The organism is Nonomuraea sp. IBHARD001 (assembly GCF_056106265.1).
Map to the genome: position 1 here is coordinate 2,948,833 of NZ_JBWBBW010000002.1, position 909,328 is coordinate 3,858,160.

General features: G+C 71.7%; 800 protein-coding genes, 1 tRNA gene, 3 pseudogenes and 4 riboswitches (1 of these 808 cut by a window edge). Of the genes and pseudogenes, 416 read left to right on the forward strand and 388 right to left on the reverse strand.

Annotated elements, in window-relative coordinates; all coding sequences use genetic code 11:
* Nucleotides 1-173: 173 nt before the first annotated feature.
* Nucleotides 174-518, reverse strand: coding sequence for a hotdog fold thioesterase (locus ACTWNK_RS15620; RefSeq protein ID WP_474310922.1), 345 nt, complete (start codon nt 516-518; stop codon nt 174-176).
* A 166-nt stretch (nt 519-684) separates the two neighbouring features.
* On the opposite strand from ACTWNK_RS15620, the gene polA reads away from it, so the two are divergent.
* The 3 genes from polA (at nt 685) to rpsA (ending at nt 6,305) form a co-directional block, all read left to right on the forward strand.
* Nucleotides 685-3,375: a DNA polymerase I gene (gene polA, locus ACTWNK_RS15625; RefSeq protein WP_474304682.1), complete on the forward strand. Its 2,691-nt coding sequence runs from the start codon at nt 685-687 to the stop codon at nt 3,373-3,375.
* Nucleotides 3,376-3,513: 138 nt separating this feature from the next.
* The gene (locus ACTWNK_RS15630) at nt 3,514-4,581 is read left to right on the forward strand and encodes a polysaccharide deacetylase family protein (RefSeq protein WP_474304683.1); all 1,068 of its coding nucleotides are present in this window, start codon (nt 3,514-3,516) and stop codon (nt 4,579-4,581) included.
* Between the two features lie 233 nt (nt 4,582-4,814).
* Entirely contained in the window at nt 4,815-6,305 is a 1,491-nt protein-coding gene (gene rpsA, locus ACTWNK_RS15635) for a 30S ribosomal protein S1 (RefSeq protein ID WP_474304684.1), read from the forward strand.
* Nucleotides 6,306-6,384: 79 nt separating this feature from the next.
* Here the strand turns inward: rpsA and ACTWNK_RS15640 are convergent, their stop codons facing one another.
* Complete coding sequence (locus tag ACTWNK_RS15640) at nt 6,385-7,134, reverse strand: SDR family NAD(P)-dependent oxidoreductase (RefSeq protein WP_474304685.1); 750 nt, start codon at nt 7,132-7,134, stop codon at nt 6,385-6,387.
* A gap of 137 nt (nt 7,135-7,271) precedes the next feature.
* On the opposite strand from ACTWNK_RS15640, the gene ACTWNK_RS15645 reads away from it, so the two are divergent.
* The 3 genes from ACTWNK_RS15645 to coaE all read left to right on the forward strand — a co-directional run bounded on the left by ACTWNK_RS15645 (nt 7,272) and on the right by coaE (nt 9,065).
* Nucleotides 7,272-7,886 carry a TetR/AcrR family transcriptional regulator gene (locus ACTWNK_RS15645; protein WP_474304686.1) on the forward strand — a complete coding sequence of 205 codons (615 nt, stop codon included), beginning with the start codon at nt 7,272-7,274 and terminating at the stop codon, nt 7,884-7,886.
* Nucleotides 7,887-7,976: 90 nt separating this feature from the next.
* Nucleotides 7,977-8,435, forward strand: a complete 459-nt coding sequence (locus ACTWNK_RS15650; protein WP_474310924.1) for a GNAT family N-acetyltransferase — start codon at nt 7,977-7,979, stop codon at nt 8,433-8,435.
* The gene (gene coaE, locus ACTWNK_RS15655) at nt 8,436-9,065 is read left to right on the forward strand and encodes a dephospho-CoA kinase (RefSeq protein ID WP_474304687.1); all 630 of its coding nucleotides are present in this window, start codon (nt 8,436-8,438) and stop codon (nt 9,063-9,065) included.
* Here coaE and ACTWNK_RS15660 read toward each other — a convergent pair.
* On the reverse strand, nt 9,038-14,665 hold the full coding sequence (locus ACTWNK_RS15660; protein WP_474304688.1) for a WD40 domain-containing protein: 5,628 nt from the start codon (nt 14,663-14,665) through the stop codon (nt 9,038-9,040). The two genes, coaE and ACTWNK_RS15660, sit on opposite strands and share 28 nt — an antisense overlap.
* Nucleotides 14,666-14,722: 57 nt before the next feature.
* On the opposite strand from ACTWNK_RS15660, the gene ACTWNK_RS15665 reads away from it, so the two are divergent.
* The gene (locus ACTWNK_RS15665) at nt 14,723-15,895 is read left to right on the forward strand and encodes an ArsB/NhaD family transporter (RefSeq protein ID WP_474304689.1); all 1,173 of its coding nucleotides are present in this window, start codon (nt 14,723-14,725) and stop codon (nt 15,893-15,895) included.
* Between the two features lie 9 nt (nt 15,896-15,904).
* Here ACTWNK_RS15665 and ACTWNK_RS15670 read toward each other — a convergent pair whose 3' ends face one another.
* From ACTWNK_RS15670 to ACTWNK_RS15680, 3 genes are read right to left on the reverse strand one after another with little or no spacing between them, the layout of a single operon-like run.
* Nucleotides 15,905-16,711: an inositol monophosphatase family protein gene (locus ACTWNK_RS15670; protein ID WP_474304690.1), complete on the reverse strand. Its 807-nt coding sequence runs from the start codon at nt 16,709-16,711 to the stop codon at nt 15,905-15,907.
* Nucleotides 16,712-16,724: 13 nt separating this feature from the next.
* Nucleotides 16,725-17,372, reverse strand: a complete 648-nt coding sequence (locus ACTWNK_RS15675; protein ID WP_474304691.1) for a hypothetical protein — start codon at nt 17,370-17,372, stop codon at nt 16,725-16,727.
* Nucleotides 17,372-18,391 carry a hypothetical protein gene (locus tag ACTWNK_RS15680; RefSeq protein ID WP_474304692.1) on the reverse strand — a complete coding sequence of 340 codons (1,020 nt, stop codon included), beginning with the start codon at nt 18,389-18,391 and terminating at the stop codon, nt 17,372-17,374. Before ACTWNK_RS15680 ends, ACTWNK_RS15675 begins: the two co-directional genes overlap by 1 nt.
* 217 nt (nt 18,392-18,608) lie before the next feature.
* Between ACTWNK_RS15680 and ACTWNK_RS15685 the strand changes: the two genes are divergently transcribed.
* The gene (locus tag ACTWNK_RS15685; RefSeq protein WP_474304693.1) at nt 18,609-19,481 is read left to right on the forward strand and encodes a PIG-L family deacetylase; all 873 of its coding nucleotides are present in this window, start codon (nt 18,609-18,611) and stop codon (nt 19,479-19,481) included.
* A gap of 50 nt (nt 19,482-19,531) precedes the next feature.
* On the opposite strand, the gene ACTWNK_RS15690 is transcribed toward ACTWNK_RS15685, so the two are convergent.
* Genes ACTWNK_RS15690 through ACTWNK_RS15700 form a run of 3 tightly spaced genes read right to left on the reverse strand, consistent with a single transcriptional unit; the run spans nt 19,532 to nt 23,145 of the window.
* Nucleotides 19,532-20,305: a sporulation protein gene (locus tag ACTWNK_RS15690; protein WP_474304694.1), complete on the reverse strand. Its 774-nt coding sequence runs from the start codon at nt 20,303-20,305 to the stop codon at nt 19,532-19,534.
* Nucleotides 20,306-20,335: 30 nt separating this feature from the next.
* The gene (locus tag ACTWNK_RS15695) at nt 20,336-21,574 is read right to left on the reverse strand and encodes an SPFH domain-containing protein (RefSeq protein WP_474304695.1); all 1,239 of its coding nucleotides are present in this window, start codon (nt 21,572-21,574) and stop codon (nt 20,336-20,338) included.
* Nucleotides 21,571-23,145, reverse strand: a complete 1,575-nt coding sequence (locus tag ACTWNK_RS15700; RefSeq protein ID WP_474304696.1) for an SPFH domain-containing protein — start codon at nt 23,143-23,145, stop codon at nt 21,571-21,573. Before ACTWNK_RS15700 ends, ACTWNK_RS15695 begins: the two co-directional genes overlap by 4 nt.
* A gap of 200 nt (nt 23,146-23,345) precedes the next feature.
* Between ACTWNK_RS15700 and uvrB the strand changes: the two genes are divergently transcribed.
* Nucleotides 23,346-25,454 carry an excinuclease ABC subunit UvrB gene (uvrB, locus tag ACTWNK_RS15705; protein ID WP_474304697.1) on the forward strand — a complete coding sequence of 703 codons (2,109 nt, stop codon included), beginning with the start codon at nt 23,346-23,348 and terminating at the stop codon, nt 25,452-25,454.
* A 264-nt stretch (nt 25,455-25,718) separates the two neighbouring features.
* Here the strand turns inward: uvrB and ACTWNK_RS15710 are convergent, their stop codons facing one another.
* Nucleotides 25,719-26,303 (reverse strand): TetR/AcrR family transcriptional regulator, encoded by a 585-nt coding sequence (locus ACTWNK_RS15710; protein ID WP_474304698.1) that lies wholly within the window; start codon nt 26,301-26,303, stop codon nt 25,719-25,721.
* Between the two features lie 107 nt (nt 26,304-26,410).
* On the opposite strand from ACTWNK_RS15710, the gene ACTWNK_RS15715 reads away from it, so the two are divergent.
* The 14 genes from ACTWNK_RS15715 (at nt 26,411) to ACTWNK_RS15780 (ending at nt 45,946) form a co-directional block, all read left to right on the forward strand.
* The gene (locus ACTWNK_RS15715) at nt 26,411-27,286 is read left to right on the forward strand and encodes an NAD(P)-dependent oxidoreductase (RefSeq protein ID WP_474304699.1); all 876 of its coding nucleotides are present in this window, start codon (nt 26,411-26,413) and stop codon (nt 27,284-27,286) included.
* Nucleotides 27,287-28,030: 744 nt separating this feature from the next.
* Nucleotides 28,031-31,498 (forward strand): hypothetical protein, encoded by a 3,468-nt coding sequence (locus ACTWNK_RS15720; protein ID WP_474304700.1) that lies wholly within the window; start codon nt 28,031-28,033, stop codon nt 31,496-31,498.
* Between the two features lie 183 nt (nt 31,499-31,681).
* Nucleotides 31,682-32,191: a GNAT family N-acetyltransferase gene (locus ACTWNK_RS15725; protein WP_474304701.1), complete on the forward strand. Its 510-nt coding sequence runs from the start codon at nt 31,682-31,684 to the stop codon at nt 32,189-32,191.
* 466 nt (nt 32,192-32,657) lie between these two features.
* Nucleotides 32,658-33,656 (forward strand): ArsR/SmtB family transcription factor, encoded by a 999-nt coding sequence (locus ACTWNK_RS15730; RefSeq protein WP_474304702.1) that lies wholly within the window; start codon nt 32,658-32,660, stop codon nt 33,654-33,656.
* Nucleotides 33,657-33,758: 102 nt separating this feature from the next.
* Complete coding sequence (locus tag ACTWNK_RS15735; RefSeq protein WP_474304703.1) at nt 33,759-34,088, forward strand: ArsR/SmtB family transcription factor; 330 nt, start codon at nt 33,759-33,761, stop codon at nt 34,086-34,088.
* Nucleotides 34,085-34,333: a hypothetical protein gene (locus ACTWNK_RS15740; protein WP_474304704.1), complete on the forward strand. Its 249-nt coding sequence runs from the start codon at nt 34,085-34,087 to the stop codon at nt 34,331-34,333. Before ACTWNK_RS15735 ends, ACTWNK_RS15740 begins: the two co-directional genes overlap by 4 nt.
* 131 nt (nt 34,334-34,464) lie before the next feature.
* Entirely contained in the window at nt 34,465-36,372 is a 1,908-nt protein-coding gene (locus tag ACTWNK_RS15745; protein WP_474304705.1) for a serine hydrolase domain-containing protein, read from the forward strand.
* 54 nt (nt 36,373-36,426) lie between these two features.
* Nucleotides 36,427-37,059: a hypothetical protein gene (locus tag ACTWNK_RS15750; protein WP_474304706.1), complete on the forward strand. Its 633-nt coding sequence runs from the start codon at nt 36,427-36,429 to the stop codon at nt 37,057-37,059.
* 70 nt (nt 37,060-37,129) lie between these two features.
* Nucleotides 37,130-38,842 carry an aspartate-alanine antiporter gene (gene aspT / locus ACTWNK_RS15755; protein WP_474304707.1) on the forward strand — a complete coding sequence of 571 codons (1,713 nt, stop codon included), beginning with the start codon at nt 37,130-37,132 and terminating at the stop codon, nt 38,840-38,842.
* Nucleotides 38,843-38,852: 10 nt separating this feature from the next.
* Nucleotides 38,853-40,448, forward strand: a complete 1,596-nt coding sequence (locus tag ACTWNK_RS15760; protein WP_474304708.1) for a bifunctional aspartate transaminase/aspartate 4-decarboxylase — start codon at nt 38,853-38,855, stop codon at nt 40,446-40,448.
* Nucleotides 40,445-42,139 (forward strand): aspartate-alanine antiporter, encoded by a 1,695-nt coding sequence (gene aspT, locus ACTWNK_RS15765; RefSeq protein ID WP_474304709.1) that lies wholly within the window; start codon nt 40,445-40,447, stop codon nt 42,137-42,139. The genes ACTWNK_RS15760 and aspT (ACTWNK_RS15765) overlap by 4 nt, the downstream gene beginning before the upstream one ends.
* A 109-nt stretch (nt 42,140-42,248) precedes the next feature.
* Nucleotides 42,249-43,571 (forward strand): serine hydrolase domain-containing protein, encoded by a 1,323-nt coding sequence (locus tag ACTWNK_RS15770; protein ID WP_474304710.1) that lies wholly within the window; start codon nt 42,249-42,251, stop codon nt 43,569-43,571.
* An 83-nt stretch (nt 43,572-43,654) separates the two neighbouring features.
* Nucleotides 43,655-44,596 carry an NAD(P)H-binding protein gene (locus tag ACTWNK_RS15775; protein ID WP_474304711.1) on the forward strand — a complete coding sequence of 314 codons (942 nt, stop codon included), beginning with the start codon at nt 43,655-43,657 and terminating at the stop codon, nt 44,594-44,596.
* Between the two features lie 96 nt (nt 44,597-44,692).
* Nucleotides 44,693-45,946, forward strand: coding sequence for an esterase/lipase family protein (locus tag ACTWNK_RS15780; protein ID WP_474304712.1), 1,254 nt, complete (start codon nt 44,693-44,695; stop codon nt 45,944-45,946).
* Between the two features lie 53 nt (nt 45,947-45,999).
* On the opposite strand, the gene ACTWNK_RS15785 is transcribed toward ACTWNK_RS15780, so the two are convergent.
* The gene (locus ACTWNK_RS15785) at nt 46,000-46,899 is read right to left on the reverse strand and encodes a serine protein kinase RIO (RefSeq protein WP_474304713.1); all 900 of its coding nucleotides are present in this window, start codon (nt 46,897-46,899) and stop codon (nt 46,000-46,002) included.
* A 221-nt stretch (nt 46,900-47,120) separates the two neighbouring features.
* Between ACTWNK_RS15785 and ACTWNK_RS15790 the strand changes: the two genes are divergently transcribed.
* Nucleotides 47,121-47,687, forward strand: a complete 567-nt coding sequence (locus ACTWNK_RS15790) for a hypothetical protein (protein WP_474304714.1) — start codon at nt 47,121-47,123, stop codon at nt 47,685-47,687.
* 10 nt (nt 47,688-47,697) lie between these two features.
* On the opposite strand, the gene ACTWNK_RS15795 is transcribed toward ACTWNK_RS15790, so the two are convergent.
* From ACTWNK_RS15795 to ACTWNK_RS15815, 5 genes are all read right to left on the reverse strand, one after another.
* The gene (locus ACTWNK_RS15795; protein ID WP_474304715.1) at nt 47,698-48,267 is read right to left on the reverse strand and encodes a hypothetical protein; all 570 of its coding nucleotides are present in this window, start codon (nt 48,265-48,267) and stop codon (nt 47,698-47,700) included.
* A gap of 223 nt (nt 48,268-48,490) precedes the next feature.
* Nucleotides 48,491-49,663 carry a ScyD/ScyE family protein gene (locus ACTWNK_RS15800; protein WP_474304716.1) on the reverse strand — a complete coding sequence of 391 codons (1,173 nt, stop codon included), beginning with the start codon at nt 49,661-49,663 and terminating at the stop codon, nt 48,491-48,493.
* Nucleotides 49,664-49,821: 158 nt separating this feature from the next.
* On the reverse strand, nt 49,822-50,415 hold the full coding sequence (locus ACTWNK_RS15805) for a DUF4126 domain-containing protein (RefSeq protein ID WP_474304717.1): 594 nt from the start codon (nt 50,413-50,415) through the stop codon (nt 49,822-49,824).
* Nucleotides 50,416-50,449: 34 nt separating this feature from the next.
* Nucleotides 50,450-51,163 carry an MgtC/SapB family protein gene (locus ACTWNK_RS15810; protein WP_474304718.1) on the reverse strand — a complete coding sequence of 238 codons (714 nt, stop codon included), beginning with the start codon at nt 51,161-51,163 and terminating at the stop codon, nt 50,450-50,452.
* A 26-nt stretch (nt 51,164-51,189) separates the two neighbouring features.
* Nucleotides 51,190-51,849 carry an acyltransferase gene (locus ACTWNK_RS15815; protein ID WP_474304719.1) on the reverse strand — a complete coding sequence of 220 codons (660 nt, stop codon included), beginning with the start codon at nt 51,847-51,849 and terminating at the stop codon, nt 51,190-51,192.
* Nucleotides 51,850-51,972: 123 nt separating this feature from the next.
* Between ACTWNK_RS15815 and ACTWNK_RS15820 the strand changes: the two genes are divergently transcribed.
* The 14 genes from ACTWNK_RS15820 (at nt 51,973) to der (ending at nt 67,301) form a co-directional block, all read left to right on the forward strand.
* Nucleotides 51,973-53,634, forward strand: coding sequence for a CTP synthase (locus ACTWNK_RS15820; protein ID WP_474304720.1), 1,662 nt, complete (start codon nt 51,973-51,975; stop codon nt 53,632-53,634).
* A complete protein-coding gene (locus ACTWNK_RS15825) occupies nt 53,631-54,242 on the forward strand; it encodes an NUDIX domain-containing protein (RefSeq protein WP_474304721.1) in 612 nt (203 codons plus the stop codon). Before ACTWNK_RS15820 ends, ACTWNK_RS15825 begins: the two co-directional genes overlap by 4 nt.
* Before the next feature lie 33 nt (nt 54,243-54,275).
* Nucleotides 54,276-55,181, forward strand: a complete 906-nt coding sequence (locus tag ACTWNK_RS15830) for a site-specific tyrosine recombinase XerD (RefSeq protein ID WP_474304722.1) — start codon at nt 54,276-54,278, stop codon at nt 55,179-55,181.
* Between the two features lie 206 nt (nt 55,182-55,387).
* The gene (locus ACTWNK_RS15835; protein WP_474304723.1) at nt 55,388-56,341 is read left to right on the forward strand and encodes a ParA family protein; all 954 of its coding nucleotides are present in this window, start codon (nt 55,388-55,390) and stop codon (nt 56,339-56,341) included.
* A complete protein-coding gene (locus tag ACTWNK_RS15840; RefSeq protein WP_474304724.1) occupies nt 56,338-57,171 on the forward strand; it encodes a segregation and condensation protein A in 834 nt (277 codons plus the stop codon). The genes ACTWNK_RS15835 and ACTWNK_RS15840 overlap by 4 nt, the downstream gene beginning before the upstream one ends.
* A 511-nt stretch (nt 57,172-57,682) precedes the next feature.
* Complete coding sequence (gene scpB / locus ACTWNK_RS15845) at nt 57,683-58,222, forward strand: SMC-Scp complex subunit ScpB (RefSeq protein WP_474304725.1); 540 nt, start codon at nt 57,683-57,685, stop codon at nt 58,220-58,222.
* Nucleotides 58,219-60,450 (forward strand): pseudouridine synthase, encoded by a 2,232-nt coding sequence (locus ACTWNK_RS15850; protein ID WP_474304726.1) that lies wholly within the window; start codon nt 58,219-58,221, stop codon nt 60,448-60,450. Before scpB ends, ACTWNK_RS15850 begins: the two co-directional genes overlap by 4 nt.
* A gap of 107 nt (nt 60,451-60,557) precedes the next feature.
* Nucleotides 60,558-60,917, forward strand: coding sequence for a chorismate mutase (gene aroH, locus ACTWNK_RS15855; protein WP_474304727.1), 360 nt, complete (start codon nt 60,558-60,560; stop codon nt 60,915-60,917).
* Nucleotides 60,918-60,934: 17 nt separating this feature from the next.
* Entirely contained in the window at nt 60,935-62,044 is a 1,110-nt protein-coding gene (locus ACTWNK_RS15860; protein ID WP_474304728.1) for a prephenate dehydrogenase, read from the forward strand.
* Nucleotides 62,045-62,200: 156 nt separating this feature from the next.
* Entirely contained in the window at nt 62,201-62,965 is a 765-nt protein-coding gene (locus tag ACTWNK_RS15865; protein ID WP_474304729.1) for a maleylpyruvate isomerase family mycothiol-dependent enzyme, read from the forward strand.
* Nucleotides 62,966-63,048: 83 nt separating this feature from the next.
* Complete coding sequence (locus ACTWNK_RS15870; protein ID WP_474304730.1) at nt 63,049-63,696, forward strand: TetR/AcrR family transcriptional regulator; 648 nt, start codon at nt 63,049-63,051, stop codon at nt 63,694-63,696.
* Nucleotides 63,693-65,057: a carotenoid oxygenase family protein gene (locus ACTWNK_RS15875; RefSeq protein WP_474304731.1), complete on the forward strand. Its 1,365-nt coding sequence runs from the start codon at nt 63,693-63,695 to the stop codon at nt 65,055-65,057. The genes ACTWNK_RS15870 and ACTWNK_RS15875 overlap by 4 nt, the downstream gene beginning before the upstream one ends.
* Nucleotides 65,058-65,177: 120 nt before the next feature.
* Complete coding sequence (gene cmk / locus ACTWNK_RS15880) at nt 65,178-65,813, forward strand: (d)CMP kinase (RefSeq protein WP_474310926.1); 636 nt, start codon at nt 65,178-65,180, stop codon at nt 65,811-65,813.
* Nucleotides 65,814-65,909: 96 nt separating this feature from the next.
* A complete protein-coding gene (gene der / locus ACTWNK_RS15885; protein ID WP_474310928.1) occupies nt 65,910-67,301 on the forward strand; it encodes a ribosome biogenesis GTPase Der in 1,392 nt (463 codons plus the stop codon).
* 105 nt (nt 67,302-67,406) lie between these two features.
* Here the strand turns inward: der and ACTWNK_RS15890 are convergent, their stop codons facing one another.
* A complete protein-coding gene (locus tag ACTWNK_RS15890; protein ID WP_474304732.1) occupies nt 67,407-70,817 on the reverse strand; it encodes a protein kinase domain-containing protein in 3,411 nt (1,136 codons plus the stop codon).
* 98 nt (nt 70,818-70,915) lie between these two features.
* Here ACTWNK_RS15890 and ACTWNK_RS15895 point away from each other — a divergent pair, with 98 nt between their 5' ends.
* From ACTWNK_RS15895 to ACTWNK_RS15910, 4 genes are all read left to right on the forward strand, one after another.
* Entirely contained in the window at nt 70,916-73,525 is a 2,610-nt protein-coding gene (locus tag ACTWNK_RS15895; protein ID WP_474304734.1) for an AfsR/SARP family transcriptional regulator, read from the forward strand.
* 73 nt (nt 73,526-73,598) lie between these two features.
* The gene (locus ACTWNK_RS15900; protein ID WP_474304735.1) at nt 73,599-74,060 is read left to right on the forward strand and encodes a hypothetical protein; all 462 of its coding nucleotides are present in this window, start codon (nt 73,599-73,601) and stop codon (nt 74,058-74,060) included.
* A gap of 87 nt (nt 74,061-74,147) precedes the next feature.
* Entirely contained in the window at nt 74,148-75,122 is a 975-nt protein-coding gene (locus ACTWNK_RS15905) for a hypothetical protein (RefSeq protein ID WP_474304736.1), read from the forward strand.
* Nucleotides 75,123-75,152: 30 nt separating this feature from the next.
* On the forward strand, nt 75,153-75,983 hold the full coding sequence (locus ACTWNK_RS15910) for a hypothetical protein (RefSeq protein WP_474304737.1): 831 nt from the start codon (nt 75,153-75,155) through the stop codon (nt 75,981-75,983).
* Between the two features lie 67 nt (nt 75,984-76,050).
* Here ACTWNK_RS15910 and ACTWNK_RS15915 read toward each other — a convergent pair whose 3' ends face one another.
* Nucleotides 76,051-76,584 carry a GNAT family N-acetyltransferase gene (locus ACTWNK_RS15915; RefSeq protein ID WP_474304738.1) on the reverse strand — a complete coding sequence of 178 codons (534 nt, stop codon included), beginning with the start codon at nt 76,582-76,584 and terminating at the stop codon, nt 76,051-76,053.
* Nucleotides 76,585-76,692: 108 nt separating this feature from the next.
* Here ACTWNK_RS15915 and ACTWNK_RS15920 point away from each other — a divergent pair, with 108 nt between their 5' ends.
* On the forward strand, nt 76,693-77,130 hold the full coding sequence (locus ACTWNK_RS15920) for a hypothetical protein (RefSeq protein ID WP_474304739.1): 438 nt from the start codon (nt 76,693-76,695) through the stop codon (nt 77,128-77,130).
* Here the strand turns inward: ACTWNK_RS15920 and ACTWNK_RS15925 are convergent.
* The 4 genes from ACTWNK_RS15925 to ACTWNK_RS15940 form a co-directional block, all read right to left on the reverse strand.
* Entirely contained in the window at nt 77,127-78,656 is a 1,530-nt protein-coding gene (locus ACTWNK_RS15925; protein ID WP_474304740.1) for an MFS transporter, read from the reverse strand. The two genes, ACTWNK_RS15920 and ACTWNK_RS15925, sit on opposite strands and share 4 nt — an antisense overlap.
* Nucleotides 78,656-79,300 carry an LppX_LprAFG lipoprotein gene (locus tag ACTWNK_RS15930; RefSeq protein WP_474304741.1) on the reverse strand — a complete coding sequence of 215 codons (645 nt, stop codon included), beginning with the start codon at nt 79,298-79,300 and terminating at the stop codon, nt 78,656-78,658. The genes ACTWNK_RS15925 and ACTWNK_RS15930 overlap by 1 nt, the downstream gene beginning before the upstream one ends.
* A gap of 74 nt (nt 79,301-79,374) precedes the next feature.
* On the reverse strand, nt 79,375-79,833 hold the full coding sequence (locus ACTWNK_RS15935) for a MarR family winged helix-turn-helix transcriptional regulator (RefSeq protein WP_474304742.1): 459 nt from the start codon (nt 79,831-79,833) through the stop codon (nt 79,375-79,377).
* Between the two features lie 15 nt (nt 79,834-79,848).
* Entirely contained in the window at nt 79,849-80,439 is a 591-nt protein-coding gene (locus ACTWNK_RS15940) for a malonic semialdehyde reductase (protein WP_474304743.1), read from the reverse strand.
* An 86-nt stretch (nt 80,440-80,525) separates the two neighbouring features.
* Between ACTWNK_RS15940 and ACTWNK_RS15945 the strand changes: the two genes are divergently transcribed.
* Entirely contained in the window at nt 80,526-81,452 is a 927-nt protein-coding gene (locus ACTWNK_RS15945; protein WP_474304744.1) for a cation diffusion facilitator family transporter, read from the forward strand.
* An 8-nt stretch (nt 81,453-81,460) separates the two neighbouring features.
* Here the strand turns inward: ACTWNK_RS15945 and ACTWNK_RS15950 are convergent, their stop codons facing one another.
* Entirely contained in the window at nt 81,461-81,643 is a 183-nt protein-coding gene (locus ACTWNK_RS15950) for a hypothetical protein (RefSeq protein WP_474304745.1), read from the reverse strand.
* A 69-nt stretch (nt 81,644-81,712) separates the two neighbouring features.
* Nucleotides 81,713-83,647, reverse strand: a complete 1,935-nt coding sequence (locus ACTWNK_RS15955; protein WP_474304746.1) for an ABC1 kinase family protein — start codon at nt 83,645-83,647, stop codon at nt 81,713-81,715.
* A 199-nt stretch (nt 83,648-83,846) separates the two neighbouring features.
* On the opposite strand from ACTWNK_RS15955, the gene ACTWNK_RS15960 reads away from it, so the two are divergent.
* Together ACTWNK_RS15960 and ACTWNK_RS15965 are read left to right on the forward strand one after the other, a co-directional pair.
* Nucleotides 83,847-84,908, forward strand: coding sequence for a hypothetical protein (locus ACTWNK_RS15960; RefSeq protein ID WP_474304747.1), 1,062 nt, complete (start codon nt 83,847-83,849; stop codon nt 84,906-84,908).
* Between the two features lie 237 nt (nt 84,909-85,145).
* Nucleotides 85,146-85,805 carry a hypothetical protein gene (locus ACTWNK_RS15965; RefSeq protein ID WP_474304748.1) on the forward strand — a complete coding sequence of 220 codons (660 nt, stop codon included), beginning with the start codon at nt 85,146-85,148 and terminating at the stop codon, nt 85,803-85,805.
* Nucleotides 85,806-85,833: 28 nt separating this feature from the next.
* Here the strand turns inward: ACTWNK_RS15965 and ACTWNK_RS15970 are convergent, their stop codons facing one another.
* Together ACTWNK_RS15970 and ACTWNK_RS15975 are read right to left on the reverse strand one after the other, a co-directional pair.
* Nucleotides 85,834-86,742 carry a hypothetical protein gene (locus tag ACTWNK_RS15970; RefSeq protein ID WP_474304749.1) on the reverse strand — a complete coding sequence of 303 codons (909 nt, stop codon included), beginning with the start codon at nt 86,740-86,742 and terminating at the stop codon, nt 85,834-85,836.
* Nucleotides 86,739-87,506 (reverse strand): bestrophin-like domain, encoded by a 768-nt coding sequence (locus ACTWNK_RS15975; RefSeq protein ID WP_474304750.1) that lies wholly within the window; start codon nt 87,504-87,506, stop codon nt 86,739-86,741. The genes ACTWNK_RS15970 and ACTWNK_RS15975 overlap by 4 nt, the downstream gene beginning before the upstream one ends.
* Nucleotides 87,507-87,754: 248 nt before the next feature.
* Here ACTWNK_RS15975 and ACTWNK_RS15980 point away from each other — a divergent pair, with 248 nt between their 5' ends.
* Nucleotides 87,755-88,303, forward strand: a complete 549-nt coding sequence (locus ACTWNK_RS15980; RefSeq protein WP_474304751.1) for an isochorismatase family protein — start codon at nt 87,755-87,757, stop codon at nt 88,301-88,303.
* A gap of 7 nt (nt 88,304-88,310) precedes the next feature.
* Here the strand turns inward: ACTWNK_RS15980 and ACTWNK_RS15985 are convergent, their stop codons facing one another.
* The gene (locus ACTWNK_RS15985) at nt 88,311-89,702 is read right to left on the reverse strand and encodes an aminopeptidase P family protein (protein ID WP_474304752.1); all 1,392 of its coding nucleotides are present in this window, start codon (nt 89,700-89,702) and stop codon (nt 88,311-88,313) included.
* Nucleotides 89,703-89,916: 214 nt separating this feature from the next.
* Between ACTWNK_RS15985 and ACTWNK_RS15990 the strand changes: the two genes are divergently transcribed.
* Nucleotides 89,917-90,345: a CBS domain-containing protein gene (locus ACTWNK_RS15990; RefSeq protein ID WP_474304753.1), complete on the forward strand. Its 429-nt coding sequence runs from the start codon at nt 89,917-89,919 to the stop codon at nt 90,343-90,345.
* A gap of 45 nt (nt 90,346-90,390) precedes the next feature.
* Here the strand turns inward: ACTWNK_RS15990 and ACTWNK_RS15995 are convergent, their stop codons facing one another.
* The 6 genes from ACTWNK_RS15995 to ACTWNK_RS16020 all read right to left on the reverse strand — a co-directional run bounded on the left by ACTWNK_RS15995 (nt 90,391) and on the right by ACTWNK_RS16020 (nt 98,799).
* Entirely contained in the window at nt 90,391-93,717 is a 3,327-nt protein-coding gene (locus tag ACTWNK_RS15995) for a S8 family serine peptidase (protein WP_474304754.1), read from the reverse strand.
* A 153-nt stretch (nt 93,718-93,870) separates the two neighbouring features.
* Complete coding sequence (locus ACTWNK_RS16000; protein ID WP_474304755.1) at nt 93,871-94,539, reverse strand: ABC transporter ATP-binding protein; 669 nt, start codon at nt 94,537-94,539, stop codon at nt 93,871-93,873.
* Nucleotides 94,523-95,392 carry an ABC transporter ATP-binding protein gene (locus tag ACTWNK_RS16005; RefSeq protein ID WP_474304756.1) on the reverse strand — a complete coding sequence of 290 codons (870 nt, stop codon included), beginning with the start codon at nt 95,390-95,392 and terminating at the stop codon, nt 94,523-94,525. The genes ACTWNK_RS16000 and ACTWNK_RS16005 overlap by 17 nt, the downstream gene beginning before the upstream one ends.
* Before the next feature lie 50 nt (nt 95,393-95,442).
* Nucleotides 95,443-96,267, reverse strand: a complete 825-nt coding sequence (locus tag ACTWNK_RS16010) for an ABC transporter permease (protein WP_474304757.1) — start codon at nt 96,265-96,267, stop codon at nt 95,443-95,445.
* Nucleotide 96,268: 1 nt separating this feature from the next.
* Nucleotides 96,269-97,258, reverse strand: a complete 990-nt coding sequence (locus ACTWNK_RS16015) for an ABC transporter permease (RefSeq protein ID WP_474304758.1) — start codon at nt 97,256-97,258, stop codon at nt 96,269-96,271.
* Complete coding sequence (locus tag ACTWNK_RS16020) at nt 97,240-98,799, reverse strand: ABC transporter substrate-binding protein (protein WP_474304759.1); 1,560 nt, start codon at nt 98,797-98,799, stop codon at nt 97,240-97,242. The genes ACTWNK_RS16015 and ACTWNK_RS16020 overlap by 19 nt, the downstream gene beginning before the upstream one ends.
* Before the next feature lie 168 nt (nt 98,800-98,967).
* On the opposite strand from ACTWNK_RS16020, the gene ACTWNK_RS16025 reads away from it, so the two are divergent.
* Both ACTWNK_RS16025 and ACTWNK_RS16030 read left to right on the forward strand, forming a co-directional pair.
* Nucleotides 98,968-99,516, forward strand: a complete 549-nt coding sequence (locus ACTWNK_RS16025) for a hypothetical protein (protein ID WP_474304760.1) — start codon at nt 98,968-98,970, stop codon at nt 99,514-99,516.
* Complete coding sequence (locus ACTWNK_RS16030) at nt 99,513-99,767, forward strand: Smr/MutS family protein (protein ID WP_474304761.1); 255 nt, start codon at nt 99,513-99,515, stop codon at nt 99,765-99,767. Before ACTWNK_RS16025 ends, ACTWNK_RS16030 begins: the two co-directional genes overlap by 4 nt.
* A 698-nt stretch (nt 99,768-100,465) precedes the next feature.
* On the opposite strand, the gene dhaM is transcribed toward ACTWNK_RS16030, so the two are convergent.
* From dhaM to ACTWNK_RS16050, 4 genes are all read right to left on the reverse strand, one after another.
* On the reverse strand, nt 100,466-100,840 hold the full coding sequence (dhaM, locus tag ACTWNK_RS16035; RefSeq protein ID WP_474304762.1) for a dihydroxyacetone kinase phosphoryl donor subunit DhaM: 375 nt from the start codon (nt 100,838-100,840) through the stop codon (nt 100,466-100,468).
* Nucleotides 100,841-101,003: 163 nt separating this feature from the next.
* Complete coding sequence (gene dhaL / locus ACTWNK_RS16040) at nt 101,004-101,630, reverse strand: dihydroxyacetone kinase subunit DhaL (protein WP_474304763.1); 627 nt, start codon at nt 101,628-101,630, stop codon at nt 101,004-101,006.
* A gap of 43 nt (nt 101,631-101,673) precedes the next feature.
* Nucleotides 101,674-102,666: a dihydroxyacetone kinase subunit DhaK gene (gene dhaK, locus ACTWNK_RS16045; RefSeq protein ID WP_474304764.1), complete on the reverse strand. Its 993-nt coding sequence runs from the start codon at nt 102,664-102,666 to the stop codon at nt 101,674-101,676.
* A gap of 57 nt (nt 102,667-102,723) precedes the next feature.
* Nucleotides 102,724-103,443 carry a glycoside hydrolase family 16 protein gene (locus ACTWNK_RS16050; RefSeq protein ID WP_474304765.1) on the reverse strand — a complete coding sequence of 240 codons (720 nt, stop codon included), beginning with the start codon at nt 103,441-103,443 and terminating at the stop codon, nt 102,724-102,726.
* 101 nt (nt 103,444-103,544) lie between these two features.
* On the opposite strand from ACTWNK_RS16050, the gene ACTWNK_RS16055 reads away from it, so the two are divergent.
* On the forward strand, nt 103,545-103,973 hold the full coding sequence (locus ACTWNK_RS16055; protein WP_474304766.1) for a MarR family winged helix-turn-helix transcriptional regulator: 429 nt from the start codon (nt 103,545-103,547) through the stop codon (nt 103,971-103,973).
* A 20-nt stretch (nt 103,974-103,993) separates the two neighbouring features.
* Here the strand turns inward: ACTWNK_RS16055 and ACTWNK_RS16060 are convergent, their stop codons facing one another.
* From ACTWNK_RS16060 to ACTWNK_RS16075, 4 genes are all read right to left on the reverse strand, one after another.
* Nucleotides 103,994-104,449: a hypothetical protein gene (locus tag ACTWNK_RS16060; RefSeq protein ID WP_474304767.1), complete on the reverse strand. Its 456-nt coding sequence runs from the start codon at nt 104,447-104,449 to the stop codon at nt 103,994-103,996.
* Nucleotides 104,450-104,536: 87 nt separating this feature from the next.
* Nucleotides 104,537-105,064, reverse strand: coding sequence for a dihydrofolate reductase family protein (locus ACTWNK_RS16065; protein ID WP_474304768.1), 528 nt, complete (start codon nt 105,062-105,064; stop codon nt 104,537-104,539).
* A 32-nt stretch (nt 105,065-105,096) separates the two neighbouring features.
* Nucleotides 105,097-106,197, reverse strand: a complete 1,101-nt coding sequence (locus tag ACTWNK_RS16070) for a DUF418 domain-containing protein (RefSeq protein ID WP_474304769.1) — start codon at nt 106,195-106,197, stop codon at nt 105,097-105,099.
* 147 nt (nt 106,198-106,344) lie between these two features.
* Nucleotides 106,345-109,449 (reverse strand): AfsR/SARP family transcriptional regulator, encoded by a 3,105-nt coding sequence (locus ACTWNK_RS16075; protein WP_474310930.1) that lies wholly within the window; start codon nt 109,447-109,449, stop codon nt 106,345-106,347.
* A gap of 147 nt (nt 109,450-109,596) precedes the next feature.
* Between ACTWNK_RS16075 and ACTWNK_RS16080 the strand changes: the two genes are divergently transcribed.
* The 5 genes from ACTWNK_RS16080 to ACTWNK_RS16100 are packed head-to-tail and all read left to right on the forward strand — an operon-like array spanning nt 109,597 to nt 113,705.
* Entirely contained in the window at nt 109,597-109,938 is a 342-nt protein-coding gene (locus ACTWNK_RS16080) for an HIT family protein (RefSeq protein ID WP_474304770.1), read from the forward strand.
* A 13-nt stretch (nt 109,939-109,951) separates the two neighbouring features.
* Nucleotides 109,952-110,443, forward strand: a complete 492-nt coding sequence (locus tag ACTWNK_RS16085; protein WP_474304771.1) for a nucleoside 2-deoxyribosyltransferase domain-containing protein — start codon at nt 109,952-109,954, stop codon at nt 110,441-110,443.
* A 59-nt stretch (nt 110,444-110,502) separates the two neighbouring features.
* Nucleotides 110,503-111,273 (forward strand): cyclase family protein, encoded by a 771-nt coding sequence (locus ACTWNK_RS16090; protein ID WP_474304772.1) that lies wholly within the window; start codon nt 110,503-110,505, stop codon nt 111,271-111,273.
* Complete coding sequence (locus ACTWNK_RS16095) at nt 111,270-112,898, forward strand: thiamine pyrophosphate-binding protein (RefSeq protein WP_474304773.1); 1,629 nt, start codon at nt 111,270-111,272, stop codon at nt 112,896-112,898. The genes ACTWNK_RS16090 and ACTWNK_RS16095 overlap by 4 nt, the downstream gene beginning before the upstream one ends.
* A gap of 60 nt (nt 112,899-112,958) precedes the next feature.
* A complete protein-coding gene (locus ACTWNK_RS16100; protein WP_474304774.1) occupies nt 112,959-113,705 on the forward strand; it encodes a lysophospholipid acyltransferase family protein in 747 nt (248 codons plus the stop codon).
* A gap of 4 nt (nt 113,706-113,709) precedes the next feature.
* Here ACTWNK_RS16100 and ACTWNK_RS16105 read toward each other — a convergent pair whose 3' ends face one another.
* Together ACTWNK_RS16105 and ACTWNK_RS16110 are read right to left on the reverse strand one after the other, a co-directional pair.
* Nucleotides 113,710-115,986, reverse strand: a complete 2,277-nt coding sequence (locus ACTWNK_RS16105; protein WP_474304775.1) for a tetratricopeptide repeat protein — start codon at nt 115,984-115,986, stop codon at nt 113,710-113,712.
* 61 nt (nt 115,987-116,047) lie between these two features.
* A complete protein-coding gene (locus ACTWNK_RS16110) occupies nt 116,048-116,686 on the reverse strand; it encodes a TetR/AcrR family transcriptional regulator (protein WP_474304776.1) in 639 nt (212 codons plus the stop codon).
* A 61-nt stretch (nt 116,687-116,747) separates the two neighbouring features.
* On the opposite strand from ACTWNK_RS16110, the gene ACTWNK_RS16115 reads away from it, so the two are divergent.
* The 3 genes from ACTWNK_RS16115 to ACTWNK_RS16125 all read left to right on the forward strand — a co-directional run bounded on the left by ACTWNK_RS16115 (nt 116,748) and on the right by ACTWNK_RS16125 (nt 120,163).
* On the forward strand, nt 116,748-117,404 hold the full coding sequence (locus ACTWNK_RS16115; protein WP_474304777.1) for a class I SAM-dependent methyltransferase: 657 nt from the start codon (nt 116,748-116,750) through the stop codon (nt 117,402-117,404).
* Between the two features lie 174 nt (nt 117,405-117,578).
* On the forward strand, nt 117,579-118,922 hold the full coding sequence (locus ACTWNK_RS16120; protein ID WP_474301915.1) for an IS4 family transposase: 1,344 nt from the start codon (nt 117,579-117,581) through the stop codon (nt 118,920-118,922).
* A gap of 389 nt (nt 118,923-119,311) precedes the next feature.
* On the forward strand, nt 119,312-120,163 hold the full coding sequence (locus tag ACTWNK_RS16125) for a dioxygenase family protein (RefSeq protein ID WP_474304778.1): 852 nt from the start codon (nt 119,312-119,314) through the stop codon (nt 120,161-120,163).
* A 12-nt stretch (nt 120,164-120,175) separates the two neighbouring features.
* Here the strand turns inward: ACTWNK_RS16125 and ACTWNK_RS16130 are convergent, their stop codons facing one another.
* The 4 genes from ACTWNK_RS16130 to ACTWNK_RS16145 form a co-directional block, all read right to left on the reverse strand.
* Nucleotides 120,176-120,994 carry an SAM-dependent methyltransferase gene (locus ACTWNK_RS16130; protein ID WP_474304779.1) on the reverse strand — a complete coding sequence of 273 codons (819 nt, stop codon included), beginning with the start codon at nt 120,992-120,994 and terminating at the stop codon, nt 120,176-120,178.
* A gap of 295 nt (nt 120,995-121,289) precedes the next feature.
* Nucleotides 121,290-122,096 carry a serine/threonine-protein kinase gene (locus tag ACTWNK_RS16135; protein ID WP_474304780.1) on the reverse strand — a complete coding sequence of 269 codons (807 nt, stop codon included), beginning with the start codon at nt 122,094-122,096 and terminating at the stop codon, nt 121,290-121,292.
* A 373-nt stretch (nt 122,097-122,469) separates the two neighbouring features.
* Entirely contained in the window at nt 122,470-123,957 is a 1,488-nt protein-coding gene (locus ACTWNK_RS16140) for a peroxidase family protein (protein ID WP_474304781.1), read from the reverse strand.
* An 82-nt stretch (nt 123,958-124,039) separates the two neighbouring features.
* Nucleotides 124,040-125,251, reverse strand: a complete 1,212-nt coding sequence (locus tag ACTWNK_RS16145; protein ID WP_474304782.1) for an MFS transporter — start codon at nt 125,249-125,251, stop codon at nt 124,040-124,042.
* A 91-nt stretch (nt 125,252-125,342) separates the two neighbouring features.
* Between ACTWNK_RS16145 and ACTWNK_RS16150 the strand changes: the two genes are divergently transcribed.
* Entirely contained in the window at nt 125,343-125,969 is a 627-nt protein-coding gene (locus ACTWNK_RS16150) for a helix-turn-helix domain-containing protein (RefSeq protein ID WP_474304783.1), read from the forward strand.
* Here ACTWNK_RS16150 and ACTWNK_RS16155 read toward each other — a convergent pair.
* The gene (locus tag ACTWNK_RS16155) at nt 125,966-126,637 is read right to left on the reverse strand and encodes a response regulator transcription factor (RefSeq protein WP_474304784.1); all 672 of its coding nucleotides are present in this window, start codon (nt 126,635-126,637) and stop codon (nt 125,966-125,968) included. The genes ACTWNK_RS16150 and ACTWNK_RS16155 overlap by 4 nt on opposite strands.
* Entirely contained in the window at nt 126,630-128,378 is a 1,749-nt protein-coding gene (locus ACTWNK_RS16160; protein WP_474304785.1) for a sensor histidine kinase, read from the reverse strand. Before ACTWNK_RS16160 ends, ACTWNK_RS16155 begins: the two co-directional genes overlap by 8 nt.
* Before the next feature lie 179 nt (nt 128,379-128,557).
* Between ACTWNK_RS16160 and ACTWNK_RS16165 the strand changes: the two genes are divergently transcribed.
* Nucleotides 128,558-129,958 (forward strand): serine hydrolase, encoded by a 1,401-nt coding sequence (locus tag ACTWNK_RS16165; protein ID WP_474304786.1) that lies wholly within the window; start codon nt 128,558-128,560, stop codon nt 129,956-129,958.
* 44 nt (nt 129,959-130,002) lie between these two features.
* Nucleotides 130,003-130,599 (forward strand): FMN-binding negative transcriptional regulator, encoded by a 597-nt coding sequence (locus ACTWNK_RS16170; RefSeq protein WP_474304787.1) that lies wholly within the window; start codon nt 130,003-130,005, stop codon nt 130,597-130,599.
* Here the strand turns inward: ACTWNK_RS16170 and ACTWNK_RS16175 are convergent.
* Nucleotides 130,589-131,050 (reverse strand): cupin domain-containing protein, encoded by a 462-nt coding sequence (locus tag ACTWNK_RS16175; protein WP_474304788.1) that lies wholly within the window; start codon nt 131,048-131,050, stop codon nt 130,589-130,591. The two genes, ACTWNK_RS16170 and ACTWNK_RS16175, sit on opposite strands and share 11 nt — an antisense overlap.
* Here ACTWNK_RS16175 and ACTWNK_RS16180 point away from each other — a divergent pair.
* Entirely contained in the window at nt 131,028-131,237 is a 210-nt protein-coding gene (locus ACTWNK_RS16180) for a hypothetical protein (RefSeq protein ID WP_474304789.1), read from the forward strand. The genes ACTWNK_RS16175 and ACTWNK_RS16180 overlap by 23 nt on opposite strands.
* Before the next feature lie 13 nt (nt 131,238-131,250).
* Here the strand turns inward: ACTWNK_RS16180 and ACTWNK_RS16185 are convergent, their stop codons facing one another.
* A complete protein-coding gene (locus ACTWNK_RS16185; RefSeq protein WP_474304790.1) occupies nt 131,251-132,195 on the reverse strand; it encodes a DUF2157 domain-containing protein in 945 nt (314 codons plus the stop codon).
* Between the two features lie 95 nt (nt 132,196-132,290).
* Between ACTWNK_RS16185 and ACTWNK_RS16190 the strand changes: the two genes are divergently transcribed.
* The gene (locus ACTWNK_RS16190; RefSeq protein ID WP_474304791.1) at nt 132,291-133,019 is read left to right on the forward strand and encodes a glycoside hydrolase family 16 protein; all 729 of its coding nucleotides are present in this window, start codon (nt 132,291-132,293) and stop codon (nt 133,017-133,019) included.
* Nucleotides 133,020-133,044: 25 nt separating this feature from the next.
* On the opposite strand, the gene ACTWNK_RS16195 is transcribed toward ACTWNK_RS16190, so the two are convergent.
* The gene (locus tag ACTWNK_RS16195; protein ID WP_474304793.1) at nt 133,045-134,100 is read right to left on the reverse strand and encodes a PucR family transcriptional regulator; all 1,056 of its coding nucleotides are present in this window, start codon (nt 134,098-134,100) and stop codon (nt 133,045-133,047) included.
* A gap of 76 nt (nt 134,101-134,176) precedes the next feature.
* On the opposite strand from ACTWNK_RS16195, the gene ACTWNK_RS16200 reads away from it, so the two are divergent.
* The 5 genes from ACTWNK_RS16200 to ACTWNK_RS16220 all read left to right on the forward strand — a co-directional run bounded on the left by ACTWNK_RS16200 (nt 134,177) and on the right by ACTWNK_RS16220 (nt 138,919).
* Nucleotides 134,177-135,094: a proline dehydrogenase family protein gene (locus tag ACTWNK_RS16200; protein ID WP_474304794.1), complete on the forward strand. Its 918-nt coding sequence runs from the start codon at nt 134,177-134,179 to the stop codon at nt 135,092-135,094.
* A complete protein-coding gene (pruA, locus tag ACTWNK_RS16205; protein WP_474304795.1) occupies nt 135,095-136,720 on the forward strand; it encodes an L-glutamate gamma-semialdehyde dehydrogenase in 1,626 nt (541 codons plus the stop codon).
* Nucleotides 136,721-137,183: 463 nt separating this feature from the next.
* Complete coding sequence (locus tag ACTWNK_RS16210; RefSeq protein ID WP_474304797.1) at nt 137,184-137,543, forward strand: hypothetical protein; 360 nt, start codon at nt 137,184-137,186, stop codon at nt 137,541-137,543.
* The gene (locus tag ACTWNK_RS16215) at nt 137,540-138,358 is read left to right on the forward strand and encodes an AAA family ATPase (RefSeq protein WP_474304798.1); all 819 of its coding nucleotides are present in this window, start codon (nt 137,540-137,542) and stop codon (nt 138,356-138,358) included. The genes ACTWNK_RS16210 and ACTWNK_RS16215 overlap by 4 nt, the downstream gene beginning before the upstream one ends.
* A 33-nt stretch (nt 138,359-138,391) precedes the next feature.
* The gene (locus tag ACTWNK_RS16220) at nt 138,392-138,919 is read left to right on the forward strand and encodes a hypothetical protein (RefSeq protein WP_474304799.1); all 528 of its coding nucleotides are present in this window, start codon (nt 138,392-138,394) and stop codon (nt 138,917-138,919) included.
* On the opposite strand, the gene ACTWNK_RS16225 is transcribed toward ACTWNK_RS16220, so the two are convergent.
* Both ACTWNK_RS16225 and ACTWNK_RS16230 read right to left on the reverse strand, forming a co-directional pair.
* Nucleotides 138,916-140,025: a C45 family autoproteolytic acyltransferase/hydolase gene (locus tag ACTWNK_RS16225; protein WP_474304800.1), complete on the reverse strand. Its 1,110-nt coding sequence runs from the start codon at nt 140,023-140,025 to the stop codon at nt 138,916-138,918. The genes ACTWNK_RS16220 and ACTWNK_RS16225 overlap by 4 nt on opposite strands.
* Nucleotides 140,026-140,103: 78 nt before the next feature.
* Nucleotides 140,104-141,564, reverse strand: coding sequence for a ricin-type beta-trefoil lectin domain protein (locus ACTWNK_RS16230; RefSeq protein WP_474304801.1), 1,461 nt, complete (start codon nt 141,562-141,564; stop codon nt 140,104-140,106).
* 271 nt (nt 141,565-141,835) lie between these two features.
* Between ACTWNK_RS16230 and ACTWNK_RS16235 the strand changes: the two genes are divergently transcribed.
* A complete protein-coding gene (locus tag ACTWNK_RS16235; protein WP_474304802.1) occupies nt 141,836-144,118 on the forward strand; it encodes an ATP-binding protein in 2,283 nt (760 codons plus the stop codon).
* Here the strand turns inward: ACTWNK_RS16235 and ACTWNK_RS16240 are convergent.
* The 3 genes from ACTWNK_RS16240 to ACTWNK_RS16250 all read right to left on the reverse strand — a co-directional run bounded on the left by ACTWNK_RS16240 (nt 144,090) and on the right by ACTWNK_RS16250 (nt 148,306).
* The gene (locus ACTWNK_RS16240) at nt 144,090-144,989 is read right to left on the reverse strand and encodes a CPBP family glutamic-type intramembrane protease (RefSeq protein ID WP_474304803.1); all 900 of its coding nucleotides are present in this window, start codon (nt 144,987-144,989) and stop codon (nt 144,090-144,092) included. The two genes, ACTWNK_RS16235 and ACTWNK_RS16240, sit on opposite strands and share 29 nt — an antisense overlap.
* Before the next feature lie 159 nt (nt 144,990-145,148).
* Complete coding sequence (locus ACTWNK_RS16245) at nt 145,149-146,282, reverse strand: glycosyltransferase (RefSeq protein WP_474304804.1); 1,134 nt, start codon at nt 146,280-146,282, stop codon at nt 145,149-145,151.
* A gap of 152 nt (nt 146,283-146,434) precedes the next feature.
* Nucleotides 146,435-148,306, reverse strand: coding sequence for a SpoIIE family protein phosphatase (locus tag ACTWNK_RS16250; RefSeq protein ID WP_474304805.1), 1,872 nt, complete (start codon nt 148,304-148,306; stop codon nt 146,435-146,437).
* Between the two features lie 129 nt (nt 148,307-148,435).
* Here ACTWNK_RS16250 and ACTWNK_RS16255 point away from each other — a divergent pair, with 129 nt between their 5' ends.
* Complete coding sequence (locus ACTWNK_RS16255) at nt 148,436-149,149, forward strand: GAF and ANTAR domain-containing protein (RefSeq protein ID WP_474304806.1); 714 nt, start codon at nt 148,436-148,438, stop codon at nt 149,147-149,149.
* Between the two features lie 23 nt (nt 149,150-149,172).
* On the opposite strand, the gene ACTWNK_RS16260 is transcribed toward ACTWNK_RS16255, so the two are convergent.
* The gene (locus ACTWNK_RS16260) at nt 149,173-149,538 is read right to left on the reverse strand and encodes an STAS domain-containing protein (RefSeq protein WP_474304807.1); all 366 of its coding nucleotides are present in this window, start codon (nt 149,536-149,538) and stop codon (nt 149,173-149,175) included.
* Nucleotides 149,539-149,727: 189 nt separating this feature from the next.
* Between ACTWNK_RS16260 and ACTWNK_RS16265 the strand changes: the two genes are divergently transcribed.
* The 3 genes from ACTWNK_RS16265 (at nt 149,728) to ACTWNK_RS16275 (ending at nt 152,403) form a co-directional block, all read left to right on the forward strand.
* Nucleotides 149,728-150,510, forward strand: a complete 783-nt coding sequence (locus tag ACTWNK_RS16265) for a SigB/SigF/SigG family RNA polymerase sigma factor (protein ID WP_474304809.1) — start codon at nt 149,728-149,730, stop codon at nt 150,508-150,510.
* A gap of 82 nt (nt 150,511-150,592) precedes the next feature.
* Nucleotides 150,593-151,051 carry an ATP-binding protein gene (locus tag ACTWNK_RS16270; protein ID WP_474304810.1) on the forward strand — a complete coding sequence of 153 codons (459 nt, stop codon included), beginning with the start codon at nt 150,593-150,595 and terminating at the stop codon, nt 151,049-151,051.
* A gap of 35 nt (nt 151,052-151,086) precedes the next feature.
* On the forward strand, nt 151,087-152,403 hold the full coding sequence (locus ACTWNK_RS16275) for an NAD(P)/FAD-dependent oxidoreductase (RefSeq protein WP_474304811.1): 1,317 nt from the start codon (nt 151,087-151,089) through the stop codon (nt 152,401-152,403).
* 74 nt (nt 152,404-152,477) lie between these two features.
* On the opposite strand, the gene ACTWNK_RS16280 is transcribed toward ACTWNK_RS16275, so the two are convergent.
* The 3 genes from ACTWNK_RS16280 to ACTWNK_RS16290 are packed head-to-tail and all read right to left on the reverse strand — an operon-like array spanning nt 152,478 to nt 153,851.
* Complete coding sequence (locus ACTWNK_RS16280) at nt 152,478-152,675, reverse strand: hypothetical protein (protein WP_474304812.1); 198 nt, start codon at nt 152,673-152,675, stop codon at nt 152,478-152,480.
* Nucleotide 152,676: 1 nt separating this feature from the next.
* Nucleotides 152,677-153,261 (reverse strand): hypothetical protein, encoded by a 585-nt coding sequence (locus ACTWNK_RS16285; protein WP_474304813.1) that lies wholly within the window; start codon nt 153,259-153,261, stop codon nt 152,677-152,679.
* Nucleotides 153,262-153,266: 5 nt separating this feature from the next.
* On the reverse strand, nt 153,267-153,851 hold the full coding sequence (locus tag ACTWNK_RS16290; RefSeq protein ID WP_474304814.1) for a hypothetical protein: 585 nt from the start codon (nt 153,849-153,851) through the stop codon (nt 153,267-153,269).
* A gap of 204 nt (nt 153,852-154,055) precedes the next feature.
* On the opposite strand from ACTWNK_RS16290, the gene ACTWNK_RS16295 reads away from it, so the two are divergent.
* From ACTWNK_RS16295 to fxsT, 5 genes are all read left to right on the forward strand, one after another.
* A complete protein-coding gene (locus ACTWNK_RS16295) occupies nt 154,056-154,214 on the forward strand; it encodes a hypothetical protein (protein WP_474304815.1) in 159 nt (52 codons plus the stop codon).
* Nucleotides 154,215-154,257: 43 nt separating this feature from the next.
* Nucleotides 154,258-156,519: an FxsB family cyclophane-forming radical SAM/SPASM peptide maturase gene (locus ACTWNK_RS16300; RefSeq protein WP_474304816.1), complete on the forward strand. Its 2,262-nt coding sequence runs from the start codon at nt 154,258-154,260 to the stop codon at nt 156,517-156,519.
* 13 nt (nt 156,520-156,532) lie between these two features.
* On the forward strand, nt 156,533-157,297 hold the full coding sequence (locus ACTWNK_RS16305; protein WP_474304817.1) for an AAC(3) family N-acetyltransferase: 765 nt from the start codon (nt 156,533-156,535) through the stop codon (nt 157,295-157,297).
* 74 nt (nt 157,298-157,371) lie between these two features.
* Nucleotides 157,372-158,535 (forward strand): TIR-like protein FxsC, encoded by a 1,164-nt coding sequence (locus ACTWNK_RS16310; RefSeq protein WP_474304818.1) that lies wholly within the window; start codon nt 157,372-157,374, stop codon nt 158,533-158,535.
* Nucleotides 158,528-162,475, forward strand: coding sequence for an FxSxx-COOH system tetratricopeptide repeat protein (gene fxsT / locus ACTWNK_RS16315; RefSeq protein WP_474304819.1), 3,948 nt, complete (start codon nt 158,528-158,530; stop codon nt 162,473-162,475). The genes ACTWNK_RS16310 and fxsT overlap by 8 nt, the downstream gene beginning before the upstream one ends.
* 39 nt (nt 162,476-162,514) lie before the next feature.
* Here the strand turns inward: fxsT and ACTWNK_RS16320 are convergent, their stop codons facing one another.
* From ACTWNK_RS16320 to ACTWNK_RS16330, 3 genes are all read right to left on the reverse strand, one after another.
* On the reverse strand, nt 162,515-163,417 hold the full coding sequence (locus tag ACTWNK_RS16320; protein WP_474304820.1) for an alpha/beta fold hydrolase: 903 nt from the start codon (nt 163,415-163,417) through the stop codon (nt 162,515-162,517).
* Nucleotides 163,418-163,563: 146 nt separating this feature from the next.
* Nucleotides 163,564-164,436 carry an alpha/beta fold hydrolase gene (locus ACTWNK_RS16325; protein ID WP_474304821.1) on the reverse strand — a complete coding sequence of 291 codons (873 nt, stop codon included), beginning with the start codon at nt 164,434-164,436 and terminating at the stop codon, nt 163,564-163,566.
* Nucleotides 164,437-164,735: 299 nt separating this feature from the next.
* Nucleotides 164,736-164,812, reverse strand: a tRNA-Pro gene (locus ACTWNK_RS16330).
* Between the two features lie 102 nt (nt 164,813-164,914).
* Here ACTWNK_RS16330 and ACTWNK_RS16335 point away from each other — a divergent pair.
* A complete protein-coding gene (locus ACTWNK_RS16335; protein WP_474304822.1) occupies nt 164,915-165,352 on the forward strand; it encodes a hypothetical protein in 438 nt (145 codons plus the stop codon).
* 263 nt (nt 165,353-165,615) lie between these two features.
* Nucleotides 165,616-166,299, forward strand: a complete 684-nt coding sequence (locus tag ACTWNK_RS16340; protein WP_474304823.1) for a tetratricopeptide repeat protein — start codon at nt 165,616-165,618, stop codon at nt 166,297-166,299.
* Here ACTWNK_RS16340 and ACTWNK_RS16345 read toward each other — a convergent pair.
* On the reverse strand, nt 166,214-166,609 hold the full coding sequence (locus tag ACTWNK_RS16345) for a hypothetical protein (RefSeq protein ID WP_474304824.1): 396 nt from the start codon (nt 166,607-166,609) through the stop codon (nt 166,214-166,216). The genes ACTWNK_RS16340 and ACTWNK_RS16345 overlap by 86 nt on opposite strands.
* A gap of 121 nt (nt 166,610-166,730) precedes the next feature.
* On the opposite strand from ACTWNK_RS16345, the gene ACTWNK_RS16350 reads away from it, so the two are divergent.
* Together ACTWNK_RS16350 and ACTWNK_RS16355 are read left to right on the forward strand one after the other, a co-directional pair.
* Nucleotides 166,731-168,002, forward strand: coding sequence for a cation:proton antiporter (locus tag ACTWNK_RS16350; protein WP_474304825.1), 1,272 nt, complete (start codon nt 166,731-166,733; stop codon nt 168,000-168,002).
* Between the two features lie 327 nt (nt 168,003-168,329).
* Nucleotides 168,330-168,404 (forward strand): annotated as a pseudogene (locus ACTWNK_RS16355) (FAD-binding protein); the annotation flags it as partial.
* A 51-nt stretch (nt 168,405-168,455) separates the two neighbouring features.
* Here ACTWNK_RS16355 and ACTWNK_RS16360 read toward each other — a convergent pair.
* Nucleotides 168,456-168,680 (reverse strand): annotated as a pseudogene (locus tag ACTWNK_RS16360) (hypothetical protein); the annotation flags it as partial.
* 83 nt (nt 168,681-168,763) lie between these two features.
* Between ACTWNK_RS16360 and ACTWNK_RS16365 the strand changes: the two are divergent.
* The 13 genes from ACTWNK_RS16365 to ACTWNK_RS16425 all read left to right on the forward strand — a co-directional run bounded on the left by ACTWNK_RS16365 (nt 168,764) and on the right by ACTWNK_RS16425 (nt 180,542).
* Nucleotides 168,764-169,102 (forward strand): hypothetical protein, encoded by a 339-nt coding sequence (locus ACTWNK_RS16365; protein ID WP_474304826.1) that lies wholly within the window; start codon nt 168,764-168,766, stop codon nt 169,100-169,102.
* A 663-nt stretch (nt 169,103-169,765) separates the two neighbouring features.
* Entirely contained in the window at nt 169,766-170,578 is an 813-nt protein-coding gene (locus ACTWNK_RS16370; RefSeq protein ID WP_474304827.1) for a class I SAM-dependent methyltransferase, read from the forward strand.
* Between the two features lie 71 nt (nt 170,579-170,649).
* Nucleotides 170,650-170,922, forward strand: coding sequence for an acyl carrier protein (locus tag ACTWNK_RS16375; protein WP_474304828.1), 273 nt, complete (start codon nt 170,650-170,652; stop codon nt 170,920-170,922).
* Nucleotides 170,919-171,956, forward strand: coding sequence for a hypothetical protein (locus tag ACTWNK_RS16380; protein WP_474304829.1), 1,038 nt, complete (start codon nt 170,919-170,921; stop codon nt 171,954-171,956). Before ACTWNK_RS16375 ends, ACTWNK_RS16380 begins: the two co-directional genes overlap by 4 nt.
* Before the next feature lie 150 nt (nt 171,957-172,106).
* Nucleotides 172,107-174,239: an iron-containing redox enzyme family protein gene (locus ACTWNK_RS16385; protein WP_474304830.1), complete on the forward strand. Its 2,133-nt coding sequence runs from the start codon at nt 172,107-172,109 to the stop codon at nt 174,237-174,239.
* A complete protein-coding gene (locus ACTWNK_RS16390) occupies nt 174,236-176,071 on the forward strand; it encodes a carbamoyltransferase family protein (protein WP_474304831.1) in 1,836 nt (611 codons plus the stop codon). Before ACTWNK_RS16385 ends, ACTWNK_RS16390 begins: the two co-directional genes overlap by 4 nt.
* Nucleotides 176,049-176,282 carry a hypothetical protein gene (locus ACTWNK_RS16395; protein WP_474304832.1) on the forward strand — a complete coding sequence of 78 codons (234 nt, stop codon included), beginning with the start codon at nt 176,049-176,051 and terminating at the stop codon, nt 176,280-176,282. The genes ACTWNK_RS16390 and ACTWNK_RS16395 overlap by 23 nt, the downstream gene beginning before the upstream one ends.
* The gene (locus ACTWNK_RS16400) at nt 176,254-177,276 is read left to right on the forward strand and encodes a beta-ketoacyl-ACP synthase III (RefSeq protein ID WP_474304833.1); all 1,023 of its coding nucleotides are present in this window, start codon (nt 176,254-176,256) and stop codon (nt 177,274-177,276) included. Before ACTWNK_RS16395 ends, ACTWNK_RS16400 begins: the two co-directional genes overlap by 29 nt.
* Before the next feature lie 24 nt (nt 177,277-177,300).
* Complete coding sequence (locus ACTWNK_RS16405; protein WP_474304834.1) at nt 177,301-178,359, forward strand: beta-ketoacyl-ACP synthase 3; 1,059 nt, start codon at nt 177,301-177,303, stop codon at nt 178,357-178,359.
* Entirely contained in the window at nt 178,356-178,598 is a 243-nt protein-coding gene (locus ACTWNK_RS16410; protein WP_474304835.1) for an acyl carrier protein, read from the forward strand. The genes ACTWNK_RS16405 and ACTWNK_RS16410 overlap by 4 nt, the downstream gene beginning before the upstream one ends.
* 5 nt (nt 178,599-178,603) lie before the next feature.
* Nucleotides 178,604-179,803 (forward strand): acyl-CoA dehydrogenase family protein, encoded by a 1,200-nt coding sequence (locus ACTWNK_RS16415; protein WP_474304836.1) that lies wholly within the window; start codon nt 178,604-178,606, stop codon nt 179,801-179,803.
* A gap of 258 nt (nt 179,804-180,061) precedes the next feature.
* Complete coding sequence (locus ACTWNK_RS16420; RefSeq protein WP_474304837.1) at nt 180,062-180,244, forward strand: hypothetical protein; 183 nt, start codon at nt 180,062-180,064, stop codon at nt 180,242-180,244.
* 154 nt (nt 180,245-180,398) lie between these two features.
* Complete coding sequence (locus ACTWNK_RS16425) at nt 180,399-180,542, forward strand: hypothetical protein (RefSeq protein ID WP_474304838.1); 144 nt, start codon at nt 180,399-180,401, stop codon at nt 180,540-180,542.
* Nucleotides 180,543-180,719: 177 nt separating this feature from the next.
* Here ACTWNK_RS16425 and ACTWNK_RS16430 read toward each other — a convergent pair whose 3' ends face one another.
* Together ACTWNK_RS16430 and ACTWNK_RS16435 are read right to left on the reverse strand one after the other, a co-directional pair.
* Nucleotides 180,720-180,998 (reverse strand): hypothetical protein, encoded by a 279-nt coding sequence (locus ACTWNK_RS16430; RefSeq protein WP_474304839.1) that lies wholly within the window; start codon nt 180,996-180,998, stop codon nt 180,720-180,722.
* 26 nt (nt 180,999-181,024) lie between these two features.
* On the reverse strand, nt 181,025-183,238 hold the full coding sequence (locus tag ACTWNK_RS16435) for a fibronectin type III domain-containing protein (protein ID WP_474304840.1): 2,214 nt from the start codon (nt 183,236-183,238) through the stop codon (nt 181,025-181,027).
* 376 nt (nt 183,239-183,614) lie between these two features.
* On the opposite strand from ACTWNK_RS16435, the gene ACTWNK_RS16440 reads away from it, so the two are divergent.
* The 5 genes from ACTWNK_RS16440 to ACTWNK_RS16460 are packed head-to-tail and all read left to right on the forward strand — an operon-like array spanning nt 183,615 to nt 188,369.
* Entirely contained in the window at nt 183,615-184,280 is a 666-nt protein-coding gene (locus ACTWNK_RS16440; RefSeq protein WP_474304841.1) for a dTMP kinase, read from the forward strand.
* 4 nt (nt 184,281-184,284) lie between these two features.
* The gene (locus ACTWNK_RS16445) at nt 184,285-185,682 is read left to right on the forward strand and encodes a nucleotidyltransferase family protein (protein WP_474304842.1); all 1,398 of its coding nucleotides are present in this window, start codon (nt 184,285-184,287) and stop codon (nt 185,680-185,682) included.
* A complete protein-coding gene (locus ACTWNK_RS16450; protein WP_474304843.1) occupies nt 185,679-186,800 on the forward strand; it encodes an aminotransferase class V-fold PLP-dependent enzyme in 1,122 nt (373 codons plus the stop codon). The genes ACTWNK_RS16445 and ACTWNK_RS16450 overlap by 4 nt, the downstream gene beginning before the upstream one ends.
* Nucleotides 186,797-187,417, forward strand: coding sequence for a class I SAM-dependent methyltransferase (locus ACTWNK_RS16455; protein ID WP_474304844.1), 621 nt, complete (start codon nt 186,797-186,799; stop codon nt 187,415-187,417). The genes ACTWNK_RS16450 and ACTWNK_RS16455 overlap by 4 nt, the downstream gene beginning before the upstream one ends.
* A 10-nt stretch (nt 187,418-187,427) precedes the next feature.
* Complete coding sequence (locus ACTWNK_RS16460; RefSeq protein ID WP_474304845.1) at nt 187,428-188,369, forward strand: CDP-alcohol phosphatidyltransferase family protein; 942 nt, start codon at nt 187,428-187,430, stop codon at nt 188,367-188,369.
* On the opposite strand, the gene ACTWNK_RS16465 is transcribed toward ACTWNK_RS16460, so the two are convergent.
* The gene (locus ACTWNK_RS16465; protein ID WP_474304846.1) at nt 188,370-189,257 is read right to left on the reverse strand and encodes a PI-PLC domain-containing protein; all 888 of its coding nucleotides are present in this window, start codon (nt 189,255-189,257) and stop codon (nt 188,370-188,372) included.
* A gap of 132 nt (nt 189,258-189,389) precedes the next feature.
* Here ACTWNK_RS16465 and ACTWNK_RS16470 point away from each other — a divergent pair, with 132 nt between their 5' ends.
* Entirely contained in the window at nt 189,390-190,451 is a 1,062-nt protein-coding gene (locus tag ACTWNK_RS16470) for an MFS transporter (RefSeq protein WP_474304847.1), read from the forward strand.
* A 39-nt stretch (nt 190,452-190,490) separates the two neighbouring features.
* On the opposite strand, the gene ACTWNK_RS16475 is transcribed toward ACTWNK_RS16470, so the two are convergent.
* Nucleotides 190,491-191,003, reverse strand: coding sequence for a TolB family protein (locus tag ACTWNK_RS16475; protein WP_474304848.1), 513 nt, complete (start codon nt 191,001-191,003; stop codon nt 190,491-190,493).
* Between the two features lie 138 nt (nt 191,004-191,141).
* Here ACTWNK_RS16475 and ACTWNK_RS16480 point away from each other — a divergent pair, with 138 nt between their 5' ends.
* Nucleotides 191,142-191,750, forward strand: coding sequence for a dihydrofolate reductase family protein (locus ACTWNK_RS16480; RefSeq protein ID WP_474304849.1), 609 nt, complete (start codon nt 191,142-191,144; stop codon nt 191,748-191,750).
* 104 nt (nt 191,751-191,854) lie between these two features.
* Here the strand turns inward: ACTWNK_RS16480 and ACTWNK_RS16485 are convergent, their stop codons facing one another.
* Complete coding sequence (locus ACTWNK_RS16485; RefSeq protein WP_474304850.1) at nt 191,855-192,727, reverse strand: hypothetical protein; 873 nt, start codon at nt 192,725-192,727, stop codon at nt 191,855-191,857.
* Complete coding sequence (locus tag ACTWNK_RS16490; protein ID WP_474304851.1) at nt 192,727-193,038, reverse strand: hypothetical protein; 312 nt, start codon at nt 193,036-193,038, stop codon at nt 192,727-192,729. Before ACTWNK_RS16490 ends, ACTWNK_RS16485 begins: the two co-directional genes overlap by 1 nt.
* A gap of 176 nt (nt 193,039-193,214) precedes the next feature.
* Here ACTWNK_RS16490 and ACTWNK_RS16495 point away from each other — a divergent pair, with 176 nt between their 5' ends.
* Together ACTWNK_RS16495 and ACTWNK_RS16500 are read left to right on the forward strand one after the other, a co-directional pair.
* Nucleotides 193,215-193,547, forward strand: a complete 333-nt coding sequence (locus ACTWNK_RS16495; protein WP_474304852.1) for a hypothetical protein — start codon at nt 193,215-193,217, stop codon at nt 193,545-193,547.
* Nucleotides 193,544-193,939 (forward strand): MerR family transcriptional regulator, encoded by a 396-nt coding sequence (locus ACTWNK_RS16500; RefSeq protein ID WP_474304853.1) that lies wholly within the window; start codon nt 193,544-193,546, stop codon nt 193,937-193,939. Before ACTWNK_RS16495 ends, ACTWNK_RS16500 begins: the two co-directional genes overlap by 4 nt.
* A 52-nt stretch (nt 193,940-193,991) precedes the next feature.
* Here ACTWNK_RS16500 and ACTWNK_RS16505 read toward each other — a convergent pair whose 3' ends face one another.
* Entirely contained in the window at nt 193,992-194,891 is a 900-nt protein-coding gene (locus ACTWNK_RS16505) for a LysR family transcriptional regulator (protein WP_474304854.1), read from the reverse strand.
* A 114-nt stretch (nt 194,892-195,005) separates the two neighbouring features.
* Between ACTWNK_RS16505 and ACTWNK_RS16510 the strand changes: the two genes are divergently transcribed.
* Both ACTWNK_RS16510 and ACTWNK_RS16515 read left to right on the forward strand, forming a co-directional pair.
* Nucleotides 195,006-195,458, forward strand: coding sequence for a cupin domain-containing protein (locus ACTWNK_RS16510; protein WP_474304855.1), 453 nt, complete (start codon nt 195,006-195,008; stop codon nt 195,456-195,458).
* Entirely contained in the window at nt 195,455-196,780 is a 1,326-nt protein-coding gene (locus ACTWNK_RS16515; RefSeq protein WP_474304856.1) for an MFS transporter, read from the forward strand. Before ACTWNK_RS16510 ends, ACTWNK_RS16515 begins: the two co-directional genes overlap by 4 nt.
* Nucleotides 196,781-196,805: 25 nt before the next feature.
* Here the strand turns inward: ACTWNK_RS16515 and ACTWNK_RS16520 are convergent, their stop codons facing one another.
* Genes ACTWNK_RS16520 through ACTWNK_RS16535 form a run of 4 tightly spaced genes read right to left on the reverse strand, consistent with a single transcriptional unit; the run spans nt 196,806 to nt 201,568 of the window.
* On the reverse strand, nt 196,806-197,198 hold the full coding sequence (locus ACTWNK_RS16520) for a hypothetical protein (RefSeq protein ID WP_474304857.1): 393 nt from the start codon (nt 197,196-197,198) through the stop codon (nt 196,806-196,808).
* Entirely contained in the window at nt 197,195-199,876 is a 2,682-nt protein-coding gene (locus ACTWNK_RS16525; RefSeq protein ID WP_474304858.1) for a hypothetical protein, read from the reverse strand. The genes ACTWNK_RS16520 and ACTWNK_RS16525 overlap by 4 nt, the downstream gene beginning before the upstream one ends.
* A 5-nt stretch (nt 199,877-199,881) precedes the next feature.
* Nucleotides 199,882-200,694 (reverse strand): alpha/beta fold hydrolase, encoded by an 813-nt coding sequence (locus ACTWNK_RS16530; protein WP_474304859.1) that lies wholly within the window; start codon nt 200,692-200,694, stop codon nt 199,882-199,884.
* Nucleotides 200,695-200,701: 7 nt separating this feature from the next.
* Nucleotides 200,702-201,568, reverse strand: a complete 867-nt coding sequence (locus ACTWNK_RS16535) for a hypothetical protein (RefSeq protein ID WP_474304860.1) — start codon at nt 201,566-201,568, stop codon at nt 200,702-200,704.
* A gap of 560 nt (nt 201,569-202,128) precedes the next feature.
* Between ACTWNK_RS16535 and ACTWNK_RS16540 the strand changes: the two genes are divergently transcribed.
* From ACTWNK_RS16540 to ACTWNK_RS16560, 5 genes are read left to right on the forward strand one after another with little or no spacing between them, the layout of a single operon-like run.
* A complete protein-coding gene (locus ACTWNK_RS16540) occupies nt 202,129-203,343 on the forward strand; it encodes a cytochrome P450 (RefSeq protein WP_474304861.1) in 1,215 nt (404 codons plus the stop codon).
* Nucleotides 203,344-203,369: 26 nt separating this feature from the next.
* Nucleotides 203,370-205,037, forward strand: coding sequence for an AMP-binding protein (locus tag ACTWNK_RS16545; protein WP_474304862.1), 1,668 nt, complete (start codon nt 203,370-203,372; stop codon nt 205,035-205,037).
* 11 nt (nt 205,038-205,048) lie between these two features.
* A complete protein-coding gene (locus tag ACTWNK_RS16550) occupies nt 205,049-205,321 on the forward strand; it encodes an acyl carrier protein (protein ID WP_474304863.1) in 273 nt (90 codons plus the stop codon).
* Between the two features lie 16 nt (nt 205,322-205,337).
* Complete coding sequence (locus ACTWNK_RS16555) at nt 205,338-205,991, forward strand: 4'-phosphopantetheinyl transferase family protein (RefSeq protein ID WP_474304864.1); 654 nt, start codon at nt 205,338-205,340, stop codon at nt 205,989-205,991.
* Between the two features lies 1 nt (nt 205,992).
* Complete coding sequence (locus tag ACTWNK_RS16560) at nt 205,993-207,033, forward strand: lipase family protein (RefSeq protein ID WP_474304865.1); 1,041 nt, start codon at nt 205,993-205,995, stop codon at nt 207,031-207,033.
* Between the two features lie 27 nt (nt 207,034-207,060).
* On the opposite strand, the gene ACTWNK_RS16565 is transcribed toward ACTWNK_RS16560, so the two are convergent.
* From ACTWNK_RS16565 to ACTWNK_RS16575, 3 genes are all read right to left on the reverse strand, one after another.
* A complete protein-coding gene (locus ACTWNK_RS16565) occupies nt 207,061-207,837 on the reverse strand; it encodes a class I SAM-dependent methyltransferase (RefSeq protein WP_474304866.1) in 777 nt (258 codons plus the stop codon).
* Nucleotides 207,838-208,041: 204 nt separating this feature from the next.
* Nucleotides 208,042-209,934 carry a lyase family protein gene (locus ACTWNK_RS16570; protein WP_474304867.1) on the reverse strand — a complete coding sequence of 631 codons (1,893 nt, stop codon included), beginning with the start codon at nt 209,932-209,934 and terminating at the stop codon, nt 208,042-208,044.
* Between the two features lie 992 nt (nt 209,935-210,926).
* Nucleotides 210,927-211,295, reverse strand: coding sequence for a hypothetical protein (locus ACTWNK_RS16575; RefSeq protein WP_474304868.1), 369 nt, complete (start codon nt 211,293-211,295; stop codon nt 210,927-210,929).
* Between the two features lie 813 nt (nt 211,296-212,108).
* Between ACTWNK_RS16575 and ACTWNK_RS16580 the strand changes: the two genes are divergently transcribed.
* The 4 genes from ACTWNK_RS16580 (at nt 212,109) to ACTWNK_RS16595 (ending at nt 214,031) form a co-directional block, all read left to right on the forward strand.
* Complete coding sequence (locus ACTWNK_RS16580; protein WP_474304869.1) at nt 212,109-213,086, forward strand: phosphopantetheine-binding protein; 978 nt, start codon at nt 212,109-212,111, stop codon at nt 213,084-213,086.
* Entirely contained in the window at nt 213,083-213,271 is a 189-nt protein-coding gene (locus tag ACTWNK_RS16585; protein WP_474304870.1) for a hypothetical protein, read from the forward strand. Before ACTWNK_RS16580 ends, ACTWNK_RS16585 begins: the two co-directional genes overlap by 4 nt.
* A complete protein-coding gene (locus ACTWNK_RS16590) occupies nt 213,268-213,576 on the forward strand; it encodes a hypothetical protein (RefSeq protein WP_474304871.1) in 309 nt (102 codons plus the stop codon). Before ACTWNK_RS16585 ends, ACTWNK_RS16590 begins: the two co-directional genes overlap by 4 nt.
* A 146-nt stretch (nt 213,577-213,722) precedes the next feature.
* On the forward strand, nt 213,723-214,031 hold the full coding sequence (locus ACTWNK_RS16595) for a hypothetical protein (RefSeq protein WP_474304872.1): 309 nt from the start codon (nt 213,723-213,725) through the stop codon (nt 214,029-214,031).
* A 21-nt stretch (nt 214,032-214,052) separates the two neighbouring features.
* On the opposite strand, the gene ACTWNK_RS16600 is transcribed toward ACTWNK_RS16595, so the two are convergent.
* Nucleotides 214,053-215,864, reverse strand: a complete 1,812-nt coding sequence (locus ACTWNK_RS16600; RefSeq protein WP_474304873.1) for an alkyl/aryl-sulfatase — start codon at nt 215,862-215,864, stop codon at nt 214,053-214,055.
* A gap of 31 nt (nt 215,865-215,895) precedes the next feature.
* The gene (locus ACTWNK_RS16605; RefSeq protein ID WP_474304874.1) at nt 215,896-216,291 is read right to left on the reverse strand and encodes an SHOCT domain-containing protein; all 396 of its coding nucleotides are present in this window, start codon (nt 216,289-216,291) and stop codon (nt 215,896-215,898) included.
* Nucleotides 216,292-216,492: 201 nt separating this feature from the next.
* Between ACTWNK_RS16605 and ACTWNK_RS16610 the strand changes: the two genes are divergently transcribed.
* From ACTWNK_RS16610 to ACTWNK_RS16625, 4 genes are all read left to right on the forward strand, one after another.
* A complete protein-coding gene (locus ACTWNK_RS16610; RefSeq protein WP_474304875.1) occupies nt 216,493-218,541 on the forward strand; it encodes an SdrD B-like domain-containing protein in 2,049 nt (682 codons plus the stop codon).
* Nucleotides 218,542-218,558: 17 nt separating this feature from the next.
* Nucleotides 218,559-219,356, forward strand: coding sequence for a Dyp-type peroxidase (locus tag ACTWNK_RS16615; RefSeq protein WP_474304876.1), 798 nt, complete (start codon nt 218,559-218,561; stop codon nt 219,354-219,356).
* A gap of 22 nt (nt 219,357-219,378) precedes the next feature.
* Nucleotides 219,379-220,017: a maleylpyruvate isomerase family mycothiol-dependent enzyme gene (locus ACTWNK_RS16620; protein WP_474304877.1), complete on the forward strand. Its 639-nt coding sequence runs from the start codon at nt 219,379-219,381 to the stop codon at nt 220,015-220,017.
* Between the two features lie 158 nt (nt 220,018-220,175).
* On the forward strand, nt 220,176-220,589 hold the full coding sequence (locus ACTWNK_RS16625; RefSeq protein ID WP_474304878.1) for a hypothetical protein: 414 nt from the start codon (nt 220,176-220,178) through the stop codon (nt 220,587-220,589).
* Between the two features lie 17 nt (nt 220,590-220,606).
* Here the strand turns inward: ACTWNK_RS16625 and ACTWNK_RS16630 are convergent, their stop codons facing one another.
* The 3 genes from ACTWNK_RS16630 to ACTWNK_RS16640 all read right to left on the reverse strand — a co-directional run bounded on the left by ACTWNK_RS16630 (nt 220,607) and on the right by ACTWNK_RS16640 (nt 224,018).
* Nucleotides 220,607-221,533, reverse strand: a complete 927-nt coding sequence (locus ACTWNK_RS16630; protein WP_474304879.1) for an aminoglycoside phosphotransferase family protein — start codon at nt 221,531-221,533, stop codon at nt 220,607-220,609.
* A 147-nt stretch (nt 221,534-221,680) separates the two neighbouring features.
* Nucleotides 221,681-222,886 carry a chymotrypsin family serine protease gene (locus ACTWNK_RS16635; protein ID WP_474304880.1) on the reverse strand — a complete coding sequence of 402 codons (1,206 nt, stop codon included), beginning with the start codon at nt 222,884-222,886 and terminating at the stop codon, nt 221,681-221,683.
* A 193-nt stretch (nt 222,887-223,079) separates the two neighbouring features.
* Entirely contained in the window at nt 223,080-224,018 is a 939-nt protein-coding gene (locus ACTWNK_RS16640; protein ID WP_474304881.1) for a TetR/AcrR family transcriptional regulator C-terminal domain-containing protein, read from the reverse strand.
* Nucleotides 224,019-224,168: 150 nt separating this feature from the next.
* On the opposite strand from ACTWNK_RS16640, the gene ACTWNK_RS16645 reads away from it, so the two are divergent.
* The 3 genes from ACTWNK_RS16645 (at nt 224,169) to ACTWNK_RS16655 (ending at nt 226,042) form a co-directional block, all read left to right on the forward strand.
* Nucleotides 224,169-224,981 carry an alpha/beta fold hydrolase gene (locus ACTWNK_RS16645; protein WP_474304883.1) on the forward strand — a complete coding sequence of 271 codons (813 nt, stop codon included), beginning with the start codon at nt 224,169-224,171 and terminating at the stop codon, nt 224,979-224,981.
* A 93-nt stretch (nt 224,982-225,074) separates the two neighbouring features.
* Nucleotides 225,075-225,596, forward strand: a complete 522-nt coding sequence (locus ACTWNK_RS16650; protein ID WP_474304884.1) for an EF-hand domain-containing protein — start codon at nt 225,075-225,077, stop codon at nt 225,594-225,596.
* Nucleotides 225,593-226,042, forward strand: a complete 450-nt coding sequence (locus ACTWNK_RS16655) for a cupin domain-containing protein (protein ID WP_474304885.1) — start codon at nt 225,593-225,595, stop codon at nt 226,040-226,042. Before ACTWNK_RS16650 ends, ACTWNK_RS16655 begins: the two co-directional genes overlap by 4 nt.
* Before the next feature lie 61 nt (nt 226,043-226,103).
* Here ACTWNK_RS16655 and ACTWNK_RS16660 read toward each other — a convergent pair whose 3' ends face one another.
* From ACTWNK_RS16660 to ACTWNK_RS16690, 7 genes and pseudogenes are all read right to left on the reverse strand, one after another.
* Complete coding sequence (locus ACTWNK_RS16660) at nt 226,104-226,430, reverse strand: DUF1048 domain-containing protein (protein ID WP_474304886.1); 327 nt, start codon at nt 226,428-226,430, stop codon at nt 226,104-226,106.
* 1 nt (nt 226,431) lies between these two features.
* On the reverse strand, nt 226,432-226,788 hold the full coding sequence (locus ACTWNK_RS16665; RefSeq protein WP_474304887.1) for a DUF1048 domain-containing protein: 357 nt from the start codon (nt 226,786-226,788) through the stop codon (nt 226,432-226,434).
* Nucleotides 226,785-227,111, reverse strand: a complete 327-nt coding sequence (locus tag ACTWNK_RS16670) for a PadR family transcriptional regulator (protein WP_474304888.1) — start codon at nt 227,109-227,111, stop codon at nt 226,785-226,787. The genes ACTWNK_RS16665 and ACTWNK_RS16670 overlap by 4 nt, the downstream gene beginning before the upstream one ends.
* Nucleotides 227,112-227,319: 208 nt before the next feature.
* Nucleotides 227,320-227,508 carry a hypothetical protein gene (locus ACTWNK_RS16675; RefSeq protein WP_474311160.1) on the reverse strand — a complete coding sequence of 63 codons (189 nt, stop codon included), beginning with the start codon at nt 227,506-227,508 and terminating at the stop codon, nt 227,320-227,322.
* Between the two features lie 158 nt (nt 227,509-227,666).
* Nucleotides 227,667-228,005: pseudogene (locus ACTWNK_RS16680) on the reverse strand (eCIS core domain-containing protein); the annotation flags it as partial.
* Between the two features lie 34 nt (nt 228,006-228,039).
* Nucleotides 228,040-229,287 carry an exonuclease domain-containing protein gene (locus ACTWNK_RS16685; RefSeq protein ID WP_474304889.1) on the reverse strand — a complete coding sequence of 416 codons (1,248 nt, stop codon included), beginning with the start codon at nt 229,285-229,287 and terminating at the stop codon, nt 228,040-228,042.
* Between the two features lie 265 nt (nt 229,288-229,552).
* Nucleotides 229,553-229,810 (reverse strand): hypothetical protein, encoded by a 258-nt coding sequence (locus ACTWNK_RS16690; RefSeq protein ID WP_474304890.1) that lies wholly within the window; start codon nt 229,808-229,810, stop codon nt 229,553-229,555.
* Nucleotides 229,811-230,285: 475 nt separating this feature from the next.
* Between ACTWNK_RS16690 and ACTWNK_RS16695 the strand changes: the two genes are divergently transcribed.
* The 3 genes from ACTWNK_RS16695 (at nt 230,286) to ACTWNK_RS16705 (ending at nt 232,667) form a co-directional block, all read left to right on the forward strand.
* Nucleotides 230,286-231,191: a hypothetical protein gene (locus tag ACTWNK_RS16695; protein ID WP_474304891.1), complete on the forward strand. Its 906-nt coding sequence runs from the start codon at nt 230,286-230,288 to the stop codon at nt 231,189-231,191.
* A gap of 402 nt (nt 231,192-231,593) precedes the next feature.
* Entirely contained in the window at nt 231,594-232,094 is a 501-nt protein-coding gene (locus ACTWNK_RS16700) for a ricin-type beta-trefoil lectin domain protein (RefSeq protein WP_474304892.1), read from the forward strand.
* A 114-nt stretch (nt 232,095-232,208) separates the two neighbouring features.
* Nucleotides 232,209-232,667 (forward strand): PPOX class F420-dependent oxidoreductase, encoded by a 459-nt coding sequence (locus ACTWNK_RS16705; protein WP_474304893.1) that lies wholly within the window; start codon nt 232,209-232,211, stop codon nt 232,665-232,667.
* Between the two features lie 13 nt (nt 232,668-232,680).
* Here ACTWNK_RS16705 and ACTWNK_RS16710 read toward each other — a convergent pair whose 3' ends face one another.
* Nucleotides 232,681-233,880 carry a hypothetical protein gene (locus ACTWNK_RS16710; protein ID WP_474304894.1) on the reverse strand — a complete coding sequence of 400 codons (1,200 nt, stop codon included), beginning with the start codon at nt 233,878-233,880 and terminating at the stop codon, nt 232,681-232,683.
* Complete coding sequence (locus ACTWNK_RS16715; RefSeq protein WP_474304895.1) at nt 233,877-234,404, reverse strand: ArsR/SmtB family transcription factor; 528 nt, start codon at nt 234,402-234,404, stop codon at nt 233,877-233,879. Before ACTWNK_RS16715 ends, ACTWNK_RS16710 begins: the two co-directional genes overlap by 4 nt.
* A 104-nt stretch (nt 234,405-234,508) precedes the next feature.
* On the opposite strand from ACTWNK_RS16715, the gene ACTWNK_RS16720 reads away from it, so the two are divergent.
* Together ACTWNK_RS16720 and ACTWNK_RS16725 are read left to right on the forward strand one after the other, a co-directional pair.
* Nucleotides 234,509-235,456 (forward strand): DUF2218 domain-containing protein, encoded by a 948-nt coding sequence (locus tag ACTWNK_RS16720; protein WP_474304896.1) that lies wholly within the window; start codon nt 234,509-234,511, stop codon nt 235,454-235,456.
* A gap of 68 nt (nt 235,457-235,524) precedes the next feature.
* Nucleotides 235,525-236,361, forward strand: coding sequence for an NAD(P)H-binding protein (locus tag ACTWNK_RS16725; RefSeq protein WP_474304897.1), 837 nt, complete (start codon nt 235,525-235,527; stop codon nt 236,359-236,361).
* Between the two features lie 23 nt (nt 236,362-236,384).
* On the opposite strand, the gene ACTWNK_RS16730 is transcribed toward ACTWNK_RS16725, so the two are convergent.
* Nucleotides 236,385-237,581, reverse strand: coding sequence for a Bcr/CflA family efflux MFS transporter (locus ACTWNK_RS16730; RefSeq protein WP_474304898.1), 1,197 nt, complete (start codon nt 237,579-237,581; stop codon nt 236,385-236,387).
* A gap of 49 nt (nt 237,582-237,630) precedes the next feature.
* On the opposite strand from ACTWNK_RS16730, the gene ACTWNK_RS16735 reads away from it, so the two are divergent.
* Nucleotides 237,631-238,137, forward strand: coding sequence for a MarR family winged helix-turn-helix transcriptional regulator (locus ACTWNK_RS16735; RefSeq protein WP_474304900.1), 507 nt, complete (start codon nt 237,631-237,633; stop codon nt 238,135-238,137).
* Between the two features lie 16 nt (nt 238,138-238,153).
* Here the strand turns inward: ACTWNK_RS16735 and ACTWNK_RS16740 are convergent, their stop codons facing one another.
* The 3 genes from ACTWNK_RS16740 to ACTWNK_RS16750 are packed head-to-tail and all read right to left on the reverse strand — an operon-like array spanning nt 238,154 to nt 242,588.
* Nucleotides 238,154-238,396, reverse strand: coding sequence for a ferredoxin (locus ACTWNK_RS16740; protein WP_474304901.1), 243 nt, complete (start codon nt 238,394-238,396; stop codon nt 238,154-238,156).
* Nucleotides 238,393-239,547 (reverse strand): cytochrome P450, encoded by a 1,155-nt coding sequence (locus ACTWNK_RS16745; RefSeq protein ID WP_474304902.1) that lies wholly within the window; start codon nt 239,545-239,547, stop codon nt 238,393-238,395. Before ACTWNK_RS16745 ends, ACTWNK_RS16740 begins: the two co-directional genes overlap by 4 nt.
* Before the next feature lie 59 nt (nt 239,548-239,606).
* The gene (locus ACTWNK_RS16750) at nt 239,607-242,588 is read right to left on the reverse strand and encodes an ATP-binding protein (RefSeq protein WP_474304903.1); all 2,982 of its coding nucleotides are present in this window, start codon (nt 242,586-242,588) and stop codon (nt 239,607-239,609) included.
* Nucleotides 242,589-242,717: 129 nt separating this feature from the next.
* Between ACTWNK_RS16750 and ACTWNK_RS16755 the strand changes: the two genes are divergently transcribed.
* The gene (locus ACTWNK_RS16755) at nt 242,718-243,923 is read left to right on the forward strand and encodes a cytochrome P450 (protein WP_474304904.1); all 1,206 of its coding nucleotides are present in this window, start codon (nt 242,718-242,720) and stop codon (nt 243,921-243,923) included.
* Nucleotides 243,924-243,969: 46 nt separating this feature from the next.
* Nucleotides 243,970-244,662, forward strand: coding sequence for a DNA alkylation repair protein (locus ACTWNK_RS16760; RefSeq protein ID WP_474304905.1), 693 nt, complete (start codon nt 243,970-243,972; stop codon nt 244,660-244,662).
* On the opposite strand, the gene ACTWNK_RS16765 is transcribed toward ACTWNK_RS16760, so the two are convergent.
* The 4 genes from ACTWNK_RS16765 to ACTWNK_RS16780 form a co-directional block, all read right to left on the reverse strand.
* Entirely contained in the window at nt 244,588-245,901 is a 1,314-nt protein-coding gene (locus ACTWNK_RS16765) for a methyltransferase domain-containing protein (RefSeq protein WP_474304906.1), read from the reverse strand. The genes ACTWNK_RS16760 and ACTWNK_RS16765 overlap by 75 nt on opposite strands.
* Before the next feature lie 6 nt (nt 245,902-245,907).
* Nucleotides 245,908-246,219 (reverse strand): SPASM domain-containing protein, encoded by a 312-nt coding sequence (locus ACTWNK_RS16770; protein WP_474304907.1) that lies wholly within the window; start codon nt 246,217-246,219, stop codon nt 245,908-245,910.
* 364 nt (nt 246,220-246,583) lie between these two features.
* Nucleotides 246,584-247,156 carry a hypothetical protein gene (locus ACTWNK_RS16775; protein WP_474304908.1) on the reverse strand — a complete coding sequence of 191 codons (573 nt, stop codon included), beginning with the start codon at nt 247,154-247,156 and terminating at the stop codon, nt 246,584-246,586.
* 18 nt (nt 247,157-247,174) lie between these two features.
* On the reverse strand, nt 247,175-247,348 hold the full coding sequence (locus ACTWNK_RS16780; RefSeq protein ID WP_474304909.1) for a hypothetical protein: 174 nt from the start codon (nt 247,346-247,348) through the stop codon (nt 247,175-247,177).
* 28 nt (nt 247,349-247,376) lie between these two features.
* Between ACTWNK_RS16780 and ACTWNK_RS16785 the strand changes: the two genes are divergently transcribed.
* Nucleotides 247,377-247,700: a hypothetical protein gene (locus ACTWNK_RS16785; RefSeq protein ID WP_474304910.1), complete on the forward strand. Its 324-nt coding sequence runs from the start codon at nt 247,377-247,379 to the stop codon at nt 247,698-247,700.
* On the opposite strand, the gene ACTWNK_RS16790 is transcribed toward ACTWNK_RS16785, so the two are convergent.
* The 4 genes from ACTWNK_RS16790 to ACTWNK_RS16805 form a co-directional block, all read right to left on the reverse strand.
* On the reverse strand, nt 247,690-248,304 hold the full coding sequence (locus tag ACTWNK_RS16790; protein WP_474304911.1) for a TlpA family protein disulfide reductase: 615 nt from the start codon (nt 248,302-248,304) through the stop codon (nt 247,690-247,692). The genes ACTWNK_RS16785 and ACTWNK_RS16790 overlap by 11 nt on opposite strands.
* Nucleotides 248,301-248,876 (reverse strand): MauE/DoxX family redox-associated membrane protein, encoded by a 576-nt coding sequence (locus ACTWNK_RS16795; protein ID WP_474304912.1) that lies wholly within the window; start codon nt 248,874-248,876, stop codon nt 248,301-248,303. The genes ACTWNK_RS16790 and ACTWNK_RS16795 overlap by 4 nt, the downstream gene beginning before the upstream one ends.
* Entirely contained in the window at nt 248,873-249,319 is a 447-nt protein-coding gene (locus ACTWNK_RS16800; RefSeq protein ID WP_474304913.1) for a hypothetical protein, read from the reverse strand. Before ACTWNK_RS16800 ends, ACTWNK_RS16795 begins: the two co-directional genes overlap by 4 nt.
* A 210-nt stretch (nt 249,320-249,529) precedes the next feature.
* Nucleotides 249,530-250,777 (reverse strand): hypothetical protein, encoded by a 1,248-nt coding sequence (locus ACTWNK_RS16805; protein WP_474304914.1) that lies wholly within the window; start codon nt 250,775-250,777, stop codon nt 249,530-249,532.
* Between the two features lie 198 nt (nt 250,778-250,975).
* Between ACTWNK_RS16805 and ACTWNK_RS16810 the strand changes: the two genes are divergently transcribed.
* From ACTWNK_RS16810 to ACTWNK_RS16825, 4 genes are read left to right on the forward strand one after another with little or no spacing between them, the layout of a single operon-like run.
* A complete protein-coding gene (locus tag ACTWNK_RS16810) occupies nt 250,976-251,416 on the forward strand; it encodes a carboxymuconolactone decarboxylase family protein (protein WP_474304915.1) in 441 nt (146 codons plus the stop codon).
* Nucleotides 251,417-251,475: 59 nt separating this feature from the next.
* Nucleotides 251,476-251,775 (forward strand): hypothetical protein, encoded by a 300-nt coding sequence (locus tag ACTWNK_RS16815; protein ID WP_474304916.1) that lies wholly within the window; start codon nt 251,476-251,478, stop codon nt 251,773-251,775.
* 20 nt (nt 251,776-251,795) lie between these two features.
* Nucleotides 251,796-253,022 (forward strand): MFS transporter, encoded by a 1,227-nt coding sequence (locus ACTWNK_RS16820; RefSeq protein ID WP_474304917.1) that lies wholly within the window; start codon nt 251,796-251,798, stop codon nt 253,020-253,022.
* A 57-nt stretch (nt 253,023-253,079) separates the two neighbouring features.
* Nucleotides 253,080-254,345: an MFS transporter gene (locus ACTWNK_RS16825; RefSeq protein WP_474304918.1), complete on the forward strand. Its 1,266-nt coding sequence runs from the start codon at nt 253,080-253,082 to the stop codon at nt 254,343-254,345.
* A gap of 74 nt (nt 254,346-254,419) precedes the next feature.
* Here ACTWNK_RS16825 and ACTWNK_RS16830 read toward each other — a convergent pair whose 3' ends face one another.
* From ACTWNK_RS16830 to ACTWNK_RS16840, 3 genes are all read right to left on the reverse strand, one after another.
* On the reverse strand, nt 254,420-254,803 hold the full coding sequence (locus ACTWNK_RS16830) for a hypothetical protein (RefSeq protein WP_474304919.1): 384 nt from the start codon (nt 254,801-254,803) through the stop codon (nt 254,420-254,422).
* Nucleotides 254,804-254,948: 145 nt separating this feature from the next.
* Nucleotides 254,949-255,896, reverse strand: coding sequence for a hypothetical protein (locus ACTWNK_RS16835; RefSeq protein WP_474304920.1), 948 nt, complete (start codon nt 255,894-255,896; stop codon nt 254,949-254,951).
* Nucleotides 255,889-256,386 (reverse strand): RNA polymerase sigma factor, encoded by a 498-nt coding sequence (locus tag ACTWNK_RS16840; protein WP_474310931.1) that lies wholly within the window; start codon nt 256,384-256,386, stop codon nt 255,889-255,891. Before ACTWNK_RS16840 ends, ACTWNK_RS16835 begins: the two co-directional genes overlap by 8 nt.
* Before the next feature lie 114 nt (nt 256,387-256,500).
* Between ACTWNK_RS16840 and ACTWNK_RS16845 the strand changes: the two genes are divergently transcribed.
* Both ACTWNK_RS16845 and ACTWNK_RS16850 read left to right on the forward strand, forming a co-directional pair.
* A complete protein-coding gene (locus ACTWNK_RS16845; RefSeq protein ID WP_474304922.1) occupies nt 256,501-257,037 on the forward strand; it encodes a dihydrofolate reductase family protein in 537 nt (178 codons plus the stop codon).
* 9 nt (nt 257,038-257,046) lie between these two features.
* Nucleotides 257,047-257,406 (forward strand): DUF1801 domain-containing protein, encoded by a 360-nt coding sequence (locus ACTWNK_RS16850; RefSeq protein ID WP_474304923.1) that lies wholly within the window; start codon nt 257,047-257,049, stop codon nt 257,404-257,406.
* 61 nt (nt 257,407-257,467) lie between these two features.
* On the opposite strand, the gene ACTWNK_RS16855 is transcribed toward ACTWNK_RS16850, so the two are convergent.
* Nucleotides 257,468-259,078 (reverse strand): FG-GAP-like repeat-containing protein, encoded by a 1,611-nt coding sequence (locus ACTWNK_RS16855; RefSeq protein ID WP_474304924.1) that lies wholly within the window; start codon nt 259,076-259,078, stop codon nt 257,468-257,470.
* A gap of 176 nt (nt 259,079-259,254) precedes the next feature.
* On the opposite strand from ACTWNK_RS16855, the gene ACTWNK_RS16860 reads away from it, so the two are divergent.
* A complete protein-coding gene (locus ACTWNK_RS16860) occupies nt 259,255-260,202 on the forward strand; it encodes a helix-turn-helix domain-containing protein (protein ID WP_474304925.1) in 948 nt (315 codons plus the stop codon).
* Here ACTWNK_RS16860 and ACTWNK_RS16865 read toward each other — a convergent pair.
* Nucleotides 260,177-261,400, reverse strand: a complete 1,224-nt coding sequence (locus tag ACTWNK_RS16865) for an ROK family protein (RefSeq protein WP_474304926.1) — start codon at nt 261,398-261,400, stop codon at nt 260,177-260,179. The genes ACTWNK_RS16860 and ACTWNK_RS16865 overlap by 26 nt on opposite strands.
* Nucleotides 261,401-261,479: 79 nt before the next feature.
* On the opposite strand from ACTWNK_RS16865, the gene ACTWNK_RS16870 reads away from it, so the two are divergent.
* Both ACTWNK_RS16870 and ACTWNK_RS16875 read left to right on the forward strand, forming a co-directional pair.
* A complete protein-coding gene (locus tag ACTWNK_RS16870) occupies nt 261,480-262,820 on the forward strand; it encodes an SWIM zinc finger family protein (protein WP_474304927.1) in 1,341 nt (446 codons plus the stop codon).
* 67 nt (nt 262,821-262,887) lie between these two features.
* Nucleotides 262,888-265,494, forward strand: a complete 2,607-nt coding sequence (locus tag ACTWNK_RS16875; RefSeq protein ID WP_474304928.1) for a DUF7824 domain-containing protein — start codon at nt 262,888-262,890, stop codon at nt 265,492-265,494.
* A gap of 15 nt (nt 265,495-265,509) precedes the next feature.
* Here the strand turns inward: ACTWNK_RS16875 and ACTWNK_RS16880 are convergent, their stop codons facing one another.
* A complete protein-coding gene (locus ACTWNK_RS16880; RefSeq protein ID WP_474304929.1) occupies nt 265,510-265,641 on the reverse strand; it encodes a hypothetical protein in 132 nt (43 codons plus the stop codon).
* Nucleotides 265,642-265,812: 171 nt separating this feature from the next.
* Here ACTWNK_RS16880 and ACTWNK_RS16885 point away from each other — a divergent pair, with 171 nt between their 5' ends.
* The gene (locus ACTWNK_RS16885) at nt 265,813-265,956 is read left to right on the forward strand and encodes a hypothetical protein (protein WP_474304930.1); all 144 of its coding nucleotides are present in this window, start codon (nt 265,813-265,815) and stop codon (nt 265,954-265,956) included.
* 45 nt (nt 265,957-266,001) lie between these two features.
* Here ACTWNK_RS16885 and ACTWNK_RS16890 read toward each other — a convergent pair whose 3' ends face one another.
* Entirely contained in the window at nt 266,002-266,451 is a 450-nt protein-coding gene (locus tag ACTWNK_RS16890; RefSeq protein ID WP_474304931.1) for a MarR family winged helix-turn-helix transcriptional regulator, read from the reverse strand.
* A gap of 81 nt (nt 266,452-266,532) precedes the next feature.
* Here ACTWNK_RS16890 and ACTWNK_RS16895 point away from each other — a divergent pair, with 81 nt between their 5' ends.
* Entirely contained in the window at nt 266,533-267,405 is an 873-nt protein-coding gene (locus tag ACTWNK_RS16895) for an alpha/beta fold hydrolase (RefSeq protein WP_474304933.1), read from the forward strand.
* A gap of 96 nt (nt 267,406-267,501) precedes the next feature.
* Here ACTWNK_RS16895 and ACTWNK_RS16900 read toward each other — a convergent pair whose 3' ends face one another.
* Entirely contained in the window at nt 267,502-267,954 is a 453-nt protein-coding gene (locus ACTWNK_RS16900) for a septum formation family protein (protein ID WP_474304934.1), read from the reverse strand.
* 35 nt (nt 267,955-267,989) lie between these two features.
* The gene (locus ACTWNK_RS16905) at nt 267,990-268,358 is read right to left on the reverse strand and encodes an STAS domain-containing protein (RefSeq protein WP_474304935.1); all 369 of its coding nucleotides are present in this window, start codon (nt 268,356-268,358) and stop codon (nt 267,990-267,992) included.
* A 197-nt stretch (nt 268,359-268,555) separates the two neighbouring features.
* On the opposite strand from ACTWNK_RS16905, the gene ACTWNK_RS16910 reads away from it, so the two are divergent.
* On the forward strand, nt 268,556-269,062 hold the full coding sequence (locus ACTWNK_RS16910; RefSeq protein ID WP_474304936.1) for an HAD domain-containing protein: 507 nt from the start codon (nt 268,556-268,558) through the stop codon (nt 269,060-269,062).
* A 7-nt stretch (nt 269,063-269,069) separates the two neighbouring features.
* Here ACTWNK_RS16910 and ACTWNK_RS16915 read toward each other — a convergent pair whose 3' ends face one another.
* From ACTWNK_RS16915 to ACTWNK_RS16940, 6 genes are all read right to left on the reverse strand, one after another.
* A complete protein-coding gene (locus ACTWNK_RS16915) occupies nt 269,070-269,921 on the reverse strand; it encodes a DUF72 domain-containing protein (protein ID WP_474304937.1) in 852 nt (283 codons plus the stop codon).
* 25 nt (nt 269,922-269,946) lie between these two features.
* Nucleotides 269,947-271,050 carry an FAD-dependent oxidoreductase gene (locus tag ACTWNK_RS16920; protein WP_474304938.1) on the reverse strand — a complete coding sequence of 368 codons (1,104 nt, stop codon included), beginning with the start codon at nt 271,048-271,050 and terminating at the stop codon, nt 269,947-269,949.
* A gap of 31 nt (nt 271,051-271,081) precedes the next feature.
* Nucleotides 271,082-272,422, reverse strand: a complete 1,341-nt coding sequence (locus ACTWNK_RS16925) for a cation:proton antiporter (protein ID WP_474304939.1) — start codon at nt 272,420-272,422, stop codon at nt 271,082-271,084.
* Between the two features lie 130 nt (nt 272,423-272,552).
* A complete protein-coding gene (locus tag ACTWNK_RS16930) occupies nt 272,553-273,104 on the reverse strand; it encodes a flavin reductase family protein (RefSeq protein ID WP_474304940.1) in 552 nt (183 codons plus the stop codon).
* 10 nt (nt 273,105-273,114) lie between these two features.
* Complete coding sequence (locus ACTWNK_RS16935) at nt 273,115-274,734, reverse strand: tryptophan halogenase family protein (RefSeq protein ID WP_474304941.1); 1,620 nt, start codon at nt 274,732-274,734, stop codon at nt 273,115-273,117.
* Between the two features lie 626 nt (nt 274,735-275,360).
* Entirely contained in the window at nt 275,361-276,185 is an 825-nt protein-coding gene (locus tag ACTWNK_RS16940) for a polysaccharide deacetylase family protein (protein ID WP_474304942.1), read from the reverse strand.
* A 215-nt stretch (nt 276,186-276,400) separates the two neighbouring features.
* Here ACTWNK_RS16940 and ACTWNK_RS16945 point away from each other — a divergent pair, with 215 nt between their 5' ends.
* The gene (locus ACTWNK_RS16945) at nt 276,401-276,826 is read left to right on the forward strand and encodes an NUDIX domain-containing protein (RefSeq protein WP_474304943.1); all 426 of its coding nucleotides are present in this window, start codon (nt 276,401-276,403) and stop codon (nt 276,824-276,826) included.
* A gap of 25 nt (nt 276,827-276,851) precedes the next feature.
* Here ACTWNK_RS16945 and ACTWNK_RS16950 read toward each other — a convergent pair whose 3' ends face one another.
* A complete protein-coding gene (locus ACTWNK_RS16950) occupies nt 276,852-277,151 on the reverse strand; it encodes a hypothetical protein (protein ID WP_474304944.1) in 300 nt (99 codons plus the stop codon).
* 95 nt (nt 277,152-277,246) lie between these two features.
* Nucleotides 277,247-277,888 carry an alpha/beta hydrolase gene (locus ACTWNK_RS16955; protein WP_474304945.1) on the reverse strand — a complete coding sequence of 214 codons (642 nt, stop codon included), beginning with the start codon at nt 277,886-277,888 and terminating at the stop codon, nt 277,247-277,249.
* A gap of 320 nt (nt 277,889-278,208) precedes the next feature.
* Between ACTWNK_RS16955 and ACTWNK_RS16960 the strand changes: the two genes are divergently transcribed.
* From ACTWNK_RS16960 to pcaB, 5 genes are all read left to right on the forward strand, one after another.
* Nucleotides 278,209-282,480 (forward strand): HAMP domain-containing protein, encoded by a 4,272-nt coding sequence (locus tag ACTWNK_RS16960; protein ID WP_474310933.1) that lies wholly within the window; start codon nt 278,209-278,211, stop codon nt 282,478-282,480.
* Nucleotides 282,477-284,810 carry a SpoIIE family protein phosphatase gene (locus ACTWNK_RS16965; RefSeq protein WP_474304946.1) on the forward strand — a complete coding sequence of 778 codons (2,334 nt, stop codon included), beginning with the start codon at nt 282,477-282,479 and terminating at the stop codon, nt 284,808-284,810. Before ACTWNK_RS16960 ends, ACTWNK_RS16965 begins: the two co-directional genes overlap by 4 nt.
* A gap of 140 nt (nt 284,811-284,950) precedes the next feature.
* Nucleotides 284,951-285,700, forward strand: coding sequence for a protocatechuate 3,4-dioxygenase subunit beta (pcaH, locus tag ACTWNK_RS16970; RefSeq protein WP_474304947.1), 750 nt, complete (start codon nt 284,951-284,953; stop codon nt 285,698-285,700).
* Entirely contained in the window at nt 285,697-286,185 is a 489-nt protein-coding gene (locus tag ACTWNK_RS16975; RefSeq protein WP_474304948.1) for a peptidase associated/transthyretin-like domain-containing protein, read from the forward strand. Before pcaH ends, ACTWNK_RS16975 begins: the two co-directional genes overlap by 4 nt.
* 76 nt (nt 286,186-286,261) lie before the next feature.
* A complete protein-coding gene (pcaB, locus tag ACTWNK_RS16980) occupies nt 286,262-287,731 on the forward strand; it encodes a 3-carboxy-cis,cis-muconate cycloisomerase (protein WP_474304949.1) in 1,470 nt (489 codons plus the stop codon).
* A 4-nt stretch (nt 287,732-287,735) separates the two neighbouring features.
* Here the strand turns inward: pcaB and ACTWNK_RS16985 are convergent, their stop codons facing one another.
* The 4 genes from ACTWNK_RS16985 to ACTWNK_RS17000 all read right to left on the reverse strand — a co-directional run bounded on the left by ACTWNK_RS16985 (nt 287,736) and on the right by ACTWNK_RS17000 (nt 290,557).
* Nucleotides 287,736-288,995, reverse strand: coding sequence for an RNA polymerase sigma factor (locus ACTWNK_RS16985; RefSeq protein WP_474304950.1), 1,260 nt, complete (start codon nt 288,993-288,995; stop codon nt 287,736-287,738).
* A gap of 30 nt (nt 288,996-289,025) precedes the next feature.
* A complete protein-coding gene (locus ACTWNK_RS16990) occupies nt 289,026-289,376 on the reverse strand; it encodes a YciI family protein (protein WP_474304951.1) in 351 nt (116 codons plus the stop codon).
* Between the two features lie 87 nt (nt 289,377-289,463).
* Nucleotides 289,464-290,075 carry a mycothiol-dependent nitroreductase Rv2466c family protein gene (locus tag ACTWNK_RS16995; RefSeq protein WP_474304952.1) on the reverse strand — a complete coding sequence of 204 codons (612 nt, stop codon included), beginning with the start codon at nt 290,073-290,075 and terminating at the stop codon, nt 289,464-289,466.
* On the reverse strand, nt 290,072-290,557 hold the full coding sequence (locus ACTWNK_RS17000; RefSeq protein WP_474304953.1) for a nucleoside deaminase: 486 nt from the start codon (nt 290,555-290,557) through the stop codon (nt 290,072-290,074). Before ACTWNK_RS17000 ends, ACTWNK_RS16995 begins: the two co-directional genes overlap by 4 nt.
* Before the next feature lie 158 nt (nt 290,558-290,715).
* Here ACTWNK_RS17000 and ACTWNK_RS17005 point away from each other — a divergent pair, with 158 nt between their 5' ends.
* Together ACTWNK_RS17005 and ACTWNK_RS17010 are read left to right on the forward strand one after the other, a co-directional pair.
* Nucleotides 290,716-292,149, forward strand: coding sequence for a dihydrolipoyl dehydrogenase family protein (locus ACTWNK_RS17005; RefSeq protein WP_474304954.1), 1,434 nt, complete (start codon nt 290,716-290,718; stop codon nt 292,147-292,149).
* Between the two features lie 104 nt (nt 292,150-292,253).
* Complete coding sequence (locus ACTWNK_RS17010) at nt 292,254-292,790, forward strand: DUF6609 family protein (protein WP_474304955.1); 537 nt, start codon at nt 292,254-292,256, stop codon at nt 292,788-292,790.
* Between the two features lie 58 nt (nt 292,791-292,848).
* Here the strand turns inward: ACTWNK_RS17010 and ACTWNK_RS17015 are convergent, their stop codons facing one another.
* Nucleotides 292,849-293,799, reverse strand: a complete 951-nt coding sequence (locus ACTWNK_RS17015; protein ID WP_474304956.1) for a sporulation protein — start codon at nt 293,797-293,799, stop codon at nt 292,849-292,851.
* A gap of 80 nt (nt 293,800-293,879) precedes the next feature.
* Here ACTWNK_RS17015 and ACTWNK_RS17020 point away from each other — a divergent pair, with 80 nt between their 5' ends.
* Nucleotides 293,880-294,845 carry a magnesium transporter CorA family protein gene (locus tag ACTWNK_RS17020; protein WP_474304957.1) on the forward strand — a complete coding sequence of 322 codons (966 nt, stop codon included), beginning with the start codon at nt 293,880-293,882 and terminating at the stop codon, nt 294,843-294,845.
* Between the two features lie 13 nt (nt 294,846-294,858).
* Here the strand turns inward: ACTWNK_RS17020 and ACTWNK_RS17025 are convergent, their stop codons facing one another.
* Complete coding sequence (locus ACTWNK_RS17025; protein WP_474304958.1) at nt 294,859-295,326, reverse strand: adenylyltransferase/cytidyltransferase family protein; 468 nt, start codon at nt 295,324-295,326, stop codon at nt 294,859-294,861.
* Nucleotides 295,327-295,569: 243 nt separating this feature from the next.
* Between ACTWNK_RS17025 and ACTWNK_RS17030 the strand changes: the two genes are divergently transcribed.
* Nucleotides 295,570-295,992: an ATP-binding protein gene (locus ACTWNK_RS17030; protein ID WP_474304959.1), complete on the forward strand. Its 423-nt coding sequence runs from the start codon at nt 295,570-295,572 to the stop codon at nt 295,990-295,992.
* A 10-nt stretch (nt 295,993-296,002) separates the two neighbouring features.
* On the opposite strand, the gene ACTWNK_RS17035 is transcribed toward ACTWNK_RS17030, so the two are convergent.
* Complete coding sequence (locus ACTWNK_RS17035) at nt 296,003-296,983, reverse strand: LuxR C-terminal-related transcriptional regulator (protein WP_474304960.1); 981 nt, start codon at nt 296,981-296,983, stop codon at nt 296,003-296,005.
* Between the two features lie 129 nt (nt 296,984-297,112).
* Here ACTWNK_RS17035 and ACTWNK_RS17040 point away from each other — a divergent pair, with 129 nt between their 5' ends.
* The 3 genes from ACTWNK_RS17040 (at nt 297,113) to ACTWNK_RS17050 (ending at nt 300,729) form a co-directional block, all read left to right on the forward strand.
* The gene (locus ACTWNK_RS17040; RefSeq protein ID WP_474304961.1) at nt 297,113-298,729 is read left to right on the forward strand and encodes a peptide ABC transporter substrate-binding protein; all 1,617 of its coding nucleotides are present in this window, start codon (nt 297,113-297,115) and stop codon (nt 298,727-298,729) included.
* Nucleotides 298,730-298,937: 208 nt separating this feature from the next.
* Nucleotides 298,938-299,861 carry an ABC transporter permease gene (locus tag ACTWNK_RS17045; protein ID WP_474304962.1) on the forward strand — a complete coding sequence of 308 codons (924 nt, stop codon included), beginning with the start codon at nt 298,938-298,940 and terminating at the stop codon, nt 299,859-299,861.
* The gene (locus ACTWNK_RS17050; protein WP_474304963.1) at nt 299,854-300,729 is read left to right on the forward strand and encodes an ABC transporter permease; all 876 of its coding nucleotides are present in this window, start codon (nt 299,854-299,856) and stop codon (nt 300,727-300,729) included. The genes ACTWNK_RS17045 and ACTWNK_RS17050 overlap by 8 nt, the downstream gene beginning before the upstream one ends.
* Here ACTWNK_RS17050 and ACTWNK_RS17055 read toward each other — a convergent pair.
* The gene (locus ACTWNK_RS17055) at nt 300,721-301,695 is read right to left on the reverse strand and encodes an oxidoreductase (RefSeq protein ID WP_474304964.1); all 975 of its coding nucleotides are present in this window, start codon (nt 301,693-301,695) and stop codon (nt 300,721-300,723) included. The genes ACTWNK_RS17050 and ACTWNK_RS17055 overlap by 9 nt on opposite strands.
* 57 nt (nt 301,696-301,752) lie before the next feature.
* On the opposite strand from ACTWNK_RS17055, the gene ACTWNK_RS17060 reads away from it, so the two are divergent.
* Nucleotides 301,753-302,166 (forward strand): MerR family transcriptional regulator, encoded by a 414-nt coding sequence (locus ACTWNK_RS17060; RefSeq protein WP_474304965.1) that lies wholly within the window; start codon nt 301,753-301,755, stop codon nt 302,164-302,166.
* A 10-nt stretch (nt 302,167-302,176) separates the two neighbouring features.
* On the opposite strand, the gene ACTWNK_RS17065 is transcribed toward ACTWNK_RS17060, so the two are convergent.
* Together ACTWNK_RS17065 and ACTWNK_RS17070 are read right to left on the reverse strand one after the other, a co-directional pair.
* Nucleotides 302,177-303,793: a tetratricopeptide repeat protein gene (locus tag ACTWNK_RS17065; RefSeq protein ID WP_474310934.1), complete on the reverse strand. Its 1,617-nt coding sequence runs from the start codon at nt 303,791-303,793 to the stop codon at nt 302,177-302,179.
* A gap of 166 nt (nt 303,794-303,959) precedes the next feature.
* Nucleotides 303,960-305,153 carry a hypothetical protein gene (locus tag ACTWNK_RS17070; protein WP_474304966.1) on the reverse strand — a complete coding sequence of 398 codons (1,194 nt, stop codon included), beginning with the start codon at nt 305,151-305,153 and terminating at the stop codon, nt 303,960-303,962.
* A gap of 138 nt (nt 305,154-305,291) precedes the next feature.
* Here ACTWNK_RS17070 and ACTWNK_RS17075 point away from each other — a divergent pair, with 138 nt between their 5' ends.
* The 3 genes from ACTWNK_RS17075 to ACTWNK_RS17085 all read left to right on the forward strand — a co-directional run bounded on the left by ACTWNK_RS17075 (nt 305,292) and on the right by ACTWNK_RS17085 (nt 308,343).
* Entirely contained in the window at nt 305,292-306,437 is a 1,146-nt protein-coding gene (locus ACTWNK_RS17075; protein ID WP_474304967.1) for a serine hydrolase domain-containing protein, read from the forward strand.
* A 24-nt stretch (nt 306,438-306,461) separates the two neighbouring features.
* Nucleotides 306,462-307,076, forward strand: coding sequence for a hypothetical protein (locus tag ACTWNK_RS17080; protein ID WP_474304968.1), 615 nt, complete (start codon nt 306,462-306,464; stop codon nt 307,074-307,076).
* A gap of 73 nt (nt 307,077-307,149) precedes the next feature.
* Nucleotides 307,150-308,343 (forward strand): hypothetical protein, encoded by a 1,194-nt coding sequence (locus ACTWNK_RS17085; RefSeq protein WP_474304969.1) that lies wholly within the window; start codon nt 307,150-307,152, stop codon nt 308,341-308,343.
* Here the strand turns inward: ACTWNK_RS17085 and ACTWNK_RS17090 are convergent.
* Entirely contained in the window at nt 308,331-309,209 is an 879-nt protein-coding gene (locus tag ACTWNK_RS17090; RefSeq protein WP_474304970.1) for a LysR family transcriptional regulator, read from the reverse strand. The genes ACTWNK_RS17085 and ACTWNK_RS17090 overlap by 13 nt on opposite strands.
* A gap of 87 nt (nt 309,210-309,296) precedes the next feature.
* Between ACTWNK_RS17090 and ACTWNK_RS17095 the strand changes: the two genes are divergently transcribed.
* A complete protein-coding gene (locus ACTWNK_RS17095; RefSeq protein ID WP_474304971.1) occupies nt 309,297-310,493 on the forward strand; it encodes an MFS transporter in 1,197 nt (398 codons plus the stop codon).
* Here the strand turns inward: ACTWNK_RS17095 and ACTWNK_RS17100 are convergent.
* Nucleotides 310,459-311,184 (reverse strand): DUF4386 family protein, encoded by a 726-nt coding sequence (locus tag ACTWNK_RS17100; RefSeq protein WP_474304972.1) that lies wholly within the window; start codon nt 311,182-311,184, stop codon nt 310,459-310,461. The genes ACTWNK_RS17095 and ACTWNK_RS17100 overlap by 35 nt on opposite strands.
* 142 nt (nt 311,185-311,326) lie before the next feature.
* Here ACTWNK_RS17100 and ACTWNK_RS17105 point away from each other — a divergent pair, with 142 nt between their 5' ends.
* Together ACTWNK_RS17105 and metH are read left to right on the forward strand one after the other, a co-directional pair.
* Nucleotides 311,327-312,034 (forward strand): TetR/AcrR family transcriptional regulator, encoded by a 708-nt coding sequence (locus tag ACTWNK_RS17105; RefSeq protein ID WP_474304973.1) that lies wholly within the window; start codon nt 311,327-311,329, stop codon nt 312,032-312,034.
* 140 nt (nt 312,035-312,174) lie between these two features.
* Nucleotides 312,175-312,251, forward strand: a riboswitch (S-adenosyl-L-homocysteine riboswitch).
* A 19-nt stretch (nt 312,252-312,270) separates the two neighbouring features.
* The gene (gene metH / locus ACTWNK_RS17110; protein ID WP_474304974.1) at nt 312,271-315,918 is read left to right on the forward strand and encodes a methionine synthase; all 3,648 of its coding nucleotides are present in this window, start codon (nt 312,271-312,273) and stop codon (nt 315,916-315,918) included.
* Nucleotides 315,919-315,922: 4 nt separating this feature from the next.
* Here the strand turns inward: metH and ACTWNK_RS17115 are convergent, their stop codons facing one another.
* Nucleotides 315,923-316,561, reverse strand: coding sequence for an NAD(P)-dependent oxidoreductase (locus ACTWNK_RS17115; RefSeq protein ID WP_474304975.1), 639 nt, complete (start codon nt 316,559-316,561; stop codon nt 315,923-315,925).
* A gap of 100 nt (nt 316,562-316,661) precedes the next feature.
* On the opposite strand from ACTWNK_RS17115, the gene ACTWNK_RS17120 reads away from it, so the two are divergent.
* Entirely contained in the window at nt 316,662-317,171 is a 510-nt protein-coding gene (locus ACTWNK_RS17120) for a MarR family winged helix-turn-helix transcriptional regulator (protein WP_474304976.1), read from the forward strand.
* Here ACTWNK_RS17120 and ACTWNK_RS17125 read toward each other — a convergent pair.
* On the reverse strand, nt 317,158-318,420 hold the full coding sequence (locus ACTWNK_RS17125) for a serine hydrolase domain-containing protein (protein ID WP_474304977.1): 1,263 nt from the start codon (nt 318,418-318,420) through the stop codon (nt 317,158-317,160). The genes ACTWNK_RS17120 and ACTWNK_RS17125 overlap by 14 nt on opposite strands.
* A gap of 198 nt (nt 318,421-318,618) precedes the next feature.
* On the opposite strand from ACTWNK_RS17125, the gene ACTWNK_RS17130 reads away from it, so the two are divergent.
* From ACTWNK_RS17130 to ACTWNK_RS17140, 3 genes are all read left to right on the forward strand, one after another.
* Nucleotides 318,619-319,254, forward strand: coding sequence for a hypothetical protein (locus tag ACTWNK_RS17130; protein ID WP_474304978.1), 636 nt, complete (start codon nt 318,619-318,621; stop codon nt 319,252-319,254).
* Between the two features lie 329 nt (nt 319,255-319,583).
* A complete protein-coding gene (locus ACTWNK_RS17135) occupies nt 319,584-320,684 on the forward strand; it encodes a serine hydrolase domain-containing protein (protein ID WP_474304979.1) in 1,101 nt (366 codons plus the stop codon).
* A 44-nt stretch (nt 320,685-320,728) separates the two neighbouring features.
* Complete coding sequence (locus ACTWNK_RS17140; protein ID WP_474304980.1) at nt 320,729-321,475, forward strand: DUF427 domain-containing protein; 747 nt, start codon at nt 320,729-320,731, stop codon at nt 321,473-321,475.
* On the opposite strand, the gene ACTWNK_RS17145 is transcribed toward ACTWNK_RS17140, so the two are convergent.
* The 3 genes from ACTWNK_RS17145 to ACTWNK_RS17155 are packed head-to-tail and all read right to left on the reverse strand — an operon-like array spanning nt 321,472 to nt 325,691.
* A complete protein-coding gene (locus ACTWNK_RS17145; RefSeq protein ID WP_474304981.1) occupies nt 321,472-322,737 on the reverse strand; it encodes a M20/M25/M40 family metallo-hydrolase in 1,266 nt (421 codons plus the stop codon). The genes ACTWNK_RS17140 and ACTWNK_RS17145 overlap by 4 nt on opposite strands.
* Complete coding sequence (locus ACTWNK_RS17150; protein ID WP_474304982.1) at nt 322,734-324,539, reverse strand: dipeptidyl-peptidase 5; 1,806 nt, start codon at nt 324,537-324,539, stop codon at nt 322,734-322,736. Before ACTWNK_RS17150 ends, ACTWNK_RS17145 begins: the two co-directional genes overlap by 4 nt.
* 33 nt (nt 324,540-324,572) lie before the next feature.
* Nucleotides 324,573-325,691, reverse strand: a complete 1,119-nt coding sequence (locus tag ACTWNK_RS17155; RefSeq protein WP_474304983.1) for a C39 family peptidase — start codon at nt 325,689-325,691, stop codon at nt 324,573-324,575.
* Nucleotides 325,692-325,803: 112 nt separating this feature from the next.
* On the opposite strand from ACTWNK_RS17155, the gene ACTWNK_RS17160 reads away from it, so the two are divergent.
* Nucleotides 325,804-326,946: a hypothetical protein gene (locus ACTWNK_RS17160; protein ID WP_474304984.1), complete on the forward strand. Its 1,143-nt coding sequence runs from the start codon at nt 325,804-325,806 to the stop codon at nt 326,944-326,946.
* Here the strand turns inward: ACTWNK_RS17160 and ACTWNK_RS17165 are convergent.
* Nucleotides 326,937-328,046 carry a DUF5925 domain-containing protein gene (locus ACTWNK_RS17165; protein WP_474304985.1) on the reverse strand — a complete coding sequence of 370 codons (1,110 nt, stop codon included), beginning with the start codon at nt 328,044-328,046 and terminating at the stop codon, nt 326,937-326,939. The two genes, ACTWNK_RS17160 and ACTWNK_RS17165, sit on opposite strands and share 10 nt — an antisense overlap.
* A gap of 72 nt (nt 328,047-328,118) precedes the next feature.
* On the opposite strand from ACTWNK_RS17165, the gene ACTWNK_RS17170 reads away from it, so the two are divergent.
* A complete protein-coding gene (locus ACTWNK_RS17170) occupies nt 328,119-329,300 on the forward strand; it encodes an amidohydrolase (protein ID WP_474304986.1) in 1,182 nt (393 codons plus the stop codon).
* Here ACTWNK_RS17170 and ACTWNK_RS17175 read toward each other — a convergent pair.
* On the reverse strand, nt 329,297-330,673 hold the full coding sequence (locus tag ACTWNK_RS17175) for a serine/threonine-protein kinase (RefSeq protein WP_474304987.1): 1,377 nt from the start codon (nt 330,671-330,673) through the stop codon (nt 329,297-329,299). The genes ACTWNK_RS17170 and ACTWNK_RS17175 overlap by 4 nt on opposite strands.
* A 22-nt stretch (nt 330,674-330,695) precedes the next feature.
* The gene (locus ACTWNK_RS17180) at nt 330,696-331,364 is read right to left on the reverse strand and encodes a GntR family transcriptional regulator (protein WP_474304988.1); all 669 of its coding nucleotides are present in this window, start codon (nt 331,362-331,364) and stop codon (nt 330,696-330,698) included.
* Nucleotides 331,365-331,627: 263 nt separating this feature from the next.
* Between ACTWNK_RS17180 and ACTWNK_RS17185 the strand changes: the two genes are divergently transcribed.
* Nucleotides 331,628-333,493: a CASTOR/POLLUX-related putative ion channel gene (locus tag ACTWNK_RS17185; RefSeq protein WP_474304989.1), complete on the forward strand. Its 1,866-nt coding sequence runs from the start codon at nt 331,628-331,630 to the stop codon at nt 333,491-333,493.
* 75 nt (nt 333,494-333,568) lie between these two features.
* Here the strand turns inward: ACTWNK_RS17185 and mtnA are convergent, their stop codons facing one another.
* Nucleotides 333,569-334,528, reverse strand: a complete 960-nt coding sequence (gene mtnA / locus ACTWNK_RS17190) for an S-methyl-5-thioribose-1-phosphate isomerase (RefSeq protein ID WP_474304990.1) — start codon at nt 334,526-334,528, stop codon at nt 333,569-333,571.
* Between the two features lie 324 nt (nt 334,529-334,852).
* Here mtnA and ACTWNK_RS17195 point away from each other — a divergent pair, with 324 nt between their 5' ends.
* The 6 genes from ACTWNK_RS17195 to ACTWNK_RS17220 all read left to right on the forward strand — a co-directional run bounded on the left by ACTWNK_RS17195 (nt 334,853) and on the right by ACTWNK_RS17220 (nt 343,421).
* Nucleotides 334,853-335,623, forward strand: coding sequence for a peptidoglycan recognition protein family protein (locus tag ACTWNK_RS17195; protein ID WP_474304991.1), 771 nt, complete (start codon nt 334,853-334,855; stop codon nt 335,621-335,623).
* A gap of 109 nt (nt 335,624-335,732) precedes the next feature.
* A complete protein-coding gene (locus tag ACTWNK_RS17200) occupies nt 335,733-337,457 on the forward strand; it encodes a methylmalonyl-CoA mutase family protein (protein ID WP_474304992.1) in 1,725 nt (574 codons plus the stop codon).
* Entirely contained in the window at nt 337,454-339,595 is a 2,142-nt protein-coding gene (gene scpA, locus ACTWNK_RS17205) for a methylmalonyl-CoA mutase (protein WP_474304993.1), read from the forward strand. Before ACTWNK_RS17200 ends, scpA begins: the two co-directional genes overlap by 4 nt.
* Nucleotides 339,592-340,575 (forward strand): methylmalonyl Co-A mutase-associated GTPase MeaB, encoded by a 984-nt coding sequence (gene meaB / locus ACTWNK_RS17210; protein WP_474304994.1) that lies wholly within the window; start codon nt 339,592-339,594, stop codon nt 340,573-340,575. The genes scpA and meaB overlap by 4 nt, the downstream gene beginning before the upstream one ends.
* A gap of 109 nt (nt 340,576-340,684) precedes the next feature.
* Nucleotides 340,685-342,769 carry a CehA/McbA family metallohydrolase gene (locus tag ACTWNK_RS17215; RefSeq protein WP_474304995.1) on the forward strand — a complete coding sequence of 695 codons (2,085 nt, stop codon included), beginning with the start codon at nt 340,685-340,687 and terminating at the stop codon, nt 342,767-342,769.
* A gap of 25 nt (nt 342,770-342,794) precedes the next feature.
* Nucleotides 342,795-343,421: a TetR/AcrR family transcriptional regulator gene (locus ACTWNK_RS17220; protein ID WP_474304996.1), complete on the forward strand. Its 627-nt coding sequence runs from the start codon at nt 342,795-342,797 to the stop codon at nt 343,419-343,421.
* Nucleotides 343,422-343,427: 6 nt separating this feature from the next.
* Here ACTWNK_RS17220 and ACTWNK_RS17225 read toward each other — a convergent pair whose 3' ends face one another.
* Genes ACTWNK_RS17225 through ACTWNK_RS17240 form a run of 4 tightly spaced genes read right to left on the reverse strand, consistent with a single transcriptional unit; the run spans nt 343,428 to nt 347,829 of the window.
* Nucleotides 343,428-344,042: a hypothetical protein gene (locus tag ACTWNK_RS17225; protein ID WP_474304997.1), complete on the reverse strand. Its 615-nt coding sequence runs from the start codon at nt 344,040-344,042 to the stop codon at nt 343,428-343,430.
* Nucleotides 344,029-345,588, reverse strand: coding sequence for a vWA domain-containing protein (locus tag ACTWNK_RS17230; RefSeq protein WP_474304998.1), 1,560 nt, complete (start codon nt 345,586-345,588; stop codon nt 344,029-344,031). The genes ACTWNK_RS17225 and ACTWNK_RS17230 overlap by 14 nt, the downstream gene beginning before the upstream one ends.
* Nucleotides 345,585-346,721 carry a toxic anion resistance protein gene (locus ACTWNK_RS17235; RefSeq protein WP_474304999.1) on the reverse strand — a complete coding sequence of 379 codons (1,137 nt, stop codon included), beginning with the start codon at nt 346,719-346,721 and terminating at the stop codon, nt 345,585-345,587. Before ACTWNK_RS17235 ends, ACTWNK_RS17230 begins: the two co-directional genes overlap by 4 nt.
* Before the next feature lie 40 nt (nt 346,722-346,761).
* Nucleotides 346,762-347,829, reverse strand: a complete 1,068-nt coding sequence (locus ACTWNK_RS17240) for a hypothetical protein (protein ID WP_474305000.1) — start codon at nt 347,827-347,829, stop codon at nt 346,762-346,764.
* Nucleotides 347,830-348,016: 187 nt separating this feature from the next.
* On the opposite strand from ACTWNK_RS17240, the gene ACTWNK_RS17245 reads away from it, so the two are divergent.
* The gene (locus ACTWNK_RS17245) at nt 348,017-349,414 is read left to right on the forward strand and encodes a phosphatase PAP2 family protein (RefSeq protein ID WP_474305001.1); all 1,398 of its coding nucleotides are present in this window, start codon (nt 348,017-348,019) and stop codon (nt 349,412-349,414) included.
* 2 nt (nt 349,415-349,416) lie between these two features.
* Here ACTWNK_RS17245 and ACTWNK_RS17250 read toward each other — a convergent pair whose 3' ends face one another.
* Nucleotides 349,417-351,210 carry an AMP-dependent synthetase/ligase gene (locus tag ACTWNK_RS17250; RefSeq protein WP_474305002.1) on the reverse strand — a complete coding sequence of 598 codons (1,794 nt, stop codon included), beginning with the start codon at nt 351,208-351,210 and terminating at the stop codon, nt 349,417-349,419.
* A 65-nt stretch (nt 351,211-351,275) separates the two neighbouring features.
* On the opposite strand from ACTWNK_RS17250, the gene ACTWNK_RS17255 reads away from it, so the two are divergent.
* Together ACTWNK_RS17255 and ACTWNK_RS17260 are read left to right on the forward strand one after the other, a co-directional pair.
* Nucleotides 351,276-351,875: a TetR/AcrR family transcriptional regulator gene (locus ACTWNK_RS17255; RefSeq protein ID WP_474305003.1), complete on the forward strand. Its 600-nt coding sequence runs from the start codon at nt 351,276-351,278 to the stop codon at nt 351,873-351,875.
* Between the two features lie 195 nt (nt 351,876-352,070).
* A complete protein-coding gene (locus tag ACTWNK_RS17260) occupies nt 352,071-353,063 on the forward strand; it encodes a hypothetical protein (protein WP_474305004.1) in 993 nt (330 codons plus the stop codon).
* Between the two features lie 88 nt (nt 353,064-353,151).
* On the opposite strand, the gene ACTWNK_RS17265 is transcribed toward ACTWNK_RS17260, so the two are convergent.
* Complete coding sequence (locus tag ACTWNK_RS17265) at nt 353,152-353,433, reverse strand: TFIIB-type zinc ribbon-containing protein (protein WP_474305005.1); 282 nt, start codon at nt 353,431-353,433, stop codon at nt 353,152-353,154.
* A gap of 61 nt (nt 353,434-353,494) precedes the next feature.
* Complete coding sequence (locus ACTWNK_RS17270) at nt 353,495-354,406, reverse strand: aminoglycoside phosphotransferase family protein (RefSeq protein ID WP_474305006.1); 912 nt, start codon at nt 354,404-354,406, stop codon at nt 353,495-353,497.
* Nucleotides 354,407-354,430: 24 nt separating this feature from the next.
* Between ACTWNK_RS17270 and ACTWNK_RS17275 the strand changes: the two genes are divergently transcribed.
* Together ACTWNK_RS17275 and ACTWNK_RS17280 are read left to right on the forward strand one after the other, a co-directional pair.
* On the forward strand, nt 354,431-355,327 hold the full coding sequence (locus ACTWNK_RS17275) for a TIGR03619 family F420-dependent LLM class oxidoreductase (RefSeq protein WP_474305007.1): 897 nt from the start codon (nt 354,431-354,433) through the stop codon (nt 355,325-355,327).
* Between the two features lie 53 nt (nt 355,328-355,380).
* Complete coding sequence (locus tag ACTWNK_RS17280) at nt 355,381-356,025, forward strand: DsbA family oxidoreductase (RefSeq protein WP_474305008.1); 645 nt, start codon at nt 355,381-355,383, stop codon at nt 356,023-356,025.
* Here ACTWNK_RS17280 and ACTWNK_RS17285 read toward each other — a convergent pair.
* Entirely contained in the window at nt 355,995-356,777 is a 783-nt protein-coding gene (locus tag ACTWNK_RS17285; protein ID WP_474305009.1) for an aminotransferase class IV, read from the reverse strand. The two genes, ACTWNK_RS17280 and ACTWNK_RS17285, sit on opposite strands and share 31 nt — an antisense overlap.
* A 217-nt stretch (nt 356,778-356,994) precedes the next feature.
* Between ACTWNK_RS17285 and ACTWNK_RS17290 the strand changes: the two genes are divergently transcribed.
* Both ACTWNK_RS17290 and ACTWNK_RS17295 read left to right on the forward strand, forming a co-directional pair.
* Entirely contained in the window at nt 356,995-357,468 is a 474-nt protein-coding gene (locus ACTWNK_RS17290; RefSeq protein ID WP_474305010.1) for an N-acetyltransferase family protein, read from the forward strand.
* A gap of 411 nt (nt 357,469-357,879) precedes the next feature.
* A complete protein-coding gene (locus ACTWNK_RS17295; RefSeq protein ID WP_474305011.1) occupies nt 357,880-359,133 on the forward strand; it encodes a chymotrypsin family serine protease in 1,254 nt (417 codons plus the stop codon).
* 870 nt (nt 359,134-360,003) lie between these two features.
* Here the strand turns inward: ACTWNK_RS17295 and ACTWNK_RS17300 are convergent.
* Nucleotides 360,004-361,197, reverse strand: coding sequence for a M20 metallopeptidase family protein (locus tag ACTWNK_RS17300; protein ID WP_474305012.1), 1,194 nt, complete (start codon nt 361,195-361,197; stop codon nt 360,004-360,006).
* A 99-nt stretch (nt 361,198-361,296) separates the two neighbouring features.
* On the opposite strand from ACTWNK_RS17300, the gene ACTWNK_RS17305 reads away from it, so the two are divergent.
* Nucleotides 361,297-362,037, forward strand: a complete 741-nt coding sequence (locus ACTWNK_RS17305) for an HAD-IIA family hydrolase (protein WP_474305013.1) — start codon at nt 361,297-361,299, stop codon at nt 362,035-362,037.
* Nucleotides 362,038-362,089: 52 nt separating this feature from the next.
* Nucleotides 362,090-362,707, forward strand: a complete 618-nt coding sequence (locus ACTWNK_RS17310; protein ID WP_474305014.1) for a hypothetical protein — start codon at nt 362,090-362,092, stop codon at nt 362,705-362,707.
* Nucleotides 362,708-362,803: 96 nt separating this feature from the next.
* Here the strand turns inward: ACTWNK_RS17310 and ACTWNK_RS17315 are convergent, their stop codons facing one another.
* Nucleotides 362,804-364,933, reverse strand: coding sequence for a hypothetical protein (locus tag ACTWNK_RS17315; RefSeq protein ID WP_474305015.1), 2,130 nt, complete (start codon nt 364,931-364,933; stop codon nt 362,804-362,806).
* 242 nt (nt 364,934-365,175) lie between these two features.
* Complete coding sequence (locus tag ACTWNK_RS17320; RefSeq protein ID WP_474305016.1) at nt 365,176-365,619, reverse strand: NUDIX domain-containing protein; 444 nt, start codon at nt 365,617-365,619, stop codon at nt 365,176-365,178.
* Between the two features lie 152 nt (nt 365,620-365,771).
* On the opposite strand from ACTWNK_RS17320, the gene ACTWNK_RS17325 reads away from it, so the two are divergent.
* The gene (locus tag ACTWNK_RS17325) at nt 365,772-366,701 is read left to right on the forward strand and encodes an acyl-ACP desaturase (RefSeq protein ID WP_474305017.1); all 930 of its coding nucleotides are present in this window, start codon (nt 365,772-365,774) and stop codon (nt 366,699-366,701) included.
* Nucleotides 366,702-366,880: 179 nt separating this feature from the next.
* Here the strand turns inward: ACTWNK_RS17325 and ACTWNK_RS17330 are convergent, their stop codons facing one another.
* From ACTWNK_RS17330 to arfB, 6 genes are all read right to left on the reverse strand, one after another.
* The gene (locus tag ACTWNK_RS17330) at nt 366,881-370,549 is read right to left on the reverse strand and encodes a CHAT domain-containing protein (RefSeq protein WP_474305018.1); all 3,669 of its coding nucleotides are present in this window, start codon (nt 370,547-370,549) and stop codon (nt 366,881-366,883) included.
* Entirely contained in the window at nt 370,531-371,757 is a 1,227-nt protein-coding gene (locus ACTWNK_RS17335; RefSeq protein ID WP_474305019.1) for a CATRA conflict system CASPASE/TPR repeat-associated protein, read from the reverse strand. Before ACTWNK_RS17335 ends, ACTWNK_RS17330 begins: the two co-directional genes overlap by 19 nt.
* The gene (locus ACTWNK_RS17340) at nt 371,744-372,022 is read right to left on the reverse strand and encodes a CATRA system-associated protein (RefSeq protein ID WP_474305020.1); all 279 of its coding nucleotides are present in this window, start codon (nt 372,020-372,022) and stop codon (nt 371,744-371,746) included. The genes ACTWNK_RS17335 and ACTWNK_RS17340 overlap by 14 nt, the downstream gene beginning before the upstream one ends.
* 150 nt (nt 372,023-372,172) lie before the next feature.
* Nucleotides 372,173-373,024 carry a phosphotransferase family protein gene (locus ACTWNK_RS17345; RefSeq protein ID WP_474305021.1) on the reverse strand — a complete coding sequence of 284 codons (852 nt, stop codon included), beginning with the start codon at nt 373,022-373,024 and terminating at the stop codon, nt 372,173-372,175.
* 39 nt (nt 373,025-373,063) lie between these two features.
* Entirely contained in the window at nt 373,064-373,540 is a 477-nt protein-coding gene (locus ACTWNK_RS17350) for a MarR family winged helix-turn-helix transcriptional regulator (protein WP_474305022.1), read from the reverse strand.
* Between the two features lie 69 nt (nt 373,541-373,609).
* Nucleotides 373,610-374,020: an alternative ribosome rescue aminoacyl-tRNA hydrolase ArfB gene (arfB, locus tag ACTWNK_RS17355; RefSeq protein WP_474305023.1), complete on the reverse strand. Its 411-nt coding sequence runs from the start codon at nt 374,018-374,020 to the stop codon at nt 373,610-373,612.
* Nucleotides 374,021-374,155: 135 nt separating this feature from the next.
* Between arfB and ACTWNK_RS17360 the strand changes: the two genes are divergently transcribed.
* Nucleotides 374,156-374,938: a hypothetical protein gene (locus ACTWNK_RS17360; RefSeq protein WP_474305024.1), complete on the forward strand. Its 783-nt coding sequence runs from the start codon at nt 374,156-374,158 to the stop codon at nt 374,936-374,938.
* Between the two features lie 8 nt (nt 374,939-374,946).
* Here the strand turns inward: ACTWNK_RS17360 and ACTWNK_RS17365 are convergent, their stop codons facing one another.
* Nucleotides 374,947-375,216 (reverse strand): helix-turn-helix transcriptional regulator, encoded by a 270-nt coding sequence (locus tag ACTWNK_RS17365; protein ID WP_474305025.1) that lies wholly within the window; start codon nt 375,214-375,216, stop codon nt 374,947-374,949.
* Between the two features lie 142 nt (nt 375,217-375,358).
* Between ACTWNK_RS17365 and ACTWNK_RS17370 the strand changes: the two genes are divergently transcribed.
* The 5 genes from ACTWNK_RS17370 (at nt 375,359) to ACTWNK_RS17390 (ending at nt 382,791) form a co-directional block, all read left to right on the forward strand.
* On the forward strand, nt 375,359-376,183 hold the full coding sequence (locus ACTWNK_RS17370) for a hypothetical protein (RefSeq protein ID WP_474305026.1): 825 nt from the start codon (nt 375,359-375,361) through the stop codon (nt 376,181-376,183).
* Nucleotides 376,180-376,767, forward strand: coding sequence for an HAD family hydrolase (locus tag ACTWNK_RS17375; RefSeq protein WP_474305027.1), 588 nt, complete (start codon nt 376,180-376,182; stop codon nt 376,765-376,767). The genes ACTWNK_RS17370 and ACTWNK_RS17375 overlap by 4 nt, the downstream gene beginning before the upstream one ends.
* A 42-nt stretch (nt 376,768-376,809) precedes the next feature.
* A complete protein-coding gene (locus ACTWNK_RS17380; RefSeq protein ID WP_474305028.1) occupies nt 376,810-378,582 on the forward strand; it encodes an HSP90 family protein in 1,773 nt (590 codons plus the stop codon).
* A 1-nt stretch (nt 378,583) separates the two neighbouring features.
* Entirely contained in the window at nt 378,584-381,172 is a 2,589-nt protein-coding gene (locus ACTWNK_RS17385) for a hypothetical protein (protein WP_474305029.1), read from the forward strand.
* 104 nt (nt 381,173-381,276) lie between these two features.
* Entirely contained in the window at nt 381,277-382,791 is a 1,515-nt protein-coding gene (locus ACTWNK_RS17390; protein ID WP_474305030.1) for an alkaline phosphatase D family protein, read from the forward strand.
* On the opposite strand, the gene ACTWNK_RS17395 is transcribed toward ACTWNK_RS17390, so the two are convergent.
* Nucleotides 382,784-384,124 carry a S8 family peptidase gene (locus ACTWNK_RS17395; RefSeq protein WP_474305031.1) on the reverse strand — a complete coding sequence of 447 codons (1,341 nt, stop codon included), beginning with the start codon at nt 384,122-384,124 and terminating at the stop codon, nt 382,784-382,786. The two genes, ACTWNK_RS17390 and ACTWNK_RS17395, sit on opposite strands and share 8 nt — an antisense overlap.
* Before the next feature lie 126 nt (nt 384,125-384,250).
* Between ACTWNK_RS17395 and ACTWNK_RS17400 the strand changes: the two genes are divergently transcribed.
* The gene (locus tag ACTWNK_RS17400) at nt 384,251-386,848 is read left to right on the forward strand and encodes a CHAT domain-containing protein (protein ID WP_474305032.1); all 2,598 of its coding nucleotides are present in this window, start codon (nt 384,251-384,253) and stop codon (nt 386,846-386,848) included.
* 86 nt (nt 386,849-386,934) lie between these two features.
* Here ACTWNK_RS17400 and ACTWNK_RS17405 read toward each other — a convergent pair whose 3' ends face one another.
* Nucleotides 386,935-388,371 (reverse strand): FG-GAP and VCBS repeat-containing protein, encoded by a 1,437-nt coding sequence (locus tag ACTWNK_RS17405; protein WP_474305033.1) that lies wholly within the window; start codon nt 388,369-388,371, stop codon nt 386,935-386,937.
* A gap of 102 nt (nt 388,372-388,473) precedes the next feature.
* On the opposite strand from ACTWNK_RS17405, the gene ACTWNK_RS17410 reads away from it, so the two are divergent.
* Nucleotides 388,474-389,706, forward strand: coding sequence for a cytochrome P450 (locus ACTWNK_RS17410; RefSeq protein ID WP_474305034.1), 1,233 nt, complete (start codon nt 388,474-388,476; stop codon nt 389,704-389,706).
* Here ACTWNK_RS17410 and ACTWNK_RS17415 read toward each other — a convergent pair.
* Nucleotides 389,696-391,069 carry an MFS transporter gene (locus ACTWNK_RS17415; RefSeq protein ID WP_474305035.1) on the reverse strand — a complete coding sequence of 458 codons (1,374 nt, stop codon included), beginning with the start codon at nt 391,067-391,069 and terminating at the stop codon, nt 389,696-389,698. The two genes, ACTWNK_RS17410 and ACTWNK_RS17415, sit on opposite strands and share 11 nt — an antisense overlap.
* Before the next feature lie 87 nt (nt 391,070-391,156).
* Here ACTWNK_RS17415 and ACTWNK_RS17420 point away from each other — a divergent pair, with 87 nt between their 5' ends.
* Genes ACTWNK_RS17420 through ACTWNK_RS17445 form a run of 6 tightly spaced genes read left to right on the forward strand, consistent with a single transcriptional unit; the run spans nt 391,157 to nt 396,439 of the window.
* A complete protein-coding gene (locus ACTWNK_RS17420) occupies nt 391,157-392,086 on the forward strand; it encodes an STM4015 family protein (RefSeq protein WP_474305036.1) in 930 nt (309 codons plus the stop codon).
* A gap of 2 nt (nt 392,087-392,088) precedes the next feature.
* Entirely contained in the window at nt 392,089-393,159 is a 1,071-nt protein-coding gene (locus ACTWNK_RS17425) for an STM4014 family protein (protein ID WP_474305037.1), read from the forward strand.
* Nucleotides 393,156-393,980 carry an STM4013/SEN3800 family hydrolase gene (locus ACTWNK_RS17430; protein ID WP_474305038.1) on the forward strand — a complete coding sequence of 275 codons (825 nt, stop codon included), beginning with the start codon at nt 393,156-393,158 and terminating at the stop codon, nt 393,978-393,980. The genes ACTWNK_RS17425 and ACTWNK_RS17430 overlap by 4 nt, the downstream gene beginning before the upstream one ends.
* Nucleotides 393,977-395,266 (forward strand): STM4012 family radical SAM protein, encoded by a 1,290-nt coding sequence (locus ACTWNK_RS17435; protein WP_474305039.1) that lies wholly within the window; start codon nt 393,977-393,979, stop codon nt 395,264-395,266. Before ACTWNK_RS17430 ends, ACTWNK_RS17435 begins: the two co-directional genes overlap by 4 nt.
* Nucleotides 395,253-396,173: an STM4011 family radical SAM protein gene (locus ACTWNK_RS17440; protein WP_474305040.1), complete on the forward strand. Its 921-nt coding sequence runs from the start codon at nt 395,253-395,255 to the stop codon at nt 396,171-396,173. The genes ACTWNK_RS17435 and ACTWNK_RS17440 overlap by 14 nt, the downstream gene beginning before the upstream one ends.
* Before the next feature lie 56 nt (nt 396,174-396,229).
* Nucleotides 396,230-396,439 carry a hypothetical protein gene (locus tag ACTWNK_RS17445; protein ID WP_474305041.1) on the forward strand — a complete coding sequence of 70 codons (210 nt, stop codon included), beginning with the start codon at nt 396,230-396,232 and terminating at the stop codon, nt 396,437-396,439.
* Nucleotides 396,440-396,454: 15 nt separating this feature from the next.
* On the opposite strand, the gene ACTWNK_RS17450 is transcribed toward ACTWNK_RS17445, so the two are convergent.
* The 3 genes from ACTWNK_RS17450 to ACTWNK_RS17460 all read right to left on the reverse strand — a co-directional run bounded on the left by ACTWNK_RS17450 (nt 396,455) and on the right by ACTWNK_RS17460 (nt 399,880).
* On the reverse strand, nt 396,455-397,786 hold the full coding sequence (locus ACTWNK_RS17450; protein WP_474305042.1) for a DUF6745 domain-containing protein: 1,332 nt from the start codon (nt 397,784-397,786) through the stop codon (nt 396,455-396,457).
* Between the two features lie 135 nt (nt 397,787-397,921).
* Entirely contained in the window at nt 397,922-398,248 is a 327-nt protein-coding gene (locus ACTWNK_RS17455) for a hypothetical protein (RefSeq protein ID WP_474305043.1), read from the reverse strand.
* A gap of 105 nt (nt 398,249-398,353) precedes the next feature.
* A complete protein-coding gene (locus ACTWNK_RS17460; protein WP_474305044.1) occupies nt 398,354-399,880 on the reverse strand; it encodes an alpha/beta hydrolase in 1,527 nt (508 codons plus the stop codon).
* A 126-nt stretch (nt 399,881-400,006) separates the two neighbouring features.
* Between ACTWNK_RS17460 and ACTWNK_RS17465 the strand changes: the two genes are divergently transcribed.
* Together ACTWNK_RS17465 and ACTWNK_RS17470 are read left to right on the forward strand one after the other, a co-directional pair.
* Nucleotides 400,007-401,233 (forward strand): sensor histidine kinase, encoded by a 1,227-nt coding sequence (locus ACTWNK_RS17465; protein ID WP_474305045.1) that lies wholly within the window; start codon nt 400,007-400,009, stop codon nt 401,231-401,233.
* Nucleotides 401,221-401,868 (forward strand): response regulator transcription factor, encoded by a 648-nt coding sequence (locus ACTWNK_RS17470; RefSeq protein ID WP_474305046.1) that lies wholly within the window; start codon nt 401,221-401,223, stop codon nt 401,866-401,868. Before ACTWNK_RS17465 ends, ACTWNK_RS17470 begins: the two co-directional genes overlap by 13 nt.
* An 18-nt stretch (nt 401,869-401,886) precedes the next feature.
* Here the strand turns inward: ACTWNK_RS17470 and ACTWNK_RS17475 are convergent, their stop codons facing one another.
* Nucleotides 401,887-402,486 (reverse strand): TetR/AcrR family transcriptional regulator, encoded by a 600-nt coding sequence (locus tag ACTWNK_RS17475; RefSeq protein WP_474305047.1) that lies wholly within the window; start codon nt 402,484-402,486, stop codon nt 401,887-401,889.
* A gap of 91 nt (nt 402,487-402,577) precedes the next feature.
* Nucleotides 402,578-403,219: a biliverdin-producing heme oxygenase gene (locus tag ACTWNK_RS17480; RefSeq protein WP_474305048.1), complete on the reverse strand. Its 642-nt coding sequence runs from the start codon at nt 403,217-403,219 to the stop codon at nt 402,578-402,580.
* 225 nt (nt 403,220-403,444) lie between these two features.
* Between ACTWNK_RS17480 and ACTWNK_RS17485 the strand changes: the two genes are divergently transcribed.
* The gene (locus ACTWNK_RS17485) at nt 403,445-404,266 is read left to right on the forward strand and encodes a hypothetical protein (RefSeq protein ID WP_474305049.1); all 822 of its coding nucleotides are present in this window, start codon (nt 403,445-403,447) and stop codon (nt 404,264-404,266) included.
* 23 nt (nt 404,267-404,289) lie between these two features.
* On the opposite strand, the gene ACTWNK_RS17490 is transcribed toward ACTWNK_RS17485, so the two are convergent.
* From ACTWNK_RS17490 to ACTWNK_RS17515, 6 genes are all read right to left on the reverse strand, one after another.
* Nucleotides 404,290-404,580 (reverse strand): hypothetical protein, encoded by a 291-nt coding sequence (locus ACTWNK_RS17490; RefSeq protein WP_474305050.1) that lies wholly within the window; start codon nt 404,578-404,580, stop codon nt 404,290-404,292.
* Between the two features lie 4 nt (nt 404,581-404,584).
* Nucleotides 404,585-411,883, reverse strand: a complete 7,299-nt coding sequence (locus tag ACTWNK_RS17495; RefSeq protein ID WP_474305051.1) for a nucleotidyl transferase AbiEii/AbiGii toxin family protein — start codon at nt 411,881-411,883, stop codon at nt 404,585-404,587.
* A 7-nt stretch (nt 411,884-411,890) separates the two neighbouring features.
* Nucleotides 411,891-412,238, reverse strand: a complete 348-nt coding sequence (locus ACTWNK_RS17500) for a hypothetical protein (protein ID WP_474305052.1) — start codon at nt 412,236-412,238, stop codon at nt 411,891-411,893.
* The gene (locus ACTWNK_RS17505) at nt 412,225-412,647 is read right to left on the reverse strand and encodes a YbaB/EbfC family nucleoid-associated protein (RefSeq protein ID WP_474305053.1); all 423 of its coding nucleotides are present in this window, start codon (nt 412,645-412,647) and stop codon (nt 412,225-412,227) included. The genes ACTWNK_RS17500 and ACTWNK_RS17505 overlap by 14 nt, the downstream gene beginning before the upstream one ends.
* Nucleotides 412,648-412,742: 95 nt before the next feature.
* Nucleotides 412,743-413,123 (reverse strand): hypothetical protein, encoded by a 381-nt coding sequence (locus tag ACTWNK_RS17510; RefSeq protein WP_474305054.1) that lies wholly within the window; start codon nt 413,121-413,123, stop codon nt 412,743-412,745.
* Nucleotides 413,120-413,986, reverse strand: coding sequence for an SseB family protein (locus tag ACTWNK_RS17515; protein WP_474305055.1), 867 nt, complete (start codon nt 413,984-413,986; stop codon nt 413,120-413,122). The genes ACTWNK_RS17510 and ACTWNK_RS17515 overlap by 4 nt, the downstream gene beginning before the upstream one ends.
* A 189-nt stretch (nt 413,987-414,175) precedes the next feature.
* Here ACTWNK_RS17515 and lon point away from each other — a divergent pair, with 189 nt between their 5' ends.
* From lon to ACTWNK_RS17575, 12 genes are all read left to right on the forward strand, one after another.
* The gene (gene lon / locus ACTWNK_RS17520; protein WP_474305056.1) at nt 414,176-416,536 is read left to right on the forward strand and encodes an endopeptidase La; all 2,361 of its coding nucleotides are present in this window, start codon (nt 414,176-414,178) and stop codon (nt 416,534-416,536) included.
* 67 nt (nt 416,537-416,603) lie between these two features.
* Nucleotides 416,604-417,740, forward strand: coding sequence for a Fic family protein (locus tag ACTWNK_RS17525; RefSeq protein WP_474305057.1), 1,137 nt, complete (start codon nt 416,604-416,606; stop codon nt 417,738-417,740).
* Nucleotides 417,741-417,927: 187 nt separating this feature from the next.
* Nucleotides 417,928-418,059 carry a hypothetical protein gene (locus tag ACTWNK_RS17530; protein ID WP_474305058.1) on the forward strand — a complete coding sequence of 44 codons (132 nt, stop codon included), beginning with the start codon at nt 417,928-417,930 and terminating at the stop codon, nt 418,057-418,059.
* Between the two features lie 82 nt (nt 418,060-418,141).
* Nucleotides 418,142-419,095: a methionine ABC transporter ATP-binding protein gene (locus ACTWNK_RS17535; RefSeq protein ID WP_474305059.1), complete on the forward strand. Its 954-nt coding sequence runs from the start codon at nt 418,142-418,144 to the stop codon at nt 419,093-419,095.
* 53 nt (nt 419,096-419,148) lie between these two features.
* Nucleotides 419,149-419,748 carry a methionine ABC transporter permease gene (locus ACTWNK_RS17540; protein WP_474310935.1) on the forward strand — a complete coding sequence of 200 codons (600 nt, stop codon included), beginning with the start codon at nt 419,149-419,151 and terminating at the stop codon, nt 419,746-419,748.
* A 9-nt stretch (nt 419,749-419,757) separates the two neighbouring features.
* Nucleotides 419,758-420,603, forward strand: a complete 846-nt coding sequence (locus ACTWNK_RS17545) for a MetQ/NlpA family ABC transporter substrate-binding protein (RefSeq protein ID WP_474305060.1) — start codon at nt 419,758-419,760, stop codon at nt 420,601-420,603.
* A 129-nt stretch (nt 420,604-420,732) separates the two neighbouring features.
* Nucleotides 420,733-421,335, forward strand: a complete 603-nt coding sequence (locus ACTWNK_RS17550) for a hypothetical protein (RefSeq protein ID WP_474305061.1) — start codon at nt 420,733-420,735, stop codon at nt 421,333-421,335.
* Between the two features lie 106 nt (nt 421,336-421,441).
* Nucleotides 421,442-422,488 carry a peptidase C39 family protein gene (locus ACTWNK_RS17555; RefSeq protein ID WP_474305062.1) on the forward strand — a complete coding sequence of 349 codons (1,047 nt, stop codon included), beginning with the start codon at nt 421,442-421,444 and terminating at the stop codon, nt 422,486-422,488.
* A gap of 2 nt (nt 422,489-422,490) precedes the next feature.
* The gene (locus ACTWNK_RS17560) at nt 422,491-424,026 is read left to right on the forward strand and encodes an AMP-binding protein (RefSeq protein ID WP_474305063.1); all 1,536 of its coding nucleotides are present in this window, start codon (nt 422,491-422,493) and stop codon (nt 424,024-424,026) included.
* A 222-nt stretch (nt 424,027-424,248) separates the two neighbouring features.
* The gene (locus ACTWNK_RS17565) at nt 424,249-424,587 is read left to right on the forward strand and encodes a hypothetical protein (protein ID WP_474305064.1); all 339 of its coding nucleotides are present in this window, start codon (nt 424,249-424,251) and stop codon (nt 424,585-424,587) included.
* A gap of 49 nt (nt 424,588-424,636) precedes the next feature.
* Complete coding sequence (locus tag ACTWNK_RS17570) at nt 424,637-424,981, forward strand: hypothetical protein (RefSeq protein WP_474305065.1); 345 nt, start codon at nt 424,637-424,639, stop codon at nt 424,979-424,981.
* 367 nt (nt 424,982-425,348) lie between these two features.
* Entirely contained in the window at nt 425,349-426,794 is a 1,446-nt protein-coding gene (locus ACTWNK_RS17575) for a S1C family serine protease (RefSeq protein WP_474305066.1), read from the forward strand.
* 171 nt (nt 426,795-426,965) lie between these two features.
* Here the strand turns inward: ACTWNK_RS17575 and ACTWNK_RS17580 are convergent, their stop codons facing one another.
* The 8 genes from ACTWNK_RS17580 to ACTWNK_RS17615 all read right to left on the reverse strand — a co-directional run bounded on the left by ACTWNK_RS17580 (nt 426,966) and on the right by ACTWNK_RS17615 (nt 434,880).
* Entirely contained in the window at nt 426,966-427,703 is a 738-nt protein-coding gene (locus ACTWNK_RS17580) for an ABC transporter permease (RefSeq protein WP_474305067.1), read from the reverse strand.
* Between the two features lie 10 nt (nt 427,704-427,713).
* Complete coding sequence (locus ACTWNK_RS17585; protein WP_474305068.1) at nt 427,714-428,607, reverse strand: ABC transporter ATP-binding protein; 894 nt, start codon at nt 428,605-428,607, stop codon at nt 427,714-427,716.
* Nucleotides 428,604-428,912 (reverse strand): transcriptional regulator, encoded by a 309-nt coding sequence (locus ACTWNK_RS17590; protein ID WP_474305069.1) that lies wholly within the window; start codon nt 428,910-428,912, stop codon nt 428,604-428,606. Before ACTWNK_RS17590 ends, ACTWNK_RS17585 begins: the two co-directional genes overlap by 4 nt.
* Nucleotides 428,909-429,538: a hypothetical protein gene (locus ACTWNK_RS17595; protein ID WP_474305070.1), complete on the reverse strand. Its 630-nt coding sequence runs from the start codon at nt 429,536-429,538 to the stop codon at nt 428,909-428,911. The genes ACTWNK_RS17590 and ACTWNK_RS17595 overlap by 4 nt, the downstream gene beginning before the upstream one ends.
* A 69-nt stretch (nt 429,539-429,607) precedes the next feature.
* Nucleotides 429,608-431,305, reverse strand: coding sequence for a thiol reductant ABC exporter subunit CydC (gene cydC / locus ACTWNK_RS17600; RefSeq protein ID WP_474305071.1), 1,698 nt, complete (start codon nt 431,303-431,305; stop codon nt 429,608-429,610).
* Entirely contained in the window at nt 431,302-432,948 is a 1,647-nt protein-coding gene (gene cydD / locus ACTWNK_RS17605) for a thiol reductant ABC exporter subunit CydD (RefSeq protein WP_474305072.1), read from the reverse strand. Before cydD ends, cydC begins: the two co-directional genes overlap by 4 nt.
* A 6-nt stretch (nt 432,949-432,954) precedes the next feature.
* Complete coding sequence (locus ACTWNK_RS17610) at nt 432,955-433,707, reverse strand: cytochrome d ubiquinol oxidase subunit II (RefSeq protein WP_474305073.1); 753 nt, start codon at nt 433,705-433,707, stop codon at nt 432,955-432,957.
* A 12-nt stretch (nt 433,708-433,719) separates the two neighbouring features.
* On the reverse strand, nt 433,720-434,880 hold the full coding sequence (locus ACTWNK_RS17615) for a cytochrome ubiquinol oxidase subunit I (RefSeq protein WP_474305074.1): 1,161 nt from the start codon (nt 434,878-434,880) through the stop codon (nt 433,720-433,722).
* A 107-nt stretch (nt 434,881-434,987) separates the two neighbouring features.
* Between ACTWNK_RS17615 and ACTWNK_RS17620 the strand changes: the two genes are divergently transcribed.
* Nucleotides 434,988-435,317: a PadR family transcriptional regulator gene (locus ACTWNK_RS17620; protein ID WP_474305075.1), complete on the forward strand. Its 330-nt coding sequence runs from the start codon at nt 434,988-434,990 to the stop codon at nt 435,315-435,317.
* 30 nt (nt 435,318-435,347) lie between these two features.
* Here ACTWNK_RS17620 and ACTWNK_RS17625 read toward each other — a convergent pair whose 3' ends face one another.
* A complete protein-coding gene (locus ACTWNK_RS17625; protein WP_474305076.1) occupies nt 435,348-436,037 on the reverse strand; it encodes a permease prefix domain 1-containing protein in 690 nt (229 codons plus the stop codon).
* A 110-nt stretch (nt 436,038-436,147) separates the two neighbouring features.
* A complete protein-coding gene (locus ACTWNK_RS17630; RefSeq protein ID WP_474305077.1) occupies nt 436,148-437,536 on the reverse strand; it encodes a pentapeptide repeat-containing protein in 1,389 nt (462 codons plus the stop codon).
* A 130-nt stretch (nt 437,537-437,666) separates the two neighbouring features.
* Between ACTWNK_RS17630 and ACTWNK_RS17635 the strand changes: the two genes are divergently transcribed.
* Nucleotides 437,667-440,036 (forward strand): ExeM/NucH family extracellular endonuclease, encoded by a 2,370-nt coding sequence (locus ACTWNK_RS17635; protein WP_474305078.1) that lies wholly within the window; start codon nt 437,667-437,669, stop codon nt 440,034-440,036.
* A 37-nt stretch (nt 440,037-440,073) separates the two neighbouring features.
* Here ACTWNK_RS17635 and ACTWNK_RS17640 read toward each other — a convergent pair whose 3' ends face one another.
* A complete protein-coding gene (locus tag ACTWNK_RS17640; RefSeq protein WP_474305079.1) occupies nt 440,074-440,505 on the reverse strand; it encodes a VOC family protein in 432 nt (143 codons plus the stop codon).
* 150 nt (nt 440,506-440,655) lie between these two features.
* Between ACTWNK_RS17640 and ACTWNK_RS17645 the strand changes: the two genes are divergently transcribed.
* On the forward strand, nt 440,656-441,621 hold the full coding sequence (locus ACTWNK_RS17645) for an Ig domain-containing protein (protein WP_474305080.1): 966 nt from the start codon (nt 440,656-440,658) through the stop codon (nt 441,619-441,621).
* 57 nt (nt 441,622-441,678) lie between these two features.
* Here ACTWNK_RS17645 and ilvA read toward each other — a convergent pair whose 3' ends face one another.
* Nucleotides 441,679-442,950, reverse strand: a complete 1,272-nt coding sequence (ilvA, locus tag ACTWNK_RS17650) for a threonine ammonia-lyase IlvA (RefSeq protein WP_474305081.1) — start codon at nt 442,948-442,950, stop codon at nt 441,679-441,681.
* Nucleotides 442,951-443,073: 123 nt separating this feature from the next.
* On the opposite strand from ilvA, the gene trxA reads away from it, so the two are divergent.
* Complete coding sequence (gene trxA, locus ACTWNK_RS17655) at nt 443,074-443,448, forward strand: thioredoxin (RefSeq protein WP_474305082.1); 375 nt, start codon at nt 443,074-443,076, stop codon at nt 443,446-443,448.
* A 215-nt stretch (nt 443,449-443,663) separates the two neighbouring features.
* Nucleotides 443,664-444,701: a hypothetical protein gene (locus tag ACTWNK_RS17660; RefSeq protein ID WP_474305083.1), complete on the forward strand. Its 1,038-nt coding sequence runs from the start codon at nt 443,664-443,666 to the stop codon at nt 444,699-444,701.
* Here the strand turns inward: ACTWNK_RS17660 and ACTWNK_RS17665 are convergent.
* Entirely contained in the window at nt 444,691-445,455 is a 765-nt protein-coding gene (locus ACTWNK_RS17665) for an SAM-dependent methyltransferase (protein ID WP_474305084.1), read from the reverse strand. The two genes, ACTWNK_RS17660 and ACTWNK_RS17665, sit on opposite strands and share 11 nt — an antisense overlap.
* Nucleotides 445,456-445,707: 252 nt before the next feature.
* Here ACTWNK_RS17665 and ACTWNK_RS17670 point away from each other — a divergent pair, with 252 nt between their 5' ends.
* On the forward strand, nt 445,708-446,514 hold the full coding sequence (locus ACTWNK_RS17670) for an NmrA family NAD(P)-binding protein (protein WP_474305085.1): 807 nt from the start codon (nt 445,708-445,710) through the stop codon (nt 446,512-446,514).
* Between the two features lie 50 nt (nt 446,515-446,564).
* Here ACTWNK_RS17670 and ACTWNK_RS17675 read toward each other — a convergent pair whose 3' ends face one another.
* Both ACTWNK_RS17675 and ACTWNK_RS17680 read right to left on the reverse strand, forming a co-directional pair.
* Complete coding sequence (locus ACTWNK_RS17675) at nt 446,565-447,902, reverse strand: class II 3-deoxy-7-phosphoheptulonate synthase (RefSeq protein ID WP_474305086.1); 1,338 nt, start codon at nt 447,900-447,902, stop codon at nt 446,565-446,567.
* A 141-nt stretch (nt 447,903-448,043) separates the two neighbouring features.
* Nucleotides 448,044-449,231 carry an FAD-dependent oxidoreductase gene (locus ACTWNK_RS17680; RefSeq protein WP_474305087.1) on the reverse strand — a complete coding sequence of 396 codons (1,188 nt, stop codon included), beginning with the start codon at nt 449,229-449,231 and terminating at the stop codon, nt 448,044-448,046.
* 149 nt (nt 449,232-449,380) lie between these two features.
* Between ACTWNK_RS17680 and sigK the strand changes: the two genes are divergently transcribed.
* Both sigK and ACTWNK_RS17690 read left to right on the forward strand, forming a co-directional pair.
* Nucleotides 449,381-449,944 carry an ECF RNA polymerase sigma factor SigK gene (sigK, locus tag ACTWNK_RS17685; RefSeq protein ID WP_474305088.1) on the forward strand — a complete coding sequence of 188 codons (564 nt, stop codon included), beginning with the start codon at nt 449,381-449,383 and terminating at the stop codon, nt 449,942-449,944.
* Complete coding sequence (locus ACTWNK_RS17690; RefSeq protein ID WP_474305089.1) at nt 449,941-450,774, forward strand: anti-sigma factor; 834 nt, start codon at nt 449,941-449,943, stop codon at nt 450,772-450,774. The genes sigK and ACTWNK_RS17690 overlap by 4 nt, the downstream gene beginning before the upstream one ends.
* Nucleotides 450,775-450,788: 14 nt before the next feature.
* Here the strand turns inward: ACTWNK_RS17690 and ACTWNK_RS17695 are convergent, their stop codons facing one another.
* Nucleotides 450,789-451,736: a LysR family transcriptional regulator gene (locus ACTWNK_RS17695; RefSeq protein ID WP_474305090.1), complete on the reverse strand. Its 948-nt coding sequence runs from the start codon at nt 451,734-451,736 to the stop codon at nt 450,789-450,791.
* 103 nt (nt 451,737-451,839) lie between these two features.
* On the opposite strand from ACTWNK_RS17695, the gene ACTWNK_RS17700 reads away from it, so the two are divergent.
* The gene (locus ACTWNK_RS17700; protein WP_474305091.1) at nt 451,840-454,173 is read left to right on the forward strand and encodes a M64 family metallopeptidase; all 2,334 of its coding nucleotides are present in this window, start codon (nt 451,840-451,842) and stop codon (nt 454,171-454,173) included.
* Here ACTWNK_RS17700 and ACTWNK_RS17705 read toward each other — a convergent pair whose 3' ends face one another.
* The 10 genes from ACTWNK_RS17705 to ACTWNK_RS17750 all read right to left on the reverse strand — a co-directional run bounded on the left by ACTWNK_RS17705 (nt 454,174) and on the right by ACTWNK_RS17750 (nt 466,340).
* Nucleotides 454,174-455,148, reverse strand: a complete 975-nt coding sequence (locus tag ACTWNK_RS17705; RefSeq protein ID WP_474305092.1) for a phosphotransferase — start codon at nt 455,146-455,148, stop codon at nt 454,174-454,176.
* A 35-nt stretch (nt 455,149-455,183) separates the two neighbouring features.
* The gene (locus ACTWNK_RS17710; RefSeq protein WP_474305093.1) at nt 455,184-456,062 is read right to left on the reverse strand and encodes an aldose 1-epimerase family protein; all 879 of its coding nucleotides are present in this window, start codon (nt 456,060-456,062) and stop codon (nt 455,184-455,186) included.
* 83 nt (nt 456,063-456,145) lie between these two features.
* Nucleotides 456,146-457,156 (reverse strand): LacI family DNA-binding transcriptional regulator, encoded by a 1,011-nt coding sequence (locus tag ACTWNK_RS17715; RefSeq protein WP_474305094.1) that lies wholly within the window; start codon nt 457,154-457,156, stop codon nt 456,146-456,148.
* 5 nt (nt 457,157-457,161) lie between these two features.
* Entirely contained in the window at nt 457,162-458,547 is a 1,386-nt protein-coding gene (locus ACTWNK_RS17720; protein WP_474305095.1) for a GH1 family beta-glucosidase, read from the reverse strand.
* Between the two features lie 2 nt (nt 458,548-458,549).
* Complete coding sequence (locus tag ACTWNK_RS17725) at nt 458,550-459,386, reverse strand: carbohydrate ABC transporter permease (protein ID WP_474305096.1); 837 nt, start codon at nt 459,384-459,386, stop codon at nt 458,550-458,552.
* Nucleotides 459,383-460,342: a carbohydrate ABC transporter permease gene (locus ACTWNK_RS17730; RefSeq protein WP_474305097.1), complete on the reverse strand. Its 960-nt coding sequence runs from the start codon at nt 460,340-460,342 to the stop codon at nt 459,383-459,385. Before ACTWNK_RS17730 ends, ACTWNK_RS17725 begins: the two co-directional genes overlap by 4 nt.
* A gap of 87 nt (nt 460,343-460,429) precedes the next feature.
* Entirely contained in the window at nt 460,430-461,767 is a 1,338-nt protein-coding gene (locus ACTWNK_RS17735; RefSeq protein WP_474305098.1) for an ABC transporter substrate-binding protein, read from the reverse strand.
* A gap of 632 nt (nt 461,768-462,399) precedes the next feature.
* Nucleotides 462,400-463,098 carry a CHAP domain-containing protein gene (locus ACTWNK_RS17740; RefSeq protein WP_474305099.1) on the reverse strand — a complete coding sequence of 233 codons (699 nt, stop codon included), beginning with the start codon at nt 463,096-463,098 and terminating at the stop codon, nt 462,400-462,402.
* Nucleotides 463,099-463,113: 15 nt separating this feature from the next.
* Nucleotides 463,114-463,250, reverse strand: a riboswitch (cyclic di-AMP (ydaO/yuaA leader).
* 1,071 nt (nt 463,251-464,321) lie between these two features.
* The gene (locus ACTWNK_RS17745) at nt 464,322-465,308 is read right to left on the reverse strand and encodes a zinc-binding dehydrogenase (protein ID WP_474305100.1); all 987 of its coding nucleotides are present in this window, start codon (nt 465,306-465,308) and stop codon (nt 464,322-464,324) included.
* A gap of 75 nt (nt 465,309-465,383) precedes the next feature.
* Complete coding sequence (locus ACTWNK_RS17750) at nt 465,384-466,340, reverse strand: Gfo/Idh/MocA family protein (protein WP_474305101.1); 957 nt, start codon at nt 466,338-466,340, stop codon at nt 465,384-465,386.
* Nucleotides 466,341-466,437: 97 nt separating this feature from the next.
* Between ACTWNK_RS17750 and ACTWNK_RS17755 the strand changes: the two genes are divergently transcribed.
* Nucleotides 466,438-466,980, forward strand: coding sequence for a hypothetical protein (locus tag ACTWNK_RS17755; protein ID WP_474305102.1), 543 nt, complete (start codon nt 466,438-466,440; stop codon nt 466,978-466,980).
* Between the two features lie 10 nt (nt 466,981-466,990).
* Here ACTWNK_RS17755 and ACTWNK_RS17760 read toward each other — a convergent pair whose 3' ends face one another.
* Both ACTWNK_RS17760 and ACTWNK_RS17765 read right to left on the reverse strand, forming a co-directional pair.
* Nucleotides 466,991-468,634 (reverse strand): AMP-binding protein, encoded by a 1,644-nt coding sequence (locus tag ACTWNK_RS17760; RefSeq protein WP_474305103.1) that lies wholly within the window; start codon nt 468,632-468,634, stop codon nt 466,991-466,993.
* Between the two features lie 39 nt (nt 468,635-468,673).
* Nucleotides 468,674-469,363 carry a TetR/AcrR family transcriptional regulator gene (locus ACTWNK_RS17765; RefSeq protein WP_474305104.1) on the reverse strand — a complete coding sequence of 230 codons (690 nt, stop codon included), beginning with the start codon at nt 469,361-469,363 and terminating at the stop codon, nt 468,674-468,676.
* Nucleotides 469,364-469,474: 111 nt separating this feature from the next.
* Between ACTWNK_RS17765 and ACTWNK_RS17770 the strand changes: the two genes are divergently transcribed.
* The 13 genes from ACTWNK_RS17770 (at nt 469,475) to ACTWNK_RS17830 (ending at nt 481,989) form a co-directional block, all read left to right on the forward strand.
* Complete coding sequence (locus ACTWNK_RS17770; protein WP_474305105.1) at nt 469,475-471,121, forward strand: amidohydrolase; 1,647 nt, start codon at nt 469,475-469,477, stop codon at nt 471,119-471,121.
* Nucleotides 471,118-472,032: a PDR/VanB family oxidoreductase gene (locus tag ACTWNK_RS17775; RefSeq protein WP_474305106.1), complete on the forward strand. Its 915-nt coding sequence runs from the start codon at nt 471,118-471,120 to the stop codon at nt 472,030-472,032. Before ACTWNK_RS17770 ends, ACTWNK_RS17775 begins: the two co-directional genes overlap by 4 nt.
* Before the next feature lie 9 nt (nt 472,033-472,041).
* The gene (locus tag ACTWNK_RS17780; protein ID WP_474305107.1) at nt 472,042-472,668 is read left to right on the forward strand and encodes an MSMEG_1061 family FMN-dependent PPOX-type flavoprotein; all 627 of its coding nucleotides are present in this window, start codon (nt 472,042-472,044) and stop codon (nt 472,666-472,668) included.
* Between the two features lie 12 nt (nt 472,669-472,680).
* Nucleotides 472,681-474,279 (forward strand): CocE/NonD family hydrolase, encoded by a 1,599-nt coding sequence (locus ACTWNK_RS17785; RefSeq protein WP_474305108.1) that lies wholly within the window; start codon nt 472,681-472,683, stop codon nt 474,277-474,279.
* 16 nt (nt 474,280-474,295) lie between these two features.
* Nucleotides 474,296-475,693, forward strand: a complete 1,398-nt coding sequence (locus tag ACTWNK_RS17790) for an ABC transporter substrate-binding protein (RefSeq protein ID WP_474305109.1) — start codon at nt 474,296-474,298, stop codon at nt 475,691-475,693.
* A 12-nt stretch (nt 475,694-475,705) separates the two neighbouring features.
* On the forward strand, nt 475,706-475,921 hold the full coding sequence (locus ACTWNK_RS17795; protein ID WP_474305110.1) for a hypothetical protein: 216 nt from the start codon (nt 475,706-475,708) through the stop codon (nt 475,919-475,921).
* 3 nt (nt 475,922-475,924) lie between these two features.
* Nucleotides 475,925-476,869: an ABC transporter permease gene (locus ACTWNK_RS17800; protein WP_474305111.1), complete on the forward strand. Its 945-nt coding sequence runs from the start codon at nt 475,925-475,927 to the stop codon at nt 476,867-476,869.
* A complete protein-coding gene (locus tag ACTWNK_RS17805; RefSeq protein ID WP_474305112.1) occupies nt 476,866-477,681 on the forward strand; it encodes an ABC transporter permease in 816 nt (271 codons plus the stop codon). Before ACTWNK_RS17800 ends, ACTWNK_RS17805 begins: the two co-directional genes overlap by 4 nt.
* Entirely contained in the window at nt 477,678-478,613 is a 936-nt protein-coding gene (locus ACTWNK_RS17810) for an ABC transporter ATP-binding protein (RefSeq protein ID WP_474305113.1), read from the forward strand. The genes ACTWNK_RS17805 and ACTWNK_RS17810 overlap by 4 nt, the downstream gene beginning before the upstream one ends.
* The gene (locus ACTWNK_RS17815; protein ID WP_474305114.1) at nt 478,610-479,389 is read left to right on the forward strand and encodes an ABC transporter ATP-binding protein; all 780 of its coding nucleotides are present in this window, start codon (nt 478,610-478,612) and stop codon (nt 479,387-479,389) included. The genes ACTWNK_RS17810 and ACTWNK_RS17815 overlap by 4 nt, the downstream gene beginning before the upstream one ends.
* A gap of 55 nt (nt 479,390-479,444) precedes the next feature.
* The gene (locus ACTWNK_RS17820) at nt 479,445-479,990 is read left to right on the forward strand and encodes an EF-hand domain-containing protein (RefSeq protein ID WP_474305115.1); all 546 of its coding nucleotides are present in this window, start codon (nt 479,445-479,447) and stop codon (nt 479,988-479,990) included.
* Nucleotides 479,977-480,984: a terpene synthase family protein gene (locus ACTWNK_RS17825; protein ID WP_474305116.1), complete on the forward strand. Its 1,008-nt coding sequence runs from the start codon at nt 479,977-479,979 to the stop codon at nt 480,982-480,984. Before ACTWNK_RS17820 ends, ACTWNK_RS17825 begins: the two co-directional genes overlap by 14 nt.
* A 117-nt stretch (nt 480,985-481,101) precedes the next feature.
* The gene (locus ACTWNK_RS17830) at nt 481,102-481,989 is read left to right on the forward strand and encodes an AEC family transporter (RefSeq protein WP_474305117.1); all 888 of its coding nucleotides are present in this window, start codon (nt 481,102-481,104) and stop codon (nt 481,987-481,989) included.
* Nucleotides 481,990-482,004: 15 nt separating this feature from the next.
* Here ACTWNK_RS17830 and ACTWNK_RS17835 read toward each other — a convergent pair whose 3' ends face one another.
* From ACTWNK_RS17835 to ACTWNK_RS17845, 3 genes are all read right to left on the reverse strand, one after another.
* Nucleotides 482,005-482,787, reverse strand: a complete 783-nt coding sequence (locus ACTWNK_RS17835) for an ATP-binding protein (protein ID WP_474305118.1) — start codon at nt 482,785-482,787, stop codon at nt 482,005-482,007.
* Nucleotides 482,777-483,649 (reverse strand): MEDS domain-containing protein, encoded by an 873-nt coding sequence (locus ACTWNK_RS17840; protein ID WP_474305119.1) that lies wholly within the window; start codon nt 483,647-483,649, stop codon nt 482,777-482,779. The genes ACTWNK_RS17835 and ACTWNK_RS17840 overlap by 11 nt, the downstream gene beginning before the upstream one ends.
* 224 nt (nt 483,650-483,873) lie before the next feature.
* Entirely contained in the window at nt 483,874-484,692 is an 819-nt protein-coding gene (locus tag ACTWNK_RS17845; RefSeq protein WP_474305120.1) for an aldo/keto reductase, read from the reverse strand.
* 100 nt (nt 484,693-484,792) lie between these two features.
* Between ACTWNK_RS17845 and ACTWNK_RS17850 the strand changes: the two genes are divergently transcribed.
* Nucleotides 484,793-485,824, forward strand: a complete 1,032-nt coding sequence (locus ACTWNK_RS17850; protein ID WP_474305121.1) for a hypothetical protein — start codon at nt 484,793-484,795, stop codon at nt 485,822-485,824.
* On the forward strand, nt 485,821-486,993 hold the full coding sequence (locus ACTWNK_RS17855; RefSeq protein WP_474305122.1) for a DUF6716 putative glycosyltransferase: 1,173 nt from the start codon (nt 485,821-485,823) through the stop codon (nt 486,991-486,993). The genes ACTWNK_RS17850 and ACTWNK_RS17855 overlap by 4 nt, the downstream gene beginning before the upstream one ends.
* A 7-nt stretch (nt 486,994-487,000) precedes the next feature.
* Here the strand turns inward: ACTWNK_RS17855 and ACTWNK_RS17860 are convergent, their stop codons facing one another.
* The 5 genes from ACTWNK_RS17860 to ACTWNK_RS17880 form a co-directional block, all read right to left on the reverse strand.
* Nucleotides 487,001-488,269 (reverse strand): polysialyltransferase family glycosyltransferase, encoded by a 1,269-nt coding sequence (locus tag ACTWNK_RS17860; protein WP_474305123.1) that lies wholly within the window; start codon nt 488,267-488,269, stop codon nt 487,001-487,003.
* A complete protein-coding gene (locus tag ACTWNK_RS17865) occupies nt 488,269-489,243 on the reverse strand; it encodes a glycosyltransferase family 2 protein (protein ID WP_474305124.1) in 975 nt (324 codons plus the stop codon). Before ACTWNK_RS17865 ends, ACTWNK_RS17860 begins: the two co-directional genes overlap by 1 nt.
* 6 nt (nt 489,244-489,249) lie before the next feature.
* Nucleotides 489,250-491,307, reverse strand: a complete 2,058-nt coding sequence (locus ACTWNK_RS17870) for an N-acetylneuraminate synthase family protein (RefSeq protein WP_474305125.1) — start codon at nt 491,305-491,307, stop codon at nt 489,250-489,252.
* A 140-nt stretch (nt 491,308-491,447) separates the two neighbouring features.
* The gene (locus ACTWNK_RS17875; RefSeq protein WP_474305126.1) at nt 491,448-492,794 is read right to left on the reverse strand and encodes a sensor histidine kinase; all 1,347 of its coding nucleotides are present in this window, start codon (nt 492,792-492,794) and stop codon (nt 491,448-491,450) included.
* Between the two features lie 302 nt (nt 492,795-493,096).
* Nucleotides 493,097-493,348 (reverse strand): hypothetical protein, encoded by a 252-nt coding sequence (locus ACTWNK_RS17880; RefSeq protein ID WP_474305127.1) that lies wholly within the window; start codon nt 493,346-493,348, stop codon nt 493,097-493,099.
* Nucleotides 493,349-493,743: 395 nt separating this feature from the next.
* On the opposite strand from ACTWNK_RS17880, the gene ACTWNK_RS17885 reads away from it, so the two are divergent.
* Entirely contained in the window at nt 493,744-494,991 is a 1,248-nt protein-coding gene (locus ACTWNK_RS17885) for a right-handed parallel beta-helix repeat-containing protein (protein ID WP_474305128.1), read from the forward strand.
* 368 nt (nt 494,992-495,359) lie between these two features.
* Here ACTWNK_RS17885 and ACTWNK_RS17890 read toward each other — a convergent pair whose 3' ends face one another.
* The gene (locus ACTWNK_RS17890) at nt 495,360-496,076 is read right to left on the reverse strand and encodes a peptidoglycan-binding domain-containing protein (RefSeq protein ID WP_474305129.1); all 717 of its coding nucleotides are present in this window, start codon (nt 496,074-496,076) and stop codon (nt 495,360-495,362) included.
* 199 nt (nt 496,077-496,275) lie between these two features.
* On the opposite strand from ACTWNK_RS17890, the gene ACTWNK_RS17895 reads away from it, so the two are divergent.
* Entirely contained in the window at nt 496,276-496,878 is a 603-nt protein-coding gene (locus ACTWNK_RS17895) for an ACT domain-containing protein (RefSeq protein WP_474305130.1), read from the forward strand.
* 72 nt (nt 496,879-496,950) lie between these two features.
* Here the strand turns inward: ACTWNK_RS17895 and ACTWNK_RS17900 are convergent, their stop codons facing one another.
* A complete protein-coding gene (locus ACTWNK_RS17900) occupies nt 496,951-498,234 on the reverse strand; it encodes an ABC transporter ATP-binding protein (RefSeq protein ID WP_474305131.1) in 1,284 nt (427 codons plus the stop codon).
* 354 nt (nt 498,235-498,588) lie between these two features.
* Between ACTWNK_RS17900 and ACTWNK_RS17905 the strand changes: the two genes are divergently transcribed.
* From ACTWNK_RS17905 to ACTWNK_RS17915, 3 genes are all read left to right on the forward strand, one after another.
* On the forward strand, nt 498,589-500,130 hold the full coding sequence (locus ACTWNK_RS17905) for a glycoside hydrolase family 13 protein (RefSeq protein ID WP_474305132.1): 1,542 nt from the start codon (nt 498,589-498,591) through the stop codon (nt 500,128-500,130).
* A gap of 10 nt (nt 500,131-500,140) precedes the next feature.
* Nucleotides 500,141-501,154, forward strand: coding sequence for a LacI family DNA-binding transcriptional regulator (locus ACTWNK_RS17910; RefSeq protein WP_474305133.1), 1,014 nt, complete (start codon nt 500,141-500,143; stop codon nt 501,152-501,154).
* Nucleotides 501,155-501,282: 128 nt separating this feature from the next.
* Nucleotides 501,283-502,104, forward strand: a complete 822-nt coding sequence (locus ACTWNK_RS17915) for a universal stress protein (RefSeq protein ID WP_474305134.1) — start codon at nt 501,283-501,285, stop codon at nt 502,102-502,104.
* 4 nt (nt 502,105-502,108) lie between these two features.
* Here ACTWNK_RS17915 and ACTWNK_RS17920 read toward each other — a convergent pair whose 3' ends face one another.
* The 5 genes from ACTWNK_RS17920 to zwf all read right to left on the reverse strand — a co-directional run bounded on the left by ACTWNK_RS17920 (nt 502,109) and on the right by zwf (nt 509,096).
* Nucleotides 502,109-503,923: a serine/threonine-protein kinase gene (locus ACTWNK_RS17920; protein WP_474305135.1), complete on the reverse strand. Its 1,815-nt coding sequence runs from the start codon at nt 503,921-503,923 to the stop codon at nt 502,109-502,111.
* A gap of 208 nt (nt 503,924-504,131) precedes the next feature.
* Entirely contained in the window at nt 504,132-504,743 is a 612-nt protein-coding gene (gene eda, locus ACTWNK_RS17925) for a bifunctional 4-hydroxy-2-oxoglutarate aldolase/2-dehydro-3-deoxy-phosphogluconate aldolase (RefSeq protein ID WP_474305136.1), read from the reverse strand.
* Nucleotides 504,740-505,708 carry a glucokinase gene (gene glk / locus ACTWNK_RS17930; protein WP_474305137.1) on the reverse strand — a complete coding sequence of 323 codons (969 nt, stop codon included), beginning with the start codon at nt 505,706-505,708 and terminating at the stop codon, nt 504,740-504,742. Before glk ends, eda begins: the two co-directional genes overlap by 4 nt.
* A complete protein-coding gene (gene edd / locus ACTWNK_RS17935; protein ID WP_474305138.1) occupies nt 505,705-507,633 on the reverse strand; it encodes a phosphogluconate dehydratase in 1,929 nt (642 codons plus the stop codon). Before edd ends, glk begins: the two co-directional genes overlap by 4 nt.
* On the reverse strand, nt 507,630-509,096 hold the full coding sequence (gene zwf / locus ACTWNK_RS17940) for a glucose-6-phosphate dehydrogenase (protein WP_474310937.1): 1,467 nt from the start codon (nt 509,094-509,096) through the stop codon (nt 507,630-507,632). Before zwf ends, edd begins: the two co-directional genes overlap by 4 nt.
* Nucleotides 509,097-509,297: 201 nt before the next feature.
* Here zwf and ACTWNK_RS17945 point away from each other — a divergent pair, with 201 nt between their 5' ends.
* Entirely contained in the window at nt 509,298-510,476 is a 1,179-nt protein-coding gene (locus tag ACTWNK_RS17945) for an ROK family transcriptional regulator (protein ID WP_474305139.1), read from the forward strand.
* Here ACTWNK_RS17945 and ACTWNK_RS17950 read toward each other — a convergent pair.
* Complete coding sequence (locus ACTWNK_RS17950; protein WP_474305140.1) at nt 510,473-511,033, reverse strand: GNAT family N-acetyltransferase; 561 nt, start codon at nt 511,031-511,033, stop codon at nt 510,473-510,475. The two genes, ACTWNK_RS17945 and ACTWNK_RS17950, sit on opposite strands and share 4 nt — an antisense overlap.
* Nucleotides 511,034-511,402: 369 nt before the next feature.
* On the opposite strand from ACTWNK_RS17950, the gene ACTWNK_RS17955 reads away from it, so the two are divergent.
* Entirely contained in the window at nt 511,403-512,464 is a 1,062-nt protein-coding gene (locus ACTWNK_RS17955; protein WP_474305141.1) for a GlxA family transcriptional regulator, read from the forward strand.
* Between the two features lie 143 nt (nt 512,465-512,607).
* The gene (locus tag ACTWNK_RS17960) at nt 512,608-513,096 is read left to right on the forward strand and encodes a hypothetical protein (protein ID WP_474305142.1); all 489 of its coding nucleotides are present in this window, start codon (nt 512,608-512,610) and stop codon (nt 513,094-513,096) included.
* Nucleotides 513,097-513,099: 3 nt separating this feature from the next.
* Here the strand turns inward: ACTWNK_RS17960 and ACTWNK_RS17965 are convergent, their stop codons facing one another.
* A complete protein-coding gene (locus ACTWNK_RS17965; protein WP_474305143.1) occupies nt 513,100-514,050 on the reverse strand; it encodes an alpha/beta hydrolase in 951 nt (316 codons plus the stop codon).
* Nucleotides 514,051-514,104: 54 nt separating this feature from the next.
* Nucleotides 514,105-514,329, reverse strand: coding sequence for a hypothetical protein (locus ACTWNK_RS17970; protein ID WP_474305144.1), 225 nt, complete (start codon nt 514,327-514,329; stop codon nt 514,105-514,107).
* A 76-nt stretch (nt 514,330-514,405) separates the two neighbouring features.
* Between ACTWNK_RS17970 and ACTWNK_RS17975 the strand changes: the two genes are divergently transcribed.
* Entirely contained in the window at nt 514,406-514,957 is a 552-nt protein-coding gene (locus ACTWNK_RS17975) for a GrpB family protein (RefSeq protein ID WP_474305145.1), read from the forward strand.
* 24 nt (nt 514,958-514,981) lie between these two features.
* Here the strand turns inward: ACTWNK_RS17975 and ACTWNK_RS17980 are convergent, their stop codons facing one another.
* A complete protein-coding gene (locus ACTWNK_RS17980; protein ID WP_474305146.1) occupies nt 514,982-515,776 on the reverse strand; it encodes a DUF4190 domain-containing protein in 795 nt (264 codons plus the stop codon).
* A 195-nt stretch (nt 515,777-515,971) separates the two neighbouring features.
* On the opposite strand from ACTWNK_RS17980, the gene ACTWNK_RS17985 reads away from it, so the two are divergent.
* Nucleotides 515,972-516,949: an NAD(P)-dependent alcohol dehydrogenase gene (locus ACTWNK_RS17985; RefSeq protein WP_474305147.1), complete on the forward strand. Its 978-nt coding sequence runs from the start codon at nt 515,972-515,974 to the stop codon at nt 516,947-516,949.
* Between the two features lie 9 nt (nt 516,950-516,958).
* On the opposite strand, the gene ACTWNK_RS17990 is transcribed toward ACTWNK_RS17985, so the two are convergent.
* From ACTWNK_RS17990 to ACTWNK_RS18000, 3 genes are read right to left on the reverse strand one after another with little or no spacing between them, the layout of a single operon-like run.
* Entirely contained in the window at nt 516,959-517,597 is a 639-nt protein-coding gene (locus tag ACTWNK_RS17990; protein ID WP_474305148.1) for a DUF1045 domain-containing protein, read from the reverse strand.
* A 47-nt stretch (nt 517,598-517,644) separates the two neighbouring features.
* On the reverse strand, nt 517,645-517,944 hold the full coding sequence (locus tag ACTWNK_RS17995) for an AMP-binding protein (protein ID WP_474305149.1): 300 nt from the start codon (nt 517,942-517,944) through the stop codon (nt 517,645-517,647).
* A gap of 55 nt (nt 517,945-517,999) precedes the next feature.
* Complete coding sequence (locus tag ACTWNK_RS18000; RefSeq protein ID WP_474305150.1) at nt 518,000-520,396, reverse strand: ATP-binding protein; 2,397 nt, start codon at nt 520,394-520,396, stop codon at nt 518,000-518,002.
* A 141-nt stretch (nt 520,397-520,537) separates the two neighbouring features.
* Between ACTWNK_RS18000 and ACTWNK_RS18005 the strand changes: the two genes are divergently transcribed.
* The 4 genes from ACTWNK_RS18005 to alaS all read left to right on the forward strand — a co-directional run bounded on the left by ACTWNK_RS18005 (nt 520,538) and on the right by alaS (nt 525,415).
* On the forward strand, nt 520,538-521,089 hold the full coding sequence (locus ACTWNK_RS18005; RefSeq protein ID WP_474305151.1) for a CGNR zinc finger domain-containing protein: 552 nt from the start codon (nt 520,538-520,540) through the stop codon (nt 521,087-521,089).
* The gene (locus ACTWNK_RS18010) at nt 521,086-521,646 is read left to right on the forward strand and encodes a GNAT family N-acetyltransferase (protein ID WP_474305152.1); all 561 of its coding nucleotides are present in this window, start codon (nt 521,086-521,088) and stop codon (nt 521,644-521,646) included. Before ACTWNK_RS18005 ends, ACTWNK_RS18010 begins: the two co-directional genes overlap by 4 nt.
* Nucleotides 521,647-521,708: 62 nt before the next feature.
* The gene (gene tsaD, locus ACTWNK_RS18015; protein WP_474305153.1) at nt 521,709-522,743 is read left to right on the forward strand and encodes a tRNA (adenosine(37)-N6)-threonylcarbamoyltransferase complex transferase subunit TsaD; all 1,035 of its coding nucleotides are present in this window, start codon (nt 521,709-521,711) and stop codon (nt 522,741-522,743) included.
* A gap of 59 nt (nt 522,744-522,802) precedes the next feature.
* A complete protein-coding gene (gene alaS / locus ACTWNK_RS18020) occupies nt 522,803-525,415 on the forward strand; it encodes an alanine--tRNA ligase (RefSeq protein ID WP_474305154.1) in 2,613 nt (870 codons plus the stop codon).
* Nucleotides 525,416-525,557: 142 nt separating this feature from the next.
* Here the strand turns inward: alaS and ACTWNK_RS18025 are convergent, their stop codons facing one another.
* On the reverse strand, nt 525,558-526,364 hold the full coding sequence (locus ACTWNK_RS18025; RefSeq protein ID WP_474305155.1) for a helix-turn-helix transcriptional regulator: 807 nt from the start codon (nt 526,362-526,364) through the stop codon (nt 525,558-525,560).
* Between the two features lie 136 nt (nt 526,365-526,500).
* Between ACTWNK_RS18025 and ACTWNK_RS18030 the strand changes: the two genes are divergently transcribed.
* Genes ACTWNK_RS18030 through ACTWNK_RS18045 form a run of 4 tightly spaced genes read left to right on the forward strand, consistent with a single transcriptional unit; the run spans nt 526,501 to nt 530,403 of the window.
* Nucleotides 526,501-527,538, forward strand: a complete 1,038-nt coding sequence (locus ACTWNK_RS18030; RefSeq protein ID WP_474305156.1) for a FecCD family ABC transporter permease — start codon at nt 526,501-526,503, stop codon at nt 527,536-527,538.
* Nucleotides 527,538-528,599: a FecCD family ABC transporter permease gene (locus tag ACTWNK_RS18035; RefSeq protein ID WP_474305157.1), complete on the forward strand. Its 1,062-nt coding sequence runs from the start codon at nt 527,538-527,540 to the stop codon at nt 528,597-528,599. Before ACTWNK_RS18030 ends, ACTWNK_RS18035 begins: the two co-directional genes overlap by 1 nt.
* Complete coding sequence (locus ACTWNK_RS18040) at nt 528,596-529,387, forward strand: ABC transporter ATP-binding protein (RefSeq protein WP_474305159.1); 792 nt, start codon at nt 528,596-528,598, stop codon at nt 529,385-529,387. Before ACTWNK_RS18035 ends, ACTWNK_RS18040 begins: the two co-directional genes overlap by 4 nt.
* Entirely contained in the window at nt 529,384-530,403 is a 1,020-nt protein-coding gene (locus ACTWNK_RS18045) for an ABC transporter substrate-binding protein (protein WP_474305161.1), read from the forward strand. Before ACTWNK_RS18040 ends, ACTWNK_RS18045 begins: the two co-directional genes overlap by 4 nt.
* A gap of 68 nt (nt 530,404-530,471) precedes the next feature.
* Here the strand turns inward: ACTWNK_RS18045 and ACTWNK_RS18050 are convergent, their stop codons facing one another.
* Together ACTWNK_RS18050 and ACTWNK_RS18055 are read right to left on the reverse strand one after the other, a co-directional pair.
* Nucleotides 530,472-532,148, reverse strand: coding sequence for an ABC transporter ATP-binding protein (locus tag ACTWNK_RS18050; protein ID WP_474305163.1), 1,677 nt, complete (start codon nt 532,146-532,148; stop codon nt 530,472-530,474).
* Complete coding sequence (locus tag ACTWNK_RS18055; RefSeq protein ID WP_474305165.1) at nt 532,141-533,805, reverse strand: ABC transporter ATP-binding protein; 1,665 nt, start codon at nt 533,803-533,805, stop codon at nt 532,141-532,143. Before ACTWNK_RS18055 ends, ACTWNK_RS18050 begins: the two co-directional genes overlap by 8 nt.
* Before the next feature lie 171 nt (nt 533,806-533,976).
* Between ACTWNK_RS18055 and ACTWNK_RS18060 the strand changes: the two genes are divergently transcribed.
* From ACTWNK_RS18060 to ACTWNK_RS18070, 3 genes are read left to right on the forward strand one after another with little or no spacing between them, the layout of a single operon-like run.
* The gene (locus ACTWNK_RS18060; RefSeq protein ID WP_474305167.1) at nt 533,977-535,815 is read left to right on the forward strand and encodes an SIP domain-containing protein; all 1,839 of its coding nucleotides are present in this window, start codon (nt 533,977-533,979) and stop codon (nt 535,813-535,815) included.
* A 53-nt stretch (nt 535,816-535,868) separates the two neighbouring features.
* On the forward strand, nt 535,869-536,414 hold the full coding sequence (locus ACTWNK_RS18065) for a TetR/AcrR family transcriptional regulator (protein WP_474305169.1): 546 nt from the start codon (nt 535,869-535,871) through the stop codon (nt 536,412-536,414).
* Nucleotides 536,415-536,472: 58 nt separating this feature from the next.
* On the forward strand, nt 536,473-537,141 hold the full coding sequence (locus tag ACTWNK_RS18070; protein WP_474305171.1) for a DUF2306 domain-containing protein: 669 nt from the start codon (nt 536,473-536,475) through the stop codon (nt 537,139-537,141).
* Between the two features lie 51 nt (nt 537,142-537,192).
* Here ACTWNK_RS18070 and metE read toward each other — a convergent pair whose 3' ends face one another.
* Nucleotides 537,193-539,508 (reverse strand): 5-methyltetrahydropteroyltriglutamate--homocysteine S-methyltransferase, encoded by a 2,316-nt coding sequence (metE, locus tag ACTWNK_RS18075; protein WP_474305173.1) that lies wholly within the window; start codon nt 539,506-539,508, stop codon nt 537,193-537,195.
* Nucleotides 539,509-539,640: 132 nt separating this feature from the next.
* Nucleotides 539,641-539,852, reverse strand: a riboswitch (cobalamin riboswitch).
* A 117-nt stretch (nt 539,853-539,969) separates the two neighbouring features.
* Between metE and cobF the strand changes: the two genes are divergently transcribed.
* Nucleotides 539,970-540,728 carry a precorrin-6A synthase (deacetylating) gene (gene cobF, locus ACTWNK_RS18080; RefSeq protein WP_474305175.1) on the forward strand — a complete coding sequence of 253 codons (759 nt, stop codon included), beginning with the start codon at nt 539,970-539,972 and terminating at the stop codon, nt 540,726-540,728.
* Between the two features lie 32 nt (nt 540,729-540,760).
* Here cobF and ACTWNK_RS18085 read toward each other — a convergent pair whose 3' ends face one another.
* The 5 genes from ACTWNK_RS18085 to ACTWNK_RS18105 all read right to left on the reverse strand — a co-directional run bounded on the left by ACTWNK_RS18085 (nt 540,761) and on the right by ACTWNK_RS18105 (nt 542,990).
* On the reverse strand, nt 540,761-541,123 hold the full coding sequence (locus ACTWNK_RS18085) for a hypothetical protein (RefSeq protein ID WP_474305177.1): 363 nt from the start codon (nt 541,121-541,123) through the stop codon (nt 540,761-540,763).
* Nucleotides 541,120-541,884: a (2Fe-2S)-binding protein gene (locus ACTWNK_RS18090; RefSeq protein ID WP_474305179.1), complete on the reverse strand. Its 765-nt coding sequence runs from the start codon at nt 541,882-541,884 to the stop codon at nt 541,120-541,122. The genes ACTWNK_RS18085 and ACTWNK_RS18090 overlap by 4 nt, the downstream gene beginning before the upstream one ends.
* Nucleotides 541,885-541,919: 35 nt before the next feature.
* A riboswitch (cobalamin riboswitch) is annotated at nt 541,920-542,103 on the reverse strand.
* Between the two features lie 47 nt (nt 542,104-542,150).
* Nucleotides 542,151-542,429: an EF-hand domain-containing protein gene (locus tag ACTWNK_RS18095; protein ID WP_474305180.1), complete on the reverse strand. Its 279-nt coding sequence runs from the start codon at nt 542,427-542,429 to the stop codon at nt 542,151-542,153.
* Nucleotides 542,426-542,683, reverse strand: coding sequence for a hypothetical protein (locus ACTWNK_RS18100; RefSeq protein ID WP_474305182.1), 258 nt, complete (start codon nt 542,681-542,683; stop codon nt 542,426-542,428). Before ACTWNK_RS18100 ends, ACTWNK_RS18095 begins: the two co-directional genes overlap by 4 nt.
* Nucleotides 542,684-542,759: 76 nt before the next feature.
* Nucleotides 542,760-542,990: a hypothetical protein gene (locus ACTWNK_RS18105; protein WP_474305184.1), complete on the reverse strand. Its 231-nt coding sequence runs from the start codon at nt 542,988-542,990 to the stop codon at nt 542,760-542,762.
* 165 nt (nt 542,991-543,155) lie between these two features.
* Here ACTWNK_RS18105 and ACTWNK_RS18110 point away from each other — a divergent pair, with 165 nt between their 5' ends.
* From ACTWNK_RS18110 to ACTWNK_RS18125, 4 genes are all read left to right on the forward strand, one after another.
* On the forward strand, nt 543,156-543,314 hold the full coding sequence (locus tag ACTWNK_RS18110) for a DUF3073 domain-containing protein (protein WP_474305186.1): 159 nt from the start codon (nt 543,156-543,158) through the stop codon (nt 543,312-543,314).
* Between the two features lie 13 nt (nt 543,315-543,327).
* On the forward strand, nt 543,328-543,663 hold the full coding sequence (locus ACTWNK_RS18115) for an ArsR/SmtB family transcription factor (protein WP_474305188.1): 336 nt from the start codon (nt 543,328-543,330) through the stop codon (nt 543,661-543,663).
* Between the two features lie 76 nt (nt 543,664-543,739).
* Complete coding sequence (locus ACTWNK_RS18120) at nt 543,740-544,354, forward strand: TetR/AcrR family transcriptional regulator (RefSeq protein ID WP_474305190.1); 615 nt, start codon at nt 543,740-543,742, stop codon at nt 544,352-544,354.
* Complete coding sequence (locus tag ACTWNK_RS18125; protein ID WP_474305192.1) at nt 544,351-545,205, forward strand: NAD(P)-dependent oxidoreductase; 855 nt, start codon at nt 544,351-544,353, stop codon at nt 545,203-545,205. The genes ACTWNK_RS18120 and ACTWNK_RS18125 overlap by 4 nt, the downstream gene beginning before the upstream one ends.
* 13 nt (nt 545,206-545,218) lie before the next feature.
* Here the strand turns inward: ACTWNK_RS18125 and ACTWNK_RS18130 are convergent, their stop codons facing one another.
* The 3 genes from ACTWNK_RS18130 to ACTWNK_RS18140 all read right to left on the reverse strand — a co-directional run bounded on the left by ACTWNK_RS18130 (nt 545,219) and on the right by ACTWNK_RS18140 (nt 550,562).
* Nucleotides 545,219-545,977: an SDR family NAD(P)-dependent oxidoreductase gene (locus tag ACTWNK_RS18130; RefSeq protein ID WP_474305194.1), complete on the reverse strand. Its 759-nt coding sequence runs from the start codon at nt 545,975-545,977 to the stop codon at nt 545,219-545,221.
* Nucleotides 545,978-546,047: 70 nt separating this feature from the next.
* The gene (locus ACTWNK_RS18135; RefSeq protein WP_474305196.1) at nt 546,048-546,842 is read right to left on the reverse strand and encodes a helix-turn-helix transcriptional regulator; all 795 of its coding nucleotides are present in this window, start codon (nt 546,840-546,842) and stop codon (nt 546,048-546,050) included.
* Between the two features lie 42 nt (nt 546,843-546,884).
* Nucleotides 546,885-550,562: an nSTAND1 domain-containing NTPase gene (locus ACTWNK_RS18140; RefSeq protein WP_474305198.1), complete on the reverse strand. Its 3,678-nt coding sequence runs from the start codon at nt 550,560-550,562 to the stop codon at nt 546,885-546,887.
* Between the two features lie 232 nt (nt 550,563-550,794).
* Here ACTWNK_RS18140 and ACTWNK_RS18145 point away from each other — a divergent pair, with 232 nt between their 5' ends.
* The gene (locus ACTWNK_RS18145; RefSeq protein ID WP_474305200.1) at nt 550,795-551,154 is read left to right on the forward strand and encodes a hypothetical protein; all 360 of its coding nucleotides are present in this window, start codon (nt 550,795-550,797) and stop codon (nt 551,152-551,154) included.
* Between the two features lie 180 nt (nt 551,155-551,334).
* Complete coding sequence (locus ACTWNK_RS18150) at nt 551,335-551,571, forward strand: hypothetical protein (protein ID WP_474305202.1); 237 nt, start codon at nt 551,335-551,337, stop codon at nt 551,569-551,571.
* A 125-nt stretch (nt 551,572-551,696) separates the two neighbouring features.
* Here ACTWNK_RS18150 and ACTWNK_RS18155 read toward each other — a convergent pair whose 3' ends face one another.
* On the reverse strand, nt 551,697-552,896 hold the full coding sequence (locus tag ACTWNK_RS18155) for an erythromycin esterase family protein (RefSeq protein ID WP_474305204.1): 1,200 nt from the start codon (nt 552,894-552,896) through the stop codon (nt 551,697-551,699).
* 73 nt (nt 552,897-552,969) lie between these two features.
* Nucleotides 552,970-555,735 (reverse strand): AfsR/SARP family transcriptional regulator, encoded by a 2,766-nt coding sequence (locus ACTWNK_RS18160; protein WP_474305206.1) that lies wholly within the window; start codon nt 555,733-555,735, stop codon nt 552,970-552,972.
* A 197-nt stretch (nt 555,736-555,932) separates the two neighbouring features.
* On the opposite strand from ACTWNK_RS18160, the gene ACTWNK_RS18165 reads away from it, so the two are divergent.
* Together ACTWNK_RS18165 and ACTWNK_RS18170 are read left to right on the forward strand one after the other, a co-directional pair.
* A complete protein-coding gene (locus tag ACTWNK_RS18165; protein ID WP_474305208.1) occupies nt 555,933-556,397 on the forward strand; it encodes a nitroreductase family deazaflavin-dependent oxidoreductase in 465 nt (154 codons plus the stop codon).
* Nucleotides 556,398-556,444: 47 nt separating this feature from the next.
* Nucleotides 556,445-556,993: an NADPH-dependent F420 reductase gene (locus ACTWNK_RS18170; protein WP_474305210.1), complete on the forward strand. Its 549-nt coding sequence runs from the start codon at nt 556,445-556,447 to the stop codon at nt 556,991-556,993.
* Nucleotides 556,994-557,014: 21 nt separating this feature from the next.
* Here the strand turns inward: ACTWNK_RS18170 and ACTWNK_RS18175 are convergent, their stop codons facing one another.
* Nucleotides 557,015-557,671 (reverse strand): response regulator, encoded by a 657-nt coding sequence (locus tag ACTWNK_RS18175; protein ID WP_474305212.1) that lies wholly within the window; start codon nt 557,669-557,671, stop codon nt 557,015-557,017.
* A gap of 5 nt (nt 557,672-557,676) precedes the next feature.
* Nucleotides 557,677-558,705: a sensor histidine kinase gene (locus ACTWNK_RS18180; protein ID WP_474305214.1), complete on the reverse strand. Its 1,029-nt coding sequence runs from the start codon at nt 558,703-558,705 to the stop codon at nt 557,677-557,679.
* Between the two features lie 181 nt (nt 558,706-558,886).
* On the opposite strand from ACTWNK_RS18180, the gene ACTWNK_RS18185 reads away from it, so the two are divergent.
* Genes ACTWNK_RS18185 through ACTWNK_RS18195 form a run of 3 tightly spaced genes read left to right on the forward strand, consistent with a single transcriptional unit; the run spans nt 558,887 to nt 560,942 of the window.
* Nucleotides 558,887-559,156 carry a cation:proton antiporter regulatory subunit gene (locus ACTWNK_RS18185; RefSeq protein WP_474305216.1) on the forward strand — a complete coding sequence of 90 codons (270 nt, stop codon included), beginning with the start codon at nt 558,887-558,889 and terminating at the stop codon, nt 559,154-559,156.
* A 44-nt stretch (nt 559,157-559,200) separates the two neighbouring features.
* A complete protein-coding gene (locus tag ACTWNK_RS18190) occupies nt 559,201-559,659 on the forward strand; it encodes a CBS domain-containing protein (RefSeq protein ID WP_474305218.1) in 459 nt (152 codons plus the stop codon).
* Complete coding sequence (locus tag ACTWNK_RS18195; RefSeq protein ID WP_474305220.1) at nt 559,659-560,942, forward strand: ArsB/NhaD family transporter; 1,284 nt, start codon at nt 559,659-559,661, stop codon at nt 560,940-560,942. The genes ACTWNK_RS18190 and ACTWNK_RS18195 overlap by 1 nt, the downstream gene beginning before the upstream one ends.
* Nucleotides 560,943-560,948: 6 nt before the next feature.
* Here ACTWNK_RS18195 and ACTWNK_RS18200 read toward each other — a convergent pair whose 3' ends face one another.
* Complete coding sequence (locus ACTWNK_RS18200; protein WP_474305222.1) at nt 560,949-563,021, reverse strand: WD40 repeat domain-containing serine/threonine protein kinase; 2,073 nt, start codon at nt 563,019-563,021, stop codon at nt 560,949-560,951.
* Between the two features lie 157 nt (nt 563,022-563,178).
* Here ACTWNK_RS18200 and ACTWNK_RS18205 point away from each other — a divergent pair, with 157 nt between their 5' ends.
* Nucleotides 563,179-564,216, forward strand: coding sequence for an LLM class flavin-dependent oxidoreductase (locus ACTWNK_RS18205; RefSeq protein ID WP_474305224.1), 1,038 nt, complete (start codon nt 563,179-563,181; stop codon nt 564,214-564,216).
* A 12-nt stretch (nt 564,217-564,228) separates the two neighbouring features.
* Here ACTWNK_RS18205 and ACTWNK_RS18210 read toward each other — a convergent pair whose 3' ends face one another.
* Genes ACTWNK_RS18210 through ACTWNK_RS18225 form a run of 4 tightly spaced genes read right to left on the reverse strand, consistent with a single transcriptional unit; the run spans nt 564,229 to nt 576,005 of the window.
* A complete protein-coding gene (locus tag ACTWNK_RS18210; protein ID WP_474305226.1) occupies nt 564,229-564,411 on the reverse strand; it encodes an MbtH family protein in 183 nt (60 codons plus the stop codon).
* A gap of 1 nt (nt 564,412) precedes the next feature.
* The gene (locus ACTWNK_RS18215) at nt 564,413-569,944 is read right to left on the reverse strand and encodes a type I polyketide synthase (RefSeq protein WP_474305228.1); all 5,532 of its coding nucleotides are present in this window, start codon (nt 569,942-569,944) and stop codon (nt 564,413-564,415) included.
* Nucleotides 569,941-574,863: an amino acid adenylation domain-containing protein gene (locus ACTWNK_RS18220; protein ID WP_474305230.1), complete on the reverse strand. Its 4,923-nt coding sequence runs from the start codon at nt 574,861-574,863 to the stop codon at nt 569,941-569,943. The genes ACTWNK_RS18215 and ACTWNK_RS18220 overlap by 4 nt, the downstream gene beginning before the upstream one ends.
* A complete protein-coding gene (locus tag ACTWNK_RS18225) occupies nt 574,860-576,005 on the reverse strand; it encodes a thioesterase II family protein (protein ID WP_474305232.1) in 1,146 nt (381 codons plus the stop codon). Before ACTWNK_RS18225 ends, ACTWNK_RS18220 begins: the two co-directional genes overlap by 4 nt.
* 410 nt (nt 576,006-576,415) lie before the next feature.
* Between ACTWNK_RS18225 and ACTWNK_RS18230 the strand changes: the two genes are divergently transcribed.
* Together ACTWNK_RS18230 and ACTWNK_RS18235 are read left to right on the forward strand one after the other, a co-directional pair.
* The gene (locus ACTWNK_RS18230) at nt 576,416-582,838 is read left to right on the forward strand and encodes an amino acid adenylation domain-containing protein (RefSeq protein WP_474305234.1); all 6,423 of its coding nucleotides are present in this window, start codon (nt 576,416-576,418) and stop codon (nt 582,836-582,838) included.
* 19 nt (nt 582,839-582,857) lie between these two features.
* Nucleotides 582,858-585,956, forward strand: a complete 3,099-nt coding sequence (locus ACTWNK_RS18235) for a non-ribosomal peptide synthetase (protein ID WP_474305236.1) — start codon at nt 582,858-582,860, stop codon at nt 585,954-585,956.
* Between the two features lie 57 nt (nt 585,957-586,013).
* Here ACTWNK_RS18235 and ACTWNK_RS18240 read toward each other — a convergent pair whose 3' ends face one another.
* From ACTWNK_RS18240 to ACTWNK_RS18250, 3 genes are all read right to left on the reverse strand, one after another.
* On the reverse strand, nt 586,014-586,391 hold the full coding sequence (locus tag ACTWNK_RS18240) for a hypothetical protein (RefSeq protein ID WP_474305238.1): 378 nt from the start codon (nt 586,389-586,391) through the stop codon (nt 586,014-586,016).
* Nucleotides 586,392-586,517: 126 nt separating this feature from the next.
* Nucleotides 586,518-587,714: an FAD-dependent monooxygenase gene (locus ACTWNK_RS18245; protein ID WP_474305240.1), complete on the reverse strand. Its 1,197-nt coding sequence runs from the start codon at nt 587,712-587,714 to the stop codon at nt 586,518-586,520.
* An 81-nt stretch (nt 587,715-587,795) separates the two neighbouring features.
* Nucleotides 587,796-589,205: an aminotransferase-like domain-containing protein gene (locus ACTWNK_RS18250; protein WP_474305242.1), complete on the reverse strand. Its 1,410-nt coding sequence runs from the start codon at nt 589,203-589,205 to the stop codon at nt 587,796-587,798.
* On the opposite strand from ACTWNK_RS18250, the gene ACTWNK_RS18255 reads away from it, so the two are divergent.
* The 3 genes from ACTWNK_RS18255 to ACTWNK_RS18265 all read left to right on the forward strand — a co-directional run bounded on the left by ACTWNK_RS18255 (nt 589,204) and on the right by ACTWNK_RS18265 (nt 592,861).
* A complete protein-coding gene (locus ACTWNK_RS18255; RefSeq protein WP_474305244.1) occupies nt 589,204-590,445 on the forward strand; it encodes an aminotransferase class V-fold PLP-dependent enzyme in 1,242 nt (413 codons plus the stop codon). The two genes, ACTWNK_RS18250 and ACTWNK_RS18255, sit on opposite strands and share 2 nt — an antisense overlap.
* Before the next feature lie 183 nt (nt 590,446-590,628).
* A complete protein-coding gene (locus ACTWNK_RS18260; RefSeq protein WP_474305245.1) occupies nt 590,629-592,281 on the forward strand; it encodes an alkaline phosphatase D family protein in 1,653 nt (550 codons plus the stop codon).
* Between the two features lie 94 nt (nt 592,282-592,375).
* Nucleotides 592,376-592,861, forward strand: coding sequence for a PLAT/LH2 domain-containing protein (locus tag ACTWNK_RS18265; RefSeq protein WP_474305247.1), 486 nt, complete (start codon nt 592,376-592,378; stop codon nt 592,859-592,861).
* Nucleotides 592,862-592,917: 56 nt separating this feature from the next.
* Here ACTWNK_RS18265 and ACTWNK_RS18270 read toward each other — a convergent pair whose 3' ends face one another.
* The 8 genes from ACTWNK_RS18270 to ACTWNK_RS18305 form a co-directional block, all read right to left on the reverse strand.
* Nucleotides 592,918-593,643, reverse strand: a complete 726-nt coding sequence (locus ACTWNK_RS18270; RefSeq protein ID WP_474305249.1) for a DNA alkylation repair protein — start codon at nt 593,641-593,643, stop codon at nt 592,918-592,920.
* 4 nt (nt 593,644-593,647) lie between these two features.
* A complete protein-coding gene (locus ACTWNK_RS18275) occupies nt 593,648-594,061 on the reverse strand; it encodes a VOC family protein (RefSeq protein ID WP_474305251.1) in 414 nt (137 codons plus the stop codon).
* The gene (locus tag ACTWNK_RS18280) at nt 594,058-594,567 is read right to left on the reverse strand and encodes an SRPBCC family protein (protein ID WP_474305253.1); all 510 of its coding nucleotides are present in this window, start codon (nt 594,565-594,567) and stop codon (nt 594,058-594,060) included. Before ACTWNK_RS18280 ends, ACTWNK_RS18275 begins: the two co-directional genes overlap by 4 nt.
* On the reverse strand, nt 594,564-594,911 hold the full coding sequence (locus tag ACTWNK_RS18285; RefSeq protein ID WP_474305255.1) for an ArsR/SmtB family transcription factor: 348 nt from the start codon (nt 594,909-594,911) through the stop codon (nt 594,564-594,566). The genes ACTWNK_RS18280 and ACTWNK_RS18285 overlap by 4 nt, the downstream gene beginning before the upstream one ends.
* 130 nt (nt 594,912-595,041) lie before the next feature.
* The gene (locus tag ACTWNK_RS18290; RefSeq protein WP_474310939.1) at nt 595,042-596,115 is read right to left on the reverse strand and encodes a glycoside hydrolase family 19 protein; all 1,074 of its coding nucleotides are present in this window, start codon (nt 596,113-596,115) and stop codon (nt 595,042-595,044) included.
* Nucleotides 596,116-596,334: 219 nt separating this feature from the next.
* The gene (locus tag ACTWNK_RS18295; protein WP_474305257.1) at nt 596,335-597,486 is read right to left on the reverse strand and encodes a Dyp-type peroxidase; all 1,152 of its coding nucleotides are present in this window, start codon (nt 597,484-597,486) and stop codon (nt 596,335-596,337) included.
* A gap of 1 nt (nt 597,487) precedes the next feature.
* Complete coding sequence (locus tag ACTWNK_RS18300; protein WP_474305259.1) at nt 597,488-598,018, reverse strand: copper chaperone PCu(A)C; 531 nt, start codon at nt 598,016-598,018, stop codon at nt 597,488-597,490.
* Nucleotides 598,019-598,104: 86 nt separating this feature from the next.
* The gene (locus tag ACTWNK_RS18305) at nt 598,105-598,668 is read right to left on the reverse strand and encodes an MFS transporter (protein WP_474305261.1); all 564 of its coding nucleotides are present in this window, start codon (nt 598,666-598,668) and stop codon (nt 598,105-598,107) included.
* Nucleotides 598,669-598,806: 138 nt separating this feature from the next.
* Between ACTWNK_RS18305 and ACTWNK_RS18310 the strand changes: the two genes are divergently transcribed.
* Nucleotides 598,807-601,890 (forward strand): M14 family metallopeptidase, encoded by a 3,084-nt coding sequence (locus ACTWNK_RS18310; protein ID WP_474305263.1) that lies wholly within the window; start codon nt 598,807-598,809, stop codon nt 601,888-601,890.
* 47 nt (nt 601,891-601,937) lie between these two features.
* On the opposite strand, the gene ACTWNK_RS18315 is transcribed toward ACTWNK_RS18310, so the two are convergent.
* Both ACTWNK_RS18315 and ACTWNK_RS18320 read right to left on the reverse strand, forming a co-directional pair.
* Nucleotides 601,938-602,396, reverse strand: coding sequence for a hypothetical protein (locus ACTWNK_RS18315; RefSeq protein ID WP_474305265.1), 459 nt, complete (start codon nt 602,394-602,396; stop codon nt 601,938-601,940).
* Between the two features lie 117 nt (nt 602,397-602,513).
* On the reverse strand, nt 602,514-603,236 hold the full coding sequence (locus ACTWNK_RS18320; RefSeq protein WP_474305267.1) for a DUF2470 domain-containing protein: 723 nt from the start codon (nt 603,234-603,236) through the stop codon (nt 602,514-602,516).
* Nucleotides 603,237-603,313: 77 nt separating this feature from the next.
* Here ACTWNK_RS18320 and rpsD point away from each other — a divergent pair, with 77 nt between their 5' ends.
* From rpsD to ACTWNK_RS18360, 8 genes are all read left to right on the forward strand, one after another.
* On the forward strand, nt 603,314-603,928 hold the full coding sequence (rpsD, locus tag ACTWNK_RS18325) for a 30S ribosomal protein S4 (RefSeq protein WP_474305269.1): 615 nt from the start codon (nt 603,314-603,316) through the stop codon (nt 603,926-603,928).
* A 17-nt stretch (nt 603,929-603,945) separates the two neighbouring features.
* Complete coding sequence (locus tag ACTWNK_RS18330) at nt 603,946-605,109, forward strand: low temperature requirement protein A (protein ID WP_474305271.1); 1,164 nt, start codon at nt 603,946-603,948, stop codon at nt 605,107-605,109.
* Nucleotides 605,110-605,640: 531 nt separating this feature from the next.
* Nucleotides 605,641-606,366 (forward strand): tryptophan 2,3-dioxygenase family protein, encoded by a 726-nt coding sequence (locus tag ACTWNK_RS18335; RefSeq protein ID WP_474305273.1) that lies wholly within the window; start codon nt 605,641-605,643, stop codon nt 606,364-606,366.
* Nucleotides 606,363-607,493: an aminotransferase class V-fold PLP-dependent enzyme gene (locus ACTWNK_RS18340; RefSeq protein WP_474305275.1), complete on the forward strand. Its 1,131-nt coding sequence runs from the start codon at nt 606,363-606,365 to the stop codon at nt 607,491-607,493. Before ACTWNK_RS18335 ends, ACTWNK_RS18340 begins: the two co-directional genes overlap by 4 nt.
* A complete protein-coding gene (locus tag ACTWNK_RS18345) occupies nt 607,468-608,736 on the forward strand; it encodes a hypothetical protein (RefSeq protein ID WP_474305277.1) in 1,269 nt (422 codons plus the stop codon). Before ACTWNK_RS18340 ends, ACTWNK_RS18345 begins: the two co-directional genes overlap by 26 nt.
* Nucleotides 608,733-610,355, forward strand: coding sequence for an FAD-dependent monooxygenase (locus ACTWNK_RS18350; RefSeq protein WP_474305279.1), 1,623 nt, complete (start codon nt 608,733-608,735; stop codon nt 610,353-610,355). The genes ACTWNK_RS18345 and ACTWNK_RS18350 overlap by 4 nt, the downstream gene beginning before the upstream one ends.
* 79 nt (nt 610,356-610,434) lie before the next feature.
* A complete protein-coding gene (ilvE, locus tag ACTWNK_RS18355; protein WP_474305280.1) occupies nt 610,435-611,370 on the forward strand; it encodes a branched-chain-amino-acid transaminase in 936 nt (311 codons plus the stop codon).
* Nucleotides 611,367-612,137: a cyclase family protein gene (locus tag ACTWNK_RS18360; RefSeq protein ID WP_474305282.1), complete on the forward strand. Its 771-nt coding sequence runs from the start codon at nt 611,367-611,369 to the stop codon at nt 612,135-612,137. Before ilvE ends, ACTWNK_RS18360 begins: the two co-directional genes overlap by 4 nt.
* A gap of 2 nt (nt 612,138-612,139) precedes the next feature.
* Here the strand turns inward: ACTWNK_RS18360 and ACTWNK_RS18365 are convergent, their stop codons facing one another.
* Nucleotides 612,140-612,601 carry a MarR family winged helix-turn-helix transcriptional regulator gene (locus ACTWNK_RS18365; RefSeq protein WP_474305284.1) on the reverse strand — a complete coding sequence of 154 codons (462 nt, stop codon included), beginning with the start codon at nt 612,599-612,601 and terminating at the stop codon, nt 612,140-612,142.
* Between the two features lie 161 nt (nt 612,602-612,762).
* Between ACTWNK_RS18365 and ACTWNK_RS18370 the strand changes: the two genes are divergently transcribed.
* From ACTWNK_RS18370 to ACTWNK_RS18380, 3 genes are all read left to right on the forward strand, one after another.
* A complete protein-coding gene (locus ACTWNK_RS18370; protein ID WP_474305286.1) occupies nt 612,763-613,617 on the forward strand; it encodes an LLM class flavin-dependent oxidoreductase in 855 nt (284 codons plus the stop codon).
* Nucleotides 613,618-613,688: 71 nt separating this feature from the next.
* Nucleotides 613,689-614,936, forward strand: a complete 1,248-nt coding sequence (locus ACTWNK_RS18375) for an MFS transporter (RefSeq protein WP_474305288.1) — start codon at nt 613,689-613,691, stop codon at nt 614,934-614,936.
* Nucleotides 614,937-614,940: 4 nt separating this feature from the next.
* Nucleotides 614,941-616,299, forward strand: a complete 1,359-nt coding sequence (locus ACTWNK_RS18380; RefSeq protein ID WP_474305290.1) for an ATP-grasp domain-containing protein — start codon at nt 614,941-614,943, stop codon at nt 616,297-616,299.
* A 102-nt stretch (nt 616,300-616,401) separates the two neighbouring features.
* Here the strand turns inward: ACTWNK_RS18380 and ACTWNK_RS18385 are convergent, their stop codons facing one another.
* The 6 genes from ACTWNK_RS18385 to ACTWNK_RS18410 all read right to left on the reverse strand — a co-directional run bounded on the left by ACTWNK_RS18385 (nt 616,402) and on the right by ACTWNK_RS18410 (nt 620,543).
* Nucleotides 616,402-616,734 carry a hypothetical protein gene (locus tag ACTWNK_RS18385; protein ID WP_474305292.1) on the reverse strand — a complete coding sequence of 111 codons (333 nt, stop codon included), beginning with the start codon at nt 616,732-616,734 and terminating at the stop codon, nt 616,402-616,404.
* 101 nt (nt 616,735-616,835) lie between these two features.
* The gene (locus ACTWNK_RS18390) at nt 616,836-617,609 is read right to left on the reverse strand and encodes an ion transporter (protein ID WP_474305294.1); all 774 of its coding nucleotides are present in this window, start codon (nt 617,607-617,609) and stop codon (nt 616,836-616,838) included.
* Nucleotides 617,610-618,351: 742 nt separating this feature from the next.
* Nucleotides 618,352-618,696: a hypothetical protein gene (locus ACTWNK_RS18395; RefSeq protein WP_474305296.1), complete on the reverse strand. Its 345-nt coding sequence runs from the start codon at nt 618,694-618,696 to the stop codon at nt 618,352-618,354.
* 27 nt (nt 618,697-618,723) lie between these two features.
* Nucleotides 618,724-619,296 carry a DUF6232 family protein gene (locus tag ACTWNK_RS18400; protein ID WP_474305298.1) on the reverse strand — a complete coding sequence of 191 codons (573 nt, stop codon included), beginning with the start codon at nt 619,294-619,296 and terminating at the stop codon, nt 618,724-618,726.
* Between the two features lie 113 nt (nt 619,297-619,409).
* The gene (locus ACTWNK_RS18405) at nt 619,410-619,877 is read right to left on the reverse strand and encodes a nitroreductase family deazaflavin-dependent oxidoreductase (RefSeq protein ID WP_474305300.1); all 468 of its coding nucleotides are present in this window, start codon (nt 619,875-619,877) and stop codon (nt 619,410-619,412) included.
* Nucleotides 619,878-619,910: 33 nt separating this feature from the next.
* Nucleotides 619,911-620,543, reverse strand: coding sequence for a TetR/AcrR family transcriptional regulator (locus ACTWNK_RS18410; RefSeq protein WP_474305302.1), 633 nt, complete (start codon nt 620,541-620,543; stop codon nt 619,911-619,913).
* 53 nt (nt 620,544-620,596) lie between these two features.
* On the opposite strand from ACTWNK_RS18410, the gene ACTWNK_RS18415 reads away from it, so the two are divergent.
* Both ACTWNK_RS18415 and ACTWNK_RS18420 read left to right on the forward strand, forming a co-directional pair.
* Nucleotides 620,597-621,328: an ABC transporter ATP-binding protein gene (locus ACTWNK_RS18415; protein WP_474305304.1), complete on the forward strand. Its 732-nt coding sequence runs from the start codon at nt 620,597-620,599 to the stop codon at nt 621,326-621,328.
* Entirely contained in the window at nt 621,321-622,043 is a 723-nt protein-coding gene (locus tag ACTWNK_RS18420; protein ID WP_474305306.1) for an ABC transporter permease, read from the forward strand. Before ACTWNK_RS18415 ends, ACTWNK_RS18420 begins: the two co-directional genes overlap by 8 nt.
* A 7-nt stretch (nt 622,044-622,050) precedes the next feature.
* Here ACTWNK_RS18420 and ACTWNK_RS18425 read toward each other — a convergent pair whose 3' ends face one another.
* Complete coding sequence (locus ACTWNK_RS18425; protein WP_474305308.1) at nt 622,051-622,263, reverse strand: hypothetical protein; 213 nt, start codon at nt 622,261-622,263, stop codon at nt 622,051-622,053.
* 4 nt (nt 622,264-622,267) lie between these two features.
* Nucleotides 622,268-623,626, reverse strand: a complete 1,359-nt coding sequence (locus tag ACTWNK_RS18430) for a S8 family serine peptidase (RefSeq protein WP_474305310.1) — start codon at nt 623,624-623,626, stop codon at nt 622,268-622,270.
* 161 nt (nt 623,627-623,787) lie between these two features.
* Between ACTWNK_RS18430 and ACTWNK_RS18435 the strand changes: the two genes are divergently transcribed.
* Together ACTWNK_RS18435 and ACTWNK_RS18440 are read left to right on the forward strand one after the other, a co-directional pair.
* Nucleotides 623,788-625,812, forward strand: a complete 2,025-nt coding sequence (locus ACTWNK_RS18435; protein ID WP_474305312.1) for a spermine/spermidine synthase domain-containing protein — start codon at nt 623,788-623,790, stop codon at nt 625,810-625,812.
* Nucleotides 625,809-626,306: an RNA-binding protein gene (locus tag ACTWNK_RS18440; protein WP_474305314.1), complete on the forward strand. Its 498-nt coding sequence runs from the start codon at nt 625,809-625,811 to the stop codon at nt 626,304-626,306. The genes ACTWNK_RS18435 and ACTWNK_RS18440 overlap by 4 nt, the downstream gene beginning before the upstream one ends.
* A 49-nt stretch (nt 626,307-626,355) precedes the next feature.
* Here ACTWNK_RS18440 and ACTWNK_RS18445 read toward each other — a convergent pair whose 3' ends face one another.
* Together ACTWNK_RS18445 and ACTWNK_RS18450 are read right to left on the reverse strand one after the other, a co-directional pair.
* Nucleotides 626,356-628,266, reverse strand: a complete 1,911-nt coding sequence (locus ACTWNK_RS18445) for an LCP family protein (protein ID WP_474305316.1) — start codon at nt 628,264-628,266, stop codon at nt 626,356-626,358.
* A gap of 138 nt (nt 628,267-628,404) precedes the next feature.
* Nucleotides 628,405-629,385 carry a neutral zinc metallopeptidase gene (locus ACTWNK_RS18450; RefSeq protein WP_474305318.1) on the reverse strand — a complete coding sequence of 327 codons (981 nt, stop codon included), beginning with the start codon at nt 629,383-629,385 and terminating at the stop codon, nt 628,405-628,407.
* Nucleotides 629,386-630,121: 736 nt separating this feature from the next.
* Between ACTWNK_RS18450 and ACTWNK_RS18455 the strand changes: the two genes are divergently transcribed.
* Nucleotides 630,122-630,991 (forward strand): LysR family transcriptional regulator, encoded by an 870-nt coding sequence (locus ACTWNK_RS18455; RefSeq protein ID WP_474305320.1) that lies wholly within the window; start codon nt 630,122-630,124, stop codon nt 630,989-630,991.
* On the opposite strand, the gene ACTWNK_RS18460 is transcribed toward ACTWNK_RS18455, so the two are convergent.
* The 3 genes from ACTWNK_RS18460 to ACTWNK_RS18470 all read right to left on the reverse strand — a co-directional run bounded on the left by ACTWNK_RS18460 (nt 630,980) and on the right by ACTWNK_RS18470 (nt 632,733).
* Complete coding sequence (locus tag ACTWNK_RS18460; RefSeq protein WP_474305322.1) at nt 630,980-632,026, reverse strand: RNA polymerase subunit sigma-70; 1,047 nt, start codon at nt 632,024-632,026, stop codon at nt 630,980-630,982. The two genes, ACTWNK_RS18455 and ACTWNK_RS18460, sit on opposite strands and share 12 nt — an antisense overlap.
* A complete protein-coding gene (locus ACTWNK_RS18465; RefSeq protein WP_474305324.1) occupies nt 631,981-632,388 on the reverse strand; it encodes an SgcJ/EcaC family oxidoreductase in 408 nt (135 codons plus the stop codon). The genes ACTWNK_RS18460 and ACTWNK_RS18465 overlap by 46 nt, the downstream gene beginning before the upstream one ends.
* A 99-nt stretch (nt 632,389-632,487) precedes the next feature.
* Nucleotides 632,488-632,733 carry a hypothetical protein gene (locus ACTWNK_RS18470; RefSeq protein ID WP_474305326.1) on the reverse strand — a complete coding sequence of 82 codons (246 nt, stop codon included), beginning with the start codon at nt 632,731-632,733 and terminating at the stop codon, nt 632,488-632,490.
* A 482-nt stretch (nt 632,734-633,215) separates the two neighbouring features.
* Here ACTWNK_RS18470 and ACTWNK_RS18475 point away from each other — a divergent pair, with 482 nt between their 5' ends.
* The 3 genes from ACTWNK_RS18475 to ACTWNK_RS18485 all read left to right on the forward strand — a co-directional run bounded on the left by ACTWNK_RS18475 (nt 633,216) and on the right by ACTWNK_RS18485 (nt 635,581).
* Nucleotides 633,216-634,313 (forward strand): serine hydrolase domain-containing protein, encoded by a 1,098-nt coding sequence (locus tag ACTWNK_RS18475; RefSeq protein WP_474305328.1) that lies wholly within the window; start codon nt 633,216-633,218, stop codon nt 634,311-634,313.
* 105 nt (nt 634,314-634,418) lie between these two features.
* Nucleotides 634,419-634,988, forward strand: a complete 570-nt coding sequence (locus ACTWNK_RS18480) for a hypothetical protein (RefSeq protein WP_474305330.1) — start codon at nt 634,419-634,421, stop codon at nt 634,986-634,988.
* 26 nt (nt 634,989-635,014) lie between these two features.
* Nucleotides 635,015-635,581 carry a hypothetical protein gene (locus ACTWNK_RS18485; RefSeq protein ID WP_474305332.1) on the forward strand — a complete coding sequence of 189 codons (567 nt, stop codon included), beginning with the start codon at nt 635,015-635,017 and terminating at the stop codon, nt 635,579-635,581.
* A 60-nt stretch (nt 635,582-635,641) separates the two neighbouring features.
* Here ACTWNK_RS18485 and ACTWNK_RS18490 read toward each other — a convergent pair whose 3' ends face one another.
* Nucleotides 635,642-638,902 (reverse strand): S8 family serine peptidase, encoded by a 3,261-nt coding sequence (locus tag ACTWNK_RS18490; RefSeq protein ID WP_474305333.1) that lies wholly within the window; start codon nt 638,900-638,902, stop codon nt 635,642-635,644.
* Between the two features lie 368 nt (nt 638,903-639,270).
* Here ACTWNK_RS18490 and ACTWNK_RS18495 point away from each other — a divergent pair, with 368 nt between their 5' ends.
* Nucleotides 639,271-640,086 carry an inositol monophosphatase family protein gene (locus tag ACTWNK_RS18495; RefSeq protein ID WP_474305335.1) on the forward strand — a complete coding sequence of 272 codons (816 nt, stop codon included), beginning with the start codon at nt 639,271-639,273 and terminating at the stop codon, nt 640,084-640,086.
* Here the strand turns inward: ACTWNK_RS18495 and ACTWNK_RS18500 are convergent.
* The gene (locus ACTWNK_RS18500; protein ID WP_474305337.1) at nt 640,076-641,050 is read right to left on the reverse strand and encodes an AraC family transcriptional regulator; all 975 of its coding nucleotides are present in this window, start codon (nt 641,048-641,050) and stop codon (nt 640,076-640,078) included. The genes ACTWNK_RS18495 and ACTWNK_RS18500 overlap by 11 nt on opposite strands.
* Nucleotides 641,051-641,169: 119 nt before the next feature.
* On the opposite strand from ACTWNK_RS18500, the gene ACTWNK_RS18505 reads away from it, so the two are divergent.
* Together ACTWNK_RS18505 and ACTWNK_RS18510 are read left to right on the forward strand one after the other, a co-directional pair.
* Nucleotides 641,170-641,733: an NADPH-dependent FMN reductase gene (locus ACTWNK_RS18505; protein WP_474305339.1), complete on the forward strand. Its 564-nt coding sequence runs from the start codon at nt 641,170-641,172 to the stop codon at nt 641,731-641,733.
* Nucleotides 641,730-643,031 carry a S28 family serine protease gene (locus ACTWNK_RS18510; protein ID WP_474305341.1) on the forward strand — a complete coding sequence of 434 codons (1,302 nt, stop codon included), beginning with the start codon at nt 641,730-641,732 and terminating at the stop codon, nt 643,029-643,031. The genes ACTWNK_RS18505 and ACTWNK_RS18510 overlap by 4 nt, the downstream gene beginning before the upstream one ends.
* A 94-nt stretch (nt 643,032-643,125) precedes the next feature.
* Here the strand turns inward: ACTWNK_RS18510 and ACTWNK_RS18515 are convergent, their stop codons facing one another.
* Both ACTWNK_RS18515 and ACTWNK_RS18520 read right to left on the reverse strand, forming a co-directional pair.
* Nucleotides 643,126-643,515 carry a hypothetical protein gene (locus ACTWNK_RS18515; protein WP_474305343.1) on the reverse strand — a complete coding sequence of 130 codons (390 nt, stop codon included), beginning with the start codon at nt 643,513-643,515 and terminating at the stop codon, nt 643,126-643,128.
* 41 nt (nt 643,516-643,556) lie between these two features.
* A complete protein-coding gene (locus tag ACTWNK_RS18520; protein ID WP_474305345.1) occupies nt 643,557-644,447 on the reverse strand; it encodes an NAD(P)-dependent oxidoreductase in 891 nt (296 codons plus the stop codon).
* Between the two features lie 121 nt (nt 644,448-644,568).
* On the opposite strand from ACTWNK_RS18520, the gene ACTWNK_RS18525 reads away from it, so the two are divergent.
* From ACTWNK_RS18525 to ACTWNK_RS18540, 4 genes are read left to right on the forward strand one after another with little or no spacing between them, the layout of a single operon-like run.
* On the forward strand, nt 644,569-644,916 hold the full coding sequence (locus ACTWNK_RS18525) for a winged helix-turn-helix transcriptional regulator (protein WP_474305347.1): 348 nt from the start codon (nt 644,569-644,571) through the stop codon (nt 644,914-644,916).
* Nucleotides 644,913-646,124, forward strand: coding sequence for a hypothetical protein (locus ACTWNK_RS18530; protein ID WP_474305349.1), 1,212 nt, complete (start codon nt 644,913-644,915; stop codon nt 646,122-646,124). The genes ACTWNK_RS18525 and ACTWNK_RS18530 overlap by 4 nt, the downstream gene beginning before the upstream one ends.
* Entirely contained in the window at nt 646,105-647,163 is a 1,059-nt protein-coding gene (locus ACTWNK_RS18535; protein WP_474310940.1) for a tetratricopeptide repeat protein, read from the forward strand. Before ACTWNK_RS18530 ends, ACTWNK_RS18535 begins: the two co-directional genes overlap by 20 nt.
* A 59-nt stretch (nt 647,164-647,222) precedes the next feature.
* Nucleotides 647,223-647,903 carry a DUF4097 family beta strand repeat-containing protein gene (locus ACTWNK_RS18540; RefSeq protein WP_474310942.1) on the forward strand — a complete coding sequence of 227 codons (681 nt, stop codon included), beginning with the start codon at nt 647,223-647,225 and terminating at the stop codon, nt 647,901-647,903.
* Nucleotides 647,904-647,917: 14 nt separating this feature from the next.
* Here the strand turns inward: ACTWNK_RS18540 and ACTWNK_RS18545 are convergent, their stop codons facing one another.
* The 3 genes from ACTWNK_RS18545 to ACTWNK_RS18555 all read right to left on the reverse strand — a co-directional run bounded on the left by ACTWNK_RS18545 (nt 647,918) and on the right by ACTWNK_RS18555 (nt 650,751).
* Nucleotides 647,918-648,889, reverse strand: coding sequence for an NAD(P)-dependent alcohol dehydrogenase (locus ACTWNK_RS18545; RefSeq protein ID WP_474305351.1), 972 nt, complete (start codon nt 648,887-648,889; stop codon nt 647,918-647,920).
* 90 nt (nt 648,890-648,979) lie between these two features.
* On the reverse strand, nt 648,980-649,642 hold the full coding sequence (locus ACTWNK_RS18550; RefSeq protein ID WP_474305353.1) for a response regulator: 663 nt from the start codon (nt 649,640-649,642) through the stop codon (nt 648,980-648,982).
* Entirely contained in the window at nt 649,639-650,751 is a 1,113-nt protein-coding gene (locus tag ACTWNK_RS18555) for a sensor histidine kinase (RefSeq protein ID WP_474305355.1), read from the reverse strand. Before ACTWNK_RS18555 ends, ACTWNK_RS18550 begins: the two co-directional genes overlap by 4 nt.
* 445 nt (nt 650,752-651,196) lie before the next feature.
* Between ACTWNK_RS18555 and ACTWNK_RS18560 the strand changes: the two genes are divergently transcribed.
* The gene (locus tag ACTWNK_RS18560) at nt 651,197-654,598 is read left to right on the forward strand and encodes a protein kinase domain-containing protein (protein WP_474305357.1); all 3,402 of its coding nucleotides are present in this window, start codon (nt 651,197-651,199) and stop codon (nt 654,596-654,598) included.
* A 10-nt stretch (nt 654,599-654,608) separates the two neighbouring features.
* On the opposite strand, the gene ACTWNK_RS18565 is transcribed toward ACTWNK_RS18560, so the two are convergent.
* On the reverse strand, nt 654,609-656,273 hold the full coding sequence (locus tag ACTWNK_RS18565; protein ID WP_474305359.1) for a hypothetical protein: 1,665 nt from the start codon (nt 656,271-656,273) through the stop codon (nt 654,609-654,611).
* Between the two features lie 154 nt (nt 656,274-656,427).
* The gene (locus ACTWNK_RS18570) at nt 656,428-657,060 is read right to left on the reverse strand and encodes a TetR/AcrR family transcriptional regulator (protein WP_474305361.1); all 633 of its coding nucleotides are present in this window, start codon (nt 657,058-657,060) and stop codon (nt 656,428-656,430) included.
* Between the two features lie 64 nt (nt 657,061-657,124).
* Between ACTWNK_RS18570 and ACTWNK_RS18575 the strand changes: the two genes are divergently transcribed.
* Entirely contained in the window at nt 657,125-657,532 is a 408-nt protein-coding gene (locus ACTWNK_RS18575) for a RidA family protein (RefSeq protein WP_474305363.1), read from the forward strand.
* Between the two features lies 1 nt (nt 657,533).
* Here the strand turns inward: ACTWNK_RS18575 and ACTWNK_RS18580 are convergent, their stop codons facing one another.
* From ACTWNK_RS18580 to ACTWNK_RS18600, 5 genes are all read right to left on the reverse strand, one after another.
* Nucleotides 657,534-659,546 carry a sensor histidine kinase gene (locus ACTWNK_RS18580; protein ID WP_474305365.1) on the reverse strand — a complete coding sequence of 671 codons (2,013 nt, stop codon included), beginning with the start codon at nt 659,544-659,546 and terminating at the stop codon, nt 657,534-657,536.
* A gap of 87 nt (nt 659,547-659,633) precedes the next feature.
* Nucleotides 659,634-660,269 (reverse strand): mycothiol-dependent nitroreductase Rv2466c family protein, encoded by a 636-nt coding sequence (locus tag ACTWNK_RS18585; RefSeq protein ID WP_474305367.1) that lies wholly within the window; start codon nt 660,267-660,269, stop codon nt 659,634-659,636.
* Nucleotides 660,270-660,406: 137 nt separating this feature from the next.
* Nucleotides 660,407-666,871: a hypothetical protein gene (locus tag ACTWNK_RS18590; RefSeq protein ID WP_474305369.1), complete on the reverse strand. Its 6,465-nt coding sequence runs from the start codon at nt 666,869-666,871 to the stop codon at nt 660,407-660,409.
* Nucleotides 666,872-666,878: 7 nt separating this feature from the next.
* Nucleotides 666,879-668,300 (reverse strand): hypothetical protein, encoded by a 1,422-nt coding sequence (locus ACTWNK_RS18595; RefSeq protein ID WP_474305371.1) that lies wholly within the window; start codon nt 668,298-668,300, stop codon nt 666,879-666,881.
* A gap of 9 nt (nt 668,301-668,309) precedes the next feature.
* Nucleotides 668,310-669,860 (reverse strand): ComEC/Rec2 family competence protein, encoded by a 1,551-nt coding sequence (locus ACTWNK_RS18600; RefSeq protein WP_474305373.1) that lies wholly within the window; start codon nt 669,858-669,860, stop codon nt 668,310-668,312.
* A 415-nt stretch (nt 669,861-670,275) separates the two neighbouring features.
* Here ACTWNK_RS18600 and ACTWNK_RS18605 point away from each other — a divergent pair, with 415 nt between their 5' ends.
* The 4 genes from ACTWNK_RS18605 to ACTWNK_RS18620 all read left to right on the forward strand — a co-directional run bounded on the left by ACTWNK_RS18605 (nt 670,276) and on the right by ACTWNK_RS18620 (nt 674,793).
* Nucleotides 670,276-671,739 (forward strand): FAD-dependent monooxygenase, encoded by a 1,464-nt coding sequence (locus ACTWNK_RS18605; protein ID WP_474305375.1) that lies wholly within the window; start codon nt 670,276-670,278, stop codon nt 671,737-671,739.
* Nucleotides 671,740-671,797: 58 nt separating this feature from the next.
* Nucleotides 671,798-673,018, forward strand: coding sequence for a sensor histidine kinase (locus ACTWNK_RS18610; RefSeq protein ID WP_474305377.1), 1,221 nt, complete (start codon nt 671,798-671,800; stop codon nt 673,016-673,018).
* Nucleotides 673,006-673,665: a response regulator transcription factor gene (locus ACTWNK_RS18615; RefSeq protein ID WP_474305379.1), complete on the forward strand. Its 660-nt coding sequence runs from the start codon at nt 673,006-673,008 to the stop codon at nt 673,663-673,665. Before ACTWNK_RS18610 ends, ACTWNK_RS18615 begins: the two co-directional genes overlap by 13 nt.
* A 90-nt stretch (nt 673,666-673,755) precedes the next feature.
* A complete protein-coding gene (locus tag ACTWNK_RS18620) occupies nt 673,756-674,793 on the forward strand; it encodes a serine hydrolase domain-containing protein (protein WP_474305381.1) in 1,038 nt (345 codons plus the stop codon).
* Between the two features lie 18 nt (nt 674,794-674,811).
* On the opposite strand, the gene ACTWNK_RS18625 is transcribed toward ACTWNK_RS18620, so the two are convergent.
* Genes ACTWNK_RS18625 through trpB form a run of 3 tightly spaced genes read right to left on the reverse strand, consistent with a single transcriptional unit; the run spans nt 674,812 to nt 677,602 of the window.
* Nucleotides 674,812-675,567: a GntR family transcriptional regulator gene (locus ACTWNK_RS18625; RefSeq protein WP_474305383.1), complete on the reverse strand. Its 756-nt coding sequence runs from the start codon at nt 675,565-675,567 to the stop codon at nt 674,812-674,814.
* Entirely contained in the window at nt 675,564-676,379 is an 816-nt protein-coding gene (gene trpA, locus ACTWNK_RS18630; RefSeq protein WP_474305385.1) for a tryptophan synthase subunit alpha, read from the reverse strand. Before trpA ends, ACTWNK_RS18625 begins: the two co-directional genes overlap by 4 nt.
* Nucleotides 676,376-677,602 (reverse strand): tryptophan synthase subunit beta, encoded by a 1,227-nt coding sequence (trpB, locus tag ACTWNK_RS18635; RefSeq protein WP_474305387.1) that lies wholly within the window; start codon nt 677,600-677,602, stop codon nt 676,376-676,378. The genes trpA and trpB overlap by 4 nt, the downstream gene beginning before the upstream one ends.
* Nucleotides 677,603-677,700: 98 nt before the next feature.
* Here trpB and folP point away from each other — a divergent pair, with 98 nt between their 5' ends.
* A complete protein-coding gene (folP, locus tag ACTWNK_RS18640; protein ID WP_474305389.1) occupies nt 677,701-678,546 on the forward strand; it encodes a dihydropteroate synthase in 846 nt (281 codons plus the stop codon).
* On the opposite strand, the gene ACTWNK_RS18645 is transcribed toward folP, so the two are convergent.
* The 5 genes from ACTWNK_RS18645 to ACTWNK_RS18665 form a co-directional block, all read right to left on the reverse strand.
* The gene (locus tag ACTWNK_RS18645) at nt 678,534-679,955 is read right to left on the reverse strand and encodes a pyridoxal phosphate-dependent decarboxylase family protein (protein WP_474305391.1); all 1,422 of its coding nucleotides are present in this window, start codon (nt 679,953-679,955) and stop codon (nt 678,534-678,536) included. The two genes, folP and ACTWNK_RS18645, sit on opposite strands and share 13 nt — an antisense overlap.
* On the reverse strand, nt 679,952-681,322 hold the full coding sequence (locus tag ACTWNK_RS18650) for an MFS transporter (protein ID WP_474305393.1): 1,371 nt from the start codon (nt 681,320-681,322) through the stop codon (nt 679,952-679,954). The genes ACTWNK_RS18645 and ACTWNK_RS18650 overlap by 4 nt, the downstream gene beginning before the upstream one ends.
* Nucleotides 681,319-681,954 (reverse strand): TetR/AcrR family transcriptional regulator, encoded by a 636-nt coding sequence (locus tag ACTWNK_RS18655; RefSeq protein ID WP_474305395.1) that lies wholly within the window; start codon nt 681,952-681,954, stop codon nt 681,319-681,321. Before ACTWNK_RS18655 ends, ACTWNK_RS18650 begins: the two co-directional genes overlap by 4 nt.
* A 61-nt stretch (nt 681,955-682,015) precedes the next feature.
* On the reverse strand, nt 682,016-683,401 hold the full coding sequence (locus ACTWNK_RS18660) for a sensor histidine kinase (protein WP_474305397.1): 1,386 nt from the start codon (nt 683,399-683,401) through the stop codon (nt 682,016-682,018).
* Nucleotides 683,391-684,065 (reverse strand): response regulator transcription factor, encoded by a 675-nt coding sequence (locus ACTWNK_RS18665; RefSeq protein WP_474305399.1) that lies wholly within the window; start codon nt 684,063-684,065, stop codon nt 683,391-683,393. Before ACTWNK_RS18665 ends, ACTWNK_RS18660 begins: the two co-directional genes overlap by 11 nt.
* Before the next feature lie 192 nt (nt 684,066-684,257).
* On the opposite strand from ACTWNK_RS18665, the gene ACTWNK_RS18670 reads away from it, so the two are divergent.
* The 3 genes from ACTWNK_RS18670 to ACTWNK_RS18680 are packed head-to-tail and all read left to right on the forward strand — an operon-like array spanning nt 684,258 to nt 687,392.
* Nucleotides 684,258-685,487, forward strand: coding sequence for a LolA family protein (locus ACTWNK_RS18670; protein WP_474305401.1), 1,230 nt, complete (start codon nt 684,258-684,260; stop codon nt 685,485-685,487).
* A 2-nt stretch (nt 685,488-685,489) separates the two neighbouring features.
* Entirely contained in the window at nt 685,490-686,470 is a 981-nt protein-coding gene (locus ACTWNK_RS18675; RefSeq protein ID WP_474305403.1) for an ABC transporter ATP-binding protein, read from the forward strand.
* Nucleotides 686,457-687,392 carry an ABC transporter permease gene (locus tag ACTWNK_RS18680; RefSeq protein WP_474305405.1) on the forward strand — a complete coding sequence of 312 codons (936 nt, stop codon included), beginning with the start codon at nt 686,457-686,459 and terminating at the stop codon, nt 687,390-687,392. The genes ACTWNK_RS18675 and ACTWNK_RS18680 overlap by 14 nt, the downstream gene beginning before the upstream one ends.
* Nucleotides 687,393-687,468: 76 nt before the next feature.
* Here the strand turns inward: ACTWNK_RS18680 and ACTWNK_RS18685 are convergent, their stop codons facing one another.
* Both ACTWNK_RS18685 and ACTWNK_RS18690 read right to left on the reverse strand, forming a co-directional pair.
* Nucleotides 687,469-688,215: a YcnI family copper-binding membrane protein gene (locus ACTWNK_RS18685; protein WP_474305407.1), complete on the reverse strand. Its 747-nt coding sequence runs from the start codon at nt 688,213-688,215 to the stop codon at nt 687,469-687,471.
* Nucleotides 688,216-688,264: 49 nt separating this feature from the next.
* A complete protein-coding gene (locus ACTWNK_RS18690) occupies nt 688,265-688,801 on the reverse strand; it encodes an MFS transporter (RefSeq protein WP_474305409.1) in 537 nt (178 codons plus the stop codon).
* Nucleotides 688,802-688,895: 94 nt separating this feature from the next.
* Here ACTWNK_RS18690 and ACTWNK_RS18695 point away from each other — a divergent pair, with 94 nt between their 5' ends.
* Entirely contained in the window at nt 688,896-689,375 is a 480-nt protein-coding gene (locus ACTWNK_RS18695) for a hypothetical protein (protein WP_474305411.1), read from the forward strand.
* Here the strand turns inward: ACTWNK_RS18695 and ACTWNK_RS18700 are convergent.
* The 4 genes from ACTWNK_RS18700 to ACTWNK_RS18715 all read right to left on the reverse strand — a co-directional run bounded on the left by ACTWNK_RS18700 (nt 689,369) and on the right by ACTWNK_RS18715 (nt 692,193).
* A complete protein-coding gene (locus ACTWNK_RS18700; RefSeq protein ID WP_474305413.1) occupies nt 689,369-690,133 on the reverse strand; it encodes an ABC transporter ATP-binding protein in 765 nt (254 codons plus the stop codon). The two genes, ACTWNK_RS18695 and ACTWNK_RS18700, sit on opposite strands and share 7 nt — an antisense overlap.
* Nucleotides 690,134-690,135: 2 nt before the next feature.
* The gene (locus tag ACTWNK_RS18705) at nt 690,136-690,924 is read right to left on the reverse strand and encodes an ABC transporter permease (RefSeq protein WP_474305415.1); all 789 of its coding nucleotides are present in this window, start codon (nt 690,922-690,924) and stop codon (nt 690,136-690,138) included.
* Nucleotides 690,917-691,639 (reverse strand): ABC transporter permease, encoded by a 723-nt coding sequence (locus tag ACTWNK_RS18710; protein WP_474305417.1) that lies wholly within the window; start codon nt 691,637-691,639, stop codon nt 690,917-690,919. Before ACTWNK_RS18710 ends, ACTWNK_RS18705 begins: the two co-directional genes overlap by 8 nt.
* A 170-nt stretch (nt 691,640-691,809) precedes the next feature.
* Nucleotides 691,810-692,193, reverse strand: coding sequence for a hypothetical protein (locus ACTWNK_RS18715; RefSeq protein ID WP_474305419.1), 384 nt, complete (start codon nt 692,191-692,193; stop codon nt 691,810-691,812).
* A 107-nt stretch (nt 692,194-692,300) separates the two neighbouring features.
* On the opposite strand from ACTWNK_RS18715, the gene ACTWNK_RS18720 reads away from it, so the two are divergent.
* Entirely contained in the window at nt 692,301-693,116 is an 816-nt protein-coding gene (locus ACTWNK_RS18720; protein WP_474305421.1) for a siderophore-interacting protein, read from the forward strand.
* A gap of 222 nt (nt 693,117-693,338) precedes the next feature.
* Nucleotides 693,339-694,826 carry a serine/threonine-protein kinase gene (locus tag ACTWNK_RS18725; RefSeq protein WP_474305423.1) on the forward strand — a complete coding sequence of 496 codons (1,488 nt, stop codon included), beginning with the start codon at nt 693,339-693,341 and terminating at the stop codon, nt 694,824-694,826.
* 3 nt (nt 694,827-694,829) lie between these two features.
* Here the strand turns inward: ACTWNK_RS18725 and ACTWNK_RS18730 are convergent, their stop codons facing one another.
* The 4 genes from ACTWNK_RS18730 to aceA form a co-directional block, all read right to left on the reverse strand.
* Nucleotides 694,830-696,086 carry a TolB-like translocation protein gene (locus tag ACTWNK_RS18730; protein ID WP_474305425.1) on the reverse strand — a complete coding sequence of 419 codons (1,257 nt, stop codon included), beginning with the start codon at nt 696,084-696,086 and terminating at the stop codon, nt 694,830-694,832.
* Nucleotides 696,083-696,628 carry a SigE family RNA polymerase sigma factor gene (locus ACTWNK_RS18735; RefSeq protein ID WP_474305427.1) on the reverse strand — a complete coding sequence of 182 codons (546 nt, stop codon included), beginning with the start codon at nt 696,626-696,628 and terminating at the stop codon, nt 696,083-696,085. The genes ACTWNK_RS18730 and ACTWNK_RS18735 overlap by 4 nt, the downstream gene beginning before the upstream one ends.
* 282 nt (nt 696,629-696,910) lie before the next feature.
* Nucleotides 696,911-699,319, reverse strand: coding sequence for a M4 family metallopeptidase (locus ACTWNK_RS18740; RefSeq protein ID WP_474305429.1), 2,409 nt, complete (start codon nt 699,317-699,319; stop codon nt 696,911-696,913).
* A gap of 1,089 nt (nt 699,320-700,408) precedes the next feature.
* Nucleotides 700,409-701,695 (reverse strand): isocitrate lyase, encoded by a 1,287-nt coding sequence (aceA, locus tag ACTWNK_RS18745; protein WP_474305431.1) that lies wholly within the window; start codon nt 701,693-701,695, stop codon nt 700,409-700,411.
* Between the two features lie 844 nt (nt 701,696-702,539).
* Here aceA and ACTWNK_RS18750 point away from each other — a divergent pair.
* From ACTWNK_RS18750 to ACTWNK_RS18765, 4 genes are all read left to right on the forward strand, one after another.
* Nucleotides 702,540-704,012 (forward strand): helix-turn-helix domain-containing protein, encoded by a 1,473-nt coding sequence (locus ACTWNK_RS18750; RefSeq protein WP_474305433.1) that lies wholly within the window; start codon nt 702,540-702,542, stop codon nt 704,010-704,012.
* An 81-nt stretch (nt 704,013-704,093) separates the two neighbouring features.
* Complete coding sequence (locus tag ACTWNK_RS18755; RefSeq protein ID WP_474305435.1) at nt 704,094-705,038, forward strand: glucosyl-3-phosphoglycerate synthase; 945 nt, start codon at nt 704,094-704,096, stop codon at nt 705,036-705,038.
* 161 nt (nt 705,039-705,199) lie between these two features.
* Nucleotides 705,200-705,829, forward strand: a complete 630-nt coding sequence (locus ACTWNK_RS18760; RefSeq protein ID WP_474305437.1) for a class I SAM-dependent methyltransferase — start codon at nt 705,200-705,202, stop codon at nt 705,827-705,829.
* Nucleotides 705,830-705,970: 141 nt separating this feature from the next.
* Nucleotides 705,971-707,365, forward strand: a complete 1,395-nt coding sequence (locus ACTWNK_RS18765) for a basic amino acid/polyamine antiporter (protein ID WP_474305439.1) — start codon at nt 705,971-705,973, stop codon at nt 707,363-707,365.
* Between the two features lie 62 nt (nt 707,366-707,427).
* Here ACTWNK_RS18765 and ACTWNK_RS18770 read toward each other — a convergent pair whose 3' ends face one another.
* Nucleotides 707,428-708,606, reverse strand: a complete 1,179-nt coding sequence (locus ACTWNK_RS18770) for an MCE family protein (protein WP_474305441.1) — start codon at nt 708,604-708,606, stop codon at nt 707,428-707,430.
* A gap of 163 nt (nt 708,607-708,769) precedes the next feature.
* On the opposite strand from ACTWNK_RS18770, the gene ACTWNK_RS18775 reads away from it, so the two are divergent.
* From ACTWNK_RS18775 to ACTWNK_RS18790, 4 genes are all read left to right on the forward strand, one after another.
* The gene (locus ACTWNK_RS18775; protein WP_474305443.1) at nt 708,770-709,981 is read left to right on the forward strand and encodes an acyl-CoA dehydrogenase family protein; all 1,212 of its coding nucleotides are present in this window, start codon (nt 708,770-708,772) and stop codon (nt 709,979-709,981) included.
* A 278-nt stretch (nt 709,982-710,259) separates the two neighbouring features.
* Entirely contained in the window at nt 710,260-710,769 is a 510-nt protein-coding gene (locus tag ACTWNK_RS18780; RefSeq protein WP_474305445.1) for a hypothetical protein, read from the forward strand.
* A 41-nt stretch (nt 710,770-710,810) separates the two neighbouring features.
* The gene (locus ACTWNK_RS18785; protein WP_474305447.1) at nt 710,811-711,047 is read left to right on the forward strand and encodes a hypothetical protein; all 237 of its coding nucleotides are present in this window, start codon (nt 710,811-710,813) and stop codon (nt 711,045-711,047) included.
* A 61-nt stretch (nt 711,048-711,108) separates the two neighbouring features.
* Nucleotides 711,109-711,489, forward strand: coding sequence for a hypothetical protein (locus ACTWNK_RS18790; RefSeq protein WP_474305449.1), 381 nt, complete (start codon nt 711,109-711,111; stop codon nt 711,487-711,489).
* 492 nt (nt 711,490-711,981) lie between these two features.
* Here ACTWNK_RS18790 and ACTWNK_RS18795 read toward each other — a convergent pair whose 3' ends face one another.
* Together ACTWNK_RS18795 and ACTWNK_RS18800 are read right to left on the reverse strand one after the other, a co-directional pair.
* A complete protein-coding gene (locus ACTWNK_RS18795; protein WP_474305451.1) occupies nt 711,982-714,072 on the reverse strand; it encodes a TerD family protein in 2,091 nt (696 codons plus the stop codon).
* Between the two features lie 26 nt (nt 714,073-714,098).
* Nucleotides 714,099-714,311: a hypothetical protein gene (locus ACTWNK_RS18800; RefSeq protein WP_474305453.1), complete on the reverse strand. Its 213-nt coding sequence runs from the start codon at nt 714,309-714,311 to the stop codon at nt 714,099-714,101.
* Nucleotides 714,312-714,439: 128 nt separating this feature from the next.
* On the opposite strand from ACTWNK_RS18800, the gene ACTWNK_RS18805 reads away from it, so the two are divergent.
* The 4 genes from ACTWNK_RS18805 (at nt 714,440) to ACTWNK_RS18820 (ending at nt 718,274) form a co-directional block, all read left to right on the forward strand.
* A complete protein-coding gene (locus ACTWNK_RS18805) occupies nt 714,440-715,801 on the forward strand; it encodes a hypothetical protein (protein ID WP_474305455.1) in 1,362 nt (453 codons plus the stop codon).
* Between the two features lie 81 nt (nt 715,802-715,882).
* Nucleotides 715,883-716,800, forward strand: coding sequence for an ATP-binding cassette domain-containing protein (locus ACTWNK_RS18810; protein ID WP_474305457.1), 918 nt, complete (start codon nt 715,883-715,885; stop codon nt 716,798-716,800).
* Entirely contained in the window at nt 716,797-717,537 is a 741-nt protein-coding gene (locus ACTWNK_RS18815) for an ABC transporter permease (protein ID WP_474305459.1), read from the forward strand. The genes ACTWNK_RS18810 and ACTWNK_RS18815 overlap by 4 nt, the downstream gene beginning before the upstream one ends.
* Nucleotides 717,534-718,274 (forward strand): ABC transporter permease, encoded by a 741-nt coding sequence (locus ACTWNK_RS18820; protein ID WP_474305461.1) that lies wholly within the window; start codon nt 717,534-717,536, stop codon nt 718,272-718,274. The genes ACTWNK_RS18815 and ACTWNK_RS18820 overlap by 4 nt, the downstream gene beginning before the upstream one ends.
* Here the strand turns inward: ACTWNK_RS18820 and ACTWNK_RS18825 are convergent.
* On the reverse strand, nt 718,271-718,615 hold the full coding sequence (locus ACTWNK_RS18825) for an MmcQ/YjbR family DNA-binding protein (RefSeq protein ID WP_474305463.1): 345 nt from the start codon (nt 718,613-718,615) through the stop codon (nt 718,271-718,273). The genes ACTWNK_RS18820 and ACTWNK_RS18825 overlap by 4 nt on opposite strands.
* Before the next feature lie 57 nt (nt 718,616-718,672).
* Between ACTWNK_RS18825 and ACTWNK_RS18830 the strand changes: the two genes are divergently transcribed.
* Nucleotides 718,673-719,677, forward strand: coding sequence for a hypothetical protein (locus tag ACTWNK_RS18830; RefSeq protein ID WP_474305465.1), 1,005 nt, complete (start codon nt 718,673-718,675; stop codon nt 719,675-719,677).
* Between the two features lie 9 nt (nt 719,678-719,686).
* Here ACTWNK_RS18830 and ACTWNK_RS18835 read toward each other — a convergent pair whose 3' ends face one another.
* Both ACTWNK_RS18835 and ACTWNK_RS18840 read right to left on the reverse strand, forming a co-directional pair.
* Entirely contained in the window at nt 719,687-720,253 is a 567-nt protein-coding gene (locus ACTWNK_RS18835; protein WP_474305467.1) for an NADPH-dependent FMN reductase, read from the reverse strand.
* Nucleotides 720,250-721,341, reverse strand: coding sequence for an LLM class flavin-dependent oxidoreductase (locus ACTWNK_RS18840; RefSeq protein ID WP_474305469.1), 1,092 nt, complete (start codon nt 721,339-721,341; stop codon nt 720,250-720,252). The genes ACTWNK_RS18835 and ACTWNK_RS18840 overlap by 4 nt, the downstream gene beginning before the upstream one ends.
* A gap of 118 nt (nt 721,342-721,459) precedes the next feature.
* Here ACTWNK_RS18840 and ACTWNK_RS18845 point away from each other — a divergent pair, with 118 nt between their 5' ends.
* Together ACTWNK_RS18845 and ACTWNK_RS18850 are read left to right on the forward strand one after the other, a co-directional pair.
* Nucleotides 721,460-722,650, forward strand: coding sequence for a cytochrome P450 (locus ACTWNK_RS18845; protein ID WP_474305471.1), 1,191 nt, complete (start codon nt 721,460-721,462; stop codon nt 722,648-722,650).
* Nucleotides 722,650-723,825 carry a cytochrome P450 gene (locus ACTWNK_RS18850; protein ID WP_474305473.1) on the forward strand — a complete coding sequence of 392 codons (1,176 nt, stop codon included), beginning with the start codon at nt 722,650-722,652 and terminating at the stop codon, nt 723,823-723,825. The genes ACTWNK_RS18845 and ACTWNK_RS18850 overlap by 1 nt, the downstream gene beginning before the upstream one ends.
* Nucleotides 723,826-723,858: 33 nt before the next feature.
* Here the strand turns inward: ACTWNK_RS18850 and ACTWNK_RS18855 are convergent, their stop codons facing one another.
* Nucleotides 723,859-725,097, reverse strand: coding sequence for a condensation domain-containing protein (locus tag ACTWNK_RS18855; protein ID WP_474305475.1), 1,239 nt, complete (start codon nt 725,095-725,097; stop codon nt 723,859-723,861).
* Nucleotides 725,098-725,186: 89 nt separating this feature from the next.
* Between ACTWNK_RS18855 and ACTWNK_RS18860 the strand changes: the two genes are divergently transcribed.
* The 9 genes from ACTWNK_RS18860 to ACTWNK_RS18900 are packed head-to-tail and all read left to right on the forward strand — an operon-like array spanning nt 725,187 to nt 743,652.
* Nucleotides 725,187-726,152: a ferritin-like domain-containing protein gene (locus ACTWNK_RS18860; protein WP_474305477.1), complete on the forward strand. Its 966-nt coding sequence runs from the start codon at nt 725,187-725,189 to the stop codon at nt 726,150-726,152.
* Nucleotides 726,149-732,523: an amino acid adenylation domain-containing protein gene (locus tag ACTWNK_RS18865; RefSeq protein ID WP_474305479.1), complete on the forward strand. Its 6,375-nt coding sequence runs from the start codon at nt 726,149-726,151 to the stop codon at nt 732,521-732,523. Before ACTWNK_RS18860 ends, ACTWNK_RS18865 begins: the two co-directional genes overlap by 4 nt.
* Nucleotides 732,520-737,592 (forward strand): non-ribosomal peptide synthetase, encoded by a 5,073-nt coding sequence (locus tag ACTWNK_RS18870; protein WP_474305481.1) that lies wholly within the window; start codon nt 732,520-732,522, stop codon nt 737,590-737,592. Before ACTWNK_RS18865 ends, ACTWNK_RS18870 begins: the two co-directional genes overlap by 4 nt.
* Nucleotides 737,589-738,791 (forward strand): saccharopine dehydrogenase NADP-binding domain-containing protein, encoded by a 1,203-nt coding sequence (locus ACTWNK_RS18875; RefSeq protein ID WP_474305483.1) that lies wholly within the window; start codon nt 737,589-737,591, stop codon nt 738,789-738,791. The genes ACTWNK_RS18870 and ACTWNK_RS18875 overlap by 4 nt, the downstream gene beginning before the upstream one ends.
* Nucleotides 738,788-739,945 (forward strand): Gfo/Idh/MocA family oxidoreductase, encoded by a 1,158-nt coding sequence (locus ACTWNK_RS18880; protein WP_474305485.1) that lies wholly within the window; start codon nt 738,788-738,790, stop codon nt 739,943-739,945. The genes ACTWNK_RS18875 and ACTWNK_RS18880 overlap by 4 nt, the downstream gene beginning before the upstream one ends.
* Nucleotides 739,946-739,950: 5 nt before the next feature.
* Nucleotides 739,951-740,715: a thioesterase II family protein gene (locus ACTWNK_RS18885; protein WP_474310943.1), complete on the forward strand. Its 765-nt coding sequence runs from the start codon at nt 739,951-739,953 to the stop codon at nt 740,713-740,715.
* Nucleotides 740,712-741,512, forward strand: coding sequence for an FAD binding domain-containing protein (locus ACTWNK_RS18890; protein WP_474305487.1), 801 nt, complete (start codon nt 740,712-740,714; stop codon nt 741,510-741,512). Before ACTWNK_RS18885 ends, ACTWNK_RS18890 begins: the two co-directional genes overlap by 4 nt.
* Nucleotides 741,503-741,964, forward strand: a complete 462-nt coding sequence (locus ACTWNK_RS18895) for a (2Fe-2S)-binding protein (protein WP_474305489.1) — start codon at nt 741,503-741,505, stop codon at nt 741,962-741,964. Before ACTWNK_RS18890 ends, ACTWNK_RS18895 begins: the two co-directional genes overlap by 10 nt.
* A complete protein-coding gene (locus tag ACTWNK_RS18900; protein WP_474305491.1) occupies nt 741,961-743,652 on the forward strand; it encodes a carbamoyltransferase family protein in 1,692 nt (563 codons plus the stop codon). Before ACTWNK_RS18895 ends, ACTWNK_RS18900 begins: the two co-directional genes overlap by 4 nt.
* A gap of 82 nt (nt 743,653-743,734) precedes the next feature.
* Here ACTWNK_RS18900 and ACTWNK_RS18905 read toward each other — a convergent pair whose 3' ends face one another.
* Nucleotides 743,735-745,369 carry a PucR family transcriptional regulator gene (locus ACTWNK_RS18905; RefSeq protein WP_474305493.1) on the reverse strand — a complete coding sequence of 545 codons (1,635 nt, stop codon included), beginning with the start codon at nt 745,367-745,369 and terminating at the stop codon, nt 743,735-743,737.
* Nucleotides 745,370-745,507: 138 nt separating this feature from the next.
* On the opposite strand from ACTWNK_RS18905, the gene ACTWNK_RS18910 reads away from it, so the two are divergent.
* From ACTWNK_RS18910 to ACTWNK_RS18945, 8 genes are read left to right on the forward strand one after another with little or no spacing between them, the layout of a single operon-like run.
* On the forward strand, nt 745,508-746,581 hold the full coding sequence (locus tag ACTWNK_RS18910) for a DUF917 domain-containing protein (RefSeq protein ID WP_474305495.1): 1,074 nt from the start codon (nt 745,508-745,510) through the stop codon (nt 746,579-746,581).
* Entirely contained in the window at nt 746,578-748,131 is a 1,554-nt protein-coding gene (locus ACTWNK_RS18915) for a hydantoinase/oxoprolinase family protein (protein WP_474305497.1), read from the forward strand. The genes ACTWNK_RS18910 and ACTWNK_RS18915 overlap by 4 nt, the downstream gene beginning before the upstream one ends.
* A 22-nt stretch (nt 748,132-748,153) precedes the next feature.
* Nucleotides 748,154-749,176: a sugar ABC transporter substrate-binding protein gene (locus ACTWNK_RS18920; RefSeq protein WP_474305499.1), complete on the forward strand. Its 1,023-nt coding sequence runs from the start codon at nt 748,154-748,156 to the stop codon at nt 749,174-749,176.
* Nucleotides 749,177-749,183: 7 nt separating this feature from the next.
* The gene (locus tag ACTWNK_RS18925; protein WP_474305501.1) at nt 749,184-750,743 is read left to right on the forward strand and encodes an ATP-binding cassette domain-containing protein; all 1,560 of its coding nucleotides are present in this window, start codon (nt 749,184-749,186) and stop codon (nt 750,741-750,743) included.
* Complete coding sequence (locus ACTWNK_RS18930) at nt 750,740-751,702, forward strand: ABC transporter permease (RefSeq protein ID WP_474305503.1); 963 nt, start codon at nt 750,740-750,742, stop codon at nt 751,700-751,702. The genes ACTWNK_RS18925 and ACTWNK_RS18930 overlap by 4 nt, the downstream gene beginning before the upstream one ends.
* Nucleotides 751,703-751,738: 36 nt before the next feature.
* Nucleotides 751,739-753,280: a hydantoinase/oxoprolinase family protein gene (locus tag ACTWNK_RS18935; protein ID WP_474305505.1), complete on the forward strand. Its 1,542-nt coding sequence runs from the start codon at nt 751,739-751,741 to the stop codon at nt 753,278-753,280.
* The gene (locus ACTWNK_RS18940) at nt 753,280-754,365 is read left to right on the forward strand and encodes a DUF917 domain-containing protein (protein WP_474305507.1); all 1,086 of its coding nucleotides are present in this window, start codon (nt 753,280-753,282) and stop codon (nt 754,363-754,365) included. Before ACTWNK_RS18935 ends, ACTWNK_RS18940 begins: the two co-directional genes overlap by 1 nt.
* The gene (locus tag ACTWNK_RS18945; protein WP_474305509.1) at nt 754,362-755,579 is read left to right on the forward strand and encodes a metal-dependent hydrolase family protein; all 1,218 of its coding nucleotides are present in this window, start codon (nt 754,362-754,364) and stop codon (nt 755,577-755,579) included. The genes ACTWNK_RS18940 and ACTWNK_RS18945 overlap by 4 nt, the downstream gene beginning before the upstream one ends.
* Nucleotides 755,580-755,591: 12 nt before the next feature.
* Here ACTWNK_RS18945 and ACTWNK_RS18950 read toward each other — a convergent pair whose 3' ends face one another.
* On the reverse strand, nt 755,592-755,954 hold the full coding sequence (locus ACTWNK_RS18950) for a winged helix-turn-helix transcriptional regulator (protein WP_474305511.1): 363 nt from the start codon (nt 755,952-755,954) through the stop codon (nt 755,592-755,594).
* Between the two features lie 63 nt (nt 755,955-756,017).
* Here ACTWNK_RS18950 and ACTWNK_RS18955 point away from each other — a divergent pair, with 63 nt between their 5' ends.
* Complete coding sequence (locus tag ACTWNK_RS18955) at nt 756,018-756,401, forward strand: nuclear transport factor 2 family protein (RefSeq protein WP_474305513.1); 384 nt, start codon at nt 756,018-756,020, stop codon at nt 756,399-756,401.
* 3 nt (nt 756,402-756,404) lie between these two features.
* On the opposite strand, the gene ACTWNK_RS18960 is transcribed toward ACTWNK_RS18955, so the two are convergent.
* The 8 genes from ACTWNK_RS18960 to ACTWNK_RS18995 are packed head-to-tail and all read right to left on the reverse strand — an operon-like array spanning nt 756,405 to nt 764,437.
* Nucleotides 756,405-756,914 (reverse strand): VOC family protein, encoded by a 510-nt coding sequence (locus tag ACTWNK_RS18960; RefSeq protein WP_474305515.1) that lies wholly within the window; start codon nt 756,912-756,914, stop codon nt 756,405-756,407.
* Nucleotides 756,915-756,931: 17 nt separating this feature from the next.
* Nucleotides 756,932-758,176: a cytochrome P450 gene (locus ACTWNK_RS18965; protein ID WP_474305517.1), complete on the reverse strand. Its 1,245-nt coding sequence runs from the start codon at nt 758,174-758,176 to the stop codon at nt 756,932-756,934.
* On the reverse strand, nt 758,134-759,747 hold the full coding sequence (locus tag ACTWNK_RS18970) for an FAD-dependent oxidoreductase (protein WP_474305519.1): 1,614 nt from the start codon (nt 759,745-759,747) through the stop codon (nt 758,134-758,136). Before ACTWNK_RS18970 ends, ACTWNK_RS18965 begins: the two co-directional genes overlap by 43 nt.
* Nucleotides 759,744-760,739, reverse strand: a complete 996-nt coding sequence (locus tag ACTWNK_RS18975; protein WP_474305521.1) for a methyltransferase — start codon at nt 760,737-760,739, stop codon at nt 759,744-759,746. The genes ACTWNK_RS18970 and ACTWNK_RS18975 overlap by 4 nt, the downstream gene beginning before the upstream one ends.
* Nucleotides 760,736-761,698, reverse strand: a complete 963-nt coding sequence (locus ACTWNK_RS18980) for a methyltransferase (protein ID WP_474305523.1) — start codon at nt 761,696-761,698, stop codon at nt 760,736-760,738. The genes ACTWNK_RS18975 and ACTWNK_RS18980 overlap by 4 nt, the downstream gene beginning before the upstream one ends.
* A 20-nt stretch (nt 761,699-761,718) precedes the next feature.
* Nucleotides 761,719-762,051: a VOC family protein gene (locus ACTWNK_RS18985; protein WP_474305525.1), complete on the reverse strand. Its 333-nt coding sequence runs from the start codon at nt 762,049-762,051 to the stop codon at nt 761,719-761,721.
* A gap of 38 nt (nt 762,052-762,089) precedes the next feature.
* Nucleotides 762,090-763,232, reverse strand: a complete 1,143-nt coding sequence (locus ACTWNK_RS18990) for a cytochrome P450 (RefSeq protein WP_474305527.1) — start codon at nt 763,230-763,232, stop codon at nt 762,090-762,092.
* Complete coding sequence (locus ACTWNK_RS18995) at nt 763,229-764,437, reverse strand: cytochrome P450 (protein ID WP_474305529.1); 1,209 nt, start codon at nt 764,435-764,437, stop codon at nt 763,229-763,231. Before ACTWNK_RS18995 ends, ACTWNK_RS18990 begins: the two co-directional genes overlap by 4 nt.
* Nucleotides 764,438-764,528: 91 nt before the next feature.
* Here ACTWNK_RS18995 and ACTWNK_RS19000 point away from each other — a divergent pair, with 91 nt between their 5' ends.
* Genes ACTWNK_RS19000 through ACTWNK_RS19025 form a run of 6 tightly spaced genes read left to right on the forward strand, consistent with a single transcriptional unit; the run spans nt 764,529 to nt 771,592 of the window.
* Nucleotides 764,529-765,695: a cytochrome P450 gene (locus ACTWNK_RS19000; protein ID WP_474305531.1), complete on the forward strand. Its 1,167-nt coding sequence runs from the start codon at nt 764,529-764,531 to the stop codon at nt 765,693-765,695.
* Nucleotides 765,692-766,708: a methyltransferase gene (locus tag ACTWNK_RS19005; protein ID WP_474305533.1), complete on the forward strand. Its 1,017-nt coding sequence runs from the start codon at nt 765,692-765,694 to the stop codon at nt 766,706-766,708. The genes ACTWNK_RS19000 and ACTWNK_RS19005 overlap by 4 nt, the downstream gene beginning before the upstream one ends.
* Nucleotides 766,705-767,733 (forward strand): methyltransferase, encoded by a 1,029-nt coding sequence (locus ACTWNK_RS19010; protein ID WP_474305535.1) that lies wholly within the window; start codon nt 766,705-766,707, stop codon nt 767,731-767,733. Before ACTWNK_RS19005 ends, ACTWNK_RS19010 begins: the two co-directional genes overlap by 4 nt.
* Complete coding sequence (locus ACTWNK_RS19015; RefSeq protein WP_474305537.1) at nt 767,720-769,348, forward strand: FAD-dependent oxidoreductase; 1,629 nt, start codon at nt 767,720-767,722, stop codon at nt 769,346-769,348. Before ACTWNK_RS19010 ends, ACTWNK_RS19015 begins: the two co-directional genes overlap by 14 nt.
* Complete coding sequence (locus tag ACTWNK_RS19020) at nt 769,345-770,349, forward strand: methyltransferase (protein WP_474305539.1); 1,005 nt, start codon at nt 769,345-769,347, stop codon at nt 770,347-770,349. Before ACTWNK_RS19015 ends, ACTWNK_RS19020 begins: the two co-directional genes overlap by 4 nt.
* Before the next feature lie 13 nt (nt 770,350-770,362).
* Entirely contained in the window at nt 770,363-771,592 is a 1,230-nt protein-coding gene (locus ACTWNK_RS19025) for a cytochrome P450 (protein ID WP_474305541.1), read from the forward strand.
* Between the two features lie 62 nt (nt 771,593-771,654).
* Here ACTWNK_RS19025 and ACTWNK_RS19030 read toward each other — a convergent pair whose 3' ends face one another.
* Nucleotides 771,655-772,500 carry a thioesterase family protein gene (locus ACTWNK_RS19030; RefSeq protein ID WP_474305543.1) on the reverse strand — a complete coding sequence of 282 codons (846 nt, stop codon included), beginning with the start codon at nt 772,498-772,500 and terminating at the stop codon, nt 771,655-771,657.
* 99 nt (nt 772,501-772,599) lie between these two features.
* Here ACTWNK_RS19030 and ACTWNK_RS19035 point away from each other — a divergent pair, with 99 nt between their 5' ends.
* Nucleotides 772,600-773,613, forward strand: coding sequence for a methyltransferase (locus tag ACTWNK_RS19035; protein WP_474305545.1), 1,014 nt, complete (start codon nt 772,600-772,602; stop codon nt 773,611-773,613).
* On the forward strand, nt 773,614-774,804 hold the full coding sequence (locus ACTWNK_RS19040) for a cytochrome P450 (protein WP_474305547.1): 1,191 nt from the start codon (nt 773,614-773,616) through the stop codon (nt 774,802-774,804).
* A gap of 90 nt (nt 774,805-774,894) precedes the next feature.
* On the opposite strand, the gene ACTWNK_RS19045 is transcribed toward ACTWNK_RS19040, so the two are convergent.
* The 4 genes from ACTWNK_RS19045 to ACTWNK_RS19060 are packed head-to-tail and all read right to left on the reverse strand — an operon-like array spanning nt 774,895 to nt 780,105.
* A complete protein-coding gene (locus ACTWNK_RS19045; protein WP_474305549.1) occupies nt 774,895-777,138 on the reverse strand; it encodes a xanthine dehydrogenase family protein molybdopterin-binding subunit in 2,244 nt (747 codons plus the stop codon).
* Nucleotides 777,139-777,140: 2 nt separating this feature from the next.
* A complete protein-coding gene (locus ACTWNK_RS19050; RefSeq protein WP_474305551.1) occupies nt 777,141-777,842 on the reverse strand; it encodes a 4'-phosphopantetheinyl transferase family protein in 702 nt (233 codons plus the stop codon).
* Nucleotides 777,839-779,089, reverse strand: a complete 1,251-nt coding sequence (locus tag ACTWNK_RS19055; RefSeq protein WP_474305553.1) for a cytochrome P450 — start codon at nt 779,087-779,089, stop codon at nt 777,839-777,841. Before ACTWNK_RS19055 ends, ACTWNK_RS19050 begins: the two co-directional genes overlap by 4 nt.
* The gene (locus tag ACTWNK_RS19060; protein ID WP_474305555.1) at nt 779,086-780,105 is read right to left on the reverse strand and encodes a methyltransferase; all 1,020 of its coding nucleotides are present in this window, start codon (nt 780,103-780,105) and stop codon (nt 779,086-779,088) included. Before ACTWNK_RS19060 ends, ACTWNK_RS19055 begins: the two co-directional genes overlap by 4 nt.
* A 127-nt stretch (nt 780,106-780,232) precedes the next feature.
* On the opposite strand from ACTWNK_RS19060, the gene ACTWNK_RS19065 reads away from it, so the two are divergent.
* Nucleotides 780,233-781,651 carry an LLM class flavin-dependent oxidoreductase gene (locus ACTWNK_RS19065; RefSeq protein ID WP_474305557.1) on the forward strand — a complete coding sequence of 473 codons (1,419 nt, stop codon included), beginning with the start codon at nt 780,233-780,235 and terminating at the stop codon, nt 781,649-781,651.
* Here the strand turns inward: ACTWNK_RS19065 and ACTWNK_RS19070 are convergent.
* On the reverse strand, nt 781,594-782,715 hold the full coding sequence (locus ACTWNK_RS19070; RefSeq protein ID WP_474305559.1) for an acyl-CoA dehydrogenase family protein: 1,122 nt from the start codon (nt 782,713-782,715) through the stop codon (nt 781,594-781,596). The two genes, ACTWNK_RS19065 and ACTWNK_RS19070, sit on opposite strands and share 58 nt — an antisense overlap.
* A gap of 152 nt (nt 782,716-782,867) precedes the next feature.
* On the opposite strand from ACTWNK_RS19070, the gene ACTWNK_RS19075 reads away from it, so the two are divergent.
* The 3 genes from ACTWNK_RS19075 to ACTWNK_RS19085 are packed head-to-tail and all read left to right on the forward strand — an operon-like array spanning nt 782,868 to nt 785,930.
* The gene (locus ACTWNK_RS19075) at nt 782,868-784,559 is read left to right on the forward strand and encodes an AMP-binding protein (RefSeq protein ID WP_474305561.1); all 1,692 of its coding nucleotides are present in this window, start codon (nt 782,868-782,870) and stop codon (nt 784,557-784,559) included.
* Nucleotides 784,556-784,849, forward strand: coding sequence for an acyl carrier protein (locus ACTWNK_RS19080; RefSeq protein ID WP_474305563.1), 294 nt, complete (start codon nt 784,556-784,558; stop codon nt 784,847-784,849). Before ACTWNK_RS19075 ends, ACTWNK_RS19080 begins: the two co-directional genes overlap by 4 nt.
* A 1-nt stretch (nt 784,850) precedes the next feature.
* A complete protein-coding gene (locus ACTWNK_RS19085) occupies nt 784,851-785,930 on the forward strand; it encodes a class I SAM-dependent methyltransferase (RefSeq protein WP_474305565.1) in 1,080 nt (359 codons plus the stop codon).
* Between the two features lie 39 nt (nt 785,931-785,969).
* Here ACTWNK_RS19085 and ACTWNK_RS19090 read toward each other — a convergent pair whose 3' ends face one another.
* Nucleotides 785,970-787,565, reverse strand: a complete 1,596-nt coding sequence (locus ACTWNK_RS19090) for a (2,3-dihydroxybenzoyl)adenylate synthase (RefSeq protein WP_474305567.1) — start codon at nt 787,563-787,565, stop codon at nt 785,970-785,972.
* A 98-nt stretch (nt 787,566-787,663) separates the two neighbouring features.
* Here ACTWNK_RS19090 and ACTWNK_RS19095 point away from each other — a divergent pair, with 98 nt between their 5' ends.
* The 18 genes from ACTWNK_RS19095 to ACTWNK_RS19180 all read left to right on the forward strand — a co-directional run bounded on the left by ACTWNK_RS19095 (nt 787,664) and on the right by ACTWNK_RS19180 (nt 803,210).
* Entirely contained in the window at nt 787,664-787,855 is a 192-nt protein-coding gene (locus ACTWNK_RS19095; RefSeq protein WP_474305569.1) for a ferredoxin, read from the forward strand.
* Nucleotides 787,852-789,033 (forward strand): NAD(P)/FAD-dependent oxidoreductase, encoded by a 1,182-nt coding sequence (locus ACTWNK_RS19100; protein WP_474305571.1) that lies wholly within the window; start codon nt 787,852-787,854, stop codon nt 789,031-789,033. The genes ACTWNK_RS19095 and ACTWNK_RS19100 overlap by 4 nt, the downstream gene beginning before the upstream one ends.
* A complete protein-coding gene (locus ACTWNK_RS19105; RefSeq protein ID WP_474305573.1) occupies nt 789,018-790,142 on the forward strand; it encodes a steroid 3-ketoacyl-CoA thiolase in 1,125 nt (374 codons plus the stop codon). Before ACTWNK_RS19100 ends, ACTWNK_RS19105 begins: the two co-directional genes overlap by 16 nt.
* Nucleotides 790,142-791,323, forward strand: coding sequence for a CaiB/BaiF CoA transferase family protein (locus ACTWNK_RS19110; RefSeq protein WP_474305574.1), 1,182 nt, complete (start codon nt 790,142-790,144; stop codon nt 791,321-791,323). Before ACTWNK_RS19105 ends, ACTWNK_RS19110 begins: the two co-directional genes overlap by 1 nt.
* Nucleotides 791,324-791,403: 80 nt before the next feature.
* Nucleotides 791,404-792,144: a 3-oxoacyl-[acyl-carrier-protein] reductase gene (fabG, locus tag ACTWNK_RS19115; RefSeq protein WP_474305576.1), complete on the forward strand. Its 741-nt coding sequence runs from the start codon at nt 791,404-791,406 to the stop codon at nt 792,142-792,144.
* The gene (locus ACTWNK_RS19120; protein ID WP_474305578.1) at nt 792,141-792,503 is read left to right on the forward strand and encodes a 3-hydroxyacyl-ACP dehydratase FabZ family protein; all 363 of its coding nucleotides are present in this window, start codon (nt 792,141-792,143) and stop codon (nt 792,501-792,503) included. Before fabG (ACTWNK_RS19115) ends, ACTWNK_RS19120 begins: the two co-directional genes overlap by 4 nt.
* Entirely contained in the window at nt 792,496-792,975 is a 480-nt protein-coding gene (locus tag ACTWNK_RS19125; protein ID WP_474305580.1) for a 3-hydroxyacyl-ACP dehydratase FabZ family protein, read from the forward strand. The genes ACTWNK_RS19120 and ACTWNK_RS19125 overlap by 8 nt, the downstream gene beginning before the upstream one ends.
* Nucleotides 792,976-792,986: 11 nt before the next feature.
* The gene (locus ACTWNK_RS19130) at nt 792,987-793,241 is read left to right on the forward strand and encodes an acyl carrier protein (protein WP_474305582.1); all 255 of its coding nucleotides are present in this window, start codon (nt 792,987-792,989) and stop codon (nt 793,239-793,241) included.
* Between the two features lies 1 nt (nt 793,242).
* The gene (locus tag ACTWNK_RS19135) at nt 793,243-794,439 is read left to right on the forward strand and encodes a beta-ketoacyl-[acyl-carrier-protein] synthase family protein (protein ID WP_474305584.1); all 1,197 of its coding nucleotides are present in this window, start codon (nt 793,243-793,245) and stop codon (nt 794,437-794,439) included.
* The gene (locus tag ACTWNK_RS19140) at nt 794,436-795,449 is read left to right on the forward strand and encodes a beta-ketoacyl synthase N-terminal-like domain-containing protein (RefSeq protein ID WP_474305586.1); all 1,014 of its coding nucleotides are present in this window, start codon (nt 794,436-794,438) and stop codon (nt 795,447-795,449) included. The genes ACTWNK_RS19135 and ACTWNK_RS19140 overlap by 4 nt, the downstream gene beginning before the upstream one ends.
* Entirely contained in the window at nt 795,446-796,558 is a 1,113-nt protein-coding gene (locus ACTWNK_RS19145; protein ID WP_474305588.1) for a beta-ketoacyl synthase N-terminal-like domain-containing protein, read from the forward strand. Before ACTWNK_RS19140 ends, ACTWNK_RS19145 begins: the two co-directional genes overlap by 4 nt.
* Nucleotides 796,559-796,598: 40 nt before the next feature.
* Entirely contained in the window at nt 796,599-797,399 is an 801-nt protein-coding gene (locus tag ACTWNK_RS19150; protein WP_474305590.1) for a beta-ketoacyl synthase N-terminal-like domain-containing protein, read from the forward strand.
* Nucleotides 797,396-798,190, forward strand: a complete 795-nt coding sequence (locus tag ACTWNK_RS19155; protein ID WP_474305592.1) for an alpha/beta fold hydrolase — start codon at nt 797,396-797,398, stop codon at nt 798,188-798,190. The genes ACTWNK_RS19150 and ACTWNK_RS19155 overlap by 4 nt, the downstream gene beginning before the upstream one ends.
* The gene (locus ACTWNK_RS19160) at nt 798,187-799,062 is read left to right on the forward strand and encodes an acyl-CoA thioesterase (protein ID WP_474305594.1); all 876 of its coding nucleotides are present in this window, start codon (nt 798,187-798,189) and stop codon (nt 799,060-799,062) included. The genes ACTWNK_RS19155 and ACTWNK_RS19160 overlap by 4 nt, the downstream gene beginning before the upstream one ends.
* A complete protein-coding gene (locus tag ACTWNK_RS19165; RefSeq protein ID WP_474305596.1) occupies nt 799,059-799,745 on the forward strand; it encodes a DsbA family protein in 687 nt (228 codons plus the stop codon). The genes ACTWNK_RS19160 and ACTWNK_RS19165 overlap by 4 nt, the downstream gene beginning before the upstream one ends.
* Nucleotides 799,742-800,473 carry a class II aldolase/adducin family protein gene (locus ACTWNK_RS19170; RefSeq protein WP_474305598.1) on the forward strand — a complete coding sequence of 244 codons (732 nt, stop codon included), beginning with the start codon at nt 799,742-799,744 and terminating at the stop codon, nt 800,471-800,473. Before ACTWNK_RS19165 ends, ACTWNK_RS19170 begins: the two co-directional genes overlap by 4 nt.
* A gap of 23 nt (nt 800,474-800,496) precedes the next feature.
* Nucleotides 800,497-801,987 (forward strand): AMP-binding protein, encoded by a 1,491-nt coding sequence (locus tag ACTWNK_RS19175; protein WP_474305600.1) that lies wholly within the window; start codon nt 800,497-800,499, stop codon nt 801,985-801,987.
* A complete protein-coding gene (locus ACTWNK_RS19180) occupies nt 801,984-803,210 on the forward strand; it encodes a cytochrome P450 (protein WP_474305602.1) in 1,227 nt (408 codons plus the stop codon). Before ACTWNK_RS19175 ends, ACTWNK_RS19180 begins: the two co-directional genes overlap by 4 nt.
* Before the next feature lie 78 nt (nt 803,211-803,288).
* Here ACTWNK_RS19180 and ACTWNK_RS19185 read toward each other — a convergent pair whose 3' ends face one another.
* From ACTWNK_RS19185 to ACTWNK_RS19205, 5 genes are all read right to left on the reverse strand, one after another.
* Nucleotides 803,289-803,780 (reverse strand): hypothetical protein, encoded by a 492-nt coding sequence (locus ACTWNK_RS19185; protein ID WP_474305604.1) that lies wholly within the window; start codon nt 803,778-803,780, stop codon nt 803,289-803,291.
* Between the two features lie 262 nt (nt 803,781-804,042).
* On the reverse strand, nt 804,043-804,603 hold the full coding sequence (locus ACTWNK_RS19190) for a winged helix-turn-helix domain-containing protein (protein ID WP_474305606.1): 561 nt from the start codon (nt 804,601-804,603) through the stop codon (nt 804,043-804,045).
* Between the two features lie 887 nt (nt 804,604-805,490).
* Complete coding sequence (locus tag ACTWNK_RS19195; RefSeq protein WP_474305608.1) at nt 805,491-807,611, reverse strand: hypothetical protein; 2,121 nt, start codon at nt 807,609-807,611, stop codon at nt 805,491-805,493.
* Nucleotides 807,608-807,856 (reverse strand): hypothetical protein, encoded by a 249-nt coding sequence (locus ACTWNK_RS19200; RefSeq protein ID WP_474305610.1) that lies wholly within the window; start codon nt 807,854-807,856, stop codon nt 807,608-807,610. The genes ACTWNK_RS19195 and ACTWNK_RS19200 overlap by 4 nt, the downstream gene beginning before the upstream one ends.
* Entirely contained in the window at nt 807,853-809,592 is a 1,740-nt protein-coding gene (locus ACTWNK_RS19205; protein ID WP_474305612.1) for a peroxidase family protein, read from the reverse strand. Before ACTWNK_RS19205 ends, ACTWNK_RS19200 begins: the two co-directional genes overlap by 4 nt.
* Before the next feature lie 49 nt (nt 809,593-809,641).
* Here ACTWNK_RS19205 and mdlC point away from each other — a divergent pair, with 49 nt between their 5' ends.
* Nucleotides 809,642-811,189 carry a benzoylformate decarboxylase gene (gene mdlC / locus ACTWNK_RS19210; protein ID WP_474305614.1) on the forward strand — a complete coding sequence of 516 codons (1,548 nt, stop codon included), beginning with the start codon at nt 809,642-809,644 and terminating at the stop codon, nt 811,187-811,189.
* Entirely contained in the window at nt 811,186-812,592 is a 1,407-nt protein-coding gene (locus ACTWNK_RS19215; protein ID WP_474305616.1) for an FAD-binding oxidoreductase, read from the forward strand. Before mdlC ends, ACTWNK_RS19215 begins: the two co-directional genes overlap by 4 nt.
* Here ACTWNK_RS19215 and ACTWNK_RS19220 read toward each other — a convergent pair.
* The 12 genes from ACTWNK_RS19220 to ACTWNK_RS19275 all read right to left on the reverse strand — a co-directional run bounded on the left by ACTWNK_RS19220 (nt 812,564) and on the right by ACTWNK_RS19275 (nt 828,493).
* Nucleotides 812,564-813,946: a cytochrome P450 gene (locus ACTWNK_RS19220; RefSeq protein ID WP_474305617.1), complete on the reverse strand. Its 1,383-nt coding sequence runs from the start codon at nt 813,944-813,946 to the stop codon at nt 812,564-812,566. The genes ACTWNK_RS19215 and ACTWNK_RS19220 overlap by 29 nt on opposite strands.
* 35 nt (nt 813,947-813,981) lie before the next feature.
* On the reverse strand, nt 813,982-814,701 hold the full coding sequence (locus tag ACTWNK_RS19225) for a hypothetical protein (protein ID WP_474305619.1): 720 nt from the start codon (nt 814,699-814,701) through the stop codon (nt 813,982-813,984).
* A complete protein-coding gene (locus ACTWNK_RS19230) occupies nt 814,698-815,861 on the reverse strand; it encodes an ABC transporter ATP-binding protein (RefSeq protein WP_474305621.1) in 1,164 nt (387 codons plus the stop codon). Before ACTWNK_RS19230 ends, ACTWNK_RS19225 begins: the two co-directional genes overlap by 4 nt.
* Before the next feature lie 97 nt (nt 815,862-815,958).
* Nucleotides 815,959-818,895, reverse strand: coding sequence for a helix-turn-helix transcriptional regulator (locus ACTWNK_RS19235; RefSeq protein ID WP_474305623.1), 2,937 nt, complete (start codon nt 818,893-818,895; stop codon nt 815,959-815,961).
* A 261-nt stretch (nt 818,896-819,156) separates the two neighbouring features.
* Nucleotides 819,157-819,378, reverse strand: a complete 222-nt coding sequence (locus tag ACTWNK_RS19240; RefSeq protein ID WP_474305625.1) for a hypothetical protein — start codon at nt 819,376-819,378, stop codon at nt 819,157-819,159.
* Nucleotides 819,375-822,296: a type 2 lanthipeptide synthetase LanM family protein gene (locus ACTWNK_RS19245; protein ID WP_474305627.1), complete on the reverse strand. Its 2,922-nt coding sequence runs from the start codon at nt 822,294-822,296 to the stop codon at nt 819,375-819,377. Before ACTWNK_RS19245 ends, ACTWNK_RS19240 begins: the two co-directional genes overlap by 4 nt.
* 55 nt (nt 822,297-822,351) lie before the next feature.
* Complete coding sequence (locus ACTWNK_RS19250) at nt 822,352-823,155, reverse strand: DUF427 domain-containing protein (protein ID WP_474305629.1); 804 nt, start codon at nt 823,153-823,155, stop codon at nt 822,352-822,354.
* 3 nt (nt 823,156-823,158) lie between these two features.
* Nucleotides 823,159-823,659 (reverse strand): ester cyclase, encoded by a 501-nt coding sequence (locus ACTWNK_RS19255; protein ID WP_474305631.1) that lies wholly within the window; start codon nt 823,657-823,659, stop codon nt 823,159-823,161.
* A gap of 12 nt (nt 823,660-823,671) precedes the next feature.
* A complete protein-coding gene (locus ACTWNK_RS19260) occupies nt 823,672-825,396 on the reverse strand; it encodes an ABC transporter permease (protein WP_474305633.1) in 1,725 nt (574 codons plus the stop codon).
* Nucleotides 825,393-826,547, reverse strand: coding sequence for a hypothetical protein (locus ACTWNK_RS19265; RefSeq protein ID WP_474305635.1), 1,155 nt, complete (start codon nt 826,545-826,547; stop codon nt 825,393-825,395). Before ACTWNK_RS19265 ends, ACTWNK_RS19260 begins: the two co-directional genes overlap by 4 nt.
* Nucleotides 826,548-826,654: 107 nt before the next feature.
* Entirely contained in the window at nt 826,655-827,695 is a 1,041-nt protein-coding gene (locus ACTWNK_RS19270; RefSeq protein WP_474310944.1) for an ABC transporter ATP-binding protein, read from the reverse strand.
* Nucleotides 827,696-827,854: 159 nt separating this feature from the next.
* Complete coding sequence (locus ACTWNK_RS19275) at nt 827,855-828,493, reverse strand: MerR family transcriptional regulator (RefSeq protein WP_474305637.1); 639 nt, start codon at nt 828,491-828,493, stop codon at nt 827,855-827,857.
* A gap of 148 nt (nt 828,494-828,641) precedes the next feature.
* Here ACTWNK_RS19275 and ACTWNK_RS19280 point away from each other — a divergent pair, with 148 nt between their 5' ends.
* Entirely contained in the window at nt 828,642-830,798 is a 2,157-nt protein-coding gene (locus ACTWNK_RS19280; RefSeq protein WP_474305639.1) for an MMPL family transporter, read from the forward strand.
* 453 nt (nt 830,799-831,251) lie between these two features.
* On the opposite strand, the gene ACTWNK_RS19285 is transcribed toward ACTWNK_RS19280, so the two are convergent.
* Nucleotides 831,252-832,034, reverse strand: coding sequence for an IclR family transcriptional regulator (locus tag ACTWNK_RS19285; protein ID WP_474305641.1), 783 nt, complete (start codon nt 832,032-832,034; stop codon nt 831,252-831,254).
* A gap of 167 nt (nt 832,035-832,201) precedes the next feature.
* Here ACTWNK_RS19285 and ACTWNK_RS19290 point away from each other — a divergent pair, with 167 nt between their 5' ends.
* Genes ACTWNK_RS19290 through ACTWNK_RS19355 form a run of 14 tightly spaced genes read left to right on the forward strand, consistent with a single transcriptional unit; the run spans nt 832,202 to nt 848,392 of the window.
* On the forward strand, nt 832,202-833,752 hold the full coding sequence (locus ACTWNK_RS19290) for an ABC transporter substrate-binding protein (protein ID WP_474305643.1): 1,551 nt from the start codon (nt 832,202-832,204) through the stop codon (nt 833,750-833,752).
* The gene (locus ACTWNK_RS19295) at nt 833,749-834,753 is read left to right on the forward strand and encodes an ABC transporter permease (protein ID WP_474305645.1); all 1,005 of its coding nucleotides are present in this window, start codon (nt 833,749-833,751) and stop codon (nt 834,751-834,753) included. The genes ACTWNK_RS19290 and ACTWNK_RS19295 overlap by 4 nt, the downstream gene beginning before the upstream one ends.
* Nucleotides 834,750-835,649 (forward strand): ABC transporter permease, encoded by a 900-nt coding sequence (locus ACTWNK_RS19300; RefSeq protein ID WP_474305647.1) that lies wholly within the window; start codon nt 834,750-834,752, stop codon nt 835,647-835,649. The genes ACTWNK_RS19295 and ACTWNK_RS19300 overlap by 4 nt, the downstream gene beginning before the upstream one ends.
* The gene (locus tag ACTWNK_RS19305; RefSeq protein WP_474305649.1) at nt 835,642-836,475 is read left to right on the forward strand and encodes an ABC transporter ATP-binding protein; all 834 of its coding nucleotides are present in this window, start codon (nt 835,642-835,644) and stop codon (nt 836,473-836,475) included. Before ACTWNK_RS19300 ends, ACTWNK_RS19305 begins: the two co-directional genes overlap by 8 nt.
* Nucleotides 836,472-837,506: an ABC transporter ATP-binding protein gene (locus ACTWNK_RS19310; protein WP_474305651.1), complete on the forward strand. Its 1,035-nt coding sequence runs from the start codon at nt 836,472-836,474 to the stop codon at nt 837,504-837,506. The genes ACTWNK_RS19305 and ACTWNK_RS19310 overlap by 4 nt, the downstream gene beginning before the upstream one ends.
* 2 nt (nt 837,507-837,508) lie before the next feature.
* Nucleotides 837,509-838,576 (forward strand): LLM class flavin-dependent oxidoreductase, encoded by a 1,068-nt coding sequence (locus ACTWNK_RS19315; RefSeq protein ID WP_474305653.1) that lies wholly within the window; start codon nt 837,509-837,511, stop codon nt 838,574-838,576.
* A 29-nt stretch (nt 838,577-838,605) separates the two neighbouring features.
* On the forward strand, nt 838,606-839,712 hold the full coding sequence (locus tag ACTWNK_RS19320; RefSeq protein WP_474305655.1) for an LLM class flavin-dependent oxidoreductase: 1,107 nt from the start codon (nt 838,606-838,608) through the stop codon (nt 839,710-839,712).
* Nucleotides 839,709-841,949: a molybdopterin-dependent oxidoreductase gene (locus ACTWNK_RS19325; protein WP_474305657.1), complete on the forward strand. Its 2,241-nt coding sequence runs from the start codon at nt 839,709-839,711 to the stop codon at nt 841,947-841,949. Before ACTWNK_RS19320 ends, ACTWNK_RS19325 begins: the two co-directional genes overlap by 4 nt.
* Nucleotides 841,946-843,742, forward strand: coding sequence for an ABC transporter ATP-binding protein (locus ACTWNK_RS19330; protein ID WP_474305659.1), 1,797 nt, complete (start codon nt 841,946-841,948; stop codon nt 843,740-843,742). Before ACTWNK_RS19325 ends, ACTWNK_RS19330 begins: the two co-directional genes overlap by 4 nt.
* Nucleotides 843,742-845,487 carry an ABC transporter ATP-binding protein gene (locus ACTWNK_RS19335; RefSeq protein WP_474305661.1) on the forward strand — a complete coding sequence of 582 codons (1,746 nt, stop codon included), beginning with the start codon at nt 843,742-843,744 and terminating at the stop codon, nt 845,485-845,487. Before ACTWNK_RS19330 ends, ACTWNK_RS19335 begins: the two co-directional genes overlap by 1 nt.
* Nucleotides 845,484-846,644 (forward strand): acyl-CoA dehydrogenase family protein, encoded by a 1,161-nt coding sequence (locus tag ACTWNK_RS19340; RefSeq protein WP_474305663.1) that lies wholly within the window; start codon nt 845,484-845,486, stop codon nt 846,642-846,644. Before ACTWNK_RS19335 ends, ACTWNK_RS19340 begins: the two co-directional genes overlap by 4 nt.
* 55 nt (nt 846,645-846,699) lie before the next feature.
* On the forward strand, nt 846,700-847,239 hold the full coding sequence (locus tag ACTWNK_RS19345) for a flavin reductase family protein (protein ID WP_474305665.1): 540 nt from the start codon (nt 846,700-846,702) through the stop codon (nt 847,237-847,239).
* Nucleotides 847,236-847,697, forward strand: a complete 462-nt coding sequence (locus ACTWNK_RS19350) for a cupin domain-containing protein (RefSeq protein WP_474305667.1) — start codon at nt 847,236-847,238, stop codon at nt 847,695-847,697. Before ACTWNK_RS19345 ends, ACTWNK_RS19350 begins: the two co-directional genes overlap by 4 nt.
* Nucleotides 847,694-848,392 carry a DsbA family oxidoreductase gene (locus tag ACTWNK_RS19355; RefSeq protein ID WP_474305669.1) on the forward strand — a complete coding sequence of 233 codons (699 nt, stop codon included), beginning with the start codon at nt 847,694-847,696 and terminating at the stop codon, nt 848,390-848,392. Before ACTWNK_RS19350 ends, ACTWNK_RS19355 begins: the two co-directional genes overlap by 4 nt.
* A gap of 55 nt (nt 848,393-848,447) precedes the next feature.
* On the opposite strand, the gene ACTWNK_RS19360 is transcribed toward ACTWNK_RS19355, so the two are convergent.
* From ACTWNK_RS19360 to ACTWNK_RS19420, 13 genes are all read right to left on the reverse strand, one after another.
* A complete protein-coding gene (locus ACTWNK_RS19360) occupies nt 848,448-850,199 on the reverse strand; it encodes a PD-(D/E)XK nuclease family protein (RefSeq protein WP_474305671.1) in 1,752 nt (583 codons plus the stop codon).
* Nucleotides 850,200-850,294: 95 nt separating this feature from the next.
* Entirely contained in the window at nt 850,295-851,212 is a 918-nt protein-coding gene (gene ppk2 / locus ACTWNK_RS19365; RefSeq protein ID WP_474305673.1) for a polyphosphate kinase 2, read from the reverse strand.
* Nucleotides 851,213-851,478: 266 nt separating this feature from the next.
* Nucleotides 851,479-851,727: an OsmC family protein gene (locus tag ACTWNK_RS19370; protein ID WP_474305675.1), complete on the reverse strand. Its 249-nt coding sequence runs from the start codon at nt 851,725-851,727 to the stop codon at nt 851,479-851,481.
* Nucleotides 851,724-852,344, reverse strand: a complete 621-nt coding sequence (locus ACTWNK_RS19375) for a VOC family protein (protein WP_474305677.1) — start codon at nt 852,342-852,344, stop codon at nt 851,724-851,726. Before ACTWNK_RS19375 ends, ACTWNK_RS19370 begins: the two co-directional genes overlap by 4 nt.
* Nucleotides 852,345-852,355: 11 nt before the next feature.
* Complete coding sequence (locus tag ACTWNK_RS19380; RefSeq protein WP_474305679.1) at nt 852,356-852,712, reverse strand: hypothetical protein; 357 nt, start codon at nt 852,710-852,712, stop codon at nt 852,356-852,358.
* Nucleotides 852,663-852,920 carry a hypothetical protein gene (locus tag ACTWNK_RS19385; RefSeq protein WP_474305681.1) on the reverse strand — a complete coding sequence of 86 codons (258 nt, stop codon included), beginning with the start codon at nt 852,918-852,920 and terminating at the stop codon, nt 852,663-852,665. The genes ACTWNK_RS19380 and ACTWNK_RS19385 overlap by 50 nt, the downstream gene beginning before the upstream one ends.
* A 71-nt stretch (nt 852,921-852,991) precedes the next feature.
* Nucleotides 852,992-853,738 carry a DUF427 domain-containing protein gene (locus tag ACTWNK_RS19390; RefSeq protein WP_474305683.1) on the reverse strand — a complete coding sequence of 249 codons (747 nt, stop codon included), beginning with the start codon at nt 853,736-853,738 and terminating at the stop codon, nt 852,992-852,994.
* A 3-nt stretch (nt 853,739-853,741) separates the two neighbouring features.
* Nucleotides 853,742-854,767, reverse strand: coding sequence for a 2OG-Fe(II) oxygenase family protein (locus ACTWNK_RS19395; protein ID WP_474305685.1), 1,026 nt, complete (start codon nt 854,765-854,767; stop codon nt 853,742-853,744).
* The gene (locus ACTWNK_RS19400) at nt 854,764-855,624 is read right to left on the reverse strand and encodes an alpha/beta fold hydrolase (protein ID WP_474305687.1); all 861 of its coding nucleotides are present in this window, start codon (nt 855,622-855,624) and stop codon (nt 854,764-854,766) included. The genes ACTWNK_RS19395 and ACTWNK_RS19400 overlap by 4 nt, the downstream gene beginning before the upstream one ends.
* Before the next feature lie 40 nt (nt 855,625-855,664).
* Nucleotides 855,665-857,377, reverse strand: a complete 1,713-nt coding sequence (locus ACTWNK_RS19405; protein WP_474305689.1) for a dipeptide ABC transporter ATP-binding protein — start codon at nt 857,375-857,377, stop codon at nt 855,665-855,667.
* Entirely contained in the window at nt 857,374-858,204 is an 831-nt protein-coding gene (locus ACTWNK_RS19410) for an ABC transporter permease (RefSeq protein ID WP_474305691.1), read from the reverse strand. The genes ACTWNK_RS19405 and ACTWNK_RS19410 overlap by 4 nt, the downstream gene beginning before the upstream one ends.
* Nucleotides 858,201-859,157 carry an ABC transporter permease gene (locus ACTWNK_RS19415; RefSeq protein WP_474305693.1) on the reverse strand — a complete coding sequence of 319 codons (957 nt, stop codon included), beginning with the start codon at nt 859,155-859,157 and terminating at the stop codon, nt 858,201-858,203. Before ACTWNK_RS19415 ends, ACTWNK_RS19410 begins: the two co-directional genes overlap by 4 nt.
* Nucleotides 859,158-859,263: 106 nt before the next feature.
* Complete coding sequence (locus tag ACTWNK_RS19420) at nt 859,264-860,889, reverse strand: ABC transporter substrate-binding protein (RefSeq protein WP_474305695.1); 1,626 nt, start codon at nt 860,887-860,889, stop codon at nt 859,264-859,266.
* A gap of 224 nt (nt 860,890-861,113) precedes the next feature.
* Here ACTWNK_RS19420 and ACTWNK_RS19425 point away from each other — a divergent pair, with 224 nt between their 5' ends.
* The 3 genes from ACTWNK_RS19425 to fabG (ACTWNK_RS19435) all read left to right on the forward strand — a co-directional run bounded on the left by ACTWNK_RS19425 (nt 861,114) and on the right by fabG (ACTWNK_RS19435) (nt 863,957).
* The gene (locus ACTWNK_RS19425) at nt 861,114-861,878 is read left to right on the forward strand and encodes an SDR family NAD(P)-dependent oxidoreductase (protein WP_474305697.1); all 765 of its coding nucleotides are present in this window, start codon (nt 861,114-861,116) and stop codon (nt 861,876-861,878) included.
* 58 nt (nt 861,879-861,936) lie between these two features.
* Complete coding sequence (locus ACTWNK_RS19430) at nt 861,937-863,127, forward strand: thiolase family protein (protein WP_474305699.1); 1,191 nt, start codon at nt 861,937-861,939, stop codon at nt 863,125-863,127.
* Nucleotides 863,128-863,198: 71 nt separating this feature from the next.
* Nucleotides 863,199-863,957, forward strand: coding sequence for a 3-oxoacyl-ACP reductase FabG (gene fabG, locus ACTWNK_RS19435; RefSeq protein WP_474305701.1), 759 nt, complete (start codon nt 863,199-863,201; stop codon nt 863,955-863,957).
* 247 nt (nt 863,958-864,204) lie between these two features.
* On the opposite strand, the gene ACTWNK_RS19440 is transcribed toward fabG (ACTWNK_RS19435), so the two are convergent.
* A complete protein-coding gene (locus tag ACTWNK_RS19440; protein WP_474310945.1) occupies nt 864,205-864,825 on the reverse strand; it encodes a YoaK family protein in 621 nt (206 codons plus the stop codon).
* A 527-nt stretch (nt 864,826-865,352) separates the two neighbouring features.
* Nucleotides 865,353-865,769: a MarR family winged helix-turn-helix transcriptional regulator gene (locus ACTWNK_RS19445; protein WP_474305703.1), complete on the reverse strand. Its 417-nt coding sequence runs from the start codon at nt 865,767-865,769 to the stop codon at nt 865,353-865,355.
* Between the two features lie 47 nt (nt 865,770-865,816).
* On the opposite strand from ACTWNK_RS19445, the gene ACTWNK_RS19450 reads away from it, so the two are divergent.
* On the forward strand, nt 865,817-866,578 hold the full coding sequence (locus tag ACTWNK_RS19450; RefSeq protein WP_474305705.1) for a dienelactone hydrolase family protein: 762 nt from the start codon (nt 865,817-865,819) through the stop codon (nt 866,576-866,578).
* Nucleotides 866,579-866,662: 84 nt separating this feature from the next.
* On the opposite strand, the gene ACTWNK_RS19455 is transcribed toward ACTWNK_RS19450, so the two are convergent.
* On the reverse strand, nt 866,663-867,895 hold the full coding sequence (locus ACTWNK_RS19455; RefSeq protein ID WP_474305707.1) for a cytochrome P450 family protein: 1,233 nt from the start codon (nt 867,893-867,895) through the stop codon (nt 866,663-866,665).
* A gap of 95 nt (nt 867,896-867,990) precedes the next feature.
* Between ACTWNK_RS19455 and ACTWNK_RS19460 the strand changes: the two genes are divergently transcribed.
* Nucleotides 867,991-868,644, forward strand: coding sequence for a TetR/AcrR family transcriptional regulator (locus tag ACTWNK_RS19460; protein WP_474305709.1), 654 nt, complete (start codon nt 867,991-867,993; stop codon nt 868,642-868,644).
* Between the two features lie 470 nt (nt 868,645-869,114).
* On the opposite strand, the gene ligA is transcribed toward ACTWNK_RS19460, so the two are convergent.
* From ligA to ACTWNK_RS19480, 4 genes are all read right to left on the reverse strand, one after another.
* Nucleotides 869,115-871,196, reverse strand: a complete 2,082-nt coding sequence (gene ligA / locus ACTWNK_RS19465; protein WP_474305711.1) for an NAD-dependent DNA ligase LigA — start codon at nt 871,194-871,196, stop codon at nt 869,115-869,117.
* An 85-nt stretch (nt 871,197-871,281) separates the two neighbouring features.
* A complete protein-coding gene (locus tag ACTWNK_RS19470) occupies nt 871,282-873,888 on the reverse strand; it encodes a DUF7824 domain-containing protein (protein WP_474305713.1) in 2,607 nt (868 codons plus the stop codon).
* A gap of 58 nt (nt 873,889-873,946) precedes the next feature.
* Entirely contained in the window at nt 873,947-875,359 is a 1,413-nt protein-coding gene (locus tag ACTWNK_RS19475) for an MmgE/PrpD family protein (RefSeq protein WP_474305715.1), read from the reverse strand.
* A gap of 12 nt (nt 875,360-875,371) precedes the next feature.
* Nucleotides 875,372-876,169 (reverse strand): cyclase family protein, encoded by a 798-nt coding sequence (locus tag ACTWNK_RS19480; protein ID WP_474305717.1) that lies wholly within the window; start codon nt 876,167-876,169, stop codon nt 875,372-875,374.
* A gap of 113 nt (nt 876,170-876,282) precedes the next feature.
* Between ACTWNK_RS19480 and ACTWNK_RS19485 the strand changes: the two genes are divergently transcribed.
* Entirely contained in the window at nt 876,283-877,707 is a 1,425-nt protein-coding gene (locus ACTWNK_RS19485; RefSeq protein WP_474305719.1) for a dihydroorotase, read from the forward strand.
* Here ACTWNK_RS19485 and ACTWNK_RS19490 read toward each other — a convergent pair.
* The 4 genes from ACTWNK_RS19490 to ACTWNK_RS19505 form a co-directional block, all read right to left on the reverse strand.
* Nucleotides 877,704-878,486, reverse strand: a complete 783-nt coding sequence (locus ACTWNK_RS19490; protein ID WP_474305721.1) for an ABC transporter ATP-binding protein — start codon at nt 878,484-878,486, stop codon at nt 877,704-877,706. The two genes, ACTWNK_RS19485 and ACTWNK_RS19490, sit on opposite strands and share 4 nt — an antisense overlap.
* On the reverse strand, nt 878,483-879,538 hold the full coding sequence (locus tag ACTWNK_RS19495) for a FecCD family ABC transporter permease (protein WP_474305723.1): 1,056 nt from the start codon (nt 879,536-879,538) through the stop codon (nt 878,483-878,485). The genes ACTWNK_RS19490 and ACTWNK_RS19495 overlap by 4 nt, the downstream gene beginning before the upstream one ends.
* A complete protein-coding gene (locus ACTWNK_RS19500) occupies nt 879,535-880,602 on the reverse strand; it encodes an ABC transporter substrate-binding protein (protein WP_474305725.1) in 1,068 nt (355 codons plus the stop codon). Before ACTWNK_RS19500 ends, ACTWNK_RS19495 begins: the two co-directional genes overlap by 4 nt.
* A 79-nt stretch (nt 880,603-880,681) precedes the next feature.
* Nucleotides 880,682-881,272: an MFS transporter gene (locus ACTWNK_RS19505; RefSeq protein WP_474305727.1), complete on the reverse strand. Its 591-nt coding sequence runs from the start codon at nt 881,270-881,272 to the stop codon at nt 880,682-880,684.
* A 63-nt stretch (nt 881,273-881,335) separates the two neighbouring features.
* Between ACTWNK_RS19505 and ACTWNK_RS19510 the strand changes: the two genes are divergently transcribed.
* Nucleotides 881,336-881,674, forward strand: a complete 339-nt coding sequence (locus ACTWNK_RS19510; RefSeq protein WP_474305729.1) for a hypothetical protein — start codon at nt 881,336-881,338, stop codon at nt 881,672-881,674.
* Between the two features lie 9 nt (nt 881,675-881,683).
* On the opposite strand, the gene ACTWNK_RS19515 is transcribed toward ACTWNK_RS19510, so the two are convergent.
* The 6 genes from ACTWNK_RS19515 to ACTWNK_RS19540 form a co-directional block, all read right to left on the reverse strand.
* Complete coding sequence (locus tag ACTWNK_RS19515; RefSeq protein WP_474305731.1) at nt 881,684-882,466, reverse strand: DUF1295 domain-containing protein; 783 nt, start codon at nt 882,464-882,466, stop codon at nt 881,684-881,686.
* Nucleotides 882,466-883,665 carry a class I SAM-dependent methyltransferase gene (locus ACTWNK_RS19520; protein WP_474305733.1) on the reverse strand — a complete coding sequence of 400 codons (1,200 nt, stop codon included), beginning with the start codon at nt 883,663-883,665 and terminating at the stop codon, nt 882,466-882,468. Before ACTWNK_RS19520 ends, ACTWNK_RS19515 begins: the two co-directional genes overlap by 1 nt.
* Nucleotides 883,662-884,885, reverse strand: coding sequence for a class I SAM-dependent methyltransferase (locus ACTWNK_RS19525; RefSeq protein WP_474305735.1), 1,224 nt, complete (start codon nt 884,883-884,885; stop codon nt 883,662-883,664). Before ACTWNK_RS19525 ends, ACTWNK_RS19520 begins: the two co-directional genes overlap by 4 nt.
* Complete coding sequence (locus tag ACTWNK_RS19530; protein ID WP_474305737.1) at nt 884,882-885,565, reverse strand: DUF1365 domain-containing protein; 684 nt, start codon at nt 885,563-885,565, stop codon at nt 884,882-884,884. Before ACTWNK_RS19530 ends, ACTWNK_RS19525 begins: the two co-directional genes overlap by 4 nt.
* Nucleotides 885,559-886,776: an NAD(P)/FAD-dependent oxidoreductase gene (locus ACTWNK_RS19535; protein WP_474305739.1), complete on the reverse strand. Its 1,218-nt coding sequence runs from the start codon at nt 886,774-886,776 to the stop codon at nt 885,559-885,561. The genes ACTWNK_RS19530 and ACTWNK_RS19535 overlap by 7 nt, the downstream gene beginning before the upstream one ends.
* A 62-nt stretch (nt 886,777-886,838) precedes the next feature.
* A complete protein-coding gene (locus ACTWNK_RS19540; protein ID WP_474305741.1) occupies nt 886,839-888,089 on the reverse strand; it encodes a cryptochrome/photolyase family protein in 1,251 nt (416 codons plus the stop codon).
* 93 nt (nt 888,090-888,182) lie between these two features.
* On the opposite strand from ACTWNK_RS19540, the gene ACTWNK_RS19545 reads away from it, so the two are divergent.
* From ACTWNK_RS19545 to ACTWNK_RS19555, 3 genes are all read left to right on the forward strand, one after another.
* On the forward strand, nt 888,183-889,103 hold the full coding sequence (locus tag ACTWNK_RS19545; protein WP_474305743.1) for a MerR family transcriptional regulator: 921 nt from the start codon (nt 888,183-888,185) through the stop codon (nt 889,101-889,103).
* 83 nt (nt 889,104-889,186) lie between these two features.
* Entirely contained in the window at nt 889,187-889,669 is a 483-nt protein-coding gene (locus tag ACTWNK_RS19550; RefSeq protein WP_474305745.1) for an RNA polymerase sigma factor, read from the forward strand.
* Nucleotides 889,666-890,619, forward strand: coding sequence for a YbgA family protein (locus ACTWNK_RS19555; protein WP_474305748.1), 954 nt, complete (start codon nt 889,666-889,668; stop codon nt 890,617-890,619). Before ACTWNK_RS19550 ends, ACTWNK_RS19555 begins: the two co-directional genes overlap by 4 nt.
* Here the strand turns inward: ACTWNK_RS19555 and ACTWNK_RS19560 are convergent.
* Complete coding sequence (locus tag ACTWNK_RS19560; protein WP_474305750.1) at nt 890,596-891,075, reverse strand: MarR family winged helix-turn-helix transcriptional regulator; 480 nt, start codon at nt 891,073-891,075, stop codon at nt 890,596-890,598. The two genes, ACTWNK_RS19555 and ACTWNK_RS19560, sit on opposite strands and share 24 nt — an antisense overlap.
* A gap of 88 nt (nt 891,076-891,163) precedes the next feature.
* On the opposite strand from ACTWNK_RS19560, the gene ACTWNK_RS19565 reads away from it, so the two are divergent.
* Nucleotides 891,164-893,257, forward strand: a complete 2,094-nt coding sequence (locus tag ACTWNK_RS19565) for an MMPL family transporter (protein WP_474305752.1) — start codon at nt 891,164-891,166, stop codon at nt 893,255-893,257.
* Here ACTWNK_RS19565 and ACTWNK_RS19570 read toward each other — a convergent pair.
* The 5 genes from ACTWNK_RS19570 to ACTWNK_RS19590 form a co-directional block, all read right to left on the reverse strand.
* Nucleotides 893,254-893,991 (reverse strand): PspA/IM30 family protein, encoded by a 738-nt coding sequence (locus ACTWNK_RS19570; RefSeq protein ID WP_474305754.1) that lies wholly within the window; start codon nt 893,989-893,991, stop codon nt 893,254-893,256. The genes ACTWNK_RS19565 and ACTWNK_RS19570 overlap by 4 nt on opposite strands.
* Before the next feature lie 9 nt (nt 893,992-894,000).
* Complete coding sequence (locus tag ACTWNK_RS19575) at nt 894,001-894,729, reverse strand: hypothetical protein (protein WP_474305756.1); 729 nt, start codon at nt 894,727-894,729, stop codon at nt 894,001-894,003.
* A complete protein-coding gene (locus ACTWNK_RS19580; protein ID WP_474305758.1) occupies nt 894,729-896,549 on the reverse strand; it encodes an extracellular solute-binding protein in 1,821 nt (606 codons plus the stop codon). Before ACTWNK_RS19580 ends, ACTWNK_RS19575 begins: the two co-directional genes overlap by 1 nt.
* Nucleotides 896,550-896,687: 138 nt before the next feature.
* On the reverse strand, nt 896,688-898,490 hold the full coding sequence (locus ACTWNK_RS19585; protein ID WP_474305760.1) for a substrate-binding domain-containing protein: 1,803 nt from the start codon (nt 898,488-898,490) through the stop codon (nt 896,688-896,690).
* A gap of 103 nt (nt 898,491-898,593) precedes the next feature.
* A complete protein-coding gene (locus ACTWNK_RS19590) occupies nt 898,594-899,538 on the reverse strand; it encodes an acyl-CoA desaturase (protein WP_474305762.1) in 945 nt (314 codons plus the stop codon).
* Between the two features lie 196 nt (nt 899,539-899,734).
* On the opposite strand from ACTWNK_RS19590, the gene ACTWNK_RS19595 reads away from it, so the two are divergent.
* The 4 genes from ACTWNK_RS19595 to ACTWNK_RS19610 are packed head-to-tail and all read left to right on the forward strand — an operon-like array spanning nt 899,735 to nt 905,011.
* Nucleotides 899,735-901,045 (forward strand): cytochrome P450, encoded by a 1,311-nt coding sequence (locus tag ACTWNK_RS19595; protein ID WP_474305764.1) that lies wholly within the window; start codon nt 899,735-899,737, stop codon nt 901,043-901,045.
* Nucleotides 901,042-902,616, forward strand: coding sequence for a peroxidase family protein (locus tag ACTWNK_RS19600; RefSeq protein WP_474305766.1), 1,575 nt, complete (start codon nt 901,042-901,044; stop codon nt 902,614-902,616). Before ACTWNK_RS19595 ends, ACTWNK_RS19600 begins: the two co-directional genes overlap by 4 nt.
* Nucleotides 902,613-904,745 (forward strand): alpha/beta hydrolase family protein, encoded by a 2,133-nt coding sequence (locus tag ACTWNK_RS19605; RefSeq protein WP_474305768.1) that lies wholly within the window; start codon nt 902,613-902,615, stop codon nt 904,743-904,745. The genes ACTWNK_RS19600 and ACTWNK_RS19605 overlap by 4 nt, the downstream gene beginning before the upstream one ends.
* A gap of 17 nt (nt 904,746-904,762) precedes the next feature.
* Nucleotides 904,763-905,011 (forward strand): hypothetical protein, encoded by a 249-nt coding sequence (locus ACTWNK_RS19610; protein WP_474305769.1) that lies wholly within the window; start codon nt 904,763-904,765, stop codon nt 905,009-905,011.
* On the opposite strand, the gene ACTWNK_RS19615 is transcribed toward ACTWNK_RS19610, so the two are convergent.
* From ACTWNK_RS19615 to ACTWNK_RS19625, 3 genes are all read right to left on the reverse strand, one after another.
* On the reverse strand, nt 905,008-906,528 hold the full coding sequence (locus tag ACTWNK_RS19615) for a flavin monoamine oxidase family protein (RefSeq protein ID WP_474305771.1): 1,521 nt from the start codon (nt 906,526-906,528) through the stop codon (nt 905,008-905,010). The two genes, ACTWNK_RS19610 and ACTWNK_RS19615, sit on opposite strands and share 4 nt — an antisense overlap.
* Nucleotides 906,529-906,625: 97 nt before the next feature.
* On the reverse strand, nt 906,626-907,246 hold the full coding sequence (locus ACTWNK_RS19620) for a DUF305 domain-containing protein (RefSeq protein ID WP_474305773.1): 621 nt from the start codon (nt 907,244-907,246) through the stop codon (nt 906,626-906,628).
* Nucleotides 907,247-907,335: 89 nt separating this feature from the next.
* Nucleotides 907,336-908,076 carry a lytic polysaccharide monooxygenase gene (locus ACTWNK_RS19625; protein WP_474305775.1) on the reverse strand — a complete coding sequence of 247 codons (741 nt, stop codon included), beginning with the start codon at nt 908,074-908,076 and terminating at the stop codon, nt 907,336-907,338.
* A 191-nt stretch (nt 908,077-908,267) separates the two neighbouring features.
* Between ACTWNK_RS19625 and ACTWNK_RS19630 the strand changes: the two genes are divergently transcribed.
* The gene (locus ACTWNK_RS19630) at nt 908,268-909,110 is read left to right on the forward strand and encodes an alpha/beta fold hydrolase (protein ID WP_474305777.1); all 843 of its coding nucleotides are present in this window, start codon (nt 908,268-908,270) and stop codon (nt 909,108-909,110) included.
* A 28-nt stretch (nt 909,111-909,138) separates the two neighbouring features.
* Here ACTWNK_RS19630 and ACTWNK_RS19635 read toward each other — a convergent pair whose 3' ends face one another.
* A protein-coding gene (locus ACTWNK_RS19635; protein ID WP_474305779.1) for a helix-turn-helix domain-containing protein crosses the window boundary here: on the reverse strand, nt 909,139-909,328 show its 3' end. Its footprint extends 398 nt past the window's final position; the window shows 190 of its 588 coding nt (coding positions 399-588); the start codon falls outside the window, past its right edge — the gene reads right to left on this strand; the stop codon is at nt 909,139-909,141.

Below are 909,328 nucleotides of genomic sequence, written 5' to 3' on the forward strand. Positions count from 1 at the left end.
TTGGGGCCGTCACAGGGCTTCCCCGGCCCCGGACGTTATCTACTGGGCCTCCCCGCGGGCTCTGATACGGACAACCGTAGCGACCGTCGGGGTAGGTGCGCAAAGGGTGGCGGGAGTGAGCCACCGCCTGCTATACGCACGCCCGACGGGCCGGACACGAGGCCCGGAACCGGTCAGCGGTCGCGAAGCATGCAGGTCAGGCGCGAGGTGCAGATCCTGCGCCCCTGCTCGTCGGTGATCTCGATGTCGTACGTCGCGAGCGTGCGACCGCCGTGCAGCCTGCTCGCCACGCCCGTCACATAGCCGGACGTCGCCGAGCGGTGGTGGGTGGCGTTGATCTCGATGCCCACCGCGATCCGCTCGGTGCCCGCGTGGATCGCCGCCGCCGTCGAGCCGATCGTCTCGGCCAGCACGACCGAAGCGCCGCCGTGCAGCAGGCCGTACGGCTGGGTGTTGCCCTCGACGGGCATCCTCGCCACCACGCGTTCGGCGCTCGCCTCCAGGAACTCGATGCCCATCCGCTCCACGAGCGTGCCCTCGTGGGCGGCGCCGTACGCCTTCAGTTCCTCGGGATCGATGATGGTCAAGAGGAGGCCTCCTGTCGTTCGAGTGTGTGTCGTGCCGAGGCCCCTGGTCTGCCAAGAGCTCAGGTTTTCTGTCGTAGGAGGAGACTAGGCTTCGTGTGTGCCGAAGACTGAAGCGACCCCTGCCCGCCCCCGCCTTCTCCTGCTGGACGGGCACTCCCTTGCCTACCGCGCCTACTACGCGCTCAAGGAAGCCGACCTGCGGACGACCGACGGGCAGCCCACGGCCGCCGTCTACGGCTTCACCTCGATGCTGACCAACATTCTGCGCGACGAGCGGCCCACCCACGTCCTGGTCTGCTGGGACCGCAGCGAGCCCACCTTCAGGCACGAGGCCTACGAGGACTACAAGGCCAACAGGTCGGCCACTCCCGACGACTTCAGGCCGCAGGTGCAGCTCATCTTCGAGCTCCTCGACGCACTCAAGATCCCCTACACCTCGCTCGCGGGCTACGAGGCCGACGACCTGATCGCCACGCTCGCCACCAGGGCCGAGGCCGACGGCATGGACGTGCTGATCGTCACCGGCGACCGCGACTCGCTGCAGCTCGTCAACGAGCACGTCACCGTGCTCATGACCAGGCGCGGCATCAGCGACATGACCCGCTTCACGCCCGCGGCCGTGATGGAGAAGTACGAGCTCACGCCGCAGCAGTATCCCGACTTCGCCGCCCTGCGCGGCGACCCCAGCGACAACCTGCTGAGCATCCCCGGCGTCGGCGAGAAGACCGCGGCCAAGTGGGTGCGCGAGTTCGGCTCGCTCAGCGCCCTGGTCGACCGGGTCGACGAGGTCAAGGGCAAGGTCGGCGAGAAGCTGCGCGACCACCTCGACCAGGTGCTGCTCAACCGCAGGCTGACCGAGCTCATGCGCGACGTGCCGCTGGAGCTGGAGATCGCGGGCCTCACCCAGGGCGCCTGGGACCGGGGCGAGATCGACAAGCTGTTCGAGACCCTGCAGATCCGCGGTGAGCTGCGCGAGCGCGTGTTCAAGACGCTCGGCACCGGCGAGGCCGAGCCAGAGGAGGGCTTCGAGGTCGAGACCGTCATCCTCGGCCCCGACCGGGTGGCGGGCTGGCTGGCCGCGATGCCCGAAGGCCGGGCCGGGCTGGCGTTCAAGGGCGACTACGGCAGCGGCACCGGTCGCATCGACGGCATCGCCGTGGCCTCGCCAGGCGGCACCGCGGCCCACATCGACCCGACCCGGCTGACCGAGGCCGACTTCGAGGCGCTGCGGGCCTGGCTCGCCGACCCGCAGCGGCCCAAGGCCGTCCACGACGCCAAGGGGCCGATCCTCGCCCTGTGGGCACAGGGGCTCGACCTCAGGGGCCTGACCTGCGACACGGCACTGGCCGCCTATCTGGCCATGCCGGGGCCGCGCGCCTTCCCGCTCGAAGACCTCGTCCAGCGCTATCTGCACCGCAGGCTGGAGGCCGAGGCGGAGGGCGGCGGGCAGGCCGCGCTGTTCGGCGAGGACGACGACGCCCCGGCCAAGGACCTGGCGCTGCGCGCCCACGCCGTTCGCCTGCTGGCCGGAGCGGTCGAGGGCTTCCTGTCCAAGCGCGGCGGCACCCATCTCATGACCGACGTCGAGCTTCCGCTCGTCACCGTGCTGGCCGGCATGGAGCGCACCGGCATCGCCGCCGACGGCGACTACTTCGCCAAGCTGGAGGCCGAGTTCGCCGCGGGCGTCAAGCAGGCGGTGGAGGCGGCGCACGCCGTGGTCGGCGAGCCGTTCAACCTGGGCTCGCCCAAGCAGCTGCAGGAGATCTTCTTTACCCGGCTCAACCTGCCCAAGACGAAGAAGACCAAGACCGGCTACACCACCGACGCCGACGCGCTCGCCTGGCTGGCCACCCAGACCGAGCACGAGCTGCCGATCATCATGCTCAGGCACCGCGACCAGACCAAGCTGCGCACCACGATCGAGGGCCTGATCAAGGAGGTGGCCGACGACGGCCGCATCCACACCACCTACAACCAGATCATCGCCGCCACCGGCCGGTTGTCGTCGGAGAAGCCCAACCTGCAGAACATCCCGATCCGCACCGCCGAAGGCCGCCGCATCCGGCAGGGCTTCGTCGTCGGCGAGGGCTACGAGACGCTGCTGACCGCCGACTACAGCCAGATCGAGCTGCGCATCATGGCGCACCTGTCGGGCGACGAGTCGCTGATCGCGGCGTTCGAGTCCGGCCACGACTTCCACCAGGCCACCGCCGCGCGTGTCTTCGACATCCCCGCCGAGCAGGTCGACGGCGAGCTGCGGGCCAGGATCAAGGCGATGAACTACGGCCTGGCCTACGGGCTGTCCGACTTCGGGCTGGCCGGGCAGCTCAACATCCCCGTCTCGGAGGCCAAGGCGCTCAAGGAGGAGTATTTCGAGGAGTTCGGCGGTGTGCGCGACTTCCTGCAGGCCATCGTCGTGCAGGCGCGCACCGACGGCTACACCGAGACCATCATGGGCAGGCGCCGCTACCTGCCCGACCTCACCAGCGACAACCGCCTGCGCCGCGAGTCGGCCGAGCGCATGGCGCTCAACGCGCCCATCCAGGGCTCGGCCGCCGACATCATCAAGGTCGCGATGCTCCACGTCGCCCAGGCCCTTGAGGAGGAGAAGCTCGCCTCGCGGATGTTGCTTCAGGTCCACGACGAGCTCGTCTTCGAGGTCGCGCCCGGCGAGCTCGACGCGCTGCGCCAGCTCGTGTCCGACCAGATGAACGCCGCCTACCAGCTCAGGGTGCCCCTGGAGGTCTCGGTGGGCGTCGGGCGCACGTGGGAGGACGCCGGGCACTAGCCCGGTCACCAGGGGTGGCGCGAAAGGGGCTCTCCCGTGCGGAACGGCGGGATACGCGGGGATCTGGACTAAGGTGGTGGCTTGGTCGTCCCCGATCGGCACGGGAGTTCTGTGCGGACTTCACCCACCCTCACACGTTTGATCGGCATCGCCAACGTCGTGGTGGTGAGCGCTGCGGCCGTCGCCTTGCTCCTGCTGCCCGGTGACGGGGTGCAGGTGGGGCGGGCCATGGTCGCGCCCCAGGCCAAGGTGCAGCCGCAGGCCCCCGCGCTGCCCACGGTCGGGCCGCCGCCCGGCGTGGTCGCCACCCCCGAGTTCGCCAGGCAGGTCAAGGCCAACGAGCTCGGCCTGATCCCGGTGATCATGTATCACCGCATCCTGAAGAAGCGCCTCGCCTCGATCGACCGCACTCCGGCGCAGATCAGGTCGGAGCTGGAGAAGCTGGCCAGGAGCGGCTACGTGCCGATCACGGCCGCGGAGTTCGCGCGCGGCGACATCCCCGTGCCCGCCGGCAAGCACCCGGTCGTGCTGACGTTCGACGACGGGCACGAGACGCACTTCGCGCTCGACGCCCAGGGCAATCCGAAGAAGAACACCGCGGTCGCCCTCATCTACGAGGTCGCGCGTAAGTACCCCGAGTTCCGCCCCGTGGCCACGTTCTGGATCAACCACTACCCGTTCGGGCTGCAGACGAAGGCCGGGCAGGCCAAGGCGGTGGCGTGGCTGACCGCGAGGGGCTTCGAGGTGGGCAACCACACCTGGTCGCACCCGAACCTGCGCTCCCTGCCGAAGAAGAAGGTACGCGAGCAGATCGTCAGGGCCGAACGGCTGCTGAAGCGGCTCGGCGTGCGCGGGTCGACCACGCTGGCGCTGCCGTACGGGTCGATGCCGCGCAGCAAGAAGGTCGCCAGGAGCGGGAAGTGGGACGGCACGCGGTACGACTTCGACGCGGTGTTCCTGGCCGGGGCCGAGCCTTCGTTCTCGCCGTACCACGAGGACTACGACCGGGGCGCGGTCCAGCGCATCCAGAGCAACGGCAAGAAGGGCGAATGCCGTAAGTGGTGCTCGCAGTACTGGCTGGAGTGGCTGAACAGGCATCCGGGGCAGCGTTACGTCTCCGACGGGGACCCGGCGCGGATATCCGTACCACGAAAACTTCGCGGTAACATCTCCGACAAGCGGCGGGCGCAGCTCAACGCCTACTAGGCGGGTGTGGCTCGTGGGTGTTCGCGCGATGGATCGCAGCCCGTTCCCCGCTGGAATTGACCCCGCTGGTCTCGTCTCATAAGCTGATCCCTGCGCTGTGGGCTCGCGCGTGCCTCAGACGGAGCGGGCTCGCGCTCGGTTCACGTCGATGACGCATCCTCGGCTTGATCGGAAGAGGGCCTGCCGCGCGTTCGCCACATCGACATCTGTCCGCGTTCGGAGCAATTCCACACATGACGAGCAGCACCGAGGCCACCTCGAACACCCCGCAGGTAGCGGTCAACGACATCGGCTCCGAGGAAGAATTCCTCGCCGCCATCGATCTGACCATCAAGTACTTCAACGACGGCGACATCGTCGAGGGCACCGTCGTCAAGGTCGACCGGGACGAGGTCCTTCTCGACATCGGCTACAAGACCGAGGGTGTCATTCCCTCGCGTGAGCTCTCGATCAAGCACGATGTCGACCCGGCCGAGGTTGTCGAGGTTGGCGAGCACGTCGAGGCCCTGGTTCTCCAGAAGGAGGACAAGGAGGGTCGCCTGATCCTGTCCAAGAAGCGCGCTCAGTACGAGCGGGCCTGGGGCACGATCGAGAAGATCAAGGACGAGGACGGCATCGTCACCGGCACCGTCATCGAGGTCGTCAAGGGTGGACTCATCCTCGACATCGGCCTCCGTGGCTTCCTTCCGGCCTCCTTGGTCGAGATGCGCCGCGTCCGCGACCTGCAGCCCTATGTCGGCCGCGAGCTCGAAGCCAAGATCATCGAGCTGGACAAGAACCGCAACAACGTGGTCCTATCCCGTCGCGCCTGGCTGGAGCAGACCCAGTCCGAGGTTCGCCAGACGTTCCTCAACACCCTGCAGAAGGGTCAGGTCCGCAAGGGCGTCGTCTCCTCGATCGTCAACTTCGGTGCGTTCGTGGACCTGGGCGGCGTCGACGGCCTCGTGCACGTCTCCGAGCTCTCCTGGAAGCACATCGACCACCCCTCCGAGGTTGTCGAGGTCGGCCAGGAGGTCACCGTCGAGGTTCTCGACGTGGACATGGAGCGCGAGCGCGTCTCCCTGTCGCTCAAGGCGACGCAGGAAGACCCGTGGCAGCAGTTCGCCCGTACCCACCAGATCGGTCAGGTCGTCCCGGGTCGCGTCACCAAGCTGGTGCCGTTCGGTGCGTTCGTCCGTGTCGAGGAGGGCATCGAGGGCCTGGTCCACATCTCCGAGCTGGCCGAGCGCCACGTGGAGATCCCGGAGCAGGTCGTCCAGGTCGGCGACGAGATCTTCGTGAAGATCATCGACATCGACCTCGACCGTCGTCGCATCAGCCTCTCGCTGAAGCAGGCCAACGAGGGCGTGGGCACCGAGGTCGAGTTCGACCCGACGCTCTACGGCATGGCGGCCACCTACGACGACCAGGGCAACTACATCTACCCCGAGGGCTTCGACTCCGAGACGGGCGAGTGGCTCGACGGCTTCGACAAGCAGCGTGAGGAGTGGGAGCGCCAGTACGCCGAGGCGCAGACCCGCTTCGAGGCGCACCGCAAGCAGATCGAGGAGGCCCGCAAGGCCGAGGCCGAGGCGGGCGACGTCCCCTCGACCTACACCGGTGAGACCCCGGCCACCTCGACCAGCAGCAGCAGCTCCTCGTCGTCGGCCCCCGCGGCCGGCGCGCTGGCTTCCGACGAGGCTCTCGCGGCTCTGCGCGAGAAGCTCGCGGGCGGCCAGAGCTGAGCGCACGGTAGGTCGTTGATGTAGGCATCACCCAGAGGGCCCCGCAGGGATGCGGGGCCCTTTGTCGTTTTGGGGTGAGTTACGCGGTGGTGCCGGCGTCGATGGTGAGGGTGGCGCCGGTGATGTTGCGGCCGGCGGGCGAGGCGAGGTGGGAGACGGTGGCGGCGATGTCCTCGGGGGTGCAGTAGCGGCCGAGCGCGGTGTAGGAGCGTTCGGCGTCGGCGTCCGGGCCGTCGGCGGGGTTCATCTCGGTATCGGTCGAGCCGGGCTGGATGAGGTTGGCGGTGATGCCTCGGGGGCCCAGGTCTCGGGCCAGGCCCTTGGTGAGGCCGATCAGGGCGGACTTGCTCATGGCGTACAGGGTCCAGCCCGGGTACGGGACGCGTTCGGCCAGGCTGCTGCCGATGGAGATGATGCGGGCGCCCGCACCCATCCGGGCGCTCGCCGCCTGGGCCAGGACGAACGAGGCGCGGGCGTGGATGGCGAGGGTGTCGTCGAGCTCGGCGAGCGTCACGTCTTCGAGCGGGCCGTAGGGGGCGATCCCGGCATTGTTCACCAGGATGTCGATGCGGCCGTAGCTCGCCACCGCGTGGGTCACGGCCGCGGTCAGTGCTTCGGCGTCGGTGGCCTCGGCCTTGACCGCGCTCGCGCGTACGCCGGTGGCCTCGATCCGCTTGACGACCGCAGCCGCCCGGTCCGCCGCCCGTGCGTAGGTGATGACGACGTCGGCTCCGTCGGCGGCCAGGCGGGTGGCGACGGCCGCGCCGATGCCCCGGCTGCCGCCGGTCACCAGGGCGACCTTGCCGGAGAGGGGAGAGGGGTTGGACATGGGACTCCTTAATCGGAATGCGTTCCGCTTCACAGTAAAGCGGAATGCGTTCCGTTTGCAAGCCTGTGGAGTCGCGGCCCGGGTGGGGCAGGCGGACAGGTCGTGGAAGGTGCGGGGGAGTCGTCTACTGTGAGGGCGTGGACGTCGTTGTGAATCCTCGGCGCGAGCGGGTCGACGCTGCCCGTAATCGGGCCAAGATCCTCGCTGCCGCCGCGGAGATCGTCGCCGAGCGTGGTGTCGAAGGGCTGGCGATGGCGGAGGTCGCCGCCGCCGCCGGTGTCGGCGTGGGGACGCTGTATCGCAGGTTCGGCGATCGTTCCGGTCTGGCCTACGCGCTCATCGACGAGCGGGAGCGGGAGTTCCAGGCCGCCTACGTGCTGGGGGAGGCGCCGCTGGGGCCGGGGACACGCCCGCAGGGCGGCAGGCAGGAGGCGCATCGGCGGATGCGGGCGTTCCTGCACGCGCTGGTCGATCGCACGGTGGAGCAGCTCGACCTGCTGGTGATGGCCGAGACGGCATCGCCGTACGCCAGGTTCGGCGGGGCGTACGAGGCCTATCGTGCGCATCTGTCGATGCTCATCGCGCAGGCCGATCCGAAGGCGGACGCGGAGGTGCTGGCCGACCAGCTCCTCGCCCCGACGGCCGCGCCCTTGCTGGCGCATCGGCTGAACGCCACGAGCGGGGTTACCGCCGAGCGGGTGAAGGCCGGGCTGGACGTGCTGCTGGACGCGTTCACGGGACGGCCGGGCTGATTCAGATGTCCCTATCGCTACGAAACACCTGAATCAGCAGGAAGATCCTTGCTGTCCCCGGGCCCGGGTGCTGAGTAGGGTGAGCCCGTGATGCGGATTGAGCGGGCCGGAGACGACGACGCGGGCGAGATTCTCACCGTGCAGCGGGCGGCCTATGTGAGTGAGGCCCAGCTGTACGGAGATCCGTTCATCGCGCCGCTCGTGGAGACGGGCGAGCAGATCGGCAAGGTGATCGGCTCGGGCCTGGTCCTGGTGGCGCGGGAGGAAGGCGGCCGGGTGATCGGCTCGGTGCGCGGGCAGATCGCCGGGAGCACGTGCCTGGTCGGCCGGCTGGTCGTCGTGCCCGACCGCCAGGGCAGAGGCGTCGGCTCCGCCCTGCTGGAGGCGTTGCACGAGCAGATGCCCGAGGCCACGGCGTTCGACCTGTTCACCGGGCACCTGTCGGAGGGCAACCTGCGTCTGTACCGCCGCCACGGCTACCACGAGACGCGCAGGGAAAGGGTGCACGAGCATCTCACGTTCGTACACATGCGAAAGGACCGGGCCTGAATGCTCAGGGTAGGACTGACCGGCGGCATCGGCTCGGGCAAGAGCGAGGTGGCCAGACGCCTGGCGGCCAGGGGAGCGGTCGTCGTCGACGCCGACCGGATCGCCCGCGAGGTCGTGCAGCCGGGCACCGACGGGCTGGCCCAGGTGGTGGCGGCGTTCGGCGCGGGCGTGCTGCGCGAGGACGGCGCACTGGACCGGGAGAAGCTGGGCGCCATCGTCTTCGCCGACAAGGAGAAGCTGGCCACGCTCAACGCGATCGTGCACCCGCTGGTCGGCGTCAGGGCCGGGCAGCTGCAGGACGCCGCGCCCGACGACGCCGTCATGGTCTACGACGTGCCCCTGCTGGCCGAGAACAACCTGGCACCGCTCTACGACGTCGTCGTGGTGGTCGACGCCGACGACGAGACCCGACTGGCCAGACTGCTGCGTGACCGGGGCATGAGCGAGGCCGACGCCAAGGCCCGCATCGCCGCCCAGGCCACCAGGGCCGACCGGCTGAAGCTGGCCGACCTGGTGATCTCGAACGACGGCCCGCTCGACGCACTCGAAGCCCAGGTGGAGCAGGTCTGGCAGCGCCTGCTCACCTGGCCCGCCGCACCCGGTCACAGGGGCGCGTCGAGCGGCACCTGACGTACGGCGGGCAGGTACTCATCCAGCTCGCCCGGCTCGAACCGGCACAGGCCGACCGTGTGCCAGAACTGACCGCTGACCTCCCCTTCGTACTTGTAGCGCCCGTCGGGCGACAGCGCCGCCCAGCCTTCGGCCAGTCCCAGCAGCGTCATCCGCTGGCTCGGCGACTCCCCCAGGTTCCACACGATGACCACCCCGTCGTCCCCGGCCGAGGCCAGCAGCGGCTCGCTGGGCGAGAACGCCACCGACCACACCCGCCGCGAATGGCCGGGCAGCGTGTGCAGCAGCGCCCCGGTCGAGGCGTCCCACAGGCGTACGACGAGGTCGTCGCCCGCCGTGGCGAGGATCTCGCCCGAGGGGGAGTAGGCGCAGGTCCACAGGCGGCCCACGGGATGCGACAGCTCGTGGATCGGCTCGGGCCACGACGAGGCGAGATCCCAGACGAAGGCGATGCCGTCGTTTCCGGCGCTGGCCAGCTTGGTGCCGTCGGGGCTGAACACCACGGAGTACACCCGGTCGTTGTGCCCGGTGAGCGTCAGCGTGAGCGCGCCCGACTCGACGTCCCACAGCCGGACGACCCGGTCGTCGCACCCGGTGGCGACCGTACGGCCGTCGGGGCTGAAGGCGATGGAGCGCACCCTGCCCTTGTGCTCGGTGAGCGCGGTCACCAGGCGGCCGGTCGGGCGATACCAGATGCAGACGCTGTCGTCGTCGTTGGCGGTGGCCAGATGGTCGCCCTCGGGGCTGAACGCCTCGGCCCACACGTGGTCGGTCTCGGCGCTGAGCTCGCGTTCGTAGTCGCCGGTGACGGCGTTCCAGAAGTGGATGCCGCCGTCGTTGCTCGCGGTGGCCAGCACGGGGTCGACGGGCGAGAAGACGGCGGAGATGAGCCGGTCGGCCGAGCCGGAGAAGGCGTGCAGCCTGCGTCCGGTGCGCGGGTCCCACACGCGGACGGTGCCGTCGTTGCCGCTGGTGGCGAGCATGGCGCCGTCGCCGCTGAACCGCGCCGACGTGATGCGCCTGCCGTGTCCGCGCAGGATGCGCTGGCACTGCCCGGTCAGCGGGTCCCACAGCCGGGTGGAGCCGTCGTTGCTGCTGGTGGCCAGCTGCTGGCCGTCCGGCCTGAACACGAACGGCCACACCGCGCCCCTGTGCCCGGTCAGCTCCTTGCGCTCGGGGCCCGAGCTGAGCCTGATCGCACCGTCGGAGTCGCCGGTGGCGAGCACGTCGCCCGCCGGGTTGAACGCCACCTGGTACACCGCCGCCCCGTGCGTGGTGGCCACGCCGAGCGACTCGCCCGTGCTCGGTACCCACAGCCGCACGACGCCCTTGGTGTCGCCGGTGGCCAGCAGCGAGCCGTCGGGGGAGTAGGTCAGGCAGTAGATGCGGCCCGCGTGCCCGGGCAGCTCGTGCAGCAGCTCACCGGTCGGCCGGTCCCAGATGCGCACCAGCCCCTCACGGTCGCCGGTGGCCAGCAGGTCACCGTGTACGGCGATGCGGTACACCGCGCCCTGGTGGCCGCCGAGCTCGCGCAGGAACCTGCCGGTCGCGATGTCCCAGACGCGGATCATCGCACCGGCGTCGCCTGTCGTCAGCGTGCCGCCGGAGAACACCGCGGTGTAGATCGGCGCCTCGTGCCCGGTCAGCTCCTGGTGCAGGGTGGCGTCGTCGGTGCGCCACAGCCGCATGACGCCGTCGGCGCCGCCCGCCGCGATCAGCGAGCCGTCCGGGCTGAACAGCACCGGCCACACGCCCTCCGCATGCCCGCGCAGCACGTGCAGCGGCGCGCCGGACGAGGCACGCCACAGCCTGACGGTGCCGTCGCTCGCCCCGGTGGCCAGCAGGTCGCCCTTGCGGGAGTAGGCGACGGCGTAGACGCGGCCGGTGTGGCCCTGCAGCGTGCGGATCGGCAGCCCGGTGAAGCTGTCGCACAGCAGCACGCCACCGTCCTCGCCGCCGATCGCCAGCACGTCGCCGTCCGGGCTGTAGGCGACGGGCTCGGGCAGCCTGCTGGTCTGGAAGTGGTACCCGTACGGCACGCCGAGCGCGGCGGGCCCGAGCTGCGTCTCCACGGCCTGCCCCGGCGTGACGGCGGCTCCGGCGAACAGCCCGCCGATCTCGGCCGAGGCGTCGGCGTACCTCTCCGGCGCCCCGGTGACGGCGATGAGCGAGGCGCGGTGCCAGCGGCTGCCTTCGAGTGCGGCGTCGGACATGTCGGTCCTGGCCAGCCGGGCCTGCGACAGGTCGGCGCCGCGCAGGTCGGCCCTGGTCAGCTTGGCGCGATCCAGCCTGGCGCCGACGAGCTTGGCCTCACGCAGATTGGCCCGGGTCAGGTCGGCCTCGGCCAGCGTCGCCGACGACAGGTCGGCCCCCGACAGGTCGACGCCGGTCAGATCGCGCCCCGACAGGTCCTCCCCGCGCAGGTCGGCCCCGCGCAGATCGGCCTGGGCGGGGGTGCGCAGCCTGGAGCTGATCTTGATGGCGTTGGCCCTGGCGACGTCGTCGGCTCCCTGGTCGGCCAGTACGGCGGTGGCCCAGGTACGACACTCGCGCACATCGGCCAGGTCACACAGGAACTCCACCGTAAGCGCCGACAACGTACGGCGCGACAGCAGGACGGGATCGTCGATGTGCGCGGCGATGTGCCTGGCCAGCAGCCACTCCATCACCGAGGCGTGGATGAAGCCGAACAGGCCCTCGTCGGTGCGGACCATGAGGCTGCCCGTGCCCATGGCATGCGCGGTCTGGTCGGTGGTGAGCTGGCCGTCGGCCAGGTCGGTGAGCGTCTCGGCGATCTCGGTGAGCTCGGCCAGGCCGAGGAAGGACTCCCCGGTGTCCCACAGCCGAAGGGCGAGCGCCGTCACCGCCCGCCACAGCTCGGCGGCCGACAACGACCCCGGCGAGCCGGGCACGGTCGTGCGCCGCTCCTCGAAGGCCAGCCACGAGCTGAGGATCTCCTCGTACAGCAGGGCCGGGCTGATCGCACTGCTGGCCGATGAGACCGTGCGCAGCCTGTCCTCGTCGAGGTCGGCGATGAAGCTGAGCATGCGCGGGTTCTGCGCCAGGTCGAGCAGGCTCCTGATGCCCTCCATCAGCGACATCCGGGCCTCGGCCTCGTCGTCGTCGGTGAAGCGGCCCGACAGGTAGGAGCGGATCTGGTCATGGGTGAAGTTCTCGACGCTGAAGACCCGCCGCTGCGGCAGCACCCCGACCATCTCGCCGAGCATGGTCAGCACCTGGCTGTTGGACTTGAAGTGCTGGGTACGGCTGGCCACCACGATCTTGGCCTTGTCCTCGGCGGCGGCCAGCAGGGTGGCCAGGTGGTCGGCGGCGCGGTCGTAGGTGACGCGCGTGACGAGCTCGTCGAAGCCGTCGAACAGCAGCACGATGCGGCCCTGGCGCAGCAGGTAGTGGAAGGCCTTGAGGTCGATGACCTCCTCGCCGTGATTGGCCAGGTGGGCGGCGACCAGCCCGTCGACGGTGTGCGCCTTGTCCAGCGCGCGCAGCTCGATGAGGATCGGCACCAGGTGGGGCAGCTCGGTGGGCACCCTCCTGGCCAGCTCCCGCAGCGCGAACGTCTTGCCGTGCCCGAAGTCGCCCAGCAGCAGGATGAAACGGCCGTGGTCGGCGGCCAGCAGCCGCATGAGCTCGTCGGTCAGCCCCTCCTTGATCTCCGAGCCGGGCCGGTCGAGCTCGCGGTAGCGCTGGGGCACGTACAGTCCGGCCGGGTAGCGCCTGTCCATGCGCAGGGTGCCGCTCTGTTCGGCGACATATCCCGACAGGTCGAGCAGGCCCTGGAACTCCACGAAGCTGCGCAGCCGTACGCCTCTGCGCATGAGGTCGGCGCGGACCGTGCGGTGCGGGGGCGGGCCCTGGTAGACCAGCTCGGCGCTCAGCCCGGCGGCGTGCGCCCTGCCGGCCAGCGTCTCGGCGTCCTCGGGCTTGACCCTGCCGACATGGGCGCCGATCATGACCTGCCTGACGAAGCCGTCCTCCCTGCTGGTGACCACCAGGTGGTCGGCGCCCCTGCGGATCGTGGCCCGCTCGTGCCGTGTCTCGCACACCTCGGTGATGCGGTCGAGCAGGAGTTCGATCGGGCTCGGCTCGCGTTCGGCCGGGTCGTCCGTCCTGACCGGCGGGTGCGCCGACGGGCCCTCGAACGTGCCCTGCGCGCCTCTCCAGCGCTGGGAGGCGCGCACCGGCTCCCGGTCGGGCCACCACGTGCGCGTGCCGCCCGCGCTGATCTCGATGACCTGGTGGCGGCCGGGCCTGGGCGCCGCGACCGTGGGGAAGGCCGTCTCGGCGGCCGAGCCGGAGCCGTGCAGCAGCAGGTTGAGCCGGTTGCCGAGCAGGCGTTCGAGCTGCTCGCGGTCGCGCAGGTCGCCCGGCGCGTGCCCGACGGCGCCGAGCCGCAGCCAGGCGTTGGCCTCGTGCGCGCGCAGCCGCTCGGCGAACCACGCCGCCTGCGCCTCGCCGACCAGGCCGTAGGCGTCCTTCTCCTGGTGGGTCATCGCGATCGTGGAGTTCAGTCCGGCGACGGCCAGGCGCAGCTCGGGCACCTCGAACAGCGTCCACGGCTGCGCGCTGTCGAACACGTGCCCGTCGAGCCCCTGGTACACCTCGCCGAACAGCCGGGTGAAATGCCGCCACTTGGGCCAGTACGGCGGCTGCGGCGGCAGGGCGTCGGCCTCGCAGTTGAGGAAGTAGGCCCGGGAGGCGGCCTTGGTGACGTCACGCGGGCCTGGAACCACGACCAGCCGCTGCGGCTCCAGCCCGAGCAGGACGCGGAGATTGGTGAGGAACCTGATCGCCTGGTCGAACTGCCCCGGCGTGCCGGACTCGGTGAGATCGCCGGTGACCATGATCAGATCGGGCGAGGGCATGCCCTGGTCGCGCAGTCTGGTCAGATCGGCGTAGACCCTCGGCTGCAGCTCCTCGGGGGTGAACGGCTCGCCCGGCTCGGGCAGCGCCCTGCCGAACCTGGGCCCGCCGATGTGCAGCACGCTCACCGACTCGCGCCCGCGCGCCGCCTCCTGCTGCGGCGGGAACGCCGGAGCCGTCACCGGTGTGCGCCGCGCCCGCAAAGGCGCCTCGGGCGCCCGCTGCGAGGGTACGGCGGGCGCCGCGGCGCCACCTGGCCCGTTGGGGAAGGCCGGGCCGCGCTCGGGCTTGGCCCGTCCGGCCAGCGCCTCCCTGATCCGGTCGAGCAGCATCCCCCTGGCCCGGTCGGCCTCGGTGACGCCCAGCAGGTCCACCCAGGTGATGGTGGACAGCAGCCCTTCGAGCGGCAGGTCCTCCAGTCTGATCGTCACCAGCCGGTTGGAGGGATTGTCGGGGTCGGCCCGCAGCGCGGCCTGCCACTCCATCCGGCCGTACCTGGACGTGAGATAGTTACGCGACAGCACGGCCACCACGACGGCGGCCTCGCTGACCCCTCGATCCATGAAGTCGATGAAGTTCGTGCCGGGGACGAAGTCCCACGCCTGGATCATCGTCTTGTACCCGGCTGCTTCGAGCTCCCACGCGATCCACGTGGCCCACGCGGTGTCGGCGGGGGAGTAGCTGACGAAGATGTCGGTCGGCCTGCCGTCACGTGCCATGAATCCATCATCGCCTGCCGCGCCGGGGTTGTGGAGTGGTTGTGCGATCATGTGCACGTGCTGAAGCGGTTGGGAGCGCTGGACTGGATCCGGCTGGGCCTGCTCGCACTGGGGTTGCTCTTCGTCGCCACGGGGCTACTGCCGGTCGACGAGGCCGTCGAAAGTGTGCGGGACGTCGCTCCGCTGCTCGCCTTTCTCGTCGGTGTGATCGTGCTGGCCGAGCTGACCAAGGAGGCTCAGGTCTTCGACCTCATCGCGGCCAGGCTCGCGGTGATCGGCAGGGGCGACTACGTGGCGCTGTTCCTGCTGTGCACGGCGTTCGCCTCGCTGGTGACGATCTTCCTCAATCTGGACACGACCGCGGTCCTGCTGACGCCCGTCATGCTGGCCCTCGCGCCGAAGGCCAGGATCGCGGCCCTGCCGCTGGCGATGACCACCATCTGGCTGGCCAACACCGCCAGCCTGCTGCTGCCGGTGTCGAACCTGACGAACCTGCTGGCCATGGGGCAGCTCGGACTGAGCACCCAGGAGTTCGCGAGCCGGATGTGGGCGCCGCAGCTGATGGCGATCGGCGTGACGATGGTGTTCCTGTGGGTGTTCTTCTGGCGGCTGAAGGCACGCGGCGAGGCGCGTTACCATCCGCCCGCGCCCGAGCCCGTCGCCGACCGGGTGCTGACCTCGGTGGCGGCAGGCGCCTGCCTGCTGTTCATCGTGGCGCTGCTGGCCGAGGTCGAGGTCGGGGTGGCCGCGCCGGTCGCGGCGGTGATCGTGGTCGCGGTGTTCGCGTTCAGGGATCGGGCCAAGCTGACCTGGCGGCTGCTGCCGTGGCAGCTCGTGGTGTTCGTGGTGGCGTTGTTCCTGGTCGTGCCCGCGCTGAGCAGGCTGGGGCTCGGCGATCTGATGCGCTGGATGATCGGCGAGGGCGAGCACTTCTACCGCACGGCGTTCGTGGGCTCGGGGCTGTCCAACGCGATCAACAACCTCCCCGCGTACAAGGCGGTCGAGGGGGTGATCCCGGTCGCCGAGCGGGAGCAGCTGCTGGCGCTGCTGGTCGGTACGAACGTCGGCACGGTGATCACGCCGTGGGCCTCGCTGGCGACGCTGCTGTGGTTCGAGTCGTGTCGCAGGCACGACGTCAAGGTGCCGATGCGCCGCTTCCTGCTCACGGGCGCCGGGCTGGCGCTGGTGGGCGTGCCCGCCACGGTCTGGGCGCTGGTCGTCACCGGCTGAGCGTGCTGCTCACGGGCCGATCAGCCGCAGCAGCGCCTCGATCGACTCGGGCGGGCCCGCCACGAAGCTGCGGTCGTCGGCCGTGCCTTCGATGCGGGGTTCGAAGGGGCCGCCGTCCAGCCCGACGATGCGGACGCCCGCCTCCTGGGCGATGAGCGCTCCGGCGGGCAGGTCGACGGACTCGGCGCGGTAGCCCACCACGCCGTCGAGGTCGCCCCTGGCCAGCATCGCCCACGACAGCAGCGGCGCCCACAGCCGCAGCACACGCCGCGAGCGCAGGTCGAGCGCCGACTTCAGCGCGTTGGCCCTCGGATCGGTCCTGGCCACGCCGTAGCCCTGCGTCCAGGCCAGCACCGGCCCGCGCGCCGACCAGGCACGTGCCCGCGAGGTCAGGCGGGCGCCGCCCGGCCCCCACGCCCCGGCCCCGCCGATCGCCGACCACGTGCGCCCGGTGACCGGGTCGTGCACGACGCCGACGACGGGCAGACCGGCCCGGCACAGCGCCACGCCCACCACGTACACCGGCAGGCCGATGGCCACATTGTTGGTGCCGTCGAGCGGATCGACGAGCCAGGTCCACTCCGCGCCCGCCGAGCCCAGCAGGCCGGACTCCTCGGCGATCACGGCGTGCGAGGGGAAGGCGCCGACGATGCGCTCGACGAGCAGCTTCTCCGAGGCCAGGTCGAGGTCGGTGACGACGTCGCCCTCGGCGCCCTTGGCGCGTACGTCGACCTGATCACGGGTACCCGCGAGCAGGACCTTGCCCGCGTCCTCGGCGGCGGCGGCTGCCACCCGCCTGGCGTGCTCGAGATCCACGGCTCCTCCTGGCTCACGCTTGCGGCGGACGGGTCAGGTGCCCGGCGAGCAGACGGGCCGCCCGGACGGTCTCGGCGGCGTCGAGACGGCGGCGCGGCACGTGGTGGCGGCCCGTGGTGAGCGGGCCGAGCGACAGGTCGACGCTGCCCGGGCTGCCCCTGCCGAGTGCGATCGTCACGGCGGCGCCGCCGTCGGTGATGACGCTGCTGTGGAAGCGCCCGGCCGGAAGCGTGTAGGTCTCGCCCGCGCCGAACACCTCGATCAGGCCGGTGTCGTGGCGCACGGTGCGGGCGGTCGGCTCGATCGTGTCGCCCTCGGGGCCGCTGAGCACCTCGAACACGCGATGGGTGGCCTCGCTCACGGCGTCGGCGACCTCGGCGTGCACATTGCGTACCTGGCCGTGCAGGACGTGGCTGACGAGGTCCCAGCTGTGGCAGTGGATCTGCGAGGTGGTGGACTCGGCCTGGGGCAGCTCGTCCGACCACAGGTGCAGGCACACGCCCTCGCCGCCGTCGCGCTCGACCGGCAGGCACAGGAAGCCCAGCGGGTGGCGCACGCCCGCGACGGGCGAGTGCCCGCCGGTGATCTCGCCGAGCACGCCGAGCGCCCAGGCCAGGGCGCCGCCCTCGGCCACCGCGCGCAGCACGCCCGTGTAGCTCATCAGGAGTAGGGGTCCTTCGCCTGCAGCGCCTTGCGGGTCACGTCGACCACGTCGTGGTCGGTGTAGGAGCGGGGCAGCGGCACGTCGATGTGCTGGAACAGCTCGCGCACCTCCTCGACGGTGGGCTCGTCGCTCAGCGGGACCGCCTTGTAGAGCTCAAGAGGCACCCGCCTGGCCTGCTCCAGGCTCAGCCGCAGCTCGGCGTCGCAGCTCTCGTAGAAGAACGTGCCCGCCAGTGCGGTCATCGCCCTGTTGGGGTCCTCGACGGTCATCACCAGGCTCACCGCCGACAGGTCCCAGCGGAAGGTCGTCATGGTGGCCGACAGGCCGACGCCGATGTCGAGCAGGCCGTAGCGCTGGCGGTGCCAGAAGGCGGCCAGCACGGTGGCGTAGGACTCCTTGCGCGCCCGGTCGGTGCTCCAGCGCTCGCCGGTGCCGTCCGGCTGGTCCGACAGCGAGCGCCGGTAGTGGGCGTAGGCGTCGCACACGCCTTCGTCGGTCGGGTCGATGATCTCGATCCTGACCGTGAGGTGGCGTTTGTCGCGCCTGGCCGACGCCACGCACTCGGGCAGCGTCACCGCCCTGATGTAGGTGCCGGTGCCGCCCTTGAAGCTCCAGCGGGTGGCGCTCCTGCGCGAACGGGCCAGCGCCTCGCCGATCTCCTGGCTGCTGCCGAGCACACGCACGAGCGACATGTCGTCCAGCGCCCTGCGGGTGCCGGTGACGACCGCCTCCAGGTGGTCGAGCCTGCGCAGCCGCTCGGGCAGCTCGGCCAGCGTGCCGGTGGTGATGGCCTCCTCGACGGGCGCCTGGCGCTGGCGGTCGCGCAGCAGCGCGGTGGCGACGAGCGCGAGGATGAGCAGGGTGGCGGCCGAGATCAGCTCGTCCTCACCGGCGAAGCTGCCCGGCCACAGGCCGAGGAAGCCGAGCCCCGCCGAGAGGATCAGCGCGATGGCGCCGTCGGCATTGCTGATCAACTTCGGCATGACGGTCTTGACCACGTCGAAGAATCGCCTCATGAACCCGCCCCGCCCGTTTGACGATCACCCCATCGTAACGAGCGGGTCATGCGACTGCCAGCGTGTGTTTGGGCACTTCCCCGTACCTGAGGATGATCGTCAAATCAACCTATAGGCCGATATTCACACCCGACTCTCAGCCCTAACCTAGACAAATCTGGCGTCGGGGGGCCCTACGCCTGCGGGGGGTGTACGGGTCGGCATGCGCTGTTTCGGCATGGGGAAGGTCAGAAAGGCGGGGACCGTCGTCCTCGCCCTGTGCCTGGTGGTGCTCACCGTGCTGCCCATACCGGCGATGTCGGCCAGGCTGCTGCTGGGCGGCGTGCCGCTCGGCGAGCGTTTCGTCCAGGTGGTCGCCCACCCCGACGACGACCTGCTGTTCATGAGCCCCGACCTGTTCGGGCCGATCTCGGCCGGACGTTCCACCACCACCGTGTACCTCACCGCGGGCGAGTCCGTCGCCGGCCTGGCCGACGACCGCGACCCGCACGTCTACGCCCGCGACAGGGAGGCGGGCGTCAGGGCCGCATACGCCTTCCTGGCCGGGGTCAGGAACGCCTGGCGCACCAAGGTGGTCCTCGCCGGAAAACTCCGCGTGCGCGTCGACTCGCTGCTGGAGCGGCCCCGGGTACGGCTGGTCTTCGCCGGACTGCCCGACGGCGGCGACCCCCGTGCCGATGGCGGGCGCGACGCGCTGAGCAGGCTGTGGGCCGGAGCCGGGTGCGTGCGGCCGTTCAGGGGCGAGGGGGAGTGCCTGGGCAGGCAGGACGTGCTGGACGCGCTGAACGCCCTCTACCTGCGGCTGCGGCCCAGCGTGCTGCGGGTGCTCGACCCCGAGCCGCTCGGCCGTCCGCACGACCATCCCGACCACGTGGCCTCGGCCAGGTTCGCCCTGGCCGCCGCGCACGGCCTGCGCCTGACGACCGCCTCCTACCGCGGCTACACCGTCACCCCGCTCCCGGCCAACCTCGCCGGACCCCTGCGCCGGATCAAGCGCCAGGTGTTCGGCCTCTACAGCCGTCACGACTACCGGGTCGGCGGCGGCCACCGCTACGACGCCTGGACCGAACGCATGTACCGCAGCCGATGACGGCGAGGGGCACGACGCGAACGCCGTGCCCTTCGCCGCGCTTCGATCGTCTAGAACCAGCCGCGGCGCTTGGCCATCGACTGCAGGCCGCTCTGCAGCGCCTGCTCGGCCGCGCCCGGGTGGTCGCCGTAGCGGACGGTGAAGCGGTTGTAGGTGTCCTGGCTGGAGGTGACGAAGCCGCCGCGCTTGTCCGCCTCCAGGATGACGTCCATCTGCGAGGGGCCCGCGATGAAGGTCAGCTCGAGCTCGTTGAAGTAGCGGCCCCACTGGCCGCCCGCGTAGTACTCGATCTCCTGGAAGAACGGCATGCTGGAGCCGTACAGGGTGCCTCGCTCCAGGTCGGCCTTCTTGAAGCGGAAGCCGAGGGAGTCGAGCGCGCCGATGACGTGCTCCTGGGCGGGCAGCGGGTTGACGAACAGCGGGTCGAGGTCGCCCTTGTCCAGCGCGCCCGCAAGGGCGAGCTCCGTCGCCACGCCGAGCTTCATCCCGTGCAGCGGGTGGCCGCCGATCGCGCTGATCGGCGTCTCCCACGGCACCGGGATCTCGAACGGCTGGCCGTGCTGGGCGCCGGAGGCGAGCTGGAACGGCCCGGCGACCTGCTGACGCAGGAAGCTGTAGGTCGTCTTGTACTCGTTGTCGCCGCTCTCCACCTCGACCACCGCGGTCAGGTCGACGAAGATGCCCTCGACCTTGTAGTCGGAGCCGCCGCCCTTGAAGTTGACCACGCCGCGCAGCAGCTCGCCCGGCCGTACGTTGGAGTTGTGCAGGACGGTGTCGACCTCGACGCCCGCGCCGAACGCGGCCATCAGCTTACGGAAAACCATCGGGGGTCTCTCCTCGAAAGATGGGTTGAACTACTTAACGGGCGGCTTGACCTGCTCGTTCCCCATGACGCGGGGCAGGAGCTGGGCCAGCAGCAGGGTGGACAGCGCCGAGTCGCCCGAACCGTTCTGGGTCCGTACGACCAGGGCCTGGGGCGCGCTCTCCGCGAGCTTGGCGCCGACGTCGAGACGCCTGCGGGCCAGCTCGTACTGCAGCACGGCACGGTTGTCGCGGTAGGAGTCGGCCAGCCTGCGCAGGGCCTTGGCCTCGTTCTCCGCGGAGGTGAGCTCGGCGCGGCCGCGCGCCTCGATCTCCCAGCGCACCCGCTGGGCCTCGGTCTCGTGCTCCTCGAGCATGCGTGCGACGTCCTTGCGTGCGGTGTTGTGCGCCGCCTTGACCTCGACGATGCGCGCGTCACGCATCTTCTTGGAGCGTTCGATCTCCATCAGCAGCGTGTCGATGCGGCGCTTGCGGGTCAGCTCCCACTCGCGCTCGTACGCCGACAGCTCCTTGGCCACCTTCTCCCTGGTCGCCAGGTGCTGCTGGTACTGGTCGGGCAGCTGGACCTCGGGGATGTTGGCGCCGGTGATCCGCACGCCGTACCTGCCGAGCTGGCGGTTGAGCGCCTCCTGCATGTCGCCGACGTCGGAGCCGCGCAGGTCGTAGGCGCGCTCGGTGTTGACGTGACGGCTGCGCTGCCTGATCGCGTCCTGTACGGCCGAGCTCAGCACCAGGTCGAAGTTGCCGGCGCCGATCGTCCTGACGAAGGCGATCGGGTCCTCGATGCGGAACTTCAGGAAGAACTCGATCGACTTCAGCGGCACGTTCTCGGCCGTGGGGCAGGCCACGATCGGCGCGGAGTACGGGATCTCGGTCGAGGTGTCGACCACCGCGTCCACCCGGTCCCAGGGCAGCCACAGGTAGTGCCTGCCTGGCTCCAGCACGCCGGTGATGGCGCCCCAGCGGCTGCGGACGCCCGTCGTGCCCTGCTCGATCTCGATGATCGCCCGGCGCCACATCCACACCAGCGCGACGAACAGGAAGAACACCGCGCCGAGCGCGGCCAGCGTGGTCAGGAACGCGTTGCCGGTGAAGACCGCCACGCCCGCCAGGTACAGCGACAGGAACAGCAGCGTCATCCACGCGAAACCGCGCCTGTCCTTCGGGATGACGACCGGCACGAGCTGGCCCTGCTCGCCGCCGCGCAGCAGCTGGCGGATGTCGGACCAGGCGGCCAGCGATTCCTTGATCTTGGAGAACTCGCGGCTCATCGGGTCTCGGCCTCGCCTTCGGTGATCTCGGGTACCTGGATCTCGGCGTCGTTGCGCTTGAGCAGGAGGTCGATCTCGTTCTCCCTGCCCTCCACACGCCTGGCGATCTCGTGCAGCCTGGCCCGGATGGCGGCCATGTCGTCGGCGTCGAACAGCGCCGCGCCCTTGCCGCCGACCAGCTGCTGGGCCAGGGCGAGGAAGTCGATGTCGGTGTTCTCGCCGACCTGCACCAGCTGGGGCAGGCTGGAGGAGACCGACTCGAGCTTGTCCAGCAGGTCCTGCTGGAAGCGGTAGTCGAGGATCTCGGGCGCCTCGGCCGCGCTCAGCGCCCTGATGTCGAGCGCCTGGGCCTCCAGCAGCGCCGCGTTGGCGTTGGCCGTCGACTCGGCCTCGACCAGGCGCTGGCGGGCCTGCGCCTTGGCCTGGTGGCTGGCCCGCTCCAGCGCGGTGTCCATCCTGGCCTGGTGCCCGGCGATCTCGGCCTGGATGGCGCTCAGCGTCTCCTGCAGCCCCGCGAGCTCCTTGACCAGGTCGCCCTCGTTCTGCTCCTTGCGCAGCTGCAGCTCGTACTCGTAGGTGTAGGCCTCCTTGGCCACCCTGACCATCTCGGGTGCGGCCAGGTCCATCCGGTACTCCTGGCTGGAGGGCTCGGCGTGCGTGATGTTGACGTCGGTCAGCCGTACGGCGGGCAGGAACTGCTGGTTCAGGCTCTCCAGCATGCCGTGGGTGCTCTCGCCGACCAGGTCGTAGATGTCCTCGGCGCGCTGGGCGTAGATGAGGGACCTGGTGACCTCGCTGATGGCGTTCTGCAGCTTGGACTGGAAGCCGTTGACCGAGCCGAGCACGAAGATGAACTCGGCCGGGTTCTCGATCCTGAACTGCAGGAACAGATCGACGCTCGCCTTGACGCCCTGCTGGGTCGGAGCCTCGCGGATGGGGGCGTTGAAGGGGTACTCGCGTGTGGTGTTGACGATGTAGCTGACGCGCTTCCACGGGTTGAGCAGCGTCACCCTGCCGGGGTCGGCGATCTGCACCAGCTTGCCGAACTTCGTGATCAGCGCCTTGCAGCCCTCGGGCACCATGACCACACTGCGCCGCCACCACAGGAACACCGCCGCGAGCACCAGCACGGCCCAGTAGTGCGGCCCGAACACCGCCTGCACCTCGACCAGGCCGTTGATCAGCAGTCCGATCACGCCGAGCACCACGAGGACGACGAGCGGGATGAGGACCTTGGCCGTCGTGCCCTTGGGGATCACGACGGGCGAGATCACGTGCAGGGGCTCGCCGCCGCTGCCGCGCTCGGTGAAGCTGCGGTTGACGATCTCGCCGGCCTCGTTCAGGCTGGCGGACCTGGCCTCGATGATCGTGCCGACCGAGACGCCTCCGTCGCGCGCGGCCATGAAGTCGCCGGGATTGAGCTGGAAACCGCGTTCGGCCGACGCCTGCCCGGCCAGCTGGCCCACCTGACCTATGGCCTGACCGACCGCGTCCCTGACGTTGCCTCCTTGGGCGACGGCCTGGGCGATCCCTTGTCCGGCCTGGATCATGGCCTCTCTTGGTCGGGACATCACACCTCACACTCTGTTGCGGTCCAGTAGCGGTAGAAGTCTGGTAGCCCGATATATCACGCTTTCCAGCTTTATGGCGGGCCCTAAGTGAAGCCGGGGGCGCTTGCGAAGCGCTTGACGGCTGATTGCGGTGGCCCGGGGGGCCTCGCTGAGTGGACTTGGTGCGGATTCTGTCGGTGGCGACGCCTACAGTTGCCTCTATGAGACCGGTGACAGACTTGCAGCGGAGAGTGGCGCCCTTCGAGGTGGTCACCGAGATGACCCCTTCGGGCGACCAGCCCACCGCCATCGCCGAGCTCGAGGCGAGGGTCGCGGCGGGGGAGAAGGACAGCGTCCTGCTCGGCGCCACCGGCACCGGCAAGACGGCGACCGTGGCCTGGCTGATCGAGCGCCTGCAGCGACCGGCCCTGGTGATGCAGCCCAACAAGACGCTGGCGGCCCAGTTCGCCAACGAGCTGAGGGAGATGCTGCCCAACAACGCGGTCGAATACTTCGTCTCCTATTACGACTACTACCAGCCCGAAGCTTACGTGCCGCAGAGCGACACCTACATCGAGAAGGACTCCTCGATCAACGACGAGGTCGAGCGGCTGCGCCACTCGGCCACCAACTCGTTGCTGACCAGGCGCGACACCATCGTGGTCGCCTCCGTCTCGTGCATCTACGGCCTGGGCACCCCGCAGGAGTACGTCGACCGCATGGCACGTCTGCGCGTCGGCATGGAGGTCGACCGCGACCAGCTGCTGCGCCGCCTCGTCGACATGCAGTACACCCGCAACGACCTGGCCTTCACCCGGGGCACGTTCCGGGTGCGCGGCGACACCATCGAGATCATCCCCAAGTACGAAGAGCTCGCCGTCCGCATCGAGATGTTCGGCGACGAGATCGAGAAGCTCTCGACCATGCACCCGCTGACCGGCGAGGTCATCACCGAGGACGAGGAGCTCTACATCTTCCCCGCCTCGCACTACGTCGCCGGTGAGGAGCGCATGTCGGCCGCGGTCCGCAGCATCGAGGCCGAGCTCGCCGAGTCGCTGGAGACGATGGAGCGCCAGGGCAAGCTCCTTGAGGCCCAGCGCCTGCGCATGCGCACCACCTACGACCTGGAGATGATGCGCCAGATCGGCACCTGCTCCGGCATCGAGAACTACTCGCGCCACATGGACGGCCGCGCGGCGGGCTCGGCGCCCAACACGCTGCTCGACTACTTCCCCGAGGACTTCCTGCTGGTCCTGGACGAGTCGCACCAGACCGTCCCGCAGATCGGCGCGATGTACGAAGGCGACGCCTCCCGCAAGCGCACCCTCGTCGAGCACGGCTTCCGGCTGCCTTCGGCGATGGACAACCGCCCGCTGAAGTGGGAGGAGTTCCTGGAGCGCATCGGCCAGACCGTCTACCTGTCGGCCACACCCGGGGCCTACGAGCTCGGCCGGGTCAAGGGCGAGGTCGTCGAGCAGGTGATCAGGCCGACCGGTCTGGTCGACCCCGAGATCGTCGTCAAGCCGACCAAGGGGCAGATCGACGACCTGGTCCACGAGATCAGGGTGCGGGTGGAGAAGGACGAGCGCGTCCTGGTCACCACCCTGACCAAGAAGATGTCGGAGGACCTGACCGACTACCTGCTGGAGCTCGGCATCCGGGTGCGCTATCTGCACAGCGAGGTCGACACGCTGCGCCGCATCGAGCTGCTGCGCGAGCTGCGCCTGGGCGAGTTCGACGTGCTGGTCGGCATCAACCTGCTCAGGGAGGGCCTCGACCTGCCCGAGGTGTCGCTGGTGGCCATCCTCGACGCCGATAAGGAGGGCTTCCTGCGCTCGGAGACCTCCCTCATCCAGACCATCGGCCGCGCCGCCCGTAACGTCTCGGGCCAGGTGCACATGTATGCCGACAAGATCACCCCGTCGATGGAGCGCGCGATCGACGAGACGTCCAGACGCCGCGCCAAGCAGGTCGCCTACAACCAGGCCAACGGCATCGACCCCCAGCCCCTGCGCAAGAAGATCGCCGACATCCTCGACTCCCTGCAGCGCGAGGACGCCGACACCGAACAACTCATGGGCAGCGGCCGCCAGCAGTCCCGCGGCAAGGCGCCCGTTCCCGGCTTCGCGGCGAAGGCCGCAGGGCAGCATGCCAAGGCGATTGCCGGGGAGATGCCTCGGGCGCAGATGGAGTCGCTGGTGGAGTCGCTCACCGAGCAGATGCATCAGGCTGCGGCGGATCTGCAGTTCGAGGTGGCGGCGAGGTTGCGGGACGAGGTCAAGGAGCTGAAGAGGGAGCTGCGGGATATGCGGGAGGCGGGGGTGAAGTAGGCGGGTTGTCCTGGGGGCTGGCCTGGGCTGGGCGTACCGGGCTGCCCTTTGGGGCGGTGAGCTCCGGAGGCGTGGGCTCTGGAGGCGTGGGCTTCGGGGGCCGCGGCTTTGAGGGGTGCTGGGCTGTGGGGAGGCTGAGGCTTCCCCACAGGCGCTGTCCCTTTTGGGTCGGGTTCTGTGGCTGGGCTGGGGCTGGTTTCGTCTTGCTTGTTCGGCTGCCCGACGTTGGGCCTGTCGCTGGCTTTTGCTCTGGTTCGGCGGGGGTCAGGGGTGGGGGACGCGGTAGGAGTTGATGAGGCGGGCGAGTTGGCGGGCGGTGGCGTGTAGGGGGGCTTCTGTGCGGTTGACCTGGGCGGTAACTTCGGCGCCTTCCAGAGCGCTGATGATGGTGGTGGCCAGGTCCTGGGCGTCTTGAGGTGGGAAGCCGGAGCGTAGGAGCTTGTCGGCGACGATGTGTTCCCAGCTGCGGAAGGCGTTGGCGCAGGCCTGCTGGATTTCGGAGTCGGTTCCCAGGGTTTCGAGCGCCGCGGCGGTGACGGGGCAGCCGTCGATCCAGTCCGACTCGCGCAGGCCTTCGGCCAGTTGGTGGGCGCAGGCCTGTACGGCTGTGGCGGGGTCGTCGTCGGTGTCCAGCGCCTGGCGCAGGAGGGCGGCGAACTCCTCGCCGCTGTAGGCGATGGCGGCGACCGCCACGGCCTCCTTGCCGCCCGGGAAGAAGTGGTACACGGAGCCCAGGGTGGCCTCCGCCTCCTTGGCGATCTGCTTGATGCCGGCGCCGACATAGCCGTGGCGCTGCAGGAGGCGTGCTGCGGCGACGACGATGCGGTCTCGGGTGGTGGCCTGTCCCATGCGTACAGCCTACTGGATAGAACGTTCGTTTTAGATACGTGCTATGTTGCTGCCAGCGCTCTAGATAGAGCGTTCGTTCTAGTCCCGAGTGTGGTGGAGGATTTCTCTTGAACAGCAAGCAGCCTGTGACGGTCATCGGACTCGGCCCGATGGGGCAGGCGATGGTCCATGCCCTGCTCGACCAGGGCCACCCGGTCACCGTCTGGAACCGGACCGCGTCCCGCGCCGATGCCCTCGTCGCGCGCGGCGCCGTACTGGCGAAGGAGGTGGGGGAGGCTGTGGCGGCCAATGAGCTGGTGGTGTTGAGCCTGACCGACTATGACGCGATGTACGGCGTGCTGGAGCCGGCGTCGGACGTGCTGGCGGGGCGGGTGGTCGTCAACTTGAGTTCGGACACGCCCGACAAGACGCGTGCGGGGGCGCGGTGGGTGGCCGAGCGTGGGGCCGTTCATCTCACCGGGGGTGTCAATGTTCCGCCGTCCGGGATCGGGCAGCCTGGTTCATCCACGTTCTACAGCGGGCCTCGTGAGGTGTTCGAGACGCATCGGGACACGCTGGAGGTGCTGACCGGTACGGATTATCGGGGTGAGGACCCGGGGTTGGCCGCGTTGCTCTACCAGATCGGCGTGGGGATGTTCTGGACGTCCATGCTCGGCTACTGGCAGGCGGTGGCGCTCGCCGACGCGTACGGACTCGCGGCGGCGGACGTCGTCCCGCATGCGACCGAGACGATGACCGGCATGTCGGACTTCCTGGCCTTCTATGCCGAGCGCATCGACGCGGGGGAGCACGGCGGTGATGTGGACCGGCTCGCCATGGGGATGGCCAGTGTCGAACACGTCCTGCACACCAATGCCGACGCCGGGGTGGACACGGCGCTGCCCGCTGCGGTGGTCGCCCTGTTCAGGCGGGGGATGGAGGCCGGGCATGCGCAGGACAGCTTCTCCAGCTTGGTAACGCTGATGAAGGCAGCCAAGGCATAGTTGGGCCGGGGCGGCGTCCGGTCGTTCGTGGCGGGCCTGGGGCGGCGTCCGGTCGTCTGTGTCGGGACTGGCGGCGTCCGGCCGTCTATGCCGGTTCGGGGGCGGCGTTCGGTCGTCCGTGCTGGTCCTGGGGCGGCGTCCGCTCATCGGTACCAGTCCTGGGGCGGCAACCGGTCATCCGCCGGGCACGCCGCCCCCGACGTCGCCTCCGCTCCTGCGCAGGGCCTCGGCTTCGCGCGTGCCTTCGCCTCCGCCCGCTCCAACGCTCGCCTCGCCTCTGCTCTGGCTCTGGCTCTGGCTCTGCGGCCCTCCCTGGCTCTGTCTCCGTCCTCTCTATCGCTGTCTCCGCCTCGCCGTGACCTGCCTCTGCTTCGGCCGTTCCAGGCGGTTGCCCCGCCTCGCCTGCTCGCGCTTCGCCATGCCGCGCCCGCCGCCTTCGCGCCCCCAACAACGCCGCTCGTACTGATATGCCGGGAATGTCGAGTGCTGCCACCCCATTGGCGGCACAGTGGGCGCATGAGGGTGGCTCGTGGACAGGGCGACGGTCGTATGCGTACTGCCGAAGCGTCAGGTGGGGTTGCTGCCGCAGGCAAGGGGGCGGTCGGCATCGGTGGCGACAGTCATGCGCCGGTGATCACCGCGGGGCCGGGGGCCTACGTCACCATCAACATGCGGCAAGCCCATCCGGACCAACCCGCAACGCCCCAACGCGGCATCGGAGTGCCGATACGACACACAAGCCCCTTGGCGCTCGGCGTCCACCCGGCCATCGCCCTGCCGGAAGGGTGTGAAGCGGAGGAACCCGACCTACCGGCCTACGTGCCGAGGGCGCACGACAGGGTGTTGGACGACGTGGTGCGGCGGGGCGGGGTGGGGGTGGCGGTGCTGGTGGGGGAGGCGTCGACGGGTAAGACGCGGGCGTTGTGGGAGGCGGTGCGTGGGCTGCCGGAGCCGTGGCGGGTGTGGCAGCCGCTGTACCCGAGTCATGCGCAGGCCCTGCTGGACGGCGTCGAACACGTGCGCCCGTACACGGTGGTGTGGCTGGACGAGAGCCAGCACTACTTCCGTACGCCGGTCGGCGCGCTGGGGGAGCAGGCGGCGGGTGCGTTGCGTGCGCTGGCCATGGGAGCGGGGGCGGACCGCGGGCCGGTGCTGGTGCTGGGGACGTTGTGGCCCGCGCACTGGAACGTGCTCACCGCCATGCCCGCACCCGGCGGCGACGACCCGCATGTCCAGGCGCGGGAGTTGCTCAAGAATGCGACTATCGGCGTCCCGGGCCGGTTCGAGGAGGTCGACCTTCGGCAGGCGGGGCGGGATCGGCGGCTCGCGGAGGCGGTGCGGTGGGCGGAGGAGGGGGAGATCGCCCAGTATCTGGCCGGAGGTCCGGCCTTGGGCGAACGGTACGACCATGCCCCGTTCGCCGCCCGCGCCCTTCTCGACGCCGCGGTGGACGCACTGCGCCTGGGACACCGGGAGGCGCTGCCGTACGCGTTCCTGGGGCGGGCTGCGGCCGGGTACATGACCGATCGGCAATGGCGGTTGCGTACGCCGGACTGGCTGGAGCAGGCCTTCGCCTACGCGGGCGACCCGAGGGCCTGCCGTGGGGCCAGCGCGCCGCTGACCAGGATCGAGCCCCGGTACGCGCCGGTCGTCCCGCCTGTGGCCTACCGGCTCGCCGACTACCTGCGCCAGTACGGGCAGAGGCGGAGGGCCGAGTGCGTACCGCCCGATGAGTTCTGGGAGGCCGCCGCCGAGCACGGCCATCCGGGTGACCTGACGGCGCTGGGCGATGCCGCGTACGGGTACGGGCTGTTGCGTCAGGCTGTGCGGCTGTATGTGAAGGCCGCCGCCGGGCGTGGGGACACGGCGGCCGTCGTCGGCGTCGTGCGGATCATGGGCTTGGTGCAGCCGCAGGACGTACGTCCGGTTCGGTGGGCGGTCGAGCACATGGACACGGGCGACGCGGCCGGGGCGTTCGGCCTGCTTGAGGTGGTGCGGGCGACTCGGTCGCACGACTACCTCGACCTGCTGGCAGGGCAGGTGGCGGCGCGCATCTCCCTCGACGACCCGGCCGTGCTGCCAGACCTGCTGGACATCCTGGACATCCTGACGAGGATCGGCACGCACCACGGGCAGGCTCTGGCGGGCCGTATCGCCACCCACATGCCGATCGGCGATCCCCGGGCCGCGGCCGTTCTGCTGAACACCATGGGCGAGTGGCGAGACGCACAGCGGCAGCTCGCCATGAGAGCGGCGACGGGGTGTGCGAGCTTCGACGACCCGGACGCGGCCCCGGCCTTGCTGGAGAGTCTGGAGGCGATCGGCGCGCGGGAGGCTCTGGGGGTGTTCGCCGCGAGGGTGGGCGAGGAGGTGCCGCTGGACGATCTTCATACCGTCGCCCGGCTGGTGTCGAGCCGAGGGGAAGCAGGCTGGCGGCCTGTCCCCGGGCTGGCCGCGAGGGCCGCTCGCAGGGCTGCCCTGGACGACGTGTCGGGAGTCGTCGTACTGCTGGAGAGCCTGCTGGACAACCTGCCGGAGCGCTTTCCGCAGAGCTCGCCGGAGTGCGATCCGGGGAGTCCGGAGTGCCCTCTGGAGCGTATGGAGGAGGCGCGGCACGTGTCGACGCTGGCCGCAAGGGCGGTCGCGGGTGTGCCGCTCGGCGATCTGCGGGGTGTGGCGCGCCTCCTCGACTGCCTGCGGCGGCAACCGGCGACGCACGACCAGGCGCGGGCCCTGGCCGAACGCCTGGCGGCGGCCGAGGTCCCCGTGCGCGACCCCGGCGGCGCCGGATGGCTGCTGGTCAGCCTGTACGAGGCCGGCGCCCATGAGCAGGCCCACGCCCTGGCCGGCCGGGCCGCCGCCCACACCCCGGCGAACGACCTGCGCGACACGGCCTGGCTCCTGGAGCGCCTGCACGACATCCAGGCCTACCGGCAGGCCTGGACGTTCGTGGAACGCGTGATCGACACAGCCGTACTGGCCGACCCGCGTGCCACCGCCGACCTGCTCGCCCGTACCTGCGCCCTCGTCGGCGAGCGACAACGACACCGCCTCGCGGCGCGCGCCGCGACCGAGGCCAGGATCGAGGATCCAGGCACGCTCGCCGAACTCCTCGCCCAACTGCACCGATCCGGCACAGCCACACACACCGCGACCCTGGCCGCACGAGCCGCCGCCGCCGACACGCTGTCGACGAGCGATCCGGTAGGCATCGTCCGCTTGCTCGACGCCGTGGACGAGGTCGGCCACTCCGCACACGCACACACCCTGGCCGTACGCATTGCCGCGAGCGCGCCGCCGAAGGGCGATCCGGTCGGCGTCGTCCGTTTGCTCGCCGTCCTGGACGAGGTCGGCCGCCCCGCTCAGGCCGTACGCGCCGCCGCCACCGACACACCGTCGACACGCGCCCCGATCGACCTCCTCCGTCAGCGCGAGGCCCCGAACAAGGTCGACCACCCCGCCCAAGCGCCCTCCCCGCCCGCGAGCTCCCTCGCCGCCGCACCCCCAAGCGACGCCCCTCGCGCGGCCATCCGCTTCCTGAACGCCCTACCGCGCGAAGACTTGGCGATACGCGCCGCGAACGAGGCCCCGGCGACGGACATCGGCGCGGTGAGCGCACTGCTGCCCCGCCTGTGGCGGCTCGCCGGTAAGGACGCCGTGAACACGCTGGCCGGCCGGGCCGCAGCCGAAGCCCCCCTCGACGATGCCCGCGCCGCAGCCGCCCTGCTGGCCGTACTGCATGCCGTACAGGCGTACGAGGCGATGACGACCCTGGCCGATCGCATCGCGGGCGAGATGCCGTTGCGGGAGGCGGGGGCGGTGGCGGAGGTGTTGAGGGGGACGGTCTCGGCAGGTGCGTTCGAGGCGTGCGGTGTCCTGGCCGATCGGGTGGCCGGCGGAATCCCGGTGGACGATGTGCGCGCGCTCGGCGTGCTGCTGGTCGCGTTGGACGACGTGGGCGCGTACGAGCCACTGGCGAGGCTGGCGGTGCGGGCGGCGGGCACGATGCCGCTGCACGACCCTCGGGCGGTCGAGCGGGTCCTGACCTGGCTACGCTCCACCGGCCAGTACGAACAAGCCTGCACACTCCTGGCACGACGCCTCCCCGACGCGGGTCTGTTCGCCCTGATCACCACGGGGCGCGGACACTTCAGATACGGCCGCGAGCCGACGCCGCCGTGGACCTGGGACGACGTGCGCCAACGCGCCTGACGACGCATGCCCGCCGGAGCGAGCGCAGCCCACACGCCCCCGCGCCACGACGACGACCATGCCCTGGACCTGCGACGACGTGCGCTAGCGTGCCTGACGACGCACGCTCCGCCGGGGGAAACGCAGCCCGCACACCCCCGCGCCCCGACCACACCCACCACCACCCACCACGGAACGGAACCCATGACGCACTGGAGCACCAGGCCCGAGACCGCCGACGACGTCGCCGCCATCCGGGCCGTCAATGTCGCCGCCTTCCCCACCCCGGCGGAGGCCGATCTCGTCGAAGCCCTGCGAGCCGATCCCGAGGCGTGGATCGACGGGCTGTCCATGGTCGCGGTGGCCCCCGACGGCACCGTGGCCGGGCACGCCCTGCTGACCCGGTGCCATGTCGACGGCGAACCGGCGCTCGCGCTGGCCCCGTGTGCGGTGCTTCCGGCGTTCCAGCGTACGGGCGCGGGATCGGCCGCCATCCGGGCAGGGTTGGAGGCGGCGAGGGAACGAGGGGAGAACCTCGTCCTGGTGCTGGGCCATGCCGACTACTACCCGCGGTTCGGGTTCGCCCGGGCTTCCCGTTTCGGGGTGCGGGCGCCGTTCGAGGTGCCGGACGAGGCGATGATGGCGATGGCGCTCGACCCCTCCCGCGAGACGCCCGCCGGTACCATCGCCTACCCCGCGCCATTCGGCATCTGACGGTTTGGCGGCCGGGATGTGAAGGGCCTCCGGTGTCAAGGTGTGAATCGCGTGATCCGCACGACACCCGAGGCCCTCGCAGGACGCCTCGATTGCACGACACCCGAGGCCCTGGCCGGTCGCCTCGATTGTTACTGCGGCATGAAAGTCGCCGCCCTCGGCGGCTTGAATGCGGGTGGTGTCGAGCCGGTCCCGCCGATGGTCCGTGGTGCCTTCGTGAGCTGCGCAAACATAATGCCGACCCTCCTGTGCCTACACCCTGCGCCGAGCTGCCGCAGCGGCTCGGATAGTGAAATCAAACGGCCGCCCTGGAAAACCTCCGGGAAATCGGCCGATAATAGTGAGGCATTCTTTCTGAATTCCCCTCGCCTCTTCACTCTCGCAAAAACAAACGTGCACCGCGAACCTTTTAAGGCTACGCTTAACACCGCTGCTCAGCGCCTTGCCGGGTCACCGTGGAGTGTGTGTGCACAGGATTCACCTGACCACCGCCGACCTTGCCAGAGTGCGCGTCGCCGCGACGCTCGGGCCGCTGGCCGAGACCATGTTCAGCCTGGTCGCACTGCGTGGGCGGGGTGAGGAGGCGGTGTTCGGGGCCTGGCGACGGCGCGTGCGGGCGGGACTGAGTTCCAAAGACGCCAGGCATGCCACGCTCGGCGCGCTCGTCCCCGCCAGGCCGCCGAGCTTCGACCTGGCCAACCTCGCCGGGTTCGGCCGCGACTACGCCGAAGGCGCTGAGCGCTTCCTGGCCAGGAGCAGGCAGGCGGTGCGCGCCGAGCTCGACTACTACGCCGATCTGCAGGCCAGGATGCCCGCCGGGCTCGCCGGGCTCGCCGACGACCTCCAGGTCAGGCGTGACGTGCTGGCCACGGTGGAGGCCTACCACGAGGAGGCGATCGCCCCGCACTGGAGGCGGGTCCAGGCCCATCTGGAGGCCGAGCGCGCCGGGCGTGGCGCGGTGCTGCTCGGCGACGGCATCGACGGGCTGCTGTCGACTCTGCACCCGGACATCCGCTGGGAGCCGCCGATCCTCCACGTCCGCAGCTCGGTGCCCGCGGCCGAGGTGTTCCTCGACGGGCGCGGGCTGGTGTTGGCGTCGTCGTTCTTCCTGCGCCTGCCCGTGGTCATGTTCGATCCGCGCAGCCTGACGCACTGCCTGGTGGTCTATCCGGCCTCGCTGACGCTCACGCAGGCGGCGGGCGTGTGGACGGGCGGCGGCTCGACGGGTGCGCTGGCCCAGCTGCTCGGCCGTACCCGGGCGGCGATCCTGACGGCCGTGGCCGACGGAGTGAGCAGCACGGGCTCGCTGGCCGGCCGTCTCGGCATCTCCCCGGCCTCGGTCAGCCAGCACACCGCCGTGCTACGCGAGAACGGCCTGATCACCACCCGCAGGCATCGCAGCAACGTTCTCCACCACGCCACCCGCACTGGCCTGGCCCTTTTGGATCACACCTCCGCCCCCTGACCCGCCCCTGAGACGGGTCAGGGGTGTCCCCGGTTGCGCTCCTGTACGCCCACCTGTAAGACTCAGCTAACAGGTGGAAGCGTGACCTGCTGAGGACGGCATGTGACTACAGAAGAGTTGCTGAACGTGCTCGCCGCCGTCGGACATCCACTCCGGCTGCGGATCATCGCTGAGCTGTCAGGGGGGCGTGTGCACGTGAGTGAGCTCGCACGCCGGCTCGAGGTCTCGCGCCCGCTGCTCTACATGCATCTGGAGCGGCTTGAGCGGGCGCATCTGATCTCGGGCAGGCAGGAGCCGGCCCCTGACGGCAAGATCATGAAGTACATCGAGCTGTCGCCGTTCAAGCTCACCCTGACGGTCGACACCGTCCTCGCGGCTCTTCGCGAGGACGACCAGGAAGGACCGAGCCAGGTGCAGGAGACGTCGCAGTGATCGACATCGGTTCCATCGTGATCCCCATCACGGTCATCTTGATCCTCGCGGCGGCGATCACGGGGAGCATCGCGTTCTACTTCAAGTTCGAGCGCCATCGCACCGAACTGCTCGTCGCCGAGCTGGCCAGGAACAGGGAGATGGTCGAGCTCGCGGTCAAGCGCCAGGACGAGGTGAGGGCCGCGGTGGCCGAGCTGACCGGCAAGGTCGCGGCCGTGGAACAACTGATGCGCAGCGTCGGTTGAGTCGCGACTGACCGGCAAAAAACGATCTCCGGGAGCGAGCGGCAACTCGCCCCCGGAGTGGAAATCGCACGACCACGCCGCAACGGCGTGCCTTTGACGCGTACGTGTTCCAAGAGAAAGGAGAGCAGCTCATGCTGCTTTCACGCAAGCCAGCACGCTGGCGGACCCTGATCGGATCGCTCGCCATGACCGCCGCCTGGCTCGCCACGGCCGTCCCCGCCGAGGCGGCGGGCGACCCGGCACAGCAGGCCCGCGCGTTCGCCGACGCCTACATCCCCGCCCAGCTGGCCAGACACCAGATCCCCGGCGCCGCGGTCTCCGTGGTCGCGGGCGGCAGCCAGGTCTTCGCCAAGGGGTACGGCGTGGCAGACGTGGCCGAGCAGAGCCCGGTCGACGCCGAGAACACGGTGTTCGCCCCGGCCTCGGTCTCCAAGCTGCTCACCGCCACGGCCGTCATGCAACTCGTCGAGCAGGGCCGCATCGACCTCGACGCCGACGTGAACACCTACCTCACCGACTTCAAGATCGACGACACCTATCCCGGCAAGCCCGTCACCCCGGCCCACCTGCTGACCCACTCGGCCGGTTTCGCCGCGGGCGACTACGGCACGGGCGCGGCGAGCGCCGACCAGGTGCACAAGCTGGGCGAGCACCTGGCCGACAACCAGCCGGCCAGGATCCGCCCGCCTGGCCGGCGCGTGGTGTACTCCAACTACGGCATGGGCCTGGCCGGATATCTGGTCGAACTGCGCTCAGGCCAGCCGTTCGCCCAGTACGTCCAGGAGCACATCCTCAAGCCGCTCGGCATGACGCATACGACGATGGCCCAGCCCGAGCCCGAGGCGATCGCCAAGGCGCTGGCGCCCGGCTACCGGCTGGTCGGCGGCCGTCAGGTCAAGGCCGAAGGCACGATGTACGGCCACATGCCACCGCACGGCGCGGGCTTCCGCAGCACGGCGACCGACATGGCCGCCTTCATGCGGGCCCAGCTGACCGGCGGCGGCCCGATCCTGAAGCCCGAGAGCGTCAAGCTGATGCAGAGCCGCAGACTCGCCAACGCCGAGGGCACGGCTGGCATGGGCTACGGCTTCCAGGAGTACACCAGGAACGGTCAGCGGCTGGTCGTGCACCGGGGCAACATCCCGGGCTACTTCGCCATCATGGCGCTGATCCCCGAGCGGGGCATCGGCCTCTACGCCTCCTTCAACGGCAGCGGCAAGGGGGGCGCCGACTCCGCGTGGGACCTGGTCAACGCCTTCACCGACGCGCTCGCCCCCTCCTCGCCGCCCTCGGTCACCGCGTCAGGCAAGCCGGAGAACGTGGCGGGCACCTACCGCTCGCTCCAGGCCTCCGACACCGCCGACCTCGGCAAGCTCGCCGCGCTCATGAACACCGTGACCGTGGCGCAGGGCCAGGACGGCCTCATCACCACGACGGGCTCGGTCGCACTGGGGCCGGTCGAGTCACGCCAGTGGGTGCAGGTCTCGCCGGGCCTCTACCAGGAGAAGAACGGCTACCGCAGGATCCAGTTCACCGACGACGGCGTGCTGGCCACCGAGAACCCGACGGGGCCGCTGGTGCGCCTGTCCTGGTACGAGCAGCCTACGCTGCACCTCATCGTGCTCGGCGTCAGCCTGGTCGTGCTGCTGGTCTCGGCCGTGGCCTGGCCTGTCGCCCTGCTCGTCAGGCGCTCGCGACGGGCCAGGCGGGCGGCTGCGGCCAAGGGGCCGAAGCTGGCGGGTCTCGCGGGATGGGCGAGCGCCGTGCTGGTCACGGCGTCGGCGGGGTCGCTGGTGGCGATGTTCGCCGACTTCGACGGCAATCAGGCGGCGTTCTTCCTCGGCGGCTCGCCGCTGTTCTCGGTGATCCTCACCCTGCCGGTGCTGGTGGCCGTGGCGAGCGCGGGTTCGCTGGTCGTCACCGTCCAGGCCTGGCGGCTGGGCTGGTGGAGCCGGGCGGGACGCATCCACCACTCGGTGGTCGTGCTGGCCGCCCTCGCCTATCTGTGGATCGCGCTCACCTACCACCTGCTCGGCTGACCGCCGCCCGTGTGCCCCGTCCCGCCGCTCGTGGGATGGGGCACACTCGGGCGAATGGACACTGCACTGCGGCAGGCGCTGGACAGGCTCGTGGCGAGCTTCGCCCCCTATCCCCGCCGGGCCGTGCTCGAAGGCTGCCCGCACTGCAGGGGCGAGGTACGCGCGGACGAGCACGACCTGTTCGCACTGACGATCAGCCTGGGCAACACCGTGGGGACGCGCGAGGACGTCAAGAGCCTGGCGCCCCTGCTGCTGGAGCGGCTGACGGCCGGGCGCGAGCTGGATCCCGGCCTGGTCCTGTCCCTGCTGGAGCGCCAGGAGTGGCGCTCCTGGCCCACCGCCGAACGCGAGGCGATCGAGGCCTACCTCGACGCCGTGTGGCGCTCGCTGCTGGCCGCACATCCCGCGCGTACGGGGGCGTTCGGCGACGCCGAGACCTTCCTGGCCGCACTCACCGGCACGGCGACGCCGTACCTCGTGGTGTGGGAGGGGTGCCGGGAGGTGGCGGCGGACCTGCATCTGGCCGAGCTGACGGCCGCCTGGGCCGCGGGGGCGCGGCTGCCGGACGAGGTGGTGGCCTGGCTGCGCGGGGCGGAGGTGCGGGGGCGGCTGCTGGCGGCGTTCGAACGTGATCACGAGCGGCCGTGGGCCGGGGAGCTGGCCAGGGCCTTCGATCTGCTCGCCTGACCCCTCGGTGTCACCACTCGTTTACGTGTGGTGGCATTAGGGGATCTAGGTGATATCTCCCCTGATGCACATGCCGGGGGGGCCTATGTGGTCGTGGTTCGTCAGTGCGATGCGGGAGCACGCCGAGATTGCGATCTTCCTCACGCTCGCGCTCGGGTTCTTCATCGGGCGGCTGCACTACAAGAGCATCGCGCTCGGCTCGGTCACCGGCACACTGCTGGCGGGTGTGCTCGTCGGGCAGCTCGACATCGCCATTCCCGACCTGGTCAAGACGGTGGCGTTCATCGCGTTCCTGTTCGCGCTCGGGTTCAAGGTCGGGCCGCAGTTCTTCGCCGCGCTGACCAAGAGCGGCATCCCCCAGGTCGTCGTTTCGGTGGTCGGATGCGTGGTCGGCCTGCTCGTGGCCTGGGGCATGGCCGTGGTGATGGGCTACGGGCCGGGCTGGGGCGCGGGCCTGCTGGCGGGCGGGCTGACGCAGTCGTCGGTGATCGGCGTGGCGACCGACGCGATCAACGCCTCGACCACGATCCCGGCCAATATGAAGGCCACCTACGTCAACCAGATCCCGGTCGGCTATGCCGTGTGCTACCTGTTCGGCACCGCGGCCGCGGCCTACTTCCTGTCGCAGGTCGCCTGGCGGATGCTCGGCTCCAAGAGCCTGATCGCCGACTCCAGGGCGATGGAGGAGGAGCTCGGCACCTCCTTCGACCCCGACGACGCCCCCGCGTACCGGCGTCTTGAGCGGCGGAGCTACCGGGTGACGGAGAGCTCGGAGCTGGACGGCACCACGGTGCGGGCGTTCGAGGAGCTGGCCGCCTCCAGGGGACGGCGCATCTTCCTCATGAGGTACCGGCGCGACGGCGAGGCGCGGTTCACCGAGCCGGACACCGTGCTGCGCGCGGGCGACGTGGTGACGGTGACGGCCGACCACGCCGACTTCATCAGGGGCCAGATGACCCAGGCGGGCGCCGAGATCGACGACCCCGACCTGCTCGGCTACGACATCGAGACGCTCGCGGTCGTGCTGACGGCCAAGGACGTCGACGGCAGGACCCCGGCGGAGCTGGCCTCGCACCCGCTGGCCCGCAATCTGTTCATCACCAAGGTCGTACGCGCGGGCATCGAGATCCCGCTGGGCCGCAACACCAAGCTGCACCGCGGCGACGAGATCACCGTGCAGGGCCCCAGGGAACTGGTCGAGCGGGCCGTGCCCGAGATCGGCAGGCCGAGCAGGACGAGTGACGAGACCGACTTCTCCTATGTCGGGTTCGGCATCTTCCTCGGCGGCCTGATCGGCATTCCCACCATCGCGATCGCCGGGGCCGAGATCGGACTGACGACCAGCGGCGGCGCGCTCATCATGGGCCTGGTCTTCGGCTGGCTGCGGGCCAGGCACCCCACCTACGGGCGCTTCCCGCCCGCCGCCGAGTGGCTGATGAACACCGGCGGGCTGTGCATGTTCGTCGGGATCGTCGGCATCACGGCGGGACCGAACTTCGTCTCCGGCCTCAAGCAGGAAGGCGTGGGGCTGCTGCTGGCCGGGCTCGTGGTGACGCTGGTGCCGATGCTCGTGGTCATGTTCATCGGCAAGGTCTTCTACAAGTGGCCGGTCCCGATCACGCTCGGCGTCACGGCGGGCACCTTCACCACCACGGCCTCCATCGGCGCGATCACCGACTCGGCCAAGAGCCAGGTGCCCGTCCTGGGATACACGGTGCCCTACGCCGTCGGGAACACGCTGCTCACGATCTGGGGCACGATCATCGTCGCCCTTCTGTCCTAAGGGAGAACCAATGACCGACCGCGACACGCAGAAGAAGTGGGAGTCGCTCAGCCCGTTCGAGCTCAAGAACGAGCTCATCGCGCTCGCGAGCGACGGCAAGGCAGCCGACTCGATGCTGAACGCGGGCCGGGGCAATCCCAACTGGATCGCCACCGAGCCGCGTGAGGCCTTCTTCCTGCTGGGCTCGTTCGCCATCGGCGAGGCCAGGCGCGACTGGGACGAGTGGGACGGCGTGGCCGGTATGCCACAGCAGGCCGGGATCGCCGACCGTTTCGCCGCCTTCCTCAAGGACAACCACGGCAGGCCGGGCGCCGAACTGCTGGGCAAGGTCGCGGCCTACGGCGACTTCGACCGCGACGCCTGGGTGTGGGAGCTCACCGACGCCGTCATCGGCGACCACTACCCCGAGCCCGACCGCATGCTCAAGCACACCGAGCAGGTCGTGCGCGACTACCTGGTCAAGGAGATGTGCGCGGGCCAGGCTCCGGCCCAGCCGTTCGACCTGTTCGCCACCGAGGGCGGCACCGCCGCCATGTGCTACATCTTCGACACCGCGATCATCAACGGCATCCTCAGGCCCGAGGACACGATCGCCATCATGACGCCGATCTTCACGCCGTACCTGGAGATCCCGCACCTGGAGCGCTACCGCTTCAAGACGCTGGAGCTCTCGGCCACCAGGACCAACAGCGACGGCGTGCACACCTGGCAGTACGACCAGGCGGAGATCGACAAGCTCAAGGACCCGTCGGTCAAGGCGCTGTTCCTGGTCAACCCGTCGAACCCGCCCTCGGTCATGCTCGACCACGCCACGCTCGACCACATCGCCGAGATCGTGCAGACGGCCAACCCGGACCTGACGATCATCACCGACGACGTCTACGGCACGTTCGTCAACGGCTTCCGCTCGCTGATGTCGACCGCGCCGCGCAACACGATCGGCGTGTACTCCTTCAGCAAGTACTTCGGCGCGACCGGCTGGCGGCTCGGTGTCATCGCCGTCAACCAGGACAACATCTTCGAGGGCAAGCTCGCCGCCCTGCCCGCGGCCGACAAGGACAGGCTGGCCGAGCGCTACGGCACGATCAGCCTGGAGCCCGAGAAGATCAAGTTCATCGACCGGCTGGTCGCCGACTCCCGGCAGGTGGCGCTCAACCACACCGCCGGGCTGTCGCTGCCGCAGCAGGCGCAGATGGCGTTGTTCGCCTCCTTCGCACTGCTCGACGAGCAGGACGTCTACAAGAGCACCTGCCAGACCATCATCGCCCGCCGTACCCACGCCCTGGTCAAGGGCATGGGGGTGCCGCTGCCCAAGGACCCGCTGGCCGCGCACTACTACATCGAACTCGACATCCTGAGCTTCGTCAGGCGTACCTACAGCCAGGAGTTCGCCGACTGGCTGGAGCAGAACTTCGAGCCGGTCGACCCGGTCTTCCGCCTCGCCGAGAAGGGCTCGGTCGTCCTGCTGAACGGCGGCGGGTTCGACGGACCCGGCTGGAGCGTCAGGGTCAGCCTCGCCAACCTCAAGCAGGAGGCGTACGAGAAGATCGGCACCTGGCTGCGCGAGGTCGTCGAGGAGTACAAGACGGAGTTCGACGCCTCGTGAACTGGCTGCAGGACCTGCTGAAGAGCACACCTGAGATCGCGCTCTTCATCTGCCTCGCGCTCGGTTTCGCGATCGGCAAGGTCAAGATCTGGAAGCTCTCGCTCGGCGGCATCGCGGGCACGCTGATCGTCGCGATCTTCGTCGGCATGCTCGGCGGCGGGGTCACGCTCAACGACCAGGTGAAGAACATCGCCTTCGCCATGTTCATCTTCACCCTCGGCTATATGAGCGGTCCCTCCTTCTTCGCCAGCCTCAACAGGAAGAGCCTGCGCTACGGCACGTTCACGCTGATCGAGGTGGTCACCGTGCTGACGCTGACCGCCATCGCGATCGTGGCGCTCAAGCTCGACGTCGGCACGGCGGCCGGGCTGATGGCGGGCGGCGCGACCGAGTCCGCCGTCGTCGGCACCGCGACCGACGCCATCGCCAAGCTCCCGCTGCCGGCCTCGGAGATCAGTACGCTGCAGGCCAATGTCGGCACCGCCTACTCCATCTCCTACATCTGCGGCCTGATCACCATCGTGCTGCTGACCAGCCAGTTCGCACCCGCCCTGATGAAGATCAACCTCAAGGACGAGGCCGACAAGCTCTGGAAGAAGCTGGGCGGCACGGCCGACGAGGCGGGCAAGGAGCCGGCGCTTCCCTCGCTGGTGGGCCGGGCCCAGAAGGTCACGACCGCGGCCGGCCGTACCGTGGCGCAGGTCGAGGCCGACATGGGCACGCGGGCCACGGTCGAGCGGGTGCTGCGCGGCGGAACCGCTGTCGACTTCACGCCCGACACCGCGCTGCTGAGGGACGACGTGCTGCTGGTCGTCGGCCTGCGCGAGGACGTCGTGCACGCCTACGACGTCATCGGCCCCGAGGTCGCGGCCCGCGAGGGCATGGACCTGGAGCTCGATGTCGCCGATGTGTTCCTGACCAGCAAGGAGTTCTCGGGCGAGACGCTGGAGCGGTTGCGCGAGGAGATCCCGGCCGACGCCCAGCACGGCGTCTACCTGACCGGCATCACCCGCATGGACAACCACCTGCCGGTACGGCCGGGCACGACGATCAACAGCGGCGACGTGGTCACCCTGACCGGCGCGGCCAAGGACGTCGACTCCTTCACCAAGCGCATCGGCTTCCGGCTGAACACCGCGGTGAAGGCGGACTTCGTCTACATCGCACTCGGCCTGGTCGCCGGCATGCTGATCGGCAAGATCACCATCCCGCTCGGCGACGTGCCGCTCTCGCTCGGCACCGGCGGCGGCTGCCTGCTGTCCGGCCTGCTGTTCGGCTGGTACCGGGCCAGGCGTCCCACGTTCGGCCAGTACGACCCCGCCGCGGCGTCCGTGATCAAGGACCTCGGCCTCGCGGTGTTCATCTGCGCCGTCGGCCTGTCGTCCGGGCCGCAGGCGGTCGCGCTGATCGCCAAGTACGGCTTCGCGCTGCCGATCGCGGGCATCCTCATGACGCTGGTCCCGGCGACGGTGTCGTTGCTGGTGGCGTGGAAACGCATGAAGCTGCCCGCGCCGCTCGCCCTGGGCGCCGTGGCCGGGCAGCAGTGCTCGACCCCGGCCATCACCGCCATCCAGCAGCAGGCGGGCAACACCACACCGCTGATGTCGTACACGATCGTGTACGCGCTGTCGAATGTGGTGCTCCCGCTGCTCGGGCCCGTGGTGGTGGCCATGGCCCACGCCATGGGCTGACCGCCGCACGCCGGATCCGCCGTGCGGCGGTGCCTTCGCTACCAATCGCACGGCGGATTTGGTGCGTCAGGACGAAGTCCGGCGCCCCGGGCGTCGGCAGGATGAGGCAATGGCTGACCTCAAGCACCTGCAGAGCCTGCTCGACAGCGAGGCGACATCCCTGCACGTCCCCGGCGCGGCCGTCGGCGTGCTGATCGACGGCGAGGAGCACGTCCTGACCACCGGTGTGGGCAGTGTCGACGCGCCCGTCCCGGTGACCGGCGACACGCTGTTCCAGATCGGCTCGACGACCAAGACCGTCACCGCGACGGCGGCCATGCACCTGGTCGAGAGCGGCAGGCTCGACCTCGACGGGCGGGTGCGCGACCACCTGCCCGGCTTCGCGCTCGCCGACGAGCGGGCCGCCGACGCGGTGACCGTCAGGCATCTGCTCACCCACACCGGCGGCTTCCTCGGCGACATCGACGACGGCGACAGCTGGGGCCCTTCGGCGCTCGCCGACGCGATCGGGCTGTTCGACCGGCTGCCCCAGCTGTTCGAGCCCGGCCTGCTCGCCTCCTACAGCAACGCCGGGTTCCGGCTGCTCGGCCGGATCGTCGAGGTCGTCGCCGGTGAGCCGTACGAGGAGGCCGTCCGCAGGATCGTGCTCGGGCCGCTCGGCATGGACTCCAGCTTCTTCTTCCCGTGGGAGGCCGCCACCCGACCGCATGCCGTCGGGCACGTCGTACGCGACGGGCAGGCTCAGGTCGCGCACCTGTGGGGGCTGTACCGCGACGCGATGCCCGAAGGCGGGCTGCTGTCGTCGGTGCGAGACCAGTTGCGTTATGCCGCCTTCCACCTCGGGCTCGCGGGCGACGGCCCGGTCGGGGCGGCGACACGGGAGCTCATGCAGACCCAGGCCGTCGCGGTCGGCGTGCCGTGGACCGGGGTCGGGCTGCCGTGGCTGCTGGAGGAGCGCGGCGGCGTGCGGCTCGTCACGCACGGCGGCAACATCAGCAACATCCAGCTGTCCACGTTCGTCCTGGCGCCCGAGCGCGGCTTCGCCGTCACCACGCTCACCAACGCGGGCCCCGGCAAGGTGCTCGGCAAGCTGGTGACCGACTGGTGCCTGGAGCACCTGCTCGGCGTCCAGCCGGACACCGGCCGCCTGGCGGTGCGCGAGCCCACGCCCGAGTACGCGGGCAGCTACGACGCCGGGCAATGGACGTTCGAGGTCGACGAGCGGCTCATCACCAGGTTCGTGCTGCGGCCCGAGCTGGTGGCCGAAGGCGTCGAGGGCATGCCGGACCTGGCGCTGGCCCTGGTCGAGGGCGGCGACGACCTGACGATGGCGGCCGATCCCAGCCGTCCGGTCGGGCGCTTCCTGCGCGACGGGTCGGGCGAGATCGCCTTCCTGCACCTGAGCGGCCGGGCGGCGCGGCGCGTGCGCTGAGGCGCTATCGTCGATGCTGTCGGATCCGCACCCTTCCGTGAGGAAGGCGCAAGATCCCCACCACAACGATGGAGGGTCTTGTCATGGGCGAAATGCGGCTGCTGAGCGTCGTGGAAGCACGCAAGGGCGCGGGGAGCAGTCCGACCGCGACCGTCGGGCGGCTGCTGGCGGCGCACCTGCTGGAGGCGGGCGACCGGGTGCGTGTGCTGGCCGAACCCGGCCTGCTGGACGGCTGGCCGGACGGCGTCGAGGTCGTCGAAGGCTCGATCACCAGGCCTTCGGCCAGCCCCGGGGCGTTCGACGGCGTCGACGGGCTCTTCCTGGCCGGAGCCGTGCCCGCGACCGTGGGGGAGGCGCTCGGCCTGGCCTCGGCCGCGGGCGTCGCGAAGGTCGTGGTGCTGTCGTCGCACGGGCCCGAGTACGAGCGGGAGTACCCGCCCGAGACCTGGTTCTGGCTGGCGATCGAGCGGGCCGCCGAGCAGTCCGGGATGGCCTGGACGCATGTGCGCCCTTCGGCGGTGATGGGGGCGATGTTCGAGGGTGGCTATCCCGCGACCGGTGCGGACTGGCCCGAGACCGTGCGGGCCGAAGGGGTGGTCAGGGAGGCGTTCCTGACAGACGGGCACTATCCGTTCATCCACGAGGACGACCTGGCCGCCGTCGCCGCAGCCGCCCTGCGCGGGTCACGCCACGAGGGCACGGTCGTCGAGGCGGTCGGCCCGCCGATCTCCACCCGCTCGCGGGTGCGGGCGATCGGCGCGGCGCTCGGGCGCGACCTCGACGCGGTCGAACTGACCCCCGAGCGGAGCCGGGCGATCTGGCGCGAGCGCGGCTGGCCGGACGACGGCATCGACGTGACGCTCTACGCGCTGAAGGAGTACGGCAGCCGCCTGGCCGAGCTCACCCGGTGGACGCTGGACCAGCGGCCCTCCGTCGAGGAGATCATCGGCAGAGCGCCGCGCACCTACGAGCAGTGGGCGGCCGAGCACGCCGATCGGTTCGGCGGCCGGGACGCGCTTCCATAACCCCGGCGGCCGACATGGCGTCCGGCCACATTGATCCGGCTCCCCGAACGGGAGAACGTGACGCGAAGGTACACGCGACACGAAGCGGGAGATGTGATGAGACGACCCCGTTGGGCATCGGCACTGCTGGCGGCGGTGCCGATGCTGGCAGCCACCCTGCTGACCGCTCCCGCCCCGGCCGCGGCGGCGACCGGCGCGGTGACGCTGGAGGCCACCTACACCACCGCCCTGGAGAACGGCTGGGCCAGGGTCGAGCGCTACCGCGACGGCGACACCGGCTTCCAGGCCGAGACCTACCCGCCGGACGGCAGGGGCGACCACGCGGGGCAGTCCAAGCGCCTGTTCGGCGATGTGGCCAGGCCGCACTCCTCTCGCTTCCTGCTCTACCACGCCCCCGGCTGGCAGAGCGGAGCCAAGGCCACCCCCGTGCTGCTCGTGCACGGCGCCAACCAGAACGCCGACCTGGCCTGGGCCAACCCCAACGCCAAGGGCGCCTACGGCTGCGGCCAGGCCTCCTGTCCCACGACCGGGCTGATGCAGCACCTGGACGCGGCCGGGTACAAGGTGTTCGCGATCGGCTTCCCGCACGTCACGGGCGACGGGTACTACTGGGCCGAGCAGATCCACGACGCGATCACCAGGATCAAGGCGAAGACCGGCGCCGCGCAGGTCGATGTGATCGGCTGGTCGAAGGGCGCCTTCAACGCCAGGATGTACGTCTCCTCGCTGCGCAAGCCGTGGGGCACGGCCTATGCGGGCGACGTGCGCAAACTGGTGCTGGTGGGCGGGCCGAACAAGGGCTTCGACTGGGGCTACCGCCACGGCTGGACCCACGATTTCGCGATATTTCCGGAATGTGGGGGGTCGTTGAACGCGCCCGCGCCGCACTCCCAGATGGTCTGCTACGGCCTGTGGCGCAACCATCCCGAGCTGAGCTACGAGGGCGACGCCTACCCGGGCTCCGACGACATGCTCTACCGCTGGGACTCGGTCTACCCGCTCCCCGTCGCCGAGCAGGACTGGTACACCACCTACCACGGCGGCACCGGCTTCTACACCAAGGGCAAGGGCATCCAGTGGGCCATCGACAAGGGCTCACTCGTCCAGCCGCTCATCGACGCGGGCACCCCGGCGAGCGTGCCCGTCTACCGGCTGTGCGGCAACTCGCCCGACATGGCCCTGCTGCACAACGAGCACACGGGGCCGTCGGACGGAGCCGTGTTCGTGGCCAGTTGCACCGCGCCCGACGGCATCACCACCAGCGGCGCCGTCGCCACCGTCGCCCTGAACCACCTCAAGCTCGGCTGGGCGGGCGCCGGCGTCACCCAGATCACCACCTGGCTCGGCTGAGCACCGCCCGCCGCCCCGGCCCCCGTACGCCACGGGAGCCGGGGCGGCGGCGCTCAGCCCAGCCTGGCCTCCGCGCGCAGCAGGGCGGCCAGCCGATCGCCGTCGGCCGCCCGCACGCCACGCCCGGCGAACCAGGTCGCCACATTGCGCGCGTCCCGGTCCAGGAAGTCGCCCCCGGTCGGATGGGCGATGACGTCCACGATCTGCGGCAGGTCGATGACCACCAGGGCGCCCTCGCGTACCAGGATGTTGTAGGCCGACAGGTCACCGTGCGCCAGCCCCTCACGGGCCAGCGCGAGCATGAACTCCACCAGCTGCTCCCACAGCGCGTCCAGCCCCCGCGACACGGTCGCGAGCCGGGGCGCCGCATAGCCGTCGGGCGTGCCGACGAACTCCTGCAGCACCTCGGTCCCCAGGATCTGCACCGGGTACGGCACCGGCAGCCCGAGCGACCACAGCCTGCGCAGCGCGTTGAACTCGGCCGCGGCCCACTGCCCGGCGATGACCTGCTTGCCGAACGCCGTGCGCCCGGCCATCGCCCGCGAGGCCCGGGTGTCGCGCATCGTCCGGCCTTCGAGGTACCCGGCGTCGCGGTGGAAGAGCCGGTGCTCGGCCGATCGGTACCGTTTGGCGGCCAGCATGCACGCCCGGCCGCCGGGCACGCCGCGCGACAGCAGGTGGACGTCGGCCTCCTTGCCGGTCTTCAGGATGCCGAGCTCGGTGTCGACCGCCGCCAGGTCGGTGACCAGCCAGGCCGGATGCGGCGCCGGACCGCGCTCGGTCGGCGTGCTGAGGTCCCAGGTGGACCACCGGTCGCCTGAGGGCGGCCCGTCCAGGGCCGCGAGATGGTCGTCCTCGGGTTCGGGCGCGACACGCTGCCGGTCGAGCCACTCGATGTCATCGGCGTCAAGGGCGTGCTTGCCACGGCGTCGATGAGGAGACTGCTTTGCCACGATGAGGTACTCCAGAAAGGAAGCCCCACCGGCCAGACGATCAGATCGGCGAATGACCGGAGGGAAGGCTTGAGGTCGCGGAGATGTGCACGCGCGCAGGCGTCGTCAGCGCAGTCGTCATCACGGTCTCGCCCTCCCCTCATGTCGCGGATCAACGGCCCCGATTATGCCGAGCCGTTTCTCCGTGGCGCAACACAATTAACGCGGCGTACGCTCCCCGCATGCGAAGGTGCGAGGCCTGCGGTTGCTGGGAGTACGGCGGCGCCCCCACGTGCGGGCGGTGCCGTGCGCTGCTCGACGCCATGGTGGAGGACGGCTACGCGGCCTTCCTCGCCGCGATCGGCCTGCCGGACGAGCCCGCGCTCGCCGCTATGGTCGTCGAGGAGATCGCGCCCTACGACTGGCGGGTGGTGGACGCCGCCTACGATCGGCTGACCTGCGGCGACTGCGGCGGGGCGCTGGGCAGGGGACCGACCGGCTGCCCGCCGTGCGACCTGGCCGACGGCTTTCGCTACTCGGCCGTCGAGACCGACAGGCCCGGCGTGCGTCCGGGCAACGAGCACGCGATCCGGGTCGGCGTCTCGGTCCTGCGCAACGCGCACAGGTACTCCGCCGAGGCGCTGCTGAGCTGGCGTCTCGGGCTGCCCGCCGTACTGGGGGGCGGGCTGCCGACGACGGCGCAGGCGCAGGGCATGCGGGCGCGTATCAACAGGGGAGCGGGGTACGCGGAGCTGGCGGCGCTGATGGACGAGGGCGCGGGGCTCGGCTCCTGGGCGCTCTCGGCGTGAGGCGCCGGGCTCAGGACGGGTCGCGGCGCTCCTGCATGGTCTTGCGGTAGAGCTCGTCGATCTCGTCGAGCGGGTCGGCCGTGCGGCGGCGGGCCTCGATCTCGATCTCGGTGCGCTGGTGCAGCTCGGTGATGCCGGTCGAGGCGTGGCTCACCTGGCTGTCGAGCAGGTCGGCGCGGATCCGGGCGCAGGTCGCGGTCAGCTTGGCCTGGTGCTCGCGCAGCCGGTCGAGTGTCACGTGGTCGACATAGGGCGAGGTACGGCGCTGCTGGGCGTACATCCCGAGCTGGGTGTCGTGCACGTCGGCCTGGCGGGTCAGCTCGCCCATCAGGCCGGGCAGGTCGCCGAGGCCCCAGCCCTGGCGCTGGGCGCTGTCCACCGCCTGGCGGGTCAGCGACACCTCACGGCGCAGGTCGAGGCGCAACCGCTCGACCTCGGCCGCGTCGCCGACGCCCATGGCGTTGACGTGTGTGCTCAGCCGGGTGCTCGCCGCCCTGGCCGATCTGGCCGCCTTCTTGCCGAGCTTGACCAGGAAGTAGATCCCGACGGCTCCCAGCAGGAGGACGAACGCCAGGATCACCAGGATGATGACGATGATTTCGCTGATCTTCGGGTCCTCCCGTCCGGCGCGGTGTCTTCGAGGATAGCCCGCAATCGGCCCTCCGGCGCGCCGTGCCGGATCGCACCGGGGCGAAAGGCGACCGCCCGGCAGCGGGGCACTCGCTGCCGGGCGGTGACGTACGTGCGGGCGTGCTTAAGGCGGGGGCCACGCGCGCGCCCGCACGGGCTCGTGCGGCGGGCCGCTACAGCGTGATCCGGACGACCTCGCCGCCACCGGGTACGAACGTCTTGTTCGTGACGTACATCGCTCCGTCACCGGCGATCGCCAGGCCGAGCGGACCGGACAGCAGGCCGGGCTTGAGCAGCTCGGTCGGCGTGCCGTCGGCCTCGACGCGGTAGAGCGACGTCTTCGGCTGGTGGTCGGCGGGCATCGGCCCGACCGAGCCCAGCACGATCAGCCTGCCGTCGGCGTCGAACGCCACGTCGACCACGGTCGTGAAGCCCTTGGCCGCGACCTGCGCGGGCTTGCCGCCGCTCAGCCTGAACACGCGCGCCGCGCCCGTCTCCTGTGGGAAGCCGCCGTGCTCGGCCACGTAGTACGCGCCGTCGGGACCGGCCGTGATGCCCATCGGCACCGACTGCATGGGCACCTTGGCGCCCTTGGGCAGCTTGAGCATCGGCGGGGCGGCGACCATACGGGCGTGGAAGACGGCCCGCGTGCTCACCTTGCCCTTGGGGCTGACCCTGAGCACGTCGTTGGCGCCGATGTCGGTGACGAGCGCGCCACCGTCGGGCGTGCCGACGACGCCGAACGGATAGGAATCGACCGCACTTCCCTTGTCCTTCTTGTCGGGGTTGTGGGTCACCTCGTGTGCGACCAGGTCGGCCAGGATCCTGACCGTCTTGGCGCTCTTGCCGCCCTTCCCGCCCCTGATGTTGAGCAGCGTGCCCAAGGCCTTGCCCTGGGGGCCGTGCCCGGCGCGCAGCTTGGCGTCGCCGCCCAGGCCGACGGTCACCAGCAGGCTGCCGTCGGCGGCGAAGGCCACGTCGTGCGGCCCCGTGCCGATGCCGCCCGCTCCCGTCGAGGGCAGCCCCGCCACCACCACCGACTTACGGCCTCCGGCCAGCTTGATGATCTTCCCGGTCAGGCCCAGGCAGGTCTTCTCCGCCTTCGCGCCCGGCTCGGCGGGCAGTGTCGTGCACTTGATCCTGCCGCCGTGCCCGGACTCGGCGACGTACAGCGCGCCGTCCGGCCCGAAGGCCAGTCCGCGCGGATTGTCCAGCTTCTTCGCCACGACCTTCACCGTGGCGTCCGCGGTGTCCGTCGTGCCCGCGGTGGCGGGCACCGCCGCCGAAGACGCGGCGAGCACGGCGCTCGCCCCCACGGCCATCGCCAGGTTGCTCAGTCGACTCACGTCAATTCCCCTCCCGATCGCGGCTCACGCTAGGAGGGGCTGACCACGCCTCACAAGGGCTCGGCGCCCCAATCACCCCAGGTCATGAGGCCCGAAGGCGACGCGTCCGCCGCGCGGATGACCGGCGCTCCGCCGCTGGGCTGACCCGCGGCCGCCCGTCACGGCGACCGGGTACGGCGAGCGGCCCGCATCCGCCGTACCCGCCTGATCGCCCACCAGGCGAACGCCACCCCCAGCACCACGACCACGATCACCAGCAGCGGCAGGAAGATCGCGATCAGGCTCACCCCGAGCGACCCGGCGTCCTCCACCGTGCTCACCACGGGCGCGCCGACCCCGGCCGTCGTGGCGTTGACGACCGGCCTCGCCGTCGACTTCACCACGTGTACGGCCAGCGCGACCACGATGCCGAGCACCCACGTCACCCAGGGGTTCTCGCTCATCCAGGTGGAGCTGTCGAGCTCGGCGGCGGCAGCGGTGGCACTGAACACGACCCCGCCGGACGCCGGGCGCACGGCGGTCTGGATCATGTCGTTGACGCTGTCGATCGCGGGCACCTTGTCCAGCACGACCTCGGCCAGCAGCAGCACCGCGATCACCGCGATGACGCCCCAGTTGGACAGCCACGCGTAACCGTCGGGCAGTTTCACCGCGTCGCTGAAGTTGGCCAGCACCCCCACCACGAGCAGCGGGATGTAGGCGTTGAGCCCGGCGGCCGTGGAGAGGCCCAGACCTGTCAGTGCGGCGAGCATGCCTCCTCTCTACCCCAAAAGGGGCGCACCGCGCTCAGGACTCGTCATCGTCGTCCTCGTCGTCGCCTTCGAGCGTCCACGCCACCGATGTCACCGAGGGCTCCAGGCTGAGCCTGCTGGTGGCCGTCTCGAACAGGCTCTCGTCCCTGCGCAGGCTGTCGACCGTGGCCACGACCTCGACGTGCCCGCGTACGTCGCCGTCGTGGCTGTGCAGGCTGCGCATCCTGAACTCCGGCCTGCTCAGCGCCGTGACGATGAGCTTGCGGACGTGGGCCTCGTCCTCGTCCGAGCACAGCACCTCGAAGCGGTAGCGGATCTTGCGTGCCGCCCTTCGCCGGTCCATGAAACGGGTGAACGGGCGCAGTGCGGTGTTGGCCCCGACGATCACCAGCGTGCCGGCCGCGGCGAGCAGGAACATGCCCGCACCCGCGAGCGAGCCCACGGCCGCCGCGCACCACAGGGTGGCCGCGGTGTTGAGCCCCCTGATGTTGAACCCCTCGCGCAGGATCACACCGGCGCCGATGAAGCCGATGCCCGAGACGATCTGCGCCGCCACCCGCGTCGGGTCGGCCCGGCCCGAGTCGTCGGTGAACCCGTAGGCGCTGAGCAGGACGAACAGCGTCGAACCGGTCGCGACCAGCATGTTCGTCCGCAGGCCCGCCATCCTGGCCCGCCACTGCCGCTCGATCCCGATGGCCGCGCCGAGCAACGCGCCGACCAGGAGTCTCAGCAGCAGGTCGGCTTCCATGCCCCAGGTCGTTCCCGCTCAGCGCGTCATGAGGCGGCGGCTTGCCGATCCGTTGCCGCGGGCATACCTGGAGCGTGCCATCCGAGCTCGGGGGAGTAGCCCCGCACCACCCTGCCGGGCACTCCGGCGATCACACTGTGGTCGGGGAACTCCCCGCGCACCACCGCGCCGCCCGCCACCACGCACTGCCTGCCGATCCTGGTGCCGGGCAGGATGATCGCCCCGGTGCCCAGCCAGGAGCCCGAGCCGATCGAGACCGGGTTGTTGCGCGGCCACTGCCGCCCGATCGGCGTCTCGGGGTCGTCGTAGACGTGGTTCTGGTCGGTGATGTAGACATACGGACCGGTGAAGACGTGGTCGCCGATGTCGATCGACTGGTGTCCCACGATGTGGCTGCCCCGGCCGATCGAGCACGATCCGCCGATGCGCACGATCGAGTGCGGACCGAGGTCGACGCCTGGCCCCATGCCGCACGAGATCGACACCCGCTCGCCGACGAGCGTGTGGTCGCCGATCTCGATCCAGCGCTCACCGAAGATCGCCCCCAGCGGGAAGGCGATGCTCACGCCCTCGCCGAGCCTGCCGAACCGGTACCCGGCCGGGGTGGCCGGAGTGATCGCGGCTGCCCTTCGCATCGCGTCGTAGACACGATGGATGGCGAGGCCGGCGAGCTTTCTGACTGACATAACGCGCTAAGTTACCGGGTAGTTGGGAACCAGGGGAATGCCGTTCGAGCATGTCGCGGGCGTTGTTTGATATCCTGAGAGCCCGTGGGCGCACGACCACACGATCGGACCACGGGAGTCTTCTTGCGCAGCGCATCGCACACCAAACATCTGTTCGTCACCGGCGGTGTCGCCTCCAGCCTCGGCAAGGGGCTCACGGCCTCCAGCCTGGGCCGGCTGCTCAAGGCTCGCGGTCTGCGGGTCACGATGCAGAAGCTCGACCCCTACCTCAATGTCGACCCCGGCACGATGAACCCCTTCCAGCACGGCGAGGTGTTCGTCACCGACGACGGGAGCGAGACCGACCTCGACGTCGGCCACTACGAGCGCTTCCTCGACACCGACCTGCACGGCTCGGCCAACGTCACCACCGGCCAGGTCTACTCCAACGTCATCGCCAAGGAGCGCAGGGGCGAGTACCTCGGCGACACCGTCCAGGTCATCCCGCACATCACCAACGAGATCAAGGACCGCATCCTCGGCATGGCCGGTCCCGACGTGGACGTCGTCATCACCGAGGTCGGCGGCACGGTCGGCGACATCGAGTCGCTGCCCTTCCTGGAGGCGGTGCGCCAGATCAGGCACGAGGTCGGCCGCGACAACGTCTTCTTCCTGCACGTCTCGCTGCTGCCGTACATCGGGCCGTCGGGTGAGCTCAAGACCAAGCCGACCCAGCACAGCGTCGCGGCGCTGCGCAGCATCGGCATCCAGCCCGACGCCATCGTGCTGCGCTCGGACCGGCCGGTGCAGACCTCGATCAAGCGCAAGATCAGCCTCATGTGCGACGTCGACGAGGACGCCGTCGTCAGCGCCGTCGACGCCGCCTCCATCTACGACATCCCCAAGGTGCTGCACTCCGAAGGCCTCGACGCCTATGTCGTACGCCGGCTCGGCCTGCCCTTCCGCGACGTCGACTGGAAGGAGTGGGAGCAGCTGCTGCGCCGGGTGCACCGCCCGGCCAAGGAGGTCACGGTCGCGCTCGTCGGCAAGTACATCGACCTGCCCGACGCCTACCTGTCGGTCACCGAGGCGCTGCGCGCGGGCGGATTCGCCAACGACGCCAGGGTCAACATCCGCTGGGTCAAGTCCGACGACTGCGAGAGCGAGGAGGGCGCGGCCCGCGAGCTCGACGGCGTCGACGGCGTGCTGATCCCCGGCGGGTTCGGCGTGCGCGGCATCGAAGGCAAGATCGGCGCCATCCGGCACGCCCGCGAGCAGCGCATCCCGCTGCTGGGTATCTGCCTCGGCATGCAGGGCATGGTCATCGAGGCCGCGCGCAACCTGGCCGGGATCGACGACGCCAACAGCGCCGAGTTCGACCCCGACAGCAAGCACCCGGTCATCTCCACCATGGCCGACCAGGAGGACGTTGTCTCCGGCGAGCGCGACATGGGCGGCACCATGCGCCTGGGCCTCTACACCGCCAAGCTCGGCGAAGCCACCCTGGCCAGGCAGCTGTACGGCAAGGCCAAGGCCGACGAGCGCCACCGCCACCGCTACGAGGTCAACAACACCTACCGCGAGCAGCTGGAGAAGGTCGGGCTCGTCTTCTCCGGCCTGTCGCCGGACGGCCGCCTGGTGGAGTACACCGAGCTGCCCGCCGACGTCCACCCCTTCTTCATCGGCACCCAGGCCCACCCCGAGTTCCGCTCCCGCCCGACCAGGGCGCACCCGCTGTTCAAGGGCCTGATCGCCGCCGCGCTCGGCTACGCCGACGGCGGCAGCCCGAAGGCGGGGCGCAAGTGAGGATCGAGGACTCGCCGGAGAGCTGGGAGGTGCTCGGCACCCGCTCGCACTTCCAGGGCCGGGTGATCGGCGTGCGCACCGACACCGTGCGCATGCCGCACGACGACGTCGCCGACCGCGACTACGCCGTGCACCCCGGGGCCGTCGCGGTGCTCGCACTCGACGAGCAGGACCGGGTGCTGCTCATCAGGCAGTACCGCCATCCCATGCGATACCTGCTGTGGGAGCTGCCCGCCGGGCTGCGCGACGTCGAGGGCGAGCCGCTCGTCGACGGCGCCGCGCGTGAGCTGGCCGAGGAGGCGGGCTACCGGGCGGCCACCTGGCACACGCTCGTCGACCTGTTCAGCTCGCCCGGTATGACCAACGAGCGCATCCGCGTCTTCCTGGCCCGCGACCTGGAGAAGATCCCCGACGCCGAGAACGGCTTCGTGCACCGGCACGAGGAGGTCGACATGCCGGTCGAGTGGATTCCCCTGGCCGACGCGGTCGAGAAGGTGCTGATGGGGATGATCCACAATTCTCCGGCCGTGGCCGGTATCCTCGCCGCATACGCGGCCTCGGTAGAGGGATTCGCCCTTTTGCGGCCCGCTGACGCACCGGAGGCCTGACAGGCTTCGGCAGCCTGACAGGAGGACGCATACGTGGAGGCGGTGCTCTCCAGCTATCTCGCCCATCTGGCCGTTGAGCGGGGGCTGGCGGCGAACACCCTGGCCTCCTACCGCCGCGACCTGCGCCGCTATCTCGACTACCTGGACGGGATCGGCCGCAACGACATCGGCGAGGTGGGCGAGGCCGACATCCTCGCCTTCCTCTCCGCGCTCCGTCAGGGCGACGAGGGCCATCCCGCCCTCGTCGCCAGCTCGGCCGCCCGCGCCGTCTCCGCCGTACGCGGCCTGCACCGCTTCGCCCTGCGTGAGGGAGTCGCCGGCCACGACCCCGCGCACGAGGTACGCCCGCCACGCCAGCTGCGCAGGCTGCCCAAGGCCATCGGCGTCGCCGAGGTCGAACGCCTCATCGCCGCCTCCGGCCCCGAAGGCGCCCCGCTGACCCTGCGCAACAGGGCACTGCTCGAACTCCTGTACGGCACCGGCGCCCGTATCTCCGAGGCGGTCGGTCTCGCCGTCGACGACCTCGAAGGCGAACAGCTGCGCCTGCGCGGCAAGGGCGGCCGTACCCGTGTCGTGCCCGTCGGCAGGTACGCCAGGCAGGCGCTCGACGCCTACCTCATCAGGGCCAGGCCGCTCCTGCTCGCGCACGGCAGGGGCACGCCCGCCGTCCTGCTCAACGCCAGGGGCGGTCGCCTGACCAGGCAGGGCGCGTGGGAGGTGCTGCAGGCCGCGGCCGAACGCGCCGGGCTCGACGGCGTCTCGCCGCACATCCTGCGCCACTCCTTCGCCACCCACCTGCTCGACGGCGGCGCCGACGTACGCGTCGTGCAGGAGCTGCTCGGGCACGCCTCCGTGACCACCACGCAGGTCTACACGCTGGTCACGGTGGACAAGCTGCGCGAGGTCTACGCGGCGGCCCATCCGCGCGCCCGGCAGTGAGCATGCCGGTCTCCCGCATCCACCGTGCGCGCGGCCTAACTCGACGGTAGAGTGCGATCTCGGTTGTGAAAGTTTGATCTCGGTTGTGAAGTCATGCGAAGCCTGGTAAAACGGCGCCGCTGGGCGTGCCGCCTTGCCCGCTACGTGATGACGCCATAGTGTCCGTCCGGACGGTCCGGTTCGAGACCGTCAGGGAGGTTCGACTGGTGACTGTGACCACCAACGGCTCGACCCGGGGGACGACGCCCGGGACCCCTGAGAATCCTTGGGGGGACACGAAGACCGACAGACCCACGAGCGGGGTCAACCTCGGGCCCACCCGGCGACCCCGCCCGGTGTTCCCCGAGCCGCCCCCGCGCGCGACGCACGGCCCCGCGAGGGTGGTCGCGATGGTGAACCAGAAGGGCGGGGTCGGCAAGACGACCACGACCATCAATCTGGGCGCGGCGCTCGTGGAGTGCGGTCTCAAGGTGCTGCTGGTCGACTTCGACCCGCAGGGCGCGCTGTCGGTCGGCCTCGGGATCAACCCGCTGCAGCTCGACCTCACCGTCTACAACCTCCTCATGGACCGCAACGTCACGGCGGCCGACGTGCTGCTCGGCACCGGTGTCGAGGGGCTCGACCTGCTGCCGAGCAATATCGACCTGTCGGCGGCCGAGGTCCAGCTCGTCACCGAGGTCGCCCGTGAGCAGGTGCTCGGCCGGGTGATCAAGCCGCTGCTGCCGTACTACGACGTGTGCCTGATCGACTGCCAGCCGTCGCTCGGCCTGCTCACGATCAACGCGCTGACCTGCGCGCACGGCGTCATGGTGCCGCTGGAGTGCGAGTTCTTCGCCCTGCGCGGCGTCGCGCTGCTCATGGACACCATCACCAAGGTGCAGGAGCGGCTCAACGAGGACCTCGAGATCGAGGGCCTGCTGGCCACCATGTACGACGCGCGTACCCTGCACGGCCGCGAGGTGCTGGCCCGTGTGGTCGAGGCGTTCGGCGACAAGGTGTTCCACACGGTGATCAACCGCACCGTGCGCTTCCCCGACGCGACCGTCGCCGGTGAGCCCATCACCAGCTTCGATCCGTCGTCGCTCGGCGCCAGCGCGTATCGGGAGCTGGCCCGTGAGGTGCTCTCGCGCTGGCCCGCGCCTGCCACAATGGCCAGGTGATCGAGCAGCAGACGGCCGGGCTCCAGGAGGAGCCCAAAGGGTTCCAGGTTCACCTCGACGTCTTCGAGGGGCCTTTCGACCTGCTGCTCGGGTTGATCTCCAAGCACAAGCTGGACATCACCGAGGTCTCGCTCTCCACGGTCACCGACGAGTTCATCTCCTACATCAGGGCCAGAGGGCCGGAGTGGGACCTCGATCAGACCAGCCACTTCCTGCTGGTCGCCGCGACGTTGCTCGATCTCAAGGCGGCCAGGCTGCTGCCGTCGGGCGAGGTCGAGGACGAGGAGGACCTGGCCCTGCTGGAGGCGCGCGACCTGCTGTTCGCCAGGTTGCTGCAGTACCGGGCCTACAAGGAGGTGGCCAAGGTCTTCTCCGGCCACCTCGCCGACGAGGCCCTGCGTTTCCCCCGCACGGTCGGCCTGGAGCCTCAGTTCGCCAACCTGCTGCCCGAACTCGTGCTCGGCATCGGGCCGGAACAACTCGCCAGGATTGCCGCGAAGGCCTTCACACCGAAGCTGCCGCCGACCGTGAACGTCGGCCACATCTACCAACCGCTCGCCAGCGTCCGCGAGCAAGCCGCTATCCTGGTCGAGCGGTTGCGGCGCATGCGCAAGGCCACGTTCCGGGCACTGGTCGCCGACTGCGAGGGCCCCTTCGAGGTCATCGCCCGCTTCCTGGCCGTCCTGGAGCTCTTCCGGGAGTCGGCCGTCAGCTTCGACCAGCTCGAACCGCTGGGCGACCTGCACGTGACCTGGACCGGCGCCGACGACGGCACCGTGTCGGTGGGCGACGACTACGACGAAAGCGCGGAGAAGACGGCAGATGACTGATTTCCCCGCCCCCCGTGACCCCGCTCCGGCCGAGCACCTCGACAGCACGCCCTCCGCACCCCGCGTACGCGGGGCGGCCTGGGCGTCGTTGCCGGGGTCGGCGGTGCTGGCGGGGGAGGGGACTGGTCGAGGCGGGGATGACGTCGAGGCTGAGGTTCGGGACGACGTCGAGGTTCGGGATGGCGTCGAGGTTGAGGGGATAGTCGAGGTTGAGGGCATTGCGGCTCCTGGCGTCGAGGCTCCTGGCTTCGAGGTAGAGGTGCGCGGGGGGGACGTCGCGACTGCTGTCGAGGTGGCTTCCGCGTCGCAGGCGGAGGGCGCTCCCGGGGCAGTGCAGGAGACTCCGGCGTCACCATCGGCCCTTGCTCCCACGCCTGCACCTGCTCCCACTTCCGCGCCTGCTTCTGGGCCGCTGCATGTTCCTCCTCCTGCGGCTGAGGCTGTGCCCTCGGGTGCGGAGAGTGGGCGGCGGGACGCAGGGGCCAGGGGGGTGGGGGCGCAGGAGTTGGGTGTGGTGGATGTGCGGGGGGCGGTGGAGGCGATCTTGATGGTGGTGGACGAGCCGGTTGCCGAGATCACGCTTGCACAGGTGCTGGAGCGGCCCACGGCAGAGGTGGGGGATGTACTGCGGGCGCTGTCGGCGGAATACTCTGAGGCAGGTCGGGGTTTCGATCTGAGGGAGGTCGCAGGCGGCTGGCGCTTTTACACGCGCGCCGAACATGCGACCCTGGTCGAGCGGTTCATCCGCGACGGCCAGCAGACGCGGCTGACGCAGGCCGCGCTTGAAACCCTCGCTGTGGTGGCCTACCGGCAGCCGGTGAGCCGCGCACGCGTGGCCGCGGTCCGCGGCGTCAACAGCGACGGCGTCATGCGGACGCTCGTCGCCAGGGGGCTGGTCGAAGAGGCCGGCACCGACCCGGAGAGCCAGGCTGTGCTCTACCGGACAACTACGTACTTCCTTGAGCGTCTCGGCCTGAAGGACATCGACGAGCTCCCCGAGCTCGCGCCCTTCCTGCCGGACGACCTGGAAAACCTTGAGGAGAGCAAGTGATCAACAGGCGCAGCACCCCGTCCGGTGATGGACGCGGTCGAGGACGCGCGGGCGGCGGTTCCGGGAGCGGTGGCTTCAGGGGCGGCAGCGGCTCTGGGCGTCCCGCCTTCCGCTCCGACAACGACCGCGGCACCGGCCGCGACGACTCCAGGGGAGACTCCGGCGCAGCCCGCGACTCCTTCCGCGCCGACCGAGGCGGCTCACGCGCCAGGTACGGCAAGCCCACAGGTTCAGGCGAGCGCGGCGCCTCCTCCCGCGACGGCGGCTCCCGCTCCGGCGAGCGCGGCGGCTACTCCCGCGACGACCGCAGCTCGTCCCCCCGCTCCGGCGGCACGTCGAGCTACGGCTCCCGCTCCGGCGGCTCCGCTTCAGGCGGCCGTTCCGGCGGCTCCTCCTCCGGCGGCTTCGGCCAGCGCTCGGGCGGATCTTCCGGCGGCTTCGGCCAGCGCTCGGGCGGATCTTCCGGTGGCTACGGCCAGCGTTCCGGTGGTTCCTCCGGCGGTTACGGCCAGCGTTCCGGTGGGTCCGGCTCGGGTGGCTACGGGCAGCGGTCCGGCAGCTCTGGCTCCGGTGGATATGGCCAGCGTTCCGGCGGGGCCGAAAGGTCCGGCGGCGAGCGTGGCTACTCCCGCTCCGGCAGCGACGAGCGCGGCGGCTACAGCCGTCCGGGCGGCGACCGAGGCGGCTACGGCCGTACCGGTGGCGAGCGCGGCGGATACGCGCGCAGCGGCGGCGACTCCCGCGGATCGGGCGGAACCGGCGGATCGGGACGTTTCGGCGGCCGTGACGACCGTGGCCCCGGCCGCCCGACCAGCCGCGACGACCGCGGCGGCTACACCCCCCGCGACGACCGTGGCGGATTCCCGTCCCGCGACGGCCGCAGCGGATTCGCCTCTCGCGACGACCGCGGCGGCTACCAGGGCCGTGACGACCGCGGTGGGTCCGCCCCCCGGGACGACCGTGGCGGGTTCCCGTCTCGCGACGACCGCAGCGGGTACGCTTCGCGCGGTGACCGCGGTGGCTACCAGGCACGCGACGACCGCGGTGGGTCCGCTTCCCGCGATGACCGTGGTGGCTACAAGCCGCGTGACGACCGTGGCGGGTACAACCGCGACGACCGTGGCGGGTCCGCCTCGCGTGACGATCGCGGTGGCTTCAACCGTGACGCGCGCGGCGGCTCCCGTGACGATCGTGCCCCTCGTACCGGTGGTGAGACGCGGGCCAGGTTCGGCAAGCGTGATGACTCCGGCGGGCGTCCGGGTGGCAGCCGTACCAGGGTGAGCTTCGGCGCCGGGCGGCGGGACGGTGTGCAGACCATCGGGGACTCCAGGGCCGGTGGCACGAAGAACAGGTACGGCCGGACCGTCAAGGACGGCGGGGCGCCGAGGGCGGGACGCGACGGAAAGCGGGGCGGGAACACGTTCAAGACCTCCCGGCAGCCGATCCGCGACCTCGACTTCTACCCGGAGGGCTACGAGGACGAGCGCGACACGACCGAGGTCCCGGACGGCGTCAGGCTGCAGAAGGTGCTCGCCCAGGCGGGTGTCGCCAGCCGCCGGACGTGCGAGGACATGATCGGCGCCGGACGCGTGACGGTCAACGGCCAGGTGGTACGCAGGTTCGGCGCCAAGGTCGACCCGGCGGCGCAGGTCATCCACGTCGACGGCAAGCGCATCCCCACGGCCCCCGACCTCGTCTACTACGCGCTGAACAAGCCGATCGGCGTCGTCTCGACGATGGAGGACCCGCAGGGCAGGCCGTGCCTGGCCGACTTCGTGCAGGAGCTCGCGCCGAGGCTGTTCCACGTGGGCAGGCTCGACACCGAGACCGAGGGCCTGCTGCTGCTCACCAACGACGGCGAGCTGGCCAACAGGCTGACCCACCCGAGCTACGGCGTGCAGAAGAAGTACTGGGCGAAGGTGCCGGGCCCGATCCCGCGCGACCTCGGCCGCAGGCTGCGCAAGGGCGTCGACCTGGAGGACGGCCTGGCCAAGGCCGACCACTTCGAGATCGTGCAGGAGCACGGCCAGCAGGCGCTGATCGAGATCGTGCTGCACGAGGGCCGCAAGCACATCGTCAGGCGCATGCTGGAGGAGTCCGGCCACCGGGTCATCGACCTGGCGCGCATCGAGTTCGGTCCGGTCAAGCTGGGCCGTACCAAGCCGGGCACGATCAGGGCGCTCAGCCTGAAGGAGGTCGGCGAGCTCTACGCCGCCGTCAAGCTGTAATCTGGCCAGAACATCCGGAGCCCGTGCTTTTCGTGAGCACGGGCTCTGAGTTCACATAAGGGTCGTTTCTCATACGACCCGGGCAGAGGCCAACGGAGGGAACGGACATGGTGCGCGCGATCCGCGGAGCCATCCAGGTCGGCGCCAACGACCGTGCGTCGATCATCGAAGGCACGACGGAGCTCGTCTCCGAGCTGATGCGGCGCAACACGCTGACCACCGACGACGTGATCAGCGTCCTGTTCACCGCGACGCCCGATCTGACCGCCGAGTTCCCCGCCCTGGCCGCGCGCAAGCTCGGCTTCCACGACGTGCCGCTGATCTGCTGCACCGAGATCGACGTGCCCGGCGCACTGCCCAGGGTCGTCAGGCTGATGGCCCACATCGAGACCGAGCGCCCCCGTCACGAGATGCAGCACGTCTACCTGCGTGGCGCGGTCGCGCTTCGGCAGGACATCGCTCAATGACCCCCACAGGACACGACATGACTTCCGGCACTGCGCTTTCCCCCGGCGACTCTGTGGTCGGCTCTGTCCTCGTCGTCGGCACCGGCCTGATCGGCGCCTCGGTGGCGCTGGCCCTGCGCGAGCGCGAGGTGCGCGTGCTGCTGGCCGACCGCGACCCCGCAGCCGTACGGCTGGCACGCGAGCTCGGCGCGGGCGCCGACTGGCAGGAGGGCGAGGTCGCCGACCTGGCGGTGATCGCCGTGCCCCCGCAGCACATGGCGTCCGAGCTGGCCAGGCTGCAGCGGATCGGCGCGGCCAGGTTCTACACCGACGTGGCGAGCGTCAAGGCCGAGCCGCTGGCCAGGGCGGCCGAGCTCGGCTGCGACCTGAGCGTGTACGTGGCCTCGCACCCGCTGGCGGGCCGGGAGCGCTCGGGGCCCGGCGCCGCGCGTGCCGATCTGTTCCTCGGCCGGCCGTGGGCCTACTGCCCGACGCCCGAGGCGCATCCGCTGGCCGTACAGGCCGTGCTTGAGCTGGTCGCGTTGTGTGGCGCCAATGCCGTCGAGGTGGACGCGGCCGAGCACGACCAGGCCGTCGCGGTCGTCTCGCACGCGCCGCACGTGGCCGCTTCGGCGGTGGCGGCGAGGCTGGCCGAGGCGTCGGACACGGCGCTGGGCCTGGCCGGGCAGGGGGTGCGTGACGTGACCCGTATCGCGGGCGGCGATCCTGCGCTGTGGCTCGGCATTCTGTCGGGCAACGCGGCGCCGGTCGCCGACGTGCTGGAGGCCGTCTCGCGCGACCTGGCCGAGACCGCACTGGCGTTGCGTTCCCTCGCCGACGGCGACCCCACGGCGGGCGAGGAGGTCACGCGACTGCTCAAGCAGGGCGTCGCCGGACACGGCCGTATCCCCGGCAAGCACGGCGGTCCCGCACCCGCCTACGTGGTGGTCCAGGTCGTCATCGGCGACCGTCCCGGCCAGCTCGCCCGGCTGTTCCAGGTGTGCGACGAGGTCGGGGTCAACGTCGAGGACGTACGGCTGGAGCACGCACCCGGGCTGCCGCTGGGTGTGGCCGAGCTCTCGGTCCAGCCCGACGCCGCCTCCCGCCTGTCGGCGGCGCTGCACGAGCGCGGCTGGCAGGTGCCGTAGGCGTCGGGTGTCCGGTTGGGGTGGGCGGGACCTGCTTGCGAGGTGTCGTAAGCGTCGGATGTCCGGCGTAGTGGGATCTGCGGCCAGGACTGGCAGTGCGAGGTGTCGCACGCGTCGGATGTCCAGTTTGTTGCGATCCGGTGGTAGACATTCGGGATGAACACCACCCTGGGGTTCCACGACCGGCTGCGCCTGATCGACGAGAGGTCGGCGGCCTTCCGTGCCGCGGTCGCCGCCGCGCCGAGCCTCGACGTCCAGGTGCCGAGCTGTCCCGACTGGACGTTGTACGACCTGGTCCAGCATCTGGGCGCAAGGCGGTACTTCTGGGCCGACGTCGTCGCCGCAGGGCCCGCCGACGCTCCCGCGCCCCAGCCGTACGAGCAGGTCGCGCCCAGGGAGCGCGAGGCGCTCGTGGCGTGGCTGGCCGACTCCGCGCGGGCGCTGCTCGACGCGCTGCGTGAGGCGGGGCCCGAGCGCGGCTGCTGGGGGTGGTGGGGCGAGTCGCAGTCGCCGCTGACCTGTGCCACGGTCGCCCGGCACCAGGTGCAGGAGATCGCGGTGCACACCTACGACGCGCAGCTCGCCGCGGGCAGGACGGCGTCGCTGCCGCGGGAGGTGGCGTTCGACGGGGTCGAGGACTTCCTGCTCACCTGCTGTTCGACGACCTGGGCCTGGCCGCACGACCCGGCGGTCGTCGACTACCACGCCGCCGAAGGGCGCTCCTGGCGCGTGCGGCTCTCCGCCGACGGCGCGCACGTCGCCCGTCTGGCCGAGCGGGACACCGCGTTCGACCTGTCCGCCGCAGGAACGGCCGAGGAGCTGGTCCTGGCCATGTACGGCCGTATCCCCGTCGACGCGCTGAAGGTCGAAGGCGACCGCAGTGTGTTCGACCTGCTCATGGCCTGGGAGCCCGGCGCCTAGCGCGAGAGGCCCTTGACCCCTGCCGGGTACGCGTGTACAAAGGCGGTAACAGCGTTACCGACGAGAAACGGTGTTGCCCGCCCATGACGACCACCGCGTACCAGCAGGCTCAGCAGGCCGGTCAGGGCGCCGTGCGCGCCGCGATCCTGGACACCGCCGTGCGCCTGCTCACCACCGAGGGACCCGCTGCGCTGACCGTGCGCAGGATCGCGGGCGAGGCCGGATGCTCGACCAAGGTCATCTACACGCTGTTCGGCGGCAAGGACGGCCTGGCCGAGGCGGTGTGGCTCGAAGGGTTCGCCGGGTTCGACCGGGCGCTCAGGGGCGTTCCTGGCGACGACGACCCCCTGGAGCACCTGACGCAGCTCGGCGTCGCCTACCGCGACTACGCGCTCGCCCAGCCCGACTACTACCGGGTGATGTTCCAGAACGCCATCCCGGGCTTCGTCCCTAGCCCGGACAGCGCCTCCAGGTCGCGCGCCTCCTTCCTGATCCTGGAGGCGGCGGTCACCGCCTGCCTCGCACAGGGACGGCTGCGCGGCGGCGACGCGGCCGAGATCGCCGACCTCGTCTGGATGGCCATACACGGCGCCGTCAGCCTCGAACTGGCCGGATACGTCGCCCGGGACGTCGCGGAGGAGCGCTACCTCGTCCTGTGCACCGCCGTCGTCTCCGCGTACAGGCCAGAGCCCCGCCCGTCAGACCCGGCTCACGCAAGGAGCACGCCATGACCACGACCCCCTTCCGCGGCGCCTTCACCCCGGTGTCGGAGGAGATCACCGCACACGACCTGCCGGTGACCGGTCGCATCCCGGCCGAACTGTCCGGCCGCTACCTGCGCAACGGCCCCAACCCCCTGGGCCTGGACGACCCCAGCACCGGTCACCTGTTCGTCGGCCACGGCATGGTGCACGGGGTACGGCTGCGCGACGGCAAGGCCGAGTGGTACCGCAATCGCTGGGTGCGCAGCTCCGTCGTCGCCGAGGCGCTCGGCGAGCCGTGGCCGAAGGGCCCGCTGCACGCCGACTTCGACTTCTCCGCCAACACCCACGTGATCGGTCATGCCGGACGTACTCTCGCGCTGGTCGAGGCCGGGCCCAGGCCGTACGAGCTGACCGAGGAGCTGGAGACCGTCGGGCCGTGCGACTTCGGCGGCACGCTGCCCGGCGGGCTGAGTGCGCACACCAAGGTCGACCCGGCGACCGGGGAACTGCACACGGTGGCGTACTTCTTCGGCTGGGAGCATCACCAGTACGTCGTGATCGACGCCTCCGGCGTGGTCGCCAGGACCGTGGACATCCCGGTGCCCGACGCGCCGATGGTGCACGACTTCGCGCTGACCGAGCGCTATGTGGTGCTGTTCGACCTGCCGGTCACCTTCGACATGGAGGCGGCGGCCGAGGGCAGGCCGCTGCCGTACTCCTGGAATCCCGGGCATGCCTCGCGCATCGGGCTGCTCCCGCGCGCGGGCGGCGAGGTGCGCTGGGTGGACAGCGATCCGTGCTGGATCTTCCACACGCTCAACGCCTACGACGACGGCGACCAGGTCGTGGTCGACGCCGTGCGCTACGACCACCACTTCCTGGACACCGCGCTGGAGACCGGCGCCAGGCCCACCCTCGACCGGTGGCGGATCGACGTGCCCAGCGGGAAGGTGAGCGAGAGCAGGCTCGACGACCGGGCGCAGGAGTTCCCGCGCATGGACGAGCGGCTGGTCGGCAGGCGTCACCGCTACGGGTACACGGTGGCGACGCGCGCGCTCGACGACATCGCCTACCGGGGGGTCGAGCTCGACCGGCTGCCCGACGAGGCGTTCGACAACACCCTCATCAAGCACGACCTGCTGACCGGCTCCCAGGAGAGCAGGCAGTTCGGCCGAGGCGCGTACGTGGGGGAGCCGGTCTTCGTGCCGTCGGGCGAGAGCGAGGGCGAGGACGACGGCTATGTGATGACGCTGGTCAACGACCCCGAGCGGGGAGCGGCCGATCTGGTGATCCTCTCGGCCCGCGACGTCACCGGTCCGGCCGTCGCCCGTGTGCACCTGCCGGTCAGGGTGCCGCTCGGCTTCCACGGGAGCTGGGTGTCGGACTGAACGGCGCCCGCCTGCCGAAGCCCGGGACGGTCATGGTCCGTGAGGCGGTAACCTCGTGAGGTTGGAGCATCGACGGTAATCGCTGAGAGGGAGAGGGCCTTGACCGCACTGGTCGTCGCCATGGACGGTCCTTCGGGATCGGGCAAGTCGAGCGCCTCGCGTGGCGTCGCCCGCGCACTGGGCCTGCGTTACCTCGACACCGGCGCGCAGTATCGTGCGATCACCTGGTGGATGCTCCAGTGCGGCGTCGACCTGGCCGACCAGGCCGCCGTCGCGGCCAAGGCGGCCGAGCCCGAGCTGGTCTCGGGCACCGACCCGGACGGCCCGACCATCGCGGTCGACGGCGTCGACGTCGCCGGGCCCATCCGCAGTTCGGAGGTGACGGGCGCCGTCTCGCTCGTCGCCGCCGTGCCCGAGGTCAGGGCCAGGCTGGTCGCCCTGCAGCGCGAGATCATCGGCTCGGGCGACATCGTCGTCGAGGGCCGTGACATCGGCACCGCCGTCGCGCCGGGCGCGCCGGTGAAGATCTACCTGACCGCCAGCGCCGAGGCCCGCGCGGCCAGGCGCACGGCGGAGCTCGAAGGCACCACGGTCGAGGCGCAGCAGGCCGCCATGGCCAGGCGTGACACCCTGGACTCGACCCGTAAGACGGATCCACTCTCGATGGCGGATGGCGCCGTCGAGCTCGACACCACGGCGCTCGACCTCGATGAGGTGATCGCCGCGGTGGTGAGATTGATCAAGGAGCGCGCCTGACGATCAGGCGCGGTACTCAAAGGACGAAATATCGTGACAGCGGGGGAAGATTTTAGCTTCGACGACGGCGACGACGCGGGCTGGTTCGAGGCCGAGCTGGCCGAGCTCGGCGTCGACGAGCGCGACGAGGAGGAGGGCACGAGCGGCCCCGTCCCCGTGCTCGCCATCGTCGGCAGGCCGAATGTCGGCAAGTCGACACTGGTCAACCGCATCATCGGCCGCCGCGAGGCCGTCGTGGAGGACGTGCCGGGCGTGACCCGCGACCGCGTCACCTACGACGCGACCTGGCGAGGCCGTCGCTTCACCGTCGTCGACACCGGCGGCTGGGACCCCGACGCCACCGGCATGGCACTGCGCATCGCCGAGCAGGCCCAGGTGGCGGTCGAGCTCGCCGACGTGATCCTGTTCGTCGTCGACGCGGTCGTGGGCGTCACCGATGCCGACGAGACCGTCGGCGCGGTGCTGCGCCAGTCCGGCAAGCCGGTCATCCTGGCCGCCAACAAGGTCGACAACCAGCAGATGGAGCTGGAGGCCAGTTACCTCTGGGCGCTGGGCCTCGGTGAGCCGCACCCGGTCTCGGCCCTGCACGGCCGCTCGTCGGGCGACCTGCTCGACGTCGTGCTCAACGCGCTGCCCGAGACCCCGGCCCAGCGGTTCGGCACCGAGCGCGGCCCACGCCGTGTCGCCCTGCTCGGCAAGCCGAATGTCGGCAAGTCCTCGCTGCTCAACCGCCTGGCGGGCGAGGAGCGCGTGCTGGTCGACCCGATGGCGGGCACGACGCGCGACCCGGTCGACGAGCTGATCGACCTCGGCGGCACGACGTGGCGCTTCATCGACACCGCCGGGATCCGCCGCCGCGACCGCGAGCTGCAGGGCGCCGACTACTACGCCGCCATGCGCACCCGCGCCGCACTGGAGCGGGCCGAGGTGGCGATCGTGCTGATCGACGCCAGCGAGGTGCTCACCGAGCAGGACCTGCGCATCATCAGCCTGGTGATCGAGTCCGGCCGTGCCATGGTGGTGGCGTTCAACAAGTGGGACCTCGTCGACGAGGACAGGCGCTACTACCTGGAGAAGGAGATCGACCGCCAGCTCGTCCGCACCCCGTGGGCCCTGCGCGTCAACATCTCCGCCAAGACCGGCAGGCACATGGACCGGCTGGTGCCCGCGATCGAGAAGGCGCTCGACTCCTGGTGCACCCGGGTGCCCACCTCGCGGCTCAACGCCTTCCTCACCGAGCTCGTCCAGGCCACCCCGCCGCCCGTGCGCGGCGGCAAGCAGCCGAAGATCCTCTTCGCCACGCAGGCGTCGACGGAGCCGCCCAAGTTCGTGCTGTTCACCTCGGGCTGGCTCGAGGACACCTATCGCCGCTTCATCGAACGCCGTATCCGCGAGGAGTTCGGCTTCGCCGGATCGCCGATCGAGGTCACGATGAAGATCCGCGAGAAGAAGAAGCGCGACGGCGGCGCCGCCAAGTCCAGGAAGTAGCCGGAGGCCCGGGCGTGCGGTGAGCGCGCCCGGGCCCCGTGTCCCGGCCGCTCGGCCCGCTCCCGCATCGGCCTGACGCACCCGACATGTCCCGCCTCAAGGCGCTCAGCACACGCGCATCGGCTCGATGCCCTGGACGTGTACGCGCCACTCGGCCTCGGTCAGGGGCGTGCCCGCGCGGGCGCAGACGGCCGAGGCCAGGCGTGGGCCGTCCAGGGGATGGCGGCGCACGACGCCGTCGGGCGTGGCGACGATCAGGGTGCGCCCGTCGGCGCTGAAGGCCATGGAGGCGTCGGAGCCGAAGCCCTCCATGACGCCCCACGCGTCGCGGACCAGGGCGATCGGCCGCCCGGACGGCACGTCCCACAGCCTGATCCGATCGCCCTGCTCATAGGTGGCGAGCCGGAGGCCATCAGGCGACCACGCCATCAGAGCGGGAAGCGCGTCGGGCACGGACATGAACGGCGCACCCACGGGCCCCCCGAAACGCGAGTCCCACACCGCGGGGGCGTCGCTCATCCCGATCGCCACCCTGCGCCCGTCGGGCGCGAACTCGTACGGCCCGTCGGCCAGGCTGCTCGACCCGCCGGGCCGCTCGACGGCCGCCCCCGTGACGGGATCGGCCAGGCTGACCTCGGGGAAGTACCCGGCCACCAGCAGCCGCCCGTCCGGACTGAAGTCCATGTGGTCGGACCCGTCGACAGGCGAGGCGGTCGTCGTGCCGCGTACCAGGTCGTGCAGTTCGAGCCAGGTCCGCTCCGACTCGCCGTGCCCCGCGACGGCCAGCCGGGAGCCGTCGGCGTTCAGCGCGAGCCCGATGACCTGGCGTACCTCCTTCTCGGCCACGTCCACCCTGTGCACCACACGGCCGCTCGCACTGTCCAGCACGACGACCTCGCGCTCGCCACCGGCGGCGACCCTGGCGCCGTTCCTGGAGAAGGCCAGCACGTCGCCGGGCGCGGCCACCGGCATGCCGATGGGGGCCGCCTGCGCGACGTCCCACAGCCACGCCTTGCCGCCCGCGTGCACGGCCAGTGCCCGGCCGCCCGGCCCGAGCCTGACGGTGCCGTCCGGGGGAAAGGCGCTGATCGGCCTGGCCAGGTCGGAGGCGAGGTCGAGGGTGACGACCTGCCCGTCCTCGGTGAGCAGCCGGAGCTGCCCGGCCGCCTCGTCGAAGCGCGCCGCGCTCAGATTGTCGGCGAACACATGGCTGAACAGGACCTGTCCGTCGCCCGTGCGCATGACGAGCAGGTGCCTGTCCTCCCAGGTGGCCATCAGGGAGCCGCCGCGGCCGAACACCAGTTGCGGACCGATGTCACCGACGTCGGTCGCGCCTCCCGCCCCGTCGCCCGGCAGCGGATCGCCCGACGGAACGGAGAACATCCGCAGCCGCTCGTTGGACCGCTCCTGGAGGAACTCGATCAGCGCCAGCGTGGTGCCGTTGAACTCCGCCCACCTGACGTCCTCCTTCAACGGCATCGAGGCGACCTCGATCCTGGTGTTCTTACGCAGGTCCCACAGCTCGGCCTTGCCGTCGCCCCTGCCGACGACCACCCCGGTCGTGCCGTCGGCACTGACCGCGTCGTACGGCGAGCGGGAGCGCGTGCGCACGTCCCACCAGCCGATCTTGTCCTGGTCCGGCACGCCGAGCAGTCGCCCGGTGGGGTCGAAACGCAGCCCGCTGATGTCCCCGTCGCCGCCGGAGGCGAAGGAGGCGCCGAGCGGTGTGCCCGTGCGCACGTCCCACAGCCGCACGCCCGTGGGCGAGTGCAGGGCCAGCAGGCGGCCGTCGGGGCTGAGCGCGGCCTGGCTCACATCGGGATCGGCGCCGGTGAACGAGCCGATCTCACGCTGTTCGGGCACGCTCCACAGCCGCACCCTGCCGCGCAGCACGGCGGCCAGCACCCGCCCGTCGCGGCCGAGTGCGTAGGCGGTGCCCGCGCTCACGTCCGGATCGGTGAACAGCTCCACCCGGCGCTGGGCGAGCGAGCCCTGCAACGCGCCGAGCGTGGTGGCCTGCGTGGGCGCCAGCCGCCACGCGGCGACACTGAGCTGCATCGCCAGCCGGGGATCACTGTCACGCAACCCCTCCGACCGTACGGCGAGCGACTCCGCCATGGCCTCGTCGCGCTGGCGGTCCGACACCCCGCGCCGATACTCGGCCAGGGCCAGCCCGCCGAGCGTCGCCACCAGAAGGACGGCGAGCACGGCGGCCAGCAGCCCCCTGCGCCGCGAGCGACGCCTGCCCTGGGCCGCGGCGGCGTCGAGGAACTCACGCTCGACGTCGAGCAGGACGATGTCCCTGCGCTCGGTCGCCGCCCAGCGCAGCGTGCGGTCCAGGCGTGAGCCCTGCAGCAGATCGCCCGGTTTGCGGCGATGCCCGTCCCAGAACAGCGCCGCCTCGGTCAGGCTCCGGTGCACGGGCAGGCTGTCACGGTTGTCGGCGACCCACCGGCGCAACCGGGGCCACGCCTGGGCCAGCGCCGGGGCGGCCAGCACATAGGTGGAGGCGTCGGCGTCCGATGCGACCAGCCCGGCGGCGCCGTACACGGTGAGCAGGGACGCGGTGGCGGGGGAGCCGGTGAGCTCGGCCGAGGGGACCTTCCTGATCGTCTCGTCGCCGTCGATCATGCGCAGGAACACGTCGGGGGCGGCGGCGCGCTCGCCCTCCGACAGTTCGGCGTAGAGGTCTTCGGCGACCGTGCCGAGGTCGGGCTCGGCGGGGCCGCGCAGGGCGGCGGCGGCGTTGCCGCCCTCGTCGAGCAGCCATTCGCCGTCCTGCCCGCCGAGCAGGCCGAGCAGCAGCGCCCTGGCCGAAGGCCGCTTGGCCGGGTCGCGGACGAGCGCGGCGGCGACCAGGCCGCGCAGGGGCTCGGCCAGGTCGCCGAGGTCGGGCCTGAAGCCGATCACCTGCGTCGCGGCGGCCATGGGCGTCTCACCGGGCACGGCGTCGTGCCCGGTGGCGGCGAACAGCACGACCAGGCCCCACGCCCACACGTCGGAGGCGGCGCTCGCGCCGTGACCGGCGTAGACCTCGGGCGCGGTGTAGTTGGGCGTGCCCATCAGCGGGCCGGTCGTGGTCGGCCCGGCCTGTCTGGCGATGCCGAAGTCGATCACCCGGGGGCCTTCGGGGCTGAGGATGATGTTGTCCGGCTTCAGGTCGCGGTGCACGATCCCGGCCTGGTGGATGGCGGTCAGCGCGGTCGCCGCCCCGATGGCCAGGCGGCGCAGCGCGTCCTCGCCGTAGGGGCCGTCCTCGGTGATGACGCGGCGCAGGTCGGGACCGGCGACGTACTCGCTGACGATGAAGTCCTCGCCCGCCTCGATGACCTTCGCCGTGCAGAAGGAGGCCACCTTGGCCGCGGCTTCGGCCTCCCTGACCAGGCGGGCCCTGGTGTCGGGGTCACCCGCGCGCGGCACCTTGACCGCGACGCGCCTGCCGCTCTCGCCATAGCCCTCGTAGACCACGCCCTGACCGCCGGCGCCGAGGCGACCGGCCAGCCAGTATCGTCCCAACCGCTGAGGGTCAGAAGGAGTAAGAGGAAGCATCAGATATGGAATTCTTGTCGATCAAACGATCATCTGCTGGATTACCGAGAAATCCGTAGGAACTCATGGAATTCCGGATCATGGGCGCGCTAGAGGTGCTGGACGGCGCCGAGGATCGCACCCCTACCGCGCCCAAGCATCGCGACCTGCTGGCGATGTTCCTGCTCAACCCGCGAAGGCCGCTGACCGTCGAGCGATTACGCGCGCTGCTGTGGCCGCACGAGGACGGCGAACGTTCGGACTCGCTCGTACGCGGCTATGTGGGACGCCTGCGACAGCTCGTCGGCACCGACGTGATCACCACCAGGGCCGGGACGTACACACTGGCCGTCGAGGAGGGGCAGCTCGACGCCGACCGGTTCAGGAGGCTGGTGGCCAGGGGCGGCTACGACGACCTGGTGGAGGCGCTCGCCCTGTGGCGCGGCCCGGCGCTCGCCGACGTCGACCCCGAAGCGGGCCGCTGGTCAGGCACCGCGAGGCTGCGCGAGGAGCTGGAGGAACTGCGCCTGCTCGCCCTCGACCACCGCATCGGGCTCGACCTGGAGGCGGGCCGGCACCGGGAGGTGCTGCCCGAGCTGCGCGGCCTGGTCGCCGAGCATCCCCGCTGGCAGCGCTTCCGCGCCTGCCACATGCTGGCGTTGTACCGCAGCGGGCGCAGGGTCGACGCGCTCGACGCCTACGAGAGGCTGCGCGCCGAGCTGGACGAGGGCCACGCCATCGAGCCGGACCCGGACGTGCAGCTGCTCTACCACCGCATGCTGCACGACGACGTCTCGCTGCACGTCTCGGCGGGCCCGCCGGTCCTGCTGCCCAGGGACACGGGCGACTTCACCGACCGGACCGACCTGCTGGAGTGCGTGATCGGCGAGCACGTCGTCGTGCACGGCGCGGCCGGTGTGGGCAAGTCGGCGCTGGCCGTGCACGCCGCCTGGCGCAGCAGGGCCGCCTTCCCTGACGGCATCCTCTACGCCGATCTGCGCGAACGCGGCTCGACGGCCGCCGTGCTGGAGGACTTCCTGCGCTGGCTCGGCTGCCCGGCCCAGGCCGTTCCCGCCGATCCGGAGCGCCGGGTGCAGCTGCTGCGGACCTACGCGGCCAACCGGCGGCTGCTCGTCGTGCTCGACAACGCCACCGACGAACAGCAGGTACGCCCCCTGCTGACGGCCGGCCCCACGGTCGTGACCAGCCGCTCGCCGCTCACCGGGCTGACCGGCGTGAGCAGGATCGCCGTCGGCGTGCTCGACGACGAGGCGGCGGCCGAGCTGCTGACCAGGGTGGCGGGCAAGGACAGGGACACGGCCAGGGGGCAGGTCGCACGGCTGGCCGGTATCTGCGGCGGCCTGCCGATCGCCCTGCGCATCGCCGGATCGCGGCTCGCGGCCAGGCCGGAGTGGACGGTGGACTACCTGGCCGACCTGCTGGCCGACGAGCGGGCCCGCCTGGACGGGCTGCACGCGGGCGACCAGACGTTGCGCGGGGTGCTGTCGATCGGCTACGAGGGGCTGCCCGAGCCGGCCAGGCGCACGCTGCGGCTGCTCGGGGCGCTGCCTTCGGCCGATTTCGCCGCCTGGGCGCCCGACAGGTTCGGCGGGTCTCCGGGCGGGCATGCCGAGGTGCTGGTCGAGGCCGGGCTGCTGGAGACGCACGGCGTGGACGCCGCCGGGCAGATGCGCTACCGGCTGCACGAGCTGACCAGGTTGTTCGCCCGCGATCTGCTCGGCGAGCGCGCGGTGCGCGGCGCGCTCGCCGATCTGGCGGCCGTCGCGACCGCCATGGTGCAGGCCTCCAGGTTCACCCTGGTGTCGGGCGATCGGCACACCGCGCACGCGACGACCGACATCCGTACCTCGGTCGACTGGCTGCACGCCGAGCGCTCGTTCCTGGTCGCCCTGGTCGGGGCGTTGCGGGAGGCCGGGCTGCACGAGGCGTGCTGGCGGCTGGCGCATCTGCTGACGCCGTACTTCGACAGGCACGGCTTCCTCGACGACTGGCGCGCGTGCGCGTCGACGGCGCTGGAGGCGGCGGAGGCGACGGGCGAGGCCAGGGCGCGGGCGCTGATCCTGCGCGACCTCGGCGACCTGCACCGGGCCGAGCGGCGCTGGGACCCGGCGCACGAGCGGCTGCGCACGGCGCTGGGTGTGTTCGTCGGGGCGGGCAGCGTCAGGGACGTCACGCAGGTCAGACGCAGGCTGGCTCAGGTCCAGATGGAGCGGGGCGAGGCGGGCCCGGCCGAGGGCACGCTGACCTCGTGCCTGGCGGCGACGGGCAACGCACGCGACCAGGCGGAGATCCTGCTCGCACTCGGCGACCTGCTGGCCAGGCAGGGCAGGCACGAGGAGGCGGCCGAACGCCTGTCCGCCGCCGCGGCACACCTGGAGCACCTGGGCGAGCGCCACCGCAGGACCGACGCCCTGCTGGCCCTGGCCGCCTCGCACCTGGCCAGGGCGCTCCCCGCCGAGGCCAGGCAGTGCGCCCAGCAGGCCCGCGCGCTCGCCGTACGGCTGGGCGACGGGCTGCTCGACGCCAGGGCGGTGCTGGCGCTGGCCAGGGTCAACCTGGCCGAAGGCGACGAGCCGCTGGCCCGTGAGCTCGCGGCGGAGGCGGCCGGGGCGTTCGGCGAACTCGGCGACGAGCGGGGCCGCGAGGAGGCGCTCGGCCTGCTCGCCCCGGCCTGACGCGGACTCAACACGACCTCAACACCGCCCGGCCTACCTTCCTGTCGTCGGCAAACGAACGAGAGGAAGACCGATGAACACGAAGATCCGGATGGCCACCGTGGTGGCCGCGGCAGCCCTGTCCATGGGCACGCTCGCGACCACCGCCTCGGCGGCCGAACTGAGCGGCGCCACCTCGTCTGCGGCCTACCTGGCGGGCGGCTGCAACGCGGCCAGGGGCAACAACGGCAGTGTCAAGGCCTACTACTACACCAGCGGCAACTACGACATCTTCAACCGCATCAACTACTACCTGGGCGGCGTCGGCCTGCGCAACAAGAGCAACGTCAACCTCCGCATCCGCAAGCACCAGTCCGGCCGCCCCGACAAGACGGTGTGGTCGTGGACCTCGGGCGACAACATCCCGCCCGGCTCCGGCGGTCGCAGCCTGAACGTCCGCGTGAAGCGGTCGGACAAGGTCCATGTCGACTTCACCTTCGTCTTCGACCGCAGCGGCTCGGACCCGAGGTGCGGCGGCAGGACCAACAGCATCTGACGCGGGTCCCGGAGGGGTGGCACGGCCTCGTGCCACCCCTCCGCCCTTTCTGACGGGATTCGTCCTTTCTGACGGGAGGTGGAGCAGATGAGGATCGTCGCCGCACTGGCCGTGGTCCTGGCCCTGACCCTGGCCGGATGCGCCCAGCCGGACCCGCTCCCCGAGTGGTCGCTGGTCGCGGTCTCGCCCGAAGGCGCCGTGCTGTTCGACGGGGGCAGGGCGCGCTACGAGGGGGTGCGCAGGAACGGCGAGCGCGTGTGGCACGAGCGGGCGGCCGTCGTCGGGGGCGGCCAGGTCGTGTGCCTGAGGACCTGCCCGGACGCGGTGCTCCCCGGCGCCCCGCCCGCGGGTTTCCCCGCCACCGGGCGCGTGCTCACGGCCCGCTCGGCCACCGACGCCGTGCTGGCCGAGCCCGCCCCAGGGCCCGGCCCCGGGTACGGCGGGCGGCTGCGGCTGCTGCGACCGGACGGGCGCGAGGCCGTGGTGCCGGTGCCGGACGCGGCGGCGGTGACCTGGAACGAGAGCCCCGACGGCACCACCGCGCTGGCCGTGACCGGGACGGGCGCACTGTGGTCGCACCGCGACGCCGGAGGCTGGCGGGCGGGCGCCCGGCTGCCGCGGGGCGAGTGGTGGGGTGGCTGCACGGCGGCGGGCGGCGCGCTGGCCGTACTGGCCGGGCCGAGGCCCGTGCTCCTCGCGCGGGGCGGGAGCACGGCGCCGGTCACGACCGATCTGGAGGTGGTCACGGAGTGCGCGGCGGGCCCCGGCGGCGCCGTGCTGCTCTCGCGCTGGAAGGACGCCGCCGGCGCGCCGCACACGGCGATGCGCGGCCTCTCGCCCACCGGAGCGCGGACCTGGTCACGCGACCTGGCCACCGAGGCCCAGGTACGGGCGGCGCCGTCGGGCGGTTACGTGCTCGTGCACGACGGCAGGGCCGAGGTGCTCGACGCGGGCGGGCGCACGCTGCGCACCCACGACGACGTGGCGTCGGCGGCGTTCACCGGGCCCGGCGAACTCGTCCTGCTGCGTCACGACGGCACGCTGACCTGGCTGAGCGGCTGATCGAAGCCGCAAAAATCATCAATGCGAATAATGCAGGCAGGAAGGCCGGTATTCCGCGAGAACCTAATCGCGGAATACCGGCCCGGCAATGCGCTGACCATTGCATTGTCGTGGTGCGCGCCTAGTCTTGTGGAGAGCACAGTCGTTCGTTTACTCATGAAGGGCGGGCCGATGACGTCTCTCAATCAAGGAGCCTGGGTATCCGGCACCACGTATTACCAGTACGGCCACAACTCGATTCCCAACATTCCGATTACCGGCGCGCCCGCCGACACGAACTTCAGGCGCTACTCCATGTTGCACGACGGCACCGACTACCGGCTCTACGCGTTCAAGGCGAGCACCGGCAACACGCTCTACCAGTTCGGCTGGAACGGCAGTTCCTATGCCTACGGGCACAACTCCATCCCGCAGCTGACCTTGACCAACATCCCGGCCGACGCCGATGCGAGCAGCTTCTCCATGCTGCACAGCGGCTCGGCCTACCACGCCTATCTGCGCCGTCTCGGCGATCCGACGACGCTGTATCAGTTCATCTGGGTGCCGGGCACCTCGACCTATCAATGGTCTTACGGCTCCTATATCCCCACATTGCGCGTCACCGGATTCCCGGCCGACACCGACTGGTCGCGGTGGTCGATGCTGCACGACGGCGCCAACTACCGGATATACGCCTTCCACTACGGACAAAACGACCGGCTCTCGCAGGGGGCCTGGAATCCGGCCACGACGAACTACGAATACGGCTTCCAGTCGATCCCGCAACTCGAACTCAGGGGATACCCGGCCGACAGTGACGTCGGCAGACCGGCGATGCTGCACGACGACGCCAACTACCGGTTCTATTTCCAGAAGCCGTAGAAAGCGCGTGACAATGCCCGCCGATCCGTCGGCGGGCATTTTCCGTGCCCGCTACAGACGTCACCTGCTACCAGACGTCGCCCTCGCGCCAGTCGGCGCTCAGCGCGCCGGTCAGGTCGAGCGGCGCCGAGCCGGGCAGCACGTAGACGCCGCCGTCGTCGTCCTCGGTCCTGGCGGGGCCGTCGGGCGTGAGCGCGTAGGTCGGGCCGTTCCACACCACCCAGCCGCGGGCGGCGTAGAGCGAGGCCGCCTCCTCCGAGGCGCTCAGCGCACCCACCTCGTAGGCGTCGCGCAGGACCTGCTCAAGCGCGGCCATCATCGCCGAGGCGTGCCCCCGCCTCCTGTGGCCGGCCCGCACGCCGACTCCCTCCACGTAGCCCGCGCGCAGCGCCCGGTGGCCGTGCAGGAGCCGCCGCTGGACGAGCGCCGCGTGTCCCACGAGCTCGCCGCCCTCCCAGACGAGCGCGTGCATCCCGCCCAGGCAGTGCTCCCAGTCCTCGTCGGAGAAGTCGCCTTCGAAGACCGCGTCGAGCAGGGTGCGCACGGCCTGGCGGGTGGCGGCGTCGAGTGCGGACGTGTGGGCCAGGCGGAACTCGGTCATGAGGATCAGCCTGCCATCGGGACGGGGTGGCCGAAAGCCAATACTTGCTCTCTAACGAGACTCGGTGTCATTATCCACTCGTTGCCACATGCGAGCCGAGGAGAGACGATGACCACCACACCGACCCTGAACCCGCAGATCGTCGGACAGGCCGAGAACGCGCACAAGCCGATCCTCGACCGCATCCTGGCCAGGACCGCGACCACGAAGGAGCAATGGGTGACGCTCAAACTGATCGCCGCCTCGGGCGGCACGGCCGACCGCGAGACGCTGGTGGCGAGGATCTCGGGCGCGCTCAAGATCGAGGGCACGCAGGTGCTGGCCGCGCTCGGCGAGTTGCGCGCGGCCGGGCTCATGCACCACTCCGACGGCACGCGGACGGTCGCCCTGACCCCGACGGGCACGGCACGTCACGACGAGATCGCGGCCTCGGTCGGCGAGGTCGTCGCCAGGGTCTACGGCGACCTGCCCGCCGCCGACCTGGAGACGGCGGCCAGGGTGCTCCTGCTCATCACCCGCAGGCTCGACGCCGAGACCGCCGCCTAGCCCCGCCGCCCGCCGCCGGGCATCAGCAGGGCGAGCGCCGCGCCCGCCAGGCACACCACGGCCGTGATGAGGAAGATCTCGGTGTACTCGACATGCAGCGCCGCCGTCACCTTCACCTGGTACTCGGCCAGCCGCACGGCATAGACGGCCGGCTCCACGCCGATCGGCAGCGGCGTGTCCAGATGGGCGGTCAGCGACTGGAACCGGTAGAAGCCCCACGCCGACAGTGCGGCGACGCCGAGCAGCATGCCCATCATCCTGGCCACGACCACGGCCGACGAGGCGACCCCGTGCTCGCCCGGGGCCGTGGCCCGCAGAACGGCCGAGGAGACGGGCGCGATGACCAGGCCGAGGCCGAGCCCGGCCACGACCAGGTCGACGTCCATGGCGGGCAGGCCGAAGTGCTCGGCGGCGGCCAGATCGACCGGCCAGCGGCTGATCAGGGCGTAGCCGAGCGCCGCGACCAGCAGCCCGGCGACCGCGACGAGCCGCTCGCCGTACCTTCTGACCAGCACGCCGCCGAGCAGCGCCGCCACCGTCAGGGCGAGCAGGAACCTGGACAGCACCAGGGCCCCGCCGGTCGCGTCGAGCCCCAGCAGGGTCTGGGCGGCCAGTTGCACGTCGACCAGCGTGACCAGCAGGGCGGCGCCGCTCAGGAAGCTCACGCCGAGCGTGGCCAGCAGCGGCCCCTTGCGCACACCGGACAGGTCCAGCAGCCGGACAGGCGTGCGCACCTCCCACCACACGAACGCGACCCCGGCCAGCACCCCGCACCCCAGTACGGCCGGACCCCACGAGGGCAGGACGGCATGCGCGGGATCGGGGTTGTAGAGCCCGGCGACCAGCAGCCCGAGACACAGGGCGAGCAGCAGACCCCCGACGACGTCGACCGAACGCCCCGCCGACGCCGTACGGGGTCCGGGAGGCGGCACCGAGCGCTGCACGGCGACGGCGGCGGCCAGCGCCAGCGGCACGTTCAGCCAGAAGATGGCACGCCAGCCGCCGAGCTCCACGCCCAGCACCTGCGTGGCGGGCACGAGCGCGGCGACGGCGGCGCCGTACAGGGGACCGAGCACGCTGCCGAGCTCCTGCGCCGCGCCGACCGCGCCCAGCGCCACGGGTCTGCGCCTGTCGTCCCACAGGTCGCCGACCAGGGCCATCGTGATCGGCAGCAGGGCGCCTCCCGCCACGCCCTGCAGCGCGCGACCGGCCACCAGCATGGGCACGGAGGCGGCCAGTGCGGTGAGCACGGAGCCGAGCGCGAACCCGGCCAGGCACGCGTGGATCAGCGGGCGCCTGCCGAAGGAGTCGGACAGGCGGCCGAGCAGCGGCATCGCCGCGATGTAGCCCAGCAGGAAGCCGGTCACGACGGGCGTGGCCCGCTCCAGATGGTTCAGCGGCACGTCCACGTCGGCGGCGATGTCGACCAGGACGGTGACGACCACGTAGGCGTCGAGCGCGGCCAGCAGCACGGCGGTGCCGCCGACGCCGAGCGCGACCCGGCGGCGGGCCTGTGGGGCGGCCATCAGCCGGCGGGCGGGGTGATCTGGACCGCGGCGTCGTAGTCGGACAGGCGCACGTGCACGGTGCCGCCCTGCAGCGGCAGGCTCACCGAGGTCAGCCTGCTGGTGGCCTTGTCCAGGACGAGGCTGCCGGTGACGCCCTGGCCGAGTCCGGGCACGAGTGCGGCCAGCGTCTGGTCGGAGAAGGTGGCGCTCACCTTGTAGCCGCCGTCCTGCTCGCCTTCGACACGCGGGTCCTTGGCGCTGCGCAGGAGGTGGGGCAGGCCCTTGGCCGGGTCGAGGATGGCCGAGGGGTCGTAGATCTGGGCCAGGTCCTTGCGCGTCATCTTCTGGTAGCCGCCGGTCGGGCCCTTGAAGTGCACGGTGTCGCCGACCAGGAAGAAGCTCATCTCCTGCGTGGTGCCGAGGATGTCGATCTGGATCGTGCCGTCGGCGTCGCCCTGGGCCGTCAGCCTGCCGTCGGCCTTGCGCACGGGTACGGCGGGCTTGCCGTCCGTCGTGATCGAGAAGGCGGCGGACTTGACCGAGGTCATCGCCTGTGCGGCCTTGGCCAGCAGGTCGGGGGCGGCCGGCAGGTCGCCGCCTCCGCCAGGCGAGCACGCCGGGATCAGCGCGAGGGCGAGGAGGAGCAGCAGCTTTCTGAGCATGCCTGGGATCGTAGCCAGCGCCGGGCCGCCACCGGCGCGCCCGGCGATATCGGTATGGCCTCAGGGGCCACGCCTCAGCGCAGGCTCTTGAGGTGCTCCATGATCGGCGCGTAGGCGTGCTCAAGGGCCTTGAGCTGGTCGCCGGTCAGCCGGTCGACGAAGTGCTCGCGCACGCTGGCCACGTGGTGCGGCGCCACGCGCTGTATCGTCGCCCAGCCCTCTTCGGTGAGCACGGCCCAGGTGCCTCTGCGGTCGTCGCGGCAGTGCTCCCTGGCCACCAGGCCCGCCGACTCCATGCGGGAGATCTGGTGCGAGAGCCTGCTGCGCGACTGGAACGTGGCATCGGCCAGGTCGCTCATCCGCATGCGATGCCTGGCGCTCTCGGAGAGGTTGACCAGGATCTCGTAGTCGTTGAGCGACAGGCCAAGTCCCTGGAGCTCACGGTCGAGCCGATGCTCCAGGAGTTTGTTGACGGCCAGATGCGCACGCCAGGCGCGCTGCTCGGACGGGGTAAGCCAGCGGGGCGTGCTCATGATCTCAAATCTACCTCAGACAACGGTAACGACTTCGTCGAAGTCCAGGCGAGGCTGCCTGTCGAACCAGGCGCCCTCGGAGGCGGGCACACCGATGTTGACCACGGTCAGCACCGTGTGGTCGCCCTTGGGGAAGAACTCCTTGCTCAGCGCGTCGGCGTCGAACCCGCTCATCGGTCCCGCCGCCAGGCCCGCGGCCCGCACGCCGACGATGAAGTAGCCGATCTGCAGACCGGTGCTGAGCTTGGCCGAGGCGACACGCCCGGCCTCGTCAGCGGCCAGCACGTCCTTGGCGCCGGGGAAGACGGGGAAGATCTTCGGCATCTCGTGGTGGTAGTCGAGGTCGGCGGCGAGGATCGCCACCAGCGGCGCCGCGGCCGTCTTGGCCTGGTTGCCGGGGCTCATGTGCCGCACGAGCCGCTCGCGCGCCTCGGGCGAGCGCACCAGGACCACGCGCAGCGGCTGGCTGTTCATCGCGGTCGGGCCGTACTTGACCAGGTCGTGCACCGCGCGCATCTGCTCGTCGGTGACGGGCTCGTCGGTGAAGGCGTTGGCGGTGCGGGCCTCGCGGAACAGCAGGTCCTGGGCTTCGGCCGACAGCTTCATGGTGGTCCTTCCGGGTGGTCGACGACGGGTACGCAGCATCCAACGTATTCAAAGTTTCAACTATTCCGGTTGCGTACAGTGATCACATGAGTTCGGGGGAGAGCTTCGGCACCGTCCTGGTCGCGGGTGCGGCCAACCTGGCCATCGCGGCGGCCAAACTGGTCGCGGGCCTGCTCAGCGGATCGGCCGCGATGTTGTCCGAGGCCGCGCACTCGGCCGCCGACACCGTGACCGAGGTCCTGCTGCTGATCGCGGTACGCGGCGGCGCCAAGCCCGCCGACACCCGCCACCCCTTCGGGTACGGCAAGGCCGGGTTCTTCTGGGCGCTGATGGCGGCCGGCGCCACCCTCGTCGGCGGTGCGGGCTTCTCCATCACACACGGCCTGCACACGATCGCCGACGGGGAGGAGCTGGGCGACTTCACCCTGTCCTACGTCGTGCTGGCGATCTCGTTCGTCATCGAGTCGATCTCGTTCGCCAAGGGCCTGTCACAGGCGAGGGGGGAGGCCAGGCAGTGGGGGGTCAGTGCCCGCAAGTACGTCTCGCGCACGCCTGACACCGCGCTCAAGGCGGTCATGTTCGAGGACACGGCGGCGCTGATCGGCCTGGTGATCGCCGCGGTCGGCCTGCTCGGCACCGAGCTCACGGGCTCGGCGCTGTGGGACGGCGCCGCCTCGGTGGCGATCGGCCTGCTGCTGCTCGCGGTGGCCGTGGTGCTGATCGTGAGCAATGTCTCGCTGCTCATCGGGCAGGCGGCGCCCCGGCCGATGCAGGCCTCGGTGCGCACGATGCTGATGGAGCAGCCCGAGGTCGAGCAGGTCGTCGAACTGCTGACGATGATGCTCGGCCCCGATCAGGTGCTGGTCGCCGCGAAGATCGACTTCGTCGACGAGGCGACAGGGGCCGGACTGGAGATCGCCTGCGACGAGGTGGACAGGAGGCTGCGCTCCCGCTTCCCCAGCATCACCCACGTCTTCCTCGACCCCACCCCCACCCGCAGGGAACGCACGTGAGGACGCCTTTAGCCGACGTCGAGCGCCATGACGATGCCGAGGCCGACCACGTGCATGAGAACGACGATGGTGATCAGCGAGATGAAGACGAACTTGGCGGGGCCGTGCTCGAAGTGCTTGCCCTCCACCAGGGGCTTGCGCTGGGCCTGACGATCGGCGATGCGCTCTTCGAGGGGCTTTTTGTAGAACACCTCATGCCTCCCTTTCGCTCCCTTCCAGGGTAGGCCACCGCGCGTCCGCCTCCGAATCCGCGGCCGGGCCTACGGGCGTGAGCGCCTGAAGACCGTCGCCAGCACCCGCAGCGCCATCACCGAGGCGATCACCAGCAGGAAGTACCCGATGAGCTGGTGCAGCGACACCGAAGGCGTCACGGCGGGCCCGGTCTCCGAGCCCATCAGCAGCACGGCCATCACCCCGGACGTGGCTGACAGCACGGTCAGCAGCACCTGGTGCAGCAGCGCGGTCAGATGCCCACGGTCGCGCTCGTCGGAGAACAGCCGGACGTTCACCGCGAACCGGCCCGACTCGGCGGCGCTCGCGATGCGTTCCAGCCGGCGGGGGAGCCTGCGCAGCATCGGCAGCAGGTGCAGCGCCTCGTCGGCCACGGCCTGGCGCAGCCGTTCCGGGCCGGTCTGCTCGCTCAGGTGGCGTGCGGCGAACGCCCTTGCCTCGGCGACGATGTCGAACCCGGGCGAGAGCCTGGCCAGCGTGCCCTCGATCGTGGCCAGCGCCCGGAAGACGGCCGCGACCTCGGGCGGCAGCGACAGGCCGTGCGCGGCCACGATACGGAACAGCGCGCCGAACATCTGCACGTCGGGCGTCGTGCCCGGCGCCAGGTAGCGGGCCATGAACCTGCCGAGCGCGCGTTCCAGCTCCTGCTCGTCGATCTCGTCGGGGCGCGGCACCACCTCGAGGAGCGCGTCGGTCAGGGCCATCGGGTCGCCCTGGTCCATCGCGATCAGCATGCGCTGCAGCGACCCGCGCAGGGAGGCGTCGAGCCGCCCGACCGAGCCGAAGTCGAGCAGGGCCAGCCGCCCGTCGGCGAGCACCATGAGGTTGCCGGGATGCGGATCGGCGTGGAAGACGCCGTGCACCATGATCTGGCTGAGCAGCGCGTCGAGCAGGCTGGTGGCCATCGCCCGCCCGTCGGGCACCGGCCCGGCCAGCGACACGCCGTCCAGGCGCTCCATCACCAGCACCCGCTGCCCGCTGAGCGCGGGGTAGGGCTTGGGCACCCGTACGGCCTGCGAGTCCGACGTGGCCGAGACGGCGGCCATGTTGGCCGTCTCGATCCTGAAGTCGAGCTCCTCGCGCAGCGCCTCGGCGAAACCGTCGGCCAGGGCCACGACGCCGAACGAGCGGCCCCAGCTCGTGCGCCGCTCCAGCGTCCTGGCCAGCCTGGCGACGATGTCGAGGTCCTTGGCCACCACGGCGGGCACACCGGGCCGCTGCACCTTGACCACGACCTGCTCGCCGGTCGTCAGCGTGGCCTTGTGCACCTGGGCGATCGAGGCGGCGGCCAGGGGCTCGCGGTCGAAGGTGGCGAAGGCCGCGAAATCGCTCTCCCGCTCCAGCACCTTCTCCACCTCGGGCCAGGGCAGCGGCGAGACGTTGTCCTGCAGCAGGCCGAACTCCTTGACGAACTCGGGCGCGAGCAGGTCCGACCGGGTGGAGAGGATCTGGCCGATCTTGACGAAGGTGACGCCGCCCGCGTCCATGGCCTTGCGCAGCGAGCGGGCGAGCGCCGCCCGGCTGGAGGGGGCGCCGAGGTCGGGGTCGCGCCCGCGCAGATAGGGGCCGAGGCCGTGCCTGACCAGGATGCGGACGATCTGGAAGTAACGCAGCGACCTGCGCAGCCGCTGGCGCAGCCCTCTGACCAGCTCGATCGGCCCCGGCAGGCTGCCGGTCGGCACCAGCACCTCGGCGACGACCAGCACGATCATCGCCGCGACCATCGCGGTCGTGACCGCCAGCAGCAGGAACCAGAACCCGGTCACCGGCGCCTCCAGCGCCTGCTCGGCGCCGCCCATGATGGCCTGGGCGATCTGTCCGGCCATCCAGAAGCCGAACAACCCCGCCAGCAGGACGCGGACGGTGCCGAAGCGCAGGTTCAGCAGCCTGCGCAGCACGGCGGCGAACGCGGCCACCATGACGAACAGGGTCACCCCGAAGAACAGCGTCGCGAAGAGATCCACAGTGGCTCACCCTAGACGCAGCCCGTCCCACACCTGAATACGGGCATTGACAATTCACTTTTCCCGCGCCCGCGCAGCTGTGAAAGATTTAGGACTTCTCACGGCGAATTATTCGGGATACGACCACCACAACGGCCATTCTTCACCAGTAAGGACAGCGATGCGTCGTATCAAACAGTTCGTCCCGAGGATCTTATGCATGCTCCTGCTGATCGCCCTGTCCGGCGGACTCACCGCCACGGCGGCGCAGGCCGCGGTGCCCAACCGATGGGGCTTCGCCTACGTCAACGTGCCCGCGGGCGCGGTCGACCCGACGCATCAGGCGGGCAGCTGGGCCCCTGGCCCGTCCGTCACCGTCGCACCCGGCCCGCTGGCCGGTGAGACCATCGTGCGCTTCCCGCAGATCGCGGGCCCCGGCGGCGTCGTGCACGTCACGGCCGTCGTCGACTCCGGCCACTGGTGCCAGGTCAGGAACTGGGGCCCCTCGGGCCTGGACGAACTCGTCTCGGTCAGGTGCTACAGGTACGGCGGAGCGCCCGGGTTCGTGCCCTTCACCATCGTCTACAACGAGAGCACGGGAGCGCTGCCCGCACCCAAGGCGTTCGGCTACCTCCACTACAACGGCGGCGGCATCCCCACCCAGTACAACTCCACGCTGGCGGCCAACACCGTGACGCCGCTCGGCGTCGGCGTCTGGCGTGTCGTGCTGCCCGGCCTCGGCACGGCCGCCCTTGAGGGCAATGTCCAGGTGACCTCGGTCGACCCGCAGCAGCCGGCCCGCTGCAAGGTGCGGGCCTGGCCCGCAGCCCCGCTCGTCGCGGGCGCGCAGACCGTCCAGGTGATCTGCCACAACGCCACCAACGTCCTGCTCAACACCGGGTGGAACCTCACCTACCAGCGCGAACGCTCGATCTTCGGCGCGGCCATCCCGCCGAAGAACTTCGCCTACACCTTCGACAACACCCCGGCCAACCCCGGCCCGTACGCGCCCGTCCCCGTGGGTGTGAACTACAACTCGCAGGGTGCGATCAACCAGATCCAGAACGGCGGCGCCGGCCTTCGCCTGGTGCGCTTCCCGAAGGTCGGCGTGCTGCCCGACGACGTGCAGGTGACGGCGTTCGGCAGCGGGCCTGAGTACTGCAACCTGCAGACGCTCTGGCTGACCAGCGGGACGGTGGCCCACGTGCGCAACGTGAGCTGCTACCTGGGCGCGGTCAAGTCGCCGAGCGCCTCGCTGGTGACCTACACATCGTCGCAGTAATAGCCGAGTAATATGGACGGCTAATCGGCCTCCTTTGTTATCCTCGGTCGGAGTGGTGAAAGTCGATCTCGTTCTTTCGCCATTCCGGCCGAGGCGCCGGGCGCTTGACTTTCCTCGGCCGGACCCATTCTTTTCCGTCGTGCCGTCGCCGGCGGTGCTGATGATCTTGAAATGCGACAGGTCCCTACAGGTCCCCAAAATGTGGGACAGGAGGGACAGGTTCGTTAGGCTGCCCGGATGGACCCGCTCGACGCCCTCGACCACATCGCGTGGGAGCGGCACACCCATCGCCAGGCGCTGGCCGAACTCGCCCTGCAGGGCTGGATCCCCGCGGGCGTGGGCGACTGGGCCATCGCCCTGCGCTCGCCCTCCGGCCGCCTGGCCGCCAGGATCTGCCCGTTCGACCCCGCGTACGGGGCCTTCCTCGATCTGTGTGCGATGGTTCCCGGCAATCCGTACCTGCCGAGGATCACGCTCGCGGCCGACCTCGACGGCGGTGCGACGCTGACCGTGCTGGAGTACCTCGCGCCGGTCGACGAGGCCGTCGCCGCCGAGGTGGCCGCCTGGTGGCGCAGGGGAGGCGGCGACTCGGCACTGCGCGAGGTCAGGCTCGCCGCCATCGAGGTGGACGCCGCCTTCAGGGGCAAGGTCCCCTGGTGGGACGGCATCGACCTCAACCCGGGCAACGTACGGCGAGCGCTCGACGGGCGCACCACACTGATCGACGTCTTCTGCATGGACGGCGCCGCTCTGTACGCCCAGGTGCTGCGTGACGCCTCGGTCGTGCGCTCCAGGCTCGGGGCCGAGCGGACCCGGCATCTGCTCGACATCCCCTACATCGCACGCGAGAGCGGCCCCGACGAGATCTACGCCCTCAGGGAGGCGTGGCTGACCTGATCGGGGCCGCTTCGCGGACGCCCGCGCGCTAGCGGATGGCGCCGAACGCGACGCCGGTGAGCGAGGCGATCACCGTGGTCACCACGACCATGATGAGCACCGTGGACAGCGGGCTGCGCGGAGCCGGTTTGGCCAGCTTCGGCGCGGCCTTGAGCATGCGCACGCTCGGTTGCGGGGTGGGGGCGGGGGTGGGCTCGGGCGACGGTGTGCGCGCCGGGCGCCGCTCGCGTACCGGCTCCACGGTCGGCTGGGCCGCCTGAAGCGTGGGGGTCGGCGCGGGTGCGGGGGAGGCCGGGGGCGGCGGGGTGGACGGGGGTGTCGGCTTCGGCGTGGGTTTGGGGGTCGGCTTGGGCTTGGGTGTGGGCTTCGGCGTCGGGACCGGCTCGGGCTCGGGAGCCGGTTCGGACGGCGGCTGCGAAGGGGCGGGAGGCGGCGGGGGAGGCGGGGCGGGCGGCTCCGGCTCGGGTTCGGGCGCGGGCGGCGGCTCCGGCGCCGGGGTCGGCGGCGGCGGCTCGGGCGGCGGGCACGGGCAGTTGTCCTGCGGCGCGCACCCGCCGAGCGAGACGCTGAGCAGCCCGCCGACGTTCAGGCAGAGCCCGATCCCGAGCACGCTGCCGGTCTCGACGTCCACCAGCGCGCCGCCCCCACCGGGATCGGAGGCGGCGGCCAGTCTGACGGTGCGCACGGTCGCGGTCCTCGCGCCCGCGCCCGCTCCCGCAGGAGCGAAGCTCGTGGCACGGGTGACGCGGAGGGGGGCGACCGGGCGAGCAGGGGAGGCGTCCGGGCGCTGGGCGGAGAGGGGGGAGAGCGCGGAGAGGTGTTCGGGGGCCGGGCCGCCGGCGGCGGGGGCGCTGGTGGTGAGCGCGGGCAGGGTGAGGGCCAGCCCCAGGCAGAGGGTGGCTCGCCTGCCTCCTGAACGGCGGGGGACCATGGTCACGCGACCCCTGCGATGCGCTGGAACTCCTGCAGCGCGGCCTGGAAGGCGTCGGGCCCCACGGCGAGCGCACCGGCGAAGACGTGGGAGATGTCGTAGGTCAGATACACCCCGAAGCCCAGCAGCGCCGCCATCACCAGCAGGGGCGCCAGGGCGAAGCCGCGCGGCCTGGCCCCGGCCAGGAACGGGAAGACGACGACCAGCAGCCCGGTCACGATCGTCAGCAGCAGCAGCCCGGACGGCGGCGTGGTGGCGGCGGAGGCGGCGCGCTGGGAACGGGCGGCGGTGAGTTCGGCGATGTGCTCGAGGACGTCGGCCTTGGCCTCCTCCTGGTCGTTGCCGTCGACGGTCATGGTGTCGACCTGGGCGCGCAGCGAGTCGAGCCGGGAGGAACCCTCGGGCGACATGCGCCCGTCGCCCATGAGCGGCCACTCGTCGGCGACCACGAACCTGATGTAGTCGTGCAGCCCGGCCCTGACCACCGAGTCGTTGCCCGCGGCCAGCCCTCCCGCCGCCCAGTAGGTCTCGACGGCGGCCTGACCCTCGGCGTAGGTGTTCTGCCTGGCGGAGTCGGCCGTGGTCCACGGGACGATGATCGCGATGGCGAAGACGAGCAGGAACAGCGCCGAGAGCATGGCCCCCGCGTGACCGCTGGAGGAGGCGTCGGGCCCCCGCTCGTCGGTGCCCTTGTCGAACTTCCTGAACAGGTACGCGGTGAACGCGACAGCGCCCATCGCCAGCGTCACTGCCAGCAGGCAGACCAGCATTTTCAACCCCCACCCTGTCGATTACTTAGAGGTGAATGACTATCACACTAGGTAATCTTTGCGTAGTTGTCTTGGGGGTAAATTTCAGAGTCATCGGCAGATCATCCATGCCTGTCGAAAAGTGCACATAGTCCGACGAGTCCGGGCAAGAAGCTGCACACGGAACGGACTTATCACTTCCCCGCTTCATGGCTTCGAGGGCGGCACCCGTCGCAGAGCGTCGCGGGCGGGTCTGGGATCATGCGGACATGACCGCCGAGCCCGCCCATGCGCTGATCGTGATCGACGTCCAGGAGGGGTTCCTGGAGGGGCCCGACGCCGTCGTGGGGGCGCGGGCGCTGCTGGAGCGGGCCGGAGTGCTGCTGGAGCGGGCCCGCTCGGCGGGTGCGCTGGTCGTGCACCTGCAGAACGACGGGCCGCAGGGCGCGGCCGACGAGCCGTACACGCCGGGGTGGCGGTTGCGGCTGCCGGTCGAGGGGGAGAGCGTGCTGCGCAAGAGCGCCGACGACGCCTTCGAGGACACCGGGCTCGAAAAGCTGCTGGCGGGCGCCGGGGTGCGGCGGGTGGTGCTGTGCGGGCTGTTGTCGGAGATGTGCGTGAGCGCCACGGCGCGCGGCGCGCTGGCCCGCGACCTGGAGGTGGTGCTGCCGCGCGACGCGCACACCACCTACGACCTGGACGACATCCCGGCCGCCGTGGTCGCCCGCGTCGCCGAGCACGCGCTGGGCGACGAGATCGAGGCTCCGGCCGGGTCGGACGCCGTCACGTTCGCACGGGCGCCGGACCCGGCCGGTTGAGGGGGCCTCAGCCCAGCAGTGCGGCCATCCAGCCTTCGAGCTCGTCCGGGTGCCTGGGCAGGCCCGCCGACATGAGCCGGGCGCCGTCGGCGGTGATGACGAGGTCGTCCTCGATGCGCACGCCGATGCCGCGGAACTCCTCGGGCAGCGTGAGGTCGTCCGGCTGCAGGTAGAGGCCGGGCTCGACGGTGAGCACCATGCCCTCCTCCAGGCGGCCGTCCAGGTACACCTCGGCCCTGGCCTTGGCGCAGTCGTGCACGTCGAGGCCGAGCATGTGGCCGGAGCTGCACAACGTGTAGCGCCGGTAGAGGCCGCTGTCCATGAGGGAGTCGGGCGAGTCCTTCAGCACGCCCCACGCGTGCAGCCCCTCGCAGATGACGCGCATGGCGGCCCGGTGGAAGTCGCGGAAGCTGGCGCCCGGCCTGAGGGTGGCGATGGCGGCGTTCTGCGCCTCGTAGACCAGTGTGTAGATCTCGCGCTGGACGGGGCTGAACGTGCCCGACAGCGGCAGCGTGCGCGTGACGTCGGCGGTGTAGAGCGTCTCGGTCTCGACCCCGGCGTCGAGCAGCAGCAGGTCCTCGCCCGACAGGCGGCCGTCGTTGCGGATCCAGTGCAGGACGCAGGCGTGCGCGCCCGAGGCGACGATGCTGTCGTAGCCGACCGCGTGCCCCTCAAGGCGTGAGCGCAGGCCGAACACGCCCTCCAGGTAGCGCTCGCCGCGCGCGTGGCCGAGTGCCGTGGGGATGGCGCGGGCGACGTCCTCGAAGCCGCGTGTGGTCGCGTCGACGGAGAACTGCAGCTCGGCGACCTCCCACTCGTCCTTGATCAGCCGCATCTCCGACAGGTACGTCTCGAACTCGGCGTCGCCCTCGCCCCTGGGCGCGGCGTCCACCCGGGCGTCGACGCCGCGCAGCACCCGGGCGGGCCCGGACAGTTCGAGCGAGCCGATGTGCCTGCATGTCACCTGGTACAGCGCCTCGGCCTCGGCCAGGTCGGGACGGCGTCCCACCCAGAACTCGCCGTAACGCCGGTCGCGGTAGAACTCCTGGCCCTCCTGGCGGGGCGAGCGCGGCCTGACGTACAGCACGGCCTCGCCCGAAGGCTCGATGACGAGGACGTCGTCGGGCTCGGTGTCGCCGGTCAGGTAGGTGAAGGCGCTGTGGGTGCGGAAGCGGTAGTCGCTGTCGTTGCTGCGTACCTTCAGCGAGCCCGAGGGGATGACGAGCCGCTCGCCGGGGAACCTCGCGGCCAGCGCCGAGCGGCGCTTGGCGGCCCACGGGGCGACGGGGAGCGCGACCAGATCGGTGCGGCTGGTGTCGGCCCAGCCGGTCGTCATGAAGGCGGCGAGTGCGTCGGTGACGGGGAGGTCGTGGCTGCCGGTGTTGAGCTTGTCGGTCATCGGGGTCCCATGGCAGTGGTGGCGAGTGGTATTTCACATAGTATCTTGGCCGGTCGCCCGGCGACAGTGAGACTATCCGGCCGGGCGAAACGGCAGATCCCGCCTGCCCCGGGCGGCCCACACGCATCACGCGTCCCGCGATTGTCGTCAAGAGCGCTTAGCAGGGCGTCCCAGGGGGCAGGTCACAGGTACCTAGGAGCCGAGGTGGTGGTCCATGCTGATTGGGACGATCTTGCGAGGTAAGGGCACCGGCGTGACGACGGTCCGGCCGGAAGCCACGGTCAACGAACTGCTGGCCAGGCTGGCCGAGCACAACATCGGCGCGGTCGTCGTCTCGCAGGACGGGGCGACGATCGACGGCATCGTCTCCGAGCGCGACGTCGTCAGGCGCCTGAACGAGCGCGGGGCCTCGGTCCTCGACGCGCCCGTGTCCTCGATCATGACGTCGGAGGTGCGCACCTGCACCCCCGACACCGACGTCGACGATCTGCGCCAGACGATGACGACCCACCGCATCCGGCACGTGCCGGTGCTGGAGGCCGGAAGACTGACGGGCATCGTGAGCATCGGCGACGTGGTCAAGAGCGCCATCGAGCAGCTCGAGACCGAGAAGGCGTCGCTGGTCGACTACCTGCATCGCTGACGGGACCAGGGGCCCCGGGACGTCGATCCCGGGGCCCCTGTCCGTCTACTGGACGGTTATCTTGTCGACCTCGACCGTGATGCCGTTCACCTCGGGCGTCGACGTCGCCGTCGTCACCTCGCCCGTGCCCCGGGCCACGCCCTTGACCTTGAGCGTGTAGGTGTAGGACTCACCGGGAGCGGCCGGAGTGCTGGTGATGCGCTGGTCCTCGACCGGAGCGGTGGTGAAATGGCTGCCACCGGTCCCGTTGAGGTTCTCCGCGCCCACCACGAGCGGCTTGCCGCCCGCGGGCAGGCCCGGCAGGTTCTCCGAGTCGTAGACGTAGGTGACGTCCTCGACGCCGTTGAGCCCGATCCACTGCTGGAACACCTTCACCCCGGTGTCACCGGCCGTGGTGACCCGCCACTCCACGACGAACCAGCGGTTGTTCGCGCCGTCACGCAACGTCGCGAACAGGATGCCGGGCGCGTTCGTACCGTCCAGGTCGGCCCAGTACGGCGCGAGCACATTGTTGGGAATGGCCGGGTTGGGCAGCAGCTGAGGCGTGGAGCTGATCTCCGAGCCCGAGGCGATGCCACCCGCGACCGTGTAGCCGTTGGAGACGATGGCGATCCTGTTGTAGGTCACACCCGCGTACTTGAACGGCGCGACGCCCACGTTGTAGGCCTGCTCGTTGCCGATCGGCACCGGCGCCACGCCCAGCGCGTCCAGCGGCAGGTACGGCGAGACGCCGAGGCCGGGCGCGATGACGGGGGTCTCGGGCTTGGCGCCCGCCAGCGTCTTGGTGACGGTGGCGATCCTCGGGCCGACCTGCGTGGCGCCGGTCACCGAGTTCAGCGACAGCTTGGCGTTGAGCGTGCTGAGCGCCTTGACCTCGGTGTCCTTGAACGTGTCGTTCTTGACGGTGACCGTACAGGTCGACTCGCCGTTCCTCGGCACGCTGGCCGGGGTGCAGGTCTGCTCGACCGGCACCGCGCCCTCCTTGCGGAAGAAGGCGACCGGCAGGTGCAGCTTGCGGCTGCCGCCGACCTGCTTGAGGTCGACCTGGCCGAAGTACTGCCCGTCGGGCAGCGCCGGGGCGGTGACGATCACGGTGAACGTGGCGCTCTTGCCCGGCTTGACCACCAGCAGCGGCGGGAGCACGGCGATGTGCGCGCCCGAGACCGTCGAGCCGGACGCCGTGTAGGTGAGCGTCTTGTTCGTGACGTTGGTGACCGTGCGCTTGGTCGAGATGACGCCCGGCATGATCGGCGCGTTGATCGAGGGCACGTTCAGGTCGATGCGGCCCTGCGGGTCGGTCGCCGATGCGGCGTAGTCGGCCGCGCTCTCGTCCAGCGTCAGGCCGGGGTCTCCGGCCTTGGTCAGGTCGACCCGGCCGCCGCCGAAGTCGAACGGGTCGGCGGGCGTCACACCGTCCTGCTTGGTGACGCTCTGCTTGCCGGTCGTCTCCAGTGCCGACTTCACCTGACCGGGGGTCCAGGTCGGGTGCAGTGCGAAGATCAGCGCGGCCGAGCCCGCCACGTGCGGCGAGGACATCGAGGTGCCCGCGATGGCCTGGTAGTAGTTGCCGGGCGGGCCGCCGACCGGCGCCTCGACCACGGGGGTCATACCCGCCAGGATGTGGATGCCGGGCGCGGTGATGTCCGGCTTGAGGAAGTCGCCGCCGGGGCCGCGCGAGGAGAAGGTCGTCATCGAGTCGCCCTTCCACGTGGACTTCTTGCCCGCGGGGAAGCTGCCGGTCGAGGCCGGGTTGGCGGCGAGAGCGGCCTTGACCTGGGCCAGCTCCGGGGTGTCGATGTGGATGGTGGGCAGCCAGTGGTTGTCGGCCATCTCGTCGGCGGGCGTGGGGTTGCCCAGGATGAGGCCGACGCCGCCCGCGTTCTTGACGTTGTAGCTCTTCAGCACGCGGTTCGGCGAGCGCTCGCACAGCACCAGCTTGCCCGCGAAGGCGCCCGCCGGGGCCGGGGTCGAGCAGGTGGCGTCGCCGTACACGGCGCCGGCGTCGACGATCGGGGTCGGCGTGGTGACACCGGCCGTGACCGAGGCGCCGGTGACCTTGACGGTGCCGTTGACGGTGAGCGTGGTCAGGAAGGCCCGCGTCTGGGTGGAGGCGCCGACCGTGATGACCCACGGGCTGCGGTGCGCGACCGTGCCCGCTCCGGGGCCGGAGTTGCCCGCCGAGGCCGACACCAGCACGCCCGCGGCGTAGGCGTCGAGGAAGGCCAGTTCGACCGCGTCGCTGTAGGGGTCCTCGCCGCCGGAGATCGAGTAGTTGATCACCCGGACCCGGTCGGTGATGGCCCTGCCGACCGCCTGGAGCACGTCGGTGTTGTAGCAGCCACCGGCGCCGCAGACCTTGTAGACCGACACGTGGGCCGCGGGCGCGATGCCGTGGATGGGGCCCTTGCTCTGGCCCAGCGGGTTGGCGTTGGCCACGGGGCCGCCCGCCGAGGTGGTCGCGGTGTGCGTGCCGTGACCGTTGGAGTCGCGGGCGCTGTCGGGATAGACCTCGGGCGGGTTGGCGCTGTTGTAGGTGTCGAGGAACTCGTCGCCGCCGATGAGCTTGCGGTTGCAGACGAACACGTCGGTGGCGGGCGTCAGCGGGTTGTCGCCGAAGTCGCACTCACGCGGCGTGCCCCCCGTGGTGGGAGGCGGGGCGGGCAGGTTGCCGGGGTCGGCGAACTGCGGGTGCTCGGGCCACGCGCCGGAGTCGAGGATGCCGACCACGACACCCTTGCCCGACCTGGAGCTGCCGCCGAGCTGGTTGTAGATCGTCGGCGCGCCGATGAAGGCGGGGCTGGAGTCGGTCTGCAGCTGCTCCACCTTGTCGACCTGCACCGCGACGACGCCGGGCAGGTCGAGCAACTCGTCGGCACGCGACGCGGGCAGCCGTACGGCGACGCCGCCGTACACGGTGCGCAGCTTCTGGCCGACGACGGCCTCGGGAACGGCCTTGGACAGCTCCGCGAGGAAGGCGCCCTCGACGCCCTCGATGTGCTTGACGTACTTGAGCGACTCGGGGGAGTCCAGCTCGAGCGCCTTGCCCGTGGTGCCGGGGCTGGTGGCGGCCAGGCCGGACAGGCCGCCCGCATATCTGGCGAGCGCGTCGTAGTCGAGCTTGACGATGACATTGGTGGTCTGCGGCGAGGTGCTCTTGAGCAGACCCTGGTCACTCTTGGCGAGCTTGCCGCTCTCGGAGACGGCGCCGTTGACCAGTTCGGGGTCGGAAGCCGCCTTCTCGACGGTGTAGGTGCGCGCGGGCGGGGGAGTGGGTGCGGCGAGTGCGGAGCCCGCGGGGACGAGGGCGACCGCGAGGCCCATCGCGGCGACGCCGGTCAGCAGCCGCTTCGATAAGCCGGAAGAGATGGTCATGCGGGTGGACAACGAACCTCCCTGGTTGCGAGGAGAGGTCGTGTCACCCCGAAACGGCGCATGAGGAAGGGAGGACCCGGCCCCCTCCCCGTTGGGGTGACGAGAGAACGCGAAACGCCCCCTCGTGAGGGGCGGTCGCGATCTTCTCGGAGTCTAACGGGCGGGGATTTTTTCGCCTAGATCGTTCCGGTGTCCGATTTTGACAGATCGTGTGGCCCACCTGTCGAGCAAGGTGTGGTCGTGGCTGATCGCCAGCACTCCCGCTCCCGTCCTGGTCGCGTAGTCGCGTACGACCGCGACCAGATGCGCCTGGGTGGAGGCGTCGAGCATCGTGGTCATCTCGTCGCACAGCAGGTACCTGGGCTCCAGCGTCAGCGCCCTGGCCAGGCACGCCCGCTGGAGCTGACCGTCGGAGACCTCGTGCGGCCTGCGGGTCAGCAGGTCGCCGGTCAGGCCGGTCTCGGCCGCCAGATGCAGGGCACTGGCGGTGGGCCGACCGGCGGCGGCCAGCGGCTCGGCGACGATCTCGGCCAGGGTCAGCTTCGGGTCGACGGCCGTCCTCGGCTGCTGGTACAGCAGCGCCACCCGGGTCCGCAGCTCGCGCGGCGCGCGCTGCCGCCACCTGGTGACCGGCGTGCCGTCGAGGAGGAGCGTGCCCGCCGACGGCTTGAGCATCAGGGCCAGCACCCTGGCCAGCGTCGACTTGCCGCAGCCGCTCGGCCCGCCGAGTCCGAGCGTCTGGCCCGGCTCGACGGTGAACGACATGCGCTCCAGCACCGTCTGCCTGCCGTACCTGACCGTGATCTCACGTGCTTCGAGCATGGTCGGCCTCCTGGATCGGGTGGTGACAGGCCAGGCCGTCCGCGGGGTCCGGCCGCAGGGCGCAGGCGGCGTCGGCGTGCGGGCAGCGGGGGGCGAACGCGCATCCGGCGGGCAGCGCGGTGAGCTCGGGCGGCATGCCGGGGATCGCGGTGAAGGCGCGGTCGGGCTGGGCGTCGACCAGTCCGGCCGAATAGGGGTGCCTGGGGGAGTTCAGGACACGGGCGGCCGGGCCCTGCTCGACGATGCGCCCGGCATACATGACCGCGATGTCGTCGGCCACCTGCTCGGCCGCGCGCAGGTCGTGGGTGATGATGAGGACGGCCCGGCCCTCGTCACACAGCTCGCGCAGTACGGCCATGGCCTGGTCGACCAGCGGCCGGTCCAGCCCGCTCGTCGGCTCGTCGGCCAGCAGCAGGCCGGGGTCGCCTGCCAGGGCCATGGCATTGGCCACCCGCTGGGCCATGCCGCCGGACAGCTGGTGCGGGTAGCGGTCGAGATCGGCGTCGCGCAGACCGAACCGTTCGGCCAGCTCGCCCGGTGTGCGGCGGGAGCCGAGCTCGGTGAGCGCCTCGCGCAGCTGGGCACGCGCGGTGCGCACCGGCGTCAGGTGGGTGGCCGGGCTCTGCGGGATCAGGCCCACCTTGCGGCCGCGCACCTGCCTGGCCAGCACCGAGGGCGAGGCGGCGAGCAGGTCGAGGTCGTCGAGCCAGGCCTGGCCCGACACCGCGGCGTTGCCCGGCAGCAGTCCGAGCAGCGCGTGCGCGAGCACCGACTTGCCGCATCCCGACTCGCCCACCAGGGCCAGGCAGCGGCCCGGCCGCACCTCGAAGGAGGCGTCCGTGACCGCACTCACCGTGGCACCCGGTATCGCGAACGACACCGTCAGCCCCTTCACCCGCAGCTTCACAGGGCCAGCTCCGATCGGGTCCTGGGATTGAGCCGGTCGCGCCAGTGTTGCGACAACACCGACACCGCCAGCGTCGGAACGAGGATGAACAGCCCCGGCGCCAGGCTCGACCACCAGTCGCCCGCCAGCAGCGAGCGCTGCCCATCGTTGATCATGTTGCCGAGCGAGGCCAGATGCGGCGGCAGCCCGAGTCCGAGGAAGCTCAGCGCGGTCTCGTGCCAGATCGCATGCGGCACCATCAGCACCGTCGCCAGCAGCAGATGGGGCGACAGGTGCGGCAGCAGATGCCTGGTCACCACCCGGGTACGGCCAGCGCCGCCCGACACCGCGGCCTCGACGAACGGCCGCGAGCGCAGCGACAACACCTCCGAACGCACGATGCGCGCCGCGGTCGTCCAGTGCGTCAGCCCCACCGACGCCACCACGGCCGTGGCGCTCGGCGCGAACATCGCCACGATGAAGATGCCGAGCAGCAGGTGCGGAAGCGCGGAGAACCCGTCGACCACCCGCATGAGCAGCCTGTCCGCCAGCCCGCCGACGCTTCCCGCCACCAGGCCCATGGTCCCGCCGATCACCATGCTGACCAGCGCCGCGACCAGCCCGACCAGGAACGAGACGCGCAGGCCGTACACACATCGGAGCAGGACGTCGCGGCCGACCTCGTCGGTGCCGAGCCAGTGCCGCCACGACGGCGGCTGCCCGGCTGAGGGCAGGTCGACGAGCTGCTGGTCGAGCTGGACCAGCGGCGGCACCAGCAGGACGGCCAGCCCGAGCAGGACCAGCACGACGGCAGCGGCCTTCGCCGATCGCGTCGCCGCCATGTCAGCTCACCCCCAGAGTACGCACGCGCGGATCGGCCACGCCGTAGGCCAGGTCGGCCAGCAGGTTGCCGGCCAGCACCGCGACGGTGCCGAGCAGGGTCAGCACCGCGAGCAGCGGGAAGTCGACGGCCAGCGCCGCCTGCACCGAGGTGGCGGCCACACCCGGCCAGGAGAACACGGTCTCGACCAGGATCGCGCCCGTCACCAGTTCGGGCACGCGGGCGCCGAGCAGGGTGAGGAAGGGCAGCAGCGCCGAACGCAGCGCGTGCCTGACCACGACCGTGCGCTCCTTCAGCCCACGCGCCCTGGCGCCGACGACGAAGTCCTCGCGCAGCGTGCCGATCACCGACTCGCGCACATACAGCACCAGCCACGACGACTGCGAGATCGCCAGCACCGTCACCGGCAGGATGAGATGCACCGCGACGTCACCGGGATCGAGCGAGGTGGAGGCGGCGTCGGTCAGCCCCCCGGCGGGCAGCCAGCCGAGCGAGACGGAGAACACGTAGATGGCCAGCAGCGCCAGCCAGAACACCGGCGCCGACTCGTTGGCGAACGCGCCGCCGGTGATCAGGCGATCCAGCCACGAGCCCTTGCGCCAGGCCGCGACCGTCCCCGCGACCAGGCTTCCGGCGAGCATGAGCACGATGGCGCACGAGGTGGCCAGCAGCGTCCACGGCAGCCGCTCGGCCACCACCTCGGCGACCGGCCGGTGGAAGGATCGCGACTCGCCGAGGTCGCCGCTGAGCAGGTTGCCCGCCCAGGTCGTGAACTGTTCGAGCACCGGCCGGTCCAGGCCCCAGTTGGCGCGGATCTGCGCCACGACCTCGGGCGAGGTGACCGTGGCCCGATCGCCCAGGTACTGCCTGACCGGGTCGAACGGCGACAGCTGCGCCAGTGCGAACATGCCCACGGTCACCGCGAGCAGCAGCGGCACCGCGAACGCCAGCCGCCAGAGGACGAGCCTGACCATCAGGCGGCCGGCTTCCACAGGTGCAGGTCGCGGAAGAGCCCGCCGGTGGCGTGCTCGTGCGCGTCGACGCTCTGCTGCACCCCGCTGTAGGCGCCGCGCACGACGTAGACGTGCTTGAGGAAGACCAGATACGTCCAGACCTCGTCGTCGTGGATGCGCTTCTGCACGTCGCGGTAGGCCTGCTTGCGCACGGCGTCGTCACCGCTCCGCCTGCCCTTCTCCAGCAGGGCGTCGGTCTCGGGGTCGGCGTAGTAGCCCGGGTTGAAGTAGCCCTTGCCCTGGTAGTCGGAGTGGAAGAGCTCGTAGTTGAGGTAGTCCGGGTCGTGCGGGCTGCCCCAGCCCATGATCAAGGCGTCCTTGCGCATCCTGGGCGTGATGGCGTCCCAGTCCAGACCGGCGAGTTCGACGTTCACGCCGATCTTCTTGGCGTCCGACGAGACGGCCAGGGCCAGTTCCTTGCGCAGGGAGTCGCCCGCCGGATACATCAGGGTGAAGGCGGCCTTGACGCCGTCCTTGGCCCTGATGCCGTCCTCGCCCTGCTTCCAGCCGGACTCCTCCAGCAGCTTGGCCGCAGCAGCCTGGTCGGCGCGCGGATTGCCGGTGACCTCGGGGTTGTGCCATGCGGTGTCGGGGGAGATCGGCCCGAACGCCGCCTTGCCCGCGCCCGCCAGGATGGCCTCCACCATGGCCTGCCTGTCGATGCCCAGGCTGAACGCCTTGCGGATGGCCGGGTCGCCGGTGACCTTCTCCTTCAGCGGGAACATGATGCCCCGGTAGTCGGCGCTGTCCACCTTGTAGACGGTCGTGCCCTGCTGCCCCTCGAAGCGCTTGGCGGCCTTCGGCGGCAGGATCGCCGCGTCGAACTCCCCGGCCGACATCCGGCTGGCCCGTACGTTGTCGTCAGGGGCGAAGGCCAGCACGACCTTCTTCAGCGCGGGCTCACCGCCCCAGTAGCCCGCGTTGGCGCTCAGCGCGACCTTGTCGCCCGGCGTCCAGGACACGAACGAGTACGGGCCGGTGCCGACTGGCTTGGCCGGGTCGCTGCCGCCGTCGGGCACGATGCCGAGCGTGGTGCGCTGGACGAGCGGGGCGTAGGGGTAGTTCAGGGTGAAGACCACCGTCTTCGGGTCGGGCGCGGCCACGTCCTTGATCGCCGCGTAGTCGCCCCTGATGGGGGAGTTGGTGGCCTCCTTGAGCACACTCTCGTAGGTGTACTCGACGTCCTTGCTGGTCAGCGGCCTGCCGTCGTGGAACTTCACACCGTCGCGCAGCGTGAACGTGACGGTCTTGCCGTCGGCCGACGTCACCGGGGCGGCGGCGGCGAGCGCGGGCTTGACCGACAGGTCGGGGGAGCGGCTCATCAGGCCGTCGAAGATCAGTGATCCGCCGTCGGCCGCGTAGCCGAGCACCGGGCTGAGGTTGTCGAACTCCGAGCCGAGACCGATGACGAAGGTGTCGTCCGGCGCTTTCGCGGGGCCGCCCGGCGCGGCGCAGGCGGTGGCGAGCAGGCCGAGGGCGATGGACAGGGCGGCGACACGCATGGGCGGGCGCGGGGGCATGGGGGACCTCCGAAGGCGGGATGCTCTGCTGACCATAGCCTGCAGTTGCATATCGTTCGCAATAAGGGGGAGGTGTGGTAGAAGGCGGGACATGGCACCCTTGGGCGGGTGATGTACGGTCCCCCGGAGTACCCGAAGCCGGCCACCAGCCCGACGATCATGTTGCTCGTGTCCGGGTTGACGGGCGTGCTCGGCTTTCTCCTCGGCTTCGTCATGGGGGTCGGGACGACACCCGACTCCACGGCCTCCTCCGAGCCTTCGCCGTACTCGGCGCCGCCGGACATGACGATGTCCATGGCGCCGCCGGTTCCCGAGGCCGGTGAGCCTGGGGTTGGTGAGCCGGGGGCAAGCGAGCCTGCTGGTCCCGGGACTGTCGCTCCTCCGCCTGCGTCTTCGCCTGCGCCCTCGGTTCCTGCTGCGACTCCTGGGCCTGCGACTCCTGGGCCTGCGACGACTCCCGGGTCTGGGGCGGGAGGTGTCAGCGGGAACGGCACGCTGACCGTCGGTGTCGACATCCTCGCCGGGACCTACAAGACGAGCGGCCCCGCGCCCGGACAGCCCGCCTGCTACTGGGCCAGACTCAAGGACACCACCGGCGTACCGAGCGACGTCATCGACAGCGGCATCGTCAAGGGGCCGACCGAGGTGGTCGTCGTGGGCACCGACAAGGCCTTCCAGTCGGGAGGCTGTTCGCCATGGGAGAGGATGGGCTCATGAAGCTGAAGCTGGATCTGCATGACATCTTCAACAAGGGCGACCAGATCGATCGCGCACTGCGCGGGATCATCGACGAGGCCATTCGGAAGAAGGCCACTGAGGTGGAAATCATTCCTGGGAAGGGCTCTGGGCAACTCAAGAAGAAGGTGCTTCGCTTTCTTGAGCGGAAGGATATCAAGGCTTTGTATCATCGGATTGACAAGGATTCTAAGAATCATGGGAGGTTGTTTGTTTATTTCAAGCACAAGTAGGGGGTAGGGGTGTGAGGGCGGGGGTTGGTGGGCGGTGTGGTGTGGTGTGGTGTGGTGTGGTGTGGTTTTAGGGGCTGTGGGCTGGGGGAGTTGCTGGGAGGGGGTTCTTGGTTTGGTGGGGAGTGGTTGGGGCGTTGGGGTTTGGGTGGGGAGGATCGCGGGGCGGGGTTGGCTCGGCTTGGTGAGGATTTGGGGGGCTCCGACCTTAATGCGGGGCGTGTTGTTTCTAGGCGTGCTGTCGTTCGGAGGTATGCCGTTGTTCGGAGGTGTGCTTTCTGGAGATGCCCTCTCTGGAGGCGTCTCTTCTTGATGCGCTCTTCCTGAGGCGCTGTTTCCTGAGGGGTGCTGTTTCCTGGGCGTCGCATTCTCGGGGTGTCTGCTCCGAGAGGCGTCTCTTCCTTGGGCATCCCCGAGATCGTGCGCGACTTCGCCCGCATCATCGACCAGTGTCTGCGCCTAGGGCGTTTCTTCCTTGGGGCGTCCCTTAGAGTCGTGCGGCTTTCCGGGGATTTCTTGCGAAAAATGCCGACATGCGTCCTTGCTTGCCCCGCCCGTCCGCCCGTCCGCCCGTCCGCCCGTCCGCCTGATCGTCCGTTGGTTCACCCGCGTCGGCTTGCCTGCGCCGCCCGTCAGTTCGCGCCCTGCTCGCTCGGCAGGCCGCCTCTTCGTCTCGTCCGCTCGCCCACCCCCAGGCGGCGTCACCCCTTGCGGTAGGTCCAGGCTTGTTCGGCGGCGGTGAGGACGGTGGGGAGGGGCTCGCCGGTGCTGGCGGTTACGGCTGCGGCTATCGCGCCTTCGATGAACGGGGCGTCGGCCAGGGCGACTCTGCCCGGCTCCACGAGGAGTCTGGCGGTCAGTACGGAGCCGCCCAGGTCGGGCAGGAGGACGACGCCGTCGGCCTGGTCGACTTCGGCGATGGCGGCTTCGATGCGTTCGATGCTGGTGCCGAGTTTGCCCTCTTCATCGCCTCCGGTGCCTGCGATCGGCACGCCGTCTCCCGCGATGCCGCGTACCAGGTCGGCGGCGGCCTGGGCGAGGGCGTGGCTGTGTGAGACGAGGACGAGTCCTACCATGGCGTGCCTTTCCGTAGCGGTGGGGTGTGGTGCGCATGAGGAGCGTCCCCTGGACGGGCGGGGGCGGTGACCGCGGGGGCGCTGGGGACGGCTTGCCGTAAAGGCGGGAAATTGCGGTAAGGGCGGGAAGGATTGCGGTAAAGGCGGGAAGGAGAGGATTGGGTCATGAGGTGAGGGCTGTCAGGAGGAGGGCGGCGGAGGTGGCGCCGGGGTCTTGGTGGCCTGCGCTGCGCGGGCCCAGGTAGCTGGCGCGGCCCTTGCGTGCCTGGAGAGGCACGGTGGCGAGTGCGCCCGCGGTGGCGGCCTCGGCGGTGAGGCGGAGGGCTTCGGTGAGAGGGAGGCCCTGGTCGGCGGCCTGGGTGAGGGCCTGGGAGGCGGGCGTCAGGGCGTCGAGCATGGTCTTGTCGCCGGACGCGGACCTGCCCAGTGCGGCCACCGCCTCGACCCCGGCCGCGAACGCCTCCGCCAGCAGCGCCGCCGACACCTCGGGCTCGCCCCCCACGGCCTTGCCCATCCGCCGCAGCAACGACCCGTACAGTGGCCCGGACGCCCCGCCGACCTTGCGTATCAGCGTGCCGCCCGCCAGCGTGAGCGCCTCGCCCGGCGTGGCGGGCGGGGTGTCGGCCAGGGCCTGGAGTACGGCGGTGCAGCCTCTGTCCAGGTTCGCCCCGTGATCTGCGTCGCCGATCGCCGCGTCCAGTTCGGTCAGCCGTTCGCGCTGCTCGGCGACCGACACCGCGAACCGCTCCAGCCAGCCGGTGAAGAACGCGACGTCCATCAGCTCTTCCATCGCAATGCCGGTGTGTCGGCCGGCGACAGTCGTTCGTCGTGCATCAGCACCCCCATCGCAGCGCGGCCGTGTCGACCGGCGAGTCCCACAGCCGTAGTAGTTCCGCCTCCATGCGGCACACGCTGACCGAGAAGCCCTGCATGTCGAGGCTTGTCACATAGTTGCCCACCAGCGACCGGGCGATGCGAGCACCCTTCGCCCGGACGTACGCCTCGACCTCGGCGAACACGACGTACAGCTCGACCAGCGGCGTGCCGCCCATGCCGTTGACCATGACGAGCAGGTCGCCCCGGAGTGGGTCGTCGCCGTGCACCGCGTCCATGGCGACGTGGGCGAGTTCGCGGGCGGTGGCGGCGGGCACGCGGGTACGACCGGGTTCGCCGTGTATGCCGATGCCGAGTTCGACCTCACCCTCGGGCAGGTCGAACGTCGCCTTCCCGGCGGCGGGCGTGACGCAGGAGGTCAGGGCGACGCCGAACGATCGGCTACGCGCGTTGACCTCGGCGGCGACCGCGGCCACCCGCTCCAGCGGAGCGCCCTCCTCGGCCAGCGCGCCCGCGATCCGCTCGACGAACACCGTCGCGCCCGTCCCCCTGCGCCCGGCCGTGTACAGCGAGTCCAGCACGGCCACGTCGTCGTCGACCAGTACGGAGGCGACCTCGACGCCCTCGTCGGCGCAGAGTTCGGCCGCGAGCTGGAAGTTCAGCACGTCGCCGGTGTAGTTCTTGACGATGTGCAGCACGCCCGCGCCGCCGTCGACGCCGTGGGTGGCCGCCACGATCGGGTCGGGGCCCGGCGAGGTGAAGATCTCGCCGGGGCAGGCGGCGTCCAGCATGCCCCGCCCGACGTACCCTGCGTGCAGCGGCTCGTGCCCGGACCCGCCGCCCGACAGCAGGCCGACCTTGCCGGTGATCGGCGCCCGAGCCCGGTACACGACGTGCTGCTCCAGGTCGACGCGCAGCGCGGGATGCGCCGCCGCCAGCCCGGTGAGGGCGTCGGCGACGACGGTGGCGGCGTCGTTGATGAGCTTCTTCATGCGGTCACCATCTGCCCGTTTTCCGGCGATGGCAACCAGCACGACCGAGCCGGGCGACTACCGCCAGCCGGAGAAGGCCGAGACCCTGATGGAGTCGATCAGGAACTCCTTCGGCAGCCGCGTGGCCGCGTTCGGCACCCCTGTCAGCGTGTCGCCGCTGGAGACCGCGACGCCCAGCCAGCGCTTGCTCGTGGAGGTGTGGCGGTCCTTGTAGAGCACGACGCCGTCGACCGAGAAGGCGAACCAGGAGGGCGTCCAGTCGAAGCGATAGGTGTGGAAGGCGTCGGAGAACACACCTGCCACCACCTTGCCGCGTTTGCGTACTCCGTCGCCGTTGGTGATGTGCGCCTTCTCCTTGCCGGGTGCGAGCAGTTCGGCGCCGCTCCAGTGCGGCTCGGGGTCGCCGCCGGGCGTCTCGGGCCACAGCAGCATGTAGCTGTCGATGCCCTTGCCCTTCGGGATCTTCGCCCGTATCTCGAAACGCCCGTAGGTCCTGGCCAGCCCCCAGCACCCGATCCCGCCGGTGGCGTACTGCCGATCGGCCCAGCGCTTGGCCGTGATGCCGAGTCGCAGCAGCCCCTTGGACACGCGGACCTGCGCGGGGTCGTACCAGCTGGCCGCCTCCCCGCCGTGCGGCGTCGGCCCGTAGCTGCCGCACCCCTTGGGCAGCGACCTGCCGTTGAAGTCCTCGTGCCGCACGATCTTCCACACCGGCTGAGGCTCGGCCGCCGGAGCCACACCCACTCCGGGTACGGCGAGCAGCGCCGCAAGCGTCACATGGAACACATCAGTGCCCTTCGTCGACGACAGCGACCGATCCTGCCATCTCGCCCATATCGCCGTCCGCCGAACGGCCGTAGCGGGTATGGTTGACAAGTATGCCTGTGCATACACATTCCGCCGACGACATCGACGTCTGGGCCCGTGTGATCCGGCTGCACGCCAGGGTCGAGCACGAGATCGCCACCGCCCTGCAACGCCATGGCCTCGGCCTGTCGGAGTACCGAGCGCTGTGCCACCTGTCGACCGTCGGCGAACTGCGCATGCAGGAACTGGCCGACCTCCTCGGCCTCAACCAGAGCTCGGTGACCCGCCTGGTCGCCCGCCTGGAGTCCTCAGGCCTCACCCGCAGGGACCTGTGCCCCGAGGACCGCCGCGGCGTCTACACCGTCATCACCCCCGAAGGCGTCTCCCGCAGGGACGAGGCCGCCGCCACCTACCGCCACTCCCTCGGCGCCGCCCTGGACACCGCAGCGGGAGACCCGGCCCTGACCCAGGTCGTGGCCGCCCTGCGCGTCGGCTCGTGATCGCGGCGCCGAGGGAGGCGTCAGCGCGGACAGGTGATGGAGGGGCCGCGCAGGGACTCGGTGCGGTTCTGCGCGGCCGAGAACGACACGTTGACGGTGATGTCGCCGTGGTAGCGCTTGCCGGACTGGCATACGCCCGGCGTCTGGAGTGAGCCGTTGATACCGGCTTGTGCCGGATTGGGGAATCGGTCGTATTGATATGACGTCTCGACTTTGTCGGGTAGTCCGCCCCTGTGTCGCCTCAGGGCCAGAGTGACCTTTACATAGCGAATTCTGCGGTTGTTGCAGGAAAAAGTGTAATTAACGCTGATGTGGCGACTGGTCGTGATGTGCGGGTTGGGTGGATAAAAGCGACATCCTGGAATAGAGGCGGCGTTCGTGCTGGCCGTCGCGCTCGTTTCTGGGGCCGCGAGGGGGGAGAGCGCCAGCGCCAGGCCCATGAAGATGGAGGCGCTTCGCCTGCCAAGTGCGATCATCTCGCCATATTCGCATTTCGTGGGGATCTGGCAATATCAAATGGCCGGATAAATCAGGATGTGGTGATTTTTGCCAGTCCCGTGCGACTACTTCCGTACGCGGAAGCGGAGCAGGGTGACGTTGCCCGACTGTCTGTTCTCGAACGGCTCCAGTTCGACCCGCTCCAAGCTCGCAGGCGTGACCCGGACGCCGTCGCCCAGCAGAACCGGCAGCACGTACACAAGGATCTCGTCGACCAGCCCGCGCCCCAGGCACTGGGCGGCCAGGTCGGCGCCGAGGATCTCCAGGTCGAGCCCGCCGGCGGCGGCGCGGGCGGTGGCGACGGCCTCGTCGAGGTCGCAGGTGAGGAAGGTGACGGAAGGGTCGGGTTCGGCGGGAGGCTCGTGGGTCAGGACGAACAGCGCTCCGCCCTCGTAGGGGGTGTCCTGCGCGGCCATGGCCTTGCCGACCTCGTAGGTGCGCCTGCCGATGAGCATCGCACCCGTGGCCGCCATGACCTCGGGAAAGAGGTCCGGAGCCACGTAGTCGCCGATCCAGCCCATCTCGTCACCGCGCGCCGCGATGAAACCGTCCAGCGACATCGCCCTGTTCACGACCACTTTGCCGTTGCTCATGCCTCACTCCGTCCGCTCGAAGGACAACCACACTAGCGATCACTCAGACGTCGCAGAAGGATCTCGGCAGGTCCCCGATGGCCGATGCGGCGCATCAGGTCCGCCAGCAGGATCGACGCCACCCACACCACCACGGCGAGCGCGAACCCGGCGGGCAGGCTCACCGCACGGCTCAGGTCGAAGGCGAACGGATAGAACAGCACCACCCACACGACCGACTGGAAGAGGTAGAAGGTGAGCGACCGCTGCCCCAGCGCCGACAGCGCCGACGCGACGGACCCGGGAGTGCGGCCGATCCGATGGGCGACGAGCCCGACGAGCGCCGCCATGCCGATGCCGCCGAGGTACCCGGTCAGGTCGTGGGCGAAGGCCGCCACCCAGGCCACCGACACGGACGGCAACGGCCAGGCCCCGGCGAGCAGCAGCGCGAAGGGCACCCGGCCGAGTACGGCGAGGCCGAGGCAGAGGGCGGCGACCCGGCGCAACAGCGGCAGGTGCAGGGACGGCTCGTCCAGGACCTTGCGGCGCGCGGCCCACAGACCGGCGAGCATGCCGGGCAGCACCATGAGCGTGGACAGGACGGTCTCGACCGGCCAGGCGGGGATGTTCGCCACCAGATGGAGGCCAGGCGTGGGCTCCATGTACGCGGCCAGGGTGATCGGCGTCCCGGCCGCGGCCGAGGTCAGTGCCGTCACGCTCTGCCAGGCCAGCAGCAGGGTCGCGGGCAGCAGCGTCGCACCGGCCGTCCACAGCAGCACCGAGTCCCTGGCCCGCACGACCGGCGCGAAGGCCAGCAGCGTCACGCCGTACACCGCGACGATGTCGATCGGCACCAGGATCACCGTGTGCGCGAACCCGATGACGGTGAGCCAGAGGCCCCTGCGCCGCAGCAACGCCCGTAAGGAGGTCCATTCGCTCTGCCGGCGTGCCATCTGGCCGAGGCCGTAGCCGAACAGGAAGACGAACATCGCCCTGGCCTGGTTGTCGGCGACCAGCGACTTGACGAAGACGGCGGGGGCGAAGTCCCAGTCGGTGATCATCGCGGGTACGTGGGCGAGCGCGATCAGCAGCAGCATGAAGCCGCGTGCGAGGTCCGGGGCCAGCGACCTGGCGGTGGTCGTCGTGGTGCTCATGGGGGCGTTCCTCCGAGGGGATCGTGCGCGGGGGAGTGCGACGCCACCCACGATCTCCACCGGACCTGACGCCGCCCTGACGCTTCCCGGGCCCCGCCGTCAGGCCCTGACCCCGCCCCGTCAGGCCGCCCCGCCCAGACCGGAAGGTCAGCCCGCCCCCGCCAGCCGTTCCAGCGCCCGCTCCCGGGCACAGCGCGCACCCTCCGCGTAGGCCTGGCCGTACCGGAGCTCGCCGAGCGTGGTGCTGAGGACGTGGACCAGGGCTCGCAGTTCGGGGTCGCCGTGGTCGAACACGCCTCGGACGGCCTCGCTCAGGCCGAGGGCGGTGGCCGCGCCCGCCGGGTCGCCTTCCAGCAGGAGCAGGCGGGCCAGCTGCTCCGCGGCCACGGCGGGAGCACGGATCGCGAAGGCCGCGTCGACGGCGGCGGGCAGCAGGTCGCGTGCCTGCCCGGCGGCGCCGGCGCTCAGCAGGCAGGCCATCCGGGCCGAGGCCAGCCGCGCCTCGACGACCTCGGCCGCGATCCCCGCCTCCCGCGCGAACTCCACCAGCTCCCGCAGCACCTCCTCGGCCAGGTCCACCTCGCCCGCGCGGCGATGCAGATCGGCCAGACGCAGCAGCAGCTCGATCTCCGAGTACGGCTGAGCGCGCCCGGCCACCAGGCGGCGCGCCGCCCGCACGTCCTGCGCCGCGCCGCCGGGATCGCCGCCCCGCACGCGCAGACCGGCGAGTTCGGAACGGTAGACGGCCTCCTCGCCCGAGCCGAACTCGGCCGCGAGTGCGACGGCGCGCTCGGCGGCGGCGACGGCCTGGCCGTACTCGCCCTGGACGGCGTGCACGCGGGCGACGGCCATCAGCGTCAGCCCCAGGCCGTAACGCTCGCCCACGGCCTCGAACGCGCGCAACGTCTCGGCCAGCACGCGCGCGCCGCCCTGCCAGTCGCCCCGGTCGGTGCGGACGAAGGAGTCCACCCAGTGGGCGGCGGCCCTGACCCACGGATGCGGATGCGCCTTGGCCAGGGGCAGTTCGCGTGCGAGCAGGTCGTCGAAGCCGAAGAAGTACGCGGGGGCGATGGCGATCACGGCCAGGACGGGGTAGCGGCCGATCGCGCCGGTGCGGTGGACGTCCTCGACGATCGCGCGTACCTCGGCGGGCTCGGGAAAGGACCCGCTGTTGTCGGCCAGCCGATGCATCGCCGTGAGCGCGGCCCTGGCCCGGCCGGGCAGCGCGTCGCCGAACGCCAGCACCTCGGCGGTCAGGCCGTCGGAGCGCGCGTCGAGTCGGGCGTTCCAGTACAGCCACAGCGGGCCGAGCAGCCGCCAGGAGGAGTCGGCGTCGCCCTCGTCGACGGCGGTGCGCAGGGCGTGCACCATGCTGTCGTACTCCGCGTCGAACACGAGCTTGGCCGCGACCTGCTCGCGCGTCAGCAGCACCGGCTCCTGCTCCTCGGCCAGGTCGCGGAAGTAGGCCACGAACCTGGCCGACACCGCCTCCCGCTCGCCCGCCAGGTCCAGCCGCCGGGCGGCGAACGCGCGTACGGTCTCCAGCATGCGGTGGCGGCCCTCGCCCTGCACGAACGACTTCTCCACCAGCGAGCCCAGCACGTAGACGACGTCGTCGGCCGGGAGCTGTCTCTCGTCCGAGCAGATCGCCTCGATCGCCGCGTCCCCGGCGTCGGCCGGGAAGATCGACATGCGTCTGGCCAGCGTGCGCTCCTGCTCGTTCAGCAGGTCCCAGCTCCATTCGACCACCGCGCCCAGCGTCCGCTGGCGCGGCAGCGCGGCCCTGTCGCCGGAGGTGAGCAGCCGGAAGCGGTCGTCCAGCCGTCTGGCGATCTGCTCGACGCCCATCGAACGCAGCCTGGCCGCGGCCAGTTCCAGGGCGAGCGGCAGGCCGTCCAGCCTCCGGCAGATCTCGGCCACCGGCCCTGCGGCGCCGTCGTCGAGCTCGAACCCGGGCCGCACCGCCCTGGCCCGATCGGCGAACAGCCGCACCGCGTCCGCCTCGCTCAGCGCGGCCAGCGGGCACAGCGCCTCACCGGTGACCCCCAGCGCCTCCCGGCTGGTCGCCAGCACCGTCAGGTACGGCAGGCGGTCGAGCAGGCGTCGCCCGAACCCGGCAGCCGCCTCGACCAGGTGTTCGCAGTTGTCCAGGACGAGCACCGCCTCGCCCGCGCTCAGCAGGTCGGCCACGCGGTCGGCCGGGTCGCCGCCGCGTGCGGGCACCCGCTGCTCGGGCGGTCGCAGATCGCGGGAGCTGACCGCGCCGAGCACGGCGTCGGCCAGCCGGTCCGGCGAGGCGACCCCGGCCAGCGGTGCGAACCACACCCGCCCGCGTTCGTGTGCCGGATGCCGGGCCACCGCCTCCAGCGCCAGTCGCGTCTTGCCCGCACCGCCTGGCCCGACGACGGTGACCAGGCGCGCGGTCGTCAGCAGCCCGGCCAGCATCCGCAGCTCCTGCTCACGCCCGACGAAGCTGGTCAGCCGTGCGGGCAGGCGGCCGGGCTCGGCGCGTGCCGGTGAGCCGAGTTCGCCGCGCAGCACGGCCAGATGGGTCCGGCTCAACTCCGCCGACGGGTCGACGCCCAGCTCGTCGGCCAGCGCCGCCCGCGTCCCCTCGTACACGGCCAGCGCGTCCGCCTGCCGTCCCGCCGCGTGCAGCGCCCGCATCCGCAGTACGGCCAGCCGTTCGCGCAGGGGGTGCCGCTCTCCGGCGTCCTCCAGCTCGGTCAGCACCTCCTCGTGCCGTCCGAGCCGCAGCGCGGCGTCCGCCCTGTCCTCGGCGGCCCGTACCCGCAGGTCGTCGAGCCGGCGTGCGGCGGCCCTGGCGAACGGCAGGTCGGGCAGGTCGGCGAGCGCCTGGCCCGACCACAGCTCCAGGGCTTGGCCGAGCAGGTCGGCGGCGTCCCCGGCCCGGCCTGCCGCGAGCTCGCGGTTGCCGCGCGTGGCGAGATCCTCGAAGCGCAGCGCGTCCACCTCCTGCGGGAGCACCGCGAGCCGGTAGCCGCCGGGCGCCGACTCCACGCCCGCGACGCCGTGCAGCGCCTTGCGCAGCCGCGAGACCAGGGCCTGCAGCGCGTTGGCGGCGCCCGCGGGCGGCTCGGCCCCCCACAGGTCCTCGACCAGCGTGTCGGAGGCCACCGTACGGCCCGCCTCCAGCGCCAGCCGGGCCACGAGCGCACGCGAGCGCGCACCGCCGATCTCGGCCTGCTGCCCGTCGCCGCCGACCATGCGTACCCGCCCGAGCAACACCATGCGCACCGCATCACCCTCTCAGAGGCCGGACACATGCGGAAACAGACCCCGGACGCCCATGACCACACACCCCGGCGCTTGCAAAGACGCTGAACGTGCGATCAGGCTGGGGCGGCCAGGCAGGTCGGCCGACGTCAGGGAGGCGCCATGCGCAGTGAGCCCGGATGTGTGTTCTGTGCCATCGTCAGCGGACGCGCCCCCGCGACCGTGGTCAGGCGCTGGGAGGACGCGCTGGCGTTCCTGCCCGTCGCCCCGGTCACCCCGGGTCACGTTCTGGTCGTCCCGCACGCCCATGTCGCCGATGTCGGGCAGGACCCCGCCGTCTCGGCCGCCACGATGGCCAGGGCGGCCGAGCTCGCCTCGGGCCTGCCGGCGGCCAATGTGATCACCTCGCGAGGCGCAGCCGCGTCCCAGACCGTGTTCCACCTGCATCTGCACGTCGTGCCCCGGGTCGAGGGCGACGGGCTGAAGCTGCCGTGGACCCGCTGAAGGAGCATCGAACATGACCGTCGACGTCGTCTGGGCCCGCGAACCGATCCCCGAAGGCCCTTCGGTTTTCCTGGCGGGCCCGACCCCGCGCGCCGGAGCACACGCCGTGCCCTCGTGGCGGCCGGACGCGATCACCGCGCTGGCGGCGGCCTGGCAGCGGGAGGCGACCCTGCACGTGCTCTCGCCCGAGTCCAGGGACGGGGTGCTCGCCGCGCACTACGACGAGCAGTTCGCCTGGGAGTGCGCGGCCAGGCGGGCGGCGGGCGCGATCCTGTTCTGGATCCCGCGTGACGTCGTGACGCTGCCGGGATTCACGACGAATGTGGAGTTCGGGCATGACGTCGGCACCGGTAGGGCGGTGCTCGGCTGCCCGCCGGACTGCCCCAATCCCGAACGCAACCGCTATCTCATCCACCTGGCCCGCAGCTACGCCGTACCCGTGCACGAGACGCTGCGGGAGAGCGCCACCGCAGCGGTCGCGCTCGTCGGGGCGGGGGGCGCGTGACGGAGCGGGGCGGCGCGTAGGAGGATCTGAGCTGAGGCAGTACGAGCACAGGAGGCGTCATGTCAGTTCTGAGGCAGTTGGTGGACAGTGTCGCGGCGGGCGGCATCGAGGTCGTCGACCTGACCGCGCCGCTGTCGTCGAGCACGCCGATCCTGCAGCTGCCCGAGCCGTTCGCCAACACGGTGCCCTTCAGGCTCACCGAGATCAGCCGCTACGACGACCGCGGCCCGGCCTGGTACTGGAACGACATCACGACAGGCGAGCACACGGGCACCCACTTCGACGCGCCCGTGCACTGGGTGACGGGCCGCGACGGCCAGGACGTCTCGCAGGTGCCATTGACCAGGCTGCTCGCGCCCGCCGCCGTGCTCGACTTCGCGGCGCAGGCATCGGCCGACCCCGACTTCCTGCTGCGCGTCGAGCACGTCAAGGCGTGGGAGGCCGAGCACGGCCCCCTGCCCGAAGGCTGGCTGCTGCTGCGCACCGGCTGGGACGCGCGGGCCGAGGACCAGGCCGCCTTCCTCAACGCCGACGACAGCGGCCCGCACACGCCGGGCGTCTCCGTCGAGTGCGCCCGCTGGCTGGCCGAGGAAACGCCGGTCATCGGTCTCGGCGTCGAGACCGTCGGCACCGACGCGGGCGCCGCCCACTCCTTCGACCCGGCCTTCCCGTGCCACTCCTTCTTCCTGGGCGCGGGCAAGTACGGCCTGACCCAGCTGCGCAACCTCGACCGGCTGCCCCCGACCGGCGCGGTGGTCATCGCGCCTCCGCTGCCGATCGTCGGCGGGTCGGGCAGCCCCGTCCGCGTGCTGGCCCTCGTCGAGCGGTGAGCGGCACCGTCGCCGGAGCCGTCGGCTCGACACTGGCCGCGCTGGGCGTGCGGGCGGTGTTCGGGGTCGTCGGCAGCGGAAACTTCCACGTCACCAACGCCCTGGTCGCGGCCGGAGCAACCTTCACCGCGGCCAGGCACGAGGCGGGCGCGGCGACGATGGCCGACGCCTACGCCAGGATGTCGGGCGAGGTCGCGGTCGTGTCGGTGCACCAGGGACCGGGCCTGACCAACGCGCTGACCGGCCTCACCGAGGCGGCCAAGAGCCGCACGCCCCTGGTCGTCCTGGCGGGCGAGGCCTCCTCGCCGCTGTCGAACTTCCACATCGACCAATCGGCGCTGGCCGAGGCGCTCGGCGTGGTTCCGGCCAGGATCGGCGGGCCCGCGACGGCGGTGGCCGACACCGCGGCCGCGTTCCGCACGGCCGTGCGCGAGCGGCGGGTCGTGCTGCTCAACCTGCCGCTCGAGCTGCTCGACCTGCCGTCGGAGGGCGGCGAGCCGCCTGCCGGGACGCCGTACGAGCCGCCCGAGCCGGACGCCGAGTCGGTGGCCGCTTTCGCCGCGCTGCTGGCGCGGGCCGAGCGGCCGGTGTTCGTCGCGGGCCGGGGCGCCAGGCACGCCAGGGCCGAACTCCTCGCACTCGCCGAGCGCACGGGCGCGCTGCTGGCCACGTCGGCCGTGGCGAAGGGGCTGTTCAGGGGCGAGCCGTGGGACCTGGACGTCAGCGGCGGTTTCGCCTCCCCGCTGACCGCCGAGCTCATCGCCGGGGCCGACCTGGTCGTAGGCTGGGGCTGCGCGCTGAACATGTGGACGACCAGGCACGGCGCCCTCATCGGGGAGCATGCCGTACTCGTCCAGGTCGATCTGGACGGCTCGGCCCTGGGCGCGCACCGGCCCGTCGCGCTCGGTGTCACGGGCGACACGGCCGGGGTCGCGCGTGCGGTGCTGGCCGAGGCCGTCGCCTCGCCCGGCTATCGTTCGGACGGGCTCGCCGCCCGCATCGCCGCCAGGGGCCGCTGGCGTGACACCCCCGTCGCGCCCGCGGACACGGGCGAGCGCATCGACCCGGGCACGCTCACCGTCGCGCTCGACGACCTGCTTCCCGCCGAGCGGATCGTCGCCGTCGACTCGGGCAACTTCATGGGCCATCCGTCGATGTTCCTCGACGTGCCCGACGAGTACGGCTTCTGCTTCACCCAGGCCTTCCAGTCGGTCGGGCTCGGCCTGGCCACGGCGATCGGCGCGGCGCTGGCCAGGCCGGACCGGCTGCCCGTCGCGGCGCTGGGCGACGGCGGCCTGCTCATGGGGATCGCCGAACTGGAGAGCGTCGTACGGCTCGGCCTGCCGATGGTGATCGTGGTCTACGACGACGAGGCCTACGGTGCGGAGGTGCACCACTTCGGCCCGCACGGCCATCCGCTCGACACCGTCACCTTCCCGCCCGCCGACCTGGCCGCGATCGCCGAGGGCTACGGCTGCCAGGCCCTGACCGTGCGCACGGTCGCCGACCTGGAGCCGCTGGCCGCCTGGCTCGAAGGCCCGCGCGAGCGTCCGATCCTCGTCCACGCCAAGGTGACCAGGGGCCGGGCGTCGTGGTGGCTCGAGGAGGCGTTCAAGGGGCACTGACCAGCGGGGAGCGCCGGGCCTGAGTCGCCGGGTTACGTCAGCGTAGGTTACCGTTCGGGCATGGCTGAGATCGTGTACCCACCGGTGATCGGTGCGGCGCTGACCCTGTTTCGCGCGTTGGACCTTCGCATCACGATGGAGGGCGAGGAGAACATCCCGCGTTCCGGCGGTGCGGTGCTGGTCAGCAACCACATCAGCTATCTCGACTTCATCTTCGCCGGGCTGGCCGCCTACCGGGGCGCGGGGCGGCTGACGCGCTTCATGGCCAAGAAGGAGGTCTTCGACAACAAGATCTCCGGCCCGCTCATGCGCGGCATGCACCACATCCCCGTCGACCGGGCGGCGGGTGCGAGCTCCTACGCCGCCTCGCTGCGCGCGCTCAAGGCGGGCGAGGTCGTGGGGGTGTTCGCCGAGGCGACGATCAGCCGTTCGTTCACCGTCAAGGACATCAAGAACGGCGCCATCCGCATGGCCGCGGCGACCGGCGTGCCGATGATCCCCGTCGCGCTGTGGGGCACCCAGCGCCTGTGGACCAAGGGCCGCCCGCGCAAGCTGCTGCAGCGCCACGTCCCCGTGACCATCATCGTCGGCGAGCCGCTGTACCCCAAGCGCGGTGACGACATGGCCGCCACCACCCTCGACCTGCACACCCGCATGTCGGAGCTGCTGGACAAGGCCCAGCGCACCTATCCCGACATGCGCCAGGGCGCCTGGTGGCAGCCCGCCCACCTCGGCGGCGCCGCTCCCACCCCCGAGGAGGCCGCCGCCCTCGACGCGGCCGAGGCCCAGGCCAGGCGCGGCGACTGACCCGTCACGACGGCGGCCGGGCCTGCTGGAGGGCATCGCGCACGACGCCGAGGCGGTGCTGGTCCTGCAGCGCCTCGAACAGCGCCTCGGCCCGCCGGTAGGCGGCCACGGCCGCGTCCCGGTCCTCCAGGTACAGCAGGGCGTTGCCCATGTCGTACAGCCCGCCGGCTTCGCCGTGCGGGTCGTCCGCCTCTTGGTACCTGATGATCGACTCCCGGTGCGCGGCGACGGCGTCGTGGCCACGTCGCGACAGGTGCAGGGCGTTGCCGAGATTGCTCAGCGCCTGCCCTTCGCCATGCCGGTCGCCCATCTCGCGCAGGATGGCGACGGCCCGCTCGCAGACCTCGACGGCCTCGACGTGTCCCTCCACATGCAGCAGGGCGTCGCCCAGGTTGACCAGGCACTGGCCCTCGCCGTGCCGGTCGCCGAGCTCACGGGTGATCTCCAGGCTCGCACGATGGACGGCGACGGCCTCGGCGAACAGCCCGGAGTGCCGCAGGGCCGGGCCGAGGTTGTTGAGCGCCGAGCCCTCCGCGTCGCGGTCACCGCTCTCGCGGAAGAGCGCGGCGGCCTTCCGGCAGGCGGCGATGGCCTCGTCGAAGCGCCTGAGCTGCTGAAGGGCGATGCCGAGGTTGTTGAGCGCGACGCCCTCGCCGTGGCGGTCGCCGAGCTCCTCGCGGATGCGGAGGTCACGCCGGTACGCCTCGACGGCCTCGTCGAAACGGCGGAGCTCGGTGAGCACGTTGGCCAGGTTGTTCAGCGCCGTGCCCTCGATGTCCGGATCGCCGAGCAGGTGGGCGGAGTCGACGGCGAGGACGTCGACGCTGAGCCTGTCGGCCAGATGCCTGCTCCGGCTCAGATAGCGGTTGAGGCAGGTCGACAGCTGGACGGCCTGGCGGTGCAGGCCGAAGGCGCCGGCCGAGGCGACGGCGGCGACCAGGCAGGCGCGTTCGGCGTCGAACCAGGCCAGCGCCTGCTCCCTTCCCTCGAACGCCGGTGGCGCCGCCTGTCCGGGCAGAGCCCGCAGATGGTCGTCGGCGGCGTCGGCCGTACGCAGGTAGTGCTCGACCAGTCGCTCGATCGCCTCCTGCCTGCCGTCGTCCGTGGCCTGCCGCTCACCGTGCTCGGCGGCGTGCAGCCTGACCAGGTCGTGCATGCCCCACCGCTCGCCCGGCAGGGCGGAAAGGAGATGCGCCGCGGCCAGATCACGCAGGTCCCGCCGTACGGCGGCGCGCTCACGCCCGTCCAGCACGGCCAGCGCCCCGGTCGAGGAAGAAGGGCCGGGCGCCGCCGCCAGCAGCCTGAACAGCCGAGCCCGGCCGGGCCCAAGCCGCGCATAGGACAGCTCGAACGCCGCCCGTACGGCAGGCGGCAGCGCGGACCCGGGCGCGGCCAGCACGTCGAGGCGGCCTCCGGCGGCGTCGGCGAGCTCGTCGGCCAGGTCGGCCGGAGGGCGGTCCGGCTCGACGGCCAGCAGCGCGGCGACGATCTGCAGGGCGAGCGGCAGCCCTCCGCACAGCACGGCCAGCCTGACGGCGTCGTGCGGGGCCGAGCGCACCCGGTCGTCGGGGCGGCGGATGTTCAGCGCCGTGTCCAGGAGCTCGACCGACTCCTCCTCGTCGAGCACGGGCAGGTCGAGCAGTCTGGCGGGCAGGTCGGGCAGATGGCGTGAGGTGACGAGCAGCCGGTGACAGGCGTGTGCGGGCAGCAAGGGCCGTACCTGGGTGGTGTCGGAGGCGTTGTCGGCGATCACCAGCATGCCGAGCCCGAGCCGGGCGCGCTCGGCCTGCAGCGACCGGTACGACGCCAGCACGCCGTCGTCGTCGGCCGGAAGGTCGTGCTCGCGTACGCCCATCACGCGCAGCAGCTGTCCGGCCGCTCCCGCCGCGCTCACCCGGTCGCGCTCGTCGGGGGCGTAGCCGTTGAGGTTGACGTGGAACACCCCTCCGGGGAACCAGCCCTCGCCCATCGCCCGGTGCGCGCAGTACAACGCCAGCTCGCTCTTGCCGATCCCGCCCATGCCCGAGACGGCCGACACCACTGCCCCCGCCCCCGCCCCTGCGCCGGGGTCGAGGAAGCCGAGCAGCTCCCTGACCGGCCCCGCCCTGCCGGTGAATCCCGGTCCGACGGCCGGAAGGCCCGCGAGCGCCTGTGGCGCCGGACCCGACACCGGCAGCCACAGATGCACGTCCCCCGTCACGATCGGGGCGTGCTGGTCACCGCCGACGGATACCGCACGGTTCCCGGAGGCTCCGGGGCTGTCCTGGGGGACGAACGCCATGCCTCCCACTGTGCGGCAAGGCCCGGCGGCCGTCACGCGCCTCTTTCCGGTCGAGGGCGAGTCACCCGGGGGCGGCGCAGAGCTGGGAGGTCAGGGCGGTGCGGGCCCAGTCCTCCCAGGTGTCCGGCGACCAGTCGCGGTCGCGGACGAAGATCAGGTAGAGCTGCGGGCTGAGCAGGCCGAACAGCAGGTCCGCCGCCATCTCTGCGGAGAGGCCGGGACGGGCGTCGGGCTTGCCCGTCAGGGCTCGGGCCGCTGCGAGCTGCACGGTGTAGCGCGGGTCGGGGCCGTCAGGCCACTGTGCGGCGATCTCGGGGTCGGTGGCCGCGGCGGCCGCGATCAGCGGCATGATCGGGGCGACGCGGCCCAGGATCTCGCGGGTGCCGCGCACGTGCGCGAGCAGCTGCCCGGCCGCGGTGGGCTCGGCGCACGCGGCGCGGAACCACTCACGTTCCATGGTGGCGACCGGCTCGGCGTCCCCGGCGATGGACGTGTCGACGACGTCCTTGAACAGGGTGCGCTTGTTGCGGAAGACGAAGTAGACCGTCTGGACGGCCACACCCGCCCGGTCCGCGACCTCCTGAAGGTTCGTCGCCCCGTATCCCTGTGCGAGGAACAGGTCGCGGGCCGCCTCGACGATCTTTTCCCGGGTCCGGCGCGAGCGCTCGGCCCGCTTGTCCGGCCGCTTGACTTCATCCACCGTGCGAGTATATCTCTAGAGCTCATCACTAGAGTTCAACTCTAGACTCTTGGAGGAGACGATGAACCAGCCCGACACCACCCGAGACCAGGCCGCAACGTGGCAGGAGGCGGAGGAGGAGTCCGTCCGCCGGGCATTGGCCGGCTACTACCGCACCGGCAGGCCGCCGTGGGACACCGGCGTGACGCCACCCGAGCTGGTCGCCCTGGTCGAGGGGCACGGCGCGCTGCCACCCGGGCGCGTACTCGAACTCGGCTGCGGCACGGGGACCAACGCCGTCTACCTGGCACGGCACGGCTGGCAGGTGGCGGCCGTCGACCTGATGGAGCGCGCCGTCGGCCAGGCCAGGCGCAAGGCCGCCGAGGCGGGGGTGGAGGCACGGCTGCTGCACGGGGACGCCACCCGCCTCGACGAGCTCGACGTGCCGGGCCCCTACGACCTGTTCTTCGACCTGAGCTGCTACTGCGGGATCCCGCTGCACCGCCGCGACGCCTACGCCGCCGGGCTCACCCGCCGTGCCGCTCCTGGGGCGCGGTTGCTGATGTTCGGGTACGGCCCCGAGCCGCTCGGCGGCCCGGTCCCCGAGGTCGCCTCGTGGGCGGCGGGCGTCACGGCCGACGAGCTCCGGGCCAGGTTCTCCGGCTGGGAACTGCTCGACGTCACACCGGGCACGAACACGGTGCCGACGTTCTGGTTCACCCTGCGCCGCGACGGTTAGCCGCAATGCCGGTTAGTTAAGGTCTGGCTGCTGGTGGTGAGGGTTTCGGCTGAAGTCCGGACATGAGAACGGAGATCCAGTAGATCGGGTGATCTTCTACCACCGCCCGCACAGACTGGATCTCCGTTGGCTCGTCAGTCTGCCAGGTCTGCCCTGGCCTCCGCTATCTGTTCGGTGACGCACACGGTTCGGGTGGGTATGGGGGTGTTCGCGCCCGGTCATCTGGGCGAGCTGACACAGATCGTGCCGTTCGAGATGGTCGATGAGGTGCTGGCCGAGACCGGTGCGACCGAGCGGCGGGTGCGGGAGTTGCCCTCGCGTGTGGTGGTGTACCTGCTGGTGGCGGCGGGGTTGTTCGCCGAGCTGGGGTATCGGCAGGTCTGGTCGCGGTTGGTGGCGGGGCTGGAGGAGGGCGGGCCGGTGCCGTCATCGTCGGCGCTGGCCCAGGCCCGCAGGCGGGTGGGGGTGGCGCCGTTGAAGGCGTTGTTCGAATTGCTGGCGGGGCCACCTGCGGGGGCGGCGCGGTGGAGGGGGCTGCTGGTGTGCGCGATCGACGGGACGACGATGAGCGTGCCGGACAGCCCGCAGAACCTGGCCTGTTACGGGCGTCAGAGCGGATCTCATGGCGGATCGGGGTTTCCGCTGGTCCGGTTGCTGGCGGTGGTCGCCTGCGGTACCCGCACTGTGCTGGGGGCGAGGTTCGGGCAGTTCAAAACCGGTGAGAGCACCTATGCGCCGGACCTGTTCGGCTGCCTGCGGCCGGGAATGCTGCTGCTGGCCGACCGGAACTTCGCGGTCAAGGACCTCATCACCCAGATCGCCGCGACCGGCGGCGGCCTGCTGATCCGCTGCAAGAACAGCCGGCCGCTGCCCCGGCTGGCGGCCCTGCCGGACGGGTCGTGGATCTCGGTACTGGGCGGGGTCACGGTCCGGGTGATCGATGCGCAGATCACTCTTGGCCTCTCGGGTGGCGGCTGCCGGAGCGGTCGTTACCGGCTGATCACCACCCTGCTCGACCATCGGCGTTACCCGGCGCCCGACGTCGTGGATCTGTATCACCGGCGGTGGGAGATCGAGACGGCATACCGGGAGCTGAAATCGGCCCTCCTGGGCGGCAGGGTTTTGCGGTCCCGTACTCCTCAGGGCGTCGAACAGGAGATGTACGCCCTGCTGGTCGGCTATCAGGTGCTGCGGACCGCGATGGCCGGCGCCACCGGTCCCGACCCGGCCGTCCTGGACGACCGGGCCAGCTTCACCGTCGCTTTGTACGCCGCCCGCGACCAGATCACCGCAGCCGCCGGGATCATCACCGAGCCCGCCGGCCTGCCAGGCCGGATCGGACGGGCTGTCCTGGCCAGCCTGCTCCCCAAGCGCCGGAGCCGATCCAGTCCCCGCGTCGTGAAACGAGCGATCTCCAAACATCGCGCGAAAGGCCAGATAGACCGCACCAATCACCGCACGACCATCAACATCGACATCCTCACCGAAGCCATGTTGACGACCACCGAAGACCCTTAACTAACTGGCATTGCGGTTAGCCGTTCTGTCCTGAGAGGTGGGGTACGCGGCCGTCGAGTGTGACGTTCCACGTGCTGACTCCTGTCGCAAGGCCTACGACGGTATCGGCATGCCGTGCGCCGGACGCCACCGACATCGCCGATCTCGTCCATACCGGCGAGCGATCCGACCGGCGCTCACCGGGGCTCGGCATGGACGATCTTCGTGGCATCTTCGCAGGTCAGCGTCGTGCGTCGGCAGTATCGGACGGAGCTATGAGGGTCTGTTGGGTACAAACGATGTCGGACCTGTGTCAACTTTGAGTCAGCTCGGCCTGTCCGGCCCGGCCCCCGCATCGCCTGGCCGGACAGGTCCGACATCCCCCACCGAAAGAGCGAGGAAGGTCCACTGTGAACGCAGACAACCGACCCGGCGACGAGGGCGAAGACCGGGGCATCAGTCGTAAGGCCGTGCTCAAGGCCGCCCTGATCGGCGCGCCGATCCCGCTGCTGATGGGCGGGGCGCCCGCCCTGGCGAGGGAGGCCAAGGACTCGGGGCAGTTGCTCGACCCCACGCCGTACTGCGGCAGCGGGGACCCGGCGACCATCGCGCAGACGGAGGGGCCCTACTTCAAGCCCAACTCCCCGCTGCGCGACACGCTGCCGGGCTCGGGGACCAGGCTGGTCGTCAGCGGGTTCGTGTTCAACCGGTCGTGCCAGCCGGTCGCCAACGCGCTGCTGGACTTCTGGCAGGCCGACAATGCCGGGAACTACGACAACACCGGGTTCAACTTCCGCGGCCACCAGTTCACCAACGCCCAGGGCGGCTTCAAGCTGACCGCGATCGTGCCCGGCCTCTACCCGGGGCGTACCCGGCACATCCACGTCAAGGTGCAGGCGCCGGGCCGTGCGATCCTGACCACGCAGCTCTACTTCCCGGGTGAGCCGCGCAACAGCACCGACACCATCTTCGACTCCCGGCTGCTGATGAACGTGCGAACGGTCGGCACCGGCAGGGAGGCGACGTTCGACTTCGTGCTCAACTTCACCGGGACGCCCTCGCCGAGCCCGAGCCCGACGGCGACACCGACAGCCAGCCCCACCTCGACCACGCCGGGCGCGGCCCCGTGGCGGGTCGGCACGGCCTACCGGGTGGGCGACCTGGTCACCTACAACGGCCTGACCTACCGGTGTGTGGCCGCGCACACCGCCTACCCCGGCTGGGAGCCGCCGAGGTACACCTTCCTGTGGGCCCGCGTCTGACGGACGGCGCGTTCAGGACAGGCGGCCGACGGCCCCGACGAGCGCGGGGCCGCTCAGGTCGACGCCTTCGGCCCGGTCGATGTCCGACTCGGGCCGCCAGGCCTTGACCGGCACGATGCCGGGCGAGAGCAGGTGCGCGCCGTCGAAGTACCCGGCGATCTCCGGCAGCGACCTGGCGGTCAGCGATCCGGCCCGCGTCGCCTTGTAGACCTCGTGCCCGGCCTTGACCCGCAGGTCCTCGGCGTCGGGCGTGTAGAAGTGCGAGATCAGCAGGTGGCTGCCCGGCGCCAGCGGTTTGCGCAACGCCGTCACGATCTCGCGCACCTGCCCGTCGTCGGGCACGAAGTGCAGCAGGGCCGACATGAGCAGCGCCGTCGGCCGGGTGAAGTCCAGATGGCCCGCGACGTCCGGGTGGGCCAGGATCGCGGCCGGGTCCTGGACGTCGCCCGCGATGGCGCGGGTGTCGGCATTGTCGGCCAGCAGCGCCTGTGCATGAGCGAGGACGATGGGGTCGTTGTCCACATAAACGACCTTGGCGCCCGGCAGGACGCGCTGGGCCACCTGGTGCACGTTGTTCTTGGTCGGCAGGCCCGCGCCGATGTCGAGGAACTGCGCGACGCCCTGCTCGGCCATCAGGCGCACGGCCTTGCCGATGAAGGCCCTGTTGTCGCGTGCGGCCTCGCGGACCTCGGGGGCGATGGCCAGGATCTTCTCGGCTGCCGTCCGGTCGGAGGCGAAGTTGTCCTTGCCGCCCAGGTAGTAGTCGTACATCCGCGCCACACTGGGAACGGTGGGATCGACTCCCGGGATCGCGTGCTCTGGATCGGTCATGCGCCCAAACCCTTCGGCAGCCTCGCTTCCTTCTTTGATCTTTTCATCTGACGGCAGTGGCCGGGGCGGCGCGGGGGAGTTGGCCGGATGCGGCCAACCCCTTGGTGCCCGCCGCCCCCGATGCGATGGTGAGAGGTCGGCCACGTGGCGTGACCGCTGTGGACTCCCGCATCGCCGACCTCACCCGGGCGCGCACCGCGCTCGGCGACATCCTCGACGCCTCCACCAGGGCCCTGACCCCTGCCTGACACGACGACGCCCCGGGCCGCACGGGCCCGGGGCGTCGTCGTGTCACTCAGATGGCGGCCTGGTAGCTCGCGGCCCTGAAGTTCGCCAGGAACGCCGCCGCCTGCTGCGCCGACATCCGCAGCACGGGATCGTGGTGCAGCAGCCCCTCGATGATCGGCCGCAGCGTCCCGGCCCGCCGCGGCGGCGGATACCTGCCGCGTACGGCGAGCGCGAGCACCGTGGCCGCGTCCTTGCCCGGATAGGGCGGCCTGCCCTCGACCGCGCTGTAGAGCGTCGCGCCGAACGACCACATGTCGCCCTCCTGTGTCGCCACGCCGCCGTGCAGTCGCTCGGGCGCCATGAACGCGGGCGTGCCGCGCAACGCGCCCGACCTGGTGGTCGCCAGGTCGCCTTCGGCGGTCGCGATGCCGAAGTCGCTCAGCACGATGCGGTCGCCGGTCAGCATCACGTTCGCCGGTTTGACGTCCCTGTGCAGCACGCCGCAGCGGTGTGCGTTGCGCAGGGCCGCGAGCAGGTGGCGGCCGATCGCCGCCACCGAGTCGACAGGCAGCGTGCCCACCTGTGACAGCAGTTCGTGCAGCGAAAGCCCGTCAAGGTACTCCATCACGATCCACAGCCGACCTCGCTCCTCGATGAGGTCGTGCACCGTGACAATGCTCGGATGACTGAGCCGTGCGGCCATCCGGGCCTCCCGCAGAACCCGTCGCCGAACCGCCTCGGCCTCCCCGGCCAAGGTCAATTCCTTGAGCGCCACCTCCCGATGGAGAAGATGGTCGAAGGCCCTCCAGACCACTCCCATCCCGCCACGACCGGCCTCCTCCGCCAGCCGATAACGCCCGCCGATCTCCCGCATGTCATCCCCTCGTCGCTAGGGGTAATCATGTCATCTGATCACAAACGATATGGGCTCTCGACCCATCCCGATAGCACTGCCACCCCTGCCGCGCAGGTCAGAGCGGGCAAACTTGATTCCCGTCTCAGCCCTGTTCACACCGCTTCTACTCTCCCACAAACGATCACACCGCCACCCACCACTTCAAACCCCCACAAACAACATCCGTCACCTGGTGTCGTTCTGTCCCGTCCGAGGTCTGGTGGGGGGGTACGCGGTGTGGAGAACAACACACATGACCCATTGCCGTGCTGTCGCGTGCGGGTTCTGGTAAGGGCCGTGACAAAAGCGAGCGCGGGCCGGCCGGGGCCGGTCCGCGCGGGGTGGGGCGGGGTCAGCGCAGTGTGGTGATCCTGTCGCGCGGGCTGATGTCACCCACGTACTGCAGGAGGTCCGGCATGGTGAAGTGACCGGGCACGGACGAGGGCAGGTGAGGGCGCCAGCCGGGGCCGCCCTTGTTGAGATAGGACTCGCCGTCGCCCTGGAGCAGGCCGACGAAGACCTCGGCGATCAGCCGTGAGCCCAGCGGCCCCATCCGCAGGCCCTTGCCCCGGACCTCGGCCTCCTTCAGCACGTAGTACCAGAGCGGTGTGGAGGTGTCGAGGTGATGATCGGCGGCGACCTGACCGTCGTCGCCCGTCGCGATCTCGGCCGCGCTGAGCGGGTCGGGCAGCCGCATCCTGGTGGCCAGCTCCTGGCCCGAAGGCAGGCCGCTGCGGTTGCCCCGCCGCAGATTGAGGAAGGCCAGGCTGTTGAACGGCGCTTCCATGCCGTTCGGCAGGGTGCGGAGTGCGTCGGCCATGGTGGCGTCCAGCGGCAGCGAGGCGTTCACGGCGGGCAGCGGGTCGGCGGTGAACCCGGTGAAGGTGTAGAAGCGCCGCCAGTCGATGATCCAGCTGTCCGGCAGCGCGTGGTGAGCCTTGCCGATCTCGCCCGACATCTGGGTGAACTCGAAGAGCTGCCCCAGGCTCGCCGCATCCTCGCCGGAGAACTCCTCGTTGTAGTCGTAGGTGCCGCGCACCATCGAGTGCCCCATCCGGAACGCCGCCATCGAGAACTCGACCGGCATGTACGGCCGGTCCCGGAAGCGGTAGAACATACGGCCCTGCTGCTCGATCGTGGCCAGGAGGCCGGGCTCGGTCAGCCGTTCGACGAAGTCGTGCAGCACGATCCACTGGTAGTGCCAGGTGACGATCCTGCGGGCCAGCAGGAAACGCTCGGCCTCGCTGTCCAGATGGCCGGTCTCGCGCTCCAGCACGGCGTTGTGGAACTTCATGAACGCCAGATGCGTCTGGGCGACCAGTAGGTTCTCGTCGTTGCGCGGATCGCCGACGAGTGCGATGCCGCGCTTCTCCCTCGGCAGGTCGTTGGGCAGGCCGCCCTGGGTCGTGCCCAGTCGCAGGGCGATCGACGCCCGGCCGCCGGGCAGCGGCTCGTACAGGTGCGGGCCGGCCGAGGGGCCGCTGCCGTAGAGGGAGTCGAGGTCGAGGGCGGGGGTGCGGAAGTTGGCGATCGCCCTCGGGTCGGTGAGCTGGGTGTCGAATCCGCTGGTGTCGAAGGTGATGTCGTGATCGACGAACTGGCCGAAGTAGGTGTATCCGGCGGGCACGTCCTCATTGCCGTGCTCGCTAGGGGCCCTGTCGACGATCGCCTGGGCCAGGGCGGCGAGGGTGTCCTCGTCGGCGGCGTGCGCCGGGGCGTCGGGGAACATCCGGCCGAACTTGCCGGGGTCGTCGTTGCCCGACAGGGCGTCGAGCGAGGCGGCCGTCGGGTGCCTGCCGGCGAGGCCGTGGTGTGGGTTGAGGTTCACATCTTCCGGCATGGTGTGCTCCTGAGCCGGTCGGGGAGTACGGCAACAGCCAACATTTCCCCGGAACCCGGACAGACGCCTGAGTACCCCGTACTCACCCGGCGGAGACGAGGACCTCCTCGCTCTCGCGCGTCCGCAGCAGATGTGGCGCCACCAGCGCCAGGGCCAGCACACACAGGCCGATGGCCGTCCAGAACACGGCCGCCAGCCCGGCGACCCCCGCCAGCAGGCCCGCCGCGGCGGCGCCCAGCGGCATGCCGCCCATGCCGATCAGCCGGTAGGCGGAGTTGACCCGGCCGAGCAGTTCCTCCGGGATCAGGCGCTGGCGCATCGAGATCACCACGACGTTCGACAGCGCCCCGGCGGCCCCCATGCCGACGGCCGAGACGTACAGGGGCACGGGCGAGGGCGCGAGCACCGGGACGAGCAGCAGGAGGGTGCTGAGCGTCCACAGACCGAACAGGGCGCGTCCGTACCCGGCCAGCCTGATCAACGGGCCCGAGGCCAGGGAGGCGGCCAGCGCTCCCACGGCCATGGCCGTCATCAGCAGGCCGTACACGGCGGGTGTGAGGCCGATCCGCGAGCCGGGCCCGACGGTCCACAGGACGAACAGCGACCAGTAACCGGCGTTGGCCAGGTTCAGCAGACCGGCGGAGAGGGCGAGCGTGCGCAGGAAGGCGTGGCCGCGCAGGTAGCGCAGGCCTTCGGCGATGCCCTGGGTGAGGGTGCCGGTGGGGGCGTTCGCGGGTGCGTAGGAGCCGCGCATGCCGAGCAGGAGCAGCCCGGCGGCCAGGTACATCAGCGCCGAGAGCCCGAACACCGCCTGCGCCGCGCCCGCGGCCAGCAGCCCGGCCAGCGGCGCGCCGACGAAGTCGTTGCCCACGGTCTGCGCGCCGACGATGCGCCCGTTGGCCGAGGCGAGCCTGTCCCTGGGCACGGTCATCGGCAGCACCGACTGCGCGGAGGTGTCGGCGAACACCTCGGCGACCCCCGCCAGCAGCAGCGCGGCCAGCAGCACCCACAGCTCCAGCAGCCCGGCGGCGGACAGGAGCGCGCTCACCCCGAGCGCGAGCGCGCGCACGCCGTTGGCCAGCACCATGATGCGCCGCCTGTCGTGCCGATCGGCGATCGCACCCGCGTGCAGGGCCAGCAGCAGCCACGGCAACGTGGAGGCGGCGGCGACCAGCGAGACGAGCACGGGGGAGCGGGTCATCCCGACGGCCAGCAGCGGCGCCCCGACCTTCAGCACGCCGTCGGCGAGGTTGGCCAGGCCGGTCGAGGCCCACAGATGGTGGAAGCCGCGCACCGATTCCTCCTGAGGATCGAGGGGTGGGCTGGTACTCTACGTGCATAGAAAGTTATGCACAGATTCCTTTGCAAAGATAGGGCTGCACGCTGTGGAACGCAAGCCGAACCCAGAGGGGGCCGGGCGCTACTCGGCCCGCCAGCTCGACGCCAAGGCGCTGAGGTCGTTCGCGCACCCGCTCAGGCTGCGGCTCTACGACCTGCTCGACGAGCACGGCCCCTCGACCGCGACCAAGCTGGCCGCCCTGGTGTCGGAGAACACCGGCTCCACCAGCTACCACCTGCGCGAGCTGGAACGGCACGAGATGATCGAGGTCGTGCCCGGCATGGGCAAGGGCAAGGAGAAGTACTGGCGCATCACACCGGGCGGCTTCTCCTACGGTGCCGCCGACGCGACCGATCCCGAGACGGCGCAGGCGCTGGAGTTCCTGATCTCCGACCTGATCCGCCAGCGCGGCGAGGAGCTCGCGCGCTGGCAGCGCGAGGAGCCGTCGACGCCCGCCCGGTGGGTGGCGGCCAGCGGCCTGAGCAGGCGCTCCCTGCGCCTGACCGTGCAGGAGACGCTGGAGCTAGGCCACCGCGTGCAGGAGGTGCTCAAGATCTACCGCGATCTGTCGGACGCACGCCGGGAGCCGCCCGCACCCGGCGACGAGCGGGCCCACGTGGTCGTGCACTTCGACGTCTTCCCCGTGGGCCTGGCCGGGCGGGAGGACGACTAGAGCGGCCCCAGGTAGGCGAGGACGGCGGCCACCCTGCGGTGCACGTCGCCGCTGTTCTCCAGGCCGAGCTTGGTGAAGATGGCGTTGACGTTCTTCTCCACCGACGACACCGACAGGTGCAACGCCCTGGCGATGCCGGTGTTGGAACGGCCGTGCGCCATCTCGCGCAGCACGTCGCGCTCGCGCGGGGTCAGCGCCTCCCGGTCGCCGCGCACGTCCCTGCGGGCCAGCAGGCCCTCCACCACCTTCGGGTCGATGACCGAGCCGCCCGAGGCCACCGCCCTGATCGCGCCCAGCAGCTCCTCCAGGTCGCCCACCCGGTCCTTGAGCAGGTAGGCGAACCCCTCGGTGCCGTGCTTGAACAGCTCAAGGGCGAACAACGCGTCGGCGTACTGCGACAGCACGACGATGCCGACGCCCGGATGCAGGGCGTGGATGCGATGGGCGGCGTCGATGCCCTCGAAACCGGGCCGCCACGCGCCGCCCGGCATGCGGATGTCGGTCAGCACGACGTCGGGGGTCAGCCTGCGGACGGCGTCGAGCAGTTCGTCGCCGTCGCCGACCGAGCCGACGACCACCACCTCGCCCGACATCTCCAGCAACTGCCTGGTGCCCTCGCGGACCAGGTAGTGGTCGTCGGCGACGACCGTGCGCAGTGGTTCAGCCATCGACGGGCACCCAGGCCTCCATCCTTGCCCCCTGGCCGGGAGCGCTGTGCAGTGTCAGGCCGCCGCTCAGCGCGTGCAGGCGGTCGGCCAGGGTGGCCAGGCCCCTTCGCTGGACGGCGGTCAGGTCGAATCCCTTGCCGTCGTCGCTGATCGCCACGCGCAGCCGCCCTTCGGCCCGGCCGAGCCGTACGTCGATCCGGTTCGCGCCCGCGTGCTTGAGCGCGTTGGCGATCGCCTCGCTGACGGTGAAGTACATGGCGCCTTCGACCTGGTCGGAGAAGCGTACGGCGCGCAGGCCCTCGCTCGCGCTCACCCTGGTCGGCACCGGCAGCCCGGCGCAGCGCTCCTCGACGGCCTCGACCAGGCCGCCCTGGCTGAGCACCGAGGGGTGGATGCCCGCGGCCAGCTCGCGCAGGTCGGTGAGGGTCTGCTTGGCCTGTTCGCGCAGGTGGGTGAGCGTGTCGGGCCCGCCGCCGCCCGAGGCGCGCGCCAGTTCGAGCCCGGCGATCAGCGCGACCAGTTGCTGCTGCACGCCGTCGTGGATGTTGCGCTCGATGCGCCGCCGCTCCGCCTCCTGCGCGTTGACCAGGCGCGTGGCCAGCCCGGCGCTCTGAATGGCCAGCCCGGCCGGTACGGCGAGCGACTCCAGCAGGCGCCGGTCGTCGCCGGTCAGGCGGCCGTGCCTGCCGGGCCCGCACTCGATGCGGCCGAGCCCGCCGCGCACGTCCAGCACGAGCTCGGCGCCGCCGTCCTCGCGCCCGGCGACGACCCGGGTCCCGTCGCCCAGCCTGATCGCGGCCCAGCGCAGGTCGAGCCCCGAGCGGATGGCCGAGGCCAGCCTGCCGAGCTGCTCGACGGGCTCGGGCGTCTCCTCAAGGGCGGGTGCGAGCGTCGAGAGCACCTCGCCGACGGTGGGCCGCAGGTCGAAGACGAACAGCAGCCGCGAGCTGCGTATCCCGATCTTGACATTGACCAGCTGGTGCCTGATGACCACCACGAAGATGGCGACGGGCAGCGAGCCGATCACGGCCAGCAGCCCGGCCAGGCCGTAGAGGAAGTGGCCGCCGCCGAAGTTGAAGTACGACAGCGAGACGAAGCCGACGAGGTTGGCGGTCGTGCCCGCCACCATCCAGGCGTACTGCGCGCGCTCGCCCTTGGGGCTGCGCCGCCAGCGCACGATCAGGTTGCCGAGCACGACGAAGCCGAGCAGCCCGGCCACGGCCTGCCCCGCCATCAGCGCCAGGACGACCGGCTGCGCGGCCGGATCCGTGACGCCGAACGGATTGGCCGTACCCGTGACCGTGAAGGGGACGAGCACGGTGCCCAGGGCGTGCGCGGCGGTCACGACGGCGGCCAGCCAGGCGACGGGCCGCCAGCGCCGCGACGGCAGCTGCCCGTCAGGGAAGAGCAGTGGGATGAAAGTCCACGAAATATCGTAGTAAATCGCGCCGAAGCTTCCCAGGAGGACGCTGACCGCGACCGCCCCTTCGACCCGCAGCTGCAGGCCGAAGCCGAGCACGCCCAGCCCCAGGCAGACCGCGGTCGCCAGCAGCAGCCAGCCGTACCTGGAGTCGGGCCGTCTGCTGGTCAGCAGGTAGCCGAGCACGGGCATCAGCATCGCGACCGCGACGAACAGCCACTGCGACGGCGGTCCGGGCAGGCCGGACTCCAGCAGCGAGCCGACCGTCAAGCTCCCCGCGCCAAGCAACGCCAGCGACCCGGCGACCAGCCTCGAACCCATAGATCACCATCGTCATGAGGAAGTCAGCGGCCGTCTATGAGGTTATCCGCATACTCGCGGCGGATTTCCGCAGGTGGCAACAGGGTGGCTCGCCTGGTGGGCCGTGGCGGCCGGGTTCGGTTGGCTACAGGGGAAGCACCGAACACCGCAGATCTCACCGGAACGTAAGGAGTCACCCCATGTACTCTGCGCCGAGAGCGACCCGGGCCCTGGCGGTCGCGGCGGCGGCCGTGACCGTCACGCTGACCGCCTGTGCGGGGCAGGCCGCCCCGACGCAGGCGGCCACGAGCGCGAGCGCCTCCAGCGCTCCGGCCGCCACTCCCGCGCCGTCCGCCTCCGCGGTGGAGATCCCCGCGACCAAGGCAGGTGAGCAGCTGCGCTGGCTGCTCGACGCCGTGAACCGGGCGCCGCTGCCGGAGGCCGAGCTCAAGCAGCACTTCGTCGCCGAGTTCCTGGCCCAGGTCCCGGCCGCCCAGATCAACGGCGTGCTGAAGGACATGGCGGGCGCGAAACTCGACAAGGTGGTCGGCTCGCAGGCGCAGATGATCGTCGCCGAGGTCTCGACCGCCGCCGCGACCTACAAGGTCACGATCGGCGTCGACGCGGCCGGTGTGATCAACGGCCTGCTGGCCGGAGCGCCCGACCGCCCGCAGCCGGTGCCCGCGAGCTGGGCCGAGATCGACAAGCGCATGGCCGCCGTCGCGCCGCAGGCCGCCTTCCTGGCCGCCGAGATCACCAAGGGCGGCGCGTGCCGGACCGTGCACGCCTTCGGCGGCGACCGGGCCAGGCCGCTGGGCTCGATGTTCAAGCTGTACGTGCTGGGCGCGGTCGCCGAGCGCATCGCCGACGGCGACTTCGGCTGGAACACCAAGATCAAGATCAGGCCCGACCTGAAGAGCCTGGGCGGCGAGCTCGCCGAACGCCCCGACAACAGCAGGGTCACCGTGCAGGAGGCGGCCACGCTGATGATCTCCATCAGCGACAACACCGCCACCGACCTGCTGATCGACAAGGTCGGCCGTACCCGGGTCGAGCGGCAGATCCGCGCCTGGGACGGCACGCTCAAGGGCAATGTGCCGCTGCTCACCACCAAGGAGATGTTCCTGCTCAAGGGCGTCGACTACCCGACGCACGTCAAGCGCTACCTCTCGCTCGGGGAGGCGGGCAAGCGGGCCTACCTCGCCAGGACGATCGCCAAGCTGCCGCTGTCGAAGGTCGCGGGCTGGACCAAGCCCCGCGACCTGGACACCGTCGAGTGGTTCGGCTCGCCGAGCGACATCTGCCGGGCGCACGGGGAGCTGGCCAAGCTGGTCAAGAAGGGCACCAAGGGCGTGCACACGGCGATGTCGGCCGACGACGGCGGTCTCGCGCTCGACCGCAAGAAGTGGCCGGTCGCCTGGTTCAAGGGCGGCTCGGAGCCCGGCCTGCTGGACGTCGGCTACTCCGCCCGCACCGCCGACGGCCGCCTGTTCTTCGTCACCGCCATGGCGGCCGACCCCGACTCCCTGTTCGACGAGGCGAAGACCTATGCCGAGGTGCTGGCGCTGAGCCGGGGCGCCTTCGAGCTCGCCGCACGGTAGGCGGGCCTGAGCAGGCTCGACGCCGATTCGCCTATCCTGGCGTGATGCTGATCCACCCCTGGGACGAGGCGCCTGACGAGGCCGCGCTGGCCTATGTCAGGAGTCATGCCTTCGGCCATCTCATCGCCTCGGGCCGGGGTCGTGACGTGCCCGTCGTCGTGCCGACGCAGTTCCTGCTCGCCGACGACTCGACCGTGCTGCTGCACCTGGCCAGGCCCAATCCCGTGTGGGCGGCGATCGAGGAGAACCCCAAGGTGCTGCTGGCGGTCGCCGGGCCTTGGGCCTACATCCCCGGCGGCTGGCGTGCCGAGCCCGGGTCCGACCCGGCGCTCGGCGTGCCGACGACGTACTACTCGGCCGTCCAGCTCACCTGTCATGCCGAGATCCTCCTGGCGGAGGCGGCCAAGCTGGACGTGCTGCGCGCCCAGACGGCCGAGCTCGACCCGGAGCTCGGCGACCCCGCGCGGATGCCGAGACTGCTGTCGGGCCTGCGCGGCCTGCGCCTGACGATCGAGCACGTACGCGGCAAGTTCAAGTACGACGGCCACAAGGACGCCGGACACCGGGCCCGCGTCGCCTCCCACCTGACCGAACGCGACGGCCCGGGCGACCGAGCCGCCGCCGCGCGGCTCAGATGGTGAGTGCGTGCCCGGTCGTCGCGTCCACGTGGTCCGGGATCTCGTCGTGGCGGTCGCCCACGGTCGGCGTCCCGGTGGGCTCGAACAGCAGGATGGAGGCGCCGGACGGAGCGCAGGGCTTGTGCTCGGTGCCACGGGGGACGGTGAAGACCGCGCCCTTCGCGAGCACGACCGTGCGCTCACCGGCGGGCTCGCGCAAGGAGATGCGCAACTCCCCGTCCAGGACGAGGAAGAACTCGTCGGTGTCGTCGTGGACGTGCCAGAGATACTCGCCCTCGACCTTGGCGACGCGGACGTCGTAGTCGTTGACGCGAACTCCAACCCCTTCGAGCTCGGCTGTGCGAGCGAGATCTTCGGTCTGCGCAGGCCGGAGCTCGGTCGTGACCTCTACGACTTCAGGCTCTGCCCGCCCGAGCCCCGCACGCTGATGCGTGACGGACTCTTCTACCCTCACCGGGGTCGGCGGGCTGGAGGCGGCCGACGAGGCGGACACCCTGATCGTGCCCGACCGCCCCGACGTCGAGGTGCCCCGCCGCCGTGCCGTGCTCGGCACCGCCGCCAATCTGCGCATGCTGATGCGTCGCGCGACCGGCATCACCCCGTCGGCCCACAGACGCAGGTTCGGGCCCGAGGCGAGGTGACGCCACGTCGCCGCTACCCCTTGGGCTGGGCCCGGCGCAGCAGGAGCACGCCGAGGCCGCCCGCGGCGAGCAGGACGACACCGGCCACGACCAGGATCAGCGCCCCGCCGACGGCGCCGTCCGTCCAGTCCCACACCGCCTCCGGCACGGCCAGCGTCAGCCCGATCACCCCGGCCACGATCAGCACCCACGTCCGTTCGGCCTGGTACAGCACCAGGCACCCGACCGCGATGACCGCCGTCAGGGTGTAGCCCCACACGTGCTGGTCGCCGAACATCGGCCACTGCGCCCCGAACAGGGCGAACGCCGCGCCGATCGCCAGCCCGAGCGCCCGCTGCCCGCGCAGCGTCCCGGTCAGCGCCAGCGCCACGTACACCAGGCCCGCCCCGACGAAGCCCCAGGTCCAGCCGAGCCCGCCGTCGCGGTCCAGCAGCTCCATCAGCCCGCCGACGCTCACCGCGGTCAGCACGCCCGCCGCCACCAGCCCGATCGCCGTCGGCAGCAGCGCGTAGGCGACTCCCGCGATCACCAGCCCGGTCACGCCGGAGGCCAGCGTCTCGTACTGCTCGGCGATCACGCCCGCGCACAGCGCCGCCGTGCCCGACCCCAGCGCGGCCAGCGTCGCCGCCACCCGCACCCGTACGGCGGAGCGCTCGGCGGCGAGCAGCGCACTGCGCCCGAGCGCCGCGGCCACGCCGACCAGCAGCACCGCGATCACCGCCAGGACGCCGATCTTGACGCCTCTGGCCAACTCGTCCCACGAGGCCCCGACGAAGGTGGCCGCGCCCGCCAGCACCAGGGCGCCGCCCACATAGGCCACGATCTCGGTCCAGCCCACCTTGGCCGTGCGCGTGGCGAGCGCCTGCCGTACGGCCTGCTCCACCGGGTCGACCTGGTCGGGGGCGAGCACGCCCGTCTCGGCCAGCCGCTGCAGCGCCGCCCGTACCGCATCACTCATGCGGGCATGATCCCACCCCGCGCCGATCGCGCGCCGAAGAGGCCGAATCGCGATAGCGCTGTTACGGAAGTGAAATCTCTGGTTCGATGACAGGCATGGCGATTCGTGGCTCGATCGTGGCGGCGGCTTTACTCCTGATCGCGCTCGCCGTCCCGCACGGCGCGCACGCGGGCTCGGGCTGGGGCCGTCCCGTCCTGGTCGAGACGTTCGGCGGGGGCGCGGTCGACACCCGGCTGTGGTCGGTCTACCACTCGCCCCAGGCCTCGGTGAACCCGCGCACGTCGAGCGCGAGCAGTGTGTCGGGCGGCATGCTCAGGCTCACCGGCGGCTTCTACGGCGGCCGCGACCTGTCCGGCGGCATCGCCACCCATCTGGCGCAGGAGTACGGCCGCTGGGAGGTCAGGTTCAGAGGCGAGCGCGGCGCCGGATACGCGCCGGTCGTCCTGCTCTGGCCGGATCGGCAGGGCTCGGGCTCCGGCTACTCCGAGGTCGACTTCGCCGAGATCATCGACCCGTCCCGCCAGAGCGGCGGCATCTACGTGCACAAGGGCGGCGCCCAGGCCCAGCGCCAGATGAAGGCCGACTTCACCCGGTGGCACACCGTCGCCGTCGACTGGGTGCCGGGCAGGCTGACGTTCTGGCTGGACGGCGTGCGGGTGTGGGACTACACCGGCGACAAGGTGCCCCAGGGGCATCGCATGCACCTGGCGCTGCAGAACGACGTCGTGTGCAACCAGTGGTCGCCGTGCCGCGACCGCAGCACGCCCGCCGCGGTGTCGATGTACGTCGACTGGGTGCGCGTCTTCGCCCTGCCCAGGTCGTGAGCGCTGCCGAGGCTGTGAGGGGCGTTCAGGGCAGCAGTCTGGCTGCCTTCAGCGCCAGGTGCAGGGCCAGGCGGTCGTCGCCGTCGGCCAGGTCCCTGCCGGTGACGCGCTCGGCCTTGCCCAGGCGGTAGTAGAGCGTCTGGCGGTGGATGCCGAGCTCGGCGGCCACCTTCTGCGCGTGCCCGCCGAAGTCGAGGTAGGTCTCCACCGTCACGGCGAGTTCGGCGTCGATGCCGTGCGCCTCATCGGCCAGTTCGCGCAGATCGGCCTGGCCGAGCCTGGCCAGCAGCCGGTGCACGCCGAGATCGGCCCAGCGGGCGATCGGCGCGAAGCGCGGGAAGTGCTCGGCGACCCGCAGCGCGTTGCGGGCCTCGCGCCAGCTGTGCCACGCCTCGCCCGGGTCGTGGCGCGCCTGGCCCATTCCGGCGGCCGTGCCGTACACGGCCTGGAGGTTGCGGGCCACCTCCTCGGCCAGGTGGGCGGGGGCCAGCACCGTCACCGGCGAGCCCGCGCGGGCCAGCACGCCGCGCGGCAGCGTCCACAGGGCGGCCACCCGGTCGGGCGTCTCGCGCACCGCGACGGCCGTCACGGGCCCGCGGATGTCGATCGCGGCCGACGCGCGTTCCTCGGGGTCGGCCGACAGCAGTGCGCCGAGACCCCTGCCGAGGTCCTGGCGGGTGCGCGCGTCCTGGGCGAGTACGGCGGCGACCCTGGCCACCTGGGGCGCCACCCGCTCCAGCGCGGTGTCGGTGAGCGCCCCGGAGTCCAGCAGCCACAGATAGCCGTAGGTCACCTCGCGATGGCGCAGCGGCACGCACACCCTGGCGAGCACGGGCAGCGCGGCGTCGGCGGGGATGCGGACGGGCGCTGCGGCGCGGGCGATGCCGAAGCGCTCGAAGTAGTCGCGCACCTCCTGGGTGGCGCGTCTGCGCAGGATGGACTCCTGGCGCACGGTGTCGATGTCGCCGTGCTGCGCGCCGTACGCGAGCAGCTGGAACGAACGATCCTCAAGGGTGGCCGAAACCCCGAGCACACGGGCGATCTCGTCGACCGTTTCCTGTAGATCCGCAGTGTTGAGCATTTGTCTGACAGCCTGCCACATCCCGCGTTACGGACGTCGATGGGTACGTCCTGAACTGGGGTTTTAGGCTGGACTCATGCTCGGTCAACTTCTTCTCGCCGGATCGCGCAGCTCGCTGGTGCGGCGCGCGGTGTCCGGCTTCCCGCTCACACGGTCGGTCGTGGAGCGTTTCGTCGCAGGTGAGACGGCGCTCGACGCGCGCGGCGCGGTCCAGCGGCTCAGCGGCAGCGGCCTCACGGTCACCATCGACCATCTCGGCGAGGAGGTCCGCGACGCCGGAGCCGCCGCCGAGACCGCCAAGGCCTACATCACCCTGCTCGACGCGCTCGGCCCGCTCCGGCTCGGCGCCAAGGCCGAGGTCTCGGTCAAGCTGTCGGCCGTCGGCCAGGAACTCGGCGACGCGATGGCGCTCGACCACGCCCGCGAGATCGCCGCCGCGGCCAAGGAGATCGGCTCGACGCTGACGCTCGACATGGAGGACCACACCACGGTCGACTCCACGCTCGGCATCCTGCGCGCCCTGCGCGAGGACTTCCCCGGCACCGGCGTCGCCATCCAGTCCTACCTGTTCCGCAGCGAGGCCGACTGCCGCGACCTGGCCGTCGAAGGATCGAGGGTACGCCTGGTCAAGGGCGCCTACCGCGAGCCCGCCTCGGTCGCGCACCAGGACAAGGCGGCCGTCGACAAGGCATACGTGCGATGCCTGCGCATCCTCATGGCGGGGAAGGGATACCCCATGGTGGCAACGCACGACGACCGGTTGATCTCGATCACCGAACTGCTCGCCGACCGTTTCGGCCGCGCGCAGGGCGACTACGAATACCAGATGCTCTACGGCATCAGGACCGACAAGCAGGAGGCCCTGGCAGGGGCCGGGCACACGGTCCGCGTGTACGTGCCCTACGGCGACGACTGGTACGGCTACTTCATGCGCCGCCTGGCCGAGCGACCGGCCAATGTCGCCTTCTTCCTGCGTTCCCTTGGGGGTAAGTAAATGGATGCCGTCAGCAACGTTCCCGCGCCCGTCAACGAGTCGGTGCTCGGCTACGCGCCGGGCAGCGCCGAGCGCTCGGCGCTGGAGGACCGGATCAAGGAGCTGGGCGGCTCCGCCACCGAGTTCACCATGACCATCGACGGCGAGCAGCGCCTGGGCGGCGGAGCGGCGATCGACGTCGTGCAGCCGCACAACCACGCCTCCGTCCTTGGCCGTACCAACGACGCTACGGCCAAGGACGTGCAGGACGCCGTCGACGCCGCGCTGCGGGCGGCTCCCGCCTGGCGCGCCCTGTCGTTCGACGAGCGTGCCGCGATCTTCATCAAGGCGGCCGACCTGCTGGCGGGCCCGTGGCGGGCCACGCTCAACGCCGCCACCGTGCTCGGCCAGTCGAAGTCGGCCCAGCAGGCGGAGATCGACGCGGCCTGCGAGCTCATCGACTTCCTGCGCTTCAACGTCGCCTACGCCCGTCAGCTCTACGCCGACCAGCCGATCTCCTCGCCCGGTGTGTGGAACCGGATGGAGTACCGGCCGCTCGAGGGCTTCGTCCTGGCGATCACGCCGTTCAACTTCACCGCCATCGCGGGCAACCTGCCGACGTCGGCCGCGCTCATGGGCAATGTCGTGGTGTGGAAGCCGTCGCCGACCCAGCAGCTGGCCGCACACCACACGATGCGCCTGCTGGAGGCCGCGGGCCTGCCGCCTGGCGTCATCAACCTGGTGACCGGCAACGGCCAGGCGGTGTCGGACGTCGCGATGACGCACCCGGCGCTCGCGGGCATCCACTTCACCGGTTCGACGGCGACCTTCCAGCACCTGTGGGGCACGGTCGGCGCCAACATCGCCGGGTACCACGCCTATCCGCGCCTGGTCGGCGAGACCGGCGGCAAGGACTTCGTCCTGGCCCATCCTTCGGCCGACCCCGCGGTGCTGACGACCGCGCTGATCAGGGGCGCGTTCGAGTACCAGGGCCAGAAGTGCTCGGCGGCCTCGCGCGCCTACATCCCGCGCTCGATCTGGACGAAGATCAAGGACGACCTGATCGGCACGGCCGAGTCGCTGACCGTGGGCGACGTGGCGGCCGACCTGTCGACGTTCATGGGCGCCGTCATCGACGCCAGGGCGTTCGCCAAGCACAAGGCGGCCATCGACCGGGCGGGCGCCGCGTCGAACATCAACGTGCTGACCGGCTCCTACGACGACAGCGTCGGCTACTTCGTCCGGCCGACCATCCTGGAGTCCGCCGACCCGACCGACGAGATCTTCGTCAAGGAGTACTTCGGCCCGATCCTCGGCGTGCACGTCTACGACGACGCCTCCTACGACAGCGTCCTGGACCAGATGGAAGGCGTCTCGCCCTACGCGCTGACCGGCTCGATCATCGCCCAGGACCGCTATGCCGTCGCCTCGGCGACCGAGCGGCTGCGTTTCGCGGCGGGCAACTTCTATGTCAACGACAAGCCCACGGGCGCGGTCGTCGGCCAGCAGCCCTTCGGCGGAGCCCGCGCTTCCGGCACCAACGACAAGGCAGGCTCGATCTTCAACCTGATCCGCTGGGTCAACGCCCGCACGATCAAGGAGACCTTCGTCCCGCCGACCGACCATCGTTACCCGCACATGGGGTGACGTCCTGCCTCGGTCAAGCCTGTTCCGAGCACGCTTGACCTTCCTCCGGGTGTGACCGCTCCGCCCGGCCCCGCGCCGCCCGGACCTCTCCTGCCGAGAGTCCGGGCGGCGCTCGTATGCGCGGGGCCTTCTTTGTTGGCCTTTGTTGGCCGGATCCGGAAATGGTGTGAACCATCGTGACGGGAGTGGCGTCTCTTTCGGTGGCCCTTGTACGGGATCGCTCCACGGACGCTTCACGAATGTTCCACAGATGCTTCACGACTGCTTCACGACTGCTTCACGGATGCGGAATGCGAGGTCGGATGTGATCGAAGCGCTAGTTCTGGGCGTGGTGACGAATGTCCTCTCCCACTACATCATTGGACTGATCACCAAACGACAAACCGAACGAAACCGTGCAGAACTCGTCACACTTCTCGAAAGCGAAGTCAGGGCGAGTCCTGAACTGGAGCACACCGAGGCCATGGGCCTGGCCGTCAGAGAGCTCGACGCCGTCGTCGAGAAGGACAAAAGCCTGGCCTGGCAGGACGACCGGCTGGTCATACGCCCCGGCGGACTGCTGCGCAAGACGCTTCCCTCCGAGCAGGAGGCGCTGGACGCACTCGTCGCCAGTGTGACCGCACGCCGCCGTGAGCTGGGCCTCCCGCTGACCCCCGAAGAGGCGCTGGCGGGCGCGGAGGCGCCGGCCAAGCCCGCTGCGGGCGACCTGCTCCCGCCCGACGCCGATGCTCCCGGCAAGCCGGACCTGCGGGCCGAGGTCCTCGCCCTGCCGACCGACGTCCTGCGGGAGAAGGAACGGCGCAGAAAGGCCTCGGAGACGTGAACGACTCCATCGCCCAGCGATTCTCCGACGTCGTCGGGCTTCATCTGATCGCCAATTTCGGCCCGGACGCGCGGCCGGGAACCGCCCTGCTCCTCGGTATCCAGGGGCCGCCGGGCGAAGGCAAGACGTACCAGGTGGAGCGTATTCTGCAGGCCTCGGGAATTCACGCCGTCCTGCTGTCGGGCGGCGAACTGGAAAGCCCCGACGCGGGCGGCCCGTCGGCCCGTATTCGCGAGGCATACAAAGAGGCCGGAGCCTATGCCGAGACCGGAACTCCGGCCGTGGTGCTGCTCAACGACGCCGACGCCGCGATCGGCAGCTGGGGCGAGCTGACCCAGTACACCGTCAACACCCAGAACCTCATCACCGAGCTCATGCACCTGGCCGACTACCCCACCAGGGTGGAGGGCAGGCAGGTGCGCCGGGTCCCGATCATCCTCACCGGCAACGACTTCACCCGCCTGTACGCCCCCCTGCGACGCACCGGCCGCATGCGCATCTTCAGCTGGCGCATGCGACCGGCCGAACGCGCCGCCGCGGTCCACACGCTCTTCCCCTGGCTCACCGAACGGCAGGCCGGTGAGCTGGTCGAGCGCTTCCCCGACCAGCCGATCTCCTTCTGGGGAGCCGCACGCCGCCGCCTCGACGACTCGGCCCTGCTCACCGCGTTGTACCGGCACGGCCTGCACGACCTGACCAGGGCCCTGGTCGCACGCGGCCGGATCCAGGGCGACGACGGCGCGCACTCCTTCGAGGACATCGTCGTCCTGGTCAAGTCCATGACGGCGGACACGGCGCACGACTACCTGACCTGACCTCCCTCCTCCTCACACCCCCAGGGACAAGGCATGGCCATAGCGAGGACCGCGACCTACACCAAGACCTACGCACGCACCGAGCTCATCAAGCTGCAGATCGAGCGCGTCCTGCTGCGCAGCACCACCGACAGGGACCACGTACGCCGCCTGCTCGACGGCATCGACAACCGCTGGATCGAGGAGATCTCCATCTACGGCCTCGACGACTCCGGCGCCTGCCACGCCGAGCTGTTCGTCAAGATCGACTGGGCGCGCAACACCCTGCACCTCTCGGCGGGGCGCGACATGGTCGAGGTGGACGCCGGATGGCAGGGCGGCATCGCCACCGAGATCGACCTGGCCCTGCAGAAGTTCGAACTCGTCACCTCCGAACTCGCCCTGCGCAAGGTGATCTACGCCCGCTACGCCTCCGGCGTCGACCACGCCCGCGTCAACACCCGCCTCGGCTTCGAGGACGCCACCCCCGTCCAATGGCGCAACGGCTACGTCGGCACCACCATGAGCATCCCCGAACTCGACGAGGTAACCGTAGGCATCAACCTGGCAGGCCAGGACTAACCCAGTGGCCCGAACGAAGTCTCCGGCGAGTACGGCTTTCCGTCGCCCAGGTAGTAGGACGTGGACAGGGTGCGGGTCGTGGTGTCGGCGATGCTGGACCACAGGGTGCGGAAGGGGAGGGCCGGGTCCTCGGCCGGGCGGACGTGGAAGAGGGTGTCGCGCAGGTCGGCCGGGGACATGACGGCGTCCTTGCTGCGTTCGTGCAGGCTGCGCAGGCGGCCGTAGGTGCCGAGGGTGTGCTCGTCGTCCTCGGGCAGGGACTTGGGGTCGGGGTGCAGGTGCAGCAGGTGGTTGGTGACGCACAGGGCGCCGTCGCCGACGTCGATGATGTGCTCGGCGCCGTCCCTGCCCCGCTCCCACACGAACGCCTGGCCGTGGGCGTCGGCCACCAGGTAGTGCAGCGGCAGCCCGTGGTCGTAGTGCTTGGCGCCGAGCAGCGCGCGCTTGGCCTCGGCGGCGGTGCGGCAGGTGTCGAGCAGGAACCTGGGCAGCTGCACGGTGTTCAGGCCGACCTGGGGCGAGGTGTGGCCGGGCGGCGAGGCGGTGGCGAAGTCGGCGATGAGCAGGACGACGGCCAGCCCGGCCTCGTTGATGCCGTCCATGGCGCCGTCGAAGTCGGCCATGCTGAGCGAGGTGCTGGCCAGACCCTCGTCGGGACGTGTGGTGATGAGATGCGGCCTGGCGGCCATCGGCAGTTCGCCGGGCTGGGAGGCGCCGCCGATGATCTCGCTGGTGGTCGAGGTGAAGAAGTCGTAGTTACGGGCGATGCGGCCGTGCCCGTCGGTGGCCGCCGACGGCGGGATCCACAACGCCGAGCAGGCCTGCGGCAGGACCGAGATCGTGTCGAAGGCCAGGTCGTCGCGTTCGGGGTCGAGGCCGAGCGCCTGCGCGGCGCCTGCCGTACGGGACAGGTGCTGGGGCCAGTGGGCGCGGAACCAGTCGCGCCTGGCGGCGCCGATCGTGGGGTCGACGGGGACGGGCTCCCAGCCGAGCCGGGCCGCCTCGGTCGCGAGGGCGGCGCCGATCTCGTGCTGGGAGCCTTCGAGGGTGAGGTGGCGGACGAGTTGGAAGTCGTGCTCACTGCCCGCTATCTGGGTGATGTCCATGGACGGAGCATGCGAGAGGGCGCCTACCGGCGGCTGACCGCGTGCTGACCGCACCCGGCCGCGCCGGGCGCGAGACGGTCAGAAGGCGACGCGCCAGGTCTGGTTGACGCTGTTGTGGCAGTCCCAGATCTGCAGCTTGTTGCCCGAGTAGGGGTTGTTGCCGGTGATGTCGACACAGCGGCCGGAAGCCGGGTTGCGCAGCATCGAGCCGGACTTCTGCCACTGCTGGTTGGCGCCTCCCGTGCAGTCCCACAGCTGCAGCGCGCTGCCGTTGCCGGTGCCTCTGTCCCTGATGTCGAGGCACCTGCCCATGGCGGTGATCTGGGCGTCGGTCCTGGCCCACTTCTGCGCCGCGGTGCCGTTGCACTCCCACAGCTGCACGCTCTGGCCGTTGTAGCTGCTGGCGCCGGGGATGTCCATGCACATGCCCCGGTAGCCGGCCGACTCGATCGGGGAGCCGTTGCCCGAGGGGTTGCCGCCGCAGCCGGAGGAGGCACGCTCGGCCGCGGTCATCTGCTTGTCGTGGAAGGTGTAGCCGGTCTTGGCCAGCGCCTGGTTGGGGCCGGAGCCCCAGAAGTCGTAGAGGTACCAGTTGTAGTGCCCCCACTTGGCCGAGGGGTAGTGCAGCGTCCAGTCGCCCTGGCCGGTGACCATGGCGGCGGCGCGGTCGACCCAGGCCAGGTGGTTGGCCGGGACCTTGAGGTCCACCTGGTCGATGAGCGTGTCCGACCAGGTCCAGGTGTGGCCGTAGGCCGCCTCGACGCTGAGCGAGAAGATCTTGCCGAACCGGAATCCGGCCTCGGCCGAGACCGAGAGGGAGTTGGAGCCGCCGGTCATCTTGCGGATGCCGGTCGTGATGGTCTGCTCGGTCGTGGAGCAGTTGGCGCCGAAGCCGATCTTCTCCTGCTGCGCGGTCCAGTGCGACAGCCGCCCCTTGGGCGCGAAGTCGCATCGGTCGGTGGCCGTGCCGCAGTCCTTGAGCATCTGCTCGGCCGAGGCGATGCCGTCGAACTTGACCGAGCTGGCCTGGTCGTTCATGGCGTCGCCGATCCACCCGATCTCGCCGTGGTACTGGGTGGCGTAGTAGTCGGCGTAGCGGGCGTCGCGGTACCAGGAGGCGCCGCAGCCGTTGTAGGTCTTGTAGGAGCTGATGGAGTCGTTCCAGCCGTGGTCGCCGAGCCAGGGGAAGGAGAAGCTGCGGCTCTCGCTGCAGCCCGAGCTGCCGACGAAGGTCAGCGAGGCCCCGGCGAAGTACGCGTCGACCCAGGCGACGGCGAGCACGGTGCTGCCCGACCCGGCCGACGCGGCGATCGAGGGAGCGCGCAGCGGGTCCGAGGCAGAGGCCTTCCCCTGCTTGACCGTGGCGTCAGGCCGGTAGCCCGACGCGGGCCTGCCCGTGCCCGACACCAGCACCGTGGCGGGCGGCCCCGCCTTCTGCACGGCGGCGGCGAAGGCGTCGCTCGCGGGAGCGGCGGCATCGGCGACCCGGCCGTCGGTGGCGGCCGAGACGGCGTTGGCGAACGTGTCGAAACAGTCCATCTTCGTACTGTCCGCACGGACCACGCAATGGCGTCCGGCGGGTGCGGCGGCCAGCGCCGGAGAGGTCGAGGCCGCGCAGAGGACAAGGGCCGCGACCGCGACCGGGACTAACGGAAACAGGCGAATTCGCACTGCGTTCACTCCTGGGTGGCTCAGAACTGATGGCATCTGCGCAGACAAGGCAACACGGGGCCGCCGCCGCCCGACCAGGCGGAGCGGCAGGCAGCTTGACAGGCGGATTCCCGCACCAGAGCCACGGCGAGAGGAAACGATGCAGGCGATCCCCGCCCCCGAACAGGGATCCACCTTCGGCGCACTGTTACGCGCCCACCGGTCGGCCGCAGGTCTGACCATCGAGGAACTGGCCGAGGCCTCCACCGTGAGCGTGCGCGCGATCGGCGACATGGAACGCGGGCACAGCAGGGGCCCGCGCCGCCGATCGGTCGAGGCCGTCGCCGATGTGCTCGACCTCACACCCGAACAGCACCGCGCCCTGCTGGCGGCGGCCAAGGCCGGAAAGCACGCCCGCCCGTACGGCTCGGCGGCCTGCGTGCCCCCGAGGGCGGTGGGCGACTTCACCGGCAGGGACGCCGAACTGGACGGCCTGCGCGCCCTGGCCGCCCTCGCGGCGGGTGGCGGCTCGGTGGTGGCCGTCGTGTGGGGCCTGGCCGGGGTCGGCAAGAGCGCGCTGGCCGTACGGGCGATGGAGGAGTTGGCGCGGCTGTTCCCCGGCGGCGGGCACTTCCTCGACCTGAGGGGCATGGACCGTACGCCGCCGACCCCGGCCGAGGCGCTGAGCAGGCTGCTGCGGGCGATGGGCGTGGACGAGGGCGCGATCCCGGCGGGCGAGCAGGAGCGCGGCGGGCTGTACCGGACGCTGTCCAGGGGCAGGCGCATGCTGGTCGTCCTGGACAACGCGGCCGACGAGGCGCAGGTGCGTCCCCTGCTGCCGGGCGCGGGCTGCCTGGTGCTGGTGACGAGCAGGCGGGCGCTGGCCGGGCTCGAGGACGTGCACCGCGTGGCCCTGGGCACGCTGCCGCCCGATGACGCCCGCGACCTGCTGGGCCGTATCGTCGGCGGGAGCCGCGTGTCGGGCGAGCCCGAGGCCGCGTCGCAGGTGGCGAGGCTGTGCGGGCACCTGCCGCTCGCCCTGCGCATCGCGGGCAACAGGCTGGCGAGCAGGCCGGAGTGGACGGTCGGGCACCTGGTCGGCAGGCTGGCCGACGGTGAGAGCCGCCTCGACGCCCTGGAGGCGGGCGATCTGCGGGTGGCCGCCGTTTTCGCCCTGTCGCACGACCAGCTCGCGCCGGGCGCCAGGCTGCTGTTCAGCCGGTTGTCGCTGGTGCCCGGCCCGGACTTCGGCCCCGCGCTGGCCGCCGTGCTCGTCGGGATCGGCCCCGCGCGGGCCGCCGCCGCCTTGGAGGAGCTGGTCGACCTGGGGCTGCTGCACCAGGCGGGCCGCCCGGGCCGCTACCGCTTCCACGACCTGATCAGGCTGTTCGCCCGTGGCCGGCTGCGCGCCGACGACCAGGACGAGGTACGGCAGGCCGCCGATCGCATGAACGACTGGCTGCTGCGCACGGCCGCGACGGCGGGCCTGTGGTTCGAGCGCGACGGCGACCCGGACGGCGAGCCGGGATCGCGGGAGCGGGCCAGGGACTGGCTCGACGAGGAGGCGGCCAACTGGTCGGCCGCGGTCGCGGCGGCGGCGCGCGCGGGCGAGCACGCCAGGGTCGTGGAGGTCGCCGAGGCCATGCACTGGTTCTCCGACCTGCGCAGGCACTGGCCGCAGTGGGAGGAGCTGTTCGGCCTGTCGTCGGCGTCGGCCAGGGCGCTCGGCCGCGTGCGCGAGGAGGCGGTGCACCTGGACTACCTGGCCTGGACGATGTCGTACTGCCTCGGGCGGCACGAGGAGGCGCTGGAGCTCTCGGCCAGGGCGCTGCTGCTGGCCAAGGCGGCGGGCGACGAGCGTGAGCAGGCGTGGGCGCTGAACTACGCGGGGGCGGCGCACCTGGCCCTGTCGCGCACGCCGCAGGGCGAGGCCGCCGGGCACAGGGAACGTGCCGCCGAGCGCTTCGCCGCCTCATCCGGCCTGCTGCTGTCGCTGGGCGACGTCGTCGGGCACACGGTGGCGGCGCGCAAGCTCGGCGAGGTCCTGCGCGAGAACGGCCGCCCGGCCGACGCCCTCGACCTGCATCGCCGTACGGCGCAGGCCTACCTCGATCCGGGGCACGGCATCGGGGCCACCCAGACGCAGCTCGGGCTGGCGATGTGCCTGGCCGAGATCGGGCACGACCTCGGCGCTCTCGGGCGGCACGGGGAGGCGGCCGAGCACTTCGGGCAGGCGCTGGCACATTTCCGCTCGGCCGACGACCGCGCCTCGCAGGGCCTCACGCTGCTCGCCCTGGCCCGCGCCCACGCCCGCGACGGCGAGCACGGCCGGGCGCGGGCCGCTTGCGAGGAGGCGATCGGCGTGTTCGAGGCGTCGGGCGACCTCGCGGGCGGCCAGCGGGCCAGGCGGGAGCTCAGCGGGTACGGAGACGGTGGCGCATGAGCCACATCCCGGTCGAGGCGAACAGCAGCAGCGAGAGCAGCGAGCCGGGCGCCACGCTGGTCAGCAGGTCTCCGCTCCCGTCGAAGACGAGATGGCCGTTGAGCAGCAGGGGAGTGGTCAGGGCGTTGCCCGCGGTGTGCAGGACGACACCCGGCCAGATCGACCCGGTCAGCACCCGCAGCTCGCCGTACAGCACCGACAGGGCCGCCGTCCCGGCCAGCACGGACACGACGAACAGCGACCAGGGCAGCGAGGTCGTGGTCGCCAGGTCGGCGGGCGACATCCACACGGCGTAGAGCGGCAGGTGCCACAGCCCCCACACCATGCCGACGAGCAGGTGCGGCGCGACCCCGCGCAGGCCGAGCGCCATGGCGGTGCGGGTGCCGTACCCCCTGAAGGCGAGCTCCTCCAGCACGTTCTTCACCAGCAGGAAGCCGATCGTGGTGGCGACCGCCTCCAGCAGGGGCGCGCGACCGGGTGCGGGGGACAGGGAGAAGGTGCCGGTGCCGAAGGCCACGGTGGCCAGCACGGCCAGCGCCGTGGCCAGGACGGGCGTCAGGAGGGCGAAGGCGAACCACCGGCCGCGCCCGGCGAGGCGCACGGTCATCCCGAGCGGTCCCGCGCCGTCCTTGAGCACGAAGCGCAGCAGGACGGCGCACAGGGCGGGGGCGAGGATCCACAGTCCCTGGCCGGGTGTGCTCCCGCTCGTCGAGGTGGTCTGGCCGGCGCCGGTGAGCTCGCCGCCCGCCCGGTCGAGTGCGACGAAGAGCCAGCCGCCGCCGATCGCGACGGCGGCGAAGACGGTGAAGCCGATCCAGGCCCGGATGCGGGAGACGGGCGGGGCGGCTTCGGCTAAGGAGGGCAGGCTCATGACAGTGCTCCGTCCGGAGGAAAACGCTGGTATCTGATAGATATATCTAACAGATATGCGATCCGGAGGCAAAAGACCGGAGACAAAGACCGGAGGCAAAAAAATGCCGCCTGCCGTACCCCGGGGTGGGGTGGGGTACGGCAGGCGGAGGAGGTGGGGTCAGCGGGCGAGCGCCAGGGCGTCCTCGTAGACGCGGACCAGCTCCTGGCTGATGCGCTCCCAGGAGTACCTCGACCTGGCGCGGTCGGCGCCGGCGAAACCGATGGCCGAGCGGCGGGTCGGGTCGGCCAGCAGCTCGCGGATGACGCGGGCGGTGCGCGCGGGACGGTCCGGCGGCACCAGCAGGCCGGTCACCCCGTCGACGACCGAGTCGAGGTGCGCGCCGACGGCCGAGGCGATGACCGGCACGCCGCACGCCATGGCCTCAAGGGCGACCGTGCCCGCCGAGGTCTCACGCGGCAGCGAGACCACCACGTCGGAGCCTCGGATCAGCTTGGGCACCGAGGAGTGCGGCACCCGGCCGAGGATGCTGAGCCGGTCGGCCACGCCGTTCTGCACGGCCAGGTTGCGCAGCCTGCGTACCTCGCGGTCGTCGTCGAGCTCCTCGGCGCCGGGACCGCCCACCAGGACGAGCTCGGCGTCGGGGATGCCGGCGAGCGCCCTGATCATGGTCGGCGCGCCGTCCGCCGGGCCGAGACTGCCGATGTGCAGCAGCCTGGGGTGCGAGGCGCGCGGCGCCGTGATGCCCTGGCGGCGGAACTTCTCCACGTCGACGCCCTGCGGCACGACCGCGATGTTGCGGCGCGGCACGCCCAGCCTGATCAGTTCCGACTCCTCACCGCCCGACCCCGCGATGACCGCGTCGGCCCGGCGGCCGATCGCACGCTCCAGCTCCAGCTGCTTGGCCTGACGCGGCGAGCCGAACTCGTGGAAGGTCTGCGTGACCGGCACGTCGAGCCCGCTGGCCCCGGCGATGGCGGCCAGCCCGCCGGTCCAGGAGTGCGCGTGGATGACGTCCGGCCTGTCCTTGTCCCAGCGCCGCATCAGCCCTTCACCCACCTGCGACAGGTACGGCATGAGCTCCTCGGCCGTCAGGGTCCGCACGGGGCCCGCGTCGAGCTGCTCGACCGTGACGCCCTGGTGCAGGCGGACACGGGCACGCTGGGTGGCGTCGGTCCTGCGGCTGTAGATGGTGACGCGGTGCTCACGGCCGAGCTCACGGGCTGCGGCGATGAGGTGGGCGCGCTGGTGGTCGGCGTAGACGGCATCGGAAGCGACGATCGCGATGTTCATGGCACACCTCGGACTTTTGGGCGCTCGGCCCGGGGTCGTTCAGGTGTGCCTGCGTCTTAGGCACGACGAATCTAGAACGAACATACCCTGATCCCCGCCAGAAGCAAACCCGGGCCCAGTCGATCGTCGAGCAACGGTCAAACCTCCGGGCCTCACGTCGCCCTGAGCGCCAGCACCACGACCTCGTCCCAGACCCGGCCTTCGGAGAAGGCGTGCCGGTCCTCCTCGACGGCCTTGACGACCGCGGCGGGCGACTGACCGGCGCACCTGGTCAGCACGTCGAGCAGCCGTTCGTCGCCGTAGGCCGCGCCGGAGGCGTCGCGCGAGGAGACCAGGCCCTCGGAGTAGAGCACCAGCGTCTGGCCCTTGCTCAGCGTCAGGTCCTCCACGGCCGTCTCGGCATCGGCGGTCAGGCCGAGCGGGAGGCCGCCGCCCTCGGCGAAACGCACGCCGCCGTCGGCGCGTAGCAGAGCGGCAGGGTGGTGACCGGCCGAGACCAGGCGTACGGTGCGCCCTCGGACGAAGGCACACGCGGCCATGACGAACAGGCCGGTGCCCTGCTTGGTGAGGGCGTCGTTGACCTTGTGCATGGCCTCGGCCGGATCCTCCTCCCACACGCTCAGCACGCGCAGGCCGCCCCTGACCATGGCCGTGACCGACGCGGCCTCCTCGCCCTTGCCGACCGCGCCGCCCAGGGCGAAGCCCCAGCCGTCGCCGATGGGGAAGACGTCGTAGAACTCGGCCCCGACCGACGCGCCCGGATGGTAGATCGCCGCGGCCTCGAACCCGGGCACGTCGGGAAGCGTGCGCGGCACCACGGTGGTGCTCAGCGCCTCGGCCGCCCTGCTGCGGTGCTGGAAGGCGCGCTGGGCGCGCATCGCCAGCCCCAGATGCGCCCCGATCTCCTCCATCAGCCCCAGATCGGCCAGGGTGAACGGCGGGCGCTCGTGCGAGCGGATCAGGGTGAGCACGCCGCCGATCGCGTCCTCGCGCCCGCCGCCGTGCCCCTCGCCCTGACCGCCGATCGGCACGCACAGCAGCGATCCGGCGCCCATGGCGGTCAGCAGCGGGCCCTGCGGCGTGGTGCCCAGCAGCGTCTCGTCCTCGACCATCTCGTGCACCGCGCCCGTGCCCTGGGTGAGCACCTGGGTCACCGCGAGCGCCCGCAGCGGGTCGGCCCGCTCGACCACGGGCACGAGCGAGTCGGCCACCTGCTCCTTGGGGCCGAGCACGACCGCGCGCCTGGCCGGGGCGCCCGGCTCGGTCACGTCGACCACCACCCAGTCGGCGAACTCGGCCGCGAGCAGCCTGGCCGCGCGCACGGCGGCGACCGGCCTGCGCAGGCTCTCGTCGTCGAGCAGCAGCCTGGTCATGGCCGCGAGCAGCTCCTGCCGCCTGGCCGAGGCCATGAGCAGCATGCCGTCGGACGGCCCGGCCGCGGCCGCGCCCTGCTCGGGCAGGCGTACCTCGGTGGGCAGCGCCACGGCGGCGACCATCTGCTGGGGCTCGCCCGGCAGGGTGAGCCTGGACAGCGCCAGCTGCACCGTGTGCACCTTGCCCTGGTGGGCCAGCCTGGTCTCGAACGCGGCCGTCGAGCCGGTGCGCAGCACGGCGGTCAGATGCGAGCGGAAGGCGGCCCGGCGCGAGACGTCGACCAGCAGCGGGAAGGCCCTGCCGACCAGGAACCCGTCGGGACTGCCGAGCAGGCGCGAGGTCTCGGCGTTGATCCGGCGCACCACGCCGCCGCCGTCGAGCACGGCGACAGGCACGGGGAAGACCCGGAAGACCTGGCGCAGCAGCTTCAGCTCGCGCTGGGAGGCGCTGTCACGGCCGCCCGTGCGCTTGGACCCCCGGCGCATCTCGGCCTGGGCCGCGGCCAGCAGGTCGAGGGCGGTGTCCAGCTCGGCCAGGGCGGCCTGCAGCGTGGAGGCGACCTCGTCGGGATAGGCGGAACCGGCTCGGTGCAGGGACGAGATGCGCTCGGCGAGCTCGCCGACCGCCTGCTCCATGGCGGGAAGAGTCAAAAGGGCATCCTTCACGGCCACAATGCGAAAGATCAAAGATTATCCGAACGGACGAGCAGGTCGACCGCTCCCGGCAGACGCTACGCCACGAGGGATTAGCCTTGCCATCCAGGGAAGGGGGTCAGTGCGATGGACACCATGCGAATGATCACACCGGCGCTGGCACGCGACCTGGCCGCTCTCGGCAGGGTCGGCGAGGACACCTCGGCCGAGAGCGTGCTGCGCGGCCTGACCACCACACTGGCGGGCGGCCTGCGCGGCTGCTCGGGCGGCTCGGCCGAGCTGTGGCGCGAGGACAGGGTGCTGGTATCCGGCTCCCACAGCGAGCTCATCATGCTGGCCGACGGCGAACGCGCGCTGGGCGAGGGGCCCTCGATCGAGGCCAGGCGCGGCGGGCACCGGGTCGTCGTGACCGACCTGCTGCGCGAGCGCCGATGGCCCGGCTACGCGGGACTGGCCGCACGCTGGGCGGTGCGCTCGGTTCTGGTCATGCCGATCGAGCTCGACCCCGTCCTGCTGGTCGTCGGCCTGTACTCCGTGCGCCCCCGCGCCTTCAACGCCCAGCAGGCCAGCCCGCTGGCCGAGATGCTGGCCGAACAGGTGTCGGTGGCGATGACCAATCTGTGGGACTTCGAGGAGGTGCGCACGGGCGCCGCCCAGATGCAGGAGGCCATGGCCGGCCGCGCCATCATCGACCAGGCCAAGGGCATCATCATGAAGACCAGCGGCTGCACCGCCGAGGCCGCCTTCGAGGAACTGCGCAGGATCTCCCAGCACCACCAGGTCAAGGTGGCCGACCTGGCCAAACTCCTGGTCGACGAGCACCAGAAGAGCAGCGCCTGACCAGCAGTGCTTAATTCATGGGCCTAACCGATGGCCCGTACGGCCTGCTCGACGGTGTCGTAGAGCGGCAGCCGCTCGGCCAGGCCGGTGATCCACATCACCTTCGACTTGGAGTACTGCACGCCGACGAGGGCGAAGCGCCCGCCGCCGCCGAGGCTGGACTGCCAGTGGTGCACGATCAGCCCGAGCGCGCGCGAGTCCATGAACGTCACACCGGCCAGATCGAGGATCAGGTCGGGGCCGTGCGCCGCCTGGCACTGGGCGAGGTGGTCGGCGAACTGGTCGCGGGTCGTGGCGTCGAGAACACCGTCCACGTCGACGACGGCGATCCCGTCAACGCTAGAGGTGGCCAGGATCAGGGTGGGTGACCCTTCTCCGTTGCCAGGCACCGTCACAGTCGCTCCTTTCGACATGGGCCACCATACTGTCCACGGCACCCCTGGCATACTCCCGGATTTCATGCCATACTGGCGACGAGGTCCAGCAGAGGGCTTCGCGACGAGTCGCGACTTCTGTCTGGGCTTTTTGCTTGCCCGGCAGACGGAGCGGCTGTGAATCCCATAGCCGGGAGCAGCAAGATGACGGTCCAGGAGCAGATCAGGCACCTCGACGACATGACCGCGGAAGAACTTCTCGCGGACATGGTGTGCGAGGACACCCCCGAATATCGCAGAGAACTCCTGCGCGAGCGCATCGTGGAGATGCACAAGTCGCTGGCGATGGAGATCGCCCGCCGCTACCGCTACCGAGGCGAGCCGCTGGAGGACCTGCTGCAGGCCGCGTACGTCGGCCTGATGAAGGCGGTCAACGGCTTCGACCCCGACCTCGGCCACGCCTTCAGGGGCTATGCCGTCGTGACGATGACCGGCGAGGTCAAGCGGCACTTCAGGGACAGGACCTGGGCGATCAGGGTCCCGCGCCTCTACCAGGAACGCCGCTCCGAGCTCAACCGCCTGCTCGCCGATCTCAGCCAGGTGCTCGGCCGCTCGCCCACGGTGGCGGAACTCGCGGTCAAGATGAAGATCTCCGAGGAGGAGGTCCTGCTCACGCTGGACGCCTCGGCCGCCTACAGCACGCTCTCGCTCGACGCCCCGCTCGGCACGGCCGACGACTCCGCCTCGCTCGGCGACGTCATTCCCGAGAGCGACGACTCCCTCGGCATGCTGGTCGACAGGGAGGCGGTCAAGCCGCTGATCGACGCGCTGCCGCCGCGGGAGAAGAACATTCTGCTGCTACGGTTCTTCGGCAACATGACACAGGCCGAGATCGCCGCCGAGTTCGGCATCTCACAGATGCACGTCTCCCGCATCCTGCGTAAGGTGCTGGAGCAGCTCAGGGCCGGTCTGGTGGCGGATCGCTGATCGGTGACACGTGAGACGCAGCACCGGATGGGCGGAGCCGGCCGAGGCGCGTGAGATCAGGCGCTGCCGGGGAGGTGGAGGCATGGTGAGCGACGAGCCAAGTCCGGCGAAGGGCGCGGCCGCCGATCCCTTTCCCTCGCCTCCCGACGGCTGTGACGTGGGCGAAGTGTCCTTCACCCTGCCCGACCTGCAGGCCGTGCGCGACTTCGCGGGAGCGCACGGCCGTGCGGCGGGCATGGGCGGGGAGCCACTGGAGAACCTGGTGGTGGCGGTCAACGAGGTCGCCACCAACGCCGTCACCCACGGCACCGAGGGCAAGGCCGTGCTGAGGGTGTGGTGCGACGACTTCGGACTGGTCGTCCAGGTGCACGACGGCGGTCGCTGGTCGCCCCAGGGCCCGCCGGGCGGTGTGCGGCCGAGCCCGCACGCCACCAGCGGCATGGGCCTGTGGGTGGCCAGACTGCTCACCACCGACATCGCCTTCGCCACCGGTACGGCCGGCAGTACCGTCACCATGCGTTTCGCCATTCAAGCGGCATAGCACTGCAAATACGGCGATCCGGGTAGAAGCTTCGCATGACTGTTTCGCCCTCCCGGATCGTCGTCATCGGCGGCGGGTACGTCGGCCTCTACACCGCCCTGCGCCTGCAACGCCGTCTGCGCCGAGGCGAGGCGCACATCACGGTCATCGACCCCGACTCCTACATGACCTACCAGCCGTTCCTGCCCGAGGCCGCCGCGGGCAACCTCGAACCCCGCCATGTCGTCGTGCCGCTGCGCCGGGTGTTACGCCGCTGCAGAGTGCTGACCGGCTGGGTCACGCGCGTCGACACCGCGGCGCGCACGATCGGCTGGCGCCCGCACCGGGGGCCGGACCGCGAGCTCGGCTACGACGTGCTCGTCGTCGCGGCCGGATCGGTCTCGCGCACGCTGCCGGTGCCGGGGCTGGCCGAGTGCGGCATCGGCTTCAAGACCCTCGAAGAGGCCATCCACCTGCGCAACCACGTCCTGGCCCAGCTGGACCTCGCGGTCTCGACCGACGACGAGGCGATCAGGCGTGAGGCGCTCACGTTCGTCTTCGTCGGGGCCGGTTTCGCCGGGGTCGAGGCCCTGGCCGAGCTGCAGGACATGGCGCACGACGCCTGCGCCTCCTACCCGGGCGTCGAGCCCGGCGACATGCGCTGGCTGCTCGTCGAGGCCTCCGACCGCATCCTGCCCGAGGTCGGCCCGGAGATGGGCGTGTGGACCCTGCGCCAGCTGCGTGCCCGGGGCATCGACGTACGCCTGCGGACCAGGCTGGCCTCGGCCGAGAAGGGCCGGATCGCGCTCGACGACGGCACCGAGCTCGACGCCGCCACCCTGGTGTGGACGGCGGGAGTGCGCCCGCATCCGGTCGTGGCCGAAGGCGACCTGCCGCTGGACGCCAAGGGCCGGATCAGGACGAGCGCCGAACTCCTCGTCGAAGGCCACGACGCCGTCTACACCGCCGGGGACTGCGCCGCCGTGCCCGACCTCACCAGACCGGGCGAGTTCTGCGCGCCCAACGCCCAGCACGCCGTACGGCAGGCGAAGGTCCTGGCCGACAATGTGCTCGCCGGGCTGCGCGGACGGCCGCGCACGCCGTACCGGCACGCCTATGCGGGGTCGGTGGCGAGTCTGGGGCTGCACAAGGGGGTGGCGCAGATCTACGGGGTGCGGATGCGGGGGCCGCTGGCGTGGTTCGTGCACCGCAGCTACCACCTGTCGCGGGTGCCGACGCTCAACCGGAAGGTCAGGGTGCTGGTCGACTGGACGCTGGCGCTGCTGTTCCGGCGGGAGATCGTCGCGCTGGGCGCGCTGAGCAGGCCGAGGGCCGAGTTCGAGTTCGCGGCCAAGGGGGAGTGGAGCCCCTGACCCACGCCCGGGGACAGGGAAGGAGGGCGGACCCCCGTGCCTGGAAGGGGTCCGCCCTCGTGGTCTGAGGTGCGTCAGCGCCTGCTGCGACCGCGCCAGCGGCCCCGGTAGCTGCCGACGCTCGCGGTGCCGATCCCGGCCTGGTGCAGCGCGAGCAGCGTCAGGCCGAGCAGCATGAACGTGGTGGCGCCGATCGACCCGCCGAGGCGGGCGTCGAGCAGGTCGAGTAACAGGCCGAGTCCGAAGACGATCGCGGCGACGATGGCGAGCATGTCAGCTGCTCTCCTTCCCCGACAGGGTCAGCAGCCGGTCCACGACGTCCCTGTAGTCGTGCAGGGCGAGCCTGAGCTGCTCGGTGTCGCTCGCGCTGGAGTTCTTCCAGCGCTCGCGCAGCTCGCCGGTGCGCGCGGTGAGCCTTTCGGTCACCGCGGCGACGATCTCGTCGAGCAGCACGTCGGCGCGCTCGACGGCCTCACGGGGGTCGTCGACGAAAGCGGCCTGCACCTCACGCCAGCGGGTACGCACCTGGTCGGGGTCCTGGTCGAACAGCGGCGCGCGCTCGGCGGCCGGGGTCGGCTGGGTCGGCAGGCGCTCCTCCGAGACCGTCTCGACGACGCGCTCCGGCGGGTCGAAGGGGTCGAGGTCGTCCTCGCGGTCGATCTGGTGCAAGGGCTCCCTGTGCTCCGGGTCGGGCTCGGCGTCGGCCAGGGGCCGGTCGTCGCGGGTGTGGTCGATGCGGGTGTGGTCGATGTCCACCTCGTGGGTGCCGTCGGACACCAGCCGGTCCTCGTGCGCCGGGGGCAGGTCGAGGTCCTGGGACTCGTCGTGCGCTCTGCGCTCGTAGGGGCGCTCTTCCATGGGGGTCACCGTCTTCCGGGGTCGCTGCTGGGGGTCTCGTGGCCTGGTACGGGGCTCTCGTCGAGCAGCTCCTGGAACAGGGCGCGGTAGTGCACCATCGCCTGGCGAAGCTCCTCGGTCGAGGCCTCCTTGCGCGCCGCCCTCGTACTGATGTCGTGGGCCTTGCGGTAGTGGTCGAGCGTGGCGCCGTGGCGCACCGACAGGTCGGACAGGCGCTGGCCGAAGTCCTCGGTCGGGTAGCCGCGCTCGGCCATGACGGCGCTGACGAGCTGGTCGGCCTCGGTCACCGCGAATCCGGGCGCGTCGACGAAGCGTTCCTGCACCTCGCTCCATCGCTGGACGTAGGTCGTGCGGGCGCTCGCGTCGAGCGGGCGGATGTCGAGGTCGTTGACGCGTCGCTCGCGGGCCAGCAGCTCCTGCTCGGCCGCGCTTCTGTCGTCGCTCTCGGTGATCGTGCGGTCGTACTCGGGGCCGAACCGCTCACGCAGGCCGCTCCGTCGCCGCTGCTGCATCACGACGTAGCCGACCGCTGCGATCGCCACCAGTGCGACCACGACGAGGGCCACCCAGATCAGGGTCTCGGCTGTCATGGTGTGCCTCCGGGGTCATGTCTCTTTGGTTGCGGCGACTGCCCGGCAGCGAAGGCTCGAAACCCGGCAAAGGTCCGCCGGTTGTCTCCTTTCTGCTCCTTTTCCTCCTTCAAGCGCTATGCGATGCTTTTTGGGGAGAGGGGGTGAATTTCCGGAAGGGTCGATTTGTCAATAACTGTCATCCCGCTACGGATTGGTAGAAGCATGTACGCCAACGACCACGATTTCGTCTCCGACGTCACCGACCTTCGCACCGTGCCACTCACGCGTTCGGCCGCGGAGAGCGCATTGCTCGGCCGCGTCCTGCACGGGGCGATCGAAACCGGCGCCGTTCCCGTCGCCGCGTTCAACTCCTCGATCTGACAGCGCGGTTCACAACCGCATTCCCCCCAGAGGTGAGCGCCACGTGCCGTTCAGGCAGTTCGTGCTCAAGGTCGCCAGCAGATGCGATCTCGCCTGTGACCACTGCTACGTCTACGAGCACGCCGACCAGAGCTGGCGCGCACGCCCGAAGGTGATGTCCGACGAGACGATCGCCAGCGTCGCCGGTCGTCTCGCCGAGCACGCGCTCGCGCACGACCTGCGCGAGATCCGCGTCGTCCTGCACGGCGGCGAACCCCTCCTGGCCGGCCGGGCGCGCCTGGCCCGCGCGGCGAAGGCCCTGCGATCGGCCCTTCCCGCCTCCTGCGCGCTGGACCTGGCCATCCACACCAACGGCGTGCTGCTCGACGAGGAGTTCTGCGAGCTGTTCGCCGCCGAGGGCGTCAAGGTCGGAATCTCGCTCGACGGCGACAGGAGCGCCAACGACAGGCACAGGCGCTACGCCGACGGCCGCAGCAGCTACGACCGCGCCACGGCCGGCATCAGACTGCTGCGCGACCACTACCCGGGCCTGTACGCGGGCCTGCTGTGCACGATCGACATCGCCAACGACCCCATCGCCGTGTACGAGGCGCTGCTGGCCCTGCGCCCGCCGCGTGTGGACTTCCTGCTGCCGCACGCCACCTGGGACAACCCGCCCCAGGGCGAGCCGGGCGAGCACGGCGCCTGGCTCATCGCGATCTACGACCGCTGGCTGCGGGACGGCAGGCCGATCGAGGTACGCGTCTTCGACTCCCTCATCAGCATGGCCAGGGGCGGCTCCAGCCGTACCGAGTCGCTCGGGCTGGAGGCGAGCGACCTGGTGGTGATCGAGACCGACGGTGGCTACGAGCAGGCCGACTCGCTCAAGACCGCCTACGACGGCGCGCCCGCCACCGGCACCGGCGTCGACGCCGACAGCCTGGACGCCGCCTACGACCATCCCGGCATGCGCGCCCGCAGGCTCGGCCTGGCCGGGCTGTGCGACACCTGCAGGCGGTGCCCGGTCGTCACCAGCTGCGGCGGCGGCCTCTACGCCCATCGCTACTCCAGTGCCAAGGACTTCGCCAACCCCTCGGTGTACTGCGCCGACCTGCTGGCCCTGGTCACCCACGTCCAGGCCGCGCTGCCGCCGCCCGCGCAGGCGCACGGCCTGCCCGCCCAGGACATGTTCAGCCTGGCGGCGGGCTACGGGGGAGCGGGCGCGATCGGTCATCTCGCGGCCGGTCAGCACAGCCTCATGCGGGCCCTCGTCGCCGCCGTGCACGCCTCGTCGCCGCAGACCGCGCCCGCGTGGAACCTGCTGCTGCGCGCCGAGGCGGCCGACCCGGCGGCCGTGGCCCGCGTGCTCGCCCACCCCTACGCCAGGGCGTGGGCCATCGGCTGTCTGGAGGGCGAGGGCGACCCTCAGGGCCTGGCCGCGCTCGCCGCCTCGGCCGCGATCCGGGCCGGGCTGCGGGCCCGCGTGCGCGTCGCGGTCACCGACGGACGCGCGCACCTGCCCACGCTCGGCACGATCGCGGGCCTGCACGGCGAGCACGTCACGCTGACCACCCACGCGGGCGGCTTCGCGGCAGGCGACGACCCCGGCGGACTGACCGTCGACCTCGGCCAGGACGAGGAGCGCTGGCAGCCCGTACGCCACCTGACCGGCGACGGGATCGCGGTCGCGATCGAGGACCTCGACCCCTGGCGGGACTGCCACCAATGGCGCGCCTCCCCGCGTCTCGGCGAACGCGAGGCGGCCCACTGGCAGGACCTGTTCGCCCAGGCCTGGAAGCTCATCAGGCGCGACCACGCCGACTACGCGCCAGGCCTGGCCAGAGGGCTGAGCGTCGTCACACCGCTGGCCAGGCCCGAAGGCGGCGGGCACGTCAGCTCCACCGCGCGCGACGCGTTCGGCGCCGTCGCCGTCGCCCTGCCCGACGACCCGGCCACCCTCGCCCTGCTGCTCGTGCACGAGTTCCAGCACGTCAAGCTCGGCGCCGTACTCGACCTGTTCGACCTGCACGACCGCAGCGACACCACGCTCTACCACGCGCCCTGGCGCACCGACCCGCGCCCGCTCGAAGGCCTCCTGCAAGGCGTCTACGCCCACGTCGCCGTCACCGACTTCTGGCGTGTGCGGCGGGCGACGGCCCAGGGCGAGGCGGCGGCGCTGGCGGCGGCCCAGTTCGACCGATGGCTCGGCCTGACCGCGACCGCCGCCGACACCCTGGCCGCCTCGCCCGCGCTGACCGACCTCGGCCGCACCTTCGCCGAAGGCATGCGCGAGACCGTCAGGCCGTGGCTGCTGGAACCGCGCTGAGAACCGGCGGCCGGTGACCGGCGACGGGGCCCTGCGTGCGGACCTGCGCGCGGCGGGAGTGCGGCCGGGCGCCACCGTGCTCGCGCACGTCTCGCTACGCGCGATCGGCGGCCTGGAAGGCGGCGCGCACGCCCTGGCCGACGCCATGCTCGGCCTGCTCGGCGAGCACGGCACCCTGGTCGTGCCCACCTTCACCCCGGGCAACTCCGACACCTCACGCGCCTACCTGCGCGCGGTGGCCCACATGACGCCCGAGCAGGCCGAACGGCACCGGCTGGCCATGCCCGCCTTCGACCCCGCGAGCACGCCCGCCGCGCTCGGCGCCTTCCCCGAGACGGTCAGGACCAGGCCGGGGGCCCGGCGCAGCGCGCACCCGCAGACCTCCTTCGCCGCCGTCGGCCCCGCCGCCGCACACCTGACCGAGGGGCACGCCCTCGACTGCCATCTCGGCGAGCGCTCGCCGCTGGGCCGCATGTACGGCTCCGGCGCCACCGTCGTGCTGGTCGGCGTCGGCTTCGAGGCGTGCAGCGCCTTCCATCTGGCGGAGTACCGCTACCGCCGGGACCCGCCCAGGCGCGCCTACCGGTGCGTCGTGCCCGGCGGCTGGACGGAGTACGAGGACGTCGTGCTCGACGAAAGTCCTTTCACCCGGATCGGCGCCGCGATGCGACGCGCGGGACTCGTGGGAAAAGGGACGGTGGGAAGGGCGGCACGCCTGACAGTGAAACTGACCGAAGCGGTCGACTTCGCCACGGAATGGCTGGCGAAGAACAGATGACTTTACCGGCGACGCCCGCAACGGCGTTTCACTCTTTACCATGAGGGATACGTCGGACCCTGAGGATTATGCCAATGAGCAGAGCCGGTGACCGCCCGCCGTACTTCTTCCTCAGCTATGCCCGCACGCCGCAGCCCGGACTGTGGGAGTCGCGATTGTTCGAGGACCTCTGCGCCGAGGTCGCCGCGCTGCTTCCCGACCGTTCGGTGCCGGGCTTCATGGACACCGGGCCGAGGGCCGCGGATCTGCCCAACGCGGTGCGCGAGGCGCTCACCGTGTGCCGGGTTTTCGTGCCTCTCTACTCGCGCGACTACTTCGGCAGCGAGGAGTGCGGGCGGCAGTGGTCGGCCTTCGCCGCCGGCCGTGGGCACAGCCTCATCGTGCCCGCCCTGTGGTCGCCGGTCGAGCGCGGGCGGCTGCCCGGCGCCGCGCGCGGCGTCAGGTTCGCCCCCGAGGAGTACGGCGCCGACTACCTCACCCGGGGGCTCTACGGGATGATGAAGCTCACGCGCTTTCGCGACTCCTACCGGCGCAGCGTCTCGCGCCTGGCCCGAGGGCTGGTCGAGACCGGCCGCACCGGACGGGCGCAGCACTCGGGGCCACTCGTGCGCGGCCGTGTGCCCAACGCCTTCGCCGACCACCCGCATCCCTACCCGCTGCGCGTCTACGTCGCCTCCGTCGAGGCCGTGCCCCAGGACTGGGACCCCTACGCCGGGCGCGGCCGTCGCACGCCGATCGCCGAGCGCGTCGCCGAACTCGCCGAGCAGCGCAACTTCCGGCCGTCGGTCGCCGACTTCGCCGACGAGGCCGAAACCCTCATCGCCGACAAGACGCCCACCTCGCCCGGCCTGCTGCTGGTGGACCCCAGGGCGATGCTGGACCCCGACCTTCGCGACAAACTAGCCAGGTTCGTCGCCATGGACCGGCCGTGGATCAACGTCCTGGTGCCGTGGAACCCGGACGACCCCGATATCAGGCGCGACGAGGGTAGGCTGAGATCACTCCTGGAGGGGGTCCTGCACCGCAGGCTCACCGAAGGGGCCATCGCGCTCAGAAGCGCCGCCGGCGGCCTGCCCACACCGGAGTCCCTGCACGACGCTCTGCCCGAGGTCATCCACGTGGCGAGCATGCACTACCTCAAGCACGCCCAGGTCTTCCCCCCGGAAGGCCGGGTGGTCGAGCGCCCGCGGCTGATCCGCCCAGACGCCGCGGCGGACACGGAGGAATACGATGACTGACGTCCCCCAGGGTCACATCGTCACCTTCTACTCCTACAAGGGCGGCACCGGCCGCACCATGGCCCTGGCCAACACCGCCTGGATCCTCGCCGCCAACGGCATGCGCGTCCTCGTCGTCGACTGGGACCTGGAATCGCCGGGACTGCACAAGTTCTTCCACCCCTTCCTCGACAGCGAGGCCGTCGCCGCCACCCCCGGCGTCATCGAGATGATCACCGAGTACGCCTGGGCCGCCGCGGGCAACGAGCGCAGGCCCGCCGACTGGCACCTGTCCTACGCCCAGGTCACCACGTTCGCCGTCTCGCTGTCGTGGGACCGCTTCCCCGGCCACGGCACCATCGACCTGGTCTCGGCGGGCAAGCAGAACCGCGACTACTCCTCGCTGGTGTCCACCTTCGACTGGGACAACTTCTACGAGCGGCTCGGCGGCGGGCAGTTCCTCGACGCGCTGCGCGCCGACATGCGCGCCAACTACGACTACATCCTGCTCGACAGCCGCACCGGCCACAGCGACATCGCCGACATCTGCACCGTGCACTTCCCCGACACGCTCGTCGACTGCTTCACCTTCAGCAGCCAGAGCGCCGAGGGCGCGGCCGACGTCGCCAGGCACATCGCCCAGCGCTACAAGGACAGGGGCATCCGCATCCTGCCCGTCCCCATGCGCATCGAGAACAACGAGAAGGAGAAGCTCGACGCGGGCAGGGCACTGGCCCGCAGCCTGTTCGACGGCTTCCCCACCGGCGCGACCCCCGACGAGGCCGCACGCTACTGGGGCTCGATCGAGATCCCCTACCAGCCCTTCTACGCCTTCGAGGAGACGCTGGCCAGCTTCGGCGACCAGCCGGGCCTGCCCTCCTCGATGCTCAGCGCCTTCGAGCGCCTCACCGGCGCCATCACCCAGGGCGCGATCACCTCGCTGCCCGCACTCGACGAGGAGACGCGGCTGCGGGTGCTCGACGGCTTCATCCGCAGGCCCGCCCCCGTGCAGGACGTGCACATCAGCTACGTCTCCGAGGACAGGCTCTGGGCCGACTGGCTCGCGGGCGTGCTCGGCAGGGCCGGCTTCCGCGTCCTGCGCTACGGGCTGGACCAGGCCGCCGACGCCGCCGACCTGCTGGAGCAGGCCGCCAGGGGCACCGTCAGCCGTACCGTACCTGTGTTGTCGGCCGCCTACCTGCGCTCGCCCGAGGCGCAGATGGTCTGGGAGGCGCTGGTGGCGCCCAGCGTCGGAGGCGTACGGCGCAGCGTCGTCGCCTTCAGCGTCACCGCGACCCGCCTCAGCTCGCCGTACGCCGAGCAGGACGTCGTCAACCTCGACCGGCTGGGCGAGCGCCAGGCCATCGAGGCGGTGCTGCGCGCGATGGGACGCCAGGGGCAGTACGCCTCGCATGCCGGGGCCGCGGCCATCGGCGTGCGCTTTCCCGCGACCGAGCCCGAGGTGTGGAACGTCGAGACGCGCAACACCGCCTTCACCGGCCGCAGCATCGTCCTTGAGCGTCTGCGCGACCAGCTCGTCGGCGGCAGCACCACGGTCGTCGTGCCGCACCGCGCCACCCTGCACGGGCTCGGCGGCGTCGGCAAGACGCAGGTCGCGCTGGAGTACGCCCACCGCTTCAGGGCCGACTACGACCTGGTGTGGTGGATCGGCGCCGAGCAGACCGACCTGATCAACTCGGCGTTCGCCGAGCTCGGCAAGCATGCCGTCAAGCTCGGCGTCAGCGTCGGCGAGAATGTCGCCGAGGCCGCCGCCCAGGTGCGGGAGGCGCTGCGCAGGGGCACCGGTTACGCCCGCTGGCTGCTCATCTTCGACAACGCCGAAGGGCCCGACGCGCTGCGCCAGTTCACCAGCGCCCAGGGTGTCGGCCACGTGCTCGTCACCTCGCGCAACCCCGACTGGCAGGCCACGATGGCCCCGCTCGAAGTCGACGTGTTCACCCGCGAGGAGTCCGTCTCGCACCTGCTGCGCCGGGTGCAGGGCCTGGCCAGGGACCGTGCCGACCAGGTCTCGGCCGCACTCGGCGACCTGCCGCTCGCCATCGAGCAGGCCGCGGCCTGGCTGAGCCAGAGCGGCATGCCCGTCGACGAGTACATCGGCAGGCTGGAGCAGGAGCCCGCCTCCACGCTCAGCCAGCCCGACGACTACCCGCTGCCCGCCGCCGTCACCTGGAACCTGTCGCTCGACCGGCTGCGCGAGCGCTCGCCCGCCGCGATCAGGCTGCTGCAGATCTGCTCGTTCTTCGCACCCGAGCCGATCCCGAACAAGTCGATGGTCCAGGGCAAGGCCATGGCCAACGCGCTGGTCAAGCTGGACTCCAGGCTCAAGAGCAGCGCCATGCTCGGTCAGGTCGTCCGCGAGATCACCCTGCTTGCCCTGGCCAAGGTCGACCAGGCCAGCGACACCTTCCAGATGCACCGCCTGGTGCAGATGGTCGTGCGCTCCAAGATGACGCCCGAGGAGCAGGACACCGCCTGCCACGAGGTACACAAGATCCTCGTCGGCGGCCGTCCAGGTCTGGAGTTCGGCGACGCCGACGAGCCGGTCAACTGGGGCAGGTACGACCAGCTGTGGCCGCACCTGCTGCCCTCGCGCGCCGCGCTGTGCGAGGAGGAGGACACCCGTGACCTGCTCATCGAGCGCGTGCGCTACCAGTGGCTGCGTGGCGAGTTCGACACCGCCCTGGCCCTCGGCGAGACGCTGACCAGGCAGTGGACCGAGCGCCTCGGCCCCGACGACATCCAGGTGCTGCGCCTGCGCCAGCAGGTCTCCAACGTGCTGCGCTCGCTGGAGCGTTTCGCCGACGCCCTCGACAGCGACAGGGACGTCCTGGAACGCCAGGCACGGCAGGCCGACCTCGGCGAGCAGCACATCGACACGCTCATGACCGCGGGCGGCCTGGCCGCCGACCTGCGTGCGCTCGGCCGTTTCGGCGAAAGCCTGGAGCAGGCGCGCGACGCCTACGAACGCTTCAAGGACCTGCTCGGCGAGGACCAGCCGCGCACCCTGGCGGCGGCCAACAACATGGCCGTGTCACTGCGCCTGGTCGGCCAGGTCTACGAGGCGCACCGCACCGACAGCGACGTGCTGCGCAGGCGTGCCCTGCGCGACCCCGACAACCCCGACACGCTCTACTCCGAAGGCAGCCTCGGCCGCGACCTGCGCGAGATCGGCGACTACCAGGCGTCGATCTCCATGCTCGGCCCGACCCTCGCCCGCTACCGCAAGGTGCTCGGCCCCGACCTGCTGCTCACCCTGCGCGTCGCCAAGAGCCTGGCCGCCTCCCTGCGCAAGGCCGGGCGGCACGAACTCGCCCTTGAGGCCGCCCAGGACGTCTACGACCGCTACGAGCAGAGGTACGGCGTGCGCTCGACCGACCTGGCGGCCTCCGTACTCGAACTGGCCTGCTGTCATGCCGCGATCGGCGACAACGACCGGGCGCTGCGGCTCGGCGAGGACGCCCTGCAGCGCTACCGCGGCCAGCTCGGCGACCGCCATCCGTTCACGCTGGCCGCCGCCGGGAACATCGTGGTGTTCCTGCGCGGGCTGATGCGGCTGAGCGAGGCCAGGGAGCTCGGTCAGACCACGCTGGAAGGGCTGCGCGAGGCGGTCGGCGAGCAGCATCCGTTCACGCTGTCGTGCGCGGTCAACCTCGCCAACTGCCTGGGCGATCTCGGCGAGTTCGGTGAGGCGGAGAAGCTCGGACGCGAGACGCTCGCCGTACTCCGTGACGTCATGCTGCCCGAGCATCCCGACACCCTGGCCTGCGCCGCCGGGCTGGCCATCACGCTGCGCGGCAGCGGGCAGATGGCCGAGGCCAACCAGACCCGCGAACGCGCCCTGCAGGCCCTCGTCCAGCGTCTGGGCGACGAGCATCCGCATGTCGCCGCGGTGCGCGACTGGCGCCGAGTGGACTGCGACCTGGAGCCTCAGCCTTGGTGAGACGGGCCTTGGCGAGACGGGCCTTGGTGAGGCGGGGTGTCACCTGCCGACCAGGTGCTCCTGTTTGAGGTCCTCCACCAGCCAGGGCAGCAGGTCGGGGAAGACGCCGAGTGCGTTGAAGTGCGTGGCACCGGGCACGATGTGCAGGGTCAGGCGCCTGCCGCTGATCTGCTCGGCCAGCCAGCGCGAGTGGCCCACCGGTGAGAACTGGTCGTCGAGCCCGTGCCACAACATCGTCGGCACCTCGATCGCGCCCGGCTCGAACCCCCACGCCTGCGTGAACGCCGTCACGTCGTCGATCCAGCCGTCCGCCGACTGCTTCAGCGCCTCCCGGTAGTTTTCCACCAGGTGCTGCTTGATGCCCGCGTCGCCGATCACGGCCTTGTCGGCCGGGCTGAGGTCGTTGTAGATGCCCTGCACGATGTGCAGCGGGTCGTCCATGATGCTGCGCGCCGACTGGGTCAGCCGCCTGGTGATCAGGCCCTCGCGTTTCAGGGCGTCGGTGTAGGCGGTGCGGTTGGAGTCGTTCATGCCCTCGAACCAGCGTTGCTCGCCCATGCCGCCCTGCAGCGGCGCCAGCGGCACCAGCGCCGCCACCCTCGACGCCCGGTGCGGCAGCAGCGCCGCGCACGCCAGCGCGTGCGGCCCGCCGCCCGAACGGCCCGCGACGGCGAACCTGCCCAGCCCCAGCTCGTCGGCGATCGCCTCGACGTCGGCCGCCGCGTCGGCGACCGTGCGGCCCCGGTGGCGTGCGGAGTCGCCGTATCCGGGCCGGTCGTAGGTGATCAGCCGTACGCCCAGTTTGTACAGCAGTGAGCTACGCGGCAGCGGGCCGCGCTTGCTGCCAGGGGTGCCGTGCAGCAGGAAGACCGGCGTGCCCGTGGGATGACCGCGCACCTCGAAGGCGAGCTCCCTGCCATCACTGGCCTGGGCCTTACTCACGTTGTCTCCCTACCGGGGGCTTTCTTCTCGTCCTGTCACTGACGGCTCACTGCTACAACGCCAGGCTGAGACTGCATCCTTCCAGAGCACGCGCCAAGCCGACTCCATAAGCGGAGATCTTTTTCGTCACGTTCGCCGCTCCCAGCTCATAGGCGTGACTCCGTCAGCCAGGGGAGCACGTCCGGGAGCACGTCCAGGGCGGCGAAGTGCGCGCCGTCCGCCTGCACGCGCAAGGTCGAGGAGGCGATGCGGTCGTTCAGCCAGCGGGAGTGCCCGATCGGCGAGAACACGTCGTTCTCGCCGTGCCACAGCAGCGTCGGCACCGTGATCGAGCCCACGTCGAACCCCCACGGCGCGCAGAACGCCAGCGCGTCGTCGATCCAGCCGTCCGCCGACAGGCGTACCGCCTCGGCGAAGTTCTCCACCATCATCGTCCTGATCCCGGTGTCGGCCACCACGCGTCGATCGGCCTCGGGCAACTCCCGGTACAGCTCACGCACCAGGTGCCTGGGGTCGGCCTTGATCGCCTCGGCCGTCGGCCCGAGCCGCGCGGCCAGCCTTCCCCTGCCCGCCATCGCGGTGACGTACTCGTCGACGTTCGAATCGGTCATCCCGTCGAACCAGTCGAGCCCGTCGGCCCAGCGCGGCGCCAGCCCCACCAGCACCGCCGCCCTCGTCACCCTGGCCGGCAGCAACGCGGCGCACGCCAGCGCGTGCGGCCCCCCTCCCGACCGGCCCACGACCGCGAACCGCCTGACCCCCAGCGCATCGGCGATCGCCTCCACATCGGCCGCGACGTCGCCCACCGTGCGTCCCGTGTCCCGCTCCGACCCGCCGTACCCCGGGCGGTCGAACGTGATCAGCTTGACGCCCAGGCGATAGAGCAGCCCACTCCTCGGCACCGGCCCCAGGCGGCTGCCCGGCGTGCCGTGCATGAACACGACAGCCCGCCCCTCGGGTTGCCCCCTGACCTCAACCGCCAACTGCCTGCCGTCGGCCGCGCGCACGACGTGGGTCAACGCCTGCCTCCCAGGAAGGATTCAGACCTCCAGCATCGCAGCGCCCGAGCGGGTGAGAAAGTCTCTGGACGTAGGGTTGTGGCTTACGCCCCTTGGTTTAGGGGGGTGGGTGTGGTGTCCGGCGCCCGGGTCGCGTCGCTCCATTGCCTCGTACGGCGGGCGCATCACCACCACACACCTGGGACGAATGGGTTGCGGCGATGGGCAAGCTGCTCAAGCGATGGTCACTCAATTGATCGCCCGGCAATGCGAAAGGGTGCCACCTCTGAAGGTGACACCCTTGTCGACCAGTAACTTCCTGGTCGGGACGACAGGATTTGAACCTGCGACCCCTTGACCCCCAGTCAAGTGCGCTACCAAGCTGCGCTACGTCCCGGTTTTTGTTGCCTCCCTCGTGGGGAGACGTCATAACCTTAGCGCACATCAGAGGGGCCTGCGCACATCAAAGCGATTAGGCGGGGCGAGGCGGAGGTGGCGGTTGGGGCGCAAGGCGGTGATCGATCGGGAGGAGCTGGAGAGGCTTGTCGCCGAGGGGCGGACGGTTCATGAGATCGCGGTGTATTTCGGGGTCAGCGAGTCCGGCGTGTTGCAGGCGAAGCGGGCGGCGGGGCTGGCCAAGGCGATGATGGATCATCGAGGCGCGTTGCCGTGGAAGGTACGCAGGGAGCACGGCCAATCGGGGCCGGCGACGAACCTGCGTAACCTCTCGGCGATCGCGCAAGGCCGGACGCCGCCCGTACAGAAGGTGAACACGGCGATGCGGTGGGCGCGGCGGCTGGTGGCGGCCAATCTGGACGTGTCGTACGAGCCGGAGAGCGGGTTCGGGGAGACGCCTGTGGCCGAGGGGGCGACGTCGCATGTCGCGAGCTTGCTGGAGGCCGCCGAACGCGCCCTGCAGGACGAGCCCGCCGTGTGAGAAGCCGCCGAACGCGTCGCGCCGCAGCGGTGCTGGACCGAGCACGCGAGCGGAGTGGGTGACGCCGCCGAACACCGCGCAGTGCGCCGGATCCCGAGGCGCACGGGGGACCGGCGGCAACGCGCTTCCCGAGGAGTACCGGTGCGGATCGCCTGCTCCCGCGACCGGTCTCTGCCGCGCTCTCGCCGGGACCGGCCCGTGAAATCGGCGTACGGTCGTGTCGGGCCGGAACGCGGGGCATCACCGAGATGAGCGAGGCAGGCATGGAAGCAAGCCTTGAGAGGGCCGCACTGGCGTACGAGCAGGCTGTCTTCGTCGGCGAGGCCGGTGAGCTGACAGCGGCGGAGCGGGAGCTGGACAAGCTGGAAGCCGATCTCGCCCTGGCCAGGGGCCGGATCCTGCACGCGCGGTTCCTCGAGGAGCGATGCGAGGACCCGGGCGAGCTGGCGCTGTTCGAGCGTGCGACCCGCCTCTACCGGACGCTGGGTGACGCGGCGGGCGAGGCGGCTTCGGTGTTCTGGGAGGGCTGTTTCCAGCAGGTCGTCCGGAACGACCCCGACCGCGCCGTTCCTCTCCTGGAGCGGTCGTACGACCTGGCCACGGCGTCAGGCGACCGGCACACCCAGTGGGAAGTGCTCCGGCACCTGGGGATCGCCGACCATGCCGCAGGTCGGCTGGACGCCGCCCGCGAGCATTTTGAGGCAGCCGTACGGCTGTGCCGGGAGCTCGGGCTGTGGGCGGCGGTCGCGGCCAACCAGGTTGGACTGATCTACATCGCCGCCGCGCAGGGGCGACGGGAGGACACGGCGGCGCTGGCCGCGCAGGCGTACGCCACCGCCGAGGAGTGCGGGGCCCGCCGCATCATGCAGCAGGTCGCGCAGGCGCGTACGCAGACCATGGCGGCTGACACCGATCACGGCGGTACCCGCGATCCGGGCTCACCTTGAGCCACTCGGGCCTCCCATCGCAGGACAGCGGCCCGCAGCGCCGTTCAGGCCGACCTGAGGGCGCCGATCTTCCGCCGACCAGGTCACGGCGGATCCGGTCGGCCAGTTCGCCCTGCCCGGCCCGCTCCAGCAGGTCTGTCACCGCATCCAGCGCGCGGTCGGCCCGGCCGGTGAGCTGATGGAAGGCGTACAGATGCCCACGGGCCCGCTCGACCAGCTCCAGCGCCTCGGTCAGCTTGCCCGCGGCCCGCACGGTGGTGTCGTCGGCGTGCTCGGGACGCCGGTGCTCGGGGGCGGGCTGGTATGCCATGGGGCAGCTCGTCCCCGAGGTTTCGCCGATGACGCACCTCCCGCCTGGGCGACATCCGGCCCGGTTTCCCGACTTGGCCGTTGCCGGGCAGGTTTTCGGTCAGCGGGGCAGGAAGGTCCGGGTGACCAATGTCGATCTCGTCTTTGCCCTGGCCGGTGTCGGCGCCCTCATGGCGGCGGTGCTGCCCGGGGTGCTGCGCCGTCTGCCCTTCTCTCTCCCCTTGGCCTGCCTGATCGGTGGGATGCTGCTGTTCTGGCTGCCGGTGCCGCTGGCCGGGCCCGACCCCGTCGCACACCGGGCCGCCCTTGAGCACGTCACCGAGATCTGCGTGGTCATCTCGCTGATGGGCGCGGGCCTGGCGCTCAACCGCCGTGTCGGCCTGCGCCGTTGGTCGTCGACCTGGCGGCTGCTCGGCTGGACGATGCCGCTGACCATCGGCGCGGTCGCGCTGCTGGCGTTCTGGTTGCTGGGCTGGCCCGTGGCGGCGGCCCTGCTGCTCGGCGCGGTGCTCGCCCCCACCGACCCCGTCCTGGCCTCGGACGTACAGGTCGGCGAGCCGGTGGACGCGGAGAACACCGACGACGAGGTCCGCTTCGCACTGACCTCGGAGGCGGGGCTGAACGACGGCCTGGCCTTTCCCGTGGTCTACGCGGCCATCGCGCTCGCCTCGGTGGGCGGCCTGGCCTGGGCCGGGGAGTGGGCGCTGACCGATGTGCTCTACCGGGTGGCCGCGGGAGTGGTCGGCGGGCTGGTGATCGGTCGGCTGCTCGGCCGCCTGTTCTTCCATGTCGGCACCGAGAACCTGCGCCTGGCCGAGCACCGCGACGGCTTCGTCGCCATCGCGGCCACCTTCCTCGCCTACGGGCTGACCGAGCTGGCGCAGGGCTACGGCTTCATCGCCGTGTTCGTGACCGCCTGTACGATCCGCAACGCAGAGCGCGACCACGGCTACAACGGCGTCCTGCACGGCTTCATCGAGCAGATCGAGCGGTTGTTCACCGCCTGGCTCCTGCTCCTGCTCGGCGGTTTCGTCGCGGCGGGCGGGCTGGCCGCGCTCACCTGGCAGGGCGCGGCGCTCGCGCTCCTGCTGCTGCTCGTCGTACGTCCGCTGACCGGCTGGCTGGCCCAGCTGCGCGGCCCGGCAGGTCCACGCGAGCGGGCCGTCATCTCGGTGTTCGGCATCCGGGGGATCGGCTCGGTGTACTACCTGGCCTACGCGCTGGGGCATGCCGACTTCGGCGTACCGGCGCAGGAGTTGTGGGCGGTGGTCGCCTTCACGGTGCTGGCCTCGGTGGTACTGCACGGCATCACCGCCACGCCCGTCATGCGCTACCTGGACCGGCTGCGCGGCACCCCGGAGCCGACACCGGTGGGCGAAGACCGCCAACCGTGATCGGCCAGCTGCCGGGCCTCTTGAACGGACGCCGGACTTGCGTCGTTCGACCGGTGCGCTGAGGCGCCGACTCACCGCGCGGCTGCGCACCTGCTTGGACTCCGCGACCGAGTGCCGGGGAGATGTCCCGTGCTTGACTGTCGGCCGGACTGTCGCGGAGCCGGGCGGCTACCGCGTGGAGGGCGTTCTGGGATGTCGGCCGCCAGGCCGGTACGCAGGGGATCCGGTCGGGGTGCTCCGCGCCCTTGAGTCCGAGGTACGCGACCACCCGACGGACGGCCGCCGCCATGTCGCCGAGGCCGAGCTGAAACAACGCCGGCAGGCGTCATGAGCGGACAACCGGTGATCGTGGTCGGTGGGGGATCGGCCGGTTTGGCGTGTGCGGTGCGGTTGCGCCGTTCGGGCGTGCCGATGACCGTGCTGGAAGCCTCCGACGGCGTGCGCGGTGACCCCGCCGGCGTCCGGGGTCGAGAGGCGCACCCGCAGGCCGTCCTGGGTGCGCTGGAGTTCGGGAGTACGGCCCAGCACCTCGGCCTCGTTGGTCACCGCCTCGCTCAACCAGTCGTAGCCGTCCGGCGTGACGGGGATGTCCTTGGCCAGGCTCTCGTCCTCCCGGTGCCAGCCGCCCAGGGCGGCCAACGCGGTGTCGATCTCATCGTGAGTCAGTCGCCTCGTCATGGCCACCCGCTGCCACCAGCGGGCTTCTTCACACCTTTGGTGGGCGTTGTTTCCGCTCCAGAGGTCCGGGCAGCAGAGGGCGTATGACGAGCCTGGAACCGGCGCGCTTCGGATTCGACTTCGATCGGGGGTACCGGCGGCAGCTCGCCACCGGGCTGGACAACCTGCGCACGGTCGAGGTGACGGGACCGTACACGCCGTTCAAGGTCATCGGCCCTCATCTCTCGCTCGTTGATCGAGGGCTGACGTTCGGCACCAACGCCGGACGCGGGCCCTGCGTGACCTTCCACCGGCCGGTGCGCGGCGGGGAGCCGACCGGGCTTGTGCGTCATCCAGGCCTGACCATGACCGTGATCGACCCCGAGGCGCTGGAAGAGGCGCTCCAGCCGTATGTCGAGACGTCCCGGCAGGCGCGGACCTAGGGTCTCCACCGTCCAGGGCAGCCAAGGCCCGATCGGGTCTACGCCACCAGGCGCCGACCGCATCGATTGCGACGGCCCTATTGTCTTGTGGACGGTGCCGGATGGCGCGGCACACCAGCGCTGAGCGGAGCGATCGACGACTGCCGTCCGGCGGCCGGGCGCTCACGGCGGACCAGATCGCGCCACCCGCACGAGGTCGCGGCACGTGCTCGGAGCAGGTTCTTCTCCTGTTGCAGCGGATCGCCGGGTAAAGGCGTGTGATTCCCCAGAACTGCAGGTCGGGTGCGGCGATACTTCCTGTCGCCCGATTGCCGCTCTTCTTGGTGACAAACCATTTCAGAACGTGCATTCAATGATGAATCCCCTCATATGTTCGGCGTGGTCACCCGATCCCCGCAGCACGTCCGAGCCGCTGATCTCGGCCCCGGACGAAGACCGTGCGACCTCGGTGGGCCGGCCACAATCGTCAGACCGGTCCCACGGGTCACCGATTGCGTCAGACCAATAAAGCGTCCCGCGAAGACGGGAAATAACTCACGGAAAATGAGACTCTTGACACGCATAGTCATGTAATAGGAGCATCGAAGGCGCTGAGGGAAACACGAAAGACGAATCCGGTCACATCTGATAGTCGCTTACCCTGTTCCGAGAAGAGGAGTGCCGGTGAGCAAAGATCTGGAGAGCTTCGACACCCTCACCACCTACAGTTCGGCGTCCACGAATTACGCCGTCATCTCAGAGGACTTCTGGGGATTCATTTCCGACGACACGATCTCGCTGCTCGATCCGGGCTCAGGACTGCGAGCGATCGACTTCTGCTGCGGCCCTGGGCCGATGACCGTCCGCCTGGCGGAGCGAGTGGGGACGGACGGCTACGTGGAGGGCGTGGACATCCTGGACGAGATGCTCGCCATCGCACGAGAGCGCGTCGACGCCCACGCGTGGCCCCACGTCACCCTGCGGCGCGGCGACGTCGACACCCTGCCCCAGGGGGAGGAGTCGTTCGACATCGTGAACTGCTCGCTCGGCATCTACTTCGCCAGTGACATGGTCCGTACTCTCTCCGCGTTCTGGTCGTACGTACGGCCAGGCGGCAGGCTCGCGATCACCACGATGGGGCAAAGGATCTTCGACCCGGTGTTGCCCGTCTTCCTCGAGGCCTGCCGCACCGCGCAGCCGGGCATGGGCACGTTCATGCCGTGGGCGCGGACGGAGGATCCCGACGTGCTGCGCGACCTGCTGGCGAAGGCGGGGGTGGACAACGTGGCGGTCACCACGAACGAGACCCTCGTCGATCTCCCCACGCCGCGCTCGTGGTGGCCCCTCGTGCACGGCAGTGGGCTGCGCAGCCTTGAGGCGGAGTTGAGCGAGGCGGCCAAGACGCAGGTCAGGCGCGTGTGCGAAGAGTGGATCGCAGAGCACCAGGTCACCGAGCTCAACGTCAGCTCGGTGCGCGCGATCGCCACCAAGGGCTGAGCTCACACCACTCGAGCATTCCAACGGGCGTCCGGCGGGCGCCATCTCATCGACGGTCGAGGAGGATCCGCATGCCCAGCAGGTCAGACGTCAGGGCGGTAGCCATCAAGGAGATCACCGCGGTCCTCGAGGAAGAGGGGGTGAACGCGCCGAAGGTCGCAGGCAGAGACACTCTGACCGACCTCGGCGTGAGCTCCATCGTGTTCGCACGCCTGGCCATCGTCCTTGAGGACGAACTGGGCGTCGACCCCTTCGAAGGCGGGCTGGGGGAGGCCGGTGTCGACACGGTGGACGACCTGGTCGACGTCTATGTCGACGCCCTGCGCAGGCAGGGGGCGGCGTGAAGCTCCATCGCGATGTGCTGACCCCGCAGATGAAGCAGTACGACGACTTCGACAATCGCGGCCACACCCGCTACCTGCCTTACCTCATGTACTTCAACCATGCGAACTACCGATCGGAGGTACTGAACACCGACAGGTTCGGGTTCAGGCTCACCCATGGCGCCAACGGGCGCGTCGCCGTCGACGGGGGGACGGGCGAAAGGGCGGTGCGCCTGTTCGTCGGCAGTTCGGTGGCGCTGGGTATCGGCGCCACGAGCGACGCCACGACCATCCCGTCGTACCTGTCCTCGACCTACGCCTCGTCGATCCCCTGGCTCAACTTCAGCGGTCGCAGCTTCAACTCCGTGCAGGAACTCATGCTGATGCTGCTCTACCGGCATCTGCTGCCGCCGATCGACGAGATCGTCATCCTCTCGGGCGTCAACAACCTGCTGCTGGCCAGGCTGCCGGCCGAGCTGCACGGCGAGCACGGAGCGTTCTTCTACTGCAACGAGTACTTCGAGCTCATGGAGCAGTTGCGCGTGCGGCACCGTCGGCCAGGCAGGCGGCTGTGGGGGCGCGCGCCCCGCGAGGAGCCCCCTGCCGCGAGACCTCCGGCCAGGAAGGCCGACCTCGATCAGCTCATCGCGCATGCCGGCGGCCTCACCGAACGGCATCTCGACGGCTGGCGCCAGCTCGCCGCCGCGAGTGGCGCGCGCCTGTCCTATGTGCTCACCCCCCTGGCGCCCTGGATCCGGCGGGAGCCGGCCGAGCAGGAGGCCCTGCTGTTCAAGGAGCTGGACAAGCTCTCCACCCTGGGCGTCCCTCTGGACGAGATGTTCAGCGAGATCGGCACCATCGAGGCCGGCCGGCAGTACGCCGAAGTGTTGCGCGCGGTGTGCGAGAAGCTCGACATTCGTTTTCTGGAGATAGCGCCCCTCATAGCCGAGGCCACCACTTCCGCGGACTGGCTTTTCGTGGACAGGGGTCACTTCACCGACAAGGGAAACGACATCTTCGCCAGAATACTCGCCGAACAGTTCGCGCTTTCCTGAAAGGAAGGATTCACCGTGCGGCTGGTGCGAAGAATCGTGGCCTGGTTTCGCAGGCGCAAACCGAATCAGAAGAACGACGACTCGATTTATCCCATGTTCTGACCATGTCGCGACCGCTCCTGCGGACGTCGTACCGAAGGACGTGAAACTGTGCAGGTTCATGCCGCAGCGCCGACGGCCGACGGGTCCGCCTGCCGCTTGTTGTTCAGCCGGGCGGCCGACCCGGAGGAGGACGTCCTGGGCGACGGCGCGGCCGACGACATCCGTGCCGAGCTGCGCGGACTGAGGGCGGCTGAGCAGGACCTCTCCGGGTTGTGCGACCTCGTCGCGAGGTGGGCGGAGGAGGAGAGGCGGCGATACCGGCTGCTGCGGAGCGAAGAGGCCGACCTGCTGGCGCGCCGAGCCGCGCTGGCGTGCGCGCCGCTGGCCGTGCACTCCGGCGCCTGGTTGCAGTGGATGAGCTGCCCCGCGAACGCCGACGACGCGGTGACGTTGCGCATTCTCGCGCTCTATGCCGACGACGTCGGCGCCGGGCATCCTCGGGCCTCTCGTGGCAGCGCCTATGTGGCCTTCCTGCGTGACGCGCACCTGGCCGAGTACGCGGTGCCCGCCGCCCGCCTCGCGCTGGACCTGCGCATCGCCGATCGCGACTTCTACCTTCCCGCCCTTCTGCTGGCCATGAGCAGGCTGCCCGGCGAGTTCCGGGCGGAGATCCTCGGCGCCGACCTGTGCCTGCGCGCGGTGGGCGCGCTGCCTCCGCTCGTCCTGACGGTGAACACGCCGGTGGCCGACGCCGGGCTCGACCAGAGCTGGGCGGCGGTTCACGCCTACCTTGAGGCGAAGGGCGCGGATCCCGGGCGGGCGGAGCGGGTCGCGCTGGGTTTCGGCTGGGCCTGGGGAGCCTTGCGGCGCTGGAGCGACGGCCTGCACGACCAGCTCCGGGCAGCCCAGGATCCCGCGTACTGCATGGCCGAGTTGTTGCGCGCACGGGCCAGAGAGGGCTCCGTCTACCACCACGGCGTCGCCCTGGCCGGGCGCCCGGTGTCGGACTGGTTGCGCGAATGCCGAGACGACCCGAGCGGCTTCCTGCAGGTACTGGCCGGGAGTGACCTGGTACGTCCCGGCCGCGCGGAGGCCAGCAGACTCGTCAACGCGCTGGTGCTGCAACGAGGGCCGATGTTCCGGGTCTTCGCGCCGGAGGACCTGCGGGTGATTCGCCGGTGGATAGACACGCTGCCCGCGGACACGGCCGCCGCCCGCCCGTCCCTCCCGCCGCGTGCGCCGGCCTCCGACCTGCCGCAGCCCCTGGTACGGTCGCGGCCGAGCACCGACAGCACGCCTGCGCCGGGCGACCTCAGAACGGCCTATCACCGGCTGCAGCACCGTCGGGACACTCCCTTCCTGCGGCACTACGCGCACAGCTACGTCCGGGTCTGGCTGGCCAGATCCCGCTACGGCATGGATCACAGGCCGGGGAGGCTCCCGAAACGCTGGACGCAGGAGGGACTGCGCCCCTGGCTGCTGGACCAGCACGATCAGCACGACCACGACTTCCTGCGCACTGCCGAGGCGCCGCTTCCCTCCAGGAAGGCGCTGATCGAGTCCACGGTGCAACTCGCACCGCTGACGCTGATCGACGGCGCGTGGCTGCAGGGGTTCGCCGACTACGAGCTCGCCTCCTCCGAGCACGGCCACTTTCTTTTCACCACGTACTGGGATGAGCTCGGCAACGGCCGACCGAGCCTGAACCATGCGCTGATCTACCGTCAGGTGCTGCGGGAGATGGGCGTGGAACCGCCCCCGACCGCCTCGGTGGAGTTCGCGCACTGGCCGCGCTTCGAGGAGCTCTCCTTCGCCCTGCCCGTGTACTGGCTGAGCATCGGCCGCTATCCGCGTACCTTCATGCCGGAGATCCTCGGCCTCAACCTGGCGATGGAACTGTCCGGCGTGGGCGGCAGCTACCGGCGGGCCCACCTCGCCCTTGAGGCGCACGGCTTCAGCACGAGGTTCGTCGACATTCACAACACCATCGACAATGTGGCCACCGGTCACGCCGCGTGGGCGGCCGACGCCGTCGACGCCTACATGGCCTCGATCCTGCTGTCCCACAGCGCCGACGCGCAGGCCGCGGTCTGGGAGCGGATCAGGGCGGGCTTCGGCTCGCTCGACCCGCCGAACGGGTTCCTGGCCCGCAGGGCCGCGAGGCGAGCGCGCCGGGCGAGCCCGCCCGCTCCGACGGCCGCCCACGAGCCCGCCCGCCGTACCGACGCGGTGAGAGCATGACGGATCTGGTGCTGGGCATCTCGGCCTTCTACCATGACAGCGCCGCCGCGCTGGTGGTCGACGGACTGCCGGTCGCCGCGGCGCAGGAGGAGCGCTTCAGCCGGCGCAGGCACGACCCCGCCTTTCCCGCGCAGGCCGTCCGCTACTGTCTGAACGAGGTGGGCGCCGAGCTCGGCGATGTCTCGGCCGTCGCCTACTACGAGGATCCGGTGCTGAAGTTCCGCCGGGTGATGGCCACCTATCTCGCTACCGCGCCCGGCGGTTACCGGCTGTTTCGGGACACGGCGCCGAGCTGGCTGTCGTGGAAGCTGCGGGCGGCGCGGACCGTGCGCGAACGGCTGGCCGACCTGCGGTGCGGGCCGGTGCCGCACGTCGAGTGCCGTCAGCATCACGAGTCGCACGCTGCCTCGGCCTTTCTGCCCAGCCCGTTCGAGTCGGCGGCCGTCCTGTGCGTCGACGGTGTCGGCGACTGGGCCACCACCACGATCTGGCACGGCAGGCGGACCACCCTGCGCAAGGTCGCCGAGATCCGCTTCCCGCACTCGCTGGGGCTGCTCTACTCGGCCTTCACCTACTTCTGCGGCTTCAAGGTCGACTCGGGCGAGTACAAGCTCATGGGGCTGGCCCCGTACGGCACCGCCCGCTATGCCGATCTCATCCGGGAGAAGTTGATCGACGTCAAAGCGGACGGGTCCTTCCGGTTGAACCTGCGTAACTTCGAGTACCTGCGCGGCAGGGTGATGACCGGCAAGGCGTTCGAGTCGCTGTTCGGCGGGCCGCGCAGGACGCAGGAGGGGCCTCTCACCCAAAGGGAGTTCGACCTCGCCGCCTCCGTCCAGGAGGTCGTCGAACAGACGCTCCTCACCCTGGCCAGGACCAGTCTGGACTACACGGGGGAGAAGCGGTTGTGCCTGGCGGGCGGGGTGGCGCTCAACTGTGTGGCCAACGGGTTGATCGCCAGGTCCGGAGTCGTCGACGACATCTGGGTGCAGCCGGCCGCCGGTGACGCGGGTGGCGCACTGGGCGCGGCCCTGGCGCTCGCCGTGGACCGGGGGGCGAGCCGGACGCATCCCGGTACGGGCCGGGACCTGATGTCCGGCGCCCTGCTCGGGCCTGCCTACAGCGACGTCGACATCGGCGCCTACCTGGACCGCGCGGGCGCGTCGTACGTCCGTCTCGACCAGGACGCGCTCGTCGAGCAGGTCACGGCGGCGCTCGCCGAGGGGAAGGTCGTCGGCTGGTTCCAGGGGCGGATGGAGTTCGGTCCGCGGGCGCTGGGCGCTCGCTCGATTCTTGGCGACCCGCGCGATCCGGACATGCAGAGCACGATGAACCTCAAGATCAAATTTCGGGAGTCGTTCCGGCCCTTCGCCCCGGTCGTCCTCGCGGAAGCGGCCAAGGACTACTTCGACCTGGGGCACGACAGCCCGTACATGCTGCTGGTCGCCGATGTCGCAGCGGCGCAGCGGGTGCGGGTGGACGAGGCGGCGGGCGCAACGGGTCTGGACCTGCTCCGGATCGTGCGCTCCAGCATTCCCGCGGTCACCCACGTCGACCTGTCGGCACGCGTGCAGACGGTGGCCAAGGGCACCGATCCCGGCTTTCATCGCCTGCTCACCGCCTTCCGCGACAGAACAGGCTGTCCGGTTCTGGTGAACACCTCCTTCAACGTGCGCGGCGAACCGATCGTGTGCTCACCGCAGGACGCCTACGTGTGCTTCATGCGTACGGACATCGACCTGCTCGCGCTCGGCGGGTTCCTCTTGCGCAAGAGCGAACAGCCTGCCTGGCAGGAGAGAGGGGACTGGCGTGCGGACATTCCTTTGGACTGAACGGCCCGGCCGGTGGCGCCCGGTCGTCCTCGCACGGAACGCGCTGCTGTTCCTGGCCTACTTCCTGCTGCTCACGCCGCTGGGCCTGCTGGCGCGGCTGATACGCGACCCGTTGCGCCGCGGTCGGCGGGCCTCGGCCTCCCACTACTGGTACTACCGCCGGCCCGCGCTGGGAGAGGACGATGGACGAGCACGAGGCACGACCGCCTGACGAATCCGCGACACATCCCGCAGCCGTGCTCGCCGGAGTCGGCCACTGGCTGCCTCCGGTCGTCGTCACCAACGACGACCTCGCCGAACGGGTCGGCTGCGAAGCCCAATGGCTGCGAAGCCGCAGCGGTGTCGCCAGCAGGCACGTGGTGCCGCCCGGCATGGCGACGGCCGACCTCGCCGTCGAAGCCGGCCGCAGGGCGATGGAGTCGGCCGGCGTCGACCGCGTCGACCTGGTGATCGTCGGCACGACGACGCCGGATCGCATCTGCCCCGCCACCGCACCCGAGGTCGCCGCGCGGCTGGGCCAGTCGGGTGTGGCCGCCTTCGACGTCGGCGCCGCCTGCTCCGGATTCCTGTACGGGCTGGCCGTGGCCGCCTCTCTCATCACCACGGGTACGGCGAGGCGAGCCCTGGTCATCGGCGCGGAGACGCTCACCTCGATCCTCGACTCCCGGGACAAGGGCACCCTGGCGATCTTCGCCGACGGCGCGGGGGCGGTGCTGCTGCGCGCGGGACAGGCGCAGGAGCAGGGCGCGATCGGAACGGTCGTCATGGGCAGTGACGGCCTGCTGAGCGACCTGATCGAAGTGCCGGGCGGCGGCTCACGGCGGCCTGACGACGATCGTCATCTCAGACTGTCGGGCACACAGGTGTTCTGGAACGCCGTCCGGCACATGGCGAGCGCCGCCCGCCAAGCGGTCCGGTCCGCGGGGTGGCGGCTCGCCGACGTCGACAGGGTGGTCGCCCATCAGGCGAACGCCCACATCCTCACCGCGGTCGGCCGCACCCTCGGCATCGCACCCGAGCGAATGGCCGCCAACATCCAGCACGTGGGCAACACCTCGGCCGCCTCCATCCCGATCCTGCTGGCGCAGGACGCGGCCGAAGGACGGATCAAGCCCGGCGACCGGGTGCTGCTCGTCGCGTTCGGCGGTGGGCTGACGTGGGCGGCCGCCACGCTCGTCTGGCCGGCGGCACCGGCTCTGCCCTGACCCGCCTAGCCCGAAGGAGTCCTCATGCACGCACCCGCCGCGGTCGTGTGTGGCCTGGGCACGAGCCTTCCGACGCGTGCCGTACCCAATCACCGGCTCATCGCCGACAACGCCCTCGACTCCGACGACCGCTGGATCGTCGAGCGGACGGGGATCGCCAGCCGGCGCATGGCCGATGCGGGCACCAGTACCGGAGACCTGGCACGTGCGGCCGGACTGGCTGCCCTCGACTCGGCCTCCGATCTCGCCGGCGCCCCGATCAGGCCGGACATCGTGCTGCTGGCCACCACCACCCCCGACCACCATTGCCCCGCGACCGCACCCGAGGTCGCCCATCGTCTCGGGCTCCACGGCGTGCCCGCCCTGGACCTGTCGGCGGCCTGCGCCGGCTTCGTCTACGCGCTCGCGTTCGCCCGAGCACTCATCACGGCCGGAAGTCATGCCCGACCTCTGGTCATCGGCGCCGAGACCTACACCACCACGCTGGTCGATCCGCACGACCGCAACACCGCGATCCTGTTCGGCGACGGCGCCGCGGCCGTACTCGTCAGGGCGGGCGCCCCCGACGAACCCGGCGCGCTGCTGGCGCAGGACCTGGGCAGTGACGGCGCCTATGCCGACGCCATCGTCGTCCCGGCGGGCGGCTCCCGGCTGCCCTCCGACGCCGACCCCGGCAAGTACTACCTCCGCATGCGCGGCGCCGTCGTGTACACCCAGGCCGTGAGGCGGATGACCGCCTCCGCGCTCTGTGCGCTGGAGCGGACGGGCTGGGCCCCTCACGACGTCGAGGCGTTCATCGGTCACCAGGCCAACCAGCGTATTCTCGACGCCGTCGCCGACCGGTTGCGCATCGCGCGCTCCAGAAGGCACGGGAACCTGCGCGAGGTGGGCAACACCGCCGCCGCCTCCATTCCTCTCGCCATGGCCGACGCCGCCTCTCGCCGGCTCGTCGAACCCGGCGCACGGACCCTCATCACCGGCTTCGGCGGCGGCCTGGCCTGGGGCGCGCACACCCTGAGCTTCCCCGAGGCCCGCCCGCGGGCCCGCTCCCCGCTCATCCCCGACGGCAAGGAGACACGATGACCTCCCGATACCAACACCTGTCGCAGCGCCTCGCGGAGAAGTTCGAGGTGGATCCCGCCCTCATCCGGCCCGAGGCCACCCTCGCCGATCTGGACCTGGACTCGCTGGCCATCGTGGAGCTGATGATGACCTTGCAGGACGACTGGGGCCTACAGCTTGAGGAGCGGGAGACTCCGCCCGAGCTGACGCTCGCCGAGCTGCTGGCCACCGTCGAGACGGCGCCGGTGACGGGAGCCTGACGACCATGCCGCACGACGGTGACGACCTCGGTCCCCAGCTGGCGCTCGGGCGGGCGAGTCCTGCCACCACGCGGTTCAGGGAACGCGTCAGGTCCTTCATCGACCAGGAGGTGGCGCCGCTGATCCCCGACGCCGAGCGGCAGAGGCGGTTCCCGAGGGCGGCGGTCGCGGCCTTCGGCGCCGCCGGACTGTTCGAGGAGCGCTGGCAGGGGGGCGGGCACGGCGACCTGGGGCGGTCGGTCATCCTGGCCGAGGAGATGGGACGAGCCGGGCTAGGCGGCGTCGGAGTCGGGATCGGCCTGCACCTGGAGGCGGCTCTGGGGCTGTTGCGGCGCTTCAGCCGTACCGAGTACTGCGCCAAGGTGCTGGCCACGGCGATGGCGGGCGAGGGAGTCTGTTGCGTGGCGACGTCCGAGCAGTACGTGGGTTCGGACCTGTCGGCCGTCACGACCGAGCTGACGAGGGAGGGCGAGAGCTGGCGTGTGCGGGGGGTCAAGTGGTTCGTCTCGCCAGGGGCTGCCGCCGACTACGCCTTGGTGTTGTGCCGCGGCGAGCGGGGCCCGGCCGTTGCGGTGGTGCCCCGGGCCGGCCTGACCGTCGTCAGGCGGCTGCCGACCACCGGCATGCGCAGCCTGGAGACCGTCCGTCTCGCCGTCGACGCGCTCGTACCCGATGACGCGATCCTGGTCCGGCCGGGGCAGGGACTGAAGGCGCTGTCGCTGGGCCTGATCTACGAGCGGGTGGCGCTGGCCGGCCTGGTCACCGGCATCGCGGAGCTCTCACTGAGCCTGGCGATCACCCACCTGCGCCGCCGCCACCAGTTCGGCACGCCGATCCACAGGCACCAGGTGCTGAGGCTGCGGGTCGCCGACCTTCACTCCCAGCTGCTCATCGCCCGCCGTGGCCTGCACGCGACCGTGGCCGAGCTGGCCGCAGGCGGCTCCGTGCCCTTGGCCGACCTCGCCGGCCTGAAGGTGACCATCACCAGGCTCGGCGAACACGTGACGGGCGAATGCCTGCACATCCTCGGCGGCCGAGGCTACGTCCAGGACGAGACCCCACTGGAACGCCTGTGGCGAGACGTCAAGGTGACGAGGCTGGGAGGCGGCAGCGACGAGATGATGTGGGAACTGGTGGCCACCGGCTTCCGCCCCGACCACACGCTGTACGACCACTGGATGACCGATCGCGAGGTGGACGGGTGATCGGCGATGGGGTGTGGACTCCCGCCGGGGGCGGGAACCGATGCCGGGGGCGGTGATCTTGTCGCTTCGAGGTGGCCCGCAGGAGTACGTGACCACACAGGGTGATGTGTCCGTCGGTCACCTCCGACGTCGGCGGAGCCGAGGTGGGCGGCAGGACAACAACCGCGTCGCCACGCGGTCACCCCTTCACCCCTGGGCGCTCTCTTCACCCCGGCCCGGCGTCAAGGCCCGGTCGGCACACGCACAGAGGAGGGCATCATGTGCCTTCGCCGTATCCTGAGCATCCTGTCGGGCGTTCTGGTGCTGGTCGCCGGTCTGATGGTGGCCCCGGCCGGCGCCACGAGCAGTGTCAACCGCCTGCTGGGCAACCAGCTCCAGACCTACACGCCCGGCATCACGCTGCACAACCGGAGCGTCGCCATGCCATCTCCGGCAGCGTGACGAGCTGTATCGGCCTGAGCAGGCCCAGCCGTGACAGCGCCACCTTCACCGGCGGTGGAAGCGGCACGGCCACCTGCCCGACCGGCTCCCTGGCAACGACGGCGACGTACGTCTGGAACGACGGCGGGTCCAGTACGATCACCTCCGTGTCCGGGTGGACGTCAAGCCGCTCGGGGTTGCCGTGGTCGTCATCACCTACACCGTGACAGCGGGTGACTACCCGGGACAGACCATGATCAAGACCATCACCCTGCTCCCCAACCCCCTGGCCACACTGCTGTGCGCCGACCTCACATGACGCGGGGTTGGCGGGATGTTCCACCCGGCAAGCGGACCTGCGTCTGCGGGAGCGGCTGCACACGCCGGCGGGCGTGCTGCTGCCCCTGCCACCCCGGCTGCCCGACGCGTACGAACCGGGTCGTCCGGCGGCTATGACGATCAAGGACGGGCGGGCGCAAGGTCGCAGGATGGACTTCTACCCACGTGACGGGGCCGGATCGCTGGTCGGTATCTGCGCGGAGCCGGCCACCGGCGGGGCCTTGAAGCCGAACAGGTCGGCACTGGCGAAAGCAAGGCCGGAGACGGCCATCGCCTGTCCTTCGGGTGCGAAGACGAAGGGGTTCCAGGCGATGGCCGTGGACACCAGTGTGACGCCTGCGCACTGGCCGGCGAAGCGGATCGCGACCGATGGTCCGGACGTCTTGTGATCCTCGGCGAAGCCCATGGCCGGGGCCGGCAGCAGGTGGCCGTTCACCTGTCGTGCCGACCCCGCCCCCGGGCTCAGCTGCTCTGGTACGGCATGCTGCTGCCCCGGTCGTGCCCGACGATGTAGTTCGTGCGCCAGACCTCCTGAATGATCGGCGGAGGCGGTGGGGGAGTGGGCTCGCCGGGACGCGGGGTCGGCGGCGGTACGGGGACCTCGCGGAAGATGCGGATGTCGTGGATCTGGCAGCGCGGCGGCTGATAGGTCCAGACCTGGCCGGATGCGATGTCGCCGATGCGGTGGAGCGGGTTGCCGAACCGGTCGTGGAGCACGGCGAACTGCCGGTACCCGCCGACATTGGTGTAGACGACATTGTTGACCAGGCCGTAGTTGGAGCCCAGCCTGATGTAGTCGGACGCGGTGGACGTCTGGCCGTTCGGGCTGTGGGCGACGAGGGTGTAGGTGTCGTCACCCTCGCTGGTACCGACCTCCAGGGTGTCCTCCCACTCGTCGCCGGTCTCCTGGGTCACGGTGTTGATCTTGACGCCGTCCCGCAGGATGTCCAGCTTGACCGCGCCGCGTACCTTCCAGCTGACGGTGACCTCCTTCGGCTGGCAGACGCCGATCTGCTCCCAGTTGGTGTGGAAGGAGGAGATCTCCGGCTTGCCGGTCGTCGTGCCACGGGTGTCGGCCACGACGGTGTAGTAGTGCCTGGGGTGCTTCGGAGCCACCGTGACGTAGTAGTCGGTGACGGGCTTCAGCCCCTGGATGGTGTACGTCATCGAGCCGGTCCCCGGCCTCCCGGGCAGGATGACCTCCGTCGCCCTGGTGGTCGGCGGCGCGTAGGTGAGCCTGTAGTTCTCCTCGCCCTCGGCGTTGTCGGTCCACGACACGGTCAGCGAGGTGTCCGATCGGCCGATCACCTTCACGTCGGTCGCCATCGGCAGCGACTCCCGATAGGTCGTCTCGCACTTCTCGGACTGCGCCTCACTCGGCCGGTCGTTGCCGGCGACCAGTCGCAGGCAGTAGGTGGTGTCCCGCTCAAGAGGGCCGTACCCGGAGTACGAATCGAGGCTGCCGGCGCGTCCCCAGCCGGTGTACCTCCACTCCTCGTCGGCCTTCTTGAAGTAGTACGTCCACTTGTCGGCGTTGGCGTCACCCGCGTAGTGGAAGGTCAGTGTGGTGTCGGTGACATCCACCTTGGTGAACTTCGGGGCCTCGACGGGCGGCTTGACCGTGTAGTCCTTGCAGCCGATCTGCCTGTCGGCGCCCACGCCCGCGGCCAGGTTGCGGGCCTTGACGCAGACCGTGTGGCTGCCCGTCTCGATGGTGGCGGAGTTCGGGACGGTGAGGTCGAAGCCGTGCCGGTCGCCGTACTCCGGCTGGGTCGCCCGCTGCTGGTCGGCCACGGCGGTGTGCACGAGCGCGCCGTCGGCGTAGACGTCCACCGTGACGGGGGAGGTCTTGGCGTCGTCGTCGACGGCCCAGCCGACGACCTTCAGGTCCTTGCCGGTGCGCTCGACCTTGTCCAGCGCGCCCCACGGCAGATGCCTGGACGTATAGGAGTAACAGCCCCAGTCGCCGTGTGCGCCCTGGCCGGTGTTGATCACGACCAGGCAGAGGTGGTGATCGCCGTCGGCCATGTTCTTCTGCAGGGACGCGTCGAAACCGTGGGCGTTGCCGTACCCGGGGTGGTCTGCTCCCACGTCGGGGCGTGAGGTGTCGGCCATGATCGAGCCGAGGAAGCCCTTGCGGTCGTAGACGTCGATCTGTACGGGGGCCGCGGTGTCGGGGTCGACGACCCAGCCCTTCACGCGGATCCGGTCGCCCTCGCGGGTGGTCGACTCCCAGGCGCCGAACGGGTCGACCTTGATGGTCTTGGTCAGGCAGCCGATGCTCTTGTCCTTGCCCGGCCCGATGTTGCGTACCTTGGCGCAGATCCGGCTGCCCGCACGCGCCGGGACCACGCCGTCGAGTTTCTGCGAGCCGTCCCGGTTGGCGATCACGGTGCCCGCCGCGGCGCCGTCGACGGTGATGTCGACCGTGACCTGCTTGGCCGGGCTGCTGGGGTCGTGCGCCGTACCGGTGACCTGGATGCCGCCGGGCTGGCGGGCGACCGCGGTCAGCAGGCCTTCGGGGTCGTGCGAGCCCGGATCCGGATCGGGATTGCAGATGGGACGGGGGTCGCCCTCGCGGCATCCGGGATCGGCGGCGGCGGGTGTGACGCCGAGCGCCGTCAGGGTCGCGAGCAGAAGGACGAGGGACAGGCCCGTCCTGGATAAGCGGCGCACAGAGGCTCCTCCTCGGGTTGTGTACGCGGGACCGGGCCCGTACCTCACCCACCCAGGGGACATGCGTCCAGGCCCACATCGGCCTGATCATTTCCGCCCCGCCTTGTGCCTCGGTTGGACCTGGCCGCAACGCCGAACGACCATGGCCGCGACCGTCGTGTCGAACAATGCCCATCATCAACCAGGTAGGAATAAAGGGGAATGGAGAACGGCATCCCCGGGTAGCCGGAAATGGCCACCCGGATACTTACTTGGGAATGGTCGCGCGATGACAGTCGAGTGAACAACCTGCTCCAGACAACCGGCGAGGGGTGTCCATGAGCAAGATGATCGCGCCGTGTGCCCGACCGGCCCCGCTTTCGAGAAGGGGGCGTCAATGGTCACGATGAAGAACCAGCGAAACGGCGCATCGGGTAATCATGGCCACACCGGTCGCTTCATCGTCCTGACCGGAATTGACGGAAGTGGTAAGTCCTCCATTCTCGCACGACTGGGCAGTGCCGGAATCGCCACGACGAACTGGCGTGACCTGCGCGAACACGAGCTGCCCAGCGCCCTGGCGCCCGAGACTCCCACCCGTATCAAGAACGGCCTGATGCCCTTGTCCAGGGCGATGTTCATCGGCGGACACCTCGTCGCACAATATGAGTATCTGGTCCGGCCGCATCTCGAAGGCGGCCTGGATGTCGTGCTCGATTCCTACTACTACAAACTCCTGGCCAAGGAGCATCTGTTCGGCGTGCTGCACCACAGTCTCTCGGCATTGTGCGCCGAACTCCCGCAGCCCGACTGCGTCATCTTTCTCGATGTGCGGCCGCAGACCTCGTATGCGCGAAAGAATGGCCGGATTTCGGTCTACGAGCATTTCTCCTCGGGATCGGTCTCCGACTACGTGCGTTTCCAGGGCAGGCTGCGCGAGCTGATCGTCGACCAGCTGGCCCGCGTTCCGGTACGCCACCACATCGACGGCGAGCAGCCGCTCCCGGACCTGGTCGAGGCCATATCCACGATCATCGGCCAGCCACGCGGAAAGGACGTGTGATCACATGCTGGACGTCTCCCTGCTCGACCCGCTCTGCGGCACCGCCCTGACCACCCGGCGCCTGGAGGAGGCCGAAACGGCGCTCGCCGCCGTGTCCGGCCGTGAGCAGGACCTGCGCACCCTGCTGCGTACGCACAAGGGACTGACGTACTTCGCCGAGACCCTGCGCAAGCTGGAGGGCAGGCCGCACGTCACGCGGCTCGGCGAGCTCGTCAGGACCGAGCACCAGGCGTCGGTACGCCACCGGGACCTGCTGGGGACCGAGTTCGCCTGGCTGCGTGAGGTGCCGCTGGTGGAGTCCAGCAGGACGGCGGTCATCAAGGGCTTCAACAACCTGCGCTTCTACGACCGGCCGCAGGTGCGCTGGAGTCGTGACATCGACCTCTTCCTACCGGGCTGGGAGGAGACCGTCCTGCTGGTGGAGATCCTGCGCGAGCGCGGCTACACCTTCGACGCGGGGGAGTGCCCCTGGGTCAAGGCCGAACGGCGGCGCGGCAGGCCGGAGTACGGCCAGGTCTTCCTCGTCAGGCGGGTGGGCGAGGAGTACTCCCGTGTCGACCTGCACTTCGGCACCTTCTCCATCAGCCAGGGCGAGTACATCAGAGCGCCGCTCACGGACTTCTACGAGCGCGGCGACGGCCTGGGAGGCGTCTTCGCGCTGAACCCGACCGGCACCCTGCTGGTGATGCTCGCGCACGCGCTGTCGGACGGCTACGTCTCGATCAAGGACTCCAACGACTGTGTGGCCATCGCCGCAAGCGGCCGGGAGGTCGACTGGGCGTCGCTCGCCGCCGAGATCCGCACCCACGCCCTCGAACCCCAGGCGGGGGTGCTGGCCGGGCACCTGGCCTCCGGCTACGCGGACGTGCCCGCCGTGGCGGAGTTCGCCGCCAGGCTCGGCGCCGCCTCGGGAGGCCGGAGGCGGACGATCTGGCGGATGCACGACCGCAGCTGGACGCGCAGGGCCGCGGTCAACGCCACCTACACCTTCAGGGCCGGGCTGCGCCAGCGCAGAGGAGTACGCAAGGCCGTGGTCAGCTCCGCCCAGTGCTTCGCCTTCTACATCAGGCGGTTGTCGGCGAGCGTCGGCGGCCGGAGCCTGCGCGAGCGGGTGCTGCTGAGGTTCCTGCCCAAGTCCGATCTGCTCGGCTGGCGGCTGCGACCCGACGCCTGCCCGACGCTCGTCCACGTCGACCACCCGGTGCTGGCCGGTGTGACCGGCAAGCACGGGGTGCCCGGCGAAGGCCTGCACGGCACCGGCATGCGCAAGATCAAGGTCGGCGGCAGTGCGGACAGCCCGGTCGTGCTGATCGGCGAGGACCTGTTCGTCTGCACCTACGACCAGCGCATCCTGCCCTCCCAGGTGGAGCTCGTGAACGCGCTGACGAGCACACGCGGATGACCGGCTTCGCGCCCGCGTGGCCGTGCGCCGGATTCTTCGACTGGGCCTCGACCGCGCCGCTGTCGGGCGCGGCGAGCGCGGCCATGGCCGAGTTCAGCCGGGCGCAGGAACGTTCGCCGTGCCCGCCCGACTTCCTCACCGAGGCCACCGGCGAGCTGGGCGCGTTGCGTGCGCGGGTCGCGCGGCTGTGCGGGGCGGCGGCGCACTGGCAGGTCGTCCTGCTCAGGAGCGTGGCCGAGGCGGCCTCGATGCTCGCGCAGGGGCTGCGGGGAGTCGCGGGCCGCTCGGTCCTGGTCGCGGGCAACGACCACCAGGCCGCCGTGCTCGCCTGGGCCGCGCGTTCCGACGTCGAACTGCGCACGCTGCCCGCACGGCCCGGCCTCGACCTGGGCGAGGCGGCCGAACTCATCGACCGCTCGACCGCCGTGATCTGCCTTTCGCATCTCACCCACCTGGACGGAGTCGTGCATCCGGTCGCCGAGATCGTACGCATCGCCAGACGGCGCTCCGACGCCCTCGTGGTGGTCGACGGGGCCCAGGCGGTCGGCCGCATCCCCGTCGACCTGCGTGCGCTGGGCGCCGACGTCTATCTGGGTGCGGGCCGCAAATCCCTGCTGAGCCCGCTAGGCACGGCCTTCCTGCTGGCCGCGCCCGCCACGCTGGAGCGCATCTCCCCCCTGCTGTGGTCCACCCGATCGGCCACCCTCGACCAGGACGGCTCAGGGACCTGGACGCGGCCACCGCGCCCGGCCGCCGGACCGCAGCGGCTGGAGGCGAGCCTGCCCGACCTGCGCGGACTGGCCGGCCTCTCGGCCTCGATCACCGCCTACCTCACGGCGGGCCCCAACCCGCTGGCACGACGCCTGGCCGGCCTGGCCACCGCGCTGTGCGAACGGCTCGGTGACACTCCGTGGCGCGTCCTTCATCCGCCGAGCGCGCACACCGGCATCCTGCGACTGTCGCATTCCGGCGGCGGCGACCATCGCAGGGTGAAGGCGCGGCTGGCCGAGTGCGGCATCCGGGTCGCCGCCGCCGAGCCGTGGCTGCGTGTCAGCCTGCATCCGGCCAACACCGCCGACGACCTCTCCCGCCTGCTGCACCACCTCACGACGCCATGACGGGCGCGCTCGCCTTCTGGCAGGCGAAGAACCGGCGCCTGGCGGGCGACGACAGGCTCACCCTGCCCACCGTGCTCGGCGCGCAGGCCGTGCGGCTGGCCGTACCCGGTGGGCGTGTTCTCGACCTGGGGTGCGGGCCTGGACGTGACAGCGCGCTGTTCCTCGCGTCCGGGTTGGAGGTGACGGCGCTCGACTTCGTACCCGCCGTGCTCGACCGGCTTCCCGCAGGCGTCGCGCGGGTGGCGCACTCGCTGGCGGAGCCGCCCTATCCACTGCCCGGCCACTGTTTCGACCTCGTCTACGCGCGTCTGAGCCTGCACTACTTCGACGCCCGCACCACGCGGGCGGTGTTCGCCGAGACCGCCAGGCTGCTGCGCCGGGGCGGGCTCCTGGTGGCCCTGGTCAACTCGGTGGACGACCCCGAGTACGGCACGGGCACGCGGATCGAGGCGGACTACTTCGAGCTCTCGCCGGGGAACCGCAAACGCTTCTTCACCCGCGCGCGCCTGCGTGCCTTCGCCACCTGGCCGCTGGTGCCGAGGCTCGTCGAGCAGACGGCCGAGACGCACGACGACCCCTCCGGCCCCCTGGTCCGTCTCGTCGCCGAACGCCTGTGAGGAGCAAGCCATGCACGTGCACGTCCTGGCCCCTGACGACGGCAGGCGGCTGGCCGGGCTGACGCTCACCGAACGGGCCCGCCGTACGGTCACGTCGGCCGGTCCGCCCGGCGGGCAGACGCTCATCGTCACCGAGCCCGTGGTCTTCGACGCCGCCGCCGTACGCGCCCTTGCCTCGGGTGCGGGCCCGGTGCGCACCGCGGCGGGAAGCGCGCTGGTCCTGGCCGAAGGAGCCCTGAGCGAGGAGGCGGCCAGGGAGCTGGCCCGGTCCCCGCTGCCTGGCGAGGGCGGGCCCGGCGGGGGATTCGTGGTCAGGGTGCACGGCAGGCAACGGGCCGAACGTGCTCTGTGGGAGCGCTATGGGCCCAAGCCGTCCGACGGGTTCGTGCTGCGCCGGTTCGATCGCACGATGTCGCGTCCGATCACGCTGCTGCTGTTGCGCACCCGGGTGAGCGCCGACCAGGTGAGCGTGCTCAGCTTCCTGGTGGTGCTCGCCGGGGCGGTGCTCATCGGCGCCGGGCAGCCGTGGGCGCTGGTCGCGGGCGGGCTGGTGGTCCAGCTCGGCTTCGTACTCGACTGCGCCGACGGCGAGATGGCCAGGCTCAGGCTCCGCGAGTCGCGGCGCGGGCTGCTCATCGACACCATTCTCGACAGGTACGCCGATCTGGCCGTGCTCGCCGCCCTGGTGGTGGCGTCGGGCGGAGGAGCGTTCGAATGGGCGTGGGGCTTCGGCGCGGGGGCGGCGGCGATGCTGGTGCCGTACATCAACATGCTCAGTCCTGATGCGCCGCGCCGGGTGCTGCGCAGGCCCGAGCGCATTCTGGTCTGCTCGCTCGCGGCCGTGGTCCAGGCGCCGATGGCCGCGGTCGTCGTGATCGCTGTGCTCGCCAACCTGGACGCGGCCCGTGTGTTCTGGCTGGTGGTGCGGGCCGCGCCGAAGGCGGGTGCGTGATCAGGCCGCCATGGCCTCCTCCGGGTAGATGAAGGAGCGGAATCCGGCCAGGTCGTCGGCGTTGAGAATGATCGGCAGTCGTCGCTGCAGCGGGACGTCGCCGAGCGGGGCCAGCAGGCGGTTCCAGGTCGGCCGGTCGGCGGGCCCGCCCCAGAAACGCACCCGCTGGCCGGACTCCTCGGCCTTGGCGTAGATGCGGGCGAGTTTGATCACTTCGTCGCGTTCGAAGCCGGTCTGGAAGCGGAAGTTGAGATCGTACTTGCCGCTGATGAGGGGCACGAGGCTGGCCGGGCGCTGGAAGTCGGAGTCGTCCGCCCGCAGGAAGCTGATCACCCCGTCGCCCGCCGCGTACCGGTGGCGTTTGCCGAGGATGTAGTCGAGCGCGGGCCGCTCGCCCGTCAGCACGACGCTGACCGGCCGCTGCCGGGAGACGCCCTCGCGGTCGTATGCGGTGATGATGTCGTCGTAGGAGGCGAACAGCTCCTCCAGCGCGTCGTATAGCCTGCGGCGTTCGATCTCGTCGCCCTCGTCGCTGCAGCCGCCGAGTCCGGCCTTGATGTCGATGACGAGTTGCAGGGTGTTGCCCGGGCAGTGCGGGAACGGCTCGTTGCCGGTGGCGAGCAGATGGCGTCTGAGCGGCGCCAGATACAGCGCCTCCAGGGTCCGCAGCCTGCGGGGCGGGCTGACGTCTCCCCAGGTGTTGCCCACGAGGAACAGGTCGGGGGCCTCGATCGTGCGCCAGACGTCCACCTCGATGCTGGTGTAGCCGTGCGCGAGCGCGTCGACCAGCGGATGGTGCAGGTAGTCGTTGTGGGCATGGTGGTGGATCAGCCTGGCCGGGGTGGGCAAGGCGCTCGCGGGGGTGAACATGTCCTGGTCGGTTGTCATCTGATCTCCTGAGATCGGCACCGACTGATTACTCAAAGTGATCTTATGGTCGCCATGCGTAATTTCACATGTCGTCACCGCGAGAATGATCTAACCGCGGGAGTGGCTGCGCGAAGATCTACCTAGGTCACGGTGGCCGAGGCGCTGCCGTCCCCGCTGTTCGGGCTGTGGGCCGGGGCGCTGGCCGATCGCGTCGACCGCAGGCGGCTGATGGTCGGCGCGGGTCTGGTCAACGCCCTGCTCGTCGCCTCCCTCCCCGTGGCCTACGTCCTCGGCGTGCTGAGTCCCTGGCAGGTGCTGGGCGTCGCCTTCGCGATGCACGCGGTGTCCGTGTTCTTCGACGCCGCCAACCTCGGCGCCCTGCCGACCCTGGTGGGACGCGAGCGCATCGCCGAGGCCAACGGCAAGGTGTACGGCTCGACCACGCTGCTCGACCTGCTCGTCCCGGCGAGCGCCGGCGCCCTGCTGGTGGCCCTCGCACCCGCGCCGATCGTCGCCCTCACCGCCCTGACCTTCCTCGCCTCGGCCCTGCTCATCGGCACGGTCCGCCGCCCCCTGTCCACGGCCGGTACGGCCCGCACCACGCTTCGCCGCGACATCGCGCAAGGGCTGCGCTTCCTGTGGGCCGACCGGGTCGTACGCATCAGCAGCCTGGCCATCGCCGCGCAGGCGTTCTCCGGCGGCGCGTTCGTCGGCCTGCTCCTGCCCTGGGCCGACCAGACCCTGGGCCTCACCGTCGGCCAGGACTGGCGCATCGGACTGCTGTACGCGTTCTGGGGCCTGGGCGGCGTCGGCGGATCACTGCTGGTCGCCAGGGTCACGGCCAGGTACGGCGAGGCCAGGACGGTGCTGTGGCTGCTGCCGATCTCGGCACTGCTCGGCACCGCCACCGCGCTGAGCGCCGTACTGCCGCTGACGCTCGCCCTGTTCGTGGCCTGGGGCGCCGTCTACGCGCTGGTCACGGTCTCGGCGACCACACTGCGCCAGCGCGTCACCCCCGACGCGCTGCAGAGCCGGGTGAACACGACCGGGCGCATGCTGTCGTTCGGTCTCGGCTATCCGTTCGGCGCGTTCGCGGGCTGGCTGGTGGCCCAGGCGCTCGACGCACGCGCCGGGGTCATCGTGGGGGCGGCCGTCCTGCTGGCGGGCGCGGTCGCGGCCTGGGCCTCGCCTTTGCGGGGACTCGCCCGCTGAGGGGGGCGTACGGGGACCTGTCTGCGACCTCCGGCAGCGTCAGGGGCGGGTGGCCAGGACGAGCGACACGACGGTGCAGGTGGCCGAGGCGCTGTCGTTGGCGCTGTCGTCGGCGTCGGCGGTCTTGACGGCGTCGTCGTCGCTGGTGAAGGCGAGCCGGGTGCCGTCGGGCGACCAGCGCGGACGGCGTGCGTCCTGGATCAACGCACTCTGCCCCGAGCCGTTGGCGTTCATCACATGGAGTGCGAACGGGAAGACGTCGAAGTCGGTGTAGGCGATCCTGGCTCCGTCCGGTGACCACGAGACCGCGCGTTTGGACACGTCGGCGCCTGTGGTGAGCTGGGTCTTGCCGCTGCCGTCCGGGTTCATCGTCCACACCTGGACGCGGTCGGGGCCGGAGGTCGCCTCGTGGACGTAGGCGATCTTGGTGTGAGCATCGTCGCGAGGATCGGCACGACGAGCCGGCGGGCGATGACAGCAGTGCTGCTTGGCGGCTGCGCGGGCATGGTGATGGCATTTCTCCTTCGTGTCCGGCCTGGCACACTCCGTCATGCGACCGGGCACAGGTGCAACCTCACAACGAAAAGCCGGTCGCGCCCGGTGCCGCGTTCACACCACGTTCACGGCGCGGTTCCTAGACTCCGCTGATCCGGGCTGAAGGCCGTATCCGCAGAGGAAGCAGGAGGACCGATGGCGAGCAAACTGGTGGTGGGCACGTTCCTGTCGCTGGACGGGGTCATGCAGGGGCCCGGCGGTCCGGGCGAGGACGACTCCGGTGACTTCCCGCACGGCGGGTGGCTGGCTCCACACGTGGACGAGGGGTTCGGCCGCATCATGGGCGCGCTGTTCGAGCGCGCCGACGGCCTCGTCCTGGGCCGCCGCTCCTACGACCTGCTGGCCTCGCACTGGCCGCACGTCCCCGACGAGGAGGGCGGCGCGAAGATCAACAGCATGCCGAAGTACGTCACCACCCGGCAACCGCTGACCGCGGACTGGCGCAACAGCACGGTCCTGCGCGGGGAGGCCGCCACGACGGTCGCCGAGCTGAAGGAACGCACCGACGGCGTACTGCTGGTCCAGGGCAGCAGCGACCTGCTGCGCACGTTGCGCGAGGCCGAACTGGTGGACGAGTACCACCTGCTGGTCTTCCCGGTCGTACTCGGCCGGGGCAAGCGGCTGTTTCCCGAGGGCAGCGGCGCGGCCGGGCTGAGGCTGCTGACCTCGGAGGTGACCGGGGCAGGTGTCGTGTATGTGGCGTATGCGTGCCGGGGGGAGCCGGTGTACGGCTCGGTCGCGTAGGCGAGGGTCTCCGCAGAGGCTGCCGGCCGAGGGGCGTGGTCCGGCCGCGTGGTTGATCGACTTGGGGCACAGGAGTGGGTAAGCGGGCTTGTTGGCGTCGTCGTTCACCGTCGTTCCCAGGGGAAGTCGTAGGAGCCGTCGGCGTTCTGGTGTGGGGTGTGCGGGCCGGTGATCGTTTGTCGGGCGCCGACGGTGTCGTTGACGGCTTTGGCGCCTGCGGCCTGGGGGAGGCCGGGCGGGAGTGGGCGGCCGGAGGGCGAATGCCCGGACAGGCCCCGGGCGGTGAGGTCGCGTTCGATGCGGTTCGCGGTGCCCCAGAGGAGCAGGGGGCCTTGGGCGAGGGTGGCGGTGGCCAGGTCGTGCAGGCTGGAGGAGTCGTCGTCGGTGGCCACGTCGGCGGTGACGGTGGCGGCCAGGGTCGCGGCGCAGGCGTGCAGGAGGGTGTCGAGTCCGCGTTCGACCGACTGGTAGGCGCGGAACATATTGATCAGCGCGTTCAGTGCCGCGAGCCTGGCTCCCGCGGCGCTGAAGGGTGCGACGCTCGCCGCCAGCACCCAGGCCGCGACCGTGGCCATCGCGGCGGCCACCAGCCATTGGAAGGCGATCATCGCGAGCATCGCGGCGCCGGACATGGACAGGACGGTCGCGGTGACCAGGGCGCGGATCTCGATCCCGAGCAGGTCGCCGAGGAAGCGGTCCATCCGCTGCTGGAAGGCGCGGCCGTCCGCGCTGCGCCACCCGTTCCGCGCGACGCCGGACACCAGACCGCCGATCCGGTCGCGGGCCTGCCGTACGTCGCGGGCGGCCTTGTGCCAGGTCCGGGCCCCGTCGAAGAAGGCCTGGGGGTCGTACTGGTGGATGTACATCCTGCTGACGAACAGCCATCCGGCGGGCAGGCCGAGTGCGGACAGCGTCAGCGCCGCCCCCGTGCCGACCCGCAGGCTCAGTCCGGCCAGCTCGGCGCCTCGGTCGAGCATCAGGCCGGCCGTACCGTGCTCGCCTGTTCGGCCGCGTGCCACAGGTCGGCCGCGGCGCCCACCTCGTCGTGGATGCGGACGGTCTGCTCGGCGGTGTGGCGCAGCTCGCGCATCGTGTACGCCTCGGCCTGGCCGTAGGCGACGGCGAGGGAGTAGGTGAAGGAGGTGTAGGCCGCCTCCGCCACCGTGAGGCCGACCAGGGCGGACAGGGCGTCGTCGAGCGGTCCGGCGGCCTGGCCGAGCCCGGCCCTGATCGTTCGCAGCCGTTCGTGCTCGATGGCCACCTCCTGTGGTGTGGCGGGGGCGGGCATATGGCTTCTTCGTGGCTCGGTGCCGGGCAGCGCATGGGTTCAGCCTTGTCCATGGCGGGAGTGCGCGGATCGGTGCATACGCAGGCTCTACGGGAATGGCACGGGTCTATTCGTGATCTTGACGCGTGCTGTCCGGGCTTGTATCCCGTACCCGGGTACGGGCTTACCGTCGAGGCATGACACAGGATGAGGTCTGGGCGCCTTCGGCGTGCACCCTGCCCACGGCCGAGCGGCCGCTGCGGGTGGCCGCCTTCGACGCGTTGTTCGCCGAGGCCGTGCTGGGGGTGTCGCGGCCCGGCGCCGGGCGGCTGCGGCTGGAGCTCGCGCCTGGTCCGGAGCACGCGGCCAGGGCGGCCGGGCTCTGCGCACGGGAGAGCGGGTGCTGCTCGTTCTTCACCTTCACGCTGACCATCGGCGGGCGCGGATCGGTGCTGGAGGTCGCGGCGCCGCACGAGCACGTCGCGGTGCTGGACGCCCTGCAGGCCCGCGCGGCCGGCCGGACGCCGTGACGCCGTACCTGCGCAGTGGGCAGGTCGCCACGCGGGCCGGGGTCAACCCGCAGACCCTGCGCTACTACGAACGCCGGGGCCTGATCGCCGAGCCGAGACGCAGCCCGGGCGGGCACCGCGCGTACCCGCCCGAGACGGTCGGCCTGCTCATGGCGATCAAAGCCGCCCAGCGACTCGGCTTCACACTGGACGAGGTGGCCGACCTGATCGCCGTCGGCCGCCCCAGGCCGGACCTGCGAGCCCGGGCTCAGGACAAGATCGCCGAGCTGGACGCGCGTATCGCCGGCCTGATCGCCGTCCGGGCCGCCCTCGGCCGGGTGGCCGACGCCGGATGCGAGAGCCTGACCACCTGCACGTGCCCCGACTGCCCACTGCGGACCGCCACGCGGTGACAGGCCGGGCGCATCCGCGGAGAAGGCGATCCCAAGCCCCCGCCACATCTGCTCATCCCGCCGAAGCATCCGCCCCCGCCGACCCCACCTCCATCACCGCCCGGAGCAGATGCCGAAGCGCAGGCGCAGGCGGCCCTGGAGGCACCGCCAGTGACGTGACAAGAGCGGGTGCCGCCAGCGGGACAATGCGGACCCTGGGCAGGACGGGAAGGTCGACGACCTGGTAGAAGACCGTCCAGGACGGTGGGGACGCGCCGATGGCGGCCAGCGTGTCCAGCAGTGTGGTGAACGGGGGACCGAGCAGGGGAGCGGCGCCGGACCGGTGCAGGGTGTCGACGATGAGGTCGTGGAAGGGTGGGTTGTGCTCGCGGGGCGCCAGGCGCAGGGGCAGGGGGGCGAGCTGTTCCAGGCGGAGTACGGGCAGGGCGGCGAGCGGGTGGGAGGAGGGGAGGGCGGCGAGGAGCGGGTCGCTCCACATGGGCAGCAGCTCCAGGTTCGGCGCCTCGGTCAGGGCGCGGACCAGGGCGGCGTCGAGCTCGCCCGACCGTACGGCCGCCAGCCGATCGACCAGCCCGAGCCGGTGCAGCCGTACCTGAAGGCGTGGCGCGAGGACCGCGAGCTCGGTCAGGAGGCGGTGCATGCGATCACCGGGGCCCTGCACGCTGCCCAGGCGCAGGATGCCGTCCGCACCGGCGGCCAGGTCGGCGGCCACCTGCCGGGCCTGGTGGGCGGCGGCCAGGACGGCACGCGCCTCGGGCAGCAGCCGCTCCCCGGCCCCGGTCAGCCGCACCCGGCGGGTACTGCGGTCGAACAGCGGCACGCCGAACTCGCGCTCCAGCCGGGCGATCTGCTGACTGACCGCCGCCTGGACGATGTGCAGCCGTTCGGCGGCCCGGGTGAAGCCGCCTTCCTCGGCCACCGCGACGAAGTACTGCAACTGCCGCAACTCCATGCGATCCCCCTCCGATCCATCACGATTCGTGATCGACATCGGTAGCGAACGCTTCTGGTCGCCTGTCGTGTTCCGCGTTCGAATGATGCGGTACCCGATATCCAGGAGTTGATCATGAGTTCGCTGGTCGTGGAGTCACATGAGGCCGAGTACGTGCCGCTGCCGGACGGTGGCGGATTCCGCCTGCTGGCCGACGCGAACGCCACCGGCGGCGCGCTGGGCGTCAACCGGCTCAGCCTCGCCGAAGGCGCGAACGGCGCCGCACCGCACGTCCACACCCTGTCGACGGAGGCGTTCTACGTGCTCGACGGCACGATGGAGTTCCTGCTCGGCGACGGCATGGACACCGTGGGCCAGGGCGGCCTGGTCGTGGTCCCGCCCGGTATGCCGCATGCCTTCGGCGCCGCGCCGGGCAGTACGGCCGAGGTGCTGGTGGTCCTCACCCCGGGCGTCGAACGTTTCGACTACTTCCGTGCCCTGAGCCGCGTCCGGCACGGCCTGGAGTCGTCCGACGGCCTGCGGGCCCTGGGCGAGCGCTGCGACGTGTGGGGAGTCGACCCCCGATGAGTACCTTGTCCGTCACGCATGGCCCTGGGCCGGTATCGATCGCACTGCGCCTGGGCGGGTTGTTCGGTCCCACGGTCTTCGGTGTCACCGCCGCGGGCGTGGCGCTGCCCGCGGTGGGAGCCGCGCTGCACGCCGACGCGGCGAGTGTGGCCTGGGTGCTGACCGCGCACGCCCTGGCCCTCGGCGTGGGCACCGCGCTCTTCGCCAGGCTGGCCGGTACGCGGGGAGTACGCGTCGCGCTGCTCACCGGGGCCGTGGTCCTGGCCGTCGGCGCCGTCGTCTGTCTGCTCGCGCCCGGTCTGGCGGTACTGGTGGTAGGCCGTCTGCTTCTGGCCGCGGGGTCGGGGGCGATGGCGGCGTCCGGTGGCGCGCTGCTCACGGCGGGGGAGTTCGGCGATCGGGCGCGGATCCTGGGTGTGTACGGCGTCGTGATGGCCTGTTTCGCGGCTGGCGCGACCTTGGTCGGCGGGCTGGTCACGACCTGGCTGTCCTGGCGGTTGACCCTGGTTCTGCCCGCTCTGTCGCTGCCGGCCGTGCCGCTGTGCCTGCCGTACGCGACGCGGGCCGGTTCGGGGCGTCGGCTCGACGTCGGCGGGGCGGTCGCGCTGACCGTCGCGGTGAGCACGCTGCTGATCCTCGTTCAGGGGCGCAGCCTGGGGCTGCGGCCTCCGGTCGCCTTCGGCCTCGCTCTCGTGCTGGCAGTGGCCGCCGTGGTTCTGGTCCGGCGGACGCGTCGGCGGCCCGAGGGGTTCGTGCCCGTCGTGGTGGTCGGCGACGGCGGGTTCCGGCTCGCGGTCGCTGTCGGGATCGGGGTGTTCGGCGGGCTGTTCGCAGGGATGTACGCGGTGCCTCAGGTGCTGGCCGGTCACGGCTGGAGCGTGCTGATGATCGGGGCCGCGCTGCTGCCCGGGGCCTGCGCCGGGGCTGTGCTGTCACGCCTGGCCGGACGGCTGGGGCCGCTCGCCGGTCGTCGGCTGCTGGCTGTGGTGGCCCTGGTCACGGCGGTCGCGTACGGGGTGGCGGGCTCGGGGGTGGGCGGCGCGTGGGTGGTGGTCGCGGCTGCGTCGCTCAATCTGGCGGCGTTCGCGCTGACCCAGGTCGTCCTGCCCGCGGACATCGCCGCCCGGTTTCCGGTCGAGGTGCGCGGTATGGGCATGGGGTTGCTGAACCTGAGCCTCTTCGTCGGCGGCGCGGCGGCCTCGGCGCTCGCCGGAGCGCTGTCGGCGGCTGCCGGGCTCACCCAGGTTCTGGCGGTGATCGCGGTGTTTCCGCTGCTGACGGCGGTGGTGAGCATGCGCGGACAGAAGGCGCGATCGGCATGACGAAAGTCCTCAGACGAGAAAGCCCTCAGACGAGAAAGAAGGGAATCGCCGAGCCGATCAGCAGCGCGAGCGCGACCCCGATCGTCCAGAAGATCTTCTGCTGGCGTTCGCGCACGGCGTCCACGAACAGGGAGCGCTGTTCGCGGGCCGACAGCCGGGCCGCGCTCTGCTGCGCCTCGGCACGGGCGTACTGCAGCAGCACCGCCGCCACCCCGGCGAAGATCGCCCCGGCCACCATGAACAGCCCGGACACGATGGCCTCGGTCCGCCGGGGCCCGGAGTCGAACACCGCCGAGGTGACGAGGTTGATGCCGGTGCCGGTGATGATCCCGACGAAGAGGTTCATCGCCTCCGGCAGCGGCAGGCAGAGGACCACCGCGAGCTGGAACCCGGAGAAGCCCGCTCCGCCGCCCCTCATCGGCGTTCCGCCATGAGGGTCCAGTTGCCGTCGCCGTAGATCTCGGGGCCGAGTTCGTCGACCGCGGCGATGTAGGCGATGATCCCCTCGGACGACAGACCGGCCGCGGCCTGGGCCCGGTCGTACTCCGCGCATCTGCGGCGAAGCCCCCGCCAGCGGTGCAGCTCGTTGCGGACCTCGATCGGCACGGGACGGCCGGGTCCGCCCAGGCTGTCGCGGGCCTCGACCTCGGCGTCGCAGCGCCGCTGCAGGTCGGTGAAGGCCTCCTTGGCACGTTCGAACAGGATCAGCAGGTCCCGCTCGATGACCTCGAACAGCCCGCCCCACTCGCGGCGGTCGCCGTACAGGCGCTCCAGGAATGCCGGGAGTTCCTTGCGGGCCGTCTCCCAGATCAGGGCGACGAGCGTGCGGGCGACATAGGGCACCTTGCTGCTTTCGTCCTGGGTGTCGGCTGCGGAGAGGTTGGCCGACTCCCACGACCTGGCGTCCCCGGCCCAGGCGATCAGGCGGTTCAGCTCTTCGGACAGATCGGCCCAGCCGTGGCCGAAGAGCAGCGACGCCTCCAGCGTCTGGGCGGCGTCGACCTCCTTGCCCTGGGCGGTCCACTCCTCGCGATGGCGGTGGATGCGCTCCAGCGCTCCGGCGATCGCGTCGTCGCGCTTCGTCCCGGACATCGCCAGGGCGAGCAGGACCAGCGCCGAACTGTTGACGGTGGTGTTCCAGGTGCCGGTCCCGCTGGGCCACATCCCATCGCAGAACGGTCCATGCGGAGCCTCGGTGAGCAGCCAGCGTACGGCCGAGCGCAGGACCCGGCTCGTCGAGGTGCGCTCGCCCATCTGCGCGAGCCCGACGCACACACGCGCCGTGACCCACGGGACACGGGAGGGATAGAACGAGCCGTCGGGCGCCTGCGACCGCTCCGCGACGGCCAGCAGGTTACGGCTACGCGCCGGATCGGGTTCGAGCGCGGCCCCCTCGAAACCGAGCAGCAGCCCGAGCACCCACGTGCGGTGGAACCGGTCGGCGTCGACCTCGGACGCCTTCATCGCGAACCTGCCGTCCAGCTTGTCCTCGGCCGCCATGCGCTCCAGGATCTGGGTGAAGTCATCACGTTCAGCGGTCGCGCCGCCGACCGGCGCGGGCAGGCGCACACCGTCGGGAACCGGCCAGGCCGTGCGTACCCAGGCGGCGATGCGGCGCCAGTCTTCGGTCATCTTCAGCTCGGCGAGCGCCTCACCGGCGAAGATCGCCGATGCCACGTTGTTGGCCCAGGACGCGTCCACCTCGACCTGCCTGCCCACGTACTGGGCCAGCGTGTTCAGGCTGCTCCACACCTCCAGCAGGGACGCCCGGTCCGCCGCCTGGCGGGCGTCGATCTGCCGTGCGTCGAGCCGGTCGAGCGTGTTGCGGATCTGCTCCTCGCTGGCGTCGCGCAGGTAGGTGATGGCGATGTTCACCGGAGTGCCCTCGACGCCGGCCGGGCTCAGCGTGCTGAGATGGCGCGCGACGAACCCGGCGAACGTACGGTGCCCGAAGTAGATGTAGTCGCCGCGGCTGCGAAGGATCTTCCCGTTCAGCAGACCCCGGGCGGCCTCCTGCCCGGCGAGGCTGAGGTCGGCGACGTTCAGGTCGATCTCGAACATCGCCAGGCAGCACACCCGCCATAGGACCTTCAGCTCCTCCGCGCCGGGTACGCGGGTGCCGATCAGGGCCTGGAACGCGAGTTCGGCGATCCGCACCCGATTGGGCAGCTCCCGGGTCTCCAGATAGAGCGACAGGGCGATCTCGGCGATCAGCGCGTTGCCCGACGCGACCTCCCGCAACCCCTTGCGCACCGCGGGATCGGCGACGGAACGTTCCCCGATGATGGCCTCGACGAGTGCGGTGCCGTCGCAGGTGCCGACGGCGAGGGTGATGTCGTAGTCGGCCAGCACCCGGCGGAACTCCGGCCAGGCCAGGACGAGCGGTTTGACCGCCGCCCGGTCGAGGCTCGCGCAGAAGCGCAGGAAGGTGCCCGCGGCGGCCGGATTGCACTGCGCGTCGTCCAGGACGAGCAGGGCGAACCCGGTGGGCGCGCGACGCCGTCTCATCAACGCCAGCAGGCAGGCCAGGACCGTCGCCTCCGGGGCCGCGAGGTCGAGCCAGAGCACCGCGCCGCCGCGCTGGACGTGGTCGCGGGCCACCTCGTCGGCGACGATCGTCTTGCCCGACGCGCTGTGGCCGAGCACCACGACGCCGTCGCCGTGTCGCAGCCGCCGCGTCAGCTGGGCCTTCAGCGGAGAGCTGACGCGGACCTCCTCCGGGATGTCCTGCACCCGCCGCTCGGCCGCCGCGAAGGCGCCGGCCATCCGCTCCAGCACCTCGGCGGAGGGGATCTCGGGGACGAGGTCGGCGAAGCTCCCGGCGAACACCCTGTGCAGCAGCAGGCCCGCGAGCGACTGCTCACGGGCGAACGCCTCCCGCATCTCGGCGACGGGCACCTCGCCGCCGAGGCCGAGGTCGGGGAACTCCAGGCATAACGCGTGGTCATCGCCGCCGTCCCGCACGCTCAGCCGCCAGCGCAGGAGCATGTCCTCGCCGTCGGGCGCGTTCAGCTCGACGAGGACGAGCCGGCAGGCCGCCTCTCCTGACCTCCGTCCAGGAAGCGTCAGGAACTCCACGATGTCCTTCTGACGCATCTCCGTCAGCCCAGACGGCGTAGAAAGTCCCCGATATGCGTCTGCAGCGCGTGCTCGCGTCCGGCGAAGTTGTGCGGCGCCTCCGGAACGCATTCGGCCCGCACGCCGTCGAGCTCGGCGAGCGGGGCGAGCGCCTCCTGCGGCGAGGGGAAGGCGGCGAAGTCCGACCCACCGACCGCGACGAGCGTCTCGACGCCGAGCGGGGCGATCCAGCGGGCCTGGTCGCCGTCGCGGGAGCGGAACACATCCCACGGCCCGCCGGGCTCGCTGATCGCGAGATACGTGCCGGAGGACAGCGGCCAGTGGCCGAAGACGTCGGTGGGCACCCAGGCGGCGGGGTCGCCGTGCATGGCCTCCTGGACGCGGGCGCGGTTGGCCTTGACGGTTTCGGCGTCCTTGCCGCCGTTGAAGGCGACGATGTCGAACGGCGCGAGCAGCACGACGCCCGCGAGCTCCACCCCGGGCGGCGAGAGCCGGTCGTCGGCGAGCGCGCGGATCAGCTTCAGCGCGCCCAGGCTGTGCCCCTGCAGCACCAGGCGCGAACCGGGACGGGTGAGGGTCTCCAGCCACGCGCCGATCGCGACGAGGGAGGATTCGAGCGTCTCGTCGATCGAGCCGCCGTCATGGCTCGGCAGATTCACCGAGGCGTATCGCCAGCCGCCCTCGACATAGGTGCCGGCCACGGCGGTGGCGAACGGGTTCTCGTAGAAGTTGCCCCATGTGCCGTGGAAATGGATCGCCAGGTCGTCGCTCTGGCCCACCGACATGCCGTGCAGAGTGCCCGAGACCGACGCGCAGGTCACGAAATCAAACTTCATCGGCCGTTCACCCTCTTTTCCGCAGGACCACCCGTGTATATCGGGTGGGATAGAAATCGAGAGAGACATCCGCCACTTCGATGTGCTCGATCAAGAAGTGACGTGCGAGAACCGCCTCCGCGTCCCTCGGGGTATTGAACGAGGTGCTCGTAATATGCTGTCCATAACGCATCGCCCGTGCGAGCACATTATGCGCCGGTACGAGATGCGCGTAGGCGCTATTCTCCCACATCTCCATGATCTTTTCAGCGAACTTTTCCCGTATGAAGTTCGCCCGGTCCTGCTCCTCTTCCAGAGGCGTTGTCCGGAGTGTGGTGATGACACGCCCTTCGCTGGTGAGCATTCGTTTCCATGCGGCGAGAACTCCGTCGACCGCGCCGAGTCCGAATCGACTGAGAAAGGCATCTGCACAGATAAGGTCGACACCGCCCATGTGCCCCGGTAGGTCCCTTATGTCGGCCCGCATCACCCTGACTGGCCAGCCGCACCGCTCGGCGAACCACCCACAGGCGAACAGCGGAGTCGCGCACACATCCGTGACCATGGTCGTCATCGCAGGTCCCCGGGTTTCGGCCATCGGACTCAGATAGGCCAGGAGGGAATAGTCGGCGGCGCCGGAAACCAGGACCGAGACATTCTCGCCCGCCGTACGGGAGAACGCGCGCAGGGTTCGCCGGTAGAAATCGCCGTGCCAGGTGGGGGAGGAGACCGCGTCCAGCATCCTGAGGTACTGCCACGAACCGTGGTACCAGGAACAGCCTCCCCGACCGGCGAAGCACAGGTCGGCTGCCTTTTCGGCCACCAGTGGGGCGGATAAGGGGAGCAGCGAGCGAAGGATGTCCTCGGTGCGGGCGAAGTCCTCGAAAAGTTTCACCAGAACCCCCGGCGTCGCCGATTACCGCGGAATACAGCTTCTGCCTGGCTCATTCTTATCATGGGGGTCGCCGCGCATCGGGATGGCGCGATTCGGTCCTGCCCGGTATTCGCTCACGAGGGTGAGGCGGCTGGGATTCCAGCTTGACGCGTAGTTCTGTTCGAGAATGGCGCATCGCGCGGTTTCGGGTATGTGCGGCCGGGCGTGTATTGAGTCTGAGGGACGCGCGCGACGGGCCGGGTTCCGTAGTCGTCGGGGGCGCGCGGGGCGTGGTGCAGGGCGAATGCCAGAGTTGTGCTGATGTGACGGGAATTTCGCTGTAGGACGGGATCGCCCGCGATTCGCCGGTAGCGTCGCTGAGCGGTTCGGTCATCATCCGGCCCAGAGTCGCGCCGGGACCTTCTTGGGGCCGAGCAGGTCGTCGGCCCGCTGGGCGCGAGCAGGGGCAGGGGGTGCGGCTGAGAGCGAACGGTCGTCCCGGCGGCTGAAACGAAGGCTTGACCACCCATCTGGGCGTGACGTTACGTACGTGCTACTTGCCGTCATCGGGGGGAGGCGCCATGGGAGTGGCCGCCTTGCTGGCTCTGCTGACCGAGGAAGGGCACGCGGACCCCTGGGAGCGGTATCGCGAGTTGCGTGCCTCGGGGCCGGTGTTCGTCGCGGGGCGGCGGGTGGTGGTCAGTGGGTTCGATGCCGCTCACGAGGTGCTGCGCGATCCCGCGCACCACAATCGGAACGCCGTCTGGGCCGACGCCGCCTGGCCGGGGTGGCGCGCGCGTCCCTCCGTCGACTGGCTGATGAGGGGCATGGTGTGCGCGGGGCCCGGCGACCGTGAGGTCAGGGCGCTGTTCGGGAGGAGGTTCCTGTCGCGCGGGATCGAACGGCTCAGGCCGATGGTCGCCGCCGTCGCGGACCGGCACACCGCGGCCTTTCAGGTCGCGGCGGCGGCAGGGGGTGCCGACGCCGTCACCGGGTTCGCCAGACCGCTGGTCATGGAGATCATTGCCACGCTGATGGACCTTCCTCCGTCCGATCGGGCACGGCTGGCCATGCTCGCCTCGAGGTACGGGCGTGCGGTCAACCTCGACCCGCCGGGCGACGCGCTCGCCGACGCGGCGGTGGAGGAGCTCATGGGCTACTTCGCCGACCTGGTCGACCGCCGGCGCGGCGGTACGGGGGACGACCTCGTGACCGAGATCGCCGGCGCCTGGGCGCGTGAGGACACCAGAGGACTGGTCGCCGACCTCGCCTTCCTGCTCGTGGCGGCGATCGACACCAGCTTCAGCATGATCGTCAGCGGGCTGATCGAGCTCATGGACCGCCCCGGCCTCATCGCCCGCCTCCGGGGCGAGCCCGGCTTCCCCGCCGCTTTCACTCGGGAAGTCCTGCGATACCGCCCACCCCTGACGATGATCGGCAGGTGGGCGACCCGCGAGGTCCTGCTCGACGGTGTACGGCTGGCGCCGGGCACACTGGCCCTGGTGCTGGTGGAGGCGTGCAACCGCGATCCCGCACGGTACGCGGCGCCCGACACGTTCGACCCCGGTCGTTTTCTCGGCGCCGCGCCTGCTCCACCGCCGCTCAGTTTCGGAGCGGGAGCGCACTACTGCCTGGGGGCCGCACTGGCCGAACTCATCGGCGCCGAGGTGTTCCGCAGGGTGGCCGAGGCGCCGGGCACGTTCTCTCCAGGCGGCGCCCCTTCGCAGGAGTTCGTGGTGGTCGCGCGGGCCTACACCGCCGTACCGGTCCGATTCGATCGACAGACGTTTACTTAAAGTAGCTATATAACTACGCTATGTATATGGCGCTGTGCTCCTCTCCTGCCTGTTTCTCCGCCGACACCGTGCCCGCAGCCCTGAACGCCGCCTCGTACTCGGACGAAGCCACGCTGATCTTCCCCGAAACCGGCGAGCACCTCAGCCTGGCCGACCTGCACGCCAGGGCGACAGCGCTCGGCCGGGGGCTGGTGGGGGCGGGAGTGCGAAGAGGAGAGGTCGTCGGCATCCTGTCGCCCACCGCTCCGCAGACGCCCGTCACGCTGCTGGGGATCATGCTCGCGGGGGCCGCCGCCACCATCCTGCCGACCACACCGTTCAACCATGACGCCACCGCCCATCGGCTGAGCCGGATCATCCGGCGAACCGGCATCAGACGCCTGGTGGTGGCGGCGCCGTACGAGCCGATCGCCGCAGCGCTGCGGGAAAAGCTGCCTCACCTGGAGGTTCTTCCCGCCGATCTGGCGGCCACCGCTTCGCCGCTGCCGCGCGTGGGACCGGAGGACCTGGCCTACGTCCAGCTCAGCTCCGGGAGCACGGCGGCGCCCAAGGGCATAACACTGAGCCACCGCACCCTGCTGGCCGGACTTGAGGCGACGGTGCGCTCACTCGACATCGGCCGCGACGACGTGCTGGTCAGTTGGCTGCCCCTGCATCACGACTTCGGCCTGGTGAGCATGCTGGCCACGGCACTCGCGGGGGGCCGCTGCCACCTGTTCAGCCCGCAACGATTCGTCCGCGACCCCTACGCCTTCCTCGCCCATCTCGCCGAGCACGGCGGCACGATCTGCTGCGCGCCGAACTTCGGGTTCGAGATGATGCTGTCCGCGCTCGACGACCGGCGCGGTCCGCTCGACCTCTCCCGCTGGCGGATGGCGGTGAACGGCGCCGAGCAGGTCACCGCCGAACTGGTCCGCGACTTCGCCCGCCGCTTCGCCGCGTGGGGCGTGCGCGCTTCGGCGATGCGCCCCGGCTACGGACTGGGCGAGGCCACGCTGATCGTCACGGTCTCGACCGGCCTGCGCCCCGTGCGCGTTCTGCACGTGGACCGCGAGCACCTGACATCGACAGGCCAGGTCGTGGAGACGTCCGATCCTGCCTGCGGCCGGGCACTGGTATCGCTGGGCCCGCCCATCGCCGGCATCGGCCTGCGCATCGCCGACCGTGCCGGCGGCGTCGCGGCCGACAGAGCCCTCGGTGAGATTCAGGTGCGCGGACTCCCGGTCAGCACCGGCTATCTGTACGACGAGGAGGCGACGGCGGCGTTGTTCGACGGCCCCTGGCTCCGCACCGGCGACCTGGGCTTCATGGACCAGGGCGAGTTGTTCATCGTCGGCCGGTCCAAAGACATGATCGTCATCGCCGGGCAGAACTACTTCCCCGAGGATGTCGAGGACGTCGTCCGTACCGTTCCCGGTGTGCACAGGGGCAACGTCGTGGCCGTGTGCGACGGTGACGAGCGGCTCACGGTCGTGGCCGAACTCGGCCCCGGAGCCGACCGGAACACGGTCGTCGGCGACATCAGGGCGCGCGTGCACGCCACCGAGGGGCTGCCCGCCGTGGCCGTGCGACTCACCTGTCCCGGCGCTCTTCCCCGTACGACCAGCGGGAAGCGGCAGCGCGACCTCACCCGCTCCCTCCTGGCCACGGGAGGGCTTCCGATGCCGCGGAGCAGAGCTCCACGGCCGACCTGATGGGATGACAGATGACCGCCACCGCCCCCAGTCGCGATGACCTCCTGCGATCGGTCAAGGCCGACATCGCCGCCGAACTCGGCACCGACCCGGCAGCGATCACCGAGACGACCCGGCTGCAGGACATCGGCGACGCCTCCTCTATCAAGATCATGCGCATCGCCATGCGTGCCGAACTGACGCACGGCGTCACACTCGTGACACCCGAGACCACCGTCGCCGACACCATCGGCGGCTTCGTCGACCAGCTCCAGTCAGCGCTCACCGCCCGATCCGCCGCCTGACCCTCCCATGGGCCGGGTGATCACCGTCATCGCCGCGTGGCAGGACGTACCTCCGCTCGGAGACCAGCTGCTCAGCGTCGCCGAGCGCGCGACGGCGGCACGCCTTCCCGCGTGGCGGCTGCCGGAGTTCACCGCAGGACGGCTCACGGCCAGGGCGGCGCTCGCCCTGGCCGCAGGCGGCCTGCCCGCCGACCTGGAGATCGGCAAAGCCGGCGACGGGGCGCCCGAGCCGCGCAGGGCCGGCGTCGTCGACCCGTCGTGGAGTGTGTCCATCTCGCACTGCGGGCAGCTGGTGGCCGCGTCGGCGGGGCCCGGCCGGTGCCGCGTCGGCGTCGACGTGGAACGGCTCGACCCCGCCAACGCGCGGTTGCTGCCGATGATCACCAGTCCCGCCGACGACGTGCCCGGCTCGACCGACACCACGCTGCTCTTCGCCTGCAAGGAAGCAGCGTACAAAGCGACCAGGGGTAGTCGGCCGAGCCTGGCCGGCTACCCCGTACGCGCTCGCCCCGGCGGCGAGCTCAGCGTCGGGGCGGGCGCCGGACGACTGCGGGTGACCTGGTCGCTGTACCGCGAAGCCGTCGTGGTCACCGCCTGCACCGCCAGGCGTGCGCCTCGCGTGGTCGTGCTGAGCTCCGCCGAACTCCTCGCACTCATCGGAGGTCACTGACATGACACTTCAACGGCAGCTCAACGGCAGGCTGCTGTCGGCGGTTCCCCTCGGCCCCGGGCTGTGGCCGCAGCACACCGGGTCGGCGCACCGCATCGTATACAGCGGCCAGCGGCACGACGGCGCACCCACTCGGCTGACCGGCGCCCTCTATCTGCCCGCCACGTCGCACGCGGGGGCGACGCCTGTCATCAGCTATGCGCACGGGTCGACCGGAATGGGGGACTGCGGCGCGCCCTCGGTGGTCGGGTTGAGCCCACCCGAACGCCGGTTCGCCGCCGGATGGCTGGCCGCCGGGTACGCGGTCGCGGCCTCGGACTACGAGGGCATCGGCACGCCGGACGATCATCCGTGTATCAACGGCAGGGCGATAGCCGACGATCTGGTGGACGTCGTCAGGGCGGCCAGGGAGTTCTCCGATCGGCTCGACAGCCGCTGGATCACGGTCGGGTTCTCACAAGGCGGGCACGGCGCGCTGTTCACCGCCGCTCTCGCCGCGACGTACGCGCCCGAACTGCGGCACCTGGGCACGGTGGCGCTGGCCCCTCCCACCTTCGTGTACGAGAGCCTGCGCGACCTGACCGCCGATCCGCACGCGCCGCTGTCGCCGTTCGTGACCATGGTGCTGGCCGGGCTGTCGGTCGCCCATCCCGAGTTCGTTCCCGGCGACCTGCTCTCGGCCGCGGGCAGCCGCGTGATCGACACCATCATGCAGGCGGACCTGATGGGGACGATCAAGGCCGGGATGCTGCTCACCAACCAGGACGCGGGAGCCGTCGGCATCTGCGACGACCCCCGCACCCGAGAACTGTGCGCCAAGCTGGAAGCGCCCATCGAACTGCTTCCCGCGCCGGTGTTCCTGGCGCACGGCACCACGGACGCGCTGACCGATCACACCCGTACGCAACGCATGGCGGCCGAGCTGTCGGCCTGTGGCAACGACGTCACCTGTGTCGTGTGTCCCGGTGTCGACCATGTGTCGATCCTGGATGCCGCCTTGGGCGCCGCTCTTGCCTGGGCCGGTGCGGTGTTCGGCCGCTAGGTCGCGCGGTGGCGGTTCGGTGGTGTCTCAGTGGGGTCTGGGTGTCGCCTTCGTCGTGTTGCCGGGGGTGTCTGTCTTGAAGATCGCGGTGACGAAGAGGCTGAACTCGGTGAGTGCGGTGGTTCCCTCTCGCATGTCGACGACGTGCAGACCGTGGGTTGCGAGGTAGTGCTCGAGTTCGCGGGGGAAGATGAGGCGGAAGCTCACGTAGTCGTCGTATTGGCCGCCGCCTTCGATCTGCCATGTGCGTCGCCGGGTCAGGAGTTGGGTGTGGTGGTCGAGGGTGTAGTCGGCGCTGGCCACGGCGCGGAAGTCGCCGTGCTCGATGCGGAAGGTGCTGGGCAGGTGGGATCCGCGGGGGTCGATGATGGCGTTGATGATCTCCAGGACGACGACGGTGCCGGGCTGGCTGTGTGCGGCCAGGGTCTGGATCGCCTGGGTGAGGTCGGTGTTGTGCTGCATGTACGACAGGACGAGGCCGAGGCAGACGATGGCCTCGAAGCGCTCTTCGAGCCGGAAGGTTCGCAGGTCGCCCACGTGGAGTTCGGTGTGGGGGAGTTTGTGGCGGGCGAAGTCGATCATCTGGTGCTGGACGTCGACGCCCACGCACCGGGGTACCCGGCCGGTGAAGTACTCCAGGTCGCGTCCTGTGCCGCAGCCGGCGTCGAGCAGGGACAGCGGTGGACGGCCGAGGTGGGTGGTGAACAGTTCCTCGCACAGTCGCGGGCTGGCGTGGCCGGTGCCGTGGTAGACGGCCTGGTAGAGCTCGGGACGGGCGTAGAGCAGGTTGCTGAGCTGCTGCATGAACGACTCCCAGGCTGTTTTGATGTGCCCGATGAACCGGTGTTGTCGCCTGTGGTGAATGGTCGGGCACGCAAGGTGGTCAGTCAACACGTGGTCAGGAAGCCTTCACCGCTGCGGCAGGTGCCCTGCGGGCCGGCCTGGTGTCCGGTACGCGGGGCGGGGCGGGAAGCGGTGCCGGGGGTGTCACAAGGGGATCTCGGGGTGTCACAAGGGGATGAGGTCGGTATGCGAGATGCGCGCCACCACTGCCCGGAACTCCTCCCACCACGGCAGCGCCTCGCAGCGCGGCACGTACTCCTGGCGGTCGGCGCGCAGTTCGGCGATCGAGGCGGTGAGTGCGGTCGTCTCCTCGCGGGGCAGGTCCAGCAACGGCAGGAGGGCGGCCAGCAGGTCGTCCTCGGCGCTGTCCCTGGCGGAGTCGGCGTCGGCCAGCCAGAGCGCGCAGCCGTACACCAGGCGGCGTTCGGCGTGGGACAGGCCGTCGGGTACGGCGAGCGGGCCCGACGGCAGGCGCTGGGGCAGGGGCAGGTCCAGTGCCTCGGCGATGACCTGGAGTGCGGCCTGTTCGGCGTGGGCGATGTCGCCGTCGGCGGCGGCCATGCGCGAGGCCACCTCCAGCAGGACGCCGCGTGCCTGCGGGGACAGGGTCGCGATCGCCGCGGCGGTGCGGGCGCGCTCGCCTGCCAGCAGCCGTTCGGTGATCTGTGAGCTGCGGTGCACGTCGGTGATCATCATCGGGTCCAGGAGTTCGTCGGCCACGGGCCCGGACATGATGCCCAGCCGCACGACCGCCGTGTGGATGGAGCAGTCGTTGGCGTTGGCGTAGGCCGCCGAACGCGATCCGGCCTCGTAGCCGTAGACCGATGCGACCACGGCCGACAGGGCGAGGGTTTCCCCCGCGGTGCGCGCGCAGTGCTCGGTGCGTACCTGGAGCCCGTCCAGGCATCGCCCGGCCAGCAGCGGGATCGCGTTCGTCAGCAGGCGGCAGGACTCGAACAGGTTCTTGGCGATCACTCCGGTCCAGGCGTTGAAGTCGAGTTCGGCGCCCTCGACGGCCATGGTGATGGCGGTGTCGTTGCCGCACACCTGGTAGGCGATCTGCACGATCATCTCGGGGATGACCGGGTTGACCTTGCCCGGCATGAACGACGAGCCGGCCTGGACGGTGGGCAGGGTGATCTCCATCATGCCGGTGCGGTTGCCGCTGGCCAGGATGCGCAGGTCGCGGCACATCTTGGCCAGGTTGGTGGCCAGCGACTTCAAGGTGGTGGAGATGTGCTGGAAGATGTCGCCGTTCTGGAAGCAGTCGAAGAAGTTGGGGTGGCGGCGCAACTGCAGCCCGGTCACCTCCCTCAGGCGCGGGTAGACGCGCTCCAGGTATCCCGCCGTGATGCCCAGGCCGGTGCCGACGACCGTGCCGCCCATCGGCACGTCCAGGCAGGCCTCGGCCGCCTCCGTCAGCCTGGCCCTGCCGCGTCTGACGACCGCCAGGTAGGCGCCGAACTCCTGGCCGAACGTCACCGGCACGGCGTCCTGCAGGCAGGTTCTGGACAGTTTCACCGTGTCGCGGTACTGGTCGATCTTCCGTTCCAGGGTCTCCTCCAGCAGGGCCACGCTGTCCACCAGGGCCAGCAGGTCCCCGTGGAGGGTCAGGTTGGTGGCGGTGGCCAGGGCGTCGCTGGTGGACTGGCCCGCGTTGACGTGGTTGTTGGGATGGACGAACCGGTAGCCCTTCTCACCGCTGATCAACTCGTTGGCGCGGTTGGCCAGGACCTCGTTGACCACCATGTTGGCCGAGACACCGCCGCCGCCGCTGAACATGTCCACCGGGAACTGCTCGGGCCCGAACCGCCCAGCGACGACCTCGTCGGCCGCCCGGCAGATCGCCTCGGCCACGGCCGGGGGGATCGCCCCGATGTCGGCGTTGGCCAGCGCGACGGCCTTCTTCACCAGCGCGATCGAGGACACATAACGCGCGTGATCACCGATCGAACTGCCCGAGACCCAGAAATTGCGGCGGGCCCGCTCGGCGTGAACACCGTAGTAGGACTCGTCGGGGACCTCCACGACGCCGATCAGGTCTTCATGAGTACGCACCGGTGACTCCTTCGAGAGGGGGGCCCGCTCGCGACGAACGGCGGGGGAACACTGCGATGAATGCGTGGCCGGGTGGCCGGTATCGGCGCGGGAAGGACGAGGGCGTATCTCGGCCTCAGCCGCCGAACGCGTCGGCCGACTGGATTTCGGAAGGGATCGGACTCAGTGAGATCGGGTCTTCTCGGACGTGGCATCGATCGCCCGCATGTCGTCTTCACCTGCGTAAAGTCGCTCTATGTAATTAGTAGACTACATTAAGTGGTCGATCAAGAGTTGTGTCCGTACGAACGGTGTTCCGGCATGCGGTCACCGAGGGGGCCGGTGGCCGGGAATTGTGCGATTTCGTGCGAATCCCGGCCCTGGCGGGCCATTGCGTCACCCCGTGACCACGCGTCTTTGCGCTCATGGCCATCTGGCGTGCTCCGAAGCTCGGAATGAATATGTCGCGCTGTGGCTAACGTGTGCAATGAGTATTGCGGTCCTCCGGAAACGGCGGTGCGACACGGAGAGTGGAGGTGCGGCATTTCCGTGTCGGGTCGTGGATGAACTGTCGGGCTACAGGAGTCTTCCTCGCGCTTGACGCACTGACTGTGATTCTGTAAACACAGTGTGAAGCGCTGAATGTGCTCGAAGGTAGTGGGCGCATGGTTGCCGGACCGGCTGCAGAACAGCCAGAGGGGGCTGCCCTGATCGCTGTTACTGCAAGCGGGCGGTTTCGTCGGCGTTTGGGTCCTGATCTGGTCATTTCCGCTCGTGTCCTCGCTTCCGCAGTCCAGAATGCGGGCCGCACGCTTGACTTCACCCTGAGTAGGTTTGGGCGTATTGTGCGTGCTCCATCGAGGGCTTACGGGCGGGATTGAGGGGTTTGAGAATAATCGTCAGAAATGTCAACCCGGTTCTCTGTCGCGCATTGGCTTCACTTGTGCATAGCGCTGGCACAATCGAAATCCGCAACGCCGTCGACTCCAGCACCTGTGTTGGCGTTCAGCGTTTCAAGGAATCGCCGTAGCTGCGACGGTGAAGAATGGCTCGGCCCTTTTTTGTGGGTCGAAGCGGCCGGCCAGGCTCGTGAGGGCTTTGACCGTCGCTCCGGCGTTTGCGCTGTCGGTTCTGGGGAGTTTCGTTGGAAGTGCCTTCTGTTTGTGGCCGGTCGGCGCCTCGACATCCTGTGCCGGTATGCCGGCGACCATGTCCACACCGCCGTACGCCGGAGCAACAAGATCCATCCGACGGTCCGGAGGGCCCTCATCGAGGCAGTGAAACAGGGTGATTGCGGCATATCGCCGCGCCTCGCCGCAATGCCCTTCGTGGAGGTGGACGGCCTTCGTGGCGTCCCCGATGGCGCGAGGATGAGTGGTCACCACGTGATGGTCGTCCTTCCCGGACAGGGAGCCGCGGAGCCCTGCCCGGGACCAGGCTGGAGAGAGCACCCGTCTTGGGTGCCGAGAGAGCAGCCGCTCGGCGCTGCTCTGACCACTCCACTGCTCGACGCACAACGGGCGCCGCACACTCGGGCCGAGATCCCGGCTGTCATCGTCCTGACCTCGATCATGGCGTGGGAGGCGGTCAAGAAGGGGCCGCCCGCTTCTCCGATCGTCGCTCGGCGCCATCCCGGCCTGCTGCCTGCCCTGTACGGATGCCGCGGGGGCGGCCCTGTCGCGTGCCGCCGGGACGGATCGGGCCGACACCGGGCTTCCCGGCGGGACGGTCGCGCTGCATGCCTCCAGCACGCGGGGCGGCGCCATCTGCGCCGAGTGTCGGCCCGCGAACGGCAACGTTCCCCGCCAGACAATGATCACCGGGGCCGAACGTACGCTGAACGCGGCAAACCGGATCGGACCCTTGGCCGGGATTCGAGGCGACCCGGCTTCCCGGCGGGGACTCCGGCACACTCCCTCGACGCAGGACGCGGTCGCCCGGCCTGAAGGCGCACTCGTGCCTCCTTCCCTGGCCGTCTCCACAACGGTGAGGCCGTCTCGCCAGGACATGACCGTCTCCCGAGACGTACAGATCCCTGTCCGATGGAGGCGCCGCCCGTGGTGTCCCGGCTGCTCGTCGGGGCCGGGGACGTTCTCGCCGATCAGCCAAGACCCCCGTCGGGCCGTGGCCGGTCCGGCCGGCCCCGGCCCCTGTTCCGCATCACCCGAACGCACTGAGCGAAGTCTGGAGCGCACATGTCTGACCAATCCATCCACGAAGCCGTCGTGACCGCGATCTCCCGGGTGCTGTCTGTCTCGGAGGAGCGAGTCCGGATCGACGCCACCCTCAGCGGCGAACTCGGCGCCACCTCTCCGGACTGCGAGGAGATCGCCGAGGTCCTGTCGAAGGAACTCAACCTCGGACTGCCCTCGGACGTGATCAAGCAAGCGGCCACGGTGGAGGACCTGCTCAACCATCTCAAGACCATCACGGACCTGCTGGCGCTCGACCGATTCCTCGCCCTGCTCACCCGTGACGGCACAACGGCCGAGGTCGAGGACGTGGTCGCCGATCTCTACGTGTGGCTGGAGGGCCGCCGACGGGCTCAGCCCACGCGCGCATGGCGGCAGTTCGCCGCCGACCTGCGTAACCACCCCCTGCATCACGTCCTGCTCGCCGACCCGTTCAACGAGCTCGCGTTGCGCAAACCGCGCGGATACGCGGGTGACGCGGACATGATGGATCACTACTACGGCCTCGCCCGGATCACCTCGGCCGATCCGGTCGTGAAGGCCATCAACCACTACTCGACGGTCACCAGTCAAGCTTCCAAGATCGTCCGCTACCGGCTCTCCTGGACCCGCGCTCTCGCCGAGGAGACGATCGCCGGTCATCGGGCCGCCAGGATCGCCTCGGTGGCCTGCGGCCACTTCCGGGAGTTCGAGAATTCCGTGCCGCTGCGGGAGTCACACGGCGACGTCCGCTGCTTCGCCTTCGACCACGACGCGGACTCCCTGGCCCGCATCGAGCACAATTACGGCCCTGCCGTCATCACCTGCCGCCAATCCGTCCGCGAGATCCTCGCCGAGCGTGGCCTGTGTACCGATGGGCCCATGGACCTCATCTGGGCGAGCGGCCTCTACGACTACCTGGACGAACGCTCTGCGCAGGCGCTCACCGCCGTTCTGTTCTCCTGCCTTTCTCCTGGGGGCGACTGGCCATCGGCAATGTGACTCCAGAGTTCACCGATGCGGGCTTCTTCGAAGCGGTCCTGGACTGGCGCTTCTTCTGTCGCACGTCTCCGGCCCTCGTTTCCGTGCTCAACCAGGTTCCTCCGCACGACATCGCCGAGATCAGGGTGCACCGCGACCCGACCCAGGGGATGGCGTTCCTCCTGGCCACCCGTGTGTCGTCGTGATCAAGGCCTATCGGGCTCCTGGCGTGCAGAGCGCGTCGAAAGAGGTGTACGGGATCACGTCCACGTCGTGGCGTCCGGCGGGCCAGGGAAGCCGGTGGCCGAGCACGAACGGGTGCATTTGCCTGCCGGGAGACGTGCTGGCGCATGGGACGGTACTCCTTCATCGTCACCGCGACGGACCGGAGTCGTCGGGCGTCGACCGATCACGGATCGTGACACTTCTGATCTTGATCACCACCCGCGAGGCCGGATCGCACGCAGGCGGTTTGCCGAGTTTGCTGCCCGATTACAGCTTCGACTTTTGATCTTGGTGAGAGGAGGGAGCGGATCGGCCCGTCAACGACGCCGATGGTGGGCGTAGTCGCCCCGAACCGGGTCGGCCCCGGGCCGACGTGGACACGGCAGCGGGACCGGACCTCCAGCCGATCACCAGAACCGATCAAGGACGACGATGACGATCATGCGCACCACTGCGGCCACGGCTCTGGCGGCAGGTACCGCCATGGCCTTCCTGCTCACCGCGCCCGCGCGGGCCTTCGCGGGACACCGGACCGTCATCGACGTGTGCGGGAGCACGGTGGCCGACAATGTGGGCACCGCCGCCTTCACGGGTGCGGCCTCTCAGCCCTCCGATGGGGCCGGCAAGCCGATGACGGTCGCGCCCGTCGTCGCCGGAGTCAATCTCTTCCGCGTCGAGCTGATCTCGAGCTCCTCCGACGACGAGCAGACTTTCGACCGCTTCACCGTCACCCGCACCTGAGCCACCCGCACAAGGACCCGGCTACGGGGTGACGATGTCGAAGTCGCGGTCTGGTTCGGTCAGTAGGGACAGCAGGGTGTCGAGGGTCTTCGGGTCGCCGTCGGTTTTGATGCCGTCCAGGGTGCCGGTGGCGATCAGGCCGAGCAGGTGCGCCTTGGTCGTCCTCAGCGTCAGGTCGGGGGTGGTGGCGCCGGTGGTGCCGCTCTGGACGAGGACGCCGTTGGCGAGGCTGAGCCTGACCTCCTGGTTCAGGTCGGTGACGTGCACGTCGATGGTCAGGCGGATGTCCCAGGCGCGCGGGCCGTCGACGCGGATGGCGACGGAGTCGAAGATCTGCTCCAGGCTCAGCGCGCCCATGACGTCGGCGCTTGCGCTGTCGATGCTGGCCGAGGCCTTGCGCCCGCGCAGTTCGGCCGCGCCCTGGAGGTAGAAGTTGCGCCACGTGCCGTTCTCCGCGCCGTGCCCGAGCCGGTCGTACACCTGGGCGAGCAGGTCGCGAGCCTCGGTGTCCTGCGGATCGGCGAACACGGCATAGTTGAGCAGCTGCGCCGCCCACCGCTCCTCGCCCGCCTCCAGCGCCGCCCTGCCCTTCTCCCGTACGGCGGCGCCGCCCCCCATGGCCGCCACGTGCCTGGCCGCCGACTCCTCGGGCGGCAGCTCCCACAGATGGGCCGGATTGCCGTCGAACCAGCCCATGTAACGCTGGTAGATCGCCTTGATGTTGTGCGAGAGCGAGCCGTAATAGCCGCGTGCGTGCCAGGCCTGCTCCAGGGCGGGCGGCAACTGGACGCGCTCGGCGATCTCGGCGCCGGTGCAGCCGTCGTTGAGCAGGCGCAGCGTCTGGTCGTGCAGGTAGGCATACAGGTCGCGCTGCTGCGACAGGAAGGTCGTCAGCTCGGCATTGCCCCAGGTCGGCCAGTGGTGTGAGGCGAACAGCACGTCGGAGTCTGCGGCGTAGAGCTCGATCGCCTCGGTCAGGTAGCGGGCCCACACGCGGGGGTCGCGGACCAGGGCGCCGCGCAGGGTCAGCACGTTGTGCATGGTGTGGGTGGCGTTCTCGGCCATGCACAGCGCCCGGCGCGCGGGCAGGTGGAAGTTCATCTCGGCGGGTGCCTCGGTGCCGGGGGTGAGCTGGAAGACGATGCGCACGCCGTCGATCGTCTGCTCCTGGCCGGTCTCGGTGATCGACACGTTCGGCTCGATCAGGGTCACCGTGCCGGTCGAGGTGGTCTGGCCGAGTCCGGCGCCGACCTGGCCTTCGGGGCCCTTGCCCAGCTCCGCGCCGTACATGTAGATCGCGCGGCGGTTCATCGCCGAGCCCGCGTAGACGTTCTCGGCCACGGCGTGCTCAAGGAACCCGGACGGGGCGATGATCGGCACGTCGGCTCCGTCGGGGAGCACGCCGCGCACGCCGCCGAAGTGGTCGGCGTGCGAGTGCGTGTAGATCACCGCCGTGACGGGACGCTCGCCCCGGTGCTCGCGGTACAGGGCCATCGCCGCACGCGCCGGTTCGGCCGACAGCAGCGGGTCGACGACGATGACGCCGTGCTCGCCCTCGATGAGGGTGATGTTGGACAGGTCGAACCCGCGTACCTGGTAGATGCCTTCGGCCACCTCGTACAGGCCGTGTCTGGCGTTGAGCTGCGACTGCCGCCACAGGCTCGGGTTCACCGTGCCCGGCGCATCGCCGTCGAGGAAGGCGTAGGCGTCGAGGTCCCACACGATCCTGCCCGTGTCGTCCTTGATCTGCCTGGCCGGCCCGGTCGCCGTGGCGACGAACCCCCGGTCGGCGTTGGCGTGGTCGGACCTGTCCTCGAAGGACGGCTTCGGCACAGCGACTCCTTGGATCACGAAGGTGCGGAACTCAGGCGAGGATCTTGGCCTTGGCCTGCTCGTACTCCGGCTCAGACAGCGTGCCGCGCTGCTTGAGGTCGGCCAGCTTCTCCAGCTGCGCGGGTACGTCGGCGCCCTGCGCGGGACCGGCGTTCTGGCGGATGTAGTCCTTGAAGGCCTGCTCCTGCTCGACCGCGCGCTTGGCCTGACGCTCGTGCATGGTGCGGCCGCGCACGATGAGGTAGACGAGGACGCCGATGTAGGGCAGCACCACGACGAGCAGGGTCCAGCCCGCCTTGCCCCAGCCGCTCAGGTCGGAGCTGGAGAAGATGTCCATCACGATGCGGAACAGCAGGAACAGCCATACCACCCAGAGGAAGAACCACATCATGGTCCAGAAGAGGTTGAGAAGCGGGTAATCGTCCATCTGCGGCTCCGTTCACGGGATTGCCCTCGACGTTCCCGTGCCTTTCTTTCCGAAATCTCCCAATTGGGTCGAGATCTCTCCCGGGATGTCATGGCGGACTCTTCGGACATGAGTCGCTGATCTTGCCTTTGTCGATCTTCGGTCATGGGGCGGATGTAGCGGGTGAATCGGTCGCCTGCTTTCCGGACGTCGAGGAAATCAGTGATCAAGAGATATGGAAGGGCTCTGGCCTGGCCGCTCGCGCTGGCCACCGGCCTGAGCGGTGCCGCCGCGCAGGCCGTACCGGCCGCGGCCGACGGTGGGGTCATCACCGTGACGGTGGTCCGCGACTACGACGCCGACGGCGCACACAAGAAGGACTGGGAGCTCGGCCTGCCGGGTGTCGCGGTCAAGGTGTACGACGACTCGGGTGTGGTGGCCGAATGGGTCACCGACGACAGGGGCAGGGTCAGCTTCCCGCCGGTGAGCGGTGGTCGCTACCGGGTCGAGGCGACCCTCCCGGCGAGCCAGGCGCACCTGCGGCCCGCCGTCGCCTACGGCCAGGTCGCCGGGTCGGCCCCGCTGGCCCCGCTGGCCCCGCTGGTCAGCTTCGTCGACCTGACCGGCGGCAAGAACGCCAGTGTCGTCATGGGCGTGCAGGACCCGGCGGACTACGTCCAGGCCGACCCGCGCCTGGTCACCCCCGTGCACGCCTACGCGAGCACGGTCACCGCCAGGCCGAGCACTCAGGCCATCGCGGGCTGGGCGTGGTCGCAGCGCGGCGACAACACGGGCTACACCGCACCGGTCACCACCTACGACAAGGTCGGCACCGTGTACGGCCTGGCCTGGCACCGCTCCACGCGCACCCTGTTCGCGGGCGCCATGGCCAGAAGGCACGCCCCGTACGGCCCGCTGGGCCAGGGCGGCATCTACGCGATCGGCGCGGACGGCACGGTGAAGCAGTTCGCCACCGTGGCCGACGCCGGAACCACCCCGCACGACGCCAAGAACCCGCAGCTCGACGCGTCGTTCTGGGCGGTGCCCGGCAGGGAGAGCCTGGGCGACCTGGAGCTGTCGGCCGACGAGAAGACGCTGTACGCGGTCAACCTCAACACGCGCAGCCTGGTGGCCTACGACACGACGAGCGCCGAACTCAACGGCACCTGGCCGATTCCCGCCCAGGGCTGCCCCTCGCCGGACGACTGGCGGCCGTTCGGCCTGGCCGTGCACGAGGGCAGGCTCCACGTCGGCGGCGTCTGCTCCGGGCAGAGCACCCAGAAGCGTGCCGACATGTCGGTGCACGTCCTGACGGCCGACACCGCCTCGGGCACGTTCACCTCGCTCTACAAGCACAGCCTCGACTACAAGCGCGGCAAGGTCAACTACGTCTACGGGGGCGAGTACTGGTTCCCGTGGCTGACGACGACCAGCCTGACCCCGCCGCCTGACGCCTACACGCCGATGCCGCTGCTGTCCGACATCGAGTTCGACCGGGACGGCTCGATGATCCTCGGCTTCCGCGACCAGCACCAGGACCAGGTCGTCGGCCACAGCGGCGGCGACATCAACCGGGTCTGCCGGATCGACGGCGCCTGGTACTGGGAGGGCGAGGGAGACTGCCCGAACAACGCCGTGAGCGGCAAGATCGGTCACCAGGACAAGGCCGTGGTCGAGTACTACCCGGGTGACTACTACGCGGGCGGGCACGCCGAGGTGGCCCAGGGCGGACTGGCCTACAAGCCGCGTTTCGCCGATGTCGCCAGCACCGTGCTCGACCCGGGCGCGTACTTCGTCGGCGGAGTCGGTTTCTTCGACAACAAGAGCGGCGTCTACGACACGATCAGGGAACGCTACCAGCGGGTGTTCGCGGGCGGCTTCAACAAGAGCAACGGCCTCGGCGACCTGGAGATCCTGGCCGACCCCGCGCCGATCCAGGTCGGCGACCGCGTCTGGTTCGACCGTGACGGCGACGGCCTCCAGGACCCGTCCGAGCCCGGCCTGCCGAATGTCAAGGCCCGCCTGACCTGCGAGAACGGCGTCACCCAGAACACCGTCACCGGCACCGACGGCTGGTACGCCTTCACCGGCGTGCCCGCGAGCACGTCCTGCGCCATCACCTTCGACACCGCCGCCGCGACCGGCCTGCCCGAAGGCGTGAGCCCGGCCGACCTGCAACCGGCCAAGAAGGGCAAGGGCGGCAGCACGGACTCCGACCTCGGCCCCGACGGCATCGTCTTCACCACCGGCCTGCCCGGCACGCCGGGGTGACGGGGACGCTGCCCCATGTGGACCTGGCCGTCTACGCGGCCGACCGGCTTCCGGCTGCGCTCGGCGAGCAGTCGCCCGGCGGTGTGGACGTCACGATCGGTCTCGGGCCGCGCCTGGCGGCCCAGGTGCGCGACCTGCCGCCCTTCGCCCGTGAGCGGATCGGGCCCGGGCATCGGGGCGGCGACGTCCTGGTCCAGGTCGCAGCGGCATCGGCGCAGCTGGCCGCCCGCGCCGCGACCGAGCTGGGCGCCCTGTTCGGCCGGGCCCCCGCCTGGCGCCAGCCCGGCTTCCGCGGCGCGCCGACCGGCCGCAACCTGCTCGGCTTCCACGACCCGATCGTCAACCCCAGGACCGGGAGCGAGCTCAGGGCGGAGGTGTGGCGGGCCGACGGCTCCACCGTCGCGGTCGTACGGCGGCTCCGGATCGACGCCACCCGCTTCCTGGCCCTCCCGCTCGCCCGCCAGGAGGAGATCGTCGGCCGCCGCCGCGCCGACGGCGCCCCCTTGTCGGGCGGCGCCCCCCGCTCGGCCGCCGACCTGCACGCCAAGACCGCGCAGGGCCGATGGCTGATCCCCGCCGACGCGCACGTACGGCGGGCACACGCGCTGACGACCGGCAGCGGCATGATGCTGCGCCGAGGCTGCGCCTACGACAACGGGCCCGGCGATCGCGGACTGCTGTTCGTCTCCTTCCAGCGCGACCAGCGCACCTTCACCGCCACCCAGGCCAGGCTCGACGAGGGCGACGCCCTGCTGGACTTCACCACGTGCACGGCCTCCGGCGTCTTCTGGGTTCCCGCCTCGCCCAGTAAGTGAACTGTCGAGTACAGTTAGCCGGGTGGAAGGGAACACCGTGACGCAGCAGATCTGGACCGTGGTCCACGCCGAACGTGAGGCCCTGATCCGGGATCTGGAGGGCGTCCCCGCCGAGCGATGGTCGACGCCGTCCCTGTGCCCCGGCTGGGACGTGCACGACGTCGTCGCCCATCTCATCGACGACGCCAAGACCACCAAGCTGAGCTTCGTGCTGCGCCTGGCCGCCGCGCGCTTCGACTTCGACCGCTACAACCGGGCGGCGGTGGCCAGGGAGCGCGCCGCCGAGCCCCGGCTCACGCTCGCCGCCCTGCGCGCGGTCAGCCGCAGGACGACCAGCGCCCCCGCGCCCCTGGCGACCCGCCTGGTGGAGGCGTTCGTGCACGGCGAGGACATCCGGCGCCCGCTCGACCTGACCGGCGACTACCCGGCCGATCAGGTCGCGGCGGCGCTGCGCTACCAGCTCAAGACCGGCGTCGGCATGGGCGGCGGCAAGGAGCGGGCACACGGCCTGCACCTGGTGGCGACCGACACCGACCTCGACGCGGGGGAGGGGCCCGAGGTGCGGGGCGGCGCGCTGGCCCTGCTGCTGGCGGTGTCGGGACGGCCGGTGCGCCCCGGCGAGCTGACCGGCGCGGGCGTCGCCACCCTGACCGGCCGCTGAACCAGACTCCCCGCGCGAACACCCCCGTACATGCAGGATGTTCCCTCCGGGAGGTGCGGGCGCCGCGATCATGGAAGGCTGGAGCTCCCAACCGGAGTCGCCGTATACCCGCGAACCGGTACGGGTTGCCCTGACCCCCCGAACAGAGACGAGTCCCTGTGTCCCGCGCCCTCCTCCTGACCGTCACCGTCGCGACCGGCCTGACCCTCCTGGCGACCGGCTGCTCCGCTGACATCGGGGCGTCCGTTTCGTCCGCCACCGCCACCGCCACCGCCCGGCCGGTCTTCGCCGATGCGCAGGAAGCGGCCGACCATCTCGTCGCCGCCCGGCACGCCGACGATCGCACCGCCGCGCTCCAGGCGGCGAGTGCGAACGCGACGGCGAAGTTCTTCGAGCTGCCCGCCCCGGCCGTCGACAAGGTGGAGGGCTGCGACACCGGCGCGGATGCCGGCCGTCCCGCCTACGCCCACCACTGCTACTTCCGCTACGAGGGCGGCTCGTCACACTTCTGGATCAACGCCCATGCCGCCGGCGGCTGGCGCGTGGAGAAGTTCAGCCAGCGGGCGGACTGACCCCGGGCCGGGCTCCATCAGATGGGCAGGCGCAGCAGTGCGGTGGCGATGGCGACCTGGGCGGGTTCGAGTGCGGTCCTGCCGTCCTCGATGTCCCACAGCGCGTTCTGCAGCACCCGGCCGAGACTCCAGCCGACCGCACGCCCCCGGTCGAGATCGAGCGCCTCGGTCAGCAGGTCGAACCGGCGCAGCACCACGCGTGTCACCTCACCGGTGGCCTCGACCTGCTCCCATCGGCTGTCCAGTGCGGGCAGCAACTCGAACCCCGGATCGCCGGCCAGCGGTTCGGGGTCGATGGCCAGCCACGGCTCCCGCTCCCCGGCCAGCACGTTGTCGTAGTGCAGGTCCCAGTGCAACAGCCGATCGCCCGCCTCACCGGCCAGCTCGGCCACGGCGGACGCGCAGGTGCGCAGCAGCCGCCGCTCGGCGGGGTCGAGCAGGGCCGGCTCGGCCTGCGGGACCTGGCCGAGCATGGCGGCGGCGATGTCGGCCAGCCGCCGCACACCGCTCGGGGCGGGAGCCGCGGTCAGCCGGGCCATCAACCCGGCCAGGATCTCCATGGCCGCGTCGTCGTCGGTCACGGACGACAGCGGCCGGGCGGCGTCCAGCCGTTCCAGCAGCTGCGTGCCGCTCGGCTCGTCGCTGTCCAGCAGGTCCACGATGCCCTGCCCCCGCCAGGCCCGCAGCCCGGCGATGGCAGCCGCGGTCTCCTCGCGCACCTGCTGAAGCTTCAGTACGGCAGGCGTGCCGTCGGAGCGGCGCACGGGCAGGACCAGCGAGGCCATGCCGTACGCGGCCGTGCCGTCCTGGCGCAGCTCCCAGCGTCGCAGGAACTCGCCGCCGAGGCGAGGCAGGTCGGCGAGCCAGGCACGCGCGTCGGCTCCGTTCGCGCCGTAGGAGGCGGCGAAAGCGCCGGGCACGTCGATGACGGTCGTGGTGTTCATGTCAGATGTCTCCTTCGTAGGTCAGGTCGAACCGCGACGAACGAAGGAGGTCAGGAGGTGCCCGTGCCCCGGGCAGGCGTCAAGGCATGCCCGCACCCTACCCGGCCGCACCCGGGAGTCGGGGAGCGCGTGGCCCCCCGATCCGGGTCAGGAGGTGAGCGCGGTCAGGCCGGGCCAGTCGCGGGTGGCGGTGCCGAAGTCCTGGAAGATGATCCACTCCCAGTCGTCGTTGGGGTTGGGCCGGCCGAAACCGGTCATCGTCCCCATCGCCCGTACGGCCGACGAGCCGTTCTCCAGGCTGAACACCGGGCCGCCGCTGTCGCCGGGACGCGAGGCCTGGCCCCAGCCCCGGGCGGAGATCAGGTCGCTCCAGCACTCGTAGCGGCCGTAGATGTCGTAGCTGCAGATGCGGGGGTAGGCGGCGTCGACGTTGTAGCCGCAGCGTGCGCCGGTCGTGCTGCCCGAGTAGCACAGGGCCTGGCCGCCGTAGGTCCAGCCCCAGCCGACGACCGGCTTGCTGAAGTCGTCGATGCCCGGGTAGCCGTCCCACATGCGGCCCTGGGTGTGGGCGCGGACGAGCATCAGGTCGTGGTCGACGTGCTCGTGGGTGGCCGGGCCGATGTACTCGCCGGTGCTGTCGCGGAAGGTGTCGCCGCTCGCGCCGCAGTGGCCTGCGGTGAGCAGGTACTCCGTGCCCCCGGCCTGGACGCCCCAGCCGCCGGTGCAGGTGTAGGTGGCGCCCGAGGCCGAGCCGCAGCGCGGGTTCTCGACGCGGAACCTGTCGTTCCAGATCGCGCCGCCTCCCCACCACGGACTCCGGTCGTCGCAGCGGGAGTCGGCGGTGCTCCTGAGCGGTTCGCGCTCGACCACCGTGACCGGCACACCCACCTCGGGGTCCGGCGTCAGCGCCCGGGCGGCGCCTGGCGCGGCCACGGCCTCGATGCCGGTCCCGTCGAACGGCACCCGCAAGGCGTGGAAACGGCCGCCGCTCTCCACTCCGGACGCCCGCCACAGGGTGGCCGCCGCGGTGTTCAGCTCCTGCCGCGAGTGGGCCGCACGCCGTACCTCCACCGGGACACCGCTCGTCCGCACCTGGCGTCGGAGGCGCTCGGGCGGCGTGCCCTTCCACCACACCACGAGCCTGCCGTCCGCGGCCTCGACACCGGCGAAGCCGGACCGGGGCTCCCCGGCCGCCAGGTCGCGGATCGCGGTCGCGGCCCGGGTCAACGGCTCCTGCGCGGCCATCGCCGCACGGTCGGCGGCGCTCGCGTACGCGGCCGGCGTCTCGGCGGCGGGACGCGGCTTGGCGGCCGGAGCGGGGACGGCGCCGGCGCTCTGGACGGGGACGATCAAGAGGAGGCAGGCAGCGGCGACGGCGGTCGCCAGGCTCTTCCTTAACATGTCGGGACATGCCTTTCGTCAGGAGTCATGGGGCTTGATGCCCATGTCCGTCAGAGTGTGGAGAGAGCGCGTGGGGTACGACAACGGGGTTCATGAAGCGTTATTGGATAGTAAAGCTATCCAATACGGATGAGCTGCCTGCCGTTCATCTGGGGCTTGCCGTGTGTTCGTCCGCCCGGGCCAGGCCCAGTGCGCGGTGGCGGGCTTCGAGGCCGTCGAGCAGGCGTTGCAGGCCGTACTCGAAGACGAGGTCCAGGTCGAAGTCGAACGACTCCCGTGCGACGTGGCCGAGGCCCGGATGGGTGGTGGAGGTGGCCCATCGGCGCATGCCGGAGTTCGGGCGGCTCATCCAGTCGTCGGCCGACATCCCGGTGTCCTCCTCGGCCCGCGCCTCGGTCAGCCGTACCAGCGCCATGCCCCGGACGTGTCCGAACAGGTTGATGTGCGCGCCCAGCATGTCCTGGGCGTCGAACCCCATCGCGCGCAGGGTGGCGAGCGACCATTCGGCCAGCGGTATGACGTTGGGCATGAGCTGCGGACGGCTCAGCGAGAACACCTCGGCGGCCCACGGGTGACGACTGAAGATCGTCCAGGACAGGCGCGCGACCGCCTCCAGGCGGGCCCGCCAGTGCGTCACGGGCATCTCGGGCAGCCTGGCCTCGGTGAAGACGCGGTCGGTCATGTCCAGCGTCAGATCGCCCCGCTTGGGCACATGCCGGTACAGCGCCATCGTGGAGACGCCCAGCGTGGTGGCCACCCGCCGCATCGTGACCAGGGACAGGCCGTCGGCGTCGGCGATCCGTACGGCGGCCTCGACGATCTCGGCCCGGCTCAGGGCGGTGGGCCGGGCCGGTGTCGTGGCCGTGGCCCGCTGCCTGACGATCGTGCCTCGTCCCGGGACGGTCTCGACCAGTCCGGCGGCGCGCAGGGCGGCGATGACCTTGCTGGCGGTGGCCATCGCGACACCGTGATCCCGGACGATCTGCCGCGTGGACGGCGCCGCCTGTCCCTCCGCCGGTCGCCCCTGCCGGATCTCGTCGGCGATCTCGTCCGCGATCCGCAGGTAGAGCGCTCGGTCTGTCATGAGGCTCAAGTGTACTAGTGCACTTGATGTCAGTCGTCGTAGTGCACTACCTACTCACCTTGGGCTTCGTCGCAAGTGCACTACAGGCAGTCCGACCTTCGTCGACAGAATGCGTACGTTGTCCTCAACGACGAAGAACGAGGAGAACGAATGAACAGCATGGTGACCTCGGCCGACGGCACCGCGGTGGAGTACCTGAGCACGGGCAGCGGGCCCGGCGTGCTCGTGGTGCCGGGCGCGCTCACCACGGCCGCCGACTACGCCGAACTGGCCCGCCTCCTGGCCGAGCGGCACACCGTGCACGTCGTGCAGCGCCGCGGGCGCGGCGGCAGCGGGCCGCAGGGGGAGAAGTACGCCATGGAGCGCGAGATCGAGGACCTGGAGGCGGTGCGCGCCAGGACCGGCGCCCGCCTGCTGTTCGGCCACAGCTTCGGCGGGCTGGTCGCCCTGCGCGCGATGTGCGACGGGCCGGCCTTCGACCGGGTCGCCGTCTACGAGCCCGGCGTCTCGGTCGACGGGTCCCTGCCCGTCGACTGGATCGGCCGGGCCCGGCGTGAGGTGGCGCGTGGTGCGAACTTCGAGGCGTTCCTCACGTTCGTCCGGGGCATCAATCCCGACCAGACCGGACGGGTTCCGCGCCGCCTTCTGGCGCTCATCCTGCGAATGGCGATCTCCCGCGAGGAGATGCGGCAGAACCTCGCACTCATGCCCCAGTCGCTCAACGAGCACATCGAGGTGGGGCGTTTCGCCCAGAACGTGGCCGACTACCGTCAGATCGCGGCCCCCACGCTGATCCTGCGCGGCAAGGATCATGCCGTCGGCCGCCAGGCGGTCGCCCTCGACCGGCTGTCCGAGGCGATCCCGAGGTGCGAGACGGCGAGCTTCGCCAAGCTCGACCACTTCGCTCCGGAGAAGAAGCCGGCCGGGATCGCCACCGCCCTGCTGACCTTCTTCGCCTCGTAACAGTCGACCACGATACGTATAGCTACCTCTTGGCTACGTTGAGTTATATAGTTGGCGCGGCTTACGGAAGCCGTACAAAGGAGGGGCATCGGCATGGGCAACGAGACCGTGGATCGGCTGCGGGTCAGGTTCGACCAGCTCGACACCAATGGCAACGGATACATCGAATCGAGTGACTTCGACCTGTTGGCACGCGAGATCCTGCGCACGTTCGGCGAGGAGGAGACGTCGGCGAAGGGGCGGGCCGTCCTCGACTCGCACCGGCAGTTCGCCGAGCGGCTGACCGAGCGGCTCGACAGCGACGCCGACGGGCGGATCAGCTTCGAGGAGTACCAGCACGGCGTCGCGAACGAGGCGGGATTCGACCGGATCGCCCTGCCGTACGCCCGGGCGGTGGTGGCCGTCGCCGACCGCGACGACGACGGGTATGTCGAGGGCGTGGACTTCGCCGCCTGTCTGAGCGTGCTCGGGTTCCCGCCGGACGGCGTCGCCGCCGCGCACGCCCACCTCGCCGACGCCCACGGGCGGGTCGGCGCGGCCGCGTGGGTCGCCTTCATCGCCGACTTCTACACCGCCGATGCCGAGCATCCCGTCCAGGTCCTGGTGCAGGGATGATCGAGGCCACGGCCAAGGTCGTCCGCGCCGAGGACGCGGCGCGTGCGGGCCTGCTGGGCCTGCAGGCGGTCAAGGTCACCGAGGGGGTCAGCAGGGAGAGCGTCGGCGCGCAGCGCCTGTGCCTGCACCGCGTGGTGATCCCCGCCGGGAGCCGAGGCGAACCTCACGTCCACCGCGACCACGAATCGGCCGTGTATGTGATCAGCGGCTCGCACGAGGTCTGGATGGGCGAGGACCTGCGCGAGCACATCCGGCTAGAGCCGGGCGACTTCCTCTACATCCCCGCCAATGTCGTCCATCTGCCCGTCAACCACGGCCCCGACGACGCCGTGGTGGTCGTGGCCCGCACCGACGCCAGCGATCAGGAGAGCGTCGAGCTGGTCGCGATGCCGCAGGCGCTGGGCCTGCGGCTTCAGGGCATCCTCCCGGCGGGCGCGGCGAGGTGACCCCGCCGGGTGGCGGCGGACCGAGCGCACGCGCCCGGTCCGCCGCCGCCCGGCACACGGCCTACGTCCCCGCCGCGCCCGGCCTGCCGTTGACGGACTGCTGATAGACGTCCGCGTACGTGGGCGAGTCCTTGATCAGGTCGTCCGCGAAGGCGGCCACGTCGTCGCCGATGAGCGTCAGCACACCCTTTCCGGCCGCGGCGCCCTCCTCGAAGAAGTCGAGCAGTCCGGGCAGCAGCGACCCGTCGGGCAGGCCGATCGGCCCGACCTTGAAGTAGTAGCGCTGGATCTCCTGGTAGACGATCTGGTAGTCCGGTGGCAGCGCCTTGACCCGTGCGGTGTGCGCACGCCACTGCTTCTTGCCCTCGATGATGTCGCGGATGCCCATGTCAGCCTCCCAACCGGCTCAGCCGCCTGGCGACGGTCCTGTTCAACTGCTCGCGCCACCGGTCGCGGTAGTCGCGCGCCCCTTCGCCTCCGGCCAGCGCCGCGCAGAAGCCCGCGACGTCGTCGCCCAGCACGTCGTGGATGCTCTGCCCGTCGGCCGCCGTCTCTTCGAGCAGGGCCAGGGCGCTGTCGGCGATCGGCGTCAGGTTGCGCCCGGTGAAGTCGCCGAAGGGGAACAGGCTGGTCTTGATCTGCTCCCATGCGGCCCGGTGGTCGGCGGGCAGGGCGGCGGCCCGGATCTCGAACGCCTTCCACTGCCTGCTGAGGTCGCTGCCGGTGATGGTCTCCCAGAAGGTCATCTGCCGTCCTGCCTTAGCTTGTCGATGCGGGAGGAGAGGTACTCCCACTTGGCCCAGAACGTCGCCAGTTGCCGCCTGCCCGCGTCGTTGAGCGCGTAGAACTTGCGGGCCGGGCCCAGTCCGGACGGTCGTTTCGTCACCTGGACCAGGCCGTTCTTCTCCAGTCGCAGCAGGATCGTGTACACCGTTCCTTCGACGACATCGGCGAAACCGAGTTCGTTCAGCCGCCGTGTGATGGCGTAGCCGTAGGTCTCCTCGCTGGCGATGATCTCCAGGACACATCCTTCCAGCGTGCCCTTCAGCATCTCCGTCAGGTCTTCCATCGCGGTCCTCGTCACCCGTTGCTCAAGTACTCAGTGGCACCGAGTACCACTATAGCGTACCACTAGGTACAGGTCCCCCGGTGTCGCCGGCGCGCGGCGACGGCGGTGCGCTGGGAGGGGTCGACGTGGGCCGAGCAGTCGGCTGCCAGGTGGACGGCCAGGCCGTTCCAGGTCGGGAACGTCTCGTACGCCACGCCGGTCAGGCGCGTCAGCAGGACGTGGCGTGCGCGGCGGGGAACGCCTCGCCGTGCACCTGCTTGCGGAACTGCTCCAGCACCTCGTGCGCCAGCAGGCTGCCGCCCGTGCGGCCCATCGTGAGGCCGACGGAGGCCTGGCTGCCCAGCGCGGCGACGTCGTCGAGGTCGACCTTGGAGGAGGCGTAGTTCCCGCCCGGCACCCTGGCGTCGGCGGCGCGTACGGAGGTCCGGCCGTCGAGGCGACCACGATCTCGTACTGGACGGCGATGACGGCGTTGGCCGCCGAGGCGAACCCGGCCGCGTCACCGGCCGCGAAGAGCTTGCCCTGGATCCTGGGCCTGGCCGAACGGCTCTGCTGGACGACGTGGGCCAGTTCGTGTGCGAGCAGGCCCGCGCCCTCGCGGCGATACGGCCGATGGGCGTCCCGGCCGAAGTGGATGTCCTGCCCGAAGTGCCTGCCGAAGTACGCCTGGGTGCTTGGGTCGAGCCGGCCGTCCGGCGGTGTGCGGGCGGCGGGCGGATCGGCCGACGCGGCGGCCCGGTCGGCTTCCCGCTCGTGGGCGGTGTCCTGGTCGACGACCGGCGCCAGCCGGGCCCGGACGGTGAACGCGGTCCGGGCTTCCGCCTTCGGGCGGGACGAGAGCTCTCGCACCGTGCGTCCTCTCCTCTGGGATCCGGAGACCTGACGAGACGTCACTCACCACGACGCTGTCTACGCTATGTAGCCTGCGTCACGACCTGTCGGCATTGGCCGACGCGTGGCCGAGCATGCGGACGAACGCGTGGGGCGTGACGATCGGGATGCCGTACGCGCGGGCTTTGCGTGCTTTGCCGGACAGCGAGTCGGGGTCGGCCGCGACGACGAGCCTGACCTTCTTGGTCACATGGGGGTGCGGCAGGTAGCCCGCCCGGCGGGCCCGGCCCTCCCACACCTCCCGCTCGTCGTCCATCGCGCCGGTGAACACGACCTGGTCGCCAGGGCGCAGCTCGAACCGCCGCACCGGGACGAGCGAGGCGGTGCCCACCCGCAACGCCCGCTCGACGGCGTCGGCGGGCAGGCCGAGCAGGGAGGCGATGAGGTCGAGCTCACGCCGCTCGGCCGCGGTGACACTCCCGTCGGCCAGGGCCGCGCGCGCGACGGCGGCGAGGTAGTCGCGGTGCAGGGCTTCGAGCTCGGTACGACCCAGGCGCAGCGACGTCGCCAGCTCCACCAGCGCGTCGGCCTCGGCGTCCGAGATGTGGTGGTCGAGGAGCACCCGGTCCAGCAGGGCGAGGTACGGCTCGGCCTTGGCGGGCTGTGTGGTCTGGGGGACGCGGTCGAGGATGCGGGCCAGGAAGTGGTTCTGGCGTCCGGCCGACACGCCTCTGCGCACGCAGGCCGTCCCGGTGTCGTCGAGGATCGGCCATGCGACGGTCGTACGCGCGCCGTGCAGCGCCTCCGGCCAGGGATCGGCCGGGTGTGACAGGCCGATGTAGTGGCGGAGCAGGCCGGAGGTGGCACGGGCGTCGAGCAGGGCGTCGTGCCGGCCGTCGAGCGGAATGTCGGCCACCGCGCAGCAGCCCGCCAGGTTCCTCGGCGCGTGCGGCAGGAATCGCCGTGCCTCGGTCATCGTGCACACCCCGAATTCCCGCAACGGCGGGATCTGCGTGCCGATGCGGGCGAATTCGGCGTGCAGGAACCCGGCGTCGAACCGGAGATTGTGCGCCACCGGCACCCGGTCGCGCAGCATGGCGACCAGTGCGCCGGCGATGTCCTTGAAGGTCGGCGCATGGCGGATGTCGGAGGCGCTGATGCCGTGGATGTGCTGGGGGCCCAGGTCGCGTTCCGGGTTGACCAGAGTGCTCCATTCGCCGGTCACCTGGCCGTATGGGTCGGTCTGGACGATGCCGATCTCGATGATCCGGTCGTACAGGGAAGCCCGTAGACCTGTGGTTTCGACGTCGATTACCGCGTATCCGACCGGGTGGGCGTTTCTCATGCTCATTCTCCTCGCGTTGCCTGTAGGAGAAGTCGCGCATTGAGCGGGAAACGCCTGCTCTGCAGGGGGAATGTAATTGAAGCGTGATATTGGGATGCGGTTTGCTGGAGTGCGCTGAAAATGCGCATATATACGACATGTCGCCTGTGTGGTGATGGGAATGGCTGTCTTGTCGGTGTGCTGGGCTATTGAATGGCCGTATTGTCGGAATTGATTTCTGTGGCGGTTTCGGCGGTTTCGGCGGCTTCGAGGGGTCGGGTCGTCGTCAGTCGCGCTCGCCGGGACCGTTGGCCGTGCGGTCGTCGGCCCAGAAGGCGACGAGCTCCTCGGCGGTGAACTGCTCGAACGGCGGGGCGAGCGGGACCCGGCCGCTTCGCAGTGCCCAGATCATCACCATGTACCCGGCCATCTCCTCGGCGTCACAGGGGCAGGCCGGGTACCAGCACCCGCCGGGCCCGGCGCATCGGCCGGGCGGCGCCCCGCGTACGGGCGGCGGGGTGGCGGGGTCGGCAGGCCGCGGCATCGGTGGACCCTTCGGGAGGGGAGGGGGTAGGGCGATCACGATGCCGCCCGCTCGTACCGGGCCGCCAGCGGGTCGCACGCCTTCGGACGACCTCGAACGACACCGGACGCGGCCCGGCCCCGGCGCCCGACTCCGCCGACCTCGTTCGGTGTCGTCCGGCGTCATTCGGTGCCGTCCGGTCTCGTTCGAGGTCATCCGGGATCGTCCGAGATCGTCCGGACGGTGTTTCGGCTGGTCCGGCCGGGATGGATCGGAAGATCTCGAATGATTGATCGGCGGGCGGATCGTCGCGCTTCGGTGGGAGCATGACCGTTGTCACGGTTCGTCGGCCTCGGGAGTCACGGCTGTGACATCCCCCTTCTCGAGATCACGGATCCGGCTATCAGCGATGACTCACGAGCACAGCGCTTTCATTGATCAGCTCAACGCGCTAAGGAAGCAGGCCGGCAATCCGTCGCTTTCCGAGCTGGAGAGGATGTCACGGCGGCCGCTGCCGGACGGCACGAAAGGGCGTCGCCTGGCGTCGAGCACCACTCAGGAGACCCTGCAGGGCAGACGGGTCCACCCGCCCGAGTGGTCGTGGGTGATCTCCTTCGTCGCCAGCTGCCACAAGGCCGCCCGCGAGGTGTGCCTCGACCTGGGCCCCGTGGACGTAGGCGAATGGCACGAACGCTGGCAGCACGCCTGCGAGCCCGCCCTGGCCGAGGACGAACGCTTACCCGCCCCTCCGGGTACGGCGCCGCCCGGACTCTTCGCGGACAAAGGGGCCGAGGCGAACCCCGAGGACCTCGCCGAGGTGAATGCCGCCGAGGTGAATGCCAAGGATGAGGACGCCTTCCTGGCGACCGTCCATCACTATCGCGACAAGCACGGCCGTACCGCCGGACGCCTGGCGCGCCTGGCGGTGCACGGTGACGCCGAGGCGGCCTTCCACCTGGCGCTGGTCGTCGTGGTGCAGGGGTGGGTGCGCGACGGCAAGACCTGGCTGCGCCGTGCGATCGCGCTGGGCCATCCGAGGGCCGAGGCGCTGTACGACAGTCCCGACATCCGCGCCGAGGCCGCCGCCCTGGCCTACGGTCACGGCTGCCGCCTGCTCGCCTGGGATCCCGGCAGGACCAGCATCGCCCGCTTCTACTTCCGCCTCGCGGCCGAGACCGGGCACCCTCAGGCCATCGCCAAACTCACGGGCGGCCCGGGCCGGCAGCCCACCCGCTCCATGCCGCTGGGCGCCCCGGTCGCCGACGGTCCGCTGCTGATCGAGCTGAAGGAGTTCATCTCGGGCGACCTCGGCGACCAGTGGTTTCTTCCCACCGGCTTCGGCGCCTGGTCCCCCGTACCCCCTCCTGCCGCTCCGGGCGACCAGGCCGTATGGCCGGGCTGAGCCATGTGTCGGCGGAATGGAGGGGCGCCGGGACGTGTGCTCGACGCCTCCCTCACCGGCGCCTGGACCCCAGGAGGAAAAGCTGGCGGTCCTACCCCGCCCCACCGGGTTGGGTGCGCGGGCGGCGGGGGACTGGGCATGCGGATGTCCCGGCGCGGGCGAAGCCTCTGGGGAGCTTCGGCCAGGTCGTGGGAGGCGGGCTGAAGGGCCCGGCCTGTCGTACCTGCAACGGTCTGGGCGTCGCCGCAGTGGTGGTGGCCCACCTGATCGGCCCCCTGGCCGGCCCCTGTACGGCGTGGCCGGATTCCCCCGCAGATTGACGCGAACCGGCCTGTTTGCCCGGCGTGTCGCGTGTGACGTTGATGGGGCCGATCACCCCACGGTCACACGAAGGGACCAAGCATGCGTAAGACGCTGACCGCCGTCGTCATGATGGTGTTCGTCCTGCTGGGAGGCGGCTCCGGCACGGCCGCAGCCATGGTGGACACCGACGAGCGCCTGTTCAACCTGGCCACCGAGACCTGCCTCGACGTGAACGCCGCCACCTGGTGGGGCAACGGCCACGTCACGTCATGGGCCTGCAACGGGGGCATCAACCAGCAATGGCAGGCGAACTGGACCCAGACCGCCACGACCGCCATCCGTCTCGTCGGCGAGCCCTACACCCCGCCGAACAGGTGCCTGACCGCGGTCCCCGCCGGTTGGATCCCGAGCGGCTGGATCGTCGAGACGCGGCCCTGCAACGGCAGCGGCCACCAGAGCTGGTATCTGACCACGGCCGACGAGATCTACAACATGTGGGTCGGCAAGTGCCTGGAGTTCGACTTCGGCGCGGGCAACGGCTACCAGGCGGCCCTCACCGACTGCCGTCAGCAGCGCAACACCCGCTGGTGGCACAGCTAGGCGAAAGTGGGTCCGCATTGGATCGTCTATAACAAAACTATCTGCTATGGTCTCTTCTGTGTCTCCGGGCGGCCCGACGACCGCCCTCCCACCAGCGCAGACAGGACCAAGCCCATGACCGGCCCCGCCCCTCGTACCCTCAACGACGACGAACTCGCGCGCCTGCTCGCCGCCCAGCAGTTCGGCGTTCTCGCCACGGTCACCAGCGGCGGACGTCCGCATCTGTCCACGGTCGTGTACGGCTGGGACCCCGCCGCGAGGATCATCCGCCTCTCCACCACCCAGGATCGCCTCAAGGCACGCCACATACGCGCCAACCCCCGCGTGTCGCTGCATGTCAACGGCCCGGACGTCTGGTCGTTCGCCGTGGCCGAAGGCGACGCCGAGGTGTCCGAGGCGAGCGCCGAGCCGGGCGACGCGATCGGCCGCGAACTGCTGGCCCTCACGCCCGGCTTCGCCGACCCGGCCGAGGAAGCCGCCTTCCTGCGCGAGCAGGTGGGCGAACGCCGTGTGGTGATCAGACTGCACGTCACCCGTCTGTACGGCACGGCACTCGACATCGCCGGAACGTGACGGGCGGCCCGCCTCACCCCGCCAGACGCCACAGGGCGGAGTACTGCGTGCCGCGCGGGTCACGGATGATCCCCGTCGCGTAGACCGCCGCGCCGACGACGGCGAGGTCCATGATCTCGTACGGCAGGTCGCCGTCGGTCGGCAGCGTCTGCCTGCTCCACCGTCCGCCCGACAGGCGCCACACCTCGCCCCGGCCGTCGAAGACGTGCTCGGTGTGCAGCACGGTCCACAGGCCGCCCGAGCCGTCGGGCTCGGCCTCGGAGAACCCCGCGTTCCGCCGTACGGCCGGTCCCCAGGTGCAGCTCCAGTGCCCGTTCGCATGGTGGAGCGCCACCGGCCTGGCGTGCTGCACGGGCTCGTCGCCGCCGGGCGCCCTCTCCTCCCAGCTGTACTCGGCCGTGACCCAGAACTCCTCCTCGTCCACGGCCACGACGCCACCGGGTGCGAGCGACCACTCGCCGGGGTCCACCGGGTCGGCGTCGCGGGGGAGCGGCATGGCGGGCAGGTCGACGCGTTGCCAGGCGGCGCCGTTCCATCTGGCCAGGTCGGCGACGATCTCCCTGCCCTCACGGGCGAAGTAGCCGCCGAGCAGCCAGGGCGCGTCGTCGCTGCCGCCGATCCTGCCGGTGCCCTCGATGGGGACGCGGGCGTACTGCCAGGCGGCGCCGTTCCAGTGTGCGGAGGTGTCGGCGGTGACGGCCCACCGGCCCCGGGCGGCCTGCACGGAGTCGCCGGGGTCGGCGAGGGGGGAGGTGCGCTCCTGCCAGGTGGCGCCGTCCCAGAACCAGGTGCTCTGGCCGAAGACCCACAGCTGCCCGGGGCCGGTGACGGCATAGGGCCACTGCGCGCTCTGGCCGGGCATGACGGGCAGTTCGGTACGGCCGCGGCCGTCCCAGCGCATGAAGGCGATCTTCGCATCGGCGGTCGGCAGGTTGTGCATGGCCCACAGGACGCCGTCGGCCGCGGTCGCGGCGGCCAGTCCGCCGCCCGGCGCCTTCCAGACCAGCTCCCAGCCGGAGGAGGCCGAGGTGGGGGAGAGGCCGGAGTCGCGCCGGGGCGGGCTCGGACAGGTGTCGGCGGTGGTGAGCGGCGCGACGGCGCCCGCGGTGGCGGCCGCAGGGGTGGGCGCGGGGGCGGGCGCGGTCGCGGTGCCGCACGAGCTCGTGAGCAGGAGGGCGACGGCTCCCAGGATCGCACCCGGTGAACGCCTCATCCCGTGCGCTCCTCTGGAGGCAGCCGAGGGATGTCGGCACGGTAGAGGCTGAGCACCAGCCCGTAGGCCTCGGTGCCGGGTGCGGGCTTCAGGGAGGAGGCGTGGTCGAACGATTCGAGCCGTGCGCCCAGCGCGCGGGCCTGGTCGGGGGTGAGCCAGAGGTGGTGCAGCACGGTGTGGCCGGGGTCGCCCGGCCGTACGGGGGACATCTCGGCCAGGGCCGCGTCGAGGAGGAAGCGGGCCGCGGTCTCCTCCTCCAGGCGGAAGCCTCTGCTGATCAGCTCGAAGCGCTGTTCGGTGCCGCCGCGTACCCGCCGGGTGCTCGCCAGGCGGACGAGCCCGGCGTCGCGCAGGACGCGTACGTGGTAGCCGACCGTTCCCTTGGTGGATTCGAGGGCCGTGGTCAGCTCGCCCAGGGTGGCGGGGCGCTGGCGCAGCAGGTTCACCATGCGGTGGCGCAGGGGGTGCCCGAGCGCCTTGTACTGCGCCGATGAGCGCAGAGCGAGGAGCTGCTCGTCTGTCATCACGTAAGTGTCCAGGAATCTCGACGCTTTTGACAACCCGCCCGTGCGATGGGCAGACTGCCCGGCATCGAAAGCGTCGAACAATCTAGACACTTGGATTTCGCATGCCCCTGTCCACGGCCCACGTCGCCACCGATCGCCCCGAACGCTATGCCGAACAGCTGGTCGCCCACCTGGGCCACAAGGCCGACGCGCGGCACACCGGTTCCGGCAGGGCGACGATCACCTTCGGCTCCGGCGTCTGCTCGCTGCTGTCGGACCGGCGGGAACTCGTGCTGATCGCCGCCGCCGACGACCTCGACGCGCTGAGCGGCGTGCGCGACGTCGTCACCCGGCACCTGGTGCGTTTCGCCACCCAGGAGGAGCTCCGCGTCGACTGGAGCGACCCGGTATCCGGCGAGGAGTTCGAGATCGTCGCCCCCGCCGTCGACGACTACCTGCGGGCGCACTGCACCCCGGCGGGCGACCTGCTGACCGAACTGACCGAGACGACCCGCGAGGCGACGGGACGCGCGGCCGGAATGCAGATCACGGCGGACGAGGGGGCGCTGCTGGAGATGCTGGTACGGCTGTCCGGCGCGCGCCGTGCCATCGAGATCGGCGTGTTCACCGGGTACTCGTCGCTGTGCATCGCCCGTGCTCTCCCCGCGGACGGCTCCCTGCTCGCCTGTGACGTGAGCAGCGAATGGACCGCCATCGCCAGGCCGTACTGGCGGCGTGCGGGTGTCGAGGAGCGCATCGACCTGAGGATCGGCCCGGCGCTCGACACGCTCAGGGCGCTGCCCGAAGAGCCGGGCTTCGACTTCGCCTTCGTCGATGCCGACAAGGCCGGATATCCCGGTTACTGCGAGGAGATCGTGCCCAGGCTCGTGCCCGGCGGTCTGCTCGTGCTCGACAACGTGCTGCTGGGCGGCAGTGTGCTCGACCCGGGCGTCCAGGGCGACGACCAGCGGGCGATGCGGCGCGTGAACGAGGCTCTCGTCCGCGACGAACGGCTGGAGGTGGTCATGCTGCCCGTACGCGACGGCGTCACGCTGGCCAGGAAGCGCTGACCGAGTCCTGTTGTGGAACGAAGCATTCTGTTCTGATAGACTGAACACCCCTTGAAGATGGAGTTCGCATGTATCTCGTCACTGGTGCCACCGCCCACTTCGGCCGTCAGGCCGTCGAGGCGCTGCACGCCGCGGGGCTTCCCGTCCGTGCGCTGACCCGTAATCCCGAGCAGGCCGGTCTGCCGGAGGGTGTCGAGCTGGTCCGGGCCGACCTGACCAAGCCGGAGACCCTGCCCGACGCCCTGCGGGGTGTGCGCGCGATCCTGCTGGTCCTGCAGTACGGCATGGACCCGGCGCCGCTCCTTGAGGCCGCCGGGCAGGCCGGTGTGGAGCGGATCGTCTTCCTTTCGTCGGGCGCGGTCGTGGACGGGGCCGACGTGCAGCCCGATGTGATCGCCGGGTATCACGCCGGTGTGGAGCAGGCCGTACGTGAGTCGGGCCTGGAATGGACGGTGTTGAGGCTGATGTTCCCCGCGATCAACTCGCTGACGTTCGCGATGCAGCTGGCAGGAGGCGACGTGATCCGGGCGCCGTACATCGACGCGGCCTTCAGTGTGATCCACGAGCGGGATGTCGCGGACGTGGCGGTCGTGACGCTGACCGGCGAGGGGCACACCGGGCAGACCTACTACCTGACCGGGCCCGAGTCGCTCACGCAGGCCGACCAGGTCCGTGTTCTCGGCCAGGCGCTCGGCCGTCCGCTCACCACCGAGGACCTCGAACCCGAGCCGGTGCTGCGGCAGATGGGCGCGTTCATGGACCCGACCTTCCTCGGCGCGCTGTTCGGCCTGATGGCCGCGGCGGCGAACAGGCCCGCCGAGGTCAACGACACCGTGGAGCGCATCACCGGCCACCCGCCGCGCACCTACGCGCAGTGGGCCGCCGACCACGCCGCCGACTTCTGACCGCCGACTTCTGACCGGCGACGTCAGGCCGTCGCGGGCGGCCCGGCCTTCGAGCGTGTGAGCAGCAGGGCGAAGAGGGCCAGCACCATGGCGGTGGGCATGACCACCGCCATGGCGCCCAGCGTGGTGCCGCTCAGCGGGGCGGCCAGCGCGCCGAACACGTACCCGGCGGCGCCCGACAACGCGGAGGCGGCTCCGGCGCGCTCGCGGCCGATGGTCTGCGTGATGGTCGTGACGGCGGGGAACACCCCGCCCACCCCGAACAGCGTCACGGCCAGACACGCCCACGTGCCGGCCAGACTGGGCGCGAGCAGCGCCTGGAGCGCGAGTGCGAGCGCCCCGGCCGTGCCGATGGCGAGATACCCCGTCAGCAGGACCGGCAACGCCACCCGCCTGGCCGCCAGCCCGAACCCGGCACTGGCCACCAGCATGGCCACGGCATTGACCGCGAACACCATTCCGTACTGCACGGCGCCCAGTCCGAAGCCGTCCTGGAACACATAGCTGGACGCGCCGATGTAGACGAACATCGCCCCCGCCGTCAGGCCCAGCACCAGGACGTACCCGGTGAAGGCCCGCTGCCTCAGCAGGGCCGCCATGGACCCGAAGGCATGGCCCACCCCGCCGGGCGAGCGCCGCTCCACCGGCAGCGACTCGGGTACGGCCAGCCGTACGGCCGCCAGCATCACCACGCCGAGCACGGCCAGCGCCCAGAACACCGCACGCCAGCCGGAGGCGGCCACGATCACGCCGCCGAGCAACGGCCCGGCGATCGGCGCCACGCCCAGGATCATGGCCAGCACGGAGAAGGAGACCGAAAGCCTGGGCCCGGCGAAACGGTCGGTCAGCACGGCACGCGCGAGCACCGGCCCGGCCGCCCCGGCGCAGCCCTGCAGGAACCTGCCGCCCACCAGCAGCGGCGCGGTGGGCATCAGCGCGCACACGACCGACATCAGCGCGAACGCGGCCGTGCCCAGCAGGAGCAGCCTGCGCCGTCCCAGCCCGTCGCTCAGCGGGCCGATCACCAGCTGCCCGGCGACCAGTCCGATCAGGAAGGCGCTCATCGACAGCTGCACGGCCGACTCCCCGGCCCCGAGCTCGCGGCCGAGTTCGGGGAAGCCGGGCACGTACATGTCGATGGCCAGCGGCGCCACGGCGGTGAGCAGGCCGAGTGCGGCGAACAGCACGGCGGGGGGCCGGAGCGTCGTAGTCTCCTTCATGGCGGTAAAGGTAACCCAGTAGTCAACCGGTTAACAATGAGGAGGCGGTATGACCCGCAGCACTGAACGCGTCCGCGAGCTGTGGGCCGCCGCACGTCCCGACCTCGACACCTCGCCCATGGAGGTGATCGGCCCGCTCAAACGCGTCGTCACCCTGCTGGCCGAGGGCATGGACCCGCTCTACGTCGACGCCCCGCTGACCGGGGCCGAGCTCGACGTGTGCGTACGGCTGCGGCACGACCCGCATCCCACGATCGCCCGCCATCTGGCCGACCAGGTGCGCCACTCCCGTGCCGCGATCAGCAAGACGCTGATCAGGCTGGAGCGGCGCGGCCTGATCACCAGAGATCCCAGCCCCTCCGACCGCCGCGCCGCGCTGATCCGCCTGACGCCGGTGGGCGAGGCGGCCGTCGACGCGATCTTCCCCCGGCAGTTGGCCAGGGAGGCCGAACTCCTGGAGGAGCTGGGCGCGGACCGCGAACGCGTCATCGAGGCCCTCAACCTCCTGGCCGGCGTCCTGGGGCGCCGCGTGCGCGCGGAAGGTTACTCGGAGTAGCCGTCGGCGGGGCCGGTCAGGTGCGGGGTGGTGGGGACTCGTGCGGGCGGAGGACCTCGCGGGCGTCGTGGTCCACCTGGTCCGTGAAGCGGATCGCGCCGGTCGGGCAGCCGGTGACGGCTCGGCGTACGGCGCCGGGGGTGGCGTGGCCAGGCAGGAGGAGGACGCGGCCGTCGTCCTCGTCCTGGGTGAACAGCTCGGGAGCCCACAGGGCGCACTGGCCGGACCCCGCGCACCGGTCGCGGTCGGCGGTGATCACCAGGTCACCTCGAGGCGGTGCACGCCGTACACGGTCATGGTGTCGCGCATCGGCACCTCGTCGGCGGGTACGGCCAGGCGCAGGCCGGGCAGGCGGCGCAGGAGGGCGGGCAGGGCGACCTCGACCTCCAGACGGGCCAGGTTCTGGCCGATGCACTGGTGCGGGCCGAAGCCGAACGCCACGTGATGGGTACGCGGCCTGGTGACGTCCAGGACGTCGGGGTCGCGGCACAGGGCGGGGTCGCGGTTGGCGGCGGCGAGCGACACGGTGACGAACTCGCCCTCGGCGATGGTGTGGCCGCCCAGCTCCAGATCGGTGACGGCGCGGCGGTACAGCATCGTGTCCACGACCGAGAGATGACGCAGCAGCTCGTCGACGGCGGTGCGGGCGGCGGCGGGGTCGTCGCGTACCAGGGCGAGCTGGTCGGGCCGCCGCAGCAGGATCAGGGTGGCCAGGCCCAGCAGGTTGGCGGTGGTCTCGTGCCCGGCCACCAGCAGCAGCACCGCGATCCCGACCAGCTCGTCGTCGCTCAGCCGCTCCTCGCCGCGCACCAGCTCGTCGAGCAGGCCGAGTCCGGGCTTGGCGCGCTTGGCCGCGATCAGCCCCAGGAGGTGGACCGACAGCTCGGCCAGCGCCAGGTCGGTCTCCTGCGGCGTGCCCTCACGGCTCAGCAGCCGGGCGCTCGCGGCCTGGAACAGCGCCCTGTCGTCGTACGGCACGCCGAGCAGCTCGCAGATGACGAGCGAGGGAACGGGCAGGGCGAAGTGCTCGATCAGATCGGCGGGACGGTCCTGGCGTTCGAGCAGGTCGAGCTGCGCCGCGACGACACGCTCGACGCCGGGCCGCAGCCGGTTGGCGCGCTGCAGGGTGAACCGCCCGGCCAGCAGACGGCGGTAGCGGGTGTGCTGCGGCGGGTCCATCGAGATGAACACGCCGGGCGGCGCGTCGGCCCGGCGCAGCGGCACGCCGAGTGCGCCGCCGTCGACCTCGGAGCTGAAACGGGTGTCGCCGAGCACGGCACGGGTGAGTTCGTGCGTGGTGGCGTACCAGACGTCGTCGCCGCCGCTCAGCCGTACCTTGCCGATGGGCTCGTCCATGGCGCCGTCCGGCGGGCTGAACGGGCAGGTGCGTGTGGTGGGGAGCTCTCTCATGCCAACCAGCGTGCGGGCCGGGGCTGACGCGGCCCGCACGCGGCGCTGACGAGCGCGCCTCACGCCCGCATGAGGGCGGTGATCGCGGCCCGGTCGAGCCCTTCGCCCCGGCGGTGCGCACGGCGGAAGGCCTCGGCGCCGAGCGCGTGCCTGACGCGTTCGCCCAGCTCGCCGCCGGTGGACCCGGGCAGGCCGCGCAACGCCTGCGCGGCCCCGAGCAGCAGGGCGGCGCGTTCGGCCGCCCCGCCGCGCAGGGCCACGTCTGCCATGCCCTCGACCGCTCCGGCCGCCGCGGGCACGTCCAGGGCGGCGAGCAGGACGGCGTAGGCCTCACGCAGCAGCCCGGTGTCGCCGCTGATCCGGCCGAGCCCGACGAACGCGCGGGCGCGCACCTCCTCCTCGCCCGCCCACGGCAGCCGCACGCACCCGGCCAGCGCCTCGCCGTACAGGGCCAGGGCGCGGGCGTCGTCGCCGCCGAGCCGGTGCACCTCGGCCAGGGCGTAGGTGGCCTGGGCGACGGTCTCGGCCGCGCCGCGCGCACCGGCCGAGTCGATCGCGAGCTCCAGGTCGGCGCGTGCGCCCTCCAGGTCGCCCGATCGGGCGCGGGCGGCGCCTCGGTGGGCGAGGGCCAGGGCCGTGTCCTCGCTGGCGCCGAACGCGGCGGTGAGCGCCATGGACTCCTCCGTCAGCGCCAGCGCGCCCGCGTGGTCGCCGCGCCAGGTCGCGATCTCGGCGAGCTGCAGCAGCACCTGCGCCGCCCCCCACCGATCGCCCGCCAGCCGGAACGCGGTGAGCGCGTCCCCCAGATCGGCCTCGGCGCGTGCCGCCTGACCGCCGGAGCCGACCCTGATCATCGCCAGCAGCAGCCCGGCGAACGCACGCGGCCACGGCTGGCGCGCGGCCGTGGCCCGTTCGAGCGCGGGCACGATCGCGGCATAGTCGCCCACGGCCACCGCAGGGTACGGCCGGACCATGGCGATCAGCGGATGGCAGGAGTCGGGCAGCCGTTCGGCGACCGCCTCGGCGCGCTCCAGCAGGCGGCGCAGCTCGGGCTTCGGACTGAGCGCGGTGGCCAGCTGCAACGCGGCCAGGACGAACGCCTCACCGCACTCCTCGGCGCCCGGCAGTTCGACCGCACGCGCGCTGAGCCTGACCGCCTCCTGGCTCATCCCGCGCAGCCACCAGTACAGCCACAGCGAGGCCGTCACCCGCATCGCGATCGGCGTCTGCCCCGCCGAGATCGCCCAGCGCAGCGCCGCCGTGAGGTTGTCGTGCTCGGCCGCCAGCCTGGCCAGCTCCCCGACCTGCCGATGCCCCCGCAGGTACGGCTCGGCCGAGGCGGCGAGCTCGGCGAAGTAGGCGGCGTGCGCGAGCCGTACCCCGTGCTCGTCCGGGCCGAGGCGCTCGGCGCAGAAGGCGCGCACGGTCTCCAGCATGCGAAAACGCCCGTCGCCCGCCTGCACCAGCGACTTGTCGACCAGCGCGGCCAGCAGCGCGGGGGAGGCGCCGCACACCCGCTCGGCCGCCTCCAGCGTGCAGCCGGAGGGGAAGACCGACAGGCGGGCGGCCAGCCGCTGCTCCTGCTCCGACAGCAGGGCCCAGCTCCAGGCGACGACGTCGTGCAGGGTGCGATGGCGGGGCTGGGCGTTCCTGTTGCCGGTGGCCAGCAGGTCGTAGCGGTCGGCCGCGGCCGCGTCGAGCCGGTCGGCGAGGTCGTCGGGCGACAGGGCGCGCAGCCGGGCGGCGGCCAGTTCGATCGCCAGGGGCAGCCCGTCGAGTGCGCGGCAGATGCGGACGGCCGCATGGGTGAGCACGAAGCCGGGGTCGGCGGCGCGTGCCCGGTCGGCCAGCAGGGCGAGCGCCGGGCCGGACAGCGCCTCGGCAGGCGACGCGCCGTCCGGCGGCAGGGCCAGTGGGCGCACCGGCACGACGACCTCGCCGTCCACCCCGAGCGGCTCCCGGCTGGTGGCCAGGATCCGCAGGCCCGGCGCGGTGGCCAGCAGCCGGTCGGTCAGCTCGGCGGCCTCAAGGACGAGGTGCTCGCAGTTGTCCAGGACGAGCAGCACGTCCTGGCCCGCCAGCGCCGTCGCGGGCTCGCCCGGACGCTCGGGGCCGAGTGCGGCGCGCAGGGCCTCGGCCACGTGCGCGGCGGGAGCCAGCTCGACGAAGCAGACCCGCTCGAACGCGGCGACGGTCTCGGCGGCCAGCCTGGTCTTGCCCGCGCCGCCGGGGCCGGTCAGGGTGACCAGGCGGTGCGCGGCCAGCGTCGCGCGCAGCGCCTCGACATCGGCCTCGCGCCCGACGAAGCTGCTGACCTGCGGTCGAGGGCGTGGCAGCGGGCGCCTGGCACGCGGGCCGTGCTCGCCGCGCAACACCGCCACGTGCAGGGCCTTCAGCCCGGCCGACGGCCCCGCGCCCAGCTCCTCGGCCAGCGTCCGCCGGTAGCGTTCGTAGGCCTCCAGCGCCTCGACCTGCCGTCCGGCCGCGGACAGGGCGCGGATCAGCAGGGCGCGCGGACGCTCGCGCAGCGGATCGGCGGCCACCAGCCGCTCCACGTCCTCGATCAGGGTCGCCGGGTCCACGCGCAGGGCGAGCTGGGCGTCGACCCGGTGCTCCACCGCCTCCTCGCGCAGCCGGGTCAGGCGCTCGCGGTGGCCGTCCAGACCGGGTACGTCGGCCAGCGGCTCCCCCCGCCACAGGCTCAGCGCCTCGCCGAGCAGCCGCACGGCGTCGGCGGTGTGCCCGGCACGCCTTCCCTCGGCGGCCAGGCGGGCGAAGCGGTGGGCGTCCACCTCCTCGGGGTCGACCCGGACGAGATAGCCGCCCTCGACCAGCCGTACGGGCAGCAGCCTGCGCAGCCGGGAGACCTGCGACTGCAGGGCATTGGCGCCGCCCGCGCCGCCGTAGACGATCTCGCGCAGGCGTTCGGCGGGCACCGGGCGGCCCGACTCCAGCAGCAGGACGGCGAGCAGGGCGCGCAGGCCGGTGCCCCTGACGGGCTCGCCTGCCACCTCCGTGCAGCCAAGGACGCGAAAGCGCATACCCCGATTCTCGCGCCGCACGGGCGTGTCAGCGCTCGTGTCAGCCCGATGGCGGTCGTGTGTCAGGCCCGGCGGCGACAGTGGAGCACAGCACACGGCAGACGACGGACAGATGGGGAGTGGATGGACATGGGTACGGACGTTCATACCGTTGAGCGGTTGCCGGACGAGCGGCAGGCGGGGTGTCCCTTCGATCCACCGGCCGAGCTGGTCCGGGCGCGCGAGCACGGGCCGATCAGCAGACTGCCCTTCGCGGGCGGGCACACCGGCTGGCTGGTGACCGGGTACGACCTGGTCAGGGCGGTGCTGGCCGATCCGCGTTTCAGCGCACGGCGTGAGCTCATGCGGCATCCGTCGATCGACACGACCGGGATGGAGATCCCGCCCGCGCCGCCCGGCGAGTTCCTGCTCATGGACGAGCCCCGGCACAGCCGCTACCGCAAGCCGCTGGTCGGCCGGTTCACCGTACGGCGGATGCGGCAGCTCACCGAGCGGATCGAACAGATCGTCGCCGAACACCTGGACGCCATGGAGCAGGCCGGACCGCCGATCGACCTGGTGAACGCCTTCGCCAAGCCGATCCCGGCCATCGTGATCTGCGAACTGCTCGGCGTGCCGTACGAGGACAGGGGGCGTTTCCAGGCGCAGATCGAGACGTTCCTCGGCGGGGCGACGAGCGACGAGGAGCTGATCGAGGCCTACACCGCCACGCAGCTCTACCTCGCCGACCTCGTGGTGGCCAAGCGGGCCAACCCGACCGACGACGTGCTCAGCGAGCTGACCGCGACCGATCTGGACGACGAGGAGCTCAAGGGGGTGGCGCTGATCCTGCTGGCCGCCGGGTTCGACACCACGGCGAACACCCTGGCGCTCGGCACCTACGCCCTGCTGCGCGACCCCGCGCAGGCCGCCGCGCTGCGCGCCGAACCCGGCCTGGCCGACCGGGCGGTCGAGGAGCTGCTGAGGTACCTGAGCGTGGCCAAGACGTTCATGCGGACGGCGCTGGAGGACGTCGAGCTCGGCGGGCAGCTCGTCGAGGCGGGCACGACGGTCGTGCTGTCCTACAACACCGCCAACCGCGACCCCGAGCGCTACACCGATCCGCACGCGCTCGACATCCGGCGTGCGGAGGGCGGGCACCTGGCGTTCGGGCACGGCATCCACCAGTGCCTCGGCCAGCAGCTGGCCCGCGTGGAGATGCGCATCGCGCTTCCCGCCCTGCTCACCCGCTTCCCCTCGCTGCGGCTCGCGGTGCCCGAGCAGGAGCTGCGGCTGCGGCCCGAGAGCGCGGACATCCACGGTGTGATGAGCCTGCCGGTCACCTGGGAGGGGTGAGCGGGCGTAGGGTGAGGCTCCCGCATCGGACGGAGCTGGAGGCGTGATGGCCGGGACGACGGTGGCCGCCGGGACGACGGTGGCCGAGATCATGGCGGAGCTCGCCGGGCTCGAGGACGCCCGCGCGCGCGAGGTGAACGAGAGGCACGGTGACGATCACGGTGTGAACCTCGGCAAGCTCCGCGCGGTCGCCAAACGGCTGAAGACACAGCAGGACCTCGCCCGCGATCTCTGGGCGACCGGGGACACCGCGGCGAGGCTGCTGGCGTTGCTGATCTGCAGGCCGAAGGCGTTCGAGCGGGCCGAGCTCGACACCATGCTGCGCGAGGCGCGCACGCCCAAGGTGCAGGACTGGCTGGTCAACTACGTGGTGAAGAAGAGCCCGCACGCCGAGGAGCTGCGCCTGACCTGGTTCGCCGACCCCGATCCCGTGGTCGCGAGCGCCGGGTGGGCGCTGACGACCGAACGCGTGGCCAAGCGGCCGGACGGCCTCGACCTGCCCGGCCTGCTCGACGTCGTCGAGGCGGAGATGAAGCAGGCGCCCGAACGGCTGCAGTGGGCGATGAACCACTGCCTGGCCCAGATCGGGATCGAGCACGCCGACCTCAGGGCCCGCGCGATCGACGTGGGCGAACGCCTCGAAGTGCTCAAGGACTACCCCACCTCACCCGGCTGCACCTCCCCCTTCGCCCCCGTCTGGATCGACGAGATGGTCCGCAGACAGCACACCGCCCGCTGAACGTGTCCGGGTAGCCGACGACCTCGGCCGGTGCGAGCGCGGCTGTCGACGCGAGGAGTCCAGCCGGTGGCCGGGCTCGTCCAGCCACAGGTGCTGCCCGGCCGGGCCGACGGTCATGCCGAGACGATCGACTCCGGGACGCCCTGCGGCGATCCAGCCACGGTAGGCGGTGGCAAGATCGTGCCACAGGTCGGCCGGGCCGCCGCCACGCACCTGTCCTCCACCTCGGCCGTCGGCGACCGCCAGCGCCCAGCTGTCGCGACTCCACAGCCGGACCGTCAGCACCCGGTCGTCGTGCAGGTCCTCCCAGCCGTGGTGCACAACGACGAGGTGTGGCACTGCGGCGTGCAGGAACAGCGGCAGATCGGCGCCGTCGTGGTCGGCGATGACCGCGGCCGGGTCCAGGTCGCAGGTCGCGTCGCGGGCAGGGCCGTACTCCTCGTCGGTGAGCCAGGGCAGCGCCGGGCGCTGGGCGCGCAACATCATGTAGCAGGCCGTCCCGTGGAATCGGCCGACCGCGGTGCCGTCGCCCGCGACGTCGAGCCGCAACCGCGTGCCCCACACAGCCCGGCGAGGCAGGTACGGAGCGACGACGACCCCGCCAGGGCAGGTCTGCTCGACCCAGGCGTAGGGGACGGAGTGCACGGCGCAGGTGACGTGGATCCGGTCGTAGGGCGCGTGCGGCCGGTACCCGAGCGCGCCGTCGCTTACGACAAGAAGGGGACGGCGGCCTGCGGTGCGGAGGTTGGGCACGGCACGCGCGGCGACGGCCGGGTCGACCTCCACGGTGACCACCTGTTCGTCGCCGACCCGGGCGGCCAGCAAGGCGGCCGTCCACCCGGTGCCGGTTCCCACGTCCAGGACCCGCTGCCCATGACGCACGTCGAGCAGGGTCAGGAACCGCACGACCACGTCGGCTCCCGACAGCGAGGAGGAAGGTGGCGCGGTGACGTCGGAGAGGTCCGCGTCGCCGTCGGCGCGCTGGGTCACGATCGCCGCACTGAGGTCGTAGGCGGCCGCCCACCACGGACCGGGGTCGGCGTCGCGGTCGACGACGGTGTCGACCTCCCCGCCGTTGCGCGAACCGCGCCGCGGGACGAACAGGTCGCGCGGCACGGAGCGCAGCGCCTCCAGCCAGGCCTCGCCCTCCTCCCCTGCCGGGTCGAGAATCCCGGCCGCGATCAGCTCCTCGCACAGTACGGCGAGCAGACGGTCACGGGGCTCGGCTGTCGATTCCACGAGGTCCTAGTTCTTCTTGGGCGTGCATCCGGTGTCGGGCTCTGGGTGGGGAGGCTGCTTGGGGCCGCACACCTGGTCGGGGTTGCACGGCTTGCCGCCGTCGCCCGTGCCTCCGCCGACGCCGGGATCGCAGCCCGGACGGCAGCTCGGCTCACATCCCGCCGTGGTCACGATCAGCGCGCGTACCCCGACCGCGTCGGCGCGTGTCAGGTCGAGCAGGGCCGCCAAGGGCTGGTCACGGACATTGCCCGCCACCAGCGTGCGCGCCATCGGGCAGGGGGTGACCTGCCCGTCGCCGAGTATCGCGGCGACGCGCACGCCGCACGACCCGCACCTGCTCGGCAAGGTCGGCTCCGGCCGCACCCGCACGTCCCAGGCGCCGCACCCGGTCGACGCCGATCAGCTGGATCGTGGGGATGCCGAGCGCGACGGCCTGGGCGATGACCGACTGCCAGTCCGCGACGGTCAGCGACCCGTGAGGCTGATCCGGCCCCGAGGAGTTGTAGCAATGAGAGCAGCTCTGGCCGCAGCGCAAGGTCAACTCACACTGGAGCATGGCCGGTACGGGCATCGGCTCTCCCTTTGACGGTCATCTGGGAGTGTCCCTCCGTCGGCACAAGGGCGGTGCCTCGTTCGGGGAACCCGTACACACCGAGGGGTGAGACGCGCGAGCCGCCGCATCTCACCCCGTGATCAGCACCACCGCCGTCAAGGCCAGCAGCAGGGCTTCGGGCAGGGCGAGGCGTGTCGTGAGGGCCTCCGTCTCGGTCAGCGGGTCGTGTGGGTCGAGGTCGTGGCGGGCGGTGTGGACGGCGATGAGGACGAAGGGCAGGGCCCTGCCGAGGCCGAAGGTCAGGAAGACCGGCCAGACCAGGGACCAGGCTGGAGCGGTGAAGCCCCACAGGAGCAGCAGGTAGAGGGAGGGCGACGACAGGGCGGTGGCCAGACCCGTGCCCATCGAGGCGCCGAACACGGCCGCGTACGTCACGTGGCCGAAACGGCCCCACGAGCGGGGGACACGCCATGAACTGCCTTCCAGGTGCACGGGCAGCAGCCGGGCCGAGGGCAGCGCGAGCAGCAGCGCCACCAGGCCGAGCGGCCAGAGGGGGAGTGCGGGAAGCGGGGAGCCCGCCAGACGCAGGACGGCGCCTGCCGCCGACGCGCCCGCGACCAGCCCGGTCGCATGCAGGACGACCGCGGCCCAGTAGGTGGAACGGGATGTCGTGAGCCCCCGCCCGGGAGGCTGTGCGATCACGTGGACCGCGTTGTTGCCTCAATCGGTGCGCAGGCCCTGCACACCGCTGAGCAGGGCGAGCAGCATGAGCAACGCCACCGTCAGGCCCCCGGCGGGAGCGCCGGAGGCGACGAGCGGGACACCGGCCGCCGCCGCGAGCGCGAGGGCGGCGGCCGTGGCCTTGGGACGGGGAGTACGCGCTGAGGGTCGCATCGTTCACCCGTGGCAGTAGCAGTACCAGATGTTGGCCGCACTGGCCCGGCATCGGCAGTCGCAGCAGGTGCCGCCGGGACCGGCCCAGCACGCGGTGCCGGTGGGGCAGAAGCCGGTGATCTTCCCGCAGCTGGTGTTGCCGCAGGCCTTGCAGCTGGACCCGGAGCAGTTGCAGCTTCCGCAGCGGCCGGTGCCGTACGGTCCCGAGCAGGGGGCGGCAGCGGCGGCTGCGGCAGGGCGGCCGACCGCGGTGGCGGCGAGCGCGCCGAAGGCCGAGGTGGCGCCGATCCGCAGCGCGCGACGCCGCGAGATGGCGCGGCTGCCCCGAATGAGGAAATCCTTCATGAGCTGAGGCTCCTTCCGGCCGGTGCGTGCTCGTGGCTGTGGTTGTGGTCGTGCTCGTGGTCGTGTTCGCTCAAGGGGCCGAGCGCCGTGTCGCAGGCGAGGGCGAGGTCGTCGCCGGAGTTGAGCCCGCCGGTGCCGCGTACCCTGCCGTCGGCGCCGACGGCGGCGTAGAAGGGCAGCAGGTCGACGTTGTAGGAGGCCGCGATCCGGCTGCCGGGATCGGCCACGACCGGCAGCGCGGCGGCCAGGTCGCCGGCCCAGGCGGCGACCATACGGCGTTCGCCGCCGCACACGACGACCAGGTCGACGTCGCGCCGGGCACGGGCGAGCGCGGCGACGCTCTCGCGCAGCCCGGAGCAGATGTTGCACCCGGTCGACATGAACACCACGAGCGAGGGCCGGGCGAGCGGCAGGATCACCGGCGACCCGGACAGCGACTCGGCCTCCAGGCTCTTCAGCCAGTCGCCGACCGGCGGCCCCTGCGCCGCCCGGTGTTCCGGGCTGACCAGATACATCTGCCCGAAGTGGTAGTAGAGGGCGAACACCGCCACGACAAGGGCCACCAGCACGACCCAGGCGATGACATAGGTGGTGACGAAGAAGGCGGTCAACGAGCACTCTCCCGCTGTGCCTGCACGGCACGGATCGAGGTGACGGCCTGCCGGAAGGCGGCGACCCGCGCCAGCAGCCCGAAACAGACCAGGTACGCGGCGGCGGCCAGCCCGCCCGCCGCGACCGACGACAGATCGGCCCACGGCTCGGCCCACGGCTCTGCCCACGGTGATCGGACGCCGGACGCCCGCCAGGCCAGGACGAGCGCCGCGACGGCCAGCACCACGGCCCGTGCCACCGAGACGCCGGTGAGCCGATCGCCGTCGACCGGCCCGAGACAGCGGCAGCCCTCGCGTACCCCGCTCAGCAGGGCCCAGCCGAGCAGCAGCGCGAAGGAGCAGCACACGACGGCCGCGACCCGGGCCGCCGCCGTACCGGCCCCGGCCGCCAGTGCGAGCCCGCACAGCAGCTCCACCGGGACCACCCCCGCGGCGACCGGTACGGCCAGGCGTCCGGGCAGGCCGAGCGCCAGCAGGAAGGGCGCGACAGAGGTACGCGTCCACACCTTGGCCACGGCGGCGCCCGCCAGGACGAGCCCGACGGCCGTCTGCAGGACGACGACCGCGTTCATGCCGTCAGCGGCACGGACCGCGCGACGGCCAGCAGGTCGGACACGCTCAGACTGCGCGGCCCCCGCACGCCGACCACGAGCGTGGCCGAGCGGAGCGTGAGGGAGTGCGCGAGATCGGTACGCCAGACGGGCGGCGTCACGGCGTCGCCGTCGGCCCACATGCCGTCGTGGTACTCGGCCGACACGCCCGCGACGCCGAGGTCGACGGGCACGCCGACGACGTTCTCGGTGGCTTCGAGCACCGCGCCCCCCACCTGGGTGACGACGACGTGCAGGGGCCCGAGGTGGAAGTCCTCCCGGCTCCAGCCCCGGGTGTGGATGTGCGTGACCTGCTCGGCGACACCGGAGAAGCCGGGCGCCGACGCGCCCGAGACACTGCGGCGGTGCTGGAACCCGGAGGGCAGATGGGCCGGTCGGATCCGGCCGGGTGAGGGCGGCGGCATGCGAGGTCCTCCCATGACGATCTGGGCAACGATGAGGGGTTCGGGGTGCGCATGCGCCGGCTGCTCGCGCGTCTTCATCGTTGATCACGACCACCCGGGCGGCAAGAGCGGCCGCTGTACGAACCTGTACGAGGTCTACCGGGCTACGGAGGTCTACCGGGCTACAAGGTCTACCGGGCTACAAGGTCTACCGGGCTACGAGGACGAGGACTACAGGGCCTGGGTGGCCAGCAGGAAGGCGCGTGCGGCCTGCGGGCGCAGGCGGGCCACGTCCGCGACGAACCTGGCCAGCCGGCGCGAGGTGATCACCGAACAGCCGGGCCACATGCTCAGCCGCAGCCCGTTCAGCGCGTCGTCGCAGCCGTGCTCGACGGCTCCCGTCGCCACCCTGGCGATGGCCAGCACCAGCCAGCTGGACACGGTGTTGCGCAGGTGGCGCTCGTTGTGGTGGTGCGCCGACAGCTCCGCGTGCGCCAGGGCGCGGTCGTGCTCGCCCAGGGCGCTGCGGCAGCTGCTGAGCGCCGAGTGCAGGGCGGCCTCGTCGAAGTAGGCGGTCCAGGCGGGATCGGCGTCGCAGCGACCGCGCTCGAAGGCGTCGAGGGCCAGCGCCGCCGCCCGCTCGAAGCCGTGCCTGTCGCCCAGCCTGGCCAGGGTACGCGCCTCACGCGCGGCGCACGCGGCCACCAGCCGGGCCGAGCCCGCGCCCGAGGCCAGCCGCCTGGCACGCTCGGCCAGGGCGGCGGCCTTGCGCAGGTCGCCCGGCGAGGGATCGCTCTCGATGAGGACGTAGGCCCAGTTGGTCAGCGCGTAGGTCAGGGCGATGGGGTCGCCCGAGCTCTCCGCCAGTGCGACCGCACGGTCGTAGTAGCGCGAGGCGGCGGGCCAGCGACCGGCGTCGAAGCAGCTCCAGCCGGTGCTCGCGGCGTTCTCGGCGAGCGCGGCCACGAAGGCGGGCGCGGGGTCGCTCGCACCGGTCAGGCGCAGGCTGGCCTGCCGGTGCGCGGTCACGGCCTGGTCGGCGACGGCATGGCCGCCGAACCTGTCGTCGATCGAACGCAGCAGGCCCGTCCTGGCGGCCAGCTGCCGCGTGTCGTAGGCGCCGACGCGCAGATGCGGGCCCGGCTCGTCCTCGGGGAGCTCCCACCACTGGGGGTCTTCGGCGGGCGGCCCGCTCGTCTCGACCGACAGGCGGCGCAGCGTGCTCAGCCAGCGTGCGACCGCGTCCGGGTCGCCGCCGCACGCGCGGACGAAGGCGGCCAGGAGTTCCGCGCGCGGCAGCGTGCCGCGTGCCAGCGCCGAGGCGAGCGTGGTGTGCGGCAGCCAGTCGCCCGCGGCGCGTGCGCGCTCGCTCAGCTCACGATAGGTCAGGCCGCTCCACGCCTTGAGCTGCCGCATCGCCGCGACGAACGCCACCGGCGAGAGCGCGGCCGACGGCTCGGGGGCGGCTTCGTCGACCACGACAGCCTCACCCGTCCCGTGTCGGCGCCCCGTGCACTGGCATTGCACACCAGGGCGAACGCCGTGTCAAAGCCCCAGGTCGGCTCGCGCATCGCGGGCGCATCGCGGATGTATCAACGCGCGCGGCCACAGTGGGTCTCACCGAACGAACGAAAAACGAACGACAGAAACGAAGCGGAGAACACCATGGAAGCCAGGATGAAGAACCCCGCCAGCGTCATCCCCGCCGCGCAGAAGCCGATCATGGAGCTGATGAAGGCGGCCCAGTCCGGCGGCCTGTCGCCCGAGCTCGCCGAGATGATCCACCTGCGGGTCAGCCAGATCAACGGCTGCAGCTTCTGCGTCGACGCCGGGTACAAGAGCCTGCGCAAGCTCGGCGAGAGCGACGAGCGCATCGGCCTGGTCGTGGCCTGGCGCGAGACGCCATACTACACCGACGCCGAGCGGGCGGCGCTGGAGCTGGCCGAGTCGGCCACCCGGCTGGCCGACCGGAGCGACGCGGTGCCGGACGAGGTGTGGGACGCCGCCGCCGACCACTTCGACGAGCGGCAGCTCGCCTCGATCCTGCTGATCACCGCGACGACGAACCTGTTCAACCGGCTCAACGCCCCGATCCGCCAGATCGCCGGAACCTGGTAGTCCCGGTCGGCGTCCACGACATCCACGCCAAAGACGTCCGCGAAATCCACACTAAGGAGATGACCGTCATGTCCGTCGTCCGTGCTCATCGTTACTCGGTCGCCGAGGCCGACCTGGAGGAGTTCCTCGCCCGCAGGGCCTCGCTGATCGCCACCGTGCGCGAGACGCACCCAGGCCTCACGCACGCCGTCCTGATCCAGTTGGAGGACGGCTCCTACACCGACACCTGGCACTGGGAGAGCGGCGCCGAGATGGGGGCGGCGTTCGCCGCCATCGCCACCTTCCCCGAGGCCCCGCTGACCATGGCGCTCACGAAGGACGCCACCGCACTCAACGGCCAGGTCGTCGACGAGCGCTGACCCGGCGGGAGGGCGAGGCGATGACCGGCACGACCGGCAGCCTGTCGTACGGGCAGGTGCTGCGCGATCGGCGGATCGCGGGGCTCCTGCTGGGCGACCTGCTGGCCAATGCGGGGACCGGCATGATCATCGTGGCCATGCCGGTCCAGACCCTGGCCGTGCACGGCTCCGTGCCCAAGGCGGTCGCCATCGGCCTGGTGGAGGCGGCGCCGTTCGTCCTGTCCGGCGTCCTGGCCCTGGCGATCGGCCTCGGCCGGGTACGGCTGCCGCCCCGCGCGCTGTTGCTGGCCGACTGCGTGTGCAGGGCGCTGACCTTCGCCGTGCTCGGCGTCCTGGCCGTGGGCGGGCGGCTCACCCTGCCCGTGCTGATCGGCGGGCTGCTGTTCGGGTCGCTCTTCCGGATGGCCGGGTCGAGCGGCAGGCGGCTGCTGGCGACCTCGCTCGCGGGTGAGCGCGGGCGCTTCGCGGTCAACGGGCTGCTCGGGCTGAACGCCACGTTCGCGCTCTACATCGTCGGGCCGGTGCTGGGCGGGCTGGTCGTGGCGACGGCGGGCGCGGGTTTCGCGCTGTTCGCGGACGCGTGCGGGGCGCTGGTCCTGCTGGCGGCGGTGCTGCTCTGCGTCCCGGCGGGGGTGGCGTCGGGAGCCGGCCAGGCGAAGGCGCACGTGGAGGGAGGGCGTGAGTCGGGGTGGCGGATTCTGCGGCGCAGGCCGGTGGTGGTGCGGTTGCTGGTGGTGGAGTTCTTCTTCACCTTCTTCTACATGCCGATCGAGGTGGCGCTGCCGCTGTTCGTACGGGAGCGGCTGGGGGCCGACGCGTCGGCGCTCGGGCTGATGTGGGGGGCGCTGGGGGCGGGGGCGTTCGTGGGGGCCGCGCTGGTCGGCCGGCTGCGCGATCTGCCGCAGCGGCCGGTGCTGGTGGCGATCGTCGGGTTGTGGGCGTTGTGCCCGATCGCCCTGGCCTTCGTTACCGATCTCGGGCCTGCGCTGGCCGTGTTCGCGTTCGGCGGACTGGTGTGGGCGCCGTTCACGCCGGTGGCCTACAGCTACCTTCAGGCCGGGTTGCGTGCGGACGAACAGCAGCGGGTCGTCACCCTGTGGACGACCGTGGCGACGCTGGCCGTGCCGTTCGGGCTGGTCGCGGGCGGGCCGTTGGTCGAGGTGCTGGGCAGTGCGGGCGGGCTCGCGGTGTCGGGTGCGCTGACCCTGCTGCTGGCCCCGATCGCGGCCTCCGCCGTGCTCCGGTGAGCCCGGCCAGCGCGCCAGGCGTCACGCTCGGTGTCAGGAGCGGGGAAGATCGAGGGTATGGACGACAACGACATAGCTGCGACGACGCCCTGGCGGCGTAACGTCGTCTTTTTCCTTACCGGCCAGACGGTTTCGCTTTTCGGATCGATGGTCGTGCAGTACGTGGTGATGTGGTGGGTGACGCTGCAGACGCAGTCGGGGCTCGCGGTCGCCCTCTACGCGGTGGCCGCCTTCCTGCCCCAGGGGCTGGTCTCGCTGTTCGGCGGTGTGCTGGCCGATCGGATGAACCGCAAGATCCTGGTGATCCTGGCCGATGCCGGGATCGCGGTGGCGACGCTTGTGCTCGCGGTGCTGATGGCCAACGGGGTGACGGATCTGTGGATCGTGCTGCTGGCCGTCGCGGTCAGGTCGGTGGGTGCCGGGTTCCAGACGCCTGCCGTACAGGCGATGATTCCGCAGATCGTGCCCGGTGCGCAGTTGATGCGGGTGAACGGGATCTTCCAGACCATCCATTCGGCGATGGCGCTGCTCGCACCGGCCGCGGCGGGGGCGATCTTCGCGGCGTTCGGTGTGGTGCCCGCGTTCTTCCTGGACGTGGTGACGGCGGTGATCGGCATCGGGCTGCTCGCGCTCGTCGCCGTGCCGACGCTTGAGCGGGTGACGGAGTCGACGACGTCCTACCGGCAGGACCTGGTCGAGGGCATGCGTTACATCCGTTCGCACGCGGTCGTGCGGTGGCTGCTGATCGTGTACACGATCATCTTCCTGCTCACGGTGGCGCCCTCGTTCGTCACGCCGTTGATGATCGCGCGGAGTTTCGGCGCCGAGGAGTGGAAGCTGGCCGTACTGGAGATCGCCTTCAGTCTGGGCATGCTGCTCGGCGGTGTTCTGATGTCCACGGTGCTGGCCAAGCGCGGCAAGGTGGGGCTGATCCTCGTCGCCGTTTACAGCTTCGGCCTGGTGACGGTGGGGCTCGGGCTGAGTACGAACCTGTGGGTGTTCTACGGGTTCATGTTCGTGCTCGGCCTGATGGTGCCGCCGTTCGCGACGCCGTTCATGACGCTCATCCAGGAGACCGTCGAGGCGGCCATGCACGGGCGGGTGTTCAGCTACGTCAGCATCGTGATGGCGCTGGCCACACCGGTCGGCATGGTGGTGTTCGGGCCGCTGGCCGACGTGGTGAGCGTGCAGACGCTGCTGGTCGTGGCGGGCGCGACCACCATCGTGGTGATGGCGATCGCGACCAGGCTGCCGTCCGGCCGTGCCACCCTGGCGGCGGTGAGGAACACCGAGCCGCAGCCCGAGGGGGTGCCGGGCGGCTGAGCGCGCGGCCCTGACAGAGGAAGATCCCCGTGCCGTCGCGCACGGGGATCTTCGGGCAGGCCGGCCGGAAAGGGTCAGCTGTAGAAGTTGGTGTTGCCGCGGTTGACCACCTGGGCGGTCTCGCCCCAGTACGTCCGCACCGAGGCGCGGTAGTAGGTGTCCTCGTAGGCGGTCGCAAGGCTGGTGCAGGTGCTGCCCGGGTGGCCGTAGTAGTCGTTGTTGTCGCGGACGGTGCGCGTGGGGCCACCGCCGTTGATCGGCGTCAGCGTCACCTCGACCCAGCGCGAGCCCTCGCTGTTGTAGGCGGACACACAGAAGGTGTCGGAGCCGTCGTTGTAGCTGATGGTCCCGTCACCCACGTTCTTGGAGAACGAGGCGGCCATCGCCGGCTGGGCGAGCGCGAAACTGGTCGCCGCGACGGCGACACCCACCACGGCGGCCTTGAGGATCTTGCGCATGATGCACCTCTTTCAACGGACAGGAAACGATTTCCGCCCCGCCATGGATCTTGGGACACCTCGCGATCATGACAAAAGAGGATCAAGCGACATTTAGGGATACGGTCACCTGCGTGTCGCCGGAAATCCATCTGAAAATCGGCGATCAGGGCCGGTTCAGGTCGTAGCTCACGTCAGCCAACCGGACGGTCAGCACCCTCGGATCCTCAATGACCTTCCGTAGTTCCCCGATCGTGTCCGCCGATGTCACATAGCCGTAGATCAGACCGTCCGTCGCGGCCTTGCGCAGCCGGGCCAGACTCAGGTCGAAGTCGTGCAGATTGGCCTCGTCGTGGTCGCGCAGGATGCCCACCCAGCCGCGGAACGTGGTCAGCTCCATCCCGATCACCTCGTCGGAGTCGATCGCATGGTCGTCGCCGGAAAGCGTGCCGAGCGACGGGGCCCGATCCCACATCGTCAGCCCGCCCCACGTGATGGGGTTGGAGCCCGGCCGCCGTTCGAGGACCAGCCTGTCCACCGACGTGCCGTGCCCGGTCGTGAACGCGGTCGTCTCGGCGCCGGTGAGCGGCCTGGCGAACTCCACCACGGCCAGGGCGTTGAGGTCGTCGGGCAGCCTGGCCAGGACCCGGCGGACGTCGGGCTTGGGCCGGGCGCGGGTGCCGACGTCGAACAGCGCCGTGGTCAGGGTGGTCCCCGCGTTGACGCCCAGCGGCAGCCTGCCCACGCGGCCGAAGAAGTCCTGGGTGACGACGTGCTCGGCACCCGCGTACCCGGGGGTGAAGCCGCCGATCGCGCGCAGCGGTCGCGCCGCCACCGTGAACGACATCGTCAGCGGCGTGGTCAGCCCCAGCTCCCTGACACTGATGTCGTAGGCCGGGTTGTAGATCTTGAACGCGGTGCCCAGCACGTCGCTCATGCGCACGTCCCGCTCGCCTCGCCGCTGCAGCAGTCCCGATCCGGTCGTCGCCGCCAGCGCGAGGACGAGCAGGGCCGCCAGCACGATGGCCGCCGTGCGGGCGAGGCCGCGCCGTACGGCCCGGCGGGTGGCCCTGGGGTCGAAGTCGGGCATGGGGGGAAGGGCGTCGTCAGTCATGGGTCACTCCATAGGCGTCGGCGAAGGCGGCTCTGGCCCGCCACACGGCTGTCTTGAGCGTGCTGTGCTTCCTGCCGGTCATCGCGGCCACCTCGACCAGGGAGAAGCCGTCGATGTAGACCAGCGTGAGCAGCCTGCGATGCTGCTCGGGCAGCCGGTCGAGCGCGTCGCGCACGTCCAGCGACGCGACGTGCAGGGCGGGCACGCCGAGCTCGTCCGGGTGCGGCAGCGGCAGGTCGCGCCGATGCCGCCTGACGTGGTCGAGCAGGACGTTGCGCGCGATGGCCAGCAGCCAGGCCGCCGGGTTCTCGCCACGCCAGCCGAGCAGGGCCCGGGTCGCCTTGACGAACGTCTCCTGGGCGAGGTCCTCGGCGAGATGGGGGTCACGGGTACGGCGGAGCAGGAACCCGCACACGAGCGCCCAGTGCTCGCGGTACAGCTCCTCGATGATGATCTCCTCCGTGCTCTGGTGTCGGTCACATCCGAACAGACGCCATCGGAGGGGGAACGGTCACATCCTCTTTTCTCCGATCCCGTGCATTCCCTGTCACATCGTCGGGACGACGTCCGGGTACAAGCACCGGCCAGCACGGAGGAGAGCATCATGAGGAAGATCGTCACCGGCCTGTTCGTCTCGCTCGACGGCGTCGTGGAGTCGCCGGAGAAGTGGCACTTCCCGTACATGAACCACGAGATGGGCCAGGCCGTCATGGCCATCCAGGCCCAGGCGGACACGCTGCTGCTGGGCCGGGCCACCTACGAGGCGTTCGCCTCGGTCTGGCCGCACCAGGAGGGGCCGATGGCCGACGCGCTCAACGGCATACGCAAGCTGGTCGCCTCCACCACGCTGCGCACGGTCGGGTGGAACAACTCCGCCCTGCTCGGCGACGACGTGGTCGGCGAGCTCAGGCGGATGAAGGAGGAGCCGGGCAAGGACATCAGCGTCACCGGCAGCATCACCCTGACCAGGACCCTGCTGCGCGCCGGGCTCGTCGACGACATCCACCTGCTGGTGCACCCGATCGTGCTCGGCGAGGGCATGCGGCTGTTCGACGAGAGCATCGGCAGCCTGCCGCTCAGACTCGTCGAGTCCGCGGTGTTCGAGACCGGCGTCCTGAACCTTCACTACCAGCCCGCCTGAGGAGCAGACATGCCCAAGCACACCACGGTCGCCGAGTACACCGCCGCACTCGCCGAGCCCCTGCGCACGATCGCCGAAAGGCTGCACGCCCTGGTCGACGCCGAGATGCCCCAGCCGGGCGCGCTCTGGCAGGGCCACCCCGTCTGGAGCCTCGGCCCGGCGCCCGGCAGGACCACGGTCGCCTACGTCAAGGCCTACAGCTCCTACGTGACGTTCGGGCTGTGGCGTGGGCAGGAGATCGACGACCCCTCCGGGCGGCTCGAACCGGCCGCCAGGCAGATGGCCGCGGTCAGGCTGCGCGATCCTTCGGAGGTCGACGCCGAGCTGTTCGCCTCCTGGCTGCGGCTGGCGTGGGCGCTGGAGCGGTAGCGGAACCCGCGAAAGCCCCGCCCCCGGACCTCGGTCCGCGTGGGGCGGGGCTTCGGCCGTGTCAGGCGAAGGAGCGGTAGCCGCCCCAGCCGGGCCCGTAGGTGCCGACATGGCTGTAGTTGCCGCCGGACACGCCGCGCCAGAAGTGCAGCACACCGTCGGCGGCGCCGTACGCGATCAGGTCCTGGACGCCGTCGCGGTTGAGGTCCATCGCGGTCAGCTCCTTGTAGGCGCCCCAGCCGGGGCCGTAGGCGCGCCAGTAGGAGAAACCGCCGCCGTGTCTGCCCTTCCACATGGCGAGCTGGCCGTCGGCGCCGATCGCGAGCAGGTCGTTGACGCCGTCGCCCGAGATGTCACCCGGGCTGATCAGGTCGCGGTAGGCGCCCCAGCCGGGGCCCCAGTCGCCCACGTGGCTGAACCCGCCGCCGCTGATGCCCTTCCAGCGTTGCAGGTAGCCGTCGGCGCCGATGGCGATCAGGTCGGTACGGCGGTCGCCGTTCATGTCGCCGACGCTGGTCAGCTCGCGGTAGCCGCCCCAGCCTGGCCCCCAGTGACCGGCGTGCTGGAAGGTGGCGTCGCCCTTGCCCCACCAGCGTTGCAGGTAGCCGTCGGCGCCGATCGCGACCACGTCGGCACGGCCGTCGCCCGAGATGTCACCGGTGTTGACCAGGTCGCGGTACTGACTCCAGCCTGGGCCGTTGGAACCCGCGTGGTCGAGGGCGAACCCGCCCCTGCTCGACCACCACGACAGCCTGTCGCCGCCGATGGCCAGCAGGTCGGCGTGGCCGTCCCCGGTGAAGTCGTGCGGGCTGGAGGCGGGCGTGGGGGTGTCGGGCGGGTTCGGCGGGCGCGGGTTGTTGCCGCCGCCGGGGCCCGGGGGAGTGGTGGGCGGGGTGCCGTCGGCCGAGCAGATCTCCCAGGTCGCGGGGGTGGCGGTCAGGCGCTTGTTCTTGAAGCTGTAGTACTGCACCGGGTCGGTGCTGAAGTTCCACATCGCACCGGTCATGGTGACCCACTGGCCTGCGGCGTCGCGGTAGCTCTGCCCCTGCATGACGGCGGGAGCCGCGCACGAGATGCGCAGCGGCAGCGGTCCCGAACCGATGTCGAGGAAGGACTCCATGTGGTTGTACATCTCGAAGGCGCCGCGGCGTGCCTGCGCGACGTAGTGCCAGCCACGCCCGTCGCCGGTGTCCCACGACAGGCAGACCCTGGCGCCCCCTACCTTCGGGTTGCCCTGCGCGTCGCACAGCTCGTACTTGATCCGTACGGTCTGCCCCGGGCTGAACCCGGCCAGCGCCTCACGGCACGTCGAACCCGCTCCAGGCCAGGTCGGCCGCCCGTCGGCCTCGGTGCACATGCCGCTGTTGTCGCCCAGGCCGTCGGGGAAGGCGGTGGCGTTGCCGAAGTAGTACGCCTTCCACCGGCCGCCTGTGCGGTACAGCCCGGACTCGAGCCCCCAAAACCATTGGCCGATCACCCCTGCGGCGCTCGGATCGCCTTCGAGCGTCGGCACCTTCCAGGTCACGATCCAGCCGTTGGCCTGGTCGGCGCTGAGCCGTACGCCGCTGGTGAGGTGGTAGGTGCCCGCGTGCGCGGGCAGGGCCAGTCCGAAGATCAGGAACAGCACCGCCCACAAGGCGAGCGCCGCCCGGCGCGCCTGTCTGCGCATCATGTCTCTCTTTCCTGTGGCGCCTCGGGCCCGCATGCGCGCGAGCCCGGCTGCCGGGGGCGGCGAACCCCTGTCGTGCCCCCGATCGCAGCCCGATGATCGTCGGAGGCCCCGGGGATAGGCGATCCTTTGTGCTGCGCCGCAAATGAGCACCCGGCGCGATCCGGAGGGAGCCCGGCATGATCCGTATCCGTTTCGAGGACGGCGATCTCGGCCGTGTGCGGGTGATCGGACAGCCGGACGTGCGCAACGAACTCGTCTTCGGCGCCGCGACCCTGGCCCTGGCCGGGCGTGCGCGCGGGCTCGACGGCTGGCGCGCGGCCATCGCGGGCAGGCTGGACCGCACCGCCCTTCCGCTGCTGTCGCTGTGTGTGCCGGGCAGCCTGCCCGACCTCTACTGCTGGGGCGAAGGCGGCGACCTGGCCGTGACCGGCGAGGCCGCGGTCCAGAGCGCGGAGGTCGTGCTGCGGCGGCGTTCGCCGGCCACGCCCTTCCTCAGGTCGCTGGCCGCGGGCGACCCCGGCGCGGTCGCGGCGCTGAACACGGCCGTCACGGCCTTCGACGCCGTCGCCGTCAGGCCGTGGCGACGCCAGATCACCTCAGCGGTGGCCGCCGCCTTCGCCGAGGTCAGTACGACGATGGGACGGCTGGGCGTGGCGGACGCGCTGGACGTGCTGCACCCCTCGATCACGTTCGGGCGCTCGGTGATGTCCATCGCGAGCACGGCCGATGCCGACATCGACCTGCACGGGCGTACCTTCCTCGTCCTGCCGACGGCGCTGGCCGCCGGGCCCGCTGTGTGCGTGGCGCTGCCCGGTCACGTCCTGCTGCACGTGCCCGCGCCCGGCGGGCGCGGACCCGGCGCGCCGCAGGAGCGGAGCGAGGGCGTGATGGGCAGGCTGCTCGGCCCGCAGCGGGGGGCGGCGCTCGGCGTCATCGCGGCGGTGCCCGCCATCACCACGGGCGAGCTGGCCGAACGCCTGGGCCTGTCGCCCGCCGCCGCCTCCCGGCACGCCACCGTGTTGCGCGAGTCGCGGCTCATCACCACACGCCGGGCCGGGAAGGCGGTGCATCACATGATCACACCGCTCGGCAGTGCGCTCATCGCGGGCGGCCAGGCCCCGTGAGCACCGCACGCGGATCGGCCAGCAGGTCGGTGAAGGCGAGCTCGGCGGCTCCCGTCAGCGTGGTGTCGTCGCCGAGCGCGGCCACACGCAGTTCCACGCGTTCGCGCGAGACCGGCAGCACGTTGGCCTCGATGCGCCTGCGCACATGGGCGGCCGACCCCCGGTAGACGTCGCGCAGCATGCCGCCGAAGATCACCACACCCGGGTTGAACAGGTTGATCAGATTGGCCACCCCGACGCCGAGCCAGTCGCCCACCCGGTTCAGCGCCGCGGCGGCCGTCGGGTCGCCGCGCTCGGCCGCGTGCACGACCGAGGCCACCGCGTCGCGCCCGATCAGGCCGGGCGGCCACTTCGCCGCGCTCAGCAGGGCGTGCTCGCCGACCTCCGCCTCCAGGCACCCGGCCGAACCGCAGCCGCACGGCCGCCCGCCGTACGGGTTGACCATCATGTGCCCGGCCTCGGCGGCGTAGCCGTCGTTGCCGCCGAGTCGTTCGCCGTCCACGATGACGCCGCCGCCGACGCCCACGTCGCCGTGCAGGTAGACGAGGTTGCCGAACCCGATGCCTGCCCCGCGCCTGTTCTCGGCGACGGCCCCGAGATGGGCCTCGTTGCCCACCCTGACCGGCAGCCCGGTGGACAGCCTGCGTTCCAGCTCGGGGCCGAACGCCTGGTCGACCCAGCCGGTGTCGGGCCCGAAGCGCACGACGCCGTCGGCCGGTCTGATCATCCCGCAGAAGGACGCGCCGACGCCCACGCACACCGACCCGGCGGGCACGTCGCGCAGCAACTGCCTGGCGAACTCGGCCAGCGTGCCGACCACGTCGTCCAGATCCGGATGCCTGCGCTGCCGTACGGCCTCGCGGCGCTCCAGCACGACGCCGCCGAGCCCCACCCGGGCGGCCAGCAGCCGGTCGACGGCCACGTCGAAGGCCAGTACGAACACCCGCTCGCCCGACGGCCTGACGACCAGGGACGGGCGCCCGGCTCCCCGGACGGCGTCGGGCCGCTCCTGGCTGACGAGGCCGAGTGCGGCGAGCTCGGCGGTCAGGCCCATGATCGTGCTGCGGTTCAGGCCGAGCGCGGCGGCGAGTTCGGTGCGGGAGGCCGGGCCGCCGAAGTGCACGTGTTCCAGCAGCGCCCCGAGGTTCCTCCTGCGCGTCTCCTCCTGCGGGGCGGCGGATCGCGGCGGCGGCGTCATGGTCCCAGTCTCCAGGATCGGAAGGTCGATCCGAGGGGTTGAGTGGCTTTTGTCGGTGGTGATCTCTAGCGTCCCGGCCATGACAAGTGCGACACAGGCCTACACCTACGCCGTGCCCTCCAGCCTGACGGACGGGCGACTCGGGCTCTCGACATCGGGCGGCAGGGCGCTGGCCGGGCCGGTCCCGGCGCCCAGGTTCTTCAGCGGGCTGGTGACCCGGCCGGCCCCGGCCGCCGCCTGCCTGCTCGGTGTGGCCGACGTGGCGCTGACCAGGTACCACCAGCCGCGTCCCGGCTGGACCCGCGACCCGGTCGTGACGTGCGGCGGCGACCGGCTGCGGTTCGAGTCGTTCTCCGCGTGCGGCGGCGTCTACGCCCGGCTGGACCTGCTGCAGGAGGCCATCGACGGCGAGGTGTTCGACCGGGGCACCACCAATGTCGACGTCAACGGGCCGCTGCGCGAGGCGCTGGCCAGGGTGGGCGCACGCGATCCGCTGCACCTGGGCGTCGGGGCCGACGAGCTGACCGTGTTGACCCGCGACGGCGCCGTGGTGGAGAAGAAGGTGCCGCTGCCCGAACGCTGGCTGCGCGGCTTCGCCGAGGTCCAGGTGATCGCCGCGGGCATGGACCTGCGCGCCGAGCTCACCGGCGTGAGCGCCGTGCGCTTCCTGCGCTCGCTGCCGAAGCGGGCGCGGGCCGACGTCTGGGCCGTGCCCACCGGCAGGGACCTGCGCGTGAGCGAGCTGCCCGGCGCGGGCGCGGTGTGCCTGTCGGGCCCCGCACGCCTGGCCACCCTCATGCCGCTGCTGAGGTTCGCCACCGGCCTGAAGGTGTACGGCCCGGCGGTCGGCCACACCGAGCCCACGTCGAGCGCGTGGGAGCTTGAGCTGCCCGGGATGCGCTACACGCTGGTCGTCTCGCCCGAGCGCTACCGAGGTTTCTCCGGCGAGGGCGCCGTGCTGGCGGACCTGGCGAGCGAGGAGGCGGAGGGCGACGCCGACGTGGTCGGCATGCTGCTCAACTTCGAGCCGGAGGTGGAGCTCGGCCTGCTGGCCGAACGCTCCGGCCTGTCGGTGCCCCGGGTGCGTGCCGCGCTCACCCGGCTCGGCACGGCGGGCAAGGTCGGCTACGACCTGTCGCAGGCCGCGCACTTCCACCGCGAGCTCCCGTACGCGAGCGAGCACGTGCTGGCGCTCAATCCCAGGCTGGCCTCGGCCAGGGCGCTGGTCGAGGCGGGCGCGGTCGAACTCGCGGGCGAGCGCGCCCGCGTGCGGACCGAGGGCGGCGTGCGCGAGGTGGTGCTGGCCGACGGCTCGTGCACCTGCCCGTGGTGGTGGGACTACCGGGGCTCACGCGGGCCGTGCAAGCACGCGCTGGCCGCCGGGATCGCCGCACGCGCCGCCGAGGGGGTCGGCCGATGAGCGCCTCGCCCGATGCTGGCACGCCGCTCGTGCTGCTCGCGCTGAACGCCGTCGAGGGCGTGGGCCGATGAGCGCCTTCGAGCGGGTGCGTGACGTGCTCACCTCGCCTGATGCGGGCACGCCGCTCGTGCCGCTTCTGCTCGCGCTGAGCGACGCCGAACGCGCCGAGGTGGCGCGGCGGCTGCCCGACCTGGTCGAGGCGTGCCGCGATGCGGCCGCGCGCAGGGTGCACGCCTCATGGGAGGCGGGTGGCCGCCTGGGCGAGCCGGAATGGTGGCACGAGGCCCATGACGACAGCCGTTTCGAGCGGTACGCCCCCGGCCTGCAGCTCGTCGGGGCCGCCACGATCGCGGGCCCGGCCGCCGTCGTCACCTGGCTGGGCAGGCGCGAGCTCACCAACCGCTGGGGCCCGCAGGCCGATCCCGCGCACCTGGTCGGCGTGCTGGCCACCCGCCCGGCCGAGTGGCGCGAGGCCGTCGCCACCCGGCTGGCCCGCCGGATCCGTACCCCTCGTGACCGCGTCGCGCCGCTCGCCCTGGCCCTGTTGCGGGCCTGCGGCGCGCCGCCGCCCGAGCACGACCCGCTCGTCCTGGCCTGGCTCGCGGCGCCGATCCTCGACGACGACCCGCTGACGGAGTTCCTGCTGCCGCGTGTGTTCGAGGTGGAGGGCGCGGGCAAGGCGCTGCGCGACGAGCGGCTCGCACCGGGCGTGAGCGGATGGCTCGGCGTGTTCCAGCGCCGCCTGGCCTCGGGCGAGCTGTCCAGGCGGCAGCTGCTCGGCGACTGCGTGAGCCGGTTCCTTCGAGGCGGCGACGCCGTCGCCCTGCGCTTCTTCGTCCGGCTGCACGACCTGCTCGCCCCCGATGCGGACGAGACGGCCGAGCACACGCGCGACTACCTGCGCCTGCTGCCCGCCGCTCCCGGTCCGGTCGCCGAACTCGCCCTGGCCAGGGCGGGCAAGGCCGGGCACGACGACGCCGACGTCGAGGAGGCGATCGGCGCGCTGACGTTCAGGCCGGAGGCCAAACTGGCCCGCGCGGGCCTGCTCTGGCTGGACGAGCGCGTGCGCCGCGACCCCGCGCGGGCGCCCGGCCTGACTCCCGCCCTGGTCGCGGCCTTCTCGCACACCTCCTACGAGGTCCAGCGGCGTGCGGCCGACCTCGCGGCCAAGCACGCGGTGGCCTTCCAGGACGGCGCCGATGAGATCGTCCAGGCGGCGGCGTACCTGCCCGCCGAGCTCGGCGGGAAGCTCGCCGCGGCCTTCGGCGGTCCGGCGCCGGAGCATGAGGGGCACGAGGTCGTCGCGCTGCCCTCGCTCGCGGCGCCCGGGTCGTTCGCCGAGGTGCCGGCCTCGCCCGACGCCTACGACTGGGCCGAGTGCGAGCAGTGGCTGGCCCGGTTCGTCGAGCAGGCGGGCGCCGACCGCGAGGGGCTGCGCGAACGGCTGGCCGCCGAGTACGGCCCGATCGGCGCCCACGTGTACTCGCTGGAGCGGTGGAGCCGTGTCGAGTACTGGAGCACCGCCCTGATCAGCGAGGTGCTGAAGCCGGGCCGCCGTCCCGTCCCGGCGGCGCAGACCCATCGGTGGCTGCCCGAGCCCGGCCGGGCGCTGCCGTTCGACCTGTTCGTGCTGCGCAGGCTGAGCGAGATCCACCGGGCGTTGTGCGCGGGCGCCCTGCCGCCGGTCCTGCTGGCCACGCCGACGGCGACGAGCGGCGGGCTCGATCCCGAGGTGCTGGCCGACCGGCTGGCCGGGTACGCCGAGGCGGGGGCCGAGCCGATGCCCGCCGATCTGGCCCAGGCGTTGCTGCGCCTGCCGCGCGGCACGCATCCCGCCGCCGCCGTACGCATCCGGCGGATCGGCACGCCCGCCGCCGAGACGGTGGCCGCCTGGCTGGCCGCGGGGGGCATGCCCGATCCCGAGACGGGCCTGAGGTGGGCCTGCCGTGAGGCCGGGAAGTGGTACTTCCACGACGAACGGCCGACCGGAGACGCCGACGAGGTCATGCTGGTCCCGGTGCTCAAGGCCGCGCCGACCGGGCACGCGCTCATCGACGACCTGCTCGGCGAGCCACCCGCGTGGAGCTGGGAGAGCGGCGGCGCCACCCTGGCCTGGTGGCCGGCCGTGCTGCCCTCGCACCGGGAGGTCGCGGCCGTCGCGTGCATGCCGTACCTGCTCAGGCGGTGGGGTGGCTGGGGGGTGCGGCCCTCGCATCTGGCCGCCCTCGCCTCGGCCGAGGGGCCGGCGGGCGAGGCGGTCGCGATGATGCTGGCCTACTTCCTGGCGAGCGGTGAGGCCGAGGCCGTGCCACTGCTGCTGGGGCTGGCGGCGGCGGGCGAGCTGTCGTTCGCGGCGGTCGGCGCGCAGCTCGTCGCGCTGCTCGGGCGTACCTGGCTGCGGCCGAGACCGCTGATCGCCGCGCTGACGCAGGCGGCGGCGCTGGGGGCGCACGCGCAGGTGTGGGCGATCATGCGCGAGGCGCTGCCCGCCCTGCTGCCCGCCCTCGGCAGGCGGCTGACCGTCACGCACACCGAGGCGATGGTCCTGGCCGCCGAAGTGGCGGTCAGGACGGGGGCCAAGGGGGCGATCCCCGAGGTGGCACGGCACGCGGCGGGCGCGAACCTGACCAGGTTCGCCATCGAGTGCAGACGACTGCGCGACCAGCTCGCCTGAGCGCCGCAGGTAGGGTCAGCGCCGCCTGAACCTGCTCAGCCAGGCGCGGGCCTTGGCCTGGTTGCGCGGGTCGCGGGCCATGCGCTTGGCCTTCTCGATGTTCTGCCTGCCCTTGGGACTGCTCAGATACGCGCGGACTCGGTCCATCAGTTTCGCCATGCGCCTGCCTCTACCCGGCAGACGGCGATCATGCCGGAAAATCCGTTTCCCCTCATCGGCATGAGAGTGGATCTCCAGGGCACCAGGGACGCACAGTCCGCCGACGGTCGCTCCCGGTGGTATCGCCGGGAGCGACCGTCCAGCCCCTTGGAGATCGACATGGATGTCCTGCTCGTTCTCGCGCTCGTCGCGTTCCTGGCCGGCGCGGTCGTCGCCGCCATTCAGAAGTCGTGGCCGATCGTTCTCATCAGCGCGGGGCTCTTCCTCGCCACGCTCGCCGAGACCGGGCTGATCAAGACCTGACGCACAGTACGGCGCACGCCCCCGGGAGTCGTCCCGGGGGCGTCGTCATGTCCCGGCGTCGAGGCTGCGCTCGATGCCGGTCAGCGCGGCGAGCTGCTCGCGGGTCAGCAGGCGGGTGAAGTGCCTGCGCACGGAGGCGCGGTGCGCGGGGGCCGCCTCGTCGTGTGTCCTGCGGCCTTCGGCGGTGAGCAGGACGTCGTCGCCCCTGCCGTCGAGCTCGCAGGCCGCACGCGTGATCAGGCCGCGTCCCTCCATCCGGCCGAGCTGGCGCGACAGGCGGCTGTGCGCCCAGCCGAGATGGGCGGCCAGACCGCGCACCCGGATGCAGTGCTCGGGGTCGTCGAGGGCGACCAGGGCGGCGAGCACGTCGTGGTCGGGCATCGACAGGCCGCACTCGCGCTCCAGGTCGCGTGCGATCCGCGCGTCCACGATCAGGTGCAGGCGCCGGTAGGCGGCCCAGGCGTCGCGCTCGGCGGCATCCCGTGGGGAGTTCATGCCCTCAGCATACTGGTGACATGTAACGGGTTAATGCTCTAGCATCTTCGTTACACGTAACGAACATGTGAGGCGGACGGCATGCGGAGCGAAAGCGCGACGATGAAGGTCAACCAGGTGGAGCTGAGCACCGAGGCGTTCGGCGACCCGGCCGACCCGGCGATCCTGCTCGTGCACGGCGGCGGGCACTCGATGCTCAACTGGCCGGAGGGCCTGATCGAGCGGCTGGTGGCGGGCGGCAGGCACGTCGTGCGTTACGACGGGCGCGACGCCGGGCGCTCCAGCACCTTCCCCGCCGGGGCGCCGCCCTACGGCCTGGGCGACCTGGTGGACGACGCCGCCGCGCTGATCGAGGCGCTCGGGCTCGGGGCCGTGCACGTCGTGGGCATGTCGCAAGGGGCCGCGGTCGGGCAGCTGCTGGCCATCGGGCGGCCCGGCCTGGTCGCGACCCTCACGCTGGCCTCCGGCACGCCGGGCGGTCCCGGGCACGAGGCGCCGGGCCTGCCGCCGATGACCGAGGCGCTGGCCGCGTTCTTCGAGGGCGAGGGGGGAGAGGTCGACTGGAGCGACAGGGACGCGGCCGTCGAGGCGCTGGTGGCGGGCGAGCGGCCCTTCGCCTCGACGTCGAGGCCGTTCGACGAGCACGGTGTGCGGGAGCTGGCGGGCCGCGTCGTCGACCGGGCCCGCGACATCGCCGCCCAGGCCACCAATCCCTTCCTGATCGACCCCGGCACCCCTTGGCGCTCCAGGCTGGGCGAGATCGGCGCCCCCACGCTCGTCCTGCACGGCACCGAGGACCCGATGTTCCCGATCGAGCACGGCCTGGCCCTGGCGGCCGAGATCCCGGGCGCCGCGTTCGTCGCCCTGGAGCGCACCGGGCACGAGATCCCGCCGCCCGAGCTGTGGGACACGGTGGCCGCGGCGCTGCTCGCGCATACGGCGGCGCGGGGGTGAGTGGGTTCGTGCTCGCGCGCTGTGGGACGCGGGTGGCCGTGGCGTCGCTCGCGCGCATGGCGGCGCGTGCCTGAGCTCGCGGGGAGTCGCCCAGCCCTACTCCAGCACGTGTCCCGTCAGCCTGCCGCCGTCCTTCGTCGACGTGGCCACGCAGTACGCGGTGCGATCGGCGGGCCAGTCGCTCTCCTGCGGGGTGAAGACCTGCACGCCGACCGAGGCGTCGAACTCGCTCCTGACCAGGACGCGCTTGTGGCAGCCCGATGTGGCCCTGCCGTGCACCTCGTCGAGACCGGGCCACGGCTCGTCGGCCAGCGTCCACGACCCGGCGAACTCGAACACGTGCGGTTTCGCGCACGGCACCAGGGGAGCCGTGCCGGCCGCGCCCATGACGTCGAAGCAGTCGCCGGGTTTGAGCGGCGAGGCGGGGGCCGGGGCGGGAGCGGCCTGGCCCTTGGCCCCGGTCAGTCCGGCCAGCGCCGAGCAGCCGGTGGCCAGCAGGCAGGCGCCGAGCGCCAGCGCGATGATGGAACGCGGAGTCGTCCGGATCACAGAGGCGACGTTCGCACCCCCAGATCACGATGACGTCACACGGGCGGCGGCGTCAGCTGTGGAGCCGACCCCAGGGCCTCCTGCATCGTGTCGTGCAGCGGAAGATGGGCGGCCAGCCCGGTGATCTGCAACATGCGCGCGGGCACCGGCGCGGGCGCGGCGAAGGCGAGCGCCGCATGCTCGGCGCCGAGCCTGGTGTGCACGGCCAGCAGGGTCGCCAGCCCGGTGGAGTCGAGGAACTCCAGCTCGGACAGGTCGACGACGGTCAGCGGCGCGGGGGCGCAGGCGTAGTCGCGCAACCATTCCTGTACGGCCTGCGCGGTCGTCCAGGTCAGCTCGCCCGCAGGCCGGACGATCATGACATCGCCCTCCCTGCTCGTCACCAGCCGTAGCCCGGCGCTCATCGTCGACCCCTCTCCGGCCCTTCGCCCCACGCGGCGGGCCGAGCCGTTGCCCCCCACTGTGCCCTATGTCAGGCGCTCACGCTGGGCGAAGAGCTGCTTGGACGGCGATTCGGGTGCGATGTCATCGCGGGAGGCGCCTCCGGCGTCAGACAGGGACAAGGTGTGATCAAGCCCGCAGTACATCGCTTAGGGGACGTATGCCCGCACATTCCCAGGCGCCGTTGGTCCTGCTCGACGTCGACGGCGTGCTCAACCCCTGGTACCGGCCGGGCCCCGCATGGGAACGGCACGAGGCCGTGGCCGACGGCGTCGCCTACGAGGTGATGCTCAATCCCGGGCACGGCCCCGCCCTGCTCGACCTCGCCTGCCGTACCGGCGCCGAGCTGGTGTGGGCCACCACGTGGGAGCATCACGCCAATCGCGAGATCGGGCCGAGGATCGGCCTGCCCGAACTGCCGGTCATCCAGGTGCGCGACGGCGGGGACGGCGCGGGCTTCCGCGTGCACGCCAAGACGCCCGCCGTGGCAGCGTGGGTGGCGGGACGTCCTTTCGTGTGGTTCGACGACGAACTCGACCGGGGCGATCGGCTCTTCTTCAGGGCGCACGGCAATGTGGGCGCGTTCAACGTCATCGACGTCGGCCCGCGCAAGGGCCTGACCGCCCGGCACCTCCGCCTGGCCGAGCAGTGGCTCAACGCCCTGTGACCCGGCCCTAGAACAGCGTGAGCGGCTCGACCGGCGCCGGTTCGGGCAGCGGCGCGAGGGCGGGCACCACGGCGCGCACGTCGTCGTGGAAGCGGCGGGCGAGCACCAGGGCCTCGGCATTGTCGGGCGTGTGCACGAACACGGTGGGGGAGCGGCCCTCGCGCAGCCAGGCGGCCGTCACCTCCACCCAGTGCCGCCAGCCCTCGACCGTGAGATCGACGGAGTCGCGCCCGAGGTAGCGCACGATCGGCCTGCCGGTCAGCGCCTTCGACCGGCGTGGAACCCTCGGCTTCTTGGTCCAGGCCTCGCGCTCGGCGTCGCTGGTGGGCGGGCTGCGGAACAGGGTCACCGTGTCGAACGGCACCCATTCCGCGTCATAGGCGGAAAGCACCCGCTCCAACTGGCGTTCGGCGCGCTCGTCGGAGAAGAAGGCCTGGTGGCGTACCTCGACCGCGTAACGGTGCTCGCGCGGCAGCCGGTGCAGGAACGCCGCGAGCACCCCGAGATCACCGGGACCGAACGAGCCGGGCAGCTGCACCCACAGCGCGTGCGTGCGCGGCCCGAGCGGCTCGACCGCGTCGAGGAAGGCGGCGAGCTCCTCCTCCGCGCCGCTCATCCGCCGCTCGTGCGTGATCGTCTTGGGCAGTTTGACCACGAAACGGAAGTCGGGCGAGGTCTGCTCGGCCCACGCCTGCACGGTGGCGCGCGCGGGCGTCGCATAGAAGGTCGTGTTGCCCTCCACCGCGTCGCACCAGCTCGCATAGGCGCGCAGCCGCTCCTTGGGCGCGAGCGGGTGCGGCAGGAGACGCCCCTGCCACGGCGTGTGCGTCCACATCGCACATCCCACATGAAGCCGCATGATCCCGACGCTACCGCCTCGCGGCTCAGGCGTGGGCGTCGAGCCCGTAGTCGGCCGGGGCCCGGCCCTCGCCCGTCACCAGGTCGCGCAGGTAGAGGCCGACCAGCGGCACGAACTTGAAGCCCTGCCCGCAGAACCCGGCGGCCACACTGACCGGCCCACGCCTGTCGATGACGAACGTGCCGCTCGGCGTGTTGTCGTACAGGCAGCTGATCGGCGTGGAGGCGTCGGCGTCCAGGCCGGGGAACCATCGTCTGACGTAGTCGACGAGCGCGGCGTCCGCGACCGGTTCGGGGGTGCGGTCGCGGTGGTCGGGGTCGACGACGGGCCCGGTGCCGTGCAGGCCGACCTTCACCCCCGAGCCGTGCTCCAGCAGGCCGTACGCGCCGCCCTCCCAGTGCACGAAGCTCGGCCAGGCGTGGTCGCGCTCGCGTGGGGCGAAGAAGCGGGGCTGCTCCTGCGTCGTCTCGATCGGCGGCAGCGCCATCGTGCCCGCCAGCAGCTTCGGCGCCCACGGCCCCGCCGTGACGACCACCTGCCGAGCCTGTACGGCGCCGCCGGGTGTGTCGAGCTCGACCAGCCCGTCGCCCGTGCCGTCGCCCTCGCGCAGCACACGCAACGCGGTCACGGGAGAGCGCGGCCTGAACTCGGCGCCGTGCGAGCGGGCCGAACGCTGCAACGCGGCGACCGCCCGATCGGCCAGCAGCCGCCCCGAGCCCGGCTGGTACAGCACGGGCGTCTCGAACCGCATGCCCGGCCACCGCACGGCGGCCTCGTCCGGGTCGAGCACCTCGTGGGCGATCTCGTGCCGGGAGAACAGCAGCCGGAACCGCTCGACCGCCTCCTGGCCGACGCCGTGGTCGAGGCCGCCGGTGCGCTCCAGCAGCCGCTCGCCGCTCTCCCGTTCGAGCTCGGCCCACAGCAGCCCGGCCCGGTGCGCCCGCAGCAGGTAGTCCTCGTCGTCGGCCGAGAGCCGGAACAGCCTGCTGCCGCCGTGCGAGCCGCCGTTGGCATGGCCGAGCTCGAAGGCGTCGAAGGCGACGACCGAGCGCCCCGCCCCCGCCAGCGCCCGGCTCGCGGCCGACCCCATCGCCCCTGCTCCGACCACGGCGACATCGAACGTCTCCACAGGCATGTCCTCCTCGTACGGCGGTGCGCGATCAGACGGGGACCGGCTCCCTGGGCGGCCCTTCGGCCTGCTCAGGAGCGGGCGCGCCGGGTGCGTCGGGGGTGACCGGCATGGCCAGACGGTACAACGGCACGGCGGCCATCGAGGTGATCAGGGCCACCAGGACCAGCATCGAGAACACGGTCTGCGAGATCATGCCCTGGGCCAGCCCGATGTTGATGAAGATGAGGATCATCATGCCCCTGGCGTTCATCAGCCCGCCGAAGGCGTAGGACTCACGCCAGCTGAAGCCGATCGAGCGCATCGCCAGCGAGCACCCGAAGTACTTCCCGACGAACCCGGCCCCGAGAATCAGCAGGAACGGCCCGATCATCGCCCATCCGGCCAGGCCGTTGAGCTGGGTGTTCAGCCCGGAGAAGGTGAAGAAGATGGGCAGCAGCAGCACGCAGACGACATCCATCATGCGGCTCTGCAGCGCCTCGCGGAACTTGGGCGTGCGCGGCATGGCCAGGCCGGCGATGAAACCGCCGAACACCGAGTAGATGCCGATGGAGTCGGTGAAGTACCCGGCCAGCAGCACGATGCCGAGCACGACGTAGAACTGGTCGAACCCGAAGTGCCCGGTGCGCTCGACCCGCTCGCCCATCGGCCGCAGCAGCCTGGACACGACGGTCAGCATGAACACCGCGAACACGACGGTCAGCCCCAGCGTCCACAGCGACTGACTGGCGTCGGCGCCCGCGTGCAGCGCCGACAGCACGGCCAGGAAGCACCAGGCGGCGGCGTCGTCGAGCGAGGCGGCCAGCAGGGTGAGCCTGCCGACCTTGGTGTTCTCCAGCCTGCGCTCGAACAGGATGCGGGCCAGCATCGGGAAGGCGGTGATCGACAGTGCCCCGCCGATGAACAGGCTGAACTCGAACGGCGACACCTCCCGCAGCGACAACTGCTCGTACAGCAGATAGGCGACGCCCGCGCCGAGCACCAGCGGCAGCGAGATGCCCGACACGGCCAGCACGACGGCGTTCCTGGCGTTGTTCTTGCCGCCGCCGCTGAAGCCGTGCTCGAGCCCGGCGCCGACCAGGAACATGAAGACGGTCAGCCCGATCGTGCTCAGCACGTACAGGAAGGACTTCACATCGGGGGCGAAGAGCGCCTGCTGCGTCTCGGGGAAGACCGCCCCGAACAGCGTCGGGCCGAGCAGGATTCCGGCGACCATCTCGCCGAGCACGCGCGGCTGGCGCAGCAGGATGGCGATCCGGCCGCAGACGGCCGAGGCGACGAGGATGACGACGATCGCGGGCAGGATCCGCAGGACGAGTTCGAGGTTCTTGTCCGGCCCCATCGCCAGATAGGCGGTGGCGGTGGCTTGCATGGGTCGCTCCCGTTGAGCGGAGGGCGCGCGGGGCGGGGGGACGCCGAGGGCACGCGCCGATGGGCGTGGGACGTCGGAAGGGGAAAGGCGACCGGCAGGCGCCCGCCGGGGAGTGGAGGCGGGCGGCTGCTCAGGCCGTCGGCGAGACAGGCTCGCTTCGCGCGTAGGCGTGGGTGGAGTAGGCGTGGCTCTCGCGGACGAAGTCCTCACGCCACGAGGCGTAGCGCCGCATGCCGTACAGGAGGGGAAGGCGGTCGCTCGCGGAGGTGCGCGTCACTCTGCCGAGCACCACGGTGTGGTCGCCCACGTCCATGGTGGTGGCGATCTCGCACTCGGCCATGGCGGCCGAGCTGTCACCGAGCCAGGGCAGGCCGGACGGGGAACGTTCCCAGCCCACCGCGGCGAATCTGTCGATGTGCCGTGCGGCGAACAGTTCGGCCACCCAGCGCGCGTCGGCGTTCAGCAGGTTCACTGCGAACGCGCCGCTCTCGCGCGCCGCCGCCACGGTCTGGCTGTCGGTGCGCAGGCACACGAGGAGCGTGGGCGGGTCCACGCACACGCTCGTCAGCGATGAGCAGGTCATGCCCACCGGTACGCCCTGCGCGTCGTTGGCGGTGATCACAGCCACCCCCGCGGGAAAGCGGCTCATCAGTTCCCTGAAGCCCGCTCCCGCGGAGGTCATGTGGGCAGGCTCACTTGCCATGGAAATCGCGGAGCCATTCATAGGTTGTCGGCAGCGTCGCCAGCAGTTCGTTCTGCCTTTGCGCGACCGAGGCGAAGAGTTCGTCTGCCGTCTCACCCTTGTCGCCGCCGTACGCGAGTGCCGCGATGGGACGCTCTGCCTGCATTCCCATGCCGGTGAAGATGCAGTAGTAACTGCCGTTGGTCCAGAAGTTGCGGAATTCCGCCTCGAAATTCCCGTAGTACGTCGACTCGTCGGTCACCGGGAGGTTGATCGGAATTCCGGCGCGGTACATCTCGGCCTTCTCCTTGATGTCGTCCGCGAGGTGGAGTTCCTTGTTCGCACGCCAGAACTCGGTGTCCACGCGGGGGGAGAAGTAGAAATGCGCCTGCAGGAAGTCGCGCGACTCGTCGAACATCGCGGCGATTTCCTTGTTGAAACGCTCGGCATAGACCGGATTGAAGTCGCGGTCCGGGAAGTGCTTGGCGAGCTGGTAGATCGCGGCCGTGGTGAAGTACAGGCCGGTCGACTCCAGGGGCTCGAGGAAGCAGGAGGAAAGGCCGATGCTGACGACATTGTTGACCCAGGCCCGCCTGTTGCGGCCGACCCTGAACCTGATCTTGTTGAACTGGCCTTCGGGGTCCAGGCCCCACAGGTTGCAGAACTCCTGCAGCGCCTCGTCCTGTGAGGCGAACTGGCTGGAGTAGACATATCCGGAGCCGAACCTGCCGAGCATCGGGATCTTCCAGGTCCAGCCCGAGCTCATCGCGATCGAGGAGGTGTTGGGCTCGATGCCGTACTTCTCGTCGTCGTGCGGCACCGCGGTGGCGATGGCGCTGTCGCACAGCAGGTGGTCGCTGTTGTCGAGGAAGGGCTCCTCCATCACCTTGTTGATGAGCGCGCCGCGGAAGCCGGAGCAGTCGACGAACAGGTCGCCCTCGATGATCCGGCCGGCCTTGGTGCGCAGCGAGACGACGAAGCCGCGCTCGTCGCGCGTGACGTCGACCATCTCGTCCTGCACGTGCTCGACCTGCTGGTTCTCGGTCGCGAAGCGGCGCAGGAAGTCGGCCACCAGGTTCGCGTCGAAGTGCCAGGCGTATCTGGTCGCGCGGGTGCCGTCCAGGAAGCGCGGGGAGAGCTTGGCGTCCATCAGCGGAGGCTCGACGAAACAGCTGTAGTCGAACGGCTCGTCGGTCACACCGCGCAGCACGCGGTCGGACCAGTGGTGGGTGATCGGCACCGAGCCGTCCTGCGGCAGGATGCCGAACGGGTGGTAGAAGTGGTCGGGCCTGCCGTCGACCAGGCGAGGCGTGGGGCTGCCGACGCCGGGGGTGCGCCAGTTGACGAACTTCACCGCCGTCTTGAAGCTCGCGTTGCACTCGCGCATCCACTCGTCCTCGGGGATGCCCAGGTAGTCGAAGAACACCTTCTGCAGGTTCGGCACCGTGGCCTCGCCGACACCGATCCTGGGGATCGCGGGCGCCTCGAGAACAGTGACCTTGGCAATTCCCTCAAGTGCTTTCCCGAGATATGCGGCCGTCATCCAACCGGCCGTACCGCCTCCGAGAACGACGACATGCCGAACATTTTCAGACACTTGTGCCACGTCCTTTAACTCTCCCCTCTTCATTTCTCGTGAATTCTGGGAGATATCGCATGCGATCCGAACAGATGAAGACAGTCTCTGGCAAGGGCTTCAGTCGTGTCAAGAGATGAGAAAGGTGGAGATATGCCGAATCGGCATGGTCGCCGGCCGTAGCAAAATAAATACGCCTGCCCATTGTTTCCGGGCAGGCGTCGTCGTCCCTCCGTGCTGTCGCGTTTAATTTCCGAAGGACTCGGGGGGTGGGCGAATAGCGTCATCATTCGCCGATGAATTAATGAATTCCGTTGGCGGGATGCGCAGAGCCTGAATCGTTGAAACGAACTCGGGCGGCCGTGCCTGCCCCTGTTCGGAAGGAATGCGCGTGTTCGCGCGGACGGCCGTACGGGCGCGACGCCCATGGGACGGCCGGTTGTCGTGGCGGGCCGTGCGTGCTCGGCTCACCTCACGTGGTCGTCAGCCTGATAGGCCGCTCCTTCGTCTCGCCGGGTGAAAGCCATGGGAAAGATGTGCCGGCTTCGGTGCGTCCTTCGTCTGCCGGGCCCGGACGCGTGGCCCTTCGTTCCCCCGGCCCCCGGCCGCGCGTGGCGGCCGGGGGCTTCGTACTGGTTAGTGCTTGTTCGTACTGGTTCGTAGCGGTGGGGTGTGCCGGATCAGCAGGCGCCCAGATCGGCCCACACCCACCAGGCGGTGGACGGGTTCTCCAGCTGCGTCCACCAGCGGGCCTGGTAGACGTGACCGCCGCGCGAGACCCGCTTGCCCTCGGTGTAGACGCCGTGCGTGCGCCAGTCGGGCGCGGTGCACGCCGGCGGGTACGGTCCACCCGTCACCGCGGGCAGGTCGAACGTCCAGCCCGCCTGCTTCCACTGCGGGATGACCTGCTCGTAGGCCGCCAGCGTGGGCGCGCGGTAGCCGCCGCCGTCGTGCGAGAGCGCCACGGCCCTGGGGAAGATCTGCGTGGTGAGCCGCTGGACGAGCACCTCGGCGGGCGAGCCGTCCCAGTCGGCCGGGTCCATCGACCAGGCCAGGGCGCTCATGCCGAGAGAGGCGGCGATCTGCGGGGTGTTGCCCCAGCCCGCGTACGGCGCCCTGAAGTACCTGATCGGCAGGTTCGGGTCGCCTGCCGCGGTGCGGATCGCCTGGTTGGTCGCGGTCAGGTCGGCGGTGATCGCCTCGTCGCTCCAGGCGGGCAGCCAGTCGTGGTTGAAGGAGTGGTTGCACACCGCGTGCCCGTCGGCGACGATCGCGCGCACCAGCTCGGGATGGGCCTGGGCCTGGCTGCCGAGAAGGCAGAACGTCGCCCTGATCTGCTGGGTGCGCAGGAGGCCGAGGATCTTCGGCGTCCATTCGGGTGAGGGGCCGTCGTCGAAGGTGAGGGCGACGTTCTGGCCGGTGCCCCGGGTGCCGTACACGATCTCGCCGGTGGGTCCGTCGGCGTAGGCGGGGCCGCAGACGGCCAGGAGAAGCGAGGTGACCACGCCTAAGAGGAGCGCGCGCAATCGCATGGGGGGCCTTTCGAAGGGGGGAATCGAAGCGCCTTACTGGAAACCTTCTTTACCATATGGGTGATCGTCAGCACAGGCCCAACATGTTTGCGCAGGTCAGAGCATGGCCTCGCGCGATTGGTCTAGACGTATTTGCGTTCGCGGCCGAGAGGGGTTCCGATTCGCGTGCCCTGTGGCATGATCAAGACGTGATCGACGCGGAGACCGGCTGGTACTTCATGCACGCCTCGGTCAAGGGTGTGGTCGTCTCGGACGGCCGGGTGCTGCTGTGCCGCAATCCGCGCGGCACGTGGGAGCTGCCCGGCGGCTGGCCCTCGAAGGAGGACGACACGCTCGCCGACGTGGTGCGGCGTGAGGTGCTGGAGGAGAGCGGCCTGCGCGTGGCCGTCGGCCCGGTCGTCGGGGCCGAGATCTTCGCCATCGCGGGCGGGAAGGTGCTGGTGGTGGCCTTGCTGGCGAGCGTCGATGGCGGCGGCGAGACGGCCGCGCTGCGCGTCAGTGACGAGCACAGCGCACTGGCGTTCTTCCCCGTCGGCGACCTGCCTGACGACCTGGAGGCCGGCTACGCCCCGCTGATCGCCGCCGCCGTCGACGCCGAACGCCCGCCTGCCTGAACGGCGGACGGGCGCTCGCCGGGGTTCAGCAGGTGTCGGCGCCGTCGAACGTCCTGACGCCTCTGGCGACCCTGCTGCTGATCGTCCAGCCGGGTCTGACCGACTGGCACGACCCGTCCGTGCCGTGCGCCCAGACGATCTTGAGGTTCAGCGACGAGTCGCAGTCGTTGCGGGCGTAGCCGGTCTTGGTGATCCTGCCGATGTTCTCCCACACCGTGACGCACGACGGGGCGTTGCCCATCGGGGCGGCGGAGGCCGGTGCCGGAAGGGCGAGCATGCCCGCCGCCAGGACGAGTGCCGCTCCCAGGCTGTGTGCAGTGCGCATGACCTGCTGCTTCCTTTCGATCGAAGGCTGGATGCTCTCGATTGGTAGTCGCGTGACTACCCTGCGTCAAGAGGTCGTGCCGGGGTGCGGGACGGCTACAGCGTGGCGCGGGGCAGACCGGTGGCCGCCCGGGCGAAGGCGTCGGCGACCGGACGGTAGGCGCACTCGCCCGTCAGGACGTACGCGGTCGCGGCGGCGGCCACGCGGTGCCACAGCCCGGCCCGCCTGAGCATCGCGTGATCGCCGCCTGCGATCTCCAGCGTGGCCGCGCCGGGCAGCCGGTCGGCATAGGCCCAGGTGTCGGCCGGATCGGTGACCCGGTCGCGGTCGCCGTGCGCCAGCAGCACCCTGCGGCCCGGCGGCGCCAGGACGGGCTCGCCGCGCGGCAACCACGGCGCCAGGGCGACCACACCCGCGACCAGCGGATGCCCGGCGCAGCGCAGAGCCGCCCTGGCCCCCATCGAATGCCCGACGAGCGCCACCGGCACCTCGCCGCACGTCGAGCCGATCTCGTCGAGCCAGCCGTGCAGATCGGCCACGGGGGAGGCCGCGTCGCCGTTCCATCCGCGCACGCCGAACAGCGGCCTGCGCACCGCGAGGCCCGCCACCTTCGCCCTGCGCAGCGCCACGGCCAGCGGGGCCATGCGCAGGACCGCGAGCTGGGCGGGGCCGGCCGGCTCGGTGCTCCTGGCTCTGCCGCCGTGCAGGAGGAGGGCTATGGATGTGGGTCGGCTCACGTCGACTGCTTCCCTTCCCGTGCGAACTGCTCGTCTGTCCCTTCGGAGCCGGAGACCGGCCGGATGCCGAAACAGAGGCGGATTTTTCCGTCGGCCCGAGGGTTTCACAGGGGTAGCCTGGGGCACTGCGGGCGTCCTCCGCTCCCACCCGGCCCGCATGCCCTGCGCCGACGGTGGCGGGGGCGGGTCGTCCCTGGTGGCACGGCATCCGCGAAGGCTCGGCGAGTGGGTCGCACCCGCCGGCCGCAGGCAAGCAGTGCCGGAAGGCAGATCGGCCGCCGTGACGGTGCGGCCGGCGACGAGGTGGAGCGAGGGTGACCATGGGCGAGGCGACGGGTGGCGCGCGTGCGGGAGCGGTCCGGCCGGAAGGCGGCGGCGAGCCCGAGCTCAGGCAGCTGCTCGCCGGTCTGACCGCCGTCAGGGACGGCGACTTCGGCACCCGCCTGCCCGACGACGCCGACGGCCTGCTGGGCGAGATCGCCTCGGTGTTCAACGGCATGGTCGACCAGCTGTCCCTGGTGACCTCCGAGGTCACGCGCGTGGCCCGCGAGGTCGGCACCGACGGCAGGCTCGGCGGCCAGGGCGAGGTGCCCGGCGTCTCGGGCACGTGGAAGGACCTCACCGAGTCGGTCAACGCCATGGCGGGCAACCTGACCGACCAGGTGCGCAGCATCGCCGAGGTCACCACCGCCGTGGCCAGGGGCGACCTGTCGCAGAAGATCACCGTCGACGCCCGCGGCGAGATCCTGGAGCTGAAGAACACCGTCAACACGATGGTCGACCAGCTGTCCTCCTTCGCCGACGAGGTGACCCGCGTGGCCCGCGAGGTCGGCACCGAGGGCCAGCTCGGCGGCCAGGCCGATGTGAAGGGCGTCGCCGGGACCTGGCGCGACCTCACCGACTCGGTCAACTACATGGCGGGCAACCTCACCGACCAGGTGCGCAACATCTCCCAGGTGGCCACTGCCGTGGCGCGCGGCGACCTGTCGCAGAAGATCACCGTCTCGGCCCGCGGCGAGATCCTGGAGCTGAAGAACACCCTCAACACGATGGTCGACCAGCTGAGCTCCTTCGCCGCCGAGGTCACACGGGTGGCCCGCGAGGTCGGCACCGACGGCAGGCTGGGCGGCCAGGCCGACGTCAAGGGCGTCTCGGGCACGTGGAAGGACCTCACCGAGTCGGTCAACGTCATGGCCGACAACCTCACCGCCCAGGTCCGCAGCATCGCCGAGGTCACCACCGCCGTCGCCAAGGGCGACCTGTCGCAGAAGATCAGGGTCGACGCCCGAGGCGAGATCGCCGAGCTGAAGGAGACCATCAACACGATGGTCGACCAGCTGTCCGCCTTCGCCGACGAGGTGACCCGGGTGGCCCGCGAGGTCGGCACCGAGGGCCAGCTGGGCGGGCAGGCCACCGTACGCGGTGTGTCGGGCACCTGGAAGGACCTCACCGACAACGTCAACTTCATGGCCTCCAACCTGACCAACCAGGTCCGCAGCATCGCCCAGGTGGCGACGGCCGTGGCCAAGGGCGACCTGTCGCAGAAGATCATCGTCGAGGCCAAGGGCGAGGTCGCCGCCCTCGCCCAGACCATCAACACGATGGTCGACACGCTGAGCGCGTTCGCCGACGAGGTGACCCGCGTGGCCCGCGAGGTCGGCACCGAGGGCCAGCTGGGCGGCCAGGCCAGGGTGCCCAACGTGGCGGGCACCTGGAAGGACCTCACCGACAACGTCAACTCCATGGCCGACAACCTGACCAACCAGGTCCGCAGCATCGCCCAGGTCACCACCGCCGTGGCCAGGGGCGACCTGACCCGCAAGATCGACGTCGACGCCCGGGGCGAGATCCTGGAGCTGAAGACCACCATCAACACGATGGTCGACCAGCTGAGCTCCTTCGCCGCCGAGGTCACACGGGTGGCCCGCGAGGTCGGCAGCGAGGGCAGGCTGGGCGGCCAGGCCGAGGTCGAGGGCGTCTCCGGCACCTGGAAGCGCCTCACCGAGAACGTCAACGAGCTCGCGGGCAACCTCACCCGCCAGGTACGCGCCATCGCCGAGGTCACCAGCGCCGTCACCTCGGGCGACCTGACCCGCTCCATCACCGTCGACGCCTCCGGCGAGGTCGCCGAGCTCAAGGACAACATCAACTCGATGGTGAAGTCCCTGCGCGAGACCACCAGCGCCAACGAGGAGCAGGACTGGCTCAAGTCGAACCTGGCCAGGATCTCCGGCCTCATGCAGGGCCACCGCGACCTGGCCACCGTGGCCGAACTGGTGATGAACGAACTCGTGCCGCTCGTCTCCGCCCAGTTCGGCGCCTTCTTCCTGGCCGAGGACGGCGCCAGCGGCCTGGAGCTCGACCTCATCAGCGCCTACGGCTACCCGGTGGGCGAGGCGGCCACCCGGTTCAAGCTGGGGCAGTCGCTGGTCGGGCAGGCGGCCAGGACGCGCCGCACGATCGCGATGGACCGCATACCGCCCGGCTACGTCACGATCTCGTCGGGCCTGGGGCAGACCGAGCCCGTCGCGCTCATGGTGCTGCCGATCGTGGTGGAGGACCAGGTGCTCGGCGTGATCGAGCTGGCCTCGCTCTACTCCTTCACGCCCGTGCACCACGCCTTCCTCGAACAGCTCATGGAGACGATCGGCGTCAACGTCAACACCATCGTCGCCAACGCCCGCACCGACGAGCTGCTGGTGGAGTCGCAGCGCCTGACGGCCGAGCTGCAGACCCGCTCGGAGGAGCTGCAGAACCAGCAGGTCGAGCTGCGGCGCTCCAACGACGAGCTGGAGGAGAAGGCGGCGCTGCTCGTCCTGCAGAACCGCGACATCGAGACGAAGAACCTGGAGATCGAGCAGGCCAGGCAGGAGCTGGAGGACCGCGCCCAGCAGCTCTCGCTCGCCTCCAAGTACAAGAGCGAGTTCCTGGCCAATATGAGCCACGAGCTGCGCACGCCGCTCAACTCGCTGCTCATCCTGGCCCAGCTGCTGGCCCAGAACCACACGCGCAACCTCACCGCCAAGCAGGTCGAGTACGCCAGCGTCATCCACTCGGCGGGCTCGGACCTGCTGCAGCTCATCAACGACATCCTCGACCTGTCCAAGGTCGAGGCCGGCAAGATGGACATCAACCCCGAACGCGTCGCCCTGCGCCAGCTGCTGGACTACGTCGAGGCGACGTTCCGCCCGATGACCACGCAGAAGAGCCTGGAGTTCCACATCACCACGGCGACCGGCGTGGCCACCGACCTGCTGACCGACGACTCCCGCCTGCGCCAGGTCCTGCGCAACCTGCTGTCCAACGCGGTGAAGTTCACCGAGACCGGAAGCGTCGAACTCCGCATCGAGCCCGCGTCGGCCGCCGAACTGCCCGCCATGGTCAGGCCGTACGGCTCGGCCATCGCGTTGCGGGTCGTCGACACCGGCATCGGGATCGCCGAGCAGCAGCTGGAGACCATCTTCGGCGCCTTCCAGCAGGCCGACGGCACCACCAGCCGCAAGTACGGCGGGACCGGGCTCGGCCTGTCGATCAGCCGTGAGATCGCCTACCTGCTCGGCGGAGCGATCACCGCCACCAGCACGCCGGGCGTCGGCAGTACGTTCACGCTGTTCATGCCGGTCGCCAGGCCCGACTTCACCGAGCTGCCCGCCGACCAGGCGGCGGCGCTCGCACCGGCCGGGGGCGGGCCCGAGCCCGACGTCGTCACCGCCTCCGCGCCACCGCCCCAGCAGCAACGCAGGCTCCTGGTCATCGAGGAGCGCCCGCGCGGGCTGCTCTCGCTGGTGGCCGAGAGCGTGCTGACCGACCTGGACGGCCGCGACGCCGTCAATCCGCGGGCCGCGGTCGAGGTGGTCACCGCGGCCGGGGCACAGGAGGCGGCCACCACCCTGGCCGCCCAGGCCTTCCACTGCATCGTGCTCGACCTGGACCTGCCGCAACGGGCCTCGTTCGGCCTGCTGGAGGCCATCGACGGCGACCCCGCCCTGCACGGCGTGCCGGTGCTGGCCTACAACAACTGGCGGATGGAGCCGATCGAGGAGCGCGCCCTGCTCTCGCGCGCCGACTCCCAGCCTCTGGAGCTGCTCTCCAGCCTCGACGAGCTGCGCGAGCGCATCGCCCTGCACCTGACGGCCGACCAGCCGGGCGACGTGCTGCCCCTGGTGCGGCCGGACAAGAGCGGCCAGCCGGCCAGCTCGCGCGAGGTGGACGGCACCCTGGCCGGGCGTACGGTCCTGGTGGTCGACGACGACACCCGCAACCTGTTCGCCCTGACCTCCATCCTGGAGATCCACGGCATGCAGGTGCTGCACGCCGAGGACGGCCGCAGGGGCATCGACACGCTCACCGCGCATCCGGAGATCGACATCGTGCTGATGGACGTGATGATGCCGGAGATGGACGGCTACGCGGCGACCTCGGCCATCAGGGCGATGGACCGCTACGCCGACCTGCCGATCATCGCGGTCACCGCCAAGGCCATGCCGGGCGACCAGGAGAAGAGCCTGGCATCGGGCGCCAGCGCCTATGTCACCAAGCCGGTCGACTCCGACCATCTGCTCGGCCTCATCCAGCACTGGCTGGCCTCATGAGCGACGCCTCGCACCTGAGCCGCCTTGCGGCCACCATCGGCAGGCTGCGTGAGGAGATCCAGCGCGCGCAGGTCGCCGCCGACGGCCGGGCGCTGATCGAGCTGGCCAAGGGCATCCTGGTCGAACGGCTGCACTGCGGCCCGGCCCAGGCGGCGCACCAGCTCGCCACCCTGGCCGAGCAGGCGGGCCTGTCACAGATCGAGCTGGCGGCCGACCTGATCAACCAGGCGGCGCACGACCGGCTCAGCGACGCCGCACGCGACTTCCTGCACCGGACGGGCACCCAGGCGACCGAGGCGGAGGCGGAGGCCGACGCCGTCTCGGTGGCGTTGCGGCTGCGCGCGGCCGAGAGCGGTGCGCTCGGCGCCGACGACAGCCAGCGGGTCGCCGACTCGCTGCTCGAACACGCGCTGGCGCCGCTCGGCGCGACGACAGTCGCCATCTGGGCGGCGGGTACGGACGCCTCGCTCAGCCTGGCCGGTTATGCCGGCCACAGCGCCGAGGAGGCCAGGCGCTGGCGTTACGTGCCGCCCGGTGTGGCCACACCCGCCAGGCGTGCGCTGGTCGAGCGGGTTCCGGTGTGGTTCGGCGACCTGTCGGCCGCCGGGCTGCCGTCGATCGGCCATCGGCTCCATGCCAATGGCGGCAGGGTGGCCGTACCGGCGGGCACGGGCGGGCGCATACTCGGCGTGCTGGAGATCGGCTGGCCGCAGCCGCTCGCGCCGCAGTCGCGCCAGATCCAGCGGCAGGTCGAGGCGCTGGCCGAGCTCTGCGCGCACACGCTGGAGGCGCCCGGCTGTCCCAAGGGCGGCGAGGCGGGCGTGTCGGAGCTGGTCGACCTGGCCGACGGTCTCGCCGACCCGGCCCTCGTGCTCAGCCCGCACCTGGACCAGGCCGGACGGCTCACCGACTTCCGTGTGCGTCACACCAATCCGGCGTTCGCCGACCCGCTCGGCCGTCCGCGCAGCTCGGTCACCGGGACGCTGCTGCTGGAGGCCTACCCGATGGCGGCGGGCGACCACGGCCTGTTCGAGAAGGTCGAGCACGTCCACGCCACCGGCGAGCCGTACCGCACCGACAGGCTGACGCTCACCGCGCTCATCGACCAGGTGCCGCTGACCAGCGTCGCGGGTGTGAGCATCACCCGGCACGGCGACTGCGTCCTGCTCATCTGGCGTCCGCAGGACGAGACGCTGCGCCTGGCCAGCCTGCTGCAGCACGCCCAGCGCCTGGGCCGCATCGGCGGCTTCGAGGAGGTGCTGCAGACCGGCGACATCACATGGAACTCCCAGCTCTACGACCTGTACGGCCTGGAGCCCGGCGAGGGGCCGGTGCCGCTGGAGCGCCTGGGCGAGCACGCCCATCCCGACGACGCCGTGGCCATCGGCAGGTTCCTGCGCACGGTGCTGCACCAGCGCCGGGCCGCGGCCATCGCCTTCCGGCTGCAGCGGCCAGACGGCGTCGCCAGGCACATCCGCGTGGTCGCCGAGCCGGTCTTCGACGCCGACGGCCGGATGCCCGCCGTCCGGGGGGCCTACCAGGACATCTCCGCCCAGCACTGGACCGAGGTGGCGCTGGCCGCCACCCGCGACCAACTGGCCCACAGCGAGCAGCAGGCGGCCGAGCAGAACCGGCTCACCCTGCAGCTCCAGCACGCGATCATGCCGAAGGGCACGGGCCCGATCGAGGCGTTCGGCCTCAACATCGCCGTGCGCTACCGGCCCGCCGAGACCGACTCGCTCGTCGGCGGCGACTGGTACGACACCGTCATCCTGCCCACCAAGCAGATCCTGCTGTCGGTCGGCGACGTGGCCGGCCACGGCATCGAGGCGGCGACCGGCATGGTCATCCTGCGCAACGCCCTGCGTGGCCTGGCCGCGACCGGCGCCGGGCCCGCCCAGCTGCTGACCTGGCTCAACCTGGTCGCGCACCATCTGGCCGACAACCTCACCGGCACCGCGATCGTGGGGCTCTACGACCCCGAGACCCGGGTGCTGCGCTGGGCCAGGGCCGGGCACCTGCCGCCGATCCTGGTACGCGGGGGCGAGGCGGCCGAGCTGTCGATGATCGGCGGCCTGCTGCTCGGGGCGGTCGCCGAGACCGACTACGAGGAGGGCAGGGTGCAGCTGGAGGCCGACGACATCCTGTTCATGTACACCGACGGGCTGATCGAACGCCGTGACACCACGCTGCAGCACGCCCAGGAGCAGCTGCTGGCCGCGATCTCGCGCTCGGACTTCTCCCTTGAGCACCGCCTGGACCACCTGCTGACCCACAGCAGCTCCGACACCGACGACGACACCTGCCTCATCGCCGTGGAGGTCCGCTGACCGCCGCTCGTCCCGATGCTTGAAGCGACGCCTGATTTCGGCGAGACTCTCCCGTATTCCGGCGGGAGGGGGCGGCGCACATCCTCCGGCGGGCCGTGCATCGACCGGCTCGCCGTACCGCACGCGCTCGAAGGACGGACATGACCACGCTCGACGGGCTGCCCGCGCAGGGCGACATCAGCGCCGAGATCGCCGCCGCGCCCGGCGCTCAAGGCCCGCATCCCTCCCGCGACTTCCCCGCCTACCGCAGCAGCCGGTTGCGCCACCCCAGGCGCCCGCTCGTCGCCGTACGCGACCCCGAAGCGGCCGAGCTGACCGGCCCCGCGTTCGGCCCCTCCCACGTGAGCGACCTCGACCACGACCTCACCAGGCAGCACGCGGGCGAGCCGATCGGCGAGCGGATCAGGGTGGCCGGACGCGTGCTCGACCGGCGAGGGCATCCGGTACGGGGGCAGCTCGTCGAGGTGTGGCAGGCCAACGCCGCCGGTCGATACGCCCACGACCGCGACACCCACGCCGCCCCGCTCGACCCGAACTTCACCGGGGCCGGGCGCTGCCTGACCGGCGAGGACGGCTCGTACGCGTTCGTCACCGTCAAGCCCGGCGCCTATCCCTGGCGCAACCACGTCAACGCCTGGCGGCCCGCGCACATCCACTTCTCGCTGTTCGGCACGGCGCTGACCCAGCGGCTGGTCACGCAGATGTACTTCCCCGGCGACCCGCTCATGCCCTACGACCCGATCCTGGCCTCGGTCACCGACCCGGCGGCCAGGGCCAGGCTGGTCGCCGCCTACGTGCACGAGTCGTCGATGCCTGAATGGTCGCTCGGGTACCGGTGGGACATCGTGCTGGACGGGCCGCTGGCCACGTGGACGGAGGCGGGCGGGTGAGCGGCGCGACGCCTTCGCAGACGGTCGGGCCGTTCTTCGGCTTCGCCCTGCCCTACCCCGGCGGCGACGACATCGCACCGCTGGGCGATCCCGGCGCCGTGGTGGTACGCGGCCGGGTGCTCGACGGCGAGGGCGCGGCGATTCCCGACGCGCTGCTGGAGTTCTGGGACGAGGACTCGGGCTTCGGCCGGGTGGCGACCGACGCCGAGGGGCGTTACGCCCTGCGGGTGCTGCCGCCTCGCGGGCGTGCCTATCTGGCGGTCGTCGTCTTCGCCAGGGGGCTGCTGCACCACCTGTACACGCGCGTGTACCTGAGCGATCCCGGCGAGCGCGATCCGCTGCTGGCCGCGCTGGCCGCCGAGCCCGCGCGCAGGGCCACGCTGTTCGCCGCGCCGGACGGGCCCGGGGTACGCAGGTTCGACGTGCGGGTGCAGTACGACGGAGTGCATGAGGAGACGGTTTTCCTTGAGTTCGGCTTCGAATAGTTCGGCTTCCCCGAGTCCGGCTTCCCCGAGTCCGGCTGACGAGGGCCTGCTGACGCCCGGCGTCGCGGGGTGCGCGGTGGAGCAGGCGACGGGCGACGAGGCGTACGTGCGGGCGATGCTCGACGCCGAGGTCGCGCTGGCGCGTGCGCAGGCGGGGGCGGGGCTGGTGCCGCAGGAGGCGGCTTCGGCGATCGGCAGGGCGGCGGCCGGCCTGCCGGTGCGGGCCCGGGAGCTGGCCTCGCGTGCGCGGGCCGACGGCAATCCGGTGATCGCGCTGATCGCCGACCTGAGGGACGCCGTCGCACCCGAACATGCCGGATATGTGCACTTCGGGGCTACCAGCCAGGACATCTGGGACACGGCCACGATGCTGGTCGCCTCCCGCGCCCTGGAGCCGCTGCTGGCCGACCTGGCAGCCGCGGGGGAGCGGCTGCACGCCCTGGCCGGGACGCATCGCGACACCGTCATGGCCGGGCGCACACTCGGCCGGCACGCCGTGCCCACCACGTTCGGGCTGAAGGCGGCCGGGTGGCGCGCACTGGTGCTGGGCGCGGCCGAGCGCCTCGCGGCGGTGCGGGCCGCGCTGCCCGTGCAACTGGGCGGCGCGGCCGGGACGCTGGCCGCCTACCCCGAGGGAGCGGCGGCCACGGGGCTGATCGCGGCCTTCGCCGTGGAGTGCGGGCTCGCCGAGCCGGCCCTCCCGTGGCACGTGCTGCGCGCTCCCGTCGCCGACCTGGCGGGCGCGCTCGCCTTCACGGCGGGGGCGCTCGGCAAGATCGCCGCCGATGTGCTGGCGCTGTCCACGGCCGAGGTCGGCGAGCTGAGCGAGGCGCACGGCGGCGGCTCCTCCTCCATGCCGCACAAGGCGAACCCGGTCAGATCCATCCTCGTCGCCGCCGCGGCCCGCCAGACCCCCGCCCTGGCCGCCACCCTGTACGGCTGCATGGCCGCACAGGACGAACGCCCGCCGGGCGCCTGGCACGCCGAATGGCAGCCGCTGCGCCAGGCGCTACGGCTGACCGGAGGAGCCGCGCGTGACACGGCCGACCTGCTCGCCGGGCTGCGCGTGCACCCGGACCGCATGCGGGCCAACCTCGCCCTGACCGGCCACCTGGACCCTGCGGACATCGGCAGCGCGCCCGCCCTGACCGACCGCGCGCTGGGCACCCCCGCGGACGAGCGCCGCGACGCGGGTACGGCCGTGCGCAGGCAGGTGCTCGGGGACGCGCACGTGGACCGGGCGATCGAGGCGACGACGGAGTTCACCGCCGACTTCCAGGACTTCATCACCCGCTACGCCTGGGGCGAGATCTGGACCAGGCCCGGCCTGAGCCGCCAGGTCAGAAGCTGCGTGACGCTGACGGCCCTGGTCGCGGGCGGCCACCACGACGAGCTGGCCCTGCACGTGCGGGCGGCCCTGCGCAACGGGCTCGGACCCGGGCAGATCAAGGAGGTCCTGCTGCAGACGGCGGTGTACTGCGGTGTCCCCGCCGCGAACAAGGCCTTCGCGATCGCCGCACGCGTGCTGGCCGAGGAGGGGCTCTAGCCACTCACCGCCCGGCGTACGCCGCGGCACGCAGGCGCAGATGACGGCGCTCGACGTCGTTGCCCGCCGCCGCGACCGCCAGCTCGATCCACCGTACGGCCTGCTCGGTCTCGCCGAGCTCGGCATGCAGTTCGGCCCGCAGCGCGAGAGGGCGGTGACCGCCGCACGCCGGACCGGCGGCGTCCAGGGCGAGCAGCCCGGCGGCCGGGCCCGACGCCATCGCCACGGCGGCGGCCCGGTTGGCCAGGACGGCGGGCGAAGGCGTCAGGACGGCCAGCCTGTCGTACAGCCGCACCACGGCCGCCCGGTCCGGATCCGGCCGCACCTGCGAAGCGGCGATCGCCGCCTGCAGGACCCAGGAACCGGGCGAGGCCCCGGCCCTGCGCAGGGCGTCGGCGGCCAGGGCGAGACCTTCGGCGATGTCGGCCCAGCGCCACAGCGAGCGGTCCTGCCTGGCCAGCAGGACCAGCTCGCCGTCCGACGTACGCGCGTCCCGCCTGGCGTCGGTGAGCAGCAGCACGGCCGAAAGGCCCAGCACCTCCGGCTCGTCCGGCAGCAGGCGGCGCAGCAGCGCGGCCAGGCGCAACGCCTCGTCGCACAGCGCAGGCCGTACCAGCAGGGGGCCTTCGGTGGCGGTGTGCCCTTCGGTGAAGACCAGGCCGACGACGGTGAGCACGGCGGCCAGCCGGTCGGGCCAGGCGGCGCGCGGCGGGATCTCCAGCGCGATGCCCGCCTCGCGGATCTTCCGTTTGGCCCGGACCAGGCGCTGGGCGACCGCGGCCTCGCCGGTGAGCAGGAGCCTCGCGGTCTCGGCCGAGGTCAGGCCGCACAGCAGGCGCAGGGCGAGCGCCACCTGGGCGGGCGCGCCGAGCGCCGGATGGCAGCAGGTGAAGACCAGCCGCAGCAGGTCCTCGGCCGCCGCGTCCGACCAGCACACCGCGCCGAAGGGGTCGTCCGGGTCGCTCACCAGGTCGGCGGCGGGCTCGTCGCGCATCTCGCCCGCGAGCGCGGTGAGCTTGGTGACGCTGGTCCGGTCGCGCCTGACCCGGTCGACCACCTTGCGCCTGGCCGTGGTCTGCAGCCAGGCGGCGGGATTGGCGGGCACACCGGCACGCGGCCAGGTCGCCAGGGCGGCGGCCACGGCCTCGGCGGCCGCGTCCTCCGCCCTGTCGAGGTCGCCGCTCCAGCGGGCCAGCCCGGCGACCAGCGCCGGCCAGTGCTCGCGGTACAGCCGCTCGACGGCGTCCTCGACAGGGCCGCTCACGGCCTCAGGCCCAGTTCGACGGTCATCGGCTCAGCCGCGTTCGATGAGCGGTCGCACCTCGACCGAGCCGAAGTCGGCGGCCGGGCAGTCGGCGGCGTGCTTCAACGCGGTGTCGAGGTCGGGCGCCTCCACGATCCAGTAGCCGCCGAACGACTCGGTCAGCTCGGCGAACGGCCCGTCGGTCAGCAGGGTGGCGCCGTCGCGGTTGCGCACGGTGGTGGCGGTGTCGGGCGTCTGCAGCTGCTCGGCCGACAGCAGCGCGCCGGAGGCGGCCAGCGCCTGGCTGAAGTCGACGAACCTGCTCATGGCCGCTTCGTACACCTCGGCGGGCAGGTTGTCGAGCGCGGCCCGGTCGACGTGGGCCATCAGGATGTAACGCATGGCGACTCCTCACGGTAAGGCGGGCGGCGGCGCCGCCCTTCGCCTGTTCGACGGGCGAGCCGTCCGGCTTTCGACAGGGTTTCGCCGTCAGTTGTGGCCGGGTGCGGGCGGGCCCTTGAGCTCGTGGAAGCCGGGCGTGCCCGACACGAGCAGGACGCCGTCCCACAGCCTGCCCGCCTGCTCGCCGGTCGGCGCGGCCGAGACGACCGGCCCGAAGAACGCCACGCGCTCCCCGGCGGGCGGCGTCACCGCGATCACGGGTGTGCCGACGTGCGGCCCGACCAGGGCCATGGCCTCGGCATGCGAGGCACGCAGGAACGCGTCGTGCGCCGTGCCCGTCACCTCCTCGGCCAGCCCGACCGGCAGCCCGGCGGCGTCGAGCGCCTCCCGCATCGGCGCGATCCAGTCGCCGCCGCGCCCGTCCTCGGCCGTCCACAGGGCCGCGTGCAACCGGCCGAGCGCCTGCGAGCCGTACCTCTCCTGTACGGCGGCGCACAGCCGGGCGGGCAGCCACAGGTAACCGTCGGGGTCGCCCTCCGGGTCGTCGTCGCGGCCCTCGTTGAGCACCGACAGGCTCATGACGTGCCAGCGCACCTCGATCGGCCTGACCTCGGCCGCGGCCCGCAGCCAGCGCGCGGTGAGCCAGGTGTAGGGGCACGACGGATCCAGCCAGAAGTCGGCGGTGAAGACGCCGCTCACGGCCGTGAGGCGGTGTGGAAGGCGTGGTGCAGGGCGCGTACCTGCCCGGCCAGCTCGGGCGCGGGTCCCGAGACGACGGCGCCGGGCACCACCTCGGTGATCGCCAGCGTGCGCACCGGTGGCGCGGGCACGCCGAGCTCGGCCAGCCAGCCCGCCAACTGCTCGCCCGAGGCGGCGTACACGATGCGGCCGAGCCCCACCCAGCCGTGCGCCGCCGCGCACATCGGGCAGTGCTCGCCCGAGGTGTAGACGGTGGCGTTCGCGCGCTCGCCCGGCGTGAGGTGCGCGGCGGCCCAGCGGGCGAGCGCGAACTCCGGATGGCGGGTCCTGTCGCCTCCCGCCACCCGGTTGTGGTCCTCGGCCAGCACCGAGCCGTCGGCGGCGACGAGCAGCGAGCCGAAGGGCTCGTCGCCCACGTCGAGCGCCTCGCTCGCCAGCTCAACACACCGGCGCAGGTGACGCAGGTCGTCGTCGGTCAGCATGGGCGGGCCTCCAGCTCGTGCGATGGTCGCCACCATGCTAGGGCCACGGGTCCACGCCCTTCCGTCATGCCCGCGAGGGGCCTGCTCGCGGGTGGCCGCCCCCCGACGGCATAGCGTGGGCGGGGACGGTTTCGGGATTCGAGGTGGAGGTGGCCGCTGTGGCTGAGCAGACGGGCGAGGACGTCGACGTCGTGGTGATCGGAGCCGGACCGGCGGGGGAGAACGTCGCCGGAAGGGCCGTACGCGGCGGTCTGAAGGTCGCGGTGGTGGAGGCGCACCTGGCGGGGGGCGAGTGCTCCTACTACGCGTGCATCCCGAGCAAGGCGCTGCTGCGCCCGATGGAACTGGCCGCCGAGGTGCGCCGGGTGCCCGGTCTCGACACGGCGCTGACCGGCGGGATGGACGTCGCCGCGGTCCTGGCCAGGCGGGACGCGCTCGTCGACGGCTACGACGACCACGGCCAGGTCGAGTGGGTGCGGAAGCTGCCCGCCGTCCTGGTCAGGGGCAAGGGCCGGGTGACGGGGCCGAAGACGGTCGAGGTGCGGCGGCCGGACGGGAGCACCACCGTGTTGCGCGCCGCGCACGCCGTGGTGCTGGCGACCGGCAGTGTGCCGATCGTGCCGCCCGTGCCCGGCCTGGAGGCGGCCAGGCCGTGGTTCAGCAGGCAGGCCACGACGGTGACCGAGGTGCCGGAGCGGCTGGTGGTGATCGGCGGCGGCGTCGTGGCGTGCGAGATGGCCCAGGCCCTGCACGCGCTCGGCGCACGCGAGACCACGGTGCTGGTCAGGGGCGGCGGCCTGCTGGGCAGGGTGGAGCCGTTCGCGGGCGAACTGCTGGCCGAATCGATGCGCGAGTCCGGCATCGATCTGCGTTTCGGCGTCGAGGTCGACCAGGTGCGGCGCGCGGCCGAAGGCGGTCCGGTGACCGTACGGCTGGCGGACGGCGACAGCGTCGAGGCCGACGAACTGCTGGTGGCGACCGGTCGCAGGCCCGCCACCGACGGCCTGGGCCTGGACGCGCTCGGCCTGGACCCGAGCCGCCCGGTCGAGGTGGACGACAGCATGCTCGCGGTCGGCGTGCCCGGCGGCTGGCTCTACGCCGTGGGCGACGTCAACGGGCGCAGCCTGCTCACGCACATGGGCAAGTACCAGGCGCGGGTGTGCGGCGACGTCATCGCGGCGCGGGCGCGCGGCGGCTCGGACGAGGGGGCGGCGCTGCGGGACGCGGCCGACGCCCGAGGGGTGCCGCAGGTCGTCTTCACCGATCCGCAGGTGTGCGCGGTCGGCCGCACCGAGGAGCAGGCCAGGCGCGAGGGCTTCGACGTGCGCGTGGTCGAGTACGACCTGGGCGCGGTGTCCGGGGCCAAACTGCTGGGCGACGGCTACAAGGGCCGGGCCAAGGCCGTGGTCGACGAACGCCGCAAGGTCCTGCTCGGCGTCACGTTCGCCGGGCCGGGAGTCGCCGAACTCCTGCACGCGGCGACCATCGCGGTCACGGCCGAGGTGCCGCTGGCCACCCTGTGGCACGCGGTGCCGTCCTTCCCGACGGTGAGCGAGGTCTGGCTGAGGCTCCTGGAGGAGTACGGCCTGTAGGGACGGAGCCGGGGTCTCGGACGAGTGGTTTTCTCGGTTTCGGCTGGCCGGATCTGACATGCTGGCCTGCGATCACTCGTCCCTAAAATGCGAAATGTAGGACAATGTCCCTCCAGGTGCTCTCCCTCACCCTTGCCGGCGATCATCCGTACCCGCTCATTCGGGGCGGCGGGCTCTTCCTCATCTGTGTGGGCCTGTGCTTCCTGCTGAGCTGGATCTTCCAGCGCTACTGGCTGCAGTTCGTGATCGCGGGATTCGTCACCGGATTCGTCGCCAGCGGCCTCAGCGCGCTGCTGCCCTCGCTCGGCACGCCGTCGCCGGTGCAGATCGGCTGGCTGGTGGGGTCGTTCGTGCTGGAGATGGGGCTGATCTATCTGGTCCTGACCAGGTACAAGGACGCCGGCCAGCGCACGCTCGTGCTGAGCATCCTGTTCGTGGTGGGCCTGCACTTCATCACGATGGGCGGGGCGCACGGGCCGCTCATCGCGGTGCTCGGCGTGCTCACCTCGCTCAACGCCCTCGTCGGGCTCAAGCTGGCGACCGGCGTGCCCGACAGGGTGTTCGGCGTCGTGGACGCGCTGCTCAAGCTGGGGGTCGGGCTGGTCATGCTGCTGGCCTACCCGGCGCTGACGTACACCTGAGGCACCTGGGCCATGCGTGCGGGCGCTCGTGGCGAGCGCCCGCACGGGGACGGGCGGACTACCAGTCGCCGCCCTCCTCCTCGTCGCTCTCGAAGATCTCCTCCACGGCCTCGGCCGCGACATAGCCGCCGACCACGCCCACCGCGCCCGCGGCGACGAGACCGCCGACGCCCGGACCCTCGTGGTGCTCGCCGTGATGCCCGCCGTAGTGCCCGCCATGACCACCGTGCCCGCCATGGCCGCGGCCCTGGCCGAGACGCTCCAGCCAGGCGGTGAGCTCCGACTCCCACGGCGTGAGCAGGGCCTGCTCGTGCGTGACCTGGAATCGCCCGAAGGAGTCGCCCCCGGACGAGCCGCCGCGCTTGTCGGCCTCCAGGATGATCTCCAGGCCCGAGGCGCTCGCCACGAAGGTCAGCTCGACCTCGTTGATCACACCCGCGTACTGGGCCGGTGGGTGGAACTCCAGCTCCTGGAAGAACGGGAGCTCCTGCTGCACGCCGTACAGGCGGCCGATCTCGACGTCGCCCGACCTGAACTGGAACCCGAGCGCGGCGAACGCCTGCAGCACCCGCTCCTGCGAGGCCAGCGCCTCCACGGCGAACAGGTCCAGGTCGCCCTTGTCCACGGCCTTGGCGATCGCGAGTTCGGTGCGCACGCCCATCGCCATGCCGGGCAGCGAACGCCCGTGCACCTCGGTGATCGGCGCCTCCCACGGCACGGTCAGCTGGAAGGGCACGGTGCGCTCCTCGCCCACCGCCAGCCGGAAGGGACCCGACACCTGCGCCCTGCCGAACTCCGACAGGCCGTGCTGCTCCCCCTCGGCGTGCTCGGACTCGGCCCCCGTGACCAGGGCCAGTGTGATGTGCTCGATGTCGGCGTCGAACTCGCCGCCCTTGATCCGGACCTCCCCCGCGAGCGGACCGCCGGGCCGGACCCTGGTGGACGACAGCACGGTGTCGACCGAGGGTGCTCCGACGCCGAAGGCTCCGAGCATGCGTTTGAAGACCACGTCTACTTCTCCTGTCGTTGCGGTGACGGCGAACGGCAAACGATCAGCGCGAGTACTTGGTTCCTCTAGCCTTGACCATCATGGTGCGTACCCGCCTCTACCGCGACGGAGTCCTTCAGGCGCAGGACTTTCCGGTGTCGGAGGTGTCCGATCATGTGGCCGATCCCGCCTGTGCGATCTGGTTCGACCTGTGCTGCCCGGCTCCGGCCGACCTGGAGACGATCAGCGAGGAACTCGGCCTGCACAGGCTCGCGATCGAGGACGTGCTCAGCGACCACCAGCGCCCCAAGCTCGACGTCTACGACAGCCACCTGTTCCTCACCGTGTACGGCGTGCACATGGTCGAGGGCAGGCTGGAAGCGGTCGAGATCTCCGTCTTCGTCACGCACAACGCCCTGGTCACGGTCAGGGAGAACGACCACTTCCCCATCGAGCCCGTCCTGGAGCGCTGGGACGCCGGGCACGAGCTGGCGGCGCACGGCGTGCCGTTCCTGCTGCACGGCCTGCTCGACGTCGTCGTCGACGGGCACTTCGACCTGGTCCAGGACTTCGACGCCCAGGTGGAGGAGCTGGAGAACCAGCTGTTCGACGAGACGATGAGCCACAAGGAGATGCAGCGCACGGCGTTCGGGCTGCGCAAGAACATGGTGCGCCTGCGCCGGGTCGTGCTGCCGATGCGCGAGGTGGTCGGCTCGGTGATGCGGCGCGACCTCGACATCGTCGCCTCCGGCATGATGCCGTACTACCAGGACGTCTACGACCATGTGCTGCGCGCGGCCGAGCTGGCCGACTCGCTGCGCGACCTGATCGGCAACATCAGGGAGACGCACATGACGCAGCAGGGCTACCGGATGAACGAGATCATGAAGAAGGTGACGAGCTGGGCGGCCATCATCGCCGTGCCCACGATGATCACCGGTTTCTACGGCCAGAACATCCCGTATCCCGGCATCGGCCAGCCCGCGGGCTTCTGGTTCTCCTCGGCGGCGATCGTCGTCGCCTCGGCCGCGCTGTACCTGGCGTTCAAGAAGCGCGACTGGTTGTAGGGCCCCGGGCGGGCTAGGAGCCGCCCACCGCGTTGACGATGCGGGTGGTCGAGCGGCCGGGGATGGCGGCGAGCTCCCAGCACTGCGCGCCGAGCAGCGCCGCGGCGGCGAGCCTGCCCCCGGCGTGCGGGTCGCCCGCGGTGTGGGCCAGCGCTCCCGGCTTCATCGGGGCCAGCAGGTCGATGTAGTCCTCGGGGCTGTGGGCCTGCGGCGGGCCCTGGACGAGGAAGACGCCCGCGACGTCGCGCAGCGCGGCCAGCACCTCGGCCCGCTCGGCGGCGGTGTTCACCGGCCTGCTCGGGCCCTTCCACGCGCGCACCCGTGGATCGTCCTCGACGCCCACGACGAGCGGCAGGCCGCGCTCGGCCACGGCACGCAGGTAGCGGACGTGGCCCACGTGCAGGATGTCGAACACCCCCGTGACGACCGCCGCCCCCTCCCCGTCGTAGGGCTGCACCCAGACGGCCTGCAGGCTGCTCACGCGCGGGTTCCCCTTCCCTCGGCCTCGTCGGAGACGGACCACCTCGTCGACGGCGGACCACGTCGAGGGCAGACTACTCGGTCCGGCCGCCTGCTCGGCGTGGCGGCCCGGCGGGCGGCGCGACGGGTGTCGGCGGGATTCGGTTCCCACCGGAAACTGCATTCCTACCTTTTGGCGATAATCTTCGACGCCCTCTCCCACGTCCTTACATAGTCGCCGGAATCGGGTGGTTCGGAGGTCGCGGTGGAATCGACGGAGCACGATGTCAGCGTCAGACTCGACGGCGCGCCCGACCAGGTGGCGAGGGCGCGCCGCATCGTCACGGCGGCGCTCGGCCGCAGACACCCCCTGCACGACGACTGCGTCCTGCTGACCAGTGAGCTGGCCACCAACGCCGTCGTGCACTCCCAGTCGGGCGACGGAGGCGCCTTCACCCTGACCGTGCACTCCGCCGGGGACAGGGTACGCGTGTGCATCGCCGACGACGGCTCCGAGCAGCCGCCCTGTCCGGGCAAGGCCGGGCCCAACGCCAGCAGCGGCCGGGGCCTGCCCCTGCTGGAGGCGCTGAGCCACCGCTGGGGCTTCGTCAGGGAGAACGGCTCCACCACCGTCTGGTTCGAACTCCTGCTCGTCACCGTGCCCGCCGGATGGGCGGCGGCGGTGTAGCGGGCCCGCCTCAGCGCAGGTCGAGGCGGCACAACCCCTCGGCCAGCGCCTTGGTGGTCAGCCTGGTACGGCTGTCGCACCCGAGCTTGGTGAAGATGTGCTCCAGATGCGTCGTCACGGTCCTGACGCTGAGCACCAGCGCCGCCGCGATCTGCGGATTGGAGTCGCCCGCCGCCACCCGCGTGAGCACGTCCACCTCACGCCCGGTCAGCTCGTACGGCAGTGCGCACGGCCGCTCGGCGATCACGGCTCCCTGGATGGCCCCGTGGAAGCCGACTCCCGCCCTGGTCAGGCGTACCTCGCGCCAGCGGCCTTCGGGGTCGAGCCACAGGCCGCGCCTGCTGAGCTCGCGCGAGTCGATGAAGCGCCTGGCCAGGTCGGCCATGGCTGGCTCGGCCGCGACCTGCTCCGACCTCGGTGTGCCGGTGACGTCGCGCCTGGCGCCGCTGCGGTCGAAGGCGACGGCGGCGAACCCGGGCGGCAGCCCCGCCGGGTCGACCACGCAACGCGACAGGTCGGTGACATGGGCCAGGGTGGACGACAGGGCGGTGATCAGCGTGCCCGACGCCGCGGGGAAGGCGCCGGGCGAGCGCGCCGACAGGTGCAGCAGCCCGGTGTAGCGGCCTTCGGCGAGGAACAGCGGCATGGTCAGCCCGGAGCGCCAGCCGTAGGGCTCCAGGTGGCGGCGCACATAACGCTCGGTGCCCGGCGCGGGCATCGTCAGCGGCTCACGCGCACTCCTGGCCCGCCGGTACGGCGCCAGCCGCACGTACTCCTCGGCGGCGTCGTGGTCGAGGCGGGTGTGGCCGTCGGACAGCAGGCTGCGGTGCGCGCCGGTGGCGGGGTCGTAGGCGACGAACTCGTAGGCGTCCATCGGGATCACCTCACGCAGGGACGTCATCGCCCCGTGCGCCCCGTCGCGTGCGGCCAGCCGGAAGCCCGCCTCGGTGACGGCGCGGAGGTGGCAGGCGCTCAGCGTGATGGTGTCCATGGTCTCCTCCCGGCACAGCCTGACGGACGCTCGGCTCTGACGGAATACGTAAACCTTCCGATGTCTGCGCTTGTTGCCGTCTTTACCCTCTCCGGCATTACGCCGGAGTCAAGGAGAGGCGGACAAAGAGTGACGGTCTTCACGAGAACACGGGGTACCGCCGTCCTCCTGGCGGCGCTGCTGGCGGCGAGCGGCTGCGGCGGCGGTGAGCCGGGCAAGGCGGGGGGCACGCCGTCCGAAGGCGGGGGCGACCAGGCGGCCACCTTCGCGGTCGCCCTGACCGAACCCGATCACCTGACGCCCGGCAACACCTCCAGCAGCTACTCCATCACCGTCTTACAGGCGCTCTTCGACACGCTCGTCGTCATCGACGCCCAGGGCAAACCGGTCATGCGCGCGGCCGAATCGGTCACCAGCACCGACCAGAAGGTCTGGACCATCAAGATCAAGGCAGGCCAGAAGTTCCACAACGGCGAGGCCGTCACCGCCCAGAGCTTCGCCGACGCCTGGAACGCCACCGCCTACGCGCCCAACGCCTGGACCAACAACTACTACTTCGGCAACATCGAGGGCTATGCCGACCTCAACCCGGAGGAGGAGGGCGCCTCGCCCAAGGCCGAGACGATGAGCGGGCTGAAGGTCGTCGACGAGTCGACCCTGCGGGTGACGCTCACCGCGCCGTTCAGCCAGTTCCCCATCACGCTGGCCTACACGGGCTTCGCCCCCATGCCGAAGGCCGCCCTGACCGACGCCAAGGGCTATGACGTCAAGCCGATCGGCAACGGCCCCTTCATGATCGACGGGGAGTGGGAGCGCGGCAGGCGGATCAAGGTCAAGAGGTTCGACGGCTACGCGGGACCGCGTCCGGCGCGGTCGGCCGGAATCGACTTCAAGATCTACGTCGACCGGGACGCCGCCTATGTCGACCTGCGCGGCGGGAACGTCGACCTGCTGCAGACCATCCCTCCGGCCAATGCGGCCGAGGCGAAGAAGCTGCTGGGTGACAGGTTCGTCGCCACGCCCGGCGGCACGATGGACTACCTGGGCTTCCCGGTCTTCGACAAGAGGTTCCAGAACGCCGGTCTGCGCAGGGCCGTCTCGATGGCGATCGACAGGCAGGCCATCGTGGACGCGGTCTACGACGGGGCGTTCAAGCCGATGGCCTCGCTGGTCGCACCGCTGGTGCCCGGCTACCGCGAGAACGCCTGCGGCGAGGCGTGCGTCTACGACCCGGCCAAGGCCAAGGCGCTGTTCGACCAGTCGGGCGGCTTCTCCGGCACGCTCAACCTGTACTTCTCCAACGCCGATCCCAGCTACGAGCAGTGGATGACCGCGGTCGCCAACCAGCTCAAGGACAACCTGGGCATCGCCGACATCAAGTTCCGCAAGGTGCCCGCCGCCGACTACCTCTCGACGCTGCGCGCCCACCAGCAGGACGGCCCGTACCGCAACAACTGGGTCATGGACTATCCGAGCGCGCAGAACTATCTGGAGTCCATGTGGGGGGCGGGCAACCGGATGGGCTGGGAGAACAAGCAGTTCGACGACCTCATCGCCCAGGCCAACGCCGCCCCCACGACCGACGCCTCGATCCCGCTCTACCAGCAGGCCGAGGACGTGGCGCTGAAGGAGATGCCGATGGCCCCCCTGTGGAACTGGCAGGACCAGGCGGGCTACTCCGACAGGCTCACGGGCGTCAACCTCGACGCCTACAGCCCGAACCTCGACACGATCACCGTCAAGTAGGCGCCGACGTGAGGGCGCCGGCATACGAGCGTCGGAACGGGATGCCGTCGTGAAGGCGTCGGCACGCGAACGCCGGAAGGCAGGCCCGAGCCCCCGCTCCATGCTCGCCGCTCGGGCCGGGGCAATCGTCGAGTAGCGCTGCCGTTCCCCTTGGGGCACACCGACCCGGTGTGCCCCAAGGACAGTCGGTGGCAGAACCGGATTTTTCGTGAAATATGCGGTCCACCGACTGCTCCAGGCGGTCCCGGTGTTCCTCGGGACGACGTTCCTCATCTACGCGATGGTCTTCTACCTGCCGGGCGACCCCATCCTGGCGCTGGCGGGCGAGAAGGACGTGCCCGAGCACATCCTCCAGGCGTTGCGCGAGCGCTACCACCTCAACGACCCCCTGCTGGTGCAGTACGGCAAGTACATGCTCGGTGTCGTCCAGGGCGACCTCGGCGAGACCTTCACCGGCAGGCCGGTCGCCGAGCTGCTGGAGGACCGCTGGCTGGTGACGCTGCGGCTCACGCTGGTCGCCTGGGTCTTCGAGCTCGTCGTCGGGATCGGGCTCGGCGTGCTGGCGGGGCTGCGGCGCGGCGGCATCGTGGACACGGCCGTCCTGGCCGGAACCACGTTCATCATCGCGGTGCCGGTCTTCGTCGTCGGCTACGTCGCGCAGATCGTACTCGGACTGCATCTGAACCTGTTCCCCACGGCCGGGATCGACGACGGCTTCCCCTACGCCTACCTGCTGCCCGGCATGGTGCTCGGCTCGTTCGGGCTCGCCTATGTCGCCAGGCTGACCAGGACCTCGCTCGTCGAGAACCTGCGCGCCGACTACGTGCGCACCGCGAAGGCCAAGGGGATGCGCCGCCGTCGCGTCATCGGCACGCACGCGTTGCGCAACTCGCTCATCCCGGTCGTGACCTTCCTCGGCGTCGACTTCGGCAACCTCATGGCGGGAGCCGTCGTCACCGAGGGCATCTTCAACCTGCCGGGCATCGGCGGGCAGGTCTTCCAGTCGATCCAGCTGCAGGAGGGGCCGGTCGTCGTCGGCGTGGTCACCGCGCTCGTCCTGATCTTCCTGCTCGTCAACCTCGTCGTGGACCTGCTCTACGGCGTGCTCGATCCGAGGATTCGCCGTGGCTGAGACGACGACACCACCGGCCGTGCGCGGTTCGCTGTGGTGGGACGCCTGGGTGGAGCTGCGCGGCCGTGCCGTCTTCTGGATCGCGGCCGTCATCCTGCTCCTCGCGGTGGCGATGGCGCTGCTGCCCGACCTGTTCGCCTCGTTCGGGCCCAACGACGGGTGCCGGATCCGCATGTCGAAGCACGGGCCGGGGCCTGGCGCGCCGTTCGGGTACGACCTGCAGGGCTGCGAGTACTGGTCGCAGATCGTGCACGGCACCCGCGCCTCGGTGCTCATAGGCGTCGCCGTCACGGTGTTCGCCCTGTTCATCGCGGTCGTGCTGGGCCTGCTCAGCGGCTTCTACGGCGGCTGGATCGACGTCGTGGTCTCGCGGCTGACGGATGTGTTCTTCGGCATCCCGTTCGTACTCGGCGCGACCGTCGTGCTCGTCGCCTTTCCCGGGCACGGGATGAGCGCCATGACGCTGGTGCTGGTGCTGCTCGGCTGGACGACGATGACCAGGCTGATGCGGGCCCAGGTGATCGCGGTGCGCGACATGGACTTCGTCACGGCGGCCCGGATGCTCGGGGCCTCGCCGGTGCGGATCATGATCAAGCACATCATGCCCAACGCGTTCGCGCCCGTGTTCGTGGTCGCGATGCTCAATGTCGGCAATGTCATCGCCGGTGAGGCCACGCTCGACTACCTGGGCGTCGGCCTGCAGTACCCGGACGTGTCGTGGGGCATGCAGCTGAACGTGGCGCAGAACTACTTCTCCGAGCATCCGCACCTGCTGGTGTTCCCCTCGGTGTTCCTGACCGCGACCGTGCTCAGCTTCCTGCTGCTCGGCGACGTGGTGCGCGACGCGCTCGACCCGAAGCTACGCTGAGCGCCGAAGCGGCGCCGTACCCGTGAAGGAGACCAGGTCGGCGCCGAGCGCGAGCCGGGCCTCACCCGCCTCAGGGGTGGCGGGCCGGGGGCCCGAGATCAGGGTGCCGGGCCAGGCCGCGCGCATCGCGGACAGGACCTCGTCGCCGCCCTGGTCGAGGACGTGCAGATGGGCCAGGCCGAGCGGGCGCAGCGCCTCGGCGAGCACGCGGTGCACGGCGACGGGATCGCTCTCGCACACGTCGTGCGCGCCCGAACCCGGTGACACACGCACGCCGGTCCGGTGCGCGCCGATCGCGTCCGCCACCGCCTCGGCGACCTCGACGGCGAACCTGACGCGCCCGGCGGCCGAGCCCCCGTAGCCGTCCGTGCGCCGGTTGACGCCGTCGGCGAGGAACTGGTGCAGCAGATGCCCCTCACCGGCCTGTACCTCCACCGCGTCGAACCCGGCGGCCACGGCGCCACGCGCCGCCTCGGCGAACGCCAGCACGGTCGCGGCCAGTTCGGCCGCCTCCAGCGCGTCCGGCGGCACCGGCGAGCGCCATCCGCGCCAGGTCGCCACCCTGCCGCCCGGCGCCACCGCCGACGGCGCGACGGGCCGCCGCCAGCCCGGCAGCGTGAGCGGGTGCGAGAGCCGCCCGGCATGGGTGAGCAGCGCGACGACCGTCCCGCCCGCCGCGTGCACCTGCTCGACCGCGGCCCGCCACGCCGCCACCTGCCCGGCCGTGGCCAGCCCCGGAACGCCCGGCCCCTGCTTGCCCATCCGCGACACCGCGACCGCCTCGCCGATCATCAGCCCGCCCCCGGCCAGCCCCGCGTAGCGCCGTCCGGTGGCCGGGTGCGGCACGTCGGTGACGTCATGGGCGTCGCCCGCCTGCGACGCGGTCGCCACCATGCGGTCGCGCAGCGGCCACACCCCACCCTCGTACGGCCGCAGCAGCGCGCCGGCCTCGCACATCGTCGTCATAGGCGGCAAGCTAGGCCCTCACGTCCATGTGAGGGTCAAGCGCGTAGCATCGACGGCATGCGGATCGGAGAGCTCGCGCAGCGCGCGGGGGTGAGCGTCAGGTCGCTCCGCTACTACGAGGAGCAGGGCCTGCTCGTCCCGATGCGTGGCGCCAACGGCTACCGCGACTACGGCGAGGACGCGGTCGTCAGGGTCGGCCAGATCCAGCTGCTGTTCGCCGCCGGGATGTGCAGCGGCAAGATCGGCGTGCTGCTGTCGGCCGTGCGCGAGGGCGACGCCTGTCATGTGATCGTCGAGCCGGAGGTCGCGGGCGAGCTGGAGGAGGTCAGGCTGCGGCTGCGCCGCGAGATCGAGGAGCGCGAGGCGTCCCTGCGTGTGCTCGACCGCGTCGTCTCGGCCACCGGCAGCCCCGACGACATCCGGCCCGACATCGTCAAACGCGGCTATCTGGCCCGCCGCTCCCGGGACTGACGCTCGCCGCTCAGACGTGGTACACCGAACCGGCGCTCAGCACGCCGACGGTCAGGCCGATCGCAGTGCTGACCGTGTGCACCAGGACGGCAGGCCAGATCGAGCCGCTGCGCCGCATCACCTCGGCGGCGACCAGTCCCACGACGAACGCGGCCGGCAGCGCCGAGTCGATCCCGTGCGCGAGCGCGGACACCACCGCACTGCCCACGACGCCCACCACCGCCCCGTACCTGAGCAGCACCGTCGCCACCACCCCCCTGAACAGCAACTCCTCCCCGACCGGCGTCAGCACGGCCGCCATGAGCAGCGTCAGCACGAGGACCACCGGCCCGCCCGCCTGGTACGGCTCCCGCACGAGACCGGCGTGCCCGGCGGCGGAGGTGAAGGCCGAATAGGCCACCCGGCTCAGCAGCCAGGCCGCCACCCCGCCCGCGACTCCCGCCAGCAGCCAACGCTCCGACGCCGCCCGTACCCCGAACGGTCCCGGCGTCCGGATCCGCACCGCGAACGCCGCCCCGAAGGCGAGCAGCCCGCACATCCCGGGCAGCGCGGCCGACAGCAGCCCGTGCACGGCGGGCCCCGGGTCCAGCGCGTCGGACAGGACGACCCCGCCGTACCAGCCCGCCGCCATGACCACCGCGCCGACCAGCACCTCAAGCCACCCTGGCCGCAGCCGGAAGCGGGCGAGGCGGCCCGAGGCCAGGGCGTCGTCTACGGGCGGTGCGGGGGAGGCGTAGGCGTCGAGGATCGCGCGGATCTCGGCCGTCTGCGGGTGCTCCGGGCCGAGCGTACGCTCACGCAGGCGCAGCACCGTCGTGTACTCCGCGCGGGCGGACGGAATGTCTCCCGTCCAGGCCGCCCAGTCGGCGAGCTGGGCGCGGACGGCGACGGTGTGCGCGTCCTCGGGGCCCCGGGTACGCAGATAGGCCGGGAGCAGGGCGGCGTACTGGTCACGTGCCGCCGCCGCGTCACCGGCCTTCCCCGTCCAGAAGGCCGTGTTGGCACGGGTTTCCAGGGTCTCAAGGTGGTCCGCGCCCCACACGCGTGTATAGGAGGACACCAGGTCGGCGTACTGGTCCCTGGCTCCCGCCGCGTCGCCCGTCGTGCCTGTGTGCTCGGCGATGTGGGCGCGGGTGTTGAGGGTGTGGGGATGTTCGGCGCCCAGGACGCGGATGTCGTCGGGCAGCACGGCGAGATACAGCTCAAGGGCCTGCGCCCGGCGACCTGTCATCCCGGTCCAGTAGGCGACGAAGGCGCGTGTCCGGACGGTCTGCGGATGGTCGACGCCCAGGGCGCGCTCACGGTCGTGCAGGAGGTGGGTGTACCCGACGCGGGCCTCTTCGGGGTCGCCCGCCCGGCCTGTCCAGTCGGCGAGGCCGTCGTGGATGCTGAGGGTGTCGGGGTGGTCGGCGCCGAGCGCGCGCCTGGACAGGGGCAGCAGGGCGGCGAACTGGCCGCGCGCCCCCACCGCGTCACCGGCGCGCCCCGTCCATTGGGCCATGTGCGCGCGGGCCGCGATCGTGTCGGGGTCCTCCTCCCCGTAGGCGGCGCGCGAGTGGTGGTACAGGTCCCGGGCCAGCGTGTGCGCCGCTGAGTAGTCGCCGCTCGCGCCCAGGTAACGCAGCATCCGCCACAACGCCCGTGAACCCGGCTGACACAGATGGAGGGCATGCGGCAGCAACTGGGCGAAATGCGGCCACACCGATGTGTCGTCGGTGTCCTCGGGCACGGCCGCTTCGAGCAGGAGCACGGCCAGCCGGTGCCAGGCGTCGCGGTGCGCGGGAGGCTGCTGATCAAGCGTGACGGCCTGGACCAGGCGGTGCACGGAGATGGCGCCGTCGGCGGGACGCCCGACGAGGCCGTGACTGCGCAGCGCGATGATGGCGGCGTTCAGGGCGACGGGATCGGCCGGCAGCGGCCTGACCTGCTCGGCGACCCGGGCCGGCTCCGGCTCCCGCGCGCCCGTGCCCGGCGCGGCGAACTCCGGCAGCCCCGCGGCGGCCCCGAGCAGCAGCCGGTACGGGATCGCCTCCGACAGGTAGCAGGCCAAGCAGCCGCAGCAGGGCGACGGCCGCGGGCCGGTGCTCCTGCAGATGGGCCAGCGCCATGCTCCAGGTGGAGGCCACGCGCTCGGCATACCCCCACGCCTCTCCCTCGCCGAGCACCCGCATCCGCTGCTCGCTCAGCAGGTCGAGGTAGGCCGCCAGGGAGATCCCGGTCGCGGTGATGTACGCGCCGCACTGCACCAGGGCCAGCGGCAGCCCGCCGAGCTGGGCCGCGATCTCCTCGGCCAGCAACATCTCGCCCTCGCCCGGGTCGTGGTGCCCGGCGCTCTCCAGGACGAACGACGCGGCCACCGGCAGGTCGAGCACGCCGAGCTCGAGCCGCGTCGCAGTCGGCCAGAGAGCCGAACGGCTGGTGATCAGCACCCGGCCGGGCCCGGCGGGCGGCAGCAACGCCTGGACCGAGGCCAGGTCGGGCGCGTTGTCGAAGATGAGCAGCCAGGGCCGGTCGTAGGCGGCCAGCAGGGCGTGCACCTGGTCGGCCACGTGCACGCCTTCGCCGCTCTCGGCGCCGAGCACTGCGGCGAGCCTGGCGAACTCGGCCGTCAGCACGGCCGGGCTCTCGGCGGGCAACTGCCACACCAGGGCGCACTCGTGCTGGTACCGATGGGCGTACTCCGCGCTCACACTCGTCTTGCCGACCCCGCCGAGCCCGTGGACGACGACGATCACCGGCGTGGCGTCCGCGCCGGGAGGCGTCAGCCACTCGTGCAGCACGGCCAGGCACTCGTCGCGCCCGGCCAGGCTCGGCGGCCGTGGCGCCAGCCGTACCGGGCGGAGGGGCGGGCGGGCGCGCGCGGTCACGAACGTGTCGCCCGTGTTGATCGTCGAGCTGATCAGGTCCCGGCCCACGCCCACGGCCTGCCTGCCCGAGGTCTGGGTGCGGCGGCCGGGCTCAGGGGCGGGAGCCGAGGGGAAGCTCATGTGCCCACTGTGCTACAGCCGTCGCGTGCCACCGAGGCATGGTCGCCGACCTGTTACCGGGTGCGACGGTGAACCGGGCGGGCCCGGCGTGCGTTCTCCTGATCATCGGCAGCACCTCACCGCACGGAAGGGCACACGATGCGTCGACGGGGAGCGATCCGGCTGGCCGCCTTGCTGACCTCGGCCGCCACCGCCTGCAGCGTCCCGGGGGCGGGCACGGCGCGGGCCGGACCGCCGCAGCCGGACTGCGAGAAGATCCACCAACGCCAGGGGAGCGGCTTCTACGAGGACAACCCCACCTATGCCGACAGGCGCGACGACTCCGCCGACTGGAAGCGCTCGACGCCGGAGGCCGAAGGGCTGGACGGCGTCAGGCTCAAGGCGGGGATCGCCTCGCTGGCCCGCACGTCCTCGCTGACCAGCGTCATCGTGATGCGCCACGGCAAGCTGGTCGAGGAGGCCTACTTCCACGGCGGGGCCGCCCATCTGGCCCGTAACATCCACTCCTCCTCCAAGGGCGTGCTGCAGGCCCTCGTCGGCATCGCCGTCGCCGAAGGGCACATCGGCGGGCTGGACGACCGGGCGAGCGCATACCTGCCCGCCGCCTACTTCACCGGCCCGGGAGCCGACAAGAAGGACATCACCCTCGCCCAGCTCCTCAGCATGTCGTCCGGCCTGAAGTGGCAGGAGGACCGCACCGAGAAGAGCATCGAGAAGCAGCGGAACTGGGTACGCGCCATCCTGGCCAGGCCGCTGGCCCACCGGCCGGGCACGACGTTCACCTACGGCAGCGGCAACACCCACATCCTGTCGGCCGTCCTGCAGAACGCCACCGGCATGAGCACCTGCCGCTACGCCGAGACCCGCCTGTTCGCCAAGCTGCGCATCACACCCGAACACTGGGGCCGCGACCCGCAGAAGGTGTACTCGGGCGGCTACAACCTCTACCTCAGACCGCGCGAGATGGCCAGGTTCGGCCAGCTCTACCTGAACGGCGGCCTGTGGAACGGCATGCGCGTCGTGCCGCGTGCCACCGTCGAGCAGGCCGGGAGAACGTCGTTCACCGTGGACGAGACCTACGGCTACTCCTCCGGGTGGTGGACGCGGACCGTGCGCGGGGTGGAGATGTTCTTCGGCTGGGGATTCGGCGGGCAGTTCCTCTATGTCATCCCGAGTCTCGACATCGTCTTCGCCACCACCCAGGACACCTCACCCGACGCCGACGGCGTGGTGGTGAACGAGGGCCGCTTCATCCGGGACCACCTGCTGCCCGCCGTACGGTGACAGCCCGGGCCGGTGGGGTGTTGCATGGGCAGGGTGATCGACGAACCGCTGGAACGCCTCAGGGCCGCCGCCCGCCGCACCCGTGAGCTGGCCGAGGGGCGGGCGGAGACCGGGCTGGGCCATCAGGACGCCGACGACGACGCCGGTACGGTCGCCACCGACGGCGCGGTCGGGTTCGACCCGTTCGTCCTGCTGCGGGCGCTCGATCGCAGTGGGGTACGCGTCGTCGTGATCGGGCAGGTGGCCGGCATCATGCACGGCTCGGCCGAACCGACCGGCGACCTGGACCTGCTCTGGGACGGCGCACCCGCCCACGCGCCCGCCCTGGCCGAAGCCTTCGCCTCGGCCGGGGCCCGTCTCCACGACGACCGGGGCCGCACCCTCGCGGTGCGCGCCGACGCCCTGCTGCGCCCGAAGGTGGCGTTCACCTCGCCGGGAGCGGGCGGCGACTGCTGCACGGTGGACCTGCCCTGGGGAGCCGTCCGCGTGCGCGACTGCCTCGACCGCGCGCTCACCGCCGTCGACACCGACGGCCTGCGCGTCCACTACGTCGGCAGACAGGACCTCATCGACATGCGCCGCGCCCTGGGCCGCCCCAAGGACCTGCGCCGGGCCGCCGAACTGGAGGCGCTCACCTGACCGGCCGCGGGGTGACACAACTGCGGCTCGCGGCGTACTTCCGTGCGCCCGCGCCGGGGGATAGGCGTGGAGGATGCCGCACAGCCTTCCCACGACGACGCCGGCGCGGGTGTGGCGGCGGCTGGCCGCCTGCGGCACGGTGGCGGAGCTGCTGGAGGCGGCACACGAGATGTGGTGCGGCCGGGCCTGCGCACGCACGTCCGGCTGCACGTTCCTGCACTACCCGAGGACGCCGCCGCCCCCCGCGCCGCCACGCTCGGCACGTTCGCGCTACACCAAGGACACCGCGCACCTGTTCCCCCTCATGGGCGGCGGAGGCTACACGCCGGGCACGCCGCAGGCGCACGAGGAGAACCTGTGGCCGATCCTGCGCGCCGCGACGGCCGGGCTCGACGACCCGGCGGCGGCATCGGGCGAGGACTACCGCGACTGGTCGAACAAGCGGGCGGCCTCGGCGTCCGAGCTGGTGACCTACGCCGCCCGTGACAGTGTCCAGTGGATGGCCAACTGGTGCGGCGAGCGCTACGCCGACCTGCCGACGGCCGTGCACTACATCGCCTTCAGCACCATCTGCGACGACCTCTGCGTCCCGCCCCTCGACCTGGTGCACGGCCGGTTCCGCATGTACGGCAGGTCGGCCGCCGATCTGGCCGCCGCGATGGAGCGGCAGGGGTGGGGCCGGGACGGGACCCTGGTCATGCTGTCGCTGGCCCGCCAGTACGTCGTGCAGTACGCCGAGAAGGTCCATCCCGGCCTGCACGCGAGGCTGAACGGCCTGAACGGCGTGTGGGACGCGGTGATCCACCGTACCCACACCGCCAACACCTACGGCGCCGCGGTCGTCGTCGGCCGGGTGTGCCGTGCGGGGCCGCTGTCGTGGACCTGGCTGATGGACAGCTCCATCTGCGACGCGATCTCCATGGACCTGTGCAAGTCGGCGATGGACGTCTACCGGCTCGACGACCACCCGCCCACCGGGCACGACCACGGCGAGCGGCGCAGGCGCACGGCCTACCAGTCGGTGTACCTCGACCTGGCCGACGACCTCGTCACCGGTGGCGCGCCCGAAGCGCTCGTGCATTTCGGGCGGGCCGGATTTCTGTTCGTCCAACTGCAGGAGCGCTACCACGAGCGGCGCCTGGGCCGCCGGTTGCCGCTGCGCCCGGCGATGGCGGCCCGGCTGGCCGACCTGTTCGGCGACACCCCGGCCGACCCGCCGATCGACCACCTCTTCCGGCCTGCCCGGCCGCTCGGCTACCCGGCGTAGGCCGCCATCGCCTCGCCGAGCGCGCGTACGGCGGTGCTGTCGCGGTCGCGGTGCCAGGTCAGGGCGAGTTCGGAGTCGGGCAGTCCGGTGACGGGCACGGAGGCCAGGTCGCGGCGGGAGTGGTAGAGCGCGCTCGGCCCGCACAGCAACATGGTGCCGCGCCCGCCCGCGATCATCGTCAGCGCCTCCTGCAACGTGCGCACGGCGGGCCCGTGCGCGATGTCGAGCCCCCGCGGTGTGCGCCGGGGCGCCTGGGCCAGCCGCCAGTACGCGGGCGCGGGCTCGGCCACGCCGATGAGCACGCACCCAGCCAGTTCCTCGGCGTCGATCTCCGCCCGCCCGGCCAGGTGATGCCCGGCGGGCACGACGAGCGTCTGCCGTTCCCTGGAGAACACCGGGCCCGCCACCAGATCGGGCTCGCGCACGGGGGCGAGCACGATGGCGGCGTCGACCAGCCCGTCGCGCAGCGCCCCGAACGGATCGCACAGCGGCAGCTCGTGCAGGCTGAGCGCGCCGCCGGGATGGCGCTCGCCGAACCCGGTGAGCACCCCGGTCAGCCGCTCGTTCAGCGGACCGGTGAAGCCGAGCCGCAACGGCTGCTCACGCGCGCACGCTCCGGCCACGACGGCGGCCAGCGCGTCGTAGGCGGGACGCAGGTCGGCGTGCAGGCGCTGCCCGTGCGGTGTCAGCCCGACCCGGCGGCTGGTGCGCTCGACGAGCCTGGCGCCGACCCGCCGCTCCAGGGCGGCGAGCAGCTGGCTGACGCGGCCCTGCGACAGGTAGAGCCGTTCGGCGGTCCTGCCGAAGTGCAGCTCCTCGCCCAGCACGAGGAAGCACTCGAGTTCCTTGATCTCCAGCCCGGCCACGCCGCCCCCGCATCGATGAGTGTGGCTAATGCAAGGATGCGCACTTCGTCGTTGTTCCCGTGCGGGCCCGGCCGAAAGGCTGAAGGCATGTCCGAAACCCCGCTCAGGAACCGGCCGGCGATTCTCACGCTGGCCACCGCCACCTTCTCCGTCGTGACCACCGAGATGCTGCCCGTCGGCCTGCTCACCTCCGTCGCCTCCGCCCTCGGGGTGTCGGAGGGCACGGCCGGGCTGACGATGACCGTGCCCGGCCTGGTCGCCGCCGTGTCCGCGCCGCTCGTCGCCGTCGGGGCCGGGCGGCTGGACAGGCGGGTGGTGCTGTGCGCCATGGTGGCGCTGCTGGTGCTGGCCAATCTGCTGTCCGCGCTCGCTCCCGTCTTCTGGGTGCTGCTGACGGCCCGGGTCCTGGTGGGGGTGGCCATCGGCGGGGTGTGGGCGCTGGCGGCCACGCTGGCCGTACGGCTGGCTCCGGGGCGGGCGGGCACGGCCACGTCGGTGGTGTTCAGCGGGGTGGCCGTGGCCTCGGTGCTCGGGGTGCCGGTGGGCACGCTGGTGGGGGAGGCGGCGGGATGGCGGGCGGCGTTCGGGGCGATGGCGGGCTTTTCGGTGCTGGTGCTCGCGGTGCTGGCCCGGGTGCTGCCCGCGTTGCCCGGCGAGCGGTCGATCGGCGTCGGGGCGCTGCTGGCGCTGGCGCGGGTGCGGAGGCTGCGGGCCGGGCTGGCGGTGACGGTGCTGCTGGTGAGCGGGCACTTCGCCGCCTACACCTATGTGCGCCCGATCCTCGAGCAGGTCTCGGGACTGGCGTCCGGGCTGGTGAGCCCGGTGCTGCTCGTGTACGGCGCGGCGGGGATCGCGGGCACGTTCGCCGCGGGCGGCGCGGCCGTGCGGTGGACGCGGGGGAGTGCGGTGACGATCGGCGTCGTGCTGGCGTCGGCCGTGGCGGCGCTGGCCCTGACGCAAGGACTGCCGTTCGTCGCGGTGGGGCTGGTCGTGGTGTGGGGCGTGGCCTACGGCGGGGTGTCGGTGGCGATGCAGGTCTGGCTGTCGAAGGCGGCGCCCGGCGCGCCCGAGGCGGGGTCGGCGTTGTTCGTGAGCTCCTTCAATCTGGCCATCTCGGGCGGGGCGCTGCTCGGCGGCCGGGTGGTCGACGCGCTCGGGCCCACCGGTGTGCTGTGGGCCGCCGCCGCGCCGGCCGCCCTGGCCGCCGTCGTCGCGTGGACGGCGGCCGGAGGGGCGGCGGCCCCGGCCGCTACGCGCCTGGACGGCGGGCGTAGGACCGGGTGAGGAGGATCGCGGCCAAGGCCAGCAGCCACACGTGCACGGTGGCGACGCCGAGACTGGTCAGCCCGCCCGCGTCGAAGCCCGCGAGCTCGGCCAGCGGCAGCAGCGCGGCCCCGGTGGCGAGGAACCCGAGCAGGGTCGCCCAGCCGGGCACGTGCGCCCTGACGGCCAGCGTGGCGCACGCGACGGCCGCCGCGCCGAGCGCCGCGACACCGAGCAACTCGCCGATCCCGCCCCCGAAGCCGTTGAGCATCTGGAACTGCACGTCGAGGACCTGCCGCAGCGACGCGTCCGCGCCGTCCCACCCGCTGGCCAGTGCGGGCATGGCGGTCAGCCAGCGCAGGATGCCGATCGCCCTGGCCAGGGCCGAGAGCCCGGCGAGCACCACGGCGACCCTGGCCAGGCGGTGCTCACGCCCGTACACGCCGACCAGGACGGCGATCACCGGCAGGAACAGCAGCGAGTACGCCAGATAGGCGAGGTACCCGGCGCGTACGGCGGGCTCGTTCTGCGCCACCAGCGGCAGCACGACCGACGCGGGCTCGCCGAGGCTGGCGGGCCAGTTGATCGCCTGGCCGAGCACGACGGCGGGAACCGCGATGAGCAGCCCTTCGACGGCCAGGAGCACACCGGCGCCGCGCAGGCGCCGCCGTCCGGGAGCGGCGAGGGGGAGGGGGGAGGACAGCAGGGTCATGGCGAATGCGCCCCTTTGGTCGAATGGGGAGAATGTTTCCCTGACGACGATAGGTATGTCTAACACTGTTAGTCAATCCGACTGATGTTAGGCTGAGCCCGAAGGCGGTCAGGGGCCGCAGGGCATGAGGAATGGGGCGCCGGTGGGCGAGGGATCACTGCGGGAACGCAAGCGGGCCGCGACGATCGAGGAGATCAAGACGGTCGCGCTGGAGCAGCTCGCCACCCAGTCGGGCCAGATGACGCTGCGCGGGGTCGCCCGTGAGGTGGGGATGACCGTGCAGTCGCTCTACCACTACTTCCCCAGCCGCGACGACCTGATCACCGCCCTGGTGACCGACGCGCACGCGGCACTCGCCGACGCCCTGCAGACCGTCGGCGACCGTACGGCGGGCGCGCCCTCACGCGAGCGGATCGCCGCCGCCGCATCCGCCTACCGGCGGTACGCGGTCGAGCACCGGGCGCGCTTCCTGCTCATCTACGGCACGCCCGTGCCCGGCTACCGTGCCCCGGAGGGCGGGCCGACGACGGACGCGGCCAGACGGCTCGGCGCGGTCCTCACCCGGACGGTGTTCGGCGACTGGAGCGAGCGGGAACTGGCCGCGATCAGGGCGCCGGAGCCGGACGAGCGCCTGGCCGCCGCGCTCGGCGCCGCCGCCTCGGTGCTGGCGCCCGGCCTGCCCGCCGCCGCCTTCGGCCTCGCCCTGGAGCTGTGGGGGCGGCTGCACGGGCTGGTCATGCTGGAGGTACTCGGCCACCTGCCCTGGCTCGGCGCATCGGCCGAGGCGAACTTCGACGCCGCCATGCTCAACGCCGCCGCCGATCTCGAACGTCACCGTCAGGCCACATAGCCGCTACCCCCGGCCACACGTCCCGCCAGGCTTGCTGCCAGGTGCGATACGGCGCCAGGCCCTGGTCGAAGCCGGTGCTGAACGTTGTTCCGGATCAGTTCTTCTCGCGTCCCCATCGCCTTTTCGCTACCCTGGACGGCGAGGTCGAGAGGCGCTGCAACGGACCACGGGTCCGCCACGCTCGACCCCGATCGACACCCAAGGGCGCCTCCCTATACAAACGGGAGGTGGCCAGGGTGGAGACGACTGTCGACCGCGCGAGCAGGACCCAGGAGCTCAAGGAGCTGCTCGGCCGCCGCGTCGCCGTTCTCGACGGCGCGTGGGGCACGATGCTGCAGGGGGCCGGACTGACCCCCGACGACTACCGGGGCGCGGGCCTCGGGCTGGAGAACCACTCACGTGACGTGACGGGCGACCCGGACCTGCTCAATCTGACCAGGCCCGACCTCATCCTCGACGTGCACAGGCAGTACCTCGCCGCGGGCGCCGACATCACCACCACCAACACCTTCACCGCCACCAGTGTCGGCCAGGCCGACTACGGCCTGGAGTCGCTGGTACGCGAGATGAACGTACGCGGTGCCCAGCTGGCCAGGCAGGCGGCGGACGAGGCGGGCGGCAAGTTCGTCGCCGGTTCGATCGGCCCGCTCAACGTCACGCTGTCGCTCTCGCCGAGGGTGGAGGACCCCTCCTACCGCGCGGTGACGTTCGAGCAGGTGCGCGACTCCTACGCCGAGCAGATCAGCGCCCTGGCCGAAGGCGGCGTCGACCTGCTGCTGATCGAGACCATCTTCGACACGCTCAACGCCAAGGCCGCCATCGCCGCGGCCCGCGAGGTCGCGCCCGACCTGCCGCTGTGGATCTCGGTCACGATCGTCGACCTGAGCGGCCGCACGCTGTCCGGCCAGACCGTCGAGGCGTTCTGGCGGGCGATCGAGCACGCGCACCCGCTGGTGGTGGGCGTCAACTGCTCGCTCGGCGCCGCCGAGATGCGCCCGCACGTGGCCGATCTGGCGCGTTTCGCCGGCACCTACACCGCCTCGCACCCCAACGCCGGTCTGCCCAACGCCTTCGGCGGCTACGACGAGACGCCGGAGGAGACCGCCGGGCTGCTGCGCGAGTTCGCCACCTCGGGCATGGTCAATATCGTCGGCGGCTGCTGCGGCACCTCGCCCGCGCACATCTCGCGCATCGCCGACGCCGTCAAGGGGCTGGCCCCCCGTCCGATCCCGGCCCCCGAGCAGCGCACGCGCTTCAGCGGCCTGGAGCCGTTCGAGATCGGCCCCGACACCGGGTTCGTGATGATCGGCGAGCGGACCAACGTCACCGGCTCGGCGCGCTTCCGCCGCCTGATCGAGGCCGACGACCACCAGGGCGCCGTCGACGTGGCGCTGGAGCAGGTGCGCGGCGGCGCCAACCTGCTCGACGTCAACATGGACGCCGACCTGCTCGACAGCGAGACGGCGATGACGACCTTCCTCAACCTGATCGCGACCGAGCCCGAGGTGGCCCGCGTCCCGATCATGGTCGACAGCTCGCGCTGGAGCGTCCTGGAGGCGGGCCTGCGCTGCGTGCAGGGCAAGGGCGTGGTCAACTCCATCAGCCTCAAGGAGGGCGAGGAGCAGTTCCTCTTCCAGGCCAGGCGCATCCGCGACTACGGCGCCGGCGTGGTCGTGATGGCCTTCGACGAGCAGGGCCAGGCCGACACGACCGAGCGCAAGGTCTCCATCTGCGCCCGCGCCTACGACCTGCTCACCCAGCAGGCCGGCTTCCCCGCCGAGGACATCGTCTTCGACCCGAACGTGCTGGCCGTGGCCACCGGCATCGCCGAGCACAACGGCTACGCCAAGGCGTTCATCGACGCGCTCCCGCTGATCAAGCAGCGCTGCCCCGGCGTCAGGATCAGCGGCGGCATCTCCAACCTGTCCTTCTCCTTCCGCGGCAACGACGTCGTCCGCGAGGCCATGCACTCGGCCTTCCTGTTCCACGCGGTGGCGGCCGGGCTGGACATGGGCATCGTCAACGCCGGTCAGCTCGCCGTCTACCAGGACATCCCGGCCGAGCTGCTCACGCTGGTCGAGGACGTGCTGTTCGACCGGCGCGAGGACGCGACCGACCGGCTGGTCGCCTTCGCCGAGACCGTCAGCGGCGAGGCGGGCGCCCGCCGTACGGTGGACCTGAGCTGGCGTGAGGCGCCGGTGCGCGAGCGGCTGGCGCACGCGCTGGTGCACGGCGTGGTCGACTTCATCGAGGCCGACACCGAGGAGGCCAGGCAGGAGCTGCCGCGCCCGCTCGATGTGATCGAGGGCCCGCTGATGGACGGAATGAAGATCGTCGGCGACCTGTTCGGGTCCGGCCGCATGTTCCTGCCGCAGGTGGTCAAGAGCGCGCGTGTGATGAAGCGCTCGGTGGCCTACCTGGAGCCGTTCATGGAGGCGGAGAAGGAGCTGGCCAGGCTGGAGGGCCGGGCCGAGGCCGTGCGCGGTCAGGGCAAGGTCGTGCTGGCCACCGTCAAGGGCGACGTGCACGACATCGGCAAGAACATCGTCGGCGTGGTGCTCGGCTGCAACAACTACGAGGTGATCGACCTGGGCGTGATGGTGCCCGCCTCGGTCATCCTGGACACCGCGATCGCCGAAGGCGCGGACGTCGTGGGCCTGTCCGGTCTCATCACGCCCTCGCTGGACGAGATGGTGACGGTGGCGGCCGAGATGCAGCGCCGGGGCCTGACGCTGCCGCTGCTGGTGGGCGGCGCCACCACCTCGCGCCAGCACACGGCCGTGCGCATCGCCCCCGCCTTCGAGGGCACCACCGTGCACGTGCTCGACGCCTCCCGCGTCGTGGGCGTGGTCTCCGACCTGCTCGACGCCGAGCGGGCGGGCACGCTGGACGTGGCCAACAAGGCCGAGCAGGAGCTGCTGCGCGAGCAGCACGCCAACAGGCAGCGCAAGCCGATGCTCACCCTTGAGCAGGCCAGGGCCAATGCCGAGACGGTCGACTTCACCGACCTGCCGGTTCCGGCCTTCACCGGGATCAAGACCGTGACGCCCGATCTGTCGACGCTCAGGGCCATGATCGACTGGCAGTTCTTCTTCCTGGCCTGGGAGCTGAAGGGCAAGTACCCCGCGATCCTGGAGCAGGAGGTGGCCCGCGAGCTGTTCGACGAGGCCAACGCGCTGCTCGACCAGATCATCGCGGACGGCCTGTTCCAGGCCAGGGGCGTCTACGGCTACTGGCGGGCCCGCCGCGACCAGGACGACATCCGCATCGACACCGGCGACGGCGAGCTGCTCATGCCGATGCTGCGCCAGCAGACGGCCAAGCCCGAAGGCAGGCCGAACCGCTGCCTGGCCGACTACATCGCACCCGAGGGCGACCACATCGGCGGCTTCGCGGTGTCGGTGCACGGCGCCGAGGAGCTGGCCGCGACGTACGAGGCCAAGCACGACGACTACCGGGCCATCATGGTCAAGGCGCTGGCCGACCGGCTGGCCGAGGCGTTCGCCGAGCACATCCACCTGCAGGCCAGGCGCGACTGGTACGAACCCGATGTCGAGCCGCTGCTGGAGGACCTGCACGCCGAGCGCTTCCGCGGCATCAGGCCCGCGCTCGGCTATCCGGCCTGCCCCGACCACAGCCCGAAGAGCGACCTGTTCGAGCTGCTGCGGGCCGACGAGCAGGGCATGCACCTGACCGAGTCCTATGCGATGACGCCCGCCGCGAGTGTGAGCGGCCTGCTGTTCTCGCACCCGCAGTCGCGTTACTTCACCGTGGGCAGGCTGGGCAAGGACCAGGTCGAGGACTACGCCGCGCGCAGGGCCATGGAGCAGAGCGAGGTCGAGCGCTGGCTGCGCCCGAACCTCGGCTACGAGCCGCAGGCCTGACGCCTCAGTACGCGGCGGTGAACCTGGCCCTGCTGTGCCGTGGCCGCTCGGCCTCGTCCAGCAGGGCGACGGCCAGGTCCTCCATGGAGATCGCCGATCGGCCCTCGGCGTCGACGAGCAACTCGTCGGCGCCGAGCCGGTAGGCGCCGGTCCGCGTGCCGGGCTCCAGCAGGGCGGCCGGACTCAGATAGCTCCAGTCGACCTCGCGCTCGGCACGGTAGCGTGCCAGCTGCTCGTCGCAGGCCAGGGCGATCGGCCGCCAGCCAGGCGGGAAGGCGGGATCGTCGACGACGGTGGCGCCGCCGGTGCCCGGCACGACGAGGCTGCCCGCCCCGCCGACGGCCAGCACCCGCACACCGGTGCCCGCGAGCCCGGCCAGCAGCCCTTCGGTGGCCTCGGCGAGTTCGTGCTCACTGCCCGGCGCCGGTCTGGTCGCACTGATCACCAGGTCCTGCCCGGCCGCCAGCCTGCGCACGTCGCCGGACTCCGACGCGTCCCCCTGCCGCACCCGGGCCCCGTGCGGCGCCTGGTACGGCTTGGCGGGGTCGCGCACGACGGCGGTGACCTCGTGCCCCCTGGCCAGGGCCTCGGCGACGACCCGCCTGCCGACGTTGCCCGCCGCGCCGAACACGGTGATGCGCATGACCTGCCTCCATGGATAATCTCAACGTTCAGATGGCTGACACTCACTCATTCGTCACCAAGTATCTGAACATTAAGATTATTCCTGTTGAGAGGAAAACATGGGCGACGCGGTCGACGAGGTGCTGGCCCAGTGGCAGCGGGAGCGGCCCGGCCTCGACGTGTGGCCGATGGGCGTCGTGGGCCGCATCTCCCGGCTGTCCAGGCTGCTGAGCTGGGAGATCAAGGACTTCTTCGCCGCGCACGGCCTGGAGAGCTGGGAGTTCGACGTGCTCGCCACCCTGCGCAGATCGGGCGCGCCCTACACGCTCACGGCCGGGGAACTGCTCAAGGCGGCCATGGTCACCTCCGGCGCGATCACCAACCGCGTCGACAGGCTGGAGGCCAAGGGCCTGGTCGAGCGCACCAGGGCCGGGCGCGACCGGCGTTCGGTCTCGATCGTGCTCACCGAGCGCGGCCTGGCCCTGGTCGACGAGCTGGTCGAGCTGCACGTCGCCAACGAGGCCCGGCTGCTGGCCGCACTGGGTCCCGGCGAGCGCGATCGGCTCGCCGGGACCCTGCGTACCCTGCTGGAGTCGCTCGGCGACCGGCCGGGCCCTACGGGCGCTTGACCGTCACCCCGTCGATCCGCTGCGGCGTGTACGGCAGGGCGCCGACGCCCTTGGCCGAGGCGTCGGGGAAGGTCAGGTCGCACAGGGCGTTGAGCGTGTGCTTGGCCATGCCGATGGCGATGAGGTCGTCGGGACCGCTCACCGCCCAGTTCGACAGGTTGTAGCCGTAGCTGACCTGGCGCTTGCCGTCCGGGCTTGACAGGTGCTGTGTGCCCATGCCGATGACCCCGCCGTCATGGCCCCAGAAGCGGCCGCAACCGGTGATGTCGACGGAGTAGATGCCGAGCCCGTAGTCCATCGCGACGTCGGGCGCCAGCTCGATGTCGGGCGAGACCGGCACGGTCGTCTGCATCTGCGCCAGCGAGCCCGACCTGACCAGCTTTCCGGCCAGCAGCTCCCGGTAGAACCTGTTGACGTCCTCCATCGTCGAGACCACCGATCCCGCCACGTCGCCCCACGACATGTCGAACTCGGTGAAGTCGCGCGGCGGGTCCCAGTAGCCGCCCAGCGCCTCGTACGCGTTGGCGTGCGGGCGGGGCAGCTTCGGGGTGGTCGGGAAGAACGTGTCGCGCAGCCCGGCCCGGTCGATCACGTCGGTGGCGATCAGCCGTTCGACCTTCACGCCCGTGATCTTCTCCAGCAGCAGGCCGGTCAGCACGTAGTTGGTGTTGGAGTAGGAACCGGGCGTGCTGCCCGGCGTTCCGGTGGGCGGCCCGGCCAGGCCGATGGCGGCCAGCCCCTCGGAGGTGAACGTGCGGTACTGCGCGTTCTCGATGTCCTGCGGCGAGGTGAAGATGAGCCGGTCGTAGTCGCGGATGTGACTGGTGTGGTTGAGCAGCATGCGCACGGTGATGCGCTGGTCGGTGACCAGGGCGGGCAGGTAGCGCGCCACGGGGGCGTCCAGGCTCAGCCGCCCCCGCTCCACCTGGCGCAGCACGGCGACCGCGACGAAGGTCTTGGTCAGGCTGCCGATGCGGTGGTGCAGGCCGGGCTTGACCGGGCGCCGGGTGGTGACGTCGGCGATGCCCGCCGCGCCGCGCCACTCGCGCCCGCCGTTCCTGACGGTGGAGTAGAAGCCGTACATCCCGGCGTCGTGCACCGCCTGGGCCGTACGCCGTAATTCCTGCCTGTCGAGCCCGCCCCCGGGGCCGGTCGCGGCCTGGGCGCCCGCCTGGGTGGCCGCGACGGGCGCGATGAGCGCCCCGGCGACCAGCAGTGCCCCGGCGATGGCTGTCTTCGGTCGTGACAACGTCGTCTCCTCAGCTCGGAAAGCCAACAGGACGACCATCGCAACGATCTTCCGGAAAAGCCTCCCCATTGCGGTGTAAACGATGGATGTACCTGGCGTGGCGATCTCCTCCGAAGGGAGGAAATGTGGTGAACTCCCGTATTCTCCGCGGCATCGATTCTCGGTGGCATCGGCAGACGGCACAGGAAGGCGGGCACGGTGACGACCAGGGACACCACCACGACGGCCGACGGCCCTGCGGGCACGGACGGCGTCGCCGACGTGCTGGCCCGCTGGTTGACCGAGCTGTTCGCACCGCAGGTCGTCGTCATCGCGATGCCCGTCCTGGTCGGTCTCGTCGCCGACGGCTGGCCGGGTGCCGCCTGGGGCCTGGTGGCGTCGGCGCTGTGCGGCGGTGTGCCCGCCCTCGTCATCGCGCTGGGCGTGCGCTCGGGACGGCTGGACTCGCGTCACCTCGTCGACCGCAGCCGCCGTACCGGGCCGCTGCTGGTCGCGGTCGGCGCGGTGGTGGCCGCGCTGCTGCTGCTCCTCGCGCTCGGCGCGCCCGCGCTGCTGGTGGCCGCCGTCGCCTCGATGCTGGCGGGACTGGCCGTCACCGTGCCGATCACGCTCAGATGGAAGATCTCCTTCCACACCGCCGTCGCCGCCGGGACCGTCGTCGTCCTGTCGCACGTGCTGCCCGCCCTGCCCACGCTGGTGGCCGGGGCGGCGGTGGTGGCGCTCATCGGATGGGCCCGGGTGCGCGTCACGCATCACACGGCCGCGCAGGCGATCGCGGGGGCGTTGGTGGGGGCGGGTACGGCATGGCCTACGCTGGCGGCGTTCGGCTTCTGAGCTGGGTGAGAGGCCCGCTGAGCTGGAGCTCCACGGGCTTGAAGGTGTCACCTTGGCAGTCAGTCCGCCCGTGCGCCCCGATCGGCGACCATGAGGCGGCCGATCGATCGACGATCACTTGGAACGCTCCAATCCTGCGGAGCGACCTCCCGCAGGATGGGAGATGAGGCCGCGGCGACCTGCGCACGGTGCGGCCTCAGGGGGACGGCGCCGTCTTCGGGCGGCGCCGCTCCTTCCCCCGGACCCGGCCACGCGTGTCGAGAACGCGGGCCCGGCTCCGACCACAGGGTGAGGCATCACCAGTGGGCGATCGATGATAGGAAATGACCATGGCCGACCTTCAGCAGCGCGTGCAGCAGACGATCGACAAACTCGTGGAGACGGGCGCCGAGCGCGGCCTCCAGGTGGCGGTCTACCGGGAGGGCGAGCAGATCGTCGACGCGGTCGCCGGCGTCGCCGACCCCGCGACCGGGCGCGAGGTGAGCCCGAGCACGCCGTTCTACAACTACTCCATCGGCAAGGGCGCCACCTCCGCGCTCGTGCACATCCTGGCCGAGCGCGGCCTGTTCGGCTACGACACGCCGGTGGCCGAGCTGTGGCCCGAGTTCGCCGCGCACGGCAAGGGCGACATCACCGTGCGCCACGTGCTCGACCACACCGCGGGCGTGCCCGGCCTGCCGGGCGACACCACGATCGAGCAGGTCTGCGACTGGGACGCCGTCTGCGCCCTCGTCGCCGACGAACGCCCCTGGTGGCCCGCGGGCGAGCGCACCGGCTACCACGCCTACACCTTCGGCTACATCCTGGGCGAGGTCGTGCGCCGCAGCACGGGCAAGCCGATCTCCCAGGTCCTGCTGGAGGAGATCGGCGAGCCGCTGGGCATCGGCGACGAGATCTACTTCGGCATGCCCGCGGCCGAGCAGCCGCGCCTGGCCGTGCTGGAGGACGCCGCGCCGCCCGCCGCCTTCCTGGCCGGGATGCCCGACGACCTGCCGATGTTCAAGGCGGTGCCCAAGCACCTCTTCCCCTCGGCGGACTTCGGCAACAGGCCGGACGTGCTCGCCGCCGACATCCCGGCGGGCGGCAAGACCACGGCGCGTGCCATCGCCAGGATGTACGCCGCCCTGCTCGGCGAGGTCGACGGCGTCAGGCTGGTCTCGCCCGCCACGCTCGCCGCCCTGTCGGCGCCCTCCTTCAGCGGGCCCGACCAGGTGTTCGGCAACGAGGCCACCTGGGGTCTCGGCTTCGCGATCGGCAATCCGGCGCTGGACGCGCAGCCGGGCACGGCGGTGTTCGGCGTGCCCGGAGCGGGCGGCAGCGCGGCCTTCGCCGACACCGCCACCGGCGTCGCCTTCGCCGTGACGAAGAACCGGATGACCAACGGCTTCACCACCGTCGCCGACCTCAGCGCCCTGCTGGAGCAGGCGTAGCGCGCGCCAGGAATACCGGGCGGCCCCGGATGGTTGGCGCGATCATGGAGACGACGACCAGCCGGGGCCGGGTCAGGATCGAGCCGACGGCCAAGCGTGTGCGCGCCTATCTCGGCGGCCAGGTGGTGGCCGACACCACGGCCGCCCTCATGGTGTGGGAGATCCCGCACTACCCCGCCTACTACGTGCCGCTCGCCGACCTCAGGCCGGGCGCGCTGCGCGAGACGGGGGAGTTCAGGCGCTCGCCCAGCCGGGGCGAAGGCCGCGTGCACACGGTCGTCTCGGGCGCCGTCGAGGCCGAGGGCGCCGCGCTGACCTATCCCGACTCGCCGTTCGAGGCGCTGCGCGGTTACGTGCGCCTGGAGTGGTCGGCGATGGACGCCTGGTTCGAGGAGGACGAGGAGGTCTACGTGCACCCGCGCGACCCCTACACGCGCATCGACGTGCTGGCCAGCTCCAGGCACGTGCGCGTGGAGGTCGACGGCGTCACCGTCGCCGACTCGCGCCAGGCCCGCATCCTGTTCGAGACGGGCCTGCGCCCGCGCTACTACCTGCCCAAGACCGATCTGCGTCAGGACCTGCTGACCCCGACCGACACCGTCACGCACTGCCCGTACAAGGGCCAGGCGGAGTATTGGGCGGTCGCGGGCCAGCAGGACCTGGCCTGGTCCTACCGCACGCCGCTGGCCGAGAGCCAGAAGATCGCCGGGTTGGTCGCCTTCTACGACGAGAAGGTCGACGTCTACCTGGACGGCGAGCTCCAGCCCCGGCACGTCGCCAAGAGCGCCTAACCCGCCAGCAGCCGGTTGAGCACGCGCACGCCGAACTCCAGCCCCTCGACCGGCACCCGCTCGTCCACGCCGTGGAACATCCCGTAGTAGTCGAGCGAGGGCGGCAGCAGCAACGGCGCGAAGCCGTAGCCCTTGATGCCGATCGTCGCGAACGACTTGGCGTCGGTGCCGCCCGCCATCACGTACGGCACCGGCCGCGCCGCCGGGTCCTCCGCGACCAGCGCCGAGGCCAGCGTGTCGAAGAACGGCGACGGATACGGCGCGTCCGCCGCCTCCTCAAGGGCGATGAACTCGCGCGAGATCTTCGGCCCGAGCAGGTCGTCGAGCGTGGCGAGGTACTCCTGCCTGGTGCCGGGCAGGAACCTGCCGTCCACGTGCGCCTCGGCGGTCGACGGGATGACATTGACCTTGTACCCGGCGTTGAGCATGGTCGGATTGGCGGAGTTGCGGATCTGCCCCTTGAACAGGGCGCCGATCGCACCCAGGCGCACGGCCTCCGACTCCAGGTCATCGGTGTCGATCGGCTCGCCGATGATGTCGGACAGCTCGGAGATCAGCGCGGCCACGGCCGGGGTCAGCCTGACCGGCCAGCGGTGCGCGGCCAGCCGCGACAGGGCATGGGCCATGGTGGCCACCGCGTTGTCGGCGGCGGGCTTGGAGCCGTGCCCGGCCACGCCCTTGGCGGTGAGCCGCATCCACGCGGTGCCGCGCTCGCCGACCGCGACCGGGTAGACACGCTGCTCGCCGTGGGTGACGCTGAAGCCGCCCGACTCGCTGATCGCCTCGGTGCAGCCGTCGAACAGCTCCCGGTGCGCGGTGACAGCGTGGTAGGAGCCGTACTCGCCGGTCGCCTCCTCGTCGGCCAGGAAGGCGAGCACCAGGTCGCGTGCGGGCCGCCTGCCGCTGGTGACCAGGTCGCGCACGGCGGCCAGCGTCATCGCCACCGTGCCCTTCATGTCGACCGCGCCCCTGCCGTGCACACACCCGTCGGCGATCTCACCGGAGAACGGGTGCAGCCGCCACTCGCCCGGATCGGCGGGCACGACGTCGAGATGGCCGTGCACGAGCAGGCCGTCACGCCGCTCGCCCTCGATACGGGCCACCACCGTGGTACGGCCGGGCGCCGACTCGAACACGGTCGGCTCGACGCCCAGGTCGGCCAGCATGGTCGCGACGTACTCGGCCGCGGGCCGCTCGCCCTTGCCGGGGTTGGTGGTGTCGAACCTGATCAGGTCCGAGCAGATCTCCGCGACGTTCCTCAACGCTCTTCCTTCGCAAACAGCGACCGGTAGAAGGCCAGTTCGGCCTCCAGCACCGCCACGATCGTCTCTTCCCTGCGCCAGCCGTGCTGCTCGCCGGGGAAGGTGAGCAGCCGGTGCGGCCTGCCGAGCCGTTCCAGCTCGGCCACGAACCTTTCGGCCTGCGCCGGATCGACGATAGCGTCCTCCAGGCCGTGCAGCATGAGCACGGGGCCCGACGCGCGGGCGGCGTGCAGCAGCGGCGAGCGCTCCTCGTACCTGGCCCGGGTCCGCGGCAGCGGGCCGATGAGGCCGTCCAGGTAGCGCGACTCGAAGTCGTGCGTCTCGGCCGCCCAGGCCGCCGGGTCGGTGATGGCGTAGTGCGCCACGCCTCCGGCGAAGACGTCGCTGAACACCAGGGCGGCCACCGTCGTCCAGCCGCCCGCGCTGCCGCCCCTGATCGCCAGCCGCCCGGCCTCGGCCATGCCGCGCTCGACCAGGCCGAGCGCGACCTTCGCGCAGTCGTCCACGTCGACGACGCCCCACTGGTGGCGCAGCCGCTCACGGTAGGCCCGGCCGTAGCCGGTCGAGCCGCCGTAGTTGACCTCGGCGACGCCGATGCCCCTGCTGGTGAAGAAGGCCACCTCAAGGTCGAGCACCATCGGGCTGACACCGGTCGGACCGCCGTGCGCGAACACCACGTACGGCGCGGGCTCGCCCTCGCCGATCGGCGGGTAGACGTGCGCGTGCACGCCCTCGACGGTGAGGGCGAACGGCGTGGGCAGCAGCTCCCTCGGCGGCAGCGCCTTGGGCGGCGAGACCACCCGGGGCGCCCTGCCGTCCACCCCGAGCACCACCACCTCGTACGGCGACCACGGCGAGGCCGCGACGCCCGCGACCTGGTCGCCGAGCACCGAGAGCGTGGGCGCCCAGTACCCGGCGTCCACCTGGTAGGCGCTGAGCTCGCCGCTCGCCGGGTCCAGCAGGCCGAGCGACCTGCGTTGCGGCGAGCCGTACATGACGACGAGGCGGTCGCCGGCCGGGGCGAACCAGGTCAGGCCGGGCTTCCAGGCGGCGTCGGCGAACTCGGCCTCGATCGGCGTCAGGTTGCGGCCGGGGGAGCCGTCGAGGGGGACCAGGTGCAGGTTCCACCAGCCGCTCGGATCGGTGACGGCGTACAGGGCTCGCTCGTCGCGCCATTCGGCCTGGGTGACCGACTCCCTGGGGCCGCCGCACACCACGCGGTAGTGACCGGCCGTGCCGTCGGGCAGCAGGGGGGCCACACACAGTTCGGTGCCGTCCCAGGGCATGTTGGGATGGTCCCAGCCGATCCACGACAGCTGGGCGCCTTCGGGGGACAGGCGGGGGTTCATCAGGAAGTGCTGCGCCCTGACCAGGACGCGGACCGTTCCCGAGCCGTCCAGGGGGATGGCGACCAGGTCGCGCGCGGGCGCGGCGTCGTGGTGGGTCTCGCGCACCGCCCACACCTCGTCGCGGCCGGGCGGCAGGTAGAGGTCGGCGTAGCGGTAGGGGCCCGGCGGGGTCAGCGCTTCGATCGCGCCGTCACGCAGGCGGTGGACGCGCTGGTCCGACCACTCGGTGAAGACGAGGCCCGCGTCCGGCAGGGGGCGCCAGGAGCGCCCGCCGTACTCGACCACGCGGTTGCGCGCGTTGCTGCCCGGTGGCAGGACGTCGGTCGTGGTGCCGTCGGGGCGGCGGCGGACCACGCAGCGGCGTCCGCCTTCGGCCGGGCGGGGCTCGTCCCACCAGACCTCGGCGCCTTCCGGGCCGGGGACCAGCTCCACCCACAGCGGACGGTCGTCCACGCGGGCCACATCAAGAGGACTGATGCTCATTTATCACCAATTGCCGTCGGATGGGGGGAGCGGGACCTCGGGAGGGTGCAGGATGTGCACGATTCCGCCGCTGCTGGAGCTGCGCAGCCACACGTTCTCGAACGCGGCCCTCGGATAGACCCGGCGCACCGAGGCGTCGTCGGGCGCGGCCGGGTCGCAGGCGACGACGTCGCCATCGGCGGTGAACCCGGCCACGACCATGATGTGCCCACTGGTGGAGTACCCCGAGCCGGGCAGCTCGCCCTCGTCGAACGACTGCGAGGTGATCACCGGGATGCCCGAGGCGACGAAACGCTCCAGCTCGGCCAGCGAGCGCAACCGCGTCACGAATCCGGCCAGCCCGTAGCGCCCCGCGTAGGCCACGGAGAACGGCCAGTTGCCCGTGCCCTGGTAGCTGTGGTCGTACATGTCGCGTGCCGCGTGGTCGACCGAGGGACAGGGGTCGCCCGGCCGTACCCAGGCCAGCTCGCCCGCCGAAGGCCCGCGCCGCCAGTAGCCGAGCACCATCGTCACCGCGGCCGGGCTGCACCAGTTGTCGCCGCCGCCGTCCCACTGCGGGTAGTGCCCCGCGTGCACCTTCTGTGACCGGCACGGCACCGCGAGCTCCGTCGCCGCCGTCAGCGTGGTCCGGCTCGGCGGCACGCTCGCCCGCCTGGGCACGGCCGAGGCCATCACCGCCAGCGAGGAGACCCGTGCGCCCTCGCCGTGCAGGGTGAGCCTGACCTGGTAGGCCACGACCGGCCTGACCGCGACGAAGGTGTCGACCGCGACGTCCCCGTCGGCGTCGCCCTGGCCGGGCAGCGAGGTGCGGTGGATGGCCGTCTCGCCCTCGGCCCAGCGGCCCATCACGTACCACTTGGTCAGGGCGCCGGCGGCCGTACGGGCGCGTAGTTCGACCTCGATCCAGGTGCCCGGCGGCGTCTCGGCGATCCACGAGGGCACCAGTTCGGTCGCCGGGAAGCCGATCTCGCGTTCCGGTGAGCTCCAGCGGCGATCGGCCCAGCGGCCGTGCCCGTTGCCGAACGGGTCGTGGTAGCCGCTCGTCCCGCTCGCGTACGGCTGCGCGGGGGCGAGCCGGTGCAGGACGACTCTGCCCAGATCGGCGGACAACAGGCTGATCACCTCGCTGATTGTGGTTTCCCGCCTGATGCGGCACATCGGAAGGTTTACGTATCACACGTGGTGATGGAGCCGCGTATCGGTTCTGTCGGTGGCGATCCTTACGCTCCGGGCCATGACGAGCACGACGCCTGCCCTGGCCCTTCCGCACCGCGCGTCCGACGACCCCGCCGCGCTGACCGCCACCCTGCGCCGTCTGGACGCGGGCGAGTTCGAGGACTGGGAGGACCACGGCGAGCCGTGGTGGGTCGGGCACATGCTGGCCGCCGGGGCCGCGGCGATCGGCGGCGCGGCCGGGGTGGCCGCCTGGCTGACCCGCAAGGAGTTCACGCGCGGCGGCCGGGTGTGGCACGACCACAGCGACATGCTGGCCGAGGTGCTCGCCGTACGCCCTCCGGCCTGGCGGCGCGACTTCGCCCGGCGGCTGGCCGGCAGGCTGCGCACGCGGCGGGGCAGGCCGGATCCGATGGCCGCGCTCGCCCTGCGCATGCTCGCCGAGAGCGGCGCGACGCCGCCCGAGCACGACCCGCTCGTCGTGGCCTGGTGCTCCCGTACGGCGCTGCTCGGCAGGATGCGCGCGGACCCGCTGCTGGACGTGCTGCTGCCCAGGCTGTTCGAGGCGGAGGGCGTCGGCAGGCAGTTGCGCGACGAACGCCCGATGCCGGGCAGGCCCGTCGGGTGGGTCAACGTGCTGGTCGCGCTCGCGGGTGAGGGCAGGGTTTCGCGCGCCGCACTGCTCGACGGCTGCGTGCGGCGCTTCCTGCGTGGAGGGGACGCCACCGAGCTGCGCTTCTTCGTCAGGCTGCACGACGCGCTGGCGCCGGAGCCCGCCGAGGTGGGCGCCAGGCTCGGCGACTACCTGCGGCTGATCCACCTGGGACCCGGCACGGTGGCCGAGCTCGCCCTGACCCAGGTGCGCACGGTCGCGGGCGAGCTGGCACGCGAGCAGGTGCTCGACGCGCTGACCGGCCTGCTGTTCAGACCGGAGCGCAAGCTGATCAAGGAGGGCCTGGCCTGGCTCGGCCGCGCGGCGAGCGCCCTGGGACCGCTCGACGACCTGGCGGGCCCGCTGGCGGCCGTGTTCGGCTGCGACACCTACGAGGTGCAGGGCAGGGCGGCCAATCTGGCGATGAAGCACGCGACGGCCTTCGGGCCTGACGGGCTCGCCGAGCTCGGCGCGGCCGTGCGCCTGCTGCCGGTGGCGCTCGGCATCAGGGTCGAGGCCGCCCTGGTCAGGGCGGCCTCGGCTCAGAGGTAGAGCCCCGTCGACTCATCCGACGGGGTGCCGGGCGCGGGAGCGGCGCCCGAGCGCAGCGCGTAGAGCTCGGCCAGCGTCGCGCCCGAAGGCCCGATGCCCGCCGACGTGCCGAGCCAGGAGCTCGCCTCGCCGTGCGGCAGGCGGCCGACCTCGATCTGGGCCAGGCAGCGGCCCGGCCGCACCACGGCCGGGTGCAGGCCGGCGATGTTCTCGTTCGTGGTGATCGCCACCAGCACGTCACGGCCCTGGCCGAGCAGCCCGTCGGTCAGGTTGAGCAGGCGCGACAGGCCCTGGCCGCTGGCCGCCTTCGCGCCCGCCCCGATCAGCTCGTCGCAGTCCTCCAGCACGAGCATGCGCCAGCGCGGCCTGTCCTCCTCGCCGCCGCTGTCGCCGACGGCCACCTCCATCAGGTAGCCGGGGCTGTTGAACAGCAGGTCGGGATCGAGCACGCAGTCCACCTGGCACCACTCGCGCCACTGCCCGGCCAGCGTGCGCAGCACCGACGTCTTGCCGGTGCCAGGCGGGCCGTGCAGCAGCAGGAGGCGGCCGGTGACGTCCTCGGGCGTGGTCGCCATCAGCCGGCCGAGGTCGCCGCGCACGCTCTGCGCGTAGTTGGGGGCGATCTCCTCCCACGGGGGCGAGGTGATCGGCTTGTCGGTCCTGCGGCCGCCGTGACCCGAGTGCCACCAGAAGCCCATGTCGACATGGTCCTGCTCGGGGGCCGGGTCGCAGGCGCCGTCCGTGGCCTCGGCGACGACGAGGCGGGCCAGCTCCTCGCTGACCGCGCTCACACTGACGGTGGCGCTGCGGTTGCGCCATCTGATCGAACGCAGCGTCCAGCCGTCGCCGCACACCAGCCGCGACTCGCGGCCGTCCTCCTCGCTCGCCGCCCGTACGACGCGTCCTTCGGCGGGTGCGAGCGCGGCGTCGGCCTTGACGCGCTCCAGCGAGACCGTGCGCGACCACGGCTGTACCCCGGTCGCGAACGGCGACAGGGCGAGCGCGTCGATCACGTCGACCGGCGAGTCGCCGTCGTCGAGCCAGACGTTCATGGGGAGTTCGGCGGGGGTCGTGAAACGTACCTCCTTCAGCACTGACATGTCGCCAATGATCCCGATCGCCGGGGGCCAGGTCGACCGAATTATTAGTGGTATACCGCTAATATGTCCGACATGACCGATCTCTTGCTCCGTGACGCCCGCCTGTGGGGCTCCTCCGCCATGTCCGACGTCCTGATCAGGGACGGCCTGGTCGCCGAGGTCGGTCAGAGCATCCGGGCCGAGGGCGTCGCCGTCGAGGGCGTCGGCGGCAGGCTGCTGCTGCCCGGGTTCATCGACGCGCACGCGCACGTCGACAAGACCATGTGGGGCGGCCCCTGGGTCCCGCACGACGCGCCGCCCGGCCTGCGCGGCAAGATCTCCAACGGCGTCGCACGCCGGGCCGAGATCGGAATCCCCAGCGCCGACTTCATCGCCTCCCTGCTGCAGCAGATGGTGGTCAGCGGCACCACGCACGCCCGCTCGCACGTCGACATCGACCCCGACGTCGGCCTGGACGGCGTCGAGGCCGTGCGCTCGGCCGTGGCCAGGCTGGAGGGGCGCATCAGCGTCGAACTCGTCGCCTTCCCGCAGACCGGCCTGCTGACCAGCGCCGGTACGGCCGAGCTCATGGCCAAGGCGGTCGAGTCCGGCGTCGAGATCGTCGGCGGCATCGACCCGGCCGGGCTCGACGGCGATCCCGTGCGGCATCTGGACTTCGTGTTCGACCTGGCCGAACGGCACGGCGCCGGGGTGGACGTGCACCTGCACGACGGCGGGCCGCTCGGGGCCTGGCAGTACGAGCTCATCATCGAGCGGGCCCGCGCACTGGGCATGGCGGGCCGCGTCACGATCAGCCACGGCTTCGCGCTCGGCGAGGTCGAGCCCGCCGTACAGGACAGGCTCATCGCCGGGCTCGCCGAGGCGGGCGTCGGGCTGGCCACCGTCGCGCCGTCGGGCGTCGCGCCGCTCCCGCTGGCCAGGCTGCGCGAGGCCGGGGTGCCGGTGGGGCTCGGCAACGACGGCGTACGCGACCTGTGGAGCCCGTACGGCGACGGCGACATGCTGGCCAGGGCCCTCATGCTCGCCCAGCGCGGCGGCTTCGTCAGGGACGAGGAGATCGAATACGCCCTGGAGGCGGCCACGTACGGCGGTGCGCGCATGATCGGGCGTGCGACCGGCTTCGCGGTGGGCGACCACGCCGACTTCGTCGCACTCGACGCGCGCACCCCCGCCGAGGCGGTCTGCGTGCGGCCGGTGCGCTCGCTCGTGGTCAAGGCGGGCCGCGTCGTGGCCAGGGACGGGCGCGTGATCTAGCGCCTGGCGAGCTTCCCGGTCTCGGTGACCAGGCCGAAGCCCGGCACGTCGTTCCAGGTGTAGGCGAGACGGCCGCCGTCCAGGCGCAGTTCGACCGTGCCGGGGACGCAGCCGCCCGAGTCCACCGCCAGGGCGAACGTCAGGGTCTGCGCATCGGCCTTGGTCAGGGTGAGGGTGCCCGCGCAGGTCGTGGAGGCGCCCTTCTCGCTCCAGGCCGCCGTCGTGTCGCCCGCCTTGAGGACGACGCCGTGCTCGGCACCAGGGGAGGCCAGCGGGTTGGTGGACTCGGTGGTGCCCGACCAGTCGCCCGCGAACGCCTGGGGGATCTTCGGCTGCGGCGCCGAGGACTCCTGGGCGACCGGCGTGCCTGTCGGTGTGTCCATCGGTGTGCTCGTCGGTGTGCTCGTGGGTGTGCCGCTCGGCGTCGCGCCGGTGCCGCCGGGCAGGCCCGACCACCACAGGGCGCCTCCCGCCACCACCAGCGCGAGCACGCCCACGACCGCGACGACGGCCACGCGCCCGCCCGCCGGCTTGCGTCCGGCGCTCGGCCGGGTCGGCTCGGGAGAGGACGGCTGATGGCCCGGGGTGACCAGCCGGATGAGCAGGTCCGCCGCCGTGGGGCGTCGCGCCGGGTCCTTGGCCAGACAGGAGGCCAGCAGCGGGCGCAGCCTCGGCGGGAGCGCCGACAGCTCCAGCTCGTCGTACAGGATGCGGTGCAGGACGGCGGGCACCGTCGAGGCGCCGAACGGGGTACGGCCCGAGGCGGCGAACACGATCGTGGCCGCCCAGGCGAACACGTCGGAGGCGTAGGAGGCGGCAGCGCCGTGGATCTGCTCGGGCGCCAGATAGGCGGGCGTGCCGATCAGCCCCGACGTCATCGTGGCCGTCCCCTCGGCCCTGGCGATCCCGAAGTCGACCACGCGCGGCCCGTCCGGGCCCAGCAGGACGTTGGCGGGCTTGAAGTCGCGGTGCACGACCCCCGCGGCGTGAATGGCGGCCAGCGCGGTCGCGGTGCCCACGATCAGGCGTTCCAGCTCGCCCCCGGCCAGCGGCCTGCCGCCCAGCCGGGTGACGCGCTCCTGCAGCGAGGGCCCCTCGATGTACTCGCTGACCACGTACGGCCTGGGGCCGTCGGTCGAGGCGCTGATCACGGTGGCCGTGCAGAACGACATCACGCTCTCGATGGCCGCCAGCTCACGCCGCAGCCGGGCCAGCGTCTCGGCGTCGCTCCTGGCCAGCAGCTTCACCGCCACCTGGCGTCCGGTCCGGTCGTGGGCGAGGTACACCACGCCCTGGCCGCCCTCGCCCAGCCGGGCCGACAGCCGGAACTCGCCCAGGGAGTCGGGATCGTCGGGCGTGAGAGGGGCCACCATGGCGCCAACGGTATCGACGAGGTCAAGCCTCCGCGCGGCGGCGGCGCGTGTGGGTGGCCTGGACCGGGTCGACGGTGGGCAGAACGGCCGCCGCAGTCAGCGCGGACTGCCTGCCGGTGGCCACATGCCGGAGGGCTGCGGCCACCGCCCGGTCGGCGTCGTGCGCGGCCAGCGCGGCATAGAGCTCCTCGTGCTCCTCGCACTGCCGTACGGGGTCGTGGCCGGTCAGCAGGCGCAGGAGCCGGTCCATCCGGGCGTCCAGCGGGCGCATCAGATCGGCCAGCAGCGCGTTTCCCGACAGGCGCATGAGGATCTGATGGAAGGCCACATTCTGCCTGGCCGCCTCCTGGCGGTCGTCGCACGCCACGGCCGCGCGGGAACGATCCAAGCACGCGCGCAACGCCACCAGCCCCTCGGCGTCACCTCGCTCGGCGGCCTGCCGGGCGGCCAGCGCCTCCAGGCTCTCGCGCACGTCGAACAGGTCGGCCACGTCGGAGGCGTCGAACGTGCTGACCACCGCGCCCCTGCCCGGGACCCGGACGACCAGTCCTTCGGCGTCCAGCAGGCGCAGGGCCTCGCGCAAGGGGATGCGCGACACCTCGAGCTCCGCGGCGAGATCCCGCTCGACCAGCCGTTCCCCGGGGCGCAGCGCGCCGTCGATGATCCGCCGCTTGATCGTTTGGTACGCCAAGTCGTTTAATGACCCCCGTGACATGTTGCGGCCTCCGATAGCACGATAAATCCACTCCTGTACCCCGGTGGGACAGCTTATGACGCACCGGGGGGGCGGAAGGGTGGACAGCGGTGCGCGAGTTCGCGGCCCCACGCCCTCCCCGTGGACCCGCATACCCCTCAAATTTGCCAGTCTTTCCATGCGTTGTGCACCCATTGGCAACCACATGTACCTTGTCCCGTTGATCAGCATTTGTGCAGTCATCGGGGAGGTGTGACGGGGTGTCGAAAGTGACGTTCCGGGAGCGGAGCAGGTACTGGTTCGACAACACGATGGCGCGGGGGACGGCCGCGCTCATCGGATGGCTCACGCTCATCTCGCTCGGCCTGATCGTGATGATCAGCCTGCTGGCGGTGTGGCTGGTGCCGGGGGAGGCGGCGGCCGAGCACGGGTTCCTCACGGCGTTCTGGGCTGCGCTGGTCCGGGCGCTGAGTCCGGGCAAGATCGCCAGCGACTCGGGCACGGCGCCGTACCTGACCTTGATGTTCGCCGCGTCGCTCGGGGGCATCTTCATCGTCAGCATCCTGGTCGGCCTGCTGTCCAACGGGCTGAAGACCAAGCTCGACCAGCTGCGCAGGGGGCGTTCGCGCATCGTCGAGAGCGGGCACACGGTGGTGCTCGGCTGGTCGGACCAGATCTTCACCATCGTCGCCGAACTCGTCCAGGCGCACGCCAGCCAGCGCGGCTCCGTGATCGCCATCCTCGCCGACCGCGACAAGCTCGCCATGGAGGAGGAGATCAGGGAGAAGCTCGGCGACACCGGCAGGACCCGGCTGGTCTGCCGCACCGGAAGGCCCACCGAGCCGGGCGACCTCAACCTGATGAACCTCGACGACGCCCGCTCGGTCGTCGTCCTGTCGCCCGACGGCGAGGACCCGGACGCGCACGTCATCAAGATCCTGCTGGCCCTGGCCAAGCGCGACGGCGACCACCCGCCGGTCGTGGCCGCGATGGCCGCCACCCGCAACATGCCGGCCGCCAGGCTCGCCGGCGGCGGCGACGTCCACCTGGTCGACTCCGACGACACGGCCTCACGCCTGATCGTGCAGTCCTCCCGCCAGTCGGGCATGTCCGTCGTCTGCATGGACCTGCTGAACTTCGACGACGGCGAGATCTACCTGCGCACCGACCCGGCCCTGACCGGCCAGACGTACGGCGAGGCGCTGCACGCCTATCGCACCGCGACCGTCATCGGCCTGCGCCGCGACACCGGCGTCGTGCTCAACCCGCCGATGCACACCGTCGTGTCGGCCACCGACCAGGTCATCGTCATCGCACACGACGACTCCCTCATCCACCTGGCGGCCGACGCCGTCAAGCCGGAGGAGGCGGCCATGGTCAGCACCCCGCGCGCCCCGCTCGCCCCGGAACGCACGCTCGTACTGAACTGGAACGGCCGGGCCGAGCAGATCGTCCGCTACCTCGACGGCTACGTCGCGCCCGGCTCGGTCCTCGACATCGCAGCCGGGCACCCGAAGGCGGGCTACGGCCTGAGCGGTCTGTCCAATCTCGCGGTGAACGTCAAGGACTGCGACACCACCGATCGTTATGCCCTGGAGTCGCTGGACCCGGCCGACTACCAGCACGTGATCGTGCTGTCGGACGACAGGTTCAAGCCGCAGCACGCCGACACGCGCACGCTGATGACCCTGCTGCAGCTGCGCGACATGCAGGCGGCGCTCGGCCAGCGCTACTCGATCGTCAGCGAGATGCACGACGAGAGCAACCGGGCCCTGGCCGAGGTGACCGAGGCCGACGACATCGTGATCAGCGACACGGTGATCGGCCTGCTGCTGGCCCAGCTCGCCGAGAACAAGCACCTGGCCGACATCTTCGGCTACCTCTTCGACTCGCGCGGCTCGGAGATCTACCCGCGCCCGGCCGCGGCGTACGTGCGCACCGGCGTGGAGGTCGGCTTCACCACGATCGTGGAATCGGCCAGACGCAGGGGCGAGACCGCCATCGGCTACCGCCTGGCCGCGGGCCGCAACCTGGCCCCGCACTACGGCGTCGTCCTGAACCCCGACAAGACGCGCAGACTGGTCCTCGGCGAGGAGGACTCGGTCATCGTCCTGTCCGAGCGCTGACCCGCCCGCCTGTAGGAGGTCTCGGGGCCGTCCGAGCGCTGATTCGCTTCACCGCGTGGGCCGGACCCGGAAGCGCTACCCCGCAGGCCTGATCACCCGTCGTTCGGTCACGATGGCGGTGATCAGGTCGTGCGGGGTCACGTCGAAGGCCGGGTTCAGCGCCGCCGTGCCCTCGGGTGCGACGCGCGTGCCCCTGAACCCGGTCACCTCCTCGGCCCCTCTGTCCTCGATCTCGATCCCGGCCCCGGAGGCGGTGCCCGCGTCCACGGTCGTCTCGGGCGCGACCACCACGAACGGCACCCCGGCCCGCCTGGCGCCCAGGGCCAGCGCGTAAGAGCCGATCTTGTTGGCCGTGTCGCCGTTGGCCGCGATCCGGTCGGCCCCGATGAGCACGGCGTCGGCATGCCCCGTGGCCAGAAGGTACGGCCCGGCCGAGTCGACGATCAGCCGATGCGGAGCGCCCATCCTGCCCAGCTCCCAGGTGGTGAGCCTGGCGCCCTGCAGCAGCGGCCTGGTCTCCAGGGCGAGCACCTCGGCCAGGCCGCCGCGCTCGTGCAGCGTCTGGATGACGCCGAGCGCGGTGCCCCGCTCGACGGTGGCGAGCCCGCCGGTGTTGCACACGGTCATCACGCGCAGCCGTTCGCGTCCGGGCACGAGCTCGCGCAGCAGCTCCACCCCGCGCACGCCCATCGCCACGCACGCGGCCACGTCGTCGTCGCGCACCCGCCTGGCCTCGGCGAGCACGGCCTGCTCGCCCTCGGGCATCCTGGCGGCGGCCCGGTCGACGCCCCACGCCAGATTGACCGCCGTCGGCCTGGCGGCACGCAGCCGGGCCACGGCCTCGCGGTCGCCCTTGGCCAGCGCCACGCCGAACGCCCCCGCCACGCCGAGCGCCGGAGCCCCACGCACGGCCAGCCGCCTGATGGCGTCGATCAGCTCGTCGACCGAGGTGATCCTCAGCATCACGACCCGGTCGGGCAGCAGCGTCTGATCGACGAGCTCGACGGCTCCCTCGACCCAGTCGATGGTCCTCACCCCCGAGACGCTACCGGCTGCCGGGCCGCACGTCTCCCGCCGGTTCCCGCGACAGGGTGTCGCGGATCACAGCCGGTTCCCGGCAACCGGAAGAGGGCGTCGAACACGGACGGTGAGGGGTCCGCCGGAAGGCCCGTCGTGGCTGCTCACCGCCGGGATGGCCGCTGACCTGCGCTGATTGTCAAGTGGACTGTCATAGCGATGTGTGGGTATATGGGCCGCTTGATGCAGCGAGTCCTAGACCAATAACGGTCAATCACGGGATCTGTCTGCACACTACGGGTTACGCTCAGTTGTCATTCCGACCTCCCCCTGGAGATCATCGTGGCCATCGACCTCGTGACCCGGCAGGAATGGCGGGCTCGCCCGCCCACCGCCGGGCACACCTCGCTGGCGTCCACCAAAGGCGTCAAGGTTCACTACACGGGAGGGCAGGTGGATCCCGGCATAGTCCGCGATCACGCCAAGTGTGTCGCCCTCGTGCGGTCCATCCAGAACCACCACATGGACGGCAACGGCTGGATCGACATCGGCTACAGCTTCTGCGTCTGCCCGCACCGCAAGGTCTTCGAAGGCAGGGGGCTGCACGCGCTGCCCGCCGCCAACGGGGCCGGGCTCAACGCGGGCCACTACGCGGTGCTCGGCCTGGTCGGGTCCAGCGGGCTCGTGGAGCCGACCGACGCGATCCTGCACGGCATCCTCGACGCCGTCGAGCACGTCAGGGCCAAGGGCGGCGCCGGCCGTGAGATCAAGGGCCACCGCGACGGGTTCAGCACCGACTGCCCGGGCGGGCCGCTGTATGCGTGGATCAAGCGCGGCGCGCCGAGGCCCGGCACGACCGAGCCGCCGACGACGCCCACGACGCCGCCCTTCCCCGGACGGCTGCTGAAGTACCCGCCGGTCCTGCGCGGCGACGACGTGCGGACCTGGCAGAAGCAGATGAAGGCCAGAGGCTGGGACATCGCCGTCGACGGCGCCTACGGCAGCGACTCGCGTGACATCTGCCGCAGGTTCCAGCGCAATCAGGGCATCGACGACGACGGGGTGGTGGGCCCGCTGACCTGGCGGCTCACGTGGGAGGCCCCGGTCCCCTAGCGGGGCCGTCGGTGTCGTGGCGGGGCCGAAGGCGGCCGTGACCTTCGGGTCTGCGGCTTCTTCGGCCCCGAAGCCTTGTCATGCTCCGGCGCGGCTTACTATCCGAGGCATGAGACTGGCCGACGGGTTCGCGACGACGACGAGGGACGACTGGCGGGAGCTGGCTCGCGCGGTCCTGCTCAAGTCCGGCGTCGAGGCGGACTCGCCCGAAGACGCGCTCACCACCACGACCTACGACGGTGTGCCGATCGCCCCGCTCTACGACGCGAGCGACCTGCCCGCCGACCCGGGTCTGCCCGGAGCGCCCCCTTACGTCAGAGGCGCGAACGCCGCACGCCAGGGCTGGGACGTGCGCCAGCGGCACGCGGTCGCCGACCCCGACGCGGTGCTGGCCGACCTGGAGAACGGCGTCACCTCGCTCTGGCTGGTCGTCGGACCGGACGCGATCCCGGTCGAGCGGTTGCGCGAGGTGCTCAAGGACGTGCTGCTCGACCTGGCGCCCGTGGTGCTGCAGGCGGGCGAGCACACCGCGCAGGCGGCCGAGGTGCTGCTGGCCATCGCCGAGGAACGCGGCACCCCGCTGTCCGGCAATCTGGGCGTGTCGGCCGAGCCTGGACACGACGACGTGCTGACCGATCTGGCCCGCCGATGCGCGGCCGGACCTCCCGGGCTGCGCGCGGTCGTCGTCGACGGCACGCCGTACCACGACGAGGGGGCGGCCGACGTCGAGGAGCTCGCCTGCTCGATCGCGCTCGGGGTGCGGGCGCTGCGGGTGCTGACGGAGGCCGGGCTCGGTGTGCGGGAGGCGCTGGGGCAGCTGGAGTTCAGGTACGCCGCGAGCGCCGACCAGTTCGCGACCATCGCCAAGCTGCGCGCCGCGCGCGGGCTGTGGTCCAGGGTCGTCCAGGTGTGCGGCGGCGAGGGCCCGCAACTGCAGCACGCGGTGACGGCATCGGCGATGATGACGGGCCGCGACCCGTATGTGAACATGCTCCGTACCACCCTGGCCTGCTTCGCCGCCGGAGTGGGCGGCGCCGACGCGGTGAGCGTGCAGCCGTTCGACGCCGTGCTCGGCCTGCCGGACGCCTTCGCCAGGCGCATCGCACGCAACACCCACACGCTGCTGCTGGAGGAGGCGCACGTCGCCAAGGTGATCGACCCGGCGGGCGGCTCCTGGTACGTCGAGCGACTCACCGCCGACCTGGCCGAACACGCCTGGACCCTGTTCCAGGAGATCGAGCGCGACGGCTTCGGCCCCGTACGCGAGCGCATCGCGGCGACCCGTGCGGCCAGGCGACGCGACCTGGCCACCCGCCGTGCCCCGATCACCGGCGTGAGCGAGTTCCCGCTGCCGACCGAGCGCCTGCCCCGGCGTGCCGGCGGTCCCGGCCTGGCCTGGGAGAGACCGGGCACGCGCTACGCCGAGGACTACGAGGCCCTGCGCGACCTCGCCGACGCCCAGCCGGTCAGGCCGGCGGTCTTCCTGGCCACGATCGGCCCCGTCGCCGCGCACACCGCACGCGCCACGTTCGCCGCCAACCTCTTCCAGGCGGGCGGCCTCGCCACCCCGGCGAGCGGCCCCGGCGCCGACCCCGCCGAGATCGCCGCCGCCTTCACCGCCAGCGGAGCCGCCGTCGCCTGCCTGTGCTCAAGCGACCGCCTGTACGGCGAGCACGCCACGGCCGTCGCCGAGGCGCTCAGGGCGGCGGGCGCCAAACGCGTCTGGCTGGCGGGCAAGGGCCACTACGACGGCGTCGACGCCTACGTCCACGCCGGATGCGACGCCCTGCGGGTGCTCCACACGAGCTTCGACGACCTGGGAGTGCAACGATGATTCCCGACTTCTCCGGCATTCCGCTCTCGGACGGCACGCCCGCGACGCCCGGCGTCCCGCCCGAGGCCGACGGCTGGGACACCCCCGAAGGCATCACGGTCAAGCGCCTCTACACCCCGGCCGACCTCGACGGCCTGGACTTCCTCGGCACCTACCCGGGTGCGGCGCCGTACCTGCGCGGGCCGTACCCCACGATGTACGTCAACCAGCCGTGGACGGTCAGGCAGTACGCCGGGTTCTCCACGGCGGAGGAGTCCAACGCCTTCTACCGGCGCAACCTCGCCGCCGGGCAGAAGGGCCTGTCGGTGGCCTTCGACCTGGCCACGCACAGGGGCTACGACTCCGACCACCCCAGGGTGGCGGGCGACGTCGGCATGGCGGGTGTGGCGATCGACTCCATCTACGACATGCGCCAGCTCTTCGACGGCATCCCGCTCGACCGGATGAGCGTGTCGATGACCATGAACGGCGCCGTCCTGCCGATCCTCGCCCTCTACATCGTGGCGGCCGAGGAGCAGGGCGTGCGCCCCGAACAGCTCCAGGGGACGATCCAGAACGACATCCTCAAGGAGTTCATGGTCCGCAACACCTACATCTATCCGCCAGGCCCCTCGATGCGCATCATCTCCGACATCTTCGGCTACACCAGCGAGCACATGCCGAAGTTCAACTCCATCTCGATCTCCGGCTACCACATCCAGGAGGCCGGGGCCACGTGCGACCTGGAGCTGGCCTACACGCTGGCCGACGGGGTCGAGTACCTCAAGGCGGGGGTGGCGGCGGGGTTGGACGTGGACAGGTTCGCGCCGCGTCTGTCGTTCTTCTGGTGCATCGGCTTGAACTTCTTCATGGAGGTCGCCAAGCTGCGCGCCGCCAGGCTGCTGTGGGCCAGGCTGGTGTCGGGGTTCGCCGCGCGCAACCCCAAGTCGCTGTCGCTGCGCACCCACTCGCAGACCTCCGGCTGGTCGCTGACCGCACAGGACGTCTTCAACAACGTGGTACGCACCTGCGTGGAGGCGATGGCGGCCACCCAGGGCCACACCCAGTCGCTGCACACCAACGCGCTGGACGAGGCGCTCGCACTGCCGACCGACTTCTCCGCCCGCATCGCCCGCAACACCCAGCTGCTCCTGCAGCAGGAGTCGGGCACGTGCCGCGTCATCGACCCGTGGGGCGGCTCGGCCTATGTCGAGCGGCTCACCCACGACCTGGCGGCCAGGGCGTGGGAGCACATCGAGGAGGTCGAGGCGGCGGGCGGCATGGCCAAGGCGATCGACGCCGGGCTGCCGAAACTGCGCATCGAGGAGGCGGCGGCCAGGGCGCAGGCCCGCATCGACTCGGGCAGGCAGCCGGTGATCGGCGTCAACAAGTACCGCCCCGACGCCGACGAGCCCATCGACGTGCTCAAGGTGGACAACACCTCGGTGCGCGCCCAGCAGCTCGACAAGCTGCGCAGGCTGCGCCAGGAGCGCGACCCGGACGCCGTGGCGCAGGCGCTGGAGGCGCTGACCAAGGGCGCCGCCGGTCAGGACAACCTGCTGGCCCTGGCCGTCGACGCCGCACGCGCCAAGGCCACGGTGGGCGAGATCTCCGACGCGCTGGAGCGGGTCTTCGGCCGCCACGCCGGTCAGATCCGTACGATCTCCGGCGTGTACCGAGACGAGGCGGGCAACGCTGCGAACATCGAGGCGGTCAGGACGGCGGCCGAGGCGTTCGAGCGGGCGGAGGGCCGCAGGCCGCGCATCCTGGTGGCCAAGATGGGCCAGGACGGCCACGACCGGGGCCAGAAGGTGATCGCGACCGCCTTCGCCGACCTGGGATTCGACGTCGACGTCGGCCCGCTGTTCCAGACGCCGCAGGAGGTGGCACGCCAGGCGGTCGAGGCCGACGTGCACATCGTCGGCGTCTCCTCGCTGGCGGCCGGGCACCTGACGCTGGTGCCCGCGCTGCGCGAGGCGCTGGCCGAGCTCGACGCCCACGAGGTGATGATCGTGGTGGGCGGTGTGATCCCGCCGGGCGACTTCGACGAGCTGCGCGCCGCCGGGGCCGCGGCGATCTTCCCGCCCGGCACCGTCATCGCCGACGCCGCGCTCGGCCTGCTGACCGAGCTGGCCGCGCGGCTGGGACACACCGGGTGACGCGCTCGCTCGACGACTACGCGGGCGGGGTGAAGGCGGGCTCGCGGGCCTGGATCGGCAGGGCCATCACGCTGGTGGAGTCGACCAGGGCCGACCACCGCGAGCTGGCCCAGCGCCTGCTCGTGGAGCTGACCCCGCTGACCGGCCAGGCCCGCAGGGTCGGCGTGTCCGGCGTGCCGGGCGTGGGCAAGTCGACCTTCGTCGACGCGCTCGGCACGATGCTCACCGGGCAGGGGCACCGGGTCGCGGTGCTGGCCGTCGACCCCTCATCGACCAGGACGGGCGGCAGCATACTCGGCGACAAGACCAGGATGGCCAGGCTGTCGGTCGATCCGCAGGCCTTCATCAGGCCGTCGCCGACCTCGGGCACACTGGGCGGCGTCGCCAAGGCCACCAGGGAGGCGATGGTGGTGCTGGAGGCGGCGGGCTACGACGTCGTCCTGGTCGAGACCGTGGGCGTCGGCCAGTCGGAGACCGCCGTCGCCGACATGGTCGACACCTTCCTGCTGCTCAGCCTGGCCCGGACGGGCGACCAGCTGCAGGGCATCAAGAAGGGCGTGCTGGAGCTCGCCGACGTCGTCGCGGTGAACAAGGCCGACGGCGAGCACGCGTTCGCGGCGCGCAAGGCGGCCAGGGAACTGGCCGGCGCACTGCGCATGCTCCGCACCGAGAGCACGCCGCCGGTGCTGACATGCAGTGGCCTGACCGGCGACGGGCTCGACGAGCTGTGGCGGCAGATCATCGCACACCAGGACCACCTGGACCTGGCCGCCAAGCGCCGCCGCCAGCAGGTGGGCTGGACCTGGCGGCTGGTGCACGACAGGCTGCTGGCCGAGCTGCACCACGCGCCGGCCGTACGGGAGATCAGGGCGGAGGTCGAGGCCGAGGTGCTCGCGGGCACCCTGACCCCGGCGCTCGCGGCCGAACGCCTCTACACGGCGTTCGTCCCGGCGCTCACACCGCCGCCGGTGGCGGACTGACCCCCTGAGTGGATCAACACCGTCCCCAAGGGTCGCTGATATCCCCAGCGGGGGAAATATCAACTCCTGCTGCCGATCGGTGCAAAGTGACGCATGTCACCATGGCCGCATGTGTGATGACACGACGTTGCCGGAGAAGGTCGCGGGCGCGCTGGCCGAGTACGGCAGGCAGCTCGGCGAGCACGGGATCACCTGGGGCGAGCCGCAGCTGCACTATGTGAAGCTGATGTCCAGGCGGGCCGTCCTGCCTGTCGATCTCGGCGACGCGTTCTGGGAGCTGGCCCTGGCCCGGCTGGCATGCGCCCACCCGGGTGAGGGCGCGCGCGAGCTCGGCGCCAGGCTGGCCGAGCCCGACTACGACGTGCTGTTGCGCGACGTGCTCGCCGGTCGGCGCCCCACGCATCTCACCGTGCTGCGCCTGACCCCCAAGGGCCGCAGGCTGGAGGGCACCCCGCGCGCCGTGTTGCACCCCTCGCCCGCACGCCGGGTCGGCCCGTGCACGGGCGGCGTGTGGCGACGCCAGGGCGAGCGCATGCCGATGCTCGTCGACTCCGCCCTCGACGCCGAGGCCAGGGTGGAGGTGGACGGCGAACGCCTCGTCCTCGAACCGCGCGGGGCCAGGCTGACCGAGATCGAGGCGGGCAGCTATGTCGTCGTGGACGGCGCCGAGGTCGACCTGTCCGGCCTGACCCGCGACGTGCCCGCGGCGACCCTGCGGCTGAGCGCGGGCTTCACCTGCCGGTGGAGCGTGGTCGGCGCCGACGGCCAGGGCTGGTTCCCCGAGGGCGCCCCGCCCAAGCACGACTACCACGGCCTGCCGTACTTCCACGGCGACGACCTGACCCTGTCGGTGCCCGCCGAGGCCGTGACGGTCACCGTCACCAGAGGCATGGAGTACGGCGAGGCCAAGACCGCGATCATGCTGGAGCCGGGCGAGGAACGGCACGTGCGCCTCGTGCCCAGGCGGATCAGGGACGCGGCGGCCGACGGCTGGTACGGAGGCGACCTGCACGTGCACCTCAACTGGGCGGGCGACCTGGTGGCCGCGCCCGACCACGCGGCCGTCGCCCAGCACGGCGAGGACCTGCACGTGCTGAACCTGGTCGCGGGCAACGTCTCGGGCGGGCGCGTCTACGACGAGGAGGCGCTGCGCCACTGGGCGGGCCGGGACCTGCCCTGGTCGGACGCCACCCACGTGGCCAGGATGGGCATGGAGTACCGCAACGACCTGCTGGGCCACGTCTACGCCTTCGGCGTGCAGGAGCCGCCCGAGCGCTTCCACACCGGGTTCGCCGGTGACGCCGACTGGCCGCCGAACGCCGTCACGCTGGGCGCGCTGCACGAGCGAGGCGTGCTGCTGGGCTACAGCCACCCCTTCCAGGCGCCGATGGCCGACGACGACCCGCCCAAGGCGATCGTGTGGCCGGTGCCACGCAGCTGCCGTGCGCGTGCGCTGGTGGCCGACGCGGCGCTCGGCGTGGTGGACAGCCTCGACGTGCTCAACCATCTGTCGGTGACGGCATCGGCGACGGTGTACCGGCGGCTGATCGGCGCGGGCAACCGGCTGGCCGTCACCGCCGGGACCGACGCCATGCTGTCCTTCACGCGGCTGGCCACGCAGTCCAACCCGCCCGGCTGGGCCAGGGTCTACGCCCGGCTCGACGGCCCGCTGAGCGCCGAGGCGTTCGCCCGTGCGGTCCGCCAGGGCCGTACGTTCGCCACGACCGGACCGTGGCTGGAGCTGGACGTGGCGGGCCGGGGACCGGGCGAGGCGATCGGCGCGCACCGGGGCGACGTGCTGACCGTGACCGCCAGGGTCGAGGGGCCGGGCGTGTCGACGCTGCGACTGCGGACGGCCGACGGGGTGGTGGCCGAGGCCGAGGCGTGCGAGCAGGGCGCGAGGCTGCGGGTGGAACTCGGCGTCGGGGAGGCGACCTACGTCCTGGCCGAGGCGGAGGGCGGCGGCCACCCGCGCACGCTGCGCGCCGACACCTTCGCGATGACGAGCCCGGTCTACGTCGACGTCGAGGGACGCCCGGTGGCCAGGCAGAAGGACGTGCTGTGGTGCCTGGAATGGCTCGACCTGCTGGAGGACCTGATCGCCGAGCACGGCAGATTCACCACCCCCGACCAGCTCGCCGACCACAGGGAACTCCTCGACCGGGCCAGAGCGATCTACCATGCCCGGCTGTAGCCCGGTGATCTGCTAGGTTTTGGCCATGCGGTCAGGATTCGAGCCGGATGGCCAGAAGAAGCGGTCCTTCATCGAGCAGGCCAGGAGGGCGCAGATCATCCAGTCGGCGGTCGCGGTCATCGCCGAGGTCGGCTATGCCCAGGCGTCGCTGGCTCGGATCGCGCAGCACGCCGGAATCAGCAAGGGCGTCATCTCCTACCACTTCGCCGGCAAGGACGAGCTGATGGAGCAGGTCGTCACCCAGGTGTACTCCGACATCACCGCACACGTGCTGGGCCGGATGGAAGGCGTCGTCACCGCGACCGAGCTGCTGCGTACCCAGGTGCTCGCGGTGGCCGAGCACATGCGCGGTCACCGCGCCCAGCTCAGGGCGCTCGGCGAGATCTTCGCCAACCTGCGCGACGCCGGAGGCAGACCCAGGTACGGCATCGGCACCGACGGCGAGATCTTCGCCGGGCTCGAGCGGATCTACGCGCTCGGGCGGCGCACCGGCGAGTTCAGGGCGTTCGACATGCGGGTGATGGCGGTGACGCACAACGCCGCGGTCAACGACATGTTCGCCTACTGGTCGCAGCACCCCGACCACGACCTGGAGGCACACGCCCGCGAACTGGCCGACCTGCTGGAGCACGCCGTACGGGCCGAGTCCTGAACGGGGTCAGAGGTCGAGTTCGGAGCGGCCGAAGCGTTCGCGCAGGAAGCGGCCCTGGTCGCGTAGTTCGCGGTCGTCGCCGCCGTGCACGGCCTGGGCGATCTCGCCGACGGCGGCCGTGAGCAGGTCGAGCTGGGCCAGCAGTTCCTCGTGCGCCGAGCGCTCGCCGCGGCGCAGCACGGCGTAGGCGCGCGGCAGGTTCGCATACGCCTCCAGGCCCGCCGGAAGGTAGGAGCGCACGGTCTGGGACAGCACGTGCAGGTGGTCGGGCGAGGCGGTGAGGTGCTCGGCGCGTCTGAGCAGGGCGTCGAGCGTCCCGGCGAGCGCGTGCACCCGCTCCAGCACGTCGGCGGGAAAGCGCCCGGAGGAGGTGACCCGCTCGACCAGCGCGCCGAGATCGGCCAGCAGCGCACGCGCCTCCACCTCGGCCCCGGTGATCACCAGCCGGACCCGCTCGGGCGGGGCCAGCAGCGCGCCCACGCCGTACAGCCCGGCGACCACCAGCGGCCACAGCGACCCGGCCAGGCCCAGCAGATGCGCCAGCAGGCCGAGCAGGGCCAGGGCGCACCCGGCGATGTTCTTCGTCGAGCCGAGGTAGCGCACCGCCCTACTGGTAGCCACGGATCTCCTTGAACACCGAGGCGAGCGAGGTGTTCCTGGCGTCGAAGACCGCACCGCCGGTCAGCCGGGCGACCGACGTCATCGCCTCCACGTCGCTCTCGCCGAACAGCACGACGAAGGTACGCACCCGGCGCGCCTGCTCGGGCGCGGCGCGGTAGTAGGCGGTGAAGTCGTCGAGCGAGGAGCCGACCGTGTTCTCGCCGTCGGTCATCAGCACGACCGAGGTGTACTGCTCGGGATGGGCGCGCACCTGCCCGGCGGCCACGTCGTAGGCCACGCGCAGGCTGTCGAAGATCGCGGTGTCGCCGGCGGCCGACAGGCTGCCCGCATGGCCGGTGATCCGCGCCAGCACCTCTTCGGGCGCGCTGCGCGGCACCTCGTACGTCGTCGGGTCGTCGGGGGAGGTGCTGAAGGGCACCAGCGTCACCCGTTCGCGGTTGTGGAAGCGGCTGAAGGCGCCGTACGCGGAGGTGTCGGCCCCCGTCAGTGTGGTCAGCGCCGAGCGCAGCGCCTCGATCCGCTCGCCGCGCATCGAGCCCGACGTGTCCAGCACGAACAGCGTCTGCGGCGGCACCCTTGCCTGGTCGAGGTAGGCGGCGATGAGCCCGTCGGCGGTCGCCCTGCGGTTGGGGAAGGGCAGTTCGACCAGCGGGGCGGCGCCGAACCTGGCGTCGGGCCGTACCTCCGGCACGATGGGCCGCCGGTGCGTGCTCGCCATGATCTTGCGTTGCACGTCCGGCGTGCGCAGCCAGGCGATGAGCCGGTCGTACATCTCGCGCTTGGCGGGCGCGGCGGCCGACAGCAGGGTCAGCGGGTAGTCGGCGCTGACCACGCCGTCGGCGGGATAGACCAGGGTCAGCGGCTCGGCCAGCTTCGCGTTGAGGCCGAGCAGCACGGACTCGTAGTTGATGAGGCCGTCCACCTCGGGCCGCCGCGCGTACTCCTCGGCCAGCCAGCCCGACGAGCCGGACGTCAGGCGCTGGGCGGAGAAGAACGACGTGAGCTGCGGCGTCACCCGCCTCACCTGCTCGGCGTCGAGCGCGTCCCCGGCGTCGGCGAGTGCGGCGCTGACCCCGACCAGGGCGGAGAAGCCCGAGTTCGAGGCCGCGGGCGAGCTCATCCCGAAGGTGAACCTGCCCTCGCCCGCCGCCTTGGCGATCTGCTTCCAGCTCACCGGAGCCCGGTCCCAGCCGAGCTCGCGGGCCTTGGCCGCCTTGATGCCGAGCACGACCGGCGAGACCATCGTCTTGGTCTGCGTCGACAGCCGCCCCGCCGCCCCCTCGATCAGCGACAGGTACCTGTTGGAGGAGAACCAGGTGGCGTCCTGGTCGTCGCTGCGCCCGGCGGCGACCTGCTCGGCGCCGTCCAGCGTCCCGGCGTAGGTCAGCCGTACGGGCACGCCCGACTCCTTGAGCAGCGGCTCCAGGTCGCGTACCTCGCTCCCGGCGAGCACGCGCAGCACGTCGTCGCCCTCGCCGTCGCCCGCGCAGGCGGCCAGGCACGCCAGCAGCGCCGAGGCGGCCAGCACGGCCGCCGTGCGCCTCATCGGGCCCGCTCCAGATGGGTCCTGGCGTTGTCGAGCTCGACGGTGAGGCTGTCGACGGTGGCCGCCATGCTCTCCACGGCCTTGGCCTTGAAGGCGTCGATGAGGTCCATGGTGGCGTAGACGTTGTCGAAGGCCTGGCGCAGCGTGTCCATGTCGATCGTGGTGGCCGCGGCCCTGGTGTGGATGTCGGCGGCCTGGCTCTTGAGCATCTCGCTGTTGGCCAGGATGAGGTCGGAGGTGGTGTCGTTGAGCGCGGTGAGCTGGTCGAGCACCAGCTTCTGGTTGGCCAGCGCCTGGGCGATCGTCACCGCCGTGCGCAGGGCCGAGATCGTCGTGGTGGTGGCCCGGTCGACGCCCTTGCTCAGCTCGGCGTTGTTCTTGCGTACGAGGTCGAGTGCGAGGTAGCCCTGCGCGCACACGGCGAGCTGGGTGAGCAGGTCCTGGTGTTTCTGCCGCACGCCGAACAGGGCGTCCGAGCGCAGCGCCTTGGCCTTGTCCGGGTCGCCCGCCTCCACGCGCAGGATGTGCTCCTCCAGGGCGGCGTCCAGGGCCGACGCCATGACGGCGTACTCCTGGAGCTTGGTCATCTGCTCCCACATGTGCGCCTTCTCGCCCTCGATGGCGGCGTTGTCGCGCAGCAGTTCGTCCTGGCCCGACTTCAGCGCCCTGATGATGTCGTCGAGGTGCTTCTGGGCCGAGTGGTACTTGGCGAAGTAGTCACGCAGCCTGTCGCCGAACGGGATCAGCCCCAGCAGCCGTCTCGGGCCGGACGTCGCCTGCTTGGGGTCGAGGTCGACGATCGTCCTGCGCAGCTCGACCAGCCGCCCGGCGACCCTGGCCTGGGCGTCGGCGCCCTCGCCCCTGGCTGCGGCGAGAGCTGCGACGGGACGGCCGAGCATGCGGTTGGCCACCTGGGAGGTGGCCCGCATCTCGGTGTCGCCCATGGCCGAGATGCCCGCCACCTTCCGGCCGAACTCCGGCGCCCTGGGGTCGAGCCCGGCGAGTTCGTCGGCGAACGTCCTGGCCTTGCCCGCCAGTTCGCCCGCTCGCTCGTCGGCCAGCGGCAGCAGCGTCGCCGCCTTGGCCTGCGGCACGGGCGCGACCGGCTCGGGCGGGGTGAGCACGAGGTCCACGCGGCAGCTCTCCTTCGGGTACGGCGTGCGTGACGCCGGGTCAGTAACGCCGCTCGATCGCGGCGATCAGCCGTTCGAGGGTGTCGTAGGCGGGCGGCTCGACCACGTCCACGAGATCGGTCGCGACGGCCGTGCCGTGCTGTCTGGCCAGCCCCGCGAACACCTTGGGGTCGGAGGTGCGAAACCCGTGCGCCGCGGCCAGCGCGGTCAGCTTCGGGTCGCTGGTGAGCAGTGCGCCGAGCCGGTCGGCGTCGGGCGTGAACGGCACCAGCGTGTGCTTGCTCAGCACGGTCGGCGACGGGTAGATCAGCCGCATGCCCCGCTGGATGGCCCCCGTACCGGCGAACGCCCTGGCCGCGAACTGCGCCTCGTAGGCCAGCACCATCGGCGTCTTGCCGACACCGAGCGCCAGGTAGTCCTCGAAGGGCGCCTCGGTGCTCGACTGGGAGTAGCCCTGGTCGACGAAGACGGGCGCGAGCCGGTCGGCGATCGGGTCGAGCGGTGTGGCCGGGCCGATCACGTCGTCGTGGTTGACGACATAGCTGGTCATCGCGAGATACATGGCGGCCGAGTTGGAGGTGCGCACGTCGGTGGTGGTGAGCAGCACACGCTTGCGCGCCGGATAGGCGGTGTTGCCGGGCAGCCGGTCCCAGCGCGCCCCCGAGGCGACCAGGTCGAGGTACCTGGCGACGTCGAGCACCTGGTAGCCCTGTCCCGAATCGCGCACCACACCGGCTTTGACCAGCACCGAGACGATCGGCTCGAACGTCGCCACCGCCATCGGCGAGTAGAAGGGCGAGTACGTCCTGGTGGCCTTGCGGGCCTGCCTGATCTTCTCGGCGGCCGGGACGCTGGAGGGGAAGGCGAAGGCGTAGTCGCCCAGCGTGGCGCCGCCCGCGATCTCGCGCGACCCGGCGGTGTCGACCTCGACGACCAGGCCGTGTTCGGCGAGCGCCTCGCGTACCTTCGGGTCGTCGAAGAACGGCTTCTTCTCCGAGCCGATCACCCCGCGCAGGGTGACGGTCCCGCCGCCGTTGCCCTGGACCACGGCCACCACGACCGCCGCCGCGAGCAGTGCGGCCAGGGCGATCCCGATGATGCGCTTCATCCCACCTCCCCCTTTTGAGAGGAATTATGGGAGTTTCCGGGCGGCGTCGAGCGGGCCGGAGCGGCGATCCAGCGAGAATTCAGCCCCTGTTCACGACCCGGACACGGAGCGCCTGCACAGCCCCTCGCATGCCCGGTCGGCCACCCGCTGTGCGTACGGCGGGCGCCGATCGGGCAGCATCGGCTGTATGCGCCTGAGATCACGCCTGAACGCACTGGACAAGCGGCTGTTCGCGGCCGTGGCCGACGCCCGCCTGCCCGGCCTCGAGCACGTGTTGCCGAGACTGTCGCGTGCGGCGGACAACGCGCTGCTGTGGGCGGGGGTGGCGGGCGTGTGCGCGCTGAGCGGTCGCAGGCGGCTGCGCAAGGCGGCCACCCGGGGCATGCTCGCCGTCAGCCTGGCCAGCCCGCTGGTCAACCTGGCGGGCAAGCAGGCCTTCTCCCGCAAGCGCCCGGTCCCCGACGCGCTGCCGCTGGCCAGACTGCTGCGGATGCCGAGTTCGACGTCGTTCCCCTCGGGCCACTCGGCCTCGGCCGCCGCCTTCGCCACCGCCGTCGCGCTGGAGGCGCCACCCAAGATCGCCGTGCCGGTCGCGGGCCTGGCCGCGGCCGTGTGCTTCTCCCGCGTCTACACCGGCGTGCACTACCCGGGCGACGTCCTGGCCGGGGCCGCGATCGGCATCGTCACCGGCCTGCTCACCCGCCGCCTGTGGCCGAGCGCCGCCGAGACCGGCCAGGCCAGGGCCGAGGTCGCACCGCCGCTCGCCGGGCTCGACCCCGAGGGCGAGGGCGTCCTGCTGATGCCGGGGGCCGACGGCGGGCCGATCGCCGAGCTGCTGCCGAAGGCCACCAGCCTGGCGGCCTCCGGCGGGCCCGCCAGGGTGGTGGCCGTCGAGGGCAGCGACGCCCTCATCGGGCCCGCGGCGGCACGCGCGCTCGACGACGGGCTGCCGCTGCTGGTCGTACCCGCCGAAGGGCACACGCGGGAGGTCAGGTTCGCCGCCGCGCTCGGACTGGAGGAGCCGCAGGACGCGCTGGCCGCCTACCGCAACGGCGCGCTGGCCGCCGTCGACGTGGGGGAGGCGGCCGGGCGCGTGTTCGTCAACGAGGCGTCGCTCGGCCATGCGGCGGAGCTGGCCGAACGGCGTGAGCGCAGGCGGGGCCGGATCGGCGGGCTGCCCGCGCTGCTGTGGGGCATGGGCGAGATGTGGCGGGCGGGCGCCGAGCCGGTCGACGTGGTCGTGGACGGCCTGCCGTACCGGGTGTGGACGGTGTTCGCGGGCAACTGCAGGCACGAGCGGCGTGGGCCGCTGCCCCGGCGCAGGCGCAGGCTCGAGGACGGCGTGCTCGACGTCAGGCTGCTCACCGCGGCGCGGCGGCTGCCCAGGCTACGGGCGGTCGGCAGTGTGATCGGGGCCGCGCTCGGGGTGTCGCGGCACTACCGGCGCTGGCAGGCCGATCACGTGCGGATCGGCCCGCCTCGGGGGCGGGAGACGCTCCAGGTGGCGCTCGACGGGCATCGGGTGGAACTGACCGGCGAGATCACCGTGCGCAAGCGTCCCCGCTCCCTGCACGTCCTGCGCTGAGATCAGGCGTCTGCCCCGGCGTAGAAGGCGTCGAGCGTCTCCTGGTTGCGCTCCTCGACGGCCTTGCGGCGGATCTTGAGGCTCGGGGTCAGCTCGCCGCTCTCGACGCTGAAGTCGGCCGCGAGCACCGCGAAGTCCTTGATCGTCTCGTAGCTGGCCAGATCGGCGTTGACCAGGGCGACCGCCTTGGCGACCTCCTCGCGCACCCTCGGGTGCACGCGCAGCTGCTCGGGGTCGAGCGGCAGGCCCTCGGCCTCGGCCCACGGCCTGACCACGTCCATCTCCAGCGTGACCAGCGCGGTGCAGTAGTTGCGCCGGTCGCCGTGCACGAACACGTGCGACAGATACGGGCAGGCGGCCTTGATCCGGCCCTCGATGTGCGTGGGCGCGACGTACTTGCCGCCGGAGGTCTTGATCAGCTCCTTCTTGCGGTCGGTGATCTGCAGTCTGCCCTGGTCGTCGAGCTCGCCGATGTCGCCGGTGCGCAGCCAGCCGTCCTCCAGCGCCTCGGCCGTCTCCTGGGCCAGGCCGTGGTAGCCGCGCATGATGCCGCGCCCGCCGATGAGGATCTCGCCGTCCTCGGCGATGCGTACCTCGGTGCCGGGCAGCGGGGGGCCGACCGTGCCGAACTTCACGCTCTCCGGCCTGTTGATGAAGCTTCCGGCCGACGACTCGGTCAGGCCGTAGCCCTCCAGGATGGTCAGGCCCGCGGCGTCGAAGAACTCGGCGATGTCGCGGTTGAGCGGTGCCGCACCCGAGATGAAGTAGCGGATGCGCCCGCCGAACCGCGCCCGCAGCTTGGCGAACACCAGCCGGTCGGCGACCGCGAACTCCAGGCGGGTCGACAGCGGGATCTCGGCGCCACGCTGGCGGGCGCGCACCACGCGCAGTCCCGTCGCCTTGGCCCAGGTGAAGATCTTGAGCTTGAGGCCGCCCTCGTTGCGCACGTTCGCGGCGACGGTGTTGTGGATCTTCTCGAAGATGCGCGGCGCGGCGGCCATGAAGCTCGGCCGCAACTCGCCCAGATTGTCGGCGATCTTGTCCAGCCTGCCGTCGATCGCGGTCGCGACCCCGATGTCGATCATCACGACCTCCAGCAGCTTGCCGAAGGAGTGCGACAGCGGCAGCCACAGGAAGTGCAGGTCGTCCGGCCGCAGCAGATTGATCTCGCGTACGGCCTGCGCCGCGTACAGCCAGTTGTCGTGGGTCAGCTCCACGCCCTTGGGCCTGCCGGTCGTGCCCGAGGTGTAGATGAGGGTGGCCAGATGGTCGCTCTGGATGGCGTCGACGAGCGCGTCGTAGTCGCCCTGGCCCGTGCCCTCCTCACCCGAGGCCTGCTTGGCCCGTACCTCCGACAGCGGGATCACCCAGCCGTCGTCGGAGGCCTCGCCGTCGATCACGATGACGTGCTCGACGCCCGGGATCTCCGCGCGCACCGATCGGAGCTTGGCCACCTGGTCGGCGTTCTCCGCGATCACCAGGGTGCTGCCGGAGTCGGAGATGACGTAGGCGCACTCCGAGGCGGTGTTCGACGGGTAGATCGTCGTGGTCGCCGCGCCCGTGGACAGCACCGCCAGGTCGCACACCACCCACTCGACCCTCGTCGAGCACAGGATCGACACCCTGGCCGCCGCGCTCGCCCCGAGTTCGGCCAGCCCGAGCGCCAGCTCACGCACCCGTTCGCCGGTCTCCCGCCAGGTCAGCGACGTCCAGCCCGCCGCATCGGGGAAGCGATAGGCCTCCGCGTCCGGCGTCGCTGCGATTCGGTCGCGGAGCAGGGCGGGAATGCTGGACATCAGGACCTCCAGGGGTGGAGCGACGCTCTAGAGTGTCAATCTAGCAACGGGGGGAGGTACGCGAAATGGGCATTCGTGGCACCAGGCAGGCGATTTCCGAAGCCGCCCTGGCGATCGTCGGCGACGCCGGGCTCGGCGCTCTGACGATCAGCAGACTGGCCAAGGAGTCGGGCGCCTCCAACGGCAGCATCTACCACCACTTCGGCAGCCGGGGCGGCGTCATCGCCGCCCTGTACCGCGAGAGCTTCGAGCAGCTCGCCGCCGTCATGACCGCCGTGCTGGACGAACGCCCCGCCCGCGAGGTCGTCGCCGAGATGACCGGCCGCTTCCTCGACTGGGTCGCGGCCAATCCGACCAGGGCCAGATTCGTCTACCTCGCCTCCGCGCTCGGCGCCGTCGGCACCGAGGCCGCCACCTGGAAGGCGCTCGACGTGGCCGCGTGGAAGGGCGAGGCGCTTGCTCCGCTCACCCGCTGGTACGCCACCAGATCGGCGCGCGGCGAGGTACGCGGGACGCCCGTGTGGGCGCTCGACCCCGTCGTCATGGGCCCGGCGCACGAGTGCGCCCGCAGATTCCTGGCGGCGCCCGAGCACTTCGACCTGACCACGGCCAGACCCGAGGTCGTCCACGCCACCTGGGCGATCGTACGACCGGACCCGGCTTGAGCGCGGCCGGATGATCGTGCGGTGGAGTCCGACCTGAGGACGGCCGGGCGATCGTACGGCCGGGTCCGATCTGAGTGCGGTCAGGTGATCGTGGGGCCGGATCCGGTCCAGGTGCTTTCGGTATCGTCGCAGGTCGTGGGGTGTGCTTCGATTGCGAATTGACGACGAGGGATCAAGCGGGCGATAGTGTGGCAGATGGCTGCCCCCCGTTTGCTTCCCAGCGCGCTCGCCCTCGCGGCCCTTACCCTGACCGGGTGCAGCGGCGCGAGCGGTGACCCCGTCGTCGGGCAACCCGTGGCCAGCGGCCAGGCGGGAGCCGCAGGTTCGCAGGAGCAGGGCAGCCCCACCGGCCCCGGCACGACCACCACGTCGCCGCCACCCGCCGCCACCACGCCCGAGACCTACCGGGGCGCGCTCGGCGACCTCAGGAAGCCCGTGCGCGACGCCCTGGCGGGAGTGTCGTCGGCCAAGAACATCAAGACCCTCGACAGCCGCGTGGAACGTGCCGAGTCCGCCCTGCGCAGCGCCGCCGACGCGCTCACCGCGCTGCAGCCGCCGACCGAGGTCCTCACCCAGCACCAGCAGTACGTCTCGGGCCTGCGCGAGCTCGCGACCGAGTTCGGCACCACGCTCGGCAAGGTCGGCGGCCGTGAGGTCTGCACCGCGACCGGCGTCTTCGCCGACGTCGGCGAACGGCTCAAGACGCTGGACGCCGCGGGCCGGATGCTGAAGGAGGCGGGCGACTACCCCGCCGACGTCGTCAGTGTGAAGGCGGGCGCCAAGCAGTCCAGGCGGCTGCCCAACGGCCGCTACATCCGCAACGGCCCGCACAGCGGACGCAGCTCCCTGGCCATCCACAACGGCGGCACCCGGGACGCCGTGGTCAACGTGATGCGCGGCAAGTCGAAGGTCTACAGCGTCTACGTGCGCAAGAAGTCGAAGTTCAAGATCCCCGGCATCCGCGACGGGCACTACAAGGTGTACTTCACGCACGGCGTCGACTGGGACGCCAGGTCGCGGGCGTTCACGCGCACGTGCAGCTTCGAGCGGTTCGAGGACACGCTGAAGTTCAGGACGACCTACACCGCCACCGCCATCAAGTGGCACGACTGGCGCATCACGCTGCATGCCATCAAGGGCGGCAACGCGCCCACGAAGGACGTCGACCCGGGCGACTTCCCGGGCTGAGCCGTACCACCTGCCGAGAACGACCGAGGCCGCGCCCCTCTGCCGGGTCGCGGCCTCGCCGTGCGCCTGGGAATCAGGTGCCGAGGGATCAGGTGGAGAAGAGCATGCCCACCCAGCTGCGCTGGTGACGGTTGTGGTGGCCGTAGTGGCCGCCATGGCCGCCGTGCGGCGCTCCCCAGGCCGGGGCGCCGTGGACCGGCGGAGGCGGCGGGGGAGCGGCGTGCTGCTGGGACCACTGCGACTCCATGCGGGTCAGCGTCTCCAGCTCGCCGTAGTCCAGGAAGATCCCTCGGCAGCTCTCGCACTGCTCGATGTGGACCCCGTTGCGCTCATATGTCCGCATGTTGGCGCGGCACTTGGGGCACTGCATCAGGCTGATCTCCTTGCCCATTGGCGTGTGTTGCCCTGAGGACAACCTACTGCGTGCGCCACTATGGCAGCCCGTGACCTAGGCCGACAATCCTGCCGCACGCCTGAACCAACGATTGCTCCACCTCGTCTGGTTCCCGACCCTCCCTTTGCGCATTGGTCAGGGCCACGGCCGCGAGCTGAACGGTCAGCGCCCTCGCCGGTACGTCCAGCCGCTCCCACGGGTCGCCCGGCCCCAGCGCGGGCCCGCCCGCGGCCAGGTAGGCCCCGAGGAAGCGCTGCCACACCTGCGGCGCCAGCAGCCCCGAGGCGTACCAGGCCGCCGGTCTGGCCAGGTCCCACGCCGGGTCGCCCGCCCCCAGGTCGTCGACGTCGATGAGCAGCCAGGGGCCGCGCCGTACGAGCTGGCCCAGGTGCCAGTCGCCGTGCGTGAGCAGCCCCGGGCCGTGCTCATGGTCGGGGAGGCTGCGATGGGCCCTGCGTACCGTCTCGCACGCGGCTCCCGTGCCCGTCATCGCGGCCACCGCACGCTCCACCCGCCTCGGCCCCGCCGCCTCGGGCATGGGCGGCAGCACACTCAGAGGTACGGCATGCAGCCTGGCCAGCAGCCTGGCGCCCTCCTCCCACGGGGCCTCGTCCGGGTCGTCGTCCTGGGAGATCGGCACGCCGGTGGGCCAGACGGAGGCCAGGCGGTCGCCGACGCGCAGGAGTTCGGGTTCGAGCGGGGCGAGCATGACGCCGGTCAGGGCGGGAGCCGCCGACACCCGCAGGCGGGCGGCGAGGCCCGGCTCCTCGTCGCGCAGGGAGTGCGCCTTGACCACGACCTCGCCGCGCCGTACGACGACGACGTCGGTCCTGGTCGGATGGAACACCGGCTCGCCGCGGCCGCCGTACGCCTCGGCGATGCGGGAGAGCTCTTCCTTGAGGTCCACGGGCTCCTTCCTGAGGTCCATGGGCTCCTTCTTGAGATCCACCGGGCCAGATTAGGGTGAGTTGTCATGAGGATTGGATTCGGTGTTCCGCTGTCCGGGCCGTGGGCGACGCCCGCCAACATCCGCCGGGTCGCCCAGCGGGCCGAGGAGCTCGGGTACGACGGTCTGTGGACGTTCCAGCGGCTGCTGTATCCCGTGGGGCATGCGATGGGCCCGGTGTACCGGCAGGTGCACGACCCCCTGGTGGCCCTGTCGTACCTGGCCGGGGTCACCTCGCGGATCGGGCTCGGCGTGGCGGTGGTCAATGTGTTCGAGCAGCCTGTCGTGCTGGCCAAGCGCCTGGCCACACTGCAGACGTTGTCGGAAGGACGGCTGGTCGCCGGGCTCGGGCTCGGCTGGTTGCCCGCCGAGTTCGAGGCGTCCGGCGTGGACTTCGCCGGGCGTGGGCGCCGGGGCGAGGAGTACGTCTCGCTCCTGCGGGCCTGCTGGGGCGAGGAGGTCGTCGAGCACACGGGCGAGTTCTACGGCGTGCCCGCCTCCCACATGGACCCCAAGCCGGACCCGGCGCCGCCGCTGCTGCTCGGCGGTTCGGCCGAGGTGGCGCTGCGCCGGGCCGGACGCCTGGCCGACGGCTGGGTGAGCGCCAGCGCGACCGATCTGACGACGATCGACAAGCAGATCTACATTGTAAAGGCGTCGGCCGAGGCCGCCGGGCGGGACGCGTCTGCGTTGCGGTTCGTGAGTCGCGGGGTGACGAAAGTACGTCCTGGCGGTGAGGCCGGGCGCCGGCCGCTCAGCGGGTCGTACGAGGAGATCCTGAGCGATGTCGACATGCTGGCCGCCAAGGGCGTGACGGACGTCTTCCACGACCTGAACTTCGATCCGGAGATCGTCCAGGCGGAGCCGCACGAGGCCATGCGCCGCGCCGAGGAGGCCCTGGAGGCGCTGGCGCCTCGAAGGTGAGCGGCGGGGCGGTGGTTGACCTGAATCGGAGTTGAGGTTGCAGGATGGCGGCCATGGAGATCGAGGTATTCGCCGACGTTCTGTGCCCTTGGTGCTACATCGGGAGGCGTCGTCTCGGCGCCGCCCTGTCCGGACTGCCCCCCGCCGAACGCGAACGCGTCCACGTCGTCTGGCGCAGCCTGGAACTGGCCCCCGACGCCTCCCGCACGCCCGGCCCCACCGCCGCCGAGGAGATGCGCTCCTGGTACGGCGAGCAGGCCGAGGCCAGGGTCGCCCGCATCCACGCCATCGCGGCGGCCGACGGCCTCACCATCGACCTGACCGCCTCGCGCCCGGTGAACACCTTCGACGCCCACCGCCTGATCCACCTGGCCGCCTCCCACGGCCTGGGCGACCCCATGGCCGAGGCCCTGCTGCACGCCTACCACGCCGAGGCGCTCGACGTGGCCGACCATGACGTGCTCCTGGGCATCGGCGTGGCGGCCGGGCTCACGGCCGAGGACGTGCGCGAGACGCTCGGCGGACGGTCCTACGCCGATGCCGTACGCGCCGACGAGCGCAGGGCGGCACGCCTTGGGGTGACGGGAGTACCGTCGCTGGTGATCGGCGGGGCCGCGCCGGTGTCAGGCGTACAGGCGGCCGAGGAGTTGCGCCGGTTGATCGCGGCTCAGACGGTGTCCCAGGGGATCGACTCGTAGTACCCCAGCAGGGCGGCGAGCGCGACGGGCTCGACGTCGACCGGCGTGGAGTCCACCATCTCGACCGGTGAGACGCCGTGCGAGTTGCACACGAACACCACGGCATACGCGCCCAGGTCGGACGTCTTCAACGCCCGGCGCGAGACCGGCAGCCCCGCCGCGCCGGCCGCCGCCGACAGCAGCGTCATCGTGCTCCCGCGCAACATCGGCGCGTCCGGCCACACCAGCCCGCCGCCCGGCGACCAGCACCCGAGGTTGGCGATCGTCGCCTCGGAGATCGTCCCGTCGTCGGCCACGAACAGCGCGTCGTCGAACCCCGCCTGCCTGGCCCGCCTGCCCAGGTGCACCTGGGCGAAGCCGCCGCCGTGCTTGACGTGCGGCAGGTACCGTCCGTGCACGACCGTCATCAGCCGCCGCGCGTCGGTCGCCGCATAGGCCGGAGGCCCCGTCGTCACCAGCACATGCGGCCCTTCGACCAGATTGACCCGCACGGACACCGCATCCTGCCCGAGTACGGCCGGGCGCAGGGAATCCAGGACGAGGTCGTCAGGCAGCGCCTCGTCGTAGAGCTCGGCATGCGCTGCGCTCAGCCGGTCCAGGTGCACACGCAGTCCGCGTACCCGGCCGGATCTGGCCTGCATGGCGGTGAAGTGCCCGTACCGGCTGGCGACGCCCAGGGAGATGTCGGCGGCCAGGCCCGGCTCCGCGCTGACACCGTCACGGACGACACGCCCATCGATCACAGCTCGCATCACTTCAGCGTAGACCGGGACGGGGGTGCGGGTGGGCGTCCGGGCGGGGTGGACGTGCTTGGTAGGGGCCTTCGCCTGGCGGCGCACCGCGTGCACTCATGTCCTGGACGCGAGCACCATCCTGGATGTAAGTGCCTCCCCGGACACCAGTGCGGCCCCGGACACCAGTGCCTCCCTGGGCAGAGGGGTGACAGTAGGGCGAACTAGGCTCGGAGGCATGATCAGGCTTGCTCGTCCTCAGGACGTATCCACCCTTGTCGGACTTGTCTACGATCTGGCCAATCATGTGGGGCATTCCGATGATGCCGAAGTCACGGATGCCCAGATCCACGACATCCTGTTCGGCCCCGAAGCCCTTGCCTCCTGTCATGTGGTCGAGGCCGAGGACGGCTCGGTGGTCGGGTTCGCCCTGTGGTACGTGAACTTCTCCACCTGGACCGGAACGCGCGGCCTCTTCCTGGAGGACATCTACCTCCGCCCCGAAGTGAGGGGAGGCGGCCACGGCAAGGCCCTGTTCCGCACCCTGGCCGGCATCTGCGCCGAACGCGGCTACGCCCGCATGGAATGGCACGTCCTCGACGACAACATCAAGGCCATGGACTTCTACTCCTCCTTGGGCGCGAAGCCGGAGAGCGACCTGATCCTCTTCCGCCTGGACGGCGAGAACCTGAGGGCCGTGGCGGATCTGTGAGCTTGGGGTTGGGCACACGGCTCCCGGCTGGGCGGCAGGCGTTGACGCATGTCGCCCAGCCTCGGGGCGCCCTTGCGTGACATGAGAACGAACGCTGGGCCACGTACCTGCACGAAGCGCTGACCGCTTGGTCCGGCACTGCGGGCAGGGAATCCCGCCATGCCGTCGCCGGTACTCACATGCCACCGCCGCAACTCGCCGGACGGATTCCAGCGGGGGAGAGCAGGTGACCCTGTCGAGCGTCGCCCCGGTGGCGAGGTGATCCAGGAGGCTCGGAGCCGGGCGTGGTCGGCGTTTGGCCGGAGTCTGGTCGATCGACCATCCGGGCTGTTGAGGCAGCGCGGGAACGGTGGTCCTCTGTGCGGCAGGCGCCCATTGGGGCGTCTTCCCCCTCCTCCAGCGAAGGTGCCCATGTCTGCTGCCTTACGTCTGTCCCGCGGCCTCGCCGCCTTCACCGCGGTCGCCGTACTGGCCCTCCTCACCGGAGCGCCTGCGTCGGCCTCGCCCGACCTGCCTTCCCCCGTGACCAGTACTCCTCCCGGCGCTCAGCCCGCCCTGCCGGCGCGCCAGGCGCCACTGGTCAAGGCAGCACAGTCCATCCGCGAAGTCATCGAAAGAGGCGACAAGTCCGGCTTCGCGGGCATCGAACTCGCCACCGATCGTGTCCTGGTGTGGTGGAAGGGCCGCCTTCCCCGCGCGGTGAGCACAGCCATCAGGAACACGGCCACCACGAACGCCCCCGCCGAGCGCAGGATCTCCGCCCATTCCGAAGCCGAGCTGAGAGCGGCCGGGGACCGGCTCTGGTCAGCCGAAGGGCCGGGCCGTACCAACCGGCTGAACGCCATCAAGATCCCGTTCGACGGCAGCCGGGTGATCGCGTCCGCGCGACCGGGCCAGGCCGCGTTCGGCCGGCAGACGCTTCCCGACGTGGGAGTGCCCGTCGAACTCGTCACGCTGCCGGACATGAAGCCGAACGCCGTGCGCTGCGACGACAGCTCGCCGTGGTTCGGCGGCCTGGCCATCCGCAACGAGAACGCCATGGGCAGGAACAACGGCCTGCCCTGCGGCGGGAACGGCAACCGCAGATATCACTGCACAGGCGGGTACGGCGTGACATGGGCCGGACGCGAGTACCTGCTGACGGCGGGCCACTGCGGCGCGCCCGACGACAAGTTCACCGACTCGACCGGAGAGGAGATCGGCAGGGTCGCCCACGAGCGGGCGGATCTCGATCTGATGCTGATCGGCGCCGACATGCGCGGCCGCGTCTGGGACGGCAGGCCGGGCGTCAACGACTTCGTCAAGCCGGTCGTGGGCTGGGCGTGGGCGTTCGGCGGGCAGTCGCTGTGCTATTCGGGGAGCACGTCGGGCGCGGTGTGCGGCATGACGGTGGACGGCCGTTTCACCAGGCTTTCCAACGTCTACGACATCTACGGAAACGTGGAGACGTATGTGGACCTGATCTCGGCGAAGGGCGTCGGCCCCCAGGGCGGTGACAGCGGCGGCCCTGTCTTCCAGCTGAACGCCCCCAACCTGTCGCAGACCATCGCGGTCGGCACGGTCACCGGCAACATCACGATCGGCAGCGCGGCCTGGCTGCTCTTCCAGGACTTCGGAACCGCCTCCGTCATCTGGCCAGGCATGACACCCATCTACGAGAACTGAGCAAGACCGCCCTCACACATGAGGAGCCGCGCTCCTCACACAACCGGCCCAGCCGAGGCGAGACGGCCCGGCGGTGGCATGAACCACACGCCGGATATCCGTTCGTTCCCGCGTCACGATGATGTCCGGCTGCCCACCTCGGAAGGCGGGCAGCCGGACATGAGCGTCTCGGAAGGCAGGGGCTGCGTGGAGCGCCGAGGATCTACTCACCCGGGAGAACGGGTGGCGTGGTAGTGCTGGGATTTCTCTTGGCGTGGAGGCGTCGGCCGATCAGCATGATCGGTCTGATCGGTCTGATCGGGTGCGGGAGAAGCTGGCCCGCATTGCGAGGGGCTATGGCAGACCGGCGACTGCGCCGACGATTCGCGAATCGGAGGGGTCGTGGCGTGCATACGGATGTTCTGGATAGAGGTGCTCTGCACAAGGGCGCTTTGAAGATAGGTGTCCTGCATTGTGACGCCCGGCATGCCGTCTCTGCGTACAGCTATGCCATGACGTTCGGCGTCTGTCGCTGTGCACAGCGAGGCTCTGCGTCATGGCGTCCTGGTAGGCCACAACGTGCCCAGCGACGTTCTTACGAGGTAGCGCCTCGCATGGCGACAGCCAAAGCACCCCACCCCACGCCCCCAGCCACGGACACGCCGTACCAACCACGGACACCCTCGACGAGGCGACGTAACGGCGCCCCGCCGAAGTCGTGCCCGCGTATGCGTGATGGACAGCCCCCAGCCACGCGACCCACAGTGGCCGGGCCCTGGCGCCAGCCGTAAGGGCAAGCAGGCTTGTACAGGCAAGCCCGCCCCGGCGCGAGCCCGTGAAGCCACCATCCGCCCGTGCAGGCAGTAGCACCTGCACGGGCGAACAAGGGTGCTACCCGGCGGCCAGGCGGGTGGTGGCCAGCGACGCGTACAGGGCTGCGCCGTCCGGCAGGACGGAGTCGGTGAACTGGGCCTCCGGGGAGTGGTTGTAGGGCGCGGAGGCGGGGTCGCGGTCGGGGGGGCAGGCGCCGAGGAAGACGAAGGCGCCGGGGATTTCCTCCAGGACGTAGGAGAAGTCCTCGGCGCCGGTGACGGGGTTCGGGGCGACGAAGTAGCGGCCGGTTTCGAAGAGGTCGTCGATGGCCTTGCCTGCGAAGCCGGTTTCGTCCGCGTTGTTGTAGGTGACGGGGTAGCCCGTGCCGAAGCCGGTCTCGACCTCGAGGCCGTGTGCGGCGGCGATGCCTTCGACGAGTTGCACGACGCGCTGCTTGACCTTGGCCCTGGTGTCCTTGCTGAACGTGCGGATCGTGGCCTCGAAGTGGGCGTCGTCGGGGATGATGTTGTCGGCGGTGCCCGAGTGGAAGGTGCCGACGGTGATGACGACCGGGTCGAACACGTCGAACGAGCGCGTCACGAACGTCTGCAGCGCCGTGACCATCTCGCAGGCCGACGGGATCGGGTCGAGCGCGCGGTGCGGCGAGGAGCCGTGGCCGCCGCGGCCCTTGACGGTGACCGTGAAGGTGTCGGCCGCGGCCAGGACCGGCCCGCTGCGCGAGAAGAACGTGCCGCCTGGCACCATCGCCGACACCACGTGCATCCCGTACGCCGCCACGGGCCGCTGCCCGGCGGCGTCGAGGACACCCTCGTCGATCATGTACTTGGCGCCTTCGTATCCCTCCTCGCCCGGCTGGAACATGAAGATCACGTCACCGGCCAGCTCGTCCCTGCGCGCCGACAGCAGGTGGGCGGCGCCGGCCAGCATCGCCGTGTGCAGGTCGTGCCCGCAGGCGTGCATACGGCCCTGCTCCTGCGAGATGAACGACAGGTCGTTGCGCTCGGTGACGGGCAGCGCGTCCATGTCGCCACGCAGCAGTACGGCGGGGCCTGGCCGACCGCCGCGCAGCACCGCGGTGACCGAGCTCAGCGAACGGCCTGTGGTGATCTCCAAGGGAAGCCCGTCAAGGGCCTGCAGCACTTTTTCCTGTGTCACGGGCAGGTGCAGCCCGATCTCCGGAGTCTGGTGCAGCGAGTGACGAAGGCGGACGAGTTCGTCCCGCATGTCCTGAGCGGATTCAAGGAGAGACATGTGGACATTGTTCATGTCTCCGGTACGGGCCCGGCAAGCGGGGCTTTGTAGGATGAGACGGTGACTGAGCGCAAGCCTATTGAATGCTGGCTTTCCGATATGGACGGCGTCCTCGTTCACGAGGGCAGCCCCGTGCCGGGCGCCGACGAGTTCGTCAAACGACTGGGCGAATCGGGCAAGCGCTTCAGGGTGCTGACGAACAACTCCATCTACACCCGCCGCGACCTGGCCGCCAGACTCCGTACGGCGGGCCTTGACGTGCCACCGGAGTCGATCTGGACCTCGGCGCTGGCCACGGCGCAGTTCCTGGAGGACCAGCGGCCCGGCGGTTCGGCGTACGTGATCGGCGAGGCCGGGCTGACCACCGCCCTGCACGAGGCCGGGTACGTCCTGACCGACACCGCTCCCGACTACGTCGTGCTCGGCGAGACACGTACCTACAGCTTCACGCAGATCACCAGGGCCATTCGCCTGATCGAGGGCGGCGCGCGTTTCATCGCCACCAACCCGGACCCGGTCGGCCCCTCGAACGAGGGTTCGCTGCCCGCGTGCGGCGCCGTGGCCGCGATGATCACCAAGGCGACCGGCGTCGAGCCGTACTTCGTCGGCAAGCCGAACCCGATGATGATGCGCAGCGCGCTCAACGCCGTCGGCGGCCACAGCGAGAGCACCGCGATGATCGGCGACCGGATGGACACCGACATCGTCTCCGGCATGGAGGCCGGCCTCTACACCATCCTGGTCCTGACCGGCGTGATGCAGCGCGACCAGATCGACCGGTATCCGTTCAGGCCCTCCCTCGTGGTCGAGTCGGTCGCCGATCTCATCGACCTCATCTGAGGGCCGTGTTCCTGTCGGAAGGTGACAGGTATGCATGCCAGGGTGGGGCGTCATGACCGACATTTACCTGGAGGCCGGGGCGCGTAGGGTGTTCGCCTGTTCGCTGGAGTGGCCCGGCTGGTGCCGTTCGGGCAAGAGCGAGGAGCAGGCGATCGAGGCTCTGGCGGCCTACGAGTCCCGCTACCGGGAGGTGGCCGACCGGGCCGGGATGACGTTCGCCCCGAAGGACCCGGTCGTCACCGAACGCCTCAAGGGCGACGCGACCACCGATTTCGGGGCCATCGGCGCCATCGCCGCCTACGACGCCACCCCCTGCGACACGACCACGGCCGGGCGCGAGACGGCACTGATGCGGGCGGCGTGGGAGCTGTTCGACGAGGCATCGGCCGACTCGCCCGCCGACCTGCGCAAGGGCCCGCGCGGCGGCGGGCGCGACCGCGACAGGATGATCGCTCATGTGCACGAGGCCGAACGCGCGTATGTCCGCAAGGTCGGCGTCAAGGGCCTCAAGGACGTCACCGCCTGGCGCGAGGCCGTCGCCGCCGTGCTGTCTCAGGCGTCCGACGGAAGCCCCGTCGTGGAGAAGGGCTGGCCGGCCCGCTACGCCCGCCGCCGCATCACCTGGCACGTCCTGGACCACCTGTGGGAAATGCGCGACCGCCGTCCATAAGCACCGGGAGCCCCCCACACGCCCCCCACATACGAAGGGCGCCGCGCCCCCGCCCGTCAAGGCGGAGCCGCAGCGCCCTTCACCTGCTCCTACGTACTACGGCGTGCGCAGGGCGAGCGCGTTGGTGTCGCTCGCCTGGCAGGCCTGGGTGCAGTTGGTGCCGTTGGCCTGGAGGGTGGCGGTGGCGGTGTAGGCGTCGGCGGCGTGCTTGGGCATGAGGCAGGTGATCTTGAAGGTCATCGTGCCTCCGGCGCTGAGGGCGATGAGCTGGTCGAGGTCACCGACGCCGCTCGCGGCCGGGCAGGCGCCGCCGGTGCTGGTGCAGGTCCACTTGACGCGCTCCCACGGCATGGGCCAGTCGGCGGTCAGCTTGGCGCCGCTGACGTCGGTGGTGCCGGTGTTGGCGACGGTGAGCAGATAGGTGAACGGCTTGCCGGGTGTGTACGGGCTGGGCGTGGAGGTGAGTTTGACCGACAGTTGCCCGTCGGGGGCGCTGACGCCGATGGTGCCGATGGTGGTGTTGTTGGTCGGGTCGGTGTCGCCGGTCGTGTCGACCGTGGCGGTGGCGGTCAGCGCTCCGGCGGGCGCGTCGGCGGGCAGGGTGACGCCGATCGTGATCGGAGGTGCGGACTGGCCGCCGGGCAGGGGGTCGGTGCGGGTGCAGGTGACGGTCTGGCCGAGCACGGTGCAGGTCCAGCCGTCGCCGCCGGCGCCGGTGATCTGCAGGGCGTCGGGCACGGTGTAGGTCGAGGTGATCGGGCCGGTCGTCGGGCCGGAGCCCTCGGCGTTCACGGTCGTCACCGTGACCGTGCCGGACGTGCCGGGGACCAGCGTGGTGTCACCGCCGATCGTCTGGCTCAGGTCGGGGCCGGGCAGCGGGGGAGGGGTGACGTCGGCCGCGCTGGTGGCGGTGTTGTTCTCGGGCTCGACCTCGATGCCGCCCGAGACCGTCGACACCTGGGTGACCGTGCCGGTCGCGGTGAGCGTTCCGGCGGCGTCCTTGGCCACGGCGACGTCGACCTTGACCGGCGGCGCGTGCTTGCCGGGCGCGACGGCACCGGCGGGGCGGTCACAGGTGACCTTCTGGCCCTGCACCGCGCAGGTCCAGCCGTCACCGGCGGCGCCGCTCGGCGTCAGCCCGGCGGGCACCTCGAACTCCAGCTTCAGCGGGTCGTCGATATGCCCGGCCTGCGCACCGGCGGAGACGTCGAGCGTGTAGGAGCCCGTCGTGCCCGCCTGCCAGGGGCCGTCGTTGGAGATGGCGAGTGCGGCGTCGGCGTCGAGCGTGCGCGCCTTGAAGCCGCTGATCTCGTGGTAGTCCGTGGCCAGGCCGGAGGAGGCGGCCCAGCCGACCTTGATGGTGTCGGGCAGCGGCGCCTGCTTGGGCAGCTTGGTCAGGTCGAGGCCCTCGACCATGGGGACGAGCGGCTCGCCGTCGGCGAACCTGATGAAGACGTTCATCAGGCGCTTGGGCGTGATGTCGACCACGACGTGCCGCTTGGCCGATGAACGCTTGGCCGCGCCGAGCTCCTGGCCGCCCTTGACGTTGAGGCTCTTGCCCTCGATGTATCCGTAGCCGGTCGACTCCGAGCCGCGTACGACGACGGACTCGGGACGCAGGCCGGGGCCGCCGGTGCCGCCGACGAAGTTGGAGAAGTTGCCGTAGGTGTCGAAGCCGACGCCGACGAAGGCGCCCTTCAGGCCCTTGTACCCGAGCGCGCCGCCGACCTCGCCGGGCGTGATGTCGTTCTGCGCGCCGTCGACGAGATAGAAGGAGATGCCGTCGGCCCAGCGGGTGCCCGACTTGTCGGTGTGGCTGGTGCCGCCCCACTGGTAGGTGTCGAACTCGAACGTCAGACCGCGGTCGGTGGGAATCGCCCGGTTCAGCAGGAGGGCTCCGGCGTTGTACTTCGAGGCGTCGGTCAGGCGCAGCACGCCTTCGCCCGGCTGGTCGGCCTGGCCCTGCAGACACGCGCCGATCCCCGGCAGCGCCACCTGGACCGAGGCCGCGGTCAGGCACGGCCGGTCGTGGCCGCCCGTGGGGCTGGCCGCCTTCCACACCGAAGGGTTGGTGAGCGCGGCTTTGGCGAAGGTCTCGTCGACCAGCGTTCCGGCAGAGGCGGCGGGAGCCGTCGCGATGAATCCGGCGGCGACGACACCGGCGGCGAGAGCGCCTGCCAGCGTCGTTCGCGCGGACCAGGACGACAGGAAGCGTCCTTGTTTCATGAATATCCCCCGAATATCGACAAGCCGCATCCCAGGACAGGGCATGCGACTGGATCTTTCTCGTGAGATATGCCCAGGTCGCTGACACATCACGGCAGTGATTCGCGTCTCGGAACCGGCGGGTGCTGATCTCCTGGCCTGTGCCTCTCCTGCCGTTGGCCGATTCGCTATCCGCCCTTGGCCGAAGGGGCGTTCGCCGTACTCGGCTGTGGTCCGTCGCAGTCTGGATCTTGCTCGACGGGTCAGGGGGCGATCAGGGTGGGAAGGGTGGCGATGTGCTGGAGCAGGTAGTCGCCGAGTTCGGGCGGGACCAGGGCGCGTGCGCGGATCTCGCCGGGTTCGAGCGGGAGGCGTTCGACCTCGTACAGGCCCTTGGCCGGGTCGTCGAACTCGGGGCCGCTCCTCAGGCGTTCGTCCATCGTGAGCAGGCGGCAGCCGTACACGTGCTGGATCTTGACGCCTTCGGGCCTGGGGCAGTGCAGGACGGTCAGCGGGGTGACGGCGTCGACGGTGGCGCCGAGTTCTTCGAGGAGTTCGCGGTGCAGGGTGTCTTCGAGGGTGGCGTCCTCGGGCTCGACATGGCCGCCGGGGATCGACCAGTACCTCTGCCTGCCCGGAACCGTGCGGCGGAACACGATCAGGCGCTCGTCGTGATCGAGCAGAAGGCCTCGGACGCTTGGCTGCATGGACCCCATCCTGTCGGACTCCGGCATCGGCTAGGGTCACATCGTCGCTGGCAGGGGCGGTGCCGGTGATGGGACGCGGAGCCGGTTGAGAGGCTGTAATCTACCTTCGGTAGCGTAACCTACGGTTGCGTAGCCTTTGAGGGGAATTTGCCATGAGGATGACCCAGACCCAACTGCTGCACGAGCTCGAGCCCGTCGTCGCCGGTGAGTTGAACCGGCACATCGCCGTGGCCAAGGAGTGGTTCCCGCACGAGTACGTCCCGTGGAGCCGCGGCCGCGACTTCGAGCCCTTCTTCGGCGGCGAGCCGTGGTCGGAGAGCGAGGCGACGCTGCCCGAGGAGGCGCGGATCTCGCTGATCGTCAACCTCCTCACCGAGGACAACCTGCCCAGCTACCACCACGAGATCGCCACCACGTTCGGGCGCGACGCGGCGTGGGGCGAATGGGTGCACAGGTGGACGGCCGAGGAAGGCAGGCACGGCATCGCGCTGCGCGACTACCTCACCGTGACGCGCGCGGTCGACCCGGTGGCGCTGGAGCGCGCCCGCATGGTGCACATGGGCGAGGGCTTCACCAACTCCTACGACGGCGTGCTGCACTCCCTGGCGTATGTGTCCTTCCAGGAGCTCGCCACCCGCATCTCCCACCGCAACACCGGCAAGGCCTCGCTCGACCCGCACTGCGAGCGCCTGCTGGCCCGCATCGCCGCCGACGAGAACCTGCACATGCTCTTCTACCGCAACCTGCTCAACGAGGCGTTCGAGCTCGACCCGAACCAGACGATGCGCGCGGTCACCGACGTCGTGACGACGTTCCAGATGCCCGGCACCGGCATCGAGGGCTTCACCCGCAAGGCCATGATCATCGCCCATGCCGGCATCTACGACCTGCGCCTGCATCTGGACGACGTCCTCATGCCCGTCCTGCGCCAGTGGGCCGTCTTCGACAAGACCGGCCTGGACGAGGAGGGCGAGAAGGCCCGCGACGAACTCGCCACCTTCCTGTCCAACACCGAGAAGACCGCCGTCCGCTTCGTCGAGCGCCGCGAAGCCCGCCGCGCCCGCGAAGCCGCCAACCGCTGACCCTCGCCTGCGAACCCATCCAGTACGGCAGGCCCAGCACAGCCCACCGCGGTCACGTGGTCGCCCCCCGTCCATCACGCTCCTCCAGCCGGACTCCGGCTCACCGCCGTCACATCGCCCGTCAGCCCCTCGACGCTGACGGGCGGACAGGCGAAACGGGCGGGCACGCGGCGAAGGCCTCAGGGGCCGACGTGCAGATACGGAGCCCAGAAGATCGGGAAGTCCGGCCGACGCGCGCGAAGCGACAGCACGGCCAGGTGCAGTGCCGTGGCGGCGGCCGAAGGATCGGGCAGCCAGGTTCCACCGGCGGTGAGCACGGTGTAGAACTCGGCGGCGACGGCGGGGGCGTGCCGGTCGCTGATCGGCCACAAGGTGCCGATGACGTGCGGGAAGCCCGCGAGCTGAAGCGTCGCGGCGATGCTGATCGCCTCGTCGGCCAGGACCGTCCCGCCGCGTGAGGTCTCACAGCCGCTGAGAAAGGCCAGCTCGGCCGCCTCCAGCCGCTGGGCGGCCAGCTCCCGTACCAGCAGGGGGCCGTCGTGCAGCAGGAGTCTCGCCTGCGCCGGGTCGGCGATCTCCTGGACCGCGTGGCAGGCCAGATGCGCCCACGCGTTCTCGGTCAGGGCGGCCAGCACACGGTCGTGGGTGGCATTGCCGTCACGGAGTTCGACGACGTCGGGGAAGCGCCCGGCGACCGCCAGGACCTCGTCGCCGACGCCCTTCAGCGGCGGATCGCCCGCAACGCCGACCAGGGTCAGCCGCCGCTCGCCCACACCACCCCGGACCCGCTCACGTGCGGTGATCAGCGCCCGGAGCGTGGGGGTGTAGCTGGAGATGACCCGGTCGAGCGCGTCACCTGCGACATGCAGCGGCAGCAGGGTGAGCGGGCCGGTCGGGCACCACCACATCCGGCGCGAGGGCGGCAGCGCGTCGAGCACGGGACCGGTGAGCAGCGACCACTGCCGATCCAGGCACTCCTGGACACCGTCCAGGTCGTGGGTGTGCAGGGCGCGTGCGAAGGCGTCGGCGTGCGCCTGCGCCTGCTCGGCGGTCAGGGCCAGGGGGAGCGCCTCGACGCCGTCCGTCGTGACCAGCAGCGCGTCGCACCGGTGGCGGCTGATGTTCAGGACCGCGATCGGGCCGTCGACGGCCGCGGCGAGCAGGTCGCCGATGCCCGGGGGCCGCAGGAAGTCCTGGAACCCGGCGAGCGCCCTGATCTCGGCGAGCACGTCGCGGCGGCGCCTGGCCAGGACCGGCCGCTCGTCCAGGCGGTGCGGGGCGTCGGGGCCCTCGGACAGGTCCAGCCGCTCGGCGGCCTCCTGGGCGTGGTGGATCTCCGCCAGCCGGTCGGCCAGCTCAGGGGCCGCCGCGCGCAGGTCGTCGAGCGAGCCGTGGCTGTCCATCGCCTGGCCGAGCAGGACGCCGCGTCCCTGTTCGAGCAGGGTGAGCGCGGTGGCCGGGTCGCCTGCCTGGACGGCCGCCGCGGCGGCGTCGCGCGCGAGCCCCTCGTACTCCTGGAGCACGCGTTCCTGGTCGGGGCGGCCGAGACCGCGCCAGGCCGCCTCGTCCAGGGCGGCCACCGCCACGCGGTACCCGGCGACGGCTTCGGCGGGTGCGTTCGTCTCCATCGCGAACTCGCCCCAGCGCCTGCCGACCGTCGCCCGCCAGCTCGCCGACACCGACTCCTCGTCGGCGGCCTGCCGGTATCTCAGCAGGCTCTCCTCGCGCAGGCGTTCGTCGTCGTCGAGCTCCGCCTGGTCGCGCAGCGTCTCGGCGAGGTAGAACAGGGCGACCGATCGGCTGGCGCCGTCGGCGGAGCTGTCGGCGACGGCGTTGCGCATCGTGCGCAGAGCGCGCTTGAGCGCCTTCCGCTCGCCGGTCAGCCGGTAGCGCAGGCGCAGGGTCTGGCCCAGCTGGGCGTAGACGCTGGAGGTGCCGGGCAGCCGGGCCTTGACCGCCGTGGTGAGCAGGTCGACGGCCTCGTCGAGCTCGGGACGCTCACCGGGCGAGGTGTGGCGTTCGCCGTGGAGGCCGAGGATGCTCCTTCCGCTCGGGCGCTCGGTGAACAGGTCCCTGAGCAGGCGTGCCATCCGGTGCGTGGGGTCCAGGTCGGTCATGGCACGCATGAGCAGGGCCCCGGCGAGGTTGACGGTGGCGTTGCGGTGGAAGACGGATCCCGCCCTGGCTCCCGCCCTGACGGTCCGGAACAGCTCGATGATCTCGGCGGGGTCGGCGTCGCTCAGTCCCAGGACGGTGCCCAGGCCGTTCAGCACGAGCAGCCGATGGAGGTTGCCCGCATCGATGGTCTCGGCGGCCTCGCGGTGGTGCCGCACGGCCTCGGTCAGCGCCCCCGTCTGCCCCGTGACCCGGTACCTGGTGGCCAGGACCTGCCCCAGGGCGGTCAGATAGCTGGGCCGATGCGGACTGCCGTCCAGCGCGTGGCCGATCGCGCCACGCAGCGCCGCCGCCGCGGCCTCGGTGTCCTCGGCGCGATGCGTCGCCTCGTAGCGGGCCTGCAACGCCGAGCCGAGATTGAACAGGAAGATGCCGTGCCCGGAGTCGCCGGGCGCGCTGCGGCCGACGGCGTCCTGGTGATGGGTGATGGCGTCGTCCAGATCGGCGGGCCGTCCGGTCAGCTCGTAGCGGTAGAAGTACGCGGCCCCGAGCCCCGTGATCGCCCTGGCCACCTCGGGATGCTCGGGAGCCAGCGCGATGGCCCGCTTGTATGCGGCGATCGCACTGTTCAGGGCGGGCCTGCCGCCGCCGAGCCGGTACTTCAGGGTCAGGGCGTTGCCGAGGTCGGAGTGCACCATGCCGTAGACGGGGCTGCCCGGCCTGGCCAGGGTGGACGAGCGGCGCAGGCTGCCGATCATCTCGTCGAGGTCGTCGGTGGTTCCGGCCATCTCCATGCGCAGGCCCAGGACGGCGCCGAGCCCGCCGACGATCTCCGCCAGGCCTGGCGAGTCGGCCGGGAGCGCGGCGACGGCCTGCCGGAACATCTCCACCGCCTCGTCGGCCCGGCCCACCTGGCCCGAGCGGCGCACGTCCTCGATCAGGAGGGCGGCGTTCATGGCCAGCAGCCTGGCCTCGCCCTCCCGGCCGGTGCCCAGCGCCGACAGGGCGTCCTTGGGCAGGTCCCGGATGAGGTCGAAGGCCTCCGGCGGGATCTCCGGCACCTCGCCCGCGGCGAGCAACGCGCCGACCAGAATCTGGACCTGGCGTTTGACCGGCTCGGAGGCCGCGGGGTAGCGGCGGCGGATGACGTCAAGCACGGCGTTCAGCTCCGCCCTGCGCTCGGGCTCGCCGGCCTCGATGAACAGGGCGCTGGCATAGCGGGCCAGCCGCCAGGTGTGACGATCGGTGCCGGGGTCGGTGGCCTCGACGGCCTGCTTCAGTACGGCGAGCCCGCGCAGCAGATCGGCCCGATCGGCCGTCTCGGCCAGCGCGACCGCCGTGTGCAGCGCCCACCCGTAGTTGGTCAGCACCAGCGCACGGTCCTCCAGCGTGCCGCGCAGCGCCGCCTCGAACAGGGCGCGGGCCTCCTCGCGCCCGCCGTGATGCCACAGCAGCGGGGCGAGCTGGGCCTGCGCCTCGGCCAGTTCCTCCCGCCCTTCGAGTGCGGCCACGGCCTTGCGGTGCCAGGCGATGGCCTCCTGAAGGTCGTCCGGGCGGCTGAAGGCGTCGTGGCGCATGCTCAGCGCGTTGCCCAGACTGCTGAACAGCTGGGGTGTGCCCTCGCGTGCGACCAGGCGGCGCAGGCCTTTGACGCCCTCCTCAAGGTCCTTCAGGTCGCCGGTCTCCTGGTAGCGGTCGATCTGCTCCAGCGGGTTCATCGCTTCCTCCGCCATCTGACGAGTCCGAACACGGCCAGCAGGAAGGCGGCCGTTCCCAGCGCCGAGACGACGTACGGCTTGGCCGCGTCGCTGACGGGCACCTTGTAGTCGAGGGACTGCACGGCGGCCAGCATCATCAGCAGCGTGCCGATGACGGCCGTCTCCAGCACGCCGAACCGGCCCCAGCGCCGCTCGGACGCCTCGGTGCGTGCCTGCAGCCGTTCCCTGATCACCAGGTCGGTGATCGCGCCGATCTCCCTGGCCCGCTCCCTGGCCGCCTCGGCGTAGGCGAGGTCGTCGGCGAGGCGCAGCAGGAACCAGTCGGCCAGGGCGAGGTCGTCGGCGAGCGGCGTGTCGCGCATGTTGTGCCGGGCGATCTCCACCGTGCGCGCCATCTCGCGCAGTCTGGTCATGGTCCAGATGAGCCCGGCCGAGGCGGTCTGGCGGCTGGTCAGCTCCTGGTAGGCGGCCAGCAGCCGGTCGTCGGCCATCGCCGCGAGCACCTGGGCGGCCTGGTCGTCGACCCGCTGCCTGGCCTCGCGGAAGGCACGTCCCTCGTCGTGGACGCGGAGCTGGTGGCGGATCTTCGCCGCGTGCATGAGCGAGCGGGCCAGGGGCGGCAGGCGCGTGTCGCCCGACGACCACAGCCACGCGTCCAGGTCGCGTTCGCGTTCGAGGGGCGCGAGCACTCCGAAGACGCGCATGCGCCTCGTGTCGCCGTCGTGCAGGCCGGCCTCCCAGAGGGCGAAACGCCCCACCCGGGTGAAGCGGTACGCGCGTTCGCCGCCCGGCAGGGCGGACATGACGGCGCCGGTCAGCTCCCGCGTGGGCTGCCCGCGCTGGTGCCCGACGAACAGACGGCACTCGCCCAGCGCCCAGCCCAGTTCCCCCGCACACCCCTCCCACGCCTCGGCGAGCTCCCGCCACGCCCCACCGGTCAGCGCGACGCTCAGGCAACGCAGATCATGCACATCACGCAGTACGGCCTGCCTGAGCGGTTCCCCCGGCGCTTCCCGCAGTGACACCACGGCCTGCCTGAGCGGCTCGTCCGGTGCCTCCCGCAGCGGCGTCGCGCCCTGCGGCAGCACGGTCATGCCGAGTGTGGAGCCGAGCGCGGCCCACAGGTCGTCCAGGCGGCGGGCGTGCTCGTCGGCCTGCGGTCCCGAGCGGGCGACGAAGACGTGGACGACCAGTCCCTGACGGCCGAACTCAGCCGTCGCCATGCGGGCCCGCCAGCCGATGGATCAGCTCGTTGACCCGTTCGCGCAGCTCTGCGGGCATCTCGACGAACTCGGCCTGGCCGTCGGCGTCGGCCTCGACGCGGGTGACGATCCGCATGTGCCCGGCCAGTTCGAGGTGGCCCAGGGCCGTGGCCGGGTCGGCGGCCCCGTCCATGCGCTCGACCGCCGCCGCGACCGCCCGCCAGCGGAGCGGCGCGAGCCGCCACTCCAGGGCCTCCCGCAACACGCCCACCGATTCCTCGTGCACGCATCCTCCAGGGCGTGGCTCCTCCAGGGCGCGGCCGGACCGGAGGCGCGCACCCGCTTGGTGAGACGCGGTCGGCTCCCTCGCGGTTCACTCGATTTCCCCGCAACCTGGACACCAGACAGGCACCCGCCCAACCGACGCCGCCCCTGCTCACCGATATCCGGCCAAGCCGTCGTCCACCTCCTCCTCGTCCCCGTCCTGCCTGCCCTGCAGGGCCTGCTGCAGGGCGAACGTCCCCTGGAAGGCGGCGATGCGCCCGTTCACGCCGCCACCCCACGGTCGTCCGGCGGCCATCACCCCGTCGAGCAGCGCCCGGCCGTAACTGGCCCCGATCGCGGCCAGGTCCTCGGCCGGGTCCCCGAGTGCGGCGTCGTCCCAGTCGATCACGCCGCTGAGACGGGGGCGCCCGTCCGCCATCTCCCACATCACGTTCTCGCCGCCCAGGTCGCCGTGGACCAGGGACGTCGTCAGATGGGGCAGGGCGTCGAGCGCGGCGAGTTCCGCCTCGGCGCGGACGCGGCCACGAGGGGACATCAGGGGATGGAGCTCAACGCGTACGGCGGCGGCGAACTCACGCCAGTCGCCAGGGCGGCGGTGCGGCAGGGCGGCGCGTACCCTGCGCTGGGCCCCGGCGGCGGCCAGCCCGGCCAGCAGATCGGCGTACTGGCGTGCGACCGAGGCCGCCACGGCGGGGTCGTCGAGGAGTTCGGGGGCCAGGGGCGCGCCGGGTATGCGGCTGAGGACCAGGTGGGCGGGGTCGTCGCCTTCGACGAGCGGGACGGGCGTGTGGAAGCCCAGGTCGAAGGCGGCCAGAATGCCGAGCACCTCGGCCCGCTGCGGCAGGCGTGCTCCGGCCGCCGGGGTGCGGGCGAAACACACGACACGGTCCGAGCCGATCACCACGTCGTGGAACTGCCCCTGCCGCACGGTGAGGCCTTGCGGGTCGTCGTGCTGTAACAAGCGGCTCAGCAGGGCGCGATGCGTCTCAAGGATCTTCGCCATGCGTTTCAGTGTGCCCGACGACAGGTAAGGCTGCCCTCATCAGGTGACCTCGTCGTACCGGGCGAGCACGCGGCGCAGGAAGGCGGCGACGGCCGCGCGTTCGGCCGGGCTCATCGTCTCGGTGATCTCGTCCACGCCGCTGACCAGCGGCCGGGTCTGGCGGAGCGTCGCCTCGACCGAGGGCTGCGACGGGGTGACGAGGACCTTGCGCCGGTCGGTCGGGTGGGCCTGGCGGGTGACGTGTCCGGCTGCGGCCAGGCGGTCGATGACGAGGGTGACGGCGGCGGTGGAGACGTCGAGGCGGCGGGCGAGCTCGGTGGGGGTCGCGGGGCCTTCGGCGATGAGGTGGTCCATCGCGGCCAGACCGGCGGCGTCGACGTGCAGGCGGCCCGCGACGTTGCGCTCGAACTGCCGGGTGCTCAGGGTGAGGGCGCGCATCAAGTCCCGGATGCGAGCGCGGTCCTCGTCCGGGGCCTGGCCGTCCAGCGGGTGGGGGCCGGGCCGTGTGACATCCATGTGACCCAGGATACCCGGGTGGTCGCTAAGGATATTGGCAATATTGTTGATGATCGGCGGGAGCCGGTGTCAGCTGTCGTCTCGGCGCAGGCGTTTGAGGGTGGAGCGCTGCTTCTTGGCGGTCAGCCGGCGCTCGACCGCGCCCCGGCTGGGCTTGGTGGGGCGGCGGCGTTTGGGCGGTGGCGCGATGGCCTCGCGGATGCGCTGGGCCAGGCGTTGCTCGGCGGCCTCGCGGTTGCGCAGCTGGGAGCGGTGTTCGGAGGCGGCGATCGTGATCACCGCCTGGCCGAGGCGCTGCAGGGCGCGTTCCTTGAGCGGGTCGGGGAGCGCGGTGCTGGCGGCCAGGTCGAAGGTGAGCTCGACCCGGCTGTCGGTGGTGTTGACGCCCTGTCCGCCGGGGCCGGACGAGCGCGAGAAACGCCAGACGAGCTCGGCGTCCGGAATGACGATCGAGCTGGTGACGATCAGCGGGCCGGGCATGGGTGTTCCTCGCGGTGACAGGCGGTGTGTAGGCGATTGTCACCGTATCTGGGCGGGATATGCCCGGGGCAACAGGATTTCCATTGTCGGTGATCGCTGCGACTATGGAGGTCGGCCCCTTTGCCGGGAGGTTTCATGGCGTTCGAGTTGCGGCTTGGGCTCACGTTCGCTCTCGCCGTCGGCTCGGCCACGCTCTTCCTCCTGCTCCGCTGTCATGGGCAGGGGCGCTTGTTCGGGCCGAGGAGCCGCTGGCCCGCGCTCGCCGTCATCGGGCTGACCGGGCTGGTCTCCTCCGTGGTCGCGGTGGTCGGCGGGGCGCTGCTGCAGGACACACTCGCCACCGTCATCGGGGCCGTCGCGCCGAGCGGCCTGTGGCTGAGCCACGTGCGCGACAGCGAGGAGGAGCGCAAGGCGCTGGCCAAGGAGGTGGCGACGTTCTGGCTGGTGTCGCTGCTGGGCAGGCTCAACGCCGCGATGGCCGAGGACCGGCAGGTCTGGCGTGACCGCCGCGTCGCCGACACCTGGAGCGTGTACGAGCTGAGCATGGCCGCCCATCGCTACCACGACCGGATCAAGGAGAGGCTCTCGGCCGAGGAACGGCGCAGGGAGCGGGTCGACGCCAGGCTGCACGCCATCGAACGCAGGCTGGACGTGGCGGCGCTCATCGAGGACGGGGCGCCGAGGTCGAAGGTCGTCACCGCGCTGGGCGGGGCCAGGCAGACCAGACAGGCCAGGTACGAGCGCTATCTCAACGACCTGACGCGCCTGCGCGACATCCTGCGCCACGACGCCCAGGCCGAACTTGGCCGGATGCTGGACTCGGCCTATCGCTGCCGGATGCGTTCCCTGCCCGCTTACACGCCACCGCGGGCGGAGGGCGCCGGGACGGGGCAGGAGGCGCTGCGCCCGCACCCCTAGCGACGGCTTCAGCCGAGCTCGGACAGCTCCACGCTCTCCTCGGCGCCGTTGAGCGTGATCTCGAACCTGGCGCCGAGCGCGGCGCAGACGCTGTCGAGGGTGCGCAGGGTGAGGTTCTCGTCGCCGGAGAGGATCTGGCTCACGCGGCCCGCCGAGACGCCCATCGTGGCGGCGAGGTCGGCCCTGGTGACCTTGTGCTCGCGCATGTACCACGTGATCTCGTCGACGACCTCGTGGGCGAGCGTGCGCTCGCCGGGGTGAGGACGCTTCAGGCCCATTGGGGGTCCCCCTCGCTTCGGGCGTTCGACGCTCTGTCCTGATGTTAGCTCTACCTAAACCTTTAGGCAAGGCTAAAGGGGGCGGTACCGCATGCCCGACATATGCAACGATCGGCGGAAAACGTGGGGCGAGGGAGGCGACGTGGCGGGCATCGTCGGCGTGCACGGAATAGGGAAGTACAAGTACTTCCGCGACAACGGCCAGTCGGTACCCAAAGCGGCCGACGCCATGCGGCTGAAGTGGGACCGCTATCTGCACAGCTCGTTCGGCGGCGACGCCCGCCCCTACATCGGCGAGGTCGCCTACTACGCCCACCTGCTGCGCGACCCGGCCAAGGCGCAGGAGGCGGCCAGATCGGTGGCCGCCATGGACGCGGGCTCGCAGAAGGTGCTCGTCGACTGGGCGGCGCAGCTCGGCTGGGCGGGCGAGCGCGCCACCGGCATCCTGCGCGTGGCCGCAGGCTGGGTGCTGGAGCGCCTGGACGAGCGGGCGGCGGCGTTCGCCGCGCTGTTCGCGCCCGAGGTGGCGGCGTACCTGACCGACCAGGCCAGGCGGGAGCGCTGCCGTGAGGCGGTGGGCGAGGTGCTGCGGCGCAGGCGGCCCCAGGTCGTCATCGCCCACTCGCTCGGCAGCGTCGTCGCCTACGAGACGTTGTGGGCCAACCCGGACGTCGAGGTCGACCTGCTCATCACACTCGGCAGCCCGCTCGGCATGCGCAACGTCGTGTTCGAGCGCCTGCTGCCCGCCCCGGTCGACGGGCACGGCGAACGGCCCAAGAGCGTGCGCCGATGGATCAACATCGCCGACAAGGACGACATCGCGGCCATACCCAAGGAGCTGCGCGGCTGCTTCTCCGGCGTGGACCTGGAGACGGTCGTCAACCTCGACTGGCTCGACTTCCACACGGTGGAGAAGTATCTCGGCTGCGGAGCGCTGAACGAGCATCTGCGACCATATCTGGTATGAACTGGTACCTCTTCGACTACGGCGGCGTGATCAGCCTTCCCCAGTCCGACGCCGACCGGGACGCCATCGCCGAGGAGGCGGGGGCCGAGCCCGGCGCCTTCGCCAGGCTGTACTGGGCCCACCGCCAGGCCTACGACCTGGGCACACTCGACGCCGACGGGTACTGGCGCGCCGTACTCGGACGTGACCTCGTGCCGGGCGAGACGGCCAGGCTGGTGGCGCTGGACGTGGCCGGCTGGGCGGTGCCGGACGAGGGCACGGTGGCGGTGCTGAAGGAGCTGGCGGCGTCGGGCGCCCAGGTGGCGCTGCTGTCCAACATGCCGGCCGCGATGGCCGAGGGGCTCGACGGCCTGCCGTGGATTGCGGCCATCCCGCGCCGCTTCTACAGCGCGCTGATGGGCATGGCCAAGCCGGACGAGCGCATCTACCGCACGGTCGCGGCCGAGCTCGGCGGCGATCCGGCGCGGATCGTGTTCATCGACGACCGGCTGGAGAACGTCGATGCCGCACGCGCCGCGGGCCTGAGCGCACTACACTTCACGAGCGCGGATGCGCTCAGGGCGGACCTCGCCACATTGGGGTGAATCGTACGCGTTTGCCCGCAAGTGTGAACTATGGTGACGCGGGTGGAGAACGCCTTTCAAGTCGATCTGCGGGGTGTCGTCGACCTGCTGAGCCGGCACCTCTATTCCAGTCCGCGCGTCTACGTGCGCGAGCTCCTGCAGAACGCCGCCGACGCGATCACCGCCAGGACCGCCGCCGACCAGGACGCGCCGCGCCGCGTGCGCATCGAGGTCGGCCAGGGCGAGCTGCGTGTGCACGACAGCGGCATCGGCCTGACCGAGGACGAGGTGCACACGCTGCTGGCCACGATCGGCCGCTCCTCCAAGCGTGACGAACTGGGCTTCGCCAGGCACGAGTTCCTCGGCCAGTTCGGCATCGGCCTGCTGTCGGGCTTCCTCGTCGCCGACGAGATCGAGGTCGAGACGCGCTCGGCGAGCGGCGGCCACACCGTCTCCTGGACCGGCCGCGCGGACGGCACCTACCGCGTCGCCAGGGCCGCCACCGAGCGCGCGGAGCCGGGCACCACCCTCACCCTGAAGGCGCGCAGGGACGCCGCCGAATGGGTCACGGCCAGACGGGTCACCGAGCTGGCCACCCTGTACGGCTCGCTGCTGCCGATCGACGTCCAGGTCGACGGCCGCGCCGTCACCGAAGGCGGCCCGCCCTGGCTGCGCGCCTACCCGACGCCCGCGGCCCGCCGGAGCGCCCTGCTCGACTACGGTCGCGAGCTGTTCGGCTTCGAGCCTTTCGACGTCCTCGACCTGTCCGTGCCCGAGGCCGGGCTGAGCGGGCTGGCCTTCATCCTGCCCGCCCAGGCCAACCCGGTCCAGCGCCGTACCCACCGCGTCTATCTCAAGCGCATGCTGCTGGCCGAGAGCACCGAGGGCCTGCTGCCCGATTGGGCGTTCTTCGCCCGGTGCGTCGTCGACGCCGGTGAGCTGCGCCCCACCGCGAGCCGCGAGGCCCTCTACGAGGACGACCTGCTCGACCACACCCGCGAGCAGCTCGGCCGCAGGCTGCGCGACTGGCTGGTACGGCTGGCCGAGACCGACCGGGCCGCGATGCGCGCCTTCCTGCGCCTGCACCACCTCGGCGTCAAGGCGCTCGCCCTGCACGACGACGACATGCTGCGCCTGGTCGACAACTGGATCGAGTACGAGACCAGCGACGGCCAGATGACGCTGGCCGCCTTCCGCCGACGGCACCCCAAGGGCCGCTACACCGCGAGCGTCGACGAGTTCCGCCAGCTGGCGGCCGTGTCGGGCGCCCAGGGCGTCGGCCTGATCAACGGCGGCTACAGCTACGACGGCGACATCCTGTCCAGGCTCGAACGCATCGACCCCGACGTCGCGCTGACCAGGCTCGACCCCGCCGAGCTCGCCACCCGCCTGGCGCCCGCCGACCCCGGCGACGAGCTGGCCGCCCGCGCCTTCATCGCCGAGGCCGCCCGCACCCTCGACCCGCTCGGCTGCGAGGTCGTCCTGCGCGACTTCGACCCCGCCTCGCTGCCCGCGCTGTACCTGACGAGCAGGGACGCCCAGCACGACGCCGAGACACGCGACGCCGTCGCCGCGGTGGACGACGAGCTGTGGGCGGGTGTGCTCGGCGCGATGCGCCAGGCCGCCGCCAGGCCGACCCTCGTCCTCAACCACCGCAACCCCCTGGTGCGCCGCATCACCGCCCTGCGCGACCTGTCGCTGGCCACCACCGCGGTCGAGGCCCTCTACGGCCTGGCGCTCATGCACGGCCGCCACCCCCTGCGCGCGGCCGACACCGCCGCCCTCAACCGTTCGTTCCTCGGACTGCTCGACTGGGCCGTCCTCGGCAAGGAGTGAGATGTCCGACCGCGCCCGCGAGCTGATGAGCCAGTCCTTCGAGCTGCCCTACGGCGAGGCCAGAAGCATGCTGGTGGAGGAGGCGTTGCGGCACGCCGTGGCCGAGCACGAGGACGAGCTCGCCTTCCACATCCGGATGGAGCTGACCGGCTGCTACACCCACGGCGGCGAGCCCGCCAAGGCGTTCGCCACGTTCACCAGGTGCCTGGCCGCCTACGACGCCGACCTCGCCGCCTACGGTGAGGAGGAGCACCAGATCCTGTGGCAGTTCAAGTGGATCGTCAACGGGCTGACGAAGTTCCCCGAGGTGCCGCTTCGCCAGGCCTACGAGGTGCTCGACGACATGGAGCGCCGCTACCGCCTGGGCGGCCACACGCTGCAGCCCATCCACTCCCTGCGCTGCCATCTGGCCCAGCACATCGGCGACGACGAGGCGGCGGCCACCTGGTTCGAGAAGTGGCGCTCCACGCCGAGGGGCCCGCTGTCGGACTGCGAGGGCTGCGACCCCTCCGACCAGCTCGCCTACCTGGTCAGACGCGGCGAGGACGAGCAGGCCGTGCTGCTGGCCGAGCCGGTGCTGGCCGGGCAGCTGTCGTGCACCGAGCAGCCGCACGACATCCTGACCGGCCTGCTGCTGCCGTACCTGCGCACCGGGCGGCACGACGAGGCGGCGCACGCGCACCGGCGGGCCTACCGGGTGATGAGCGGCAAGGCGCACCACGTCATCGACCTGGCCGCGCATCTGAGGTTCTGCGCGCTCAGCGGCAACGAGGCGCGCGGCCTGGAGATCCTGGAGCGGGAGCTGCCGCTGCTCGGCCGTGCGCCGAGCCCGCGCGCGGAGATGGAGTTCGCCGCCACGGCGGCCAGGCTGTGCCACCGCCTGGCCGAGACCGGGCACGGCGACTCCACCCTGCGCAGGGACGGCGCCGCGCTCACCGTCGCCGCGCTCGGCGCCGAGCTGGAGAGCACGGCGCGCAAGCTGGCCGCCAGGTTCGACGCGCGCAACGGCACCGACGAGCAGAGCGGGCGGATCGCACGCCTGCTGGGCGAGGAGCCGCTGGCCGCCTACGTGCCGCTGGTACCGCACGCCCGCAAGCCGCAGGCGCACGTGCCCGCCATGCCCTCGGCCGCCACGCCGCACGAGCTGCTCGACGCGGCCGAGTCGGCGTGGTCGCGGCACGACAGCGCCGCCGCGCTCGCCGCCTGGAGCAGGTTCGACGAGCTGTTCGCCTCGGGCGACCTGCCCACGGCGCTGGTCGCCAGGCGCCTGGACGGGCACGGCCTGGCCGCGGCGACCGAGGGCGGGTCGATCGAGCAGGCGCTGGCGCACTGGGAGCAGGCCGCCCTGCTGCACACCGGGGCCGGAGAGCGCGCACGCGCCCAGGTGGCGCTCGGCCGCATCGCCCTGGCCAGGTGCAACGCGGGCGACGAGAGCGCGCTGGCCGCCGTGCAGGAGACACACATCCTGCTGACGGAGATCGGCACCCCCGAGCAGGTCGCGGGCTCGCTGGTACGGGTGGCCCAGTCGCTGGCCGCGCTCGGACGCGTCGAGGAGTCGCTCGCCGTACTGGAGGGCGCCACCGGCGGCACGGCGCTCGCCCTGCGGGCCCAGCTGCTGACCGTCGACCCCACGCTCGTCGAGGAGTCGCTCGCCGCCGTCGAGGCCGCACGCGAGGCCCTGCGCGCCGAGCACGACAGCGGCACCCTGGCCAGGACCGCGTTGCTGGCCGCCAGCCTCATGCACCGCCACGGCGGGCACGGCGCCGACGAGGTGCTGGGCGCCTACGACGAGGCCATCGCCGCCGCCCCCCGCACCGAGGCGGCGCTGCGCGCGGTCGCGCACGCCGGGCGCGGCGAGGCGCTCGTCCAGCTCGGCGACGGCGAACGGGCCGCCGACGACCTCATCGAGGCCGTGGCCTCCTTCACCGCGCTGGGCGCGACCGACAGGGCGGCGCTGAGCCGGGTGGACCTGTGCCACGCCTATCTGATGACCGGCCGCCCGCTGGACGCCGCCGAGACCGCGGAGGAGGCGCTCGGCCTGCTGGAGCCCGACGACGTGGTCAACCGTCAGGCCGTGCGCTGGGCCAGGGCGCAGGCGCTGCGCGAGCTGGAGGAGCTGGAGGCGGCGCTCGACGGGTTCGCCTCGCTCGCCGCCGAGTACGACCACCCGCTGCAGGCGGCCAGGGCGCACGAGGCCGCGGCCATGCTGCTGGACCGGCTGGACCGCGACGAGGACGCCGCCCAGGCGTTCGCCGCGGCGCGCACCGCCTTCACCGACGGCGGCGACGTCGTCTCCGCGGGCCGTGCGGCGCGCAGGCACGCGCTCTCGGTGCACTGGAGCGGCGAGTCCGGCCAGGCGCTCGCCCTCATCATCCAGGCCAGGCAACTGCTGGAGAAGGCTCCGGCCGACGACACCGCCTTCGAGACGGCCGTGCTCGCCTACGACCACGCCCGCATCCTGCAGGCGCTCGGCCGCGACGAGGAGGCGGCCGACAGCGCGCGGGCCGCGGTGGCCGCCTTCACCGCTCTCGGCGAGAAGGAAGGCGCCGATCGGGCCACCGACCTGCTCGAATGGCTGAAGCAGGAGTGAACCACGGCGGGCGCGCAGATGACAGGCGGTCTTGACGCCACCTGTGCGCCCGCTGTTCACACGCACTTGACACGCAGGTCACGAGCGATGGCCATACCTGACCCGTGGACCGCAGAGTGTTCCTGGCCGCAGCCGCCGCCAGCCTGTTCATCCCTTCCCCCACCGCCGCAGCCGCCTCCTCCTCACGCGCGCTGAGCCGCGACCCCTTCACCCTGGGCGTCGCATCGGGCGATCCCGCGCCCGACGGCTTCGTCCTGTGGACCCGTCTCGCCCTGGACCCGCTCGGCCTCAACGGCAGGGGCGGCATGCCGGTGCGCGATCTGGAGGTGCAGTGGCAGATCGCCTCCGACGAGCGCTTCGCCAAGGTCGTCAGGACGGGCACGGCCGTGGCCGCATGGCGTCAGGCCCACAGCGTGCACGTCGAGCTGTCCGGCCTGGAGCCGGGCCGGCCGTACTTCTACCGCTTCCGCACCGAGGGCCACCTGTCGCCGGTGGGCCGTACGACGACGACGCCGGTCGCGGTGCAGCCGCTGAGCTTCGCCATCGCCGCGTGCGCGCACTACGAGCACGGCTACTACACCGCCTACCGGCGTCTGGCCGAGCAGGAGCCCGACCTGGTCGTGCACCTGGGCGACTACATGTACGAGTACGGCCCGCGCGGCTACACGGCGCTCGGCGGCGCGGTGCGCCAGCACACGCCGGGCAAGTGCGCCACGCTCGCCGACTACCGGATGCGGCACGCGCAGTACAAGAGCGACCCCGACCTGCAGCACGCGCACGCGACGGCGCCCTGGCTGGTGGCCTTCGACGACCACGAGCTGGAGAACAACTGGGCGGGCCCGGTCTCCAGCACCGGCGCGGCCGGGTTCACCAGGCGCAGGGCCGCCGCCTTCCAGGCCTACTACGAGAACATGCCGCTGCGCCGTTCCTCGCTCACCGGCGGGGCGTCCATCCGAGTGCACAGGCGGGTGTCGTGGGGGCCGCTGGCCAGGTTCCACCTGCTCGACACCCGGCAGTTCCGCGACGACCAGGCCTGCGCCGACGGGGTGCGCTCGGGCTGCGACGACCGGCTCTCACCCGATCGCACCCTGCTCGGCGCCGACCAGTGGCGCTGGCTCGAAGAGGGCCTGCGCGGCAGCGACACCACCTGGGACCTGGTCGGCCAGCAGATCCTGATGGCGCAACGCGACTGGAAGGTCGGGCCGGGCCGCGAGGTGAACCTCGACTCGTGGGACGGCTACGCCGCCGACCGCGGCAGGCTGCTCGGCCTGATGCGGCACGCGGCCAACCCGGTCGTGCTGACCGGCGACGCGCACATGCACCACGACGCCGAGCTCAAGGCCGACTTCGACGACCCGGACTCGCCGGTGATCGCCCGTGAGCTCGTCACCTCCTCGATCGCCTCCGACGGCGACGGCTACCGCGACGACCGGCTGGTCGCCGAGGCGGTCGCGGAGAACCCGCACATCTCCTACATCGACCAGCGGCGCGGCTACATCATGGCCAGGCTGACGCCGGGCGCGCTCGCGGCCGAGTTCAGGACGCTGGAGTACATCTCGCGCAAGGGCGCGCCCGCGCGTACCTCGCATCGGCTGGAGCTGCCGGTCGCCGCTACGTGACGGGCTGGTCGGCGAGCAGGAACCTGATGTCGTCCGCACCGGTGTGCGCGTGCTCCAGCAGCCATCGGGCGGCGGCCCTGCTGCCGTCGCCCGACGCCGACATCCGGGCCGCGATCAGCCCGGCGACGAGCGGTGTGGAGAAGGACGTGCCGCTCCACTGGGCCAGCCCGGTGAACGTCGCCGGGTCGGACGGCGGTTCGTCCACGCAGGTGCACCCGTCGTACAGGGCGGGTGTGTAGTAGCGGCAGTGCTTGCTGGGGTCGTGCGCGTACTGGTAGTCGCCACGGCGGAAGGCGTTGACCAGCCGGTCGCCGGGCGCGTAGACGTCGACCCAGGTGCCGTGGTTGCTGAAGCAGGCCCGCCCTCGGTCGCCGTCCCGGCGCAGCGCGCCCACCGACACCACCATGCCGGGGTGATCGCCGGCGAGCGCGGCCGGCCAGAACGGGTCGGTCAGCCCGTCGTTGCCCGCCGCGGCGACCAGCACGGTCTGCGTGGCCCGGCTCAGATGGCGTACGAACCTGCGCAGGCCCAGCAGCGGCCGTCCGTCGTGGGTGGCGGCGCCCGCCGACAGGCTGATGATGTCCGGCCAGTCGTCGGTGCCGGTGCCGAGCTCATCCATGATCAGCGCGCCCAGCTGGAACTCGGGCATCGCCCCCGCGTGCTGCAGCCCGTTGTGCACGTACAGCTTGATCTTGCCGGCGATGCTGCGCATGACACCGGCGATGAACGTGCCGTGCCCGACGTACTCGCGGATGATGCCCTCGGCGGTGAGCTGAGCCTGTTTGGTCTCGCCCTTCACCTCGGGCTCGCTGGTCAGCCAGGGGTGATCGGCGAGGTCGGAGATCAGGCCGGTGTCGATCACCGCGACCGTGACGCCCGCGCCCGCGTCGCCGCTCCTGACCGGGTGGCGGGTCGCACCGGGGTACGGTGGCACCGGTTCGTCGGCCGGGCACAGGCTCACCGGGGCGATCGAGACCAGGTGGTTGGGCGACAGTTCGGCCGCGATGCCCCGTTCGGAGTTGCGCCTGGCGATCTCCTTGATCGTCTGGACGACGTCGTAGGCGCCGATGTCCAGCAGTGTCACCTCGTCGTCGTGGTCCACCACCTCGGCCGACGACACCACGTCGCGCACGCCGCGCAGGTTCTCGGTCTCGGGCGGGCCCGTGATCAGGATGTGGCCGCTCTGGAAGACGACCTCGCGGCCGGGCGTGTCCTCGCGCTCGGCGGAGGAGATGCGGATCTCGTGGGGCAGCGCCCCTTTGATCGAGTCCATCTGCTGGGCGAACCAGGGATGGGCGCCCTGGACCGGAAGCGGGTTGCCGGAAGAGACCACGATGAGTCCTCTCTGCGCACACGGGCGAACAGACAGTAGGAAGAGCGGGCCCGCTCCTGTTTGATACACCGCCTGCTCGACACACCGTCGTGGACACCCCGAGTGCTCCACTTTTACCATCGGGCTGTGCCGAGCGGAGATCCGTACGATCTGCTGCCTCTCACCTCCTCACGCCCCCGCGAGGCGCTGGCGGGCGCCAGAGCCGTGCTCGCCGCCGGGCCCGACGCCGCCCAGGCCTCCGTCGCCAGGCAGGTCATCGGCATCGTGCTGCGCGACCACGGCGACACCCGGGCCGCACTGAGGGAGCTTCGGGCGTCCTTGCGGCTGGCCAGGCGGTCGGGCGAGCCGGGCCGGGAGGCCGACGTGCTGGCCACGCTCGGCATCGCACTCGTCAACGACGGCAGCACGGTGCTCGGCCTGCGCAGCCTCGAAGAGGCGCTGTGCCGTACGGCGGGGCCGCAGGGCGCACGCGTGCGCTTCAGGAGGGGCGGCGCGCTGTGGCTGCTCGGCCGCTACCCCGAGGCGCTGGCCGACCTCAACAAGGCCATCCCCGTCCTGCGCTCGGCCGGGGACACGCTGTGGACGGCCAGGGCGGTGACCGCACGCGGCCTGGTGCACCTGGCACTCGGCGCGACGATGCGGGCCGAACACGACTTCCGTACGGCCGAGCCGCTGTGGGCCGCCACCGAGCAGGAGCTCGACGTGGTGTTCATGCGGCACAACCGGGCCCTGCTGGCGTTCAGGTCCGGCCGCCTGCCCCAGGCGCTCGGCCTGCTGCACGACGTCGGCGAGCGATATGTCGCCCTGGGGGCCTCGACGGCCGATCTCAGCCTGGACAGATGCGCGGTGCTGCTCACGGCGGGCCTCGCGGCCGACGCGCTGCGCGAGGCCGACCACGGCCTGGCCAGGCTCGAACACCGCAGGGGCCAGGCGACCAAACGGGCCGAACTCCTGCTCACCGCCGCGCGAGCCGCACTAGCGGCGGGTGACGCGGCCACCGCGACGGACCGGGCGCGTGCGGCCGTCAGGCTGTTCAGCGGGCAGCGCCGCGCGTGGTGGAGCGCGCACGCCCGCCTGGTGCTGCTGTCGGCCAGGCTCGCGGCCGGGTCGCTGACGGGCGCGCGTTCGCTCGGCCAGGCCGCCGACCTGGCCGGGCGGCTGGCCGCGCTCGGCTCGCCCGAGGCGGTGAGCGCCTCGGCGCTGGCCGGGCGGGTGGCGCTGGCCATGGGCAGGGGCGAGCAGGCCGAGCTGCACCTGAGCAGGGCCGCACGCGGCAGGCGGCGCGGTCCCGCCTACGCCAGGGCCGACGGCTGGCTGGCCCAGGCGCTGCGGGCGCAGGCGGCCGGTCGTCCCCGCGCGCTCTACGACGCCTGCGCACGCGGGCTCGACCTGCTCGACGAGCACCGCATGACGCTCGGCGCCGCCGAACTACGGGCCAGGGTGAGCGCGCAGGGCGCCGAACTCGCCGCACTCGCCCAGCGCCAGGCCGCAAGGAACGGCGGCGCGCGACGGTTGCTGGAGTGGAGCGAGCGCTGGCGCGCGGCCGCCATGGACGTGCCCTCGACCGGGCCGCCCACCGACCCCGGGCTGCTGCGCGACGTGACCGCGTTCAGGGAGATCAGCGCCAGGGCCGAGGCCGCACGCTCGGCCGGGACGCCGCTGCCCGCGCTCGAAGCCGAACGCGCCCGCCTGGAGGCCGGGATCAGGGCCAGAACCCTCCGCCTGCGCCGGGTCGGCGGCGCGGGCCCGCACGCCAGGTTCGAGACGAGCACCCTGCTGGCACGGCTGGGCGAGACCACCCTCGTCGAGATCGTCTCGGTGGACGGCGATCTGCACGTGCTGGTGTGCTCGGCCGGACGCGTGCGCAGGCATCGCGCCGGTCGGCTGAGCGTCGCCGCCGCCGAGGCCGAGCATGCCAGGGCCGGGCTGCGCCGGGTCGCCTACCTGGGCGGGCGTGCCGCCGATCCGCTGCGGGCGGCGGGCGCACGGCTGGAGCGCGCGCTGCTCGGCCCGGCGGCCACCCGGCTCGGGGACGGCCCCGTCGTCGTGGTGCCGCCGGGCCCGCTGCACGCCGTGCCGTGGGCGCTGCTCCCGGCGCTGCGCGAGCGCGAGATGAGCGTGTGCCCGTCGGCGGGGGCGTGGCTGCGCGCCTCGGCCATCGAGGCGCCGCCCGAGCAGGTCGTGCTCGTGCACGGCCCCGGGCTGCGCTCGCGCGGCGCCGAGGTGGCCAGGCTGGCCGAGACCTATCCCAAGGCCACCGTGCTGACCGGCGGCAGGGCCCTGGCGGCCGACGTCCTGGACGCGGTCGACGGGGCCGGGCTCGTGCACATCGCCGCGCACGGCACGTTCAGGGCCGAAAGCCCGATGTTCTCCGCCCTGCGCCTGGACGACGGCCCCCTGACCGTGCACGACTTCGAACGCCTGCGCCGCGCCCCTCATCGCATCGTCCTGTCCAGCTGCGACCTGGGCCGCATGGCGACCGTCGGCACCGACGAACTCCTCGGCCTGGCCGCGGCCCTGCTGCCTCTCGGCACGGCGTCCCTGGTGGCCAGTCCGGTCCTGGTCAACGACGAGGCGGTGGTGCCGTTGATGCTCGCCCTGCATCGGCGGCTGAGCGAGGGGGCGGGCATGGCCCGAGCGCTGCGCGACGCCCGGCTGGCGTTGCCTGGCGACGGGCTGCACCAGGCCACGGGATGGTCGTTCACGGCGATCGGGGCGCTGTAGCGGGCCGGCGGTTCGCCTCGGCGTGTCGCCCGGCGTGGCGCGTGTCGCGAGTGCGGTCGCATGGCCTTCCTGTCGGGCGCGGAGCCTCAGCTCAGCGCGTAGCCGTACAGGCCCTCCCCGGATCCCGCCTTCTCGGCCTTGGCCGGGCGCAGTCCGGGGTAGGCGCCGGGTCTGTGCTGTCCGGGCACCAGCGTCACCGTGCCCTTGCCGGGTGCGGACACGACCAGGCCGGCGCCCCGCCTGCCGGAGGCGGGCAGGACGGCGAGCGCCGAGCCGAAGTCGCGTCCGGCGCCCTTGAACAGCAGGTTCGCCTTACGGGTCAGCCCGCCCGAGCGGGTGCCCGCCAGGACGGCTACCGCGCGTTCGCCCGGCACGCCGATCGCCAGCTCGTCGTCGCCGTCGCCGTTGAAGTCGCCCGCGGCCAGGGCGGTGCCGAACCGGTCGTAGTAGTGCGGTTCGCCCTTCAGCAGGCGCTGGGTCCACGTCTCGGCCCTGGCCGTGCGCAGGCCGGAGGCGGAGCCGTACACGACGTGCACGGTGCCGTCGCCGTAGTCCATCGCGCGCTGGTCGGCGCTCAGGCCCTCGCCCGGCACGCCGATCGCCAGGTCGTCGCGTCCGTCGGCGTCGAAGTCGCCCGAGGCCAGGGCGGCGCCGAACAGGTCCCACTTCTCGGCCACGCCCTTGATCCATGGGCTGTCCTGCGTGTACAGCGTGGCCTTCTCGCGTTTGACGTCGACGACGGTGACGCTGCCCTGGCCGTCGAGCAGGGGGCTGTCGCCCGGTGTGCCGACGGCGATCTCGGCCCGGCCGTCGCCGTCGAAGTCGCCGGTCGTCAGGGCGGTGCCGAACTGGTCGGTGATGCGGCCGTTCTGGCCGACCCAGCCGCTCTCCTGGGTGAAGGCCCATGGCCTGGACTGGCGTGCGGGGTCGGCGCCGCCGAGGCCGAACACACTCACGCCGCCGCCCTTGCCGTGGCTGGGCGCGCCCACGACCAGTTCGTCCTCGCCGTCGCCGTCCAGGTCACCAGCGGCGAGCGCGGCGCCGAACCGGTCGGTGCCGCGCGTGGGCAGCCTGAGCTGGGCGCCAGGACGCAGGCCCGAGGCCGAGCCGTGGAAGAGCTGCACCGCGCCGTTGCCGTCGGCGCCCGGCCGCGCGGCCCCGGTGAACTCCTCCGAGACGCCCACGGCGAGATCGGCGCACCGATCGCCGTCGAAGTCGCCGCTGACCAGCGCCGACCCGAACGAGTCGCCCGTCTCGGGCTCGCCCGGCACTCCTTCGGCCGCCTGCGAGAGCCGTTCCAGACCGCCGGAGCCGTACCTGACGACGACCGCACCGGCCCGTGCCTTCCCGACCACCTTCGTGTACGGCGCGGCGACGGCCAGGTCGGCCAGCCCGTCGCCGTCGAAGTCGGAGGGCAGACCCGAGCACGCGGCGGCGAAGGCGGGCGGCGCGAGGAGCGGCACGGCGGCGAGGGGAAGGCAGAGGCAGGCGGCGGCGAGTACGGCGGCACGCGAAGAGCTCATGTCCGGATCGTTTCCACCGAGCCGGACACCGGGCCCAACCTGGACTGAACGTCTCATGGCCAGATCCCGCCCGGCCGGGGAACGTGCCAGGATGGACGGGTGGTGAGCGATATCGATCTGGCGGATCTGGCCTTCTGGCGACGCCCGCTGAAGGAACGCGACGAGGCGTTCGCCAGGCTCAGGCAGCTGGAGCACCCGGTGTTCTTCGCCGAGCGCAAGGTGCCGTTGCTGCGCTCGGGGCAGGGCTTCCACGCCCTGGTCAGACATGCCGACGTGGTCGAGGCCAGCCGCAACGCCAAGGTGTTCTCCAGCGAGCCCGCCGTGACCAGCCCGGAGCCGCCCGGCTGGGTCAAGCACGTGTTCGGCGAGTCGATGGTCAACATGGACGACCCCAGGCACGCCAGGCTGCGCCGTATCGTCTCGCGCGCCTTCAGTCCCAGGATGCTGGCCGGGTTGCAGGACGACATCGAGTCGGCGTGCGAGCGCATCGTCGACGACGTCGAGCGCGAGGGGCCGCGTGACTTCGTCGCCCAGGTCGCCGCCCGCCTGCCCATCCACGTCATCTGCGACATGATGGGCATCCCGCAGCAGGAGCGGGCCAGGGTGCACGCCCATGTCGACGTCTCCACCGCCTACACGGGGCTGCGGCCGAGCTTCCTGCGCAGCGTGCGCATGGCCGGCCAGAACATGCTGGCCCTGCTCGCCCTGCAGCGCCTGGTCATCAGGCTGGGCAGGCAGCGCGCGGCCGACCCGGCGGGCGACCTCGTCTCGGCGCTGGTCACGGCCAACCCGGACGGCGAACGGCTGAGCGACCGCGAGCTCGGCTCGTTCTTCTCGCTGCTGCTGGTCGCGGGCAACGAGACCGCGCGCAACACCATGGCGCACGGCATCAAGCTGCTCACCGACCATCCCGAGCAGCGCGACCTGCTGACGAGCGACTTCGACAAGCACATCGGCGGCGCGGTGGAGGAGATGGTCCGCCACGTTTCGCCGATCATGCAGTTCCGCCGTACCCTCACCCAGGACTACGACCTGCGCGGCCTGCGGCTCAGGCGAGGCGAGAAGGTCGTGCTCTTCTACGGCTCGGCCAACCGCGACGAGAGCGTCTTCCCCGACGCCGACCGCTTCGACATCACGCGCGACACCAAGCCGCATGTCGGGTTCGGCGGGCCCGGGCCGCACTTCTGCCTGGGCGCCAACCTGGCCAGACAGGAGATGCGCACGATGTTCCGCGTCCTGCTGACCAGGCTGCCCGCCATCCGCTCGGTCGGCGAGCCGGTGCTGCTGCCCTCCAACTTCGACAACAGTGTGAGCGCGCAGGGCTTCAGCTTCTGAGCACGTTCGACCTGATCGTGACCAGGGTGATCAGCGCGGCCACCACCATCATGCCCGCGCTGATCGTCATCGCACTGTGGAAGCCCGCGTCGAAGCGCGCCGGATCGTCGTAGGCGTCGCCGGTCAGCCCCACGAGCGGCGGCACCGCGGCCACCGCGAGCAGGCTGCCCGTGCGGGCCAGCGCGTTGTTCACCCCGCTGGCCGTACCCGCGTAGCGTTCGTCCGCGGTGGCCAGCACGGTCGCCGTCAGCGGCGCCACCGCCGCCGACAGCCCCAGCCCGAACACCGAAACCGAAGCCAGCACCGCCCAGTACGGCGTGCCCGCGCCGATCCCGGACATCAGCAGGAAACCGGCCCCGGCCACCAGGATGCCCGCCGTCATCGGGATCCTCGGCCCGACCCGCTTGGCCAGATCGCCCGCGAGCGGCGAGAGCACCAGCATCAGCAGGGTGACCGGCAGCAACGCCGACCCGGCCGCGACCGGCGAGAACCCCGACACCTGCAACAACTGCAGCACGAGCAGGAAGAACACCACGCCCATCGCCGCGTACATGATCAGCGTGACCACGTTGACCGCGACGAACACGCGATCGCGGAACAGCGTGACCGGCACCAGCGAGTCGGGCGAGCGGCGTACCTGCACCCACACGAACGCCGCGCCGAGCGCCACGCCCGCGAGCAGGGGCACAGGCGCGCCCTTCTCGATCAGCCCGTAGGTGATCCCGGCCAGGGCGAGCGCCGCCAGCACCGAGCCCAGCACGTCGAACCTGCCGCTCGCCCGCTCGTCCCTGCTCTCCGGCACGTGCCGCAGCGTCGTCACCACGACCAGCGCGGCGAACGGCAGATTGACCAGGAAGGCCCACCGCCAGCCCGCGCTCTGCACCAGCCAGCCTCCGGCCAGCGGCCCGATCGCACTGGCCACGCCGCCGAGCCCCGACCAGACGCCCACCGCCCTCGGCCGGTCGGCCCGGACGAACGAGGCCTGGATCAACGCCAGCGACCCCGGTGTGAGCAGGGCGCCGCCCACGCCTTGCAGGGCACGGGCCAGGACCAGCATCTCGATGTTCTGCGCCGCCCCGCACAACGCCGAGGCCAGGGCGAACCACACGGTGCCGACCAGGAAGACGCGCCGCCTGCCGTACCTGTCGCCGAGTGAGCCGCCCAGCAGGATCAGCCCGGCCAGGGTCAGCGTGTAGGCGTTGACCGTCCACTGCAGGCCGGCCATACCGGCGTCGAGGTCCTTGCCGATGGCGGGCAGCGCGACGTTGACGATCGTGCTGTCCAGCATCGCGAGGCCCGATCCGAGCACGGTCGCGGCGAGGATCCAACGGCCTTGTACTGACTTGAGCTGGACGTTCTCCATAAGGATCATCATTGCCTACGCCGTTTCGGGAACTGTCGCCGATGTCTGGTAGGACTGGTGCTCCCCTTCCATCGAGGAGCAGTCGCGATGCCGCACACGTATCTGGAGAGCTTCCACGGCCTGCCGGTGGTCGCCTTCGATCCCGGCCTGGAGGAGCCTCCGGCGCCTTCGTCGGTCGCCTGGCGGGTGGCCGCGGCGCCCTACGACGAGAGCGGGCCCACGCTGGCCGAGGAGCTCGCCCTGCTGCTCGACTCGGTCGACGCCTCGGCGATCCGGGCGATCGTGATCGGCTGGTGGGGGGCGGGCTGGGACGACGTGCGGGCCGATGTCGCGATCGGTCCTCTGGTCGAGGCCGCGGGCAGGCTGACCTCGCTTGAGGCGATCTTCCTCGGTGACATCACGATGGAGGAGTCGGAGATCTCCTGGATCGAGCAGGACGACATCACCCCCCTGCTCACCGCCTATCCCCGGCTGCGCCGCCTGGAGGTGCGCGGCAGCGCCGGGCTGCGGCTCGACCCGGTCGTGCACGAGCACCTGGAGGTGCTGTCGTTCGAGAGCGGCGGGCTGCCCAGGGGCGTGGTCGCCGCCGTCGGGGCCAGCACGCTGCCCGGCCTCACCCATCTGGAGCTGTGGCTCGGCGAGGAGGAGTACAACGGCGACGCCACCGTCGCCGACCTGGCCCCCATACTCGGCGGCGAGCGGCTGCCCGCGCTGCGCCACCTGGGCCTGCAGGACAGCGAGATCCAGGACGAGATCGCCGAGGCCGTCGCCGCCGCGCCTGTCGTGGCCAGGCTGGACTCCCTCGCGCTGTCGATGGGCACGCTGTCGGACGTCGGCGCCGAGGCGCTGCTGGCCGGTCAGCCGCTCACCCACCTCACCTCGCTCGACCTCAGCCACCACTACCTCACCGACGCCATGGCCGAGCGGGTGCGCGCCGCGTTCGCGGGCGTGCGGGTCGACCTCACCGACCAGCAGGAGGACGACGGCGAGGGACGCTTCGTCGCCGTGTCGGAGTGAGCGTGCGAGCGCCGCTCGTCGTCGTCGGCACGCCGGGCGACCGGCGGGTCACCCTGTTCACCGCCGCGGCCGAGTCGCTCGGCCTGGCCGCGCCGCAGGTGCTCGCCTGGACGGACGTGCTCGCGGGGACGCCGCTCGACCTGCCGCGGGACGCCCTCGTGCGCGTCGACTCGCCGGGCGAGGACGCCGCGGCCGACGCGCTGCTCAGAGGTCCGGGCGATCCGGCGCGGGTCGGCGGCGGCCCCGCCTGGTACGCCGCCTTCCTGGCCGGGCTCGCCCGGATCGAGGCCGCCGTCGAGCGCACGCCCGGCGCCAGGCTGCTCGCCGATCCCCGCGACGCCGCCGTGCTGTTCGACAAGCGCCTGTGTCATGCCAGGCTGCTGGCCGAAGGCGTGCCCGTGCCCGATGCGCTGCCCGGTCCGATCGGCGGCTACGCCGAGCTGCGTGCGGCCATGCGTGAGGCGGACTGCCACCGGGTGTTCGTCAAACCGGCGCACGGCTCCTCCGCCTCCGGCGTGGTCGCGCTGCGGATCCACGGCCACCGGGTCAGGGCGACGAGCTCGGTCGAGCTGACCCCCGCCGGGCCGTACAACTCGCTCCGGGTGCGCGACTACGACGGCGATCGTGAGGCCGGGGCGCTCGTCGACGCGCTCGGCGGCGAGCATCCGCATGTGGAGCGGTGGTTCCCCAAGGCGGGGCTGGGCGTGGGGACGTTCGACCTGCGCGTGCTGGTCGTGGCCGGTCGGCCGACGCATGCCGTGCCCAGGGTGAGCCGCGGTCCGATGACCAATCTGCACCTGGGGGGTTCGCGCGGCTCGCTGGATGAGGTGCGGGCCAGGCTCGGGGCCGCGCGGTGGCAGGAGGCGCTGCGGGTGTGCGCGCGGGCGGCCTCGTGTTTCCCCGGCAGCCCGGCCGTGGGCGTCGATCTGCTGGTCGGGTCCGACTGGCGGCGCTTCGCCGTGGCCGAGGTCAATGCGTTCGGCGACCTGCTGCCCGGTCTGACCGGGTTCGACGGGGGCGGGGCCGAAGGGCTCGACGCCTACCAGGCCCAGCTGGCGGGGTGGGCGCGATGAGCGCGCCTCCCGACATGAACGCGGTCGTCGGCACGCACGACCTGCTGCTGCTCACGCTCGACACCCTGCGCTACGACGTGGCGGCCCGGCTGCTCGCCGAGGGCAGGCTGCCGGCGCTGGCCGCCGTGCTGCCGGGCGGGCGCTGGGAGCGGCGGCACACGCCGGGCAGCTTCACCTATGCCGCGCATGCCGCCATGCTGGCCGGGTTCCTGCCGACGCCGGCCGGGCCGGGGCCGCATCCCAGGCTGTTCGCGGCGCGCTTTCCCGGCAGTGAGACCACGTCCGGGGGCACCTGGGTGTTCGACGCGCCCGACCTGCCCGCCGGCCTGGCCGACGCCGGATACCGTACGGTCTGCATCGGCGGTGTCGGCTTCTTCAACAAGCTCACCCCGCTCGGCTCCACGCTGCCCGGCCTGTTCGGCGAGTCGCACTGGGAGCCCGGCTTCGGGGTCACCGCGGCCGACTCCTTCGAACGGCAGATCGCCTGCGCCGAGCGCCTGCTGACGGGCGAGCGCGCTCCCATCTTCCTGCTGCTCAACGTCTCGGCGCTGCACCAGCCGAACTGGCACCACCTGCCCGGCGCCACCCGCGAGCACGGCGACACGCCGGACAGCCACGCCGCCGCGCTCGAACACGTCGACCGGCACGTGGGCCGCCTGCTGACCCTGATGAGCGCACGCCGCCCGTGCTTCGCGATCGTGACCTCCGATCACGGCACGGCCTACGGCGAGGACGGCCATGTGGGCCACCGCATCGGCCACGAGGTGGTGTGGACGGTGCCTTACGCTGAGTTCGTCCTGGAGCGGGGTGTGACGTCATGAGGGCGTACGAGGGGTATGTCTATGCCTATCCCCACAAGACGGCCTATCGCCCGCTGGAGCCGCGTCCGGCGCTGGAGGAGGTCTGGGCGGGGGAGCGGGACGAGGCGCTCTTCCTCTATCTGCATGTTCCCTTCTGCGAGATGCGATGCGGTTTCTGCAATCTGTTCACCCGTACGGGCGCGCCCGCCGATCTCGTCTCGGCCTATCTCGACGCCCTGGGCCGCCAGGCGGACGCCGTGCGCGCGGCGCTGCCCGATGCTCGGTTCGCGAGTGTCGCGGTCGGTGGCGGCACGCCGACCTATCTGGAGGCGGGGGAGCTGGCCAGGCTGTTCGACCTGGCCGGGCGGTTCATCGGGGCGGGCACGGCGGCGGTGCCGGTCGGCGTCGAGACCTCGCCCGCGACCGCCACGCCCGACCGGCTGCGGGTCCTGGCCGAACGCGGCGTCACCCGGGTGTCGATCGGCGTGCAGAGCTTCATCGACGAGGAGGCGCGCGCCGCCGTACGCCCGCAGAAGCGCGCCGAGGTCGAAGCCGCGCTCGGCGCCATCCGGGAGGCGGCGATCCCCGTGCTCAACCTCGACCTGATCTACGGCATCGACGGCCAGACCGAGTCATCGTGGCGCTACTCCCTCGACGCCGCGCTGGCCTGGCGGCCCGAGGAGATCTACCTCTATCCCCTGTACGTCAGGCCGCTGACCGGGCTGGCCCTGCGACCGGGCGAGTGGGACGACCAGCGCCTCACGCTGTACCGCGCCGGGCGCGACCATCTGCTGGCCAGTGGGTACGAACAGGTTTCGATGCGGATGTTCCGCCGCCTCGACGCGCCCTCGGTTGGCGGCACGGAGTACTGCTGCCAGCGCGACGGCATGGTCGGCCTCGGCTGCGGCGCCAGGTCATACACCTCGCGGCTGCACTACTCCTTCGAGTACGCCGTCGGCGTCAGGCACGTCCGCGCGATCATCGACGACTATGTCCGGCAGGACGACTTCTCCAGGGCGAACGTCGGTTTCGCCCTGGACGAGGCCGAACGCCGCCGCAGGCACCTCATCCAGTCGCTCCTGAGGGCCGAGGGCCTCGACCGTGCGCTCTACACCGGGCGGTTCGGGACCGACGTGCTCGACGACTTCGACCTGGGACCCTTCGCGGAGCGAGGCTGGGTGCGGGACGCGCCGGGCGACGGGTGGGTGCGGCTCACGGCCGAGGGGCTCGCCCACTCCGACGCGATCGGGCCCGCGCTGTTCTCCGCACGGGTGCGGACGTTGATGGAGGCGTATGACCACCGCTGAGGGGCCGCCGGTGTTCCTGCCCGACCCCGTGCGCCGGGGCGAGGCGCAGCACCTCGCCATCCTCTACCGAGGGCCGCTGGCCAGCTGCGACTACGACTGCCCGTACTGTCCGTTCGCCAAGCGGCGCGACAGCGTCGAGGCGTTGCGTGCCGACCGGGCGGCGCTGGCGCGCTTCACCGGCTGGGTCGGCGACCAGGCGGGTGTCCGGGCGCTCTCGGTGCTGTTCACGCCGTGGGGCGAGGGGCTGGTGCGCTCCTGGTACCGGGAGGCGATGATCGGGCTGAGCCTGATGCCGCATGTGCGCAAGGTGGCGGTTCAGACCAATCTGAGCACGCGCACCGCCTGGCTGAAGCGCGCCGACCTGGGGAGCCTCGCACTCTGGGCGACCTATCATCCCGGCCAGGTGGACTTCGACCGGTTCGTCGGGCGTTGCGGTGAGCTGGTGGAGTTGGGCGTGCGCTTCAGTGTCGGTGTCGTCGGGCTGCCCGAACATCTGGAGGCCGCCCGTCGGCTGCGGGACGCGCTGCCCGCTTCGGTCTATCTGTGGGTGAACGCCGCCGAAGGCCGTTCCTACACCGATGCCGAGGCCGCGCCCTGGACCGCGCTCGATCCGCTCTTCCCGCTCAGCCGGACCCCGCATGCCAGCCTCGGGCGTGCCTGCCGTACCGGGGAGAGTGTGATCTCGGTCGACGGGGACGGCGGGGTACGGCGCTGCCACTTCGTGCGGGAGTCGTTGGGGAATCTCTATGACGGGAGTGCGTTGCGGGCTTTGGGGCCGCGTCCGTGTTCTTTGGCGGTGTGTGACTGTCATATTGGATATGTCCATCTGGAGCCGCTGGGGCTGTACGACACGTTCGCGGGCGGAGTGCTGGAGCGCGTGCCGTCCGGGTGGCCTGACATGCGATGATCGCTCGGATCGGACGCCGTGACGGGACGGCTGCGTCCTGGGGGAAAGGTCATCGCATGCTCGGATTTCTCGCCCTCACGGCACTGATCGGTGGCATTGTCGTGTCGCTGGCCAAGCTGGCCGTCAACATGGGCGACTTCACCCAGCCTGTCGTGGTCTGGATCGCCGATCTGCCGTGGTTCACCGCCCTGGGGCTGTTCATCGTGGCAGGCGTACTGGACAGCGCCGACAAGAAGGGCAAGAGGAAGGGACAGCGGGAGCAGTAGCGGTGCCGGTGACGGTCAGGTTTGGCGGTCGGGGGCGTATTCGTCGCTGGTGAGGCCGAATGTCCAGGCCACGCCCTCGCGGGCGGTCTGGGTCGAGGGGGGCACACGGAGGAAGTACGTCCGGCTGGTGCCGTCGGGCTCGGGGGTGGAGTTGATCACCTCGACCATGACGACGGGCTCGTCGTCGGGCAGGTCGATGCGCCAGAGCACGCCGGTCTCGTCCCGGTGTGTCGGCTTGGCCGCAGATTCGGTGAGGTAGCGCTCGTAGCCGTAGTGCTCCAGCATCACCCGGCGCAGCTCGGCATTGCTCTCGGCCCGGATGCGCCCGGCGTCCAGGTCGACCATCGCCGCCCCGAACTCCACCGGCACCGGCATCCCGTGCCAGGCGTGCAGCCCGAAACCGTCGGGAAAGGCCAGAGCGGGACCCGTCGCCCGATGCAGCCTGCCGAGATCGTCGCGATGCAGCTCGGCGGGCCGCTCGCTCAGCACGACCAGCTTCTCGTAGGGCCACCACCATCCGGCCGCCTCGCCCACCTGCCCCAGCGCCGCCATCGCGGCCACCGTCCGCTCCGACAGCAGCCCCTCGGGCCGCACGTCCACGCCCGCCGCCGACGCGGGCGCGTCCGGGGCGAGCAGATCGCCGACGAACGCCCCTTCGACACCGCCCGCCAGCCCCTCGAACAGCGCCAGCCAGGGCGCGTCATGCTGGCCGAGCAACGCATCCAGCGTGGCCCCGCGCAACAGGGTGGTCGCGGCCGACCCCTCCTCGCTCTCCCGCTCGTCGCGGCGAAGGTTTCCCTGCCCTGCTCGGGTGCTCGCGGCCGCCCCCTCCTCGCTCCCGACCGGCTGTCCGGCCAGAGCGCCGATGCCCCTGCGGATCTCCCCGGCCAGCCCGTTGACCTGGCTCCACAACCGCCCGCCGGTCAGCGCCCACGCCCTCGGCCACGCCGCCGCGCCCAGCGCGTCGAGCGCCTCGGCGCGGGCGGCCTCCCACGGCCTGGTCCGCAGCGCGTCCCGGGTGGAGGCGCCCACCGGCGTCGAGCCGATCACCCGCGCCACCTCGGCGACCGCGTCGGCGAGCCCGGCACGCTCCAGGACGTGTCCGGCCTGCTCGCCCCCGCTCAGCAGGGCGGCGGCCACCGCGCCCGCGGCGGGCGACGCCAGCCACACCACCCGCTCCGGCTCGGCCAGCCCGGCCAGCCGGTAGGCGGCGCGCACCCCGGCCTCCGCCCGCTCCCGGTCGGCGGCTCCCGTCGCGAACGCCGCACGCTCCCACCGCGCAGCGGCGGCGTTGAGCCGTTCGGCCAGCTCCAGCGTGAGCGCCTGCGGCGCTTCGGTCGAGGTCATGAACATGCTCCAGAAAGGCGCGCCCATCGCCCGATCACCGGCGGCGGGGAGAAGGAAAAGGAGAGAGGTACGGCGAACGCGTAGCGCAGGGAAGGGCGCGGCGCGTCAGCCGTACGGCAAGAGGGGCCGAGCCGGTCAGTCGGCCACGTAGCGGAAGGCGCCCGGAACGTACTCACGCTGCCTGACCACCCGGAACCAGCCCTTCGGCAGGGCGATCGTGTCGTGCTCCTCGTGCACGATCCGCCCGCCCGAAGGCAGGTGCAGGTAGTCGGGCCGGTCGGAGCCCGGATCGAGCAGCAGGACACCGGGCCCGGGAACGGCATGCGCGTGGCCGGTGGCCTCACCCAGGGCGAGCACCAACCGGCCACGCGCATCACGCGGCGCCGAAGGCAGCGCCCGCACGCGGTCGGGCACGGTGTCCTCGGCCACCGGCATGATCAGAATGTCGCCCTGACGGAACACGACGGACCTCCTCGCAACTCGCACACCGACCTCGGCACATCGGCTCAGTGATCGAGAAGGTATCCGTCGGCACCGACAGTTTTCCGTCAGACGGCGCTGCCGTTCTCACGGCCAGACGGCAGGGCAGTTCGTGCCTTCGGGGGGAAGGCGCAGGCGCAGGAGGTAGTCGTCGACCGTGCGCCGGGTGCAGGCCGTGCGCCCGTAGGCGCCGTGCCCGGCCCCGTCGTAGGTCACCAGCACGGCACGCGGCCCGAACTGGCGGCGTACGCCGAGCGCCATCCCGAGCCCGGTCGCCGGATCGTACCTGGAGTTGATCAGCAGAACCGCGGGTGTGCCGGGCGCGACGGCCAGGCGGTGCTGCGGATTGGCCGGCTCGCCCGGCCACAGGGCGCAGGTCAGGGCGAACGCCTGGGTGTCCGGCTGGGTACGCATCAGGGGAGCGGCCCGGCGCATCTGCCGGGCGAGTACGGCGAAACGCCGATGGTCGGGGATGCGCAGCCGCCAGTCCTCACACGCGGCGGGCGCCGGGTGCTCCAGCTCGACCACCTCGGGACCCGGCTGCCCGCGTACGACACCACGCGGCCCAGGACCGCCCGAGTGCAGCGAGCCGATGCGCTCGGCGAGCCAGACGTAGGACGGCTCCATCAGCCCGCCCAGATGCGCCTCGGTCGACAGGTCGTAGTCGCCGATCACCCGTCCGGGCAGGCTCGGGTCGCGCAGTGCGCCCCGGTCGGCTCGCTCCATGAGCTCACGCCACATCCCGCGTACGTCACGGCCGTGCAGAGCGCACTTCGACTCGCGCCCGCACCAGCGCACGAACGCCTCGAACGCCTCCTCGGCGCCGGCGGCCTTGGCACGCAGGAACGGCCCTGTGGGCAGGCTGTGGTCCGGGACGCTGTCCAGGGACATCGCACGCAGGCGGGCGCCGTACAGCTCGGCGTATCGCCGGCCGGTCAGCGTTCCGGCCGAGACGCCGTGGAAGCTGATCGTGCGTTCGCCGAGTGCGATCCTGACGGCGTCGAGGTCGCGGGCGGCGGCGCCGGTGTCCAGGTGGTCGGCCAGCGGTCCGGTCCTGCGCCTGCAGTCGGCCGCCAGGTCGGCGACGTAGGCGCGCAGCCGGTCGAAGTCGGCCTGGTCGCGCGGGGCCGGGAGGGGCTCACGCCGTACGATGTCGGCCGAGCACCGCACCGCCTGGCTGTCACCCGAGCCGCGCGGGTCGACCCCCACGATGTCGAACCTGTCGAGCACCTCCTTGCCGAAGTACCCCGCCGCCTCCTCCTGGACGAACCCGGCGCCCGGGCCACCCGGATGCACGACCAGCACACCGATCCGCCGCGCCGGGTCCGCCGCCCGCCGCCTGGCCAGCGCCAGCGCGACCCCCGGCCCACCGGGCCTGGCCCGGTCGACGGGCACCCGCAGCGTGCCGCACTGCACGGCCGGCTGCCTCGCGCATGGCGTCCAGGTGATGGCCGGGGTCGCCGGGTCGCAGTGCGCGGTCGGCTGGGCCGCGCATGGTTCCCGGGTGGGGCCCGGTGTGCCCTGTGCGGGTGTTGTCGTACCGGTCAGCACCTGGATGAGCAGGGTCGCCGCCGCTGCGGTTCGTGCCCAGGTGCGGCCTCTTCGTCTCGCCATCGGCCCTTCCTCCCGTCGGAGTGGAATCACGTCAGCGCCTATGGAAGCCGCCGATCCGGCGTCGCACAGGAGTGCGTGCACCCGGTGAAAAGGGTGGGGTCTGCCCTACCTCGTACAGTGATGGGCATGACGCTGGTCCGCGCACTGCGCAGCGCCCCTCTGCTCCTGCCCGTGTCCGCCTGGCCGTTGCGCAGCCTGGCGTATGTGAGCACCGGGATCGTGTCGGGGCTGGCGGCGCTGGCCTGGCTGCCGGTCGTGGTGGTGGCGCCGGTGCTCGCCCGGCCAGTGGTCGCGGCCGAGCGGCGGCGGGTGGTGCTCCTGGGCGAGGCCGCGTTCGCCGATCCGCATCGCCCGCCGGTACGGCCCGGCGTCGCGGCCTGGCTCAGGACGCGTTACGCCGAGCCCGCCACCTGGCGGGAGCTGGCCTACACGGTGCTGCATGCCAGTGTGCTGCTGGTGATGGACGTGGCGGCGCTCGTGCTCGGGGCGCTTCCGGCCCTGGTCTACCTGAGCGGTGTCGTCGGCCTGGCCGCGACGGCCGCCACGGTGCGGGAGGCGGCGGGGCCCGGAGGCGAGGACGCGGTGCCGCTGGCCGCTGGGGCGGCACTGGCCCTGGCGGCGTCGGCGGTGCTGCTCGCCTACACGACGGCGTTCGCCTCGATCGCGCGGTGCGCGCTGGCCAGGTCGCTGCTCTCGCCGGTCGCCGAGGCGCGGCTGCTGGCGCTGGCCGGTTCGCGTGCCCGTCTGGTCGACGCCTTCGAGGTGGAGCGCCGTCGCATCGAACGCGACCTGCACGACGGCGCGCAGCAGCGGCTGCTCCGGCTCGGCATGACCGTGCTCGCCGCCCGGATGGAGCTGGCGCACAACCCGGCGGCCGCGGCCCCGCTGCTCGACCAGGCGGCGGGCGAGGTGCGCTCGACCCTGGCGGAGCTGCGCGCGCTGATCCGGGGCATCCATCCACGCGTCCTGACCGATCTCGGCCTGCCCGCCGCCGTGGCCGAGCTCGCCGGAGGGCTCGGCGTGGCCGTACGGGTAGAGCTGGAGCTGCCCGGCCGCCTCGCGCCGCAGGTGGAGTCGGCGGCGTACTTCGTGATCGCCGAAGCCCTGGCCAATGCGAGCAGGCATGCCGCCGCGACACGTGTCGACGTGCGGGGCTCGATCACCGGCGGCGTACTCGTCGTCGAGGTGGCCGACGACGGCGAGGGCGGCGCGGACCCGGCTCTCGGCACCGGCCTGACGGGCCTGGCCGACAGGGCCGAAGCCCTGACCGGCGCCTTCACCCTGACCAGCCCGAAGGGCGGCCCCACCGTCCTGCGCCTGACGCTTCCCCTGGAGCCGCCGTGCTTCGTGTAGTCCTGGCCGAGGACGCGCTCCTGCTGCGCGAGGGCCTCGCCGCGCTGATCGCCCGCTTCGGCCACCAGGTCGTCGCGGTCGCGGGCGACCCGCAGGCCCTGACCTCGGCCGTCGCCGAGCACCGCCCCGACATCGTGGTCACCGACGTCCGCATGCCGCCGACGTTCACCGACGAGGGCCTGCGCGCCGCCGTCACCCTGCGTACGGCAAGGCCCGGCCTGCCGGTGCTGATCCTGAGCCAGTACGTGGCCACGGCCTACGCCGCCAGGCTGCTGGCCACCACCGACGCCGGAGGGGTGGGCTACCTGCTCAAGGATCGCATCCTGGAGGTGGGCGAGTTCGCCGACGGCATCGCGGCCGTCGCGGCCGGCGGGTGCGTGATCGACCCCGAGGTGGTGCGCAGCCTGCTCACCAGGCACCGGGACCCGCTCACCCGCCTGACCCCGCGCGAGCGGCAGATCCTCGCCCTGATGGCGGAAGGCCGCTCCAACGGCGCCATCACCGCCGCGCTGGGCGTCAGCGACAAGATGGTCGGCAAGCACATCAACGCCATCTTCACCAAGCTCGACCTGCCGCACACCACGACCGACGACCACCGCCGCGTCCGGGCCGTCCTGATCTACCTCGGCGCTTGAACCAGCATGAGAATGCCCTTACTCCCCGGCCCCGAGCGCCCGCAGGACGAACCCGGACACCAGCACCTCGGCCTCGTCCACCGCGACCGACCCGCTGATCAGCGGCACGCGCTCGGCGCCGATCACGGCCAGGATGATGCGCGAGGTGGCGGCGGGATCGGGCGCGTGGAAGGCGCCGGAGGCGACCCCGCTCTCGATGATCTCCACCAGCACCCGGTGCATCGGCGCGACATGGTCGGCCAGCTGCTGGTAGGCGTCGGGCCCGAGGGTGGCGCTGAGGTCGGCGGCGCCGGGATGCGGATGGGCGAGCAGGCCGTCGAGCTGCAGCCTGACGAACACGCGCAACCGGTCGGCGGGGGAGGCGTCCTCGGTCAGGCCGCGCTCGTAGCTCTCGATGAAGTAGTGCGTGACCCGCTCGGTGAAGGCCAGCAGCAGGGCGGCCTTGTCGGGGAAGTAGTTGTACAGCGCCGTCCGGGTGATGGACGCCTCGCTCGCCACGTCCGTCATGGAGATCGTGTCGATGCCCCGGTCGCGCGACAGCCGCGAGAACGCCTGCATGATGCGGTCTCGCGTCTGCGCACGATGTTCGCCGATCGTGGCGGCCGAAATGCGGGGCATGGTCCCATGGTCGCACAGGCCGAAGGCCCGAAGATGGTCTTGGTACGTTCTATGGACGAAACCACCCCCGACGCCGGGGGCGGCCGCCCTCTCAGGCCGCGGTCTTGACGACGTGCAGCAGGTCGGTCAGCACCTCGGTGTTGAGCTGGTAGGCCAGCTTGGTCTCGCGGATGACGCGCTGCCGCTCGGCCTCGTCCAGGTCGAGGGCGTCGAGCCGCTCGCGGTAGGCGGTCTTGAACCTGGGCAGGCTGCCGACCTCGTCGAAGAAGTAGAAGTCGACGCCGCCGCCCTTGCCGTACCCGTAGATCTTCTGCAGCTCCATCCTGATGAACTGCCCGCCCGACAGGTCGCCCATGTAACGCGTGTAGTGGTGCGCGATGTAGCCGCCCGGCCAGTCGGCCACCTGGTTGATCCTGGCGACCAGCGTCTGGGTGGGCCTGGAGGGCGTGATGCGCTCGCGCCAGTCGTCGCCGTAGACGGTCTTCAGGTCGCGCACGAGCGCCTCCTCCCGATACAGCTCGGGGAAGACGAAGGCGCCCGCGACCGGGTGGTCGGCCAGGGTCTTGGCGGCGCCGTCGAGTGCGAGGTAGGCGAAGTAGTGCTGGGCGACCATCTCGCCGTAGGCCTCGGCGCTCAGCCTGCCCGCCATGAGCTCCTTGAGGTAGCTCTCCTCCTCGGCCGACTCGTGGTCGCTCCAGGTGGCGTTGCGAAGTACCTCAGAGAACGGGCTCATGGTTCAGCTCCATGACGAAGGGGCGGATATGACACAGTGTCACAAAAGCAGTGTCACAAAAGCCGGAGCTCATCGTCAAGTTGATGACGACACCCTGTCAGCAAACCGTAGAGGTCCGGGTCGACGGCCCTTCGCGTTCGCGGAGTAAGATCATCTGCTGATCCGCCTTCAGCGACTAGGTTGGCAGATGGAGGGGAAGGCGCGACGTCGGACCTGGTGGAGGAAATGATGTGGGAAGAGCAGTTCGCCGAGCTGTCCGCCGTCGCCGCGCGCCAGAACGGCATGATCACCACGGCGCAGGCGTCACGGATCGACGTGGACGAGCAGGCGCTGGCCGGGTTCACCGCCTCGACGCTGATCGTGGAGCTGGACTGGGGCGTGCACCAGGTGGTCTGGAGCCCGCTCGGCCCCAGGTACGCCTACCCCTACGCCGCCTGGCTAGCCCTCGCGCCCGCCGTGTTCCGATGGGAACGGCAGGCGCCCGGTGACGCCGTGCTCTCGCACGAGTCGGCATGCGCCCTGCACGGCCTCGGTGCGATGCCGAGCCCGCTGACGGTGTTCACGGCCGCGCGGCCGATGGCCGAGCCGCGTGCGACCAGGACGCATCTGGCCGAGTTGCGCGGCGACGAGATCACCTCGCTGCACGGCGTGCCAGTGACCACGCCGCACCGCACGGTCGTCGACGTCGTCACCGACTGGAGCGACCACGGCGACATCCGCAGGGTGCTGACCGACGCCCTGCGCAAGGACCTCGTCGACCTGCGGGAGATCCACGCCGATCTGACCCCGCTGGCCGCCGCGCGCGACTTCCCCGCCGACGGCGAGGGCTTCGCCGCCTACTTCCTCGGCGACGTCGCGCCCGCGTCGCTGTCGCCGCGGAACCGCCGCGCCTTCGCCGTGCTGGCCATGCCCGGCCGGGTGGAGGCCCTGCGCCCCGAGGTCGCCCGCCTGCTGGCCGCGACCGGCCGGGCGCAGGACCACGACCGCGAGACCCTGGACACCCTCACCCGTGACATCGCCGCCGACATCGTCGCGGGGCTGGGCTAGCGACCTGAGCTGACGGGCCTGAGCTAACGGGCCTGGGGCAGAGGCGGCGGCAGCGGCTCCTGGGGATAAAGGTCGCGCCACACCCTGCGCAGGAACCGCTCGGCGCTGCCGTCGGCGAAGCGCACCGCGCGGAACAACTCGTCGGCGGGCGCCTCCTCCGGGTACTGAAGCACGCGGCGCATCGCCGCCTTGAACAGCGCCATCTCCCGGTCCTCCGGCCGCCGCACCAGCCGCTTCAGGCCCGCATAGGCGTCCTCGTCGGCCTCCGGATGACAGTACGTGCCGCAGACGCGCACGAGCACGGTGTGCTTCATCGCTCTAGCCTCCAAGGGGCGCTGGTGGGTCGACGAACATGGTCGCGATCTCGAATCCGGTCATCGTGCGGTTCGGCCTGAAGAACATCTCGACGCTTCCGCCGCGCACGCTCTCCATGCGCCGCGCCCTCGGCTCGGGCACGTCGCTCACCATGCCCGGCGTGCGCTGGGCCACCACCCAGTCGTACCTGTTCTGCATGGCCTGCGGCAGGCTGCCGTCGACGGCGACGATGCGGTAACCGGCGACGTACAGATGTCCGTCGGGGCCGAGCACCTCCGCGAGCGGCAGCGACACCCGCCCGGGACGGCGGTCGGGGTCGAAGGGCGTGTCCAGCATCGCCCGCACGACCGGGTGCTCGCTGACGCGGGCCACCGCGACGGCGAAAGCGGTGGGGTCGGTGATCGCGGTCGCGGCGTCGGTGCAGCCGTGGATCGCATCGCCCGCCTTGACCGCGTCGGCGCCCCGGGCCCGCCGTACCGGATCGAGCTGGGCCGGGTCCTCGAGCCGGGTGACGCGGGGCTCCAGCCTGCCGTCGGCGGCGAAGCCCTCGTGCCTGGACAGGTAGTGGCCCTGGCCCCGGTCGACGGCCACCAGGACCCGCTGGATCGCGGGATCGAGCCCGGCCGCCGCCGCGAGCCAGGGCCGGGTGGCCGCGTGCTCGGCGATGTGGGCCGCGGCCTCGGCGGCGCTGACCGGTTCGAGTCCGGCCGAGACCGGGTCGAACCTCTCCAGCACCTGACGCGGCGTCGGCTCGCCGTCGGCGATCGGCGTGTCGAGCCGCTCGCCGTACGGCACGGCGCGCGGGGAGGTCACCTGGCGCACGGCGGCGGTCAGGTCCTTGACCTCCTCCTCGTCGAGCTGGAAGACACGCAGGTCGGCCAGGGCCCGGCGTTCGAACTCCGGCGTGCCGAGCATCGAGGTGAGCACGGAGGCGACCGCGCCCGCCCGTTCGGCATGGCCTTCGGCCGCGTAGGCGTGGCTCAGGCGCAGGGCGTCGGCGTCGAGGCGATTGCGGTCGATGTGCAGCACGGTGTACGGGTGGGCCAGGGAGACGCCTTCGTACTCCTGGTCGGTGGTGAAGCCGGGTTCGAGCACGCCGAGCAGGGTCAGCCGGATGGCCAGCCACTTGCGCCCGACCTCGTCGGGTGTGCGGGTCGGCGCGCCCAGCCACAGGCGCAGCTGGTTGGCGTAGTACGCGCTGCGCCTCCAGTCGGCCTCGCTCCACGGCGTCCACGCGGCGCCGTCGAGCGGCATGCTGCGGCCGAGACGCTGCGCCCAGCGGGCCATCTCGCCGGTGGCGGCCAGCCTGGCGATCCGGTCCATGGTGACGGTGACGCGTGCCGGGTGGTACACGGCGACCGGCTGGCCTCTGCGGTTGCTCGGGTCGGCCAGGTCGGGGCCGTACAGCAGGCGCTCCATCGCCTCCAGCGGCGCGGCCGTCGTGGCCGAGGCGTGGAAGGTCGTGACGGGGCGCTGCCTGCGGTCGAACACCGGATTGCCGTGCTCGTCGATGACCTGCTCGGAGTGGCCGAACGCCCAGTCCTGCCAGTAGAGCTGCCAGCGGTTGCCCTTGTTGCCGTCGTGCTCACGCGACTCGAAGTACACCGTCGGCACGCCGAGTATCGCCGGCATCTCCATCGCGCCGCTCTCCATGCCGATCTGCACCACATCGGCCTGTGCGCCCAGCAGGTGGAAGAAAACGCCCTGCTCGCCGTAGCTCAGCGCGACGCCGTCGTTGCGCGCCGCCGCCCAGAACTCCACCAGCGTCCGCGTGTCGACGCCGTCGAGCACGCCCTCGGCACGCCAGTCGTCCTCAAGACCCGGACGACCGGCGAACACGTCGTCACCGAGCAGTACGACGCGCCTGCCCGGCTGTTCGGCGCGCAGCGCGTCGATCGTCTGGCGGAGGATCTCCGGGCGGGTGTCCAGGTGCGGGCCGTGCCGCCCGCCGACCGGTTGCCCCCTGGTGTCGCGCACCCACAGCAGCGCGTAGGAGCCGGAGCCGTCGTTGGCCGCGCGCAGCCTGTCGACCACGGCCTGCGCCCTGGCCTGCCTGCGGGCGCGCCCGGCCGGGTCCTGGCCGAGCATGCCGTCGATCATCGCCTGCCGTGCCCGCACGGGGTCGGCGTCGACGGCCTGCAGCGCGAACAGCTGGGCGCGCATCCACTGCGACTGGCTGTAGTGGCTCTTCTGGCTGGTGTTGGCGAAGGCCAGCCTGATCCGGTGCGGCGCGATGCCGTAGTCCTCGATCAGGCGCCTGCGCAGCCCGAGCGCGTCACGCAGCGGCTGGGCCTGCAGCTCGATCAGGTTGTCGACGACGGCCTGCTCGTCGACGTCCGTGATGCTCTCGCCCCTGACCAGCCTGCGCATGACGGCGGCGTTGGCCAGGGCCGCCGTCAGCGTGTCGGGCACGGGACCGGTATGGGCCACATGTGCCTGATGGGCGTCCCACTGGTAGGTCTTGACACCCCGGTCGGGCTCGTAGGCGATCTCGATCGTGGTGTCCGGGTCGGCCATCAGCGCGGCGGCGTGGCTGTAGAGCTCGCCGCGCTGGTGGGCGTAGAAGCGCAGGTGCTTGAAGGTCTCGTTGTCCTGGCCCGGGATGCGGGTCAGCTCCGGGTGGCCGCCGTCGTACATCATGCGGTCGGTGACATGGGTCAGCTTCTGCGCGGGCGTCATGTCCTGACGCCGCTTCAGCTCCTCCAGCGCCGCGTCGAGGCCCCCGGCCGCCATCGCGTCCCACTGCGCGACCCTGGCCGCGTCGGCGAAGACGGCGGAGGCGGGAGCGTGCTGGGGCACCTCCAGGTGCCGTACGGCGGGCCTGCCGCCGGGCGTGACCGTGTCGCCGGGTGCGGCCAGCGCCGCCTGCTGCTCGGGGGTGAGCCAGCGCCGCATGATCGGGTCCCAGCGTCCCGGCGGCGGAGCCGTACGGCTGAGCAGCGGGTCGAGGAAGGCGCGGGCCACGGCGAGGGCGTCGGCCAGACCCGGGTAGGGCAGGCCGGGCGTCGTGCGCGCGTAGTCGTCGAACTTCCTGAACCAGTCCGGGCTCGGCACCTCGAACGCCTCGGGCACCTGGAGGTTCTCGCCCTGCTCGATGCGCCAGGCGAACTCCGCGTGCAGCATGGCGTGCGTGTCGGGCCCGTCCCACGAGGTGTTCAGCACGATCATCAGCACGTCGACGAGGTCCTGCGTGCGATAGGGCAGGTCGCCCGACTTGCAGCTGAACGTCGCCTTGCCCTGCCGGTCGAGGCCCTTGGCGAAACAGTCGTCGCACTTGGTCTCCAGCGTCCTGATGCCGTGGGTGTACATGCCCGACACCTTGTGCGCGAGCGTGTCGGCGAACGAGATGACGCGGATGGGCGGGGTCTCGTCGGGATGACCGGTCGTGACGATCTGCGCGGGGAAGGTGACGCTGTCCGGCTCCTGCCACACCGGCCGGGTACGCGGGGGCGCCAGGTCGACGCTGAGGCTCATGATCTCCATGTCGCCGCAGTAGACGCGGTGCGACATGCGCATGGCCTTGCCGTGCAGGATGAGGACCTTCGACTCCCTGACGAACCTGAGATGGTCGCCGTGGTCACGCGCGAGCGCCGCTTCGTACTCGTCGGCCATGACCTCGGGGTCGGCGCTGCCCGACATCCTGACCAGGTCGATGTCGGTGCTCGCCCGGCCGCCCGGGTCCCTGGTGAGCATGGCCTGGCCGCCCTTGAGCATCCAGTCGCGCGGGTTGCCCGCGAACACCCTGGCGATGGCGCGCTGCAGGGTGAACTGCTGCAACTCGTCCAGCGCCGAGGTGCCGCGCCGCTCGGCCTCCAGCCGCACCTGCTGCATCAGGTGCCGCCAGAACCGCCTGGCCAGACGCGGGTCGGCTCCGGGGTACGGCTCACCGTCGGGAGAGACAGGGGGTACGGCGGGACCGGTGTCGGCCTGGAGCCCCGTCTCCACGTCGCCCGAGTCGACCACGGGCGCCGCCGGCTCTTCGGTGCGCAGGGCGCGTGCCACGGTCTCGACGCCGCTCTCGCCCGGCGCGGGCGTCACGTTCGCGACGAGCCGCGCGAGCATCGCCACGTGCGCGCCCGTCACCTGCTCGGGTGTGAGCCCCAGCAGGACCTGGGCGAGCGCGGCGCGCAGCGGCGGCATCGCGGCGGGCCGGTCGCCGATCAGCAGATCGGTCAGGACCTGGAGCCCGGCCAGCTCCGCGTGCGTGAAGGAGTACTCGGGCCCGGTGCCGTGCACCTCGACCGCCAGGGCGACCAGCGCCTCGGTCCTGGCCACGTGCCCGGCCGTCACCCGCCCGGCGTCGCCGAAGAGCAGGTCGACGCGTTCGAGCAGACGCACGTGCTCCAGCAGCGGACGCCGCCCGGCCGGGAACCTCTCCAGCAGCGCCCGCACGTCACCCGGCAGCTGGGCAGGCAGGGCGAACGCCGGACGCGTCCACAGCTCGGCCTCGCCCGGCGGCCGTTCCGGTCGCAGCAGCGGCACGGGCGCGGCGGGCGTGCCCTCGGGCACGAGTGCGAGCAGGCTCTCCAGATGCCGGTCGCGCAGCCCCGCCGTCTCGGGCACGGCCATGCCGTCGCGGTCCAGCATCGGCGGGCCGTACGCCCAGAACAGCCGGGCACGGCCCAGCAGCCCCGCGTCGGCCCGGACGCCCGGCGCGCCGAGATCGCTGCGGCCCGGGTCGCGGGCGTCGACGTACTCGTCGTGCATGCCGAGCAGGTGCATCGTCTCGTGCGCGAACAGGATGGGGTCCATCTCGGCGTACCAGCTCAGCGCGTGTATGGGCGCCCTGGCCCGGTAGGCGGCGAGCTGGCGGACCGGCGTGCCGATCACCTCGCCCGCCGCGTGCCAGCGCCGCCCGTCGGCCGACGCGGCGAAGTCGGCCACGCGATCGCCGGTGCCCGGGTGCAGCATCACCACCCGGTCGTCGGCCAGGTCGCCGGGGGCGGGCTCGAACTCGGCGCGCACGTGCAGCTGGGAGCCGTCCGGCAGTTCGTGCTGGTGGTTGTAGTACAGGTCGACACCGGTCAGCAGCCTGGCGTGCGCGGTGGCGACGTCCTGCGGCGTGAGGCCCGGCGCGGCGCGGTAGTAGACGCGCACGGTGAACTCGGTGATCGCCCGCGTCGTTCCCTCCCACGGCACCAGCATCCTGCGCACCTGCACCGGGATCGAGCCGAGGCGCGCGATTCCCGTCGCCACGTCGGCCGGTACGGCGGCGACGCGCATGCCTTCCCAGTGCTGGGCGCGGGGGACCTCGCGGGGGTCGGTGGTGTTGGCGTGGAGCTGGGGGGTGCCTTGGGGTGGGTCCATGTTGAGGACCGGGGGGCGGGTGGCGTGGTTCAGGTCTGGGGCTGGGGCCAGGTCTGGGGCTAGGTCGGCGAGTGTGGTGGTGGCGGTGGCGGCGGGTGGGTTGATGAGGGCGTCGATGTCGGAGGGGAGGGTGTCGGTGGGGGAGAGGGGTGGGGGGTGTAGGAGGGGCGAGTTCTGGGGGGCGGGAGCTCCGGGGGGCCCAGGGGTGCCAGGGGCTTCGGGACCTGCGGTCTGAGCGGCTGCCTGCTCTGGGTCGTCTTGCGCTCGGCTGTCCTGGGCTTGGCCGTTTTGGGGCGGACCGTCTTGCGTCTGGTCGTCTTGCGCCTGGTCGTTTTGTGTTCGGCTGTCCTGGGCTTGGCGGTTTTGCGCTTGGTCGTCTCGCGTCTGGTCGTTTTGTGTTCGACCGTTCCGGGCTTGGTCGTCCCGCGCCTGGTTGTTCGGCTCGTTGGTGTTGGGGGTTTGTCTGGAAATATCGTGTTCTGGGGTGTTTTGTGGGGGTGTGCGCTGGGCGGGGACGTCGAGGGTGGGGGATTCGGGGGCCTGTGCTCCCGCCCGGTGGGTCGTGTCGTTCGTCCTGCTGGACCCGGACCCGGACCCGGACCCGGACCCCGTGCCGGTCGTCGGATCGGCGAGCGCGGACGTGGCGGGCGTACCGGGGCGGCCGTTCGGTGTGAACGCCGCCGCGCTCGTCCCCGTGGCAGACCCCCCGGGCCCCCCAGGCCCGCCCGGCCCCGCGCCGGCCTCAGGCGAGACCGGCCCTCCGGACGTGCCCCCGCCCGGCGAAGGCCCCTCGCCGGGCTGGGCGCGCGCGAGATCGGTCGCCAGCGCCGAGTCGTACGCCGAGTTCAGCGTCCCGGCCGGATTCGCCAGCGCCAGCGCCACATCGGCGTTGAACGGACTGATCGTGTTGGTACGCCCGGCGCCCCCCATGAACCCGCCGAGCAGCGAATCGCCGGTGGGCGGCGACCACTGCCCGTAGACCAGGCCGTTGGCCAGGAAGCTCCCGGCGGGTGAGGCGGCGACGTTGTTCAGGCCGGTGTTCAGCACGCGGCCGGGGAAGCGCTTGAACGCGTTGGCCCAGCCGGGCAGGTCCGCGGCCGAGCGGTTGAGCCTGTTGATGCCGGGCATGGCGTTGGTCAGCCTGGAGACCGGCGCGCCGAGCTTGGTGCCGACGACGGCGCCTCCGGCCGCGCCGATCGCCGACGCCAGGGTCTTGTTCCAGTCCCAGCTCGCCCGTGTGCCCATCTGCAGCTGCTTGTACTGGGTGAAGGCGTCGATGAAGGTCTCTTCGCCGATCTCCTCGACCAGTTCGTGCACCAGTGCGGCCGAGGCCAGCCGGTTGGCCGCCGCCGTACCGGCCAGGGTGGTGACGCGGCCCGCGACCAGGGCCCCGGCGGGGCGTGAGGCGGCCATGCCGAGCCTGGCCAGGATGCGCCCGATCATCGAACGCGCCGCGGCGGCGGTCGAGCCGACCATCGGCGTCGTCGTGCCCGCCGACATGAACGACACCGCGAGTGCGATCGCGATGGCGACGACGGCCACCCAGAACGCCACATTGATCGAGATCTTCGAGTACTGCGTCTCCAGGGCGAAGGCGTCGGCCTGCCTGGCGTACTGGTAGTGCGTGCCCATCTTGGCGATGGCGCCGCTCTGTTCGTCGAAGAGCTGGGCGATCCTGGCGAACGTCGGCGGTTTGGCGGGGGAGTCCCACTCGCCGTAGATCGTGCGCAGCGCCGTGACCGCGGGTTCGAGCGAGGCGGCGTAGGCGTCCATCGCCTGCCTGTGCGTCTCGCGCAACCTCCACAGCCCGCTCTCGCTGGCCTTGGGCCAGGGCTGGCCCGACATGAGCATGGGGATCAGCCAGTCGACCGCCCAGTCGGGCAGCGCCTCCGTCTCCCACACCGGGCGTACGTCCGTTGTCGACACCCCGGCGAACGCGCCTTCGGACGGTAGTCCGCCGGGTGTCTGCGGATTGACCTCGCCGCGACCTGCCACGCCGTCCTCACACCCGCCTGACGGCCGGGCCCCGGCCGAGGTCGCCCGCTATGGCCGCGTCGGTGGCCCTGGAATCGGCGATGTTGCGGCGCAGCAGCGGCCCGACGCGGTTGATCTCGCCGGCCAGCGCCGTGCCCGTGTCGACGAGCCTGACCGGGCCGTCGTGCTTGAGGTACTCCTTGGCGAACGCGCGGCCCTCGCTGCCGTCGCCCCAGGGCGCCGAGGCGTGCAGCGCCTTCAGCTCGGCCGCGGCCTCGGCGATGGCCCGGTCCAGGTCGGCGGCCATGCCGCTGTGCATGCTGATGCCGTGCTCGATGCCTGGTCCGAGGTAGAGCGTCTCGTCACGGGAGCTCATGGGAGACCTCCCTGCCCACCATCTGGTCGGCGAGCCCGCGCATGACGGCGTCGAGGTCGCCGTCGAGGTGGGCGCGCAGCTGTTCGGCCGGGATCAGCGGCGCGAACACGTCGACGACGCGCTGGCGTGCCTTCTCCGTCGCCCTGTTCACGGTCTCGGTGACGACCTCGCCCAGGCTCGCGGCATCGGGGCGCCGGTAGACGCGCGGGTCGATGTCCAGCCTGACCAGATCGCCCCTGGCCCCCACCGTGACGGTCACGAGGCCGTCGGGCGATCGTTCGGTCACCTGGACGGCCAGCGCCTCGCGCCGCAGCCCGGGGACCTCTTCCTGTAACCGTACGAAGGTCTTGCGCAACTGGTCGGCATAGGCCTGCAGGCCCGCCGGGTCCACCTCGTCCGCCCCCCGCATATCACTGCCCCCTCTACTGTAAACAAACCTCACTAATCCAATCCAACAACATGAGACGGCCGCCCGCTCACCCGAATCCCGAAGACAGGGGTCGGTTAGAGGTCGGTCACCTTTTCCCGCAGGCCGGACACCTCGTCGCGGTGCACTCTGATGCGGTGCACACCCCGTTCGACGCGGGTCAACCCCAGTTCCGCGGCCACCGTGACCCTGCCGCCGGTGTACTCCAGCAGCAGCACGCCCTCCTGTTCGGCCAGGACGACGAAGGGCTCGGCCCGCCAGGCGCACACGGTCGTCACATGGCTCGCCCGCTCGCACGCGCCGCCCGGCACGACCCTGACCCAGCGCCCCGGCGCCACCTGCTCGAAGCCGTCGGCCGGGGTGTCGCGGCGCAGCCGCCACCACACGCCGTCTGCCCGGAGCTCGGGCGAGGCGGGGTAGGCCGCGCCCTGCCAGTGCACGCGGTAGCCGTCGCTCACCCCTGCGCCTCCAGCAGCAGCCAGTGCCCCAGGTCGGCGTCGTACACCGCACGCCTGCGCGTCACCCCGTCGTGACCGAGCTCCACGATCTCGGCCCCGTACGGCAGCGCGACACCGGCCGTGAGGTACTCCCTGATCGTCTGGTCCACGTTCGGCGCCAGGCCCATCCCGGTGAAGGGCGCCTCCTCCACCACCCAGCCCTCGACCGCGGCCATCCCCGCCTCGTCCCGCCCGCCGTACGGCGTGCGGTAGAGGTCCGGGCCGATCGCGGGCCAGCGCAGGATGTTGACCGCGCCCTCGGCGGTGAGCACGTCGTCGCACAGGAGGGCGTCGGCGAGCACCGCGGGCGTGGCGATGTGCGCCACGTCGAGCGCGTGGTGGCAGTAGCCGGACACGCGGGGTCGGCCGTCGTCGATGAGCGCCTGGATGTCGCCAGGCCGCAGCAGCTTCTGCACGACGGCGTGCGAGCCGTCAGCCGCGTGGTCCTGCACCAGCGTGGGTACGGCCAGCCTGGCCACCGTGCCCGGCTCCAGCAGGAAGCAGGGGTCGAGGCCCGCATTGACGGCCAGGCCCCAGCGCGGGTCGGGCCAGCCCGCGGCCATCTCCACCAGCGACACCACACGATGGTGCCCGGCCGCGCCTCCCGTCGCCTCGCGCATCGCCTGCTCGGAGGTGTAGGCCAGCAGCCAGGTGCGCTCGGCGTCGTCCGCGACCGGCCATGCGGGCGGCTCGGCGCCCGACGCGGCCTCGGCGCTGATCGGCAGGGCGAAGTCGGCCGCGCGCAGCAGGCTCAGGCACTGCGCCAGGTCGCCTTCGTCCCGTGCCGCCGTGAGTCGTCGTTCGAAGTCGCTCGCCTGCCGCATACCGCCCTTTGCCCGGTGTCCAGAGATCGAATTCGAGGGCACCATATCAAGACATGTCCACATTGTGGACTGGATTCGGTGCGCTGTGCTTACAAGATTACGATCGCTGTGAGCGAACGTCGGCAAGTTCGGGAACATTCGGAGGCTCTCAAGAATTGAGTGGGTATAACTCAACCCTTTGGAGTTCGCATGAGTGAGAGCTTGATCCTTCCGGTCCTGCCGCTCGACGACGAGGTCGTTCTGCCGGGCATGGTCGTCCCGCTGGACCTGTCCGACTCCGAGGTGCGGGCGGCCATCGACGCCGCACAGGCATCCGGTCTCAACAAGCCACGGGTGCTGCTCGTTCCCCGGATCGACGGAAAGTACGGTGCCGTCGGCGTCGAGGCGATCGTCGAGCAGGTCGGCAGACTGCCGGGCGGTGAGCCCGCCGCCGTCGTGCGCGGCGTGAGCAGGGCCAGGGTCGGCACCGGCACCACGGGCCCGGGTGCGGCCCTGTGGGTGCAGGCCACCCCGCTGCCCACCCCGTCGGCCACCGGCCGCACCGACGAGCTCGCCCGTGAGTACAAGGCGCTGGCCACCACGATCCTGCAGAAGCGCGGCGCCTGGCAGGTCGTCGACGCCGTCAACGGCATGGACGACCCCTCGACGCTGGCCGACAGCTCCGGCTACGCGCCCTGGCTGACCACGCCGCAGAAGGTCCGCGTCCTGGAGACCGAGGACCCCGCCGAGCGCCTCGGCCTGCTGGTGGAGTGGGCCCGCGAGCACCTGGCCGAGCTCGACGTCGCCGAGACGATCCGCAAGGACGTCCAGGAGGGCATGGAGAAGCAGCAGCGCGAGTTCCTGCTGCGCCAGCAGCTCGCCGCCGTGCGCAAGGAGCTCAAGGAGCTCAACGGCGACGCCTCCGAGACCGAGGAGGAGGACTACCGCGCCCGCGTGGAGGCCGCCGACCTGCCCGAGAAGGTGCGCGAGGCCGCGCTCAAGGAGGTCGACAAGCTGGAGCGGACCTCCGACCAGTCGCCCGAGACCGGCTGGATCCGCACCTGGCTCGACACCGTGCTCGACATCCCGTGGAACGACCGCAGCGAGGACGCCTACGACGTCGCCGGGGCCCGCGAGGTGCTCGACGCCGACCACTACGGCCTCGACGACGTCAAGGACCGCATCATCGAGCACCTGGCCGTGCGCAAGCGCCGTCAGGACAAGGGCCTCGGCGTGGTCGGCGGCAGGCGCAGCGGCGCGGTGCTCGCCCTCGCCGGTCCGCCCGGGGTCGGCAAGACCTCGCTCGGCGAGTCGGTCGCCCGTGCCATGGGCCGTAAGTTCGTCCGCGTGGCGCTCGGCGGCGTGCGCGACGAGGCCGAGATCCGGGGACACCGGCGCACCTACGTCGGCGCACTGCCCGGCCGTATCGTCAGGGCCATCCGCGAGGCCGGCTCGATGAACCCGGTCGTGCTGCTCGACGAGATCGACAAGGTCGGCTCCGACTACCGCGGCGACCCGACGGCCGCCCTGCTCGAGGTCCTCGACCCCGCGCAGAACCACACCTTCCGCGACCACTACCTGGAGGTCGAGCTCGACCTGAGCGACGTGCTCTTCCTGGCGACGGCCAATGTGCTGGAGGCGATCCCCGGCCCGCTGCTCGACCGCATGGAGATCGTCACCCTCGACGGCTACACCGAGGACGAGAAGGTCGCCATCGCCCGCGACCACCTGCTGCCGCGCCAGCTCGACCTGGCCGGGCTCTCCGCGAGCGACGTCTCCGTCGACGACGCGGCGCTGCGCAGGCTGGCCGCCGAGTACACCCGGGAGGCGGGTGTGCGCTCCCTCGAGCGTTCGCTGGCCAGGATCCTGCGCAAGGTCACGGTGGCCGACGCCTTCCCCGTCACGGTCGGCGACGACTCCCTGACCGGATACCTGGGCAGGCCCAGGTTCGTGCCGGAGTCCTCGCTCCCCGAGTCGCGCCAGCGCACCTCGGTGCCGGGCGTGGCGACCGGGCTCGCGGTGACGGGCGCGGGCGGTGACGTCCTCTACGTGGAGGCGTCGCTGGCCGATCCCGAGACCGGCGACACCGGCCTGACCCTGACCGGTCAGCTCGGTGACGTGATGAAGGAGTCGGCGAAGATCGCACTGTCCTACCTGCGCTCACGCGGCGCGGAGCTGGAGCTGCCGGTCTCGTCGCTGAAGGACCGTTCGGTGCACATCCACTTCCCCGCGGGAGCCGTGCCCAAGGACGGCCCCTCCGCCGGAGTCACGCTGACCACCGCACTCGCGTCGCTGCTGTCGGGCCGCCAGGTCCGTCCCGACGTCGCGATGACCGGCGAGGTCTCGCTCACCGGCAGGGTCCTGCCCATCGGCGGCGCCAAGCAGAAGCTGCTGGCCGCACACCGGGCCGGAATCACCACCGTCCTCATCCCCGCCCGCAACGAGCCCGACCTGGACGACGTCCCCGAGGCCGTGCGCAACGAGCTCACCATCCACCTGGTGAGCGACGTCCGCGAGGTCCTCGACATCGCCCTCACCCCGGCCAAGGTCGCCGCCACCGCAGCGGCCTGAGCCGACTTACATGGACGAATCATTCAGTCGCTTGACTGGATGATTCGTCCATGTTGCTATGGGTCGCATGCTGTACGGAACTCCGGCGCTCGCGCCCGCCGACCAGGGGGTCCTCGCCGAGCTCGAGGACATGCGGCGCGACCTGAGATACCGCCTGGCCGAGCCGCATCGCTGGGACGGCCAACTCCGCAAGCACCTTCAGGCCAGAGCCATCCAGGGGTCGAACTCCATCGAGGGGTATCGCGCCAGCGTGGAGGACATCGAGTCCATCCTTGTGGGGGAGGAGCCGCTGGACACCTCGCAGGCGATCACGCGTGAGCTGATCGGATACCGTCAGGCGCTCACCTATGTCGGGCATCTGGCCAGGGCGCGCGTCTTCCGGTTCGACTCCGGTGTGCTCAACGCCCTCAACTTCATGATGATCGGCCATCACCACGACAAATCGCCGGGCGTGGTGCGTCCGGGCGGCATCTACGTACGCAACGCCGCGACCGGCGAGGTCGTCTACGAAGGGCCGGACGCGGAGGCGGTCCCCGCACTCGTCGAGCGGCTGGTCGAGTGGCTGAACGAGGGCGACCTCGACTGCTCGTCCTATGTCCGTGCCGCCATGGCGCACTTCAACCTGGTGGCGATCCATCCCTGGCGGGACGGCAACGGCAGGATGTCACGGGCCCTGCAGACCCTCGTGCTGGGGCGCGAGCAGATTCTCACGCCGGAGTTCTCCTCCATCGAGGAGTGGCTCGGCGTCGGGGAGAACACCGTCGACTACTACCGCGCCCTGCGCGAGGTGCAGCAGGGCCGCTGGAGCCCGCACGCCGACACCCTGTCGTGGGTGCGTTTCTGCCTGCGCGCCCATCACATGCAGGCCCAGCGCGTGGCGAGACGCCTGTCCGACGCCGCCGAGATCTGGGGCATGCTGGAGGAGCAGGTCGACGCCGAAGGGCTCAACCCGCGTAGCGTCTCGGCCCTCTACCAGGTCTTCGTCAGCCGCCGCCTGCGCCGAGGCCAGTACCAGTCGCAGGAGAACCTCAGCCAGGGCCAGGCCGCCCGTGACCTGCGCGACCTGGCCGCCGCCTCCTGGCTGAAGCCCTACGGCGAGACCAAGGGCCGCTTCTACGCCCCGGGCCCCCGCATGGAAACCATCAAGGCCGACTTCGCCCACCGCGCCACCCCCCTGCGCGACCCCTACCGGGACGCGAGCTGACCTGCGCCTGGACCGGGCCCGGCCCGGGGTGGACAGTCACCTGCCGCCGCCTGTGGCTCAGTTCACAGAACGTGCCGGGAATACCCCCATATAAGGGTGGCGTTAGCAGCAACGTGAACGAGGCACAGGTGCAGCACATGATCCCGCTCGGCGGCTTCATGCGATGTGGCATGCCCATGGGCTGTATGTGTCGGATGCGCTGAGCATCCCCATCCCCGAAGCCCCTGCCCGTTCGTCCGAAGGCCGTATCACCGTGATCGCACCCAGCTTCGTGCTGCGCCTGCTGACCCACCTGCCCTTCCCCCCAGGCACCCGGTAGCCCTCCCCCGCTCGACCTGTCCAGTCATGCGACGCCAGTACGGCGGCGCTCTTCGTTGTCGGTTGATCGTGGGGAAAACCAAGTGATACAGGCTTCAGGCCTGCGCAAGACGTACGGCGGCACCGTCGCGCTCGACGGGGTCGACCTGCGGGTGCGCGAAGGCGAGATCTTCGGCGTGCTCGGCCAGAGCGGCGCGGGCAAGAGCACGCTGCTGCGGTGCGTCAACCTGCTGGAGCGGCCGGACGCCGGCACGGTCAGTGTCGCCGGGCAGGAGATGACGAGCCTGTCGGGCCAGGCGCTCAACCAGGCCAGGCAGCGCATCGGCATGATCCACCAGCATTTCGCCCTGCTGTCCTCGCGTACGGTCGCGGGCAATGTCGCCTTCCCCCTTGAGGTCATGGGCGTGCCCAGGGCCGAGCGCGGGCGAAGGGTGGCCGAGCTGCTCGACCTGGTCGGGCTGGCCGACAAGGCGCAGGCGCGCCCGGCGCAGCTGTCGGGCGGGCAGAAGCAGCGGGTCGGCATCGCCAGGGCGCTGGCGGGCAACCCGTCGGTCCTGCTGTCGGACGAGGCCACCTCGGCCCTCGACCCCGGCACGACCGAGTCGATCCTGGCGCTGCTCAGGCGGCTCAACGCCGAGCTCGGCCTGACGATCCTGCTCATCACCCACGAGATGAACGTCGTCAAGAGCGTCTGCGACTCCGTCGCCATCATGGCGTCCGGCCGCATCCAGGAGTCGGGCCCGATCGCCGAACTGCTGCGGCAGCCCGGCTCCAGGCTGACCAGGGAGATCTTCCCCCTGCCGGAACCGGCCGAGCCGGGCTCGGTGACGATCACGTTCACCGGCGCGGCGGACGAACCGGTGATGTCGCAGGTCGTACGCAGGTTCGACGTCGACGTCAACATCCTCGGCGGCTCGATCGAGGAGCTGGCCGGAGGCTCGGTCGGCCGGTTGCGGGTACGGCTGGACGGCCAGGCCAGGGCCGAGGCGCTGGACTACCTGTCGAATCTCGGGCTCATCGTGGAGGTGGCGGCGTGAACTGGGAGGAGATCGGGCCGCTGCTGCTGGAGGCGACCGGCCAGACGGCGCTGATGGTCGGCTGGTCGACGCTGTTCACCGTCCTGTTCGGACTGCCGCTCGGCATCGCACTCGTCGTCTTCGACCGGGGCGGGCTGCGACCGCTGCCCGCGCTCAAGGCGGTGCTCGGCATCGTGGTGAACATCGGCCGCTCGCTGCCGTTCATCGTGCTGATGATCGCCGTCATCCCCTTCACCCGGCTGGTCGTCGGGACCACGATCGGCACGGCCGCCGTCGTGGTGCCGCTGACGATCGGCGCGGTGCCGTTCTTCGCCAGGCTGGTGGAGACCGCGCTGCGCGAGGTGGGCAGGGACGTCGTGCAGGCCGCCCAGGCCATGGGCGCGAGCCGTACGGCCATCGTGCGCAAGGTGCTGCTGCCCGAGGCGCTGCCGGGACTGGTCGCGGGGCTGACCGTGACCGTGGTGGCGCTGATCTCCTACTCGGCCATGGCCGGGGCGGTCGGTGGCGGCGGGCTCGGTGACCTGGCCATCAGGTACGGGTATCTGCGGTTCGAGACCGGGCTGATGATCCTCACGGTCATCGTCCTCATCCTCGTCGTGCAACTCGTTCAGAGCTTGGGCGACCTCGTCGCCCGTCGTATTTCTCACAAGTAAGGAAAAATCATGAAGATTCGTGCCCTCGCGGGTGTTGCCGCTCTTGCCGTGTTGCTCACCGCATGCGGTACGTCGCCCTCCGCGACAGACGGTGGTACGGCCACCGCCAAGCCGGAGGCCGCCTCCGCCGAGACCGTGCTGAAGATCGGCGCGACGCCGGTGCCGCATGCGGAGATCCTGAAGTTCGTCCAGGACAATCTGGCCAAGGAGGCCGGGCTGAAGCTGGAGATCGTCGAGTTCACCGACTACGTGCAGCCGAATGTGCAGCTGGACGAGGGGCAGCTGGGCGCCAACTTCTTCCAGCACAAGCCCTACCTCGACGACTTCAACAGCTCCAAGGGCACCAAGCTCAGCTTCGTGACGCCGGTGCACCTGGAGCCGCTCGGCCTGTACTCCAAGAAGGTCACCGACCTGAACGCGCTGCCCAGCGGCGCCGAGGTGGCCGTGCCCAACGACGCGACCAACCTGGGCCGCGCGCTGAAGCTGCTCGCCGACAACGGCCTGATCAAGCTCAAGGACGGCGCCGGGACCGCCGCCACCGAGCGCGACGTCACCGAGAACCCCAAGAAGCTCGTCTTCAAGCCCCTGGAGGCCGCCCAGCTTCCCCGCTCGCTGGAGGACGTCTCGGCCGCGGTGATCAACGGCAACTACGCCATCGAGGCCGGGCTCAAGCCGGCCGAGCAGGCTCTGGTGCTGGAGAAGACCGAAGCCAATCCCTATGTGAACGGCATCGTCGTCCAGACCGGACACGAGAACGACCCCGCGATCACCAAGCTCGGCACTTTGCTGCAGGACCCGAAGGTGAAGGCTTTCATCCAGCAGAAGTACGCGGGTTCGGTGATCAGCGCGAGCTGATCGAATAATGCCGGAGGCGGCATTAAGGCGAGGTTCACCAGGCGTTTCAAGTGAACTGTAAGCAAATGGCAATATGTCGGGCATACGAATGCATTGTCAGAAATATCCTCCGTCCCGAGGAGAACCTCAGTGCGACTCGTCACCCGTATCTTGATCGGCGTCACCGCGGCCTCCGTGCTCGCGATCGGCGCTCCCGTGGCCGCCGGTGCGTCCACGACCACCGCTGCCGCCTCCGCCGCCTCCACCAGCTCGCCGTACTTCCAGGACAACTGGGGCCCCTACTCCTCCTCCGACCACAGGGCCGAAGCAGAAGGCCAGGTCACGGTGGACAAGAAGCCCTACAAGCAGTGGTACTGGAAGACGTACTGGAAGTGGGTCAAGGTCTGCTGGAAGGACCACCACGGCGACAAGAAGTGCAAGGTCGTCAAGAAGAAGTTCAAGAAGAAGGCCTGGAAGTGGGCCCACGAGTACCCGTACACCGTCGACAGCACCCTGACCAACCACAAGTGGTGGGGCGACAAGAAGTACGTGTGCGCATGGGAGACCTTCAAGGTCGTCGGCTTCGACGGCTCGACCTCCTTCCAGAGCTTCAAGAACTGCGGCAAGCACCCGCGCGACTACTCCTTCTCCGGTAAGAACGCCGCTCACATCTATGTCGACGTGAGCCGCGGAAACTACCACCAGCCCAAGGGTCACCACTCCGGCTGGGAGAGCGTGTACCACGCCGTCTGATCATCACGCACTTCGATCACCGCGCCGAGGCCGTGATCCCCGAAAGGGGGTCACGGCCTTTCCCTTTGGGAATGATCAGCCAATGCGCCTACTGATCACCATTTTGATGCTGATTCCCGGAAATTTCGCGGCAGAGGTGCCCAAGGCGGTTTATCAACGCGAAACACTGACCGCACCGGCCCCATTCGTCCGCCGAGGCGCCTGGGAGGTCGCCCGCTGGACCGGACCCGAGCAGGCGATCGGCTTCCCCGCCACCGAACTCGTGCCCTCCTGGACCGCCGACACCCCGCGCGGCAGCTGGCTGCGCGTGGAGCTCAAGGTGCCCGGCTCCGGCTGGTATGTCATGGGCCGCTGGGCCTACGGCAAGGCCGACATCAAACGCACATCGGTGGGCGGCCAGGACGACGCGACCGGCCGGGTCAAGGTCGACGTGCTCCAGGTCAAACGCCCGGTGCGCACCTACCGCCTGCGCTACACGCTGCTGCGCCGCCCCGGCTCCGGCGCGCTGCCCGCCGTACGCTCGCTCGGGCTGGTGGCCTCGCGCAAGGGCACGGTGTACGGAGGCGGGGGCGGGGCGGCGTGGGGGATCGACCTCAAGGTGCCGCGCAAGTCGCAACTGGCGCATGCCGGGCACGGCGGCCGGGCGTGGTGCAGCCCGACCTCGCTGGCCATGGTGCTGGCCTACTGGGGCAAGGGGCCGGGCCAGGACGGCACGCATCCCGACTCCGACGTCGACCACGCCGCCGCGCACACCTACGACCACGCCTATGCGGGCACGGGCAACTGGTCGTTCAACACCGCCTATGCCGGACGCTACGGGCTGGAGGCGTTCGTCACCAGGCTGGTCTCGCTGGCCGCGCTCGAACAGCTGGTCAAGGCCGGCATCCCGGTGATCACCTCCCAGTCGTTCGGCGCGGGCGAACTCGGCTACGGCAGCGACGGGCATCTCATGGTCGTGACGGGCTTCACCGCGTCCGGCGACGTCATCGCCAACGACCCGGCCCTGCGCCAGGTGCGCGTGGTCTATCCCAGGCGCGTGTTCGAGCGGGTCTGGCAGCGCGGCAGCAGTGGAACGGTGTACGTCATTCACCCCCGGGGGCGCCAGCTGCCCGATACTCTGGTCAGGCGAGGAGCGTACCGAATACTGTTCTAGTCATGTATCCGGGAGCCATCGCAGCCGTCACCCCCGACAAGCCCGCTGTGATCATGGCGGGCTCCGGGCAGGTGCTCACCTACCGCCAGCTGGACGAAGAGTCCAACCGGCTGGCCCATCTCTTCCGAGCCGCGGGTCTGCGGCCGGGGGACCACATCGCGTTCATGCTCGAGAACCATCCGCTGTTCTTCGTCATCGCCTGGGCCGCGCATCGCTCGGGGCTGTACTACACGGCGATCAGCTCGCGGCTGCAGACCGACGAGCTCGCCTACATCGTCGGCAACTGCGGGGCCAGGGTCTTCATCACCTCGGCCAGGCTCGCCGACGTCGCCGCCTCGATCACGGCCGGAACGCCCGGTGTCGAGCTGCGGCTGATGGCCGACGGCGTGGCCGACGGCTTCGCCTCCTACGAGAGCGCCGTCGCCGCCCATCCGCCCACGCCGGTGCCTGACGAGTGCCTGGGCAGCGACATGCTCTACTCCTCCGGCACCACCGGGCGTCCCAAGGGCGTCAAGCCGACCCTTTCGCAGGCGCCGCTGGAGACGCCGGGGCCGCTGCTGCAGCTCATCCAGTTCCTGTTCACGCCGTCGGCCGACAGCGTCTACCTCTCGCCCGCGCCGCTCTACCATGCCGCGCCCCTGCGGTACTGCATGTCCTTCCAGCGGCTCGGCGCGACGATCGTGGTGATGGAGCGCTTCGATCCCGAGGAGTACCTCCAGCTCGTCCAGGACTACGGCATCACGCACTCGCAGCTCGTCCCGACGATGTTCATCAAGATGCTCAAGCTGCCCGCCGAGACCCGTGAGCGCTACGACCTGTCCACACTGCGCTGCGCCATCCACGCGGCGGCGCCGTGCCCGGTGCCGGTCAAGGAGCAGATGATCGACTGGTGGGGCCCGATCATCCACGAGTACTACGCGGGCACCGAGGGCAACGGCTTCCTGTACGTCGGATCGGAGGACTGGCTCAAGCACAAGGGCACGGTCGGCAGGGCCCTGCTCGGCGTCGTCCACATCTGCGACGCCGAAGGCGCGGACCTGCCGCCGGGCGAGCACGGCACGGTGTTCTTCGCCGACGGCCCGCGTTTCGAGTACCACGGCGATCCCGCCAAGACCGAGGCCTCGCACGACCCCCAGGGCAGAGGGTGGTCCACGCTGGGCGACATCGGCTATCTCGACGAGGACGGCTTCCTCTATCTCACCGACCGGCGCTCGTACATGATCATTTCTGGTGGGGTGAACATCTATCCGCAGGAGGCGGAGAACGTGCTCTCCGTCCATCCGAAGGTCGCCGACGTCGCGGTGTTCGGCGTGCCGGACGAGGAGATGGGCGAACAGGTCAAGGCCGTGGTGCAGCCGCTGGACCCCGATGCGGGTGGTCCGGAGCTGGAGGCCGAGCTGATCGCGTACTGCAGGGAGAGGCTCGCCGGGTTCAAGTGTCCCAAGTCGGTCGACTTCCGGCGGGAGCTGCCGCGCCATCCGACGGGCAAGCTCTACAAGCGGCTGCTGAAAGACGAATACTGGCCCGCCAAGAACTGACCTTTTCTCGCCGTTCTTTTTCGGGCCTCTGACCAGGGGTTTGACAGAAAGGGGGGTGGGGTGAAATACGCGGGGAAGCCCATTGCATAGGAAGGTTTCCTATTCAATACTGCGATCAGCGCAGCGTATCCCCGTTCCGCGGAACCCCACCCCGCCTGGCCGTGATTTCGGCATGCCTCATGTCCGGTGTCGTGTGCCCTGCTTGGATTCCTGGAGGTCTTCATGCTTCGTCGTGTCGTCGCGCTCGTGTTCTCCGTCCTGGCCTGCCTCGGTGCGCTCACCGTCGCGACCTCTCCGGCGCAGGCCCGATCCCTGGGCGTCGTCGAGATCGTCTACAGTCCGCTGTCGCTCGGCGAGTTCTGCGCCGACGAGGTCAGCGGGCAGTCCAACGTCGGCTTCTTCAACTACGGCACGGTGACCTGCTACCGCTGGTACACCGGCCCGCAGTACCTGGGCAGCTCAAGCGCCGCCGCGGCCTGCGCCTACTTCAACCCGACCTACACCTACCTGGGTTACTCCCAGGGGGTCAGCCAGGCGCTCATCTGCAGGTACTCCGTCTGATCTTCCGGTCCGTGCAACTCCGTCGTACCGCCTCACATCGGAGGTCCACATGCACCGTCGAATCGCCGCACTCCTCCTGTCCGCCCTGGCCTGCCTCGGCGCCTTCTCCCTCACCACGAGCCCCGCTCGGGCGCTCGGCGTCGTCGAGATGACCTACAGTCCCGTCTCGCTCGGCGACTACTGCGCCACGCAGGTCAGCTCCAGCTCCATCATCGGGCTCTACAACGGTGGCCTCACCTGCTACCGCTGGGGCTCGGGCGGCGGCTTCGTCGCCGTCGGCAGCGGCAACGCCGCCACCGCCTGCACCTATCTGCTGTACGGCAATCCGAACTACACCTACATCAGCTATCGGCAGGGGCCGAGCGACTCGCTGATCTGCAAGTACCAGACCTGATCCCACCCTCCGGCAGGCCCGTCCGCATCCCAGCGGGCGGGCCTGTCCGCGTCAACCCTGGGTTGACGTTCGCATAGTCGTCAACCTAAGGTTGACGCATGAGCCCCCGCCTGGCGACCGCCCTGGGCGCCGCCGCCTCCATCATGATCATCCTGGGCCTGCTCGCCACGGTCCTCTGAGCACCGGGTCGCGGGCATCGCGCGAAGAATTCTCCGGTCTGTCTTCCTCTTTCGCAGGGGCGTCCACCTGCGGGGATAAAGGGCGTATCAGCCGTCACATACAGTTGCGATCTAGGCCTTAAGCTGGACTTACGCGGTCGGTGACAACCTGGGGACATCGGATGAGAACCGTGGCCTTGGGGATGAAGATGAGCAGCAACGAACAGCACGACGCCGACCAGACGTCCGGCCGCGAGCACACTCAGGGCGCCGAGCACGCGACGGGTGCGGAGCACACGCAGGAGCTCCCGAGCGGGGCCGCAAAGCCGGACTTCGTCCAGCAGCCGCCTCCGCCCGAGGCCGAGACCAGGGTCGACCTGCCCGCCCCGGGAAGCGCGGCCGCAGGAAGCCACGCTCCGGGGGGTGCGGAGGGGAGTTCCTCGGGGTGGACGCAGTTCGGGGCCAAGCCGCCGACGGCGGGCGGGTTCCAGGGGCCGCCGCAGCACACGGCCGTGTTCGCGGCGCCGGGCGCCGGGGTGCCGAGGCAGCGCTTCACGACCGGTCAGAAGGCGATCGCCGGGCTGGCCCTGGCGGCGATGGCGTTCGGGGGCGGCGTCGTGGGGGCCGTCGTCGCGACGTCGTTCGCACCTGAGGCCAGGCCGGTGGCCTCGTCGAGCCCGGTGTTCAACCAGGCGTCCAACCAGCTCACGGTGGCCGACGTGGCCAAGAACGTGCAGCCGTCGGTCGTGATGATCCAGGGGTCGACCGGCGAGGGCTCGGGCGTGGTGCTGTCGGAGGACGGGCTCATCCTGACCAACAACCACGTCGTGGAGGGCGCCCAGCAGGGGGGCGGCGCGTTCTCGGTGAAGTTCAGCGACGGCAGGAGCGCCAAGGCGGAGGTCGTCGGCACCGACCCGGCGACCGACCTGGCGGTCATCAGGGCCACCGGCGTCTCTGGTCTGACCAAGGCCTCGCTGGGCGACAGCGACGCGTTGCGGGTGGGCGACGCCGTCCTGGCCATCGGCAGCCCGCTCGGCCTCGACGGCACGGTCACGGCCGGAATCGTCAGCGCGCTCGACCGCACCCTGAACGTGGGCAACGAGCAGCAGCAGGAGCAGCAGCTCCCGCCCGGCTGGGGCCAGCAGCAGCGCCAGCAGCAGAGTTCGGGCACGACGATCGGCGGCGCGATCCAGACCGACGCGGCCATCAACCCCGGCAACTCCGGCGGCGCGCTGGTCAACGCGGCGGGCGAGGTGATCGGCATCAACACCGCCATCGCCACGAACGGCGGCAGCAGCGGCAATATCGGTGTCGGCTTCGCGATCCCCATCAACACCGCCAAGCAGGTCGCCGAGCAGCTCATCAGCAGCGGCAAGGTCAGCCACGCCTACCTGGGCGTGAGTGTGACCGATGCCACAGGCGACACGCCGGGCGCGCTGATCGGCCAGGTCCAGGCCGACAGCCCCGCCGCAGCCGCCGGTCTGAAGCAGGGCGACCTGATCACCAAGATCGGCGAGACGACGGTCGACGGCGGCGACACGGTCGTGGGCGCCGTCCGAGGTTTCAAGCCGGGCGAAAAGGTCATGATCACGTATATGAGGGACGGCCGCTCGCAGAGCGTGGAGGTCACTCTCAAGGAGAGAACGGGCGAATGAGCCTGTAGGGGGCTCCTTCAAACGGACGTGCCGTCGAGATCGCTGCGGACTCGGCGGCACGTCCCCATGTCCGAGGGCGAAACGTCAGGACAGGCGGCGGTACGTCCCCCTTGTCCGGGGCCGAAACGTTGGGAGAAGCGGCGACACGTCCCCATGTCCAGGCCCGAAATCTCAGGAAAAGCGGCGCCCCTCGTCGCGGCGGTACGCCCAGGCGGCAGCCGTACCCGCTATGAGCGTCCACAGGACGAACGTCACCAGGGGCAGGACCTCGGGCTGGAAGTCGCTGGTCGCGGCCCAGACCAGCTCGGCCGCGCCCCTGCTGGGCAGGAACGGCGCGACGATCTCCACGAAGCCGGGCGGGTCCAGCGGGTTGGCCAGCAGGCCGCCGCCGAAGGCCACGGGGAAGAACACCAGCTGCGTCACCGCGATGGCCGCCTTCGACGGCAGCAGATAGCCGATGAACAGCCCGATGAGCGTGAACGGCACCGAGACCAGCACCAGCGCGCCGAGTCCCAGCAGAACCTGGCCGAGCGAGGCCGAGGCGGAGGTGAGCAGCGCGGCGATGAGCAGTACGGGCAGCACGGCCACCAGCATGATCGCCATACCGGTCAGCAACCGCCCGGCGAATCGCGGCAGCGGCCCGGCGGGCAGCGTGCGCAGATAGGGGTCCCACGGCTGGGCCCGATCCTCGGCCACGCCGATGCCGTAGGTGAACAGGGCCGTCGACATCACCGCGAACGTCATCATCGACCCGGTCGCCAGCGTCGCCCCGACCGGGTCGTCCCCGCCGAAGGGCACCACGAAGAACAGCATCGAGGCCGAGGGAAAGAAGACGCTCGCCACCAGCGCGATCGGAATACGGACATGCTCCAGCAGCTGGTACCTGGCATGCGTGAGGACGAGACTCATCGGGATCCTCTCAGAGGGGGGAAGGCTGCCCTGAGGTGAGGGCGAGGAAGGCCTCCTCGAGCGAGGTCGGCCTGATCTCCAGGTCGTGGAAGGCCACGCCGCCGCCCACCAGCCGCCTGACCAGGTCGTCGGAGTCGCCGGTGACCAGGTGCACCCGCCCGTTCTCGCGCTCGCTCCCGAGCACGCCGGGCAGGTCCATCAGGTCGCCGCCGTCGGGCACCGACAGGGACACGCGCCGCACACCGACCAGGTCACGTACGGCCGACACGGTGTCGTCGGCCAGGACGCGGCCGCCGCCGATCACGACGACGCGCTGGGCGAGCGCCTCGATCTCCTCCAGGTAGTGGCTGGTCAGCAGGACGGTGCCGCCTTCGGCGTGGAAGGTCCTGATGCCCTCCCAGAGCGAACGCCTGGCCTCGACGTCGAGACCGGTCGTCGGCTCGTCGAGGAAGACCAGCCGTGGCCGCCCGGCGAACGCCACGGCGACGGCCAGGCGGCGCTTCTGACCGCCGGACAGCCCGCCGACCTGCCGCCCGGCGAGCTCGCCGAGTCCGAACCTGGCCAGCAGTTCGTCCCTGCCCACCGGATCGGGATAGTGCGCCGAGACGAAGTCGACGATCTCGCGCACCCGCAGTCCGCTCGGCAGCCCGCTCTCCTGCGGCGTCACGCCGACGCCGCGCCTGGCGGCGGGCAGGCCCGGGTCGGCGCCGAGCAGCTCGACGGTGCCGGAGGTGGGCCTGCGCAGGCCGACGAACAGGTTGATGAGGGTGGATTTCCCGGCGCCGTTGGGACCGAGCAGGCCGACCAGCTCGCCGGCGTGGATGTCGATGCTGACGTCGTCGAGCGCGACGACGTCGCCGTAGTGCCTGCTCACATGCGTGGCGCGGGCCAGGACCTGGGTCACGGTGCTCCTCCGGCTGGGTCGAGAAGGGCGCGGATGGCCGCGGTGTAGTCGTCGAAGGCCAGGCGGCCCCTGGCGGTGAGCGCCAGATAGGTGACCGGGGTGCGGCCCTTGTGCGTCTTGACGATGTCGATGTAGCCCGCCTGCTCCAGCTTGGTCAGGTGCACCGACAGGTTGCCCGCCGTCATGCCGAGCAGTTCCTGCAGCGATCCGAAGGCGAGCTGGTCGCCCTGCGGGAGGGTGGTGAGGCTGGCCATCACCCTGAGCCTGGCCTGCGCGTGGATGACGGGGTCGAGCTCAGGTGTCACCGAGGCCCCGCCATGGTCAGGGCCAGCCCGCCCGCCACCAGCCCGCCGCCGAGCAGGACCGAGGTGAGCAGGAAGTGCCAGCCGGGCCCGAGGGTGAGCCCGACGGCGTTGACCACGACGATCCAGCCTCCGGCGGCCGACAGCAGCCAGGTGTCCCACACCGCGCCGCCCGCCATGTAGAGCGTGCCGAGGATCATCATCGCCAACCCGGCCCCCAGCAGGAACGCCTCCTCGAACGGCAGCCGCTCGGCGAAACGCGACATCAGGAAGCCCATCGAGGCGAACCCGGCCGTGAACGACAGCCCGTACAGCATGCCCTTGCGCTGGGTTGCGCCGCGCACGCCCTGGCCGCAGCGCACGCCGTACCAGATGCTGACGACCGCGGCCACGAGCTGGGTCAGCAGCAGGGTGCCGATCGCGACCGGCAGCGGGACGAGGCCGAGCGGCTCGGCGCCGAAGCCGTAGTGCAGGAACAGGGCGCCGAAGCCGAGCAGCAGGGACAGGCCCCACGGCGTGGTGAAGACGACCGGGTTGCCGCCGAGGAAGCGGCTGGCGGCGTCGCGCTGGCGTTGGATGAGCAGCATCGACTCCTCGGGTGAGGGGATGTGCTCGTCGTCGTTCGTCATGGCGACTCCTCGGCGTCAACTACTTTGAACTGTAAACCTCCTTGTGTCGCCAACTCAAGACCGCACGGGTCAGAACTTGCGGACCAGGCGCTCGGACTCCCACAGGTCCCGGTAGTAGCCGGGCTCGGCCAGCAGCCGGTCGTGGTGGCCGCGCTGGATCACCCGGCCGTGCTCCAGCACCACGATCTCGTCGACCGCCTCGAGACCGCGCAGGCGGTGGGTGACGATGAGCGTGGTACGGCCGTGCGTGGCGTCCAGCAGGTCGGCCATGAGCGCGTCGGCGGCCTCCTCGTCCAGCGCCTCGGCTGGCTCGTCCAGCAGCAGGACGGGCGGGTCGTTGAGCAGGGCCCTGGCCAGGGCCAGCCGCTGCAGCTGCCCGCCCGACAGCGTGCGGCCGTCCTCGCCGAGCTCGGCGTCCCAGCCGACGCGCTCGACGAACGGGCCGAGCCTGGCCTGGTCGACCGCCGCCTCCATGGCCTGCTCGTCCGCGCCGGGACCGGCCAGGCGGAGGTTGTCGCGCAGGGTGGTGCGGAAGATGTACGGGTCCTGGGTGAGGCCGGTCATCATCGCGCGGGCGTCGTCGGAGGCGAAGGCGCGCAGGTCCTCGCCGTTGACCGTGACCGTGCCCGACGCCGGTTCGACCAGGCGCATGAGCGCGGCCAGCAGGGTGCTCTTGCCCGCGCCGCTCGGCCCGACGAGGGCGACCCGCCTGCCGGGGGTCAGCGTCAGGCTCACGCCGTCCAGCGCGGCCCGGCCGGGCACGTGCTCGACGACCAGGTCGGCCACCTCGACGGTCAGCGGGCCGTCGGGCGCGGTCAGCGGACGGTCCGGCTCGGTGATCGCGCTGGGCACGGCCGTGACCTCGCGCAGCCTGCGCAGCGCCGCGGTGATGCCCGCGAAGCGCTCACCGGCGGCGGCCAGCGGCAGCACCGGCTCGAAGGCGACCAGCGAGGTCAGCGCCAGCACCGCCGTCGCGACCGAGCCCACGTCCGCGCGCTGGGCCAGCACGACCACCAGGGCCACGCTCACGCCCTGCACCAGGACGCCGAAGGCCAGCGCCGCCGCGTGCACCCTGGCCTGGCGGCGCTCCAGCGAGCCGAGCGCCTCGTCGGCCTCCAGCGCGGCGGCGAGCGCCCTGTCTCCGGCGCCGTATGCGGCCAGGTCGGCCGAGCCGTGCACCAGGTCGGCGACCCGGGTGGCCAGCAGCGCCCTGGCGGGTGCGATCCTGGCCGACCAGCGCCTGGCCGCAGCCGCCGTGCCCATCGGCAGCGCGATCCCGGCCACCGCCAGCCCCGCGAGCAGCACCACGGCGGCGGCGGGCAGCAGGGTCAGCCCGACGACGAAGGCGGCCAGTGCGGTGATGAGCGCCGCCGTCGCGGGCAGCAGGCAGCGCACCAGCAGGTCCTGCACGGCGTCGGTGTCGTCGACCATGCGGCTGAGCAGGTCCGCGCCGCCCTGCGCGGCGGGCCGCGGCGGGATCAGCGCACGGTAGAGCCGCTCGCGCGTCCCGGCCTGCGCGCGCAGGGCGACGTCGTGCCCGGTCAGCCGTTCGGCGTAGCGGAAGACGCCCTTGCCGGTGGCGAACGCCCTGGTGGCCACGATCGCCACACTGAGCGCCGCCAGCTCCGGCTGCTGGGCGGCCCTGGTGATCAGCCAGGCCGCCGCCGCGATGAGTCCGAGCCCGGCGAGTTCGGCCGCGGCTCCCGCGAGCACCGCCCAGGCCAGCCTGCTCGCCCGCACACCCGCCGCCAGCTCGCGGACGCTCACAGGACCGCCTCCTTCGTGTCGGCGACCACACGGCCGTCGTGGATGCGGATCACGCGGTCGGCCAGGTCGATCATCGCGGGCCGGTGCGCCACGATCACCGCCGTACGGCCTTGGCTCAGCAGGGCGGTGGCCTCGACGACCGCGGCCTCGCTCCGGCCGTCCAGCCTGGCCGTCGGCTCGTCGAGCAGCAGCACGGTGGCCTCCGGCCGGCAGAACGCCCTGGCCAGGGCGATGCGCTGACGCTGGCCCGCCGACAGGTTCGCCCCTCGTTCGCCGACGACCGTCTCGTAGCCCTCCGGCAGGTCCTGGACGAACTCGTCGGCGTGCGCGGCCTTGGCGGCCTGCCGTACCTCCTGGTCGGAGGCGGTGGGGGCGCCGAGGCGGATGTTGGCGGCGACGGAGGTGGCGAACAGGTGCGGGCGTTGCGGGACGAAGGCCAGGGTGTCGCGGTGCGCGGCCACGTCCGGGTCGCCGCCGACGGTGACCGTGCCCTCGCTCGGCTCGACGAAGCCGAGCAGCAGGTGCAGCAGGGTGCTCTTGCCGCCGCCGCTCTCGCCGACCAGCGCCACGCGTTCGCCCGGCGCGATGGTCAGGGTGACGCCGCGCAGGGCGGGGTCCTCGCGTCCCGGATAGCGCACGGTGACGTCGTCGAGCCGGATCTCCGGCGGCCCGCCGCCGGTCAGGACCCTGGGCTCGGGCCGGCGCTCCTCCTGCGAGGCGTCCAGTACGGCGAAGGCGGCGTCGGCGGCGGCCACGCCCTCCATCGAGGCGTGGAAGCGCGTGCCCATCATGCGCAGCGGCAGGTACGCCTCGGGGGCCAGCAGCAGCACCAGCAGCCCGGTCGTCAGGTCGAGCGACCCGCCGAGCAGCCTCAGCCCGATCGGCACCGCGACCAGCGCCAGCGACAGGGAGGCGCAGAGTTCGAGCACCAGCGAGGACAGGAACGCCACCCGCAGCGTGCGCATCGTGGCCGAGCGGTGGGCGTCGGCGACCTGCTGGATGACCGTGGCCTGGTGCCTGGCCCGGCCGAAGGCCCGCAGCGTCGGCAGCCCGCGTACGACGTCGAGGAAGTGGCCGCCGAGCCTGGCCAGCGCGTGCCACTGGCGTTCGGTGACCGCCTTGGTGTGCATGCCGACCAGCGCGCCGAAGATCGGGATCAGCGGCAGCGTGAGCAGCACGATGACGGCGCTGGCCAGATCGGCGGTGAACAGCCGCACCAGCACCGCGATCGGCACCACGGCGGCCACGGCCATGGCGGGCAGGTACCCGGTCAGATAGGGATCGAGCGCGTCGAGCCCGCGCCCGGTGAGCGTGACCAGCTCACCGGAGCGATGCCCGGCCAGCCCGCCGGGCCCCAGGTCGCGCAGCCGGGCGAGCAGCCGGTGGCGCAGGGCCGACTTGACCCCGGTCGCGGTGCGCCCGGCGAAGATCCCCTGCGTCCAGCCCAGCAGCGCCCGCAGCGCCACCACGCCCACGAGCACCACGAGCGCGGCGACGGTGAACCTGCCGGACAACACCCCCGCGAGCACCTCGGCCTGGATCAGGACGAGCAGCCCTGCCAGTACGGCGGCGGCCAGGGTGAGGGCGAGATGACGGCGTAGCGCCGACTCGGCGCGGGCGAGCCGCAGGAGATCCTTGTGCACGGGGCCTCAGAAGAACGACGGTATCCGGTCGGTCGCACGGACGGGTGTGAACGTGCGCCATACCCATACTTGCGCGCCGATCATGACAGGTGCGCACGGCGCGACCATGAGACTGAGCACATTCAGCGTGGAATCGGGCACCGTGTGCTCCAGCAGATACCCCGCCCCACCGGCCAGGACGGCCACGGCGGGCAGCGCGGCCAGCAGCGCGGAGCCGGCCAGCCCCGCCGCCGTGCCGCTCGCCGCGAGGCCCGGCGTGCGCCAGGCCAGGAACCGCCATCCGTGCAGCGCGAACAGCCCTGTCGTCAGCGCCCCGCACAGCAGCCCGGCCGGACTGAGCAGCGTGCCCGTCACGATCGCGTGCAACGCCAGGCCCCATCCGGCGGCCAGGACGAGGGAGCCGCCCGAGACGGCCAGGTCCCAGGCCGTGCGCCAGCCGGTGCCCTCGGCCCTGCGCCGCAGCCACAGCCCGGCGTCGCGCAGCACCCAGCCCGTCACCATGAGCACGACCAGCGGGTAGAGCCCGAACAGCACCTCGCCTTCGAGCGAGGGATACACCCCGAGCAGCACGCCCACGGTCGCCACCAGCCACACCTCGTTGGCCAGCACATAGGGCCCGATGGCCGCGACCATGCGGTCACGCCGCTCCTGCGAGGTGCCCAGCAGCGGCAGCAGCACGCCGACGCCGAGATTGAACCCCTCAAGGGCGAAGTAACCGGTGAGCAGGACGGCGAAGACGGCGAACCAGATCAGCTCCATGACCGCATCTCCTCAAAAACTCGGCACGGGTACGCGCTCGGCGGGCGCCCCGAGTGCGACGCCTTCGGGGCCACGCCGTACGGCACGGACGATGAGCACGTAGTCGGTCACGGCGAGCAGGCCGAGCACGGAGGTGAAGGCGACGAGCGACATGGTGACCATCCCGGTCGTCAGGCCGGGCGACATGGCGTCGGCGACCGAGAGCCTGCCCCAGATCATCCACGGCTGCCGCCCGATCTCCCTGGCCATCCAGCCGAAGATCGCGGCGATGAACGGCAGCGGCGTCAGCGCGATGAGCAGCGGATGCAGCCAGCGCCAGGTGGGCACCCAGTAGATGACGGGCAGCAGGAAGAACAGCGTGGCGAACTCGATGGCGTGCCCGATGAGGATCATCATCCCGAGCCCGATCCCCGCCCCGGCGTTGCCCTCGAACTTGCCCGGCTGGACCGCGCCGAACTGCGCGTAGCCGAAGCCGACCGCCATCGTGCCGCCGACCGTGGCCCAGATGACGCCGCTGCGGATCGAGGTGGTGAAGAACTCCCGGTCCGGGTGCCGCCTGAACAGGTGGTACGCGGAGGCGCCCATGAGCACGGTGCCGCCGGTGAGCAGCCCGGCCCCCACGACGTGCGGGAAGGAGGCGAGCAGGGCCTTGTTGGTCAGCAGCGCGCCGAAGTCGGTGAGTTCGAGCCGCCCGCCCCGCTCGACGGCTCCGACCGGGTTCTGCAGGAAGGAGTTGGCCACCATGACGAAGAACGCCGAGGCGTAGGCGGTCAGGGTGACCATCCAGATGCAGGCCAGATGCGGCCATCGGGGCAACCGGTCCCAGCCGAAGATCCACAGGCCGAGGAAGGTCGACTCCAGGAAGAACGCGACGAGCGTCTCCATGGCCAGCGGCGCGCCGAACACATCGCCCGCGTAGTGCGTCAGGCCGCTCCAGCTCAGGCCGAACTGGAACTCCATCACCAGGCCCGTCACGATGCCGAGCGCGTAGTTGGTGACATAGATCTGCCCCCAGAAACGCGTCATCCGCAGGTGGATCGGCTTGCCGGACAGGACCCAGCGGGTGTGCATGATCGCGACAAGGGGGGCCAGGCCGAGCGTCAGCACGACGAACAGGAAGTGCAGGCTTCCCGTCACGCCGAACTGCAGCCGGGCCAGGTCGAGCACGTCCATGGCGTCACCTCGGTCATTGTTGTGTCTGTCTACACGTAGGCAGCCTACATGAAGTTTGCCTACGTGTAGACTGTCTACATGACGAGAGGGAATCTAGGATCGATCGCATGAACCCCGACGCGCTCCGCGGTCACATGGACGGCCTGCTGCTGTCCGTGCTCGAACACGAGCCGCTGCACGGCTACGCCATCATCGAAGCCCTGCAGGAACGCAGCGGGGGAGCGCTGAGCGTGCCGACCGGCACGGTCTATCCCGCGCTGCGCAAACTGGAGCGCATCGGCTATCTGGCCAGCGAATGGGCCACCGTCGCCGGCCGCAAACGCCGCACCTACCGCCTGACCTCCGCGGGCCGTACCCACCTGGCGGGCGAACGCGACGCCTGGCGTGCCTTCACGGGGGTCATCGGCGGCGTGCTGGAGCCCAGACCGGAGGCCTAGCCTCGACCAGGTCCTCGACCAGAGCCTTGATCAGGCGAAGGCCGGGCGTTCCTCAAGGGTCGTCATGCGCCTGACCACGCCCAGGCTGCGGGCCGCGCACCACAGTTGCATCGTCCAGAAGGCCAGGCTGATCAGCGAGGCCCCGATGCCGGGCGGATACCCGGCGAAACCGGTCGGGCTGTGCGAGCCCAGCATCAGCGCCAGGCACAACGCCAGGGTGACCGGCAGCATCGCCCACACGAACACGGCCAGCGCCTTGACCACGCGCAGCGGCCTGCGGATGTGCCTGGCGCCCCTGCCGAGGGCGAGCAGCACGGCGGCGCCGAGCAGGCCGGTGGCCATCTGCAGGATGTCCAGCGCCCTGGCGACGGGGACGAACCAGGCGGGCTTGGTGCTCCAGTTGACCGGGTCGGTGGGGAAGACCTGCCACAGCAGCGACCACATCAGCGCCGTCAGCGGCACGCTCACGAACAGCAGGACCGCCAGCCGCCGTCCGGCGCAGGCGGCGAGCTCCTGCTGGTACCCGGGCGCGACCTCGGCCACCTCGCCGAACTCGGCGACGGCGGCCCGCTCGGCCTCGGCCCGGCTCAGCCCTTCGGCCTCGTAGGCCTGGGCGGCGTCGCACAGGCTGTCGCGCGCCTCGACGACCAGGTCACGCCTGGGTCTGCCGGGACCACGCAACGCCCGGTCGAGGTCGGCCACGTAGGCGTCGATGCGCATGGTCCCAGGCTAGGGGACAGGCCCGGCGCCTTCATCGGGGAATTCCCTGGTTCGTCCCCTACCTGCCCGGTCCGGCGGGCGGTCAGCGCGGGAGGGGCAGCGCGGGAGGGTCAGCGCGGGACCGTCGGGGCGGGCACCGGATCGCGTGGTGGCGGCGCGTGGCCCCGTCTGGCCGCGTGCGAGGTCGACGTCCACAGCAGTGCGCCCGCCGTGACCAGCACCAGCAGGGCGCTCCAGCCCACCGCTCTGCCCAGGCGCATGCCGTACCCGCAGGTCACCCAGTACAGCGACAGCCACCAGCGGCGGGTGGCCTGCCTGCGCATCTCCATCGCGCCGAAGGCGAAGTCGGCGGCCGTGCCCTCGTCGTCGGCGGCGTTGCGCAGTTCGGAGTACAGGACGGCGAGCTGTTCGGCCGTGGCCTCGTCCGACCCGCGTGGCGACCAGCCGCGCCAGCCGTGCTCGTCGGCCAGCGTGCGCCTGCGGCTGAACCAGCGCGGCCTGGTCAGCGGCCAGCGAAGCACCCCGCGCAGGCCGCCGGGGGTGAAGGCGAACGTGCAGTTCCTGATCCGCAGCCCCTCGGGATGGGCCAGCCCGGCGAACCTGCATGCCGTCAGGTCGAGCCCGTACAGCGTGAGGTCGGGGGCGACCACACCGCGCGCGGAGGCGAGCTCGGCGGCGCCGGTGCCGGTGACGCCCGCCTGGCCGCGCAGCAGCGCGCCCTCCAGGTCGGCGCGCGAGGCGGCCAGTCTGACCGTCGTCGTGCCGCTCACCTCGACCCGGCGCAGGTCGACCGAGCAGCCTTCGGCACTGACGTCCAGGGCGCGTTCGGCCCTGGCCCCGGTCAGCGACAGGCGCTGGGTCGCCGAGACGTAGGCGTTGCCGATGAAGTGCGCCGAGTCGAACACCACCCTGCCTCTGACCTTCCGGCACGACAACGCCCTGCCGAATCTGGCGCTCCGGAATAAGGCGGTGTCCAGGAAACGCGCCTCGTCGAATATCGCGAAACCATCGAAACGCGTTGCTTCAAACGTCGCGCCGCGTCCGAATACGGTCCGGCCGAAGAGGGCGTCGCCGCCGATCGACGCCCGCTCGAACGAGGCGTGCCCCGCCACCTGCCCGCCGTGGAAGGACAGGCCCCTGGCGAACCTGGCCCTGGCCATCGAGACGTTGCCCGCGAACCGCGCCTCGACGAACGAGGCGACCCGGTCGAACCTGGCTCCGTCGAGCGACACGTCGCCCTCGAAACGGACCCCGGTGAACCTGGCCTCGCAGGTGAATCTGGCCTGGTCGAGCCGGGCCCGGCCCAGGCGGTTGCCCATCGCGGCCAGCACCCTTTCCAGCAGCGCCTCGGTGACGACGGCGCCGCGCAGGTCCAGCAGGCGGCCCGGGACGAGCGTGGCGGAGAGTTCCTCGGGTGACAGGTGGGCTAGACAACGCCCGTGGGGTGCGCGGGCCGCACCGAGGCAGCCGGGGGAGTGCTCGCAGGTGACCCAGTCCATGCCGAACTCATACCCGCTACGTCACTAGCCGACATACGCCGGGCCGGTCGATGTCAAGGTTCTATGATTTCATTTTCCATCCACCTATCCGGGGATAAAGGGCGAGTAAAGAGGCTTTACGCTGCGCAGCATGCGTGTCTTATCTCGTACCATCGCCGCCCTTACCGCCGCAGGCCTGGCCGCCTTCGGCCTCGCGGCAGTCTCCTCGACGCCCGCATCGGCGGCACCGGGCACAGTGGTCATCAGCCAGGTGTACGGCGGCGGCGGCAACAGCGGCGCGCCCCTCACCAACGACTTCGTCGAACTCGTCAACCGCAGCGGCGCCCCGGTCGCACTGGACGGCTGGTCCGTGCAGTACACCAGCGCCACCGGCACCGGCCTGTTCAGCGCCCAGCCGATCGTCGCCCTCTCGGGTACGCTCGCACCCGGCCAGTACTACCTGGTCCAGCTCGCGGCCGGGACCACGCCCAGCGGCGCGCTGCCGGCCCCCGACGCCACCGGCGCGATCAACCTCGGCGCGGCGGCGGGCAAGGTGGCCCTGGTCCGCTCGACCACCGGCCTGGCCTGCAACGGCACCCCGACCGCGTGCGGCCAGGCCCAGCTCGACCAGCTCGCCGACCTGGTCGGCTTCGGCACCGCGAACTTCTCCGAGGGCAGCGCGGCGCCCGCCGCCTCCAACACGACGGCCGTCCTGCGCAAGGCGGCGGGCTGCACCGACACCGACGACAACGGCGCCGACTTCGAGTCCGGCGCCCCCGTCCCGCGCAACACCGCCTCCCCGGTGAACCCGTGCGGCGCTTCCTCCCCGTCGCCGTCGCCTTCCCCCACGGCTTCCCCGTCGCCCACGGCGTCGCCCTCGCCGACGCCGACGGCCAGCACCGACCCCTGCCTCACCCCGGCCACCCACCAGATCGCCGAGGTGCAGGGCAGCACGGACGTCAGCCCGCTGGCCGGTCAGACCGTGCGCGTCGAAGGCGTCGTCACCTCCGACCTTCAGGACGCCGCCCAGCTCAGCGGCTTCTTCCTGCAGGACCCGACGCCCGACGCCGACCCGGCCACCTCCGAAGGCCTGTTCGCCTTCGCCAGGGCCACGCTCAAGGACGTCGCCGTCGGCGACCGCGTGCTGGTGACCGGCAGGGTCGTGGAGTTCAACGGCTGGACCGAGCTGTCACCCGTCTCGGCCGTCGACGTCTGCGGCACCGGTTCGATCGCCGCCAGGCCGTACACGCTGCCCCGACCGGCCGGGACCTCGTTCGAGCCGGTCGAGAGCATGCTGCTGACCTTCCCCGAGATCCTCACGGTCAGCGAGCACTACAACCTGGGCAGGTTCGGCGAGGTCGTGGTCTCCTCCGAAGGCAGGCTGTTCCAGCCGACCGACAGGCCGGGCGTCGACCCCGCGCTCAACGACAGGCGCAAGCTGCTCATCGACGACGGCTCCTCGCGCGAGAACCCGGCGACGATCCCGTACACCAGCCCCCACCTGGTCCGCACCGGCGACGTGACGTTCGGCGTCACCGGCGTGCTCGGCTACGGGTTCGGCGCCTACCGGCTGCAGCCGACCAAGCCGATCTCGTTCCTGCCGCTGAACCTGCGCCTGCCCAAGCCGTTCCCGGTGCTGGGCAATGTCAAGGTCGCCAGCCTCAACACGCTGAACTGGTTCACCACGCTCGACTCGCGCGGCGCCACCACGGCGACCGAGCAGCAGCGTCAGCTCGCCAAGCTGGTGGCCACGATCAAGGCGATCGACGCCGACGTCCTCGGCCTCATGGAGATCGAGAACAACGGCCAGACGGCCGTGCAGGCCCTCGTCGACGCGGTCAACGCCGAGGTCGGCGCCGGAACGTACGCGGCGCTCGGCCATCCCTACCCCGGCACCGACCTGATCAAGGTGGCGCTGATCTACAAGCCCGCCAGGCTCACCCCCGTCGGCGCCCTGCGCTCCTCCGACGACCCCGTGTTCAGCCGTCCGCCGCTGATCCAGTCCTTCCGCAGGAAGAACGGCAGCCAGCCGTTCACCATGGTCGTCAACCACTACAAGTCGAAGGGCTCATGCCCGGCGAGCGGCCCCGAAGCCGACCAGGGCGACGGCCAGTCCTGCTGGAACCCCCAGAGAGTACGGCAGGCCCAGGCCACACTCGGCCTGATCGACTCCCTCGCCCTGCCCAACGCCCTGGTGCTCGGCGACCTCAACGCCTACGGCGAGGAGGACCCGATCGACACCCTTGAGGCCGCGGGCCTGACCAGCCTCAGCAAGAGGTTCGTACCGGAGATCTTCCGCTACAGCTATCTGTTCGACGGCCTGGCGGGCGAGCTCGACCACGCGATGGCGAGCCCCGGGCTGCTCAAGCGCGTCACCAGCACCACCATCTGGCACAACAACAGCGACGAGCCCCGCATCGCCGACTACAACCAGGAGTTCAACCCGCCCGCGCTGTACAAGCCGGACGCCTTCCGCTCCTCCGACCACGACCCGCTGGTCATCGGCCTGACCCTGTCCTGAGCATGCCGGAGGGCCCCTTTCGCGGGGCCCTCCGGTCTCAGTCCAGGCAGAACTCGTTGCCCTCGACGTCCTGCATGACCAGGCAGGACTCGTTCTCCTCGTCGGCGGGCAGCAGGTGCACGCGCATGGCGCCGAGTGCGACCAGCCGGGCTCCCTCTGCCTCCAGCGCGGCCACACGCTCCGCCCCCACGAGCCCCTTGCCGACCCGGATGTCGAGATGCAGCCTGTTCTTGACGACCTTGCCTTCGGGCACCCGCTGGAAGAACAGCCTCGGCCCCACGCCCGAGGGGTCGGCGCACGCGGCCCACGCGTCCCGGGACTCGGGCGGCAGTGTGCGGTCGAAGGCGTCCCAGTCGGCGAACCCCTCGGGGGGCGGCGCCACATACCCCAGCGCCTCGCACCAGAACCTGGCCACCCGCCGGGGCCGCGCGCAGTCGAAGGTCACCTGAACCTGCCTCACCGATGCCATCGGCCCAGCATCTCATCCCGTGACGCATGCCGCCCGCGCTGATTTGACCGACGCATGCCATCACGCGCCGCTTCGGATGATCATGCGTGGGGGAGATGCCGTGGTGGACCGCGCCTTGCGTGGGCGCGGCCTTCTTCTCGGGGGATTCACATGAACACATCGCATGCGGGGAGCCATCGTGCCCTGCGTGTCCTGCTGGGCGCCGCGGCCACCGTGGTCGCGCTCCCGGCGTTCGTCCTGTCCGGTGGTGCGACGGTCGCGGCCGTCGCGGCGCCGGGGGACGTGGCGGAGGCGTGCACGCTCGTCAACGGCAGCTTCGAGCAGCCCAGCGGCATCAGGGGCCAGGGCTACCAGAGCAAGGACGTGCCCGGCTGGCGCTCGACGGCCGCCGACGGCCTGGTGGAGATCTGGGGAACGGGCAACAGGGCCGACCCGATGAACTTCAACGTGCCAGCAGACACCGGCTCGCAGTTCGCCGAGATCAGCGCCACCGGCTACTCGGCGCTGTACCAGGACATCACCACCGTCCCCGGCCAGACCCTCTCCTGGAGCCTGGCCCACCGGGCGCGTACGGCAGGCGCCAAGAAGGACGTCATGCGCGTGCGCATCGGCGGCGTGCTGCAGTCGCCCGACGGCGCCTCCTCCAACGACATCGTCGACGGCAACGACCGATGGGGGCACTACAGCGGCACGTACGTCGTGCCCGCGGGTCAGGTCGTCACGCGGGTGGAGTTCCTGGCGGTCTCGTCGGGCGCGGGCTACGCCAGCTACGGCAACTTCCTGGACTCGGTCAAGGTGTCGTGCTCGGCTCCGCTCGTGCACCAGCCGCCGAGCAGGCCGGGCGTCGTCCTGTCGGGTCCGGTGGGCAAGCCGGTCGGCGGGGCGCTCACGTCCAAGGACCCTGAGGGCTCGGCCGTCACCTACTCGGTCGCCGATCCGTCGAAGCTGCCGCCGGGTGTGACGATCGCCCCGGACGGCACGATCTCCGGCACGCCGACGGCGGGCGGGAACTACACCGTCCCGGTCAAGGCGTGCGACGGCTCGGGCGCGTGCAGCGAGGGCGAGGCCGTCGTGGTCGCCTACGACTGCCCCGACCCCGAGTCCACCCCGAGCTGACCCACCGCCCCGCCGTACCCGCCCGCTCGCAGGCGGGTACGGCGGGGCACGGCCGCCTCAGAGCAGGAACGTGAACAGCGGCGAGCCGGGCGGCACCCGCTCGATGCGCAGCGGGCTCTCGTTCATCCTGGTCAGCAGGCTGTCCAGGTCGGAGGCGTGTTCGAGCTCGATGCCGACGAGGGCCGGACCGGTCTCCCTGTTGTTCTTCTTCACGTACTCGAAGGCGATGATGTCCTCGCCCTTGGCCAGCACCTGGTCGAGGAAGTGCCGCAGGGCGCCCGGCTCCTGGGGGAAGGTGACCAGGAAGTAGTGGCGCAGCCCCTCGTGCAGCAGGGAGCGCTCGACGACCTCGGCGTAGCGGCTGACGTCGTTGTTGCCGCCCGACACCACGCACGCGACCGGGCCGCGCAGGTCGTCGCCCAGCATGCGGGCCGCCGCGCTGGCCAGGGCGCCCGCAGGTTCGGCGATCACGCCGTCGGACTGGTACAGGTCGAGCATCTCGGTGCAGACCGCGCCCTCGGGCACCGCGACGAGCTCGTCCACCAGGTCGCGGACCACCGAGTAGCTGATCGCGCCGACCTGGCCGACGGCCGCGCCGTCGACGAACGTGTCGACGTGGGCCAGCGCCACCGGCCCGCCGTGGTCGAATGCGGCGCGCATGCTCGCCGCACCGGCGGGCTCGGCGCCGACGACGCGGACGTGCGGCAGGTGCTCCTTCAGCCAGAGCGCGACCCCGGCGATGAGCCCGCCGCCGCCGACCGGCAGGATCACCGTGGTCAGCTCGGTCCCGGCCTGCTCGGCCTGTCCGGCCAGTTCGATGCCGACCGTGCCCTGACCGGCGATCGTGCGCGGGTCGTCGAAGGGATGCACGTAGATCGCACCGGTCTGCTCGCTGTCCCAGTGCGCGGCGGCGCTGGCCTCGTCGTAGGAGCTGCCGACGATGACCGGCTCGATCCACTGCCCGCCGATGGCCGCGATGCGCTGGCGCTTCTGCCGTGGGGTGTTGGCCGGGAGGAATACCCTGCCCTTGATCTTCAGCTCGGCGCAGGCGTAGGCCAGGCCCTGGCCGTGGTTGCCCGCGCTGGCGCACACGACGCCCTTGGCGCGCTCGTGCGGGCCGAGCGAGGAGATGAGGTTGTAGGCGCCGCGCACCTTGTAGGAGCGGCAGAGCTGGGTGTCCTCGCGCTTGAGCAGCACGGGCAGGCCGAGCAGGTCGCTCAGCCGGTCGCTCGGCTCCAGGCCGGTGCGCCGCACCACGGGACGCAGGGTGGCGGCGGCACGCTCGACGGCGGCGGCGGTGAGCTGATCGGCGCTGGGCTCGTGTGACACCCGCGCGAGCCTACCAACGGCCGGGGCGTGGCCGGGCGCGTACCCCTCGGTGAACATGGAATGCTGGACAGGGGTACGAGGTTACACACGCTGACAGCACGACGACAGAACGAGGAGCCACTTGTGGCGACCATCGAGGTAACCGAGAAGAACTTCAACGACATCGCCGACAAGGGGATCGTCCTGCTCGACTTCTGGGCGGCCTGGTGCGGACCGTGCCGGACGTTCGGACCGATCTTCGAGAAGTCCTCGAACAAGCACGAGGACATCACGTTCGGCAAGATCGACACCGAGGCCGAGCAGGCGCTCGCCCAGGGCTTCGAGATCACGTCGATCCCGACGATCATGGCGATCCGTGACGGCATCGTCGTGTACGCCAGGCCCGGAGCCCTGCCGGACAACGCCCTTGAGGACCTGATCGGCCAGGTGCGGGCCCTCGACATGGACTCCATCCGCGCCGAACTCGCCTCCGAGATCGGCACCCCGGACAAGGCCTGACCCAGGCACGTGCCGGATCCCCGGCCCCGGTTCGACGGGGCCGGGGGGCTGGTCCGGCACGGCGGGCAAGCTTGTGAACGCGTGAAATGCCATGCGGGGCCGCCCGCACGCCATGCCTGGTGAGCACGCGAACCCAGTCGGCAGCACCCCGGCCCGCCTCGTGAACGTGTGAACTCCGTCCGGGCGTCAGCCCGCACCCCCGCTGGAGAGCCGTGATGAGCACGCACGCCGACGCGCTCGACGAAGCGCTGACCCGTCTGGCCCCCACCGGCCCCGAGTTCGGCGGTGGCCTGTCCAACCACGGACCCATGGTCGCCGAAGCCCTGGTGCGGCTCGGAGCGCCGGATGCGGTGGAGGGCTGGGTCAGTGCGTATCTGCCCAAGCTGGAAGCGCTCCCGCGCCCGCACGCGCGCATCGCCGACTGGCGTCACGCCCTGGGCGACATGCGCAGGCTCGGCGACTGGAACGCCTGGTTCGCCGACGCGCTGGCGCAGGCGCCGTGGCGTGAGGTGCTGGCCGTGTGGTGGCCGAGGCTCACGCCGGGCCTCGCGGCGGGCGCGACGCACGGTGTGATCAGGGTGGCGCATGCCGTACGCGCCTTGGTGGAACAGGAGGGGCAGGCGCGGCTGACCGAGCTCGGGCGGGCGCTGGCCTACTGGGCGGCGGGGTACGCCGAGCTGCCCGGCGCACCGGTGAGCGGCGGCACGCGGACACTGCGTGCGGCCGTGGCGGCGCTGCCGCTGCTGGAGCTGAGGCCCTCGACGCTCATCGTGCGGCATCTGGCCAACCTGGAGACCCTGCCCGCCTACGCCGAGGCGGTGTCGGCCCTGCGCCCGCCTCAGGACGTGCGCGCCGATCTGGACGAGCTGTCGCGGGTGTTCGCCGAGGTGTTCCTCACCCACGGCAGGAACGCGCCGATCACCCTCGTCCACGCGGTGACGGCTCCGGTCGCCGTCGCCTCGATCCTGACGGAGCTGCCGACCCCCCTGTGGCGGCCGACCTACGACGCGTTGTGGCAGGTCGCGGCCGGACTGTACAGCGGGTTCGGCCACGGCGCCGTCGCGGAGCCCATGCCGCACGGCGAGCCGCCCACGCCCGCCGAGCTGTCACACCGCGCCGCGCTGACCGGTGACGACCATGCGATCAAGATGACCGAGGCCTGCCTGCGCGAGTACGCCAAGGGCGGCGACCCGATCTTCAGGCATGCCGCCGCCCACACGATCGCCCTGCTCCCGGGCGAGCTCAGAGCTTGACCGCGACCCCGGCGTACCCGATCGACGTCTCCGGCTCGCCGATGATCGGCTCGTGCTGCGGCCGCCAGTCCTTGGGATAGACCAGACCGGGTTCGAGCAGCCGGTAGCCGTCGAAGAAACGCGCGATCTGCTCCTTCGTCCGAAGATTGAGGGCGGCCGTGGCTTTGTTGTAGACCTCGAGCGCCTCGGGCGTGGTGTCGGGCTTGGCGTCGATCGCGTGACTGATCACCAGATGACTGCCGGGTACGGAGGCCTCGCGCAGCGCGTCGACGATGGCGTAGGCGCCCGCGTGCTCACCGGCCTCGTCGGTCTCGTCCGGGATGAAGTGCAGCACGGCCAGCAGCAGATAGGCGACCGGCCGGTCGAAGTCGATCAGGTCGCGCAGCGCCTCGTTGCCCAGCAGGGCCTTGGGGTCGCGAGCGTCGGCCTGCACGATGGCGATGTTGTCGCTGCTCCCGGCGAGCAGGGCCCGCCCGTGCGCGCAGACGACGGGGTCGTAGTCGGCGTAGGCGACCTTGGTGTCGGGGGCGAGGGCGTGTGCGATCTCGTGCACATTGCCCTGGGTCGGCAGTCCGGACCCGATGTCGACGATCTGCCTGACGCCGGAGGCGACGAGCTCGTGCACGGCCCGCTGCAGGAACTCGCGGTTCTCCCGCGCCGAGAGCCTGGTGTGCGGGAAGAGCGTGAGGATCCGCTCGGCCGCGGCCCTGTCGGCGGCGAAGTGGTCCTTGCCGCCGAGGTAGTAGTCGTACATCCGGGCGACATTGGGGACGCTTGGGTCCACACCTTCGGGCGCAGGAAGCCCATCCATTGTTTCTCCCGGAAATATCCCGAAATCTCAGTAACTACCGGGATCCTAGGCTGTTTCCCCAGTCAGGGCGGCTGTTTTGCCCATCACCCTTAACAAGGGCACCAAAGTGATACCCGGCCGGTTGACCTCAACCCCGGTTGAGTTTCTAGGGTCGTACGCGACTCATCGGACACACCCTTCCAGAGGAGCCCGACTATGACGACACTGGTGACAGGCGCCACGGGAAACACCGGACGACATGTGGTGACGGAGCTGGCACGCCGCGGCGAACACGTCCGGGCCCTGACCCGCGACCCGGCGGCGAACAGGGGCCGGTTCCCGCCGGAGGTGGAGCTGGTCGCGGGCACGCACAACGCCCCGGACACGCTGCGGACCGCACTGCGGGGCGTCGACCGCCTGCACATCACGGTCACGCCCGGCCTGGCCGAGACCGGCGCCGAACTGGTCGAGCGCGCACTCGCCGCCGGAGTGAAGCGCTTCACCGTCCTGTGGGGCGGCTGGGTCGGCCCGGTCGAGCAGGCGGTGGCCGCCTCCGGCGTCGAATGGACGCGGCTGGAGGCGCAGGAGTTCATGTCCAACACCCTGACCTGGGCCGATGCGATCCGGGCGGAAGGCGTGGTGCGGGAGCCGTACGACGGTCCGAGTGCGTTGGTGCACGAGGCGGACATCGCGGCCGTCGCGGCGCTCGCGCTGCTCGACGAGGGGCATTCCGGTCAGGCCTACAACCTCACCGGACCCGAACCGCTGACCCCGAGCGAGCGCGCCGCGATCCTGGCGGCTGCGATCGGCCGTCCCATCGCCTTCGAGACGATCACCCACGAACAGGCGATCACCAGACTGACCGGCAACGGGGTGTCCAGGGCGGACGCCGAGTACGTCGTCGGCTGGTACGCCGATCCCGGCCCGTCGGCCACCACCCCGGACGGCACGGTCGAACGGCTGACCGGCCGCCCGGCGCGCACGTTCCGGCAGTGGGTGCAGGAGCACGCCGACCGCTTCTGACAACAGGACAGGGCGCCCGGCAGACGACCCGGACGCCCTGCTGATGCTTCTCAGGCCGAGCGGTACATCTCCGCCACGCGGAAGGCGAGGTCGAGGGACTGGCCCCGGTTGAGCCTGGGGTCGCAGGCGGTCTCGTAGCGCAGGGCGAGGTCGTCCTCGACGATCTCGCTGCCGCCGCCCACGCACTCGGTGACGTCGTCGCCGGTGAACTCGATGTGGATGCCGCCCGGGTGGGTGCCGAGCGCGCGGTGCACCTCGAAGAAGCCGGCCACCTCGTCCAGCACGTCGTCGAGCCTGCGGGTCTTGTGGCCGCTCGGCGCCTCGAAGGTGTTGCCGTGCATCGGGTCGCAGATCCAGCCGACCTGGGCGCCGCTCGCGGTGACCTTCTCCACCAGCGGCGGCAGGTGCTCGCGGATCTTGGAGGCGCCCATGCGCGTGATGAAGGTCAGGCGGCCGGGCTCGTTGGTCGGGTTCAGCTTCTCGACCAGGGCCAGCGCCTCCTCGGCCGTCGTCGAGGGGCCGAGCTTGACGCCGATGGGGTTGCGGATGCGCGAGAAGAACTCGACGTGCGCGCCGTCGAGCTGACGGGTGCGCTCGCCGATCCACACCATGTGCGCCGAGACGTCGTAGGGGTCGCCGGTGCGCGAGTCGATGCGGGTCAGCGCCCTGTCGTAGTCGAGGATCAGCGCCTCGTGCGAGGAGAAGAACTCGACCGTGTGGAACTCCTCGGGATCGGCCCCGCAGGCCCGCATGAACGCGAGCGCCTGGTCGATCTCCCTGGCCAGCTGCTCGTAGCGGCGACCGGCGGGCGACTCGGCGACGAAGTCCTGGTTCCAGGCGTGCACCTGGCGCAGGTCGGCGTAGCCGCCCTTGGTGAAGGCCCTGGCCAGGTTGAGCGTCACGGCCGACGAGTGGTAGGCCCGCAGCAGCCGCCACGGGTCCGGCCTGCGCGACTCGGGCGTGAAGTCGAACCCGTTGACCATGTCGCCCCGGTAGGCGGGCAGCTCGACGCCGTCGCGCACCTCGACACCGCTGGAGCGGGGCTTGGCGAACTGGCCGGCCACCCTGCCGATCTTCACGACCGGGACCTTGGCCGCGTAGGTGAGCACGATGGCCATCTGCAGCAGCGTCTTGAGCTTGTTGCGCACGGCGTCGGCGGTGGCGCCCGCGAAGGTCTCGGCGCAGTCACCGCCCTGCAGCACGAAGGCCTCGCCGCGTGCGACGGCGGCCAGTTGCTCCTTGAGCAGGTCGCACTCGCCTGCGAAGACGAGCGGGGGCAGGCCGCCGAGCTCGGCGACCACCTTGTCGAGCTCGCCGCGGTCTGGCCAGTCGGGCTGCTGGGCCGCGGGCAGGTCTCGCCAGGAATCAAGATTGCTAGGTGCGCTCACGACATACGAGGTTATTGCACTCAGCTCGACTGTCCGACCTCTGCGTCCACGGTATGAGAACCCGATCTCTCTCGCCTCCTTGTGGGCGTGGAGTTCGTCCCGCCAGCACGATCCCACTGCGCGCCCCCGAGGGCAAGGGCGTCACCTGAGCCGTACGTGCTCCGGAGTGACGCCCAGGCCGATGAAACGCCGCACCACACGGCCGATGACCGGCAGTCGAGAGGTGTTGGGCAGTGACGGCCCCCGGCCCGAACCGTCGAGTGTGGGCTTGATCACTCTGTCCTGGGCCAGCCGCTGGGCCAGCTGCGTGACGCGCGTGGCGAACAGCCGCCTGCGCTGGATCCGGGCCAGGACCGAGTCGGGGATCGGCGCCCCCGAGCGAAGCGAGCCCGCAAGCACGTTGGCCGTGGCGACGGCGTCCTGCACGGCCAGGTTGATGCCGACGCCGAAGACGGGCGACATGGCGTGCGCGGCGTCGCCGATGCACAGCAGTCCGGGCCGGTGCCAGCGCCGCAGCCGGTCGAGCGCCACCTCCAGCACGCTGACGTCGCCGAGGTCCTCGATCAGCTCGACCCGGTCGGCCAGGTACGGCAGCAGCCCGGCCACCGAGGCGCGCAGCGCTCCCACGCCCTGCTCCCGCAGCTGCCCGAAAGCGCCCTTGGGAATGACGTAGGCGAGTTGCCAGTAGCTCTCGCGGTTGATCGAGACGAGCAGATGGCCTGCGGAGATGCGCAGGAACGTCTCGGCGGGATCGCTCTCGTGCCGGGGCAGCTTGAACCACACCACGTCCATCGGCGCGCCGAGCACCTCGGGTTCGAGACCGGCGGCGGCGCGTAACGCCGAGCGGCGGCCGTCGGCTGCGACGGTGAGGTCGGCCCGGATCTCGTGCTCGCCCTCGGGGTCGCGGTAGCGCACGCCCTTGACGACGCCGTCCTCGACGATCAGGCCGTGCGCCTCCGCCTGCATGATCATCCGGAAGCCCGGATACGTCGCGGCGTGCTTGGTGATCAGGTTGAGGAAGTCCCATTGGGGGACGAACGCAATGTAGTCGAAGTCGCCCGGCAGGCCGTGCAGATCGGCGAGCCTGGCCCGTCCCTTGTCGGTGACGAGGTCGAGGCCGTACGCCTTGCGGTGCGGGATCTTCAGGAACTCGTCGATGAGGCCGAGTTCGGCCAGCACTTGGAGGGTCGACGGATGGATGGTGTCGCCGCGGAAGTCGCGCAGGAAGTCGGCGTGCTTCTCCAGCAAGGTCACCCGCACGCCCGATCGGGCCAGCAGAAGTGCGAGAACGGCTCCGGCGGGTCCGCCGCCGGCGATGACGCAACTCATAATTCATCACCCCATGAAATACTCGCACGGAATCAGGCAATCCGCGAGGGCGTTCGCACCGAAGTACGGACGTGAGAGGCGAAACGGAGTCCGGTCATCCGCAGGCCGCGGCGCGGCGGAATTCGCGTGCCCGAGGCGATCTGGCGGGTGTGCCCGACCCTGAGGAGCGGCCCGAGCTCGAAGATCTGCTCGGCCGCGTCGCACTCGGCGAGGTACCGGCCTTCGAACAGGTCTACGACCTGCTGGCGGGCCCGGTATACGGCGTGGTGCTGCGCGTGCTGAGGGACAGGGCGCAGGCCGAGGAGGTGGCGCAGGAGGTGCTGGTCGAAGTGTGGCGCACCGCTTCGCGCTTCGACGCGGCCAGGGGGTCGGGCCTGTCCTGGGTGATGACGATGGCGCACCGCCGCGCCGTCGACCGGGTCAGATCGGCCCAGTCGGCCGCCGACCGCGACCACAAGGTGGCCTCCCGCTCGGCCGAGGTCGCACACGACCAGGTCGTCGAGGAGGTGACGGCCCGCCTCGAAGGCGAGCGGGTCCGGCGCTGTCTCGGCGGCCTGACCGAGCTGCAACGCCAGGCCGTCACCCTCGCCTACTACGCCGGCTACAGCTACCCGGAGGTGGCCGGCCTGCTCCATGTGCCGCTCGGCACGATCAAGACCCGAATGCGCGACGGGTTGGTACGGCTGCGCGACTGCATGGGAGTGGACCGATGAACGAAGACCTCCACACCCTGTCGGGCGCCTACGCCCTGCACGCCTTGCCCCGTGCGGACGTGCGCCTGTTCGAGGACCACATGGCGCTGTGCCCGGCCTGCGAGGACGAGGTCCGAGGCCTGCGCGAGACCAGCGCCAGGCTTGCCGTCGCGGTGGCCGAGCCGCCCCCGGCCGCCCTGCGCGCCAAGGTCATGGCGGCCATCGCCGAGACCCGCCAGGAACCGCCGCTGCTGACCGAGGGACCCGTGCCGCCGCCCATGGGCCCCGCGCAGCCGCCGAGGCCCGCCCCGCGCGAAGGCGGCGGACGGCGCAGGCGGGGGAGCAGGGGTCCCGGCGGACGCTCGGGTTCCACCGGGCCGCGCTCCTGGCGCACCAGGCTGGCCTACGGCGTGGCCGTCGTGGCGACCGCGGCGGCGGTGGCGCTGGGCACGATGTGGGTCCAGGGCGAACGCGACCTGCGCGAGACACGGGCACGCGGCGAGCAGATCGTCGCCGTGCTGGCCGCGCCCGACGCCACCACCGTCAAGCAGCGCGTCACCTCGGGCGGCATCGGCACCGCCGTCGTCTCCCGCTCGCAGGGCCGCATGGTCTTCACCTCGGCCGGCCTGCCCGGCCTGCCCGACTCCAAGGTCTACGAGCTGTGGCTGATGGGCCCGTCGGGCGTGCGCCCGGCCGGACTGCTCACCCAGGGCGACGACGGCCACACCGTGCCCATGATGGCCAGCCCGCTGCGCGACGACGAACACATCGGCCTGACCGTGGAACCCGCGGGCGGCTCCAAGCAGCCCACGACCACACCCGTCATGTTCGCCCCGCTGCCGGAAGCCTGACGCCGGGACGCCGGTCAGCGGTCCGTACGCCCGTGCCTGGCGTTCCAGGCGGTCAGCACGGGATTGCGGGCCGCGACCGCGGCGTGTGCCGAGCGCGCCACCTCCAGCATCGCCGAGGCGTGCCCGGCCATGGGGTCCGACGAGCGCCACACCAGCACGTGCCGCATCCACAGCGGATTGCCGCGCAGCGGCAGCACCGTGATCAGCTCGCCGGCGTCGTAGAGCGGCTGGCACGCCGACACCGCGTGCCCCGCCCCGATCAACTCCTTGCGCACCCCCGCCTCGACCATCTGATAGCGCGCCCTCGGGGTGAACCCGGCCTGCGCGCACGCCTCCAGCAGGTGCTCGGGCCAGCCCATCCCGTCCGACGGCGGCAGGATCCACTGCTCGTCGGCGAGTTCGGCCAGGTCGACCTCGCCGCGCCCCGCCAGCGGATGCGTCGAGGCCACCGCGACGAACACCGGCTCCCGTGCGACCACCCCGAAATCGAGCGAGGCGTTGGCCCGCAGCTCGTGCCCCGGGTAGTCGGCCACCAGCGCCACGTCCAGCCGCCCGTTGGTCACCATGTCGACCAGCACCCTGACGAAGTGCTCGGTCTGCAGGGTGATCCTGGCCTCCGGCATGGCCTGGGCCAGGCTGCCGACCAGCGTCACCACGACCGGGCTCTCGAAGCTGCCCACCCGCACCGAAGGCATGGCTCCGCCGTACGGCCTGGCCTCCAGGAGGTCGTCGACGCTGGCGATGATGGCCCGCGTTCTGGCCAGCACGAACTCGCCGAACGGCGTCGGGCGCACACCCCTGTGGTCCCTGGTGAACACGACGCCGCCGAGCAACTCCTCGATGCGGCGCAGCTGGGCGGCCAGTGACGGCTGCGAGACGCCGAGCGTGGCGGCGGCTCTGGTCACACTGCCTTGGTCGGCGATCGTCCGCAGCACTCTGAGGTGCCTCAACTCCAATTGCACCACCGAACCATAACGCGGCAGTTATCCCTATATGGGATGAGACCGGAACCGGCATACCGCCCGATAGTGCAGAGACGTTCTGTCACTCTCCGGAGGTCCCCCCATGCGCAGAAGCGGGCCGCTCTCGGCCCTGGCCGCCGTCACCCTGGCCGCCGCGCTCCTCGCCCCCGTGCCCGCCGCCGCGGCGGCCCAGCCGGGCAGCGCCACGGTCGTTCCGGTCCAGGTGACCGGCAGCTCGGCCAAGCGATTCAACCTGATCATCATGGGCGACGGCTACACCGAGGCGGACCTGGCCACCTTCAGGTCCGACGTCGACAAGCATCTCAACGTGATGTGGTCGATCGAGCCGTTCAAGTCCTACCGCGACTACATCAACGTCTACCGGATCGACATCGTCTCCGGTGAGTCGGGCATCGGCTGCGACCCGGGCCTGGAGCAGGGGCCGAAGAACACCCCGCTCAAGATGGGCTTCTGGGGCAACTGCAACCCCGCGAGCGTCCAGCGCCTGATCACGATGAGCAACTCGGCGGCCAACACCTACGCCAACCTCGTCACCGGCACCTCCTCCTCCAACCGCCAGATCCTGGCCATCGGCAACAGCAAGACCTACGGCGGCGCGGGCGGCAGCTACGCCACCGCCTCCGGCGGCAACGCCATGTCGGCCCTGATCAGCCCGCACGAGCTGGGCCACTCCCTGGGCGGCCTGCAGGACGAGTACGACTACTACAACCGAGGCGTGCCGGGCGGCACCTACGCCGGCGGCGAGCCCTCCTCGGCGCACCACTCGCTGCTGACCGAGCAGCAGATGCTCGACCAGAAGAAGAAGTGGTGGCGCTGGCTCGGCGAGGACAGCGAGTCCGGCGGCCCGATCGGCCGCTACGAGGGCGGCCTGTACATGACCAAGGGCGTCTGGCGCCCGAGCGCGCACTCCATGATGAAGACGCTGGGCTACTACTTCGACCAGCCCAGCCGCGAGGTCATGACCCAGCGCATCTCCAACAAGGTCGACATCATCCAGGACTCCACGCCGACCGCCGCCCCCGTCGGCGCCGACCGCGTCCTGTACGTCGAGCCGATGCGTCCCAGGAGCCACCCGCTCAAGGTCACGTGGAATGTCGACGGCGCCGACCTGCCCGCCGGTGAGACCACCCTCGACCTGCGTACCCTCGGCCTCACGCCCGGCGCGCACACGGTCAAGGTCACGGTGAGCGACCCGACCGACTTCGTCCGCGACCCGGCCGTCCGGGCGAGCACCGCCCTGACCAGGACGCGTACCTGGAAGGTCGACACCACGCTGACGACCGCACCGCAGGCCGTACCCGGCGGGTTCCTCACCTCCACGCCGACCGACCGCGCCCTGAGCCGCGACGACGTCGTGTACGTCGAGACCACCCACCCCGCCGACAGCGTGCCCTCGGTCGCCTGGACGCTCGACGGCAAGCCCGCGGGCACCGGCGTGCACCTGGACCTGGCGGCGTTCGGCCTGAAGGCGGGCGCGCACACGCTCACCGCCTCCTCCGGCGGCCAGACGCTCACCTGGGCGATCGACGCCGTCGCGCCGAGCACCTCCTACGAGCTGTCGGAGCCGCTGGTCAAGGCCGGGCCCGACGCCTACATCTACAACGGCCCGGTCGAGATGAAGCTCGCCGGATCCGACGACAGGGGCGGCTACGTCGTCTCGGAGTCGCGCGTCGACGGTGACGGCTGGTTCAACTACTTCGGCTGGCCCACCTCCGAAAGCGCCCCCTGGCGCTTCACCGAGACCGGCACCACGATCGACCACCTGGTGTACGGCAAGCTGCCGCGCGGCAGGCACACGGTGGAGTACCGCTCGATCGACGCCACCGGCAACTACGGCGACGCGGGCAGCTTCACCCTGACCACCATCGCACCCCCGCCCGCCTGCACCCAGACGATCACCGGCGTCAAGCGCGGCGCCGTCAAGGTCACCTCGGGCGTGCTGTGCCTGGAGCAGGCCGACGTCAGCGGCGCCGTCACCGTGTCCAAGGGCGCCTCGCTCGTGGTCAACGGCGGCAGCATCTCCGGCGCGCTCAGCGCCTCCGGAGCCGCCGAGATCCACCTGCTGAAGACCAAGGTCAACGGCTCGGTCAGCCTGCACGGCACCACCGGCACGCTCACCGTCGCCGGAGCCGACCTGCGCGGCGCCGCCGTCATCACCGGCAGCACCACCGCACAGGCGCCGATCGTGGCCGGAAGCACGGTCAGGGGAGCCCTGATGTGCTCGGGCAACACCCCGGCCCCGGTCGACCTGGGCGCGCCCAACAAGGTCACCGGCGCCGGGCAGTGCGCCGACCTGCCCGCCCAGCACGCCTCCGCGCTGCGCAGCGCGGTCGCGACCGGTCCCGGCTACGAGGCCGTGGCCAACTCGGCCGAGCCCGAGCAGGGCGACGACGGCCACGGGCACGAGCACGAGTGATCAAGCGGTGAGCCGGTCCATGGCCTTCGTCAGACAGGTCATGGACCGCTCGCGCAAAGGAGCATAAGCGGCCTCCGGATACTGCCGGGGGCCGTTTTCCACGAGCATGATCAGATGGAGGTACACCCGGTACAGCTCCAGCCTGCTCAGCGCGCCCGGCGTCAGCTCCAGCGCCCGCACCTCCCGATATCCGGCCAGCAGCGGATCGTCGTCGCTCAGCTCGGCCGCCAGCGTCGGCATGACCAGGTCGGCGATCGGATCACCCCAGAACGCCCGCTCGTAGTCGATGATCGCCTGGATCCGGTGCCCGGCCGTCAGGAACACATTGCCCGGCCACACGTCGAAGTGCACCAGCCGGGCCGAGACCACCTCGTCGAGCACCGCACGGCTCGCCGCCACCACCTGCGCGATCTCGGCCGCGGGCACGGGCAGCGCGATCGCGTAGCGCTCGGCGTCGGCCAGGATCGCCGCCGTCATCGCGGTGAACGCCTCGCTCCACGTCGAGCCGGTCAGCCCCGCCCGCCGATAGCCGAACACCTCGCCCCGCACACCGTGCAACCTGGCCAGATGGCCGCCGAGCTCGTGCCGCAGCGCCGTACGCCGATCTTCCGGCGGGTCCGCGCGGTTCCAGGCGACGCCGTCGAGCAGGCCGAGCACCAGGTAGTCGCCGCCGAGCACCGGATCGCCGAACCCGGCCGCGACCAGCTCAGGCACCGGCACCCCGGCGCCCGCCGCATGCGCGTAGGCGTCGGCCTCGGTGCGCAGCAGGTCGCGTTCGAAGGTGAGCTGGTCCAGCTCGGGCGGCGGTGACAGCTTGAGCACGACCCGGCGGCCGTCGTCGAGGTCCAGCCGCCACACGGCGTTGGCGAACCCGTCGGTGAGCTCCGTCGACCGGGCGAGCGACGCCCCCACGGCCCGCCCGGCCAGGGCGGACAACTCCTGCGGCGAGAGACGGCGCTTCGTCCTGCTGTCCATGATCGCCACCCTAGCGACCGGGCCGGATCGGCCCCTCAGCAGGCCGCGATGCGCCAGGAGGCCTCGTGCCGCTCGCCCGGCCTGAGCACGACCAGGTCGTCACCCGAGTTGAACGCGTCGGGCGGGCACGTCATCGGCTCGACGGCGACGCCCTCGTAGCCGAGCTGACCGCCGGTGCACACCTGGACCCACGGCATGCGGGCGGCGTCCCAGCTCACCTCGACGCCGCCCGCCTCGCCGCGCACGCGTGCCCTGCCCTCGGCCAGCGCGGTGAACGGGTGGTCGATCGGCTCGGCGCCGATCTCCTTCGGCGTCCTGAAGTCGAACCTGGTGCCCTCGACCGGCTGCACGGACTCCGGCAGCGCCAGCTTGTCGACCAGCATCACCCGCGAGGCGGGCAGCTCCAGCACGTAACGCTCGGCCGAGTCCCCGGCCAGCAGCCACGGATGCGGCGCGCAGCCGTAGGGCGCGGCCCGCTCGCCGGTGTTGACCGCGGTGAGCGTCGAGGTCAGCCCCGAGGCGTCCAGCGTGTGCACGACCTCGAGCTCAAGGGTGAACGGATAGCCCTCGACCGGCTCGACCGTGTGCGTCAGCCTGACGAAACCCCGCTCGTCCTCGACCACGAGCACCTCGGCCACCTGCCACACGGCATCGGCCACCAGCCCGTGCAGCGCGTGGCCGCGCTCCGGCTCGTTGACCGCCAGACGGTGCTCACGGCCGTCGAAGACATAACGGGCGCCACCGACCCGGTTGGGCCACGGCGCCAGGATCGTGCCCGCGTAGAAGGGCGTCGGCTCCTCCTGCGCCCAGCTCGTGATCAGATCGCGCCCGCCGTGCCTGAGCACGCGGACGGCGGCGCCGCGCTCGGCGAACTCGGCGCTGTAGCCGCCGCAGGCCAGGTGGAGCTTCGACACGGGGGGATCCTCTCAACCGACGGCAAAGGCCAGGTCGATCCAGGGTATCCCCAGGTCAGGGCAGAGCAAGCCGCCACACCAGCTCAGGTGGAACCGCGCACCACCAGATGCGTGTCCAGGATGACGACAGGCTGACGCAGCGGCTCGCCGTTGATCCTGGCCACCAGAAGATTGGCCATCTGCCGCCCCATCGCCTCGGTCGGCTGATGCACGGTCGTCAGCGGCGGCTCGGTGTGCAGCGCCGCCTTGGAGTCCTCGAACCCCACCACGGCCACGTCGTCCGGCACCCGCAGCCCGGCCTCACGCAACGCCCGCATCGCGCCCACCGCCATCAGATCGGAGGCGGCGAACACCGCGTCCAGATCCGGATGTACGGCCAGCAACTCCCGCATGGCCGACGTGCCGCTCTCCTCGGAGAAGTCGCCGTAGCCCACGCGCTCGCTCATCCCGGTCGCCATCAGCGCGTCGACGTACCCGGCCAGCCGGTCGACGCCCACGCCCATGTCCTGCGGCCCGGCGATCGTGGCGATGCGCTGACGGCCGCGGGCCAGCAGGTGCTTGACCGCCTGCCTGGCGCCCGCCCGGTTGTCGACGTCGACATAGCTCTGCGGCTCGCGCCCGACCGGCCTGCCGCCGAGCACGGTGGGCACGCCCATCGCCTCCAGCCTGGCCGGGAGCGGGTCCTCGCCGTGCAGCGACAGCAGCAGCACGCCGTCGACGTGCTGGCCGGTCAGGTAGTGCTCAAGGCGGTCGTGCTCACCCTGCGACTGCGCCATCGCCAGGATGAGCTGCAGTCCGGAGTCGGCCAGCGCGGACCCGATGCCCCGGATCGTGCCCGCGAAGTACGGCTCGTCGAAGATGCGCTGCTCCGACTCCGACACCACCAGCGCGATGGTGTCGGTCCGCCTGGTCACCAGCGTGCGAGCCGCCCTGTTGGGCACGTAGCCGAGCTCGTCGATCGCCTGCTGCACCGCGTCCCTGGCCCGCTCGCTGACCTTCGGCGAGCCGTTGATGACACGGGAGACCGTGCCCCGTCCGACACCGGCGAGGGCGGCGACCGCCTCCAGGGTGGGACGGGTCCCATTCTTCGGCATGGGGGCTATTGTGCCGGACTCTGCCGGGCGATGGTCGCCGCATACCAATGGGCGCTGTCCTTGAGAATGCGACGTTGTGTCGGGTAGTCGACATAGACCAGGCCGAAGCGCTTGCCGTACCCCCAGGCCCATTCGAAGTTGTCCATCAGCGACCAGGCGAAGTACCCGAGCAGCGGCACGCCGTCCTCGATCGCCCGGTGGCAGGCGAGCAGATGGTCGCGCAGGTACGCCGTGCGCTCGCGGTCGTGCACGGCGCCGTCCACGACGACGTCGTCGAAGGCCGAGCCGTTCTCCGAGACGACCAGCGGCAGGCCCGAGTACTCCTTGGAGACCCTGGTCAGCACCTCGGCCAGGCCGCCGGCGTCGATCTCCCAGCCCATCGAGGTCACCGGCAGGCCCGCGCCGACGAACGAGACGTGCTCGCTGCCCACCCACGGCGTCCCGGCGCCGGTCGGGGCGGCCGACGCCGACGCGGAACCGCCGGACGCGCCCGAGACGGTGTACCTGCTGTAGTAGTTGACCAGCAGCAGGTCCAGCGGCTGGGCGACGATCGCCATGTCCTGCGGCTGCACGAAGCCGAAGTCGCTCACCTCTCGCAGGTCGGCCAGGACGTCGGCCGGGTACTCGCCCCTGAACAACGCGTCCAGGAAGAACCTGTTCTGCAGCCCGTCGATGCGCCGCGCCGCGTCCAGGTCGGCGTCCGACCCGGTCTGCGGGCTGACGGCGTAGAGGTTCACGCACCCGCCGACCCGCGACCCGCCCCCGCCCGCCCGCAACGCCTGTACGGCCAGCCCGTGCGCCAGGTTGAGATGATGCGCCGCCTTCAGCGCGTTGTGCGGCTCCCGCCTGCCGGGTGCGTGCTCGCCCGACGCGTAGCCGAGGAAGGCCGCGCACCACGGCTCGTTGACCGTGGCCCACGTGCGCACCCGGTCCGACAGCGCCTCGTGCACGAGGGCCGCGTAGTCGGCGAAACGCAGTGCGGTGTCACGCTCGGGCCAGCCGCCACGCTCCTCAAGGGCCTGCGGCAGGTCCCAGTGGTAGAGCGTGACCCAGGGGTCGATGCCGTGTCCGAGCAGCTCGTCGACCAGGCGTTCGTAGAAGTCGAGACCCTTGGTGTTGACCGCGCCCGAGCCGTCGGGCTGCACACGCGGCCACGACACCGAGAAGCGGTAGGCGCCCAGGCCGAGCCCGGCCATCGTCGCCACGTCCTCGCGGTACCTGGAGTAGTGGTCGATGGCCACGTCGGCGTGGTCGTCGTTCAGCACCCGGCCCGGGCGCCTGACGAAGTCGTCCCAGATCGAGACGCCACGGCCTTCGGCTCGGGTCGAGCCCTCGATCTGGTAGGCCGACGTGGCGGCGCCCCAGACGAAATCGGTGGGAAAACTGGGCATGATCACGCCTTGACCGCACCTTCCATCAGGCCGCCCACGATCTGACGGCCGAAGAGCACGAACACGATGAACAGGGGAAGGACCGAGGCCGCCGTACCGGTGAAGAGCATCACGTAGTCGGTGCCCCGGGCCGAATTGAGGGCGGCGATCGACGTCTGGACGACCGGGTTGTCCGGGTCCAGGACGATCAGCGGCCACATGAACTCGTTCCACGTCTGCATGAAGACCAGCAGGGCCAGCACCGCCATCGCCGGACGCAGGGCGGGCAGCACCACACGGGCGTAGATGCGCATGGTGGCGGCGCCGTCGACCCTGGCCGCCTCGACCAGTTCGTCGGGCACCGCCTGGCGGGCGTACTGCGTCATCATGAACACGCCGAACCCGTTGACCAGGAAGGGCAGGATGACCGCCTTGAGCTGGCCGGTCCAGCCGAGCGTCACCATCAGCTCGTACAGCGGGACCACGCCCATCTGCTGCAGCGGCACCATCATCGTCAGCAGGACCGTGCCGAGCAGCGCCTTGGCGCCCTTGAACCGCAGCTTGGCGAAGGCGAACCCGGCCAGCGTCGAGATGAGCACCACCGAGATCGTCACCGTGCCCGCCACGATCGCCGAGTTGGCGAGCCCCAGCAGGAAGTGGGCGTCCTCGGTCTCCAGCAGCCTGGAGACGTTCTCGCCCAGGTGCCCGCCCGGCAGCAGCGGCGGCGGCACCTCGATGGCCTCGTCGTTGGTCCGCGTGGCCATGACGAACATGTAGTAGAGGGGAAAGGCCGACAGCGCGATCGCGACGGTGAGCACGATCCTGGTCAGCGGCCCGGCCTCCCACAGGCGGTTGTTCATCGTCCGGTCCCCTTGATCCGCCGGGTGAAGGAGTAGTTGATCAACGTGCCGAGCAGGATCAGCACGAACAGCAGCCAGGCCGCCGCGGCGGCGTAGCCGAAGTCGAAGTCGCGGAAGGCCTCCTTGACCACGAACATCGCCACCGTCTGGTACTGACCGGTCGTGCCGCCCGTCATCATCGGATTGCCCTCGAACATCACCGGCTCGGTGAACAACGTCAGCCCGCCGATCGTGGAGATGAACACCACGAACACCAGCGTGGGCCGCAACATCGGCACCGTGATCCGCCAGAACTGCCGTCGCTGCGAGGCCCCGTCGATGGCGGCGGCCTCGTAGAGGTCCTTCGGGATGGTCTGCATCGCGGCCAGCAGGATGATCGCGTTGTAGCCGGTCCAGCGCCAGTCGACCATCGTGGAGATGGCCAGCCAGGCCGTCCAGTTGCGCAGCTGCCAGTCGACCGGCTCGATGCCGACCAGGCCCAACGCCCAGTTCACCATCCCGTAGTCGCGGCCGTACAGGTTGCTGAAGACGATCGCGACCGCCACCACCGAGGTGACCAGCGGCAGCAGCACGCCGAGCCTGATGAGCAGCCGGCCGCGCAGGCGCTTGTTGAGCGCGTTGGCCAGCAGCATCGCCAGCACCAGCTGCGGCACCGTGGCCATGGCGAACATCGCCAGGGTGTTCAGCACGGCGTTCCAGAACGCCGTGTCGGTGATCAGCTCGACATAGTTGGCGAGCCCCACGAAGCTCCTGTCGCCCGCCAGCTCCCAGTCGTGCAGCGACACCCAGGCGGTGTAGCCGAGCGGAAAGATCCCAAACACTGCGAACAACACGAAGTACGGCGAGACAAGGGCGTAGGGGGTGAAGCGCAGGTCGAACCCGGCCAGTGGCCGGCGCGGCCGACGGCTCACGGGCGGCGTGGCCGACGCCTGCGGGGCTTGCAGTTGCACGGTCATCGCGCAGAGCCTCTCTCGGGAGACCGGGACGGGGGCGGACCGGAGGGGGCCCGGCGGGGTGCGCCGGGCCGATCGGCGGGGCCGGGCTCAGCCCGCGGCCTTCACTCCCGCGGCGACGAACTTCTCCCAGGCCTGGTCGTAGGGCACCGCGCCCTGGTCCATGCCTTCGAGCACCTTCTCCACACTGGTCTTGACCTGGGCGTGCTTCTCACCGAGGAACATCGGCAGCAGGTCCTTGACCGAGGCGCTGAAGATCTGGCCGGTCGGGGCGTTGTTGAAGTACTCGTTCTTGAGCTCGGAGACCGCCGGGTCCTGCTGGGCCGGGATCGAGCTGGGGAAGGCGCTGGCCTCCTGGAAGGCCATGACGTGGCCGTCCTTGCCGGTCAGGTAGTCGACGACCTGGGCCGCCTGCTTCGGGTACTTGCTCTGTGCGGTGACCGCCAGGTAGGAGCCGCCCCAGTTGCCGCTGTTGCCGGGGACGGCGGCGATGTCCCAGTTGCCGGTGTTGCCGTCGCCCGCCTTGTCCTTGATGACGCCGAGCATCCACGAGGGGCAGCCCATGGTGGCGAAGCCGCCGCCCTTGATCGCCTTGTCCCAGGCCGGGCTCCACGCCTGCAGCTTGGCGGTCAGACCGGCCTTGCTGAAGGTCTGCACCCAGTCGAAGGAGGCCTTGATCGCCGGGTTGGTCTCCAGGACGAGCTGGTTGGAGGTGTCGAAGTAGGCGACGTTCCCGTTCTTCGGGGCCTCCTGGGCGAGGATCACGTTGTAGATGGTGTTGGGGCCGTCCATCCACTTCGCCCCGGTCTTGGCGGCCTCGAACTTCTTGCCGACCTCGAGGAAGGCGTTCCAGTCCGGCCACAGCGCGCCGACCTCCTCGCGATCGGTCGGCAGGCCCGCCTTCTCGAACAGGTCGCGGCGGTAGCACATGGTCATACCGCCGATGTCGGTGCCGAGTGCGAAGAGCTTGCCGTCCTTGTTGAGGCCGTTGTCCCACTTGAACGCGGGGAAGTCGGCCTTGCGGGACTCCAGGCCGTATGCGGTCAGGTCGGCGAAGAACTGCGGCCTGGCCTTCATGAAGCCCATCGAGCCCTCGTCGATGCCCACGACGTCACCGGCGCCGCTGCCCGCCTGCAGCTTCTGCAGCAGCTGGGGGAGGTAGACGTCCTCGTAGCGGTCGGTGAGGTTCTTGTAGTCGATCTGCAGGTCGGGGTGCTCGGCGTTCCACTTCTTGACCGCCGTGTCGTAGCCGAAGTTCTCGCCGCCGCCGAACGTGTGCACCTTGATGGTGACCTTCTCCGCAGGGGCCGCGGGGGCGCCGTCGGCCGCCTCGGGCGCCTCCGCCTGGCCGCCGCCGCACGCCGCCGTCATCGCGACCGCGACCGCCAGCACCGCGGCCGCCGCCATGCGGCGCTTGTCGTTCTTCATTCCGGACCCCTCTCAGGTGGACATCCGAATGGTGGGGGGTGATGTTATGGGAGCGCTCCCACGAAGGGTGGACGAGGGGAGGGGTGGTCGTCAATATCCCGAAACGCAACCGTTACGTAGTCGGCGTTTCGTGGGGGTGTAAGGGGGTGTTGGGGGAGGTAAGGGATTTATGGGCTTATAGCGGGTTTTGGGAGCGCTCCCATATCAGGAGTGCTCAGGGGGCACAGAAGGGGGCTACTCGGCGCGCGAGGGCGGAGAGCTCCTCGATGGGGGAGCTCCTGGATGGGAGAGCTTCGGGTGGAGGGAAGGGCTCTTGTATGGGAGAGCTCCTGTGTGGAAGGGCTCCCGGTGGATGGGAGGGCTCCTGGATGAGGGAACGGCGACCAGAAGGGGGCGGGGCAGGCGGGGCGATGTAGGGGAGCGGCGGCCAGGGGGCGGGGCGGGGGGAGTGGAGGTGATGTGGGGAACGGCGACGCCCGGTCCCATCGGGGTGGAGTGGGACCGGGCGTCACCAGCCGGGACACCGCGACCGGGGGCGTGGCCGGGGTGTCGGCTATCGGAGTGGGCTTCTAGGGGATCACCCTCGGGGGGCTCCGGGATGAGGCTTGGGAAGGGGGCTTCGTGGGGTCGGATCAGCCGCTGTAGGTCGGGTAGCCGTAGCCGACGACCTGGGACTTGGGCCGGACGCGCTCCTCCACCTTGCCGTTGCCGGTGTTGCCCTCGACGGTGGTGATGGTGCCGTTGCCGTTGTCCTTCTGGACGATGCCGACGTGCTGGATCGAGCCCAGGTTCTTCTTGCCGGCCCAGTTGTAGAACACGATCGCGCCCGGCTTGGCCTTGGCGCCCCAGCGCTTGTTGTTCTTGAACCAGTTGGCGTAGGTCACGGTGTAGGCGTCCCAGCCGACCTGGGTACGGGCGCCGCTGTGCTCGCCGACCCAGGAGACGAACATCGCACACCAGGCGGCGTTCGCGTAGGCCTTGGGGGAGCCGCCGTCACGTGCGACGGTCTCCTGGGCGCGCTTGGACTCCATGTACCACTTGTGGAACTTGGTGCCGCCGCCCTTGGAGTTCTCGGAGATGCCGATCTGCTCCTTGGCGAGTGCGAGCACCTGCTTGGCGGTCGGCATCGTGGCGGTCTTCTCGGTCTTGACCTGACCGGAGATCGGCCCTGCCTTGGCGAGGGCGCCCGCTGCGGGCTTGGTCTCGGGGGAGACGGTGCCGGCCTGAGCCTGTGCGACCCCGCCGCCGAAAGTGGCGGCGAACACTGCGGCGCCGAGTGCGGCGCGGGCGTAGGTCATGGTCGAGGCACGGCGAATACGGTATACGGCCATGGTGCGGGGGACTCCTTGCTAGCTTCCTGCCGCTTACCGGGTTAGCTGACGGGTTCGGACGTGAAGCTGCCCTACGGCACGTGCTGTGCCGATTCACCCCAAGGGATATTGGGTCCCCGGTTCCATACATCTGGATTCAGCGGTCACAGGGGTAAACCTGTGATGTTGGCAATGTCTGGCATACGTCTCTTAGGGGGATGCATGCCGCGAGTGACTTGAAGGTAAGCGATGTGGCAAGAGAGTGACAAATCGGTAACGCCCAGAAGTCCACTTCCAGTCCCCGCATGCCCGTAGCCGTAGGCAATACAGGTTTTACCTGCGGTTTTCCGACCCGCACCCCAGCCTGTGAGCCCTGATGCACGTGTGACACATGTGATTGCCATCCGGGCGAACCCGAGGCCCCACCTTGAGCCGAAGGGGCCAAGGGTCAAGCCAAGGCATGCCCGAAGTGCACCTGGCGGCCCGGGATCGGACGTGCGCGGGCGGAGTGAGGCGAGGCAGGGCGAGGCGACGAGGCGGGGTGAGGCGAGGCAGTGTGAGGCAGGGGGAGGCGACGAGGCGGGGCGAGGCAGGGCGAGGTAAAGCGATGGCGGAGCGGGTGAAGGAGGCGGGCTGCGGGGGAGCGTGGGCAAGGCAGGGCAAACTGGGGCGCTTCCAGCACGCGCAAGTAAGAGCGCAACCCAAACCCGGCCCAGATCCGGCACGCGAGGCCAAGGCCCGATCACATGTCCTGCCTGGCCCAATCCAAGTGCGAGCAAGCCTGATCAAGCGGTCGCGGGCCAAATCAGGAGCAGGCGAGCCTGATCAATGGCGGCAAACCCGATCAATGGCGGCAAACCCCCGACCGAGGAAGGCAAGCCCATCGAGGGCGGCAAGCCTGATCGAGGGCGGCGAACCCGATCGAGCGAGGGCAGCGTCTCTGATCTCGCGCTGGACGCCAGTTCGTCCCTGCCTGGCCGGCCCACCCAAAGGGGTGAGCCCCGCAGTGCCGCGCGCACGCACGTCCGGCACGCCCAGCGCACACAGCCCTGCCCAAGCTCAGCCTCGCCCTCCTTCGTCCGAGCCCTGTCGGGTGCTCGTCGCCACCCCAGAACCTCAGCAGCGCCACTCCGGAACCCCCAAACATCCCGGGCCCCAAACAGCCCCGGCCCCAAGCCCCCCAAGCCCTACCCCACCCCCCTCCCCTCACCCCCGCCCTGCGCGCCGTACCAAAAGCCCACCCCTCAAGGCACCAGCACCACCTTCCCCTTCGTCCCCCGCGTCTCCAGGGCCGTGTGCGCCGCTGCCGCGTCCTTGAGCGCGTACACCTCGACCGCCGGTGTGAGGCGCCCCGACGCCAGAGCCTCCAGGGACGCCTCCTCCAGCCCCCGCAAGCCGCCGGGGCGGCGAAGCACCCGGGGGCCGATGCCCACCGATGCGGTGATGCCCAGGCGGTACAGGTCGTCGGTGGTGATCCAGGTGGCGTTGCCGTCGCCGCTGGAGCCGCCCAGCAGGACGATGCGGCCGCCGATGCCGAGGAGGTCCATCGTCTTGCGGCCGGTTTCGCCGCCGACGCCGTCGAGGACGAGGGTGAGGTCGCGGTCGCCGAGTGCGGTGCGTACGCGGTCGGGCCACCTGGACTTGAGGTAGTCGACGGCGTAGTCGGCGCCGAGTTCGATGACCCGTTCGGTCTTGGCGGGGCCTCCGGCCAGGCCGATGACCAGGGCTCCGGCGTTGCGCGCGGCCTGGACGAGCAGGCTGCCCATGCCTCCGGCCGCCGCGGTGATCAGTACGGCGTCCTGGGCGGAGATGTTCGCGGTCTCCAGGACGCCGATCGTGGTACGCCCGGTGCCGATCATCGCGACGGCGGCCTCGAAGCCCACATGGGCGGGCACCTCGTGCAGTGCGCCGGCATCCCGTACGGCGAGCTCGGCATAACCGCCGGGCACGAAGCCGAGGTGGGTCACCACGCGCCGGCCGAGCCAGTGCGGCGGCGTGCCTTCGCCGAGCGCCTCCACCACCCCGGCGACCTCGCGACCGGGGATGGTGGGCAGGTCGGGCAGGGCGAACGGGCCTCCGGCCTTGCCCTGGCGCAGGGTCGTGTCGACCAGGTGCACCCCGGCGGCCTTGACCCGGATGAGCACCTGACCGGGACCGGGCACGGGATCGGCCACCTGCTCGTGCACGAGGTTGGCGGCCGGCCCGAAGGCGTGCAGGCGTACGGCGTACATGAGGACCTCCAGGAGGGGGCGGAGACGATGCCCTCATGCTGCAACCTCAAGAGCGGTTCAGGTCAATCCCGCACGTCACCGCGCCCCCAGCCGACCACGCAGCTCCTCCAGCAGGCGCATCATCGCCAGGCTCTCGTCGAGCGGCATGACCGCGCTCTCCGTACGCCCCTCGGCCAAGGCGACCGCCACCTCGCGCACCTCCCCCGCGTACCCGTTGTCCGCGGGATCCAGCAGGTGCTCCTCCTGCACGCCGGGGCCGCTCAGCGTGATGCGGCGCGGCGCCCAGAAGGGGGCGTCGATGTCGGCGCGCAGCGTCGTCCCGGCCACCGATGCCGTGTTGCACAGGGGGCTGAGCAGCGAGGTGTCGGCCAGGGCGCGGGCGCCGTCGGCGTAGGTGAGCAGCACCCCGGCCTCCGCGTCCACGCCGGAGGGCGCGAGCGACCCGGTGACATGCGCGCCGACCGGCTCGCCGAGCAGCAACTGCGCCAGGCCGAGCGGGTAGATCCCCAGGTCGAGCAGGACACCACCCCCTGTCGAAGGACTCCACAGCCGATGCCCGGCCTCGTACGGCAGCGCGAAGCCGAACGACGCCCGCACCGACCGGATGCCGCCGAACCGTTCGTCACGCGCCAGCAGTCGCACGAGCGGGTTGAAGCGCATCCACATGGCCTCCATGAGGAACACGCCCGCGGCCCTGGCCAGGGCCACCATGCGTTCGGCGTCGGCCACGGTGGCGGCCAGCGGCTTCTCGCACAGGACGGCCTTGCCGTGTGCGATGGCGAGTTCGGCCACCTCCAGGTGCTGGGCGTGCGGCGTGGCGACGTACACGGCGTCGACGGCGGGATCGGCGCACAGCTCCAGGTAGGAACCGTATGCGGCGTCGGCCCCGAGGTCGGCGGCCAGGGCCGACGCCCGCTGCCTGCTGCGTGAGCCGACGGCGGCCACGCGCATGCCGGGCTCGGCCGCGATCACCGCGCCCACGGTCCTGGCGATCCCGCCGGTCGCCGCGATGCCCCACGAGATGTTCTTCACCGCATTGCCTCCACCCTCTGCCTGGCTGACCAGCGTCATGGTGTCGTGTGTGACATGGCAGATGCAAGCCAGGGATGATCGTGATGGAATACCGCGAATGGACCGAGCACGTCAGTTCCTCGGCGAGATGCTGGTGTGGTGTTTCGGTGTCGTCGTGCTCACCGGAGCCTTCCTCGTCTTCCACTACACGCCGGACGGCGGGACCGTGATCTACGACGGCTCCTACGAGCCGCTGCGGGGCACGCCGATGAGCGGCGCCTACTCCTCGAGCCTCGACCTGGCCTTCGAGGTGCGCGGCGGCCTGCTCATGCGGCAGCTGCACCTGTCCTCGTCGAACCTGCTGCTGGTCGGCACCGCCATCTGGCTGCTGCTCGGCAGGTTCCGCTTCGCACTCGGCGTGCTCGCGCTGGGGCTGCTCGCCGCGCTCGGCGGCTACGGAGCCGTCGACGACATGCTGGCGGGCACGCCGCTGGCCGGCATGCCCGTCCTGCTCTGGTACGGCCTGCACCTGGTGGCGGCGGTGGGCGTGGGCGCGTTGCTGCTGCTGTCGTCCTACCGGGAGGCGGTCAGGCAGCCGAGGACGCTGCCGTTCGTGGCCGCGAGCCTGGCCGCCGTCGTCGTGGTCTTCCTGTGGCCGTGAGGCCGCGGCCTCAGGCGTGCGGTGCGGGCGGGGTCAGGCCCAGCAGGGCGACGGCCTGCTCGCGCATCTCGACCTTGCGGATCTTGCCGCTGACCGTCATCGGGAAGGACTCCACGACCCTGACATAGCGCGGGATCTTGTAGTGCGCGAGCCGCCCGGCACAGAAGTCGGCCACGTCCTGCCTGCTCAGCGTGGCCCCGGGCTCACGAAGGATCACGCAGGCCAGCACCTCTTCGCCGTACTTGGCGTCGGGCACGCCGATCACCTGCACGTCGGAGATCGCGGGATGGGTGTAGAGGTACTCCTCGATCTCCCTCGGATAGACGTTCTCGCCGCCTCGGATGATCATGTCCTTGATCCGGCCCACGATGTTCACATAGCCGTCCTCGCGCATCACGGCCAGGTCGCCGGTGTGCATCCAGCGGGCCGCGTCGATCACCTCGGCCGTGCGTTCCGGCTCGTCCCAGTAGCCGAGCATCACCGAGTACCCGCGCGTGCACAGCTCGCCCGGCTCCCCGCGCGGCACGGTGACGCCGCTCGCCGGGTCGACGATCTTCACCTCGGTGTGCGGCAGCACGCGGCCCACGGTCGAGGTACGGCGGGCGAGGTCGTCGTCGGCCCTGGTCTGGGTGGAGACGGGCGAGGTCTCGGTCATGCCGTAACAGATGGCGATCTCGCCCATGTTCATCTCGGAGATCACCCGCTTCATGATCTCCACCGGGCACGGCGACCCGGCCATGATCCCGGCGCGCAGGCTGGACAGGTCGTAGGCGGCGAAGTCGGGCACGGCCAGCTCGGCGATGAACATGGTCGGCACGCCGTACAGGGTGGTGACGCGTTCGGCGGCGACGGCCCGCAGGGTCTGGGCCGGGTCGAAGGAGGGCGAGGGGATGACGATGCAGGCGCCGTGCGTGGTGGCGCCGAGGTTGCCCATGACCATGCCGAAGCAGTGGTAGAAGGGCACCGGCAGGCAGATGCGGTCGTGCTCGGTCAGGCCGAGCGTCTCGGTGACCAGATGGCCGTTGTTGAGGATGTTGTGGTGCGAGAGCGTCGCGCCCTTGGGGAAGCCGGTCGTGCCCGAGGTGTACTGGATGTTGATCGGGTCGTCGGGCGACAGCTCGGCCGCCCTGGCGCTCAGCTCCTCGTCGGGCACGATGCTCCCGGCCTCGACGAGCTCCTGCCAGCTCGGATCGCCGATGTGCACGACCGAGCGCAGGGCGGGACAGGAGGGCCGGGTGCGCTCGACCATGTCGCGGTAGTCGCTGCTCTTGTGCGCGAGCGCCGCGACCAGCACGCTCACACCGGCCTGGTTGAGGACGAACTCCAGCTCGTGCGTGCGGTAGGCCGGGTTGATGGTGACCAGGATCGCGCCGATCCGCGCGGTGGCGTACTGCAGGAGCACCCATTCAGGGCTGTTGGGCGCCCAGATGCCGACCCGGTCGCCCTTGGCCACACCGAAGGCGAGCAACCCCTTGGCGACCTCGTCGACGCCCGCCCCGAACTGCCGATAGGTCCACCGGCGCCCGCTCGGGCAGTCGACGAGCGCCTCCCGTTCGGGAAAGGCGGCGATCGTACGGCCGAGCCCGGCGCCGATGGTCTCGCCGAGCAGGGGTTCGGCCGAAGGGCCGCTCGCGTAGGACATGGGGGTGGTCATGGGACTTCCTCCTGGGGTGCGTCCCGGCGAGCGACCCTGTCAGCAGTCGGCCGCGGCTCCGGGTGAGTCTCTGACGATGGAATCGATCATGAGGTGCAGTGCGGCCTCGAACACCTGGCCGGACTCGATCTCCGGCAGGTGGTCGCGCACCGCGTGGATGTGCGGATAGGCGTCGGGGTCGGCCGCGCGGTAGGAGGTGTTCCAGCCGGCGCTCTCGGCCGCCCTCGTCTCGGCGTCGAGGCTGAGGAAACCGGCCTCTCCCCCCGACCACAGCAGGGCGAAGTCGGCGACGACCCGGTAGAGCACGGCGGCCCTGGCACTGTCGAACCCGGCCGCGATGAGCGCGCCGATCACGGTGTCGGCGGCCCGCATCTCGGCGGGCCCCCTGGTCGTGCGCGGCCCCGACAGCGCCGCAGCCGCCGGATGCGCCCGATAGGTCGCCCGCACCCTGCGACACACCTCGGCCAGCGTGTCGGCCCAGTACGGCGCGGCCGAGAAATCCTGGAAGGCCTCGTCGAGCAGCCGGTCGGCCACCGCGAGCAGGATGGCGTCACGGCTGCCGAAGTGCCGGTAGACGGCGGTCTGGTCGGCGCCGAGCGCCTTGCCGAGTTTGGGCAGGCTGAAAGCGGTCGCTCCCTCCTCGTCGAGCAGGCGTAGTGCGGTGGTCACGATGAGGTCGGGGGTGAGGGCGCCGCGGGGAAGGCGGGCACGCCGCTGGGAACTGCTCACCCGATCATCATCTCAGTCCGCCTCCGGGTCCGATGGATAGATGAAACCATAGACCAAACTCTAGTCCAAGCCATTGACTTCAGATGGCCGCCGGGTGTTTGCTCTGGCCCTATGAGCGACAAGCCAGCAGATCTGGTACTGATCGGCGGACCGGTGTTCACGGCCGACCCGGCCCGGTCCTGGAGCGACGCGGTCGCCGTCAGGGCGGGCAGGATCGTGGCGCTCGGCGCCTCCCGGGTCAGGCCGCTGATCGGCGCCGGGACCGACGTGGTCGACCTGGCCGGGCGCATGGCGCTGCCGGGATTCGTGGACGCGCACGTCCATCCGGTGTTCGGCGGCTTGGAGCGTGCCAGGTGCGACCTGCTCGGCGCGGGCGAGCGGGCGGTGGCCGAGGTGGCCGCCTACGCCGCCGCGCATCCCGACCGGCCGTGGATCGTCGGCGGCGGCTGGTCGATGGACCAGTTCCCCGGCGGCACCCCGCGACGCGAGGACCTCGATCGCGTGGTGCCCGACCGGCCGGTGTTCCTGCTCAACCGGGACAGGCACGGCGCCTGGGTCAACAGCGCGGCGCTGCGCGCGGCCGGGATCGACCGCCACACGCCCGACCCGCCGGACGGCCGGATCGAACGCGACCCGGACGGCACGCCGAGCGGCACCCTGCACGAGAACGCCGCCGACCTCGTCGCCAGGCTGCTCCCGGCGGTGACCGCGGAGGAGTACGCGCAGGCCCTGGCCGAAGGGCAGCGCCACCTGCACGCCCACGGCGTGACCGGCTGGCAGGACGCCCTGGTCGGCGAGTACCTCAGCTATCCCGACGCCTTCGACACCTACCTGGCGGCGGCCGCGTCGGGCGCCCTGACCGGCCGGGTGGTCGGCGCCCTGTGGTGGGACCGCGACAAGGGCCTGGAACAACTCGACGACCTGCTCAAACGCCGTACGACAGGCCGGGCGGGCCGGTTCGCCGCGACGAGTGTGAAGATCATGCAGGACGGCGTGTGCGAGAACTTCACCGCCGCCCTGCTGCAGCCCTACCACGGCCACGGCCACGGCGCGGGCCTCAGCTACCTGGACCCCGAAGCGCTCGGCGCGGCGGTACGCGCGCTGGACGCGGCCGGGTTCCAGGTGCACTTCCACACGATCGGCGACCGCGCGGTCAGGGAGGCGCTGGACGCCGTGGAGTCGGCGCTCGGCGGCCCGGTGTCCGGCGGGCACGGCGGCGACAACCGGCACCACCTGGCCCACCTGCAACTCGTGCACCCCGACGACGTGCCGCGCATGCGCAGGCTGCGGACCTCGGCCAACATGCAGGCGCTGTGGGCGGTGTGCGACACGCAGATGGCCGAGCTGACCAACCCCTACCTCGGCGCCGAACGCGCCGGCAGGCAGTACGTGTTCGGCGAACTGCGCGCGGCCGGTGTGACGCTGGTGGCGGGCAGCGACTGGCCGGTCTCCAGCGCCGATCCGCTCGTCGGCGTGCACGGCGCGGTCAACAGGGCGATCCCGGGCGGCGCCTCGCGTGAGGCGTTCCTGCCCGAGCAGCGGCTCGCCTTGGCCGACGCGTTGTGCGCTTACACCGCGGGCGGCGCCTGGATCAACCACCTCGACGACGTGACCGGCACGATCGCCGTCGGCAAGTACGCCGACCTGACCGTGCTCGACCGCGACCTGTTCGAGCACCCGGCACACGAGATCGCCGACGCCGGGGTCGAGCTCACCTTCGTCGAGGGCGAACTCGTGCACGAGCGAGGCCGCGGATGATCACCGTCAGGGTGGAGCAACTGCGCCACGAGGCCGACGACGTCGTCTCGGTCCTGCTGGCCGACCCGGCGGGCGGCGCCCTGCCCGCCTGGGAGCCCGGCGCCCACCTCACGCTCAGACTGCCCACCGGCGCCGAACGCCACTACTCCCTGTGCGGCACGCCCGGCGACGCCTACCGCATCGCGGTCCTGCGCGAACCCCGGGGCAGGGGCGGCTCCGAGTACGTGCACAGGTTCCTGCGACCGGGCCAGCTGGTCGAGATCGAGGGCCCGCGCAACAACTTCAGGCTCGCACCCGCCGAGCACTACCTGTTCGTCGCGGGCGGCATCGGCATCACCCCCATCCTGGCCATGATCCACGCCGCCGAGCGATCCCGCCGCTCCTGGACCCTCCTGTACGGCGGGCGCGGCCGGGCGTCGATGGCGTTCGCCGCCGAGCTGGCGGGCTTCGGCGACCGGGTGACGCTGTGGCCGCAGGAGGAGTCCGGCCTGCTCCCGCTGGCCGCCTACCTCAAGCGCGGCGGCGCCGTCTACTGCTGCGGCCCGGCCCCGCTCCTGGACGCCGTCACCTCGGCCTGCGAGGGGCGAGACGACCTTGACCTGCACCTGGAGAGGTTCAAGGCGCCGGGCGCACCCCGCAAGGGCGAGGGCGACGGGCCGGTCACCCTCGTCTGCGCCCGCTCGGGCGTCACCGTCGAGGCGCGTGCCGACGAGAGCCTGCTGGACGCGCTGACCGGCGCGGGCGTCGGCGGCGTGCACGGCTCCTGCGGCGAGGGCGTCTGCGGCACCTGCGAGGTCAGGGTGCTCGCCGGCGAGCCGGACCACCGCGACCACATCGCCGGGAGGCCGGGCGACGTCATGCTCCCGTGCGTGTCGAGGGCGCGTACCCCCGTGCTCGAACTGGACCTGTAGGAGGCCGCCGTGCTCACCCACGCCCCGCGCCGTATCGGCCTCGACCGGGTCCGCGAGATCATCGGCGAGCCCGACCCGGCGTTGCGCCGCAAGATCCTGGGCAGGCTCGACGAGTACTGCCGCCTGTTCATCGCCCATTCGCCGTTCTGCGTCGTGGCCACCGTGAACGCGCGGGGCCAGGCCGACAGCTCGCCCCGGGGCGACGAGCCGGGATTCGTCCGCGTGCTCGACGACCACACGCTCCTCCTGCCCGACCGGCCGGGCAACCGCCTGGCCGACACCTTCACCAATCTGGCCGACCATCCCGGCATCGGCCTGCTGTTCCTCGTGCCCGGCTATCCCGAGGCGCTGCGGGTGAACGGCACCGCCTACGCCACCGACGACCCCGGCCTGCTGCCCATGCTGGAGGCGCGCGGCAGGCCCGCCGTACTGGCCACGGTCGTCGAGGTGGAGCAGGCCTATCTGCACTGCGCCAAGGCGATCATCCGCTCCGGTCTGTGGGAGGCGGCCACACACGCGCGGGCCCGCGCGCTGCCGACCGGCGGTGTGATCGCCGCCGCGCACATCGGCCTGGCCGGGCTCACCGGCGCGCTGCTCGACGACGACCTGGCAGACGACTACCGCACCAACCTCTGAAAAGGACCCACGATGGACATCCTGAGCATCGGTCCCGCGCCGCTGCATCCCGGCGCCGAACAGATCATGGTGACCATGCGCGACGGCGTGCGCCTGGCCACCGACGTCTACCTCCCGCCCTCGCCCGGCCGCCATCCCGTCGTCGTCTCGCGCATGCCCTACGACAAGGCGGGCGCGTGGATGGCGATCGACAGGATCGCGCCGTACTACCTGGAGCGCGGCTACGTGTTCGTGGCCCAGGACGTGCGCGGGAAGTTCCGCTCGCAGGGCGAGACGGTGCCCTTCGTGCACGAGATCGAGGACACCTACGACACGCTCGACTGGGTCGTCGGTCAGCCGTGGTCCGACGGCACGGTGGCGATGACCGGCGACTCCTACCACGGCTACACGCAGTGGGCGGGCGCGGCCGGCGGGCATCCGGCGCTGCGGGCCATCGCGCCGAGGGTGACGGGGACGGCGATCTCCGACCTGCTGCCGTCGGGCGGGATGAGCTGTCTGTACCACGCCAACTACTTCGCGCACTACTGGGTGGACCAAGACGCGCACCACTTCGAGACCGACTGGTCGGTGCGGCCGCTTCGCGAGGTGTTCGAGCCCGCGTTCGCCGCGATCGGGGCCAGGTCGGCGGCCGTCGACGCCATGCTCGCCGGCAAGGCGCCCGCCGATCCCTTCGCCACCAGGCATCCGCTGCTGGGCAGGCCGGTGCCGGTGCTGCACCGGGTGGGCTGGTTCGACAACCTCATCGACCTGTCCATGCGCGACCACACCAGGCAACTGGCCACACCCGGCTGGGCCGATCTCACCTACCTGGACGCCGACGCCTGCGACCACCACACCTACCACCTCGACCAGGCGCCCGTGCGGGCCGCCGACGACCACGGCCAGGACCCGGCCGTACTGGAGCGCATCCTGCCCCGCTACCTCGGCAGGACGATCGACTTCTTCGACGTCTTCGTCAGGGGCCTGCGTCCGGCCTCCTCGCTGGCCAGGGCCACCTGGTTCCACGGCCACGACGGCGAGCGCACCGCCACGGCCTGGCCGCCTCCCGGCGCGCGGGAGCTGCGCCTGCGCCCCACGGGCGAGGGCGGGCTCGGCGGCGAGGCGGGCTCGGGGACCCGGACCTGGGCGCACGACCCGGCCGACCCCGTGCCCTCGATCGTGCGCGACCCGTGGGTGTTCCTGCTGGAGTACCCGGACGAGAGCGCCCTGCACGAGCGGCCCGACGTGCAGGCCTTCACCGCCGAGCCCGCGACCGCGCCGCTCGACCTGGCCGGGCCGGTGCGCGCGCACGTCGCGGTGACGAGCCAGGCGCCCGGCATGCATCTGTTCGTCAAGCTGCACGACGTCGCGCCGGACGGCACGGCCCGCATGATCTCGCGCGGCCAGGCCGTCCTCACCGGGGACGGCGGCGCGGCCGTCGACCTCGGGCACACCGGCTACCGGCTGCGTCCCGGCCACCGGCTGCGGCTCGTGCTCGCCTGCAGCGACTACCCGCTGTTCGCCCCGCATCCCGGCACCGCCGAAGACCCGTGGTCGGCCACCGCGACGCGGGTCAGCGCGCAGACGCTCGACCTGGCCGCGACCGTCCTCACCCTCACGATCGCCACCTGACGTCAGGGGTTTCGCCATGAAGAAGATCCTGCCGCTCCTCCTGGGCTCGGCCGTCCTCGTCGCCGCGTGCGGAGGCGGGCCGGTCACGGCGCCCGCCCCCTCGGCGTTCGAGGCCGGAACGCTCGACACCCCCGCGGCCAAGGGCGACCTGCCCGAACTCACCTGGTACGGCGACTACCGCGCGCCCTACACCCTCGACCCGGTCAAGGTCGCCGACTACCCGGAGCAGACCGTGCTGCCGAACGTCTGCGAACCGCTGATCAGGACCGACTCCGCCTACACCGCCGAACCGGGCCTGGCCACCGCCTGGCGGCAGCACGATCCCAGGACGCTGGTCCTGACCATCCGGGAGGGCGTGAAGTTCTCCGACGGCTCCCCGATGACGGTCGGCGACGTCGTCTTCAGCCTGCGCCGCAACCTCGACCCGAAGACGGCCTCCGCCTACGCCTCGCTGTACTCCGCCGTGGAGTCGGTCACCGCCGAAGGCCAGGAGGTGACCGTGCGCTTCAGCCGCGACGACGCCGTGTTCCTGGCCGTCATGGGCTCGATGGGCAGCGCCGTCGTCAGCGAGAGGTACGCCGAGGCCAAGGGCGCCGAACTCGGCACGCCCAAGGGCGGCGTGCTGTGCACGGGACCGTACCGGGTGGCCTCCTTCGACGGCACGCACGACGCCGTGCTGGAGCGCAATCCGCACTACTGGGACACGGCCTCGCCGCCGCGCGCCCAGAAGCTGAGGTTCGTCTTCCCGGCCGACGCCAAGAGCCTGTCCAACGCCATCGCGGGCGGTGTCGTCGACGGCGGGTTCAACATCCCGGCCCAGCTCGTGCCCGCCCTGGCCGCCTCGCGCACCGGAAAGTTGTGGACCGGGCCCGTCGGCAGCTCACCGCAGAACCTCGACCTCGTCGTGGCCGACCTCGCCAAGGGCCCCTTGGCCGACGTCCGGGTGCGCCAGGCCCTCTCGCTCGCCATCGACCGCCAGGGCATCGCCGCCAACGTCTTCGCCTCGACCGCCGACCCGCTCTACAGTGTCGCCGGGCCCGGCATGTGGGGCTACGCCAAGAAGGAGTACGCCCAGGCCTACGCCGCACTCACCGTCACCAGGGACGTCGCCAAGGCCAAGGGCCTGGTCGCCGAGGCGGGCGCGAGCGGCAAGAAGGTCACCATGGCCTACCCGACCGGCATCGACCTCTACGCCAGCGTCGCCACCATCATCCGCCAGGAGGCCAAGGAGATCGGCCTCGACCTCGACATCGTCGGCCTGCCCCTGGCCCAGTACGGCCAGCTCTTCATCGACGAGGCGGCGCGCGAGCCCTACGACCTGTTCGTCACCATGAACTACTCCCAGGTGCTCGAACCCGCCTTCATGTACGGCTTCATCGCCCTGCCCGGAGGCCCGCAGAACTACGGCGGCTAGGCCAACGCCGAGGTGGCCTCGCTGATCGGCAAGGCCTACGGCACCGTGGACGACACCGCCAGGGCCGCACTGATCATCAAGGCGCAGGAGCACCTGGCCAGGGACCTGCCGTGGATCCCGGTCGTCGCGCCGAGGGCCAATGTCTACCTCGGGGCCAAGGTGACGGGCGTGCCGCTCACCTTCGCCTATATCGGCAGGCCGTGGGCCGTCTCGGTAGGGGCGCCCTGAGTCATGGGCAGGCTCCTGGCCAGACGGCTCCTGGCCCTCGTGGTGACGCTGACGCTCTCCAGCTTCGTGGTCTTCTCCAGCCTCTACCTGGCCCCGGGCAGTCCCGAGTCGGTGCTGTTCGGGGGGAGCACCCCCACGCCCGAGGCCCGCGCCGCCGTACGCGCCCAGTACCACCTCGACGACCCCTTCGTCCTCAGGTACCTGCGCTGGGCGGGTGACGTGCTCTCCGGCGATCTCGGCACCTCCTTCGCCGGTGGCCAGCCGGTCGCCGGGCGGATCGGCGCGGTGATCGGCACCACGCTCGGCCTGGTCGGGCTGACCGCCGTGGTGATCGCGGTGGCGGGGCTGGCGCTGGGGCTGCTGGCGGCGCTGCTGCCGGGACGCGTCGACGCCGTCGTCTCCGCGCTCACCGCGGTGGCGGCAGGCATGCCGGCCTTCGTGGTCGCCTCGGTCGGCATCTCGGTGTTCGCGGTCAGGCTCGGCTGGTTCCCCGCGTTCGGCGCGGGCGAGCCTGGCCCGCTCGGCACGCTGCACGCCCTGGTCCTGCCCGCGCTGTCGTTGTCGCTGCTGTCGGCGGCGATGCTGGCCAGGGTGACGAGGGCGGCCGTACGCGCCGAGCTGGAGCGCGACTACGCCCAGACCGCCGTCGCCAGAGGCGTGCCGCGCGCGGCGCTGGTGCGGCGTCACGTCCTGCGCAACGCCGCACCGCCCATCGCCACCACGGGAGGACTCATGGTCGCCGCCCTGTTCGCGGGCACGGTCGTGGTCGAGAACGCCTTCGGCCTGCCGGGGCTCGGCTCGCTGCTGATCAGCGCGGTCAACCAGAACGACTTCCCGACCGTGCAGGCCGTGACGCTCGTCATGGTCGGCGCGTTCGTGCTGACGAACCTGGTGGTCGACCTGGCCCAGCAGTGGCTCGACCCGCGGCTGCGCAAGGCCGTGCGATGAGCGCGCTCGCCGTCGCCGTGCCGAGAGCGCAGGGCGGCGCGGCGCGGCGGGCCGCCCTGGCCGTCGTGGTCGTGCTCGTCGTCGTGGCGGTGTCGGCGCCGCTGCTCGCGCCCTACGACCCGGACGCCCAGGACCTGCTCGGCGCCTATCTGCCGCCGTCGGCCGAGCACTGGCTCGGCACCGACGGCACCGGCAGGGACATCGCCTCCCGGCTCATCTGGGGTGCGCGTACCAGCCTGCTGGGTCCCGCGTTCGTCGTCGCGCTCAGCCTGGCCGTCGGCATCCCGCTCGCGCTGCTGGCCGCCTGGCGCGGCGGCCTGGTCGACGCCGTGGTCGCCCGCTTCCTCGACGTCGTGTTCTCGCTGCCCGCGATCCTGCTGGCGGTGCTCGCCGTCGCGGTGTTCTCACCCGGCCCCGGTCCGGCCGTCGCCGCGCTGGCCGTCGCCTACCTGCCGTATGTCGCCAGGGTGGCGCGCAGTGCGGCGCTCGGGCAGATCGGCTCGGGGTACGTCGACGCGCTGCGGGTGCAGGGCAGCGGCGGTGTGGCCATCTGCGTCAGGCACGTGCTGCCCAACATCGCGCCGGTCGTGGCCGCCCAGGTGCCGATCGCATTCGCCTCGGCGCTGATGGACCTGGCCGCGCTGTCCTTCCTCGGCCTGGCCGTACAGGCTCCGCAGGCCGACTGGGGTGTGCTGGTCAACGACGCGCAGGCCGTACTGCGTGGCCATCCCGGGCAAGTGATCTACGCGGGTGCGTTCATCGTGACCACGGTCGTCGCGCTGACCGCACTCGGGAACCGGAGAAGTCCATGAGCGACGTCCTCGAACTCGGCGACCTGAGCGTCGACGTGCCCCACGGCGGGGTCATGCGCCGCGTGCTGAGCGGGGTGACGCTGTCGCTCGCACGCGGGCAGGCGCTCGGCCTGGTGGGCGAGTCCGGCTCGGGCAAGTCGATGACGGCACGCGCGATCCTGCGGATGACGCCGCCGGGCAGCAGGATCTCCGGCGAGGTCAGGCTGGCGGGCGCCGAGCTCACCGGGCTCGGCGAGCGGGCCATGCGCGCGGTCAGGGGCCGCCGGATCGGCATGATCTTCCAGGACGCCCGCTCGCACCTGGACCCGCTGCAGCGCGTCGGCGACTTCCTCACCGAGCGTGGCGCCTCCCGCGCCGACGCGCTCGCCCTGCTGGAACGCGTGGGCATCGACGACCCGCCCAGACGGGCACGGCAGTACCCGCACGAGATGTCGGGCGGCATGCTCCAGCGCGTGATGATCGCCTCGGTCGTCCTGGCCGGGCCCGACCTCATCCTGGCCGACGAGCCGACCACCGCACTCGACGTCACCACCCAGGCCGAGGTCATCGCCCTCCTGGACGAACTGCGCAGGGAGCGCGGCACGGCCCTGGTCTTCATCACCCACGACCTGGACCTGGCGGCCGACTTCTGCGACGCGATCGCCGTCCTGTACGCGGGGTCGTTGCAGGAGGTGCACACCGGTCCGCTGGAGACGGTCGCCCATCCCTACACGCGGGCGCTGCTGGCCGCGCGGCCCGACGTCGCGGTCAGGGCGCACCGGCTGGCCACCATCCCCGGCACGCCGATCTCCGCCTTCGAGGCGCCCGCGGGATGCGCGTTCGCCACCCGCTGCCCGCATGCCGACGCCGCCTGCCACACCGTGCGCCCGGCCCTGCTGCCCGCCGCGTCGGGGCGCGTGCGCTGCCACCTGGCCGGAGGGCGGGCCTCGTGAACGCGCCGGCCGTCGAGGTGTCCGGTCTGACCAGGCGTTACGGCGGCTTCACCGCGGTCGGCGGGCTGTCGTTCAGCGTCGGGCGCGGCGCCTGCCTGGGTGTCGTGGGGGAGTCGGGGTCGGGCAAGTCCACCACGGCCAGGATGCTCGCCGGGCTGGTACGGCCGACCTCGGGACGCATCCTCGTCCTCGGCCACGACCATTCCGTCCCCGCCCGCCGCAGCGCCGAACGCAAGGCCAGGGGCGCCAGGCTGCAGATGGTGTTCCAGGACCCCTACACCTCGCTCGACCCCCGTCAGAGCGTGCGCTCGGCCCTGGAGGAGACGCTCGCCCTGCACACCGGGCTCGACCGCAGGCGGCGTGCCGTACGCGCGGGTGAGCTCGCCGCCATGGTCGGCCTGGACGCGGGCCGCCTGAGCGCGCTGCCCAGGGCGCTGTCGGGCGGGCAGCGCCAGCGCGTCGCCATCGCACGGGCGCTCGCCGCCGCCCCGCAGGTGCTGGTCCTGGACGAGGCCGTGTCGGCGCTGGACGTCTCGATCCAGGCCCAGATCCTCAACCTGCTGGCCGACCTGCGCGAGAGCGAGGGCATCACGCAGATCTTCGTCTCGCACGACCTGGCCGCCGTGCGGCAGCTCGCCGACGACATCCTGGTGCTGGAGCACGGCGTCGCGGTGGAGTACGGCAGCGCGGCGCAGGTCCTGGACGAACCCGGTCATCCCTATACCCGGCGATTGCGCGCCAGCGTTCCCACGCGGTCGCCCGGTGCGGCGCATTGACACTTCCGTCACTTCACGTGAACATTTCATTACCTAAAGTGGTCAAGGAGAAGTGATGTCCGCAGATCTGCGTCAGCGCAAGCTCAACCTGTCCTTCCGGCAGCTCGACGTCAACGGCAACGGCCATGTCGAACGCGACGACCTGCTCGGGCTCGGCGCCCGCATCCTGGTCGGCTTCGGCGAGGCGCCGACCAGTCCGCGCGGCCGTGAGGTGATCGACACCTTCGACGCCGTGTGGCAGCGGCTGGTCGCCGGCCTCGACGTGGACAGTGACGGGCAGATCACCGCCGCGGAGTTCCACAGCGGCATGGTCGAGGCCTTCATCGAGGGACCCGACTTCGACACCGTCTACCGGCCCGCCATCGCCACCGTGCTCGCCCTGTGCGACGCCGACGGCGACGGGCTCATCGGCCGGGCCGAGTTCGGGGTGGCGCAGTCGGCGTTCGGCACCGACGACCAGGAGGCGGACGTGGCCTTCGCCAAGCTCGACACCGACGCGAGCGGCAGGCTGGCCGTGCAGGAGCTGGTCGAGGCCGCACGCGACTTCTACACCAGCGACGACCCCGACGCGGCGGGCAACTGGTTCTTTGGCCGTTTCTGAGCTGGCTCCCGGCCCGCGTGCGAGCGCGGGCGTGGGCGCGTCCATGCTGCTGCCGCTCATCGAGCGGCACGCGGTCATGGGCGCGCCCTGCCGGGTGCACCCGGCGGCGGCCGTGCTCGGGACGGCCCTGGACGACTGGGCGGCGGACGCGGGCCTGCTCGCCGACCCGCTCGCCCTCGACCGCATGCGTCAGGCCAGGATCGACGCCCTCATCGCCCGCGTGTGCGCCGAGGTCGACGAGGACAGGGCGCTGGCGTTCGGCCGATGGCTGGCGTGGTTCTTCCTCTTCGACGACCTGTGGGACGAGGGCCCCAACCTCGTCGAACCGCTCGACGCGGCCTTCGACGGCCTGCACGCCACCATGGCGGGCCGCACGCCCGGCGTGTCCGGCCCGCTGCAGCACGCCTTCGCCGAGCTGTGGGCGCACACCGCCGGTGCGATGAGCGCGCACTGGCGCACCCGTTTCGCCGAGCACGTGCGCCTCTACCACCTGGCCTGCCGTACGGCCTGCCTGCAGCGCGCCGGGGGGCTGGTCTCCGGGGCGCACGACTATCCGGCCCTGCGCCGGGCGACGGGCGGCTCGTTCCTGTTCGAGCTGGCCGAGTCGCTGTTCCGGGTCGACCTGCCCGGTGTGCTGGTCGGCTCGCCCCGGTGGGGTGCGCTGGTCGACGCGGCCAACGACGTGATGTCCTGGTCCAACGACGTGGCCTCGCTGGAGCGGGAGCTCGGGCATCGCGACACGCACAACTACGTCGTGGTGCTCGCCCGCGCCGGTGGGCTCGGCCTGCGGGCCGCGGCCGAGCTGGTCGTCGAGCACACCGGCTCCCGGCTGGAGGACCTGGAGGCGGCGTTCCGGTCGATGAGCGGGGAGTTCGACCGGCTCGGGCTCGACCGCCGCCAGTCCAGACAGGCCAGCAAACTGGCGTGCGCCTACGTGTCGGCTCCCCGCGCGCATCTGGAGTGGATGTTCGACTCGGGCAGGTACACCTCCTGAGCGAGGCTCACGTGGCGAGCGCCGGTCGCGCGCCGCAGTGCGAGGGCGAGCGCAGGTACACCTCCTGAGCGAGGCTCACGGGCCGTGCCTGGCACGGGGCCTCGTAGGGTGTGGGCGGTGGGGGCAATCATCTCGGCCTTCGTCCCGATCTGGGCGATCAGTGTGCTGGGCTGGGCGGCGGCCAGGACCGGGCTGGTGGAGGCGCAGGCGCAGCGGGTGTTGTCGGGGTTCGCCTTCACGTTCGCGATGCCCGCCGTACTGTTCGTCATGCTGAGCCGTACCTCGGTGGGGCAGATCAGGCCGATGCCGCTGGTCGCGTTCGCGGTGAGCACGCTGGTGGTGGGGCTGGTGGCGGCCCTTCTCGTCCGTGATCGGCTCCCGGGGCGAGTGATCGCCGGGATGGTGTCGGGGTATGTCAACGCCGGTAATCTCGGCATTCCCGTCGCCCTCTACGTGCTGCACGATGCGACGTTCGTGGTCTCGGTCATCCTCTTCCAGGTGCTGGTCCTGGCGCCGATGATCGTCCTGGGGCTGAACTCCGGCGGATCGCCGCTGGCGCCGTTGCGCACGCCGATCCTGCTCGCCTCGGTGCTCGGCCTGGCGGTGTCGCTGACCGGGCTGCGGCTGCCCGCCGTGCTGGCCGGGCCGCTCGAGGTGCTGGGCGGCGCGGCGGTGCCGCTGGCGCTGTTCGCGCTCGGGATGTCGCTGGACGGGCGCGGGGAGGGCACGCGCACGCCGTTGCCGAGGCTCGGACTCGTCGTGGGGCTCAAGCTGGTGGCCCAGCCGGTGCTCGCCTTCCTGGTCGGGCGTTACGCGCTCGGACTCGGGCCGCACGAGCTGTTCGCGGCCACGCTGTTCGCGGCGTTGCCGACGGCGCAGAACACGTTCGTGTACACGGTGGAGTTCGGGCACAGGGGCGACCTGCCGAGGGACGCCATCCTCGTGACCAGCCTGCTCTCACTCGTCACCCTCGCCGTCGTCGCCCTGACGCTCGGCCGGCCGTGACGCCGTCGCCGCAGGTCAGGCGTCGGACGCCAGCGCCTCGGCGACCGTGTCGTGGAAGGTGAAAGGCGTCAGGCTGAGCCCGTCGAGGCGCTGCCTGAAGTCCTGCGACAGGCCGACGAGCACGAGAAGGGCGCCGTCGGAGGCGTTGATCCGCTTCTGCGCGCTGATGAGGGCCGTGATGCCGACGCCGTCCCACCGCCGCAGCGCGCTCAGGTCGAGGACGAGCCTGACACCGGCGTCGCCTGCGAGCAGGTCCTGCACGAGCGTCACGATCCCGGGGGCCGCCTGCTCGTCCAGCGGGCCCTTCAGCTCCACCAGCACCCGGCCGTCGTCCGTCTCGTGCCGGGTGAGCTCGGAGGCCGTGTGCCCGCCCTCGTCGCCGGGCAGGACGAAGACCACCGTGGCCTTGGTGCCGTCGGGGCCGGTCTCGACGGTGAGCGAGTCGGACAGGAAGCGCGCGATCCACAGGCCGTGGCCGTGCTGGTAGGGCCACGGCGGCTCGCCGTTGCCCGCGGCCTCGCCCGTGCCCGCGTCGCAGACCGTGCAGCGCAGGGCGCCGTCGTCCTGCTCCATCCGCACCCGGCCGCCGCCCGCGCCGTGCAGGATCGCGTTGGTCGCGAGCTCGTGCAGGGTGACGACGAGGTCGCTGGCCCTGCCCTCGTGCAGCCCGGCCTCGATGGCGTGCGCCTCCAGCGCGGCCCGCAGCGAGTAGAGGGAGTCGTCGTCGAAGGCCTGCTCCAGCATGACGACGGCGCCTGTGTCCGGCGGCGGGGTGCTCACGGGCGTGTCACCGGTCATGAACGCTCACCAGACTGATCCCGGGAATGTCGGCGGCGCCCAGCATGACGAACCTCGCCGCCAGCACCGGCCCGCACCGCAGGACGACCGTGCGGGCGGGGGCGACGCTCCTGGCCGCGTCGATGATCATCCGCGTGCACGGCAGGTCGATGAACGCGAGCTCGGCCATGTTGACGGTGATGTCGCCCTCCCCTCGGATGGCCTCGGCCAGCGCGAGGGCCAGCGCGTCGCCCGCCGCGCGGTCCATCTGCCCGGCCAGCCGGATCCCCGGCGGAGCGTACTGACGGCAGATACGCAACAGCGGATCGTCATGGTAAGTGGCAGCGGCGACCGAATGCGTGTGAAAGGCGGATACGGAAGCCAGCGTGACCGGGTCGAACCTGTCGCGATCGTACTGGCAGAGCACCGAGATGCTGCGCCCGCCCAGCGCCTGCGCGATCTCCTCCTCGAACGCGGGCAGCTGCTCGATCCCGCTGACCGGCTTGAGCGCCCAGCCCATGTCGAGGGCGACCCGCAGCCCCGAATAGCCCGCACGCTCGGTGTGCTCCATCTGCGAACGCAGCCAGCCCATCGCCCGCTCGACCACGAACGCCTGCTCGGTGAGCAGATTGTCGCCGTAGGCGGAGACTTCCATCCGCCCCTCGGCCGTCGCCGCCTGTACGGCGATGCCGCGCCGCTTGAGCTCGGCCAGCGCCGACTGCGGCTGCTCGCACAGCCAGACCACCCTGAGCCCGCCGTGCAGCCCGTCGCGCACGTAGGCGGCGGTGAGGTCGAGGAACTCCTCGGGCTCGCCGAACGTCAGGCACGCGTGATCGTCAAGGGTCAGATCCGTGATCTGCGTATCCGCGTCGACCGGCACCACGTCACCATCCCTGCTGCGGCCAGCGCCGCCCATCGCACCATGGACCACACCAGGGTAGTGATCAATGCGTGTGGCGGGACCCCATACCCGCGCCCCGGCGGGGGGCAGGCAGATCGTCGCACTCACCTCGGCTTCACTCTCCCCGGCTCCCACTCGGCCCTGCGGCCACGTCGTCAGGGCCGCACCGTACCCAGGATGCGGCCCTCCGCACATCGCCGCCCTGTTCAGGCGCCGAAAACGGCGGGGTCGGGACCGATGCGGCCGCCGGTGTTCAGCGCGCCCATCGCCGCCATGTCCTCGGGATCGAGGACGAAGTCGAACACGTCGAAGTTCTCCTTGATCCGCGAGGGCGTGACCGACTTCGGGATCACCACATTGCCGATCTGGATGTGCCAGCGCAGCACGACCTGGGCCGGGCTGCGGCCGTGCTTGGCGCCGAGCTGGGCCAGCGCCGGGTGATCCAGCAGCCCCTTGCCCTGGCCCAGGGGGCTCCAGGCCTCGGTCAGGATGCCGTTGGCCTCGTGGAAGGCGCGCAGCTCGGTCTGGGCGAAGTCGGGGTGCAGCTCGATCTGGTTGATCGAGGGCGTGATGTCGCACTCGTCGATCAGCCGCCGCAGATTGTCCACGGTGAAGTTCGAGACGCCGATCGCCTTGGCCCGCCCCGAGCGGTAGATCCGCTCCAGCGCCTGCCACGCCTCGACGTACAGGTCCTGGCCCGGCGTCGGCCAGTGGATCAGGTAGAGGTCGACATAGTCCAGGCCGAGCCTGCCGAGACTGGCCTCGAAGGCGGCCTCGGCCTTGTCGTGCTCGTCGTTCCAGAGCTTCGTGGTGATGAACAGCTCCTCACGCGCCAGCCCCGAAGCGGCGACGGCCCGGCCGACGCCCTCCTCGTTGTGGTAGAGCTTGGCCGTGTCGATGTGACGGTAGCCCGCCTCGAAGGCCCTGCTCACAGCTGTGTACGCCTCGTCGTCCGGCACCTGCCAGACGCCGAAACCGAGCTGCGGAATCTGAACGCCGTCGGTGTTGAGCAGCAGAGAGTTCATACCTCCACGATGTCAGACGCCGATTGTTCATCAGGCGTTCGCCTGGCCGGAACCGCCGTTCGCCCTGCGGGAAAGCGGGCGCGGCTAGCGTGGTCGCGTCGTGAACGGGTCATCGCCCGGCGTGGAGAACGAGGGCCGCAGCCACGCGGGGGACAAGCAGCGGTCGGCCGTGGCCTGGGTGGAATCGCCACTGCAGATGTTGTGCGCCGTCGAGGCGCACCGCGCAGGGCTGCTCGGTGGCCGCACGGTCGTCGTGCCGAGAGCCGGGCTGCGCGCCCTGACGGCGACCCGCCGTGAGCTCGCCGCACTCGGCCTGCCCGACGGCCTGGAGATCGGCAGGCCGATCGCCGAGATGCCGAGACCGCGCAGGGGCCGCGTGTGGGCCGTCGGCGACGCCTTCTCCGGCAAGGTCCAGGTCGGCTGGCTGACCGGGCTGCCCGCGCGCAGTGTGCTCGTCGACGACGGCCTGGCCACGGTCAGGCTGCTCGAACTGCTGGTCGAGGGCGGCCTCACCCCGCTGACCAGGGCGCGGGCCACACCCGGCAGGCTGCGCAGGGCGCTGGGCGCCGCCGCGGGCCTGCGGCTGCGGCTGGCCGCGCGCCGGGGCAGGCTGACGGTGTTCACCGCACTGCCCGTGCCGGAGAAGCTGGCCGCCGCCGTACGCGAGATGGGCGTCGATCTGGCGGGCCACGACTTCGGCTGGCTGCGCGCCCAGCCGATGCGCACACCGGGACCGGCCGAGCGCACGGTCGTGCTGGGCACCTCGCTGGTCAGGAACGGCCTCGTGCACCGCGAGCGCTATCTGACCTGGCTGAGCGCCCTGGCCGACGACGAGCCGCTCGCCTACTTCCCGCACCGCCGCGAGGACCCCGTCGACCTCGCGCTGATCCGCGAGCGGCCCGGCGTGACGATGCACGAAGCGGGCGTGCCCGCCGAGCTGACGCTGCGCGGCCTCGACGCCGGCCAGCGTGTGCTCAGCCTGCCTTCGACCGCGATCAGCTCGTTGCGCGTGCTCCTCGGCCCGCGCGGCGTCACGGTCGAACCGGTGGCCGTGCCCGACGACTGGTGGACCAGCCGGGCGGCCCCCTCCCTCCGATCCCACCTGCAGATGTTCTCGGGAGTGACCAGTTGAAGGTCCTGGCAGTGGCCGATTCCGACTCCTACCTGAAGTGGGCGGCCAGCCTGCTCGCCGATCTGCCCGCGACGGCGGTGACGGAGCTCGCGGTCGTGCGCACCCCCATCGCGCCCTCGCCCGAGCAGATCGCCGCCGCCGTCAGCGGCGCCCGCGCCGGCCTGGTGCCCGTCCTGTCGGCCAGGGCGCTGCGCCGTACGGCCGAGCGGTTGCGGCCTGATGTGATCATCGTGGCGTGCACGGGACCGGTCGTGGACGTGCTGGTGGCCGAGGTGCTCGCCGACCTGCGGCCGCGCCCGGTGTTCGTCTCGGGACTGCCCGGCATCTCGGTGCCCGCGACCGAGAAGGCGTGGCTGTATCGCAGTGGGTGCGACCTGTTCGTCGTGCACAGCGGCAGGGAGGTCTCGGAGTTCGCCGGGATCGGCCAGGAGCTCGGCGGCGGGGGAGCGGTCGGCCTGGCGCGGCTTCCGTTCCTCCGCCCCGATTCGCCGCAGGCGCCCACCCGCGAGCGCGTGGTGTTCGCCACCCAGGCCAAGGTGCCAAGGCGGCGCGAGGAGCGCGAGCAGATCCTGCTGGCGCTCGCCGCGCTCGCCGAGGCCAGGCCCGACCTCGACGTCGTGGTCAAGCTCAGGGCCCTTGAGGACGAACGCCAGACGCACAACGAACGCCACCACTACCAGAAGCTGTGGCGCGAGCTCGGCGAGCCGGGCCGGGTGCGTTTCGCCGCCGGGCCGATGCACGTGCACCTGTCGCAGGCGGCCGGGTTCGTCACCGTCAGCTCGACCGCCGCGCTGGAGGCGATCGCGCAGCGGGTGCCGCTGCTGGTGCTCGACGACTTCGGCGTCAGCGCCGAGATGATCAACCTGGTGTTCGAGGGCAGCGGCGTGCTCGGCTCGATGACCGCACTGTCCGAAGGCGCCTTCCGCACGCCTGACCCGCGCTGGTGCGCCGAGAACTACTTCCACGAGGCCGGCCGCGACGACTGGGTCTCGCTGCTGACCGCCCTGCTGATCGGCCCCAGGCACGGCGCCAGATCCCTGCTGGACGGCCCCGAGCACGCCGCGGCCAGGCGCAGGGCCAGGCTCAGGGTGGAGGTGCCGCCCAGGATGCTGCGCGTGGGCTACCGGGCCAAGCGCCGGGTGGGAAAGTACCTCAAGGCGCTGGGCTAGCCGCCCGTCAGGGCAGGGCGCGGGCGATGCGCCTGCGCAGGCGCGAGAGCGTGCTGGGCTGCTCCGACGGCGGCAGCAGGTCCAGCGCGCCGAGCCGCTGGCGCTTGAAGTGGCGCCCGGGGCCGTGCTCGCCGACATACGACTCGGCCGTGGCCCGCAGCTCGGGATAGGCCTCGCTCTGCATGCAGTACCCGACGGCGTCGACCAGCTCGCCCAGCCGTACCTGCGGGGCGGGTGTGATCACGCCGTCGGCCGACAGGGTGGGCACGGTGGCGTCCACGATCGTGACCGGCACCCGGTTGCTGTTCTCGTACGGCGTCAGCCGCTCCAGCACCGCCGGCGCGCCCAGACTGGCGACGGGCAGCCCGAAGTAGCGCCCGGCGGTGATCAGCCCGGTGGAGAAGCAGCCCACGACCAGGCCCGGCCGCAGTGCGGCGAAACACACCTCGGCGGGCACGCTCTCGCCCACGACGCCGAGCCGCACGCCGAGCTCCTCGGCCGCCTGGCGCATGAGCTGGGCGTGCCGCCTGCCCGCCGCCGGGTGCGGCTTGAACACGACGCTGGAGAAGCCGGCCGCCACCAGCCCGCTCAGCATCGAGGCGTGCAGGGCGGCCTCCTCCTCCAGGGTGAGGATGTCCAGCGAGGAGAGGTACTGCCCGAGGATCATCGCCTCGCCCTGCGGCTGCTCGGGCGCGGTCTCGGCCACCTGGCCGACCACGTCGAGGAAGGCCTCGCCCGGCAGGATCTCGCCCGGCACGCCGTACTCGCTCAGCAGCAGGGGGCGCAGGCCGGGCACCAGGTCGAGGTGGAGCAGGCGGGTGATCCGGCGGAAGATCTCGGCGGGCAGCGGGTCGCGGGTGGGGCCGTAGCTCATCAGGCCGTCGGAGTAGACGGTGATCGGGCAGTCGCGCACGAGTCCGGCGATCGTCCTGGCCGGAGGCACCGCGATCGACTCCAGGATCAGCTCGTCGACCGAGTCCAGGCCCAGGTGGGCGCGCAGCAGCCGCTCCATCAGCGGCACCTCGATGACCCTGGCCTTCCAGTCGGAGGGGTGCAGGGGCGCGATGAGGTCGTTCCACGACACCAGGTCGTCGAAGCGCGAGCGCAGGGCGGCGAAGCCGGGCGTCCGGTCGAGCGGGAGCGCCACCTCGGGGATCGCCGCATTGTTCGACACCAGCAGCACGCGCCGCGACGGCCTGGGCCCGAACACGCCCGCGTCGATCCCGGCGGCCAGCGACATCGCCCCGAACAGGGTGGAGGCGTAGAACACCTGCATCAGAAGTCCTCCTGGGCTCGTCGGCGACTCGGTGAGGCGGCCAGTTCCGGCACGAGGGCGCGCAGCGCCTGCTCGCGTTCGAGCGACATGCGCGAGACCGCGTCGGCGACCAGATCGCCCGGCAGCGACCTGACCAGCTCCCGCCCCCGCCGCTCGAACCGGGCACGCAACTCGGCGGTGAACCTGTCGCCCAGCTCCAGGTGATGGGCCAGCAGCGCGCAGAAGTTGCGTACGGCCTTGCCCATGTACTGCGGCTCCAGGTCCTTCAGCACCAGCTCGAAGGCGTCGAAGAAGTGCAGCTGCCGCTCGTCGCCGACCTGGGTCAGCGAACCGGACACCAGACGCCGGTAGAACAGCCCGGCCAGCGACACCACCGCGAACGAGGCGGCCTGCCGGTGCAGCCGCCAGATCCACGGCCGGTCCTCGGCGGTGTGCAGATGCCCGGGGAAGGTCAGCAGGTCGCCGAGCGAGCGCCGGTAGATCCCGGCCCAGGCGTAGGGGTAGTCGACCATGGTCTTGACCTCGGCGGGCAGGATGCCGTCGCGCGGTTTGAGCACCCGGTCGCGCTCGGTGCACGGCGCCCGGTGCAGCACCCGCTTGCGGCCTTCGACCTGGACGTGGTCCACGCGGACGAAGTCGCAGCCGAGCCCGTCGATGGCCTCGACCAGCCGGGCGAGATAGCCGGGCGCCAGCCAGTCGTCGCCGTCCATGAACGTGACATAGCGCCCGGAGGCCAGCGAGAGCCCCAGGTTGCGGGCATCGGCGAGGCCGACGGGCTTGGCGTTGCGCAGCACGGTCAGGGCGGGCAGGTCGTCGCGGAAGTCCTCGACGATCTGCCCGGTGGAGTCGACGGAGCCGTCGTCGACGACGATGAACTCGAAGCCTGGCCGGGCGTTGCGGACCAGGGCGGCGAGCGCGTCGGCGATGAAGCGCTCGCCGTCCCTGACCGGCACGACGACGGAGAGAGTGATCACCGGCGCCTAGACCGTGATGCGCCGTAGCCGGGCCTTGGGGGCCTCCTCACCGGGGAAGACGCGCTTGACGCCGTCGCCCAGGGCCTGCTCGATGATGCGGATGTCACGGACGAGGTGCTCAAGCCCGGAGGGTTCGAGCGAGGCCGCGTGGTCGGAGCCCCACATCGTACGGTCGAGCGTGATGTGCCGCTCGACGGTCACCGCGCCCAGCGTGACGGCGGCCAGCGAGATCTGCAGGCCGCGCTCGTGGCCCGAGTAGCCGACCGGCACGCCGTACCTCTCCTTGAGGGTGGTGATCGTGCGCAGGTTGGCCTCCTCGGGAGGCAGCGGGTAGGTCGAGGTGGCGTGCATGAGCACCAGCTTGGAGGTGCCGATGATCTCGACCGCCCTGTCGATCTCCTGCAGCGTCGACATGCCGGTCGACAGGATGATCGGCTTGCCGGTGGCGGCGAGCGCGCGCAGCAGTTCGTGGTCGGCGACGCTGGCGGAGGCCACCTTGTGCGTCACGACGTTCATGTCCTCGAGGAACTCGACCGACGGCACGTCCCACGGCGAGGCGAACCAGGCCAGGTCGCGCTCGTCGCAGTACTTGGCGATCTGGGTGTACTCGTCGCGGCCGAACTCGGTGCGCTCCTTGTACTCCAGGTAGGTCATCTCGCCCCACGGCGTCTGCCGGATCTGCGAGCGCTGTTCGAGCGGCACGCAGATCTCCGGCGTGCGCTTCTGGAACTTCACCGCCTGGCAGCCCGCCTCGGCGGCCACGTCGATGAGCCTGCGGGCGATGTCGAGGTCGCCGTTGTGGTTGATGCCGATCTCGGCGATCACGTAGACCGGCTCGCCCTCGCCGACCAGGTGCTCGCCGATCGTCACCGGCGGCGCCCCGAACCGCAGCGTCGGCGCGGTGTCCAGCGTGGGCGCCGGAAGCGGCTCGGGCCTGGCGGCCACCACCCGGTCACACAGCTCGCGCACGGCTCCGGCGCCGCCCGCCCGGCTCAGCACGACCCTGGCGGCGGCCCTGACCCTCGGGTGCGCGTCGGGCACCGCGATCGGCCAGCCGACCAGGCCCATCGGCCCCAGGTCGTTGACGTCGTTGCCCACGTAGGCGACGCGGGCCGGGTCCAGGCCCTCGATCTGCAGCCAGTCGCGCAGCACGGTGGCCTTGTCGGCCAGGCCCTGCAGCACCGGCACGCCGAGCTTGCGCGCCCGGGCCGAGACGACCGGGTTGCGCTCGGTCGACATCACCAGCAGCTTGACGCCGGAGCGGCGCAGCAGCGAGATGCCCATGCCGTCGGACCGGCTGACCGCGACCATCTCGCGCCCGTCCTGGTCGACATAGGCGCGGTCGTCGGTGTGCACGCCGTCGAAGTCGGTGATGACGGCGTCGACGTCGATCGGCTCGGGCTGGTCGACGAACGGCGCGAGCGCGCGGACGATCTCCAGGTCCTCGGGGGCGTCGATCTCCAGCGCGTGGCCCGCGGGCACCGGCTGGACGGCGACCTCGCCGAAGAAGCGGTGGCCGTGCTCGCGCAGGCCGGAGGTGCGGATGGCGTAGAAGGCGCCGGTCTCGCGGTACTGCGGCTCGCGCTCCTGGCGCATCTGCCGTACAGCGGGGTCGTGGTTGACGCCCGCGCCCGCGGGCGTCCACAGGAACTCGTGCGTGGGCACCGCGGAGAAGACCACGTCGGCCTCGCCGTCGAGCACCTTGGCGACCGCGGCCGAGACGTCGGCGGGGTCGATGAACGCGCTCGTGCACTGGATCAGCACGACGACCTCGGGGGCGGCCTCGGGGCCGAGCAGGTCGAGGGCGTGCAGCACGGCCGACTCGCTGGAGGCGGTGGCGCCGCTCAGCTCGGCCGGTCGCTCGACGACCAGCGCTCCGGCCTCGCGGGCCGCCTCGGCGATCCCCGCGTGGTCGGTGCTGACGACCACCTGGTCCACCAGCTCGGCGCGCAGACCGGCGCGCACCGCGCGCACGACCAGCGGAACGCCGCCGACCTGCGCCAGGTTCTTCAGGGGTACGCCCGCCGAACCTCCACGGGCAGGGACTACGGCCAGGACTCGCAACGTGACTCCTCAGGACTACATCAAGGTGCCAGCGAACCTAGCCAGGCCGATCGACCCATCCGGGAGACCCTTGCTGAACTCCCCAAGTCGCTCCTGTTAACTTTCCGTGCCCGGTACGGCTCGCGCCCGTGCCCGGCGGCTCACGCGGCCGGGATCTTGAGCACGAACCTGACCTCGCCGCCGGGTCCGTCGGTCACATTGATCACGCCGTTGTGCGCGACCGCGACGCCCCTGGCGATGGCCAGGCCGAGACCGGTGCCGCCCGCGTCCCTGCTGCGTGCCGCGTCGAGCCGGGTGAAACGCTCGAAGATGCGCTCGCGGTCCGCCATCGCGATCGGCGCCCCGTCGTTGGCCACGACGAGCACGGCGAGCCCGCCCTCCCTGCGCACGGTGACGCGTACCTCGCTCTCGGCGTGGCGCTGGGCGTTGTCGAGCAGGTTGGTGAGCAGCCGGTGAAGCTGCACGCGCACGCCGATGACCGCGACGCCCTCGGCGATGTCGGTCACGACCGGGACCTTGTCCCTGCCCTTCCTGGCGTCGAGCTCCTGGCGTACCAGGACGTCGAGGTCGAGCCGCTCCTTGGCCATGTCGACGCGCGAGCCGATCCTGGCCAGCAGCAGCAGGTCGCTCACGATGGCCTCCAGGCGTTCGGTGTCGCGCAGGGAGCTGGTGACGAGCGCGTCGACGTCGGTGTCCTCCGGGTAGAGCTGGGCGCTCTCCAGCTGGGCGCGCAGCCCCGCGATGGGGGTGCGCAGCTCGTGCGAGGCGTCGGAGGCGAACTGCCGCTGCTGGTCGGCCGAGCGTTCGAGGCGGGCGAGCGTGGCGTTGACCGAGCGGGCGAGCTGGGCGACCTCGTCCTCGCCCGGCGGTTCGGTGACCCTGCGGCCGAGGTCGGTGGAGTTGATGTCGTCGAGCTCGGCCCGCATGGCGCCGACCGGGCGCAGCGCCTTGCCGGTCACCAGCCAGGTCGCCCAGCCGACGAGTGCGATGAGCAGCACGACCAGCGTTGCGCAGGCGAGTTCCAGCAGGCGGGTGGCCAGCACGGTGGGCGTGGGGCGCGCGGCGTAGACGACGGGGGAGAACGCCTCGGTCGTCACCCTGATCGCGGTCAGGTGCAGGCATTCCTGCTGCGAGCAGGTGGTACTGCTGGTGATCCGGTCGTCGGGGCCCGGCCAGACGTCCGACAGCGGCCCCCGGCCCTGGGCGGCCGGGCTGGCCGCGATGACGCCGTGCATGGGGGTGACGACCTGGATGAGGTCGACCGAGGGGTCGGTGACCTCGATGACGCCGTTCTTCTGGCTGCCGTCGCGTATCTTGGCCGACGTCACGGCCGCGGCGTCGCGGGTGTCCTTCCATATGGTGTTCTCCACCACGGACCTGGTCACGGCTACGCCGCCGACCCCGGCAGGGAGCAGCACGAATGCGGCCACGGCCGTCGCGATGAGCGTGACCCGTCCGCGGAGGGATCTCACCCGAATGCGCGACACGCCCTGACGCTACAGACCGTGACCTAGGTGGAATGCCGTGAAACCGGAAAAACTAGGTCATTATCTCGACGATTGTTCGTATCACCAGGTGAGAATCACCGTCGACCGACCCTATGACCGTACGGCGTGCTCACCCTCCGTAGTTCGGCGCGGGTTGCAAGATTGCAGCAAGAGCTTGAAAGAGCCGATGCCGTAAGACCCCGCCCGGCGGCCCGGCGTCTGGGCAGATCACCGCCTCGGCGCCTTCCGGGCGGCCGAGGCGGGAGAGTGGCAGATCCGGACAGGCCGAAACGCCCGATCGCCTACCAGCGGCGGGTGGTGTGCAGGATCTCGGCCATCTGCTCAAGGGCCCGCGTGAGCCCGGCCGCGTCCGGACGGCCGATCATCGCATGCACGCCCGCGGCCTTCTGGGCGGGTGTGGGTTCGCTGTTCTTGATCGCCCACCACATGCCGCCTGCCCTGAGGATGCGCCAGGCGGGATAGGTGGTGCCCAGAACGTAGGCCTGCCGGGTGTGCAGGGAGTCCGAGGCTGGACAGGGCGGCGAAGGTCGCATGAGGCTCCAGGTGGGGGACGTCGTCGCATCCGATACGACGCCGGGGGCCTGCTCCAGGTTGGCAGGGTTTGGGGGTTGGTAAGTCGAACGTCATTCTGTGTAACGCGAGTGTGAGAAGTCCCGAAGGTCCGGAGAGTGTGGATCGGTGACGGTTCCCCTATGTAGGAGGAGTCGGGTAGAGATCTATCCCCCAGAGGTAGGAATCTCTGCACCGAGTAGGGATATCTTTCTCCCCTTCATAGGCCTGGCCGCGTTTGACGAACAGGCGTACGCCGACTTCGTACTCTAGATCCTGAAGGGTGGCTGAGCATGCGCTTTGGGCTCTCGCCTGGGAAGCGTGATCACGCTACGGTGACCTTTCGCCCCTTCCACCCCCCTTGTAGATGTGGTGTCCCATGAGGTTGCTGCTGTCCGCTGTGCTCGTTCTCGGTCCCGCTGTCACGGCCGATTCGGGGACGGGCGCTGGAACGATCTATTACGTCGACTCCAAAGGCGGCGACGACGGCGCGAGCGGCACCGGCGCGAAGGCGGCCTGGCGCTCGCTGGAGGCGGCCAACGTCGCCGACCTCAAGCCCGGCGACACCCTCAGGCTCAAGCGCGGCTCCCGCTGGAGCGGCTCGCTCATCGTCTCGGCCAGCGGCACGGCGGCCAAGCCGATCGTCGTCGAGGCCTACGGCCAGGGGGCCAGGCCCCGCATCGGCGGCAAGGACGCCAACTGCGTCGTCGTCTCCGGCTCGCACGTCCGGGTCGCCGGAGTGGCCGCGGCCGGATGCATGTGGGCCGGGTTCGAGGTGTCGGGCGACTCCAACGAGCTGAGCGACGTACACGCATCGGGCAATGTCACCGGCGTCTGGATCACACCGACCGGCGCGCGCAACACGATCCGCCACAGCGTCATGTCCGGCAACAACCGGATGAGCGTCAACACCTCGGGCGGCGACGACGACTCCGGCGCGTTCGGCGTGCTGCTCAACGGCGACGACAACCTCGTCACGCGCAACACCATCTCCGGCAGCTACGCGCGCAGCCACGACTACGTCACCGACGGCGCGGCCGTCGAGGTGTTCAACGGCGACCGCAACCGCGTCACGCACAACGTCTCGCACAACAACGAGACGTTCGCCGAACTCGGCGCCGCCAAGGGCAGCACGGCCACGGGCAACCTCTTCTCGCACAATGTCGTCACCTCGTCCCTGCCGCGCGGCTCGTTCCTGGTCACGCGTGGGGCCGGGCACATCGTCGGGCCGGTCAAGGGGACGGTCGCGGTGCACAACTCGGTGTACCTGCCGTCGGCCAAGACCATCGGCTGGTCCTGCCACGACGGCTGCTCACCCGCGATCCTCAAACTGCGCAACAACGTGATCAAGGTAGGCGGCCAGATGGGCTACGAGGACGGCGCCGGAGCCGACGAGGCGGGCGGCGTCTACCACGGCCGCTCGCTGAAGTTCAAACTCGGCCCCAAGTCCGTCGTCGCCGACCCCAAGTTCGTCTCCCGCACCAACCTGCGCCTGCGCCCCGGCTCACCCGCGCTGGGGCGCGGGGTGTCACTCGGCCCCATCTGGTACGGCGGCGCCGGCCTGGCCAAGGACCAGTCGGGCAAGTCGGTGGCGGCTTCGCCGGACGCGGGGGCGTATCAGCAGTAGGAGTGGAGGACGAGCGCCAGGCGGAGGGAGGGGGCTCGCTCTGCCTGGAGGCCACGCGGGTTCTTGAGGGTGCCTGTTCGGAGCGCGCGGCCTTCGGCGCCCGGCGAGGCTTGAAGGCGAGCCCGCTGTGCTCGCAGGTCGTCGCCTGCGGAGTCGTGCGCGTGTGGTTTGCCCTTCTCCGAGCCCGACGGTCGTGCGCGTGTGGTTTGCGCTTCTCCGAGCCCGACGCTCACAGCTGTCCCGCAGGTTGCGGGGCAGGGTCCTGTTTCGCGCAGGTTGTGGGGCAGTGCATCGCCTGGCTCTCGGCGCATCCCCCGCCGTCGCGGCTGTGCGACGGCAGGGGTACGCCTTCCTCTCCGGCCCGGCTGTCAGGTGATCTTGGCTTCCCAGGTGGCCTTCCAGGTCTTGGGGCCGACCATGCCGTCGGGGGACAGGCCCTTCTCCTCCTGGAAGGCGCGGCACACGTGGGTGCTGCGCGGGCCGTAGATGCCGTCGGCGTCCAGGCGCCAGCCGCGCTTGGACATCTTGGTCTGCCAGGTGCGGACATCCTCGCCGGAGACGCCCTGCTTGAGGATGCGGCCGGGGAACGGCGGTGCGCCGCCCGTCTGGGCCGGTGAGGCGGGCTTCTGGGGCGGCGGGCCCGGCTTCGGGGGAGCGGGCTTGGGCGGGGCGGGCTTGGGCGGCTGCTGGGGTGTCTGAGGCGCTTGTGACGCCTGAGATGTCGCAGATGTCTGGCTCACTGGTGATGCAGGTGATGCAGGTGATGCAGGTGATGCGGGGGGTGCAGGTGACGCGGATGACGTGGGTGATGCTGGGGGCGCGGGAGGTGTGGCCTGGGCGGGGGCGGCCTGGGCGGGGACGGTCGGGGTGGTGGTGGCGTTCTTGGCGGCCAGGGCGGCGGCGGCCTCGTTGGCCTTGGTGGTGGCTTCGGCCTGGGCCTTGGCGGCTTCCGCGCTCTTCGTATCGGATTCGGCCTTGGCCTTCGCGGCGGCCTTCGCCTTCTCCTCGGCCGTTTCCCTGGCCTTGGCCGCCGCCTCCTCCTTCTCCTCGGCCTCGTCCTTCTTCAACCAGTCGAGCAGACCCATGATCGGCCCCCGTCACGTCGTGAATGGAACAAGTAACGCTGGGGTGTTTCCCGCTAGATGTGCCATTGATACCTGATTGTCATGATTATCACCCGCCATGGCCAAGCCCCGACACCCGCCCGCCCATGCTGGACATATGCCGGGAACATCCTCGAAATCTCCCTGAGGCACTGTGAGGAGCGGGAAGAGGTGATGGGTGATGGTGTTGCGACTGCGAGTCTCGCTCCCTGACCGGCCGGGCGGTCTGGGCCGGGTGGCACGGGCGCTGGGCGCGCTCGGGGCGGACATCCTGCAGGTGACGGTGCTGCAGCGGGAGGGAGGCAGGGCGACCGACGACTTCACCGTGTCCTGGCCCGGCGCCGCCACCCCCGACGAGGTACGCGAGCGGCTGTCGGCCGTGCCCGGACTCAAGGTGGAGGGCGTCTGGCCGACCAGGGAGGTGCCGGGCTCCGCCCCGGACTACGACCTGCTGCTCCAGGTGGCCGCCGAGCCGGGCCGGGCGCTGGCCACCGTGGTGGACGCCGTGCCCGCCCTGTTCGGTGCGGAGTGGGCGCTGGCCAGAAGTCCGGAGGGCGTGCTCGAACGCAGTGTGCGCGCCCCTCGCGACCCCGAGGCGCTGCCCCGCGACCCGGCGCCGGTGCGGCCCGCCGTACGGGAGGGGGTCATGGTGGTGCCGTTGCCGGGGGGCGGGGTGCACCTGGTCGTGGCCAGGACCGAGGGGCCCGGCTTCCACCGGGCCGAGCTGGACCGGGCCGTGCGGCTGGTCGAGGTGGTGGGGGCGTTGACCGCCGGGACGCCTTAGCCGCCTCGGTTGCCCATTATGGCACGTTCCAAACTTGCGAAGACCCCCGAGGCCTCTGCCGATCGGCAGAGGTCAGCGTCTGGGCGGGTCGACCCTGGCTCCGTCCATGGTGAACATCATGATCCGTGAGACGTCGACGCCCACCTTGACCGAGTCGCCCGCTCGCCACACCGGGCGGGAGCCGAGCCTGACGATCAGGTCGGATCTGCGGTGGATGCCGCTGTCGCGGCCGTTGACCTCGGGCTCGGGGGCGTGGTGCTCCTGCTCGCCGCCGCTGAACAGGCGTCTGACCATGCCTTTCAGGCCGCGTGAGGTGCTCTCGTGGCCGTTGGCGTTCAGGCGGGGGTCCGGCGGCTCGGGCACGGCGACGGCGGGGATGCCGGCCTCGACATAGGCGAGCCACTCGTGGCCGTGGTACTCCAGCGCCCTGACCCGGCCGTAGAAGAACGGCCCCTCGTAGCTCTCGGGCACGGGGCTGAGCCCGTCGGGCCTGATGCCGACGATGATCTGCCCGCCGGTGTGCTGCGAGACGACGTAGGCGCGCGGGTCGCTCCACGGGATCGTCACCTGGTGCGGCCCGAAGTCCAGCAGGATGTACTGGTTCTGGGGTGTTCGCACGGTGGCGGCCAGCAGGTTGAGCTGCTGGGAGTTGAGGAACGCGGCCACGAACGCGGTCGCCGGGTCGTTGTAGATCTGGCCGGGCGTGCCGACGTCCTGCAGGACGCCCCGGTTCATGATGGCGATCCTGTCGGCCAGTGTCAGCGCCTCGACCTGGTCGTGCGTCACGTAGATGGTGGTGACGCCGAGCGAGCGGACCAGCGCCGAGATCTCCATGCGGAGTTCGGTGCGCATGCCCGCGTCGAGGTTGGACAGCGGCTCGTCCATCAGGAACAGCTTGGGCTGACGCACTATGGCACGGCCCATGGCCACCCGCTGACGCTGACCGCCCGACAGGGTGCCCGGCTTGCGGTCGAGGGTCTCGCTGATGTGCAGGGCCTTGGACAGCTCGGTGACGCGGTCGCGGACCAGGTTCGGATCGGCCTTGGCGATCTCCAGGGGGAAGCCGATGTTGCCCCTGACCGTGCGATGCGGGTAGAGGGCGCCGTTCTGGAAGACCATGGCGACGTCGCGGTCGCGGGGCGGCAGGTCGTTGGCGAGCTGGCCGTCGAGCCAGAGATCGCCGTCGGTGACCTCCTCCAGCCCGGCGATCATGCGCAGGAGGGTGGACTTGCCGCAGCCCGAGGGGCCGAGCAGGACGAGGAACTCGCCGTCATCGGCGCGTAGGTTCAACCGGTCGACCGCGAGGTGGTTTCCCGGGTACACCTTGGTCACTCTGTCCAGGACGACCGTGCTCATGGTCTGCTCCGCCCAACATGCTGGAAAGGTTCTTTTCAGTTTCCCCGGCCTCGGGGTGAATCCTGCCTGCTAGGCGGGCTGTAGATGGCACCTGGGACGGGGGCTGATTGATGAGGTAGTACATCGCGGCTTAGCCGAAGCTGTCCAGACTTGACAGGGAAAATCTAGATCTGTCGTGTTTTCTGGCATGACTTTCGGTCAGCCGTTGCCTGTCGATCGGGAGCGCGTAACAACTTGCGCAATCTTGCGGCAACAACTTTCACCCCGGCGGCGACCGCTGGTAGGCTCCACGCGCCCGACCTGGGCTTATTAGCGGCTTTTGGCCGATTTGTCGTGACATCGGGGGAGCAAGCAGTGACGCAGGAGAACGCGGCGACGGCAGCCGAGTGGTGGCGTGACGCGGTGATCTACCAGGTGTACGTCCGCAGCTTCGCCGACTCCGACGGCGACGGCGTCGGCGACCTGCCCGGCGTGCGCAGCCGCCTGCCGTACCTGCGGGAGCTCGGGGTGGACGCGATCTGGCTGACGCCGTTCTTCACCTCGCCGATGGCCGACTTCGGCTACGACGTGGCCGACTACCGCGACGTCGACCCGCTGTTCGGCACCCTGCGCGACGCCAAGGAGCTCATCGAGGCCGCGCACGAGCACGGCATCAGGCTGATCGTCGACATCGTGCCCAACCACACCTCCGACCAGCACGAATGGTTCAAGAACGGGCTGCGCGACCGCTACATCTTCCGCGAGGGCAAGGGCGAGGCGCCGCCCAACGACTGGGAGTCCATCTTCGGCGGCCCGGCCTGGACCAGGATGCCCGACGGGCAGTGGTACCTGCATCTGTTCGCGCCCGAGCAGCCCGACCTGAACTGGGAACACCCCGAGGTACGCGCCGAGTTCGACGCCGTCCTGCGCTTCTGGCTCGACCTCGGCGTCGACGGCTTCCGCATCGACGTGGCGCACGGCATGGTCAAGCCGGAGGGCCTGCCCGACATCGGGCACGCCGACCAGATCCGCATGATCGGCAGCGACGTCGTCCCGTACTTCGACCTCGACGGCGTGCACGACATCCACCGGGGCTGGCGTGCCGTGCTCGACTCCTACCCGGGCATGCGCATCGGCGTGGCCGAGGCCTGGGCGCCGACCCCGGCCCGTCTGGCCAGATACGTCAGGCCGGACGAGCTGCACCAGGCGTTCAACTTCCACTACCTCGGCACGCCCTGGGACGCCACGGCCCTGCGTACGGTGATCACCGACTCGCTGGCCACGGCCGGATCGGTGGGCGCGCCCTCCACCTGGGTCCTGTCCAACCACGACGTCAAACGCCACCTCACCAGGTACGGCTCCGCCGCCCGCGCCCGCGCCGCCGCGCTGCTGACGTTCGCACTGCCGGGCTCGGCCTACGTCTACCAGGGCGAGGAGCTCGGCCTGCCCGAGGTGCTCGACCTGCCGCCCGAGGTGCAGCGCGACCCGCAGCGGCTGCGCGACCCGGACAGCGGCCGCGACGGCTGCCGCGTGCCGATCCCGTGGACCCGCCAGGCGCCCTCCTACGGCTTCAGCACCGGCGACGACACCTGGCTGCCGATGCCACGCGACTGGGCGGGGCTGAGCGTCGAGGCCGAGCTGACCGACCCGGACTCGATGCTGAGCCTCTACCGGGCCGCCCTGCGCCTGCGCCGCGACCTGACCGGCGACCTGACCTGGCACGACTCGCCCGGCGGCACCCTGGTCTTCGGCCGCGACGGCTTCGTGTGCACGACCAACACCACCGCCGAGCCGGTCGCTCTGCCCGCACCGGGCGAGCTGCTGCTGGCCAGCGACCCGGACGGCGTGCACGAGGCGGACGGCGTGATCACCCTCGCCCCCGACAGCACCGCCTGGTGGCATGCCAAGGGCGCGTAAAGTACACCCCATGAACGGTCATGCCCGGCTCGCCGACATCGCGGCACAGGCAGGGGTGAGCGAGGCCACGGTCAGCCGCGTGCTCAACGGCAAACCGGGCGTCTCGGCCGCCACCCGCCAGTCCGTGCTGGCCGCGCTCGACCTCATGGGCTACGAACGCCCGCAACGCCTGCGCAGGCGCAGCAACGGCCTGGTCGGCCTGGTCACGCCCGAGCTGGACAACCCGATCTTCCCCGCGTTCGCCCAGGCCGTGGAGAAGGCGCTGAGCAGGCAGGGCTACACACCCGTCCTGTGCACGCAGCTGCCGGGCGGCGCGCCCGAAGACGAGTTCACCGAGCTTCTCGTCGACAGGGGCGTCAGCGGCATCGTGTTCGTCTCGGGCCTGCATGCCGACACCACGGCCAGGATGGACCGCTACACGAAGCTGACCGCGCGCGGCCTGCCGATCGTGCTGGTCGACGGCTACAACGAGCAGATCGCCGCGCCGTTCATCTCCTCCGACGACCGCCTGGCCTCACGGCTGGCCGTGCAGCACCTGGTCGAGCTCGGGCACGAGCGCATCGGGCTGGCGACGGGGCCGGGCAGGTTCGTGCCGGTCATCCGCAAGATCGAGGGCTACCACCAGGCGATGGGGCCGCTCGACACCGAGGGCATGGTCGCCCACTCGCTGTTCTCCGTGGAGGGCGGGCAGGCCGCCGCCGCCCAGCTGCTGGCGCGTGGCTGCACCGGCATCGTGTGCGCCAGCGACCTCATGGCGCTCGGCGCGATCAGGGCCTGCCGTGAGCGCGGCCTTTCGGTGCCCGGCGAGGTGTCGGTCGTGGGCTTCGACGACTCCCCGCTCATCGCCTTCACCGACCCGCCGCTCACCACCGTGCGCAAGCCGATCGGCGCGATGGCGGGCGCCGCCGTGCAGACGCTGCTCGAAGAGGTCAACGGAGCCCCGGCCAAGCACGTGGAGCTCATCTTCCAGCCCGAACTCGTCGTACGCGGCTCCACCGGCTCGGGCCCGCTGGTCAAGAGATAGCCGCCCGGCGCTCCTCCTCGGGGAGGAGGAGCGTGCTCCCATGCGGATGGGAACCTCAGACCGATGCCATCGCCCCGCTTTCGCGATGAGATAGAGGTAAGGTCAGGCCCGCCGTGAAGGAGCCCGTGATGACCGCACCGATCGTCGTCGGAGTCGACGGCTCCGAGCCGTCGAACGAGGCCGCGCGGTGGGCGGCCGCCGACGCCTTACGCCGGGGACTGGCGCTGCGCATCGTGCACGTGTGCGAGCGGGCCGAGCACGCCGCCGACGGCGACGGGTGCTGCCGGTGCCTGGTGGCGGCCGTGGCCGCGCACGTGCGGGAGAGCGCGCCGGGTGTGCGGGTCACCACGACGACCGCCAGGGGCAACGTGGTCGAGACGCTGCTGGGCGCCGCGGCGGGAGCCGACAGCCTGGTGGTAGGCAGCAGGGGCCTCGGCGGGTTCACCGGCCTGGTGCTCGGCTCGGTCGGCCTCGGGGTGACCGGCCACGCGAGCGGCACGGTGGTCGTCGTGCGAGGCGCCTGGCAGGCCGAGCACGGCGAGATCGTGGTGGGCTACGACGCCTCCCCCGACGCCGACGCGGCCATGGACCACGCCCTGCGCCAGGCCAGGGCCGCACGCGCCCGGCTGCACCTGCTCTACGTCTGGCGGCCTCCCGTCTACGGCCCCTACGCCGGGCTGGTGCCCTACGCGACGGGTGAGGAGGCCGCGGCGGCCAGGCAGCGGGCGCAGGTGTGGCGCGAGAAGTACCCCGAGGTCAGGATGCGCGACTCGGCCGTGTGCGACCATCCGGTCTCGGCGCTCGTCGAGGCCTCGCGGTCGGCGCGGCTGGTCGTGGTCGGGCCGCGCGGGCTGGGCGGCTACGCCTCGGCCGTGCTGGGGTCGGTGGGGCACGGGGTGCTGCATCACGCGCACTGCCCGGTCGCGGTGGTACGGCCGGGCCGCCCGTAGCGCCTCAGGCCAGCGGGATGCGCACGCCTCTGCTGAGGGCCGAGTCGTGCAGTTCGACCTCGTCCGGGTTCAGGTCCTTGGGCAGTTCGAACAGCAGGACGCCGGTGAAGGACTCGCCGGGGCCGAGCCTGATCGGGTCGATCTCCTTGCCCGCCTTGTCGAGCAGCTTGATCGCGCCGTGTCCCGCTTCGGCGTCGGCCTCGAAGATCTTCTGCTGGCCCGGGTAGAGCACGCGGCCCTCGACGCCGACATTGCTCACCTTGACCGACACGCGGCACGTGCGCACGGGGGAGCTCGGCTTGGCGCACTTGTGGCTGGTCACGGTGAAGCTCAGCCTGCCGTCCTGGGCGCGGCCCTCGTCGCCGACGTCCGGCGGCCTGGTCGCCCACACGATCGCGGCCAGGACGAGCACCACGAACAGCACGCCGATCACCAGCGCCAGCAGGCAGCCCGACAGCCCGCGCCTGGGCGGGGGCGCGACCGGGTAGCCGGGCAGGCGCCCGCCGCCGGTCGTGTCGACGTACGGGTCGCGCGGGTGCCTGCTGCCCGCGACCGGGGTACGGGGCGGCATCGGCACACCGCCGGTGCGCTCGGCGGCGGGCGGCGGCGGCATCGGCCTGCCGGAGGGCGGCGGCACGACCGGGCCCCTGGCGGGACGCGGGGACGGGCCCGGCACGGGTGGGGACTGCACGGGTGGGGGCTGTGCGGGCGGGGGCGGCTGCTGGTGGCCGCCGTGCGGTCCTTGCGCGGGCGCGGGCTGGGCACGGCCGGGCGCCGCCGGGCCTGGGCCGGGCACGGGAGGCGCGGGCTGCCTGGTCCGGCCGCCCGCCTGCCGGGGCGGCGCGGGCGCGGGAAAGGGCCGGGCGGGCGGCGGCTGCTGCGGCCACGGAGGCGCCTGGGCCGGACCGGCCAGCGGCGGCACGTCGGCCGGGTTCCACACCGCGGTCAGATGCCGGGTGGCGGCCAGCTGGGCGCCGGGCTCGTCGGCCGCGCCGACCAGTTCGAGCAGCAGCTGCTTGGCCGGAGGACGCCGGTCGGGATCGGGATGGATGGCCGCGGCCACCAGCCGGTCGAGCGGAGCGGGCAGCCCGCGCAGGTCGGGCGGCGCGGTGCGCGCTCGCGCGGCCATGACATAGGCGTCGCCCTCGCCGAAGGGATGCCCGCCGAGCCCGGCGTAGGCCACCAGCGACCCCCAGGCGAACACGTCGGCCGCCGGGCTCGTCCGCCCCTCGAAGACCTGCTCGGGAGCGATCCAGCCCGGTGTGCCCATCACCATGCCGGCATTGGTGTGCCGCGAGTTCAGATGGGCCGAACGGGCGAGACCGAAGTCGATCACCCTCGGCCCGGCGAGCGTCAGCATCACATTGGCGGGCTTGAGGTCGCGGTGCACCAGCCCGGCCGCGTGGATGGCGGTCAGCGCCGCCGCGACCCCGACGGCGGCCGAGTGCAGCACGGAGGCGGGCAGCGCGCCGTGCTCGACGAGATGGTCCTCGAGGGAGACGCCGTCGATGTACTCGGTGACCAGGTACAGCAGCCCGTTGTCGTCGCCGTGGTCCAGCACGCGGGCCGTGCAGAAGGACGCCACCCGCCTGGCGTTGGACACCTCCTCGTGGAAGCGTGCCCGGTAGACGGGGTCGGCGGCGAAGTCACGCCTGATCGCCTTCACGGCGACCTTGGCCCCCTCGGTGGACTCGCCGAGATACACCGTGCCCATGCCGCCGGAGCCGAGCCGTCCCAGCAGCCGGTAGGAGCCGATCTGGGCCGGGTCTTCGGAATTCAGCGAAGCACGTCCCGAACGGCCCTGCGCCTCCTGCCCCAACGCGAGCGCCCCTTCGTCATGATCGTGCCACCTTCGCAGTCACTCGGAACTCTAGTCCAGGAACGCCGCGAAAGGCCCGCAGACGCCGGGTAGGCGACTGCGGGCCCGTTCCATGACCTTCGCACCGGGTTGCGGTGCGTCATGGCGACGACGGGCGAGGGAGGCTCCTCCCGTCGTCGAGCTCGGTTCTTCGCGGTCGTGCCAGGCCTCAGCGCAGGGCCGCGGCCTCGGCCGCGAGCTTGCGCACGCGCTCCCAGTCACCGGTGGCCAGGGCGTCGGCGGGTGTCAGCCAGGTCCCGCCCACACATCCCACATTGGGCGCGGCGAGGTAGGCGGGAGCACTGTCGAGCCTGATCCCGCCCGTGGGGCAGAATCGCACGTCGGGCAGCGGCCCCGCCAGCGATTTGAGGTACGGCAGGCCCCCGGCGGCCTCGGCCGGGAAGAACTTCAGCTCCTTCAGCCCGCGCTCGGCCAGCGCCATCACCTCCGAAGCGGTCGCCGCACCGGGAAGGAACGGCACACCCGACCCCAGCAGCGCCTCCAGCAGCGCGGGCGTGGTGCCGGGCGAGACGAGGAACTTCGAGCCTGCGGCCACCGCCGCGTCCACATCGGCGGCCGTCCTGATCGTGCCCGCGCCGATCACCGCGTCGGGCACCTCGGCCGCGATGCGGGCGACGGCGTCGAGCGCGCACGCCGTGCGCAGGGTGACCTCGATGACCGGCAGGCCGCCCGCCACGAGCGCCCGCGCCAGCGGGACGGCCGTCTCGACGTCGTCGATCACGACGACGGGGACGACAGGGGCGAGATCGAGCAGACTCATGAGACGAGCTCCTTGGCAGACTGCTGTGCCAGCCACGCGGCGGCACCGGTCAATGCGGGTTGCGGCGCCACGATCACGGCCGTGGCGATGGCTTGCAGGTAGTCGGTGATGAGCGGCGTGGCCTCGAACCTGGCGCGGAAGTCGCTGGCCGCCACGCGGTCCACGATACGCGGCAGCACACCGCCGCCCAGGTAGACGCCGCCTCTGGCGCCCAGCGTGAGCGCGACGTTCCCGGCGAAGCTGCCGAGCAGGCCGCAGAAGACGTCGACGGCCTCGGCGCACAGCGAGTCGTCGAGCCTGGCGACGATGTCGGCGGCGCTCAGCTCGGGCGCGGTGACGCCGTTGACGACGGCCAGCGCCCGGTGCAGCCGGGACAGGCCGGGCCCCGACAGCAGGTCCTCGGCCACGACATGGCGGCGTCCCTGGCCGCGCAGCACTCTGACGATCTCGAACTCGCGATCCTCAAGCACGGCGACCAGCGTGTGCCCGCCCTCGCCCGGGATCGGCGCCCAGCCGTGCTCGGTCGGCACGAGCCCGGCGACGCCGAGCCCGGTGCCGGGTCCCAGCACGGCCTTGAGCCCGTGGCCGGGTTCGGGGCCGCCGAGCCGGACGAGGTCGTCGCCCGCCAGGTGCGGCAGCGAGACGGCCAGCGCCTCGAAGTCGTTGAGCAGCTCGACATGGCCGAGACCGAGGTCCTTGACCGAGCCGTGCCAGTCGGCGTTGGTCAGGCGGTAGCGGTCGCCGTCGATCGGCCCGGCGACGGCCAGGCAGGCGGCGCCCGGCCGTACCCCCTCGCCCGCGACGTCGGCCAGGTAGGCGGCGACGGCTTCGGGCAGGCTCGGGTGCTCGGCGCCGGTCAGCACGCGCACGTGCTCGGGGGCCGCGCCCGGCGTCGTGACCAGGCCGAACCGGGCGTTGGTGCCGCCGATGTCGGCGACCAGCCAGGGGGTGGAGTGCCCGCTCATCCGGCCGCGCCGGAGGAGGCGACCTCGGTGTGGGAGGAGCCCGCGGGCGCGGCGAAGCCGAGGCCGGGGCCGTGCGTGGCCGACTCGGCGCCGCTGACGCCGAAGATGCCCGCGCCGCGCTCGGCGGGCAGCGCCATCCTGCGGAAGGCGGCGAACAGCTCGCGGCCGGTGCCGACCCACTGCGCGTCGCTCAGCGCCCTGCCGTCCGGAACGCGGGTGGCGAGCTCGGCCTCGGGGACGAGCAGGTCGAGCGTGCCACGGCCGGAGTCCAGGCGGATCGGGTCGCCGTCGCGCACGAGCGCGATCGGACCGCCGTCGGCCGCCTCGGGCGACAGGTGGATGGCCGCGGGCACCTTGCCCGAAGCGCCGGACATCCGCCCGTCGGTGACGATGGCCACCCGCTGCCCCCTGTCCAGCAGCACGGCCAGCGGCGGCGTGAGCTTGTGCAGCTCGGGCATGCCGTTCGCACTGGGACCCTGGTAGCGGATGACGGCCACGAAGTCCTGCCCGTCGAGCTGGCCCGCCTCGAAGGCGCGCAGCAGGTCGAGCTGGTCGTCGAAGACCTTGGCCGGGGCCTCGATCACCAGGTGCTCGGCCTTGACCGCCGAGACCTTGCTGACCGCGCAGCCGAGATTGCCGTCGACCATGTGGATACCGCCGTCGGCGGAGAACGGCTCGGCGACCGGGCGCAGCACGTCCAGGTCGGAGCTGCCCGAGACGACCTCCTCCCAGACCAGCTCGCCGTCGGCCTTGAGCGTCGGCGCGCTGCGGTAGTGGCCGAGGCCGCGCCCGGCGATCGTCAGGACGTCCTCGTGCAGCAGCCCGTTGTCCAGCAGGTCGCCGATCAGCGCCTGCATGCCTCCGGCGTCGCGGAAGTGGTTCACGTCCGCCTGGCCGTTGGGGTACATCTTGGTCAGCGAGGGCACGACGCTCGACAGTGCGGCCAGGTCGTCCCAGGTCAGCACGATGCCCGCGGCGGCGGCGATGGCGACCAGGTGCAGGGTGTGGTTGGTCGAACCGCCGGTGGCCAGCAGCGCGACGCACGCGTTGACGATCGCGCGCTCGTCGACGACCTCGCCGATCGGCGTGTACTCCTCGCCGTGCGCGGTGATCTCCACGGCCCGGCGGCCTGCGGCCTCGGTCAGGGCGTGGCGCAGCTCGGTGTGCGGGTTGACGAACGTGGACCCGGGCAGGTGCAGGCCCATGACCTCGACCAGCACCTGGTTGGAGTTGGCGGTGCCGTAGAAGGTGCAGGTGCCGGGGGAGTGGTAGGACTTCGCCTCGGCGTCGAGCAGTTCCTCCTTGCCGACCTTGCCCTCGGCGAACAGCTGGCGGGTGCGGGCCTTGACCTTGTTCGGCAGGCCGGAGGTCATCGGCCCGGCCGGGACGAACACGGCGGGCAGGTGCCCGAAGTGCAGCGCGCCGATCAGCAGGCCCGGCACGATCTTGTCGCACACGCCGAGCAGCAGGGAGGTGTCGAACATGTCGTGCGAAAGGGCGATCGCGGTGGCCATGGCGATGACGTCGCGGCTGTAGAGCGACAGCTCCATCCCGGCCCTGCCCTGCGTGATGCCGTCGCACATGGCGGGCACGCCGCCCGCGACCTGCGCGACGCCACCGGCCTGACGCACGGCGGCCTTGAGCTCCTGCGGGTAGGTCTCGTACGGCTGGTGCGCCGACAGCATGTCGTTGTAGCTGGTCACGATCGCCACGCCCGGCTTGGCCGTACCGCGCAGGGCCAGCTTGTCGCCTTCGGGGGAGGCGGCGAAGCCGTGGGCCAGGTTGGCGCAGCCCAGGTGGGCGCGGGCCGGGCCCTTGGACCTGGCCAGTTCGCCGTCGTGCCTGATGCGCGCCAGATACGCGGCGCGGCTGGCGCGGCTGCGCTCGGCGATGCGCTGGGTGACTTCCTGGATCACTGGGTTCATGCCGATTCCTCCTCGTGCCAGGTGCGGCCGCTACGGCCGAGCAGTTCGTGGGCGCCCGCCGGGCCCGTGGTTCCGGCGGGGTAGGGCTCGGGCAGGGCGGCCGAGGCCTCCCAGGTGGACAGGATCGGATCGATCCAACGCCAGGCGGCCTCGACCTCGTCCCTGCGCATGAACAGCGTGGGATTGCCGGCCAGGACATCGGTCAGCAGCCGCTCGTACGCCTCGGGCACCCGGGCGGTGAAGGTCTTGCCGAAGCTCAGGCTGAGCGGCACCGGCTTGAGCGTGACCTCGCCCGCGCCCGGCTCCTTGGCCATGATGTGCAGCTCGATGCCCTCGCTCGGCTGCAGCCGCAGCACCAGCTTGTTCGGCGTCGCGCCGGGGAAGATGGAGTGCGGCACGTCCTTGAACTGGATCACGATCTCCGAGCGCCGGTACGGCAGGCGCTTGCCGGTGCGCAGGTAGAAGGGCACACCCGCCCAGCGCCAGTTCTTCACCTCGGCCCGGATGGCGGTGAAGGTCTCCACCCGGCGCGAGGCCTCGGTCGGCGGCGTCGAGCCGGGCTCCTCCAGGTAGGAGGGCATGGCATCGGCCTCGGTGTACTGCCCGCGCACGGTGAAGCGGTCGACCTCGCCGCCGACGATCGGGCGCAGCGACTGCAGCACCTTGACCTTCTCGTCGCGGATCGACTCGCGGTCGTTGCGGGCGGGCGGCTCCATGGCGACCAGGCAGAGCAGTTGCAGCAGGTGGTTCTGCACCATGTCGCGCAGCGCGCCCGCGTGGTCGTAGTACCCGCGCCTGCCGGGCGTGCCGACGGTCTCGGCCGCGGTGATCTGCACGTGGTCGATCCAGAGGGAGTTCCAGATCGGCTCCAGGAAGGCGTTGGCGAACCTGAGCACGAGCAGGTTCTGCACCGTCTCCTTGCCCAGGTAGTGGTCGATGCGGAAGATCTGCTGCTCGTCGAAGATCTCGCCGACCTCGTCGTTGATGCGCTGGGCGCTGACCAGGTCGCGGCCGAGCGGCTTCTCCAGCACGACCCGGCTCTTGGGCGTGACCAGACCGGCGGCGTGCGCCTCACGGCAGAAGGGGCCGAACGTCATCGGCGGGCTGGCCAGGTAGAAGATCCGGTCGCGCTGCTCGTGCCCGGCCAGCAGGTCGGTGATGTCGGACCAGTTGCGGGAGTCGTCGGCGCCGACGTCGATCGAGACGTGCTGCAGCCTGCCGAGGAAGCGCTGCCAGACGGAGGGGTCGTCGACGGGCACCTGGTCGCGTACCTCGGCGTCCACCTTGCCGCGGAAGTCGGCGTCGCTCAGGCCGCCGCGCGACATCGCGATGATGCGCGTCTGTGGGGACAGACGGCCGTCGCGGTCGGCGTGGTACAGGGCGGGCAGCAGCTTGCGCATGGCGAGATCGCCGGTGCCGCCGAACACGATCAGGTCGGCGGTGTGCTGCTGGTCGGCGAGCACGGCTTCGGCGGGAGCCTCGGCCTGGCCTGCGGTCGTGGACAAGGGGAAGACGGGGGACACGGTGCGGACTCCGTTGATCTACCACGAGTGGACAGAACGGACACTAGCCAGAGTTTCGGTCGGACACAAGCGGAGTTTTGCTATTCGAGATGAGAAAGTCTGCACTTTTCATCACCTAACCCAGTGTGATTCACTTTGGCGATGCCTCGACGTACCGCTGCCACCCTCGCCACCACGGGCGACGTGCTGGGCCTGATCCGCAGTGGTGAGGCTGTCACGCGGGCCGACATCGGCAGGGTGACCGGCCTGTCCAGACCGGCCGTTTCCCTGCGGGTCGGCGAACTCCTCGACAGGGGCCTGGTCGTCGAACGCGCCGACGCCCCCTCGACCGGCGGCAGGCCGCCCGTACGCCTGGAGTTCGACGCCTCCGGTGGCGTCGTGCTGGTCGCCGCGCTCGGCGCCAGCCGTACCCGGGTGGCGGTGTGCGACCTGGCGGGCGTCGCGCTGGCGCAGCGGGAGTTCGTCATCGACGTCGAGCAGGGGCCGGACGTCGTGCTGCCCCTTCTCATGGACACCTGGGATGAGTTGCTCGGCCTTTTGGGACGGCCCCTATCCCAGGTCCGCGGGGTCGGGATGGGCGTGCCCGCCACGGTGGAGTTCGCCGCCGGCCGCACCGAGTCGGCGCGCGTCATGGCCAGCTGGACCGGCGTGGTGATCCCGCCGCTGGTGGCCACCCGTTTTCCGGTGCCGGTGTACGTGGACAACGACGTGAACGTGCTGGCCATCGGCGAGCACAGAGGGGCCTACCGGGAGGAGACCGACGACCTGATGTTCGTCAAGGTCTCCACCCGGATCGGCGCCGGCATCATCGCGGGCGGCGAGATCCTGCGCGGTGCGCTCGGGGCCGCGGGCGAGATCGGCCACATCCCGGTGCGCGACGGCGGCGGTGTGCTGTGCCGCTGCGGCAACGTCGACTGCGTCGACTCCGTCGCCAGCGGCACCGCCCTCCTGCGCGACCTGCGCGAGCGCGGCCGTGACGTCAAGGACATCGCCGACGTCACCGCCCTGGTCCGCGCGGGCGACGCCGAGACGATGGCGATGGTACGCGAGGCGGGCAGGCGCATCGGCGAGGTCGTGGCCAGCGCCGTCAACCTGCTGAACCCGTCGGTCGTCGTACTGGGCGGCGACGTCGCCGAGGCGTTCGGGCCGCTGGTCTCCAGCATCCGCGAGGTGGTCTACCGCCGCTCCACCGCCCTGGCCACGCGCCGCCTGCGCATCGAGACGAGCAGGCTCGGGGCCGGGGCCGGGATCAGCGGGTGCGCGATGATGGTCCTGGACCAGGTGCTCTCGCCCGACGCCGTCGACTCCAGCCTCGGCTAGCTCCTGCCCGACCTGGCCCGCCACTCGGGGGCCAGGATCGCCCACACCTCCATGTCGTGGCGCACCCCCCTGTGCGGGTAGCTCTCGCGCAGCACGCCCTCGCGTACCATGCCGAGCCGTTCGGCCACCTTCAGACTCGGCACGTTGCCACCGGCCGCGATCCACTCGGCCCGGTGCATCCCGCGCACGTCGAAGGCCCAGTCGAGCAGCACGCCGATCGCCCTGGTGATCAGGCCGCGCCCGACCGCGTCCTGCTCCAGCCAGCACCCGACCTCGCACGAGCCGGTGCCCACGTCGAACACGCGGAACAACACCCCGCCGACCAGCAGGTCGCCGTCCCAGATGCCGTACAGCCGGCCGGTGTCGGCGACGGCCCGGCCGGCATAGTCGCGCAGCAGGGCGGTGGCCGAGTCCAGATCGGTCACACGGTCGGGGAACTGGATGAAACGGCCGATGTGCTCGCGGCCCCTGTCGATATGGGCGAGGAACTCCTCGGCGTTCCACGGCTCAAGCGGGCGCAACTCGGCGCCGTCGTCACCAAGCGATCTTGCGAACATCGTGCTCCTCAGGAAGGTCACCGCGTCATGATTGCGGCCAGCCTAGGGGAGCCCGCCCCTGCCCCTACCCCGGACCGCCCGGTACGGCAGGCGGCCGTCGGGCGGGTACTTATCCGGCGGTAAATGGCCGGGAATCGGGTGTTCGCAATCCGGGTCAGGAGGGACGCTCAGCTCAACGGCAGCGGGACGGAAGGGCATCGTCATGATCGAGCGCACGCTCATCCCCTGCTCCCGGCCCCGCGCCCCGGGTGATCTCGGCGCGCGGCGACTTTTACCGTAGCCTTGACTTCGAGTGATCAACTGAGTGGAAAGGGCGATGGAACACGTAGTGCGAAAGGACACTGGGGCGTGAGCGTCAAGGGAGCGTCATTGCGTTCTGGCACCAGCGCCTTCTGCCTGCGCCAATGGCGGGAAGAAGGCCTGCGAACCCCGGGAGCGCCTGCCAGGCGGGCCCGTACCCCGTTCCGATCCGTGCTCGCCTACGCCAGGCCCGGCGTCAGCTCGTTCGGCCTGAGCGCGGTCAGCAACATCTTCGCCGACCGTCCCCAGCTGGGCATGCCCAGCCTCGACTTCGCCGTGTGCGCCGACCGTGCCGGCACACTGCGCACCGATCTCGGCCTGCTCATGCCGGTCGACAGCGACGTCGGCGCCATGGCGTGCGCCGACCTGATCATCATCCTGCCCACCGGCGAACGCCCGCCCGCCCTGCCGCCCGCCGCCGCGCGTGCGATCGTCGACGCCTATCGCAGGGGCGCCGTCGTCGCCGCCTACTGCAGCGGCTCGTTCCTGCTGGCGGCCACCGGCCTGCTCGACGGCCTGCGCGTCGCGACCAACTGGCAACTCGCCGACCAGCTCGCCCGCGAGCACCCGGCGATCAGCGTGGACGCCGACGCGCTCTATGTCGACCAGGGCCGTATCGTCACCGGCGCGGGCGTCACGGCAGGCATCGACATGTGCCTGCACCTGCTGCGCCGCGAGCACGGCACCGCGGCGGCCAATATCGTCGCCAGGGAGGGCATGGTCCTGCCCAGGCGCGACAGCGGCCAGACCCACTACGTCTCCACCCCCGCCGAGTCCGAGGCCCAGACCTTCGCCGACATCGACGGCGCCAGGCTGGCCGGTCTGCTGACCTGGACCCGCGACCGCCTGCACCACCCGCTGACCGTCAACGACCTGGCCGAACAGGCCCTGATGAGCCCGCGTACCTTCGCCCGCCGCTTCCGCGAGGTGACGGGCACCACCCCGCACGCCTGGCTGACGGCCCAACGCCTCGACCGCGCCGAGGAACTCCTGGAGACCACGGCGCTGTCCATCCACGAGATAGCCCGCCAGGCGGGCTTCCGCACCGGCGGCGTCCTGCGCGCCCACTTCCTCAGACGCCACGGCGTGACCCCGAGAGAGTATCGCCACTCGTTCGACCGCTCGGCCTAACGCCGTCGCCCCCCAGAAGGCCCTCCCCTGGTGCGGGGGAGGGCCTTCGCCACTGCGGACACTCCGATCGTGCTTCCGTGTCGAATGGAAACGTGCGATCGATACGCTCTTGCATGGAGTGTGCAGATGGACGGGGGAGACACGTGGAGCAGCCTGGGGCCGTTGCGCCGGTCGCGGTCGAGGTGCTGGCGTTGCGGGTCGACGGGGCGGGGCGGTGGGCCTATCGGCGGGTCGTCGTCGTGCCGGAGGCAGGGGAGAGCCCGGACGCCTGTGTACGGCGGGTCGGCGGGGTGGCGGGGGAGGGCGGCACGGTCGTGCACTCCACGAGCTGGCGGTATCGGCCCGAGGGACAGGTGGTCCTGACCTACGTCGTGTGTCCCGACCCCGCGCCCGCGCTGCCCGCGATCTCCCTGGCCGACGTGCGTGTCGCCAGGGGGGCCACGCCGGAGGCGCCCGCGCCCGAGGACGTGCGGGTGGAGCACGTGGTGGCGCATGCCGTACAGCATCTGGCCTTCCTGCTGGAGACCGACCAGGTCGTACGGCACGCGCTCACCCTGCGGCCCGGGATCGCCGAGGCGCTGGCCGCCTGCTCACCCAGTACGGCGGGCGAGCTGGACGGCGTGTCGGCTTGACGCCTATCCGGGCAGGCGGAAGGCGCGGCGCAGGGCGTACAGGAGGTCGGCCTGCATGCGCTGGGACACCTGGGCGTCGGGGACCCAGGCGCAGCCGTGGAAGGTGCCGGGATACATGTGCAGGCCGACGGGGACCCCGGCCTGCACCAGCTTGGCCGCGTAGGCCAGGCCCTCGTCGCGCAGCGGGTCGAACTCGCAGACCATCACGAAGGCGGGAGCCAGCCCGGACAGGTCGTCGGCCCTGGCCGGAGCGGCGTACACGGGCACGTCGGCGTCGCCGGGGCGGTGGCCGGGACCGAGGTAGTAGTCCCAGCTGATCTCCGCCTTGTCCCTGCTCCAGCCGGGCGTGTCGACGAAGGCCGTCATCGACGGGGTGGCCAGCCGGTCGTCGAGCTCGGGAATACCGAGGTACTGCAGGCACAGGGCGGGGCCGCCCCTGTCCCTGGCCAGCAGGGCGACGGCCGCGGCCAGCCCGCCGCCCGCGCTCTCCCCGCCGACGGCGATGCGGGCGGGGTCGACGCCGAGCTCGCCCGCGTGCTCGGCGGTCCAGACCAGGGCGGCGTAGCAGTCCTCGACGCCCGAGGGGTAGGGATGCTCGGGCGCGAGCCGGTAGTCGACCGACACCGACACCACGCCCATCGTCTCGGCCAGCGACGACAGCAGCGCGTCGCCCATCTCGACCTGTCCGACGATGAAGCCGCCGCCGTGGATGAAGACCATCGCGGGCGCCGGCTCGGCCGCACGCTCGCGCGGGGAGTAGACGCGCACCCTGAGCGGTCCGCCGGGACCGGCGATCTCCCTGTCGGTCACGACGACGGTGTCGGGGAACCCGCCGGGCATGGAGCTGAAGAACTCCTTGAGCACCTCCCGCGAGGTCACCACGTCACGCAGGTCGTGCTCGGGCAGCAGGTCGACGGCGAAAGGAGCGAGCTCCGGGTCGAACGTATAGGACATTGGGGGGCCTCCTCATCAGATATGGCCCATGATGTCGTATAGGTTCGCAGGGGGCTAGCCGTCGAGCACGAAGTCGCGCAGGGCCGCGCCGATCGCGTCGGGCGCGTCCTCCTGCACGTAGTGGATGCCGGGCACGCGTACCTCCCGTTGCGCGGGCCAGGTCCTGGCGAAGTCGAGGGCACGGCCGACGAGGATCGCGCCCGGCTCGGCCGAGACGAGCAGCTTCGGGACAGGGCTCGCGGCCGGCCAGCGGCCGTAGGCCTCGATCGTCTCGGCCACGTCGTGCGGGGCGCCGTCGATGTCAAGCGTGCCGAAGAGCTGAGAGGGGCGCGGCCCGCCTGGCAGACTTGGGCGCGTGAGCCTTGAGCGTGAGCTGATCGGCGGTTACGAGAAGCGCGAGGTCAGGCTGGTCGCGCACGACCCGGGATGGGCGGTGCGCTTCGAGCGGGAGCGGGCGCGCGTCCAGGCCGCGCTCGGGCCCGTCGCCGTGCGGATCGACCACATCGGGTCCACGTCCGTGCCGGGGCTGACGGCCAAGCCGATCGTCGACCTCGACGTCAGCGTGCCCGACGTGGAGGACGAAGGGGCCTATCTCGACGCCCTGCTGGCGGCCGGATATCTGCTGCGGGTGCGCCAGGCCGGGCATCGCATGGTCCGCACGCCCGCCCTGGACGTGCACGTGCACCTGTGCACGGCGGGCGGCGACTGGGAGCGCAGGCACCTGCTGTTTCGCGACTGGCTGCGCCACGACACCCGCGACCGCGACGCCTACGCCGAGCTCAAGCGGCAGCTGGCGCGGCGCGACTGGCCGGACATGTCGCAGTACGCCGATGCGAAGGGCGATCTCATCGCCGAGATCACCACCCGGGCCGAGCACTGGGCCGAGGCCACCGGCTGGACCCCGTGACCCGTCCGGGTGTGCCCGCCGGTCCTACTTCGCGGTGCCGTAGACCTTGATGCGGTCGATGCGGAAACTCGGCGCCGTGGTGTTGGCGCCCATCACCGTGTCGTAGCTGATGCTGCCCGCCACCGTCACATAGGCCTGGAACAGGTCGTCCTCCACGACCTCGGACAGGCGTGCCTTCGATCCGGCGAACATGGCGTTCTTGTCGAAACTCACGAAGCCGTATGAGGGCAGTTTCCTGGCCGGGCCGACACTGGCGAGAAAGGCGTCGTTGCCGGTCGCCGCGTCGAACTGGGTGACCTTTCCGTACAGGACGAAGCGTTTGCCGAGATAGGCGTCGGGGTCCTTGACGAGCTTGCCGAATCCCCGCTCGGAAAGAGAGCGGTAGTCGGCGGCCGAGAACGCCTTGCGCGCCGGGGAGGGCGTCGGCTCGGGCTCCTCCTCGTCGGCGGCCTCCAGAGGTTCGGCGGTCTCGGCGGGCGACGGTGCGCCGGTCGCCACGGCCGCGACGGGCTGGTCGGGAGTCGTCGGCGACAGGACGAGCGAGCCCGCCGCGACGACGAGCCCGAGATAACCGAGCACCATTCCGGCCACTGCCATTCCATGGCCTTTGTCGCGATTAGTCCGGATATGTGAGGCTGCGATATGGCCGAATATCACGGCCAGCAGACTGCCGAGCCCGCACAACCACAGAACGCCGAGTATCAGCGAGGCGACGGCCAGGCCGTTGGTGCGCGGAGGCGGCGGGGGCGGAAAAGCCGGACGGCCGGTGTCGAATGGAGACCGGTGAAAGCCGGGCTGATTCTGACCGTACACGCGCACCGCCTTTGGATCGTTCCGAAGGAATGTCAGCCTAGGCGTCGCACGCCGAATGGAAGATGACGATTTCTCATCGATCCGCCATTCCGCAGCCGTCCTCCCCCCTTGATCGCCGAGCGGGTGATGTAAAGCAAACTAGACATCGTGTCCTGGCTGCTTTACATTGCAGGAGAAGCCGACCGACACGGAGGAATCGTCATGCGAGCCATCGTCCAGAACAGGTACGGCAAGGCCGACACGCTGCGGCTGGAGCAGATCGAACGACCCGTTCCCCGCGACGACGAGGTCATCGTCAAGGTCTGCGCGGCCGGGGTCGACATGGGTGTCGTGCACCTCATGACCGGTCTGCCCTACGTGCTGCGGCTGCTCGGATTCGGATTACGGGCGCCCAGGACCAAGGTGCCGGGCGCCGACCTCGCCGGACGGGTGGAGGCGGTCGGCGCGGCCGTCACGGCGTTCCGGCCGGGCGACGAGGTGTTCGGCATGGGCAAGGGCGCCTTCGCCGACTACGCGCGGGCCGGGCAGGACATGCTGGCGGCCAAGCCGGAGGGGATCACGTTCGAGCAGGCGGCGGCCACGACGGGCTCGGCGGTGACCGCACTGCAGGCCCTGCGCGACAAGGGCGCGGTCCGGGCGGGCCAGAAGGTGCTGGTCATCGGCGCGGGCGGCGGCGTCGGCACTTTCGCGGTGCGGCTGGCGACGGTGTTCGGCGCCGAGGTCACCGGCGTGTGCGGGCCGGGCAAGGTGGATCTGGTGCGCTCGCTCGGCGCCACCCGGGTCCTCGACTACACGCGTGCGGAGATCTCCGCCCTGCCCGAGCGCTACGACCTGGCGATCGACCTGGCCGGAGGCAGGAGGCTGGCCCAGGTGCGCCGGGTGCTCAAGCCGCGGGGGCGGCTGGTCATCGTGGGGGCCGAGACCGGCGGCCGGGTGCTCGGCGGGCTGCAGCGCCAGGCGGGCGCGGCCCTGCTGTCGCCGTTCGTCGGCCAGCGGCTGATCGCCATGTTCACCGTCGCCAGGCCCTCCGACCTGCGCGACCTGGCCGAACTGCTGGGCAAGAGGGCGCTCACCCCGGTCGTCGGGCGTGCCTACCCGCTGGAGCAGGCGGCCGAGGCCGTCACGTACGTGGGGGCCGGGCATGCCGAAGGCAAGGTCGTGCTCACGGTCGCCGAGTGAGGCGCCGGGTCAGGGACGCAGCTCGAAGGACTCCACGATCTGGGGGCAGGTGCCGTGTTCGCCCATGACGCACAGGGCCAGGGTCGTGCACGTCGAGGTGAACTCCTCGACGGGCGGCAGCGCGGCCGGGTCGGGGCGGTCCTCGCGCCGCCGGAACCTGGTGATCGTGATGTGCGGCCTGAACAGCTCGCCGACCTCGTCGTAGCCGTACCTGTCGAGGTTGTCGCGGGCGAGCGCCGGTGCGGTCAGCCGGTGCTCGGCCAGCACGCGGCCGACGGGGTCGCGCTCGCGCAGGCCGGTGCGCAGGGGTTCGAGCGCGGCGATGACCTCCTCCTGCAGCCGGGTCACCGCGTCGGTCTTACGGTAGAACAGCTCGAACATGCCCTGGTCGTTGCCCGCGAAGTGATCGGCGTCGAGCGGCACCTCCGGCGTGCGCCCGGCGATGGCGCGCAGCCTGCTCAGTGCGGCCGTGCGCTGGACCGGCGTGAAGTTCGCCATGTACAGCGAGATGTGTGGATAGAGCCCGTCGTCGCTCAGTGTGAACTCGGTGGGCGCGACCTGCGCGCACCATTCGCTCAGCCGAGTCGATCGGGTGCCGACGTCCTTGCCGGGCAGCAGCACGACGTCGTAGACCGGAAGATCGCCCATGGGGCCAGTGTAGGGAGCCGGAGCCTCGCGCGTCCGTGTGGCGTAGGTCACAACTCATGGGGTTCGATGACCTGCCTGATCGGCGCCGATTCGGCGGGCGGCGTATCGGTGATCATCATTCGCGCCGCACATGCCGTGATCTGCGCCGCCAGCTCCTCCGGGTCGAGCTCGGGCCCCGTCAGCACCACCAGCCCGCCCGCCGCCGCCACCGCGTTGACCGCCACATGCAACGCCTCGCCGTACGGCAGGCAGACGAAGACGGTGTCGCCCTCGCGCAGCCCGCGCATCCGTAACCGCTCGGCAGCCAGGGCGATCCTGCCCTGATCCAGGGGAAGCTCAGCACGCATGCCTCACGGTAGGACGCACGGCGAACGCCCTACATCAGGCGAACTGTGTAACGCACTATGCAGATCCCAGGTCCTTGTCCGCGGCCCAGGCCGCGATCTGCGCACGGGACCTGAAGCCCAGCTTCACGGTGATGTTGGCGATGTGCCTGGCCACCGTGGCCGGGCTGATGACCAGTTCGTCGGCGATCGCCCGGTTCGACAGGCCGCGCGTGAGCATGACGGCGATCTCCCGCTCCCTGGCGGTCAGCAGCGGCGCGGGCGCGTCGGTCCCGCTCGCGGGCGCGTGCGGAACGCGCCCGCCTTCGAGGACGAGCCTGACCACGTCGTCGGGCGAGGTGCGGCCGCCCTGCTCCCACAGCGCCGCCACGTGTGCCTCGCCGAGCCGGGACCCGGCCCGCGCCAGCAGGGGAGCGCTGCGCACCGGCGAGGCGTGCTGGCCGAGACCGGCGAGCAGGGCGGCGGCGGCTCCGGCTGCGGTCACGGCGGCCTCGTCGTCGCCACGGGACTGGGCCAGCATCGCCAGCGACTCCAGCCCCCTGGCCGTGCCCATGCGCTGGCCCGAGATCCGGCTCAGCTCCAGGCAGCGCAGGATCAGCGTGCTCGCCAGGTCGTGGTCGTTGGCGCGCACCGCGATCCGGCCCAGGCGGGCCAGACACCGGGCCAGCTCGGTCCGGTTGCCGGTCTCCTCGAGCAGGGGCACGGCGGCCTCGTACCGCATGGCCGCCGCCTCGCCGTCGCCCCTGGCCTCGGCGATCACCCCCAGGCCGGTCAGCGCCAGGGCGACGAGCCAGTGGTGGTCGACCCGCTCGGCGATCGCCAGCGCGCTCTCACCCCACCGCTGCGCCTCCCGCAGCCGCCCGCCGCGCATCGCCCCGCTGGCCAGCGCGGCGCAGAGCACGGCCTCGTGCCAGGGATCGGCATGCCGCCGGGTCACCTGGAGCCCCTCCTGGCACACGGCTCCGGCCTCGTCGGCCCGCCCGGTCCGCAGCAGCACGGTGGCCACGATCGTGTAGGCGGCCCCCAGCCCCGGCTGGTACGGCGCCGCCACCTGACCCGCGAGGCCCTGCCTGGCCAGGTCGAGCGCATCGGCCGTGCTCTTGTTCTCGTGCAGGGCGTAGGCCGTCCACGACCTGGCCTGGGCCACGAGTTCGACCGGCAGGCCGGACAGGTCGAGGGCGAGCAGGCTTTCGTACCACAGCAGGCTCTCGGCCCACGTCCCGCCGATGCCCCACACGCTCGACAGCGCGTTGCACAGCCGCAGGCCGCGTTCGGCGTCGCCGGACTCCAGCGCCCAGCCGAGCGCCGCCCTCGACTCGTCGCGCAGCGAGCAGCCGGTGCGGTAGATCGCCAGCCGTTCGGGCCAGGCCGGACGGCTGTCGTAGTTGACGGCGAAGCCCTCCTCCTGGGCCTCGCACACGACCTGGAGGTGACGGTCGCGCGCCGACGGCCGTTCGCCCGCGCGTTCCAGCAGTCCGGCGGCGTACTGCTTGACGGTTTCCAGCAGCCGGTATCTCGCCACGCCGTCGTCGCCGTGCTCGCACAGCACGAGCGATCGGTCGACCAGGCCGCTGAGCAGGTCGAACACCTCGGCGTCCGGCTCCGCGCAGACCCGTTCGGCCAGGTCGAGGGAGAAGGGCCCGGCGAAGACCGACAGGGTGCGCAGCAGGGTGCGCTCCTGCGGGGAGAGCAGGTCGTAGCTCCAGTCGACGGTGGCCTGCAGTGTGCGCTGCCGGGTGGGGGCGGTGCGGTCGCCGGTCGTGAGCAGGGCGAACCTGTCGCCGATGCGGGTGAGGATCTGCTCGGGCGTGAGCACGGAGGTACGCGCCGCGGCCAGTTCGAGGGCGAGCGGCAGGCCGTCGAGCGCGACGCACAGCGCGGCGACGGCGGGCAGTGCGCCGGGCGCCAGCCGTACGCCCATGGCCGAGGTGCGGTCGAGGAACAGCCGCACCGACTCGGCGTCGGCCTGGGCGCCCTGCGGCAGCTGCAGCGGCTGGACCCGCCAGACGAGCTCGCCCGAGATGCGCAGCGGCTCCCTGCTGGTGGCCAGGATCCGCACCTGGGGGGAGTACGACGTCAGCGACTTGGCCAGGTCCGCGCACGCGGCGACGAGGTGCTCGCAGTTGTCCAGCACGAGCAGCGCACGCGAGTCGCGCAACCGGTCGGCGATCCCCGCCTCCAGCCCGCGCGCGGGCTCCTCGCGCACGCCGAGCACGTCGGCGAGCTCCCTGGCGACGAGTTCGGGCCTGACCACCCTGGCCAGGTCGGCCAGCCACACCCCGTCGGGGAAGGCGTGGGCCGACATCGCGGCCACCCGCAGCGCGAGGCGCGTCTTGCCGATGCCGCCCACTCCGCACAGCGTCACGACACGGCCGACCCCGAGCAGGCCGCACAGTTCCTCCACATCGCGCTGACGCCCGATGAACGGCGTGGGCTCGACAGGAAGATTGCGCATCGCTCTCTTCACGGGTCGCGGGGCGGGCGATTAGCGGTTGCTGATGAATTGTGTCACTTTTCGAAGTCGCACGCGGACTCTTCGCATATGACGGGAAAAATCGGTGGCTGACGGTTAAATAGCTCTGTTAGCGTCAGCATCATGACGGATGACGACTTTCCGTACCTGGGGACCGAGCCCACCGCGGTGGAACTGGCCAACACCCTGTACGGCGCGGGCGACGAGCGGGTGGACTTCCTGGCCACCGCCGAGCTGGTCGAGCGGTGGTTCGCGCTCGCGGGCAGGCCGCTCGACGGGATCGGCGCGCACGGCGCACGCGTGCGCGCGCTCAGGGACGCGCTGCACAGTCTGTTCGGGGCCGGGGCCGACGGCCTCCCCCGCGACCCGGCGGCCGTCGCCGTGCTCAACGAGGTCGCGGCCGCCGCGCCCACGTATCTGCGCCTGGAGGCCGCCGCCGTGGTGTGCGACACCGTGACCGGGCACGCGGCCGTGCTCGGCGCGATCGCCACCTGCGCCGTCGAACTGCTGGCCGGGCCTTCGGCGGTCACCGTGCGCAGGTGCGAGAGCCCGGACTGTTCGATGCTCTTCGTCGTGACGCACGCGCGCAGGCGCCGTTGCCATCCCTCGTGCGCGCACCGCGATCGGCAGGCCCGTTACTACCGCAGGCGACGCTCCAGGGAAGGCTCACGATGATCACGTGGCGCAGGCTGACCGAGTCCGACTTCCCGCTGCTGCAGCAGTGGCTGCGGCAACCGCACGTGGCCCGCTGGTGGCACCACGAGACCTCCGACGAGGCCGTGCTGCGCGACTTCGGCGCCGCGGCCAGGGGCGAGGAGCCGGCCGAGGACCTGCTGGCCAGCCTCGACGGCCTGCCGTTCGGGCTGATCCAGCGGTGCAGGCTGGCCGACTACCCCGACTACCTGGCCGAGATCGCCGAGGTGACCGAGGTGCCCGACGGCGCGGTGACCGTCGACTACCTGATCGGCGACCCCGCGATGGTCGGGGCCGGGCTCGGGCCGCGGCTGATCGCCTCGGTCGTGGCCGCGACCTGGCACGACGACCCCGGCGCCGCCTGTGTGCTCGTCCCCGTGCCCGTGGCCAACCGGGCGTCGTGGCGCGCGCTGGAGAAGGCCGGGCTCACGCGGGTGGCCGAGGGCGACATGGAGCCGGACAACCCGGCCGACGGGCCCGCGCACTACGTCTACCGCACCGACAGGCCGTCGTCCCCGCCGGACGGAGCGGCGGCGTGATCGCGTCCGTGCGGCCATAAGCTGATTGTTGCAAACTACTCGCAATAAGGGCTAGGAGCGGTATGGGCGTCGTCCTCGGCATCGAGACCTCGTGCGACGAGACCGGCGTCGGCATCGTCGCCGGTGAGCGGATCCTGGGCGAGGCGCTCGCCTCCAGCATGGCCGAGCACGCCCGCTTCGGCGGCGTCGTGCCCGAGATCGCGGCCAGGGCCCACCTGGAGGCGCTCGGCCCCTGCCTGAACGCCGCCTTCGACCGCTCCGGCCTGCGGCACGCCGACATCGACGCGATCGCCGTCACCACGGGCCCCGGCCTGGCCACCGCCCTGCACACCGGCGTCGCCGCCGCCAAGGCCATGGCGATGGCCTGGGACGTCCCCCTGTACGGCGTGCACCACCTGGCCGGGCACGTCGCCGCCGACACCCTGGAGCACGGCCCGCTGCCCGGCCGGTCGATCGCCCTGGTGGTGTCGGGCGGCCACACCTCCCTGCTGCTGCTCGGCGACCTGGCCCGCGACCCGATCGTGCACCTGGGCGACACCAGGGACGACGCGGCGGGCGAGGCGTTCGACAAGGTGGCCAGGCTGCTCGGCCTGGCCTATCCCGGCGGCCCCGCGGTGAGCGCCGCCGCGGCCTCCGGCGACCCGGCGGCCCACGCCTTTCCCCGTGCGATGCCGGGCAGCCATGACTTCTCCTTCTCCGGCCTGAAGGCGGCCGTCGCCCGGCATGTCGAGCGCGGCCCCGTGCACGTGGCCGATGTGGCCGCGTCCTTCCAGGAGGCGGTGGCCGACGTGCTCACCGCCAAGGCGGTCGCCGCCTGCGCCGAGCACGGCGTCGGCACGCTGGTCGTCGTCGGCGGGGTGGCGGCCAACGGCAGGCTGCGGGAGCTGGCGGCCGAGCGGTGCGCCTCGGCGGGCATCAGGCTGCGCGTGCCCCCGCCACGGCTGTGCACCGACAACGGCGCGATGATCGCCGCCGTGGGCGGGCTGCTGTACGAAGCGGGCCTGCCGCCCACCGCGCTCGACGTCGCCGTCGACCCCTCGGCGCCCCTGCGGCACGCCGCCCTGCCTGCTCACGCGATGAGCCTGCCCACCCGATAGACCTGTTCACTCGATAGCCCTGCTCAACCGATAGGCCTGTTCACCCGATAGGACGTCCGATGCGCTCCGCCGAGATCCGCCGCCGTTTCCTCGACTTCTTCGCCGCCAACGGGCACACCGTCGTGCCCAGTGCGCCGCTGCCCGCCGACGACCCGACGCTGCTGTTCGTCAATGCCGGAATGGTGCCGTTCAAGCCGTACCTGCTGGGCGCGGCCCCCGCGCCGTACCCGAGGGCGAGCAGTGTGCAGAAGTGTGTGCGCACGCTCGACATCGAGGAGGTCGGCAAGACGACGCGGCACGGCTCGTTCTTCCAGATGGCGGGCAACTTCTCCTTCGGCGACTACTTCAAGGCCGAGGCCGCGGCCTTCGCCTGGGAGCTGGTGACCAGGCCGGTCGCCGACGGCGGGTTCGGCCTGCCGGAGTCGGCGCTGTGGGTCACGGTCTACCACGACGACGACGAGGCGGCCACGATCTGGCGCGACCGCGTCGGCGTCTCGCCCGGCCGGATCGTACGCCGCGGCAAGGCCGACAACTACTGGTCGATGGGCGTGCCAGGCCCGTGCGGCCCGGCCTCGGAGATCCTCGTCGACCGGGGGCCCGCCTACGGCCCGCGCGGCGACCTGGAGACCGAGGAGGACCGCTTCCTCGAACTGTGGAACCTCGTCTTCATGGAGTTCGAACGCGGCGAGGGCACCGGCAAGGACGACTACCCGATCCTCGGCCCGCTGCCCGCCCGCAACATCGACACCGGCATGGGCCTGGAGCGCCTGGCCTTCCTGCTGCAGGGAGCCGAGAACTTCTACGAGATCGACGAGACCAGGCCGATCCTGGACCGCGCGGCCGACCTGGCCGGCCTGACCTACGGCCGCGACCACGACGCCGACGTACGGCTGCGCGTGGTCGCCGATCACGTGCGCACCGCGCTGATGCTCATCGGCGATGGCGTCGTGCCCGGCAACGAGGGCCGCTCCTACGTCCTGCGCAGGATCCTGCGCCGCAGCGTACGGGCGATGCGCCTGCTCGGTTACGCCGATCCCGCCATGGTCGAGCTGCTGCCCGTCGCCCGCGACCGGATGAGCGGCTCCTACCCGGAGGTGGCGACCGGCTACGACCGCATCGAGGCGGTCGCGGCCGAGGAGGAGCGCCTGTTCGGGCGCACGCTGCGCCAGGGCACCACGATCCTCGACCTGGCCGTGCGCCAGGCCAAGGCGGCCGGGCAGCACAGCCTGACCGGCAGCAGCGCCTTCCAGCTGCACGACACCTACGGCTTCCCGGTCGAGCTGACCCTGGAGATGGCCGCCGAGCAGGGGCTGGCCGTCGACACGGCGGGCTTCACCGCCCTCATGGCCGAGCAGCGGCTGCGCGCCAGGCAGGACGCCCGAGCGCGGCGCGGCGGCCACGGCGACGGCTCGGCCTACCGCTCGCTGCTGGAGGCGCACGGCCCCACCGAGTGGCTGGCCTACGAGGAGCTGACCACCGCCTCGACCGTGCTCGCCGTACTCGACGTCGCGGGGGAGCTGGCCACCGTCGTGCTGGACCGCACGCCGTTCTACGCCGAGTCCGGCGGCCAGGAGAGCGACGCGGGGGAGCTGGTCGGACCGGGCCTCAGGGCGGAGGTGCTGCATGTCACCAGGCCGGTCAAGGGACTCGTCGCGCACCAGGTACGCCTGCTGGAGGGCGAGTTGGCCGTGGGGGAGCGGGTGACGGCGAGCGTCGACCCGCAATGGCGGCTCGGCGCGCGGCAGGCGCACTCGGGCACCCACGTCGTGCACGCCGCCCTGCGTCAGGTGCTCGGGCCCGCCGCGCTGCAGAGCGGCTCCTACAACCGGCCCGGCTATCTGCGCCTGGACTTCGCCTGGGGCACGCGCCTGGCGCAGGAGACGCGCGCCGAGATCGAGGAGGTCGCCAACCAGGCCGTCCGCAGCGACCTGCCGGTCGAGGTACGGCACCTGCCGCTGGAACGGGCGCGTGAGCTGGGGGCGCTGGCGCTGTTCGGCGAGACGTACGGCGACGAGGTCAGGGTCGTCGACATCGGCGGCGACTGGTCGCGTGAGCTGTGCGGCGGCACGCATGTCGAACACGCCTCGCAGATCGGGCAGATCGCACTGACGTCGGAGGCGTCGGTCGGGTCGGGCAGCCGCAGGGTCGAGGCCGTCGTGGGCCTGGAGGCGTTCCGGTACCTGGCCAGGGAGCGCGACCTGGTCAGCAGGCTCGCCGAGGAGCTGAAGGCGCCGCGCGAGGAGCTGCCCGAGCGGGTCTCGGCGCTGGTGGCCCGGATGAAGGAGGCCGAGCGCGAGTCGGCGCGGCTGCGGGCCAGGCTGCTCGCGCTGGAGGCGGCCGAGCTCGCCGCCGGGCCGCTGGACGTCGCGGGCGTGGGGTTCGTCACGGCGGCCGCCGAGGACGCCGCGTCCGGGCGTGCGCTGGCCGAGGCCGTGCTGGCCGCCGCCGCCCGGCCCGTCGTGGTGGCGGTGACGGTGGCGACGGAGGCCGGGTTCGTCCTGCTCACCGGGGTGAACGAGCAGGCGGCGGCGCTGGGGCTCTCGGCATCGGCCCTGCTGCGCCAGGTCCTGAACGGCAAGGGCGGCGGCAGCCTCACCCTCGCCCAGGGCGCCGGCAGGGGTGAGCCGGGCGCCGCCTTGGCGGCACTGACGGAACTGATCGCGAGCAGATAGCCGCACCCGCCGCTCTGCCTGTTGCCTGTTGCCTGAGTCTGTCCGGTCAGGCCGAGCGGCCCGGAAAGCGCCGCCCGGTCAGGCCGAGCGGCCCGGAAAGCGCCGCCCGGTCAGGCCGAGCGGCCCGGAAAGCGCCGCCCGGTCAGGCCGAGCGGTCCAGGTAGTCGCTCGTGGCGCCCGCTCGCCGTACGTAGGCGCCGGGCGTCTGGCCGAAGTGGCGGCGGAAGGCCAGGATGTAGCCGTTGGCGCTGGTGAAGCCGACCTTGGCGGCGACCGCGCTGACCAGCTGCCCCCGGTCGAGCAGGTCGAGGGAGTGGTTGAGCCGCAGCCGGGTGCGCCACTCGGAGAAGGCCAGCCCGGTCTCGGTGCGGAAGGCCCTGCGCAGGCTGGTCGAGCTGGTGTAGAGGCTCTGCGCCCACTCGGTGGCCGTGCGCGGGTCGCTCGGCGTGCGGATGAGCTCCCTGGCCACGGTGGCGGCGATCTCGCTGCTGGGCTGGGGGAGCGGCAGGCAGGACTGGTTGCCGGTGGACAGCGCGGCGAAGACGGCGGCGTCGTCGCCGGTGTCGGCCTTGCGCACCCGGCTCAGCAGCAGCCTGCGCTGCCCGTCGGTCAGGTTCACCCCCGTCACGCACGTGTAGGGCAGTTCGTGCTCGTCGCTGTCGAACGCCTCGACGACCACCATCGAGTCGGCGCTGAACCTGGCGCTGTGCGGCACACCGGCCGGGATCCACAACGCCAGCGACGACGACAGGTGGTGCTCCTGCCCTTCGGCGGTGACCACGATCTCGCCGAGCGGCACGAACAGGAACTGGTGGAAGTCGTGCACGTGCGGCGGGTGGCCCCAGTCGGCGATGAACTCGTCGTCCACGAAGACGTCCGCGAAGACGTCCGGGAAGACGTTCGCGGGTACGTCAACGAGCGCGTCCATGCGGGTCTGCGTCTCCGCCACGTTGTCCTGACCTCCGGTTCGAGGGGCTGACAGATGGCCCCTGAGTGTGAGCGTCCGTGTTCCGGGTTGGACCGCTCAAAGTAAGGCAAGGGTAACCTAATCTGCCGTTTCCCTGGTTAGGAGCCCTGGATGGACGATGTCTGACACCACCGTTTCGGCGACGTCACCACCGAGAACCGCCGCCGTGCGCGGGGTCGCGGTGGTCGTCGCGGCCGCCGTGGCGGTGATCGTCGTCACAGTCGCGAGCGTCGGGCTCGGCGCCCGTGACATCTCCCCTCTGGAGATCCTCGGCATCCTCGCCGACCCGGGAGGCGACACCTACAACACCCACGTGCTGTGGACCGAACGCATCCCCAGAACGCTGCTCGGCCTCATGGTCGGCGCCTCGCTCGGCGGCTCGGGCATGGTCATGCAGGCGCTGACCATGAACCCGCTCGCCGATCCCGGCGTGCTCGGCGTCGAGCAGGGCGCGGCCATGTTCGTGGTGCTCGGCATCCTGCTGTTCGACATGAACGGCCTCACCGGCTACTTCTGGCTGGCGCTGGCCGGAGCCGGGGTGACCGCCGCCCTGGTCTACGCCGTCGGGACCAGGACCAACATGGGCAGCGCCACGATCGGGCTGATCCTGGCCGGGGTCGCCGTCGCCGCGGTCACCGCCTCGATCATCACCCTGCTTGTCGTACGCGACCAGGCGGTCTACGCCCATCTGCGCTTCTGGTCGGTCGGCCAGCTCACCGGCCGGGCCAAGATCCTGGACGAGATCGCGCCCTTCGCACTCGTCGGGCTGGTGCTGGCGCTGCCGCTCGGCCGTACGCTCAACGTGCTCAGCATGGGCGAGGACGCGGCGGTCGGGCTGGGCGTCAAGGTCGGCAGGGCGCGGCTGGTCTCGGCCGCGATCGCGGTGCTGCTGTGCGCGACCGCGACCGCGGCCGTGGGGCCGGTCGCCTTCGTCGGGCTGGTGGCCGCGCACTGCGCGCGGATGCTCGTCGGGGCCGACCACCGCTGGTCGCTGCCGCTGTCGATGGCATGCGGCGCGGTCCTGCTCATCGCGGCCGACATCGCCGGACGGCTCGTCCTGGAACACGGCGAGATCCAGGTGGCGGTCATGACCGCGGCCGTCGGCACGCCGTTCTTCGTCTGGCTGGCCAGGCGCCGCAACCTGGTGCGTGTCTGATGACCCTCCTCGACACGCGTCAGGTCTCCCGCGCCGCGACCGTCGCCTCGCTCAGGCGGGCGCACCGCGCCTACCTGCGGCGCTTCGTCTCCGTCGCCGGGGTGTGCGCCGTGCTGCTGGTGGCGATGCTGGTCGCCTCGCTGTTCCTCGGCGGCGTCGGCAGGCTGCGGAGCGCCGACATCCTGCCTGCCGCCTTCGGGCTGCGGACCGGGCTGGCCGACTACATGATCTTCCAGAACCGGGTCCCGAGGGCGCTGGCCGCCGTGCTCGCGGGCGCGCTGTTCGGCCTGTCGGGCGCGCTCTACCAGAAGCTGATCCGCAACCCGCTGGCCACACCCGACATCGTGGGCATCTCGGCGGGCGGCGGCGCCGGTGCGACCACCGCGCTCATCCTGGCGCCCGGCCTGCCGCTCGGCGTGCCGCTGTCGGCGATGGCGGGCGCGTTCCTGCTGGTCGCGATCATCCACGCGCTCAGCTGGCGGCAGGGCGTCGACACCTACCGGCTCGTCCTGGTCGGCATCGGCGTGAGCGCGACCTGCACGGCCTACACGAACTACCTGTTCACCCTGGCCGACCAGCACAGCATCGCCAACGCCATGCGCTGGTTGATCGGCAGTGCGCACGGCGCCGGGTGGGAGGGCGTCACGGTGCTCGCCGTCGCGCTCGTCCTGGCCTCGGCCGGTACCGCCGCGCTGGCCAGGCCGCTGAGCGGGATGTCGCTCGGCGACGAGCTCGGCACCGGGCTCGGCGCCTCCGTCGGCCGGGCCCGCGTCGCAACCCTCCTGGTGGGAGCCGGGGCCGCCGCCCTGGCCACCAGTGTCGTCGGGCCGATCGGCTTCGTCGCCCTGATCAGCGGCCCGATCGCGATCCAGCTCGTCGGCGGCGAGCGCACGCTCGGCCTGTCCGCGCTGATCGGCGCCGTCATCGTGCTGGGCGCCGACCTGCTGGCCCAGCACGCCCCGCTCATCAGTCCCGTGCCCACCGGCGTGCTCACCGCCCTGCTGGGCGCGCCCTACTTCTTCTGGCTCATCCTCAGGCGCCGGACGGGAGCCGCATCATGACCAACCAGCTGGAGGCCCGCGACATCAGCAGCGGGTACGGCAAGTCCCTGATCATCGAGGGCCTGTCGATCGGCGTGACGGCCGGGCAGATCACCGCACTGGTCGGGCCCAACGCGTGCGGCAAGTCCACACTGCTCAAGTCGATCGCCAGGCTGCTCCCGCTGGCCTCGGGCGCCGTGCTGCTCGACGGGGCCGACATCCACTCCATGCCCACCAGGCAGGTCGCGCGCAGGCTCGGCATCCTGCCGCAGTCGCCGATCGCCCCCGAGAGCATCACGGTCGGCGACCTGGTCTGGCGTGGCAGGCACCCGCACCGCAGGTTCGGCCAGCGCCGTACCGAGGCGGACGAGGTCGTCATCGCCGAGGCGCTGCTGGCCACCGGCACCGCCGAACTCGTCGACAGACCGGTCGACCAGCTCAGCGGCGGTCAGCGCCAGCGCGTGTGGATCGCGCTCGCCCTGGCGCAGGACACGCCGACGCTGCTGCTCGACGAGCCGACCACCTTTCTCGACATCGCACACCAGATCGAGGTCATGGACCTGCTGGCCGAGCTGAACGAGACGACCGGCAAGACCATCGTGCTGGTCTCGCACGACCTGAACCAGGCCGCGCTCTACGCCTCGACGATCGTCGCCATGCGCGACGGGGCCGTCGTCAGGCAGGGGCCGCCCGAGCACGTGCTCACCGAGGAGACCGTGGCCGAGGTTTTCGGCCTGTCCTGTGTGGTCGTGCCGCACCCCGTCGCGGGCACGCCGCAGATCTTCCCGCTGTCAAGGAGAACCCGATGAAGAAGATGATCATAGTGGCCGCCGTCGCACTCGTCCTGGCCACCGCCTGCGGCGCCCAGGACCCGGTCGCCTCGACCGCCGCACCCGCGGCCTCCTCGGGCGCCGCCGACGCGGGCGCGCAGTACCCGCTGGCGCTCACCAACGCCTGGGGCGGCGACTCGATCAAGGCCAAGCCCGTGCGCGTGGCCACCGTCTCCGACGGAGACACCGCGATCGCACTGGCGCTCGGCATCGTCCCCGTCGTCACCCCCGACGTCGAGGACGGCGAGCCGATCCCCGAGTACAAGAAGCGCGCCATGGACAAGCTCGGCCTGACCAGCCTGAAGACCTACGACGACACCGACGGCACCAACTACGAGGCCATCGCGACCGAGGCGCCCGACGTCATCCTCGGCGTCAACACCTGGTCGATGGACACCGACTACGCCAAGCTCGCGCCGATCGCGCCCGTCGTGACGTTCGCCGCCAAGGCCGACGCCGACACGCTGCCGTGGCAGGACCGGCTGAAGCTGGCGGCCAAGGCGCTCGGCCTCGACGCCAAGGCCGACGAGGTCATCGCGGCCAACCGCGCGGCCATCGCCGCCGCCGCCCAGGCCAACCCGGCCTTCAACGGCAAGACCTACACCTATGTCGTCATCCACCCCGAGCAGGTGACGTTCATGTCGTACGGCGAGCAGGACCCCGGCGTGTTCGAGGAGCTCGGCCTGCGCAAGAGCGACAACGCCAAGAACTACTCGGCCGACAACAACAGCGTCAGCCTGGAGAACCTCGACCAGCTCGACGCCGACGTGGTCCTGGTGACCTATCCGTTCGGCGACGAGGGCCTGCTCAGCGCCGACGAGCTGAACTCCAACAAGCTGTTCCAGTCGCTCGGCGCGGTCAAGGGCAAGCACGTCGCGGTCGTGCCTTCGGACAACAACCTGTCCTCCTCCATCGCCTACCCCGACGCGCTCAGCGCCTCGTGGGTGGTCGAGCAGCTGACGCCGATCCTGGCCAAGGCGGTCGCCGGAGCCTGACACCCACACGAAAGGGGCCTGCTCACCCCCGCGTGGGAGTGAGCAGGCCCTTGGCGTGTCGTGCGGGCCTACGGCGTGACGGCGGTCAGGTCCAGCAGGCGGTGGCCCCTGGCGATGGTGTCGGCGCGGTGCGCGATCACGATGAGCGTGCGGTCGCGCGCGGTCGCCGCCAGCGCCTCCTCGATCCTGGCCGCGGTGGCGTGGTCGACGTCGGCCGTGGCCTCGTCCAGGATCAGCACGGCCGGGTCGGTCAGCGCCGCCCGCGCGATGGCCACCAGCTGCCGCTCACCGGCCGACAGGCGGGAGCCGTGCGGGCCGACGGGGGTGTCCAGGCCCTCGCCCAGCGCCGCGATCCACGGGCCGAGCCCGAGACGCTCCAGCGTGGCCCGGATGCGCTCGCGGCCGGGCGCGCCGGGCACCATGGCGAGGTTGTCGGCCAGCGTGCCCTCCACCAGCAGCACCTCCTGCGGCACCAGCACGATACGGGCGCGTACCTGCGCGGGGTCCGCGGTCGCCAGGTCGTGCCCGGCGAAGCTCACCACGCCCCGGTCCGGCGGGTAGAGCCCGGCCAGCAGCTTGCCGAGCGTGGACTTGCCCGAGCCCGTACGCCCGGCGACGACCAGGTGCTCGCCGCTCTCGACGGTCAGGCGGAAGTCGTCGAGCACCGCGCGCTCGCCGCCGTAGGAGAAGCTCACCCCCTGAAGGGTGATCGCCCCCCTGCCCGGCAGTTCGTCGCGGCGCGTGAGCGTCTCCCCGGTGCGGCAGGCGGCGACCAGGTCGAGCACGCGTGCCAGCCGTACGTGGGCCTCACGGGCGTCGCCGATCGCACTGGCGAGGTCCTCGAAGCGGTTGAAGATCTCGCGGGTGGCCAGCACGAACACCACGGCGGCGCCGACGCTGAGCAGACCGGCCCCGACCATGACCGTGCCGAGCACCAGCAGCCCGGCCACGCACAACGCCTGCAGCAGGGCCAGCGCGTTCAGCCTGAGCTCGACGCGTACCTGCCTGCCCTGGGCGGCCAGCAGCCTGTCGTTGTCGGCGGCGAAGCGGGCCAGCCAGCGCGGCGCGGCCCCGCTGACGCGCAACTGCTCCTGGGCGGGCAGCGACTCGGCGAAACTCGCGGCGACCTGCGCCTCGGCCGCGGCCACCGCCCCGTAGGCGGGCCCGGCCAGCTCCTTGAAGCGCCGCACGACGAGCACGGCGGGCGGCACGAACGCCACCAGCAGCGCCAGCGCCAGCAGCCAGGAGTAGGCGACCAGCATGACCACCGTGAACGCCAGCACCGCCACGGCCGTCACCAGATCGGGCAGCGTCGACCCCACGAACGCCGCCAGGCCGTTGATCTCACCCGTCAGCCTGCGCAGCAACTCCCCCCTGCGATTGGCCTCGACGAAGCGCAGCGGCGCGGTCCCGACGGCGGCGGTCGCCCGCTCCCGCAGCCCGGCGAGCGCGAGCTCGCCCACCCTGATCAGCCGGTAGCGCGAGGCCCAGGTGAGCACCCCTCCGGCCGCGACCAGCCCGAGCAGCACCAGCGCCCAGCCGAACGCGCCTGCCGCGTCACCGCCGCCCGCCGCGTCCACCACCTTGCCGACGCTCCCGGTCACCCCGACGGCCATCGCCGCGCCCGCCAGGTTCAGCACGACGACGACGGCGAAGGCGACCCGGTGCCCGCGCAGGTACACCGAGGCCCTGCGGAACACCGCACGCTGGTCGGGCAGCTCGCTCAGCGACAACGACTCAGACATGGGAGCTCCCGGGTACGGCGGGCAGGACCGAGCCGCCCTCGACGACGATCTGACGGTCGGCCAGGGCCAGGACGGCCGGGGAGTGCCCGGCGAACACGACGGCCTTGTCCGAGGTGGCGGCACGGAGCCTGGCCAGGACCTGCGACTCGGTCGCGGCGTCGAGCGCCGAGGTGACGTCGTCGAGCAGCAGGACGGGACTGTCGCGCAGCAGCGCGCGTGCCAAGGTGATGAGCTGGCGCTGACCGCCGGACAGGGCGCCGCCGCGCTCGCCCACCTGGGTGCCGAGGCCGTCGCCGAGCCCGGCCAGGGCCAGGTCGAGCCCGGCGACCTGGGCGGCGGCCTCGACCTGGGCGTCGGTGTAGTCGCCGCTCAGCCGCAGGTTCTCCATGATCGTGCCGTGCAGCAGCAGCGGCCCTTCGGCGACGAACCCCACCGTCGCGTGCAGCACATCGGGCTCGACGTCGCGCAGCGGCACGCCGCCCAGCGTGACCTCGCCGTCGGCGGGCACGAGCCTGGCCAGCGCCCGCAGCAGGGTGCTCTTGCCCGACCCGGTCGCGCCGGTCAGCACCACCCACTCGCCGGGCCCGGCGCTCAGGTCGAGCGGCCCGATGGGCGCCCTGCCCTCGCGCCTGACGCTCACCCCTTCGGCCCGCAGGACGCCGTGGCCGGGCAGCACGCCTTCGCCGGTGGTCGTCTCGGGCAGGGCGAGGATCTCCTCGATCCGCGCCGCCGCGACGCGCGCCTCGGCCCGGTCGCCGAGCCTGGCGGTCATCACATTGACGGCCAGCGCCACCGTGCCCATCCACAGCACGAACGTGGTCAGCGTGCCGACCGTCAGCCGCCCTTCGGCCACCGCGGGCCCGCCGACCAGCAGCCCGGCCGCCACCGCCAGCAGCGGCACCACGTACGCGGTCGCCTCCCACAGGGACCCGACCGAGGCCAGCCGCATCGTGCCACGCGTGACCGAGGCGCTGTGGCCGTGATGGCGCTCGACCATGATCCGGCCCGCGCCCACCCCGCGCAGCGGCAGCAGCGCCGTCAGCAGTTCCTCGGCGGCGGCGCTGCGTCTGCCGTGCGCCTGCGACAGCTCCTGCGCCCGCCGGTCGAACAGCGGCGGGAAGATCCGGTTGACCACCAGCAGCACCGGCACGGTCAGCGCCGCGACCAGCAGCAGCAGCGGGTCGAGCCCGGCCAGCGCCGGGGTCAGCACGAGCGCGGTGATGCCGATGACCACCCAGGTCGTCAGCCCGTGCACCCACACCAGCACGGCGTCGACGTCCCGTGTCGCCCGGGTGGTCAGGTCGCCGAAGCTGCCGGTGCGCCGCCGCATCGTCTCGGTGTCGAGCGCCAGCACCGCGCCGAGCAGTCGCGTGCGCAGCCACGCCCCGGCCCTGGCGTCGGCCATCGTCGCGCCGACCTGCCAGCCGCGCATGCCCGCGTACTCCACCGCCGCCGCCGCGACGAACGCCGCACCCCAGGCCGCGGCCATCGGCGCCGAGCCCGCGCGTACCCCGTTGTCGACGGCCTTGCCGAGCAGCCACGGCAGGCTCAGGAAGGCCAGCTGCCGCAGCGCCGCCGCGCCCATCGCCCGCAACAGGTCGGGCCTCACCCGGACCAGGCACTGACGCAGCAGGTCCTGTCCTTTCGCACGTTTCACGCCAGCAGGCTAGGAGCGGGCGCGCCGCCGGGGTCAAAGCCAGAGCGCAGGCCGTCGAAGCGGCCGTCCGATCACGCGCCCGGTGCCATGACCTGGCCACCTGGTTGGATCCGGGAGCCGCGCGCGGCCCTAGCCTGGGGGCCGATCGCCACCAGTGAAGGAGCAGCGCCGATGTCCAGCCGCAGTCCTCGACGAGTCGTCGCCTTTCCCATCGTGCTGAGGGAGCTGACGGTGGCGCGGGTGGTGAACCTCACGCCCGGCATGCGGCGCGTCACCCTGACCGGCCCGCAGCTGCGCGCCTTCCACCGCGACGGCCTCGACCTGCCCGCGCTCAGCTCCGAAGGCTTCGACGACCACGTGAAGATGTTCTTCGCGGCCGAGGGCGAGGAGCTGCCGCTGCTGCCCGGCCAGAACATCAGCAGCCTCGACTGGCCCCAGGACGAACGCCCGATCGCCAAGGACTACACGCCGAGGCGCTACGACCCGGAGGCGGGCGAGATCGACTTCGACTTCGTCAGGCACGGCGACGGGCCCGCCGCCACCTGGGCCGAACGGGCCGAGCCCGGGCAGCGCACCTGGATCGCCGGTCCGAAGATGTCGCACAGCCAGCCCGAAGGCGTCGACTGGCTGCTCATCGCGGGCGACGAGACCGCACTGCCCGCGATCGGCCGCTGGCTGGAGGAGATGCCCGAAGGCGTCAGGGCGAAGGTGTTCATCGAGATCGGCCAGGACGACCACCGGCAGGAGCTGGTCACCAAGGCCGACGCCGACATCGTCTGGCTCTCGCGCGAGGGCGCGCCCGCCGGCACCACGACCGTGCTGGAGCAGGCGATCCGGGCATGCGAATGGCTGCCGGGCACGGTGTTCGCCTGGGCGGCGGGCGAGGCGATCACCCTCAAGGGCATCAGGCGTCACCTCGCCGTCGACCGGCAGGTGCCGCGCGAGCACACCCACATCACCGGCTACTGGCGGCGCACCGAGCCCCTGCCCGGCGCGGCCGAGTCCGAGCCGGAGGAGAACGAGGCACACGACCGGCTGCACGAGCTGACCGACCTGGCGCCCGGCTTCGCGATCAGAGCCGCCGTCACGATCGGCCTCGTCGACCTGATCCACCAGGGCGTCCGCGACGAGGCCGAACTGGCCCGCCGTACGGAGACCGGGCCCAGGGCGCTCGCGGCGCTGCTGACCTACCTCGTCTCGCTCGACGTGCTCGCCGTCCGCGACGACGGCTACCACCTGACGCCGATCAGCGAGGAACTCGTCGAGGACGACCACTCGGCGGACGAGTACCACCTCGACGGCGCGCCCGCCGCACTCGAACTGTCGCTCTCGGGCCTCGTGCACACCCTGCGCACCGGTACGGCGAGCTACCGCACGGCGTCGGGGGAGGCGCTCGGCCAGGCGATCAGGACCGACGCCAGGCTCGGCGGCACCGCACGCGCCGAGGTCGAGGACATCGCACGCTGGATCGCGCCCGGTGTGCTCGGCGCCTACGACTGGGCGGGGGCGAGCACGCTCACGGCCGCGGGCAACGGTGTCGGCACGATCGTCAACGCCCTGGTCAAGGCGTACCCGCAGCTGCGTGTGCGGATCGGCGCGATGCCGTCGGCGCTGGGCGTGCTGCGTGAGGAGATCCTCGACGCGGACGTCGTGGCCAAGGTCGAGCTGGTTCCGGCCTCCGGCCCGGTGCCGCCCGCGGGGGCCGGGCTGTTGCTGCTGTCACACCTGCTGGGCTGGCTGCCCGACGAGGACGCCGTCCAGGTGCTGACCGAGACGGCCGCCGCTCTCGCGCCGGGCGGCAGGATCGTCCTGGTGGAGGAGTTCCAGCCGGGCGACTTCGACGACCCGGACGTCGCCCTGCAGCACCTGCGGCTGAGCTGCGCGTTCGGCTCCGGGCTGCGCGGCGCCGCACGGCTGACCGAGCTGGCCGAGTCGGCCGGGCTGCGGGTCGTCCGGGCGGCGGACATCGGCTGGGACCACCGGCTGTGGGTGCTGGAGGCCGCCGGCTGACGGACGCCCGGAGGTGTTGACCCATGGTTGATAGTGAGTGTTTACTATCAACCATGGCGGAAGGGCGGCGTCCCCGGGTGGACGCGAGTCGGCGGCGGGAGCAGATCCTGCGGGCCGCGCTGGCCGAGTTCAGCCAGAAGGGCCTGCACGGCGGCTCCACCGTGGTGATCGCCCAGCAGGTCGGCATCTCGCATCCCAACCTGTTCCGCCTCTTCTCCACCAAGAAGGAGCTCTTCCTCGCCGTTCTCACCCGGCTGTTCGAGACGATCGACCGCGAGATGGTCAGGCGCGGCGGTGAGGCGGCGGCCGATCCCATTCCGGCGATGGCGAACGCCTGGGGCGTGCTGATGGACGACCGGGCGCTGATGCTGATCATGCTCCAGGGCTACGCGGCCTGCGACGACGACGACATCCGCGCGCTGATGACCCGCTCGACCCGGGAGGTCTTCGAGCGGGTCGAGGCCATGCCCGGCGTGGGCGAGGACAAGGCGCACCGCTTTCTCGCCGAGGGGATGTTCTACATGGTGGCGGCGGCGATGGATCTGCCCGCCCTGGCCGGGGAGGACGCGTGGGCCGAGCGTTTCCTGGCCTCGGGCTGAACCGTTTCTCTTTTTTTTCGGCGTTTGATAGTGACCACTCACTACATAGGAGAACGACATGACCACGACCGTCGCCGGGCGTACCCTCTGGGGCCTGTTAGCCCTGTTCGCCGCCGGTATCGCCGTCTTCGCCCTGCAGCCGTACCTGACCGGGGACCCCTCGCTCAGCAACATCCCGCTCAACACCGGCGTCGCGCCGCACTACCTGTCGCTCGTGATGCACGCGGTGCCCGGCGGCCTGGCGCTGCTCACCGGGCCGCTGCAGTTCCACGCCGGGCTACGCGGGCGATACCCCAGGGCGCATCGCGTGACCGGGCGCGTGTACATGATCAGCGTCGTGCTGGCGAGCGCCGCGGCGCTGTTCGCCGCCACCGTCTCCATCAGCGGCATCTCCGTGCAGGTCGCCTTCTACCTGCTGTCGGCGGCCTGGCTCTACAGCCTCTACCAGGCCTACCGCGCCATCCGCAGGGGGGACGTGCGCGAGCACCGGGTCTGGATGATCCGCAACTACGCGCTCACGTTCGCGGCGGTGAGCCTGCGCCTGTTCCTCATCGCCGGGATGACGGCCGCCCAGTCCTTCCCGCATCTGAGCTTCGACGAGGTCTACACGACGAGCGGCTGGGCCTCCATCGTGGTCAACTCCCTCGTCGCCGAGTACTTCATCGTGCACCGCATCCTGCTCCGCCGAAAGCCACGAGCCACCGCGGCGGCGTCCGGGTCCGCCTGAGGCTCGCGCCGAAGGCCCGGCGTGATCGTCTCGCGCCGGGCCTTCGGGGGGTCAGCTGTTCGTCTCGGCTCTGACCAGGCGGGCCGCGGCCGTCAGGCTCTCCAGCGAGGCCCGGGTCTCGGCCCAGCCGCGCGTCTTCAGGCCGCAGTCCGGATTGCCCCACAGCCGGTCGATCGGGATCGCGGCCAGCCCCTCGCGCAGCAGCGAGGCGACCTCCTGCACGCCGGGCACGCGCGGCGAGTGGATGTCGTAGACGCCGGGGCCGACCTCACGCGGGTACCCGGCCCCGGCCAGCTCGTGCGCCACCTGCATGTGCGAACGGGCCGCCTCCAGGCTGATCACGTCGGCGTCGAGGTCGTCGATCGCGCCCAGGATCTCGCCGAACTCCGCGTAGCACATGTGCGTGTGGATCTGCGTGTCCTCCGCGACCGAGGCCGTGGCCAGGCGGAACGCCTCGGTCGCCCAGGCCAGGTAGGCGGCCCTGCCGGAGGCGCGCAGCGGGAGCGTCTCGCGCAGGGCGGGCTCGTCCACCTGGATGACGGCCGTGCCCGCCGCCTCCAGGTCGGCCACCTCGTCGCGCAGCGCCAGCGCGACCTGCCTGGCGGTCTCGCCCAGCGGCTGGTCGTCGCGGACGAACGACCACGCCAGCATCGTCACCGGCCCGGTCAGCATGCCCTTGACCGGCCTGTCGGTCTGCGACTGCGCGTAGGTCGTCCAGCGCAGCGTCATCGGCTCCGGCCTGGACACGTCGCCCGCCAGGATCGGCGGCCGTACGTACCTGGTGCCGTAGGACTGCACCCAGCCGTTCAGCGTGGCCACATAGCCGGTGAGCTGCTCGGCGAAGTACTGGACCATGTCGTTGCGCTCCGGCTCGCCGTGCACCAGGACGTCGAGCCCGGCCGCCTCCTGGAAGGCGAGCACCTGCCTGATCTCGGCCGCGATCCGCTCGTCGTAGTCCGTCTCGCCGATGCGCCCGGCCCGCAGGTCGGCCCGTGCCGTACGCAGCTCGGCGGTCTGCGGGAAGGACCCGATGGTCGTCGTCGGCAGCGGCGGCAGCCCCAGCCGCTCCCGCTGCGCCCCGGCCCGCTTCTCGTACGGCGTCGCGCGACGCGTGTCGGCCTCGGTCACGGCCTCGGCCCGCGCGCGTACGGCGGGGTCGCGGGTGAGCGCGGAGGAGGCGCGTGCGGCACGGGCCGCCCTGTTGGCCGCGAACGACTGCGCGATCGCGTCCGGCCCCTCGGTCAGCGCCCTGGTCAGCGTGACCACCTCGGCGCTCTTCTGCGCGGCGAACGCCAGCCAGGCGGCGATCTCGGGATCGATCTCCGTCTCGGCGGCGGCGTCGACCGGCACGTGCAGCAGCGAGCAGGACGCGGACACGTCCAGGCGCTCGGCCTGGCCCAGCAGTGCGGCCAGGGTGCTCAGCGACTGGTCCAGGTCGTTGATCCACACATTGCGCCCGTCGACCACACCCGCGATCAGCCGCTTGCCCGGCAGGCCGCCGAGCGCCGTCAGGTCCTCCAGGTTGGCGGCGGCGGGCCCGGTGAAGTCGATCGCCAGCCCCTCGACGGGCGCGGCGGCCAGCACCGGCAGCGCCTCGCCCAGCCGGTCGAAGTAGCTCGCGACGACGATCTGCGGCCGGTCGGTGAGCGAGCCGAGCCGCGCGTAGGCGGAGGCGACCGCGTCGAGCACCTCGCGCGGCCGGTCCTGCACCAGCGCGGGCTCGTCGAGCTGCACCCAGGCGGCTCCCTCGGCCCGCAGTGCGGCGAGCACCTCGGCATAGACGGGCAGCAGCCGCTCCAGCAGCGACAGCGGGTCGAATCCGGGGTCGACGCCGGGCGCGGCCTTGGCCAGCAGCAGGTAGGTGACGGGCCCGACCAGGACCGGCCTGGCCGCGTGCCCCTGCGCGACGGCCTCGCGCAGCTCGGCGACCTGCTTGGCCGGATCGGCCGTGAACACGGTGTCAGGCCCGAGCTCGGGCACCAGGTAGTGGTAGTTGGTGTCGAACCACTTCGTCATCTCCAGCGGCGCGACCTCCTGCGTGCCCCTGGCCATGGCGAAGTACCCGTCCAGTGGGTCGGCCGCCACGGCCGCGCGGTGGCGCTCGGGCACGGCGCCGACCATGACGGTGGTGTCCAGCACGTGGTCGTACAGGGAGAAGTCGCCGGTGGGCAGTTCGGCGAGCCCGGCGTCGGCCAGGCGCCGCCAGGTGTCGCGGCGCAGCACGGCCGAGGTGGCATGCAGTTCGGCGGCGCTCACCCGGCCGGCCCAGTAGCCCTCGACGGCCTTCTTGAGCTCACGGTCGGGGCCCTGGCGCGGATGGCCGTACACGGTGGCCAGTGAGCCGGGGGAAGCAGCGGTGTCGGTCACGAAACTCTCCTTCGCGAGTCACGGGTGACCCCGACGGGTCCCGGGACGCGAAGGCACGACCGCGAGGCGGCGTGCGACGCCGCCGACCGGGTCAGCCGGCCCGCCCACGAGGCCATCGACGTCGCCGCGCGCGGACGCGCACGGGCAGTGGCAGGTCTTCGGACTCGTGGGCGTGCTGCTCGTGCCTAGTGGCCGTCGCTTCCCTGATCCGCGTGCGGATCCAGTGCATGTGACGGCGGTCGTTCCCACTCACCGCTGCGGGGCAGTCCCGGATTCACACCGGGTTCCCTCTTGCGACGCGCCTGCCCGGCTGGCAGGGCGAACCGACTGCACGCACCACCATAGGCCGCCCCGGCCCGAGCGCAAAGCCGGGAGCCCCGATCACCGCCCGGATCGGCGGGAGGGCGGAAAGCCGGGAGCCCGATCACTACCTCGATGGGCGGGAGGGCAGACTGTGCCGGGTGAAGCGAATCCTCATCATCGGCATCGGCGCCGGGGACCCCGGCCACCTCACCCTGCGGGCGGTCGAGGCCATCGCCTCGGCCGACGTGTTCTTCGTCCTGGGCAAGGGCGAGGCCAAGCACGACCTGCTCGACCTGCGCCGGACGATGATCGAGACGCATGCCCGCCCGCCGTACCGTGTGGTCGAGGCGGCCGATCCGGAACGCGACCGGACCACGCCCGCCTACACCGAGGCGGTCGAGCGGTGGCGCTCGCGGCGGGCCGGGCTGTACGAGGCGTTCGTCCGCGAGGAGCTGGGCGACGGCCAGGTCGGGGCGATCCTGGTGTGGGGCGATCCCGGGCTCTACGACAGCACGCTGGCCGGGATCGAGGAGGTGCTGGCCAAGGGGGAGGTCGCCTTCGAGTACGAGGTGGTCGCGGGCATCACGAGCGTGTCGGCGCTGACCGCCGCGCACCGCACCAGCCTGACCAGTGTCGCCAAGCCCGTGCACATCACTACCGGCCGCCGCCTGGCCGCCGAGGGGCCTGACGCCGACGACGTGGCGGTCATGCTCGACGCGCACTGCGCCTTCGCCGGGCTGGGCGAGGAGTACCACATCTACTGGGGGGCCTACCTCGGCACGCCCGACGAGATCCTCGTCTCGGGACCGGTGCCCGAGGTGGCCGAACGCATCAAGGAGTTGCGCGCCGCCGCACGCGAGCGCAAGGGGTGGATCATGGACACGTACCTGCTGCGACGCGTGACGCCCGGCGCGTAGGGGCTTGCCCGCCGGGCGCTTGCCCCTCCTCCTCACGCCAGGGGCAGGGTCCCGCGTTGCGGTCTGACCCGGCGTGGCGGGGTGAAGGCGTGCAGGCCGAGGATGTCGGGCATGGGGGCCAGGCCGGGACCGCCCGCCTCGATCCAGGCGGCGATGTCGCCGGCCGCGCCCGGATGGTTGACCAGGCCGAGCCACACCGGCCTGCCGCCCGCCGCCCTGCCCTCGGGCGAGGGCCGTACGACGACCACATTGGCCTGCTCGCACACGTCCAGGCACTCGCTGAGGCGTACCTCGGCGATCTCCGACAGCAGGCGCACCTGTTCGTCGTGGTCGAGCGCGGGCACCTTGCGTGTGCTGCCGCAGCAGCAGTCCCTGCAGACGGTCAGGCCGCTCATCGTCGTCCTTCGGGGGAGGGGCGCCATTGGGCGCTGCGGGTCGGCGGGTCGATCAGCGCGCAGTCGCCGCACATCCCGCCGCCGGGCAGCCGGTAGTACAGGCAGCACGTGCGCCTGACGAAGAAGGGCGCTCCGGGCACCGGCTGGATCAGCTCGCCGCCCCCGCGCAGCACGCCCAGCCCGAGCAGCTCACGCCCGAGCGCCGTGGCCCGCCCGCCGAGCCCCGGCCTGGCCAGCACCAGGGCGCGTACGGCTCCCGCAAGCGCCGACGCCGCATTGCCCCACAGCAGGCCGGGCGAGATCTTCACCACGCCGAGCACGGCCTGGACCAGCGGCGCCAGCAGGCCGGTGGCGACGACGCGGTAGAGGTGCGCCGCGCTCTCCCCGGGTGTGAAAGGGGCGGCGCGCCCGTCCAGCACGGCCACCCGCAGCGGGAGCATGCTGCCGGAGGCGGGACGCCAGTGCAGCAGGGCCGGGTCGAGCTCGACCAGCACCCCGTGCGCCACCGCCGCGCCGAGCACCGGCGACCAGGTGCGCGAGGCCAGGCCCTGGAACAGGATCGAGGCCGCCACCCTGCGCTCGGCGGCGCCCAGCCGCTCGGCGACCTCGTCGATCTTGGCGGCCAGCGGCCCCTTCGCGTCGTGCAGGTCGGTGAAGGGCCGCCAGCCCGGGGTGATCGGTGCGACGCCGAGTTCGAAGTAGGCGTTGACGGCCGCGACGTCGGCCATCGCCCGGTGCCTGACGGACGACACGGCGAGCACCGCTCCTCTCCTGGGGAGATCCGCCCCAATGCCGCTGAGGAGGCGACCGCGTGAGTCTCCTGGCTCTCGGGTCGTCGCTCGCCCCGGCCTTCCCGCCCGCCGGTGCGGGCAGTGGCATGCGCGGGGTCCGCTCGCCGATCACAGTGGCGGGACCGCACCGGATTCGCACCGGTTTCCTCGTTCCGCCGTCGCCTTCGCCGCCCATGCTCGCACATGCCTCATGGGCGGCCAAGGCCGGGCACCCCCGCATGCTCGACGCGGGAGCCTCAGGCGCGACCGCCGAGGTAGGAGTGCATCTCGGGGGAGTCCTCCAGGTAGTACCTCAGCCAGGTCGCCAGGTACTCCTCACGCGAGACGGCGCCGTCGCCGTCGGCGTCGATGGCGGCCGCCGAGGCGCGGGCCTCCTCGGGTGAGATGCCGGCGCTCTGCAGGAAGGCCCGGAGCTCGCCCTGGTCGATCGTGCCGTCGTCGTCGGCGTCGATCACCGCGAACTCCGCCTCGACGGCGTCGGAGAGGCCTGCGGCGAACGGCGCTCCGCTGCTCATGCCGCCCTCCATGGCGTGGATGAGCTCCTCGCGGGTGACCACGCCGTCCGCGTCGGCGTGCCGGCTGACGACCTCCCAGAAGCGCTGGTAGGGGCGTGGATCGCGACGCTCTTGGCCGAGTCGGGCGTCAGGCCTCCCGCCTGTGCGATGCCGGTGGCCAGGGCCGCCAGGTCGTCCGGCCCGATCACGTTGTTGCCGTTGGCGTCGAACAGGTCGAACGTCCTGCCGTACCTGAAGGCGGTGGACTCGATCATGGTCGTTCCCTTCCTGTCGATGCATGCGCGGACAGTCATGGACTGATTGCTCCGAGTATCCATCGTGGAAGGGGTGTCAGTCGTCGCTTGAGGTGCGTTCGCCGAGGTAGGCGAGCAGGGCGGGGTCGGCCGAGTCGAGGTGTGCGGCCTCCTCGCCGCCGTCGCAGCGGCACAGCGAGAGCCTCACGCGGCCCTCCTCGCGCAGCAGGACGCGCCAGGAGCCGCCGAAGTCCTCCCAGCGCCGGAGCTCGGCGACGTCCGGCGCATGGTTTTCCGGCGTGTGGTTTTCCGGCGTGGGGATATTCACTCTTCCATCATGGGCCAGGTATCGTGTGCGGTAGTTGCAGACTTCTTCAAGTCATGAAGTCGTCAGCGTGTTGGCTAGGATGGGGCCCATCGGCACTAGATGAACGGCTCCCGCCCCGAACAGCCGGGCAAGGCGGTGGGGTGGGCCGCGTGAGGAGCGCAGAGCATGGGACGGGGCAGGGCGAAGGCCAAGCAGACCAAGGTGGCCCGCGAGTTGAAGTACACCAGTCACGACATCGACCTCGAGCAACTGCGCGAAGAGCTGACAACGCCCGACACCCGCCAGGAGCAGGGCGCCTCCACGCCTCCTCTCGACCGCCGATGAGGCCATGCCCCTCATGACCGAACCGCTCTACCGGGCCAAGGCCGAGTTCTTCAGGACGCTCGGCCACCCGGTGCGCATCCGGGTCCTGGAGCTGCTCCAGGACCGGCCGCGTCCCGTGCACGAGCTGCTTGAGGAGATCGGTGTCGAGGCCTCCAGCCTGTCGCAGCAGCTGGCGGTGCTGCGACGCACGGGCCTGGTGGCCGCCACCAGGGACGGGTCCACGGTCGTCTACTCGCTGAGCATGACGGATGTCGCCGAGCTGCTGAACGCGGCCCGGCGCATCCTGGCCGAGATGCTCAGCGGTCAGGGTGAGCTGCTGGCGGAGCTGATGGCCGAGCAGACCGCCTGAGGGGAGCCCCGCCTGATGGGCGTCGCGGATGTGGAATGTTGACTGATCGTTCCAGATCTGGAGTAGGGTGGTGCGCATGGCGCGCACCAGAGAGTTCGACACCGATGCCGCCGTCGACGCCGCGATCGGCGTCTTCTGGCGCAAGGGATACGCGGCGACCTCCATCCAGGACCTCGTCGAGGCGACGGGGCTCGGCCGGGGCTCGATCTATGCCGCGTTCGGCAGCAAGGACGGCCTCTACGAAGCCGCGCTGACCCGATACGCCGAGCGCTCCTCCGCCGATGTCGCCGCCGTGGTCGGCCGGGCGGCGCCGGTGGCCGAGGTGCTGCGCGATCTGCTGATCGGCCTGGTCGACGACACGGTGCGCGATCCCGGGCGGCGCGGCTGCCTGATCACCAACACCGCCACCGAACGGCTCCCGCACGACCCCGTCGCCGCCGCGATCGTCGGCGGCGCCCTCGACCGCAACGCCGACGCCGTCACCGCCGTGCTGCGCCGGGCGCGGGAACGCGGTGAGCTGCACCCGGACGTCGATCCGGTCGCGACGGCCGATCTCGTCGTGACCACCGTGCAGGGCCTGCGCGTGCAGGGCAAGGCGGGCGCCGACAGGAGACGGCTCGTTGCGGTGGTCGACCTTCTTCTTTCTGTACTGTTCGTTAAAGATTCGCGCGAAAACGGGGAAACGCAATGACCACAGTGGCACTGCTCGGCACCGGCCTCATGGGCGAGCCGATGGCCCGCAACCTGCTCAGGTCCGGCCTCCGGGTCAGGGTGTGGAACCGCACGGCGGCCAAGGCCCTCCCGCTGGGCGACGAGGGCGCCTTCGTCGCCCAGGACCCCGCCGACGCCGTACGCGGGGCCGATGTCGTGATCACCATGCTCAACGACGGCGACGCCGTGCTCGACGCCATGACGGCGGCGGCCGGAGGGCTGTCGGCCGGGCAGGTGTGGGCGCAGATGAGCACCGTGGGAGAGGCGGCCGTCGAACGGCTGGCCGCCTTCGCGGGCGAGCACGGCCTGGTGTTCGTCGACGCGCCGGTCCAGGGCACCAGGCAGCCGGCCGAGGCGGGCACGCTCGTGGTGCTGGCCGCCGGGCCCGCCGACCCCCGCCTTGGACCGGTGTTCGACGCCGTCGGGTCCAGGACGCTGTGGGTGGGCGAGGCGGGCGAGGCCACCAGGCTCAAGCTCACCACGGTCGCGTTCGGTATCACGCTGACGACCGTGGTCGGGGAGGTGCTCGCCCTGGCCGAGGGGCTCGGCGTCGATCCCGCCCTGTTCGGCGAGGTCGTCACCGGCGGCCCGATGGACAGCCCCTACCTCCAGGCCAAGCTGAAGGCCGTCCTGTCGGGCGACTACACGCCCAGTTTCACCGTACGCAACGCCGAGAAGGACACCCGTCTCATCGCCGAGTCCGCCAACGCCGCGGGCGTCGCGGTGGACCTCGTCGAGGCCGCCGGGGCGCGCCTGCGCCGTGCCGAGTCCCTGGGGCACGGTGGACAGGACATGGCGGCGGCGTACTTCGCCGGGTTCAAGCAGGGGTGAGCCCCCGCTGTCGTCATCCTCCGGCCGTGACCAGGCCGCCGTCGATCACCAGATCCTGCCCGTTCACATAGGACGCCTCGCCCGACGCCAGGAACGCCACCGCGGACGCCACGTCGGCGGCGGTCCCGAGGCGTCCGGCCGGTACCCTGGCGACGACCCCGGTCCCGGCCTCCGGGGTGACGTTGGCGTGGTACATGTCGGTTTCGATATAGCCGGGGCTGACGGAGTTCACCCGGATGCGCCGCGGAGCCAGTTCGGCCGCGAGGGTGTGGGTCAGGTTGTGCACGGCGGCCTTCGTCGAGGCGTACAGCGACGCCCCCGGCAGGCCCCGGGTGCGTGTCCACGAGGCGTTGATCACGATCGAGGCGTGGTCGGTCAGCAGGGGAAGCGCCTTCTGCACGGTGAAGAAGACGCCCTTGAGGTTGACGCCGATCACCTGCCCGAACTCCGCCTCGCCGATCTCCTCGAACGCCTGGAACCCCGCCACCCCCGCATTGGCGAACAGCACGTCGAGCCGGCCGTACCCGGCGCGGATCACACCGACGAGGCCGTCGAGGTCGGCCAGGTCCGAGACGTCCCCCGGTACGGCCAGCACGCGGTCGCCGCCCGCCAGGGAGCGAAGCGCCGAGTCCAGTCGCGCCCGGTCGCGGCCGGTGACCACCACGTGCGCGCCTTCGGCCAGCAGCCGGCGTGCGACGGCCAGCCCGATGCCGGTGCTGCCACCGGTGACCAGGGCGACCTTGTCCTGAAAACGCGAAGCGATATCTGTCATGCGCCCCACCCTGCCGCCCCCGCCACGCCCCAACCAGTGCGCAGTCAACCTGTGAGCCCCACCACCACCCTCAGCCTTCCCCCTGCGGCTGGTACAGCTCCAGGTACCAGCCGGGGTGGTCGACGACGGACAGGGTCGTCATGTCGAAGATCAGCTCACCCGCCTCCGGATGCCGCACGGCCTTGACGGCATGGGCGGGCACGCCCACCTCGTGCCTGGCCCACAGGGCGGCGAACTCCTCGCTGAGCGTGCTCAGCTCCGCCACCACCCGCGCGTACGCCGGATCACCGGGCGCGTGCGCCGCGTCGGCGCGGAAGGCGGCGACCACCGAAGGCGCCGCCGACGCCCAGTGGGCGTGCATGGCGCGATATCTGGCATTGGTGAAGAAGGAGATCAGGCAGTTGTGGTCGTCGTCGCCGAACCCGAACACCTCGCGGGCGGCGTCGTTGACGGCCAGCAGGTTCCAGTACCTGTCGCGCAGCAGTGCGGGGCCGCTCGTCCAGGCGTCGAGCAGCCGCCGCAGCGGCGGTGTCACCTCGGCGCCCGCCGCCACGCCGGGCCCGGGCGGGTGGTGCCCGGCGAGCACGTACAGGTGGCGGCGCTCGGGCTCGCTCAGGCGCAGGGCGCGGCCGACGGCGTCGAGCACCTCGGCCGAGACGTTGATGTCACGCCCCTGCTCCAGCCAGGTGTACCAGGACACGCCCACCCCGGCCAGCACGGCGACCTCCTCGCGCCGCAGCCCCGGCGTGCGCCGCCTGCCCGCCTCGGCGATGCCGACGTCACGCGGGGTGAGCCGCGCCCGCCGGTTGCGCAGGAAGTCGCTCAGCAGCTCACGGCGGCGCAGGGCTTCGGGGGTCCGGCTCATCGGCCGTCGTGGTGGCAGGTCACACGTCATCGTAGAACGGCGTCACGGACACGGCGGACGGTAGGGCAGGCCGGAGAAGTAGCGGCGCCACTCGGCGGGGCTGAGGGCGGGCCTGGTCTCGGCGCACACGCGGACGGCTCCGGCCGACGGGTCGACCGGCCACAGTCTGGCGGTGTGGTCCTGGCCCGCCGTGGCGAGGAAGCGCCCGTCGGGGCTGAAGGCGAGGGAGTAGACGCGGTCGGTGTGCCCGGTGAGGGTGGCGATCGGCCTGACACGGCGCGGGTCGCGTACGTCCCACAGCCTGGCGGTGCGGTCGAGCGAGGCCGTGGCGAGGGTATGGCCGTCGGGGGAGAAGGCCACGGCCTGCAGGGCGTCGGTGTGGTCGGTGAGCTCGGCCAGCGGCCTGATCGCCGACGGGTCGCCCACGTCCCAGAGCGTGGCGGTGCGGTCGAGCGAGGCCGTGGCCAGGGTTCGGCCGTCGGGCGAGAAGGCGATCGCGCGCATCTCCTCCGGCTGCGTGGGACCGGTCGCCAGGCGGATCGGCCTGCGCGGGTCGGTGACGTCCCACAGCACGAGGACGACGGCGTTGACCGTCACCAGCCTGCGGCCGTCGGGGGAGAAGGCCAGCGCCATCGCGCCGTTGCCGCCCTCGCGCACCGAGCCCGCGGGCCTGGGCCTGGCCGGTTCGGTGAGGTCCCACAGGCGTACGACGGGATCGCTCGGGCTGGCGCTGGCCAGCAGGGTGCCGCGCGAGGTGAAGGCCACCGCGCGGATGCCCTCCTCGTGTGCGGCGATCGTGGCCAGCGGCGAGGGCCTGGCCCGGTCGGCGACCCGCCACAGCCGCACGGTGCCGTCGATGCCGCCGGTCGCGGCCATGGCGCCCGAAGGGGCGAAGGCGACCGCCTCGACCTGGGCGGTGTGACCGCGCAGCCGGGGCAGCGCGGCAGGCCGGTACGGCGTGGCGACGTCCCACAACCTGGCCGTGAAGTCCTCGCTCCCGGTCAGCAGCGTACGCCCGTCCGGACTGAAGGCGACGGCCGACAGCGCCTCGGGATTGCCGCCGAGCACGGGACCGGGCAGCCGGGTCAGCAGCGTGCTCCCGTCGAAGGCGGCCGAGGCGAGCATCCCGCCGTCCGGCCGGTAGGCCAGCGCCCACACCACGTCGGTGTGTCCGGTCAGCACCGGGGCGGGCGCGCGGGGCGCGGTGAGGTCCCACAGCCTGACCGTGTGGTCCCACCCGGCGGTGGCCAGCTGCCTGCCGTCGGGGGAGAAGGCCACCGCCTGCAGCGGCCCGCTGTGCCCGCCGAGCACACGCGGGCGGCGGGGGTCCGCCACCTCCCACAGCCGGGTGCGGTGATCCCAGCCCGCCGTGGCCAGCAGCCGCCCGTCGGGGCTGAACGCGACGGCCGTGACCTTGGCGTCGTGGCCGCGCAGCCGTTCGCGCAGGCGGGGGCGGCGGGGGTCGGCGACGTCCCAGAGCGCGGCGGTGCCGTCCTCGCCCGCCGTGGCGACCAGGCCCGCCGAAGGATGGAAGGCGACGGCGGTGAGCGCGGCGCCGTGCGCGACGACGGTGGCCAGCAGCCGGGGCGTGCCCGCGCGAGAGAGGTCCCACAGCCGCAGCATCCCGTCGCTACCGGCCGAGACCAGCATGCGCCCGGTCGCGTCGAAGGCGACGGCGAACACCGGCGAGGCGTGGGCGTCGAACGAGACCAGCGGCGTCGGCCGCCCGGACCCGGCGACCCGCCACAGCCGCACGGCGCCGTCGTAGAGCCCGGCGGCCAGCACCCGGCCGTCGGGGGAGAAGCGCACCGACTCGACGTCGTCGCCGAGCCCGGTCAGGGTGGCGAACGCGGTGGGCGGCCCGGCGTCGTGCACCCGCCACAGCCGGACCGCACGGTCGTCGCCGCCTCCGGCCAGCACGCGGCCGTCCGGGCTGAAGGCGACCGTGTTCAGCTCGTGGCCGATGCGGTCGCTCAGCGGCGTGGTGAACGCGCTCAGCAGGCTGCCGCGCGCCTCCCGCGTCGGGGTGAGCCGGTAGGCGGCCAGGCTGAGCTGGGCGGCCAGGCGGGAGTCGGTCGTGCGCAGCTGGATGGCCAGATCGGCCACACGCTGGGACAGGGCGGTGTTGCGCTGGGCGGTCGCGACGGCCTGCTGGCCCGCGGCGTACCAGGTGGCGGCTGCGGCGATCATGACGAGGGTGGTGAGCACGGCGATGAGCGCGCGTGCGCCGAGTGCGCGGCGTGCGGCCTGGCGGCGTTCGCGGGCGCGTGCGGCCAGGGCGGCGTGCAGGAACGCGGCCTCCAGCGGGTTCAGCGCCGGGTCGTCGCGCGCCGCCCATTCGGCCGCGGCCTCCAGCCTGACGCCCCGGTACAGAGCGCCGTGGTCGCGGCCGAGCGCCTGCCAGGTCTCGGCCGCCTCGCCCAGGTCGTGGTGCACGCGCAGGCCCTCGCGGTCGGCCGCCAGCCAGGCGCGCAGGCGTGGCCAGGAGCGCAGGAGCGCCTCGTGGCCGATCTCGACGCCGTCGTGGCCGAGCACGAGCAGCCGCGCCGATGCCAGGTGCTCCAGCACTTCGGAGGTGGCCTCGTCGCCGCCGAGCCGGTCCCTGCCGACCCGGCGTTTGGTGGCGGCGGCGTCCTCGCCAGGCACGGTCAGGCGCAGCAGCAGCCGTCTGGCCAGCTGCCTTCGCTCGGGCGGCAGGCGGGTGTAGGCGCGTTCGGCGCTCTGCGCGAGCGCGCCGTCGATGCCGCCCGCCGCCTCGTAGGCGTCGAGGGTGAGCGTCACGCCCCTGCGCCGCCGCCAGGTCTCCAGCAGCACGTGCGACAGCAGCGGCAGCACGCCGTCCTGGCCCGCCGCCTCGGCGACGACCCGGGTGACCAGGGCGCCCTCGACCACGTACCCTGCGTCGCCGGCCGGCCGTACGACCACCTGGCGCAGCTCGTCGATGCCCATCGGGCCGATCGGCACGTGGGCGCGGCGCAGGACGCCGAGCAGGGCGGGCTCGGCCAGGCAGTGGCCGTAGAAGTCGGCGCGCACGCCGATCACCACGCGGTGCGCGCGTGCGGCCTCGACGAGCGCGGTGACGAAACGGGTGCGTTCGCCGGGGTCCTCGCAGAGCGTGAACACCTCCTCGAACTGGTCGACGACGATCAGCGTCTCGGCGTCGTCACCGGGCGGCATCCAGTCGCGGGCCGGGGTCGCTCCCGGTGTGAGCAGCACGACGCGCCACGGCCGCGCGCCCGCCAGCACCCGCGCCTGCAGCCCGGCCCGCAGCACCGACGACTTGCCCGCGCCCGAGGCGCCGAACAGGGCGACGAACCGCTGCTCGCCGAGCCTGGCCAGCAGCTCCTCGACCAGTTGCTCGCGGCCGAAGAAGCGCGCCGCGTCCCCGGCCTGGAACGCGGCCAGCCCGACATAGGGCGCCGGTCTGTCGCCCTGGCCTGCTTCGGGCGGGTCGCTCGGCCGCTCGGCCAGCTCACGCCAGCGCCGCTCCCACCCGGCCGGGTCGCCGTCGCAGGCGCGCACGTAGGCCAGGGTGACCGCCAGGGTCGGCAGCCGCCGCCCGGACGCCGCCTCCGACAACGTCGCCGCCGCGTAGTGCGCCCTGCGGGCCATCTGCCGGTAGGTCGGCTCGCCCGCCTTGCGGCGCAACGCCCGTAGGTCGGCTGCCATGCGCAGGATGTCCGGGTCGTCGCCGTCCAGCGGGCGTTCGGGCCGCGGCATACCGTCTCCCCCGTCGCGATCGCGCTGTTCGGGGCCTGTCCTGCCACCGGCCCCGAGGCAGCTGTTCAGGGCGTCCCTGTGCTCCCCCTGCCTCCACTGAACCCCGAGGATTTCGCCTGATCAACCCCGGGCGGTTGTCCGCCGTTGATTGATCGGCGTCACGGCCCCGAATGCGATCAATCACAGCGTGCTACATCGGCAGGGAGAGGTTTTCCGTCACGAAGGAGTGCACATGCGCAAGATCATGCTGGGTGCGGCCGTCCTCGCCGCCGTGCTGGCCTCGGCCGTACCCGCCTCCGCGGCGAGCGCGCCCCTGCCCCCCGAGGGCGAGCGCGTCGTCGAGATCACCGGACCGACGTCCGCGCTCGCGTCGTGGAACTGCTACGGCTTCCACTCGGTCAACGACAACCACGGCTGGGCCGGAGGCTGCTCGGTGGCCTCGGGCGAGATCCGCACGATCACGTACTGCAGCGACGGCTCCAACCGCCTCGGCGGCTGGATCGGGGCCAGGCCGAACCCATGGTACGTGTACGGCGACTGCGGCTCGGGGGCGTACGTGTCCTGGCCGGTGGGGATCCAGTCGAGAGGCTGACGGCGCCGGGGCGCGCGAGGAGGGCGTTCGGGCGCTCCTCGCGCGTTTCCCGGTGCATGGCGGCTTTACGGTGCTGATTGGCAGTCGTGAATCTTGTCGGCATTCGAAGGGCGGGACAAGACTGAGGTCATCGGAGTTCCGCGAACGAGAGGCAGGCAGCACATGTTCCGACGTAGCCTCGTGGCTTTCGCCATTTCCTCGGCCGTTCTTTCAGGAGTGGCCCTGACCAGCGCCGTTCCCGCTTCGGCCGCCGCCTCCCAGGTGTCGGCGAGCGCGCTCGGCTGGCGATATTCCGGCCTGAGTTTCTCCACCTACCGCGAATGCAACGACGAGGGGAAGTTGTTCGGCGCGCCCTGGCACTGCACCGAACATCTGCCCGGGGTATGGCGCCTCTACATTTGGGAGGACTGGGCGTAGGAGTCGTAGACGTAATACACGCGTATGACGGCCATGGTGCTTCCTTTCGCGGTGCGGACGAGTCCATGGTCGTCACGCGGCCGCGCCTGCCCCAACGATTCGGCCCCGCTCGAATCGTGTGACGCTCAGTCCCTCGGCACGTCCCTGACGAACACGACGCCGTCGCAGGTGTCCAGGTGCGCGGGTTCGAGCGGGAAGTACCCGAACCACGGCGACACCCGCTCCACCGGCGGCTCGCCCGCGACCGCCGCCTCCAGCAGCCGCGCGTCGAGCACCGCCCTCTCGTACGGCAGGCCGTACATGAGCGACTCCAGGGTGCCGGGCGGCGGCGTGCCGACGCCGTGGTGTGCGATCGTGCCGACGGCCATGGAGACGAAGGCGTAGCCGGAGCCGAGACGCTCGTGTGCGATGGACCCGGCGCTCCACCAGTCGAGGGCCATGCCGCCCATCACCATGTCGCTCCTGTGCAGTTGCAGGTGCCGGTTGTGCGCGAAGGCCATCGTGGGGCCGCGTTCGGCGACGGCGAGCAGGTTGGCGGCCATCATGGCGTCACGCAGGCGTGCCAGCCTGCCCAGGCGGATCGGGGAGTCGTCGGCCGTCCAGTGGTGGTAGCGCAGCAGGCCGAGCGCGGTGCGGGCATACAGGCGGGCCCGATGCCACTGTTCGGGGGTGGAGGTCGCGACCAGGTGCGGCGTCTCGGTGTCCAGCATCGTGGCCAGGTCGTCGGCGAGCAGGCGCAACCGCCGCGCCTCGGCCGATCGCCCGATCGACAGGGTGGGGTCCATGGCGGCGGCGGGGTTGCTCCAGCGCTCGTCGGGGCCGAGCAGGTCATCGAGCGTCTCGGCCGTACAGGGCAGCAGGTGGGGCGCCCTCGCGGCCAGGTAGTCGTGCAGGGCCAGGAGCGCCTGGCGGGGGCTCGCGCCGCCCGTCATCTCCAGCGGACCGTCGAACCCGGCGAAGCGCACGTGCTCGGCGGCCGGACGCTCGCTGTTGTGGGCGCGCATCCAGCGGACGAGCTCGCGGTTGGCCGCCGACGCGCCGAGCCCGTGGCTGAAGCCGCGCCCGACGACGTCGTCGAGGTCGCCCTCGCCCGAGGTGACGTAGTCGTCGACGACCAGGCCCATCAGGCAGTCGCTCTCGATGGTGATCGTGCGGTAGCCCTCGTGCTCGGCCAGGTGCCTGAAGAGCTCGTTGCGCAGGTCGAGCAGGACGTCGGCGCCGTGGGTCGGCTCGCCCAGGGCCAGCAGGGCGGGCCGGCCGGGCAGCAGCCTCATGACGGCCGCGGGATCGAAGGAACGGGCGGTCTCGGTGATGTCGATTCCCATGCCTTCAACGGTATCGTTGAAGTACTTCGTTGAGACTTATCCGGCTTTTTGCCACGATGCAGGCCGCAAACCCTCAACTCCCGAGACGGGTGAGCAGTGCGCGCACCTCGTCGGCCTCGGGCACGCCGAGCTCCTCGTACAGGCGCAGGGCCTGCTCGCCGTGCCGTCCGGCGAGGTCGGGGCGGCCGAGCTCCAGGTGCGCGCGGGCCAGGCCGTCGTGCGCCCTGGCCTGTTCGGGCCGGTTGCGGGTGGCGTCGGCGAGGGCCAGGGCCGAGGTGTGCTGCTCGATCGCGGACTCGGGACGCCCGGCCGCCTCGGCCAGGCCGTTGAGCGCCGCGGCCTCGTCGGCGTCGTTGCCGAGAGTGCGGTACAGCTCGGCGGCCTGCCGGTGGCGGGCACGCGCCGTCTCCAGCTCGCCCTGGTGGCGCAGCACCACGCCCAGGTGGTTGAGCACCAGGGCCTCGCCCGCCGGATTGCCGACCTTGCGGTGCAGGGCGAGCGCCACGTCGAGGTGGCGCCTGGCGTCATCGGAACGGCCCTTGCGGTTGAGCGCCACCGCCAGGATGCCCAGCACGTGCGCCTCGCCCCAGGTGTCGCCGCCGACCCTGGTCAGGTCGAGCGCCCGCCGCAGGTGCGCCCCGGCCTGCTCGTCCTGACGCCTGCGCAGCGCCACATTGCCGAGCGTGAGCAGCGCCCTGGCCTGCTCGTACGGCTCGTCCGACAGCTCCAGCGCCTGGCCCGCGTGCTCCTCGGCCTTCTCGTACTCGCCCAGCCGCCAGTACGCCAGGCCCAGGTCGGACAGCGCACGCGCCTCGAACACCCGGCGGCCGAGCGTGCGGCTGCGCCGCAGCGACAGCTCGTGCAGCCTGACGGAGTCGTCGTGGTGGGCGTTGCGCTCCAGGTAGGGGCGCATGGCCAGGGCCAGGAAGCCCAGGCAGACCTCGGGCCCGTGCACCGCGGTCTCGATGATGTTGGCGCGTTCGGCGTCCAGCCAGTCGATCGCCTCGTCCGCGTCGCGGATGGGCGCGATCGGCGCCATGGGCTCGGGGATGCCGGTCCGCTGGCGCACGGTGTGCGGGAACAGGTGGTCCATCGCGGCGTGCGAGCGGTGCAGGTAGTGCAGCAGCAGCCGGATCAGCGCCTCGTCGTCCCCGCTGCCCGCGTGCGAGCGCGCGTGCTCGCGCAGCAGGTCGTGCAGGGTGTAGCGGCCGGGTTCGCGCTGCAGCAGCATGTGGGCGTCCAGCAGGCTCTCCAGCAGGTCCTCGGCCTCGTCGTCGGCGAGCCCGGCCAGCGCGGCGGCGCCGTGGACGTCGATGTCCCTGCCGGGGGCCAGGCCCACCAGGCGGAACATGTGCTGCTCGGCCTCCGACAGCTGCTCGTAGGAGACGGTGAAGGCCGCCGACACGCCGTCCAGCAGCCGCCTCTGGTCGCGCAGCCGGTCGGCCAGGTAGGCGACGCTCCAGCGCGGCCGGTGCTGCAGCCGCGCCGCCGAGAGCCGGATCGCCAGCGGCAGCAGCCCGCACAGCCGCAGCACCTCCCCGACCGCCTCGGGCTCCTGGGCGGCCCGCTCGCCCACGATGCGCTCGAACAGCAGCACGGCGTCACGCTCGGGCATGACCTCGACCGAGAGCGGCCGCGCCCCCTCCAGCTCCACCAGCCGCCGCCTGCCCGTGATCAGCACCAGGCTCCCGGCGCCTCCCGGCAGCAGCGGGCGCACGTGCTCGGCGTCGAGGGCGTTGTCCAGCACGACGAGCACCCGGCGACCGGCCAGCTCCGCCCGCCACAGCGCGCTGCGCTCGTCGGCCGTGCCCGGGATGCGCTCGGCGGGCACACCGAGCTGGCGCAGCAGCGCCTCCAGCGCCGCCGAGGCGTCGATCGGCTGTTGCCCGGCCGTGTGGGCGCGCAGGTCGATGAACAGCTGACCGTCGGGATAGCGCCCGGCCAGGCGATGAGCCACGTGTACGACGAGCGCCGTCTTGCCGACGCCCGCCATGCCGTCGATCGTGACGACCGTGCCCTGCCCGTCGGCCAGCCGGTCCAGCTCGGCCGACCTGCCGGAGAAGTCCGGGATGTCGTAGGGCAGGAAGGTGGAGCGCCGTACGGCACGCGGTGGCGCCTGCGGCTCGGCCGCGAGCAGCTTGGGGTCGTCGGCGAGCACGGCGCGTTCCAGCTCGGTGAACGCGTGGCCGGGGTCGAGGCCCTGCTCGTCGGCCAGTGCGGTGCGGTAGGCGCGGGCGGCGGCCAGCGCGTCGGCCTGGCGGCCCGAGCGGTGCAGGGCCAGCACGAGCGCGCCGTTGAGCCGCTCGCGCAAGGGGTCGGCCGCCACCAGTTCGGCCAGCTCGTCCAGCAGTTCGGCATGGCGGCCGTCGGCCAGCTCGGACTCGGCCAGCCGTTCCCAGGCCGAGAGCCGCCGGTCGTGCCACAACGCCCGCGCGCCTTCGGCGTAGTAGGCGCTGACGTCGGCGAACGCCTCGCCGTTCCACAGCGCCAGCGCCTCGCGCAGCTCGCCGGCCGCGACCAGGTCGGTGAACAGCTGCGTGTCGAGCGTGCCCGGCTCGGGCGTGACGACATAGCCTCCGGCCTGTGTGCGCAGGATGTCGGCGGCGTCGACGCCGCGCAGCGCCCTGCGCAGGGCCGTGATCGAGGCGTGGATCTGCGACCTGGCGGTGTCCGGCCGGTCGTAGCCCCACATCGCGTCGATGAGCCGCTCCAGGCTGATCACCCGTCCGGCGTTGAGCAGGAGATAGCCGAACACCGCCCGATGACGTGGGGCGATGCCGGTCAGCGGCTCCCCGTCCGAGATCATCTGCACCGGCCCGAGAAGGGTGAAGCGCAACATCTTTCCCCCATTGCCTTCACATCGCGCACGCATCGCGAATCTATCAACCCCGACTTCCATCCTCATTCCTACCAGCAACCCGCAAAGGACGCCGAACCCCGCGAGAGGGAACGAACGTCAGCAGGATTCGAGAAGCGCACGCCCCTCTCACCTGCCTAGCGTGAAGGCCACCGCACGGAGCAGACAGGAGCACACCGATGAGCAGCGACCCGCAGACCCCCACCCGCAAGAAGGGCACGCCCGGCGCCTTCTCCCGCTGGATGCAGCGCACGATGAACGCCCGCGTGAACCGCAAGATCCGCAGCGGGAAGGGCACGTTCATGGGCATGGACGCGCTCATCCTCAACACCGTCGGCCGCCGGAGCGGACAGCCGAGGCAGACCCCGCTCGCCTGGTTCGCCGACGGCGAGAACGCCTGGCTGATCGTCGCCTCCGGCGGCGGCACCCAGCACCCCGACTGGCACGCCAATCTGAGCGCGCACCCCGAGCAGGTCTCCATCGAACTGCCGGGCCGCCCCGCCCTGCCGGTCACGCCGCACGTGCTCGACGGGGCCGAGCGCGAGCGCGCGTGGAGCGAGATCGCCGCCGCCCAGCCGCGCTACGCCAAATACCAGAGCAAGTCCGAGCGCCGCTACCCGGTCGTCCGTCTCACCCCCCGATGAGCCCCGCGGCCCTACCGTGGTAGGCCGGACCCCCACGAGGAGACCCCATGGAGATCGCCGTCATCGGCACCGGCAACATCGGCAGCACGCTGGGCAGGGCGCTGAGCGCGACGGGCCACACCGTGAGGTACGGCTCGCGCAGGCCGCAGGGCTCGGTGCGGGAGGCGCTCGACGGCGCCCAGGTGGTGATCGTCGCCATCCCGGGCCATGTCGTCGCCGACTTCGCCAGGACACACGCCGCCGCACTGGCCGGAAAGACGGTCATCGACGCGGCCAACTCCTTCGACGGCGGCCCCGTGCACCACGCGGCCGTCTTCGCCGCCCACGCGCCCGGCGCGCACTACGTCCGGGCGTTCAACGCGCTCGGCTGGGAGGTCTTCGCCGAGCCCGCCTTCGACGGCGTCGTGGCCGACCTGCTCTACTCGGCCGACGAGGCCGACCGCGAGGTCGTCGAGCGCCTCGTCGGCGACGTCGGCCTCAACCCGGTCTACCTGGGGCCCGGCAGGCACGACCTGCTCGACCAGCTGCTCATGGTGTGGTTCGGGCTCGTCGACGCCATGGGCAAGGGCAGGCGCCTGGCGCTGAAGGTGCTGTGAGGCGGCCGGGGCGAGGCCGGGTCAGGGCTCGATCAGGCCGATGCGGATGGCGTAGCGGGTCAGGTCGAGCCGGTCGCGCAGGCCCAGCTTGGCCAGGATGTTGGCCCGGTGCCTGTCGACGGTCTTCACACTGATGACGAGCGTCTCGGCGATGTCCTTGGCGCTGTTGCCCTCGGCGATCAGCTTGACGATCTCCTCCTCCCTGGGGGTGAGGATGGTGTCGGGCAGGCGCTCGCCGAGCCGGTCGCGGTGCAGGTACTCGCGGATGAGCGCGGTGACGGCGCCCGGGTAGAGGAACGGCTCGCCGCGCATCGCCGCGCGGCACGCCTCCAGCAGGTCGCGGTCGGCGACCGACTTCAGCACATAACCCGACGCCCCGGCCTTGAGCGACTCGAAGAAGTACTGCTCGTTGTCGTACATCGACAGGATGAGGATCCTGATGCCCGGCGCCCTGCGCGAGATCTCGCGCGCGGCCTGGATGCCCGTCATCCGGGGCATCGCGATGTCGAGGATGGCCAGGTCGACCTGCTCGGGCACGGCGGCCTCCACGGCCTGGGCGCCGTTGTCGGCCTCGGCCACCACCCGCAGGTCCGGCTCGGCGTCGAGGATCAGCCGCAGCCCCTGGCGTACCAGGGCGTGGTCGTCGGCCAGCAGGATCCTGGTCGGGGGACGGGACACGGGCACTACCTCCGGCGGCCGGGCGGGGAAGCGGACAGGGGGACGGCCAGCCGTACCTCGGTGCCGCCTTCGGGGCCGGGCAGCAGGCTCAGCGTGGCGCCGACCAGCAGGGCGCGCTCGCGCATGCCCCTGATGCCCGCGCCCTCGGGATGCGTGCCGCCCGTGCCGTCGTCGCGCACGCGCAGCACGAGCGCGTCGCCGTCGGTCACCAGCGACAGCTCGACCCTGGTGGCGGCGGCGTGCCTGGCGACGTTCGTCAGGCTCTCCTGGGTGATGCGGTAGAGCACCAGCTCCACCTCGCCGCTCAGCGCGGGCAGCTCCGCCTCGATGTGCCGCAGCACCGGAACACCGCTGAGCTGCGAGAAGTCACTGCCGAGCGCACTGAGCGCACTGTGCAGCCCGAGATCCTCCAGCACACCGGGCCGCAGCCTGCGCGCCACCTGGCGCACCTCGTCGAGCGTGGCCCTGACATTCTCCTGTACGGCGTGCAGCTCCTCACGCAGGTGCTCGGGGGAGCGGTCGAGTGTGCGTTTGAGGCCGAGCAGCACCACGGTCAGGCTCTGGCCGATCTCGTCGTGCAGCTCGCGGGCGATGCGCTGGCGTTCGGCCTCCTGGGCGGCCAGGGCGTGGGCGCTGCTGGCCGTGCGCTCGGCCTCGAGGCGGTCGAGCATGGCGTTGAACGTGCCGATCAGATGCGCCAGGTCGCCGTTGCCGCTGGCGGCGAGCCTGCCGGAGGGCCGCAGCAGGTCGACGCGCTGCATCAGCGTGGTCAGCGCGTCCAGCGGCGCGAGGCTGGCGCGCAGCAGCAGCGCGTTGGCGGTCAGGATCAGCGCCAGGCCGACGACCAGCACCGGAACCTCGGCCAGCAGCACCGGCGAGGACACGGTGGCGGGCGAGAGCGCCAGCACCAGCGTGCCGGCCGCGAACACCAGGCCGTTGATCACGAACAGCCGCCTGAACAGCGCCCTGACCGGCCCGGGCGCCCTGGCCAGCCCCAGCCGCCCGACCTTCGCCCCGCCGATGCCCTCGTCCATGCTCCTACCCTCCCCGCAGGTGGCGAGGTTTGTCCATTCGGCCAGACTCCCAGGTCACGGCCCCGGATGCGGGTCGCACGCCGCCGGAGATGGGTGCCGGCTCCCATGGTGGCGGGTCGGCCGCACCGCCAAGACTGGAGACGACCCCGGGGAGGACAGCGACGAAGGGAGCGGCGCCACCATGGACATCACGCCGAGCACCGTGCCGGGCACCGGCACCGTGTATCGCCTCAGGACCAGGCAGGGGCAGTGCTTCGGCGTTCTGGTCGACACCGAGGGCAGGCGCAGCCTGCTCATCGACGACGACCACGGCGACGACGAGGCGACCAGCATCCTGATGGACGGCGACGAGGCCGACCAGGTGGCGCAGATCCTGCACAGCCGCTCGGTGCCCGACCGGCTCACCGCACTCGAACGCCGCCTGGCCGAACTCACCGGGAGGTCCACGTGATCTCGCCGCAGACCGCTCGCCGTCTCGCCCGCACAGGTGGTGCCATGCAAGCCCGTGACATCGTCGTCAGCCTGCCCACGGTGACCGTGCACGACCCGGTCGCCAAGGCCGTCATGGTGATGGTGGTGGGCCGGTTGCCCGGCCTCGTCGTCGTCGACGAACGGCGCAGGCCGCTGGCCGTGCTGCCGGGCAGCCAGGTGTTGCGGATGGCCGTGCCCGTGCCCTTCCAGGAGGACCCGGCGCTGGCCAGGACGCTGGACGAGGCGCACGCCGACCTGTTCTGGGAGGAGGTCGGCACGCTGACCGTCGGCGACTGCCTGCCCGAGCGCCCGCCCAGGCCCGCGATCGTGGCGCCCGACGCGAACCTGCTGGAGATCGCCGCCGCCATGGCGAGGCTGCGCAGCCCGCTGGTGGCGGTCGCCGGGCCCGGCGGCGTGCTGATCGGCGCCATCACCCTGGAGCGGCTGCTGACCAGCCTGGCCGTTGCGGGTCCCACCGGCTGATGAGCGCCTTCGCCGCACTGGCCGTCTTCGTGGTGGCCTTCTTCTTCATCGCCACCGAGCGCTACGACAAGGTCAAGGTGGTGCTCGTCGCCTCGGCGGCCATGGCCGTGCTGGGGCTGATCCCCGGCGCCGAGGTGTTCTTCTCCGAGCACGAGGGCATCGACTGGAACGTCATCTTCCTGCTGTTCGGCATGATGATCATCGTCGGTGTGGTCAAGCAGACCGGACTGTTCGACTATCTGGCCATCTGGGCGGCCAAACGCTCGCGGGGCAGGCCGTACCGGCTCATGGTCATGCTCATGGCCATCACCGCCGTTGCCTCTCCCTTTCTGGACAACGTCACCACGATCATGCTGGTCGCGCCGGTCACCGTGATGGTGTGCGACCGGCTGCGCATCCCGGCGCAGCCGTACCTCATCGCCGAGGTGCTGGCCTCCAACATCGGCGGGGCGGCCACGCTCATCGGCGATCCGCCGAACATCATCATCGGCAGCAGGGCCGGGCTGACGTTCAACGACTTCCTGGTGCACATGGCGCCGATCGTGGTCGTGGTCTTCGTGGTGTTCGTGCTGTTCACGCGGGTGCTGTTCCGGCGCTCGCTGCGGCACAACGGCGAGCACGTCGCCTCGGTGATGGCGTTGCAGGAGCGGCGTGCCATCACCGACCCGCGGCTGCTGCGGCGCTGCCTCATCGTGCTGGCGCTGGTCGTGGCCGGGTTCGCCCTGCACTCGGTGCTGCACGTCGATCCCTCCATCGTCGCGCTGGTCGGGGCCGGGGTCATGGTGGCGGTGTCGGGCGGCGGTGCGCAGGAGGCGCTGAGCGAGGTCGAGTGGCCGACGCTGGTCTTCTTCATGGGGCTGTTCGTCATGGTCGCCGGGCTCGTGCACACCGGCGTCATCGCCACGCTCGGCGGCTGGGCCGTGGACGCGCTGGGCGACGACTACTTCGTCGCCGCCACCGCCCTGCTGTTCGGCTCGGCCGTCCTGGGCGGCTTCTTCGACAACATCCCGTACGTGGCCACGATGGCGCCCATCGTCGAGGGCGTGGTCGCCCAGACGCCCGACGCGCACACCGGGCAGGCGCTGTGGTGGGCGTTCGCGCTGGGCGCCGACTTCGGCGGCAACGGCACGGCGGTCGCGGCCAGCGCGAACGTCGTCGCACTCGGCATAGCGGCCAGGAGCGGGCACCCGATCTCGTTCTGGCAGTTCACCAGGTACGGCCTCGTCGTCACGGCGCTCAGCACGACGATGGCGTGGGCCTACGTCTGGCTGCGCTACTTCTGACCGGGCCTACTTCTGGCCGGGCCGCCTGGCGACCGCCAGGCTCCACACCTGCAGGGCGTCCTTCCAGTGCGAGACCGCGACCGGCACGCCGTTCAGCTCGCACACCGTCACCGCGGTGTCGGCGTTGCCGGTGAAGGACGCGCCGAACGGCCTGCCCTTGGCCAGGTCCCACACGTGCAGCCTGTCGTCGGCGGAGTGCGCGGCCACGGCCAGGGGGGTGGAGTCGAGCGTCGTGGTGGCGATGTCGTAGACGCCCCGGTCGTCCGGGCTGGCCGCGGAGAAGGGCCAGGAGCGCAGGCGTTTGCCGCTGTCGGGGTTCCAGGTGCGCAGGGTGGCGTCCTGGTGCGCGGTGACCAGAACGTCCTTCCCGCCGACCTCGGCGGTGGCGAACGCGTCGATGCCGCCGACCTCGCCGGTGCCGAACTTCGTGCGCAGCATGCCGGTGGCCAGGCTCCACGAGCGCACGGTCTCGCGGCCGTCGCCGGTCAGCATCGTGGTGCCGACGAAGGCGACGTCCTCGATGCCCTGCCAGTGGCTGGTGTCGGTGCGTCCCGTCTGGCGGCCCGTGCGCATGTCCCACAGGCGCATCGAACCCCGGTAGTCGTTCATGTAGTCGTACTTCTGCGACACCGCGACCGCCCGCCCGGCGCTGACGGCGACCGCGATGACGCCGTTGTTGGCCTGGTGCCCGGCGATCGGGTCGCCGGTGCGCAGGTCGCGCAGGCGCATGGCGCCCGCCGAGTTCCCGTAGGCGATCACCGGCACGCCGTCGAGCAGGCCCGTCGCGACCCGGCCCTTGCCGCGCGTCTCGGTGTGCCTGCGCAGCAGTTCGCCGCTGTCGAGGTCCCACACGGCCAGGACGCCGTTGTCGTGCGCGGTGATGACGAGCGTCCTGCCGTCGAGCGTGGCCGAGGTCAGATCGGTCAGCACGCCTCCCGCCTGGCCCAGCGGGATCGGCGGGCGCGCCTCGGTGCCGAACGCCGGGGCGGCAGGAGGAAGGGGCGTGCCGGTCGCCGCGACCGGCGTGTGCGATGCGGGCACCCCCGTCGTACCGGCGGCGACCGGGGTCGCGGTGGGGACCGGCAGCAGGGCGATCACCCGGGGGACCGCGACGAACGCCAGCGGCACGGCCAGCAGGGCGACGCCTCCGGCCGCGAGCGCCTTGCGCGAGACGCGCCTGCGGGGGCGGACGGGCGGGCGCTGGATCGGCGCGGCCGGATCAGTGCCCCGATCAGTGCCGGGATCCGTGCCCGGATCCGGAGGAGGGGGCGTGGTGGGGGTGAACGTCGTGGGGGCGGGGTCGGCCGGTAAGGGGCGGTGGCGGCTCAGGGTGTCGCGGATCTCCGGCAGGCCGGGCCGGGCGGCGGGGTCCTTGGCCAGGCAGGCGGCCAGCAGGGGCGCCAGCGACTGCGGCACCCCGGACAGATCGGGCTCCCGGTGCAGAATGGAATGCAGCACGGCCGGAATCGTCGTCCCGGTGAACGCGGCATGCCCGCTCGCCGCGTACACCATCGTGCACGCCCAGCCGAACACGTCCGAAGGCGGCCCGCTCTCGGGCCCCTCGATCTGCTCGGGCGACATGTACTGCGGCGTACCGAAGATCCCGGCGGTCACCGCGCTGAGGTCCAGGTCCCGTGCGATGCCGAAGTCGATCACCACCGGGCCTTCGGCCGTCATCAGCACATTGACCGGCTTGAGGTCGCGATGCACGATCCCGGCCCGGTGGATGGCCTCAAGGGCGTTGACCGTGGCCATCGCCAGCCGCTCCAGGCTGCTCCCGGTGCGCGGCCCCTCGGCCTTGACCAGCTCCTGAAGGGTGACGCCCGAGACGAACTCACTGACGATGTACGGCCTGCCGTCGGCGGTGACGCCCGAGCCGAGCACACTGGCCGTGCAGAAGGGCGCGACCCGGCGCGCGGCCTCGGCCTCGCGCAGGAAACGGCGGTTGGCCTCGGAGTCGTCGGCGTGCCGCGCGTGCAGGAGCTTGACGACGACGGACCGGCCGTCCGGGCCTTCGGCGCGGTAGACGATGCCCTGGCCGCCTTCGCCGAGCACTTCCAGCAGGTGGTAGCCGCCCACGTCGTCCGGCTCCCCCGGTCGAAGTGGCCTAAGGCCGGGCAAGGTCACCAGACGACCCTAGCCGATGCCCAATCCCACTTCATGCTCCTTCATCGTGTCATTCTCCGGCCGGTTCGCGAGATGATGCCGATGCAGATCTTGTGACGAGGAGGCGGCCGTGCGTCTTGGCTTCAGCATCGGAACCCTTGGCCCCGTGGCGGCGGCGCCCGAGGATCAGCTCACGCTGGTCAGGGAGGCCGAACGGCTGGGCTACGCCTCGGTCTGGGCGTCGGAGGGCTACGGTGCCGACCCGGTGACCACGATGGCCTGGCTGGCCGCGGGCACGACGCGCATCGAGCTCGGCACCGGCGTCGTCCAGGTGACCGGCCGCACCGCCGTCGCCACCGCCATGGCCTCGGCCACCCTCGACCGGCTGTCGGGCGGGCGCTTCCTGCTCGGCCTCGGCGTGTCCGGCCCCCAGGTCACCGAGGGCTGGCACGGCCGCCGCTACGACCGCCCGCTCGCCCACCTGCGCGACTACACCTCCGTCGTACGGCTGGCGCTCTCCCGCGAGCCGGTGCGGCACCGGGGCGAGACGATCGAGCTGCCGCTGCCCGGCGGCAGCGGCAAGGAGCTCAGCCTGGCGATCGGCCCGGTACGCGACCCGCTGCCGATCCACCTGGCCGCCATGGGCCCCAAGGCCGTCGCCCTGGCCGGTGAGATCGCCGACGGCTGGCTGCCCATCCACTTCCCGCCGCAGCACCTGGCCGAGTCGATGGAGCACCTGCGACGCGGCGCCGCGCTCGCCGGGCGCGACGCCTCCCGGATCGCGGTCTCGCCGATGGTGATGGCCATGGTCGACGACGACGCCGACTACGCCCGCGACATGGTGCGGCCGATGCTCGCCCTCTATCTCGGCGGCATGGGCACCAGGTCGGTCAACTTCTACAACCGGCTGGCCCACAGCCTCGGGTACGCCGAGGCCGCCGTCCGCGTGCAGGAGGCCTACCTGGAGGACGGGCTCGGCGCCGCCATGGACGAACTGCCCGACGACCTGCTGGACGAGCTGGCCCTGTGCGGCACGCCAGGCCGGGTGCGCGAACGGCTGGCCGAGTACGGCAAGGCCGGGGCGAGCACGGTGATCGTCGGGCTGGCCGCACCCAGCCTCGACGACCGGATCGAGCAGCTCGGCCTGCTGGCCGAGCTGCTCACCTGATGCCGGGCGGGCTCAGCCCTCGCGCAGGCTCAGCGGGCGCATGTCGGTCCACACCTCGTCGATGTGGTCGAGGCAGAGCTGCCGCTCACCCTCGAACCCGGTCGCCCGCCAGCCCGCGGGCAGCTCGCGACCGGCGAGCCAGATCGAGTACTGCTCCTCGTGGTTGACCACCACGCGGTAGGTGCGTTCCGTCATGTCAGCTCCTGGCCTGCCTGGGCTGGCGGGTGATGCCCGCCGGGGCCTCTTCCTTGCTCGACTGTGCCTGCTCGCCGCCGCGCAGCTCGGTGACCAGCGCGCCCATCCCGACGACGGTCGGCACCTGGAACAGGCTGCGCATCGGCAGCCGCACGCCGAGCTTCTTGCGGATGAGCGCGATGAGCTGCACCGCGACCAGTGAGTTGCCGCCGAGCTCGAAGAAGTCGTCCTCGACGCTGACCCGCTTGGTGCCGAGCACCTCGCCCCACAGCCCGGCGAGCGTCGACTCCAGCTCGTTGCGCGGCGCCACGTGCCCGGCGGCGTCGTCGTCGGCCTGCTCGCCGTGACCCGAGGCGGCGGCTTCGAGGTCCTGCTCGACGCTGTCCTTGGTCAGCTTGCGCACGCCCGCGACGAACTCGGGCAGCGGTGTGGCGTTGACCACGACCTGGACCCCGGCCTGACCGCCGAGCAGGCGGCGGAAGGCCTCGGCGCCGAGCACGGGTGAGATGCCCCTTCTCGCGCCTTCGACGTCGAGCGCGACACCGGCCGCGGCCGACTCCTCGCTCACCTCCTGCTGATCGGCGCTGGCCCGCGCCCCCTCGTCCACGCCCGCGGCGACGGCGGTGCCGTCCACCCGGCGCAGCACGAACTCGGAGATCTCCACGAGCCTGGACCCGGCCTCGTCGTAGAGCGTGATGTCCACGGCGATCACCTCGCCGCCCTCGCCGCCGTCGCGGTGCCTGGCATGGCTCCACACCTTGGCCGGGAGCGGCGCGTACGCGGTGAGCCTGCCGTAGCCGAGCGGCAGGTAGCTGTGCTCGCCCGCCTCGCTGACGAAGGCGGTGGCCTCGTCGAGCAGAGCCGGGTGCAGGCCGTACGCGCCGAGTTCGGCGGCGGTCTCGGGGGCCGCCTCCAGCTGGGCGAGCTCCTCGCCGAGGCCCTGGGCGACCGAGCGCAGGCTGCGCCAGCGCGGGCCGAAGGTGACCAGGCCCGACGCGGAGGCGAACATGTCGCCGCCGCGCGAGCCGTAGCCGCAGCGCGCGCGTACCTCGGCGAGGCTTTCGGCCTGGCCGCCCGAGGGCAGGACCCAGGCCGCCGCGCCCCTGGCGTGCGGGCGCGCGACGCCGCCGACGACGCTGACCACCTCGAAGTCGGCGCCCTCCGCCGTGGCGGTGAGCAGCACCCGCAGTTCGACCGACGCCTCCTGGGCGACCGACAGCGGAGCGACGAACGCGACGTCGCGCAGTTCGACGACGTGCCCGTCGGCCGGGCTCGCCACCACGGCGGCGAAGGCGGCCCTCGCGCTCTCCAGGTACCCGGTGCCGGGCATGACGGGCACACCGGCCACGCGGTGCTCGTCCAGGATCCAGTGGGTGGCGGGCGAGAGCCTGCCGCCGCACCAGGCCAGCCTGTCGCCGCCCTGCTCGTGCGCCTGGGTGAGCAGCGGGTGCTCGAGCGCGGTGACCCGGTCGCCGCGCTGCAGGGCGCGGAAGGCCTTGGGCGCCTCCACCTCGGCCGCCATGCCGACCTCCAGCCACGCCCCCCAGTTGACCGAGAGCACACGCCCCGGCCAGGTGGCGGCGTAGGCGTCGAGGAAGGCGTTGGCCCCGCAGTAGTCGACCTGGCCGAAGCCGCCCGCGACCGCAGTGACCGAGGAGCACAGCACGACGAAGTCGAGGTCGAGATCGCCGAAGGCCGCGCGCAGCGCCAGGGTGCCCGCCAGCTTGGGCGCCATCACGGCGCGTGCCGCCTGCCTGTCCTTCACCTCGGCCATGCCGCCGCCGGGCAGCCCGGCCGCGTGCACGATGCCGTCGACGCGGCCGAACGCGGCCAGCGCCTGCTCGCGTACTGCGCGCAGTGCGGCCTCGTCGCTCACGTCGGCGGCGGCGACCAGCACCTTGGCCCCGGCCGCCTCCATCCGCGTGATCGCCTGGATCGCCCTGGCCGTACGGTCGCCGCCCTCGGCCAGCGCCTGCCACTCCTGCCTCGGCGGGAGCCCGGTACGGCCGAGCAGCACCAGCGCGCCCGCCGTCCTGGCCGCGATGTCCTCGGCCAGCGTCAGGCCGATGCCGCCGAGCCCGCCGGTGATGACGTACACGCCGCCCTGACGCAGCGATCCGGCGCCGCCGTGCTCGCCGGGCAGGGCGACCGCCTGGTACTCACGCGTCCACCTGCGGCCGGACCGGAACACCACGGGCGAGGGCGGCGTGCCTTCGGCGGGAGCGTCCAGCGCCGGGTCGCGGGCCAGTTCGGCCAGGACGCGGGTCACGTCCGCCGAGGCGTTCTGCACGTCGAGGTGGCGTACCGACAACCACGACGCCTCCAGCGGGAGCACGCTCGCGATGCCGGTCACGGTGGCGTGCTCGGGCCTGCGCACGTCCGGCCCGAGGACCGGCTGGGTGCCCTCGGTGAGGACGTCGAGGTGCACCTCGCCCTCCCTGTCGGCCTGGGCGAGCGCCTGGTAGAGGTCGAGCAGGCTGAAGAAGCCGTCGTCCTGGGCCGCCCATGTCGGCTCGGCGCCTTCGGCGGGTTCGCCGTCGAGCGCCCAGGCGTGCACGATCCTGGCCGGGACGCCGGTCTCGGCCAGCAGCCGCTCGTGGTCCTCGCGCGAGCCGGGCCGCACGCTGACGGTGCCGTCCGCGGCGAGGCCGTACTCCTCGCCCCGTACGACGGCGCGCACGTCGGCGCCCGCGGCACGCAGCGCGGTCAGCAGCGGCTCGGCGGCGGGCCCGGCGAACACCAGCAGGCGCGCACCCGCGAGCGCGGCCCCGCCGTCGGCGGTGAACAGCGGCGCCTGCCGCCAGACCGGCAGGCTGGACCACTCCTCGATCGGCAGCGCCCCGCTCCTCGGCGGCCTTGGGTAGATCAGCTCGGGATCGGCCAGGATCGGCACCCAGTGCCTGGCCCGCTCGAACGGATAGGTGGGCAGCGGCACCCGGCGTCCTGGCTCGCCGAAGGCGTCGTCGTCCAGCGCCGCGCCCGAGGCCCAGAGCGCCCCGGCCGCACTGTAGATGACCTTCAGGTCGGTGCCGGGATCGGTCGGGCCTGGCAGGCTGGGCAGCGGGGCGGCGGCGCCCTGCGGCAGCTGCGGCCTGACCAGCCCGGCGAGCTGACGGCCGGGACCGCACTCGACGATCGTCCACTCGCCCTCGGCCACCAGCGTCGCCACGCAGTCGCCGAAGCGCACGGCCGCACGCAGGTGCCCGGCCCAGTACGCCGGGTCGACGGCCTCGTCGGCGGTGATCCACGTGCCGCTCACATTGGACAGGAACGGCAGCACGGGCGCGCGGCGCTCGGTCGCGGCCACGACCCAGTGGAACTCGCCCAGGATCGGGTCCATCATCGCCGAGTGGAAGGCGTGCGAGGTGCGCAGCAGCGTGCGCCCGACACCGGCCTCCTTCAGCCGCTCGGCGTACTCCTCGACCAGGTCGGAGGGCCCGGCGACCACGCACGCGCCGGGCCCGTTGACGGTCGCGACCGACACCCCGTCCGGCAGGTCGCCCCGCACCTCGCTCTCGTCCAGGCGTACGGCCAGCATCGAGCCGGTCGGCACGCTCTGCATCAGCCTGCCTCTGGCCGCGACCAGGCGCAGGGCGTCGGGCAGGGCGAAGACGCCCGCGACGGTGGCGGCGACGTACTCGCCGATGCTGTGGCCGATCATCGCGGCGGGCTCGACGCCCCACGAGCGCCACAGCGCCGCCAGCGCGTACTCGACCGTGAACAGCGCGGGCTGGGTCAGCTCGGTGCGGCGAAGGCGCTCGTCGGCCGCCTCCTTGTCCTGCGCCGAAGGGAAGAGCAGTTCGCGCAGGTCGAGGCCGAGTTCGGGGCGCAGCAGCTCGGCGCACTCGTCGACGGCGTCGGCGAACACCCGCTCGGTGCGGTACAGCTCGGCGCCCATCCCGGCGTACTGCGCGCCCTGGCCGGAGAACAGCCAGGCCACACGGGGAGCGCCCGCCTTGCCCTTGACCAGGCGCTTGGGGTCGCCGAGCGCGCGCACGGCGTCGGCCGCGCTGTCGGCGACGACGACCGCCCTGTGCTTCATCGTCTTGCGCCCGACGGCCAGCGTGTGGGCGACGTCGGCCAGGTGCAGGTCGTCGTCGGCGAGCCGGTCGGCCAGCCTGCTCGCCATGGCGGCCAGCGCCGACGGCGTACGGGCCGACAGGCGCAGCAGGTGGTGCCCGCGGTGCTCGCGCGCGAACGGATCGAGCGGCGGCGCCTCCTCCAGCACCACGTGCGCGTTCGTCCCGCCGATGCCGAACGAGCTGACGCCCGCGCGGCGCGGCACGCCGTTGGACTTCCACGGCGTGAGCGAAGCGGCGACGTGGAAGGGGTTCTCGCCGAACGGGATCTGCGGATTGGGCCGCTCGTAGTTGAGCGAGGGCGGGATGAGGCCGTTCTCGATCGACAGCACCGTCTTGGTCAACCCGGCGATGCCCGCGGCCGGGCCGAGATGGCCGATGTTCGTCTTGACCGAGCCGATCGCACACCAGCCCGCGTCCGTGGTGTCGCGGCTGAACACACTCGACAGTGCGCTGACCTCGATGGGGTCGCCGAGCGAGGTGCCGGTGCCGTGCGCCTCCACATAGGTCACCGTGCGCGGGTCGACGCCCGCGACGGCGAGCGCGTTGGCGACCGCGACGGCCTGTCCCTCGGCGCTCGGCGCGGAGAACCCGGCCTTGGAGGCGCCGTCGTTGTTGATGGCGTTGCCCCGGATGACCGCCCTGATGTGGTCGCCGTCGGCGATGGCGTCCGACAGGCGCTTGAGGGTGGCGACGCCGCCACCGCCGCCCCAGATGGTGCCCTTGGCCGCGGCGTCGAAGGCACGGCAGTGCCCGTCGGCCGCGTAGATGCCGCCCTCGCTGTACTGGTAGCCCCACTCGGGCGGCATCTCGATGGAGACGCCGCCGGTCAGCGCCATGTCGCACTCGCCCGCGCGCAGCGCCTCGCAGGCCACGTGCACCGCGACGAGGGAGGAGGAGCAGGCGGTGTGCAGGGTGAGGCTGGGGCCGCGCAGGTCGAGCTTGTAGGAGACGAGCGTGGCCAGGTAGTCGGGGTGGTTGCCGGTGTAGATGGCCAGGTTGCCGACCGAGGCGTGCGTCTTGCGGTCGCGCCTGATGAACACCCACTGGTACTCGTCGGAGCCGATGGCGCCGTAGACGCCGACGTCACCGGCGTAGCGCGAGGGGTCGTACCCGGCGTCCTCCAGCGCGGTGTGCGCGAGTTCGAGGAACATGCGCTGCTGCGGGTCGCGCAGCTCGGTCTCACGGGGCGACATACCGAAGAAGGCGGCGTCGAGCGAGCCGTAGTCGTCGGCGATGGAGGCGGCCCTGACGAAACTCGGGTCGTCGAGCAGGTAGTCGGGCACGCCGAGCTCGGCCTGCTCCTCGCGGGTGTAGAAGCGCACCGACTCCACGCCGCCCACCAGGTTGCGCCAGAACGACGGCACGTCCACGGCCCCGGGCAGGCGGCAGGCGAGCCCGATGACCGCGATCGGTTCGACCGATGGCTCGTCGTCGTGTTCGGGACCTGTCATCGTTGGTTCTCCTGTCTGGCCTGGTCAGGCCGGCGCGAAGCGTTCCTGGCACGGCTTGCGGCGATCCGCCGGGCGGCGCGGTCGGAACCTGGGGCTACTCGTGCGCCGTCGAGATGGGCGGCGAGCGAGCGGACTGTGGGATGGCGGAACAGCTCCACGATCGGCACCTCACGGCCGAGCGGTCCGCTCAGCCGTGCCTGGACCTGCGCGGTGGCGAGGGAGTGGCCGCCGATGTCGAAGAAGTTCTCGTCCAGGGCGATCCTGGGCAGGCCGAGCACCTCACGCCAGATTCCGGCGACGATGCGCTCGGTGGGGCCCGCCGGGTCCGCCGTCCTGGCGGGCGCGGGCCTGGGCGGCGGCGCGGGCAGTGCGGCACGGTCGAGCTTGCCGTTGGCGGTGAGCGGCAGTGCGGGCAGCAGGACGACCTCGGCGGGCACGGCGGCGTCTGGCAGCTGGGCACGCAGGTGCCGCAGCAGGTCGGCGGCGCGGGTGGCCGCGCTCGACGGCACGGCGTATGCACGCAGCACGGCGGCGCCCTGATGGTCGGCGAGTGTCGCGGCGGCGGCTCTGACCTGGGGGTGGGCGGCGAGAGCGCGTTCGATCTCGCCGAGCTCGACCCGGTGGCCGCGTACCTTGACCTGTCCGTCGGCCCGCCCGGCGAGCACCACGTCGCCCTGGGCGTCGTAGCGGCCCAGGTCGCCGGTGCGGTAGCCGCGCACGCCGTCGGGGCCGGTGAGGAAGCGGCCGGACGTGAGGGCGTCGTCGAGGTAGCCGTCGGCCAGCCGCTCGCCCCTGACCACCACCTCGCCGAGCTCACCCACGGCGGCCTCGCGGCCCGAGCGCGTGCGCACGAGCAGCTCGGCCCCTTCGACGCCGCGCCCGACGGGCACCGCGTCCGCGCCTTCGGTGCGCTCGCCCGGCTCGTACAGGGCCTGCAGCTGGGGCGTCTCGGTGGTGCCGTACCCGTTGACGAGCCTGGCCGACGGCGCGAGGACGCGGATCCTGGCCAGGTCGGCCCAGCCGAGCCGGTCGCCGCCGAGCACCACCAGGCGCAGGGCGGGCAGCACGACACCCGCCGCGGCGACGAGCAGGGCCAGCTGCGGGGTGAGGTGGGCGACGGTGATCTCCTGATCGCGCAGCCAGCGTGCCAGCATGCCCGGGTCGCGCACGGCCTCCTGCTCGGGCACGTGCAGCCTCGCGCCGAGCACGAGCGGCACGAACGCGTCCCGCAGCAGCGGGTCGTGCGCCAGCCCCGCCAGCAGCGCGAATCTGTCGTCCGCCGTGAGCCCGAACGCCCTGGGGTACCAGTCGAGGAATCGGGCCAGCGGAAGTTCACCGGTACGCACCGGTTTGGGGTCGCCGGTCGTGCCGGAGGTGAAGGAGAGGTAGCCCCGCCGGTCGGCGGGCACGGGGACGGGGCCGCCGCCCGCGCCCGCCCGCGGCAGGTGGGCGAGCTCGGCGGGCGTGCCGACGCCCGGACAGGCGAGCAGCGCACGTGCCCGTACGGCCGAGGCCTGGGCGGCGAGCTTGGCGCCGGGCAGCGCCGGATCGAGCACCGCCCACCGCGCCCCCGAGGCCAGCACGCCGAGCAGCAAGGCGGGCAGTTCGCAGCGCCGTGCGGCCAGCACCCCGACGCTCATGTCGTCGTCGGCGGCGAGGCCGCGCGCGGTCTCCAGGGCGAGTGCGGCCACCTCGCCGTAGGTCAGCGTGCCGCCCGCACCGGTGATCGCGACGCGCTCCGGATGCTCCGCGGCCCTGGCGAGCACCCGTTCGACCAGCCCGTCCCCGTCCCAGGCGGCGTCAGGCGCCTCCCGCATCCCGGCCTCGGGCCGCATCGGGGCGAGCCCGGCGGGCGCGGCCGGATCGCCGGTCAGCCGGTCGAGCACGGCCAGGTAGCCCGCCAGCAGCGCCCGCACCCGCTCGGCCCGATACAGCCGAGGGTTGTAGACGGCCTGAAGGACGTAACGCCCCTCCCGCTCCCCGACGTACAGGGTGAGGTCGAACAGCGACCCGGGCAGTCCGGGCGTCATCGGCTCGGCGCGGAGTCCGGGCAGGTCGAGACGCGGCTCGGTGAAGTCGTACATGTTGAACAGCACCTGGACGAGCGGATTGCGCGACAGGTCGCGGGCGGAGCTGAGCCGGTCGACGACGCGTTCGAGACGCACGTCCAGATGGGTCATCGCATCGGCGAGCGTCTGCCCGCACCGCACGACCTGCGCCTCGAACGACTCCTCGCCCGACACCCGCAGCCGCAGCGGCACGACCTGCACCAGACAGCCGACCAGCGGCGCGAACGCGGGCAGCCTGCGGTCGGCGACCGGAGCGCCGATCACCAGGTCGCCGGCCCCGGTCAGCCTGGACACCACCTGCGCGAACGCCGCCAGCATGACCGAGTACGGCGTCGCCCCGAGCCTGGCGGCCAGCGCCCGTACGGCCGCGCCGGTCGAGGCGCCGGTCTCGGCATGCGCCGCCGCGCCGTCGAACGTCTGCACCGGCGGCCTCGGCAGGTCGCGCGGCAGGTCGAGCACCGGCGGGACGCCGTCGAGCGCGGCGGCCCACCAGTCGTCGTCCTGCCTGTCCGCCAGCCACGAGGCGTAGGCGGCGAACGTCGTGGCCTGCCCGGCGAGGGCCCGCCCCCGGTAGGCGAGCGAGAGGTCGTCGTAGAGCACCTGCTGCGACCAGCCGTCGAACACGATGTGATGCGCGGTGATCGCCAGCACGTGGTCGTCCTCGCCCAGGCGCAGCAGCGCCGCACGCCACAGCGGCCCGCCCGCCAGGTCGAACGGCACGGCCGCCTCGGCCCCGAGCCAGGCGTCCACATCGGCGTCCGGGTCGTCGAGCACGGGCAGCGCCACCTCGCCCGGCGGATCGACGAGCACCTGCGGCACGCCGCCCTCGTCGCGCACCCTCCAGCGCAGCACCTCGTGCCGCTCGGCGACCACGCGCAGCGCCCCCCGCAGGGCGTCCAGGTCCAGCCCCCCGCGCAGCCGCTGCGCCATGGCGATGTTGTGCACCGGGGTGCCGGGCGCGAGACGTTCGACGAACCACATGCGCCGCTGGGTGGCGCTCAGCACGGCGGGAACGTTTACCGGCAGGTCCTGCTCGGGCGCGGCGTCCTCGACCCGCAGGGCCAGTCCCGCCACCGTCCTGCCGATGAGCACGTCCTCGACCGCGACGTCCTTGCGCAGGGCCGAGCGCAGGGCGGCGACCAGGCGCATGGCCAGCAGCGAGTGCCCGCCGCATGCGTAGAAGTCGGCGTCGTGGCCGGGCGGCTCGGTGCCGAAGACCGAAGCCCACGCCTCTGCGACGGCCCGCTCGGCCTCGGTGCGGGGCGCGTGGACCGCGCCGGCGGCCTCGCCGGTGCGGGCGGGCTCGGCGGCGAGCGCGGCCATGTCCACCTTGCCTGCCACGGTCAGCGGCAGCACGGGCAGCCGGACGAGCGCGGTCGGCGTCATGTACGCGGGCAGCCGTCGCAGGCAGTGCGCCCTGACCTCCGCCAGGTCAGGCGCGTCTGCCGGGGTGAGGTAGGCGGTGAGCTCCTTGCGGCCGTCGGGCCCTTCGCGCAGGTCGGCCACGGCCTGGCCGACGCCCGGATGGGCGCGCAGCACGGCCTCGACCTCGCCCATCTCCACACGCTGGCCCTGTACCTTGACCTGCCGGTCGAGCCTGCCGATGAAGGCGATGCGCCCTTCGGCGTCGAGCGCCACCTTGTCGCCGGTGCGATACATCCGGGAGCCGGGCGGGCCTTCGGGGTCGGGCACGAACCGCTCGGCCGTGAGCGCGGGCCTGCCGAGGTAGCCCGTGGCGAGTTGCGCGCCGCCGATGCACAGCTCGCCTGCCGTACCCGGAGGGCAGGGGTCGAGGGAGTCGTCCAGCACGCGGGCGGTGCTGCCCGGCAGGGCGTGGCCGATGGGGAGCGGTCGCTCCCAGGAGCCGGACAGTTCGGTGCCGACCACGCACACGGTCGTCTCGGTGGGGCCGTACCAGTTGTGGAAGCGTCTGGCGCCCGGGCGTGACCAGCGCTGGACCTGCTCGGGTCCGGCGGGTTCGCCCGCGGTGAGGACGTCGCGCAGGGTGGGCAGGCGGTCCGGGTCGAGCAGGGGGAGCAGGGCGGGCGGGATGGTGCCCCAGGTGACCTCGTGCGCTTCGAGGAAGCGTTGCAGGCGGGCCGGGTCGACGCGGTCGCCGTCCGGTGCGAACATCACCGCACCGCCGTGCGCGAGCGGTGCGAACACGTCGAGCACCGAGACGTCGAACCCCAGGGCGGCGAACCCGATGCTGCGGCACCCGGCCCCGAGGTCGAAGCCGCCGCCCGCCATCCGGACGAACGCGACGGCGGCCCGGTGCGAGACCACGACCCCCTTGGGCCTGCCCGTCGACCCCGAGGTGTAGAGCACATAGGCGGCATGTCCCGCCTCGACCCGCGACCATCGCACATCGAGCGGGTCCACGCCCGGTTCGGCCTCGGGCCCGACCTGTCCGTCCCGAGGCCCGGACAGCTCCACGCCCGGCTCGTCCCGAGGCCCGAGCAGTTCCACCCCCGCGAAGGCGAGCAGGTCCGCCCCCTCGGTGTCGGCCACCACCAGCCCGATGCCCGCGTCCTCCAGCACGTCGCGTAATCGCGCCTCGGGATGGCCGGGATCCAGCGGCACGTACGCGCCGCCCGCGATCATCACGCCGAGCGCCGCGACCAGCAGATCGGGCGTGCGCCGGGCGCACACGCCGACCCTCGTCCCGGGCCCCACGCCGGAGGCGCGCAGCCGTACGGCCAGGGCGCCGGCGGCGCCGGTCAGCTCGCGGTAGGTCAGCCGCGCCTGCCACTGCCTGACCGCGAGCGCGTCCGGCGTGCGCGCGGCCTGCTCCAGTACGAGCCCGTGCAGCAGGCCGGGCACGGAGGCCGGGAAGACGGGCGCGCTCATCGCGTGCGCCCAGCGGGGACGTCGAGCCGCAGCAGCGGGTGCTCGTCGTCGGCGGCCACGGCCATCACGGCCTCACCTTCGGGAGTGGGAAGCGACAGCAGCAGCACGCGCCAGCCGTCGAACGAGGGCCGCCATTCCTCGCGGGCGGCGAGATCGGGGAAGTCGAAGTCACGCGGATCGAGGCCCGTCGCCGAGGCCAGCGCCCGCTTGGCGGCGGCGGCCCGCGCGCCGAGCCACTCGCGCTCCTCCTCGGCGGCCGACCCGATCCATTCGAGCTCGCCCTCCCCGAGCAGCTCACGGTCGGCCCCGAGCGGCCCCACACCGCGTACGGCGACGCCGCCGCCCTGCGCGGTGGCGCTCATCGCACCCGGCTCGAACCGCACCCGCACCTCACGATCGGCCGTACGGCCCAGGCCCGCCCCGGTGTCCTCGGCGAGCAGCGCGGCCAGGTCGCGTGCGCTCTGCCTGAGGAAGAAGTGCCCGCCCTCGACCGTGCGCAGGGCGAACCCCGCGCTCGTGTGCCTGGCCCACCCGGCCATGTCGGCCGCGCCGACCTCGAGGTCATCGAGCCCGGCGAACGCCACGATCGGCACGCCGAGCGGCGCCTCCGGGGTGTGGCGGTAGTCGCGGATCCAGGTGAAGTCGGCCCGCAGCACGGGCAGCAGCAACTCCCTGAGCTCCGGCAGGTCACGCAGTTCGGGCTGGGCGCCCGCCCTCCTGATCAGCTGCTCGACGAACGCGTCGTCGGCCAGCCCGGCCGCGGCCGCGAGCGGCACCCTGCGGTCGGGCGGATGGGCCCCGCCCACGTACAGCCGCTCGGGCGGCGCGAGCCCCCGCCGCCGCAGCTCCCTGGCGACCTCGAACCCCAGCCGCGCCCCCATGCTGTGACCGTAGATCGAGTACGGCCCTTCGATACGGTCCGCGATCTCGTCGGCGATGGCCGATATGCCGAACTCGGGTGGCTCGCCGACCCGCTCCTCCCGGCCGGGCAGCTGGACCGCGTGCAGCTGGAACGCGCCATCGGCGGCCAGTCTCAGCTCCCGGTAGGCGCTCGCGGCGCCCCCCGCGAACGGCAGGCAGAACAGCGAGACGGGGGTGGGGGAGTGGTGCGGTAGTCGGATCGAGAGGTGCTCGATCGCCATACTCAAGGTGCTCCTCTGGAGGTTCACAGCCCAGGGGGAAAGGTCGGATCTATGGCGCCTGCCCGTTCACCGACCGGTCATCGAAAATGCGATATGTCCTTATAACCAGTGACACTCGACGACGTCAACCATCTTTACGGGCCTTCGTGAAGCATGGTAAGAACCTTCCCCAAAGCGGCGTTCGATGCCCCTTTGTCGACTGATGCCTGCCATCTGCGACGGTCCGGAGTGGCAGCTTTGTGGCCATCGTCGTACGGGAAACGTTTTTTGGCGATGTGTCGCCATGCCTCGACTCTGACCGGACGAATATGTATGAATGACTTCATCCATCAGAACGACGGTTGAACGCGTATGAACTACGCAATTCAACTAAACAGGCTGCGCCGTCCCCCACAGAAAGTGAGACTGGTGTGACCTCCTCGCCGGGGCTGTCCTCGAGCGACACTCAGCTTTCCGACCCCAAGCGAGCCCTGCTCGAACAGCGCCTGCGACGCCGTAAGGCAGGCGGACCGACCGGTATACCGCGCCGCGCCCCCGGCGCCGAGGTGCCGCTGTCGTTCGCCCAGGAGCGGCTGTGGTTCATGGAGCAGTTCGCGCCCGGGACCGGCGCCTACACGATCCCGCTCGTCCTGCGCCTGCGCGGCCCGCTCGACCACGGCAGACTGCAGCTCGCGCTCGACGCGGTCATGGCCAGGCACGAGGTCCTGCGCACCAGGTACCCGGCCGACCAGGACGGCAGGCCGCTCACCGTGACGGCCGACCTCGACGGCGTCGAGATGCGCGTGCTGCGGGCCGCGGGCGAGGCCGAGGCGAGCGACCTGCTCAGCGCCGAGCTGGCCAGGCCGTTCGACATCGCGGCCGAGCCGCTGGTCAGAGCCGTGCTGGTGGGCCTGGGCGAGGCCACGGACGATCACGTGCTGCTCGTCACCGTGCACCACATCGTGGCCGACGGCTGGTCCATGGAGATCCTCGCGGGCGAGCTGCGCGCCCTGTACGCGGGCGAGAACCCGCCCGAACTCGCCGTGCAGTACGCCGACTACGCGCTGTGGCAGCGCGAGCGCCCGGCCCGTGCGGCCGATCTGACCTACTGGCGCGAACGCCTGGCCGGGGTGGCGCCGCTCGACCTGCCGCTGGACGGCAGGCGCGGCGCCGAACCGACGTTCGCGGGCGACGCGCACGCCTTCAGGCTCGGCCCCGACCTGCTCGCCGGGCTGGGCGCCCTGGCCAGAGCGCACGACGCCACGCTCTACATGACGCTGCTGGCCCTCTACCAGGTCCTGCTGAGCCGGACCTGCGGCCAGCGCGACTTCGCCGTCGGCTCGCCGGTCGGCGGCCGGGCGCGCAGCGAGCTCGAACCGCTCGTCGGCCTGTTCGTCAACGTCCTGGCCATGCGCGCCGACCTGGACGGCGACCCCACCGTCGCCGAGCTCGTCGCCCGGGTCAGGAGCTCGGCGCTGGCCGCCTACGAGCACCAGGAGCTGCCGTTCGAGCAGCTCGTCGGCGAGCTCGGCGTCGTGCGCGACGTCTCGCGCACGCCCGTCTTCCAGACCGTGCTGACCCTGCAGAGCTACGCCGAAGGCGGCCAGGACGGCTGGCCGGGCCTGCTCGCCGAGCCGTTCGAGCTGGAGGCCAGGGCCGCGCGCTTCGAGCTGGAGCTCTTCCTCACCGAGCGGCACGACGGCATCGAGGCGATGTTCGTCTTCAACCGCGACCTGCTGGCCAAGGAGAGCGTCGCCGCACTCGCCGCGCACTTCGAGACGCTGCTGCGCGCCGCCGTCGCCGACCCGGACGCCCGGGTGTACGAGCTGCCGATGCTGAGCGCCGGCGAGCGCGAGCGCATCCTGGCCCACGCCGAGGGCCCGCGCGCCGCCTACCGGCACGAGGCCACGCTCGGCGAGCTGTTCGAGGAGCAGGCCGCGCGGACCCCGGACGCCGTGGCCCTCGTGTTCGAAGACGAGCCGACCACGTACGCCGAGCTGGAGCGCAGGGCCAATCGCCTGGCGCACCGGCTGCGCGCCCTCGGCGCCGGGCCGGGCACGCGGGTCGCCGTGTGCGCCGAGCGCTCGGCCGAGCTGGTGGTGAGCCTGCTCGGCGTGGTCAGGGCCGGGGCCGCCTACGTGCCGCTCGACCCCGACTACCCCGCCGACCGGCTCGACTTCATGCTGCGTGACGCCGGGGCCGCCGTCCTGCTGGTGCAGCGGGCGCTGCGCGAGGCCCTGCCGGAGACCGGCGTGCCGGTGCTGGTCATGGAGGACGACCTCGGCGACCTGCCCGAAGGCCCGCCGCCGCACACCGCGACCCCGGCCGACCCGGCGTACCTGATCTACACCTCGGGCTCGACCGGCCGTCCCAAGGGCGTGCCGAACACGCATGCCGGGATCGGCAACCGCCTGGACTGGATGCAGCGCGCCTACGGCCTGACCGAGGCCGACGTCGTCATGCAGAAGACGCCCGCCGGGTTCGACGTCTCGGTGTGGGAGTTCTTCTGGCCGCTGATCACCGGGGCACGGCTGGTGCTGGCCACGCCGGGCGGCCACCGCGACACCGCCTACCTGCGCGACCTGATCGTCGGCGGCCGTGTCACCACGATGCACTTCGTGCCCTCGATGCTGGCCGCCTTCCTGGAGGAGGAGGGCGTCGAGGCGTGCGCCGCGTCCCTGCGCCGCGTCGTGTGCAGCGGCGAGGAGCTCACCCCGACGATCGCCGCCCGCTTCTTCCAGCGCCTGCCCACCGTCGAACTGCACAACCTGTACGGCCCCACCGAGGCCGCCGTCGACGTCACCCGATGGCACTGCGTGCCGGGCGACGAACGCGTGCCGATCGGCGTGCCCGTGCAGAACACCTCCCTGTACGTGCTCGACGACGCCCTGAACCCCGTGCCCTACGGCGTGCCCGGCGAGCTGCACATCGGCGGCGTGCAGCTGGCCCTCGGCTACCACGCGCGCCCGGCCCTGACGGCCGAACGCTTCGTCCCCGACCCCTTCTCCACGACGGGCGCCCGCCTCTACCGCACCGGCGACCTGGTACGGCTGCGCCGCGACGGCGCACTCGACTTCCTCGGCCGCGTCGACCACCAGATCAAGATCCGCGGCCAGCGCGTCGAGCTCGGCGAGATCGAGGCCGTCCTGCGCGAACAGCCCGGCGTGCGCGAGGCCCTGGTGGTGGCCGTCAAGGACGGCGACACCCGCCTGGTCGCCTATGTCGTGCCCGGCCAGGACGGCGTCCAGGATCGGGTCCAGGACGGGGAGCTGCGCGCCGCGCTGAAGACGCTGCTGCCCGACCACATGGTGCCCTCCGCGTTCGTCCTCCTGGACGCCATGCCGCTCAGCCCCAACGGCAAGGCCGACCGCGCCGCCCTGCCCGCGCCTCCCCGGCCCGGCGAAGGCGCGGGCGGCAAGGGCGAGGCGCCCGCCACCCCGGCCGAGCGCGCCATCGCCGAGATCTGGCGCGAACTGCTCGACGTGCCCGAGGTCAGGGCGGGCGACGACTTCTTCGAGCTCGGCGGCCACTCGCTCGTCGCCATCCAGGTCGTCGCCAGGCTGCGCACGGCACTGCCGCACGTCGAAGGCCGGGCGATCGGCGTCATGGACCTGTTCAAGCACTCCACGGTCGCCGCACTGGCCGCACTCGTCGAAGGCCCGGCGCCCGCGCACGGCGAGCGCCGCGAACTGCTCTACGAGCTGACCAGGTCGCGTACCGCCCCCGCCCTCACCTTCGTGTGCATCCCGTACGGCGGCGGCAGCGCCCTGGTCTACCAGCCGCTCGCCGACGCCCTGCCCGAGGAGTGCGCGCTGTACTCGATGGCCTTCCCAGGCCACGACCCCGGCCGCCCCGAGGAGCCGGTGCTGCCCTTGGAGGAGGTGATCGACCTGTGTGTGCGCGAGATCCTCGACGGCATCACCGGGCCGATCGCGCTCTACGGGCACTGCGGCATCGGCGGCGCGGTCACCGTCGAGGTGGCCAGGCGGCTGGAGGCCGAAGGCCGTGACCTGGAAGCCGTCTACATCGGCGCCATCTTCCCCTTCGCCAGGCCGCAGGGCCGTATCGCGGGACCGCTCGGCAAGCTGACCAGACTGGACAGGCTGCGCGGCGACCGGGCGTACGAGAACCGGATGAAGTCGATGGGCAACGACATCTCCGGCCTGGACGAGGAGCAGGTCAGGTTCATGGTCCGCAACCAGCGCCGGGACACGCTGATCGCGGAGGAGAGCTTCACCCGGCTGCTGGCCGAGCGGGTCGACCCGCTGCGCGCCCCGGTGATCGCGGTCGTCGGCGAGCAGGACCCCGCGACCGACTACTACCGGGAGCGCTACCGTGAGTGGCACTTCCTCTCGCCGCGCACCGCGCTGGTCGTACTGGACGAGGCCGGGCACTACTTCCTGAAGTACCGCGCCGACGACCTGGCCCAGATCCTGACCAACACCCACATCGCCATGGGCTACGACGCCGCCGACGACCTCGGCAGGAGCGCGCGCGGCGAGGCTGCGGGCTGGTGGATCGAGGAGACCTCCAAGGCGGGGGACCCGCCGAAGAGCGCCGTGCGGGAGGCGCCCGCGCCCAGCATGCGGCGCTTCCTCGGCGTCTCGGCCGCCCAGCTCGTCTCCATGGTCGGCACGGCGGTCACCGACTTCGCCATCCCGATCTGGGTCTACACGACCACGGGCTCACTGGTGAACTTCGCCCTGCTGGTCGCCCTGGCGATCATGCCGGGTGTGCTGGCGGCGCCGCTGATCGGCGCGATCGTCGACCGCTCCAGCAGGCGCGCGATGATGCTGCTCGGCAACTGCCTGGCCGGTGGTGTGCAACTGCTGCTCGGCGTGCTGCTGTGGACGGGCGCGCTGGAGCTGTGGCACATCTACCCGCTCACGGCCGCCCTGTCGGTCGCGCTCATCTTCCAGCGGCTCGGCTTCACCTCGGCGCTGCCGCAGCTGGTGCCCAAGCAGTACCTGGGGCACGCGGCCGGTGTCGTGCAGATGCTGATGGGCACCTCGCAGTTCGTCGCGCCGCTGCTGGCGGTCGCGCTGCTGTCGGGCATCGGGCTCGGCGGCATCCTGGTCGTCGACGTGGTCAGCTTCGTGGTCGTGCTCGGCGTGCTGGCGCTCATCCGCTTCCCCGCCACGATGGCGCACGAGCGCAGGGAGTCGCTGGCCGCCGAGATCGCGGGCGGGTTCCGGATGTCGCTGGGCAACCGGCATCTGCGGGCCGCGCTGATCTACTTCGCGGTGCTGAACGTCATGCTGGCCGCGGTGCTGCTGTCGATCTCGCCGCTGGTGCTGTCCTTCGCCGACCTCGGCACCGCCGGGCGCATCTCGTTCGTCGGCGGGCTCGGCGCGACGGTGGGCGGTCTCGTCGTGGCGCTGTGGGGCGGGCCGAGACGGCGCCGCATGCGGGCGGTGCTGCTCGGCACCCTGCTGCTCAGTGTGTTCGCCGTCGTCACCGGCCTGCACGCCTCGCCGCTCGTCGTCGGGATCGGCGCGTTCGGCCTGTGGTGCAGCCTGTCGATCGTCAACGGCGTGTTCATGACGATCATCCATGTGAAGGTGCCGCAGCGCTTCCACGGCCGGGTCATGGCGCTCAACCAGATGATCTCCTGGTCGACGCTGCCGATCGGCATGGCCGTCGTCGCGCCGCTCGGCGAACGCCTGCTGGAGCCGCTGCTGGCCCCCGGCGGCGCGCTCGCCCCGACGGTCGGCGCGGTGATCGGCGTGGGCCCGGGCAGGGGCATCGCCTTCATGTACGTCCTGCTGGGCGTGGGCATCGCCGTACACGTGCTGGTGTCGATGCGGATCCCGCTGCTGGCCAGGTTCGACGAGGAGGTGCCCGAGGCCGAGCCCGACGACCTGGTCGGGGCGCAGGCGCTGCGCGCCAAGGCGGGCAACACGGTCAGCCTGGCCTGGACCGCCCCGGCGTTCGCCAAGGCGCTGACGATGCCGCTGAGCCGCGACAAGGCCGCCGAACTGCTCGGCGAGCCGGTCGGCGGCGTGGTGCTGCGCACAGGCGGCGAGATCAGCGCCGTGTACGAGGTGGCGACCGAGGACCGCGAGCTGATCGTCAAGCTGTACCCGGACCTGTTCACCGCCCGCATGCGCAAGGAGGCCCACGTCTACGACCTGCTGGCCGGCAGCGGTGCGCAGGCGCCATCGGTGGTACGCGCCGACGACGCCAAACGCGACCTGCCGCAGGCCTTCCTGATCATGACGAAGATCCCGGGCCGCCCGCTCTCGCAGGTCTCGGCCGGGCTCGGCGAGGCCGACGTCGAGCGGCTGTACCTGGAGATGGGACGGCTGCTGCGCAGGATCCACGGCGTGCGGGTGAGCGCGTTCGGCCCGATCGACGGCCCGCAGGAGCCGACGAACGAGGCCTACCTGGGCGGCCAGCTCGATCTGAAGATCGCGCAGTTCGCCGAGTTCGGCGGCGACGCCGATCTGCACGCCCGCCTGGTGGCCAGGGCGGCGGCCGACCGCCACCTGCTCGGCCGCTGCACCGAGCCCGTGCTGTTGCACCACGACTTCCACGAGCGCAACGTCATGGTCGAGCACAGGCAGGGCCGCTGGGAACTGACCGGCGTCATCGACGTGGAGAACGCGCTCGGCGGCGACCCCCTGATGGACCTGGCCCGCACCGACTACTTCGCCGTGCGCGGCGACACGCGCCGCCGCGAGGCCCTGCTGGCCGGGTACGGCGACCTGCCCGGCGACTGGGCGCGGCGCCTGGCCTGCTACCGGCTCTACCACGCGCTCGACCAATGGCACTGGCTGGCGACGATCGGCGAGGTCACCGCCCTCGAACCGATCACCGAGGAGATTCGCGCAGCCCTGACGGAGACCGTGTGAGGAAGGACGTGCCCACCCCGTGATCGAGGATGTCTTCCCCGCCTCCTACGCCCAGGAACGCATCTGGTTCCTCACCGAGCTGCAGCCGGGCCTGCCGCTGTACAACATCGCCGGGATCTGGGCGCTCGATCGGATCGAGAACCCCGGCCCCGACCTGCTCGCGCGGGCGCTGCGCCTGGTGGTGGCGCGCCACGAGCCGCTGCGTACCCGTTTCGAGCTGCGCGGCGACGAGGTCGTCCAGGTGATCGCCGCCGAGGTGCCCGTCGTGGTCGAGCACGACGACCTGTCCGGGCTGGATCCGGCCGGGCGCGAGGCCGAGCTGGCCAGGCTGATGAAGGCCGACGCCGCCGCGCCGTTCCCGCTCGGCACGGCGCCGCTGTGGCGGGCCAGGCTGGTCCGGCTGGGCGAGGGCGAGTGGCGGATGATCTACGTCGTCCATCACACGGTGTTCGACGCCTGGTCGGCCGACATCTTCGGCTCCGAACTCGCCGACGCCTGCGCGGCGCTGGCCGGGGGCGGGCTGCCCGCCTTCGACGAGCTGCCCGTGCAGTACGCCGACTACGCCGTGTGGCAGCGCCAGCGGCTCGGCGACGGCACGCTGGACGCCGACGTCGCCTACTGGCGCGAGCGCATGGCGGGAAGTGTGCCGCTGGAGCTGCCCGCCGACCGGCCGCGCCCGGCCGAGCTGTCCTACGCCGGGGCACACCACGAGTTCGGCGTGCCGAAGGAGCTGGCGCGGCGGGTGGCCGAGCTCGCGGCCAAGGCGGGGGCGACGCCGTACATGGTGCTGCTGGCCGCGTTCGCCGCGCTGCTGGCCAGGTGGAGCGGGCGCACCGACGTGGTGATCGGCACGCCGGTCGCCGGGCGCGACCTGCCCGACCTGAACCCGCTCGTCGGCATGTTCGTCAACACCCTGCCGCTGCGCGCCGACCTGGGCGGCGACCCGTCGTTCGGCGAGGTGCTGGAGCGGGTTCGCCGGACGGTGCTGGAGGCGCTGGACCACCAGGAGGTGCCGTTCGCCCGGCTGGTGGAGGAGCTGCGCCCGCCGCGCGACCCGGCCCGCACGCCGCTCTACCAGGTCGCCTTCAACCTGCTGCCCGTCGACGGCAGGGGACAGTACGGCACCGGCACCGCCAAGACCGACCTCACCCTGGAGGTGCAGAACCCGCAGGGCGAGATGAGCGCCTGGATCGAGTACAGCACCGACCTGTTCGACGCCGCCACGATCGCCGCGTTCGGCGACGGCTTCCTGGCCGTGCTCGACGCCGCGACCGCCGACCCGGCCCTGCCGCTGTCCGGGCTGCCGCTGCTGGCCGAGGCCGAGCGCGAGCGGGTCATCGCCTCCTGGCACGGGCCGCGCACGCCCTACCCGGCGCGTGCGCTGCACGACCTGATCGCCGAACGGGCCAAGCTGACGCCCGACGCGCCCGCCGTCCTGGCCGAAGGCGTCGAGCTGAGCTACGCCGGGCTGCTGGAGCGTGCCGTGCCGCTGGCGTCGGTGCTGCGTGCGCGCGGGGTCGGGCGGGAGTCGCCGGTCGCGGTGTGCCTGCCGCCCGGCGCCGATCTGGTGGTCTCGCTGCTGGCGGTGCTGCTGGCGGGCGGGTGTTACGTGCCCCTCGATCCGCGGTATCCGGCGGGGCGGCTGGCGTTCATGCTGGAGGACTCGGGCGCGGTGCTCGCACTGACCGCCGCCTCGACCGCCGAGCTGGTCGAAGGCGTGCCGGTGCTGCGCGTCGACCGGCCGCTGCCGCAGGCGCCCCAGGAGCCGCTGCCCGCCGTCGGGATCGACGACCTGGCCTATCTCATCTACACCTCGGGCTCGACCGGCGTGCCCAAGGGTGTGATGGTGGCGCACCGGGGCGTGGTGAACCTGGTGCACGGCCTCGGCTTCGAGGCGGGCGAGCGCATGCTGCTGCTCACGCCGCTCTCGTTCGACATCGCCGCCCTTGAGCTGTTCGGCCCGCTGCTCGCGGGTGGCTGCGTGGTCGTGGCGCCGCCGTACGGGACGGGCGGGCTGGGTGAGCTGGTCGCCTCGGCGAACGTGACGACCGTGCAGGCGCCGCCTTCGGTGCTGGAGGAGATCGCGGGGGAGCTGCCGGTCGGCCTGCCCCGGGTGTTCAGCGGGGGCGAGCCGCTCGCGGCCAGGCTGGCGGCACGCGTGCACGAGGTGACGGGCGAGCTGCACAACATGTACGGCCCGACCGAGACGACGATCTGGTCGCTGACGCACCGCGTGCCCGCCGGGTCGCGGACGATCTCGATCGGCTCGCCGGTGGCCAACACCACGGCCTACGTGCTGTCGGAGACGATGGAGCCGGTGCCGCCCGGCGTGGTGGGCGAGCTCTACCTCGGCGGCGACGGCCTGGCACGCGGCTACCACCGCAGGCCGGGCGGCACGGCCGACCGCTTCCCGCCGGACCCGTTCGGGCCGCGCGGCGCCCGCCTCTACCGCACGGGCGACCTGGTCAGGCGCTCGCCCGACGGCACCATCGAGTTCGTCGGCCGCGACGACGGCCAGGTCAAGCTGCGCGGGGTACGCATCGAGCTCGGCGAGGTCGAGGCCGCACTCTCGGCGCATCCCGGCGTGGGCAGGGTGGTCGCGGCCGTCAGGGACGACGCGCCGGGCGGCCGGGCCCTGGTGGCGTATGTCGAACGCGGCGCCCCGGTGGCCGAGCTGGGCGCCTTCCTGCGCGAACGGCTGCCGCCCACCATGACGCCGAGCCTGTACGTGGCGGTCGACGACTTCCCCAGGCTGCCGAACGGCAAGCTGGACCGGGCCGCGCTGCCCGCCCCGCACGCCGACGCCGTACCCGGGGCCGGGAGCCTGGCCGAGCCCGAGACGGCCGCGCAGGAGCTGGTGCACGAGATCTGGGCCGAGGTGCTGCGCCGGGGCGGGTTCGGCGTCGACGAGGACTTCTTCGACCTGGGCGGGCACTCGATGCTCGGCACCAAGGTGGTGGCGCGGATCTGCTCGGAGGTGGGGATCGAGCTGCCGCTCAACACCCTGTTCACGACCAGGACCGTGCGCGGGCTGGCCGAGGCCGTGGAGGCGAGGCTGGCCGCCGAGATCGACGAGCTCACCGACGAGGAGGCGGCGGCGGCACTGGTGGAGGGCTGAGACGCGGGAGGGGGCGGCGACCGGAACGCCGGTCGCCGCCCCCGGAGGCATGGCTGATCAGTAGCCGGTGCCGTAGGAGCCGTAGCTGCCGGTGCCGTAGCCGCCGGTGCCCGTACCCGTGCCTGTGCCCGTTCCGGTGCCGGTGCCGGTGCCGGTGCCCGAGCCAGGGGTGACGACGGGCACGGGGACGGGCAGAGGCTTGGGCGTCAGGCCGCCGAGGCCGCCGGTCAGGCCGCCGAGGCCGCCGGTGAACAGCCCGGCCAGGGCCTTGATCTTCTCGATCTTGATCCCGCAGATCTCGTCGATGATCGTGCCGGTCGGGATGAGGCACTGCTGGGTGATCTCGATGTCCTTTTGCGTCTCGGCGTTGGCGACGGCCGAACCCATGACGATCGTGCCGGCGCAGGCCGAGACGAGCAGAAGACGACGGAGCATTTCTCAGCTCTCCTATGTGCTGCAGCGCATCAGATGCGCTTGGTAGTCATGCTCTAACGGGCTGTATATTTCCATCCGTTTTGTGGCTATTCGCAGAGATAGGCAACCTTTTGACCTGCGAATGGTTCAGCGCACCGGGGCCTCCCAGTCCACGTGGTGGCGTTGCTCGGGGCCGAGCGCGCGTTCGGGGGACAGGAAGGTCCTCCTCGCCAGCGGCATCATCAGCCGCATCATCGAGATCGCGAACGGGCCCAGCGCCTTGCTGGAGTTCGTCCTCGCGGCCCTGGCCGCCACCCGTTCGACCCTGGGCCTGCGCATCGCCTCGTAGGCGGCGAAGGCGCTCGCGGCGCCCGGCAGGTCGCGCAGGCACCTGGCCAGCTGCACCGCGCTCTCGGCGGCCAGCGACGCGCCCTGGCCCGAACTCGGCGACGGCGCGTGCACACTGTCGCCGACGAGCACCATACGGCCGCGGTGCCAGTGCGGGACGCTCGGCATGATCTCGACCGAGCCGAGGGGGACGAGGTCGGCCGCCTCGGTGTGGCGCAGCAGGTCGCGGCAGGCCGGGTCGTCGGCGAAGACGCCGCGCAGCAGGGTCAGCCAGGTCGCGTTGGAGGTCAGCCTGGCCTGCGCGCCCGTCGTCGGCGTCGGGTGCGGGAGGTTGGCGAACCAGGCCGTGTTCCCGTCCGGCTGCACCCAGTAGCCGAGGAAGGCGCGCCTGCCGAAGACGAAGCACGCCGTGTCGGGGCCGGGCGAAGGCGCGGTGTGGCGGGCCAGGCCGCCGAAGTTGAGCAGCGGCACGTGCCTCGGGCCCGGCGCGGCCGGGTCGATCAGCGTCCGTACGGTGGAGCGTATGCCGTCGGCGCCGACGAGGATGTCGGCCCGCGCGCTCGTGCCGTCGGCGAACCTGGCGAGGATGCCGTCGTCGTGCTCCTCGACGACGGTCAGCCGCCTGCCGTACGTGATGGGCACGCCCGCGGTCTCGGCGGCGCGGTGGACGGCGGTGTAGAGGTCGGAGCGCCACATCGCCTGGCCGGGCGGCAGGCCGGGCAGTGCGGCGAAGCCGCCCACGCGTCGGCCCGAGCCGTCGGTGACGAGGGTGGCGGACATGGGCTGGCCGACGGCACGCACCGCCTGCTCGGCGCCGACCGCCCGCAGGGCGTCCAGGCCGTTGGGCGCGAGCGTGAGGGTGCCGCCGATGCCGTCGGCGGCCCCGGCGTAGGCCTCGTACACGCTGGCCTCGACACCGGCGCGGCGCAGGGCCATGGCGGTCACCGGGCCCGCGATGCCGCCGCCGATCACCAGCGCCGATGTGATCGTCGTCATCGTGCCTCCCTGAAATCAAATAGTCGATGCTGACTATTCATAGTCGACTATTTGGCTTCGGAGGCACAGGTGTGACGCGGATCACACCTCGAATCGCGCCGCGACCCGGCCGAGACGACGGGCGCCCTCGGCCAGTTCCGTCAGGTCGGCCGAGGCGGCGAAGCCCACCCGCAGGTAGGCGCCCTGCGCCTCGGCGGGGAAGTAGCGCCCGCCCGCGTTGACCGCGACGCCCTCGGCATGCGCCGCCCGCGTCACGTCGCTCTCGCGCAGGGCGGCGGGCAGCTCCACCCACAGATGCAGCCCGCCGAGCGGCAGGCCGCTCACCCGCCAGCCGGGCGTCTCGCGGGCCAGCGCCGAGACGAGCACCGAGCACCGCTCCCGCAGCGCGGCGGCCAGCGCGCGCAGATGGCGCTCCCACGCGGGCGTGCTGAGCAGGTCGACCGCGGCCTCCTGCAGCGGCCTGGCCACGAAGAAGTCGTCGACGAAACGCATCCCCCGCAGCCTGCGCATGACCGGTCCCCTCGCCACCAGGGCGCCGATGCGCAGGCTCGGCGAGGCGGGCTTGGTCAGCGAGGTCAGATGGATCACCGTGCCGTCGCGGTCGCCGGAGATCAGCGGGCGCGGCACGACTGCGCCGTGCCCCAGGTGCCTGGCGAAGTCGTCCTCGAACAGGAACGCCCCGGCGGCCCGTGCCACCTCCACGACCTGGGCCCGCCTGGCGGGGGAGAGCACGACGCCGGTCGGGTTGTGGAAGGTCGGCTGGCAGTACACCAGTCGCGAGCCGGTCGCGGCGAAGGCGTCGGCGAGCAGGTCGGGCCGTACGCCCTCCTCGTCCATCGGCACGGGGACCGGCCGCAGCCCGGCGGCCCTGGCGGCGGCGAGCGCGCCCGGATAGGTGGGCGACTCCATGAGCACCGGGCTGCCGGGCGCGGCCACAGCCCTGAACACCATCGACAGCGCGCCCTGCCCGCCGCCCGTGATCAGCACGTCCTCCGGGGTGAGGCCGCCGCCCGCCTGCCTGGCGAACAGCGCGCGCAGCGGCGCGAGCCCGGCCGTCGGCGCACGACGCCAGGCGTCCGGCCGCCTGGCCGCCCTGGCCAGCGCGGCGCCGAGCGCCCTGACCGGCTGCAATGACTCGTGCGGATATCCGCCCGCCATGGCGATCTGCCCCTCCATCGGCAGCTCGGACGCCGCCATGGCCCCGGCCGCGTCGAAGTCGCGCCCGGCCAGCGCCACCGCCTGCCACGAGGTGTCGGGCCCGGCCCCCGCCCCGCCGCCCGGCCTGGCCGCCACGAACGTGCCGCTGCCCGGCCGGGTGACGACGACTCCCTCGGCGCTGAGCAGCGCGATGGCACGCGAGACCGTGCCGGGGCCGACGTGGTAGCGCTGGGTCAGCTCCCTGCTGCTCGGCAGCCGATCGCCGGGCGAGAGCGCGGCGAGCAGTCCCCGCAGGGTGGAGGCCAAGGCGGCAGAAGTGCTACTGTCTGACATGAGAGATCACAGTAGCACTACCAACACCAGCTCCGTATCGCTACTGGACGTCGAGGCGCTGCGGGCCGACACGCCGGGGTGCGAGCAGGTCGTGCACCTCAACAACGCCGGATGCGGCCTGCTGGCGGCGCCCGTACTGGCCGCGATGGTCGACCACCTGCGGCTGGAGGCGTCGATCGGCGGCTACGAGGCGTCGGCGGCCAGGGCGGAGCAGGTGAGCCACTTCTACGACGAGGTCGCCGCCCTGCTCAACTGCGCCCCGGGCAACATCGCCTTCGCGTCGAGCGCCACGGCCGCCTACTCCGCCGCGCTGTCGTCGATCCCGTTCGAGCCGGACGACGTCATCCTCACCACCCGCAACGACTTCATCTCCAACCAGATCGCCTTCCTGTCGCTGCGCAAGCGCTTCGGCGTGCGCGTCGTGCACGCGCCCGACCTGCCGGAGGGTGGCGTCGACGTGGCGATGATGGCCGCGCTCATGCGCGTGCACCGGCCGCGACTGGTCGCCGCCACCCACATCCCCACCAACTCCGGCCTGGTCCAGCCGGTCGCCGAGATCGGCGCGCACTGCCGCGAACTCGGCCTGCTGTACCTCGTCGACGCCTGCCAGTCCGTCGGGCAGTACCCGATCGACGTGGCCGAGATCGGCTGCGACCTGCTCACCGCCACCTGCCGCAAGTTCCTGCGCGGCCCGAGGGGCTCGGGCTTCCTCTACGTCTCCGACCGGGTGCTGCGGGAGGGGTACGAGCCGCTGTTCATCGACATGCACGGCTCGCGCTGGGTGCACGAGCAGCGCTACGAGCCCGCCGCCACGGCCGTGCGCTTCGAGGAGTGGGAGCACCCGTACGCCACCGTGCTCGGCTGCGCCGCCGCCGTCGCCTATGCCAGGCGGGTCGGCCTCGACGCCATCGCCGCGCGCACACCCGTGCTGGCCGCACGGCTGCGCGAGGGGCTGGCCGGGATCGACGGGGTGCGCGTGCTGGACCATGGGGCCGAGCTGGGAGCGCTGGTCACCTTCGGCGTCGAGGGCTGGTCACCGCAGCCGTTCAAGGCCGCCATGGACGAACGCGGGATCAACTCGGCGCTCAGCTTCCGGGAGTTCGCCCAGTACGACTTCGGCGACAAGGACGTCGACTGGTGCCTGCGCCTGTCACCGCACTACTACAACACCGATCGCGAGATCGAGACCGCGACCACCGCCGTCGCCGACCTCGCCCGCCTGGGGCGTGGCACCGGGTGAGGGAGTCCGGGCTTTCCTGCCGGTGGAAAGCCACGCTCACGGCACTCGCCCGGCTGACGAGGTCAGGCCTGTCCCGTCGGTGACAAGCCATCTTCACGACACCGTCGAAGACCGGTGCGGCGGCTTGGCACGGCACTGCCGACCTGGGTTGATCGCTTTCATGATCATCTCTGGGAGGCGCGCATGAGCGGGATCGAACTCGGCCGAAGGGGCTTTCTGCAGGGCGTCGGCGTGGGAGTGGGCGTCACGGCGCTGACGCCGTGGCTGGCGGCGGCCGACGGGCATCCCTTCGGGCACGGGGTCGCGTCGGGCGATCCCCTGCCCGACGGCGTGATCCTCTGGACCAGGGTGACCCCGTCGGCCGATGCCGTACCCGGGAGCGGCAAGGGGGCGGCGGTGACGGTCACCTGCGAGGTGGCGGCCGACGCGGCCTTCACCCGGGACGTCGTGCGCGTCGACGTCGTCACCGGCCCCGAGCGCGACCACACGGTCAAGGTGGACATGCGCGGCCTGCGGCCGGGCCGGCTCTACCACTACCGCTTCCGCTGCCAGGGCAGGCTCTCGCCGGTCGGCACGACCAGGACGGCCCCGGCGCCGGACGCGGGCGTCGAGCGGTTGCGGCTGGCGCTGGTGGCCTGCGCCAACTACGAGGCCGGATTCTTCTCCGTCTACCGGCACATCCTGGACTCGGCGGGCGACATCGACCTGGTGCTCGCCCTGGGCGACTACATCTACGAGTACGGCACCGACGACTGGGGCTCCAGCGGGCCGTTGCGCGGCTACCAGTGGTCGGGCAAGGTCGCCCGCAGGCAGCGCCCGGAGCACCAGGTGCGCACGCTGCGCGACTACCGGATCAGGCACGGCGTCTACAAGTCCGACCCCGACCTGCAGCGCCTGCACGCCGCCGTGCCCTGGGCCTGCGTCATCGACGACCACGACCTGGCCGACAACGCCTGGTCGGGCGGCTCGGACGAGACCACACCCGAGGACTGGCCGGCCAGGAAACGCGCGGCGATGCGCGCCTACCACGAGTGGATGCCGGTGCGCGAGGACGGGACCGGCCGCCTCTACCGCACCCTGAGGTACGGCAGGCTGGCCGAGATCCCGCTGCTCGACCTGCGTTCCTACCGCGACCAGCAGGTCCCGCCCATGGGCAAGGGCCAGGGCGGCGCCGACGACGGGAACAGGACGCTGCTCGGCCGCGACCAGATGGCCTGGCTGCGCCGCACGCTGCAGGAGTCGGACGCCACCTGGAAGCTGATCGGCAACTCGGTCCTGATCTCGCCGATCCAGGTCCCGCAGGGCGGGGTGGCGGGCGCCGTGGCCAAGCTGCTGTCCGGCGTGGGCCTGTCGGGCGACTACCCGCCGGGCAGCATGCCGTTCAGCGACCAGTGGGACGGCTACCGGGCGGACCGGCGCAGGCTGCTCGACCACGTGTGGGACAACGAGATCGACAATGTCGTCTTCCTTACCGGCGACGTGCACTTCTCCTGGGCGGCGGACGTGCCGCTCACCCATTCCACCTACGACTACGCGCAGAGCGTGGCGACCGAGTTCGTCGTCACCTCGGTCACCTCGCCGACCATGCGCGACAGCGTCACGGGCGGCTGGCTGTACCTGGGCACGGCGGTCAGGGCGCTGCTGGCGCACAACCCGCACGCCAAGTACATGGAGCCCGCCGACAACGGCTTCGGCGTGCTGGAGGTGACGCCTGGGCGGGCCGACCACACGTGGCGCTACATCTACGACAGGGAGGATCCGGCGAGCCCGCTCGTGCCGGGCAAGACGCACACGATGAGCGTCGAGGCGGGCGCGAACCGGCTCACGACAACCTGACAAAAGTCACACTACGTATTCAATGCCTCACCCTATGGGTAGATAGGGCGAAGCCGTACATTCCTATGCGGTTTTCTCACGTCAGAGAGATTCCATGAAACGTCATATTCGACGCGGCCTCGCCGCGCTCAGCATCGCCGCCGTCGCCCTGCCCGGTCTCGCGGCAGCCGCCGTGGCGGCCGACGACCCCGCGCCCACCCTGGGCTACACGATCAGGGTCGTCACCGGCACCTCGTCCGGTGCGGGCACCGACGCCAGCATCTTCGTCAAGCTGTTCGGCACCAAGGGCCAGACGCGTGAGTACCTTCTGGACCGCGACGGCGTCAACGACTTCGAGAACGGCTCCTCCACCGAGTACGACCTGGAGGACGCGCCCGACATCGGCGACCTGGTCAAGGTCAGGGTCCGCAGCGACGGCGGCGGGGCTGGATCGGCGTGGGAGCTGGCCAGCTTCCAGGTCGACGACTGGCGCACGGTGGCGGTCAACGACATGAGCGGGACCTGCGACTGCTGGGTCTACGCCGAGAGCCGCGAGTTCTACAAGGAGCTCCCGGCGCCCAGCCCGGAGGTCACGCCGTAGCGCTTCGGCCGTGACCCGGTTCCCGGCCGCCGCGCGTGGCGGCCGGGAACCTCCTCTCAGCGTGCGGCGGCCTTCTTCCTGCCCAGGTAGTCGGCGCGCTGCTCCGGCGGCAGGTGCTCGATGGCGTAGCGCAGGGTCGTCCTCGGCATGGTGGCCGCGTGCTCGTCGAGGAAGGCCAGCAGCCGCTGCCTGTCCTGCCTGCCGCACTCGCGCAGCACCCAGCCCGCCGCCTTGTGGATCAGGTCGTGGGAGTCGCCCAGCAGCAGCTCGGCTATCGCGAACGCGTCGTCGAGCTCGCCCTGCCTGGTGAAGTAGAGCGTCGCGACGGCCGCCGTGCGCCGCTCCCACGTGACCTCGGAGCGGGCGAGCGTGTAGAGCACCTCGCGCGAGCCCCCGAACGCGTGCAGGTAGCCGCCCACCACCCGGGGCGCGGCCAGGTCGACCAGGTCCCAGTTGTCGATCCGGTCGTGGCGGCGCAGATACAGCTCGAACAGCTCCCTCCTGCGCTCGGGCGTCGTACGCGCGCGCTTGGCCTGCTGGTTCATCACACTCAGCGCACCCACCCGCACCTCGTGCACCGGGTCGTCGAGCAGGGCCTCCAGCTCGGCGGGCGGCAGGTCGACGAACTCCTTGGCCAGCTCGAACACCTGACCCATCCGCACGCCGATGAAGACGTCGCCCTCGCTCTCCTTGAAGTAGCGCCGCTGCTTGACCCGCTCCTCCGGCGTGGCGAGCGCGGTCAGCCTGCCGGTGAAGGCCGAGGCGCTGAGTTCGCCGGGCACGCCGTCAGCCGCGCGAGGAGATCTGCTGTACGGCCCAGCCGTTGCCGTCGGGGTCCGAGAAGAAGAGGAACCCGACATTGTCCAGCTCTTCGCCCTCGACCGCGGGCCTGAAGCCGGTCGGCCCGGCCACCTGCACCTCGCCCACCTCGACGCCGCGCTCGACGAGCTGGGCGTGCGCCTTGTGGATGTCGGCGACCACCAGCTGCAGGCCCTTCAACGAGCCCGGCGCCATGTCGGACAGGCCCTTGCCCACGACGATCGAGCAGCCGGAGCCCGGCGGGGTCAGCTGGATGACGGTGACGTTCTCGCTGGGACGGGTGTCGTGGTCGACGGTGAAGCCGAGCTGCTCGGCGTAGAAGGCCTTGGCCCGGTCGGGGTCGGTGACCGGCACGACGACCACTTCGAGGGTCCAGTTCATGATGTGTTCCTGTCGTGAGAAGTAGAGTCGATCATGGATGCCAGCACGCCTGCCAGGCGGTCGTAGCTCTCGCCGGTGCCGCGTTCCATCGGCGACCTGAGCACCAGGTCGCGTATCTCCTTGGCGGCGTAGCGCACGGTGCTGGTCAGTGTGGTCCTGCCGTCGCGCTCGTCGAACGTGGTGGTGACCAGGGAGTCGCCCGGGTACCACTGCTCGTCGAAGGTCTCGGTGCTGACCAGCAGGCCGGGCGGGTCGATCTCGCGATAGACGCCGCTCATGCCCATCTCCAGGCCGCCGGGGCCGCGTGCGACGAAACGCCACGCGCCGCCCACCCGCAGGTCGACCTCGCAGACCACCAGGTTCCAGCCTCGGGCGCCGTGCCATCGCCGCAGCAGCTCGGGCCGGGTCCACGCGGCGAAGACGAGGTCGCGCGGCGCGTCGAACTCCCGCCTGAGCACCAGTTCGGTGTCGCTCGGCGCGCTGACCCGAAGGGAATCGGCACTCATGTGGGCTCTTCCTGCTCCTGTGCGGCCTTGAGTTCGCTCAGCAGGGCGTCGAGCCGCTGAAAGCTCTCCTCCCAGAACTCGCGGTAGTCGGCGAGCCAGTCGACGGCCGCCTTGAGCGGGGCGGCCTCCAGCCGGCACGGCCTGCGCTGCGCCTGACGGCCGCGCGAGACCAGTCCGGCCCGCTCCAGCACCTTGAGGTGCTTGGAGATCGCGGGCTGACTCATGGCGAACGGCGCGGCCAACTCGGTCACGCTCGCCTCGCCCGCCGCCAGCCTGGCGAGGATCGCCCGCCTGGTGGGATCGGCCAGCGCCGCGAACGTGGCGTCGAGCCGCTCGGAATCCATGACTTCATAACCAGCTAGTTTCATAACTAGATGGTTTTCTACACGCCGCCGGGGCCTCGCGTCAACCGGAACGCGAAAAACCCCCGCCGCGCGACCGTGCGGACGCGCGAGCGGGGGCTTTCGCCTGAGGTCAGCAGCTCAGATTGGGTCCGGTGGCCACGCCCAGGATCTGGGTGAAGCGGGTGTAGGCGTTGATCCGGCTCTGGACCTGGGCCGGGTTCCTGCCGCCGCATTCGAGGGCGCCGTTGATGCTCCTGATCGTCTCGCCGAAGCCGTTGCCGTTGACCATCGCGTTGTGCGGGGTCATGGTGCCGGGGCCGTTCTGCGTCATCCAGTACCAGATGCCGGTCTTCCAGGCCACCGAGGCGTCGTTCTGCACGAGGTTGGGGTTGGTCAGCAGCGGGAGGCCGAGCGCGTCGCCCGCGGCCTTGTAGTTGAAGTTCCAGCTGAGCTGGATCGGGCCGCGGCCGTAGTAGGCGGCCTGGCCTGCCGGACAGCCGTAGGACTGGCTGGCGTCACAGTAGTGCGGGTAGTTCGCGGTGTTCTGCTCGACGATGTGGACCAGACCGCCGGTCTCGTGGTTGACGTTGGCGAGGAAGGCCGCGGCCTCCTGCCTGCGTACCGTGTCGGTGCCCGTCTTGGCGAAGGCCGGGTAGGCGCTGAGGGCCGCGACCAGGCCGTTGTAGGTGTAGAAGGAGTTGCGGCTCGGGAACATCTGGTTGAACTGCGCCTCGGTCACCACGAAACCGGAGGGCGAGGTGGTGGTCGGCGTGGGCGTCGGGGTCGGCGTCGGCTCTCCCGGGCGGCAGATGTAGGGGTCCCAGTACCAGGTGCTGATCGTCGGGTCGTAGCCCGGGTTGTCGTGCTCGGCGATGTAGTAGCTGCCGTTGGTGTACCTGACGATGGCGCCGGTGGCGTAGAAGGTGCCCGCCGTCCAGATCGTGTACGTGCAGGTGCCCGGCGTCGTGGGGGTGACGGTCGGCGTCGGTGTGGGCGTGGGGGTCGGCGTGGGGCCGCCGGTGCAGGCGCCCTGGGTGGCCCAGACGCCCGCCACGCCCGGCGTCTCGTTCTGCGTCCACCACTTGGCACGCCAGTTGCTGCCGTTGTGGGAGGCGATCATCCCGCCGGTGTAGACGGCCGTCGGGCTCCAGGGCGTGGCGCAGACGGCGGCGGATGCGGGTGACATGGGAAGGACGACGAACATGACGGCCGCAGCCGCCAGGGCGGCCAGGACCGCCGTGATGCGATACCTCGACACTGATGCGCTCCCGGGGGGTGACGGGCCGCGGGGCGCGGCCCGGACTGGAGTCTGTGTCAACTTTCTTATAGGAAAGTTTCTTAAGAGTTAGGCAGAGGGTAACGCCGGTCAAGGCCGCCTGCAAGGCCCGAAAATCCTCGTCCGAACCTCGCAGGCGGCCCGAAACTACCCCAGCAGCGTCTCGCCGACCCACCCTCCGCCGGCGCATCCCGGTGGCACCGCGAACACCGCCGACCCGATCGGCGTCGTCCACTCGTTGAGCAGATCGGCCTCGGCCAGCGCCCGCTGCACAGGGGTGAACTGCCGCTCCACACTGGCCTGGTAGGAGGCGAAGACCAGTCCCGAGTCCGCCTTGCCGGAGGCCGTCACGCCCTCGTCGTAGTTGTAGACCCTGCGGAAGATCCGCAGGCCCGGGTCGGCGACGTGCGCCCGCCTGATGTGGGCGTACTCAGCGATCACCGGGAAGCCGATCCGGTTCAGCCGGGTGTAGTCGGCGGGGTCGTGCTCGCTCGTGCCGGTCAGCGGGGCTCCGCTGTCGAGCCTGCGGCCCACCGTGAACTCCTTGGCCACCCGGTCGGCCGCGTCCCAGGTCTCCAGCTCGGCCCTGATCCGGCGCAGCACCAGCGTGGTGCCGCCGCGCATCGGGCCTTCGCCGATCCACACCGCCCGGTCGAAGTCGGGGGTGCCCGGCCTGGGGTTCACGGTGCCGTCGAGCTGGCCCATGACGTTGCGCTGGGTCTGGCCCGACGGCTGGGTCGCACTGCGGAAGCCGCGCTGGGTCCAGCGTACGGTGGCGAAGGATCGGGTGTCCTTGACCAGCATGCGCAGGGCGTGCGCCAGGGTGAGGGCGTCCTCGCAGCAGATCTGCGCCAGCAGGTCGCCGTCGCTCCACTGCGGCCGCAGCCGGTCGATCTCGAACGCCGGCAGCCTTGCCGGGGCGCCCGTGATCTTCGCCGCCCTGAACAGGCCCGGCCCGAACCCGAACGTCACCGTCAGCCTCGCGGGCGCCGCGGCGAGCTCGGGCTCGGTGTCGGCCAGGGCGGGACGCCCCTGGGTCAGCCTGCGGGCGTCGTCGGTGAGCACGCGCATCAGCCTGCCCAGCGCCTCCCGCCCCACGTCGGGACGCAGATCGAAGGCGACGAACACCGCATGGGCCTGCGGCGCGGTCGCGATCCCCGCCTGGTGCGTGCCGTGGAAGGCCTCGACGGCCTGCCCGGCGGGCGCCGACGCCCCGGCGGGCAGCGCGCCTGCCAGCAGGGCGCCTCCCGAAGCGAGCAGGCCCCTGCGGCTCAGGCGGCCGGTTCGTGAGGGCGGCATGTCAGCTGTGCCCGCCGCTCGTGGCGGGGTCGTAGCTCTCGTTGCCCCCGGCGAAGTCCTTGCCCACGGCGGTGAACTCCATCGTGGAGCCGTCCTTCAGCCGCAGGGTGAACCGCACCTCGGCGCCGGGCAGCACCGGCTCGCGCACGTCGAGCAGCATGATGTGGTCGCCGCCCGGCTTGAGCTCGAGCGTGCCGCCCGCCGGGATCACGAAGCCGCCCTCCTTCCGGCGCATCACCATCTTCCCGGCGTCGTCCACGACCTCGTGCAGCTCGGCGCGAGGGGCGGCCGGAGTGCCGGCCGACAGCACGGTGAGGTCGGCGCCGGTGGAGTTGACCAGCGTGCCGAAGGCGGCGCTCATGCCGCCTCCTCCCTTGATCGTCTTGACCCAGGGGTCGGTGATGCTCAGCGCGGGCCCCCGCGAGGCGGGCGAGGAGACGGCGGGCGGAGCGGTCGCGGCGGGCGCGGCCCCGCACGCGGTCAGCGCCGCCGCCGAGACGAGCGCGGCACAGAGAACACGACGAACGTGCATGGGTGTTTTCCTCTACTTCCCGGGATTGCCCCGAAAGCCAGTCCGGACGAAGGCACGGCTACCGCCCGCCATCGCTCACGACGGCGTCAGGCGGCGGGAAGAAGAGGCGGCCCCCGCCCGCACACCACATGCCGCAACACCGCCGACCGCAACACCACAGGCCGCGCGAACCCCGACCCCGGCCCCCGTACGGCAGGCACCAGCAGTGCGGTCAACCGGCGCACCAGCACCGCGCCGAGCCGCCGCAGCAGCCCCCACAGCACGGCCTCGCCCCTGGCCAGCCACCACCCGGTCAGCACCACGGCCCACCCATGGGCCACCAGCATGCCGATCCCGGGCACCAGCCCTCCGGCATGCGGATGCCCGACCGGCAGCGGCCCCTCGCCCGCGGCGCCCGCCACGGAGAACCACACGTGCAGGACCGCCTGCGTGGCGCCGAGCACCGCGAGCACCGTCGCGGGCGAGCGCTCACGCCCCGCGAACGCCGTCGCCGCCCCACCGGCGAGCACCAGCGCGCCCGCCGTCGCCCCGGGTGCGAGCGATCCGCCGCCCAGCAGATGGGCGAGCACGCCGAGCCCGGCCGCCACGACCGCGAAGGCGGCGGCGCGCAGGAGGCGGAAGGCGAAGGAGGCGACCATGACGCCGGTCATCCTCCCATGCCGGGCACGCGCCCGCCCGCCGGGGCTGGAACGGTGCACCGTGGCCCGGCCGTACCGGATCGTGTGCGGGTGCTGGACACGCCGATCCGGAGCGCGCACGCTATTGCCGTTTGCACCCTTGGAGGCGGAATGAAGCGGTTATCCGTTATCGCGATACTGGCCCTGTTATCCGGCCTGCTCACCACGCTCCCCGCGACCGCCGAGGAGACGGCGCCCGGCATCGGCCCCCAGGTCTACACCGCCGAGCTGACGCTGGAGCAGATGGAGAGGTTGCGCCAGGACTCCCTCGACCAGGAGGACGTCAGCGCGGTGCCGACCCCGGGCGGCAGGCTGCACGTCGAGGTGATCCTCAACCAGGTCGAGGCGGCCAAGCTCAACGCCCAGGGCCTCGGTCTCGTCAGGAAGAGCACGCCGCAGGCCAGGACCGCCGCCGCCCCCACGGTCTTCCGCCCCTACTCCGGGCCGGGCAACATCCGCGAAGAGCTGGTCAAGGCCGCCCAGGACCACCCCGCCATCGCCAGGTCCTACGACATCGGCACCACCCTGCAGGGCAAGCCGATCACAGCCGTCAGGGTGACCAAGGGCGCCCGCTGGCTGCCCGACCGGACCAGGCCGGCCGTCGTGTACCAGGCCGCACAGCACGCCCGCGAGTGGATCACGCCCGAGATGGTGCGCCGCCTCCTGCACCACTACCTGGACAACTACGGCAAGAACGCCGAGATCACCAAGCTCGTCGACAGCGTCGACCTGTGGTTCGTCCCCGTCGTGAACGTCGACGGCTACGACCACACCTTCACCGAGGGCAACCGCCTGTGGCGCAAGAACCTGCGCGACAACGACGGCGACGGCACGGTCGAGGCCACCGAAGGCGTCGACCTGAACCGCAACTTCCCGCACAAGTGGGGCTACGACAACGAGGGCTCCTCGCCCGTGCCCGCCTCGGAGACCTTCCGCGGCAGGGAGCCCGCCTCCGAGCCCGAGACCAAGGCGCAGATCGACCTCATGCGCAAGGTCAGGCCCAAGTTCGTGATCAACTGGCACTCGGCCGCCGAACTGCTGCTGCACGGCGTCGGCTGGCAGTTCTACACGCCCTCGCCCGACGACGTGATCCACGAGGCCATCCTCGGCGACACCGCCAAGCCCGCCGTACCCGGATATGTGCCCGAGATCGGCGCGCAGCTCTACACGACCAACGGCGAGACCGACGGCTACATCGAGAACACCTTCGGCGCCCTGACCCACACGCCCGAGATGTCGACCTGTGTCAGCGCCTCCAACGTCGACCCGGACGACGCCTGGCTGCCCGAGGACTGCGCCAGCGGCTTCCACTTCCCCGACGACGAGAAGCTGGTCGCGGGCGAGATCGCCAAGAACGTGCCCTACGCGCTGTCGCTGGCCAGGTCGGCGGCCAAGCCGGACCGGCCGGTCTCGGTCGTCGGCAGGAGCGTGCCCGACTTCACCACCGACCCGTTCACCGTCTCCTACGGCGCCGTCCAGGAGGTCGCGGTCACGGCCAGGCGCTCGCTCGCGGCCAAGCTGATGATCTACCGCATCAACGGCGGCCTGCCGAAGCTCGCCCCGGTCAGGGAATGGCGCGGCGGCGAGCGCTACGGCGACGAGAACAACACCTACTTCGCCGAGTACCGGGGTGAGGTACGCGGCCAGAAGCCGGGCGACCGCGTCGAGGTGTGGTTCACCGGGCTCGGCCCGCAGGGCGTCGTCAAGAGCACGGCGTTCGGCTACACGGTGCGCGACCTGGCCGGGGCCGAGGTCCTGGTGGTGGCCGAGGAGGACTACAAGGGTGTCAACCCGCTCTACCCGGCCACGGTCACCGCGCCCAAGTACGCCCAGAGCTACGTCGCCGCGCTGGCCGCCTCCGGGCGCAAGGCCCTGGTCTGGGACGTCGACGCCGACGGGGTGCCGCACCACCTGGGCGCGCTCGGCCACTTCAAGGGCGTGGTGTGGTACCTCGGCGACAACCGCCTGACCCAGGACCCCGCCGACGAGACGATCACCGTGTTCGGCGCGCCGAGGCAGAACGCCCAGGTGGCCGACCGGGCCTTCGCCCTGACGCTGGCGATGCGCGACTACCTCAACGAGGGCGGCAAGCTCGTGCACGCGGGCGAGACGGCCGCCTACTTCGGCTCCGTCATGGCGGGCGGCATCTTCTACGGCCTCAAGGGCTACCCCGAACGGCCGTGCGTGGTGACCGTCAGCACGCGCGACGACTGCGAGACGCTGTCCAACGACTTCATGCAGTACTGGCTCGGCGTCTCGGGCCGCGGCGCCCTGGCCCTGCCCAGCGGGATCGACGGGTCCGGCCTGCCGATCGCCGCGACGTTCGGGGCTGGCGGCGACAACCCGTTGAACGAGGCGGGCAACCTCACCGTCACCAGTTCGGTGCTGAGCGAGCGTGACTTCCCGCAGTTCCGCAGCGGCCCGATCGCCCTCTACCGGGGCCGGACCGGGCCCTTCGAACCGGTCGAGGGCAAGTGGCATGTCGGCGTCAGGCATGCCAACTACGCCTACAACCGGCTGACCAGGACGATCGACCTGCGCGGCATCAGCGCGGCCCAGGCGCCCAAGCTGGAGGTCCAGCTCTCCTACACGACCGAGGCGAACTACGACTTCGTCCTGGCCGAGGCGCACACGACCAACGCCGACTGGACCACTCTGCCCGACCTCGGCGGCGCCACGATCACCACCGTCCCGGCCGAGTGCGAGGCCGGGTACCTGCTGGAGCTGCACCCGTGGCTCAAGCGCTACCTCACCCCCGGCGCGCCGTGCACCGCGGGCGGCACGAGCGGCGCGTGGAACGCCTTCACCGGCAACTCCGGCGGCTGGAAGCAGGCCGCCTTCGACCTGTCCGCCTATGCGGGCAGGAAGGTCGAGGTGTCGATCAGCTACGTGTCCGACCCCGGCACCGGCCTGCAGGGCGTCTTCGTCGACGACGCCAGGCTGAGCACACTGGCGGGCACGTTGTGGCGTGACGGCTTCGAGAGCGGCTACGGCGGCTGGTCGGTGCCCGGACCGCCGCCGGGCAGCACGACCCGGCCCGGCCCCGACTTCTTCAGGTCGAACTCGCTCGGCGCACCCGCCGTCGCCACCCCGGACTCGGTCCTGCTCGGCTTCGGCCTGGAACACCTGGCGAGCGCCGCCGAGCGCGACGACGTGATGCGCAAGATCACCTCGTACCTGCTCGACCGGCGCTAGCCGTACGGCGGGCGTCCGCCGGTGTGCGGACGCCCGCCTCGTCGGGGTCAGTCGACGTACCAGCTGCCGCACTTGCTGACATTGTTGACGCGGGCGCAGGCGCGTGCCGCGTAGTCGGCGTTGTTGACCGACTGGGTGCGCCAGGTGAAGGGGCCGCACTGCTTCCAGCCCTGCGACTCGGCCGTGCCGTTGTCGAGGGTGCCCTTCTGGCCGGGGAACTTGCGGTAGCTCCTGTCGACCCACACCTGGTCGCCGTTCTGGAAGCCGGACTTGATCTCGGCCCTGCTGTACACGTCGAGCGCGCTCTCGTTCTGCAGTTCGACCCAGCGGCCGTCGTGGTTGAACGAGGCACCTCCCAGGACGGCCTGGAACACCCCCACGACGCCGTTGCCGTCGCATTGCGCGGGGGTGGCGTGGGCGGAGGCGGGGGCGCACACGACGGTCGCGGCGGCGGCCACGACGGCGACGGTGCTCAGCAGGGCGGTGCGCATGGAACGACTGGTCATGATGGGTTCTCCCTGAGACGTCCGGATCGGTACACGACCTTGTCTAGGGCCTGTCATGTTGTCGCGCAGCAGGTCACGGCGCCGGACAATCAACGCCGGACAATCGGCGTGAGAAGATCAGCAGCCGCAGAGCAGGCCGCGCAGGGAGGATTCCAACCCCTGGCCGGTGTCGGCGGGCACCGGCCAGGGGAAGCGGACGAGCGAGGGGTCGTGCGCCCCCACGCGTACGGTGGCGCCGTACCTGTCGAGCTCCCACAGCCACGTCTCCTGCGGCGTGGTGTCGAGCAGCTTGGCGACCCCGGCGGCGAGCTGGCCGCGATGCGTGCCGTTGACGTGTTCGAGCACGCGCTCGGCGAGTTCGAGCAGCGGGTCGGGCGCGGCGTCGAGGTACTCCTCGGCGTCGAGGATGCCCGACTCCTGCCCGGTCAGGAACACCACCTGGGCCACGTCCACGCGCAGCAACATCGGCGCGTCCGGCTCGCCGAACCTCTCCAGCGCGTCGAAAAGCCCCTCGTCGGCCTGGCGTGCGGAGATCGCGACCGCCGCCTGCCTGGCCTCGCCGCGCGGCACGGCCTCGGCCCAGCCTTGCACCTTCAGCAGGCCGAGCGGCTGCTCGCTGTCGCCGAGCGAGCGCACGGAGGTCAGGTCCACGGTCACGACGGCGTCGCCGCGCAGGCCGTGCAGCAGGTCACCCGGCCGGACCAGGAGCACGGGCCTGCCGCGCTCGTCGACGGCGCCGAGCGCGGGCGCCGAGTCCATCTCCACCGACACCTGTACGGCGCACGCGGTGGCGGCGAGGCTACGGATCCTCTCGGGGATCGGCGGGGCGACCAGCGGCATGGGGTCTCCTTGTGATCAGGCTTCTGTTAAGGTTAGGCTTGCCTTAATAAGGCTTACCTAACCATAGAGAGGTTCCTGTGCGCTACACCGGACCCAAGGTGCGACTGTCTCGACGAGCGGGCGTCCCGCTGACCCGCAAAGCCGTGCGCTACTTCGAGGCGCGCCCTTACCCGCCGGGTGAGCACGGGCGCAAGACCAACCGCCGCGCCGCCGGCGACTACGGCATGCGGCTGATGGAGAAGCAGAAGCTGCGCTGGTACTACGACGTGTCGGAGCGTCAGCTGCGCCGCTACTGGGACCTGGCCGTGCGCCGCGAGGGCGCGTCCGGCTCCGAGCTGGTCTCGATCCTGGAGACCAGGCTCGCCTCGCTGATCCTGCGCGCCGGGCTCGCCCCCTCGATCTACGCCGCCAGGCAGTACGTCAACCACGGCCACGTCACCGTCGACGGCCGTAAGGTCGACATCCCCAGCTACCTTGTCAAGCCGGGCCAGGTCGTCTCGGTGCGTCAGCGTTCGCGGCAGATGCAGCCGTTCGTCGCCGCGGCCGAGGGCATCTACGCCGACGACCGCATCGCGCCGTACCTGTCGGTCGACCACGCCGACCTGAAGTTCACCCTCGTCAGCAAGCCCGAGCGCGAGCAGATCGCCGTGCCGGTCGACGAGCAGCTGGTCGTCGAGTTCTACTCTCGCTAGGCCTAGCATGACTCCCTGTGAGTGAACCCGGGGAGCGCCACGCCAGCTGGCTTGAACTGTTCTTCGACCTCGTCGTCGTGGCGGCGGTGGTGCAGCTCGCCCACCGCCTCCACGGCGATCCGACGTGGGTGGACGTCGGCCTCTTCGCCGCCCTCTACTACGCGATCTGGAGCGTCTGGACCTCCCTCACCCTCTACTCCAACGTCAGAGGGCCGCGCACGCGCGTGCGGGCGATGCTGGTCGCGATGTTCGGCATCGCGGTCATGGCCGCGGCCGTGCCCGGCGTCACGCACGGCCGTGACGTCGCCTTCGTCTGGGCCTATGTGGCCTGTCGCCTCTCGGCGAGCCGTACCTGGGCGGGCACCGGCTCCATCCTCACCTCGTGGCCCGCGGCCCAGGTGGGCGTGGGCCTGGCTCCCTGGATCGCCTCGATCTGGGTGGAGGCGCCCTGGCGTTATGCCCTGTGGGGTCTCGGGATCGCGCTGGACGTCGTCATCTCCTACCTGCAGAGCCGCGATCCGGAACACCTGCTGGAGGAGCGGCGTGAGCAGACCGAACGCGTCCGCGCCCGCGACCTGCGCCGTGGCCGCGTCTCCCGCCTGCGCGTCGTGCCCGGCCGCGCCGTGCTCGACACCGCCCATCTGACCGAGCGCCTCGGCCTGTTCGTCATCATCGTCCTGGGCGAGGCCGTCATGCAGGTCGTGGGCGCCGCCGCCGAGGTCGTCTGGACCCGCGAGCTCACCGTCACGGCCCTGGCGAGCTTCGGCCTGGTGGTCGCCCTGTGGTGGCTCACCCTGGAGTACGGCCTCGCCGGAGCCTCGGGGGCCGTCAAGCCGAATGTCGCCATTCCCGCGCATTACGCGCTGACCGCCGCACTGACGGCGATGGCGGCGGCCCTGGGCATGCTGGCCGAGCACACGGAAGGACATCTGCCCGCCTCCGTACGGTGGTTGTTGTGCGGAGGAGTGGCCGTGTATTTCGGCGCGGCGGCGCTTATGGGGGTGGGGGGTATCGGGCGGACATGGTTGCTGGGATGGGCGCTTCCGGCGGTTGTGGTACCGATCCTTGTGGGGGTGTTTGGGGGGCGATTGGCTGCTTGGGGGGTTGTGGTGTTGTTGCTGCTGGTCGCGCTGTGGCAGGTGTCGTATAAGAGGTTTAGGACGCGTTTCTCCGGAGTTTAGCGCCGGTCCATCCGCGGCACGCGGAACGCGGTTGTCCATCTGCGGTGTGACTACTCCTCATCTTATATTTCCCTTATCTTCACTTAAGGTGACCGGCCCGGTTGTGCGTTTTGCGGGCATTTGGTTCATCCGATATACGCGCGGACATCTCGCTGACCTGCGGATTCTTGGGTGCGATCTTGGCAGTGGTTTCGGCGGGCGCGATCCTGACAGGCTGGTCAAACTCTCAGTGATGGCCGTATTCATGTTTAGAGAAGTGCCCTATTGCGGAGTTGATGACCGAAAATGTCAACCGCAGTTGCGTAATGCGCAAAAAAAGTAGGGGTTGTGCGGCGTTGAGTCGTCAAGCATTCTTGGTGACGTTCAGCGTCACCGACTTGTTAACTCCTGGGGCAACGCTCGGATAGGTAACGGCAAGGACCTTTATGCCGCGACTACCGCCGAGCGTGACGATCATTTTGCGTACCCAAATTTCGGCCCGTCACCGGGTCTATTTTGGGCTGCGCGCGACTCTGCGACGAAAGAAGGCCCATGCGGGACTACTCCAAGCAGGTGCTTTCCGGCGAAGGCGACGACGACTACGCACGCTATATGCGCACCGACGCGCTGCTCTCCCTGCAGCGGCGCCCCGAAGAGGTGGTGCATCGCGACGAGCTGCTGTTCCAGGTCGTGCACCAGTCGACCGAGCTGTGGCTGAAGCTGGCCTGCGAAGAGCTGCGCGAGGCGAGCGACATGATCCGCAAGTCCGAGGTCAATGCGGCCGTGCGGCTGCTGGACCGCTCGTCGTTGTGCGTGGAGCTGGTGACGGGCCAGCTGGAGATGATGCGCCACCTGTCCCCGTGGAGCTTCCAGACCATCCGCACCGTGCTCGGTCACGGCTCGGGGGCCGACTCGCCGGGCTGGCGCGGCGTGCAACGCTGCGGGCGCGACATCGGGCGCGCCTTCGCCGCCCTGGTGGAGGAGCGCGGGCTGGACGTGGCCGAGCTCTACCGCAGCGGCCAGGACGCCGACGAGCTGCGCCTGGTCGAGGCGCTGATCGAATGGGACGAGCGCGTCTCGCTCTGGCGCGTGCGGCACTACAAGATCGCGACGCGGATCCTCGGGCACGACGTGGTCGGCACCCAGGGGACGCCGGTCGACGTGCTGGCCAAGCTGATCGCCTACCGCTTCTTCCCCGAGCTGTGGCAGGTGCGCACCGAGCTGACCCGCACCGGCCCGATGGGCGACTACCACCTCGGCGAACCGGAACGGCCATGACTCCCGAAGCGTTCCGCGCGCTGTTCCCCGGGCAGGGGCGCCTTCGCCACCTGGCCAGCTGCAGCCTCGGCGCGCGTTCGACCGCACTCGACGAGGCGATGGGGCGGATGCTCGCCGACATGGCCGAGCACGGCACACCGTGGGGCCTGTTCGAGGAGCAGGTGCACCAGGCGCGCGAGCGTTTCGCCGCCCTGATCGGCGCCCGGCTCGACCAGGTCGCGGTCATGCCCAACGCCTCCGTCGGCGCCTTCCAGGCGGTCTCGGGCCTGAGCTGGGACGAGCGGCCCAAACTGGTCACCACGACACGCGAGTTCCCCTCGATCGCCCACGTGTGGCTGGCCCAGCGGCCGGGCGGCGCCGAGGTCGTCTACAGCGAGGACGCCGACGGCTACGCCTCCCTCATCGACGGACGCACCCGGCTGGTGTCGACGCCGCTGGTCGGCTTCCAGGACTCGATGCGACTGCCCGTCGCCGAGCTGGCCCGCACCGCGCACGAGGCGGGCGCCGAGCTGTTCGTCGACGCCTACCAGGCCGTCGGCGTCGAGCCGGTCGACGTGCGGGAGCTCGGCTGCGACTACCTCGTGGCCGGCACCATGAAATACCTGCTCGGCCTGCCGGGCATGGCCTTCCTGTACTCACGCGAGCCCGCGGGCACCGACCGCGACCCACAGCTCACCGGATGGTTCGGACGCGTCGACCCCTTCGCCTTCGACCCCAGAACGCTCGACTTCCCCGACACCGCGGCCCGCTTCCAGACCGGCACGCCCGCGGTCGCCGCGGCCTATGCGGCCAATGCGGGCCTTCGCCTGCTCGGCGAGGTCGACCTCGCACGGGTGCGCGCGCACGTGAGCGGCCTGACCGAGCTGGCGGCCGACACCCTCGCCGCACAGGGGGAGCGTCTGCGCCACGTTCCCGCCGACCGGCGCGGCGCCCACATCGGGGTGCTGTGCGACAACCCGGTCGAGCTCACCCGTCGCCTGGCCGAGCGCGGTCTCGTGGTCAGCCCTCGCGGCGACGTCATACGGATCTCCTTCCATTACTACAGCGATGCAGAAGACGTGGCCGTACTGTCTGCGGCCCTTCATGAGCTGGGAGTTGCGAGTGCCCTCCACCAGAGAACGGCCTGAGACAACCTCGGACGCGATCAGTGACTGGCTCGACGGTCTGGACCCCGCGTCCTTCCCCTACGAGCAGGTGCTGCGCGAGTACCACAGCGGCGGCAAGCACTTCGTCCCCGGTGAGCTGCTGCGCCAGCTCGCGGACGTGCGGGCGCTGCTGCCAGGACTGGCCAGGCCGTGGCCGCACGTCGAGACGCTCGCCTTCTTCCTCGACACCGCGCTGGACAAGGCCGACGAACGCTACGACTACCGCAGCTATCTGGCGCTGCCCCTGCTGCGGCTGCCGAGTGTGCAGGACCCGGTGGAGCAGGACCTGTTCGCCAGGTCCCGCTGCGACCGGCTGACCGTTCAGCTGGTCACCGACGCGCTGGCCTTCGAGCTCGCGGCACGCGACGGCAGCACCGAGTGGCTGCCCAGGCAGCGCCCGGCGCCCGACCTGGTGCTCAAACGCTGCAAGCACGGCATACGCGCGATCCGGCCCGCCCTTGAGCGCATGGCACTGGACGGCGGCCTGGCCGCGGCCGACCCGTTCGAGCAGGCGAGGCTGGCCTGCGAGGCGGTGCGCGCCGACATGGCGCCGGCCGAGCGGCGGGTGCTCGGCCTGACCATCCTGCCGGTCGACACCGTGCACGACGAGCACGTGTTCCTGCGCGTGCTGCAGACGTTCGAGACCACGTTCGCGCTGCTGGCCGTACAGTTGCGTGGCGCGATGGAGGCGCTGGCCGGGCGGGTGGTCGAGCGTGCGCTGCACTTCCTGGCCGGGGCCAGGTCGGCGCTGCGCGAGTCGGGGCCGCTGTTCTCGATGCTGGCGACCATGCAGGTGGAGTCGTTCCGCACCTTCAGGCAGTTCACCGAGGGCGCCAGTGCGATCCAGTCCCGCAACTACAAGATCGTCGAGTCGCTGTGCCGTCAGCCCGACGCCGAGCGCGTCGACTCGCCCGCGTTCCTGTCGGTGCCCGAGGTGCGGGGCATGATCCTGTTCGGGCAGCGCACGCTCGACGACGTCTACCAGGAGGCGATGAGCTCGGGCGACCTCGACGAGGCCGACACCGCACGGCTGGCCGAAGGCATGCGCGCCTTCGCCCGTGAGCTGCTGCGCTGGCGCAACACCCACTACCGCCTGGCCGTACGGATGCTGGGCGACGCGACGGGCACCGGCTACACCGCGGGGACCCCGTACCTGAACGCCGTGCGTGACATCGACGTCTTCCGGTCGGTCGACACGCCCAGGGAGGCCGTGGAGTGCCGATGACATCCGTACACGCACCGGTCGGCATCGTCGGCGCCGGGCCGATCGGGCTGATCACCGCCCTGCGGCTGGCGAGCTTCGGCGTGCCGTCGGTCCTGCTGGAGACCCATCCCGAGCTGACCAAGCAGGGCTCCAAGGCCTGCCTCATCCAGGGCGACGTGCTGGAGATCCTCGACAAGGTCGGCTGCGCCCAGCCCATCCACGACGAGGGCGTCACCTGGACGCTGGCCCGCACGTATGCCCGCAACCGGCAGATCAGGGCCGACGAGTACCCTCGCGGCCTGGCCTTCGGCCCCTTCTGCAACATCTCCCAGCACCGCATCGAGCAGGTGCTCGCCGCCGCCGTCGAGGCCTCACCGCTGTGCGACCTGCGCTGGGGGCACGACGTGGTGGGCCTGTCGCAGGACGACGACGTGGTGAGCGTCAAGGCCGAGACGGCCTCCGGGCCGGTCGACCTGGCCTTCTCCTACCTGGTCGCCGCCGACGGCGTCCGCAGCGGGCTGCGCGAGCTCCTCGGCGTGGAGTGGACCGGCTACACCCACCGCGACCGCTTCCTCATCACCGACCTGCGCGCCAAGCTGCCGCTGGCCAAGGAGCGGCACTTCCACTACGACCCCTCCTTCAACCCGGGCCGCCAGCTCGTCATGCACCCGCAGCCCAACGACATCTGGCGCATCGACTGGCAACTGCCCCCCGACGCCGACATCGACGCCGAACGCGCCGACGGCCGCTTCGACGAACGCGTCAGGAAGGTCATCGGCGACATCCCCTACGAGGTCGACTGGGTCAGCACCTACCGCTTCCACCAGCGTGTGGTGGCCAGGCTCCGGGTCGGCCGCGTCCTGTTCGCCGGGGACGCCGCCCACGCCCTGCCCCCGTACGGCTCGCGCGGGATGAACAGCGGCATCCAGGACGCCGACAACCTGGCCTGGAAGCTGGCCTTCGTCCTGTCGGGCCGGGCGGGCGAGGACCTGCTGGAGACCTACCACCTGGAGAGGTACGCCGCGGCCAAGGAGAACCTCGCCGTCACCGAGGCCACGATCCGCTTCATGGTGCCGCCCAATCTGCTGCGCCGCTGGACCCGTGCCACCCTGCTGCGCCTGTCGAACTGGCTCGGCCTCGCCGGACGCCATGTCAACAGCGGCAAGATGGCCCAGCCCTACACCTACGACGACTCGCCCATCGTGCGGACCGGGCACCCCATGCTGGGCTCCTTCGCCCGCGACGGCCGGCTGCGTATGAACGGCGAGCCCACCCGGGTACGCGAACTGCTGGGCGCCGAGTTCGTCGTGCTGGTCTTCGCCGACACCGCGCAGCGCGCCAGGACGCTGATCGAGGAGGCCAGGTCGCGGCCCTGGCAGGTGCCCGCACGCGTCGTGGCGGTCCTGCCCGACGACGAGCAGGCGGGGGCGCTGCCCGACGACATCGAGGTCGCCGTCGCCGACGACCGCGAGGTGGCACTGGCCTACGGCGCCGACCAGGGCACCTGGTGGATCGCCAGGCCCGACGGCCATCTGGCCGCGCGAGGCACGCGCGGGCCGGACGTGGCACGCGAGCTCGGCGCCGCCATCGGCGCATCGGCCCCGGCCGGGCAGCCCCTCCAGCAAGAGGCCCGCCTTTGACCCCCTCGCCGCGGCCGGCCGCGACCTTCCTTCCCAGGGCCGAGGCCCTTCCCTGGGCCGAGGCCCGAATGGAGACCGGATGAACATCGCACCCGACTACGCCTGGCAGAACGGCAGGCTCCTGCCGTGGGACCAGTGCGTCGTGCACGCCCGCAGCCAGGGCGCCTTCTGGGGCGCCAACGTCTTCGAAGGCGTGCGCGCCTACCTGGGTGACGACGGCGACCTGCACGCCTTCCGCCTGGAGGACCACCTGGCCAGGCTCAGGCGTTCGATGAAGAGCCTGCACATGCGGATCGAGCACACCGACGACGAACTGGCCCACGCCTGCCTGGCGGTGCTCGCGGCCAACGCCTTCGACGCCGACGCCCACATCTGCGTCGTCGCCTACTTCGACGAGGGGCCGAACTTCGACCCCCTGGCCTACACCGAGAGCACCGGTGTGCACGTCACGGCCATCCGGCTGCCGCGCTCGCCCGGCTTCGAGCTCGGTGTGAGCGCCTCGATCTCCTCCTGGCGGCGGATCAGTGACGACTCCATGCCGCCCCGCATCAAGACCGGGGCGAACTACCACAACAGCCGCCTGGCCCAGCACGAGGCGGTGCGCGGCGGGTTCGGCACCACACTGCTGCTCAACCAGCGCGGCACCGTCTCCGAGGCGCCGGGCTCGTGCGTGGTCATGGTGCGCGACGGCGAGCTGGTCACCCCGCCCGGCACCAGCGGCGTGCTGGAGGGCATCACGGTGGCCACCGTGGCCGAGCTGGCCGAGGAGCATCTCGGGCTGACGCTGCGCCGTCGCGAGATCGACCGCACCGAGCTGCACGTCGCCGACGAGCTCTTCCTGTGTGGCACGCTCGCCGAGCTGCTGCCGATCACCTCGGTCGACCGGCTGCAGGTGGGCGCGGGCACGCCGGGCCCGGTCACGCGCAGGCTCCAGGCGCACTTCGACGACCTGGTCAGAGGCAGGGGAGCGCGTAAGGAATGGCTCACCTCCGTCGGAAGGGAGCCGGTGGCATGAGCGGCGCACTGACCGCACTGGCGGTGGCACTGGCCTCGGGCGCCGTCGAGGTGATCGACCTGACCGCACCGCTGTCGGAGACGACGCCGATCATCCAGCTGCCGCCCGAGCGCGGCCAGCCGTGGCGCTTCGACCGCGAGCCGATCAGCACCTACGACGTGGCCGGACCCACGGTGTACTGGAACAACATCAAGCTGTCGGAGCACACCGGCACGCACTTCGACGCGCCCGTGCACTGGCTGTCGGGCAAGGACCTGCACGACGTCTCGCAGGTGCCGCCAGGCCGGTTGGTCGGCCCCGCCGTCGTGCTGGACGCCACCGCGCGGGTGGCGGGCGATCCGGACTTCCTGCTGGAGCGCGAGGACGTCGAGGCCTGGCAGGCCGAGCACGGGCCGCTGCCCGAGGGCGGCTGGCTGCTGTATCGCACCGGCTGGGCCGAACGCGCCCACGATCCGGCGGCCTTCCTCAACGACAAGCACACACCGGGCATCTCCACCGAGTGCGCGCGCTGGCTGGCCGAGGAGACCCCGCTGGTCGGCGTGGGCGTGGAGACCGTGGGCACCGACGCGGGCCTGGCGGGCGACTTCGAGCAGCCCTACCCGTGCCACTGGCACCTGCACGGCGCGGGCAAGTACGGCCTGACCCAGCTCCGCAATCTGGCGCTGCTGCCGCCGACGGGCAGTGTGCTGTTCGCCGGGCCGCTGCCGATCGTGGGCGGCTCGGGCAGTCCCAGCCGGGTCCTGGCCCTGGTCGAGCGGGAGCCGTGAGATCAGTCCTGATTCAGTCGCTCGACAACGGTCCAGGAGATGTCGCCGAGCGCTTCGAGCTGCTCGGGCGTCAGCAGGTCGATGAGGTGCCTGCGCACCGACGCGACATGGCCGGGCGCGGCCTCCTGGATCGTGCTCAACCCCTTTTCGGTCAGGACGATGACCGCCCCTCTGCCGTCGGAGGGGTGTTCCTGACGGGTGATCAGGCCGCGCTGCTGCATCCGGGTCAGATGGTGCGAAAGGCGGCTGGTGGACCACTTCATATGGGTGGCCAGCTCGTTCAGCCTGATGCTGGTGCCCGGCGCTCCCGGCAGGCTGGACAGCACGTCGTAGTCGGCCTCGGACAGGCCGGACTCGCGGGCCAGATCTTGGTTCACCTGACGGTTGAGCAGCAGGAACATACGGCGGTAGCCGAGCCACGCGCGGGCCTCGGTCGGGTCGAGCCATCGAACGTCTTCCGTCATGTCGTCAGTATAGTTGACATGTCATCATTCTCTTTCCTAGGGTTATTGTCATGTCAACATGATGCGGTGGCACCGGCCCCGAAGACTGTGACATCGGCGCCCAGGCCCACCGCGTCTCCCGAACCCCATCCCGGAACCATCCGGAAACCGGAGGTACGCTCATGGAAATCGGCTTGAACATCTCCACCTCCGCCGCGCCCGGCGACGACCCCGTGGCCGACGCCCGCAGGGCCGAAGAGCTGGGATTCGACTTCGTCTCGGCCTCCGACCACCCGTGCACCTCGCACGCCAGCTACGAGACCTGGACGATGCTGTCCTGGATCGCCGCGGCCACCACCCGGATCAAGGTCGCCACCCGTGTGCTCGGCGTGCCGTACCGCAATGTGGCCATGGTCGCCAAGATGGCCGAGACCTTCGACCGGCTGTCCGGCGGGCGGCTGATCCTGGGGCTGGGCGGCGGCTACTCCGACGAGGAGTTCCGGGCCTTCGGCATGCAGGTGCCCACGCCGCGCGAGAAGATCGACGGCCTGGCCGAGGCCATCCAGATCACCAGAGGGCTGTGGTCGGAGCCGTCGTTCACCTTCAAGGGGCGCCTGCACCACACCGAGGACGCCCAGCTGGAGCCCAAGCCGGAGCGGCGTATTCCGATCTGGCTCGGCACGTTCGGCCCGCGTGCGCTGGACGTCACCGGGCGGCTGGCCGACGGCTGGATCCCCTCCTACAGCTTCGCCGGTCCCGAGGAGGTCAAGGTGAAGCGCGAGCGCCTGCTGGCGGCGGCGCACGAGGCGGGCCGTGCGCCCGAGGAGATCACCTGCGCCTACAACATCGCCATCCGCATCGACGAGGAGGCCAAGCCGGTCGCGGGCACGCTGTCCGGCTCGGCCGCCTACCTCACCGACACGCTGCTGGGCTTCAAGGACCTCGGCTTCACCGTGTTCAACCTCATGCCGGTCGGTGACGGACTGGACGAGCAGGTCGAACGCCTGGCCCGTGAGGTGGTCCCGGCTCTGCGCTGACGGGGGAAGGCGCGGCACCGCACATCCGAGGGCCCGGCCGGGTCCGCTCGCCGTACGTGTCAGGGGGCACCGTGATAACCGCGATCCAGAAACAGCTGCCCCGCCATCCGGCGGCGCGGGCTCTGGCCGTGGCGTCGTTCGTCGGCTGGATGGGCACGGGGGTGTGGCTGACCACGTCCGTCCTGTTCATGGTCAAGGTAGTCGGCCTGAAACCGGCCGACATCGGCATCGGGCTGGGGATCGCCGGGGTGCTCGGCATGCTGATGGTGATCCCGGTCGCCGACCTGACCAGGCGCTGGCCGGCCGGGCGGGTCGCCGTCGTGCTCCAGGTCGCCAGGGGGCTCGCGTTCCTGTCCTATCTGGCCGTCGTCGACGCGGGCACGTTCTTCGTCGCCGCCGCGCTGGTCGGGATCGCCGATCGGCCGACGATCACGGTGAACCAGATCGTGGTGGCGCGTGTGGTTCCCGGCGCCGACCGCAACGCCGCCATGGCGATGGTGCACGTGGCGCAGAACGTGGGCATCACCGTCGGCGCGATGCTCGGGACGCTGGCCCTGCTGCGTGCCGAGCGGCTGGTCTTCGTGGCCGTGGTCGTGGTCAGCTCGGCCACCTATGTGCTCGCCGCCTGGGTCCTGGCCAGGACGGTCTGGAACGCCGAGGCGGAGGCCGCCCCCGAACCCATGCGTTCCGGGACGGTCGGGACACTGCTCGGCGTCCTGCGGGACTGGCGTTTCACCGTGCTCGCCTTCGGCAACGGGCTGCTGGCGCTGCACGTTCCGCTGCTCACGGTGGCGACACCGCTGTGGCTGGCCCAGGCCACCGACGTGCCGGCCGCGACCATGGGCGTCCTGCTGATCGTGAACACCGCGATGGTGGTGCTGTTGCAGATCCCGCTGGCCAGGCCGGTGCGCTCGGCGGCCGACGGGGTCAGGGCGGCCTGGATCGCGGCCGGATTCCTGGTCGCGTGCTGTGCGACGCTGGCGCTGTCGTCGTTCTCCTCCGCCCTCGTGGCCGCGGGACTGCTCGTGCTCGCCGCCGGGCTGCTGACCGTGGGCGAGATCAAGCAGAACGCGGCGGGCTGGGCGCTGTCGTTCAACCGTTCGCCGGACGACCATCGCCAGCCCACCTATCTGGGTGTGTTCGGCACCGGTCAGACCGCGGTGATCCTGCTCGGACCCACCCTGCTGACCTTTCTCATCAGCTTGCTCGGCGCTGTCAGCTTCGTGGCGATCGCGGCGTTGTTCCTGGTGGGCGTGTTGTGCGTGACCATCGGGGCGGCCGGAAGCGCTGCCGTCGAAACCTACTCACCAGGACGGTGACCTCGTGGCCAGACCCTCGATTCTCTATGTGATCCCGGCGATGGGCGGCCCCGCGCCCGAGTACGCGCTGCCCCGGCTGCACCGCTGCGGCGACGTGCACGCCCTGCTCGCCGCACCGCCCACCGCCGCGCACGAACAGCAGTTGCGGCAGTGGACCAAGTCGGTCCAGGTGCTCGACCGCGACGCCAAGATGCCGGGCGACCTCGTCGCCGCAGCCGGGGCCGTACAGGCCGACGCGATCGTGGCCTTCAGCGAGTTCGCCATCGCCGCGGTGGCCGAGGCCTGCCAGGAGCTCGGGCTGCGCGGGCCGGGGCCGAACATCACCTACTCGCGCGACAAGGTGGTCATGCGCGAGACCTGGCGCGCCAACGGTCTGCCCGTGCCCGACTTCGTACCGGTGCGCACCCTGGCCGACCTCGAACACGCCGACGACGTCCTGCGCCGCCCGTTCCTGCTCAAGCCCTCGTGGATGGCGGGCTCGCAGGGCCATGTGATCGTCGACCGGGACACCGACATCGACGACGCCTGGCGCCGGGCCACCGCCGACATCGCGGCCACCGACCAACTCGGCCTGCACGACTTCCTGCCCGCCGGGCGCGGCGCCCAGTTCATCGCCGAGAACCTCATCGAGGCCACCACGGAGTCCTGGTACGACACCGACGGCTTCGGCGACTACCTCAGCGTCGAAGGGCTGGTCGTCGCCGGTCGCTACCACCCGCTCTGCATCACGGCCAGGCTGCCCACGATCCCGCCGTTCGTCGAGCTGAGCTTCCACCAGCCCACGGTCCTGGCGCCCGAACTGCAGCGCCGCATCGAGGAGCACGTGCGCACCGGCGTCGACTGCCTCGGCCTCGACTACTCGGCGACCCACACCGAGATCAAGCTGCAGCGCGACCAGGGCCTGTGCCTGCTGGAGAACAACGCCCGGCTGCCCGGCGCCATGATTCCCCGCCTGGTCGAGGAGGCCTTCGGCCTCAACATGATCGAACTGCACGTGCGCTCGCTGCTCGGCGACATCCTCGACCTGCCCGAACGCATGCTCACCAAGGGCATCCGCGACGAGGCCGTCGCCATGCTCATGCTCCTGCCCACCGACTCCCAGGGCCGCCCCTGGCAGTCACGCCCCTCCTTCCGGCCCGAACTCGTCGACTGGTCGCGCCTGGTCTCGCCCGGGACGCAGGTCGAACTCATCCCCGGCCTGACCCGCCCCTCCGGCGCGGCCATCCCCGAGTACTCCACCAGCGGCGGCACCCGCAACTACCTGGGCACCCTCCTGGTACGGTCACCGGACCCACTCACCCTGCGCGACGACTGCTACCGCATCACGGACGGCTTCGAGGGGGAACTGGGGCGCGTTTCTTAGACTGCCGATCCGGGCGGCGGGGGTTTTCTCCGCCGCCTCGGTCGCGGACAATTCGCCGTCATTCCTTTTCGGCGCTGGAATTACAGAACTCCAGGTCTGGAATTACAGAACGACCACCCAGGCGTTGACCACGTGGCAGCCGTTGGCGTCGCCGTTCACGACCGAGCGGGGGCCGGGGCTCTGCCAGGAGGCCTTGGAGACGACGGGGCCGTCGATGGTTCTGGTGTAGGGCCAGTGGGCGGAGTTGCAGACCACGCGGACGTGGTAGGAGCCGAAGCCCTGCCAGCAGAAGCCCTCGCCTCGGTTGAGGCCGGTGATCTCGGCGTCGCAGTCCCATACCTCGGCCTGGGCGGGAGCGGCTCCGACGGCGATGGACGAGCCCAGTGCGGCGGCGGCCATCGTCGTTGCCACGAGGGCTTTCTTGACGAGGTTCACGTGATTTCCCTTTCGCCCGGACAATCGGTTCAGCGGAATGGGATCATCGTAATTTTCCACGGCTCGGGCACGAAAGCCGGCTTTCTGCCAAAGAGAATGGGTTATCTGCCCGTGGCTTCCGTGCTGAGTTCTCTGCGCAGGTCGGCCAGTTCGGCGCGCAGCCGGGCGAGTTCGTCCAGGACGATCGTCTCGGAGTCGTCCCTGTGCTCCTTCTCCATCGCACTCACGACGACGGCGATGAACAGGTTCAGCACCACGAAGGTGACCACCAGCATGAACAGGGCGAAGAACAGCCAGGCCCACGTGTGCACGGCCATGACCTCACGGGCGATGTCGGACCAGGCGTCGCCCGTCATCATCTGGAACAGTGTGAACAACGACGTGGGCAGCGTGCCGAAATAGTCGGGCGCGGTCGCGCCGTACAGTTTGGTGGCCATCACCGACGCCACGTACAGCACCAGGCCGAGCAGGGCCACGATCGACGTCATCCCCGGCACGGCCGTGAGCAGGGCGCCGACGACACGTCGCAGGCTGGGTACGACCGAGATCAGGCGCAACGCCCTGAGGATCCGCAGCGCACGCAGGACGGACAGGCCGCCCGCTGTCGGGGCGAGGGAGATGCCGACGATCACGGTGTCGAACAGGTTCCACGGGTCGCGCAGGAAGCGGGAGCGCTGGACGTAGGCCTTGAGGCAGAGTTCGACGACGAAGATGTACAGCGCGGCGTGATCGATGATCGTCAGCGCCGTGCCGTACGCGGAGATCATGCTCGCGGAGGTCTCCAGGCCGAGTGTGGCCGCGTTGACGAGGATCACGGTGACGATGAACCTCTGGTACGGCCGCGACTCGATGACCGCGTGCACACGCTCCCGCACGAAGCGGCTCCCCGATGTGTAGAAGATCCAGATTCGCCCAAGATCCTAATGGGCGTAACGCCGGGCTTTCGGCGGGTCGGGGAGGGGGGTGGAGGGGGGTGGGGGCGGTGAGATCTCGGGGGATTTCGGGGAGTGTCGGCTCCCTGGGGGGTGGGGCGACAGGGCGCGGGGGTGGCCGGGTCTCGGGGGATCGGGCGGGGGGAGTGTTGGGGGAGGCGTGTGGGGGCTGGGTGTCGGGGGGTGGGTGGGAGGAGAAGCGGGTGGGAGGGGAGGTGGGAGTCAAGGCAAGGGATGACGACTCTTGGGGGCGGCCTGCCCAGGCCTCGTTCCTCGAATGCACCCCCACCAGCCTTCCTCGCATGCGTCCCGCCGAGCCCTCACATGCACCCCGCTGGGCCCCATCGCATACACCCTCAGCATGCGTTCCTCACATGCGCCCCACCGTGCCTTCCGCACATGTACCCCACCACGCTTCCTCACATGCGCCCCACCAGGCACCCTTCACCCACGCCCTACCAAGCCCCCTTCGCATGCACTCCACCAAGCCCGCTCACCAGGTGCCCCCATACGCCCACCAGGTCCCCTCGCACACGCCCCATCAAGCCCCGCACATGCACTCCAGCAGACCTCTCGCACACGCCTACCAAAGCCCTCGCACACGCACCAAAAGCCCTAGCACACGCCCTACCAAAGCCCGCTCACATGCACCCCAGACCCCCTCACATGACCCCCCCAGTCCCCCTCACATACGCCCCACCAATGCGACGATCAGTGCCGACACCCCGCCCTGTACCACCGCCAGCACCGCGTCCTTGGCTCCGCCCCCGATCGCCCGCCCCAGCGCACGAAGCCTCCCGGGCTCCGACTCCACGGCTGCGACCACGCCCGCGGGGTCGACGACCGTGCCGTCGGGGGCGACGACGCCGGCCTTGGTGAGGGCGGCGATGAAGGCGTGGAGTTCGGCGACGGCGGCGTTGATGTCCTCGCGGGAGGCGGACTCGTTGTTGTGGATGTTGAAGACGGCGTTGGCGCCGGTCTGGGTGAACTTGCCGCCGGTGAACTTGTCGCCGGCCACATAGTCGGACATATCCAGCTCCTCAAGAGGCGCAGTGGGTCAGCGGTTGAAGCTCATCGAGCTGTTCTCGCCGGTCTGGGTGTGTTTGCCGCCGGTGAACTTGTCGCCGAGCACGAGGTCGCCCCGCAGGTGCAGGACGCGTTCCTCGGTGGGCGGATTCTCGATGGCGTCGACGATCTCGCTCTCGATGCGGTGGATCTCCTCGCGGTCGGTGCCCGACAACGCGGTGTACTGCGTCCCGGCCGTCTCCAGCATCAGCGCGTACCTCGTACGGCGCAGCAGCAGCCGGTAGAACAGCACGAACAGCAGCCAGGCCACCCTGAGGCCGACCACCGCCGCGCCGATCACCACGAACTGCCTGGCCGTCTCCTCGACGTCGAACCCGCCGCCGATGCCCAGACGGGGCAGCACGCCGAGTACGGCGAACCAGGCCGCCGCCACGAGGGCCAGCAGGACGGCCGTCTCCCGCAGGGGATAGGCGGTGGCCAGCTTGCCGCCCCACCTCACCCTCAGGCTCTGCACCCTGGAGATGGTGGCCAGCGGGTACACCTGATGCCCGATCCGTACCACGCGCTTGCTGATCCGGATCTCCCCGACCTGTTCCTTCGCCATGGGGTCCTCCTCTCCGGGTACCGGGGAAGTGCGGCCTCAGGCTAGGACGGATCATGGCGAAGCGACTGAGTACCCCCTACTCAGCCAGGCCCGCCGGAGACCGGCACAACCGCTCAGCGCGCCCGGAGCCGGAACAGTCGCAGCTCCCGCCCCGACCTCACGGTGTACCGCTCGTACACCGGTGACGCCGCCACCAGCCCGGGCCACACCTGAGCCCGCTCACCCTCCCCCAGCAGCCGCGCCTCGACCTCGTACGACGCCCCGCGATAGGCGACGACGGCCCCGGGCGTCCGGAGGAGATTGGTGCTCCAGTCGGGATGCCCGGCCCGCCCGAAGTTGCTCCCGACGACCAGGAACGTGCCCTCGCCCTCGGGCACGCAGGCCAGCCGTACCGTGCGGGGGAGGCCGCTCCTGGCGCCGGTCGTGGTGAGGGTGAGGCTGGGCGGCAGGCGGTCGGCGGAGGGACGGCCGCGGGTGAGGCGTTCGAAGGTCCGGTCCATCAGCGGCATGAGGAAGGGGCCGATCCGCATGAACATCTCGGTACCCGCCAGCCATTGCAGAAACCGCTTCGGCGCGCTCATGCACCGCACCGTAGAAGCGTTCCAACATCACGGTCAAGACCGTAGATATCCCCCGATTCCATGCTCCAGCCCGTCGAAGGCCCGCACGGCCTGCTCGCGTACCCCGGGCTCGATCTCGCTCCACGGCTCCCCGGCGACCTTGCGCAGCACCGCGTGCTGGGCAAGGGTGCGCACGACGCCGAGCACCTGCCCGGCGACGATCCGCGGCGTGAGGTCGTCGGGGTCGGCGTCGCTCTCCTCGGCCAGGGTGCGGGCCAGGCCGGCCTGGTGGCGTTCGTCGATCTCGCGCATCCTGGCCAGCAGGGCGGGGCTGGCGCTCACCATGCGCCCGAACACGTCGCTGCCCTCGTTGAGCCCGTAGCGCCAGTCGCGGGTGCCGAGCGCGTCCAGGAAGTCGCGCCTGAAGGCGGCCACCACGCCCTCGCCGGGCAGCCGTTCGCGTACGACCCGGCCGGGCAGGTCCTCGACCAGGTCCTGGCGGTCGAAGAAGAGGTCCTCCTTGGTGCCGAAGTAGTTGAACACGGTGTTCACCGACACGTCGGCGGCCCTGGCGACGTCGGCCACGGTCACGGCCTCGAACCCGCGCGCCATGAACAGGCCCATCGCCATGTCCGCGATCCGCTGCCGCGTCTCCCGCTTCTTGCGCTCGCGCAGTCCCTCGTCCATACCGGCATCATACAAACTTGCAGTCACACCAAAATTATAGCTACTGTAAAAATATGCTGACCACATCCGGTCTCACCAAGACCTACAAAGACGGCACCGAAGCCGTACGCGGCCTCGACCTGCACGTCGACGCGGGCGAGATCGTCGCCTTCCTCGGCCCCAACGGCGCCGGCAAGAGCACCGCCATGCGCATGCTGACCACCCTGCTGCGCCCCACGTCGGGCAGCGCCTCCATAGCCGGCCACGACCTGCTGACCGACCCGCGAGCCGTGCGCCGAGCGATCGGCTACGTCTCCCAGACCGGATCGAGCGCCACCCACACCCCGATCGGCCCCGAGCTGGAACTACAGGCCATGCTGTACGGCATGAGCAGGACCGAGGCCCGGTACCGCATCGCCGTCCTGCTCGACGTGCTCGACCTCGGCGGCCAGGCCGACCGGCCGGGCGTCGCCCTGTCGGGAGGCAGGCAAAGGCGCTTCGACCTGGCGTTCGGCCTGCTGCACCGCCCCGCCCTGCTGATCCTCGACGAGCCGACGACCGGGCTCGACCCGCAGAGCAGGGCCAACCTCTGGGAGCACGTCAGGCGGCTGCGCGAGCACGACGGCATGAGCGTGCTGCTGTCCACGCACTACCTCGACGAGGCCGACGCGCTGAGCGACAGGCTCGTCATCATCGACAGGGGCGAGATCGTCGCCGAGGGCACCCCGCAGTCGATCAGGCCGGAGGGCGGCACGCTGGACGACGCCTTCCTCGCCATCACCGGAAGGACGTCGCGCGATGCGTGAGACGCTGCTGCTGGCCAGGCACTACACCCTGGGCACGCTGGGCAACCGGGCGGCCGTCGTCTTCGGCGCGGTGCAGCCGGTGCTGTTCCTGGTGCTGCTCGGTCCGCTGTTCACCCAGGTCGGCAGCTGGGAGACGTTCGTGCCGGGGCTGCTCATCCAGCTGGCGCTGTTCAGTGCGGGCCTGGCCGGGTTCGGCATCGTCTTCGACAAACGATCGGGTGTGCTGGAACGGCTCAGGGTCACCCCGGCGGCCCGGCTCGCGCTGCTGCTCGGGCGGGTGGCGGCCAATGTGGTCACGTTGCTGATCCAGAGCGCGGCGCTGGTCGCGATCGGCTACGCGATGGGGCTGCGGGCGCCGGTGGCGGGGGTGCTGGCCGCCGCGGTGTTCGTCGTCCTGCTCGGCGCCGGGCTGGCCGCCCTGTCCTACGCCTGTGCGCTGAGGCTGAGCGACGAGCTGTTCGCGCCGCTGATGAGCACGGCGATCGTGCCGCTGATGCTGCTTTCGGGGGCGTTGCTGCCGATGTCGATGGCGCCCGCCTGGCTGGACGCGCTCTCGCGCGCCACGCCGTTCAGGTGGGTCGTCGAGGCGCTGCGTGAGCTGTTCGCCGGGCACTACCTCACCGGCACGGTGCTGGCCGGGGCCCTGGTGCTCGCGGTGTTCACCGCGCTGAGCCTGGCGGCGGGCACCCGCGTCTTCAGCCGCGAGAACGCCTGACCCGGACTCAGGGCCCGAACGGCTCGATCCTGGGATCGGAGTACGGCGGGCCGATGCGCTCGCCCGCCTCCTCCGTCACCCGCAGGCCGTACAGGCCGGAGCCGGGGTCGATGAGCACCAGCCCGTAGGCGAGGTCGACCTCCTCGCGCGTGAGCCCGAGGCGCTCGATCGCGTCGTCGAGCGTGGCGCCCTTCGGCAGTCGCACGGTGACCAGTTTCATCCCGTCAGGCTACGCGCTCGGCCCTTCGCCTCAGTGCGGCGACCACCCCTTCGGGGTCGAGCACCCCGTAGCCGTGGTCGAAGTCGAACCCCACGGCGCTGCGGTCGTCGGCCGTACGGCGCAGCAGCGTCCGCAGCTGCGAGGGCGGCAGCGCCGATGCGGAGTACGACGTCCGGATCGCGGCGACGACCCCCGCGGCGACCGGGCAGGCCGCCGACGTGCCGGAGTCGGGCTCGCCCTCGCCGAACGCCTTGGACCCGGAGAAATGTGTGTACGTGCACAGGTCAGGCTTACGGCGCGACAGGCGGCCCGGCCCCTGCGAGGAGTACCCGACCCGCTGCCCCCGCACGTCGATCCCGCCGATCGACAGCACCTTGGCATGCGAGTTGGCGCCCGCGATCGGCCGTGCGGGGAAGGCGCAGCGCCCGTCGGGGCACTCGCGGCCGCAGTTGCCCGCGGCGAACAGGATGTCGGCGCCCGCCTGCTCCAGGCTGGCCACGATGAGATTGAACGGATGGGCGGCATTGTCGGAGTAGTTGCCGGGATGACCCGGCGGGAAGTCCCAGGCGGGGGAGAAGGAGCCCCAGGAATTGTTCACGACGAGCGCCGCGGTCGCCGGGTCCTGCCCTTCGAGCACCGTGCGCAGGTGCGCGAAGGCCGCGACCGCGTCCGACAGCAGGCCGTCGAGCGCGGAGCCGCCTGGCGTCGTCGACTGCAGCAGCGGGATGTCGATGAGCGAGGCCTGCGGCGCGCCGATCAGCGCGTCGAAGGCGCACATGCTGCCGTGGTCCACCTCGAACTCGCCCGGCCTGCCGACGACGCCCGGCGGGTTCCGGCTGCGCTCGGCGTCGAGCGTCACCCCCCTGCCGAGCTGCCTGGCGACATGGGTGGCGTTGATGCCGGTGTCGAGCACGGCCAGGGCGACGCCGGTGCCGTCGAGGCCGTCGGCGTGCAGGGCCTCGGCGCCGATCAGCCTGGCGACGTCGTGCCAGTCGCCGACGGGCGCGTCGCCGCCGCAGGTGGGCGTGCCGGTGATGACGGGATCGGCGAAGACGCCGACGACGTCGGAGCGCCTGGCGGCCAGCAGGGTGAGCCTGGTGCTCAGCTCGTCGTCGGCGATCTCGCCCCTGACCAGCACCGAGGCCAGGTCGGGTGCGAGCGAGAAGGTCAGCTCCTGGTTCAGCGAGAGCGGGTCGCCGCCCGGCTGCGGCACCGGGCTCGGCAGCGCCACCGGCGTGTAGGAGGCGTCGAGCTCGACCCCGGGCAGCCCACCCGTGACATCGGCCGTCGTGACCTCCTGCCCGGGCTCGGCGACCGCCGCGACCAGATCGGGGGATGGGCGTAGCTGGATCAGAACCCGCATGAGGCACCACCGTCATCTCGGAGGGAAGCGACCTGTCCACACTCCTTCATCTCGGAGATCACGTCCAGCGGGTCTGCATGGTTGTGACCTGCTGCGACAACGACAAATGCGGCAAAGTTCACCGGTGACACGAGGGTGTCCGACTGGCTACGGTTTCGCGCATGACCGCCCTCGCCGAGGCACCCCCCAGACCTCACTGGCTCGCCGTGCGACCCCGTCTCGTCCTGGCCAGCGCCTTCATGCTGTTCCTCGAACTCGCGCTGATCCGCTGGACCGGCTCGAACATCGTGCACCTGAGCTACTTCACCAACTTCGTCCTGCTCGGCTCCTTCCTGGGCATCGGCCTCGGCTTCCTGCGCGTCGGCAGGTCCAGCCGCCAGCCGTACTACTCGCCGATCGTGCTCGCCGCGCTCGTGCTCGTCGTGCTGCTGTTCCCCGTGACCGTCAACCGGGACACCGAGGGCGTGCTGTACTGGACCAGCCTGAGCACCACCGGGCCGCCCGCCTGGGTGATCCTGCCCGTGATCTTCGCCGCCGCCGCGCTGGTCCTCATGGGGCCCGCCGAGCTGGTCGGGCGGTGCTTTCCGGAGATGGAGCGGCTCGAGGCCTATCGCTACGACCTCATCGGCAGCCTCACCGGCATCGCGCTGTTCACGGCGCTGTCGTTCCTGAGCGCGCCGCCGCTGGTGTGGGGGGTGCTCGCCGCCGTGGCATACGGGCTGCTGCTGACGCCCAGGCCGCGCCTGCCGTACGTGGTGTGTGTGGTGCTGCCGTCGCTGGCGGTCGTCGGGTTGCTGCTGGCCGAGACGCTGACGGCGGGTGCGCTGTGGTCGCCGTACTACAAGGTCAACCATCTGACCTACGAGCGGGCCGGAGTGGAGATCACCAGGATCTCGGTCAACGGCATCCCGCACCAGGAGGCCATGCCCGCCGCCACCCGGCTGGTGTGGGAGCGGCAGTACGCGCTGCCCTACGAGCGGGCGACGGCCGCGCCCAAGGACGTGCTCATCGTCGGGGCGGGCAGCGGCACCGACGTGGCGATCGCGCTGTCGAAGGGCGCCGGGCGCGTCGACGCCGTCGAGATCGACCCCAAGCTCCGCGAGCTCGGCGGCAGCCACCACCCGGACCGGCCCTACGCCGATCCGCGTGTCACCACGCACGTCACCGACGGGCGCGCCTTCCTCGAAGGCACCGACCGGAGGTACGACCTCATCCTGTTCGCCCTGCCCGACTCGCTGACGCTGGTGTCGGGCGCGAGTTCGCTGCGCCTGGAGAGCTACCTGTTCACCCAGGAGGCGATGAAGGCCGCACGCGACCACCTCAAACCGGGCGGCGCGTTCTCCATGTACAACTACTACCGCGAGACCTGGCTGGTCGACCGGCTCGCCTCGACCATGCAGGCCGCCTTCGGCCACCGGCCGTGCGTCGACATCGTCAGCACGGCGGGCCAGCAGGCCGTCATCACCGCGGGCTTCACCGAGGCCGCCCAGCGCTGCGCCGAACCGTGGACGGGCGCCAAGGCGGGGACGCCCGCGCCCACGCACGACGACAAGCCCTTCCTCTACCTCAAGGACAGCACGGTCCCGCCGATCTACCTCATCACGCTCAGCCTCATCCTCGTCGTCAGCCTGCTGGCCGTACGCGTGGTGGCCGGGCCGTTCGGGCGGATGCGGCCCTATGCCGATCTGTTCCTGCTCGGCGTGGGGTTCCTGCTGCTGGAGACCAAGAGCGTGACCGGGTTCGCGCTGCTGTTCGGCACCACGTGGGTGGTCAACGCGATCGTGTTCGCCGGGGTGCTCGTCGCCGTGCTGGCCGCGGTCGAGGTCACCAGGAGGTTCCGGACGCCGTCGCTGCCCGTCATGTACGGCGTGCTGCTCGCCGGGCTGGTGCTGGCCTGGCTGGTGCCCAACTCCTGGTTGCTGGGGCTGCCGGTGCCGCTGCGGGCGGTGGCGGCGGTCACGGTGGCGTTCCTGCCGATCTTCGCGGCCAATGTGGTGTTCGCCAAGAGGTTCGCCGACACCGCCGACGGCACCACGGCCTTCGGCGCCAACCTGCTCGGCGCGATGGTCGGCGGCTGCCTGGAGTACCTTGCCCTGGTGATCGGATACCAAGGACTGCTGATCGTCGCCGGACTGCTCTACCTGGGCGCCTTCGCCCTGCTGCCGCGCCGGACGGCGCTCGCGTGAGGGCCGTCCTGCTGACCGGAGGCCTGGCCTCGGGCAAGACGGCCGTGGCCGTGGAGATCGGCGAGGTGCTGGCCGAGCGAGGCGTCGCGCACGCGGTGATCGACCTGGACTGGCTGTGCTGGGTCTCGGGGCCCGGCGTCGAGGTGCACGAGCTGATGACGCGCAACCTGCGTGCCGTCGCCGACGCCTACCGCGCCGCCGGGATCGAGGAGCTGGTCCTGGCCAGGGCCCTGCTGGAGCCCGCCCATCTGCTGGCCGTACGGCGGGGCCTGCCCGAGGTGGAGCTGAGCGTCGTGCTGCTCGCCGTCTCGCCGCGTACCCAGCTGGCCAGGCTCAAGGGGCGCGACTCGGGCGCCACCCTGCGGGGGCACCTGGACGAGCTGGACGAGTTCACCGCCCGGGTGAACGCCGCCGGGGTCGAGGACCACGTGGTGGGCAACGATCACGGCAGGCCGGTGCGCGAGGTGGCACTCGAGGTGCTCGGCCTGCGCTGAGCGGCCACCACCTCTGCGGCCGGGAGAGCCGCAGAGGTGGTCCCGCCTTTCAGACGCCGCAGATCTCTTCCAGACTCTGGGCGCCCTTCTGACGGTTCGGCGTGGGCGTCTGCGTGGGTACGGCCTGGCTGCGGGTCGCGCTGGGACTGGCCGTGGGGGAGCCGCTGACGCCGGGGGAGGCGGTGACGCCCGCGGCGAGGGGGCGGCGGCTCGGCTTCATCGAGTCGGTGATCGCCTTGAGCGTGGCCCGGCGGATCTTGCTCCAGTCGGCGCTGCCCGGCCAGAAGTCGGGCGGTACGAACTGCAGGCTGGTGGTCTTGGCGTCCTTGACCTTCAGGGCCAGGGCCATCAGCGCTTCGAGCAGTTCCTGCGGGATGTTCGTCTCGGCCAGCTTCTTGGCCGCTCCGGCGATCTTCGTGAAGTTGGTCAGCACGGCCGTCGGTGTGGCCTGCTTGGTGAAGGCGGCGATGACGCAGCGCTGGCGGTCCATGCGGGAGAAGTCGTCGCTGCCGACGCGCGAACGGCCGTACCACAGCGCGGCCTCGCCCGACAGGCGCTGGTAGCCCGCCTTGATCGTGCCCGCCGTGCCGAACTTGCCGCCCCACGGGACGTCGTGGTCGACCCTGATCTGCAGGCCGCCCATCGCGTCGACGAGCTTGGCGAAGCCGTACATGTTGACCAGGGCGTAGTACTCGATCTTGAGGTTGAGCGTGTGGCCGACGGCGTTCATCAGGGCCTGCGGGCCCCGGTTCTTGCCGCCCATGATGTCGGGATGGTCGTTGCCGAACTGCCAGACCTCGTTGAGCAGGCCGCCGTCGGGCAGCTCGGCCATGAACCCGCTGGGGAAGTGCTTGGCCAGGGTCGAGTTCGGCCAGAACGTCACGTGCTGCAGGTTGCGCGGCAGCGAGAACATCACCGTACGGCCGGTCTTCACGTGCACGCTGGCCACGGTCATGCTGTCGGTGCGCATGCCGATGCGGTTGCCCGCGGCGTCACCGCCGACCAGCAGGAAGTTCACCCGTTCCTGGCCGTCCCAGGGGTCCTCCTGCTTGATGGGCGCGACGTTCGGCTGCTCGGTCGCCCGTTTGAAGATGTGCGTGGTGAGCGAGCGTGCGGCGATCGCGGTGTTGGCCGCGAGCGCGAACGGCGTCATCACCGCCACGCACAGCACACCGACGACGACGCCCGAGATGATCTGCGAACGCCCGTCGAGCCTGTTGGGCGACAGCGTGATGAACGAGGACAGCACCAGGCCGAACCACGCCAGCGCCCCCAGCGCCGAGATCACCGAGACGGTGATCAGCGCGTCCTCGCGCACGAAGTAGGTCACGTTCTCCTCGGTCCTGGTCAGGCCGAAGATCAGCCCCGCCAGCACCAGCACGCCGAACGCGCCGAGCAGGATATAGCCGGTACGGCGCTTGCCCGCCCGCAGGTGCGCCATGCCCGGCAGGATCGCCGACAGGCTGGTCCAGCCGATCACCGACCGCAGGCTCATCGGCCGGGCGAACCCGGGCGCGGCGCCCGGCCTGCGCTGGGCGGCGGGCTCGGGGGCGGGGGAGGCGGGGGGCTGGGAGCGGCGCGGCTCGCCGCGCCCGGGGTCCGGCCTTCCGGAGTCCGGCCTGCCCGTGTCCGGCCTGCCGGCCTCGGACCTTCCGTCGCCTTGCCTGGCGTCGCCCGGCCCTCCAGGGGCCTGCCTGGCGTCGCTTTGCCTGGCGTCGCTTTGCCTGGCGTTGCCCTGTCGTGCGTTGCCCTGTCGTGCGTCGCCCTGCCTCGCGTCGCCCTGCCGTCCGGCGGGCGGGGTTGCGGGGGCCTGGCTACCGGCGTCCGTCGGGCGGGGGTCGCCTGAGGCCGGGCCGGGAGGGTGCTGCTCGCGCGGCCCGGTCCCCGGGGCCGTGCTCTGTGGTCGGCGGCGGGTACGCCGTTTGCCGCCTCCGGCGGCAGGATCTCCCCCAGGGCGCATCGTGACACCGCTCCTTATCCCGGATACCAGGCCATACTCTGGCTTTTGCCCCCGTTGGGCATGAGATTGCCAGGATTCTAGCCCCCATAACCGGACATCAATGACAGATCCCCAATGTGACGTGAACGCCGTATGAAGCTAGGAGGTCACCCTGGAGGAGGCCATCCACGTGTTGCACTGGTAGGCCTGGTTCTTCTCGAAGCCCTGCCGGAACCAGATGTTGTTGTTGACGGGCTTGCCGTGGTCGCCGGGTTCGGGGCCGTCGCCGAGCATGCCGTAGAAGCCGAACAGCCTGCGGCGCATCACCGGCGTCACCGGGTAGGAGGAGGAGACCGAGCGCATCCACATGCCGCCGAAGCAGGTCGCCTGCAGCTCCATCTTCCGGCTGAGGGCGAGGCGGTTCAGGCGGCTTGAGGTGGACAGGTGCTTGTCCCACCACGACTGGGAGATCCCGGATAGATTCTGCACGTGATGCCCGTACTCGTGGGCCATCATGCTGATCACGCCGCCGTGCCAGTTGAGCATCTGGCCGTACCCCATCCAGTTGCCCTCGCCTCTGGCCATCGCCGACGTCGAGGCGTAGATGGTGTTGTTGCGCGGGCAGTAGTACGGAACCATCGAGCCCTTGCTGGGGAAGTCGCCGCACGCCCCACGGCCGCGCTTGGACACGATCGCCCAGCCGGGCGGGCTGAACTCGATGCCCTGACGCTGCAGCACCGGCCGCCACGCCTGGTCCATACAGCGGCCCGTACGCAGGATGAGCGCCTTGAGCTGGCTGTGGCTGAACACACTGGCGTTGCCCGCACGGCAGTTCACCTTGACCAGGGCGCCGCCTCGGTACAGGGAGTTGTTCTTCAGGCTGGTGTTGAGCACCGGCTTCGGCTCGGGCTCGCGTGTGGGCTGCTCCGTCGGCTGCTCGGGCGTCGGCTGCTCGGCCGAGGGCTCGTCGCTCGGTCGCTGCGTCGGGCGCCTCGGCGGGTCGGTGGGGAAGGGGTCGCTGTCCATCGGCGAGAACGTGGGGATGGCGACGGGCGAGACCGGATCACGGTCGAGCGCCCTGCTGAACACCGACCCGGCGACGACGAGCAGGACGAAGATCGCCGCACACGTGCCCAGCATGACGGCGATGACCGTACCGGCGCTGCTCTTGGCACGGCGCTGCTGGGCCTGCTGCCAGGGGCCGTACGGCTGAGGCGGCTGTTGGGGGTGCGGCGGCTGCTGCGGGTGCCAGCCGGGCGGCGGCGCCTGGTTCCAGCCGGGCGGCTGCGGCGGTCCCTGTGGTGGACCCTGCGGCGGGTGCGGGGGCTGCTGCTGAGGCGGTTGCTGCGGCGGCCAGGGGCGGCCCTGGGGTGGCCCCGGTGGGGGTGCCTGCTGCGGATGCGGGCGCCCGGGAGGCGGTGGCGGAGGCGGCGGCGGCGCGGGTGGCCCCTGCGGACGCGGCGGCGGTGGCCCCTGCGGTGGTCCCGGTGGAGGCGGGGGGTACGGGCCGCCCTGATGCGGCGGTTGTGCCGGATTCTGGTGGGGCGTGAGCGGCCGTGGTGGATACGGATGTGGAGTGGGCTGCTGTCCCTGGGTTTGCGGTTGTGGCGGCCATGGGTAGTTCTGCTGCGGTGGCCGTCCCTGAGGCCCTGGAGACGCTGGAGGGTATTGCCCGTTGGCTGTCATGGTGTCGCCCCCTACACCGGATGTCCGAATCCCCCGGCCCCCGGTAGATCTTTGCCGAATTCGGGGCAGAAGCATACTGATTTATCACCCGTCACGGATGTAGCAGTATGCGATTACAGTCCGCAATCACTAGAGGTGATCTCCGCTATGTCCCCCACCGGACGCCCTGCGTTGTCCTAGCTTCAGAGCCATGAATCTGCAGCAGCTCCGCTACGTGGTCGCGACTGCGGAGCACCGCACCATGACCGACGCGGCCAGGTCGCTCTACATCGCGCAGCCGGCGCTTTCGCGCGCGATCAGAGACCTGGAGCGCGAGCTCGGGATGACGCTGTTCGCCAGGTCGGGTCGGGGCGTCGTGGTCACCGCCCAAGGGCGCAGGGTCGTCAAGCTGGCCAGGGAGGCGCTCGACGCCGTCGGCGAGATCGAGGCGCTGGCCAGCCATGGCGGCGTCTCCGACGCCGAGCTTCGCATCGCCTCGACGCCCAGCCTCGAACCCGGCCTCGCCGCCAGGCTGCTCCCCGCGTACGCGGCCGAGCATCCGGGCGTACGGGTGCACATCATCCGCTGCGACGGGCGCGACGGCGTCGTGAGCGCGATCAGGGACCAGCGGGCCGACCTCGGGCTGACCGATCTCCCGGTGCCCACCGACCTGATCACGCACCCGCTCGAACGCCAGGAGATCGTCCTCATCTCCCCGCCCGGCCTCGACCTCCCGGACCCGGTGCCGATGCAGCTGCTGCACCGCATGCGCCTGGCGCTTCCCGCCCGGGGCAGTGTGCGGCGCAGGGAGCTGGACGCCATGTTCGCCAAGTACGCCGTCAGCCCGCTCGTCGTGCTGGAGACCGACGAGCGCAACGGCTGGCTCAACGCGGTCAGATCCGGCCAGGCCTCGCTGCTGTGGTACCGGGGCATGGCCGAGCAGGCGATCAGGGCGGGCCTGGCGGTGCGCTCGCTCGACCCGGCCATGCGCCGGGTGATCGCGGTCGTGCACGCCAGGAGGCGGCTGCCCCTCATCGCCCAGGACTTCCTGGCCACGGCGGAGAAGGGCTCAGCCGCCTGACCCCGGCGCGCCGAGCCTGGCCGCCAGGCCGAACGCCGCCCGGACGCCGTCGTCCTGGAACACCGACGTACGCGCGATGCCGTCGCCGGTGACGGTGAAGATCTGCACGGTGTGCAGGTCGTAGCCGTCGCCGGAGCGCCGGTAGGCGGCGAAGCCGGGCTGACCGCCGTTGGCCGAGACCGCCCTGAGCAGCCAGTCCGTGCCCGCCGCCCGGAACACCCACTCCATGAACAGGCCGTAGCCCGACCGCCCGGCGAACCAGTTGACCATCGGCGGCATCTCCATGACCACGTCGTCGGTGAGCAGTCGTTTCAGCCCCTCGACATCGGCCAGCTCGAACGCCTTCATGTACCGCTCGACCCAGGCCCGCTGCTCGGCCGCCGACGGCTCGCCCGCGAGGTCCGGCCGTACGCCCGCGGCCTTCACCCGGGCACGCGCCCGCCGCAGGGCGCTGTTGACGGACGCGACCGAGACGCCGAGCACCTCCGCCGTCTCGGCGGCGGCGAAGCCGAGCACGTCACGCAGGACCAGCGCGCCGCGCTCGCGTGCCGACAGCAGCTGCAGGGCGGCGGCGAACGCCAGACGCAGGCCGCTGCGCTCCAGCGCCGTCCCGGCCGGATCGCCCGTGTCCAGCAGGGCGTCAGGGATCGGCTGCAGCCAGGCGTTCTCGCCCCTGACGAGCGGGGCGAGCGGGTCCGACGCGGCCAGCAGCCCCGACGGCAGCGGTCTGCGCCCGCTCGCCTCAAGGGCCGTCAGGCAGGCGTTCGTCGCGATCCGGTACAGCCACGTGCGCAGCGAGCCGCGCGAGGCGTCGTACTGGTCGCGCGCCCGCCAGGCCCGCAGCCAGACGTCCTGGACCAGGTCCTCCGCGTCGTGCGCCGAGCCCAGCATCCGGTAGCAGTAGGCCAGCAGCTCCCGCCTGAACGGCTCGATCCGGCGATCGAAGCCCGCTTCCTGTCCCGTCATCACCTCATGTTCCCCCTGCACCGCTACGGCGCCAGCACCGGGCTGTTGTGATAGGCGGCGATCAGCCACCGCCCCTCCCGCCGCTCCAGCACCCAGGTCGCATACACCTTGCGCCCGTCCGGGACCGCGCTCTCGCCGGGGAACAGGACGCCGGACTCGCTGACGACGATCGCCGCGTCCGGCCCGGCGAAGCGGATGCCCAGCGGCCTGTTGACGGTCGAGCTGCCCTTGAGCGGCCCGTCGAAGGCCAGGGCCATGCTCCGGCGTATCACCTCGCGGCCGCCCCGGTAGGAGCCGGGCAGGACCGCGGTGGCGTCGTCGGCGTAGTCGGCGACCATGGCGTCGGCGTCACCCGCCTCCCACGCCGCGTAGGAGGCGGCCAGCACGGCCCGGACGGCGCTCTCGTCTTCACTGCGACTGTTCGACGGCATCGGAACTCCCTTGTGGCCGGTACGCCGCGGTGTCGCGGCGGGTTCGGGAGTACATACCGGCGACGCGGCCGCGATTCGTCGCGCGGGCGGGAAATTTCTTCAGGCGAGCAGGCTCCGCAGGTCCGAGGCGATGTCGGACACCGATCGGCCGTCGGTGTCGATGCGCCGCTGAGCCGTCGCCGTGCGGTCGAGCGCCTCGGCCTCGCGCGCCGCCCGTCCGGCGACGCGGGCCAGGGCGTCGGGGCCAGCCCGCGCAGCTCGTCGCCCGGCAGCGCGGGGCCCCGCCCCCGCCCGTGCGGCGCCACGCGTTCGGCCGGCGTCGCGGCGGTCGCCCGCAGCCGGCACACGGTCAGGCGGGAGGCGGGCAGCAGGGTGGCGTACGCGGCCACGGCGGCGTCGGAGTCGGCCCCTCCCGAGACGACCAGACGCCGGACGCCCGCCTCACGGTAGGCGGCCCAGAGGGCGGCGAGGGCATGAGCCTTCAGGCGGCGGCCGTCCTCGACGGGACGCAGGGCCCCGATCTGCTGAAGATCGAGGTAGGCGGCCCGTGTGCGGCTGCGGTGGACGCGCGTGAACACCTCGTACCCGACCGTCGACTTCCCCACCCCCGTCGGGCTCGACAGCCACAGCACGGGCGCCTCGCCGCTCATGCGCGCCTCCTCCTCCCGTCGGTCCGGGCCCGTGCGGCCTTCGGTCCAGTACGCCTCGCCCAGGACGCGGGCGGGCGACGCGGCCGGTCGCACACTTAAGCAACTCACATTGACTAATGCCGAATTAGTCAACTAGCGTTGCTTAAAGCCGCTCGACGCGATGCCAAGGAGGCATGCATGTCCCCGTTCCGCACGCACACCCGTCTGCTCGCCGCCGCACTCATCGTGGCCGGGACCACGATGACGGCGCCCGCCGCCTCGGCCGCGGGCCATGGGCATGCCGCACTCCAGCGTGTGCTCGACCAGACCGTGGGCGGCGACGGCGTGCCCGGAATCGTCGCCGAACTGCGGCAGGGCAGGGCCAGGCCGTGGTCCGGCGCGGCGGGAGTGGCCGACCTGGACACGCGCCGCCCACGCGTCGCCGGTGAGCACTTCCGCATCGGCAGCCTCACCAAGGCGTTCGTCGCCACCGTGGTGCTGCTGGCCGTGGCCGAGGGCAGGCTGACGCTGGACGACACGGTGGCCAGGTGGCTGCCGGGCGTGGTGGAGGAGCACCTCGGCGCCGACGGCACCGCGATCACCGTCAGGCACCTGCTCAACCACACCAGCGGCCTGCCCGACGCCTTCCCCGGCCAGGCGCCTCCGCCTCCGGGCAGGCCGGGCGAACGCTTCGTCTACTCCAAGGTCAACTACAACCTCGCCGGAATGATCGTCGAACACGCGACGGGCACGACACTCGCCCGGCAGCTCGACACCCGCATCGCCCGGCCCCTGCGCCTGACCGGCACCTACCTGCCCGAAGCGGGCGAGGCCCTGCGCACCCCGCACGCCCGCCACTACTCGAAATCCGACGAGCACGGCGCCCCCGCGCCGCTCCACGACGTGACCGAGGCCGACCTGAGCTGGGCGGGCGCGGCGGGCGGCATGGTCTCGACGGCCGCCGACCTGCACACGTTCCTGCGCGCCCTGCTCGGCGGCAGGCTGCTCCCGCCCGCCCTGCGCCGGGAGATGTTCACCACCGTCTCGACCGAGGACTCCGGCTGGGTCCCCGACACCAGGTACGGCCTCGGCGTCTACGCCCAGAAGCTGCCCTGCGGGGTCACCCTGTGGGGAGGCGGCGGCTACATCCAGGGCTCGGTGACCTACGCGATGGGCGAGCGCGGGGGCGAACACACCCTGGTCGTCAATATGAACGGCGACTGGAGCGACTTCCTGGCCACCTTCACCCGCCTGTACGCGACCCGCTTCTGCCCCGGGCGTCCCGCCTCCCGCTGACACCCGGGGCGGCGGCCCCACCTCCAACCGAGCCACAAGTGGATCACCAGTGGCCCCTGCGACGCTCCGCGAGGTCCAAGAAATCGTGGTGCAGGAGGCACACACATGTTGAAGAGAGCACTGTCCCTGACGGCCGTCGTGCTGGCGGTCGCCGCCGTCTCGCCGCCCGCTTCCGCCTCGGCGTCGGCCGTGACGATCAGGGTCGAGCGTGCCTACGCCGAGACCGTACGGGAGTGGATCGACCCTTTCACCTGCCCGACGAACATGGTGCTGACCGGCCGCTCGCACAACGGTGACGAGAACGCGCCGACCACCTACTACTGCAGCTTCGTCCTCATCAACGGCGAGCAGGCCCAGGTGCGCCTGCGCGACTGGAGCGCCCCCCAGAAGGAGAGCAGGTCCGACTTCAGCGCCCCCGACCACCAGGCGCTCGCGGGCAGGTGGCACCAGGGCGACGAGAACGGCTCCACCAGGTACCGCACCGCCACCATCCACTGGCGCAACATCCAGGTCTCGCTGGCCAACGGGAGCATCAGCGGCGCCGTCAAGGAGAGCCGCCACACCTGGCACGCGGGCGACAACGCGGTCATGACCGGCCGTGTGCACCGCGGCGACGAGAACGGCTCCACCCAGTACCGCTCCGCCATCGTGTCGGCCACCGGCCTGCCCGCCTGACCCGCGCCGAAAGGAACCGAAAGACCATGAGAACGTACGGCAAGGCCCTGTCCGTCGTCGCCGTCGCCGCCGCCCTGTCGGCCACCGCGATGGCCGCTCCCGCGTCGGCCGCGGCGACGATCAAGATGGAACGCGTCTACTCCGAGACCGTGTGGGAGGCGGCGGGCGTGCAGTTCACCTGCCCGCCGAACCAGGTCATGACCGGCCGCTCGCACTACGGCGACGAGAACAAGCCGACCACCTACTACTGCAGCCGCATCCTCATCAACGGCGAGCAGGTCCAGGTGCACTCGGGCGACTGGACCTCGCCGCAGCGCGAGAGCAGGTCCGACTACAGCGCCCCCGACAACCAGGTCGTCGTCGGCCGGTGGCACCAGGGCGACGAGAACGGCGCCACCAGGTACCGCAGCGCCGCCCTGTACTGGCAGGGACGCCAGGTCCTGCTCAAGGACGGCAACTCCAGCGGCCAGTACAAGGAGAGCTCCCACACCTGGAAGGCCGACGACGGCAAGGTCATGACCGGCCGCACCCACCACGGTGACGAGAACGGCAAGACCTGGTACCGCTTCGCCACGCTGTCCTACGACGGCTGAGGCCGGGGGCCGGGGCGGTTTCCGTGATGAGGGACCCTCCCCGGCCGTTGTCGCGGTTGACTACTGGACGGTGATCCTGTCGACCTCCACCGTGATGCCCTTGACCTGCGGGGTCGAGGTCACGGTGGTGACGGACCCGGCGCCCCGCTGCACGCCGCGTACCCGCAGCGTGTAGGTCAGCGTGCCGCCCGGCGCGCCGGGTGTGCTGGTGATGCGGTAGTCGCCGGTGGGCGGGCCGCTGATCTGGCCGCCCGCCGTACCCTCGTTGTTCTCGGCGCCGACGGTCAGGCCGTATCCGGCGGGCGGTGCGCCGGGCAGGTTGCCCGGGTCGTAGGCGTAGGTGATGTCCTCGCTGCCGTTGAGGCCGATCCACTGCTGGAAGACCTTCAGCGACGAGGTGCCGTAGAGGTTGACCCGCCATTCGAGGACCAGCCACGACTCCACGCCGTCGGTGAGGGTCGCGGCGTAGATGCCGGGCGCGCCGGTCCCGTCCAGGTCGGTCCAGTACCCGGCCAGGACGTTGTTGGGCCGTGCCGGGTTCGGCAGGGTCTGCGGTTCGAAGGAGACGTCGTCGTCGGTGCTGGTGCCCCCGACGACGGCGTAGCCGTTGGACGTCACGCCGATCCGGGTGTACGCGCTACCGGCGTACCGGTAGCTGGGCACGGTGAAGTTGAGCGCCTGCTCGTCGCCGATCGGCACGGGTGTGATGCCGAACGCGTCGAGCGGGAGGTAGCCGAACAGGCCGCCGGACGCGATGCCGGGCCGGTCGGGCTGGCGGCCGGCCAGCGTCTGCTTGGTGGTCGCGATCTGGGTGCCCACCTGGGTGGCGCCGGTGACGCCGTTGAGGCGCAGCCTGGCGTCCAGGGTGCTGGCCGCGGTCACCTCGGTGTCGGTCAGCGTGGTGTTCTCGGCCTTGACCGTGCAGACCGACTCGCCGGTGTTACGGGCGATGGTGTCGGGCACGCAGGTCTGCTCGACCGGCACGCTGCCTTCCTTGCGGTTGAAGGCCACCGGCAGGTGCAGGTCGCGGTTGCCGCCGACCTGCTTGAGGTTGACCTGGCCGAAGTACTGCCCGTCGGCCAGCTCGGGCGCGGTGATCAGGACGGTCAGCTTGACCGTCTTGCCCGCGCCGACGGTGAAGGCCGGAGGCACGACCACGATGCCCGCCCCCGGCACCGTCGAACCGGTCGCGATGTAGGCCAGCGTCTTGTTGGTCACATTGCGGAAGGTCCGGGTGGTGGTGATGGCGCCCGGCATGATGGGCGCGTTGATCGAGGGCAGGTTGAGGTCGATGCGGTTGAGCGTGTCGCTCTGACCGGCGGCGAAGTTGGCGGCCGTCTCGTCCAGCGTCAGGCCGGGGTCGCCCGCCTTCGTCAGGTCGATGCGCCCGCCGCCGACGTCGAACGGGTCGGCGGGCGTGGTGCGGTCCTGCTTGACGACACCGGTCTTGGCGGTGGTCTCCAGCGCCGACTTGACCTGGCCCGGCGTCCAGTCCGGGTGCAGGGCGAACAGCAGCGCCGCCGAGCCCGCCACGTGCGGCGAGGACATCGAGGTACCCGAGATCGCCTGGTAGTACTGCCCGGGAGGCCCGCCCAGCGGGTCCTCGGGCGTCGGCGTGTGCCCGGCCAGGATGTGCAGGCCGGGCGCGGTCACGTCCGGCTTGAGGAAGTCGCCGCCAGGCCCGCGCGAGGAGAACGTCGTGACGGCGTCGCCCTGCCAGGTGGCCTTGGCGCCCTGGGTGAAGGCCGCCTTGGCCGTGGCCGGGTTGGCCGCGATGTAGGCGAGCAGGGTGTCGGTCTCGGGCTTGTCCAGGTGGACGGTGGGCAGCCAGTGGTTGTCCGTCATGACGTCCAGCGGCGTGGCGTTGTACAGCAGCATGCCGACCGCGCCGCCCTGCCGTACGTTGAAGCTCTTCAGCACGCGGTTGGGGCCGCGCTGGCAGGCGACGATCTTGCCGGTGAACAGTCCGGCGGGCGCCGGAGCCGTACAGTCCGGGCTGTTGTACGGCGGCGCCGAGGCCAGCACCACGCGCGCGGCCGTCGGGACGCCCGCGGTGACCGAGGCGCCCTTCACGGAGACAGAGGAAGATCCTCCGGAAAGGGTGACGGTCGACTGGAAGGTACGGGTCTGCGTCGAGGCGGCCACCGTGGTCACCCACGGGCTCAGGTGGTTGGCGGTACCCGCTCCCGGGCCGTCGTTGCCCGCCGAGGCCGACACCAGCACACCGGCGGCGTAGGCGTCCAGGAAGGCGAGCTCCACCGGGTCGCTGTAGGGGTCGGTGCCGCCGGAGATGGAGAAGTTGATGACGCGTACGCCGTCGAGGATCGCCCGGCCGACGGCCTGCGCGGAGTCGGAGGGGTAACAGCCTTCGGCGCCGCAGACCTTGTACACCGAGACCTGTGCGGCGGGCGCTATGCCCTGGATCGCTCCACGGCTGATGCCGAGCGGGTTGGCGTCGCTCACCGCGCGGCCCGCCGAGGTGGTCGCCGTGTGCGTGCCGTGGCCGTTGGAGTCACGTGCCGAGTCCGGGTACACCTCGCCGCCCACGACCGCGTTGTAGGTGTCGAGGAAGGGCCCGCCGCCGATCAGCTTGTTGTTGCAGACGAACGGGTCGGCGGCCGGGGTCAGCGGGTTGTCGCCGAAGTCGCAGACGCGGGGGGTGCCGTCCTTGGTCGGGCCGGGCGCGGGCAGTCCGCCCGGGTCGGCGAACGACGGGTGCTCGGGCCACGCGCCGGAGTCCAGGATGCCGACGTTGACCCCCTTGCCGGACTGGGCGCTGCCGCCGAGCTTGCCGTAGATCGTCGGCGCGCCGATGAAGGCCGGGCTGGAGTCGGTGAGCAGCTTCTGCGGCCGGTCGGCCTGCACGGCCGCGACGCCAGGCAGGGCCAGCAGCCGCCTGCTCTGGTTGGCCGGCAGGCGCAGGGCGACGCCGCCGTACACGACGCGCAGCCGCTGTCCGACCTGGACGCCGGGCACCTTGGCCTGCAGGGCGCTGAGGAAGCCCTGTTCGACCTGCTCGATGTGCTTGGTGTACTTCACGGCCGCGTCGCTCTTGGTGTCGAGCGCCTTGCCGGTCGCCGCCGGGCTGGTCGCGGGCAGGTCCTTCAACCCGCCCCGGTAGGCGGCCAGGGAGTCGTAGTCCAGCTTGACCAGGACGCTGACCACTTCGGGCGAGGTGGCGGCCAGCACCGAGGTGTCGCTCTTGGCGAGCTGCCCGGTCGGCGACTTGTCACCGTCGACCAGCTCGGCGCCGGTCAGGGGGGTCGCGGTCAGCTTCTTGGACGGACTCGGGGCCGGGTCGGCCGCAGCGGGCGGGCTCATCGCGACAACGAGAGCAAGACCGGCGAGCACCGCCGGTATGCGGCCGGATAAAAGGGGATTGCTCGGCACTGAGGAACCTCCGTGGGGGTGTGGCCGCCGGAGACATCGCCGAAGTCATCGCTGAAGTCGTCCGCTCCGGCGGCGATCATCCATCGGACTTTAACTCTGAGTGGTGGTCTGGCCTAGAGATGGAAATTGACATGCTTGATGGGGTATATCGGCACATGTGGTTACTGCGGGTGGCTGGTGGGCTTTGAGCTGGGAGGGTACGGGGGAAGCGGGGCTTGCTGGGGGTGTGTCCAATAGCGGACGCGGGGGCGGTGCGGGGCACGGATCGCCGTTGCGGCGACCGCTGTACCATCCACCCCATGCTCGCCGCCCCCGACGACCGTCCTGCTTCCCTCGCCGATGCGGAGGTCGCCGTGCGGGCGGCTCTGGCCGGGGCGTCGGTGTTGCTCGGGATGTACGGGCGGGCGATGGGGCGGGTGCAGAAGGGGTCGGGGGACTTCGCGACGGAGGCCGATCTCGCGGCGGAGCGGGTGATCCTCGGCGTCATCCGCGAGGCCAGGCCCGATGACGCCGTGACGGGGGAGGAGAGCGGGCGTGGCGGGGGCGCGGGCGGGGCCGGGCGGATGTGGCTGGTCGATCCCTTGTGCGGGACGGTGAACTACGCCGCGCGCACCACGCTGGTCGCCGTGAACGTCGCACTGCGCACGCCGGAGGGGGTCACGGCCGCCGCCTCGGCCGATCCGTTCGGTGGTGAGGTGTTCTGGACCGGCGGCGGGCGAGCCTGGGCACGGGCCGACGGCGTCGACAGGCAGGTGCGGCCGGACCCGGGATCCCGGCTCGTGGACGTCAACCTCGACCCGCCCTTCCCGAACGCGCCCGGCTTCCGGGCGGTCGACATGCTGGCCGACGCGCGGTTCGCCGAGCGGTTCCGGCCCCGGGTCGTCTCGACCACCCTGGCCCTGGCCTGGGTCGCGGCCGGACGGCGTGCCGCCTATGTCACCGACGGCCACCTGGACGACAGCGTGCACTTCGCGAGCGGCATCGCCCTGTGCCTGGCCGCAGGCTGCGTCGTGACCGGAATGCACGGCCAGCCCCTGCACACCGGCGCCGGCGGCCTCATCGCCGCCGCCGACCGCGACACCCACGCCGCCCTGCTGCGCATCGTCACCTCCTGACCGATCGACCGGTACGGCCGGCACGCTCGCTCCCGGCCGCGACCTCCTCGCAGGTCTGGCGGCGGTACTTTCCGGGGGCGATGCCGTACTCGCGTTTGAAGGCGTTGCCGAAGGCGAACTCGGAGCCGTAGCCGACCTTCGACGCCACCTCGCCCACGGAGGCGTCGCTCTCGCGGAGCATGCGCGAGGCGGTCGTCAGGCGCCACCACGTCACGTACGCCATGGGGGAGCGGCCGACCAGGCCGGTGAAGCGGCGGGCGAACCCGGCGCGCGAGAGCCCGGCCAGGGCGGCGAGCGAGTCGAGGGTCCAGGGGTCGGCGGGCGCGCGGTGCACGGCGTCGAGGGCGAGGCCGATCGCGGGGTCGGCCAGGGCGGCGGCCCATCCGGTCGTGGCGACGGCCTGCTGGTCGTACCAGGCGCGCAGGACGTAGAGCTGGACGAGGTCGAGCAGGCAGGTGACGAGGGTGTCGGCGCCGGGCCGGGGGTGGTCGATCTCGCCCGCGAGCAGTTCCAGTGTGGCCCGGAGCTCCGGATGGCGGCCGAGCGTGGTGGGCAGGTGGATCACCTCGGGCAACTGGGCCAGGAGGGGATGGGCGACGCCGGGCAGCAGGTGGTAGCCGCAGCACAGCGTGACGGTCTCGGCGCCCGTGCCGCCGAGTGTGGCCGTCGTGAACAGGCCCGGGTCCTCGTGCGGGCCGCAGTCCGACGCCGCGAGCGGCCCGTGCGGGTCGTCGGTCAGGCCGTAGCCGTCGCCGTGCGGGAGGAAGACGACGTCGCCCGCGCTCAGGGCGACGGGTTCGCCGCCCGGCGGGAGCAGCCAGCAGGAACCGCGGAGAACCACCTGGAAGGTCGCCGATCCGGGCGAGGGCGGAAACGCGCGACCCCAGGGGGAACGCCACGAGACACGGGCGGAGATCGGCCGGCCGGTCCGCATGAGCGCGACGACGTCGCTCAGGACATCCATGGGCGGAGTCTATGCCCGTAGACTCTCACGTATAAAGACAAGCATTTCACGCATTGGTCAACTCAGTTCCGGCTCCTACGGTTACTCGTGTACGAGTGATCCCTCAACGAGGAGCGGGAATGACCAAGGTCGGCATCATCGTGGGAAGCGTCCGGCCGGGACGCAATGCGGTGGCCGTGGCCCAGTGGGTCCACGACCTGGCGGCCAAGCGTGACGACGCCGCGTACGAACTGATCGACCTCAAGGACTACGACCTGGGGCACCTGGACGAGCCCCAGCACCCGGCGCTCGGCGACTACGCGCACGAGCACACCAGGCGCTGGTCGGCGAAGATCGGCTCGCTCGACGCGATCGTGTTCGTGACGCCCGAGTACAACCGTTCGATCCCGGGCGCGCTCAAGGACGCGGTCGACTACCTGTACGCCGAGTGGAACAACAAGGCGGTCGGGTTCGTCGGCTACGGCATCGACGGCGGCGTGCGCGCGGTCGAGCACCTGCGCCAGATCCTCGCCTCGGTCGGCGCGGTCGCGGTGGCTCCGCAGGTCGCGCTCTCGATCTACGCCGACTTCGAGGGCGGTGTGGAGTTCAGGCCGCAGGCCCCGCACGAGGACAAGCTGGCTCACGTCCTGGATCAGGTGCTGGCCTGGAGCGAGGCCACGCGACCCCTGAGGCGGGAGGCGTGAAGCGCGCCAGGGCGGCGGCCGTCGCGATCGGGCTGCTGGCGTCGGGACAGGCCGCCTGGACGGGCGTTCCGGACATCCTCGATCAGCTCAGGGCGGTGCCGGGTGTGCGGGTGCAGGAGCGGGAGTCGTCGATCGCGGGGCAGCGGTGGTTCTGGCTCAGGTTCCGCCAGCCGGTCGATCATCGTGATCCCCGGCGGGGGTGGTTCGAGCAGCGCCTGATGGTGCAGCATCGTTCGGCCGATCGGCCCATGGTCTTCCACACGACCGGCCACAATGTGCCCGAGGTGATGTTCGAGACGGAGCCTGCGAAGATCCTCGGCGCGAACCAGATCTCGATGGAGTACCGCTACTACTTCGGCTCGACGCCGGTGCCCACCGACTGGAGCAAGGACACCCTGTGGCAGGGAGCGGGCGATCAGCACCGGATCGTCGAGGCGCTCAAGAAGATCTACACCCGCAAGTGGATCGGCACCGGCGCGAGCAAGGGCGGCCAGGCCGCCGTCGTGCACCGCCGCTTCCACCCGGACGACGTGGCCGCGACCGTCGCCTATGTCACCCCGAACAATGTGGACGACGACGAGGACGGCGCCTACGACCGGTTCCTCGGCACGGTCGGCACCGCCGCACAGCGGGCGCATCTCAAGGCGCTGGCCAGGAGGTTCCTGGAACGGCGTCCCGCGATGTTGCGGTTGCTGCGGGCCGAGGCGGGCGAGCAGGGGTGGACGTTCGACACCGTCGGGGGCGTCGAGCGGGGCTTCGAGAACGCGGTGATGGAGTACGAGCTGCGGTTCTGGATGCATACGCCCGGGGCCGGGCGGGCGGAGCTGCCGTCGCTGGATTCCTCTGATGAGGTGCTTTATCGGCATTTGAGGGGGGTGCCGGGGTTCGGGTTCTTCACCGATCAGACGCTGGTGCCGTTCGCGCCCGTCTTCTACCAGGCCGAGCGGGAGATCGGCTGGCCGAGTCTGACGTTCCCGCATCTGCGGCCGTTGCTGCGCTATGAGGATAGTTATGACCCTCGGTCGTATTTATCGCGAAATATCCGTGTAAAGCAGGACCAGGGGGTGGTGCGGGAGGTCGACGCGTGGGTGCGCCGAGCCGGGGAACGGCTGATGTTCGTCAACGGCGGCGACGACCCCGCGACGGCGGAGCCGTACCGGCTGGGGGGCGGCAGCCGCGACTCGGCCGTGTACACGGCGCCCGGGGTCCATCACGACATCCTGGGCGAGGTGATCGCCAGGCTGCCGGAGGGGGAGCGGGCCAAGGCCGTCGCCGACCTGAGGCGGTGGGCGCGGTGAGGTGTTCCGGGGTGGCGAGGATCGGGGCGACGGGTTGAGGTGGTCCGGGGGCGAGGATCGGGCGACGGTGACGCCCTTGTGTGGCAACGGGCCGCTATGGCTCGTTGATGTGCTGGTCGCCGCCTGACTGGTACACGCGGTCCTGGCCGGTGGCCTCGGCGCGCTGGTGCACCACTCTCGCCCCGTTCCCGGTGGAGCCGGTGACGATGATCCCCGAGTTGTCGCCGCCGACGGCCACCGACCGGTCCCCGGACGCGACCACCCCCTGGCCGGGCTCATCCGCCTCCCGGACGTCGGCCGGTCGGCGTGCGGATCGCAGGGCGAACACCGCCACGCCGAGCCCGGCCAGGGCGATCGTCGCGCCTGCCACGCTCGCCGCCTTGTCGGCCTCGTCCAGGCCGACCCGCGCCACGTACACCACCACGGCCGCCAGGGCCGCCACCGCGACCAGCACGCCGCACACGACCAGGACACGACTCCGCATACCCTCCATCATCGCCCCGTCCGCGCCGCCGTGCCAGCCGATCACGACGGTACGGCCGGGCTTCTGAGCACCTCGGTAAGCGCGGAGATGTTGTGCTCGCCGTGGCCTGCTTCGACCGCCCGGCGCAGCAGGTCGTGCAGGGGGGCGAGCCAGGCCGTGTCGACGTTCGTCTCCTTGGTCAGGCCGGCGTCGTGTGCCGCTCCGGCCAGGAAGAGGTTCACCGAGGAGACGGCGTCGGAATAGTCGCGCCCGTCGATCTCCCGGGCGTACCCGGGCAGCAGGGATTTGATCATGTCCAGCCACTTGCCCGCGAACCGCACCAGCGAGGCGGCCTCCAGCCCACGCGCCTGGACGGCGGCGGCGCCCTGGAAGAAGCCGACGAGGGCGGGCAGCAGCATGGCGCCCACCGCCATCTCGTACAGCGCGGCGAGGTCGCTGTCGTCGCCGAGGTGCACGGTGTCGCCGCCCAGCGCGCGCAGCGTCGTCTCGTACTCCTCGAAGAGCCTGCGTTCGCCGCTGTAGTACAGCAGGGTGCCGGGTGCGCCGACGGCCGACGGCACGTTCTTGACCGCTCCGGCCAGGAACCCGGCGCCGTGCCCGGCGGCCCAGACGGCCGTCTCGCGTGCCCCGGCGGGTGAGCCGCTGTTCAGCGTGATCAGGACTCGCCCGCGCAGCGCCGCGACGGCCGGTCGCAGAGCCGTACGCGTGTCGTCGAACGTGGTCAGGCAGGTGACGACCAAGGGGCTCGCCGTCACCGCCTCCTCGACGGACGTCGCCTGGGCCGCCCCCTTGGCGACGAGGGGCAGGGCCTTGGTGGGTGTCCTGTTCCAGACGGTGGTCGGGTGCCCGGCTCCGACGAAGGCCTCGGCCAGGGCCGTGCCCATCGCGCCCAGGCCGATGACGGTGACCGGGGTCGAGTGCGTTGTGGTCATGCGTGTGCTCCAGCGAGTGGGAAACGAGGATGGGGCCCCGCTCCAGGCTGGCCTGTGTGCCGACATTTCCTCAAGTACCGACATTCTTGCCAGGTACTGATAGAAATGTAAGTATGGCGAGATGACGACCAAGCGGACCTTCACCTGTGGTCTCGACGCGGCCATCGCCCTCATGGGCGGCAAGTGGAAGGGCCTGATCCTGTTCGCGCTCCAGGACGGCCCCCTGCGCTTCGGCGAGCTGCGCCGGGCGGTTCCCGGCATCAGCGAACGGGTGCTGATCCTGCAACTGCGCGAGATGGAGGCCACCGGCCTGCTGCACCGCGAGGTCTACCACCAGGTCCCGCCGAAGGTGGAGTACTCCCTCACCGCGTTCGGCCACTCCCTCAACACCGCGATGGCGCCGCTCGGCGCATGGGGCGAGGAGCACATCGAGCACATCGAGGCCATCACCTGCGACCAGCGGGCATGACCGACCGGGCGCACAGCGAGGACATGCCACGCCCCGGCGAACCCCTCACAACCCCCGAACGGCGGACGTACGCCTCGGGCGACGGGTCCGTGGCGCTGGGTGGCGACAATCTCGGGACGATCGTCACCGGGCCCACGGTCGAACTCCGTCTACGGTCTGCCGCGCCGCAGGCGCTCGCCGGGCTGCCCGCCCCTCCGCCGGGGTTCACCGGCCGCGCGGACGAGGTACGCGAGCTGACGGCCCTCCTCGACCCGGCCCGCGACCTGGGCGGCGCGGGAGCGGGGGTGGTGGTAGCGGGGATGGGCGGGATCGGCAAGACCGCCCTGGCCCTGGTCGCCGCGCACCGGGCGACGAGCGGGCAGGCGTGGTTCCAGGGCGGGGTGCTCTTCATCGACCTGCGCGGCTACGCCCCGGACCAAGGCGATCGGGTGGAGGCGGGCGCGGCGGCCGGGCAGGTGCTGCGGGCGATGGGGGTGCACGGCGAGGACCTGCCCCCTGAGCCGGAACTGGTACTCGGCCTGTACCGGTCTGCGCTGGCCGCACGGGCGGCCGAGGGCAAGGGGGTGCTGGTGGTGGCCGACAACGCGGCCGGAGCCGCCCAGGTGTGGCCGCTGCTGCCCGCGCATCCCTGCCACCGGCTGCTGGTGACCTCCCGCCACACCCAGGCCTCGCTGCCCGTACGTCATCTCGGCCTGGCCGTCCTGCCCCGGAACGAGTCGATCGACCTGTTGCACACCGCGCTGACCCTGCGCGACCCGGCGGACCTGCGGGCGGCCGAGCACGAGCACGACGCGGACCGGATCGCCGCCCTGTGCGGCGACCTGCCGCTCGCGCTGCGGATCGTCGCGGCGCTGCTGGCCTCCGAGCCCGGTCGAGCGCCGTCGGAGCTGGCCGGCGAGCTGGCCGAGACCGGGGAGCGCCTGAACGTCCTGTACCCGCCCGACGACGTCGGCGAAGGGGGGGCCGCCGCCCGTGCGGGTGGCGCTGGAGCTGTCCTACCGGCACCTGCTGCGGACCCGTCCGCACCTGGGCCGGATGCTGAGGCTGCTGGCCTCGGTCCCGGGCCCGGACCTCGGCCTCGCGGCGCTGGCCGCCCTCATGGGCCAGAAGGAGGGGCGTACCCGGCCGGGGTTGCGGGAGCTGGCGACGGCCCACCTGATCACCAATCCCGCGCCGGGCCGGTGGGGCATGCACGACCTCGTCCGTGAGCACACCGGCGAGCACGTGCACGACGACGACGGGCAGGCCCGGGCCCTGGACCGCCTGCTGGCGCACTACGAACAGCAGACGCAAGCGGCCGACGAGCACCTGAGCGCTCTGCCCGGCAGCCCGCTCCCACCGGGGTTCGAGGGGCGGGAGCAGGCACTGGCCTGGCTCGACACCGAACGCGCGTGTGTCGTCGCGGCCGTCGCCCTGGCCGCGAACACCGGTCGTCACCGGGTGGCCGCACGGCTGCCCGCGTGCCTGAGCGCCTTCCTGGAATGGCGACACCACGCGGGCGACCTGCTCACCGTCTGCACCATCGCCGTCAAGGCCGCCCGCGCCCTCGGCGACCCCTACGTCGAGGCCGGAGCCCTGAACAACCTGGGCAACGCCCTGGTCGAGGTGCGGCGTTTCGACGAGGCCGTCACCGCTCATCGCCGGGCGCTGGCCGTCCACCACGACCTCGGGGACCGCCAGGGCGAGGGCAGGGCGCTGAACAACCTGGGGCTCGCCCTGCTCCAGATACGGCGCTTCGCCGAAGCCATCACCTCGCACCAGCGCGCGCTGGCCGTCTACCGCGACCTCGGCGACCGCCACAGCGAGGGCACGGCACTGGGCAACCTCGGCAACGCCCTGCGCGGGGTACGGCGTTTCGACGAGGCCGCAGCCGCCCACCGGGAGTCCATCGAGATCTTCGGCGAGACCGGCGACCGTCACGTCGTGGGAATGGCGCTCAACAATCTCGGCGCGATCCTGCAGGACATGCGGCGCTTCGAGGAGGCCGTCGCCGCCCACCGCCGCGCGCTGGCCGTCTTCCGCGACCTCGGCGACCGGTACGGCGCAGGCCGGGCGCTGAACAACCTCGGCCTCGCCCTGGCCGGGACCGGGCGCACCGGCGAGGCCGCCGTCTGCTACCGGAAGGCCGAGGGCGTCTTCGAGGCGTTCGGCGACGAGCACACCCTGGGCGTCGTCCGGGACAACCTCGCCCACCTGGAGCAGGACACGCCGCCTCCGTCCATGGGAGGGCCTTCAGGGGGGCCATAGGGGGGTATACCCCACTGCGCTCCCGCGGACGATGCGGGACGATCTCAGATGTGAAGACGATGGTGAGAGCGGGCGCTCTGATTGCCGCAGTGGTGGTGTCGGCCGGTTGCGGGCTGCAGAACCTCACGGACGCGGCCAACCGGGAGGTCGTCGAGTACGACGTGAGGGACAAGGTGGCCAGGCTGGTCGTGGTGGGCGGTGCGGGGGACATCGTGATCAGCCAGGCGAAGGCGGACGTCGTGCAGGTCAGCGAGACCCGGCGCTGGTCGTCGGACAAGCCGGCCGTCGAGCACAAGGTGGAGGGCGACGCCCTCGTGCTGACCTACGACTGCCCGGACACCATGGGCAACTGCTCGGTCGACTACAAGATCGAGGCGCCCAAGGGTGTGCGGGTGGAGGTGGAGGCCGGGTCCGGCGACATCCGGCTCGACGCGCTGGGCAATGCGGTCAAGGCCAAGGTCGGGTCGGGCGAGCTGGAGGGCACCGGGCTGACGGGCAAGGAGCTCAAGGCCGAGGCGGGGTCGGGCGACACCAAGCTGACCTACGCCGCCGTGCCCGACAGCGTCGAGGTGGCCAGCGGTTCGGGCGGCGCCGACGTGTTCCTGCCCGGCGGGCCGTACCACGTGGACGCCACCGCGAAGTCGGGCGATGTGAAGGTCTCGGTGCGGTCCGACCAGGCGGCGCCGTACAAGGTCGTGGTCCGCACCGGTTCGGGCGACGTCACGGTCTCGCCCGTCTAGGCTGGCGCACGCGCTCAGAGGGTGATGACGACCTTGCCCGTCACGTGCCCTTGCTCCACGTACGCGATGGCCGCCGCGGTCTCCGCCAGCGGGAAGCGGCGATCGAGGACCGGGGCGAGTACCCCCGCGTCGACGAACTCCGTCAGCGTCATCAGGTTGGGCCGGGTGTCGGGCGAGGTGACCACGTCCACGACCGACGTGCGCTGCGAGGCCAGCCGGGACCCGGCCAGGGTGAGCGCCATGTGGCCGACCGGCTGCAGCCAGCGCCCCGAAGGCCCCCCGATGACGACGTGGACGCCTTGGGCGCGCAGCACCCGGCGGCACGCGGCGCCCGGCCGGTTGCCCACCAGGTCGAGCAGCAGGTCGAAACGCCGTTCCCGCCGGGTGAAGTCCTGACGGGTGTAGTCGATCACCTCGTCGGCGCCGAGCGAGGCGGCCAGGCCGGTGTTACGCGTGCCGCACACGGCGGTGACCCGGGCGCCGAACGCCTTGGCGAGCTGCACCGCGAACGTGCCGACCCCGCCGGAGGCGCCGTTGACCATGACGTCGTCCCCCGGCCGTACGCCTCCGGCGTCGCGCAGGCCGAGCAGGGCGGTCAGGGCGGCCATGGGCATCGCCGCCGCCTGCTCGAAGCTCAGGCCGACCGGTTTGGGCGCCAGGGCGGCGACCTTGACGGCGGCGTACTCGGCGAACGCGCCGTGCCCGGGCATCGCGTACACGTGCTCGCCCTCGCGCGCCTCCGTCACGCCGGGGCCGAGCGCGGCCACCTCACCGGCCACGTCCGCGCCGAGCACGGCGATGGCGGGACGGCGCAGCCCGAGCCCCATCAGCCGGGCGACACGCGGCTCGCCGCGCAGGTGGTGGTAGTCGTAGGGCTGAGCGGACGCGGCGCGCACCCTGACGAGCACCTCGCCGGGAGCGGGCACGGGCCGCTCGGCTTCGGCGACCTCCATGACGCCGTAGGAACGTAAGACGACCGCCTTCATGGCGTACTCCTCCGGGTGAGAGCCGACCTGCTCAGCAATGTAGGAGGAGCGGGCGGCGGGCCCATCGGCCGAAAGTACGCCCGATTGCCGCTACGGACCGGCCTTGACGCGGTGGGTGTCGTAGGCCCACATGGCGATCTCGACCCGGTTGCGCGCCCCGAGCTTGGCCATGAGGCTGGCGATGTGCGTCTTGACCGTACTGAGCGAGATCCGCAGATCTGCGGCGATCTCACTGTTGGTACGGCCGCGCGCCACGGTGGCGAGGATCTCCTCCTCACGATGGGTGAGCGCCTCGACCGGCCTGGCGGGCGGCGTCGGCGGGCCGGAACGGGCGAAGGCGCCGAGCAGTCTGGCGGTGACACTGGGCGCGATGAGCGCGTCGCCGTCGGCCGCCGCGTGCACGGCCTGGGCCAGCAGTGCGGCTCCCGCGTTCTTCAGCAGGAACCCCCGGGCCCCGGCACGCAGGGCGGCGTAGACGTACTCGTCGAGGTCGAAGGTGGTGATGACCACGACGGCCAGCGGGCGGTCGACCTCGGGCCCGGCCAGCGCCCTGGTGGCCTGGATGCCGTCGAGGCCGGGCATGCGGATGTCGAGCAGGCACACCTCGGGCCGCAGCCGCCTGGCCAGTTCGACCGCGCGCCTGCCGTCGGCCGCGGTGGCGACGACCTCGATACCGGGCTGGGCGTCGAGGATCATCGCCAGGCCGGTCCTGACCACCTCCTGGTCGTCGGCGACGAGCACCCTGACGCTCACGACGCCGTCCTGGCCCGCGGCAGTACGGCGCGCACGCTCCAGCCGCCGCCGGGCTCGGGGCCCGCCGTGCACGTGCCGCCGAGCAGGCCCGCGCGTTCGGCCATGCCGAGCAGGCCGTAGCCCGGCGGCGTGGTGGGCGTGGCCGGGTCGCCGTCGTCGGCGACGAGCAGGCGCACCGAAGCGGCGTCCGCCTCGACGCCGACGTCGATCCTGCTCGCGCCACGCGCGTGCCGCCTGGCGTTGGTGACCGCCTCCTGGGCCAGGCGGTAGATCGCCGCCTCTGTCGAAGGGGACAGGCCGCTCAGGTCTCCCGAGAGGTGGACCGAGACGACGGGGGCGCGGCCGTCGGCCAGGTGCGGCAGATCGGCGATGCGCCTGCCCGGCTCGTCGGCGCGCAGCACGTGCACCATGGCGCGCATCTCCTCCAGCGCCTTGGCCGCCTCCGCCTCGATCACGTGCAGCGCGTCGGTCGCCGCGCCCGGCCGCGAGGCCGCCGTCGCCAGGCCCGCCTGGGCGCGTACGGCCATGGCCGACACGTGATGGGCGACCGTGTCGTGCAGGTCCCGGGCCAGGCGCTCGCGTTCGAGCGACTTGACCTGGTCGAGCTCACGCGCCCTGGCCCAGGCCCGGTAACGCAGCGCGCCTCCCGCCCCCACGGCGGCGAACATCACGGCGAACGCGGCGACCGCGTCGGGGCCCCGCAGCCGTCCGAACGCGATCGCCAGGCACACCGCGGCCGTCATGATCGGCACCCCGCCCACGATCTCGCGCCCGGCGCCCCATCTGGCCAGCGCGTACACCACGAGCAGCAGGTAGGCCATCGTGTACGTCTCGGGCGAACGCCCCTCGGTCAGCACCGGCGCGACCGAGGTGAGCCCGAACACGATCGCCACCATCAGCAGCGGCCTGCTCCTGCGCCACACCAGCGTCGGCAGCAGCACGAGCGTGAGCCCGACCGACACCGCACGCCACGGCAGATCGACCCGCAGCACCCCTTCGAGCACCACGACCGGCACCAGCGCCCCGGCCAGCGCCCAGTCCCGCCACCGCAACGGCGCCCGGCCGGGCGGACGAGGCTCGTCCCACACGGAACGAATGAGGCTGAGCACCCCCACAGCGTACGAGAGCACGGCAGGGGCGGAAATGGGTCACAAGTCGGCGTAGGGAGGTGCATTCGTGTGGTCGTACGGCGACGGGATGGTGAAGGTAGGCGGATGGACGGCGGTGGTGGCGGGTGCCAGGCCAGGTCGCTCGCGGTGGCGGGTGTGCTGCTGGGGCGGGGATCGGCCTGGTGGACAACCTGGCGACCGGCCGTCTGCATGCCTTCGAGGACCTGGGCCGCACGCGCCCGGGCCGAGTTGAACCTCATCCGGGCGGCGACCACCCCGGCCCTTCCTTCGAGCGCGGTCAGGCTCACCCCGCAGGAGCTCCGGACCGCCTGTCCCGAGCTCGGCATCGCCACCCGGGGAGAACCGGCCGGCCTCGATCTCGGCCGAACTCCTGTGGCCGGGCGCTCGTCTAACCCGCCGGGAGCACGGCCGACGAGGAGATCCCATGCAATCGCAGCGGCTCGGGCCCTACTGGCTGGCCAGGCGACTGGGGGCGGGTGGGCAGGGAACGGTCTACGAGGCCTACGACCGGCACGGCACGCGGGTGGCGGTCAAGGTGCTCAACTCGCCCGACGGGCCAGACGTGCGGGAGCGGTTCGCACGTGAGGCGGCGGCGGCGACGCGGGTGGCCTCCTTCTGCACGGCGCGGGTGCTGGACGCCGACCTGGCGGGGCCGGTGCCGTACATCGTGAGCGAGTACGTGCCGGGGCCGAGCCTGCTGCACGCGGTGCGGGTGGACGGGCGGCGCTTCGAGGGGGGCGACCTGCACCGGCTGGCGACGGCGATCGCGACGGCGCTGACCGCGGTGCACGAGGCCGGGGTCGTGCACCGCGACCTCAAACCGGCCAACGTCCTGCTGGCCCCCGACGGCCCCCGGGTGATCGACTTCGGCATCGCCCGTACGGCGGAGATGTCGCTGAGCTCGACCGGGCGGCTCGCGGGCACGCCGACGTACATGGCGCCCGAGGTGCTCGGCGGGCGGCGGGCGGGCGCGGCGGCGGACGTGTTCGCCTGGGGCGGCGTCGTGCTGTTCGCGGCGACGGGACAGGACCCGTTCCGGGCCGGGAACCTGGCGGCGGTCATGCACCGGGTGCTTTCGGCCGATCCCGATCTGACCGTCCTGCCGCCCGCGTTGCGCCCGCTGGTGGCCGAGGCCCTGGCCAAGGACCCCGAGCGTCGTCCCTCGGCCAGGGACCTGCTGCTGGCCCTGCTCCGCGAGGACGACCCAGGCGGCGTCGGCCTGCTGGACGCGGGCGGCAACCGGGCGGGCGGCCTGCGGGTGGACTCGCCGCCCGATCCGGGGCTCGGCGCACTGGCCGAGGACGCCTACCTCTCGCTGGGCGAGGCCGAGCGCGCCCTTGCGCCCGGCGTGTTCCTGCGGCTGGTCACGATCGGTGAGGACCGGGCCGAGACGCCGCGCGAGGCGTCGCCGGGCGAGCTGGTCCAGGGCGGGCCCGAGACCGAGCGCGCCGTCGGACGCGTCCTCGACGCCTTCGTCTACGTGATCTCCCGCACCGACGACCGGGTCAGGCTGTCGCGCCCCGCGGTGATACAGGCCTGGCCCCGGTTGCGCGGCTGGCTGCGCGACGATCGTGACAGCCTGGCCGTCGTGGGGGAGCTGGCCGAGGCCGCCGGGCACTGGGCGGGCAACGGCAGGAAGGCCGCCGACCTGCTGCGCGGCAGCCGCCTTGAGGCGATGCGGCAGTGGGCGGACGCCGCTCGCCCGCACGTGCGGCCGACCGCGTTGGAACGTGCCTTTCTCGACGCCGGTACCAAGGCCGTGACCCGCTCGGCCAGGCAGCGCCGCGCGGCGGTGATCAGCCTGGTGATCCTGCTGGCCGTCGCGCTCACCGGCGCCGGTGTCGCGGTCGACGCCGCTGGCAGGGCGGACGCGCAACGCCGTATCGCCGAGGCGGGCCGCAACCAGGCGCTGTCCAGGCAACTGGCCGCCCAGAGCGTGGCGATCGCCGCCTCCGACCCCGTGCTCGCCCAGGTGCTGGCCACCACGTCCTGGCACTTCGCACACACCCCCGAGGCCCGCCACAGCCTGCTGAACGTGTACGCCCAGCCCGCGCGCCAGACCTACCCCGACCCGTCGGGCACCGTGCTCACCCTCGCCTACAGCCCGGACGGCCGGATCCTGGCCACCGGCGGCTCCGACGGCGCCGTGCGACTGTGGAACACGGCCACGCGACGCGAGATCGGCGAACCGCTGACCGGGCACGACGAAGGCGTGCAGGGGCTGGCCTTCAGCCCGGACGGCGCGATCCTGGCCTCGGCGGGCGACGACGCGACCGTACGCCTGTGGGACACCACCACGCGCAAGCGGCTCGGCGACCCGCTGCCCGCCGGCGGCCGGACGGTGGCCTTCAGTCCGGACGGCCGCCTGCTGGCCACCGCGGACGGCAAGACGGCACGCCTGTGGGACGCCGCGACCCGCGAACCGGTCGGCGCGCCCATGGCGGGACACGAGGCGGCGGTGACGCACGTGACGTTCGCCCCGATCGGCGCGACGCTGGCCACCACCAGCGACGACCGGACCATACGTCTGTGGAACACGGCCACCCGGGCACAGATCGGCAGCCCGCTCACCGGGCACACCGACGGCGTCACGCTGGCCGTGTTCAGCCCGGACGGCCGACGCCTGGTCAGCGCGAGTGCGGGCGCGAACGACGCCACCGTTCGCCTGTGGAACACCGCCACCCACCAGCAGGACGGCGAGCCGCTGACCACCCTGCCCTTCCCCGAGCACCTGGCCTTCAGCCCGGACGGCCGCGTGCTGGTGACCGGGTACCACTTCGCACGGCACGGCGACGGCGTCAGGCTCTGGGACACCGCCACCCGCCTGCAGCTCGGCGCGCCGCTCCCGGCCAGCGGGCTGGCGCTGACCGCTCTGGCCTTCAGCCCCGACGGCAGGACACTGGCCACCGCCGACGACCGGGTCAGGGTGTGGGACCTGACCGTGCACCGGCAGCTCGGCGGGCCCAGGCCGAACACGCTCTCCGACACCTCGGCGCTGAGCCCCGACGGCGCCGTCGAGGCCTACCTGCGCGACGACGGCCGGGCCGTGCAGCTGTACGACGCCGTCACCCACAAGAAGCTCGGCCGCCCCTTCCCCCATCCCGGAAGGGCGGAGCGGGCGCTCTTCAGCGGCGACGGCTCGACCCTGGTCATCTGGGGCGCCGACGACGTGCCCACCCAGGCATGGAAGGTGGCCACCCGCAAACGGTCCGGTCGCGCCGTCGTCGTGAACGCCGACGCGAAGGCGGTCAGCCGGGACGGCAGGACGCTGGCCGCGGGCTACGACGACGGCACCGCGCAGCTGTGGGACCTCGACACCGGCAAGGCGCGGGGGCGACCCTTCGCCGGTCATGCGAGCTCCCTGTTCGACGCCGCGTTCAGCCCGGACGGCAGGACGCTGGCCACGGCCTCGTGGGACCACACCGTGCGCCTGTGGGAGGTGGGCACCGGCCGCCAGCTCGGTCTGCCGCTCACCGGGCACGCCGACGCGCCCTTCGTGGTGTTCGGCCCCGACGGCACGACGCTGGCCACCGCCGACACCGACGGCGTGGTCCGGCTGTGGGACGTGCACACGCACCGGCAGATCGGCCCGCCCCTGATCGGGCACATCGACGCCGTGATCCGTATGGCCTTCCGCCCCGACGGGCGCGTCCTGACCACGTTCGGCCATCCGATCGACGGGACCGTACGGCGGTGGGACGTGGGCGTGCCCGCCGACCCCTACCGGTCGGTGTGCGCGTTCGCCGAGCGCTCGCTCACCCGCCAGGAGTGGGAGCAGTACCTGCCCGGCGTGCCGTACCAGGAGGTCTGCCGTCCGGGTCGGTGAGGCGCCCGCACTATCGCTTCAGCCGGACCCGCCCGCCCGGTTTGCCCGACCTGTCGGGGAAGGCGACGACCAGGTGCTCCTCCCCGCCGCCCGCGCCGATGCGGATGTGGACGCGCAGGCGGTAGCGGCCCTTGCCGGCGATCGCCAGGTTCGGCATCCGGGCGCCCGCGCCCACCTCCGCGCCGTCGGTCACCTCCGCCACGCTGAGCCGACCGGTACGGCTGACGACCGGAACCTCGGTGACCTGATCCCATCCGGCCGTACGCGGGGGCGGCGCCTTGCGGAAGGCCTTCAGGGTGATGCACAGCTCGGAGACGTCCTCGACATGCCCGACGAGCACGGTGCCGCCGGACGCGCCGACGAGCGTGTTGCCCTTGTCGTAGGCGCGCTCGATCGCCCGCTCCGCCTCGTTCTCGCCCGACCGGTCGTCGGAGTCGTGCACGAAGTAGCCGTGATCGCCGTCGACGAAGAGGAAGTAGGCGGCCGACGCCTGGACCACGCCCTTCGTCCCGGGCCACGGGTCACGGCACCGCGCGTTCGCCTCGGCGAGGTAGGCGTCGTCGTCGGCGGCCCGCTCCTCGGACGTGCGCAGCAGTTCGGGGTGCGTCCTGGCGACGACCTCCGGGCAGATGTAGACGAGGTCCCAGACGTCGACGCCCCACGCGGCCCGCCCGCTTCCCGCCCGGCCCAGGATCGCCTTCTGCTCGTCGGGGCCCTTCGCCCGGCACAGCGCGCGCCCGCTCGCCAGGATCTCCTGGTCCGACCAGCGGGCGGGGTACAGGGGTGGGGCTCCGAAGTCGGTGGTACGGGCCAGGCACAGGAACGCGGCCTCGCGCTGATCGGGCTTCAGGTCGCCGTAGGCGGGCCGCTCGTGGCAGTCCCCGAACCCGGTGTAGGTCATGCGCGAGACGCCCTCCGGGGGGATCAGCGCGATGAGCGGAAGGACGACGGCGACCGCCAGGGCGAGGCGGGCCCCGTGCCGCAGCCGGGGCGCGGGCGAGGCGGAGCGCTCCCCGACGGCCATCTCACGGGCGGTCGCCGCCAGCCACACGGGATGGACCAGCCACAGCTCGTCCAGTACGGATCCCGCGGCCCGGGAGAGGTGGAGGATGTCGGCGAGCGCGATGAAGAGCGAGCAGCCCACGGTCAGCCAGCCCGCCACCAGGGTGCCGCGACTCCACCGCCCGTCGCGCCACTGGGCGGCGACGATGACGGCGATCGCCGCCGCGCCGACCGACGTCGCCGCCCACTCCTCCACGGTGGGACCGCCGGCCCACTGCCCGGCGGTCACGACCAGGTCGAGTGCGAACAGCACCCCGGCCGCCACCCGCAGCACCCGCGAACGCCAGTCGACGACCCGCAGCCACAGGACGTAGATCGCGGCCCACAGCACGAGCGAGAACGCCGCGGCGACCTCCCCGGGCAGCAGGGAGATCATCAGGTGCCACAGCGCGAGTACGAATGCCACCGACAGGTACAGCAGCCCGCGCAGCGCCCTGGCCCCACGCTCCAGCCGTCCCCGCAGCGGGGTGCGCAGGATCTGCCACAGCAGCGCCGCCTTCGTCAGGACGACCGCGGTCAGCATGGCGACCGCCCAGGGGGCGAGCTCGTCTCGCGGGTGGGACTCGACCGGCTCCCACGTGGCGGCGATCATGAGCCAGTCGTCGCCGAACACCAGGCCGACGCCCGTGGCCAGGAGAATCAGACTCGCAGCGCCAATCCTGAAAAATCGCCATAAGCCATCGGAAAGCATGAGAGGCGATCTTAGTGCGAGTGTGCCGCCGGAACCTCGGCGCGGCAGGGCCGGGAGGACGGTGTCGGCATGCCCTCTAGACGCGCGGGGGAACCGCCCCCGCCGATCGCCCCCAGCCGTGTTCGACCGATCGGCGGCATCTGCCGGGCTCGTCGCCCGCGCTGACGTACAGGGCGGTCAGCAGAGGCACGGCATGGCCGAGCGCCTTGCCGGACAGCGGGCCGGTGGCGACGAGCGAGGCCAGGCCGTGGCCGATCGTCCAGGCCTGGACGGCGAGATCGGCGGGGACGACGTCGGCGCGGAAGCGTCCGGCGGCCTTGGCGCGTTCGACCGCGTCGACGAGGGTGTGCAGGGTGTCGTCGGCGGCCTGGGGGTCCTCGAGCTCGAAACCGGCGTCGAACATGACCCGGTAGAGGTCGGGCCCGTCCAGGGCGTTGGCCAGGTAGGCGGCCCCGAGCGCGGCGAGGTCGCCGACCGGGTCCTGCGACCTGGCGACCCGGGCCAGCCTGGCCGCCAGGTGCGTGAACCCCTCCTGCCGCATCGCCTTCCACAGGCCGTCCATGCCGCCGAAGTAGGTGTAGACGGCCATCGTCGACACGCCGGTCCCCTCGACGAGGGAGCGCAGGCTGATCGGCTGCCTGGCCCGGAGCATCTGCGCCGCGCGATTGATCAGCAGAGCGCGGACAGCGGGATCTTTCGTCCTGGACATGGCTTTACATTACATAGCAATGCTATGTTTTGGGAATCCGGCATCGACGACGAGGAGTCCAGCCATGGCCGTGACCCTGATCAACCCCGAAGGCCTGCCGAAGCCCGAGGTGTACCGGCAGCTCTCGATCGCCACCGGCTCCAGGCTGGTCTTCCTGTCCGGCCAGGTCGCCCGGGACGCCGAAGGCCGCAAGGTCGGCGAGGGCGACTTCGCGGCCCAGGTCGAACAGGCCTTCCTGAACATCGGCACCGCCCTGACCGAGATCGGCGGTTCGTTCGACGACGTCGCCAAGCTGACCGTGTACGTCGTCGACTGGCATGCCGACAAGCTGGCCCTGCTGGGGGAGGGGGTCGCGCGCGCGGCGCAGAAGATGGGCGTCGACCCGGTCAAGCCCGTCACCCTGCTGGGCGTCGCCGCCCTGGCCGAGCCCGACCTCATGGTCGAGGTCGAGGCCACGGCCGTACTGGAGTAGCTCACTCCCGCTCAGGTGGGCGCGATCCCGCGGGCAGCCGGGCCTCGACCGTCGTGCCGGCGCCCGGGGAGGCGACGACGCAGGTGCCGCCCAGCTCCGCGGCGCGTTCGCGCATGGAGGACAGGCCGACACCGGCCCGCCGATCGGGCGGCAGCCCGCGCCCGTCGTCGGCGACGACCAGGCGCAGGGCGCCGTCGAGGGGCTCGCGGGTCAGGGTGACGTCGATGCGGGCGGCATCGGCGTGCCGCCGCGCGTTGGTGATCGCCTCCTGTGCGATCCGGTACGCGGCGACCTCGACGGCGGCCGGCAGATCGGCCAGGTCCCCCGATGTGGTGACCTCGACGACGGGCCCGCCGCCCGGCCCGGCCAGTGCGCGTACGGCGCCCGCGAGGCCGAGGTCGTCCAGGGCGGGCGGGCGCAGTCCGTAGACGAGTTCGCGCAGGTCGCCGGAGAGCACGTCCATGCCGCTGCGAAGGTCGCTCAGCAGGACGTCGGCGTCGTCGGGGGAGCGGCGCAGGTTGATCCTGGCCATGTTGATCGTCATGGCCATGCCCGAGAGGGACTGGCCGAGACCGTCGTGCAGATCGCGCCTGAGCCTGCGGCGTTCCTCCTCGCGCGCGGCCAGGATCCGCTCACGCGAGCGCTGCAGGTCGGCCGCCATCCGTACGGCGTGCGCGACGTCGGCCACGTACGGCAGCAGCGTGTCCACCACACGGTCGTCGTGCGCGGCGGCGAACCTGCGGGCGCCCGGACGGCCGATGAGCAGCCTGCCGACGGGTTCGCCGTGCCAGACGAGGGTGATCTCGCGAGGCGCCGGGCCCGGCTCCCCGCTGACCACGTACGCGGGCAGGCCGTCAGGCACCTCGACGGCCACCCCGTCCACGGCCAGGCCGTCGCGTACGACCGAGACGACGGCCGACAGCGCGTGCGCGGGATCGGCATGACGCACCTCGTGTGTGAGACGCCCGGCCAGCAGGGCCGGGTCGCCGACGCGGCCGTACATGGCACGATCCACGGCGCGCTGCAGCACCCGGCGCAGCGGCTGGAAGAACACCCCGGCGAACAGCGCCGCCGCCAGCCCCGCTACCTGGTGGTACTCGGCCACGACGAGGCTGGACAGCGCGCTCGCCCCGAAGTACACCCCGCTGACCACGGCCAGCAGCCCCGCCGCGACGAAGGCCCGGCTGATCACCGTGTCGATGCCGAACAGCCGATACCTCAGCACCGCGAACACCATCGCCACCGGCACGACCGCGGTCCACACGGTCGCCGCGACGGCGAAGTCGTCCCCGAGCACGAGCATGAGCACATAGACGGCGAACGCGGCGAGCGGCCAGGCGATCTGCCTGCGCGCCGCCGGGTCCGCCCCGCGCAGGCGCAGGGTCGTCGACACCAGGGCGAGGACCACGACGACCTCGACGGCGTGCCGCAGGACCTCCCTGACCAGCGGGTAGGCGGTGTAGGCGGCGATGCCGGCCGCGTTGGGGATCACCACGGGAAAGGCGTACCCCACGGGCGAGGGGTCCGGCCTGACGATCCCGTTGAGGCTCTGGCCCGACATGACCAGGAACCCGGCCAGCGCCACCCACCGCGCACGCGGCGTGCGGAGCCTGCCGTCCGGCGCGTACAGCGGCAGCAGCACCGCGAGCACCCAGCCCCCGTACGCCCAGGCGGGCACGCCGATCCATCGCAGGACGCCCGCGACCTGCAGCGCGCCGTTCGAGGCCGACAGCAGCATGAACGCCGACGCCAGCTCCGCGATCGCCGCCAGGAGCCCGCCCGCGATCATGAGCCAGCCGAGATTGAGCCCCGGCCTGCGCGTCACCAGGAACGCCCCCACCACGGGGAAGGCCAGCCCCGCCGGCACGTCGGGCGACCACCTGGGCACCGGCGTCCACGCCTCGGGCAGCCCCCCGTTCACCACGATCGCCACCACGCCGCACCCCACGGACACCACCGCGAGCACGACGGCCACCCACGACGGGGGCGTTCTGGCGGGAGATGCGGCATTCATGGTGGAGGCGATTATGCCGGTAGCCATCGGCGCGGGCGACAGCCGCCACGCTCAGTCGAAGGACGGCCTGCGCGTACGGCTCCGGGCTCAGTCGAAGGACGGTCTGCGCGTACGGCTCCGCTTGAGCTCGAAGAACCCGTCGGTGGCCGCGACCAGGGCCAGCCCGTCCCAGAGGCGGGCTGCGGCCTCGCCCCGCGGGATCGGCGTGACCACGGGCCCGAACAGATGCGTGCCGCCGATGCGGACGACCGGCGTCCCGACGTCCAGCCCGACCGCGTCGAACGCCTCGTTGTGCGAGTCGACGATCACGGAGTCGTACTCCTCGCCGGTGGCCGCCGAGGCCAGCGCCTCCGGCAGCCCGACCTCGGCGAGCGCCTCCGGGATGACCGCCGGGTCGTCACGGCGTCCCTGTGTGTGCAGGCGGGTGCCGATCGCCGTGTACAGCGCTCCCAGCACGTCTCGCCCGCTGTGCTCGGCCGCCGCCGCACACACCCGTACGGGCCCCCACGCCCCCGCCATCCGCTCCCGGTAGTCCTCGCTCAGCCCTTCGCCCTCCCGCTGCACGAGGTTGAGATAGGCCAGCGACATGATCCGCCAGTCCGCCCGCACCGGCCGCACCCGCTCGACCTCCAGCAGCCAGCGCGAGGTGATCCACGCCCAGGGGCAGAGCGGATCGAACCAGAAGGGAACGACCTCACGGCCTGCTTCTTCCTTGATCGTCATGGGAGGACCATCCTGTCTCAGATCGGTTGACCTATGACTGATCCCCCGATCGCAGGCCGTTGACCCCACATGACGACCATTATCCTAATAATCGATAGGAAATACAGAAAAATCGCCGTCCAGCCGGGCCGAGAGTCTCAGGGGAAGAGTGACTGCGCCTCGTCGGCCCCGATCAGGTTCAGGTCGCGCAGGACGTCGGCCACGTGTTGCAGCAGGACGCGGGAGGCGACGTCCGCGTTCGGCAGCGGTAGCCAGCCGCTCTCCGGTGAGGCGGCGTACACCTCGCTCACGCGGTCGTCGGTCACGCCGTACACGACGTCCCCGCAGCGCCCGGACTCCGTCGTGCACTCGCCGCCCACGGGGACGCCGAGGGCGAGCAGGAGTTGCCAGCCTCCCCACTCCTGCAGGGCGCGTGCGGAGCGCAGGTCGGCGGCGACGTCGGTGAAGGCGTTGCCGGGCAGCACGCGGTAGGCGACCAGCACGCTGATGAGCTTGCGCATGGCCTGCCAGACGACGACGGGACGGGCGTCGGAGGTGTCCTCCCAGGTGACGAGGGCGGCGCCGTCGGCGATGGTCGCGTACGGGTCGTGCAGGATGCCGTGCAGGCGCAGCAGCCCGGTCAGGCGGGCGACGGCCGCCAGCGCGCCGGAGGTGGCGCGGGGGACGACGCACCAGCCTTCGGCGGCGGGGTACTGGCCCATGGTGTCGCGCGTGACGGGAGTGATCTTCGGATCGGTGGCGTGCACGACCAGGTAGATCGGCAGTTCGATGGCGGCCGACCACTCGGGCGCCAGCTCCTCGTGCGAGGTCGACACCTGGGCGACCACACCGGTGCCGGGGTTCCAGGACGCGGAGTCGTACGTCGCCGTCGTGCGATTGGTCTCGACGATCATGACCTGCCCGCCGGAGGCGTCGAGGAAGCGCAGGATGTACTGGTTGAAGCCGTCGACCCGGTCCCAGGTGAAGACGACATGGGTGCCGTCGTCGGAGACGGCCAGCCGCCTGGGCACGATCGACGGCACGGGCGGCTCCACCTCGATCATGATCGGGCCGCCCCAGTCGCCGGGCAGCTCGGCCGCGCGCAGCGCACGCATGCGCACCGCGTAGGTGGTCGCGAGCATCGGCTGGACCGGGAAGCGCGCCTGCGTCGCGTCGGCGGCCAGGGGGATCTCGACGGGGCTGTCGCCCTCGGCGGTCACCGTGAGGACGTAGCCGTCGGGCCTGCCGGCGCCGATCGGGTTCTGCCAGGTGATGACCAGGTCAGGCTCGGCGTAGTCGACGCTCGGGTGCGGGGGAGCGGTCTTCACCAGCGTGCGTTCGACCCAGCCGCTCACCTCGCCGCCGCGTACCCCGCGCACCCTGCCCCGGTAGGTTCCGGGCAGGTCGGGCACGGCGCTGACGTACGCGTCGAGGGCGAAGTCGGCATGGGCCGAGCCCAGCACACGGCCGTCGGGGGCCAGGACCTCGAAGGTGTACCCGGCGGCGTAGCGCGAGGGGTTCCAGGTGGCCGTGAAGCGGGTCCCGTCGAAGGCGAAGCCGGTGAGCACGGGCGCCTCGGGGGCGGGAGTCGTCGTGCCACCGCCGCCCGACGAGCCGCCGCCACCTGACGAGCCGCCCCCGCCCGACGACCCACCGCCGCCCGATGAGCCGCCCCCGCCCGACGAGCCTCCGCCTCCGCCCGAGTCGTGGTCGCGCAGGGCGGCGGTCACCGCCGTGGTCAGCGCGGCGGCCGTGACGGCCACGGCGCTGCCCGCCGCCGTCACCGCGCCACGCGCCGCCGACGCCGCGGCCGCGACGGCGGCGTCGACCAGCCCCTGGCAGACGAGCTGCATCCCGGCGGCCAGCGCCTCCTGCCCGGCGACCACCCCGACCAGTACGGCGATCGCCTCGGGATCGGCCAGCAGGTCGCGCACGATGTCGGCGGCGGCGTTCCCGATCCCCTCGGCCAGCGCCTCCGGCAGATCGGCCCAGGACACGGTGGCCGGAACGCGCACCGAGAACGGCGCCAGCGTGACGGTCAGGAACGGATCGTCGGCCGACAGGACGTACAGCTCGTAGGAGCCGGTCAGGGCGAAGACCAGATCGGCGCCGGCGAGGCTGACACTGGGCTTCAGCTTCCACTTCGTGCTGTACAGCACGCGCGTGACGAGATCGGCGAGCTCCCCGCAGCCCTTGTTCAGATCGGACAGCGAGCGGATGACCTGCATGAAGTCCACGAGCTCGCGCGGCCACTCGAACAGCGGCCAGTCCTCGACGCGGAACTCGCCCGGCCGGTCGGCGCCGTGGTCGACATAGGTGAACGAGCAGCTCAGCGTGCCGAACGGATCGAGCCTCCCGGCGGCGGTGATGCTCGCGCCGTACACGGTCGAGCCGCCGCCGCCCTTGCGCACGCTCACCCCCGCGGTGCCGAACGGCGCGCCGAGGAAGCTCAGCCCGGTCGTGAGCCGGAGCAGGTCCTGGGTCGTGTCGATCATGAGTGCGGGCGGCCCGGTCAGCTGGATCACGCCGAGGTCGAGCGGCCCGGTCAGCGCCAGCCGCGCCACCACTCCGGCGTAGCGCCCGCCGCTCTGCACGACGGTGACGACCGTGTCCAGCTCCAGCGTCGTGATCAGCGTCAGCCGTACCCTGGCGCTGAGCGCGAACCCGGCGGGCACCGGCAGGCCCTCGTAGGAGGTGGCGGCCGCGGCATAGGTGAGGCGGCTGCCGCGCAGGAAGGTGATCTCCACGAACTCGCCAGGCCAGCTCGCCCCGGGCACGCACTGGGTGAAGAAGGCGCCGATCGACAGGTCGTCGGCCAGCGCCAGCGAGAACAGCGACGCCTGCCCGTCCACCACCGCGACGGCCGCACGGCTGCGCACCCCGCCGATGCTCACCTGCCCGCACAGTGCGAAGGAGGAGGTCGTGACCGGCCGCCAGGTGTAGGCGACGGCCAGTTCGAGCGCGGACAGCGTGATGCCGGGCAGGCCGAACGGATTGGCGTAGGTGTCGTCGCTCGGTGTGACGCTGGAGGTCAGCCCGCTGCCGGTGATCGCCAGGTCGATGGCGAAGCTGTAGTCGGAGGGGAAGATCCCGGCCAGTACGGCCGTGGCCGACAGCGTGAGCGTGTCGTCGGCCTCGGTCGTGTAGCGCAGCCGTACGTCGGTGAAGGCGATCTTGTCCTGGATGACGGTGATGTTCGGGAGGACGGCGCCGAAGACGCTGCGTTCGGCCTGCACCAGCGCGTACAGCAGGATGTCGGCGGGTGGGGAGGCGCCGATGTCGGCGATGTGGGCGGCGAGCCCGGCGGTGAGGTCGAGTTCGGCGACCGCGTAGAAGCCGGTCTCCAGCTCGGCGGCGTCCATGGTGGCCAGGCCGGACAGCGGCGAGTCGGCCGCGGGTACGCCCAGCTCCGCCAGCGCCGTCCCGACGCTCGCCGTTGTCGCGCCGAGCGTGTTGCCGACGGGCAGGTCGCACACGATCACACGGGCCGCCCGCACACGCAGCACGCCGTCGACGACACCCAGCGCGGGGACCAGGTCGGCGAACAGGAAGCCGTCGCCGAGACCGAGTGCGACCACGTAGCTCCAGCGCCCGCCCGCCTGCGCGCAGTGCACCAGCGCCTGGGCGCGCACGGGCGCCTCGGGCCGGCCGTACTCGATCGAGCCGGTGACCAGGAAGCGCCTGCCGGTCAGGTCCAGCCAGTAGGCGACCTCGGCGAACGCGCCCAGCGTGAGGTCGGCGGGCGTCACCTCGGCGAAGGCGGAGCCGGAGCCGGAGCCGGAGCCGATGCCGGTGATGGCGGCCAGGTCGACCTGGGCGGCGTTCGAGGCGTGGCCGGTGACGATCGTCGGCGTCGTGGCCCGGCCGAGTGCGACGGTGACGTCGGAGGTGATCCCGGCGAAGGAGAACACGCCGGTCAGCGCGGCGGTCAGCGGCTCGTCCTCGCCCGCCACGTCGATCCGTGCGCCGAAGCCCAGGATGGCGAGCGTCGCGCCGCCGAAGCCGAACTCCCAGCGCTCGAACCCGGCCAGCCCGGCGAAGTGGAAGACTCCGTCGTCCGGCACGACGCTGACCTCGGCCGCGATGATGTCGATCTTCTCGGGCAGCCCGAAGCTCCTGGCGTCGGCGGGAAGGGCGAACCCGGCCGCCTGCGACAGGCCGGTGAGCGCGCCGACCACGTCGATGACGAGCCCGTCGAGCAACTGCCCGGTGAACCTCCAGCGCCCGTCGCCCGGCGTGCTCGCCCGCACGCCGATGCGCACGCCGCCCAGGGTGAGCACGCCGCTGACGTCGGCGATGACCGTGTCGGCCGAGACCGGTGTGGTGAGGGCGACGTCCGCGCCGACCTGGGTCAGCGACAGCATGCCCTCGACGACCGTCCACAGGTCCTCGGCGTAGAAGCTGAACCCGAACCCCCGGTACACGCCGTCGCCGTCGAACTCGGCCCACACATCGGCCAGGTCGAAGCCGTGCGCGAGCGGCAGGTGCGCGGGCAGCCCGCCCGCGACGTGCTCGTGGTCCAGCCAGTCGTCCAGGTCGGCGAGCCCCGGCACGTGCACGACCTCGGCGTACGCCGCCCGTACCAGCCAGCCCTCGTCGATGTTCTTGGACAGGGAGGCGTCCACGCGCTCGCCGCCGACGACCGCGGTGCCGCCGATCCGTCCCGAAACGCCGTCCTCGCTGTCGAAGCCGAGGTAGGCGGTGACGTCCTCCACCGTCAGGCCGCCGTCGACCACCACCCACGAGCCCGCCTGCTCGATGCCGACGGCGAACCTGGTCACGGTGAGCGCGCCGGGGTCGAAGCTCAGCTCAAGGGCGGTGATGTCGAGATCGCCCAGGGTGGCGAGCGCCGAGGGCAGCGGCGGCGGCGTGCCCAGCATGCCGAGCAGGCCGGACAGGCTCGGCAGGTGCACACGGCTGCCCGGAGCCAGGCACACCGACCACATCTCGCCCTCGTCCAGCGGCGCGGTCATGTAGACCTCGGCGTCCACCCCGGCGATCGACACCGTCCCGTGCACGGTGGCACGCGGCGACCATCCGGTGTCGGCCTCAAGGTCGACCCGCACGCTCCAGCCGCGCAGGCTGAACGGCCCGGCGTTCCAGTCGCGGGTCTGGCCGATCGTGAACGCGACCTCGCGCAGTTCGAGCTCGGCCGGGTCGACGGTGACCGAGGCGGCGAGCACGGCGATCCCGGCGTCGAGGTCCATCGGCAGGATCGCCGACAGGCCCGCCACATCGGTGCCCGCCACGCCGGCGATCGCGTCAGGGGTGATGTCACCGACGATCTCGATCGTCCACGGCCTGTCGCTGAAGGCGCCCGCGGTGACCGTGTACGGCGTGCCGCCGAGATGGAGCGTTCCGCCGACCACGACCGCGCCGCCCGGCTCGTACCCGAGGCTGTTGTGCAGTTCGGCCGTGACGTGGAAATCGGCGAGCTCGATCCCGGGCGCTAGGTTCACCGAGCCGTCGCCGAAGTCGACGGTCACCGTGGTGATCGAGTCCGCGTCGCGCGGCGAAGGGCCGATCGACAGGTCGCGCACGCGCACGCCGAGCAGGTCGAGCAGCACACCCGGCAGCCGGGCGGCGACACCGTCGAGCCCGCACAGCCCGAGCACGGCCGCCGCCGCGCCCGGCGGCACGTCGGAGACGCGCAGGGCGGGGCCCACACTCACCGGTGTCGGCAGGTCGGCCGTGCCGACGACCACGACGGGCCCGCCGGGCAGCTGCTCCTCGGGCCGGTCGAGCCGGACCGACCCGGTGATCGTGGCGCCCCTGTCGGTGAGCGTGGCCAGGCCGGAGGTCAGCACGAGCGGCGGCGCGCCGATGCGGTTGACGGTGACGGGCGCCAGGGCGTCGGACGCGGTCCAGCTGAACGTGCCGTCGTCGGCGATCGGCCCGCCGAGCCGCACGCCCGGCGCGTCGTCCGGGTCCGGCCACAGGTCGGGCGGCACCGGCAGGTCGGCATGGAAGGCGAGGCCGTCCTTCGTGCCCAGGGTGAAGACCTGCTCGCGCAGGCCGTAGTAGTCGAAGGACTCCGGCAGGTCCGGATAGGTGTCGGCGAGCAGGTGGCCATCGGGCGGCACGGCCGTCCAGACCGCCTCGACGACGCCGTCCTCGACCGTGAACACCACCTCGGCCGTCGTGCCCTCGGCCTCGGTGATCGCGGCCGAGGTCCCGGTGAGGGTGAGCGTGGTGGGCGTGAGCAGCGAGGCGGCCGGCGCGGTGAGCGTGTGGGCGGCGATGACGGTGTCACGGCCGACGACGTCGGCGCCGAACACATAGACGAAGGCGCCCTCCTCGCCCGCCGTACGCGCGGCCTCCAGGCGTTCGCGCAGCTGGGCGAGGACCTCGGCGGTGTCGAACGGCACGGTGAAGCGCACCGGGTCGCTCGGCTGCCCGACGGGCGTCACCGTGGCCGTGTACACGGCGCCGTGCACGGGGGTGAAGGCGCACACGTGCGGCGAGGTGTCGGCGTCGCTCTGGTCGACGAACCTGCCCTCGGCGTCACGCACGAGCACCCGGTACTGGAAGGCGCCCGTGACGCCGCTCCAGGCGATCACGAGACGGCCGTCCTCGAAGGTGACGGTGACGACAGGGCGTGCTTCGGCCACGGGCTCGGTCATCAGGTCCTCAGCTCTCGGCCACGTAGCCGACGGCGTCGTCGGCCGTGGCGTCCTTGGCGTCCGCCACCACGTACCGCAGTCCCCGGTCGGCGGCGAACGCGTCGCGGCGCACGGCGGCCATCGTGAAGTAGGAGGTGTCGACGGTCGTGCTCCGGTACTCCGGTTTGGTCGCCAGCTGGGTGATCCGCCACCCGATCGCATCGAGCGAGACCGCCGAGGTGTCCTCCTGCGGAGCCCTGATGGCCGACAGGTCCAGGGTCCGGCTGTTGGACCTGTACTGCATGAGCACACTCCACCTGAACGCCGACAGGGCGGTCAGATAGCTCCGGCGGGTCCGCTGCGCCGGTTTCCCGGCGAGCACGGTCGTGTAGACGATCTCGACCGCGAACGCGTCGGGACTCAGCTGGTACGGCGGCCGGTCGAGCCCGCCGTGCCCGCGCTCGGTGACCTTGGCGGGAGCGAGGTTCGTGGCGGTCTTGGCGGCGATCTGGTAGGCCGCGACCCGGTTGAGCATCTCGATCACCGCCCGGCCCTGCGTGGCCTCCAGGTCGAAGGCCGAGAGCCAGTACACGTCGATGGGATCCTCGGCGCTGGTGCGGGTGAGCGAGGGCACCACCAGCGTCGGCCCGAGGTCCTCGTGGTCGGCCAGCGTCAGCAGGACGTACTCGCCCACGACCCGCACCCCCACCGTCCCGTCGGGGACGCCGTTGGTGGCCAGGTCCTCCGGCGTGCCGGTCACGGCCGGGGTGAGCTCCAGCTCCCTGATCACGATCCGGTACGGCTCGTCCGTCAGCGGGCCCTTGACCGTGGTGAAGACCGGCTGCTCCTCCAGCATCGTCCGGATGTCGGCCGGAGTGATCAGCTCGGCGCAGACCTCGGCCAGGATCGTCGCGTAGGCCGACTCGTTGGCGGGCGGGACGCCGGTCGGCGGCGAACTCGTCTCCTTCGGCGGCGCCGTACGGCGAAGCAGCGTCCCGTTCGGCCTGGGGTACTGGTAGAAGTCGGCGTGCTCCTCGACGAAGTCGCGCAGGACGCCGTTGAAGGCGTAGAACGGGTCGGTGATCCGGCCCAGACGCAGGTCGGCCGGGCCCATCATGTCGATGAACTGGTGGGTCTTGTCGTTGATCACATAGGGCGCGCGGTCCTTCAGGCGCGGCGCGAACACCCACGGCGGGATCGGCGTCCCGTTGAACTTCACCTGGGCCAGCTGGACGTAGCCCAGATGGAGATAGTCGCGCCTGGCCGCCACGGACACGAACAGCGGGTCGTAGACCGCCTGCATCAGCGGGATGGCGAAGGCGTCGTCGAAGGCGACCCAGTGCGGGCCGACCCGGAACAACTTCGTGCCGAGCCGCGCGTTGTCGGTCGCGGCCCTGCTGAGGCCGCCCTTGACGTACCAGGCGCCGTTCTTCCACTCGGGAGTGAGCATCCGCGCCCCTTATCCGTGCAGCTGGTGGGTGGTCGGACCGACGGGGTAGTAGGAGGTGCCGCTGGTGTCGTTCTTGTCGATGGGCCGGATCTTGGTGCCGTCGGTCAGGTACGGGGTCAGGTAGCCCGTGCCGTACACCTGGACGTCGAGGGTGGCGGTGCCCGACGCCGCCGCCGCGCGGACGTCGGCGATCGACTGGTCGATCGGGCGGACCACGATGTCGCCGGCCGCCGTCGCCTCGTCGGCGAGCACCATCGTGAACTTCTTCGCGGAGATCTTCTTGGTCGTCTTGTTCTTCACCGGGTAGGTGTCGGTGACCTCGGTGACGTAGATGGCCTCGACGGTGTTGGGCGTGGTGCCGCCGCCTTGAACGTTCCAAGAGGCGTTGGACTCGGCGTCGAAGCGGTACATCGACTGCGGGGTCGGATGGCCGTGGTGGACCAGCCTGGGGCCGCAGGAGATGATCACGAGCTTCGGCCGCACCGAGGCCAGGAAGTAGGTGTCGCCGCTGGAGGCGCTGCCGTGATGGCTGGCCTTCATCACCGTGCAGTGCCCGGCGCTCGGGAAGTAGTCCTTGCCCGCCTTCCACTTCTGCTTGCTCAGTGCCATCTCCAGGGCGGGCCCGAGCAGGCTCTCGACATCGCCGTGCTCGGTGGAGGAGACGTGCTTGGCCGTACCCATCTGCGCCTTGACGTCGGTGTTGCCGCCCGCCAGGCCGCCGTCACCGGCGATGTCCCCGCCGTGGAAGTAGCGGAAGGAGCCGTACTCCAGGACGAAGCAGAGCGAGCGGTCGTTCTCGTCCCAGAGCTTCTTGCCGTCCGCGGTCTTGCGTTTCACCTTCGAGGGGACGGGTTCGATGGTGCCGCTGTCCTTCTGCCAGACCGCGGCGCCCGCCGCCACCATCGTGATCGTGATCGGGATGTCGTCGATCCCGGTGCCCAGGTTGAAGGAGTGCGGCGTCTTGGTCGTGCTCTTGGTGGTCGTGAGGATCTTGTGCTTCTTGGTCCCCTTGGGTACGGCGATGCCGCCTTCGGCGATCTCGATGTGCTTGGCCTTCAGCACCAGCGTCTTGTCCAGGGCGTCCCAGAAGTGGGGGATGCTGCGGTTCTTCGGATTGCGCGGGTGCACGCGGGGGCTGGAGTAGATGCGCTCGGGCACCCAGCGGGTCTTGGTCGGATGGATCCCGGTGTCGGGCTTCGGCCCGACCGGCTCCCGGAAGACCTGGCGCAGGCCCTGCTCGTGGTCGTCGTGGAAGTGGCTGATCATCACGTAGAAGTTGGGGATCGGCTTGGAGCTGGGCTTGGTGATGTCCGCGACGCCGTGGTGGTGCAGCATCCAGGCCACGTCCGAGCCGACGAAGTCGTCACCGCCGTCGACCAGCAGGCAGTACTTGACGGTGCCGTGCAGGGGTACCTTCTCGCGGATGGCGTAGGGCACGTAGTCGATCGGTTCGGTCGGCTTGTTCGTCAGGGTCGGCGTGACGGCGTCGATCTTCTTCTTGACCTCGTCGAGGTCGCGATTGATGATCATGACGGAGTCGCCGTGGCTGACATTGATCATGTGGATCTCGAGGCAGGCCGCGACCATCAGGGTCCCCCATCTGTGCAGGTCAGCCCCGATTTGCGTCACCGCGCACCCGTACAATACGTGCGCCCGGCCGCCCTGTCGATGGGCTCAAGCGATCTTGTCCTATCGCTGTCTGAGTGCGACTTTTCGGCAGATTTCCTGGTATGGGGATGAGGGCGGGGTTTGGTGTATTTCCCTCTGGGCGGGCCGGCCCCACGGGTGGGAAAAGCAGTGGACCGCGTGAGGCCCGGCCTGTAGGTTGCGGGAGACCGTGGCGTTGGCCTAGGAGGTGAGACCCATGAACGTTGTTGCGATGTGGGTGCTCCCTCTTTCCGTCACGGCTGGGCGAATGACGTAGGTGTCGCCGGGAGCGCCTCGATGACCAAGGCACTCCCGAAAGGCAACACCTATGCATGCAGAGCAGTTCACCGACGGACGCCCGCCCCTCGACTTCGATGTGATCATCGCCGGGTGCGGGCCGACCGGTGCGATGCTGGCCGCCGAGTTGCGGCTGCACGGCGTACGGGTACTCGTGGTGGAGAAGGAGAGCGAGCCCGTCTCGTTCGTCCGGATCGTCAGCCTGCACATCCGCAGCCTTGAGCTGATGGCGATGCGCGGACTGCTGGAGCGCCTGCTCGAAGGCGGAAGGCGGCGGCCGGTCGGCGGCGTGTTCGCCGGGATCGCCAAGCCCGCGCCCGACGGCCTGGACCCCGCGTACGGCTACCAGCTCGGCCTGCCGCAGCCGGTCGTCGAGCGCCTGCTCGAAGAGCATGCGACCGGCCTGGGCGCCCAGGTCGTGCGTGGCCGCGCGGTGACGGGATTCGAGCAGGACGACGAGGGCGTGACGGTCGAACTGGCCGACGGGGAGAGGGTGCGCACGCGCTATCTGGTCGGGTGCGACGGCGCCCGCAGTACGGTGCGCAAGGTGCTCGGTGTCGCCTTCCCCGGCGAGCCTTCGCGCACCGACACGCTCATGGGCGAGATGGCCGTGGGCGTGCCGCACGACGAGATCGCCGCCAAGGCGGCCGAGCTGCGCGAGACCGACCGGCGCATCATGATCGGCCCCTTCGGCGAAGGCGTCTACCGCGTCGTGATCCCCGCCGCAGGGGTGAGCGACCGTGCGGAACCGCCCACGATCGAGGATTTCCGGCAGCAGCTGCTCGCCCTGGCCGGCACCGACTTCGGCGTGCACTCCCCGCGGTGGCTGTCGCGATTCGGGGACGCCACCCGGCTGGCCGAGAGGTACCGGGTCGGGCGGGTGCTGCTGGCCGGGGACGCGGCCCACATCCATCCGCCGGCCGGTGGGCAGGGCCTCAACCTGGGCGTACAGGACGCCTTCAACCTCGGCTGGAAGTTGGCCGCCCAGGTCGGCGGCCGGGCGCCCGACACGCTGCTCGACACCTATCACGCCGAACGCCGTCCGGTCGCCGCCGACGTGCTGGACAACACCCGCGCCCAGGTGCAGCTGGCGTCGGACGAACCGGGCGCGCGGGCCCTGCGCGGGCTGCTCACCGAGCTGATGGACATCGACGAGGTGAACCGCCGCCTGATCGAGAAGATCACCGCGACCGGCGTGCGCTACGACCTCGGCGACGGGCACGACCTGCTCGGCCGCCGCCTGCCCGACGTCGAGCTGAAGCAGGGCCGCCTGTACGGCCTGCTGCACCGCGGCCGCGGCCTGCTGCTCGACCGCACCGGACGCCTGAGCACGGACGGCTGGGCCGACCGGGTCGATCGTCTCGCCGATCCCACGGCGGATGTGGACGTTCCGGCCGTCCTGATGCGCCCCGACGGGCATGTCGCCTGGGTCGGCGACGGGCAGCGGGACCTGGAGGAACACCTCGCCCGCTGGTTCGGCGGGCCGGTCGGCTGATCGTCGCGGCCCCGCCGGGTGTGGCTCGGCGGGGCCGCCGGTGGTGCAGGCTGTAGCTGTGCCGGCCCGCGCCCGTCTCACCCTGGACGCCCTCGACCATCTGGTCGCGGGGCTCGGCACGGCGTTGCTGGCGCTCGTGACGTTCCTGAGCCTGCTCCTGCTCGCGCCCCTCTGCCTGCTCGGCATCGGGCTGCCGGTGGCTCCCGCCGGCCTGCGCGCCCTGCGTGCGGTCGCCGACCGGGAGCGGCTCAGGCTCTCGCGCTGGGGCGCCGAGATCATCGCACCGGGTCCGGTGCCCCGCCGGCTGCGTACGGCTCTCGCCGAGCGGGCCACGCGGCGGGAGCTGGGCTGGGTGGCCGTGCACGCGAGCCTCGGCCTGCTGCTCGGCCTGGTGGCCATGACGCTGCCGATCTACGTGCTGCGCGACGCCACCTACCCGCTGTGGTGGTGGCTGCTGCCGCCCGAGGAGGCGGCGAGCGGCGGCGTGGGGCTGTGGACGGTCGACTCGGTGCCCTCCGCCCTGGCCGTCAGCCTGCTCAGCCTCGTGTGGATGGTGGTCATCCTGCTCGCCGTACCAGGGATGGCGCGGCTGCAGGCCTGGCCGGGGCGGCGGCTGCTGGCGCCCGACCCCCGCGCCGACCTCGCCCTGCGTGTCGCCGAGCTGACCGCGACCAGGGCGGCGGCGCTCGACGCGCACGCGGTGGAGCTGCGCCGGATCGAACGTTCGCTGCACGACGGCACGCAGAACCGGCTCGTCGCGGTCAACGTCCTGCTCGGCGCGGCCCGCCGCGGCCTGGAACGCGATCCCGGCGCGGCCGACGGCCTGCTGGAGCGGGCGCAGGACGCCACCGAACTGGCGCTCGCCGAGCTCAGACAGGTGGTCAGGACGATCCTGCCGCCGGTGCTCGCCGACCGCAGCCTCGCCGACGCCCTGTCCGGCCTGGCCGCCGCCTGTCCCGTGCCCTGCGGCGTACGGGCCGATCCGGGTGTGCGAGGCCCGGCGTCGGTCGAGGCCACTGCCTACTACGTCGTCGCCGAGGCGCTCACCAACATCGCCAGGCACAGCCGGGCCGGGCGCGCCGAGGTCACGGTGGGCCTGGCCGGAGGGCGGCTGCGCGTCGAGATCGCCGACGACGGGCACGGCGGCGCGGACGAGAGCGGCGGGAGCGGCCTGACCGGGATCCGCCACCGCGTTCAGGCGCACGACGGGACCTTCCTGCTGACCAGCCCGCCGGGCGGGCCGACCGCACTCACCGTGGAGCTGCCATGCGGATCGTGATCGCCGAGGACGACGCCCTGCTGCGGGAGGGGGTGGCCCTGCTGCTGCGGGCCGAGGGGCTCGACGTCGTCGCGACCGCGGCCGACCCGGCCGGATTCCTGGCCGCCGTGCAGGACCATGCGCCCGATGTGGCGATCGTCGACGTGCGCATGCCGCCGGGCCACTCCGACGAGGGGATCGTGGCGGCCGTCGAGGCCAGGCGCAGGCAGCCCGGGCTGGCCGTGCTGGTGCTGTCGGCCCATGTCGAGCAGTCCTTCGCCACCGAACTCCTCGCGCACGGCAGTTCGGGGCTCGGGTACCTGCTCAAGGAGCGGGTCGGGCGGGTGGAGGAGTTCCTCGGCGCGTTGCGCCGGGTGGCGGGCGGCGGCACCGCGATCGATCCCGACGTCGTCGCGCACCTGCTCACCCGGGGCCTGCCCGGCGGCGGTCTCGACCGGCTCAGTCCTCGCGAGCTGGACGTGCTGGCCCTCATGGCCCAGGGGCACGGCAACGGGGCGATCGCCGAACGGCTCGTCGTGACGGCGGGCGCGGTGCACAAGCACATCCGCAACATCTTCGCCAAGCTCGGCCTGGCGCCCGACGACCGGGCCGACCGCCGGGTCACGGCCGTGCTCCGCTACCTCCAGGCCGTCCGCCGCTCGCCGTAGGCAGTAGGCAGTAGGCAGTACAGCCTGCTGCTCCACGACACGCCAGCCTGCGGGATCGTGGGGGGAGCCGCTCTCGCCGATGCTGGACGCATGATGCACACAGTCCTGGTGGCGGCGGTTGCCGCAACCCTTCTGACGACCCCGGCAGGCGATCCCGTGCAGCGAAGGCTGGAGGACCTGGTGGCCCGGGACGGGTTCCCGGCGGCGCTCGCCTCGGTGCACGACGGCGGCCGTACCCGCGACCTCACGGCCGGGCCCGGCGTCCCGGTCGACGGGTACGTCCGCATCGCCAGCAACACCAAGACCTTCACCGCCACCGTCGTCCTGCAACTGGCCGGCGAGGGAAAGGTGCGGCTGGACGCCCCGATCGAGAGGTACCTGCCCGGCCTGATCCCCGGCGGCCGGGACATCACCGTCAGGCAGCTCCTGCAGCACACCAGCGGCCTGGCGAACTACACCCGCTTCATCCCCGACGCCCTGGAGACGCGCGACGTCTACCGCAGCCCCCGCGACCTGCTCGACATCGCACTCGCCCACCGCCCCTCCTTCCCGCCGGGCAAGGGCTGGGAGTACAGCAACACCGGGTACGTCGTCGCGGGCCTGCTGGTGGAGAAGGTCACCGGCCGCCCGCTCGGCGAGGAGCTCACCCGGCGCGTCATCAGGCCGGCCGGCCTCAGGCACACGTACTGGCCGGGCCTCGGCGTCAGGACCATACGGCAGCCGCATCCCAAGGGGTACACGCCGCAGGGCGTCGACATCACCGTCCTGGACCCGTCGTGGGGCTGGGCGGCGGGCCAGCTCGTCGCCACCCCGAGCGACCTCAACCGCTTCATGATCGCCCTGCTGGGCGGCAGACTGCTGCGCCCGGCCCAGCTCGCCGAGATGAAGAAGACCGTCACCTCCGCCGACCTGCCCAAAGGCTGGGAGTACGGCCTCGGCCTGACGAAGATCGCCCTGACGTGCGGCGGTCACGGCTGGGGCCACGGCGGCGACATCGACGGCTACGAGACCCGCAACGCCGCCACCACCACCGGCCGCGCCGCCACCATCGCCGTCACCTCCCTGCCCCGCGACGAGACCGCACACGAACACGTCCTGACCACCTTGGACACGGCCCTGTGCGAGTGAGGCGACGGCGCCGCCCGCTCAGCTCGTCGCCCCCCACATGACCGACAACCCGGTCGCCGCGCGTTCGGTGCGGATCTCCATCATGCTGCCGAGGATGGTGGCGTGGTCGGAGACCACGGGGGTGGTGTCGAGGGCGTAGGTGACGCGGGTGCTGACCAGGACGGGGCTGCCCGCGGGCTCGTGCAGGTGGCGGGCGGCGGCGGCGCCGAGCAGGGCGGGGCGTACGACCTCGGTGGCCTGGGCGACGGTCACCCCGGTGTCGGCGAGCGCGGAGTACAGCGAGACGGTGGTGAAGTCGCGCTCGCGGATACGGTCGGCCGCCGGACGCCGTACCCAGGACACCTGGTGCACGGCGGGACGCCCGGCGAACTCGCGCACGCGTTCAAGACGCAGCGCGGTGTCGCCGGGCGGCAGGCGAAGGGCGGCGGCGACGGCGGCGGGGGCCCGGCGTAGGGCCAGGCCCGCCACGGAGGTGCGCACGTCGTGGCCCTGGCCGCGCAGGTCGTCGACCAGGCTGCGGAGGGAGTCGAGCTGGTAGGCCAGATGCGCGGGAGCGACGAAGGTGCCTTTGCCGGGCCGCTGCACGATCAGCCTGTCGTCGCTGAGCTCGCGCAGGGCCTGGCGGAGCGTCATGAGCGTCACGCCGTAGGAGGCGCTCAGCTCACGCTGCGGCGGCAGGGCCGTGCCGGGGGCGTAGTGCCCGGACCGGATCTTCGCGGCGAGGTCGGCGGCGATGGCGCGGTATCTCGCCTCGTGCCCGGCGTCTGGCGTCATCGTGGGCGGTCACACTCCTGGTCGAGGGCCTGGCGCAGGGTCGTGAGGAAGGCGCCGAGGTCGCCTGGACCGGCTCCGTCGAGCACCCGCCGCATGACCGCGGCGCCGACCACCACGCCGTCGGCGTGCCGAGCGGCCTCGCGGGCCTGGTCCGGGGTTGAAATCCCGAATCCTAGCAAGAGCGGCCGATCGGTGACGCGCCTGATCCGCCCGGCGAGCTCGGCGGCGGCCGAGCCGAGCGAGGTCCGCTCGCCGGTGGTGCCCATGAGCGAAACGGCGTACACGAATCCCCGGCTGTGCTCGGCGATCTCCGCCAGCCTGGCCTGCGGCGTCGAGGGCGAGGCGAGCAGCGCGGGCTCGATCCCGGCGCGGGCGGCGACGCCGGTGAGCTCGCCCGCCTCGTGCACCGGCAGGTCGGGCACGATGACGCCGCCCACGCCCGCCTGACGCAGCGCGGCGCAGAACGCCTCGGGCCCGTCGTGCAGCACCAGGTTGTAGTACGTGCTGACGACCAGCGGCACCCCCAGATCGGGCAGGTGCGACAGATCGGCCAGGATGCGCCGCGTGTTCGCCCCCCGGGCCAGTGCCATCGCGCTCGCCTTCTGGATGGTGAGGCCGTCCAGGGTGGGGTCGGAGAAGGGCAGGCCGACCTCGATGGCGTCGGCCCCGGCGTCGGCGAACGCCCGCAGGTGGTCGGTCCAGCCGGGAGCGATGCCCGCGGTGACGTAGGGCATGAGCAGGGCGCGGCCCGCGTCGCGGCGGGTGCGCAGGTGGCGTTCGACCGCGCCTGCGGTCAGGGCGTGGGCGCTCACAGGATCTCCTTCGAATCCGACAGCTTCCGCAACGTGGACAGGTCCTTGTCCCCACGGCCCGACAGCGTCAGCAGGACCGTCGAGCCCGGCGGCAGGTCGCCGCCGCCCGCAGCGCGGATCACCCAGGCCAGGGCGTGCGCCGACTCCAGTGCGGGCACGATGCCCTCGGTGCGCGCGAGCCGTACGGCGGCGGCGATCGCCTCCTCGTCGGTCACCGTGACGTAGGCGGCGCGGCCCAGGTCGCGCAGGTGGGCGTGCTCGGGGCCGATCCCGGGGTAGTCGAGCCCGGCGGCGACGCTGTGCGCCTCGGTGATCTGCCCGTCGTCGTCCTGCAGGAACAGCGAGCGGCACCCGTGCAGGACGCCGAGCCTGCCGCGTGAGGCGCCCGCGCCGCCGTAGGCCTCGACGCCGTGCAGCCGGGCGGAGGTGTCGGCGAACCCGGCGAACGTCCCGGCCGCGTTCGAGCCGCCGCCGACGCAGGCGACGACGTGGTCGGGCACACCGGCGGGCAGTTCGGCGGCGCACTGCACACGCGCCTCCTCGCCGATGACCCGCTGGAACTGCCTGACCATCCACGGGTACGGATCCGGCCCGATGACCGAGCCGATGCAGTAGTGGGCGTCGCCGGTCGCACCCACCCAGTGCCGCATGGCCTCACTGGTGGCGTCCTTGAGCGTACGGCTGCCGCCGCTCACGGGGACGACCTCGGCGCCGAGCATGCGCATGCGGAAGACGTTCAGCGCCTGCCGTTCGATGTCGCGCTCGCCCATGAACACCGTGGCCTCCAGCCCGAGCAGTGCGGCGGCGGTCGCGGTCGCCACGCCGTGCTGGCCCGCCCCCGTCTCGGCGATGAGCCTGCGCCTGCCCATCCGGGTGGCGAGGAGGGCATGGCCCAGCACATTGTTGATCTTGTGGGACCCGGTGTGTGTGAGGTCCTCGCGCTTGAGGTGGAGCCGTACGCCCAGCTCCTGCGACAGCCGCAGCGCGGGGGTGAGCGGCGTCGGCCGTCCGGCGTGCACGGCGAGCAGCCGGGTCAGGTCGCCGCGGAACCCGGGATCGGCCCACGCCTGCCGGAAGGCCTCGGCCACCTCGTGGCACGCCTGCACCAGGGACTCGGGTGCGTAGCGCCCGCCGTACTCGCCGAACCTGCCCGGCGGCCCGGGATCGTCCATCGGGCCCGCGGGGGAGGCGGGCGCGCTCCGGTACAGCAGTGCCTCTCGCATGATCACACTCCTATTGTTATAGAACTCTGTCGAGAGTTCTATAACAGTGGGCGTGTCGCGTGCAAGCACTGGGCCGCCGGGCCGATAGGCTCGTCGTGATGAGTACTCTGCGCCTGGGCGGCCGGGAGTTCGGGCCTGGTGACTTCGCGGTGATGGCGGTCGTCAACCGCACGCCCGACTCCTTCTACGACAAGGGCAGGACGTTCGGCTTCGACGCCGCGATCGAGGCCGTCGACCGGGCCGTCGAGGGCGGGGCCGACATCGTCGACATCGGCGGCGTCAAGGCCGGGCCGGGCGACGACGTCGACGCACGTGAGGAGATCCGCCGGGTCGCCGATCTCGTCGAGGCGGTCAGGTCCAGGCATCCCGATCTGCTGATCAGCGTGGACACCTGGCGCGCCGAGGTGGGCGAGGTGGTGGCCAAGGCGGGCGCGCACCTGCTCAACGACACGTGGGGCGGCGTCGATCCCGCGCTCGCCGAGGTGGCCGCCAGGCACGGCATCGGCCTGGTCTGCGCGCACGCGGGCCGGGTCAGGCCGCGCACCAGGCCGCACCGCATCGCCTACGCCGACGTGGTGGCCGATGTGATCGGCTACACGGTGGAGCTGGCCGGGCGGGCGGTGGCGGCGGGGGTGGCACGCGATGCGATCCTCATCGATCCCGCGCACGACTTCGGCAAGAACACCTTCCACTCGCTCGAGGTCAGCCGCCGCCTGGACGAGATGACGGCGACCGGCTGGCCGGTGCTGGTCGCGGTGTCGAACAAGGACTTCGTCGGCGAGACGCTCGGCGGACTGCCGGTCGAGGCGCGCCACGCGGGCACGATGGCCACCCTGGCCGTCTCGGCGCTGCAGGGCGCCCGCGTCTTCCGTGTGCACGACGCCGCCTCGGCCAGGGCCGCACTGGCCGAGGTCAGGCGTCAGCTCCCGGCTCAGCCGCTGTAGATCACCGACAGGAACCTCAGCAGGATCGCCTCCCGCGTGGCGGCGGGCATGGCGTCGAGCACGGTGTTGACGACCGCCATCTCGGGCTGGTCCTTGCTGGTCAGGTCGATGCCGACCGAGGCCGCGAGCTGGGCGAACGTCGCGTCGTCCAAGGCGTCGAGGTCGATCGTGGCGATGAGCTCGGCCAGCCCTTCGGGCAGCTCGACCGGACCCTGCGCACGGGCGGCGTCGGCCGACTCGGCGATGACGTCGAGCATGGCCTCCACCCCGGCGAGGGTGACGCCGGTGACCGTGATGTGAAGGTTGGCGGGAATACCGGCATAGGACAGCTGCGGCTGCAGGAACCAGCCGCGCCGCCTGGCCTCGTCCGACAGGACGAACACATCCACGTCGTCCCCGGCGAACGCCACCAGCGACGACTCCGCCTCGCCCAGCACCCGCAGCCCGGGGATCTTCTCGATGCCCTCGCGCAGCCGCAGCGCCGCCTGCCAGGCCGACCGGCCGAGCTCGGCGTAACCGTCGCGGCCGAGCGCCTGCAACGTCGCCCAGGCGCCGCCGAGCGGGCCCGCCGACTTCGAGCTCTGCACGGTCGCATTGATGATCGTGTAGCCGGGCCAGGCCGCCGAGGCGAAGTAGGCCTTCCTGCGCATCGCGGGATCGGCGAACAGCACGACGGAGGCGCCCTTGGGCGAGTACCCGAACTTGTGCAGGTCGCAGGAGATCGACGTGACGCCGGGCACCGACAGGTCGAACGGCTCGACGGCGGCGCCCGCCTCACGCAGCCACGGCAGCAGCCACCCGCCGACACACGCGTCCACATGGCACGGCACACCACGCGCGGCGGCCAGCGCGGCCACCTCGGCCACCGGGTCGAGCACGCCCTGCGGGTACGAAGGCGCCGAGACCACGACCAGCACCGTGTTCTCGTCGATCGCCGCGTCCATCGCCGAGGGCGCGACCTTGAAGCTGTCCAGGTCGACGGGCACGGCCCTGACGTCGAGCCCGAGATAGTGGGCCGCCTTGTGGAAGGCGGGATGCGCGGTGACCGGCACCACGATGTTGCCCCGGCCGGGGAGCCCGGCGGTGTCCCGGGCCGCCTTCACCGCCAGCATGATCGACTCGGTGCCGCCGCTGGCGAAGATGCCGTGCCCGCCGCCGAGCAGCTCGGCGACCGCCCCGACGACCTGGCGCTCCATCTCGACCACACTGGGAAAGGCCGTCGGGTCGAGCGTGTTGACCTCCAGCATCTCGAAGTACGCCCGCGCCGCCGCGTCGTGCACCTCGGGCCTGCCCGTGTCGTAGACGTACGCGGTGACCTTGCCGCCGCGTACGGGCAGGTCGCCGGCCTTGAGCACGGCCACCTCGGCCAGGATGTCCTCGACCGTGCGGCCGATCTCGGGCAGGTTCAACGCATCTCCTTGGCCAGGCGTGAGTAGAGCAGGACGAGCGGCACACTGACCGCCATGAGGGCCGCGGGCAACGCGGTGAACCCGAGCGTCAGCCCGGTCAGCGCCGAGCCGGGCTGCGCGGCGGGTGAGTCGAACGAGGCCGAGACGAAGCCGCTGAGCGCCAGCACGGCCGCGAACACGCCCGGCCCGATCGCCATCCCGGCCGTCTCGCCCGCCGTCCACAACCCGGTGAACGCCCCGGCCTGCGCATGGCCGGTCCTGGCGGTGTCGGCGTGCACGGTCTCGGGCAGCAGCGAGAGCGGCAGCAACTGCAGCGCCGCGTAGCAGAGCCCGACGACGCCGGTGAGCGCGAGCACACCCGCGACCGATCCGGCCCCGACGGCCGCGACCAGCGCCGCGGCGGCGAGTGCGAACCCGGCCGTGGCGGCGACGTAGCACCGGACCAGCCCGTGCCGTCGCGCCAGCGCCGCCCACACCGGCACGGCCGCCATGCTCGGCCCCACCATGCAGACGAACATCGCCGAGGTCAGCCCGTAGTCGCCGAGCCGGTAGGCGGCCACGTACGGCGCACCGGCCAGCATCACGGCCACCCCCAGCGACTGGATCACGAAGGCCGCGAGCAGGGCGAAGAACGGCCGGTTGCCGCGAGCCATACGGAAGGCGGCCACCGGCCCGAGCGGCTTCGGCCCCGGCCGTGAGGCCACCCAGCGCGTGGAGTACGTCGCCACCAGCAGCGCCGCCCCCATCACCACCCCGACGACCACCCCCATGACCGCATAGCCGCCCCGGCCCCCGCCCGCGCCCGCCACGAGCGCCGGAGCCAGCCCGCCCGCGACCAGGATGCCCACGGTCAGGCACACGATCCGCCACGACATGATCCGGGTACGGCCGGCGGCATCGCCCGCCATCTCAGCCGGAAGCGCGACATAGGGCACCTGGAAACACGCGAACGCCGATGCCGCCACCAGGAACGCCAGGGCCGACCACCACGCACCCGGCGCCATGAACATCGCGGCGAACGAGACGGGCAGCGCGACCGCGCCGACCAGCAGCAGCCTGCTCCTGCGCCCGGTGCGCACGGCCTCCCTGTCACTGGCGGCGCCGACGATCGGATTGAGCAGCACGTCCCAGATCTTGGGCAGCACCAGCACCAGCCCGGCCGCCGCGGCGCCGACTCCGAGCACGTCGGTCAGGTAGTACAGCAGCAACAGGCCGGGCACGGCCGAGAACACCCCGGTGCCGACCGAGCCGACACCGTATCCGAGCAGCCTGCCCCGGCCGAGCCCTTCACGGAGCCCTTCGCCGGGCCCTTCCCCGGACCCTTCGTCGGACCCTTCGTCGGGCCCGGCGCCGAGCACGGTGCTCACGCGGGCACCGGTCCCGGCAGGCCGAGCGTGCGGTGCACCATGAGGTGCAGATGCGCCCTGAAACGCTGCAGGGCCTGCCTGTCGCCTCCCGAGACGCGTGCGCCTTCGGCGTCGAGCAGGCCGCCCTTGCAGAAGCCGTGCACGCACCACACGACCGAGCGGATGGCCAGCTCCAGGTCGACGTCGGGGTCGAGCAGCCCGGCGGCGTGCACCGGGTCGAGGGCGTCGGCGATCAGCGCGACGAGCGGCTGGGCGTACTGGTTCTCCAGTTCGCCCACGTCGCTGGCGTCCGACAGCCACCGGTGCATCCACAGGGCGGGCACCTCGGGGCTGGCCACATTGAAGTCGAGGTAGCGGTCGACCAGCACGTGCAGTCCGGCCACCGTGTCGCTCATCGCCGACACTTCGGCCAGCGCCTGTTCGAGCGCCCTGCGCTCGGCGACGTAGGCGCGTTTCATCACGGCCAGGTACAGGTCGCGTTTGCCGCCGACGTGGTAGTTGACCGTGGCGATGTTCAGCCCGGCGGCGTCGGCTATCTGGCGGGTGGAGGTGCCGTCATAGCCCAAAGCGGAGAACAGCGAGGTCGCCACCTTGAGGATGACTTCGCTCTGCCCGATCTCCGCAGAAGTCATGGACAGAGGCTAATCACGACATATGCCTCCGTCAATCACTTGATGGAATGCGGACCCTGTCTTACCCGCCCGTTGGCGGGAGCCGCACCAGCACGCGCAGACCGGGGGCGGCGTCCTCCAGCGTGACCGAGCCGCCGTGCGCGCGGACGGTCTCGCGTACGATCGCCAGGCCCAGGCCGGCGCCGCCCTCGTCGCGGCTGCGGCCGCTGTCCAGGCGGGTGAAGCGGTTGAAGACCCGTTCGCGCTCGTCCTCGGGGATGCCGGGCCCGTCGTCGGTCACGGTCAGCTCGCCGTCGGCGCGCAACGCCACCTCGATGCCGGTGGTGGTGTGCCTGGCGGCGTTGTCCATCAGATTGGTCAGCACCCTGCCGAGGTCGAGGGCGTCGCCCAGCACCACGACCGGGTCGCACCTGGTCAGCCTGGCCTCGCCGTACCTGTCGGTGACCTGGCGCACCACCTCGTCGAGGTCGACGGGCTCGCATCGGGCGGGCACGCCGCCGCGTTCGTCCAGGCGGGCCAGGGCCAGCAGGTCCTCGGCCAGCCTGGACAGGCGCATGGTGTCCTCCAGCACGCCCTCGGCCGTCAGCGGCCAGTCCTGGCCGTCGGGATGGCCGAGCGCCACCTCCAACTGCACCCTGATGCTGGCCAGCGGGCTGCGCAGCTCGTGCGCGGCGTCGGAGACCAGGGCGCGCTGGCGCTGTTCGGCCTGCTCCAGGCGGGTGAGCATGTCGTTGAGCGTGATCGCGAGCGAGGCCACCTCGTCACGGGCCTGCGGCACCGGCAGCCGCCTCGACCTGGCCGTGTGGGTGATCTCGGCGGCGCCCCTGCGCAGGGCGGCGATCGGCCTGAGCGTCCTGCCGATGATCAGCCAGCTCGCGGTCGCCAGCAGGACCAGCAGCATCGGCGTGCCGACGAAGAGCACCTTGCCGGTGGTCAGCAGGCTCTTGTCGATCTCGCCGATCGGCCGTGCGGCCAGCACCGTGCGGCCGTTGTCGGCATGGATCACGATGACGCGCAGCGGGCCCGGAATGCCGTAGGGGTCGCCGTCGTGGTAGATCGCCTCGCCCTCGGCCAGCACCCGCGCCCTGGCCGCCGCGCCCAGCAGCGGGACCAGCCGGTCGACGCTCGCGGTGCCGTGCGTGATGCGGCCCTGGGCGTCGATGACCTGGATGATCGTGCCGTCCGGCATGCTGATCGGATCGGTCAGCGTCCCGGCGTCGGCCCACGCCTGCACCTGCTTGGCCCTGGTGCGCGTCGACTCGTCGACGGTCGCGATGACCGCACGGCCGAGCACGCTGATCAGCACGAACGCCGACACCGCGAGCGCCGCGGCCAGTGCGGCCGACGCCGCGGCCGTCAGCCGGAAGCGCAGGCTGCGCCGCCGCCACCACTCGGCCGCGTCCTTGCGCCTGCCGCCGGGCCCGGCGGGGGAGTGCTCAGCCCCCATCGCCGGCCAGCCGGTAGCCCGCGCCCCGCACGGTCTGCAGGGCGTTGCGCGCGAACGGCACGTCGATCTTGCGGCGCAGGTAGCCGACATAGACCTCGACCACGTTCGGATCGGTGTCGAAGGTGTCCCAGACGTGCTCCAGGATCTCCGCCTTGGCCACCACCTCGTCATGGCGGCGCATGAGGTACTCCAGCAGCGCGAACTCGCGCGGCGTCAGCTCGATCGGCCGCTCGCCCCTGGCCACCCTGCGCCTGGCCGGGTCCAGCGTCAGGTCGCCCGCGCTCAGCACGGCCGGCCTGCGCCCGGCGTCGCGCCGCAGCAGGGCGCGCAGCCTGGCCACCAGCACCACGTACGAGAACGGCTTGGTGAGGTAGTCGTCGGCGCCCAGGTCGAGGCCGTCGGCCATGTCGTACTCGCCGTCCTTGGCGGACAACATCAGGATCGGCACCCAGTTCTCCTCCGCGCGCAGTTGCTTGCACACGTTGTAGCCGGAGATCCTCGGCAGCATGATGTCGAGCACCACGACGTCGTACTCGCCGTGCCTGGCCTGGTGCAGGCCGTCCTCGCCGTCGTGGGCGAGGTCGACGGCGAAGCCCTCGGCCTGCAGCCCGCGTTGCAGCGCCGCCGCCATCCTGCGCTCGTCCTCGACGACAAGCACCCGCATCGGCTTCCTCTCGTTCGCGCCGTCCTTCGGCCCCCATCCTGACCTGCGCGCCTGAGACCACGCTGAGAAGGCTGAGAGCCATCTCAGTCTGTCTCAGGTTCGGCACAGCTCCGGTCGCGCAGGGTTGGCGGTGAAAGGTCGCACGGTCGGACACCCGCGGGCCGCACCGCCCGCATACCGTTGAGGAGTGACATGGAGTCGCAGGGAATCAGAGGCAGGCTCGTGAGGTGGGGCGTGCCGGTCGCCGCCGTCGCCGTGATCGGCGCGGCGCTGGGCACCGGCCCGGTCATCGCCGCGGTCAGCGGCGCCCCGGCGCTGCCCGAGCGCTCGGCCCAGCAGTTGCTCGCCGACGCGGTCAACGCCGCGCAGAAGGGGTCGCTGCCCCCGATGTCGGGCACCGTGCTGGAGACCGCCTCGCTCGGCGTGCCCGGCCTTCCGGCGGGGCTCGACTCGAGCTCGCCGCTGTCGTTGTTGTCGGGCTCGCGCGAGGTCAAGGTCTGGTACGGCGACCACAACCGGGTCAGGGTGGCCCTGCCGGGCCAGATGAGCGAGACCAATGTCATCGTGAACGGCGACCAGGCCTGGCTGTGGGAGAGTGCGAGCAACACCGCCACGAAGATCAAGATGACGCCGCAGCCCAAGGACGTCCCGGCCCTGGGTGAGCGCGCGCCCACCGGGCTGCCGACCGGCCTGACGCCGCAGCAGTTCGCGCAGAGCGTGCTGGCCAAGGCCGACACGCACACCGCGATCAGTGTGAGCAACACCGACGAGGTCGCGGGCAGGCCGGTGTACCAACTCGTGCTCGCCCCGAAGGACCCGGCCTCGCTGGTGCGCGACATCCGGGTGGCGCTCGACGGCGAGACGCTGGTCCCGCTGCGCGTGCAGGTCTACGCCGACGGGGCCGCCGAGCCCGCCTTCGAGGTCGGCTTCACCTCGGTCACCTTCACCGAGCCCGCCGCCGAGAACTTCGCCTTCGTCCCTCCGGCGGGCGCGAAGGTCAAGGAACAGGCGCTGAGCGACCTCGTCCCGGCCCAGGAGGACGCGAAGCAGGAGGCGCACGAGGACGAGGCGGCGGTCAAGGGCCGGATCAAGGTCGTCGGCGACGGCTGGGCCACCGTCGCGATCGTCCCGTTCGACCTGAAGGACCTGCGGCAGGCCGCCGAGCCAGGCAAGGACGAGGCGGGCGAGGAGGCGGGCCAGGGCCTGCCGGGTCACGGTGAGGAGAGCGACCTCGCGGGCGGCGTCAGCGGGCCCGCGCTGGCCAAGGCGGCCCTGAGCGCGGCCACGCCGGTCAGCGGCCCGTGGGGCAGCGGCAAGATCATCAAGACCAAGCTGTTGACGCTGCTCCTGACCGACGACGGGCGGCTGCTCGTCGGCGCCGTCACCCCCGAGGAGCTCATCGAGGCGGCGGGCAAGAAGTGACCATGCTGGACATCGCGGGGGCGCCCTTCGGGGCGGCCCCGCCCTCCGGGGCCGGCGACGCGATCGTCACGCGCGGCCTGACCAAGCGCTTCCGCGGCGGCCAGGTCGCCGTGGACCACCTCGACCTCGCGGTGCCGCGCGGCTCGGTCTTCGGCTTCCTCGGGCCCAACGGCTCGGGCAAGACCACCACCATCCGCATGCTCCTCGGCCTGGTCGCCCCGACCGAGGGCGACTGCTCCCTGCTCGGCGAGCCGATGCCGCGCGGCATCGCCTCGGCCCTGCCCCGCGTCGGCGCCGTCGTCGAGGGCCCCGCCTTCTACCCGTACCTGTCGGGCGAGGCGAACCTGCTGCGGTTCGACGCCGCCGACCCGACCGCGCACCCGCGCACGGCCAGGGCCAGGGTGGCCGCCGCGCTCGAACGCGTGGGTCTGGCCGCGGCGGCGGGCAAGCGCTATCGCGCCTACTCCCTCGGTATGCGCCAGCGCCTGGCCATCGCGGGCGCCCTGCTCGGGCCGCGCGAGCTGCTCGTGCTCGACGAGCCGACCAACGGCCTGGACCCGCAGGGCACCAGGGAGGTGCGCACCCTGGTCAAGGAGATCGCCGCCGACGGCACCACCGTGTTCGTCTCCTCCCACCTGCTGGCCGAGGTCGAGCAGATGTGCACACACGCGGGCGTCATGCGCACGGGCCGGCTGGTCGCCCAGGGCACGATCGCGTCGCTGAGCGGCGGCACGCCGGTGCGGATCAGGGTGGAGACGCCCGACCTGGCCCAGGCGGCCGGGGTGCTGGCCGGGCTCGGCCTGACCCAGGTGTCGTCCGAGCCGCCCGCGGTCAGCGCCGACCTCGGCGGGCACGCCCCCGAGGCGATCACCTCGGCCCTGGTCGCCGCGGGCGTCGCCGTACGCGGGCTGGCTGTTGTGCGGCCGAGCCTTGAGGACGTGTTCGTGGGCCTGACAGGGGAGGGTTTCGATGTCGAGCACTGAGACCGAGACGGCGCCGCTTGCTCCCGAGGCGCACGCTCCCCGGGGGATCGGCGCCGCCGCCGTGCGCGTGCGGCCCGCCTCGCGGGGGATGCGGGCCTTCACCCGGCTGCTGGGCTCGGAGATCGGGCTGACGATGCGACGGCCGCGCAATGTCGTCATGCTGGTGGTGCTGGCCGCCGTGCCCGTGCTGATCGGCGTGGTGCTGCGCATCCTGGGCAGTGACGGCGGCTCCGACACCGGCTCGTCCGGTGTGGGCGCGATCATCGAGCAGACGGCGGGCAACGGGCTGTTCCTGACGCTGTCGGCGCTGTTCGTGCTGGTGCCGCTGCTGATTCCGGTCGCCGTCGCGGTCGTGGCGGGCGACTCCATCGCGGGTGAGGCCGGGGCCGGGACCCTGCGCTACCTGCTCACGGCCCCGGCGGGACGCACCAGGCTGCTGGCGGTCAAGTACGCCAACGCGGTGGTCTTCTCCTTCGTCGTCACGGCCGTGGTGGCGGCGACGGCGCTGATCACCGGGCTGCTGCTGTTCCCGACCGGCCCGATGACACTGCTGTCGGGCACGCAGGTCGCCTTCGCCGAAGGGCTGCTGCGGATCGTGCTCGTCGTCGGGTACGTCGGCCTGGCCATGGCCGCGCTCGCCGCCGTGGCGCTGGCGCTGTCCACGCTGACCGAGGCGCCGATCGGCGCGATCGCCGGGACGGTCGTGCTGGTCATCGTCTCGCAGGTGGTGAGTGTGATCCCGCAGCTCGACGCGGTCAGGCCGTTCCTGCTCACCACGTGGTTCACCGGGTTCGACGGCGCCCTGCGTGACCCTCTGGCCTACGGCGACCTGCTGGACGGCGTGCTGGTCTTCGCCGCCTACATCGCGGTGGGCTGCTCGATCGCCTGGGCCAGGTTCAGCGGGCGCGACGTCACCGCGTGAGCGGCGGGAAACGGAAGAGGGACCGACGGGGGATCGGCCCCTCTTCCGCCTGTCACCGGGCCGGGCCCGGCCGCGCTCAGGAGGCCGAGCGCCTGCGCAGGCCCAGCACCCCGAAGACCACGCCGACCAGGCCAGCGACCAGCCCGGCGCCGCCCAGGATCCTGGCGGTGGAGTCCGAGCCGTCACCGGATGCGGCCGCGACCGGGCTCACCGAGGGGGCCGCGTGGGCCGCGGGCGCGGTGGAGGCCGAGGCGGCGGGCGAGGCCGAGGCCGCGCCGTGGCCGTCGTCGCCGGTGGCGGGGGTGAGCTTCAGCACGGGGGCCGGGCGCTCGGCCTCGCTGCCGTCGGCGGCGGGCTCGTCGTCCCACTTGACGACCTCGCCGTTGGAGTAGGTCTGGTCGGCGGGGAAGATCAGCTGGTCGGTGTCCTTGGGCAGCATGCCCATCGACACCTCGAACTCCTGGAACTGGCCGGGCTCGATCTTGCCGCCCGACCAGGTGACCTTGGTGACGGCCTCGGTCAGCTCGCCGTACTCGGTGGTGACGGGCTTGGGCAGCTTGCCCTCGGTGACCTCGACCTTCCAGCCGGGCACGGGCCTGACCGAGACGAAGGCCAGCGGGTGGTCGGCGGGGAAGGTGACCTCCAGCTTGGTCGTCGAGGCGTCGTCGCGCTCGTTGGGCACCCGGAAGGCGACCTTGGTGAATCCGCCCTGCTCGGCGCTGCGCGGGTTGATGGTCACGTGTGCGAGCGCGGGCAGTGCGAGCCCGATGGTGAGCGCGGCGGCGGCGGCGAGCACGGTGGCGGCACGACGGGGGAAGGACATGGCGAAACTCCACTTCGGGGGATGGGAAACGGGATGAGGCGTCAGGTGTTCAGGCGGGAAGTGGAGGACCACGCCTGCTGACGATGTGACGGAGCACCCGCCCGCGAAGCCCGGCGGCCGAGTCGGCGACCGGCGCGGCCTGCCGTACGGCGGGCGGGGCCTGCGGCTCGGTGACGGGCAGCAGGACGCGGCCGATGCGGCGCAGCAGCGCCCACAGCGCGGCCTCGCCCCTGCTCATCCACCAGGCCGTGATCAGGGTCGCGGTCAGGTGGGCGGTGAGCATGCCGATGCCCTGGCCGAGGCCCTGCCCGTGGGCGTGGGCCGAGGCCGTGCCCGGCGTGTCGGTGCCGAACAGCACGTGCAGGACGACCTGGGCGCCGACGAGCGCGACGTTGATCGTCCGGGGTGAGCGCTCCCTGCCGCCGAGCACGACGGCCAGTGCGGTGGCCCCGGTCAGACCCGCGCAGACGGCGAGCGGATCGGGCGCCTTCCCCCCGGCCAGCGCGTGGCCGAGGGCGGCAAGAGACACGCAGACGGCGCCGAAGGCAGCCGACCGCGCGAGCCGCAGAGGGAGGTGCGCACGCATAGCTGACGCATATGCTCTCACGAGACCGCTATCTCTGCCGTTTTGCGGTATTTGTCGCTAGGGTCGGGGCGGGCTCCGACATGAGGTGATGACGATGCGGCACTTCGTTGGTCTGCTTCTCGGCGTGCTGGTGGCCGGTGTGCTCGTCGCCGGAGGCGGATGGGCGGTGCAGGAGGCGGTGGGCGGCGCGACCGGCCCGCTGACACCGGCCAACGGTATGCCGCTGTGGATCGCGCTCGGCTCGATGGCGGCGATCGGCCTGCTGCTCGGCCTCGTGGTCGCGGGACGGGTCTCGCCGCTGGCCACGTTCGTGCCCTCGATGGTGCTGCTGGCCTGGACGGTCGTCTACGCCCTCGACGCGCCGAGGGCGCTGTCGTTCGTGCCCGACGACCCCTCGCTGCACCAGGTGCTCCTGGAGGCGGGCCGGGGCGCTGGCCTGCTGCTCACCACCGGTGTGTACGCGATGCTCGGTGTCGCGCTGTTCGTCCCCGTCCTGATGCCCTCCCGCTGGGCCGGGCGGCGCGAGGACATCGAGGACGACTACGAGGAGAGCCAGGAAGGCGCCTACTACTGATGTGAGCCTTCGGGGTCGGCGTGCCGGGTGTAGAGCCTGGTCACCACGCCCTCGATCGACGACTCCTCGGGCATGGTGGCCATGAGCGCGTCGAGGTCGCCGTCGAAGGCCAGCCTGCCGTGGTCGATGAGCATGACCCGGCGGCACAACTGCTCGATGTCGCCCAGGTCGTGGGTGGTCAGCAGCACGGTGGTGCCGCGTTCGGCGTTGACCCGGCGCAGGAACGTCCTGATGTTCGCCTTGCTCACCACGTCGAGCCCGATCGTCGGCTCGTCCAGCACCAGGACGTCGGGCGCGTGCAGGAGGGCCGCGGTCAGGTCGCCGCGCATGCGCTGGCCGAGGCTGAGCTGACGCACCGGCGTGCGCAGGAACGCGGCCAGCTCCAGCGTCTCGACCAGCTCGTCGAGCCGCTCGCGGAACAGCTTGCGATCTACTTTGTAAAGGAGCCGGATCAGTTCGAAGCTGTCCCTGAGCGGCAGGTCCCACCACAGCGTCGTACGCTGCCCGAACACCACGCCGATCCGCCGCGCCAGCGCCGTGCGCCGTCTGGACGGGTCGAGTCCCGCCACCCGGACGCTGCCGGAGGTCGGGGTGAGGATGCCGCACAACATCTTGATGGTCGTCGACTTCCCGGCACCGTTGGGACCGAGGTACCCGACGAACTCGCCGGGCGCGACCCGGAACGACACCTCGTGCACGGCATGCACCACCGTGCGCCTGACCTTGAACGAACGGCCTGCCCGGTCAAGTTCGATCATGCTCAACTCCCCGTCGAACGGTAACGAAGGACGCCCGCGCGCCAGGCGAGCCCGGCCACCAGGCCGAGGACGAGCGCCACGACCGGCGCGAGGAAGCCGGCGAACGCCGGCATGCCCAGCGGGTCCGGCCGATCCAGCACGTAAAGCCCGGGCAGCCAGTTGACGAACGCCAGCGGCAGCACGTAGGTCGCCCCGCGCACCACCTCACGCCCGTAGACGGTCATCGGGTACTGCGTGAGCTGCCCGCCGCCGTAGGTGAAGGCGCTGCCCAGATCGGGCGCGTCGACCAGGACGAACTGCAGCGCGCCCGCGAGCGTCCACAGGGCGCCGAAGATGGCGGCGCCGCACACCACCATGACCGGCACCATCCACAGCCGCCCGGCCTCGACCCCCAGCGCCGGCAGCGACAGGCAGAGCACCACCAGCGGCTGGATCATCCTGCCGACACGCGCGGGCACGAACCTGTCGGTCGCCACCTGGACCCACGAGCTCGCCGGGCGGATGAGGATCGTGTCGAACGTGCCCGACCTGATGTGCGCGCCGATGCGGTCGAGATTGCTGAACAGCAGATCGGCCAGGGCGAACGCGGTGCCGCTCGCGCCGTACATGAACAGCACCTCGGTGCGTCCGAAACCGCCGAGCGACGTGGTGTTGGCGAAGATCACCAGAATGACGGCAAGGTCGAGACCGGACAGGATCGCACCGAAGACGAGCAGCAGCGTGAACGACACCGGGTACGCCGCGGCGGCGCGGGTCCAGGTCCACACCAGCAGCGCGTAGCTCCTAACCACCCTGGATCACCACCTTGTGGCGTATCGCCCTGGTGGCCAGCGCGCCCAGGCCGAGCAGGACCGCACCCCACAGGAGCTGGAAGCCGAGCGCGGGCAGCAGATCGGCCTTGCCGAGATAGACGTCGGTCGGCACCTGGACCATGGCCGCCCACGGCAGCGCGCGGGACGCCTCGCCCAGGACGCCGGGAATCAGCGGCAGCGGCACCATCAGGCCGCTGAAGAAGGTGGTCAGCACGGTCGAGGCGGTGGACACGCCCCTGTCGTCGACCAGCCAGCAGACCGAAAGCGCCACCAGGTACCGCCAGCCGAAGCTGACGACGAAGGCGGCCAGGAAGGAGAGCAGGAAGGCGGCCAGGTCGGCGGGCGCGACGATGCCGAACACCAGGGCGCCGACCGCCATCGGCGCGAGGCCGCGTACGAGCAGCAGGTAGGCGGCCCGGCCCAGGTCCTCGGCCATCGACCAGGCCTGCAGCGAGGCCGGTCTGACCAGGTCGAGTGCGATGTCGCCGCTGCGGATGCGCTCGGGTATGCCGAGACCGCCGCCGAACAGCTGCATCGGGCCGATGAGGGCCTGGCTGACGAAGCAGAAGGTGACGGCGTCGAGCACGTCGTAGCCCGCCAGGCCCGGCCTGGCCTGCCACAGGGCGATGAGGACGTAGGCGCGAAGGATGCCGAAGACGCTGTTGGTGAACGCGGCGGCGACGGCGGCGCTCACATAGGTGGCGTGTTTGCGGAAGCCGTACCGGACGAGCCGGGCGTAGAGCGGTATGGTCTGGCACCTCCGGAGGGTGACGGGACGGTGGCGAGCCGTGCCCGGGGGCGCGCGGGCGGGTCCCGGCGCGAGCGAAGCAGTATGGCCGGGGCGCGGGCGGCCGGGCAACAGGATTACCGGTCGGCCAGCCGGTAGACGAAGCGCAGCCCCGACCAGGTCTCGTCGACCGCGCACACCTTGTTGTCGACCAGCCCCTGCTCAAGGCCGTAGGCCTGCACGTGGGCCTCGGTCAGGTCGGTCGGCACGCCGCCGGCGCGCTTGGGCCAGCACACCCACAGGCCGCCGTCGCGCCTCAGGCGGGCCGCGCAGGCGGGGAAGGCGGCGTGCAGCCGGGCGACGTCGGGGCAGAACAGGAGGACGACGTCGTAGGGGTCGCGGCCGGCGCGGCGGTGGTAGGGGCCGATCGGCAGGTCGGTGGGGCCGCCCAGGACCAGGACGCGGTGGTCCGGCTTCACACCCAGTTTGACGGGCAGCGGTGTGCCCGAGTATCCGGCCATACGGTCAGCTTCTCACGGGCGGCCTCGCACGGGCGTGGGAAGACGCGGGCCGTCGGGCGTCGTTGGCCTAGGTGTAGGTTAGGCATACCTAAGAGCAAGGGGAACCGATGACACACCGTGGTGTCGTGCGCAGCGTCGAGCAGCTCACTCCGCACATGATCCGTATCGTCTTCGCCGGTGACGGCCTGAGCGGGTTGCGCACCGAGGGGCTGACCGACCACTACCTCAAGCTGGTCTTCCCCTATGACGACGTGGCCTATCCCGAGCCGTTCGACATGGCCGCCATCAGGGCGTCCTTCCCCCGTGAGCAGTGGCCGAGGCTGCGCACGTACACGATCAGGGCCTGGGACCCGGAGGCGCTGGAGCTGACCGTGGACTTCGTGCACCACGGCGACAAGGGCCTGGCCGGTCCGTGGGCGGCCAAGGCCGAGCCGGGCGACGTCATGCTGTTCGCGGGGCCCGGCGGCGGCTACGCGCCCGACGCCGACGCGGACTGGCACCTGCTGGTCGGCGACGAGAGCGCGCTGCCGGCGATCGCCGCGGCCGTCGAGGCGCTGCCCGCCGACGCGGTCGCCCACGTGTTCGTCGAGGTCGACGGGCCCGCCGACGAGCAGAAGTTCGAGACCGTCGCCGACGCCCGCGTCGTGTGGGTGCACCGGGGCGCGGCGCCGGTCGGCGACGCGCTCGTGGCCGCCGTCGAGGGCCTGGAGTTCCCGCCGGGCGACGTGCATGCGTTCGTGCACGGCGAGGCGGCCTTCGTCAAGCGCCTGCGCCGCCTGCTGCGGGTGGAGCGCGGTGTCCCGATGCCGAGGTTGTCGATCTCCGGCTACTGGCGCACCGGCGTCGACGACGAGGCCTGGCGCGCGGTCAAGCAGGAGTGGAACCGTCAGGTCGAGGACGAGGAGAGCGCCGCGATCGGCTGATCGCCCGGGAGGCTCCGGCACTGGTCAGGCGTCACTCGCGGCCATCTCGTCACAGTGATATCTGGCCAGAAGGTAGTAGAGACCTAACCTCCCATACCCCCTGTGAAAGTCATGCGAAAACGCGTCCGCGTTGGGGCCACAGTGTGCTGTGCCGTGTCCCGGACGTGAGAGGCATGACTTTCGATGACTCGTGGTGGTTCTTCGAACGGCATGCCCCCTGGCGTGCGAGCTCTGACGGTGGGCGATCCGGTCATCATCGGCCGCCATCTGCTGCTGGGCAGGCTCGGCACGGGCGGCATGGGCGTGGTGTACCTGGCCGAGGACCCCAAGGGCGGATCCTCCGGCGGTCTGGTCGCACTCAAGACGCCGCATGCCGTCCATCTCAACGACGCGACGCTGCGGGCCAGGTTCGCCGAGGAGGTCGCCTTCTCGCGGCGTCTGGTGCCCTTCTGCACGGCGGCCGTCATCGAGGACGGCGTCGATCGGGACCGGCCCTACCTGGTCACCGAGTACATTCCGGGCCCGGCGCTGTCGCAGGTGGTCGTCGGGGCGGGCGCGCTGACGCCCGACCTGGCCTACGGGGTGGCGCTCGGCGTGGCCGCCGCGCTGGTGGCCGTGCACGAGGCCGGGCTGGTGCACCGCGACCTCAAACCGGGCAACGTCCTGCTGTCGCCGCACGGCCCTCGTGTGATCGACTTCGGTATCTCGCGTGACGTCGACACCGCGGCCCAGCACACCGAGGCCGGGCAGGTCATGGGCAGTCCCGGCTGGGTCGCCCCCGAACGCCTGACGGGCGCGCCCGCGCTCCCGGCCTCCGACGTGTTCTCGTGGGGCTGTCTGGTGGCCTTCGCGGCCACCGGCCATCACCCGTTCGGTTCGGGCGAGGCCGACGTGCTGACCCGCCGCATCCTCGTCGAGCCTCCCCGTACGGCGGGCGTGCCCGCGTTGTTGCGTCCGGCCGTCGAGGCCGCGTTGCGCAAGGACCCGGCCGAGCGGCCCGAGGCGCGTGACCTGCTGCGGGCGTTGCTGGCCGCCGGTGGGGTCGGCGATCCGTGGAACCTCAGGGCGGCCGTCGAGCACGTGATGGGGGAGATCTGGAGCGCCGTGCCGTACCCGGCGGGGGCGGGTGGGCGTGGCGCGCCGGTGGCCGGGCCGGACAAGGCGGCGGGCGGGGGGCAGCAGGAGGCGAGGCCGCGGCAGCGCAGGGCGCGCACGGGCGCGCATCTGTCGCATGCCGGCTTCGCCGCGCTGGCCACCGTGTCGATCGCCGCGCTCACCGTCGCGGCGGCGGGCAGCGGCATCGGCATCGGCGGCGCGTCCGAACCGCCGGCCGGAGCGCCGATCGTGCTCCCGCACGGCAGTGCGAGCTCCACCGTCAGGGCGGTGCACGGCACTCCGGCGCACCCGACGGGAACGGTCCCGATCGGCCTGCCCACCCCCACGGTCGTCGTCACGCGCACCCGCACGCTCGCGCCGTCGCGCCTGCGCAGCGCCGACGGCGAGGACGGCCCGAAGGGCGGGCGGCCGACCGTGCCGGGCCAGGGGGAGGAGGGCGGCGGGTGCGCCGAGCCGATGGGGTGCCCGCATCCCACGACGAGTATCAGCACCATCCCGCAGGAAGGGCCGGGCGAGTCGCCGGACCCCTCCGGCTCGGTCACGCCCACGTCGGAGCCGCCCGCCTCGACGCCGCCGCCCGCAGGCGCCTCCTGAGCGCTACTTGATCTTGGACAGGTCCACGACCAGGTAGGAGGTGCCGATGGTGTAGCTGACCAGCCGCCCGTCGGTCATCCCCAGTGCGGGCGCCGAGTAGCCGCCGTCCTTGCCCGGCCGTACTCCCGGGTCGGCCGTCCTGCCGGTGGCCAGGTCGACCAGCGCCACGCCCGTGGACCTGCCCCGGCTGCCCATGAGCGGCTGGGAGCCGAACCTGTCGCCTGCCATCTCGCCCACGCCGTACCCGAGATCGAGCAGCCTTTCGCCTGATCCGTCGCGCAGGCGGTAGAAGCCCTCCTGCTTGTTCGGGGTGCGTCCGGTGCAGTGCGTCACGTCGCAGTAGACGAGCCGCTCGCCGGGTCTGACGACGGCCTTGCTGACCTGGCCGGTGTCGACGTCGAGCAGCTCCTCCCGCGCGTCGCCCTTCTGCGCGGCCCTGACCGCGTAGGGCCAGCGCACGAGCGTGAACCCCTCGGTGCCGGGCACGGCCTGCGCCGTTCCGCCCCCGAGGGGAACGGTGAACACGCCGCCGCCCGGGGCGCTGTAGGCGAACCGGTCGCCGACGACGGCCAGGTTGTCCCCGCCTCCGCCGACGATGCGCCCGCCGGTGCTGATCTCGCGTGGTGTGCCGCCCGACACCGGGACGCTCCAGAACCTGGTCTCCCTGTCGCCGCCCTGCTCCCTGATCGTCTGCCAGGCGATGTGGCCGCCGCCGCTGGTCCAGCCCGAGGAGTAGACGCCCTTCGGCGTGGTGGTGTCGGCGATCTTGCGTGCGCTCGCCGTCGTGAGGTCGTAGGCGTAGATGGCGCCCGCCTTCTCGAAGCTCTCCCAGGCCTCCAGGAGCACGGTGTCGTCGTCGAGGAAGAGCCACGGCCTGACCCGCTGCCCGGTGTCCAGGACGGTGGGCACCTTGTGCAGGGCCTGCGGCCACACCTCGGCGATGGGCGGCGCCGAGGCGAGCGGCTGGTAGTCCCCCTCGGGCCCCGGCTCGGCCACGGCGGCCTCCTGCGTGGCGGCCGGGTTGGCCACCGTGTCCCGGACCGCCTTGCCGCCCAGGGGGTCGCCGCCGGTCAGCGCCACCACGCCGCCCGCCAGGGCCACGACCGCGACGGTCGACGCGGCGGCCGCGAGGAGCGCCCTGCGCGTCCTGCGCCTGCGGTAGCCGCTCTCCACCTGTACGGCCAGCCGCCCCGGCGCGTGCGGCGCACGTTCGGCGGCGCTGGTCAGCGTGTCGCGGATGCTGCCTTCGAAGTCGTTCATCGGGCACTTCCCTTCGTAGCCGCGGGGTGAGGGGCCGTCGGGTGGGGGGCCGTCGGGTGGGGGGCCGTCGGGTGGGGGATCGCATGGCGCATCTTGTCCAGGGCGCGCGAGGCCTGGCTGCGTACGGTGCCCCGGGAGACGCCGAGCACCTCGGCGATCTCGGCATCGGTGAGCTGCTCGTAGTAGCGCAGCACGAGAACGGCGCGCTGCCTGCGGGGGAGGACGGCGAGCGCCTGCCAGAGGCCCTCCTCGCGGTCGGAGGGCAGGGCGTCGAACCGGCCTTCGTCCGGCAGGTCCCAGGCCAGCTGCTCGCGCCTGCGTCGTCGCCACACGCCGATGTGCAGTCTGGCCATGATGGTACGGGTGTAGCTCTCGGGGTCGTGCTTGCGCCGTACCCGGGCCCAGGCGCCGCGCAGCCGGATCAGCGCCTCCTGGGTCAGATCGGCCGCGTCGTGCGGGTTGCCGCTGAGCACGTAGCCGTAACGCAGCAGCGCGTCGGCCCGTTCGGCGACGAACTCCGCGAAGCGCGAATCGTCTTCCATGCCATGCCTTTCCTTCATCCGTCACAGCCCAGACGGATGAGGAGGGCGAACTGTTGCACGGGGCGGCAGGCTGGCCGGCCCGGGCTTCGAGCTCGCCTGCCGCTCGCTCGGCGGACAATGCACGATGAGAGGGTACTGCGGCCCCGCGGGCGATTGTTTTCCGATGAAATTGTTTATCGCGATAACCGAAGTTGACCGATGAATTGCCGATCTGATGAGAATGGCGGAGCACGATGCGGCCCCGGCGCACGGGGAAGGCGCCGGGGCCGCGGACGGAACGGGTCAGGACTTCGTGATCTTCACATTGTCGACGCCCGCTTCGAGCAGGCTGGCCGTCGAGGCGTCGGCCGCCTCCACCAGCAGCCGCACCGTCTGACCGGCGTACGACGACAGGTTCACGGTCGCCGTCGCCCAGGCGCCCGCACGGTTGGATGCCGCGCCCGCCTGCTGGAAGACCACCGTGTTCGTGGAACCGCTGACCACCTTCACCCGCAGGTAGTCGGCGCTGCTGGCATTGTTGAGATGCGCCAGGTACCACGAGAACGTCAGCGTCAGCGTGCCGCTCGGCAGGACGATCTCCGGCGATCTGACACTGGTCAGGCCGCCGTCGACGTCGTAGTCACCTGCCGCGCTGCCCGCCAGGCGCCCGGTCACCAGGTCGTTGCTCCCGCTGACCGTGGTGCCCTGCTGCAGCGCCGTACCCGAGTACGAGGTCGCGGCCGGGTCGCCGCGCTCCCACACGCCGGAGGTGGCGGTGTCGGTGCCCGAGGCGTTGACGCCCCAGCCGAGGTTGGTCTCGAAGGTGTCCTCGAAGACCGTGTTCGTGGTGGTGCCGACCACGAGCGTGAACGGCGCGGTCCGGTCCACACTCGTGCCGTCACCGGTCACGATCACGTTGTACGTGCCGGGTGTGGCGGTCGCCGGCACGTTGATGGCCAGGGTGGAGGAGGCCCCGGACGTCACCGACGGCGGGGTGAAGGTGTGAGTGGTGCCGGAAGGCAGGTTCGCCGCACTGAACGTGACGGTCTGGGCGGCACCCGACGTGGTCTGGGTGTTCACCGCGACGCTCACGCTCTGGCCCGGCTGCACGGTGGCCGACGTCGGGTTCAGCGTCAGCTGGAAGTCCGGTCCGCTGCCGCACGTCGTGGGCTCGCCCGATGCGGCGGGCACGCTCACGCCGAGCCAGGCGGCCTTGACGGCGTTGAACTCGGCGCAGGAGCCGGGGAACAGCTGGATCGCCGCCTCCAGCGAGGCCTTGCGGACCAGGGCGTGCGTCCAGGCCGTGGTCTTGCGGTTCAGCGCGCCCATGAAGATCTGGCCGGCCTTCTGGATGCCGATGCCGGTCAGCGTCGTGCCGTTGCACGTGGTGCTCGCCGGCTGGCCGTTGGTCGGGTTGGTGCCCTCGGCCAGCAGGTAGAACCAGTGGTTCTGCACACCGGCTCCGGCGTGCACCTCCATGCCGGGCACCGAGGCCGAGTAGCAGTTGGGGTTGCCCGAGATCAGCGACGGGTTGTGCATGTAGCGGATCGGGCCGCTGCCCACCAGGTTGACCTCTTCGCCGACGCTGTAGTCGGGCGGGTCGAGCGCGGCGGGCAGATTGGCGTAGAACTCGGTGAGCGCGCCGAAGATGTCGCCCGTCGACTCGTTCAGGATGCCCTTCTCGTTGTTGCCGGTCGAGCCGCCCGGCGTGGTCTGGAAGATGGCGTGGCCGTACTCGTGGGCGACCACGTCGATCGGCGTGGCCTGGCGCTGGTTGTCCTGGGAGTGGCCGAAGTTGGTGTAGCTGCCGTTCCAGTACGCGTTGACCTGGGCGAGGCCGACCCTGGCGGGGAAGCCGCCGCCGGTGCCGTTGATGCCGTTGCGGCCGAGCCACGACGACAACATGTCCCATTCCTTGGCTCCGGCGAACATCGCGTCGACGCAGGCGGTCTCCAGGTCGGTGCCCGAGCCGTTGCCCCAGTTGTCGTCCGGGCCGGTGTAGGCCGAGCCGTTCTGCCCGCCGCAGCGCAGGCCGCTCCTGGCCGGGTCGGTCATGGAGTACGTCGAACCGCTGAGCGTGGTGCCGATCGTGACCGGATTGCCGTTGTAGTACCCGTTGCCGGTTCCGGCCTTGACCTCGTCGGACTGCTCGGCGATCTCGCCGGTCAGCGCGTCGACGAACACGTGCAGCTTGCTCTCGATGCCGTTGCGCGTTCCCTCGGCGACGACCTCGTAGGCGAGGCGGCCCGTGCCCTGGGCCATGACCGAGAGTTGCGGGGTAGAGGAAGTGGTGACCTCGCTGAGTTGCGCGCGGGCGATCTCGGTGGCGGCTGCCGGGGTGAGCTTGGGCGTGGTGGCGACGCTCAGCGTCCGGTCCTGGGCGATGGAGGTGCTGAGGACGCCGCCGGTGCGGTTGGTGACGACGACGAAGTCGCCCCCGTACACGGGCAGTCCCGCATGGGTGCGGGTGTAGGAGACGTAGTTCAGGCCACCCTGGCCTTCGACGACTCCACGACGTTGGAACGAGTCCCGCGACGAGGCCCGCAGGAGCTGTGGCTCCGCGGCGACGAGGCGGTCGGCCGCCTGTGCGGCCTGCTTCGGGTCGGAGGTGGCTGCGGCCTGGGGGGCGGCGGCACCGGCCGGGATCGTGGACAGGGCCACGAGTAATCCCGCGACCGTCGTGACGAGCGCAAACGCAGCATTGCGTTTCACACGACACTCCTTCTGCTCTTGGCGACACAAAGGATGTGTGGTCCCAATGGGATATTTAGGACCGATCGCAATGTGACTACGTGACAAACCGTCCGTCAAGAGGCAAGAAAGCTCAGCGGAATTAGCGGAGGTCTGACGGTAAAGGAGGGGCCGAAGCTGGTGACCAATTTGATTTCGGACATACGTTGCGTACTGGGGTGGTGGGGTGGGGGGTGTGGGGTGATTTGCGGTGGATGTGGGGGTGAGGATGGGGGGTGGTGAGGTGAGGGTGGTGAGGGTGAGGGTGGGGTTGGCTGTGGTCGGCGGGTGGTGGGGCCGGTCGGGTGATGGTGCCGCTCGGGTGGTGGTGGCTGTCGAGTGGTGGTGGCTGTCGGGTGTGGCGGCGGTGGCGTCTGTCGGGCCGGGCTTGCTGCGGGGCGTTGGCTGTTGTCTGTCGAAGGCGTCGGTATTTGTCGGGCATAGACGGTATCTGTTTGGCAGGACTGTATCCGTCTGGCGAGGCTGTATCCATCGAGCAGGGCTATATGTGCCGAATACGATGTTATCTACCGGGACACGGGTGGAATTTTCGTATTTTTCACGGACTTAGCGTTCGTCCGCTCTGTATGCGCGTTCATCCGGCCGGGCATGGACGTTGGCTTGCCCCGATATGTGCGCGCCTGCTCGCTCGCCCTGGCGTGGGCGTCCGCCCGCGCGCCTGCTCACCCCGGCACGCACGTTCGCCCGCGTACCGCCCCAGCACCCGCGCGCCCGCGCGCTTCGTCCGCTCTGACATGCGTTTCGCGCGCCCACGCCTGGACGCCTCGCTCGCCCCGGCACGTACGTTTCGCTCACCCAGGCGTGGACCTCGGCCGGCCCCGACACGCACGCCAGCCAGCCCCACGCAAAAGATCCCCTCGTGCCAGGCGCCCGAGGTGGCCTGGCACGAGGGGATCAAGGGAGGAGGACTCGCACCGGGGAACCGTCCCATGCCCTGGAGAAGTCCGGGCGAGTCCTCCTCGTCCGAGCGGTGAGCCCAGCTCGGAGTCGGAGCCTCCTGCTAAGGATGCCTCCACGTCAAGGATAGGAGGATCCTCGCCGGAAAGAGGATCAGTGCTCGAACTGCTCCTCTTCGGTCGAGCCCTTCAGGGCCGTGGTGGAGGAGTCGGGGGCGATGGCGGTGCTCACCAGGTCGAAGTAACCGGTGCCGACCTCACGCTGGTGACGGGTCGCGGTGTAGCCGCGCGACTCGGCGGCGAACTCGGCCTCCTGCAGCTCCACGTACGCGGTCATGCCGTCCTCGGCGTACCCCTGGGCCAGGTTGAACATCGAGTAGTTCAGCGAGTGGAACCCGGCCAGTGTGATGAACTGGAACTTGTACCCCATGTGCCCGAGCTCACGCTGGAACTTGGCGATCGTGGAGTCGTCGAGGTGCTTCTTCCAGTTGAAGGAGGGCGAGCAGTTGTAGGCCAGCATCTGGTCCGGGTACTCCGCCTTGACCGCCTCGGCGAACTCGCGGGCCACATCCAGGTCGGGCGTGGAGGTCTCCATCCACAGCAGGTCGGAGTGCGGCGCGTAGGCGAGTCCGCGCGCGATGCACGACTCGACCCCGTTGCGCACCCGGTAGAAGCCTTCGGCCGTACGGTCGCCGGTGGTGAAACGCTGGTCGCGGGGGTCCACGTCGCTGGTCAGGAGCGTCGCGGCCTGGGCGTCGGTCCGCGCGATGATCAGTGAGGGGACGTCGCTGACGTCGGCGGCCAGGCGGGCGGCGTTGAGCGTCTTGATGTGCTGCCCGGTCGGGATGAGCACCTTGCCGCCCAGGTGGCCGCACTTCTTCTCGGAGGCGAGCTGGTCCTCCCAGTGCACACCCGCCGCGCCGGCCGCGATCATGCCCTTCATCAGCTCGAAGGCGTTCAGCACACCGCCGAACCCCGCCTCCGCGTCGGCCACGATCGGCGCCAGCCAGTGCGGCGCGTCCGGCGTACCCTCCGACCAGGTGATCTGGTCGGCCCGCAGCAGCGCGTTGTTGATCCTCCGCACGACTGCGGGGACCGAGTTCGCCGGGTACAACGACTGGTCCGGGTACGTCTGCGCCCCGAGGTTGGCATCGGCCGCGACCTGCCAGCCGGACAGGTAGATCGCCTTGAGCCCCGCCTTCACCTGCTGGACCGCCTGGTTGCCGGTGAGCGCGCCCAGCGAGTGCACGTAGTCCTCCGTGCTGAGCAGCTCCCACAGCCGCTCGGCGCCGAGCCTGGCCAGCGTATACTCCTCCTGCACACTGCCCCGCAGCCTCACCACGTCCTCGGCGGTGTAGGTGCGCTCGACGTTCTTCCAGCGGGGGTTGCTGTCCCACTCGCGCTGCAGCTGCTCGGCAGCTCCCTTGAGGCGATCATTCATGGTTTCACTCCTTTGGCGTCCCCTGGGTGCTTGTGTTCGAGTCTGTGCCCGCTGGTCCGGGGTCAACAAGGCGAAAGGAGTGGGGAAGAGTCTCGATTCTTCTGTTTTAGGAAATACTCATGAGTATTCGGTGGTGAAGAAATCGAGAGTTTTACTGTTGGACTAGACCAATCAGAGTGACCCGGCTCACAGTGAGGGCTGGGTGGTGGTCGTCCTTGGGGGAGTGTTAACCGGTCTGCGGTGGTTGGTACCTGTCTGGGGAGTTAGGGGTTGGAATCCCATCTGTAGGCATTTGGGAGGCGACCGCATAGAACCCCAACATCCCTGAGCCACCCAACCCACTCCCACCCACCACTCCCACCCACCACTCCCACCCACCACTCCCACCCACCACTCCCACCCACCACTCCCACCCACCACTCCCACCCACCACTCCCACCCACCACTCCCACCCACCACTCGCTCCCGCCCCAATCCCCGCTCCCCGCTAGTTCCTCGCCCACCCGCTCCCTACTCACTGCCTAGATCGCCTACCGCCCAGCACTCCAGCGCTGCCCCGCAACCCGGCCCCGTCCCGCCCAGGCTTTGCGTCACGCCCTCCACATTGCCGCCTTCCCCCGCCCTGCCTTCCCCCGCCCTGCCTTCCCCCGCCCTGCCTTCCCCCGCCCTGCCTTCCCCCGCCCTGCCTTCCCCCGCCCTGCCTTCCCTCGTCTCGCGCCCAGCCCCGTGATTGTCCGTCTCCGGCGTCTGTCCGCTCGGCCAAGCGCAGTCGAGAGTCGCCCACCCCTACACCCCACGCCCCTCGCACTAGAAGAAGTGCCCTTTTTGCGCCTAGGATTCATCCATGGCTGCATTGCTGGGTGAAGAACCGCTGTCTTTGACGCAGGAGCTTGATCTCATCGCGTTCGGGCAGCGGCTGCGGCATCTGCGCAAACAGCGCGGCTACACACTGGCCGATCTCGGCGAGCGGGTGAGTCGTGCGCCGAGCCAGCTGTCGCTCCTGGAGAACGGCAAGCGCGAGCCGAAGTTGTCCCTGCTCAAGTCGCTGGCCGCGGCGCTGAACGTCCCGGTCGAGGAGCTGCTGCGCCGCCAGCCGCCCAACCGCAGGGCCCAACTGGAGATCGCCCTCGAAGAGGCGCAGCGCGACCCCATCTACACCGCGCTCGGCCTGCCCAAGCTCAAGGTCTCGGCCCGTGTGCCCAACGACGTGCTGGAGCACCTGCTCGGCCTGTACGGCGAGCTACGCGCCCGCCAGGCCAGAGGTACGGCGACGCCGGAGGAGGCCAGGGCGGCCAACGCCGAGCTGCGCCGCAGGCAACGGGAGCTCGGCAACTACTTCCCTGAGATCGAACGCGCTGCGGCCCAGGCGCTGGCCGCAGTGGGCTACCGTACGGGCGCCCTGTCGCAGAGCACCGTCCAGGCCCTGGTGACGCACTTCGGCTACACCGTGCACACCGTCCAGGACCTCCCGAGATCGGTACGCTCCATCACCGACATGCGCAACCGCCGCATCTACGTCAAGCACGAGCAGCTCGGTATGCACAGCCCGCGTACCATCCTGCTCCAGACGCTCGGCCATCTCGCACTCGGCCACGACAAGCCTCGCGACTTCGCCGACTTCCTGCGCCTGCGCACCGAGGCCAACTACTTCGCCGCCGCCGTACTCGTCCCGGAAGCCACGGCCGTGCCGTACCTTCGTGAGGCCAAGCAGGACCGGGCGCTGTCGGTGGAGGACCTGCGCGACGTGTTCGCGGTGTCGTACGAGATGGCGGCCCACCGGTTCACGAACCTGGCCACCCACCACCTCGACCTGGCCTGCCACTTCGTCCGCAACGACGCGGGCGGCACCATCTACAAGGCCTACGAGAACGACGGCATCGTCTTCCCGGCCGACGAGCAGGGCGCGATCGAGGGGCAGCGCATGTGCCTGCACTGGTCGGGGCGTCAGGTGTTCACCTCGCCTGACCGCTTCTCGGTCTTCTACCAGTACTCCGACTCGCCGACCGGCACGTACTTCTGCGTGGCCCACGTCGACCCCTCACGCGAACGCGACTTCGCCATCACCCTCGGCGTGCCGTTCAAGGACTCGCGCTGGTTCCGAGGGCGCGAGACGACAAACCGTACCAAGTCCAACTGCCCCACCGGCGACTGCTGCCGCCGCCCTCCGGCCGAGCTCGCCCAGCGCTGGGAGGGGTACGCCTGGCCGTCGGCGCGTGCGAACTCCCACGTCCTGGCCGCCCTGCCGCCCGGCTCCTTCCCCGGTGTCGACGACGCCGACGTGTACACCTTCCTCGAACGCCACGCCGCCTCCACCTGAGCGGGCGGCCAGCCGATCGCCGGGAGCGACACCCTAAGCTTGGTGCCGCGAGCACAACCGGACACGGCGGGGGAGAGTGGCGTGCTGCCTGAGGTGGAGGCGTGGACGCGCACCCGCACATCGTCGGCGGGCGACTGGCCGCTCGGCGACCTCCTCGCGCTCAAGGGCGACACGACGATCTCGGTCGTGCTTCCGGCCAGGGACGAACGCGAAACCGTCGGCGATATCGTCACCACCCTGCGCGGCGAGCTCGCGGACCTGGTCGACGAGGTGGTCGTCATCGACTCGCGCTCGACCGACGACACCGCCGCCGTCGCCTCGGCCGCGGGCGCGCGTGTGTTCGCCCAGGACGAGATCCTGCCCGACCTCAAGCCTCTCGACGGCAAGGGCGAGGCGCTGTGGAAGTCGTTGCGGGTGACGTCCGGCGATCTGCTGGTGTTCGTGGACGCCGATATCCGGAGGTTCCGCTCGACGTTCGTCACGGGACTGCTCGGCCCGCTGCTGACCGATCCCGCCGTCGCCTACGTCAAGGGCTGCTACGACCGCCCCCTCGGCGACGCGCCGACCGGCGGCGGCCGGGTCACCGAGCTGGTCGCCCGCCCCCTCATCAACCTGCACTGGCCGGAACTGGCCGGATTCGTCCAGCCCCTCGCGGGCGAGTACGCCGGTCGCCGATCGGCCCTGGAGCAGATCCCCTTCGTCACCGGCTACGGCGTGGAACTCGGCCTCCTGGTCGACCTCCTCGACCTGGTCGGCCTCGACGCCCTGGCCCAGGTGGACCTCGGCCGCCGCATCCACTCCCACCAGTCGACCGAGGCGCTCGGTGCGATGGCAGGCCAGATCATGCTCGCCGCCTGGTCCCGCCTGGAACGCCAGGGCAAGATGCTCCCCCTCCACGAGCCCTCGGTACGGCTCGCCCAGTTCCGCCGCACGCCCTCCGGCCACCAGACGGTCGACAGGGACATGTCGATCGCCGAACGCCCACCGATGACCACAATCCCGGACCAACGCCCTAGCACCACGTGAGCCGGGCTTTTGGTCCAGGCGTGACCACGACCCCAGGCTGAGGCCCGGCTGCCACGTGCACCGGGTCTGTTGGTCCAGGCGTGACCACGCCCCTGGACCGAGCCCCGGCACCCACCCCACCCACCCACCCCACCCGCGACGACCGAAGGCGACTCCCACCCATGACCAGCCGATGGAACGACCTCACCGGCGGCGACGCGGGCTCCGGCTATGCGGCCCGTTTCGCCGAACTCGCCGCCTCCGGCCAGGATATGGACGGCGAGGCCCGGCTGGTCGCCTCGTACGCCGAGCCGGGCGCGCGGGTGCTCGACGCCGGGTGCGGCACCGGCAGGGTGGCGATCTGGCTGGCCGAGCACGGCTACGAGTGTGTGGGCGTCGACCTGGACCCCTCGATGCTCGCCGTCGCCCGCGCCAACGCCCCCGCCCTGACCTGGATCTCAGCCGACCTGGCCGCCCTCACCCCGGACGTGCTCGGCGAGCGGCCGTTCGATCTCGTCGTGGCCGCGGGCAATGTCATCCCGCTGCTGGCCGAGGGCACCGAGCCGCAGACCGTACTGCATCTGGCGCGGGCGCTCAGGCCCGGCGGCCTGCTCGTGGCCGGGTTCGGCCTGGACGCCGCCCATCTGCCGGTGCCGCCGAGTGTGACGACGGACGACTACGACGGATGGTGCGCCGAGGCCGGCCTCACGCTGGTCGACAGGTACGCCACCTGGAGCGCCGAGCCGTACCCGGGTTCCGGCGGCTACGCGGTCAGCGTGCACCGGCGTGAGCCGTTCGCGAAGAACGGGTAGATCGTCAGCGCCCTTTCCCGATGAAAAGGGCACATGATCGAAAAGCATCTCCCTGTCCCCCGTTAGGCGAGTGATCAGCGGAAATACCGTGTTCGTCCGCCCGGTGGGCGACCGCCTTCGCGATCGGGAGATGGGCAGGGTATGAGCGTCGATTCCAAGCCGGTCACGAACAAACTGTCGCTGCCCACGATGACCGCCATGGTCGTCGGGTCGATGGTCGGCGCCGGGGTGTTCTCGCTGCCGCGCAACTTCGCCCAGGCCACGGGCGTGCTCGGCGCCGTGGCCGCCTGGGCGATCGCCGGGTTCGGCATGCTGATGCTGGCGTTCGTGTTCCAGACGCTGGCCGTACGCAAACCCGACCTGAACGCCGGTGTCTACGCCTACGCCAAGGCCGGTTTCGGCGAGTTCCCCGGTTTCTACTCCGCCTTCGGGTACTGGGCCAGCGCCTGCGTGGGCAACGTGTCGTACTGGGTGTTGATCAAATCCACCCTGGGCGCCGTCGTGCCCGGCTTCGGCGAGGGCGACACGATCCTGGCCGTCGTCGTGTCGATCGTCGGCGTCTGGGCCTTCCATTACATGATCACGCGAGGCGTCAAGGAGGCCGCCGCGATCAACAGGATCGTCACGGTGGCCAAACTCATACCGATCCTGATGTTCGTCGTCATCCTCGCGGTCACCTTCAAAGCCGGAACCTTCACCCTGAACCTCCAGGGCGACGGCCCCCTCTTCGACCAGATCCGCGCGACGATGCTGGTCACCGTGTTCGTGTTCCTCGGCGTGGAGGGCGCGAGCGTCTACTCCAGGTACGCCCGGCGGCGCGAGGACGTCGGCAAGGCCACCGTGCTGGGCTTCGTCAGCGTGCTGGCCCTGTTCGCCTCGGTCACCCTGCTGTCGTACGCGGCCATGCCCAAGGCCGAGCTGGAGTCCCTGCGCCAGCCGTCGATGGCGGGCGTCCTCGAGGCCGTGGTCGGCCCGTGGGGCGCCGTGCTGATCAGCGTCGGCCTCATCGTCTCGGTGCTCGGCGCGTACCTGGCCTGGACCCTGATGGCGGCCGAAGTCCTGTTCGTCGCCGCCAAGGACGACGACATGCCCGCTTTCCTCCGCAAGGAGAACCGACACGGCGCCCCCCTCAACGCCCTGCTGATGACCACCGTCCTCATCAGCCTGGTCCTCGTCGTCACCCTCTTCTCCGAGGACGCCTTCTCCTTCACCCTCAAACTCACCAGCGCCCTGTCCCTTATCCCCTACCTCCTGGCCGCCGGCTACGCCCTGCGCATCGCCCGGGGCCGCCCCAAGGACCTCCTGGTCGCCGCCCTGGCCGTCCTGTACACCCTGTTCCTCATCGTCGCCGCCGGCCTGGAGTTCCTCCTCCTGTCCTGCATCGTCTACGGCCTCGGCACCGTCCTGTTCGTCCTGACCCGCCGCGAACACGCCAGACGCGTGTTCGCACCCGCCGAACTCGCCCTGTTCGCGGTGGTCGCCATCGGCGGGGTCGTGGGCGTCGTCGGCCTGGCAACAGGCTTCGTCACCATCTAGCGCCACCCCCGCACCTGCCCCCCTTCATGCGCGCGCCTTGAAGGGTGCAGGCGACCCCGCGGTCACCTCGGCCCCTCCACCAGCCCACCCAACGTCGGATCCCCCCGTCCCACCCCCACCCCCACTCCCGCCGATCTCCCACCCCCAGGCGGCAACAGCGACGACGCGTCCAGCGCCACCCCGCGCCCCAGCGCCTGCCCCACCTCCCGCAACGGCCGCAACAACGCCTCGCACCGGGAAGGCGGAGCCCCCATCGAGTACGCCAGCGAGCACAGCCAGCGCCCCACGTCGTCCGTCTGCCCGTCAAGATCGAGCCGCACCCGGAACGCCCCACTCCGCGCGTCATAGGCGTTGGCCGCGTTGTTCACCCCGAGTGCGCCGACGTCGAGGAACGTCTCGATCGACCGCCGATGCTCGACCAGCAGCCGGCTCAGCCGCGACACCTCCTCTACCCCACCGCCGAGCTGCCCTCTGTTGTCCTCCACGAACCCCGCCACCTGCGTCAACGCCCGGCTCAACCCACGCAGAGTGGCCCGCAACTCCGTACGCTCCCCGTCCAACTGCCCGGCCACCCCCGCCAGATCCCGCATGAACCGCCGAATCCGCCGATCGTCTCGCGCCATCGCCGCAGTGATGTCGGCCAGATTGCGCACGGTGGCGGTGAAGTCGTCACGGTCGTCGGCCAGTACGGAGGCCGCGTCGGACAGGTCCTTGATCGTCGAGCCGACGCTTTCGCCCTGGCCGGCGAAGGTGTCAGCCGACACCCGGAGCAACTGCGACAGAGCCCCGTCGCGATTGGCCCCCTCGGGCCCCAGCGCCGTCGTCAGCGAATGGAACCCGCTGAGCGCCTCGTCGATCTCGACAGGCGAACGCCCGGCCGCCAGCGTGGCCCCGTCACGCAGCGTCGCCCCGGACACGTACGCGGGCGTGAGCTGGACGAACCGGTCGGCCACCACCGACCTCGCGACGATCACCGCCTGCGCCGAAGCCGCGATCTTCCGCCCGGCCTCGACCTCCACCTCGACGCGTACCCGCCTGCCGACCGGCTCGACGACCCGCACCCGCCCCACCTTGACCCCGAGAACCCGCACGTCGGAGCCCGGATAAATCCCCACAGCCCGATCGAACCAGGCCGTGAACGACACCGCGCCCGCCTGCTCGCGCCACTCCTCGACCGCCAGATACCCAGCCGCGACCAGCAGGGCGGCGACCAGCCCCGCGAACCACCGACCGATCACCATCCCCCACCCCTCCACCCCGCCGTACGCCACCTCAAGTGACTGAGAGATTACTCCACGTTGCCGGATCCTTGGCCCGCTCCCCCCGACTACTCGCGAGTAGTTTCCCGGTGTTACCATCGGTAACGCCTCAACGCATACGCACCCAAGTGAGCGAGCGAGTCCCATGACCGGTTTCAACCTCGACCCGAGCGACGACGTACGCGAACTACGCGGCTGGGTGCACGAGTTCGCACGAGATGTGATCCGCCCGGCCGGTGCGGAGTGGGACGAACGCGAGGAAACCCCCTGGCCGATCATCCAGGAAGCCGCCAAGATCGGCCTGTACTCGCTCGACTTCTTCGCCACCCAATGGTTCGAGGAGAGCGGACTCGCCCTGCCGGTGACGTTCGAGGAGCTGTTCTGGGGCGATGCGGGCATCGGTCTGTCGATCGTCGGCACCGGCCTGGCCGCGGCGGCACTGTCGGCTGGCGGTACGGCCGAGCAGATGGGGGAGTGGCTGCCCCGGATGTTCGGCACCGAGAACGATGTCAAGCTCGGCGCCTTCTGTGCCTCCGAGCCCGATGCCGGCTCCGACATCGGATCCATCCGTACCAGGGCAGAACTCACCCCCGGCGGCGACTGGATCATCAACGGCGTCAAGACCTGGGTCACCAACGGCGGCATAGCGGACGTCCACATCGTGGTCGCCTCGGTCGACCCCGCCCTCGGCACCCGAGGTCAGGCCACGTTCGTGATCCCGCCGAACACCCCCGGCCTGTCCATGGGGCAGAAGTTCAAGAAGCACGGCATACGCGCCTCCCACACGGCCGAGGTCGTCCTGGACAACGTACGCGTATCCGGCTCCTGCCTGCTCGGCGGCCAGGACAAACTCGACGCCCGCCTGTCCCGCGTACGCAACGGCGAACGTTCGGGCGAGCAGACCGCCATGCGCACGTTCGAAACCACCCGCCCCACCGTGGCCGCCATGGCGGTCGGCATCGCCAGGGCCTCCTTCGAGTACGCCAGGGACTACGCCGGCGAACGCGAGCAGTTCGGCCGCAAGATCGGCGAGAACCAGGCCATAGCCTTCCGCCTGGCCGACATGGCCACCCGCGTCGACATCGCCCGCCTCCTCACCTGGCGCGCCGCCTGGATGGCCCGCACCGCCCGCCCGTTCCACCAGGCCGAAGGCTCCATGAGCAAACTGACAGCCGGCGAGACAGCCGTATGGGTCAGCGAACAGGCCATCCAAATCCTCGGCGGCGCCGGCTACACCCGAGACCACCCCGTGGAACGCTTCCACCGAGACGCCAAGATCTTCACCATCTTCGAGGGCACGTCCGAGATCCAGCGGTTGATCATCGGCCGAGCGGTCACCGGGCTGCCGGTGCGGTGACGTTTGCGCGGGTTTCGAGGCTTTCCGCGGCCTTCGTGTGTCGGCACTCCTGGTTCGTCGCCGTCATTTCCGGCCCGGCGACAACCCGCTCTTGCGTTCAGCCCGCCAGTGGAAAGCGTAGATCGGCCAGCACGTGCTCGCGTAAGCCTCCAGTGACCCGCTGATGGCTCAGTCAACCACCGCCGCCGTCGTGCTACCAAGAGCATGATCCTGGTCGTCTATATCCAGATATTCCGTATCAAACACGACAAGCGATGAGGCACTCTAGGCGCGTGAGTATGCGAGAGTCCGTCGAGAACCTCTGGGCGGCATCGACCTTGTGGGTCAGTGGGTTGGGGGCGGCGGACGACGTCGTGGCGAGTGCGTGTGAGGCGTTGGTGGCCGGGTGGGACACCCCTGAGCTCCGCATCCTGGCGGGGCTGCGCAGTCCGGGCTATTTCGAACTTCGTGAACAGCTCGATGCGACTCTGCATGAGCTGCACCTGTTTCTTCCCCCGCGCGGGAGTGACGAGCTCGAGGCGATCACGGTACGCGTGATCGCCGGGCAGGTTCTGTCCGGTCGGCTCTCGCCGTCGGACGCGACGCTGTTGATCAACAATCACATTGATCATGAATGGGAGCTGACCGCCCGGCTGGCCGAGCTCGACGGCTGCTACGTCCTACGGGAAGCACTTGGCGAAAGCGATGAGGACCTCGACGACGCCGTTCTCGCTGAAGCTCGCCGACTCGTGGCCTTGCTCCCGGATCCGCTCGTGCCGCTTCTGCCGTACGTCAAGGTGTGGGAGTAGGTCGGAGACCTGTTCGCGGTCGACGAGCTGACGGTTTCCATGTGCTTCTGAACGGCATCGGCCGGGAGGGGGCGTCCTTCCCGGACCTCGGTGTGTTCATCGCGCCAGGGCGGGTCGATCTGGATTATCGGATGGGTGAGGGGTGGCATCCACTCAGTCTGGGCGCATTCGCGCTGCTGCTGGGGAGGTTGAGGGACCTTGCTCCTGGAAGTGTGGTCTCCTTCGAGGGCAGTGCCGCCTCGACGAACTGGATCGACGACTTCCTCTTGTCCGTTTGAGTGCAAGTCAGGTGCGTCAGAGGCTCTCGTCAAGGTGGGGACGGTGGCCTATGGTCGCAGTATGACGATGATCTTAGGTAGGGCGGTGGCGGTTGTCGGGGTTGTGGTGGTGTTGCTGGGGGCTGCTGGTTGTGGGGTGAGTGCTGAGGCGGCGGCTGCTTGTGAGGCTGGGCGCAATGTTGCGAAGCAGTTGGGTGATCCGGATGGCAGGCTGGCTACCTTTGCCTTCAAGCAGGACATTCCGGCGGCTCTGGCCAAGGAACTGACCACGCGTGCGAGCAAGGCCGATGGCGACATTCGTGCGGCCGTCGAGGCGCAGGCGGCGGCGATCACCGAACTGCGGGCGACGCTCGGCGCTGCGACGGGGGAGGACAAGGTCAAGGCGGCCAACGAGAAACTCGACCGGGCCAATGCCGGGATTCTTGAGGTCTGCTCAGACTGAGGGTGCGGTGGTATGCCCGGGGACATCGACATTCGGAGGAGTAGCGCTCACGCTGCAAAGGGTCGTTCCATCCAATGACCACTGACCATTGACCACGATGATCGATCGGAGATCTGATGCGCGTTCTGGTGTCACTCGTCGGGATCGTCGCCGTGCTGGCGCTGGTGGCTCCTCCGGCTCAGGCGGCCAATGTGATTCGGTCGCCGCAGGTGGCGGTCGCTCGTTGATCGTGTACGGCGTCGCGTGGCCGGGGCTGGTAGCGTGATCGGCGCGAGGCCATGGGCGGGCTTCCTTCACACCTGCGGGAACCGGAGTGCTCCTTCGGGAGCGCCGGTTTTGGACTAGCTCGTCCGCTTTCCTGGCATACCGGCCGGTGAGGCCACGTGTGGACCGAAAGGTCGTAGCCCGCACGCACCCCTCACCGGCCGAACCAAAGCCGAACCAGAGTCGAGCCAAAGCCGAGCCAGAGCTGAACCACGGCGGACCCGTCGGCTACCCGGGGATCAGCTCGTGCAGTGTCGCAGGGGTGTACGTCCGAACCCCGTCCACCCCAGCCCCAGCCCCGGACAGCCCGATGTGCACCGCAGGCCCCCCGGCCGCAGCCCTGCTCCGCAGCAACCCGGCCAGGTATCTCACCGTCAGGTACTCCCGCCCCACGATCGCCCGTACGAGCAGCGACGTCGTGAGCCGGTTCCCCTCGACCTGGTTGTACCGGGGACGACCGGTCAGGTAGAGATGCAGCCACTTCGCCCGCCACGAGTCGTCCTCCCCGCGCAGGAACACCAGCGGCAACGCGATACGCCCACTGCCCCGCAGATCGGACTTCATCCGGACCGTACGCGGCTCGAACGGACGGCCCTGCTGGGCGGCGTCCCTGCTCATGAAGCCGAAGAACGCCTCGGCCGCCTCGTCGAAGGGCTCGCCCGCGTAGATGTTGACCTGGGCGATGACGATCGGCCGGGTGGAGGCGGCGAGCCGGATGTCGATGAACTCCGAAGCGCCCCGCGACGCGTCGGTGAGGTCGCCCGAGTAGACGGCGAAGTCGTTGGCGTACTCGGTCCACGAGATGTGTAGGGGATCGGCGTAGTCGGCGTCCAGCATGAGCGCGGACAGGTCGTAGTCGGTGCGCCGAGCGGCCTGGCGCCAGTGCACGAAGAAGCGCAGCAGTTCGCCGTCGACGGCCGAGAGCGAGCCACGCGGCAGCATGCCGAGACCGGGCGCGGCGGGACGGGCCGACAGCGGCAGGGCGACGTCGAGCATGGCCTCCTCGACGGTGATCTCGCCGAGCACAGGCAGCCGGGAGGCGATCTCGGCGTCGAGGGCGTCGAGCATCGGGCCGAGCACACCGGGGTCGAGCGGCGGGCGTAGGTCGGGAGTCGTCCAGGCCTTGCCCCGCCTGTTGGTGAACACGCGCTCACTGGGCGAGCGGCGGTTGTGCAGGTGCTCGCGCAGCGACAGCAGCACACGGCCCGAAGCGCTCGCGATCGCGGCGACGGCGGCGTCGAGCACGGCGGGGCCGCCGGTGCGCAGCAGGTGGTCGACGCGGCGCAGCAACGCGCCAGGCGTGGGTTCGAGCAGGGTGAGCGCCTCCGCCGTACGGCCTGCGGCCAGGGCGGCCTCGATCCTGCCGGTGACGCCGTTCGCCTTGCGCGTGCCTCTGGCCACCTCGAAGACCTGGGCGGCGCGGGCGTAGGCGGGGTAGTCGTGCGGGTGCAGCCGCTCGCCGAGCCGCTTCCACTGCTCGCGATGGCGCAGGACGTCGTCGTGCCGTGCGACGGGCAGCGCGTCGAGCGCGGCCAGCAGCGCGCGGCGTTCGGCGCGGCGGAAGGAGCGCAGGCGGGTGGGCCGGTCGAGGGTGACGTCGCCGCCCGAGCAGGCGCAGGCCAGGCGCAGGACGTCGGTCACCGTGTCGACGAGTGGCGCCAGCCCGGCGGCCAGCCGTACCTCGTTGACGACGGCGCGGTTCTCGCGCACGGGGATGTGTTCGGGGTGGACGTCGCAGGCGGCGGCCAGGACGCGCAGGGCGGCGAGGTCTTCGGGCGGCAGCGGCGCCTGGGAGGCGGCGAGCGAGAGGTAGAGGGCGTCGGCCTCCTCGCGCAGGCTCGCGCCCAGTTCCAGTACGGTCACGCGGTCGGCGGCCAGTGGGATCAGCTCGGCGTGCGCGGCGAGCAGGTCGGGATAGGCGTGCTGGTACTGGCCGTAGGCGGGCAGGTGCAGCAGGTCGAACGTGCCGGGTGTGAGCTTGGCGGCGGCGACCGGGTCGAGCATGGCCTCGCGCAGCAGTCCGGCCCAGAACTCCAGCGTGCCTGGCACATTGCGGGGGAAGTCGATGAAGTAGGCGTTGTGCTGGACATGGTCGCCGGTCAGGCGGCGCACCGAGGCCAGGACGCGTACCCCCAGATCCACCACCTGCTCGCCCGGCAGGGTTGCCAGGCGGGCGTGCAGCGCGGGTGAGCAGGTGAAGCCGACGCTCAGCAGCGCCGCGTCGAGCTGCCTGGCCGCCACTCCACCCCAGCCACCGGCGTCCGTGCCGCCCGCGTCCACGGGCACCCGCAGGCGACGCGTGATGATGAGATCTTCCACGAAGGCACGATATAGCGGTAGGAGGCCTACGATCCGGCGATCCCGCCCGGTTCGCCCAGGCGCAGGGGGACCGCCTGGGCGCCGGTCAGTGCGGGGGCCCAGGATCGGGCCCCCGGCCGCATCGGCGGGGGATTTCTGCGCCTTCTGCTCCGGGTCCGGGTGATCGCGCAGATCATGGAGAGGCCGGCGAGCGCGAGCCCAAGCTGGATCAGCAGGATCAACGCTATGGAGATGCTCATATCGCTCCCTTCACGGGTTCCATCGGTGACTGTTCGCGATCTCGAACCGTGCGAGCCCTGGCGGACACCGCTCGTATCTGTTAACAATATTTCCAGTAAGCCTGCGTAGGGCATGGTGAAGGCAAAAAGTGAGTACGGCTCGCCATTGGCTCGATCCGGCCCTGCGTGAGCGTGTTCTCGACACGCTGAACGCCGGGAACCCGGCCCTCTGGATCGCCCTCGACCCCCTCCTGCGCAGCCGTGCCGACGGCGACCCCGACACCCCGCTGACCGTGGCCCTGGCCGCGTGCGGACGTGACGGACGGGTGCGGGAGAAGGCGGTCCGCCATCCCCTGACGACGACGGACCCACGCCTGTACCCCGTGCTCGCCCTCAGAACGGCCGACTGGGTGCCCCAGGTACGGCAGGCGGCCGGACAGGTACTCGCCGGTCTGCTGGAGCGCCCCGACGCCCAGGCGCTGCCCGTCGTCCTGGCCGTCCTGCCGGTCCTCCTGCGCCTCGCGGCCAGGACACACGCCACCGACGCGACGCAGGCCGTACGCCACCGCCTCTCGCACGCCGACGACGCCACGCTCGCGGCCGTACGGCGCAGCCCGGACCTGCGGACCCGGCGGTTCGCCTTCGAGGTGAGCCTGGACGCCGGACGGCTCGACCGGCGCGGCCTCACCCGGGCGGCGCTCGGCGAGCCGGACCTCCTGTCGCGGGTGCGGTGCGCCGAGGCGCTGTGCGACCTGGCGAAGGCCGAAGGCGACCCGGGAGTCGTCGAAGTGCTGCTGACCGCCCGTTCGTCGCAGGTCAGGGTCAGGGCGCTCACCGCACTGGTCGCGCTCGGCGGGGCGGGCCGCACCCCCGACATGCTGGCCGACCGCGCCGCCGCGATGCGGATGACGGCCCAGTGGGCACACGCGCGGGCAGGAGGCGACCCGGCCGCCTGCTACCGGCACGGCCTGACCGCACGCGACGGCCGTGAGCGCGTGCTGCTGGCGGGGCTCGGCGAGTGCGGTCAGGCCTCGGACGCGGTCCTGGCCGAGCCGTACCTGGGTGATCCCCGGCCGCGTGTCCGGGCGCAGGCCGTGCGCACGCTGCGCAGACTGGGCGCCGCGACCGACGTCACCGGCCTGCTGGCCGACCCGGCGCCCGTCGTGGTCCGCGCCGAGGCCGCCACCGCGCGTGCACGCGGCGTGCCCGCCGGCCTGCTGTGGGACCTGCTGGGCTCACGGCACGCCCACGTACGGCGGACCGCGCACCGGCTCCTGACCTACAGGGACACCTGGACACGGGTCAGGGCCGACCTGCTGCTGGCCACCGACGAGGACGAGACGCTGAGGCGGCGGGCGCACGACGACCTGACCGCGTGGCGCGAGCGCGACGCGGCGAGCGCGTATGCGGGCTTCCCCGGCGAACTGGCCGGCCTGCTGGAACGCGCGGGCCCAGCGGTGAGCGAGAAGAACGCCAGACTGCTGCGCCGGCTCGTCGCACGGGACGGCTGAGCTGCGGCTATCGTTTCATGCTTCTGTTGTTCATGGGCAGAGCATTGACACCTCTTGGGGAAAACAAGAGAGTTGATACTCATGACCGCCATTGTCGAGCTGGACAGCCTCAGCAAGTCGTTCGGGGACACCGTCGCTCTCGACGGGGTGTCGTTCGAGGTCGCCCAGGGCAGCGTGCTCGGGCTGCTCGGGCCCAACGGAGCGGGAAAGACCACCCTCGTCAACTGCCTGACCACCCTGCTGCGGCCGGACTCGGGCGCGGCCAGGATCGCCGGGTTCGACCTGCTGCAGGAGCCGGGGAAAGTACGCGGGAGCATCGCGGCCACGGGACAGTTCGCCGCGGTCGACGACCTGCTCACCCCCAGGGAGAACCTCGTCTTCTTCGCCAGGCTCCTCAAACTGCCCAAGAGCGAGGCCAAGGAGCGGGCCGCCGCCTGCATCGAGCGGTTCGGCCTGGCCGAGAAGGCCGACAAACAGGTCAAGACCCTGTCGGGCGGCATGCGCAGACGGCTCGACCTGGCCGTGAGCCTCGTCGTCGAACGACCGGTGCTCTTCCTCGACGAACCCACGACCGGCCTCGACCTCAACAGCCGCGACACCCTCTGGGAGACCGTACGCGACCTGCGCGCCTCGGGGGTGACCGTCCTGCTCACCACGCAGTACCTGGAGGAGGCCGACGCGCTCGCCGACAGGATCGTGATGATCGACCACAGCAGGGTGATCGCCGAGGGCACGCCCGCCGAGCTCAAGGAGCGGGTGGGCGGCGGCGCGGTGTGCGAGGTGCGGATCGCCGACCCGGTCCTTCGGGCCAAGGCGGTCAGCGCGCTGCCGGACGCCCAGGAGGTCGACGGCGCGGTGCTGCTGCCCGCGGGCGGCATCGGCGTGCTGGCCGGGGTGGTCAGGAGCCTGGAGAGCGTCGGGATCGAGCCGGACGACATCACCATGCGCAGGCCGACGCTCGACGACGTGTTCAGGGCGCTGACCGGGAGGACGGAGTGATCCACGAGATCGGCGTCATGACCGGCCGCAACCTGCGCATCTCGCTCACCGTGCGCTCGGTGGTCCAGCTCGTCGTCACCCCGCTGGTGTTCTTCGGCGGGTTCGGCATCGTGCTCGCCCGGCTGCTCACGGCCAGGGGGGTGGAGTTCGCCCAGTTCCTGCCGCCCGCGATCGTCATGATGGCGATGGGCTTCACGACCGTGTCCACCGCGTTCTTCATCGCGGCCGACCGGCGCGACGGCATGCTGGACCGCTACCGCACCCTGCCGATCAGCGGGCTGTCGGTGCTGGTCGCCAGGCTCGGCGCCGACGCCGTGCGCTGCCTCGTGCCGATCGCGGTGATCGTCGCGGTGGGCTATGTGATCGGCTTCCGTTTTCCCGGGCCGGTGCAGGCGCTCGCCTTCGTCGCGCTCGCCGTCGCCTTCGCGCTGAGCTTCGCCACCGGCGCGGCCGTGCTCGGGCTGAAGTCCAGCGAGCCCGAGGCCATCGGCTCCATGGTGTTCCTGGTGACGCTGCCCGCGCTGAACCTGTCGACGGTGTTCGCGCCCGTCGAGGTGTTCCCCGGCTGGCTGCAGCCGCTCGTGCGGGGCAATCCGTACACGGCGGTCGTCGACGCCCTGCGGGCCCTGGCCGACGGGCGGGCCGTGGCCTGGTTCGCGCCGCTGGCCTGGCTCGGCGGGTTGTTCCTGCTCTTCGGCTGGCTGGCCGTACGCGCGTTCAGGAGGTCGTCGCGATGACCGAGGTCACCCTGCTGGCCGGTCGGACCCTGCGGCGCTTCCTGCGCACACCGCAGCTGGTCATCTCGGCCTTCGCCTTTCCGGTGCTGCTGATGTTCACCATCCTGCCGGTGTACGGCGGCCTGGTGGGCGAGGGGTACATCCAGCGGTTCGCCCCGCTGATCGTGCTGTCCACCGTGACGTTCGGCATCGCGCCGAGCGGTGTCGGGCTCTACACCGACCTGCGCGAGGGCATGTTCGACCGGCTGCGCGTGATGCCCGTCGGCGTCGGGGCCACGCTCACCGGGCGTGTGCTCGGCGACGTCGTGCGGATGACGGCCGTCGCGGTCGCCGCCACCGCCGTCGCCCATGTGCCCGGGTTCCGGTTCGGCGGCGGCGTGCTCGGGGTGCTGGCGTTCTTCGCGCTGATCGCCGCCTTCGCCGTCATGTGCATGACGATCGCGCTGTATGTCGCACTGGCCGGCTCCAGTGCCGACGGTGTGCGCGGCACCCTCGAACCGCCGACGACGGCGCTGTTCTTCCTGTGCTCGGGGTTCGTGCCGCTGGAGGCCTTCCCCGGCTGGCTGCAGCCCGTCGTGCGGGCCAATCCGCTGTCGGCAGCCAGCGACGCCCTGCGCGCCCTGGCCGCCGCGGAGCCCGCCGCGGGGGCCGTGCTGGCCACCTCGGCCTGGATCGCCGGGCTCGGGCTCCTCTTCGGCACGCTCGCCGTGCGGCGCTACCGGAGGTGGACCGGCTAGGAACCACGCTCGTCGAAGGCCTTGACCAGGCGTTTGGGCGCGGTCATCCGCCAGGAGTCGGTGACCAGCTCGCCGAGCTCGCCCGGGTCGAGCGCCGAGGTCCGTACCAGCATGTACTGGTAGTTCTGGTAGTGAGGCGTGACGATGAAGATCTCCGGTCGTTCCTCGGTGAGCGCCGTGCGCTCCTCGACGGTGACCTTGAACACCATCAGCTCGGGGTCCTCGTGCTGGCGGATGAACATCTTGCCGTTCACCTTCAGCGAGGGGGTGCCCCAGGACTCCGACTCCTCGACGCCCGGCAGCGTGAGTGCGATGTCGCGTACGCGGTTGAAATCAAGCACACTCCACCATGGCACATCTCGCTTCTGTTATCTAACAACCGGGAAAGGGACTGCCCGATGAGCAGGCGGACGGTCGTCGCCCTCGACGGCATGGGCGGGGACCAGGGGCCTGGGCCGGTGCTGGAGGCGGCGCTCGGGCTGTCGGACGCGGTCGAGGTGCTGCTGGTCGGCTCGGCGTCGCTGCTGCGTGAGCACCTGGGGCCGCGCGTGCTGCCCGCGCACGTCTCGGTGCTGGACGCGCGGGAGGCGGTCTCGATGGCCGACGACCCGCTGAGCGCCACCTGGGCCAAGCGCGACTCCTCGCTGCTGGTGGCCGCCCAGGCGGTCAGGACCGGCCTGGCCGACGCGATGGTCACACCGGGCAACACCGGCGCCGCCGTACTGGCGGGCGCGGTGCGGCTGCGGCGGCTGCCAGGCGTGCGCAACCCGGCGCTGGCCACCGTGCTGCGCGGCCCGGGAACCGGCCAGACCGTCCTGCTGGACATCGGGGCGACCGTGGTCGCGCAGGCCGAATGGCTGGTGGAGTTCGCCGTCATGGGCGCCCAGTACGCCAGGGCCAGGCTCGGCGTGCACACCCCGAGGGTCGGCCTGCTGTCCAACGGGCACGAGCTGACCAAGGGCGGGCCGGTGCAGCGCGACGCCCACCTCATGCTGGCCACGCTTCCCGGCTACGTGGGCCAGATCGAGGCCTACGACGTGCTGAGCGACCGCGTCGACGTCGCGGTGACCGACGGCTTCACCGGCGACGTGATGCTGAAGATCTACGAACGCACCCTCGACCTGACCGCGCTGGCCGCCGTCTCGGCCGTGCGCGCGTTCTCGGGCGAGCTGGCCGACCGGCGGGCCAGGCAGGTCTCCGACGCCGTGCGCACCGCGCTCGCGGCCGATCCGGGCGGGGTGCTGCTGGGCGTGGGCGGCGTGTGCGTGGTGTGCCACGGGGCCGCTCCGGCACGTGACATCAGGGGAGCGGTCGAACTGGCGGCCGAGTGCGTGCGCGACGACGTCACCGGCCACGTCCGCGCCGCCTTCGCCCAGGCGGGCCGTACGGCCGGAGCACGCTAGCGCCCGCTGTCAGCCCAGCGGCAGCAGGGCCGAGAGCACCGGCGCGACGGACGCGCACCACGGGCGCACGGCACGGTCGAGCGCGGCGAAGTCGGCCTCCAGCACCGTCAGGCCCGGCACCGGTACGGCGGCGCCGAGCTCGACCAGCAGCGGCCGGAGGCAGGCGTCGACCGCGAAGGCGTGCTGGGCGCTCCCGGCCGTCATCAGCGGCACCGCGACCACACCGGACAGGCCACGTCTGGGCAGCCGGTCGAGGAAGAGCTTCAGCAGGCCCGAGTAGCTCGCCTTGAGCGTCGGGCTGGCCACCAGCAGCAGCCGCGACCCCAGCACGGTCTCGGTCGCCGCCTTCGTCTCGGGCGTGCTGGCCTCCCACTGGGCCAGGTCGGGGCCGAGGCCCGACAGGTCGACGAGTTCGGCGGGCGCGAGCGGCAGGCCGAGTGCGAGCAGGTCGTGGTGGAGCATGGCGCCGACCTTGCCCGCGATGCCGAGCGTGCGCGAGCCCCTGCGCGGATTGCCGACCAGGACCGACACCGGCAGATCGGCCGGGGTCATGGCGTGGCCGAGGCCGGAGCTCATGCGGGAGCCAGCAGACCGCGCGCCCGCAGCAGCGGCAGCACGCCTTCGCCGAACCAGTACGCCTCCTCCAGGTGCGGCTGTCCGGAGAGGATGAGATGCTCGATGCCCGCCTTGTGGTACTCGGCGATCCGGTCGGCCACCTCCTCGTGGCTGCCGACGAGCGCGACGCCCGCGCCGGGGCGCACCAGGCCGTATCCGGCCCAGACGTTGGGGTAGATCTCCAGGTCGTCCAGCCTGCCGCCGTGCAGGGCCGCGGCACGGCGCTGGCCCTCCGACTCGGTGCGGCCGAAGCGTTGCTGCGCCTTGGCGACCAGGGCGGGGTCCATGCCCTCGATGAGCTGCCCCGCGGTGCGCCACGCCTCCTCCGAGGTGTCGCGCGAGATGACGTGGAAGCGGGTGCCGAGGCTCACGGCGCGGCCGTTCGCGGTGGTGCGGGCGCGCAGGTCGTCCATCAGGCCGCCGAGCTGCGGCGGCGGCTCGCCCCAGGCCAGGTACACGTCGGCGTGCTCGGCCGCCACCCGGCGCGCGATCTCGGAGGAGCCGCCCAGGTGGATCTCGGGGATCGCCGACGGCCTGGTCAGCAGGCCCGCCTTCAGCCGGTAGTGCTCGCCCTCGAAGTCGTAGGGCTCGCCCTTCCACAGGCCGCGCAGCACCTGGAGGAACTCGGCCGTCCTGGTGTAGCGCTCGTCGTGCGGCAGCCAGTCGCCGTAGCGGCGCTGCTCGTCGGGGTCGCCGCCCGCCACGATGTTGAACACCAGGCGGTCGCCCGAGATGCGCTGGAAGGTGGCCGCCATCTGCGCGGTCAGCAGCGGCGACATCAACCCGGACCGCAGCGCGATCATGAACTTGACCCGCCGCGTGCTCGCCGCCAGCGCCGAGGAGATCAGCCAGGGGTCCTCGCAGAACATGCCGGTCGGCACCAGCATCCCGGTGAAGCCGAGCCCGTCGACCGCCTGGGCGACCTGGGTGAGATAGCCCAGGTCGGGCGCGCGGCGCAGGGTACGCGCCCGGCCCTGGTCCGCGGCGGTCCTGCCGACCTCCCTGCCGTCTCCGTGGAGGGGAAGGAACCAGTACAGGTGCAGTGGCATCCGTGTGTATCCCTCGTCTAGATTGCGACCCTCGACAAACACTAGAGTTGCTGGAATACAAGAAGCAATATCCAATGGAGTATTGCTGAAACCGTCACCCAGCCATCCGGAGTCCGGCATGCGGTTGCCCGAGCGGTTCGACGCTCTCGATCCCGCGGTGATTGACGACCCCTATCCGACCTACGAACGGCTGCGCGCCCAGGGGCCGCTGTGCCGCATGGGCCCGGCGAGCTTCGGCGTCACGCGTTACGAGGACGTGGCCGCCCTGGTCCGCGATCCGAGGCTCGGCAGCGAGTTCCCGCCCGCCTATCACGACCTTTCGGTCGGCGGAGGGGCCGCGTCCGCGTTCTTCCAGCGCATCATCCTCTATCGCGACCCTCCGGCGCACACGCGCCTGCGCAGGCTGATGTCCAAGGCGTTCAGCCCGGGGCTGGTCAAGGGGCTGCGCGAGCACATCGGCGTGCTCGTCGACGAACTGCTCGACCCGGTGCAGGAGCGCGGCGCGCTGGAGGCCGTCGACGACCTGGCCTTCCCGCTGCCGGTGCTGGTGGTGTGCGAGCTGATGGGCATCCCGCGCGCCGACCGCAGCGAGGTGCGCCCGCACGCCCTGAACCTCAGCAAGGCCTTCGCCGCCATGGTGCCAGAGCAGAGCAGGGCCGAGGCCGACGAGTCGGTGCTGTGGCTGCGCAAGTACCTCGGCGAACTGCTCGCCCAGCGCAGCAGGGCGCCGGGCCGCGACCTGCTGTCGCTGCTGCTGGCCGCTCGCGACGGCGCCGACCGGCTGAGCGAGGAGGAGATCGTGGACAATGCGGTCTTCTCCTTCTTCGCCGGGTTCGAGACGACCGCGAACCTGCTGGCCAGCGGCTGCGCCGCGCTCATGGACCACCCGGGCGAGCTGGCCAGGCTGCGGGCCGAGCCGGGACTGATCCCCACGGCCGTCGAGGAGTTCCTGCGCTACGACGCGCCGATCCAGGGGGCGGCACGCCTGGTCAACTCGCCGGTCACGATCGGCGAGCGGACCGTGCGGGCCGGCCGGGTGCTGGTGCTGCTGCTGGGCTCGGCCAACCGGGACGAGCGGCAGTTCCACCGGCCGGATGTGCTGGACGTCGGGCGTGATCCCAATGCGCATGTCAGTTTCGGCGGCGGCCTGCACCACTGCATGGGCGCGGCGCTCGGGCGGGTGGAGGGGCAGGTGGTCTTCGAGAGGCTGCTGGCCAGGTTCGCCACGATCGAGCCCGCCGGGCCCGCGCTTCGCCGTACCAAGACGACCTTCAGGGCTTATGCCCGTGTTCCCATGCGAGTGGCCTGATGTTGCTGCCCAAGTTCGACGCCCTCGATCCCGAGGTGCTGGACGATCCCTATCCGGCCTATGCCCGGCTGCGCGCCCAGGGGCCGGTGTGCCGGGTCTCGCCGGCCAGCTTCGGGGTGACCGGGCACGAGCACGTCGCGGCGCTGCTGCGCGACCGGCGGCTCGGCAACGACTTCCCCGAGGACAACCCGGCGTTCGCGATGGCCGAAGGCGTGGCGGGCAAGGTGTTCCGCCAGATCATCCCGACCCAGGACGCCGAGGACCACTCCCGCCTGCACCGCCTGATGGTCGCCGCCTTCTCCCCGGGTACGGCACGCGGCCACGCGGCCAGGATCAGGGCGATCACCGAGCGGTGCCTGGAAGAGGCGACGGCGAGCGGACGCCTGGACGTGCCCGCCGATCTGGCCTTCCCCGTCGCCGTGACCGTGGTGTGCGAGCTGATGGGCCTGCCGGTCACCGGCCGCGAGGAGATCTGGCGCAGGGCCGCCGCCCTGGCCAAGGCGTTCACGCCGTTCCTGCCCGAGCCGGACAGACCGGCGGCAGACGAGGCGCTGGCCTGGATCCGTGAGCACGTCGCCGAGGTCGTGCGCGAGCGGGTGGCCGAGCCCTGCGGCGATCTCGTCTCGCGCATGCTGGGCGAGCACACCGAGGACGAGATCGTCGACAATCTGGCCTTCCTGTGTTTCACCGGCTTCGAGACCACGATGAACATGGTCTCGACCGGCTGCCTGGCCCTGGCCCGCGCCCCGGGCGAGTACGCAAGGCTGCGGGCCGACCGCTCGCTGGTGCGCACCGCGGTCGAGGAGTTCGTCAGGCTGGACGCCCCCATCCAGTACACCGCGCGCGTCACCCGCGAACCGGTCACGATCGGCGACCGCACCATCAAGGCCGGCCGGTCGGTCCTGCTGATGCTGGGCAGCGCCAACCACGACGAGCGGGTGTTCGCCGATCCCGGCAGGCTGGACGTGGGCCGCGACCCCAATCCGCACGTCGGTTTCGGCGGCGGCGTGCGCGGGTGCCTGGGCGCGGCGCTGGCCAGGGTGGAGGGCGCGGTGGTGTTCGAGACGCTGCTCGACCGGGTGGCCGACCTGGGCCTGGCCGGAACGCCGGTGCGCGAGCCGAGCGCGCTGTTCCGCAGCTACGCGGCGATCCCGCTGGGCGTCACGCCCGGGTGAAGCCGGTCGGCGGGACGCGTGCGAGGGTCGGCGTCACGCCCGGCCGAAGTCGGCCAGCAGTGCGGCGTAGCCCCCGATGAACGCCTCGGCGGCGTCGGGGGCGAACCAGTCGCGCCGGTAGAACAGCACCGGCCGCAGCCCCTGGCCGAGCGGCGCCACGGCGAGTTCGAAGCTGAACCTGCTGCCGATCGCGTCCGGCACGAGCAGCTCGAACTCCAGCCCGCCCGCGTGCCCCTTGTGCACGGGGTCGGTGACGACCTGGAAGACGACGTCGTCGGCGCGCAGGCCGCCGGTCTCGACCAGGTGCGGCGGCAGCGTCTGGAACGGCTGCTGCTGGTTGGCGAACGCCCCGACCGAGGTGGCGTGCGTGGTGCGGATCAGGGTCAGCGGGTCGGCCGCCGCCGTACGCGACCTGAGCATGACCATGTTGGCGAGGAAGCCGACCGTGCCGTGGCTCTCCGGCCTGGCCCTGTTGGCGAACAGCGAGCCGACCGTGAGGTCGCGCTCACCCGTGGCGCGGTGCAGCTGGGCGAAGTAGGCGGCCAGCAGGACGGAGAACAGCGTGACGCGCAGGCGCTTGGCCAGCTCGCGCAGCCGCAGCGTGAGCTCGGGCGAGAGCGCGGCCGACGCCGTGCCGGTCGGCGCGCTGGCCGCGGCCCCGGCGCCGGGCAGTCTGGGCGGGCACGCCAGCCGCGAGCCGCCGAGCTGCCGCATCCAGTAGGCGTGCTGGCGTTCCAGCGGCAGGGCGTCCTGCCAGCGGGCGAAGTCGAGATACTGCCATGCGGGCGCCGCCAGGGCCGCGGGGTCGCCGCCTCTGGCATAGAGGGTCTGCAGCTCCTTGAACAGCACGCCGGTCGACCAGGCGTCGGTGACCATGTGATGCAGGTTCAGGCACAGCAGGTGCTCGGTCTCCGAAAGCCGCCACACGACGACCCGGACGGGCGGCGCGTGCGTCACGTCGATGCGCGTGCGCAGCTCGGCGACGAGCTCCGCCTGCGGGTCCGCCGCCTCACGCCAGGCGATGGGCACGTGCTCGGGCGCCAGCACGCGTTGCGTGAGGTTGCGGCCCCTGCCGGAGAAGACCGTGCGCAACGACTCGTGCCTGGCGGCGAGCGCGTCGAGCGAGGCGGCGAGCGCCGTGCGGTCGAGACGGCCGCGTAACCGGCACAGCACGGGGCAGTTGAACGCGCCGTACTCCGCCGTGGCCCGGTAGTGGCCCATCATCCACAGCAGGCGCTGGCCGACGGTCGCTGGAGCCTCTGGAACGGTCACCCCAGAATGCTAGGCGACACTCGCATTTCCGGTAAACCAAGTATCTCGGGTCTTCCCGGACCTCGTATCTATTCAGTAGTGTTTCAAGCATGGCCGACCTCAGGGTGACCACACCGGTCGAAGTCCAGCTCAACTGGGACTATGAGCCGCAGTCCGAGCGCATCTCCGTGCTGTACGAGCGGGCCAAGCAGGCTCAGTGGAACGCCTCCACCGACATCGACTGGTCGATGGAGGTGCCGTTCGGCCAGCCGCTGCCCGACGACTCCTACTTCGCCATGTCGGCCTTCGCCGCCTCGCCGCTGGCCCGCAGGGGGCGCCCGATCTGGGACACCTTCAGGTGGGAGCTGCAGTCGTGGATGGTCTCGCAGTTCCTGCACGGCGAGCAGGGCGCCATGGTGGTGGCGGCCAGGCTCGTCGGGATGATGCCGACCATCGAGAGCAAGTACTACGCGGCCAGCCAGGCGGCCGACGAGGCCAGGCATGTCGAGGTGTTCGCCAGATACCTGCGTGAGAAGGTGCCCGAGCCGTACGGGATCAGCTCCCCGCTCAGTGCGCTGCTGACCGACATCCTGGCCGACGAGCGGTGGGACGTCATCTCGCTCGGGATGCAGATCATGGTCGAGGCGCTGGCCATGGCCGCGTTCCGGCTGGCCAACAGTACGTTCAACGACGACCTGATCAAGGAGATCACCCGGCTGGTCGCCAGGGACGAGGCCAGGCACGTGTCGTTCGGGGTGCTGTCGCTGGCCGGGATCTATCCCGAGATGACCAGCGGTGAGCTGGCCGACCGCGAGGAGCTCGTGCTGACCGCCGCCAGCCTCATGCGCAGGCGCTTCCTGCTGGAGGACGTGTGGGAGCGGCTCGAGGTGCCCAGGAGCGAGGGCGTCGAGTTCGCCGCGACACACGAACTGATGATCAAGTATCGGCAGGCCATCTTCGCCAAGGTCATCTCCTCGTTGCAGCACATCGGCCTGCTGACCCCGGCCGTGCGGGACGGGCTGGCCAAGCTCGACCTGCTCGACTTCGGCGCCCAGCGCATCAGGGAGGCCAGATGAGCATCGAGGAGATGCGCGCCGCCATCGCCGCCATGATCGGCGAGGACCCGGGCGTGGTCGCGGACGACACCGACCTGCTGCGGCTCGGCCTCGACTCCATCCAGGTCATCAGGCTGGCCGGTCAGTGGCGCAAGGCGGGGGCCGATGTCACGTTCGCCGAGCTGGTGGAGTTCCGCACGCTGAGCGAGTGGCACCGGCTTGTCGCGGGCAAGCGGGCCGCACCCGTCGCGCCCGCCGGGCCCGAGCCCGATGTGGACGAGGCGCTGCCGTTCGAGCTGGCCACCATGCAGCACGCCTACTGGGTGGGCCGGGACGCCGACCAGGTGCTAGGCGGTGTCGGCGCCCAGTTCTACTGCGAGTTCGACGGTGCCGCACTCGACCCCGTGCGCCTGGAGCAAGCCGTGCGCGCGCTGATCGCCAGGCACGGCATGCTGCGCGCCAGGTTCCTCGACGACGGCCGTCAGCAGATCATGCCGGACAGCCCGTGGCCCGGTGTGCTGGTGCACGACCTGCGCGCCGCGCCCGAGCGGGCCGAGCTGGTACGCGAGGAGCTGTCGCACCGGCGGATGGCCGTCGAGCGCGGCGAGGTCTTCGACATCCAGCTGTCGCTGCTGCCCGGCGGGCTGACCCGGGTGCATCTGGCGATCGAGATGCTCGTCTCCGACGCGCAGAGCTTCCAGATCCTGCTCGGCGACCTGGCCGCCCTCTACCTTTCGCCCGATGCGCCGCTGCCCGCGCTCGGCTACAGCTTCCCCCGCTACCTGGCGGGCAAGGAGCTGCGCCGGGCCGTCAAGCGCGCCGAGGACCGCGAGTGGTGGCTGGCCAGGGTGCCCGAACTGCCGGGCCCGCCCCGCCTGCCGCTGGCCGTGGCCCCCGAGCAGCTCACCGCACGCCACAACGTACGGCTGGCGCACAGCCTGCCCGCCGAGGAGTGGAAGCGGCTGACGGAGTACGCCCGTGAGCACTCGCTGCTGCTGTCGATGGTGTTCGTCACGGCGTTCGCCGAGGTGATCGCCGCCTGGAGCGACGAGCCGCGCTTCCTGCTGAACCTGCCCTTCTACGACCGCGACGACGTGCATCCCGACGTCCATGCGATCGTCGGCGACTTCACCAACCTGGTCCTGCTCGACCTGGACCTGAGCGAGCCCATGCCGTTCGCCGATCGGGTACGCGACGTGCAGAGCCGCTTCCACACCAGCCTGGCGCACGCGTCGTTCACCGGCGTCGAGGTCATGCGCGAGCTGGCCAGGACCGCCGACGCCGCCGGATCGGCCGCGCCCGTCGTGTTCACCACCGCGATCAACCTGGGCGAACTGTTCGGCGAGGAGTTCCGGGGCAGCTTCGGCACGCCCGGCCACACCATGTCGACCACCCCGCAGGTCTGGCTCGACTGCCAGGTGACCGAGCGCGGCGGCGGCCTGTTCGTGAACTGGGACGCCGTCGAGGAGCTGTTCCCCGCCGGTGTCCTGGACGCCATGTTCGAGGCGTATGTGGGGCTGCTCGGCCGGGTCGCCGACGGCTGGAACGCCGAGGTGGACTGCCTGGCCCCCGGCGGGCAGCTCGCGGTGCGTGCTGCGGTGAACGCGATGGATGGTGTGTTGTCGGGGCGGTTGTTGCATCAGGGGTTTTTCGAGTGGGCTGTGCGTGAGCCGGGTCGTGTGGCGGTGGTGTGGGATGGGGGGTGGTTGAGTTTTGGTGAGTTGGCGCGTCGTGCGTTGTCGGTGGCGTCGTGGGTGGGTTCGGCGGGTGTGGTGGGGGTTTCGGTTGAGCGTGGTCCTGATCAGGTGGCGGCTGTGCTGGGGGTGCTGGCGGCTGGTGGTGTGTATGTGCCGGTGGGTGTGGATCAGCCTGCGGTGCGGCGTGAGCGTATTTTCGAGGCGGCCGGGGTGTCGCGTGTGTTGTCGGCCGAGGTGATGGCGGAGGCGCTGGCCGCCGAGCCGCTGGCCGGGCCGGTCGACGGGGTGCGGGGCGAGGATCTGGCGTATGTGATCTACACGTCCGGGTCGACCGGCGAGCCGAAGGGTGTGGAGGTCACGCATGCGGCAGCCGTGAACACGCTGGAGGAGGTGTGTGAGCGGTTCGGGGTGACATGCGAGGACCGGGTGCTCGGGGTGTCGTCGCTGGACTTCGACCTGTCGGTGTTCGACGTGTTCGGTGTGCTGGGCGTCGGGGGCGGGCTGGTCGTGGTGGGGGAGGGCGATCGGCGTGAGGCGGTTCGGTGGGCGCAGTTGTGTGCCGAGCATGGGGTGACGGTGTGGAACTCGGTTCCGGCGTTGCTGGACATGTTGCTGACCGTGGGCGGTGGGGGTGGGCTTCGGGTGGCTTTGGTGTCGGGGGATTGGGTGGGGCTTGAGCTTTCCGGTCGTCTCGCGCAGGTCGAGGTGGGGGCTCGGTTGGTGGCGCTTGGCGGGGCTACCGAGGCTGCGGTGTGGTCGAACTTCTGTGACGTGCCCGTTTCGGTGCCCTCGGATTGGGTGTCGGTGCCTTATGGGCGGCCGTTGCGTAATCAGTGTTTCCGGGTGGTGGACGGGCGTGGGCGGGATTGTCCTGATTGGGTGGCGGGGGAGTTGTGGATCGGCGGATACGGCGTCGCGCTCGGTTATCGCCACGATCCGGTGCGGTCGGCCGCGCAGTTCGTCGAGCACGACGGGTTGCGCTGGTATCGCACGGGCGACCTGGGAAGGTACTGGCCTGACGGCACGCTGGAGTTTCTCGGGCGCCGTGACTTCCAGGTCAAGGTACGCGGCCACCGCATCGAACTCGGCGAGGTCGAGGTCGCGCTGGAGGCGTGCCCGGGTGTGGGACGTGCGGTCGCGTCCGCCGTACGGGCGGAGGGCAGCGGGGCCAGGCGCCTGGCCGCCCTCGTGACATCGACCGAGGCGATCGCCCAGGACGACGTCCGCACGTTCGTCGCCGCGCGCCTCCCCGCGTACATGGTGCCGGAACGCATCGTGATCGCCGAGACGGTCCCGCTGAGCGCCAACGGCAAGGTCGACCGCAAGGCCGTCGACCGGCTGCTGGCCGGAGCCGTCGAACCGGTGGCCAGCACGCCGCCGCAAGGGCCGATCGAGACCGTGGTCGCCAGGCTGTGGGCCGAACTGCTGGGCGTCGAGCGGATCTCGCGCGAGGACCACTTCTTCGCACTCGGCGGCGACAGCCTGCTGGCCACCAGGCTGCTGCCCAGGCTCGCCGACGAAGGCGTCGAAGGCGGCAGGATGCGCGCCCTGTTCTCCGGCCCGGTGCTCAAGGACTTCGCCGCCACGCTCACCTCGGGTACGGCACGCGCCAGGACCGTCCTGAAGGCCGACCCGGCCGGCCGCCACGAGCCGTTCGCGCCCACCGACGTGCAACGCGCGTACTGGGTCGGCCGTACCCACCACTTCACCCTGGGCGGCGTCGGCTCGCACTGGTACTGGGAGCTCGACGGCACAGGCGTCGACGTGTCCGCACTGGAACGCGCCTGGAACCTGCTGATCGCCAGGCACGACATGCTCAGGGTCGTCTTCGACGACGACGGCGACCAGCGGGTGCTGGCCGACGTCCCGCACGCCGTCGTGCCCGTCACCGACGTCGGCGCGCCGGACTACGAGGCCGAGCTGGAACGGCTGCGCGAGCGCCTGTCGCACCGCATCGCCGATCCCGGCGTGTGGCCGCTGGTGGAGATCGAGGCCGTGCGTTCAGGCGATCGGGTCAGGCTGGCCTTCAGCTTCGACTACATGGTGCTGGACGCGCTCAGTATCGTCATCGTGTTCAAGGAGCTGGCCGCGCTCTACGCCGACGCGGACCTGAGCCTGCCGCCCATGGACATCACCTTCCGCGACTACCTGCTCAACGCCGGACCGGACGCCGAGGAACGGCAGGCGGCCGAGGACTACTGGCGCGAGCGCGCCGCCGACCTGCCGGCGGCCCCCCGCCTCCCGCTCGCCGTCGACCCGTCCAGGGTCGTCTCGCCGGTCTTCACCCGTCGCGAGGCGAAGCTGGAGCCCGAGCAGTGGGCCGCCCTCGTCGAACACGCCAGAGCGCACGGCCTCACCCCCGCGGCCGTCCTGGCCACGGCCTATGCCGAGACGATCGCCGCCTGGTCGGAGGGCGACGGGCTCACGCTGAACCTCACGCTGTTCGACCGGCGTGAGGTGCATCCGCGGATCAACGACGTGCTGGGCGACTTCACCTCGCTGCTGCTGGCCGCCTACGAGCCGGTCGCGGGCGAGAGCTTCGCCTCGGCGTCGGCCCGCTACCAGGAGCGGATGTGGGCCGACATGGAGCACCGGGCGGTCTCGGCCATCTGGGTGCTGCGCGAACGCGCCCGCCGCACCGGGGCCGCCGACGTCGCCATGCCGGTCGTCTTCACCAGCGCGCTCGGCCTGCCCGCCGAGCTCGTCGACCTGGACCTGCCGTTCGGGCGGCCAGGCTGGGGCCTGTCCCAGACGCCGCAGGTCTGGCTCGACTGCCAGGTGACCGAGCGGGCCGGCGGCCTGTTCGTGAACTGGGACGCCGTGGAGGAGCTGTTCCCGGCCGGTGTGCTGGACGCCATGTTCGAGGCGTATGCCGGGCTGCTGGGTCGTCTGGTCTCGGGCACGGCCTGGGACGAGACGGTCGGGCCTCTGGTGCCCGGCGGGCAGCTCGCGGTGCGTGCTGCGGTGAACGCGATGGATGGTGTGTTGTCGGGGCGGTTGTTGCATCAGGGGTTTTTCGAGTGGGCTGTGCGTGAGCCGGGTCGTGTGGCGGTGGTGTGGGAGGGGGGTTGGTTGAGTTTTGGTGAGTTGGCGCGTCGTGCGTTGTCGGTGGCGTCGTGGGTGGGTTCGGCGGGTGTGGTGGGGGTTTCGGTTGAGCGTGGTCCTGATCAGGTGGCGGCGGTGCTGGGGGTGCTGGCGGCTGGTGGTGTGTATGTGCCGGTGGGTGTGGATCAGCCTGCGGTGCGGCGTGAGCGTATTTTCGAGGCGGCCGGGGTGTCGCGTGTGCTGTCGGCCGAGGTGATGGCGGAGGCGCTGGCGGCCGAGCCGCTGGCCGGGCCGGTTCCGTGGACCCGTCCGGACGACCTCGCGTACGTGATCTACACCTCCGGGTCGACCGGCGAGCCCAAGGGGGTCGAGGTCACGCATGCCGCTGCCGTGAACACACTCGAAGAGGTGTGCCGGAGGTTCGGCGTTTCGGGTGAGGACCGGGTGCTGGCGGTGTCGTCGCTCGACTTCGACCTGTCGGTGTTCGACGTGTTCGGGCTGCTGGGCGTCGGCGGGTCGCTCGTCGTGGTGGGGGAGGGCGATCGGCGTGAGGCCACGCGATGGGCGGAGCTGTGTGCCGAGCACAAGGTCACGGTGTGGAACTCGGTTCCGGCGTTGCTGGACATGTTGCTGACCGTGGGCGGCGGGGGTGGGCTTCGGGTGGCTTTGGTGTCGGGGGATTGGGTGGGGCTTGAGCTTTCCGGTCGTCTCGCGCAGGTCGAGGCTGGGGCTCGGTTGGTGGCGCTTGGCGGGGCTACCGAGGCTGCGGTGTGGTCGAACTTCTGTGACGTGCCCGTTTCGGTGCCTTCCGATTGGGTCTCGGTGCCTTATGGGCGGCCGTTGCGTAATCAGTGTTTCCGGGTGGTGGACGGGCGTGGGCGGGATTGCCCTGATTGGGTGGCGGGGGAGTTGTGGATCGGCGGATACGGCGTCGCACTGGGATATCGCCACGATCCGGTGCGGTCGGCCGCGCAGTTCGTCGAGCACGACGGGCTGCGCTGGTATCGCACGGGCGACCTGGGAAGGTACTGGCCTGACGGCACGCTGGAGTTCCTCGGGCGCCGTGACTTCCAGGTCAAGGTACGCGGCCACCGCATCGAACTCGGCGAGATCGAGGTCGCGCTGGAGGCGTGCCCCGGCGTACGCGGCGCCGTCGCCTCCGCGGTCGAGGTGGCGGGCGGCGGATCGAGACGCCTGGCCGCCCTCGTGACATCCGCCGAGGCGATCGCCCAGGACGACGTGCGCACGTTCGCCGCCGCGCGCCTCCCCGCGTACATGGTGCCGGAACGCATCGTGATCGCCGAGACGATCCCGCTGAGCGCCAACGGCAAGGTCGACCGCAAGGCCGTCGACCGGCTGCTGGCCGGAGCCGTCGAACCGGCGTCGAGCACGCCGCCGAGCGGCGAGGCAGAGAGCGAGGTCGCCGGCATCTGGGCCGACCTGCTCGGCGCCGCCGCGATCTCCCGTGAGGACAACTTCTTCGCACTCGGCGGCGACAGCCTGCTGGCCACCAGGCTGGTCGAGACGATCCGCCGCAGGTTCGGGGTGGTCATGACCCTGCGCCTGCTGCTCGGCGTGCCCACGCTGGCCGAGCTGGCCGCACTGATCGAGGAACAACGCGCGGAATCCATGGAAGAGGGCGAACTATGAGTGCTGGGCGCCTGGTCGGCGAGCTGGAGAACGCGGGCGTCACGCTCTGGGCGGACGAAGGGCGCCTGCGGTACCGCGCGCCGAAGGGCACGATGACCCCCGAACGCCTCGCCGCCCTGCGCGAGCATCGCGACGAGGTGCTCGCCTACCTGGACGGCGGCGCCGGACGGGCCCTGGTCCCCGCGCCCGGCGAGCGATACGACCCCTTCCCCGTGACCGACGTGCAGTCTGCCTACCTGCTGGGCAGGCGTGACGTCTTCGCCTACGGCGGCGTCGGCTGCCACGGCTACGGCGAGCTGACCTATCCCGAGCTCGACCCGGCCAGGCTGAGCGCCGCCTGGCAGGCCCTCGTGCGCCGCCATGACATGCTGCGCGCCGTCGTCACCGTGGACGGCGCCCAGCAGGTACGGCCACACGTGCCCGACTACGCGATCGCCGTGCGCGACCTGCGCGGCCTGCCGGGCGAGGAAGTCGCGGCGGCCGTCGAGGCCACCAGGGCCGAGCTCGGCCACAAGGTCTATCCGACCGATCAGTGGCCGCTGTTCGAGTTACGCGTGAGCCGTACCGACGAGAAGGCGATCCTGCACTTCTCCATCGACTTCCTCATCGCCGACTTCGTCAGCCTCGAAGTGATCCTCACCGAGCTGCACCGCCTCTACGCCGAGCCCGGCGTGTCGCTGCCCGAGCTGGAGCTGACCTACCGCGACTACCGCCTGGCCGAGCAGCGCATGCGCTCGGGCGTCGGCTACGAACGCGACAAGGCCTACTGGCTCGACCGCATCGCCGACCTGCCCGCCGCCCCCGACCTGCCCATGGTCGCCTCGCCCGGCGAGCAGACCGGCTTTCGCCGCCTGGAGGCCAGGATCGAGCCCGCCGTGTGGGCCGGGCTCAAGGAACAGGCCGGACGGCACGGCGTCAGCCCCTCGACCGCCGTGCTCGCCGCCTACGCCGAGGTGATCGGCGCCTGGAGCAGGGCCTCGCGGTTCTGCCTCGACATCACCCTGCTGAACCGCCTGCCCGTGCACCCCCAGGTGGGCGCCCTGGTCGGCGACTTCACCTCGGTGAGCCTGCTGGCCGTCGACAAGGCGGCGGGCACGACGTTCGCCGAGCGTGCCGCCGCCGTACAGGCCAGGCTCTGGCAGGACCTCGACCACCGGCTGTTCAGCGGCGTCGAGGTGATGCGCGAGCTCGGACGGCGCGGCGGGGCGGAGGCCGCGCTGATGCCCGTCGTGTTCACCAGTGCGATCGGACTGGCCGACGAGGCCGAGCAGCCGGGCCGGGGCGAGTTCACCTTCGGCATCAGCCAGACGCCCCAGGTCTGGATCGACTGCCAGAACATCGAAAGACGCGGCGGCCTGGCCTCCAACTGGGACGTGCGTGAGGGCGTGCTGCCCGCCGACGTGATCGACGACGCCTTCGCCGCCTACGAGGACCTGCTGCGCCGCCTGGCGGACGACGGGAGCGTGTGGGAGTCGGCCGCGCCCGTCGGCCTGCCCGCCGCGCAACTCGCCCGGCGTGAGCTGGCCAACGCCACCGCGGGGCCGCTGCCCGAAGGCCTGCTGCAGGACGGCTTCCTGGCCTGGGCGGCGCACGCGCCCGGCGATGTGGCCGTCGTCTGCGGCGAGCGCGAACTGACCTACGGCGAGGTGCTGGCCCGCTCGGCCGCCGTCGCCGTCCACCTCGCCGACGCGGGCCTGACACCCGGCGACCTGGTCGCCGTCGTCATGGACAAGGGCTGGGAGCAGATCGTCGCCGTCCTCGCCGTGCTGCGCGCCGGAGGCGTCTACCTGCCCGTCGACACCAACCAACCGGCCGCCAGACGCGCCCGCATCCTGGCCGACGCAGGAGTACGGCTGGCGCTGACCCAGTCGAGGCTGCTGCCCGGCCTCGGCGAGTGCACGGCGCTCGCGGTCGACACGATCGAGCCGGGCGAAGCCGTACCGGCCGCGCCCGGCGTCTCGCCCGGCGACCTGGCGTACGTGATCTACACCTCGGGCTCGACCGGATCGCCCAAGGGCGTGATGATCACCCACACGGCGGCCCGCAACACCGTCGACGACATCACCCGGCGTTTCGGCGTCGGACCGGGCGACCGGGTGCTCGGCCTGGCCGCACTGGGGTTCGACCTGTCGGTCTACGACGTGTTCGGCGTGCTGGGCGTCGGCGGGGCCGTCGTGCTGCCCGCCGCCGAGCGCAGGGGCGACCCCTCGCACTGGGCCGCGCTCGTCGCCCGGCACGGCGTCAGCATCTGGAACTCCGTTCCGGCCCAGCTGCAGATGCTCAGCGACTACCTCGGGCACGAGCCGCAGGCCGGACTCGGGTCGCTGCGGCTGGCGATGATGTCGGGCGACTGGATCCCGGTCGCACTGCCCGACCGGATCAGGCGGCAGGTGCCCGGACTGCGTGTGGTCAGCCTCGGCGGGGCCACCGAGGCGGCGATCTGGTCGATCTACCATGAGATCGGCCAGGTGCCCGAGTCGTGGCGCAGCATCCCCTACGGGCGTCCGCTGGCCAACCAGAGCTTCCACGTGCTCGACGACGCCATGCGGCCCTGCCCGGACGGCGTGCCCGGCGAGCTGTACATCGGGGGAGCCGGTCTGGCCGCGGGCTACCTGCACGACGAGGAGCGCACGGCCGCGCGCTTCGTCCGCCATCCGGTCACGGGCGAGCGCCTCTACCGCACCGGCGACCTCGGCAGATACCTGCCCGACGGCGAGATCGAGTTCCTCGGCCGTGAGGACGCCCAGGTCAAGGTACGCGGCCACCGCATCGAACTGGCCGAGATCGAGACCGCCCTGGCCGAGCACCCCGCCGTCGACGCGGCGTACTGCGTGGCCGACGGCACGGCGCTCGAGCGCAGGCTCGTCGCCTTCGCCGTACCGGCCGTCGCGGCGCCGCCGCCCGGCACGACCGACGACGTGCTCGCGACCGCGATGAAGGCGGGCGCGGCCGTGCTCGACGGCGTCGACAGGGAGCGCTACCTGGCCTACACCCGCGGCCTGGACGACATCGCGCTCACCACCATGCTCGGTGTGCTGCTCGAACCCGGCCTGTTCACCGCGGGCGCCGCGCACACCGCGCCGGAGATCGTCACCGCGGTCCGGGCCGCCGAACGCCATCACAGGCTGCTGCGGCGATGGCTGAACGCCCTGGTCGAGGCCGGTGCGCTGGCCCGCGACGAGCGGGGGCGGCACACGCTCACCGAGACGGGAGCCGCCAGGGCGCGCACCGACCTGACGGCCGCCTGGCAGGACGTCGTCGACCTCGGGCACGGCGTGGACGACGTGCGGCTGATCGACTACTTCCGCACGTCCGGCGCCAGGCTCGGCGAGCTGGTCAGGGGCGAGAGCGATCCGCTGCGGCTGCTGTTTCCCGAAGGCCGGGTCGAGCTGTCGGACAACCTCTACTCCGAGGCGCTGTTCAACCGCTGGGCCAACGCTGTCACCGCGAGCGCCGTACAGGAGATCGCGGTCGCGCACCAGGGGCAGGGGCCGCTGCGGGTGCTGGAGGTCGGCGCGGGCGCGGGCGGGACCAGCGCGGGCGTGCTGGCCGCTCTTGAGCAGTCCGGCGCGCAGGTCGACTATCTGTTCACCGATCTTTCGCAGTACTTCCTCAACGCCGCCCAGGAGCGTTTCGCCGCACTGCCGTGGGTCAGGTTCGGCGTGTACGACCTCGACCGCGACCCCGGGGCGCAGGGGCTGTCGGCCAACTCCTTCGACGTGATCATCGCGGGTGACGTCCTGCACGCCACCCACGACGCCGGTGCGACGCTGGGCAGGCTGGCCGGGCTGGCGGCGCCCGGCTGCTGGCTGCTGGTGCAGGAGATGACGCGCGACCACGTGCAGATCATGACCTCCCTCGAGCTGATGGTCAGGCTGGAGGAGTCGCTCGGCGACTTCGCCGACCTGCGGCGGGGCAGGCACCAGACCTTCCTCTACCCCGACCAGTGGAGCACGCTGCTGCGCGAGGCCGGCGCCGTGGGCGAGGCGTGCGCGCCGCAGGACGACGACCTGCTCGACGAGGTCGGCATGCGGGTCTTCGCCGCGCGGTTCAAGACCGGCCGTGCCAGGGTGACCCCGGCCGAGCTGACCGCCTTCGCCGCGACCAGGCTGCCCGACTACATGGTCCCGCCGGTCGTCGAGATCGTCGACGCCGTGCCGCACACGGCCAACGGCAAGGTCGACAGGGCCGGGCTGGTGGCGCTGCTGCCCGCCAGGACCGGGGCCGAGACGGCGGGCCTGGAGGAGGACCTCACCGACCTGGAGCGCAGGCTGGCGGTCATCTGGGCCCAGGTGCTCAAGCTGGAGGCCGTCGGCAGGCGGCAGAACTTCTACGACCTCGGCGGCGACTCGCTGCTGGCCGCCCAGCTCGCCGGGCGGCTCACCGAGGAGGTGCCCGAGGCCGACCTGTTCTTCGACGAGCTGCTGCGCCTGATCCTGGAGCAGCCCACGGTCTCGGCGCTCGCCTCGGCGCTCGGCGCCGGAACCGTACGGCAGGGCGAGGCGGCGGGCGTCGACAGCGGGCCCGCCGTGACCTGGCTGAGCGAGGCGGGCGACGGACCGGCGCTGATCCTGGTGCACGACGGCACCGGCCTGCCACCCGCGTACGAAGGCGAGGCCGAAGGCCCCGTGCTGGCGCTGGGCGGCGCGGCCGGGCTGGACGTCGGCGAGCTCGAACCCGGCACGCTGCTGGACCGCCTCGCCGACCGCTACAGCGCGGAACTGGCCGGGTGCGCCCTGGCCGTGGCACGGGTGAGCGGGTCGGGGGCGGGAGCCGCGCTGGCGATGGAGGTGGCTCGGCGGCTGACCGAGATGGGGGTGTACGTGGAGATGCTCGTGCTGCGCGATCCCTTGACCAAGGGCGGCGGGGACGAGGCCGTGGCCAGGGGGTTGTTCGGCGATCGGGCCGAGGAGGGCTATCCCCTGTGGGTGGCGCTGCTGCGGGCCGGGGAGGGCGTCGGGGATGTGTACGTGGGCGATGTGACGCTGGTCAGGTCGGGGGAGGGCGAGCCGGTCGAGGTGTGGACCGAACGCTGCCTGGGCGAGGTCACGGTCGAGGCGGCCCGATGAGCGGGCAGGTGATCGGGATCGTCGGCGGGTACGGCGCGGTCGGGATGGCGGCTGCTCGGCGGCTGGCCGGGTGGGGGCTGGGGCCCCTGCGGATCGGCGGGCGCGACCGGGAGCGCGGACAGGCGGCCGTGCGCTTGCTCGGGAGTGGGGGAACCGGAGCCGCGGCGACGTCCCTCCAGGCCGTCGGCGCGTCGGCAACGGCCCAGGCGGTCGGCGCACCCGCCTCACGCCAGGCCGTCGGCGCGTCCGGGGCCCCGCGGACCGGGTTCGCCGTCGAGGCCGCGGTCGTGGATCTTGACGACCCCGCTTCGCTCGCCGCTTTCGCCGCCGGGTGCCGGGTCGTCGTCAACTGCGCGGGGCCCGCCGTACACGTGGGGGACCAGGTGGCGAGGGCGGCGCTGGCCGCGGGGGCGGACTATGTGGACGCGGCGGGTGACGACGGGCTGCACCGGGCGGTCGAGGCGCTCGGCGGGCGGTGGACGGCGGTGGTGTCGGCGGGCATGATGCCGGGGCTGACCGGGCTGCTGCCCCGGCTGCTCACCGGCACCGGGCGACCGGTCAGGCTCACCGGCTGGGTGGGCGGGCGCGACCGGTTCACGGCGACGGCGGCGCTGGACTACCTGGCCGCGTTCGACGCGTTCGGCGAGACGTTCGCCGCCTGGCGCGACGGCCGGAGGGTCTCGCGGGCCGCGCGTGCCGTGGCCTCGGCCGAGGCGCCGTTCTTCCCCGGCCGGGTGGCGCTCACGCCGTACCTGAGCACGGAGGCCGAACGGCTGGCGCTCGCGCTCGGCGCGGACGAGGCGACCTGGTACAGCGTGTTCGACGGCGAGCACCTGTGGGAGGCGCTGTCCAGGCCGAAGGGCGGCACCGTCCAGGAGCGGGCCTCGGCCGTGGCGAGGGCGGCCGAGCTCGACGTGTTCGGCCGCGACGCCTACCAGGTGATCGCGGTCGAGGTGGCGGGAGCCGAGCGCACCAGGACGGTCGTGCTCAGGGGCGGCGGGGCCAGTGAGCTCACCGGCGCGACGGCGGCGCTCGCCGCGAGGGCGGTGCTGGCGGGCGAGGCGCCGCCGGGCGTGCACCACGCGGCCGAGGTGCTCGACCCCCGTACGGCGGCCGACCTGATCGGCGGCGTGCGGGTGTACGAAGGCCCGGCGCGCGCGGCCGGGCACGAGCACGAGCAGGAGGAAGGAGTACTGTGACGACACCGATGCGGGTGGTGGTGTGCGGCGCCCTGTTCGGACAGGTCTACCTGCGTGCCTTCGCCCAGCCGGGCCTGCCGCTCGAACTGGCCGGCATCCTGGCCAGGGGCAGCGAGCGCTCACGCTCGGTCGCCGAGCACCACGGCGTGCCGCTGTTCACCGATCTCGACCAGATACCCGGCGACGTGCGGATGGCCTGCGTGGTCGTGCGCGGCGGCCTGCTCGGCGGGCCGGGCGTCGAGCTGGCCAAGGCGCTGATGGCCCGAGGCATGCACGTCATCCAGGAGCACCCGCTGCACCACGACGAGCTGGCCGACTGCCTGCGTACGGCACGCAAGCACAAGGTGACCTATCACCTGAACCCCTTCTACACCAATACCGCCCCCGTACGCCGTTTCATCGGCACGGTGGCCGAGCTGCTGCGCCGTCAGCGACCGCTGTACGTGGACGCGGCGTGCGGGTTCCAGGTCGCCTACTCGCTGCTGGACATCCTCGGACAGGCGCTCGGCGGGGTCAGGCCGTGGTCGATCGGCGAGCTCGCCACCCCGGCCGACGTCTCGGTCGCCTCCACGCCGGACGTGCCGTTCCGCAGCCTCGACGGGATCATCGGCGGCGTGCCGGTCACCCTGCGTATCCAGAACCAGATGGACCCGGCCGACCCCGACAACTACGCCCACCTCATGCACAGGGTCGTCGTCGGCACCGAGGCGGGCAATCTCGAACTGGTCGGCACGCACGGCCCGGTGGTGTGGAGCCCCAGGCCGGACTTCCCCCGCGCGGTGCGCGACCCGGCGGCCAGGCCGCACTTCGACTACAGCGACGAGGGCGCCGAGGCGCTGCGCAGCCACCTGGACGTGCCGAGCGCGGGCGTGCTGGGGGCGGCGCAGGCGCCGAGCTACCGCGAGATCTTCGAGGAGGTCTGGCCCGCCGGGGTGGCGCACGCGCTGATGCGGCTGCGCCGCGACGCCCTGGCCTCGGACCCGGCGGCCAGGCGCGGGCAGTACCACCTGACGCTGTGCAAGCTCTGGCAGGAGATCACCCTGAAGCTCGGCCCGCCCGAGCTGGTGACCGCGCCCGCGCCGAGGCTGCTCGACGCCGCCGAGGTCGCCGCCCTGGACAAGGCCGGGCGCGAGGCCGAACAGGAGGCGCTGTGACCGTCATGCCGGACACCGCCACCTGGCTGCGCAGACTGCGGCCGGTCGGCGACCCCTGGGTACGCCTGGTCTGCCTGCCGCACGCCGGAGGCAACGCCTACTCCTACACCTCCTGGAGCGCCGAGCTGCCGCCGGACGTGGAGCTGCTCGCCGTGCAGTACCCCGGACGCCTGGACCGCCTCTCCCATCCCTTCGCCAAGGACATGGACGAGCTCGCCCAGGCGATCGCCGAGGCCGTCACCGGGCTGGGCGAACGCCCGGTGGCGCTGCTCGGGCACAGCCTCGGCGCGGCGGTCGCCTACGAGAGCGCGCGCCGGATGGCCAGGCCGCCGGTGCATCTGTTCGTCTCGGGCAGGCCCGCGCCGCACCGGCAGCGCGAGGGCGGCAAGCATCTGGCCGGTGACGACGAGCTCTGGGACGAACTGGCCAGGCTCGGCGGAGCCGGTCCCGAGGTGATCGCCAACGCGGAGCTGCGGGAGGAGTTCCTGCCGGTGCTGCGCAACGACTACCGCCTGGCCGAGACCTACCGGCCGAGGCCCGGCCTGCCGCTCGACTGTCCCGTCACCGCACTGGTCGGCGAGCACGACAGCGAGGTCGACGCGGCCGAGGCCCGTTCGTGGAAGGCCTACACCAGCGGCGACTTCGCCCTGCGCATGCTGCCCGGCGGGCACTTCAACATCAGCCCGCCGGTGCCCGGCTTCGTCGACACCGTTGTCACCAGGCTCGCCAGGAGCGCGCCGCCCCGACGGATGGGCTGGGCCGGACCATGATCGACAACGACTTCGCCTATCGCCGCGCCGCCACCGTGCCGGAGGCCGTCGCCCTGCTCGGCGCGGGCACCGCCGTACTGGCCGGGGGGCAGTCGCTGATCCCCGAGCTCAAGGCGGGCACCCGCAGACCGGCGCACCTGCTGGACATCGGCGCGCTCGCCGAGTTGCGCGGTGTGCGCGAGGAGGGCGGCAGGCTGGTCGTCGGCGCGCTCACCCGCCACCACGACCTGCACACCGCGCCCGCCGTACGCGCGCTCGCGCCCATGCTCGCGCACGCGGCGGGCACGATCGCCGACCCCCAGGTACGCCACCGGGGCACGATCGGCGGCTCGCTCGTGCATGCCGACCCCGTCGCCGACCTGCCGCTCGCCCTGCTGGCACTCGGCGCCGCCGTCACCCTCGAAGGGCCGCACGGCAGGCGCGAGACGCCGCTGAGCGGCTTCGCCGGGCCCGAGCCAGGCGAGTTGCTGGTCGAGGTGGCGGTGCCGGTGACGCGCACGGCCTGGAGCTACCAGAAGTTCCACCGCGCGGCCCTGGAGTGGGCGCTCGTGGCGGTCGCCGCCGTGCCCGGCGCGGTCGTCGTCGCCGGGCTCGGGCCGCGACCGGTGCACGCGCACGAGGTGAACGCGGCCCTGGCGCAGGGGCAGCCGTCCGAGCGCGCCGCCCTGCTGGCCGATTCGGGATGCGAGCCCGCAGACGACCACCGGGCCTCGGCCGGCTACCGGCGGCACCTGGCCCGCGTGCTCACCGCACGCGCGCTGCGCGAACTGGAGCAGGGGGGAGCACGATGCGAGTAGAGATCACCGTCAACGGCGAACCGCACGAGGCCGACGTGCCGGACCGGACGCTGCTGGTGGAGTTCGTCAGGCAGCAGGCCGGGCTCAAGGCCGCCAACATCGGCTGCGACACCACCTCGTGCGGCGCGTGCACGCTGCTGCTCGACGGCGAGTCGGTCAAGGCGTGCACGGTCCTGGCCGCCCAGGCGCACGGCGGGCGGGTCGTCACCGCCGAAGGCCTGGCGGCGGGCGGCTGCCACCCGGTGCAGAAGGCGTTCGCCGAGCACCACGCCGTGCAGTGCGGCTTCTGCACACCCGGCATGGTGCTGGCCGCCGTCTCGCTCATCGCCGAGACGCCCGACCTCGACGAGGCCGCCGTCAGGGCCGGGCTCAAGGGCAACCTGTGCCGGTGCACCGGATACCACAACATCGTCAGGGCGGTCCTGGCCGCCGCTGGAGAGGAACCTCGATGAGCTACGTGCTCGGGTTGAACATCGGCTTCCACGACGCCTCCGCCGCCCTCGTGCGCGACGGCGAGCTGATCTTCCTCATCGAGGAGGAGCGGCTGTCCAGACGCAAGCACGCCCTGGCCCAGCCGCCCGTCCTGGCCATCCAGGCCTGCCTCGACGCCGCCGGAATCACGATCGACTCGGTCGACGAGATCGCCATCGGCTGGGACTTCCGTGGCACGCCGCTCGGCGCCAACAAACGATTCACCGAGGCCGGGCTGCGCCGCATGCTGTTCCCCGGCTCGCCGCCCGAGCGCATGCCGCCCGTCACGTGGGTGCCGCACCACATCGCACACGCGGCCAGCGCGTACTTCAGCTGCGGTCGCGACGACGTCGCCATCCTGGTCGTCGACGGCGCAGGCGAGACGCAGTCCGCCTCGATCGCCCGGGGCCGCGACGGCGAGATCGAGGTGCTCAAGGAGTGGCCGGTCGCCCAGTCGCTCGGCTTCTTCTACACCGCCGCCGCCAAGTGGGCCGGATTCGGCGACTGGGGCACCGGAAAGCTCATGGGCCTGGCCGCCTACGGCAGGCCGACGCCCGGCGGCCTCGGGCTCAGCCGCGAGCAGGACGGCTACGCCTTCACCTTCCCCGACATCGACCTGCCCGAACTCGCCGACAGCCGGGCCGTGGCCATGCTCGGCCCGCTCGTCGCCTACTACCCGACGTTCGAGCGCGACATCACACCCGCCTTCTGCGGGCACTTCCCGTTCATCCCCAGGCAGGGCGAGGAGCCCATCGCCTACGCCGACTTCGCCGCCACCGTGCAGGTCGGGCTCGAAGAGGCGATGTTCGGGCTGATCGAACTGGCCAGGCGCGAGTACGGCCTGCCGACCCTGGTCCTGGCGGGCGGTGTGGCGATGAACTGCACCATGGTCGGCCGCCTGACCCGCAGCGGCCTGTTCGAGCACGTGTACGTGCCGCCGGTGCCCACCGACGCGGGCGTCTCGCTCGGCGCCGCGCTGGTGGCCGCGCGCAGGCACGGCTCCTTCTCCCCGGTGACGATCGAGCACGCCTACTGGGGCCAGGACATCGAGGCCGAGCCGTCGGCGCTCGCCGTACGGCAGGAGGGGCTGGCCTCGCGCAGGCTGTCGGAGGACGAGCTGACCAAGCACGTGGCGCAGGCGCTGGCCGACGGGCGTGTCGTCGGGTGGGCGCGCGGGCGCGGCGAGATCGGCCAGCGCGCGCTCGGCACCCGCAGCCTGCTGGCCGACCCGCGCGACCGCAGGACGCTGGAGCGGCTCAACCTGCTCAAGGGCCGGGAGATGTGGCGGCCGGTGGCGCCCAGCGTGCTCGGCGAGCGTCTCGGCGAGGTGATGGCGGGCGACGTCGGCCATCCCGCGCGCTTCATGCTGGCCGCGGGCGAGGTACGCGCCGACATGCGCACCCGCGTCCCCGCCGTCACCCACGTGGACGGCTCGGCCAGGCCCCAGTACGTCGACCGGGCGACCAACCCGTCCTACTGGTCGCTGATCGACGCCTTCCGCCAGGTCACGGGTGTTCCGCTGGTGGTCAACACCTCGTTCAACCTGGCCGGTGAGCCGATCGTCAACACACCGGCCGAGGCCGTCTCCACCTATGTGCGCGGCGAGGCGATGGACCTGCTCGTCCTGGGCGACCTCCTGGTGGCCCGCAGCGAGGAGGCGCTGCCCTGAGGCCTGGTGGTCCTGGCGGGCACGGATCTCACGGAGGCGGACTTCTGCCGCAACGCGGTGGCCGGGCGCCGGCCCGTTCTCCTCACGGCGCGGAAGGAGTGTGCCGCACGACCGCGTACGACCAGGCCGGGCGCTCGGGCCCGTCGCCGGCCGGATCGGCGACCCCCTCGTGCACCCGGACCGCCAGCTGTACGGCGAGGCGTTCGTCGGCGGCGTCCAGGTCGACGGGCAGCAGCCTGCGGATGCGGCCCATGCGGTGCACGACGGTGTTGCGGTGCACGCCGAGCACCGCGGCCGTGGTCGTGGTGGAGGACTCGTGGTCGAGGAAGCACCGCAGGGTGTGCAGGAGCACGCCGGAGGGGTCCTCCCGCCGGAGCGGCTCGATGAGCGACAGGGCGGTGTCACGCATGGGACCGGCCTGGTACCAGCCGAGCAGCAGCCGGTTGACCGACATGGAGTCGGTGAGCTCGACGGCGGCGGCGACGTCCTGGGTGCGGGCCAGCATCAGCGCCTGCTGGGCCTCGTGCAGCGAGGTGCCGATGCCGGAGATGCCGGTGTGCGTGCCGCCGACCCCGGCACGCATCTCGATCCCGGGGAAGGCGCGGCCGACCGCGATCAGCACCCGCCTGGTCACGGCGGCGATCTCCATGATGTCGGCCGGGCTGGCGGGCCGGTCCCTGGTGATCCAGAAGGCCGAGCCGACGGGCCTGGCGACCAGGCCGACGTCGATGCCCGCGTGCCGCAGCTCCTCCTCGACGAAGGCGTTGAGCTCGCCCGGCAGGCGCTGCCCGCCCGAGTGCACGCCGATCTGGATCGCGTTGTGCCAGCCGAACAGCCGCCAGCCGAGCGCGGTGGCCCGCTCGACGCTGCGGGCGCGTGCGTTGTCGCCGTGTTCGAGGATCTCGGCCAGCAGCAGCGCCCGCTGACGCTCCTCCCGCTCCACCCGCATGCCCTGGTCGGCCACATGGACGGAGAAGGCGAGCGCGGCCACCGACAGCACCGTGCGGACGGTGTCGGCCATCGCCGCGCCGACCGGTGACAGCAGCGCCACCAGCCACAGGTTGGACGAGGCGCCCGGCTGGAGCGTCGCGGGCGACACGACGGCCACTCCGCCGTCGTCCAGGTCGACGACACGTGAGTGCGTGCCGCCCTCGCCGAGCCAGGCCGTCAGTGCGGCGAGCGTGTGCGGCGCGGCCTCGCCGACGGACTGCAGCACCCGCCCGCTGCCGTCGAGCAGGGCGACCGGCGTGCGCAGCAGGTCGGCCAGGCGCTGGACGAGGTCGCGCTGGTCGCGGGGCAGGCGCAGCATGCGTTCGACGGCCGTGCGCAGCGTGTTGGCCGCGGCCAGGGCCGGTGCGCGCACGAGCGGGTCGAGCGCGGCGGCCAGGGCCGAGGGGTCGACGTGCGGCAGCAGGATGACGGGGAAGGTGAACTTCTCGGCGAGCCTGCGGGTGACGACGGGCACGCCGCTGCGCGGCATCTCGGCGATCAGCCCGGACAGCCCGGCCGTCACGGCGCGCCTGATGGCGATGTCGGCGGGCGGCTCCTCCATGGCGAGCTGGGCGCGGGAGAAGACGGCGAGCGTGCCCGCGGGCAGCCTGCCGATCTCCGGCAGGGACGAGCCGGTGGTCACCAGATGCGCCGTGCGGTCCAGCGCACTGTCACCGCCCAGGACCTCGTACTCGCCCACGGCGCCCACGAGCCGGCGAATTGTCACGCCTTCTGTCCGCATTGTCATAGTTTAGCGGTCGTGGTGCACATCGCACAGTCTCAGCCCTGATCTTGGGCACTTTGGGCAATGACGGCCTTTCCCGCCGCAGGTGTACTGGTCGCAATCAGGCAAAGGAGCTGTCCCTTGCGTCTCGTTCGGGAGTCGGACATCGAAGACCTCGCGCTCGGCGCCGTGGTCCTCGGCACCGGCGGCGGGGGCGACCCGCACATCGCCAAGATCCTGCTGCGCCAGGCCATCGAACGCCACGGCCCGGTCCGCGTGGTCTCGGCGGGCGAGATCGACCCCGACGCCCTGGTGCTGCCGATCGGCATGATCGGCGCCCCGACCGTGATCGTGGAGAAGTTCCCCAGCGGCGAGGAGGCGCGTGCCGTGGTGAACGCCGTGCAGGCCAGGCTGGGCCGTACCGGTGCGGCGGTGATGCCGATGGAGATCGGCGGGATGAACTCGCTGTTCCCGCTGGCCGTCGCCGCCGAGCTCGGGCTGCCCGTGGTCGACGCCGACTTCATGCGCAGGGCGTTCCCGCAGCTGGAGATGACGCTGCTGACGCTCGCCGGAATCCCGGCCTCACCCGCCGCCCTGTGCGACTCCAAGGGCAACAGCGTGCTGTTCGAGGCCGTGGACAACCGCACGAGCGAACGACTGCTGCGGGCCAGCGTCGCCGAGCTCGGGATGGTCGCCGTCTTCAGCGCCTACCCGATGGCCGCCGCGCAGGTACGGCGGCACGCCGCGACCGGCTCGCTGACCCTGTGCCAGGCGATCGGCCGCTCCCTGGCCGCCATCCAGGCGGGCGCGAGCGGCGCCTACGAGCGCTTCCTGGCCGTGAGCGACGCCGAGATCCTGTTCTCCGGCAAGGTCCTGGACGTCGAACGCCGTACCACGGCAGGCTGGGCCCGGGGCACCGTGGCACTCGAACACGTCGACCAGCAGGACCGCGTCATGCGCGTCGAGATCCAGAACGAGAACCTCATCGCCCTGGAGGACGGCGAACCGGTCGCCACCGTGCCCGACCTGATCTCGCTGATCGACATCGAGACCGGCATCCCGATCACCACCGAGGCCCTCAGGTACGGCCAGCGCCTGCACGTCATCGCGATGCCCGCCGAACCGCGCTGGCACACCCCCGAGGGCATCGCCCTGGCCGGGCCCCGCGCGTTCGGCTACGACCTGGACCACTTCCCGATCAGGCGCGGCCGATGAGCCGCCTGCGCATCGGCATCGACGTCGGCGGCACCAGCACCGACGCCGCGGTGGTGGACGGCGCCGGCCGCGTCGTCGCCTCGCACAAGGCCGCGACCACCCCCGACGTGCTGACCGGCATCCGCGCCGCGCTGGCGGCCGTGCTGCGCCGCTTCGACCCGGCCGCCGTCGAGCAGGTCATGCTCGGCACCACCCACCCGGTGAACGCCGTCATCGGGCGTGACGGCCTGGCCAGGGTGGGCATCCTGCGCATCGCGGCGCCCGCCACGCTGTCCATCGCGCCGCTGGCCGGATGGCCGGAGGACCTGGCCGCGATCGTCGGCGGGCCCTGCGAGATCATCGAGGGCGGGCACGAGTTCGACGGCACCGAGATCGTCCCCCTGGACGAGGACGCCGTCGCCGCCTTCGCCCGCACCTGCCGCGGCCGTGCCGACGCCATCGCCGTCACCGGGGCCACCTCGCCCGCCAATCCCGGCCACGAGATCCGCGCCGCCCAGATCGTCGGCGAGGTGCTCGGCCCCGGCACGCCCGTCACACTCGGGCACGAGGTGGGCGGGCTCGGCCTGCTGGAGCGCGAGAACTCCGCCATCCTCAACGCCGCCCTCACCTTCATCGGCCGCTCCGTGGTCACCGCCCTGGAGAGCGCCCTGCTCCATCACCACCTCGGCGCCGACATCTACCTCACCCAGAACGACGGCACCCTGCTGTCGGCGGCCGAGGCGAACCTGCGCCCGATCCTGACCATCGGCTCCGGCCCGACGAACTCCATGCGCGGCGCGGCCTTCCTGACCGGCCTGAAGGACGCCGTCGTGATGGACGTCGGCGGCACCTCCACCGACGTCGGCCTGCTGGTCGACGGATTCCCCAGGACCTCGGCGATGGCCGTGGAGATCGGCGGCGTGCGGACCAACCACCGCGTGCCCGACCTCATCTCGATCGGCATGGGCGGCGGCACGCTCGTCCGCCGGGGCGCGCGTCCCGAGATCGGCCCCGACAGCGTCGGCTACCGCCTGCACGAACAGGCCCTGGTGTTCGGCGGCGACACCCCCACCCTGAGCGACGTCTCCGTACGCGCGGGCCGCGCCGTCTTCGGCGACCCGGCACGCGCCGAATGCCTGCCCCCCGCCCTGGTGCGCCGGGCGCTGACCTGGGTCGACGAACGCGTCCAGCAGCTCGCCGAGCGGATCAAGGCGGCCAGGGCCGAGCTGCCGCTGATCGCGGTGGGCGGCGGCTCGCACCTGATCCCGGACGTCGTGCCGGGCATCAGCGAGGTCGTCAGGCACGAGCACGCCGCCGTGGCCAACGCGATCGGCGCCGCCATCGCCGAGGCCGCGGGCTCCGTCGACCGCATGTTCCAGTACGACAAGTCCAGCAGACAGGCCTGCCTGGCCGCGGCCAAGGAGCTGGCGGCCGAGGCGGCGATCCGCGCCGGGGCCGACCCCGCGCTGGTGCGGGTCACCACGGTGGACGAGATCCCCATGACCTACATGCCGGGCAACTGCGCACGCCTGGTCGTGCGCGCCGCCGGGCCTTTGCTCACCCGTCCCTGAAGTCCCCTGAGAGGTAGCCCCCATGCCGAACAGAGTCCTCCCCTTCGCCGCCGCGCTCGCGGTGGCCTGCCTGGCCACGGCCTGCGGCTCGGCCCCCGCCGAGACCCCCTCAGGGGCGTCGGCGTCCGGCAAGACGATCTGGTACGCCGACGTCATCGAGGCCAACCCCGTGTCGCAGGCCATCACCCAGGCCGTCAACACGCCGCTCACGGCGGCCGGCGCCACCATGACGCGCTCGTTCTCGGTCAACAACACCACCGGCTCGATCGACCCGGCGGTGCAGGCCGAGGCGCTGACCCGGGCGATCGGCACCCAGCCCGCCGCCATCGCGTACTTCGTCCTGGACTCCAAGTCCATGAAGCCGCAGGTCCAGCGGGCCCGCGAGAAGGGCATCCCGGTGTTCGCCGCGCTCGGCAAGCCGGAGGGCTTCGATGTCAACGGCTACATCACCAACCCCGACGAGGAGCAGGGCTACCAGGCGGCGAAGTACCTGGCCGACCACCTGCCGAAGGGCGCCAAGATCGCGATCATCGGCGGACCCGTGACGCCGAACGTCACCGCCGAGCTGGCCGGAGCCCAGCGCGCCCTTCAGGAGGCGGGCGCCAGCGTGGTCGGCGACCTCGACCAGCAGCGCAACCTGCAGGACAACGCGGCGGGCGGCCAGAGCGTCATGCAGGGCATCCTGCAACGCGAGCCGGACGTGCAGGGCGTGTTCGTCTACAACGACGACAGCGCGCTCGGCGCCATCGCCGCCGCCAAGCAGTCGGGCAAGAAGATCCTGTTCACCAGCAGGAACGGCACCGCCGACGCGATCGCCGCGATCAAGGCGGGCGACCTGCTGGCGACCTGCGACCTGAAGCCGGTCGAGATCGGCAAGGCGCTCGGCCAGGCCATGGTCGACCACCTCAGCGGAGCCAAGACCTACGACGGCAACGCGCAGATCCCCGGCCCGCCCGCCGACAAGTGCATGGTCGACAAGGACAACGTCGCCGACTGGAAGCCCGCCGAGGAACTCATCGCGTTCCAGACCATCAAGACGGGCTGAGCGCGGGATGCGTCCGCTGATCGGCCTGGACCGGGTGTCGGTGGCCTTCCCGGGAACGCTCGCACTCGACCGGGTCAGCCTGAAGGTCTTCCCCGGCGACGTGCTCGCCGTGATCGGCGCCAACGGCTCGGGCAAGACCACACTGCTCACCACCCTCACCGGACTGCGCGCCCCCACCGGCGGCACCGTGCTCGACGCCGAAGGCCCGCTGCGGCTGCGCGGCCCGGCCGACGCGCTGGCCAGGGGCGTCGCCCTGGTGCCGCAGGAGCCGCAGCTGGCCACCTCGCTGCCGGTCTGGGAGAACCTGCTCATCGGCCGCGGCGGACTCGGCGCTTTCGCACCCGGGCGCGCGGCCAGGCTCGGCGCACGCGCCCTGGTGACCGAGTCGCTGCCGCACGTCGACCCGGGCATGCCCGCCGGGCTGCTGCGCAAGGCCGACCGGGCGATCGTGGCCCTGCTGCGCGCCCAGTCCGCACGGCCGAAGGTGCTCGCGCTCGACGAGCCCACCGCCGTGCTCGGCGACCGGGGCGTGGAGATCGTCGCCGCGGCCACGTCCAGGCTGCGGGCCGAGGGCGGCGCCGTGGTCCTGGTCAGCCACCGGCTGCGCGACATCGTCAGGCTGGCCACCCGGGTGGCCGTCCTGGTCGACGGCAGGCTCGTGCACGACGCGCCGATCGGCGAGGTGTCGGTGGAGGAGCTGGTGGAGACCATGGCCGCCGGGCGTCCCGCTCCGGCGCGGGTCACCGCGCGGGCCTCCGGTGCGCGCCCGGAGGCGGGCGTCCGGCCGCAGGCCGAGGTGCTGGCCGTACGGGGGCTGCGTGCGCACGGGTTGGCCGTCGACGAGCTGAGGGTCGGGGCGGGCGAGATCGTCGGGCTGGCCGGGCTGGCGGGCAGCGGGCGCTCGCGGCTGTGCCGGCTGCTGGCGGGAGCGTCGGGCGGCTCGGCGTCGGTGACCTACCTCGGCGGGCCGCTGCCGGGCGGCACACGCGCGTCGCGCCGTGCCGGGATCGCCTACCTGCCGGAGGACCGGGCGAACGAGTCGGTGTTCGCCAGTCTGAGCGTCGCACGCAACCTGGAGATCGCCGACGTCGTGCCCGCCGGGCTCGGCGCCCTGTTCGGGCCCAGGCCCGCCGCCGGGCGCACGGCCAGGACGATCTCCGAGTTCGGCATCAAGACCGCCTCGCCGCACAGCGAGATCACCGCACTGAGCGGCGGCAACCAGCAGCGCGCCGTACTGGCCCGGGTGCTGGCGCACCAGCCCAGGCTGCTGATCGCCGACGAGCCCACCCAGGGGGTCGACCGCACCGGCCGTGCGGCCATCCACACGATGATCCGCAGGTTCGCCGAGTCTGGCGGGGCCGTCCTGGTGGTCAGCTCCGAGTTCGAGGAGCTGCAGGAGCTCGCCGACGGCCTGCACGTCATCAGGGACGGCCGGGTCGTCGCACGACGCCCGCCGGACTGCCCCTACCGCGAGCTGGTCGCCCTGGCCACCGGCGCCCGCGACGAGCCCGAAGTCGCCGGGTCCGATGTCGCCGGGTCCCGTGATGAGAAGGAAGCAGAGCAATGACCCCCGACCAGGCCGTGCCCGTCCGTACCCGCCCGAGGTTTCGTCCCTCGGTCGAGCTCGCCTTCCCCGCCGCGCTGCTGGCGCTGCTGGTCGGGGCGGTGATCGCGTTCCCGTCGTTCCGGGTGGCGGGCACCTATCTGGACATCCTGTCCTTCTCCTCCGTGCTGTTCATCATCGCGATCGGCCAGACGCTGGTGGTCATCGGCCGTGGCGTCGACCTGTCGGTCGGGTCGATGGCGGGGCTGGCGGGCGCGGTGTTCGCCACCCTGACCGTGAGCGGCTGGCCTTCGGCCGCGGCGGCGGGCGTCGCCCTGCTGCTCGGGCTGGCCGTCGGCGCGATCGCACACGGCCTGCTGATCACCAAGCTCGGCATCTCGTTCATGATCGTGACGCTCGGCACCTACTCGCTGCTGCGCAGTCAGGCCCAGGTGGTGCTGGAGGGCAAGAGCATCACGGTCGACGTGGGCTGGCTCGACGCCCTGTCCAACGGCCGCGTGCTCGGCATCCCCTCGGTCGTGCTGCTGGCCGCAGGCCTCTACCTGGTGGCCGTGCTGATCCTGCGCTGCACCGGCTTCGGCCGGGCCCTGTACGCCACCGGCTCCAACCCGCTGGCCGCCAGGCTCGCCGGACTGCCGATCGACCGGGTCACGATCATCGCGTTCGCGGTCAGCGGCCTGTTCGCCGCGCTGGCGGGGCTGCTCACCGTGGGGCAGCTCGGATCGGCGCAACCGGGCGGCGGCGCCGGGCTCGAGCTCACCGCGATCGCCGCGGTGCTGCTCGGCGGCACCCGCTTCTCCGGCGGCTTCGGCAGCGTCACCCGCACCCTCGTCGGCGTCCTGTTCCTGGCCGTGCTCAACAACGTCCTGTACGCCGCCGGGGTCTCCTCCTTCTGGCAGGGGACCGCCTCCGGAGCCGTACTGATCGCTGCCGTCGCCATCGACCGCAGCCGCAAGGAATAGCCCCCCTCACACGGAGCCCCCTCAAGGAGTCTGGCAGTGAAACTCGGAATCGATGTCGGTGGCACGAACACCGACGCGGTCCTGCTCGAAGGGCAGGTCGTGCTCTCCTCGGCCAAGGCGCCGACCAGCCCCGACGTCACCCGCGGCATCGTCGAGGCCATCAAGGCCGCGGCGGGCGGGCGGGACCTGGCCGAGGTGGAGGCGGTGCTGATCGGCACCACCCACTTCATCAATGCGATCACCCAGGCCAGGGGCCTGGCCGAGGTCGCCGCGATCCGCATCGCCACACCCCCGCAGACCCTGCCGCCCATGGTGGACTGGCCCGACGACCTGGCGCGGGCGCTCGGCAGGCACGTGTTCGTGGTGCGCGGCGGCTCGCAGTTCGACGGCAGGCCGCTCAACCCGCTCGACGAGGACGGCCTGCGCGAGGTCGCGGCTCGCATCCGCGAGCTCGGCCTGACCCAGGTCGCGCTCAGCGCGGTCTTCTCGCCGGTGAACGGCGAGGCGGAGGAACGCGTGGCGGCGATCCTGCTGGAGGAGCTGCCGGGCGTGTCCGTCACCTCGTCGGCCGACCTCGGCCGGATCGGCATCCTCGAACGTGAGAACGCCGCCATCCTCAACGCCGCCCTGCGCCCCCTGGCCAGGGAGGTCGTCGACGGCTTCGAGCGCGTGCTGCAGGATCTCGGCATCGGCGCGCCCGTCTACCTGTCGCAGAACGACGGCACGCTGATGAGCCTCGCGGAGGCGCGCCTGCACCCGATCAGGACGATCGCCTCCGGCCCGACCAACTCCATGCGCGGCGCCGCCTTCCTGTCGGGCGTCGAGGACACGCTGGTCGTGGACGTCGGCGGCACCACGGCCGACATCGGCGTCCTGCGCGGCGGCTTCCCCCGCGAGTCGACGGTCGCGGTCACCCTGGGCGGCGTCAGGAGCAACTTCCGCATGCCGGACGTGCTCTCGCTCGGCATCGGCGGCGGCAGCGTCGTGCACGACGAGGGCCGCAGGGTGGGACCGGACAGCGTCGGCTACCGGCTCACCTCCGAGGCGCTCGTCTTCGGCGGCGACACCCTCACCCTCACCGACATCGCGGTCGCGGCCGGCCTGGCCGACATCGGCGACGCCTCCCGCGTCGCGCACGTCCCCCGGGCCGTGGTCGAGGCCGCCCTGGCCGACGTGCGCACCCGCATCGGCGCGGCCGTCGACCAGGCGAAGCTGGCCGCCGCCGACCTGCCGGTCGTGGTCGTGGGCGGCGGCGGCGTGGTCATCGACGCGCTGCCCGGCATCACCACCCTGCTCCGCCCGGCGCACTCCGGCGTCGCCAACGCCGTGGGAGCGGCGTTCGCCCAGGTCGGCGGCGAGGTGGACAAGATCTACACCCTGACGGACATGACCCGCGCCCAGGTCGTGGCCGACGCACGCGAGGAAGCGGTACGGCGTGCGGTCAAGGCGGGCGCCGTACCCGAGACGGTCCGGATCGTGGACACCGAGGACGTCCCGCTCACCCACATGGCGGGCGGCACGGCACTACGGGTCAAGGCGAAGGCGGTCGGCGAGCTGCGCCGAGAGGAAGGCAACTGATGCGTTACATCGACGAGGCCGCACTGGCCGACATCACGATCGGCTCCACGATTCTCGGCGCGGGCGGCGGCGGCGACCCGTACGTCGGCATGCTGCTGGCCCGCGAGGCCATCCGCGAGCACGGCCCGGTCGCGATGTGCGACCTGGAGGAGGTGCCCGACGACGCCAGGGTGGTGTTCATCGCCGGAATGGGCGCACCGGGCGTGCTGGTGGAGAAGCTGCCGCGCAGCGTCGACGCCGTGGCCGCCCTGCGTGAGCTGGAGGCCTACCTCGGCTACACCTTCACCCACGTGGCCCCCGCCGAGGCCGGCGGCCTGAACGCGGTGACGCCCTTCTCCACGGCCGCGGCCGGGCTGCCGGTCGTCGACGCCGACGGCATGGGCCGCGCCTTCCCGGCGCTCGAACTGGTCACCCCCACCCTGTACGGCGGCAAGGCCACCCCGCTGGCCATGGTCGACGAGCACGGCAACCGGATGGTGATCAACACCCCGGACAACACCTGGGCCGAGAACCTGGCCCGCGCCGCGACCCTGACCTCCGGCTGCGTCACCATGATGGCGCTCTACCCGATGACCGGCCGCCAGGCCAAGGACTGGCTGGTCAAGGGCGCGCTCTCGCTCGCCGAGCGCATCGGCGCGACGCTGCGCGAGGCCCGCGCCGCGCACGAGCCGCCCGTCGAGGCCGTGATGCGCGCCAACGCGGGCGTCTCGCTGTTCGAGGGCAAGGTGACCGAGGTCGACCGGCGCAACGAGGGCGGCTGGACGATCGGCGAGGCCGTCATCGAGGGCAGCGGCGCGTTCGCCGGGTCGTCGATGACCCTGCACTTCCAGAACGAGCACCTGGCCGCCGTGCGAGACGGCCGGATCGTGGCCACCGTACCGGACCTGATCATGGCGCTCGCCGTCGACTCGGGTGAGCCCATCCCCGCCGAGGAGATCCGCTACGGCTACCGTGTCGCGGTCATCGGCATGCCGTGCGACTGGCACTGGCGCACCCCCGAGGGCCTGGCGCTGTCCGGGCCGCGCAGGTTCGGCTACGACATGGACTTCGTCGGCGTCGAGGAGAGGGCGGTGACCCCGTCATGAGGACGGTCCTCACCGGCGGCGACGTCTTCGACGGCACCGGCGCGCCCGCCGCCCGCGCCGACGTCGCCGTCGAGGACGGCCGGATCGTCGAGGTCGGCATCGGCCTCGACGGGGACGCCGCCGTCGACGCCACCGGCGCCACGGTCATGCCCGGCCTGATCGACGCGCACGTCCACGTCATGTTCTCCGGCATGGACCCGCTGGCGCTCGCCTCGGAGCCGTTCTCCTACGCCTTCTACCAGGCGGAGCGGAACCTGCGTACCTCGCTCGACCTCGGCGTCACCACCGTGCGTGACGCGGGCGGCGCGGATCTCGGCGTCAAGCAGGCCGTCGCCGACGGGCTGATCGACGGCTCCGCCCTGGTCATCGCGGTGACCCCGCTCAGCCAGACCGGCGGCCACGTCGACGGCTGGAGCGTGCACGGCGAGGTGCACTCGCTGCTGGTGGCACACCCCGGCCGCCCGCACACCGTGGTCGACGGCCCCGACCAGATGCGGCAACGGGTACGCGAGATCGTCAGGGCGGGCGCTGACGTCATCAAGGTCTGCACCTCGGGCGGCGTCATGTCGCCACGCGACGATCCACGCCATCCCCAGTTCAGCCCGGAGGAGCTGGCCGTCTGCGTGGCCGAGGCCCAGGCGGCGGGCATCGGCGTGATGGCGCACGCCCAGGGCACGCCGGGCATCCGCAACGCGGTCCTGGCGGGTGTGCGCTCGATCGAGCACGGCATCTTCCTCGACGACGAGTGCGTCGAGCTGATGCTGGCCCGGGGCACCTGGCTGGTGCCGACCCTGCTGGCGCCGGTCGCGCTGATCGGCATGATCGAGTCGGGCACCCGGCTGCCGCAGGCCGTGGTGGACAAGGCCTACGCGGTGGCGGGCACGCACATGGACGCGGTCAGGCGTGCGGTGCGGGCCGGGGTGAAGATGGCGATGGGCACCGACAGCGGGGTCTTCCCGCACGGCCGGACGCCGCAGGAGCTCCTGCTCATGGTCGAGGCCGGGATGACACCGGCCGCCGCGCTGGCCTCGGCCACCTCGGGCGGCGCCGCCCTGCTCGGCCTGGGGGAGGAGCTCGGCCGGGTCGCCCCCGGCTTCCGCGCCGACCTCGTCGTGGCCGACGGCGACCCGTTCGACTTCGCGACCCACGCCCAGCGGGTACGGCATGTCGTCAAGGACGGCCGCCTGGTGCGCACCCGCGTCCCGGCCGGGTGAGCACGGCGCTCCTCAGGGCTGCCGGTCGTCGTGCGTCCTGCGTGCGGTCATGACGTCGTTGACGTGGTGCTCGGCCCACGCGGTCACCGCCTCGATGGGGGCGCGCAGCGAGAGGCCGAGCCCGGTCAGGGTGTACTCCACCCTGGGCGGGACCTCGGCGAACACCTCACGGGTGAGCAGGCCGTCGCGCTCCATGCCGCGCAGGGTCTGGGTGAGCACCTTCGGCGTGACGCCGCCGATGTGCTCGCGCAGCTGGGTGAAACGCCGTGGCCCGGCCAGCAGGCTCAGCACCACCAGCATCGACCATCGGTCGCCGATGCGGTCGAGGACCACGCGGGTCGGGCAGGAGACGTCGAAGGAGTCGCCGTTCAGCATGGTATCCAACGTATACCAAGGGCACGTTGAAGTAATCAGTACCCGATGGATACCGTCAAGCGCATGATCGACACCGAGCACCACAAGCAGATCGTCCGTACCTTCCTCGACCTGGTCTTCAACGACAAGAAGCCCGCCGAGGCGTTCGCCGCGCACGTCGCGCCCGGCTACATCCAGCACAACCCGCACGCCCCCGACGGCGCCCAGGCCTCGCTGGAGTTCCTCGCCGGATTCGTCGCGCGCTTCCCCGCCCTCAGCCTGGACATCCGCCGTGTCGTCGCCGAAGGAGACCTGGTCGTCACGCACAGCCTGATGAAGCTCACCCCCGACGACAGGGGTACGGCGATCGCCGACATCGTCCGCATCGCCGACGGCCGCATCGCCGAGCACTGGGACGTCTCCCAGCCCGTGCCCGAAGACCCCGCCAATCCCAACACGATGTTCTGACCGCTACCGCTCGACGGGAGGCGAGGCGACGAAGGAGGTCCAGTCCGACACCCCGGCCCTGCGCGCCTCCCGCCAGCGCTGGCGCAGGCGATCGGCGAAGAAGGAGCGGTTGACCCAGTAGACCTCCAGCCAGATGTTGTCCGGGTCGCGCAGCCACACCTGGGCCCCGGCCTCGTGGTTGGACTCCGTCACGCCGGAGTGCTCGACGCCGACGCCGTCCAGGTGCTCGACCCACGCGTCGAGGTCGGCCCGGTCGGGCACGTGGTAGCCGAGGTGGTGCAGGCCGACCCTGTGCTCGTCGAACACCGCGCCTGGCTCGGCCGTCAGCGGCAGGCCGAGCACCACGGAGGCGAACGACTGGGGATGCACCAGCGTGCGGAAGCGGAAGTCGTAGTCGGGGGGCTGCACGTCGTTGACGACCACGAAGCCGAACACCTTCGCGTACCACGCGGTGCTGCGCTCCAGGTCGGTCACGGTCAGATTGATGTGGGTACTTCCGTCGAGTCGTGGCACGTGGAGGTTCCTCCTGCTCAGGCGGGGCGCAGCCGTACGGGTAAGGACTCGTGCGCCCGGAAGTTCGGATGCGCCAGGCGTACGGCGGGGCCGTCGCTCTCGACGGCGGCGCAGCGGGCCAGCACACGCGACACGACCGCCTCGCCCTCGGCCCTGGCCAGCGCCCAGCCCGTGCAGTGGTGCCCGCCGCCGCCGAAACTGAGATGCGGATTGGGACGACGGCCGACGTCGAGGCGGTCGGGATCGGCGAAACGCCGTTCGTCGCGGTTGGCCGAGCCGAGCACCAACAGCAGCAGCCGCCCCGGCCGCAGGGTGCGCCCGCCGAGCTCGATCGGCTCGCGGACCAGCCGCATCGTGTACTGGGTCGGCGCGTCGTAGCGCAGGAACTCCTCCACCGCCGTGCCGCCCAGCGACGGGTCGGCGGCCAGCCTGGCCTGCTCGGCCGGATGCGCGAGCAGGGCGGCGAAGCCGTTGGCGACCATGTTCATCGTCGGCTCGAACCCGGCGAACAGCAGGAAGACCAGATTGTCCACCAGGTCGTCCCGATCGAGCCCCTCGGGCCCGCCGAGCCCCGATGCCAGATGCGAGATGAGGTCGTCACGCGGTGAGCGGGCCCGTTCGTCGAACCAGCCGCTCACGCACTCGCGCAGATACGCGACGGCGACGTCGGCCGCGGCCGACACCTCGGGCGTGGGCAGCCGGTAGGGGATGAAGGCGCGTCCCAGCGTGACGGCCGTCGGCCAGATCCGCTCGCGCTCGCTCGCGGGCAGCCCGAGCAGCTCGCACACCACCATCGCCTGCAACGGGAAGGCCAGGTCCGCGACCACGTCGAACGGCGCACCGTCCAGGCCGGGCGTCAGCAGCTCGTCGACCAGCTCCTCCACCCTCGGCCGCCAGGCCCGCGAGCGCGCGGCGGCCAGCGACCGGGTGAGCAGGGCGCGCAGGGCCACATGGTCGGGCCCTTCGCGCCCGGCGATGATGCGCTGCGACAACGCGCCCGAAGGCCCCTGACCGAACAGCGGCGCACCGCCGTCGTCGCCCGCCCGCCTGTTGCCCAGCCGCCTGTCGTTGAGCAGAGCCGAGACGTCGGCGTGACGCAGCACCATCCACGTGCCGATGCCCGCCCGGCAGATCGGCTCGGCCGCGCGGAACTTGGCATAGAACGGGTACGGATCGGCGATGACCGCCGGGTCGAGGGGATCGAACCTGGCCGAGACCATCAGACCCGGCCAGCCGCGCCGGTGCCCGCCAGCCAGCCCCATGTCATCGCGAAGCTCAGGTGCATGCCGTTGGCGATGGCGCCGGGCCCGAACAGCGCGGCTGCGGCCGTGCCCGCGGCGAAGCAGCCGGGGATCGGCTCGCCGTCCCAGCCGAGCACCCTGGCCGAGCCGTCGGTGCGGGCGCCGCCCTTGGTGGCGATCGTGCCCCTGTGCAGCGGCAGGGCGAAGAACGGCGGCACCTCGACGGTGCCGAGCGTCGGGTGCGGGGCCGTGGGGTCGCCGGTGTAGCGGTCGTAGACGCTCTCGCCCCTGCCGAAGTCGGGGTCGCGGCCCTCGCGTGCGCCCGCGTTGAACCTGGCCACGCTCTCCTCCAGCGCCTTGGCCTCGACGCCGAGCAGGTCGGCCAGCTCGGCGAGGCTGCCCGCCGTGGTCAGCCACCCGGGTGCGTCCTCGCCCGGGGCCACGCCCGCAGCCGAGTAGCGCTCGCGGAACTGCGCGTCGCCGATCGCCCACGCGGGCCCGTTGCGCGGCTGGTGGGTGGCAGGGTCGACCTCGGCCAGCGCCAGGCAGCAGTTGTGCGCGGCCTCGTTGACGAAGCGCCTGCCGTACTGGTTGACCCACAGGACGTGCGGCATGCTGCGCTCGCTGACCACCATCCTGGGCCTGGGCAGCTCGGGGTCGTGCTCCCACGTCTCGCCCGGCACCAGGAACGCCGGCCAGCACCAGCTCTCGCCCAGGTGCGCGGGCTCGGCGCCCGCGGCCAGCGCCATGCGCAGCGCGTCGCCCCGGTTGACGGGAGGCGCGAGCGAGTGCGGCGCGGGCGTGCCGAGCTGGCGGGCGGCCAGGCCCGGCGTCGCCTCGAACCCGCCGTTGGCGAGCACCACGCCACGCCTGGCGGCGATGGACACGCGCTCGCCGCCGATCTCGGCCACCACGCCGCTCACCGCGCCCGCGTCGTCACGCAGCAGCTCGGCGACCCTCGCGTCGCCGACCAGCTCGACGCCCTTGGCGCGGCAGCCGTGCAGCAGGCCGACGATCAGCCCGAGCCCCATCGTGACCTCGTCGGCCGCCATCCGCCGCTGGAGCAGCTCGTACGGCAGCGTGCCGCCGCCGTGCACACCGCCGCCGAACACCTCGTCGTTGGTCAGCACCGAGGGGTACGGCATCGGCCACACCAGCCGGTCCCACGGGCCGAGCTCGCCCACCTTGATCGGCGCGACCTCCAGGTGGCGTCCGGCCTGCCTGCCGCCTTCGGTCTCGGCGAACGTGTCGGGGTACTGCATCGCGGTCAGCGTGATCGGGCTGTTGTCCTCCAGGAAGCGGGCCGCGAGCGGCGCCGACCGCACGAACGACTCGACCAGGCCGGGGTCGCGTCCGGGCGCGTGCCTGGCGCAGTAGGCCAGGGCGTCGTCCGCGTTGTCGTCCTCGCCGATCCGGTGGTTGCCCGGCACCCAGATCGCACCGCCCGAGATGCCGCTGGTGCCGCCCCAGCGACCGGCGGCCTCCAGCACCAGCACACTCGCGCCCTCGGCGGCGGCGGCCAGCGCCGCGGTGAGCCCGGCCGCGCCGGAACCGGCGACGACGACGTCGTATTCAGTGGAGGCGGTGGTCATGTCGAAATCTCCAGGATCGGGAACATGGGCGTCGGCACCAGGCGGACCAGCCGGAGGTCGGCGGCCTCCAGCAACTCCTCGAGCTGCTCGATGGTGCGCAGCGCGCCGCCGGTGAAGACCAGCATGATGACGTCGGTCAGTCGGGCGACGTCGAAACGGTCGCCGGGACGGCTGGTCGGCTCGAAGATCAGCAGACGGCTGTCCGGCCGCATGGCCTTGCGCACCGAGCGCAGGATCCGCACGGCTGAGTCGGCGTCCCAGTTGTACAACGTGCGTTTGAGCAGGTAGGCGTCATGGCCGGCGGGCACGCCGTCGAAGAAGCTGCCGCCGCTCACCGTGCACCGCTCGGCGACGCCGTGCTCGGCCAGCACCGGCTCCGACAGCTCGACCACGAACGGCAGGTCGAACAGCACGCCGCGCAGGCCGGGATGGCGTTGCAGCAGCCCGGCGAGGAAGGTGCCGTTGCCGCCGCCCACGTCGACCAGCGTGCCCAGCGACCCCCAGTCGTAACCCCGCAGCGCCGCCCGCAGTTCGAGCTGGGTGGCGCCCTGCTGCGAGGAGTCGAACCTGGCGCTCTCGCGCGGCCTGCGGGCGAGGTAGTCGTAGTAGCTCTCGCCGTGCACCTGGGGAAAGGCCGGCTCGCCCGTCGCCAGCGTGTGCTCCAGCGCCGCCCAGGCCTGCAGGTCGGCCTGCATGAGCGGCAGGCAGCCCTGCAGGGAGTGCGGCCGGTCGGTGCGCATGAGGTCGGACATGTCGCTGTTGCCGAAGCGCCCGGGCGAGACCTCCTCGAAGACGCCGAGCCCGGCGAGCCCGCGCATCGCCCGCAGCAGCGAGGGGGCGTGCAGCCCGGCGGCCTCGGCCAGCTCCTCCACCGGCCTGGGCCCGTCCGCGAGCTGGTCGGCAATTTTGAGCTCGGCCAGCGCCCTGATCGTCGTGGGCACGGTGTAGTCGGCCAGCTCGGTCAGCCTGAGCACCGCCTCCAGGTCGCTCATGTCCAGGCCTCCTGGCGTGCGTCGATCACGGTGAGCGTGGGGGTGCGCACGAGGTGGACCGGGTGCAGCCCCGAGGCGGCGAGCAGGCGGGAGAAGGCGTCGTAGTCCCTGGCGGGCGAGCCGTGCAGGACGAGCTGCTCGACGTCGATGCGGCCCAGGTTGCGGCAGCCGTCGGGGTCGGGCAGCGCCTCCAGCACCAGCACCCGCGAGTCGGGGCGCATCGCCGCGCGCACGTTGCCCAGGATGCGGGCCGCGTCGTCGTCCTCCCACTCCCTGAGCACGGCCATGAGCAGGTAGGCGTCGGCGCCTTCGGGCACCTCCTCCAGGAAGTCGCCCGCCACCACCGTCGTCCTGCCGCCGAGCCCGGCCTCGCGCACGGTCGCCTCGGCCGTCCCGGCCACGCCGGGGCGCTCCAGCAGTGTCGCCCGCATGCCGGGGTAGGCGCCCAGCAGGGCCGCGGCGAACGTGCCGGTGCCGCAGCCCACGTCGACCAGGTGCGTGATCTCGCCCCACGGGTAGACGGGCAGCAGCGTGTGCGCGAGCAGCTTGTTGGCCGCGGGCAGCTGCCCCACGCCCTCGTGGTGGCTGCGCCCGTGCACGTGCTCGAAGGCGGCCTCGCCGGTGCGCAGCGTGTGCTCGACCTTCGCCCACGCCTGCACCTCGGCCGGCTCCAGCAGGGCGGCCTCGCGCACCGAGTGCGGATGGCCCGACAGCAGCAGCTCGGCCATCGGGCTGAGCGCGAACAGGCCGGGCTCGGGCTCGGCGAAGATCTCCTTGCAGGTCAGGGCCCTGAGCAGGCGCTGCAGGGTGTCGCGGTGCAGTCCGGTCAGCGCGGCGAGCTCGCCCGCCGTCTTCGGTCCGTCGGCGAGGTGGTCGGCGACGCGGTGCTCGGCCATGGCCCGCACCGCGAACGGGATCACGTAGTCGGCCAGCTCCATCAGCCGTAACATCGCCGGCATGTTCATCCTGGCTCGTGTGCTCACGTGGTCTGCCAGAGGTTGAAGACCAGGCCCTGGCTGTCGCGGCACAGCGCGTCCCAGCCGGAGGCCCGCAGCGTCGGCTCCCCGGCCTCGCCGCCGAGCTCGCGCACCCGCTTCACGGCCTCCTGGATGTCGTCGACGGTGAAGTAGAGCGTGGGCACGCCTTCGCGGGCGCCGCCGATGCAGCCGAAGGGGTTGTCGGTGTTGCTGATGTGGTGCCCGCCGTGCTCGCTCGCCTCTTCGAACTGCCAGCCGAACAGCCCGCCGTAGAACGCCATGCTGGCCTCGGGGTCGTCGCTCGGCAGAGCGAAATAGCCGAGTTGGCCTGACATGTGAACCTCCTGTGGTCGGTGTGGTGCCGGCTCTACCGCTATACCGCAGTGGCGAGAAGCGGAACCTTCGCATGCGAACGGCAGAAGGTGGCCGGATCGTGCCGCTCGGGCGCCGCCGCGGCGCTCAGCCGGACGGTGCGTTCCAGCATGCTCCCGATCACCATGGCGCTCAGGCGAACCGCCATACTCGCCCCGACGCACCGGTAGGGCCCCGCGCCGAAACTCAGATGCGGATTGTGGCCGCGCCCGAGGTCGAGCCGCCCCGGATCGGCGAAGACCCGCTCGTCGTGATTGGCCGAGCCCAGCAACAGGAACAGGATCCGCCCCTGCCGTACGGTACGGCCCGCCACCCGCAGCGGCTCGGTGACCAGCCTGGCCGTGCCCTGCGTGGGGGAGTCGTAGCGCAAGAGCTCGGCCACGGCGCCCTCCATCGCGACCCGCCCCGCACGCAGCGAGCCGAGCTCACCGGGATGAGCGACGAGTACGGCCAAGCAGGTCGCGAGCGAGCTGCGGATCATCTCGATCGCGGTGAAGCAGACGAAGACGAGATTGTCGAGCGCGTGCTCCGGACGCGGGCCAGGCATCGCCTCCACCGAGGCGCCCAGCAGCACACGCGCCTCGGCGACGGCCGCGTCGGCGTCGAGCACGTCGCGCTCCGACAGCCGCAACGCGGTCAGCGCCCGGCCGAGCACGGGCGCGACGGCCGCGACCCGGCGGGCGGCGGCCTCGCCGAGCCCGAGCAGCTCGCAGACCAGCTCGCAGGCGAGGGGTTCGGCCAGGTCGCCCACCGCGTCGAACCGGCCGCGCGCGACCAGGGCGGCGACGCGCTCGTCGGCCACGGCCCCGGCCTGCTTCCACCACCGGGGCGAGGCCAGCTCGCCCAGCACACCCGACAGCCACTCGCGCGCGGGCGCGTGCGCGGGCGGCTCCTGACTGGAGACGATGCGCTGCAGCAGCTCGCACGTGGCGCCGCCGCCCACGGCGAACGCGCGGAAGGAGTCGGGAAAGCGGTGCGAGAGGCGGGGATCGCACAGCAGCTCGGCCACCTCCCGATGACCGGGCACCGCGAACGTGCCGGGCCCGGCCGCCACCAGCGCACCCGCCGCCCGCAGCTCGGCGTAGGCGGGATAGGGGTCGGCGGCCAGCCCCAGCGCCATCGCGTCGACCTTGGTACGGGTCACGGGCGCACCAGCAGCGGCACGTTGTCGAGCGTGCGGAAGTTCGGGCTCGGCCTGCGCACCGAAGGCGCGCGGCGCTCGATCGAGGAGAAGCGCTCCAGCAGCCTGCCGAACACGATCCGCCCCTCCAGCCTGGACAGCGCCGCCCCCAGGCACAGGTGCCAGCCGCCGCCGAAGCTCACGTGCGGATTGGGCGTGCGCCCGACGTCGAGCGCGGTGGGGTCGGCGAACACGCGCTCGTCGTGGTTGGCCGCGCCGATGAGCAGCACCAGCACCCGGCCGGGCCGCAGCACCCGGCCGCCGATCTCGATCGGCTCCAGCACCCTGCGCACCCCCGCCTGGATGGGCGCGTCGTAGCGCAGGAACTCCTCCACCGCCAGCGGCACCAGCCAGGGATCGGCACGCAGCCTGGCCAGCTGGTCCGGATGGTCGAGCAACGCGTCGTAGCCGGTGGCGATCATCCCGATCGACGTCTCGAACCCGGCGCCGAACGTCATCAGCGTGTTGTCGACGATCTCCTCGTAGGTCAGCCTGTCGCCGTCGGACTCGGCGGCCAGCATGTCCGACAGCAGGTCCTCGGCCGGCTCCTTGCGCCTGACCTCGATCAGCTCCCTGATCAGCGAGCGCATCCACTCCAGCGTCTCGTCGGCCGCCGAAGCGCCCTCGCCCGACAGGATGCGCCCGGTGAAGGCCAGGCCGAGATCGGTGGCCTGCGGCATGTCGGGCCAGCGCTCGGACGGGATGCCGATCATCTCGCACAGCAGCGTCGTGGTGAGCGGGAAGGCCAGGTCGCGCACGGCGTCGAACTCGCCGCACTCCAGGGCGCGCTCCATGTAGCCGTCGACGAGCTGCTCGATGCGCGGACGCAGGTTGCGGATGACATGCGGCCTGAACGCCACGGCGACCAGCCTGCGCAGCCTGGTGTGCTCGGGCGGGTCTGCTCCCGCCATGAGCCTGGGCAGCCATTCGGCCGTCGCCCCGTCGCCGACCGACAGCCGGTAGAACTCCTTGGGGAAGGAGTGGCTGAGCCTGGCGTCCTTCTGGAGGGCGGCGACCTCGGCATGCCTGACGACACCGTAGGTCCCCGCGCCGATGCGGCACAGCGGACCAGCGGACCGTAGTCGTGCGAACTCCGCATAGGGATCGGCGACCACCCCGGGGTCGACCGCGTCGTAGCGGGGAAGCAGCGCGGAACCGGCGGCTTGCATAGAAACAAGTATGTAGAGGCGAGCATTGGCCTGACAAGGTGTATCCGCTATCTTGGTTTTGCCAGATACGAGGATATGGACGGGTGGGCAGATGAGCATCCAGGTGCAGATCGGGCTCGGAAAGTTGTTCGACCCCTCGGCACGACCCGACCCCTATCCGATCCTGGCCAAGCTGCGCGAGGCCACCCCGTGTGTGATGCCCGCCGTGCAGACGGTCGTGGTCGGCACCTACGCCGACTGCTCCAAGGTGTTGCGGGAGCGGTCGATGAGCAGCCTGCGGCCGGACTCGCCCTCGTTCTTCTCCCTCGACCCGCCCGAGCACACCAGGCTGCGCGGGCTGACGGCCAAGGCGTTCAGCTCCAAGGTGGTCGACGCGCTGGAGCCGAGGATCAGGCAGATCGCGCACGAGCTGCTGTCGGAGGCGGCCGACGCCGACGAGTTCGACCTGCCGCAGCTCATGGGCTACCAGGTCACCGGGCGCATCATCTGCGAGATGTTCGGCCTGCCGCACGCCGACGTGGAGGTCTTCCGCGACTGGACCAGGCTGCTGACCCACCACATCGACCCGCAGCTGTTCCCGGACCCGGAGTTCAACCGGGCCGTCGCGCAGGCGCGCACCGACTTCGAGGACTACTTCAGGCCGCTGGTGGCCGAGCGCAGGAGGAACCCGGGCGAGGACATGGTCTCGCGCCTGGTGCACGTGCGCGACGGCGACGGCGTGCTGAACGAGCAGGAGCTGCTCGACACCTGCGTGCTGCTGGCCGTCGCCGCGCACGAGAACCCGGTGGGGCTGATCGCCAACACCTTCCTCGCGCTGCTGCGCCACCCCGACCAACTGGCCCAGGTACGCGCCGATCCCTCGCTGGCCGCCGCCGCGGTGGAGGAGACGCTGCGCTACGACGCGCCCGCCCAGCTGACCGGCCGTACCGCGACCAGGCCCGTCGCGCTCGACGGGCTGGAGATCCCGGCCGGCTTCTCGGTCCTGTTGTTGCTGGCCGCGGCCAACAGGGACAGCGCGTTCTTCCCCGACGCCGACCGCTTCGACCTGCACAGGGGCGCGAGCAACCACCTGGCGTACGCGGCGGGCCCGCACTTCTGCATGGGCGCCGACCTGGCCAGGCTGGAGGCCAGGGTGGTCATCGAGGTGCTCGCCGAGCGCCTGGGCGACCCCTGGCTGGTGCCGGGCAGCCTGGTCTACAAGCCCAACATCAGTATCAGGGGCCCGCTGCACATGAGCGTGGGCGGCAGGATCAAATGAGCGCGCCGCTGACCGACATGCGACGGCTCGCGGAGATGGCCGACTACCTGGTGCCGTTCGCGGTGCGCGTGGCCGGTGACTTCAGGATCGCCGACGAGCTCGCCCAGGGGCCGCGCCCCGCCGCCGAGATCGCCGCCGCGCTCGGCCTGCACGCCGGAGCCGTCGAGCGCGTGCTGCGGGCGCTGGCGGCCAAGGAGATCTTCGCCGAGGTGGAGCCCGGCGTGTTCGCCCTGACGCCGATGGCCGAGTTCCTGCGCAGCGACCACCCGCACTCCCTGCAGGGCACCTTCCCTCTGATGCCGGACGACGTGCAGGCCTGGGCGCACACCGCGCACAGCATCCGCACCGGCGAGTCCGGCTTCGTCCACGTGCACGGCAGTGACTACTACGACTACTTCGTCGACCTGCCCGAGGAGTGCGCGCGCTTCGACCGGTCGGTCCAGACGCTGCACGTGCTCATGGTGCGTACCCTGTTGCCCGCCTACGACTGGGCGTCGCTGCGCACGCTCGTCGACGTCGGCAGCGGCAACGGCGCCTTCACCGCCGAGCTGCTGGCCAGGTATCCCGGCATCACCGCCACGCTGTTCGACCTGCCCCACGTGATCGGCAGGGCGCGCGAGGAGCTGGAGCGCGCCGGGGTGGGCGAGCGGGCGAGCACGGTGGCGGGCGACTTCTTCGAGAGCGTGCCCGAAGGCGCCGACGCCTACCTGCTCAAGACGATCCTGCACGACTGGGACGACGAGCGGGCACGGCGCGTCGTCGAGGTGGTCGGCGCCGCGATGGGAGCGCACAGCCGCATCGTCGTCCTGGAGGCCGTGCCCCTGCCCGGCGACGCCTACGACATCGGCAAGGTGATGGACATCAAGCAACTCGTGCTCTTCGGCGGCAGGGCCCGGACCGAGCAGGAGTTCGAGGAGCTGTTCGCCGCCGCGGGCATCAGGCTGTCGCGGATCGTGCGCACCCCCACGCTGGTCATCGTCGAAGGAGTCAAGGCCGAGGGGGGTACGGCGTGAGCCGCCGATCCGGTGTCGACATCGCGGCGATGCTGCGGCTGATCGACCTGACCGACTACATCGTGCCGCACACCATACGCTCGGCCGCCGAGCTCGGCCTGGCCGACCACCTGGCGGGTGGGCCACTGCCGATCGGCGAGCTCGCCGCCAAGGCTGGGGCCGACCCCGCCGCGCTGCTGCGGGCGATGCGGGCGCTGGCCTGCAACGGGCTGTTCACCGAGGTCTCGCCCGAGGTCTTCGGCCTCACGCCGCTGGCCGAACTGCTGCGCGAGGACCACCCGTACTCGATGCGCGGCCAGCTCTCGCTCATGCCCGCCGAACTGTACGCCTGGGCCGGCTACCACGACGTCATGCGCACCGGCGAGCCCGCCTTTCCCCGGGTGCACGAGCAGTCGTTCTGGGCCTACCTGGCCGCCCATCCGCAGGACCTGCGGCGCTACGACGCGGGCCAGCGCGACCTCGGCAGGGTGGAGCTGCGGGCGCTGCTGCGCGCCTACCCGTGGCAGGAGCTCGGCACCGTGGTCGACGTCGGCGGAGGCGGCGGCGCCTTCCTGGCCGGGCTGCTGGCCGCCCATCCGGACCTGGTCGGCGCGCTGGTCGACCTGCCCGCCGCCGTCGCGGGCGCGGCCGAGACGTTCGCCTCGGCCGGGGTGCGCGGGCGGGCCGCGATCCTGGCGGGCGACGCCAGGTCGGTGCCGCTGCCCGAGGGCTCCTACGTGCTCAAGAGGGTGCTGCAGACCTGCCCCGACGAGACGGCGCTGGCCCTGCTGCGCGCCGTCGCGGCGGCGATGACGCCGAGCAGCAGGCTGCTGCTGCTCGAACCGGTGCGCGACCCGGCGAGGACGCCGGGCCCGCTGGAGATGTACGACCTGTTCCTGATGGTGTTCACCGGCGGGCGGGTGCGCTCGCACGAGGAGCTCGCCGATCTGCTCGCCGCGGCCGGACTGCGGGTGAGCTCGGTGCGCGAGACGGCGGTGTACCCCATCGTCGAGGCGGTGCGGAAGGACTCGGATGTCGATAGCTGATGGACACGCGGACGTCATCGTCGTCGGCTCGGGCGGCGCCGGCCTCACGGCCGCACTGGCCGCCGCCCGCTCGGGCGCGAGCGTGACGGTATTGGAGGCGCACGAACGCTGGGGCGGCACCACCGGCATGTCGGGCGGCGCCGTCTGGGTGCCCGCCAACCACCGGATGGCCGAGCACGGCATCGCCGACAGCTTCGAGGAGGCCCTGGAGTACTGCGCGCCGCACGCCGACGGCCGTGCGCCCGAGCTGGTCGAGGCCTACCTGCGGGCGGCTCCCGCCATGGCCAGGTTCGTCGAGCGGCACAGCCCGATCGAGTTCGCGCCGATGGCCTACCCCGACACGCTGGCCGAGTCGCCCGGCGGCAGGGCGAGCGGCAGGCACCTGGAGGTCGCGCCGCTCGACATCGGCGACATCGGGCCGACCGACGGCATGGTGTGGACCGCGCCCTTCCCCATGGTGCTCACCAACGACGAGCTGTTCGGCGGCGCCGTGCACGGCGGCACCACGATCCCGGTCTCGCTCATCGGCAGGCGGATCGCGGCCGACGAGGTCACCCTCGGCCTCGGCCTGGTGCTCGGCCTGGTCACCGGTTGCAGGCAGGCGGGCGTCGAGCTGGTCAGCCGCTGCCGTGTCGTGGAACTGCTGCTCACCGACGGCCGCGTGACGGGCGTGGTCGCTGAGCGCGAGGGCGAACGCGTGACGATGACGGCCGCCTCGGGGGTCGTCCTGGCCGCCGGAGGCTTCGAGCACGACAAGGGCCTCATGCGGCGGCTGGTCGGCGGCGAACTCGGCGACGCGCTCTCGGCGCCGGTCAGCCGGGGCGACGGCCTGCGCCTGGCCGCGAGCGCCGGAGCCGAGCTGGCCCACACCGGCGAGTGCTGGGCGGTGGCCGCCACACCGGTCGAAGGCCGCATCTGGGACGACCCCGACGCCACTCCGCGACCGCTCATGCTGATGGCCGAGCGGTTCATGCCGCACACGCTGTGGGTCGACAGGCACGGCAGGCGCTTCGTCAACGAGGCCGCGCACAACGCCGCCATGGCGCTGACCGAGATCGACCCCGGCACGCACCTGCCGAGACACCTGCCCGTGTGGGCGATCTGCGACGCGCAGTACCGCGAGGCCTACGCCTTCGCCGGGGTCAGCCCGGGCCAGAAGCTGCCCAAGCACGTGCTGGTCGCCGACACGCTGGCCGAGCTCGCCGACGTGATCGGCGTCGACGCGGCCACGCTGGAGCGGACCGTGGCCAGGTTCAACGCGGGGGCGGGCGAAGGCCGCGACCCCGACTTCGGCCGGGGCGAGGCCGCGTACGACCGCTACAACGGCGACCACAAGGCCCCGCACCCGACGCTCGGCGAGCTGTCGCGCCCGCCGTACTTCGCCGTCGCCGTGCACCGCTCGGCCATCGGCACCAAGGGCGGCCCGCGCATCGACGCCCGCGCCAGGGTGCTCGGCTGGGACGGCCTGCCGATCCCCGGGCTGTACGCGGCGGGCAACACCGCCGCCTCGGTGTTCGGGCCCGGCGCCATCGCCAACGGCATGCATCTCGGTGCGGCCATGACGATGGGCTGGCTCGCGGGCACCGTCGCGGCCGGAGCCGAGCCAGAGCTGTGAGCAGGCTGGACATCAAGGCCTTCGTCAGGCTGACCGAACTGGCCGACTACATCGTGCCCTTCGCGTTGCGCGTGGTGTGCGACCTGGGGGTGGCCGACCATCTCGTGGACGGGCCCAGGCCGGTCGGGGAGCTGGCCGAGGCCACCGGCGCGCACGCCGACTCGCTGCACCGCGTGCTGCGGGCGCTGGCCTCGCGTGAGATCTTCGCCGAGTGCGATCCCGGTGTGTTCGCCCTGACGCCGCTGGCCCAGCCGTTGCGCGCCGACCACCCGCTGTCCCTGCGCGCCGCCTACCCGCTGCTGGCGGCAGAGGTGAGCGCCTGGGCGCACGCCGACCACAGCGTGCGCACCGGCCGGGCCGCCTTCGACCACGTGCACGGCGAGCCGTACTGGGACCATTTCGCGGCCAGGCCGCGCGACGGCAGGCGGGTCGACGAGCTGCAGGCGTCGGCGACCAGGCTGCACCTGCGCACGCTGCTGGCCGAGTACGGCTGGGCCGAGCTGGGCCGCGTCGTCGACGTGGGAGGAGGCAACGGGTCGTTCGTCGCCGGGCTGCTGGCCAGGTTCCCCGCGATGCGCGCCACGCTGCTTGACCTGCCCGGCGCGGTGGCGGGAGCGCCCGAGATCCTGGCCGCGGCCGGGGTCGCCGACCGGTGCGAGGTCGTCGCGGGTGACTTCTTCGAGCACGTGCCCGCCGGGGCCGACGCCTACGTGCTCAAGACCGTCCTGCCCGGCTGGGACGACGAGCGCGCCGGCGCCCTGCTGCGCACGGTGCGTACGGCGATGCGGCCCGACAGCAGGCTGCTCGCCCTTGAGGCGGTGCCGCCGCCGGGCGACGCCTTCGACGTGGCCAAGCTGTTCGACGTCCAGACGCTGGTCATGGCCGGGACCGGCCACCGGACCCGGGAGCAGCTCGACGAACTGTTCGGCGCGGCGGGCCTGCGGCTCACCCTGGTGCGGCAGACCGCCACGCTGGCCGTCGTCGAGGCCGTGCCCGGCTGAGAGAGAGGCGCAGGTGGAGGCTTTCAATCCGTTCGACCCGGTGGTCAACGCCGATCCCTACCCGTTCTACGCCCTGCTGCGCGAGCACGATCCGGCGCACTTCTCCGACGTGCTCGACGCCTACGTGCTCAGCAGGCATGCCGAGGTGCACGCCGCCTTCAGGGACGTCGACAGCTACTCGTCGGCCCCGCGCGGCGGCACGCCCGACGGGGTGCGCTTCCTGCTGGGCTCCGACCCGCCCGAGCACACCGCACTGCGCAAGATCCTCAACAGGCGGTTCACGCCAGGCGCCGTCGGCGTGCTACGGGCCGAGGTGGAGCAGATCACCGCCGAGCTCACCGCCGGGCTGATGGCGGCACGCGAGGGCGACGTCGCCGACTATGTCGAGCATGTCGCCTACCCGCTGCCCGTGATCGTCATCGCCAGGCTGATGGGCATACCCGACGAACGGCGTGAGGACTTCAAGCGCTGGGCCGACGCCATGGTCGGCGGCGTCGGCCTCGACCCGGCCGGGGCGGCCCGTGCCTTCGTCGAGCTGCGCGCGTACTTCCTGGAGATCATCGGCGATCGGCGGGAGCGGCCGGGCGACGACCTCATCAGCAGGCTGGTGACCGGGACCGAGCCGCTCAGCGACGACGAGCTGTGGGGCTTCTGCACGCTGCTGCTCATCGGCGGCACCGAGACCACGACGAACCTCATCGGCAACGGCCTGGCCGCCCTGCTGGCCGACCCCGCCCTGCAGGCCGCCCTGCGCGCCGATCCTGGCCTGGCCGAGTCCTACGTCGAGGAGACGCTGCGCCACGACGCGCCCGTGCAGGCGGTGTGGCGCATCACCAGGCGCGAGGTACGGGCGGCGGGCACGCTGATCCCGGCCGACTCCAGGGTCCTGCTGCTGCAGGGCTCGGCCAACCGCGACCCCGCCGTGCATCCCGACCCCACCGTCTTCGCGCTGGAGCGTCCCGGCCGCGAGCATCTCGGGTTCGGCGTCGGCATCCACTTCTGCCTGGGCGCGCCCCTGGCCCGGATGGAGGCACGCGCCGCCGTCACCACCCTGCTGGCCGTCACCTCGGACCTGGAACGCGCGGGGCCCGGCCGGTTGATCTGCGCCGTCACCGAGGCCGCCGAGGCCGCCGAGCGCGAGGGCCGGGTACGGCGCCGCACGCAGAACGCACGGCCCCGGGTGCGGCGCAATCCGGTCGTGCGGGGGTTGCGGAGCCTTCCCGTGCTGCTGAAGGGGCGCTGAGCGAAGGGCCGCTGGTTGCAGGGGCCCGCTGGTTGAAGGGCGCTGGTTGGAGGGGCGCCGATTCAGCGCCAGCCGCGGCCCACGTCGCGATACAGCATCTGCTGGGCGCCGGTGCCCAGCAGCAGGCCGTCGGAAGACCAGATACGGGCACGCGCCCCCAGCAGGCCCGCTCCCGCCCCCGTGCCCTCCGCCTCCAGCAGGAGCCACTCGTCGTGCGAGGAGTCGTGGAAGGTGACGTACAGGTCCATGCTGGGGGCGATGAACGTCAGCTCCTCGGTGTCGAACGCCTGGACCACGGCGGGGAACTGGGCGATGTCGGCGGCGAAGGCGACCCGGCCGGCGGCGAGCCAGGGGTCGGCGTCGGCGGGCAGCGGCTCGCGCATGCGCATCCAGCCGAGCACCGTGGGCACGCCCTGCTGCGGCGTCCACTCGCCCTGCTTCCACTCCGTCAGCCTGACCTCGTAGCCGTGCTCCCAGATGGGCAGGACGGGAATGCCGTCCCGGGCGACCAGGTCGTTGAGCTCGGTCAGCTCCAAGGGCGGCGGCAGCGCGGCCGAGGCCATCCAGCGGCGTTCGGGGCCTTGAAGGGCGGGCGAGACGGCCCAGACGTGCGCGTCGAGCACGGCCTTGCCGTACTGGGTCATGCTCACGCGCAGGGCGCTCGCGCGGCGGGTGGCGCGCAGGGTCTGGACGGTGATGTCGACCTCCTCGAAGGCGGGCACCCCGGCGAACTGGCAGGCGATGCTGCCGGGCCTGGCGTCGGGCCTGACGGCTCCGGCGGCGCGCAGGGCGAGGGTGGCCAGGTAGCCGCCGTTGGGGCCCCACACCGACCACTCCTCGCGCAGCTTGACGCGGAAGGCGGCATCGCCGACGGGTTCGAGGACGGTGTCTTCGGCCAGGCTCGCCACGGGGAACCTCCGCGAGAGTGTCGACTTTTGGGCTTCTACAGTCAAGATACAAGCCCTATGGTGTGCAGAGAAGCAAGAAACGCGATGGAGGTGCAGGACGTGATCGACGGACTCGACGCTCCGCCGGTGGAGACCATCGCCCGGATCACCAGGCTGGGCGACTACATCACGCCGATCGCACTGCGGGTGGTGTGCGACCTCGGCATTCCCGACCTCCTGGACGAGCCGCGCACCGCGCAGGAGCTCGCACAGCAGACGGGCACGCATGCCGACTCGGTGCACCGGCTCCTGCGCGCGCTGGCGGGCCAGGGGCTGTTCGCCGAGGACAGGCAGGGCAGATTCGCCCTGACCGAGATGTCGCAGGTGCTGCGCTCCGACCACCCCTACAGCGTGCGACGGCTCTTCCAGCTCATACGGCCCGAGCTCGAAGCGTGGATCCAGTTCGACCACGCGGTGCGCACCGGCGAGGACACCTTCGCCCACGTGCACGGCGAGAGCTACTGGAAGCGCATGGAGCACGACGAGACCTTCCACCGGCAGTTCGAGGCCGAGATCGGCTGCATGACCGAGCACGAGCTGCGCGCGGTCGTGCCCGCCTACCGGTGGGGCGACTTCAAACGCCTGGTCGACCTGGGCGGCGGCACCGGCCAGATGCTGGCCGGCATCCTGAAGGCCAATCCGGACATGAGCGCCGTGCTGTTCGACCTGCCGCACGTCGCCCCGCACGCCAGGCCCTTGCTGGAGGCCGAAGGCGTGATGGACAGATGCGAGATCGTCAGCGGCGACTTCTTCGTCTCGGTGCCCGAAGGCGGCGACCTCTACCTGCTCAAGCGCGTCTTCTACGACTTCGACGACGAGCAGACCGTCGCCATCCTCCGCAATGTGCGCAAAGCCATGCACGAGGGCAGCCGTGTCGTCACACTCGACGGCCTGGCCCGCTCCGACAACCGCTACGACGTGGGCAAGCTGCACGACCTGTTCGTGCTCGGCCTCGGGCGCGGGCGCTGCCGTACCCGGCAGGAGATGGTGCGGATGTTCGGCGAGGCGGGGCTGCGGCTGCGCAGGGTGATCCCCACGGGGGTCTTCCCCCTGGTCGAGGCGGAGCCGGTGTAGATGGGCGAGCCGATACTGCCGCCCAGGTTCGACGCCTTCGACCCCGAGGTGCTCGACGACCCCTACCCGACCTACGCGCGGCTGCGGGCCTCGGGGGCGGTGTGCAGGGGCGGGCCCGCGACCTGGGTGGTCACCGGGCATGCCGAGGTGTCGGCGCTGCTGCGCGACGAACGCGTCGGGCACACCTTCCCCGAGGGCTTCCGCGCGCCGTTCGCGGCCGAGGGCGGGTCGGCCGACCGATTGCTCGGGCGCATCGTCTCCAGCCTGGACGCGCCCGAGCACACCCGCATCCGCAAGGAGGTCGCCAAGGCCGTCAACCCGTCGATCGTGCGCGGCCTGCGCGAGCGGCTGGTCGCGCTGATCGGGCCGCTGCTGGACGCCGCGGCCGATCGGGGCGAGTTCGACGCCGTCGGCGATCTGGCGCTGCCGTTGCAGATCGCGGTCGGCTGCGACCTGATCGGCGTGCCCGCCTCCGAACGCGACCAGGTCTGGCCGAGGGCGATGGCGCTCGGCAGGGCGTTCATCCCCATGGCGGCGTCGGGGGAGGGGATCGCCGACGACGGGGCCGCCTCCTGGCTCGACGGCTACGTGCGCGACCTGCTGGCCCGCAGAAGGGCCGCGCCGGGCGACGACGTGCTGTCACGGCTGCGCGACCGTCTCAGCGACGACGAGATCGTGGACAACACCATCTTCCTGTTCTTCGCCGGGTTCGAGACCGCGATGTACATGATCACCTCGGGCCTGGCCACCCTGACCCGCTTCCCCGGCCAGTTCGCCCGCCTGCGCGAGGACCGGGCCCTGCTGCACACGGCGGTCGAGGAGATCGTCCGCCACGACGCCCCCATCCAGTCGATGGCCAGGCTGGTACGCGAGCCGATCGAGCTCGGCGGCCGGGTGATCAGGCCGGGACGGGCGCTGCTGCTGCTCATCGGCTCGGCCAACCACGACGAGCGCGTGTTCGCCGACCCCGCCGCCTTCGACGTCGGCCGCAGGCCCAACCCGCATCTGGCCTTCGGCGGCGGCGCGCACCACTGCCTGGGCGTCGCCCTGGCGCGGCTGGAGGGCGAACTCGTCCTCGACCTGCTCCTGAGTCGCTTCGCCCACATCGGCCCGAAGGCGCCACCGGTGCGCAGGCCGCATCCCAACCTGCGCGGGTACGACAGCGTGCCGCTGGAGGTCAAGCCGGCCTGAGCGATCGCCTGCCGTATCCCGGGTTGCGTCGGGGGCTGCTGGAGGTCGAGCCCGGCCGAGTGTTCGCCTGCCGTACCCGGGCCTGTGCGGCTACGACGGCGTGCCGCCGGAGGCCGAGCCCGCCTCGGTGATCGCCTGCCACACCCGCTCGGGGGTGGCGGGCAGGTCGACGTGCCTGACGCCGAGGGGGGACAGCGCGTCCACCACGGCGTTCTGCACGGCCGCGGGAGCGCCGACGGCGCCCGACTCGGCGATGCCCTTGGCGCCGAGTTCGTTGACCGGCGTCGGCGTCTGGGTGAGCAGCGACTCGAAGGCGGGCAGCTCGGCGGGGCCCACGCACACGTAGTCGGCCAGCGTCGCGGTCAGCGGCCTGCCGTCCTCGTCGTAGCGCATGTGCTCGAACAGCGCCTGGCCCACGCCCTGCGCCACGCCGCCGTGCACCTGGCCTTCGGCCAGCACCGGGTCGAGGATGGTGCCCGCGTCGTCGACGGTGACCATGCGCAGCAGCCGTGTGCGCCCGGTCTCGACGTCCACCTCGACCAGCGCCAGGTACGCGCCGTAGGGAAAGGTGGCGGAGGCGGCACGGTAGGCGCAGTCGGCGGCGATCGGCCCGCCGTTGAACTCGACGACGTCGGCCCAGCCAAGTACGGCCTCGCCGGTGCCGAACAGCCCGGTCGCCGGGTCGAAGGCGGCCTCGGGCACGCCGAGCGCCTTGGCGGCCACCTCGCGGGCCAGGGCCAGCACGCCTTCGGCCGCCCGGCTCACCGCGACGCCGCCGGTCTGCAGCGAGCGCGAGCCGCCGGTGCCGCCGCCTTCGGCCAGCTCGGCCGTGTCGCCCTGCCGCAGCTCCACCCGCGACCGGGCGATGCCGAGCCGCTGCTCCACCAGCGTGGCGTAGGCCGTGGCATGCCCCTGACCGTGCGCGAACGTGCCGCAGCGCACCTCGGCGCAGCCGTCGGCCCGCACCTCGACCCTGGCGTGCTCGGGCCTGGTGTCGGCATTGGACACCTTCACGAACACCGACAGGCCGATCCCCAGCTGCAGGGGACCGCCCGCCTCGCGCAGCGCCTGCTGCTCGGCGCGCAGCCGTTCGTACCCGGCCGCGTCCAGCACACGGTCGAGGGCGGCGTGGTAGTCGCCGACGTCGTAGGTCACGCGGGTGAGCGTGCGATGCGGGAAGGAGGAGGCGGGCACCAGGTTGCGCCGCCGTACCTCGGCCGGGTCCATGCCGATCTCGGCGGCGAACAGGTCGACGGCACGCTCGAGCGCCGTGGTCGCCTCCGGCTGGCCCGCGCCCCTGTAGGCCACGACCGGCGTGGTGTTGGTGACCACACTGGTGGAGGTGAACTTGGCCCGGCCGATGCCGTACACGCCGGTCAGCATGGTCCTGGTGGCGTAGGGCAGGAAAGCGCCGATCCTCGGATAGGCGCCGCAGTCCTGCAGCACGGTCAGCCGGTAGGCCAGGATGCGGCCCTCGCGGTCGCCGCCGATCTCGACGAGCTGGCGTTGCGCCCGGCCGTGGCCCAGGCCGATCATGCTCTCGGTCCGGCTCTCCGACCAGCGCAGCGGCCGTCCCACCGCACGGGCGAGCCAGGCCAGCACGACGTCTTCGGGATAGGGCAGGCCCTTGGCGCCGAACGCGCCGCCGACGTCGTGCGAGACCACCCTGACCAGGCCCTCCTCCAGGCCGAGCGCCTTCGCCAGTGCCGTACGCCACAGGTGGGGGCCCTGGGTCGAGCCCCAGTAGGTGAGTGTGCCCGCCTCGTCCCACACGGCGGCGCCCGCGCGTACCTCAAGGGGGCAGGGGGCCAGGCGCTGGTTGTCCATCTCCTGGGACACGACGACCTCGCAGCCGTCGAAGGTGTCGCCGCGTCCGGCGGGCCTGGCGAAGGCGAGCCTGAAGGCGGCGTTCGTCCCGGCGTCCGGGTGCAGCAGCACCTCGTCGGCCGCGGCCTTCGTCACGTCGGTCAGCACCGGCAGCGGCTCGTAGTCCACGACGACGGCCGCCGCCGCCCGCCTGGCCGACGTCCTGTCCTCGGCGACCACCACGGCCACCGGCTCACCCACGTGCCTGGCCACGCGGGCGAGCACCGGCTGCCCCATGGCCTGCTCCAGCATCGGCGGGTCGGGCGCCAGCGGCGGCAGGTCGACGTCGCCCGCGGCCCACACGCCGATGACGCCCGGCATGGCCAGCGCCGCCTCGGCGCGCACGGCCTTCACCCGGGCGTGGGCGTGCGGGGACCCGACGAAGGCCACGTGCGCCGCGCCCGGCAGGTCGGTGTCGGCCAGGTAGCGCCCGCCTGCCGTGAGCAGGCGATGGTCCTCGGTCCGCATGACTACCCCTCCAGGGCGATGGCGGTCAGAACGAGCCCCGCGCGTACGGCGAAGCGGCCAGTGAACGACGTGACGGGCCCCTCGGCCCCGATCGTCGCGACGAACGCGCGCCCGGCCGGGTCCAGGCGCACCTCGGCGTCGGCGAAACCCAGCCAGGTCCCGGCCAGCGGGCTCCACGCCTTGTAGACGCTCTCCTTGGCGCTGAACAGCACCATGTCCCACGGCACGCCGCAGGGCAGCGCGGCCAGGTGCGCACGCTCCCGCGCGCCCGTGACCCTGGCGAGCACCCCGCGCGGCAACGGCCCGGCGGGCTCGGCGTCGATGCCCAGCGCACGGAAACGACGGCCGGAGGCGACGGCGGCGGCGGTGTAGCCACGGCAGTGCGTGAGGCTGCCCACCAGGCCGTCCGGCCACAGCGGCCCGCCCTCGGGCCCGCGCGGCAACGCGCCCACCCGCACGCCGAGCGCCGCCCCCGCCTCACGCGCGCACGAGCGGACGGCGGCGAACTCACGCCTGCGCGCCGGGGCCGCCCGGCCGAGACAGGCACTCTCCTCGGGCCACAACCGGCCACCGACCGGCTCACCCACGAGTGGCCATATCGGGCCGCTGTCCGGCTCGCCCATGAAGGGCCCCAACCGGCTGCCGACCGGCTCGCCCACGAGGTCGCGGACGCTGACGCCGGTTGGCAGCAGGTCGCCGATCATGCCGGTGTGAGCCGTACGTTCAGCTCGTGCAGGCCGCGGAAGTTGCTCTCGCGCCAGGTCAGGCGCTCGTCCAGGACCTCGATACGGGAGAACCTGCGCATCAGCCCGGCATAGGCCAGCTGCAGCTCCATCCTGGCCAGGTGGATGCCCAGGCAGTGATGCGGCCCCCAGGCGAACGACAGCGGTTGCGCGGGTGTGTCCGGCCCGGCGAAACGCGTCAGGTCGAGCGTCTCGGGGTCGTCGAACCTGGCCGGGTCGCGATTGGCCGCCGCGAGCATGATGAGCAGGTGCTGGCCCGCCTTCAGCTCGGTGCCGTCGGGCCAGTGCGTGTCGTCGTGCACGAACCTGCCCAGCAGGTGCGGTGGGTTCTCGTAGCGCAGCAGCTCCTCGGTCGCCGAGACCAGCAGGTCGGGGCGCTCGCGCAGCAGCTTCTCCTGCCCGGGGTTGGCCGCGAGCGCCGTCACGCCGTTGCCGATGGCGTCGGTCGCGGTCTGGAACCCGGCGCCGAACAGCAGCACGGTCACCGCGGTGATCTCGCTCGCGCTCAGCCGCTCGCCGTCCTGCTCGACCTGGGCCAGCGCCGACATCAGGTCGTCGCGCGGCTCGGCCTGACGCTTGCGCAGCAGGTCGCCGAAGTACTCCTCCATCTCCTGCAGCGCCTCGTCGGAGGCGCGCAGCACGTCCGGCGGCGCCAGCATCTCCAGCGAGGCCGACGCCTGCCTGGTGAGCCTGCGCAGCATCTCCCAGTCGGTGTCGGGCACGCCGACGAGCCTGCCGATGACGGCGACGGGCAGCCTGAAGGTGAAGGAGTCGACCAGCTCGACCTCGCCGCCGCCCGGCCCGACTCGCTCCAGCAGCCCGTCGAGCAGCTCCTCGACCAGGGTGGAGACGCTGTCCTTGAGGTTCCTGATCCGGCGCGGCGTGAGCGCCTTGGCGACCAGGCCGCGCTGGCGCACGTGCGGAGGGCCGTCCATGTACATCATCGTGCGCGGCCTGCCCTCGCCCCGGTGGTCGCCCAGGCGCGGGCGCTGCTCGCCGTGCGTCATGTGCGGGCTGGTCAGCGCGAAGTGGCAGTCGTCGTAGGAGGTCAGCATCAGGGCCACGCCCTGGTCGAAGGTCAGCCGGCAGCGCGGGGCCAGCTCCCTGAGCCTGCGGTAGTACGGATACGGGTCGTACACCGCGTTCGGTGCCTTGAACACGATCTCCATGGCCAGCTTGGCCGGATTGCCGCTCAGCGTCGCGGTCATGGGTGTGCCTCCTCGGTTGCCACCTCGACGATGGGCAGCATCATCGTGTCCAGGACGCGCTCGACCCGCAGGCCGGCCGATGCGCAGAGCGCGCCGATCTCCTCCACGCCCCGCACCCTGCCGCCCGCCATGGCGAACAGCAGCAGGTCGTAGGTCTTGCCGACGTCGAAGGTGTTGCCCGGTTTGCGGATCGGCTCGAGGACGAGCAGCCTGCTGCCGGGCTTCATGGCCGCCCTGACCGTGCGCAGCAGCTGGACGGCGCGCTCGTCGTCCCAGCCGTACAGGATGCGTTTGAGCAGGTACACGTCGGCGCCGGACGGCACGGCCTCGAAGAAGCTGCCGCCGCGCACCTCGCAGCGCCCGGCGACCCCGGCCGCCTCCAGCACCTCGTGCGCCTGCGCCGCCATGTCGGGCTGGTCGAACAGGGTGCCGCGCAGGGCGGGGAACCTGGCCAGCAGGCCGGACAGGAACGCGCCGTTGCCGCCGCCCACGTCCACGACCGTCTCCAGCTCGCCCCACCGGTAGGCGGGCAGCAGGGTCCGCAGCTCCAGTCGGGTGGCCGCCTGCTGCGAGGCGTTGAACTTGCGCAGTTCGTCGGGCCGCTCGGCCAGGTAGTCCCAGTAGTTCTGCCCGAGCGCGTGGTCGAAGGACGGCTCGCCGGTCCGCACGCTGTGGTCGAAGTGCGCCCACGCCTTCACGTCGCCGGGCAGCAGGGGATAGGCCTCGCGCAACGACAGCGGATGGTCGCCGCGCAGCGGCTCGGCCATCGGCGTCAGCGCGAACTCGTCCTCGCTCACCTCGGTGAAGACGCCTCGGCAGGCCAGCGCCCGCAGCACCCGGCGCAGCGACGCGGGATGCGAGCCCGTCGCGCGCGCGAGGTCCTCCAGGGTGCGCGGCCCTTCGACGAGATGGTCGGCGACGCCCAGGTCGCACACCACCCGCAGGGCGAACGGCACGATGTAGTCGGCCAGCTCCGTCAGCTTGACGAACGACGCGATGTCGATCCGAGTCCGCATTGGTTCTCCCATCGCTTCCGTCTGGCAGCGTATTGACCAGATGCGAGATGAAGCAAGAGGTGTGATATCTCGGGTTCTCACGATAACGTCGAAAGATACGAGACTATCGTCGTGAGGATGGCCTGGCATGCACCTCAACGTCTTCACCCAGTGCTCGCCCTCTCCGCAGTTCAAGGGGTTGTGGCGGCACCCGGAGGACCGCAGCGCCACCGGGTACCGGTCGCTGCGGCATTGGACCGACGTCGCGCGCAAGCTGGAGGCGGCCTGCGTGGACGCCCTCTTCTTCGCCGACATCCACGGCGTCTACGACGTCTACCAGGGCTCCTGGCGCCCGGCCGTACGGCATGCGGTGCAGATTCCCTCGATCGACCCGGCGCTGCTGATCCCGGCGCTGGCCGCGGCGACCGAGCACCTCGGATTCGCGGTCACCTACTCCACGACCTACCACCCGCCCTACGAGTGCGCGCGGCTGTTCAGCTCGCTGGACCACCTGACCGGCGGCCGGGTGGCATGGAACGTCGTCACCTCCTATCTGCGGTCCGCGACGGCCAACGGCCTGGGCGACTACCTCGACCACGACGCCCGCTACGACCGCGCCGACGAGTACGTCGCCGTGGCCAGGGCGCTCTGGGAGAACAGCTGGGAGGACGGCGCGGTCGTGCGTGACGCGGCGGCCGACATGTTCGCCGACCCGGACAAGATCCACCAGATCGACCACAAGGGCGAGTGGTTCGAGGTCAGGGGGCCGCACCAGTGCGAGCCTTCGCCGCAGCGCACGCCGGTGCTCTACCAGGCGGGCGCCTCGCCGCGCGGCACCGCGTTCGCCGCCAGGCACGCCGAGGTGGTGTTCATGACCATGTCGGACCCCGAGGCGGGCAGGCCGCAGGTGGCCGAGCTGCGCCGCCAGACCGAACTGGCCGGTCGCGACCCGGCCTCGGTCAAGGTGCTGCAGGGCGGCATGGTCATGGTCGGCGCCACGAAGGCCGAGGCCAAGCAGAAGGCCAGGCTGTACAACGAGCTGTGGAGCGGCGAGGGCCAGCTGGCCAAGTGGTGCGGCTGGATGGACGTCGACCTGGCCGCCTACCCCGACGACACCCCGGTCGAGGAGATCGCGGCCGAAGGCAGCAAGTCGTTCGTCGGCTTCCTGCGCAGGCTCGGCCCCGAGCGCATGTGGACGGTGGGCGACGTGCGCTACCTGGTCTCGCGCCCCCGCCGCCCGCGACGCGACGCGCCCGTCACCCTGTACGGCACGCAGGAGGAGGTCGCCGACCGCATGACGGAGTGGATCGAGGTCTGCGGCGTCGACGGGTTCAACCTCATCCCCTCGCCGCCTTCGGCCGGTGTCGACGACATCTGCGACCTGCTGGTCCCCGAACTGCAGCGGCGCGGCATGTTCCGCACCGCCTACGACCCGGAGCAGGCGACGCTGCGCGAGCGCTACTTCGGCGCGGGCAGAGCCCGGTGCGAGGTGCCCGCGCCGGCCACGGGTCAGGGCAGCGAGGGGTCCACCTCGGCCCCGACCAGCAGCGCGCCGAGCACGCCGTAGTAGTCGCGCCCGTTGACGAAGTGCTGCGCGGAGGTGTGCATGTCGCGCAGCCTGCGCTGCAGGGGTGAGCGGTCGTAGACGGTGGAGCCGCCGCCCAGGGCGTGCGCGGTGTCGACGACGGCCGCGCACAGCGAGGCGACCCTGGCCGAGGTCGCCCGCAGCCTGGAGCGCCCGAGCGCACCCGGCACCACGCCCGAGGCGACGGCCCCGGCCTCCTCGTGCAGCAGCGCCCTGGCCGCGGCGCACGTCATCTGCGCCTCGCCGAGCCGGTCCTGGAACAGCGCCGACTGCGCCAGGCCGCGCCTGCTGAAGGCCGGTCGTTTGCCGCCGGTCGCCAGGGCGATCACCTCGTCCAGCGCGCCCTGGGCCAGGCCCACATTGACCGCCGAGATCAGCAGCCCGGCCTGCGCGACCCTGAACCTGTTGGCCTCGCCCTCCAGCGCGGAGGTGCGCCCGTCCGGGCAGCGCACGGCCGAGACCCGCACGTCGTGGCTGGCGGTGCCGCTCAGCCCCAGCACGTGCCAGGTGTCGACGATCTCGGCCTCGCCCGCGGGCAGCACCACCATGCGGGTCACGGGCGCGCCGTCCGGCCCGGTGCGCACCGCGCGGCCGTCCAGCACGACGCAGGTCAGATAGACCCAGTCGGCGTACGGGATGCCGGTGACGAAGGGCCATTGGCCGTTGACCCGCCAGCTGCCCTCCTCGTCCGACGCCCGGCCCTTGGGCGCCACCGCGCCCGCGCCCAGGGCGTCGGGCCCATCGGCGTAGATCTCGGCGAGCGCCGCCTCGGGGAAGGAGGCGAAGATGAGCTGGGCGAGGGTGACCTGGCCGACCGTCCAGCCGGTGGAGCCGTCGGCCCTGGCCAGCTCCTCGATGACGCGCAGCGCCTGCGGCAGCGGTGTGCCGGGCCCGCCGTGCCGCTCGGCGACCAGCATGCGCATGGCGCCCGCCTGGACGAGGTCCTTGACCACGTCGTCGGGCAGGCGCCTGGCGGCCTCGATCTCCTCCGCCCTGGCCTTCAGCGCCGCGGCCATCTCCTGGACCCGGCCGAGTGTGTCTGTCAACGTGGCCTCCGTGAAACTAAAGAAGCGATACTAGGATCTGGGATCTCTCGAAAACGTGCATCCTCATCTATGCTTTCCCCATCGAAGCGTCCACGGTTGGAGCGCAATGCGATGATAGCTTCTTGTTTCTCGCGGCTACCAGGCGGTGAAAGGTGACGTCTGCGCGCGGCCTGCTGTCCTGGCTCGACGACCCGTCGGCCGAGCGCGGCATCAGGTTCGCGGGCTCCGGAGACCAGTGGGAGTTCTGGTCCTACGCCGATCTGGCCGCGCTCAGCCTCAGGGTGGCCGTCGGGCTCACCGCGACGGGGGTGCCCGCCGGTTCGGTGGTCAGCATCGTGCAGCAGTCGAGCCCGAGGTTCGTCGCCACGCTCTTCGGCGCGATGGCGGCGGGCTGCGTGCCCTCGCCGGTCGCGCCGCCGCTCACCTTCCAGGACCCCGGCGCCTACGCGGCCCATGTCGGCGGACTCGTCGGCGCGGCGCGGCCCAGGGCGATCGTGGCCGACACGGACCTGGCACCCACCCTGCGGTCGATCGAGGCGCTGCGGGAGGCGCCGGTGCTCGACGTGGACGAGGTGCTGGCCGCCTCCGGTGACGGCGGCTCGCTGCGGGCGGCGCGGGCCGACCTCGCCCTGCTGCAGTTCACCTCGGGCTCCAGCGGGACCGCGCGCGGCATCCGCGTGCCGTACCGGGCGCTCGAGGCCAACATCGACGCCATCAGGCGCTGGCTGCGCATGACCGAGCAGGACCCGACCGCCTCCTGGCTGCCGGTGCACCACGACATGGGGCTGATCGGCTGCCTGCTCACGCCGATCGTCAACCGCAGCGACATCTGGCTGATGCGGCCCGAGCAGTTCATCCACCAGCCGCTGCGCTACCTGCGCTGCTTCGGCGAGCGCGGGGCCAGGCTGACCGCGATGCCGAACTTCGGGCTCTCCTACGTCGCACGCCGGGTCACACCCGCCCAGGTGGCCGATCTCGACCTGTCCGGGCTCAGGACCGTGATCGTCGGCGCCGAACGGCTGGACCCCTCCGCGTTCGAGGCCTTCCACCGGCTGCTCGGGCCGCGCGGGTTCGACAGGCAGGCCGTGCTGCCCGCATACGGCCTGGCCGAGTCGACGCTCGCGGTGACCGGCCTGGCCTGCGGCGAAGGCTGGAGCAGCCTGGCGGTGCGCCCCTCCGGCCTGCGCATGGGCGCCAAGGTGGTGCCCGCGGAGCCGGGCGAGGACGCCCAGGACCTCATCGGCTGCGGCAGGCCGCTCGGCGAGGCCAGGGTCACCGTGCACGACGCCGACGGCGGCGAACTGCCCGACGGCGCGGTGGGCGAGATCGTCGTGCACGGCCCGAGCGTGGCCGAAGGCTACATCGCCGAGTCGCCCGACGCCCCGTCCAGCTTCGCCGACGGCGCGCTGCACACGGGGGACGCCGGATTCCTGCACGAGGGCCAGCTGTACGTCCTGGGCAGGCTCGGCGACAGCATGAAGGTACGCGGCCGTTCGGTGTTCAGCGAGGACCTGGAGGCGGCGCTCGGCCAGGCCGGGGTGCCGCCGCTGCGGGTGGCCGCGCTGCTCGGCGTCAGGCAGGGCGCGCCCACCGCCGTCGCCCTGTTCGAGCAGGCCAAGCCCGAATGGCTCGCCGCCTGCACGACCCTGCTGGCCCAGCGGGCCGAAGGCGCGCGCGTGGTCGTGGTGAACGCACCGCGCGGCTCCATCGCCAGGACCTCCAGCGGCAAGCCGAAACGGCGCGGGCTGTGGCAGTCGTTCCTCGACGACCTGCTCCCGGGCGAGGTGGTCGCCGACACCGGAGGCGACCAGATCAAGACGAACACCTTGAGAGGACAGTCATGACCGAATCGACCACGACCCCCATGACCGAGGCCGACCTCCGCTCGTCCGTGCGCGCGGTGGTGCTCGAACTGGCGCCGGGCGGCGACGAGTCGGCGGGCCCCGACGCGCATCTCGTCGACGACCTGGGCTTCCACTCCCTGGCCCTGCTGGAGCTGGCCTTCACCCTTGAGGACGAGTTCGACCTGCCGCCGATCGACGAGACCACGGCGAGGTCGATCACCACGATCCTCAATGTGCAGAACCACGTCGTCGGCGAGCTCAGGGAGCGCGGCGAACTGGCCGAGGGCTGAGATGAGCGGCCCGACGACACCCGAGGCGGCCGCGCGGGCGCTGTCCGTGCGGCTCTTCCTCGCCACCCTCGCCACCCAGGAGTCGCTGGCCGCCTACCTCGGGCTGAAGCTCGGCCTGTACGAGGAGCTGCACCGCGGCGGCCCCGCGACGGCGGCCGGGCTCGCCGGGCGCACCGGGCTGTCGGAGCGCTACCTGCGGGAGTGGCTCGAACAGCAGGCCGTGTGCGGGCTGCTGGCGGCCGACGGGCCGGATCCGCTGTTCTCGCTGCCCGCCGGGCACGAGCGGGTGCTCATCGCCTCGGACGACCCGCTGTCGCTGGTCTCCACCGCGTTGCTGCCGCTCGGCGGGGTGGCGGGCGCGCTGCCCGAGCTGCTGGCCGCGTTCGCCTCCGGGCGCGGCGTGCCTGACGAGGTGTACGGCGAGGACTGGCGTCAGGGGCACGGAGGCGCCAACCGCTCGCTGTTCACCCGCCAGTTCCCGGCCTGGCTGCGTGTGCACGTGCCCGACGTGCACGCCCGGCTGTCGGCGGCGCCCTCCCGCGTCGCCGACGTGGGCTCGGGCGCCGGGTGGGCGTCGCTCGCCCTGGCCAGGGCCTACCCGGCGGCCCATGTGCACGGCCTGGACCTGGACGCCGAGGCGGTGGCGCAGGCCGATGCCAGGGCCAAGGAGGCCGGGCTCGGCGACCGGGTGAGCTTCGAGGTCGCCGACGCCACGGCGCCGGGGCACGGCCGTACCTACGACCTGGTCTGCCTGCTCGACACGCTGCATGAGCTGCCGCGTCCGGTCGAGGCGCTGGCGGCGTGCCGGGCGATGCGCGCCGAAGGGGGAACGGTCCTGGTCATGGACGCCAAGGTGGCGGAGTCGTTCACCGCGCCCGGCGACGAGGTCGAGCGCTTCCAGTACGCCACCAGCCTGCTGCACTGCCTACCCGCGGGCCTGGCCGCCGACGACTCCATGGCCACGGGCACGATCCTGCGCCCCGGCCGGGTGGCCGAGCTGGCCAGGGCGGCGGGGTTCACCGAGGTACGCCGCTTCGAGCTGAGCGACCGCTTCCACCGGTTGTACCGCCTGGTGGACTGAACCGCCCGCCTTCGGTCCGCGAAGGCGGGCGGTACGGCGTCAGCCCCGGTCGGCCAGCTCGCCCAGAGCCCTGCGGTCGACCTTCCCCACGCCGGTCAGCGGCAGCGACTCCACGCGGCCGAGCCGGTCGGGCAGCTTGAAGGCGGCCAGCCCCCTGCCGGTGAGGAAGTCCTTGAGCTCCTCCAGCGTGGGCGGCCGCCCGGCGGCGACGACGAAGGCGTAGCTCTTCTCGCCCAGCGTGGCGTCGCGCACGGGGACGACGGCGGCGGCCCTGACCCGGGGATGGGCCAGCAGGTGCGACTCGACCTCCTCGGCCGACACCTTCTCGCCGCCCCGGTTGATCACGCTCTTGACCCGACCCTCGACCACCAGCCGTCCGGCCTCGTCGAAGCGGGCCAGGTCGCCGGTGCGCAGGAAGCCGTCGGCGGTGAACGTGGCGGCGTTGTGCTCGGGCACGGCGTAGTAGCCGCGCAGCGTGCAGGGCCCCCTGGCGATCAGGTGCCCGATCTGCCCGGCCGGCAGGTCGCGGTCCTCGTCGTCCACGATCCGCAGCTCGTCGGCCTCGCACATCGGCGTGCCCTGCGTGTGGGCGGGCACCTCGGCCGGGTCGGTGCGCCTGGTGAAGCACAGCACGCCTTCGGCCATGCCGAACCAGTGCGTGAGCGTCGCGCCGAGCTCGGGCCCGACCCGCAACGCGGTCGCCGGGTCCAGCCTGGCGCCGCCGACCTCGATGGTCAGCCCGGACAGGTCGGCGTCGAACAGCTCGGCCGTCTCCATCCACAGCGGCAGGAACGGCGGCATCAGCGTGGTCAGCGTCGCCCCCTCCCGCCCGGCCAGCGGCAGCGCCTCGTCCGGCGCCGGACTGGAGGCCATCAGCACCCGCCCGCCCGCCCGCAGCGCGCCCAGCACACCCGGGCAGCCGAGCGCCGCGTTGTGCGCGACCGGCAGGACGGCCAGGTAGACGCCGTGCTCGTCGAAGCCCATCGCCTCGGCGCTGGCCCTGAGCTGGAAGGCGTAGTCGTCGTGCGTCCTCGGGATCAGCTTCGGCAGGCCGGTCGTGCCGCCCGACAGCAGGAAGAAGGCCGGGTCGGCGGGGTCGGGCGCGGGCAGTTCCCGAGGCCGGCCCTCGACGGCGCCGAGCGCGGTGAACTCGCCGGGCTCGCCCGCGACCAGCACGTGCTTGACCGAGGGCACCGCCGCCACCACCTCGCGGGCCAGCCGCCTGTGGTCGACGCCCTGCACCACGTCGGGCACGACGAGCGCGACCGCCTCGGCGTACTCGCTCAGATAGGTCAGCTCGGCCCTGCGGTGGGCCGGGAGCGCCAGCACCGGCAGCGCGCCGAGCCGGAACAGCGCCACACACGTGACGACGAACTCGGCGCAGTTGGGCAACTGCACCACCACCCGGTCCTGGCGGCCGACGCCCAGATCGGCCAGGCCCGAGGCCAGCCGGTCGGCCCATGCGTCGAGCTCGCCGTATGACCACCTGCGACCGCGTGCGACCACGGCCGTGCGGCCGGGATCGGAACGCGCCCAGGGGCGCAGCAGTTCGCCGAGCACCTCGCCACGCCAGTATCCCGCGCGGCGGTATCGCCCGGCCAGTTCGTCGGGCCACGGTACGAAGCCAGTAAGCACAGCCTCGATCCTCCGATTCGTGGTGGAGTCTCGTCAACACCTGTGTTCATCGCTATCCTGTATCTAAATCCAAGACGCAAGATAGCGGATGGTCTGGCATGCGAATATCCGTTGACTACGACCTGTGCGACAGCCACGGCGAGTGCATGACCGTCGCGCCCGAAGTCTTCGAAGTGCGCGACGACGACCTGCTCTACGTCCTTGACGAGGACCCCGGTCCCGAGCTGCACCAGAAGGTGGAGGCGGCGGCACGGCGGTGCCCGAAGCTGGCCATCACGCTCGACCCGTGACGGCCGGGCTGCGGGTGCTGGTCGCCGGGGCCTCGCTGGCGGGTTCGCATGCCGTACTGGCGCTGCGGGCCGCCGGGTTCGCGGGGTCGGTGACCGTCGTCGGCGCCGAGGCGTGCGAGCCCTACGACCGGCCGCCGCTGTCGAAGCAGGCGCTCACCGGCGAGGGCGGCCTCACGCCCAAGGCGCTGGGCGCGGGCATGGAGGGTGCCGACTGGCTGCTCGGCCACCGGGCCGTCGGGCTCGACCTGGAGCGGCGCACGCTCGCGCTCGACGACGGGAGCGCGCTGCCCTTCGACGGCCTGGTCGTCGCCACCGGCTCCGAGCCGCTCATGCCCGCGTGGGCGGCGGGCGCGCTGCCGCTGCGGACCGCGGCCGACTGCCGTGCGATCAGGGCGGCGCTCGACGCCGGAGCCCGGCAGGTCGTGGTCGTCGGGGCCGGGTTCATCGGCTCCGAGGTGGCCGCCTCCTGCGCGGCCAGGGGCCTGCGGGTCACCCTCGCCGACCCGCTCGCCCTGCCGCTGCTGCGCGCGTGCGGCCCGCTGATCGGCGGCGTGCTGGCGGACCTGCACCGCGAACGCGGCGTCCACCTCGCCCTGGGCCGCGAGGTGGCCGCCGTGCACCCCCATGAGGTCGTGCTCGGCGACGGCACGCGGCTGCCCGCCGACCTGGTCGTGGCCGGTCTCGGTGCGAGGCCCGCCACCGGCTGGCTGGCCGGGTCCGGGCTGGGCGTCGGCGACGGCGTGCTCTGCGACGACACCCTGCTGGCCGCGCCAGGCGTGGTCGCGGCCGGCGACGTGTGCCGCTGGCCGAGCGCCGTGTTCGGCGCCAGCATGCGCGTCGAGCACTGGACCAACGCCGTCGAGCAGGGCGAGTACGCGGGCAGGCGGCTGCACCTGGCGCTGACCGGCGCGCCCGCGCCCGAGCCCTACGACCCCGTCCCCTACCTGTGGACCGAACAGCACGGCCACACCGTCCAGGTGCTCGGCCGCCCGGAGCCGCACGACGAGATCCACGTGGTGGCGGGCGACCCGGACGCCAGGCGCTTCGCCGCCGTGCACGTCCGCGAGGGCAGGGTGCGCGCCGCGGTCGGCATGGGCTGGCCGGCCAGGCTGCGCCGCCTGCTCCCCCTGGTACGACAGGCGCAGAAATGGAGTCAGGCGACATGCGAGACCCGGTGATCGTGGCCACGGCCCGTACCCCGATCGGCAGGAGGAACGGCGCCCTGGCGGGCCTGAAGGCCGTGGAGCTGCTCAGGCACGTGCAGAAGGAGGTCATCGCCAGGGCGGGCGTCGAGCCGTCCGAGGTCGACCAGGTGCTCGGCGGATGCGTCACCCAGGCAGGCGAGCAGAGCCTGAACGTCACGCGCAACGCCTGGCTGAACTCCGGCATGGACTACGAGGTCGGCGCGAGCACGGTCGACGGCTCGTGCGGCTCGGCCCAGCAGGCCAACCACCTGGCGGCGGCGCTCATCGCCTCCGGCGCGGCCGACTGCGTGCTCGCCTGCGGGGTGGAGTCGATGAGCCGGGTGCCGATCGGCGTCAACCTCTACAACGGGCCCGGCCACTACAAGAGCGACGACTACCCGTGGGACGACCCGCCGCGCAGCCAGTTCGGCGGCGCCGAGCGCATCGCGGCCAGGGAGGGCTTCAGCCGCGCCGACCTCGACGCCTACGGCGTGCGCTCGCAGCGCCTGGCGGCCGAGGCGTGGGAGCGGGGCGACTTCACCGCCGAGATCGCGCCGCTGGCCGGGGTGGAACGCGACGAGGGCATGCGGCCGACCACCATGGAGGGCCTGGCCGCCCTGCGCCCCAACGTCGAGGGCGGCCTGCACACCCCGGGCACCACCTCGCAGATCTCCGACGGCGCCGCGGCCCTGCTGTGGATGTCGGCCGAGCGGGCCAAGGCGCTCGGCCTGCGGCCCAGGGCCAGGCTGGCCCACCAGGTGATGACGGGCGCCGACCCGTACTTCCTGCTCGACGGCCCGATCACCGCCACCCGCAGGATTCTCAAACGCTCAGGCATGAGCCTGGCCGACATCGACACCTACGAGGTCAACGAGGCATTCGCCGGGGTTGTCCTGGCCTGGCAGGCCGCGCACGAGGCCAACATGGACCGGGTCAACGTCAACGGCGGCGCGATCTCGCTCGGCCATCCGCTCGGCGCGACGGGAGCCAGGCTGCTCATCGGCGCGCTGCACGAGCTGGAACGGCGTGACACCGAGTTCGCCCTGGTCACCATGTGCTGCGGCGGCTCGCTCGGCACCGCCTCGATCCTGCAGCGGCTGTGATGGAGCGCGAGGAGTTCTACGCCGAGGCCAGGGGCGACCTGACCGGCCCGCTGGACGGCGTGCGCGTGCTGGACGTCACCAAGGTCTGGTCGGGGCCGATGGCCTCCTGCGTCCTGGCCGACCTGGGCGCCGACGTGGTCAAGGTGGAACTGCCCGGCGGCGTCGACGGCGAGGTGCCGCCGAAGATCCCCGGCACCGGTCTGTCGTGGTTCAGGCAGACGGTCAACCGCAACAAACGCAGCATCGCACTCGACCTGCGCGCCGACGAGGGCCGGGCGCTGTTCCTGCGCATGGTCGCCGTCGCCGACGTCGTCGTGGAGAACTACCGGCCGGGCACGCTGGCACGCTGGGGAGTCGGCTACCCGTCCTGCCGTGCGGTGAAGCCCGACCTGGTGTACGTGTCGATCTCGGGCTACGGCCAGTACGGCTCCCGCTCGGCGCTGCCGGGATACGACCCCGTCCTTCAGGCGTACGGCGGCTGGATGTCGCTCAACGGCGAGCCGGGCGGCGGGCCGGTGCGGGCGCAGACGTTCGTGGCCGACGACCTGGCCGGACTGCACGGCGCCATCGGCGCACTGGCCGCGCTGCGCCACCGCGACAGCACCGGCGAGGGCCAGCACGTCGACGTGGCGATGCTCGACAGCCTGCTGGCGGGCAGCTCGGGCCTGCTGACGCTGGCCGCCGAGGGCCGTGCGCCCACACGCGACGGCAACGAGACCGGGTTCGTGGTGCCCGCCAACGCCTACCCGTGCAAGGACGGCACGATCTACCTGGCGGTGGCGCTGAACCGGCAGTGGCGCGCGCTGGCCGAGGCGATGGGCCGCGCCGACCTGGCCCGCGCCGACGGCTACGGCACGGCCGCCGAACGCCTGGGCAACCGCGAGGCCGTCAACGCCGTCGTGGCCGCCTGGTGCGCCGCCCGCACCGCCGACGAGGCGCTGCGGGTCCTGGACGCCTGCGCCGTGCCCGCCTCCAAGTTGCGCGAGCTCACCGAGGTGGCCGAGGACCCGCAGATCGCCGAACGCGAGATGTTGCCCCGGGTCCGCCTGCACGACGGCTCGCAGGCCCGGCTGACCGGCCCGGCGGCCAAGTTCTCCCGCACGCCGACGCGGATCAGACGCCCGGCGCCCGCCGCCGGAGCCGACACCGAAGACGTGCTGCGCGACTGGGGTCTGGCCTAGAAACAAGAAACGTGCACGCTCTTGCGAAGACACGAGAGTCTCGGTAAGTATTGGGACATACAAGAAGCTAGGAGGCTGGGATGGCAGCACAGCGCCGTGCTCTGGTGACCGGCGCGTCACGGGGGATCGGCCGCAGTGTGGCGATCCGGCTGGCGCAGGCGGGCTACGCGGTCGCGGGCTGCTACAGCGCGCAGAGCGAGGAGGCGGCCAAGACCGAGGCCGCGGTCTCCGCCCTGGACGTGCCCGTCTTCTTCCGCGCGTGCGACGTGCGCGACCTGGCATCGGTCGAGCAGTTCGTCAGCGACGCCGAGGCCGCGATCGGCCCCTTCGACGCCCTGGTCAGCAATGCCGGCATCACCCGCGACAGCCCCCTGGTGCTGCAGCGCGCCGACGACTGGCAGGACGTCATCCAGACCAACCTGACCGGCACGTGGAACCTGTGCCGCACCCTCGCCTTCCGCTTCATGAAACGCAGGAGCGGCTCGATCGTCGCCCTGTCTTCGGTCGCCGGCGTCTACGGCAACGCGGGCCAGACCGCCTACGCGGCCAGCAAGGCGGGCATCGTCGGCCTGGCCAAGTCGCTGGCCAAGGAGGTCGCGGCACACGGCGTCCGGGTCAATGTCGTGGCGCCTGGCTTCATCGAGACCGACATGACGGACGCGCTGCCGGACAAGCTGCGCGCCCAGGCCCTCACCCAGATCCCGATGCGCAGGCTCGGCAGCCCCGACGAGGTGGCCGACCTTGTCACGTATCTGCTATCTGACCAAGCCTCGTATGTGACCGGACAGGTCTTCCAGGTGGACGGGGGCATCCGGCTGTGAGCGTGGCCGCACCGCTGTGCGCCGTGGACTCCCACACGGCCGAGCACGCCGAAGGGGAGCTGCGCGTCTCGGCCAGACTGGAGATCCGCGCCGAGGAGGAGGCCCTGCGCGGCCACTTCCCCGATCTGCCCATCTACCCGGGCGTGTTCGTGCTGGAGAGCCTCCTGCAGGCCCTCACCCTGGCCACCGGGTCCCCCGTACGGCTGCGCGAGCTGCGTTCGGTGCGGTTCGTGGCGCCGCTGCTGCCCGGCGACGAACTGCGCCTGGACATCGCCCTGCGTGACGGTGTGGCCAAGGCCAGGTGCGCGCGGCGCGACGGCGGCCTCGCCGTACAGCTGACGGCGGTCGTCGATGCTTGAGCACCACCAGGTCAGGGACCTGCTGCCGCAGCGCTATCCGATGCTGCTCATCGACAGGGTGGTGAGCATGCGGCCGGGGCACTCCCTCAGCGCCGTCAAGGCCGTCACCGCGGCCGAGCCGTGCTACCGCGAGGTGCCGGACGGCTCGCCCGCCGGGCACTACGCCTACCCGGTCTCGCTGCTGCTGGAGTCGCTCGGCCAGGCCGCCGCGCTGCTCTGGCTGGCCGACGAGGGCGCGGTCGGCGGCGACAGGGTGCTGATGTTCGCCGGAGCGCGCGGGTACCGGGTGCGGGGCGAGGCCCTGCCCGGCGACCTGCTGCGGCACGACGTCGAACTGATGCAGGTCAAGGCCGACACCGTGTTCGCGACCGGCAGGACCAGCGTCGGCACCCGGCTGGTCGCGACCGTCGACACCCTCATCGCGGTGTGCCGTCCGAGATCCGTTCTGGAACAGCAAACGATCAGTGAGTAGGAGGCAGTCGCGTGACCGAGGCTGAGCAGCGCATGGAAGAACTCCGGGAGATCGTCGCCGAGGTCCTGGAGATGGAGCCAGAGGAGATCAGTGACACCGGTGATTTCATGGACGACTACGACGCCGACTCGCTGAGGGCGATCGAGATCCTGGCCAGGCTGGACAAGAAGTACCGGGTCGAGATCCCCCAGGCCGAACTGCCCGAGATGCGCAACCTGAAGGCGGTCTACCAGTCGGTGGCCAACCACGCCGGCTGGCAGGACTGACGTGTCCCGAGTGGTGGTCACCGGACTCGGGCCGGTGTCGAGCATCGGCACCGGCGTCGAGGAGTTCGCGGCGGGCCTGCTGGCAGGCCGTTCCGGCATCTCGGAGATCACCGGCTTCGACGCGGGCGGCTTCCCGCACCGGCGCGGTGGCGAGGTGCGCGGCTTCGTGCCGGGCCGTACGCTGCGCCGGTTGGAGGCGGCCGGGTGGGGCCGCTCCAGTCTGTTCGCCGCCGCGGCGGCCCGCCTGGCGGCCGAGGACGCGGGTCTCGACCCGGCCACGACCGAGGCGGGAGCCGTGATCGGCACCACGAGCGGCGAGTCGGTGGTCATGGAGGAGCTGACCGAGCAGATCGTCGGCGAGGGCTTCGACAGCCTCGACCCCGGCCTGCTCCGACAGCTGCCCGCGCACCGGCTCGCCCATGCCGTCAGCGCCGAACTCGGCCTGACCGGCGAGTCGCTCACCCTGGCCACCGCGTGCTCGGCCAGCAACTACGCCATCGGCTACGCCTTCGACCTGGTGCACTCGGGCCGGGCGCAGGTGATGTTCGCCGGAGGGGCCGACTCGGTCTGCCGGTGGGCGCACGCGGGCTTCTACCGGCTCGGCGCGCTCACCAAGGACGCCTGCGCGCCCTTCGACAGGGACAGGTCCGGCATCCTGACCGGCGAGGGCGGCGCCGTCCTCATGCTGGAGAGCCTGGAGCACGCCCAGGGCAGGGGCGCCCGCATCTACGCCGAGGTGCTCGGCTACGGCGTCAACTGCGACGCCAAGCACCCGGTCGCGCCGGACGCGGCCAGCATCGCCGCGTGCATGCGCATCGCCCAGCGCAATGCCGACGTCAAACCCTCGGAGGTGGACTACGTGTGCGCGCACGGCACCGGCACGCCCGCCAACGACGCGGTGGAGTCGCAGGCCCTGTTCGAGGTGTTCGGCGCGACGCCGCCGCCGGTCAGCTCGATCAAATCCATGATCGGCCACACGATGGGCGCGGCCAGCGGGTTCGGCGCCATCGCCTCCGTCCTGGCGATCGAGCGCGGCTTCCTGCCGCCGACCGTCAACTGGGTCAACCCCGACCCCGCCTTCGCCGACCTCGATCCCGTGCCCAATGTGGCCAGGCGTGCCACGGTCAGGGTGGCGCAGAACAACGGCTTCGCGTTCGGCGGCAACAACGCCATCACGCTGTTCGGGGCCGTGGCATGAGCGGCCTGGTCGTCACCGGCTGGAGTGCGATCACCGCCGAAGGCGTGGGGGAGGGGCCCTCCGGCAGGCCCGTGCCGCCCGCCGACGTCACCGCGATGTTCGACGAGCCGCTGCCCAGGGCCACCGCGACCGCGCTGACCGACTTCGACGTACGCGCCCACCTGGGCCGCAAGGGCACCAGCGCCTACGACCGCGCCACCTCGCTGGCCACCACCGCCTGCGGAGCCGCCCTCACCTCGGGCGCGCTCGTCGTCGACGACGCGAGCAGGGAGCGTATCGGCGTGGTGCTCGGCACGACGGTCGGCAGCTTCCGCTCGACCAGCGACTTCAGCAGGGAGACCCTCGTCCAGGAGAAGCCGTACCTGGTCAATCCGATGCTCTTCCCCAGCACCGTGATGAACTTCGCCGCCGGGCAGGCCGCCATCCGCTACGGGCTCAAGGGCGTCAACTCCACCGTCGCGGGCGGCCCGCTCGCCTTCCACCAGGCGTTGCGCTACGCGGCCAACGCCCTGGAGCGAGGGTACGCCGACGTGATGCTCGTGGGATGCGTCGAGGAGCTCAGCCCGCACCGCGCCTGGCAGAACGCCAAGCTCGCGGGGGAGGGGCCGACGGGCGAGGGCGCGGCGGTCTTCGTGCTCGAACGCGCGGGCGACGCCAGGCGTGCGGGCAGCGCCGCCTGCGCCGAGGTGCTGGCCGTGGCCACCGCGTTCGGCCTGGGCGAAGGCGCGCGTGCCGCGCTCGACGGGTGCGTCGAGCGCGTGCTGCGCGAAGGCGGTGTGCGCGCCGAAGAGGTCTCGCTGGTCGTGACCGGCGAGCCGGAGCCGGAGCCCCTGCTGGCGCACGCGCCCGAGCAGATCTCCGTCACCGGCCTGCTCGGCCACTGCGACGCCGCGGCGGGCGCACTGGCGCTGGCGGCGTTCCTGCGCGGGCGCGGCGAGGGCCAGGCCCTGCTGACCGCGCGCACGGCCGACGGCGGCGTGGGCGCGGTCCTGGTACGGGGACGCCCGTGAGCGTGCTCATCCTGGCCGGGGCGTCGCTCACCGGTCTGGGCGACGGCGAGGCGACCTTCGCCGCACTGCTCGGCGGCCGGGCCGGACCCGTTCCGCTGGCACACGGCGACCCCGCCAAGCTACGCGTGTCGCACGGCCATCACCTGCCGGGCGACCCCTCGCGGCCCTTCCGGGCGGGACAGTGGCTGACCGCCTGCGTGCGGACGGCGCTGGCCGCCTCCGGCGTCGACCCCTCGGCAGGGCGGGTCGCCTGCCTGGTCGGCACCGGCCTGCGCGAACTGGCGGCCGTCGAGCTCGGCGAGCCGCACGACGTGCCCGCACACCGCCTGCACTTCGCCTCGGCCGTACGGCGGGCGGCGCCCGCGATCGGCGAGGTGATCACCGTGTCCAACGCCTGCGCGGCGGGCGGGCACGTGCTGGCGATGGCCCAGGACATGCTGGAGCTCGGCGACGCCGACGCGGTCGTCGTGGCCGGGGCCGACGCCATGACCGAGTCGATGCTGGCGATGATCGGCCGAGTCGCCGACGAACCCACCGAGCGGGTACGCCCCTTCGACGCCGCCCGCACCGGCGTCCTGCTGGGCGAGGGCGCCGCCGCCTTCGTCCTGACCGGCGACGACGGCCGTGCGGGCGCCCTGGCCCGGGTGCTGGCCACCGGCCTGTCGTGCGACGCCTGCCACGAGACCGCGCCCTCGGCCGAAGGCATCGCCAGGGCCATGCGCGACGCCTTCGACCGGGCCGGGCGAGACCCGCGCGAGGTCGGCCTGGTCCTGGCGCACGGCACCGGCACCGCACTCAACGACCCCACCGAGTGCGTGGCGCTGCGCGAGGTCCTGCTGGGCGACGGCGGCGACCCGCTGGTCACGGCCGTCAAGGGCGCGGTTGGCCACACCTCGGGCGTCGCCGCGCTGACCAGCCTCGACGTCGCCCTGCGCTGCCTGGACACGGGCACGGTGCCGCCGATCACCGGCCTGCGCGACCCGCTCGCCGAGGCCAAGGACCTGCGCCTGCTGCGCGACGAGCCCGCCGCCATGCCGGACGGCCTGATCCAGATCGACGCCTTCGGCTTCGGCGGCGTCAACGCCGTGACCCTCGTGGAACGCATGTGAACACCACCACCGGCCCACGCCCCGACCCCCTGGAGGGCGTGTGAGCGCCGTCGCCCTGACCGCCTGGAGCCTGCACGTGCCGGGCCTGGCGGCACATGAGCTGCCCGAGCCGGTGCGTGCCGGACTCGGCGCTCCGGCCTGCGCCGCGGCCGACGCCGGGCAGGTGCTCGGGCGCAAGGGCCTGCTGTTCAAGGAGGCGGCCACCCGGCTGGCGCTCTGCGCCGTGCACAGGGCGCTCGGCCTGACGCCGGGCGAGCGGCCCTCCGGGCCGGTGCAGCCGCGCACCGCAGTCGTCGCCTGCTCCAACCTCGGCAATGTCGAGACCGTCGCCACCCTCGCCCGCGCCGTACGGGCGGGAGGCGTGCGTGAGGTCAGCCCGATGGCCGCGCCCAACGCCTCCAGCAATGTGGTGGCCAGTACGGTCGCCCTGTGGTTCGGCTTCGGCGGGCCGTGCCTCATGATCTGCTCGGGCGCCACGGCCGGGCTCGACGGCCTGGTCACCGCCTCCAGGCTGCTGCGCGCGGGCCGGGCCGACCGCGTGGTGCTGGTCGGCGCCGAGCCCGACGACGAGGTCGCCACCGCCGTGCACGGCATGCCGTTGCGGGCGGGCGCCGCCTGCCTGGTGCTGGCCCTGGGGGAGGGGCCGGTGCTGGCCGAGCCCGCCACCGCGCGCCAGGAACGCGCGGGCGACCTCTACGGCGCCCAGGGCGTGGCCGACACCGTGATCGCCGCCAGCCTCGTCGCGAGCGGGCACACGCGGGTCGCCGAGGTCACCTGCGGCTCGCCCGAGGACGGCTGGCGCGCGGTCAGGGTACGGCGCGGCCGGGCGGAGGCCCGATGAGCGCCGGGCTCGACGTCCGCGTGCTGCGACGCGGAACCCCGTCGGTCCTGCTCCTGCACGGCCTCGAAGACAGCTGGGCCAGCTGGCAGCCGCTGGCGGGCCACCTGCCTCCCGGCTACGGACTGATCGCGCTCGACCTGCCGTGGCGTGCCGGCAACGACTACCGCTGGCGGCACGAGGCCACACCGTCCGCCTGGCTGCGGGCGGGGCTCGACCTGCTGGACGAGCGGGTCGACGCCGTCGTCGGGCACTCCTTCGGGGCCAACGCCGCGCTCGGTCTCATGACGGCGGGCGAGGCGGGCATCGGCTCGGCGGCCGTCCTGGTCTGCCCGCTGTACCGGCCGCCCGCCGCCGACGTCACCTGGCACATGCTGGAGCGCTCCCGGCGCATGTTCGTGGAGAACATCAGGGAGGGTGTACGCGCCAGGCTCGGCGCACGCGCGGCGAGCACCGAGCCGGACGTGCTGGAGCGCATGTACGCCAAGGCCGTCGACCGCGTGGGACCCGGCGGCCTGCTGGCCACCTTCGACCAGTACACCGCCAGCGCCGATCTGCCCCTGCACACCGTCACGCAGCGCACGATGGTCCTCGCGGGCGGCGCCGACCCGGTCACACCCGCCGCCACGGCCGCGCACCTGGCCGAGCGCATCCCGCACGCCGTGCTGCGCGCCCGCGACGACCTCGACCACTACTGCCACATCCGCAGGCCCGCCCTGGTGGCGAGCCTGGCGGCCGAGTTCCTCAGTGCGGCGCCGACCGCCGCGCTGCACAGCGAAGGAGGGGCGAGATGACAGGCGCCGCCGCACTGCCCACGACGGCTTCGACGCACAGGCCGCGCTACGAGGGCGCGAACATCCGCACCTGGATCGGCTTCAAGCACTTCATGTACATCGTGGAGGAGGCCGTGCTCGACTGGTTCAGGGAGCACACGCCGGGCGCCAGACGCCTCTACCACGAGCACGGCCTCGGCCTGGAGATCGTCGACTCCTCCGCGCTGCTGCCCGCCGTGCTGGAGGTCGACGACGAGGTGCACGCCCAGGTGACGCCCGTCGGGCCCGGCCGCTTCTCGGTGCAGCTGCACACCGATCGGCTGGTGCTCAAGGGCCGGGTCACGGTCGCCCTGGTCAGGGAGAGCGACGCGCCGGCGCGCGAGCCGTACCTGTCGGAGCTGCTGCCCGAGCCCGTCGAGCGGTTGGCGGGGGAGGGGCCGGACACGCCGAAGGAGCTGCCCGGCGGGTTCCTGTGGTCGTGGCGCGCGCCGTACTTCTACTGTCACTTCTCCGACCGGGTGCAGCACTCGGGGTACGTCCGGGCGCTGGAGGAGGTCGTCGACCGGTTCCTCGACGAGCGCGGGATCTCGGTCGGGCGGCTGCTGGAGGAGCGCGGCTGGATCCCGGTGGTGTCGCGGGCCAGGGTGCGGATGCTGGCGGCGGCGCACATGGAGGAGGTCGTGCACACGACGTTCACCGTCGAGGAGATCATGCGCGGCTCCATGTTCGACGGCAGGATGGACTGCTTCGTCCGCAGGGACGGCGAGCTCGTGCACACCGCGACCGCGAAGATCCTGCACGGCTACGCCATCAGCAGAGGACCCTCCGCCGGGCAGATCGCCGTGCTCGACGACGCCGTCGTCGGGGCGCTGACCGGGGCCGGGCCCTCGTGAGGCGCACGCCGAGACTGTACTTCTCCTTCCGCAGCCCCTACAGCTGGCTGACCGTGCACCGGCTGCGCGCCGAGGTGCCCGACGTGTTCGAGCGCTTCGACTGCTTCCCCTACTGGGACCCGGACCCGCTGACCGAACAGGCGCTCGCCGAGGCCAGGGCCGAGTTCCACTACACGCAGATGAGCAGGGCCAAGCACCTGTACCTGCTCATGGACACCAAGCGCCTGTCACAGCGGCTCGGCCTGCCGATGGCCTGGCCGATCGACGTCGACCCCTGGTGGGAGCTGCCGCACCTGGCCTTCCTGGCCGCCAGGCGGCAGGGGCTGGCCGCGCCGTTCTACGACGCGGTGATCGCCGCGCGCTGGCAACGCGGCGAGAACATCTGCACCCCCGAGGTCGTACGCGCGGCAGCAGCCGAGGCCGGGCTCGACCCCGGTGTCGCGGTCGCCGCCCCCGACGACCCCGGCATCCGGGCCGAAGCCGTGGAGTGCCTGGTCAACGCCTACGAAGACGATGTGTTCGGCATTCCGTACCTCAAATGGGGACGGCACCGCTTCTGGGGCTACGACCGGCTCGCCGACTTCCTCGACGCCTGGCGGGCCGAGGCGCGGCCGCCCGAGGTGAGCGTGCCCGCCGGGCCCGCCGCCGCCTACGACGAGGACACCGCGGGAGGCTGCGGATGAGACGCACACCGGAGCAGGAACGCCTGCACAGGAAGCAACGCCTGGCCGCGGCGCTGCGCGTGTTCGCCGAGCGCGGCTTCGACGAGGGCGTCGGCGGGCACATCACCGCCCGCGACCCGATCAGGCCGGACTGCTTCTGGATCAACCCGTTCGGCCTGCACTTCGGCCACGTCAGGACGAGCGACCTGCTGCTGGTCGGCCCGGACGGCGCCGTGCTCGAAGGCGAGGGCACGGCCAACCCGGCCGGCCTCGTCATCCACTCCCACCTGCACGCCGCACGCCCCGACGTGGTGGCCGCCGCCCACACCCACTCCACGTACGGCAGGGCCTGGTCGTCGCTCGGCAGGTACCTCGACCCGATCACGCAGGACGCGTGCGCGTTCTTCGAGGAGCACGAGGTCTACGACGACTACACCGGCGTCGTGCTCGAGGACGAGGAGGGCAGGCGCATCGCCAAACGGCTCGGCGCGGCCAAGGCGGTCATCCTGCGCAATCACGGCCTGCTCACGGTGGGGGCGAGTGTGGAGGAGGCGGCCTGGTGGTTCGTCACCATGGACCGCTCCTGCCACGTGCAACTGCTGGCCGAGGCCGCCGGAAAGCCGTACCTCATCGAGCGCGACGACGCCAGGAACGCCCGAGCGCAGATCGGCACCGCCGCGATCGCACGCCTGAACTTCCGCCCGCTCTACGCCGACGTCGTGCGGCGCCATCCCGACCTGCTCGACTGACCGAGATTGAGGAGCACGAACCCATGGCCGTCCTGCTGAGCGGGGGCTCCGCCGACGGGCCCGCGATCGCCGACGCGTGCACCGCGCTGACGAGAGGCGAGCTCAACGCCAGGGTCAACCGATGGATCAGGCTGCTGCCCGGCGGCCGGGCGCCGGTCGCGATCGTCGCGGGCAACGGCGTCGACACCATGGCCGTGGTGCTGGCCTGCCTGCACTCGGGCCGCACCGCCGTACCCGTCAACTGGCACCTCACCGCGCCCGAGATCGCCTACCAGCTCGACGACTCCGGCAGTTCGGTCGTCGTCTGCGACCAGGCCAGGGCCGCCGTGGTCGCCGAGGCGGTGCACCTCGCCGCGGGCCGGCCGTACCGGCTGGTGCTCGGGGAGGTGGCGCTCGGGGCCGAGTCGGGCGAGGAGCCGGGCGGGCAGGAGTGCGGGTCGCTGATGCTCTACACCTCGGGCACGACCGGGCATCCCAAGGGCGTGGTCAACGGGCTGTTCAGCACCGGCGCGCCGTTTCGCCGGGTGGACAACCTGCTGGCGTTCGCGGGGTCGGCGCTCGGCGTGCCGGACGACGGGACCGTGCTGCTGGCCGGGCCCTGGTACCACTCGGCGCAGCTGTTCTTCGGGCTGCTGCCGCTGCTGCGCGGCTCCCGGCTGGTGATGAGCGAGGGGTTCGACCCCGCCGCCTTCCTCGACCTGCTCGAGCGGGAGCGGGTGAGCGAGTGCCACATGGTGCCCACCCAGTTCTACCGGCTGCTGCGCCTGCCGCAGGAGCGCAGGGACGCCTTCGACGCCTCCGGGCTGCGCCGGGTCTGGCACGGCGGCGGGCCCTGCTCGGTCGAGGTCAAACGCCGGATGATCGACTGGTGGGGCGAGTGCCTGGTGGAGTACTACGGGGCCACCGAAGGCGGCGTCGCCACCCTCATCGACTCGGCGCAGTGGCTGGCCAGGCCCGGCAGCGTCGGCCGGGCCGTGCCCCCGAGCGAGGTGCTCGTCGTCGACGACGAGGGCGCGCCGAGACCACCCGGCGTCGAGGGCCGCGTCTTCGTGCGCAGGGCGGCCCGCAACGACTTCCACTACCACAACGCCCCCGAGAAGACCGCCTCCGCGCACCTGGCGCCTGGCGTCTTCACCTACGGCGAGCTGGGCTACCTCGACGACGAAGGCTACCTCTACCTGACGGGCAGGCATCAGGAGCTGATCGTCTCGGGAGGCGTCAACGTGTACCCGGCCGAGGTGGAGGCCGCGCTGCTGGCCCATCCCGCCGTGCACGACGCCGTCGTCACCGGCGTGCCCGACGAGGAGTACGGCGAGCGGGTGATGGCCTTCGTCCAGCTCGTCGAAGGCACGCACGAGGACGTCGAGGGGGAGCTCGACCGGCACTGCCGTACCCGCCTGGCCGGGTTCAAGGTGCCGAGGGCCTACCGGATCATGGCCGAGTTGCCGCGCGAGCCGACCGGCAAGATCCGCAAGCAGGCGCTGACCCCCGCCGCACCGCCGGAACCGGCATGATCTCCGATCCCGCGACCTATGTCGCGGGCGTGCCGCACGAGACGTTCGCCCGCATGCGCCGCGGTGGCGCCGTCACGTGGACCGATGAGCCCTACCTGGTACGCCACAGCGCCGCCGGACGCATCACCGAGCGGGGCAGCGGCTACTGGGCGGTCACCGGGCACGCCGCGGTCGTCGAGGCGTCCAGGCGGCCCGAGGTGTTCTCCTCGCAGGCCAAGGGCGCCTTCCTGGTCGACCCCAGGACCAAGGGCGACCTGGCCAGGACGCGGGAGCTCCTGGTCAACATGGACGCGCCCCGGCACGCGCGCATCCGCCGCCTGGTCACCGCGGTCTTCACCCCGAAGGCCGTGCGCTCCCTGGCCGACGGCGTACGCGGGCACGCGCGCGACCTGGTGGCCAAGGTGGTGGCGGCCGGGCGGTTCGACGCGGTCGACGACCTGGCGGCCGAGCTGCCGCTGCTGGTGCTGGCCGACCTGCTCGGCATGCCGCACGCCGATCGCCACCTGCTGTTCCGCTGGAGCAACCACCTGGTGGGCTTCGACGACCCCGAGTACGGAGGCGGCGACGTCGACGCCTACCGCGCGGTGTTCGCCGAGGCCTTCACCTATGCGTTGCGGCTGGCCGCCGAGCGCAGGGAGCGACCGGGCGACGACCTGGTGAGCCTGCTGGCCACGGCGGAGGTCGAGGGGCGCAGGCTGACCGACAGGGAGTTCTGCCACTTCTGGCTGTTGCTGGTCGTGGCGGGCAACGAGACCACCAGGCACCTGATCTCGGGCGGCCTGCTGGCCCTGGCCGAGCATCCCCGCCAGCGGTCGCAGCTGTGCGAGCGGCCGGAGCTGGTGCCCGGCGCGGTGGAGGAGCTGCTGCGCTGGGTGACGCCCATCATGCAGTTCCGCCGGACCGCCGCCTGCGACACCGTCCTGGACGGCCAGGCCATCGCCGAGGGCGACAAGGTCGTGCTGTACTACGTCGCCGCCAACCGCGACCCGGCGGTGTTCCCCGATCCGGACCGGCTGGAGCTGACCCGCGACCCCAATCCGCATCTGGCGTTCGGGATCGGCCCGCACTTCTGCCTGGGGGCGAGCCTGGCCCGGATGGAGGCCAGGGCTCTGCTGGAGGAGCTCGCACCGCATCTGCGGGGGCTGAGCGTCGAGACGGGCGGGGGGACGAGGCTGGCGTCGAACTTCGTCAACGGCCTGAAGTCACTGCCGGTACGCCTGTGAGGGGCGGGCGGGGTTGTCCTCGGGCTCGGGGGCCGGTGGCCCTGCATGCCCGGCGCGCCCGAGGTGTGCCTGTGGCGGCTATTTGGTGACGACGCTCTTGCGGCGTAGGCGGCTGATCCAGCCCTGGGCCGTGTGGGCGGGCACGTCGTAGTGCTTGGCGACGCCCGCGATGCTGCCGACCTCGTTGTAGACCTGCTGCAGCTCCTCGGCGGCGGGCATCTTGCGGTAGACGCGCGCGCCGGGGACCGGGCCGGACGCCTCGGACGCCGTGCGGTCGCGGTCGCCGGCGGACCTGGCTCCGGCGCGTGCGGCCCGGCGGGGGCGCTTGGCCTCCTGGGGCACGGGCGCCTGGGGCACGGGGACGGGCGGCGTCTGGGCGGCGGGCGGCACGGGTGGGAGCGGTCCCACTGCGGCGGCGGTGGCAGTCGGCTTGGCCGAGAACGCCTTGGCCAGGTGCTCCAGATCGACCGAGGGCAGCGGGCTGTTGCTCAGGTCGGAGCCGTGCAGCGCGCGCATGGTGAGCTCGACCACGTGCGCCTGCCCGTCGGTGACCTCGATGAGCACACTCATCTGCGGCCTCGCGTCGGGCTCAGACCCCTCATCCGAAGCCTGGGCGATTGTCACTGTGTATTGCTTCACCACGACCTCTTCCACCTGGGCAGCAGACCATGCACCTATGCGAGCCCACGTGAGCGGAGCAGCGAGGGGAGGGAGCGTGATCTCTACTCTATCGGTAGACGCTACATGAATACTAATCCGTATGATACGGATCGGCATTGCAATGTCAACATAGGCGTTGCAAGAGTCGCGACCCTATCAGGACACCACCCGTTCAGGAACACGTATCGCATCGCGGCCCGACGAGGGCGGATGCGACATTGGTGCGCTGGTATCTGTCCGCGCCCGAGCGGTGCTGGGCCAGCAGCCCGGCGCCGGTGAGCGTGGCGATGTGTTTGCGTGCGCTCTGCGTGTCGAGCTGGTGACGACGGGCCAGCTCGTCGACGGTGCGAGGCTGGTTCAGGTCGGCCAGCAGGGCCAGCCGGCAGCTGCCGACCAGGCGGTGCAGATCGGGTGTGGGAGGGGTCCCACCCGAGATTCGATCGTTCCTTTCTCGCACGCCGAGAGCCGGATACAACATGACGGTGGGCTTGGGCAGCTCGGCCGCGAGCAGGACGACCCGGTCGTGCAGGGTCGTGGGCATCAGCATGAGCCCGCCGGAGCAGGCGCTGAGCTCGGCGTCGCAGAGCGTGTCCACCTGGAGGATCTCGCCGTCGAAGTGCACCCACGGGTGCAGGTCGGCGAAGAAGCCGACCAGTCCGCCCTCCGCGAGCCGTCGCATCCGGTGCCGCAGGTCGGCTTCGAGCAGATCGCTGAGCCAGCCGAGTGTCGTCACGGGAGGCGCGCCAGGATGCCGCCTGGGGGGCCGCAAGGTAGGACAGGATGGGGCGAAACGATTCTCCGGCCTGGGCTGACGCCAGGGTTTGACCCGGCCTGGGCACTCGACGGCCCCGCCGTCCGCATGGTGGTGCGGCGTCATGTGCACCAACTGGGATCTACGCTGCTTCGGTGCGTCCGCCTTTCCCCGGTGTGAGCGCCGGGAGTCGCCGACGAAGTGCAGTCCGGCCAGCGCCGCGGCGATGGGGGAGATCTTCAGTTGGAGACTGGCGGGTTGTCGGTGGTCTATGAGCAGTCGAACGGCCATCGTCAGCTTCCGCAAGAGACAAGATACTGCCAGGAGAACGGCTTCGCGTACAACAGGAAGTGCCAACCTCAATACCAGGAGGTGCGCCCTCACCTCCTCCGTACAGTCAGCGAATCGCGACGGATCGCGATATCGCATACGAACAAACATCAGAACGTCAGAATAGGTAAATGCCCCCGTATGTAGGTCAGGCTCTCACTTTGGTCACGCTTCGGTCAATGCCCGATAGGACGGCATACAGTCCAAACATGGGCGGCTCATCTTGGCTGTTGGTGACGATGCGCTCGCTCAGGGGATCTGACAGGCGTGTCGCTGTTGCGTAATGTGAGATGTGTTGCACGATTTGGGATATCAAGTGGTCAGCGCCAATAATATTGAATCTTCAATAGGACTTTCCTCTGGAGTCACCTGCTCGACGGCAGGTATTTCCCCGCCGCCCGGATACCCGCACGTACCTGGGAAGACGTAGCGGGAAGACGGCCGGGAAAGGCCCCACATCCAAGACCCGGCACGGCGGCCGGAAGGAGCTGTCACACCGTTTCACGCATCTGGTGTCACCATCCGGCCGCCGCTCCGGCTCACGCCTCGGGGATCGACACCACCGCTCCGGCCGCCAGCCTCGCCTGGTAGCTGTCGGTCGACAGGGCGAGGAACGGCCTGGCGTCGTCGAGTCCGAGCTCGCGCAGCCGTACGGCCATCCGGTGCTCGCCGGTCAGCGACAGGCGCACGCGCGGTGAGGGGTGGGTGTGCTGGCGGCCCTTGGTGTCGACGAGCGAGCGCAGCGTGCGGCCCTCCCGGTGCGAGTAGGTCACCAGGTCGACCTCGGGGCCCGGCAGCCACGGGCCGAGCCGTCCGCGCAGGTTGAGCACGCCGGGCACGAACGCCGAACTGCTCTCGGTCTCGACCTCGACCTCGGCGAAGAAGGACGGGAAGCCCCAGATCTCCTCGGCCAGCGTGCACGCCGTGCGGTCGCTCATCGCCAGGTCCAGGATGTGCACGCCCGAGCGCCGCCTGTCGGCCCTGCGCAGCAGGTCGCCCCAGACCATGACCGGCTGTGGCCGCCACGGGTCGTGCACGACGAGCGCGGTGGCCACCTCGTCGTAGGCGCCGACGGTCGTGGTGCGGAAACGCCTGGCCAGCATCATCAGCACGGCCTTGCCGCGCAGCGTCGCGGGCCGCAGGCCGGTGCCCTTCAGCAGGGCGGTCGCGGCCCCCAGGTCGGCGGTGAACAGCAGCGTCATCGCCATGCTGTCGGAGCAGCGCACCGGCAGCTCGACCGGCCCCACCGACGTCTGCACCGGAGCCGTGGCCACCGTCAGGAACGGGAAGCCGTCGGGCGAGCGCACCTCGTCCAGCACCCGGTAGGCCTGCGACCTGGTCACCTCGCCCTGGTAGGGCCGCAGTGCGGTGTTGATGTGCGCACGCGCCTCGTGCAGGTCGTACTCCAGGTTGTGCAGGTACTTCAGCGCGTGATGGCAGGCGGGGAACTCGTGGGTGTCGTCGTTGTAGTCGACGACGTACCAGCCGGGATGCAGATGGAACGGCGAGCCGGGCCCCTGGCCGTCCAGGCTCGGGATGAGGTCGTGCTGGTTGGTGATGGTGGCGACGAACGCCTGCTCGGGCGGCTTCTTGAAGTCGACGGGCGCACCGACGGCGATGACGTGCGTGACCTCGTAGCGGCTGGAGAACTCCGGGTCCTGCGCCAGGTTCATCACCGCGGCGCCGCCCTCGCTGTGCCCCATCAGCGCCAGCTTGGCCCCGTCGGGCACCTGGAAGGCCTTCACCGCCCGCATCAGCGCCCTGGTGTACGGCGACTCGTCCATGAGCGTGTTGCGCCAGGCGCCGACCAGGTCCTGCGGCGAGTCGTTGCGCGGCATGCCGCACTGCATGCCAGGCACGTACAGGATGTATCGCTCGCCGCCCACCTCCTGGAGGAAGACCCGGCCGGTGTTCTTGATCGTGGCGATGTTGCGCATGAAGCCGGTGACGGTGGCGCTGGTGTCGATCTGCTCCTGCTCCTCGCGGGTCAGCTCCACCGGTTCGGCCGAGCCCTCGCCGACGTCCCAGCGGCACACGGCCTGGACGGTGACGCCCAGCAGCGGCTCGTGCTCGACCGGCTTGCCGGTGGCGATCGACCAGCCCGAGCTGTCGTTGCCGGGCAGCTCGTCCAGCAGCGCGTTGAGCGCGAGCAGTTCGGTGAACACCGGCGCGATGCCGTCCAGCGCCTTGCCCAGCCCCTTGTCCTTGACCAGGCGGCGCAGGGCGCGGGCGGCGGCGATCGAGCTGTCGGCCGAGATGGCGTCGATCAGGCGGCGTACGGCCGGGTCCTCGGCGAGTTCGGGATGCGAGGTGGTGACGGCGGCGATGCGCAGCCGCAACGACAGCACCGCCACCAGGACGGCCAGGCTCTCCCTGCCGGTGAACCCGCCGATCTTGGAGGCCAGAGAGCCGCTGAGCGCGTAGCCGAGGCCGTCGCGGTGCACGGCGGCCCGCAGCAGCGCGCGCTCGGCGGGCACACCCGTGCCCGGCTGGCGCAGGGCGGAGGCGACGACCCTGCTCTGGGTCAGCGTCGCCGACAGTCTGGCCGACACGCCCTTGATCTCCTCGGCGGCTCTGGCCAGCTCGACCGCGGCGGCCCTGACCGTCTCCAGTTCGCTCTCGTAGACGCCCGAGCGTGAGGCGTCGGACTCGATCTTCACGAGATGCCTCCCAGCATCGCCTTGGCATGCTCGTCCAGCCGGTCGGCCGAGCTCTCCAGATCGCCCGATGCGACCATGCAGCGCTCGATGAGCACGCGGATCTCCTCGGCGAACCACGGGGGCACCAGGTCGAGGCCGCGCAGGCTCTCGGCGGCGTCGCGCAGCCGCAACGCCTGGTTGACCATCGTGCGGGCGTCGGCCCGGGTGCCGTCGGCCAGCATGGCCACACGGGTGGGTTCCTTCATGACAGCCTCCTCCATGGTGCGAACGCGTTCTTGACGCCGCCGAGCGCGGGCGCGAGTTCGGGATGGTGACGGTGCAGGACGTCGAGCATGCCGGTGGCGTCGATCCAGGCCATGCCCTCGGGTGTGTAGACCTCGGGGGTGTAGAGGTCGGTGAAGAACGGGTCGCTCTTGAGCCGCCGCGAGGCCATCAGCACGAAGATGCGGAAGGCGGTGTCGGAGAAGCCGAACCCCTTGGGCGGCTGCTCGGCATACATGCCGATCATGGTGTCGATGCGGTCGACGTCGCCTTCGTACACTTCGCGCAGCGCCTCCCCGCTGTTCAGTTCGGCGAAGTCGAGCACGGGCGGCTTGCGCATCATCGTACGGAAGGCGTTGTAGCGCGGGATGCCGCGCTCCCGGTCGCGCAGCACGTCGACGGTGGCGATGTCGAGCCGCTCGCCGGACAGCCGCTCCAGGTCGCGCAGGCCGTTGGGATGGTTGTGCAGGGTGATCGCGCCGGGGTTCATGACGCCGAAGGAGTAGAGCAGGTCGGACATGCCGTAGGTGTCGACGGCCTGCCTGGTGCCCCTGCCCTGCAACGGGGTCAGGTCCTCGACGGTGATCAGCGTGCCGTTGCGGTGCGAGCGGATCGGGTAGTCGTCGCGGATCAGCGGGTGCAGGCGGTAGCAGGTGACGAACTCCTCGGTGGTGGAGTACGGCGCGCCGTGGTGGTCCTGCTGCGAGCCGAGGATGCCGGAGATCACCTCGCCCTTGCCCATCCGGCCGTGCCCGGCCAGGAAGCGCGGCCCGACCAGGCCGGACCAGTTGACGTTCATCCCGATGCGCAGCGCCGGGTGGTCGAGGATGCCGGGCGTCCACTCCACGGTGTGGATCTTGGCCATGACCGCCACGTTGACCAGGCGCGCGACGTGGAACAGCTTCTCGTCGTCCCAGGAGGGATAGGCCTCGCGCAGCATGTCGCAGATGGCGTTGTGCTCCTTGGCGAAGAGCGTGTGCATCAGCGCCAGGCCGACCCAGTAGTTGTCGTTGAACCCGCACAGGTCGATGCCGGGCAGGTCGCACTCGGGCAGCCTGCCGTCGGGCGTGAGACGCAGTTTGCCGTCCTCGCCGCTGCGGACGCGGCGGCAGGCCTCCTCCGAGCTGCCGTAGATCTGCGAGCCGTCCCACCAGTGCGTGACGGTGTTCTCGTAGGTGGGCGGCCGATCGGCGCCCACGTGGGCGACCGGGTCGGGCCTGCTGCGGCTGACGCGCATGGGGTGCTCGTGCCACGGGTCGGCCGGGTCGAGCGGCACCTGCAGCGGGTCGGCCTGGTGGTTGTCGCCGTGGCTGAACCAGTCGTGGTTCTGGAACTGGATCCAGGCGGCGGCCAGCATGTTCAGACTGGGCGCCGGGATGAACTCGGTCCGGGTCAGCAGCCGGTCTGCGACCTCGCGCGGGCTGGGCGACATGAGGTCGTGCGGGAAGGTGAGCTCCAGCGGGGCGTTGCGGTCGAACCTGGTGCCCGCCCTGCCCATGTCGACGTCATCGGGGTCGTATCCCGAGCCGTCGTAGCTGCGGTGGCACGGCCGCTCCGGTGAGGGGGTGCGCGCGCGTTCGCCTCCGGCGCCGTAGGTGTCGTGCAGGTTGTGCCGTCGCAGGTCGTCGCGCATCTTGGCCAGCGCGGCGATCGCGAGCGGCGTCGGCAGCTCGTGCCATGGCCGTTCGTTCGTCTTCGGCTTCTCCAGAACCATCGACATACCTCACTCGCTGCAATCAATTGGATACTCATAGTTATATCCTCACGAAGTGACCACCGTACGCGCCGCCGTCTTCGATTTGCTCCGCGAACACGGCGTGACCACGATCTTCGGCAATCCCGGCTCGACCGAGCTGCCGATGCTGAACGAGTTCCCGTCCGACTTCAGATACGTCCTGGGGCTGCAGGAGGCGGTGGTCGTCGGCATGGCCGACGGCTACGCCCAGGCCACAGGACGCACCGCCCTGGTGAACGTGCACACCTCAGCAGGGCTCGGCAACGCCATGGGCGCCATCGTCAACGCGGCGGCCAACAAGACACCGCTCGTCATCACCGCGGGCCAGCAGGTCCGGGCGATGATGACGCTGGAGGCGCTGCTCACCAACGTCGACGCCACCACGCTGCCCAGACCGGCGGTGAAGTGGTCGTTCGAGCCGCCACGCGCCCAGGACGTGCCGCACGCCCTGGCCAGAGCGCTGCATCTGGCCGCCACGCCACCGGCCGGCCCGGTCTTCCTCTCGCTGCCGATGGACGACTTCGAGGCCGAGGTCGACGAGGGGGAGAGCACCGCCGTCGCCAGGCGCAAGGTCGTCTCTCGCACGGCGCCGCTGCCGGAGGCGGTGCAGGCGCTGGCCGGGCGGATCAACGCGGCCCGCAATCCCGTGCTGGTCGTCGGCGGAGAGGCCGACAGCCAGGAGGGGTTCGATGCCGCCGTCGCCCTCGCGGAGAAGGCCGCGCTGCCGGTGTGGGCGGCGCCGCTCGAAGGGCAGATGTGCTTCCCGCAGGACCATCCGAACTTCCAGGGCTTCCTCGCGCCCGGCATCTCGCTGATCTCGGCGCAGCTGGCCGGGCACGACCTGATCGTGGTGGCGGGGGCGCCGGTCTTCCGCTACTACCCCTACCTGCCCGGCGCCTACCTGCCCGAAGGGGCCGCGCTCGCGCACATCACCGGTGACCCGGGCGAGGCGGCCAAGGCCCCGGTCGGCGACGCGATCGTCGGCGACGTACGGCTGGCGCTGGCCGGGCTCGCCGCCCACGTCGAGCGCTCCGGCCGCAAGGTGGCCGCCCGCGCGCCCGCCGCCGACGTCACCGGGTTCGGGCCCGCCGCCGTCTTCGCCACCCTGGCCAGGACCCTGCCCGACGACACGATCTGGGTCAACGAGTCGCCGTCCAACACGCTGGACTTCCAGGACCAGGTCCGCATCTCACGCCCGGGCTCGTACTTCTTCACCGCGGGCGGCGGGCTCGGCTTCGGCCTGTCGGCGGCCGTCGGCGTGCAGCTCGCCGAGCCCTCGCGCCGGGTCGTGGCCGTCATGGGCGACGGGTCCATGCAGTACGCGCTCCCGGCGTTGTGGACGGCGGCGCGTTACGGCGTGCCGCTCACCGTGCTCGTCCAGACCAACCAGGAGTACGCCATCCTCAAGTGGTTCGGCGAGCTGGAGAAGGTCTCCGGCATTCCCGGCCTGGACATCCCGGGCATCGACATCCGCTCCATCGCCCAGGGCTACGGCTTCGCCACGGAGCTCGCCCGGACGCCGGACGAACTCGCCTCGGCGCTCTCGGGCACAGGGCCGCTTCTCGTGGAGGTCAGGATATGAGCACCTCGCTCGACCTCGCCTGGACCGCCGCACTGCGGGCCGGTCTCGCCTCCGACACCCTGCACACCGACGCCGGGACCAGACAGGCGCACGCCAGGGACGCGGCGCCCTTCAGCGAGGCGGGCACTCCCGCCGTCGTCGTCACACCCGAGACCGTCGAGCAGGTCCAGCACGTCATGCGGGTCGCGCACGCCTACCAGGTGCCGGTCGTGCCGCAGGGCGCGAGGACGGGCCTGGCGGGCGCGGCCAACGCCGAGGACGGCTGCATCGTGCTGTCGACGCTCAGGATGAACCGCGTCATCGAGATCGACCCGGGCAACCGGCTGGTGGTGTGCGAGCCCGGCATCACCAACCGGGCGCTGTCCGAGGCGGTGGCCGAACACGGCCTGTTCTACCCGCCGGACCCGGCCTCGTGGGACTCCTGCACGATCGGCGGCAACATAGCCGTCGGCGCGGGCGGCCTGTGCTGCGTGAAGTACGGCGTGACGTCCGACTACGTGCTCGGCCTGAAGATCGTCATGGCCGACGGCGAGCTGCTCACCACCGGCAGGCGCACGGTCAAGGGCGTCGCGGGCTACGACCTCACCAGCCTGTTCGTCGGCTCCGAAGGCACGCTCGGCGTGATCGTCGAGGCGACGCTCGGCCTGCGGCCCAGGCGTGGGCCCTCGCTCGCGGCGCTGGCGACGTTCGCCTCGGCCACCGACGCGGGCAAGGCGGTGGCGGCCGTCATCAAGGGCGGGCACGTGCCGTCCGCGCTGGAGCTCATGGACCAGCGCACCACCCGTGCGGTGGCCGCGCTGGGACATCCGCTGCTCAGTCCCGAGGCGGCGGCCACCCTGATCATCGAGTCCGACGACCGCGAGCCGCTGACCGAGATCAAGGCCATGGCGCTGCTGTGCGAACAGGCGGGCGCGATCAGCGTGAGCACGGCCGCCGACCAGGAGCAGAGCACCCAGGTGCTGGACGCCCGCCGTATGGTCCTGCCCGCCCTGCAGGCCGAGGCGGCCAAGCTCGGCGGCGACCCCACGGCGTTCATCGAGGACGTCGCGGTGCCCAGGACCAGGCTGGCCGAGCTGATCGACCAGATCGACGCCATCTCCGCCAGGTACGACCTCTACATCTCCACCATCGGCCACGCGGGCGACGGCAACCTGCACCCGGCCGTCGTCTTCGACCGCTCCGACCCCGGAGCCCTGCGCAGGGCCGAACAGGCCTACGACGCGATCATGGCGGCGGGCCTCGAACTGGGCGGCACCATCACCGGCGAACACGGCGTCGGCCTGCTCAAGCGCGACTGGCTGCGCCGGGAGCTCGGCGAGCGCAACCTGCGGGTCCAGAGCGACATCAAGCGCGCTCTGGACCCGGGCAACATCCTCAATCCAGGGAAGGTGCTGCGACTCTGACCCGCGCGGGGCCGGTCTGCTCGGGCACGACCGGCCCCGCCAGCCGTACGGCGAAGCGGAAGCGGGCGGCGTTGACGGTCTGCGGCAACGGCGCCCGCGCCCCCAGATCCAGGTCCAGCAGCTCATAGCCCCGGCCGCGCAGCAGGGCGGCCAGGGCCACCGGACCGAGGAACATCGCCAGGTCGCTGCCCGGACACTGCCCCGGCCCCTTGCTGAACGGATTGACCCACCAGTCGCCCGCCTCGCCGCCGTCGATCCAGTCGGCGGGCGCGAACGCGTCCGGGTGCGGCAGCTGTGGATTGCGGTGCAGCACGGCCGCCGGGATCATGATCGACGAACGCGCCGGAAGGCTGACGCCGTGCCAGTCGACGGGCACGGTGGTGATCCGCATGAGGTTCGGCACCGGCGCCCACAGCCGCAGCCCCTCCATCAGACAGGCCCGCAGGTACGGCGTGTCGCCGCCGCGCCCGACCTCCGACTCGGCCGTCGCGTACTCCTTCGGGTGGCAGGCCAGCAGGGCCAGCGTCTGCATGACGCCCATGCCGAGCACGTCGAAGGCCATCAGCCAGTGCGAGACCTGGCCCGCCGGGTCGGTGCGCTCGCTCTTGGGCGCGTCGGCGAACATGCTCATCAGGCTGCCCGGCTCGGCCCGCTCGACATAGCCCTGGATCTTGGCGTTCAGCCTGCGCAGCATGGTCTCGGCGCGCCCGGCTCGCCAGAAGCGCAGGCCCATCCAGTTGGCCTCGCGGCGAAGCGCCCGCAGCAGCTCGCTGACCTGCCTGTCGTCCCTGGCCGAATCGCCGAACAGGATGCGCCTGGCCGCCCTGGCGAACGCCTCGTCGAAGTCCTGCCTGCTCAGCACGCCGAGCCCTACGTCCGACAGCAGGAGGGCGACCTCCTCCTCGACCACCTGCCCGAACCGCTCGCCCAGCACGTGCAGGGGCTGTCCCGCCTGCAGGACGGCGTTGTTGAAGGCGTGCCTGTCGTCGAGCAGCGGCCCGCTCGGCGTCAGGACGAGCGAGTCGGGCTGGAAGATGCCGAGCCCCTTGACCTTCTCCGGGCTGGCCAGCGAGTACTCGTGGTCGGAGGCGGACAGCACCCTGGCGATGTCCCCCTGGTTCACCAGCAGCAGCACCGGCCCGCTCGGCCCCAGCACCCACAGCGAGCGCCCGCCGTACTTGCGTCTGAGCCGGGCCACGACCCTGCCGGCCTTCTTGTTGGTGTCGAGGCGTGCGACGAGGTCGAGCATCTTCTGGTTGGTGGTGAAGGCGCCCCTGAGCAGGCCCGGGAGGGTGTAGGTCAGGGTGAAGCGCATATTCTCCAGCGCGGTGGCGCGCGGAATTCTGGTTGGCATTGACATCCCATCCCCCGATAAGACATGTAGGGGGTTCATTCCCCGTTTCCGCCGGTCGGCGCACATTCCGGGCTGCGGTCGTGCCCGGCGGTCACGCCGGTGTCCCAGGCCGTGCACAGGGCGGGGGCCAGGACGGCCAGCAGGCAGGTCAGGGCGGCGACCGCCGTACCCGGGGTGAGGTCGCCGTGGCGGGCGGCCCACAGCACCAGGGCGAGGGGCGCCTGGCAGCCCAGGGCGATGACCAGGGCCTTGACGGCCTTCGCCCGGGCCAGGGCGAGCGCGGCCGCCGACTGCAGGGCGACGGGGGCCGACACCTGCTCGCGGGCCAGGCCCTGGCCGCCGCTGACCACGACGTCGCCCAGCGTGCCGAACACCGCGCCCGCAGCCTCGGCCACCCTCGCGTCGGCGGCCAGCGCCTGCCTGCGACTGCGCCCGGCCACCGGCGCCAGCCGCACGAGCAGCAGGACGGCCACACCGACCGGGACCACGACCAGCGCGGCGACCCTGGCGTCCACCGCGCACATCCCCGCCACCCCCGCGACCAGCCGCAGCACCAGCGCCTGCGTCCGGCGCACCCGGCCCGCGACCACCAACGGGCTCTGGATGAGCAGGCAGGCGGCCAGCAGGGCCGCGCACGCCACGGTGGTCGGCCGGTCGCCCCCGTCGACGGCGAGCGCCGCCAGCGGCCCCACCAGCACGGCGGGCAGGCACTCCAGCAGCCCGGCCCGCACGAACCCCCCGCCGCCGCCGCTCACGACGCCACCTCGAACAACGCCCGGTACAGCGGGTCGGTGACCAGGTCGGCGTGCGGGGCGAGCGCCTTGGTACGGCCGTCCTCCAGCCACAGGACCAGGTCGGCGCAGGCCGCGGTCGAGACCTCGCGCGCCACGACGAGACGCGTGCCGCCGTCCGGCGCCGATCCGGCCTTGGCCGCCTCGTCGTCGAGCACCATGACAGGCGTCACCGCAGGGCAGCCCTCCTCGCCGCGCCCGGCGAAGGCATAGGACACGTGACGCGGCAGCACCCGCCTGTCGACGTCACGTACGGCCAGCACGTCCAGCATCACCCGCCCGCCGCTCGCGTCGGCCAGCCCGCCGACCAGCGCGGTCAGCAGGCTCTTGGCCTCCTCGCAACGGCCGACCACGGCACACGTGCGCCCGGCCGGGATGCGGGCGCTCACCCCGCGCAGCACCATCCGCTCGCCGGCCATCGCGGTGACGTCCTCGAACGTCACGTTCAGCGGGCCAGGCGGCAACTCCCAGCCGCCGTCGGAGGGCGCCTCACAGGCCAGCACCTCGGCGATGCGGTCGGCCGCCGCCCACCCGGCGCGCACACCCGCCGCCGCGGGAGCGCGCCCGGCCGCCGCCACGAGCAGCAGCACCGCGTACCCGGCCGAGGCCACGACCGCGCCCACCGAAGGCCCGCCCACGCCCCACCCCCAGACGGTGTGCGCGAGCGCGGCCAGCGACCCCGCGACGAGCACGGCACGCGCGCCGAGCCTGGCCGTCGCGACCACCCCGCGCACGGCCAGGGCGGCGTCGGCGCCCAGCCTGCCGGTCAGGTCGCCGGGCGCGAACCTGGCACTGCGCCAGGGCCCGAGCCGCAGCACCTGCTCCAGGAGGCGTACCCGCAGCCAGGCGACGGCCGCCGCCTCGAACGCACCGGCGGCCAGCGCCGGGCCCGCCCCGAACACCACACTGAGCCCCAGCAGCACGACCGGCCATCCCACACCGGTCCCGGTCCCGGCCGCGAGCGCGTCCATCGCACCGCCGAGCGCGCCGGGCAGCAGCAGCAGGCACACCACGCCGCCCGCCAGGACCAGCGCGACCAGCGCCCCCCGGCCCGGCGCCTGCGCCGCGACGGTCGCCAGCATCCGGCCCGCGCCCCTTGCGGGCATCTTCCCCGTGTCGCTCATGGGATCACTGTGCCGACCAGGTCCGCACCCGCGCATGCGGGCCGAGCCCCCATATTCAGCGCCCCCATATTCGGCGCCCCCATATTCCGTGAGGGGCCTACTCCTCCATCTCCTCCGCCCGCCCGCACAGCGCCGCCCTGTCGGCCAGTCCCGTCTTCAGCAGCAGGCTCGCCACATGCTTCTCCACCGTCCTCGGCGAGATGAACAGCCGTCTGCCGATCTCCACATTGCCCCGTCGCCCGGCCAGCAGCACGAACACCTGGTACTCCCGCACCGTCACCCCCAGGCCCCGCAACGCGTCCGGCACCTGGTCGTGCCCGTCACGCCGCTGGGCGACCGCGGCGCCCGCCTGGCGCAGCAGCGCACGGCACGCGCCCGTCACGGCGGGCACCCGCGCGTCGTGGAAGTACCGCTCGGCCGTACGCAACCACACCAGCGGCTCCCCCCACCCGTCGGCCAGCGCCGCCTCCGCCACCAGGCGCAGCCCGAGATGCCTGGCCATCGGGTACGGCGAAGCGGCGGCGAGCGCCTGGCCGAACGCCTCCGCCGCGGCGAGCGGCTCGCCCGACCTGCCGTGCAGCACGGCCCTGGCCAGCAGCAGGAAGTGGCGGTTCCAGGTCAGCTCGGCAGCCGGGCCCTTGTCGGCCGCCTCCCACTCGGCCGTCCCGGCCCGCCCGGCGAGCACGTCGAGCAGCACGCCCATGCCGTACCTGCCGGTCAGGTAGTAGATCGTGGGATGCTCCTCCTCCCAGCGCCTGGCCTGGGCCAGCAGGTCGGCCGCGCGGTCCCTGTCCTCTTCGAGCAGGGCGCACATCGCCGTGCACAGGCCGTAGACGACCGCCATGTGCAGGCTGGCCTCGCCGCCCCACCTGCGGAACTCGGCCAGCGCCGCGTCCATCTCGGCCCTTCTGGCCTGGTGTGCGGCGAGTGTGGCCCTGGCCAGCAGGGCGTACTGGGTGTAGGCGGTGTGGCCCAGGCGGATCGTGGTCTCGACACAGCTCGCCGCGATGGCCTCGGCCTGGTCGTACTCGCCGCGCAGCGCCATCGTCATCACCAGCGAGCCCTGGGCGGCGTGCACCAGGCTGATGGCTCCGGCGCGGGTCGCCTGCTCGTTCACCTCGTCCAGCAGGGCGCGTTCGCCGGTGCGCAGCGTGTGGTTGGCGGCCAGGCGCAGGGTCGCGCGCAGCTTCCACAGCCTCAGGCCGTGCGCGTCGGCGATGGCCAGCACCCGGGTCAGGCAGCGTTCGGGCTCGTCGAACCCGCGCACGCGCGAGAGCATCGCCAGCCGCTCCCACGCCTGGCAGGCCACCTCGGGCAGCGGGAGGCGCTCGGCGACCTCGGCCGCCCTCCTGGCCAGCGCCTCGGCCGCGCTCATGTCCTGGGCGCTGTGCTGCAGCACGCCGTGGTCGGGCACGATGAGCTGGGCCTCGATGACGTCGATCGCGGCCGTGCGGGCCTGGTCGGGGTCGGCCTCCAGCAGGCGTCTGACGGCGGCCACGTGCGCCAGGCCGTCGCTCGTGCCGCCGGTCTCGGCCGCCACCCAGGCCAGTTTGGTACGCAGGTCGGCCTCGTTGCCGATCGTCATCGCCAGGTCTCCGGCGAGTGCGAGCTCCTTGGCCAGCTCCAGCGCGCGATCGGCCCGCCCGCCCTCGGTCAGCGCGTGCAGCAGCAGCTGGGTACTGCGGGCGCGCAGGTCGGCCGGTGCGTCGCCGAGCAGGGCGTAACCGCGTTCGAGCACGGTCGCGGCGACGTCGGCCGCCCCCTCGTCGAGCAGGCGGCATCCGGCCTCGGTGAGCAGCCTGGCCGCCGCCGTGCCGTCTCCCGCGGTCAGGCGCAGGGTGGCGGCGATCTGGCACCATTCGCCCGGCAGGCCGGGATGCAGGCGTTCGAGCGCGTCGGCGGCGCGCCCCGCGTACAGGACGCGTTCGGCCGGGATCAGCGAGGCGAGCAGGGCTTCGGCGGTGAGCGCGTGCCGGAAGGCGTACCAGTCGCTGGAGGCGCCCGAGGACTCGTCCGGCGTGATGAGCTGGGCGGTCATCCCCGAGCGCAGGAACGTCACGACCTCGCGGTCGCCGAGTCCCGTCGCCTCCTTGAGCACGCCGATGGGGAAGCGCGAGCCGAAGACGGCGGCGGTGTGCAGCAGGTCCTGCGCCTCGGGGCCGAGCTGGGCGGCGCGCAGGGCGACGGTGCGTACCAGGGTGGTCGGCACCTCGATGGCCGGGTCGCCGCTCAGCTGCCAGCGCTCGCCGTCGTGGCGCAGGGCGCCGACGTCGGCCATCGCGCCGAGCAGCTCCTCGACCACGAACGGCACGCCGTCGCTGTCACGTTCCAGCCTGGCGAGCAGCGGTTCTGGCAGGTCGTCGGGGGAGGTGTCGAGGCAGGCGGCGGCGAGCATCCGCAGTTGCGGCGGCGCCAGCGCGGGCAGGTCGAGCACGGTGGCGATGCGCCGCCGCGCGCAGGAGTCGGCCAGCGTGCGGGCCTGTCCCGCGTGCCCGCGCAGATTGACCAGCAGGACGGCGGGCACGTCCGCCAGGTTGTCGGCCAGGTACTCGACCACGGCCAGCGCGTCGGCGTCCGCCTCGTGCAGGTCCTCCAGGATCAGCAGGCACCCGCCCTTCGCGCCGACCGCGCCCAGCAGCCGCAGCACGGCCTCGGCCAGCACCACGACCGACTCGATGTGCCCCTCGACGCCGTCGCGCCGCCACTCCGGGATCAGCTTCGTCAACGCCGGAAGGTACGGCGCGAGCGCCGGGTCGTCCGGCGGGCCCTGCGTCCTGGCCAGCGAGAACAGGGCCTCGCTGAGCGGCTTGAACGGGATGTCGGCACTGACCGTGCTGCCACGCCCGCGCAGGGTCGTCATGCCGGCCGCGTAGGCGTGGTAGGCGCATTCCGCGGTCAGCCTGGACTTGCCGATCCCCGCGTCACCCGTGACGAACACGGCCCCGCCCCGGCCTCGCACGGCTTCGGCGAGGCGCCGGTCCAGCAGTTCGATCTCGCGGTCGCGTCCGATGAGAAAGGGGGCGGTGAACTGCATGGCGCCAGAGTATCGGGCGGCAGGCGCACGAATATGACGTTATTTCAGGATTTGTTATGACCGAATGCCACAGCCAACCCCGCCCCGAGCGAAGCCCCGGGGCCACCCTCCGAGGCCCCAGGAACCCCGACCCGAAACCCCAGGCCCAGGGCTCCTGGCTCCCGAGCGCTCAGCCCAGGGTCTCCGGCTCCCGAGCGCCCAGGACTTCCGGCTCCCGAGCGCCCAGGCCACAACCCCAGCGCCCAGCCCCCCGCGACGCTCCTACGCCGGACCCGAGATGCTGACCGGCCAGGTGGTGTCGGGGCCGCCGAGGGCGATGGCCGCGCCCAGGGCGGTGTCGGGGGAGCCGAGGGCCAGGCTCGCTCCCGTGGTCAGCCCGGCCAGGACGGCGGCCCTGGTCAGCGGGCCCAGGCCGCCGAGGCGTACCAGGATCGCCCCTGCCGGATGGTCCTGGCCCGCCTTGGTGGTGTCTTCGGTGTTCATCGGTGTGCGTTCTCCTTGTTCTGTCCGGCGGCCTGCAGCAGCAGCACCGACGTCGTTGTCTCCGGTACGGCCAGCCTGAGCAGCCCGTGACCGATGCCGGCCAGGCCGTCGAGCAGGCCGGGAGTCGAAAGATGGCGTGGCGTGCCACACCGGGCCCCGAAACGGTCGAGCGAGGCCAGCAGCTTGCCCGTATGACTGCGCAGCGACCGCACGGCCAGGGGATCGCCGCGCCGGGCCAGCGCGCTCAGCGCCTCCAGCCTGCCGAGCTCGCCATGACACAGCCCGTGCCCGCCCAGCGGCCCACCGGAGGGCGGCGCGAGCACGGGATTGCCGGGCAGCGCGTCGGCGACGGCCAGCGAGACCCCGGCGGCCCCTTCACACCAGGTACGCCCCTCCGCCTCGCGCACGGCCCTGCCCAGCAGCGAGGACGCCAGCGCGTCCGCGCCCCCGGCGGCGACTCCTCCGGCCGTGCCCTTGGCCAGCGCCCACCCCATCCCGGCGATCCCGTAGGCGAACCCCTGAGCCGTCCGAGCGTGCTCTGCCCCTTCCAGCGCCGCCCCGAGCCGCTCGGCGCAGAGCGCCGCCACCCGCCCGGCAGCCGCCGACCCGGTGTCCTCCCGTACGGCGAGCATCGCGGCCAGGCACCCGGCGAGCCCGTCGTACACGTCCAGCGTGACCTCGCCCTCACCGGAGACGACCGCCCCGGCCAGCTCGACGGCCTGCCCGGCCCACGCGCTCACCTCTGAGTCGCCCAGCAGGGCGCCGAGCCGCGCCAGCGCATAGGCGATCCCGCCCAGCCCGCCGAACCCGCCGCACCCGACGGCACGCGCCAGCGCCTCGTGCCCGGCCAGCGTCCCGAGCAGCCGGGGAACAGGCGTCAGCGCCTTGCGCGCGGTCTCCAGGTACCGGGGGATCCCGGTGACGACCCCGGCCTGGGCCAGGAACAGCGCCACGCCCGGATACCCGCTCGCCAGCCCCCCGCCCAGCGGCATGATCGACCAGTGCCCGCCCTCGTCGGGTTCGAGGCCGAGCCAGTTGGCCGCCCTCTCGTCGTGGTGCGCGGTCGCGCACAGCCGGTCGGCGATGCCCCGGGCGGCGGCCAGCAGCGCCTCGGGATGCGGCACCACGGCCTGCAGCGCGGCGGCGGGCGGCCTGCCGGGATCGTGCCGCGCGCCACCCGCCCGTACGGCGAGCGACGCCTGGATCACCCATTCCTGGTCGTCGCGGTCGGCCCGGCCCATGCGGGCGAGCTTGGCGGCGACCGCGTCGAGCCCGGTGCGGGGCAGGCCGACCGCGAGCGGTGTGCCGTCGCCCGCCTCGATCGTCAGGGAGCCGGGCGTGGTGCCGAAGTAGGGGATGTCACCGGCCCACAGGTCGGCGCGCTCCCGTGCCACCGCGCACGTGCGCAGGGCGTCGCCCTCCGACATCAGCGTCAGCAGGTCGAACACCTCGTCGCGGTCGGCGGCGGCCGAGGCCACGTCCGGATGGGTCGACTCCAGCAGCAGGTCGCCGTAGATGCGGGTGGGCCGCAGCAGCAGCCGTACCCGGTCGGTCCCGAATCGCGCCAGCGGGCCCGCGAGCAGGTCGCCGCGGCCGGTGGTGAGCGCGTCGTAGGCCTCGCGGAAGCCGCCGACCAGGTCGTGGGCGAAGTGCCCGGGATCGGCGTCGACGCCGTTCAGCCGTGGCCGGTTGGCCGCCCCGGCGAACCTGGCCGCCCGCCGTACCAGGCGCATGGTGTCGGTGCCCTCCTCCTGCCATCCGGCGGCGGAGAAGGGGTGCACGGCGTCCTTGTCGCCGCCGAGCCCCGAGTAGTCGAGCGCGCCCTGGTCGCCCACCACGAGGCGGGGCAGCAGCGCCGTACGGTGCACCGAGTCCTGGAGGGCGTCGAGCGCGGGGTCGGCGGGCACGGGGGCCGGAAGCACGGGATGGAACAGCGTTTCGACGTCCACCAGGATCGGCTGACCGGCGCAGGCGACGAGGTTCTCGTAGTGCACGTCGACGGCGTTGAGCGCATACAGCAGGGCCAGCAGGGCGCCCATGCGCCGGTAGAAGCGTTCGACCTGGGCCACGTCGGCGCACTCGCTCGCCGGAACGTACTCGGCCCAGCCGTAGCCGGGGCGGGCGAGCACCTCCAGCGTGCCGAGCGCGAGGCCGGGCACCCGGTCGTTGAGCCAGGCCACGACCTCGTTGAAGTGCAGATGCGCCTCGATCGGACGCGGCCGGTAGACCACCCGCGCGCCGGAGGAGAAGGTGAGCACGGCGACGGCACGCCCGCCCAGGTGCGCGTCGCCGGTCGCGGTGTAGCCGGCCAGGCGTCCCGGCGCGGCCCCGAGCAGGCCGAGCAGGGCGGGGCGGTCGTCGTGCAGGCGGCCGAGCAGTTCGAGCCCGGCCGCGACGGCGCCGTCGCACTCCTGGGCCAGCAGCCTGCCGAGCACCGGGTAGGAGGCGAGCAGCCGGGCCAGCCCCTCGCCGCCGCCGACCTGGCGGACGAAGTCGGCGAATCGCTCGGCCGGGGTGGCGCCGCGCAGCCTGCCGTCGTCGCGGCGCCGGTTCAGTTCGAGGACGAGAACGCGGGCGGCGATCCTGGCCAGAGCTGCGGTCAGCCCCTTGGCGAAGCCCGCCTTCACCGAGTCCAGGTCGAGCCCGGCCGCCAGATGCGCGGCCCCCGCGGCCAGCCGGTCGGCCGCGTGCACGGCGAACGGCTCTACGGCGGCCGACAGCCCGGCCGGGGCGTCGTCCTGGCGGGGCGTGCGGTGCGCCAGGTCCAGCACGTCGTGCAGGGTCGCGGCCCACGGCGGCCGTGCGGTCACGGGCTCGGCCGCCGTCAGGCCGCGCGCCCACCAGGCGGGACCGAGGTCCGCACCCGGGGCCGCGCCTGTGGCCATGTCGAGGTCCACACCCAGATCCACATCGTTCACGTGGGCCAGTATGGCGAGCGGCCCGCGTGCGGACATGGGGGAGCGGCCCCCATATTCACAGGTTGGTGATCTTCGGTGGCCTGCTCCACGCGGTCTCGGGCCGTTGCAACCGCTCGCCGTCGACCAGCACCACGTCGGCCTGCTCGTCGAAGAAGCACACCATGTTCTCGATCTTCGGGCACTCCGGCACCGGGAACCGGTAGGTCCACGCGCAGTCGTGCATGAGCCGATCGCCCACCCGCAACGACCAGTACGACGCCTTGCCCTTGTAGGGGCACTGCGAGGTCGTCGTCGAGGCGACGAGCAGGTCGAGGCGCACGTCCTGCTTGGGCAGGTACCAGCGCGGCGGCAGGTTCGTCTCCAGCAGGAGGCAGGGCCTGCTGCTCTCGCCCACAACCTCGCCCATCATCTCCACCCGCACGTGCCGGGAGGCGCGCAGCACGTCCACCCGGTGGAAGGGGTCCTTCGGATGGGCGTAGACCTCCTCGTCCTCCTCGAACCAGGAGTCCATCACCTTCCAGTAGAAGGCGACGAGCCCCGGATGGTCCTCGTGCGTCCACGCCGCGCCCTTGGCGTGCCGCCCTCCGGCGCTCAGGTCGAGGAAGGCGCGGCCGTCCTTGACCCGGCCCGACTCGCTCAGCAGGTCGCCGCGCACGTCGGCCAGCGGGAAGTAGTACACCGGCATCGCCCTGGCCTGCAGCACCAGCGAGGCGCACGCGGAGTCGGCCACGGCCACACCGCTGTAGTACGCCCTGACCCTGCGCAGCGCCGGTACCACCTTCATCGTGTAGTCGACCTGCCGTGCGGCCTCACGCGTGATCACGCGGTCCTCCAGCGGGACGTCGAACAACTCGGGCATCGCTCAGCCTTCCGCTCTCTCGGCCTGCGACTGTTCGGCGAAGCGTACGATGCCCGCCTCGCGGCCGTCGTTGGACATCTGCTGCCACATCGGGAAGTCGTCGCGCACCACGAAGTGCTCGCTCACCTTCTCGTCGCGGAAGCGCAGGATGTGCACGTGCGGCTGGCTGACGAACCTGCCGTCGGCCTCGATGCCGAACAGGGTGCCGCCGGTGTGGTAGGCGGTGAACATGCCCTTCAGCACCACCCACTCGCCCTCGGCCACGGCCATCTCGATGTCGAAACGCGCGTCGGTGAACAGCAGCTGGAAGGCGTGCCTGACCATCCTGGCGTTCTCGATGCCCCGGTCCTTGCCGGGCTCGGAGGCGTGGTTCCAGTAGTCCTCGGTGTGGTAAGTGCGGAAGTGCTCCTCGAACTCGGGGCCGTCGGGGTCGACCTTCGAACCGACGTCGCGGCCCCAGATCTTCAGGGCGATCTCCTTGTTGCGCTCTGCCGATGCCGACATGGGGGTCCTCTCCTACAACAGGGGCGTGGACAGGGAAGCGCGCCTGGACAGCAGCAGGCGCACGCCGTACCCGGCGACCAGGACGACGACGGTGAAGATCACGGCCATCGCGGCTCCCTGGTCGGGGGCGTAGAGCTGGGCCGCGTTCGGGTTGATGCGGCTGTAGAGGTACCACGACAGCGGGCGCGACTCCGGCGTGGCGAGGAAGGCGGCGATCGTGAACTCGTTGGCCCCGAGGATGACCATCTGGATCCACGCCGCGGCGGCGGCCGGCAGCAGCAGCGGCAGCACCACCCGCCTGAAGGCCGCCAGGCGCGAGGCCCCCGAGGCCGAGGCGGCGTCCTCCAGCTCGGGATTGATCTGCAGCACCGCGCTGTAGGCGATCCGGTAGGCGACCGCCACCCGGTAGGAGTAGGCCAGCGTCAGCACCCACACGGTCCCGACCAGCGGAATCCACCGGTTGATCGAGGAGTACAGCAGGAACGCGGAGAACCCGGCCATCGTCGCGGGCACGGCCAGCGAGGAGGAGGTGAGCACGTCGACGATCCGCGTGCCCCAGGTCCGGCCGCCACGCGCGGTGTAGTACGCCGCGACCATCGCCACCGCGACCGCGAGCGTGGCACTGCCGACCGAGATGACGGCGGTCCGGCCGAGCGCCGCCCAGAACTCCGGATCGGCCACCGCCTCGCCGAAGGCCCCGACCCCCGTGTGCTGGAGGAGGTTGTCCCAGTTCATCGGCATCGCGTACGGCGTGAGCGCCGACCAGAGCAGCGCCACCAGCGGCAGCAGGGCCGTGGGCAGCAGGTAGAGCACGACCAGGGCGGCGGCGGGCAACCGGCCACGGCCGAGCGGGAGCCTGACCGGCCGGAAGTCCTTGCCCGTCACCGAGGCGCGCTGTGCGGCGTCACGCGTCGCCCAGAGGTACACCCTGAAGATCAGCGCCACCGCCACCAGGAAGTTCAGCGCGTAGGCGGCGGCCAGGCCGTACCTGGGCAGGTCGCCCGGTGTCGGTGTGATGAGGCTCCAGAGCTTCAGCGCGAAGATGTTGCCGCCCTCCTGCTGGCCGAACAGCAGCGGGATCTCCAGATTGCCCATGAGCAGCATGGTCAGCATCGCGACCACGCCGAGCGTGCCCGGCCAGAGCATCGGCAGTGTCACCTTGCGGAAGGTCTGCCAGGCGGAGGCGCCGCTCGCCCTGGCCGCCTCCTCGTGCGAGCTGCCCATGTTCTGCATGATCGGCATGAGCAGCAGGAAGGGGAACGTGACGTTCGCCAGGCCCTGTACGACGATCATCGTGGTGAAGTCGAACGGGTCGATCCAGCCGCCGAGCAGCCGGTTCAGCACGCCGGACTCGGGGGCCAGCATGAGGAAGTAGCCCTGGGCCCGCACGATCGGCGGGATCACGAACGGCACGATGACCAGGACGGTGACCAGATGGCGCCCCGGCAGGTCGGTCCGGACGACCAGCCAGGCCAGCGCCCAGCCGACCAGGCCGGAGACCAGGACCGAGCCGCCGACGAACAGCGCCGTGTCCCTGGCCGTCGCCAGCAGGTCGCCCGACAGCTCGCCGTACAGGGTGGTGAAGGCCGTCGTGCTCCATCGGGCCGTCGACAGGCCGAAGGGCAGGTACAGGCCGCGCAGTGCGGTGATGGCCTGGACGGCGAGCGGGACGATCAGGAGGTAGGCGATCACGGCGACGGCCGCCGCCGTGATCACGCGCAGGCCGTGCCGCCTCACTTGGCCTCGATCGCCTTCTGGGCCGCCTTGATCAGCTCGTTGTACTGGTCACGGTTCGCCTGCGTCTCGAACACCGTCCAGCCCTTGTCGATCGCGCCGAAGAAGGCGTCCTGGTTGCGCTTGAGCACGCCGCTCGACTGGTCGAACACCGACTTGGGCAGGCCGGGGAAGGGCGTCTGCAGGGTGATGAACCTCTTGTCGGTCATGCGGAGCTTGAGCCAGTCGGGGTCGTAGGCGTTCCACAGCAGGAACAGCTCGGCGGCCGGCTTGTTCTTGCCGTGCGCGTTGACGCCGGAGAACTGCAGGTACATGTTCTCGGTCTGCAGGGCGGAGACGGCGAGGTCGGGGTTGGGGTCGTAGAGCGGGCCGCTGAACACCGCGGGCTTGTCGCCTCCGGCCAGCAGCGGGCCCGGGTTGTCGGTGAGGGTGAGGCCGCCCTTGCCGCGCAGGTCCTTGATCAGCTGGACCATCCTGTCCTTGCCGTGCTTCATGCCGTAGCCGGTGAAGACCTGCGACTCGTAGCTGGCCATGGCGGTCCTGCCCTTCCACTCGGGGGCGAGGAAGCCCTCCCAGGTGTCGGGCACGGTGGCCGCCTTCTTGACGTTGTACTGCACGAGCGGGCCGTTGACGCTGTCGGGCAGCAGTTCGGGCGCGCCGACGGTGAACCACTCCTTGGGCACGCCGTACTTCGTCCAGTCGACCTTCTCCCAGAAGCCCTCGTCGTACATGGGGGTGATGCTGGTGATCGAGCCGGAGACCACGTCGGTGTTGCGCTCGCCGGTGGCCTTGGCCGAGATGATGGCCGACGATAGGTTGTAGGTGAGGCCGCGCGTCTTGACCGTGATGCCGGGGAAGCGCGTGGTGAACTCCTTGATCAGGTCCGGGCTGAGCTCGTACCAGTCCCAGACGACGAGTTGCCCGCCGTCGGTCTTCCTGGCCTCCTGGTGCAGGGCGTCCAGATTGGTCTTGAGGGTGGGCCAGTAGTCCTCGTAGAAGTTCTCGCAGCGTGTGACAGGTCCGAGTGCGACGGCCTGGCACACGGTCGTGGCCTTCTGTGTCGTCGCGGGGCCCGCAACCGAGCTCTTGGTCTCGGTGCCCGTGCCACATCCGGCGACGAGCAGGACGGCCAGACAGAGGAATCGTGTCTTCATGGGATCCTGTATCCAATCTCTGTACGGCGACCGCCCCGTCGGTCCTTGCCGGTGGATTTCGGTCTGCGGGCAGGCCTTTCGGTCTGCGGCCGGGCCGGAAAGGGGGATCAGCCGCCGTCGGTCAGGACGGCGCAGCGCTCGGGGATCGGCTCGACGTAGATCGTGTCGCCCTCCCGGTGCCCCGACGCGGGATGCCGCCTGATCGTCACACTCTGCGCCGAGCCGTCCAGCCTGACCCGGCAGTCGAGCGTCTCGCCGAGGAAGTCGACGCGCTCGACCGTGCCCTTCAGCGCCATGGCCGACGGCTCGTCGTGCACGTGCACGTTCTCCGGCCTGAAGGAGACGGTGACCTGCGAGCCGGCCTCCGCCGTGCACGTCGCCCCCAGCGTGCCCGCCGGGGTGCGCAGGCCGCCTCCGGCCACGACCTCGGCGCGTACGAAGTTCGCGATGCCCACGAAATCGGCGACGAACCTGGTCGCCGGGCGCTCGTAGATCTGCCTCGGCGTGCCCTGCTGGGCTATCCTGCCGCCCTCCATCACCGCGATCCTGGTCGACATCGACAGGGCCTCGGCCTGGTCGTGCGTGACGAACAGGGTGCTGATGCCGAGCCTGCGTTGCAGGTCGCGTATCTCGGCTCGCATGCGGTCGCGCAGCCTGGCGTCCAGGTTGGACAGCGGCTCGTCGAGCAGGAGCAGCTTGGGCCGCCTGATCAACGCCCTGGCCAGCGCGAGCCGCTGCTGCTGGCCGCCGGACAACCGGGTCGCCGAGCGCCCCGCCACCTCGTCGAGGCCGACCGTGGCCAGCACCTCCTCCACCCGCTCGCGCACCTCGGCCCTGGGGCGGCGCACACCGTCGACCCGCAGGGGGAAGGCCGCGTTCTCGAACACCGTCATGTGCGGCCAGATCGCATAGCTCTGGAACACCATCCCGATGTCACGCCGCTCGGTCGGCACGTACACGCCCGGCCCGCACACCGTCGTGCCCGCCAGGGTGATCACGCCCTCGTCCGGGCGCTCCAGTCCCGCCACACAGCGCAGGGTGGTGGTCTTCCCGCAGCCCGACGGGCCCAGCAGGGAGTAGAACTCGCCCTCGCCGATCTCGAAGTCAACGCCGTCGACGGCACGCTGGGCGTTGCCGAAATCCTTCACCAAACCGGTCACTGTTGCGATCACTGGACCTCCGGCTGGGCATGAATCGCAAAATTGGATTCAATCTGGCCATGTACGGGGAGTGTGATCCAGCGCACTCTCGCGGTCAAGAGCGCCTGGTGCCGCCAGGCGGAACCGAACGCATGATCGGCGAGGTCGTCAGCCTTCGGCCCGGCCGAACCTGCTGGTGGTCTCCGCCTCCTGGGCCAGTCTGCGCAGGGCGCTCACCATGGAGTCGCCGATCGAGGTCCTGACCACGACCGCCTCGGCCATGCCGTCCTGGCTGGGCGAGCGCAGCACGCCGTCGACCTCCAGCACGGCCATCCCCGCCGCCGCGCGGGCGTAGTCGTCGAGCAGGCCCGCGTAGTCCTCGTGGCCGAGCCTGCGCAGGGCGGCCAGGGCGTCGGCCAGCGTCCTGCGGGCCGGATTGGTCGCACGCACCTGCCAGCCGTGCCTTTCGATCAGCTCGTCGACCTGGAGCCGGGCCCATTCGGCGGCCTCGTCGGGCTCGCTCTGGCGGGGTCTGCGCGGTGTCAGCGCGTACTGGGCCTTGCCGAGCGTCTCCAGGTCGCTCGCACGGGAGTCCATCAACGCGAGCACCTCGGCGGCCTCGGCGATGCTCAGGCCGCCGACCTCGACCAAAGCCCGGATGAGCTTGATCCGGCGCAGGTGCTCGCCGGTGTAGCGCGCCTGGTTGCGGCTGGTGAGCTCGCCCTGCGCCACCAGGCCTTCGCGCACGTAGAACTTGATCGTGGGGATCGGCACCCCGCTGAGCCTGCTGAGCTCGCCGATGCGCATCCGCCCACCCCTCCCGCTCCCGCCCTGTCCTGCCTTCGATGATAGAGAGCGGGGCTTGCCACTTCCCACTGTGGTGGACTTGTGAGCATCATATGGATAGTCGATAGTGTCGCTATCCATAATTCGCTCGGGATCGAGGGGGAGTGCGTTGTTAGCCACTCTGGGAGGCTTCGCCGTACGGCGGCGGCTGTGGATCGTGGTGGGGGCGCTGCTGCTGGCCGTGGTGGCCGGGGGCTGGGGCGCCGGGGTGTTCGGCGTGCTGGGCGGCGGGGCCGGGTTCGACGACCCGGCGAGCGAGTCGGTGCATGCCGACCGGGTGCTCTCGGGACCGCTCGGACGCCATGCCAACGACGTCGTCGTGCTGTACGAGAGCGACACGCTCACGGTGGGCGACGCCGCGTTCGAAAGGGCGGTGCGCTCGGCGATCGAGGCGGTGCCGCGTGCGAACGTGGTCAGGCTGGAGTCGTACTGGTCGACGCGTTCGCCCGCCTTCGTGTCACGCGACGGGCGTGCCACCTATGTGACGTTGCAGCTGGCCTCCAGCGTCGACCAGGAGCGCGTGCTGCAGCTGCGTGCCGTACAGGAGGCGTTGCGCGCGCCGGGGCTGACGGTCAGGTTCGGCGGGGTCACCTCGATGACCGACCAGGTCAACCGGCAGACGATGCGCGACCTGCTGCTCGCCGAGTCGCTGTCGATCCCGGTGCTGCTCGTGCTGCTCCTGCTGATCTTCCGTAGTGTGACGGCCGCGGCGCTGCCGCTGCTGATCGGGCTGACGGCCGCGCTCGGGTCGCTGGCCGTGCTGCGGGTGGTCACGTACTTCGCCGACATCTCGACGTTCGCCATCCAGGTGGTCAGCATTCTGGGGCTCGGGCTCGCGATCGACTATGCGCTGATCATGGTGAGCAGGTTCAGGGAGGAGCTGCGGGCCGGGCGCGACCTGGACGACGCGGTACGGCGCACGATGGCCACGGCCGGGCGCACGATCATGTTCTCCGGGGTGATCGTCGCGCTGTCGTTCGCCGGGCTGACCGTGTTCCCGTCCAGGTTCCTGCTGTCGATGGGGTTCGCCGGGGCCGGGGTCGCGCTGCTGGCCGTCCTCGCGTCGCTGACCCTGCTGCCCGCCGTGCTGCGGATGGCCGGGCATCGGATCGCCACGCGCCGGGTCAGGCGGGAGCCGCCGGTCGAACAGGGCCGCTGGTACCACCTCGCGCATGTCGTCATGCGCCGCCCCGCGCTGTCCACCATGGCCATCGTCGTCGTCCTGCTCGGTCTCGGGCTGCCGTTCCTCGGGGTGAACTGGGCCAGACCGGGCGACTGGGTCCTGCCCGCAGGGGCCGAGGCCCGCGTGGTGACCGAACGGCTGGCCGCCGGGTTCGGGGCCGATCCGGCCAGGCTGGTGACCGCCGTCGTCGAGCACGCTCCGTCGCGGCCGTCGCTCGACGACTACGCGCGCAGGCTGGACGCCGTCGCCGGGGTCGAGGGGGTACGCGTCACCGGCGTAGCGGGGGATCAGGCCAGACTGACGCTCGGGTATGCCGTCGATCCGATGTCGGTCGAGGCCAGGCGCATGGTGGAGGCCGTACGCGCGGTGCCCGAGCCCGGCGGTGCCCGTGCGTCGTTCACCGGGATGCCCGCCTCGCGGGTGGACATCGTGGACATGGTGCTGTCCCGGATGCCGTGGATGGCGGTGTTCGTGAGCGTGGTGTCGTTCGTGGTGCTGTTCCTGGCGTTCGGGTCGGTGGTGCTGCCGGTCAAGTCGGTGGTGCTGAACCTGCTGTCGTTGTCGGCGTCGTTCGGGGCGATCAAGCTGATCTTCCAGGACGGCTGGCTGTCGGGTGTGCTGGGGTTCGTGCCCGTCGGGGCCGTCGATGTGAACTTTCCGGTGCTGATCGTGGCGATCGCCTTCGGGCTGGCGATGGACTACGAGGTGTTCCTGCTGTCGCGGGTGCACGAGGAGTGGCTGCGCACCGGCGACACCGCCGAGTCGCTGGCCAGGGGGTTGCAGCACACCGCACGCATCATCACGAGCGCGGCGCTGCTGGTCGTCGTGGTGGTCGGCGGGTTCATGGTCTCCGGGATCACCTTCATGAAGATGACCGGCGTCGGCCTGACCATCGCCATCGTCATCGACGCCACCGTGGTCCGCGCCCTCCTGGTGCCCGCCACCATGCGCTTGCTCGGCCCATGGGCCTGGTGGTCGCCGCCGGGCCTGCACCGGTTGTGGCAGAGGTACGGCATGCCGGAGTCCACCACGGGCCGGGAGCCATCGGGCGGACGCTTGAGGCGCGAGGAGGTGGCCGGGTAGCCGGTGGGCGCGTGACCGGGTGGCCGGTGGCCGGGTGTCCGGGTGTCCGGGTCGCTGGGTGACCAGTGGCCGGTGGCCGGGTGACCCGTGGGCGGGTGGCTGGGTGGCTGGGCTTGGCCCGTGGGTGCGGGATTTGTGGCCCTGTGGGGGCTTGGGGGGCTGAGGCTGGAAGCTGCGGGGGCAGCGGGGCAGCGGGGGTGGCTGGGGCAGCAGGGACAGTTGGGGTGGCTGGGGCAGTTGGGGTGGCTGTCTGTATGCATGTGGGGATTTTTCGCGATAGAGCCCCAGACCGGGAGGTCGTCAGCGAGAGCTCCACAGACCGGAGCCCCGCACTCCACACCCCCGCACTCCACACCCCCGCACTCCACACCCCCGCACTCCACACCCCCGCACCCCGCACCCCCGCACTCCACACCCCGTGCGAAGGCCCAGGTCCCCCCGAACCCCGCCCCCTCAAGAAGGCGCATAAGCCAATGGTGCCCCGCTGAGCAGTGTTGTGGTGGCCGACAGGGCGGTGGTGAGTTCGGGGAGGCGGTCGTCGCCCAGGCGGACTGAGGGGCCCTGGATGGCGACGGCGGCCAGGACGTTGCCTCGGCCGTCGCGGACCGGCATGGCGAGGGCGCGTACGCCGGGGACGCGTTCCTCGTAGTTGATGGCGCAGCCCCGGGCTCGGATGCGGTCGAGTTCCTCGGCGAGTTCGGCATGCGTGGTGATGGTCGAGTCGGTGAACCGGGTGAACGGCTCGGCCATGGCCACGTCGGGTGTGCCGAAGGCCAGCAGGGCCTTGCCCATCGCGCACACGTGTATGGGATTGCGCGTGCCGGGCTCCTGTTCGTAGCGCAGGGGCTGGCGTGAGGGGACCTGGAGGAGGACGGCGACCTCGTCGCCGATGCGTACGCCCAGGTTGACGGCTTCGCCGGTGAGGTCGCGCAGCTTCTCCAGCTCGGGCAGCATCGTGGTCGCGCCGAGCCGTTCAAGGGCCAGGCGGCCGAGTGTGGCCGTGGTGATGCCCAGGTGGTAGCGCTCGGTGACCGGGTCCTGGCCCAGCATGCCGGCGGTGTGCAGGGCCCGGATCAGCCGATGCGCCGTGCTCACCGACAGGCCGACCCGCTGGGCGACCTCGGTCGGGCTGAGCGAGGTCGAGCGTTCGAAGGAGCGGAGCACGGTGATGGCCCGTTCGACGGCCTGGGTGCCGGTGCGCGTCGTGTCCTCGATCTTCGATTTTCCGGTGTCCACAGCCCCAGCTTAACCGCTGTTCCAATTTCCTACACTCTTGACGGGTTTTTGGGGGATTACTACTATGTGGAACTGTGATCATGCGATGTGGGATCGCGACCAGCCGTCACGAAGACCCCTGAACTCCACCGTTCATCCCCGAGAGTCATCCCCGAGAGGACCCCGCCATGCCTGCCGGATCACCGCATCGACGATCGAGAACAGCCGCCGTGCTGGCCTTGCTGCTCTCCACCAGCCTGACCCTCACCGCGTGCGGCACCGCCGGGACACCCGCAGGAGCGGCGGGCGGCGGCACCGGCCAGACGCTCAAGTGGGGCTGGGTGCTTCCCACAACGTGGGATCCGGTCACCTCCAGTGCCGGTAACGACGTCAACGCCCTCTCGCTCGTCTACAGTGCGATCACCCGCCTGGACGAGCAGGGCGGCGTCATCCCCGGCCTGGCGTCGGAGTGGACGTACGCGGCCGACGGCAAGAGCGTCACCTTCACCCTGCGCCCCGGCCTGACCTTCACCGACGGCACGCCGCTCGACGCCGAGGCCGTGCGCAAGAGCCTGCTGCGCGGACGCGACCAGCAGGACTCCCTCATCGCCTCCCAGCTGCGCAATGTCGTCGACGTCACGGCGGAGGGCCCGCAGCGGTTCACGGTCGTGCTCAAGGACGCCGACTACCAGCTGCCCGCGCTGTTCGCCGGAAAGACCGGCATGGTCGTCAGCCCCAAGGCGTTCGAGGCCGACGCCAAGTCGATCGGCGCCAAGCCGGTCGGCGCCGGGCCGTACCGGCTGGCGCAGCTGGTGCCCGGGTCGCACGCCAATCTGGAGCGCAACGCCTCCTACTACGACGCGGCGCGCATCCACCCGGCGAGGTTCGAGGTCAAGGCGATCTCCGAGCCCGCCACCGTGGTCGCCGGCCTGCAGTCGGGCCAGTACGACGTGGCGCTGCTGCCGCCGGGCCAGATCGAGGCGGCCAAGGCGGCGGGGCTCAAGGTCGACGTCATCCCGGCCCTGACCGTACGGGTGCTCGACGTCAACAACAAGATCGCGCCGTTCGACAACCCGAAGGTCACCGAGGCGCTCAAGTACGCCGTCGACCGCAAGGCGCTGCTGGAGACCTCCAACTTCGGCGTGGGCGAGGTCAACCTCCAGCCCTTCCCCAAGGGACACGCGGGCTACAACCCCGCCCTGGAGAACCTCTACGGCTACGACCCCGAGAAGTCCAGGAAACTGCTGGCCGAGGCGGGCCACCCGAACGGCGTGGACGTCCCCCTCACCACGAGCGCGCCCGAAGGACTGCCCGAGCAGGTGCAGGCCCAGCTCAAGGCGGCGGGCTTCAACGCCACCATCAAGCTCATCGCCCCGGCCCAGCACACCCAGCTCGTCTACGTCAGGCACAACGTGGCGCTCGCCCCCGACGGATTCGTCGGCAGGGAGTCGCCGCTGCAGGCGCTCGGCGTCGTCTACGGGCCCGAAGGCCTGATGAACCCGGGCCGCAACACGCCCAAGGCGCTGCTGGAGAAGTTCGACGAGATCCGGACCACGCCGCTCGACGACCCGGACTACGGCAGGCTGCTGCAGGAGGCGGTCGAGATCGGCGTGCGGGAGCTGCCCAATGTGTGGCTGTTCTCCTCGCCCAGGGTCTTCGCCCGCAACGCCAAGGTCAGTGAGCTGCCGCGCGGCCTGGCCGTACAGCGGTTCGACGACGTGACGGTCGCCGGCCCATGACCGTGATCGCCCTGCCGGGCGCCGCCGCGAGCCGGGGCGGGTGGCGCGGGCTGCCGGTCAGGCTCGCGGGCGGGCTGCTGACGACGGCGACCGTGGTCCTGGTCTCGACGCTGCTCACCTACGCGCTCGGCGCGCTCGGCGACGCCAACCCGGCCGCCACCGTGCTGGGCGAGACCGCCACCGCCGAGGACATCGCCAGGATGAACCACGAGTTCGGCCTGGACCGCCCCTTCCTCGACAGGTACCTCACCTGGCTCGGCGGCGCGTTCACCGGTGATCTCGGCCTGTCGTGGTTCACCCGGATCCCGGTCGCCGAGAGCATCGCACAGCGGCTGCCCGTCGACCTGTCCATCACCGTACTGGCCGTGCTCATCGCGGTGCTCGCGGGCGGCCTGGCCGGGATCGGCGCCGCGGTGAACGCGGGCGGCAGGTTCGACAGGGCGGTCACCGCGGTCTGCGCGGCGGCGGCGACCGTGCCCGCGTTCGTGGTGGGCATCGGGCTGGTCGTGCTGTTCGCGGTGGTGATCCCGATCCTGCCTTCGGGCGGGTACGTGCCGCTGTCGGAGGATCCCGCCCAGTGGCTGCGGCTGATCACCCTGCCCGCGGTGGCGCTCAGCCTGGACGCCGCCGCCGACGTCGCCCGCCAGTTGCGCACGTCGCTGGTCGGCGCATTGCGCGAGAACTACGTCACCGGCGCGGTCGTGCGCGGCCTGCCACGCGGCAGGGTGCTGCTGCGGCACGCCCTGCGCAACGCGGCGGGACCGGCCGTCACCGTGCTCGGCCTGCAGATCCCGCGCCTGATCGGCGGCGCGGTCGTCACCGAGGCGGTGTTCGCCCTGCCGGGGCTCGGCCAGCTCACCCACGAGGCGGCGCTGCGCGGCGACGTGCCCGTCATCCAAGGGGCGCTGGTGGCCACCATCGCACTCGTCCTGGTCTCCAACGTCGCGGTCAACGCCCTGGTGCTGTGGCTGCGGCCGGGCACAGGAAGGAGAACGGCATGAGCGGGCACGACGGCGCGCTGCGCAGGGCGTGGCGGCTGCCCTCGGTGAAGGCGGCGGTGGCCGTCCTGGTCGTCGTGGGCGTCGTCGCGGTCGCGGGGGAGTGGATCGCACCCTACGACCCGCTGGCCCAGGACCCGGGCGCCCGGCTGCAGGGGCCTTCGGGCGCGCATCCGCTCGGCACCGACTACCTGGGCAGGGACGTGCTGAGCAGGCTGCTGGCCGGCACCGGCCTCTCGGTGGTCGGCGCGGTCGAGGCGGTCGGCGTCGGACTGGTCGCGGGCGCGCTGCCGGGCCTGGCCTCGGTGCTGGCCGGGCGGGTCGCCGAATGGGTGGCGATGCGCGTGGTCGACTCGCTGCTCACGCTGCCGTTCATCGTGTTCGCCATCGCGGTGGCCGGGATCGTGGGCAACGGCGTGCACCAGGCGATGGTCGCCATCGGCGTGCTGCTCGCCCCGGTCTTCTTCCGCGTCACCAGGACAGCGGCGCTCGGCTTCACCCGGGCCCAGTACGTCGAGGCGGCCGAACTGCTCGGCGCCACGCGGGGGCGCATCCTGCGCACGCACATCCTGGCCAAGGTACTGCCCACGATCGCCGTCACCACGGCCAACGCCACCGGCGCGGCCCTGCTGGTGGTCTCCTCGCTGTCCTTCCTCGGCATCGGCATCGAGCCGCCCGCGCCGACCTGGGGCGGCATCCTCGCCTCCGACCTGGGCTATCTGGCCCAGCGCCCGCTGGCGCCGCTCGCGCCCGCGCTGGTCATCATGATCACCGTCGGCGCGCTCAACGCCCTGGCCGACGCCGTACGCGATGTCAGCGGTGACCACGCGGCGCCCTCGGGTCCCGCGCGGGCCGCCGAGCCCGTCCAGGCCGCCACGAAGGAGCCAAGCCATGCCTGACCCCCTGTCCTCGTCGCATTCCTCGACCGAGCCGCTGCTGCGGGTGCGCGACCTGCGGGTCACCGTGTTCGGCGGGCGCACCGAGGCCGTGCGCGGTGTCAGCTTCGACGTCGCACCCGGCGAGGCCGTCGGCCTGGTCGGCGAGTCGGGCAGCGGCAAGTCCCTCACCTGCCGCGCGGTGCTCGGCGTGCTCGCCCCCGGCTGCGCCGTCTCCTCCGGCTCCATCCAGTACGGCGGGCAGGACCTGACCGCGCTCACCCGCAAGGAGTGGACCAGGCTGCGCGGACCCGGCGTCGCGGCCGTCTTCCAGGACCCCGCCTCCTACCTCAACCCCTCGCTCACGGTCGGCGGGCAGCTCGCCGAGGTCCTCAGGGTCAAGACCGGCCTCGGCAGACGGGCGGCCAGGGAGCGGGCCGCCGGCCTGCTGGCCGCGATGGAGCTGCGCGACCCGGAACGCGTCTACGGGCAGTACCCGCACGAGCTGTCCGGCGGCATGCTGCAACGGGTGCTGATCGCGATCGCCGTCTCCTGCGACCCACGCCTGCTCATCGCCGACGAGGCCACCACCGCGCTCGACGTCACCGTACAGGCCGAGGTGCTCGACCTGGTGGGCCGCCTGCGGGCCGAGCGTGGCCTGGCCCTCGTCCTGGTCTCGCACGACCTCGCCGTCGTGGCCGAGACCTGCGACCGCGTCGTCGTGCTCTATCAGGGCGAGGTCGTCGAGAGCGGCGCCACGGCCGACGTGCTGGCCGACCCCCGCCACCCCTACACGCGCTCGCTGGTCCGCGAGGCCGAGGCGTTCTCGCTGGTCGGAGCGGCCGGATGAGCCGCGAACTGCTCAGGGTGCGCGGCCTGTCGGTGCGGCTGGGCAGGCCCGCGGCGCCCGTCCTGACCGACGTCGACTTCACCGTCGCGGCCGGGGAGATCGTCGGCGTGGTCGGCGAGACCGGATCGGGCAAGACCACCCTGGCCCGTGCCGTGCTCGGCCTGGTCACCCCCGTCGCCGGAAGCGTCGAGGTGGCGGGCGAGACGGTCTCGGCGCTGCGCGGCAGGGCGCTGCGCGAGCACCGCAAACGCGGCGTCGTGCAGTACGTCTTCCAGGACCCGCTGCGCTCGCTCGACCCGGACCTCACCCTGGCCGAGAGCATCGGCGAAGGCCTGGCCGTACGCGGCGCGCCCCCGGCCGAGCGTGCCGAGCGCGTCGCCCGCGCGCTGGCGCTGACCGGCCTGGACCCGGCGCTGGGCGAGCGCACGCCCGGACAGGTCTCGGGCGGCCAGCGCCAGCGCGCGGCGATCGCCAGGGCGGTGATCTCCGAACCGAGGCTGCTGCTGTGCGACGAGCCGGTCAGCGCGCTGGACGCCGCCCACCGCAACCACGTGCTGCGCCTGCTCGGCGACCTGCGCGACTCCCTCGACGCCGGGATCGTGGTGATCTCGCACGACCTGGCGTCGCTCGCCGGGGTCGCCGACAGGGTGGCCGTGCTGTACCGGGGCCGGATCGTGGAGGAGGGGCCGGTCCGCGAGGTGTTCGACGACCCGCGCCACCCCTACACCGCCCTGCTCGTCGCCTCGGCGCCCCGCGTGTCGGGACGGCGGCGCTACCCGCTGGAGGCCCTGCGCGGCGACGGCGGGCCGCAGCCGGGCACGGGCGGATGCGCCTTCGCCTGGCGCTGCCCCTTCGCCGCCGCCTCCTGCGCCCTGACGCCGGAGCCCACCGCCGTGCCAGGCGCGCCCGGCCGGTCGGCCGCCTGCCACCGGATCGACGACTGGCCCGCGCTCGCCTCGGCCCACGACCCCACGACCCCGGCCGCTCGCACCGCGATCGCGCCGCACCGACTCGTCAGCAGAGGAGCATGACCATGGTTGAGTTCATCGGTCTCGTCAGCACCCAGGAGAGCAGCGAGAGCCAGTCGGCGACCGGGCCGGTCGTCCAGCCCGAGTACCTGCGCGGGCTGGCGAAGGCGCACGAGGAGTCCGGGTTCGACCGGGTGCTGATCGCGCACTGGTCGAGCGCGCCCGACGGGTTCACGGTCGCCGGGCAGGTGCTGAACGCCACCGAGCGCCTCGGCGTGCTGCTGGCGCACCGGCCCGGCTTCCTGGCGCCCACGGTCGCGGCCCGCGCCTTCGCCACGCTCGACGCCTTCCACCCCGGCCGGGTCGCCCTGCACGTCATCACCGGCGGCGACGACGCCGACCAGGCGCGCGACGGCGACTTCAGCGACAAGCCGTCGCGCTACCGCCGCACCGACGAGTTCCTCGACGTGCTGCGCCGCGAGTGGACGGCCGAGACGCCCTTCGACTACGAGGGCGACTTCTACCGGGTCGCCCAGGGCTCCTCCTCCGTTCGGCCCGAAGGCCGGGTGCCGATCTACTTCGGCGGCGCCTCCGACGACGCGGTACGGGTCGGGGCCAAGCACGCCGACGTCTACGCCTTCTGGGGCGAGCCGCTGGCCGGGATCGCCGAACGCATCGAGCAGGTGCGCGCCGCCGCCGCCCCGCACGGGCGCGACCCGCGCTTCAGTGTCAGCCTGCGCCCGATCCCCGCCGCCACCGAGCAGGAGGCCTGGCAGCGCGCCCAGGACATCCTCCGGCTCACCAACGAGCGGGTGGGCACGCTGCGCAGGAACTTCCCCATCGACTCCAGCGCCCAGGAGGGCTCGCGCCGCCTGCTCGAGTACGCCGCGCAGGACGACGTGCACGACAAGCGGCTGTGGACGGCGCTGGCCAAGGCGACCGGCGCTGGCGGCAACTCCACCGCGCTGGTCGGCAGCTACGAGCAGGTCGCCGAGTCGCTGCTGGACTATGTCGGGCTCGGCGTCTCCACCCTGCTCATCCGCGGCTACTCGCCCTACGCCGACGCCGTCGACTACGGCAACCTCATCAGGCTCGTCAACGAGCAGACCGACCGGCAGCCCGCCACCGTCTGAACCGGACACGACCCCGAAAGGACTCCCGCATGTCCATCGAGATTCTCGGCATGGTCGCGACCAAGGACTTCTCCGAGACCAGAGGCGCCTACCTCGAAGGCGACCCCGTCGACGCCGACTACCTCATCGCCTTCGCCCAGGCCCACGAGCGGGCCGGGTTCGACCGGGTCCTCATCGGCTACGGCGCGACCGGGCCCGACGGGTTCGCGGTGGCCGCGAGCGTGCTGCACAACACCGGCCACCTGCGCGTGCTGATCGCCCACCGGCCCGGGTTCGTCCAGCCGACGCTGGTGGCGCGCAAGCTGGCCACGCTGGACGCCCTGACCGGCGGCGGCCGGGTCGCCATCCACCACATCAGCGGCGGCAACGAGACCGACCAGCGCCGCGACGGCGACTTCGCCGACCACGACGCCAGGTACCGTCGCACGGCCGAGTTCATGAGCGTGCTGCGCCGTACCCTGACCTCCGCTGAGCCGTTCGACCACGCGGGTGAGTTCTACCGGGTCGAGGGCGCCTTCAGCCTGGTCAAGCCGATCGCGATCGACGGCGTCCCGCTGTACTTCGGCGGCGCCTCCGACGCGGCCGTGCGCGCCGGGGCCGAGCACGCCGACGTGTACATGCTGTGGGGCGAACCGCTGGCCGAGACCGAGCAGCGCATCGCCCGCGTGCGCGAGCAGGCCGCCCTGCACGGCCGTACGGTGCGCTTCAGCCTGTCCACCCGGCCGATCGTCGCCGACACCGAGCAGGAGGCGTGGGAGCGCGCGGCCGAGATCAAGGCGATGACCGCCGTCAGGCTCGGCTCGGGCAAGGGCCTGCGCGGACAGGGCGGTCTGTCCACCTCGGTCGGCTCGGCCAGGCTGATCGAGCAGGGCGCCGCACGCGAGGTGCACGACGAGCGCCTCTGGTACGGCGTCACCAACCTGACCGGGCCCGGCGGCAACTCCACGGCCGTGGTCGGCACCGCCGAGCAGGTCGCCGAGGCGCTGCTGCGCTACTACGACATCGGTGTCGACACCTTCCTCATCAGGGGGTTCGACCCGGTCCAGGACGTGCACGACTGGGGAGCGGGGCTGGTGCCGCTGCTGCGCGCGGGGGCGGCCAGCCGGGCAAGAGGCGTCGTGGGCGCGGGAGCGTGAGCGTTCACCTCACCACCTCGCACTGGGGGGCCTTCCGGGTGCGGACCGGCGCGGGCGGCACGCTCGCGGTCGAACCGCACCCGGACGACCCCTCGCCCTCACCCCTGCTCGGCAATGTGGCATCGGCGCTGCGCCACCCCACCAGGGTGGCGGCGCCCGCCGTACGCAGGTCCTGGCTGGAGAACGGGCCAGGCCCCAGGCCGCGCACGGCGGGCGAGGAGTTCGTCGAGGTCGGCTGGGAGCACGCGCTCGACCTGGTCGCGGCCGAGATCGCCAGGGTCGCGGCCGGGCACGGCAACAGCGCGATCTTCGGCGGCTCCTACGGCTGGGCCAGCGCCGGGCGCTTCCACCACGCGCAGAGTCAGCTGCACCGCCTGCTCAACACGGCCGGTGGCTTCACCTCCTCACGCAACTCCTACAGCCTCGGCGCGTCGGCCGTGCTGCTGCCGCACCTGGTCGGCGACGCCGAGGCCGTGCTGCGCCGCGCCTCCACCTGGCCGACCATCGCCGAGCACACCCGCCTGATCGTCGCGTTCGGCGGCATCCCGGCCAAGAACGTGCACGTCACACCGGGCGGCGTCACCCTGCACACCACGCCGGGCCATCTGCGCTCGCTGCGCGCCGAGGTGGCCCTGATCAGCCCGATCCGCGCCGACCTGCCGCCCGGCGTCCCCGCCACCTGGTACCCGGTCCGGCCGGGCACCGACACCGCCCTCATGCTCGCCCTGGCCCACACGCTGGTGAGCGAGGGCCTGCACGACACCGCGTTCCTGCGCACCCACACGACCGGCTTCGACGTCTTCGCCCGCTCCCTTGAGGGCAGGGACGCCGACTGGGCCGCCGCGATCTGCGACATCCCGGCCGACGCCATCAGGGACCTGGCCCGCCGCATGGCCGCCACCCGCACGCTGATCACCGTCACCTGGTCCCTGCAACGCATCGAGTACGGCGAGCAGCCGGTGTGGGCGGCGCTCGCCCTGGCCGCGCTGCTCGGGCAGATCGGCCTGCCGGGCGGCGGGTTCGGGCACGGTTACGGGTCGATGGGCGACGTCGGCGGCACCGGCCCGACCGAGCGCCTGCCGTACCTGCCGCAGGGCCGTAACCCGGTGCGCGCGTTCATCCCGGTCGCCCGGATCGCCGACATGCTGCTGCACCCGGGCGAGCACTACTCCTACGACGGCCAGGACCTGAGCTATCCCGACATCAGGCTCGTGTACTGGGCCGGAGGCAACCCCTTCCACCACCACCAGGACCTCAACCGGCTGCGCCGCGCCTTCGCCGCGCCCGACACCGTGATCGTGCACGAACCGCACTGGACGGCCACGGCCAGGCATGCCGACATCGTGCTGCCCGCCACGCTGCCCCTCGAACGCGAGGACCTCGGCTCCGGCCGCCGCGACACCCACCTCATCGCCATGCGCCGCATCGCCGAGCCGTACGGGCTGGCCCGCGACGACCACGACATCCTGGCGGGTGTGGCCGCACGGCTGGGCACGCTGGCGGAGTTCACCGAAGGGCGGACGCCGAGGCAGTGGCTCAGGCACCTCTACGAAGGGTGGCGCACGCCGCAGCGGCCCTCGTTCGAGGAGTTCTGGGAGCGCGGCGAGCTGGTGCTGACGCCCGGCGCCGAGCACGAGACGCTGTTCGAGGCCTTCAGGGCCGACCCGCTGGCCCATCGGCTGGCCACCCCGAGCGGCAGGATCGAGCTGCACTCGGCGACCGTGGCCGCCTTCGGCTACGACGACTGCCCAGGCCATCCGGTGTGGCGCGAGCCCGCCGAGTGGCGTACCCGTGACAGGCACCCGCTGACCCTCATCGCCAACCAGCCCTCCACCCGCCTGCACAGCCAACTCGACGTCGGCGACCACAGCCAGGCGGCCAAGGTCGCGGGCCGCGAACCCGTCGAGCTGCATCCCGCCGACGCCGAGGCCAGAGGCATCGCCGACGGCGACGTCGTCCGCCTGTTCAACGACCGCGGCGCCTGCCTGGCCGGAGCCGTGCTCACCGACGCCGTGCGCCCCGGCGTGGTGCGCCTGGCCACGGGCGCCTGGTACGACCCGGAGGGCGAGCTGTGCCTGCACGGCAATCCCAACGTGCTGACGGCCGACCGGCCCACCTCACGGCTGTCGCAGGGCTGCGCCGGGCAGCAGGCCCTCGTCCAGGCCGAACGTTTCGACGGCGACCCGCCGCCGCTGCGTGTGCTCGCGCCTCCCACGCTGGTACGGAGCGACCGATGACCGCCGTGCAGGAGCGCCCCGCGCCTTCACCCGCGCCTTCGCCCGTGCGCGAGCGGGCCGAGGCGGGCGTCAACCGGCGTGGATGGCGGCTGATGCTGACGGCCGTGCGGCCCTACCGGGGCACGGTCGTGGCGGGCGTGGCCGCGGGCCTGGTGTGGAGCGCCGGGAAGGTCGCGGTGCCGCGCCTGGTCGGGGCCGGGCTCGACGACGGCCTCGCGGCCGGGAACATCGGCGTGCTGGTGGCCTGCGCGCTCGCCGTCGCCGCCGTCGGGGTCGTCTCGGGCCTGGCCGCCGGGCTGCGCAGGTACTTCGGGCAGGTCGTCGCCTGGCGGGTCGAGGCGGACCTGCGCGGGCGGCTGTTCGCCCACCTGCAGCGCCTGCATCTCGGCTTCCACGACCGCACCCCCACCGGCAGGCTCATCTCGCGCGCCGCCACCGACCTGCAGCAGGTGCAGCAGCCCATCGTGAGCATCGCCATGGTGATCTCCAATGTGTTCATCGTCGCCGGGGTCACCGCGCTGCTGCTGAGCATCGACGTCGCGCTGACCGCGATGGCGCTCACCTCGGTCGTGCTGATCCTGCTCGGCGCGCGCAGGTTCTCCGCCCGCCTGCATCCCTCCTCACGCCGGATGCAGGCCGAGCTCGCGGGCCTGGCCACCGTGGTCGAGGAGAGCGTCACCGGCATCAGGGTGGTCAAGGGGCTGGGCGCCGAAAGCGCCGAGGAGGCCAGGCTCGCCGCACGGACCACCCGCATCCTGGAGGCCGGTCTCGCGCTGAGCCGGACCAGGGCCACGTACCTGCCGCTGATCGAGTTCCTGCCCTCGCTCGGCCTGGTCGCCGTGCTCTGGTTCGGCGGCAACGCGGTCGCGGCGGGCACGATGACGCTGGGCGAGCTGGTGCAGTTCAACTACTACGTGCTCATGCTGGTCGGGCCGCTGCGGATGACCGGCATGATCGTCGCCCAGTTCCAGCGCGGCCTGGTCTCGGCCGCCCTGGTCGGCGAACTGCTCGCGACCGAGCCCGAGATCGTCTCCGGCGTCAGGCCGGCGGCCGTGCCCGCCAGGGGCGAGGTGAGGTTCCGCGACGTCTGGTTCGGCTACGGCGAAGGGCCGGACGTCCTGCGCGGTCTGAACCTCACCCTGCGTCCCGGCGAGGTCGTCGCCCTGGTCGGCGCCACGGGCTCGGGCAAGTCCACCCTGGTCAACCTCATCCCCAGGTTCTACGACGTACGGCGGGGCGCCGTCCTGCTCGACGGCGTCGACGTGCGGGAGCTGCGCCTGGCCGAGCTGCGCGGCGCGGTCGGCGTGGCCTTCGAGGACGACCACCTGTTCGACGGCACCATCCGCGACAACATCGCCTACGCCGACCCGGACGCGCCCATCGAGCGCGTCGAGCGCGCGGCCGGGCTCGCGGGGGCGGCCGAGTTCGTCGCCGGGCACGACGCCGGATACGACACGGTGATCGGCGAACGCGGCCTCGGCCTGTCGGGCGGCCAGCGCCAGCGTCTCGCCCTCGCCAGGGCGATCATGGCCGATCCGCGTGTCCTCGTCCTCGACGACGTGACCAGCGCGGTCGACCCGGCCAAGGAGCACGAGATCAGGCAGGCGCTGTCGGTCGTCATGCGCGGCCGTACCACGCTGCTGGTCAGCCACAGGGCCGCGACCATCGCGCTGGCCGACCGGGTGGTGCTGCTGGACGAGGGCCGATGCGTGGCCGAAGGCGGGCACGAGGAGCTGCTGGCCACCTCCGCGCGCTACCGCGAGGTGCTCGCGGCCGACGGGAGGAGCACGTGATGGTGTGGAACCTCACCTACGCCGTCTCCGACGAGGACCGCCTCGACGGCAGGCAGACCAGGCGGGTGCTGCGCCGCACACTGGCGGCGCTGCCGCGCGGCCTGACCGCGCTGAGCGCGCTCGTCCTGGTCGCCGCGACGCTCGGCGGGCTGGCCGGGCCGTGGATCCTGAGGTACGGCATCGACGAAGGGCTGCGGCCGTCGGCGCCCGACACCGGGGTGCTGGGGGTGGCGACGCTGGCCTTCCTCGGCGCCGCCGTCCTGACCGTGCTGCTGGGCAACGCGCAGATCAGACTGGTGGGCGTCATCGGCGAGCGGTTCCTGCGCGACCTGCGCGGCCGGGTGTTCAGGCACCTGCTGCGCATGCCCGCCGCCTTCCACGACCGGGAGCCGACCGGTCGCCTGGTGGCCAGGATGACGTCCGACATCGACGCGCTGCAGGACCTGGTGCAGCTCGGGCTGGTGCAGTTCGTGCAGAACGTGCTGACGCTGAGCCTGCTGCTGGTGCTGCTCGCCCTGCTGTCGTGGCAGCTCGCCCTGGTCTGCCTGCTGGTCGTGCCGCTCATGGCGCTGGCCACACTGCGCTTCAAACGCGACTCGGCCAGGGCCTACCTGGACGTGCGCGACCACGTCGGGCGGACGATGTCGGCGCTGGCCGAAGGGCTGTCGGGCATCCGCATCGCCCAGGCATTCGGGCAGGAGCGGCGTCAGCACGACGACTTCCTCCGGCACAACGGGCGGCTGCTGCTGGCCAACACGTTCGCGGTGCGGGTGCAGGCGAGGTACCTGCCGGTGATGGAGTTCTCCTCGGCGCTCACCACCGCGCTGGTGCTCGGCGCGGGCGGGTTCATGGTGCTCGGCGGCGACCTCACCGTGGGCACGCTCACCGCGTTCGTGCTGTATTTGCTGGGTGTGTTCGAGCCGGTGCAGCAGCTCAGCTATCTGTTCAACACCATCCAGTCGTCGGCCGCCGCCCTGGCCAAGCTGTACGAACTGCTCGACACCGAGCCCGAACTGCGTTCGGGCACCGCCGAACTGCCCGCACGCGGGGAACTCGTCCTCGACGACGTGCACTTCGGCTACGACGGCCACCGCGTGCTGGACGGCGTGAGCCTGCGCGTGGCGCACGGCGAACGGCTGGCCCTGGTCGGGCCGACGGGCGCGGGCAAGTCGACGCTGGTCAAACTCGCCGCCCGCCTGTACGACCCCGGCGCGGGCCGCGTCACCTACGGTGGCGTCGACCTGCGCGAGGCCGGCCCCGAGGCGCTGCGCCGGCGCATCGTGCTGCTGCCGCAGGAGGGCCACCTGTTCCAGGGCAGCGTGCTGGACAATGTGCGTTTCGCCAGGCCGCAGGCCCAGGAGGCCGAGGTGCTCGCCGCCCTGTCCTTCACCGGCCTCGACCCCGCCGCCGAGGCCGGCGACAGGGGAGCGCTGCTGTCGGCGGGCGAACGCCAACTCGTCGCGCTGGCCAGGGCGGCCCTGGCCGGAGCCGATGTCCTCGTCCTGGACGAGGCCACCTCCAGCGTCGACCCGGGTACGGAGGCCCGGGTGAACGCCGCCGTCGAACGGCTGACGGCCGGGCGCACGGTCATCGTGATCGCCCACCGCCTGTCCACCGTGCGCGACGCCGACCGGATCGCACTGATCGCCGACGGCGGCGTCGCCGAGATCGGCACCCACGACGAGCTCATCGCACGCGGCGGCAGGTACGCCGCACTGTACGACCACTGGGAGGTGGCCCGATGACAGGCGAAAGCCATGGCCAGGCCGGTCTCGACGCCGTGCTGGCGCGCATCGCGGAGCGGGCCGCGGGCCACGACCGCGACGGCGCCTTCCCGCACGAGGCGTTCGAGGAACTGCACGCCACAGGGGTGCTCACGCTCACCCTGCCGAAACAGGCGGGCGGGCAGGGCGCAGGGCTGGCCGCCACCGCCGCCGTCGTGGCCGCGCTCGGGGCAGCCGATCCGTCGGTCGCCCTGGTCGCCTCGCAGTACCTCATGACGCACGCCGCGCTCGGCAGGCCGGGCAACGCCTGGCCGACGGCCGTACGCGAGCGGATGCAGCGCTCGGCGCTCGACGGGCCCGCGCTGGTCAACGCGCTGAGGGTGGAGCCGGACCTCGGCACACCGGCGCGCGGCGGGCTGCCCGCGACCGTGGCGGCACGCGAGGACGGCGGCTACCGGCTCAGCGGGCACAAGACGTACTGCACCGGCATACCCGGCCTGCGCTGGCTGCTGGTGTGGGCCCGCACCGACGACCCCGAACCGCTCGTCGGCTCCTTCCTCGTCGAGGCGGGCACGCCCGGCTACCGGGTCGAACGCACCTGGGACCACCTGGGCATGCGGGCCACGCGCAGCGACGACGTCATCTTCGAGGGCGCCTGGATCCCCGCCGAGCACGCCGTCGACGTCCACCCCGCGGGCCCGCCGCCGCCCGGCAGGGGAGCGCCGTTCCTGGCCTGGAACAACGTCGTCATCAGCTCCGTCTACCACGGCGTCGCCAGGGCGGCCAGGGACTGGCTGGTCGGCTACCTGGGCGAGCGCACCCCGGCGAACCTGGGCAGGCCGCTGGCCACACTGCCGAGGTTCCAGGCGGCCGTCGGCGAGATCGACGCCCTGCTGCTGACCGGCACCCGCCTGCTGGAGGCGGCGGGCGCATCGGCCGACGCCGGTGACGAGCGGGCCGGGGCCGAGTCCGGCCTGGTCAAGTACACCGTCACCGGCAACGCCGTCCGAGCCGTCGAATCGGCGCTGGCGCTGATCGGCAATCCCGGCCTGTCCAAGGCCAATCCCCTCGAACGCCACTACCGCGACGTCCTGTGCGGGCGCGTCCACACGCCTCAGGACGACACCATCCTGACCGGCGCGGGCGCATCGGCGCTCGGCATCGGCGGCGCCAGGTGAGCGCCCCCTTCGCTTTCCCATCCGTGACCGTCCCGTACTCCAGCAGGAGGCACCGATGACCATCCCCACGATTCCCACGATCCACGACGACCTGGACCGGGCCGCCTTCCTGGCCGCCTTCAGGCAGCACGCGGCCGGGGTGGCCGTCGTCACCATAGCCGGGCATGCCGGGCCCGCCGGGTTCACGGCCACCTCGCTGGCCTCGGTCTCGCTCGATCCGCCGCTGCTCAGCTTCGGCGTCTCGGCCACCTCCTCCACCTGGCCCGCGCTGCGCCACGCCGAGAGCGTCGTCGTGCACGTGCTGGCCGACGGGCAGCGCGAGCTCGCCGAGCTGTTCGCACGCAAGGGCGCAGACCGGTTCGGCCCGGCCACCCGATGGTACGAACTGCCCACGGGCGAGCCGGTCCTGCACGGCGTGGCGGCGTGGCTGCGCTGCCGGATCGAGGAGAGGTTCACCGCGGGCGGGCACCGCCTCATCGTCGCCGCCGTCGTCGAGGGCTCGGCCGAGCCGGGCAGCAGGCCGCTGCTCTACCACGACGGCGGATACGGCGTCCTGCAGCAGCACCCGACCTACCTGAACAGGAGAGACAGTTGAGCATCGTCCTGCCGGAGGACCCCTACCACCGCAGACTGCACCACGTGGCGCCCGCCGCTCTGACCTCGGAGACCGCGCAGACGGGCGGCATGCACCGCCGGGCCGCCATCAGCGGGCGCAGCGTCGGCTCCAGCGGCCTGTGGATGGGCCAGACGCACGTGGCGCCCGCCACGATCTCCTCCAACCACCACCACGGCGCCTCCGAGACCGCGATCTACATCGTCAGCGGCAGGCCGTCCTTCGTCTTCCTCGACATCGAGGGGGAGGAGCCGAGGGAGATCAGGATCGACACCGCGCCGGGCGACTACATCTTCGTGCCGCCGTTCGTGCCGCACCGCGAGGAGAACCCCGATCCCGACCTGGAGGCCGTCGTGGTCATCGCCCGGAGCACCCAGGAGGCGATCGTGGTCAACCTGCCCGAGCTGAAGTGGGCCGGGCCGGTCAGGACGACGGCATGACGGCGCTCAGCGCGGCCGAGGTCGAGGTGGCGCTCGGCCTGGAGGTGGTGGAGTTCACCGATCCCGGCTGCGTCTGGTCGTGGGTGGCCCATCCCGTGCTCGCCGAACTGCGCGAGGACCTGCTCGCCAGGCCGGGCGTGCGGTGGCGGCGCGTCTTCGGCGTCCAGCTCGACGGCCCCGCCGGTGGGCGCGGCGACGCCAAGGCGGTGCTCGCCGGGTGGCGGCAGGTCGGCCGCGAGACCGGCAGGCCCATCACACCCGTGCTCGACTGGGCGCACGTCAGTACCAGGACGGCTGCCGCCGCCGCCGTCGCGGCCGAACTGCAGGGCGTGCCACAGGGCGACGCGGCCCTGCTGCGGCTGCGCGAGTCGTTCTTCAGGCACGGCCGCCCCGCCGACTCGGCCGCCTCCGTCGCCGAGGCCCTGAACGGCACGCCGTCCCTCAATCTGGAGCGACTGCTGGACGACCTCAGCTCGGCCGCCGTCGACGCCCGCCTGCGCGCGGACTGGTCGGAGACCCGCACCCCCCTGCCCGAGGCCTTCACCACCCCCGAGCCCTCGGTCAGGCAGGTCGACGACCACTTCCGCTACGTCTTTCCCACGGTGCTCTTCCGGGGCCCCGCGGGCAACGCCGTACTGGCGGCCCACCACAGCCTGCGCTCCTACCAGGCCGCAGTGGAACGCGTGACCGGCTGAAGGCCGTGGAGGGCCGCACACCGGCCCTCCACGGCAGCCTTTGCGCCGGGCCGGGTCAGAACGGCGGTTCGTCGTCGAGGTAGGGGTCGGCGGCGGCTGCGGCGATCGCTTCGACCCTGGCGTCCGGCGATCCGGGGCCGGGCAGGACCTCGCCGGTCGCGGGGTCGAAGTGCACGGCCTGCTCCTGCGTGGCGCGGGAGGCGTCGGGGCACCAGCGGGAGACCGGGCAGCTCGCGCACCACCAGCCGGGCGTGGCGTCGAACCGCACGTCGGTGTGCCACTGCCGTACCTTCGTGTGCAGGACCGCCCTGGCGGCCTCGACCACCCGGGGGTCGGCCGCGTCGAGGGTGATGACGGGCTCGGCGCGTTCGGGGTGCAGCTGCTCCAGCTCCACCAGGCCGGTGCGCGCCCCGAACACGCCACCGGCGATCAGGCAGACGGCCAGCGCGAGCTGCGGGACCATCTCCAGCGCGTTGTCCTCGGTGATGCCGCGCACCAGCGCCGTGGTCTTCAGCTCGCGGTACACCAGCCGCCCGTCGACGCGGCGCAGCAGGTCGGGATGGGCCAGGACGACCACGTCGGCCACCGGGTCGAACGCCGCGACCTTCGGCTCGGTCCTGACCTCGGTGACCTCACCGGGCCCGAGCAGCGGGCAGACCGTCAGATGCTGCACCAGGTACGGCCTGGCGGCGCGGTACTGCTCGCGGTCCATCAGGCCGTCGGCCAGGGCGAGCGAGGCGGCGTCGGCGGCGGGCAGGTCGGCCTCGGCGCACGGCCTGCCCCTGCCGTGCGCGTTCTCCAGCCACAGGTGCACGTCGCGCCCGCGCCGCACGGCCGAACTCGTCTCCCAGTCGGCGGGGACCCGCAGGTCACGCAGATGGGCCTGGGCCGGGCAGATCTCGTAGGTGCGCGACGTCGTGATCGACCACGTCCTGCGATGGGTGCCCGGATCGGTGAGCCCGAGCAGGCCGGGCGTGCTGACCAGCGCCTCGCACGAGACCTTGGCACGGCACGTCGCGCAGTCCTGCCCCGGCGCCTGCCCGCCGCCCGCGAGCAGCCGGGCGGCGACCGGCCTGACGGTGGCGGCGTAGTCGTGCCTGATCTGCTCGGGGGAGGCGTCGAGCAGGACCTTGTCGGCGCCGGTCGTGAGGCCGACCTCCACCACGCGCACGCGCTGCGGGCCCGGCGTGGGCGCCTGGACGGGCACGGGGATGGCGGAGTAGAGCTCCCTGTGGTCGACGACCCGCTCGCCGACGCCCGCCACGTAGGCCATGGCCAGGGTCGAGGCGCTGTCGGCCCGGCCGGTGGGCTGCCGCATGCGCATGCGGCGGAACTCCACGAGCGAGCCGTCCGCCGAGGCGTACCAGCGCCCCCATGCGGTGAGCGAGCGCAGTTCGGCCACCGATCTGCCGCCCTGCACGATGCGCGGGTTGCGCTCGGGCAGCAGCGGCGGGTGCGCGGCGGCCAGCGACTCGGCGACCTCCAGGTAGGTGTGGCAGGCATGCCCGATCCAGCTCACGACCGCCGGGTGCACCGGATCGCGGCCCGCCGCCAGCACCTCGCCGAGCGCGGCCTCGCAGTCCTGGCCGCCGAACTCCACGGCGTCGAGCACACTCATGACGAGGCCGAGCGGGAACTCCTCCCACGGCGCGTAGCGCCTCTTCTCGTAGGCGGGCGGGCGCATCGAGGGCCTGGCCTTGACGGCGGCGAACTCGTCGCAGTCGCCGGGGCGGCGGTCGAGCAGGCTGGCCGACAGCCGGATGACGTGCGGGTTGCCGCGGAATCCGGATCCGTTGGCCCAGTCCATGCCGCTCCTCGTGGTGGGGATCTCGTGCTAGGGGAAAACCCACCCATGAGAGCAGAGCCGCAGCACCCGCACAACCGATTCCGCCGATCGCGCAGTCAGGGCGAAGGCGGCTCCTCCGGGCCGTGATGATCTTCGTCGAAGATGTCGGCGGCGGAGATGACCACGAGCGGGTCGGGCGTGCCGACGATCTCGTGGTCCTTGTTGTCGTAGTCGAACAGGCTCAGCACGTGCCGCATGGCCTCCAGCCTGGCCCGTTTCTTGTCATTGCTCTTGATCACCGTCCAGGGCGCGCTCGCCGTGTCGGTGTGCTGGAACATCTCCTCCTTGGCGGCGGTGTAGTCGTCCCACTTGTCGAGCGAGGCCAGGTCCATGGGCGAGAGCTTCCAGCGGCGCACCGGGTCGACCTGCCGGATGACGAACCTCGTGTGCTGCTCGGCCCTGGAGACCGAGAACCACAGCTTGACCAGGTGCAGCCCCGACTCCACCAGGACACGTTCGAACACGGGGGCCTGCCTGACGAACTCGGCGTACTCCTCGTCCGTGCAGAAGCCCATGACGCGCTCGACGCCCGCACGGTTGTACCAGGAGCGGTCGAACAGCACGATCTCGCCCGCCGCCGGGAGGTGGGCGACATAGCGCTGGAAGTACCACTGCGTCCGCTCGCGCTCGCTCGGCTTCTCCAGCGCCACGACGCTCGCGCCTCGCGGGTTGAGATGCTCGGTGAACCTCTTGATCGTCCCGCCCTTGCCCGCCGCGTCCCGCCCCTCGAACAGCACGACGAGCCGCTGGCCGGTGCGTTTGACCCAGTACTGCAGCTTCAGCAGCTCGATCTGCAGCAGCCGCTTGTCGTGGTCGTAGCGCAACCGCGCCAGCCGCTCGTCGTAGGGGTAGTGCTGACGCCAGGTGTCCACCGCCCGGCCGTCGGCCCGCAGCAGGACGGGATCGTCGTCGTCGCTGTCGTCGATGCTGAGCCCGGGCGCGTCGGCGAGCAGATCGAAGTGCATATCGGTCATGCACGGCTCACAGGGCAGAACACAATAAGGGTCATGCCTGATATCTGACCCAGACAATCGCCCACAATCCCCACCAGCCATCTGTTCACCGACGTTTCACGACGCCTCCGCCTACCCGGCGGTGCGGACGATCGTGCCCTTGATCTCGACCGGGTTGCGGATCAGGTTGAGGATCGGGCAGACGCGTTCGACCTCCGTCTGGAGTCTGGCCAGGTCCTCGTCGGAGGCCAGGGAGTCGAGCGGGACCTCCAGCTCGGCCGCCTTGATCAGGAAGCCGACTTGATCAGGAAGATGTGCGTCACGCAGCTGCCGAGCACTCCGGCCTGCAGTTCGGGCGGGCCGGGGCCGAGGTCGTACCCGGCGAAGTCGGGTGCGCTGTCGCTCAGCAGCTGGAAGTCCCTGATCCTGATCCTGCGCAGACCCGAACGCCCCTCGGCCAGCCGTACGGGCTCGCCGCCTGTCTCCGGTGCGGCGGCCTGGCGCTTGTGGACGAGGTACTCGCGCAGTGTGCTCATCGCAGGGTCACCAGGCCGTTCGGCGTCCGCAGCACGGCCTCAAGGACCGGCGCCGGGCCCGCCGACACGGTCAGGGAGGCGCCGAGCGCGTCGAGCGCCGCCTCGACCTCGCCGGGCGAGGGGTGCTCGGCCCGCAGCGACACCAGCGTGAGCTGCGGCAGGCCGGACGCCGACGGATGCGTGGTCGAGCCCCAGTCGATGACGAACGGCGTCAGGCCGATCGCCTCACGCGACTCCTTGCGGGTCAGCCGCCACTCCAGCAGCGTGCCGTCCGGCTTGCGGCGCGAGAGCGGGTGCACGTCGCCGGGGTCGTGGCCGTCGCGCCTGGCCCTGGCGACGACGGCGTCGATGTCGTCGGTGCGTACGGCCCAGGCGGCCAGGCGCGGCTCGGTGAGCTCGTCGAGGCCGAAGGCGCTGGGGCGCAGGGCCTGATCGGCGTCGGGATCGGGGCCGATGATCTCCAGATAGGCGCCTTCGCCCAGGCCGACCAGGTAGTTGGCGGTGCCGCCGGGATGCGCGCCGCCGGGCGCGGGCGCGAGACCGGTCAGGGCGGTGAAGTCGGCGACGCCCTTGAGCAGGTCGGGCACGGCGTGGACGAGGTGGTCGAGTTCGGTCATGAGGCAGCTCCCTAGGACAGCATGAGCCGGTTGGCCCGGTCGAAGAAGGCGGCGGCGTGGATGACGTCGCCGATGGCCGGATCGTCGAGCCCGGCGGCGCGCAACGCCTCCTGAAGTACGGCGAGCCCCTCGCCGCCGCCGGAGGCCGGCAGCGCGTCGTGGGCGCGCCGGGCGTGCCCTACGACCGCGAGGCCGTGCGCGATGAACAGATGGGTGAGCCCGACGTCGGCCGCTCCAGCCCGACGACCTTGCGCGGTGGTGGTCTTGCCCGAGCCGGACTCGCCGGCCAGCGCGTGCTGCCCTTGGCGACCCCGAAGCTCACCTCGTCGACCGCGCGGAAGCCTCTCCTCGATCCTGCCGTCCTTCATCACCAGCAGTCTGCCCGACCTGGCGGCGGCCACCCCCCAGGTCGTGGGTGACCAGGAGGACGGCCATGCCGTAGTCGGAGGGCAGGGCGTCGAGCCGGTCGAGGATGCGCCGCTGCACGGTGACGTCGAGTGCGCTGGCCGGCTCGTCGTAGAGGGGGAACCCGGCGTCCTCGACCGTGGCCTCGTCGTAGGCCCGCACGTCGCGCACGTGGTCGGCCTGCCCGGAGGTGAGCGTGCCCGGACGTACGGAAGCCTGCCCCTCTCGTCCCCCTCGTCCGGCTACTCCGATCCCTTGGCCGGGCTGAACAGCGTCACAGGCCGCTCCTGCCGTACCCCGTCCACCACGATGTCGGCCACCTCGTTGTAGAACGCGACATGATCCTTGATCGGCGCCGCGGCCGGGATCGGGTCGGGATAGGCCCACGCCACATCGGCGGGCACGCCCTCGACCGGCTCGCGCAGCGACCAGTAGGAGGCCACGCCCTTGTACGGGCAGCGGGTGTGGCTCGCGGTCGCCTCCAGCAGGTCGAAGCGCACGTCCCCGGGCGGGATGTAGTAACGCGTCGGCAGCCCGGTCTCGTACAGCAGCACCGGCCGGCGCGTTTCGGCCACGACCTGCCCGCCCAGCTCCACCCGCACGTGCCGTGAGCTGGGGATCGGATCGACGCGCTTGTAGGGGTCGCGCGGGTGCACGAAGATCTCCTCCTCTTCCTCCAGCCATCTGTCCAGCACCGGCTCGGCCTGCCTGAACCAGGTGAAGGACACGTGGCCGGGCAGCTCGTCGAACCTCCTGGCGGCGGCGCGTACCCGCGTGTCGCCGAGCACCAGGTCCAGGTCGCCCTCGACCTCGCCCGGCGTCAGCAGGTCGGTGCGCACGTCGGCGTCGGGAAAGGCGTAACGCGGCACCGGGTGGTCGGGCAGCCACACCAGGACCGGCGTCCTGCTGTCCACCACCAGCGTCCCGTCCCGGTACCCGCGCACCCAGCGCAGGCTCGGCTCCCAGTTGAACGTCCTGTCGTAGGGCATGTCCTAGGCCTCCGTCAGCTCGGCGACATACGGCCTGCCCGCACGCCACGCGGCGATCTGGTCGGGCCTGCCGAAGACCTGAAGGTAGTCCTCGACCTGGTTCTTGGCGCGGTCCCACTGCAGATGCGGCTCGAAGTCGGTGCCGTCGTCGCCGACGAACGGCGCGAGCGGCTCCACGACGGTGTCCAGCGACGGGTGCCAGAACACCGCCGTCGAACGCCTGGTCACCGTGCCGCCCGCGACGACGCGGTGCCGTCCGGCGCTCAGCCTGCCGTTGGTCCACTTGGCCAGCGTGTGCCCGGAGAAGACCTGCAGCGCGCCCGGCACGATCGGCACCGGCGTCCAGGCGCCGCCCGGCGTCTGGCCCTGCAGCCCCGCGTAGTCGCCGCGCTGGTGCAGCACGGTCAGCACGGAGCCGTCGGCATGTTCGAGCAGCAGCAGCTTCTCCTCCTCGCCCTGATCGCCGTCGTCGTGCGTCCAGGTCGGGTAGTCGTTGACGGTGAAACTCGTGTAGTACGGCCTGCCGCCCGTGGGGAAGGTCGTGGCGGGCACGTCCAGCACCTTGGCGTACAGCTCCAGCACCCGCTCGGCCACCCGCACCGAGGCGTCGTGGTAGGCAGCGGCCACCTCCGGCAGGTCGGGCTCGTCCTCGGGCCAGACGTTGGCATGCGAGTACAGCCCGGCATAGGCCTCGGGCACGCCCGCCGCCCTGGCCTCGTCGGCGGAGGAGAACTGCCCGATGTTGTAGCGCTCCAGCTCCAGGCGGCCGAAGTCGTCGGGCCACTGCCGCCAGCCCCGGAACGGATGGCCGGTCGGGCTGGCCAGCGCCGCCTTCTCCGCGCGCGGCTTGGCCAGCACCCGGCCGATCCGGTCGTGGAAGCCGTCGACGAGGTCGCCGGGCACGCCGTGGTTGACGACCTGGATGATGCCGATCGACTCGGCCGCCGTCCTGACGGTGGCGAGCAGCTCGGGCGGCGCGTCCTGGCCGAGGGCCAGCTCCAGGTCGACGACGGGGATCTGCGTGGTCATGAGGTACTCCTTGGTGTGGTGTCGAGCAGGTCGCGCAGGATGTGGGGCAGGTCGGCGTCGCCGCTCACGACGCGGGCGCCGGGCACGCGCTCGCGCAACGCGGCCACGGCGTCCTCGCCCAGCGCGCCCGATGCCGTGCGGACCAGCACGACAGGGGCCCGCAGGGCGGCCAGCGGCTCCCAGAGGGTCTCGTCGTCGAGCGGCTGGGGCTCCTCCAGTGCGCCGAGGTGGTGGCGCCAGGTCCACGACCCGTCGCTCTCCTGGACGCTCTCGTGGCGCACGTCGTCCCTCAGGTCGGACTCAGGTGCGTCCGGGCGCGTGGCCCGCAGGTTCTCCAGGCCCTCCTGGAGCGAGGCGTGGCCGCGTGGGGCGGGCGCGGGTGCGGGGGAGTGGCCGGGCAGGGTGTCGATCAGGACGAGCGCGCCGACCAGGTCCGGCGCCTTGGCGCCCACGGCGATCGCGGTCAGCGCGCCGAGCCCGGCCCCGACGAGGACACGCGCGCCCGGCGCGAACGACCTGACCGCCTCCACACTCGCCGCGGCCAGCCTGCGTGGCGCGTAGACGCCGTCGCCACGCCAGTTGGAGCGGCCGTGGCCCGGCAGGTCGAGCGCGAGAGCGGGCCTGCCGAGCGTCAGCAGCAGCCTGTCCCACGACCTGGCACTGCGGCGGGCCTCGTGCAGCAGCACCAGCCCGATGGGCGGCGCCCCCCAGGTGACGCCGCTGACATGACCGCCGGTGACGGTGCTGACCCAACGGCGTTGCACCTGCCGAGGGTCGGGCGCGGGCAGGCCGAGCTCCCGCGCGATCTCGGGGAGCGGGGCGAACTCCTGCTCGGGTACGGCCGGCTGGACGGGCAAGGGGGCCTCCTGGTGGTGCGTGGTGTGGACGAACGGGCGGTCAGACGGGCAGGTCGGCGGCGGCGACCAGCGCGGCGGTGTAGGGATGCTCGGGCGCGAGCAGGATCCGGTCGGCCGGTCCCTGCTCGACGAGGACGCCCTGGTGCATGACGGCGATCCGGTCGGCGAGGTAACCGACCACGGCCAGGTCGTGCGAGATGAACAGACAGGAGGTGCCGGTCAGGCGCTGCCGCTCGGCCAGGGCGTTCAGCACCCCCGCCTGCACGCTGACGTCCAGCGCCGAGACCGGCTCGTCGCACACCACCAGGTCGGGCGAGCCCGCGAACGCCCTGGCGATGGCCACGCGCTGCTTCTGGCCGCCCGAAAGGCGTCCGGGGCGCTGGTCGAGCAGCCGGGGGTCGAGGCCGGAGCGTTCGGCCAGCTCCTCGACGCCCGAAGGGTCGCCCAGCGCCCTGGCCAGGATGGTCCTGACCGTGTGGCTGGGGTTCAGGCTGGTGTCGGGGTCCTGGAAGACCATCTGGATGCGCCGCAGTGTGGCCCTGTCCCTGCGGCCGAGCGCCACGCCGTCGAGCAGGATCGAGCCGCCGCCCTTCGGGCCGAGCCCGGCGACCGCGCGGGCCAGGGTCGTCTTGCCGCTGCCCGACTCGCCGACCAGGCCGACGACCTCGCCCCTGCCGATCGTCAGGTCGACGCCGTGCACGACGGTGCTTCTGCCGTACTTCCTGGTCAGGCCGCGGACCTCCAGCAAGGGGCCGGAGCCGGGCGGCGGGGCGGGTGCGGGGGGCGGCTCGGGGGTGGGCTCGACGGCCGGTGAGCCGGGCAGGTGGCAGCGCACCAGGTCGTCGCCGAGCGCGGGCAGCACCCGGTGGCAGTGGTCGGTCGCGGAGGCGCAGCGCGGTGCGAAGCCGCATCCGGCCTGGACCTCGCCAGGCAGCGGCGGCCTGCCGCCGATCGCGACCAGCGGCCTGCTCCGGCGCGAGAGGCCGAGCCTGGGCGCGGCGCGCAGCAGGGCGGCCGTGTAGGGATGGCGTGCGGACGAGAGCACCTCGGCCGCCGGGCCCTCCTCGACCACGCGCCCGCCGTACAGGACGCCCACCCGGTCGCACAGCCGGCCGACCAGGCCGAGGTCGTGGCTGATCAGGACGACGGCGGCGCCGATCTCGGCACGCAGCGAGGCGATCAGGGCGAGGATCTCGCGTTCGACCGTGGCGTCGAGACCGGTCGTGGGTTCGTCCAGGACGAGCAGGCGCGGGCGTCCCGCCAGTGCCGCGGCGATCACCACGCGTTGCCGCTGCCCGCCGGACAGCTGGTGCGGGTACCTCCTCGCGGCGGCCTCGGGGTCGGGCAGTCTGACCCGGTCGAGCAGCGCCACCGCCTCGCGCCTGGCCTGGCTCCGGTCGCGGCCCTGCAGCCTGAGGACCTCGGCCAGTTGCGCGCCGACACGCATCGTCGGGTCGAGCGAGCTGCCCGCCTCCTGGTGCACGACCGCGAGCGAGGAGGCACGCCAGCGCCGCAGCGCGACGGGCGGCAGCTCCAGCACGTCGGACCCGTCGACCAGGACGCGTCCGGCGTCGATGCTCGCGCCCTGCGGCAGATGCCTGGCCAGCGCCCGGCCCACTGTCGTCTTGCCGCACCCGGACTCGCCGACCAGGCCGTAGGTCTGGCCGGGCGCGACCTCGAAACCGACGTCGGTGACGGCGGCCAGCCCCCGGTAGGAGACGGTCAGCCCCTCCACCCGCAGCCCCGCGCTCATGCCGCCTCCCAGCGCCCGCGCGAGGAGTCGGCGATCAGTGCGATGCCCACCACCAGCGAGGCGATGGCCAGCGCGGGCGCCAGTACCGTCCAGGGCGCGTGCTGCAGCCACACGCGGTTGTCCGACACCGATGCGCCCCAGTCGGGCGAGCCCGGCGGCTGCCCGAGACCGAGGAAGGACAGCGTGGCCGCGGCGAAGATCGCGTCGCCGAACCGGGAGGTGGCCTCGACCAGCACGGTCGGCCCGATGTTGGGCAGGATCTCCCTCGTCATCAGCGTGAGTGCGCGCTCGCCGCGCAGCCTGGCCGCCTCGACGTAGGGCTTCTCCCGTTCCACCAGCGTCGCCGCCCGCACCCCGCGCGCCACGATCGGCGTGAACGCGCCCGCGATGACCAGCACCATCACCGGCACCGAACGCCCCGCGAGCGCCACGAACAGCACGGTCGCGATGATCGCGGGAAAGACCGCGACGGCGTCGAGCACCCGCATGACGACCTCGTCCACCAGCCCGCCGAGTGTGCCCGCCGCCAGCCCGATCACCGTGCCGAGCAGTACCCCGAGCCCCGTGGCGAGCGGCGCGACGGCCAGGACCGGACGTGCGCCCGCGAGCATCCTGGAGAAGGTGTCACGGCCGAACTGGTCGGTGCCGAGCCAGTGCGCGCCGCCCGGCGCGGCGAACCTGCTCAGCGGGTCCTGCAACTCGGGATCGTACGGCGCCAGCCACGGCCACAGCAGCGCCACCAGCGCCCACGCCGCGACGACGACCACACCGGCGGCCAGTGCGACCCGGTAGCGCCGCCCGGCCGGAGGAAGCGAGAGCGCGCTCACGCGACCGCACCCCCCAGGCGTACCCTCGGGTCGAGCACCCGGTAGGTCAGGTCGGCGGCCAGCACGATCACCATGTAGAGCACCCCCAGCAGCAGCGCGGCGGCCTGCAGCGTCGGCAGGTCCTTGTCGACGGCCGAGGTGAGCAGCAACGCGCCGATCCCCGGGTAGTTGAACAGCAACTCGACCGAGACCAGCCCGCCGAGCAGGAACTGCAGCTGCACCGCGAGCGCACTGGTGGCGGGCACGGTCGAGTTGCGCAGCACGTGCCGCCTGACCACCTGCGCCCTGGTGGCCCCGCGCAGCTCCGCGGCCCGCGCGTAGGCGCTCTCCACCGAGGCGACGGTGCTGGCCCGCACGTGCCTGGCGACGTACCCCGTGCACAGCAGGACCAGGCTCAGCGCGGGCAGCAGCAGATGGGTGAGCCGGGTCAGCGGGGAGGCGTCGGGCGGCGCCTGCGCCGTCGAGGGCAGCCAGCGCAACCGCACGGCGAACACCACCAGCAGCACCACCCCCGTCACGAACTCGGGCACGGCCCCGAACGCCAGCCCCGTGACGCTGATCGCCCGGTCGGCGGGCCGGGCGTGCCGGGTGCCCGCGAGCACCCCGAGCGTCAGCGCCACCGGCACCAGCAGGACGAACGCCAGCGCGCCGAGCAGGAGGGAGTCGCCGAGCCGGTCCAGCACCAGGTCGCGCACGGGCACGCCGAGGGTGTGGGAGCGGCCCCAGTCGCCGGTGCAGAAGCCGGCCAGCCAGTCCAGGTAGCGCTCAACGGGCGGCCGGTCCAGGCCGAGCTGCGAGCGCAGCGCCGCGACCGACGCCTCGCTCGCCTCGCGGCCGAGTATCGTACGGGCCACGTCGCCGGGGACGAGGTCGGTCGCGGCGAAGACCAGCGCCGAGACCACCAGCAGCGTGAGCGGGATCGCGGCGGCCCGCCGCAGCAGGAACGCCCTCACCGGCGATCGCCCTTTCGCGCGCGGAGGCCTGCCTGGCCGCCGCCCACCGCGCCGGGCCGCAGCTTCACAGTGCCGAGACCTCGCTTCGCAGCGCCGAGCCGCAGCTTCACAGTGCCGAGACCTCGCTGAAGTCGACGTAGCTCGCCGGATGCGCCTGCACGCCGGTGAACCTCGTGCCGTTGTAGGCGCGTACGGTGCCGCTCCAGACCGAGACGATGACCGGGACGTCCTCGTGCAGGGCCTTGGCGATGATCGCGGCCTGTTCGGCGCGTGCCTCGTCGGTGGTGGCCGCGTCGTAGGCCTCGGCCGCCGCGTCGAGCGCCGGGTTGGCGTACTTGGCGCCGTTCCAGACGCCGCCGCTCTTGACCATCGGGATGATGAACTGGCTCGGCACCGCACGCCCCGCCCAGCCGACCAGCGTCGCGGTGGCGAACAGCCAGGGCGTGTCCTTCTTCTGGTCGCCGCCGTAGAAGTCGCCCGAGGTGCGCTGGTCGAGGGTGACCTCGATGCCGACCTGCTTGAGCTGGTTCTGCACGGTCAGGGCGAAGTCCTTGCCCGAAGGCTCGAACGTCAGCGGGAACGACAGCTTCCGGCCGCCGAGCAGGGCGGCGACCTTCGCCGGGTCCTTGGCCCGCTGCGCGATGTCGCCGGGCGCGGCCGGGAACAGCGGGGCGAACAGATGGTCGTTGCCGAGCGCGCCGACATCGTCGTAGATCGTGGCGTTCACACCCGGCCGGTCGAGGGCGTAGGCGACGGCCTGCCTGGCCTCCTTGCGGTCGAAGGGCGGCTGGTCGACGCGGAAGGTGAAGGCGGTCAGCCCGGTGCCCGCCACCTGGTCGACGACGATGTCGCCCGTGCCCTTGAGCGGGCCGACGAGCGCGGGCCTGCTGAGGATCTGGGCGTCGATCTCGCCGCTCTGCAGGGCCAGCAGGTCGGCCTGGTCGTCGGCGTAGAACTTCACCTCGACGCCGTCGAGGTGGGGAAGGCCCGAACGCCAGTACGCCGGGTTGCGCACGAGGGAGGCGCCGGTGGAGGCGTTGTAGGACTTCAGCAGGAAGGGGCCGGTGCCGATCGGCTTGCCGATGAAGTCCCCGGCGAAGTCCTTCTTCAGGATCACCGCGTTGTAGTTGCCCGCCGAGACCAGGTAGGGAAAGTCGGAGAACGCACGCTGCAGCGTGAACGCGACCGTGCCGGCGTCGACGACACTCACCCCGCCCTCGGCCAGCACACTGTCGAAGGCCGACAGCGCCGCCGACTTGCCTTCCGGGTCGAGCAGCCGATCGAAGGAGGCCTTGACGGCCTCGGCGTCCAGCGGCGTGCCGTCGGAGAACGTCACCCCCTGCCGCAGGCGGAACGTCCATCGCTTGCCGCCGTCGTGCGCCTCCCACGTCTCGGCCAGCGCCGGTTTGAGGGAGAAGTCGCGGTCGAGCCAGATGAGGTAGTCGGCGACGAGCTGCACGATGGCGATGGCGCTGCCGTCGTACATGCTGACCGGGTTCAGCTCGGTCGGCGGCGGCGGCGACCCCGCCTTCAGCACGCCGCCGCGCTTGGGCTTGGCCGTACTCGCCGACGGCCGGGCCACCGCGGCGCCGTCGGGCGCGGGCTCCCCCGCACAGGCGGCGAGTACGGCCAGCGCCATCGCGCCCGTCCCGCCGATGAACAGTCGCCGCGACAGGCCGGGCAGCCGGGTGAACACGTCGTCGCCGGGGGGTGGTGTGGAGCGTGTGAACATATTCATACTATTCAGGTAGGAATTGTGGGACGTCAACCCCTTAAGTGGTTATGGCGGGATACGGCAGGCGTCGGGCGCGGTGTCGGGTTCGTACGGAGGGTTACCGGTTCCGCCCGGAGTTCGGGGCGGCTGTCGCTGTCCCCGGACCGGACGCGACAGCCGGGGTCACTGGAGGGGGCTCGTTCACGTTGAGCCGCAAGCTCATCACGGAAGGACTGGTTGAAATGACCGATCAGGTTGTCGTCGTCACCGGAGCCGCCTCAGGCATCGGCCTGGCCACCGCCCTGCTGTTCGCCGAACGAGGGGCCAGGGTGGTCGCCGTCGACGTCGCCGCCGACCGGCTCGCCGCGGCCCTGCCCGACGGCGATCATGTGCGTACCCTCGCCGGGGACGTCTCGGCCGAGGAGACCGGCGAGGCGATGGTGGCGCTCGCGGTGGAGGAGTTCGGCGGGCTCGACACCGTCGTGCTCAACGCCGGGATCGGCGGCGCGGGCCCGCTGGAGTCGCCCGGCGCCGTCGACCGGCTCGACCGCATCCTCGCCGTCAACGTCAGAGGCGCCGCCCTCGGCATCCGCGCCTCGCTGCCCGCCCTGCGCGCCCGGGGCGGCGGCTCGGTCGTCGTCACCTCGTCGATCTCCGGGCTGCGCGGCGACCCCGGCGTCTGGGCGTACAACGCGGCCAAGGCCGCCCTGATCAACCTGGTACGCGCCACGGCGCTCGACTACGCCAGTGAAGGCATCAGGGTCAACGCCATCGCGCCAGGAGCCACGGCCACCGCCCTCACCGAAAGCGTGCTCGGCCACCCCACGCTCGGCCCGTCCATCACCGCCCGGATTCCGCAACGCCGCTGGGCCGATCCGAGGGAGCAGGCCGAGGTGATCTGGTTCCTCGCCTCACCGGCCGCCTCGTACGTGACCGGTGTGACGATCCCGGTGGACGGCGGCCTCACCGCCGGCACCGGCCTGCTGTCGGGGCCGCCTGGGCGGTGACACGATGGTGGGCAGTGCGCGGCCGTCTTTCGCGGGGTCGCCCGGGAAGGAGCGCCCGATGCGTCCTGTGTACTTCGTCGCCGCCAGGCGTACCCCCATCGGCAGGTTGCGTGGCGCGCTGTCCACCGTCAGGCCCGACGACCTGGCGGCGGGCGTGGTCGCCGGGCTGCTCGGCGACGTACCAGGCCTGGACCCCGCCCTGATCGACGACGTGTACTGGGGAGCGGCCAACCAGGCGGGCGAGGACAACCGGAACGTCGCCCGCATGGCCGTACTGCTGGCCGGGCTGCCGCACTCGGTGCCCGGCGCGACCGTCAACCGGCTGTGCGCCTCCGGTCTTGAGGCGATCACCTGCGCCGCGCGCGCCATCGCCTCGGGCGAGGCCGACATCGTGCTCGCGGGCGGTTCCGAGTCGATGAGCAGGGCGCCGTTCGTGACCGCCAGGCCGGACGAGGCGCTGCCAGGGCGGCTCGACACCGTCGACACCAGGCTCGGCTGGCGGCTGGTCAACCCGAGGATGAAGGACCTGCACGGTGTACTGGCGATGGGCGAGACGGCCGAGGAGGTCGCGGCCAGGCACGGCATCGGCAGGCAGCGCCAGGACGCCTTCGCCCTGCGCAGCCACCGCCTGGCCGCCGCCGCCAGGGACGCGGGCCGCTCCCAGGCCGAACTCCTCCCCGTGACCAGGCCCGACGGAACACTCGTCGAGACCGACGAGGCCATACGCGCCGACACCTCCGCCGAACGCCTGGCCGCGCTCAAGCCCGTCTTCCGCGACGGCGGCACGGTCACCGCGGGCAACTCCTCGCCCATGAACGACGGCGCGGCCGTCCTGCTGCTGGCCGGCGAGGAGGCCGTACGCGCTCACGGCCTGGAGCCTCTCGGCCGGTACGCGGGCGGCGCGTCGGCAGGCGTCGAGCCCGACGTCATGGGCCTCGGTCCCGTGCCCGCCACCCGCAAGGCCCTGGCGAGGGCAGGCTGGCAGGCGTCCGACCTGACGGACATCGAACTGAACGAGGCGTTCGCCGCCCAAGCCCTGGCTTGCGTGGACGAACTCGGCCTTGATCCTGACCTGGTCAATCGTGACGGTGGCGCTATCGCGCTCGGGCATCCGCTGGGGTGCTCCGGGGCGCGGATCATGGTGACATTGCTGCACCGCATGCGACGTACGGGCAGTGGCAAGGGCTTGGCCACGATGTGCGTCGGCGTGGGACAGGGGACGGCCGTACTGGTGGCAGGGGCTTCGTGACCGGCGCATCCACGGCGGCCTCGTGGACCTTTGGCCGGGTTCAGATGACCAGGGACAGGAGTGATGGGCACATGGGACGTTTTTCCGGCAAGGTGGCGATCGTCACGGGAGCCGCTCAGGGCATCGGGGCGGCCACCGCGACCCGCCTGGCCAGCGAGGGCGCGGCCGTGGCCGTCGTGGACCTCACCGCCGAGCGATCCTCGGCCACCGTCGAGGCGATCACCGAGGCGGGCGGCGTGGCGAGGGCCTACGGCTGCGACGTGTCCGACAAGGAGTCGGTCGACGAGGTGTTCGACCGGGTGGCCGCCGACCTGGACGGCCTGCACATCCTGGTCAACAATGCCGGGATCACCCGCGACAACCTGTTCTTCAAAATGACCCCCGACGACTGGCACACCGTCCTGAACGTCAACCTCACCAGCGCCTTCACCTGCAGCCAGGCCGCACAGAAGATCATGGTCGCCCAGCAGTACGGCAAGATCGTCAGCCTGAGCAGCCGCTCGGCCCTCGGCAACAGAGGCCAGGCCAACTACGCCGCCGCCAAGGCCGGCATCCAAGCCCTCACCGCCACCCTGGCCATCGAACTGGGCCCGTACAACATCAACGTCAACGCCGTCGCCCCCGGCTACATCGCAACACCGATGACAGCGGCAACAGCGGTCCGGGTGGGCACGAGCCCCACCGACCACCAGAAGGCGGCAGCCGAGCGCACGCCTCTGCGCCGGGTGGGAAGGCCTGAGGAGGTGGCATCGGTGGTCGCATTCCTGGTGAGCGAGGACGCCTCGTACGTGAGCGGACAGACGTTGTACATCAACGGCGGCGCACGCTGAGGTGCCGGCGGGCCACATCCAACGCCAGCGCTGCCGGACGAGGTGACCGGACGAGGTGACCGGTTGAGGTGACGCGGAGGTGCGGAGGCTCGGGGACGGCAGCGTCACGCTCACCGCCAACCGCTTCCGACACCGCAAACACGGGCCCTCCCCGGTCAGCCCCTTCCCACCAGAGCTTCACCGCCAGCCCCTCTCCAGCCGCAGCCCCACCGCCGGGCGGGCCGGACGGCGAGGAGAAGGCCAGGCGTCAGCGACGTCGCACGCGTCCGGCGGCGAAGGCCACGGCCAGGAGCAGGAGCAGGGCCGGAGTGAGGGCGACGGCGGCTCCGGCGTGCAGGTGCAGCAGGGAACCGCACAGGGCGCCCACGAACATCGCGGCGATCGACACCAGCCGCCTGCGCCGAGCCCGTACCCCAGCCGGACTGCCGGCATCGGCGGCCAGGCCGGTGACCGTGCGCGTCAGTACGGTCGTCGTGAGGTCGGGCACGTCGAGCGTGCGGACGACCGAGTTCTGCAGCCCCATCCCACACCCCAGCAGCCCGATGAGCACCGCACGAACCTCAGGCCTGTCCAGCCCGGCCACCAGATCGACCCCAATGGCCAACGCCACCAGTACGGCATGCGCCAACGTGATCACCGCGAACATCGTCTCGCCCCGCGACGCCCGCTCGGCGACCCTGCCTCCCGCCCAAGCCCCCACCCCGAACGCCCCGATCGCCAGCAACGACGCCCACGCCGACAACTGAACAGCCCCACCCAGCGCGAACCCAAGAAACACGACATTTCCCGTCATGTTCGCGACGAACACCCGATCCAGCCCCAGAAAACTCACCGCATCGACCAGCCCGGTCACCACGGTCAACACCACCAACAGCGCCGGTATCTCCCCATGGGCATTACCCCCACCGGGAAACAACCCATCAGAAGCCCGCCGCAACCAACCCCACATATCCCGTCCTCCACCCTCGCGCCACCGCCTCGCCAACACTCCTCGCCGTGCGTCCGTGCGTCCGTGCGTCCGTGCGTCCGTGCGTTGACCTGGCCTTTTTCCTGCCCCGATTGGCGCTCCGGATCTATCTGGATCGGCGCAATGGGCTTCCGATGTCCGGAAAGGTAGCGGCCGTTTCTTTCTGCGCAGCCTGCGATTTCTCTGTTCGGTAGCCCGCCTGCGTGCGGGCTTTCTCTGTGCCGGTCCCGGTTTCTGTTGTTCCCGACGCTCGTCCCGGGTTCTTCTCGCTTGGGTCAACTTCGACTCTTCTCGGCCTGAGCCGCCACCGGTCTTGAGTCTCCCCGTCGGCCCGCGAGCCGTACCGACACATCTTGTCGCACTCAGACGCCGAACACCCGGACGCCCAACTCCCCGCACCACAATCGGCCACCCGAACGCCCCACGCCCTACATCAGATCAGCCAGCCGATCCAACACCGGCAGAGCGGCCTCCAGGCGAGCGCGTTCGTCCGGCGTGAGGGCGTCGAGGGCGGTGGCGAGGTGTTCGGTGATCATGCGTTCGCGGCTGCCGAGGGTCTGGGTGCCGGAAGCGGTGATCGCGGTGATGACGCGGCGGCCGTCGGCGGGGTCGGGGGTGCGTGAGACGAGGCCCCGGCGGTGCAGGCCGCCCACGACCGTGCCGATGGCCTGGGCGGTGATGCGCTCCAGGTGGGCGAGTTGGGCCGAGCTCTGCGCGCCGTCGCGTTGCAGGCGGCTCAGGACGGCCAGTTCGGTGAACGACACGTCCTCGTCGGCGGTGGTGTAGAGCTGCCGGATGCGCCGGGCGAGTCGTCCGATGGCGATCCTGAGGTCCTGGGCTGACATGATACCAATTCTAGCTTTATCAATCTGGCTTTGGTACCTTCCCTGCCATGTGTTACGACTCCGACTCCGTCCCGCCCGCTCACACGGCCGTGCCTGCCACCTCCGTGGAGTCCGGCCCGGTCACCCTCACCTCGTCCGACGGCTCCACGTTTGCCGCCTACCAGGCCGTACCCGCGCGGATCGCCGGTGCGGGCGTGGTCGTCCTGCCCGATGTGCGCGGTCTGCATGACTTCTACAAGCAGTTCGCCGTACGCCTGGCCGAGCAGGGCCACCCGGCCATCGCCATCGACTACTACGGCAGGACCGCGACCGACGACGACCGGGGCCCGGACTTCCCGATCATGGAACATGCGCCGAGCCTGTCCCGCCCGGCCATCCAGGCCGACCTCATCGCCGCCGCATCGCATCTCGGCGGCCCCGTCGTCCCGCTGGGCTTCTGCATGGGCGGGCGCAACGCGTTCCTGGCCGCCGAGGAGCGTTTCGGCTTCGCCGGTGTGATCGGCTTCTACGGCGTACCCGGCATCGCCCCGCCGTACGGCCCAGGGCCCACACAGGAGGCCGACCGCCTGACCGCGCCCCTGCTCGGCCTGTTCGGCGGCGCCGACGCCGGTATCCCGGAGAGCGAGATCACCCTGTTCGACCAAGTGCTGCGCCAGGAACACGAGGTGGTCGTGTACCCCGGAGCACCACACGGCTTCTTCGACGCATCGGCGGGGGAGCGGCACGAGCAGGCGTGCGCCGACGCTTGGGCACGTGTCCTGCGTTTCCTCCGCGAAAAGGGGAGGCGCGGCGGCGCATCCAAAGACTGACTCGCCGAGCCGCCAACCGCCAGGGCAGGAAGCATACCCACCCTTCCTCCCGCCGCCTTCAGTGTTGGCGACCGGACGACCGCCCTACCAGGTGACCGGCAGACGGGCAGGCCCGACATCGGCATAACCCCGTACCCACGCAATCTCCCCCACCGGTACGGCCAGCCGCAGCGCAGGCGCATGCTCGGCAAGCGCCTGAAGCGCGGCCGCCACCTCCAGCCGAGCCAGCGCCGCGCCCAAACAGTGATGAGCCCCCCGACCGAACGCGATATGCCGATCCAAGCCCACCTCCCCGCCCTGCCGTTCGACGGACGAACTCACGCCGCTCACGCCTCCACCAACTCCTGCCGCCCCTCCGGGGGCCCCGACCTCGGCGTCAGCGTCAGCATCCATCTGAACACCGCCACCGCCCACCCCAAACCGGCGCGGATCATGATTGGCCGCCTCGACCCGAGCCAGCACCATGTCCCCGACCGCCAGCCGTACCCCCTCCAGCTCCACCTCGGCGTTCACCCAGCGAGGCATGACCTCCCCGATCAAGCCGGACACCCGTCTGATCGCCTCCTCGACACCGTCGACGGGCCCCTCGGTGATCATTTGGGCGGCGGCGACCGAGATGGCGTTGCGGGCGCTCAGGTACCCGGCCTCGACCAGGACCATGGCCATCGCGGCCAGTTCGGCGTCGCTCAGCCGTCCGTCGTCGGCGTCCCGTACCTCGATCAACGAGCTGAGCAGGTCGTCGCCCGGCTGCTCGCGCTTGGCCTCGACCAGCTGCACGGCGTAGTCGCGCAGCGACTGCATGGCCTTCGTCATCGCGTCGAAGTCCGGCGTGCCGACGACCAGCAGGGCGCTCTCGGCCCACTCCCTGAGCGACTCGCGCTCCGCGGCCGGTACGCCGATCAGCTCGCCCAGTACGCCGATCGACATCGGGATGGCCAGATCGGCGACGAGGTCGGCGGGCTGCCCGGCCTCGACCATGGATCGCACCAGCCGGGTCGCCAGCTCCTCGATCCGGGGCGCCATCTCGGCGATCCGCCTGGGTGTGAAGCTCTTCGACACCAGACGCCGTAGCCGCGCATGCCCTTCGCCGTCCTGGAACAGCGTGTCGTTGCCCGGGTACCCTCCCGGCGGGCTGACCCCGAACCGCGCATCGGTCAGTACGGTCACCACGGCGTCGTACGACGTGACGAGCCACCCCTCCTGTCCTTCAGGCGTGATCACCCTGGTGACGGGCTCGCTCTCCCGCAACTGCGCGTACGCGGGCGGCGGGCGCAACGGGTGCGGCCGGTCGAGCGGCAGAGTTCTGATCGCAGACATGTGCGAACCTCCGGAAGGCGATTGGCAATACGACTGCAACGTAACAAAGCGTGGCGGTCTATGGCAATACGACTGCAATGTGAAAAGATGAGCCGGTGCCGAAGAAGGTCGACAACCACGCCCGCCGCAAGCAGATCGCCGACGCCCTGACCCGTGTGGCCGCCACCCGTGGCCTTGAGGCGGTGAGCCTTCGTCACGTGGCCGACGAGGCCGGCGTGTCCACCGGCATGCTCCAGCACTACTTCCGGACAAAGGACGAAATGATGACGTTCGCCATGGACGTGGTCCGAGACAACGTCGCAGCCCGCCTCCAGTCCGACCTGGACCCCGCCCAACCCCCCAAGGCCCTCGTCCGCAGCCTCCTCGTCCAACTCCTCCCGCTGGACGAGCCCCGCCTCCACGACGCCCACGTCGCCCTCGCGTTCTACGCATACGCCGCAGTACGCCCGGCCATCGCCGCCGACCTACGCGACAACACCACGCAGATGCGTACGTTCATCGCCGGACAGTTGGAGGCCGCAGGCAAGCCGTCCCCGGCAGCGGCCACGGCCCTGACGGCCCTCATCGAGGGATTGGCCATCCAGGTGGTCGGCGATCACTACACGCCGGAGGAAGCCCTGGCGGCGTTGGACGCCCAACTGGACCTGCTGTTCGGGGAAGGGGAAGGGGGAGAAAAGAGGGGAGGGGGAGAAAAGGGAGGAGGGGAAGGGAGGGGCGAAGGGGGAGCCGAGCAGGCAAGGCCCTGTTGAGAGTCGGCCACCCGACAGAAGCGGAAATATGCCCAAAAATCCGCCACCGCCCAACAATGTCCCGCTGTTCCGCTTCGTCGACGACGAGATGGAACACAGCCTGGAAGGAGCACGTCTCGACGACGAGACCAGCTTCTCCTGTGCGATCGGAGAGGCGATCAAAGGCTCCGGCGGTTACCTCGGATCAAGCCCGGGCGGCTTCCATGTCTGGAAAGGCGATCAACGGCCCCGGCGGTTACCTCGGATCAAGCTCGGGCGGCTTCCGCGTCTGCGTGGTCATGAGCTACCGCCAGGAACCCCAGATGCGGCCGGTGCGGCGAGACCGCGAGTGCAGCAAGGACCTGCTGGGCGAGGAATCCAGGTCGGACGTCGTGGACATTTTCCCCGAAACGGAGATCAAAGGTCATCCCCGAATGACCGCCCCCAGCCCCAGCGCCCAGCGCTCCACCCCGCTCAGCGCTCCACCCCCCTCAAAGCACGAACTCCCCCACCAGCTCCGCGAACTCCTCCGCCGTAGCGATACGCACCCCCAACGCCTCCGCCTTGGCCGCCTTGCTCCCGGCCTTCTCACCGGCCACCACCAGCGAGGTCTTCCCCGACACACTGGAAGAAGCCTTGCCCCCCGCGCGCTCGATCAACTCATTCATCTCGTTACGCGACAGAGCAGCCAGCGGACCGGTCATGGAACCGGTGACCACCACCGACATACCAGACAGAGGAAGCGACGAATCAGGCTCGGAAGCCGAGGCCGCCGACTCGGGAGTCCAGGGCGTGACACCGGGCTCGGTCATGTTGACCCCGGCGGCGATGAGCTTGTCGATGAGGTCGGACAGCTCCTCCAGCTCGGCGATGATGACGGGAGCCTTCTCCGGGCCGATGCCCTCCACCAGCTGCACGGCTTCGAGGCCGGCCCCGCGGATGGCCTCCATGGTGCCGAAATGGCGGGCGAGGCGGCGGCTCATCGACCGGCCGGTGCCCCGGACCCCGAGTGCGCAGAAGACGCGGCTGAGCGGCTGGCGCTTGGCCTGCTCGAAGGCGGCCAGCAGGTTGTCGGTCGAGGTCTCGCCCATGCGGTCGAGGCTGAGGATCTGCTCACGCGTGAGGGAGAACAGATCGGCGAAATCGACGATGAACCCGGCGTCGAGCATCTGCTGGATCCGGTTGTCGGCCAGCCCGGCGATGTCGAGCTGGTCGCGACTCGCGGCGTAGCCGATGGAGGCGATGGCCCGGCAGCCGCGACCTCGGACGCAACGCCAGCGCTCCTGGGAGGTGTCGATGGCGTCGCCGCACGATGGGCACACCTCGGGAATGGCGATCGGCTGCTCGGAGCCGGTGCGCAGATGCACGACGGGGGCCTCGACGCGGGGAATGACGTCGCCCGCCTTGTAGACCACCACACTGTCGCCCAGCAGCAGGCCGCGACGGGTGATGTCGGCGACGTTGTGCAGGGTGGCATAGGTGACGACACTGCCGTCGAGCTCGACCGGCTCCAGCACGGCGCGAGGGGCGATGACGCCGGTGCGGCCGGTGTTCCACTCGACGGCCAGCAGCTTGGTGATCTTCTCGGTCGCGGGCAGCTTGTAGGCGATCGCCCAGCGCGGGGCCCGCGAGCTGAACCCGGCCTGCGCCTGGTCGGCGGCCAGATCGCACTTGATCACAATGCCGTCGATGCCGAACGCCAGCTCCGCGCGCAGGGCCGCGATCCGGTCGACGCGCTCCTGGATCTCGGCCACCGTCGAGACCACGACGCCGGGCACCGGCGTGACCGACGTGGTCTGCACGCCCTGGCCCGCGATCCACGCCATCACCTCGCTGTGCGGGAGCTCGCGGAGCCGCACGGCGAGGTCGGAGGTGTCGTCGGGCAGGGGGAGCGCCCCGTAGGAGAAGAACGTCAGCTCGCACACATAAGGCCGGTCCTGGGCGCGCAACGTGCCCGCGGCGGCGCTGCGCGGATTGGCGAACGTCGTGCCGTCATGCGCCGTGCGCTTGGCACACGCCTGCTCGAACTGCTCGGCCGTCATCATCACCTCGCCGCGCAACTCCACCGTGACCGGCTCGGCCAGCTGCTCGGGCAGCCCGACGACGGTGCCGATCGCATGCGAGACGTCCTCACCGGCCGTGCCGTCGCCACGGGTGACGAGCTGGACCAGACGACCACGCCGATAACGCGCCGAGATCGCCAGGCCGTCGAGCTTGGGCTCCACACTCCACGTGGTCACAGGACGGCCGAGCCGGCGCTCCAGCGACGCCGCCCACTCCACCAGCTTGTCCGGTCCGAACACATTGTCCAGGCTCAGCATCGGCACGGTGTGCGGCACGTCGCCCACCACCGCGCCGCCCGCCACCTTGCCGGTCGGCGAACCGGGCAGAACCTCGTCGGGATGCGCCTGCTCATAGGCCTCGATCCCGCGCACCAGCCTGTCGTAGGCGTCGTCGTCAAGGGAGGAGGTGCCGTCGGCATAGTAGGCGGCGGCGGCGTCGACCGCGAGCTGAACCGACTCGGCATAGGCGGCGGAGTCGGCGATCAGAGTCACAGGGGGTGCGTCGTTCATACCTCCATCATGCCAATCGCCACCGACAATTCCCGAGCCGCAGACAGCCGCTGAGCTGGCGTGTTGCATCCCGAGGGCAAGCCGGTCAGCGAGACGTGAGGTCCGTCAACCGGCGGCACTCCCGGCCCAGATCGCTGGCCCGGCCCTTCGGCGCGGCGGCCAGCGCCTCCACACCGGCCACGGTGTCGCGCGCGTCGGCCCACCCCGCGACCTCCACCGCCAGCCGTACGACCTTGGCCAGGCCCGCCCGAGGCCGTTGCCCGGGTTCGGGCAGCAGGGCGGGAAGCAAGGTCAGCAGGACCTGCCAGACCTCGCGATGCGCCCCGCGCACGGCCGCGTCACGCAAGGCGTCGACCACGTGCGGCTGGCTCGCCCACGACCAGCGCAGGAGGACGGCGAGCTGGCGGCCGAGTTCGGCGGCGGGCACCTGGCCCCGGGCCGCCAGCGTGAGCAGGACCGACACACTGTCGGAGGAGTACCTGCGGGCCAGCGCGTCCGCCAGCAGCAGCGCCACGGCCGGACCGCACGGCCCGTCGGCGGCGGCCAGCGCCTTCAGCCGGGGGAGGGTGACGTCCGCATAGTCGTACACATGCGGAAAGTACGGCAGCGCGTGCACGGCGACGACCTCGCGGTGCGAGGGCAGAATCGCGGGCCACCACGTCATCGCGGGGCCGTACACCGTGCGCCGTTCGGGCGAGGGCTCGGCGAGCAGCTCGTCGATGAGGTCGTGCCCGGTCGCTGACGCACGAAGGTACGGCAGCGGGCGCAGGTTCAGGGGAGCGGAGGAGGGAAGGCGTTCGTCCAGGTGGTGGCGGGTGCCGTCCTCGTCGTAGACCCAGCGGACAGCCGTCTCGGGATCGGCGAGACCCGGCCCCGCCAGCCAGCGCGCGACCGTGCGGGAGGCGTCGGACGTCAGGCGGGCGGCCCCGGCGGCGGCCTCGGGATGCGGCCCGCGCGGCAGCCGGAGCAGGGCCTGCTGCAGGTCGGCGGGGAGTACGGCGGCGTGCTCGCGTTCGCAGGCGGCCAGCCGGTCGACCAGCACGTCCGGGTCGAGCGCGCCGGTCGTCGAGGTCGGCGTGGCCAGCAGGAGCGGCGGCGCCGTCCCGCTCCTGACCGCCTCCAGCACCTCGGCCCAGCGCCGCAACTGGAACATCTCCGGCGCCGGAACGTCGTCGCGCTCCGGCAGCACCATGACGGCGGGGGAGTGCGGCCTCCCCGGCCGCCCGGCGGCTGACACCTCCGGCTCCGGCCGCGCCAAGGGGGCGTCCTCGGTCAGCTCCCGTATGACCGCGTCACGCCAGTGCGCCGGCCGCCTGCCCACCTCGCGCGTCTCCGTCACCAGCATCGGGCGCAACGCCTGCCTGTCGCCGTGATCGTGAGCGGCCACGCGTACCAGCCCGCCCAGCCAGAGCTCGTGCCACACCACACTGCCCAGGCTCTCGCCGAGACGTACGAGCTCCTCGACCGTCTCCGGAACGGCAGGAAGCCGCCCGGGCCGCGTCACCTCGGGAAGCGTCGAGGGGGCAGGCGGCTGCTCGGCGGCATCCGCCCGCTCCCCGAGCACCTCGGCGAGCGACTCCCCGAGATCGGCGGGCAGGTTCGCGGCGCCCTCGCGGACACGCGCGACGCCATCGGGCCCGAACAGCCGGGCGTGGCGGCGCGTCACCTGTACGGCACGCTCCAGCACCTGGCCGGACGCATGCTGGAACGCCGATGCCAAGGCGGGGGCCAGCTCGTCGGCCCGGTCGGGGCTGCGGCGTAACACCTGGTCGAGCCAGCCCAGCCCGGCGCGTACCAGGGTGGCCTCGGCCCGGAACAGCAGTGCCTCCAGCGCTTGCGCGAGGTCGATATCCCCGTCCAGGCGCCGCAGCTCCCGAAGCGCGAGCGCGGCGACGGGCCCGGCCGATGCCCCCAGCAGCCGGACGTAGTCGTCCCGCCGTGCCCCGGACTCGGCGACGCTCGGCGCGAGCGAATCGTGCAACCGTACGAAGAAGCGAAGATGCTGGGCGCTTCCCCCGCGCAGGAAACGTCCGACGCACGCGTCGAGCAACGCCTGCCGGGTGCCGTGCGCCACGATCACGGCCGTCCACTCGCCGGTCAGCACCCGCCCGGCGCCTTCGGCCTCGAAGACCCTCGGCGACAGCACCCCGGCCAGCCGATCGCCCTCGACCGGCCCGGCGCTCAGCCAGGCCAGCACGAGCGCGTCGTTGGCGGGCGGGTCGATGCCGGTGTCACGCAGCAGCGCCAGCGCCAGCGGCGCGCCGGGGTCGCGGGCGCCGCGCACCTTGGCGGCCAGCCGGGCGGCGAGGTCGGCACGCCAGGCGGGGGAGCGCGGGGCGAGCACGCGCAGCACCGTCCCGGGATCGCCGTACGCCGACCCGCCCTCGGCCCGCCCCCAGGTCAGCAGGTCGCGCCGGGTGACCCAGGCGGCCACCGCGGCGGCGGAGCTCAGGGTGCCCGCCCCGGCGAGCCGGACGAGCTCGGCCCACTGCGGACGCCTGGCGGCCTCGGCACGGTCGCGGATCACCGGGATCAGGGCGCGCAGCCGCTCGGCGACCATGCGCCGTTCGCCTTCGGACAGGACGAGCAGGCGTTCGAGGAGGGCCTCGGCGTCGCCGTCGTCGATGACGTCCCTGACCTCCTCGACGACGGTGCGTGCGCGATGGCCTGGCCTCGAATCCGCTGCGGTCATGCCGCACACCCTAGAACCCACCCCCGACAGAACGACCTCCTCACCCCGCCCCCTCACCTCACCCCACGACGGTCAGCGCCATCACCTCACCCACAGCCCCGACGCCCTCCATCCCCCGCACAGCCTCCAGCAACGCCGCCACCCGCCCCGCGTCGAGCCCGCCCCTGCCCGCGTTCGTCGCGAACTTCGCCGCCAGCTCGTCCCCGGTCAACGGCTGCTCGGGCCCGCCACGCGAGGAGTCCACCCGGTGTTCGACGACACCCCCGCCCCGCACCCGCACCCGCACCACCGCCGCGAACGCCGTGGGAAAGATCTCCGAGGCCCGCTCGTCCGCCACGCACCGCACCCGCCCGGCCAGCTCCAGCACCGCCGGATCGAGCACCGCGAAGTCGTCGAGCGCCAGCCCCAGCCCCCCGCCCCCGAGCAGGGCCGCGGCGACGGTGTACGGCCCGGAGAACTTCGCGTGGTAGGCGGTGCGCGGCCTGACCTTCTCCTCGTACGGCTCCGCGATCGTCGGCAGCACGGGGGCGGGCACACCGAGTTCGATCGCGACGACGTCGCCGGGCTCGACGCCGCGAGCGCGCAACGCCAGGGCGCAGTCGATGACCGGATGGGTGAAATGGTTGGCCGGGTACGGCTTGTACACCGTGCGCAGCAGTTCCCACCGGGTGCCCAGGCCGGACATCAGCGCGTCGGCGTCGTAGTGGCCGTCCAGCCATGCGCTGAAGAAGCCGAACCTGCCCTCCAGCACGGTCGGCGGGCCGCTCACCCCTTCGGCGGCGAGCACGGCGGCGCTGACACCGCTGTGCGCGGCCCAGCCGCAGTGCACGCGTTTGACGGTGCCGCCGGTGCGGTTGGCCTCGATGAGGCCCGAACCCATGCTGGCCGCGATGCCCATCGCATGGGCGACGCCCGCCGCGTCCAGGCCGTGGACCAGTCCGGCGGCGACGGCGGCGCCGAGCGTGCCGCAGATGGACGTGGCGTGCTGGCCCCTGGCGAAGAACAGGGAGTTGCGCGCCTGCGGCAGGTACGACGCCATGCCGAGCCGGTTGCACACCTCGATCCCGGCGGCGACGGCGGCGACCACGACGGCGCCGCTCGCACCGGTGGCCTCGGCGGCGGCCAGCGCGGCGGGCACGACCGGCGCACTGGGATGCAGCACGGACGGCAGATGCGTGTCGTCGTAGTCGAGGCTGTGTGCGAGCGTGCCGTTGACCAGCGCGGCCGACGGCGCGGGCAGCCTGGCCCCGGAGCCGATCACCCCGGACTCGGGCGTGCCCGACCACCGCAGGGCGGCGCGCAGCACGGCGGGCGCGGCGTCGGCGTCCGGCTCGCCGTACGCGGCCAGGCAGTTGCCGAGCACGTCGAGCACCCGTCCGGGCACGTCGGCGCGTACCTCGACCGGCAGCGCGCCGTCACGGCACGCGACGGCGAACTCGGCCAGCACGGCGGCATACGGCGCACTGCTCACGGCGGGCCCCTTTCAGGAGGCGACGAAGGCCAGCGGTCGCACCGGAGCGCCGGTCGCGCCGACCAGCGGCAGCGGGTTCAGCACGAGCAGGAACTCCCGCGCCCGGGCGTCGAGCAGCGCGTCGAGGCGCATGGTCTCCACGATGTTGATCCCGGCCTCCACCAGCAGGATGCGATGGACAGGCAGCGTGGCGTGCCCGCGCCCGGCCGCGATGTGCTCGAACGCGATGCTCTCGCCGCCCACCACCCGTGGCCGCCGCTCGGCCAGCCATCTGGCCGCCCCCGGCCCTGGCCCCGGCACCCCGGCACGCGCCCCGACGAACGCCTCGGGCTCGCTCCAGCGCCGCGACCACCCGGTCCCGACCAGTACGGCGTCGCCGGGCTCGACCTCCAGCGGCCCGGCCGCCGCCTCCAGGTCGGCGGCGGTGACCTCGTACCCGGCGGGCAGCACGTCCACCCCGTGCACGGCGGCGACGTCGAGCAGCACGCAGCGACCGGCGTACGGCTCGAAGGTGTCGATGCCGAGGTCGCCGAAGCCGTCGTGCGTGGTCAGGTCGGCGGCGCGACGGCCGCCGTGCAGCAGGCCCTCGTGCGAGACGTGGGCGAGCGCGTCGACGTGGGTGCCGACATGGCCGCCGGTGAGGATGACCTCGTTGGCCGCCGAGCCGCCGTCGGCGCGCACCAGGTCACCGTGGCGGCGTTCGACGACCATCCGGTAGGGCGGGTGGTTGGGCGACTGCGGCATGCCCTTGCGCATGGGCTGGGCGAGGTCGTACATGCGGGTGGCGGCCAGGGCTTTCCAGGGGGACATTCGGCCATGCGCCCTTCTGTGCCACGAACCCGGCGGACCCAAAGGATGTTGTTCCTATTTGCGGAATGTTGTTTCAGACTGTACCCACTCGCGGTCTTCGAAAGGAACCCCCGATGCCTCGCTACGATCTGCTCGTCAAGGGCGGCCTGCTGGTCCTGCCCTACCACGGCGAGATCAGGGCCGACCTCGGCGTCAGGGACGGCCGCGTCACCGCCCTCGCCGAGGACGTCCCGGTCGCCGAGGCGGCCGAGATCGTCGACGCCAGGGGCCGGATCGTGCTGCCCGGCGCGGTCGACGCGCACTTCCACCTCGGCATCTACCGCGATCTGGCGCTCGACGCGCACGAGGAGACGCGCTCGTCGCTGGTGGGCGGCGCGACGAGCGTGCTGTCCTACTTCAGGACCGGACAGCACTACCTCGACCGGACGGGGCCGTACGAGACGATCTTCCCCGAGGTGCTGGAGCGGGTCGGCGGCAACGCGTGGACCGACTACGGGTTCCACCTGGCGCCGATGACGGTCGAGCAGGTCGAGGAGATTCCCCGGCTCGTGGCCGGGCACGGCGTCACCTCGTTCAAGTACTACATGTTCTACAAGGGCTTCGACCTGGCGGCCAACAGCAGGGACGCCCAGGCGTTCACGATGGGCGACGAGTACGACCTGGGGCACCTCTTCCTGATCATGGAGAAGCTGGCCGAGACGCAGCGCGCCCACCCAGGGCGGCGGCTCTCGCTGTCGCTGCACTGCGAGCAGTCGGAGCTGATGCGTGTCTTCATCGACCGGGTACGCCGTTCGGGCGCGCCGCAGAACCTGCGCGCCTACCACGAGGCCAGGCCGCCGCTGACCGAGCAGGTGGCCATCGCCGAGGCCGCCGCCATCGCCGCGCACACCGGCGTGCACGTCAACTTCCTGCACCTGTCGAGCGCCGAGGCCCTGCACGCCGCATCGGCCGTGCCCGGCCGCAGGGAGACCACCCTGCACCACCTGTGCCTGGACTGCGACGACCTCGACGCCAAGGGCGGCACGCGGGCGCTCGGCGCGAAGGTGAACCCGCCGATCCGCACCCGCGCCGACAACGAGGCCCTGTGGGAGGGCGTGCGCGACGGCAGGATCGACTGGGTCGCCTCCGACCACGCCTGCTGCATGGAGGAGCACAAGGGCGAGGACCTGTGGCCGGCCAGACCCGGCTTCGGGGGAACCGCCCTGCTGTATCCCGTCCTGTTCTCCGAAGGACACCTGCGGCGCGGCCTGCCGCTGACCAGGCTCGCGGAGGTGGCCTCCGCGAGCCCGGCCAAGGCCTACAACCTGTGGGGCCGTAAGGGCAGCCTGGCCGTGGGCTTCGACGCCGACCTCACCGTCGTCGACCCCGGCCTGACCCGTACGGTGACCCCGGACCTGCTGCTGTCGGGCCAGGACCACTGCCCGTTCGAGGGCGTCCGGGTGACGGGCTGGCCGGTCGCCACGGTCGTCGGCGGCCGTGTCGCCTTCCGCGAGGGCGAGACGATCGGCCGTCCGCAGGGCGCCTACCTGCGTCGCTAGGGCACCGCCTCGCCGCCCGTGTGGTCGTAGGCGATCAGCACGCCTCCCGTCAGCGGATGGCGCACCACGGCCGCCCGTACCCCGAACACCTCCCACAGCAACGAGGTGGTCAGCACCTCGCCCGGCGTCCCCGAGGCCACGATCCGCCCTTCGCACAGCACGTGCAGCCGGTCGCACACCGCGGCGGCGGCGTTGAGGTCGTGCAGGGCGGCCAGCGTGGTCGCCCGCTGACGGCGCAGCAGCGCCAGCAGCTCCACCTGGTGGCGTACGTCGAGGTGGTTGGTCGGCTCGTCGAGCACCAGCACCTTCGGCTCCTGTACCAGCGCACGGGCCAGCAGCACCCGCTGCCGCTCACCGCCCGACAGCCCGGTGAACGAACGCGAGGCCAGCCCGGCCAGCCCCACCTGCCCGAGCGCCTCCTCCACCAGCGCCCTGTCCCGCCGATCCTCACGCGCGAACGCCCGCTTGTACGGCGTGCGGCCCATCGCGACGACCTCGCGCACGGTCAGCTCGAAGTCGGCCGACCGCTCCTGCGGCAAGGCGGCCACCACCCGGGCGGTGGCCGTCGCGCTCTGCTGCCACAGGTCCTCGTCGCCGAGCACCACACGGCCCGCCGCCGGGCGCAGATGCCGGTAGACCGTGCGCAGCAGGGTGGACTTGCCGCTGCCGTTCGGCCCGACGAGTCCGGCGATCTCGCCCGGCCCGACCAGCAGCCCGACGCCGGAGACCACGCGCCTGCCGGTCAGCTCGACCGACACCTCCTCAAGGGCCAGCCTCACGAGCGCTCCAATCGCCGGTCCAGCAGATAGAGGAACAGCGGAGCGCCGATCAGCGCGGTGACGATGCCGATCGGGATCTCCTCGGGTTCGAGTGCGACGCGTGCCACGACGTCCACCGTGACCAGCAGCACCGCACCGGCCAGCGCCGAGATCGGCAGCAGCCTGCGATGGTCGGCGCCGACCAGCAGGCGTACGACGTGCGGGACCATCAGCCCGACGAAGCCGATCGCGCCCGACACCGACACCAGCAGCGCCGTCAGCGCACTCGTCACTACGAACAGCTCACGCCGCAGCCCGGCCACGTCGATGCCGAGTCCGGCCGCGCTCTCGTCGCCGACCAGCAGCGCGTTCAGCGCCCTCGACCTGGCCAGCAGGGCGAGCAGCCCGAGTGCGACACCGGCGGCGGGCAGCGCCAGCAGCCGCCACTCGGCGCCGCCGAGGCTGCCCAGCATCCAGAACAGCACGCCCTTGGTCTGCTGCACGTTCCCGGCCCGCAGGACGACATAGCTGGTCAGCCCGGACAGCAGATGCCCGACGGCGACGCCGCCGAGCACCAGCCGCATCGGCGCGTACCCGCCGCCCCTGCGGGCGATCAGCCACACCAGCCCGAAGGCCATCAGCGCCCCGGCGAAGGCGGCGCCCGGCAGGCCGACGCCCAGCAGCACGCCGGAACCGCCGAACACGATGACGGTCACCGCGCCGAGCGAGGCGCCCGACGAGATGCCCAGCAGGTAGGGATCGGCCAGCGGATTGCGGACCAGGGCCTGCACGACCGCGCCCACCATCCCGAGCCCGGCCCCGACGACCACCGCGAGCAGCGCGCGCGGCAGCCGTACCTGCCAGACGACGACGTCCTCGTTGAGCGTCCACGCGGCGGCGTCGCCGAAGCCGGTCAGCCGGAAGGCGACGATGCGCCACACGGTGCCCGCCGCGATGTCGAGCGAGCCCCACGACACCGCCACCGTGAGCGCCGCGACCAGCGCGAGCAGCAGGGCGGCGACGACGGCCGAAGGACGCAGGCGTACGGCGTCCGCCGTCGTGCCGGGCCTCACGGCATCCGGCCGGGGTGCAGGAGCGCGGCCAGGCGCTCGACCGTGGCCGCGTTGCGCACCCCGCCCGTCGTGGTCGGCTCGGAGCGCACGCGCAGGAACCTGCCCGCCCTGACCGCCTTCAGGTCTCGGGTCGCGGCGAACGTGGTGAGGAAGCGCTCGGCCTCGTCGAAAGCGGCCTCGTCGGCGGCGGCTGAGCCCCTGTTGCGCACGCCGAGCTGGATCCAGTCGGGGTCGCGCTCGACGACCTCCTCCCAGCCGACCTTGGTGAAGTCGCCGTCGCAGTCGGCGAAGGCGTTGCGCGCACCCGCGAGCGCGTACACGGCGTTGGCCACCTGGCGGTTGCACGGCGTCATCGGCGCGTCGGTGCCCGCGTCGTAGTCGAAGAAGAACACGCTGGGCCGCTCGGAGTCGGGCACCGGCCCCACGGCGCGCGCCACCTTGGCCAGCGTGGCGTCCATCTCGGCGACGAGCGCGGCGGCACGGCCGGCGGCCCCGGTGATCGCGCCGAGGCGGGTGATGTCCTGCCGGATGAGCGTCAGATCGGTCTGCGGGGCGTTCATCGTGGCCGCGCAGGCGGTCGAGCGCAGCAGGAACGGCCGCATCCCGACCTGCGCCATCTGCTCGGGCGTGGCCACATCGGCCATTCCGGCGACCGAGCCCCACGCCTCGACATAGGTGTCGGCGCCCGAGCCGAGCAGCTGCTCGCGGCTGATCCCGGTCATGGAGCCACCGGTGGCGCTGCCGCCCAGCGCCTTGACCTGGGCCGCGGCGGCCTCGAACTGCTCGGGCAGGTCGCCCTTGCCCGGCGGGAAGCCGGTGCCGACGACCTTGTCCTGCTGACCGAGCCAGAAGAGGATCTCCAGGCCGGTGGCGTTGCTCGTGACGATCTTCGTGGCCGGGCGGTCGAAGGTGACGACCCTGCCGGTGCAGTCGGGCACCTGGACGGGGAAGCCCGCGCCGGTCGCGGCGGCGGGCGCGACGGGCGCGACGCCGCCTGTGCCCGCGCACGCGGCCAGCACCAGGGCGCAGGCCGCAAGTCCCAGGGGACGGGAAAGGGAGAACATGTCGTACGACTCCGTGATCGTGGAAGGACCGGGGGAACGGCACGCGGCCACGACCGAGCCGGGCGGCACGCCGTACGTGTCACCCGATCCGGCAGTGGTCCGCCACGATCACGAGAGGAGGGCCGCGCCGCGACACCGCATGGCGCAGCAGCGCCGAGACGGGCAGCGGCACATCGGCCGCGGGCGCCGGGCGCGGGACGGGTCCGGCGCCGAGCACCCGGGGATCGGCGAACAGCAGCAGCAGTCGCAGCCCACCGGCCACGAACAGCCGTACCAGCGACCACAGGGCGCGCTCGCCCTTGGCCAGCCACCAGGCCGTCACCAGCACCGCCCAGCCGTGCGCCACCAGCATGCCGAGCCCGGCGACGCCGCCCGCGTGCTCGCCGTGCGGGGCGACGGCGGGAGCCCCGGGCGCGGCGGCCGGGCACATCAGGACGAACAACTGGTGCAGGGCGTACTGCCCGAGCGAGAGCACCACGAGGATCGGCATCGTCGCCCGCTCACGCCAGGCCAGCGCGAGCGCCGGACCCATGGCGGCCACCAGGGCCGCGGCGACGGCCTGGGCGTGCAGCATGCCGCCGCCCGCCACGTGCGCGAACGCGGCCAGCGCGACGCACACGACGGCGAAAACGGCACCCCGTGCCGCACGCAAGAGCAAGATCCCGGACATGGCACCGGCATACTCCCACACGACACGGCCGCATCCGGCACACGGGTCGGCCACGATGGACCCATGGACATGCGTGAGGTGCTCGAGCGCGGCCCGATCGGCCGCTGGCGTACGGCGGGCGTGCTGCCGGGCGACGAGATGGTGTTCGAGGCGGGAGGCGAGGGCCGCATGCGCACCCGCTCGGCGGTGTTCGGCGAGGAGACGCTGGAGTTCCGCTGGCGGATGGCGGCCAGGGCGACCCTGGTCATCAAGGTCGTCGACGACGAGCCCGCCGGTGAGGTCGTCGTCCCGATGGAGATCCGCACCCACGACGACGCCACCGGCGCCCACGCCGTCCTGGGCGAGCGGGGCACCGGCGGCTTCTGGCTCTCCCTCGACCCCCTGGAACGCATCGGCGACTGACCCGCGCGCTCACCGCCGCCTGGGCGGCAGCGGGAAGAACCCGCTGGTGCGCCGCACGTAGTCGGCATACCCGGGCCGGGTACGGCTGAGCTGCTTCTCCAGCAGCGGCTTGCCCGTCTTGGCCACCAGGAAGTACGTCATCGCGACCGGCGACAGCACGGTCAGCACGCCGGGCCAGTGGGCGGCGGCGACGAGGAACAGCCCCCACCACACGGCGGCGTCGCCGAAGTAGTTCGGATGCCTGGTGTAACGCCACAGCCCGGTGTCGAGCACCCGCCCCTTGTTCGCCGGATCGGCGCGGAACCTGGCCAGCTGCAGATCGCCGATCGCCTCGAACGCGAACCCGACCACCCACACGGCCACCCCCACCCAGCCGACCACGCCGACGCCGGTCCCCTGCGACGTCATGGCCACGACCACCGGCAGCGAGACGAACAGCATGACCACGCCCTGCGTCACATAGATCGTGCGCACCGCGTAGGCCAGCCGGGAGCCGGGCGCCTTGGCCAGCATGCGTTCGTATCGCGGGTCCTCGCCCTCACCGGCGTTGCGCCTGCCGATGTGCACGGCCAGCCGTACCCCCCACACGGCGGTCAGCGCCAGCACCAGCAGCCGCCTGCCGGGATCGCCAGAGGTCAGCAGGAACGACACCAGCGCGACGAGGGTGAAGCCGAGCCCCCACGCCACGTCGATCACCGAGTGCCTGCCGAGCCGCACCGCGACGGCGGCCGTGGCGGCCAGCAGCACGGCGACGGCGGCGGCACAGGCGGCCAGCACGATCGGCAGCCCCATCACGGCCTCCTCAACAGGATCTGGTGCACGTCCATCCGGCCCTGCTCGAAGGCGAGTCCGCCGCCGACCAGGTACAACCGCCATACCCGCGTCTGCTCCTCGCCCACCATGGCGACGGCATCGGCCAGGCGCGACTCGAAGGTGGCACGCCAGTCCTCGACCGTGCGCACGTAGTGCGGGCCCATCGCCTCCATGTGCTCGGCGTTCAGGCCCGGCGCCTCCAGCAGGCCGATGGTGCGGCCGACGGGACGCATGTGCATGTCGGGTGCGATGTAGGTCTCGATGAACGGCCCGCCGCCCGGATGGCCGGGCCCTCTCGACATCTGCTGGACCAGCACACGCGCGCCCGGCCGGGCCAGCCGGTGCAGGGCCGATGCGTAGCCCGGGTAGGCGGCGCGGCCGACGTGCTCGCCCATCTCGATCGAGGCCACCGCGTCGTAGGGCCCGTCGGCGACGTCGCGGTAGTCCTGCAGCCGCACCGTGACATCGAGCCCGGCCGCACGCTGTTCGACGAACCTCTTCTGCTCGGCCGACAGGGTGACGCCGGTGGCGCTGACGCCGTACTCGCGGGCGGCGTGCAGGAGCAGCGAGCCCCAGCCGCAGCCCACGTCGAGCAGCCGCATGCCGGGCCGCAGCCCCAGCTTGGTACAGACGAGGTCGAGCTTGCGGCGCTGGGCCGAGGCCAGGTCGTCGCCGGGACCGTAGTAGGCGCACGAGTAGGCCATGGAGTCGTCGAGCAGCAGCCGGTAGAAGTCGTTGGACAGGTCGTAGTGGTGGGCGATGGCCGCCCTGGCCCTGCCCCTGGTGTGCGGACGGCCCCGCAGCCTGGCCTCGGCGGCGGGCGGCGCGGGACGCGGCCCGAGCACGCCGAGCAGCGAGGGCAGCGAGCGCAGCGCGGCGGCGACGGCGGCCCTGGGACGCGGCGCCGTGCCCCGCACCAGGCGGAAGCCTTCGGCCATGTCGCCCTCGACGTCGAGCGCGCCGCTCACGTACGCCCTGGCCAGGCCGAGCTCGCCGGGGCTCCACAGCAGGTGACGCAGGGCCAGCGGGCTGCGCAGCACCACGACGGGCGTGCCGTCCGGCCCGTGCTCGCCGCCGTCCCAGGTCCGCAGCCGCAGCGGCGGCGCGCCGTCGAACAGGGCGTCGAGCACAGGCCCCAGCGCCGAGGTCAGGGCGCCCGATCGGGTGGTGGCGCTCATCGCAGGGCCTTCCTTTCGAGGGTGAACTGCCAGACGTCGAGGTATCCGGAGCGGAAGCCCGCCTCGGAGTAGGCCAGGTACAGCGTCCACATCCGGTGGAAGGTCTCGTCGAAGCCGAGCGCGCCCACGGCATCCAGGCGTTGCAGGTAGCGCTCGCGCCACAGCCTGAGCGTCTGGGCGTAGTGCTCGCGCAGGGACTGCCTGCCGACGATGGTCAGGGGACCGAGGTTGTCCTCGATCGCGGTCACGGAGGGCAGCATGCCGCCGGGGAAGATGTACTTCTGCACCCAGGTATGGGTGTCGCGGCTGGCCAGCATGCGGTCGTGCGGCATGGTGATCGCCTGCAGCACGATCCGGCCGCCCGGCGCCAGCCGCCTGTGCAGCACGTCGAAGTAGGCGGGCCAGTACTCGGCGCCGACCGCCTCGATCATCTCGACACTGGCGACGACGTCGTAGGCGCCGCCGACCTCGCGGTAGTCGCACAGCCGGATGTCCACCCTGTCGCTCAGCCCGAGCGCGGCCACCCTGCGCAGCGCCAGCTCCCGCTGCTCGCCCGACAGTGTCACGCTCACCACGTCGGCCCCGCGCGCCGCCGCCCTGATCGCGAGCTCGCCCCAGCCCGTGCCGATCTCCAGCACCCGGCAGCCCGCCCGGACCCTGGCCTGGTCGAGCAGCCTGTCGATCTTGGCGCGCTGCGCCGCGGCCAGCCCGTCCCAGGTGGCGGCGGCGGGATCGTCGAACAGGGCGGAGGAGTAGGTCATGCTCTCGTCGAGGAACTCGGCGAACAGCTCGTTGGACAGGTCGTAGTGCCGCCGCGCATTGGCCCGGGCGCCGCTCTCGGTGCCGAGGTCGGCGGCGGGCTGCCTGCGTACGGCCAGGCGGCGCAGGCGTTGCAGCGGGGCGGGCACCAGGGCCGCAAGCCGGGAGGCGAACACGGTCAGCACGCCGACCAGGTCGTCGGCGTCCCAGTCGCCCGCCATGTACGACTCGCCGAAGCCGATCAGGCCGCCCGCGCCGACCCGCCGGTAGAACGCCTCGGGCTGGTGCACGCGCATCACCGGCCCCTCGCCGGGCGCGGGCGGCCGGTCGCGGAAGGCGACCCTGATGGGCAGGCCGGACACGGCGTGGCGGAACAGTTCGCGTGCGACGAGGGCACGCAGCGGCCCCGAGGGCAGCACGCCCAGGGCCGCCCACGGATGGTGCTGCGTGGTGGAGGTCATCGGTGCTCGTCTCCTCTGGTGGCTGCTGCTCGGGGCACGACTTTCAGGCCCCGCAGGTACAGGCCGACGCCCTGTCGGTGGATGCGCAGGATGGACACGAGCGGCGCCAGCGGATGCCTGGCGAACAGGCGCAGCAGCGCGGCCGTGCTCGCGGGCCTGCCGAGCCCGCGCACACCGGCGGCGAACGGCGGATGGCCCTGCCGGTGCAGGGTGACGCTCAGCGCCAGCCGTTCGGCGGGCAGCGGCAGGTCCAGCCGGTAGTACCCCTCGATCTCGTTGAACGGCGAGACGTAGAACTCCTTGGCCGTCTCGCGCTGGCCCGGCATGAGCAGGTAGCGGTGGCTCGCGCCGTAGGTGTTGTGCACCTCGGCCACCGTGCAGACCACCTCGCCGTCACGCAGGCACCAATAGACGGTCAGCGGGTTGAACACGTAGCCGAACACCTTGGCCTGGGCCAGCATCAGCACCTGATCGGCGGCCAGGCCGTGCCCGGCGATGAAGGCGTCGATCCCGGCGCGGTCGGTCATGCCGTGGAAGGAGGCGAGGGCGCGCAGCGGGCCCGGCGGTCTCGGCAGGTCGTCGAGGTCGACCAGCCACAGGTAGGAGCCGTAGCTGAAGACGTTGCGCACCGGGGCCGAGCGCGCATGCGTGATCACGCAGTCGTACAGGCGGCTCACCATCGGCGGCCCAGCCGCTCGGCCGCCCTGACCCCCGACCGGCAGCCGTCCTCGTGGAACCCCCAGCCGTGATAGGCCCCGGCGAACACGACGCGCTCGTCGTCGAGCGTGGGCAGCCGCTGCCTGGCCGCGACCGAGTCCGGGGTGTAGGCCGGGTGTTCGTAGACCATCCTGGCCAGCACCTCACGCTCGGGGACCTGCCCGCCGAGTGTGACCAGCAGGCGCCGCTCGCCGGGCAGGTGCTGCAGCCTGGTCATGTCGTAGCTGACCCCTACCCGTTCGGCGCGGTCCTGACAGGAGTCCATCCGGTAGTTCCACGAGGCCCCGGCCCCGCGCGCACGCGGCAGCACCGAGGCGTCGGTGTGCAGCACGGCCTCGTTGCGCGTGTAGCCGATGGCGCCGAGCACCGACCGCTCGACCGGCGTGGGCGTGGCCAGCAGCCGGAGCGCCTGGTCGGGATGCGTGGCCACCACCGCCGCGTCGAACCGCCTGACCCCTCCCGCCTCGAACTCCACCCCACGCCCTGTGCGGCGAAGCCCGCTCACCGGTGTGGAGGTGTGCACGGCGTTCAGCCCCTTGGCCACCCGCTCGACATAGGTGCGCGACCCGCCGACGACCGTGCGCCAGCGCGGCGACCCGCCGACCGACAACATGCCGTGGTTGTCGAGGAAGACGAACAGATAGCGGGCCGGATACCGCCCGGCGACCGAGGCCGGGCACGACCAGACGGCGGCCACCAGCGGGATGATGAAATGCGCGGTGAAATAGGGGGAGAACCCGGCCGTGAACTCCGCCAGCGTGCGCTCGTCGCCTTCGGCCAGGGCCTTGCGCGCCGCCCGGTGGAACCTCGGCACCTCCGCCAGCATGCGCAGGTAGCGTGCGCGCGGCAGCGGCTGGGCGAACAGGCCGCGCGGGCCCTTGCCGCCCGCGTACTCCAGGCCGCAGCCGCCGCAGGAGACCGAAAGGCTCATCTCCGACTCCTGGGTCGCCACGCCGAGCTCCTCCAGCAGCCTGCTCAGCAGGGGGTAGGTACGCCGGTTGTGCACGATGAACCCGCTGTCGACCGCGACGTCGCCCACGTCGTGGGTGTGGGCGTGCCCGCCGAGCCTGTCGTCGGCCTCGAACAGGGTGACCTCGTCGTGGCGGGCCAGGACGTGCGCGGCGGTGAGCCCGGCCACACCGCTGCCGATGACCGCGATCCTGCGTCCTGCCATACGTGCTCCCTTCGTCGGAGGGCCTCCCACGGGACATTCGGCGCCGAAGGCCCAGCGGATCGCTACAAGCTGGTGAGCGGCGCCGGATATCCGGCGGCCAGCATCGGCGCCTCCCAGGGGGTGTGGACGAGCGGCGCCGGGATGCCTTCGAGCTCGGGCACGTAACGCCTGACGTACTCGCCTTCGGGGTCGAAGCGCCTGGCCTGGCGCAGCGGGTTGAACACACGGTTGGGCCTGGTGTCGTTGCCGGTGCCCGCTATCCATTGCCAGTTGCCCGAGTTGTTGGCCACGTCGCCGTCGAGCAGCAGGTCGAAGAAGTGCGCCGCCCCGATCCTCCAGTCGATGCGCAGATGCTTGACCAGGTACGAAGCGGTGATCATGCGTGCCCTGTTGTGCATGAAGCCCTCGGCGGCCAGCTGCCGCATCCCGGCGTCGACGATCGGCACGCCGGTCATGCCCGCCTTCCACGCCTGGACCGCGTCGGCGTCGTCGCGCCACTCGATCGGGCGGCTGCGGTAGTCGCGGGTGTTCAGGTCGGGGAAGGCGAAGGCGACCTGGTGGTGGAAGTCGCGCCAGCACAGCTGCCTGACGTAGTCCTCGTTGCCGCATCCGGCCAGCTCGAGCGGTGAAAGGCAGCCGAAGCGCAGGTAGGGGCTCAGCCGTGAGGTGCGCGCGCCCGCCAGGTCGTCGTGGCCGTCGGCGTAGTCGTCCAGGCACATCCGCGTCCAGGCCAGCATGCGCCGCCGCGCCGCGCTCTCCCCGCCGCGGACGGCGCCGTACGGCGTGGCCGATGGGATCACTCCGGCGTCGAGGCCGGGCGGCAGCGTCACCTTGGCCGGAGGCTCGGCCACGGCCCTGCGCGGCGCCTGGCTCCAGGCGCGCCAGTACGGCGTGAACACCTTGTAGTGGTCGCCGCCGCCGGTCGGCCGCAGCAGGTCGGGCGGCACGACGGTGACACCGGGGAAGCGCCGTACCTCGACCGGGCCGTCGGTGAGCGCCGCCTGCCTGCGTCTGGCCAGGGCGCTGACGTCGGCACTGGTGTAGACGGCTCCGGCTCCCGTCTCGGCCGCCACCCGCATCGTCTCGGCCACGGTGTCACCGCGCCGCAGCACCAGGTCGCCGCCGAGCTCACGCAACGAGGCCCGCAGATCGGCCAGGCACTCCAGCAGGAACGGCGTGCGCCTGCCCGAGGGGATCGAGGGGTCGAGCACGAACAGCGGCACCACCTGGCGCGCCCGCTCGCAGGCGGCGGCGAGCGCCGGATGGTCATGGACCCTGAGGTCCCGGTTGAAGAGCACGATGACGGTGTCCACCCCCGAGTATTCGCGCGACAGGGCGAGGTGGTTGCAACCCGCCGCTCCCGCGATCCGAAACAATGAGAGGGACGACCAGGGACGGAAGGTGCAATGGACGAGGCCGGGGTGGTCACCACCGACGACGAGCCGGGCTACGGCATCGGCGCCGTCTCCCGCCGCCTCGGCGTGCCCGCCCCCACCCTGCGCACCTGGAACCTCAGGTACGGCATCGGCCCGAGCAGGCGGAGTCCGGGCGGGCATCGGCGTTACGACACGGCCGATCTGCTGCGCCTGGAGGAGATGAACCGGCTGATCCACGCGGGCGTGCCCCCTGCCGACGCCGCCCGCTCGGCCCTGCGCCTGCCCGCACCGCCCGCACCGGCCGCGCCCGAGGCCGCGCGGGCCGCCGTCGCCCAGGAGGCCGGGGGGCACGTGCCCACAGTCGCGATGCTGGCCAGGGCCGCGCTGGCGCTGGACAGCTGGACCGTCGCCGAAGGCGTGGCGGCGGCGCTGGGCAGGCACGGTGTGGAGTGGACGTGGGATCGGCTGGTCAGGCCGGTGTTCGAGACGATCTGCCGCCGCCAGGAGGAGACGGGCGCCGGGATCGAGGTCGAGCACCTGTTCTCCGGCGGCGTGCTCGCCGCCCTGCAGCCGTTGACCGCCGGACCGGCGCGGGCGGTCAACGAGCGGCCCGTGCTGCTGGCCTGCGCCGAGGACGAGCAGCACAGCCTGCCGCTCTACGCGCTGGCCGCCGTGCTGACCACCGAGCACCGGGTGGAGACGCGGGTGCTCGGCGCCCGCACGCCGTACCCGGCGCTGGGTGATGCCATGCGCAGGCTGGGGCCGTCGGTGGTGTTCGTGTGGTCGCAGCTGGCCCAGACCGGCGATCCCGGGCCGCTGGAGTCGCTGCCCGCGCTCAGGCCGCCCGCCCGGCTGGTGCTCGGCGGGCCGGGCTGGGACGTGTCGAAGGGCGCCCGGCCGGTGGGCTCGTTGCGTGACGCGGTCGGCCGCGTTCTGTCGTACCTGCGCTGATCTCCCCTGTCTTGGTTGCGCGCATGGTCTAGGCTCGGGTTGAATAAGTTTTGAATAGGTTATCTCTTGAGAGGAGAGCGGTGATGGACGCTCTCGCCGAGTGCTACCGCACGCACGCCGCACTGGTGCGCTCCTACCTGCGCAGGCTGGTGCCTGCCGAGGACGTCGACGATGTGACCCAGGTCGTGTTCGCCGAGGTCTGGCGCTCACGTGAGCGCTACGACCCCGAGCGCAGCCTGCGGGCCTGGGTGCTGGCCATCGCGCACAAGCGCGCGGTCGACCACCTGCGCGCCAGGCGCCCGCCCACCGTGCCGCTTGAGGCGGTCGGCGACCCGCCTGGCCACGACGGGCGCACCGACTCGGCCCTGCTGGCCGACCGCGACCTGCTCGACCGGGCGATGGCCGAGCTGCCCGCCGGTCAGCGCGAGGCCATCGAGCTGGCCTACTACGACGACCTGAGCCAGCGCGAGATCGCCGAACGGCTGCGCGTGCCGATCGGCACCGTCAAGGCCAGGACCTCGCGCGGGCTGCACCGCCTGTCCGCCCTGCTGGCGGAGGCGGCGTGAACGGGCAGCCGACCCCCGTGGTGGCGGTCTCCAGCTGCCTGCTGGGCGAGCCCGTGCGCTTCAACGGCGGCCACAGCCGCGACAGGTTCCTTTCGGGGGAGCTGGCCGCGCACGTGACGTGGGCGCCGTTCTGCCCCGAGATCGAGGCGGGCCTCGGCGCGCCGCGCGAGACGCTGCGCCTTGAGCAGGGGCAGGCGGGCCCGAGATTGATCACCCGCACCACCAAGGTCGACCTGACCGACACGATGACGGACCTGGCGGGCGCCCGTGTGGCCGCGCTCGGCGACGTCGACGGCTATGTGTTCAAGGCCAAGAGCCCGAGCTGCGGCATCCACGGCATCCCCGTCTACGCCCCCGGCGGCCAGCCGGTCGACCGGCGCAACAAAGGGGTGTTCGCCGCCGCCGTCATGGCCGCCTACCCGCTGCTGCCGGTCGAGGACGAAGGGCGGCTCAACGACGCGCTCATCAGGGAGAGCTTCGTCGAGCGCGTCTTCGCCCACGCCCGGCTGCGCGCCTTCCTCGCGGGCGGCTGGCGGGCCCGTGACCTGGTCGACTTCCACTCCAGGCACAAGATGCAGATCCTCGCCCACGACCCCGTGCACTACCGGGAGGCCGGGCGGGTGGTGGCACGGGCGGGTGCGCGGCCCAGGGAGGAGCTCGCGGCCGACTACGCCCACGCCTTCCGTACGGCGCTGGCCAGGAAGGCGTCGGTCGGCAGGAACACCAACGTGCTGCAGCACTGCCTCGGCATGCTCGACCTCGATCCGGAGCGCCGGGCCGATCTGGCCGAGGTCATCGCCGGGTACCAGGCGGGCCGGGTGCCGCTCAGCGTGCCCGCGACGCTGCTGCGGCACAACGCCAAGGGGGAGCATGCCGCCTATGTCCGCGACCAGACCTACTTCGCCCCCTTCCCCGACGAGCTGCGCCTACGTCACCATCTCCCCGCCTGACTCCTGCCTGGCCCGCGTCGTCGCCTCGGTCGTACCGGCCAGGAACCTGCCGATCACCTGCCGCTCCTCGTCGGTGAACTCCTCGATGGCGGCGCTGAGATGACGGCCGAGCGGGGCGAAGAACTGCCCGGCCAGCCGTACGGCCTGCTCGTTGAGGACGACCTCGACCTTGCGACGGTCGGAGGTGCTGCGCCGCCGTTCCACATGGCCGACCTGCTCCAGGCGGTTGATGAGCGCGGTGGTCGCGGGCGGGCTGAGCGTGAGCGCCGCGCCGAGCTCGCCGGGCGTGAGCGGGTGCCCGGCGTTGTAGGCGTCGAGGATGACGACGACGGCATTGAGGTCGGTGCGGTGCAGCCGATGGGCGGCGGCGAAGCGTTCGACGAACCTGTCGCTCTCCACGTTGAGCCGGCGCATCGCGATCATCAGCTCGAACGCGCTCGGTGTCTGCGCCGTCACGATCCTCCTTCCGGCGGGGTTGCCATCGACGGTGATGCACCCCTAGTCTTTCCACCGTCGAATTATTCCACAATGGAAAGAGTTAACTGTGTGGCGTGCAGAGCCTAGCCGGTGGGACCGGCTGTGGAGCAGCGGCGGCAAGTGGGTCACGATCGTGGTCGCCGCCCTGCTGTCGGGACTGGCCCTGGCCTTCGGCGGCTCGGCCGAGGTGAGCACCGACCCGGCCGACGCGCTGCCCAAGGGCGCCGAGTCGGGCGAGGTCGCCTCGCTGCAGCGGCAGTTGCCCAGCGGGCAGGTGCTGCCCGCCCTCGTCGTCTACAGTGCGAGCGGCCCGCTCGGCCAGGCCGACAAGGACGCCGTGGCCGCCGACGCCGCGCGGTTCGCCCCGCTCGCCGTCGGCGGGAAGCTGCCGCCGCCGATCACCTCGCCCGGCGGTGAGGTGATGACCCTGACCGTGCCGCTGCCCGGCACGCTGGGCAACGCCAAGCTGACCGAGACCGTCGAGTCCATCAGGACCGAGGCACGCGCCGGGCTCGCTCCCGGCACCAAGGCCGAGGTGACCGGCGGCGCCGGGTTCCAGGTCGACCTGGCGGCCGTGTTCAAGGGCGCGGACATCACGCTGCTGGCCGTCACCGCGAGCGTGGTCGCCCTGCTCCTGCTGCTGACCTACCGCAGCCCGTGGCTGTGGCTGGTGCCGCTCACCGTCATCGGCGTCGCCGACCAGGTCGCGGCCAAGGCCGTCGCCGCGCTGACCCGGGTCACCGGGCTCACCGTCGACGACTCCACGCTCGGCATCACCTCCGTGCTGGTCTTCGGCGCGGGCACGAACTACGCCCTGCTGCTCATCGCCCGCTACCGCGAGCAGTTGCGCGTGCACGACGACAGGCACCGGGCCATGTCGGTCGCCGTTCGCTCGGCCGCGCCCGCCATCCTGGCCAGTTCGGCCACGGTCGCCCTGGCACTGTGCACGCTGCTGTTCGCCCTGGCCCCCTCCAGCAGGGCCATCGGTATGGCGGGCGCGATCGGCATCGTCATCGCGGTCGGCTACGCGTTGCTCGTGCTGCCCGCGGCGATGGTGCTGTTCGGCAGGGGCCTGTTCTGGCCGTTCGCCCCCAAGGTCGGCCAGGCCGATCCGGCGCGCACGGGCCTGTGGCGCAAGGTCGGCGAGGTCGTGGCCGCACGGCCGGTCGTCATGCTGGTGGCGGGCACCGCCGTACTCGCCCTGCTCGGCCTCGGTGCGATGGGCGTCAAGAGCGGCCTGTCGCAGACCGAGCAGTTCCGTGAGCGCGTCGAGGCCATCGCCGGGCAGGAGACGCTCAGCGCCGCCTTCCCCGCGGGAAGCGCCCAGCCGGTCACCGTGATCGCCGCCGCCCCCGCGGCCGACCAGGTGCTCAAGGCGGCCGAAGGCGTCGAAGGCGTCGACACCGCCCGGATGGCCGACCGCACGGCCGATCTGGCCCGGATCAATGTCGTGCTGACCCAGGAGCCGGGCACACCGGCCAGCTTCGCCGCCGTCGAACGGCTGCGCGAGGCCGTGCATGCCGTACCCGGAGGGCAGGCGCTGGTGGGCGGGCCCGAGGCGGCCGATCTGGACGAGCGTGACGCCGCCGCGCGTGATCGGCTCGTCGTCATTCCGATGGTGCTCGGCATCGTGCTGATCGTGCTGCTGCTCCTGCTGCGGTCGGTCGTGGCGGCGATCACCCTGGTGCTGACCGTGATCGCCAGCTTCGCGGCCAGTTTCGGCGCCGGGTGGTTCGCCTTCGAGCACTTCTTCGGCTTCCCGGCGATGGATCTGGCGGTGCCGCTGCTCAGCTTCCTCTTCCTGGTCGCGCTGGGGGTGGACTACAACATCTTCCTCAGCCACCGGGCCAGGGAGGAGGCGGCCAGGCAGGGCACGAGGCCGGGTGTCGTCACCGCGCTCGCCGTCACCGGCGGTGTCATCACCAGTGCGGGCATCGTGCTGGCCGCCGTCTTCGCCGTGCTGGGCGTGCTGCCGCTCATCACGCTGACCCAGCTCGGCGTCATCGTCGGCTTCGGCGTCCTGCTGGACACGCTGCTGGTGCGCAGTGTGCTGGTGCCCGCGCTGATCACCCTGTTCGGCGACCGCTTCTGGTGGCCCAGCAGGCCGACGCCCGCCGCCGAACCGGCCACGGCCGAGCCGGGTGTGCCGGCCGCACGCTAGGACTCGACCTCGGGCTTGCGCATGCTCTGCCTGATGGCGTCGAGACGGGCCTCGCCCTCCATGTCGATCGCGGCGCGCTCGACCTCGATCATGCGCGCCTCGACCGAGTTGGAGCTCAGTTCGGCCTCGCCCAGGGCACGGGCGTAACGCTTCTCGATCTTGTCGCGGACCTGGTCCAGTGTCGGCGTGTCGCCCTGGGGGGCGAGCGCCGACAGGTCGCCCATGGCCCGGTTGAGCTGCTCCTGCATCGTGGCCTGGTCGAGCTGCGACAGCAGGCGCATCCGCTCGGCGATCTTGCGTTGCAGGGCGAGCGCGTTGTTCTCCACCGCCGCCCTCGCCTGGCCGGATGCCTGCTGGGCGCGCTGGTGCATGGCCTGCATGTCGGCCATGGCGCTCTCGGCGGCGACCAGCCTTCCGGCGAAGGCGCGGGCGGAGTCCTCGTAGGAGGCCGCCTTCGCCTCATCGCCACCGGCCCTCGCCCGCTCGGCGAGCAGGACCGCCTGGCGGGCGCCGGCCTGCAGCTTCTCCGCCTCCTCCACCGCGCGGGCGTACTTCAGCTCCAGCTCGCGCTCGTTGCCGATCACCACGCCCGCCTGCTGGGTGAGCCGCTGGTGCTGCTCCTTGGCCTCCTGGATGGCCTGCTCGATCTGCACACGAGGATCGGCGAGCTCGTCGAGCCTGCCCGACAGCGCGGCGACGACATAGCGCCAGGCGCGGCGCACGACCTTCAGCATGGGGGGCTCCTATGGGTCCATCGCTCTGCGAGTGATCTCTTCGGTCTCGTGCAGGCCGAGCCGCAGTCCTTCGAGCTCGACGGCGAGGTCGTCGAGCACACGCGTGTCGGTGAGCGCGCCCGTCGCCGCCATCGCCGACAGCTCCACCGCCCTGGCCACCAGCCCCTCCACCCCGATCGTGCCCGACTCCAGCCTGGCCAGCAGCCTGTCCCTCGTGCCCGACAGGCGCTCGTGCACCTCCTGCTGGGCGCCCAGCAGGGCCAGCGACCGCTCCAGCTCGGCGGCGACCTCGGGCCTGGCCCCCTCCCGCTGGCGCCGCAGCCGTTCGCGCTGGTCGCGCAGCAGGGCGGGGTCGAGCTGGCCGAGCGCGTGCCCGGTGACCGAGGCGTGCTCGGCCAGACGGCCCAGTGTCGCCATCGTGTCGGTGAGCTGGGGGCTCATCGCGCGTACCCGCTCGGTGACGGGACCTTCGGCCATCCTGGCGCTGAGCGCGGCGAACCGCCCGGCCGCCGTGCCCGCGCGCACCACCCAGCCCTCCTCGGCCGAGCCCGGCGTGATCTGCGGCGGCGGCTCGCCCCGCCGCTGCGCCGCCGACAGCGCCGACTTCGCCAGCCAGGCCGTGACCCCGACGAGTACGGCTGCCGCCGGGTGCACGCTGACGGCCCACGCGGCGCCCCCGGCGGTGACGCCGAGCAGCAGCCCCCATGGGTCGCGCAGTTCCTCCGACAGGCGGGACATCAGAAGTTGCTTACCACCGCAGTGAACACCTGGTCGATACTTCCAGGTTTGCGGGAATCGTAAGCCGCCGCATTGGTGGCCTGCGAGATCTGCCTGAGCACACCGAGATCGGCGTCCTCGCCATAGGCGATCGTGAACAGCCGCACGCTCTCCGCGCCCTGCTCGGCGCGCAGGCCGGGCAGCAGGTCGTCGAGCGAGATGCTGTTGTTGTCCTCGTTCTTGCCGTCGGTGAGGAAGACGACCGCGTTGATCGCCTCACCGCTCTGCGAGCCGAGCACCTCCTGGTAGGCGGCCAGCGCCGTGTCGTACAGGCCGGTGCCGCCCTCGGGGATCAGGCCCTTGATGCGGTCGGCGAGCCTGGCGCGCTGCTCGGGGCCCATCGTGGCCATCGGTGCGAGCTCCTTGTGGTCCTTGGCTCCGTCGCGCTTGAGCGAGAACAGCCACAGCCCCACCTTGTCGTGCCCGCCGAACTGCGGCAGCGCATTGACGGCCGCCTGCTTGGCCAGGTCGAGCTTGGTCTTGCCGGTGCCGGGCACATCGGCGCCCATCGAGCCCGAGGTGTCGAGCACCACCAGGACGTTCGCCGGTTTGCGCAGCTCGGCCCAGCTCAGCAGGATCTTGTCAAGGACGTTGGGCGCGGGCGGGTTGAGCAGCGTCTTCGGCTCGGCGGGCAACAGGCCGTTGGCCTCGGTGATGAGCGGCCCGGCCTTGGCGTCGGCGCTCCTGAAGGCGTGCTCGACGAAACGCCGCTGCTGCTCGGGCGCCCGCAGATGGGCCAGGAAGTCGGCCGCGACCGCCTTCTTGGCCTCGTCCGCCCACGACAGCACCGCGAACGGGCTGTCGGAGAACAGCGTGCCCTCCTTGGGATAGATCGCCACCAGCGGCACCTTGGGCTTGGCGTGCTTGCCCAGCGTCTTGGGATCGCCGGTCGGATTGCCCTGGTTGTAGTCCCAGACCGACTTCTCCTCGACGGTGACGGCCGAGATGTAGCTCAGCCCGGCCCCGGCGTCGTCGGCCCGCTGCAGATTGGACAGGAACGTCAGCGTCGTGTCGCCGTAGTGCACGATCGAACGCTCCACACCCTGGACGAACTCCCGCGTGCGCTGCGCGGCGACGTCCTTCTCCGACAGGTCGCCCGACAGCCCGGTGGCGGCATAGTACGTGCCGATGGTGGCGTTCATCCCACTGGTGGAGAAGTTCGGATTGGTCTTGCCGAGACGGAATCTGCCCCACTCCGGATGGCCGAGCTTGGCCCACCCGCGCGTGTCGTTGGACAGGGCCAGCAGCTCGGCCCATCCCAGCTCGCGCCTGGGCCAGCCGAGCGCCTCGGCCATCGGCTTGGGCATGGCGATGACCAGCGGCGTCTTGGCGATCGACGGGTTGTCCGGCCCGACGATCGCGCCCTTGTCGGAGCTCTCGCCGCGCTGCCTGATCAGATTCAGCCAGCTCGTGCTCGCCGGGGACCACACGTCGGGCCTCGGCCCGTCCACGCGTTCGTCCCAGCCGCGCTCGAACGCCTGCAGCGCGGCGCCGCTCGTGGTGACCACCACGTCGGCGCACTTCCCCGCGACCTTCTTGCCGTTGTAGGCGGCGGCGATCTCGCGCAGCAGCCCCGCCTTCTCCACCGACGACAGCACGGTCAGGCGCACACCGGCGTCGCCGCACGCCAGCGAGGGCGTCTTGCCGTCCGTCGCGGCGCCGGAGGAGGAGCCGCTGTCGAAGTACAGGCGCAGACCCACGATCAGGGCGCCCGCGAGGATGACGGCGATGACGAAGGGCGCGTAGTTACGCCTTCGACGCCGTGGTGTCTGTGGATACAACCGGCCTCCCGATGTCCCGCTACCTGTCCGACGAACAGGGTTTCGCGGAAGTTGCAGTGATCGCGGCACTCGGCCGTCTTTCGTCGCCTGGCGCACGGACGTTTCACCTTCGGGTCACCCCGTGCGCGGGCGGGCGGCTCAGAAGTTGGAGATGACCGCGGTGAAGACCTTGTCGATGGCGTCGGGGCTGGAGGAGTCGTAGTTGGCGCCGTCGGTGGTCTCGGCGATGCGGCGCAGCGTGCCCTGGTCGGCGTCGTCGCCGTAGCCGATCGTGAACAGCCGCACGTCGCCCTCGCCCGCAGGCCGTACCTGGGCCAGGAGGTTGTCCAGGGACAGGCCGCCGTCCTTCTCGTTCTTGCCGTCGGTCAGGAACACGACCGCGTTGATCGCCTTGGGGTCGCGCAGCGAGCGCATGTGCTCCATGGCGGCCAGCGCCGTGTCGTACAGGCCGGTGCCGCCGCTCGGCCGCAGGCCGTTGATCTGCTTGCCGAGCGCGGGCCCGACGGTGGAGACGCTGCCGACCGGCACCAGCTCGCGGTAGTCGAGCTCGCCGTTCTGGCGGGTGGAGAAGGCCCACAGCCCGACCTTGTCGTCGGCCCTGAACTGCGGCAGCGCATTGATCGCGGCCCGCTTGGCGAGCTCCAGCCGGGTACGGCCCGAGCCCGCCGCCTCCTGCTCCATCGAGCCCGACTTGTCGACGACGATCAGCACGTTGGCCGGTTTGCGGAGACTCGCCCAGCTGTCCAGCAGCCGGTCGAGCACACCGGGCGCGGGCATGCTCATCAGCGTCACCTTCGCCCCTTCGGGCACGCCGTTCTCGGGTACGGCCAGCGGCCCGGCCTTGCCGTCGAAGGTGCGGTAGCCGAACGACTGGAACAACGTCTGGGCGGGCGCCGAACGCAGATAGGCGAGCAGCTGGTCGGCGACCGTCTTCTTGCTCTGCTCCATCCACGTCAGCGGGACGAACGGATGGTCGGAGTGCAGGGTGCCCTCCTTGGGGTAGATCGCCACCAGCGGCGTGCGCGGCGGCGCGTGCTTGCCGAGCGTGGCGGGGTCGCCCGACGGATTGCCCCTGTTGTAGTCGGTGACGGAGTTCTCCTCCAGCGTGACGGCCGAGATGTACTTCATCGCCGCCCCCCGGTCGTCGGCGCGCTGCAGATTGGCCAGGAAGGTCATCGTGATGTCGCCGTAGTGCACGATGGAGTCCTCGACGCTCTTGACGAACGCCCTGACCTTGGGCTCCTCGACATCGCGCTCGGTGAGGTCGGACGTCGTCCCGGTGGCGGCGAAGTAGGCGCCGATCGTGGCGTTGAGCCCGCTGGTGGAGAAGTTCGGATTGGTCTTGCCGAGCTTGAAGGCCCCCCACTCCGGATGGCCGAACGCGGCCCAGCCCTTCGGATGGGCGGCCAGTTCGGCCAGGTCCGCCCAGCCGATCGCCTTGCCCGGCCAGCCGAGCGCCTCGGCCATCGGCTTGGGCATCGCGATGGTCAGCGGCGAGGTCATCAGCGGCGCGGGCGCCCCTTCGGCCACGGGCGGCTTGCCGTCGGCCCCCGAGGCGTGCCTTCGTAGCAGCGTCACCCAGGCCGAGCCCGCCGGGGCCCACACGTCCGGCCGCGGTCCGTCGGCCTGCTCGTCCCAGCCCTTGGCCAGGGTGCGCATCACCTCGCCGGAGTTGGCGGCCACCACCGTGACCTCGGCGCACTTGCCGAGCACCGCACGCCCGTTGAACCCGGCAACGGCCTGGCGCAGCAGCCCGACCTTGTCCTGGGAGGAGGCCATGGTCAGCCTGATCGCCTCGCCCGTGCACCTGCTCGCGGCCTGCTCCTCGCCGCTCGGGCGCGAGGTGTACCAGCGCAGTCCGGCGATGAGGCCCGCGGCGATGACCACCGCGACGACGAAGGGCAGGATCCGGCGTTGCCGCCTTCTGGGGGGATAAGCCACATGGTGATCGTAGTCGTCGGCGTGCCACCGCGCCGGGAGACCGGGAGCGCCCACCGGCCGGTGGCAGGTCTTCGGTACGGCGGTGCGGCCCTTGCCCGAACGGTCACGGGGGAAGGGTGTCGCCCGCCGGATGTGTGGCCCGCACGCGGCGGGCGCCCAGCCTGACCGGGTCGGGCCAGCGCACGTCGTGGGCCCAGCCCGCCTGCTCGAACCAGCGGATCAGCCGGGCGCTCGGGTCGAACTGGCCCTTGAGCACGCCGTGCCTGGCGCAGGTCGGGTCGACGTGGTGCCAGTTGTGCCAGCCTTCGCCCAGCGTGAAGAAGGCCACCCAGCGCACGTTGGAGGAGCGGTCGCGGGTGCGGAAGGGCCGCTCGCCGAAGGTGTGGGCGACGGAGTTGACCGACCACGTGACATGGTGCACGACGGCGTAACGCACAAGACCGCCCCAGAACAGCGCGCTCCACACGCCGCTCCACGACATCGCCAGCAGCCCGCCCGCGGCGGCCGGAAGAACGAAGGAGAGCACGGCGACCGCCGGATACCACACGTCGATGCGCCGCACGACCGGGTCGGCCAGCAGATCGGGCACCCAGTGCGTGCGGCTCGACCGGGCGCGCGCGGTGTAGAACCAGCCGACGTGCGCGTGCGCCATGCCCCTCAGCAGGGCCAGGCCGCTGTCGCCGTAACGCCAGGGGGAGTGCGGGTCGCCCTCCTTGTCGGCGTACTTGTGGTGGCGTCTGTGCTCGGCCGTCCACAGGGTGACCGGGCCCTCCAGCGCCATCCCTCCGGCCAGCAGCAGGGCGACGCGCAACGGTGTGCGGCACTTGAACGCCCGGTGGGTGAACAGCCGGTGGTAGCCGATCGCGATGCCGAAGACGCTGACCAGATACATCACGACCGCGATCGCCGCGTCGCGCGCCCCGATGCCGCGCCCCCACAGGGCGATGACCCCGGCCACCAGCGCGAGCACCGGCGCCACGACGAGCACGAGCAGATAGGCGGTGCGCCTGGCCGCTGCGATCGGCACGGTCTCGGCTGAAGGGGTCATGCACGCTCCCGACGTGGGCGGGTCCGTCGGCCACTTATTCAAGGCCGTCGCCCCGGACTGCGGCAGTGGCCGGATAGTGACGGATCAGTTACGTCATGGAGTCACAAGAGTGTGCACCGAAGCCATCTCGTCACGGTGGATCACCTGCCTAGATTGGCGACCGAACGTGACGATCTCTGTTCGGAGGGTCCGGGGCATGAGCGCAGTCGAGCAATCCACAGGGAGCAGCCGTCTTGACCGCTACGACGCGTTGCTCGCGGCCGACCCGATGGCGGCGTTCGGCCTGGTGCGCGAATGGATGCGCACAGACTGGCGCGGCTTCTTCGCCGAACTGCGCGAACACCGTCCGATCTTCGTCACGCCCGCCTTCACCGTGGTGACCCGCTACGCCGACGTCACCGAGGTGCTGTCCAGGCCCGAGACATTCACCGTCAAGGCGTTCGGCCCGCGCCTGGACGCGGCGCTCGGCGGCCCGTTCATGCTGGGCAGGGACGCCACCGCGATGAACTGGCGGGAGAAGGGCCTCATGCGCGTCATGCTCGACCCGCGTGACGTGGCGGGCGTGCGCGAGCTGGCCGGCCGCATCGCCGACGAGGCGCTGGAACACGCCTGGCCGAGCGGCAGGATCGACGCGGCGGCCCGGCTGTTCCGGCCGGTCGCACTGGGCGTCTGCGCCGAGTACTTCGGCCTGCCGGGCCCGACCCCCGACACGCTGTCGCGCTGGACCAGGGCCATCGTCGCCGACGGCTTCGCCAACTTCCACGGCGATCCCGCCATCCGCGAGGCCTCCGTACGCGCGGGCGGCGAGCTGATGGCCTACCTGCGCGAGCTGCTGCAGCGGCGCCGGGAGGCCGTGGCGTCGGGCCCGCCCGGCGAGGACGTCTTCTCCCGGCTGGTGCGCACGACGCTGCCCGCCGAGATCGACCTCGACGACGAGCGGCTGCTGATCAACATGGCCGGGCTGCCGCTCGGCTTCGTGGAGAGCGCCCCGGGTGCGATGGCCGAGGTCGTCGAGCAACTCCTGCTCGACCCGGCCGTCGCCGAAGGCGCCGTGCGCGCCGCCGCGCTCGACGACCCGGCGGAGTTCGACCGCTACGTGTGGGAGGCGCTGCGCTTCAGCCCGTTCTTCAAGCTGCTGCCGCGCCTGTGCGTGGGCGAGTACGTCCTGGCGGCCGGAACCCCTCGCCGCACGGTCGTCGAGCCGGGCACGTTCGTCATCGCGGCGCCCGCCTCGGCCATGTTCGACGCCGACGAGGTCGAGGCGCCCGAGGAGTTCAGGCTGGACCGGCCCGCCCACCTGCAGCTGTTCTTCGGCTACGGCCACCACGCCTGCCTGGGTGTGCACCCGGCCCGCGCCATCATCGCCGAGACGGTCAGGCGCCTGCTGCGCCGTCCCGGCGTGCGGCTGCTGCCCGCGCCCGAGGGTGAGATCGTGCGCGAGCTCGGTATCTTCCCCGACAGGTTCGTACTCGGACTTGGCACGGGGGAGCAGGGGGAGCGCGGATGAGCGGCGCCCGCTCGATCGCCACCGACGGCGCCGTCAACCGCCTGCGCTTCCTGGCCCTGACGAACGGCAGGCCGCTGTGGCAGCTCGCCCAGCGCATCACCCCCGTGCGCAGCAGGCTCAACGCCTCGCTCATCGACCACGCCGTGCGCGAGATGCCCGCCAGGCCCGAGCCGTTCAGCACGATGGCCGACTACACCTCGTGGGCCTCGCTGACCGACCGCACCTACAACGGCCGCCACGTGCCGCCCGCGCCGCACAGCGGTGACGGCAGGCCCACGCCCGAGCAGGCCGCCGAGCTGTTCACCAGGGGAAGCCAGATGATCCCCTGCCCGCGCTCGACCGTGCTGTTCGCCTACTTCGCCCAGTGGTTCACCGACGGTTTCCTGCGCGGCGACACCCACGTGCCGCGCGACCCGCGCAAGAACACCTCCAACCACCAGATCGACCTGAACCAGCTCTACGGCCTCGACGAGCACGCCACGGCGGCGCTGCGCGCGTTCGAGGGCGGCCTGCTCAAGAGCCAGTCGATCAACGGCGGCGAGTTCCCGCCCTACCTGTGCTCGGGCGGCCGGATCCGCAGCGAGTTCGCCGCGCTGAACGTCGTCAGGTTCGGCGAGATAGGCGACCGGGTGCGCGACACGCTGTTCGCGACCGGCAGCGACCGGGGCAACATCCAGATCGGCTTCACCATGATGACCGTGCTGTTCCTGCGCGAGCACAACAGGGTGGCGCGTGCGCTGGCCGCGCGCAACCCCGGCTGGGACGACGAGCGGCTCTTCCAGACCGCGCGCAACATCCTCATCGTGGTGCTGATCAAGCTGGTCGTCGAGGAGTACATCAACCACATCACGCCCTACCACTTCCGCTTCACCCTCGACTCGCGCCTGTCGGCCCTGCTGGCCAGGGCGCCCTGGCACCGGGAGAACTGGGCCTCGGCCGAGTTCAACCTCGTCTACCGCTGGCACAGCCTCATCCCCTCCCGGCTCGTCGTGGGCGGCGGTGAGCTGCCGATGGCCGCGACGATGACCGGCGACGCGCTGCTGGCCGAGCACGGCATCGGGCGGCTGTTCGAGGAGGCGTCGCTGCAGCGGGCCGGGCGGATCGGCCTGTTCAACACCGATCCGCTGCTGACGCCCGTCGACGTGGCCAGCATCGCCGACTCGCGCACGCTGCGGCTGGCGCCGTACAACGCCTATCGGGAGCACTGCCGCTTTCCCCGGGTGCGGCGCTTCGAGCACGTGTCGGGCGACGAGCGGGTGAGCGAGGCGCTGCGCGAGCTGTATCGCGACGTCGACGACCTCGACCTGTACGTCGGGCTGTTCGCCGAGGAGCCGGGCTCGCCGCAGGCCATGCTGCCACCCCTGCTGACGAAGATCATCGCGATCGACGCGTTCTCGCAGGCGCTGACCAATCCGCTGCTGGCCTCGCGGGTGTTCACCGCCGGGACGTTCTCGCCGCTCGGTATGGAGATCATCGCCACCACGCGCTCGCTCTCCGACATCCTGCATCGCAACGTGCCCGAGGATCCGAGGCCCCGCGTGGTGAGCCTGACGGCGCGGGGGGCGGGATGAGCACGGACGCGACGGTGCTGCGTGGCGCCGCGCGTGAGCTGGCCGACATCGGCGTGGCCGTACAGGAGGTGGCGGCGCGTGCCACGGCCGCGCTCACCGATCCCGCCGTGCTGTCCGCGCCCGCCCGGGCGCCCGGCAGGGGACTGCGCGCCCAGCGGGCCCTGCTGCGCGCGCTCACCAACGGCGAGGGGCTCGGCCATGCCATCACCGGCGGCAGGGCGGGCACACTCGCGGCCAAGATCGGCGCCATGGCGGGCGGGGAGAGCCTGGCGGTGCTCGTCCTGGCGACGTCACTGCGGCTGCGCATCTGCGCCGTCACGCTCGACCACCCCGAACTCCTCGACGACCCCCTGCTGGCCAGGCTGATCGACGCCGTGGCCGCCGACCGCGACCTGGCCTCGATCAAGGCCCTGCGCGCCCTGCTCAAGGACAGGGGCGCGGTGCGCACGCTGAGCGAACTGGCCCCGGTGTTCGGCGAGGTGCTCGCCCTGCGCGCCCTGCTGGACGAGAACCCGCTCAACGACAGGGCCGCCTGGCTCATCGCCACCGGCAAGGGCTTCGCCACGGCCGACCCGATCACCGGCATGAGCAACAGGGCCGTGGCCGCGCTCGACTCCGGTGAGGGAGCCGCCCGAAGGGTACGGCTGACGCCCGCCGAGAGCGAGCGGGTGTGCGCGCACGGCTCCCTGCTCGGCTACCTGGGCAACATCGCCGCGATCGGCACCACGGGCCGGATGCTCATCCAGAGCGTGTCCGGCCCCGACGGCGTCACCCGGCACGTCGTCCAGGTCCCCGGCATGCGGCCCGGCAAACCGGACAACGACTCGCCGCAGGACCTGCTGGGCGCCTTCAGCAGCGCCGTGCTCGCCAGCAGTCCCTACAGCCGGGCGCTGGCCAAGGCCATCGAGGACTACGGCCTTCCGCACGGGGCCGAACTCATCCTCATCGGGCACAGCGCGGGCGGCGCGGCCATCATGAACCTGGCGCAGGACGCCGCGTTCTGCGCCCGCTACACCGTCACGCACGCCGTGGCCGTCGGCTCGCCGGTCGACTTCAAGCAGCCCGCGGACCCGCGCACCTGGGTGGCCAGCGTCACCAACCAGCACGACATCATCCCGACCCTGGACGGGCAGGGCGCGGGAGCCTGCTTCGACCTGCATCCCGACTGGTATGTCGTGGACTACGCCGACGCCACCCATCTGTTCCCGCTCTGCCACGGCATCGAGCGCTACATCGCCAACCTCACCGACGACCTGCCGCATGCCCGTGCCGTCATCGAGGAGCGGCTGACGCCGGGCACCGGGGCGGTGCTCAGGTCGCAGGCGTACCTGCTGTTCGACCGGGTGCCGCGGCCCGAGGGCTTCCCGTTCCTGACCACGCCCACCTACCGGGTGGCGACGTCGCAGGGGCAGGTCGAGCTGCCGGTCAGAGGTCAGGAGGGCTCGGCGCTGACCGCCTACTTCGCCGCCGACGCGCGGGTGGCCGCCGCGTTGCTCGACGGCACGGGGATGGGCCCGCCGGTCAGGGTGGCGGGCCGTGCGCTGGTGGTGCTGACCGTGCTCGACCACCGGCGCGGCAGCCTCGGCGGGCACAGGGAGCTGGCCTACGGCCTGGCCGTGCACGACCCGTGGCGGGCGCAGCGGCTGCGCGTGCTGCCCGACCTGGGGCGGCGGGCCGATCGCAGGCGTTCGGGCGTGTGGCAGCTCGGCTCGGTCGTCGACACCGGCACGGTCGCGGCGCTCACGCCCGAGATCTGGGGCGGTGAGCCGGTCCTCGCCGCGCTCGGCGTCGAACTCACCGGGCGCTCGGCCCACGTGGTGGTCGGCGAGCCGTACGAAGGGGTGCTGAGCCTGCGGGGGCCGCTCGGGCCCGGTCTGCCGGCCGAGGACCGCGACCTGGTCGCCTACGCGCGCAGGGGGGCGCTCACCCTGCGCTCGTGCGTGCAGGTGCAGGGGCGGGCGCTGGTCCACGTGGCGCCCAGGGTCAGGCTGGTGCTCGGCCCCGGGGACGACCCGGTCGCAGCGGGGCTGCGCGAGCTGGGCCTGGACGGCGCGCGGGCGCTGCTGTGCCTGTCGAGCACGGCGCACCGCACGCTCAAGGGCGCGGGCGTGCCCGTGCGGACGACCTGAAGGGAAGGGACGCCGACGTGCCGATCTCCGAACGGGAGGGCGCGGTCGCCGCGCACGCGGGTGTGCTGCAGGCCGACGCCAGGGTGCTGGCCGAGTGCGCCGAACGGCTGCTCGCGATCGAGGCGCGGCTGGACGGGCACGGCGTGGCGCCCGGCTGGCTGCGGGAGAGCGTGCGGGCGCACGTCGAGGCGTGCGCCGCGGCCGCCGCCGATCTGGCGGAGGCCGCGGCCAGGCTCAGGGCGTGCGCCGAGCACCGCACCTCTTAGCCGTGCCGGGCGCTCGCCGTCCGGGAGGGCTCCACCGAAGGCGACTCGTGGATGGCGCGTGCCGCGCTGATGCCCGACTCCAGCGCGCCCTCGATCCAGGCGTGCCAGAGCGAGCAGTGCTCGCCGGCGAAGTGCACGCGGCCTTCGGGGGCGATGATGGCCTCGTGCAGCGTGGTCTGCTGGTGCGGCTCGAACAGGGCGAAGGCGCCCGCGGCGTAGGGGTCGTCGTACCAGGCGTGGCTGAGGCCGAACTCGAAGTGCTCGCCGATCTGGGGATGGATCTTGGCGACGTCCTCGAGCGCCTGCTCGACCCGTTTCTGCTGCGACATCGCGCCCCAGCGCAGCGCGTCCTGGCCCCAGGTGTAGCTGGCCAGCAGCACCGAGCGGCCCTCGTCCGGCGCCGGGTGCGAGGGGTAGCAGATCCGGCGGATCGGCAGGTCGGTGACGGTCGTGCCGCCCACGATGCCGTCGGTGTGCTGCCAGAACGCCTCGCGTACCTGTAGGAGGATCTTGGTGGAGGCGTTGTAATTGAGCTCCCGGATCGCGCGTTGCTTCCTGCGGGAGAAGGCGGGTTTGGCCTCGACGTCGCGCAGCACCGAGAACGGGATCGTGCAGATGGCGTAGTCGCCGGTGATCGTGGTGCGGCCCGCGCCGGTCCTGACGTGCAGGGTGACCGAGTCGTCGTCCTGCTCGATGGCGGTGACCTCGTGGCCGAACCTGATGTGCGACTTCAGCTCGCGGTAGAAGGCGGTGGGCAGCAGGTCGCTGCCGCCCTCGATCTCCTGCATGTCCTCGAAGGCCCGGCCGATGATCTCGCGGAACTGCTCGATGACGGCCGCGTTGAGATTGGCCTCCCTGAAGCTCATCACGCCGTAGAGTTCGATGGCGCCGTCGGAGAAGCCGCGCTCGCGCAGGAAGCTGCGGATGGAGTAGCGGTCGTACTCCGCGCAGATGCGCTCCAGCGCGTTCTCGCCCTCCAGGGCGTAGAGGTCGTGGATCTCCTGGGTGGCCGCCCGCCACAGGTCCTCGTAGGTGCGCCCGCGTTCGTGCTCGGCGAGTTCGAAGTCGATGATCTCCGGATTGCCGTTGAGCTCGCGCATCGTGGTCCTGATGCCCTGGACATAGGCGAGTGTGTCCGGATTGCCCATCACGAACGGCCGCAACTTCAACCCGAACCGCTCGCAGTAGGCCAGGGTGAGGTCGTGCACGCGGGGGATGCGCATGGCTCCGGCCTCGGCGTAGAGACCGGGCGCGAAGCCGCGCAGGGTGTAGACGCGCCCGCCGACCCGCTGCTGGGCCTCCAGCACGACGGGGTCGTGCCCCTGGCGCATGAGTTCGTAGGCGGCGACGAGCCCGGCCATGCCGGCGCCGATGACGAGGACGCGCTTGCGCGGGCCGCCGGGCGTCAGGCCGCGGGCGGCGGTGGCCACCAGGTCGGCGGGCACCCTGAGGTCGTGGCTGGGCCTGGGGATGCCGTCGGACGGCTGGGCCTGGGCGGGTATCTCACCTGTGGGCATGAACGACTCTCTTCCGGAGGGCTGGGGGTCATCACGTTCAGCACTTAGATAGTCGCTTTAAGTGATGACTTTGCCAAGCCCTCCCGAAGAGGCACTGTCAGGAGGTGCCGCCGAGGGTCTGAAGCATTTGCCTGATCTGACCGCTCCGCGAGGTGTCCACGCGCTTGGCCAGTCCCAGGACCTCCTTGTTCTTGCCCTTCTTGGCCTCGTCCCTGGCCATCGCGACCGCATTGTGCTGGTGGGCGACCAGCATGCTGAGGAACCTCTCCTCGAAGTCCTTGTCGGCCATCTTGCGCAGGGCGCTGATGTCCTCGGACTTGGTCTCGTGCAGGTCGCCGTGCTCGCGGTGCACCTTGGTGCTGGCCGCGATGGGCTTGTCCCAGGCGTCGAGCCACTTGGCCATCGTCTTGATCTCGTCGGCCTGGGTGATCCTGATCGCGGCTGCGAGCGCGCGGATCTCCGGCTTGGCCGCCCTGGCCTCGGCGATCACGGCCATCTCGATGCCCTGCTCGTGATGGGGGATCATCATCTGCAGGAAGGCCACGTCATCGTCGTCGTAGGGGCCTGCGGCCGCGCTGACGACGGGTTCGGCCGCGGCCGTGCCGCCCGCGTTCGCGGGCACCGGGTGCTCGCCGTACTCGATGGTGTCACCGCAGGCGGTCAGGGTGGCGGCCAGCAGGCCCAGTCCCAGTGCCAGCGCGGCGGCTGAGCGTCTCATCGTCCGCTCACGTCTCCTTAGTGGTCCAACAATGGAGTACGGCCGGCACCGCGCCCACGCTGGACGCGATGCCGGCCTTGACGTTCAGATCAGAGACGCTGCCACAGGGCGGGAACGTTCGGCGGCTCCCAGCCTGCGAGTGCGGTGTGCGGCTGCAGGCAGCGGTAGGAGGAGCCGCCGTAGGTCACGGTGGCGCCGGTGGTGTAGGCCGTGCCCGCGGCCCAGGTACCGCCCGGCTGGGTGGCGGTGGGCGTCGGGGTCGGGGTACGGGTGGGGGTCACGGTCGGGGTCGGCGTGGGGGTGGGCGTCGGGTTGGGCCCGCCGCCGATCACCAGGTCGACGCAGCTGTAGAAGGCCATCGGCGTGTCGGCGATGTTCCAGACGGCCAGCAGCTTCTGACGGCCGCTGAAGCCGGACAGGTTGACGTTGTGGGTCACCGTGGAGCCCGGCTGCCTGCCGCCGTCGTTGAAGACGGCGACTCGCGTGCCGCCGATGAAGTACTCCCACGTCGTGGTGGCGTGGCGAGCGGTGATGATCCAGTTGAAGGTCGCGCTGGTGCCGACCGAGGTGGCGGGCCAGGCGCGGCTGTCGTCGTTGAGCTGGGCGAACTGGCCGAGCCCACCGTGGCAGTTGCGCTGGCCCTTGGGGCCTTCGACGCTCTGCGGTTCGTAGATGATGGGTCCGCAGTTGGAGACGCGGCCCTGTGCGCACATCGCCTGCCTGCTCGGCGGCGATGAGATGTATCCATGGGCGCTCGCCGGAGTGGCGAAGAGCACAGTGGCGGCGAGGGCGACGAGCGCCATCACCACCGACAAGATCGCTTTCCGCATGGAAGGCTCTCCTTTGTACTGGGGGGTTTGCCAGTAATCTAAAGGAAAGTTTCCTAAGGGTAAACGAGTTTGGGCTACTTGGTCAGAAGTGATGTCAAGCGAAACCCGGATCGCAGCCGCTCTCGTGTGATGTGAGGCGCCATGCGGGCATCTGTGCGGTCGAGCATCCACGCGACGGAGAGGCGACGACGATGACGCATCCCATCAAGACCGAGACTCTACGGGCACCCGGCTCGGCGATCCACTGTGAGGCGCGCGGATCCGGACCGGTCCTCCTCATGATCCCGGGCGGCCCGACCGACGCGGCCGTGTTCGGGCCGCTGGCCGCGCACCTGGCCGACCGCTACACCGTCGTGGCCTACGACCCGCGCGGCAACTCCCGCAGCGTTCCCGACGACCCCTCGCTGCCGCAGGACATCGACGTGCACGGCGACGACGCGGCGCTCGTCCTGGCGAACTTCGGCGACGAACCCGCCTTCGTCCTCGGCAACAGCGGCGGCGCGCAGATCGGCCTCAACCTGGCCGCACGCCATCCCGGCAGCGTACGCACCCTGGTAGCGCACGAGCCGCCGTGCCTGGCGCTGCTGCCCGACGCGGAGGAGCGGCTGGGCGAGATGGACGAGGTGTACCGCATCCACGAACGCGAAGGCGTCGGGCCCGCGATGCGGCGGTTCGGCGAGGTCATCGGTATTCCACTGGACGCGCAGGGGCCGCCACAGGGCGACGGCGATGCCGACGCCGATCCCGAGATGGCCGCGGCGGCGGCGCGCATCGAGGGCAACCTGCCCTTCTTCCTGGCCACCGGCCGTGCGCTGAGCCACTACGTGCCCGACCTGACCACATTGCGTACGGGGGCGCCGCGGGTTGTCGTGGGCATCGGGGAGGCCACGGAGGGGCAGCTCGCCCATCTGACGGCCCTCGCCCTGGCCGAGCGGCTGGGGCAGCCTGCTGTCGTGTTCCCTGGCGATCATGGAGGGTTCGGGGAGCACGCGCAGGCGTTCGGGGAGGTGCTGGACGGGGTGCTGCGGGGGTAGTTGGGGCTGTGTCTCACGTGGCGGGGTCTCACGTGGCGGGGTCTCGCGTGGCGGGCAGGTGGACGGTCATCAGGAGGTCGCAGGGCGTCTCCCCGCTGCACGCGTAGCCGTGGGGCACGTCGCCCGCGTACACGGCGGTCGCGCCTTCGGGGACGTGGTGGGTGGAGCCTGCGACGGTCAGGGTCAGGGCGCCGGTCGTCACGCTGGCGGTTTCGACG

Excerpts from the sequence above, each read along its gene's own strand:
- ACTWNK_RS18830 (WP_474305465.1), top strand. The coding sequence starts at position 718,673 with ATGAGCAGGCGGACGGTCGTCGCCCTCGACGGCATGGGCGGGGACCAG.
- ACTWNK_RS18970 (WP_474305519.1), bottom strand. The coding sequence starts at position 759,747 with ATGACCACCGCCTCCACTGAATACGACGTCGTCGTCGCCGGTTCCGGC.
- ACTWNK_RS18845 (WP_474305471.1), top strand. The coding sequence starts at position 721,460 with ATGCGGTTGCCCGAGCGGTTCGACGCTCTCGATCCCGCGGTGATTGAC.
- ACTWNK_RS19525 (WP_474305735.1), bottom strand. The coding sequence starts at position 884,885 with ATGACCTCCACCACGCAGCACCATCCGTGGGCGGCCCTGGGCGTGCTG.
- ACTWNK_RS17735 (WP_474305098.1), bottom strand. The coding sequence starts at position 461,767 with ATGAAGAACGACAAGCGCCGCATGGCGGCGGCCGCGGTGCTGGCGGTC.
- ACTWNK_RS18195 (WP_474305220.1), top strand. The coding sequence starts at position 559,659 with ATGAGCGCCTTCGCCGCACTGGCCGTCTTCGTGGTGGCCTTCTTCTTC.
- ACTWNK_RS18190 (WP_474305218.1), top strand. The coding sequence starts at position 559,201 with ATGCAAGCCCGTGACATCGTCGTCAGCCTGCCCACGGTGACCGTGCAC.
- ACTWNK_RS15920 (WP_474304739.1), top strand. The coding sequence starts at position 76,693 with ATGACCACCACACCGACCCTGAACCCGCAGATCGTCGGACAGGCCGAG.
- ACTWNK_RS16910 (WP_474304936.1), top strand. The coding sequence starts at position 268,556 with ATGCCCGCACATTCCCAGGCGCCGTTGGTCCTGCTCGACGTCGACGGC.
- ACTWNK_RS18615 (WP_474305379.1), top strand. The coding sequence starts at position 673,006 with ATGCGGATCGTGATCGCCGAGGACGACGCCCTGCTGCGGGAGGGGGTG.
- ACTWNK_RS17690 (WP_474305089.1), top strand. The coding sequence starts at position 449,941 with ATGAACGAAGACCTCCACACCCTGTCGGGCGCCTACGCCCTGCACGCC.
- ACTWNK_RS16965 (WP_474304946.1), top strand. The coding sequence starts at position 282,477 with ATGAGCGACGCCTCGCACCTGAGCCGCCTTGCGGCCACCATCGGCAGG.
- ACTWNK_RS18155 (WP_474305204.1), bottom strand. The coding sequence starts at position 552,896 with ATGGGAATCGACATCACCGAGACCGCCCGTTCCTTCGATCCCGCGGCC.
- ACTWNK_RS18790 (WP_474305449.1), top strand. The coding sequence starts at position 711,109 with ATGACGATGATCTTAGGTAGGGCGGTGGCGGTTGTCGGGGTTGTGGTG.
- fxsT (WP_474304819.1), top strand. The coding sequence starts at position 158,528 with ATGACTGACGTCCCCCAGGGTCACATCGTCACCTTCTACTCCTACAAG.
- ACTWNK_RS19625 (WP_474305775.1), bottom strand. The coding sequence starts at position 908,076 with ATGCGGAAAGCGATCTTGTCGGTGGTGATGGCGCTCGTCGCCCTCGCC.
- ACTWNK_RS18295 (WP_474305257.1), bottom strand. The coding sequence starts at position 597,486 with ATGCCGCCCTCACGAACCGGCCGCCTGAGCCGCAGGGGCCTGCTCGCT.
- ACTWNK_RS16190 (WP_474304791.1), top strand. The coding sequence starts at position 132,291 with ATGGCGATTCGTGGCTCGATCGTGGCGGCGGCTTTACTCCTGATCGCG.
- ACTWNK_RS17315 (WP_474305015.1), bottom strand. The coding sequence starts at position 364,933 with ATGAAACAAGGACGCTTCCTGTCGTCCTGGTCCGCGCGAACGACGCTG.
- ACTWNK_RS19170 (WP_474305598.1), top strand. The coding sequence starts at position 799,742 with ATGAGACGCACACCGGAGCAGGAACGCCTGCACAGGAAGCAACGCCTG.
- ACTWNK_RS19265 (WP_474305635.1), bottom strand. The coding sequence starts at position 826,547 with ATGAAGACACGATTCCTCTGTCTGGCCGTCCTGCTCGTCGCCGGATGT.
- ACTWNK_RS16070 (WP_474304769.1), bottom strand. The coding sequence starts at position 106,197 with ATGAGCACCACGACGACCACCGCCAGGTCGCTGGCCCCGGACCTCGCA.
- ACTWNK_RS16665 (WP_474304887.1), bottom strand. The coding sequence starts at position 226,788 with ATGACCTTCTGGGAGACCATCACCGGCAGCGACCTCAGCAGGCAGTGG.
- ACTWNK_RS17465 (WP_474305045.1), top strand. The coding sequence starts at position 400,007 with ATGACGCTGGTCCGCGCACTGCGCAGCGCCCCTCTGCTCCTGCCCGTG.
- ACTWNK_RS17285 (WP_474305009.1), bottom strand. The coding sequence starts at position 356,777 with ATGCGAGCTGTGATCGATGGGCGTGTCGTCCGTGACGGTGTCAGCGCG.
- ACTWNK_RS18455 (WP_474305320.1), top strand. The coding sequence starts at position 630,122 with ATGAATCTGCAGCAGCTCCGCTACGTGGTCGCGACTGCGGAGCACCGC.
- ACTWNK_RS18570 (WP_474305361.1), bottom strand. The coding sequence starts at position 657,060 with ATGTCCAGGACGAAAGATCCCGCTGTCCGCGCTCTGCTGATCAATCGC.
- ACTWNK_RS16200 (WP_474304794.1), top strand. The coding sequence starts at position 134,177 with ATGCTCGGTCAACTTCTTCTCGCCGGATCGCGCAGCTCGCTGGTGCGG.
- ACTWNK_RS16220 (WP_474304799.1), top strand. The coding sequence starts at position 138,392 with ATGGCCATAGCGAGGACCGCGACCTACACCAAGACCTACGCACGCACC.
- ACTWNK_RS18125 (WP_474305192.1), top strand. The coding sequence starts at position 544,351 with ATGACCACAGTGGCACTGCTCGGCACCGGCCTCATGGGCGAGCCGATG.
- ACTWNK_RS19045 (WP_474305549.1), bottom strand. The coding sequence starts at position 777,138 with ATGCGGACCGAGGACCATCGCCTGCTCACGGCAGGCGGGCGCTACCTG.
- ACTWNK_RS19530 (WP_474305737.1), bottom strand. The coding sequence starts at position 885,565 with ATGGTGAGCCGCCTGTACGACTGCGTGATCACGCATGCGCGCTCGGCC.
- ACTWNK_RS17965 (WP_474305143.1), bottom strand. The coding sequence starts at position 514,050 with ATGTCCTATACGTTCGACCCGGAGCTCGCTCCTTTCGCCGTCGACCTG.
- ACTWNK_RS16925 (WP_474304939.1), bottom strand. The coding sequence starts at position 272,422 with ATGCAAGCCACCGCCACCGCCTATCTGGCGATGGGGCCGGACAAGAAC.
- ACTWNK_RS18515 (WP_474305343.1), bottom strand. The coding sequence starts at position 643,515 with ATGCGGAGTCGTGTCCTGGTCGTGTGCGGCGTGCTGGTCGCGGTGGCG.
- ACTWNK_RS18350 (WP_474305279.1), top strand. The coding sequence starts at position 608,733 with ATGACATCCGTACACGCACCGGTCGGCATCGTCGGCGCCGGGCCGATC.
- ACTWNK_RS19605 (WP_474305768.1), top strand. The coding sequence starts at position 902,613 with ATGAGCACGGACGCGACGGTGCTGCGTGGCGCCGCGCGTGAGCTGGCC.
- ACTWNK_RS19515 (WP_474305731.1), bottom strand. The coding sequence starts at position 882,466 with ATGGGGCTGCCGATCGTGCTGGCCGCCTGTGCCGCCGCCGTCGCCGTG.
- ACTWNK_RS16755 (WP_474304904.1), top strand. The coding sequence starts at position 242,718 with ATGGGTACGGACGTTCATACCGTTGAGCGGTTGCCGGACGAGCGGCAG.
- ACTWNK_RS18210 (WP_474305226.1), bottom strand. The coding sequence starts at position 564,411 with ATGACGGAACGCACCTACCGCGTGGTGGTCAACCACGAGGAGCAGTAC.
- ACTWNK_RS15935 (WP_474304742.1), bottom strand. The coding sequence starts at position 79,833 with ATGAGCACGCCCCGCTGGCTTACCCCGTCCGAGCAGCGCGCCTGGCGT.
- ACTWNK_RS19575 (WP_474305756.1), bottom strand. The coding sequence starts at position 894,729 with ATGTCCCGCCTGTCGGAGGAACTGCGCGACCCATGGGGGCTGCTGCTC.
- ACTWNK_RS18045 (WP_474305161.1), top strand. The coding sequence starts at position 529,384 with ATGAAGAAGATGATCATAGTGGCCGCCGTCGCACTCGTCCTGGCCACC.
- ACTWNK_RS19425 (WP_474305697.1), top strand. The coding sequence starts at position 861,114 with ATGACCGATCAGGTTGTCGTCGTCACCGGAGCCGCCTCAGGCATCGGC.
- ACTWNK_RS16235 (WP_474304802.1), top strand. The coding sequence starts at position 141,836 with ATGCAGGCGATCCCCGCCCCCGAACAGGGATCCACCTTCGGCGCACTG.
- ACTWNK_RS17645 (WP_474305080.1), top strand. The coding sequence starts at position 440,656 with ATGAACACATCGCATGCGGGGAGCCATCGTGCCCTGCGTGTCCTGCTG.
- ACTWNK_RS16115 (WP_474304777.1), top strand. The coding sequence starts at position 116,748 with ATGAACCAGCCCGACACCACCCGAGACCAGGCCGCAACGTGGCAGGAG.
- ACTWNK_RS19000 (WP_474305531.1), top strand. The coding sequence starts at position 764,529 with ATGAGCATCCAGGTGCAGATCGGGCTCGGAAAGTTGTTCGACCCCTCG.
- ACTWNK_RS17910 (WP_474305133.1), top strand. The coding sequence starts at position 500,141 with ATGAACGGTCATGCCCGGCTCGCCGACATCGCGGCACAGGCAGGGGTG.
- ACTWNK_RS18450 (WP_474305318.1), bottom strand. The coding sequence starts at position 629,385 with ATGCTGGGCACGTGTGCGGCGATCTTCGTCCTGCTCGTCGTCGCCGGG.
- cmk (WP_474310926.1), top strand. The coding sequence starts at position 65,178 with ATGGACGGTCCTTCGGGATCGGGCAAGTCGAGCGCCTCGCGTGGCGTC.
- trpB (WP_474305387.1), bottom strand. The coding sequence starts at position 677,602 with ATGCGAGAGGCACTGCTGTACCGGAGCGCGCCCGCCTCCCCCGCGGGC.
- ACTWNK_RS17800 (WP_474305111.1), top strand. The coding sequence starts at position 475,925 with ATGGGCAGGCTCCTGGCCAGACGGCTCCTGGCCCTCGTGGTGACGCTG.
- ACTWNK_RS19205 (WP_474305612.1), bottom strand. The coding sequence starts at position 809,592 with ATGTCGATGGTTCTGGAGAAGCCGAAGACGAACGAACGGCCATGGCAC.
- ACTWNK_RS17240 (WP_474305000.1), bottom strand. The coding sequence starts at position 347,829 with ATGAAGCGCATCATCGGGATCGCCCTGGCCGCACTGCTCGCGGCGGCG.
- ACTWNK_RS18110 (WP_474305186.1), top strand. The coding sequence starts at position 543,156 with ATGGGACGGGGCAGGGCGAAGGCCAAGCAGACCAAGGTGGCCCGCGAG.
- ACTWNK_RS17575 (WP_474305066.1), top strand. The coding sequence starts at position 425,349 with ATGAGCAGCAACGAACAGCACGACGCCGACCAGACGTCCGGCCGCGAG.
- ACTWNK_RS17515 (WP_474305055.1), bottom strand. The coding sequence starts at position 413,986 with ATGCGGCAGGCGAGCGACTTCGAACGACGACTCACGGCGGCACGGGAC.
- ACTWNK_RS19355 (WP_474305669.1), top strand. The coding sequence starts at position 847,694 with ATGACGGCGCTCAGCGCGGCCGAGGTCGAGGTGGCGCTCGGCCTGGAG.
- ACTWNK_RS17255 (WP_474305003.1), top strand. The coding sequence starts at position 351,276 with ATGGGCATTCGTGGCACCAGGCAGGCGATTTCCGAAGCCGCCCTGGCG.
- ACTWNK_RS17720 (WP_474305095.1), bottom strand. The coding sequence starts at position 458,547 with ATGCCCAGTTTTCCCACCGATTTCGTCTGGGGCGCCGCCACGTCGGCC.
- ACTWNK_RS17275 (WP_474305007.1), top strand. The coding sequence starts at position 354,431 with ATGAGGATTGGATTCGGTGTTCCGCTGTCCGGGCCGTGGGCGACGCCC.
- ACTWNK_RS16875 (WP_474304928.1), top strand. The coding sequence starts at position 262,888 with ATGAGCGCCTTCGAGCGGGTGCGTGACGTGCTCACCTCGCCTGATGCG.
- ACTWNK_RS18275 (WP_474305251.1), bottom strand. The coding sequence starts at position 594,061 with ATGAACTGGACCCTCGAAGTGGTCGTCGTGCCGGTCACCGACCCCGAC.
- ACTWNK_RS18140 (WP_474305198.1), bottom strand. The coding sequence starts at position 550,562 with ATGCCGCGGCCCGAACGCCCGCTGGACGGCGACGACCCGGACATCCTG.
- coaE (WP_474304687.1), top strand. The coding sequence starts at position 8,436 with ATGCTCAGGGTAGGACTGACCGGCGGCATCGGCTCGGGCAAGAGCGAG.
- ACTWNK_RS18780 (WP_474305445.1), top strand. The coding sequence starts at position 710,260 with ATGCGAGAGTCCGTCGAGAACCTCTGGGCGGCATCGACCTTGTGGGTC.
- ACTWNK_RS17760 (WP_474305103.1), bottom strand. The coding sequence starts at position 468,634 with ATGACCACCCCCATGTCCTACGCGAGCGGCCCTTCGGCCGAACCCCTG.
- ACTWNK_RS16310 (WP_474304818.1), top strand. The coding sequence starts at position 157,372 with ATGAGCAGAGCCGGTGACCGCCCGCCGTACTTCTTCCTCAGCTATGCC.
- ACTWNK_RS18950 (WP_474305511.1), bottom strand. The coding sequence starts at position 755,954 with ATGCTGAACGGCGACTCCTTCGACGTCTCCTGCCCGACCCGCGTGGTC.
- ACTWNK_RS16185 (WP_474304790.1), bottom strand. The coding sequence starts at position 132,195 with ATGAGTGATGCGGTACGGGCGGCGCTGCAGCGGCTGGCCGAGACGGGC.
- ACTWNK_RS15770 (WP_474304710.1), top strand. The coding sequence starts at position 42,249 with ATGGCTGACCTCAAGCACCTGCAGAGCCTGCTCGACAGCGAGGCGACA.
- ACTWNK_RS17900 (WP_474305131.1), bottom strand. The coding sequence starts at position 498,234 with ATGAGCACGGTCGTCCTGGACAGAGTGACCAAGGTGTACCCGGGAAAC.
- ACTWNK_RS19375 (WP_474305677.1), bottom strand. The coding sequence starts at position 852,344 with ATGACCGAACTCGACCACCTCGTCCACGCCGTGCCCGACCTGCTCAAG.
- ACTWNK_RS16275 (WP_474304811.1), top strand. The coding sequence starts at position 151,087 with ATGACTGTTTCGCCCTCCCGGATCGTCGTCATCGGCGGCGGGTACGTC.
- ACTWNK_RS16905 (WP_474304935.1), bottom strand. The coding sequence starts at position 268,358 with ATGAGCGCCGGGCTACGGCTGGTGACGAGCAGGGAGGGCGATGTCATG.
- ACTWNK_RS17310 (WP_474305014.1), top strand. The coding sequence starts at position 362,090 with ATGACCGACATTTACCTGGAGGCCGGGGCGCGTAGGGTGTTCGCCTGT.
- ACTWNK_RS17990 (WP_474305148.1), bottom strand. The coding sequence starts at position 517,597 with ATGGGCGATCTTCCGGTCTACGACGTCGTGCTGCTGCCCGGCAAGGAC.
- ACTWNK_RS17445 (WP_474305041.1), top strand. The coding sequence starts at position 396,230 with ATGCTCGGATTTCTCGCCCTCACGGCACTGATCGGTGGCATTGTCGTG.
- ACTWNK_RS18305 (WP_474305261.1), bottom strand. The coding sequence starts at position 598,668 with ATGACCGGCGTCATGGTCGCCTCCTTCGCCTTCCGCCTCCTGCGCGCC.
- ACTWNK_RS19295 (WP_474305645.1), top strand. The coding sequence starts at position 833,749 with ATGACCGTGATCGCCCTGCCGGGCGCCGCCGCGAGCCGGGGCGGGTGG.
- ACTWNK_RS17245 (WP_474305001.1), top strand. The coding sequence starts at position 348,017 with ATGCGCCTGAGATCACGCCTGAACGCACTGGACAAGCGGCTGTTCGCG.
- ACTWNK_RS18760 (WP_474305437.1), top strand. The coding sequence starts at position 705,200 with ATGACCAGCCGATGGAACGACCTCACCGGCGGCGACGCGGGCTCCGGC.
- ACTWNK_RS18925 (WP_474305501.1), top strand. The coding sequence starts at position 749,184 with ATGCGTCCGCTGATCGGCCTGGACCGGGTGTCGGTGGCCTTCCCGGGA.
- ACTWNK_RS17580 (WP_474305067.1), bottom strand. The coding sequence starts at position 427,703 with ATGAGTCTCGTCCTCACGCATGCCAGGTACCAGCTGCTGGAGCATGTC.
- ACTWNK_RS18320 (WP_474305267.1), bottom strand. The coding sequence starts at position 603,236 with ATGCCGCTGGTCGCCCCGCCGATCCCCGAGAGGATCCGTAGCCTCGCC.
- ACTWNK_RS18335 (WP_474305273.1), top strand. The coding sequence starts at position 605,641 with ATGCGGGACTACTCCAAGCAGGTGCTTTCCGGCGAAGGCGACGACGAC.
- ACTWNK_RS18730 (WP_474305425.1), bottom strand. The coding sequence starts at position 696,086 with ATGAACGACTTCGAAGGCAGCATCCGCGACACGCTGACCAGCGCCGCC.
- ACTWNK_RS19250 (WP_474305629.1), bottom strand. The coding sequence starts at position 823,155 with ATGCCCGAGTTGTTCGACGTCCCGCTGGAGGACCGCGTGATCACGCGT.
- ACTWNK_RS16455 (WP_474304844.1), top strand. The coding sequence starts at position 186,797 with ATGACGGGCGCGCTCGCCTTCTGGCAGGCGAAGAACCGGCGCCTGGCG.
- ACTWNK_RS15675 (WP_474304691.1), bottom strand. The coding sequence starts at position 17,372 with ATGAGCTACACGGGCGTGCTGCGCGCGGTGGCCGAGGGCGGCGCCCTG.
- ACTWNK_RS15750 (WP_474304706.1), top strand. The coding sequence starts at position 36,427 with ATGGACACTGCACTGCGGCAGGCGCTGGACAGGCTCGTGGCGAGCTTC.
- ACTWNK_RS16160 (WP_474304785.1), bottom strand. The coding sequence starts at position 128,378 with ATGGGTTCGAGGCTGGTCGCCGGGTCGCTGGCGTTGCTTGGCGCGGGG.
- ACTWNK_RS19480 (WP_474305717.1), bottom strand. The coding sequence starts at position 876,169 with ATGTCCCCCTGGAAAGCCCTGGCCGCCACCCGCATGTACGACCTCGCC.
- ACTWNK_RS15965 (WP_474304748.1), top strand. The coding sequence starts at position 85,146 with ATGGACCCGCTCGACGCCCTCGACCACATCGCGTGGGAGCGGCACACC.
- ACTWNK_RS18485 (WP_474305332.1), top strand. The coding sequence starts at position 635,015 with ATGAGAACGTACGGCAAGGCCCTGTCCGTCGTCGCCGTCGCCGCCGCC.
- ACTWNK_RS19095 (WP_474305569.1), top strand. The coding sequence starts at position 787,664 with ATGCGAATATCCGTTGACTACGACCTGTGCGACAGCCACGGCGAGTGC.
- ACTWNK_RS16885 (WP_474304930.1), top strand. The coding sequence starts at position 265,813 with ATGGATGTCCTGCTCGTTCTCGCGCTCGTCGCGTTCCTGGCCGGCGCG.
- ACTWNK_RS17715 (WP_474305094.1), bottom strand. The coding sequence starts at position 457,156 with ATGCCGAAGAATGGGACCCGTCCCACCCTGGAGGCGGTCGCCGCCCTC.
- ACTWNK_RS18300 (WP_474305259.1), bottom strand. The coding sequence starts at position 598,018 with ATGCACGTTCGTCGTGTTCTCTGTGCCGCGCTCGTCTCGGCGGCGGCG.
- ACTWNK_RS16410 (WP_474304835.1), top strand. The coding sequence starts at position 178,356 with ATGACCTCCCGATACCAACACCTGTCGCAGCGCCTCGCGGAGAAGTTC.
- ACTWNK_RS16225 (WP_474304800.1), bottom strand. The coding sequence starts at position 140,025 with ATGGACATCACCCAGATAGCGGGCAGTGAGCACGACTTCCAACTCGTC.
- ACTWNK_RS15865 (WP_474304729.1), top strand. The coding sequence starts at position 62,201 with ATGAACACCACCCTGGGGTTCCACGACCGGCTGCGCCTGATCGACGAG.
- ACTWNK_RS17160 (WP_474304984.1), top strand. The coding sequence starts at position 325,804 with ATGACGAGCACGACGCCTGCCCTGGCCCTTCCGCACCGCGCGTCCGAC.
- ACTWNK_RS18605 (WP_474305375.1), top strand. The coding sequence starts at position 670,276 with ATGCATGCAGAGCAGTTCACCGACGGACGCCCGCCCCTCGACTTCGAT.
- edd (WP_474305138.1), bottom strand. The coding sequence starts at position 507,633 with ATGAACCCAGTGATCCAGGAAGTCACCCAGCGCATCGCCGAGCGCAGC.
- ACTWNK_RS18010 (WP_474305152.1), top strand. The coding sequence starts at position 521,086 with ATGATCACGTGGCGCAGGCTGACCGAGTCCGACTTCCCGCTGCTGCAG.
- ACTWNK_RS18540 (WP_474310942.1), top strand. The coding sequence starts at position 647,223 with ATGGTGAGAGCGGGCGCTCTGATTGCCGCAGTGGTGGTGTCGGCCGGT.
- ACTWNK_RS17080 (WP_474304968.1), top strand. The coding sequence starts at position 306,462 with ATGGGCAGGGTGATCGACGAACCGCTGGAACGCCTCAGGGCCGCCGCC.
- ACTWNK_RS18940 (WP_474305507.1), top strand. The coding sequence starts at position 753,280 with ATGCGTTACATCGACGAGGCCGCACTGGCCGACATCACGATCGGCTCC.
- ACTWNK_RS15870 (WP_474304730.1), top strand. The coding sequence starts at position 63,049 with ATGACGACCACCGCGTACCAGCAGGCTCAGCAGGCCGGTCAGGGCGCC.
- ACTWNK_RS18445 (WP_474305316.1), bottom strand. The coding sequence starts at position 628,266 with ATGCGCCCTGGGGGAGATCCTGCCGCCGGAGGCGGCAAACGGCGTACC.
- ACTWNK_RS16170 (WP_474304787.1), top strand. The coding sequence starts at position 130,003 with ATGCTGATCCACCCCTGGGACGAGGCGCCTGACGAGGCCGCGCTGGCC.
- ACTWNK_RS16860 (WP_474304925.1), top strand. The coding sequence starts at position 259,255 with ATGATCCGTATCCGTTTCGAGGACGGCGATCTCGGCCGTGTGCGGGTG.
- ACTWNK_RS17325 (WP_474305017.1), top strand. The coding sequence starts at position 365,772 with ATGAGGATGACCCAGACCCAACTGCTGCACGAGCTCGAGCCCGTCGTC.
- ACTWNK_RS18060 (WP_474305167.1), top strand. The coding sequence starts at position 533,977 with ATGTCCAGCCGCAGTCCTCGACGAGTCGTCGCCTTTCCCATCGTGCTG.
- ACTWNK_RS15875 (WP_474304731.1), top strand. The coding sequence starts at position 63,693 with ATGACCACGACCCCCTTCCGCGGCGCCTTCACCCCGGTGTCGGAGGAG.
- ACTWNK_RS19450 (WP_474305705.1), top strand. The coding sequence starts at position 865,817 with ATGTGTTACGACTCCGACTCCGTCCCGCCCGCTCACACGGCCGTGCCT.
- ACTWNK_RS19085 (WP_474305565.1), top strand. The coding sequence starts at position 784,851 with ATGAGCGGCCCGACGACACCCGAGGCGGCCGCGCGGGCGCTGTCCGTG.
- ACTWNK_RS19620 (WP_474305773.1), bottom strand. The coding sequence starts at position 907,246 with ATGAGACGCTCAGCCGCCGCGCTGGCACTGGGACTGGGCCTGCTGGCC.
- ACTWNK_RS18980 (WP_474305523.1), bottom strand. The coding sequence starts at position 761,698 with ATGCCGGCGATGTTACGGCTGATGGAGCTGGCCGACTACGTGATCCCG.
- ACTWNK_RS17915 (WP_474305134.1), top strand. The coding sequence starts at position 501,283 with ATGACCGCACCGATCGTCGTCGGAGTCGACGGCTCCGAGCCGTCGAAC.
- ACTWNK_RS17230 (WP_474304998.1), bottom strand. The coding sequence starts at position 345,588 with ATGAGGCGCACGGCGGCCGTGCTGGCCGCCTCGGCGCTGCTGGCGTGC.
- ACTWNK_RS18770 (WP_474305441.1), bottom strand. The coding sequence starts at position 708,606 with ATGGTGATCGGTCGGTGGTTCGCGGGGCTGGTCGCCGCCCTGCTGGTC.
- ACTWNK_RS17295 (WP_474305011.1), top strand. The coding sequence starts at position 357,880 with ATGTCTGCTGCCTTACGTCTGTCCCGCGGCCTCGCCGCCTTCACCGCG.
- ACTWNK_RS17405 (WP_474305033.1), bottom strand. The coding sequence starts at position 388,371 with ATGAGCTCTTCGCGTGCCGCCGTACTCGCCGCCGCCTGCCTCTGCCTT.
- ACTWNK_RS19290 (WP_474305643.1), top strand. The coding sequence starts at position 832,202 with ATGCCTGCCGGATCACCGCATCGACGATCGAGAACAGCCGCCGTGCTG.
- ACTWNK_RS19275 (WP_474305637.1), bottom strand. The coding sequence starts at position 828,493 with ATGCGCATCGGCGAGCTCAGCAGGCTCAGCGGGGTGCCGATCCCCACG.
- ACTWNK_RS17365 (WP_474305025.1), bottom strand. The coding sequence starts at position 375,216 with ATGGGCCTGAAGCGTCCTCACCCCGGCGAGCGCACGCTCGCCCACGAG.
- ACTWNK_RS17670 (WP_474305085.1), top strand. The coding sequence starts at position 445,708 with ATGACGACACTGGTGACAGGCGCCACGGGAAACACCGGACGACATGTG.
- ACTWNK_RS18620 (WP_474305381.1), top strand. The coding sequence starts at position 673,756 with ATGATGCACACAGTCCTGGTGGCGGCGGTTGCCGCAACCCTTCTGACG.
- ACTWNK_RS18435 (WP_474305312.1), top strand. The coding sequence starts at position 623,788 with ATGACCGCCCTCGCCGAGGCACCCCCCAGACCTCACTGGCTCGCCGTG.
- ACTWNK_RS16165 (WP_474304786.1), top strand. The coding sequence starts at position 128,558 with ATGTACTCTGCGCCGAGAGCGACCCGGGCCCTGGCGGTCGCGGCGGCG.
- ACTWNK_RS17560 (WP_474305063.1), top strand. The coding sequence starts at position 422,491 with ATGTATCCGGGAGCCATCGCAGCCGTCACCCCCGACAAGCCCGCTGTG.
- ACTWNK_RS18995 (WP_474305529.1), bottom strand. The coding sequence starts at position 764,437 with ATGCAAGCCGCCGGTTCCGCGCTGCTTCCCCGCTACGACGCGGTCGAC.
- ACTWNK_RS18225 (WP_474305232.1), bottom strand. The coding sequence starts at position 576,005 with ATGGCGATCGAGCACCTCTCGATCCGACTACCGCACCACTCCCCCACC.
- ACTWNK_RS16645 (WP_474304883.1), top strand. The coding sequence starts at position 224,169 with ATGAACAGCATGGTGACCTCGGCCGACGGCACCGCGGTGGAGTACCTG.
- ACTWNK_RS16655 (WP_474304885.1), top strand. The coding sequence starts at position 225,593 with ATGATCGAGGCCACGGCCAAGGTCGTCCGCGCCGAGGACGCGGCGCGT.
- ACTWNK_RS17085 (WP_474304969.1), top strand. The coding sequence starts at position 307,150 with ATGCCGCACAGCCTTCCCACGACGACGCCGGCGCGGGTGTGGCGGCGG.
- ACTWNK_RS16880 (WP_474304929.1), bottom strand. The coding sequence starts at position 265,641 with ATGGACCGAGTCCGCGCGTATCTGAGCAGTCCCAAGGGCAGGCAGAAC.
- ACTWNK_RS15690 (WP_474304694.1), bottom strand. The coding sequence starts at position 20,305 with ATGGTTTTCCGTAAGCTGATGGCCGCGTTCGGCGCGGGCGTCGAGGTC.
- ACTWNK_RS16780 (WP_474304909.1), bottom strand. The coding sequence starts at position 247,348 with ATGCGACCCTCAGCGCGTACTCCCCGTCCCAAGGCCACGGCCGCCGCC.
- ACTWNK_RS18255 (WP_474305244.1), top strand. The coding sequence starts at position 589,204 with ATGAGAGATCACAGTAGCACTACCAACACCAGCTCCGTATCGCTACTG.
- ACTWNK_RS18100 (WP_474305182.1), bottom strand. The coding sequence starts at position 542,683 with ATGATCGAGTCCACCGCCTTCAGGTACGGCAGGACGTTCGACCTGTTC.
- ACTWNK_RS15985 (WP_474304752.1), bottom strand. The coding sequence starts at position 89,702 with ATGACCGACAAGCTCAACACCGGCAGCCACGACCTCCCCGTCACCGAC.
- ACTWNK_RS19510 (WP_474305729.1), top strand. The coding sequence starts at position 881,336 with ATGGACATGCGTGAGGTGCTCGAGCGCGGCCCGATCGGCCGCTGGCGT.
- ACTWNK_RS16085 (WP_474304771.1), top strand. The coding sequence starts at position 109,952 with ATGACCGTCGACGTCGTCTGGGCCCGCGAACCGATCCCCGAAGGCCCT.
- ilvE (WP_474305280.1), top strand. The coding sequence starts at position 610,435 with ATGAACATCGCACCCGACTACGCCTGGCAGAACGGCAGGCTCCTGCCG.
- ACTWNK_RS18810 (WP_474305457.1), top strand. The coding sequence starts at position 715,883 with ATGACCGCCATTGTCGAGCTGGACAGCCTCAGCAAGTCGTTCGGGGAC.
- ACTWNK_RS18895 (WP_474305489.1), top strand. The coding sequence starts at position 741,503 with ATGCGAGTAGAGATCACCGTCAACGGCGAACCGCACGAGGCCGACGTG.
- ACTWNK_RS19125 (WP_474305580.1), top strand. The coding sequence starts at position 792,496 with ATGCTTGAGCACCACCAGGTCAGGGACCTGCTGCCGCAGCGCTATCCG.
- ACTWNK_RS17700 (WP_474305091.1), top strand. The coding sequence starts at position 451,840 with ATGCGCAGAAGCGGGCCGCTCTCGGCCCTGGCCGCCGTCACCCTGGCC.
- ACTWNK_RS16060 (WP_474304767.1), bottom strand. The coding sequence starts at position 104,449 with ATGATCGCACTTGGCAGGCGAAGCGCCTCCATCTTCATGGGCCTGGCG.
- ACTWNK_RS19050 (WP_474305551.1), bottom strand. The coding sequence starts at position 777,842 with ATGATCGGCGACCTGCTGCCAACCGGCGTCAGCGTCCGCGACCTCGTG.
- ACTWNK_RS18420 (WP_474305306.1), top strand. The coding sequence starts at position 621,321 with ATGCGTGAGACGCTGCTGCTGGCCAGGCACTACACCCTGGGCACGCTG.
- ACTWNK_RS18000 (WP_474305150.1), bottom strand. The coding sequence starts at position 520,396 with ATGCGCAATCTTCCTGTCGAGCCCACGCCGTTCATCGGGCGTCAGCGC.
- ACTWNK_RS17450 (WP_474305042.1), bottom strand. The coding sequence starts at position 397,786 with ATGACCTCGACCGAAGCGCCGCAGGCGCTCACGCTGGAGCTGGCCGAA.
- ACTWNK_RS16660 (WP_474304886.1), bottom strand. The coding sequence starts at position 226,430 with ATGGGCATCCGCGACATCATCGAGGGCAAGAAGCAGTGGCGTGCGCAC.
- ACTWNK_RS18245 (WP_474305240.1), bottom strand. The coding sequence starts at position 587,714 with ATGACGACGATCACATCGGCGCTGGTGATCGGCGGCGGCATCGCGGGC.
- ACTWNK_RS16830 (WP_474304919.1), bottom strand. The coding sequence starts at position 254,803 with ATGCGCAAGATCCTCAAGGCCGCCGTGGTGGGTGTCGCCGTCGCGGCG.
- ACTWNK_RS19015 (WP_474305537.1), top strand. The coding sequence starts at position 767,720 with ATGTCGATAGCTGATGGACACGCGGACGTCATCGTCGTCGGCTCGGGC.
- ACTWNK_RS18580 (WP_474305365.1), bottom strand. The coding sequence starts at position 659,546 with ATGAATGCCGCATCTCCCGCCAGAACGCCCCCGTCGTGGGTGGCCGTC.
- ACTWNK_RS19330 (WP_474305659.1), top strand. The coding sequence starts at position 841,946 with ATGACCGCCGTGCAGGAGCGCCCCGCGCCTTCACCCGCGCCTTCGCCC.
- ACTWNK_RS18835 (WP_474305467.1), bottom strand. The coding sequence starts at position 720,253 with ATGAGCTCCGGCCTCGGCCACGCCATGACCCCGGCCGATCTGCCGGTG.
- ACTWNK_RS17730 (WP_474305097.1), bottom strand. The coding sequence starts at position 460,342 with ATGACCGTGCAACTGCAAGCCCCGCAGGCGTCGGCCACGCCGCCCGTG.
- ACTWNK_RS18410 (WP_474305302.1), bottom strand. The coding sequence starts at position 620,543 with ATGGACGAGGGACTGCGCGAGCGCAAGAAGCGGGAGACGCGGCAGCGG.
- ACTWNK_RS19535 (WP_474305739.1), bottom strand. The coding sequence starts at position 886,776 with ATGGCAGGACGCAGGATCGCGGTCATCGGCAGCGGTGTGGCCGGGCTC.
- ACTWNK_RS19370 (WP_474305675.1), bottom strand. The coding sequence starts at position 851,727 with ATGAGCACACTGCGCGAGTACCTCGTCCACAAGCGCCAGGCCGCCGCA.
- ACTWNK_RS17625 (WP_474305076.1), bottom strand. The coding sequence starts at position 436,037 with ATGCGCATCGACGCCTACGTGGCCGACCTCGACCGGGCGTTGCGTGGT.
- ACTWNK_RS18655 (WP_474305395.1), bottom strand. The coding sequence starts at position 681,954 with ATGACTTCTGCGGAGATCGGGCAGAGCGAAGTCATCCTCAAGGTGGCG.
- ACTWNK_RS17135 (WP_474304979.1), top strand. The coding sequence starts at position 319,584 with ATGGCCGACCTTCAGCAGCGCGTGCAGCAGACGATCGACAAACTCGTG.
- ACTWNK_RS19470 (WP_474305713.1), bottom strand. The coding sequence starts at position 873,888 with ATGACCGCAGCGGATTCGAGGCCAGGCCATCGCGCACGCACCGTCGTC.
- ACTWNK_RS16240 (WP_474304803.1), bottom strand. The coding sequence starts at position 144,989 with ATGAGCCTGCCCTCCTTAGCCGAAGCCGCCCCGCCCGTCTCCCGCATC.
- ACTWNK_RS17775 (WP_474305106.1), top strand. The coding sequence starts at position 471,118 with ATGATCACCGTCAGGGTGGAGCAACTGCGCCACGAGGCCGACGACGTC.
- ACTWNK_RS16405 (WP_474304834.1), top strand. The coding sequence starts at position 177,301 with ATGCACGCACCCGCCGCGGTCGTGTGTGGCCTGGGCACGAGCCTTCCG.
- ACTWNK_RS18315 (WP_474305265.1), bottom strand. The coding sequence starts at position 602,396 with ATGACCAGTCGTTCCATGCGCACCGCCCTGCTGAGCACCGTCGCCGTC.
- ACTWNK_RS19105 (WP_474305573.1), top strand. The coding sequence starts at position 789,018 with ATGCGAGACCCGGTGATCGTGGCCACGGCCCGTACCCCGATCGGCAGG.
- ACTWNK_RS17060 (WP_474304965.1), top strand. The coding sequence starts at position 301,753 with ATGCGGATCGGAGAGCTCGCGCAGCGCGCGGGGGTGAGCGTCAGGTCG.
- ACTWNK_RS17035 (WP_474304960.1), bottom strand. The coding sequence starts at position 296,983 with ATGGACACCATCACGCTGAGCGCCTGCCACCTCCGCGCCGTCACCGAG.
- ACTWNK_RS17755 (WP_474305102.1), top strand. The coding sequence starts at position 466,438 with ATGGACCGAGCACGTCAGTTCCTCGGCGAGATGCTGGTGTGGTGTTTC.
- ACTWNK_RS16490 (WP_474304851.1), bottom strand. The coding sequence starts at position 193,038 with ATGCCCGCCCCCGCCACACCACAGGAGGTGGCCATCGAGCACGAACGG.
- tsaD (WP_474305153.1), top strand. The coding sequence starts at position 521,709 with ATGGGCGTCGTCCTCGGCATCGAGACCTCGTGCGACGAGACCGGCGTC.
- ACTWNK_RS18965 (WP_474305517.1), bottom strand. The coding sequence starts at position 758,176 with ATGGGGCTGGCTGGCGGGCACCGGCGCGGCTGGCCGGGTCTGATGGTC.
- ACTWNK_RS16750 (WP_474304903.1), bottom strand. The coding sequence starts at position 242,588 with ATGCGCTTTCGCGTCCTTGGCTGCACGGAGGTGGCAGGCGAGCCCGTC.
- ACTWNK_RS17615 (WP_474305074.1), bottom strand. The coding sequence starts at position 434,880 with ATGGACGTGCTCGACCTGGCCCGGCTGCAGTTCGGCGTGACGGGAAGC.
- ACTWNK_RS16525 (WP_474304858.1), bottom strand. The coding sequence starts at position 199,876 with ATGCGTCAGAAGGACATCGTGGAGTTCCTGACGCTTCCTGGACGGAGG.
- ACTWNK_RS16135 (WP_474304780.1), bottom strand. The coding sequence starts at position 122,096 with ATGCGGGAGATCGGCGGGCGTTATCGGCTGGCGGAGGAGGCCGGTCGT.
- ACTWNK_RS18095 (WP_474305180.1), bottom strand. The coding sequence starts at position 542,429 with ATGAGCAGCGGAGCGCCGTTCGCCGCAGGCCTCTCCGACGCCGTCGAG.
- ACTWNK_RS17835 (WP_474305118.1), bottom strand. The coding sequence starts at position 482,787 with ATGACCGGTGACACGCCCGTGAGCACCCCGCCGCCGGACACAGGCGCC.
- ACTWNK_RS17430 (WP_474305038.1), top strand. The coding sequence starts at position 393,156 with ATGAGCGCGCCTCCCGACATGAACGCGGTCGTCGGCACGCACGACCTG.
- ACTWNK_RS17460 (WP_474305044.1), bottom strand. The coding sequence starts at position 399,880 with ATGGCGAGACGAAGAGGCCGCACCTGGGCACGAACCGCAGCGGCGGCG.
- ACTWNK_RS19300 (WP_474305647.1), top strand. The coding sequence starts at position 834,750 with ATGAGCGGGCACGACGGCGCGCTGCGCAGGGCGTGGCGGCTGCCCTCG.
- ACTWNK_RS18480 (WP_474305330.1), top strand. The coding sequence starts at position 634,419 with ATGTTGAAGAGAGCACTGTCCCTGACGGCCGTCGTGCTGGCGGTCGCC.
- alaS (WP_474305154.1), top strand. The coding sequence starts at position 522,803 with ATGCGCTCCGCCGAGATCCGCCGCCGTTTCCTCGACTTCTTCGCCGCC.
- ACTWNK_RS19200 (WP_474305610.1), bottom strand. The coding sequence starts at position 807,856 with ATGAAGGAACCCACCCGTGTGGCCATGCTGGCCGACGGCACCCGGGCC.
- ACTWNK_RS15995 (WP_474304754.1), bottom strand. The coding sequence starts at position 93,717 with ATGACCATCTCTTCCGGCTTATCGAAGCGGCTGCTGACCGGCGTCGCC.
- ACTWNK_RS16520 (WP_474304857.1), bottom strand. The coding sequence starts at position 197,198 with ATGAGGGGCGGCGGAGCGGGCTTCTCCGGGTTCCAGCTCGCGGTGGTC.
- ACTWNK_RS15640 (WP_474304685.1), bottom strand. The coding sequence starts at position 7,134 with ATGTCCAACCCCTCTCCCCTCTCCGGCAAGGTCGCCCTGGTGACCGGC.
- ACTWNK_RS16020 (WP_474304759.1), bottom strand. The coding sequence starts at position 98,799 with ATGCCCCCGCGCCCGCCCATGCGTGTCGCCGCCCTGTCCATCGCCCTC.
- ACTWNK_RS19220 (WP_474305617.1), bottom strand. The coding sequence starts at position 813,946 with ATGCCAACCAGAATTCCGCGCGCCACCGCGCTGGAGAATATGCGCTTC.
- ACTWNK_RS19550 (WP_474305745.1), top strand. The coding sequence starts at position 889,187 with ATGGACGCTCTCGCCGAGTGCTACCGCACGCACGCCGCACTGGTGCGC.
- ACTWNK_RS18920 (WP_474305499.1), top strand. The coding sequence starts at position 748,154 with ATGCCGAACAGAGTCCTCCCCTTCGCCGCCGCGCTCGCGGTGGCCTGC.
- ACTWNK_RS18395 (WP_474305296.1), bottom strand. The coding sequence starts at position 618,696 with ATGTCCGACTATGTGGCCGGCGACAAGTTCACCGGCGGCAAGTTCACC.
- ACTWNK_RS19340 (WP_474305663.1), top strand. The coding sequence starts at position 845,484 with ATGACAGGCGAAAGCCATGGCCAGGCCGGTCTCGACGCCGTGCTGGCG.
- ACTWNK_RS18695 (WP_474305411.1), top strand. The coding sequence starts at position 688,896 with ATGCGGCACTTCGTTGGTCTGCTTCTCGGCGTGCTGGTGGCCGGTGTG.
- ACTWNK_RS15680 (WP_474304692.1), bottom strand. The coding sequence starts at position 18,391 with ATGAGGCGATTCTTCGACGTGGTCAAGACCGTCATGCCGAAGTTGATC.
- ACTWNK_RS17170 (WP_474304986.1), top strand. The coding sequence starts at position 328,119 with ATGACCGATCTCTTGCTCCGTGACGCCCGCCTGTGGGGCTCCTCCGCC.
- ACTWNK_RS16290 (WP_474304814.1), bottom strand. The coding sequence starts at position 153,851 with ATGACAGCCGAGACCCTGATCTGGGTGGCCCTCGTCGTGGTCGCACTG.
- ACTWNK_RS17845 (WP_474305120.1), bottom strand. The coding sequence starts at position 484,692 with ATGAACTCTCTGCTGCTCAACACCGACGGCGTTCAGATTCCGCAGCTC.
- ACTWNK_RS17570 (WP_474305065.1), top strand. The coding sequence starts at position 424,637 with ATGCACCGTCGAATCGCCGCACTCCTCCTGTCCGCCCTGGCCTGCCTC.
- ACTWNK_RS18500 (WP_474305337.1), bottom strand. The coding sequence starts at position 641,050 with ATGGATGTCCTGAGCGACGTCGTCGCGCTCATGCGGACCGGCCGGCCG.
- ACTWNK_RS18370 (WP_474305286.1), top strand. The coding sequence starts at position 612,763 with ATGGAAATCGGCTTGAACATCTCCACCTCCGCCGCGCCCGGCGACGAC.
- ACTWNK_RS16870 (WP_474304927.1), top strand. The coding sequence starts at position 261,480 with ATGACAAGTGCGACACAGGCCTACACCTACGCCGTGCCCTCCAGCCTG.
- ACTWNK_RS17375 (WP_474305027.1), top strand. The coding sequence starts at position 376,180 with ATGAACTGGTACCTCTTCGACTACGGCGGCGTGATCAGCCTTCCCCAG.
- ACTWNK_RS16725 (WP_474304897.1), top strand. The coding sequence starts at position 235,525 with ATGTATCTCGTCACTGGTGCCACCGCCCACTTCGGCCGTCAGGCCGTC.
- ACTWNK_RS18865 (WP_474305479.1), top strand. The coding sequence starts at position 726,149 with ATGAGCATCGAGGAGATGCGCGCCGCCATCGCCGCCATGATCGGCGAG.
- ACTWNK_RS17250 (WP_474305002.1), bottom strand. The coding sequence starts at position 351,210 with ATGTCCAGCATTCCCGCCCTGCTCCGCGACCGAATCGCAGCGACGCCG.
- ACTWNK_RS19080 (WP_474305563.1), top strand. The coding sequence starts at position 784,556 with ATGACCGAATCGACCACGACCCCCATGACCGAGGCCGACCTCCGCTCG.
- ACTWNK_RS17305 (WP_474305013.1), top strand. The coding sequence starts at position 361,297 with ATGGACGGCGTCCTCGTTCACGAGGGCAGCCCCGTGCCGGGCGCCGAC.
- ACTWNK_RS16415 (WP_474304836.1), top strand. The coding sequence starts at position 178,604 with ATGCCGCACGACGGTGACGACCTCGGTCCCCAGCTGGCGCTCGGGCGG.
- ACTWNK_RS18285 (WP_474305255.1), bottom strand. The coding sequence starts at position 594,911 with ATGGATTCCGAGCGGCTCGACGCCACGTTCGCGGCGCTGGCCGATCCC.
- ACTWNK_RS16745 (WP_474304902.1), bottom strand. The coding sequence starts at position 239,547 with ATGAGAGAGCTCCCCACCACACGCACCTGCCCGTTCAGCCCGCCGGAC.
- ACTWNK_RS17665 (WP_474305084.1), bottom strand. The coding sequence starts at position 445,455 with ATGTACGACTACTACCTCGGCGGCAAGGACCACTTCGCCGCCGACAGG.
- ACTWNK_RS19305 (WP_474305649.1), top strand. The coding sequence starts at position 835,642 with ATGCCTGACCCCCTGTCCTCGTCGCATTCCTCGACCGAGCCGCTGCTG.
- ACTWNK_RS17115 (WP_474304975.1), bottom strand. The coding sequence starts at position 316,561 with ATGCGCATCACCGTGTTCGGCGCGGCGGGCAACGTCGGCAGGCGGGTC.
- ACTWNK_RS19155 (WP_474305592.1), top strand. The coding sequence starts at position 797,396 with ATGAGCGCCGGGCTCGACGTCCGCGTGCTGCGACGCGGAACCCCGTCG.
- ACTWNK_RS19630 (WP_474305777.1), top strand. The coding sequence starts at position 908,268 with ATGACGCATCCCATCAAGACCGAGACTCTACGGGCACCCGGCTCGGCG.
- ACTWNK_RS18310 (WP_474305263.1), top strand. The coding sequence starts at position 598,807 with ATGAAGCGGTTATCCGTTATCGCGATACTGGCCCTGTTATCCGGCCTG.
- ACTWNK_RS15860 (WP_474304728.1), top strand. The coding sequence starts at position 60,935 with ATGACTTCCGGCACTGCGCTTTCCCCCGGCGACTCTGTGGTCGGCTCT.
- ACTWNK_RS16565 (WP_474304866.1), bottom strand. The coding sequence starts at position 207,837 with ATGCAGCAGCTCAGCAACCTGCTCTACGCCCGTCCCGAGCTCTACCAG.
- ACTWNK_RS17420 (WP_474305036.1), top strand. The coding sequence starts at position 391,157 with ATGCCGCACACGTATCTGGAGAGCTTCCACGGCCTGCCGGTGGTCGCC.
- ACTWNK_RS15775 (WP_474304711.1), top strand. The coding sequence starts at position 43,655 with ATGGGCGAAATGCGGCTGCTGAGCGTCGTGGAAGCACGCAAGGGCGCG.
- ACTWNK_RS15960 (WP_474304747.1), top strand. The coding sequence starts at position 83,847 with ATGCTCCTGCTGATCGCCCTGTCCGGCGGACTCACCGCCACGGCGGCG.
- ACTWNK_RS16720 (WP_474304896.1), top strand. The coding sequence starts at position 234,509 with ATGCCCCTGTCCACGGCCCACGTCGCCACCGATCGCCCCGAACGCTAT.
- ACTWNK_RS19180 (WP_474305602.1), top strand. The coding sequence starts at position 801,984 with ATGATCTCCGATCCCGCGACCTATGTCGCGGGCGTGCCGCACGAGACG.
- ACTWNK_RS18665 (WP_474305399.1), bottom strand. The coding sequence starts at position 684,065 with ATGCGGGTGCTTGTCGTCGAGGACGAGCGCAGGATGGCGGCGGCGCTG.
- ACTWNK_RS17820 (WP_474305115.1), top strand. The coding sequence starts at position 479,445 with ATGTCCGCAGATCTGCGTCAGCGCAAGCTCAACCTGTCCTTCCGGCAG.
- ACTWNK_RS15980 (WP_474304751.1), top strand. The coding sequence starts at position 87,755 with ATGACCGCCGAGCCCGCCCATGCGCTGATCGTGATCGACGTCCAGGAG.
- ACTWNK_RS16670 (WP_474304888.1), bottom strand. The coding sequence starts at position 227,111 with ATGGAAGACCTGACGGAGATGCTGAAGGGCACGCTGGAAGGATGTGTC.
- ACTWNK_RS19230 (WP_474305621.1), bottom strand. The coding sequence starts at position 815,861 with ATGAGCGACACGGGGAAGATGCCCGCAAGGGGCGCGGGCCGGATGCTG.
- ACTWNK_RS18520 (WP_474305345.1), bottom strand. The coding sequence starts at position 644,447 with ATGACCACAACGCACTCGACCCCGGTCACCGTCATCGGCCTGGGCGCG.
- ACTWNK_RS15930 (WP_474304741.1), bottom strand. The coding sequence starts at position 79,300 with ATGCTCAGAAAGCTGCTGCTCCTCCTCGCCCTCGCGCTGATCCCGGCG.
- ACTWNK_RS16640 (WP_474304881.1), bottom strand. The coding sequence starts at position 224,018 with ATGACAGACCGAGCGCTCTACCTGCGGATCGCGGACGAGATCGCCGAC.
- ACTWNK_RS16930 (WP_474304940.1), bottom strand. The coding sequence starts at position 273,104 with ATGACCTCCGCGGGAGCGGGCTTCAGGGAACTGATGAGCCGCTTTCCC.
- ACTWNK_RS18530 (WP_474305349.1), top strand. The coding sequence starts at position 644,913 with ATGACCGACCGGGCGCACAGCGAGGACATGCCACGCCCCGGCGAACCC.
- ppk2 (WP_474305673.1), bottom strand. The coding sequence starts at position 851,212 with ATGACCGATATGCACTTCGATCTGCTCGCCGACGCGCCCGGGCTCAGC.
- rpsA (WP_474304684.1), top strand. The coding sequence starts at position 4,815 with ATGACGAGCAGCACCGAGGCCACCTCGAACACCCCGCAGGTAGCGGTC.
- ACTWNK_RS18160 (WP_474305206.1), bottom strand. The coding sequence starts at position 555,735 with ATGTTGCGCTTCACCCTTCTCGGGCCGGTGCAGATGATCTCGGACGGG.
- ACTWNK_RS15975 (WP_474304750.1), bottom strand. The coding sequence starts at position 87,506 with ATGCTGGTCTGCCTGCTGGCAGTGACGCTGGCGATGGGCGCTGTCGCG.
- ACTWNK_RS19055 (WP_474305553.1), bottom strand. The coding sequence starts at position 779,089 with ATGACCGCGACGCTGAGCGGCAATCCGGCCAAGCTGGCCATGGAGATC.
- pcaH (WP_474304947.1), top strand. The coding sequence starts at position 284,951 with ATGACCACGCTCGACGGGCTGCCCGCGCAGGGCGACATCAGCGCCGAG.
- ACTWNK_RS17290 (WP_474305010.1), top strand. The coding sequence starts at position 356,995 with ATGATCAGGCTTGCTCGTCCTCAGGACGTATCCACCCTTGTCGGACTT.
- ACTWNK_RS17165 (WP_474304985.1), bottom strand. The coding sequence starts at position 328,046 with ATGTCAGTGCTGAAGGAGGTACGTTTCACGACCCCCGCCGAACTCCCC.
- ACTWNK_RS17810 (WP_474305113.1), top strand. The coding sequence starts at position 477,678 with ATGAGCGACGTCCTCGAACTCGGCGACCTGAGCGTCGACGTGCCCCAC.
- ACTWNK_RS15780 (WP_474304712.1), top strand. The coding sequence starts at position 44,693 with ATGAGACGACCCCGTTGGGCATCGGCACTGCTGGCGGCGGTGCCGATG.
- ACTWNK_RS19595 (WP_474305764.1), top strand. The coding sequence starts at position 899,735 with ATGAGCGCAGTCGAGCAATCCACAGGGAGCAGCCGTCTTGACCGCTAC.
- ACTWNK_RS15790 (WP_474304714.1), top strand. The coding sequence starts at position 47,121 with ATGCGAAGGTGCGAGGCCTGCGGTTGCTGGGAGTACGGCGGCGCCCCC.
- ACTWNK_RS16810 (WP_474304915.1), top strand. The coding sequence starts at position 250,976 with ATGAAGAACCCCGCCAGCGTCATCCCCGCCGCGCAGAAGCCGATCATG.
- ACTWNK_RS16890 (WP_474304931.1), bottom strand. The coding sequence starts at position 266,451 with ATGAACTCCCCACGGGATGCCGCCGAGCGCGACGCCTGGGCCGCCTAC.
- ACTWNK_RS15745 (WP_474304705.1), top strand. The coding sequence starts at position 34,465 with ATGCTGCTTTCACGCAAGCCAGCACGCTGGCGGACCCTGATCGGATCG.
- ACTWNK_RS18720 (WP_474305421.1), top strand. The coding sequence starts at position 692,301 with ATGACACACCGTGGTGTCGTGCGCAGCGTCGAGCAGCTCACTCCGCAC.
- ACTWNK_RS17175 (WP_474304987.1), bottom strand. The coding sequence starts at position 330,673 with ATGGTGGCCCCTCTCACGCCCGACGATCCCGACTCCCTGGGCGAGTTC.
- ACTWNK_RS17280 (WP_474305008.1), top strand. The coding sequence starts at position 355,381 with ATGGAGATCGAGGTATTCGCCGACGTTCTGTGCCCTTGGTGCTACATC.
- ACTWNK_RS16440 (WP_474304841.1), top strand. The coding sequence starts at position 183,615 with ATGGTCACGATGAAGAACCAGCGAAACGGCGCATCGGGTAATCATGGC.
- ACTWNK_RS18750 (WP_474305433.1), top strand. The coding sequence starts at position 702,540 with ATGGCTGCATTGCTGGGTGAAGAACCGCTGTCTTTGACGCAGGAGCTT.
- ACTWNK_RS16475 (WP_474304848.1), bottom strand. The coding sequence starts at position 191,003 with ATGACGGAGTGTGCCAGGCCGGACACGAAGGAGAAATGCCATCACCAT.
- ACTWNK_RS17070 (WP_474304966.1), bottom strand. The coding sequence starts at position 305,153 with ATGAGCTTCCCCTCGGCTCCCGCCCCTGAGCCCGGCCGCCGCACCCAG.
- ACTWNK_RS16545 (WP_474304862.1), top strand. The coding sequence starts at position 203,370 with ATGGCGCTGTGCTCCTCTCCTGCCTGTTTCTCCGCCGACACCGTGCCC.
- ACTWNK_RS16270 (WP_474304810.1), top strand. The coding sequence starts at position 150,593 with ATGGTGAGCGACGAGCCAAGTCCGGCGAAGGGCGCGGCCGCCGATCCC.
- ACTWNK_RS15650 (WP_474310924.1), top strand. The coding sequence starts at position 7,977 with ATGCGGATTGAGCGGGCCGGAGACGACGACGCGGGCGAGATTCTCACC.
- ACTWNK_RS19570 (WP_474305754.1), bottom strand. The coding sequence starts at position 893,991 with ATGCTGAAGGTCGTGCGCCGCGCCTGGCGCTATGTCGTCGCCGCGCTG.
- ACTWNK_RS17480 (WP_474305048.1), bottom strand. The coding sequence starts at position 403,219 with ATGAGCCCGTTCTCTGAGGTACTTCGCAACGCCACCTGGAGCGACCAC.
- ACTWNK_RS17630 (WP_474305077.1), bottom strand. The coding sequence starts at position 437,536 with ATGGACTGGGTCACCTGCGAGCACTCCCCCGGCTGCCTCGGTGCGGCC.
- ACTWNK_RS16685 (WP_474304889.1), bottom strand. The coding sequence starts at position 229,287 with ATGAGAAACGCCCACCCGGTCGGATACGCGGTAATCGACGTCGAAACC.
- ACTWNK_RS15900 (WP_474304735.1), top strand. The coding sequence starts at position 73,599 with ATGAACACGAAGATCCGGATGGCCACCGTGGTGGCCGCGGCAGCCCTG.
- ACTWNK_RS16650 (WP_474304884.1), top strand. The coding sequence starts at position 225,075 with ATGGGCAACGAGACCGTGGATCGGCTGCGGGTCAGGTTCGACCAGCTC.
- ACTWNK_RS18685 (WP_474305407.1), bottom strand. The coding sequence starts at position 688,215 with ATGTCCTTCCCCCGTCGTGCCGCCACCGTGCTCGCCGCCGCCGCCGCG.
- ACTWNK_RS17610 (WP_474305073.1), bottom strand. The coding sequence starts at position 433,707 with ATGGAGCTGATCTGGTTCGCCGTCTTCGCCGTCCTGCTCACCGGTTAC.
- ACTWNK_RS17360 (WP_474305024.1), top strand. The coding sequence starts at position 374,156 with ATGGCGTTCGAGTTGCGGCTTGGGCTCACGTTCGCTCTCGCCGTCGGC.
- ACTWNK_RS19360 (WP_474305671.1), bottom strand. The coding sequence starts at position 850,199 with ATGGACTGGGCCAACGGATCCGGATTCCGCGGCAACCCGCACGTCATC.
- ACTWNK_RS16390 (WP_474304831.1), top strand. The coding sequence starts at position 174,236 with ATGACGGATCTGGTGCTGGGCATCTCGGCCTTCTACCATGACAGCGCC.
- ACTWNK_RS16280 (WP_474304812.1), bottom strand. The coding sequence starts at position 152,675 with ATGCTCGCCATCGTCGCCGCGATCGTCTTCGGACTCGGCCTGTTACTC.
- ACTWNK_RS18700 (WP_474305413.1), bottom strand. The coding sequence starts at position 690,133 with ATGATCGAACTTGACCGGGCAGGCCGTTCGTTCAAGGTCAGGCGCACG.
- ACTWNK_RS16550 (WP_474304863.1), top strand. The coding sequence starts at position 205,049 with ATGACCGCCACCGCCCCCAGTCGCGATGACCTCCTGCGATCGGTCAAG.
- ACTWNK_RS16760 (WP_474304905.1), top strand. The coding sequence starts at position 243,970 with ATGGCCGGGACGACGGTGGCCGCCGGGACGACGGTGGCCGAGATCATG.
- ACTWNK_RS18775 (WP_474305443.1), top strand. The coding sequence starts at position 708,770 with ATGACCGGTTTCAACCTCGACCCGAGCGACGACGTACGCGAACTACGC.
- arfB (WP_474305023.1), bottom strand. The coding sequence starts at position 374,020 with ATGCCCGGCCCGCTGATCGTCACCAGCTCGATCGTCATTCCGGACGCC.
- ACTWNK_RS17860 (WP_474305123.1), bottom strand. The coding sequence starts at position 488,269 with ATGCAGGTGTTCTACGCCTCCACCCTGTTCGGGGCGATGTCGCTGGCC.
- ACTWNK_RS16155 (WP_474304784.1), bottom strand. The coding sequence starts at position 126,637 with ATGGCTGAACCACTGCGCACGGTCGTCGCCGACGACCACTACCTGGTC.
- ACTWNK_RS19430 (WP_474305699.1), top strand. The coding sequence starts at position 861,937 with ATGCGTCCTGTGTACTTCGTCGCCGCCAGGCGTACCCCCATCGGCAGG.
- ACTWNK_RS19445 (WP_474305703.1), bottom strand. The coding sequence starts at position 865,769 with ATGTCAGCCCAGGACCTCAGGATCGCCATCGGACGACTCGCCCGGCGC.
- ACTWNK_RS16485 (WP_474304850.1), bottom strand. The coding sequence starts at position 192,727 with ATGCTCGACCGAGGCGCCGAGCTGGCCGGACTGAGCCTGCGGGTCGGC.
- ACTWNK_RS16340 (WP_474304823.1), top strand. The coding sequence starts at position 165,616 with ATGGAAGCAAGCCTTGAGAGGGCCGCACTGGCGTACGAGCAGGCTGTC.
- ACTWNK_RS18680 (WP_474305405.1), top strand. The coding sequence starts at position 686,457 with ATGTCGAGCACTGAGACCGAGACGGCGCCGCTTGCTCCCGAGGCGCAC.
- ACTWNK_RS16700 (WP_474304892.1), top strand. The coding sequence starts at position 231,594 with ATGCGTAAGACGCTGACCGCCGTCGTCATGATGGTGTTCGTCCTGCTG.
- ACTWNK_RS18985 (WP_474305525.1), bottom strand. The coding sequence starts at position 762,051 with ATGTCAGGCCAACTCGGCTATTTCGCTCTGCCGAGCGACGACCCCGAG.
- ACTWNK_RS18465 (WP_474305324.1), bottom strand. The coding sequence starts at position 632,388 with ATGCCGTCGAACAGTCGCAGTGAAGACGAGAGCGCCGTCCGGGCCGTG.
- ACTWNK_RS16480 (WP_474304849.1), top strand. The coding sequence starts at position 191,142 with ATGGCGAGCAAACTGGTGGTGGGCACGTTCCTGTCGCTGGACGGGGTC.
- ACTWNK_RS19110 (WP_474305574.1), top strand. The coding sequence starts at position 790,142 with ATGGAGCGCGAGGAGTTCTACGCCGAGGCCAGGGGCGACCTGACCGGC.
- ACTWNK_RS17635 (WP_474305078.1), top strand. The coding sequence starts at position 437,667 with ATGCGTGTCTTATCTCGTACCATCGCCGCCCTTACCGCCGCAGGCCTG.
- ACTWNK_RS17945 (WP_474305139.1), top strand. The coding sequence starts at position 509,298 with ATGCCTCGACGTACCGCTGCCACCCTCGCCACCACGGGCGACGTGCTG.
- ACTWNK_RS17640 (WP_474305079.1), bottom strand. The coding sequence starts at position 440,505 with ATGGCATCGGTGAGGCAGGTTCAGGTGACCTTCGACTGCGCGCGGCCC.
- ACTWNK_RS18545 (WP_474305351.1), bottom strand. The coding sequence starts at position 648,889 with ATGAAGGCGGTCGTCTTACGTTCCTACGGCGTCATGGAGGTCGCCGAA.
- aspT (WP_474304707.1), top strand. The coding sequence starts at position 37,130 with ATGCCGGGGGGGCCTATGTGGTCGTGGTTCGTCAGTGCGATGCGGGAG.
- ACTWNK_RS17770 (WP_474305105.1), top strand. The coding sequence starts at position 469,475 with ATGAGCGACAAGCCAGCAGATCTGGTACTGATCGGCGGACCGGTGTTC.
- ACTWNK_RS16835 (WP_474304920.1), bottom strand. The coding sequence starts at position 255,896 with ATGACTGACGACGCCCTTCCCCCCATGCCCGACTTCGACCCCAGGGCC.
- ACTWNK_RS16820 (WP_474304917.1), top strand. The coding sequence starts at position 251,796 with ATGACCGGCACGACCGGCAGCCTGTCGTACGGGCAGGTGCTGCGCGAT.
- ACTWNK_RS18490 (WP_474305333.1), bottom strand. The coding sequence starts at position 638,902 with ATGAGCCCGCCCGCTGCGGCCGACCCGGCCCCGAGTCCGTCCAAGAAG.
- ACTWNK_RS18875 (WP_474305483.1), top strand. The coding sequence starts at position 737,589 with ATGAGCGGGCAGGTGATCGGGATCGTCGGCGGGTACGGCGCGGTCGGG.
- ACTWNK_RS17010 (WP_474304955.1), top strand. The coding sequence starts at position 292,254 with ATGTCCCTCCAGGTGCTCTCCCTCACCCTTGCCGGCGATCATCCGTAC.
- ACTWNK_RS18945 (WP_474305509.1), top strand. The coding sequence starts at position 754,362 with ATGAGGACGGTCCTCACCGGCGGCGACGTCTTCGACGGCACCGGCGCG.
- ACTWNK_RS16495 (WP_474304852.1), top strand. The coding sequence starts at position 193,215 with ATGACACAGGATGAGGTCTGGGCGCCTTCGGCGTGCACCCTGCCCACG.
- ACTWNK_RS19140 (WP_474305586.1), top strand. The coding sequence starts at position 794,436 with ATGAGCGGCCTGGTCGTCACCGGCTGGAGTGCGATCACCGCCGAAGGC.
- ACTWNK_RS19255 (WP_474305631.1), bottom strand. The coding sequence starts at position 823,659 with ATGTCGGCATCGGCAGAGCGCAACAAGGAGATCGCCCTGAAGATCTGG.
- ACTWNK_RS16400 (WP_474304833.1), top strand. The coding sequence starts at position 176,254 with ATGGACGAGCACGAGGCACGACCGCCTGACGAATCCGCGACACATCCC.
- ACTWNK_RS15805 (WP_474304717.1), bottom strand. The coding sequence starts at position 50,415 with ATGCTCGCCGCACTGACAGGTCTGGGCCTCTCCACGGCCGCCGGGCTC.
- ACTWNK_RS17120 (WP_474304976.1), top strand. The coding sequence starts at position 316,662 with ATGGGCGACGCGGTCGACGAGGTGCTGGCCCAGTGGCAGCGGGAGCGG.
- ACTWNK_RS18735 (WP_474305427.1), bottom strand. The coding sequence starts at position 696,628 with ATGGAAGACGATTCGCGCTTCGCGGAGTTCGTCGCCGAACGGGCCGAC.
- eda (WP_474305136.1), bottom strand. The coding sequence starts at position 504,743 with ATGAGTCTGCTCGATCTCGCCCCTGTCGTCCCCGTCGTCGTGATCGAC.
- ACTWNK_RS16080 (WP_474304770.1), top strand. The coding sequence starts at position 109,597 with ATGCGCAGTGAGCCCGGATGTGTGTTCTGTGCCATCGTCAGCGGACGC.
- ACTWNK_RS18340 (WP_474305275.1), top strand. The coding sequence starts at position 606,363 with ATGACTCCCGAAGCGTTCCGCGCGCTGTTCCCCGGGCAGGGGCGCCTT.
- ACTWNK_RS16815 (WP_474304916.1), top strand. The coding sequence starts at position 251,476 with ATGACCGTCATGTCCGTCGTCCGTGCTCATCGTTACTCGGTCGCCGAG.
- lon (WP_474305056.1), top strand. The coding sequence starts at position 414,176 with ATGAGTGAGAGCTTGATCCTTCCGGTCCTGCCGCTCGACGACGAGGTC.
- ACTWNK_RS16605 (WP_474304874.1), bottom strand. The coding sequence starts at position 216,291 with ATGGACGATTACCCGCTTCTCAACCTCTTCTGGACCATGATGTGGTTC.
- ACTWNK_RS16560 (WP_474304865.1), top strand. The coding sequence starts at position 205,993 with ATGACACTTCAACGGCAGCTCAACGGCAGGCTGCTGTCGGCGGTTCCC.
- ACTWNK_RS16295 (WP_474304815.1), top strand. The coding sequence starts at position 154,056 with ATGTACGCCAACGACCACGATTTCGTCTCCGACGTCACCGACCTTCGC.
- ACTWNK_RS18405 (WP_474305300.1), bottom strand. The coding sequence starts at position 619,877 with ATGAGCGCGCCGAAGCGGTTTCTGCAATGGCTGGCGGGTACCGAGATG.
- ACTWNK_RS18975 (WP_474305521.1), bottom strand. The coding sequence starts at position 760,739 with ATGAGCGACCTGGAGGCGGTGCTCAGGCTGACCGAGCTGGCCGACTAC.
- ACTWNK_RS18955 (WP_474305513.1), top strand. The coding sequence starts at position 756,018 with ATGATCGACACCGAGCACCACAAGCAGATCGTCCGTACCTTCCTCGAC.
- ACTWNK_RS19405 (WP_474305689.1), bottom strand. The coding sequence starts at position 857,377 with ATGAGCGCGGGGCTGCGGGTGGAGGGGCTGACCGTCTCCTACCGGGGG.
- ACTWNK_RS16140 (WP_474304781.1), bottom strand. The coding sequence starts at position 123,957 with ATGCCGGAAGATGTGAACCTCAACCCACACCACGGCCTCGCCGGCAGG.
- ACTWNK_RS16690 (WP_474304890.1), bottom strand. The coding sequence starts at position 229,810 with ATGCCGCGGCCTGCCGACCCCGCCACCCCGCCGCCCGTACGCGGGGCG.
- ACTWNK_RS16265 (WP_474304809.1), top strand. The coding sequence starts at position 149,728 with ATGACGGTCCAGGAGCAGATCAGGCACCTCGACGACATGACCGCGGAA.
- ACTWNK_RS18145 (WP_474305200.1), top strand. The coding sequence starts at position 550,795 with ATGCGCAAGATCATGCTGGGTGCGGCCGTCCTCGCCGCCGTGCTGGCC.
- ACTWNK_RS17790 (WP_474305109.1), top strand. The coding sequence starts at position 474,296 with ATGAAGAAGATCCTGCCGCTCCTCCTGGGCTCGGCCGTCCTCGTCGCC.
- ACTWNK_RS16540 (WP_474304861.1), top strand. The coding sequence starts at position 202,129 with ATGGGAGTGGCCGCCTTGCTGGCTCTGCTGACCGAGGAAGGGCACGCG.
- ACTWNK_RS17485 (WP_474305049.1), top strand. The coding sequence starts at position 403,445 with ATGATGTGGGAAGAGCAGTTCGCCGAGCTGTCCGCCGTCGCCGCGCGC.
- ACTWNK_RS18030 (WP_474305156.1), top strand. The coding sequence starts at position 526,501 with ATGTCTGACACCACCGTTTCGGCGACGTCACCACCGAGAACCGCCGCC.
- ACTWNK_RS17055 (WP_474304964.1), bottom strand. The coding sequence starts at position 301,695 with ATGACGACGATGTGCGAGGCCGGCGCGCTGCTGCGGCCGTACGAGGGT.
- folP (WP_474305389.1), top strand. The coding sequence starts at position 677,701 with ATGAGTACTCTGCGCCTGGGCGGCCGGGAGTTCGGGCCTGGTGACTTC.
- dhaM (WP_474304762.1), bottom strand. The coding sequence starts at position 100,840 with ATGGTAGGACTCGTCCTCGTCTCACACAGCCACGCCCTCGCCCAGGCC.
- ACTWNK_RS16800 (WP_474304913.1), bottom strand. The coding sequence starts at position 249,319 with ATGCCGCCGCCCTCACCCGGCCGGATCCGACCGGCCCATCTGCCCTCC.
- ACTWNK_RS17895 (WP_474305130.1), top strand. The coding sequence starts at position 496,276 with ATGGTGTTGCGACTGCGAGTCTCGCTCCCTGACCGGCCGGGCGGTCTG.
- ACTWNK_RS16715 (WP_474304895.1), bottom strand. The coding sequence starts at position 234,404 with ATGACAGACGAGCAGCTCCTCGCTCTGCGCTCATCGGCGCAGTACAAG.
- ACTWNK_RS15895 (WP_474304734.1), top strand. The coding sequence starts at position 70,916 with ATGGAATTCCGGATCATGGGCGCGCTAGAGGTGCTGGACGGCGCCGAG.
- ACTWNK_RS17475 (WP_474305047.1), bottom strand. The coding sequence starts at position 402,486 with ATGCCCCGCATTTCGGCCGCCACGATCGGCGAACATCGTGCGCAGACG.
- ACTWNK_RS16515 (WP_474304856.1), top strand. The coding sequence starts at position 195,455 with ATGAGTACCTTGTCCGTCACGCATGGCCCTGGGCCGGTATCGATCGCA.
- ACTWNK_RS16100 (WP_474304774.1), top strand. The coding sequence starts at position 112,959 with ATGGCTGAGATCGTGTACCCACCGGTGATCGGTGCGGCGCTGACCCTG.
- ACTWNK_RS16375 (WP_474304828.1), top strand. The coding sequence starts at position 170,650 with ATGCCCAGCAGGTCAGACGTCAGGGCGGTAGCCATCAAGGAGATCACC.
- ACTWNK_RS16845 (WP_474304922.1), top strand. The coding sequence starts at position 256,501 with ATGAGGAAGATCGTCACCGGCCTGTTCGTCTCGCTCGACGGCGTCGTG.
- ACTWNK_RS16230 (WP_474304801.1), bottom strand. The coding sequence starts at position 141,564 with ATGGACTGTTTCGACACGTTCGCCAACGCCGTCTCGGCCGCCACCGAC.
- ACTWNK_RS17545 (WP_474305060.1), top strand. The coding sequence starts at position 419,758 with ATGAAGATTCGTGCCCTCGCGGGTGTTGCCGCTCTTGCCGTGTTGCTC.
- ACTWNK_RS19600 (WP_474305766.1), top strand. The coding sequence starts at position 901,042 with ATGAGCGGCGCCCGCTCGATCGCCACCGACGGCGCCGTCAACCGCCTG.
- ACTWNK_RS16505 (WP_474304854.1), bottom strand. The coding sequence starts at position 194,891 with ATGGAGTTGCGGCAGTTGCAGTACTTCGTCGCGGTGGCCGAGGAAGGC.
- ACTWNK_RS16795 (WP_474304912.1), bottom strand. The coding sequence starts at position 248,876 with ATGAACGCGGTCGTCGTCCTGCAGACGGCCGTCGGGCTCGTCCTGGCG.
- ACTWNK_RS19215 (WP_474305616.1), top strand. The coding sequence starts at position 811,186 with ATGAGCACCTCGCTCGACCTCGCCTGGACCGCCGCACTGCGGGCCGGT.
- ACTWNK_RS17620 (WP_474305075.1), top strand. The coding sequence starts at position 434,988 with ATGAACCCCGACGCGCTCCGCGGTCACATGGACGGCCTGCTGCTGTCC.
- ACTWNK_RS18495 (WP_474305335.1), top strand. The coding sequence starts at position 639,271 with ATGCTCGCCGCCCCCGACGACCGTCCTGCTTCCCTCGCCGATGCGGAG.
- ACTWNK_RS16630 (WP_474304879.1), bottom strand. The coding sequence starts at position 221,533 with ATGAACACCACGACCGTCATCGACGTGCCCGGCGCTTTCGCCGCCTCC.
- ACTWNK_RS18065 (WP_474305169.1), top strand. The coding sequence starts at position 535,869 with ATGGCGGAAGGGCGGCGTCCCCGGGTGGACGCGAGTCGGCGGCGGGAG.
- ACTWNK_RS17020 (WP_474304957.1), top strand. The coding sequence starts at position 293,880 with ATGGTGCGTACCCGCCTCTACCGCGACGGAGTCCTTCAGGCGCAGGAC.
- ACTWNK_RS15925 (WP_474304740.1), bottom strand. The coding sequence starts at position 78,656 with ATGGCCGCCCCACAGGCCCGCCGCCGGGTCGCGCTCGGCGTCGGCGGC.
- ACTWNK_RS16460 (WP_474304845.1), top strand. The coding sequence starts at position 187,428 with ATGCACGTGCACGTCCTGGCCCCTGACGACGGCAGGCGGCTGGCCGGG.
- ACTWNK_RS18915 (WP_474305497.1), top strand. The coding sequence starts at position 746,578 with ATGAGCCGCCTGCGCATCGGCATCGACGTCGGCGGCACCAGCACCGAC.
- ACTWNK_RS18850 (WP_474305473.1), top strand. The coding sequence starts at position 722,650 with ATGTTGCTGCCCAAGTTCGACGCCCTCGATCCCGAGGTGCTGGACGAT.
- ACTWNK_RS18675 (WP_474305403.1), top strand. The coding sequence starts at position 685,490 with ATGCTGGACATCGCGGGGGCGCCCTTCGGGGCGGCCCCGCCCTCCGGG.
- ACTWNK_RS17660 (WP_474305083.1), top strand. The coding sequence starts at position 443,664 with ATGAGCACGCACGCCGACGCGCTCGACGAAGCGCTGACCCGTCTGGCC.
- ACTWNK_RS15685 (WP_474304693.1), top strand. The coding sequence starts at position 18,609 with ATGGGGAAGGTCAGAAAGGCGGGGACCGTCGTCCTCGCCCTGTGCCTG.
- ACTWNK_RS17200 (WP_474304992.1), top strand. The coding sequence starts at position 335,733 with ATGAGACTGGCCGACGGGTTCGCGACGACGACGAGGGACGACTGGCGG.
- ACTWNK_RS18040 (WP_474305159.1), top strand. The coding sequence starts at position 528,596 with ATGACCAACCAGCTGGAGGCCCGCGACATCAGCAGCGGGTACGGCAAG.
- ACTWNK_RS18930 (WP_474305503.1), top strand. The coding sequence starts at position 750,740 with ATGACCCCCGACCAGGCCGTGCCCGTCCGTACCCGCCCGAGGTTTCGT.
- uvrB (WP_474304697.1), top strand. The coding sequence starts at position 23,346 with ATGAGACCGGTGACAGACTTGCAGCGGAGAGTGGCGCCCTTCGAGGTG.
- ACTWNK_RS19240 (WP_474305625.1), bottom strand. The coding sequence starts at position 819,378 with ATGAACACCGAAGACACCACCAAGGCGGGCCAGGACCATCCGGCAGGG.
- ACTWNK_RS18765 (WP_474305439.1), top strand. The coding sequence starts at position 705,971 with ATGAGCGTCGATTCCAAGCCGGTCACGAACAAACTGTCGCTGCCCACG.
- ACTWNK_RS19040 (WP_474305547.1), top strand. The coding sequence starts at position 773,614 with ATGGGCGAGCCGATACTGCCGCCCAGGTTCGACGCCTTCGACCCCGAG.
- ACTWNK_RS19335 (WP_474305661.1), top strand. The coding sequence starts at position 843,742 with ATGGTGTGGAACCTCACCTACGCCGTCTCCGACGAGGACCGCCTCGAC.
- ACTWNK_RS18185 (WP_474305216.1), top strand. The coding sequence starts at position 558,887 with ATGGACATCACGCCGAGCACCGTGCCGGGCACCGGCACCGTGTATCGC.
- ACTWNK_RS16865 (WP_474304926.1), bottom strand. The coding sequence starts at position 261,400 with ATGACGCCGCCGCCGCGATCCGCCGCCCCGCAGGAGGAGACGCGCAGG.
- ACTWNK_RS17260 (WP_474305004.1), top strand. The coding sequence starts at position 352,071 with ATGGCTGCCCCCCGTTTGCTTCCCAGCGCGCTCGCCCTCGCGGCCCTT.
- ACTWNK_RS15990 (WP_474304753.1), top strand. The coding sequence starts at position 89,917 with ATGCTGATTGGGACGATCTTGCGAGGTAAGGGCACCGGCGTGACGACG.
- ACTWNK_RS16450 (WP_474304843.1), top strand. The coding sequence starts at position 185,679 with ATGACCGGCTTCGCGCCCGCGTGGCCGTGCGCCGGATTCTTCGACTGG.
- ACTWNK_RS17075 (WP_474304967.1), top strand. The coding sequence starts at position 305,292 with ATGCGTCGACGGGGAGCGATCCGGCTGGCCGCCTTGCTGACCTCGGCC.
- fabG (WP_474305576.1), top strand. The coding sequence starts at position 791,404 with ATGGCAGCACAGCGCCGTGCTCTGGTGACCGGCGCGTCACGGGGGATC.
- fabG (WP_474305701.1), top strand. The coding sequence starts at position 863,199 with ATGGGACGTTTTTCCGGCAAGGTGGCGATCGTCACGGGAGCCGCTCAG.
- ACTWNK_RS17680 (WP_474305087.1), bottom strand. The coding sequence starts at position 449,231 with ATGAGTTGCGTCATCGCCGGCGGCGGACCCGCCGGAGCCGTTCTCGCA.
- ACTWNK_RS17505 (WP_474305053.1), bottom strand. The coding sequence starts at position 412,647 with ATGCGGGGGGCGGACGAGGTGGACCCGGCGGGCCTGCAGGCCTATGCC.
- ACTWNK_RS16850 (WP_474304923.1), top strand. The coding sequence starts at position 257,047 with ATGCCCAAGCACACCACGGTCGCCGAGTACACCGCCGCACTCGCCGAG.
- ACTWNK_RS17725 (WP_474305096.1), bottom strand. The coding sequence starts at position 459,386 with ATGAACAACCGCCTGTGGGAGGCCGGGCCGCTGACCAGGATCGTGCTC.
- ACTWNK_RS17785 (WP_474305108.1), top strand. The coding sequence starts at position 472,681 with ATGGACATCCTGAGCATCGGTCCCGCGCCGCTGCATCCCGGCGCCGAA.
- ACTWNK_RS16990 (WP_474304951.1), bottom strand. The coding sequence starts at position 289,376 with ATGCGTTACATCCTGATGGCCCACGTCGACCGGGCCGCGCTCGACAAC.
- ACTWNK_RS19060 (WP_474305555.1), bottom strand. The coding sequence starts at position 780,105 with ATGCGGACTCGGATCGACATCGCGTCGTTCGTCAAGCTGACGGAGCTG.
- aceA (WP_474305431.1), bottom strand. The coding sequence starts at position 701,695 with ATGAATGATCGCCTCAAGGGAGCTGCCGAGCAGCTGCAGCGCGAGTGG.
- ACTWNK_RS18120 (WP_474305190.1), top strand. The coding sequence starts at position 543,740 with ATGGCGCGCACCAGAGAGTTCGACACCGATGCCGCCGTCGACGCCGCG.
- ACTWNK_RS16705 (WP_474304893.1), top strand. The coding sequence starts at position 232,209 with ATGACCGGCCCCGCCCCTCGTACCCTCAACGACGACGAACTCGCGCGC.
- ACTWNK_RS18170 (WP_474305210.1), top strand. The coding sequence starts at position 556,445 with ATGGAGATCGCCGTCATCGGCACCGGCAACATCGGCAGCACGCTGGGC.
- ACTWNK_RS17745 (WP_474305100.1), bottom strand. The coding sequence starts at position 465,308 with ATGTACGCCGTACGCCTGCACGCCTTCGGGCCGGCCGCCAACCTCGTG.
- ACTWNK_RS17095 (WP_474304971.1), top strand. The coding sequence starts at position 309,297 with ATGTCCGAAACCCCGCTCAGGAACCGGCCGGCGATTCTCACGCTGGCC.
- ACTWNK_RS19455 (WP_474305707.1), bottom strand. The coding sequence starts at position 867,895 with ATGTCTGCGATCAGAACTCTGCCGCTCGACCGGCCGCACCCGTTGCGC.
- ACTWNK_RS18265 (WP_474305247.1), top strand. The coding sequence starts at position 592,376 with ATGAAACGTCATATTCGACGCGGCCTCGCCGCGCTCAGCATCGCCGCC.
- ACTWNK_RS17805 (WP_474305112.1), top strand. The coding sequence starts at position 476,866 with ATGAGCGCGCTCGCCGTCGCCGTGCCGAGAGCGCAGGGCGGCGCGGCG.
- ACTWNK_RS15710 (WP_474304698.1), bottom strand. The coding sequence starts at position 26,303 with ATGGGACAGGCCACCACCCGAGACCGCATCGTCGTCGCCGCAGCACGC.
- ACTWNK_RS18360 (WP_474305282.1), top strand. The coding sequence starts at position 611,367 with ATGAGCGGCGCACTGACCGCACTGGCGGTGGCACTGGCCTCGGGCGCC.
- ACTWNK_RS19420 (WP_474305695.1), bottom strand. The coding sequence starts at position 860,889 with ATGTTCACACGCTCCACACCACCCCCCGGCGACGACGTGTTCACCCGG.
- ACTWNK_RS15760 (WP_474304708.1), top strand. The coding sequence starts at position 38,853 with ATGACCGACCGCGACACGCAGAAGAAGTGGGAGTCGCTCAGCCCGTTC.
- ACTWNK_RS15905 (WP_474304736.1), top strand. The coding sequence starts at position 74,148 with ATGAGGATCGTCGCCGCACTGGCCGTGGTCCTGGCCCTGACCCTGGCC.
- ACTWNK_RS16785 (WP_474304910.1), top strand. The coding sequence starts at position 247,377 with ATGTTGGCCGCACTGGCCCGGCATCGGCAGTCGCAGCAGGTGCCGCCG.
- ACTWNK_RS15660 (WP_474304688.1), bottom strand. The coding sequence starts at position 14,665 with ATGGCACGTGACGGCAGGCCGACCGACATCTTCGTCAGCTACTCCCCC.
- ACTWNK_RS18560 (WP_474305357.1), top strand. The coding sequence starts at position 651,197 with ATGCAATCGCAGCGGCTCGGGCCCTACTGGCTGGCCAGGCGACTGGGG.
- ACTWNK_RS16030 (WP_474304761.1), top strand. The coding sequence starts at position 99,513 with ATGAAGCTGAAGCTGGATCTGCATGACATCTTCAACAAGGGCGACCAG.
- ACTWNK_RS19310 (WP_474305651.1), top strand. The coding sequence starts at position 836,472 with ATGAGCCGCGAACTGCTCAGGGTGCGCGGCCTGTCGGTGCGGCTGGGC.
- ACTWNK_RS17890 (WP_474305129.1), bottom strand. The coding sequence starts at position 496,076 with ATGGGTCTGCTCGACTGGTTGAAGAAGGACGAGGCCGAGGAGAAGGAG.
- ACTWNK_RS19520 (WP_474305733.1), bottom strand. The coding sequence starts at position 883,665 with ATGAGCGCCACCACCCGATCGGGCGCCCTGACCTCGGCGCTGGGGCCT.
- ACTWNK_RS17100 (WP_474304972.1), bottom strand. The coding sequence starts at position 311,184 with ATGACCCTGCTGTCCTCCCCCCTCCCCCTCGCCGCTCCCGGACGGCGG.
- pruA (WP_474304795.1), top strand. The coding sequence starts at position 135,095 with ATGGATGCCGTCAGCAACGTTCCCGCGCCCGTCAACGAGTCGGTGCTC.
- ACTWNK_RS16365 (WP_474304826.1), top strand. The coding sequence starts at position 168,764 with ATGACGAGCCTGGAACCGGCGCGCTTCGGATTCGACTTCGATCGGGGG.
- ACTWNK_RS17350 (WP_474305022.1), bottom strand. The coding sequence starts at position 373,540 with ATGGATGTCACACGGCCCGGCCCCCACCCGCTGGACGGCCAGGCCCCG.
- ACTWNK_RS19005 (WP_474305533.1), top strand. The coding sequence starts at position 765,692 with ATGAGCGCGCCGCTGACCGACATGCGACGGCTCGCGGAGATGGCCGAC.
- ACTWNK_RS17345 (WP_474305021.1), bottom strand. The coding sequence starts at position 373,024 with ATGGCGAAGATCCTTGAGACGCATCGCGCCCTGCTGAGCCGCTTGTTA.
- ACTWNK_RS16105 (WP_474304775.1), bottom strand. The coding sequence starts at position 115,986 with ATGGCGTTCGTCCCCCAGGACAGCCCCGGAGCCTCCGGGAACCGTGCG.
- ACTWNK_RS17330 (WP_474305018.1), bottom strand. The coding sequence starts at position 370,549 with ATGGCGGAGGAAGCGATGAACCCGCTGGAGCAGATCGACCGCTACCAG.
- ACTWNK_RS16595 (WP_474304872.1), top strand. The coding sequence starts at position 213,723 with ATGACGATCATGCGCACCACTGCGGCCACGGCTCTGGCGGCAGGTACC.
- ACTWNK_RS15945 (WP_474304744.1), top strand. The coding sequence starts at position 80,526 with ATGAGTTCGGGGGAGAGCTTCGGCACCGTCCTGGTCGCGGGTGCGGCC.
- ACTWNK_RS18425 (WP_474305308.1), bottom strand. The coding sequence starts at position 622,263 with ATGAAACTGGTCACCGTGCGACTGCCGAAGGGCGCCACGCTCGACGAC.
- ACTWNK_RS17440 (WP_474305040.1), top strand. The coding sequence starts at position 395,253 with ATGACCACCGCTGAGGGGCCGCCGGTGTTCCTGCCCGACCCCGTGCGC.
- ACTWNK_RS18290 (WP_474310939.1), bottom strand. The coding sequence starts at position 596,115 with ATGTTCGTCGTCCTTCCCATGTCACCCGCATCCGCCGCCGTCTGCGCC.
- ACTWNK_RS19545 (WP_474305743.1), top strand. The coding sequence starts at position 888,183 with ATGGACGAGGCCGGGGTGGTCACCACCGACGACGAGCCGGGCTACGGC.
- ACTWNK_RS18625 (WP_474305383.1), bottom strand. The coding sequence starts at position 675,567 with ATGACGCCAGACGCCGGGCACGAGGCGAGATACCGCGCCATCGCCGCC.
- ACTWNK_RS17950 (WP_474305140.1), bottom strand. The coding sequence starts at position 511,033 with ATGTTCGCAAGATCGCTTGGTGACGACGGCGCCGAGTTGCGCCCGCTT.
- ACTWNK_RS19380 (WP_474305679.1), bottom strand. The coding sequence starts at position 852,712 with ATGAAGGACGGCAGGATCGAGGAGAGGCTTCCGCGCGGTCGACGAGGT.
- ACTWNK_RS17740 (WP_474305099.1), bottom strand. The coding sequence starts at position 463,098 with ATGGCCGTATACCGTATTCGCCGTGCCTCGACCATGACCTACGCCCGC.
- ACTWNK_RS15940 (WP_474304743.1), bottom strand. The coding sequence starts at position 80,439 with ATGAAGCTGTCGGCCGAAGCCCAGGACCTGCTGTTCCGCGAGGCCCGC.
- ACTWNK_RS19345 (WP_474305665.1), top strand. The coding sequence starts at position 846,700 with ATGACCATCCCCACGATTCCCACGATCCACGACGACCTGGACCGGGCC.
- ACTWNK_RS18220 (WP_474305230.1), bottom strand. The coding sequence starts at position 574,863 with ATGAGCGCGCCCGTCTTCCCGGCCTCCGTGCCCGGCCTGCTGCACGGG.
- ACTWNK_RS17705 (WP_474305092.1), bottom strand. The coding sequence starts at position 455,148 with ATGGACAGCAGGACGAAGCGCCGTCTCTCGCCGCAGGAGTTGTCCGCC.
- ACTWNK_RS15725 (WP_474304701.1), top strand. The coding sequence starts at position 31,682 with ATGACGCACTGGAGCACCAGGCCCGAGACCGCCGACGACGTCGCCGCC.
- ACTWNK_RS18600 (WP_474305373.1), bottom strand. The coding sequence starts at position 669,860 with ATGATCAATGTCAGCCACGGCGACTCCGTCATGATCATCAATCGCGAC.
- ACTWNK_RS18475 (WP_474305328.1), top strand. The coding sequence starts at position 633,216 with ATGTCCCCGTTCCGCACGCACACCCGTCTGCTCGCCGCCGCACTCATC.
- ACTWNK_RS18400 (WP_474305298.1), bottom strand. The coding sequence starts at position 619,296 with ATGGCGAAGGAACAGGTCGGGGAGATCCGGATCAGCAAGCGCGTGGTA.
- ACTWNK_RS17435 (WP_474305039.1), top strand. The coding sequence starts at position 393,977 with ATGAGGGCGTACGAGGGGTATGTCTATGCCTATCCCCACAAGACGGCC.
- ACTWNK_RS16735 (WP_474304900.1), top strand. The coding sequence starts at position 237,631 with ATGACCCGCAGCACTGAACGCGTCCGCGAGCTGTGGGCCGCCGCACGT.
- ACTWNK_RS16510 (WP_474304855.1), top strand. The coding sequence starts at position 195,006 with ATGAGTTCGCTGGTCGTGGAGTCACATGAGGCCGAGTACGTGCCGCTG.
- ACTWNK_RS16960 (WP_474310933.1), top strand. The coding sequence starts at position 278,209 with ATGGGCGAGGCGACGGGTGGCGCGCGTGCGGGAGCGGTCCGGCCGGAA.
- ACTWNK_RS19185 (WP_474305604.1), bottom strand. The coding sequence starts at position 803,780 with ATGAGTGTGCTCATCGAGGTCACCGACGGGCAGGCGCACGTGGTCGAG.
- ACTWNK_RS16420 (WP_474304837.1), top strand. The coding sequence starts at position 180,062 with ATGTGCCTTCGCCGTATCCTGAGCATCCTGTCGGGCGTTCTGGTGCTG.
- ACTWNK_RS19590 (WP_474305762.1), bottom strand. The coding sequence starts at position 899,538 with ATGACCCCTTCAGCCGAGACCGTGCCGATCGCAGCGGCCAGGCGCACC.
- ACTWNK_RS16710 (WP_474304894.1), bottom strand. The coding sequence starts at position 233,880 with ATGAGGCGTTCACCGGGTGCGATCCTGGGAGCCGTCGCCCTCCTGCTC.
- ACTWNK_RS17995 (WP_474305149.1), bottom strand. The coding sequence starts at position 517,944 with ATGCGTGCTGAGCTTCCCCTGGATCAGGGCAGGATCGCCCTGGCTGCC.
- ACTWNK_RS15915 (WP_474304738.1), bottom strand. The coding sequence starts at position 76,584 with ATGACCGAGTTCCGCCTGGCCCACACGTCCGCACTCGACGCCGCCACC.
- ACTWNK_RS18260 (WP_474305245.1), top strand. The coding sequence starts at position 590,629 with ATGAGCGGGATCGAACTCGGCCGAAGGGGCTTTCTGCAGGGCGTCGGC.
- ACTWNK_RS17215 (WP_474304995.1), top strand. The coding sequence starts at position 340,685 with ATGTGTGATGACACGACGTTGCCGGAGAAGGTCGCGGGCGCGCTGGCC.
- ACTWNK_RS16090 (WP_474304772.1), top strand. The coding sequence starts at position 110,503 with ATGTCAGTTCTGAGGCAGTTGGTGGACAGTGTCGCGGCGGGCGGCATC.
- ACTWNK_RS18430 (WP_474305310.1), bottom strand. The coding sequence starts at position 623,626 with ATGCGGGTTCTGATCCAGCTACGCCCATCCCCCGATCTGGTCGCGGCG.
- ACTWNK_RS18115 (WP_474305188.1), top strand. The coding sequence starts at position 543,328 with ATGACCGAACCGCTCTACCGGGCCAAGGCCGAGTTCTTCAGGACGCTC.
- ACTWNK_RS18135 (WP_474305196.1), bottom strand. The coding sequence starts at position 546,842 with ATGAGCCGGACCCCCGAAGCCCTGCGCCGCCGTGAGCTGCTGAGCGAC.
- ACTWNK_RS16245 (WP_474304804.1), bottom strand. The coding sequence starts at position 146,282 with ATGAACATCGCGATCGTCGCTTCCGATGCCGTCTACGCCGACCACCAG.
- ACTWNK_RS19615 (WP_474305771.1), bottom strand. The coding sequence starts at position 906,528 with ATGCCCACAGGTGAGATACCCGCCCAGGCCCAGCCGTCCGACGGCATC.
- ACTWNK_RS18660 (WP_474305397.1), bottom strand. The coding sequence starts at position 683,401 with ATGGGGGCTGAGCACTCCCCCGCCGGGCCCGGCGGCAGGCGCAAGGAC.
- ACTWNK_RS16065 (WP_474304768.1), bottom strand. The coding sequence starts at position 105,064 with ATGAGCAACGGCAAAGTGGTCGTGAACAGGGCGATGTCGCTGGACGGT.
- ACTWNK_RS19065 (WP_474305557.1), top strand. The coding sequence starts at position 780,233 with ATGCACCTCAACGTCTTCACCCAGTGCTCGCCCTCTCCGCAGTTCAAG.
- ACTWNK_RS17985 (WP_474305147.1), top strand. The coding sequence starts at position 515,972 with ATGCGAGCCATCGTCCAGAACAGGTACGGCAAGGCCGACACGCTGCGG.
- ACTWNK_RS16895 (WP_474304933.1), top strand. The coding sequence starts at position 266,533 with ATGCGGAGCGAAAGCGCGACGATGAAGGTCAACCAGGTGGAGCTGAGC.
- ACTWNK_RS18130 (WP_474305194.1), bottom strand. The coding sequence starts at position 545,977 with ATGACAGATATCGCTTCGCGTTTTCAGGACAAGGTCGCCCTGGTCACC.
- ACTWNK_RS17540 (WP_474310935.1), top strand. The coding sequence starts at position 419,149 with ATGGTCGGCTGGTCGACGCTGTTCACCGTCCTGTTCGGACTGCCGCTC.
- ACTWNK_RS16055 (WP_474304766.1), top strand. The coding sequence starts at position 103,545 with ATGCCTGTGCATACACATTCCGCCGACGACATCGACGTCTGGGCCCGT.
- ACTWNK_RS16130 (WP_474304779.1), bottom strand. The coding sequence starts at position 120,994 with ATGACCGATCCAGAGCACGCGATCCCGGGAGTCGATCCCACCGTTCCC.
- ACTWNK_RS19175 (WP_474305600.1), top strand. The coding sequence starts at position 800,497 with ATGGCCGTCCTGCTGAGCGGGGGCTCCGCCGACGGGCCCGCGATCGCC.
- ACTWNK_RS16730 (WP_474304898.1), bottom strand. The coding sequence starts at position 237,581 with ATGAAGGAGACTACGACGCTCCGGCCCCCCGCCGTGCTGTTCGCCGCA.
- ACTWNK_RS16000 (WP_474304755.1), bottom strand. The coding sequence starts at position 94,539 with ATGCTCGAAGCACGTGAGATCACGGTCAGGTACGGCAGGCAGACGGTG.
- ACTWNK_RS18860 (WP_474305477.1), top strand. The coding sequence starts at position 725,187 with ATGGCCGACCTCAGGGTGACCACACCGGTCGAAGTCCAGCTCAACTGG.
- ACTWNK_RS16255 (WP_474304806.1), top strand. The coding sequence starts at position 148,436 with ATGGACACCATGCGAATGATCACACCGGCGCTGGCACGCGACCTGGCC.
- ACTWNK_RS17265 (WP_474305005.1), bottom strand. The coding sequence starts at position 353,433 with ATGCAGTGCCCCAAGTGCCGCGCCAACATGCGGACATATGAGCGCAAC.
- ACTWNK_RS15695 (WP_474304695.1), bottom strand. The coding sequence starts at position 21,574 with ATGAGCCGCGAGTTCTCCAAGATCAAGGAATCGCTGGCCGCCTGGTCC.
- ACTWNK_RS15700 (WP_474304696.1), bottom strand. The coding sequence starts at position 23,145 with ATGTCCCGACCAAGAGAGGCCATGATCCAGGCCGGACAAGGGATCGCC.
- ACTWNK_RS19390 (WP_474305683.1), bottom strand. The coding sequence starts at position 853,738 with ATGCCCTACGACAGGACGTTCAACTGGGAGCCGAGCCTGCGCTGGGTG.
- ACTWNK_RS19395 (WP_474305685.1), bottom strand. The coding sequence starts at position 854,767 with ATGACCACGCAGATCCCCGTCGTCGACCTGGAGCTGGCCCTCGGCCAG.
- ACTWNK_RS18870 (WP_474305481.1), top strand. The coding sequence starts at position 732,520 with ATGAGTGCTGGGCGCCTGGTCGGCGAGCTGGAGAACGCGGGCGTCACG.
- ACTWNK_RS19320 (WP_474305655.1), top strand. The coding sequence starts at position 838,606 with ATGTCCATCGAGATTCTCGGCATGGTCGCGACCAAGGACTTCTCCGAG.
- ACTWNK_RS19505 (WP_474305727.1), bottom strand. The coding sequence starts at position 881,272 with ATGTCCGGGATCTTGCTCTTGCGTGCGGCACGGGGTGCCGTTTTCGCC.
- ACTWNK_RS17220 (WP_474304996.1), top strand. The coding sequence starts at position 342,795 with ATGCGGTCAGGATTCGAGCCGGATGGCCAGAAGAAGCGGTCCTTCATC.
- ACTWNK_RS18840 (WP_474305469.1), bottom strand. The coding sequence starts at position 721,341 with ATGCCACTGCACCTGTACTGGTTCCTTCCCCTCCACGGAGACGGCAGG.
- ACTWNK_RS15815 (WP_474304719.1), bottom strand. The coding sequence starts at position 51,849 with ATGTCAGTCAGAAAGCTCGCCGGCCTCGCCATCCATCGTGTCTACGAC.
- ACTWNK_RS17000 (WP_474304953.1), bottom strand. The coding sequence starts at position 290,557 with ATGCTGACCGACGACGACCTGCGTCACCTGCGCCGGTGTGTTGAGCTG.
- ACTWNK_RS16935 (WP_474304941.1), bottom strand. The coding sequence starts at position 274,734 with ATGAAGAGGGGAGAGTTAAAGGACGTGGCACAAGTGTCTGAAAATGTT.
- glk (WP_474305137.1), bottom strand. The coding sequence starts at position 505,708 with ATGAGCGGGCACTCCACCCCCTGGCTGGTCGCCGACATCGGCGGCACC.
- ACTWNK_RS18800 (WP_474305453.1), bottom strand. The coding sequence starts at position 714,311 with ATGAGCATCTCCATAGCGTTGATCCTGCTGATCCAGCTTGGGCTCGCG.
- ACTWNK_RS18050 (WP_474305163.1), bottom strand. The coding sequence starts at position 532,148 with ATGTCTGAGTCGTTGTCGCTGAGCGAGCTGCCCGACCAGCGTGCGGTG.
- ligA (WP_474305711.1), bottom strand. The coding sequence starts at position 871,196 with ATGAACGACGCACCCCCTGTGACTCTGATCGCCGACTCCGCCGCCTAT.
- ACTWNK_RS18035 (WP_474305157.1), top strand. The coding sequence starts at position 527,538 with ATGACCCTCCTCGACACGCGTCAGGTCTCCCGCGCCGCGACCGTCGCC.
- ACTWNK_RS17885 (WP_474305128.1), top strand. The coding sequence starts at position 493,744 with ATGAGGTTGCTGCTGTCCGCTGTGCTCGTTCTCGGTCCCGCTGTCACG.
- ACTWNK_RS18085 (WP_474305177.1), bottom strand. The coding sequence starts at position 541,123 with ATGAGCGGCCTGACCGTCTGCAGGGACTGCTGCTGCGGCAGCACACGC.
- ACTWNK_RS17335 (WP_474305019.1), bottom strand. The coding sequence starts at position 371,757 with ATGGCGACGGCTGAGTTCGGCCGTCAGGGACTGGTCGTCCACGTCTTC.
- ACTWNK_RS19160 (WP_474305594.1), top strand. The coding sequence starts at position 798,187 with ATGACAGGCGCCGCCGCACTGCCCACGACGGCTTCGACGCACAGGCCG.
- ACTWNK_RS17320 (WP_474305016.1), bottom strand. The coding sequence starts at position 365,619 with ATGCAGCCAAGCGTCCGAGGCCTTCTGCTCGATCACGACGAGCGCCTG.
- ACTWNK_RS16465 (WP_474304846.1), bottom strand. The coding sequence starts at position 189,257 with ATGACAACCGACCAGGACATGTTCACCCCCGCGAGCGCCTTGCCCACC.
- ACTWNK_RS17555 (WP_474305062.1), top strand. The coding sequence starts at position 421,442 with ATGCTGATTCCCGGAAATTTCGCGGCAGAGGTGCCCAAGGCGGTTTAT.
- ACTWNK_RS18715 (WP_474305419.1), bottom strand. The coding sequence starts at position 692,193 with ATGGCCGGATACTCGGGCACACCGCTGCCCGTCAAACTGGGTGTGAAG.
- ACTWNK_RS17140 (WP_474304980.1), top strand. The coding sequence starts at position 320,729 with ATGGAGACGACGACCAGCCGGGGCCGGGTCAGGATCGAGCCGACGGCC.
- ACTWNK_RS18415 (WP_474305304.1), top strand. The coding sequence starts at position 620,597 with ATGCTGACCACATCCGGTCTCACCAAGACCTACAAAGACGGCACCGAA.
- ACTWNK_RS16825 (WP_474304918.1), top strand. The coding sequence starts at position 253,080 with ATGGACGACAACGACATAGCTGCGACGACGCCCTGGCGGCGTAACGTC.
- ACTWNK_RS17415 (WP_474305035.1), bottom strand. The coding sequence starts at position 391,069 with ATGGAGAACGTCCAGCTCAAGTCAGTACAAGGCCGTTGGATCCTCGCC.
- ACTWNK_RS16010 (WP_474304757.1), bottom strand. The coding sequence starts at position 96,267 with ATGGCGGCGACGCGATCGGCGAAGGCCGCTGCCGTCGTGCTGGTCCTG.
- ACTWNK_RS18240 (WP_474305238.1), bottom strand. The coding sequence starts at position 586,391 with ATGCTCCGTCGTCTTCTGCTCGTCTCGGCCTGCGCCGGCACGATCGTC.
- ACTWNK_RS15810 (WP_474304718.1), bottom strand. The coding sequence starts at position 51,163 with ATGGAAGCCGACCTGCTGCTGAGACTCCTGGTCGGCGCGTTGCTCGGC.
- ACTWNK_RS16210 (WP_474304797.1), top strand. The coding sequence starts at position 137,184 with ATGGGCCTGGCCGTCAGAGAGCTCGACGCCGTCGTCGAGAAGGACAAA.
- ACTWNK_RS16530 (WP_474304859.1), bottom strand. The coding sequence starts at position 200,694 with ATGAAGTTTGATTTCGTGACCTGCGCGTCGGTCTCGGGCACTCTGCAC.
- ACTWNK_RS16950 (WP_474304944.1), bottom strand. The coding sequence starts at position 277,151 with ATGCGCACTGCACACAGCCTGGGAGCGGCACTCGTCCTGGCGGCGGGC.
- ACTWNK_RS18595 (WP_474305371.1), bottom strand. The coding sequence starts at position 668,300 with ATGCTCACTCCCGAGTGGAAGAACGGCGCCTGGTACGTCAAGGGCGGC.
- ACTWNK_RS17880 (WP_474305127.1), bottom strand. The coding sequence starts at position 493,348 with ATGCGACCTTCGCCGCCCTGTCCAGCCTCGGACTCCCTGCACACCCGG.
- ACTWNK_RS18250 (WP_474305242.1), bottom strand. The coding sequence starts at position 589,205 with ATGTCAGACAGTAGCACTTCTGCCGCCTTGGCCTCCACCCTGCGGGGA.
- ACTWNK_RS18535 (WP_474310940.1), top strand. The coding sequence starts at position 646,105 with ATGCACGACCTCGTCCGTGAGCACACCGGCGAGCACGTGCACGACGAC.
- ACTWNK_RS16195 (WP_474304793.1), bottom strand. The coding sequence starts at position 134,100 with ATGCTCAACACTGCGGATCTACAGGAAACGGTCGACGAGATCGCCCGT.
- dhaK (WP_474304764.1), bottom strand. The coding sequence starts at position 102,666 with ATGAAGAAGCTCATCAACGACGCCGCCACCGTCGTCGCCGACGCCCTC.
- ACTWNK_RS16580 (WP_474304869.1), top strand. The coding sequence starts at position 212,109 with ATGTCTGACCAATCCATCCACGAAGCCGTCGTGACCGCGATCTCCCGG.
- aroH (WP_474304727.1), top strand. The coding sequence starts at position 60,558 with ATGGTGCGCGCGATCCGCGGAGCCATCCAGGTCGGCGCCAACGACCGT.
- ACTWNK_RS17565 (WP_474305064.1), top strand. The coding sequence starts at position 424,249 with ATGCTTCGTCGTGTCGTCGCGCTCGTGTTCTCCGTCCTGGCCTGCCTC.
- ACTWNK_RS18180 (WP_474305214.1), bottom strand. The coding sequence starts at position 558,705 with ATGGACGAGGGCATCGGCGGGGCGAAGGTCGGGCGGCTGGGGCTGGCC.
- ACTWNK_RS18525 (WP_474305347.1), top strand. The coding sequence starts at position 644,569 with ATGACGACCAAGCGGACCTTCACCTGTGGTCTCGACGCGGCCATCGCC.
- ACTWNK_RS16345 (WP_474304824.1), bottom strand. The coding sequence starts at position 166,609 with ATGGCATACCAGCCCGCCCCCGAGCACCGGCGTCCCGAGCACGCCGAC.
- ACTWNK_RS18690 (WP_474305409.1), bottom strand. The coding sequence starts at position 688,801 with ATGCGTGCGCACCTCCCTCTGCGGCTCGCGCGGTCGGCTGCCTTCGGC.
- dhaL (WP_474304763.1), bottom strand. The coding sequence starts at position 101,630 with ATGGAAGAGCTGATGGACGTCGCGTTCTTCACCGGCTGGCTGGAGCGG.
- ACTWNK_RS18005 (WP_474305151.1), top strand. The coding sequence starts at position 520,538 with ATGACGGATGACGACTTTCCGTACCTGGGGACCGAGCCCACCGCGGTG.
- ACTWNK_RS18585 (WP_474305367.1), bottom strand. The coding sequence starts at position 660,269 with ATGACGATCAAGGAAGAAGCAGGCCGTGAGGTCGTTCCCTTCTGGTTC.
- ACTWNK_RS17490 (WP_474305050.1), bottom strand. The coding sequence starts at position 404,580 with ATGAAGCACACCGTGCTCGTGCGCGTCTGCGGCACGTACTGTCATCCG.
- ACTWNK_RS17065 (WP_474310934.1), bottom strand. The coding sequence starts at position 303,793 with ATGCTGCGTTACCTGGGCGCGAGCGGCGACTACTCAGCGGCGCACACG.
- ACTWNK_RS16695 (WP_474304891.1), top strand. The coding sequence starts at position 230,286 with ATGTCACGGCGGCCGCTGCCGGACGGCACGAAAGGGCGTCGCCTGGCG.
- ACTWNK_RS17300 (WP_474305012.1), bottom strand. The coding sequence starts at position 361,197 with ATGTCTCTCCTTGAATCCGCTCAGGACATGCGGGACGAACTCGTCCGC.
- ACTWNK_RS15910 (WP_474304737.1), top strand. The coding sequence starts at position 75,153 with ATGCAGGCAGGAAGGCCGGTATTCCGCGAGAACCTAATCGCGGAATAC.
- ACTWNK_RS19235 (WP_474305623.1), bottom strand. The coding sequence starts at position 818,895 with ATGCAGTTCACCGCCCCCTTTCTCATCGGACGCGACCGCGAGATCGAA.
- ACTWNK_RS18165 (WP_474305208.1), top strand. The coding sequence starts at position 555,933 with ATGAGCAGCGACCCGCAGACCCCCACCCGCAAGAAGGGCACGCCCGGC.
- ACTWNK_RS18280 (WP_474305253.1), bottom strand. The coding sequence starts at position 594,567 with ATGAGTGCCGATTCCCTTCGGGTCAGCGCGCCGAGCGACACCGAACTG.
- ACTWNK_RS18900 (WP_474305491.1), top strand. The coding sequence starts at position 741,961 with ATGAGCTACGTGCTCGGGTTGAACATCGGCTTCCACGACGCCTCCGCC.
- ACTWNK_RS16855 (WP_474304924.1), bottom strand. The coding sequence starts at position 259,078 with ATGATGCGCAGACAGGCGCGCCGGGCGGCGCTCGCCTTGTGGGCGGTG.
- ACTWNK_RS19485 (WP_474305719.1), top strand. The coding sequence starts at position 876,283 with ATGCCTCGCTACGATCTGCTCGTCAAGGGCGGCCTGCTGGTCCTGCCC.
- ACTWNK_RS16285 (WP_474304813.1), bottom strand. The coding sequence starts at position 153,261 with ATGGAAGAGCGCCCCTACGAGCGCAGAGCGCACGACGAGTCCCAGGAC.
- ACTWNK_RS18890 (WP_474305487.1), top strand. The coding sequence starts at position 740,712 with ATGATCGACAACGACTTCGCCTATCGCCGCGCCGCCACCGTGCCGGAG.
- ACTWNK_RS18885 (WP_474310943.1), top strand. The coding sequence starts at position 739,951 with ATGCCGGACACCGCCACCTGGCTGCGCAGACTGCGGCCGGTCGGCGAC.
- ACTWNK_RS18365 (WP_474305284.1), bottom strand. The coding sequence starts at position 612,601 with ATGACGGAAGACGTTCGATGGCTCGACCCGACCGAGGCCCGCGCGTGG.
- ACTWNK_RS17595 (WP_474305070.1), bottom strand. The coding sequence starts at position 429,538 with ATGACGAACGACGACGAGCACATCCCCTCACCCGAGGAGTCGATGCTG.
- ACTWNK_RS17500 (WP_474305052.1), bottom strand. The coding sequence starts at position 412,238 with ATGAGCTCCCGTGACGAGACGCTCTACCTCGGACCAGGCATCGAGCAC.
- ACTWNK_RS17385 (WP_474305029.1), top strand. The coding sequence starts at position 378,584 with ATGTCCGACCGCGCCCGCGAGCTGATGAGCCAGTCCTTCGAGCTGCCC.
- ACTWNK_RS19315 (WP_474305653.1), top strand. The coding sequence starts at position 837,509 with ATGGTTGAGTTCATCGGTCTCGTCAGCACCCAGGAGAGCAGCGAGAGC.
- ACTWNK_RS18820 (WP_474305461.1), top strand. The coding sequence starts at position 717,534 with ATGACCGAGGTCACCCTGCTGGCCGGTCGGACCCTGCGGCGCTTCCTG.
- ACTWNK_RS16075 (WP_474310930.1), bottom strand. The coding sequence starts at position 109,449 with ATGGTGTTGCTCGGGCGGGTACGCATGGTCGGCGGCGACGGGCAGCAG.
- ACTWNK_RS18505 (WP_474305339.1), top strand. The coding sequence starts at position 641,170 with ATGACCAAGGTCGGCATCATCGTGGGAAGCGTCCGGCCGGGACGCAAT.
- ACTWNK_RS16445 (WP_474304842.1), top strand. The coding sequence starts at position 184,285 with ATGCTGGACGTCTCCCTGCTCGACCCGCTCTGCGGCACCGCCCTGACC.
- ACTWNK_RS16915 (WP_474304937.1), bottom strand. The coding sequence starts at position 269,921 with ATGCGGCTTCATGTGGGATGTGCGATGTGGACGCACACGCCGTGGCAG.
- scpA (WP_474304993.1), top strand. The coding sequence starts at position 337,454 with ATGATTCCCGACTTCTCCGGCATTCCGCTCTCGGACGGCACGCCCGCG.
- ACTWNK_RS18670 (WP_474305401.1), top strand. The coding sequence starts at position 684,258 with ATGGAGTCGCAGGGAATCAGAGGCAGGCTCGTGAGGTGGGGCGTGCCG.
- ACTWNK_RS18575 (WP_474305363.1), top strand. The coding sequence starts at position 657,125 with ATGGCCGTGACCCTGATCAACCCCGAAGGCCTGCCGAAGCCCGAGGTG.
- ACTWNK_RS19500 (WP_474305725.1), bottom strand. The coding sequence starts at position 880,602 with ATGTTCTCCCTTTCCCGTCCCCTGGGACTTGCGGCCTGCGCCCTGGTG.
- ACTWNK_RS15620 (WP_474310922.1), bottom strand. The coding sequence starts at position 518 with ATGGGCATCGAGTTCCTGGAGGCGAGCGCCGAACGCGTGGTGGCGAGG.
- ACTWNK_RS18590 (WP_474305369.1), bottom strand. The coding sequence starts at position 666,871 with ATGACCGAGCCCGTGGCCGAAGCACGCCCTGTCGTCACCGTCACCTTC.
- ACTWNK_RS18215 (WP_474305228.1), bottom strand. The coding sequence starts at position 569,944 with ATGACAGGTCCCGAACACGACGACGAGCCATCGGTCGAACCGATCGCG.
- ACTWNK_RS17525 (WP_474305057.1), top strand. The coding sequence starts at position 416,604 with ATGCTGTACGGAACTCCGGCGCTCGCGCCCGCCGACCAGGGGGTCCTC.
- ACTWNK_RS18070 (WP_474305171.1), top strand. The coding sequence starts at position 536,473 with ATGACCACGACCGTCGCCGGGCGTACCCTCTGGGGCCTGTTAGCCCTG.